General features: G+C 72.1%; 840 protein-coding genes and 13 pseudogenes (2 of these 853 only partly in view). 471 read left to right on the plus strand and 382 right to left on the minus strand.

Features of this window, described 5'->3' with window-relative positions:
• On the plus strand, positions 1-12 hold the 3' end of the coding sequence (locus QRX60_RS33840) for a TIGR03619 family F420-dependent LLM class oxidoreductase (protein ID WP_285995496.1). It extends 861 nt beyond the left edge of the window; 12 of the gene's 873 nt are visible here — the last part of the coding sequence; its start codon lies off the left edge, out of view; its stop codon occupies positions 10-12.
• Positions 13-132: 120 nt separating this feature from the next.
• Positions 133-3,831, plus strand: a complete 3,699-nt coding sequence (locus QRX60_RS33845) for a CARDB domain-containing protein (protein WP_285995497.1) — start codon at positions 133-135, stop codon at positions 3,829-3,831.
• Between the two features lie 18 nt (positions 3,832-3,849).
• Here QRX60_RS33845 and QRX60_RS33850 read toward each other — a convergent pair whose 3' ends face one another.
• A complete protein-coding gene (locus QRX60_RS33850) occupies positions 3,850-4,089 on the minus strand; it encodes a hypothetical protein (protein WP_285995498.1) in 240 nt (79 codons plus the stop codon).
• A 221-nt stretch (positions 4,090-4,310) separates the two neighbouring features.
• Here QRX60_RS33850 and QRX60_RS33855 point away from each other — a divergent pair, with 221 nt between their 5' ends.
• Positions 4,311-4,691 carry an ATP-binding protein gene (locus QRX60_RS33855; RefSeq protein ID WP_285995499.1) on the plus strand — a complete coding sequence of 127 codons (381 nt, stop codon included), beginning with the start codon at positions 4,311-4,313 and terminating at the stop codon, positions 4,689-4,691.
• A 12-nt stretch (positions 4,692-4,703) separates the two neighbouring features.
• Here the strand turns inward: QRX60_RS33855 and QRX60_RS33860 are convergent, their stop codons facing one another.
• From QRX60_RS33860 to QRX60_RS33875, 4 genes are all read right to left on the minus strand, one after another.
• Positions 4,704-5,888 (minus strand): PP2C family protein-serine/threonine phosphatase, encoded by a 1,185-nt coding sequence (locus QRX60_RS33860; RefSeq protein ID WP_285995500.1) that lies wholly within the window; start codon positions 5,886-5,888, stop codon positions 4,704-4,706.
• Positions 5,888-6,055, minus strand: coding sequence for a hypothetical protein (locus QRX60_RS33865; RefSeq protein ID WP_285995501.1), 168 nt, complete (start codon positions 6,053-6,055; stop codon positions 5,888-5,890). The genes QRX60_RS33860 and QRX60_RS33865 overlap by 1 nt, the downstream gene beginning before the upstream one ends.
• On the minus strand, positions 6,052-6,477 hold the full coding sequence (locus QRX60_RS33870) for an ATP-binding protein (RefSeq protein ID WP_285995502.1): 426 nt from the start codon (positions 6,475-6,477) through the stop codon (positions 6,052-6,054). The genes QRX60_RS33865 and QRX60_RS33870 overlap by 4 nt, the downstream gene beginning before the upstream one ends.
• 191 nt (positions 6,478-6,668) lie before the next feature.
• Positions 6,669-7,091 carry a MarR family transcriptional regulator gene (locus QRX60_RS33875; protein WP_286003755.1) on the minus strand — a complete coding sequence of 141 codons (423 nt, stop codon included), beginning with the start codon at positions 7,089-7,091 and terminating at the stop codon, positions 6,669-6,671.
• A gap of 189 nt (positions 7,092-7,280) precedes the next feature.
• On the opposite strand from QRX60_RS33875, the gene QRX60_RS33880 reads away from it, so the two are divergent.
• Complete coding sequence (locus QRX60_RS33880) at positions 7,281-8,489, plus strand: PP2C family protein-serine/threonine phosphatase (protein ID WP_285995503.1); 1,209 nt, start codon at positions 7,281-7,283, stop codon at positions 8,487-8,489.
• A 5-nt stretch (positions 8,490-8,494) separates the two neighbouring features.
• Here QRX60_RS33880 and QRX60_RS33885 read toward each other — a convergent pair whose 3' ends face one another.
• Positions 8,495-9,373 carry a S1 family peptidase gene (locus QRX60_RS33885; protein WP_285995504.1) on the minus strand — a complete coding sequence of 293 codons (879 nt, stop codon included), beginning with the start codon at positions 9,371-9,373 and terminating at the stop codon, positions 8,495-8,497.
• Positions 9,374-9,415: 42 nt separating this feature from the next.
• Positions 9,416-10,054, minus strand: coding sequence for a TetR/AcrR family transcriptional regulator (locus QRX60_RS33890; protein WP_285995505.1), 639 nt, complete (start codon positions 10,052-10,054; stop codon positions 9,416-9,418).
• A gap of 107 nt (positions 10,055-10,161) precedes the next feature.
• On the opposite strand from QRX60_RS33890, the gene QRX60_RS33895 reads away from it, so the two are divergent.
• Positions 10,162-10,671 carry a DUF4863 family protein gene (locus tag QRX60_RS33895; RefSeq protein ID WP_285995506.1) on the plus strand — a complete coding sequence of 170 codons (510 nt, stop codon included), beginning with the start codon at positions 10,162-10,164 and terminating at the stop codon, positions 10,669-10,671.
• Entirely contained in the window at positions 10,668-11,363 is a 696-nt protein-coding gene (locus QRX60_RS33900; protein ID WP_285995507.1) for a nitroreductase, read from the plus strand. The genes QRX60_RS33895 and QRX60_RS33900 overlap by 4 nt, the downstream gene beginning before the upstream one ends.
• 1 nt (position 11,364) lies before the next feature.
• Here the strand turns inward: QRX60_RS33900 and QRX60_RS33905 are convergent, their stop codons facing one another.
• Positions 11,365-12,240, minus strand: a complete 876-nt coding sequence (locus QRX60_RS33905) for a CU044_5270 family protein (RefSeq protein WP_285995508.1) — start codon at positions 12,238-12,240, stop codon at positions 11,365-11,367.
• Complete coding sequence (locus QRX60_RS33910; protein ID WP_285995509.1) at positions 12,233-12,823, minus strand: RNA polymerase sigma factor; 591 nt, start codon at positions 12,821-12,823, stop codon at positions 12,233-12,235. Before QRX60_RS33910 ends, QRX60_RS33905 begins: the two co-directional genes overlap by 8 nt.
• Before the next feature lie 118 nt (positions 12,824-12,941).
• Here QRX60_RS33910 and QRX60_RS33915 point away from each other — a divergent pair, with 118 nt between their 5' ends.
• From QRX60_RS33915 to QRX60_RS33925, 3 genes are all read left to right on the plus strand, one after another.
• Positions 12,942-13,955 (plus strand): amidohydrolase family protein, encoded by a 1,014-nt coding sequence (locus QRX60_RS33915; RefSeq protein ID WP_285995510.1) that lies wholly within the window; start codon positions 12,942-12,944, stop codon positions 13,953-13,955.
• Positions 13,956-14,205: 250 nt separating this feature from the next.
• Positions 14,206-15,495, plus strand: coding sequence for an NtaA/DmoA family FMN-dependent monooxygenase (locus QRX60_RS33920; protein ID WP_285995511.1), 1,290 nt, complete (start codon positions 14,206-14,208; stop codon positions 15,493-15,495).
• Positions 15,496-15,571: 76 nt separating this feature from the next.
• Positions 15,572-16,489: an ABC transporter substrate-binding protein gene (locus QRX60_RS33925; protein ID WP_285995512.1), complete on the plus strand. Its 918-nt coding sequence runs from the start codon at positions 15,572-15,574 to the stop codon at positions 16,487-16,489.
• A gap of 11 nt (positions 16,490-16,500) precedes the next feature.
• Here the strand turns inward: QRX60_RS33925 and QRX60_RS33930 are convergent, their stop codons facing one another.
• The gene (locus QRX60_RS33930) at positions 16,501-17,313 is read right to left on the minus strand and encodes an SDR family NAD(P)-dependent oxidoreductase (protein WP_285995513.1); all 813 of its coding nucleotides are present in this window, start codon (positions 17,311-17,313) and stop codon (positions 16,501-16,503) included.
• Between the two features lie 120 nt (positions 17,314-17,433).
• On the opposite strand from QRX60_RS33930, the gene QRX60_RS33935 reads away from it, so the two are divergent.
• A complete protein-coding gene (locus tag QRX60_RS33935) occupies positions 17,434-18,030 on the plus strand; it encodes a TetR/AcrR family transcriptional regulator (RefSeq protein ID WP_285995514.1) in 597 nt (198 codons plus the stop codon).
• A gap of 127 nt (positions 18,031-18,157) precedes the next feature.
• Positions 18,158-18,556 (plus strand): hypothetical protein, encoded by a 399-nt coding sequence (locus QRX60_RS33940; RefSeq protein ID WP_285995515.1) that lies wholly within the window; start codon positions 18,158-18,160, stop codon positions 18,554-18,556.
• Here the strand turns inward: QRX60_RS33940 and QRX60_RS33945 are convergent.
• Positions 18,544-19,332, minus strand: coding sequence for an SDR family NAD(P)-dependent oxidoreductase (locus QRX60_RS33945; protein ID WP_285995516.1), 789 nt, complete (start codon positions 19,330-19,332; stop codon positions 18,544-18,546). The two genes, QRX60_RS33940 and QRX60_RS33945, sit on opposite strands and share 13 nt — an antisense overlap.
• Positions 19,329-20,195: a helix-turn-helix domain-containing protein gene (locus QRX60_RS33950; protein ID WP_285995517.1), complete on the minus strand. Its 867-nt coding sequence runs from the start codon at positions 20,193-20,195 to the stop codon at positions 19,329-19,331. Before QRX60_RS33950 ends, QRX60_RS33945 begins: the two co-directional genes overlap by 4 nt.
• Before the next feature lie 199 nt (positions 20,196-20,394).
• Between QRX60_RS33950 and QRX60_RS51640 the strand changes: the two genes are divergently transcribed.
• Both QRX60_RS51640 and QRX60_RS33960 read left to right on the plus strand, forming a co-directional pair.
• Complete coding sequence (locus QRX60_RS51640) at positions 20,395-21,168, plus strand: sugar phosphate isomerase/epimerase family protein (RefSeq protein WP_285995518.1); 774 nt, start codon at positions 20,395-20,397, stop codon at positions 21,166-21,168.
• 49 nt (positions 21,169-21,217) lie between these two features.
• The gene (locus tag QRX60_RS33960) at positions 21,218-22,447 is read left to right on the plus strand and encodes an HNH endonuclease signature motif containing protein (protein WP_286003756.1); all 1,230 of its coding nucleotides are present in this window, start codon (positions 21,218-21,220) and stop codon (positions 22,445-22,447) included.
• 136 nt (positions 22,448-22,583) lie between these two features.
• Here the strand turns inward: QRX60_RS33960 and QRX60_RS33965 are convergent, their stop codons facing one another.
• Together QRX60_RS33965 and QRX60_RS33970 are read right to left on the minus strand one after the other, a co-directional pair.
• Positions 22,584-22,790, minus strand: a complete 207-nt coding sequence (locus QRX60_RS33965) for a hypothetical protein (protein ID WP_285995519.1) — start codon at positions 22,788-22,790, stop codon at positions 22,584-22,586.
• Between the two features lie 390 nt (positions 22,791-23,180).
• A complete protein-coding gene (locus QRX60_RS33970) occupies positions 23,181-23,654 on the minus strand; it encodes a MarR family winged helix-turn-helix transcriptional regulator (protein ID WP_285995520.1) in 474 nt (157 codons plus the stop codon).
• 402 nt (positions 23,655-24,056) lie between these two features.
• Between QRX60_RS33970 and QRX60_RS33975 the strand changes: the two genes are divergently transcribed.
• The 3 genes from QRX60_RS33975 to QRX60_RS33985 are packed head-to-tail and all read left to right on the plus strand — an operon-like array spanning position 24,057 to position 25,443.
• The gene (locus QRX60_RS33975) at positions 24,057-24,632 is read left to right on the plus strand and encodes an FAD binding domain-containing protein (protein WP_285995521.1); all 576 of its coding nucleotides are present in this window, start codon (positions 24,057-24,059) and stop codon (positions 24,630-24,632) included.
• Positions 24,569-25,057, plus strand: a complete 489-nt coding sequence (locus tag QRX60_RS33980; RefSeq protein WP_286003757.1) for an FAD binding domain-containing protein — start codon at positions 24,569-24,571, stop codon at positions 25,055-25,057. The genes QRX60_RS33975 and QRX60_RS33980 overlap by 64 nt, the downstream gene beginning before the upstream one ends.
• Positions 25,054-25,443, plus strand: a complete 390-nt coding sequence (locus tag QRX60_RS33985) for a hypothetical protein (RefSeq protein WP_285995522.1) — start codon at positions 25,054-25,056, stop codon at positions 25,441-25,443. The genes QRX60_RS33980 and QRX60_RS33985 overlap by 4 nt, the downstream gene beginning before the upstream one ends.
• 95 nt (positions 25,444-25,538) lie before the next feature.
• Here the strand turns inward: QRX60_RS33985 and QRX60_RS33990 are convergent, their stop codons facing one another.
• Positions 25,539-25,856: a hypothetical protein gene (locus QRX60_RS33990; RefSeq protein ID WP_285995523.1), complete on the minus strand. Its 318-nt coding sequence runs from the start codon at positions 25,854-25,856 to the stop codon at positions 25,539-25,541.
• Positions 25,857-25,983: 127 nt separating this feature from the next.
• Between QRX60_RS33990 and QRX60_RS33995 the strand changes: the two genes are divergently transcribed.
• Positions 25,984-26,469: a pyridoxamine 5'-phosphate oxidase family protein gene (locus QRX60_RS33995; RefSeq protein ID WP_285995524.1), complete on the plus strand. Its 486-nt coding sequence runs from the start codon at positions 25,984-25,986 to the stop codon at positions 26,467-26,469.
• Here QRX60_RS33995 and QRX60_RS34000 read toward each other — a convergent pair.
• Both QRX60_RS34000 and QRX60_RS34005 read right to left on the minus strand, forming a co-directional pair.
• Complete coding sequence (locus QRX60_RS34000) at positions 26,460-29,603, minus strand: family 43 glycosylhydrolase (protein WP_285995525.1); 3,144 nt, start codon at positions 29,601-29,603, stop codon at positions 26,460-26,462. The genes QRX60_RS33995 and QRX60_RS34000 overlap by 10 nt on opposite strands.
• A 124-nt stretch (positions 29,604-29,727) precedes the next feature.
• Positions 29,728-30,606: a TIGR03620 family F420-dependent LLM class oxidoreductase gene (locus tag QRX60_RS34005; RefSeq protein ID WP_285995526.1), complete on the minus strand. Its 879-nt coding sequence runs from the start codon at positions 30,604-30,606 to the stop codon at positions 29,728-29,730.
• Positions 30,607-30,733: 127 nt separating this feature from the next.
• Here QRX60_RS34005 and QRX60_RS34010 point away from each other — a divergent pair, with 127 nt between their 5' ends.
• Positions 30,734-31,612 carry a LysR family transcriptional regulator gene (locus tag QRX60_RS34010; RefSeq protein ID WP_285995527.1) on the plus strand — a complete coding sequence of 293 codons (879 nt, stop codon included), beginning with the start codon at positions 30,734-30,736 and terminating at the stop codon, positions 31,610-31,612.
• A 415-nt stretch (positions 31,613-32,027) separates the two neighbouring features.
• Here the strand turns inward: QRX60_RS34010 and QRX60_RS34015 are convergent, their stop codons facing one another.
• Both QRX60_RS34015 and QRX60_RS34020 read right to left on the minus strand, forming a co-directional pair.
• Entirely contained in the window at positions 32,028-33,026 is a 999-nt protein-coding gene (locus QRX60_RS34015) for an IS481 family transposase (RefSeq protein WP_286003758.1), read from the minus strand.
• A 119-nt stretch (positions 33,027-33,145) separates the two neighbouring features.
• A complete protein-coding gene (locus QRX60_RS34020) occupies positions 33,146-33,718 on the minus strand; it encodes a TetR/AcrR family transcriptional regulator (RefSeq protein ID WP_285995528.1) in 573 nt (190 codons plus the stop codon).
• A 122-nt stretch (positions 33,719-33,840) separates the two neighbouring features.
• On the opposite strand from QRX60_RS34020, the gene QRX60_RS34025 reads away from it, so the two are divergent.
• On the plus strand, positions 33,841-34,203 hold the full coding sequence (locus QRX60_RS34025; RefSeq protein WP_286003759.1) for a lipase family protein: 363 nt from the start codon (positions 33,841-33,843) through the stop codon (positions 34,201-34,203).
• Here QRX60_RS34025 and QRX60_RS34030 read toward each other — a convergent pair.
• Both QRX60_RS34030 and QRX60_RS34035 read right to left on the minus strand, forming a co-directional pair.
• The gene (locus QRX60_RS34030; protein WP_285995529.1) at positions 34,155-35,141 is read right to left on the minus strand and encodes a hypothetical protein; all 987 of its coding nucleotides are present in this window, start codon (positions 35,139-35,141) and stop codon (positions 34,155-34,157) included. The genes QRX60_RS34025 and QRX60_RS34030 overlap by 49 nt on opposite strands.
• A gap of 13 nt (positions 35,142-35,154) precedes the next feature.
• A complete protein-coding gene (locus QRX60_RS34035; RefSeq protein WP_285995530.1) occupies positions 35,155-36,228 on the minus strand; it encodes a zinc-binding alcohol dehydrogenase family protein in 1,074 nt (357 codons plus the stop codon).
• Positions 36,229-36,309: 81 nt separating this feature from the next.
• On the opposite strand from QRX60_RS34035, the gene QRX60_RS34040 reads away from it, so the two are divergent.
• Complete coding sequence (locus QRX60_RS34040; protein WP_285995531.1) at positions 36,310-37,089, plus strand: helix-turn-helix transcriptional regulator; 780 nt, start codon at positions 36,310-36,312, stop codon at positions 37,087-37,089.
• On the opposite strand, the gene QRX60_RS34045 is transcribed toward QRX60_RS34040, so the two are convergent.
• On the minus strand, positions 37,065-37,643 hold the full coding sequence (locus QRX60_RS34045) for a TetR/AcrR family transcriptional regulator (RefSeq protein WP_285995532.1): 579 nt from the start codon (positions 37,641-37,643) through the stop codon (positions 37,065-37,067). The genes QRX60_RS34040 and QRX60_RS34045 overlap by 25 nt on opposite strands.
• A 61-nt stretch (positions 37,644-37,704) precedes the next feature.
• On the opposite strand from QRX60_RS34045, the gene QRX60_RS34050 reads away from it, so the two are divergent.
• On the plus strand, positions 37,705-38,700 hold the full coding sequence (locus QRX60_RS34050) for a hypothetical protein (RefSeq protein ID WP_285995533.1): 996 nt from the start codon (positions 37,705-37,707) through the stop codon (positions 38,698-38,700).
• Here QRX60_RS34050 and QRX60_RS34055 read toward each other — a convergent pair.
• Positions 38,691-38,990: an alpha/beta fold hydrolase gene (locus QRX60_RS34055; RefSeq protein WP_285995534.1), complete on the minus strand. Its 300-nt coding sequence runs from the start codon at positions 38,988-38,990 to the stop codon at positions 38,691-38,693. The genes QRX60_RS34050 and QRX60_RS34055 overlap by 10 nt on opposite strands.
• A gap of 15 nt (positions 38,991-39,005) precedes the next feature.
• On the opposite strand from QRX60_RS34055, the gene QRX60_RS34060 reads away from it, so the two are divergent.
• From QRX60_RS34060 to QRX60_RS34070, 3 genes are all read left to right on the plus strand, one after another.
• Complete coding sequence (locus tag QRX60_RS34060; protein WP_285995535.1) at positions 39,006-39,374, plus strand: hypothetical protein; 369 nt, start codon at positions 39,006-39,008, stop codon at positions 39,372-39,374.
• Between the two features lie 35 nt (positions 39,375-39,409).
• Positions 39,410-40,702, plus strand: a complete 1,293-nt coding sequence (locus tag QRX60_RS34065; protein WP_285995536.1) for an alpha/beta hydrolase — start codon at positions 39,410-39,412, stop codon at positions 40,700-40,702.
• An 82-nt stretch (positions 40,703-40,784) separates the two neighbouring features.
• Entirely contained in the window at positions 40,785-41,660 is an 876-nt protein-coding gene (locus QRX60_RS34070) for an LLM class F420-dependent oxidoreductase (protein WP_285995537.1), read from the plus strand.
• On the opposite strand, the gene QRX60_RS34075 is transcribed toward QRX60_RS34070, so the two are convergent.
• Both QRX60_RS34075 and QRX60_RS34080 read right to left on the minus strand, forming a co-directional pair.
• A complete protein-coding gene (locus QRX60_RS34075) occupies positions 41,657-41,806 on the minus strand; it encodes a hypothetical protein (RefSeq protein WP_285995538.1) in 150 nt (49 codons plus the stop codon). The two genes, QRX60_RS34070 and QRX60_RS34075, sit on opposite strands and share 4 nt — an antisense overlap.
• Complete coding sequence (locus tag QRX60_RS34080; protein ID WP_285995539.1) at positions 41,787-42,215, minus strand: alpha/beta fold hydrolase; 429 nt, start codon at positions 42,213-42,215, stop codon at positions 41,787-41,789. Before QRX60_RS34080 ends, QRX60_RS34075 begins: the two co-directional genes overlap by 20 nt.
• A gap of 353 nt (positions 42,216-42,568) precedes the next feature.
• Here QRX60_RS34080 and QRX60_RS51645 point away from each other — a divergent pair, with 353 nt between their 5' ends.
• The 3 genes from QRX60_RS51645 (at position 42,569) to QRX60_RS34095 (ending at position 45,481) form a co-directional block, all read left to right on the plus strand.
• Positions 42,569-43,810: a hypothetical protein gene (locus QRX60_RS51645; protein WP_285995540.1), complete on the plus strand. Its 1,242-nt coding sequence runs from the start codon at positions 42,569-42,571 to the stop codon at positions 43,808-43,810.
• Between the two features lie 65 nt (positions 43,811-43,875).
• Positions 43,876-44,742, plus strand: a complete 867-nt coding sequence (locus QRX60_RS34090) for an amidohydrolase family protein (RefSeq protein ID WP_285995541.1) — start codon at positions 43,876-43,878, stop codon at positions 44,740-44,742.
• 91 nt (positions 44,743-44,833) lie between these two features.
• On the plus strand, positions 44,834-45,481 hold the full coding sequence (locus QRX60_RS34095) for a GTP pyrophosphokinase (protein WP_285995542.1): 648 nt from the start codon (positions 44,834-44,836) through the stop codon (positions 45,479-45,481).
• Between the two features lies 1 nt (position 45,482).
• On the opposite strand, the gene QRX60_RS34100 is transcribed toward QRX60_RS34095, so the two are convergent.
• The gene (locus tag QRX60_RS34100; RefSeq protein ID WP_285995543.1) at positions 45,483-46,127 is read right to left on the minus strand and encodes a TetR/AcrR family transcriptional regulator C-terminal domain-containing protein; all 645 of its coding nucleotides are present in this window, start codon (positions 46,125-46,127) and stop codon (positions 45,483-45,485) included.
• Positions 46,124-47,443 (minus strand): cytochrome P450, encoded by a 1,320-nt coding sequence (locus tag QRX60_RS34105; protein ID WP_285995544.1) that lies wholly within the window; start codon positions 47,441-47,443, stop codon positions 46,124-46,126. The genes QRX60_RS34100 and QRX60_RS34105 overlap by 4 nt, the downstream gene beginning before the upstream one ends.
• A 60-nt stretch (positions 47,444-47,503) precedes the next feature.
• On the opposite strand from QRX60_RS34105, the gene QRX60_RS34110 reads away from it, so the two are divergent.
• Positions 47,504-48,067, plus strand: coding sequence for an ester cyclase (locus tag QRX60_RS34110; protein ID WP_285995545.1), 564 nt, complete (start codon positions 47,504-47,506; stop codon positions 48,065-48,067).
• A 93-nt stretch (positions 48,068-48,160) separates the two neighbouring features.
• On the opposite strand, the gene QRX60_RS34115 is transcribed toward QRX60_RS34110, so the two are convergent.
• Positions 48,161-48,811, minus strand: a complete 651-nt coding sequence (locus QRX60_RS34115) for a DUF998 domain-containing protein (RefSeq protein ID WP_285995546.1) — start codon at positions 48,809-48,811, stop codon at positions 48,161-48,163.
• Positions 48,812-49,023: 212 nt separating this feature from the next.
• On the opposite strand from QRX60_RS34115, the gene QRX60_RS34120 reads away from it, so the two are divergent.
• Positions 49,024-51,480, plus strand: coding sequence for a M14 family zinc carboxypeptidase (locus tag QRX60_RS34120; RefSeq protein WP_408630284.1), 2,457 nt, complete (start codon positions 49,024-49,026; stop codon positions 51,478-51,480).
• A gap of 44 nt (positions 51,481-51,524) precedes the next feature.
• Here the strand turns inward: QRX60_RS34120 and QRX60_RS34125 are convergent, their stop codons facing one another.
• From QRX60_RS34125 to QRX60_RS34150, 6 genes are all read right to left on the minus strand, one after another.
• Complete coding sequence (locus QRX60_RS34125) at positions 51,525-52,199, minus strand: LysE family translocator (RefSeq protein ID WP_285995548.1); 675 nt, start codon at positions 52,197-52,199, stop codon at positions 51,525-51,527.
• Positions 52,200-52,281: 82 nt separating this feature from the next.
• Positions 52,282-53,376: a J domain-containing protein gene (locus QRX60_RS34130; RefSeq protein WP_285995549.1), complete on the minus strand. Its 1,095-nt coding sequence runs from the start codon at positions 53,374-53,376 to the stop codon at positions 52,282-52,284.
• A 424-nt stretch (positions 53,377-53,800) separates the two neighbouring features.
• Positions 53,801-55,384: an AMP-binding protein gene (locus tag QRX60_RS34135; protein WP_285995550.1), complete on the minus strand. Its 1,584-nt coding sequence runs from the start codon at positions 55,382-55,384 to the stop codon at positions 53,801-53,803.
• Between the two features lie 210 nt (positions 55,385-55,594).
• Positions 55,595-56,308 carry a transporter substrate-binding domain-containing protein gene (locus tag QRX60_RS34140; RefSeq protein ID WP_285995551.1) on the minus strand — a complete coding sequence of 238 codons (714 nt, stop codon included), beginning with the start codon at positions 56,306-56,308 and terminating at the stop codon, positions 55,595-55,597.
• A gap of 49 nt (positions 56,309-56,357) precedes the next feature.
• A complete protein-coding gene (locus QRX60_RS34145; protein WP_285995552.1) occupies positions 56,358-57,392 on the minus strand; it encodes an aldose epimerase family protein in 1,035 nt (344 codons plus the stop codon).
• 73 nt (positions 57,393-57,465) lie between these two features.
• Positions 57,466-58,701 carry a helix-turn-helix domain-containing protein gene (locus QRX60_RS34150; protein WP_285995553.1) on the minus strand — a complete coding sequence of 412 codons (1,236 nt, stop codon included), beginning with the start codon at positions 58,699-58,701 and terminating at the stop codon, positions 57,466-57,468.
• A 234-nt stretch (positions 58,702-58,935) separates the two neighbouring features.
• Between QRX60_RS34150 and QRX60_RS34155 the strand changes: the two genes are divergently transcribed.
• From QRX60_RS34155 to QRX60_RS34185, 7 genes and pseudogenes are all read left to right on the plus strand, one after another.
• Positions 58,936-60,930 carry an MMPL family transporter gene (locus QRX60_RS34155; protein WP_285995554.1) on the plus strand — a complete coding sequence of 665 codons (1,995 nt, stop codon included), beginning with the start codon at positions 58,936-58,938 and terminating at the stop codon, positions 60,928-60,930.
• Complete coding sequence (locus tag QRX60_RS34160; protein ID WP_285995555.1) at positions 60,927-62,315, plus strand: MFS transporter; 1,389 nt, start codon at positions 60,927-60,929, stop codon at positions 62,313-62,315. The genes QRX60_RS34155 and QRX60_RS34160 overlap by 4 nt, the downstream gene beginning before the upstream one ends.
• Before the next feature lie 92 nt (positions 62,316-62,407).
• Positions 62,408-64,144: a fatty acyl-AMP ligase gene (locus QRX60_RS34165; protein ID WP_285995556.1), complete on the plus strand. Its 1,737-nt coding sequence runs from the start codon at positions 62,408-62,410 to the stop codon at positions 64,142-64,144.
• Entirely contained in the window at positions 64,141-70,437 is a 6,297-nt protein-coding gene (locus tag QRX60_RS34170; protein ID WP_285995557.1) for a type I polyketide synthase, read from the plus strand. The genes QRX60_RS34165 and QRX60_RS34170 overlap by 4 nt, the downstream gene beginning before the upstream one ends.
• Positions 70,437-72,013 (plus strand): annotated as a pseudogene (locus QRX60_RS34175) (acyl-CoA carboxylase subunit beta). Before QRX60_RS34170 ends, QRX60_RS34175 begins: the two are co-directional and overlap by 1 nt.
• An 11-nt stretch (positions 72,014-72,024) precedes the next feature.
• Complete coding sequence (locus QRX60_RS34180) at positions 72,025-72,993, plus strand: alpha/beta hydrolase (protein WP_285995558.1); 969 nt, start codon at positions 72,025-72,027, stop codon at positions 72,991-72,993.
• Between the two features lie 30 nt (positions 72,994-73,023).
• Positions 73,024-74,238, plus strand: a complete 1,215-nt coding sequence (locus QRX60_RS34185) for a lipase family protein (protein ID WP_285995559.1) — start codon at positions 73,024-73,026, stop codon at positions 74,236-74,238.
• Positions 74,239-74,300: 62 nt separating this feature from the next.
• Here QRX60_RS34185 and QRX60_RS34190 read toward each other — a convergent pair whose 3' ends face one another.
• On the minus strand, positions 74,301-74,960 hold the full coding sequence (locus tag QRX60_RS34190; protein WP_285995560.1) for a cutinase family protein: 660 nt from the start codon (positions 74,958-74,960) through the stop codon (positions 74,301-74,303).
• A 172-nt stretch (positions 74,961-75,132) separates the two neighbouring features.
• Positions 75,133-75,798, minus strand: a complete 666-nt coding sequence (locus QRX60_RS34195) for a TetR/AcrR family transcriptional regulator (protein ID WP_285995561.1) — start codon at positions 75,796-75,798, stop codon at positions 75,133-75,135.
• A gap of 103 nt (positions 75,799-75,901) precedes the next feature.
• On the opposite strand from QRX60_RS34195, the gene QRX60_RS34200 reads away from it, so the two are divergent.
• Positions 75,902-77,035, plus strand: coding sequence for a helix-turn-helix domain-containing protein (locus tag QRX60_RS34200; RefSeq protein WP_285995562.1), 1,134 nt, complete (start codon positions 75,902-75,904; stop codon positions 77,033-77,035).
• A gap of 61 nt (positions 77,036-77,096) precedes the next feature.
• Here the strand turns inward: QRX60_RS34200 and QRX60_RS34205 are convergent, their stop codons facing one another.
• Positions 77,097-77,951: an SDR family oxidoreductase gene (locus QRX60_RS34205; protein ID WP_285995563.1), complete on the minus strand. Its 855-nt coding sequence runs from the start codon at positions 77,949-77,951 to the stop codon at positions 77,097-77,099.
• A 118-nt stretch (positions 77,952-78,069) separates the two neighbouring features.
• Between QRX60_RS34205 and QRX60_RS34210 the strand changes: the two genes are divergently transcribed.
• The gene (locus QRX60_RS34210; protein ID WP_285995564.1) at positions 78,070-78,471 is read left to right on the plus strand and encodes a winged helix-turn-helix transcriptional regulator; all 402 of its coding nucleotides are present in this window, start codon (positions 78,070-78,072) and stop codon (positions 78,469-78,471) included.
• A 5-nt stretch (positions 78,472-78,476) separates the two neighbouring features.
• On the opposite strand, the gene QRX60_RS34215 is transcribed toward QRX60_RS34210, so the two are convergent.
• Entirely contained in the window at positions 78,477-78,764 is a 288-nt protein-coding gene (locus QRX60_RS34215) for a hypothetical protein (protein WP_285995565.1), read from the minus strand.
• A gap of 493 nt (positions 78,765-79,257) precedes the next feature.
• Here QRX60_RS34215 and QRX60_RS34220 point away from each other — a divergent pair, with 493 nt between their 5' ends.
• From QRX60_RS34220 to fgd, 7 genes are read left to right on the plus strand one after another with little or no spacing between them, the layout of a single operon-like run.
• A complete protein-coding gene (locus QRX60_RS34220; protein ID WP_285995566.1) occupies positions 79,258-80,025 on the plus strand; it encodes an SDR family oxidoreductase in 768 nt (255 codons plus the stop codon).
• On the plus strand, positions 80,022-80,900 hold the full coding sequence (locus QRX60_RS34225) for an SDR family oxidoreductase (RefSeq protein WP_285995567.1): 879 nt from the start codon (positions 80,022-80,024) through the stop codon (positions 80,898-80,900). Before QRX60_RS34220 ends, QRX60_RS34225 begins: the two co-directional genes overlap by 4 nt.
• Positions 80,900-81,640, plus strand: coding sequence for an enoyl-CoA hydratase family protein (locus QRX60_RS34230; RefSeq protein WP_285995568.1), 741 nt, complete (start codon positions 80,900-80,902; stop codon positions 81,638-81,640). The genes QRX60_RS34225 and QRX60_RS34230 overlap by 1 nt, the downstream gene beginning before the upstream one ends.
• On the plus strand, positions 81,630-82,493 hold the full coding sequence (locus QRX60_RS34235) for a CoA transferase subunit A (RefSeq protein WP_285995569.1): 864 nt from the start codon (positions 81,630-81,632) through the stop codon (positions 82,491-82,493). Before QRX60_RS34230 ends, QRX60_RS34235 begins: the two co-directional genes overlap by 11 nt.
• A complete protein-coding gene (locus tag QRX60_RS34240) occupies positions 82,490-83,221 on the plus strand; it encodes a CoA-transferase subunit beta (protein WP_285995570.1) in 732 nt (243 codons plus the stop codon). The genes QRX60_RS34235 and QRX60_RS34240 overlap by 4 nt, the downstream gene beginning before the upstream one ends.
• Positions 83,218-84,273: an NAD(P)H-dependent flavin oxidoreductase gene (locus QRX60_RS34245; protein WP_285995571.1), complete on the plus strand. Its 1,056-nt coding sequence runs from the start codon at positions 83,218-83,220 to the stop codon at positions 84,271-84,273. Before QRX60_RS34240 ends, QRX60_RS34245 begins: the two co-directional genes overlap by 4 nt.
• A 2-nt stretch (positions 84,274-84,275) precedes the next feature.
• Positions 84,276-85,280 carry a glucose-6-phosphate dehydrogenase (coenzyme-F420) gene (fgd, locus tag QRX60_RS34250; RefSeq protein WP_286003760.1) on the plus strand — a complete coding sequence of 335 codons (1,005 nt, stop codon included), beginning with the start codon at positions 84,276-84,278 and terminating at the stop codon, positions 85,278-85,280.
• A gap of 77 nt (positions 85,281-85,357) precedes the next feature.
• Here the strand turns inward: fgd and QRX60_RS34255 are convergent, their stop codons facing one another.
• The 3 genes from QRX60_RS34255 to QRX60_RS34265 are packed head-to-tail and all read right to left on the minus strand — an operon-like array spanning position 85,358 to position 88,445.
• Entirely contained in the window at positions 85,358-86,509 is a 1,152-nt protein-coding gene (locus QRX60_RS34255) for an acetyl-CoA C-acetyltransferase (protein ID WP_285995572.1), read from the minus strand.
• Between the two features lie 8 nt (positions 86,510-86,517).
• A complete protein-coding gene (locus tag QRX60_RS34260) occupies positions 86,518-87,282 on the minus strand; it encodes an SDR family oxidoreductase (RefSeq protein WP_408630155.1) in 765 nt (254 codons plus the stop codon).
• Between the two features lie 17 nt (positions 87,283-87,299).
• Complete coding sequence (locus QRX60_RS34265) at positions 87,300-88,445, minus strand: acyl-CoA dehydrogenase family protein (RefSeq protein WP_285995574.1); 1,146 nt, start codon at positions 88,443-88,445, stop codon at positions 87,300-87,302.
• 81 nt (positions 88,446-88,526) lie between these two features.
• On the opposite strand from QRX60_RS34265, the gene QRX60_RS34270 reads away from it, so the two are divergent.
• The 5 genes from QRX60_RS34270 to QRX60_RS34290 are packed head-to-tail and all read left to right on the plus strand — an operon-like array spanning position 88,527 to position 94,030.
• Positions 88,527-90,059, plus strand: a complete 1,533-nt coding sequence (locus tag QRX60_RS34270; RefSeq protein ID WP_285995575.1) for a FadD3 family acyl-CoA ligase — start codon at positions 88,527-88,529, stop codon at positions 90,057-90,059.
• A complete protein-coding gene (locus QRX60_RS34275) occupies positions 90,056-90,901 on the plus strand; it encodes an enoyl-CoA hydratase (protein ID WP_285995576.1) in 846 nt (281 codons plus the stop codon). Before QRX60_RS34270 ends, QRX60_RS34275 begins: the two co-directional genes overlap by 4 nt.
• Entirely contained in the window at positions 90,901-92,031 is a 1,131-nt protein-coding gene (locus QRX60_RS34280) for an acyl-CoA dehydrogenase family protein (RefSeq protein ID WP_285995577.1), read from the plus strand. The genes QRX60_RS34275 and QRX60_RS34280 overlap by 1 nt, the downstream gene beginning before the upstream one ends.
• The gene (locus QRX60_RS34285; protein WP_285995578.1) at positions 92,028-92,963 is read left to right on the plus strand and encodes an acyl-CoA dehydrogenase family protein; all 936 of its coding nucleotides are present in this window, start codon (positions 92,028-92,030) and stop codon (positions 92,961-92,963) included. Before QRX60_RS34280 ends, QRX60_RS34285 begins: the two co-directional genes overlap by 4 nt.
• Entirely contained in the window at positions 92,960-94,030 is a 1,071-nt protein-coding gene (locus QRX60_RS34290) for an acyl-CoA dehydrogenase family protein (RefSeq protein WP_285995579.1), read from the plus strand. Before QRX60_RS34285 ends, QRX60_RS34290 begins: the two co-directional genes overlap by 4 nt.
• Positions 94,031-94,064: 34 nt before the next feature.
• On the opposite strand, the gene QRX60_RS34295 is transcribed toward QRX60_RS34290, so the two are convergent.
• From QRX60_RS34295 to QRX60_RS34305, 3 genes are all read right to left on the minus strand, one after another.
• Entirely contained in the window at positions 94,065-95,879 is a 1,815-nt protein-coding gene (locus QRX60_RS34295; RefSeq protein WP_285995580.1) for a flavin-containing monooxygenase, read from the minus strand.
• A gap of 45 nt (positions 95,880-95,924) precedes the next feature.
• Positions 95,925-97,145 carry a GAF domain-containing protein gene (locus QRX60_RS34300; protein ID WP_285995581.1) on the minus strand — a complete coding sequence of 407 codons (1,221 nt, stop codon included), beginning with the start codon at positions 97,143-97,145 and terminating at the stop codon, positions 95,925-95,927.
• 142 nt (positions 97,146-97,287) lie between these two features.
• Entirely contained in the window at positions 97,288-98,031 is a 744-nt protein-coding gene (locus tag QRX60_RS34305) for a sigma-70 family RNA polymerase sigma factor (protein WP_285995582.1), read from the minus strand.
• Between the two features lie 83 nt (positions 98,032-98,114).
• Between QRX60_RS34305 and QRX60_RS34310 the strand changes: the two genes are divergently transcribed.
• Together QRX60_RS34310 and QRX60_RS34315 are read left to right on the plus strand one after the other, a co-directional pair.
• A complete protein-coding gene (locus QRX60_RS34310) occupies positions 98,115-98,795 on the plus strand; it encodes a TetR/AcrR family transcriptional regulator (RefSeq protein WP_285995583.1) in 681 nt (226 codons plus the stop codon).
• Positions 98,796-98,874: 79 nt separating this feature from the next.
• Positions 98,875-99,873, plus strand: coding sequence for a TerC/Alx family metal homeostasis membrane protein (locus QRX60_RS34315; RefSeq protein WP_285995584.1), 999 nt, complete (start codon positions 98,875-98,877; stop codon positions 99,871-99,873).
• Here QRX60_RS34315 and QRX60_RS34320 read toward each other — a convergent pair.
• Complete coding sequence (locus QRX60_RS34320) at positions 99,853-100,269, minus strand: VOC family protein (RefSeq protein ID WP_285995585.1); 417 nt, start codon at positions 100,267-100,269, stop codon at positions 99,853-99,855. The two genes, QRX60_RS34315 and QRX60_RS34320, sit on opposite strands and share 21 nt — an antisense overlap.
• A 22-nt stretch (positions 100,270-100,291) precedes the next feature.
• Between QRX60_RS34320 and QRX60_RS34325 the strand changes: the two genes are divergently transcribed.
• From QRX60_RS34325 to QRX60_RS34335, 3 genes are read left to right on the plus strand one after another with little or no spacing between them, the layout of a single operon-like run.
• Complete coding sequence (locus QRX60_RS34325) at positions 100,292-100,960, plus strand: GntR family transcriptional regulator (RefSeq protein ID WP_285995586.1); 669 nt, start codon at positions 100,292-100,294, stop codon at positions 100,958-100,960.
• Positions 100,957-101,271, plus strand: coding sequence for an aromatic-ring hydroxylase C-terminal domain-containing protein (locus QRX60_RS34330; protein ID WP_285995587.1), 315 nt, complete (start codon positions 100,957-100,959; stop codon positions 101,269-101,271). Before QRX60_RS34325 ends, QRX60_RS34330 begins: the two co-directional genes overlap by 4 nt.
• A gap of 32 nt (positions 101,272-101,303) precedes the next feature.
• Positions 101,304-102,122 carry a DUF427 domain-containing protein gene (locus QRX60_RS34335; RefSeq protein ID WP_285995588.1) on the plus strand — a complete coding sequence of 273 codons (819 nt, stop codon included), beginning with the start codon at positions 101,304-101,306 and terminating at the stop codon, positions 102,120-102,122.
• A 57-nt stretch (positions 102,123-102,179) separates the two neighbouring features.
• Here QRX60_RS34335 and QRX60_RS34340 read toward each other — a convergent pair whose 3' ends face one another.
• From QRX60_RS34340 to QRX60_RS34350, 3 genes are read right to left on the minus strand one after another with little or no spacing between them, the layout of a single operon-like run.
• Positions 102,180-102,944, minus strand: coding sequence for an NAD-dependent epimerase/dehydratase family protein (locus QRX60_RS34340; protein ID WP_285995589.1), 765 nt, complete (start codon positions 102,942-102,944; stop codon positions 102,180-102,182).
• A gap of 3 nt (positions 102,945-102,947) precedes the next feature.
• Positions 102,948-104,564, minus strand: coding sequence for a CocE/NonD family hydrolase (locus QRX60_RS34345; RefSeq protein WP_285995590.1), 1,617 nt, complete (start codon positions 104,562-104,564; stop codon positions 102,948-102,950).
• Positions 104,561-105,154 carry a TetR/AcrR family transcriptional regulator gene (locus QRX60_RS34350; RefSeq protein WP_285995591.1) on the minus strand — a complete coding sequence of 198 codons (594 nt, stop codon included), beginning with the start codon at positions 105,152-105,154 and terminating at the stop codon, positions 104,561-104,563. The genes QRX60_RS34345 and QRX60_RS34350 overlap by 4 nt, the downstream gene beginning before the upstream one ends.
• A gap of 92 nt (positions 105,155-105,246) precedes the next feature.
• Here QRX60_RS34350 and QRX60_RS34355 point away from each other — a divergent pair, with 92 nt between their 5' ends.
• Positions 105,247-106,251 carry a zinc-dependent alcohol dehydrogenase gene (locus QRX60_RS34355; protein ID WP_285995592.1) on the plus strand — a complete coding sequence of 335 codons (1,005 nt, stop codon included), beginning with the start codon at positions 105,247-105,249 and terminating at the stop codon, positions 106,249-106,251.
• Here the strand turns inward: QRX60_RS34355 and QRX60_RS34360 are convergent.
• Positions 106,248-107,795 carry an adenylate/guanylate cyclase domain-containing protein gene (locus QRX60_RS34360; RefSeq protein ID WP_285995593.1) on the minus strand — a complete coding sequence of 516 codons (1,548 nt, stop codon included), beginning with the start codon at positions 107,793-107,795 and terminating at the stop codon, positions 106,248-106,250. The two genes, QRX60_RS34355 and QRX60_RS34360, sit on opposite strands and share 4 nt — an antisense overlap.
• A 234-nt stretch (positions 107,796-108,029) precedes the next feature.
• On the opposite strand from QRX60_RS34360, the gene QRX60_RS34365 reads away from it, so the two are divergent.
• Both QRX60_RS34365 and QRX60_RS34370 read left to right on the plus strand, forming a co-directional pair.
• A complete protein-coding gene (locus QRX60_RS34365; RefSeq protein WP_285995594.1) occupies positions 108,030-108,935 on the plus strand; it encodes an AurF N-oxygenase family protein in 906 nt (301 codons plus the stop codon).
• 1 nt (position 108,936) lies between these two features.
• Positions 108,937-110,382, plus strand: coding sequence for an FAD-dependent oxidoreductase (locus QRX60_RS34370; protein WP_285995595.1), 1,446 nt, complete (start codon positions 108,937-108,939; stop codon positions 110,380-110,382).
• 2 nt (positions 110,383-110,384) lie between these two features.
• On the opposite strand, the gene QRX60_RS34375 is transcribed toward QRX60_RS34370, so the two are convergent.
• The 10 genes from QRX60_RS34375 to QRX60_RS34420 form a co-directional block, all read right to left on the minus strand.
• The gene (locus QRX60_RS34375) at positions 110,385-110,792 is read right to left on the minus strand and encodes a pyridoxamine 5'-phosphate oxidase family protein (protein ID WP_285995596.1); all 408 of its coding nucleotides are present in this window, start codon (positions 110,790-110,792) and stop codon (positions 110,385-110,387) included.
• Between the two features lie 2 nt (positions 110,793-110,794).
• A complete protein-coding gene (locus tag QRX60_RS34380) occupies positions 110,795-111,298 on the minus strand; it encodes a winged helix-turn-helix transcriptional regulator (protein ID WP_285995597.1) in 504 nt (167 codons plus the stop codon).
• A 74-nt stretch (positions 111,299-111,372) separates the two neighbouring features.
• Positions 111,373-112,512, minus strand: coding sequence for a M20 family metallopeptidase (locus QRX60_RS34385; RefSeq protein WP_285995598.1), 1,140 nt, complete (start codon positions 112,510-112,512; stop codon positions 111,373-111,375).
• Positions 112,509-113,495 carry a ketopantoate reductase family protein gene (locus QRX60_RS34390; protein ID WP_285995599.1) on the minus strand — a complete coding sequence of 329 codons (987 nt, stop codon included), beginning with the start codon at positions 113,493-113,495 and terminating at the stop codon, positions 112,509-112,511. The genes QRX60_RS34385 and QRX60_RS34390 overlap by 4 nt, the downstream gene beginning before the upstream one ends.
• On the minus strand, positions 113,488-114,267 hold the full coding sequence (locus QRX60_RS34395; RefSeq protein ID WP_285995600.1) for an SDR family NAD(P)-dependent oxidoreductase: 780 nt from the start codon (positions 114,265-114,267) through the stop codon (positions 113,488-113,490). The genes QRX60_RS34390 and QRX60_RS34395 overlap by 8 nt, the downstream gene beginning before the upstream one ends.
• On the minus strand, positions 114,267-115,553 hold the full coding sequence (locus QRX60_RS34400) for an MFS transporter (RefSeq protein WP_285995601.1): 1,287 nt from the start codon (positions 115,551-115,553) through the stop codon (positions 114,267-114,269). Before QRX60_RS34400 ends, QRX60_RS34395 begins: the two co-directional genes overlap by 1 nt.
• Positions 115,550-116,437, minus strand: a complete 888-nt coding sequence (locus QRX60_RS34405; protein ID WP_285995602.1) for a polysaccharide deacetylase family protein — start codon at positions 116,435-116,437, stop codon at positions 115,550-115,552. Before QRX60_RS34405 ends, QRX60_RS34400 begins: the two co-directional genes overlap by 4 nt.
• On the minus strand, positions 116,434-117,441 hold the full coding sequence (locus QRX60_RS34410; protein ID WP_285995603.1) for an Lrp/AsnC family transcriptional regulator: 1,008 nt from the start codon (positions 117,439-117,441) through the stop codon (positions 116,434-116,436). The genes QRX60_RS34405 and QRX60_RS34410 overlap by 4 nt, the downstream gene beginning before the upstream one ends.
• Positions 117,442-117,640: 199 nt before the next feature.
• Positions 117,641-118,582, minus strand: a complete 942-nt coding sequence (locus tag QRX60_RS34415; protein ID WP_285995604.1) for a carbohydrate kinase family protein — start codon at positions 118,580-118,582, stop codon at positions 117,641-117,643.
• Positions 118,579-119,250, minus strand: coding sequence for a class II aldolase/adducin family protein (locus tag QRX60_RS34420; RefSeq protein WP_285995605.1), 672 nt, complete (start codon positions 119,248-119,250; stop codon positions 118,579-118,581). Before QRX60_RS34420 ends, QRX60_RS34415 begins: the two co-directional genes overlap by 4 nt.
• 55 nt (positions 119,251-119,305) lie before the next feature.
• Between QRX60_RS34420 and QRX60_RS34425 the strand changes: the two genes are divergently transcribed.
• From QRX60_RS34425 to QRX60_RS34435, 3 genes are read left to right on the plus strand one after another with little or no spacing between them, the layout of a single operon-like run.
• Complete coding sequence (locus QRX60_RS34425) at positions 119,306-119,905, plus strand: TetR family transcriptional regulator (protein ID WP_285995606.1); 600 nt, start codon at positions 119,306-119,308, stop codon at positions 119,903-119,905.
• A gap of 10 nt (positions 119,906-119,915) precedes the next feature.
• Positions 119,916-120,713, plus strand: a complete 798-nt coding sequence (locus QRX60_RS34430; RefSeq protein WP_285995607.1) for a thymidylate synthase — start codon at positions 119,916-119,918, stop codon at positions 120,711-120,713.
• Entirely contained in the window at positions 120,710-121,168 is a 459-nt protein-coding gene (locus tag QRX60_RS34435; RefSeq protein WP_285995608.1) for a dihydrofolate reductase, read from the plus strand. Before QRX60_RS34430 ends, QRX60_RS34435 begins: the two co-directional genes overlap by 4 nt.
• A gap of 233 nt (positions 121,169-121,401) precedes the next feature.
• On the opposite strand, the gene QRX60_RS34440 is transcribed toward QRX60_RS34435, so the two are convergent.
• The 5 genes from QRX60_RS34440 to QRX60_RS34460 all read right to left on the minus strand — a co-directional run bounded on the left by QRX60_RS34440 (position 121,402) and on the right by QRX60_RS34460 (position 125,121).
• Positions 121,402-121,953 (minus strand): DUF3592 domain-containing protein, encoded by a 552-nt coding sequence (locus QRX60_RS34440; protein WP_285995609.1) that lies wholly within the window; start codon positions 121,951-121,953, stop codon positions 121,402-121,404.
• Between the two features lie 69 nt (positions 121,954-122,022).
• On the minus strand, positions 122,023-122,577 hold the full coding sequence (locus tag QRX60_RS34445; protein ID WP_285995610.1) for a snapalysin family zinc-dependent metalloprotease: 555 nt from the start codon (positions 122,575-122,577) through the stop codon (positions 122,023-122,025).
• A gap of 145 nt (positions 122,578-122,722) precedes the next feature.
• Positions 122,723-123,280: a TetR/AcrR family transcriptional regulator gene (locus QRX60_RS34450; protein ID WP_285995611.1), complete on the minus strand. Its 558-nt coding sequence runs from the start codon at positions 123,278-123,280 to the stop codon at positions 122,723-122,725.
• Between the two features lies 1 nt (position 123,281).
• Complete coding sequence (locus QRX60_RS34455) at positions 123,282-124,772, minus strand: MFS transporter (protein ID WP_285995612.1); 1,491 nt, start codon at positions 124,770-124,772, stop codon at positions 123,282-123,284.
• A gap of 70 nt (positions 124,773-124,842) precedes the next feature.
• Positions 124,843-125,121: a hypothetical protein gene (locus tag QRX60_RS34460; RefSeq protein ID WP_285995613.1), complete on the minus strand. Its 279-nt coding sequence runs from the start codon at positions 125,119-125,121 to the stop codon at positions 124,843-124,845.
• A 227-nt stretch (positions 125,122-125,348) separates the two neighbouring features.
• Here QRX60_RS34460 and QRX60_RS34465 point away from each other — a divergent pair.
• Positions 125,349-125,578, plus strand: a pseudogene (locus QRX60_RS34465) (hypothetical protein).
• Between the two features lie 162 nt (positions 125,579-125,740).
• Here QRX60_RS34465 and QRX60_RS34470 read toward each other — a convergent pair.
• Positions 125,741-126,913 carry an ROK family transcriptional regulator gene (locus tag QRX60_RS34470; protein WP_286003761.1) on the minus strand — a complete coding sequence of 391 codons (1,173 nt, stop codon included), beginning with the start codon at positions 126,911-126,913 and terminating at the stop codon, positions 125,741-125,743.
• A gap of 147 nt (positions 126,914-127,060) precedes the next feature.
• On the opposite strand from QRX60_RS34470, the gene QRX60_RS34475 reads away from it, so the two are divergent.
• Genes QRX60_RS34475 through QRX60_RS34485 form a run of 3 tightly spaced genes read left to right on the plus strand, consistent with a single transcriptional unit; the run spans position 127,061 to position 132,245 of the window.
• Entirely contained in the window at positions 127,061-128,491 is a 1,431-nt protein-coding gene (locus QRX60_RS34475) for an APC family permease (protein WP_285995614.1), read from the plus strand.
• Positions 128,488-131,358 (plus strand): glycosyl hydrolase 2 galactose-binding domain-containing protein, encoded by a 2,871-nt coding sequence (locus QRX60_RS34480; RefSeq protein WP_285995615.1) that lies wholly within the window; start codon positions 128,488-128,490, stop codon positions 131,356-131,358. Before QRX60_RS34475 ends, QRX60_RS34480 begins: the two co-directional genes overlap by 4 nt.
• Entirely contained in the window at positions 131,355-132,245 is an 891-nt protein-coding gene (locus tag QRX60_RS34485) for an ROK family protein (protein WP_285995616.1), read from the plus strand. Before QRX60_RS34480 ends, QRX60_RS34485 begins: the two co-directional genes overlap by 4 nt.
• Positions 132,246-132,293: 48 nt before the next feature.
• On the opposite strand, the gene QRX60_RS34490 is transcribed toward QRX60_RS34485, so the two are convergent.
• Positions 132,294-133,508, minus strand: coding sequence for an MFS transporter (locus QRX60_RS34490; RefSeq protein ID WP_285995617.1), 1,215 nt, complete (start codon positions 133,506-133,508; stop codon positions 132,294-132,296).
• Positions 133,509-133,596: 88 nt separating this feature from the next.
• Complete coding sequence (locus tag QRX60_RS34495; RefSeq protein WP_285995618.1) at positions 133,597-134,592, minus strand: LacI family DNA-binding transcriptional regulator; 996 nt, start codon at positions 134,590-134,592, stop codon at positions 133,597-133,599.
• A gap of 131 nt (positions 134,593-134,723) precedes the next feature.
• On the opposite strand from QRX60_RS34495, the gene QRX60_RS34500 reads away from it, so the two are divergent.
• Both QRX60_RS34500 and QRX60_RS34505 read left to right on the plus strand, forming a co-directional pair.
• A complete protein-coding gene (locus tag QRX60_RS34500; RefSeq protein ID WP_285995619.1) occupies positions 134,724-136,385 on the plus strand; it encodes a peptide-N4-asparagine amidase in 1,662 nt (553 codons plus the stop codon).
• Positions 136,386-136,438: 53 nt separating this feature from the next.
• Positions 136,439-137,716: a cytochrome P450 gene (locus tag QRX60_RS34505; RefSeq protein ID WP_285995620.1), complete on the plus strand. Its 1,278-nt coding sequence runs from the start codon at positions 136,439-136,441 to the stop codon at positions 137,714-137,716.
• A gap of 274 nt (positions 137,717-137,990) precedes the next feature.
• On the opposite strand, the gene QRX60_RS34510 is transcribed toward QRX60_RS34505, so the two are convergent.
• Both QRX60_RS34510 and QRX60_RS34515 read right to left on the minus strand, forming a co-directional pair.
• Positions 137,991-138,617, minus strand: a complete 627-nt coding sequence (locus tag QRX60_RS34510; protein WP_285995621.1) for an alpha-ketoglutarate-dependent dioxygenase AlkB — start codon at positions 138,615-138,617, stop codon at positions 137,991-137,993.
• A gap of 34 nt (positions 138,618-138,651) precedes the next feature.
• Positions 138,652-139,227, minus strand: coding sequence for a dihydrofolate reductase family protein (locus QRX60_RS34515; protein ID WP_285995622.1), 576 nt, complete (start codon positions 139,225-139,227; stop codon positions 138,652-138,654).
• A 239-nt stretch (positions 139,228-139,466) separates the two neighbouring features.
• Between QRX60_RS34515 and QRX60_RS34520 the strand changes: the two genes are divergently transcribed.
• A complete protein-coding gene (locus QRX60_RS34520) occupies positions 139,467-140,045 on the plus strand; it encodes a hypothetical protein (protein WP_286003762.1) in 579 nt (192 codons plus the stop codon).
• Positions 140,046-140,067: 22 nt separating this feature from the next.
• Here QRX60_RS34520 and QRX60_RS34525 read toward each other — a convergent pair whose 3' ends face one another.
• The gene (locus QRX60_RS34525; RefSeq protein WP_285995623.1) at positions 140,068-141,003 is read right to left on the minus strand and encodes an RluA family pseudouridine synthase; all 936 of its coding nucleotides are present in this window, start codon (positions 141,001-141,003) and stop codon (positions 140,068-140,070) included.
• A gap of 16 nt (positions 141,004-141,019) precedes the next feature.
• Positions 141,020-141,412, minus strand: coding sequence for a DUF5313 domain-containing protein (locus tag QRX60_RS34530; RefSeq protein ID WP_285995624.1), 393 nt, complete (start codon positions 141,410-141,412; stop codon positions 141,020-141,022).
• 64 nt (positions 141,413-141,476) lie between these two features.
• Here QRX60_RS34530 and QRX60_RS34535 point away from each other — a divergent pair, with 64 nt between their 5' ends.
• Entirely contained in the window at positions 141,477-141,914 is a 438-nt protein-coding gene (locus QRX60_RS34535) for a MarR family winged helix-turn-helix transcriptional regulator (RefSeq protein ID WP_285995625.1), read from the plus strand.
• A 59-nt stretch (positions 141,915-141,973) separates the two neighbouring features.
• A complete protein-coding gene (locus tag QRX60_RS34540) occupies positions 141,974-142,855 on the plus strand; it encodes a TIGR03854 family LLM class F420-dependent oxidoreductase (protein WP_285995626.1) in 882 nt (293 codons plus the stop codon).
• A gap of 4 nt (positions 142,856-142,859) precedes the next feature.
• Here QRX60_RS34540 and QRX60_RS34545 read toward each other — a convergent pair whose 3' ends face one another.
• A complete protein-coding gene (locus QRX60_RS34545) occupies positions 142,860-144,374 on the minus strand; it encodes an MDR family MFS transporter (RefSeq protein WP_285995627.1) in 1,515 nt (504 codons plus the stop codon).
• 125 nt (positions 144,375-144,499) lie between these two features.
• On the opposite strand from QRX60_RS34545, the gene QRX60_RS34550 reads away from it, so the two are divergent.
• Positions 144,500-145,660 (plus strand): DUF1015 family protein, encoded by a 1,161-nt coding sequence (locus QRX60_RS34550; protein ID WP_285995628.1) that lies wholly within the window; start codon positions 144,500-144,502, stop codon positions 145,658-145,660.
• Here the strand turns inward: QRX60_RS34550 and QRX60_RS34555 are convergent.
• Positions 145,657-146,580, minus strand: coding sequence for a squalene cyclase (locus QRX60_RS34555; RefSeq protein WP_285995629.1), 924 nt, complete (start codon positions 146,578-146,580; stop codon positions 145,657-145,659). The genes QRX60_RS34550 and QRX60_RS34555 overlap by 4 nt on opposite strands.
• Positions 146,580-147,086 carry a DinB family protein gene (locus QRX60_RS34560; RefSeq protein WP_285995630.1) on the minus strand — a complete coding sequence of 169 codons (507 nt, stop codon included), beginning with the start codon at positions 147,084-147,086 and terminating at the stop codon, positions 146,580-146,582. Before QRX60_RS34560 ends, QRX60_RS34555 begins: the two co-directional genes overlap by 1 nt.
• Before the next feature lie 72 nt (positions 147,087-147,158).
• On the opposite strand from QRX60_RS34560, the gene QRX60_RS34565 reads away from it, so the two are divergent.
• Genes QRX60_RS34565 through QRX60_RS34580 form a run of 4 tightly spaced genes read left to right on the plus strand, consistent with a single transcriptional unit; the run spans position 147,159 to position 149,686 of the window.
• Positions 147,159-148,238, plus strand: a complete 1,080-nt coding sequence (locus tag QRX60_RS34565) for an ATP-dependent DNA ligase (RefSeq protein WP_285995631.1) — start codon at positions 147,159-147,161, stop codon at positions 148,236-148,238.
• Positions 148,235-149,239, plus strand: a complete 1,005-nt coding sequence (gene ligD / locus QRX60_RS34570; protein WP_285995632.1) for a non-homologous end-joining DNA ligase — start codon at positions 148,235-148,237, stop codon at positions 149,237-149,239. Before QRX60_RS34565 ends, ligD (QRX60_RS34570) begins: the two co-directional genes overlap by 4 nt.
• A 1-nt stretch (position 149,240) precedes the next feature.
• The gene (locus QRX60_RS34575) at positions 149,241-149,453 is read left to right on the plus strand and encodes a hypothetical protein (RefSeq protein ID WP_285995633.1); all 213 of its coding nucleotides are present in this window, start codon (positions 149,241-149,243) and stop codon (positions 149,451-149,453) included.
• Positions 149,420-149,686 carry a GNAT family N-acetyltransferase gene (locus QRX60_RS34580; protein ID WP_285995634.1) on the plus strand — a complete coding sequence of 89 codons (267 nt, stop codon included), beginning with the start codon at positions 149,420-149,422 and terminating at the stop codon, positions 149,684-149,686. Before QRX60_RS34575 ends, QRX60_RS34580 begins: the two co-directional genes overlap by 34 nt.
• Before the next feature lie 43 nt (positions 149,687-149,729).
• Here the strand turns inward: QRX60_RS34580 and QRX60_RS34585 are convergent, their stop codons facing one another.
• Positions 149,730-150,881: a YbfB/YjiJ family MFS transporter gene (locus tag QRX60_RS34585; protein WP_285995635.1), complete on the minus strand. Its 1,152-nt coding sequence runs from the start codon at positions 150,879-150,881 to the stop codon at positions 149,730-149,732.
• A 92-nt stretch (positions 150,882-150,973) separates the two neighbouring features.
• Between QRX60_RS34585 and QRX60_RS34590 the strand changes: the two genes are divergently transcribed.
• On the plus strand, positions 150,974-151,534 hold the full coding sequence (locus tag QRX60_RS34590) for a TetR/AcrR family transcriptional regulator (protein WP_285995636.1): 561 nt from the start codon (positions 150,974-150,976) through the stop codon (positions 151,532-151,534).
• Here QRX60_RS34590 and QRX60_RS34595 read toward each other — a convergent pair.
• Both QRX60_RS34595 and QRX60_RS34600 read right to left on the minus strand, forming a co-directional pair.
• Positions 151,531-151,812 (minus strand): hypothetical protein, encoded by a 282-nt coding sequence (locus tag QRX60_RS34595; RefSeq protein ID WP_285995637.1) that lies wholly within the window; start codon positions 151,810-151,812, stop codon positions 151,531-151,533. The genes QRX60_RS34590 and QRX60_RS34595 overlap by 4 nt on opposite strands.
• Before the next feature lie 71 nt (positions 151,813-151,883).
• On the minus strand, positions 151,884-152,891 hold the full coding sequence (locus tag QRX60_RS34600) for a CobW family GTP-binding protein (protein WP_285995638.1): 1,008 nt from the start codon (positions 152,889-152,891) through the stop codon (positions 151,884-151,886).
• A 412-nt stretch (positions 152,892-153,303) separates the two neighbouring features.
• Here QRX60_RS34600 and QRX60_RS34605 point away from each other — a divergent pair, with 412 nt between their 5' ends.
• The 3 genes from QRX60_RS34605 (at position 153,304) to QRX60_RS34615 (ending at position 156,445) form a co-directional block, all read left to right on the plus strand.
• Positions 153,304-154,455 carry a nitric oxide synthase oxygenase gene (locus QRX60_RS34605; protein ID WP_285995639.1) on the plus strand — a complete coding sequence of 384 codons (1,152 nt, stop codon included), beginning with the start codon at positions 153,304-153,306 and terminating at the stop codon, positions 154,453-154,455.
• A gap of 110 nt (positions 154,456-154,565) precedes the next feature.
• Positions 154,566-155,072, plus strand: a complete 507-nt coding sequence (locus QRX60_RS34610; RefSeq protein ID WP_285995640.1) for a flavodoxin domain-containing protein — start codon at positions 154,566-154,568, stop codon at positions 155,070-155,072.
• Between the two features lie 77 nt (positions 155,073-155,149).
• The gene (locus tag QRX60_RS34615) at positions 155,150-156,445 is read left to right on the plus strand and encodes an MFS transporter (RefSeq protein WP_332845872.1); all 1,296 of its coding nucleotides are present in this window, start codon (positions 155,150-155,152) and stop codon (positions 156,443-156,445) included.
• A 1-nt stretch (position 156,446) separates the two neighbouring features.
• Here the strand turns inward: QRX60_RS34615 and cpt are convergent, their stop codons facing one another.
• Both cpt and QRX60_RS34625 read right to left on the minus strand, forming a co-directional pair.
• Positions 156,447-156,968, minus strand: coding sequence for a chloramphenicol phosphotransferase CPT (cpt, locus tag QRX60_RS34620; protein WP_285995642.1), 522 nt, complete (start codon positions 156,966-156,968; stop codon positions 156,447-156,449).
• 4 nt (positions 156,969-156,972) lie between these two features.
• Positions 156,973-157,488: an STAS domain-containing protein gene (locus tag QRX60_RS34625; RefSeq protein WP_285995643.1), complete on the minus strand. Its 516-nt coding sequence runs from the start codon at positions 157,486-157,488 to the stop codon at positions 156,973-156,975.
• 259 nt (positions 157,489-157,747) lie between these two features.
• Here QRX60_RS34625 and QRX60_RS34630 point away from each other — a divergent pair, with 259 nt between their 5' ends.
• From QRX60_RS34630 to QRX60_RS34730, 21 genes are all read left to right on the plus strand, one after another.
• Positions 157,748-158,512, plus strand: a complete 765-nt coding sequence (locus QRX60_RS34630) for an AfsR/SARP family transcriptional regulator (RefSeq protein WP_285995644.1) — start codon at positions 157,748-157,750, stop codon at positions 158,510-158,512.
• A gap of 67 nt (positions 158,513-158,579) precedes the next feature.
• Positions 158,580-158,783 (plus strand): hypothetical protein, encoded by a 204-nt coding sequence (locus QRX60_RS34635; RefSeq protein WP_285995645.1) that lies wholly within the window; start codon positions 158,580-158,582, stop codon positions 158,781-158,783.
• 183 nt (positions 158,784-158,966) lie between these two features.
• The gene (locus QRX60_RS34640) at positions 158,967-160,757 is read left to right on the plus strand and encodes a phage tail sheath C-terminal domain-containing protein (RefSeq protein ID WP_285995646.1); all 1,791 of its coding nucleotides are present in this window, start codon (positions 158,967-158,969) and stop codon (positions 160,755-160,757) included.
• 12 nt (positions 160,758-160,769) lie between these two features.
• Positions 160,770-161,282, plus strand: coding sequence for a phage tail protein (locus QRX60_RS34645; RefSeq protein ID WP_285995647.1), 513 nt, complete (start codon positions 160,770-160,772; stop codon positions 161,280-161,282).
• Between the two features lie 5 nt (positions 161,283-161,287).
• Positions 161,288-161,998 carry a T4 family baseplate hub assembly chaperone gene (locus QRX60_RS34650; RefSeq protein WP_286003763.1) on the plus strand — a complete coding sequence of 237 codons (711 nt, stop codon included), beginning with the start codon at positions 161,288-161,290 and terminating at the stop codon, positions 161,996-161,998.
• On the plus strand, positions 161,991-162,638 hold the full coding sequence (locus QRX60_RS34655) for a hypothetical protein (protein WP_285995648.1): 648 nt from the start codon (positions 161,991-161,993) through the stop codon (positions 162,636-162,638). Before QRX60_RS34650 ends, QRX60_RS34655 begins: the two co-directional genes overlap by 8 nt.
• The gene (locus tag QRX60_RS34660; protein ID WP_285995649.1) at positions 162,635-163,864 is read left to right on the plus strand and encodes a DUF4255 domain-containing protein; all 1,230 of its coding nucleotides are present in this window, start codon (positions 162,635-162,637) and stop codon (positions 163,862-163,864) included. The genes QRX60_RS34655 and QRX60_RS34660 overlap by 4 nt, the downstream gene beginning before the upstream one ends.
• A complete protein-coding gene (locus QRX60_RS34665) occupies positions 163,865-165,718 on the plus strand; it encodes an ATP-binding protein (RefSeq protein WP_285995650.1) in 1,854 nt (617 codons plus the stop codon).
• Positions 165,709-165,969, plus strand: coding sequence for a hypothetical protein (locus QRX60_RS34670; protein WP_285995651.1), 261 nt, complete (start codon positions 165,709-165,711; stop codon positions 165,967-165,969). The genes QRX60_RS34665 and QRX60_RS34670 overlap by 10 nt, the downstream gene beginning before the upstream one ends.
• Positions 165,970-165,989: 20 nt before the next feature.
• Positions 165,990-171,662 carry an eCIS core domain-containing protein gene (locus QRX60_RS34675; RefSeq protein WP_285995652.1) on the plus strand — a complete coding sequence of 1,891 codons (5,673 nt, stop codon included), beginning with the start codon at positions 165,990-165,992 and terminating at the stop codon, positions 171,660-171,662.
• A 13-nt stretch (positions 171,663-171,675) separates the two neighbouring features.
• Positions 171,676-172,140, plus strand: a complete 465-nt coding sequence (locus tag QRX60_RS34680) for a hypothetical protein (RefSeq protein WP_285995653.1) — start codon at positions 171,676-171,678, stop codon at positions 172,138-172,140.
• Positions 172,141-172,218: 78 nt separating this feature from the next.
• Entirely contained in the window at positions 172,219-172,809 is a 591-nt protein-coding gene (locus QRX60_RS34685) for a hypothetical protein (RefSeq protein ID WP_285995654.1), read from the plus strand.
• Between the two features lie 10 nt (positions 172,810-172,819).
• On the plus strand, positions 172,820-173,149 hold the full coding sequence (locus QRX60_RS34690; RefSeq protein ID WP_285995655.1) for a LysM domain-containing protein: 330 nt from the start codon (positions 172,820-172,822) through the stop codon (positions 173,147-173,149).
• Positions 173,149-174,279, plus strand: a complete 1,131-nt coding sequence (locus QRX60_RS34695) for a hypothetical protein (RefSeq protein ID WP_285995656.1) — start codon at positions 173,149-173,151, stop codon at positions 174,277-174,279. Before QRX60_RS34690 ends, QRX60_RS34695 begins: the two co-directional genes overlap by 1 nt.
• Positions 174,280-174,287: 8 nt before the next feature.
• Positions 174,288-174,800 carry a phage baseplate assembly protein V gene (locus tag QRX60_RS34700; RefSeq protein WP_285995657.1) on the plus strand — a complete coding sequence of 171 codons (513 nt, stop codon included), beginning with the start codon at positions 174,288-174,290 and terminating at the stop codon, positions 174,798-174,800.
• A 9-nt stretch (positions 174,801-174,809) separates the two neighbouring features.
• Positions 174,810-175,142, plus strand: coding sequence for a hypothetical protein (locus tag QRX60_RS34705; RefSeq protein ID WP_285995658.1), 333 nt, complete (start codon positions 174,810-174,812; stop codon positions 175,140-175,142).
• A complete protein-coding gene (locus QRX60_RS34710) occupies positions 175,139-175,564 on the plus strand; it encodes a GPW/gp25 family protein (RefSeq protein ID WP_285995659.1) in 426 nt (141 codons plus the stop codon). The genes QRX60_RS34705 and QRX60_RS34710 overlap by 4 nt, the downstream gene beginning before the upstream one ends.
• Positions 175,561-178,608, plus strand: coding sequence for a putative baseplate assembly protein (locus QRX60_RS34715; protein WP_285995660.1), 3,048 nt, complete (start codon positions 175,561-175,563; stop codon positions 178,606-178,608). Before QRX60_RS34710 ends, QRX60_RS34715 begins: the two co-directional genes overlap by 4 nt.
• Complete coding sequence (locus QRX60_RS34720) at positions 178,605-182,387, plus strand: putative baseplate assembly protein (protein ID WP_285995661.1); 3,783 nt, start codon at positions 178,605-178,607, stop codon at positions 182,385-182,387. Before QRX60_RS34715 ends, QRX60_RS34720 begins: the two co-directional genes overlap by 4 nt.
• Entirely contained in the window at positions 182,384-184,555 is a 2,172-nt protein-coding gene (locus tag QRX60_RS34725) for a hypothetical protein (RefSeq protein WP_285995662.1), read from the plus strand. Before QRX60_RS34720 ends, QRX60_RS34725 begins: the two co-directional genes overlap by 4 nt.
• Positions 184,556-184,564: 9 nt before the next feature.
• Positions 184,565-185,890, plus strand: a complete 1,326-nt coding sequence (locus QRX60_RS34730; RefSeq protein ID WP_285995663.1) for a DUF6519 domain-containing protein — start codon at positions 184,565-184,567, stop codon at positions 185,888-185,890.
• On the opposite strand, the gene QRX60_RS34735 is transcribed toward QRX60_RS34730, so the two are convergent.
• Together QRX60_RS34735 and QRX60_RS34740 are read right to left on the minus strand one after the other, a co-directional pair.
• Positions 185,847-186,635, minus strand: coding sequence for a nucleotidyltransferase domain-containing protein (locus QRX60_RS34735; RefSeq protein WP_285995664.1), 789 nt, complete (start codon positions 186,633-186,635; stop codon positions 185,847-185,849). The two genes, QRX60_RS34730 and QRX60_RS34735, sit on opposite strands and share 44 nt — an antisense overlap.
• 210 nt (positions 186,636-186,845) lie before the next feature.
• A complete protein-coding gene (locus QRX60_RS34740; RefSeq protein WP_285995665.1) occupies positions 186,846-187,010 on the minus strand; it encodes a hypothetical protein in 165 nt (54 codons plus the stop codon).
• Between QRX60_RS34740 and QRX60_RS34745 the strand changes: the two genes are divergently transcribed.
• From QRX60_RS34745 to QRX60_RS34755, 3 genes are read left to right on the plus strand one after another with little or no spacing between them, the layout of a single operon-like run.
• Positions 186,978-190,613: a LamG-like jellyroll fold domain-containing protein gene (locus tag QRX60_RS34745; RefSeq protein ID WP_285995666.1), complete on the plus strand. Its 3,636-nt coding sequence runs from the start codon at positions 186,978-186,980 to the stop codon at positions 190,611-190,613. The two genes, QRX60_RS34740 and QRX60_RS34745, sit on opposite strands and share 33 nt — an antisense overlap.
• Positions 190,552-194,004, plus strand: a complete 3,453-nt coding sequence (locus tag QRX60_RS34750) for an RHS repeat-associated core domain-containing protein (protein ID WP_285995667.1) — start codon at positions 190,552-190,554, stop codon at positions 194,002-194,004. The genes QRX60_RS34745 and QRX60_RS34750 overlap by 62 nt, the downstream gene beginning before the upstream one ends.
• Before the next feature lie 6 nt (positions 194,005-194,010).
• The gene (locus QRX60_RS34755) at positions 194,011-194,460 is read left to right on the plus strand and encodes a hypothetical protein (RefSeq protein WP_285995668.1); all 450 of its coding nucleotides are present in this window, start codon (positions 194,011-194,013) and stop codon (positions 194,458-194,460) included.
• A gap of 872 nt (positions 194,461-195,332) precedes the next feature.
• On the opposite strand, the gene QRX60_RS34760 is transcribed toward QRX60_RS34755, so the two are convergent.
• Positions 195,333-196,829 carry a sialidase family protein gene (locus QRX60_RS34760; protein WP_285995669.1) on the minus strand — a complete coding sequence of 499 codons (1,497 nt, stop codon included), beginning with the start codon at positions 196,827-196,829 and terminating at the stop codon, positions 195,333-195,335.
• A 120-nt stretch (positions 196,830-196,949) separates the two neighbouring features.
• Positions 196,950-197,924 (minus strand): YeiH family protein, encoded by a 975-nt coding sequence (locus tag QRX60_RS34765; protein WP_285995670.1) that lies wholly within the window; start codon positions 197,922-197,924, stop codon positions 196,950-196,952.
• Positions 197,925-197,994: 70 nt separating this feature from the next.
• On the opposite strand from QRX60_RS34765, the gene QRX60_RS34770 reads away from it, so the two are divergent.
• From QRX60_RS34770 to QRX60_RS34780, 3 genes are all read left to right on the plus strand, one after another.
• On the plus strand, positions 197,995-198,897 hold the full coding sequence (locus tag QRX60_RS34770) for a LysR family transcriptional regulator (protein ID WP_285995671.1): 903 nt from the start codon (positions 197,995-197,997) through the stop codon (positions 198,895-198,897).
• Positions 198,898-198,997: 100 nt separating this feature from the next.
• A complete protein-coding gene (locus tag QRX60_RS34775) occupies positions 198,998-200,167 on the plus strand; it encodes a PadR family transcriptional regulator (RefSeq protein WP_285995672.1) in 1,170 nt (389 codons plus the stop codon).
• Positions 200,168-200,284: 117 nt separating this feature from the next.
• Positions 200,285-201,316: a class I SAM-dependent methyltransferase gene (locus QRX60_RS34780; protein ID WP_285995673.1), complete on the plus strand. Its 1,032-nt coding sequence runs from the start codon at positions 200,285-200,287 to the stop codon at positions 201,314-201,316.
• Between the two features lies 1 nt (position 201,317).
• On the opposite strand, the gene QRX60_RS34785 is transcribed toward QRX60_RS34780, so the two are convergent.
• From QRX60_RS34785 to QRX60_RS34805, 5 genes are all read right to left on the minus strand, one after another.
• The gene (locus QRX60_RS34785) at positions 201,318-202,637 is read right to left on the minus strand and encodes a M14 family zinc carboxypeptidase (protein WP_285995674.1); all 1,320 of its coding nucleotides are present in this window, start codon (positions 202,635-202,637) and stop codon (positions 201,318-201,320) included.
• A gap of 177 nt (positions 202,638-202,814) precedes the next feature.
• Positions 202,815-208,286: an ATP-binding protein gene (locus QRX60_RS34790; protein ID WP_285995675.1), complete on the minus strand. Its 5,472-nt coding sequence runs from the start codon at positions 208,284-208,286 to the stop codon at positions 202,815-202,817.
• Between the two features lie 274 nt (positions 208,287-208,560).
• A complete protein-coding gene (locus tag QRX60_RS34795; protein WP_285995676.1) occupies positions 208,561-208,800 on the minus strand; it encodes a hypothetical protein in 240 nt (79 codons plus the stop codon).
• A 95-nt stretch (positions 208,801-208,895) separates the two neighbouring features.
• Complete coding sequence (locus tag QRX60_RS34800) at positions 208,896-210,965, minus strand: right-handed parallel beta-helix repeat-containing protein (RefSeq protein ID WP_285995677.1); 2,070 nt, start codon at positions 210,963-210,965, stop codon at positions 208,896-208,898.
• Positions 210,878-211,108: a hypothetical protein gene (locus QRX60_RS34805; protein ID WP_285995678.1), complete on the minus strand. Its 231-nt coding sequence runs from the start codon at positions 211,106-211,108 to the stop codon at positions 210,878-210,880. The genes QRX60_RS34800 and QRX60_RS34805 overlap by 88 nt, the downstream gene beginning before the upstream one ends.
• Before the next feature lie 177 nt (positions 211,109-211,285).
• Between QRX60_RS34805 and QRX60_RS34810 the strand changes: the two genes are divergently transcribed.
• The 3 genes from QRX60_RS34810 to QRX60_RS34820 all read left to right on the plus strand — a co-directional run bounded on the left by QRX60_RS34810 (position 211,286) and on the right by QRX60_RS34820 (position 214,111).
• On the plus strand, positions 211,286-211,612 hold the full coding sequence (locus tag QRX60_RS34810) for a spore germination protein GerW family protein (RefSeq protein WP_285995679.1): 327 nt from the start codon (positions 211,286-211,288) through the stop codon (positions 211,610-211,612).
• A 99-nt stretch (positions 211,613-211,711) separates the two neighbouring features.
• On the plus strand, positions 211,712-213,229 hold the full coding sequence (locus QRX60_RS34815; protein WP_285995680.1) for a CehA/McbA family metallohydrolase: 1,518 nt from the start codon (positions 211,712-211,714) through the stop codon (positions 213,227-213,229).
• 66 nt (positions 213,230-213,295) lie between these two features.
• Positions 213,296-214,111, plus strand: a complete 816-nt coding sequence (locus QRX60_RS34820) for a hypothetical protein (RefSeq protein WP_285995681.1) — start codon at positions 213,296-213,298, stop codon at positions 214,109-214,111.
• Positions 214,112-214,135: 24 nt separating this feature from the next.
• On the opposite strand, the gene QRX60_RS34825 is transcribed toward QRX60_RS34820, so the two are convergent.
• A complete protein-coding gene (locus QRX60_RS34825) occupies positions 214,136-215,383 on the minus strand; it encodes an MFS transporter (protein ID WP_285995682.1) in 1,248 nt (415 codons plus the stop codon).
• Positions 215,384-215,464: 81 nt separating this feature from the next.
• Between QRX60_RS34825 and pdxR the strand changes: the two genes are divergently transcribed.
• Positions 215,465-216,871 (plus strand): MocR-like pyridoxine biosynthesis transcription factor PdxR, encoded by a 1,407-nt coding sequence (gene pdxR, locus QRX60_RS34830; protein WP_285995683.1) that lies wholly within the window; start codon positions 215,465-215,467, stop codon positions 216,869-216,871.
• A gap of 258 nt (positions 216,872-217,129) precedes the next feature.
• On the opposite strand, the pseudogene QRX60_RS34835 reads toward pdxR, so the two are convergent.
• Both QRX60_RS34835 and QRX60_RS34840 read right to left on the minus strand, forming a co-directional pair.
• A pseudogene (locus tag QRX60_RS34835) lies at positions 217,130-218,296 on the minus strand (MFS transporter); the annotation flags it as partial.
• A gap of 113 nt (positions 218,297-218,409) precedes the next feature.
• Entirely contained in the window at positions 218,410-218,886 is a 477-nt protein-coding gene (locus QRX60_RS34840) for an SRPBCC family protein (RefSeq protein ID WP_285995684.1), read from the minus strand.
• Between the two features lie 159 nt (positions 218,887-219,045).
• On the opposite strand from QRX60_RS34840, the gene QRX60_RS34845 reads away from it, so the two are divergent.
• Positions 219,046-219,561 carry a bifunctional nuclease family protein gene (locus QRX60_RS34845; protein WP_285995685.1) on the plus strand — a complete coding sequence of 172 codons (516 nt, stop codon included), beginning with the start codon at positions 219,046-219,048 and terminating at the stop codon, positions 219,559-219,561.
• A 35-nt stretch (positions 219,562-219,596) separates the two neighbouring features.
• Positions 219,597-220,565: a sigma-70 family RNA polymerase sigma factor gene (locus QRX60_RS34850; RefSeq protein WP_285995686.1), complete on the plus strand. Its 969-nt coding sequence runs from the start codon at positions 219,597-219,599 to the stop codon at positions 220,563-220,565.
• Here the strand turns inward: QRX60_RS34850 and QRX60_RS34855 are convergent.
• Entirely contained in the window at positions 220,529-220,993 is a 465-nt protein-coding gene (locus QRX60_RS34855) for a DUF2087 domain-containing protein (RefSeq protein WP_285995687.1), read from the minus strand. The genes QRX60_RS34850 and QRX60_RS34855 overlap by 37 nt on opposite strands.
• 78 nt (positions 220,994-221,071) lie before the next feature.
• On the opposite strand from QRX60_RS34855, the gene QRX60_RS34860 reads away from it, so the two are divergent.
• From QRX60_RS34860 to QRX60_RS34895, 8 genes are read left to right on the plus strand one after another with little or no spacing between them, the layout of a single operon-like run.
• On the plus strand, positions 221,072-221,515 hold the full coding sequence (locus tag QRX60_RS34860; RefSeq protein ID WP_285995688.1) for a MarR family winged helix-turn-helix transcriptional regulator: 444 nt from the start codon (positions 221,072-221,074) through the stop codon (positions 221,513-221,515).
• Positions 221,512-222,903, plus strand: a complete 1,392-nt coding sequence (locus QRX60_RS34865; protein ID WP_285995689.1) for an MFS transporter — start codon at positions 221,512-221,514, stop codon at positions 222,901-222,903. Before QRX60_RS34860 ends, QRX60_RS34865 begins: the two co-directional genes overlap by 4 nt.
• The gene (locus tag QRX60_RS34870; protein WP_285995690.1) at positions 222,896-223,498 is read left to right on the plus strand and encodes a cysteine hydrolase; all 603 of its coding nucleotides are present in this window, start codon (positions 222,896-222,898) and stop codon (positions 223,496-223,498) included. Before QRX60_RS34865 ends, QRX60_RS34870 begins: the two co-directional genes overlap by 8 nt.
• Positions 223,499-223,507: 9 nt before the next feature.
• Positions 223,508-225,154 carry a fatty acyl-AMP ligase gene (locus QRX60_RS34875; RefSeq protein ID WP_285995691.1) on the plus strand — a complete coding sequence of 549 codons (1,647 nt, stop codon included), beginning with the start codon at positions 223,508-223,510 and terminating at the stop codon, positions 225,152-225,154.
• Positions 225,147-225,404: an acyl carrier protein gene (locus QRX60_RS34880; RefSeq protein WP_285995692.1), complete on the plus strand. Its 258-nt coding sequence runs from the start codon at positions 225,147-225,149 to the stop codon at positions 225,402-225,404. The genes QRX60_RS34875 and QRX60_RS34880 overlap by 8 nt, the downstream gene beginning before the upstream one ends.
• Before the next feature lies 1 nt (position 225,405).
• A complete protein-coding gene (locus QRX60_RS34885; RefSeq protein ID WP_285995693.1) occupies positions 225,406-225,723 on the plus strand; it encodes a hypothetical protein in 318 nt (105 codons plus the stop codon).
• Entirely contained in the window at positions 225,723-228,905 is a 3,183-nt protein-coding gene (locus QRX60_RS34890) for a WXG100 family type VII secretion target (RefSeq protein ID WP_285995694.1), read from the plus strand. Before QRX60_RS34885 ends, QRX60_RS34890 begins: the two co-directional genes overlap by 1 nt.
• A gap of 8 nt (positions 228,906-228,913) precedes the next feature.
• Positions 228,914-229,303 (plus strand): hypothetical protein, encoded by a 390-nt coding sequence (locus QRX60_RS34895; protein WP_285995695.1) that lies wholly within the window; start codon positions 228,914-228,916, stop codon positions 229,301-229,303.
• Between the two features lie 18 nt (positions 229,304-229,321).
• On the opposite strand, the gene QRX60_RS34900 is transcribed toward QRX60_RS34895, so the two are convergent.
• Positions 229,322-230,131, minus strand: coding sequence for a class I SAM-dependent methyltransferase (locus QRX60_RS34900; RefSeq protein ID WP_285995696.1), 810 nt, complete (start codon positions 230,129-230,131; stop codon positions 229,322-229,324).
• A gap of 26 nt (positions 230,132-230,157) precedes the next feature.
• On the opposite strand from QRX60_RS34900, the gene QRX60_RS34905 reads away from it, so the two are divergent.
• The 5 genes from QRX60_RS34905 (at position 230,158) to ligD (QRX60_RS34925) (ending at position 234,426) form a co-directional block, all read left to right on the plus strand.
• Positions 230,158-231,741, plus strand: coding sequence for a glycoside hydrolase family 13 protein (locus QRX60_RS34905; RefSeq protein WP_285995697.1), 1,584 nt, complete (start codon positions 230,158-230,160; stop codon positions 231,739-231,741).
• Between the two features lie 102 nt (positions 231,742-231,843).
• Positions 231,844-232,032, plus strand: a complete 189-nt coding sequence (locus QRX60_RS34910; RefSeq protein WP_285995698.1) for a hypothetical protein — start codon at positions 231,844-231,846, stop codon at positions 232,030-232,032.
• On the plus strand, positions 232,032-232,208 hold the full coding sequence (locus tag QRX60_RS34915; protein ID WP_285995699.1) for a hypothetical protein: 177 nt from the start codon (positions 232,032-232,034) through the stop codon (positions 232,206-232,208). Before QRX60_RS34910 ends, QRX60_RS34915 begins: the two co-directional genes overlap by 1 nt.
• A gap of 54 nt (positions 232,209-232,262) precedes the next feature.
• Complete coding sequence (locus tag QRX60_RS34920) at positions 232,263-232,817, plus strand: hemerythrin domain-containing protein (RefSeq protein ID WP_285995700.1); 555 nt, start codon at positions 232,263-232,265, stop codon at positions 232,815-232,817.
• Between the two features lie 31 nt (positions 232,818-232,848).
• Positions 232,849-234,426 (plus strand): non-homologous end-joining DNA ligase, encoded by a 1,578-nt coding sequence (ligD, locus tag QRX60_RS34925; RefSeq protein WP_285995701.1) that lies wholly within the window; start codon positions 232,849-232,851, stop codon positions 234,424-234,426.
• 115 nt (positions 234,427-234,541) lie between these two features.
• Here the strand turns inward: ligD (QRX60_RS34925) and QRX60_RS34930 are convergent, their stop codons facing one another.
• Positions 234,542-235,480: a PfkB family carbohydrate kinase gene (locus QRX60_RS34930; protein ID WP_285995702.1), complete on the minus strand. Its 939-nt coding sequence runs from the start codon at positions 235,478-235,480 to the stop codon at positions 234,542-234,544.
• Between the two features lie 215 nt (positions 235,481-235,695).
• Between QRX60_RS34930 and QRX60_RS34935 the strand changes: the two genes are divergently transcribed.
• Both QRX60_RS34935 and QRX60_RS34940 read left to right on the plus strand, forming a co-directional pair.
• Entirely contained in the window at positions 235,696-236,472 is a 777-nt protein-coding gene (locus QRX60_RS34935; RefSeq protein WP_285995703.1) for an ANTAR domain-containing protein, read from the plus strand.
• Positions 236,473-236,569: 97 nt separating this feature from the next.
• Positions 236,570-236,965 (plus strand): STAS domain-containing protein, encoded by a 396-nt coding sequence (locus tag QRX60_RS34940; protein WP_285995704.1) that lies wholly within the window; start codon positions 236,570-236,572, stop codon positions 236,963-236,965.
• 42 nt (positions 236,966-237,007) lie between these two features.
• Here QRX60_RS34940 and QRX60_RS34945 read toward each other — a convergent pair whose 3' ends face one another.
• Both QRX60_RS34945 and QRX60_RS34950 read right to left on the minus strand, forming a co-directional pair.
• Complete coding sequence (locus QRX60_RS34945) at positions 237,008-238,417, minus strand: PP2C family protein-serine/threonine phosphatase (RefSeq protein WP_285995705.1); 1,410 nt, start codon at positions 238,415-238,417, stop codon at positions 237,008-237,010.
• A gap of 7 nt (positions 238,418-238,424) precedes the next feature.
• The gene (locus QRX60_RS34950) at positions 238,425-239,156 is read right to left on the minus strand and encodes a GAF and ANTAR domain-containing protein (protein WP_285995706.1); all 732 of its coding nucleotides are present in this window, start codon (positions 239,154-239,156) and stop codon (positions 238,425-238,427) included.
• A 110-nt stretch (positions 239,157-239,266) separates the two neighbouring features.
• On the opposite strand from QRX60_RS34950, the gene QRX60_RS34955 reads away from it, so the two are divergent.
• The 4 genes from QRX60_RS34955 (at position 239,267) to QRX60_RS34970 (ending at position 244,782) form a co-directional block, all read left to right on the plus strand.
• On the plus strand, positions 239,267-240,007 hold the full coding sequence (locus QRX60_RS34955) for a GAF and ANTAR domain-containing protein (RefSeq protein WP_285995707.1): 741 nt from the start codon (positions 239,267-239,269) through the stop codon (positions 240,005-240,007).
• An 85-nt stretch (positions 240,008-240,092) separates the two neighbouring features.
• On the plus strand, positions 240,093-243,116 hold the full coding sequence (locus QRX60_RS34960; RefSeq protein WP_285995708.1) for a DEAD/DEAH box helicase: 3,024 nt from the start codon (positions 240,093-240,095) through the stop codon (positions 243,114-243,116).
• Positions 243,109-243,840 carry an SWIM zinc finger family protein gene (locus QRX60_RS34965; RefSeq protein ID WP_285995709.1) on the plus strand — a complete coding sequence of 244 codons (732 nt, stop codon included), beginning with the start codon at positions 243,109-243,111 and terminating at the stop codon, positions 243,838-243,840. The genes QRX60_RS34960 and QRX60_RS34965 overlap by 8 nt, the downstream gene beginning before the upstream one ends.
• 93 nt (positions 243,841-243,933) lie before the next feature.
• Positions 243,934-244,782: an SCO6745 family protein gene (locus QRX60_RS34970; protein WP_285995710.1), complete on the plus strand. Its 849-nt coding sequence runs from the start codon at positions 243,934-243,936 to the stop codon at positions 244,780-244,782.
• An 8-nt stretch (positions 244,783-244,790) separates the two neighbouring features.
• On the opposite strand, the gene QRX60_RS34975 is transcribed toward QRX60_RS34970, so the two are convergent.
• A complete protein-coding gene (locus tag QRX60_RS34975; RefSeq protein WP_408630156.1) occupies positions 244,791-245,453 on the minus strand; it encodes a TetR/AcrR family transcriptional regulator in 663 nt (220 codons plus the stop codon).
• A gap of 186 nt (positions 245,454-245,639) precedes the next feature.
• Here QRX60_RS34975 and QRX60_RS34980 point away from each other — a divergent pair, with 186 nt between their 5' ends.
• Entirely contained in the window at positions 245,640-247,475 is a 1,836-nt protein-coding gene (locus QRX60_RS34980; protein ID WP_285995711.1) for a bifunctional sugar phosphate isomerase/epimerase/4-hydroxyphenylpyruvate dioxygenase family protein, read from the plus strand.
• A gap of 13 nt (positions 247,476-247,488) precedes the next feature.
• Here QRX60_RS34980 and QRX60_RS34985 read toward each other — a convergent pair whose 3' ends face one another.
• Complete coding sequence (locus QRX60_RS34985; RefSeq protein ID WP_285995712.1) at positions 247,489-247,710, minus strand: hypothetical protein; 222 nt, start codon at positions 247,708-247,710, stop codon at positions 247,489-247,491.
• Positions 247,711-247,769: 59 nt separating this feature from the next.
• On the opposite strand from QRX60_RS34985, the gene ligD (QRX60_RS34990) reads away from it, so the two are divergent.
• The 7 genes from ligD (QRX60_RS34990) (at position 247,770) to QRX60_RS35020 (ending at position 251,750) form a co-directional block, all read left to right on the plus strand.
• Complete coding sequence (gene ligD / locus QRX60_RS34990) at positions 247,770-248,690, plus strand: non-homologous end-joining DNA ligase (protein WP_285995713.1); 921 nt, start codon at positions 247,770-247,772, stop codon at positions 248,688-248,690.
• Positions 248,665-248,907, plus strand: coding sequence for a hypothetical protein (locus QRX60_RS34995; protein WP_285995714.1), 243 nt, complete (start codon positions 248,665-248,667; stop codon positions 248,905-248,907). Before ligD (QRX60_RS34990) ends, QRX60_RS34995 begins: the two co-directional genes overlap by 26 nt.
• A 29-nt stretch (positions 248,908-248,936) precedes the next feature.
• A complete protein-coding gene (locus QRX60_RS35000) occupies positions 248,937-249,341 on the plus strand; it encodes an STAS domain-containing protein (RefSeq protein WP_285995715.1) in 405 nt (134 codons plus the stop codon).
• A gap of 56 nt (positions 249,342-249,397) precedes the next feature.
• Positions 249,398-249,817, plus strand: coding sequence for a DUF6292 family protein (locus tag QRX60_RS35005; protein ID WP_285995716.1), 420 nt, complete (start codon positions 249,398-249,400; stop codon positions 249,815-249,817).
• Between the two features lie 43 nt (positions 249,818-249,860).
• Positions 249,861-250,853, plus strand: coding sequence for a non-homologous end-joining DNA ligase (ligD, locus tag QRX60_RS35010; protein ID WP_285995717.1), 993 nt, complete (start codon positions 249,861-249,863; stop codon positions 250,851-250,853).
• Positions 250,850-251,314, plus strand: a complete 465-nt coding sequence (locus QRX60_RS35015) for a GNAT family N-acetyltransferase (protein WP_285995718.1) — start codon at positions 250,850-250,852, stop codon at positions 251,312-251,314. The genes ligD (QRX60_RS35010) and QRX60_RS35015 overlap by 4 nt, the downstream gene beginning before the upstream one ends.
• Before the next feature lie 94 nt (positions 251,315-251,408).
• On the plus strand, positions 251,409-251,750 hold the full coding sequence (locus QRX60_RS35020) for a DoxX family protein (RefSeq protein WP_285995719.1): 342 nt from the start codon (positions 251,409-251,411) through the stop codon (positions 251,748-251,750).
• On the opposite strand, the gene QRX60_RS35025 is transcribed toward QRX60_RS35020, so the two are convergent.
• Both QRX60_RS35025 and QRX60_RS35030 read right to left on the minus strand, forming a co-directional pair.
• Positions 251,708-252,562, minus strand: coding sequence for an alpha/beta fold hydrolase (locus QRX60_RS35025; RefSeq protein WP_285995720.1), 855 nt, complete (start codon positions 252,560-252,562; stop codon positions 251,708-251,710). The genes QRX60_RS35020 and QRX60_RS35025 overlap by 43 nt on opposite strands.
• A gap of 25 nt (positions 252,563-252,587) precedes the next feature.
• On the minus strand, positions 252,588-253,616 hold the full coding sequence (locus QRX60_RS35030) for an alpha/beta hydrolase (RefSeq protein ID WP_285995721.1): 1,029 nt from the start codon (positions 253,614-253,616) through the stop codon (positions 252,588-252,590).
• A gap of 133 nt (positions 253,617-253,749) precedes the next feature.
• Between QRX60_RS35030 and QRX60_RS35035 the strand changes: the two genes are divergently transcribed.
• From QRX60_RS35035 to QRX60_RS35055, 6 genes and pseudogenes are all read left to right on the plus strand, one after another.
• Positions 253,750-254,424 (plus strand): hypothetical protein, encoded by a 675-nt coding sequence (locus QRX60_RS35035; protein ID WP_285995722.1) that lies wholly within the window; start codon positions 253,750-253,752, stop codon positions 254,422-254,424.
• The gene (locus QRX60_RS35040) at positions 254,424-254,969 is read left to right on the plus strand and encodes a DUF6529 family protein (RefSeq protein ID WP_285995723.1); all 546 of its coding nucleotides are present in this window, start codon (positions 254,424-254,426) and stop codon (positions 254,967-254,969) included. Before QRX60_RS35035 ends, QRX60_RS35040 begins: the two co-directional genes overlap by 1 nt.
• Positions 254,970-254,979: 10 nt before the next feature.
• Positions 254,980-255,411 carry a Rieske (2Fe-2S) protein gene (locus QRX60_RS35045; protein WP_285995724.1) on the plus strand — a complete coding sequence of 144 codons (432 nt, stop codon included), beginning with the start codon at positions 254,980-254,982 and terminating at the stop codon, positions 255,409-255,411.
• A 101-nt stretch (positions 255,412-255,512) separates the two neighbouring features.
• A pseudogene (locus QRX60_RS51650) lies at positions 255,513-255,647 on the plus strand (DUF3291 domain-containing protein); the annotation flags it as partial.
• A 31-nt stretch (positions 255,648-255,678) separates the two neighbouring features.
• A pseudogene (locus tag QRX60_RS51655) lies at positions 255,679-255,777 on the plus strand (DUF3291 domain-containing protein); the annotation flags it as partial.
• A gap of 198 nt (positions 255,778-255,975) precedes the next feature.
• Positions 255,976-256,890, plus strand: a complete 915-nt coding sequence (locus QRX60_RS35055; RefSeq protein WP_285995726.1) for a DUF3800 domain-containing protein — start codon at positions 255,976-255,978, stop codon at positions 256,888-256,890.
• Here the strand turns inward: QRX60_RS35055 and QRX60_RS35060 are convergent.
• The gene (locus QRX60_RS35060; RefSeq protein WP_285995727.1) at positions 256,880-258,319 is read right to left on the minus strand and encodes a serine/threonine-protein kinase; all 1,440 of its coding nucleotides are present in this window, start codon (positions 258,317-258,319) and stop codon (positions 256,880-256,882) included. The genes QRX60_RS35055 and QRX60_RS35060 overlap by 11 nt on opposite strands.
• Positions 258,320-258,398: 79 nt before the next feature.
• Between QRX60_RS35060 and QRX60_RS35065 the strand changes: the two genes are divergently transcribed.
• Positions 258,399-259,322 (plus strand): bifunctional helix-turn-helix transcriptional regulator/GNAT family N-acetyltransferase, encoded by a 924-nt coding sequence (locus QRX60_RS35065; protein WP_285995728.1) that lies wholly within the window; start codon positions 258,399-258,401, stop codon positions 259,320-259,322.
• Positions 259,301-260,206, plus strand: coding sequence for an NAD-dependent protein deacetylase (locus QRX60_RS35070; RefSeq protein WP_285995729.1), 906 nt, complete (start codon positions 259,301-259,303; stop codon positions 260,204-260,206). The genes QRX60_RS35065 and QRX60_RS35070 overlap by 22 nt, the downstream gene beginning before the upstream one ends.
• Here QRX60_RS35070 and QRX60_RS35075 read toward each other — a convergent pair.
• From QRX60_RS35075 to QRX60_RS35085, 3 genes are all read right to left on the minus strand, one after another.
• A complete protein-coding gene (locus QRX60_RS35075; protein ID WP_285995730.1) occupies positions 260,178-260,744 on the minus strand; it encodes a TIGR03086 family metal-binding protein in 567 nt (188 codons plus the stop codon). The two genes, QRX60_RS35070 and QRX60_RS35075, sit on opposite strands and share 29 nt — an antisense overlap.
• Positions 260,745-260,902: 158 nt before the next feature.
• Entirely contained in the window at positions 260,903-261,358 is a 456-nt protein-coding gene (locus QRX60_RS35080; RefSeq protein ID WP_285995731.1) for a group II truncated hemoglobin, read from the minus strand.
• A 40-nt stretch (positions 261,359-261,398) separates the two neighbouring features.
• Positions 261,399-262,337, minus strand: coding sequence for an NAD(P)/FAD-dependent oxidoreductase (locus QRX60_RS35085; RefSeq protein ID WP_285995732.1), 939 nt, complete (start codon positions 262,335-262,337; stop codon positions 261,399-261,401).
• A 77-nt stretch (positions 262,338-262,414) separates the two neighbouring features.
• Between QRX60_RS35085 and QRX60_RS35090 the strand changes: the two genes are divergently transcribed.
• Positions 262,415-263,002: a helix-turn-helix domain-containing protein gene (locus QRX60_RS35090; protein WP_285995733.1), complete on the plus strand. Its 588-nt coding sequence runs from the start codon at positions 262,415-262,417 to the stop codon at positions 263,000-263,002.
• 3 nt (positions 263,003-263,005) lie between these two features.
• Here QRX60_RS35090 and QRX60_RS35095 read toward each other — a convergent pair whose 3' ends face one another.
• A complete protein-coding gene (locus QRX60_RS35095; protein ID WP_285995734.1) occupies positions 263,006-263,635 on the minus strand; it encodes an LUD domain-containing protein in 630 nt (209 codons plus the stop codon).
• Positions 263,636-263,755: 120 nt separating this feature from the next.
• Between QRX60_RS35095 and sigJ the strand changes: the two genes are divergently transcribed.
• Positions 263,756-264,616 carry an RNA polymerase sigma factor SigJ gene (gene sigJ / locus QRX60_RS35100; RefSeq protein WP_285995735.1) on the plus strand — a complete coding sequence of 287 codons (861 nt, stop codon included), beginning with the start codon at positions 263,756-263,758 and terminating at the stop codon, positions 264,614-264,616.
• Here the strand turns inward: sigJ and QRX60_RS35105 are convergent.
• Positions 264,613-265,602 (minus strand): sigma-70 family RNA polymerase sigma factor, encoded by a 990-nt coding sequence (locus QRX60_RS35105; protein WP_285995736.1) that lies wholly within the window; start codon positions 265,600-265,602, stop codon positions 264,613-264,615. The two genes, sigJ and QRX60_RS35105, sit on opposite strands and share 4 nt — an antisense overlap.
• A gap of 20 nt (positions 265,603-265,622) precedes the next feature.
• Complete coding sequence (locus QRX60_RS35110) at positions 265,623-266,117, minus strand: GNAT family N-acetyltransferase (protein ID WP_285995737.1); 495 nt, start codon at positions 266,115-266,117, stop codon at positions 265,623-265,625.
• Between the two features lie 18 nt (positions 266,118-266,135).
• On the opposite strand from QRX60_RS35110, the gene QRX60_RS35115 reads away from it, so the two are divergent.
• Positions 266,136-266,711, plus strand: a complete 576-nt coding sequence (locus QRX60_RS35115; RefSeq protein ID WP_285995738.1) for a helix-turn-helix domain-containing protein — start codon at positions 266,136-266,138, stop codon at positions 266,709-266,711.
• On the opposite strand, the gene QRX60_RS35120 is transcribed toward QRX60_RS35115, so the two are convergent.
• Positions 266,705-267,001, minus strand: coding sequence for a hypothetical protein (locus QRX60_RS35120; RefSeq protein WP_285995739.1), 297 nt, complete (start codon positions 266,999-267,001; stop codon positions 266,705-266,707). The genes QRX60_RS35115 and QRX60_RS35120 overlap by 7 nt on opposite strands.
• Before the next feature lie 324 nt (positions 267,002-267,325).
• Here QRX60_RS35120 and tuf point away from each other — a divergent pair, with 324 nt between their 5' ends.
• The 4 genes from tuf (at position 267,326) to QRX60_RS35140 (ending at position 271,055) form a co-directional block, all read left to right on the plus strand.
• A complete protein-coding gene (gene tuf / locus QRX60_RS35125; RefSeq protein WP_285995740.1) occupies positions 267,326-268,513 on the plus strand; it encodes an elongation factor Tu in 1,188 nt (395 codons plus the stop codon).
• Between the two features lie 199 nt (positions 268,514-268,712).
• A complete protein-coding gene (locus QRX60_RS35130) occupies positions 268,713-270,203 on the plus strand; it encodes a rhamnogalacturonidase (protein ID WP_408630285.1) in 1,491 nt (496 codons plus the stop codon).
• Positions 270,204-270,296: 93 nt separating this feature from the next.
• Positions 270,297-270,566 carry a hypothetical protein gene (locus QRX60_RS35135; RefSeq protein WP_285995742.1) on the plus strand — a complete coding sequence of 90 codons (270 nt, stop codon included), beginning with the start codon at positions 270,297-270,299 and terminating at the stop codon, positions 270,564-270,566.
• A 108-nt stretch (positions 270,567-270,674) separates the two neighbouring features.
• Complete coding sequence (locus QRX60_RS35140; protein WP_285995743.1) at positions 270,675-271,055, plus strand: hypothetical protein; 381 nt, start codon at positions 270,675-270,677, stop codon at positions 271,053-271,055.
• Between the two features lie 2 nt (positions 271,056-271,057).
• On the opposite strand, the gene QRX60_RS35145 is transcribed toward QRX60_RS35140, so the two are convergent.
• Positions 271,058-271,273, minus strand: a complete 216-nt coding sequence (locus QRX60_RS35145) for a hypothetical protein (protein WP_285995744.1) — start codon at positions 271,271-271,273, stop codon at positions 271,058-271,060.
• Between the two features lie 136 nt (positions 271,274-271,409).
• Here QRX60_RS35145 and QRX60_RS35150 point away from each other — a divergent pair, with 136 nt between their 5' ends.
• Positions 271,410-272,639 (plus strand): MFS transporter, encoded by a 1,230-nt coding sequence (locus QRX60_RS35150; RefSeq protein ID WP_285995745.1) that lies wholly within the window; start codon positions 271,410-271,412, stop codon positions 272,637-272,639.
• Here QRX60_RS35150 and QRX60_RS35155 read toward each other — a convergent pair.
• A pseudogene (locus tag QRX60_RS35155) lies at positions 272,588-272,896 on the minus strand (OsmC family protein); the annotation flags it as partial. The gene QRX60_RS35150 and the pseudogene QRX60_RS35155 overlap by 52 nt on opposite strands.
• A gap of 75 nt (positions 272,897-272,971) precedes the next feature.
• Between QRX60_RS35155 and QRX60_RS35160 the strand changes: the two are divergent.
• The gene (locus QRX60_RS35160) at positions 272,972-273,871 is read left to right on the plus strand and encodes an acetaldehyde dehydrogenase (acetylating) (RefSeq protein ID WP_285995746.1); all 900 of its coding nucleotides are present in this window, start codon (positions 272,972-272,974) and stop codon (positions 273,869-273,871) included.
• Positions 273,868-274,929, plus strand: a complete 1,062-nt coding sequence (dmpG, locus tag QRX60_RS35165) for a 4-hydroxy-2-oxovalerate aldolase (protein WP_285995747.1) — start codon at positions 273,868-273,870, stop codon at positions 274,927-274,929. Before QRX60_RS35160 ends, dmpG begins: the two co-directional genes overlap by 4 nt.
• Here the strand turns inward: dmpG and pip are convergent.
• Positions 274,926-275,852, minus strand: a complete 927-nt coding sequence (gene pip / locus QRX60_RS35170) for a prolyl aminopeptidase (RefSeq protein WP_285995748.1) — start codon at positions 275,850-275,852, stop codon at positions 274,926-274,928. The genes dmpG and pip overlap by 4 nt on opposite strands.
• Positions 275,853-275,960: 108 nt before the next feature.
• Here pip and QRX60_RS35175 point away from each other — a divergent pair, with 108 nt between their 5' ends.
• Positions 275,961-276,980, plus strand: coding sequence for a hypothetical protein (locus QRX60_RS35175; protein ID WP_285995749.1), 1,020 nt, complete (start codon positions 275,961-275,963; stop codon positions 276,978-276,980).
• Positions 276,981-277,020: 40 nt separating this feature from the next.
• Here QRX60_RS35175 and QRX60_RS35180 read toward each other — a convergent pair whose 3' ends face one another.
• Positions 277,021-278,544: an FAD-dependent monooxygenase gene (locus QRX60_RS35180; RefSeq protein WP_285995750.1), complete on the minus strand. Its 1,524-nt coding sequence runs from the start codon at positions 278,542-278,544 to the stop codon at positions 277,021-277,023.
• Positions 278,545-278,609: 65 nt separating this feature from the next.
• Here QRX60_RS35180 and QRX60_RS35185 point away from each other — a divergent pair, with 65 nt between their 5' ends.
• Positions 278,610-279,242, plus strand: coding sequence for a TetR/AcrR family transcriptional regulator (locus QRX60_RS35185; protein ID WP_285995751.1), 633 nt, complete (start codon positions 278,610-278,612; stop codon positions 279,240-279,242).
• 344 nt (positions 279,243-279,586) lie between these two features.
• Positions 279,587-280,081, plus strand: a complete 495-nt coding sequence (locus tag QRX60_RS35190) for a hypothetical protein (protein WP_285995752.1) — start codon at positions 279,587-279,589, stop codon at positions 280,079-280,081.
• Between the two features lie 323 nt (positions 280,082-280,404).
• Here the strand turns inward: QRX60_RS35190 and QRX60_RS35195 are convergent, their stop codons facing one another.
• On the minus strand, positions 280,405-281,283 hold the full coding sequence (locus QRX60_RS35195) for a LysR family transcriptional regulator ArgP (protein ID WP_456298898.1): 879 nt from the start codon (positions 281,281-281,283) through the stop codon (positions 280,405-280,407).
• A 69-nt stretch (positions 281,284-281,352) separates the two neighbouring features.
• Between QRX60_RS35195 and QRX60_RS35200 the strand changes: the two genes are divergently transcribed.
• Entirely contained in the window at positions 281,353-281,955 is a 603-nt protein-coding gene (locus QRX60_RS35200) for a LysE/ArgO family amino acid transporter (protein ID WP_285995754.1), read from the plus strand.
• A gap of 1 nt (position 281,956) precedes the next feature.
• Here the strand turns inward: QRX60_RS35200 and QRX60_RS35205 are convergent, their stop codons facing one another.
• From QRX60_RS35205 to QRX60_RS35240, 8 genes are all read right to left on the minus strand, one after another.
• Entirely contained in the window at positions 281,957-282,445 is a 489-nt protein-coding gene (locus QRX60_RS35205) for a methylated-DNA--[protein]-cysteine S-methyltransferase (protein ID WP_285995755.1), read from the minus strand.
• Entirely contained in the window at positions 282,445-282,822 is a 378-nt protein-coding gene (locus QRX60_RS35210) for a hypothetical protein (RefSeq protein ID WP_285995756.1), read from the minus strand. Before QRX60_RS35210 ends, QRX60_RS35205 begins: the two co-directional genes overlap by 1 nt.
• Positions 282,819-283,532: a 2OG-Fe(II) oxygenase gene (locus QRX60_RS35215; RefSeq protein ID WP_285995757.1), complete on the minus strand. Its 714-nt coding sequence runs from the start codon at positions 283,530-283,532 to the stop codon at positions 282,819-282,821. Before QRX60_RS35215 ends, QRX60_RS35210 begins: the two co-directional genes overlap by 4 nt.
• Positions 283,533-284,032: 500 nt before the next feature.
• On the minus strand, positions 284,033-284,626 hold the full coding sequence (locus QRX60_RS35220; RefSeq protein ID WP_285995758.1) for a methylated-DNA--[protein]-cysteine S-methyltransferase: 594 nt from the start codon (positions 284,624-284,626) through the stop codon (positions 284,033-284,035).
• Positions 284,623-285,099, minus strand: a complete 477-nt coding sequence (locus tag QRX60_RS35225) for an RNA polymerase sigma factor (protein ID WP_285995759.1) — start codon at positions 285,097-285,099, stop codon at positions 284,623-284,625. The genes QRX60_RS35220 and QRX60_RS35225 overlap by 4 nt, the downstream gene beginning before the upstream one ends.
• 44 nt (positions 285,100-285,143) lie before the next feature.
• Positions 285,144-286,448, minus strand: a complete 1,305-nt coding sequence (locus QRX60_RS35230; RefSeq protein WP_285995760.1) for a hypothetical protein — start codon at positions 286,446-286,448, stop codon at positions 285,144-285,146.
• A 123-nt stretch (positions 286,449-286,571) separates the two neighbouring features.
• Entirely contained in the window at positions 286,572-287,339 is a 768-nt protein-coding gene (locus QRX60_RS35235) for a putative protein N(5)-glutamine methyltransferase (protein WP_286003765.1), read from the minus strand.
• Between the two features lie 13 nt (positions 287,340-287,352).
• The gene (locus QRX60_RS35240; RefSeq protein ID WP_285995761.1) at positions 287,353-287,853 is read right to left on the minus strand and encodes a L,D-transpeptidase; all 501 of its coding nucleotides are present in this window, start codon (positions 287,851-287,853) and stop codon (positions 287,353-287,355) included.
• A 139-nt stretch (positions 287,854-287,992) separates the two neighbouring features.
• Here QRX60_RS35240 and QRX60_RS35245 point away from each other — a divergent pair, with 139 nt between their 5' ends.
• Genes QRX60_RS35245 through QRX60_RS35260 form a run of 4 tightly spaced genes read left to right on the plus strand, consistent with a single transcriptional unit; the run spans position 287,993 to position 290,409 of the window.
• A complete protein-coding gene (locus QRX60_RS35245) occupies positions 287,993-288,712 on the plus strand; it encodes a transglycosylase SLT domain-containing protein (RefSeq protein ID WP_285995762.1) in 720 nt (239 codons plus the stop codon).
• A 1-nt stretch (position 288,713) separates the two neighbouring features.
• Positions 288,714-289,730 (plus strand): CHAP domain-containing protein, encoded by a 1,017-nt coding sequence (locus QRX60_RS35250; protein ID WP_285995763.1) that lies wholly within the window; start codon positions 288,714-288,716, stop codon positions 289,728-289,730.
• Positions 289,727-289,990 (plus strand): YbaB/EbfC family DNA-binding protein, encoded by a 264-nt coding sequence (locus QRX60_RS35255; RefSeq protein ID WP_285995764.1) that lies wholly within the window; start codon positions 289,727-289,729, stop codon positions 289,988-289,990. The genes QRX60_RS35250 and QRX60_RS35255 overlap by 4 nt, the downstream gene beginning before the upstream one ends.
• Positions 289,987-290,409, plus strand: a complete 423-nt coding sequence (locus QRX60_RS35260; protein WP_285995765.1) for a hypothetical protein — start codon at positions 289,987-289,989, stop codon at positions 290,407-290,409. Before QRX60_RS35255 ends, QRX60_RS35260 begins: the two co-directional genes overlap by 4 nt.
• Before the next feature lie 72 nt (positions 290,410-290,481).
• Here the strand turns inward: QRX60_RS35260 and QRX60_RS35265 are convergent, their stop codons facing one another.
• Positions 290,482-291,255: an ESX secretion-associated protein EspG gene (locus QRX60_RS35265; RefSeq protein WP_285995766.1), complete on the minus strand. Its 774-nt coding sequence runs from the start codon at positions 291,253-291,255 to the stop codon at positions 290,482-290,484.
• Positions 291,256-291,303: 48 nt separating this feature from the next.
• On the opposite strand from QRX60_RS35265, the gene QRX60_RS35270 reads away from it, so the two are divergent.
• Complete coding sequence (locus QRX60_RS35270; RefSeq protein ID WP_285995767.1) at positions 291,304-292,089, plus strand: helix-turn-helix transcriptional regulator; 786 nt, start codon at positions 291,304-291,306, stop codon at positions 292,087-292,089.
• Here the strand turns inward: QRX60_RS35270 and QRX60_RS35275 are convergent.
• From QRX60_RS35275 to QRX60_RS35295, 5 genes are read right to left on the minus strand one after another with little or no spacing between them, the layout of a single operon-like run.
• Positions 292,001-292,597 carry a hypothetical protein gene (locus QRX60_RS35275; protein WP_285995768.1) on the minus strand — a complete coding sequence of 199 codons (597 nt, stop codon included), beginning with the start codon at positions 292,595-292,597 and terminating at the stop codon, positions 292,001-292,003. The two genes, QRX60_RS35270 and QRX60_RS35275, sit on opposite strands and share 89 nt — an antisense overlap.
• Complete coding sequence (locus QRX60_RS35280; protein WP_285995769.1) at positions 292,594-293,286, minus strand: hypothetical protein; 693 nt, start codon at positions 293,284-293,286, stop codon at positions 292,594-292,596. Before QRX60_RS35280 ends, QRX60_RS35275 begins: the two co-directional genes overlap by 4 nt.
• Before the next feature lie 41 nt (positions 293,287-293,327).
• Positions 293,328-293,621 (minus strand): hypothetical protein, encoded by a 294-nt coding sequence (locus QRX60_RS35285; RefSeq protein ID WP_285995770.1) that lies wholly within the window; start codon positions 293,619-293,621, stop codon positions 293,328-293,330.
• On the minus strand, positions 293,618-294,784 hold the full coding sequence (locus QRX60_RS35290; RefSeq protein WP_285995771.1) for a PPE domain-containing protein: 1,167 nt from the start codon (positions 294,782-294,784) through the stop codon (positions 293,618-293,620). The genes QRX60_RS35285 and QRX60_RS35290 overlap by 4 nt, the downstream gene beginning before the upstream one ends.
• The gene (locus QRX60_RS35295) at positions 294,777-295,253 is read right to left on the minus strand and encodes a hypothetical protein (RefSeq protein WP_285995772.1); all 477 of its coding nucleotides are present in this window, start codon (positions 295,251-295,253) and stop codon (positions 294,777-294,779) included. The genes QRX60_RS35290 and QRX60_RS35295 overlap by 8 nt, the downstream gene beginning before the upstream one ends.
• Before the next feature lie 125 nt (positions 295,254-295,378).
• Between QRX60_RS35295 and QRX60_RS35300 the strand changes: the two genes are divergently transcribed.
• The gene (locus tag QRX60_RS35300; RefSeq protein ID WP_285995773.1) at positions 295,379-295,591 is read left to right on the plus strand and encodes a hypothetical protein; all 213 of its coding nucleotides are present in this window, start codon (positions 295,379-295,381) and stop codon (positions 295,589-295,591) included.
• Position 295,592: 1 nt separating this feature from the next.
• Here the strand turns inward: QRX60_RS35300 and QRX60_RS35305 are convergent, their stop codons facing one another.
• Positions 295,593-296,966: an APC family permease gene (locus QRX60_RS35305; protein ID WP_285995774.1), complete on the minus strand. Its 1,374-nt coding sequence runs from the start codon at positions 296,964-296,966 to the stop codon at positions 295,593-295,595.
• Positions 296,967-297,137: 171 nt separating this feature from the next.
• Here QRX60_RS35305 and QRX60_RS35310 point away from each other — a divergent pair, with 171 nt between their 5' ends.
• The 5 genes from QRX60_RS35310 (at position 297,138) to QRX60_RS35330 (ending at position 301,641) form a co-directional block, all read left to right on the plus strand.
• Entirely contained in the window at positions 297,138-297,632 is a 495-nt protein-coding gene (locus QRX60_RS35310; protein ID WP_286003766.1) for an Lrp/AsnC family transcriptional regulator, read from the plus strand.
• A 117-nt stretch (positions 297,633-297,749) separates the two neighbouring features.
• Positions 297,750-299,141, plus strand: a complete 1,392-nt coding sequence (locus QRX60_RS35315) for an aspartate aminotransferase family protein (RefSeq protein ID WP_285995775.1) — start codon at positions 297,750-297,752, stop codon at positions 299,139-299,141.
• Between the two features lie 228 nt (positions 299,142-299,369).
• On the plus strand, positions 299,370-300,578 hold the full coding sequence (locus QRX60_RS35320) for a cytochrome P450 (RefSeq protein WP_285995776.1): 1,209 nt from the start codon (positions 299,370-299,372) through the stop codon (positions 300,576-300,578).
• 29 nt (positions 300,579-300,607) lie between these two features.
• A complete protein-coding gene (locus QRX60_RS35325) occupies positions 300,608-300,997 on the plus strand; it encodes a hypothetical protein (protein WP_285995777.1) in 390 nt (129 codons plus the stop codon).
• A gap of 2 nt (positions 300,998-300,999) precedes the next feature.
• A complete protein-coding gene (locus QRX60_RS35330; RefSeq protein ID WP_285995778.1) occupies positions 301,000-301,641 on the plus strand; it encodes a LuxR C-terminal-related transcriptional regulator in 642 nt (213 codons plus the stop codon).
• 281 nt (positions 301,642-301,922) lie between these two features.
• On the opposite strand, the gene QRX60_RS35335 is transcribed toward QRX60_RS35330, so the two are convergent.
• From QRX60_RS35335 to QRX60_RS35345, 3 genes are all read right to left on the minus strand, one after another.
• Positions 301,923-303,068 (minus strand): S53 family peptidase, encoded by a 1,146-nt coding sequence (locus tag QRX60_RS35335; RefSeq protein ID WP_285995779.1) that lies wholly within the window; start codon positions 303,066-303,068, stop codon positions 301,923-301,925.
• A gap of 14 nt (positions 303,069-303,082) precedes the next feature.
• The gene (locus tag QRX60_RS35340; RefSeq protein WP_285995780.1) at positions 303,083-305,212 is read right to left on the minus strand and encodes a hypothetical protein; all 2,130 of its coding nucleotides are present in this window, start codon (positions 305,210-305,212) and stop codon (positions 303,083-303,085) included.
• 112 nt (positions 305,213-305,324) lie between these two features.
• The gene (locus QRX60_RS35345) at positions 305,325-306,050 is read right to left on the minus strand and encodes a FadR/GntR family transcriptional regulator (protein ID WP_155543603.1); all 726 of its coding nucleotides are present in this window, start codon (positions 306,048-306,050) and stop codon (positions 305,325-305,327) included.
• Between the two features lie 142 nt (positions 306,051-306,192).
• Between QRX60_RS35345 and QRX60_RS35350 the strand changes: the two genes are divergently transcribed.
• Genes QRX60_RS35350 through QRX60_RS35380 form a run of 7 tightly spaced genes read left to right on the plus strand, consistent with a single transcriptional unit; the run spans position 306,193 to position 316,328 of the window.
• Positions 306,193-307,791 carry an ABC transporter substrate-binding protein gene (locus QRX60_RS35350; protein ID WP_285995781.1) on the plus strand — a complete coding sequence of 533 codons (1,599 nt, stop codon included), beginning with the start codon at positions 306,193-306,195 and terminating at the stop codon, positions 307,789-307,791.
• A 13-nt stretch (positions 307,792-307,804) separates the two neighbouring features.
• Entirely contained in the window at positions 307,805-308,764 is a 960-nt protein-coding gene (locus QRX60_RS35355) for an ABC transporter permease (protein ID WP_285995782.1), read from the plus strand.
• Positions 308,761-310,665: a dipeptide/oligopeptide/nickel ABC transporter permease/ATP-binding protein gene (locus QRX60_RS35360; protein WP_285995783.1), complete on the plus strand. Its 1,905-nt coding sequence runs from the start codon at positions 308,761-308,763 to the stop codon at positions 310,663-310,665. Before QRX60_RS35355 ends, QRX60_RS35360 begins: the two co-directional genes overlap by 4 nt.
• Positions 310,662-311,615, plus strand: coding sequence for an oligopeptide/dipeptide ABC transporter ATP-binding protein (locus QRX60_RS35365; RefSeq protein ID WP_285995784.1), 954 nt, complete (start codon positions 310,662-310,664; stop codon positions 311,613-311,615). The genes QRX60_RS35360 and QRX60_RS35365 overlap by 4 nt, the downstream gene beginning before the upstream one ends.
• Complete coding sequence (locus QRX60_RS35370) at positions 311,615-312,538, plus strand: dihydrodipicolinate synthase family protein (protein WP_285995785.1); 924 nt, start codon at positions 311,615-311,617, stop codon at positions 312,536-312,538. Before QRX60_RS35365 ends, QRX60_RS35370 begins: the two co-directional genes overlap by 1 nt.
• Entirely contained in the window at positions 312,538-314,499 is a 1,962-nt protein-coding gene (locus QRX60_RS35375; RefSeq protein ID WP_285995786.1) for a beta-galactosidase, read from the plus strand. Before QRX60_RS35370 ends, QRX60_RS35375 begins: the two co-directional genes overlap by 1 nt.
• Before the next feature lie 2 nt (positions 314,500-314,501).
• Entirely contained in the window at positions 314,502-316,328 is a 1,827-nt protein-coding gene (locus QRX60_RS35380) for a sialidase family protein (protein ID WP_285995787.1), read from the plus strand.
• Here QRX60_RS35380 and QRX60_RS35385 read toward each other — a convergent pair.
• Entirely contained in the window at positions 316,234-317,157 is a 924-nt protein-coding gene (locus tag QRX60_RS35385; RefSeq protein ID WP_285995788.1) for a DMT family transporter, read from the minus strand. The two genes, QRX60_RS35380 and QRX60_RS35385, sit on opposite strands and share 95 nt — an antisense overlap.
• Before the next feature lie 71 nt (positions 317,158-317,228).
• Between QRX60_RS35385 and QRX60_RS35390 the strand changes: the two genes are divergently transcribed.
• Positions 317,229-318,101: a LysR family transcriptional regulator gene (locus QRX60_RS35390; RefSeq protein ID WP_285995789.1), complete on the plus strand. Its 873-nt coding sequence runs from the start codon at positions 317,229-317,231 to the stop codon at positions 318,099-318,101.
• Here QRX60_RS35390 and QRX60_RS35395 read toward each other — a convergent pair.
• The 3 genes from QRX60_RS35395 to QRX60_RS35405 form a co-directional block, all read right to left on the minus strand.
• Positions 318,098-319,444, minus strand: a complete 1,347-nt coding sequence (locus tag QRX60_RS35395) for a protein kinase domain-containing protein (RefSeq protein WP_285995790.1) — start codon at positions 319,442-319,444, stop codon at positions 318,098-318,100. The genes QRX60_RS35390 and QRX60_RS35395 overlap by 4 nt on opposite strands.
• A 127-nt stretch (positions 319,445-319,571) precedes the next feature.
• On the minus strand, positions 319,572-320,033 hold the full coding sequence (locus tag QRX60_RS35400) for an HNH endonuclease (protein WP_285995791.1): 462 nt from the start codon (positions 320,031-320,033) through the stop codon (positions 319,572-319,574).
• 110 nt (positions 320,034-320,143) lie between these two features.
• Positions 320,144-321,082 (minus strand): alpha/beta hydrolase family esterase, encoded by a 939-nt coding sequence (locus QRX60_RS35405; RefSeq protein WP_285995792.1) that lies wholly within the window; start codon positions 321,080-321,082, stop codon positions 320,144-320,146.
• Between the two features lie 163 nt (positions 321,083-321,245).
• On the opposite strand from QRX60_RS35405, the gene htpG reads away from it, so the two are divergent.
• Positions 321,246-323,150 carry a molecular chaperone HtpG gene (gene htpG, locus QRX60_RS35410; protein WP_285995793.1) on the plus strand — a complete coding sequence of 635 codons (1,905 nt, stop codon included), beginning with the start codon at positions 321,246-321,248 and terminating at the stop codon, positions 323,148-323,150.
• 80 nt (positions 323,151-323,230) lie between these two features.
• Here htpG and QRX60_RS35415 read toward each other — a convergent pair whose 3' ends face one another.
• Positions 323,231-324,673, minus strand: coding sequence for a glycoside hydrolase family 76 protein (locus QRX60_RS35415; RefSeq protein WP_285995794.1), 1,443 nt, complete (start codon positions 324,671-324,673; stop codon positions 323,231-323,233).
• 160 nt (positions 324,674-324,833) lie between these two features.
• Between QRX60_RS35415 and QRX60_RS35420 the strand changes: the two genes are divergently transcribed.
• The 4 genes from QRX60_RS35420 to QRX60_RS35435 are packed head-to-tail and all read left to right on the plus strand — an operon-like array spanning position 324,834 to position 327,249.
• The gene (locus QRX60_RS35420; protein ID WP_285995795.1) at positions 324,834-325,172 is read left to right on the plus strand and encodes a hypothetical protein; all 339 of its coding nucleotides are present in this window, start codon (positions 324,834-324,836) and stop codon (positions 325,170-325,172) included.
• A 37-nt stretch (positions 325,173-325,209) separates the two neighbouring features.
• A complete protein-coding gene (locus tag QRX60_RS35425) occupies positions 325,210-326,505 on the plus strand; it encodes an erythromycin esterase family protein (protein ID WP_285995796.1) in 1,296 nt (431 codons plus the stop codon).
• Between the two features lie 16 nt (positions 326,506-326,521).
• Positions 326,522-326,755, plus strand: coding sequence for a hypothetical protein (locus tag QRX60_RS35430; RefSeq protein ID WP_408630157.1), 234 nt, complete (start codon positions 326,522-326,524; stop codon positions 326,753-326,755).
• A gap of 59 nt (positions 326,756-326,814) precedes the next feature.
• Positions 326,815-327,249, plus strand: a complete 435-nt coding sequence (locus tag QRX60_RS35435; RefSeq protein WP_285995797.1) for a DUF6292 family protein — start codon at positions 326,815-326,817, stop codon at positions 327,247-327,249.
• 1 nt (position 327,250) lies between these two features.
• On the opposite strand, the pseudogene QRX60_RS35440 reads toward QRX60_RS35435, so the two are convergent.
• A pseudogene (locus tag QRX60_RS35440) lies at positions 327,251-327,448 on the minus strand (VOC family protein); the annotation flags it as partial.
• A gap of 80 nt (positions 327,449-327,528) precedes the next feature.
• Between QRX60_RS35440 and QRX60_RS35445 the strand changes: the two are divergent.
• The 5 genes from QRX60_RS35445 to QRX60_RS35465 all read left to right on the plus strand — a co-directional run bounded on the left by QRX60_RS35445 (position 327,529) and on the right by QRX60_RS35465 (position 329,998).
• Positions 327,529-328,029 carry a DUF6907 domain-containing protein gene (locus tag QRX60_RS35445; RefSeq protein WP_408630158.1) on the plus strand — a complete coding sequence of 167 codons (501 nt, stop codon included), beginning with the start codon at positions 327,529-327,531 and terminating at the stop codon, positions 328,027-328,029.
• Positions 328,026-328,298 carry a hypothetical protein gene (locus QRX60_RS35450; RefSeq protein WP_285995799.1) on the plus strand — a complete coding sequence of 91 codons (273 nt, stop codon included), beginning with the start codon at positions 328,026-328,028 and terminating at the stop codon, positions 328,296-328,298. Before QRX60_RS35445 ends, QRX60_RS35450 begins: the two co-directional genes overlap by 4 nt.
• A gap of 83 nt (positions 328,299-328,381) precedes the next feature.
• Complete coding sequence (locus tag QRX60_RS35455) at positions 328,382-329,374, plus strand: helix-turn-helix transcriptional regulator (RefSeq protein WP_285995800.1); 993 nt, start codon at positions 328,382-328,384, stop codon at positions 329,372-329,374.
• 100 nt (positions 329,375-329,474) lie between these two features.
• Complete coding sequence (locus QRX60_RS35460; RefSeq protein WP_285995801.1) at positions 329,475-329,705, plus strand: hypothetical protein; 231 nt, start codon at positions 329,475-329,477, stop codon at positions 329,703-329,705.
• Positions 329,702-329,998 carry a hypothetical protein gene (locus QRX60_RS35465; protein ID WP_285995802.1) on the plus strand — a complete coding sequence of 99 codons (297 nt, stop codon included), beginning with the start codon at positions 329,702-329,704 and terminating at the stop codon, positions 329,996-329,998. Before QRX60_RS35460 ends, QRX60_RS35465 begins: the two co-directional genes overlap by 4 nt.
• Positions 329,999-330,241: 243 nt before the next feature.
• On the opposite strand, the gene QRX60_RS35470 is transcribed toward QRX60_RS35465, so the two are convergent.
• The 12 genes from QRX60_RS35470 to QRX60_RS35525 all read right to left on the minus strand — a co-directional run bounded on the left by QRX60_RS35470 (position 330,242) and on the right by QRX60_RS35525 (position 338,071).
• Positions 330,242-330,421: a hypothetical protein gene (locus tag QRX60_RS35470; RefSeq protein WP_285995803.1), complete on the minus strand. Its 180-nt coding sequence runs from the start codon at positions 330,419-330,421 to the stop codon at positions 330,242-330,244.
• A gap of 104 nt (positions 330,422-330,525) precedes the next feature.
• A complete protein-coding gene (locus QRX60_RS35475) occupies positions 330,526-333,039 on the minus strand; it encodes a hypothetical protein (protein ID WP_285995804.1) in 2,514 nt (837 codons plus the stop codon).
• 217 nt (positions 333,040-333,256) lie between these two features.
• A complete protein-coding gene (locus QRX60_RS35480; RefSeq protein ID WP_285995805.1) occupies positions 333,257-333,727 on the minus strand; it encodes a DUF7426 family protein in 471 nt (156 codons plus the stop codon).
• Between the two features lie 14 nt (positions 333,728-333,741).
• The gene (locus QRX60_RS35485) at positions 333,742-334,689 is read right to left on the minus strand and encodes a DNA repair protein RecN (RefSeq protein WP_285995806.1); all 948 of its coding nucleotides are present in this window, start codon (positions 334,687-334,689) and stop codon (positions 333,742-333,744) included.
• A complete protein-coding gene (locus QRX60_RS35490) occupies positions 334,686-335,123 on the minus strand; it encodes a hypothetical protein (protein WP_285995807.1) in 438 nt (145 codons plus the stop codon). Before QRX60_RS35490 ends, QRX60_RS35485 begins: the two co-directional genes overlap by 4 nt.
• Positions 335,120-335,254: a hypothetical protein gene (locus QRX60_RS35495; RefSeq protein WP_285995808.1), complete on the minus strand. Its 135-nt coding sequence runs from the start codon at positions 335,252-335,254 to the stop codon at positions 335,120-335,122. The genes QRX60_RS35490 and QRX60_RS35495 overlap by 4 nt, the downstream gene beginning before the upstream one ends.
• Positions 335,255-335,298: 44 nt before the next feature.
• Positions 335,299-335,631: a hypothetical protein gene (locus QRX60_RS35500; protein ID WP_285995809.1), complete on the minus strand. Its 333-nt coding sequence runs from the start codon at positions 335,629-335,631 to the stop codon at positions 335,299-335,301.
• 122 nt (positions 335,632-335,753) lie between these two features.
• Positions 335,754-336,191, minus strand: coding sequence for a helix-turn-helix domain-containing protein (locus QRX60_RS35505; RefSeq protein WP_285995810.1), 438 nt, complete (start codon positions 336,189-336,191; stop codon positions 335,754-335,756).
• On the minus strand, positions 336,188-336,550 hold the full coding sequence (locus QRX60_RS35510; protein WP_285995811.1) for a hypothetical protein: 363 nt from the start codon (positions 336,548-336,550) through the stop codon (positions 336,188-336,190). The genes QRX60_RS35505 and QRX60_RS35510 overlap by 4 nt, the downstream gene beginning before the upstream one ends.
• Positions 336,547-336,810: a hypothetical protein gene (locus QRX60_RS35515; protein ID WP_285995812.1), complete on the minus strand. Its 264-nt coding sequence runs from the start codon at positions 336,808-336,810 to the stop codon at positions 336,547-336,549. Before QRX60_RS35515 ends, QRX60_RS35510 begins: the two co-directional genes overlap by 4 nt.
• The gene (locus QRX60_RS35520) at positions 336,800-337,711 is read right to left on the minus strand and encodes a helix-turn-helix domain-containing protein (RefSeq protein WP_285995813.1); all 912 of its coding nucleotides are present in this window, start codon (positions 337,709-337,711) and stop codon (positions 336,800-336,802) included. The genes QRX60_RS35515 and QRX60_RS35520 overlap by 11 nt, the downstream gene beginning before the upstream one ends.
• Before the next feature lie 135 nt (positions 337,712-337,846).
• A complete protein-coding gene (locus QRX60_RS35525) occupies positions 337,847-338,071 on the minus strand; it encodes a helix-turn-helix domain-containing protein (protein WP_285995814.1) in 225 nt (74 codons plus the stop codon).
• A 163-nt stretch (positions 338,072-338,234) separates the two neighbouring features.
• Between QRX60_RS35525 and QRX60_RS35530 the strand changes: the two genes are divergently transcribed.
• The gene (locus tag QRX60_RS35530; protein ID WP_285995815.1) at positions 338,235-338,819 is read left to right on the plus strand and encodes a hypothetical protein; all 585 of its coding nucleotides are present in this window, start codon (positions 338,235-338,237) and stop codon (positions 338,817-338,819) included.
• A gap of 59 nt (positions 338,820-338,878) precedes the next feature.
• Here the strand turns inward: QRX60_RS35530 and QRX60_RS35535 are convergent, their stop codons facing one another.
• The 4 genes from QRX60_RS35535 to QRX60_RS35550 are packed head-to-tail and all read right to left on the minus strand — an operon-like array spanning position 338,879 to position 341,448.
• Positions 338,879-340,333, minus strand: a complete 1,455-nt coding sequence (locus QRX60_RS35535) for a recombinase family protein (protein WP_285995816.1) — start codon at positions 340,331-340,333, stop codon at positions 338,879-338,881.
• Between the two features lie 16 nt (positions 340,334-340,349).
• Positions 340,350-340,550, minus strand: a complete 201-nt coding sequence (locus tag QRX60_RS35540) for a VOC family protein (RefSeq protein ID WP_286003767.1) — start codon at positions 340,548-340,550, stop codon at positions 340,350-340,352.
• Positions 340,551-340,555: 5 nt separating this feature from the next.
• Positions 340,556-340,954, minus strand: coding sequence for a hypothetical protein (locus tag QRX60_RS35545; protein ID WP_285995817.1), 399 nt, complete (start codon positions 340,952-340,954; stop codon positions 340,556-340,558).
• A complete protein-coding gene (locus QRX60_RS35550) occupies positions 340,951-341,448 on the minus strand; it encodes a DUF4383 domain-containing protein (RefSeq protein ID WP_285995818.1) in 498 nt (165 codons plus the stop codon). The genes QRX60_RS35545 and QRX60_RS35550 overlap by 4 nt, the downstream gene beginning before the upstream one ends.
• Before the next feature lie 359 nt (positions 341,449-341,807).
• On the opposite strand from QRX60_RS35550, the gene QRX60_RS35555 reads away from it, so the two are divergent.
• Positions 341,808-343,052 (plus strand): FUSC family protein, encoded by a 1,245-nt coding sequence (locus QRX60_RS35555; protein ID WP_285995819.1) that lies wholly within the window; start codon positions 341,808-341,810, stop codon positions 343,050-343,052.
• Between the two features lie 51 nt (positions 343,053-343,103).
• On the opposite strand, the gene QRX60_RS35560 is transcribed toward QRX60_RS35555, so the two are convergent.
• From QRX60_RS35560 to QRX60_RS35570, 3 genes are all read right to left on the minus strand, one after another.
• Positions 343,104-343,289, minus strand: coding sequence for a hypothetical protein (locus QRX60_RS35560; RefSeq protein ID WP_285995820.1), 186 nt, complete (start codon positions 343,287-343,289; stop codon positions 343,104-343,106).
• A 90-nt stretch (positions 343,290-343,379) separates the two neighbouring features.
• A complete protein-coding gene (locus tag QRX60_RS35565) occupies positions 343,380-343,985 on the minus strand; it encodes a flavodoxin family protein (protein WP_285995821.1) in 606 nt (201 codons plus the stop codon).
• Positions 343,986-344,079: 94 nt separating this feature from the next.
• Positions 344,080-345,288: a glycosyltransferase gene (locus QRX60_RS35570; protein ID WP_285995822.1), complete on the minus strand. Its 1,209-nt coding sequence runs from the start codon at positions 345,286-345,288 to the stop codon at positions 344,080-344,082.
• 331 nt (positions 345,289-345,619) lie between these two features.
• On the opposite strand from QRX60_RS35570, the gene QRX60_RS35575 reads away from it, so the two are divergent.
• The 6 genes from QRX60_RS35575 to QRX60_RS35600 all read left to right on the plus strand — a co-directional run bounded on the left by QRX60_RS35575 (position 345,620) and on the right by QRX60_RS35600 (position 353,536).
• Positions 345,620-346,234, plus strand: coding sequence for a DUF47 domain-containing protein (locus tag QRX60_RS35575; protein ID WP_285995823.1), 615 nt, complete (start codon positions 345,620-345,622; stop codon positions 346,232-346,234).
• Positions 346,235-347,230 (plus strand): inorganic phosphate transporter, encoded by a 996-nt coding sequence (locus QRX60_RS35580; RefSeq protein WP_285995824.1) that lies wholly within the window; start codon positions 346,235-346,237, stop codon positions 347,228-347,230.
• Positions 347,231-347,582: 352 nt separating this feature from the next.
• A complete protein-coding gene (locus tag QRX60_RS35585) occupies positions 347,583-348,773 on the plus strand; it encodes a zinc-dependent alcohol dehydrogenase (protein ID WP_285995825.1) in 1,191 nt (396 codons plus the stop codon).
• A gap of 20 nt (positions 348,774-348,793) precedes the next feature.
• Entirely contained in the window at positions 348,794-350,818 is a 2,025-nt protein-coding gene (locus tag QRX60_RS35590; RefSeq protein ID WP_285995826.1) for a CocE/NonD family hydrolase, read from the plus strand.
• A 34-nt stretch (positions 350,819-350,852) separates the two neighbouring features.
• Positions 350,853-351,926 (plus strand): NAD-dependent epimerase/dehydratase family protein, encoded by a 1,074-nt coding sequence (locus tag QRX60_RS35595; RefSeq protein WP_285995827.1) that lies wholly within the window; start codon positions 350,853-350,855, stop codon positions 351,924-351,926.
• Positions 351,927-351,943: 17 nt separating this feature from the next.
• On the plus strand, positions 351,944-353,536 hold the full coding sequence (locus tag QRX60_RS35600; RefSeq protein WP_285995828.1) for a phytoene desaturase family protein: 1,593 nt from the start codon (positions 351,944-351,946) through the stop codon (positions 353,534-353,536).
• Positions 353,537-353,615: 79 nt separating this feature from the next.
• Here the strand turns inward: QRX60_RS35600 and QRX60_RS35605 are convergent, their stop codons facing one another.
• The gene (locus QRX60_RS35605) at positions 353,616-354,080 is read right to left on the minus strand and encodes an SRPBCC family protein (RefSeq protein ID WP_285995829.1); all 465 of its coding nucleotides are present in this window, start codon (positions 354,078-354,080) and stop codon (positions 353,616-353,618) included.
• 82 nt (positions 354,081-354,162) lie between these two features.
• Here QRX60_RS35605 and QRX60_RS35610 point away from each other — a divergent pair, with 82 nt between their 5' ends.
• Both QRX60_RS35610 and QRX60_RS35615 read left to right on the plus strand, forming a co-directional pair.
• Positions 354,163-355,149: a YihY/virulence factor BrkB family protein gene (locus tag QRX60_RS35610; protein WP_285995830.1), complete on the plus strand. Its 987-nt coding sequence runs from the start codon at positions 354,163-354,165 to the stop codon at positions 355,147-355,149.
• 4 nt (positions 355,150-355,153) lie between these two features.
• Positions 355,154-355,534, plus strand: coding sequence for a VOC family protein (locus QRX60_RS35615; protein ID WP_285995831.1), 381 nt, complete (start codon positions 355,154-355,156; stop codon positions 355,532-355,534).
• Positions 355,535-355,658: 124 nt separating this feature from the next.
• On the opposite strand, the gene QRX60_RS35620 is transcribed toward QRX60_RS35615, so the two are convergent.
• From QRX60_RS35620 to QRX60_RS35630, 3 genes are all read right to left on the minus strand, one after another.
• Positions 355,659-356,000 (minus strand): hypothetical protein, encoded by a 342-nt coding sequence (locus QRX60_RS35620; RefSeq protein WP_285995832.1) that lies wholly within the window; start codon positions 355,998-356,000, stop codon positions 355,659-355,661.
• Positions 356,001-356,133: 133 nt separating this feature from the next.
• A complete protein-coding gene (locus QRX60_RS35625) occupies positions 356,134-357,135 on the minus strand; it encodes a DNA topoisomerase IB (RefSeq protein WP_285995833.1) in 1,002 nt (333 codons plus the stop codon).
• Positions 357,136-357,227: 92 nt separating this feature from the next.
• Positions 357,228-358,730 carry an FAD-dependent oxidoreductase gene (locus tag QRX60_RS35630; RefSeq protein WP_285995834.1) on the minus strand — a complete coding sequence of 501 codons (1,503 nt, stop codon included), beginning with the start codon at positions 358,728-358,730 and terminating at the stop codon, positions 357,228-357,230.
• A gap of 84 nt (positions 358,731-358,814) precedes the next feature.
• Between QRX60_RS35630 and QRX60_RS35635 the strand changes: the two genes are divergently transcribed.
• From QRX60_RS35635 to QRX60_RS35645, 3 genes are read left to right on the plus strand one after another with little or no spacing between them, the layout of a single operon-like run.
• Entirely contained in the window at positions 358,815-360,089 is a 1,275-nt protein-coding gene (locus QRX60_RS35635; RefSeq protein ID WP_285995835.1) for an ATP-grasp domain-containing protein, read from the plus strand.
• 52 nt (positions 360,090-360,141) lie between these two features.
• Entirely contained in the window at positions 360,142-360,300 is a 159-nt protein-coding gene (locus tag QRX60_RS35640; protein ID WP_285995836.1) for a hypothetical protein, read from the plus strand.
• Positions 360,297-361,079 carry an ATP-binding protein gene (locus tag QRX60_RS35645; protein WP_285995837.1) on the plus strand — a complete coding sequence of 261 codons (783 nt, stop codon included), beginning with the start codon at positions 360,297-360,299 and terminating at the stop codon, positions 361,077-361,079. Before QRX60_RS35640 ends, QRX60_RS35645 begins: the two co-directional genes overlap by 4 nt.
• A 90-nt stretch (positions 361,080-361,169) precedes the next feature.
• Here QRX60_RS35645 and QRX60_RS35650 read toward each other — a convergent pair whose 3' ends face one another.
• Positions 361,170-361,325, minus strand: coding sequence for a hypothetical protein (locus QRX60_RS35650; RefSeq protein WP_285995838.1), 156 nt, complete (start codon positions 361,323-361,325; stop codon positions 361,170-361,172).
• 222 nt (positions 361,326-361,547) lie between these two features.
• Between QRX60_RS35650 and QRX60_RS35655 the strand changes: the two genes are divergently transcribed.
• A complete protein-coding gene (locus QRX60_RS35655) occupies positions 361,548-361,760 on the plus strand; it encodes a CDGSH iron-sulfur domain-containing protein (RefSeq protein ID WP_286003768.1) in 213 nt (70 codons plus the stop codon).
• On the opposite strand, the gene QRX60_RS35660 is transcribed toward QRX60_RS35655, so the two are convergent.
• Positions 361,742-362,743 (minus strand): iron-containing redox enzyme family protein, encoded by a 1,002-nt coding sequence (locus QRX60_RS35660; RefSeq protein WP_285995839.1) that lies wholly within the window; start codon positions 362,741-362,743, stop codon positions 361,742-361,744. The genes QRX60_RS35655 and QRX60_RS35660 overlap by 19 nt on opposite strands.
• Positions 362,744-362,873: 130 nt before the next feature.
• A complete protein-coding gene (locus QRX60_RS35665; protein WP_285995840.1) occupies positions 362,874-363,965 on the minus strand; it encodes a carboxylate-amine ligase in 1,092 nt (363 codons plus the stop codon).
• Between the two features lie 96 nt (positions 363,966-364,061).
• Here QRX60_RS35665 and QRX60_RS35670 point away from each other — a divergent pair, with 96 nt between their 5' ends.
• From QRX60_RS35670 to QRX60_RS35690, 5 genes are all read left to right on the plus strand, one after another.
• On the plus strand, positions 364,062-364,430 hold the full coding sequence (locus tag QRX60_RS35670; protein ID WP_285995841.1) for a hypothetical protein: 369 nt from the start codon (positions 364,062-364,064) through the stop codon (positions 364,428-364,430).
• Between the two features lie 8 nt (positions 364,431-364,438).
• Entirely contained in the window at positions 364,439-364,918 is a 480-nt protein-coding gene (locus QRX60_RS35675) for a hemerythrin domain-containing protein (RefSeq protein ID WP_285995842.1), read from the plus strand.
• Positions 364,919-364,995: 77 nt separating this feature from the next.
• Positions 364,996-366,183 carry an amidohydrolase gene (locus QRX60_RS35680; protein WP_285995843.1) on the plus strand — a complete coding sequence of 396 codons (1,188 nt, stop codon included), beginning with the start codon at positions 364,996-364,998 and terminating at the stop codon, positions 366,181-366,183.
• A 136-nt stretch (positions 366,184-366,319) separates the two neighbouring features.
• Positions 366,320-366,655 carry an ArsR/SmtB family transcription factor gene (locus tag QRX60_RS35685; RefSeq protein WP_285995844.1) on the plus strand — a complete coding sequence of 112 codons (336 nt, stop codon included), beginning with the start codon at positions 366,320-366,322 and terminating at the stop codon, positions 366,653-366,655.
• A 1-nt stretch (position 366,656) separates the two neighbouring features.
• The gene (locus tag QRX60_RS35690; protein ID WP_285995845.1) at positions 366,657-367,136 is read left to right on the plus strand and encodes an SRPBCC family protein; all 480 of its coding nucleotides are present in this window, start codon (positions 366,657-366,659) and stop codon (positions 367,134-367,136) included.
• On the opposite strand, the gene QRX60_RS35695 is transcribed toward QRX60_RS35690, so the two are convergent.
• A complete protein-coding gene (locus QRX60_RS35695; protein WP_285995846.1) occupies positions 367,105-368,073 on the minus strand; it encodes a helix-turn-helix transcriptional regulator in 969 nt (322 codons plus the stop codon). The genes QRX60_RS35690 and QRX60_RS35695 overlap by 32 nt on opposite strands.
• A gap of 53 nt (positions 368,074-368,126) precedes the next feature.
• On the opposite strand from QRX60_RS35695, the gene QRX60_RS35700 reads away from it, so the two are divergent.
• Together QRX60_RS35700 and QRX60_RS35705 are read left to right on the plus strand one after the other, a co-directional pair.
• Positions 368,127-369,257: an epoxide hydrolase family protein gene (locus QRX60_RS35700; RefSeq protein ID WP_286003769.1), complete on the plus strand. Its 1,131-nt coding sequence runs from the start codon at positions 368,127-368,129 to the stop codon at positions 369,255-369,257.
• Between the two features lie 198 nt (positions 369,258-369,455).
• On the plus strand, positions 369,456-369,635 hold the full coding sequence (locus tag QRX60_RS35705; RefSeq protein WP_285995847.1) for a hypervirulence associated TUDOR domain-containing protein: 180 nt from the start codon (positions 369,456-369,458) through the stop codon (positions 369,633-369,635).
• 87 nt (positions 369,636-369,722) lie between these two features.
• On the opposite strand, the gene QRX60_RS35710 is transcribed toward QRX60_RS35705, so the two are convergent.
• Positions 369,723-370,607, minus strand: coding sequence for an NmrA family NAD(P)-binding protein (locus QRX60_RS35710; protein WP_285995848.1), 885 nt, complete (start codon positions 370,605-370,607; stop codon positions 369,723-369,725).
• A 101-nt stretch (positions 370,608-370,708) separates the two neighbouring features.
• Here QRX60_RS35710 and QRX60_RS35715 point away from each other — a divergent pair, with 101 nt between their 5' ends.
• Positions 370,709-371,254 (plus strand): TetR/AcrR family transcriptional regulator, encoded by a 546-nt coding sequence (locus QRX60_RS35715; RefSeq protein WP_285995849.1) that lies wholly within the window; start codon positions 370,709-370,711, stop codon positions 371,252-371,254.
• A gap of 31 nt (positions 371,255-371,285) precedes the next feature.
• Here the strand turns inward: QRX60_RS35715 and QRX60_RS35720 are convergent, their stop codons facing one another.
• Positions 371,286-372,410 carry a PucR family transcriptional regulator gene (locus QRX60_RS35720; RefSeq protein ID WP_285995850.1) on the minus strand — a complete coding sequence of 375 codons (1,125 nt, stop codon included), beginning with the start codon at positions 372,408-372,410 and terminating at the stop codon, positions 371,286-371,288.
• A gap of 171 nt (positions 372,411-372,581) precedes the next feature.
• Between QRX60_RS35720 and QRX60_RS35725 the strand changes: the two genes are divergently transcribed.
• Positions 372,582-373,847 (plus strand): YncE family protein, encoded by a 1,266-nt coding sequence (locus QRX60_RS35725; RefSeq protein WP_285995851.1) that lies wholly within the window; start codon positions 372,582-372,584, stop codon positions 373,845-373,847.
• 6 nt (positions 373,848-373,853) lie between these two features.
• Here the strand turns inward: QRX60_RS35725 and QRX60_RS35730 are convergent, their stop codons facing one another.
• Both QRX60_RS35730 and QRX60_RS35735 read right to left on the minus strand, forming a co-directional pair.
• Positions 373,854-374,267, minus strand: a complete 414-nt coding sequence (locus QRX60_RS35730; RefSeq protein WP_285995852.1) for a DUF5655 domain-containing protein — start codon at positions 374,265-374,267, stop codon at positions 373,854-373,856.
• A 17-nt stretch (positions 374,268-374,284) separates the two neighbouring features.
• Positions 374,285-374,761 (minus strand): MarR family transcriptional regulator, encoded by a 477-nt coding sequence (locus tag QRX60_RS35735; protein ID WP_285995853.1) that lies wholly within the window; start codon positions 374,759-374,761, stop codon positions 374,285-374,287.
• Positions 374,762-374,987: 226 nt separating this feature from the next.
• Between QRX60_RS35735 and QRX60_RS35740 the strand changes: the two genes are divergently transcribed.
• Positions 374,988-375,698 (plus strand): DUF4142 domain-containing protein, encoded by a 711-nt coding sequence (locus QRX60_RS35740; RefSeq protein WP_285995854.1) that lies wholly within the window; start codon positions 374,988-374,990, stop codon positions 375,696-375,698.
• Between the two features lie 80 nt (positions 375,699-375,778).
• Here the strand turns inward: QRX60_RS35740 and QRX60_RS35745 are convergent, their stop codons facing one another.
• On the minus strand, positions 375,779-376,363 hold the full coding sequence (locus QRX60_RS35745; protein WP_285995855.1) for a TetR/AcrR family transcriptional regulator: 585 nt from the start codon (positions 376,361-376,363) through the stop codon (positions 375,779-375,781).
• Positions 376,364-376,456: 93 nt separating this feature from the next.
• On the opposite strand from QRX60_RS35745, the gene QRX60_RS35750 reads away from it, so the two are divergent.
• Positions 376,457-377,611: an FAD-dependent oxidoreductase gene (locus QRX60_RS35750; protein WP_285995856.1), complete on the plus strand. Its 1,155-nt coding sequence runs from the start codon at positions 376,457-376,459 to the stop codon at positions 377,609-377,611.
• A gap of 24 nt (positions 377,612-377,635) precedes the next feature.
• On the opposite strand, the gene QRX60_RS35755 is transcribed toward QRX60_RS35750, so the two are convergent.
• A complete protein-coding gene (locus tag QRX60_RS35755) occupies positions 377,636-379,471 on the minus strand; it encodes a sigma-54-dependent Fis family transcriptional regulator (RefSeq protein ID WP_285995857.1) in 1,836 nt (611 codons plus the stop codon).
• Positions 379,472-379,637: 166 nt separating this feature from the next.
• Here QRX60_RS35755 and QRX60_RS35760 point away from each other — a divergent pair, with 166 nt between their 5' ends.
• The 10 genes from QRX60_RS35760 (at position 379,638) to QRX60_RS35805 (ending at position 389,190) form a co-directional block, all read left to right on the plus strand.
• On the plus strand, positions 379,638-379,886 hold the full coding sequence (locus QRX60_RS35760) for a hypothetical protein (protein WP_285995858.1): 249 nt from the start codon (positions 379,638-379,640) through the stop codon (positions 379,884-379,886).
• Positions 379,887-380,030: 144 nt separating this feature from the next.
• On the plus strand, positions 380,031-381,683 hold the full coding sequence (locus QRX60_RS35765) for a ferritin family protein (protein ID WP_285995859.1): 1,653 nt from the start codon (positions 380,031-380,033) through the stop codon (positions 381,681-381,683).
• Positions 381,684-381,763: 80 nt separating this feature from the next.
• Entirely contained in the window at positions 381,764-382,807 is a 1,044-nt protein-coding gene (locus QRX60_RS35770; RefSeq protein ID WP_285995860.1) for an NADH:ubiquinone reductase (Na(+)-transporting) subunit F, read from the plus strand.
• A gap of 17 nt (positions 382,808-382,824) precedes the next feature.
• Positions 382,825-383,994 (plus strand): ferritin family protein, encoded by a 1,170-nt coding sequence (locus QRX60_RS35775; protein WP_285995861.1) that lies wholly within the window; start codon positions 382,825-382,827, stop codon positions 383,992-383,994.
• Positions 383,991-384,365, plus strand: a complete 375-nt coding sequence (mimD, locus tag QRX60_RS35780) for a propane 2-monooxygenase effector subunit MimD (protein ID WP_285995862.1) — start codon at positions 383,991-383,993, stop codon at positions 384,363-384,365. The genes QRX60_RS35775 and mimD overlap by 4 nt, the downstream gene beginning before the upstream one ends.
• Before the next feature lie 43 nt (positions 384,366-384,408).
• Positions 384,409-385,446 carry an amidohydrolase family protein gene (locus QRX60_RS35785; RefSeq protein ID WP_285995863.1) on the plus strand — a complete coding sequence of 346 codons (1,038 nt, stop codon included), beginning with the start codon at positions 384,409-384,411 and terminating at the stop codon, positions 385,444-385,446.
• Positions 385,443-386,159: an iron-sulfur cluster assembly protein gene (locus tag QRX60_RS35790; RefSeq protein WP_285995864.1), complete on the plus strand. Its 717-nt coding sequence runs from the start codon at positions 385,443-385,445 to the stop codon at positions 386,157-386,159. The genes QRX60_RS35785 and QRX60_RS35790 overlap by 4 nt, the downstream gene beginning before the upstream one ends.
• Positions 386,156-387,181 carry an NAD(P)-dependent alcohol dehydrogenase gene (locus QRX60_RS35795; protein ID WP_285995865.1) on the plus strand — a complete coding sequence of 342 codons (1,026 nt, stop codon included), beginning with the start codon at positions 386,156-386,158 and terminating at the stop codon, positions 387,179-387,181. Before QRX60_RS35790 ends, QRX60_RS35795 begins: the two co-directional genes overlap by 4 nt.
• A gap of 10 nt (positions 387,182-387,191) precedes the next feature.
• Entirely contained in the window at positions 387,192-388,883 is a 1,692-nt protein-coding gene (gene groL / locus QRX60_RS35800) for a chaperonin GroEL (protein WP_285995866.1), read from the plus strand.
• 76 nt (positions 388,884-388,959) lie between these two features.
• Complete coding sequence (locus QRX60_RS35805; protein ID WP_285995867.1) at positions 388,960-389,190, plus strand: hypothetical protein; 231 nt, start codon at positions 388,960-388,962, stop codon at positions 389,188-389,190.
• Positions 389,191-389,265: 75 nt separating this feature from the next.
• On the opposite strand, the gene QRX60_RS35810 is transcribed toward QRX60_RS35805, so the two are convergent.
• From QRX60_RS35810 to rox, 3 genes are all read right to left on the minus strand, one after another.
• The gene (locus tag QRX60_RS35810; protein ID WP_285995868.1) at positions 389,266-389,865 is read right to left on the minus strand and encodes a hypothetical protein; all 600 of its coding nucleotides are present in this window, start codon (positions 389,863-389,865) and stop codon (positions 389,266-389,268) included.
• A 71-nt stretch (positions 389,866-389,936) separates the two neighbouring features.
• Positions 389,937-392,111 (minus strand): RNA polymerase recycling motor ATPase HelR, encoded by a 2,175-nt coding sequence (gene helR / locus QRX60_RS35815; RefSeq protein ID WP_285995869.1) that lies wholly within the window; start codon positions 392,109-392,111, stop codon positions 389,937-389,939.
• 30 nt (positions 392,112-392,141) lie between these two features.
• Positions 392,142-393,569, minus strand: coding sequence for a rifampin monooxygenase (rox, locus tag QRX60_RS35820; RefSeq protein ID WP_285995870.1), 1,428 nt, complete (start codon positions 393,567-393,569; stop codon positions 392,142-392,144).
• 254 nt (positions 393,570-393,823) lie between these two features.
• On the opposite strand from rox, the gene QRX60_RS35825 reads away from it, so the two are divergent.
• Positions 393,824-394,477: a GNAT family N-acetyltransferase gene (locus tag QRX60_RS35825; RefSeq protein WP_285995871.1), complete on the plus strand. Its 654-nt coding sequence runs from the start codon at positions 393,824-393,826 to the stop codon at positions 394,475-394,477.
• On the plus strand, positions 394,410-394,919 hold the full coding sequence (locus QRX60_RS35830; RefSeq protein ID WP_456298872.1) for an LmrA/YxaF family transcription factor: 510 nt from the start codon (positions 394,410-394,412) through the stop codon (positions 394,917-394,919). The genes QRX60_RS35825 and QRX60_RS35830 overlap by 68 nt, the downstream gene beginning before the upstream one ends.
• A gap of 35 nt (positions 394,920-394,954) precedes the next feature.
• Here the strand turns inward: QRX60_RS35830 and QRX60_RS35835 are convergent, their stop codons facing one another.
• Both QRX60_RS35835 and QRX60_RS35840 read right to left on the minus strand, forming a co-directional pair.
• Complete coding sequence (locus QRX60_RS35835) at positions 394,955-396,115, minus strand: epoxide hydrolase family protein (RefSeq protein ID WP_285995872.1); 1,161 nt, start codon at positions 396,113-396,115, stop codon at positions 394,955-394,957.
• A 101-nt stretch (positions 396,116-396,216) separates the two neighbouring features.
• Positions 396,217-396,795: a hypothetical protein gene (locus QRX60_RS35840; protein ID WP_285995873.1), complete on the minus strand. Its 579-nt coding sequence runs from the start codon at positions 396,793-396,795 to the stop codon at positions 396,217-396,219.
• On the opposite strand from QRX60_RS35840, the gene QRX60_RS35845 reads away from it, so the two are divergent.
• Positions 396,743-398,161: a hypothetical protein gene (locus QRX60_RS35845; protein WP_285995874.1), complete on the plus strand. Its 1,419-nt coding sequence runs from the start codon at positions 396,743-396,745 to the stop codon at positions 398,159-398,161. The genes QRX60_RS35840 and QRX60_RS35845 overlap by 53 nt on opposite strands.
• A 51-nt stretch (positions 398,162-398,212) precedes the next feature.
• On the opposite strand, the gene QRX60_RS35850 is transcribed toward QRX60_RS35845, so the two are convergent.
• The 3 genes from QRX60_RS35850 to QRX60_RS35860 are packed head-to-tail and all read right to left on the minus strand — an operon-like array spanning position 398,213 to position 400,486.
• Complete coding sequence (locus QRX60_RS35850) at positions 398,213-398,995, minus strand: SDR family NAD(P)-dependent oxidoreductase (RefSeq protein WP_285995875.1); 783 nt, start codon at positions 398,993-398,995, stop codon at positions 398,213-398,215.
• A 22-nt stretch (positions 398,996-399,017) separates the two neighbouring features.
• Positions 399,018-400,001 (minus strand): glutathione S-transferase family protein, encoded by a 984-nt coding sequence (locus QRX60_RS35855; protein ID WP_285995876.1) that lies wholly within the window; start codon positions 399,999-400,001, stop codon positions 399,018-399,020.
• Positions 400,002-400,009: 8 nt separating this feature from the next.
• The gene (locus QRX60_RS35860) at positions 400,010-400,486 is read right to left on the minus strand and encodes a MarR family winged helix-turn-helix transcriptional regulator (RefSeq protein ID WP_285995877.1); all 477 of its coding nucleotides are present in this window, start codon (positions 400,484-400,486) and stop codon (positions 400,010-400,012) included.
• Between the two features lie 105 nt (positions 400,487-400,591).
• On the opposite strand from QRX60_RS35860, the gene QRX60_RS35865 reads away from it, so the two are divergent.
• Positions 400,592-401,149 carry a YceI family protein gene (locus tag QRX60_RS35865; protein WP_285995878.1) on the plus strand — a complete coding sequence of 186 codons (558 nt, stop codon included), beginning with the start codon at positions 400,592-400,594 and terminating at the stop codon, positions 401,147-401,149.
• Positions 401,150-401,170: 21 nt separating this feature from the next.
• Here the strand turns inward: QRX60_RS35865 and QRX60_RS35870 are convergent, their stop codons facing one another.
• The gene (locus tag QRX60_RS35870) at positions 401,171-401,776 is read right to left on the minus strand and encodes a TetR/AcrR family transcriptional regulator (RefSeq protein WP_285995879.1); all 606 of its coding nucleotides are present in this window, start codon (positions 401,774-401,776) and stop codon (positions 401,171-401,173) included.
• Positions 401,777-401,830: 54 nt separating this feature from the next.
• Between QRX60_RS35870 and QRX60_RS35875 the strand changes: the two genes are divergently transcribed.
• Entirely contained in the window at positions 401,831-402,781 is a 951-nt protein-coding gene (locus QRX60_RS35875; RefSeq protein WP_285995880.1) for a pentapeptide repeat-containing protein, read from the plus strand.
• A 43-nt stretch (positions 402,782-402,824) separates the two neighbouring features.
• Here QRX60_RS35875 and QRX60_RS35880 read toward each other — a convergent pair whose 3' ends face one another.
• Genes QRX60_RS35880 through QRX60_RS35900 form a run of 5 tightly spaced genes read right to left on the minus strand, consistent with a single transcriptional unit; the run spans position 402,825 to position 408,851 of the window.
• Positions 402,825-404,828, minus strand: coding sequence for a glycoside hydrolase family 31 protein (locus QRX60_RS35880; RefSeq protein WP_285995881.1), 2,004 nt, complete (start codon positions 404,826-404,828; stop codon positions 402,825-402,827).
• A gap of 9 nt (positions 404,829-404,837) precedes the next feature.
• On the minus strand, positions 404,838-405,647 hold the full coding sequence (locus tag QRX60_RS35885) for a carbohydrate ABC transporter permease (protein ID WP_285995882.1): 810 nt from the start codon (positions 405,645-405,647) through the stop codon (positions 404,838-404,840).
• Entirely contained in the window at positions 405,644-406,582 is a 939-nt protein-coding gene (locus QRX60_RS35890) for a carbohydrate ABC transporter permease (RefSeq protein ID WP_408630159.1), read from the minus strand. The genes QRX60_RS35885 and QRX60_RS35890 overlap by 4 nt, the downstream gene beginning before the upstream one ends.
• On the minus strand, positions 406,579-407,811 hold the full coding sequence (locus QRX60_RS35895; RefSeq protein WP_285995883.1) for a sugar ABC transporter substrate-binding protein: 1,233 nt from the start codon (positions 407,809-407,811) through the stop codon (positions 406,579-406,581). The genes QRX60_RS35890 and QRX60_RS35895 overlap by 4 nt, the downstream gene beginning before the upstream one ends.
• Before the next feature lie 32 nt (positions 407,812-407,843).
• Positions 407,844-408,851, minus strand: coding sequence for a LacI family DNA-binding transcriptional regulator (locus QRX60_RS35900; RefSeq protein WP_285995884.1), 1,008 nt, complete (start codon positions 408,849-408,851; stop codon positions 407,844-407,846).
• Between the two features lie 297 nt (positions 408,852-409,148).
• Between QRX60_RS35900 and QRX60_RS35905 the strand changes: the two genes are divergently transcribed.
• Positions 409,149-412,127, plus strand: coding sequence for a glycoside hydrolase family 3 protein (locus QRX60_RS35905; RefSeq protein ID WP_408630160.1), 2,979 nt, complete (start codon positions 409,149-409,151; stop codon positions 412,125-412,127).
• A 72-nt stretch (positions 412,128-412,199) separates the two neighbouring features.
• Here QRX60_RS35905 and QRX60_RS35910 read toward each other — a convergent pair whose 3' ends face one another.
• Positions 412,200-413,015, minus strand: a complete 816-nt coding sequence (locus tag QRX60_RS35910; protein WP_285995886.1) for an SAM-dependent methyltransferase — start codon at positions 413,013-413,015, stop codon at positions 412,200-412,202.
• A gap of 123 nt (positions 413,016-413,138) precedes the next feature.
• Between QRX60_RS35910 and QRX60_RS35915 the strand changes: the two genes are divergently transcribed.
• The 3 genes from QRX60_RS35915 to QRX60_RS35925 all read left to right on the plus strand — a co-directional run bounded on the left by QRX60_RS35915 (position 413,139) and on the right by QRX60_RS35925 (position 417,914).
• Positions 413,139-414,470 carry a cytochrome P450 gene (locus tag QRX60_RS35915; protein ID WP_285995887.1) on the plus strand — a complete coding sequence of 444 codons (1,332 nt, stop codon included), beginning with the start codon at positions 413,139-413,141 and terminating at the stop codon, positions 414,468-414,470.
• Positions 414,471-414,548: 78 nt separating this feature from the next.
• On the plus strand, positions 414,549-415,634 hold the full coding sequence (locus tag QRX60_RS35920; RefSeq protein ID WP_408630287.1) for an alpha/beta hydrolase: 1,086 nt from the start codon (positions 414,549-414,551) through the stop codon (positions 415,632-415,634).
• A gap of 177 nt (positions 415,635-415,811) precedes the next feature.
• The gene (locus QRX60_RS35925; protein WP_285995889.1) at positions 415,812-417,914 is read left to right on the plus strand and encodes a putative bifunctional diguanylate cyclase/phosphodiesterase; all 2,103 of its coding nucleotides are present in this window, start codon (positions 415,812-415,814) and stop codon (positions 417,912-417,914) included.
• Between the two features lie 4 nt (positions 417,915-417,918).
• Here the strand turns inward: QRX60_RS35925 and QRX60_RS35930 are convergent, their stop codons facing one another.
• Positions 417,919-418,581 carry a nitroreductase family protein gene (locus QRX60_RS35930; protein ID WP_285995890.1) on the minus strand — a complete coding sequence of 221 codons (663 nt, stop codon included), beginning with the start codon at positions 418,579-418,581 and terminating at the stop codon, positions 417,919-417,921.
• Positions 418,582-418,800: 219 nt separating this feature from the next.
• Between QRX60_RS35930 and QRX60_RS35935 the strand changes: the two genes are divergently transcribed.
• Positions 418,801-419,220, plus strand: a complete 420-nt coding sequence (locus QRX60_RS35935; protein WP_285995891.1) for a hypothetical protein — start codon at positions 418,801-418,803, stop codon at positions 419,218-419,220.
• Positions 419,221-419,251: 31 nt separating this feature from the next.
• Positions 419,252-421,351 carry a (Fe-S)-binding protein gene (locus tag QRX60_RS35940; protein WP_285995892.1) on the plus strand — a complete coding sequence of 700 codons (2,100 nt, stop codon included), beginning with the start codon at positions 419,252-419,254 and terminating at the stop codon, positions 421,349-421,351.
• 5 nt (positions 421,352-421,356) lie between these two features.
• On the opposite strand, the gene QRX60_RS35945 is transcribed toward QRX60_RS35940, so the two are convergent.
• Both QRX60_RS35945 and QRX60_RS35950 read right to left on the minus strand, forming a co-directional pair.
• A complete protein-coding gene (locus QRX60_RS35945; RefSeq protein WP_285995893.1) occupies positions 421,357-422,868 on the minus strand; it encodes a CBS domain-containing protein in 1,512 nt (503 codons plus the stop codon).
• A 390-nt stretch (positions 422,869-423,258) separates the two neighbouring features.
• Positions 423,259-424,578 carry an MFS transporter gene (locus QRX60_RS35950; protein WP_285995894.1) on the minus strand — a complete coding sequence of 440 codons (1,320 nt, stop codon included), beginning with the start codon at positions 424,576-424,578 and terminating at the stop codon, positions 423,259-423,261.
• Positions 424,579-424,868: 290 nt separating this feature from the next.
• Here QRX60_RS35950 and QRX60_RS35955 point away from each other — a divergent pair, with 290 nt between their 5' ends.
• From QRX60_RS35955 to QRX60_RS35980, 6 genes are all read left to right on the plus strand, one after another.
• Entirely contained in the window at positions 424,869-425,717 is an 849-nt protein-coding gene (locus QRX60_RS35955; protein ID WP_285995895.1) for a shikimate dehydrogenase, read from the plus strand.
• A 377-nt stretch (positions 425,718-426,094) separates the two neighbouring features.
• Positions 426,095-427,396, plus strand: coding sequence for a sugar ABC transporter substrate-binding protein (locus tag QRX60_RS35960; RefSeq protein ID WP_285995896.1), 1,302 nt, complete (start codon positions 426,095-426,097; stop codon positions 427,394-427,396).
• On the plus strand, positions 427,393-428,379 hold the full coding sequence (locus QRX60_RS35965) for a carbohydrate ABC transporter permease (protein ID WP_285995897.1): 987 nt from the start codon (positions 427,393-427,395) through the stop codon (positions 428,377-428,379). Before QRX60_RS35960 ends, QRX60_RS35965 begins: the two co-directional genes overlap by 4 nt.
• Positions 428,376-429,206, plus strand: a complete 831-nt coding sequence (locus QRX60_RS35970; RefSeq protein ID WP_285995898.1) for a carbohydrate ABC transporter permease — start codon at positions 428,376-428,378, stop codon at positions 429,204-429,206. Before QRX60_RS35965 ends, QRX60_RS35970 begins: the two co-directional genes overlap by 4 nt.
• A 3-nt stretch (positions 429,207-429,209) precedes the next feature.
• Positions 429,210-430,652, plus strand: coding sequence for a glycoside hydrolase family 3 protein (locus QRX60_RS35975; protein ID WP_285995899.1), 1,443 nt, complete (start codon positions 429,210-429,212; stop codon positions 430,650-430,652).
• Between the two features lie 145 nt (positions 430,653-430,797).
• Complete coding sequence (locus QRX60_RS35980; protein WP_285995900.1) at positions 430,798-431,556, plus strand: SH3 domain-containing protein; 759 nt, start codon at positions 430,798-430,800, stop codon at positions 431,554-431,556.
• A gap of 276 nt (positions 431,557-431,832) precedes the next feature.
• On the opposite strand, the gene QRX60_RS35985 is transcribed toward QRX60_RS35980, so the two are convergent.
• Positions 431,833-432,387 carry an ArsR/SmtB family transcription factor gene (locus QRX60_RS35985; RefSeq protein ID WP_285995901.1) on the minus strand — a complete coding sequence of 185 codons (555 nt, stop codon included), beginning with the start codon at positions 432,385-432,387 and terminating at the stop codon, positions 431,833-431,835.
• Between the two features lie 75 nt (positions 432,388-432,462).
• On the opposite strand from QRX60_RS35985, the gene QRX60_RS35990 reads away from it, so the two are divergent.
• Entirely contained in the window at positions 432,463-433,671 is a 1,209-nt protein-coding gene (locus tag QRX60_RS35990) for an MFS transporter (RefSeq protein WP_285995902.1), read from the plus strand.
• On the opposite strand, the gene QRX60_RS35995 is transcribed toward QRX60_RS35990, so the two are convergent.
• Complete coding sequence (locus tag QRX60_RS35995; protein ID WP_285995903.1) at positions 433,647-433,997, minus strand: MmcQ/YjbR family DNA-binding protein; 351 nt, start codon at positions 433,995-433,997, stop codon at positions 433,647-433,649. The two genes, QRX60_RS35990 and QRX60_RS35995, sit on opposite strands and share 25 nt — an antisense overlap.
• A 67-nt stretch (positions 433,998-434,064) precedes the next feature.
• Entirely contained in the window at positions 434,065-435,495 is a 1,431-nt protein-coding gene (locus tag QRX60_RS36000) for a DUF1996 domain-containing protein (RefSeq protein ID WP_285995904.1), read from the minus strand.
• Positions 435,496-436,067: 572 nt separating this feature from the next.
• On the opposite strand from QRX60_RS36000, the pseudogene QRX60_RS36005 reads away from it, so the two are divergent.
• Together QRX60_RS36005 and QRX60_RS36010 are read left to right on the plus strand one after the other, a co-directional pair.
• Positions 436,068-436,229 (plus strand): annotated as a pseudogene (locus tag QRX60_RS36005) (arginase family protein); the annotation flags it as partial.
• A 344-nt stretch (positions 436,230-436,573) separates the two neighbouring features.
• Positions 436,574-436,744, plus strand: a complete 171-nt coding sequence (locus QRX60_RS36010) for a hypothetical protein (RefSeq protein ID WP_285995905.1) — start codon at positions 436,574-436,576, stop codon at positions 436,742-436,744.
• Here QRX60_RS36010 and QRX60_RS36015 read toward each other — a convergent pair.
• Positions 436,713-437,228 carry an AAA family ATPase gene (locus QRX60_RS36015; RefSeq protein ID WP_285995906.1) on the minus strand — a complete coding sequence of 172 codons (516 nt, stop codon included), beginning with the start codon at positions 437,226-437,228 and terminating at the stop codon, positions 436,713-436,715. The genes QRX60_RS36010 and QRX60_RS36015 overlap by 32 nt on opposite strands.
• A gap of 86 nt (positions 437,229-437,314) precedes the next feature.
• Positions 437,315-437,932: a sigma-70 family RNA polymerase sigma factor gene (locus tag QRX60_RS36020; RefSeq protein ID WP_285995907.1), complete on the minus strand. Its 618-nt coding sequence runs from the start codon at positions 437,930-437,932 to the stop codon at positions 437,315-437,317.
• A 231-nt stretch (positions 437,933-438,163) separates the two neighbouring features.
• On the opposite strand from QRX60_RS36020, the gene QRX60_RS36025 reads away from it, so the two are divergent.
• From QRX60_RS36025 to QRX60_RS36040, 4 genes are all read left to right on the plus strand, one after another.
• Entirely contained in the window at positions 438,164-438,568 is a 405-nt protein-coding gene (locus QRX60_RS36025; RefSeq protein WP_285995908.1) for a pyridoxamine 5'-phosphate oxidase family protein, read from the plus strand.
• 146 nt (positions 438,569-438,714) lie between these two features.
• Entirely contained in the window at positions 438,715-440,220 is a 1,506-nt protein-coding gene (locus QRX60_RS36030; RefSeq protein WP_286003772.1) for a GAF domain-containing sensor histidine kinase, read from the plus strand.
• Positions 440,217-440,879: a response regulator gene (locus QRX60_RS36035; protein WP_285995909.1), complete on the plus strand. Its 663-nt coding sequence runs from the start codon at positions 440,217-440,219 to the stop codon at positions 440,877-440,879. The genes QRX60_RS36030 and QRX60_RS36035 overlap by 4 nt, the downstream gene beginning before the upstream one ends.
• A gap of 109 nt (positions 440,880-440,988) precedes the next feature.
• Positions 440,989-441,423 (plus strand): hypothetical protein, encoded by a 435-nt coding sequence (locus QRX60_RS36040; protein ID WP_285995910.1) that lies wholly within the window; start codon positions 440,989-440,991, stop codon positions 441,421-441,423.
• A 96-nt stretch (positions 441,424-441,519) separates the two neighbouring features.
• On the opposite strand, the gene QRX60_RS36045 is transcribed toward QRX60_RS36040, so the two are convergent.
• Both QRX60_RS36045 and folE read right to left on the minus strand, forming a co-directional pair.
• Positions 441,520-442,725: an NAD(P)/FAD-dependent oxidoreductase gene (locus tag QRX60_RS36045; RefSeq protein ID WP_285995911.1), complete on the minus strand. Its 1,206-nt coding sequence runs from the start codon at positions 442,723-442,725 to the stop codon at positions 441,520-441,522.
• A complete protein-coding gene (gene folE / locus QRX60_RS36050) occupies positions 442,725-443,345 on the minus strand; it encodes a GTP cyclohydrolase I FolE (protein WP_408630161.1) in 621 nt (206 codons plus the stop codon). The genes QRX60_RS36045 and folE overlap by 1 nt, the downstream gene beginning before the upstream one ends.
• 86 nt (positions 443,346-443,431) lie before the next feature.
• Here folE and QRX60_RS36055 point away from each other — a divergent pair, with 86 nt between their 5' ends.
• Positions 443,432-444,088, plus strand: coding sequence for a helix-turn-helix transcriptional regulator (locus tag QRX60_RS36055; protein WP_285995912.1), 657 nt, complete (start codon positions 443,432-443,434; stop codon positions 444,086-444,088).
• A 2-nt stretch (positions 444,089-444,090) separates the two neighbouring features.
• Here QRX60_RS36055 and QRX60_RS36060 read toward each other — a convergent pair whose 3' ends face one another.
• The 5 genes from QRX60_RS36060 to QRX60_RS36080 form a co-directional block, all read right to left on the minus strand.
• Entirely contained in the window at positions 444,091-445,101 is a 1,011-nt protein-coding gene (locus QRX60_RS36060) for a D-cysteine desulfhydrase family protein (RefSeq protein ID WP_285995913.1), read from the minus strand.
• Positions 445,102-445,113: 12 nt separating this feature from the next.
• On the minus strand, positions 445,114-445,842 hold the full coding sequence (locus QRX60_RS36065) for a sulfite exporter TauE/SafE family protein (protein WP_285995914.1): 729 nt from the start codon (positions 445,840-445,842) through the stop codon (positions 445,114-445,116).
• Complete coding sequence (locus QRX60_RS36070; protein WP_285995915.1) at positions 445,836-446,588, minus strand: FadR/GntR family transcriptional regulator; 753 nt, start codon at positions 446,586-446,588, stop codon at positions 445,836-445,838. The genes QRX60_RS36065 and QRX60_RS36070 overlap by 7 nt, the downstream gene beginning before the upstream one ends.
• 148 nt (positions 446,589-446,736) lie before the next feature.
• The gene (locus tag QRX60_RS36075; protein WP_285995916.1) at positions 446,737-447,858 is read right to left on the minus strand and encodes a CU044_5270 family protein; all 1,122 of its coding nucleotides are present in this window, start codon (positions 447,856-447,858) and stop codon (positions 446,737-446,739) included.
• On the minus strand, positions 447,851-448,423 hold the full coding sequence (locus QRX60_RS36080; RefSeq protein ID WP_285995917.1) for an RNA polymerase sigma factor: 573 nt from the start codon (positions 448,421-448,423) through the stop codon (positions 447,851-447,853). Before QRX60_RS36080 ends, QRX60_RS36075 begins: the two co-directional genes overlap by 8 nt.
• Positions 448,424-448,538: 115 nt before the next feature.
• On the opposite strand from QRX60_RS36080, the gene QRX60_RS36085 reads away from it, so the two are divergent.
• From QRX60_RS36085 to QRX60_RS36095, 3 genes are all read left to right on the plus strand, one after another.
• The gene (locus QRX60_RS36085; RefSeq protein WP_285995918.1) at positions 448,539-449,429 is read left to right on the plus strand and encodes a serine hydrolase; all 891 of its coding nucleotides are present in this window, start codon (positions 448,539-448,541) and stop codon (positions 449,427-449,429) included.
• Between the two features lie 83 nt (positions 449,430-449,512).
• Positions 449,513-450,556: a LacI family DNA-binding transcriptional regulator gene (locus QRX60_RS36090; protein WP_286003774.1), complete on the plus strand. Its 1,044-nt coding sequence runs from the start codon at positions 449,513-449,515 to the stop codon at positions 450,554-450,556.
• A 190-nt stretch (positions 450,557-450,746) separates the two neighbouring features.
• Positions 450,747-454,826: a beta-galactosidase gene (locus tag QRX60_RS36095; protein ID WP_285995919.1), complete on the plus strand. Its 4,080-nt coding sequence runs from the start codon at positions 450,747-450,749 to the stop codon at positions 454,824-454,826.
• On the opposite strand, the gene QRX60_RS36100 is transcribed toward QRX60_RS36095, so the two are convergent.
• Entirely contained in the window at positions 454,807-455,511 is a 705-nt protein-coding gene (locus tag QRX60_RS36100) for a DUF6008 family protein (RefSeq protein ID WP_285995920.1), read from the minus strand. The two genes, QRX60_RS36095 and QRX60_RS36100, sit on opposite strands and share 20 nt — an antisense overlap.
• A 111-nt stretch (positions 455,512-455,622) precedes the next feature.
• A complete protein-coding gene (locus tag QRX60_RS36105; RefSeq protein WP_285995921.1) occupies positions 455,623-456,240 on the minus strand; it encodes a LysE family transporter in 618 nt (205 codons plus the stop codon).
• A gap of 219 nt (positions 456,241-456,459) precedes the next feature.
• Here QRX60_RS36105 and QRX60_RS36110 point away from each other — a divergent pair, with 219 nt between their 5' ends.
• Together QRX60_RS36110 and QRX60_RS36115 are read left to right on the plus strand one after the other, a co-directional pair.
• On the plus strand, positions 456,460-457,254 hold the full coding sequence (locus tag QRX60_RS36110) for an SDR family NAD(P)-dependent oxidoreductase (RefSeq protein ID WP_285995922.1): 795 nt from the start codon (positions 456,460-456,462) through the stop codon (positions 457,252-457,254).
• Between the two features lie 295 nt (positions 457,255-457,549).
• Positions 457,550-457,687 carry a hypothetical protein gene (locus tag QRX60_RS36115; RefSeq protein WP_285995923.1) on the plus strand — a complete coding sequence of 46 codons (138 nt, stop codon included), beginning with the start codon at positions 457,550-457,552 and terminating at the stop codon, positions 457,685-457,687.
• A gap of 6 nt (positions 457,688-457,693) precedes the next feature.
• Here the strand turns inward: QRX60_RS36115 and QRX60_RS36120 are convergent, their stop codons facing one another.
• Together QRX60_RS36120 and QRX60_RS36125 are read right to left on the minus strand one after the other, a co-directional pair.
• Entirely contained in the window at positions 457,694-459,142 is a 1,449-nt protein-coding gene (locus QRX60_RS36120) for a cellulose binding domain-containing protein (RefSeq protein ID WP_285995924.1), read from the minus strand.
• Between the two features lie 120 nt (positions 459,143-459,262).
• Positions 459,263-461,302: a phosphocholine-specific phospholipase C gene (locus QRX60_RS36125; RefSeq protein ID WP_285995925.1), complete on the minus strand. Its 2,040-nt coding sequence runs from the start codon at positions 461,300-461,302 to the stop codon at positions 459,263-459,265.
• Positions 461,303-461,534: 232 nt separating this feature from the next.
• On the opposite strand from QRX60_RS36125, the gene QRX60_RS36130 reads away from it, so the two are divergent.
• From QRX60_RS36130 to QRX60_RS36210, 17 genes and pseudogenes are all read left to right on the plus strand, one after another.
• Positions 461,535-461,780: a hypothetical protein gene (locus QRX60_RS36130; RefSeq protein ID WP_285995926.1), complete on the plus strand. Its 246-nt coding sequence runs from the start codon at positions 461,535-461,537 to the stop codon at positions 461,778-461,780.
• Between the two features lie 175 nt (positions 461,781-461,955).
• A pseudogene (locus tag QRX60_RS36135) lies at positions 461,956-462,795 on the plus strand (glycoside hydrolase family 16 protein); the annotation flags it as partial.
• A 224-nt stretch (positions 462,796-463,019) separates the two neighbouring features.
• Positions 463,020-463,943, plus strand: a complete 924-nt coding sequence (locus tag QRX60_RS36140) for a D-alanyl-D-alanine carboxypeptidase family protein (protein ID WP_285995928.1) — start codon at positions 463,020-463,022, stop codon at positions 463,941-463,943.
• A 26-nt stretch (positions 463,944-463,969) separates the two neighbouring features.
• Positions 463,970-464,899 carry an endonuclease/exonuclease/phosphatase family protein gene (locus QRX60_RS36145; protein WP_408630288.1) on the plus strand — a complete coding sequence of 310 codons (930 nt, stop codon included), beginning with the start codon at positions 463,970-463,972 and terminating at the stop codon, positions 464,897-464,899.
• Positions 464,900-465,195: 296 nt separating this feature from the next.
• A complete protein-coding gene (locus tag QRX60_RS36150) occupies positions 465,196-466,239 on the plus strand; it encodes a LacI family DNA-binding transcriptional regulator (RefSeq protein WP_285995930.1) in 1,044 nt (347 codons plus the stop codon).
• A gap of 56 nt (positions 466,240-466,295) precedes the next feature.
• Positions 466,296-467,297, plus strand: a complete 1,002-nt coding sequence (locus QRX60_RS36155) for an ABC transporter substrate-binding protein (protein WP_408630162.1) — start codon at positions 466,296-466,298, stop codon at positions 467,295-467,297.
• 99 nt (positions 467,298-467,396) lie between these two features.
• On the plus strand, positions 467,397-468,899 hold the full coding sequence (locus tag QRX60_RS36160) for a sugar ABC transporter ATP-binding protein (RefSeq protein WP_286003776.1): 1,503 nt from the start codon (positions 467,397-467,399) through the stop codon (positions 468,897-468,899).
• Entirely contained in the window at positions 468,896-469,951 is a 1,056-nt protein-coding gene (locus QRX60_RS36165) for an ABC transporter permease (protein WP_285995931.1), read from the plus strand. Before QRX60_RS36160 ends, QRX60_RS36165 begins: the two co-directional genes overlap by 4 nt.
• Positions 469,948-470,931 carry a galactofuranose ABC transporter, permease protein YjfF gene (gene yjfF, locus QRX60_RS36170; protein ID WP_285995932.1) on the plus strand — a complete coding sequence of 328 codons (984 nt, stop codon included), beginning with the start codon at positions 469,948-469,950 and terminating at the stop codon, positions 470,929-470,931. Before QRX60_RS36165 ends, yjfF begins: the two co-directional genes overlap by 4 nt.
• Before the next feature lie 29 nt (positions 470,932-470,960).
• Positions 470,961-474,776, plus strand: a complete 3,816-nt coding sequence (locus tag QRX60_RS36175; protein WP_285995933.1) for a LamG-like jellyroll fold domain-containing protein — start codon at positions 470,961-470,963, stop codon at positions 474,774-474,776.
• Between the two features lie 72 nt (positions 474,777-474,848).
• A complete protein-coding gene (araB, locus tag QRX60_RS36180; protein WP_285995934.1) occupies positions 474,849-476,477 on the plus strand; it encodes a ribulokinase in 1,629 nt (542 codons plus the stop codon).
• Positions 476,477-477,154, plus strand: coding sequence for an L-ribulose-5-phosphate 4-epimerase (locus tag QRX60_RS36185; protein ID WP_285995935.1), 678 nt, complete (start codon positions 476,477-476,479; stop codon positions 477,152-477,154). The genes araB and QRX60_RS36185 overlap by 1 nt, the downstream gene beginning before the upstream one ends.
• A gap of 14 nt (positions 477,155-477,168) precedes the next feature.
• Positions 477,169-478,668, plus strand: a complete 1,500-nt coding sequence (gene araA / locus QRX60_RS36190; protein WP_285995936.1) for an L-arabinose isomerase — start codon at positions 477,169-477,171, stop codon at positions 478,666-478,668.
• A 30-nt stretch (positions 478,669-478,698) separates the two neighbouring features.
• A complete protein-coding gene (chvE, locus tag QRX60_RS36195; RefSeq protein WP_285995937.1) occupies positions 478,699-479,802 on the plus strand; it encodes a multiple monosaccharide ABC transporter substrate-binding protein in 1,104 nt (367 codons plus the stop codon).
• Positions 479,799-481,319, plus strand: a complete 1,521-nt coding sequence (gene mmsA, locus QRX60_RS36200; protein WP_285995938.1) for a multiple monosaccharide ABC transporter ATP-binding protein — start codon at positions 479,799-479,801, stop codon at positions 481,317-481,319. The genes chvE and mmsA overlap by 4 nt, the downstream gene beginning before the upstream one ends.
• Positions 481,316-482,536: a multiple monosaccharide ABC transporter permease gene (mmsB, locus tag QRX60_RS36205; protein WP_285995939.1), complete on the plus strand. Its 1,221-nt coding sequence runs from the start codon at positions 481,316-481,318 to the stop codon at positions 482,534-482,536. The genes mmsA and mmsB overlap by 4 nt, the downstream gene beginning before the upstream one ends.
• Before the next feature lie 133 nt (positions 482,537-482,669).
• Positions 482,670-483,362, plus strand: a complete 693-nt coding sequence (locus QRX60_RS36210; RefSeq protein WP_285995940.1) for a glycoside hydrolase family 12 protein — start codon at positions 482,670-482,672, stop codon at positions 483,360-483,362.
• 66 nt (positions 483,363-483,428) lie between these two features.
• Here QRX60_RS36210 and QRX60_RS36215 read toward each other — a convergent pair whose 3' ends face one another.
• On the minus strand, positions 483,429-484,667 hold the full coding sequence (locus tag QRX60_RS36215) for a DUF1996 domain-containing protein (RefSeq protein ID WP_285995941.1): 1,239 nt from the start codon (positions 484,665-484,667) through the stop codon (positions 483,429-483,431).
• A gap of 25 nt (positions 484,668-484,692) precedes the next feature.
• Here QRX60_RS36215 and QRX60_RS36220 point away from each other — a divergent pair, with 25 nt between their 5' ends.
• From QRX60_RS36220 to QRX60_RS36230, 3 genes are read left to right on the plus strand one after another with little or no spacing between them, the layout of a single operon-like run.
• Positions 484,693-485,106: a hypothetical protein gene (locus tag QRX60_RS36220; RefSeq protein ID WP_285995942.1), complete on the plus strand. Its 414-nt coding sequence runs from the start codon at positions 484,693-484,695 to the stop codon at positions 485,104-485,106.
• A 17-nt stretch (positions 485,107-485,123) separates the two neighbouring features.
• Positions 485,124-485,951, plus strand: a complete 828-nt coding sequence (locus QRX60_RS36225) for a substrate-binding domain-containing protein (protein ID WP_285995943.1) — start codon at positions 485,124-485,126, stop codon at positions 485,949-485,951.
• A 17-nt stretch (positions 485,952-485,968) separates the two neighbouring features.
• Positions 485,969-487,093: an acyl-CoA dehydrogenase family protein gene (locus tag QRX60_RS36230; protein WP_285995944.1), complete on the plus strand. Its 1,125-nt coding sequence runs from the start codon at positions 485,969-485,971 to the stop codon at positions 487,091-487,093.
• On the opposite strand, the gene glpK (QRX60_RS36235) is transcribed toward QRX60_RS36230, so the two are convergent.
• A complete protein-coding gene (glpK, locus tag QRX60_RS36235) occupies positions 487,090-489,039 on the minus strand; it encodes a glycerol kinase GlpK (RefSeq protein WP_285995945.1) in 1,950 nt (649 codons plus the stop codon). The two genes, QRX60_RS36230 and glpK (QRX60_RS36235), sit on opposite strands and share 4 nt — an antisense overlap.
• 10 nt (positions 489,040-489,049) lie before the next feature.
• Positions 489,050-489,817, minus strand: coding sequence for an IclR family transcriptional regulator (locus QRX60_RS36240; RefSeq protein WP_285995946.1), 768 nt, complete (start codon positions 489,815-489,817; stop codon positions 489,050-489,052).
• A 155-nt stretch (positions 489,818-489,972) separates the two neighbouring features.
• On the opposite strand from QRX60_RS36240, the gene QRX60_RS36245 reads away from it, so the two are divergent.
• Genes QRX60_RS36245 through glpD form a run of 3 tightly spaced genes read left to right on the plus strand, consistent with a single transcriptional unit; the run spans position 489,973 to position 494,052 of the window.
• Entirely contained in the window at positions 489,973-490,794 is an 822-nt protein-coding gene (locus tag QRX60_RS36245; protein WP_285995947.1) for an MIP/aquaporin family protein, read from the plus strand.
• Between the two features lie 27 nt (positions 490,795-490,821).
• Entirely contained in the window at positions 490,822-492,336 is a 1,515-nt protein-coding gene (gene glpK, locus QRX60_RS36250) for a glycerol kinase GlpK (protein ID WP_285995948.1), read from the plus strand.
• A gap of 9 nt (positions 492,337-492,345) precedes the next feature.
• Complete coding sequence (glpD, locus tag QRX60_RS36255; protein ID WP_285995949.1) at positions 492,346-494,052, plus strand: glycerol-3-phosphate dehydrogenase; 1,707 nt, start codon at positions 492,346-492,348, stop codon at positions 494,050-494,052.
• A gap of 53 nt (positions 494,053-494,105) precedes the next feature.
• Here glpD and QRX60_RS36260 read toward each other — a convergent pair whose 3' ends face one another.
• On the minus strand, positions 494,106-494,981 hold the full coding sequence (locus tag QRX60_RS36260) for an aminoglycoside phosphotransferase family protein (RefSeq protein ID WP_285995950.1): 876 nt from the start codon (positions 494,979-494,981) through the stop codon (positions 494,106-494,108).
• A 91-nt stretch (positions 494,982-495,072) separates the two neighbouring features.
• Here QRX60_RS36260 and argG point away from each other — a divergent pair, with 91 nt between their 5' ends.
• Positions 495,073-496,521, plus strand: coding sequence for an argininosuccinate synthase (argG, locus tag QRX60_RS36265; protein ID WP_285995951.1), 1,449 nt, complete (start codon positions 495,073-495,075; stop codon positions 496,519-496,521).
• A 47-nt stretch (positions 496,522-496,568) separates the two neighbouring features.
• On the opposite strand, the gene QRX60_RS36270 is transcribed toward argG, so the two are convergent.
• The 5 genes from QRX60_RS36270 to QRX60_RS36290 form a co-directional block, all read right to left on the minus strand.
• Positions 496,569-497,579, minus strand: coding sequence for a medium chain dehydrogenase/reductase family protein (locus QRX60_RS36270; RefSeq protein ID WP_285995952.1), 1,011 nt, complete (start codon positions 497,577-497,579; stop codon positions 496,569-496,571).
• 75 nt (positions 497,580-497,654) lie between these two features.
• Positions 497,655-498,224 carry a TetR/AcrR family transcriptional regulator gene (locus tag QRX60_RS36275; RefSeq protein WP_285995953.1) on the minus strand — a complete coding sequence of 190 codons (570 nt, stop codon included), beginning with the start codon at positions 498,222-498,224 and terminating at the stop codon, positions 497,655-497,657.
• A 105-nt stretch (positions 498,225-498,329) separates the two neighbouring features.
• Entirely contained in the window at positions 498,330-499,145 is an 816-nt protein-coding gene (locus QRX60_RS36280; RefSeq protein ID WP_285995954.1) for an SDR family oxidoreductase, read from the minus strand.
• A gap of 31 nt (positions 499,146-499,176) precedes the next feature.
• Positions 499,177-500,316 (minus strand): permease, encoded by a 1,140-nt coding sequence (locus QRX60_RS36285; protein WP_285995955.1) that lies wholly within the window; start codon positions 500,314-500,316, stop codon positions 499,177-499,179.
• Between the two features lie 103 nt (positions 500,317-500,419).
• Positions 500,420-501,121: a S1 family peptidase gene (locus tag QRX60_RS36290; protein WP_285995956.1), complete on the minus strand. Its 702-nt coding sequence runs from the start codon at positions 501,119-501,121 to the stop codon at positions 500,420-500,422.
• 274 nt (positions 501,122-501,395) lie between these two features.
• Between QRX60_RS36290 and QRX60_RS36295 the strand changes: the two genes are divergently transcribed.
• Positions 501,396-504,167 carry an AfsR/SARP family transcriptional regulator gene (locus tag QRX60_RS36295; protein ID WP_285995957.1) on the plus strand — a complete coding sequence of 924 codons (2,772 nt, stop codon included), beginning with the start codon at positions 501,396-501,398 and terminating at the stop codon, positions 504,165-504,167.
• Between the two features lie 69 nt (positions 504,168-504,236).
• Here QRX60_RS36295 and QRX60_RS36300 read toward each other — a convergent pair whose 3' ends face one another.
• Complete coding sequence (locus tag QRX60_RS36300; protein WP_285995958.1) at positions 504,237-504,743, minus strand: hypothetical protein; 507 nt, start codon at positions 504,741-504,743, stop codon at positions 504,237-504,239.
• A gap of 219 nt (positions 504,744-504,962) precedes the next feature.
• Here QRX60_RS36300 and QRX60_RS36305 point away from each other — a divergent pair, with 219 nt between their 5' ends.
• From QRX60_RS36305 to QRX60_RS36325, 5 genes are all read left to right on the plus strand, one after another.
• Positions 504,963-505,553: a DUF6801 domain-containing protein gene (locus tag QRX60_RS36305; protein ID WP_285995959.1), complete on the plus strand. Its 591-nt coding sequence runs from the start codon at positions 504,963-504,965 to the stop codon at positions 505,551-505,553.
• Positions 505,554-505,750: 197 nt separating this feature from the next.
• Positions 505,751-506,338, plus strand: coding sequence for a papain-like cysteine protease family protein (locus tag QRX60_RS36310; RefSeq protein WP_285995960.1), 588 nt, complete (start codon positions 505,751-505,753; stop codon positions 506,336-506,338).
• Complete coding sequence (locus QRX60_RS36315; protein WP_285995961.1) at positions 506,335-507,102, plus strand: hypothetical protein; 768 nt, start codon at positions 506,335-506,337, stop codon at positions 507,100-507,102. The genes QRX60_RS36310 and QRX60_RS36315 overlap by 4 nt, the downstream gene beginning before the upstream one ends.
• Positions 507,103-507,173: 71 nt before the next feature.
• Complete coding sequence (locus QRX60_RS36320) at positions 507,174-508,205, plus strand: Lrp/AsnC family transcriptional regulator (RefSeq protein ID WP_285995962.1); 1,032 nt, start codon at positions 507,174-507,176, stop codon at positions 508,203-508,205.
• 136 nt (positions 508,206-508,341) lie between these two features.
• Positions 508,342-509,577, plus strand: coding sequence for an FAD-binding protein (locus QRX60_RS36325; RefSeq protein ID WP_285995963.1), 1,236 nt, complete (start codon positions 508,342-508,344; stop codon positions 509,575-509,577).
• Between the two features lie 351 nt (positions 509,578-509,928).
• On the opposite strand, the gene QRX60_RS36330 is transcribed toward QRX60_RS36325, so the two are convergent.
• Complete coding sequence (locus QRX60_RS36330; RefSeq protein WP_285995964.1) at positions 509,929-510,906, minus strand: LacI family DNA-binding transcriptional regulator; 978 nt, start codon at positions 510,904-510,906, stop codon at positions 509,929-509,931.
• 230 nt (positions 510,907-511,136) lie between these two features.
• On the opposite strand from QRX60_RS36330, the gene QRX60_RS36335 reads away from it, so the two are divergent.
• The 14 genes from QRX60_RS36335 to QRX60_RS36400 all read left to right on the plus strand — a co-directional run bounded on the left by QRX60_RS36335 (position 511,137) and on the right by QRX60_RS36400 (position 528,023).
• On the plus strand, positions 511,137-512,114 hold the full coding sequence (locus QRX60_RS36335; protein ID WP_285995965.1) for a pectate lyase family protein: 978 nt from the start codon (positions 511,137-511,139) through the stop codon (positions 512,112-512,114).
• A 213-nt stretch (positions 512,115-512,327) separates the two neighbouring features.
• On the plus strand, positions 512,328-513,515 hold the full coding sequence (locus QRX60_RS36340; RefSeq protein ID WP_285995966.1) for a Gfo/Idh/MocA family protein: 1,188 nt from the start codon (positions 512,328-512,330) through the stop codon (positions 513,513-513,515).
• 208 nt (positions 513,516-513,723) lie between these two features.
• Complete coding sequence (locus QRX60_RS36345; RefSeq protein ID WP_285995967.1) at positions 513,724-515,001, plus strand: ABC transporter substrate-binding protein; 1,278 nt, start codon at positions 513,724-513,726, stop codon at positions 514,999-515,001.
• Positions 515,002-515,004: 3 nt separating this feature from the next.
• Positions 515,005-515,979 carry a carbohydrate ABC transporter permease gene (locus QRX60_RS36350; protein WP_285995968.1) on the plus strand — a complete coding sequence of 325 codons (975 nt, stop codon included), beginning with the start codon at positions 515,005-515,007 and terminating at the stop codon, positions 515,977-515,979.
• Positions 515,976-516,821: a carbohydrate ABC transporter permease gene (locus QRX60_RS36355; protein ID WP_285995969.1), complete on the plus strand. Its 846-nt coding sequence runs from the start codon at positions 515,976-515,978 to the stop codon at positions 516,819-516,821. Before QRX60_RS36350 ends, QRX60_RS36355 begins: the two co-directional genes overlap by 4 nt.
• A gap of 44 nt (positions 516,822-516,865) precedes the next feature.
• Positions 516,866-517,399: a DUF624 domain-containing protein gene (locus tag QRX60_RS36360; RefSeq protein WP_285995970.1), complete on the plus strand. Its 534-nt coding sequence runs from the start codon at positions 516,866-516,868 to the stop codon at positions 517,397-517,399.
• Complete coding sequence (locus QRX60_RS36365) at positions 517,396-518,505, plus strand: Gfo/Idh/MocA family protein (protein ID WP_285995971.1); 1,110 nt, start codon at positions 517,396-517,398, stop codon at positions 518,503-518,505. Before QRX60_RS36360 ends, QRX60_RS36365 begins: the two co-directional genes overlap by 4 nt.
• Positions 518,505-519,737: a Gfo/Idh/MocA family protein gene (locus tag QRX60_RS36370; RefSeq protein ID WP_285995972.1), complete on the plus strand. Its 1,233-nt coding sequence runs from the start codon at positions 518,505-518,507 to the stop codon at positions 519,735-519,737. Before QRX60_RS36365 ends, QRX60_RS36370 begins: the two co-directional genes overlap by 1 nt.
• Complete coding sequence (locus QRX60_RS36375; protein WP_285995973.1) at positions 519,734-520,660, plus strand: DUF6807 domain-containing protein; 927 nt, start codon at positions 519,734-519,736, stop codon at positions 520,658-520,660. The genes QRX60_RS36370 and QRX60_RS36375 overlap by 4 nt, the downstream gene beginning before the upstream one ends.
• Before the next feature lie 11 nt (positions 520,661-520,671).
• On the plus strand, positions 520,672-521,955 hold the full coding sequence (locus tag QRX60_RS36380) for a pectate lyase family protein (RefSeq protein WP_285995974.1): 1,284 nt from the start codon (positions 520,672-520,674) through the stop codon (positions 521,953-521,955).
• Between the two features lie 170 nt (positions 521,956-522,125).
• A complete protein-coding gene (locus QRX60_RS36385) occupies positions 522,126-522,896 on the plus strand; it encodes a pectate lyase (RefSeq protein ID WP_332845874.1) in 771 nt (256 codons plus the stop codon).
• 59 nt (positions 522,897-522,955) lie between these two features.
• On the plus strand, positions 522,956-523,960 hold the full coding sequence (locus QRX60_RS36390; protein WP_285995976.1) for a pectinesterase family protein: 1,005 nt from the start codon (positions 522,956-522,958) through the stop codon (positions 523,958-523,960).
• Between the two features lie 154 nt (positions 523,961-524,114).
• The gene (locus tag QRX60_RS36395) at positions 524,115-525,101 is read left to right on the plus strand and encodes an arabinan endo-1,5-alpha-L-arabinosidase (protein ID WP_285995977.1); all 987 of its coding nucleotides are present in this window, start codon (positions 524,115-524,117) and stop codon (positions 525,099-525,101) included.
• A 36-nt stretch (positions 525,102-525,137) separates the two neighbouring features.
• A complete protein-coding gene (locus tag QRX60_RS36400) occupies positions 525,138-528,023 on the plus strand; it encodes a beta-galactosidase (protein WP_285995978.1) in 2,886 nt (961 codons plus the stop codon).
• A 53-nt stretch (positions 528,024-528,076) separates the two neighbouring features.
• Here the strand turns inward: QRX60_RS36400 and QRX60_RS36405 are convergent, their stop codons facing one another.
• The 4 genes from QRX60_RS36405 to QRX60_RS36420 all read right to left on the minus strand — a co-directional run bounded on the left by QRX60_RS36405 (position 528,077) and on the right by QRX60_RS36420 (position 532,416).
• Complete coding sequence (locus tag QRX60_RS36405; RefSeq protein ID WP_285995979.1) at positions 528,077-528,577, minus strand: amidohydrolase family protein; 501 nt, start codon at positions 528,575-528,577, stop codon at positions 528,077-528,079.
• Between the two features lie 90 nt (positions 528,578-528,667).
• Complete coding sequence (locus tag QRX60_RS36410; RefSeq protein ID WP_285995980.1) at positions 528,668-529,534, minus strand: manganese catalase family protein; 867 nt, start codon at positions 529,532-529,534, stop codon at positions 528,668-528,670.
• A gap of 157 nt (positions 529,535-529,691) precedes the next feature.
• On the minus strand, positions 529,692-531,815 hold the full coding sequence (locus QRX60_RS36415; RefSeq protein WP_285995981.1) for an AfsR/SARP family transcriptional regulator: 2,124 nt from the start codon (positions 531,813-531,815) through the stop codon (positions 529,692-529,694).
• A 256-nt stretch (positions 531,816-532,071) separates the two neighbouring features.
• Positions 532,072-532,416, minus strand: coding sequence for a cupin domain-containing protein (locus QRX60_RS36420; RefSeq protein WP_285995982.1), 345 nt, complete (start codon positions 532,414-532,416; stop codon positions 532,072-532,074).
• A gap of 37 nt (positions 532,417-532,453) precedes the next feature.
• Here QRX60_RS36420 and QRX60_RS36425 point away from each other — a divergent pair, with 37 nt between their 5' ends.
• Complete coding sequence (locus tag QRX60_RS36425; protein WP_285995983.1) at positions 532,454-533,047, plus strand: TetR/AcrR family transcriptional regulator; 594 nt, start codon at positions 532,454-532,456, stop codon at positions 533,045-533,047.
• Positions 533,048-533,065: 18 nt separating this feature from the next.
• Here the strand turns inward: QRX60_RS36425 and QRX60_RS36430 are convergent, their stop codons facing one another.
• Genes QRX60_RS36430 through QRX60_RS36440 form a run of 3 tightly spaced genes read right to left on the minus strand, consistent with a single transcriptional unit; the run spans position 533,066 to position 535,592 of the window.
• The gene (locus QRX60_RS36430) at positions 533,066-533,473 is read right to left on the minus strand and encodes a hypothetical protein (protein WP_285995984.1); all 408 of its coding nucleotides are present in this window, start codon (positions 533,471-533,473) and stop codon (positions 533,066-533,068) included.
• Positions 533,474-533,531: 58 nt separating this feature from the next.
• The gene (locus QRX60_RS36435; protein ID WP_285995985.1) at positions 533,532-534,395 is read right to left on the minus strand and encodes a universal stress protein; all 864 of its coding nucleotides are present in this window, start codon (positions 534,393-534,395) and stop codon (positions 533,532-533,534) included.
• A gap of 9 nt (positions 534,396-534,404) precedes the next feature.
• The gene (locus tag QRX60_RS36440) at positions 534,405-535,592 is read right to left on the minus strand and encodes an MFS transporter (RefSeq protein ID WP_285995986.1); all 1,188 of its coding nucleotides are present in this window, start codon (positions 535,590-535,592) and stop codon (positions 534,405-534,407) included.
• A 106-nt stretch (positions 535,593-535,698) separates the two neighbouring features.
• On the opposite strand from QRX60_RS36440, the gene QRX60_RS36445 reads away from it, so the two are divergent.
• A complete protein-coding gene (locus QRX60_RS36445) occupies positions 535,699-536,586 on the plus strand; it encodes a LysR family transcriptional regulator (RefSeq protein WP_285995987.1) in 888 nt (295 codons plus the stop codon).
• 55 nt (positions 536,587-536,641) lie between these two features.
• Positions 536,642-537,601, plus strand: a complete 960-nt coding sequence (locus QRX60_RS36450) for a TIGR01777 family oxidoreductase (RefSeq protein WP_285995988.1) — start codon at positions 536,642-536,644, stop codon at positions 537,599-537,601.
• Between the two features lie 36 nt (positions 537,602-537,637).
• Here QRX60_RS36450 and QRX60_RS36455 read toward each other — a convergent pair whose 3' ends face one another.
• Complete coding sequence (locus tag QRX60_RS36455; RefSeq protein WP_285995989.1) at positions 537,638-538,660, minus strand: helix-turn-helix domain-containing protein; 1,023 nt, start codon at positions 538,658-538,660, stop codon at positions 537,638-537,640.
• A gap of 104 nt (positions 538,661-538,764) precedes the next feature.
• Here QRX60_RS36455 and QRX60_RS36460 point away from each other — a divergent pair, with 104 nt between their 5' ends.
• Positions 538,765-539,715 carry an alpha/beta hydrolase gene (locus QRX60_RS36460; RefSeq protein ID WP_285995990.1) on the plus strand — a complete coding sequence of 317 codons (951 nt, stop codon included), beginning with the start codon at positions 538,765-538,767 and terminating at the stop codon, positions 539,713-539,715.
• A gap of 1 nt (position 539,716) precedes the next feature.
• Here the strand turns inward: QRX60_RS36460 and QRX60_RS36465 are convergent, their stop codons facing one another.
• Both QRX60_RS36465 and QRX60_RS36470 read right to left on the minus strand, forming a co-directional pair.
• Positions 539,717-541,519 carry a serine/threonine-protein kinase gene (locus tag QRX60_RS36465; RefSeq protein ID WP_285995991.1) on the minus strand — a complete coding sequence of 601 codons (1,803 nt, stop codon included), beginning with the start codon at positions 541,517-541,519 and terminating at the stop codon, positions 539,717-539,719.
• Complete coding sequence (locus QRX60_RS36470) at positions 541,516-543,387, minus strand: serine/threonine-protein kinase (protein ID WP_285995992.1); 1,872 nt, start codon at positions 543,385-543,387, stop codon at positions 541,516-541,518. The genes QRX60_RS36465 and QRX60_RS36470 overlap by 4 nt, the downstream gene beginning before the upstream one ends.
• 343 nt (positions 543,388-543,730) lie before the next feature.
• Between QRX60_RS36470 and QRX60_RS36475 the strand changes: the two genes are divergently transcribed.
• Positions 543,731-544,561, plus strand: a complete 831-nt coding sequence (locus QRX60_RS36475) for an NAD(P)-dependent oxidoreductase (protein ID WP_285995993.1) — start codon at positions 543,731-543,733, stop codon at positions 544,559-544,561.
• Here the strand turns inward: QRX60_RS36475 and QRX60_RS36480 are convergent.
• Positions 544,545-545,582 carry an NADPH:quinone reductase gene (locus tag QRX60_RS36480; RefSeq protein WP_285995994.1) on the minus strand — a complete coding sequence of 346 codons (1,038 nt, stop codon included), beginning with the start codon at positions 545,580-545,582 and terminating at the stop codon, positions 544,545-544,547. The genes QRX60_RS36475 and QRX60_RS36480 overlap by 17 nt on opposite strands.
• Positions 545,583-545,763: 181 nt before the next feature.
• Here QRX60_RS36480 and QRX60_RS36485 point away from each other — a divergent pair, with 181 nt between their 5' ends.
• The 3 genes from QRX60_RS36485 (at position 545,764) to QRX60_RS36495 (ending at position 546,331) form a co-directional block, all read left to right on the plus strand.
• Positions 545,764-545,913, plus strand: coding sequence for a hypothetical protein (locus QRX60_RS36485; protein ID WP_285995995.1), 150 nt, complete (start codon positions 545,764-545,766; stop codon positions 545,911-545,913).
• Positions 545,914-545,946: 33 nt separating this feature from the next.
• Entirely contained in the window at positions 545,947-546,120 is a 174-nt protein-coding gene (locus QRX60_RS36490; RefSeq protein ID WP_285995996.1) for a hypothetical protein, read from the plus strand.
• A 79-nt stretch (positions 546,121-546,199) separates the two neighbouring features.
• Positions 546,200-546,331, plus strand: coding sequence for a hypothetical protein (locus tag QRX60_RS36495; protein WP_285995997.1), 132 nt, complete (start codon positions 546,200-546,202; stop codon positions 546,329-546,331).
• Positions 546,332-546,349: 18 nt separating this feature from the next.
• Here the strand turns inward: QRX60_RS36495 and glgC are convergent, their stop codons facing one another.
• The 6 genes from glgC to QRX60_RS36525 form a co-directional block, all read right to left on the minus strand.
• Positions 546,350-547,567: a glucose-1-phosphate adenylyltransferase gene (gene glgC, locus QRX60_RS36500; protein ID WP_285995998.1), complete on the minus strand. Its 1,218-nt coding sequence runs from the start codon at positions 547,565-547,567 to the stop codon at positions 546,350-546,352.
• Positions 547,564-548,718, minus strand: coding sequence for a glycogen synthase (glgA, locus tag QRX60_RS36505; RefSeq protein WP_285995999.1), 1,155 nt, complete (start codon positions 548,716-548,718; stop codon positions 547,564-547,566). The genes glgC and glgA overlap by 4 nt, the downstream gene beginning before the upstream one ends.
• A gap of 94 nt (positions 548,719-548,812) precedes the next feature.
• On the minus strand, positions 548,813-550,651 hold the full coding sequence (locus tag QRX60_RS36510) for a glycosyltransferase (RefSeq protein ID WP_285996000.1): 1,839 nt from the start codon (positions 550,649-550,651) through the stop codon (positions 548,813-548,815).
• 2 nt (positions 550,652-550,653) lie between these two features.
• Positions 550,654-552,162, minus strand: a complete 1,509-nt coding sequence (locus QRX60_RS36515) for a hypothetical protein (RefSeq protein WP_285996001.1) — start codon at positions 552,160-552,162, stop codon at positions 550,654-550,656.
• A complete protein-coding gene (locus QRX60_RS36520) occupies positions 552,159-553,652 on the minus strand; it encodes a glycosyltransferase family protein (protein ID WP_285996002.1) in 1,494 nt (497 codons plus the stop codon). Before QRX60_RS36520 ends, QRX60_RS36515 begins: the two co-directional genes overlap by 4 nt.
• A 229-nt stretch (positions 553,653-553,881) precedes the next feature.
• Positions 553,882-554,574, minus strand: a complete 693-nt coding sequence (locus QRX60_RS36525) for a choice-of-anchor A family protein (protein ID WP_285996003.1) — start codon at positions 554,572-554,574, stop codon at positions 553,882-553,884.
• Between the two features lie 93 nt (positions 554,575-554,667).
• Between QRX60_RS36525 and QRX60_RS36530 the strand changes: the two genes are divergently transcribed.
• From QRX60_RS36530 to QRX60_RS51510, 3 genes and pseudogenes are all read left to right on the plus strand, one after another.
• Entirely contained in the window at positions 554,668-555,834 is a 1,167-nt protein-coding gene (locus QRX60_RS36530; RefSeq protein WP_285996004.1) for a sensor histidine kinase, read from the plus strand.
• Positions 555,831-556,484 (plus strand): annotated as a pseudogene (locus QRX60_RS51505) (response regulator); the annotation flags it as partial. The gene QRX60_RS36530 and the pseudogene QRX60_RS51505, both read left to right, overlap by 4 nt.
• A gap of 147 nt (positions 556,485-556,631) precedes the next feature.
• Positions 556,632-557,318 (plus strand): annotated as a pseudogene (locus tag QRX60_RS51510) (AfsR/SARP family transcriptional regulator); the annotation flags it as partial.
• 3 nt (positions 557,319-557,321) lie between these two features.
• Here QRX60_RS51510 and QRX60_RS36540 read toward each other — a convergent pair.
• On the minus strand, positions 557,322-557,702 hold the full coding sequence (locus QRX60_RS36540; RefSeq protein WP_285996006.1) for an STAS domain-containing protein: 381 nt from the start codon (positions 557,700-557,702) through the stop codon (positions 557,322-557,324).
• A gap of 549 nt (positions 557,703-558,251) precedes the next feature.
• Between QRX60_RS36540 and QRX60_RS36545 the strand changes: the two genes are divergently transcribed.
• Entirely contained in the window at positions 558,252-559,121 is an 870-nt protein-coding gene (locus tag QRX60_RS36545) for a MerR family transcriptional regulator (RefSeq protein ID WP_285996007.1), read from the plus strand.
• A 212-nt stretch (positions 559,122-559,333) separates the two neighbouring features.
• Here QRX60_RS36545 and QRX60_RS36550 read toward each other — a convergent pair whose 3' ends face one another.
• Positions 559,334-559,768, minus strand: a complete 435-nt coding sequence (locus QRX60_RS36550; protein WP_285996008.1) for an SRPBCC family protein — start codon at positions 559,766-559,768, stop codon at positions 559,334-559,336.
• A gap of 232 nt (positions 559,769-560,000) precedes the next feature.
• Here QRX60_RS36550 and QRX60_RS36555 point away from each other — a divergent pair, with 232 nt between their 5' ends.
• From QRX60_RS36555 to fusA, 4 genes are all read left to right on the plus strand, one after another.
• Positions 560,001-563,606 (plus strand): discoidin domain-containing protein, encoded by a 3,606-nt coding sequence (locus tag QRX60_RS36555; RefSeq protein WP_285996009.1) that lies wholly within the window; start codon positions 560,001-560,003, stop codon positions 563,604-563,606.
• Between the two features lie 89 nt (positions 563,607-563,695).
• Entirely contained in the window at positions 563,696-565,336 is a 1,641-nt protein-coding gene (locus QRX60_RS36560; RefSeq protein WP_285996010.1) for a PucR family transcriptional regulator, read from the plus strand.
• A 268-nt stretch (positions 565,337-565,604) separates the two neighbouring features.
• Complete coding sequence (locus QRX60_RS36565; protein ID WP_285996011.1) at positions 565,605-567,044, plus strand: M4 family metallopeptidase; 1,440 nt, start codon at positions 565,605-565,607, stop codon at positions 567,042-567,044.
• Positions 567,045-567,338: 294 nt separating this feature from the next.
• Positions 567,339-569,276, plus strand: a complete 1,938-nt coding sequence (fusA, locus tag QRX60_RS36570; protein WP_285996012.1) for an elongation factor G — start codon at positions 567,339-567,341, stop codon at positions 569,274-569,276.
• 110 nt (positions 569,277-569,386) lie between these two features.
• Here the strand turns inward: fusA and QRX60_RS36575 are convergent, their stop codons facing one another.
• Together QRX60_RS36575 and QRX60_RS36580 are read right to left on the minus strand one after the other, a co-directional pair.
• The gene (locus QRX60_RS36575; RefSeq protein WP_285996013.1) at positions 569,387-570,586 is read right to left on the minus strand and encodes a cysteine desulfurase-like protein; all 1,200 of its coding nucleotides are present in this window, start codon (positions 570,584-570,586) and stop codon (positions 569,387-569,389) included.
• 20 nt (positions 570,587-570,606) lie between these two features.
• Positions 570,607-570,834 carry a hypothetical protein gene (locus tag QRX60_RS36580; protein WP_285996014.1) on the minus strand — a complete coding sequence of 76 codons (228 nt, stop codon included), beginning with the start codon at positions 570,832-570,834 and terminating at the stop codon, positions 570,607-570,609.
• Positions 570,835-570,930: 96 nt separating this feature from the next.
• Between QRX60_RS36580 and QRX60_RS36585 the strand changes: the two genes are divergently transcribed.
• Entirely contained in the window at positions 570,931-572,181 is a 1,251-nt protein-coding gene (locus tag QRX60_RS36585; protein WP_285996015.1) for a glycosyltransferase 87 family protein, read from the plus strand.
• On the opposite strand, the gene QRX60_RS36590 is transcribed toward QRX60_RS36585, so the two are convergent.
• The gene (locus tag QRX60_RS36590; protein ID WP_285996016.1) at positions 572,132-572,569 is read right to left on the minus strand and encodes a DUF4383 domain-containing protein; all 438 of its coding nucleotides are present in this window, start codon (positions 572,567-572,569) and stop codon (positions 572,132-572,134) included. The genes QRX60_RS36585 and QRX60_RS36590 overlap by 50 nt on opposite strands.
• 106 nt (positions 572,570-572,675) lie before the next feature.
• Here QRX60_RS36590 and QRX60_RS36595 point away from each other — a divergent pair, with 106 nt between their 5' ends.
• Both QRX60_RS36595 and QRX60_RS36600 read left to right on the plus strand, forming a co-directional pair.
• Positions 572,676-573,104: an SRPBCC family protein gene (locus tag QRX60_RS36595; protein WP_285996017.1), complete on the plus strand. Its 429-nt coding sequence runs from the start codon at positions 572,676-572,678 to the stop codon at positions 573,102-573,104.
• Positions 573,105-573,433: 329 nt separating this feature from the next.
• On the plus strand, positions 573,434-573,880 hold the full coding sequence (locus tag QRX60_RS36600; RefSeq protein WP_285996018.1) for a MarR family winged helix-turn-helix transcriptional regulator: 447 nt from the start codon (positions 573,434-573,436) through the stop codon (positions 573,878-573,880).
• Between the two features lie 4 nt (positions 573,881-573,884).
• On the opposite strand, the gene wzt is transcribed toward QRX60_RS36600, so the two are convergent.
• Positions 573,885-574,625 carry a galactan export ABC transporter ATP-binding subunit Wzt/RfbE gene (gene wzt / locus QRX60_RS36605; RefSeq protein ID WP_285996019.1) on the minus strand — a complete coding sequence of 247 codons (741 nt, stop codon included), beginning with the start codon at positions 574,623-574,625 and terminating at the stop codon, positions 573,885-573,887.
• 86 nt (positions 574,626-574,711) lie between these two features.
• Here wzt and QRX60_RS36610 point away from each other — a divergent pair, with 86 nt between their 5' ends.
• The 3 genes from QRX60_RS36610 to QRX60_RS36620 all read left to right on the plus strand — a co-directional run bounded on the left by QRX60_RS36610 (position 574,712) and on the right by QRX60_RS36620 (position 578,096).
• Positions 574,712-575,338, plus strand: a complete 627-nt coding sequence (locus QRX60_RS36610; protein WP_285996020.1) for a TetR/AcrR family transcriptional regulator — start codon at positions 574,712-574,714, stop codon at positions 575,336-575,338.
• Positions 575,339-575,376: 38 nt separating this feature from the next.
• Positions 575,377-576,873, plus strand: a complete 1,497-nt coding sequence (locus QRX60_RS36615) for a cryptochrome/photolyase family protein (protein ID WP_285996021.1) — start codon at positions 575,377-575,379, stop codon at positions 576,871-576,873.
• Positions 576,874-576,956: 83 nt separating this feature from the next.
• Entirely contained in the window at positions 576,957-578,096 is a 1,140-nt protein-coding gene (locus tag QRX60_RS36620) for a DICT sensory domain-containing protein (RefSeq protein ID WP_285996022.1), read from the plus strand.
• Positions 578,097-578,773: 677 nt separating this feature from the next.
• Here QRX60_RS36620 and QRX60_RS36625 read toward each other — a convergent pair.
• From QRX60_RS36625 to QRX60_RS36635, 3 genes are all read right to left on the minus strand, one after another.
• Complete coding sequence (locus tag QRX60_RS36625; RefSeq protein WP_285996023.1) at positions 578,774-579,766, minus strand: YdcF family protein; 993 nt, start codon at positions 579,764-579,766, stop codon at positions 578,774-578,776.
• Between the two features lie 87 nt (positions 579,767-579,853).
• On the minus strand, positions 579,854-581,365 hold the full coding sequence (locus QRX60_RS36630) for a catalase (RefSeq protein WP_285996024.1): 1,512 nt from the start codon (positions 581,363-581,365) through the stop codon (positions 579,854-579,856).
• A complete protein-coding gene (locus QRX60_RS36635; protein WP_285996025.1) occupies positions 581,362-581,799 on the minus strand; it encodes a Fur family transcriptional regulator in 438 nt (145 codons plus the stop codon). Before QRX60_RS36635 ends, QRX60_RS36630 begins: the two co-directional genes overlap by 4 nt.
• Positions 581,800-581,904: 105 nt before the next feature.
• Between QRX60_RS36635 and QRX60_RS36640 the strand changes: the two genes are divergently transcribed.
• Together QRX60_RS36640 and QRX60_RS36645 are read left to right on the plus strand one after the other, a co-directional pair.
• Positions 581,905-582,267, plus strand: coding sequence for a DNA polymerase ligase N-terminal domain-containing protein (locus QRX60_RS36640; protein WP_285996026.1), 363 nt, complete (start codon positions 581,905-581,907; stop codon positions 582,265-582,267).
• Positions 582,254-583,084 (plus strand): dihydrodipicolinate synthase family protein, encoded by an 831-nt coding sequence (locus tag QRX60_RS36645; RefSeq protein WP_285996027.1) that lies wholly within the window; start codon positions 582,254-582,256, stop codon positions 583,082-583,084. The genes QRX60_RS36640 and QRX60_RS36645 overlap by 14 nt, the downstream gene beginning before the upstream one ends.
• Positions 583,085-583,099: 15 nt before the next feature.
• On the opposite strand, the gene QRX60_RS36650 is transcribed toward QRX60_RS36645, so the two are convergent.
• The 6 genes from QRX60_RS36650 to QRX60_RS36675 all read right to left on the minus strand — a co-directional run bounded on the left by QRX60_RS36650 (position 583,100) and on the right by QRX60_RS36675 (position 589,384).
• Entirely contained in the window at positions 583,100-583,783 is a 684-nt protein-coding gene (locus QRX60_RS36650) for a DUF998 domain-containing protein (RefSeq protein ID WP_285996028.1), read from the minus strand.
• A gap of 118 nt (positions 583,784-583,901) precedes the next feature.
• Positions 583,902-584,768 (minus strand): NAD(+)/NADH kinase, encoded by an 867-nt coding sequence (locus tag QRX60_RS36655; protein ID WP_285996029.1) that lies wholly within the window; start codon positions 584,766-584,768, stop codon positions 583,902-583,904.
• A gap of 33 nt (positions 584,769-584,801) precedes the next feature.
• Positions 584,802-586,277, minus strand: a complete 1,476-nt coding sequence (locus QRX60_RS36660; RefSeq protein WP_285996030.1) for a flavin-containing monooxygenase — start codon at positions 586,275-586,277, stop codon at positions 584,802-584,804.
• Entirely contained in the window at positions 586,274-587,137 is an 864-nt protein-coding gene (locus QRX60_RS36665) for an SDR family NAD(P)-dependent oxidoreductase (protein ID WP_285996031.1), read from the minus strand. The genes QRX60_RS36660 and QRX60_RS36665 overlap by 4 nt, the downstream gene beginning before the upstream one ends.
• A gap of 67 nt (positions 587,138-587,204) precedes the next feature.
• The gene (locus tag QRX60_RS36670) at positions 587,205-588,095 is read right to left on the minus strand and encodes an alpha/beta fold hydrolase (RefSeq protein WP_285996032.1); all 891 of its coding nucleotides are present in this window, start codon (positions 588,093-588,095) and stop codon (positions 587,205-587,207) included.
• Positions 588,092-589,384 carry a cytochrome P450 gene (locus QRX60_RS36675; protein WP_285996033.1) on the minus strand — a complete coding sequence of 431 codons (1,293 nt, stop codon included), beginning with the start codon at positions 589,382-589,384 and terminating at the stop codon, positions 588,092-588,094. Before QRX60_RS36675 ends, QRX60_RS36670 begins: the two co-directional genes overlap by 4 nt.
• 93 nt (positions 589,385-589,477) lie before the next feature.
• Here QRX60_RS36675 and QRX60_RS36680 point away from each other — a divergent pair, with 93 nt between their 5' ends.
• Positions 589,478-590,065 carry a TetR/AcrR family transcriptional regulator gene (locus tag QRX60_RS36680; protein WP_285996034.1) on the plus strand — a complete coding sequence of 196 codons (588 nt, stop codon included), beginning with the start codon at positions 589,478-589,480 and terminating at the stop codon, positions 590,063-590,065.
• A 250-nt stretch (positions 590,066-590,315) separates the two neighbouring features.
• On the opposite strand, the gene QRX60_RS36685 is transcribed toward QRX60_RS36680, so the two are convergent.
• Genes QRX60_RS36685 through QRX60_RS36705 form a run of 5 tightly spaced genes read right to left on the minus strand, consistent with a single transcriptional unit; the run spans position 590,316 to position 594,211 of the window.
• Positions 590,316-590,594 carry an HPr family phosphocarrier protein gene (locus tag QRX60_RS36685; RefSeq protein ID WP_285996035.1) on the minus strand — a complete coding sequence of 93 codons (279 nt, stop codon included), beginning with the start codon at positions 590,592-590,594 and terminating at the stop codon, positions 590,316-590,318.
• A gap of 11 nt (positions 590,595-590,605) precedes the next feature.
• On the minus strand, positions 590,606-592,057 hold the full coding sequence (locus tag QRX60_RS36690) for a PTS fructose transporter subunit IIC (protein WP_285996036.1): 1,452 nt from the start codon (positions 592,055-592,057) through the stop codon (positions 590,606-590,608).
• A 2-nt stretch (positions 592,058-592,059) separates the two neighbouring features.
• Positions 592,060-592,512 carry a PTS sugar transporter subunit IIA gene (locus tag QRX60_RS36695; protein ID WP_285996037.1) on the minus strand — a complete coding sequence of 151 codons (453 nt, stop codon included), beginning with the start codon at positions 592,510-592,512 and terminating at the stop codon, positions 592,060-592,062.
• The gene (gene pfkB / locus QRX60_RS36700; protein WP_285996038.1) at positions 592,509-593,453 is read right to left on the minus strand and encodes a 1-phosphofructokinase; all 945 of its coding nucleotides are present in this window, start codon (positions 593,451-593,453) and stop codon (positions 592,509-592,511) included. The genes QRX60_RS36695 and pfkB overlap by 4 nt, the downstream gene beginning before the upstream one ends.
• The gene (locus tag QRX60_RS36705; protein WP_285996039.1) at positions 593,450-594,211 is read right to left on the minus strand and encodes a DeoR/GlpR family DNA-binding transcription regulator; all 762 of its coding nucleotides are present in this window, start codon (positions 594,209-594,211) and stop codon (positions 593,450-593,452) included. Before QRX60_RS36705 ends, pfkB begins: the two co-directional genes overlap by 4 nt.
• Positions 594,212-594,314: 103 nt before the next feature.
• Between QRX60_RS36705 and QRX60_RS36710 the strand changes: the two genes are divergently transcribed.
• Together QRX60_RS36710 and QRX60_RS36715 are read left to right on the plus strand one after the other, a co-directional pair.
• The gene (locus tag QRX60_RS36710; RefSeq protein WP_285996040.1) at positions 594,315-595,877 is read left to right on the plus strand and encodes a phosphoenolpyruvate--protein phosphotransferase; all 1,563 of its coding nucleotides are present in this window, start codon (positions 594,315-594,317) and stop codon (positions 595,875-595,877) included.
• 5 nt (positions 595,878-595,882) lie between these two features.
• Entirely contained in the window at positions 595,883-596,293 is a 411-nt protein-coding gene (locus tag QRX60_RS36715; protein ID WP_285996041.1) for a cupin domain-containing protein, read from the plus strand.
• 3 nt (positions 596,294-596,296) lie between these two features.
• Here QRX60_RS36715 and QRX60_RS36720 read toward each other — a convergent pair whose 3' ends face one another.
• Complete coding sequence (locus QRX60_RS36720) at positions 596,297-597,259, minus strand: SEFIR domain-containing protein (RefSeq protein ID WP_285996042.1); 963 nt, start codon at positions 597,257-597,259, stop codon at positions 596,297-596,299.
• A gap of 259 nt (positions 597,260-597,518) precedes the next feature.
• Between QRX60_RS36720 and QRX60_RS36725 the strand changes: the two genes are divergently transcribed.
• From QRX60_RS36725 to QRX60_RS36740, 4 genes are read left to right on the plus strand one after another with little or no spacing between them, the layout of a single operon-like run.
• Complete coding sequence (locus QRX60_RS36725; protein ID WP_285996043.1) at positions 597,519-598,100, plus strand: toll/interleukin-1 receptor domain-containing protein; 582 nt, start codon at positions 597,519-597,521, stop codon at positions 598,098-598,100.
• Between the two features lie 3 nt (positions 598,101-598,103).
• Positions 598,104-599,741, plus strand: a complete 1,638-nt coding sequence (locus QRX60_RS36730) for a CATRA system-associated protein (protein WP_285996044.1) — start codon at positions 598,104-598,106, stop codon at positions 599,739-599,741.
• Positions 599,738-600,367, plus strand: a complete 630-nt coding sequence (locus QRX60_RS36735) for a hypothetical protein (RefSeq protein ID WP_285996045.1) — start codon at positions 599,738-599,740, stop codon at positions 600,365-600,367. The genes QRX60_RS36730 and QRX60_RS36735 overlap by 4 nt, the downstream gene beginning before the upstream one ends.
• Entirely contained in the window at positions 600,367-603,444 is a 3,078-nt protein-coding gene (locus tag QRX60_RS36740) for a helicase HerA domain-containing protein (protein WP_286003777.1), read from the plus strand. The genes QRX60_RS36735 and QRX60_RS36740 overlap by 1 nt, the downstream gene beginning before the upstream one ends.
• A gap of 104 nt (positions 603,445-603,548) precedes the next feature.
• Here the strand turns inward: QRX60_RS36740 and QRX60_RS36745 are convergent, their stop codons facing one another.
• The 5 genes from QRX60_RS36745 to QRX60_RS36765 are packed head-to-tail and all read right to left on the minus strand — an operon-like array spanning position 603,549 to position 609,221.
• Entirely contained in the window at positions 603,549-603,914 is a 366-nt protein-coding gene (locus QRX60_RS36745; RefSeq protein WP_285996046.1) for a hypothetical protein, read from the minus strand.
• Complete coding sequence (locus QRX60_RS36750; protein ID WP_285996047.1) at positions 603,914-604,981, minus strand: hypothetical protein; 1,068 nt, start codon at positions 604,979-604,981, stop codon at positions 603,914-603,916. The genes QRX60_RS36745 and QRX60_RS36750 overlap by 1 nt, the downstream gene beginning before the upstream one ends.
• Entirely contained in the window at positions 604,978-607,254 is a 2,277-nt protein-coding gene (locus QRX60_RS36755; RefSeq protein WP_285996048.1) for a hypothetical protein, read from the minus strand. Before QRX60_RS36755 ends, QRX60_RS36750 begins: the two co-directional genes overlap by 4 nt.
• Positions 607,251-608,483, minus strand: coding sequence for a hypothetical protein (locus QRX60_RS36760; RefSeq protein WP_285996049.1), 1,233 nt, complete (start codon positions 608,481-608,483; stop codon positions 607,251-607,253). The genes QRX60_RS36755 and QRX60_RS36760 overlap by 4 nt, the downstream gene beginning before the upstream one ends.
• Before the next feature lie 45 nt (positions 608,484-608,528).
• The gene (locus QRX60_RS36765) at positions 608,529-609,221 is read right to left on the minus strand and encodes a Crp/Fnr family transcriptional regulator (protein WP_285996050.1); all 693 of its coding nucleotides are present in this window, start codon (positions 609,219-609,221) and stop codon (positions 608,529-608,531) included.
• Positions 609,222-609,437: 216 nt separating this feature from the next.
• Here QRX60_RS36765 and QRX60_RS36770 point away from each other — a divergent pair, with 216 nt between their 5' ends.
• Positions 609,438-609,977 carry a hypothetical protein gene (locus QRX60_RS36770; protein ID WP_285996051.1) on the plus strand — a complete coding sequence of 180 codons (540 nt, stop codon included), beginning with the start codon at positions 609,438-609,440 and terminating at the stop codon, positions 609,975-609,977.
• Between the two features lie 8 nt (positions 609,978-609,985).
• Here the strand turns inward: QRX60_RS36770 and QRX60_RS36775 are convergent, their stop codons facing one another.
• The 4 genes from QRX60_RS36775 to QRX60_RS36790 form a co-directional block, all read right to left on the minus strand.
• Positions 609,986-610,672: a Crp/Fnr family transcriptional regulator gene (locus QRX60_RS36775; RefSeq protein ID WP_285996052.1), complete on the minus strand. Its 687-nt coding sequence runs from the start codon at positions 610,670-610,672 to the stop codon at positions 609,986-609,988.
• A gap of 28 nt (positions 610,673-610,700) precedes the next feature.
• Positions 610,701-611,852 carry a 3-oxoacyl-ACP synthase III family protein gene (locus QRX60_RS36780; RefSeq protein ID WP_285996053.1) on the minus strand — a complete coding sequence of 384 codons (1,152 nt, stop codon included), beginning with the start codon at positions 611,850-611,852 and terminating at the stop codon, positions 610,701-610,703.
• A complete protein-coding gene (locus QRX60_RS36785; RefSeq protein WP_285996054.1) occupies positions 611,849-612,709 on the minus strand; it encodes a ThiF family adenylyltransferase in 861 nt (286 codons plus the stop codon). The genes QRX60_RS36780 and QRX60_RS36785 overlap by 4 nt, the downstream gene beginning before the upstream one ends.
• A 72-nt stretch (positions 612,710-612,781) precedes the next feature.
• On the minus strand, positions 612,782-613,660 hold the full coding sequence (locus QRX60_RS36790) for a hypothetical protein (RefSeq protein WP_285996055.1): 879 nt from the start codon (positions 613,658-613,660) through the stop codon (positions 612,782-612,784).
• Positions 613,661-614,034: 374 nt separating this feature from the next.
• Here QRX60_RS36790 and QRX60_RS36795 point away from each other — a divergent pair, with 374 nt between their 5' ends.
• Entirely contained in the window at positions 614,035-614,598 is a 564-nt protein-coding gene (locus QRX60_RS36795; RefSeq protein WP_285996056.1) for a dihydrofolate reductase family protein, read from the plus strand.
• Positions 614,599-614,645: 47 nt separating this feature from the next.
• On the opposite strand, the gene QRX60_RS36800 is transcribed toward QRX60_RS36795, so the two are convergent.
• From QRX60_RS36800 to QRX60_RS36815, 4 genes are all read right to left on the minus strand, one after another.
• Entirely contained in the window at positions 614,646-615,353 is a 708-nt protein-coding gene (locus QRX60_RS36800) for an Asp23/Gls24 family envelope stress response protein (RefSeq protein ID WP_285996057.1), read from the minus strand.
• Positions 615,354-615,614: 261 nt separating this feature from the next.
• Complete coding sequence (locus QRX60_RS36805) at positions 615,615-616,817, minus strand: SGNH/GDSL hydrolase family protein (RefSeq protein ID WP_456298899.1); 1,203 nt, start codon at positions 616,815-616,817, stop codon at positions 615,615-615,617.
• A gap of 11 nt (positions 616,818-616,828) precedes the next feature.
• A complete protein-coding gene (locus QRX60_RS36810; protein ID WP_285996059.1) occupies positions 616,829-619,126 on the minus strand; it encodes a beta-xylosidase/alpha-l-arabinosidase in 2,298 nt (765 codons plus the stop codon).
• A 71-nt stretch (positions 619,127-619,197) separates the two neighbouring features.
• A complete protein-coding gene (locus QRX60_RS36815) occupies positions 619,198-620,208 on the minus strand; it encodes a LacI family DNA-binding transcriptional regulator (RefSeq protein WP_285996060.1) in 1,011 nt (336 codons plus the stop codon).
• A 133-nt stretch (positions 620,209-620,341) separates the two neighbouring features.
• Here QRX60_RS36815 and QRX60_RS36820 point away from each other — a divergent pair, with 133 nt between their 5' ends.
• From QRX60_RS36820 to QRX60_RS36835, 4 genes are read left to right on the plus strand one after another with little or no spacing between them, the layout of a single operon-like run.
• Positions 620,342-621,634 (plus strand): ABC transporter substrate-binding protein, encoded by a 1,293-nt coding sequence (locus QRX60_RS36820; RefSeq protein WP_285996061.1) that lies wholly within the window; start codon positions 620,342-620,344, stop codon positions 621,632-621,634.
• Positions 621,631-622,602 carry a carbohydrate ABC transporter permease gene (locus QRX60_RS36825; RefSeq protein ID WP_285996062.1) on the plus strand — a complete coding sequence of 324 codons (972 nt, stop codon included), beginning with the start codon at positions 621,631-621,633 and terminating at the stop codon, positions 622,600-622,602. The genes QRX60_RS36820 and QRX60_RS36825 overlap by 4 nt, the downstream gene beginning before the upstream one ends.
• On the plus strand, positions 622,602-623,426 hold the full coding sequence (locus tag QRX60_RS36830; protein WP_285996063.1) for a carbohydrate ABC transporter permease: 825 nt from the start codon (positions 622,602-622,604) through the stop codon (positions 623,424-623,426). The genes QRX60_RS36825 and QRX60_RS36830 overlap by 1 nt, the downstream gene beginning before the upstream one ends.
• Positions 623,427-623,441: 15 nt before the next feature.
• Positions 623,442-626,471 (plus strand): glycosyl hydrolase 115 family protein, encoded by a 3,030-nt coding sequence (locus QRX60_RS36835; protein ID WP_285996064.1) that lies wholly within the window; start codon positions 623,442-623,444, stop codon positions 626,469-626,471.
• Between the two features lie 44 nt (positions 626,472-626,515).
• On the opposite strand, the gene QRX60_RS36840 is transcribed toward QRX60_RS36835, so the two are convergent.
• Positions 626,516-627,577, minus strand: a complete 1,062-nt coding sequence (locus tag QRX60_RS36840; protein ID WP_285996065.1) for a LacI family DNA-binding transcriptional regulator — start codon at positions 627,575-627,577, stop codon at positions 626,516-626,518.
• A gap of 102 nt (positions 627,578-627,679) precedes the next feature.
• Between QRX60_RS36840 and QRX60_RS36845 the strand changes: the two genes are divergently transcribed.
• The gene (locus tag QRX60_RS36845; RefSeq protein WP_285996066.1) at positions 627,680-628,666 is read left to right on the plus strand and encodes an endo-1,4-beta-xylanase; all 987 of its coding nucleotides are present in this window, start codon (positions 627,680-627,682) and stop codon (positions 628,664-628,666) included.
• Here QRX60_RS36845 and QRX60_RS36850 read toward each other — a convergent pair.
• The 5 genes from QRX60_RS36850 to QRX60_RS36870 form a co-directional block, all read right to left on the minus strand.
• Positions 628,653-629,195 carry a polysaccharide deacetylase family protein gene (locus QRX60_RS36850; RefSeq protein ID WP_285996067.1) on the minus strand — a complete coding sequence of 181 codons (543 nt, stop codon included), beginning with the start codon at positions 629,193-629,195 and terminating at the stop codon, positions 628,653-628,655. The genes QRX60_RS36845 and QRX60_RS36850 overlap by 14 nt on opposite strands.
• A 56-nt stretch (positions 629,196-629,251) precedes the next feature.
• Positions 629,252-630,184, minus strand: a complete 933-nt coding sequence (locus QRX60_RS36855; protein WP_285996068.1) for an acyl-CoA desaturase — start codon at positions 630,182-630,184, stop codon at positions 629,252-629,254.
• A gap of 286 nt (positions 630,185-630,470) precedes the next feature.
• Positions 630,471-630,674, minus strand: coding sequence for a cold-shock protein (locus QRX60_RS36860; RefSeq protein WP_004558414.1), 204 nt, complete (start codon positions 630,672-630,674; stop codon positions 630,471-630,473).
• 101 nt (positions 630,675-630,775) lie between these two features.
• Entirely contained in the window at positions 630,776-632,071 is a 1,296-nt protein-coding gene (locus tag QRX60_RS36865) for a class I SAM-dependent methyltransferase (protein ID WP_408630163.1), read from the minus strand.
• The gene (locus tag QRX60_RS36870) at positions 632,053-633,444 is read right to left on the minus strand and encodes an FAD-binding oxidoreductase (protein WP_285996070.1); all 1,392 of its coding nucleotides are present in this window, start codon (positions 633,442-633,444) and stop codon (positions 632,053-632,055) included. The genes QRX60_RS36865 and QRX60_RS36870 overlap by 19 nt, the downstream gene beginning before the upstream one ends.
• Positions 633,445-633,589: 145 nt before the next feature.
• Between QRX60_RS36870 and QRX60_RS36875 the strand changes: the two genes are divergently transcribed.
• Both QRX60_RS36875 and QRX60_RS36880 read left to right on the plus strand, forming a co-directional pair.
• Positions 633,590-634,003 carry a DUF6292 family protein gene (locus tag QRX60_RS36875; RefSeq protein ID WP_285996071.1) on the plus strand — a complete coding sequence of 138 codons (414 nt, stop codon included), beginning with the start codon at positions 633,590-633,592 and terminating at the stop codon, positions 634,001-634,003.
• 22 nt (positions 634,004-634,025) lie between these two features.
• The gene (locus tag QRX60_RS36880) at positions 634,026-635,852 is read left to right on the plus strand and encodes a S9 family peptidase (RefSeq protein WP_285996072.1); all 1,827 of its coding nucleotides are present in this window, start codon (positions 634,026-634,028) and stop codon (positions 635,850-635,852) included.
• Here QRX60_RS36880 and QRX60_RS36885 read toward each other — a convergent pair.
• Positions 635,835-636,383, minus strand: coding sequence for a VOC family protein (locus tag QRX60_RS36885; RefSeq protein WP_456298873.1), 549 nt, complete (start codon positions 636,381-636,383; stop codon positions 635,835-635,837). The two genes, QRX60_RS36880 and QRX60_RS36885, sit on opposite strands and share 18 nt — an antisense overlap.
• A 347-nt stretch (positions 636,384-636,730) precedes the next feature.
• Between QRX60_RS36885 and QRX60_RS36890 the strand changes: the two genes are divergently transcribed.
• Positions 636,731-638,944 carry a helix-turn-helix domain-containing protein gene (locus QRX60_RS36890; RefSeq protein ID WP_285996073.1) on the plus strand — a complete coding sequence of 738 codons (2,214 nt, stop codon included), beginning with the start codon at positions 636,731-636,733 and terminating at the stop codon, positions 638,942-638,944.
• 421 nt (positions 638,945-639,365) lie between these two features.
• Here QRX60_RS36890 and QRX60_RS36895 read toward each other — a convergent pair whose 3' ends face one another.
• The 3 genes from QRX60_RS36895 to QRX60_RS36905 are packed head-to-tail and all read right to left on the minus strand — an operon-like array spanning position 639,366 to position 642,279.
• Positions 639,366-640,085, minus strand: coding sequence for a glycosyltransferase (locus QRX60_RS36895; RefSeq protein ID WP_285996074.1), 720 nt, complete (start codon positions 640,083-640,085; stop codon positions 639,366-639,368).
• On the minus strand, positions 640,082-641,335 hold the full coding sequence (locus QRX60_RS36900) for a bifunctional PIG-L family deacetylase/class I SAM-dependent methyltransferase (protein ID WP_285996075.1): 1,254 nt from the start codon (positions 641,333-641,335) through the stop codon (positions 640,082-640,084). Before QRX60_RS36900 ends, QRX60_RS36895 begins: the two co-directional genes overlap by 4 nt.
• Entirely contained in the window at positions 641,332-642,279 is a 948-nt protein-coding gene (locus QRX60_RS36905) for an acyl-CoA dehydrogenase family protein (RefSeq protein WP_285996076.1), read from the minus strand. Before QRX60_RS36905 ends, QRX60_RS36900 begins: the two co-directional genes overlap by 4 nt.
• Positions 642,280-642,353: 74 nt before the next feature.
• On the opposite strand from QRX60_RS36905, the gene QRX60_RS36910 reads away from it, so the two are divergent.
• Positions 642,354-643,325: a magnesium transporter CorA family protein gene (locus QRX60_RS36910; protein ID WP_285996077.1), complete on the plus strand. Its 972-nt coding sequence runs from the start codon at positions 642,354-642,356 to the stop codon at positions 643,323-643,325.
• On the opposite strand, the gene QRX60_RS36915 is transcribed toward QRX60_RS36910, so the two are convergent.
• Positions 643,320-644,474, minus strand: a complete 1,155-nt coding sequence (locus QRX60_RS36915; protein ID WP_285996078.1) for an NAD(P)/FAD-dependent oxidoreductase — start codon at positions 644,472-644,474, stop codon at positions 643,320-643,322. The genes QRX60_RS36910 and QRX60_RS36915 overlap by 6 nt on opposite strands.
• A 348-nt stretch (positions 644,475-644,822) precedes the next feature.
• Between QRX60_RS36915 and QRX60_RS36920 the strand changes: the two genes are divergently transcribed.
• On the plus strand, positions 644,823-649,373 hold the full coding sequence (locus QRX60_RS36920) for a HAMP domain-containing protein (RefSeq protein WP_285996079.1): 4,551 nt from the start codon (positions 644,823-644,825) through the stop codon (positions 649,371-649,373).
• On the plus strand, positions 649,370-651,754 hold the full coding sequence (locus QRX60_RS36925) for a SpoIIE family protein phosphatase (protein ID WP_285996080.1): 2,385 nt from the start codon (positions 649,370-649,372) through the stop codon (positions 651,752-651,754). The genes QRX60_RS36920 and QRX60_RS36925 overlap by 4 nt, the downstream gene beginning before the upstream one ends.
• A 412-nt stretch (positions 651,755-652,166) precedes the next feature.
• Here QRX60_RS36925 and QRX60_RS36930 read toward each other — a convergent pair whose 3' ends face one another.
• Both QRX60_RS36930 and QRX60_RS36935 read right to left on the minus strand, forming a co-directional pair.
• Positions 652,167-653,264, minus strand: coding sequence for a calcium:proton antiporter (locus QRX60_RS36930; protein ID WP_285996081.1), 1,098 nt, complete (start codon positions 653,262-653,264; stop codon positions 652,167-652,169).
• Between the two features lie 51 nt (positions 653,265-653,315).
• Entirely contained in the window at positions 653,316-654,221 is a 906-nt protein-coding gene (locus QRX60_RS36935; protein WP_285996082.1) for a LysR family transcriptional regulator, read from the minus strand.
• 70 nt (positions 654,222-654,291) lie between these two features.
• On the opposite strand from QRX60_RS36935, the gene QRX60_RS36940 reads away from it, so the two are divergent.
• Positions 654,292-656,025 carry a pyruvate dehydrogenase gene (locus QRX60_RS36940; RefSeq protein ID WP_285996083.1) on the plus strand — a complete coding sequence of 578 codons (1,734 nt, stop codon included), beginning with the start codon at positions 654,292-654,294 and terminating at the stop codon, positions 656,023-656,025.
• Here the strand turns inward: QRX60_RS36940 and mftB are convergent.
• From mftB to QRX60_RS36960, 4 genes are all read right to left on the minus strand, one after another.
• Positions 656,022-656,285: a mycofactocin biosynthesis chaperone MftB gene (mftB, locus tag QRX60_RS36945; protein WP_285996084.1), complete on the minus strand. Its 264-nt coding sequence runs from the start codon at positions 656,283-656,285 to the stop codon at positions 656,022-656,024. The genes QRX60_RS36940 and mftB overlap by 4 nt on opposite strands.
• A gap of 20 nt (positions 656,286-656,305) precedes the next feature.
• The gene (locus QRX60_RS36950; protein WP_285996085.1) at positions 656,306-657,418 is read right to left on the minus strand and encodes an NDMA-dependent alcohol dehydrogenase; all 1,113 of its coding nucleotides are present in this window, start codon (positions 657,416-657,418) and stop codon (positions 656,306-656,308) included.
• A gap of 164 nt (positions 657,419-657,582) precedes the next feature.
• The gene (locus QRX60_RS36955; RefSeq protein WP_285996086.1) at positions 657,583-659,196 is read right to left on the minus strand and encodes a sigma-54-dependent Fis family transcriptional regulator; all 1,614 of its coding nucleotides are present in this window, start codon (positions 659,194-659,196) and stop codon (positions 657,583-657,585) included.
• 101 nt (positions 659,197-659,297) lie between these two features.
• Complete coding sequence (locus QRX60_RS36960; protein ID WP_285996087.1) at positions 659,298-660,128, minus strand: urea carboxylase-associated family protein; 831 nt, start codon at positions 660,126-660,128, stop codon at positions 659,298-659,300.
• A gap of 143 nt (positions 660,129-660,271) precedes the next feature.
• Between QRX60_RS36960 and QRX60_RS36965 the strand changes: the two genes are divergently transcribed.
• Positions 660,272-661,387 (plus strand): hypothetical protein, encoded by a 1,116-nt coding sequence (locus tag QRX60_RS36965; RefSeq protein ID WP_285996088.1) that lies wholly within the window; start codon positions 660,272-660,274, stop codon positions 661,385-661,387.
• Positions 661,388-661,480: 93 nt separating this feature from the next.
• Positions 661,481-662,137, plus strand: coding sequence for an HNH endonuclease family protein (locus QRX60_RS36970; RefSeq protein ID WP_285996089.1), 657 nt, complete (start codon positions 661,481-661,483; stop codon positions 662,135-662,137).
• A gap of 37 nt (positions 662,138-662,174) precedes the next feature.
• Here QRX60_RS36970 and QRX60_RS36975 read toward each other — a convergent pair whose 3' ends face one another.
• On the minus strand, positions 662,175-663,002 hold the full coding sequence (locus QRX60_RS36975; protein ID WP_285996090.1) for a fructosamine kinase family protein: 828 nt from the start codon (positions 663,000-663,002) through the stop codon (positions 662,175-662,177).
• 55 nt (positions 663,003-663,057) lie between these two features.
• Here QRX60_RS36975 and QRX60_RS36980 point away from each other — a divergent pair, with 55 nt between their 5' ends.
• Positions 663,058-663,414, plus strand: coding sequence for an MmcQ/YjbR family DNA-binding protein (locus tag QRX60_RS36980; protein WP_285996091.1), 357 nt, complete (start codon positions 663,058-663,060; stop codon positions 663,412-663,414).
• Here QRX60_RS36980 and QRX60_RS36985 read toward each other — a convergent pair.
• The 5 genes from QRX60_RS36985 to QRX60_RS37005 all read right to left on the minus strand — a co-directional run bounded on the left by QRX60_RS36985 (position 663,339) and on the right by QRX60_RS37005 (position 669,128).
• Positions 663,339-664,196 (minus strand): GNAT family N-acetyltransferase, encoded by an 858-nt coding sequence (locus tag QRX60_RS36985; RefSeq protein ID WP_285996092.1) that lies wholly within the window; start codon positions 664,194-664,196, stop codon positions 663,339-663,341. The genes QRX60_RS36980 and QRX60_RS36985 overlap by 76 nt on opposite strands.
• A gap of 44 nt (positions 664,197-664,240) precedes the next feature.
• Positions 664,241-666,313, minus strand: coding sequence for a putative Ig domain-containing protein (locus tag QRX60_RS36990; RefSeq protein ID WP_286003778.1), 2,073 nt, complete (start codon positions 666,311-666,313; stop codon positions 664,241-664,243).
• 107 nt (positions 666,314-666,420) lie between these two features.
• Positions 666,421-666,642 (minus strand): hypothetical protein, encoded by a 222-nt coding sequence (locus QRX60_RS36995; protein ID WP_285996093.1) that lies wholly within the window; start codon positions 666,640-666,642, stop codon positions 666,421-666,423.
• A 201-nt stretch (positions 666,643-666,843) separates the two neighbouring features.
• Complete coding sequence (locus tag QRX60_RS37000; protein WP_285996094.1) at positions 666,844-668,415, minus strand: acyl-CoA synthetase; 1,572 nt, start codon at positions 668,413-668,415, stop codon at positions 666,844-666,846.
• A gap of 122 nt (positions 668,416-668,537) precedes the next feature.
• Positions 668,538-669,128, minus strand: a complete 591-nt coding sequence (locus QRX60_RS37005; protein ID WP_285996095.1) for a hypothetical protein — start codon at positions 669,126-669,128, stop codon at positions 668,538-668,540.
• A 56-nt stretch (positions 669,129-669,184) separates the two neighbouring features.
• Here QRX60_RS37005 and QRX60_RS37010 point away from each other — a divergent pair, with 56 nt between their 5' ends.
• Complete coding sequence (locus QRX60_RS37010; protein WP_285996096.1) at positions 669,185-669,550, plus strand: DUF488 domain-containing protein; 366 nt, start codon at positions 669,185-669,187, stop codon at positions 669,548-669,550.
• A 125-nt stretch (positions 669,551-669,675) separates the two neighbouring features.
• Here QRX60_RS37010 and QRX60_RS37015 read toward each other — a convergent pair whose 3' ends face one another.
• Positions 669,676-672,069 carry a glycoside hydrolase family 2 protein gene (locus tag QRX60_RS37015; RefSeq protein ID WP_285996097.1) on the minus strand — a complete coding sequence of 798 codons (2,394 nt, stop codon included), beginning with the start codon at positions 672,067-672,069 and terminating at the stop codon, positions 669,676-669,678.
• 80 nt (positions 672,070-672,149) lie between these two features.
• Positions 672,150-673,193, minus strand: coding sequence for a LacI family DNA-binding transcriptional regulator (locus QRX60_RS37020; protein ID WP_285996098.1), 1,044 nt, complete (start codon positions 673,191-673,193; stop codon positions 672,150-672,152).
• A 151-nt stretch (positions 673,194-673,344) separates the two neighbouring features.
• On the opposite strand from QRX60_RS37020, the gene QRX60_RS37025 reads away from it, so the two are divergent.
• From QRX60_RS37025 to QRX60_RS37070, 10 genes are all read left to right on the plus strand, one after another.
• Positions 673,345-674,862 carry a sugar ABC transporter ATP-binding protein gene (locus QRX60_RS37025; protein ID WP_285996099.1) on the plus strand — a complete coding sequence of 506 codons (1,518 nt, stop codon included), beginning with the start codon at positions 673,345-673,347 and terminating at the stop codon, positions 674,860-674,862.
• Complete coding sequence (locus tag QRX60_RS37030) at positions 674,859-675,899, plus strand: ABC transporter permease (RefSeq protein ID WP_285996100.1); 1,041 nt, start codon at positions 674,859-674,861, stop codon at positions 675,897-675,899. The genes QRX60_RS37025 and QRX60_RS37030 overlap by 4 nt, the downstream gene beginning before the upstream one ends.
• A complete protein-coding gene (locus QRX60_RS37035; protein WP_285996101.1) occupies positions 675,892-676,905 on the plus strand; it encodes an ABC transporter permease in 1,014 nt (337 codons plus the stop codon). Before QRX60_RS37030 ends, QRX60_RS37035 begins: the two co-directional genes overlap by 8 nt.
• Positions 676,906-676,910: 5 nt before the next feature.
• Entirely contained in the window at positions 676,911-677,972 is a 1,062-nt protein-coding gene (gene rhaS, locus QRX60_RS37040) for a rhamnose ABC transporter substrate-binding protein (protein ID WP_285996102.1), read from the plus strand.
• A 64-nt stretch (positions 677,973-678,036) separates the two neighbouring features.
• Entirely contained in the window at positions 678,037-678,381 is a 345-nt protein-coding gene (locus QRX60_RS37045; RefSeq protein WP_285996103.1) for an L-rhamnose mutarotase, read from the plus strand.
• Positions 678,378-679,553 (plus strand): L-rhamnose isomerase, encoded by a 1,176-nt coding sequence (rhaI, locus tag QRX60_RS37050; RefSeq protein WP_285996104.1) that lies wholly within the window; start codon positions 678,378-678,380, stop codon positions 679,551-679,553. Before QRX60_RS37045 ends, rhaI begins: the two co-directional genes overlap by 4 nt.
• 2 nt (positions 679,554-679,555) lie before the next feature.
• Positions 679,556-681,586 carry a bifunctional aldolase/short-chain dehydrogenase gene (locus QRX60_RS37055; RefSeq protein ID WP_285996105.1) on the plus strand — a complete coding sequence of 677 codons (2,031 nt, stop codon included), beginning with the start codon at positions 679,556-679,558 and terminating at the stop codon, positions 681,584-681,586.
• A gap of 10 nt (positions 681,587-681,596) precedes the next feature.
• A complete protein-coding gene (locus tag QRX60_RS37060) occupies positions 681,597-683,018 on the plus strand; it encodes an L-fucose/L-arabinose isomerase family protein (protein ID WP_285996106.1) in 1,422 nt (473 codons plus the stop codon).
• A 5-nt stretch (positions 683,019-683,023) separates the two neighbouring features.
• A complete protein-coding gene (locus tag QRX60_RS37065) occupies positions 683,024-684,421 on the plus strand; it encodes a rhamnulokinase (protein WP_286003779.1) in 1,398 nt (465 codons plus the stop codon).
• A gap of 298 nt (positions 684,422-684,719) precedes the next feature.
• A complete protein-coding gene (locus tag QRX60_RS37070) occupies positions 684,720-685,481 on the plus strand; it encodes an NPP1 family protein (RefSeq protein ID WP_285996107.1) in 762 nt (253 codons plus the stop codon).
• Here QRX60_RS37070 and QRX60_RS37075 read toward each other — a convergent pair.
• The 4 genes from QRX60_RS37075 to QRX60_RS37090 form a co-directional block, all read right to left on the minus strand.
• Positions 685,478-686,074: a mycothiol-dependent nitroreductase Rv2466c family protein gene (locus QRX60_RS37075; protein WP_285996108.1), complete on the minus strand. Its 597-nt coding sequence runs from the start codon at positions 686,072-686,074 to the stop codon at positions 685,478-685,480. The genes QRX60_RS37070 and QRX60_RS37075 overlap by 4 nt on opposite strands.
• A 67-nt stretch (positions 686,075-686,141) precedes the next feature.
• Positions 686,142-686,750, minus strand: coding sequence for a response regulator transcription factor (locus QRX60_RS37080; protein WP_285996109.1), 609 nt, complete (start codon positions 686,748-686,750; stop codon positions 686,142-686,144).
• Positions 686,747-687,823 carry a sensor histidine kinase gene (locus tag QRX60_RS37085; protein ID WP_285996110.1) on the minus strand — a complete coding sequence of 359 codons (1,077 nt, stop codon included), beginning with the start codon at positions 687,821-687,823 and terminating at the stop codon, positions 686,747-686,749. Before QRX60_RS37085 ends, QRX60_RS37080 begins: the two co-directional genes overlap by 4 nt.
• A 10-nt stretch (positions 687,824-687,833) precedes the next feature.
• Entirely contained in the window at positions 687,834-688,226 is a 393-nt protein-coding gene (locus QRX60_RS37090; RefSeq protein WP_285996111.1) for a hypothetical protein, read from the minus strand.
• Between the two features lie 131 nt (positions 688,227-688,357).
• Here QRX60_RS37090 and QRX60_RS37095 point away from each other — a divergent pair, with 131 nt between their 5' ends.
• Both QRX60_RS37095 and QRX60_RS37100 read left to right on the plus strand, forming a co-directional pair.
• Complete coding sequence (locus tag QRX60_RS37095) at positions 688,358-689,401, plus strand: LacI family DNA-binding transcriptional regulator (RefSeq protein WP_285996112.1); 1,044 nt, start codon at positions 688,358-688,360, stop codon at positions 689,399-689,401.
• 174 nt (positions 689,402-689,575) lie between these two features.
• Positions 689,576-692,788, plus strand: a complete 3,213-nt coding sequence (locus QRX60_RS37100) for a TIM-barrel domain-containing protein (protein WP_285996113.1) — start codon at positions 689,576-689,578, stop codon at positions 692,786-692,788.
• Between the two features lie 285 nt (positions 692,789-693,073).
• Here the strand turns inward: QRX60_RS37100 and QRX60_RS37105 are convergent, their stop codons facing one another.
• Both QRX60_RS37105 and QRX60_RS37110 read right to left on the minus strand, forming a co-directional pair.
• The gene (locus QRX60_RS37105) at positions 693,074-693,610 is read right to left on the minus strand and encodes a DUF305 domain-containing protein (protein WP_285996114.1); all 537 of its coding nucleotides are present in this window, start codon (positions 693,608-693,610) and stop codon (positions 693,074-693,076) included.
• The gene (locus QRX60_RS37110; RefSeq protein ID WP_285996115.1) at positions 693,607-694,539 is read right to left on the minus strand and encodes a DUF1996 domain-containing protein; all 933 of its coding nucleotides are present in this window, start codon (positions 694,537-694,539) and stop codon (positions 693,607-693,609) included. Before QRX60_RS37110 ends, QRX60_RS37105 begins: the two co-directional genes overlap by 4 nt.
• A gap of 214 nt (positions 694,540-694,753) precedes the next feature.
• On the opposite strand from QRX60_RS37110, the gene QRX60_RS37115 reads away from it, so the two are divergent.
• A complete protein-coding gene (locus QRX60_RS37115) occupies positions 694,754-696,886 on the plus strand; it encodes a discoidin domain-containing protein (protein WP_285996116.1) in 2,133 nt (710 codons plus the stop codon).
• A gap of 1 nt (position 696,887) precedes the next feature.
• Here the strand turns inward: QRX60_RS37115 and QRX60_RS37120 are convergent, their stop codons facing one another.
• Complete coding sequence (locus QRX60_RS37120) at positions 696,888-697,235, minus strand: VOC family protein (RefSeq protein ID WP_285996117.1); 348 nt, start codon at positions 697,233-697,235, stop codon at positions 696,888-696,890.
• A gap of 103 nt (positions 697,236-697,338) precedes the next feature.
• Here QRX60_RS37120 and QRX60_RS37125 point away from each other — a divergent pair, with 103 nt between their 5' ends.
• From QRX60_RS37125 to QRX60_RS37140, 4 genes are all read left to right on the plus strand, one after another.
• Entirely contained in the window at positions 697,339-698,160 is an 822-nt protein-coding gene (locus tag QRX60_RS37125; RefSeq protein WP_285996118.1) for a helix-turn-helix transcriptional regulator, read from the plus strand.
• Between the two features lie 311 nt (positions 698,161-698,471).
• Complete coding sequence (locus QRX60_RS37130) at positions 698,472-698,906, plus strand: XRE family transcriptional regulator (protein ID WP_284749814.1); 435 nt, start codon at positions 698,472-698,474, stop codon at positions 698,904-698,906.
• A 19-nt stretch (positions 698,907-698,925) separates the two neighbouring features.
• A complete protein-coding gene (locus QRX60_RS37135; protein ID WP_285996119.1) occupies positions 698,926-699,516 on the plus strand; it encodes a hypothetical protein in 591 nt (196 codons plus the stop codon).
• 9 nt (positions 699,517-699,525) lie between these two features.
• On the plus strand, positions 699,526-700,614 hold the full coding sequence (locus QRX60_RS37140) for a hypothetical protein (RefSeq protein WP_285996120.1): 1,089 nt from the start codon (positions 699,526-699,528) through the stop codon (positions 700,612-700,614).
• Positions 700,615-700,843: 229 nt separating this feature from the next.
• Here the strand turns inward: QRX60_RS37140 and QRX60_RS37145 are convergent, their stop codons facing one another.
• The gene (locus tag QRX60_RS37145; protein ID WP_285996121.1) at positions 700,844-701,356 is read right to left on the minus strand and encodes a 2'-5' RNA ligase family protein; all 513 of its coding nucleotides are present in this window, start codon (positions 701,354-701,356) and stop codon (positions 700,844-700,846) included.
• A 16-nt stretch (positions 701,357-701,372) separates the two neighbouring features.
• Positions 701,373-701,792 (minus strand): hypothetical protein, encoded by a 420-nt coding sequence (locus tag QRX60_RS37150; RefSeq protein ID WP_285996122.1) that lies wholly within the window; start codon positions 701,790-701,792, stop codon positions 701,373-701,375.
• Positions 701,793-701,947: 155 nt separating this feature from the next.
• Here QRX60_RS37150 and dinB point away from each other — a divergent pair, with 155 nt between their 5' ends.
• Positions 701,948-703,138: a DNA polymerase IV gene (dinB, locus tag QRX60_RS37155; protein WP_285996123.1), complete on the plus strand. Its 1,191-nt coding sequence runs from the start codon at positions 701,948-701,950 to the stop codon at positions 703,136-703,138.
• Between the two features lie 13 nt (positions 703,139-703,151).
• Here the strand turns inward: dinB and QRX60_RS37160 are convergent, their stop codons facing one another.
• Positions 703,152-704,051, minus strand: coding sequence for a class I SAM-dependent methyltransferase (locus QRX60_RS37160; RefSeq protein WP_285996124.1), 900 nt, complete (start codon positions 704,049-704,051; stop codon positions 703,152-703,154).
• 218 nt (positions 704,052-704,269) lie between these two features.
• Between QRX60_RS37160 and QRX60_RS37165 the strand changes: the two genes are divergently transcribed.
• From QRX60_RS37165 to fdhD, 3 genes are all read left to right on the plus strand, one after another.
• Positions 704,270-704,680: a histone-like nucleoid-structuring protein Lsr2 gene (locus QRX60_RS37165; RefSeq protein ID WP_285996125.1), complete on the plus strand. Its 411-nt coding sequence runs from the start codon at positions 704,270-704,272 to the stop codon at positions 704,678-704,680.
• A gap of 779 nt (positions 704,681-705,459) precedes the next feature.
• Positions 705,460-706,770, plus strand: coding sequence for an OFA family MFS transporter (locus QRX60_RS37170; protein ID WP_285996126.1), 1,311 nt, complete (start codon positions 705,460-705,462; stop codon positions 706,768-706,770).
• Position 706,771: 1 nt separating this feature from the next.
• The gene (fdhD, locus tag QRX60_RS37175) at positions 706,772-707,605 is read left to right on the plus strand and encodes a formate dehydrogenase accessory sulfurtransferase FdhD (protein ID WP_285996127.1); all 834 of its coding nucleotides are present in this window, start codon (positions 706,772-706,774) and stop codon (positions 707,603-707,605) included.
• Here fdhD and QRX60_RS37180 read toward each other — a convergent pair.
• From QRX60_RS37180 to sucC, 4 genes are read right to left on the minus strand one after another with little or no spacing between them, the layout of a single operon-like run.
• Positions 707,593-708,429 (minus strand): LysR family transcriptional regulator, encoded by an 837-nt coding sequence (locus QRX60_RS37180; RefSeq protein ID WP_285996128.1) that lies wholly within the window; start codon positions 708,427-708,429, stop codon positions 707,593-707,595. The genes fdhD and QRX60_RS37180 overlap by 13 nt on opposite strands.
• Entirely contained in the window at positions 708,429-708,767 is a 339-nt protein-coding gene (locus tag QRX60_RS37185; RefSeq protein ID WP_285996129.1) for a beta-class carbonic anhydrase, read from the minus strand. Before QRX60_RS37185 ends, QRX60_RS37180 begins: the two co-directional genes overlap by 1 nt.
• Positions 708,767-709,648 (minus strand): succinate--CoA ligase subunit alpha, encoded by an 882-nt coding sequence (gene sucD, locus QRX60_RS37190; RefSeq protein ID WP_285996130.1) that lies wholly within the window; start codon positions 709,646-709,648, stop codon positions 708,767-708,769. The genes QRX60_RS37185 and sucD overlap by 1 nt, the downstream gene beginning before the upstream one ends.
• A 1-nt stretch (position 709,649) precedes the next feature.
• Positions 709,650-710,828, minus strand: coding sequence for an ADP-forming succinate--CoA ligase subunit beta (sucC, locus tag QRX60_RS37195; protein WP_285996131.1), 1,179 nt, complete (start codon positions 710,826-710,828; stop codon positions 709,650-709,652).
• A gap of 250 nt (positions 710,829-711,078) precedes the next feature.
• On the opposite strand from sucC, the gene QRX60_RS37200 reads away from it, so the two are divergent.
• The 4 genes from QRX60_RS37200 (at position 711,079) to QRX60_RS37215 (ending at position 717,665) form a co-directional block, all read left to right on the plus strand.
• Entirely contained in the window at positions 711,079-712,815 is a 1,737-nt protein-coding gene (locus QRX60_RS37200; protein ID WP_285996132.1) for a thiamine pyrophosphate-binding protein, read from the plus strand.
• Between the two features lie 14 nt (positions 712,816-712,829).
• Positions 712,830-714,059, plus strand: a complete 1,230-nt coding sequence (gene frc / locus QRX60_RS37205; RefSeq protein ID WP_285996133.1) for a formyl-CoA transferase — start codon at positions 712,830-712,832, stop codon at positions 714,057-714,059.
• Entirely contained in the window at positions 714,060-716,186 is a 2,127-nt protein-coding gene (locus QRX60_RS37210; protein WP_285996134.1) for an acetate--CoA ligase family protein, read from the plus strand.
• 102 nt (positions 716,187-716,288) lie between these two features.
• Entirely contained in the window at positions 716,289-717,665 is a 1,377-nt protein-coding gene (locus QRX60_RS37215; RefSeq protein ID WP_332845792.1) for an OFA family MFS transporter, read from the plus strand.
• A gap of 51 nt (positions 717,666-717,716) precedes the next feature.
• Here QRX60_RS37215 and QRX60_RS37220 read toward each other — a convergent pair whose 3' ends face one another.
• Positions 717,717-718,454 (minus strand): GntR family transcriptional regulator, encoded by a 738-nt coding sequence (locus QRX60_RS37220; protein ID WP_285996136.1) that lies wholly within the window; start codon positions 718,452-718,454, stop codon positions 717,717-717,719.
• A gap of 270 nt (positions 718,455-718,724) precedes the next feature.
• On the opposite strand from QRX60_RS37220, the gene QRX60_RS37225 reads away from it, so the two are divergent.
• The 4 genes from QRX60_RS37225 to QRX60_RS37240 are packed head-to-tail and all read left to right on the plus strand — an operon-like array spanning position 718,725 to position 724,258.
• Positions 718,725-719,720 (plus strand): 2-dehydropantoate 2-reductase, encoded by a 996-nt coding sequence (locus QRX60_RS37225; RefSeq protein ID WP_285996137.1) that lies wholly within the window; start codon positions 718,725-718,727, stop codon positions 719,718-719,720.
• Positions 719,721-719,733: 13 nt separating this feature from the next.
• The gene (locus QRX60_RS37230) at positions 719,734-721,653 is read left to right on the plus strand and encodes a molybdopterin oxidoreductase family protein (protein ID WP_285996138.1); all 1,920 of its coding nucleotides are present in this window, start codon (positions 719,734-719,736) and stop codon (positions 721,651-721,653) included.
• A gap of 2 nt (positions 721,654-721,655) precedes the next feature.
• A complete protein-coding gene (locus QRX60_RS37235) occupies positions 721,656-723,401 on the plus strand; it encodes an NAD(P)H-dependent oxidoreductase subunit E (RefSeq protein ID WP_285996139.1) in 1,746 nt (581 codons plus the stop codon).
• Positions 723,398-724,258, plus strand: coding sequence for a 2Fe-2S iron-sulfur cluster-binding protein (locus QRX60_RS37240; RefSeq protein ID WP_285996140.1), 861 nt, complete (start codon positions 723,398-723,400; stop codon positions 724,256-724,258). Before QRX60_RS37235 ends, QRX60_RS37240 begins: the two co-directional genes overlap by 4 nt.
• 174 nt (positions 724,259-724,432) lie before the next feature.
• Here the strand turns inward: QRX60_RS37240 and QRX60_RS37245 are convergent, their stop codons facing one another.
• The 4 genes from QRX60_RS37245 to QRX60_RS37260 are packed head-to-tail and all read right to left on the minus strand — an operon-like array spanning position 724,433 to position 728,044.
• Positions 724,433-725,101, minus strand: coding sequence for a response regulator (locus QRX60_RS37245; protein WP_285996141.1), 669 nt, complete (start codon positions 725,099-725,101; stop codon positions 724,433-724,435).
• Positions 725,098-726,291: a sensor histidine kinase gene (locus QRX60_RS37250; protein ID WP_285996142.1), complete on the minus strand. Its 1,194-nt coding sequence runs from the start codon at positions 726,289-726,291 to the stop codon at positions 725,098-725,100. The genes QRX60_RS37245 and QRX60_RS37250 overlap by 4 nt, the downstream gene beginning before the upstream one ends.
• Positions 726,292-726,332: 41 nt before the next feature.
• Positions 726,333-727,124, minus strand: a complete 792-nt coding sequence (locus QRX60_RS37255; RefSeq protein ID WP_285996143.1) for an ABC transporter permease subunit — start codon at positions 727,122-727,124, stop codon at positions 726,333-726,335.
• A complete protein-coding gene (locus tag QRX60_RS37260) occupies positions 727,121-728,044 on the minus strand; it encodes an ABC transporter ATP-binding protein (RefSeq protein ID WP_285996144.1) in 924 nt (307 codons plus the stop codon). Before QRX60_RS37260 ends, QRX60_RS37255 begins: the two co-directional genes overlap by 4 nt.
• 231 nt (positions 728,045-728,275) lie before the next feature.
• On the opposite strand from QRX60_RS37260, the gene QRX60_RS37265 reads away from it, so the two are divergent.
• The 10 genes from QRX60_RS37265 (at position 728,276) to QRX60_RS37310 (ending at position 739,053) form a co-directional block, all read left to right on the plus strand.
• A complete protein-coding gene (locus QRX60_RS37265) occupies positions 728,276-729,088 on the plus strand; it encodes a hydroxypyruvate isomerase family protein (protein ID WP_285996145.1) in 813 nt (270 codons plus the stop codon).
• Positions 729,085-729,972: a 2-hydroxy-3-oxopropionate reductase gene (locus tag QRX60_RS37270; protein ID WP_285996146.1), complete on the plus strand. Its 888-nt coding sequence runs from the start codon at positions 729,085-729,087 to the stop codon at positions 729,970-729,972. Before QRX60_RS37265 ends, QRX60_RS37270 begins: the two co-directional genes overlap by 4 nt.
• A 1-nt stretch (position 729,973) precedes the next feature.
• A complete protein-coding gene (gene gcl, locus QRX60_RS37275) occupies positions 729,974-731,662 on the plus strand; it encodes a glyoxylate carboligase (RefSeq protein ID WP_285996147.1) in 1,689 nt (562 codons plus the stop codon).
• A gap of 241 nt (positions 731,663-731,903) precedes the next feature.
• Positions 731,904-732,782: an FAD binding domain-containing protein gene (locus QRX60_RS37280; protein ID WP_285996148.1), complete on the plus strand. Its 879-nt coding sequence runs from the start codon at positions 731,904-731,906 to the stop codon at positions 732,780-732,782.
• Positions 732,773-733,243, plus strand: a complete 471-nt coding sequence (locus QRX60_RS37285; protein ID WP_285996149.1) for a (2Fe-2S)-binding protein — start codon at positions 732,773-732,775, stop codon at positions 733,241-733,243. Before QRX60_RS37280 ends, QRX60_RS37285 begins: the two co-directional genes overlap by 10 nt.
• On the plus strand, positions 733,240-735,531 hold the full coding sequence (pucD, locus tag QRX60_RS37290) for a xanthine dehydrogenase subunit D (protein WP_285996150.1): 2,292 nt from the start codon (positions 733,240-733,242) through the stop codon (positions 735,529-735,531). Before QRX60_RS37285 ends, pucD begins: the two co-directional genes overlap by 4 nt.
• Position 735,532: 1 nt before the next feature.
• On the plus strand, positions 735,533-736,015 hold the full coding sequence (locus QRX60_RS37295) for a nucleoside deaminase (RefSeq protein ID WP_285996151.1): 483 nt from the start codon (positions 735,533-735,535) through the stop codon (positions 736,013-736,015).
• 109 nt (positions 736,016-736,124) lie between these two features.
• Entirely contained in the window at positions 736,125-737,576 is a 1,452-nt protein-coding gene (locus QRX60_RS37300; RefSeq protein WP_285996152.1) for an NCS2 family permease, read from the plus strand.
• Positions 737,577-737,584: 8 nt separating this feature from the next.
• Positions 737,585-737,962, plus strand: coding sequence for an allophanate hydrolase-related protein (locus QRX60_RS37305; RefSeq protein ID WP_285996153.1), 378 nt, complete (start codon positions 737,585-737,587; stop codon positions 737,960-737,962).
• Complete coding sequence (locus QRX60_RS37310) at positions 737,959-739,053, plus strand: glycerate kinase (RefSeq protein WP_285996154.1); 1,095 nt, start codon at positions 737,959-737,961, stop codon at positions 739,051-739,053. Before QRX60_RS37305 ends, QRX60_RS37310 begins: the two co-directional genes overlap by 4 nt.
• A 39-nt stretch (positions 739,054-739,092) precedes the next feature.
• On the opposite strand, the gene QRX60_RS37315 is transcribed toward QRX60_RS37310, so the two are convergent.
• Positions 739,093-739,236, minus strand: coding sequence for a hypothetical protein (locus tag QRX60_RS37315; protein ID WP_332845793.1), 144 nt, complete (start codon positions 739,234-739,236; stop codon positions 739,093-739,095).
• Positions 739,237-739,322: 86 nt separating this feature from the next.
• On the opposite strand from QRX60_RS37315, the gene QRX60_RS37320 reads away from it, so the two are divergent.
• A complete protein-coding gene (locus QRX60_RS37320; RefSeq protein ID WP_285996155.1) occupies positions 739,323-740,018 on the plus strand; it encodes a TetR/AcrR family transcriptional regulator in 696 nt (231 codons plus the stop codon).
• Positions 740,019-740,260: 242 nt separating this feature from the next.
• A complete protein-coding gene (locus QRX60_RS37325) occupies positions 740,261-742,483 on the plus strand; it encodes a glycoside hydrolase family 15 protein (RefSeq protein WP_285996156.1) in 2,223 nt (740 codons plus the stop codon).
• Here QRX60_RS37325 and QRX60_RS37330 read toward each other — a convergent pair.
• From QRX60_RS37330 to QRX60_RS37350, 5 genes are all read right to left on the minus strand, one after another.
• Positions 742,471-743,340, minus strand: a complete 870-nt coding sequence (locus QRX60_RS37330; protein ID WP_285996157.1) for a hypothetical protein — start codon at positions 743,338-743,340, stop codon at positions 742,471-742,473. The genes QRX60_RS37325 and QRX60_RS37330 overlap by 13 nt on opposite strands.
• Positions 743,337-744,662 (minus strand): hypothetical protein, encoded by a 1,326-nt coding sequence (locus QRX60_RS37335; RefSeq protein ID WP_285996158.1) that lies wholly within the window; start codon positions 744,660-744,662, stop codon positions 743,337-743,339. Before QRX60_RS37335 ends, QRX60_RS37330 begins: the two co-directional genes overlap by 4 nt.
• Positions 744,655-744,960 (minus strand): DUF6403 family protein, encoded by a 306-nt coding sequence (locus QRX60_RS37340; RefSeq protein WP_285996159.1) that lies wholly within the window; start codon positions 744,958-744,960, stop codon positions 744,655-744,657. Before QRX60_RS37340 ends, QRX60_RS37335 begins: the two co-directional genes overlap by 8 nt.
• A gap of 89 nt (positions 744,961-745,049) precedes the next feature.
• The gene (locus QRX60_RS37345; RefSeq protein ID WP_285996160.1) at positions 745,050-745,919 is read right to left on the minus strand and encodes an NAD(+)/NADH kinase; all 870 of its coding nucleotides are present in this window, start codon (positions 745,917-745,919) and stop codon (positions 745,050-745,052) included.
• A complete protein-coding gene (locus QRX60_RS37350; protein WP_285996161.1) occupies positions 745,916-746,917 on the minus strand; it encodes an SPFH domain-containing protein in 1,002 nt (333 codons plus the stop codon). Before QRX60_RS37350 ends, QRX60_RS37345 begins: the two co-directional genes overlap by 4 nt.
• Positions 746,918-747,000: 83 nt before the next feature.
• Here QRX60_RS37350 and QRX60_RS37355 point away from each other — a divergent pair, with 83 nt between their 5' ends.
• Positions 747,001-747,678 (plus strand): NUDIX hydrolase, encoded by a 678-nt coding sequence (locus QRX60_RS37355; protein ID WP_285996162.1) that lies wholly within the window; start codon positions 747,001-747,003, stop codon positions 747,676-747,678.
• Positions 747,679-747,681: 3 nt separating this feature from the next.
• On the opposite strand, the gene QRX60_RS37360 is transcribed toward QRX60_RS37355, so the two are convergent.
• From QRX60_RS37360 to QRX60_RS37375, 4 genes are read right to left on the minus strand one after another with little or no spacing between them, the layout of a single operon-like run.
• Positions 747,682-749,457 carry an FtsX-like permease family protein gene (locus QRX60_RS37360; protein ID WP_285996163.1) on the minus strand — a complete coding sequence of 592 codons (1,776 nt, stop codon included), beginning with the start codon at positions 749,455-749,457 and terminating at the stop codon, positions 747,682-747,684.
• Between the two features lie 3 nt (positions 749,458-749,460).
• Positions 749,461-750,240 carry an ABC transporter ATP-binding protein gene (locus QRX60_RS37365; protein ID WP_285996164.1) on the minus strand — a complete coding sequence of 260 codons (780 nt, stop codon included), beginning with the start codon at positions 750,238-750,240 and terminating at the stop codon, positions 749,461-749,463.
• The gene (locus QRX60_RS37370; protein ID WP_285996165.1) at positions 750,237-750,770 is read right to left on the minus strand and encodes a PadR family transcriptional regulator; all 534 of its coding nucleotides are present in this window, start codon (positions 750,768-750,770) and stop codon (positions 750,237-750,239) included. The genes QRX60_RS37365 and QRX60_RS37370 overlap by 4 nt, the downstream gene beginning before the upstream one ends.
• A 52-nt stretch (positions 750,771-750,822) precedes the next feature.
• Positions 750,823-751,959: an FAD-dependent monooxygenase gene (locus QRX60_RS37375; protein WP_285996166.1), complete on the minus strand. Its 1,137-nt coding sequence runs from the start codon at positions 751,957-751,959 to the stop codon at positions 750,823-750,825.
• An 88-nt stretch (positions 751,960-752,047) separates the two neighbouring features.
• Between QRX60_RS37375 and QRX60_RS37380 the strand changes: the two genes are divergently transcribed.
• On the plus strand, positions 752,048-752,743 hold the full coding sequence (locus tag QRX60_RS37380; RefSeq protein WP_285996167.1) for a TetR family transcriptional regulator: 696 nt from the start codon (positions 752,048-752,050) through the stop codon (positions 752,741-752,743).
• A gap of 19 nt (positions 752,744-752,762) precedes the next feature.
• Here the strand turns inward: QRX60_RS37380 and QRX60_RS37385 are convergent, their stop codons facing one another.
• The 4 genes and pseudogenes from QRX60_RS37385 to QRX60_RS37405 all read right to left on the minus strand — a co-directional run bounded on the left by QRX60_RS37385 (position 752,763) and on the right by QRX60_RS37405 (position 758,480).
• On the minus strand, positions 752,763-753,356 hold the full coding sequence (locus tag QRX60_RS37385; RefSeq protein ID WP_285996168.1) for a hypothetical protein: 594 nt from the start codon (positions 753,354-753,356) through the stop codon (positions 752,763-752,765).
• Between the two features lie 63 nt (positions 753,357-753,419).
• Positions 753,420-756,256, minus strand: a pseudogene (locus QRX60_RS37395) (glycoside hydrolase family 2 TIM barrel-domain containing protein).
• 112 nt (positions 756,257-756,368) lie between these two features.
• The gene (locus tag QRX60_RS37400; protein ID WP_285996170.1) at positions 756,369-757,373 is read right to left on the minus strand and encodes a LacI family DNA-binding transcriptional regulator; all 1,005 of its coding nucleotides are present in this window, start codon (positions 757,371-757,373) and stop codon (positions 756,369-756,371) included.
• A 201-nt stretch (positions 757,374-757,574) separates the two neighbouring features.
• Complete coding sequence (locus QRX60_RS37405; RefSeq protein ID WP_285996171.1) at positions 757,575-758,480, minus strand: glutaminase; 906 nt, start codon at positions 758,478-758,480, stop codon at positions 757,575-757,577.
• Positions 758,481-758,639: 159 nt separating this feature from the next.
• On the opposite strand from QRX60_RS37405, the gene QRX60_RS37410 reads away from it, so the two are divergent.
• Positions 758,640-760,031: an amino acid permease gene (locus tag QRX60_RS37410; RefSeq protein WP_285996172.1), complete on the plus strand. Its 1,392-nt coding sequence runs from the start codon at positions 758,640-758,642 to the stop codon at positions 760,029-760,031.
• A gap of 64 nt (positions 760,032-760,095) precedes the next feature.
• Here QRX60_RS37410 and QRX60_RS37415 read toward each other — a convergent pair whose 3' ends face one another.
• Positions 760,096-760,713, minus strand: coding sequence for a helix-turn-helix transcriptional regulator (locus QRX60_RS37415; RefSeq protein ID WP_285996173.1), 618 nt, complete (start codon positions 760,711-760,713; stop codon positions 760,096-760,098).
• Positions 760,710-761,831, minus strand: coding sequence for a threonine synthase (locus QRX60_RS37420; protein WP_285996174.1), 1,122 nt, complete (start codon positions 761,829-761,831; stop codon positions 760,710-760,712). Before QRX60_RS37420 ends, QRX60_RS37415 begins: the two co-directional genes overlap by 4 nt.
• A 792-nt stretch (positions 761,832-762,623) precedes the next feature.
• On the opposite strand from QRX60_RS37420, the gene QRX60_RS37425 reads away from it, so the two are divergent.
• From QRX60_RS37425 to QRX60_RS37460, 8 genes are all read left to right on the plus strand, one after another.
• Positions 762,624-769,439: a type I polyketide synthase gene (locus tag QRX60_RS37425; RefSeq protein WP_285996175.1), complete on the plus strand. Its 6,816-nt coding sequence runs from the start codon at positions 762,624-762,626 to the stop codon at positions 769,437-769,439.
• Positions 769,440-769,444: 5 nt separating this feature from the next.
• Positions 769,445-773,743, plus strand: a complete 4,299-nt coding sequence (locus tag QRX60_RS37430) for a beta-ketoacyl synthase N-terminal-like domain-containing protein (RefSeq protein WP_285996176.1) — start codon at positions 769,445-769,447, stop codon at positions 773,741-773,743.
• Complete coding sequence (locus tag QRX60_RS37435) at positions 773,740-774,045, plus strand: acyl carrier protein (RefSeq protein ID WP_285996177.1); 306 nt, start codon at positions 773,740-773,742, stop codon at positions 774,043-774,045. The genes QRX60_RS37430 and QRX60_RS37435 overlap by 4 nt, the downstream gene beginning before the upstream one ends.
• The gene (locus QRX60_RS37440) at positions 774,042-774,848 is read left to right on the plus strand and encodes an alpha/beta fold hydrolase (RefSeq protein ID WP_285996178.1); all 807 of its coding nucleotides are present in this window, start codon (positions 774,042-774,044) and stop codon (positions 774,846-774,848) included. The genes QRX60_RS37435 and QRX60_RS37440 overlap by 4 nt, the downstream gene beginning before the upstream one ends.
• Positions 774,848-776,017, plus strand: a complete 1,170-nt coding sequence (locus QRX60_RS37445) for a glycosyltransferase (RefSeq protein ID WP_285996179.1) — start codon at positions 774,848-774,850, stop codon at positions 776,015-776,017. Before QRX60_RS37440 ends, QRX60_RS37445 begins: the two co-directional genes overlap by 1 nt.
• Before the next feature lie 44 nt (positions 776,018-776,061).
• A complete protein-coding gene (locus QRX60_RS37450; protein ID WP_285996180.1) occupies positions 776,062-776,526 on the plus strand; it encodes a GNAT family N-acetyltransferase in 465 nt (154 codons plus the stop codon).
• Positions 776,527-776,566: 40 nt separating this feature from the next.
• Positions 776,567-777,403 (plus strand): SDR family NAD(P)-dependent oxidoreductase, encoded by an 837-nt coding sequence (locus QRX60_RS37455; RefSeq protein ID WP_285996181.1) that lies wholly within the window; start codon positions 776,567-776,569, stop codon positions 777,401-777,403.
• Positions 777,404-777,484: 81 nt separating this feature from the next.
• Positions 777,485-779,524 (plus strand): MDR family MFS transporter, encoded by a 2,040-nt coding sequence (locus tag QRX60_RS37460; RefSeq protein WP_285996182.1) that lies wholly within the window; start codon positions 777,485-777,487, stop codon positions 779,522-779,524.
• A 78-nt stretch (positions 779,525-779,602) separates the two neighbouring features.
• Here the strand turns inward: QRX60_RS37460 and QRX60_RS37465 are convergent, their stop codons facing one another.
• A complete protein-coding gene (locus tag QRX60_RS37465; protein WP_285996183.1) occupies positions 779,603-780,439 on the minus strand; it encodes a PHP domain-containing protein in 837 nt (278 codons plus the stop codon).
• A gap of 39 nt (positions 780,440-780,478) precedes the next feature.
• On the opposite strand from QRX60_RS37465, the gene ligD (QRX60_RS37470) reads away from it, so the two are divergent.
• Positions 780,479-781,429 carry a non-homologous end-joining DNA ligase gene (gene ligD, locus QRX60_RS37470; RefSeq protein ID WP_285996184.1) on the plus strand — a complete coding sequence of 317 codons (951 nt, stop codon included), beginning with the start codon at positions 780,479-780,481 and terminating at the stop codon, positions 781,427-781,429.
• 104 nt (positions 781,430-781,533) lie between these two features.
• Here the strand turns inward: ligD (QRX60_RS37470) and QRX60_RS37475 are convergent, their stop codons facing one another.
• On the minus strand, positions 781,534-782,730 hold the full coding sequence (locus tag QRX60_RS37475) for a thiolase family protein (protein ID WP_285996185.1): 1,197 nt from the start codon (positions 782,728-782,730) through the stop codon (positions 781,534-781,536).
• A gap of 131 nt (positions 782,731-782,861) precedes the next feature.
• On the opposite strand from QRX60_RS37475, the pseudogene QRX60_RS37480 reads away from it, so the two are divergent.
• The 3 genes and pseudogenes from QRX60_RS37480 (at position 782,862) to QRX60_RS37490 (ending at position 788,077) form a co-directional block, all read left to right on the plus strand.
• Positions 782,862-783,301, plus strand: a pseudogene (locus QRX60_RS37480) (winged helix-turn-helix transcriptional regulator).
• 325 nt (positions 783,302-783,626) lie between these two features.
• Positions 783,627-787,211 carry a discoidin domain-containing protein gene (locus QRX60_RS37485; protein WP_285996186.1) on the plus strand — a complete coding sequence of 1,195 codons (3,585 nt, stop codon included), beginning with the start codon at positions 783,627-783,629 and terminating at the stop codon, positions 787,209-787,211.
• 86 nt (positions 787,212-787,297) lie between these two features.
• Complete coding sequence (locus QRX60_RS37490; RefSeq protein WP_285996187.1) at positions 787,298-788,077, plus strand: SDR family oxidoreductase; 780 nt, start codon at positions 787,298-787,300, stop codon at positions 788,075-788,077.
• On the opposite strand, the gene QRX60_RS37495 is transcribed toward QRX60_RS37490, so the two are convergent.
• The 3 genes from QRX60_RS37495 to QRX60_RS37505 all read right to left on the minus strand — a co-directional run bounded on the left by QRX60_RS37495 (position 788,059) and on the right by QRX60_RS37505 (position 789,457).
• Positions 788,059-788,523, minus strand: coding sequence for a hypothetical protein (locus QRX60_RS37495; protein ID WP_285996188.1), 465 nt, complete (start codon positions 788,521-788,523; stop codon positions 788,059-788,061). The two genes, QRX60_RS37490 and QRX60_RS37495, sit on opposite strands and share 19 nt — an antisense overlap.
• 13 nt (positions 788,524-788,536) lie before the next feature.
• Entirely contained in the window at positions 788,537-789,139 is a 603-nt protein-coding gene (locus tag QRX60_RS37500) for a TetR/AcrR family transcriptional regulator (RefSeq protein WP_285996189.1), read from the minus strand.
• Between the two features lie 156 nt (positions 789,140-789,295).
• Positions 789,296-789,457, minus strand: a complete 162-nt coding sequence (locus QRX60_RS37505; RefSeq protein ID WP_285996190.1) for a hypothetical protein — start codon at positions 789,455-789,457, stop codon at positions 789,296-789,298.
• A 152-nt stretch (positions 789,458-789,609) separates the two neighbouring features.
• Between QRX60_RS37505 and QRX60_RS37510 the strand changes: the two genes are divergently transcribed.
• The 5 genes from QRX60_RS37510 to QRX60_RS37530 are packed head-to-tail and all read left to right on the plus strand — an operon-like array spanning position 789,610 to position 794,450.
• On the plus strand, positions 789,610-791,919 hold the full coding sequence (locus tag QRX60_RS37510; RefSeq protein ID WP_285996191.1) for a glycosyl hydrolase family 95 catalytic domain-containing protein: 2,310 nt from the start codon (positions 789,610-789,612) through the stop codon (positions 791,917-791,919).
• Positions 791,920-791,978: 59 nt separating this feature from the next.
• Positions 791,979-792,347, plus strand: a complete 369-nt coding sequence (locus QRX60_RS37515; protein WP_285996192.1) for a DoxX family protein — start codon at positions 791,979-791,981, stop codon at positions 792,345-792,347.
• A 20-nt stretch (positions 792,348-792,367) separates the two neighbouring features.
• Positions 792,368-793,135 carry an alpha/beta fold hydrolase gene (locus QRX60_RS37520; protein WP_285996193.1) on the plus strand — a complete coding sequence of 256 codons (768 nt, stop codon included), beginning with the start codon at positions 792,368-792,370 and terminating at the stop codon, positions 793,133-793,135.
• Between the two features lie 20 nt (positions 793,136-793,155).
• On the plus strand, positions 793,156-793,818 hold the full coding sequence (locus tag QRX60_RS37525; RefSeq protein ID WP_285996194.1) for an HAD family hydrolase: 663 nt from the start codon (positions 793,156-793,158) through the stop codon (positions 793,816-793,818).
• Positions 793,818-794,450, plus strand: a complete 633-nt coding sequence (locus tag QRX60_RS37530; protein ID WP_285996195.1) for a GntR family transcriptional regulator — start codon at positions 793,818-793,820, stop codon at positions 794,448-794,450. Before QRX60_RS37525 ends, QRX60_RS37530 begins: the two co-directional genes overlap by 1 nt.
• A gap of 43 nt (positions 794,451-794,493) precedes the next feature.
• Here the strand turns inward: QRX60_RS37530 and QRX60_RS37535 are convergent, their stop codons facing one another.
• Positions 794,494-794,679 carry a hypothetical protein gene (locus QRX60_RS37535; RefSeq protein WP_285996196.1) on the minus strand — a complete coding sequence of 62 codons (186 nt, stop codon included), beginning with the start codon at positions 794,677-794,679 and terminating at the stop codon, positions 794,494-794,496.
• A gap of 122 nt (positions 794,680-794,801) precedes the next feature.
• On the opposite strand from QRX60_RS37535, the gene QRX60_RS37540 reads away from it, so the two are divergent.
• Together QRX60_RS37540 and QRX60_RS37545 are read left to right on the plus strand one after the other, a co-directional pair.
• Entirely contained in the window at positions 794,802-795,557 is a 756-nt protein-coding gene (locus tag QRX60_RS37540; protein ID WP_285996197.1) for an HpcH/HpaI aldolase/citrate lyase family protein, read from the plus strand.
• 4 nt (positions 795,558-795,561) lie between these two features.
• Positions 795,562-796,020, plus strand: a complete 459-nt coding sequence (locus tag QRX60_RS37545; RefSeq protein WP_285996198.1) for a GNAT family N-acetyltransferase — start codon at positions 795,562-795,564, stop codon at positions 796,018-796,020.
• On the opposite strand, the gene QRX60_RS37550 is transcribed toward QRX60_RS37545, so the two are convergent.
• Together QRX60_RS37550 and QRX60_RS37555 are read right to left on the minus strand one after the other, a co-directional pair.
• A complete protein-coding gene (locus tag QRX60_RS37550; RefSeq protein ID WP_285996199.1) occupies positions 796,005-797,183 on the minus strand; it encodes a CaiB/BaiF CoA transferase family protein in 1,179 nt (392 codons plus the stop codon). The two genes, QRX60_RS37545 and QRX60_RS37550, sit on opposite strands and share 16 nt — an antisense overlap.
• A gap of 22 nt (positions 797,184-797,205) precedes the next feature.
• A complete protein-coding gene (locus tag QRX60_RS37555; RefSeq protein ID WP_285996200.1) occupies positions 797,206-798,186 on the minus strand; it encodes a glycoside hydrolase family protein in 981 nt (326 codons plus the stop codon).
• Between the two features lie 180 nt (positions 798,187-798,366).
• Here QRX60_RS37555 and QRX60_RS37560 point away from each other — a divergent pair, with 180 nt between their 5' ends.
• Positions 798,367-799,377: a LacI family DNA-binding transcriptional regulator gene (locus QRX60_RS37560; protein ID WP_285996201.1), complete on the plus strand. Its 1,011-nt coding sequence runs from the start codon at positions 798,367-798,369 to the stop codon at positions 799,375-799,377.
• 105 nt (positions 799,378-799,482) lie between these two features.
• On the opposite strand, the gene QRX60_RS37565 is transcribed toward QRX60_RS37560, so the two are convergent.
• The 13 genes from QRX60_RS37565 to QRX60_RS37625 form a co-directional block, all read right to left on the minus strand.
• A complete protein-coding gene (locus tag QRX60_RS37565) occupies positions 799,483-800,517 on the minus strand; it encodes a serine hydrolase domain-containing protein (RefSeq protein ID WP_285996202.1) in 1,035 nt (344 codons plus the stop codon).
• A gap of 8 nt (positions 800,518-800,525) precedes the next feature.
• Positions 800,526-802,085 (minus strand): ATP-binding cassette domain-containing protein, encoded by a 1,560-nt coding sequence (locus QRX60_RS37570; RefSeq protein ID WP_285996203.1) that lies wholly within the window; start codon positions 802,083-802,085, stop codon positions 800,526-800,528.
• Positions 802,082-802,975 (minus strand): ABC transporter permease, encoded by an 894-nt coding sequence (locus tag QRX60_RS37575; RefSeq protein ID WP_285996204.1) that lies wholly within the window; start codon positions 802,973-802,975, stop codon positions 802,082-802,084. The genes QRX60_RS37570 and QRX60_RS37575 overlap by 4 nt, the downstream gene beginning before the upstream one ends.
• Positions 802,972-803,928, minus strand: coding sequence for an ABC transporter permease (locus QRX60_RS37580; protein WP_285996205.1), 957 nt, complete (start codon positions 803,926-803,928; stop codon positions 802,972-802,974). Before QRX60_RS37580 ends, QRX60_RS37575 begins: the two co-directional genes overlap by 4 nt.
• 1 nt (position 803,929) lies before the next feature.
• On the minus strand, positions 803,930-805,489 hold the full coding sequence (locus QRX60_RS37585) for an ABC transporter substrate-binding protein (RefSeq protein WP_285996206.1): 1,560 nt from the start codon (positions 805,487-805,489) through the stop codon (positions 803,930-803,932).
• Between the two features lie 33 nt (positions 805,490-805,522).
• Positions 805,523-805,951, minus strand: coding sequence for a thioesterase family protein (locus QRX60_RS37590; protein WP_285996207.1), 429 nt, complete (start codon positions 805,949-805,951; stop codon positions 805,523-805,525).
• Positions 805,944-806,873, minus strand: a complete 930-nt coding sequence (locus tag QRX60_RS37595) for a 3-hydroxyacyl-CoA dehydrogenase NAD-binding domain-containing protein (RefSeq protein ID WP_285996208.1) — start codon at positions 806,871-806,873, stop codon at positions 805,944-805,946. The genes QRX60_RS37590 and QRX60_RS37595 overlap by 8 nt, the downstream gene beginning before the upstream one ends.
• Entirely contained in the window at positions 806,866-807,759 is an 894-nt protein-coding gene (locus QRX60_RS37600) for a BKACE family enzyme (protein WP_285996209.1), read from the minus strand. Before QRX60_RS37600 ends, QRX60_RS37595 begins: the two co-directional genes overlap by 8 nt.
• Positions 807,760-807,767: 8 nt before the next feature.
• Positions 807,768-808,631, minus strand: coding sequence for a TetR/AcrR family transcriptional regulator (locus tag QRX60_RS37605; RefSeq protein WP_285996210.1), 864 nt, complete (start codon positions 808,629-808,631; stop codon positions 807,768-807,770).
• A gap of 103 nt (positions 808,632-808,734) precedes the next feature.
• Positions 808,735-809,529, minus strand: coding sequence for a carbon-nitrogen hydrolase family protein (locus QRX60_RS37610; RefSeq protein ID WP_285996211.1), 795 nt, complete (start codon positions 809,527-809,529; stop codon positions 808,735-808,737).
• On the minus strand, positions 809,526-810,212 hold the full coding sequence (locus tag QRX60_RS37615; protein WP_286003780.1) for an MFS transporter: 687 nt from the start codon (positions 810,210-810,212) through the stop codon (positions 809,526-809,528). The genes QRX60_RS37610 and QRX60_RS37615 overlap by 4 nt, the downstream gene beginning before the upstream one ends.
• Positions 810,161-810,847, minus strand: coding sequence for an MFS transporter (locus QRX60_RS37620; RefSeq protein ID WP_285996212.1), 687 nt, complete (start codon positions 810,845-810,847; stop codon positions 810,161-810,163). The genes QRX60_RS37615 and QRX60_RS37620 overlap by 52 nt, the downstream gene beginning before the upstream one ends.
• Positions 810,844-811,599, minus strand: a complete 756-nt coding sequence (locus QRX60_RS37625) for an HpcH/HpaI aldolase family protein (protein ID WP_285996213.1) — start codon at positions 811,597-811,599, stop codon at positions 810,844-810,846. The genes QRX60_RS37620 and QRX60_RS37625 overlap by 4 nt, the downstream gene beginning before the upstream one ends.
• 118 nt (positions 811,600-811,717) lie before the next feature.
• Here QRX60_RS37625 and QRX60_RS37630 point away from each other — a divergent pair, with 118 nt between their 5' ends.
• Together QRX60_RS37630 and QRX60_RS37635 are read left to right on the plus strand one after the other, a co-directional pair.
• Positions 811,718-812,371 (plus strand): GntR family transcriptional regulator, encoded by a 654-nt coding sequence (locus QRX60_RS37630; protein ID WP_285996214.1) that lies wholly within the window; start codon positions 811,718-811,720, stop codon positions 812,369-812,371.
• Between the two features lie 55 nt (positions 812,372-812,426).
• Positions 812,427-812,732: a hypothetical protein gene (locus tag QRX60_RS37635; RefSeq protein ID WP_285996215.1), complete on the plus strand. Its 306-nt coding sequence runs from the start codon at positions 812,427-812,429 to the stop codon at positions 812,730-812,732.
• Positions 812,733-812,892: 160 nt separating this feature from the next.
• Here QRX60_RS37635 and QRX60_RS37640 read toward each other — a convergent pair whose 3' ends face one another.
• Genes QRX60_RS37640 through QRX60_RS37655 form a run of 4 tightly spaced genes read right to left on the minus strand, consistent with a single transcriptional unit; the run spans position 812,893 to position 815,497 of the window.
• Positions 812,893-813,309, minus strand: a complete 417-nt coding sequence (locus QRX60_RS37640; protein ID WP_285996216.1) for a hypothetical protein — start codon at positions 813,307-813,309, stop codon at positions 812,893-812,895.
• 3 nt (positions 813,310-813,312) lie between these two features.
• Positions 813,313-814,530 carry a WXG100 family type VII secretion target gene (locus tag QRX60_RS37645; RefSeq protein WP_285996217.1) on the minus strand — a complete coding sequence of 406 codons (1,218 nt, stop codon included), beginning with the start codon at positions 814,528-814,530 and terminating at the stop codon, positions 813,313-813,315.
• Positions 814,530-814,853, minus strand: coding sequence for a hypothetical protein (locus tag QRX60_RS37650; RefSeq protein ID WP_285996218.1), 324 nt, complete (start codon positions 814,851-814,853; stop codon positions 814,530-814,532). The genes QRX60_RS37645 and QRX60_RS37650 overlap by 1 nt, the downstream gene beginning before the upstream one ends.
• Positions 814,850-815,497, minus strand: coding sequence for a hypothetical protein (locus QRX60_RS37655; protein ID WP_285996219.1), 648 nt, complete (start codon positions 815,495-815,497; stop codon positions 814,850-814,852). The genes QRX60_RS37650 and QRX60_RS37655 overlap by 4 nt, the downstream gene beginning before the upstream one ends.
• A gap of 921 nt (positions 815,498-816,418) precedes the next feature.
• On the opposite strand from QRX60_RS37655, the gene QRX60_RS37660 reads away from it, so the two are divergent.
• Genes QRX60_RS37660 through QRX60_RS37680 form a run of 5 tightly spaced genes read left to right on the plus strand, consistent with a single transcriptional unit; the run spans position 816,419 to position 820,530 of the window.
• Entirely contained in the window at positions 816,419-817,741 is a 1,323-nt protein-coding gene (locus QRX60_RS37660; RefSeq protein ID WP_285996220.1) for a M20/M25/M40 family metallo-hydrolase, read from the plus strand.
• Positions 817,741-818,634 carry an alpha/beta fold hydrolase gene (locus QRX60_RS37665; RefSeq protein ID WP_285996221.1) on the plus strand — a complete coding sequence of 298 codons (894 nt, stop codon included), beginning with the start codon at positions 817,741-817,743 and terminating at the stop codon, positions 818,632-818,634. Before QRX60_RS37660 ends, QRX60_RS37665 begins: the two co-directional genes overlap by 1 nt.
• Before the next feature lie 31 nt (positions 818,635-818,665).
• Entirely contained in the window at positions 818,666-819,253 is a 588-nt protein-coding gene (locus QRX60_RS37670; protein ID WP_285996222.1) for an ArsR/SmtB family transcription factor, read from the plus strand.
• A 1-nt stretch (position 819,254) separates the two neighbouring features.
• A complete protein-coding gene (locus QRX60_RS37675; protein WP_285996223.1) occupies positions 819,255-820,001 on the plus strand; it encodes an SRPBCC family protein in 747 nt (248 codons plus the stop codon).
• A gap of 31 nt (positions 820,002-820,032) precedes the next feature.
• A complete protein-coding gene (locus QRX60_RS37680) occupies positions 820,033-820,530 on the plus strand; it encodes a DUF2975 domain-containing protein (protein WP_285996224.1) in 498 nt (165 codons plus the stop codon).
• Between the two features lie 242 nt (positions 820,531-820,772).
• Here the strand turns inward: QRX60_RS37680 and QRX60_RS37685 are convergent, their stop codons facing one another.
• From QRX60_RS37685 to QRX60_RS37695, 3 genes are all read right to left on the minus strand, one after another.
• Complete coding sequence (locus tag QRX60_RS37685; RefSeq protein ID WP_285996225.1) at positions 820,773-820,997, minus strand: DUF5703 family protein; 225 nt, start codon at positions 820,995-820,997, stop codon at positions 820,773-820,775.
• The gene (locus tag QRX60_RS37690; protein WP_285996226.1) at positions 820,994-822,001 is read right to left on the minus strand and encodes a YncE family protein; all 1,008 of its coding nucleotides are present in this window, start codon (positions 821,999-822,001) and stop codon (positions 820,994-820,996) included. Before QRX60_RS37690 ends, QRX60_RS37685 begins: the two co-directional genes overlap by 4 nt.
• A 91-nt stretch (positions 822,002-822,092) precedes the next feature.
• Positions 822,093-823,061 carry an aldo/keto reductase gene (locus tag QRX60_RS37695; RefSeq protein WP_285996227.1) on the minus strand — a complete coding sequence of 323 codons (969 nt, stop codon included), beginning with the start codon at positions 823,059-823,061 and terminating at the stop codon, positions 822,093-822,095.
• Positions 823,062-823,148: 87 nt separating this feature from the next.
• Here QRX60_RS37695 and QRX60_RS37700 point away from each other — a divergent pair, with 87 nt between their 5' ends.
• From QRX60_RS37700 to QRX60_RS37715, 4 genes are all read left to right on the plus strand, one after another.
• Complete coding sequence (locus QRX60_RS37700; RefSeq protein ID WP_285996228.1) at positions 823,149-824,186, plus strand: LLM class F420-dependent oxidoreductase; 1,038 nt, start codon at positions 823,149-823,151, stop codon at positions 824,184-824,186.
• 1 nt (position 824,187) lies between these two features.
• On the plus strand, positions 824,188-825,030 hold the full coding sequence (locus QRX60_RS37705) for an undecaprenyl-diphosphate phosphatase (protein ID WP_285996229.1): 843 nt from the start codon (positions 824,188-824,190) through the stop codon (positions 825,028-825,030).
• A gap of 49 nt (positions 825,031-825,079) precedes the next feature.
• Positions 825,080-825,787, plus strand: a complete 708-nt coding sequence (locus tag QRX60_RS37710) for a histidine phosphatase family protein (RefSeq protein WP_285996230.1) — start codon at positions 825,080-825,082, stop codon at positions 825,785-825,787.
• A gap of 94 nt (positions 825,788-825,881) precedes the next feature.
• Positions 825,882-827,936: a M3 family metallopeptidase gene (locus QRX60_RS37715; protein WP_285996231.1), complete on the plus strand. Its 2,055-nt coding sequence runs from the start codon at positions 825,882-825,884 to the stop codon at positions 827,934-827,936.
• Between the two features lie 109 nt (positions 827,937-828,045).
• On the opposite strand, the gene QRX60_RS37720 is transcribed toward QRX60_RS37715, so the two are convergent.
• A complete protein-coding gene (locus QRX60_RS37720) occupies positions 828,046-828,642 on the minus strand; it encodes a ClpP family protease (protein WP_285996232.1) in 597 nt (198 codons plus the stop codon).
• Between the two features lie 126 nt (positions 828,643-828,768).
• Between QRX60_RS37720 and QRX60_RS37725 the strand changes: the two genes are divergently transcribed.
• Genes QRX60_RS37725 through QRX60_RS37735 form a run of 3 tightly spaced genes read left to right on the plus strand, consistent with a single transcriptional unit; the run spans position 828,769 to position 830,161 of the window.
• Positions 828,769-829,110, plus strand: coding sequence for an ArsR/SmtB family transcription factor (locus QRX60_RS37725; RefSeq protein WP_285996233.1), 342 nt, complete (start codon positions 828,769-828,771; stop codon positions 829,108-829,110).
• Positions 829,111-829,112: 2 nt separating this feature from the next.
• On the plus strand, positions 829,113-829,583 hold the full coding sequence (locus QRX60_RS37730) for an SRPBCC family protein (protein ID WP_285996234.1): 471 nt from the start codon (positions 829,113-829,115) through the stop codon (positions 829,581-829,583).
• Positions 829,580-830,161, plus strand: coding sequence for a dihydrofolate reductase family protein (locus tag QRX60_RS37735; protein WP_285996235.1), 582 nt, complete (start codon positions 829,580-829,582; stop codon positions 830,159-830,161). Before QRX60_RS37730 ends, QRX60_RS37735 begins: the two co-directional genes overlap by 4 nt.
• Positions 830,162-830,218: 57 nt before the next feature.
• Here the strand turns inward: QRX60_RS37735 and QRX60_RS37740 are convergent, their stop codons facing one another.
• Positions 830,219-831,199, minus strand: a complete 981-nt coding sequence (locus QRX60_RS37740) for a malate dehydrogenase (RefSeq protein ID WP_285996236.1) — start codon at positions 831,197-831,199, stop codon at positions 830,219-830,221.
• A 98-nt stretch (positions 831,200-831,297) separates the two neighbouring features.
• Positions 831,298-831,729 (minus strand): MarR family winged helix-turn-helix transcriptional regulator, encoded by a 432-nt coding sequence (locus QRX60_RS37745; RefSeq protein ID WP_285996237.1) that lies wholly within the window; start codon positions 831,727-831,729, stop codon positions 831,298-831,300.
• Between the two features lie 97 nt (positions 831,730-831,826).
• Here QRX60_RS37745 and QRX60_RS37750 point away from each other — a divergent pair, with 97 nt between their 5' ends.
• From QRX60_RS37750 to QRX60_RS37765, 4 genes are all read left to right on the plus strand, one after another.
• A complete protein-coding gene (locus tag QRX60_RS37750; RefSeq protein ID WP_285996238.1) occupies positions 831,827-832,231 on the plus strand; it encodes a nuclear transport factor 2 family protein in 405 nt (134 codons plus the stop codon).
• Positions 832,228-832,593, plus strand: a complete 366-nt coding sequence (locus tag QRX60_RS37755) for a VOC family protein (RefSeq protein WP_285996239.1) — start codon at positions 832,228-832,230, stop codon at positions 832,591-832,593. Before QRX60_RS37750 ends, QRX60_RS37755 begins: the two co-directional genes overlap by 4 nt.
• Before the next feature lie 2 nt (positions 832,594-832,595).
• The gene (locus QRX60_RS37760) at positions 832,596-833,450 is read left to right on the plus strand and encodes a TIGR03560 family F420-dependent LLM class oxidoreductase (protein ID WP_285996240.1); all 855 of its coding nucleotides are present in this window, start codon (positions 832,596-832,598) and stop codon (positions 833,448-833,450) included.
• A gap of 242 nt (positions 833,451-833,692) precedes the next feature.
• On the plus strand, positions 833,693-834,322 hold the full coding sequence (locus QRX60_RS37765) for a DUF4360 domain-containing protein (protein WP_285996241.1): 630 nt from the start codon (positions 833,693-833,695) through the stop codon (positions 834,320-834,322).
• A 53-nt stretch (positions 834,323-834,375) separates the two neighbouring features.
• Here QRX60_RS37765 and QRX60_RS37770 read toward each other — a convergent pair whose 3' ends face one another.
• Together QRX60_RS37770 and QRX60_RS37775 are read right to left on the minus strand one after the other, a co-directional pair.
• Complete coding sequence (locus QRX60_RS37770; protein WP_286003781.1) at positions 834,376-836,466, minus strand: FUSC family protein; 2,091 nt, start codon at positions 836,464-836,466, stop codon at positions 834,376-834,378.
• Positions 836,463-839,588, minus strand: a complete 3,126-nt coding sequence (locus tag QRX60_RS37775) for a GH92 family glycosyl hydrolase (protein ID WP_285996242.1) — start codon at positions 839,586-839,588, stop codon at positions 836,463-836,465. Before QRX60_RS37775 ends, QRX60_RS37770 begins: the two co-directional genes overlap by 4 nt.
• Positions 839,589-839,645: 57 nt before the next feature.
• Here QRX60_RS37775 and QRX60_RS37780 point away from each other — a divergent pair, with 57 nt between their 5' ends.
• A complete protein-coding gene (locus QRX60_RS37780; RefSeq protein WP_285996243.1) occupies positions 839,646-840,401 on the plus strand; it encodes an alpha/beta fold hydrolase in 756 nt (251 codons plus the stop codon).
• A 52-nt stretch (positions 840,402-840,453) separates the two neighbouring features.
• On the opposite strand, the gene QRX60_RS37785 is transcribed toward QRX60_RS37780, so the two are convergent.
• Positions 840,454-840,990, minus strand: a complete 537-nt coding sequence (locus tag QRX60_RS37785) for a YciI family protein (RefSeq protein WP_285996244.1) — start codon at positions 840,988-840,990, stop codon at positions 840,454-840,456.
• An 82-nt stretch (positions 840,991-841,072) separates the two neighbouring features.
• Positions 841,073-845,383 (minus strand): GH92 family glycosyl hydrolase, encoded by a 4,311-nt coding sequence (locus QRX60_RS37790; protein ID WP_286003782.1) that lies wholly within the window; start codon positions 845,381-845,383, stop codon positions 841,073-841,075.
• A 150-nt stretch (positions 845,384-845,533) separates the two neighbouring features.
• On the opposite strand from QRX60_RS37790, the gene QRX60_RS37795 reads away from it, so the two are divergent.
• The 3 genes from QRX60_RS37795 to QRX60_RS37805 are packed head-to-tail and all read left to right on the plus strand — an operon-like array spanning position 845,534 to position 848,146.
• On the plus strand, positions 845,534-847,162 hold the full coding sequence (locus QRX60_RS37795; protein ID WP_285996245.1) for a tannase/feruloyl esterase family alpha/beta hydrolase: 1,629 nt from the start codon (positions 845,534-845,536) through the stop codon (positions 847,160-847,162).
• Positions 847,163-847,203: 41 nt separating this feature from the next.
• Positions 847,204-847,842 (plus strand): class I SAM-dependent methyltransferase, encoded by a 639-nt coding sequence (locus QRX60_RS37800; RefSeq protein ID WP_285996246.1) that lies wholly within the window; start codon positions 847,204-847,206, stop codon positions 847,840-847,842.
• A gap of 31 nt (positions 847,843-847,873) precedes the next feature.
• A complete protein-coding gene (locus QRX60_RS37805) occupies positions 847,874-848,146 on the plus strand; it encodes a hypothetical protein (RefSeq protein ID WP_285996247.1) in 273 nt (90 codons plus the stop codon).
• Here QRX60_RS37805 and QRX60_RS37810 read toward each other — a convergent pair.
• Positions 848,143-849,441, minus strand: a complete 1,299-nt coding sequence (locus QRX60_RS37810; protein ID WP_285996248.1) for a M20/M25/M40 family metallo-hydrolase — start codon at positions 849,439-849,441, stop codon at positions 848,143-848,145. The genes QRX60_RS37805 and QRX60_RS37810 overlap by 4 nt on opposite strands.
• Positions 849,434-850,261 (minus strand): M55 family metallopeptidase, encoded by an 828-nt coding sequence (locus QRX60_RS37815; protein ID WP_285996249.1) that lies wholly within the window; start codon positions 850,259-850,261, stop codon positions 849,434-849,436. The genes QRX60_RS37810 and QRX60_RS37815 overlap by 8 nt, the downstream gene beginning before the upstream one ends.
• 169 nt (positions 850,262-850,430) lie before the next feature.
• On the opposite strand from QRX60_RS37815, the gene QRX60_RS37820 reads away from it, so the two are divergent.
• The 5 genes from QRX60_RS37820 to mptB all read left to right on the plus strand — a co-directional run bounded on the left by QRX60_RS37820 (position 850,431) and on the right by mptB (position 857,445).
• A complete protein-coding gene (locus QRX60_RS37820) occupies positions 850,431-852,263 on the plus strand; it encodes an ABC transporter substrate-binding protein (protein ID WP_285996250.1) in 1,833 nt (610 codons plus the stop codon).
• A 6-nt stretch (positions 852,264-852,269) separates the two neighbouring features.
• The gene (locus QRX60_RS37825; RefSeq protein WP_285996251.1) at positions 852,270-853,295 is read left to right on the plus strand and encodes an ABC transporter permease; all 1,026 of its coding nucleotides are present in this window, start codon (positions 852,270-852,272) and stop codon (positions 853,293-853,295) included.
• Positions 853,292-854,188, plus strand: a complete 897-nt coding sequence (locus QRX60_RS37830; protein WP_285996252.1) for an ABC transporter permease — start codon at positions 853,292-853,294, stop codon at positions 854,186-854,188. The genes QRX60_RS37825 and QRX60_RS37830 overlap by 4 nt, the downstream gene beginning before the upstream one ends.
• The gene (nikE, locus tag QRX60_RS37835) at positions 854,185-855,837 is read left to right on the plus strand and encodes a nickel ABC transporter ATP-binding protein NikE (RefSeq protein ID WP_285996253.1); all 1,653 of its coding nucleotides are present in this window, start codon (positions 854,185-854,187) and stop codon (positions 855,835-855,837) included. Before QRX60_RS37830 ends, nikE begins: the two co-directional genes overlap by 4 nt.
• A gap of 72 nt (positions 855,838-855,909) precedes the next feature.
• Positions 855,910-857,445: a polyprenol phosphomannose-dependent alpha 1,6 mannosyltransferase MptB gene (gene mptB / locus QRX60_RS37840; protein ID WP_285996254.1), complete on the plus strand. Its 1,536-nt coding sequence runs from the start codon at positions 855,910-855,912 to the stop codon at positions 857,443-857,445.
• Between the two features lie 69 nt (positions 857,446-857,514).
• On the opposite strand, the gene QRX60_RS37845 is transcribed toward mptB, so the two are convergent.
• From QRX60_RS37845 to QRX60_RS37855, 3 genes are read right to left on the minus strand one after another with little or no spacing between them, the layout of a single operon-like run.
• Entirely contained in the window at positions 857,515-857,925 is a 411-nt protein-coding gene (locus QRX60_RS37845; RefSeq protein ID WP_285996255.1) for a TIGR03668 family PPOX class F420-dependent oxidoreductase, read from the minus strand.
• Positions 857,922-858,821, minus strand: coding sequence for a S66 peptidase family protein (locus tag QRX60_RS37850; RefSeq protein ID WP_285996256.1), 900 nt, complete (start codon positions 858,819-858,821; stop codon positions 857,922-857,924). The genes QRX60_RS37845 and QRX60_RS37850 overlap by 4 nt, the downstream gene beginning before the upstream one ends.
• Complete coding sequence (locus QRX60_RS37855; RefSeq protein WP_285996257.1) at positions 858,818-860,737, minus strand: prolyl oligopeptidase family serine peptidase; 1,920 nt, start codon at positions 860,735-860,737, stop codon at positions 858,818-858,820. The genes QRX60_RS37850 and QRX60_RS37855 overlap by 4 nt, the downstream gene beginning before the upstream one ends.
• Positions 860,738-860,813: 76 nt before the next feature.
• Here QRX60_RS37855 and QRX60_RS37860 point away from each other — a divergent pair, with 76 nt between their 5' ends.
• From QRX60_RS37860 to QRX60_RS37890, 7 genes are all read left to right on the plus strand, one after another.
• Complete coding sequence (locus QRX60_RS37860; protein ID WP_285996258.1) at positions 860,814-861,389, plus strand: DUF3090 family protein; 576 nt, start codon at positions 860,814-860,816, stop codon at positions 861,387-861,389.
• A 2-nt stretch (positions 861,390-861,391) separates the two neighbouring features.
• Positions 861,392-862,207 (plus strand): SCO1664 family protein, encoded by an 816-nt coding sequence (locus QRX60_RS37865; protein WP_285996259.1) that lies wholly within the window; start codon positions 861,392-861,394, stop codon positions 862,205-862,207.
• The gene (locus QRX60_RS37870; protein WP_285996260.1) at positions 862,192-863,079 is read left to right on the plus strand and encodes an aminoglycoside phosphotransferase family protein; all 888 of its coding nucleotides are present in this window, start codon (positions 862,192-862,194) and stop codon (positions 863,077-863,079) included. The genes QRX60_RS37865 and QRX60_RS37870 overlap by 16 nt, the downstream gene beginning before the upstream one ends.
• 51 nt (positions 863,080-863,130) lie before the next feature.
• Positions 863,131-863,943: a DUF3097 domain-containing protein gene (locus tag QRX60_RS37875; protein WP_285996261.1), complete on the plus strand. Its 813-nt coding sequence runs from the start codon at positions 863,131-863,133 to the stop codon at positions 863,941-863,943.
• An 84-nt stretch (positions 863,944-864,027) separates the two neighbouring features.
• A complete protein-coding gene (locus tag QRX60_RS37880; protein ID WP_285996262.1) occupies positions 864,028-864,462 on the plus strand; it encodes an NfeD family protein in 435 nt (144 codons plus the stop codon).
• The gene (locus tag QRX60_RS37885; RefSeq protein ID WP_285996263.1) at positions 864,459-864,947 is read left to right on the plus strand and encodes an SPFH domain-containing protein; all 489 of its coding nucleotides are present in this window, start codon (positions 864,459-864,461) and stop codon (positions 864,945-864,947) included. Before QRX60_RS37880 ends, QRX60_RS37885 begins: the two co-directional genes overlap by 4 nt.
• Positions 864,948-865,038: 91 nt before the next feature.
• The gene (locus QRX60_RS37890; RefSeq protein WP_286003783.1) at positions 865,039-866,391 is read left to right on the plus strand and encodes an SPFH domain-containing protein; all 1,353 of its coding nucleotides are present in this window, start codon (positions 865,039-865,041) and stop codon (positions 866,389-866,391) included.
• Between the two features lie 79 nt (positions 866,392-866,470).
• Here the strand turns inward: QRX60_RS37890 and QRX60_RS37895 are convergent, their stop codons facing one another.
• Entirely contained in the window at positions 866,471-867,817 is a 1,347-nt protein-coding gene (locus QRX60_RS37895) for an MFS transporter (protein WP_285996264.1), read from the minus strand.
• Between the two features lie 152 nt (positions 867,818-867,969).
• On the opposite strand from QRX60_RS37895, the gene QRX60_RS37900 reads away from it, so the two are divergent.
• The 6 genes from QRX60_RS37900 to QRX60_RS37925 all read left to right on the plus strand — a co-directional run bounded on the left by QRX60_RS37900 (position 867,970) and on the right by QRX60_RS37925 (position 871,972).
• Positions 867,970-868,587 (plus strand): acyl-CoA-like ligand-binding transcription factor, encoded by a 618-nt coding sequence (locus QRX60_RS37900; RefSeq protein WP_285996265.1) that lies wholly within the window; start codon positions 867,970-867,972, stop codon positions 868,585-868,587.
• A gap of 81 nt (positions 868,588-868,668) precedes the next feature.
• A complete protein-coding gene (locus QRX60_RS37905) occupies positions 868,669-870,192 on the plus strand; it encodes an FAD-dependent monooxygenase (RefSeq protein ID WP_285996266.1) in 1,524 nt (507 codons plus the stop codon).
• A gap of 26 nt (positions 870,193-870,218) precedes the next feature.
• Positions 870,219-870,605 carry a VOC family protein gene (locus tag QRX60_RS37910; protein ID WP_285996267.1) on the plus strand — a complete coding sequence of 129 codons (387 nt, stop codon included), beginning with the start codon at positions 870,219-870,221 and terminating at the stop codon, positions 870,603-870,605.
• Positions 870,605-870,925: a metalloregulator ArsR/SmtB family transcription factor gene (locus tag QRX60_RS37915; RefSeq protein WP_285996268.1), complete on the plus strand. Its 321-nt coding sequence runs from the start codon at positions 870,605-870,607 to the stop codon at positions 870,923-870,925. Before QRX60_RS37910 ends, QRX60_RS37915 begins: the two co-directional genes overlap by 1 nt.
• Entirely contained in the window at positions 870,922-871,377 is a 456-nt protein-coding gene (locus QRX60_RS37920) for an SRPBCC family protein (RefSeq protein WP_285996269.1), read from the plus strand. The genes QRX60_RS37915 and QRX60_RS37920 overlap by 4 nt, the downstream gene beginning before the upstream one ends.
• 1 nt (position 871,378) lies before the next feature.
• Positions 871,379-871,972, plus strand: a complete 594-nt coding sequence (locus QRX60_RS37925; RefSeq protein WP_285996270.1) for a TetR/AcrR family transcriptional regulator — start codon at positions 871,379-871,381, stop codon at positions 871,970-871,972.
• Here QRX60_RS37925 and QRX60_RS37930 read toward each other — a convergent pair.
• Positions 871,952-872,728 (minus strand): SGNH/GDSL hydrolase family protein, encoded by a 777-nt coding sequence (locus QRX60_RS37930; RefSeq protein WP_285996271.1) that lies wholly within the window; start codon positions 872,726-872,728, stop codon positions 871,952-871,954. The genes QRX60_RS37925 and QRX60_RS37930 overlap by 21 nt on opposite strands.
• 117 nt (positions 872,729-872,845) lie before the next feature.
• Between QRX60_RS37930 and QRX60_RS37935 the strand changes: the two genes are divergently transcribed.
• On the plus strand, positions 872,846-873,550 hold the full coding sequence (locus tag QRX60_RS37935) for an SRPBCC family protein (RefSeq protein ID WP_285996272.1): 705 nt from the start codon (positions 872,846-872,848) through the stop codon (positions 873,548-873,550).
• Here the strand turns inward: QRX60_RS37935 and QRX60_RS37940 are convergent.
• Positions 873,547-874,056: a CGNR zinc finger domain-containing protein gene (locus QRX60_RS37940; protein ID WP_285996273.1), complete on the minus strand. Its 510-nt coding sequence runs from the start codon at positions 874,054-874,056 to the stop codon at positions 873,547-873,549. The two genes, QRX60_RS37935 and QRX60_RS37940, sit on opposite strands and share 4 nt — an antisense overlap.
• Positions 874,057-874,082: 26 nt before the next feature.
• Between QRX60_RS37940 and QRX60_RS37945 the strand changes: the two genes are divergently transcribed.
• On the plus strand, positions 874,083-874,244 hold the full coding sequence (locus QRX60_RS37945; RefSeq protein WP_285996274.1) for a hypothetical protein: 162 nt from the start codon (positions 874,083-874,085) through the stop codon (positions 874,242-874,244).
• A gap of 1 nt (position 874,245) precedes the next feature.
• On the opposite strand, the gene QRX60_RS37950 is transcribed toward QRX60_RS37945, so the two are convergent.
• On the minus strand, positions 874,246-875,289 hold the full coding sequence (locus QRX60_RS37950) for a site-specific integrase (RefSeq protein WP_285996275.1): 1,044 nt from the start codon (positions 875,287-875,289) through the stop codon (positions 874,246-874,248).
• Between the two features lie 190 nt (positions 875,290-875,479).
• Here QRX60_RS37950 and QRX60_RS37955 point away from each other — a divergent pair, with 190 nt between their 5' ends.
• From QRX60_RS37955 to QRX60_RS37980, 6 genes are all read left to right on the plus strand, one after another.
• Positions 875,480-875,824 (plus strand): YciI family protein, encoded by a 345-nt coding sequence (locus QRX60_RS37955; RefSeq protein ID WP_285996276.1) that lies wholly within the window; start codon positions 875,480-875,482, stop codon positions 875,822-875,824.
• Positions 875,821-877,017, plus strand: a complete 1,197-nt coding sequence (locus QRX60_RS37960; RefSeq protein WP_285996277.1) for an RNA polymerase sigma factor — start codon at positions 875,821-875,823, stop codon at positions 877,015-877,017. Before QRX60_RS37955 ends, QRX60_RS37960 begins: the two co-directional genes overlap by 4 nt.
• Positions 877,018-877,196: 179 nt before the next feature.
• Positions 877,197-878,285 (plus strand): coiled-coil domain-containing protein, encoded by a 1,089-nt coding sequence (locus QRX60_RS37965; protein WP_285996278.1) that lies wholly within the window; start codon positions 877,197-877,199, stop codon positions 878,283-878,285.
• Between the two features lie 39 nt (positions 878,286-878,324).
• Positions 878,325-878,669, plus strand: a complete 345-nt coding sequence (locus QRX60_RS37970; RefSeq protein WP_285996279.1) for an ArsR/SmtB family transcription factor — start codon at positions 878,325-878,327, stop codon at positions 878,667-878,669.
• On the plus strand, positions 878,666-879,097 hold the full coding sequence (locus QRX60_RS37975; RefSeq protein WP_285996280.1) for an SRPBCC domain-containing protein: 432 nt from the start codon (positions 878,666-878,668) through the stop codon (positions 879,095-879,097). The genes QRX60_RS37970 and QRX60_RS37975 overlap by 4 nt, the downstream gene beginning before the upstream one ends.
• Positions 879,094-879,498 (plus strand): YybH family protein, encoded by a 405-nt coding sequence (locus tag QRX60_RS37980; RefSeq protein WP_285996281.1) that lies wholly within the window; start codon positions 879,094-879,096, stop codon positions 879,496-879,498. The genes QRX60_RS37975 and QRX60_RS37980 overlap by 4 nt, the downstream gene beginning before the upstream one ends.
• Here QRX60_RS37980 and QRX60_RS37985 read toward each other — a convergent pair.
• Positions 879,470-880,396 carry an AraC family transcriptional regulator gene (locus QRX60_RS37985; RefSeq protein WP_285996282.1) on the minus strand — a complete coding sequence of 309 codons (927 nt, stop codon included), beginning with the start codon at positions 880,394-880,396 and terminating at the stop codon, positions 879,470-879,472. The two genes, QRX60_RS37980 and QRX60_RS37985, sit on opposite strands and share 29 nt — an antisense overlap.
• Before the next feature lie 81 nt (positions 880,397-880,477).
• Here QRX60_RS37985 and QRX60_RS37990 point away from each other — a divergent pair, with 81 nt between their 5' ends.
• Complete coding sequence (locus QRX60_RS37990) at positions 880,478-881,299, plus strand: Rossmann-fold NAD(P)-binding domain-containing protein (protein ID WP_285996283.1); 822 nt, start codon at positions 880,478-880,480, stop codon at positions 881,297-881,299.
• 17 nt (positions 881,300-881,316) lie between these two features.
• Positions 881,317-881,769 (plus strand): anthrone oxygenase family protein, encoded by a 453-nt coding sequence (locus QRX60_RS37995; RefSeq protein WP_285996284.1) that lies wholly within the window; start codon positions 881,317-881,319, stop codon positions 881,767-881,769.
• 74 nt (positions 881,770-881,843) lie between these two features.
• Here the strand turns inward: QRX60_RS37995 and QRX60_RS38000 are convergent, their stop codons facing one another.
• Genes QRX60_RS38000 through QRX60_RS38020 form a run of 5 tightly spaced genes read right to left on the minus strand, consistent with a single transcriptional unit; the run spans position 881,844 to position 885,797 of the window.
• Positions 881,844-882,326: a GyrI-like domain-containing protein gene (locus tag QRX60_RS38000; RefSeq protein ID WP_285996285.1), complete on the minus strand. Its 483-nt coding sequence runs from the start codon at positions 882,324-882,326 to the stop codon at positions 881,844-881,846.
• A complete protein-coding gene (locus QRX60_RS38005) occupies positions 882,326-882,658 on the minus strand; it encodes a YciI family protein (protein ID WP_285996286.1) in 333 nt (110 codons plus the stop codon). The genes QRX60_RS38000 and QRX60_RS38005 overlap by 1 nt, the downstream gene beginning before the upstream one ends.
• Position 882,659: 1 nt before the next feature.
• Complete coding sequence (locus QRX60_RS38010) at positions 882,660-883,424, minus strand: alpha/beta fold hydrolase (protein WP_285996287.1); 765 nt, start codon at positions 883,422-883,424, stop codon at positions 882,660-882,662.
• Positions 883,421-884,701 carry an RNA polymerase sigma factor gene (locus tag QRX60_RS38015; RefSeq protein ID WP_285996288.1) on the minus strand — a complete coding sequence of 427 codons (1,281 nt, stop codon included), beginning with the start codon at positions 884,699-884,701 and terminating at the stop codon, positions 883,421-883,423. The genes QRX60_RS38010 and QRX60_RS38015 overlap by 4 nt, the downstream gene beginning before the upstream one ends.
• A gap of 25 nt (positions 884,702-884,726) precedes the next feature.
• The gene (locus tag QRX60_RS38020) at positions 884,727-885,797 is read right to left on the minus strand and encodes a TetR/AcrR family transcriptional regulator (protein WP_285996289.1); all 1,071 of its coding nucleotides are present in this window, start codon (positions 885,795-885,797) and stop codon (positions 884,727-884,729) included.
• A gap of 86 nt (positions 885,798-885,883) precedes the next feature.
• Here QRX60_RS38020 and QRX60_RS38025 point away from each other — a divergent pair, with 86 nt between their 5' ends.
• On the plus strand, positions 885,884-887,056 hold the full coding sequence (locus QRX60_RS38025; RefSeq protein ID WP_285996290.1) for a cytochrome P450 family protein: 1,173 nt from the start codon (positions 885,884-885,886) through the stop codon (positions 887,054-887,056).
• On the opposite strand, the gene QRX60_RS38030 is transcribed toward QRX60_RS38025, so the two are convergent.
• Positions 887,039-887,815 carry a TetR/AcrR family transcriptional regulator gene (locus QRX60_RS38030; protein ID WP_286003784.1) on the minus strand — a complete coding sequence of 259 codons (777 nt, stop codon included), beginning with the start codon at positions 887,813-887,815 and terminating at the stop codon, positions 887,039-887,041. The genes QRX60_RS38025 and QRX60_RS38030 overlap by 18 nt on opposite strands.
• 79 nt (positions 887,816-887,894) lie before the next feature.
• Here QRX60_RS38030 and QRX60_RS38035 point away from each other — a divergent pair, with 79 nt between their 5' ends.
• The 5 genes from QRX60_RS38035 to QRX60_RS38055 all read left to right on the plus strand — a co-directional run bounded on the left by QRX60_RS38035 (position 887,895) and on the right by QRX60_RS38055 (position 894,070).
• A complete protein-coding gene (locus QRX60_RS38035) occupies positions 887,895-888,836 on the plus strand; it encodes an ATP-binding cassette domain-containing protein (protein ID WP_285996291.1) in 942 nt (313 codons plus the stop codon).
• Positions 888,833-889,615: an ABC transporter permease gene (locus tag QRX60_RS38040; RefSeq protein WP_285996292.1), complete on the plus strand. Its 783-nt coding sequence runs from the start codon at positions 888,833-888,835 to the stop codon at positions 889,613-889,615. Before QRX60_RS38035 ends, QRX60_RS38040 begins: the two co-directional genes overlap by 4 nt.
• A 44-nt stretch (positions 889,616-889,659) precedes the next feature.
• Positions 889,660-892,185: a DEAD/DEAH box helicase gene (locus QRX60_RS38045; protein ID WP_285996293.1), complete on the plus strand. Its 2,526-nt coding sequence runs from the start codon at positions 889,660-889,662 to the stop codon at positions 892,183-892,185.
• The gene (locus tag QRX60_RS38050) at positions 892,182-893,288 is read left to right on the plus strand and encodes an SWIM zinc finger family protein (protein ID WP_285996294.1); all 1,107 of its coding nucleotides are present in this window, start codon (positions 892,182-892,184) and stop codon (positions 893,286-893,288) included. Before QRX60_RS38045 ends, QRX60_RS38050 begins: the two co-directional genes overlap by 4 nt.
• A 206-nt stretch (positions 893,289-893,494) precedes the next feature.
• Complete coding sequence (locus QRX60_RS38055) at positions 893,495-894,070, plus strand: DinB family protein (RefSeq protein WP_285996295.1); 576 nt, start codon at positions 893,495-893,497, stop codon at positions 894,068-894,070.
• Here the strand turns inward: QRX60_RS38055 and QRX60_RS38060 are convergent.
• On the minus strand, positions 894,067-895,074 hold the full coding sequence (locus QRX60_RS38060; protein ID WP_285996296.1) for an aldo/keto reductase: 1,008 nt from the start codon (positions 895,072-895,074) through the stop codon (positions 894,067-894,069). The genes QRX60_RS38055 and QRX60_RS38060 overlap by 4 nt on opposite strands.
• Positions 895,075-895,165: 91 nt before the next feature.
• On the opposite strand from QRX60_RS38060, the gene QRX60_RS38065 reads away from it, so the two are divergent.
• Positions 895,166-895,732: a TetR/AcrR family transcriptional regulator gene (locus QRX60_RS38065; RefSeq protein WP_285996297.1), complete on the plus strand. Its 567-nt coding sequence runs from the start codon at positions 895,166-895,168 to the stop codon at positions 895,730-895,732.
• Here QRX60_RS38065 and QRX60_RS38070 read toward each other — a convergent pair.
• Positions 895,716-896,930, minus strand: coding sequence for an FAD-dependent monooxygenase (locus QRX60_RS38070; RefSeq protein WP_285996298.1), 1,215 nt, complete (start codon positions 896,928-896,930; stop codon positions 895,716-895,718). The two genes, QRX60_RS38065 and QRX60_RS38070, sit on opposite strands and share 17 nt — an antisense overlap.
• Positions 896,931-897,007: 77 nt before the next feature.
• On the opposite strand from QRX60_RS38070, the gene QRX60_RS38075 reads away from it, so the two are divergent.
• Positions 897,008-897,541: a TetR/AcrR family transcriptional regulator gene (locus tag QRX60_RS38075; RefSeq protein WP_285996299.1), complete on the plus strand. Its 534-nt coding sequence runs from the start codon at positions 897,008-897,010 to the stop codon at positions 897,539-897,541.
• Here QRX60_RS38075 and QRX60_RS38080 read toward each other — a convergent pair.
• The 3 genes from QRX60_RS38080 to QRX60_RS38090 are packed head-to-tail and all read right to left on the minus strand — an operon-like array spanning position 897,538 to position 900,223.
• Entirely contained in the window at positions 897,538-899,160 is a 1,623-nt protein-coding gene (locus tag QRX60_RS38080; protein WP_285996300.1) for an acyl-CoA dehydrogenase family protein, read from the minus strand. The genes QRX60_RS38075 and QRX60_RS38080 overlap by 4 nt on opposite strands.
• Complete coding sequence (locus QRX60_RS38085) at positions 899,144-899,749, minus strand: TetR/AcrR family transcriptional regulator (RefSeq protein ID WP_285996301.1); 606 nt, start codon at positions 899,747-899,749, stop codon at positions 899,144-899,146. Before QRX60_RS38085 ends, QRX60_RS38080 begins: the two co-directional genes overlap by 17 nt.
• 33 nt (positions 899,750-899,782) lie before the next feature.
• On the minus strand, positions 899,783-900,223 hold the full coding sequence (locus QRX60_RS38090) for an SRPBCC family protein (RefSeq protein WP_285996302.1): 441 nt from the start codon (positions 900,221-900,223) through the stop codon (positions 899,783-899,785).
• 38 nt (positions 900,224-900,261) lie between these two features.
• On the opposite strand from QRX60_RS38090, the gene QRX60_RS38095 reads away from it, so the two are divergent.
• On the plus strand, positions 900,262-900,759 hold the 5' portion of the coding sequence (locus QRX60_RS38095) for a TetR/AcrR family transcriptional regulator (RefSeq protein ID WP_285996303.1). The gene runs 114 nt beyond the window's last position; only the first 498 of its 612 coding nucleotides appear in the window; the start codon lies at positions 900,262-900,264; its stop codon lies beyond the right edge, outside the window.

Raw genomic sequence — 900,759 nt, forward strand, 5'->3', positions numbered from 1 at the left:
CCAGTCGGGTGACGGCGAAAGAGTCGTAATTTTTCTGGTCGATGTCAAGTTCTTGCGTGACGGCGCTCACTTGTTGCATGCTCGGGTGGCTCTGGCTCCCCGTCCCCGCCGTCTCGAAGAAGAGAAGACGCCATGACTCGTACGCGCCTGTCCCGGCTCGCGGCCGGTTTCCTCGCCGTGGGGCTGTCCGTCGCCGGGCTCTCCCTCGCCTCCGCGGCGAGCGGCCCACCCGGGCCCGCGGCGGCGGCCGGCCCGCAGCCGGCCGCGGCCCTGGCGGACGTGCCCCTGACCCGGACGGTGTCGGCGAGCAGCGCGCTGTCCGGCTATCCCGTCGCCAACGCCGTCGACGGGAACCAGGCCACCTACTGGGAGTCCGCGAACAACGCCTTCCCGCAGTGGATCCAGGCCGACCTCGGCTCCGCGAAGTCCCTCTCGCGGATCGTGCTGAAGCTGCCCACCGGCTGGGAGGCCCGCACCCAGACCCTCGCCGTGCGCGGCAGCACCGACGGCACGACGTTCACCGACCTCGCCGCGGCGAGCGGGTACGCCTTCGCGCCGAGCACCAACACCGTCACCATCCCGGTGACGGCCTCGACCCGGTACGTCCGGCTGGACATCACCGCCAACACCCAGTGGCCGGCCGCGCAGCTCTCGGAGTTCGAGCTCTACGGACCCGACACCGGGGACACGCAGGCGCCGACCGCACCGGCGAACCTCACGCTGACCGAGCCCGCCTCCGGCCAGATCCGGCTGACGTGGTCGGCCTCGACCGACGACGTCGGCGTCACCGGTTACACCGTCTACCGCGACGGCACGCCCGTCACCACGGTCACCGGCACGACGTTCACCGAGACCCGGCCCGCCGGCACCCGGGTCGAGTACTTCGTGCGGGCCACGGACGCCGCCGGGCACGAGTCCGCCGACAGCAACCACGTCGTGCGCCAAGGCACCCAGGCCGGCCGGAACCTCGCCGCGGGCAAGCCGATCGAGGCGTCCTCGAGTGTCTTCTCCTTCGTCGCCGCCAACGCGAACGACAACAACACCGGCACCTACTGGGAAGCTTCGGGCCAGTCGAGCACGCTGACCGTCAAGCTCGGCGCGAACGCCGACCTCGACCAGGTCGTCGTCAAGCTCAACCCCGACGCGGTGTGGGGCGCGCGGACGCAGAACTTCGAGGTCCTCGGCCGCGACCAGGGCGCCACCGCGTTCACCTCCTTCAAGGCCGCCGCCGACTACCGCTTCGACCCGGCCGCGAACCAGAACACCGTGACCGTCCCGATCAGCGGCCGCGCCGCGGACGTCCGGCTGCGGTTCTCCGCCAACTCCGGCGCGCCCGGCGCGCAGGTCGCGGAGTTCCAGGTGCTCGGCACCCCGGCGCCGAACCCGGACCTCGTCGTCACCGGTACGACGTGGACCCCGGCCGACCCGACGGAAACCAGCCAGCTCACGGTTTCGGCGACCGTGCGCAACGCGGGGACCGCGGCCTCGGCCGCCACCACCGTCACCGTGAGCCTGGGCGGCACCGTCGTCGGCACCGCGGCCGTCGGAGCCCTCGCCGCGGGTGCGTCCACGACGGTGTCGGTGAACGCGGGCACGCGGCCCCCAGGCACCTACAGCGTGTCGGCCACGGCCGACCCGGCGAACACGGTCGTCGAGCAGGACGACACCAACAACACGTTCACCTCGCCGGCCCCGCTCGTGATCGCGCAGGCGCCGGGCCCGGACCTCGAGGTCACCGGCATCACCTCGAACCCGCCGAACCCGGCGGCCGGCGCGGCGGTGTCGTTCACCGTCGCGGTGCACAACCGCGGCACGAGCAGCGCGGGCACCTCGGTGACCCGGCTGACCGCCGGCGCCACCACGCTGACCGGGGCCACGGGCGCGATCGCCGCCGGTGCCACGGCGAACGTCGCGATCTCCGGCACGTGGACCGCCACCACCGGCGGCGCGACCCTCACCGCTACGGCCGACTCGACGAATACGGTCGCCGAGACCAACGAGTCCAACAACGACCTCTCGCGGGCGATCGTGGTCGGCCGCGGCGCCGCCGTGCCGTACACCGAGTACGAAGCGGAGTCCGCGCAGTACCAGGGACAGCTGCTGCAGGCCGACCCGCTGCGCACGTTCGGCCACACGAACTTCGCGACCGAGTCCTCGGGCCGCCAGTCCGTCCGGCTGGCGAACCAGGGCCAGTACGTGGAGTTCACGTCGACGAACCAGTCGAACTCGATCGTGGTGCGCAACTCCGTTCCCGACGCCGCGGGCGGCGGCGGGCAGGACTACACGCTCAGCCTGTACGTCAACGGGACCTTCGCGCAGAAGCTGACGCTGTCGTCGAAGCACAGCTGGCTCTACGGCAGCACCGACGACCCCGAAGGCCTGACGAACACGCCGCAGGGCGACGCGCGGCGGCTGTTCGACGAGTCGCACGCGCTGCTGGCGCAGTCCTACCCGCCGGGCACGAAGTTCAAGCTGCAGCGGGACAACGGCGACACCGCGGCGTACTACGTCATCGACCTGGTCGACTTGGAGCAGGTGGCGCCCGCGCTGCCGAAGCCGCCCGAGTGCACGTCGATCACCCAGTACGGCGCGGTGCCGGACGACGGCGTCGACGACGCGCCGGCGATCCAGCGCGCGGTCACCGACGACCAGAACGGCGTCATCGCCTGCGTCTGGATCCCGGAAGGACAGTGGCGGCAGGAAGCGAAGATCCTCACCGACGACCCGACCGTGCCCAACGGCGGCGGCCAGTACAACCAGGTCGGCATCTCCAACGTGACGATCCGCGGGGCCGGCATGTGGCGTTCGCAGCTGTACTCGCTGATCCAGCCGCAGGACGCGGGCACCATCAACCACCCGCACGAAGGCAACTTCGGCTTCGACATCGACAAGAACGTCCAGCTCTCGGACCTCGCGATCTTCGGCTCCGGCCGGATCCGCGGCGGTGACGGGAACGCCGAGGGCGGCGTCGGGCTCAACGGCCGGTTCGGCACCGGCACCAAGATCACAGGAGTCTGGATCGAGCACGCCAACGTCGGCGTGTGGGTCGGCCGCGACTACAGCAACAAGCCCGAGCTGTGGGGCCCGGGCGACGGCCTGGAGTTCAGCGGGATGCGGATCCGCGACACCTACGCCGACGGCATCAACTTCACCAACGGCACGCGCAACTCGCGGGTCTTCAACTCGTCCTTCCGCACCACCGGGGACGACTCGCTCGCGGTGTGGGCCAGCCAGTACGTGAAGGACCCGTCCGCCGACATCGGTCACGACAACGTGTTCACCAACAACACGATCCAGCTTCCCTGGCGCGCCAACGGGATCGCGGTCTACGGCGGCTACGGGAACCGGATCGAGAACAACCTCGTCTCCGACACGATGAACTACCCGGGCATCATGCTGGCGACCGACCACGACCCGCTGCCCTTCTCCGGGCAGACGACGATCGCGAACAACGCCCTCTACCGCTGCGGCGGCGTGTTCTGGGGCGAGCAGCAGAAGTTCGGCGCGATCACGTTCTTCGCGCAGGGCAAGGACATCCCGGGGGTGACGCTGCGGGACACCGAGATCCACGACTCGACCTACGACGGCATCCAGTTCAAGACCGGGGGAGGGGTGGTGACCGCGGCGATCACGAACGTCAAGATCGACCGGTCGGACAACGGCGCGGGCGTCCTCGCGATGAGCGGCGCCCGCGGCCGCGCGACGCTCACGAACGTGGCGATCTCCGGCTCGGCGAAGGGAGACGTCGTCATCGAACCCGGGTCGCAGTTCGTGATCGACGGCGCCCCGATCCCGGCGGTGGCCGCGCCGGGACGGCGTGGCGGGAGGTAGCGAAGGGAGCGGTCCGGGTCACGCGCCGGTGGGGGACCGGGTCCACTGCAGGGCCGCGTGCCAGGCGGCGATCAGCGCCTCGTCGTCGGCGTAGCTCGGGCAGGTCCCCACCGGGATCCACGCGTGCTCGACGGGGTGGCCGTCCTCGATGCGCAGGACGGTCACCCCGGCGTATTCCACCACCTCGCGGCCGTGCCCGGCGGGGACCGAGACCGCGCGGGTGCCCAGCCGCAGCCGCACCTGCCGTTCGCCCGTCATCGACCCGTGCTCCCCCCCGTCAGACTCGACGGTGGTGTCGCGCACCGGCCGAGATCTGTAACAGCCCGGCGCCCCCGTCTGCGGCGAACGGCAGGAATCGCCCGGTCAATGGCAGCAGGCCGACGAGCGAGTGCGTCCGTTCGTGCTAGTCGACGTGTGAGAACACCTCGGCCCGGTCATCCCGTACGCGGGGGAACCGTTCTGGGGGAGGTACCGAAGGCATGACCGGGGATAGCTTCGAGTTCGAGGCGGAGCCGGCGCAGATCAGGCTGGTGCGGTCGTGGGCGCGGGCGCGGCTGAGTGCCGGAGACGTCCCGGACGAGGTGGCCGAGGACGTCGTGCTGATCACGGGGGAACTCGCGACCAACGCCGTCCGGCACGCCGCCGGCCCCCTGCGCGCCGTGCTGATCTGCGGCGATGCCGCGGTGTGGGTCGGGGTGGAGGACGCCGGCGGGTCCGCGTGGTTCGACCCGGTCGTGCCCGAGGCCGCTCCGGCCGGGACGGGGCTCACCCTGGTCGCCGCCTGTTCCGACCGGCGCGGGCACTTCCACCGCGGCGACGGCGGCAAGACCGTGTGGGCCGAGATCCCGCTCGTGTCCTGAGCCCGTCGCCGGTCAGGTCCGGCGGACGACGATGACGACCGTGTCGTCGGCGTAGGTGACGACGTCGTGCATCCGGGTCACCAGTTCGCGGGGCAGCACCGCGGCCGGCCGGGCGCGGTGCTCGCCGGCCAGCGCCAGCAGCCGGGCCTGACCTTCGTCGACGTCCTTGCGGCTCTCGACGAGACCGTCGGTGTACAGCAGCAGGGTGTCGCCCGGCGCCAGGTCCAGTTCGACGAGCCGGGGGCTGCCGGGTGCGGGGAAGCCTATCCCGCGGCCGACGACGGCGGCGGGCAGCAGCCGCGCACCGCCCTCGGCGGTGACCAGCACGGGTTCGGGGTGGCTTCCGTTCGCGAGCCGCGTGCGGCCGGTCGCCGGGTCGACGCGGGCGAGCAGCACCGTGGCCATCAGCCCGGCCTCGATCGTGGCGAGGGCGCGGGCGGCGCGGGCGATCAGGTCCGGGAACGGGTGCCCCTCCAGGGCGAGGGTCCGGATCGCGTGGGTGACGGTGAGGGCGTCCCGGGTCGAGGTGACGCCGTGGCCGACCGCGTCGACGAGCGTCACGTGGAGCTCGCCGCCGGGCAGGACGAACCAGTCGTAGAGGTCGCCGCCGGTCGGGGAGTCCTGGTCGGTCGGGGAGTAGTGGACGGCCAGCTCCAGGCCCGGCACGACCGGCGCGGGCGGCCGGAGGGCGTCCTCCAGCTCGCGGAAGATGGCCGCGTGGGCGTGGCGGAGCCGCTCGTCGCGCTGTTCGAGGCCGACGTACATCGCGAGCACGCCCCTGTTGGTCTCCGCGAGCTCGTGCTTGAGCTCCCGCTGCTCGTGGGCGAGGGTGTCGGCACGGGCGATCAGCGCGAGCATCTCCTGCCGCGTGGCCCTTTCGTCGTCGGGATCGGCGGGGCCGGCCGGGGCCCGGCCGCCGGTGAGGTGCCAGGTGAGCACACCGTCGTCGCCCGCTTCCGGCAGCAGCGGCAGCGCGTTCCGCCGGGATTGGGCCACGGCCCGGGCGAACCGGACGGTGACGGTGAGGCGGTGGTCGGCGGCCGTCGTGGTCACGTCGACGGCTTCCCCCGCGGCGAGGGCGGGTTCGGCGAGCAGCGTCACGGCGAGCACCAGCCGCGCGCGGTCGTCGGCAGGCACGCCGGCTTCGCCGCAGGCGGCGCGCAGCCGCCGCCGGATCCGGGTCAGGTACGGGTGCATCAGCCGGGGCGGCCCGGGTGGAGGGCGAGCAGGGCCGCGTCGTCGCGCGGGTTCCGGTGCCGGTGGGTGACCTCCGCGGCGAACAGCACCTCGATCCCGCGTGCGGTGAGGGAGCGCTGGACGAGCAGCGAGCCGCCGCGGGTCGGCGCGGCGACGGTCGCGGTCACGGTTTCCAGCGCACGACGGTCACCGTGGTGCCGTGGCCGGGCGCGGTGTCGAGGTGGAAGTCGTCGACCAGGCGGCGGGTGCCGCCGAGGCCGTGGCCGAGCCCGGCCCCGGTGCTGAACCCGTCGGCCAGCGCCTGCTCGGCGTCGGTGATGCCGGGGCCTTCGTCGCGCACCCGGAGCTGCAGCCCGACGCGGCCGGTGGCGTCGTGCACCAGGCCGACGGTCATCGTGCCGCCGCCCCCGTGGATGTAGGCGTTGCGGACGAGCTCGCTGGCCGCGGTGACGATCTTCGTCTGGTCGATGATCGAGAAGCCCGCGGCGACCGCGCCGGCCCGCACGGCGTGGCGGGCGGCCAGCAGGTCCTCCTCCACCCGCACCGGGTGGACGTCGTGGGCTTCGCCGGTTCGCTCGTCAGGGCGCATGGGGCGCCTCTTCGGCGGGCGGGGACCCGCCCCTCCGCGCGCCGGGCAGGACGTCGCCGAGCCGGCGGATCGGCGTCCCGTCGTCCGTGCCCAGCACCGACTCCACCTCCGGTGTTCGGGGCGCGCGCTGCAGTACGCCGAGTTATTGTTGTCATATAACAACAGTTCGGTGCACTATACAAGCCGGTGGTTCACCGGAGCCCGGTGGCGTCGCCGTCCGCGTCGGCGAGCGCCCGGTACTCCTGCAGCCCGGCGGTCAGCGCGGCCCGGCCGGCCGGGCTCATCTTCCCCAGCAGCGCCTGGATGCTCTCCCGGCGCCGCGCGCGCAGGTCGCGCAGGTAGGCGCGGCCGCGGTCGGACAGCCGCAGCGTCAGCTCCCGCCGGCTGCGCGCGCTGGGCAGCCGTTCGAGGAACCCCACCGCCTCCAGCCGGTCGCAGAGCCGGCTCACCAGCGGCGGCGTCGAGTCCAGCCGTTCGGCCAGCTCCCGCAGGTTGACCCCGTCGTGGCGGTCCAGCGCGACCACCGCGCGCAGCTGCGACACCGACAGCGGCTGCGGCGAGACGTCCCGGACGCGTTCGAGCACCGCCTCGAAGAGGTCGGCGAGGCCCGACACGGCGGCCGACCCGTCCGGGGCGGCCTGCTCGCGGGATGGTTCCACGGCCCCCACTGTGGCATCCCTATGCTGAAGCGGCAGCACGGCTCACGCGATTCGCCGTGGACCGGGCCGCCGGGACGGCGCAGACTTCCGTCTGGCCGGCCGGCGCCGGCGTGCGCACGGTCATCGGTGAGCAGGAGGCGGGCGTTGGACAGATCACTGGCGGTGGAGCGGCTTCTGCGTGACGTCCCACCCCACGAGCTGCCGGCTGCGCTGCGCTCGGCGCTGGGCGAGCACTTCGGCGCCCTGGCGGTCGAACTGCTGCTGGCCGACTACGCCCTGACGGAGCTGTGCCAGGTCGGCCGGGAGCCCTACACCACCGAGCCGATCCCGGTGGAGGGCACGACGCCGGGCGAGGCCTTCCTCAGCCAGGCGGCCGCGTTCTCCCACGACGGCGAGCGCGTCACCGGATATCTGCCGATCAGCGTCCGCGGCGACCGGCTCGGCGTCCTCGCCGTCACCCTGCCGCGCGAGCCCGAGCCGCCGGTCTGGGCCGAGCTCGAGCGGTTCGCCGAGGCGGTGGCGCACGAGCTGTTCGTCGCCGACCGCGACACCGACCTCTATATCCAGGCCCGCCGGTCGTCCCGGCTGACGCTGGCCGCCGAAATGCAGTGGCAGCTGCTGCCGGGCCGCGCGTGCACCCGCGCCGAATTCGCCCTGGGTGGCCAGCTCGAACCCGCGTACGCCATCTACGGCGACTGCTTCGACTGGTCGGCGTCCGCGCGGAAGCTCGCGGTCACGCTGATCAACGGCATGGGGGAGGGCAGCGAAGCCGCGCTGCTGACCAACCTCGCGGTCAACGCCCTGCGCAACGCCCGCCGCGCCGGGATCGCGCTGGACGCGCAGGCCGAGCTCGCCGACCAGGCGGTGTACGCGCACTACCGCGGCGCCGAGCACGTGGCCGCGCTGCTGCTGGAGTTCGACCTGGCGACCGGCGCGGTGTCGGTCGTCGACGCCGGCTCACCACGGCTGTGGCGGCAGCGGGACGCGAAGGTGGAGCGGGTCTTCTTCGACGAGCAGCTCCCGCTGGGCACGTTCGACGGCACGGTCTACGAGTCCGAAGGCTTCCAGGCGATCGAAGGCGACCGCTACGTCTTCGTCAGCGACGGCGTGTACAACGCCCTCGGCCCGCACGGCGAGCACTACGGCGACCGCGAGCTGGCCGAAGCGGTCGCGGCGACGGCCGACCTCCCGGCGGCGCACGTCCCGGGCGCGGTGCTGCGGGAGCTGACGAGGCGCCGGCGCGGCGGCCAGGCCGAGGACGACGCGATGGTCGTGTGCCTCGACTGGTTCGGGCCGACGCCCCAGGCCGGCCCGGACGCGCCTCCGTCGGTGACGGTGCGCCGGGCGGACTGACCCGGTCAGCCCGTCTGCTCGCGGATCCAGTCCGCCACCACGTCGACCCTCGCGATCGTCTCCGCGCCCGGCTGAGGGCACGGCGGCCCGGTGTTCACGATGGCGATCAGGCGCGCGGTGCGGTCGTTGTCGTCCGAGACGAAGAACGGACCGCCCGAGTCCTCCGGGCAGGGGCCGTTGTCCACCGTGCGCGTGCCGATCGGCAGGGCTTCCAAGGTCGACTGGGCGATGCCCGAAACCCGGAACCGCCCGCGTTTGAGGTGGTCGGACGGGCCGAGCACGGTCGCCGAGTGCGAGCCCCAGCCCGCGAACTGCAGCTCCTCGCCGACCGCCGGGCGCGTCGAGGCCAGTTCCACCGGCGTGATGCCGTCTACCGGCGTGCTGAGCTTCGCGACCGCGAGGTCGTTGACCGGCGACTGCCGGACGTCGACGACCACCGCCGTGTGCCCGCCGGGGTCGCTGTCCTTGAGCCGCCCGACCGTCACGGTCATCGTGTACGGCGGCCGGCCGCCGATCCGGGCGTCCTTGATGTCGTGGAAGCAGTGCCCGGCCGTGACGACCCACTGCGGCGCCACCAGCGAGCCGCTGCACGCACCGTCGCGCACGCCGCCGCCCTGGACCGGGATGTCGTCCGACGTCAGTTTCGCGTTGAACGGCAGGATCGGGCTCGGCGCAGGCTTCGTCGAATCCGGCGGTGCGGGCGCCGGGTCGCGGCCCAGCGCTGTGGTGTCGGGCAGGCTGTGCCCGCCGAGCGCCGCGGCCAGCGCGGGCCCGGCCGGTGCGCCGATGGCGGCGTTGGCGAACGCGATACCGGCCCCCACCAGCACCGCGACGGCCACGGCCCGCGCGCGGAAGCGGCGCCGTCGATCCGAAGTCGTCCTCACACTCTTAATGCACGGATGAGAGCCCGGTTTGGTTGTGCGTGATCATCGACTCGGACGGCGTTCGCGAGGCGCCTTGGCCGTCGCGATCGCCGGCCACAGCACCGAAACGACCGCTTCGGGGATTTCGTCCCGGCTTTCGCCCCGGTAGAAGGCGGCGAAGTAGCTGCCGAAGCACATCGTCGCGATGGTGTGCCGGTCGATGCCGTCCCGCACCGCACCGCTTTCCTGCAGCCGGGCCAGCACGTTCTCGACCAGCGTGACCCGCGGTTCGACGGCGTGCTCGCGCAGGATCCCGAGCAGCTCCGGCGTGCGGATAGCCTCGCCGGCGAAGTTGCCCATGAGGACCATGGCGTCCGGGTTGAAGTAGGCGGGGTCCAGCCGGCGGACGGCTTCGACGAGCGCCTCCCTCGGCGCCATGCTGCTCAGGTCGACGGCGTAGCTGTCCCGCTGTTTGCGGAAGCCGTAGTCCAGCGCGTCGACGACCAGCTCGAACTTCGTGCTCCACCGCCGGTAGAGCGTCGGGCGGCTGACCTTCGCGTCGGAGGCGATGTCGCCGATGGTCATGAGCGAGTAGCCGTCGCGGACGAGGCGGTCCCGGGTGGCCAGGATGATCGCCTCGTCGAGCGCGGCGTCGCGGGGACGGCCGCCGGGACGCGGCCCGGGCTCCTCGGGCGTGGGCATGGGACGAGCCTAGCGGATACGTTACGGCCAATCGCTGTTAAGTTACAATACTTGACTGTAACGAAACATCGGCCTACCTTCGGACCACCGACCGGAAGGAGCCCACGATGACCACCGCCCAGCAGCTGATCGACCGGAGCATCCCGTTCCTCGACGCCGTCAAGAACCGGACCGCGGGCGGGGAGCTGGAGTCCTGGCTCAACGAGCACCACGGCCCCGGCAGCCCGCTCTACGACGACCTCGCGCGCATGATCACCGACGGCGTCCGCGCCGGCTGGGCGGCGAACATCGAGGTGGACGGCCCGAAGTACCGGCGCAGCCGGATCGCCGACCCCCGGGACGTCCTGAACTACTTCAGCGTCACCGCCGTCTACATGGACAGCGTCGAGCCCTACCGCGGCCAGTACCACCAGCACCCGTACGGCGAGCTCAACCTCGTGGTGCCGCTCGACCCGGACGCGAAGCTGAGGGGCCCGAACGGCTGGAGCGGCCCGGGCTGGACCGCGCCGGGCCCGGGCAGCCACCACTACCCGGAGGTCAAGGGCGGCGCGCTGATCGCCCTGTTCTACCTGCCGGCGGGCCGGATCTCCTACGACATCACCCCACCGGCCGAGTGAGCGCCACCGTCGAGGACGCGCTGCTCACCCGCCGCAGCTGCCGCGCGTTCCGGCCGGACCCCGTGCCCCGCGCGGAGCTCGAGCGGCTGCTGGACCTGGCGTCCCGCGCGGCCAGCAACTCCAACTGCCAGCCGTGGCGGGTGCACGTGCTGACCGGCGCGGCCAAGCGGGCACTGAGCGCGGACTTGCTGCGCGCGCACGACGAAGGCCGCCGGGCCGCGAGCGAGTTCGGCTACCAGCCCGCCGCCGACGAGTGGCCCGAGCCGTTCCGCTCCCGCCGTCGCCGCTTCGGCGAAGGGCTCTACCGGGACGCGCTCGGCATCGAGCCCGGCGACACCGCCGGCCGCCTCGCCCACCACCGGCGCAACTACGACTTCTTCGGCGCGCCGGTCGGCATGGTCCTCACCGTCAGCAGGCTGCCCCTGCGGGGCGCGCTCGTCGACGCCGGCCTGTTCCTGCAGGGGCTCATGCTCGCCGCGCGCGGAGCCGGGCTGCACACGTGCGCGCAGGCATCGCTGATCGACTACCACCCGGTCCTGCGCCGGCACCTGGGCGTGCCGGCCGACCACGTGGTCGTCTGCGGGATCGCGCTCGGGTACGCCGACGAAAGTCACCCGCTCGCCGGTCACCGCACGACCCGCGAGCCGGTCCCGGCGTTCGCGACCTTCCACGACCGCCGGGACCCGGGCTGAGTCAGGGGCGTTGCCCCGCCTCGTCGACGAAGGTCTTCACGGTCACGGCGGTGTCCTCGGTACCGAGGAACTGGTGGGTCTCGGCATCGAAGACCATGACGACCCCCCGGAATTCGGGCGGGTCGGCGGGGTTCCTCCACGTGATGCCGACCCCCGGGCGGCCCGCGGCGTCGGTGACGTGGTCCAGTGCCCTCAGCCCGGGCGCCTTCGCCGCCGCCTGGTAGAGAGCGGCGTAGGAGGCGGGGGTGAGAGCCCGCTCGTCGGCGAGGGTCAGCACGTTCTTGCCCATCGAGTTGATGCTCTCCTTGCCGCCGGGGAGGGTGCGCAGGTAGGCCAGCATCGCGTCGGCGGTCGTCGGCAGGTCCGCGCGGTAGGCGGGGGTGGGCCGGCAGTCCTCCAGGGTGCCCTTCTTCTTCCGGTCGTACGGGCCGGAATACGGGGCCTTGCCGTCGTGGCAGGCGGGCAGCTTGGTGTCCTTGCCCAGGAGGCCGTCGCGGGTGCCGTCGACCGACAGCCAGATCTCGCGGGTGGAGTGGTCGACGTGCTCCGTCTTCACGTAGAGGAACTGGTCCGGGCGCGGCGGCGTGGCCGGTTCCCGCAGCGCCGCGCTCGCCGCCTCGGTCAGCACCTTGACCGGGTCGGCGTGCGCGACGCCGGCGCCGATGCCCACCCGGTCGGCCGGGGCGAGTGCGACGACCGCGGTGATCGCCGCGGCCAGGCCGACCGTGACGCCGGCGGCCCAGAACCAGCGGCGGGACCGGTGCGGTCGTTCGCCGCGGGCCGCGGCCAGCAGCCGCTCCCGCGCGGGGGTGAGCTGCTCCGCCGGCGCGAAGCCGACAGCCTGCGCGCGCTCGCGGATCAGGTCGAGGTCATCCATGGCTGGCGGTCTCCTTCACGAGGTCGAGGGCGCCGAGTTCGGCGCGGACGCGGCCGCGGGCCCGGTTGAGCCGCGACTTGACGGTGCCGACGGGGATGGCGAGGGCTTCGGCCACCTCCTGGTAGCCGAGCCCTTCCGCGGCGACGAGCAGCAGGACGTCCCGCTCCCGCGGGCGCAGCTTGGCCAGCGCCCGGTCGAGGTCGGCGCCGAGGGCCTGGGCGGTGACCTGCTCGGCGACGCGGTCGGCGTGCCCGTCGTCGACCGCGGGCGGCCCAACCGCTTGGCGGAGCTTCAGTTCGCGCGCCTCGGCCCGCCACTGCCGCGAGACGAGGTTCGTGGCGATGCCGTAGAGCCACGGCCGCGCGTCCGGCCGGGCGAGGTCGAACTTCGCCCGCTTGCTGAAGGCGATGAGGAACGTGTCCGCGAGGACGTCGTCCGCCGCGGTCGGGCCGAGCCGCCGGACGAGGTAGCGGTGGATGTGCCGGGAGTGGCGGTCGAAGATGACCGCGAACAGGCTCGGTTCCGCCCGCGAGCGCCCGATCACGCTCGCGTCGTCGTCGGCTTCGGTGTCTTCCGGGGTCATCGCCCGCCTTTCGCTCCGCGCAGTGTCATCCGCTCTTCTCGCGAGGCGGCGGGCAGGTTCCCGGATCACGCGGGTGAAGTGACGCAGGTCACCTTCGAGCGGCGGTACGGTGGTGATCATGCTGCCGAAGATCGCGCTGGAAGAGGCCTACGAGCACCCCGAGCGCGTCGCCCGGCTGCTGGCCGACGAGGAAGCGCTCGCCGACGCGTCCGACCGCGGCGGGGTCACGCCGGAGTTCTACCGGCCGGTGATGGAGAAGCTGCGGGAGTTCGACGACGTCCGGCTCGGCAGCATGGACCGCGCGGGGATCGCGCACACGATCCTGTCGCTCACCGCGCCCGGCATCCAGAGCATCGTCGACCCGGCGGCGGCGACCGCGGAAGCGCGCCGGCAGAACGACTTCCTCGCCGAGCAGGTCGCCCGGCACCCGGACCGGTACTCCGGCTTCGCCGCGGTGGCGTTGCAGGAGCCCGAGAACGCGGCGGCCGAACTGCGCCGCGCGGTCACCGAACTCGGCTTCAAGGGCGTGCTCGTCAACGGCTACACGAACGTCGGCGACCCCGAGCACGGCAGCTACCTCGACGAGCCGCGCTACCGCGGGTTCTGGGAGACGCTCGCCGAGCTGGACGTGCCGCTGTACCTGCACCCGCGGCCGTCGCTGCCGGGCGGGCAGGCCCTCTACGCCGGGCACCCGGAGATGAAGGGCGCGACCTGGGGCTTCGGTACCGAAACGGCGTCGCACGCCGTGCGGCTGCTGCTGAGCGGGCACTTCGACCGGTTCCCGACGGCGAAGCTGATCCTCGGGCACCTGGGGGAGGCGCTGCCCGCGCTGCTGTGGCGCACGCAGAACATGTTCCAGGCCAACCCGTTCGACCAGCGGCCGCGCCGGACGCTGCCCGAGTACGTCGCGGACAACATCTGGATCACCACCAGCGGCACCTTCTCCGACCACGCGCTGATCAACGCCGTGCTGAGCGTCGGCGCCGACCACATCATGTTCTCCGTGGACTACCCGTACTCCGAGAACGCCGGGGCCGCCGAGTGGATCGAGCGCGCGCCGATCAGCGAACTGGACCGCCGCAAGATCGCGCACGGCAACGCCGCCGCGCTGTTCGGGATCGAGCTCGGCTGACCCGGCCACCGCCGCACCGGAAGACGTGCAACTGCGCTCACCGTGTGGAACGCGGGCGCGCCCGGGAATAGCTTCGCGAAGATCCGGTTGACCACAGACGGACGAGCGCGAGCCCGGACAGCACGGAGCCACCCATGAGATCCCAGATTCCGGACATCCTGTGGACCGACCAGGACCCGGACGGCGGCCGCCCCGCCGGGCACGGGCGCACCGCCGCCGACGCGGCGGGCATCATCGAAGGAGCCGCGCTGTGACCGCAGATTCCCTGCACTTCAACGCCTTCATCTGGCCGAACGGCTACCACGAGTCCGCGTGGCGGGTCGTCGACGACGACGTCCGCGGGGTGCTCGGGCTGCCGTACTACGCCGGCATCGCGCGGACCGCCGAGCGCGGCCTGATGGACTCGATCTTCCTCGCCGACAACATCGCCATCGCCGAGTACCGGGTCACCCACCTGCCGCAGACCCAGTTCGACCCGATCTCGGTGCTGTCGGCCCTGGCCGCGGTCACCGAGAAGATCGGCCTGATCGGCACGGGCTCGACGACCTACAACAAGCCGTGGGAGCTGGCCCGCCGGTTCGCCACGCTGGACCACCTCAGCGGCGGCCGGGCCGGCTGGAACATCGTCACCACCATCACCCCGCTGGCCGCGGCGAACTTCGGCGAGAAGGCCCACCCGGACCACGCCGACCGGTACGAGCGCGCGCACGAGTTCGTCGACGTCGTCACCCGGGCGTGGGACAGCTGGGACGACGACGCGATCGTCGGCGACCGCGAGAACGGCGTCTGGGCCGACCGCGCCAAGCTGCACGCCCCGCGCTTCCACGGCCGGTTCTACGACGTCGAAGGTGTGCTGCCGTTCCCGCGGTCGCCGCAGGGGCGCCCGGTGCTCGTCCAGGCGGGACAGTCGGCCGCCGGGATCGGGCTCGCCGCCCGGTACGCGGAGCTGGTGTTCTCCGGCCCGCCGTCGCTGGCAGCCGCGGTGAAGTTCCGCGCCGAGCTGGACGCCCAAGTGGTCGCGGCGGGGCGGGACCCGAAGGGCGTGCGCGTGCTGCCCGCGCTGATGGTGACCCTCGGCGGTACCGAGGCCGAGGCGAAGGCCCGGGCGGAGCGGCTGGAAGAGCTGGCCAGCCCGGAGTTCCGCTGGCAGAACGCGTTGTACACCGCCGGCCTCGACCCGGACGCGTTCGACCCGGACGCCCCGCTGCCCGCCGAGCTGCGGGCGGAGGGCGGATCGAGCCGTCTTCAGCAGCTGGCCGCGGCGGCGCGGGAGCGTCCCGAGGCCCCGCTGCGCGAGATCGCAGCGGCGATCACCGGGGGAGCGGGGCAGGTCCACTTCGTCGGCACGCCGGAGCAGTTCGCCGACCACGTGCTCACCTGGCAGGACGCCGGCGCCGTCGACGGGTTCACCATCATGGGCTCGACGCTGCCCTACGAGCTGGCCGCGTTCGTCGACCACGTCGTGCCGATCCTGCAGCGCAAGGGCCGGTACCGGACCGAGTACACCGGCTCGACGCTGCGTGAACACCTCGCCCCGTGAGTCCCAGTATGTGGTTTCTGTCGGTGGGGCTGGTTAGGGTCCTGCTCGTCCGATCTTGACGACAGGAGTGTGGGACGTGGGCTGGACCCGGAACATCCGAGTGGCCGCGCTGGTGGCGGTGGCCGCTCTGGGCCTGACAGCGTGCGGCGGCGGGGACGACAAGCCCGCCGCGGCGGGCAAGGGCGGGGCGCCGATCGTCGTCGCGTCCTTCAACTTCACCGACAGCCAGATCCTCGCCGAGATCTACGCGCAGGCGCTGGAAGCCAAGGGCTACCCGGTGACGCGGAAGCTGAACCTGGGCTCGCGGGAGCTGATCTACCCGTCGCTGAAGTCCGGTGAGCTGCAGTTCATCCCGGAGTACCAGGGCTCGGCGATCGCCGCCGGGTTCGGCGCGGACCCGGTGAAGGACGCCAAGGGCGAACACGAGCAGCTGGCCAAGCTGCTCGAGCCCAGCGGCGTCTCGCTGCTGGACTACGCGGCGGCGGAAGACAAGAACACCTACATCGTGAAGGCCGACCTGGCGAAGTCGAAGGGCCTCGCGACCATCGGCGACCTGAAGAAGCTCGACAAGGTCGTCCTGGCCGGTGGCCCGGAGTGCGAGAAGCGGCTGACCTGCTTCAAGGGCTTCACGGACGTCTACAAGCTGACGAACGCGACGTTCCAGACCGTCCAGGAGCTCGGCCCGCGGGTGCAGCAGCTCGACTCCGGGGCCGTCACGGTGATCCCGGTCGACTCGGTGAGCCCGCTGGCCGGCGACTCGAAGTACGTCGCACTGAAGGACGACCTGGCCATGGTGCCGACCGAGAACGTGGTCCCGGCGGTGACCAAGAAGGTCCTCGACGAGCGCGGAGCGGACTTCGCGGCCGCGGTCAACGCGGTGAGCGCGAAGCTCACCACGGAGGGGATGCGCGACCTGAACAAGCGCGTCGACTCCGACGGCGAGAAGGCCGCGGACGTGGCGAAGGACTGGCTGTCGCAGCAGGGCCTCGGCTGAGCCGGGCGGCCTCAGCCGGGTGCCTGACGGCTGAGGTCTTCCCATCGCGCGTACTGCTCGGCGCGCGTCCGCGCGAGCTCCTGAACGATGTCGGAGGACGCGCTGCCGACGACGAGCCGCCGCGGCGGCTCGTCCAGGGCGGCGACCCGCAGCACGACCGGTGCCGCCGTCTCGGGGGCGGGACCGGCGTCGTCACCCCACATCTCCGCCAGCTCCTCGCGCAGCTCGCGGTAGGCGGGGTCGGGAGCGGTCGCCGTCGTGCCGCTGGTGAAGAGGCCGGTGGCGTAGCCGCCCATCTGCAGGTTCGTCACGTGCACGCCGAAGCGCTCCACCTCCATCGCCAGTGCGTCGCTCACCGCGTCGAGCGCCGCCTTGCCGGCGCCGTAGAACCCGACCGACGCCATCCCGCCGCCGCTGCCCATCGACGTCACCTGCAGCAGCCGGCCGCCGCCCTTCAGGTGCGGCAGCACGGCTTGGGCGACCCAGAGCGCGCCGAAGAAGTTGACGTCGAAGTGCGCGCGGACCTGCTCTTCGGTGGCCTCTTCGACCATTCCGTAGAGCATCACCCCGGCGTTGTTGACGACGACGTCCAGGCCGCCGAAGACGGCGGCCGCGCGCTTCACCGTCTCGACCACGGCGCTCCGGTCGGTCACGTCCAGCGGGAGGCGGACGAGCTGCCCGGAGTAGGCGCCGGCGAGGGTGCCTTCGGTGCGGGACGCGGCGACCACGCGGTGCCCGGCCTTCAGCGCGGCTTCGGTGATGGCCCGGCCCAGGCCGCGTGAAGCCCCGGTGACGAACCAGACCTGACCATCGGTAGCCGTCATGGCCCAACCTCCTTGAAGTCCACGAGACGACTCGTCTCGTCTCGCCGCGACGAGTCTGCTTGCCGAGTGGCCGCGTGTCAAGACGGAACGGTTCGTCTCGCCGCGCGCTAGGCTGTCGCCATGGTCACCAAGAAGCCCGACGCCACCCGGCGCAGCGAACGGTCCCGCCGGGCGATCCTCGCGGCGACCCGCGAGCTGATCGTGGAGCTGGGCTACGCCAAGGTGTCGATCGACGCCATCGCCGCCCGCGCCGGCGTCGGCAAGCAGACGATCTACCGGTGGTGGCCGGCCAAGGGCGCGGTCGTGTTCGACTCGGTCCTCGAGCTGAGCGCCGACCCCTCGGGGGCGGTCGCCGCGCTGCCCGACACCGGCGACCTGGAAGCCGACCTGCGCCAGGTGCTGCGCGCGACGGTCGCCGAGTTCGCCGACCCGGCGTTCGAGGCCCCGATCCGCGCGCTCAACACGGAGATCGCGAACGACCCGGACCTGGCCGCGCTCTACCGCGAACGGCTGGCCGCCCCCGTGGACGAAGCGAAGAAGGACCGGTTGCGCAGCGCCCAGCGGGCCGGTCAGCTCGATCCCGGCGCCGACCTGGATCTGCTGCTGGAAGTGCTCTACGCGCCGCTGTACCAGCGGTGGCTGCTGCGCACCGGCCCGCTGACCGAAAGCTACGCGGACGCGCTGGTCGCGACGGTGCTGAAAGCGTTCGGCCCCTAGCCGAAGCCCGGCCGACGGCGGGCGGGCCTTCCGGTCCACTGTGGAAAGATCCCGTACCGGAGTCCCCGGTGGAGAAAGAACCGTTCGAGTGACAGGGAAAAGCGGGTTCCGGCGCTAGCCTCGAACGATGAAACGATCTTGGGGAGTTCTGGTCGTCGCCCTGCTCGCGCTGATGTCGCTGTCGGTCCCGGCCGCCGCGTCCACCCGCTCGGACGTCTTCTGCCGCGGCAACGCGGCCGGCTTCCCCGGCAAGTGGGGAGCCGTGTCCAAGTCGTGCAGCTTCACCAGCCCGCCGCAGTGGCGCGGGTACCTCGAGGTCACCTGGTTCGTGGAGGCGGGCACGCAGCAGCGCGGCTGCGTGGAGGGCCGGATGGCCAGCGTGCGCGAGCAACGTCCGTGGCAGTCCCTGGGCTGCGGCAAGGGCGGCTTGGGGCGCGTGGACTGGCCCGCGAACACGTTGTCACTCCTGGAGATCCGGGTCAAGAGCTACAACGTCGGGCTCGCGCTGGTCACCTACGAGATCTGACCGTCCCGGTAGCGGCCGGCGAGTTCCGTGCCCTGGCCCCCGAAGGCGGCCAGCTCGGCCCGGAAGACCGCGTCGAGGAGGCTCGTGTCCTCGACACCGGGGGCGCAGACGACTTCGCCGAGCTCCAGGCCGCGCAGCGAGGCGGACACGACGTCGGCGGCGCTCATCCGGGGGATCGCGCTCAGGTCCATGCCCTGGCGTTCGTGGAACTCCGTCGCGACCACGCCGGGGCACACCACCTGGACCCGGACGCCGGTGCCTTCGAGCTCGGCGCTCAGGGTCTGGGACAGCGTGACCAGGTGGGCGAGGGTGCCGGCGTAGACCGCGCGCCGGGGCATCTGCGAGTGGGGCGCCGGTCCGCTGAACGCGATCATGCCCGCCACGTTGACGATGGCGCCGCGGCCGCGTTCCTGCATGCCCGCGACGGCCGCGCGGGCGAGCATCGTCGGGGCGAGGACCTTGACCTTGACCAGTTCGCGGGCCTGGGCGGCGGGCAGGTCGGCCAGGGGCATGTAGTGCGCGACGCCCGCGTTGTTCACCAGCAGGTCGAGGGGTTCGGTGGCGGCGATCTCCGCGACGGTGTCGATGCCTTGGTCGCCGGAGAGGTCGGCCGCCACGGCACGGACCTTGACGTCGGTGTGGGCGGCGGCGAACTCGTCCAGCCGGTCCTGCCGCCGGCCGACGATCACCAGGTCGTGGCCGTCGGCGGCGAGGCGTTCGGCGAACGCCCTCCCGATCCCGGACGTGGCGCCGGTGACGAGTGCGAGCTTGCTCATGCGTGGTTGTCCTGTTCGGTGGAGGTCGTGTTCCGGGTGGTGGCCGGGGCCAGGGCGGCGGAGGCCAGGAGGGCCAGCTTGTCCGCGGCGTCCGTGCCGGGGTCGGGGTGGTAGACGGCGAGCACGAGCCCCGGGGCCTCGCTGAGGAGCAGCTTTTCCCGGTTCAGCACCAGTTCGCCGACCAGCGGGTGGTCGAACCGCACGGTCGCGCCCCGCCGGTTCGCGACGTCGTGGCGTGCCCACAGCTCCCGGAACCGGGGGCTGGCCAGGGAAAGCTCGCCGACGAGCTCGATGAACCGGGGATCGGCGATCTCGGTGCCGACGGACTGGCGGAAGCCCGCGACCAGTCCTCGCGTGGCGAGCTCCCAGTCCGGGAAGAGCGCCTGCTCGGCCGGGTCGAGGAAGACGTCCCGCAGCCGGTTGGCGCCCGCGACGAGGCGGGGCGAGATCGCCGCGGCGAGCGGGTTGGCCGCCAGCACGTCGAGGTAGCGGCCCTCGACGAACGCGGGCAGCGGTAGCGCCGCCAGGAACTTGACCATGCTCGGCGGGACGGTCTCCTTGCGGCGCCGCCGCGGCCGGCGGGGCTTCGGATCGGCGAGGCCGATCAGGTAGGCCGTGGTGTCCTCGTCGAGCTGCAGCACGCGGGCCAGCGACTCGAGGACCGATCTCGACGGGTTGCGGTCGCGGCCCTGTTCCAGGCGCAGGTAGTAGTCGGCGCTGATGCCGGCCAGCATCGCGACCTCTTCCCGGCGCAGGCCCGGGACCCGCCGCACACCGGTGACCGGGAGGCCCGCCTGCGCGGGGGTGAGCAGCTCACGCCGGGCGCGCAGGTGGTCGCCCAGGAGGTTCGGCTCGTCGGTCATGCCTCGACTGTAGGTCGGCCCGCGCGGCCGTGCCTGGTCCTGTCACTCCCAGGAGCGCGAGGGCGGCCGTACCCTCGCGACCTGAGCACTGCCCCCCGTGATTGCCGTGCTCGTGGCGGGATCGGCGGTCTCGCCACCGTCGCCTTCCTGCGGCGGGCCGGGCTGCGGTCTCGCTGTCCAGCGTGCTGCCGCAGTACAAGTGGTCCACCCCGACGAGGCGGAGCGTTCCGCGGCGGTGCGGTACTGGAAGCGGATGATCGAGGTCACGGCGGAGCTGGGCTGCTCGCTGATGAACTCGGAGTTCAACGGCAGTCCCGCGACCGCATCCGCGAGCGAAGCCGCGTTTTGGTGCTCGCTGGAGGAACTGCTGCCGGTCTTCGAGCGCGAGGGCATAGCGTTGAACCTCGAAGCCCATCCCGACGACTTCTGCGAGGTCAACGATCCCGCCGTCGGTCTGGTCGGGGCTGTCAACCTTCCGTGGGTGAACTACTTGTACTGCGCGCTGCGCACCTTCCACCTCTCAGGCAACGATCCGGGTGCCGACGTCGGCAAGATGCTGCGGTACGCCGGTTCGACGCTGGCGCATCTGCACATCGCGGATTCCTACAGCCACGAGGGGTCCTCGGGGTTGCGGTGCATCATGAACCCGCCCGGCACGCCCGCTCGGATCCATCAGAGCACCTGGACATCGGGCAGGGTGAGGTCGATTGGGGTGCGTTCTTTTCCACTCTGCGCGAGCTTCGGTTCGATGGGGTCGCTACGGTTTGTGTTTTTGCTTGGGAGGAACGGGCTGTCGAGTCTTCGAAGTTCATGCTTGAGCGGGTTCCAAGGAGCTCGTCTTCTAGGGATGCGGCTTCGCCGGGGCGTGGGAAATCGGCGCTTCCTGTTCTTGCTTCCCGCTCGGTGCGGGAGCGCCGATTCCCCACGCAACGGTGTCCCTGCCGGGCTTCGTCGTGATCATCCTTTCGTGTGATGAACATGCGTGCGACTGCCGGTAATCTTGGTGCGTGGACAGCGAAACGATGTGGAAAGCAGACGCGGTGGCCCTGGCCGACCGTATCTCCGCGCTGCTCACCGTCGTGCGGTCTGCCGAGGCTGAGATCGGTGCCCTGCTGATGGAAATCGAGTCGCGCGGGGTCATGGAACTGTTCGGCTACCGGTCTGTCGGCCGGTTGTTCGAGCATCTCGCTGATGTTCCCAAGGCTGCCGCCGAGAACGTCGTCAAACGAGCCCGAGCCCTCACCTCTAGTCGCAATCTCGACGGCACACCCATTCCCGCTGTCGCTCCCACCACCGGCGCCGCCGCGTTGGACGGCCGGTTGAGCACTCCGATGATCGACACCATCGTCGGTGTCATGACGCAAGTTCCGCCCGAGCACCGCGATAACGCCGAACGAGACTTGCTGTCCTTCGCCGAAGAAGCCGGACACAAGCAGGTCGCCGCACTGGGCGCCCGCATCCTCGCCCACCTCGACCCCGACGGCACCGAACCCGACACCACCGAACCCGACACCACCGAACCGGCCACCCCCAGCCGCGAACTCTCCTTGCGCCGCAAAAGATCCGGGGTCTGGGAACTTCAGGGCCGGTTCGATGACGAGACCGGCGCCCGCGCCAGCGCCCTGCTGGACTCTCTGGCCGAACGCCGCAGGGCCGACGATGGTCCCGACTTCCGTTCCCCGCAGGAACGTTACGGCGATGCCTTCTCCGACGCGATCGACTTGGCCCTGAATTCCCCGGACCTGCCGATGCAGGCGGGTGAACGAGCGCACGTGATGGTCGCGGTCTCGTTGGAAGACTTGAAGTCCGGTGTCGGCCAGGCAACCTTAGGCGATACCGGCCGCATATCCGCAGCCGAAGCCCGGATCCACGCCTGCGACTGCCAGATCATCCCGGCGGTGCTGGGTGGCAAGGGTGAACCCCTCGATCTCGGCCGTCTCCGGCGGTTGGTCTCACCCGGACTTCGCCGGGCGTTGTACTTGCGCGACCGTGGGTGTGCTTTCCCCGGTTGTCATCGGCCGCCTCGGCATTGTCAGGGGCACCATATCCGGCACTGGGCTGATGGCGGGCCGACCGAGCTGGGCAACCTGGTCCTGATGTGCGGCCACCACCATCGGTTGCTGCACCGTTCCGGTTGGCAGGTCCGCATAGCTGCCGATGGACTACCCGAGTTCTTTCCGCCGGTGTTCTTGGACAGGCGCCGAAAACCCAGGCGCAACAACCTTCATGAGCCTTTACCGTTCGCCGCCTGATCAACCGAAGAGGGGAAAGGCCCGCAGCCACCGGCTCCGGGCCTACACCCACGTCCGGAACATCACGAGGTTGGCATCCGGACGGACAGCAGCCAGGCGCGGGCAAGGGCGGCCACCCGCTTACGACCGGCAGCAATTAGCCAAGCAAAACAACGCTCGACAGTGGCAGACTCACGGCGACCGCGACCGCGACCGCGACCGCGACCGCGACCGCGACCGCGACCGCGACCGCGACCGCGACCGCGACCGCGACCGCGACCGCGACCGCGACCGCGACCGCGACCGACGGGACCGGACCCGCGACGATCACGGACTTCGGCATCTCGCGCGCGGCCGGCGACATGACGCTGACGATCACCGGCCTGATCGGCGGCACCCCTGCCGCGACCGGCGCAGAGGGAAGCGCAGCAACCGGCGTCGGGTCCCGATGCGCGCGAAGCTGATGCCGGCATCCTGACCGAGCTACCGCGGCCCCCAACTTCGAAGCCATCTAATCGCCTGCGCCCGGTACCAACCAGCGACGCGAGCCCCGCAGTTCGCGGCGCAGGCCGATGCCCACCGTCGCGGCGTCCCGAGGGCCCGCGCTGACAGAGGCACCGCAGCCCAACCAACTTCGAAGGGGACGTCCACCCGGCATCGACCGGCCGAGCGACACCACCCACCCCCCGGCCGGCAACCACTCCGCCAAAACCACGGCAGCCATCCACCCCAGGCCAGCAGACAGTCCCCGGAACTAACCGCCGCAGTCTTCCGAAGCCTGCATGCGGCGGTTCGCCTCGCCGAGCCCATCAGCCAGTGCTCGCAGCTGCTCCGGAGTCAGGACATCCACCAGCAGCTCCCGCACCAACGCGACATGCCCCGGCGCCGCGCGTGACAGGCGGGCCGCCCCAGCCTCGGTGAGGACCGCGTAAACCGCCCGGACATCGCTCTCGCACGTTCGGCGGCTCACCAATCCCGCCTGCTCCAGCTGCCCGATCTGGTAGGTCAGCCCGCTCTTGGAGTTGGCTACCGCGCACGCCAGCTCGGCCATCCGCAGCTCCCGCTCGGGAGCCGCCGCCAGGCGGGACAGGATCTCGTACTGCAGGTGGGACAAGCCCGCGTCGCGCTTGAGCTGCTGGTCCATGCGGTGGTGCAGCAGGGCGTACGTCGTGCGCAGCGCTGTCCACGCATGCTTCTCCTCGGCGCTCAGCCACCGCGTGCGACCCATGCCGTCCAGACTACTGGCCGTTCAAATTCGAACCGCCCGATCAACGGCTGTTTGTGCCGGTACGTCGGTATCCGGCCGGAAGCCAGTCGTGGAGTCGCGTGTCCGAGGCGGTGACGTTCGATCCGGGGGCCGCTGGGCGGGTGCGGCTGTGCAGCCGCCGCGACAACAGCTGGTCCGGGGTGCTCGTGCGGCTGCTGGACAACGCCGAAGAAGCCGAACTCGACCTGCCGCCCCTCGGCGACCAGACGATCGTGCTGATGAGCCAGGGGACCACGACGATCGAATCGTTGCACAGCGCTCGCCGGCGGCGCGCGGACTACCGGCCCGGCTCGCTCGGCATGATCGCGCCCGGGCAGCCGACGCGGATCCGCTGGCGCGGAACGGATCGCACTCAGACGACGCATGTGCACCTCCCCGGTGCGCTCGTCGATCGCACCGCCCTCGACCTGTGGGGCCGGGACGCCGCCCGGCTCGGCCGGCACGAAGGTGCTCGCCGGCGGCACGACGCTCTACGACCTCATGAAGCTCGGCATCGAGACCCCGCCCGCCGTCGTCGACGTGCACCGGCTGCCCGAGCTGAACACCGTCGAGACCCGCGAACACGAGCTGGTCTTCGGCGCCGGGGCCCGGATGGCCGACGTCGCCGACCACCCGGTCGTCCGCGACGAGTACCCCGCCTTGTCCGAGTCGCTCTGGCGGGCCGCGTCCCAGCAGCTGCGGAACATGGCGAGCGTCGGCGGGAACCTGTTGCAGCGCACCCGCTGCAGCTACTTCCGCGGCGGCCCGGAGTTCCCCGGCAACAAGCGTGAGCCCGGCTCCGGCTGTGCGGCGCGAGGAGCCACGACCGCACCCACGCGCTGCTGGGCGCCAGTGACGCGTGCATCGCGACCTACCCCGGTGACTGGGCCATCGCGCTGCCGGCCTTCGACGCGGTCGTCGACGTCGTCGGCCCCCGCGGCGAGCGCACGCTTCCCCTGAAGGACCTGCACGTCGAACCGGGCGACGACCCGGCGCGCGAGCACACCCTGAACCCCGGCGAGCTGCTCCTGCGGATCCGTGTCCCCGCGACGCCCGCGGGCCGCGGCTCCACCTACCTGAAGATCCGTGACCGCGAGTCCTGCGCCTTCGCGCTCGCCTCCGCCGCGGTCGCCCTGACCGTCGAGGACGGCGTGGTCCGCGACTGCCGGATCGCCCTCGGCGGCGTCGCCACCCGGCCCTGGCGGGCCGAAGACGCCGAACGCACGCTGCGGGGAGCGCCGCTGACGGCCGAGGCCGCCCGGCAGGCCGGGGAAATCGCGTTCGCCGGCGCGCGTCCCGGCACCTCCAACGGATTCCGAGTCGAACCGGGCATCCGCACCGTCGCCGATGAGGTGCGCATCGCCGCGGAGAGGGCTGCCCGATGACCGACGTACGCCGTGTGGACGCCTATGAGAAGGTCACCGGCAAGGCCGCGTACGGGACTGACCGAGTGCCCGAAGGTGTCGCCTACGCGATGCTCACGCCGGCTTGGATCGGCCGCGGCCGGGTGTCCCGTGTGGACACTGCCGCGGCGGCAGCCGTGCCGGGCGTCCTGCCCGTCGTCACCCGCTTCGACGGCCTGGTGCTGGTGCTGGTGGCCCTGCTGACCGTGGCGCTCTCGGCAGGTATGCCGCAGGTCGCGCGCGGGGCCGGGGTGCCGGAGCGGCTGATCGCCACCTGGGCGGCGCACACGACGTTGAACGCGCTCAGCCTGGCGGTGATCCTCCACGTCGCGGTCTGGCGCCGCTGTCCCGGTGGCTCAGCGGCGTGAGGCCGCGGTCGCCAGCTCCTCGGTGATCTGCTGGAGCAGCTCGGAGGCCGCGTCGCCGAGCGCTTCGAGGTCGGCCAGGGTCGTCTCTTGGGTCTTCACAGTTCGTCCTCGAAGGCTTCGTGGTGGGCGATGACAGCGTCGGCGAAGGCGGTGTGCACCCGCAGGTACTCGTCGAGGCTCACCGCGGTCTCGGCCCACGCGTGCCACCGGACGTGCGCCTCGGCGACGTCGACCTTCGCGGCGGCGGCCACCGTCGCCGGGCTGGTGCCGGCGAGGATCGCGTGGTGCATGAGCGAGGGCGCCGAACTCCGGGCGAACTCCGCCAGCGCGGCGAGGCGAGCGAGTTCGGCGAGCGCGTCGGGACGGCGGCGCGGAACCGGGACGGCGCGGGCGTTCTCGAGAACGCTGGTCATCAAACGACTCCTGGGCGGAAGAAGCTGAGGAACCTGAACTGCCTGCGTTTACCCCGCGCCGAACCGGATAAACCCGGCCGCTCGTGATCTCCGTCTCACCGGTTCGGGTGGCAGAATCGGGGCCCTGATGCAGAACGACGACCTGGCGGCGCACGCCCGCGACCTGATTTCGGCGAACACGTACCTCACCCTGGGCACGACCGACGACGACGGCGGACCCTGGACGTGCCCGGTCTACTTCGCCCCGGCCGGCGACCACACGTTCGTGTGGGTCTCGGAGACCGGCGCCCGCCACTCGCGCAACCTCGCCGCGCGCCCGCGGGTCAGCCTGGTCGTTTTCGACTCGACGGTTGCGCCGTACCACGGCCGGGCCGTGTACGCGGTGGGAGAGGCGCGGGAGCTGTCGGGCGAGGCGCTCGACCGAGCCTTGGCGAGCTATCCCCGAGGTGACGGCGACGGCGCGACGGCGGTGACGCTCGAAGACGTGTCCGGCGCGTCGCCCTACCGGATGTACTCGGCGATCGCGGCGGAGATGTGGGTCCTGTGCCCGCGGGATCCCGGGCAGCCGTGCCCGTTGCACGGCGTTGCCCGGGACCACCGGGTTCAGCTGTAGCGGACCTTCCCCCGGCACTGTGGGACCCGCTCGGGCCGCACGCTCTCCAGCGTCGGCGTCACCGGGACGATCGTCCCGTCGCGGCGGAAGGTCAGCTTGTCGATCGTCGTCTCGCGGTGGGTGCCGTCGCCGCCCGGGATGCCGAAGCGGTGGTAGGCCAGGTACCAGTCGTCCGTCCCCGGGACCTGCAGCATCGAGCTGTGCCCGGTGCCGAGGACGCCCAGGTGGGCGTCCTTGCTCAGGATCAGCCCGTGGTTCGTGAACGGGCCCGTCGGGGACGGCGCCGTCGCGTAGCCGACGCGGTAGTCCTCGCTGCGGGTGTCGTCGATCGACCAGCTCAGGTAGTACGTTCCCTTCCGTTCCGCCATGAACAGGCCCTCGCGGAAGCCGTCCAGCCCGGTCAGGCGGGTGATCTTCGCCGGGTCGAACGAGACCATGTCGTCGTTCAGCGGCACCACGTAGGCGTTGCCGTTGCCCCAGTACAGGTACGGCTGCCCGGTGCCGTCGACGAACACCGCCGGGTCGATCGCCTGGCCGCCGTCCGGGTTCGTCGCGATCAGCGGCTTGCCCGAGTCCACGAACGGGCCGGTCGGCGAGTCGCTCACCGCCACGCCGATCTTGGCCTCCGCGCAGAAGTAGAAGTAGTACTTCCCGTTCCGCTGCGCGATCGTCGGCGCCCAGGCGTTCTTGTCCGCCCAGCTCACGTCCGGTCCGAGGTCGAGGATGACGCCCTCGTCCGTCCAGTCCACGAGGTTCTTCGACGACCACGCCGAGAACTTCGTGCCGCTCCAGCCGTCGAAGCCGTCCGTCGTCGGGTACAGGTAGTACGTGCCGCCGAACGCGACGATGTTCGGGTCGGCGTGATAGCCGGGCAGCACCGGGCTGCGCGTCTCGTGCGCCTCGACCGTCCACACGCGACGGTCGCCGCCGGCGCCGGTCACCGTGAACCGCCGGGGCCGGCTCAGGTCCACCGTCCGGGCGTCCGGCTCGATCGTGGCCCCCGGCGCCAGCCCGAACTTCGGCGACAGCCGGCGCAGGTCGGTCCCGGGCCGGACCGGCAGCACCACCGTCGAAGCCCCGGAGTCGATGACGGCCGGCGTCTTGAGCGAGGCCAGCTCCACCGACCGGATCGTCGTGCTGTTCGACGGCAGCGTGGCCACCTGAAGCCCGGAAAGAGCCCGGTCGTAGAGCCGCACGTCCTTCATCCTGCCGCGGAAGTACTTGTCGCTCGCGTACAGCGACCGGCCGAGGTAGTTCGCCGCGGTGACGCCGCCACCGAGGTCCGACGGCTTGATCGTGGCGTTCGCGTTGCGGCCCACCTCGACGCCGTCGAGGTACAGCACCGCCACCCCGTCGCCGACGGTCAGCGTCAGGTTCTTCCAGACCCCGCGCGGCAGGCCGCCGCTCGAGGCCACCTGCTGCTCGGTCGTCCAGTTCCCCGTCGCGATCGCGCCGCGCAGGCCGCCGCTCGCGGTGCCGCCGGTGGTGAACAGGTAGCCGTCGCCGGCCCCGGAGGGCGCCGTGTTGCCGAAGCCCCACAGGAAGTACGGCGTCTGCTGGGCCGGGTCGACCAGGACGTCGGCGGACACCGTCGCCGCGCCGGCGCCGGTCAGCAGGTTGTTCGGCAGCTGGACGTGCCCGTTCGTGCCGCCGAAGGCCAGCGAGCCGTCGGCCCAGGACACGTCGCCGGCGAGGGCGCCGTCGTAGCCGTGGCCGGTGGTGTCGGTCGCGACCCGACCGGACTTCGCGTCCAGCGGCCAGTGCGCGACCAGCCCGTCCGCATCTGCTCGCACCGGCGCCGGGGGCGCGCTCAGCCGGGCCATTTCCGCGTGCGTGACCGGCAGGACGGTGCCGTGCCGCGGGGAGGCGGGCAGGTGCGCGCCCGCCGACATCGTCCACTTGCCCGAGGCGAGGTCGGTGGACTCGAACGGGACGTAGCCCCGGCCGCCGAACTCGTCGATGAACAGGTACCACTTGTCTTCGGTGTTGGACTTGAACCCGGTGGGCCCTTCGCCGGCGGACAGGCCCGGGCTGGTCGCCGTCGCCTTGCCGATGCAGTCGGCGACGAAGCCGTAGTGCGGGTCGAGCAGGTCGGTGGACTTCTCCTCGGTGATGAACTTGCTGCACGGCGTCGAGGAGGTGTTGTTGCGTTCGTCCTTGGTGAAGCGGTAGTAGGTGTCCTGGTCCTTGATGATCGTCGAGTCGATCACCGAGTAGCCCGGGTCGTTCCACACCTGCGGCGCGCTGAAGGTGACGAAGTCGCGGGTGGTCGCGTACATCATCCGGTTGTAGCTGTCTCCGGTGTGGCCCGGGTCGTTTTCGGCGTACAGCTTCGAGGCCCAGTACACGACGTACGTACCGCGCTTGGCGTCCCACGAAGCTTCGGGCGCCCACGTGTTGCCCGCGGTCGGCGGGGACACCTGGACGCTGCGCTGGCGCGACCAGTGCGCCAGGTCGGTGGACTCCCAGACCATGATCGACCGGCTGCCGCTGCGCTGGGCGGCGTCCCAGCCGCGCCCGGCGTAGATCCGCAGGTCGGTGGCGAGCAGGTAGAACTTGTCGCCGTCGGGCGAGCGCAGGATGAACGGGTCGCGCACGCCCAGCTCGCCGAGGCTCGACTTGAGCACCGGACGCCCGTGGTTCAGCTCGGTCCAGTTCAGCGGGTCGTTGCCGGTGCTGAGCGCCGAGTAGATCTGCTCGCCGTCGGAGGTGCCTTCGCCGGTGAAGTAGAAGAAGCTGTAGCCCGCCAAGGGTTCCTGGGCCGGCTTCGGGACGACGGTGGCGGTGAACCGCCGCGTGGTGCTCTCGCGGCCGAGGCTGACCTTCGCGGTCAGGACGACCTTCGCGGGCTCGGCGCCGGTCGGCGGCCGGGTGACCTCGCCGGTGGGGGTGATGACGGCGGGAGCGGACGACGTCCAGGCGACGCTCGTGCCGTCCGCGCCGGCGGTCGGCAGCGTGAGGTTGCCACGGACGTCGTCGATGCCCGGGACGGACAGCGTGCTCGCGGCGGCGCGGACGGGGGAGGCTGTGCTTTCGGACGGCAGCGTGGCGCCGGCACCGGCGCTGCCCAGGGGGACGAGTGCGGCCACGACGGCCAGCACGACGCCGAAACGGCGCGGGGAGAACAACTTCATCGTTGTCGGTTCCTTCGGGGCGCGTCGGGACCTGGTGATGTTAGCGTTAACATTGAGTGGGGCACGCTGACCATAGGGTCCGGCGTGTCCGCTGGTCAAGAGGCCGACCGGGGGCCGGTGCCGGTCAGCCGAGGCCGCCGAACGCCGGCGCGAGCCGTTCCAGCACCTCGACGTCGGCGCGGAAGTCGTCCGTCGTCGGGGGCATGAGCAGGACGTGGTCCGCGCCCGCGGCGAGGTGTTCGCGCACCTTGGCCGCGATGGCGTCCGGACCGCCGTGGGCGACGATCGCGTCGGCGATCCCGGCCACGTCGTCCAGGTCGAAACCCAAGCGGCGCAGGGCATTCGAGAACGTCGGCAGGTTCAGCGTCGCCGACACCCGCTCGACCGCCGCCGCCTTCGCCCGGTCGGCGTCGGGGTCGGGGGCCACGGCCAGGCCGACGACCAGCAGCTTGCCCGGGCCGAGCACCGACCGGGCCTCGGCGGTGAAGGACGGCGGCAGGTTGGCCGGGTACGCGCCGTCCGCGATCTCCCCCGCCAGGGCGAGCATCCTCGGCCCGTTCGCGCCGAGGATCCGGGGGTAGTCCGCCTCCGGAGCCGGTGGCCAGGTCTCCGCGTCCATCCGCCCGACGTAGTCGCGCATCGTGGCCAGCGGGCTGCCGAAGTCCCGGCCGGTCGCTTCGGCCTGCTGCGGGTAGCCGACGCCCACGCCGAGCACCAGCCGGCCCGGGTACGCCTCGGCCAGGAAAGCCGCCCCGGCGTGCAGGGTCTGCGGTTCGCGGGCCCAGACGTTCGCGATGCCGGTGCCGAACGTCAGCCGCTCCGTCGCGGCCAGCAGCACGGCCAGCTGGACGAGGGCGTCCTTGCCACCGACGACCTCGTTCGTCCAGACGGTCCGGTACCCGGCGCGCTCGAGTCGCCGCACGGCCTCGCGCTGGCTCTCGGCGGGGGGTGTGCGGGTGAACGAAATCGGCAGGTGGACGCCGACGGGCCCCAAGGTCGCCATGGAACTCCCTCTCCGGTGGTGTGGTCCTTCCACCGTGGCGGCACCGGGAGCGCCGGGTCCAATGAACGTTTCGCGAGACGTGACGCGGTTCGTGCATCACCGCAGTTCAGCTGGCTAAGCTGGCGGCATGTCGGACCTCGATCTCCGTCTGGTGCGTGGCTTCGCCGTCGTCGCCGGACACCGGCACTTCGGCCGCGCCGCCGCCGAGCTGCACCTCACGCAGTCGTCGCTGAGCCGGCAGATCGTGCGGCTGGAGCAGCAGGTGGGCGCCCGCCTGCTGGACCGCACCCCGCAGGGCACGCGGCTCACCGAGGCCGGCGAGGCGTTCCTCCCGCTCGCCGCGGACCTGCTGCGGGCCGCGGCGCACGCGGCGGCCCACGCGCGGGCGGTCGCGCGGCCCAGCCGGATCACCGTCGGCTACACGGGGAACCTGATCATCACGCCGGCGGTGCGCGAGCTGCGCCGCCGTCACCCCGACGCCGACGTGCGCACCCAGCACCTCGCGTGGGACGACGCCCGCGCGGCGCTGCTGGAGCACCGCGTCGACGTGGCGGTCGTCCGGCTGCCGCTGCGGGCGGCGCGGCTGCACGTGACGGTGCTCTACGACGAGCCCCGCGTCCTCCTGCTGCCGAGTGACCATCGCTTGGCGGGCAAGGAATCCGCGACGCTCGACGACATCGCCGGCGAACCGCTGCCGCGCGCCCTCGACCCGGAGTGGGACGCGTTCTGGCGCGTCGACCCGCGTCCGGACGGCCGCCCGGCGCCCGGCGGCCCGGTCATCGACGCGATCGAGGACAAGATCGAGCTCGTGGCGAGCGGGCAGGCGGTGGCGATCGTCCCGGCGGCGCCGGGCACCGTCACCGGCCTTCGGGCGGACCTGACGACCGTGCCGCTGACCGACGTCGAGCCGAGCCAGGTGGCGGTGGCCACGCGGGCGGGCGAGCGCAACCGGCTCGTGGCGGCGTTCCGCAAGTGCGCGGAGGCGCTCCTGTTCCCGCCGGAGTAGGGACCAAACTGCCGCGGCACCCCGGCCGGGGCGCCGCGGCAGTCCGTTGTGGACGGTCGGGTCAGCGGGGCGCCGCCGATGTGCCGACCGGGGTTCGCGAGGCTTGTTCCGCCCGCTTCCGCTGGATCGCTTCCTGTTCGCGCTGCAGTTTGGCGTGCCATGCTCCTGAGTCGTTGGTCATGGTGCTCTCCGGTGGACGAAAAATGTGCGTGACGGTGCCGTGCCGCGGGCGGACCCGGTCACGGGCGGAGGGTGCGGCCCGGTGCGGGGAGGACCTGGGATCCGGGCTCCGGTGCCGTGATCCGGAAGTACCCAGGCGTTCCGCCGTCCAACCACTTTTCTGTGGTCCGACCTGCGGATTTCCCGCTCCGGTAAGTGCGTTCACGCGTTCGGAGCAAGCGCTGCTCCGCCCGGGCTAGCTGTATTGCCCTGCGAGGTTGGGGACGCGGCTGGCGGGTGGTTGGCCGGCGAGTGCGGTATGGCCGCGATGGTGATTGTAAGTGTGCAACCAGCCCGGTAACGCATCGCGGCGCTGGGTCTCGGTGCGGTAAGGCCGGGCGTAGGCCCATTCGTCGAGCAGGGTGCGGTTGAACCGCTCCACTTTGCCGTTGGTTTGTGGCCGGTAAGGCCGGGTGCGTTTGTGGGCGACGCCCGCGTCGCGCAGCGTGTCGCGCCAGAGCCGAGAGCGGTAGCAGGAGCCGTTGTCGGTCAGCACCCGTGCAACGGTGATCCCGGCATCGGCGAAGAACGCCTGCGCGCGGGTCCAGAACGCGGCCGCGGTCTCCTTCGTCTCATCCGGGAGGATTTCGGTGTAGGCCAGGCGAGAGTGATCGTCCACGGCGTTGTGCAGGTAGCTGTAGCCCAGGTTCGCGCGGCCGCCGACCTTGCGCGGTCGGGCGGGGTCACGGTGGGCGGCGCTGTTGCGGCCACCGGCGGCACGTCCGTGAACGCGGTGGCCGCCGCCGTCGGGGATGTTGCCCAGCTTCTTGATGTCCACGTGCACCAGATCACCGGGTGCCGGGTGTTCGTAGCGGCGGACCACCCGGCCGGTGGCCCGATCCAGATGCCGCAGCCGGGCCAGCCGGTAGCGGGACAGGACCCGATGCACCGTGGAAGGGTTCAACCTGAGCAGGTAGGCGATGCGGGCCGGTCCCCACCGGCGCAGGACGCGGACCTTGATGATCCGTCGTTCGGTCCGGGTGGGAGTCCGGTTCGGGCTGGTGGCAGGCCGTGACGGACGGTCGGTCATGCCTGCTTCGCCGTGGTCGCGGTAGCGGCCGGCCCATCGGACGGCGGTCGTGACCGAGACCTGGAACCGGTCCGCGGCTCGTCGCAGAGGCCAGCCCTCGTCCACGACGCAGCGGGCCAGGCGCAGCCTGCCGGTGGGGGTCAGGGGTGCGTTAGCGTGGGTCACGAGGGCCTCCAGGTAGCCGGTGCAGATGTCGCAATCCACACCGAACCCGGAGGCCCTCCCTCACACCAAGATCATCCGATCACGTGTCGCCCCGTCCCCAACCTCCGTGGTCAATACAGCTAGCCGGGTTGGTCCCGCCCGCCGGCGAGGCCGTCGAGGAACACCCGCACCAGGCGCTCCGCGGGTTCCGCGGGCTTGCGCGGGGCCAGGCCCGACACCAGTGCCGCCTCGTGCATCTCGAACAGCAGCGCCAGGTCCGCGGGTTCCAGGTCCGCGCGCACGCTGCCCTCGCGCTGCGCCTCCTCGAAAGCCGGGCGCAGCAACGAAACCAGGGCGTGGGTGTACTGGCGCTGGCTGCGCTCGGGCAGTTCGCGGAACAGCCGGACGAGCGGGCGCCGCCGGGCCTGCATCGCCAGCACCGTCCGCAGCAGCTCGCGGAAGGACTCCTGGCCCCGCACCCGGATCTTGAACGCCGCCAGGTGGTGCGCCGCGACGGCGAGGGCCAGCGCCGTGCGGTCGGGGAAGTGCCGGTAGACCGTGGCCCGGCCGAGACCGGCGCGGCGGGCCACCTCGTCCAGTGCGACGTCGGCGTCTTCGCTGAAGGCTTCGTCGGCCGCGCGCAGGATCGCCTCGCGGTTGCGGCGGGCGTCGACGCGCCGGGGCACGGCCGCGGACGGTCGCACAGCGCGCATGACCGGGAATACTACTCGCGAGTAGTGAGACCGGCAATCCGTTCCATCTCTCGGCGCTGGGCCTGGACGCCGCGTACTCGGAGCTGGACCTGCCCGCCTACCTCAACGAGCGCGGCCGCACGCTGTGCGCGACGCAGCAGGACGCGTGCGTCGACGCCGTGTTCGGCTACGCCTTCGGGCACATCGCCGACTACACGACGGCGAACCCGCTGACGACCCCGCGGTGGCAGGCCCGGCCGGCGGAGAACGAACTGGGCGCCCGCCCGCCGAAGGCGCCGGTCTTCCCGTTCCACGGCAGCCTCGACGAGATCATCCCGCTCTCGCAGGCGCAGACACTGCGGCGCGAGTACTGCGCGGCCGGGGTGGACGTCACGTGGGGCACCTACGTCGGCGAGCACGTCGCGACGCCGGCGTTCTCCGCCGGTGACATCGTGAACTACCTGGGCGACCGGTTCGCGGGCAAGCCGGCGCGCTCCAGCTGCTGAGCGATTTCTTCGCGGGGATACGGTGTCCTGCGGCTTTCGGCGTGCAGCGCGAAGTAGAAGTCGTTGACGACCGTGGCCAGCGGGGCGTAGCGCTGCAGGAGCGGGCTCGTGCCCGGCACCGTCCCCGCGGCGCACGCGCGGACGAAGTCGTTGCGGGCGCGGGGATCCGGCCACTCGCCGAGACCCCGGACGACCCGGTTGACCAGCTGGGTCAGGACATAGGCCCGGTCGTGGTCGGCGTGCTCGGCGAGGAACGCGGCCTCGGCGTCCGAAAGCTCGAACCGCGGGGACACCGTGAGGCCGAAGTCCGTGAGGTAGAGCCGTTCGCCGTCGGTGACGATGTTGGCGAAGTGGGCGTCGAAGTGCTGGACGCCCTGACCGGCCAGGAAGTCGGTGATGTGCCGCAGGTCCTCTTCGAGCGGCAGGTCGTCGTCCGGCCACCGGGCGAGGCTGTGCGGCAGGTACTCGAGGAACAGCACGAGGTCGGTGGTGGACCCGGCGAGGGCCTCGAGGCGTCGCCGGACGCCCGGGTCGCCGTGCCAGAACGCGACGTCCCGCTCCACGTCGGCGCGGGGCCGCGGCAGGCCGGGCAGGACGCGCCAGTGGTGCAGGAGCGGGAAGTTCCCGCACTCTCCGCCGCGGACCCACGCACTGGCCATGAGGTGCGCTTCCAGCTCGCGCCACGCTCCGCCGCCCGCGGAGCCGACCCCGTAGTGCGACCACGTCGGCAGCCCGTAGAGGTCCGCTGTCGAACGGGGGTTGGCCAGCTCGACGGCGGTGAGGGCGACCCTTTTCACGAAGACGGGCTCGCCCGCCACGCTCAGCAGCCAGGTCGACCCGCCGATCCCGGTGCCGAGCGGGCGCGCGGAGTCCAGGAGGTCGTCGGGTGCGTCTTGGAGGGCCTGGGCGATCTTGTCGTGGCGGGCGAGTCGGGTCACGCTTCGACAGTACTTACGGGCGGACCACCGTGAGGGCGAAGCGCGCCCGGCCGCCGGCCGCGTGGTCGAGCGCGCCGCCGATGTCGTCGAGACCGAACTCCGTGACGGCGAACTGGCCGAGGTCCAGCAGGCCGGCGCGGGCCAGGGCGATCAGGCTCGCGTTCGCCGTCCGGGGGTGCAGCCACTGGCCGCGCACCGTGACGCTGTTGCGCATGAGCCACGGGTAGGGCAGGGCGAGGTCGTCGCCGCCGAGCATGCCGACGCCGCCCATCAGCACGACCCGGCCGTGTTCGCGGACCGCCATCGCCGCCGCTCGCACGGGCGCGGTGCTCGCCGACGGCGGCAGCAGGTCGAGGACGACGTCGATCGGGCCGGGGGCCGCCCGGCGGAGGCGGTCCGTGTCGCCGTCGCCGGTGAGCCGCACCGTCCGGACGCGGGTGCCGAACCGGCGTTCGAGGTCCGCCAGAACGGCGTCGTTCCGGCCCGGCGCCACCACGCACGCCGCGCCCATGGCGAGCGCGACCGCGACGGCCGCGCTCCCGAAGTTCCCGGTGGCGCCGCTGACCAGCACGGTTTCGCCGGGCTGCAGCCCGGCCGCGAGCAGGCCGCCGTACGGCACCAGGCACAGGGCCAGCGCGGTCCAGCGGCCGGCGTCGGCGGGATCGAGCGGCCCGAGCGGGATGGCGTTCTCGGTCGGGACGAGCACCTGCTCGGCATACGCGCCGTGGCCGAAGTACCGCTGGAGGAACAGGCCGCCTTCGCCGCGTGCGCTCAGGCCCTGGAGGGTGATGTCCGGGGTGAGCGCGTCGTCGCGGGAGCGGATCACCGGGTCGCACAGCACCCAGTCGCCGGGTGCCAGGCGGGTCGCGTCCGGGCCGGTCGCGCGCACGCGGCCGATCGCCCCGGCGCCGGGGACGACCGGCAGCGTCAGCTGGTAGTTCCGCTCGCCGCGGAACACCTCGGCCGCGTAGGGCAGTACGCCCGCCGCTACGACGTCGACCAGCACTTCGCCGGTCCCGAGCACCGGCGCGGGTACTTCGCGCACCGACAGGGGTTTGCCGAATTCTTCGAGTATCGCGGCTCTCATGTCCCGATCGTCGAAGATCCGGGGGCGCACATCCAGGCCTGGTATCATCCTGGGACTGTCGAGTGCCAGGGGGAAGTCGTCATGTCCGAGGTGGCCCGGGCCGGGCTGGGGGAGTTCCTGCGGTCGCGGCGCGAGCGGCTGAGCCCGGCGGCGCTCGGGCTGCCGGATCGCCGCCGGCGCCGGACGCCCGGGCTGCGTCGCGAAGAGGTCGCCGAACTGGCCGGCATCGGCGTCGACTGGTACATCCGGCTCGAGCAGGGCCGGACGGTCAGCCCGTCGTCCGCGACGGTCGAGGCGCTCGCGGGTGCCTTGCGGCTGGACGACGCCGAGCGCGCCCACCTGCGGGCCCTGGCCCGGAACCCGGCCCGGACCCCGTTCGCCCGCGAGCAGGTCCCCGAAGCCACCCGACGGCTCGTCGAGGGCCTGAGCGAGCCCGCGTACGTGACGGGCCGCCGCTGGGACGTGCTGGCCTGGAACCGCGCGGCCACCGAGGTGTTCGTCGACTTCGGTGCCGTGCCGGAGGCGGACCGGAACGTCCTGGTCTTCCTCCTGCTCGGCGAGCGCGGACGGCGGCTGTTCGGCGCCGGCTGGGCCGCGCAGGCCGAGCACGCGGTGGCGCAGTTCCGCGCCGCGCACGACCTGTGGGCCGGCGACCCGGCGTTCACCGGGCTGGCGGCGCGGCTGCGGTCGGGCTGCCCGGAGTTCGCGACGTGGTGGGACCGCCACGACGTCGGCCGGAACGGACCCGGCCGGAAGACGCTGTTCCTCCCGGAGAAGCGGGAGTTCGACTACGCGACCTTCCAGGCCGTCGAGGACCCGGGACTGCGCCTGACGATCTACGCGCCCACCAGTGGCAGGTAGACCTCGTCGACGATCTCGACGAGCACCTCGTCGTCCACTGTGGTCAGTCCGCGGGTGAGCAGTTCGTTGCGCAGCAGCACGAGTGCCACGGTGGCGACGCGCGGATGTCGGGCGCCGGGGCGTGCTTCGCCGCGCGCGACGGCCCTGTCGACGATCGCGAGCCAGGGTTTCGCGCCGCCCTCGGCGGCCTGCTCGTGCAGCTGTTCCCTCAGCTCCGGCTCGTCGCCGACGCCGGTCAGGAGGCTGCGCAGGATCCGGGCGGCCGGGGAGGACTGACCGCAGTTGATCGCGCGCAGCAGGGTCAGGGCGTCTTCGCGGAGGCTGCCGGTGTCGGGTGGCTTGAGGGTGTCCTCGGCCAGGTGGCGGTAGGCGGCGACGCCGAGCGCGGCGCGGTTCGGCCAGCGCCGGTAGATCGTGTTCTTGTTGGTGCCGGCCCGCTGCGCGACCCGTTCCATGGTCAGGGCGGGGTAGCCGGTTTCGGCGAGCTCGTCCGCGGCGGCGCGCAGGATCGCCTCTTCCAGCTCGGCGCCGCGGCGGCGGATCTTCTCGGCCATGGGCCACACTGTACCGCTTTAGGGTACGGTACGGACCGTACCCTAAAGTTCTGGAGGAGATGTGCGAGCCAAGGGCATCGGCTACGACACCGGCTTGGAGCGCGACGGGCGGTTCAACCGCCCGTTCGACCCGGACCTGGTCCGCCGCGAGCTGACGATCATCCGCGACGACCTGCACTGCACGGCGGTGCGCCTGATCGGCACCGACCTGGACCGGATCGAGCACGCCGCCCGCGAAGCGGCCGCGCTGGGGCTGGAGGTGTGGTTCTCGCCGTTCCCCTGGGACCGCACCCAGGAGGAGATCCTCGAGCTGCTGGCCGACGGGGCTTCGCGGGCGGAACGTCTCCGTTCGACGGGCGCCGAGGTCGTGTTCGTGACCGGCGCCGAGCTGAGCCTGTTCAACCACGGCTTCCTGCCCGGCGCCGGCATCGAAGAACGCCTGGCCGGGCTCCTGGCGTCGCGGGATCGCATCGCGGGGCTTCCCGCGCGGGTCAACGCTTTCCTGGCCCGCGCGCTCGAGGCGGTCCGCGCGCGGTTCGGGGGCCGCGTGACGTACGCGGCGGTGCCGCTGGAAGGCGTCGACTGGGCGCCGTTCGACATCGTGTCGGTGGACGCGCACCGCTCGAAGGAGGTCGCGCACCTGTACCGCGAGGGCGTCCGCACGCTGGTGGCGGCGGGCAAGCCGGTGGCGATCACGGAGTTCGGCGTGACCCCCTACCGCGGTGCGGCCGACCTCGGGGCCCGCTGCGGTGAAATCGTGGAGTACGAGGGCGAGGTTCCGGTGCGGCTGAAGGGCGAGTACGTCCGCGACGAGGAGGAGCAGGCCCGGTACTTCCGGGAGTTGCTCGAGATCTTCACGGAGGAGGGGGTCGACGCGGCGTTCGCGTGCACGTTCGTGTGTTACGGGCTGGTGCACCGGGCCGATCCGCGGGAGGACCTGGACATGGCGAGCTGGGGCGTGGTGAAGGTGCTGGAGGAAGGGACGGGGGAGCGGTACCCGGGAGTCCCGTGGGAGCCGAAGGCGGCTTTCGGTGCCCTGGCCGACTGCTACGCCTGAGCCAGGAACGCCACCATCGCCGCGGTCAGCTCCGGGCTCGTCATCGCCGTGAAGTGGGTGCCCGGGACCCGCTCGAACCGGCCGTTCGGCAAAGCGGCGGCCAGTGCGTCCGCCGTCGCGTGGCTGTCGTCCTCCGTGCCGATCAGGACCAGCGTCGGCGTCGGGATCCGGTCCAGGCCGGCCGTCGGCACGTGCGTGCCGAGCACGTGCCGCAGCGCGACGGGGTCGCCGCCGGCCTGCCGGATCCAGTACGCCGGTGACCCGGGCTCGACGGGCTCGTCGTCGATCAAGGTGGTCAGCGCGCGGTGGTGGACGCCCGTCCGGGACGTCGCGCGCTGCACGGCGTCGAGGCCCTGGCCCGCGACGATCGCGCGGCCCGGGCGGGCGCCGCGGGCCAGGAGGCCACCGACCTCGCGCCCCTGCGGAACAAGTGGATCACCATCGAATGGACGTTCACGCCGGGCTCGAAGGGCAAGGCGTCGTGCGTCATCCGCACCGGCACCGGATCCGGCGCGCCGGTCGCCGCGCAGGGCAGCATGAGCGGAGTCGACCTTCCCGACCAGGGTGACTACGTCCGCCCGAAGTGGGGGATCTACCGCTCGGTCGAAAGCGCTTCGTCCGACATCCTGGACACCTACCTGCTGTTCCGGAACTACACGGCTTCGCGCAAGTAGGTGCGCTCGCCGGCGACCAGGGTGACACTGGCGCCATGAAGGTCGTCGACGGGTACTCCGGCACGCGCCGCCCGTCGACGACCGCGCGCTACGCCACGCCACCGCCGCTGCGCCGCGGTCCGGTGCTGGTCACGGCCGCTTTCGCCGCCCTCGGCGGCGCCCTGATCCCGGCCGCCTCGCTCGCCGCGCTCTGGCGGGTCTGGCAGTTCTACGCGATGTTGTTCGGCCTGTTCGCCGCCGTCGAGTTCGTCGCCTTCGTCGCGGTGCTCGGGTGGCCGACCCGCAAGACCGCCCGGGCCGGCGCGCTCGTCGCGGCCGCCGGTCTCGCGCTGTGGGTGGCGAGCCGGCCGCTCGGGCTGCTGACCCGGTTCGACCCCTGGCAGCCCGCGGACACCGTCGTCGGCTTCACCGACTACGCCGCGGCCGCGCTGCAGGTCGTCGCCGTCTTCGGCTTCCTGGTCGTGGCACGGCGGCGGGCCCACCCGCGGCCGTCGGCGCCGCGACGCGTGTCGGCGTGGATCGTGCTGTTCCCCGTGCTGCTGCTGGTGCTCGCGACCGGCACGGCGGGGACGGTCGCGGCCGGCGACAACATCACCGGCTCGACGGCCACGGCACTGCTCGACGGCAGCACCGTCGAATACTGCCGCCCGGACGGGATCCCCCTGGTCATGGACCTCGCCCGCCCGCGCCCGGACGCCCGGGCCGCCCCGGTGGCGCTCTTCCTGCACGGGGGTGGGCTCGTCGTCGGCAACCGCAAGCCGGCCGGCCCGGGCGCGCTGCTCGCCGGATCGCGGCTCGTCCCGCTGCGCGACGCGCTGACGGCGCGGGGGTTCGCGGTCGCCGCGATCGACTACCGCCTCGCGCCCGCGGCGCGCTGGCCGGCGCCGCTGACGGACGCGAGGTGCGCGGTCCGGTTCCTCGAGGCCAACGCGGCGGCGCTGAACCTCGACCCGGCGCGGATCACGGCCGTGGGCACGGGAACGGGCGGCACGCTGGCGTCGCTGCTCGGCGTGGCCAGGGAGCCGGAGAGCCCGGTCCGCGCGGTGGCGGCACTGGACGCTCCGGCCGATTTCGACTTCGCCGGCCAGGACCCGCTCACCCGGGCGGCGATCCTCCTGGCGCTGGGCCGCTCCCCGGCGACGCTGCGCGAGGCGAGCCCGCTGACGTACCCGGCCGCGGGCGCACCACCGTTCCTGATCGAGGGCGGCCGCAAGTCGGCGGAGTTCGCGGTCCACCTGCGCGAGGCGGGCGTCCCGGTGACGACCGGCGCCGGTGATCCGGCGGCGGTGGCGGGCTTCCTGGCTGCCGCCACCGGCGCGCCGGGCTGACGCGCGGCGTGCGGCTTGCCCTGGAGCGCGCTCCAGGTCCTAACGTGAGGGGCACGCCGACCGCACGTCAGGAGAACGTTTCATGGAGCTCGGTTTTCACCTCCCCATCTTCGACATCGACGGCGGGACCACCGCCATCGCCGGCGAGCTCGCCCGGGTGGGCGAAGCGGCGGAGGAGGCCGGGGCGACCTGGCTGTCCTTCATGGACCACTACTTCCAGATCGAGCCGACCGGCCGGCCCGCCGAGTCGAACATGCTGGAGGGCTACACCACGCTCGGCTTCCTCGCCGCGCACACGTCCCGGATCGACCTCGGCCTGCTGGTCACCGGTGTGACCTACCGACACCCCGGCCTGCTCGCGAAGATCGTCACCACCCTCGACGTCCTCTCGGGCGGCCGGGCCGTGCTGGGTGTCGGCGCCGCCTGGTTCGAGCGCGAGCACCGGGGGATGGGCGTGCCGTTCCCGCCGATCGCCGAGCGGTTCGAACGGCTGGAGGAGACGCTGCGCATCTGCGGGCAGATGTGGGACCCGGAGAACAACGGCCCGTTCGAGGGCAAGCACTACCAGCTCGCCGAGACGCTCTGCTCGCCCCAGCCGATCAACCGGCCGAGGGTGCTCATCGGCGGCGGCGGGGAGCGCAAGACGCTGCGGCTCGTCGCGCAGTACGGCGACGCGTGCAACCTCTTCGCCTCCTCGCCGGAGGACGTCGCGCACAAGCTGGACGTGCTGCGCCGCCACTGCGACGACGCCGGCCGCGACTACGACGAGATCCGCAAGACGGTCCTGGCCAACAACCCGCGCCCGGCACCGGAGACCCGCGACGAGTTCGTCCGCGCCATGGCGGACTACGCGAAGCTCGGTGTGCACACGGCGATCATCACGCCGACCACCGGCTCGCCGGCCGCGTGGATCGAGGGCATGGCCCCGGCCGTGCCGCAGCTGGCCGACCTCGGCTAACCCGCGGCGGCGGTCAGGATCCGCGCGGTGACCAGCTCCGGGCGCTGCAGCGGCAGGGCGTGGGTCGTGCGGGGCACGACCTCGACGTCGAACAGCGGGTTGAGCGCCTTCACGCGCTGTTCGACGTCACGCGCGGGGTGGATCACGCTGTGCTCGGCGAGCAGCAGCCGGACCGGGACACCCACCGCGCGCAGTTCGCTTGAGCGCGCCGAACAGCAGCGGACGGAGGGTGCGCCGCACCGCCGCGCCCGGGCGGGGATCGAACCAGCGCACGATTTCGCGCAGGCTCCACCAGAGGAAGGCGGAGCCGATCACCGCGAACCCGGACGGCTCGATCGCGACCACCGCGGCCACCCGGGACGGCGCTCGCGTCGCGAGGGCGAGCGCGTGCCGTCCGCCGGTGGAGACGCCGGCCAGCTCGGCGACGTGCGGGTACCACGACAACGACGTGCCCACGCCGCCCGGCAGCAGCACGACCGGCGGCCCCGCTTCGCCGCTGGCGCGCACGCGTGTCGGCCCGTAGCGCGTCTCGACGTCCAGCTCCCGGGCCGGCACCCGTGGTGGCTCGCAGCCGGACCAGGAAGCGCTGCTGCCGCACCTGGTCCGCGGGCCGGCCGGGCAGTTCCGCTCGGCGCAGAAGGGCAACCGGGTCGGCCCGGACCTGGACGCTGACCTGGAGGCCGACGCCCTCGCGACGATGGCCGCCGGTCTCGTCACCGGGATCCTCGTCGGAGCGTACACGGCCGAGCAGGCTTCCGCACTCGTCGAATACCGGCTCGGCCAGCTGTTCAGCGCCTGACTCTCTGTCCACAGTAGACACTCTGGTGAATCCTTTCCGGTGACCGGTGAACCGTTTGCGGCGGCGCGCCGTGTGCCGTGGTGAGGTGGCGACCAGAGAGGAGGGGCTGATGCCCCACGGACGCAGTACCGGACGACACCGCAAACAGGCCACGATCGGGCTGGCGGCGCTGCTGGGAGTCGCGGGGGCGACGGCGACGGCGATCGCTCTCAGCAGCCCGGCGAGCAACGCGGCGACGGAGAGCTGCGGCGGCCTGGACACGGCGCTGCAGAACAACCTCACCTTCATCGCGGGTCAGCAGGCGGCGCCGGACGCCCAGTCGGCGGCCCGGATAGCCAACCGCCAGGCGGTGGTCGACCAGATCCAGCAGCGCCGCGCGGCGGCCGGCTGCGGGGGAGAGGTGGCGGCGAACGCGGTCGCGACCCAGTGCGCGGCGATCGCCGACGCGGCCCAGCAGAACGCGGCCGCCGAGGACAACGCCCAGGCCGGCGGGAACGGCATGGCCAAGGGCCACGGTATGGCCAAGGGCAACGGCAAGGCCAAGAACGGCAAAGCCGCCCAGCAGGGCGCGGCTGACGAGAACGGCATGGCCGCCGAGAACGGCATGGCCAACGGCAAGGCCAAGCAGAAGGGCATGGCCGCCGAGAACGGCGCGGCCGACGAAAACGCCATGGCCGGCCAGCAGGACGCGGCCGCCGCCCAGGACGCCGCGGCCGCGCAGGCCTGCGGCGTGGTCGAGAAGTGCGTAGCCGAGGCCGCCGGAGCCGCCGACGCCAACGGTATGGCCAACCAGAACGGCATGGCCAACGAGAACGGTATGGCGCAGCAGAACGGCATGGCCAACGAGAAGGGCATGGCCAACCAGAACGGCATGGCCAACCAGAACGGCATGGCCGACCAGAACGGTATGGCGCAGCAGAACGGCATGGCCGACCAGAACGGTATGGCGCAGCAGAACGGCATGGCCGACCAGAACGGCATGGCGGCTCAGAACGACGCCGCCGTCAACCCGGACTGCACCGCCATCCTGGACTGCGTTTCCCAAGCCACCGCCGAGTCCGGCGCGGCCGCGGACCAGCAGGGCATGGCCACCGCCGAGTCCGGCGCGGCCGCCGACCAGCAGGGCATGGCCACCGCCCAGAACGGCAACGGCCAGCAGAAAGCCAAGGACAAGAACAAGGACAAGAACAAGGCGGCCGGCGACGCGGCGGAGCAGGCGGCTGCGGCCGCGGTGGCCGAGAAGTGCGTAGCCGACCCGGCCGCGGGTGCCACCGCAACCGGGACCGCCACCGCAACCGACACCACCAGCGCCACCGAAACCGGCACCGAAACCGCAAAAGCGGGCAACTGAGACCAGGAGGGTGTGCACCGGCGGCGGGCCGGTGCACACCCTCCGTCAGCTGCCACACTGACCCGGTGGAGTTCGCCCCCGAGCGGAAGTTCGCCGTCTGCCCCGGCCCGGATCCGCGGCCCCGCGCCCCGGTCCGGGTCGACGTGCCGCCCGGGGCCGTCGACACCCACGCCCACGTGGTCGGCGACCGCGGCTTCGTCGAAAGCCGCAGCTTCACCCCGCCGCCCGCCACCGCCGCCGACTACGCAGCCATGCTCGACGCCACGAACATGACCTACGGCGTCCTCGTGCAGGTCAGCGTGCACGGCACCGACAACACCCTGCTCCTCGACACCCTCCGCGCCCACCCCGGCAGGCTCAAGGGCGTCGCCGTCGTGGATCCGCACATCGGCGACCGCGAACTCGCCGAACTCCACGACGCCGGTGTCACCGGGCTGCGGATCAACACCCTGACCGGCGGCGGCGTCGGGTTCGCCGCCCTCGCCCGCCTGGAAGCGATCTGCGCGGAACACGGCTGGCACCTGCAGCTGTTCACCGACGCGGCCACGCTGACGCCGGCGAGGCTGGCCAAGCTCCGCGTGCCGTACGTGCTCGACCACCTGGGCGTCCCCGACGTCGCGGGCGGCACGAGGAGGTGGCCGGTGCGCGACCTCGTCGCCGACGGCGCCTGGGTCAAGCTGTCGGGCGCCAACCGGCTCGCCGAACCGCCGTACACCGAGACCGTGCCGTTCGCCCGGGAGCTCGTCGCGGCGGCGCCGGACCGGTGCGTCTACGGCTCCGACTGGCCGCACGTCGGCTGCTGGGGCCCGATGCCGAACGACGGCGACCTCGTCGACCTGCTCGCCGACTGGGTCCCCGACCCGGCCACCCGCGCGGCGGTCCTCGGCGCCAACGCGCGCCGGCTCTACGGCTTCCCCGACCCGATCCGGTGACCGGCGGGAACTCGCACCCGCCGGTGCTCGTTGACCCAGTAGCGCACAGTAACCTGGGGTGACCACCCGACCGACGACACACGAGGCTTCAGTGACCACCGATCCGGCGGCCGAGGACCTGCGGGAGGCGGCCGACGCGCTCGCGGTCGCCGGGCAGCTCCCGCGGTTCCTGCTGATGTACAAGTTCGCCATCGAAGAGCTGATGACGAAACTGCGGATCCTCAGCGAGGAGTTCGACTTCGTCCACAGCCACGACCCGATCGAGCACATCACGAGCCGGGTGAAGCGGCCGGAGGCGATCAAGGAAAAGGTCCGCCGCCGGGGCCTCGGCGACGACTGGATCGCCGCCGCGCACGTCCTCGACGACATCGCCGGCATCCGCGTCGTCTGCCCGTTCGTGTCCGACGTCCACGAGGTCGCCCGGATGCTCACCGCGCAGGACGACGTCGAACTGTTGCGCACCAAGGACTACATCGCGCGCCCGAAGGCGAACGGCTACCGCAGCCTGCACCTGATCGTCCGGATCCCGGTGTTCCTGTCCGACCGGGTCGAGAAGGTCAAAGTGGAACTGCAGCTGCGCACCATCGCGATGGACTTCTGGGCCGCCGTCGAACACAAGCTGTCCTACAAGTACGCCGACCGCGTCCCGGACGACTTCGCGGGCGAGCTCGCGGCCGCGGCCCGGACGGCGGCCGACCTCGACGCCCGCATGGCGGCGCTGCACGAACGCATCCGCTGAGTCACGGTGCCAGCGCGTCGAGCAGGATGCCCAGCCCGAACTCGAACTCCGCTTCGTGGTCGCACACCGCGAGGTGGGGCGCCGCTTCGGCGACGGCCGGCAGCCCGGACGCCGAGAGGTCCGCGAGCCGGCCCAGGTCGCCGGTACTGCTGAACGTCGGCGCCGCGTCGACCTCCCGCATCAAGGTGCCGATCAGGAACGCCAGCACCGCGCGCAGCCCGTGCACCGCGCGGTCCGGCGGGTAGCCCGCCGCGAGCAGCGGGCCGAGCACGGCCTCCACCGGCGCGAGCGCGGTCATCGACGCGAGCTGGCGGGTGAGCACGAGCGGCGCCGCGCGCGGGTGGCCGAGCATCGCGGCCCGGAACCCGCGCGCCAGCGCGGACATCGTCTCCCGCAGGCCCGTTCCCGGTGCCGGTGCGGGGATCGCCGCCAGCAGGACCTCGGCGATCCCGTCCAGCAGGGCGTCCTTGCCGTCGACGTGGTTGTACAGGCTCATCGGGTCGACGCCGAGCCGGCGCGCGAGCTTGCGCATGCTGACGGCGGCCAGGCCCTCTTCGTCGACGAGAGCGAGGGCTTCCTTCAGGATCCGCTCCCTCGACAGCCCGCTGTCGGCGCTCTTGGGCGGACGGCCGCGCCGGCCCGTCACGCGGCGAGCACCGCCGGCAGGCTTTCGTAGCCGCGCAGGATCCGCGTTCCCCGGCGACGGCCTCCCGGCAGCACACGCAGGTCCGGGAACCGGTCGAAGATCGTGCGCAACCCGATCTCGCCCTCCATGCGCGCCAGCGAAGCGCCCAGGCAGTGGTGGCGCCCGGCGCCGAACGACACGTGGTCACGCGCGCCGGTCCGGGTGACGTCGAAGACGGCCGGGTCGGCGAAGACCTCCGGGTCGCGGTTCGCGCCGGCCAGCACGGTGGTCACCAGCGCCCCGCGCGGCAGGGGCATCCCGGCGACCTCGGTGGCGCGGGTCGCCAGCCGGCCGGTCAGCAGGACCGGCGGGTCGTACCGCAGGACCTCCTCGACGGCGTTGCCCCACAGCTCCGGCCGCTCGCGCAGCACGGCGAGCTGCCCGGGATCGTTCGCGAGCAGGGCGATCCCGCTGCCCAGGAGGTTGACAGTCGTTTCGAAGCCGGCCGCCAGCACCAGGCCCGCCGTGGACTTCAGCTCCGTCTCGGTGAGGCCGACGCCGCCGTCGCGGGCCGCGACGAGCTTGCTGAACAGGTCCTTGCCGGGGTGCCGGCGCAGGTGGTCGAGGTGCTCGCCGAGCCAGGTGTCGAACTCGCCCAGCGCGGTCTCGACGTCGCGGAACGTGCGCCAGCCCAGGCCGAGGTCGAGGCTGGGCGCCGCGGCCGCGCCCAGCGACAGCACCTTGCCGAGGTCTGACGGTGGCACCCCGAGGATCTCGCTGATGACCGTCACCGGGAGCAGGCCGCAGTAGGACTCGACGAGGTCGAGCGGGCGGCTCGGGTCGAGCGCGTCGAGCAGGCCGTCGGCGATCTCCTGGACCCGGCCGCGCAGCTGCTCGACCGCGCGCACGGTGAACACGCCGGTGACCAGCTTGCGGTAGCGGGTGTGCTCCGGCGGGTTGACGGCGAGCAGCGACGGCGGCCGCACCGGGTGCAGGTGCTCGCCGGCCGACCACTCGACCAGGCGGCCGAGCGCCGAGCCGTCGGAGCCGATGACACCGACGCGGAAGTCTTCGCTGGACAGCACTTCCCGGACCGCGGCGTGGGTGGTGGTCATCCAGCCGAAGCGGGTGCGGGCGAGCGGGCCGGCGGCGCGGATCTCCTCGAACAGCCCGGTCAGGTCGCGCCCGTCGGCCGCGGCGACGACCATCCGGCCCTGGAGGTCCCCGCGCCGGGCTTCGCGGCGCAGCACGGTCCGGGGGAGCGCGTGGCCCAGGCCCCACCTGATCACCGGCTTCGCGCGGGCGAGGGTTCCTTCGAGCACAACGTCCCCTTCCATCAGCGTGCCTACAGTGTAGGTTATCGTCGGTTACCTACACCGTAGATTTAAGGAGCGCCGATGACCGAGTTCGACATCCCCGCACCCGAAGTCCTCGCGGCCCGCCAGAAGCTGGTGCTCGACCACTTCCGCGACGAGGTCGCCCAGGACTGGGACGCCACGCTCTCGACGTTCCCGCACCCGCACTACGAGGTCGTCGCAACGATGACGGTCCACGACGGCGACGGCGCCGTCCGCGGCTACTACCACGACACGCGCACCGCCTTCCCCGACCAGCACCACGAGCTGATCGCGCTGCGGCACAGCGCCGACGCGGTCGTCGTCGAGTTCTGGCTGCTGGGCACGCACCTCGGCCCGCTCGGCGCGATCCCGGCGACCGGGTCCCGCTTCCGCGTCCGCATGACGGCCTACTTCGTGTTCGACGCCGAGGAGCGCCTGGTGTGCGAGCGCATCTACTTCGACACGCTCTCGATGCTCAAGCAGCTGATCGGCGGGGTGGACAAGAAGAACCCGAAGAACTGGCCGCTGCTGCTCCGGGTGGCCCGGGGCTTCCTGGCGATGGCGGGGGAGCAGCCGGACCCGAGGCTGACCGAGACGACGGAGCCGGACCTGCGGCCGGTCTGACGACCGCGGCGACGTTGACCGCGACGATCACCGCGATCGCCGCCCACGACAGCGCCCGGCGACGCACCTGGCCGCCGCCCTGCTGACGGAGCTCTACCGCTCCTGAGGCCTGGCCGGTGCGAGCAGGACGCCCAGTGCGATCAGTTCCGTCAGCGCCATCCCGCGTTCGACGAGGCCGAGCGGGATGAGCGTCCACCAGCGGCCGCCCTCCACCGCGGCCACCACGACGGCCCCGAGGATCACCGCGAACCAGCCCAGCGAAGCGATCGCCAGCACCCGGGCCAGCCACCGGCGGCCGGGAGTGCCCGGGAACGCCGCGCGGGCCGCGACCAGCACCGCGAGCGGGAGTGCGACGAACGCCACCACGCTCGCGATCCGGTGCAGCGTGCCGCCGAAGTCCGAGCGGGAAACCGTGGCCCAGTCCGGCTTCGGGAAAGCCACGATGACCAGCAGTCCGACCGTCCACAATGTACCGAGGAGGGCCGCGGGGACGGGCAGCCGCCGCTGGCTGTGCAGGACGGCGAGCCCGGCCGCCGAGCCCAGCGCCACCAGGATCACGGCGAGGTCGAACACCCACTTGTGGTCGGAGAGCCCGTATTCGCTGATCGTGCGGCGGGTCGCGCTGATCTCGTCGGTCGGCGGGATGACCTGGAGCAGCAGCACCAGCGCGGCACCGATCGCGAGGGCGGCGATGCCGCTCAGCGAGATCGCGAGCGACGTCCGTCGCGCAGGGACCGTGACCATGAACCGACAGTAGCCGACCAGCGGTTGAACTCCCGGTGAAATGCCCTATCGGGCGGCCGGACGTGTGAAGGCCGGGTGAAGGCTGTACGACTTACGGCGGTTACCGTAGCCGGTTTTCGTCCATTACGGTCACTCGCTACCGGTACGTCCGTGCTGTGCCGGCCTCGTCAAGGAGGTCTTTGCCTGTGGGGAATTCACCAAGAAGAGCGGTGCTGGCGGTTTCGGTCGTGGCGCTGGCGGCGGCGTTCGTCACACTGCCGGCCGGTACCGCCGGCGCCGCCCAGAACATCCTGCGTGCCGACAAGTCGGTACCGCGCTCGTGCTTCGCGAAAGTGCTGCCCAAGGGCACCGCGGGCACCGATCGCCGGGAGCTTACGTCCACTGTGGACGGGTTGGTCCAGGCGCGGCTCAAGCCGGTCCCGGGCACCGAAGGCGACTGGGACGTCGCCGTGTTCGACAAGGCGACGGGCGCGGTGGTCGCCGCCTCCACGGCGTTGCGCACCCACGAACTCGCCGAAAGCTTCGTGAAGAAGGGCCAGGAGCTCGTCGTCCAGGGCTGCCGCTACGGCGGTCCGGCCGGCCAGGCCCAGCTCGGCGTCGACTTCCTCGCGCTGACCCCGCAGGGCACGCCGACGACGGCGTCGAAGGCGCAGCTGGTCCGGGTCGAGACGCCGACGCGCGCCGACAAGAACAAGCTGACCGCCCTCGGCCTCGACGTCACGGAGAAGGGCGACGCGACCGGCGTCGAGGTCGTCCTCGCCGACGACGCCGACCGCCAGGTGCTCAAGAACAGCGGCTTCAAGTCCCAGGTGATCGAGGCCGACCTCTCGGCCAAGTCGGTCCAGGACGCGAAGACCGACCGCCAGTACGCCGCGAAGACCGCCGCGTCGGCGCTGCCGTCCGGGCGCACGAGCTACCGGCACCTCTACGACTACAACTACGAGATGAAGGAGCTGGCCCGCAAGAACCCCGGCCTCGTCTCGGCGTTCACCATGCCGGAGTCGACCTGGGAAGGCCGGGACGTCGTCGGCGTCGAAATCGCCACCGACGTCAAGAACGTCACCGACGGCAAGCCGGTGAACTTCACCATGGGCGTGCACCACGCCCGGGAGTGGCCGGCCGGCGAGCACGTCATGGAGTGGGCGTACGAGCTGATCAACGGCTACTCCCACGACGCGGCGATCCGCAGCCTCGTCGGCAAGACCCGCAACATCGTCGTGCCGATCATCAACCCGGACGGCTTCGAGATCTCCCGCGAAGCCGAGCCCAAGGGTGACTTCACCCGGTTCGACTATGAAATGAAGCGGAAGAACTGCAACGTCGACGACTCGCCGGCGCAGTACTCCACCGGCGTGTGCAAGGCGAACCCGGCCGGCCGCCTCCGCGGCACCGACCCGAACCGCAACTACGGCGGGTTCTGGGGCGGCAACGGCGCCGAGATCGCCTGGAGCGGCGACACCTTCCGCGGGTCCGCGCCGTTCAGCGAGCCCGAAGTGCGCAACGTCCGGTCGATCGTGTCCTCGCGCCAGGTGACCAACCTGATGACGATGCACACCGTCGCGGCGCTGGTGCTGCGCCCGCCGGGCGTGGCGGACGTCCGGCCGCCGCTGGAGGAGCCCGCCTACAAGGCCCTCGGCGACAAGCTGGCCTCGCGCAACGGCTACACCAGCGAGCCGAGCTGGGCGCTGTATGACACCACGGGCACTACAGAGGACTGGTCGTACTGGGCCACCGGCGGCTGGGGCTTCACCATCGAGGTCGGCGGCAACGGCTTCCACGGCCCGTTCGCCGACAGCGTCGTGGCCGAGTACGAGGGCCTGGCCCCCGCGGCCGGGGCGGGCAAGGGCGGCAACCGCCAGGCGTTCCTGGACATGCTGGGCAACGCGGCCGACCCGCAGCAGCACTCGACGCTGATCGGCTCGGCGCCCAAGGGCTACCAGCTCAAGCTGCACAAGACGTTCCAGACGCCGACGTCGCCGGTGATCCAGCCCGACGGCTCCACCAAGCCGCCGATCTACATCACCGACGACCTGAACTCGAAGTTCACCACCACCGGCGGGCGGTTCGCCTGGTCGGTCAACCCGTCGACCCGGCCGTACGTGGCCGGCCGCTACGGGCGTGACCCCCAGGGCCCGGCGCAGCAGGGCTTCGCGGTCGCCAACCCGGCCGGTGTGCCGCCGATCAACCAGAACTACCCGGCGGACGCGACGGCGGAGAGCTTCACCTTCCACGTCGACGGCCTGCCGAAGGTGGACAACGGGAAGTTCAGCGTCAACATCAACTGGGCCAACACCGCGACCGACTGGGACCTGTTCGTCTACGACGCGGCGGGCAACCTGGTCAGCTCGTCGGCCAACGGCGGCACGACGTCCGAGCACGCCGTGCTGTTCGACCCGCCGGCCGGCGACTACAAGGCCGTGGTGGTCAACTACGACCAGGCCGACCCGAACGCCGTCGACGACTGGACCGGGGACGTGTCGTTCGCGTCGCCGATCCCGCCGACGTACGGGACGAAGGAGGCCTACCAGCTGACCTGCTCGACGCCGAACGGCAAGCTCGTCGGGGTCGCGGACGTCTACGCCGACCGCGGCCAGACGGTCGACGTCGGCGAGGTCTGCACCCGCTCCGCGCACGCGCAGAAGCAGCGTGCTTCGGGTGGGGTCCGGTAATTTTCCCTGATCGTGAAGGCCTCCTCGCTCGCGCGGGGAGGCCTTCACGGCGTTACGGCGAGGGTGACGCCGAGGACGACGAGAACCGTGCCCACGACGCGGTTGAGGGCCGGTTTCGCGTGCGCGTACCAGCGCTGGGTGGCGGGTGCGGAGAACAGCAGGGCGACGGACAGGTGCCAGGCGGTCGAGGTCACGAGGATCAGCGCGACCGCGGCGGCTTTGACCGCCGTGGGTTCGGTGGGCGGCAGGGCCGCGGTGAGCACGCTGCCGAAGAAGGCCGCGGCTTTCGGGTTGGTCAGGTTGCTGACCACGCCTTGGCGGAAGTGGTTCGGATTGGCAGCGTCCGGTGCCCGCTTGCGCGGTGGTGCGGCCACCTCATCGCGGTTCGCGGTCTCTTCCGGTGCATCGGGCATTTCCCCTGCGTCCGGCGTGCGGGCTCGCAGCCACAGCCGCACCCCGAGCCAGGCGAGATAGCCGCCGCAGACCACGCGCAGGCCGGCGGCCAGCCACGGCGCGCGGGCGAGCACGCTGCCCAGCCCGAAGACGGCGACGGCCGCCAGCACCCCGCCCGCGGCGACGACGCCGAGCGCGACCGCCACCGCGGCCCGCCGGGTGCCGGCCGCGGCGGTGTGCGCGATGAGCACGAAGTTCGGACCGGGGGAGACCGCCGCCGGGAGGTAGGCCAGCAGCACGGTGCCCAGCGTGGCGGCGGGGTTCACGCCGTCCAGCCTGGCACGGCGGTCGGGCCATGGGCTGGTGGCATCGTGGCCGGCAGTGCCACGCCTGGCGAGGCGCCGGAGCTCACGCCGCCCGGCCGCCCCCGCCGACCACCTGGTCGCGCATGGTCCGCAGCGTCTGGTGGTCCACTGTGGACGGATCGGCGGCGAGCCATTCGCCGATCTCGTGCAGGAACTCCTCGGGCGTCATCGGCGCGGCGGGCAGGTCACCCGGGTCGGCCGTGGTCAGGTCGCCGCTGCGGCTCGGGTACACGATCATCGCGCCGCGCAGTGCCACGCCGGGCAGCAGGTCGCGGTAGGCGGCGAGGCTCTCGGCGAGCCGGCTGCCGCCGCCGCGGAACGGGCGGCCGTTGCGCAGCAGCCTGCCGTCCTCGGCCGTCTCGTAGTGCCCCGGCAGCCACAGCTTCGACTCGATGAGCACCAGGCGCTTCCCGCACAGCACCGCGTGGTCGACGTCGGCGAACACCGAGCCGGGCCACGCGAGCCCGTGGAAGATCCGCGCGCCGGGCAGCCGGGTCAGGTAGCCCTCGAGCAGGTCGGCGGTGAGCCGCTCGGCCAGCTCGTCGCGCTCGGTGCCGGGGGCGCCGAACACGGTACGGCCGCCGAACTCCTCGGCGTACGCCTCGCGGGCCTGGTGCGCCCGCAGGTAGCCGCGGGCCAGGCGCTGGACGAGCAGCGCGGTGCCGGCGGTGAGCAGCAGCCAGACGATGAGCACCGGCGTGCTGAACCCCACCCCGGTGACCAGCGGCAGCAGCACCAGCACCATCCCGCCCACCGCGGCGACCACCGGCGTGTGCCCGGGCCCGCGGCGGCGGCCGTGGCGCATCCGGGTGTCCTGCCCGGCGAAGTGCCACCAGCTGAGGTCCTCGGCGTCCAGTTCCGGCAGGTCGGGGACGAACCCGGGCTCGTCCCCGAAGCGCCGCCGGGGCCGCGGCCGGACCGGGACGGGCACCACGGTCGCGCCGCCGGAGTCGTACCGCGCGCGGGCGACGGGATCGCCGAGGACGTCGTAGGCCTCGCGGAGCAGGCGGAACGTGCCGACCGTCCCGCCGCCGTCCGGGTGCATGGTCTTCGCCAGCCGGCGGTAGGCCGTCTTGACGTCGGCCGCCGTGGCGTCCCGGCGGACGCCGAGCACCTCGTAGTAGTCGACGTCGGGCACGCGGGCGTTCACCTCCGGTTGGCTGCGCGAAGACTTTATGGGACCCGGTTTCCGGTCCGGTCACCGCCTCGGCGGCGCGTCGGGGTGATGGTCCTCCGGCGCAGGTCAGTGCGGTGTCAGGAGTTCTACCGCGGACGGCGGGCGGCCCGGCGGCACGGGGTGGGGCCGCGTGACGGCGTCCCGGACGGGGTGCCCGGCGCGTTTGCCGTGGTCCGTGAGTGTCCATTGAGGACCGCGTATCACTCGGAAGTGTTGTCGCGGCGCGAATCGTCGCGACGGCGGTGACGGTTCGTAGCCGTAATTCACCCGAAGGGACGGGAACAGGTGTTCGAATCCGTGGCTAGGATGGAGGCATGTCCCCGGCACTCCCCAGACGTGACGGGCCCACCGCCACCCCACCTCGGCAGCGGGCCCGTCACCCCCGTCACCGCTCGCGCAGCAGGAAGCGCTGCAGCTTCCCGCTCGCGTTGCGCGGCAGCGCGTCGATGAACCGCACCCGGCGCGGGTACTTGTACGGCGCCGCAACGGCTTTGGCGTGCTCCTGCAGGGCGAGCACGACGTCCGGGCCCGGGGCGACGCCGGGCCGCAGCACGACGAAGGCGGTCACGACCGCGCCGCGGTCCGGGTCGGGCGTGCCGACGACCGCGCACTCCTCGACGTCCGGGTGGCGCAGCAGCACCTCTTCGACCTCGGGAGCGGCGATGTTGTAACCGGAGGAGACGATCATGTCGTCGCTGCGCGCCACGAACCGGAAATAGCCGTCGGGTTCGCGGACGTAGGTGTCGCCGGTGATGTTCCAGCCGTCGCGGACGTAGTCGGCCTGCCGCGGGTCCTCGAGGTAGCGGCAGCCGGTGGGACCCTGCACCGCGAGCAGCCCGGGCGTGCCGTCGGGCACGGGTGTGCCGTCGAGGTCCAGGACGGCGGCGCGGAACCCGGGCACGACGGTGCCGGTCATGCCGGGACGTGCGGCTTCGTCGGCCGCGGAGATGAAGACGTGCAGCATCTCCGTGCTGCCGATGCCGTCGATGAGCGGGCGGCCGACGAGGTCGCGGTACTGCTCGGCCACGGCGGCGGGCAGGGTTTCGCCGGCGGAGACGGCGCGGCGCACCCCCTTGAGAAGCGGGCCGTCGCCGGAGCCGAGGATCGCGCGGTACGCGGTCGGCGCCGTGAACAGCACGGTCACCGACCGCTCGGCGACGACCGAGGCCAGCTCCTTGGGGGTGGCGCGTTCCAGGAGGAGCACGGACGCGCCGGCGTGCAGCGGGAAGACGAGGAGGCCGCCGAGGCCGAAGGTGAACGCCAGGGGAGGGGTGCCGCAGAAGAGGTCGTCCGCGGTGGGCCGCACGACGTGCCGGGAGAACGTGTCGGCGATGGCGAGCAGGTCGCGGTGGAAGTGCATCGTCGCCTTGGGAGTCCCGGTGGTGCCGGAGGTGAAGGCGAGCAAGGCGACGTCGTCGGCGGCGGTCGGCACGTCGGCGAAGGTTGCCGGGTACCGCGCGCAGCGGGTGGCGAGCTCGGTGCCGTAGGAGACGACGGGCAGCCCGGGCGGCAGCTCGTCGAGCAGGCGCTCGTCGCACAGGGCGACGGCCGGCCGCGCCCGGTCGACGATCTTGTCGAGCTCGTGGCGGCGCAGCATGGGCATCGTGGAGACGGCGACGGCGCCGGCCTTGAGCACGCCCAGCCAGCAGGCCGCGAGCCACGGCGTGTTCGTGCCGCGCAGCAGCACGCGGTTCCCGGGGACGACCCCGAGCTCGGCGGTGAGGACGTGCGCGATCCGGTTGGCGCGCGCGAGGACCTCGCCGTAGGTCCACGTCTCCTCGAGGGAGCGCAGGCAGGGCCGGTCGGCGCCGAGGCGCTCGACGGCGCCGTCGAGCAGGGCGGTGGCGGCGTTGAGCCGGTCGGGGTAGTCCAGCTCGGGCAGGTCGAAGACGAGCCGCGGCCACTGCTCCCCGGGCGGCAGCCGGTCACGGCAGAACGAGTCGGTGTGAGCGCTGGGAGTAAGCCTCATCGCAGCTCCTCGGATCGACCTGGCCTGCCCGAAACGTAGCACTCGTTGCGACCGTCGAGAAGACGCAATGTCGCACCGATGACGGCGGCGACGAGGAAGCGATATCACTCCGTGGACCGGGAACCGCGCAGAGTGACGGCCGGGCGCGCGGGGACGCCGCGGAGCGCTGCCTGTCACCGGCTCCGTCGGACCGTCCTCAAAGGATGGACGTCACTCCGCGGGAGGCGCGACCGCGGCGTCCGGCTGGTTCGCACGGCGCAGGGAATCGGCCACGAACCCGTTGGCCTTCAGCTCTTCGACCAGATCGCACAGGAACGCGACCGTCGCCGGGTGGCGATCGGGTGTGGTCCCGACAGCCTGCTGGATCTGCATGAACCGCTCCGGAATCACCCGCGTCCCCGGGTGCGAAGAGACGTACGCGGTCATCGGCTGCCGGATCCCGGCCGCCACCTCGAGACTCTGCTCCTCGAACGCCGCGACGCCGTCCGCGCCTCGCACGACCGTCGCATGCGCAAGGGTCCGGGTCAGGAACAGGTCGTAGGCCGACCCCTGCTTCACGCCGATCCGGACGCCCGGCCGGTCGACGTCCGCGGGCGAGCCGAACGGCGAATCCTCCGGCACCACGAACGCGCCCTCGATGACGACGTACGGCGCGGTGAAGGCCACCGAGGCCGCGCGCGCCGGCTCGATCGCCAGGAAGCACAGGTCCGCCGCGCCCGAGGTCAGCGCCTCGAACGACTTCCGGGCCGCGTCGAAGCACACGAACTCCACCGGCACCTCGAGCCGCGCCGCCACCTCGCGCGCGAGGTCGACCGTGACGCCCCCGGGCGCGTCCGGCGTCCCGTGGGCGAGCACCGGGTTCCCGAGGTTGACCGCGGCGCGCAGCACGCCGGTGGGGGCGAGGTCGGCGGAAAGATCTCCCATGACCGGCGAGGGTAACGGCGGGAACGGCCGTGAGCGGGGCGAATGTTGTTCACGCCACGGGCGGCCGGTCCGGCGCCGTCAGCTCGAAGACCGTCTCCTGGTGGTAGACCTCGCCCGGCCGGAGCACCGTGCTCGGGAAGTCCGGCCGGTTCGGCGAGTCCGGGAAGTGCTGGGCCTCCAGCGCGAACCCCGCGCCGGGGCTGCCGAGGTGGTTGCCCGAATAGAACTGCAGGCCCGGCTCGGTCGTCCACATCGTGAGCAGCCGGCCGGACGTCGGCTCCCAGGCCCGGGCGGCGAACGGCGCGCCGTCGTCGAGGACCCAGTTGTGGTCGTAGCCGTGGCCGATCGCCAGCTGGGGGTCGGGGGCGCCGAGGCGGGCGCCGATCGTCGTCGCGCGGCGGAAGTCGAACGGGGTGCCGTCGACCGGGGCCGGGGCGCCCACCGGGATCAGGTTCTCGTCGGTGGGGCAGTACCGGCTCGCGGCGATCGACAGCGAGTGGTCGTGCACCGAACCGGCGCCGGCCAGGTTCCAGTAGGTGTGGTTGGTCAGGTTGACGACCGTCGGGGCGTCCGTGGTCGCGCGGTAGGTGATCCGGAGCCGTGAGCCGAGGCGGTACGTCACCTCCGTGGTGAGCCGGCCGGGGTAGCCCTGGTCGCCGTCCGGGCTGACCAGCGTGAGCCGCACGCCGCCGGGAACCGGGGCCGCCGACCACACCCGCGTGTCGAACCCGGCCGGGCCGCCGTGCAGGCTGTTCTTCCCGTCGTTCACCGGTACCCGGTGCAGGACGCCGTCGAGGGTGAACGCGCCGCCGGCGATCCGGTTGGCGAACCGGCCGATCAGCGCGCCCAGGAAGACCCGCGGGGCGCCCGGCCGGTTGTTCGCGACGTAGCCGTCGAGGTCGGGGTAGCCCAGGACGACGTCGGCCGGCCGCCCGTGCCGGTCCGGCGCTTGCACGGACTGGATGACGCCGCCGTAGTCGAGCACGCGGACGGTGAGCCCGCCGGGCCGGGAGAGGGTGTACCGGTGGACGTCGGTGTCGCCGACGCGCCCGAAGAACTCCCGGGTGAGTTCGGAAAGGGTCATCGGCCGGTCCTCCCCACAGCATTCTGTTAGCGCTAACAGCATGGTGGGGAGGACGCCGTCCGGTCAAGGCCCGTCAGTGCTCACCCGGCGGCTGCGTGCCCAGCAGCTGGTGCGCCCGCAGGGCTATCTGGATCTCCAGCCGGTGCGCCGGATCCGCCAGCCGGTCGCCGAAGAGGTCGCTCAGCTGGCTCACGCGGTAGCGCACGGTCTGCGGGTGGACGCCCAGTGCCTGCGCGATGTCCGGGGTGTTCCCGTTGTGTTCGAGCCAGCTCAGCAACGTTTCGGCGAGGCGGACCTGCTGCTTCACCGTCAGGCCCGCGAACGGGGCCAGGGTCTTCGCCGACAGCGCGTCGAGCAGGAACCGGTCCAGCAGCAGCCAGTGCGTCGCCAGGTGGTCGGCCGTGTGCGTCACCACGTGGTCGCCGACCAGGCCGCGGCGGACCAGGTCGAGCGTGCGGCGGGCCCACAGCGACGACGTCGCCGCGTCGGCCGGCCGGACCCGGGGGCCGACGGCGGCGCGCCAGCCCGGCAGCCGGCCCTCCAGCCCCCGCAGGTCGCGGTCCGGGTTCGGGGTCAGCAGGCAGGGCTCGGTGCCTTCGAGGTCGAGCAGGACGTCGTCGGCGACCTGCGGAGCCGGTGTCAGGTGCTGCTCGCTGCGCGGTTCGAGCGCGACGACCGTCACCCACTCCGGCATGGTCCACTTCGCGGCCTTCGCCATCGTCGCGATCGTCGCCGGGGACGACGGCGGACTGGCCAGGAGGAGTTCGAGCAGCCGGCGGCGACGGCGTTCGAGCGTCCCGGTCGCCATCGCCTGCGCCAGCGTGTACCCCTCGACCGAGTACGCCGAAATCTCTTCCACGTAGGCGAAGATCGCCTCCGCGCCGACGCACAGCACGGCCGCGGGGAAGCGGTGGGCCTGGCCCAGCTCCGCCACGTACCGCCACGCGGCGCGCCCGCCCGCGCGGTAGGCGGCCTGCAGCGAGTTCAGGCTGCCGCCGTCGTGGTGAACGCGCTTTCCGACCTCCCGGAACAACTTCGGCCAGTTGTCCTCTGTGGACGCCACGTCGTCGATGCTGTCGATGCAGCTGACCACGGCCCGCTCGATCGCCAGCACGATCATCTTCCCGAACTCGCCTTCGAGGGGCTTGGCGTACTCGGGCACGGCCCGCTGGATCTCTTCGAGGATCCGCCGGGCCAGGGGGTCGGCGTGCGGCCGGAACCGCCGCGCGAGCTCGGCCGGCAGTGAGCACCACAGCTGCTGTGCCCGGCCGGTGCCGCGGGGGTGCGGGACGGTGATCGTCCGGGTCATGGCCACCCCTTTTCCGCGTCGTCGCGAAGGTCATGTACGCACACGGAAACGAGATTGGCAACTGCCGGATCTACGCCCGGACCGGGTTCTGTCATGCGGGGACCAACGACCGCGCGCGGTTTTGTCACCCGTCCGACAAACGGCGGAACACTCACGGCCGCAAGGGTTTCCGGAATGCGATTTGTGAGCCCGGCCCGTATCTTCGCGGGCCTTTCCGTAGTTAGCGTGATCACCATGACGGCCGTCGTTTCGTGGTGCTTCCGCCACTCCGGTGTGGTGGTCGCGTGGTGGCTGACGGCGCTGGCGGGGCTCGTCGCCGCCGTGCTGCACACCGGCGCGGACTTCCGCGACACGGTCGACCTGCCCACCGCGGACAGCACCGCCGCGGCCCGTTTGCTGCGCGGCACCGGCACCGAAGAACGCGTCGTCGTCCGCGCGCCGGACGGCCCGATCGACTCGGGCACCGGCCGCGCCCGGCTCGACGCCTTCGCCGCGCGGCTGGCGGCGCTCCCGCACGTCGTGGCCGTCGGGCCGCCGCCCGGCGAGGTGTCGGCCGACCACCGGACCGCGGTGCTGCCCGTCCGGTTCGACGCGCCGGCCGCGGACCTCGGCCAAGGCACGGCGGACGCCTTCGCGGACATCGTGCGGGACCCGGGCGGCCTGACCGCCGGAGCGTCGGGGGAGCTCTCGGCGATGACGGCGGCCGCGCCGGACCTGGGCAACGCCGGGATCGGCCTGCTCGCCGCGGCCCTCGTGCTGCTGGTCACGTTCCGCTCGGCGGCGTGCGTCCTGCTCCCGGTCCTCACCGCGTCGGTGTCGGTCGGCTGTGCTCTCGCCGTCGTCACGCTGGTGTCGCACGTCATGACCGTCCCGAAGATCAGCACCGAGATCGCCGCATTGCTGGGCCTCGGGGTCGGCGTCGACTACGCGTTGTTCGTGCTCACCCGCTTCCGGCAGGGACGCCGGGAAGGTGCGGACCCCGCGGCGGCGCTGGCCGTCGCGGCGGCGACGTCGGGCCGCAGCGTGGTCTTCGCCGGGATCACCGTGTGCGTCTCGCTGGCGGGCATGCTGACCGTCGGCCTGCCGTTCCTCGACGGGATCGCCGTCGCGGCCGCGGTTTCCGTGCTGCTCACCGCGGCCGCCGCGCTGACCCTGCTGCCCGCGTTGCTGCGGCCGGTGGCCGCGCGGATGCGGATCCCGGCGGAGGGGAGCGGCCGCCGGTGGGCCCGCCTGGCGCGTGCGGTGACCGGGCGGCCGGGCCCGTGCACGCTGGCCGCGTTGCTGGTCGTGGCCGTGCTCGCGCTGCCGATGACCGGGCTGCGGCTCGGGGTGCCGGACGCCGCCCTGGACCCGCCCGGCAGTGTCACGCGGACGGCCGCCGAACTGCTGCGCGACGCGTTCGGCCCGGGCGCCGGCGCGCCGCTACTGGTGACCGGCACAGGCGACCCGTCGCTGGGCACGCTCCGCGAGGCGCTGCTCGCCCGCGCCGATGTCGGGCCCCCGGCGACTCTGCCGGACGGCGGCTGGCTGCTCACGGTCACCCCGCGCACCGCACCCGACGACCCGGCCACCGGCGAGCTGCTGACCTGGACGCGGGCGATGGCCACGACCGTCGGCGGTCCGGACACCCACGTCGGCGGGCTCGTCGCGGCCCGGGCGGACTTCTCCGCGGCCATCACCGCGCGGCTGCCGCTGTTCCTCTTCAGCGTCGTCGGCATCTCGGTGCTGCTGCTCGCCTGGGTGTTCCGCAGCGTGCTGATCCCGCTGACGGCCGCGGTGATGAACCTGCTGACCGCGGCCGCGACGACGGGCGCGGTCGTGTTCGCCTTCGGCGGCCCGATCGAGCCCTACCTGCCGGTGTTCCTGTTCGCCGGGCTGTTCGGCCTGTCGATGGACTACGAGGTCTTCCTCATCGCGCGCATCCAGGAGGCGTGGCGCCGCCGCGGCGACACCCGGGCCGCGGTCGTCGACGGCGTCGCGGCGACCGGCCGGACCATCACCGCGGCCGCGCTGATCATGGCGCTGGTGTTCGTGGCGTTCGCCTTCGTGGACGCCCGCGTCGTGCGGGAGGCCGGGGTGGGGCTGACCGTCGCGGTGCTCCTCGACGCGGTCGTCGTGCGGTGCGTGCTGGTCCCGGCGGTGATGGCGTGGTTCGGCGAAGCCAACTGGTGGTTCCCGCGGCCCTCTCGCGCCCGGATCACCCGCGAGCCGGTGGGAAGTGCGCGATGACCCGGCGGACCCTGGTGCTGATCGCGCTCGGCGCGTTCGTCACGACCCTGGACAACACCATCGTCGCGGCCGGTGCACCCTCGATCGCCCGCGACCTCGGGCTGGACCTCGGGACGCTGCAGTGGGTCGCCCTCGGCTACATGCTCCCCTTCGCCGGGCTGCTCCTGGTGGCGGGCACCCTGATCGACCGCTGGGGCCGGCGCCCGGCACTGCTGGCCGGGCTGCTCGCGTTCGGGGTCGGCGCGGCCGCCGGCGGGCTGGCCGGTTCGGCGGGCCTGCTCGTCGCCGCCCGGGTGCTGCAGGGTGCGGCGGCGGCGTTCCTGGTGCCCGGCCTGCTGAGCCTGCTGCGGTCGAACCTCGACGCGCGGGGCCGGACGCTCGGTGCCGCCGTGTGGACGGCGTGCCTGGCCGCCGCGCTGGCGCTGGGCCCGGCGCTCGGCGGGCTGCTGAGCGAATACCTCGGCTGGGCCTGGATCTTCTTCGTCAACCTCCCGTTCGTGGCGGCGATGCTCGTCCTGCTGCCGGGGACGGTGCCACCCGGGCGCGACCCGTCGGCGCCGCGCCCGGCCGCCGGGGCGATGGCCGTCGTGACGGCGAGCCTGGTCCTGCTCACCGCGGCGCTCGTCGAACTGGGCGAGGCTCCCCGGACCGGGGTCGTCCTGCTGGCGGCGGGCGCCGCGCTCGGCGTGGGGTTCGTGCTGCGGGAGCGCCGGACGCGGGAGCGGCTGGTGCCGGCCGACCTGACCGGCAACCGGGTGTTCGCGGGCTCGCTCGCCGTGCAGGTGCTGTGGGGGCTCGGGATCTCGGGCATCGTCTTCTTCACACCTCTGCTGCACCAGGAGTTCCTCGGTCTCGACCCGGTGCGGGCCGGGTTGCCGCTGGCGCTCGTCGCGGTCGCGGTGGTGGCCGCGACGCCGCTGGTCCCGGGGGCGGTGGCCCGGTTCGGTCCGCCTCGGACGGTCGCCGCCGGGCTCGCCGTGGTCGCCTGCGGCCTGCTCGTCCTCGCCGTCGTGAACCACCTCCCGGCGGTTCCCCCGCGGGTGCCGGGACTGGTGCTGATCGGGGCCGGCTCGGCGTTCACGACGCCGTTGACGTCGCACGCGCTGGACGTCGTGGCCGCACGGCGGTCCGGGACGGCGTCCGGGCTGCTCACGGCGTCCCGCGAGCTGTCGAGTGCGCTGGGCGTCGCGCTGATCGGCGCCGTCCTGACGGCGGTCCGGGGGGTGCGGCTCGGTGCGGGCGCGCCGCCGGGAGGGGCGCTGGCCGCGGGCTACACCGCCGGCCTCCTCGCGGCGGCCGGGCTGACGTTCGCCGGCGCGCTGCTGGCCGTGCGCGTGGTGCGGAGCCCGACCTCGTCGCCGCGTGACAAACGCGCGGTGCCGTAATCCGTGTGCCGGTGAGCATCGGAATTCGCTTGATTGACAACCGCCGGGAAGCAGCTATTCACTGCGCCGGCAAACGCTATCTGCGAGGAGCCATGGAAACCATTTCCCAGCCGGTTCCCGTCACCGGGGAAACCACCGCCGACCCTGCGTCGCTGGCGACTCTGCTCGGCCGGTGGGCGCGCGTCCTCGGCGACGAGGTCGCCTTGACCTGTCTGGACCACCGCGACAGCGCGGACGGCCGGGCGGTGACGCTCACCTGGCGCGAGCTCGACGAGCGGGTCGGCACGGTCGCCGCGCGGTTGAGCGGGATCGCGCTCCCGGGGGAGCGGGCGGCGGTGCTCGCCGGGCAGTCCGCGGACTACGTCGTCGCGTTCCTCGGCGCGATCCGGGCGGGCCTGGTCGCCGTGCCGCTGTTCGCGCCCGGCCTGCCCGGGCACGCGGCCCGGCTGGCCGCGGCGCTCGCCGACTGCGCCCCACGGGCCGTGCTCACCACGACCGGCGACATCGACGCGGTGCACGCCTTCCTCGCCGATTCGGCGGCGCGGCCGGCCGTGGTCGCCGTCGACGCTCTCGCGCCGGCCGGACCGCGGGAATGGCCGCCACCGGATCCCGATGCCACGGCGTACCTGCAGTACACCTCCGGCTCCACCCGCTCGCCCGCCGGCGTCGTGCTGACCCACCGCAATGTCCTGGCCAACGCCCGCCAGGCGTGCACCGCCTACGGCGCCGAAAGCCGCACCACCTCGACCGTCAGCTGGCTCCCGCTGTTCCACGACATGGGCCTGATCCTCGGCGTCGGTGCGCCGATGGTCGGCGGCATGGCGTCGGTGCTGATGGACCCGCTGGCGTTCCTGGAACGGCCGTCGCGATGGCTGCGCGCGCTGTCGGCCAGCCCCGGCGCGATCAGTGCCGCGCCCAACTTCGCCTACGCCTACTGCGCTTCCCGCGTGTCCGAGGCCGAGAAGAGCTACCTGGAGCTGAGCCGGGTGGTCTCGCTGATCAACGGCAGCGAACCGGTGCTGCCGGCCACGATCGCGAAGTTCCAGGACGCCTTCGCCGAGTGCGGGCTGCGGCCGGAGGTCCACCGGTCGTCCTACGGGCTGGCCGAGGCCACCGTGTTCGTCTCCGTGTCGGACGCCGGGAAACCGCCCCGGCAGGTCACGTTCGACCGCGACCGGCTCGCCGCCGGGTCCGCGGTGCCGGCCGGCTCCGGTTCGACCCTCGTTTCGTGCGGTCGCCCGGCCGGGCAGCGGGTGCGGATCGCCGATCCCGTCACCGGCGAACCCCTCGCGCCCGGTGCGGTCGGCGAGATCCGGGTCAGCGGCCCGAACGTCGGCCGCGGTTACTGGGGGCGGCCCGAGGCGTCGTCGGCCACGTTCGGCCTGCCGCCGCTCGACCCGGGCACCGGCGAGGGCTGGCTGGCGACCGGGGACCTCGGCGTGGTCTTCGACGGCGAACTGTTCGTCACCGGCCGGCTGAAGGACCTGGTCGTCGTCGACGGCCGCAACCACTACCCGCAGGACGTCGAGCAGACGGTGGAGGAGCACGCGGGCGTCCGGCCGCACTCGGCCGCGGTCTTCGCCATCGGCACCGACGACGGGGAAGCCGCGGTCGTCGCGCTGGAACGCGCCAAGAACTCCGCCGCGGACGTCGCCGAAGTGACCGCCGCGCTGCGGGCGGCGGTGTCGGCCGGGCACGGCCTGCGCCTGCACGACGTCGTGGTCCTGGCGCCCGGGGAGGTGCCGCGGACGTCCAGCGGCAAGATCAGCCGGGCCCGCTGCCGGGAGTCCTATTCGGACGGCTCGCTGGCCGGGCGGCGGCTCGGATGACCACGACCGACGCGGTCCGCGCGTGGCTGCTCGCTCGGCTCGGTCCGGTGGACCCCGACCGGCCGCTGCAGGAGACCGGACTGTCCTCACGGGACGCGACGGCCCTCGCGGCCGACCTCGGGCAGTTCGTCGGCCGTCCCCTGGACGTGACCCTCGTCTGGCGGTACCCGACGATCACCGCCTTGGCCGAACACCTGTCCACCGGGCAGTCCCGGGCGGTTCCGCTGCCGGAGCGCCCGGCCGGGGAGCCGATTGCGGTCGTCGGCCTGGGCTGCCGGCTGCCCGGCGGGATCGACTCCCCGGAGGCGTTCTGGCGCTTCCTCGACTCCGGGGGCGACGGTATCGGCGACGTCCCCGAAGGGCGCTGGGAGACGTTCGCGCCGGCGTCGGACCTCGCCGGTTTGCCTTCGCGGGGCGGGTTCCTCGACGACGTCGCCGGGTTCGACGCGGAGTTCTTCGGCATCACTCCCCGCGAGGCCGAAGCGATGGACCCGCAGCAGCGGATCCTCCTGGAGGTCGCCTGGGCGGCGCTGGAGCACGCCGGCATCCCGCTGTCCGGCCTGCGCGGCAGCCGGACCGGCGTGTTCGTCGGGCTGTCGGCCACCGAATACGGCTCCTTGACGATGACCGACGTCGCGGGCGTCGACGTCTGGTCGGGCACGGGTGCCGCGGCGAGCATCGCCGCCAACCGGCTGTCGTACCTGCTCGACCTGCGCGGGCCGAGCCTGACGCTCGACACGGCGTGTTCGTCGTCGCTGGTCGCGGTGCACCAGGCGATGCAGAGCCTGCGCCGCGGGGAGAGCGAGATCGCGCTGGCCGCCGGGGTGAACGTGCTGTTGTCCCCCGGCATCACCGCGGGCTTCCACCGCGCCGGGGTACTGGCCGCGGACGGGCACTGCAAGCCGTTCGACGCGGGCGCCGACGGCATCGCGCGCGGCGAGGGCTGCGGGGTCGTCGTGCTGAAGCCGTTGCGGGCGGCCCGCCGGGCGGGGGACCGGGTGCTGGCGGTGCTGCGCGGCAGCGCGGTGAACTCCGACGGCCGGTCCAACGGCATGACGGCGCCCAACCCTTCGGCGCAGGCGGACCTGCTGCGTGAGGCTTGTGCGGAAGCCGGGATCGATCCGTCCTCAGTGGACTACGTCGAAGCGCACGGGACCGGTACCCCGCTCGGAGACCCGCTGGAGGCCGGTGCGCTGCGGACGGTGCTCGGACGCGAGGCCGAGCGTCCGCTGCTGCTGGGATCGGTGAAGAGCAACCTGGGCCACCTCGAAGGGGCGGCCGGCATCGCGGGGCTGCTGAAGGTCGTGCTGGCGATGACGCACCGCCGCGTGCCGCCGAGCCTGCACTTCCGGGAGCCGAACCCGCACATCGACTTCACCGGGCTGCGGGTGGTGACGGAAAGCACGGACTGGCCGCGCTATTCGGGCACGGCGCGGGCCGGGGTGTCGGCGTTCGGCTTCGGCGGGACGAACGCGCACGTGGTGGTCGAGGAGTGGCCGGCGGCGACGTTCCCGGTGCGGGTGACCGAGGCTCCAGGGCCGGAGGTGTTCGCGCTTTCGGCCCGGTCGGCGGAGGTGCTGCGGGCGCGGGCGGGCGGGCTGGCGGACTGGGTCGAGCGGTCGGACGTGCTGCTGGGGGCGGTGGCGTCGACGCTGGCTCACGGGCGCGAGCACCTGCCGGTCCGCGGCGCGATCGTGGGGGAGAGCCGCGACGAAGTGGTGGCGGGGCTGCGGGCGCTGGCCGCGGGAAGTGCCGTGGCCGGCGCGGAGGCCGGGAGCAGGTCCCCCGGCCTGCCGCAGCTTGTCGTGAGTGAGAAACAGTGTTCTGACCCGGTTTCTCACTCACGACCGTCCGCGGCGCCCCCGGGCGTGGTCTTCGTCTTCTCCGGCTACGGTTCCCAGTGGGCCGGTATGGGCCGCCGGTTCCTGCGCTCCGAACCCGCCTTCTGTGCCGAGGTCGAAGCGCTCGATCGCGCCTTCCTCGCCGAAGCCGGCTGCTCGCTCCGGGACCTGCTCGAGCGCGAACCCGACGACCTCGCCACCACCCAGCTCGCCCTCTTCGGCATGCAGCTCGCCCTGGCCGGGCTCTGGCGCGCCCACGGCGTCACCCCCGCGGCCGTCCTGGGGCATTCCATGGGCGAGGTCGCCGCGGCCGTCGTCGCCGGGGCGCTCGAGGTCGCCGACGGCCTGCGCGTCATGACCACCCGGGCCCGGCTGCTCGCCGAACTCGACCGGAGCGGGGACGGCGCCATGGCCGTCGTCGAACTCTCACCCGCCGAACTGGCGAAGTTCCCCGAGGTCACCGTCGCCGTCTACGCCTCGCCCACCCAGTGCACGGTCAGCGGCGCCGCGGACCAGGTCGACGCCCTCGTCGAGCACGCCGAAAGCCTGGGCAGGCTCGCCCGGCGGCTCCCGGTCGGCGGGGCCGGGCACTCAGCCGCCGTCGACGCCGTGCTCGACCGGTTCCGCCGCGAGATCGGCCCGATTCGGCCCAGGAAGCCGGAAATCCCCTGCTACACCACCGTTCTCGACGATCCTGAAGAGACACCCGCCTTCGACGTCGAGTACTGGGCGGCGAACCTGCGCCGTCCGGTGCGGTTCAGCCAAGCCCTCGCCGCCGCCGCGAAAGACGGGCCCACCGCGTTCGTCGAAGTGTCCCCGCACCCGGTGGCCCTCGCCGCCATCGAACAGACCACCGGCGAACAGGGCCTGCCGTCGGCGAGCCGGTGGAGCGACGAACGGACGGCCTTCCTCACCAGCCTCGCCCGGCTGCACGTCGGCGGCCGTCCCGGCACACTGGCCGCCCGTCCCCGGACGGCGCTGGTCGACCTGCCGGGCCCCGTCTGGCGGCACGAACGGTTCTGGCCGAAGCGGCGCACCCAGGCCCATGGGCTCCACCCGCTGCTGGGCGTCCACATCGAGCACCCGGACGGCCACCTGTGGCGGGCCGGCGTCGGCGTGGCGGCCCTGCCGTGGCTGTCCGACCACACCGTGCAGGGGACGCCGGTGTTCCCCGCCACCGGCTTCCTCGAACTGGCGCTCGCCGCCGGGCGCACCGGGCGGATCCGCGACCTCGAGCTGCGGGAAGTCCTCCCGCTCGACGAGCACACCGAGGTCACGACCAGTCTTGCCGGCACCGAGTTCGGCGTCCACGCGAAGTCCGCACAGGGCGAATGGGTCCGCCACGCCACGGCCCGGATCGAGACCGGCGGCGCGCCGTCGGCACCGTTCGGCGAGGTCACCGGCGAGCCCCTCGATCTGTACCGCGTCCTGTCCGAGCTGGGCCAGGACTACGGCCCGGCCTTCCGGGGCCTGCGGCGGGTGGTCGCCACCGAGGGCCGTGCCTCGGCGTCGATCGCGCTGCCCGCCGCCGATCACCCCGCCTACCTGCTGCACCCCGCCCTCGCCGACGCCTGCCTGCACGCGCTCGCCGCGGCCGTCGGGGACGCGGACGCCCTCTACTTGCCGCTCACGATCGGCGAGGTGGTGCTCGCCGGCGAACCGCGGCACGGCGTACGCGTGGACGCCGTCCTCACCTCGAAAGACCCCTCCGGCGACGGCCTGCTCGGCAGTGTCCAGCTCGTCGGCGCCGACGACGTCGTCCTGGTCGAGTTCCGCGACGTCTACTGCCGCCGCTTCCGCGACGCGGCCCTGGACCGGCTGCTGTTCGAGGCGGCCTGGCAGCCCGCCGATCTGCCCGCCGGGCCGGAGCGGACCGGCGACTGGATCGTACTGTCCGAAGTGGACGACGACCTCGTCACCGCCCGCCTCGGCGACCGTGCCGCACTGGCGAACCAGCTGCGCGACAGCGCCGCGACCGCCGTCGTGGTCCTGCTCGGCGGGGAAGCCACGCCGGACCCCGCGCGGGCCGCGCGGCTGACCGGGACCCTGTCCGCCGTCGTCGCCGAGCTGGCCGAACTGGCGACGCCGCCGAGGGTGTGGCTGGTCACGGCCGGGGCGCAGAGCGTCGAACCCGGCGAGCGCGGTGACCCCGATCTGGCCGCGCTGCGCGGGCTCGTCCGCGTGCTCGCCTTCGAACACCCCGAGCTCCGGGTGAGCGCGGTCGACTTCGACGCCGGCCCGGACCCGGCGCGGCTGTGGGCCGGCCAGCTACGCGACGAGGTCCGCGCGGACGGCCCGGACGACGAGGTCGCCTGGCGCGAGGGCGTCCGGCACGTGCGACGGCTGGTCCGCCCCGAGCCGGCCGACGCGGTGCGCGAGCCGGTCCGCGACGGCGCCTACGTCGTCACCGGCGGGCTCGGCGGCCTCGGCCTGGTCGCGGCGAAGTGGCTGGCCGATCGCGGCGCGACACGGGTGGTGCTGAACGGCCGGCGCGCGGCCCCCGCCCCGGGCCTGGGGATCGACGTCCGGGTGGTGGCCGGCGACATCGCCGCGCCCGGCACGGCGGAAGCGCTGGTCGCGGCCGCCGTCGACGACGGCGTGCCGCTGCGCGGGGTGCTGCACGCCGCCGGGGTGCTGGCCGACGGCGCCGCGATCAGCCTGGACACGGACGCGCTCGACGCCGTCTGGCGACCGAAGGCGCTGGGTGCCTGGCGGCTGCACGAGGCGACTGCCGGGCACGAACTCGACTGGTGGCTCGTCTATTCCTCGGCGGCCGCGCTGTTCGGCTCGCCCGGCCAGGCCGCGTACGCCACGGCGAACGCGTGGGCCGACGCCCTGGTCGCGTGGCGCCGGGCCCAGGGCCTCCCGGCGGCGACGATCGGGTGGGGCGCCTGGGGCGAGGTCGGCGCCGCGGCCGGGTCGCGCAACCCGGTGCTCGAACCGCTCGGCACCGGGGAAGCGCTGTCGGCGCTGGACACCGTCCTCGCGCGCGACCGCGCGGCGACCGGCGTGGCCCGCGTCAACGCCGCGACGGTGCTGGAGCTGTTCCCGCGGCTGGCCGACCGGCCGTTCTTCGGGTTGTTCGCGCCGCGCACCGGACCGTCTACTTGGGACGGACTGGACGCCCTGCGGACCGGCCCGCCGGAAGCCGCGCGCGCAGCGATCGCCGACCACCTCGCCGGGCTCGTCGCGGGCTTGCTGGGTTACACCGACGTCGAACGGGACGTGCCGCTCACCCGGCTCGGCCTCGACTCGCTGTCGGCGATGCGCGCGCGGGGCGCGGTGGAACGCGACTTCGGGCTGCCGCTGCCGATCCCGCTGCTCCTGCGCGGTGCCAGCCTGGCGGAGCTCGCCGGCCACCTCGCCGAGCAGGCCGGCTTCGGACCGGCGAAGGCCGAGCCGGTCACCGCCGGGCCGCGCGACCCCGCCGAGCGGTGGGTCGCCCGCCACTGGCGGGCCGAGCTGGGCGGCCCGGAACCCGGTGTGCACGACGACTTCTTCGCCGTGGGCGGCGATCCCGAGCGCGCGCGGCGGCTGCGGGCGGTGTTCGCGGAGCAGCTGGGCGCCGTGCCCGCCGTGGAGCGGCTGTTCGCCACGCCGACGGTCGCGGCGATGGCGGACCTGCTGCGCGCGGAGCTCGAAGGCCACGGCGGCGGCCCGGTGCGGTTGTTGCGCGACGGCGTCGGTGAGCCGGTGTTCCTGTTCCACCCGGCCGGCGGCCCGACGAGCGTGTACCGCGAGCTCGCCCGGCTGCTCCCGGAGGGGAACCCGGTGTACGGGTTCGAGCGGATCGACGACGAAGACACGGTCGAGGCCAAGGCCGCGTGCTACGTCGAGCTGATCCGGGAGATCCAGCCGCAGGGCCCGTACCGGCTGGGCGGCTGGTCGTTCGGCGGCTGCCTGGCGTACGAGACGGCGCGGCGGCTGGACGGGCCGGTCGAGCTCGTGTTCCTGATCGACACGATCCTGCCGCTGCCCGCGCCCGGGAAGCCGGCCGACCTGGTGCTGGACCGCTTCGAACGGTTCGCCGAGCACGTCTCGCGGACCTACGGCGTGCCGTTCGAGGTCCCGCGCGAGGCCCTGGCCGAGCTCGACGAGGACGCCCAGATCCGCTGGGTCCTGGACCGGCTGACCGAGCAGGTCCCCGACCTGGGTGCGGGCGTCCTGCGCCACCAGTACGAGTCCTATGTGGACGCCCGGGTGGCCGAGCGGTACGCGCCGGAGCGGTACGGCGGGCGGGTGCTGCTGCTGCGGGCGCAGGACCCGCACCCGCTGACGACGGCGCTCGACCCGCGCTACCTGCGCACGGACGACAGCTTGGGCTGGGACGAGTACTGCTCCGACCTCGAAGTGGCCCGCGTCCCGGGTGACCACGTGTCGATGATCGACCCGCCGCACGTGGCCGTGCTGGCGGCGGAACTGGCGGCGCGGCTCGGAGTGGGGGTGCGGTGATGGACGAGCTCACGCCGACGACGGCGTTCCGGATCGCCGACCTCGCGGCCAGACAGGACGAAGCCGTCCGGATCGCCGAGAAGCGGGCCGTCGACCGGCAGCATGCCAAAGGCAAGCTCACTGCGCGGGAACGGATCGGGCTGCTGCTCGACCCCGGTTCCTTCGTCGAGCTCGACCAGTTCGCGCGGCACCGGTGCGGCGAGTTCGGGATGGACGCCAACCGGCCCTACGGGGACGGCGTCGTCACCGGGCACGGAACCGTCGACGGTCGGCAGGTCTGCGTCTTCTCCCAGGACTTCACCGTCTTCGGCGGCAGCATGGGCGAGGTCTCCGGCGAGAAGGTCCTCAAGGTGATGGACCTGGCGCTGTCGCTGGGCTGCCCGGTCGTCGGGATCAACGACTCCGGCGGCGCGCGCATCCAGGAAGGCGTCGTCTCGCTGGCCTACTACGCCGAACTCGGCCGGCGCAACGCCCACGCGTCCGGGGTCGTCCCGCAGATCTCGATGATCATGGGCCCGTGCGCCGGCGGCGCCGTCTACGCGCCGGCCATCACCGACTTCACCGTGATGGTCGACGAGACCTCGCACATGTTCGTCACCGGACCGGACGTCGTGCACGCCGTCACCGGTGAGCGGGTCACGGCGCAGGAACTGGGCGGCGCGGCCGTGCAGAGCGAGGTCGCCGGCAACGCCCACCACCGGGCCGCCGACGAGCAGGACGCCATCGAGTGGGTGCAGACGCTGCTGGCCTACCTCCCCGCCAACAACCTCGACCCCGCCCCGGAGTACGCCGACGACACCAGCCCCGTCGTCACTCCCGCCGACCTGGAGCTCGACCGGCTGGTGCCCGACTCGCCGAACCAGACCTACGACATGGCCGAGCTGATCGTCCGGGTGGTGGACGACGGCGAGTACACCCAGGTGCACAGCGCCTTCGCGGCCAACATGATCTGCGCGTTCGGCCGGGTCCAGGGCCGCACGGTCGGCATCGTGGCGAACCAGCCGCGGCACCAGGCCGGCGTCCTCGACATCGACGCGTCGGAGAAGGCCGCGCGGTTCGTGCGCTTCTGCGACGCCTTCTCGATCCCGCTGCTCACCCTCGCCGACGTCCCCGGCTACCTGCCGGGCAGCGACCAGGAACGCGGCGGCATCATCCGCCGCGGCGCCAAGCTGATCTACGCCTACTCCGAAGCCACCGTGCCGAAGGTGACCGTGGTGGTCCGCAAGGCCTACGGCGGCGGCTACGCGGTGATGGGCTCCAAGCACCTCGGCGCCGACGTGTCCCTGGCCTGGCCCACCGCGGAGATCGCCGTGATGGGCGCGGAAGGGGCGGTGCAGGTGCTCTACCGGCGTGAGCTGGCCGAGCTTCCCCGGAGCGGCGGGCCGCGGCGCGAAGACGGCTCACCGAGGAGTACCGCAAGCGCCACACCGGGCCGTACCTGGCCGCCGAGCGCGGCTACGTCGACCAGGTCATCACGCCTTCGCAGACCCGGCTGCAGGTCGCGCGCGCCCTGCGGACCCTGCGCACCAAACGCCAGACCCTGCCGGCCAAGAAGCACGGAAACATCCCCCTGTGAAGGAGACTTCGATGAGAGCCACCCTGCTGCTGCTGGCCGTCGTCGTCCTCGTCGCCAGCGGCGTCACGGCCGCCCAGGCGAGCCCGGCCGTGGCCGACGACGGCGCGAAGGTCGTCGAGGAGACCTGGCTCGACGCCCGGACCGTCGACCTGAAGATCAGCTCGCCCGCCCTCGGCACCACCGGGATGGTCCGGCTGATCGTGCCGTCCGGGTGGGCCGCGCAGCCCACCCGCACGTGGCCGGTGCTGTTCCTGCTGCACGGCTGCTGCGAGCCCGTCGACTACAAGTCGTGGGACCAGTTCACCGACGTGAAGGCGTTCACTGCCACCAAGGACGCGCTCGTCGTGATGCCGACGGACGGTCCGGCCGGGATGTACACGAAGTGGTGGAACTTCGGCCTGTCGAGCACCCCGGACTGGGACACGTTCCACACGGCCGAAGTGCGCCAGATCGTCGAACGCGGGTACCGCGGCGGCACGCGCCGGGCGGTCGCCGGGCTGTCGATCGGCGGGTACGGCGCGCTCGCGTACGCCTTCCAGCACAAGGGGATGTTCGCCGCGGCGGCGTCCTACAGCGGGGTGCCGAACACGCTCTACCCGGGCATCCCGGTGTGGATCATCGGCATCCTGGCCCGCGCCGGGATCTTCAACTACCTGAACCTCTGGGGCGACTCCTTCGGGATGCAGCCGATCTGGTCCGCGCACAACCCCTACGACCACGTCCAGGACCTGCGCGGCACGGCGCTCTACATCTCCTGCGGCAACGGGCAGACCGGGCCGCTCGACCCGCCGGGGCAGAGCGACGTGCTGGAACCGTCGGCGCTGCTGTCGTCGCAGAGCTTCACCGACAAGCTGCGGCAGGCGGGCATCCCGGCGACCGTCGACTACTACGGGCCGGGCACGCACAGCTGGCCGTACTGGCAGCGGGCCCTGCACAACTCGTGGCCGGTCCTGGCCGGCGCGCTCGGCCTCCCCGCCTGAGCGTTTCCCCTTTCCCCGATGGAGGTTGTGGTGAAGTCTGTCCCTTTGCGACGCGTGCTGTCCGCGCTCCTGGGCGTTTCCCTGGCGGCGCTCGGAGTCGTGGCCGCGAGCCCACCCGCCGGCGCGGTGGCGGCGCCGGTCCTGCCCGGCCCGTTCGACGACTCGTTCTACACCCCGCCGTCGCCGCTGCCGGCCGGGAAGCCCGGTGACGTCCTGCGCTGGCGCCCGTCGGTGCCGCTGCTGAACGTCGCCAACGCCGACGCCTGGCAGGTCATGTACCTCTCGACCAACGCCCAGGGCCGGCCGGACGCGGTCACCGGGACCGTCCTGGTGCCGAAGGGCACGGACCCGGCGCAGGCGCCGATCGTCGGCTACGCCGTCGGCACGCAGGGGCCGGCGTTCAAGTGCACGGCGTCCAAGGCGATGGAGCGGGGCACGCTCTACGACCAGCCCGCCATCAACGACTCGCTCTCCAGCGGGTACGCCGTCGCCGTGACCGACTACGAGGGCTACTCGCCGACGACCGTGCCGACCTACATCACCGGGCAGTCCATGGGCCCCGCCGTGATCGACTCGGTGCGGGCGGCGCAGAACCTGCCGGCCGCGCGGCTGGCCAAGTCGGCGAAAGTGATCTTCCAGGGGTACTCGCAGGGCGGCGGCGGATCGATGTGGGCGGGGGAGAAGCAGCCTGCTTATGCGCCGGAACTCGACGTGGTGGGCGTCGTCGCGGGCGGCGTGCCGGCCGATCTGGCCGAGGTCGCCAAGGGACTCGACGGGTACATCGGGTTCGGGTTCCTCGCGTTCGCCGCCGTCGGGCTCGATGCCGCGTACCCGGACCTGAAGCTCGATTCGTTCCTCAACGACACCGGCCGTCAGCAATTGGGCGATGCCAAGAAGAACGCTTGTGTCGCGGAACTGCTGCTGAACTACTCGTTCAAGAAGATCAGCGACTACACGACGACCAACCCGCTGAACACGCCGCAGTGGCAGGCCCGGCTGGCGCAGAACAAGCTGGGCGCGAACCCGCCGCGGGTGCCGGTGTTCCAGTACCACGCGAGCACCGACGAGATCGTCAACACGCCGCAGGCCGAGACCTTGCACCGGGCCTACTGCGCGGCCGGGGTGCGGGAGCAGTGGCAGACCTACGTTTCCGACCACGCAACGGGGATTCTGGCCGGGAATGCCGACGCCCACCAGTGGATCGTGAAACGGTTCAGCGGGGCGCAGGCACCGTCGAACTGCTGAGGAAATGTAGTGAATGACTCATTCCTGTCGCCACACGACAGGAATGAGTCATTCACGTCGGGTCAGACCTTGCTCGCGGCGAAGGCTGCGGCGTCGGTGGCGTTTCCGCCGTAGCTCAGGTGGGCCAGGACGTTCGCGCCACCCGCCTGGCAGATCGGGTCGCCGTCGGCGCAGTAGTCCTTGGTGCGGCTCTGGTACGGGCCGGTCACCTGCCGGCCGACCGCCCGGATCGGGTTGCCGAACAGCAGCACCGCCGCGATCCGCGGGGCCAGCTCCGCCGGGATGGTCGCCACGATCGGGCCGCCGACGACCGCGCCGTCGCTGCTGACACCGAGCGAGTTGTCGACGACGTTGGCGCCCTGGGAGTAGCCGACCAGGACGAACCGCTGCTGCGGGCAGGCCGCGGCCTGGGCCTTGACGTGGTTCACCAGGTCGGTGTTGCCCTTCTGCACCGACGCCGGCTCGCCGAGGTCGGCCGGGTAGTTCACGGGGTAGCTGCTCAGCGAGCGGGGCCGCAGGGAGTTCTGCACGGCCTGGTAGACGGGATCGCCGACGATGAGGCCCAGCGTGCCGGGCTCGAACGTGCCGCGGGCGACCGGCACGTCGATGTCGGTGCAGGGCGCGGCCGACGCCGCCGGTGCGGTGGCGACGGCGAGCCCGGCCGCGGCGAGGCCGACCGTGACGGCGGCGGAAAGCAGACGGGACCTGGAAACGCGAGTCATGGATGATCACACCTCTGATGGCGAGAAACCGGAATGCCCGCAAGCGCTTTCCCGGAATGCGATTCCGGACGGGTCACGGCAGCGTCGCAGCGACCATCCGCCAGAGGCAAGAGCGGTTTTCGGCTAGTGCCGAGAATTGTTCAGCCGGTGACAAGCAGTCCGATGTGGACGCTCAGGTGGTGCACTGTCCGGCGTCGACGTGGTCCAGCAGGGCGGGGTCGAGGCCGCGCAGGGCGGCCATGACGAACCCGGTGGCCAGCTCGCCGGCCGCGATCGGGTCGACGCCGGGGGAGTGGGAGACGTGCATCGCGGCGCGGCCGACCAGGCCGACCATCATCGCGGCGAGCAGGTCCGCGCCCGGGCCCGGGGTGCGGCCGTGGGTGAGCAGGTGCTCGCGGACCCGGTCGACGACGTGCGTGGTGACGGTGTCGGCCAGGGCGCGGCGTTCGTTCGACATCTCGTCGACGGCGGAGTCGAACAGCATCCGGAAGCTCTCCGGATGCGCGCTCGCGTAGCTGAACATGGCCATCACGGCGAGCCGGACGCGTTCTTCGAGAGGGCTCGTGCTCGCCGTTTCGTAGGCGGTGAGCACCCAGTGCCGCACCGCGGCGACCTCCCGCCGCACGGTGGCGCGGAACAGGGCCGCTTTGTCGCCGAAATGCGCGTAGAGGGTCGGTTTGGTGGAGTCGGCGCGCTCGGCGATCAGCCCCATGGTGGCCTGGGCGTACCCGCGTTCGGCGAACACCGCGCGGGCGGCGTCGAGCAGCTCGTCGTCGGTGGGCCGGGCGGCCGGGCTCCGGCGGGTGCTGGATCGATCAGGGGAACGCGGCCGGCTCATGGAGGTGTACTGTACGGTCCCCGCTGCTTTACTGTCCGGTAAAGCACGCCGCCCTCGGGGAGGGAACCTGGTGTCCGGCGACGGTGCTCGGCAGCAAGTCCCGGTGACGGGAGAGGTGTTCGGGCGCGCGGAGCTGGCCGCGCTCATGCGGCCGGCGGTGCCGGCGCTGGTGGACTGGATCGTCCGGGAGGTGTGGCGCGAGGTCCCGGTGTACGCCCGGCACGGCAGCGTGACCCGCCACGGCGTCGAGTGCGCGGTGGTGCTCTTCGTCGATCTGGTCGAGGACCCGCTCGCCCCCCGCGATCGGCTGTACGAGACGTGCCGCCGTCTCGGCGCGGGCGAGGCGTACGAGGGCCGGACGCTCGACGACCTCCAGGTGGCGTACCGGGTCGGCTCGCGCGCGGGCTGGCGCTGGATCATGCGCCTGGGTCGGCGGCACCGGCTGTCGTCGGCGGTGATGGCGCGCCTGGCGGAGATGCTGTTCGGCTACGCGGACGAGCTGGCCCGGATGTCGATCCGCGGGCACCGCGAAGCGCAAGCGGAGCTGGACGGCACGCGGGCGGGCCTGCGCCGCCGCCTGCTGCGGCTGGTGACCGGGCCGGTGGCGGTGACGGACGCGGTCCTCGCCGAGCTCGCGGTGGCGGCCGGCTGGCCGGTGCCGGGCGAGGTGGCGGCGGTGGCCGTCGAGTCGCCGGTGAATCCGTCGTGGGGTCCCGAGGTGCTCGCCGACCTCGAGCCGCCCCAGCCGTACCTGCTGGTGCCGGCCCCGGTGGACGGACGGTTCGTCGCTTCTCTCGGCGTCCGGGCCGCGGTGGGCCCGCCGGTCTCCCCGACGGCCGCAGCACATTCCCTGCGGTGGGCCCGGACGACGTTGCGGCTGGTGGGCGACGGCGCGCTGCCCGACGCCCCGGTGACGTGGTGCGCCGAGCACCTGACGACGCTGTGGCTGCTCTGCGACTCGCCGCTGGCGGACCAGGTGGCCCGCCAGGAGCTGGCCCCGCTGACCCGGTTCCCGGACCGCACGCGGCGGCGGCTCGGCGAGACTTTGCTGTCGTGGCTGGAAAACGGCGGCAACTCGGAGAAGATCGCGGTCGACCTGTCCGTGCATCCGCAGACGGTGCGCTACCGCGTGCGTCAGCTCAAACAGGCCTTCGGGGACCGGCTGGACGATCCGGAGGCGCGGTTCGCGATGCAGGCGGCCCTGCGAGCCTCGGCGCTGCGATCCCGCGGCGCGTGAAAGTCCGTGAATGGCACATCGAGGGACTTCAAGTCCCTCGATGTGCCATTCACGGCTTCGGTCAGTGCTTGATGAGGGCGGTGACGGCTTCGGCCAAGGGGGTCGTGGGGCGGCCGATGAGGCGGCTCAGGTCGCCGGACGTCGAGGCCAGCTCGCCGTCGGCGATGCCGCGGTCCGCGTCGGCCAGCATGGCCGCCACCGGCTCGGGCAGGCCCGCGCCGACCAGGACCTTGCGGTACTGCTCGACCGGCAGGTCCTGGTAGGTGACCTGCGTGCCGGACGCGGCCGTCACCGCGGCGGCCAGGTCGGGGTAGCTGAACGGCTCGTCGCCGGCCAGCTCGTACACCTGGCCTTCGTGGCCTTCGCCGGTCAGGACCTCGACAGCCGCCGCCGCGAAGTCGATCCGCGGGACGGCGCCCAGCTTGCCCTCGCCGGCCGCGCCCGCGAACGACCCGACCGCGAGCGCCTGGGCGATCGTCTGCGCGTAGTTCTCGGTGTACCAGCCGTTGCGCAGGAACGTGAACGGCAGGCCCGACGCGCGGATGACCTCCTCGGTGGCCTTGTGGTCCGGCGCGACGAACAGCTTCGTCGTGTCGGCGGACAGGACGCTCGTGTAGGCGAGGTGGCCGACACCGGCTTCGCGAGCGGCCGTGACGACGGCTTCGTGCTGGGCCAGCCGCTGCCCGGGCGTGCTGCTGGAGATCAGCAGCACCTTGTCCGCGCCGGCGAACGCCGCGGCGAGGCTCGCCGGGTCGTCGTAGTCGGCGCGCCGCACCTGCACGCCGCGCGCGGCGAACTCGGCGGCCTTCTCCGGATCGCGCACGGCCGCGACGACCTTCGCGGCCGGGACCTTCTTCAGCAGGCCTTCCACGACCAGGCGGCCGAGCTGGCCGGTGGCACCGGTGACCACGATCATCTGCTTCTCCTCGCTGCTGGGCTGCTTACCAACAGAGTGTACTAACTTTGAGAAAGTGCAAACTCTTGGTGAGCATCCTCACCTGGGCTTCGGCGGCCGGCGAGGTACCGTTGACGTCATGAGCGAGGCGCCGGAGTGGCTGGACGAGCACGGGCAGGTGGTGTTCGACGTGTTCGCGCAGGCGTGCACGTCCCGGGCGACGCTCGAGCACATCACCGGCCGGTGGGGGATCCTCGCGATGGCCGCGCTCCACGACGGCACGCTCCGGTTCAACGCCCTGCGCCGGCGCGTGTCCGGCGTGAGCGAGAAGATGCTCGCCCAGACGCTGCAGGCCCTCGAGCGTGACGGCTTCGTGCACCGCGAAGCGCAGCCGACCATCCCGCCGAAGGTCGAGTACAGCCTCACCCCGCGCGGCCGCCGGACCGCGGCGCTGCTGCTGGCGCTCATCCAGGACGTCGAGGGGCAGATGCCCGAGGTCATGGAGGCCAACGCGAAGTACGACGCCGCGAAGCGCGACTGACGTCCTCAGACGGCCCAGGGCAGCCGCAGTCCTTCGATTTCGTCGTCGTTCAGCAGTGCCTCGATCAGCGCCGGAGAGCCGGTGACCTGGGTGCCCCGCAGGTCGTAGTCGGTGTGGTGGAGCCCGAGCGTCGCCGGGCTGTAGTAGGCCAGGCAGGGGGTCGCGGGGCCGGCGTGACTGTGGTCGGTCAGGACGCCGATCAGCCGCGTCCACGTTTCCCGGTCGAGGCTTCCCTCGGTGGGCGGGATGATGCCGAGCGGCCGGCTGCCGGCTCTCTTGGCCGAGGGAAACACCGGTGGCAGGGCAGGAGCCCTTCGGGGACGACGGGGTCGCCGGTGCGCTCCGCGAGTTCCGTCCAGCGCAGCCGACGCCACCTGGGACCCGGGTGCTCGGCGCGGCCCAGCCCGCCGCCGGTGGTCATGCTCGTCGCTTCGAGGCCGAGGTACGCGGCGATCGGCTGGATGCTGCCCACGGCCAGGCGTGCCTGGCGGTACTCGTGGTAGGTCGTGTCCGCCGGCCCTCGCTCGTGCTCGTACATCGCGTTGATGACCCAAGCCGCGTCCGGCATCGCCGGTGACATGAAGCCGGTCAGGCCGTCGCCGCAGAGCTTCGGCAACCAGTTCGCGGAATCCGGCGGTGCGAGCGGCCACCGCCCGGACCGCGGGTTCGAATGCCCGGGTACGCGCCCATGATCCCATAATGAGTTCTAGTTCGAACTCACGTCGCCGTCCCTCGCGCACCTCGGCCGACCTTGCCCAAAGTTGGAACGTGTTCTAGTTTTGTGATGTGAAGACCGATCTGGGCCTGGCCGGTGCCGTCGTGCTCGTCACCGGCGGCGTCCGCGGCGTGGGCCGGGGCATCAGCGACGTGTTCCTCGCCCACGGCGCCCACGTCGTCACCTGCGCCCGGCGCGAGACCGCCACGAAGGCCGAGTTCGTCCAGTGCGATGTCCGTGACGAAGCCCAGGTCGCGGCCCTGATCGACGGAATCGTCGCGAAGCACGGCCGCTTGGACGTCGTCGTGAACAACGCCGGCGGCGCCCCCTACTCGCCCGCGGCGGACGCGTCGCCGCGGCTGCACGACAAGATCGTCCAGTTGAACCTGCTGGCCCCGCTGCTGGTCTCCCAGCGGGCCAACGCCGTCATGCAGCGCCAGGACAGCGGGGGCTCCATCGTGATGATCTCCAGCGTCAGCGGCACTCGCGCGTCCCCGGGAACCGCGGCTTACGGCGCCGCGAAGGCCGGGCTCGACAACCTCACCGCCAGCCTCGCCGTCGAGTGGGCGCCCAAGGTGCGGGTCAACGCGCTCGACGTCGGCATGGTCCGCACCGAGCAGTCCCACCTGCACTACGGCAGCGAGGCCGCGATCGAAGCGGTCGGCAAGACCGTGCCGCTGGGCCGGCTCGCCGAGCCCGAGGAGGTGGGCGCGTGCGCCGCGTTCCTCGCCTCCGGCCTGGCTGCCTACGTCTCCGGCGCGACCCTGCGCGTCCACGGCGGGGGTGAGGTCCCGGCGTTCCTCGCCGCGGCCGACGTCAACCAACGGGAGGATTCGTGAGCAGGTTGTGCCAGGACCGCGTGGTCGTGGTGACCGGCGCCGGTCGCGGCATCGGGCGGGCCCACGCGCTCGCCTTCGCCGCCGAGGGCGCGCCGGTGGTGGTGAACGACGTGGACGGGGACGCGACCGCCGGAGTCGTCGCCGAGATCGAGGCGCTGGGCGGAAAGGCGGTGGCGAACACCTCCGATGTCGCCGACTGGGCCGGGGCGAGGGACTTGATCGGGACGGCGCTGGCGAACTTCGGCCGCCTGGACGTGCTGGTCAACAACGCGGGGTTCGTCCGGGACCGGATGCTGGTCAACCTCGACGAGGACGAGTGGGACGCGGTGGTCCGCGTGCACCTGAAGGGACATTTCGCGCCGTTGCGGCACGCCGCCGAGCATTGGCGCGCCGAAGCCAAAGCCGGGCGGACGCCGAGCGCGCGCGTCATCAACACCAGTTCGGGCGCCGGGCTGCTGGGGAGCGTCGGCCAGGGCAACTACTCCGCGGCGAAGGCGGGTATCGCCGGCCTGACCGTCGTCGCGGCCGCCGAACTCGCCCGCTACGGCATCACCGTCAACGCGATCGCGCCGGCCGCGCGGACCCGGATGACCGAGGCGGTGTTCGCGTCGATGGCGCGTCCCGACGAGGGGTTCGACGCGATGGCCCCGGAAAACGTCTCGCCACTGGTCGTCTGGCTCGGCAGCGAAGAGTCCGCGCACGTCACCGGCCGCGTCTTCGAGGTCGAGGGCGGAAAGGTGTCGCTCGCGCAGTCGTGGCGGCACGGCCCGGCCGTGGACAAGGGTGACCGGTGGGACCCGGCCGAGCTCGGCCCGGTGGTGAAGGATCTGCTCGAGCGCGCGCCCGAGCCCGAACCTGTCTACGGAGCGAGCTGATGGGCATCCTCACCAAGCGCGACGGCCACGTCGAGGTCGTCACGGTCGACTTCCCGCCGGTGAACGCGCTGCCCGTGCAGGGCTGGTTCGACCTGGCCGACGCGCTGAAGAAGGCCGGTGAAGACCAGGACGTCCACGTCGTCGTGCTCCGCGCGGAAGGGCGGGGCTTCAACGCCGGCGTCGACATCAAGGAGATCCAGCGCAGCGCGGGGTACGACGCGCTGGTCGGTGCGAACCGGGGCTGCCACGCGGCTTTCGGCGCGGTCTACGACTGCGCGGTGCCGGTCGTCGCCGCGGTGCACGGCTTCTGCCTCGGCGGCGGCATCGGCCTGGTCGGCAACGCCGACGTCGTGATCGCCTCCGACGACGCCACCTTCGGCGTCCCCGAGGTCGAACGGGGCGCGCTCGGCGCCGCGACCCACCTGGCCCGGCTCGTCCCGCAGCACCTGATGCGCACCCTCTACTTCACCGCCCGCACCATCACCGCCGCCGAGCTGCACACGCACGGCTCGGTCTACGAGGTCGTGCCCCGCGCCGAGCTGGACGACGCCGCGCTCGCCGTCGCCCGCGACATCGCGAAGAAGGACCCGCGGGTCATCCGGGCGGCGAAAGAGGCCCTGAACGGCATCGACACCCAGCAGGTGCACCGCAGCTACCGGTTCGAGCAGGGCTTCACCTTCGAGCTCAACCTGCTCGGCGCCTCCGACGAAGCCCGCGAGGAGTTCTTGAATGGCCGATAAGCGCACGACCGCCGACGCCGTCGCGGCGGAGCTCCGCGACGGGATGACGATCGGCATCGGCGGCTGGGGCTCCCGGCGCAAGCCGATGGCGCTGGTCCGCGCGATCCTCCGCACCCCGGTCAAGGACCTCACCGTCGTTTCCTACGGCGGCCCCGACGTCGGCCTGCTCTGCGCGGCCGGCAAGGTGAAACGCGTGGTGTTCGGGTTCGTCACGCTCGACTCGATCCCGTTCGACCCGTGGTTCGGCCGTGCCCGCGAAACCGGCGCGATCGCCGTCACCGAGTACGACGAGGGCATGTTCGGCGCGGCGCTTTCCGCGGCGGCGCAACGGCTCCCGTTCCTCCCGATGCGCGCCGGGCTCGGCTCGGAGGTGATGCGGGCGAACCCGGACCTGCGGACCGTGCGGTCGCCGTACGCCGACGGCGAGGAGCTCGTCGCGGTCCCGGCGCAGCACCTCGACGTCGCGCTCGTGCACCTCAACCGCGCCGACGCCCGCGGCAACGCCCAGTACCTCGGCCCGGACCCGTACTTCGACGACCTGTTCTGCCTAGCCGCTTCGAAGAGGTTCGTATCGGTCGAAAAAGTCGTCGAGACACCGGACTTGCTGGCGGGCGGGCCGGTGCAGTCGCTGCTGCTCAACCGCGGCGCGGTCGACGGCGTCGTCGAGGCGCCGCGCGGCGCGCACTTCACCACGGCCGTGCCGGACTACGGCCGCGACGAACGGTTCCAGCGCCACTACGCCGCCTGCGCCAAGGATCCCGACGCGTGGCCGGGGTTCGCGGACCGGTTCCTCTCCGGCGACGAGCGCAGCTATCTGTCCGAAGTGGACAAGTTCGAGGCGGAGGCGGCATGAGTGCGACCCGGGCCGAGATCGCCGTCGTGGCGGTGGCCGAGCTGTTCCGCGGCGACGGCGAGATCGTCGTCAGCCCGATGGGCCTGGTCCCGCAGCTCGGGGCGAAGCTCGCGCGGCTGACGTTCGAGCCGGACCTGCTGATGTCGGACGGCGAGGCGTACCTGGTCACCACCGACGGTGTCGTCGAGGGCTGGCAGCCGTTCCGGAAGATGCTCGACACGATCGTCCCGCACGGGCGGCGGCACGTCGTCATGGGCGCCAACCAGATCGACCGGTACGGCAACCAGAACATCTCCGCCATCGGCGACCACGCCCGGCCGAAGAAGCAGCTGCTGGGCGTGCGGGGCGCGCCGGGCAACACCGTCAACCACCGCACCAGCTACTGGGTGCCGCGGCATTCCTCGAGGGTCTTCGTGGACACCGTGGACGTCGTTTCCGGCGTGGGCTACGACAACGCGGCGAAGGCGGGCCCGTCGGCCGAGAAGTTCCACGACGTCCACCGGGTCGTCACGAACCTCGGCGTCTTCGACTTCGCCACGCCCGACCACTCGATGCGGGCGGTGTCGCTGCACCCCGGCGTCACGCGCGACGAGGTCGCGGCGGCGACCACGTTCGAGATCGACTTCGGCAGCGTGGTGACCAGCCGCGAGCCGGCGGACGAAGAGCTGCGGCTCATCCGCGAGGTCGTGGACCCGAAGAGCCTGCGCGACAAGGAAGTCCCGGCGTGAAGACGGCTCTGACGGAGCTCGTCGGCGTCGAGCACCCGGTCGTGCAGACCGGGATGGGCTGGGTCGCCGGGCCGCGGCTCGTCTCGGCGACGGCCGAAGCGGGCGCGCTCGGCATCCTGGCGTCGGCCACCATGACCTACCTCGAACTGGAAGCCGCGATCGAGGAGGTCAAGAAGCGCACGGAGAAACCGTTCGGCGTGAACCTGCGCGCCGATGCGGCCGACGCCGGCGACCGCGTCGACCTGCTGATCCGCGAGGGCGTCAAGGTGGCGTCGTTCGCGCTCGCGCCGCGCAAGGAGATGATCGCCAAGCTGCGTGACCACGGGATCGTCGTGATCCCGTCGATCGGCGCCGCGCGCCACGCCGAGAAAGTCGCCGCGTGGGGCGCCGACGCCGTCATCGTCCAGGGCGGCGAAGGCGGCGGGCACACCGGGGGAGTGGCGACCACCCTGCTGCTGCCGTCGGTGCTGGACGCCGTCGACATCCCGGTCGTCGCCGCCGGCGGCTTCTTCGACGGACGCGGGCTCGCCGCGGCCCTCGCGTACGGCGCGGCGGGCGTGGCGATGGGCACCCGGTTCCTGCTGAGCAAGGAGAGCACGGTCCCCGACGACGTCAAGCGCGTCTACCTCGAGCAGGGTCTCACCGGGACGGTCGTCACCCGGCGGGTCGACGGCCTGCCGCATCGCGTGCTGCGCACCGACCTCGTCGAGAAGCTCGAGCGCACCGGCCGGCTGCGCGGCCTGGCGCAGGCCGCGAGGAACGCTCTCCGCTTCCGGAATATCACCGGACTGTCCCCGGTTGCGATGGTCAAAGAAGGCCTTGCGATGAAGCACGGCAACGATCTGACCTGGAGTCAGCTGGTCATGGCGGCCAACACCCCGATGCTGTTGCGGGCGGGGCTGGTCGAGGGCCGGACGGACGCGGGAGTGCTAGCGTCGGGACAGGTGGTGGGCATGATCCACGACCTGCCCACGGTGGCCGGGATCGTCGAGGGCACAGTGGCCGAGGCAGGTGAGATCCTGCGGCGACTCGGCCGGGAAACGGGAGGATGAGCGTGGCGCTCAAGGTCGGATACAAGGCGTCGGCGGAGCAGTTCGGACCGCGGGACCTGGTCGAGTACGCGGTGCGTGCCGAAGAGGTCGGCCTCGACTCGGTCTGGGTGTCGGATCACTTCCTGCCGTGGCGGCACGAGGGCGGGCACGCGCCGTGGGCGCTGGCGTGGATGCCGGCGGTGGCCGAGCGCACGAAGCGGGTGCAGATCGGCACGAGCGTGCTGACCCCGACGTTCCGGTACAACCCGGCGGTGATCGCCCAGGCGTTCGCGACGATGTCGCTGCTGTCGAACGGTCGCGTGATCCTCGGCGTGGGGTCCGGCGAGGCGCTGAACGAGATCGCCGTGTCGGGGCGTGAGTGGCCGGAGTTCAAGGAGCGCTTCGCCCGGCTGCGGGAGTCGGTCAAGCTGATCCGCGAGCTGTGGACCAGCGACAACGTGAACTTCGACGGCGAGTACTACAAGCTGGTCGACGCCCGCATCTACGACCGGCCGGAGCAGCCGGTGCCGGTGTACATCGCCGCGGGCGGCCCGGTGGTGGCCAAGTACGCCGGCCGGTCCGGTGACGGCTTCATCTGCACCTCGGGCAAGGGCATGGACCTCTACACCGAGAAGCTGATGCCCGCGGTCAAGGAAGGTGCCGAGGCGGCCGGGAAGACCGTCGACGACGTCGACCGGACCATCGAGATCAAGATGTCCTACGACCGCGACCACGAGAAGGCGCTGGAGAACACCCGGTTCTGGGCGCCGCTGTCGCTGTCGGCGGAGCAGAAGCACAGCGTCACGTCGGCCGACGAGATGGAGCGGCTGGCCGACGAGCTGCCGATCGAGCAGGTCGCCAAGCGCTGGATCGTGGCGTCCGACCCGGACGAGGCCGTGGCGCAGATCAAGCCGTACCTGGACGCGGGGCTCAACCACCTCGTCTTCCACGGCCCGGGCCACGGCCAGGAGCGGTTCTTGAGCCAGTTCTCCGAGGACGTCCTGCCGAAGCTGCGCGCCCTGGGCTGAGTCTCGGTGCAAGTTGTCGTGAGTGAGAAACAGGGTTCTAACCTGTTTCTCACTCACGACAAGCCGCGGCAGACCACTTACAGGCGTTCGATGATGGTGACGTTGGCGGTGCCGCCGCCTTCGCACATCGTCTGCAGGCCGTAGCGGCCGCCGCGGCGCTCCAGCTCGTGCAGGAGCGTCGCGAGCAGCTTCGTCCCGGTCGCCCCGATGGGGTGGCCGAGGGCGATGCCGCCGCCGTTGACGTTCACCCGCTCGGGGTCCGCGCCCGTTTCGTCCAGCCACGCGAGCACCACGCTCGCGAACGCCTCGTTGACCTCGAACAGGTCGATGTCGTCGATCGCGAGCCCGGTCTTGCGGAGCGCGTGCGACGTCGCCGGGATCGGGCCGGTCAGCATCCACACCGGGTCGGCCGCGCGGACCGACAGGTGGTGGATGCGGGCCCGGGGCGTCAGGCCGTGCTCCTTCACGAACGCCTCCGACGCGACGAGGGCCGCGCTCGCGCCGTCGGAGATCTGGCTGGCCACCGCCGCCGTGAGGCGTGATTCCGGAGACAGCGGCTTCAGGCCGCGCATCCGCTCCAGCGACGTGTCCCGGCGCGGGCCTTCGTCCTGCCGGAAGCCGTCGACCGGCGCGATCTCGGCGTCGAAGCGTCCTTCGTCGATGGCCGCGAGCGCCCGCTGATGGCTGCGCAGCGCGTATTCCTCCATCGCGGAGCGGCTGATGTCCCAGTGCTCGGCGATCATGTCGGCGCTGCGGAACTGCGACACCTCGACACTGCCGTAGCGCTCCTGCCAGCCCTTCGAGCCGGAGAACGGGTCGTCGAAGCCGTATTCGCGCCCGGCCAGCATCGCCGCGCTGATCGGGATGCGGCTCATGTTCTGCACGCCGCCGGCCAGCACCAGGTCCTGCGTCCCCGATAGCACGGCCTGCGCGGCGAAGTGCACGGCCTGCTGGCTCGACCCGCACTGCCGGTCGATGGTCACGCCGGGCACGTGGTCCGGGAAGCCTGCCGCTAGCCACGCCGTGCGCGCGATGTTGCCCGACTGCGGGCCCAGGGTGTCCGTGCAGCCCAGGATGACGTCGTCGACGAGGTCCGGGTCGACGCCCGCGCGCTCGACGACCGCCCGGATGACGTGCGCCCCGAGGTCGGCGGAGTGCCACCCGGACAGCGCGCCGCCGCGCCGGCCGACCGGGGTGCGGACCGCGTCGAGGAGGAAGGCTTCGGGCACGGGAGCTCCTAGGGGTGCTGGCTGCTGACGGAGACGACTTCGCCGGTGAGGTAGCTCGCGTAGTCGCTGGCGAGGAAGACCATGACGTTGGCGACCTCCCACGGTTCGGCGGCGCGGCCGAACGCCTCCCGCTTCGTGAGGTCTTCGAGGAGTTCGTCGCTGGTCACCTTGGCGAGGAAGGGATGCATGGCCAGGCTCGGCGCGACGGCGTTGATCCGGACGCCGTGCTCGGCGGCGTCGAGGGCCGAACACCGCGTCAGCGCCATCACCCCGGCTTTCGCGGCGGCGTAGTGCGCCTGCCCGGCTTGGGCGCGCCAGCCGATCACCGACGCGTTGTTGACGATCGCCCCGCCGCCGCCCTGGGCGACGAACTGCCGCAACGCCGCGCGCGTGCACCGGAACGTCCCGGTGAGCGTGATGTCGAGAACGCGGGACCACTCGTCGTCGGCCATGTCCAGCACGGACTTCGTGCCGCCCAGCCCGGCGTTGTTCACCATGACGTCGATCTGTCCGAAGTGGTCCACCGCGCCATCGATCAGTGCCTGGACCTGGTCCTCGGCCGTGACGTCGCAGGGAATCGCGTGCACCTTGCCGAGCGAAGCCAGCTCGGCCGCCTTTTCGCCGAGCCGCCGTTCGTGCCAGTCGGAGATGACGACGCTGGCGCCCTCTTCCAGGCACCGGCGGGCCACGGCCGAGCCGATGCCGGTGCCGGCCGCGGCGGTGACCACGACGACCTTGCCGGCCAGCAGCTCGTGGCCGGGTACGTTTTTCAAAGACACTGTCTGCGGGATCACGGGCGTGCCTCCCTCGGCAGGCCGAGCACGCGCTCGGCGATGATGTTCCGCTCGATCTCGTCCGAACCGCCGTAGATCGTGTCCGCGCGGGTGAACAGGTAGAGCCGCTGGGCATCGTCCAGCTCGGCACCGGCGGCGACCAGCGAACGCGCCCCGCGGGCCCGCATCGCCAGCTCACCGAGCCCGCGGTGCCACTGCGCCCACAGCAGCTTCCCGACGGCGACCTCCGGCCCGGCCGGGCGTCCGAGGGTCCGCAACGCGTGCGCGCGCAGGACCCGCAGGCCGATCCGGGCGCGCGCGAGGTCCGTGCGCAGCAGCGGGTCGTCGTAGGTGCCGGTCCGCTTCGCGTCGGCGACGATGTCGTCGAGCTCGCGGCGGAAGCCGATCTGCTGGCCGAGCGTGGAGACGCCGCGTTCGAAGCCGAGGGTGGCCATGGCGATCTTCCAGCCGTCGCCGGGTTCGCCGACGACCATCCCGGCGGACGTGCGGGCGTCGTCGAAGAAGACTTCGTTGAACTCGGACGTGCCGGTCAGCTGCTGGATCGGCCGCACGGTGACGCCCTCCTGGCGCAGCGGCACCAGCAGGTAGGACAGGCCGTGGTGGCGTTGCGACCCCGGTTCGGTGCGGGCCACGACGAAGCACCAGTCGGCCACGTGCGCCAGCGACGTCCAGATCTTCTGGCCGTTGACCACCCAGTCGCCGTCGCGCCGGACGGCCGACGTCGAGACGGCAGCCAGGTCGGACCCGGCACCGGGCTCGGAGTAGCCCTGGCACCACAGCTCTTCGACGGCGACGATCTTCGGCAGGAACCGCTTCCGCTGCTCGGGCGTGCCGAACGCGATGAGCGTCGGGCCGAGCAGCTGCTCGCCGATGTGGTTGACGCGCGCGGGCGCCCCCGAAGCCGCGTACTCCTCGTGGAAGGCGACCTGCTCGTCGAGGGACAGGCCGCGGCCGCCGTGCTCGACCGGCCAGCCGACGCAGGTCCAGCCCGCCGCGGCGAGGTGGCGCTCCCAGGCCAGCCGCAGGTCGAACGCCTCGTGCTCGCGTCCCGGGCCACCGAGGCCCCGCAGCTCGGCGAACTCGCCGGTCAGGTTGTCCGCGAGCCAGCCCGCGACCTCGCGGCGGAATCGCGTCGGTTCCACGCTCGCCTCCTTGCTGCCGGGCCGGTCCGGACCTAGGGTAATGAGAACACGTTCTAGTTTGTCGGTCCAGAGGAGGGTGTGGTGGGACAGACCACGATCCCGGCCGTCGTCCGCGATGCCGCCGCGAAGTTCGGTTCGGCGGAGGCACTGGTCGACGGCGCGCTCCGGCTCGGTTTCGACGATCTTCTGGAACGTGTTCAGTCGGTCGCGCGGGCGTTCGCCGCGAGCGGTGTCCAGCCCGGCGACCGGGTCGCCATCACCCTCCCGAACACCCACCACTGGGTGCTCACGGCGCTGGGCGCGCTCTACGCGGGCGCGACCCTGGTGCCGGTCAACACCCGGTTCACCGCCGCCGAGACCGTCGACCTGCTGGTCCGCAGCCGGGCGAAGGCCCTGGTCGTGGCGGCGGACTTCCTCGGCACCGACCGGCACGCCGCGATCGTCGCGACCGGCGCGGACCTGCCCGACCTCGGCACGGTCGTCCGGGTCGCCCTGGAGCAACCGCCCCGGCCGGTCGGGGACGCGCTCGGCTGGGACGAGTTCCTCGCGCTGGCGGACGGCGTGCCGGTGGCCGACGTCGAGGCGCGCGCGGACGCGGTCCGGCCGGACGACGTGAGCGACATCCTCTTCACCTCGGGCACGACCGGCCGCTCGAAGGGCGTGCTGTCGGCGCACCGCCAGGTCGTCGGTGTCGCCGCCGCCTGGGCGGACTGCGGCCGGGTCACCGCCGACGACCGGTACCTGGTGATCAACCCGTTCTTCCACAGCTTCGGCTACAAGGCCGGGATCGTCGTGGGCCTGCTGACCGGCGCGACGATCGTCCCGCAGGCCGTGTTCGACGTGCGCGCCGCGCTCGACCTGATCGACCGGGAGCGGATCTCGGTGCTGCCGGGCGCGCCCACGATCTTCCAGTCCCTGCTGCACGAGCCCGAACGCGGCGACCTGTCCTCGCTGCGGCTCGCGGTCACCGGCGCCGCCGACGTCCCGGCGTCGCTCGTCCGGCGAATGCGGTCCGAGCTGGGCTTCGACATCGTCCTGACGGCGTACGGCCTCACCGAGGCCGTCGTGGTGACCATGTGCCGCCCGGGTGACGACGCGGAGCTCGTCGCGAAGACGTCCGGCCGCGCGACCGCCGGGTTCGAGGTCGCGATCCAGGGCTCGCCCGGCGAGGTGGTGGTCCGCGGGCCGAACGTGATGCTCGGCTACCTCGACGACCCCGAGGCCACCGCGAAGGCCGTCGACGAGCAGGGCTGGCTGCACACCGGCGACGTCGGCGAGCTCGACGAGGAAGGCAACCTCACGCTCACCGGCCGGCTCAAGGACATGTACATCTGCGGCGGCTTCAACGTCTACCCGGCCGAGGTCGAGCACGCCCTGACCGAGCTGGCCGGCGTCCGCGACGCCGCCGTGATCGGCGTGCCGGACGAGCGGCTCGGCGAGGTCGGCAAGGCCTTCGTCGTCGGCGCCGGCCTGACCGAAGACGCCGTGCTCGCGTTCTGCCGCGAGCGCCTCGCCAACTACAAGACCCCGCGGTCGGTCGCGTTCCTGGACGCGCTGCCCCGCAACGCTTCCGGCAAGGTGCTGAAGCGGCTGCTCAGTGAGGAAACGCAATGAGTGAAGACGTCGTCCGCTACGAGCGCCGCGGGCCGGTCGCCGTGGTCACCATGAACCGGCCCGACTACCGCAACGCCCAGAACTCGGCGATGACCTACGCCCTCGACGACGCCTTCGCCCGCGCGGTGAACGACGCCGAGGTCAAGGTGATCGTGCTGGCGGGGGAGGGCAAGCACTTCTCCGCCGGGCACGACATCGGCACCCCGGGCCGGGACGTGGACCAGTCGTTCGACCGCCGCGCGGTGCTGTGGTGGGACCACACCGACCGCGCCGGCGGCGACCAGCGCTTCGCCCGCGAGTCCGAGGTCTACCTGGGCATGTGCCGGCGCTGGCGGGAGATCCCGAAGCCGATGATCGCGAGCGTGCAGGGCGCCTGCATCGCGGGCGGGCTGATGCTGGCCTGGGTGTGCGACCTGATCGTGGCGGCCGACGACGCGTTCTTCGCCGACCCGGTGGTGCGCATGGGCATCCCGGGCGTCGAGTACTTCGCGCACCCGTGGGTGCTGGGCCCGCGAGCCGCGAAGGAGGTCCTGTTCACCGGCGAGCGCTTCACCGTCCAGCAGGCCAAGGAATGGGGGATGATCACCCGGATCGTCCCCCGCGCGGAGCTGGAACAGCGCACGCTGGAGCTGGCGGAGAAGATCGGTGCGATGCCGCAGTTCGGCCTCGCGCTGGCGAAGAAGGCCGTCAACCAGGCCGAAGACCTGATGGGCCTGCGGTCCGGGATGGACTCCGTGTTCGGGCTGCATCATCTCGCGCACGCCCACAACGCAGAGACGTCGGAAGACTCGCTCGGCGGGCAGTCCGCGCGGTCCATGCGCGACGCGAACAAGGGGGCTTGATGGACCTCGACATCGACGAGGCGTCCGCGGCCTTCCGCGACGAAGCGCGCGCGTGGCTGCGTGAGCACGTCCGGGCGTTGCCGTCGATGGACACGGCCGAAGGCTTCGCGGCGCACCGCGAGTGGGAAGCCGAACTCGCCGAAGCGCGGTGGTCAGTCGTGTCGTGGCCGCGCGAGTACCACGGCCGGGACGCGTCGATGCTGCAGTGGCTGCTGTTCGAGGAGGAGTACTACGCGTCCGGCGCGCCGGGCCGGGTGGGCCAGAACGGGATCTTCATGCTGGGCCCGACACTGTTCGCGCACGGCACGCCGGAGCAGCGGGACCGGATCCTGCCCGCGATGGCCCGCGGCGACGAAGTGTGGGCGCAGGCGTGGTCGGAACCCGAAGCGGGCAGCGACATCGCGGCGTTGCGCAGCACGGCCGTGCGCACCGACGGCGGCTGGCTGCTTTCGGGGCAGAAGACGTGGAGTTCGCGAGCGGCCTTCGCGGATCGCGCGTTCGGGCTGTTCCGCACCGACCCCTCGGCACAGCGCCATCACGGGCTGACGTACTTCATGGCCGACCTGCGCGCCGACGGCGTGACGGTCCGGCCGATCCCGCAGCTGGACGGCGAGCCCGGGTTCGCGGAGATCTTCTTCGACGCCGTGTTCGTGCCCGACGAGGACGTGATCGGGGAGGTGGGGCAGGGCTGGCGGGTCGCGATGACGACCGCCAACAACGAACGCGGCCTGTCCCTGCGCAGCCCGGGCCGGTTCCTCGCCGCGGCCGACCGGCTCGTCGACCTCTGGCGCTCGCAGGACTCGCCACCATCCACACAGGACCGGGTCGCCGACGCCTGGATCGGCGCCCGCGCCTACCAGCTCTACACGTTCGGCACGGTGAGCCGGCTCGCCGACGGTGGCGAGCTGGGCCCGGAGTCCAGCGTGAACAAGCTGTTCTGGTCGCACCTGGACGTCGAGCTGCACGAGACGGCCCTGGACGTGCTCGGCCCGGCCGCGGAGACCGCCCGGGACTGGGTGGACGGCTACTTGTTCTCCCTCGCCGGACCCATCTACGGCGGCACCGACCAGATCCAGCGCAACACGATCGCGGAACGGCTGCTGAAACTGCCGCGGGAGGCGCGCCGATGAAGTTCCAGCTGTCGCCGGAGCAGCGCCAGTTCTCCGCGTCGCTGCACGACCTGCTGGGCGGCGCGGACACCGCCGCCGTCGCGCGGGCCTGGGCCGCGGGTTCGCCCGAGCGCGGCCTGAAACTGCTGCGCGCCCTCGCCGACCTCGGCGTCCCCGCGTTGCTCGTCGACGAGGACCACGGCGGGCTCGGCGGTTCCCCGGTCGACCTCGTCGTCGCCTTCGAAGCCCTCGGGTACCACGCCGTGCCCGGCCCTTTGGTCGAAACGGCCGCCGCGGCCCCCGCGGTGCTGACCGGCGACCAGCTCGCCGCGCTGGCCGGAGGCGAACTCCTCGCCACGGTCGTCGCGCCGCCGGAAGTGCCGCTCGCCCTGGACGCCGACGTCGCCGGAGTGCTCCTCGACCTCAACGAGGGCGAAGTCACCGACGTCGGGATCGACCTCGTCCCGTCGATCGATCCGGCCCGGCGGCTGTTCCGGATCACCGGGACCACACGCCCGACCGCCGCCGATCCGATCGCGTTCGACCGGGGCGTCCTGGCCGTGTCCGCGCAGCTGCTCGGCGCGGGCCAGTGGCTTCTCGACGCTTCGGTCGCCTACGCCAAGCAGCGCAGCCAGTACGGCCGGGCGATCGGCGAGTACCAAGCGGTCAAGCACCTGCTGGCCGACGTCGTGACGCAGCTCGAACTCGCCCGGCCGCTCCTGTACGGCGCGGCCGTCGCCGGGGACACCTTCGCCCGCGACGTCTCCGCGGCGAAGGTGATGGCGGGCGATGCCGCCTACCTCGCCGCACGCACGGCCCTCCAGGTGCACGGCGCCATCGGCTACACCGCCGAACACGACCTCGGCCTGCGGCTGACGAAGGTGCGCGCCCTGGCCGGAGCCTGGGGAACCGGGTCGTTCCACCGCGCGCGCGTCCTGGCGGCGCTGCGATGACCGATCCCCTGGACACCGAGGAAGCCCAGGCCCTGCGGGACGCGGTGCGATCGCTGCTGACCCGCCGGTCGGGACCGGAGGCGGTCCGGGCGGCGATGGAGTCACCGCTCGGGTACGACGACAAGCTCTGGTCGACGCTGTGCGAGCAGATCGGCGTCGCCGCCCTCGCGATCCCCGAGCACTACGGCGGGGCGGGCGCCGGCCTGGCCGAGGTCTGCGTGGTCTTGGAGGAACTGGGCCGCAGGCTCACCCCGGCCCCGATGCTCGGCTCCGCCGTTCTGTGCGGCGAAGCGTTGCTGCGCACCGGGAACGACGAAGCGTGCGAACGGCTGCTGCCGGGCATCGCCGCGGGCACCACCCTGGCCGCGCTGGCCTGGTCCGACGAAGACTGGTCGCCGGGCTTGACCGCGTCCGGCACCGGGCTCGACGGCCGCGCCCACTACGTCCTCGACGGCGACCTCGCGGACGTCCTGCTCGCCGTGGCCCGCACGGCCGACGGCGTCGGCCTGTTCGAGGTGCCGCTCGACGGCGTCCACCGGGAGCGCGTCACCACCCTCGACCCGACCCGGCGGTTGGCGGTCGTGGAGTTCGCGTCGACTCCGGCGCGACGCTTGGACGCCGACGGGTTCGAGCAGCACCTGCCGAAGCTGCAGAACACGGCGGTGGTCGCCGTCGCCGCCGAACAGGTCGGCGCGGCGGCCCGTGCGCTGGAACTGACGGTGGAGTACACGAAACAACGCCGTCAGTTCGGCCGGGCGATCGGGTCGTTCCAGGCGCTGAAGCATCGGATGGCCGACGTGCACGTCCACGTCGAAGCGGCTCGCTCGGCGCTCTACGCGGCGCTGGTGGACGGTGACGCCGAAGCCGTGACGACCGCGAAAGTCGTGTGCAGCGAGGCGTTTTCCCACGCGGCGGCGGAGATGATCCAGCTGCACGGCGGCATCGCGATCACCTGGGAACACGACGCGCACCTGTACTTCAAGCGCGCCCACGGGACCGCCCTGCTCTTCGGCGACCCGGCAGGCTGGCTCGGCCCAGGCGGTCGTGAGTGGGAAACAGTGTTCTAACCCTGTTTCCCACTCACGACCCCCGGGCCGGGCGTCAGGCGAGGTGGTGCCGTTCCTGCAGCCCGTAGACCGGCGTCGGGATGCCCTCCGCGCGGGCCTTCAGCTGCAGAGCCAGGTAGAGCGAGTAGTGCCGGGACTGGTGCAGGTTCCCGCCGTGGAACCAGAGCCCTTCCTGCTGGGTGGGCTTCCACATGTTCCGCTGCTCGCCCTCCCACGGGCCCGGGTCCTTCGTCGTGTCGGACCCGAGGCCCCACACCTTGCCGACCTTGTCCGCGACCTCCTGGCTGATCAGGTCCGCCGCCCAGCCGTTCATCGAGCCGTAGCCCGTCGCGTAGACGACGAGGTCCGCCTCCAGCTCGGTGCCGTCTTCGAGCTTCACGGAGTTCTCCGTCAGCTCGACGACCTGGCCGTGCGCGAGCTTGACGTCGCCGTTGGCCACCAGGTCCGCCGCGCCGACGTCGATGTAGTAGCCCGAGCCGCGCCGCAGGTACTTCATGAACAGGCCGGAGTCGTCGTCGCCCCAGTCGTGCCGGAAGCCCGCGGCTTCGAGGCGGTCGTAGAACTCCTGGTCGCGCTCCTTGATCGCCGCGTAGACCGGCTGCTGGAAGGTGTGCATGATCCGGTAGGGGAGCGAGGCGAAGGTCAGGTCCGCCTTCTGCGTCGTCATCCCGGCGGCCAGCGCGCGTTCCGAGTAGAGGTCGCCCAGGCCGAGGTCCATCAGCGAGTCCGACTTCACGATGTGCGTCGAGCTGCGCTGGATCATCGTCACGTCGGCGCCGGCTTCCCACAGCGCGCCGCAGATGTCGAACGCGGAGTTGTTGGACCCGACGATCACGGCTTTCTTGCCGCGGTAGGCGTCCGGCCCGGGGTGCTGGGAGCTGTGGTGCTGCTCGCCGCGGAAGCGATCTTGCCCGGGCAGGACGGGAACGTTCGGCTTGCCCGACATGCCGGTCGCGAGCACCAGTTGCTTCGGCTTGAGGAGGACTTCTTCGCCGTCGCGGTCGAGGACGACCGTCCACTCCTTCGCTTCTTCGTCGTAGGAGGCGCTCTTGCAGGTCGTCGACGACCAGTAGTTCACCTCCATGACCTTCGTGTACATCTCGAGCCAGTCGGCGATTTTGTCCTTCGGCGCGAAGACGGGCCAGGTGCGCGGGAAGTCGAGGTAGGGCAGGTGGTCGTACCAGACGGGGTCGTGCAGGCAGAGCGACTTGTACCGGCTGCGCCACTGGTCACCCGGCCGCGCGTAGCGGTCGACGACGACGTGGTCCACGCCGAGCTGGCGCAGCCGGGCACCCAGCGCGATGCCGCCCTGCCCGCCGCCGATGACGACGACGTACGGCTGCCGCGTCGTGCCCAGTTCGTCGGCCTCCGCCTGCCGCGCTTCGGACCAGGTGACGCGGTCGCGGTTGACGCCGTGCTCGGCCCCCTTCGGCCGGGTGGCGCCGAGCGGCTCTTCGTGGCCCTTCAGCTCGTGCAACGTCGTGAGGAAGGTGAACGCGCCTTCGTCGGTGAGCCGCAGGTGCCCGCGGCCGCGTCCGGCGGCGGTCTCGAAGCCGATCCACGCCTCGACGACGCCGTCGGCCTCGGTCGGCTCTTCGGTGGTGTGGAAGCCACTCGCGTCGGCGGTGTCCATGGTCGCGAGCAGCAGGTCCTTGACGCCGTCGCGGTTTTCGACCGTCTTGAGGTTCCAGGTGAACGCGATCAGGTCGCGCCAGAACGACGTCGTGGCGAAGAGGGCGGCGGCCCGGTCGGCGTCCCGGGCCGCGAGCGCGGCCTCGAAGTCGGCGAGCCAGCCTTCGACGCGCTGCCGGGCATCGACGGCCGCGGCCGGTTCGAGGGTCTGGGTCATGAGCGGACCTCCCCGTCTCGGGCACCGTCGTCGTCGGCGGCGCGTTCAGGGAAGCCAACCCCGGCGGACCGGGTCCGCGTAAGGGTTGCCCTGAGGTTGCATCAGTACGACCTCGACGCCAGGGGCGATCCGGTACGGGCGCGCGAGCAGCAGGCCGCCGATCAGCTTGCGCAGCCGGGACAGCTCGGCGCGGACGGTCACCACGTGCGTGCGGTCGCCGTAGAGCGTCTCCGACAGCTGCGCGGCGGACACCCCGGCCGGGCCCGCGGTCGCGATCAGCCGCAGCAGGTCCGTCTGCCGCCGGCCGAGCGGGTGCGTCCACCGCGCCGAGCCTTCGACGATCGCGCGCGGCGGGTCGAGTTCGAGGGTGAGCCGCAAGGTTTCGCGGCGGCTCGGCCGCAGCAGCCACCCGCCGGGCACCGGCTCCGGCTCGCACGCCCCGATGCCGCGGACCGCCACCGGAACGCCGTGGCGGGGCGCGGCGACGCGGTCGATCCCGAAGACCCCGCTCTGCGCGGCGACCCAGCCGTGGTCGTCGACGACGAGCCCGGGCCCGCCTCCGAGGACGTGCCCGGACAGCTGCCGGAGACCTTCGAGCCGGGCCTCGTGCCGGTGGCGCAGGACTGCCTCGGCCAGCCGCACCGACGTCCCGACCAGGGCAACGGTCATCGGGTGGACCGTCTCGGCCGGGCCGCTGACGTCGACGATGCCGAGCAGCTCGCCGGTCCGCGGGTCGTGCACGGGGTAGGCGGTGCAGGCCCACGAGTGGTGGGAGCGCACGAAGTGCTCGGCGGCGAACATCTGCACCGGCGCGGCCTCGGCCAGCGCCGTCCCGATCGCGTTGCTGCCGATCGCGGGTTCGGACCAGGTGGCGCCTTCGGTGAAGCCGAGCGAGTCGGCGCGGTGCCGGACGCCGCGGGCACCCTCGCGCCAGAGGACGACGCCGTCGGCGTCGGCGACGACCATCAGGTGGTGCGCGTCTTCGGCGACCGACGTCAGCGCGCCGCGGAGTTCGGGGAGGACTTCGCCGAGCCGGCAGCCGGTCCGCCGCCGTTCGACCTCGGCGGCCCCGACGGGATCGGGCGCGGGCGGCCGGTCGGGGTCGACGCCCTGCGCGGCGACCCGCCGCCACGAGCGTTCGACCAGCCGGCGCGGCGCGGTCCGGGGCGCCCGCCCGGCCAGCACGGCGTCGTGGATGCCCGCGAGCAGCCGGGCGTGCCCGGCGACGTCGGTGCCGGGCCGGACCGCGCAGACTTCGTCGTCCACCGCCACCTCCTGGGCCGGGCTTCACGGTAACCCGGGGGAGCGGGGTCGGGCCAACCTTCGCGCAACCCCGACCCGGATGACGTGAATGACTCATTCCTGTCACCAGGTGACAGGAATGAGTCATTCACTACGCTCGGCGGGGTCAGCCGGTGAGGCGGGCGGCCGAACCCGGCAGTTCGCGGTTCGCCTCGTCCAGGCCCGACGCCACCGTCCGGCACGAGCCGCAGCCCGCGACGTGGTCGGCGACCGCGCTCGCCCGGCGCGGGGACAGTGCGCCCCGGACCCACGCGCCCATGCGCCGGCGCGGTTCGCGGCAGACCGGCTCCTCGGCGTCGGGGACCTGGACCTGCAGGTACGCCTGGCGCAGCCCCTCCCGCGCCCGCATCGCCAGCGCCGACACGCTGTTCGGCGTCAGGCCCAGCAGCGGGGCCGCTTCCGTCGGCGTGTCGCCTTCGGCCTCGGTCCGCCAGAGCACCGTCCGCCACCGGCCGGGCAGCGTGCAGTACGCCGACCACACGAGCTTCTCGTTCGACCGGTGCAGGGCCAGCTCGTCGGCGCCGCTCGAGGGCGTCTCGGGAACCGTTTCGCACAGCTCGACCCGGCTGCGCTGCCGGCTCCACCGCGACACCAGGTTCCGCAGCGTCACGACGAGGTACGGCCGCAGGTCGTCGACCGGGCCGCCACCCGCGTACACGACCGCGAGCACGCGCGCGAACGTTTCGGCCACCAGGTCGTCGCGCTCCGCGGGCTGCTTCGCCCACGCGGCCGCGGTCCGGCGCAGCGGCTCGGCGTGCCGGCGGAACAGGGCGCCGCCGGCGTCGAGGTCGCCGGCCCGGAGGGCGGCGAGCAGCACGGCGTCCGGCGGCTCCTCGTCGGCGTTCCTCATCGACACTCTCCGTGACACGCTGGCACCCAAAGTAAGAGGTACGGCATCGTACGCCATAGCGGCCCGCCGGTACACTCCGGGCGATGACATCGACGGACACGCCGCGCCCGCTCGACGGCCGGGCCGCGCGGTGGGCCGGCCAGCGCGAGCGGCGTCGCCGCGAGTTCGTCGAGGCGGGCCTGCGCGCGATCACGCGGTACGGGCCCGAGGTGTCCACCGAGCAGATCGCCGACGAAGCCGGCGTCGCCCGCACGCGCCTCTACCGGCACTTCGACGGCGCGGCCGACCTGCAGCACGCGATCGCCGGCCGGATCGCGGAGCTGATCACCGCGGAGTTCGCGCCGCTGTGGAACCCCGGCGGCACACCGATGGAGCTGATCCGCTCGGCGATCGGCGCGCACACCCGCTGGCTGGCCGAGCACGGCTCGCTCTACCGCTACCTGACCCGGCACGCGATGGACGGCGCCTCGGACGTCTTCGCCGACGGCAAGTCCGCGATCGCGCGGCAGCTGACCGTGGTGTTCGAGCACTACCTCGGACTGTTCGGAGTGGACACCCGCGTCTGCGAAGCGGTCGCCTTCGGGCTGGTCGGCCTGGTGGAGTCGAGCACCTCGCGCTGGCTGGAGAACCCGCGTGGCGTCGACCGCGCCGAGCTCGCCGCGCTGCTGGCGCGCTGGGTCTGGCGGATCGTCGACGACACCCTGCGCGCCGGCGGCCTCGAGCTCGACCCGCACACCGAACTGGCGGCGGCGAACCTCAACTGAGGCGTCCACTGTGGACTCCGGATGCGCGATCGCGGGACGGCCCTTACGCTCGCGGCAACCACGGGAGCGGGGGGAGCGGATGGGCGTCGGCACCTGGCTGGTCACCGTCGGCGTCGTGCTGGCGCTGCTCGCGGTCGACCTCGTGCTCGCCGCGCTCCGGCCGCACCGGGTCGGGTTCGGCGAAGCCGTCGCGTGGTCGGCGGGCTACATCCTCGTCGCGGTGGCGTTCGGCGGCTGGCTGGTGCTGGCCCACGGCGGTGAGCTCGGCACCGAGTACTTCGCCGGCTACATCGTCGAGAAGAGCCTCTCGGTCGACAACCTCTTCGTGTTCGTGATCATCATGACCACGTTCGCCGTCCCGGAAGAGCACCAGCACAAGGTGCTCACGTTCGGGATCATCATCGCGCTCGTGATGCGGGCGATCTTCATCGTCCTCGGCGCGACGCTCCTCGCGCTGTTCTCGTTCATGTTCCTGCTCTTCGGGCTGCTGCTGATCTACACCGGCGTCCAGCTGTTCCGGCACCGCGACGCCGACCCCGACATCGAGCACAACGTGGTGGTCCGGGTGGCCCGGCGGGTGCTGCCGGTCTCCGACGCCTACGACGGCGGCCGGCTCTTCACCCGCGCCGGCGGGCGCAGGATGGTGACGCCGCTGGTGGTCGTCCTGGTCGCGATCGGCGGCGTCGACCTCCTGTTCGCCCTCGACTCGATCCCGGCGGTCTTCGGCGTCACCGAAGAGCCGTACGTCGTGTTCGCCGCGAACGCGTTCGCGCTGCTCGGCCTGCGCGCGCTGTACTTCCTGGTGAAGGGCCTGCTCGACCGGCTCGTGTACCTCTCGGCCGGGCTCGCGGTGATCCTCGCGTTCATCGGGGTGAAGCTGATCCTGCACTGGGCGCACGTCGACATCGACACCCGCGTCCCGGAGATCGCCACGCCGGTGAGCCTCGCGGTGATCATCGGCGTCCTGGTCGTCGTGACGGTTGCCAGCCTGGTCAAGACCCGGCGCGACCCGGCCGCGAAAGCGCACCCGGGATCGCTGCGGGGTTCGTCGGAGGCATCAGACCGCGAAGACCTGTGAGTCGTCGGCGAAGGCCTTGAACTCCAGCGCGTTCCCGGCGGGGTCGAGCAGGAACATCGTCCACTGCTCGCCGGCCTGGCTTTCGAAGCGGACGTAGGGCTCGATCACGAACTGCGTCCCGGCCACCCGCAGCCGCTCGGCGAGCGCCTTGAACTGCTCGACCTCGAGGATCAGGCCGAAGTGCGGCACCGGCACGTCGTGCCCGTCGACGGGGTTGTGGACGCGCTGTGGCCGCTCCGGCGCCAGGTGCGTCACGAACTGGTGGCCGTGCAGGTTCCAGTCGACCCACGTGTCGGCGCTGCGGCCCTGGGCGAGGCCGAGGACCTCGCCGTAGAAGCGGCGGGCGGCGGCCAGGTCGTCGACCGGCATGGCGAGGTGGAAGCGGGGGATCGTCATGGCCGAATGTTAACATTGCGACATGAGTGCTCAAGTGGCTCCCGCCCGCCGGCGCGGGCTCGCCGACGAGGTCGCCGACCGCATCCGGGACGCGATCTTCGACGGGGTCTACGCGCCGGGAAGCCCGCTGCGCGAGGTCGAGCTGGCGGAGGCGCTGGGCGTCAGCCGCGGGCCGGTGCGGGAGGCGCTGCTCAAACTGGACCGCGAAGGGCTCGTGCGCAGCGAGTGGCACCGGGGCACCACGGTGACCTCACTGTCCGAAGTGGACGTCGCCGAGCTGGACAGCCTGCGGGCCGCGCTGGAGCAGCTCGCCGTCGGGCTGGTGGTCGACCGCGCACCCGGCCTGGAGGAGGTCGACGCCGCCGTGACGCGCATGGAGCGGGCGGCCGACGAGCACGAGATGGTCCGCTGCGACCTCGAATTCCACGACGCGATCTACCGCGCCGCCGGGCACCGGCGCCTGGGCGAGGCCTGGCAGGCGATCCGGTCGCAGGTCCACCTGTTCCTGCTGACCCGCATCGGCGTCGAGACCGACGGCTACCTGGCGGGCATCCCCGCCGAGCACCGGCAGCTCGCCGACGCGCTGCGGGCCCGCGACCGGGAAGCGGCGCTGGAGCTGTTCGCCACGCACCGCAAACACGCGTTCGACATCCTCGCCGGGCGGCCCGCGCCGGGACTCTCGGGCGGGTGAGGCCGGGACGGCACGACCGTCCGGGCGGCCACCCGCTGATCGGCCACCGGGCGCCGGACGTGGCCCTGGACGACGTTGGCGACCCGCTTCCGCGACGGCGGCGCGGTGCTTTGGCCACGGAGGCGGTCCCGGCGGCGGAGTGGGGGAGCAGGGTCCGGGTGGTGACGGCGCGGCCGCCGGCGTTCCCGGACCAGCGGCTGGTGGGGCTGGTGCGCCCGGACGGCTACCTGGCGTGGGCATCCGTCGGCGACCCGGACGAGCGGGGCCTGCGCGAAGCCATGACGACCTGGCTCGGCCCGCCCGGGTGGTGACGGCGGCCCGCGCCGGCGCGGATCGTGGCCCCATGGCGACACGCATGGGAGCGCGGTTCACCGGGAACCTGGCCGAACTGCGGTACGAACCGGTGGCCAAGCGGGTCCGGGCGGTCGCGAGTGGACGGACCTTCGCCGACTCGCGGCGGGCGGTGCTGGTCTGGGAGCCGAAGCGCGTGGTGCCGTCGTACGCCTTCCCCGTTGCCGGCCTGCGCGCGACCCTCAGGCCCGCGGACGACGCTCCGGCGTCCGAACACGCGGTCCGGCTGGCCGAGGGCGGCCCGCCCGTGCTCGACCCGCGGACCGCGTTCGCCGTGCACACCTGCCCGGGCGAGCCGCTGACCCTGGCCGGGGACGGCGTGACCCTGCCGGGAGCCGGCTTCCGGCCCGCCGACCCCGACTTGGCCGAGCACCTCGTCCTCGACTTCGCCGCCTTCGACGAGTGGCTCGAGGAGGCCGAACCGATCGTCGGCCACCCGCGGGACCCGTTCTCGCGCATCGACGTCCGGCGCAGCGACAGCCGGGTGCGGATCGAGGTGGACGGGGTCGTCGTGGCCGACTCGGCCGCGCCCCGACTGCTGTTCGAAACCGGCATCACCACCCGCTACTACCTGCCGCGCGAAGACGTCCGGATGGACCTGCTCACGCCGTCGGACACGCGCACCACCTGCGCCTACAAAGGACACGCGACCTACTGGTCGGTGGGCGCGCACCGCGATCTCGCCTGGACCTACGACGAGCCGCTGTCCGACGCGCGGGACGTCGCCGGGTACATCGCCTTCCTGACCGAACGCGCCGACGTCGTCCTGGACGGCGAGCGGCTGCCCCGGCCGGTCACCCCCTGGTCATAGCACCAGGTCCGTCGTCACGTCCACGATGCCTCCCGGCGGCCGGGAACATCGCGCCGGTCAGAGCGGTCGGCCGAGTTCCGCGGTGGTGAACAGGGTCCCGCCCAGGTGGGCCGAAACCGAGCTGTCGGGCGGCAAAGTGGCCGCGAACCGCTCGGAGTCGTCGACCGGGTGGTATCCCAGCTCTTCCCCCTCCGCAAGCGAACACCGGCCCCGGGTGTTGGCCGACACGCCCCAGATGATCCGGAATCCGGGCGCCACGGCGGTCAGGCACGCCTCGAACAGCCGGCCGGCGTCGCCGGGGGACAGCCACAACCCCAGCGCGTGCCGGTCGACCGGACGGGCGAAGCACGACCCGATCCGCACGCAGATCACGTCCAGCCCGAACCGCGAGTGGTGGAGACTGCCCAGGGCTTCGACGACCGCTTTGCTCATCCCGTAGAAGGTGTCCGGACACGGCGGGCAGTCCGCGGGTACCGGGTGCCCGGCCGGCCGGTACCCGACGGCGTGCACGCTCGACGCCAGGACCACCCGGGACACCCCGGCGACGAGAGCCGCGTCCAGCACCGTGCGCGTCCCGCCGACGTTGACGTCCATGAGCCGGTCCCAGGTGTCCTCGCCCGCGATCCCGGCGAGGTGGATCACCGCGTCCACCCCGGCACACGCCTCGGCCATCGTGGCCGCGTCGGTCACCGAGCCGGTGACCCATTCGCCCGGGAGCTCTTCGGTGGGTGCCAGGTCCAGCAGCCGCAACTCCCGGCGCAGGCCGGGGACCACGATGCGGCCCACCCGGCCCGCCGCGCCCGTCACCAGCACCCGCCCCACGGTTCAGGAGCGTACCGGGAGCACGACCGCCGACGCGTGGGCCGGATCGTGGTGGACTTCCTGGTCCGCGGCACGCAGGGTGACCGCGGTGGCGTGGGGCTCGCCGGTGCCGGGATTGCGGGCGTAGCGCGGGAACGCGCCGCTGGACACCTGGACCCGGATGCGGTGCCCGCGCCGGAACCGGTGCGCCGTCGGCCACATCCGCACCGTGACCGCGGCCGGCTCGTCGGCACCGGTGAGGCTGGTGAGACCGTCGCAGACGTTGACCGAACGGCCGCCGGGATCGACGTCGCAGAGCCGGACGAAGACGTCGGCGAAGGGCAGGCTGCTGCGGAACCAGATCTCCGCGCGCACGTCGCCGATCACCTCGACGTCCTCATCGAGCACGGCCGTGGTGTAGGTGAGGACGTCGGCGCGGGCTTCCAGGGCCGCGTTGTCGACCCGCCCGGCGTCCGGAGCCATGCGCACCCCGCCGGCCGCGGGCGTCGGGTCGGCCGGGTCGTAGCGGTAGGTGTCCGGCTCCGATCCGCCGGGCGCGCCCACCTCCAGCCCGCCGCCGGGCTGGAGGTGGAACCGTTGTGGCGCATAGCCTCCCGGTGGCCAGGAGCCGAAGTCGCGCCAGGCTTCCTCGCCCATGACGAACAACCGGACGGGCGCGCGCTCCGGCGGCTCCTCGCCGCGGGCGTGCGCGAGCCCGAACTCGAGGGCTTCCCGGAGCGTGAGGCCCGCGCCGGCGAGCAGATCGGGCCGGCCGGCGTGCGTCCACGGCCCGACCGTCAGCCGCGGATGCCGTCCCGCGTCCTGCAGCGTCCGGAAGTCGCGCAGCTGGCCGGGCAGGAAGATGTCGTACCAGCCGCCGATCGAGCTCACCGGCACGGTGACGTCCGCGACGCGCGACCGGTGGTCGGCGGCCGCCCACCGCGGGTCGTTTTCGGGGTGCGCCAGGATGTCCTGGATGTAGTCCGAGCGGTGGCCGATGGCGGCGACGTCGGCCCGGGCGAGCGGAAGCGTGGTCAGCGCCCGGGCCAGCTTCTTCGCCTGGCCGCGTTGCCGGAGCAGGGCGAAGCGGCGCTCCTGGACGGCGACCTGGACGCCCCAGCCGAACGGCGTCTCGAGGGAGAAGCCGTCCTCCCGCAGGAATTCCAGCGTCAGGCCGGACTCGGTGACGTGCGGGATCATCGCCTTGACCTGGGGTGGCAGGCGATCGGCGACCGCCCACTGGACGTAGCCGAGGTAGCTGGCGCCCACGAGCACCATCGCGTCGCCGAACCAGGGCTGCCGCACGACCCAGTCGAGCGTCGCGAGGCCGTCTTCGCGCTCCTGGCACAGCGGGTCGAAGACACCGCCGGAGCCGAAGCCGCCGCGGGTGCTCTGGATCAGCACCTGGTAGCCGCGTTCCGCCAGCGGCCGGGCGAAGAGCGCGCCGAAGGCACCCTTCCGGCCGTAGGGACTGCGCACCAGCGCGGTGGGCAGGCCGCCCCCGCCCGCGCGCGGCGCCCACCGGTCGGCGAGCAACTCGGCGCCGTCGGGCATCGGGACGCGCAGGTCGCGCTGGACGACCAGCTTCCGCGTCGCCGGGGCGGGCAGCTCCAGGAGGCGTTCGAAGAGACGGCTGATCACCGGCCGGCCTCCTTCGTGACCATCGAGGTGACGACCGAGCGGATCCGCATCAGCCGGTCGGTGAACTCGCCCGCGTCGAGGGGCTCCGGTCCGTCGACGACCCAGGCGTTGACGACCGCCCCGGCCCCGCCGGTCAGGAACGTGGCCAGGTCTTCGATTCCCCGCGGGTCGAGGACGTCGCCGAACGCGCGGCCCAGGTGCCGCCGGTTGAGCGGGAGGAACAAGCCGGTCAGCGCCTCGGTGAACGCGTACGCGGACGCCCCGGTCAGCAGGGCGCGGTAGAAGCGCCGGTACTCGGCGAAGTGCCGGGCCAGCGCCAGGAGCGAGGCTCGGTCGTCGCCGGGGGGCTCGGTGAGCAGTTCGCGCCGGACCAGATCCTGCGCCGCCTCGAGCAGGAGTGCATCGCGGTCACCGAACTGCTGGTAGAGCACCTGGCGGCTGACGTCCGCCGCCTCGGCGATCTCGGAAACCGCGACAGCGGTGGAGTCCCGTTCGGAGACGAGCTCGACGGCGGCCCGCATCAGCGCGGCGCGCGACCGGCGCACCCGCCGGTCCTTGACGGGGGCTTCGGTCGTCCAGTCGGCCCGCATCCCGTCGATGATGGACAGGTGTCAATAAAATGGCAAGTGTTCGGTAACGGCTCGCCGAGTGCCCGGACCACCGGGGATGCGAGCATGCAGCCATGTCTTCGACCATGCGGGCGTTCGTGCTCACCGGGCCGCGCCAAGGGGCCGTCCACGAGGTGCCGGTCCCGGTCGCGGTCCCCGGCGAAGTCGTCGTCGACGTCGAGCGGGCCGGGGTCTGCGGCACCGACGTCGAGTTCTTCACCGGCGGGATGGCCTACCTGCACCAGGGGCACTCCGCCTACCCGATGCGGCTCGGACACGAGTGGGCGGGCACGGTTTCCGCGGTGGGGGAGGGCGTCGACCCCGGCTGGCTCGGACGGCGGGTCATGGGCGACACCATGCTGGGCGACCGGACCTGCCGCCGGTGCCGGCGGGGCCACCAGCACACCTGCGAAAACCGGCAGGAGGTCGGGATCCGCGGCGGCCGCCACGGCGCGCTGGCCGAACGGCTCGCCGTCCCGGCGTGGTCGCTGCACGCGCTGCCCGGCGAGGTCGACGCCGTGCTCGGCGCGCTCGTCGAACCGGGCGGCAACGCCTTGCGCGCGGCGCGTGCCGCCGGGGCCGGGCCGGGCGACCGGGCCCTCGTGCTCGGCCCGGGCACGATCGGGCTGCTGACGGCGATGTTCCTGCGGGCCGCGGGCGCCGAGGTGCACCTCATGGGCGTGGACGACGGTGCCTTCGCGCGCGGCCTCGGCTTCGAGCACGTCTGGACCCGCGCCACGCTCCCGGACCTGCCCTTCGACGCGGTCGTGGACGCCACCGGCGCCGCGGACCTGCCCGCGCTGGCCGTCGACCTCGTCGAACCGGCCGGCCGGGTCGTCTACATCGGACTGTCCGGCCACCCCAGCGCGCTCGACACCCGCGCGCTGGTGCTGAAGGACGTCACGGCCGTCGGCGTCCTCTCCGCGTCACCGGGGCTGGTCGACACGATCGCGGCCTACGCGGGCGGAGACGTCGACCCGCGGCCGCTCGTCGGCGCGACCGTCGGGCTCGCCGAGGCCGGTGCCGTGCTCGCGGGGGAGTACCCGGGCCCGAAGGTCCACATCGACCCGCGGCGCTAGCGGGGTGCCGCCAGGGTCGTCGGGCGGCTGCGGCCGCGCAGGGTGACGTCCTCGGTCGCCCGCCAGCGCGCCGCTTCCTCCGCCGCGGCCGCCTCGACCGCCGTCCACGACGCCAGCAGGCGGTCGGGTGCGTTCTTCGCCAGCTCGGTCAGCCGGGCGGCCTCGTTGACCGGGTCGCCGATCACCGTGTACTCGAACCGGCGCGGGTCGCCGACGTTGCCCGCGACCGCGTCGCCGGTCGCCACGCCGATGCCGGCGGGCCCGTCCGGGACCTCGAGGGCCAGGCGGCGGGCGATCGCGCGGCCGGCGGCCAGCGCGGACGTCGCGTGGTCGCCGAGCGCCGCCGGTGCCCCGAAGACCGCCAGCGCGGCGTCGCCGACGAACTTGTTGACCAGCCCGTGGTGGCGGTCGACCTCGTCGACCACCACCGCGAAGAACCGGTTGAGCAGGCCGACGACCTCCTCGGGCGGGCGGCTGGCGGCCAGTGCCGTCGACCCGACCAGGTCGACGAACAGCACCGACACCGTGCGGACCGTGCCGCCGAGCTCCGCGGTCGTGCGCATGGCCTCGACGGCGACCTCGTGGCCGACGTGCCTGCCGAACAGGTCGCGCATCCGCTCCCGTTCGGCCAGCCCGGCCGCCATGTCGTTGAACCCCGCCTGCAGCAGGCCCAGCTCGGTGCCGTCGTAGACCGGGATCTCGACGGCGAAGTCGCCGGCCCGCACCCGGCCCAGCGCGTCCCGCACCGAGGAGATCGGGTTCACCACCGCGCGGGCGGTGAACACCGTGACCAGCAGGCCGAAGCAGAGCACGACCAGCCCGAGCGCGATCACCGACACGGCGAGCTTCGTCGTCGAGACGTCGCCGCGCACCCAGGCCAGCACCGCCGTGACGACGAGCCCGGCCACCGGCACCCCGGTGCCCAGGCACCAGAACAGCAGCATCCGCAGGTTGACGCCGCCGCTGAGCGGCCGCGGCGGCGCGGTGCCGTCGAGGGCCCGCGCCGCGTACGGCCTCAGCGCGAACTCGCCGAAGAGGTAGGCGATCGCGCACACCACGACGCTCGCGAACGCGACGACGAGGAACACCGTCAGCGCGACGGCGGGTTGCTCCAGCACGGCCAGTGCGGCGAACACCACCGTCGCCACGCCCCACAGGACGGCCTGCATGAGGGTGAGGCGCAAGGGGACACGCAGGCTGGCGACGCGCTCGGCGTCGGTCGGACGGCGGCCTTCGGCGGCCCAGCGCAGGGTCCGCAGCGCCCCGCGGGTGCCCCAGAGCGTGCCGACGACGACCGCCGCCACGACGTAGACCGGCACGGCGACCGCGGTGACCCGCACGAGGTCGCCGGACATGCCCGGGGCCGGCATGAGCAGGGCCGCGAGCCCGACGACCACCAGCGCGCCGATCACGTTCGTGGCGATCAGGGTGGCGGTCAGCAGGCGCTGGACGCGCCGGCGCAATACGGTGACGTCCTGGTCGAGGGGCCCGAGCAGCCCGGAGCCGAACGGCCCGGTCCGGGGGGAGTCGCTTCGTGGGTGCACCGGTTCCTGCCGTTCGACGCGATCGAGTGAACGAATGTACACCGAAGTGTCGGAACCCGGCGAGCCGGTTCACACCGACGAGTGGTGCACGCCATCACGACGATGTTCCAGTGCCTGCCCGGCGTCCCGCCCAGCGAGTTCCGCGGCCGCTGAGCCGACGGGTGTGCACTCGACGGAGTATGTGTTACGGTTGGTAACAGTGAACTCGGGTAACACCTGACGAGGAGGTCGGCGATGACCAGCACCAGCGAACGCGAAGTGGCGACGGACCGCGAGACGACCGCGCGCCGGCTGCTGGACTCGTCGGAGCAGCTGTCCTACGACCCCGTCAAGGAGGTCGACTGGGAGACGCCGCTGGACACGGACTACCACGGCGCGAGTCCCGAGTGGAGCACGCTCTACGGCACGTCCTACTGGGCGGACATGACACCGGAGCAGCAGCGCGAGCTGACCCGCCAGGAGGCGGCGTCGGTGGCCAGCACCGGCATCTGGTTCGAGATGATCCTGCAGCAGATGATCCTGCGGGACTTCTACGCGAAGGACCCGACCGACCCGGCGTTCCAGTGGGCGCTGACCGAGATCGCCGACGAGTGCCGGCACTCGATCATGTTCGCCCGCGGTGCGGCGAAGCTGCGCGCCCCCGCGTACCGGCCGCGCCGGTTCGTCGTCGAGGCCGGGCGGATCTTCAAGGCGACCGCGACCGGCGAAGCGGCCTACGCGGCGATCCTCGTGGCCGAAGAGGTCCTCGACGTGATGCAGCGCGACTGGATGCGCGACGAGCGCGTGGTCCCGTTCGTGCGCACCATCAACAACATCCACGTCGTCGAAGAGTCGCGCCACATGAAGTTCGCGCGCGAGGAGACCCGCCAGCGGCTCGAAGGCGCCGGTTGGGTGCGGCGGCAGGTCAACGCGCTGGTCGTCGCGATCGCGTCCTACGTCATCGTCGGCAGCATGTGGAACGCCAAGGTCTACGAGAACGCCGGGCTCGACGGCAAGCGCGCGCGGCGCGAGGCGAAGGCCAACGAGCACCACAAGTCGATGCTGCGGTCGAGCTGCTCCGGCCTGATGGAGTTCCTGCACTCCGCCGGTTTGCTCACCAAGCCGTCGCTGTGGTTCTACAAGCGGGCGAACCTGATCTGACATGGCGTTCGCGATCACCCAGACCTGCTGCGCCGACGCGTCCTGCGTGTCGGTCTGCCCGGTCAACTGCATCCACCCGACGCCGGACGAGCCGGACTTCGGGCACACCGACATGCTCTACGTCGATCCGGCCACCTGCATCGACTGCGGCGCCTGCGCCGACGCCTGCCCGGTCGACGCGATCTTCCCGGCCGGTGACCTGAGCGGGCCGCTGAAGGTCTACGAGGAGATCAACGCGGAGTACTACGCGGGCCGCGACGTCCTCGCCGAAGCCACCGCCGCCCCGAACTTCCACCGCTGGTCGCCGCCGGAGTTCGGCCGCGTCCTGCCGAGCGACTTCGCGCCGCTGGACGTCGCGGTCGTCGGCACCGGCCCGGCGGGCATGTACGCCGTCGAAGACCTGTTGCTGCACACCGGTTCCCGGGTCACCCTGATCGACCGGCTGGCGACGGCCGGCGGCCTGATCCGCTACGGCGTCGCGCCCGACCACCCGGCGACGAAGAAGATCGGCGAGACGTTCGCGCGCTTCCACGACCACCCCCGCCTGCGGCTGCGGCTCGGTGTCGAGGCCGGACCCGAGCTGGCCGAACGGCACGATGCGGTGATCTACGCGGTCGGCGCCACCGAGGCGCGCCGGCTCGGCGTCCCGGGCGAGGACCTGCCGGGCAGCCTGCCCGCGGCCACGGTGGTGAACTGGTACAACGGCCACCCCGGCGTCCGGCCGGACGCCGTCGACCTCTCGGCCGAGCGGGTGGTCGTCGTGGGCACCGGCAACGTCGCCCTCGACATCGCGCGCATCCTGACCGCGTCGCCGGAATCGCTGGCCGGTACGAGCATCGCGCCGGCCGCGCTCGCCCGGCTGCGGTCGAGCAAGGTCCGCGAGGTCGTGCTGCTGGCCCGGCGCGGCCCGGCCGACGCCGCGTACACGCGCCCGGAGTTGCTCGCCCTGGCCGCCCGCGGCGGCCTCGTCGTGGACGCGCACGATCCGCGCATCGCGGCGGAGATCGACGCCGGCGAAGGCAAGGCGGCGATGCTGCGGGGGATTCCGAGCGAGGAGGTGGACTGGTCGTCGCCGCCCCCGGACGGCGCACGCCGGGTCGTCCTGCGCTTCCACTCTTCGCCGCTGGAGTTCACCGGGGACACCGAGGTTCGCGGCGTTCGCGTGACCGGCGACGTCGAGATCACCGCCGGGCGGGTCGTGCGGGCGGCCGGGTTCCGGGGCCTTCCGGTGCCGGGCCTGCCGTTCGACGAGGTCACCGGGACGATCCCGAACACGGCCGGCCGCGTCGAGCCGGGCACTTACGTGGCGGGGTGGATCAAGCGCGGCCCGTCGGGGGGCATCGGCGCGAACAAGGCGTGCGCCCGCGAGACGGTGGGAGCGCTGCTGGAAGACGCGGTGGCCGGCCGGCTGCGCACCCGCCGGCGCGGGCTGCTCCGCCGCGCCTGAGCTCAAGGCCGGTGGCTGGTGTGCGTGAACTCCACTGTGGACAGCATCGAGGTGTCCGTGGGACTCGTCCGCTTGCGGCCGAAGGCGAGCACCTTCGCCGGCTCGACCGCGAACACCACCGCGTCGTGCCCGCCCTGCCGGAACCCGTCATCGGTCGCCTCGTAAACCCAGCTGCCGTCCCACTTGGCCAGCCATGCCTCGGCGAGCCGCTCCAGCTTGGCCCGGTCGGTGACGCGGCGCGCGACGCCTTCGACCACCACGTCCAGGGCGTCGTCCCACGCGTCGCGTCCCGTGGCCCGCACTGTCGTGAGCCAGCTGATCTGCGCCGCTTCCAGTGCTTTCACGGTGTCGGCCCAGCCGGCGGCTTCGGTACCGGGGTCGCTGAACCGTTCGTCGAGCCGGGTTTCCATCGTCACTCCGTTCGTCGGTCGCGGACGGACGCCGCACAAGCGGCCTCGAGGCGCTCGGCGACGGTCGGGCCGTCCGGCGCCTCCCCGCGATGGGTTCCGAGGTGGGTTTCGCGCAGTTCGTCCATGAAGGCCTCCCACAGCGGGGGACCGCCGGCGGTGAGCACCTCGGCCCGTGCCGCGTACTCGTCGGCCACGGGCAGGTGCCGGACACCCCACGCGCTGAGCTGCACGAGCACCGGCACCAGGTCGATCGCCCGCTCGGTCAGGCTGTAGGTGACCTTCTGCTTGTGCGACGGATCGTCGGCCCGGGTCAGCAGCCCGTGCTCGACGAGCACGGCCAGCCGGTCGGCCAGCACGTTCGACGAAATCCGCTCTTCGCCGCCGAGCAGCTCCCGGAAGTGCCGGGCCCCGCCGAAGACGACGTCACGCAGGACGAGCAGCGTCCACCGGTCGCCGAAGATCTCTAGCGACAGGTTGATCGGACACCTCGACCGCGTCTCCCGCACTGCTCCCACCTCACAACCGGTTGCGTTACGAGAGCAGTAGTACCCCGGAACGACCGGTGGTAAGCCGAGAGCGGTTATCCGGCGAGCCGGTGCAGGACGGCGGCGGCCAGCGCCGTCCGTTCGAGCATCCCCTCGACACTGATGTGCTCGTGCCGGGCGTGCGCGCCGTCGCCGACCGCGCCGAAGCCGTCCAGGACCGGGTGGCCCAGTGCCGCCACGAAGTTCCCGTCGCTGGCGCCGCCCACCGAGCATTCCCGCAGCGTGACGCCCAGTTCCGCCGCCTCCTCGCGGGCCAGCTCGTACAACCGTGCGATGGCTTCCGAGCGTTCCATCACCGGCCGGTTCCATCCGCCGGTCACCTCGATAGTCGCGCGGGCGTCGTGCGCCTTCAGAGCTGCCAAGCCCGCGTCGATGCGGGCCGCCTCGGCTGCGCTGGACACGCGGACGTCGATCTCGCCGGACGCCGCGCCCGCGATCACGTTCTGCCGGGTGCCGCCGGTGATCACGCCGACGTTCACCGTGGTGCCGGCGTCCGGATCGGACAGTCCGTGCAGGGCGAGGATCGCCCGCGCCAGCTCGTCGACCGCGCTCGCGCCCTTGGCCGGGTCGAGCCCGGCGTGCGCCTCGACGCCGGTCGTGTGCACCTGGAACAGGCCGACGCCCTTGCGCGCGGTCTTCACCGCGCCGTCGGCGCTCGCCTCGAACACCAGCGTCGCGCGCGTGCCCGCGGCGGCTTCTTCGATCACCGGGCGGGACGCCGGGCTGCCGATCTCCTCGTCGCCGTTGAGCACGAGCCGCACCGCCGGGCGCGCCAGCCCGGCGGCGTCGAGCGCGCGCAGCGCCCACACGGCGTGCACCAGGCCGGACTTCATGTCGAAGATCCCGGGGCCGGTCGCCCGGTCACCGTTCACGGTGAACGGCCAGTCCGCGAGCGTCCCGAGCGGCCACACCGTGTCGTAGTGGCACACCAGGAGCACCGGCTCGCCGGTGCCGGGGAAGTCGTAGACCCTGATGTCGCCGTACTGCCCGCCGTCGACGTCCCGGACGTTCTCCGGTGAGCCCAGCCGCTCGCGCAGCCAGCCGTCCACCCAGGACAGTCCGCGGTCCAAAGCGGACTTGTCGTCGCTGGGTGTCTCGATGCCGACGTAGGTCGCTACGTCGGCCAGGAGCTCGTCGCGGTGCGTGCGCACCCACTCGTGCAGTTCGCGGATCACAGCACTCGCTCCAGGTCGGTCAGGTGGTCTTCGGACATCGCGGCGGCGCCGGTCTCGACCTCGCGCAACCGGGTCAGCATCGCGCGCAGCAGGGGCACGTCCGCGGCCGCGAGCACCGGCGCGTAGTGGTGGTGCACCTCGACCGGGCGGTGCCGGACGGCGATGTCGCGCCAGATACCGCTGCGGTCCTTGGGCTGGGTCCGCAGCCACGCGACCAGCCGGTCGGTCGCCTCTTCGCGGCCGGACGCGCCCGGCAGGTAAGCGGCCGGGTCGAACTGGTCGAACGCCTCCAGCCTGCGGTCGCCGGCTGCGGCGAAGACCTCGGCCGTGAGTGCGTGCATCAGCGGGCGGTGGCGGTCGATCAGGTCGGCCATCGGCGCGTCGGCCAGGGCGGTCGTCGTCAGCATCGCGCCGAAGCCGAGTTTCGCCCACAGGTAGCCTTCGACGTTGGCGGTCGCCTTCGCCGGGCCCCACGCCTGCAGGTCCGCGACGACCTCCTCGACGCGGTCGGTGATCCGGCCGTCGGGCTCGCCGACGACCAGCGCGCCGAGGCCGCCGTCCCGCACGAGGCCGGGCTCGACGACGTCGGCGAAGAGGTTCACGAACGCCCCGACCGTCCGTTCCGGGCCGACGTGCGACGCGATCAGTGCTTCGTTGAGCCCGTTCTGGAGTGAGACGACGAAGCCGTCGGGCGCGAGCCGCGGGGTCAGCCACGGCAGCACGGCTTCGGTGGCCTGGGCCTTGACGGCCAGCAGCACCCGGCCGAGCACCGGCGGGGCGTCGCCGGGGAGGAAGGCGGGCAGCTCCACGGTCTCGTCGCCGTCGGGGCGGCGCAGGGTGAGACCGCGGCCGGCGATCGCGGCCACGTGGGCGGCGTCGGTGTCCACGATGGACACCGGGTGCCCGGCCCGCGCGAGGTGGAACGCGAGCGTCCCGCCGATCGCGCCGCCGCCGACCACCGTGTACGAGCGCCGGTCAGACATGCGCTTCCTTTCCTTGCTGTACGGCCGTTTCCCCGGCCCAGTGCAGCGGCAGCCCGGCCGCGCCCGCGGTCGAACCGCCGTCGACGCGCAGGACGGCGCCGGTGATCCAGCCGGCCTCGGGGCCGGCGAGCCAGAACACCGCGTCGGCGATTTCGCGTGGTTCGCCGCGCCGGCCGAGCGGGTTCACCGACACCGCCGCCGCGTATGCCTCGGTGACGGGGTTCGCGTCGCTGTCCACGGTCACGAAACCCGGGCTCACGGCGTTCACGCGGATGCCGTGCGGGCCCAGCTCGACCGCGCAGGCCTTGGTGACCATCTCCAGCGCGGCCTTCGACGTCGCGTAGTGCGCGGCGCCGGGACGCGCCCGGGTGGCCGCGCCGGAGGAGATGTTGACGACGCTGCCGGAGGTCCCGGCGGCGGCGTGCGACTTTCCGAACGCGACGGTCGTCAGCAGCGCGGCGCGGACGTTGACGTCTTGCACGCGGTCCCAGATCGCCGCGGTCATCTCCAGCAGGGGAGTGGCGGGGTAGATCCCGGCGGCGTTGACGAGGACGTCGACCGGCCCGGCCCGCTCGACGAGCCCTTCGGCGTAGTCCGCGTCGGCGAGGTCGCCGGGCAGCTCGACGACCTCCGCGGGCAGCCGGGCGGCCACGGCGGACAGTTCGGCCGGCCGGACGTCGGACAGGACGAGGCGGTCGCCCGCGGCGGCGAACCGGGCCGCGATGGCGGCGCCGATGCCGCCGCCGGCCCCGGTGACGAGCACGGTCCGCACTACAGCTCCTTCCCCTTCGTCTCGGGCATGGTGAGGTAGACCGCGACGCCGACGAGCGCGGCGGCCGCGACGTAGATCCACACCAGGTGGCCGAGGTGGTTCGCGTTCAGCCAGGTCGTGACGTACGGCGCGGTCCCGCCGAAGAGCGCCACGGCGAGCGCGTACGGCAGGCCGATGCCGGTGGTGCGGACCTCCGGCGGGAACTGCTCGGCCATGATCACCGCGCAGTTCGCCGAGTAGCCGACGATCAGGACGAGCCCGATCAGCTCGATGACGAACACGCTCCAGAAGCTGTTGCCCAGGAAGTGGAACGCGGGCCAGGCGAACACCACGAACCCGGCGGCGAACGCCGTCATCGTCGCCTTGCGCCCGAGCCGGTCGGACAGCAGGCCACCGAAGGGCAGCAGCGCGATGAACACGACCATGGCGAGGGTGTTGGCCAGCAGCGCCGTCTTGAGCGGGATGCCGGTGGCCAGGTGGGCGTAAGCCGGCATGTAGGTGACCCACACGTAGTAGATCAGCGTCCCGGCGATGGTCACGCCGGCCACGCGCAGCGCGGCTTTCGGGTGGTCGCGCAGCATCGCGACCACCGGGTTGCGCCGCGGCTTCGCGGCGATCTTGGTGAACGCCTCGGTTTCGTGCACCGAGACCCGCAGCCACAGCCCGACCAGGCCGAGCAGCCCGGCGAGGCCGAACGCGAGCCGCCAGCCCCAGCCGTGCAGGTCGGCGTCCGACAGCGTCGAGTTGAGGATCGTGCCCATCAGCGCGGCCAGCAGCGAGCCGAGGCCGACCGAGACCTGCTGCCACGACCCGGCGAACGCCCGGCGCCCGGGTGCGGCCGACTCGATGAGGAACGCCGACGACGAGCCGAACTCGCCGCCCGCGGAGAAGCCCTGCACGAGCCGGGCCAGCAGCAGCACGATCGGGGCCAGCACGCCGATGCTCGAGTACGTCGGGCACAGCGCGATGACGATCGACGCCCCGGCCATCAGCGAGATGGTGAGCGTGAGACCTTTCTTGCGGCCCTTCCGGTCGGCGTACGCGCCGAGCACGGCCCCGCCGATCGGCCGCATGACGAACCCGACGGCGAACACGGCCAACGTGGACAGCAGGGCCGTGGTTTCGTTGCCGCCGGCGAAGAACTGGCCGGCGAAGACCGGGGCGAACGTCGCGTAGACGGCCCAGTCGACCCATTCGACGGTGTTGCCGACGGCGCCGGCGGCGATCGCCTTGCGCTGCTGGGCCGTCAGCCGGTGCGAGACGGCGGTGGTGTCCACAGTGGTCATGACTGCTCCCGGAGGACGTGGTCCACGATCTGCGCGTGCGTGGCGAACCAGACGCCGTCGTGGCCGGAAATGTGGTCGAGGAGCTCGGCCAGGATCGCGATCCGCGAGCGGTGGCCGATGATGTGCGGGTGCATGGTGAGCTGGAAGATCCCACCGTCGGCGTAGGCGGCGTCGAACTCGTCGCGCCAGATCGACAGCACGCCGCGCGGCGGGGTGTAGGGCCGCAGCGAGGCGAACCGGTCCATCATGAAGTACGGCGCGTCGTCGCGGATCCACTCGACCGGCAGCTCGACGACGCCGGTGGGTTCGCCGTTCTCGACGAGCTCGTAGCAGTCGTCGTCGGCCATCAGGGACGAGTCGTACTTCAGGCCCAGCTCGCGCGTGATGGCGAGCGTGTGTGCGGAGAAGTCCCAGGACGGTGTCCGGATGCCGACCGGCCGGGTGCCGGCGAGCCGTTCGAGGACGTCGGCGGCGCGGAGGGCGAGGTCGCGCTCCTCGGTCTCGGTGAGCGCGGTGTTGCGTTCGTGGATCCAGCCGTGCAGCGCCACTTCGTGCCCGTCGTCCACATAGGACTTGACCTCGCCGTCGTGCAGCAGTGCCGACACGGCGGGCATGAAGAACGACGCCGGCGCGTTGTGCTGCCGCAGGAGTTTCAGGATGCGCGGCACGCCTACGCGGGCGCCGTACTCGCCCTGCGCCATCTTGCCGGGCAGGACGTCGCCGTCGCGCAGGGCCGGCGTCTCGTGGTCGGAGTCGAAGGACAGCGCCACGGCGACCTTCGCGCCGCCGGGCCACGACGCCGGGCGCAGCGGGCGCCCCGCGCGGACGTGCTCGACGTGCCCGCGCCACGTCTTCTCGTCCCACTGCCACGGTTGGTCGGTCATGCGTCCTCCAAGCTGGCGGCGGGGGTCGGGGCCCACGCGCGCTTGAGCGTCGAAACCTGCAGGGTCACGTCGGCCTCCCGGAGCCCGGGCAGCGCGCCGACGACGTCGGTGGTGTGGCGGTAGAGCTCCCCGTAGTGGCGCAGCACGATCTGGCCGACGAGGTTGAAGCGGCCGGTGGTGGCGCTCAGGTACTTGGTGCCGGGGTGGGCGGCGAGCTGCTGTCCCGCGCGGTCGAGCTCGCCGGGGACGACCGAGAGCCAGAGCATGAACTCCAGCGCGTAGCCGAACATGGCGGGCTCGGCGAGCGTCCGGAACCGCAGGCAACCCCGGCGGACCAGGGAGTCGACGCGGCGGGCCACGGTGGACTCACTGGTGGCTACCTGCCGGGAGACCTCCTTGAACGGCAGCCGCCCGTCTTCGCCGAGGGCGGCGCAGATGGCGAGGTCGAGCTCGTCGAGCTGCTCGGGCGGGCGCTCCCAGTGCTGCTCTTCGAACGGCCGCACGTCGCCGCCGCGCAGCTCTTTCGCCGCCTCGGGGCTCAGCTCGCCGGAGTCCCAATCGTGGTTGGAGGTGAAGGTGCGCATGACGGCGAAGGTCTCGGCGTCCCGGATCGCCTCGGCGGCGGGGAAGCCGTTTTCCTGCAGGCTCGCGATGTCGGCGTAGGAAGGCAGGACGAACTCGGCGGAGCAGTCGGCGCTGCCGGCGAGCACGGTCGCGTACCGCACGTCGGGCCGCGCGGAGAGGGCTTCGGCGACGGTGGCGGCGGTCCCCGGGCGGCACTTCAGCCGGGTGAGGACCGGGACGCCGAGGCCGCACCGGAGCACGTCGACGACGCCGATGACCCGGAGGCGGCCGCTCTCGGTGAGCTTCTCGGCCCGCCGGAGGACGGTGGATTCGCTCGCGCCGACGTGGCGGGCGACGGCTCCCCAGGACGCCCGTCCGTTGAGCTGGAGGGCTGCGACGATGCGGCGGTCCAGCTCGGTGACTTTGCCTTCGTTCTGCACAAGAGGCATCCTGAATGCAGGAAAACGTCAAGTCAAGGGGTTAGGGTGCGGGAAATCCGCAACACGACCTGAACCTGTGAGGTGGCGCGGGGAGAGCGCCCCAATGTGGCGTTGGGTGCGTGGGACGCACCGAACGCCACATTGGGTGCGTTGAACGCACCGAACGCCACATTGGGGCGCTGTGGCCGTAGCGGGGTGGTTACTTCGTCGGGAGTGTCGGAGTGGCCGCCGCGAAGGCGTCGGCCGCCGCCAGGTCGAACTCGCCGTGGTCGCTGCCCAGCCCCTGGGCCACCAGCCCCGCGGCCGCGCATCCGAGCACCGCCGCCTCGCGCAGCGAGCGACCCAGGCCCACGCCCCGCAGGAACCCCGCCGAGAACGCGTCACCACAGCCCGTCGTGTCGACCACCGGTACCGCGAACGCCGGTACCGCGATCGTCTCCGAGGCCGTCACCACCAGCGCCCCGCCCGCACCGCGCGTGACCGCGACGCACCCGACCCCGCGCTCCAGCAGCGCCCGGGCGCCGTCCTCCAGTGCCACCGCGCCGGTCAACCCCAGCACCTGCTCCCCGTTCGGCAGCAGGTAGTCCAAAGAGGACAGAGCCGGGGCGATCCACGCCAGCACCCCGGGATCGCCCGGCGCCAGCAGGTCGGCCGACGTCACCACACCGGCAGCGCGCGCCGGCTCCAGAATCGAAGCGGCCGCGGTGCCGCCCATCAGCTCCGGCCCGCCCAGGTGCAGGTGGGTCGCGCGGGCGATCTGGGCAACGGGTGCCTCCGACGGCTCGTACCCCAGGTTCGCGCCCGGCACGTGGAACGCCGGCCGGCTGCCGTCGGGGCGGATCGGGAGCACCGACGCCGACGTCTGCACGCCCGGACTTCGCAGCACCAGGGACGTGTCGACGCCGTGGCGTGCGAGCATCGTCAGCAGCAGGTCGCCGATGGGGTCGTCGCCTACCGCGCCCGCCGAACGGACCCGGGCGCCGAGCTTCGCCAGCGTCACCGCCGTGCCCGCGGCCGTTCCCGCCGGGCCGAACCGGATCTGCTCCACCAGCGCCGCGCCCTGGCCCTCCGGGATCGCTTCGACCGGCCGGACCTGCACGTCGAACACGTGCGCTCCCAGCGTCACGACCGTCTGCGTCACCGGTCCTCGATCCGCCGGGGCCGGCCGTACCCGCGCTGCGCCGCAGCGGTCATGACGGCTTCCTGCTGCACGTCGTCCAGCACGCGCGGCGCGCCGAACGCCGCCGCGCGGACGTACAGGCCGCACGCCCACTCCAGCAGCAGCGCGTTGTCCATCGCCGCCTCCAGCGTCGGGCCGTGGGCGATCGCGCCGTGGTTGGCCAGCAACGCCGCCGTCTTGCCCTCGAGCGCCGCGAGGGTGCCCGCGGCCAGCTCCGCGGACCCGAACACGGCGAACGGCGCGACCCGGACCGAGCCGCCCAGCGCGAGCTGCTGGTAGTGCACGCAGGGGAGCTCGTCGAGCACCAGCGACACCGCGGTGGCCTGCGGCGAGTGCGTGTGCACCACCGCGCCCGCGTCGTAGCGCCGGTAGATCCCCAGGTGCAGCTCCAGCTCCGACGTCGGTGCCAGCTCCCCGGCGACGACCGTGCCGTCGAGGTCGACGACGGTCACGTCCGCCGGCGTGGCCGTGCCCAGCACGACTCCCGTCGCGGTCACCGCCACGTGCTCGCCGGCCCGGACGCTCACGTTGCCGGCCGTGCCGATCAGCAGGCCCTCGCCGGCGAGGCCGTTGCCGGCGCGGGCCACCGCCCGCCGCGCGTCGTCGAGTGCGGAACTTCCCACTGCCATGGACCGAGGCTAGGATAAATGCGAAACAAAGTCACGTTCAGGTTTGGAGTGGTCGATGCTGCGGCGGGTACCGCGTCAGGCCCGGGCCCGGGAGAAGCTGGCCCGGGTGCTCGAAGCCGCCGACCGGCTGCTCGCCGAGGAAGGTGTCGAGGCCCTGACGACGACCCGGGTCGCCGCCGCGGCCGGGGTCTCGGTCGGGGCGCTGTACCAGTACCTGCCGGACCGCGACGCCATCACCGAGGCCCTGGCCGAGGGCTACCTCACACGGCTCGAAGACCTGATGACCTCCTTCGCCGAGCAAGCGGCGAAGGAGACCTGGGACGACCCCGTCGGCCTGCTCGTCGACGCGTTCGCCGCGCTCTACCGCGCCGAACCGGGGTTCCGCGCCCTGTGGCTGGGCCGCGGGCTCACCGAGGCGGCGCGGGAAGCCGACGTCGCCCACAAGCGCGTGATGGCCGCCGGCGTGCACCGCGTGCTCGTCGCGCAGGGCCTGCTCCGCAACGACGACGAGGCCGCGACGGCGTGCCGCACCGCGTTCCTCGCCGCCGACGCCGTGATCCAGGAGGCGTTCCGCGCTGAGCCCGGCGGTGCCGCCGCGCTGCTCGACCAGCTGAAGGCGATGCTCCGGGCCTACCTGGAGCGACTCGTCGTCTAGGCTCCCGGGCATGCCCGACACGCAGTACGAAGACCTCCTCCGCCACGTCCTCGACACGGGAGCCTGCAAGGCCGACCGCACCGGCACGGGCACGCGGTCGATCTTCGGGCACCAGCTGCGCTACCGCCTGGCCGACGGCTTCCCGCTGATCACGACCAAGAAGGTCCACTTCCGCTCGGTCGCGTACGAACTGCTGTGGTTCCTGCGCGGCGACGGGAACGTCGGGTGGCTCCAGGAGAACGGCGTCACGATCTGGGACGAGTGGGCCGCGCCGGACGGCGACCTCGGCCCGGTCTACGGCGTCCAGTGGCGGTCGTGGCCCACCCCGGACGGCGGCCACGTCGACCAGATCACCGAGGTGCTGCGCACGCTGCGCGAGAACCCGGACTCGCGGCGGATCATCGTCTCGGCGTGGAACGTCGCCGACATCCCGCGGATGGCGCTGCCGCCGTGCCACGCGTTCTTCCAGTTCTACGTCGCCGACGGTGAGCTGTCGTGCCAGCTGTACCAGCGCAGCGCGGACCTGTTCCTCGGCGTGCCGTTCAACATCGCGAGCTACGCGCTGCTGACGCACATGATCGCCGAGCAGGTGGGCCTGCGCCCCGGCGACTTCGTGTGGACCGGCGGCGACTGCCACATCTACGACAACCACGAGGAGCAGGTCCGCAAGCAGCTCGCCCGCGACGCGCGGCCGTTCCCGACGCTGAGCTTGAAGGACGCGGGCAGTCTCTTCGACTACACCTACGACGACATCGTGCTCGACGGCTACGACCCGCACCCCGGCATCAAAGCTCCGGTGGCGGTGTGATCGGGCTGGTCTGGGCCCAGTCGTCGAACGGCGTCATCGGCCGCGACGGCACCCTGCCGTGGCACCTGCCGGAGGACCTGAAGCACTTCCGCACCCTGACCGCGGGCGCGACCGTCCTCATGGGACGCCGTACGTGGGAGTCGCTGCCGCCGCGCTTCCGGCCGCTGCCGGGCCGGCGCAACCTCGTGCTGTCGCGCACCTCGCAGGAGGGCGTGGAGACGTTCCCGGACCTGCCGGCCGCGCTCGCCACTGTGTCCGGCGACGGGTGGGTGATCGGCGGCGCGGCGGTGTACCGGGCGGCGCTGCCGTTCGCGGACCGGATCGTCGTCACGGAGATCCGGGAGACCTTCGAGGGCGACACGCGGGCACCGGAGGTGGGCCGTGCGCCGGATGACGTCGGGGTGTGGCAGGAGTCGTCGACCGGGCTGCACTACCGCTTCCTGACCTGGAGCTAGGCGACTTTGCGCAGCGGCTGGCGGGCAGCAGCGCGTCGACGGTGAGCTACCCGCCGGCTGGGGGCGGCTCGGCTCGACCGTCTCGACGACGGTTGGCCTGCACGCAGGCTACAACGTGATCCGGCTGGCCAAGGGCGCGCCGTTCTTCGCGGGCGGCACCGGTTACGCGGAACTCGACTACCTGCGGCTCACCTGAGCCAGCGCGCGGTGGGCAGTGGCCACCCGGCGGGGTACTACGGCGTGGTGCTGCGCCGCCGGGGCGGGTGGCGCTCGGCCGAGCCGGCCGACGCGGTAGAGGAGCGCCGGGTGAAGTAGCGGAAGACGAACGACGCGACGGCCAGCACGGTGGCCAAGGAAGCCATGAAGATCGTGGCACCGGTGAAGGACGGCGGATCGCGGACGTCCCACAGGGTGACGTCCGGACGATCGGGGTCGTAGCGGATCGTGAGCCGGTCGCCGATCTCCACCGGCGGCTCACGCGGGAAGTCGTAGAGCGTCGTGACGATCTCCCGGCCGTCCTTGGTGGTGAAGGTGACGGAGACGTTGTAGCTGAGCTTGACCCGGTCGTGGCCGGTGACTTCGGCGAGCGTCTCCGTGCCCGACCCGCGCAGGTGGGCTTCGTACCTCTGCACGGCGAAGGCCCCGAGCGCGGCGGCCAGCGCCGGCACGAGTCCGGCCACGGTGATCCACGCGCCGGCCCGCCCACGCAATCCTCGCGGTCGCGGCCGGGGACGACGCCGGGGCCGGCGCGGCCGGACCCAGGCGACCGGCACGGGTTCGGTCATGCGTCCAGTATGGGCGACGCGAGGCGGGCCCCGGGGAAGATCGTCCCCGGGGCCCGCCTCGGTTCCGGGTCAGAAACCGTAGATCCGCTGGTCGCCGCGGTTCGCCGTGGCGAAGCCGTTGGCCCACAGGGAGTTCACGCGGCTGCGCTCGGCCGAGTTCGGCACCGCGTTGGTGCAGGACGGGCCGGGGCCGCCGCCGGACATCAGCTCCGAGCACGGGCCCGAGTAGTGGTCGGGCAGCCCGAGGGCGTGCCCGGTCTCGTGGGCCGCGATCCGGGTCGGGTTGTACTGGCGGGCCTGGGTGTAGTCGATGAAGATGGTGCCGCTGCCGTGCCCGTTGGTCTGGGCGTAGGAGCCGCGGGGGTCGTTGCCCTCGGTGTAACGCAGGCTCGCCCCGGAGTTGCGCTCGACCAGCCTGACGTTGGTCACGCTGTTGTTCCAGTTGGCGGCGCCGGCGTTGATCACCGAGCGGAACGACGGTGCGCTGGCCGTGCTGTAGTAGACCGTGGTGACGGCGGCTTCCTGCTGGGTGCCGGCCGGAGCGGCGGACGCGGTGCCCGCGGCGATCGGCGTCACGGCCAGAGCCAGCGCGACAGCGCCGGCCAGGGCGAACTTCCTCGACATCGGAAGACTCCTCGTGGGGGACGGGGATTTGCCGGATTTGCGCGCGCTGTCGAAAATTTACCGGTTGGTCCCCATCATGGGAGCCGACTTCCGTAGGGCGGTGCGAGTGGTGATTTCCCAATACCGACTGCGGGTTGACAAACGGTCAGGCCGTCCGCGTCAGCTCGATGAGCTGCTGTTCCAGCTTCCGGGCAGCCGTCACCTCGAGGCCGACCCCCCACAGCGGCGCGGTGCTGGCCCCGTCGGCCGCCGCGACGACCAGGGTGACCACGTGGTCGGGGAGGCCGTCGGCGCGCAGCTCCTCGTTCCACCGCTCGGCGTCCGCGCGGGCGAGCTCCGCGATCTCGGGGATCGAGATCAGCTGGGCGACCAGGGCGATGTTCTCGCGGATCGCGATCTCGTCGTAGGACGTGTCCAGCGACGCGCGCACGTACGCGCGGGTCAGCCGCCCCGGCGCCCTGTCTTCGGGGTCGAGCGCCGCCTGCACCTCGGCGCGGTAGGTGTCCAGGATGTCCTGCGCGAGAGCGCGCACCAGGGCGTCCTTCGCCGGGAAGTGGTACAGCAGCCCGCCCTTCGACACCCCGGCCGCCTTGGCGATGTCGTCGAGGGACGCCGAGATCCCCCGGGTGCGGATGACCGACCCGGCCGCGTCGAGCAGCGCCCGGCGCGTTTCCTCCGGGCCCCGCCCGGCTTTGCGAGGCATGTCAGTCCTTTCCGGACGGAATGGTGCGCCAGGCGATGACGGCCGCGATCGCGGTGACGACGGCGGCCGCGACGGACGTTACCTGCATGGCACCGGTGAACGCCTCGCGGGCGGCCCGCGCCGGCTCGGATGCCGGATCGAGCACGGACACCGCCCCGGCGAGCGAGTCCTGCACCGCCGCGGGGACGTCCGCGGGCAGGAACGCGCGGTAGACAACGGTGACCAGCGAGCCGAGGAGCGCGATGCCCAGTGCCGCACCGAGTTCGTAGGCGGTCTCGGAGATCGCCGACGCCGAGCCGGCCTTGTCCCGCGGGACGGCGGACAGCACGGAGTCGACGGTGAGCGTCAGCGCGAGCCCGACGCCGAGCCCGACCGGCACCAGGCTCAGGCCCAGCCACCAGTACTGCGGCGCTCGTTCGGCCACCGCGACCAGCGCGAGCCCCAGCGCGGCGACGGCGAGCGCCGCAGCGACGGCCCGCCCCCGGCCGAGCCGGCCGACGACCACCCCGACCGCGGCCACGACGACGATCGAGGCCAGCGTCGCCGGCATCTCCGCGAACCCGGCCCGCAGCGGCGAGAAGCCGCGGACGAGCTGCAGGTACTGGGAGAAGAAGAACAGCAGGCCCATCAACGCGAACACCGCGACGAAGCTGGCGAGGACGGCACCGCTGAACGCCCCGTTGCGGAACAGCGAGACGTCGATCAGCGGGTTCTCCGCCCGTCGCTGACGGCGCACGAACGCGACGCCGGACACGACCCCGGCCGCGGCGGCGACGGCCACCTGCGCGTCGATCCCCGAGCTGACGGCGTGCTTGACCGCGTAGACCAGCGGGACGATCGCGGCCATCGACAGGCCGGCCGAGAGCAGGTCGAAGCGACCCGGGTGCGGGTCGCGCGACTCCGGCAGCAGGACCGCGCCCGCGACCAGGAAGACGACGACGATCGGCACGTTGATCAGGAACACCGAGCCCCACCAGTAGTGCTCCAGCAGCGCCCCGCCGACGAGCGGGCCGAGCGCGATGCCGCCGCCGGACCCGGCCGACCAGATCGCGATGGCGCGGGTGCGCTCACGCGGGTCGGCGAACAGGGTGCGGATGATCGAGAGCGTCGACGGCATGATCGTCGCGCCCGCGACCCCGAGCAGCAGGCGGGCCACGACGAGCACGCCCGCGGTGGGGGAGAAGGCGGCCAGGGCGGACGCCAGCCCGAACGCGGCCGTCCCGACGAGCAGCACCTTCTTGCGGCCGAAGCGGTCGGCGAGGTTCCCGGCGGTGACCAGCAGACCGGCCAGGGCAAGGGAGTAGACGTCGCCGATCCAGAGGATCTCGGTCGCGGTCGGCGCGAGTTCGCGGGTCAGTGACGGCACGGCGAGGTAGAGCACCGTGCCGTCGACGGCGAGCAGCAGCACGGCGCCCACCAGTACGCCCAGCGCGGCCCAGCGGCGCCGGTGGCTCACCGGGGCGGGTCCTTGAGTCGGCAAGAGGGTGGTCATGAGCCTTACTGTACCGTCTGGACGGTACAGTAAGCCACGTGGACCGGGTCACAACGCTGCGCGGAGCGGGTCAGTCGTCGAAGCGGGCGGCGGTCCTGTCCGCGCCGGCCAGCTCTTCCGCGAGGATCAGGTTGACGTGCACCGAAGCGTGCCCCAGCACCCGCCGCGCGGCGGCGAGCGCGGTGAGGGCCACGAGGACGCTCGTCCCGACGAGCAGGCCCCCGACGGTGTCCCCGGGGATCACCGCGGCGACCGTGGCGGCCACGAGAACGGGCGGCCACCAGCGGGCGGGGAGGGCGTGCCGCGGGCGCCGGATCCCGGCTCGCGTGCGCTGCCGATGCAGGGTCATGTCGCCTCCGATCCGCCGCCGGGTGGGCTCAACATCATGACTGACCGGCTCGTCCGGGTTACCGGGTATTCGCGGTCAGTACACGATCGCCCGAAATCTCCGTCGAACGGCCCAATCGTGGCTGCTGTGGGTGTCCGGTTTGGGCGTGGGCGTCACCACATCGGGGCTCGAAGTCTGTTCGACCGAGTGTTAGTCGGCGGCGCCTAGGATGAAGGCAGGAGGTGGACATGACGGCGGAGGAGCTGATGGTCGAGTTCGCCTTGACGCGCCTGGATCACCCGGACCTCGACCTGGAGGAACTGGCGGCGCTGGTGGTCCGGCGGGGCGGGCCGGAGCGGGTGCTGGAGTTCGCGTCGGAGAACCTGGCGGAGCGGGGGAGCTGCGGGGAGCCCCGTTCCCGACGGCGGTCGAGCACGTGTTGCGGGTGGTGCTGACGTTGCGCGGTCCTTCGGACTAGGTCTCGTCGGCTGCTCGGCGCGAGCGTCGTCGGTTGGGCATGTGTTGCGGGTGGTGCCGACGTTGCGCGGTCCTTCGGACTAGGTTTCGTCGGCTGCGCGACGCAATCCCCGCCGGTGGAGCGTGTGCTGCGGGTGGTGCTGACGTTGCGCGGTCCTTCGGACTAAGCCTCGCCGGCCGCGCGACGCAGCCCCCGCCGGTCGAACACCAGCTCCCGGGCCGTCCCCAGGGCCGTCGCGATCGCCCCTGCCAGCACGGCGTCCTCACCCAGCTGCCCCGCCACGATCTCCGGCACCACCGGCACCGTCGCGGCCAGCGCCTTCCGCATCGGCGAAGCCAGCAGGTCGGCGTTCCCGCCGATCCCGCCGCCCAGCACGATCAGCCGCGGATCGAGCACCGCCGTCACCGCCGCGACCACGTACGCCAGCTTCTCCGCTTCGTCCGCGACCACCTGCAGCGCCCGCGCATCCCCGGCCCGCGCCAGCCGGAACACGTCCTTGGCCGAGCGCGCCTTCGTCAGCCCCCGCGAGCGGGCCGCCTCGACCACTGCCTGGCCCGCCGCCGCCGTCTCCATCGGGCCCGGGCGCCGCGCCCCCGTCGCCGCCGGGAGGGGGCCGAACGGGAGGTCCGCGATCTCGCCCGCCGCTCCGTGGGCGCCGCGGAACAGCTTGCCCTCCACCAGCAGGCCCATGCCGATCCCCGTGCCGACCGTCAGGCACACCAGGACGTCGACACCCAGCGCCGCCCCGAGCGCGTGCTCGCCCACCGCGCACAGGTTCGCGTCGTTCTCGACGACCACGTCCGAGCCCGCCTCGGCCAGCGCCGCGACGAGCTCGTGCAGCAGCCCGCGCCGCTCCCAGCCCGGCAGGTTCGGCGCGCGGTGGACCGTCCCGGTCGCCGGGTCGGGGACGCCCGGGGTGCCGACCACCGTCGCGACGACGTCGTGCGGGGCCAGCCCGGCCGAAGCCACCGCCCGTTCGACGGATTCGCTCACGGTGCGCACCAAAGCGCTCGCGGAGCGGCACCGGTTGGGCTCGTCGAGCCGCGCGACGATGCTGCCTTCCAGGTCGGCCACGGCGATCCGGATCGCCCGCCGTCCGATGTCCACGCCGACGACGTGCCCCGCGTCCGGTGCCGCCTGGTAGACGACCGCCGCGCGCCCCGGGCCGGCCAGGCTGCGCCCGGTGGTCCGGACCAGTCCGTGCTGCTCGAGATCGAGAAGTGCCTGTCCCACCGTGGGTTTCGACAGCCCCGTCTCGGCCGCGATCTGCGGTCGCGTCGCTTCGCCCTGCCCGCGCAGCCGCTCCAGCACCAGGCGCTGGTTCAGCGCCCGCATGCTCGCCGGGGTTCCCACCTGCGGCCCGATTCGCCCCACGACGTCCCCATCTCCGATCTGCGTTGCCGCAAGTTTATCCACGGAACTCTTTCGACCTTGTCCGTTATATGTTAAGAAACTTTACTAACTACTGGACGGAGGCACGTCGTGAGTTCACCCACTCGTTCAGGGGAGCCGCAACCCGCCCTTGAGCGCAAGATCGGCCCGGTGCAGGCCACCGCGATCAACATGACCCAGATGTGCGGTATCGGCCCGTTCGTCACGATCCCGGCCATGGTCGCCACCATGGGCGGCCCGCAGGCGATGTTCGGCTGGATCATCGGGGCGATCGTCGCCCTCGCCGACGGGCTCATCTGGGCCGAGCTCGGTGCCGCGATGCCGGGCGCCGGCGGCACTTACCTATACCTGCGCGAAGCGTTCCAGTACCGCACCGGCCGGCTGATGCCGTTCCTGTTCGTCTGGAGCGCGGTGCTGTTCATCCCGCTGATCATGTCGACCGGCATCATCGGCCTGGTCCAGTACCTCGGCTACCTGGTCCCCGGCGTCACCGACGACAACGGCACCACCCCGCTGGGCAAGATCATCGGCGTCGGCATCACGCTCGTCATCGTGGCCGCGCTGTTCCGCAAGATCGGCCAGATCGGCAAGCTCACGACGGTGCTGTTCGTGGTCATGCTGGTCGCGGTGCTCACCACGATCGTCGCGGCGTTCTCGCACTTCAGCGGAGCGCAGGCGTTCGCCTTCACCCCGGGCGCGTTCACCTCGGCCGGCGAGGGCACGTTCTGGGGCGGCCTCGGCGCCGGCCTGATCATCGCGATCTACGACTACCTGGGCTACAACACGACGGCCTACCTCGGCGGCGAGGTCCGCGAGCCCGGCCGGACGCTCCCGCGGTCGATCCTCTTCTCGATCGTCGGCATCATGAGCCTCTACTTCCTGCTGCAGGTCGGCGTGCTCGGCTCGGTCCCGCTGGAGGAGCTGAAGAACGCCACCTCGGTCGCCTCGACCGTGCTCGAGCAGGCGTGGGGCACCGTCACGGCGAAGGTCGTCACCGTCCTCATCGTCGTCGCGGCCATCGGCTCGGTGTTCGCCGGCCTGCTCGGCGGCTCGCGCGTGCCGTTCGAAGCCGCGCGGGACAAGGTGTTCCTGCCGATGTTCGGCAAGCTCCACCCGAAGCTGCACCTGCCGACCGCCGGCGTGCTCACCATGGGCGCGATCACCGTCATCGGCTCGCTGTTCACCCTGACCGACGTCATCAACGCGGCCGTCTCGACCCTGGTCATCATCCAGTCGCTGGCCCAGGTGGCGGCCATCTGGACCTTGCGGCGCCGCCAGCCGAACCTGAAGCGGCCCTACCGGCAGTGGCTGTACCCGGTGCCGACGCTGCTCGCGCTCGTCGGCTGGGTCTACATCTACGTCTCCGCGACCTGGCTCTCGATCGGGCTGTCGCTGGGCTGGATCGCCGTCGGCGCGCTCGCGTACCTGGTCTACGCCAAGGCCGAGCGCACGTGGCCGTTCGGGCCCAAGGAGATCAAGGAGGCCTTCGCCTCCACCGAGACCGAAGGGGCGCAGGCATGACGAAGAAGCTCGCGGCGATCGCCGCGCTGATCCTGGTGCCCGGGGTGCTGAGCGTGGCCGCGCCGGCCTCGGCGCAGGAGCCCGCGCAGCAGGAGATCGCGAAGCCGCACGGCCTGAGCACCATCGGCGCGCAGGGCTGGCAGGTCCTCACCACGGCGAGCGTCAAGGACGGCGGCGACAAGGTCTCGACACCCGGCTACGCCACCCGCGGCTGGCTGCCGGTCGAGCCGGACGACGCCGGCGCGCCGGGCACCGAGATCAACGCCCTGGTCCAGAACGGCAAGTGCCCGGACGTCTTCTACTCCGACAACCTGCGCAAGTGCTTCGGGTACGTCGACAAGCTCGGCCCGGTCGTCACGAAGCCGTTCTCCGACCCGTGGTGGTACCGCGCCGACTTCACCCCGGACATCCGCCCCGGCCAGCACGCCAAGCTGACCATCCCGGGCATCGTCGGCGAGGGCGACGTCTGGGTCAACGGCAAGCTCGTCGCCACCAAGGACGTCGTCAGCGGCGCGTTCGCCGGGCACACGTTCGACGTCTCGAAGCTGGTCAAGCCGGGCAAGAACACCCTGGCGATCAAGGTCTACCCCAACGACCCGCTCAAGATGTACACGCTCGACCAGGTCGACTGGAGCCAGATCCCGCCGGACAACAACACCGGCATCCAGTTCCCGCCGACCCTGCAGGTGTCCGACGCGCTCACCGGCGACAACGCGCACGTCGTGCAGGACAACGCCGCCGACCTGTCCAGCTCCTCGCTGACGGTGAAGGTGGACGTCACGAACAACGCGCCGGACACGCAGACCGGTGACGTCGCCGCGACGATCACCCCGCCTTCGGGCGCGCCGATCGTCGTCAAGCAGCGCGTGACGATCCCCGCGAACACCAAGCGGACCGTGGTGTTCGCCCCGGTGAAGATCAGCAAGCCGCGCGTGTGGTGGCCGTACTCGATGGGCGACCAGCCGCTGTACACGCTGACCACCGCGGTCTCGCAGGACGGCCGGCTGTCGACGTCGTCGAAGAGCACCTTCGGCATCCGCACGGTGACCTCGCGTCTGGTCGGGAAGTCCGCGCCGCTGCCGGAGGGCGCGCGGCAGTTCACGATCAACGGCAAGGACTTCGTGTTCCGCGGCGGCGGCTTCGCGCCGGACCTGTTCCTGCGCTACGACTCCGCCGACACCGCGCACCAGATCGCGCTGATCAAGAACATGGGCCTGTCCGGCGTCCGGCTCGAGGGCCACGACATGCCGCAGGACTTCTACGACCAGGCCGATCGCGCCGGGCTGCTCGTGATCGGCGGGTTCATCTGCTGCGACGCCTGGCAGCCGGAGGACGCCTCGACGCTGACCGAGCGCGACTACCGGATCATGCACGACTCGGCGTACACCATCGCGCAGATGGAGCGGAACCACCCCAGCGTCTTCAACTACGGCTGGAGCGACAACGAGCCGGTGCCGCGCCAGGAGTCCGAGACGCTGAAGGCGTTCGAGGAAGCCGACTTCCAGGTACCGGTGATCGCCTCGGCGGAGTACAAGAGCACGCCGACGCTCGGGCAGTCGGGGGAGAAGGAAGGCCCGTACGACTGGGTGCCGCCGTCCTACTGGTACGACACCTCGCACTTCGACCCGGACGACTCCTCGCGCACCAACGCGGGCGGCTCGTGGGGCTTCGCGAGCGAGCAGAGCGCCGGGCACACCGTGCCGACGCTCGACTCGATCAAGCGGTTCCTCTCGCCCGCCGAGCAGGCGAAGCTGTGGCAGGACCCGGAGTACAACCAGTACCACGCCAACTTCGAGCCGGGCCACGGCGGCTACAAGTTCGGCACGCTGTACACGCTGGACCAGTCGATCACCCAGCGGTACGGGAAGTGGAACTCCCTGAAGTCCTATGTGGACCTCGCGAACATCGCGAACTACGAGAACACGCGCTCGCAGTTCGAGGCGTTCCTGCACCACTCGACGGACAAGGCGAACCCGTCGACGGGCGTCGTCTACTGGCAGCTGAACAAGGGGTGGCCGACGCTGCTGTGGTCGCTCTACAACGACGACGGCGACCAGGCGGGCGCGTTCTTCGGCGCCAAGAAGGCGAACAAGCCGCTGCACGCGATCTACGGCTACGACAACGGTTCCGTGACCCTGGACAACCTCGGCGCGGGCACGCAGTCCGGGCTATCGGTGCAAGCCCGCGTGCTCGACACCGCCGGCAAGGTCCTCGACGACCAGACGGCGTCCGGCCTCTCGCTGGGTTCGCAGGCCGTGCGCATCGGCGTCCTGAAGCCGAAGGTGCCGGCCGAGACGAAGGCGCCGGCGCCCGCGCAGGTCTACTTCGTCGAGCTGCAGGTGAAGCAGGGAGGGAAGGTCGTCGACCGCAACGTCTACTGGCTCTCCACGCAGAAGGACGTCGTCGACTGGGGCAAGACGCTGGGCAACCCGCAGGCGACGCTGTCGCAGTACAGCAACCTGCAGGCCCTGCAGAACCTGCCGAAGTCGCAGGTCGGCGCGGTGGCGTCGACCCGCGCGAACGGCGGTGACCTCGTCACCACGGTGACCGTGACCAACACGGCGAAGACGCCGGGGGCGGCGTTCTTCCTGCGGGCCGACGTCCGCCGCGGCACGCCGGACGGGCACGAAGGGCCGGGTGACAACCAGCTCGCGAACGCGACCTGGGACGACAACGACATCACGCTGTGGCCGGGCCAGTCGCAGACGCTGACCGTCACCTACAAGGCGTCCGACCTGCGGGGCGCGGTGCCGGTGGTCAGCGTCGACGGCTTCAACACCGGCCGGATCGTGGTGCGGGCGGCCGGCGGGTACGGCCACCACGGGGACGCGGCGGTGGCGCCGCAGATCGAGGGGTTCAGGGAGTGACAGGGGAACGGATTCTCGGGATCGACTTCGGCGGCACGAAGGTGGCGCTGGGGCTCGCCGACCACGACGGGAACCTGCTGGCCACCCGCCGGCTGGACACCGACGCGCAGGCGGGGGCCGAGCAGGTGGTGGTGCGGGCGCTCGCCGGGGCCAAGGCGCTCCTGGCCGAGGCGGGCACGGCGCCGGCCGCGATCGGTGTCGTGAGCCCGGGGATCGTGCTGCCGGAGGAGATCCTGCTCGCGCCGAACGTCCCGGGCTGGGAGCAGCTGCACCTGGCCGAGCTGGTGGCGGCCGAGTTCCCGGCCGTGCCGATCTCGGTGGGGACGGACGCGAAGGCGGCGGCACTGGCGGAATGGCGGTGGGGCGCGCTGGCCGGGGCCGACCCGGCGGTGTTCCTGTCCCTGGGCACCGGCATCGCGGCGGCGGTGCTGGTCGGTGGCCGGTTGCTGACCGGCGCCAACGGAGCTGCGGGCGAGATCGGGTACAACCTGCTCTCGCCGCAGGACACCGAAGGCTTCGCAAGCGGAGCGGCGCCGCTCGAGGAAGCCGTCGGTGGGCGTGGGCTGGGCGGCCGGGCGAGTGAACTGCTCGGCCGCCCGGTCACCGCGGGCGAGCTGTTCGCCCTGGCCAAGGAGAACGTCGAGGCCAAGGAACTGGTGACGGCGGCGCTCGACGAGCTGTCGATGCACGTGGCGAACCTGGCGATCGCGCTGGACCCGCAGCGCATCGCGGTCGGCGGCGGGCTGGTGCGTTCGGCGGACGTGCTGCTGCCGGCGCTGGCGGACCGGCTGGCGCACGCGGTGCCGTTCCCGCCGGAGCTGGTGTCGGCCCGCTTCGACCAGGACGCGGCGCTGCTGGGCGCGGTGGCGCTGGCGCTGGGCGGGTAGGCCTCCGGGTGGCGCGCCGGTGCCCCGACCCGGCGCGCCACCCGGGCTTCAAGCCTGAGCGGCCTCGGCCGTCGCGAGTTCGGTGCGGCGGAAGGCCTCCGGGGAGAGCTGGAACCACACCAGCACCGCGCTGAAGGCCTGGATGGCCGCGACCACCAGCCAGACGCCCCGCAGGCTCCAATGTGCCGCGACCAGGCCGCCGGTCAGCGCGCCGAGCGGGGTCAGGCCCCAGGCCAGCGCCCGGTGACTGGTCAGCACCCGGCCGAGCAGCGGCGCCGGGGTGAAGCGCTGGCGGCTGGACTGCGAGCAGACGTTCCAGACCAGCACCGTCGAGGTCAGGAAGACCAGCACCACGCCGATGAGCGGCGGCCACGGCGGCAGCACGGCCAGCAGCAGCGGCGCCACCGCGCCGAGGCCCTGCGCCCACCGCATCGACCACGAGTACCCGAGCCGGTCGACGATCTTCTGCACCACGAACGACGACGCCACCCACCCGACCGCGAGGCAGGCGAGCAGCAGGCCGTAGCCGACCGAGCCCACGTGCAGGATCTGCGTCGCGTACAACACGAACATCGAGTTGCCGGCACTGGCGGCGAACGAGCCGAGCGCGACGTTGATCGTGATCGACCGCAGCAGCGGCGTCCGGACCAGGTGCGTGAGCCCGGCCGACAGGTCCCGCAGCGGATGGGTGCGCGCGGCCACCACCGACGCCGACGGGATGCGCCGCGTCAGGAGCAGGGCGAGCAACGCACAGGCGGCGGCCAGCCACGCGGGGGCCCCGGCGCTGACGGCGACGAGGAAGCCGGTCAGCGGCGGCACGACGAACTGCACGACACCCCGGTCGATCACGGTGAGGCGCGCATTGGCGTGGGCGAGCCGGTCCGGCTCGACGAGCTCGGGCACGAGCGCCCCGCTGGCACCGTCCCCGAGCACCTGAGCGGAGGTGACGACGAAGGCGACGACGAGCAGCACGGGCAGGCTGAGCAGGCCGGCGGAGGCAACGGCGGCGAGCACGAGCGCAGCCCCGACCTGCACGGCGTAAGCCCAAGCGAGCATGGCGGTCCGCCGCACGCGATCGATGAGCACCCCGGCGAAGAGCGAGAGCAACAGCCACGGCGCCTGCCCGGCGATGTTGACGAGCGAGATCTCCCGCGGGTCGGTGGTGATGGACACGGCGAGCAGCGGAAGCGCGGCGAGCATCAACCCTTCGGCGGAGGAACCGGACACCGCGACGGCCTGCAGCCGTACCCACCTGTTCGTCACGCGCGAAGCCCCATGATCGGCATCATGCCAAGGCTGTTCGTGGGCACCAAACGATTTACGGGGACAGTGCGGGGATCCGTGACGACGGTCAGCGGCGCACGCGGGTCGACTCGCGGACGACCAGCTCCGGGGTGAACACCACCGCCTGGTGCTCCACCGCCGTGTCGGCCGTCTCCGCCAGCAGCAGCTCCGCCGCCGTGCGGCCGAGGCGCTGGGCCGGCTGGCGGACGGAGGTCAGCGGGACCGCCGCCGCGCCCGCGAACTCGATGTCGTCGTAGCCCACGATCGCCATCTCCTCCGGGATGCGCACGCCCGCGCCGACCATCGCCTGGAGCACTCCCAGGGCCAGCAGGTCGTTCGCGCAGAACACCGCCGTCGGGCGGGGGCTCGTGCCCAGCAAGCGGGCACCCGCGTCGCGGCCCGAGGAGACGTCGAGGCCGATCGCCTCCAGGACCGTCAGCTCGGCACCCGATCCCTCCAGCGCCGTGCGGACGCCCTGCTCGCGGTCGCGGCACTGGGCGAGGATCGCCGGGCCGTTGACGAACGCGATGCGCTGGTGGCCGGTCTCCAGGAGGTGCCGGGCCGCGAGGGCGCCGCCCGCGATGTCGTCCACCGCGACCGAGCTCGCCTCCGACGTCGGCGCCTTGCGGTCGACGAACACGTACGGCGTGCCGCTGCGGCGGAACGCGCGCAGGGCTTCGCCGGACGTCGCGACCGGGCTCAGCAGCACGCCGCGGACCCGCTGCTCGGCGAACATCGCCAGGTAGGACGCTTCGAGGTCGGACCGCTGGCCGCTGTTGCAGGTGATGATGTTGAGGCCCTCGGCGTGCGCGGCCTGCTCGGCGCCGCGGGCGACGTCGACGAAGAACGGGTTGCCGAGGTCGAGCACGAGCAGCCCCATGATCCGGCTGCTGCCGGCGCGCAGCTGGCGCGCCGACTCGTCGCGGACGTAGCCGAGCTCTTCGATCACCGAGAGCACCCGGTTCCGGGTGGCCACCGCGACCACGTGCGGCCGGTTGACCACATTGGACACCGTGCCGATCGAGACGCCCGCCCGCTTGGCGACGTCCTTGATGCCGACCACCGCACCCCCTCGCTGAGAAGGGCGTGAGCCTATCACGATCTGAAACGTTTCATGTGCTGATTCCCGCCGTTCGTCGGATGATCGCGGCACTAGGCTTCGCGGCGGTGAGCCTGCCACTGGGAGGAGTCCGGGTGCGGATCTTCACGATCGTCCTGTCGCTGGTGCTGACGTGGGTGCTCTCCGGGGCTGTCGCCTCGGCCGATCCCGTCCTGGAACACGACACCGACGACCCGGTGCTCGCCGCGCCCGCGGTCACCCGGCCGGACACGCCGCACTGCAGCGTCACGCTGGCCGACGCCTTCCGCTCCAACGCCGCCGACGGCACGCCGCAGTTCTACGAGGGCACGCTCGCCCCGCCGAAGGCCTGCCCTGGCCCGTGGGCGAAGGTCGTCATGGACCAGACCGTCACGGTCGGCGGCCGGCAGTACGACCGGATCGGCGACCTGCGGATCGGCGGCACCGAGGTCTGGTGGGGGACCACCGAAGAACCCAGCGGCGAGGGCAACCGCCCGATCACCTACCACTTCGACAAGGACCTCACGCCCTACAGCGCGCTGCTGCGCACGTCGCAGCCGTTCCACGGCGGGATCGAGAACTACAACTCGCCGGTCTACACCGGCGTGTACGCCCAGACCGTGACGCTCACCTACTACCAGGCCGACCGGCGGCACCCCGCGCCCGAGACCCCCGACCACGTCGCCGGCTTCGGGCACGTCGACGCGACGCCCGCGACGCCCACCGTGCACTTCAGCGCGAAGGACCTGCCGCGCAACATCACCCGCGCCTACCTCGAGGTCACCCTCGAAGGCCACGCGTGTGACGAGCAGTGGTTCGACGACGTCCCGGACGCCGTGTCGGCGAAGTACCCGGCGGCCGGGCTCTGCGGCAAGGGCCCGTACCGCGAAGCGAACTTCGCGCTCGACGGGACGCCCGCCGGCAGCGCGTTCACCTTCCCGCACATCTACTCCGGCGGGATCGTGCCGCAGCTGTGGCGGCCGATCGTCGCGATCGACACCTTCAGCCTGCACGCCGAAACGTACGACATCACGCCGTTCGCGGGCCGGCTCGTGGACGGCGGCACCCACGACATCTCCTTCTCCTTCCCGGACATCGGCGGCGAATTCACCGTCGTGCCGACGCTACTGCTCTACACCGACAAAAAAGCCGCACAGACGTCCGGCGCCCTGACCCAGGACGACGTCGCGGCCGCGCCGGCCCGGCAGACGGCGGTGAAGGACATCCAGGACGGCGTGAACGTGACGGTGACGGCCAAGCGCCACGACGTCACCGCGGGCTACGTCGACACCTCCGCGGGGCGCGTGTACACCCGCGTCGAGCGCACCCGCGACTACCGCAACAGCGACGACGTCACCGGCGGCGGCTTCACCCAGCACGTCGTGCAGGGCGACTCGGGACAGCAGACGTCGACGTCCACTGTGGACGGCCGGGTGCGCTCGGCCGCCCGGCACACCTGGTCCTACCCGCTGACCACCGACGCGACCGCGAACATCACCGACGACCAGAACCTGCGCATCTCCGGCTCGGCCGAGATGACGCAGACCCTCGGCGACCTCGCCGGCGACGGCCGGGGCTGGCGGCCGGTCCGCGCGTCGACCGAGTGGCTGAGCTCATCCGGCGTGCTGGCCCGGACGAACGGGGTCAACACCGAGGCCGACGGCCGCTCACGCGCCTCGTTCGCCGGGTCCGACGACCTCGGCCGGCCGTACTTCCACTACGTCGCGAGCGAGCACGGGCGGATCACCGAGAACCGGGAGCTGTCGCCTCGGAGGTGAAACAGCTCTCGCCGCACCTCACCCGATCGGGCTAGTGCGGTACTGTCGGGTTCATGGGGAGTCTCCGCTCACGGATCCTGGGCTGGGTCGGCCGCCGGTACCTCGCGCGCCAGTCGAAAAAGGGCTTCGACCTCGAGAAGATGTCGACCTTCCTGCCCGACTCGGCGCTGCTGCCGCTGAAGCGGGACGGGCTCGACCCGGTCGCCGAGATCGGCGCGATCCGGGCCGAGGCGCCGATCAGCAAGCTCGACCTGCCGTTCGGGATGAACGCCTGGCTGGTCACGGGGTACGACGAGGCCAAGGCGGTGCTCGGCAAGGCGACCGGGTTCTCGAGCGACTTCGGCAACCTCGTCGGCAACGCCGGCGTGACCGCGGACCAGAACCCGGGCGGCCTCGGCTTCGCGGACCCGCCGGTGCACACGCGGCTGCGGAAGCTGCTCACGCCGGAGTTCACCATGCGGCGGCTCAGCCGGCTGACCCCGCGCATCGACCAGATCGTCGCCGAGCAACTCGACGCGATGGCCAAGACCGACGGCCCGGTCGACCTGTGGCAGGCGTTCGCGCTGCCGATCCCGTCGCTGACCATCTGCGAGCTGCTCGGCGTGTCCTATGAGGACCGCGAAGACTTCCAGCGGCTGAGCACCGCCCGGTTCGACCTCTTCGGCGGCGCGGGTGCGTCGCTGGGCGCGATGTCGGAGTCGCTGACGTACCTGCTCGAGATCGTCAAGAAGCAGCGCGCGGAGCCCGGCGACGGCCTGCTCGGCATGCTGATCAAGGAACACGGCGACGAGATCGAAGACCGCGAGCTGGCCGGCCTCGCCGACGGCGTGCTCACCGGCGGCCTGGAGACCACGGCCAGCATGCTCGCGCTCGGCGCGCTGGTGCTGCTGCGCGACGAGAAGGCGTTCGAAGCGGTCCGCGGCGACGAGCAGTCCGTGCACCGGTTCGTCGAGGAGCTGCTGCGCTACCTGACGGTGGTGCAGATGGCGTTCCCGCGGTTCGCCAAGGAGGACATGGAGATCGGCGGCGTGCGGATCGCCGAGGGCGACATCGTGCTGGTGTCGCTGTCGGCCGCGGACCGCGACGCGACGCTGGGCCCGGACATGGAGAAGTTCGACGCCGCCCGCGAGCCGACGTCGCACCTGGCGTTCAGCTACGGCATCCACCGTTGCATCGGCGCGGAGCTGGCCCGGATGGAGCTGCGCACGGCGTACCCGGCGCTGGTCCGCCGGTTCCCGAACCTGAGGCTCGCGGTGCCGGCGGAGGAGCTTTCGTTCCGCAAGGTGTCCATTGTGTACGGTCTGGACGAGCTGCCGGTGCTGGTGGACTGAGCTTCAGCGCGAGACCCGGATCCTTTGTGGATCGGACGAGCCGGGAACTGAAGCCGGATCTCACGTGATCGAGGCCGGATCTCACGTGATTGGAGCCGGGAGTGGCGTGATTGAAGCCGGAACTCACCGACTCGGTGAGTTCCGCCTCCGTTCACGCGAGTTCCGCTCTCGATCACACGAGTTCCGGCTCTGATCACGCCGGATCCGGCTCCGATCACGTCGGTTCGCGAGGTTTGGCCCCGCTGCGGTGGACTCTGCTGTAAACGTGGTCGGGTCAGTTCACTCCGCGGGGCCGGAACTGGATGCTGATCCGCGGCCCGACCGGCTTGGCCGTCTTCGGGATCGAGTGCTCCCACGTGCGCTGGCAGCTCCCGCCCATCACCAGCAAGTCCCCGTGCCCCAGCGGGCGCGCCAGTGTCTTGCCTCCGCCGCCGCGGGGGCGCAGCGCCAGGTTGCGAGCCGCGCCGACCGAGAGGATCGCGATCATCGTGTCCTCGCGGGCTCCTCGCCCGATCCGGTCGCCGTGCCAGGCCACGCTGTCGCGGCCGTCGCGGTAGTAGCACAGGCCCGCCGTGCGGAACGGCTCGCGCAGCTCCCGGAGGTAGTGCTTGCTCAGCGCGTCCCGCGCCGCGGTCAGCGCGGCGTGGGGGAGTGGCACGTTCTCGCGGTAGTAGCTCAGCAGTCGGGGCACGGCGACGACGCGGTCGTACATCTTCCGCTTCTCCGCCTGCCACGGCACGCCCTCGACCAGCGCCGCGAACAGCTCGTCGGCGCCCTCGAGCCAGCCGGGCTGGATGTCCACCCACGCGCCCGAGCCGAGGTCGGTCCGCTCGGGCGCGAGCGGGCGCAGCGAAATGGAGCCCTGGGTGGCGAACAGCGAAGACTGGAGACCCGGGTTCATGGTCCCCAGCCTACACCAAGATCGAACACCTGTTCTAGTGAATGACGTCGTAGACCAGCTTCTGGACGCCGTTGCCGTACGACTCGCTCTCGACCAGCTTCAGCGCCTGCTTGTCCTTGTCGGTCTCGCTGAACAGCCGCTTGCCCGCGCCGAGCAGGACCGGGAACACCAGCAGGTGGTACCGGTCGACGAGGCCGGCGTCGGCCAGCGCGCGGTTCAGTGTGGCACTGCCGTTGACGATGATCGGCCCGCCCTCGGTCTCCTTGAGCGCGGCGACGTCGTCCAGGGACCGGAGGATGGTCGTCTCGCCCCAGTTCGTCACCAGGTCGGACTCCTGGAGGGTGGTCGACACGACGTACTTCGGCATCGCGTTGTAGCCGGCGAACTCGGCCGTCATGCCGGGCCACACCGGCGCGAACGCCTGGTAGCTGACCCGGCCCAGCAGCAGCGCGGTGGCTTCTTCCTGCTCGGAACCCTTGATGGCGTAGGCGGCGGGGTCGAACTCGATGTCCTTGAAGGTCCAGCCGGAGTTGCGGTAGCCGGGCTCTCCGCCGGGCCCTTCGACGACGCCGTCGAGCGAGACGAACGAGGTGGAGATCAGGGTGCGCATGGTTTCTCCCGGGTCGATCTTGGGTGCGTTCACCAGTGTGTCGAACGGCGGCCGCCGGATTCGACAGCGCCGTGCGGAAAACTTCCGACGCACTCACCGGCACCGGAGTGGGTCTTGTCCGCAGTCGTCCGGGCTCGTACAGTCACTCCCACGCCGGACAAAGGTCTGAACCTGTGTCCGGGCACCGCCGCCTCGAGTGACACAGGAGGTTGACGGTGCGCAGACTTCGCGGCGCGGGCGTGCTCGCGGCGGTCGTGACGGGGCTCGCGGTCCTGGTCCCGAACGCGGACGCCCAGGTCGGCGGCGGGTCCTGGATTGCGGATTCCCCGAGCTTCACCACCCAGGAGAAGGGGTGCGGCGACGTTTCCGGCCTCACCTTCAAGCTCACCTGCTCGACCGCGAGCGGTGAACAGCGGGCGGAACGCCGGTACGCCACCTACACCGGCGGCACCCACCAGTTCGAGGGTTCCTTCAAGATCACCAGCATGACCGGCTCCCGGATCAGTCTCAAGCAGACGTTCCGGGACGGCTCCAGCGCCGGCCCGTACTTCCTGCTGGCTGTCGAAAAGGGCGGCCGGATGTACGCCGTCGAAGGCGGGGCGACGCTGGGCAGCGGCGCGACCGTCGGCACGTCGGTGCGGGTCAACACGATCAACCAGGTCGGCAGCTCGCACAAGGTCTACCTCAACGGCTCGCTGAAGCAGACGATCTCGAGCCCGGGCGGCAGCTACTACGACAAGTTCGGCAGCTACCGCACCTCCAGCGGTGCGGGACCGATCACGGTGACCTGGAGCGGGATCAAGTTCTGGCACCAGTGACACCGACGCGGCGTCCCCGGTGTCACGCCGGGGGCGCCGCCCACGCGTCGAGGCCGTCGCGCGCGGCCAGGCGCAGCCCGCTGGTGAACCGGCGGTGCGTCCCGGTGACCGGGTCGTCGAAGGCGAGGACCCTGGCCAGCAGCTGCAGGGGTTTCGTGAAGTCGCCGAGGGGCTTCTCCCGCAGCTCGGGGTAGAAGTCGTCGCCGAGGATCGGGATGCCGAGGCCGCTCAGGTGCACGCGCAGCTGGTGCGTCCGCCCGGTCGAGGGCACCAGCCGGTACCGGCCCAGGCCGTCGCGGTGCCCGGCCAGCTCGACGTACGTCTCGGCGTTCGGCTCGCCCGGCACCTCCTGCGCGGCCAGCACACCGCGTTCCTTGACGATCCGGCTGCGGACGGTCCGCGGCAGCGCCAGCGCCGGGTCGTGCGGCGCGATCGCCTCGTACTCCTTGTGGACCTTCCGGTCGCGGAAGAGCGTCTGGTACTTCCCGCGCAGCTCCGGCGTGATCACGAACATCACCAGCCCCGCGGTGACCCGGTCGAGCCGGTGCGCGGGGGAGAGGTGCGGGAGGTCGAACTCCCGGCGCAGCCGCACGAGCGCCGTCTCGAGAATGTGCTGCCCGCGCGGGATGGTCGCCAGGAAGTGCGGCTTGTCGACGACCAGCAGGTGCTCGTCGCGGTGCACGACGCGGATTTCGAACGGCACCGGCACCTCGTCCGGCAGGTCGCGGTGGAACCAGATGAACGAGCCCGGCGCGTACGGCTCGTCGACGCCGAGCGGGCCGTCGGTGCCGTGGATGCGCTCCTCGCGCAGCATCTGCTCGATCCGGTCCGGCGTCACGCGCGGCAGCCGGTCGACGAGGTGCGCCAGCAGGGTCGGCCACTCGCCGTCGGGCAGTTTCAGCCGGGCGGGCTCGAGCCCGTGGCGGGGCGGGATCGGCGGCCGGAGCTTGCGTCTCATCGTCCCCCGACTGTAGCTAACCCTCCGACGGCGTCCGGTAGCGCGCGATGTAGCGGGCGGTCGCCTCGGCGTTCTTCGCCTCGGCCGCCGCGGTGCGGATGCTGCGTCCGGTGTTGTGCGGGAAGCCCTGCCTGCCGAGCCGGTGCTCGACGCTCTCCTCCATGTACGCGCAGGAGTAGAAGTACGCGACGAGCGCCGCCATCAGGACCAGGGAGAGGCGCAGCCAGATCGAACCGGGCAGCAGCAGCCAGACCGCGCAGAGCGGGACGATGCCGACCGACCGCTGGAGCACGTACCGGGCGCGCCAGTGCTTGGACGTCGCGTCGTGCAGGGCCCAGTCCGAGTAGCGGTCCGGCAGTCGCACGCCGATCGAGTAGCCGAACCAGCGGAGTACACCAGGTCGTTCCATACGTTCGAGAGTACACTAATAGTTAGTGCACTAATTGTCTCGTGGGCCACGTTAGGATCGCGCCATGATCGACCTGGGTGAAGACCCGCTGAAGCTGGACCGGCAGGTGTGTTTCGCGTTGTCGGTGGCTTCGCGCAGCGTGATCGCGATCTACCGGCCGCTGCTGGAGCCGTACGGCCTGACCCATCCGCAGTACCTGGTGATGCTGGCGCTGTGGGAGCGGTCGCCGCGGTCGGTGAAGGACATCGGGACGTCGTTGCGGCACGAACCGGCGACGCTGTCCCCGCTGCTCAAGCGGCTGGAGGCGCTCGGCTACGTCACGCGCAGCCGGAGCCGGTCCGACGAGCGCCAGCTGATCGTCGAGCTGACGGAGTCCGGGCGCGCGCTGCGGGCCGAGGCCGAGAAGATCCCGTACAAGGTGGTCGAGACGCTCGGGATGGAGGTCTCCGAACTGGAGGCACTCCACGGCGTGCTGTCCAGGGTCATCGCCGCGACCGCCTGAGGAATGTTCCTTTGCCCGGCGCGTTGTCGTCTTCGGGGGCCGATCCGCGAGGGGGCAGGGTGCTGAAGATCAGGCTGGGTGTCGCGCCGGCGGCGGGGACCGGGCCGGCGGAGTTCGCCGGGCTGGCGCAGCGGCTGGAGGAGGCCGGCGTCGACTCGCTGTGGCTGTCGGAGCTGGTCTATTCGCCCGAGGTCGACCCGATGATCGGGATGGCGCACGCGCTGGCGACGACGTCGAAGCTCAAGGTCGGCACCGGTGTCGCGATCCTGCCGGGCCGCCATCCGGTGCTGGTCGCCAAGCAGCTGCTGACCCTGGCCGGCCTGGCGCCGAAGCGGGTGTTGCCGGTGTTCGGGCTGCGCCCGGCCCGCGCGGCGGAGCACGACCTGTTCCCGGTGCCGCCGGGCCGCCGCGCCGCGGTGTTCGACGAGTCGCTGACCCTGGTGCGACGGCTGCTGGAGGAGGACTCGGTGACGTTCTCCGGTGAGTTCTTCCAGGTCGACGGCGTTTCGCTGGGGCCGCGCCCGGCGAAGCGCCTCGACGTCTGGCTGGGCGGCTCGGCTCCGGCGGCCCTGCGCCGCACGGGCCGGCTGGCGGACGGGTGGCTGGGGAGTTTCCACACGCCGGCCGAAGCGCGCGCCGCCCGCATCGCGATCCAGGAGGCCGCGGCCGAGGCGGGGCGGGAGATCGAAGAGGACCACTTCGGGTTGAGCCTGGCCGTGGCGGACCAGGGGATTCCGGATGAGCTGGCGGCGGTGGCGGCCCGGCGGCGTCCCGGGGTACGGGTCGAGGACCTGGTGGCGACGAGCTGGGCCGAGGCCCGGCGGCTGGTGGAGCAGCACATCGAGGCAGGGCTGTCGAAGTTCGTGATCCGGCCCGGGCACGGGGACTTCGACGCGTTCCTGGAGAAGTTCCAGGCCGAGCTGGTGCCCCTGCAGAACTAGCCGCTCAGAACTCCAGCTGCTCGGCCTTCCGCGGCATGAGCAGCAAAGCCACCACTGAAACCGACGCCACCACCAACAATCCGACGAACACGTAGTGCGTCGCCTCCGCCAGCGCCCCTCGGACGAACTTCGCCACCGGGGAGTCCGAATGCCCGCCCAGCACCAACGAAGTCGCGTCCACCGAAGGCGGCAGCTTGCCCGCCACCTCCGCCGGCGGCGAAGCGAACCGCGAGGCCAGCGTCGCGTTGGCGATCGCGCCGAAGACCGCCGCGCCGACCGCGCTGCCCAGGGACCTGCTGAACAGGTTCGTCGCCGTCACCACGCCGCGGCGGTCCCAGCCGACCACCGACTGGACCGCCACCAGCGTCGGGCTCGACGTCAGGCCGAGGCCCAGGCCCAGGACGAACGCCGCCAGCGCCGCCGACCAGATCGACGACGACGCGTCGAGCAGGGCCACCAGGATTCCGCCGCCGACCACGAACACCGTGCCGATCAGGGCCGTGTCGCGGAAGCCGATGCGCAGGTAGATCTTGCCCGCCAGGGACGCCGAGATCGGCCAGCCGACCGTCAGCGCGGCCACCGCGAACCCGGCGACCAGCGCGCCCGCGCCGAGCACGCCCTGGGCGTAGGTCGGCAGGTACGACGTCAGACCCATCAGCACCGCGCCGACCACGACGGCCAGCAGGTTGCCGCCCACCAGGATCCGGCGGGTGAACACCCACAGCGGCAGCACCGGCTCGGCGGCGCGCTTCTCCACCAGCACGAACGCGACGAGCAGCGCCGCGCCCGCGACGAAGATCGCCACGCTCGGCACTGAGCCCCACGCCCACGCGACGCCGCCTTCGAGCAGGCCCAGGATCACCAGCGAGCAGCCGACCGTGAGCAGCGCCGCGCCCGTGTAGTCGACCTTGTGGCGCTTGCGCTCCACCCGCTCGGCGAAATTCCGGAACAGCATCAGCGCGGCGATCGCGCCCAGCGGCAGGTTGACGAAGAAGATCCACCGCCAGTCGAGGTACTCCGCGAACACGCCGCCGAGCGTCGGGCCGACCACCGACGCGATGCCCCAGACGCTCGCGACGTAGCCCTGCACCCGGGCGCGTTCCTCCACCGTGTAGAGGTCGCCGATGATCGTCATCGACATCGGCTGGATCGCGCCGGCGCCGATGCCCTGCACCGCGCGCGCCGCGATCAGCACCGGCATGCTCCACGCGGCGCCGCACAGCACCGAGCCGACGAGGAACGCCGCGATCCCGAAGAACATCACCGGCCGGCGGCCGAGCACGTCGGCGAACTTGCCGTAGAGGGGGACGGTGACCGCCTGGGTGAGCAGGTAGACCGAGAACAGCCACGGGAACTGCGAAAACCCGCCGAGGTCGCGCACCACCGACGGGACGGCGGTCGCGATGATCGTGCTGTCCAGGGCGACCAGGGCGGTGCTCAGCATGACCGCGATCAGCACCGGGCCGCGGTCCGACCGGAAACCGACCCCTTTCGCGCTGGTGGCGGGGGTGGTCGTCATCGGCGGGCTGCTCCTCGGGGCGGTCATGACCGGAGTCAACTACTTTGCAATCCTAAGCATTCCATCCGGGGGCGCCGCACCCCAGTGAATTTCCGTCACAGCGCTCTTCGCGGAAGATGGGTCGGATGAGCGACTGGATCCGGCCGATCGGGCAGGGGTGGGTGGTCCGCGACGCGGTGCCCGGCCCCGACGTCGACGAGTTCGCCGAACCCGACCGCGTCGTCGCGGCGCTGGCCGCGCCCGGGGCCGCGGACAGCCTGCTGGCCGTGCAGCACCCGGCCCGCACGCCCGCGGCGCTCGCCCGCGGGCTCGACCTGGCCGCCGCGGTCCCGGTCGCGCGGGCGGTGCTCGAACGGCTCCGCAAGCGGTTCTACCGGCCGGTGCGGGAGATCGTCGCGCCCTACCGCATCGAAGGGCCGGACGGGGTGGCGCTCGGCCTGCTGTGCCTGGTCGACCCGGCCGCGGTGACCGACGACGGCGCCGCGCGCGTCCGGCACACCGAGGACGTCTACGCCGACGTCGTGGCCGAGCGCGCGACGGTGCTGGCCGGGCTGGGCTGCGCGACCAGTGCGGCGATGCTCGTCCCGGCCTCCGGCGGCGACCTGCTGACCGAGCAGGTCGAACGGGCCTGCGCCGGTCTCGGCCTGCCCGATCTGTCCACTTCGGACGCGGGCGGGCGGCGCCACGAGCTGTGGGTGGTGCCGGCCGGCCCGCTGCAGAACCGGCTGCTGGCCGCGGTCGCCGCCGCCGAGCTGCTGGTCGCCGACGGCAACCACCGGGTGGCCGCGGCCTCGGCGGCCGGGCACGGTGCCCTGCTGGCCCTGGTCACGGCCGGCCCGCAGCTGCGGATCGGCGCGATCAACCGGGTGCTGACGGGCACCGGGCTCGGCCCGGAGGACCTGGTGTCGCGCTGGTGCGCGGCCGGCCTGGACGTCCGGTACGACGAGCACGCGGTGCCGGTCACCGGGGAAGCGGTGGTGCGCGCGGGCTCGGCGGTGCTGCGGATCCCGCTCCCGGAGCTGCCGGGGCCGGGCCCGGTGATCGACCACGAGATCGTCGAGCGGGTCCTGTTCGCCGAGGCGCTCGGCGTGGATCCGGACGGGCCGTGCGTGCTGCCGTTGCCCGCCGGCCGCCCGGTACCGGCCGACGCGGACGCGGTGGTGCTGCTCGCGCCGGTGCGGTACACGGACGTGCTCGCGGTGCACGCGGCCGGTCGCCGGATGCCGCGCAAGGCGACCTACTTCACGCCGAAGCCGCGCAGCGGGCTGGTGCTGGCGGAGCTTTAGCGAGCGTCCCACCAGTTCACGACCTGGGTCGCGAAGAACGTCAGCCACTTCGACGGTTCGCCGGGCGGGGCGTCGACCTCGAACCAGACCCGGCCGGTGTGCCGCTCGGTCTGCAGCCACGTGCCGTCCGGCTGCCGCGCCGAGCGGATCAGCTCGATCGCCTCCGCCAGGCGCGGGTCGGGGCGGTCCGCGTCGCGGAAGTACGAAGCCGCGTTGAGCACGTCGTAGTGCCAGCGGATCGGGTACGAGAACTCGCCGACCCACGGGGCGATCGGCTCGCCCGTCGAAAGCCGCCGGAACAGCCTGCGTTCCAGCAGGTACTCCTCGCCGGCGAGGCGAGCCGCCCGGGAAGCCGGGGTGCCGCCCGTCGCGGTCTCGAACGCGAGCAGGCCCTTCAGCGCGTTGAGTGTCGAGTGGACGGACGAGCGCGCCGCCCCCTCGACCCAATCGCAGTTCCAGCCGCCGTCCGGCAGCCGGTGCGTCACGAACCAGTCGGCGATCCCCGCGACGTCCGCGCCGAGCCAGAGCCCGTTCATCAGGGTCCACGCGTTGATGCAGCAGTCGACCTCGCCGCCCCAGTACGGGAGGTCGTCGTACTCCCAGCGGCTGTTCTCGGCCAGCAACGCGGCGGTATCCCGCAGCGCCGAAGCGGGCAGGCCCCACTCGCGCAACGAGTTCAACGTCCACGTCGTTGCGGTCCAGGGCTGGGCCTCGCCGCCCTGGAAGCCCTCCGGGAAGAACGCGCCGCCCGCCCACTGGCCGTCGGGATCCTGCCGGGCGAGCAGCCGCGCGCCGAACCCTTCGGTGGCGACCCGCGCCCGCGTCGCCTCCCAGACCCCGGGCGGCTCGCCCGCCAGGTCGCGCTCCACCTGCCAGCGCAGCGCCGGGTCGGAGTCGCGCAGCCAGGCGAGCACGTCCATCAGGCCCCCGTGACGCCGTCGATGGCCTCGCGCAGGAAGTCCGCGTGGCCGTTGTGACGTGCGTACTCGTGGATCATGTGCAGCATCACCAGCCGCAGCGAGACGTCCTCGCCCCAGCGCGCCTGGTGGCCGGTGACGTCCAGGGACTCGGCCGCCTCTTCGATCTTGCGCGAGTGCTCCACCTCGGTCTGCCACGCCTCGAACGCTTCCGCGCGGGTCGACGAGCTCGCGTCGTACGCGGCCTGGAAGTCGCCTTCGGGCGACCACCGCAGCGGGATGTCCTCGGCGTTGATCACCCGCCGGAACCACGTGCGCTCCACCTCGGCCATGTGCCGGACGAGGCCGAGCAGCGACAGCGTCGACGGCGGGCTCGACGCCCGGCGCAGGTCCTCGTCGGACAGTCCGTCGCACTTCATGGCGAGGGTGGCGCGGTGGAAGTCGAGGAACGTGCGCAGCATTTCGCGCTCGCCCCCGACCAGCGGCGGTTCGGGGCGTTCGGTGGTCACGAGACAGTGTGTATCACGCCCGACTCCGTCTTTCGCCAAGGAAGTGTCGTACCGGTGTTTTAAGCTCGCGCGGTGGACTTGCCCGTGATGCCGCCCGTGCGGCCGATGCTCGCGAAAGCCGTGCACGAGGTGCCCCGTGGCCCGGGGCTCCTTTACGAGCCCAAGTGGGACGGCTTCCGCTGCATCGTGTTCCGCGACGGCGACGAGATCGAGCTCGGCTCCCGCAACGACCGCCCGCTGACCCGCTACTTCCCGGAGCTGGTGGAGCTGCTGGCCGCCGCGCTGCCGCCCCGCTGCGTCGTGGACGGCGAGATCGTGCTGGTCACGCCCCAGGGGCTCGACTTCGAGGTGCTGCAGCTGCGGCTGCACCCGGCGGCCTCGCGCGTGCGCAAGCTCGCCGAGGAGACGCCGGCCAGCTACATCGCCTTCGACCTGCTCGCCCTCGGCGACACCGACCTCACCGAAGAGCCGTTCCGCGAGCGGCGCAGGCAGCTCGAAAGCGTTCTCACCACCGAAGCCGAAGGCCTGCAGCGCGTCCACCTGACCCCGCTGAGCGAGGACCCCGACCAGGCCGAAGACTGGTTCACCCGGTTCGAGGGCGCGGGTTTCGACGGCGTCATGGCCAAGCCCGCCGACCTGCCGTACGAGCAGGACAAGCGCGTCATGCTGAAGGTCAAGCACGAGCGCACGGCCGACTGCGTCGTCACCGGGTTCCGCTGGCACAAGGACGGCGTGGGCGTCGGCTCGCTGCTGCTCGGACTGTTCGACGACGAAGGCGTGCTGCACCACGTCGGCGTCGCCAGCAGCTTCACCAAGGCACGGCGGGCCGAGCTGGTCGAGGAGCTGGCGCCGCTGCGCGAGAACGCGCTCGAGAACCACCCGTGGCGGTCCTGGGCCGAGTACGAGCCGGAGCCGGGCCGCCGGCCGGGCGCGAACAGCCGGTGGGCGCCGCAGAAGGAGCTGACCTGGGAGCCCGTGCGGCCCGAGTGGGTGGCGGAGGTCCGCTACGAGCACCTGCAGGGCGGCCGGTTCCGCCACGGCGGGCGGCTGGTCCGCTTCCGGCCGGACCGCACACCGCAGTCGTGCACGTACGCCCAGCTCGACGAGGCGCCGCCGGCCGAGCTCGCGAAGCTGTTCGGGGAGGCGAGATGAGCGAGGCGATGCTGCTCGACGTCGACGGCGTCGAGGTCAAGATCAGCAGCCCGGGCAAGGTGTACTTCCCCGAGCACGGCGAGACGAAGCTCGACCTCGTCGAGTACTACCGGGCGATCTCCGGGCCGCTGCTGGCCCGGCTCGGCGGGCGCCCGCTGCTGCTGGAGCGCTACCCGGACGGCGCCGGCGGCAAGAACTGGTTCCAGAAGCGCGTGCCGAAGGGCGCGCCCCCGTGGCTGAGCACCACGGTCGTCTCGACGCCGAACGGCACGACGAGCGACGCGCTGGTCGCGAAGGACCTGGCCCACATCCTGTGGGCGGTCAACCTGGGCTGCCTCGGCTTCCACGTCTGGCCGTACCTGGCCGACACGCCGGAGGTGACCGACGAGCTGCGCGTCGACCTCGACCCCTCGCCGGGGATCGGGTTCGACGAGCTGCGCGAGGCCGCGCTGCTGACCAGGGAGTTCCTGGCCGAGCACGGCATCGAGGGCCACCTGAAGACGTCCGGTTCGCGAGGGCTGCACCTGTACGTGATGCTCGAGCCGCGCTGGGACGGCTTCCAGGTGCGGGCCGCGGCGGTCGCGCTGGCGCGGGCCCTGGAGCGGCGGCACCCGGAGAAGATCACCGCGCAGTGGTGGAAGGAAGAACGCGGTTCGCGCGTGTTCGTCGACTTCAACCAGAACGCGCCGCACAAGACCGTGTTCGGCACGTGGTGCGTGCGGCCGCGGGTGGGCGGGCAGGTCTCCACACCGATCGGGTGGGACGAGCTGGACGGCGTCGAGCCTGACGCGTTCACGCTGAGCACGGTGCCGGCCCGGGTCGCCGAGCGCGGTGATCCGTGGGCCGGGGCGGGAGAGCGGCCGCAGTCGATCGAGCCGCTGCTGGAGATGTCGGAGGCGGATATGGCGAACGGGCTGATGGACGCGCCGTGGCCGCCGGTGTACCCGAAGATGCCGAACGAGCCGCCCCGGGTCGCGCCGAGCCGGGCGAAGAAGGCGTGAGGTGGCGACGGTCGCCGAATGCGCGGCGGACGACGGGTTCCTGCTGGCGCTGATGACGGCGATGACGGCCGAGCTGGTCGTGGTCTACGACCTGCCCCCGGACGCGCGCCCGCGGCCGCTGGACCCGGCGAGCCGGTACCTGCTGGCTCGCGACGGCCCCGGGCGATCGGCTGCTGCGCGGTGGAGCCGGTCGGGCCGGGCCTGTACGAGCTGAAGCGGATGTTCGTGGCCCCGGACGCGCGCGGCACGGGGGTGTCGACCGCGCTGGTGGCGGAGTCCGAGCGGCTGGCGCGCAGCGGGGGAGGGGTGCGCCTCAGGCTGGAGACCGGCGTGCGCCAGCCGGCGGCGATGCGGCTGTACGAGCGGGCGGGGTACCGGCGGGTGCCGAACTTCCCGCCGTACGAGGCCGACCCGGAATCGGTGTGCTACGAGAAGGAGCTCGGTTAGGCCGGGGATCGGCGGCCAGGCACGGAAAAGAAGAGAACCGGAGCTAGCTTCGCGCTGCCGGTGGCGCGAGCCTGGGGGCGAGCTGGCTCCAGGCGGCGAGGGCGACCAGCCCGGTCAGCCCGAACACGGCAGCCGAGCCGAGGCCGGCCGCCGCCGCACCGGCCAGGGGTGCCGCCGCGGTCTGCCCGGCGCCGAGGCCGGCGAACGACCACGTGACCCCGTGGGCCGGCCGCGAGGGGAACAGCCGTGCGGCCCAGAGGATGCACAGCCCGGTCAGCGCCATGTAGGTGAGGCCGAACAGCGCGCTGGAGACCAGGGCGCCGGGCAACCCCGGACGAGGCAGGGCGAGCAGGGCGAGGCCGGCCGCCGCCAGCGTCCACGCCGTGAGGTTGGCAGTGCGCAGGCTCGTGCGCTCGGCCAGCCGTCCGGCCGCCCCGCCGAGCAGGCCCGCGACACCGATCGTGAACCAGCACGCCGTGACTGCCGGCGGGCTCAGGCCCGCTTCGGCGAGCCGCGAGCTGGAAAACGTCCAGTACGGCGCGCTCGTCACTCCGATGAGGACGGAGTTGACCACGAGCGGGACCGTCCCGCAGGCCGGGCCGGCGTCCGCCGGGTCCGACGCCGGTGCCCGGGGCAACGTCCGCCAGGCGATCAGGGTCACCGCCACGCCGAGGGCCGCGAACGCCCACCAGATCGTGGGCCAGCCGAACGCCAGCAGGGGGGTGAACGCCGAGGCCGCCAGTCCGAGCCCGGTTCCGGTGTTGGCCCAGGTCTGCGCCCGGTCCCGGACGCGCGGGGCGGCTGTCCGGCCGATCAGCTGGGCGACTCCCGGCGAGACGAGACCCGCGCCGGTGCCCGCGAGGACGATCCCGGCCCCGAACGGCACGACGCCCGGTGCCGCCGCCATGAGCGCCAGACCCAGCGTGGCCGACGCGCCGGCCAGGACGACGGTGCCGTGCGCGGACCGGCGGGACGTCCTCGGGGACACTAGCAGCCCGAGGCCGTACCCGGCGGTGGACAGGCCGCCGAGGACGCCGGCGCCGACCGTCGTGAGCCCGAACGTTTCGGTGAACCGGGGCACGAACAAGCCGTACGCATAGCGCGCGAAGCCGTAGCAGAGGGCGATCACGCTCGCCCCGGCCGCGGCCGTCGTCCACCACGCGGTCGTGGGCTTCCGTTCCGTTCCGAGTGCCATACGCTCCACCGAACAGACAGGTCTGTCTGTTGTCAAGCGATGGTAAGGTCTCCGCAGGAGAGAAGCCATACCGATAGGTCCGGAGGAACATCGTGGGCCGTACTCGCCCCGGTGACGCGCGAGCCAAGGTGCTCAAAGCCGCGTCGACGCTCTTCTACCGCGACGGCATCCACGCCGTGGGCGTCGACACGGTGGTGGCCGAGGCGGGCGTGACGAAAGCCGCCCTCTACGGCAACTTCGGGTCCAAGACCCGGCTCGTCGTCGCGTACCTGCGGGAGCGCGACCGGCTGTGGCAGGAGGAGATCGACCGGATCACGGCCGGGCACGCCGACCCGCGGGAACGGGTGCTGGCGGTGTTCGACGCCTACGAAGCCTGGCTGGCCCGCGACGACTACCGCGGCTGCGCCTTCCTCAACGCGGCCTCGGAGTTCCCCGACGCCGACGGCCCGGTTCGCGAGGTCGTCCGCCACCACAAGACCGCACTGCACAGTTACCTGCGGGCCCAGTTCGAACGCGGCGGACGTGACCACGCGGAGACCCTCGCGGACGAAGTGATGCTGCTGCTCGAGGGCGCCGCGGTCACGGCGGTGGTCGCCCGGAACGGGCGGTCGTTCCGCACGGCGAAGCGGCTCGCGGAGAGCTTGACCGCCTAGAGTCCCAGGTCCAGCGAGAGCTGGCCGAGATCGTCGCCGGCCGGCGTCATCCTGACTCCCGCCGGGGGCGCGGGCAGCGTCGCCACGCACGCCGGGCAGGGCGCCACCTCCGACGTCGTCAGGTCCACCGGCTTCCAGCTGCGGGACTCGCGCTCGCCGCAGGCCGAACGGCGGTAGCGGAGGTCGCCGGAGCGGGTCATCAGATGCGCCGACGGCGTTTCTTCGGGCAGCACGCCGACCAGGTACCAGCGTGGTGCGCTCACCGCGGTGGTCGTCATGGCCGCCAGTCTCCGTCGCGGCCGGCGGAACCCGGGCGCATTTGCCGGTCTTCGGCGTGGCGGGCCGGCGGTCAGGCCTCGCCCGGCAGGTAGCGGAGGATGTGCAGCAGCCCGCGCTCGTCGACCGCCGACGGGTCCGGGGCGACGCACCGGTGCAGGTCGGCGAGGACCGCGCCGGTGTCGAGGCCCGCGCCGATCAGCACCAGCTCCGTGCGCCGCGGTGCGCCGGACGGCCAGGCCGACCGCTCCAGCTGGACGAACCCGCCGACGGTGTGCAGGTGGAAGCGCGCGTCGGCGGCGAAGTCCGCCTGGCCCTTCATCCGGTAGAGCCCGGCCGGCCGCCGCTCGAGGAACTCGACGAACGCCCGGGGGGCCAGCGGCGTCCCGGCCGTGAACGTCACCGTCTCGTACCGCGCGTGCAGGTGCCGCGAGTGGTCGTCCTCGCGCAGGTCGTCGAAGGACAGCTGGCCGACCCGCTCGCCGCGGGGTTCGGGGTCGAAGAACAGCCTCGGGTCGACGCGCCCGTGCGAGGTGACCAGCAGCGGGCGGCCCGGCGCGAGTTCCTCGACCGTCGCGGTGACCTTGGCCAGTGCCTCGGCGGGCACCCGGTCGGCCTTGTTCAGCACCACCAGGTCCGCCAGCCGCAGGTGGTCGGCCAGTTCGGGGTGGCGCTCGCGGGCGGCCTCGAACTCGGCGGCGTCGACCACCTCCGCGAGCCCGCCGTAGCGGATGTCCGGGTTCTCGCTGGCGATCATCAGCCGGATCAGGTCACGCGGTTCGGCGATGCCGCTGGCCTCGACGACGATGACGTCGATCCCCGCCTCGGCCGAGGAAAGCCGGCCCAGCATCGCGTCCAGCCCGCCGGCGTCGACCGCGCAGCACAGGCAGCCGTTCCCGAGCGAGACCATGGTGTCGACCTGCCCGGCGACGGCCAGCGCGTCGACGTTCACGCTGCCGAAGTCGTTGACCACGACGCCGACCCGGGCGCCCTCGCGGTTGGCGAGCAGGTGGTTGAGCAGCGTCGTCTTGCCCGCGCCGAGGAACCCGGCGACGAGGACCACGGGGATCTTGCGCACCAACCGACTCTAACGCCGCTCGCGGTGCCGCTCATACACGGGTGACCACCGCCGGAGAAGGCCGTTCGACGAATACCCTCGAAAAGACGCAGGCGTTCCGACGGGAAAGGATCACAAAGTTCACCGTCCAAAGTGATCGATTGACGGAAAATGCGTTGTGACATGTCCGGATAACGCTTGGTAGCAGCTATTTTTCCGGTGTTTTCCCTGGCGGAGGCAGAATTGCCGGACGGACCGGGGCGTCGTTCACGTCCGGTGGATTGCGTCCGCGAGAACGTGGGGTACTCTCCCCGGCCTGGCCGGAGGTGCTGCTGCCACAGCAACTTCCGGCCGCCCCGTTGTCGGCGACCATCGGAGGAACGGTGAACTTTTCTGTCGGGATGCAGATCGCGATTTCGGAGAGTGGGGTAACGTCATGACGGTTACACCCGAGCGGGTGAATTCCTCGCTGCCGATCTACCAGCGCGTCTCGGAGGAGCAGGGTGCCAATTCCGCGGAAGCGGAGGAGTTCCTGGACCGGATGTTCGCCGAAGGTGCCGCCGAAGAAGGCGACCGGTTCGAGACCCGGCTGGCGGAGGTGCGCGCGGAAATCAGCGAAACGGGCACCTACCGGCACACCGCGGCCGAGCTGGCCTACGGTGCGCGCGCGGCGTGGCGCAACTCCGCCCGCTGCATCGGCCGGTTGTACTGGAACAGTCTCCGGATCCGCGACCGGCGCCGGGTCACCGACCCCGCCGCGATCGCCGGCGAGTGCGTCGCCCACCTCCGCCAGACGACCCGCGGCGGCCGGATCCGGCCCACGATCACGGTGTTCGCCCCGGACTCGCCCGCCGGGCCCGGTCCGCGCATCCACAACGAACAGCTGATCCGGTACGCCGGGTACCGCCTCGACGACGGTTCGGTCCTCGGCGACCCGCGCTACGCGGAGTTCACCCAGCAGGTGCGCGAACTCGGGTGGCGGCCACCGGAGCGCAGAGGCTCGTTCGACGTCCTCCCGCTGCTGATCGAGGCGGAACCCGGCGATCAACGGCTGTTCACGCTGCCCGCGGACGCCGTCCTGGAGGTCCCGCTGACCCATCCCGACCACCGGTGGTTCGCCGGGCTCGGGCTGCGCTGGCACGCCGTGCCGGCGATCAGCAACATGCCTCTGGAGATCGGGGGCATCACCTACCCGGCCGCGCCGTTCAACGGCTGGTACCTCGGCTCCGAGATCGGCGCGCGGAACCTGGCCGACGAGCAGCGTTACGACCTGCTGCCGGTCATCGCCGAGCTGATGGGCCTGGACACCACGTCCGAACGCACGCTGTGGCGCGACCGGGCGCTGGTCGAGCTGACGCTCGCCGTGCAGCACTCGTTCGACGCGGCCGGCGTGACGATGGCCGACCACCACACCGAGTCACGGCGGTTCCTGACCCACCTCGACCGCGAGGAGCGGTCCGGCCGCCGGTGCCCGGCCGACTGGAGCTGGATCGTCCCGCCGCTGTCCGGCGGCCAGACCCCGGTCTTCCACCGCTACTACGACCCGCCCGACCCCGAGCAGCGACCGGCGTTCCTCTCACCGGACTGAGTCATGCGGGGAGGGCCGGGAGCCACGGAGAGCAACGTCGGAGCGCCCGTATGGCGGATCGTGACCGGCCCACGGCGCAGTACCGCCCGGCAAGGCCGACAATGGGACGCATGACCGCAGTCCTCGTCGCCTACGCCGGGCGCCACGGTGGAACCCGGGAGATCGCCGAGGTCATCGCCGCCGAGCTCGGCGAAGCCGGCCTGAGCGTGGACGTGCGCGACGCCGCCGACGTCGCGACGGTGGGTCACTACGCCGCGGTCGTCGTCGGCAGTGCCCTGTACTACCACCGGTGGCGGCCCGAAGCCGTCCGGCTGCTGGAGCGCAACGCCCGGGCGCTGGCCGAGCGTCCGGTGTGGCTGTTCCACAGCGGACCGTGCGGCCCGGGCGCGGCCACCCACCAGGTCAGCCTGCCGGCGAACGTGGCGCTGCTCGCCGCGCGCATCGACGCGGAGCGCACCGCCACCTTCGGCGGCCGGCTGGACCCGGCGACCGTGCGCGGCCTGATCCCGCGGCTGATGGCGTCGGGGCAGCGCGCGGGCGACTTCCGCGACTGGGACCGGATCAAGGCGTGGGCCCGCGACGTCGGCCGCCGGGTCCGCACGCGCGTGGCGCTCTGACCCTTGCCCGCGCCTGGTGGTGGATGCTAGACCAGCCCTGAGCTCTTCCGGTGAAGAACCGACGGGACGGGGCAAACGTGACGGATCGGCAGGCAGCACCGGCTCCAGGGAAGAAAGCGCTTACATCCGATCAGCGCAACGCGTTCCTCGCGGCGCTGCTCGGCTGGAGCATGGACTCGTTCGACTACTTCCTCGTCGTCTTCGTCCTGGCGGACATCGCCAAGGACAAGTCGTTCGGGGCGACGGCGACGCAGCTGGCGTTCATCACCACGGCGACCCTGGTGATGCGCCCGGTCGGCGCCCTGGTGTTCGGCCTCTGGGCCGACCGGGCCGGCCGGCGGATCCCGCTGATCGCCGACGTCCTGCTGTACTCGGTGGCCGGCCTGCTGTGCGCGTTCGCCCCGAACTTCACCGTGCTGCTCGTCCTGCGCTTCGTCTACGGCGTTGGCATGGGCGGTGAGTGGGGCCTCGGCGCCGCGCTGGCGATGGAGAAGATCCCGGTCGCGCGCCGGGGGTTCTTCTCCGGCCTGCTGCAGGTCGGCTATTCGATCGGGTACCTGCTCGCGGCGCTCGCGTACCTGCTGTTCCACTCGGCCCTCGGCCTCGAGTGGCGGTGGATCTTCGTGCTGAGCATCTTCCCGGCGCTGATCACCCTGCTGATCCGCGCGCGCGTGCGCGAGTCGGAGGTCTGGGAGGCCGCGCAGGAGAAGCTGCGCGTGACGCGGACGTCGGTCAAGGACATCCTGCTGAACCCGAAGGTGATCCGCCGGTTCTTCTACCTGATCCTGCTGATGACGGCGTTCAACTGGATGAGCCACGGCACTCAGGACGTCTACCCGAGCTTCCTCAAGGCCCACAGCGACGGCGGTGCCGGCCTCAGCGCGACGACGAGCACCTGGATCGCGGTGCTCTACAACGTCGGCGCGATCATCGGCGGCCTGACGTTCGGCACGCTGTCGGAACGCCTGGGCCGCCGCCGGACCATCGTGGCGGCCGCGGTGCTCGGCCTGCCGGTGATCCCGATCTTCGCGTTCGACCACGGCGCCGGGATGCTGGCGCTGGGCTCGTTCCTGATGCAGATCATGGTGCAGGGCGCGTGGGGTGTGATCCCCGCGCACCTCACGGAGATGTCGCCGGACGCGATCCGCGGCTTCTACCCGGGTGTGACCTACCAGCTGGGCAACCTGCTGGCGGCGCTGAACCTCCCGATCCAGCAGGCGATCGCGGAGTCCCACGGGTACTCGTCGGCTCTCTTGTGGACGGTGGTGCCCGGCCTGATCGCGGTGGCCGTCCTGACGGCGATCGGCAAGGAGGCCAAGGGGATCCGGTTCGGCGAGTCGGCGGTGGCGACGGCACCGGCCGCCTCCCGGTAGGTCATCGGACCCGGGCGGCGACGACCTTCGCGCACGTCATCGGCTCGGCGTGCGTCGTGTCGACTTCGAGGTCGTACCGCACGCCCCGGTGCACGAGGTCCGCCTGGTGCGCGGCCATCCCGATGATCCGGTCGCCGCGCGCCAGCTCCCGTGCCACGGCCACGGTGGTTGCGCACCGGACCCCGACCCAGAGCACGTCGAGGCCGTCGAACGCGGTGAGCCACCGCCGCTGGGACGCGGCGCCGCCGAGGAAGACCTCGTCCACGATGATCCGGGCGCCCGCGCGGACCATCGCGGCGATCCCCGTGATCCACGTGGCCTCCAGCGCGCGGAAGGCGTCGCCGACGGTGACGTCGCCGTCGGCGGCGATGTCGATGCCCGCGCCGGACCCGGGCATCGCCGCGAGCAGGGTGTCGACGCCGAAGGTGAGCCACGGATCGGGCAGGGTCGCCTGCAGGGCGCGGGCGAGCGTGGTCTTCCCGCAGCTGGAGGCGCCGTTGAGGACGATCGCCCGGGTCGGCACCGAATCAGCGTACTGTCTTCAACCGCTCCAGGAGTTCCAGCCACTCGACGGCCTCGGCCGTCGTGGCGTGGAGCGGCAGCACGTCGGCCAGCGCCAGCGCGTCGATCGCCCGGCGCACCACCGGGGCGCAGCCGGCGATCGCGAACGGAACGCCGGCCGTGCGCGCGTCCCCGGTCGCTTCGAGGAGCACGGCGATGCCCCGGGCGGAGCAGTGGGCGGCGCCGGTCAGGTCCAGGACCAGGACGCGGGGCGCCAGGCCGATCTCCTCGGTGAGCCGGGACTTCAGCCGCAGGCTGCCGGGCAGGTCGAGCTCGCCCCGCACGGCCAGGACGCTGACCTCGGCGGTCGCGGTCACCACCAGCGTCGTCACCGGGTCTTCGCCCAGGCTCGCGTAGTGGCGGGCCATCAGCGCCTCGATGTCCAGCCCGGCGGGGTAGGGCACCGAGTCGATCTCCCGCGCCCAGGCACGCAGCGCCGCCGCCACCTCACGGTGGCGGGCGTCGTCCTCGGGCCAGGTCATACCGGGTACATCGCTCCCGGGGACCCGGGTGCAACAACGACCTCGCCGGCCAGGCCCGAACCGCGTCCCGAAACGGGGAAGAAATGATCGGCGCGCAATTCCCCTCGCGGCGATCGAGACCAATCCGGTCATCGCCGTTTTTGCTTTTCGCCCGGTTGCCGTGGTGGTAACGTGCAGGGGTGCCACGTCTCGGGGAAGGCGTGGCTCGTTCGCGCACGTGAATCCGTCAGGAGGGGGCGGGAACACGATGATCGCGGGAGTGTCGCCAGGGCTGGCGATCTGCCTCCTCGGCACGTTCCGGGTGCTGAAGGCGGGGGCTCCGGTCGCGGTGCGCCCGGGCGGGAAGACGGAGGCCCTGCTGCGCGAACTGGCGCTCCAGGAACACTATCGCGCGTCCCGCGAGCGGCTGCTGGAAACGATGTGGCCGGAGTCCGACACCTCACACGCCGTCCAGGCGCTCAACAGCCTCGTGCACGCCACGCGCAAGCAGTTCGGCGACGTGCTCGACGGCGCGGCGCCGGTCGTCTACGCCGACGGCGGCTACCGGCTCAACACCGACGCCGGGGTTTCGGTGGACATCGGGCAGTTCGACGCGCTCTCCGACCGCGCCGAGCGCGGATTCCACAGCGGTGACACCGCTTCGGCGCTGGAACACGCACTCGGCGCGATCACGGTGTACCAGGGTGACCTGTGCGAGGCCGACGGCGTGCACGCGCTGGTCGAGCGCGAGCGGCTGCGCGCGCTGTACCTGTCGCTGCTGGGCCAGGTGGCCGACCAGTACTTCACCGCGGCCGACTACCCGGCGGCGCTGCGGTACGCGCTTCGCCTGCTGCGCCACGATCCCTGCCGGGAGGACGCGCACCGCCTCGTCATGCGCTGCCACGTCCGGTCGGGCCGGCGCGCGCAGGCGTTCCGCCAGTACCGGACCTGCGAGCAGATGCTGCAGGCCGAGTTCGGCGTCCGGCCGGAGCTGCTGACCGTCGCGCTGTTCGACCAGGTCCGCACCTCGCCCGGGTCGGTCTGAGCGGAACCTCAGCGAAACCTCAGTGCGTTCTGGGTGTCACGTGAGCCGGGCCCGGTAGGACTCGGTGGTGGCGACCGCGGAAGACGGTGACAGCTTGGCGCGGCGGCACCACACGGTGGTGGTCCTGCGCTTGGTGCTGGACGGGGACGGCGCGCTGTCCCACGGCGAGGTGGTCGACGCGAGCGGGCGGGCACGTGGCCGGTTCGGCGACTGGGCGGCCCTGGTCACGCTTCTGCGGAGCTGGCTCGAGGGCGAGGCGGAAAAGGGGTGAACTTTCGGGCAGACTTTCCGGTCGGAAATCTGCCGAACAATACGGGGAGTCCGGTTGTTGCTCATTTCCGGATGAGCGTTCTGCGGCGTGCGCGAAAACAGTTTATCAACCCAGTGTGCACGTTGTTGACAATTCTCGGCGCGGCTGCCGAAACTGGGAAAAGCTCGAGGCAACGGAGGTGCCATGCCCGTCACGCCCACCTATCCGGGTGTCTACATCGAGGAGCTGACCAGCTCGGTGCGCACCATCACGGGGGTTTCGACCTCGGTGACCGCTTTTGTCGGCTACACGCAGCACGGGCCGGTGAACACCCCGGTCACGTTGACCAGCTTCGCGGACTTCGAACGGCGGTTCGGCGGGCTGTCGCAGGCCAGCCCGCTCAGCTACAGCGTCCAGCAGTTCTTCCTCAACGGCGGCTCGATCGCCGTCGTCGTCCGGCTCGCGCCCGGTGCCGGCGGCGCGACCGCGGACTTCGGGGACTCGTTCACCGTCACCGCGACCGAGCCCGGCACGGCCGGTGACTCCCTGCGCGTGGCGGTCGACCCCGCGGTCGCCGAAGGCACGTTCGACCTGCGGGTGTTCGACACCGGCGGGCGGATCCGCGAGACCTACCGCGGGGTCACCCTCGACACGATCGAGCAGGCGGTGAACGCGACGTCGGCCGTGGTCCGCGTGCAGGTCGCCGCCGAACCCGCGGAGCCGGACCCGTCCGGCACGGTGTCCGGCGCGATCACCGGGGAACCGCCGGACGTGACGGGCAAGGACTTCGAGGCCACCGTGACCGCGACCGGGGGCGGCGAAAACAAGAAGACGATCAGGCTGTACGACGACGCGGCTCAGAAGCCGAAGAGCCTGGCCGAGCTGGCCGTGCTGCTGGAGCGCAAGCTCCGCACCGCCGACCCGGGCGACCCGGGTTTCGCCGCCGCGCGGGTCACCGTGGTCGGCGACCGGCTGCACATCCTGCCCGGCTCCCCGGACTCGGAGATCACCCTGATCGGTCCCGCCGCCAGCACGCTGAAGCTGCAGGACCACTCGGCACCCGCGTCGACGCCGCTGAGCGGCGGCGCGGACGGCACCCCGCCGCAGGAAGGCGACTTCGTCGGCAGCGCGGCCGACAAGAGCGGACTGTACGCGCTGGCCGACGTCCCGGACCTCAACCTGCTGGTGATCCCGGAGCTGGCGACGCTCGGCGACCCGGTGACGGTGATGGCCCAGGCGAACCGTCTGTGCGAGGACCGCCGGGCGTTCTTCATCGCCGACACGCCCGCTTCCTGGACCAGCCTGGACGCCGCACGCGCCGGGCTCGGCGCGTTCGACTCGGTGCGCAACGACCACGCGGCCCTGTACTTCCCGCACATCCGGCAGACCGACCCGCTGACCGGGCAGCTGCGGGAGTTCCCGCCGTCGGGAGCCATCGCCGGGATCTACGCGGCCACCGACACCGCGCGCGGTGTCTGGAAGGCGCCGGCGGGGACCGAGGCCGGGCTGACCGGGGTCCGGGCGCTCACCGTGCCGCTGACCGATCCCGAGAACGGCCTGATCAACCCGCTGGGCCTGAACGCGCTGCGCAGCTTCCCGGTGATCGGGCCGGTGGTGTGGGGCGCCCGCACCCTCGCCGGCGCCGACGCGACGCCGTCGCAGTGGAAGTACGTGCCGGTCCGGCGGCTGGCGCTGTTCCTGGAGGAGAGCCTCTACCGCGGCACGAAGTGGGTCGTGTTCGAACCCAACGACGAGCCGCTGTGGGGCCAGATCCGGCTCAACGTCGGCGCGTTCCTGCACACGCTGTTCCTGCAGGGCGCCTTCCAGGGCACCTCCGCGCGCGCGGCGTACTTCGTCAAGTGCGACAAGACGACCACCACCCAGGACGACGTCAACCGGGGCGTGGTCAACATCGTCGTCGGGTTCGCGCCGCTCAAGCCGGCGGAGTTCGTCGTCATCCAGATCGAGCAGATCACCGGCCAGATCGACGTCTAGGGGATTTCCGCGATGGCGCAGTTCTCCGTGAACGCACAGCGTTTCGACCCGTACAAGAACTTCAAGTTCCTCGTGCTGTGGGACGGCAAGGTGGTCGCCGGGGTGAGCAAGATCAGCCCGATGAAGCGGACCACCGAGGTCGTCAAGCACCGCAGCGGCGGCGACTCGAGCTCGGTGCGCAAGTCCGCCGGGCGCACCGAGTTCGACGCGATCACCCTCGAGCGCGGTGTCACCCACGACCCGGAGTTCGACCGGTGGGCCAACAAGGTGTTCCTGGTCAACGGCGGCAAGGGCGCGGAGTCGTCCCTGCGCGACTTTCGCAAGGACATCGTCATCCAGCTGCTCAACGAGGCCGGGCAGGTGGCCAAGGCGTACAAGGTCTACCGGGCCTGGCCGAGCGAGTACCAGATCGTCGGCGAGCTGGACGCCAACGCCAACGCGGTGGCGATCCAGAGTCTCAAGCTGGAGAGCGAGGGCTGGGAGGTCGACGCCGACACGCCCGAGCCGGAAGAGCCGAGCTTTTGACGGCCGTGCCCGGCGCCGCCGCGCTGCTCGCGGTGTGGGAGTCGGGGCTGGCGGCCGGCCCGGTGCGCCGCGCGGTGCTCCTGCACGCGGCCGCGCGGCCGGGCCTGGCGGCCGACGCCCTGCTCGCCACCGCCGTCGGGGAGCGGGACGCGGCCCTGTTCGGGCTGCGGGCCGCGCTCTTCGGCGCGGCGATGCCGGTCCGCCTGGCCTGTCCGGGCTGCGGGGCGGAGCTGGAGTTCGCGTTCGACGCCACGGCGGTGGCCGCGCTCGCGCGGCCGCCCGGGGAGCCGGTGGCGGTGACCGAAGGGGAGTGGACGGTGGTGCTGCGGCTGCCGACGACCGGCGACCTGCTCGACGCCGGGACCACCGCGCGCGGGCTGCTGGCGCGGTGCGTCGTCGAGGCCGGCCGGGCCGGCGAACCGGCCGCGGTGGACGAGCTGCCCGACGCCGTCGTGGCACGGGCGGGCGAGGCGGTGGCCGAAGCGGACCCGCGCGCCGACGTCCGGTTCGACGTCGGCTGCCCGGATTGCGGCGCCGCCACCGGCGCCGAGCTGGACATCGCGAGCTTCCTGTGGGCGGAGCTGGACGCGTGGGCGCACGCCACGCTGCTGGAGGTCCACCTGCTGGCCACGAGCTACGGCTGGCGCGAGCCCGACGTGCTGGCGCTGAGCCCGGCCCGCCGGCGCCGGTACCTGGAGTTGTGCGGCCATGGCTGACTTCTTCGCGCGGCTGGTGGCGCGCTCGGCCGGGCGGCCCGGGCCGCTGCCGCGGGTCCAGCCCCGGCTGCCGCACCCGTACGAGCGGCCGGTGGCGCCCGAGCCGGAGCCGGCCGACGCCGTGCCATCGGTGCCGGCCGCACCTCGGGTGGCGCCGGACCGGCCGCCGGAGCCGCCGGAGATCCAGCGGCACCACAGCGAAACCGTGCGCCTGGACCACGAGGTGCGCCACACCACGACCGTCGAGCGCTCACTGACCACAGTGGACTCTTCGGTGCGGGAGGTGCTGGAGCGGATCGAGGCCGCTCCGGCGCCGTCGCTGGTCCCGGCCGTCCCGTCCGGACCGCCGGGGGACCCGGGTCCGCCGGGCGCCGACGGGACACCCGGCACACCGGGCACGCCCGGAGCGGTCGCGCGGATGGCCGAGGCGGTCGCCGTCGTCGCCCAGCCCGAGCGGCTCCCGGCGGCGCCGCGGCGTTCCCGGCGCGAACCGGACCGCGTGGTGCACGTCAGCATCGGCCGCCTGGAGGTCAAGGCGGCCGGGGCCGCGCCGTCGCCCGCCGCGGCGCGCCGCCCGGCCGGGCGGCGGGCCGCTCCCGCCGTCCCCCTCGCGGACTACCTGGCCAGGGAGGGCTCGTGAGCAACTACCTCGCCGTCGCCCAGGCGACCGAGGCCCTGCGGCTGTTCCTGGCCCGCCGGGTCCAGGCCGACGTGCCGTTCGCGGTGCAGGTGCTGGCGCAGAAGCCGTTCACCGAGCCGCCCGCGGAACCCACGATCACCGTGTTCCTCTACGAGGTCGTGCCGAACGCGTCCGCGCGCAACCTCGACGCCCCGACGCGCAGCGCCGACGGCACGCTGCTCACCCGGCCCCAGGCGGCGATCGACCTGCACTACCTGATCAGCTTCTACGGCCACGACACCGAGCTGCAGCCGCAGAAGCTGCTCGGCTCGGTGGTGCGCCACCTGCACACCGACGCGGCACTGCTCACCGAGGACCTCGAAGCGGCGGCCGCGTCACCGGCGTTGCTCGGCGGCGACCTCGCGGCGTCCCCGCAGCGGGTCCGGCTCACGCCGACCAAGCTCGACGTCGACGACCTCTACAAGCTCTGGACCATGCTGATCCAGGTCCCGTACGCGCTTTCCGTGCTGTATGCCGGAACGCTCGTGCTCCTGGACGGCGACGGCGTCCCGGCCGCCGGGAAACCGGTGTTGCGGCGCAACGTCCGGGCCGTCGCCGGCGGCCGGCCGGTGCTCGACCGGGTGCTGTCGCGCCCGGGCGGGAGCACCACACCGCCTCAGGAAGGGCCGGTCCCGCGCGGCTTCGACGTCGTGCTCAAGGGCGACCAGCTCGGCGGCGACGGCGTGACCGTCGAACTCGGCGATCTGCTGGTGACCCCCTCGGAGGTGCGCGAAGACACCGTCGTGTTCCGGTTCCCCGAGGACCCGCCGGACCGCGAGCTGCCGCCGGGCATCCACCCCGTCGCGGTCGTGCAGGACGTGACCTTCCCGGACGGGAGCACCCGCCGCGCGTTCGAGTCCAACACCGTCCCGGTGCTCCGCCAGCCCTCCGTGCTCGACGTCGCGGTGGCCGACGGCGTGGTCACGGCCGGGCTCGACCTGCCGGTGCGCGACGACCAGCGGGTCGTGCTGCTGCTGGACGAGCTCGACCCGCCGGCGGACCGGAAAGCCGCCAGCTACCGGTTCCCGGCGCCGGTGCCGCTCGGCCCGCGCCCGGACGAGCGGCAGGTCGTCGTCGCGACCACCGGCGTGCTCCCCGCGGACTACCTGGTGCGGGTCCAGGTCGACGGCGTGCGCAGCCGCACCGCCGACGACCTGCGGACCCCGTCGGCGCACGTGGGGGCCTGAGTGAACACTTCGGACACCTGCGCGCTGGGCCCGGCCGTGGCCGAGGTGCTCGCCCGGCTCGACGCGCACGCCGCCGGCCGCGCCCCGGCGGACCTCGACGACACTGCCGACCGCGGCACCGCGCTCGAGACCGTGCGGGCCTGCTTCGCGCTGACGCGGTTCGAGCGGGACGTCCTCGTGCTCACCGCCGCCATGGAGCTCGACCCGGGCACGCCCGCCCGGTGCGCGGCGGCGAGCGGCCGGCCGTTCCCGACGTTCTCGCTGGCCCTGGCGGCGTTGCGCGATCCGCACTGGAGCGCGCTGACCCCGGACGGCCCGCTGCGGCGCTGGCGGCTGGTCGACGTCGAGAACGACGGCTCGCTGACGTCCGCCCGGCTGCGGATCGACGAGCGGATCCTGCACTTCCTGGCCGGGGCGCCCGGGCTGGACCACCGGCTGCGTGGGCTCGCGCGGCGGGTGCCGAGCCCGGCCGGCCTGCCCGCGTCCCAGACCGCCGTCGCCGACCGGCTGGCGGCGCGGTGGCGCGAGCACGCCGTCGACCTGGCCGGTGGCGACCGGCCGACGCGGTGGGAGACCGCCGCCGTCGCCGCGGACGGGGCCGGTCTCGCGCTGTACGCGATGGACAGCGCGGACATCCCGGCCGAACCGGCCGAGCGGGACGCGCTGGGCCGGCTCTGGGAGCGGGAGGCCGTCCTGCTGCCCGCGGCGCTCGTGGTCGAGGTGTCCGGCGACCACCGCGTCGAGTCCTTTGTGGACGCACTGGCCGTGCCGGTGGCGGTCAGCGCCGACGAGCCGCCGCCGAGCGGCCGGCCGCGGCTGACCGTGACTACGCCGACCCGGGGCGAGCAGCGCGAGCTGTGGTCGAGCGCGCTCAACGGCGTCGCGACGCTGGCCGACGGCAGGCTCAAGGACCTCGTGGCGCAGTTCTCGTTGCCCGCGCACGTCATCCGGCAGGCGGGGGAGACGGTCCGGCGCGGCACGGCCGAGGGCGCGGACCCGGCCGAGCTGGCCTGGCACGCCGGCCGCTCGGCGGCGCGGACGGCCTTGGAGGAGCTCGGGCAGCGCATCGAACCGCGGGCCACGCCGGACGACCTCGTCCTGCCCGCGCGGCAGCAGGCGATCCTCGGCGAGATCGTCGCGCACGTCCGGCGACGCGGGACCGTGTACCAGGACTGGGGGTTCGAGTCGGTGCTGCGGCGCGGCCTCGGCGTCACGGCCCTGTTCGCCGGGGGCAGCGGCACCGGCAAGACCCTCGCCGCCGAGGTCGTCGCCGGGCGGCTCGGGCTGGACCTGTTCGTCATCGACCTGTCCCAGGTGGTCAGCAAGTACATCGGCGAGACCGAGAAGAACCTCCGGCGGGTGTTCGACGCGGCCGAGCGCGGCGGCTCGGTGCTGCTGTTCGACGAGGCCGACGCGCTGTTCGGCAAGCGCAGCGAGGTCCGCGACAGCCACGACCGGTACGCCAACCTCGAGGTCAGCTACCTGCTGATGCGGATGGAGGCCTACCGCGGGCTCGCCGTGCTCACCACCAACATGAAGAAGGCCATCGACACCGCCTTCCTGCGCCGGATCCGGTTCGTCGTCGACTTCCCGTTCCCGGCCGCGGCCGAACGGGCCCGGATCTGGCGGCGGGTGATCCCGGCCGCGACGCCGGTGGACGCGCTCGACGTCGACCGGCTCGCGCAGCTGACCGTCGCCGGCGGCAGCATCCGCAATATCGCCCTCTCGGCCGCGTTCCTCGCCGCCGACGAAGGGACATCGCTGGGCATGAGCCACCTGCTCGCGGCGTCCCGCACGGAGTACCTGAAGCTGGAGCGCTCCCTGACCGCCGGGGAGGTGGCCGGGTGGGTGTGAGCGAGCCGCGCCGGATCGTCGTCGAGATCGGCGACCTGGTGCTCGACGGCTTCCCGCCGGAGATCCGCCGTGACGTCGTCGCGGCGGCGTTCCGGCGTGAGCTGACGCGGCTGCTCACCGGTCCGGTCGGCTTCGCGGCGTCCCGGTCCCTCGACTCCGCGGTGGCTTCCGTCGCGGCGCCACCCTCTTCGCGCCGGCTGGGTGAGGAACTCGCCCGGACCGTGTACGCGACCTTGGACGGTGCCCGGTGAAGGCACCACTCCCGGCTTCGGTGAAGAAGCCCGTCAAGCGGCCGCCGGCGCGCAAGCGGCCCGAGCTGAAGGACATCGTGTCCGGGGCCGGGCAGCCGCTGGACGTCGGCCTGCGCCGGGACCTGGAAGCCCGGCTGGGGCACGACTTCAGCCGCGTCCGCATCCACGCCGACCGGGACGCGGCCGCGCTGGCCGAGCTCATCGGCGCGGACGCCGTCACCGTCGGCCAGGAGGTGTTCTTCGCCGAGGGCGCGTTCCACCCCGAGACCGCGCAGGGCCGGCTGCTGCTGGCCCACGAGCTCCTGCACACCGTGCAGGTGCCGACCGCGCCCGGGCCGCTGCGACTGGGCCGGACCGAGGGCGTGCTCAGCCAACCCGGTGAGCCGGTCGAGGTCGAGGCCGAGGAGACGGCCCGGGGTTGGCGGGACGGCGTCGTCGAGCGGCGGGAGCAGCAACGGGCGTCCCTGCTCCGGTACACGCGGGTCAGCGCCGACCAGCAGCGGTCCGAACGGCTCGACCCGGCCGCCATCGTGGACCGGGTCGTCGCCGGAGTGCTGCGCAGCCTGCGCGGCGACCCCGCCGACACCTCCGGGCGGGTGCGCCTGCAACTGGGCCGGCTCATGCCCGAACTCCAGGAAACCGTGCTGGAGACCTTGAAGGTGCGGCTGCCCTCGGCCGAGTACCAGCAGCTGGTCGACCTGATCGGCACGGACGAGAACTCCGACGTCGCGCCCGAGGTCGCCCCGGCCGACCAGCCCGCCTCCGTCGCCGACCCGCAGCCGGTGACCGATCCCGGCCGGCAGTACGACGAGCAGACGGCGAAGGACGCGAAGCAGCCCGAGGAGAAAGTCGACCAGGACAAGCAGAACGCCGACCAGGCGGACGAGCGCCGGTCCGAGGACGAGCGCAAGGCCCAGCAGGACAAGTACAGCCAGGAAAAGCACAAGCAGGACACCGACGCCTCGGCCGACAAGGACGCGAAGAAGAAGGACGAGGACCAGAAGGCCAAGGACGCCAAGGACGGCGACGAGAAGAAGGACAAGGACCGGCAGCGGGACAAGGACGACAAGGACAAGGGCGAGCAGGACAAGCAGAAGCAGGACGCGGAGAAGAAGGGCGAGGCCGCCAAGCAGGGCGAGCAGCAGGCGCTCCAGGCCGGGCAGGGACAGGCCGTGCCGGCGCCACCGGCCGGCGGCGCCGGTGCTGCGGCCTCCGGGCCGGGCGGTGCGGGTGCGGCTGCCGGCGCGGCGCCGACGATGGGGGACGACAGCGCCGTCGACAAGGCCGTGCAAGGGCCCGAAAGTCCGCTGGTGAAGCACGGCGTCCTGGAACGCCCCGGGCAGAAGCCGAAGGACGAGCCCGAGCCGGGCGAGGAACCGATCGGGCTGGACGCCGCCCCCACCGCCGAGGTCGCCGAGGAGCCGGAGGTGCCGGAGGAGCGGCAACCGGCGGCGCAGGAGGCACAGCCCGACGACGGCCTGCCGAAGGCGGACCTGGACGTCGGGAACGTGCCGACCGCGGACAAGCTCACGCTGCCTGCCGACGGTTCGCCGCCGCCCCCGCCGGCACCCCCGTCGTTCCCGACCCCGCCCGAGCCGGAGCAGAAGCCCGCCGAGGAGGCTAAGGCCCGCACCCAGGAGTACCGGGCCGAGCAGGAGCAGGAACACCGGGAGCCGGCCGAGATCCAGCCCGCCGCCGGCCAGGTCGACGAGAACGCCGTCGACCGTGAGCCCGTCGAGCCGACCCCGGCGGCTGCGGCCCGGATCCCGGCCCAGCGGATGGCGCCGGCGGAGGAGCAGGAGCCGGTCGGCGAGGAACCGGCTGAGGTCACCACGGTCGACACGCCCGGCCCGGGTGCCCCCGGCCCTGGCCTCGCGGGAGCCAGTGCGACCACGCCGGGTGCTGAGCCGGCCGGCACCGAAACGCCGGGCCAGGAGGCCCCGGGCACGGCCCCGCAGGACCAGCTGGCCGGGGCGCCGGGCCAGGACGGTTCCCTGGAGGCCGGTGGCGGTGGCTGCGCCGGAGCGCCCGAGCCGGCGCCCGCGCCCGAACAGGGCGGCGCCTGTGGCGGCGGCGGTGGCGGCGGGGCAGCGGGACCCGGTGCCGAGGAGCCCCCGCAACCGGCCGCGCCCGACGTGTCCGCGCAGGAGCCGCAGGCGGCGCTCGCCTCGGTCAGCACCCGGCAGCCGGCCGACATGGTCGACTCGCTCGGCCAGGTCGACTCGTCGGTCACCACGTCGGTCGGCAAGGACCGCACCGAGCTCCAGGCCGCGCCGCCCACCGCGGACCGGCCGTCCGGCGCGCCGCGGACGATGAGCGGGCCGCCGCCCGAGGCGGCGCCGGTGGCCGCCGAGATCCCCCGGGTCGAGGAGGCCAAGCCGGACGAGAAGGGCAAGCAGCAGCGGCCCGAGGACAAGAACGTCAACGGCGCGCCGCCGGCGACCGCCAACGCCGCCGCGCCGACCGTCGCGGGCGACGCGCAGGGCAAGCTCAGCCCCGAGGAGAGCGCCAACCTCGAACGGGCCGTCGACGACATCCGGACCACCGACCCGGCGCTGGACAAGGCCACTGTCGGCAGCGCCCCGACGTTCGAGCTCAAGGGCGAGACCGACCCGGCCCTGGCCGACCAGCAGGCCAAGAACCTCAGCGACACCACCGGGAAGGTGGCCGACGTCGGCCGCCGGGACGCCGCGCAGCCGCTCGGCGAGGACCACGTCTACCCGAACGTGCCGCCGGAGACGTTGCGGGGCAAGGTGCCGGCCGGCGGTGGCGGCGCACCGGCCGCCGGCCCGCAGCCCGCGGCCCAGGCCGGCGCCGCCGGGCCCGCGGCCGGCGGCGTGGACAAGGTCGCGGTCTCGGCCGTCGCGCAGCAGGAACGCGGTCCGCAGATCCAGGCCGCGTTCGGCCAGGGCGCCGGCCAGCTGACCACCGAGCGGAAGTCCCATGACGACCAGGCCGTCCAGGAGCACCAGCAGAACCAGACCCGGATCGACGACGCCATCAAGGAGAGCAGTCAGCAGCAGTCCGCGCAGCGCCAGGACGCGTCCGCGCAGGCCAAGGCCCAGCGCGCGGAATGGCGCGACGCCCAGGACAAGGCCGTCACCGACTCGAACACGCAGGCGGCCGACCAGCACGGCGACACCGGCAAGCAGATCGACGTCCAGCACACCGACACCAACAAGGACATCCAGGGGCGCAAGGAAACCGACGACAAGGACATCGACGACAAGCGGGCCAAGGCCGAGGCGGACGCGCGCAAGAAGAAGGACGAGAAGAAGAACGACGACGGCGGCTTCTTCAGCTGGGTCGCCTCGAAGATCAAGCAGGCCTTCGACGCCATCGTCTCGGCCATCACCGATATCTTCAACGCCGCCCGCAAGGCCATCCAGAACGTCATCGACGGCTTCAAGAAGTTCGTCAACGACGCCATCGACTTCGCCCGCAAGGCCGTCGTCGGCCTGATCGCCAAGCTGGCCACCGCGCTGATCGCACTCGGCGACACGCTGCTGGCGGCGTTTCCCGGGCTGCGGGACAAGTTCCGCAAGGCCATCGAGAACCTGCGCGACGCCGCCATCGCCAAGGTCAACCAGTTCGCCGACGGCCTGAAGAAGGCCGTCAACAAGTTCCTCGACCTCCTCGGCGCGGCGCTGTCCAAGCTGCTCGACGTCCTTCAGAAGGGCCTGCTGGCCGCCGTGAAGTTCGTCCGCGACGCCGTCAACGGGGCCATCGCGTTCGTGCAGCAGGCGATCGCGGTGCTCGGCGAGCTCGCGGGCATCATCAAGGACATCGCGCGGAACCCGGGCGGCTGGCTGCGCAACCTGGGCACGGCGATCCGCGACGGCGTCGGCAAATTGCCCGACGTCATGGTCGCGGCGATCAAGAAGTGGTTCAACGACAAGGTCGAGCAGATCGTCGGCCTCGGCAAGATCATCTTCAACGTGCTGGTCAAGGGCTGCTTGAAGATGGGCCAGATCGTGTCGATGGTCTGGCAGGCCGTGATCAAGGCCCTGCCCATGATGATCATCCAGCTGGTGCTGGAGAAGGTCGTCGCCGCCCTGATCCCCGGCGCGGGCGCGATCCTCGCGATGATCCAGACGATCATGGCCGCCTGGGGCTCCATCAGCAAGATCCTCGGCGCCCTCAGCAAGCTGCTCTCCTTCCTCAAGGCGATCAAGACCGGCGGCGTCACCGCCGCCTGCCTGTTCGCCGAGACCGTCGCCGCCGGCGCCGTCGCCCTGCTCGACTTCATCACGAACTTCCTGATCAGCAAGCTCGCCTCCGCCGCCAAGGGCGTGGCCGGCAAGCTCAAGGGCATCGCCGACAAGATCATGAAGGGCCTGGCCCGCGGCGCGCGCAAGGTCCGCCAGTTCGCCGGCAAGGCCTTCAACGGCGCAAAGAAGGCCGGCAAGGCCGGTCTCGCCTTCCTCAAGAAGGGGGCGTCCAAGGCCGGCGGCCTGGTCCGCCGCGGCGTCGGCAAGGTCCTCGGTGGTGTCAAGAAGGGCTGGAACAAGGTCAAGGGCGGCTTGAAGGCGCTGGGCGGCAAGCTGGCCAGGACCAAGCTCGGCAAGGCGCTGATCAATGTCGGCAACAAGATCAAGAAGGGGTACCAGAAGCTCAAGCAGAAGGTCTCCGACTGGCGCAACAAGAAGCGCCCCCCGGAGAAGCCGCCCACCGCCGAGGAACGGTTGGCCAAGGCCGTCGTGCGGATCAAGCCAAAAGTCGACCTCCTGCTGCGGAAGGGGATCTGGGCGAGTGTCTTCCGGGCCGTGCTCAGGGGACTTCGCGGTTGGTACCGACTCACGGCGATCGACCTGGTGGGAAGTTTGAGGTTCAAGGTTGTCGCCAGACTGAATCCGGACGAGAACGTCACCGACGGTGTCAAGGACGCCTCGTCCGGCCAGGAGATCGATCGCGACAAGTTGCCTGTCACGCCACGGCCGCCGAGTGCGAGTCCTGAGCAATCCGGCGAAGGAGAGGTTCGGCCTCGTTCCACTGAGAAGAAGCAAGCGGAGGGTGAGCCGACTTCGAAAGGCAAGCGGAAGGCTCCGACCGAGTCCGAGCCCGAGAAGAAAACGCCGGCGCGAGCCGATGAGAAAGATGAGGACACCGGAGACGAGAAAGGGAAAATTCCGCGGCTGTCGACGAGGCCTGGTGAGCCGGAGCAAAAGCCTTCGGCCGGCAGTGGCTGGCCGCCGGTGGGGCCCGTGGGTAAGAAGCCGAAGCTCGGCGAGCCTGGCGGCGACACTTGGCGATACGAGCGGTATCGGCAGGCGCGGTACAAGCAGGGACGTAAGGAGGAAGAGGTTCTTCCGTTCGAAGAATGGAAGTCCACGCACTACGACGTCGCGGCGAAGGGCGGCAGGCCTGGTCGTCGCGGTGGTGCGGAGCAAGCTGCGATGAAGGACCGTCTCACCAAGGAAGAGGGTGTCAGGGAAGTAGAGAACGTCAATCTCGGAGGCCATTTCCCGGATGGGATCCGACCCAAGCCGGAGGGAGGAAACGATTACTTCGAAGTCGGGAAGATGCTTAACAAAGGAATTCCCGAAGCGCGGGAACGTGGGAAGCTGCAAAAGGAGATCGATGCTCTTGGGCATGGCGAGACGATAACTTTTGTCGACAAGACGGACGGGGTGCGGCGTATCACCTACAGGAAAGGTGATAAAGTTGACCTCAAGAAGTTCAAGGGCTCATGAGGCGGAGAATTCGATGTCGCAGTTTGTGAATATTTTTTGCCGTAAGGTGGCCGGCTTGTCGCAAGAGGAATTTGTCAACCAAGTTTCGGAGTTTTGGTACGGGGATGAAGAGTTGGCGTTTTCGTTCAGCGACGACGGGGATGTTGATCCCTCTGTTCGTTGGAGTGCTGTTGTGATCACGATTCCCGAGATTGGTCGACCTGTTACTGTCAAATGGGATGTTGACCGGGATGCTGTCTCGACATTGGTGGATGAAACTCTCGAAGAGCTGGGAGACGATGCTCCGACCGGAGTCGGTAAACACCTTCAGGCTGTGCGCAGCGTATTCGGTATAGAAATCTTCCCGGAAACGTTCGAAGATGACACTTGGGAATTTCTTGACCTGATGGAGGCTTTTCTTGCGCGGCACCTGGACGGGATTGTCGTCACTGACGACGGTGTATACGACCAGAACCTCAAACCTCTCGTCGAGCGATGACCCGAGTCAGTGAGGTAGTGGACTGTGACTATTGGTTTCACCGACATTCCCAAGCCCATCCGATCAGGTCTGGTGATCGTGGACCCGGTGCGGGGCACGCCGCAGCGGGTGATCGTGATGCAGTTCAACCCGGACACGCTGCAGCGCAGCCTGGCACCCAAAGCAGCGGGGGACGAGCAGCAGGGGGACCGGACCGAGGCGCTGCGGCTGACCGGGCCGGCGGTGGAGACCATCAAGTTCGAGGCCGACATCGACGCCACGGACCAGTTCGAAGTGTCGGCCCCGAACGGGATTCACCCGCAGTTGGCAGCGTTGGAGTCGCTGATCAACCCGCCGGCCGCGCGGATCCGGGGCAACCAGCAGCTGGCCGCCCTCGGCACCTTGGAGATCTCGCCGGTGGAGGCGCCGCTGACGCTGTTCGTCTGGGGCAGCAAGCGGGTGCTGCCGGTGCGGCTGACGGAGCTTTCGATCACCGAAACGGGCTTCGACGTGGCGCTGAACCCGATCATGGCGACGGTCAGCGTGGGCCTGCGGGTGCTGTCGTCCAGCGACCTGCCGACCGGTCACCGGGGCGCGGACCTGTACCTGGCCCACCTGGCGCAGAAGGAGCAGCTCGCCGGCGGGGCGGCGGCGGGCCGGATCCAGGCGCTCGGCATCGCGGGAATCTAGGGGAGGAAAGATGACCAGTCCGCTGGACGCCATCCCGGCGCCGTCGAAGTACCCGAGGACGAGCCGGTACTTCGCGTCGGATCAGCTGGAGCACAACGGAATCCCCCATCTGCGGCCGAGGCTGCTGCCGTCGCCGGACAGCTTCGTGACGATCGCGGTGTACGAGGTCCGGGCCGGGGACCGGGCGGACGTGCTGGCGTTCCGGCAGTTCGGGGACGCCGAGCAGTGGTGGCGGATCGCCGACGCCAACCCGGTGCTGGACCCCCGCGAGCTGACCGACACCCCCGGCCGGACGCTGCGGATCACGTTGCCGGAAGGCGTGCCGGGAACGGCCGGCTGATGGCGGACATCGGACCGATCCACCTGACGCTGCTGATGGGCAGGCAGATCGTCGCGCCCACCCCGCAGCCGGTGACGGACGCCCTGCTGTCGGCCCAGGTGACGGTGACGGCCGGCCAGCGCAGCGGGTTCCAGCTGGCGTTCGACCTGACCAAGAACGGGATCATCCAGCAGGCGCTGCTGCCGGCCGGCGCGTTCGACCCGCAGGTGCGGGTGGTGCTGATGGCGACGGTGGCGGGCACGCCGCACGTGCTGATGGACGGGGTGATCACCCGCCAGGAGGTCGGCATCTCCGGCGCGCCGGGGCAGTCCACGCTCACGGTCACCGGCGAGGACCTGACGGTGCTGATGGACCTGGTGGAGAACACCGGCGTGCCGTTTCCGGCGATGGGCCCGGCGGCCCGGTGCGCGGCGATCATCGCCAAGTACGCCCAGTACGGCATCGTGCCGTTGGTCATCCCGGAACTGATCCCGCAGACGCCGATGCCGACCGAGCGCATCGACTTCCAGAAGGGCACCGATCTGGCCTACCTGAACGCGCTGGCCAAGGCCAACGGCTACACCTTCTACCTGGACCCGGGCCCGGCGCCGGGCGTCAGCAAGGCGTACTGGGGCCCGGAGGTCCGGCTGGGCGTGCCGCAGCCGGCGATCAACGTCAACATGGACCACCTGTCCACGGTGGACCAGATGACGTTCGGCTTCGACGGCTCGGCCCGGGAACAGCCGAGCGTGCGCATCCAGATCCCGGTCACCAAGACCGACGTGCTGCTGCCGGTGCCCGAGGTGAGCGTGCTGCGCCCGCCGCTGGCGCTGCGGCCGGCCCCGGCGCTGAAGAAGACCGTCATCGACGACACGGCCAAGAAGGACGCGCCGACGGCGCTGGCCGAGAGCATCGCCAAGGCGGTCGAGACCTCGGACGCGGTCAGCGGCTCCGGCCAGCTCGACGTCGTCCGCCACGGCCACGTGCTGCGGCCGCGGGAACTGGTCGGCGTGCGCGGCGCGGGCATCACCTACGACGGCCTGTACTTCGTCAAGAGCGTCACCCACAACCTCAAGCCAGGTTCGTACACGCAGAACTTCACGCTGGCCCGCGAGGGCCTGATCTCCCTGCTGCCGAACGTGATCCCGTAGGAGGACGGATGCCGGAGGCCGGCCACTACCTCGGCAAGTACCGGGGGACCGTGGTGACCAACGTGGACCCGATGCGCCAGGGGCGCATCCAGGTCCGGGTCCCGGACGTGCTGGGCGAGACGCCGTCGAGCTGGGCCATGCCCTGCTTCCCGGTGGCCGGCCCGCAGATGGGCGCCTACGTGATCCCGCCGGTCGGCGCGGGCGTGTGGGTGGAGTTCGAACAGGGCGACCTCAGCTACCCGATCTGGGTCGGCTGCTGGTACGGCTCGCAGGCTGAGCTGCCGTCGGACGCGCTGCTGGGGAACCCGGCCCAGCCCAGCATCGTGGTGCAGACCCCGGGCGGTCACACCCTCGTGATGTCCGACCTGCCCGGCGGCCCCGGGATCACGCTGAAGACCATGACCGGCGCGTCCATCGTGATCAGCGACCTGGGCATCACCATCGACAACGGCAAGGGCGCGTCCATCGAGCTGTCCGGTCCGACCGTGTCGATCAACAAACAAGCCCTCGCGGTGACCTGAAGGAGCGCCATGCCGGGAAACCTCATGCATCTCAGCGCGACCGTGACCTGCCCGCACGGCGGCCAGGTCACGTTCCTGCCCAGCCAGACCCGCGGCGTCGTCACCGGCCAGGCCATCTGGACCGTCGCCGATCAATCCACGATCACCGGGTGCCCCTTCACCGTCGGGAACAAGCCGCAGCCCTGCGTCACCGTGCAGTGGGTGACGCCGAGCGCGCGTGTCCAGGTCACCGGGTCGCAGGTGATCACCCAGGGCTCGACCGGCCTGTGCCTGAGCGCGGAGCGGATCCCGCAGGGCTCGCCCGTGGTGTCGGTGATCCAGCAGCGGGCGGTGGGCCAGTGAGGGCACAGCGCACCGACCGGCTCGTGGTCCTGGCGGCGCAGCCGAGCCTGCCGCCGCGCAACGACATCACCTTTCCGTTCCAGGTGGACAGTCATGGCAGGACGGCGAGCGCCGGCTACGACGAGCACGTGCGGCAGATGATCGAGCAGCTGCTGTTCACCAGCCCGGGGGAGCGGGTGATGCTGCCGGACTTCGGCTGCGGCCTGCTGGGTCTGGTTTTCGAGCCGAACAGCCCGGAGCTCGCCTCGACGTTGCAGCTGTCCGTGCAGGCCGCGCTGCAGCGCTGGCTCGGGGACGTGATCACGGTGCAGAGCCTCGACGTGGTCAGCCAGGACAGCCGGCTCAGCGTCCACCTGTCCTACGTGGTGCTGCCCACCGGCAGCCAGCGGACGGATGTGTTCGTGCAAGGGGGAACACCGTGACAGTGAAGTGTGACACCGACGCGCGCCGATCCTTGGTGCGCGCGGCGCGGCTCAACGGTATCGACGAGGTGGAGGTGGACGACAGCGGCACGCTGCTCACCGTCACTTTTCTCGGACGCGCGCCGGAACACCTGAAGCCGCACCACATCCGGATCGACGGCGGCCGGCGGATCACCGGCCTGGTCGCCACCGAAGTCGAGGTGGAGGCGGCCGAGGACCCGGACCTGGACGACCGGGTGCACGTCACCGTGAACGGGCCGGGGGACAGCTCCGTCTACACGCTGAACATCGTCGAGCCGGACGCCTTCGGCCGGCCCGGGACCCGGCCGTACCACGGCTTCGACGCGCGCTACACCAGCGCCACGTTCTCGTTCCGGCTCGCCTGCCCGACCGATTTCGACTGCGCGGCCGGGGAACCGGCGGCCCGGCCGGCGCACCCGGCGCCGCCGATCGACTACCTGGCCCGGGACTACGGCACGCTGCGCCGGCTGCTGCTGGACCGCGCGACGCTGACCGTTCCCCAGTGGATCGAGCGCCACGAGCCCGATCTGGCGTTGGCCGTGCTGGAGCTGTTCGCCTACCTGGGGGACCAGTTCAGCTACCAGCAGGACGCCGTGGCCACCGAGGCGTATCTGGGCACCGCCCGGCGCCGGCAATCGGTGCGCCGGCACGTCCGGCTGATCGACTACGCGATGCACGACGGCTGCAACGCCCGGGCCTGGGTCGTGCTGTCCACCGACCGGGAGGTCGAGCTCGCCGCCGGTGACTTCCGGTTCGCCGCGATCGACCTGAGCCGGCTGGACCCGGCGCAACGCCCGGCCATCCCGACCGTGCTCGACGACGAGGAGCTGGAGAACCTGTCGCCCGCGGCCGGTATCCAGGTGTTCGAGCCGTTGCCGGCCCGGCCGCTGCGGCTGTGGCCGCAGCACACCTCGATCAGCTTCTGGACCTGGGGCGAGCAGGAGTGCTTCCTGCCCAAGGGCACGACGACGGCGACGCTGCGGGACGACCACGACGCGCCGCTGCAGCTGTGCCCCGGTGACGTCCTGGTGATCGAAGAGGTGCTCGGCCCGAAGACCGGCTCCGCCGCCGACGCCGATCCCGCGCATCGCCAGGCGGTCCGCGTCACCGCCGTGAAGGCCGCTGTGGACAAGCTGTTCGACCAGCCACTCGTCGACGTGACCTGGGCTGACGAGGACGCGTTGACGTTCCCGGTCTGCCTGTCCAGCCGCGGTGGCCCGGAATGCCGGCTGCTGACCGACGTCAGCGTGGCCCGCGGCAACGTGGTGCTGACCGACCACGGCCGGGACATCACCCACTGCGGCGGCGCGCCCGAGGTGATCCTGGTGCCGCCGGCCCCGGTCGCGCCGCCGAACTGCGCGCCGCCTGCGCTCGGCTGCCCCGACCGGCCCGGCAACGACCCGGCCGTCGTCCTCATCCACGGCCTGATCACGCGCACCCAGGGCGGGACTCCGCTCGACGACGAGGAAATCACCCTGCTGGTGCCGCTGCTGGGCCAGGCCGCCGTGGACCGGGCCAAGCTCACCGCGGACCTGACCGCCGCCGAGCAGGCGGCCGCACTTGAGGCGCTGCTGGCCCAGGTGACGTATCCGCAGCTGCGCCGGCGGTTCCGGCCGCGTCCCCGCTACGCGCCGATCACGCAGCGCGCGCCGTTCCCCACCCCGGCGTGGATCTCGCTGGGCCAGTCCAGGCTGCTCGCCACCCTGCCCGGCCGGGTCCGGGGCCGGCTCGACCACATGCGGCGCGCGGTCGCCGACGGCCGGCAGCTGTCGGCGGCCGAGATCGAGGAGCTGACCAGGTGGTTCGGCACGGCCACCCTGGCCAGGTACGACATCAGGCGGCACCCGGCGGCGGCCCTGCACCACCTCATCGCCCGGTTCGACGAGTTCCTGGCGGCCGAGCTGGCCCGCCTGGCCACGCTGGTGGGCCGCGCCGGCGCCGGCGAGGTGCTCGGCGACGACGTCGGCTGGGAGATCGGCCAGGCCTGGGGCCCGGACTTCGGCGAGGAGCTGGCGGCCGACTCCCCGCGGCTGGCCGGCCCGGCCGGCGTCGCCCTGCACCAGGATCCGCGGGATGCCCGGCCGGCGCTGGAGATCCGGGACGAGGACGACCGGAGCTGGGGCCCGAAGCGCGACCTGCTGGCCAGCGGCCCCACCGACCGCGACTTCGTCGGCGAGCTGACCGACGACGGCTCGCTGGAGATCCGGTTCGGCGACGGCCAGCACGGCCGGCAGCCGACCCCCGGCACCGAGATCACCCTGCACTACCGAGTCGGCGACGGCCTGGCCGGCAACGTCGGCGCGGAGGCGATCAGCCACATCGTGCTGTGCTGCGGGGCGGGGGACGGCTCGGGCATCACCGTCGTGCGCAACCCGTTGCCGGCCACCGGCGGCGTCGACCCGGAGCCGCTGGACCAGGTCCGCCAGCTCGCCCCGCTGGCCCTGCACCGGACCCGGCTGCGCGCGGTGACCGCGACCGACTACGCCGACCTCGCCGGCCAGGTCCCGGGCGTGCAGCGCGCCGCCGCCGAGATCCGCTGGACCGGCACCGGCCAGGAGGTCCACGTCGCCATCGACGCTCTCGGCACCGAGAGCGTGAGCCCGGCGCTGCTGGACACCGTCGCCGCACGGCTGGCGGCGTACCGGCGGATCGGGCTCGGACTTGTCGTCCTGCCTGCGGTTCTGGTGCCGCTGGACGTCGAGGTGACGCTGTGCGTCGCCACCGGCTACCAGCGAGCCCACGTCTCACAGGCGGTGCGGCTGGTGCTGCGCCGGATGTTCGCGCCGGACGAGCTGACCTTCGGCGATCCGGCGCGGGTCAGCCGGATCGTCACCGCGGCCGGTGCGGTGCCCGGCGTGCAGAGCGTGCAGGTGACCCGGCTGAAGCGGCTGTTCCGGCCGGCCGCCGGCGAGCTCGACGCCGGCGTGTTGGTGATCGGGCCGCTGGAGATCGCACAACTGGACGACGACCGCGACCGGCCGGAAAACGGCCGGCTGGCGATCGTGGCGGGAGGTGGCCGATGACCACGACCGACTGCGGCTGCGGGTGCGGCGGCGCCTGCCAGGGCGTGCAGGTCGAGACCCCGGTGACGATCGACAACCCGCCCGGGCTGGCCGAGCTGGCGGTCCGCAGCGGCACGCACGGCGAGTTCCTGGAGTCGATGCTGGCGCGGCTGTCCAGCCCCGGCTACCCGGCGCTGGCCGGCCTGACCGTGCGCACGACCGACGACGCGGCGATCGCGCTGCTGGACGGCTGGGCGACGGTCGCCGACCTGCTCACCTTCTACACCGAGCGGATCGCCAACGAGGGCTACCTGCGCACCGCCACCCGGCAGGAATCCCTGCGGCTGCTGGGAAACCTCGTCGGGCACCGACCGCGCCCCGGCGTGTCCGCCGGCACCTTCCTGGCGTACACGGTGGACAAGGACCCGTCGTCGGGTCCGGACACCGCGGTGGTCATCCCGAAGGGCACCCGCGCGCAGAGCATCCCGGCGCAGGGCGAGCAGGCCCAGTCGTTCGAGATCGGCGAGGACCTGCCGGCCCGCTGGTCCTGGAACGATCTCCAGGTCCGGCTGCGCCGGCCGTACCAGGTGGACTTCGACAACCTGGGCAACGGCGGGCGGATCCACGTCGCCGGCACGGCCAACGACATCAAGCTCGGCAACCGGCTGCTGTTCGTGTTCGGCACGGAGGCCGGCCGGCAGGTCACGCAGACCGTGCCGAGCGTGGAGATCGACCAGGCCACCGGCGTCACGGTCGTCGGCCTGCGCGGCCCGGCCCAGCCGAAGTTCAAGGAGCTGGTCGCCGACTTCCGGGCCCTGGTCTCGGACGCGCACGGCGAGATGTACAACCGGAGCCGGATCGTTCGGCGCTACGTCGACGAGGTGCTGACGCCGCTGGCCGACGCCCTCCCGAAGGACCCACCGGCAACGCCGCCGCCGACCGTCACCACGCCGACGGAGTTCCGCCGGCGGCTGGCCGAGGCGGTCGAGCGGCTGCACGAGACCGAGGTCTTGGCCGAGCAGTACCACAACGTGCACGAGTACCTGGTGGGCACGCTCGAACCGGCGCTGCTGGACATCGTGGCCGCGGTGGTCAAGCTGGAACCTCCACAGCAGCAGGACAACCAGCCGTCGTCCCTGTTCGCCGAGCTGCCCGCGGACACCTCGGCCGCGGTCGGGCTGGGCGCCCTGCTCGGCGCCTTGCGGACCCCGCCCGCGCAGTTGCCGGCGACGCCGCGTGACCTCGGCCGGGACCCGCGACAGGTGTTCGCGTCCGGCTCGGACGCCGCCGTCCAGCTGTTGTCCGCTTTGGACAGTCGCCTGCGTGACTCACTCTATCCGGCCTGGCGCAACGTCGACCTGGCCGCGCCCCTGGAGCTCCAGGAGCTCCAGGTGATGCGGACGGTGGCGACCCCGTTCGGCGCGACCGCCCCGCTCAAGCCGCTGTTCGACGCCCAGGGCCGCCCGGCCGGCTCCGAGGACTGGCCGCTGCGGGGCACGCAGACGCTGGACATCCAGGTCACCTACAACAGCAACGGGCAGCCGATCGGCACCGTCTTCACCTGGACCGAGACCGGGGAGAACCTGGTCATCCCGCTGGAACCGTTCGCCGAGGTCGAGGACTTCGTCATCGGGCCGGGCAAGGTCACCGTGACGTTCCAGCACCCGCCGCCGCCACCCCCGGACGACGGCGGTGACGGTGGCGACGGGGGTGACGGCGAGGGCGACCTGGCCGACGCGCCGGACCCGAACTCGATCACCAGCGTGACCTTCGACTTCGACCAGCGGCTGTTCAAGCGGACCGTCGTGGTCACGAGCGCGAAGACGAACGAGATGACCGCCGTCACGGTGCGCCACGGCGACGCTCCGAACCCGCCGGTCTTCGGCCTGTGGGTCGGCTCCGTGGTGCCGGGCGGCCAGGAGGAGTTGCTGCTCCTGGCCAGCCGCAGCCCCAAGGACGGCGGGTCGGTCGTCGAGCTGAACCTGCGGTCCGCGCTGCCCGCGGTGTCGCTCAACGTGCTCGCGCTGGACGCCGTGTACGACGGGATCGGGCCGGGCAGCTGGGTGGTGATCGAGCGGTCGAAGACGGGCGACATCACCCGGGTGATCACCCGCGTGCAGGACAGCCGGGTGGTTTCCCGTTCCGACTACGGCATCACCGGCAAGGTCACGGTGCTGAGCCTGGAGGACGACTGGCTGGACGCGACCGACACCACGCTGACCGACATCCGGGACACCACGGTGTACACCCGGGGCCTGCCGCTGGCGCTGGCCACCGAGCCGGTACTGGACGAGGTCGCCGGCAAGCAGATCGAGCTGGCCCAGCTGTACCAGGGACTCACCGCCGGCCGCCGCCTGGTCGTCACCGGCGAGCGCACCGACATCCCCGGCACGCCGGGCGTCCCGGGCACCGAGCTGACCATGATCTCGGCGGTCGAGCAGTTCGTGGACAGGACCCGGCCGGGCGACACCGTGCACACCCGGATCACGCTGGCCGCCGACCTCGCGTACCGCTACCGGCGCGACACCGTGCACCTGTTCGCGAACGTCGGCGCCGCGACGAACGGCGCGTCCCGTGACGAGCCGATCGGCAGCGGCGACGCCAGCAAGCGCAACCAGACCTTCACGTTGTTCCAGAGCCCGGTGACCTGGCTGGCCGCGGACACCCCGCTCGGCGCGGCCAGCACGCTGGAGGTCCGGGTCGACGGCGTGCTCTGGTCCGAAGTGGACAGTCTGGCCGGCCACGGCCCGGCCGAACGGGTCTACACCACGGCGGTGGACGCCGCCGGCGCGGTCGCGGTGACCTTCGGCGACGGCGTCAACGGGGCCAGGCTGACCACCGGCACGCAGAACGTGCGCGCCGCTTACCGGGTCGGCGTCGGCAAGGCGGCCAACGTCAGCGCCGGCAAGATCAGCCAGCTGATCACCCGGCCGCTGGGGGTCTCCGGGGTGAACAACCCCCTGCCGGCCACCGGGGGCGCCGACGCGGACGGCCCGGAGCAGGCTCGGCGGACCATCCCGTTGTCCGTGACCGCGCTGGACCGGCTGGTGTCGGTGCCGGACTACGAGGACTTCGCCCGCGCCCGGGCCGGCATCGGGCGGGCCAGCGCGCGCCGGCTGACCGACGGGACGCGGCAGGTCGTGCACGTGACCGTGGCCGGGGTGGACGACATCCCGCTGACCGACACGTCCGGCATCGTGACCACCCTTCGGTCCGCCCTGGCCGGCTTCGGCGATCCGCAGCTGCCGGTGCGGGTCGCGGTCCGCGAACTGGTGCTGCTCGTGCTGGCGGCCAACATCAGGGTGTCGACCGCGTACAGCTGGGCGCTCGTGGAGCCGGCGGTGCGGGCGGCGCTGCTGGACCGGCTGGGCTTCGACCGGCGGGAACTCGGCCGGCCCGCGTTCCTCTCCGAGGCGATCGCGGCGGCGCAGTCGGTGCCCGGCGTGGAATACGTCGACATCGACGTGTTCGCCGGTGTCGAGGGCAGCCTGACACCGGCGGGCCTGGACGCGTTGGGCAGCACACTGACCACCCCGAAGCCGACGGTCCCGGCGAGGCTCGCCAAGTTCGACGTCACCCGGTACACCGTCCAGGACACGACCGAGACGCTCACCAGCATCGCGGCCGTGAACGGCATCCCGGTGTCCGAGCTGTTCCGGCTCAACCCCGACCTGACCAGCGCCGATCCCCTCCCGAAGGGGCGAAAAGTCGTGGTGTTCCGCGGCATCCGGCCGGCGCAGCTGGCGCTGCTGTCGCCGGACCTGCCGGACACGCTGATCCTCAAGGAGGTCCGGCCGTGACGGAGCGGCTCTACGAACTGCTGCCCTCGTTCGTCCGCGCCCGGGACTTCGCCGTCGGCGAGCCGCTGCGGGCGCTGCTCGCGGTGATCACCGAGCAGGTCGACCTGGTGCAGGACGACATCCGGCAGCTGTACGACAACTGGTTCATCGAGACCTGCCAGGACTGGGCCGTGCCCTACCTCGGCGACCTCGTCGGCTACCGGCTGCTCGGCGGCTACCAGGAGGCGCTCGGCGCGCGCGGCACCGCGACGGCCGAGGCGGTCGCCCGGCTCGCCGCCCGGCTGGCGCCGCGGCGGGACGTCGCCGACACCGTGGCCAACCGCCGTCGCAAGGGCACCCTGCCGCTGCTCGAAGAGGCCGCCGCCTCGGTCGCCGAATGGCCCGCGCGGGCGGTCGAGTTCCTGCCGCTTTCGGCGGCCACGCAACCGGTCCGGCTGTTCGCCGGGGGAGCGGACGCGGTGACCCGCCGCGGGCTGACGGCCGGCGGGCGGCTGCTCGACCTGCGCCGGGGCGACCTGCTCGACCTGGCCGGCTCCGCCTTCGACCCGCTGGCCCACGGCGTGGCGGCGCCGGGCATCGACTCCCGGCGGCGACCGGGCCGGTACGCCCCGCAGAACGTCGGCCTGTTCGTCTGGCGGCTGCGGCCCTACCCGGTCACGCACGCGCCCGCCTACTGCATCGACCGCGCCCGCAACCAGTACACGTTCTCCATCCTCGGCAACGACGTCAACCTCGTGCACCGGCCGTTGCCCGCGCCGGCGCGCGGCCGTCCGGCGACCGAGGAGAACCTGCCGCTGTTCCTGCGGCGCCGTGCCGTGCGCGACCGCCTCGCCGACTTCTACGGGCCGGGCAAGAGCTTCACTATCTGGCGCGGCCCCGGCGTGGACCCGGTGCCGCTGTCGGACATCGTCGTCGCCGACCTGACGCACTGGGCCTACCGCCCGCGGCGGCACCAGGTCGTCGTGGACCCGGTGCTCGGGCGGATGGTGTTCGGGTCCCGGCGGGTGCCCCGCCGCGGCGTCTGGGTGACCTACCACTACGCGTTCTCCGACGATCTGGGCGGCGGCGAGTACCCGCGCACGCTCGAGCCGGCGCCGGTGACCTACCGGGTCGGGCCCGGGCAGGACTTCGAGCGCATCACCAGCGCGTACGAACAGTGGAAGCGCGACAACGCCGACGGCAGCACCCCCGAAGCGGCCATCGAGATCACGCACAGCGGCGCCTACCAGGAACAGCTCGAGTTCGTGCTCGAGCCGGGCGACCGCCTCCAGGTCCGCGCCGCCGACGGCACGCGGCCGGTGCTGCGGCTGCTCGACTGGTACAGCAACCGGCCGGACTCACTGCAGATCAGGGCGAACGAGTGCGAAGAGGGCGACGACCGGCCGCCGCCGCGGATCGTGCTGGACGGCCTGCTCGTCGCCGGGCGCGGGGTGAGCGTCACCGGGCCGGTCGGTGCGGTCGTGGTCCGGCACTGCACGCTCGTCCCCGGCTGGTCGCTCGAACCGCACTGCGGACCGAGCCACCCCGAAGAACCGAGCCTGGTGCTGGAGAACACGACGGCGTGCGTCCAGGTGGAGAGCAGCGTCCTCGGCACGATCCTGGTGCTCGCCGACGAGGTGCACGCCGACCCGCTGCCGATCCACCTCGCCGACAGCGTCCTCGACGCCACCGCGCCGCACCGGGAGGCCCTGTCGGCGCCGGACTGCCGGCACGCCCACGCGGTCCTGCACGTCCACCGCTCCACCGTGATCGGCGAGGTGGTCACGCACGCGGTCGCGCTGGCGGAGAACACGATCTTCCACGGCCGGCTGCGGGTCGCCCGGCGCGGCGCCGGCTGCGTCCGGTTCTGTTATGTGCCCAGGGGTTCGCGGACCCCGCGCCGGTACCACTGCGAGCCGGACACCGCGGTCGCGGCGGTGCCGCCGGACGAGCGCGCCCTCGTCTTCGCGCGGGTGCGGCCGTCGTTCACCAGCACCCGGTACGGCACCCCGGGCTACGCGCAGCTTTCGGCGCACTGCCCCCCGGAGCTCGCCCGCGGCGCCGAGGACGGGTCCGAGCTCGGCGCGTTCCACGACCTGTTCCAGCCGCAGCGCTTGGACAACCTGCGGGCCCGGCTGGCCGAGTTCGTCCCGGCCGGCTCCGCGGCCGCCGTCATCACCGTCTCCTAGGAGTGCACCATGAAGGCAGACTTCTCCCGTTCGACGTTCCGCCCCGGCCGCGGCTACTCCGCGGTGCTGGCCCAGCAGGGGCGGGTCCAGCTCGACGCCGACGTCAACGAGCAGGCCGCGATCCAGCTGCACCTGGCCCGCACGATCGCGGCCGACGTGATCGGCCCGCACGGCGGGCCCGGCGACGGGTTCACCGTGGCCTACGTGCCCAGCCCGGACGGGAAGAAGCCCGCCGACCTGGCGATCACCCCCGGCCGGTACTACGTCGACGGCGTCCTGGCCGACTCGGCGCCGCCGCCGGTGTACCAGGCGGTCGGAGGGTCCACCGAGGACACTCAGGACACCGAGGACACTGCGGGGCTGGGTTACTGGAACCAGCCGTTCGCGTTCCGTGACCCGGAAAACGGAGCAGACCTGCTCCCGACGCCGCCGTTCCTGGTCTACCTTCGGCTCGACGAACGGCTCGTCACGGCCGTGCAGGACCCGGCGATCCGGGAGTCCGCACTGGGCGCGGCCCTGCCGGACACCGGGGCGCGCACGCAGGTCACCTGGCAGGTGCTGGCGGCGGCGAGCCTCAAGCCCGAGGCGTTCGACGAGTGGGTCACCCAGCGGACGGCGGAGTCCGCGTTCCTGGCCGCCCGGGTGCAGAAGCCGGACGGGACGGACGACGACCCGTGCGTGCTCGCGCCGGACGCGGCCTACCGCGGCCCCGAGAACCAGCTCTACCGCGTCGAAGTCCACCAGGGAGGGTCCGCGGAGTCGGCGACGTTCAAGTGGTCGCGCGACAACGGGTCGATCGTCTTCCCGCTCACCGGCGTCGACGGCCAGTGGGTCACCCTGGAGACACTGGGCCGCGACGACAAGCTGGCCGTCGAGGTCGGCGACTGGGTGGAGGCGGCCGACGACACCACGGCCGCGCGCGACGAGGTGACGCCGTTGCTGCGGGTCGAAGAGCTGGATCCGGCCGGCCGCCGGGTGCGGCTGTCGGCGCCGCCGGAGGTCGGCTCGCGGCACCCGCTGCTGCGTCGCTGGGACCAGCAGCCGCCCCGGCTGCGCGACGGCGCGGTCCGGATCACCGAGGGCGACTGGCTCGACCTGGAGGACGGCGTCCAGGTGTGGTTCGCCGCCGAGGGCACCTACCGCACGGGTGACCACTGGCTGATCCCGGCCCGGACTCTGACCGCGGACGTGGAGTGGCCGGTCGACACCGCCGGCCGGCCGCTGCTGCTGCCGCCGGCGGGGGAGCCCGCGCACTACGCCCCGCTGGCGTGGGTGGGCGACTCGGGGCAGGTCACCCCGCTGCGCCGGACCTTCCAGCACCTCCCGCCTCTCTGAGCCGGGCGAGCCAGGGATGCCGCCGGGAGTAGGTCGCACCGATCGCCCGGGCCAGCCAGCTCCGCTGGGCCGGGCCCAGGCTCCCGGCGACCTCCCGGAAGTCCTCTTCGTCCTTCTCCCGGGGTGACCCGGCTTTCCAGAACAGCTGGATTTCGGGGCGCAGGCAAGGAATTCCGCCGACGGTGACGCCCAGCCCGGCGACCGGCCGCCGGACCGCGGGACTGCGCCGCGAGACCCACTCGTCCCCGTCGGTCTCGTCGAGCATCACCTGCACCCGCCAAGGGGAGCTGCCCGAGGGCCGGCACCGGACGTCGTGCACCGCCGGGCCCAGGATCTCCCCGGCGGCCCACGGTCGCAGTGTCCCCGGCGGGTCGGCGGCCCACCATTCCCGGCCCGCCAAGGCTTCCTGGACCACGAGCTGGTCCCGCCGGAGCACGAGCACGTCGAGGTCGCCGTGCGTCCGCCAGGACCGCCCGGCAACCAGCTCGAGCGCGAACCCGCCCGCGATCCACCACGGCGTCCCCGCCGGCTCGAACCACGAGCGGGCCTCCGCGGGTGCCGCCGGGTCCCACGCACCGAAAACCGCCTCGCCCGGCACCGCGACGTTCTTCAACGGCCAGATCGCCGACGTCGGCATCTGGGACCGGTCCGTGCCGGGTGTCCAGGAGATGCCGCTGTACCAGGCGGGCAAGCAGCAGGCGAGCCTGCTCACCTCGGTCACCCGCCCGTCCGGGGCGGTGCACACGACCGTGTCCTACGACCCGGTTTCCCAGGCGGTCACGCAGATCGGCGACGAGAACGGCGGCACGTGGAAGTACGCGCCGCTGACGGCCACCGGGTCGAGCCAGGTCTACCGCGGTGCCGTGCTCGGTTCGCAACCCGAGCTCTACCAGCGGTTCGCCGACGCGCCCGGCACCGCCTCGCCCGCGGGCGAGGTCAACTACCGGCCGTCGGCCTACACGAACGCGACGCTCGGCGTGGGCGGCCCGTTCACCGACTCGACCGCGGCGCGCTTCCCCGGCACCGTCGCCGGGGTCACGCTGCCCGACCACCTGGTGAGCGCGTCGACCACGGCTTCGGTGGAGCTGTGGTTCTCGACGACGTCGACCGCGGCGGGCACGCTGTTCTCGACCGGGAACTCGGCCTCGGCGCTGCGAACCCGTCGGGCGGTGCGATGCCGGTGCTCTACGTCGGCACGGACGGCAAGCTGCACGGTCACTTCTGGGACACCACCGTGGCCGGCATGGCCTCGGCGGGCAAGGTCAACGACGGCAAGTGGCACCACGTCGTGCTCAGCGGCGCGAACACCAGCCAGGTGCTCTACCTGGACGGCCTGCAGATCGGTACGCTCTCCGGCCAGATCGGCAACTACGACCCGCTGGACTTCGTCGGCGCCGGTGTCTTCAACAGCAACGGCTGGCCGGCCGCGCCGTCCGGGAACACCTGGAACTACTTCACCGGGTCCATCGGCGAAGTCGCCTACTACCGGTCGGCGCTGACCGCCGCCCAGGTCACGCAGCACTTCCTCGCCGCGGGCAACTCGCAGGGCCTGGCGCCGCTCACCACGTCCACCATCACCGACCCGGCGGGCAAGACTTCGGTGCAGCAGTACGAACCGGGCGCGGGCAACCACAAGGTGTCCGAAACGGACACGAACGGGAAACGGACCACCTACGGCTACGACACCTCGGGCTTCCTGCACACCACCACCGACCCGAACGGCAACGTGGTCACCGTCGGCCACGACGTCCGCGGCAACGTCGTCTCGCAGACCGCGTGCCAGAACCAGGCCGCCGAGAAGTGCTCGACCTCGTACTCGACGTACTTCCCGGATGACACCACCGCGCAGCTGACCACGGCCGACGCGCGCAACGACCTGATGCTGACCTCGCGGGACCCGCGGTCGTCGAGCGCGACCGACGCGGCCTACCTGACGACCTTCGGCTACGACGCCGCCGGCAACCGGACCACGGTCACGACACCGCCGGTTCCCGGGTTCCCGAACGGGCGCACCACGACGATCACCTACAGCGACGGCACGGCGGCGTTCCCCGCGGCGGACTCGGGGAACGTGCCCGCCGGGCTGCCGGTGAAGACGACCTCGCCCGGCGGCGCGGTCAACCAGGTGGCGTACCTGCACAACGGTGACGTCGCGAGCACGACCAACGCCGACGGCCTGGTCACTCGGTTCACCTACGACGCGCTCGGCCGCGTGCTGACCAAGACGGCGGTCTCCGACAGCTTCCCGGCGGGGCTGGTCACCTCCTACGCCTATGACAGCACCGACCAGGTCGTCTCGCAGACCGACCCGGCGGTGACCGACCGGGTGACCGGCGCGATCCACACCGCCGTCACCGCCAGCGTGTACAACGCGGACGGCAGCATCACTTCCCAGACCGTGTCGGACAGCACCGGCGGCGACGCCGCCCGGGCCTCCAGCTCGACCTACAACGACAAGGACCAGGTGGCGTCCACGACGGACGCGGACGGCAACGTCACCACCTACACCTACGACGTCTACGGCAACAAGAAGAGCGAGACCGACGCCAACGGCACCGAAACCGACTTCACCTACGACGGCGAAGGCCGGCTGCTCACCCAGGGCGTCTGGTACACCGGCAATCCCGCCGACCCGCAGCCCGCGACGTTCCTGACCCAGAAGTCCAACGCCTACGACCCGGCCGGGCGCCTGGCGTCCGAAACGGACTCGATGGGCAACGTCACCGCCTACACCTACACGGACAACGGCCTGACCGCGACGGTCACCCGCAAGGACCCCACCGGCCAGCTGTCCTTCGTCACCGAGTCCAACACCTACGACGCGGCCGGCAACCTCGTCGGCAAGGTCACCGGAAACGGCGCGAACACCTCGTCGTCCACTGTGGACGCCGCGGGCCGAGTGTCCCAGGCCGTCGACGACCCCGGTGGCGCGGCGCGCACGACGTCGGTGTCCTACACCCCGGACGACAAGGTCGCGACGAGCACGCAGACCGACCCGTCGGGCCGCAGCCGCACGGTCAGCACGTCCTACGACCCGATGGGCGTGCTCACCTCCCGGTCGGTGGCCGCGGACGGCACCGGGCACCCGGTCGGCTGGTGGAAGCTGAACCAGACCTCCGGCAGCACGGTGCCGGACTCGTCCGGGACCGGGAACACCGCCGCGGCGTCGGCGGTGACGTGGTCGGGTGGTGCCGCGACCCTCGACGGCACCAGTTCGCAGATCGCGACCAACGGCCCGGTGCTCAACACCGCGGCTGCCTACACGGTGTCGGCCTGGGTCAAGCCCGCCACGTTCGGCTCGGCCACCCAGACGTACGTGGTCCAGAAGGGCGCCGTGATGAGCGGCCTCTACCTCGAGTACGACGGGGGCACGCACAAGTGGTCGTTCGCCCGCTTCGGCACCGACGCGGCCAACGCCACCGCCTACCGCGCGGAATCCTCGGCCGACGCGCAGGCCGGGGTGTGGACGCATCTGGCGGGGGTGTACGACTCGGGCACCGGCGCCATGACGCTGTACGTCAACGGCGCGGCGGCCGGGAGCACGACCGACCCGTCGCCGATGGCGAGCAGCGGCCCGCTGGCGATCGGCCACGGCTGGTACCTCGGCGCCAACGGCAACTACGCCACCGGTCAGGTCGACAGCGTCCAGGCCTACTCGCGCGCGCTGTCCGCGGCCGAAGTCTCGACTGTCTACAACGGCGGCCGCAACGGCGGCACCGTCGCCTCGTCGACGGCGGAAACGACGACCTGGACCGTCGACCAGCGCGGGCTGCCGACGTCGATGACCGACGCCAACGGCAACACCACGTCCTGTGCCTACGACGAGGCCGGCAAGCCCGCCGTGACCACCGCGCCGACGGTGAACGCCGAGACGAACGGAGGCCCGGCCACCGCGGTGCACCCCGTCACCACCACCGGGTACAACACGTTCGGCGAGCCGGTCGAGGCCGTCGACCCGGACGGCAACCAGGTCACGACGGTCTACGACGCGGCGGGGCAGGCCGTTTCGGTGACCAATCCGAACTACACCCCACCGGGCGGCGGCACCCCGATCTCGGCGACGACCGTGCGCACCTACGACAAGATCGGGCAAGTCGTCTCCGAGAAGGACCCGCTCGGCCACGTCACCGGCATCGCCTACGACCAGCTGGGTGACGTCGCCCAGGTCACCAAGCCGTCCGGGGCGAAGACGGTGTCGACCTACGACACGAACGGCGACCGGCTCTCGGTCGTCGACGCGAACGGCGCCCGGACGGAGGCGACCTACGACTACCTGTCGCGGCAGCTGACCTCGACCGTCTTCGAACGCTATCCCTCCACGCTGACCGCGACCACGACGAACTCCTACGCCGCGTCGGCCACCAACCCCGGCGGGGCGAACCTCGCGTCGACCACGACCCCGAACGGCGCGGTCACCTCCTACGGCTACAACGCGCTCGGCGAAACCACGTCGGTCACCGACGCCGCCGGGAACACGACCCGGTACGGTTACAGCTACCTCGGCGAGAAGGCGTCGGTCACCGCCGCCGACAACACCTCGACGGTGACGGCCTACGACCAGTCGAGCCGGCCGGTGCAGGTCACCCGCAAGGACGCGACCGGTGCGGTGCTCCAGCAGACGTCGGCGGCCTACGACGCCGGGCGGCCGCCTGACGTCCAGTGTGGACGGACGCGGTACCGCGCGGACGTTCACCTACGACGGCGCGAACCGGCTTTCGAGTGAGATCCAGCCGGTGTCGGCGACGGCGTCGATCACCACGTCGTTCGGGTACGACGCGGCGGGCAACCGGACCCGGTTCACCGACGGCCGCGGCAACCCGACGATCACCCGCTACAACTCCTGGAACCTGCCCGAGGCGCTGGTCGAGCCGGCGACGGCCGCCTACACCGCCGACGCCGACCGGACGTTCACGTCGGTCTACGACGCGGCGGGGCGCCCGGTCACGCAGACCCAGCCGGGCGGGGTGACCGTGTCGGCGGGCTACGACGACGACGGGAACCTGGTCAGCCAGTCCGGCAGCGGCGCCGACGCGGCGACCGCGACCCGGACGTTCGGCTACGACCCAGGCGGGCGGATGACCTCGGCCGCCACGGCGGAGGCGGGCGTCACCGGCCATTCGGACCACCAGGCGGCGTCGAACGAGACGTTCACCTACAACGACCGCGGCGGGCTGCTGACGGCGAGCGGTTCGGCGGGATCGTCGTCGTTCGCCTACAACACCGACGGCCTGATGACCTCGCGCACCGACGCGGCGGGCACCACGTCGTACGGCTACGACAGCGCCGACCGGCTCTCGACCATCACCGACGCGGCCACCGGCGGCACGCAGACCCTGAGCTACAACACGCTCAACCAGGTCAGCGGGGTGAAGTACGGCACGGGCAACGCGCGGACGTTCTCCTACGACGGCCTGCACCGCCTGACCGGCGACGCGCTGAAGACGGCCGGGGGAGCGGCGATCGCGTCGGTGACCTACGGCTACGACGCGAACAGCAACCTGACGTCGAAGACGACGGCCGGCTTCGCGGGTTCGGCGGCGAACACCTACACCTACGACCTGGCCGACCGGCTGGCGTCGTGGAACAACGGCGTGAGCTCGGTGGCCTACGGCTACGACGCTTCGGGCAACCGGACCCAGGTGGGCTCGTCGACGTACATCTACGACGAGCGCAACGAACTGACGTCGGACGGCTCGAACACCTACAGCTACAGCGCGCGCGGAACGCTGCGGCAGCGCGCGTCGTCGACCGGCACGCTGGTGTCCGCTTCGGACGCGTTCGGCCAGATGATCGTCCAGGGCACGCAGAGCTTCGCGTACGACGCGCTGCAGCGGAACCTGACCGACACGACGATCGCGACGGGGACGGCGACGACGTTCTCCTTCTCGGGTATGGGCAACGCGATCGCCTCGGACGGCACGTCGACCTACAGCCGGGATCCGGGTGGCGGGCTGGTCGGCATCGCCACCGGCGGTGCCGGGGCGTTCGCGTTCGTCGACCAGCACACCGACGTCGTCGGGACGTTCACCGCCTCGGGGTCCGCTTTGGACGGTTCGACGGCCTACGACCCGTTCGGGAACGTGCTGGCTTCGGCAACCCCGAAGGGACAGCTGGGGTACCAGTCGGGCTGGACCGACCGGTCGACGGGGAACGTGAACATGGCGGCCCGCTGGTACAACCCGGCGGTCGGGCAGTTCATGAACCGGGACACGGTGTCGAACAGCCCGGTGCCGAACCCGATGGAGGCGAACAAGTTCGCCTACGTCGACGGCAACCCGATGACGGGGACGGACCCGTCCGGGCACGGCTGGTGGGGCGACGCGTGGTCGGCCTTCACCGACCACGTGCTGGCCCCGGCGGCGTCGTTCGTCTACCACCAGGTGATCCAGCCGGCGGCGCACGTGGTCAACACGTACGTGGTGCAGCCGCTGGTGCACGCGGCGGTGGCGACGTACCACGTGGTCCGGGACGGCTACCACGCGGCGGTGCGGCTGGTGAAGAACACCTATCACCGCGCGGTGCGGTTCGTGAAGCACGTGTACCACGCGGCGGTCCACGCGGTGAAGACGGCGTACCACTACGTGGCGAAGGTGGTGGCGCACGCGGCGGTGTCGGCGGCGAAGACGGTCGGGCACGCGGTGGCGACGGCGGCGGTGGCGGTCGGTCACGCGGCGGCCTCGGCGGCGTCGCACGTGGCGACGTTCGCGAAGGAGCACGCGTCGACGATCGCGGGCATCGCGGCGGGTGTGGTGGTCGGGCTCGCGTGCACGGCGGCCACCGGGGGAACCGCTGTGGTCGGCTGTGCGGCCCTGGGTGGCGCGGTCGGCAGCGCGGTGTCGTACGGGATGGACTGTCACAAGCAGGGCACCTGTTCGGTCGGTGGCGCGGTCGAGGCGGTCGGGCTGGGCGCGTTGGGCGGTGCTCTGGGTGGTGCGTTGGCGGGTCCGCTGGGTGGCAAGCTGGTGTCGGACGCGTTGAGCGGTGTGTTGCCGGAGGTGGCGACTCAGGGCCTGGTCGGTGCTGGTTCGGGGGCGATCAGCGGTGGCGTGACAGCGATGGCCGGCTACGGGATGAACTGCGGCCGGAGTTGCTCGGTGAGTGGTGCGTTGTCGGCGGCTGGGTCGGGTGCGGTGGCCGGTGGTGTCGGTGGGGCGGCGTTCGGGGCGCTGGGTGGTTTGCGGGCTCGGGGTCGTAGTTCGGCGGAGGAGCCGTCGGCCTGCCCGGTCCACAGCTTCCTCGCGTCCACGAAGGTCCTGCTGGCTGATGGCTCTTCCAAGCCGATTTCCTCGCTGAAGGTGGGCGATCGGATCGCGAACTCGCAGCCGGGGAAGCCGGGGCTGGAGGCGCACCCGGTGGACCGGGTGATCGTGACGGAGACGGACCACGACTTCGTCGATCTGAAGGTCAAGCCGAGCCGGGTCCGTCGCGCGGTCGGCCGTGCGGTGGCGGGTCTGGCTGTGGCCGCGGCCGTGGTCACGGGTGGCGCGGCCACGGCGTCGGCAGCTCCGGCGACCGTGACGACGACGTATCACCACCCGTTCTACGACGTCACGCGTGGCGAGTTCGTCGAAGCGGTCGACTTGCAGGTGGGTGACCGTCTGCAGACCGCGGACGGCGGCGAGGCGACGGTCGAGGAGGTGACGCCGTACCACTCGACGGAGGTCACCTACGACCTGACCATCGACGAGCTGCACACGTACTATGTGTATGCCGGTGACACTCCGGTCCTCATCCACAACTGCAATGAGACGTTCCAAACTCGGAGCGAAGCTAAAGGTGCTGCATATGATAGAGCGGGTGTGCCGAGGGATGCTGAGCCGGATGCAACATGGACTGTCGGTAGTGACGTGACACAGCGAGGCATGCCTGGTTATCGTTTCGATCCGAATCCTGGTGCGCACGGGAATTGCGAGCAGTTCGAGACCGAGAATGGTTCGCGTGTCATCGCTGAGCATGTCAATGACCCGAATGCGCCGTATCCGCACTTTCATGCTGGTCAGCCAAAACAAGCGCCCACTCGTGACGGAGTGAATTTCGGCTGGGACACGACGTCTGACTTCGAACGGTATTCGCCGGTTGGCGGCAGTCATCACTTGTATTATGAAGGCGAGTAGTGTTAAGTGGGTTTCAATATTCGCAATCAAATGCTCGAAGCTGCGCAGATTGAAGTGATCGACGAGGTTTGGACGGGTCAAGTTGCCGGCCCGAGCGACGCATGGAGACTCATCGTCGGCGGTAACGTCGTTCCTTCGGCAACGGTCAGTCGCCGTGTCGACGGCGAGTATCTTGATGAGGTAGATGCCTCGTGGGGAAGGCTCGGACGTGAAGGGGGAATGTTCGGCCCAAATGGCGAGTTTCTCGTTAGTGTGGGCGGCGCAGGTTTGGGCGACCTCCCGTGGGCGCGAGTAAGGTGCGAGCCTGCGTCGGTTATGGTGCATCATCTCGCAGCGATCACGGGAGAGCCGGAGTTTGTGGCGATGTCCGTCGATGGTACTGTTGTCTGTGGTGTAACAACCGAAGAATATGACGTTTGGATCATCTTGAAGCATTTTAGGAATGACGCTGTGTAGGCGTCGTCAGCGACGAGACGGGAAGAAGGGCTGGCCGCGCTGGGTGGCGCCTTGGCGGGTCTTCTCGGTGGCAAGCTGGTGCCGGACGCGTCGTGTGGGGTGCTGCCGTAGGTGGCGACACGGGCCTGGTGGGCGCGGGTTCGGGAGCGATCACTGGTGGTGTGTCGGCGGGGGCGGCTTGGGTCTCTGGGCGGGCTTTGGGATCGAGGGGCGGATCGAGGCGGAGGTCGGCCGTGGCGAGTGAAGAACTTCTTGCGCAGGTGGTTCCGCCACCGCGGCGGGACCAAGTGGAGGCGCCAGACTGGTCGGCGGTGCATGAACGGATGGGAGTGACCCTCCCGAGTGGCTACAGGTGGCTGGTCGAGCGGTACGGGGCGGGAGTGTTCGACGAGTTCCTTCACGTTTCCAGCCTTGGGCGTCGGCCGACGCGATCCGCTTGGAACATCAGGTTGAGCGGGCTGCTTGGGCTCTGAACTACTTGCGTGAGCGCGGCGAGAACATTCCCTATGCCGAATCCGAAATTCTTCCGGTGACGAGGGATGACAATGGTGATACTTGCTACAGTACCGCTGAGCTGTTCGGCGACTTCTGCGCTGTTCTCGATGTGCCTGCCGGGGACCTGGCCGTGGTGACCAGCGTCCCGATGCCGGACGCGCCCCCGACGAGGCCGACCGTTGCCGGCGTGGCTGAGCTCATCTGGGAGGTGCGGCGCCTCAGCTGCAGTCAGCTCCAGCAGACCAGGGATCTCGCGGAAGCCTTGCGGCGGTAGCTGCCGATCCCGACGACGCAGCCGCCGACCAGGTCGGGGTCGAGAGCCACTCAACCGCCGAGGGATGCCGGGCCGAAGATCCGGCCCGGCCGCCCCGACACTGTCAGCCGCAGTGTTCGAATGCGCTCGTGTACGTCTGGCCGCCCGCGGTGCCGCCCCACTGGACGCACTTGTCCGCCGCCGCTGCCTCGACCGGGCCCGCGAAGTACGAGAACGACCCCGAGTCGGTGATCCGCGAGGATCCCTTGACCTCCAGGAAGGCCGACGTCGCCGTGGCCGTCCCGGCCGCGTCGTTCTTCATCGTGCTGACGCAGTTCTGGCCGTTCGAAGCGTTGTACGACAGGTAGACCGTGCCCGCCGTGCCGAGCGATGCCTGGTCGATCACGCCGTACCCGCCGCCGCAGGCCGGAGCGCCGAGCGCGGTGTCGGTGACCGTGGCGTAGCGGATCGTGTCGTTGGCGTGGTACTCCGGCCCCGCTTCGAACAGCACGCCGACCGACGACTGCGACAGCTGCACCATGTCCGAGTAGGCCGCGTCCTGGCCCCACACGAGCAGGCTGTCCGCGGTGCCCGTCCAGTTGGCGCCTTCGTCGAAGGACGAGTGGATCCGCAGCTCCTTGCGACGGTCGCAAGTGGACGGTGCGGCGAACACGATCCGGTTGTACTTGCCCCCGGTGTCGGTGGCGCTCATCCGCGCCGTCGAGCCTTCGACGGTCGGCGTGACGAGGTCGGTGGCGAAGGCGAACTTCGAGCTGAAGGTCGCACCGCCGTCGGAGCTGATCGCGAAGGCGCGGTTGTGCGTGCCGTCCGAAACGCACTTGTTGTCGCTGTTCGCGTCGTTGCGCGCCGCGGCGTAGATCCGACCGTCCTTCAGCTCGGTGACGCTGATCTCCTGCGGGTTCATCAGGTCCGACGTGGACGTGTCGGTCGCCCCGCGGTGCCAAGTCGCGCCCTGGTCGTCGCTGTAGACCAGGGAACCGGTGTTCTTGCCGCTGATCGTGTAGCTCATCCCCGCGACGATTCGCCCGGCATGCGCGCCGCGCGTCAGCACGATCCCGTGCGACGGCCCGGTGGCCAGCCAGCCGGGCGCGCTTGCGAACCCGAGTTCGGTCGTCAGCACCCGCGGCGCACCCCACGTCTTGCCGTTGTCCTCGCTGATGGACACGCGCGGGATGCGGCCGCAGGACGGGTTGGTGTAGCACTGCATCGTCGACAGCAGCACGATCCGGTTGCTGCCCGGGATGACGATCGGCGCCGGGTTGCCCTTCGTGTCGCCGTTCGCCTTGATGACGGTGGCCAGCGCGCTCCACGTCTTGCCGCCGTCGGTCGAGCGCTTCATCACGAGATCGATCTCGCCGAGGTCGGCGCACGTGCTGGCGCCGCCGTTGCGGCCCTCGGCGAAGGCCAGCAGGTCGCCGTTGTTCGCCTTGACGATGGTGGGGATGCGGTAACAGTCGTGTCCCTCGGTGTTTTTGTTGAACACCAGCGTGCTGGCCACGTCGGCCGACGCCACGGAGGCGCCGACGGCCGCCGGGACGGCGACGGCGGCGCACCCCAGCAGCCCGGCCAGCAGGCCCTGGGCGAGTCGGGTGATCTTCACGGTGAAAGCTCCCTACGGATTCGTTCTACGTCCTACGTCTCGGCGGTAGCGTCGACGCGGCCCGTACAAGACCCGTACAACCCGGCGTATAACGACCTATACCTTGCCGGAAGGGAAATTTCAGGTGAACGCAGCCAGGGTGCCGAAGCCGGTCGCCAGCACCAGAAGCGTGGACAGGAAACCCAGGAGCAGCGCCCGGCCGCCGCCGCGCAGCAGCGGGCCGAGCCGGACGCCGCAGCCGAGCCCGAACAGCGCGCCGGCGAGCAGGAGCGTCGACGCGGTCTTCGCGACGTCGAGCGCGAACGCCGGGACGAGCCCCGTGGTGCGAACCGCGACCATGGCCAGGAACCCGAGGACGAACAGCGGGACGAGGGGCGCGTGCCCGCCGCGGCGGGTGCGTTCGGCGGCGCCGACGAGCGCGACCACCGGCGCGAGCAGGACGACGCGGCTCAGCTTCACCGTGATCGCGACCGCGACCGCGGCGGCGCCCGCGGGTCCGGCGGCCGCAACGACCTGCGCGACCTCGTGCACCGAGATCCCGGCCCAGGTGCCGGTCCTGGTCGCGTCCAGCCCGAGCGCGTGGGCGAGCAGGGGGAGCGCGCCGAGGGCGAGGCTGCCGTAGCAGGTGACGAGGGCGACGGCCGTCGCGACGTCTTCGTCTTCGCGGTCGACCACGCCTTCCATCGCCGCGATCGCCGAGGCTCCGCAGATCGAAAACCCGGTGGCGACCAGCAGGGCGAGGCTGCGCGGCACGCGGACCAGCCGGCCGAGGCCGAGCGTGCCGAGGAAGGTGACCGCGACCGTCAGCACCACGGCGGCGAGCGTGCCGGGGCCGAGCGCGAGCACCGTGGGAAGCGCGAGCTGCAGGCCGAGCAGGACGACGCCCGCGCGCAGCAGGCGTTTCGTGATCCGGGCGATGGCCGTCCGGTGCTCGTCGGTGAGCGCCGGCGTGCTCCCGACGACGATGCCGAGCACCACGGCGACGGTCAGGGCGCCCGCGACCGGCCAAACCGAACTGAGCGCGTACGCCGCGGCGACGCCGGCCGCGGTGATCGCGAGGCCGGGGAGGAGCGGTTTCGCCGACGTGAGTGCCATGCCTCCAGCGTCGCCGGGTCCGTGTGTCCGCGGTAGCCGCCGGTCCGCTGGGAGGTCATAGACTGAGGCTATGAGTGGACCTGATCTCGACTCGCTGCGCCTGCTGGTGCTCGTCGACGACCTCGGCAGCATCGGCCAGGCGGCCGGGGCGCTCGGCATCGCCCAGCCATCGGCGAGCAAACGGCTGTCCACTTTGGAGCGACAGCTGGGACTTTCCCTGGTGGACCGGACCCGCCGCGGCTCGGCGCTGACCCCGGACGGCCGGGTGATCGCCGGCTGGGCGCACCGCGTGCTGGCCGAAGTGGACGGACTGCGCACGGGCGCGGAGGCGCTGCGGACCCAGCGCGGCGCGAAGCTGCGGGTCGCGGCGAGCATGACGCTGGCCGAGCACTTCGTGCCCGCGTGGATCGGCGAGGTGAAGCGGACCGGGCCGGACACCTACGTCGGGCTCGAGGTGGTGAACTCCGGGCACGTCGCCGACCTGGTCACGGGCGGCCGGGTGGACCTCGGCTTCGTCGAGTCGCCGGGGCCGTGGCCGGGCCTGTCCACGCGGCGGGTCGCGTCGGACCGGCTCGTCGTGGTGGTCCCGGCCGGGCACCCGTGGGCGCGCCGGCGGCGTCCGCTCACGGCTGCCGAGCTGGCGGCGACGCCGCTGGTGGTGCGGGAGCCGGGCTCGGGGACGCGCGAAACGGTCGAGGCGGCGTTGCGCCGGGCCGGGGTGGGGGCGGTGACGCCGTTGCTGGAGCTGGGATCGGCGTCCGCGGTGCGGAACGCGGTGATCGCCGGCGCCGGGCCGGCGGTGATCAGCGAGCTGGACGTGGTGCGCGAGGTCGCGGGCCGGCGGCTGGTCCCGGTCGCGGTGGCCGGGGTCGAGCTCGGCCGGGTGCTGCGGGCGGTGTGGCCGGCGGGCCGTCGCTTGACGGGCCCGGCGGCGGAGCTGCTGACGCTGGCGGTCAAGTCCGGGGCGGCTTGAGGGCCGGTCCGGCTTGGGGCGGGTCTCCTGCGGGTTGCCGTCGATCCAACGGCGATATATCGTCGTAGTGTCGGCGATACGGCGAGTGGAGGAGACAGTCATGGAGATGAGCGCGGGAGCAGGACGCATGTTCGGCGGCTTCGGGGGCGGCTTCGGTGGCCACGGGCCCGGGGTGGCCGGTCACCACGTCCACGGCGGTTTCGGGCACCCGGGGCCGGCCCGGCCGGACCACGCGGAAGGGCCGGGTGGCCGCGGCCATCCGGCGCACGGGCACGGCCGTCCCGGCCCCGGGGAAGAGCCGGGCGGCCACGGCGTCGCGGACCACGGGGAGGAGCCCGGCGGCCCGGGGCACCCGGATCTCGGCCACGGCCACCCTGGTCCCGGCGAGGACCATCCGGCGCACCCGGGCCACGGCCACTTCGGTCACGGTCCCGGCGGCCTCGGCCACCCGGACCTGGGTCACGGTCTGCCGGGTCACTTCGGACCGCTGGACCACGGCGGCTTCGGGCACCCGGATCCGGGTCACGGCCTGCCGGGTCACTCCGGGCCCCCGGACCACGGCGGCTTCGGCCACCCCGAGCACGGCCACGGCATCCCCGGTCACGAGGACTGGGACGCCGGCCCCGAGCTGGCGCGCGGCGGGTTCCCGCCCCACCCGCCGCACCCACCCCAACCGCCGGGAGCGCCGGGTGGGCCCGGGTTTCCCGGCTTCCCCGGTGGCCCCGGTTCCTTCGGCGGTCACGGTGGCTGGTTCGGCGGCGCCGGGCCGTTCCAGCGGGTGCGGGAGTTCCGGGGCGGCGGGCGCGCGCCGGCCCGGCCGGTGCGGCCGGCCGTGCTGGCGCTGCTCGCCGAGCAGCCGATGCACGGCTACCAGCTGATGCAGGAGATCCGGCGCCGCACGAACGACCGATGGCGGCCGAGCCCCGGCTCCGTCTACCCGATCCTGCAGCAGCTGGAGGACGAGGGCCTGGTCCACACGGCCGAGACCGGTGGCCGCCGCGTCGCCGAGCTCACCGACGCCGGCCGCGAGCACGTCGCCGGGCGGGAGGCGGAGTTCGCCGCCCTGTGGGCCGAGCCCGAGGAAGAGCCCGGCGCCGACCGCTTCGCCGAGCTGTGGCACGCGCTGGGGGAGCTGTCCGGCGCGGCCGCCCAGGTCGGCTACAGCGGAACGGAAGCCCAGGTGGCCGAGGTGAAGAAGATCCTCGCCGACGCCCGCCGCCGCGTCTACGCGGTGCTGGCCGACGCCGGCCTGGAGGACGAGGACGCCTGACGCTCCACACGGCCGTGAAAGCCGTGAAGGCCTCCTTCCCGGCCATAAGAGCCGGGAAGGAGGCCTTCACGGCAAACGGCGGTTCGGGCGACGAGGGGCCGGGTAGGGTCGGATTGCATGGAGGAAAAGGACTTCGCGGCGCACCTCACCGCGACGATGACCGGCAGCGCGCTCACCATGCTGATCGGCGTCGGTCATCGCACCGGGCTCTTCGAGGCGGCGGCGCGCGGGCCGGCCACCAGCGGCGAACTCGCCGGACGCGCGGGGCTTCAGGAGCGGTACGTCCGCGAATGGCTCGGGGCGATGGTCACCGGTGGCATCTTCACCCTCGAAGCAGGGCAGTACGCCTTCCCACCCGAGCACGCGAAGTTCCTGCTCGGCGAGACGGCGTCGAACCTCATGCCGTCCTTGCTGACGCTGTCCGCGTTCACCGGCATCCTCCCCGACCTGGAACGCGCGTTCGCCGAAGGCGGCGGCGTCCCGAGGTCGGCGTACGGGCCCCACCTCGAAACTCTCGGCGCGAAGACCGGCGACAGCTGGAAGCACGTCTACCGCGAACACCTCGTGGACGGCTTCTTCGGCGCGGTCCCCGGCCTGAAGGAGCGGCTGACAGCCGGGGCGCGCGTGCTCGACCTCGGCTGCGGCACCGGGAACGCCATCGCCGTCGCCGCCCGCGCGTTCCCCGCGTCGCGGTTCACCGGCCTCGACATCAACCCCGGCGTCGTCGAGCAGGCAAAGGAGATCGGGCTGCCGAACGCCGAATTCGTCGTCGGGGACGCCGCCGAGCTGACCGCCGACCCGCCCTACGACGTGATCACGGCGTTCGACGCGATCCACGACCAGGACCGCCCGGACGTCGTGCTGCGCCGGATCCGCGAAGCGCTGCACGAAGACAGCCTGTTCTTCATGGTGGACACCAACTTCTCCAGCCACGTGGCGAAGAACGTCGGCAACCCGCTGGCGGCGCTCTGCTACTCGATCAGCCTGATGTACTGCACGACGACGTCGCTGGCCGAGGGCGGCGCCGCGCTCGGCGCCATGTGGGGCACCGAAACGGCACGGGAAATGCTCGCGGACGCGGGGTTCGGGCACGTCGACGTGCTCGGGTCCCCGCGTCCGCAGAACTGCATCTACGCCTGCCGGCCGTGAGTCACTGCTGGTACGGCGCCGCCGCGGCCTTCGCCGCCGTGATGAACGCGCCCTTGTTCTTCGGCCAGAACGTGCTGTCGACGCAGGTGTAGCGGGGCAGGAAGCCGCCGCAGGTGCCGCTCGAGCCGCCGACTTCGAACGTCACGCTGGCGACGCCCAGTTCGCCGTAGGTGAAGTCGTCGGTGGTGCCGCTCGTGTCGTAGCCGACGGTCTCCTCGTTGGTGCCGACCAGGTAGCCGTTGGACGCCGCGTACTTCGCGCCGAGCTTGCGGTACTGCGCGTCGTTCGGGGAGGTGGCCTGCGTGAAGCCCCAGGGGATGATGATGTCGTTGCCGTAGCTGTGCAGCGTGATCATCGTGCCCTTGGCGGTCGACGGCGCCGGGTCGTTGTTCCCGGTGCCGCGCTGGTCCGGGAAGATCGCGCGGGCCAGCTTCTCCAGCGCCTGCGTCTCGGGTTCGGAGCCGGCGCTCGCGCCCTGGTAGGTCTCGGCGCAGGGGGAGTTGGAGTCACCGCCCCACTTGAACGTCGAGTTGCGGTTGAGGTCGATGCCGATGTTCGTGCCGGTGCAGCCGCCGCGGGTGTTGTCGGCGTTCTTGCGCTGCAGCTTCGGCGAGTTGCCGCCCGAGGCGACGATGTCGACGCCGTCCGGGTTGGCGATCGGCACCACCCACACCTCGGTGGTGTCCAAAATGGACTTCGCGGTGGCGTCGGTGGCGTAGCCGTCGGCGAGGTAGTCGATCCAGCGCCAGGCGAGCTCCCCGGTCGACAGCTCGCGCGCGTGGATCTGGGCCATCAGGAAGAGCTTCGGCTTCGGCGACGCCGTCGAGAGCGTGCAGTCGCCGGCCTGCTTCTTGGTGAGGCAGATGGCCTGGACGTCGTGACCGCCCTGGCCCTGGGTCTTCTTCCACGACTGGCCGATCGTGTACTTCGTGGCCAGGTCGGGGTGCGCGGCGGCGACGGCGGTGAGGTGGTTCTCGTGCGCCGTGACGGTGCGGTACCCGCCGTAGAAGGTGTCGGCCGCCAGGGAGTTCGCCTGCGCGGGGAGTTCCTTGTAGACGGTGTCGAAGAACGAGGGGCGGTAGCCCAGGGCAAGCAGCCGGTTCGCGACGGCCTGGCCGCCGACGACGTAGGCGGCGCCGGCGTCCCCTTCCTCGACGTCGAACCCGGCCGCGGCCAGGGCCTGTGCCTGGGCGGCGGTGGCCGGGACACGCCAGAACACGGGAGTGTCGGCGGGCTGTGCGGCCGCGGTGCCGCCGAGCAGCGCGGACAGCACGACACCGGTCGCCGCCAGTGCGAGCCGGGACAGGGACCTTGACGCCATCGGGTGAGCTCCTCACGGCCGCGTGGATGGGGGTTCCGGCCCGGGCTCTCGGTCACCGGACCGGCACGCACAGTGTGTCGGTCCGGGACAAACCCGCCATACCCCCGAAAGTCGCGAACCCGTCCAACGGCAAGGGCGGCACCTTCCTGGGAAAGTGCCGCCCTCCGCCGATCGCCGCTAGCGCTTCAGGCCGTGCTCGATGGCCTCGATGATGCGCGGCCGCAGCTCGGCCGCGCTGATGATCGCGTCCACCGAGCCGACCTCCACCGCGCGCTGGATGCTGTGCACCCGGTCGAACTCCGCCGCCACCTCGCTGACCTTCTCCGCGCGCACCGACGACTGGAGCTCCGCCAGCTGGGCGTTGAGCGTGGCGCGGGCCGCGCCGCTCGCCGCCGCGACCCGGGCCTGCAGCTCGGTCACCCGCGGGTCGTTCGCCGTGCGGTTGTTCACATCGCCGGCGAACACGACCGCCGCCGCCGGGGCGCCGCCCAGCACCGAGGCGAACGAACCCTCCAGGGCCAGCACCGTCATGTTCGGGTTGAGGGCCTTGGAGAACACCACGAACGCGCCGCCGTGGTAGCGCGAAATCACGCAGAACACGATCGGGCCCTCGAAGTTGACGATCGCCCGGCCGATCTCCGCGCCGTACTCCAGCTGCAGCTTCCGCAGCGACTCCGGCGAGCCGTCGAACCCGGAGAGGTTCGCCAGCACGACCAGCGGCCGGTTGCCCGACGCCGCGTTGATCGCCCGTGCCGTCTTCTTCGACGACCGCGGGAACAGCGTCCCCGCCGTGTAGGTGTCCGGCCCGTCGGTGGGCGGGAAGCCGCGGCGCGGCACCGAACGCGACTCGATGCCGACCAGGCAGACCGGGCGGCCGCCGATGTGCACGTCCTGCACCGCGGACGTCTCGGCGTCGGCCATGCCCGCCCAGCGCTCCAGCACCGGGTGGTCCTGGTCCGACAGCGCGCGCATCACCGTGCGGATGTCGAACGGCTTCTTGCGGTCCGGGTTGTGCTCGGCCGAGAAGATCTGTCCGACTGTCGTGAAGTCGCTGCCGACGATCGCGTGCGGGAACGCCGAGACGTCGCGGTCGACCGGGTCGTTCGTGCCCACCTTCCGCGGCCCGGCCTCGCCCGGGACGACGTAGGTGTGGTCGTAGTGCGACATCAGCACTTCGCGGGCGGCGGGCAGGTTCGGCGCCCAGTACTGTGCCTGGCCGTTCGGGCCCATGACGCGGTCGTAGCCGCCGATGCCGAAGTTGTCCTCGGCCGACACGCCACCGGAGAAGTCGAGCGCCTGCTTGCCGGTGAGCACCATCGCCGAGTCCGGCGTCATCACGAGAACGCCCTTGGTGTGCATGAGCATCGTGGCTTCGGCGTTCCAGTACGGCTGGGCGCCGACGTTGATGCCGTTGACGACGATGTTGATCTCGCCGCCGTCCTGGGTGAACGTGACGATCCGCTTGAGCGCCGCGGCGACCCAGTCCATGTTCTCGGTGCCCGAGGACATCGAGATCCGCGCGCCCGACGACAGCGCGAACCACTCGAGCGGCACCTGCATCCGCTCGGCCAGGTCGAGCGCCGCGATGACGCGGGAGCACTCCGGCTCCGACAACGCCCCGAGGGACTTGGTCGGGTCGCCGAGCAGCACGACGCGGGTGACGCCCTCGGGGTGCCGCTCGGTCGGGGTCGTCACGACGCCCGCGACGATCGCCGCGGTGTTCTTGCCCTTCGGCCGGTCGACCGGTACCAGCGCGCCGGCCTCGTCCAGGTCGTGCTCGGCGAACGTGCCTGCCGGCCCGGCGAGCAGGCCGGTGAGCTCGTACGGGTAGATGTTGCCGCGCCGCGCCGCGCGCAGCACCTTCAGCCGGTAGTCGTCGAGCGGCTTGACGGGTTCGGTCGAGGCCGGCCCGACGTGCAGCCGCGCGCCGTGGCCCGGGTCGAACGTGATCCGGACGGCCAGCTCGGCCAGCTTGCCCGCGTCGGTGCGCCGGCGGGCCAGGAACTGGACCTCCTCCAGCCCGGCGCCCACCGACGTCGGCAGGATGCGCTGGACGAGCGTGTTCAGCTCGTCGGTGGTCAGCTCCGTCTGCGGCCAGACGTACATCATGATCCGGTTGGTGTCGAACCGCTTGTTCTGCGGCCGCTGCGCCTGGATGTTGCGGATCGCGTCGAGGCAGGCGGTGACCGCGTCCTCGAGCGCGGGCAGGGCGACCAGCCGGCCGTCGGCTTCGCGCAGCGGGGTCAGGTCGCGGACCTGGCCCATCGCGATCAGCCGCTCGTCGGCCGGGTTGCTCTTCGCGACGGCCTTGAAGAGGTAGATCTCCTCGTCCGCCGACGGCAGCCGGGTGAGGTCGAACTCGTGCAGCCGCTGCAGCTGCAGCCGCTGCGCGATCTGCGGGTGCAGGCCGCGGATCAGCCGGTCCTCGGTGAAGCCCGCGCCGTCGCGCCGGAAGGTGAAGTGGTGGTGCATCACCGCGCCGCCGGTGCCGGCCACGGTCAGCACGACGTGCTGCACGCTCGCCGGCAGCGGGTGCTCGGCCAGCAGCGCGCCGAGCCGTTCGGCGGTCGCGTCGACGTCCGGCTGGTCCTCCCAGCGCAGGTAGACGTCGGCGACGACGCCTTCGGTGGCCACCTCGCCGATCGCGCGGACGGCGTCCGGCAGTGCGGCGATGTCGACGGCGGTGGTGACCAGCGGCAGCACGCCGTCCGGGGTGTCCAGCTCGGCGGTCAGCAGCCGGCAGCCGGCGACGTCGCGCACGGCGACGCCCGCCAGCCTGCGGTTGCCGTAGTAGCGGCGGGTCAGCACTTCCAGCAGCGGCGCGTGGTCGCGGCCGGGCCGGCCGATCCGCTGCCCGATCAGCCGGACGAGCGGCTGCGAGCCGGTGATCATGGCCTGGATCCGCTCGGCGCGGTCGGCCGCGTCCGGGTGCTGGTCGAGGTACCGCAGCTCGGTGCGGACGGCGGCGTACACCTCGGCGCGGTTGCGGCGCAGCAGCGGCTGGGCGAACCAGCGGAACACCACGCCGCGGGCGAGGTCGGACACCGCGGGGAAGCGCACCTGCGTGGCTTCGACCAGGTGCTCCAGGGTCAGCCCGGCGCGGTCGCTCAGCGACTCCGCCGGCGGCGCCCCGGCCAGCCACTGTCGCAGCAGCTCCGAGACGACGGCGACGTCGGCCGAAGTCCGCTGCTGCGCCAGGAAGATCCGGAAGACCGCGGACTCCAGCTCCGGGGTGCGCTCCAGGTCGGCGACGCCGTAGTGGCCGAGCACCTTGGTCAGCTTGGCCTGGAAGCCTTCGGTGACGCCGGCGCGCTCGACGTCGAGGCTCTGCAGGTAGCTGTGGAAGAACTCGCGCGGGCTGTGCACCGCGCCGTTCGGCTCGGCGTCGAGCTCGCCGCCCGGGGTGTTGCGGCTCAGCTCGGACAGGTCGGCGAAGACGGTGAGCAGCTCCAGCTCGCCTTCGACCGGCCGGCCGCCCAGCTCGGCCCGCGCGGCGACGTAGGCCGAGAGGACGCGCTTGCGCTCCGACGGGTCGACGTCGAAGCCGAGCAGCAGGCTGCGCAGGTCCTGGAGACCCCGCTCGACGCGGTCGGCCGCGGACACGCCGTCCGGCACCGGCGGCAGCTCGATCTCGACGGTCTCGGTCTCTTCGGCCGCCTCGGCCTCGGCGCCGTCGGACAGGGGCTCCAGGCGCATCAGCGGCGCGCCGGTCTCGACCTGGCTGCCGACCGACACCGGGCACTCGCGGACGCGGGCGCGGAACGGCGCGCGCAGCACCGTCTCCATCTTCATGCTCTCCAGCACGAGGATCGGCGCGTTCGCCTCGACCTCGTCGCCGACCGACAGCGGTGTCGCGACCACCAGCGCGGGCGCGGGGGAGCGGACGACGCCGCCTTCGTCGCGGCTGACGCGGTGGGTGACGCCGTCGACCTCGACGAGGTGGATCGGGCCGTGCGTGGCCGCCACCAGGCGGAACCGCTGCCCGTTGATCCGGATCTGGCCGCTGTGGGCGTCGAAGCGGTCGATCTCGACGTCGGCGTGGTGCACGTCCGACGTCCCGGCCGAGATCCCGATGCGGAAGCGCTGCCGCCCGACGCGGGCCACGCTGACGCGGTAGCCGACGCCGCGGAGCTTGAGGTCGAGCGGGCGCCCGCTCTCGTGCTGGACCTGCGGGCGGCCGCCGTGCGCGGTGGACAGCAGCCGCTGGACGGAGACCTCTTCCTCGTCCTGGTAGGCCTCGATGGCGGCCGCGGCGAGCGCGACCGCGGAGTGCCGGTGGGTGACCAGGCGGCCTTCGGCGCGGACGCGGTCGATCCAGCCGGTGTCGGCGCTCGCGTCGATCACCTCGGGCTGGTCGAGCAGCTCGAGCACGAAGCTCTTGTTGGTCGCGCCGCCCTCGATGATGACGGTGGTCTCGGCCATCGCGCGGCGCAGGCGGCCGAGCGCCTCGTCGCGGTCGCGGCCGTAGGCGATGATCTTGGCGATCATCGAGTCGAAGTCGGCGGGGATGGTGTCGCCTTCGCTGACGCCGGTGTCGACGCGGATGCCGGGCCCGGCGGGCAGCGCCAGCCGCGCGATGCGGCCGGGGGAGGGGGCGAAGTCGCGGTCGGGGTCCTCGGCGTTGAGCCGGGCTTCGACGGCGTGGCCGAGCTCGGCGGGCTGGTCGCCTTCGAGCTTGCCGCCGCCCGCGACGTGCAGCTGCAGCTTGACCAGGTCGGTGCCGGTGGTGATTTCGGTGATCGGGTGCTCGACCTGCAGGCGGGTGTTGACCTCGAGGAAGGCGAACAGCTTCTCACCGGGGTGGTACAGGAACTCGACGGTGCACGCGCCGCGGTAGCCGACGGCGACCGCGAGCCGCTCGGCCGACGTCTTCAGCTCGGCGGTCTGCTCCGGGGCGAGGACGGAGGAGGCCGACTCCTCGATGATCTTCTGGTTGCGCCGCTGCACCGAGCAGTCGCGGACGCCGAGCGCCCACGCCGTCGCGCCGTCGGAGATCACCTGGACCTCGACGTGGCGGGCGCCGGTGACCAGGCGCTCGAGGAACACGACGCCGGAGCCGAACGCGCGCAGGGCTTCCTGGCTGGTGCGCTCGTAGGCGTCGGCGAGGTCTTCGCCGGAGGCGACCATGCGGATGCCGCGCCCGCCGCCGCCCGCGGTGGCCTTGAGCATCAGCGGGTAGCCGATCCGGTCGCCGGCCTTCAGCGCGTCTTCGAGGGTCGCGACCTCGCCGCGGCTCCACGGCGCGACCGGGACGCCGACCTCTTCGGCGATCAGCTTCGCGCCGATCTTGTCACCGAGCTTGCGCATCGCGTCGGCGCTCGGCCCGACGAAGGTGACGCCGACCTTCTCGCACAGCTCGGCGAAGGCCGGGTCCTCGGCGACGAAGCCCCAGCCGACCCACGCTGCGTCGGCCTTCGTCTCGACGAGGGCCTGCTCGAGCTTGGCCAGGTCGAGGTACGGGCGGGCCGAGGCCGGGCCGAGGTCGTAGGCCAGGTCGGCCTCACGGACGAAGGTGGCGGTGCGATCCGCGTCGGTGTAGAGGGCGACCGTCTCGATCTTCGTGCCGGTTTCCGCCGACAGATCCCGGACGGCGTGGATGAGCCGCATCGCGGCCTCTCCGCGGTTGACGATGGCGACACGATTGAACACCGGCTGAGCCTCCCAAGTACCCACGCACAGAAGGCGACGCACCTGTCCTGGGGCGTCGCCTGCACCTGTCTACACCCTGCTGGATTACCGCCGGGTAGACCAATGTCCGCCATGGCGCGTGCCGAGGCGGCTGCTTTGTGGGAACCCCACAAAAAGCGACCCGCGCCACACCGCGGGGGCCGGATTTCTCGCGAGGACTGCCACAAAGCACGGTGCGCAGCTTACGGCGGGAACGGATAGGGAAACATCCGGTGACGCGGAGATAAGGGGTCGGTCAGGAGGCCAGGAGGACGTCCGACTCCAGCACCTGGCCCAGCTCCCGGCGTTCGGCTTCCGACAGCGGCACGGCGGCGACGTCGCACCGGCCGTCCGGGCCCGGGGCCGTCGTGATCGCCAGTACCGGCCGTCCGTCGATCTCGCGCAGGGTCACCCGGCCGCCGCAGGAGAGGTCCAGCGTGATCCCGGGGCGGTCGCGGTGCCTGCCCAGCCAACGGCTGACGAAGTCGAAGGTCATCGCGGTCTCCCTTGCTGCGGCACTCCCCGGTGAACACAGGTGTCGCCAGTTGATGCCCCGGATACCCCGGGTTCACACCCGATCGGGCCGAAAAGTCAGCGGGGACCGGCCGCGTGCATCACGGATTCGGCCGCATCCGGCCAGTTTCCGCCGGTCACGACGGTCGTGTCGCTGATGACGACGTTCGTGCCGAGGTTCTTCACCACCGTGTTGTCGGTGAAGTTGCCGTGGATCCGGATGTCGTGGATGGTCGGCGTCCACATGCCGGTCCAGCGGCCGGTCCGGTTGCTCACCACGTTGCCGTAGGTGTTCCAGTACGAGCTTCCTTCGTCGTGGTAGAGCATGTTGTTGTTGTGCGGGGCGTCGTGCACCCAGTTGCCCGCGGTGACCGATTCGACGGTGCTGTCCTGCCCGCCGAGGGTGTAGACGGGGCCGCCGTCGAGCAGGGTGCGCATCACGTCGTGGATGTCGTTGCCCAGGATGCGGTTGCCGCCGGAGTAGATCGTGCCGCGGCGGCAGACGGTCAACCCCTGCTCGGCCTGCAGCTCGCACGGGGACGCCCAGCCCCAGCCCCACCCGAGCGAGATGCCCGAATACGGCGCGTCGGCGATCTCGTTGTGCTCGATCGTGGTCGCGCGGCCGTGCCCGGCCCAGATCCCGACGGCGTCGTGGTAGTCCTGGCCCGGCGTCGTGATCGTGTTGTCGGCGATCGTCGTGCCGAGGGTCATCCGCGCCGGATCGCTGAGGTAGTAGTCGTCGACCTCGCCGGACGCGATCGCGCCCGCGCTGGTGTCGGCGAAGCGGTTGCGGGTGACGCGGGCGTCCTGGGTGCCGTCGGCGAGCGCGAGCCCGGCTCCGCCCAGCCCGCGAAAAGTGTTGCCGCTGACGGAGATCCCGCGGCCGCGGTGGATCTCCAGTGCGGCGGGCGGGCGGATCGGCGCGTGCGGCGCGGCGGCCGCCCACTGGACGCCGGCCTGGTTGTCGACGTAGCCGTCGCGGGACGGCAGCGTCCACGTCGTGCCGGTGAACGTGAGGCCGCTGAAGCTCAGGTCCCGGACCGGCGCCACCACGTCCGGCGTGACGACGAAGGCGTCGACGAGGAAAGGCCGGTCGCTCGCGCTGGTCAGCGTCACGGTGTGCCGGCCCTTCGGCAGGTCCTTGAGCGAGTGGACGACCTGTTGCGCCAGCCGGACGTCGCCCGCTTCGGTGTGCGGCCGGGGATCGGGGCGTCCGTCGACGGTCGCGGTGAACGCGCCCAGGCCGGTGCCCGTCTCGGCCAGCACGTCCAGCCCGGTGCCGGTGAAGGCGTAGCTCACCGAGGCGCCCGGGGTGCTCGTGGCGTGCACACCGTCCTGGTAGTCGCCGACCTGGCGGTTCGCGGACGTCGTCCAGGCGCCGCGGTACGCCGCGGTGTCGTCGTCGGCCGGGGCGAGGTGGCCGGGGGTGCCCGAAGCTTTCACGAGGGTCTCGAGCAGCGGCACCTCGACGTCGGCCTTCGTCATGTCCTGGCCCGGCAACGGGAGGTAGGACAGGCGCCCGGCCGCCTGGTCGAGGTACCACTGGCCCGGCTTGGTCAGCAGTTCGTAGGCGTTCTCGACCCAGCTGACGCCGTCGAGCTTGGGCAGTCCGTTGCCGTTGAAGGGGAACTGCCGGTTGACGACGGCGGTGTTGTTGTTCCGCCAGCACTCCGGCTGCACGGTGAGCGCGGATCCGGTGCCGTCACGGCTGATCGAGGCCAGCGGGCAGCGCAGGTGCTTCCACTTGTTCTCCTGGACGACCTCGACGCCCGTCTGGTTCGTCAGCGCGGCGAACGACGGGTCCGGCGTGCTGAACCCGGTCGCGGTGACGGTGAACGTCGCGGGGTCGAGCGCGGTGCGGGCGCGTTCGGCGCGGACGCCGTCGACGAACAGCTGCCGGGTGCCGGTGCCCGCGGGGACGCGTGCCGTGTAGATGCCACGCGCCGCGTCGGTCTTCGTGAACCCGGTGACGCGGCGGGCACCGGTCAGTACCGGGGTCTCACCGGGAGCGGCGCGGAACGCGACCCTCGCGGCGGTCGGCGGCAGGTCGAGGGTCCTGGTCAGGCGGTAGGTGCCGCCGCGCAGGAGGACGGTGACGCGTAGCCGTGTTCGCGCGCCAGCAGCCGGGAAGCGCTTTCCAGGGTGCACGGCCGGTGCTGCGCGCAGGCCGTGCCGTGCCCGTCCGGGGCCACGACCAGGGTCCGGCCGGGAGCCGCGTCCGCCGGCGCGGTGAGCGCGACGCCCGCCAGGAGTGCCACGCCCAGGGCCGCGCCGAGCCGTCCGATGTGCATGACTTTGACGCTGGCAGCTCATACATCAGATGTCAACGGCGTCGAATAGAGAGAAAGGCGGTCTACGTGGGTGAATTGGCCGTAGCCATCGGATGAATGTGTCGGTGAGTGGTACGGCGACCGAGGTGCGCTCCGCACGAGGCGTGCGGCGCGCCGGGCCGCCGTCATGATGGCCGGATGAAACTCGGGCAGCTGGCGTCGACCGCGCGGGACCTCTTCACCGCGAAGCTGGTCTACGGCGATCCGGTCGAGCGCGACGGGACCGTCGTGATCCCGGCCGCGACCGTCTTCGGTGGTGGGGGTGGCGGCGCGGGTGACGCGGACGCGCTGCCGGTGCGGGAGGGTGCCGGGTTCGGGGTGTTCGCCCGGCCGGCCGGCGCGTTCGTCGTCCGGAGTGACGCCGTGACCTGGGTGCCCGCGGTCGACGTGACCCGGCTGGGGCTGGCCGCCGCCGTCACCGTCGTCGCCCTCGCCAGGATCCTCACCCGCGGCGCCAGGTCCTGACCGGACACCGCGGCCGGGTGCCGAATGTTCACCGCCGGTTCTTGTCGGCGTTCGCGTTCCTCCCCTAGCGTCGGGACGTCTTTCGATGCGGAGGTACGCATGAGTTCTGGGGACTTCAGCCGGCGCGCGCTGCTGCGCGCGAGCGGCGTGGCGGCGGCCGGGGCGGCGATGGGGATGCTGCCCGGCGTCGCGTTCGCCGACCAGCCGGGCGGCACCGGCAGCCAGACCCGGACCGTCACCGGCACCCTGAAGCCGGACGTCCCGGACTGGTACTACCTGCCGGTCGACGTCCCGCGCGGGGTGCGGCAGATCGACGTCGTCTACTCCTACGACAAGCCGCAGGTGCCCGCCGGCACCCGCGGGAACGCCTGCGACATCGGCATGTTCGGCCCGGAAGGGCACGAACTGGGCAACGCCCGCGGCTTCCGCGGCTGGTCCGGCGGCTTCCGCGACCGGTTCTCGATCAGCGCGTCCGAGGCGACGCCCGGCTACCTCGCCGGGCCGATCCGGCCCGGGCGGTGGCACGTCATCCTCGGGCCGTACACCGTCGCCCCGCAGGGCCTGAACTACCGGGTGGACATCACGCTCACCTTCGGGCCGGACGGCGCGCCGTTCACCCCGGACCCCGCGCCGGAGAGCGCGCCCGCCCGGGACAAGGGCCGCGCCTGGTACCGCGGCGACGGCCACCTGCACACCGTCCACTCCGACGGCCGTCGCACCCCGGAGCAGCTGGTCGCCGACGCCCGCGCCGCCGGCCTGGACTTCATCGTCTCCACCGACCACAACACGTCCAGCTCGCAGCTCGTCTGGGGCCGGTACGCCACCGACGACCTGCTGATCCTCAACGGCGAAGAGGTGACGACGCGGTCCGGGCACTGGCCCGCGATCGGCCTGCCCGCCGGCACGTGGATCGACTGGCGCTACCGCGCGGCCGATCCGCAGGACTTCCGCCGGTTCACCGACCAGGTGCACCGCGCGGGCGGTCTGGTCACCGCGGCGCACCCGTTCGCCAACTGCTTCGGCTGCACCTACGAGTTCGCGTACGAGATCGCCGACCTCGTCGAGGTCTGGAACGGCCCGTGGACCCAGGACGACGAGGCGAGCGTCATCCACTGGGACGGCCTGCTGCGCGGCGGCCGGTTCATCCCCGCGATCGGCGACTCCGACGCGCACAACCCGGACCAGCGCGTCGCGCTGCCGCACACCGTCGTCCTCGCCGACCGGCTGCGCCGCAAGGAACTGCTGGAAGGGCTGAAAGCGGGGCGGTCGTGGCTGGCCGAGTCCTCGGCGGTCCAGCTGGACTTCACGGCCTCCGGAGGCGGTCGTGCGGCGGGGATCGGCGAGCGCCTGCCCGCGGGCACCGGGACGCCGGTGACGGTCAGGGCGGTCGTCGGCGGCGTGCCGGGGACCACGGTGACGTTCCTCGACCAGCTGGGGCCGGAGCACACCGAGACCATCGGCGACTCGGGGGCGGCCACGGTGACGTGGACGACGTATCCGCGGTACTCGCGGTGGGTGCGCGTCGAGGTCCGTCGCCCGTCCGGGGGCCCGAACACGACCCAGCCGAACGCCATGGTGGCGATGTCGAACCCGATCTTCCTCGGCACCGGCCACTGAACCTCCGCCCGGTGCGCCGCGTCCTGCCTTTGGCAGACTGGGGCGAACGGGTGAAGGCGAGGCAGCGTGCGCGGGTGTGGCCTGAAGGCGGCCGTCTTCCTGGGGGCGGTCGTCGTGCTGACCGCGGGGATCATCGTGGTGGTGGTGCTCACGCGCAGCCCGGTCCGGACGCCGGGCTGCACGGTGGCGCAGCCGGGGCAGGACGCGACCGCGTACACGTTCACCCCGGAGCAGATGAACAACGCCGCGACGATCTCGGCGGTCGGGACCAAGCTGGGCCTGCCCCCGCACGCCGCGACGATCGCGCTGGCCACGGCGTTGCAGGAGTCGAAGCTGCAGAACCTCGAGGGCGGTGACCGCGACTCGGTCGGGCTGTTCCAGCAGCGGCCCAGCCAGGGCTGGGGCACGGTGGCCCAGCTGCGCGACCCGGTCTACGCGGCGACGGCGTTCTACGAGAAGCTCGAGAAGCTGCCGGACTGGGAGACGATGCCGATCACCGAGGCGGCCCAGTCGATCCAGCGCTCGGGAGTCCCGGACGCGTACGCGCAGTGGGAGCCGCAGTCCCGCACGATGGCGGCGGCGTTCACCGGCCAGTTCCCGGCCGCGCTGACCTGCCGGAACCTGACCCTGGCGGCACCGGGTGACCTGGCGACGGCGGCTACCGGCGAACTGGGCACGGCTCGGCTGAGCGGAGCCCACCCGGCGGCGCAGGGGTGGACGTACGCGAGCTGGCTGGTGGGCCGCGCGGAGGCGCTCGGGGTGGACAAGGTGAGTTTCGCCGGCCGGACGTGGACGGCGGAGGCCGGGGCCTGGGCCGAGGACTCCGCCGCGGGTCCGGACCTGTCCCTGCACCAGGCCCCGGCGGCCCAGAAGAGCCAGTAGCGCCCCAAGGTGGCCTTGGGTGCGTCAGACGCACCCAAGGCCACCTTGGGGCGCTGGGCGCGCGCCGGCCGTGGCCCGGGCCCAGCGGACCGCCGGGCCCATCGCCCAGCCCGCCCCCAGGAAGACCGCGCCCAGGAGCAGCCAGCCCGGCAGGCCCCAGCCGATCACCACCGTGCTCAGCAGCACCGGACCGGCCGCGCGGGCCACCGACACCCCGGTGCCGAAGAACCCCTGGTACTGCCCCTGCCGGTCGGCCGGTGCCAGCGCGAAGCCGATCTCCCACGTGCCCGCCGACTGCAGCATCTCCCCGAACACCTGCACCACCGCGCCCACGACCAGCGCCGCGAACGCGATCCACGGCGAAGTCCCGAACGCCGACAGCGCGAAAGCCGCACAGGACGCGAAGAGCAGCACCCCGGACCGGCGCACCATCCGCGCCGCCGCGCCGATGTTCGCCAGCCGTCCGGCCACGCGCACCTGGAGCAGCACCACCATGACCGTGTTGAGCACGAACAGCGCGGACACCGTCCAGCCCGGCGCGGCGGTCCGCTCGACGATCCACAGCGGGATCGCGACGCTCAGCAGCGGCATGCGCAGCAACAGGACCGCGTTGAGCAGCGTGACCAGCGCGTACGGCCGGTCGCGCAGCACGGCCAGCTTCGGCTCGCCGGCGCGCGGGGACGACGTCCGCGCGACGGCGGGGAGCCGGTGCAGCAGCACCGCCGTCACGACGAAGCCGGCCGCGTCGAGCGCGAAAACCGTCAGGTACGCCGGCGCCGTGTCGGCCGAGAGTGCGAGGCCGCCCAGCCCGGCGCCGACGGCGAGCCCCGCGTTGCCCGCCGACTGCAGGTGCGCCCGGACGCGCGTTCGCCGTTCCGGGTCGGCCAGTGCGGCCAGCAGCGCCTGGCGGACGGCGGCCAGGCCGGTCTGGCAACTGCCGTAGAGGCACGCGGCCAGGACGAACAGCAGCGGCGTGCGGACCAGCGGGAACGTCAGGATCGACGCGCTCGTCGCCAGTGCCAGCAGCACCGCGGAGCCGCGCGCGCCGTGGCGGTCGGCGAGGTGGCCGAGCGGCACGCCCGCGACCGAGCCCACCGCCCAGCCGAGCGTGAGGCCCAGCCCGACCTGCGCCGGGGACAGCCCGACGATCCGCGTGAAGAACAGCACCGAGCAGGTCAGGAACGCGCCGTCGCCGAGGGAACCGGTCAGCTGGGCGGCGGCCAGCAGCCGGCCGGAGCGGACGGGTGCGGGGCGGTCCAGGGTCAGCGTCATGCCGGTAACGCTAGATCGGCACTTGGCCCGATCCCAGATCCAATTCCCATGAATCGGATTGGGCCAATGTAGGCTCGCCGGATGGACTTCCACGTCAGCCTGGCCGGGCGCGGTGACCTGTCCGTCCGGATCTACCGCCAGCTGCGCGACGCCGTGCTGGACGGCAGGCTGCGGGCGGGGGAGCGGCTGCCGCCGACCCGGGAGCTGGCGCGGCGCCTGGCCGTCTCGCGCAACACCGTCGCGGTCGCCTACGACCGGCTGACCGCCGACGGGTTCCTCACCGGCCGCGTCGGCGCCGGGACGTACGTCAGCGGTTCGCTGCCCGCGACGAAGCCGCGCAAGGCTCCCGCGGCGCGGGGCCCGCGGCCCAAGGCGATCTGGCGGTCGCTGGCCTCACCGGTCGCCGCGGTGGCGGAGGTGCCGGAGTACGACTTCCGCGTCGGCATTCCCGACGCCGCGCTGTTCCCGTTCGAAACCTGGCGACGGCTGCTCGCGCGGGAGCTGCGGGCCGCGGCGGCGTTCGTGCACTACGTCGACCCTGGCGGGCACCCGGGCCTGCGCGCGGCGATCGCCCGGCACGTCGGCGTGTCGCGCTCGGTGCGGGCCGACGCGGACGACGTGCTCGTCACCCAGGGCGCGCAGCAGGCCCTCGACCTGCTGTGCCGGGTGCTGCTCTCCCCGGGTGACCGCGTGGCCGTCGAAGAACCGGGCTACCGGCAGGCGAAGCTGCTGTTCGCCTCCCACGGCGCCGAAGTCGTGGGCGTGCCCGTGGACGGCGAAGGTCTCGACGTCGCGGCGCTGCCGTCGCGGACGAAGCTGGTGTATGTCACGCCGTCGCACCAGTTCCCGCTCGGCACGCCGATGTCCCTGGCCCGCCGCACGGCGCTGCTGGCGTGGGCCGAGCGCGCGGACGCGGTCGTCGTCGAGGACGACTACGACAGCGAGTTCCGGTTCTCCGACCGCCCCCTGGAGCCGTTGCAGAGCCTGGACCGCGGCGGGCGCGTCGCGTACGTCGGATCGTTCTCGAAGACGCTGCTTCCCATGCTGCGCCTGGGTTTCCTGATCGCGCCGCCGTCGCTGCAGGACGCGCTGCGGCACGCCCGCCAGCTGTCGGACTGGCACGGCGACGTGCCCGCCCAGGCGGCGCTGGCCCGGTTCGTCGACGAAGGCCTGTTCGCCCGCCACATCCGCCGCGCGACGAAGGTGTACGCGGAGCGGCACGAGCGGATCACGTCCACTGTGGACCGCGTGTTCGCCGGCCGGCTCCGGGTGGTCCCTTCGGCGGCCGGGCTGCACTTGTGCGCTCTGGGCGAGGAGGACCTGGAGCCGATCGCCGCCCGGGCCGCGGCGGCAGGGGTGGCGGTGCAGACGCTGTCCGATCTGTGCTGCGGGTTCCCGGCGCCGGGCCTGGTGCTGGGCTACGGCTCGATCCCGGTGGAGCGGATCGACGACGGGCTCGCGGCGCTGGACCGGGCCTGGCGGTCGTGAGCGGGAAACAGGGTTCTGACCCTGCTTCCCGCTCACGACCGCTGCGGCCGGGGGCTCGACGTGGTGATCGGTGCGGCGGCGCGCGGCGATCAGGAGGCCGCCCGCTGACGTCGCGGCCGCAGTACCCAGGACCAGCAGCCAGCCGTGCCGGAAGTCCGTCAGGTCCGGGGTTCCCGCGAAGACCGCTACCAGCACCGCCGTCCCGAGGACCGTCCCGACCTGGCGAGTCGTGTTGACCATCGACGAGCCCGCGCCCCACCGCGCCGGCGGCAGGACCGTGCCCACCACGCCCGACAGGCTCGGCAGGATCAGCCCGACGCCGATGCCCGTCAGCAGCTGGCCGGGCAGCATCGACCCCGCGTAGTCGGGCACCGAACCCATGCGCAGCACCCAGATCAACGCGCCCGCCCCGAACGAGACGCCGCCGAGGGCGACCACCGGGCCGGGGCCGAAGCGGTGCACGAACCGGCCGCCGAGGATCGACACCGGCACCACCATCAGCGGGCCCGGGGCCAGGGACAGCCCGGCCACCAGGATCGAGTCGTGCCAGACCGACGTCAGGAACAGCACGTTGCCGAACAGCATCGCGGCGAACCCGGCCGCGAACACGCCGGTCGTGACGCACGCCAGCCACAGCGTCGGGACCCGCAGCGCCGGCAGGTCCAGCACCGGCACGGCGTGGCGCGCCGAGCGCAGCGGCACCCACGCGAGCGCGACGGCGGCCACCCCGAACGCCGACAGCACCGGCCCCGCCGTCCAGCCGTGGTCCGGCGCTTCGACCAGCGCGTAGGCGAGCGCCCCCACCCCGGCGAGCAGGCCCGCCGCGCCGAGCAGATCCGGGACGCCGGTGCCGGTGTCCCGGGATTCGCGCAGCACCCGCGGCCCGGCCAGCAGCGTCAGCGCGCAGATCGGCAGGTTCACCAGGAACACCCAGCGCCACGACGCCTCGACGAGCAGGCCGCCGACGGGTGGCCCGAGCGCGGCGGCCGCGGCGCCCACGGAAGCCCAGACGCCGACCGCCATCGGCCGCCGGTGCGCCGGGAACGCCGTCAGGAGCAGGGCCAGCGACGTCGGCATGACGAGCGCCGCGCCGATCGCCTGCACCGCGCGGAAGGCGATGAGGACCGGGATGGACGGCGCGGCGGCACAGGCGGCCGACGCGAGGGTGAACACCGCGACGCCGAAGAGGAACAGGCGCTTGCGGCCGTACCGGTCGGCCAGCCGCCCGGCCGGGGCGAGGCAGGCGGCGAACAGCACGGTGTAGCCGTTGAGCACCCACGACAGCGTGGCGAGGTCGTCACCGGGGAAGGCGGCCCGGATGCCGGGGAACGCGATCGTGACGATGAAGGTGTCGAGGCTGGCGAGGAACGCCGCGGTCGAGACGACCAGCAGCACGAGGCCGGGCTTCGGCGCGGTGTCGGTCATGGCCCTCCTAGGTTTGAAAAAGCAACCTAGTCCGAAGAGGTGGGTCTCAACAAGAGACTGACCAGTTCGGCGCGACCGATGTCACGTGGCGTGCGGGCAGCGGGGCGGGGTGCTCAGGCGGCTGCGGCCCGCTCCTCCGCCCGGGCCTTCAGCGCCGCGAGAGTGTGCTCGATCGACCCCACGTTGTACCCGGGCCGATCGGCGCGGCCGGTCACCCGCGGCCCCATGAACCTGCGCACCACCCAGCTGCCGCTGCGGTACCAGTTCTCGGTGACCCGGCAGCCCACCGGACTCGGCGCCAGCACGTACTCCCACCGCGACACCCGCGAACCGAGCGGCGTCCGCACGTCGAACGCGAACCGGCGCCCCTCGTCGAACCGCACCACCCGGACGCGCGTCCACCACCGCAGCTCGCCGTTCACGTTGCGGCCGCGGAAACGCGCTCCCAGCGCCGGGCCCGTGCCGTCCAGCCAGCGGCCGCCGATGTTCTCGGGGCTCAGCTCGCCCATCCGGGGCAGGTCGGTGACCCACGACCACACCGTGCCCGGGTCGGCCGGGACGTCGATGCTGCGCGAAATCGTCGGTTCCACACCCCGACGGTGACAGTGCCGCGGCGCCCTCGGCAAGGGCTCGCGGCGTTGTCCGCAGCCGAGAAGAGCCGGCCTGAAAAACTCGCCCGCGGAACCCGGGTTGCCGACCGGGTGTTCTGGGTACCTCGCGCGCGGAGAAGTACCTACACGGAGGGTGCGGTGGTCAGCGTGATCCCGATCGAGGTCGTGGGGATGGCCGTTCCGGTGCCCGGCGAGGCGCCCCTGATGCTGCTCCGGGAACCGGACGGCGCCCGCCGCTGGCTGGCGATCATGATCGGATACGGCGAAGCCGAGGCCCTCGTGCGCGCGCGCGAGCAGATCGCGCAGCCGCGGCCGGGCACGATCGAGCTGCTGGGCGACGTGCTCGCGGCGTTCGGCCAGGGCGTCGCCGCGGTCGAGCTGACCGAGGTGCGGGACGGCATCTTCTACGCCGACCTCGTGCTCGTCTCCGGCACCCGCGTGTCGGCCCGCCCCAGCGATGCCGTCGCGCTCGGCCTGCGCCAGGGTGCGCCGATCCGGGTCGCCGAAGAGGTGCTCGACGTCGCTTCGGTGCAGCTGGAGCTGGAGCAGGACGCCGAGGGCCCCGCCGCCGACGTGCTCGACACCGAGGCCGAGATCGCCCGCTTCCGCGCCGAGCTCGACGGCCTGCAGCCCGAGGACTTCGACGACCTGTAGAGCATCATCTCCCGTACCGGACCGACGGGAGAACGATGGCGGACTTCGCGACGAGCACCGAGCCGCACCGGCGTGAGCTCCTGGTGCACTGCTACCGCATGCTCGGCTCGGTGCACGAGGCCGAGGACCTGGTGCAGGAGACGCTGGTGCGCGCCTGGAAGGCGTGGGACGGCTACGACCCGGCCCGCGCGTCGGTGCGCACCTGGCTCCACCGGATCGCGACCAACGCCTGCCTCACGGCGCTGGAGAGCCGGGCCCGGCGGCCGCTGCCCTCGGGCCTCGGCCGCCCGAGCGAGGACCCGGGCGCGCCGCTGACGCCGTCGTTCGAAATCCCCTGGCTGCAGCCGTTCCCGGACGCGCGCCTGGACGACCCCGGCCTGCGCCTGGCCCGTCGCGGCACGCTGCGGCTGGCGCTGCTCGCGGCGATGCAGACGTTGCCGCCCAAGCAGCGCGCGGTGCTGATCCTGCGCGACGTCCTGGAGTTCAGCGCGGCGGAGGTGGCAGGCTTCCTGGAGACGACGCCCGCGGCGGTCAACAGCGCCCTGCAGCGCGCCCGCGCGGGCCTCGGCGACCTGTCGGCCGACGAGGTCCCCGAGCCGGACGACGCGGCCGTGGAGGCGATCCTAGACCGCTACGTCCGGGCGTTCGAATCGGCCGACGTCGCGGGCCTGGTCGAGCTGCTGGCCGACGACGTCGTGCTGGAGATGCCGCCGGTGCCGCTGTGGTACCTCGGCCGCGACGGTTACGGCCGGTTCCTCGAACGGCTGTTCGCGATGCGCGGCCCGGACTGGCGGATGACGCGCACGGCCGCCAACGGCCAGCCCGCCCTGGCCGCCTACTGCCGCGACGACACCGGGGTGTACCGGCTGCACACCCTGCAGGTCTTCACGGTGTCCGGCGCCCGCGTGGCGCACAACGTGGTGTTCGCCGATCCCGCCGTGCTGGCGTTGTTCGACCTGCCGGCGACTCAGCCGGCGGCGCGGGCCTCCGACGGACGGCCGTAGGCGCCGCCGTCGTTGCTGCGCTGCAGCAGGCCTTCGTCGACGAGGTAGCGGCGCAGCGTCGCGTGGTCGTCGTGGACCATCGCGAGCTTCTCGCGGACGTCCTGCTCGGTGTAGAGCCGGCCCGGCTCGAACCGCTCGGCGAGGTGGGCGAGCAGCAGCTGCCGTCGCCGGCCCGAATGCGGGATGGTGACGAGCCTGCCGTGGCGGAACAGCCCGTCGAGCGGGTCGGCCGGGGCCTTGGCGAGCGCCTCGCGGAACACCTCGGGCACGGGCCGGTAGGCGTCCCCGTCCACGGTGACGAGCCCGGCATCGACCAGCCGCTTCGCGAGTTTCGCGTTGTCGGCCGGGAGCCCGGCGCAGATCCGGGCGAACAGCTGCAGACGGGCGGGATCCGCGAGGGCGGAGACCAGCGCTTCCGGTGAGGCCATGGCCGCAAAGCGTACTCGAACTCCTCGCGCCCGTCCGGAAAACTCGACAGTCTCAACTGATAAGTCTAGGCTGTCGATATGGGCTCGAAGACGGTTCCCGCTCCGGCGGTCGCGGCCGCGCAGACGCTGCGCGTGCTCGTCGGCCGGCTGCGGCGGCAGATGATGGACGCGACGGCGGTCGGCGACCTGACCTCCGCGCAGGCCTCGGCGCTGGCCCGGCTCGCGAAGAACGAGCCGTCGACGGCGAGCGAGCTGGCCGGCGCGGAGCGGGTGCGCCCGCAGTCGATGGCGGTGACGGTGGCCGCGCTGGAACAGCTCGGCCTGGTCCGCCGGGAGGACGATCCGGCGGACGGCCGCCGTCAGCTGATCTTCTTCACGCCCGAGGGGCGCGCCTACGGCCACGGTGCTCGCGCCTCGCGGCACGAGTGGCTGGCCCGGACCCTCGCACAGCGGCTCACCGAGGACGAGCTGGCCGTGGTCAACGAGGCGCTGGCGCTGCTCGGCCGCGTCGTCGAGCCATGACGACGCGGGAACGGGTGCGCGACGGGTTCGACCGGAAGCTGCTCGCCCCGCTGATCTCGGGCGCGGTGCTCAACCCGGTCAACTCGACGATCATCGCGGTCGCGCTGGTGCCCATCGGCGTCGCGTTCGGGCAGCCGGCGTCGGCGACCGCGTGGCTGATCTCCGCGCTGTACCTGGCCACCGCGGTCGGGCAGCCGGTGGCCGGGCGGCTGATCGACCGGTACGGCCCCCGGCGCGTGTTCCTCCCGGCGACGGCCCTGGTCGGGCTGGCGGGGGTGCTCGGCACCCTCGCGCCGGACCTGGCGTGGCTGATCGTCGCGCGGGTGGTCCTCGGCTTCGGCACGTGCGCCGGCTATCCGGCGGCGATGCGGCTCATCCGCGACGAGAGCGACCGGACCGGCCGCGACAGCCCCGCGTCCGTGCTCACCGTGCTGGCGATCTCGACCCAGACGATCTCCGTGGTCGGCCCGGCGCTGGGCGGCCTGCTCATCGGTGTCGGCGGCTGGCGCGCGACCTTCGCCCTCAACATCCCCATCGCGCTGGCCGCCTTCGTCCTCGGCGCCCGCCGGTTCCCGAAGACGGCGAAGCCCGCGTCGAAGGGCTCGTTCGACCTCGACTTCTCCGGCATGGCGCTGTTCGCCGGCATGCTCGTCTCGCTGCTGCTGTTCCTGATGCACCCGGGCGCGGGGGACTGGTACCTGCTCGCCATCGCCGTGGCGGGGGCCGCGGGCTTCGCCGTGCGCGAGCTGACCCACGCCCACCCGTTCATCGACCTGCGGCTGCTCGGCCGCAACGGCCCGCTGCTGCGCACCTACGGCCGCGCCCTGCTGGCCTACGTCGTGGCGTACAGCTTCCTCTACGGCTACACGCAGTGGCTCGAGCACGGCCGCGGCCTCTCGGCGAGCGAAGCCGGCCTGGCCACCCTGCCGCTGTTCGCGACCGGGATCCTCGTGTCGCTGCTCACCGGGCGTCGCGAAGCCGTCCGCGGCAAGCTGGCCGTCGCCGCGCTCGGGCAGCTCGCCGGGTGCGCGTTGCTGCTGACCCTGGACTCCTCGGCCGCCGTGTGGCTGCTCGTCGTGGTCGCGCTCGTGGCCGGGGTGCCGCAGGGGCTGAACAGCCTCGCGCTGCAGAACTCCGTGTACCGCCAGGCGAACCCCGACGACATCGCCGCGTCGGCCGGCCTGCTGCGCACCTTCGGCTACCTCGGCGCGATCGTCTCCTCCGCGCTCCAAGGCGCCCTGTACGGATCCGCCGCCGACACCGGCGGCCTGCACGACCTCGCGCTGCTGCTCCTCGGCATCGGCGCGGTCTTCTTGGCCATCACCGTGTTCGACCGTTCCCTGTCCCGAAGCACCACCCGACCCGAGAAAGACGGAACCGATGCCTGACCAGACCACCACCCTCGACCCGACCCGCACGGCGCTGCTCGTGATGGACTACCAGGAGGGGATCGTCGGCCAGCTGCCCGACACCGGCCCGCTGCTCGACCGCGTCGCCGGCGCGATCGACGACGTCCGCGGCCACGGCGGCCACGTCGGCTGGGTGCGCGTCGCGTTCGAAGACGCCGAGTTCGCCGCGGTCCCCGAGACGAGCATGTTCGCCGCGTTCGCGGCCTCCGACCAGCTCCGGGCGGCGATGCGCGCCGACGCCCCGGGAACGCAGATCCACGCCCGGCTCGCGCCGCGGGCCGACGACATCCTGGTCCGCAAGATCCGCGTCGGCGCGTTCTCCACCACGGACCTCGAGCAGCAGCTGGAGAAGCGCGGGATCACGACGCTCGTCCTCGCCGGGATCAGCACCAGCGGCGTCGTGCTGAGCACCGTCCGCGAGGCGATGGACCGCGACTACCGGATCGTCGTCCTGCGCGACGCCTGCGCCGACCGCGAGCAGGAGACGCACGACTTCCTGACCGGCACGCTGTTCCCGCGCACCGCCACCGTCGTGGACGTGGCCGGGCTGGGTGGCCTCTGGGCCGTCCAGTAGGTTCGCTGCGTGCCTCGTCCGCCCGCGACCGTGCCCGGCGAGGTGCTGCGCGCCTCGATCGTGGACCGGCTGTTCGCCCGCGCGGACGACGCCCGCCCGCTGTTCACCCACCAGGACCACACGCACGCCGTCGAGCACACGCTGACGTGGGCGGAGTTCGCCGCCCGCGTCAGCGTGGTCGCGGGTGAACTGCGCCGGGTCGCGGAGCCGGGAGAGCGGGTCGCCGTCCTCGCCGGGCAGGAGCTCGCCTACCCGCTGGCGTTCTTCGGCGTGCTGGCGGCCGGCATGATCGCCGTCCCGCTGATGCCGCCGGGCAACCGCGGGCAGGCCGACCGCCTCGGCGGGGTCCTGGCCGACTCCGGCGCGCGGGTGTGGCTGACGTCGTCGGCCGCGGTGGACCGGGTCCGCGAGTTCGGTGCCCCCGGCGAGCTGCTGGTGGCCGACGAGCTGACCGGGCCGGGCGCCGATCCGGTGCCGGTCGCGCCGGAGAGCCCCGCGTACCTGCAGTACACGTCGGGGTCGACGCGGGAGCCGGCCGGCGCGGTGATCCCGCACCGGGCGATCGTCGCGGCGTGCTGGCAGGGCAGCCGGGCCTACGCCGTCGACGAAGGCACGACCTGCGCGGGCTGGATCCCGTTCTTCCACGACATGGGCCTGATCCAGCTGCTGTGCCTGCCGGTCTTCTCCGGCGGCCGGTCGGTGTTCATGGCCCCGGCCGAGTTCGTGCACCGGCCGCGGCGCTGGCTGCGGCAGCTGGCGGACTACCCCGCGGTCTTCACCGCGGCCCCGAACTTCGCCTACGACCTCGCGGCCGACGCCGGTCCCGGGGACGACGACCTCGACCTCTCGGACGTGCGGGTCGCGCTCAACGGCGCCGAACCCGTCCGCCCGCGCACGGTCGAACGGTTCCTCGAGGTCTTCGGGCCGCACGGGTTCCGGCGCGAGGCGTACCGGCCGTCGTACGGGCTCGCCGAAGCCACGGTGTACGTCGCGAGCGCGGGGCCGGAAGGGCCGCGCGGCGCGAAGTTCGACCGCGAGGCGCTCGCGCAGGGCCGGGCCGTCGAAACCGTCGACGGCCCGGAGCTCGTGTCCGTGGGCCGGCCGGTCGGGCAGCTCGTCCGGATCGTCCACGAGGGACACGAGCAGCCCGAGGGCGCGGTCGGCGAGATCTGGATCCACGGCCCGAACGTCGCGACCGGCTACTGGGGCCGGGGCGACGCGGCCGCGTTCGATGCCACGCTGGACGGGCTCGGCGGCTGGCTGCGCACCGGCGACCTCGGCGTGGTGCACCGCGGCGACCTGTACGTCACCGGGCGGCTCAAGGACCTCATCGTCATCGACGGCCGGAACTTCCACCCGCAGGACATCGAGGCGGCGGCCGGGGAGGCCCACCCGGCGGTCCGCCGCGACCGCGTCGCCGCGTTCGGCGTCGCCGACGAGGACGGCGAGGGCGCGATGGTGGTGGCGGAGTGGGCGCGCGACGCTGACGCGGATCTCAAAGAGGTGACCCGGGCGGTGCTGCGCGCGGTCTCGCGGGAGCACGATCTCACCCTCCGTGCGGTACGTCTGGTCCCTTCCGGCGGACTTCCGCGCACATCGAGTGGCAAGGTCGCCCGGTCGGCGGCCAAGGCACGTTATGGTGGCGGCCGTGGGTGATCACCGCGCCGAGGTCACGAAGGTCGTCAGCGACACCTTCCGGCTGGACCCGGACCTCGTCGAGCCCGACGCTCCCCTGGAGGAGCTGGGCATCGATTCGAAGGGCCGGATCAAGCTCCTGGCGGCGCTGGAGGTCTATTACGGGGTGACGATCGACCTGGACCAGCTCGACCGGTTCACCGACGTGGGATCCGTGGCGGACGTGCTCGCGGAAGCACTGGGAACTGAAGGATCTGAGGAGAGGCGCTGAAATGAGCGGCGGGGGGTACACCGCGACGACCGAGGCGTTGTCGACGGCGTCCAAGACCATCGGGGACCTGGCGGAGCACCTGCTGGACGACAACCCGGACCTGCAGAGCCCGCAGGTGACCGCGGAGGGTTTCGGCCGGGCGCACAACGCCCACGCGGCGAAGTACACCGCCGGCGCGCAGGCACTCTGGGCCGCCGTCTCCGGCTACAGCACCACGCTGGGCTCGTTCGGCACCAACCTCGGCACCGCCGGGTCGAGCTACGGCGCCAACGAGGACAACCAGGCCGGCGCGATCACGAACGCCGGAGGCTCGCTCTGATGGCCGAAAAGAAGAAGTGGTCCGACGTCAAGGCGCTCCTGGACGACCCGAGCGTCCCCGCCGCGCAGAAGAGTGTGCTGATCAGCAGCTGGCTGCGGGAGAACCCGCCCCCGCCGCCGTTCCTGGCCGACCAGGAACCGGACGAGATCAAGCAGAAGCGGCAGGAAGCCGAGAAGTACGCCGGCGCCTACAACGCCAACCCGCTGTTCGCCGGGCAGTCGGTCGACGAGGCCTACGACAAGGCCAAGTCGAGCGGCGACCAGAACTCCTACAACGAAGACCAGGAGAAGAAGGCCGTCGACGACGGCAAGGCGAAGCTGAACGACACGAAGCCGCCCGCGGCCGGCGAGAACGGCGGTGACGCCACCGGCACGAAGACGTCCGACGAGATCTTCGACGCCGCCGCGCCCGCGCTGAAGCTGTTCGAGACCTTCGGGTCGCTGCTGGCGAAGATCCCGGACGACTGCCGCGGCAACACCCGCGCGCTCGACCTCGACAAGGACATCCGCACGCCCTTCGACGAGCAGCGCGGGATCAGCTTCGCGAACTTCGTCCAGGACGCCGCGCACTTCAAGACCGGCTCCGAGACGGTGGACCGCACGCTGGAGGACACCGGTTCCCAGCTCGGCAGCCTGTACAAGACGTGGAGCGGCGCCGGCGCGGACGCGGCGTCCGACACCTACAACGACAAGATCCAGCCGAAAGCGGCGAAGCTGTCCCAGACGCTCGGCACCGTGAGCGAAGCGACGCTGACCACCGCGACCACGGTGTTCCAGCTCTGCAAGGGCAAGGCCGACGCGGTCATCGGCATGTACACCGACCTGGTCGGCAAGGCCGACTACACGATGGCGCAGAAGGTCATCGCGGTCGCGAGCGGCGAGCACGGCAACGAGCAGGACCTCGCCCAGATCGCGGGCTGGATGGACCTCAACTTCGGCACGAACCTGGTCAAGACCCTCAACGACCAGGGGTGCTGCGACGGCGACGAAATCAAGAAGCACGGCCAGGACCTGGCCAAGCAGTGGATCCAGAACCAGTTCAACCCCGACATGTGGGACCGGCTGTACCAGGGCTTCGTGAAGACCTGCAAGGACACGAAGGACCTGGTCGACCAGGCTTACGACGCGCTCGACAAGGTCATGGGCGCGGTGAAGAACGAGTTCGAGGGCGTGACGATGCCGGGCGGCTCGGGCTCGGGCGGCGCCGGCGGTCCGGGTACCGGTGGTGCGGGTACCGGTGGTGCGGGTGCGGGCGGCGCCGGGGGCGGTGCGCCGGGTGGCGGCGGTTCCGGGGCCGGGAGCGGTGCGGGGTCCGGTGTTCCCGGCGGTGGTTCCGGAACCGGGGGTTCGGGCATTCCGGGCGGTGGCTCGGGTTCCGGTGGTTCCGGTAGCGGGATTCCCGGTGGTGGCTCGGGTTCGGGCGGTTCCGGTAGCGGGATTCCGGGCGGTGGCTCCGGTTCCGGTTCCGGTGCGTCCGGCTCCGGTGGCTCGGGTTCCGGGGGTGGCGGCTCGGTGCCGCCGATCCCGGACGTGGACACGCCCTCCGGTGCCGGTTCGTCCGGCGGCGGCTCCGGCTCGGGCTCCTCGGGAGGTGGCCAAGAGGCCGCCGCCGCGGCTGCCGAGGCGGCCAAGAAGCAGGCCTCGGAGGCGCTGGGCGCGTTCGACGGCGGCGGGAGCGGGGGGTCCGGCCTCGGCTCGGGCGGTGGCTCCGGTGCCGGTTCCGGCATTGGTTCCGATGACACGTCGCCGTCTTCGGTGCCGTCGCCGTCGTCCAGCGGCCAGGACGCGGCGGCCGCGGCCGCCGAGGCGGCCAAGAAGAAGGCCGCGGACGCGCTCAGCCAGTTCAGCGGCCCGGGGATCCAGACCGAGTCCGGCGACCAGGCCGGTTCGGGACTCGGCGGCAGCGGCCTCGGCGGCGGGGAAGGTCTCGGCGGCGGTTCCGGCTCGGGCGGCGGCTCCGGTTCCGGTTCCGGCTCGGGCAGCCCGGGGTCCGGCGACGAGGGCAAGGCCGCGGCCGAGCAGGCCGCGGAGGACGCGAAGAACAAGGCGGCCGACGCGCTGAAGGAGTTCAGCGGCGAAGGGATCAAGACGGACTCCGGCGACGGCGCGGGTCTCGGCGACACCGGCTCCGGCGACGAGCCCGGCGCCGACAAGGACGGCGACGGCAAGCCGGACAACCCGCTGGGTCAGGACAAGGACGGCGACGGCAAGCCGGACAGCCTGCTCGGTGAGGACAAGGACGGCGACGGCAAGCCCGACAGCCTGCTCGGCGACGACAAGGACGGCGACGGGAAGCCCGACGACAAGGGCGACGACACCCCCGACACCCTCAAGGTCAAGCAGGGCGACAAGACCTTCGAGATGACCGAACCCGACCACGACGGCAAGATGGACATCAAGGTCGGCGACGGATCCGACGCCGCCAAGGACTTCAAGCTCGACTGGTCCAAGGACGCCGACGGTCCACAAGGGACGGACGACGGCACGTACTGCCCCGGCCCGGACGGCAAGATCCACATCGAGGACGGCGACCTCAAGATCACCGCCGAGCGGCCCGACGGCCCGGACGGCCCGACCGTCGTCACCGTCGACGACGGCAGCGGCACCCCGACGAGCTACACCCTCGGCGAGGACGACAAGGCTTCGGACGCCCTCGGCGACACTCCCCAGAAGAAGCTCGACGACGACCTGCCGACCCACCGCGGCACCCTCGAAGACCTGGCGTCGCACGACGGCGGCAGTGGTGGCGGCAGTGGTGGCGGTGACGGCCACGGTGGCGGCGGCCACGGCGGTGGTTCGGGGGCCGGCATCGGCGGCGGAGCGCACGGCGGATCCGGCCTCGCGGCGGCCGGCATCGACCCGGGTGGCGCGGGGAACGGGCTCGGCGAGACGCCGATGTCCGGTGGCGTACACAGCGGCGTCGGCGCCACCCAGGCGCAGCCCGCGGCCGCGTTCGCCCCGGCCGGCGCGACGGCCGGCGCCAGTGGCCAGCCGATGTCCGGGATGCCCGGCATGGGCGCCATGGGCGGTGCCCACGGCGGCGGCGGGGGAGGCGACACCGAACGCCGGTCGCCCGCTTACCGGATCGAAGGCGCCGTCTTCGACAACCTCGGTGAGCCCGGCCGCCGGATCATCGGCTCCCTCAACGACGACGAAGACCCGCCGTCCGCCCGGACCTGGTAGGAGGACGCATGAGCGACATCGACGCGATGAAGGCCGAGCTGGACGGTCTCGTCCGCGAGCAGTCCGAGCGGCGTGCCCTGCGCGAGCAGCGGGGCGAGGAGATCAAGGCCCGGTCGCAGGAGTACATGACCAAACAGGTCCAGGCCGCCGAGCGGTACGTGCAGCACGTGCGCGAGATGGCTCAGCGCAAGACGAAGTCCGGCTGGAGCACGGATCGGGGCACGGAACCGCCCTCGGCCTTCGACGCGAACGCCTTCGGCGATGAGCCCGGGGCGGCGTCGCCGTTCGCGCCGGCGTCGGAGCCGCGGCACGCCGCCCGGGACGAAGTCCCTCGCCGCGCCCGCCGGGCGCGCGCGGCGGAGGCCGACGACGACGGCTACGACAACAACCCCTGGTAGGTCCGTCCACAGTGGACGTCAGGGTAGCCAGAGGTCGACGGCGATCTCGCGCAGCCGCTCGGTGAACGTGCCGCCCGGGCTCGCCCGGTGCAGCAGCGCGCGGAGTTCGGCCTCGAACTCCGCGCGGCGGTCGCCGAACAGGTGCGGCGCCGCGCTGGACAGGGAGAAGACGCCGGCGACGACGTCGTCGGCGGTGCGGGTGACGTCGCGGCCCGGGACCTCGAACCGCCGCGGCCCGCGGAACCCGGCGGCGCGGTAGATCTCCGATTCGCCGGCGGCCGTGCCCTCCGGCAGGGTTCCCTGCCCGGCACGCCGGACCGACCCGAGGTACGACCGCACCAGCTCGGCGATCTCCGCGCGCGGCACCGATCCCTCGACGCCTTCGTGCGTCGTCGCGTGCACGTGGGCGCAGGCGCCGCCCGGCTCCAGCATGCCGCGCACCGCGGCGGCGACCCGCGCCCGGTCGAACCAGTGGAACGACTGGGCGAAGGTGACCAGCCGGAACCGGCCGAGCCCGGCGGGCAGCTCTTCCGCGCGCCGCCGCACCCAGCGGCAGTTCCGGATCCCCGCCTCGGCGGCCAGCCGGGTCGCTTCGCCGAGCATGTCCGCGTCGGCGTCCAGCCCGACCGCCTCCTCGAACGAGCCGGCCAGGCGCAGGGTCAGCGACCCCGGCCCGCAGCCCACGTCGAGCAGGCGGCCCGACCCGTCCAGCCCCAGCTCGGCGGCGAACGCCGCGGCGAGCTCCGGGGGATAGCCGGCGCGGCCCCGCGCGTAGTACTCCGCACTGCCCGAATAGAGGGACGGATCCCACTCCCATGCGTCGCTCACGGCTCCAGCGTAGATACTCGGGTGTCATGGACTCCGCGAACTGGTGGCGCGACGCCGTGGTCTACGAGGTCTACGTACGCAGCTTCGCCGACGCGGACGGGGACGGCACCGGGGATCTCGCGGGCCTGCGCTCGCGCCTGGGCCACCTGGCCGACCTCGGCGTGGACGCCGTGTGGACCACGCCGTGGTACCGCTCGCCGATGGTCGACGGCGGTTACGACGTCGAGGACCACCGGACCCCCGATTCGCTGTTCGGCACGGACGCCGACGTGCTCGACCTGATCGCCGAAGCGCACCGGGCCGGGCTCCGGCTGCTGATCGACGTCGTGCCGAACCACACCTCCGACCGCCACCCGTGGTTCCGCGCCGCGCTGGCCGCGGGCCCCGGCGCGCCCGAACGCACGCGGTACCACTTCCGGCCGGGCCGCGGCGCGGACGGCGAGCTGCCGCCGACCGACTGGCGCAGCGTCTTCGGCGGGCCGGCGTGGACGCGGGCCGCCGACGGCGAGTGGTACCTGCACCTGTTCGCCCCGGAACAGCCCGACCTGAACTGGGACGACGCCGGGGTCCGGGCCGAGTTCGAGGACCTGCTGCGGTTCTGGTTCGCCCGCGGGGTGGACGGGGTGCGCATCGACGTCGCCCACGGCCTGCTCAAGGACCCGGCCTTCCCCGACCTCGGTGCCGACGACGAAGAGATCGCGAAGCCGCCGGACCGCAGCGCGCACCCGCACTGGGACCTCGACGGGGTGCACGAGATCTACCGCTCGTGGCGCAAGATCGCCGGCGAGTTCGGCCCGGACCGGGTGTTCGTGGCGGAGGCGTGGGTCGACCGGCCGGACCGCCTCGCGCGGTACGTGCGCCCGGACGAGTTGCACACGGCGTTCAACTTCGACTTCCTGCGGTGCGACTGGGACGCGGCCGCGCTGCGCGAGGTGATCGACCGGACGCTCGAAGCGCTGCAAGTGGTCGGCGCGCCCGCGACGTGGGTGCTGTCCAACCACGACGTCGTCCGGCACGTGACGCGGTTCGCGCCCGCCGGTGAGCTCGCGCTGGGCCGGCGGCGGGCCCGGGCGGCGCTGCTGCTGATGCTCGCCCTGCCCGGCGGCGCGTACCTGTACCAGGGCGAGGAGCTGGGACTGGCGGAGGTCGAAGACCTGCCCGAGGCGGTGCTCGCCGACCCGACGTGGGAACGCTCCGGCCACACCCGCCGCGGCCGCGACGGCTGCCGGGTGCCGCTGCCGTGGTCGGGGACCGAGCCGCCGTTCGGCTTCGCGCCCGGCGGGGTGCGGACGTGGCTGCCCCAGCCGCCCCACTGGCGCACGGCGACGGCCGAGGCCCAGGCGGCCGACCCGGGCTCGATGCTGCGGCTCTACCGGGCGGCCCTCGCCGCCCGCCGGGCGCACCCGGCGCTGGGCGACGGGACGTTGACGTGGCTGCCCGCGTTTCCCGGCGTGCTGTCCTTCGCGCGGGAGCCGGGGTTCGGGTGCGTGGTGAACCTGTCGGACCGGCCGTGCGAGCTGCCGGCGGATCGCGAGGTGCTGGTCTCGAGCGGGCCGCTGGAGGGCGGCAAGCTACCGCCGGATGCCGCGGTGTGGCTCGTCAGGAGGTGACCCGACGTCACCCGGCCGGGTTGACTGAACCGGTGTGAAACCGGGAGCGGCGGGGTACCCGGTCGCGTTGGTTGCCGCTCTGCCCGAGCCGGAGGTCGTCCGATGCCCGTCCGCACGCCGCGTCCGCCCGCCACCGATGTCGTGGCCATGGCGTTGAAAGTCCTGGTGGCCCAAGGCATGTCGGGCGCGGCCGCGCAGGCGGCCCTGATCTCGATGGCGCAGGAGCGGGGCCTGGCGGTGCGCAACTGCGCCGCGCTGGTCGTGGCCACCGTCGACGGGAGGATGGGCTGATGGCCGTGGCCGGCGGGTTTTCGCGGTCCGGGAACGCCGACACCGGCGGGGGCGTGCTGCTCGCCGTCGGGCTGGTCGTCGCCTTCTTCACGTGGTGGTCGTGGTGGACCGTCGCGGGGATCGCGCTGACCGCGGCCGGCGTGCTGTGGCTCACGATGGCGAACCGGCAGGAGTAACCGGTCCGGGACGGGAAAGCCTCCCTCCGACCACCCGACGAGGAGAGGCTTTCCGTGCCTGACAAAGAAGAAGACGTCATCGACCTGCTCCGGCGGCAGCACCGGGAGATCCGCGCGATGTTCGCCGAGCTGGAGACCGCGAAGGGCGACCGGCGGCCGGAGCTGTTCCACGACCTCGTGCGGCTGCTGGCGGTGCACGAGACGGCGGAGGAGCTGGTCGTGCACCCGGAGATCCGGCACCTCGAGCCCGCGGCCGGGGCCGTCGTCGACGCGCGGCTGGGCGAGGAGCACCGGGCCAAGGAGCTCCTGACGACCCTGCAGAAGATGGGTCCCGGGGCCGAAGGGTTCGACACTCTGCTCCTCCAGCTGCGCGACGACGTCCTCGCGCACGCCGAGCACGAAGAGCGGGAGGAGTTCCCCCTGCTGCGCGCCCACCGGCCGCCGGAGCGCCTGCGGGCGATGGCGGCGACGGTCAAGGTGGCCGAAGCGGTGGGGCCGACCCGGCCGCACCCCGGCGTCGAGAGCGCGAAGGCGAACCTGGTGCTGGGGCCGCCGGCGGCGATCATGGACCGGGCGCGCGACCTCATCCGCGCCGCGCTCGGGGGTTGAGCGAGCCCGGCTGAGTGGGTACCCCGTCGGCATGGCAGACGTCCCGGCCCGCAAACTGCGCCGTTACCAGGAGATGCGCGACTTCGGCCGGACCGTCGAGCCGGCCGGCGGGGACCCGGGCGGGCCGGCCGGGCACCGGTTCGTGGTGCAGCGGCACCGCGCCCGGCGGCTGCACTACGACTTCCGGCTGGAGCTCGACGGCGTCCTGGTCAGCTGGGCGGTGCCGAAGGGGCCGACGCTCGACCCGAAGGCCCGCCGCCTGGCCGTGCACGTCGAAGACCACCCGATCGAGTACGCCGGCTTCGAAGGCGTGATCCCGCGCGGCGAGTACGGCGGCGGGGACGTCATCGTCTGGGACCGCGGGGTGTGGCGGCCGGTCGACGCCGACCCGGCCCGCGCGCTCGAGGACGGCACGCTGCACTTCGACCTCGACGGCGAGAAGCTGGCCGGCCGGTTCGTCCTCGTCCGCACCGACCGCGGGGAGAAGGACCAGTGGTTCCTCCTGCACAAGGAGGACGACCACGCCGAGGCCGGCTGGGACGCCGAGGACCACCCGCGCTCGGTGAAGAGCGGCCGCACGAACGACGAGGTGGCCGCCGCGCCCGACGCGCTGTGGCACGGTGACCGGCCGGCCGCGCAGGCCGAGGAGGCCGTGGGGCTCGCCGCCGCGACCGGCGACGAGCTGGCGGCCCTGGACGCCCTCGGCGGCCGGGGCAAGTGGTCGGTCGCGGGGCGGGAGCTGTCCCTGACCAACCTCGACAAGGTCCTCTTCCCGGCGGCCGGCACCGGCGAGCCGGTGACCAAGCGCGACCTGATCCGGTACTACGTCACCGTCGGGCCGGTCATGCTGCCGTACCTGGCGGGCCGGCCCCTCAACACGAACCGCTTCCCGCAGGGCGTCACCGAACCGGGGTTCTGGCAGAAGGAAGTCCCGAAGCACGCACCCGGCTGGCTGACGACGTGGCGCAACGAGCGCGCCGAGGCGGGGGAGAGCCAGCGGTACGTCGTGGCGGACAGCGTCGCGACACTGGCGTGGCTGGCGAACTACGGCGCGCTCGAACTGCACGCCTGGACCTCGCGTGCCGCCGACGTCGACCATCCGACGTGGGTGCTGTTCGACATCGACCCGGGCCCGGAGACGTCGTTCGCGGAGGTCCTGGAGCTGGCGCGGCTGCACCGCACGGCGCTCGAGCACCTCGGCCTGACCGGGCGGCCGAAGGTGACCGGGCAGCGCGGGATCCAGGTGTGGGTGCCGATCGCGCCGCACTGCACCTTCGAGCAGACCCGGGCGTGGGCGGAGACGGTGTCGAAGACGATCGGGCGGGTCCTGCCGGACCTGGTCAGCTGGGCTTGGGCGAAAGACAAGCGCCGGGGCCGGGCCCGGCTCGACTACACGCAGAACGTGCTCAACAAGACGCTGGTCGCGCCGTACAGCGTGCGGCCGCGGCCCGGGGCGCCGGCGTCGGTGCCACTGGAGTGGGACGAGCTCGACGACGACGAGCTCGCGCCGGACCGGTGGACGATCCGGGACGTCCCGGCCCGGCTGGCCGAGCGCGGTGACCCGTTCGCGAAGCTGCTCGGGATCGAGCAGAAGCTCCCGGGCCTCTAGCGTCGCGCGTGGCTAGCCGTTTGACGCTCGGGGTGGTTCTCGCGGGTCTGCCGCGGCTCGTCGTGAGTGAGAAACAGGGTTGGAACACCGTTTCTCACTCACGACCTGGCGGCCGTCAGGCGTGGACGGTTTCGAGCCGCCGGGGCCGCAGCCGGTCGAGGTCGGGGCGGGACAGGCGCGGCCGTCCGCCCGCGTGCTCGGTCGTGGCCGCGGCCGCCGCGACCGCCAGGCACGCCGCCGTCTCCAGCGGACGGCGGCGGGTCAGCCCCGCCGTCAGGGCCGCGACCAGCGCGTCCCCGGCCCCGGTCGGGTCGACCACCTCGGTCTCGACGTGCGGCACGAACCACGCCTCGCCCGGCCCGGCGAACAGGTTTCCCTGCCCCGCCACCTCGAGGACCACCAGCGACGGCCCGCGCCGCCGGAGCTCCGCCGCGGCGCGGGCCGCGCCGGCGACGTCGGCCACCGGCTGCCCGGTGAGCAGCTCGGCTTCGCGGCCGTCGGCGCGGACGACGTCGGCGAGGGCGAGCAGGTCGCTCGCGAAAGCGCCGTCCTCGGGTGCGCCGTCCAGGACGACCCGGGTGCCCGCGGTGTGCGCGAGCCGGGCCGCCGGCAACGCCGCCCGGGCGGGCTGCTGCAGCTGGACGATGAGGGACCCGGCGGCCGAGATCGGGCCGGCCGCGGCGGCCACGTCGGTCTCGGTCACCAGCGTCGCGTCCGGGACGTGCTCGAGGTAGCGGCGGCGCCCCTGGTCGTCGACCACGTCGACGACCAGCGCCGTCTCGGTGTCCGGCCGGCGGACCACGTGCGTGGTGCCGATCCGGTCGGCCCGCGCGCGGGCGAGCAGTGCGTCGCCGACGGCGTCCTGCCCGACGACGCCGACCAGCGACACCGTCACCCCGAGCTGGCTCAGCGCCACGGCCTGGTTGGCGCCCTTCCCGCCGAGCAGCACCTGCCGCTGCTTCACCGGCCCCGACGCGTCCGCCGGCGGGGCGTCCGGGACCTCGACCACCAGGTCGCGGGCGATCTGCCCGACCACCACGACTTCGCTGAACATCACCGGTACCGCCGGTCCATGGCGCCTCCTCGGTTGGCGAAGATCGGCTACCCCGGCGCGGGCGGGGGACAAACCGCTCGTTCGGGTCGTCCGGCCGTAACCGGGTGAACCACCGTTGCGCCGGACGGCGGTACCGGTTCGGCCGGAGCCCGGATGTGGATCACCGCGGGATCGGGTAAATCAGTAGGACGAGACCCGGTGGAAGCGAGGTTCGGGTGACCGAGACACTGATGAACGCGGCGGACCGGTGGAGACCGCTGACCGAGTTGCTGCAGGCGCTGCTCGAGCGGATCACCGGCGAGCTGCCGGGGTGCCTCGGCGCGGGCCTCACCGTCGGCCACGCCGGCCGGCCGCCGCGAATGCTGGCCGCCGCGGGCGTCGCCGGTGAACTGGTGCCCGCCCAGCTGGCGCACGGCGGCCCGGTCGCCGTCGCGGTCGTGACCGGCGAGCCGGTGACGACCGACGACCTCTTCGCCGACGAACGCTGGCCCGGGCTCACCCGCGACGCCGTGCTCGCGGGCCGCCCGGAGCTCGCCGAGGTCCGCGGCGCGGCCGCCCTGCCCGGCATCTGGGACGACAGCAGCGCGTTCGTGCTGTCCGCGACGTTCGACCGGCCGCCCGGCGCCGAGATCCTGGCGGTCCTGCGACGCTACGAAAAACTCACCGAGATGACCCTGGTCGTCGCGGAGACCGCCACCACGGGCGACCCGGACCAGACGCTGGACCTGCTGGCTTCCCGCGCGGCCATCGAGCAGGCGAAAGGCGCCGTCATGGCCGTCCGGCGGTGTGCCCCGGACGAGGCCTGGCAGACGCTGCGCCGCACCAGCCAGGAGTTCAACGTGAAGGTCCGCGAGCTGGCCGTCGCCCTGGTCGAGCACCTCGGGGGCCGGATCTCCGGCACGCCCCCGTCCGGCGGGGTGCCGGAGATCCGGCCCGGCGCCCCGGCCCGGCACGCGGCCGAGCGGCTCTGGTCGGCGTTCACCGCGGAATAGGGCGTTTCCGTTCCGGCGGTTTGGGTATCAAGACCCCGACCTTGATCACCCCGCTGCGACGCCGGCCCCGCGCCGGCGCGGAAGGCCTGCCGAACCCGTGTCCCCCACCCTCCCGGTTCCCACCCGGTCCGCGCCGCTCACGGCGCGCCGGACGGAGTACCGCCCCGGTCTGCTGGTGCTGACCTTCGCCGGCGAGATCGACGCCCTGACCCTGCCGATCCTGGAGCGCGAGCTGGCGGCGTCCCCACCGGGAACGACCGTGGTGGACCTGTCCCAGGTGGCGTTCCTCGGGCTGGCCGGCGCCCGCGCCCTGGCGGCGGCCGCGGAGCTCGCGGGACGGGAGGGCGGGCGGTTCGGGGTGGTGGCGAACAGCCGGACCCTGGCCCGGCTGTTCCGGATCACCGGGCTGGCCGCGGTGGTCCCGATGTTCGCTTCGCTCTCGGACGCGCTGCGGGAGCTGTTGGCGGCGGAGGTGCAGAACGCCGCCTGCTGAGCGCGGTTCCGGCGAGCGACCTCCTCGGACGCGGCGCCCAGCTCAGCGCGGCGCCCACCGGGCGACCAGCACTCCGGCGTCCGACCGCAGATCGCCCGCGCTGTGCTCGACGACGGCACGGGTCAGCAGCCGCGCGGTCTCCGGCGGCAGCGTCGCGTCCGCGAGGTATCCGGCCACGCGCTCGCGCCCGAACGGCGTCCCGGCCGGGCCGGTCGCCTCGGCCAGCCCGTGCGAGTACAGCGCGAGGACGTCGCCGGGCCGCAGCAGCACCTCCGTGACCTGCGGCACTCGCTCGTCCGCGAAGAACCGGGCCGCGCCGGCACCGGTGTCCGGCAGGGCCCGGCCGTCGCGGACGATCAGGGGTGCCGGGTGCCCGGCGTCCAGCCAGCGCAGCACGCCGGTCCGCAGGTCCAGCTCCGCGAGCACGCCGGTGACGACCGTCGCCGAGCCCGCCGGCTCGCGGCCGACGGCGGCGTACTGCTCGCCGAGCGAAGCCCCGTCGCGCCGGGCGGCGCGGTAGGCCGCGAGGGCGTTGACCACCGCGTAGCTCGCCCCGGCCGTGCGCGGACCCGCGTCGAACATCGCCAGCCGCGCCCGTCGTTCCGAGAGCGCGTAGTCGAACACCACCCCGCACAGGTCGTACGCCGGCTGGACGCTCGCGCCGACGACCACGCTGTCGGTCGCGCCGGTCAGCGGCGGCAGGCTCTGCCACAGCAGCTCGGCGGGGGACGCGCGGTGGTGCCGCCGGCGTCGCACGTCGAGCCCGTCGCCGTACTGGGTCGTGACCGTCACCAGGTGGCCGAGCAGGGTCGCCAGCCAGTGGCACTGCTCCCGCAGCACCGGGTCGTCCGGGTCGGCGCCGTCGGTGGGCACGATCTCCAGCACACCGAGCCGCTCGACGCCGTCGAGCAGCACCGTCCACAGGGTGGGGTCGGGCCCGTCCCGCGTCACGGCGGTCCCCGCGCGGCGGAAGACGTCCCCGGCGACGGTCGTCTCGATGTCCAGCTCCGCGGCGGGCTCGGCGCGCAGCGGCACGAGTGTCCGCTGGTCGTAGTCGGCGAGGTAGATGCCGATCCGCAGGTCGAGCGCGCGGCCGGCTTCGGCGACGACCGCGGGCAGCCGCTCGGGCGGCGCGCGGTGGGCGCCCTCGAGCAGGTCGACGAGGGCCCTCAGCGGGCCGTGCAACGGCTTGCCGTCGCGCGCCGGCTGGCTGTAGGGAGCGCGGGGCGGGCCGGCCAGCTCGTCGAGGCGTTCGTTGACGGCGTGGGCCATCATGTCGCGGTCGACCCGGGGCAGCGTGGTCAGCCCGTTGAGGTAGGCGTCCAGCTCCAGCAGGCTCTGGCTGCCGCCCAGCGCGAAGTAGCGCATCCACAGCTGTTCCGGCGTCAGCCGGCTCCGCGCGAAGCAGACGGCGAGCTGCCGCTGCTGCTCCTCCTCGGGCAGGAAGCGCATCGGCGGCTCACTCTCCCCGGCGTGCGGGCGCGAGCAGGTCCGCGGCGGCCTCGGCCGGGCTGCGGGCGCCGGCGCGGGCCAGTGCCAGCAGGCGGTCGAAGGCGGTGTCCTCGTCGACGCCGTCGCGGCCCATCAGGAACCCCTTCGCCATGGTGACCGCGTCTCGGTCGCGGAGGGTGTCCTTGAACCGCTCGCTGAAGCGGCTCGCCCGCTCGTACGCCCGGGCGTTGGCGACGAGGACCGCGGCGCGGCCGGCGAACGTCGCGAGCGTCTCCTCGTCGGAGCGGCCGAACGCGCCGGGCACCGTCGCGTAGATCTTGATGGCACCCAGGCAGCCGTCTTCGGTGGCGAGCGGCGTGGTCAGCACCGACCGCAGTCCCGCGTCGCCGGCGGCCGCGCACCACCGCGGCCAGCGCCGCTCGGTGGCGACGTCGTCGATCCGCACCGGCGCGCACTCCGCGAGCGCGGTCATGCAGGGGCCTTCGCCGAGCCGGTACTGCAGGGCGTCGGCGTCGCGCACCAGCGGGCCGGACGCGCTCGTGGTGGCGGGGCGGCCCTCGTCGTCGACGAGCGTCACCCCGGCGCCCGCCGCGGTGGTGATCGTCGCCCCCGCGAGCGAGACGATCAGCTCGAGCACCGAGTCGACGGTCTCCCGCGAGAGAAGCAGTCCTGACATCCGCGCCGCGACCCCCGCCAGCTCGCCGTCCAGCGGCAGCTCGACCGCCTTCTCCGTCGCCATGGGCGCTGGTTACCAAGCGGGGGCCGCCGTCAAACCTGCCCTGACCCGGGACATGGGCCGGCGCGAAGTGGGTACCCCAGCCACTCGGCGTCCCATCGGGAGGAGCGGACATGGAACTGCCGGAGTCCCCGGCGACGGTTTCGCCGTTGCTCGACGACGTGACGGGAGCTCTCGAAGCCCTGACCGCCGTCCTGCGGCAGGAGGACGACTTCCGGATCCTGCTGCGGCACGTGTGCCTGCAGGTGCGCCAAGCCGTCCCCGGCGTGGACGAAGCGTCGATCACGCTGGTGCACGGCGACAAGCCGCACACGGCGTCCGCGACCGCCGCCGTCGTGGGCGAGCTGGACGGCGATCAGTACCGGCTCGGCGACGGCCCGTGCCTGGAGTCGGTCCGCAGCGGCAAGATCGTCCGCACGTCGGTGACCGACGCGATCGAGCGCTGGCCGTCGTTCGCGAGCGGGGCCCGGGAGGCGGGGTTCGGGAGCTTCCTGGCCGCGCCGCTGGTGGCCGACGACGAGTACTCCGGCGCGGTGAACTGCTACGGCCACCAGGACGACGGCTTCGCGGAGATCGACGCGCAGCTGCTCGAGCTCTACACGGCCGCGGTGGAGGCGGTGTTCCGCATGTACCACCGCTATCTGCGGGCCCGCGAGACGGCCGAGCACCTGCGGACGGCACTGACGTCGCGCGCGGTCATCGACCAGGCCAAGGGCATGCTGATGGCGATCCGCCAGGTCGACGCCGACGACGCGTTCGCGCTCCTCGTCGAGCAGTCGCAGCGGGAGAACGTGAAGCTGCACGACGTCGCCGAGCGATTCGTCGCGCGGGTGATTTCCAGCGGCGCGGTGTGAATTCGCCCGGTCTCGGGCGTCGGCCTCGGCGTGTGCCGTGCGACGATCTGCGGGGAACCCGGACCGGACGAAGGAGCCCCAGACCTTGCCCTTGGTGCACGCCCTGTGGTCTCCGGGCCGGGGTCTGCTTCTCTGGGCGGAGCACGACCGGGGCCCGGCCGGGACGTCGAGTCGTTCGGCGCAGATCGCGCTTCCGCACCCGTTCGCGGTCTCCAGCGCGCAGCTGACCGCTCTGCATCCCGGCAAGCCCACGTCGGCGACCTTGCTGCTGCCGTCGCGGGCGAACCGGCCGCTCGCCTCGTCCGAGCCGGCGGCGGGCGGCAAGCGGCGTGGCCCGGCGCCGTCGTTGCGGCCGTGGTCGGTGCCGGCGTTGATCGTGGACGCCACCGAGCTGGACGACCTCGACGACTCGGCCTCGTACGGCGCTTCGGTGACCTACCTGCGGGCGGTGGCCCGCCTGGCCGCGGACCTGGTGCGGCGCGGACGGGTGCTGCCGACGCTGGTCCGCCAGGGCGACGCGGCGGAGGCCCGGTGGCGCCCGGTGCTCCAAGGCGTGGACTTCGTCGCGGTCGACGCCCTGGTCGCGGCCATGCCGCCGGTCGGGCGGGCCGAGCAGGTCGCGCCGCTCACCGGGGCCTCGCCGCGCGCGCTCGTCAGCGATGCCCTCCACACCCTGGTCGACACGGCGGTCCGGGACCGGCTGGCGCGGGCGGATCCGCCGGTGGACCTGCGCGGGGCCGGGGGCGCGGCCGGGGTGTGGCTGGCCGCTCTGCAGGGCGGCGACCCCCGCGTCGAGCTGCCGCTGGACGAGCTCGGCGTCGTGGCCGACGCCGTCGAGAAGTGGGACGAGGTCGCCGATACCGACGTCGTCGACGGCCGCGCGTGTTTCCGGCTGGCCGAGGTCGGCACCCTGCGTCAGCCGGACGCGGACGATCCCGACGACCAGACCGGCGACGGCACCAAGTGGCAGCTGCAGTTCCTCCTGCGGGCGACGGCCGATCCGAGCTTGCTGCTGTCGGCGGGACAGATCTGGTCGGGCGAGGCGAACGGGCTGGTCAGGGATCCGAAGGGGCTGTTCGTCGCCGAACTGGGCCGGGCCGCGCTGGTGGAACCGATGCTGGCGCCGGCGTTGCGCAGGACCCGGCCGTCCGAGTACGACCTGACCGTCGAGGAAGCCGAACAGTTCTTGACCTCGGGCGCGACCCGGCTGATCGAGGCCGGGTTCGAAGTGCAGCTTCCGGCCACCTGGGACGGCCGGCGCCGGCTCGGGCTCCGGCTGTCGGTCCGCAGCACGCCGTCGGAGCAGGTCGTCACCCGCAGCCGGGTGGGCCGTGACGAGCTGGCCGGGTTCCGCTGGTCGATCGCGGTGGGCGACGCCGAAATCGGCGAGGACGAGCTGGCGAAGCTGGTCGCGGCGAAGACTCCGCTGGTGCGGCTGCGGGGCCGGTGGATCAGCGTCGACGCCGACCGCCTCCGCGCCGGTCTCGAGTTCCTGCGCCGCGACCCGCGCCGGCACACCCAGGGCCCCACTGCGGGCGAGCTGCTGGAGCTCGTGCACCTCGGGCAGGAGGCGCCGCTCCCGGTCACCGACGTCAGCGCCGACGGCTGGGTCGGGGACGTCCTGGCCGGGCGGGTCCACCGGACGCTGCAGCCGGTCGAGCTGCCGGCCTCGTTCCGCGCCACCCTGCGCCCCTACCAGCAGCGGGGTGTCGCCTGGCTGGCTTTCATGTCGGCGCTGGGGCTCGGTGCGTGCCTGGCCGACGACATGGGCCTCGGCAAGACCGTCCAGACGCTGGCGCTCGAGGCGTTCGAACGGGCGGACCAGGATCGCCGGCCGACGTTGGTGCTGTGCCCGATGTCGCTGGTCGGCATGTGGCAGCGGGAGGCGGCGAACTTCGCCCCGGGCCTGCGAGTCCTCGCCCACCACGGCAGCGCCCGCGCGCACGGGGACGAGCTCGCCGAGCAGGTCGCCGCGGCCGACCTCGTCGTCACGACCTACGCCACCGCCGCCCGTGACGCCGGCGAACTCGAGGCGTTCGCCTGGCGACGCCTGGTGCTCGACGAAGCGCACGCCATCAAGAACGCCGACACCGCGACGGCCAAGGCGGTGCGGCGGTTCCCGGCCGGGCACCGGCTCGCGCTGACCGGCACCCCGGTGGAAAACCGGCTGGCGGACCTGTGGTCGGTGCTGGACCTGCTCAACCCCGGGCTGCTCGGCAGCAGGTTCGAGTTCCGGCAGCGGTTCGCGGTCCCGATCGAGCGCCGGGGCGACACCGCCACGGCCGCCGCTCTGCGCCGGCTCACGCAGCCGTACCTGCTGCGCCGGGTGAAGACGGACCCCGCGATCGTCCCGGAACTCCCGGAAAAGCTCGAAATCCGGCAGGAATACCGGCTCACCCGCGAACAGGGCACGCTGTACCGCGCGATCGTCGACGAGATGATGAAGAAGATCGAGAACAGCCAGGGCATCAAGCGCCGGGGCAACATCCTCGCCGCGATCACCAAACTCAAGCAGGTCTGCAACCACCCCGCGCACCTGCTGCACGACGGTTCCCCGATCGGGCGCCGCTCCGGCAAGGTCGTCCGCCTCGAAGAGATCCTGGCGGAAATCCTGGCGTCGGGCGATCGGGTGCTGTGCTTCACGCAGTACACCGAATTCGGCCATCTGCTCGTGCCCCATCTTTCGGCACACCTCGGCGCCGAAGTCGCGTTTTTGCACGGCAGCCTGGCCAAAGGGGCGCGAGACGCGATCGTGGAACGCTTCCAGGCCGGCGACGGGCCGCGGATCCTGCTGCTCTCGCTCAAAGCAGGCGGTTCCGGGCTCACGCTGACCGCCGCCAGCCAGGTCCTGCACCTGGACCGCTGGTGGAACCCGGCCGTGGAGAACCAGGCCACCGACCGGGCGTTCCGGATCGGGCAGGGACGCACCGTCCAGGTCCGGAAGTTCGTCTGCCCGGGCACCATCGAGGACCGCATCGACACCCTGATCACCCGGAAACGCGCGCTCGCGGGCATGGTCGTCGGCGAGGGCGAAAGCTGGCTCACCGAGCTGTCCACCGACGCGCTGCGCGAGACGCTCACCCTGGGGGAGGACGCGATCGATGACTGATCCACTCCCGTGGTGGCCGACCCGGTTCGTCCGGGCGTTGACGGCGATCGGCGTCTCCCTGCCCGCGAAGGGCCAGGGGCGCGTCGTGTCCTTGGCGGTCGGCGCCGGGCGCGTCGACGCCGAAGTGCAGGACGAGCGCTCGTACCAGGCGCGAATCGGGCTGACGGCGTTCGGGAAAGCGGACTGGGCGGCGATCACCCACGCCCTCGCCGCGAAGGCGTCGGCCACGGTCCTGCTGCTCCGCGGCGAGCTGCCCCGTGACGTCGAGCAGATCTTCAAGGCGGTCCGGCTGCCTCTGTTCCCGTCGTCGGCGCGGGAGGTGTCCTTGGACTGCACCTGCCCGGCCGTCGAGGTGCCGTGCGGGCACCTGAACGCCGTGTTCTCCGCGCTCGTGGCGCGGGTCGGCGACGATCCGTTCACCATCCTCGCCCTGCGCGGCCGGAACCGCGAAACGCTGCTCGAGGAGCTGAAGAACCGGCTCATCTCCGCCGAGCCGCTCGATCCCGACGACCGGTCCCCGGCCCTGACCGAAGTCATGGACACCTTCTTCGAGGCCGGTCAGGCCCCGGGCCTGGCCGGCGCGGCGCCGTTGCACGGGCCTCGAACGTCGGACGACGCGCTCATGGACCAGGTTCCGCCGTTCGCGATCACGGCGGGCGGCGAAGACGTCGCCGAGCTGCTCCGGCCGGTGTACCGGGCACTCGCCGGAGAGCACGGCGCTTAGCCGGCCGCGCACGACATCGGGTGGTGGGCTGGCCGGATGTTGCCCTGCGTCACGAAGATCCCGTCCGTACCGACCGGATGGTATGTTGCCCGCGTGATCGAAGCGGCGCGCCAGACCTGGCGGTTCCTCGAGCCCTACCACGGAATGATCTACTTCGCCCCGGAAGCGGCTGCCGCGTACGAGGCACTCGGTCTCACCGGCCGCGCCGGGTACTTCGCGTCGAGGTCGGCGGCGCTCGGCGCAGTCCCTGCCCCGGTCGTGGTCGCCACCTTCTACAACTTCAACCCGGGCCTCGTGCGGACGTCGATCGCCACCGCCTGGTCCGCCACCGACCCGGCCGCCGTCCTCGCCGCCCGCTACGCAGCGGCTGACGAGGCTTTGCGCGGCATCCTGGGCGAGGCGATCGCCTCACCCGAGATGCGCCGGGCCGCCACTCTCCTCCGCGCGGCCGCCGAGACGGTCGCCGAGGATGTCGTCGGCCGCCCCCTGTTCGCTGCCCACGCGGCCCTGCCGTGGCCCGATGAACCCCATCTGGTCCTGTGGCACGCGCAGACCCTGCTCCGGGAGTACCGCGGCGACGCGCACGTGGCCGCCCTGCTGACGGCCGGCCTGAGCGGCATCGAAGCTCTCGTCTCCCACGCCGCCTCCGGTGCCGTGCCCGCCGAGACCCTGCGCACTTCCCGGGCGTGGTCCGAGGCCGAGTGGACCGCGGCCATCGCCGGCCTCCGCGAGCGGGACTGGCTCACCGACGACGCCGACCTGTCGTTCACGCCCACGGGAGCGGCCCGCCGAGCGGAAATCGAGCGGGCGACCGACGAGAACAGCGTGACTCCCTACGCTCACATCGGCGAGTCCGCCTGCGCCGAACTGCAGGCACTCGTGCGTCCGTTCAGCCGGGCGCTCGCCGAGGAACTCATGCCCTGGGCGCTCGCGAGGTACTAGCTGCGCTGTCAGCGTGACGTCAGGTAGCTGACGAGCATGTCGGCGACCATGCGCCGGTGGTGGTCGCGGTGGGCGGGGTCGAGCATGTCGCGGTCGAAGATGGCGTTGAACGTGTAGCGGTTGGCGGTGCGGAACACGCAGAACGCGCTGATGGCCATGTGCACGTCGAGGGCGTCGACGTCGTCGCGGAACTGCCCGGTTTCGCGGCCGCGGGCGAGGATGCGGGTGAGCACGTCGAGTGCCGGGTTGGCCAGGTTGGACAGGGCGTTCGAGCGGGCGATGTGCTCGGCGCGGTGGATGTTCTCGATGCTGACCAGCCGCACGAAGTCGGGGTGGGATTCGTGGTGGTCGAAGGTGAGCCCGGCGAGCCGGCGGATCGCTTCGGCGGGGTCGAGGTGGTCGACGTCGAGGTTCTGCTCGAGGGAGCGGATGACGGTGTAGGCGCGTTCGAGCACTTCGACGAACAGCTGGTCCTTGTTGGTGAAGTAGTAGTAGATCATCCGCTTGGTGGTGCGGGTCTTCGCGGCGATCTCGTCCACCCGGGCGCCGTCGAAGCCTTTTTCGGCGAATTCGCGGGCGGCCATGTCGAGGATGTCGGCGCGGGTCCGGTCGGCGTCGCGGATGCGTTCGGGTCCGCCTTTCGCCATCTCGTCCGACGTTGGTGCTGCCACGGACTTCCTTCCTCGCTCCGGCTGGTGTGCCCACTCTAGGACGTCGGAGCTCTTCACGGCGGCGATGTCATCAGGTACAAATAACGTACTGGTTCGTACATTAGAAGGGTACCCGTGTCGTCGTCTTCAGCGGTCGACGCGATCCCGTGCTCACCGGAACGCCTCCCCGGGAAAGGCAGCCCGCCGATGTCCTCGTCTGAGCCCCGCCGTTCGATCGCCACGGTCTGCCTCTCGGGGACCCTCGAAGACAAGCTGACCGCGGCCGCCCGTGCCGGGTTCGACGGGGTGGAGATCTTCGAGAACGACCTCATCGCCTCGTCCTGGTCGGCGAAGGAGATCGGCGAACACTGCGCCGAACTGGGCCTGTCGATCGACCTGTACCAGCCGTTCCGGGACTTCGAGGCGGTGCCGCCGGACGTGCTCGCCCGGAACCTGCGGCGCGCGGAACTGAAGTTCGACGTCATGGAGCAGCTCGGTGCCGACACGATGCTGGTGTGCTCGTCGGTGTCGCCGGACGCGGTCGACGACGACGATCTCGCCGCGGAGCAACTGCACCTGCTCGCCGAGCGCGCCGCCGCGCGCGGACTGCGGATCGCCTACGAAGCGCTGGCGTGGGGCCGGTTCGTCAACACTTACGAGCATTCGTGGCGCATCGTGCGCCGGGCCGCCCACCCCGCGCTGGGGCTGTGCCTGGACAGCTTCCACATCCTGTCGCGGGGCAGCGACCCGGCCGCGATCCGCACGATCCCCGGCGAGAAGCTGTTCTTCCTGCAGCTGGCCGACGCGCCGCGGCTCCAGATGGACGTGCTGCAGTGGAGCCGCCACCACCGGCTCTTCCCCGGCCAGGGCGCGTTCGACCTGACCGCGTTCACCGGGCACGTGCTCGCGGCCGGCTACCGCGGGCCGTTGTCGCTCGAGGTGTTCAACGACGTCTTCCGCCAGGCGGACCCGGCGCCGGCCGCTGTCGACGCGATGCGGTCGCTGCTCGCCCTGCAGGAAACGCTCGGCGTCACGGACCTGCCGCCCGCGCCGGCACTGTCCGGGCACGCGTTCGTCGAGCTGTCGGTGGCCGGCGAAGCGGAACGTCCGGTGGCGGATGCCTTGCGTGGGCTCGGGTTCACCGAAACGGGTCACCACCGGTCCAAGCCGGTCCGGTTGTGGCAACAGGGGGACGCGCGGATCCTGCTGAACAGCTCCGGATCTTCGGCGGGGGCGTCGGTCGGCGCGGTCGCGGTGGAGAGCGCCGACCCGGTCGTCTCGGCCCGGCGTGCCCAGCGGCTGCTGGCGCCGATCCTGCCGCGCACCCACCGCGCGGGCGAAGCGGATCTGTCGGCGATCGCGGCGCCGGACGGGACGTCGGTGTTCTTCTGCCGCACCGGCGCGGAAACCGGGGACAGCTGGCTCGGCGACTTCGCGGTGACCGGGGCGCCCGGCGGGGGTGCGGGGGTGACCGGGATCGACCACCTGGCCCTCACTCAGCCGTTCGACCACTTCGACGAGGCGGCGTTGTTCTACCGCGCGGTGCTCGGCTTGGAGCCGGAGCCGATGACGGAGTTCGCGGCGCCGTTCGGCCTGGTGCGCAGCCGCACGGTGGCGGACCCGTCCGGCCGGGTCCGCATCGCCCTCGAATCGGCCCTGCTCCGGCGCGGAGACTGGGCGCCGGGCGTACGCGAGCCCCAACGCGTCGCGCTGGCGACCGACGACGCCCTGGCGAGCGCGCGCCGGATGCGTGAGCTGGGAGCGCCGCTGCTCGACATCCCCGGGAACTACTACGACGACCTCGACGCCCGTCTGGCCCCGGATCCCGAGCTGCTCACCGCCCTGCGGCAGGAGTCGGTGCTCTACGACCGCGACGAGCACGGCGAGCTGCTGCACTTCTTCACGGTGGTGCTCGGTGGCCGCGTCTTCTTCGAGGTCGTGCAGCGGATCGGCGGCTACGCCGGCGACGGTGCCGCGAACTCCCCGATCCGGATGGCCGCGCACCGGAGGCAGCGCGAAGCGAATCGCCCGACCTCCGCGTAGCCCGCGCCCGCGGCTACTTCCGGCGTCCGAGGGCCTTGGCGCGGTCGTGAGCCCAGCCGGCGAGCACGACGCCGAGCGCCGTGGCCACCAGGTAGCCGGCCAAGGTCCCGGTGAACCCCGCGCCGAGCCACCCCAGCAGCCCGGTGTTCGCGTGGTCGACCAGCAGGCGGATCGCGCCCTGGGCGCCCACCACCGTCAGGGCAGCCCCCAGGATCTGCAGCACGTCGAACTTCACGGTTCCCCCTCACGTTGCTGATACGAACGTATCATAACCATGGGTGATACCGTGGCGCCGTGGCGGGGAGCCGGATCACGGTGCGGGTGGGCGAGCGGCAGCTGACGCTTTCGAACCTCGAAAAGGTGCTCTACCCGCGGCACGGCTTCACCAAGGGCGAGGTGCTCGACTACTACACGCGCATCGCGCCGCTGCTGCTGCCGCACATCCGCGACCGCGCGATGACGTTCGTGCGGTTCCCCGACGGCGTCGCCGGCGGCTCGTTCTTCGAGAAGGACGTCTCCCGGCACGCGCCGGACTGGGTGCGCACCGCCCGCCTCACCGTCGGCGGCCGCGGCAAGGAGCCCGAGATCATCGCCTACCCGCTGATCAACGACCTGCCGGAGCTCGTCTGGGCGGCCAACCTCGCCGCGCTGGAGCTGCACGTCCACCAGTGGACCGTCGAAGACGGCGACGAGCGGAGCACGCCGGACCGGCTCGTGTTCGACCTCGACCCCGGCCCCGGCGCGACGGTCGTCGACTGCTGCCGCGTTGCCGAGCGCCTGTACGACGTGCTCGCCGCCGACGGGCTGACCCCGGTGGCTAAGACCAGCGGCTCCAAGGGCATGCAGCTCTACGCGGGCGTCGTGACGACGGACGGCGGCGAGACGTCGCAGTACGCGAAGGCACTCGCCGAGCGGCTCGCCGCCGAGACGCCGGACCTCGTCGTCGCGCGGATGACGAAGACGCTGCGGCCGGGCAAGGTCTTCATCGACTGGAGCCAGAACAACCCGTTCAAGACGACGGTGGCGCCCTACTCGCTGCGCGGGCGCGACGAGCCGACAGTGTCCACTCCGGTCACGTGGGACGAGGTGCGCGCGTGCCGGCACGTCTCGCACCTGCGGTTCACCGCCGACGAGGTCCTCGGGCGCGTCGACGACCTCGGTGACCTCTTCGCCGAACTGGACCGGACGCGTGTCCCGATTCCTGCGTTCGGCTGAATTTCGGAATTCGCAATTCCGCGGGGAAACCGCGGCGGTTCCGGAGGTGTCGGCCGCCGCGGCGGACGAAATTGCGGAAATCGGGCCCGACCAGGCGATTTCGATCGTCCTCTGTGGACTGCTGCACGTGCAGACGGCCGTGTCGGTGCACGACCCGCCGGGCGGGCGGATTCCGTTGTGCACCAAGCTGGACGAACTGGGTACGGTCTACGCGTAAACCACCATCTTGAGCCGTCGGAGCCGGTCATGAAGATCCAGAAACCGCCGCGGCTTTCGCGAGCCTTCGGCCGTTCTTCGCCGGGATCGTTGTGCGAGCCGTTCTCGGTCACGACGACGTTCCCCAGCGATCGGTGCACTCTCGTCGCGGTGGTGGGCGACATTGATCTGGCGACCGTTGCCATTCTTGTCGAATGTGCGGAAACGGCGTTGAGGCGCGGCGGTGTGCTCGTCGTCGACCTCGGCCGGGTCACGTTCTGCTCCGGCGCCGGCCTCCGGGCGCTGCGGCGGGTGCAGCGGCGCGCGGACGAGCTGATCGTCCCGACGGCGTGGGTGGTGCGCACGCCGGCGATGTGGCGGCTGCTGCGGGGGACCGGCGTCGCCGGGTTCTCCTGCTACCGGGATCGGGCCGACGCGCTGGTGGCGCTCGGCTGATCCGCTTCGACCGGCCGGGCAGGGTGCGCGGCCGGGTCCGGGAAGAAGGGAAACGGGTGTCCGGCCTGATCGACACCGATCTCGAGTTCTGGTTCCAGCGCGGCCTGCGCGCGTACCTCGGCGAGGTGGCCGGGGCGCTCGGCTTCGGCCTCGAGTCCTGCACCGTGGACGTGGACGTCCCGGTGTCGGCCTACGTCGCGGTCGACTGGCGGCTGCGCCGGTTCCCCGACCGCGACGTGGCGCTGCTGTGGGACGAGGTGCACGGCTGGGCTGCCGCGGTCGAGGCGGCGTGCGGGGAGGAGATGATCGTGCTGGCCTACCTCGGCGGGGCCGACATCCTGCCGCCGTCGCCGGTGATCGTGCGGTTCCTGGCCGCGCTGCGGGCCGGGGACCTGGAGCCGGACGGGCCGGGTTCGCCCGTGCTGCGCCGCGCCGGGAGCCACCAGGAGCTCCTGCCGTTGCTGCCGGCGGGGTGACGCGCCCCCGGTCGATCCTCCACACTGGCCGGGGGAGGTGGCGATGGGGACGGTGCCGGACGCGGTGGCGCCGATGCTGGCCGTCGACGGGTCCCTCCCGGACGACGACCACCACGGCTACGAGTGGAAGTGGGACGGCTTCCGGGGTTGCGCCCGGGTCGCCGGCTCCGGCGAGGCCCGGATCACCAGCCGCAGCGGCAGCGACCACACCCACCGCTACCCCGAGCTGCAGGAGATCTTCGCGCCCGCGCTCGGCGGTCACGCGGCGGTGCTCGACGGCGAGGTCGTCGCGCTGAACGCGGCCGGCCGCCCGGAGTTCGAGCTGATGCAGCGCCGCGCCATGCACGAGCCGACGGCGAAGCTGCGCGCCGAGGTCCCGGTCGTGTACTTCGCCTTCGACCTGCTGCGGATCGGGACGGAGTCGCTGCTGGACCGGCCGTACCAGCAGCGTCGCGAGCTGCTGGCCGAACTGGTCCGGCCGGCGGACGGCCGGTTCGTCGTGCCGCCCTGGTACACCCGCGCCGACATCGCGCCGGACCAGCTGCTGGCGACGGCGGCCCAGCACGGCATCGAGGGCGTCGTCGCGAAACGGCTGGACGCGCCGTACCTGCCCGGTGCCCGTTCGCCGTGGTGGACGAAGCGTGCCCTGACGCAGACGCGCGAAGTGGTCGTCGGCGGCTGGCGGGCCGGCGCCGGCCGCCGCGCGGGCACGTTCGGCGCGCTGCTGCTCGGCGGGTACGACGACGACGGCGCGCTGGTGTACATCGGCGACGTCGGCACCGGGTTCACCGACGACGCGCTCGACCACCTCCGCGAGGTCCTCACGCCGCTGGCGCGCGCGGAGTCCCCGTTCGCCACCGAAGTGCCGCGCGACCGCGCCCGCGGCGCGCACTGGGTCGAGCCGGACCTGGTCGGCGAGGTCGTCCACCGCCGCGTCACGCCGGATCTGCGGCTGCGCCACACGTCGTGGCGCGGCCTGCGCCCGGACCGGACGCCCGGCGAGGTACGAGCGCCGAAACCGATGGGGGAGTCGTGACCACACCGGTGCGCCTGGTCGAGATCACCGACGAGAACCGCGAAGCGGTGTGCGCTCTGCGCGTGCGGCCGGGTCAGGAGCGGTTCGTCGCGTCGGTGGCGAAGTCGCTGGAAGACGCCGCGACGACGCCCGAGGGCGAGCCCTGGTACCGGGCCGTCTACGCGGGTGACGAGCCGGTGGGCTTCGTGATGCTCAGCTGGGACGTCCCGCCCGGCCGCCCCGGCGTCCTCGGTCCGTACTTCCTGTGGCGGCTGCTGGTCGACGCGCGGCACCAGGGCCGCGGGATCGGCCGGGCGGTGCTGGCGGAGGTCGTCTCGCTGGTGCGGGCCGACGGCGGGACCGAGCTGCTCACGAGCCACCAGCCGGGCGACGACGGCCCGGGCGCCTTCTACCGCAAGGTCGGGTTCTCCCCGACCGGGGAGATCGACCACGGCGAGATCGTGGTGCGACTCGGACTGTGATCGCGCTCACGGCCGGTCACATCGGTCCGGTGGGCGGAGTCGTGGGGGTGACGGACCCGGAACCCCGGGGCCCGCGATCCCCGGAGGAGTCCCGATGTCCACCGCGTACGTGATCGTCACCCTGTTCGCCGCCGCCTTCGTCGGTTTCTCGGCCGTCTCGGTCTTCGCCCGGGCGAAGTGGGTCGTCGAGCCGATCACCTCCTACGGCGTGCCGGAGGCGTGGTGGCCGTGGCTGGGCACGGCGAAGGCCGCCGGAGCGGCCGGCCTGGTCGCCGGGTTGTTCGTGCCGCCGATCGGCATCGCCGCGGCGATCGGGCTGGTGCTGTACTTCCTCGGCGCGGTCGTCACCGTGGCCCGCGCCCGGTCGTACGGGCACCTGGCGTTCCCGCTGCTCTACCTGGCGCCCGTGGTCGCTTCGCTGGCGCTGCTGTCCTGACCGGCGAGCCAGGTGAAGGCGTCGGCCGCGTGGTCCAGCACGGAGATGTGGCCGTCGCCGGGAGTGAGCCGGAGCTCGGCGCCGGGGACCCGCGAGGCGAGCCACTCGCTGTGCGTGGCGGGGATCATCCGGTCGTCCGCGCCGTGCACCAGCAGCGTCGGCGCGGCGACGGCGGCGGGGTCGCAGCCCCACGGCGTGACGTAGGCGAGGTCGTCGTCGACCAGCCCGGCGGCGCCGAGGGCCGGCCGGACGACGTCGTCGAGCCACGACCACGATCCCTTGAGGGCGGCGAAGTCGGCCGTGGTGAAGACGTCCGGATCGAACTCTGCGGCGGCTTCGTACTTTTCCTTGGCGGCCCGGCCTTCGGCGGCGGCGCGCAGGGAAGCGGCACTGGCGGCGGCCATCCCGTCGAACCAGCCCTCGGCCCCGAAAGGCGCGACGGCGGCAAGACTCGCGACGGCTGTGACGCGGTCCGGCAGCAGGGCCGCGGTGGCGAGGGCGTGGGAGCTGCCGCCGGAGTGACCCATGACGGCGAAGCGCTCGATCCCGAGCGCGTCGGCGACGGCGGCCGCGCACTCGGCGGCGTTCCCGACGGTCCGGTCCGGCAGGTGCGTGGAAGTGCCGTAGCCGGGCCGGTCGTAGGAAACCCAGCGGACACCCAGGCTTTCGGCGAGCGGCAGCAGCGGCCCGGGCGGCGCGCCGAGGTTGGGCGTGCCGTGGTGCCAGAAGACCGTGCGCCGCGCGGGACCGCCGGTGTCGTAGAGGTGCAGGGTGCGCCCGTCCGGCAGGGCGAGGTCGGTCTCGATCACCATGCGCCGAGCCTAGCGAGGCTTCCGCTCACGACTGGCGGGCCAGCCGTTCCGCGAGCCAGGCCAGCGACAACGGGTACCGGTAGTCGATCGCGGCGTGACCCGCGTCGAACAGCTCGAAGTGGATCCGCTCCTCCGGCAGCCCCGCCTTGAGCACCTCCGCCCGGAACGCCTCCGCGCCGACGTCGAGGAAGTACTCGTCGCTCGTGCCCGCGTCGATCCACACCGCTCGCCACGAACTCACCGCCGAGGCGTGCGAAGGGACCATCCGGACCGGGTCCCTGTCCAGCCAGCGCTGCCACACCTCCGGCCGCACCACGCCCGTCGCCGGGTCGAACGGCAGCTCCGGGGTCCCGTCCGGGCGAGCCGAGAAGCACGCCGAAACCCCGAGCAGCTGCAGCAACGTTGTGTCCTCCGGCCGGGTGAACGCCGGCCGCGCGCGGAAGTCCGCCCACCACGCCTGGATGTCCTGGCCGTACCCGCGCAGGGCGCGGACCGCCTTGCCGAAGTCCGGGACGTAGCACAGCTCGTACAGCGAGTCGCCCGCGTGCGTGGCCAGTGCGCCGAACAGGTCGGGGCGCAGCATCGGCGTGATCATCGCGCCGAACCCGCCGGACGACTTGCCCGCGATCGCGCGGGACTCGCGGTCCGGGATCGTCCGGTAGTGCGCGTCCACCCACGGCACGATCTCGTCGCACAGGTACGAGTGGTAGCGGCCCGTCCCCGGCGAGTCGACGAACTGCGAGCCGCCGTACGCGGTCCACGCGTCGACGTACACCACGACGCAGCCCGGCGCGCCGCCGGCGAACACCGCGTCCGCCGTCTCCACGAACGGCCGGCGGAACGGTGTCCGGTTCGCCCACATCGAGAGGTGCCCCGTGTAGCCCTGGATCACGTACACCACCGGATAGCGCTCGTCGCCGTCGTCGTAGCCCGGGGGGACGTACACCCACAACGGCCGCTCGTGCGGGTCGCCGAGCGGGTTGTCCCGCAGCAGCGCGGATTCCACGGTGTGCCGGTCGAGCCGGCCGGCGAGGTCGCCGTCCCAGGGCAGCATGCCGCCAGTCAACCACGATCCACCCAGTTGCAAGGGCTAAGCGATACCTCTTTTCCGCGCGTAGCGTTGAGCCGTTTCGCCCCGACCTCCGTGTCAGGGGTAGGTGGTGGGTTAGGGGAATGCGGGGAAGACCATGAAACATCCGGGGCCGTTGTTCACATTGCTCGCCGGCGTCGTGCTCGCCGGCGGGATCGGGATCGTCACCGCGGTGACCGGGACCGGCGTCGCACCGGTCGCCGGGACCGCCGGCGCGGCGAGCGTCACGAGCACCACGGCGGCGCCGCCTCCCCAGGCGACGACTTCCGAAGCACCGAAGGCGGACGCGCCCGCGCGGGCGGACTACGCGGGACGGGTCACCGGCGGCGGTGCGTCCGTCGCGGTGTCGGTGCGCGACGGCCACGCGATCGCGTACCTCTGCGACGGCAAGAAGGTCGAAGCGTGGCTGCAGGGCGTGACGGTCGGCGGGAAGCTGGACCTCAAGGGGGCCAAGAACGCCAGCCTCGCGGGCACCTTCGACGCCACGTCGGTCACCGGGACGGTGACGGCGGCCGGCAAGACCTGGCAGTTCACCGCACCCACGGCGAAGAAGCCCGCGGGGCTCTACCGCGCGACGCCGAAGGTGAAGGGCAAGACGGCCAAAGTCGGCTGGATCGTGCAGCCCGACGGCAGCCAGGTCGGCATCCTGACGACGGACGAGGACCCGACGTCGGCTCCCGCACTCGACCCGGCGGCGAGCACCGCGACCGTCGACGGCGCGTCCGTGACCGCCGAGGCGGTCAGCGGCCTGGCCGGGAACGGTGACTTCTGATGACCACGGCGGGCAACCGCGCCGCGGCCGCGCTCCTCGTGCCGCTCGCCGTCGGCGCCGTCGTCTCGGTGGTGCTCGGCGTCTACGGCAGCCTGCACACGCCGACCGGCGTCGCGGTGAACGTCGCGGGCTTCTCCAGCCCGCAGTCGGTGAAGGCGTGGCTCGCGACGGTCGTCGTCGTGCTGGCCGTCGTCCAGCTGCTCTCGGCGCTGGCGATGTACGGCAAGCTCGGCCGGACCGCACCGGCGTGGGTTTCGCCGGTACACCGCTGGTCGGGGCGGCTGGCGTTCCTCGTGTCGATCCCGGTGGCGCTGCACTGCCTCTACGCGCTGGGGTTCCAGTCGTTCGACACGCGGGTGCTCCTGCACTCGCTGCTGGGCTGCTTCTTCTACGGCGCGTTCGTCGCGAAGATGCTGCTGCTGCGCAAGGAAGGTGCGCCCGGCTGGTCGCTCCCGGTCCTCGGTGGTCTCGTGTTCACCGGGCTCGTCGGGCTCTGGCTGAGCGCGTCGCTGTGGTTCTTCACCCAATCGGGCTTGACCTTCTAGGGGGACGATCATGCGCAACGACGACACGGATCCGGTGGTCGCCCGCCGGACGGCGCTCGCGGCGGTCGGCGCCGGGCTGGTGGCGGGCTGCAGCACCTACGGCGGTAGTTCCGGCTCGTCTTCCGCCGCGCCGCAGCAGCCCGCGGCGCCCGGCGGGACCGAGCTGGGCGCGACCGGCGACGTCCCGGTCGGCGGCGGCAAGGTGTTCGCGGACAAGCAGGTGGTGGTGACCCAGCCGGCGGCGGGGACGTTCGCGGCCTTCTCGGCGATCTGCACCCACCAGGGCTGCACGGTCGACGCCGTCGCGGACGGCACCATCAACTGCCCGTGCCACGGCAGCAAGTTCAAGATCGCCGACGGCTCGGTCGCGCACGGCCCGGCGTCGCGGGCGCTGGAGAAGAAGAACGTCACCGTCGCGAACGGCAAGATCACGCTGGCCTAGGAGCAGAGCGGTCGCGATGGTCCTCGACCGTCCACAGAGGACTTGGTGGTCCCGCCGGGCTGCACCGGGCCTACGCCGACCCGGTGGCCGAGCTGGCGCAGGTGAACGTCGCGGTCCCGCGCGCGCCGCTCGACGACCCGGCGAGGACCGGGTTCGCGAACGCGTTCGACGCCGTCGCGCGGCTCGCCGAAGCCGCGCCCGGCTTCGTCCGGCGGCTGGGTGCGGGCTCGGGGCACGCGGTCCTCGCCACCTCCGCCGGGGACCGAGGTGGTCGTCAACGTCTCCGGGTGGCGGGACTGCCGCAGCCTCCACGAGTTCGTCTACCGCAGCGCCCACGGGCGGTTCCTGCTGCGCCGCCGCGACTGGTTCGCGCCGACGCCGCAGCCGTCCACCGCTCCGCGGTGGGTGGCCCCGGCGTCGGGCCGGCCCTGGCGCGGTTGCAGTACCTCCGGGACCACGGGCCGTCACCCCAGGCGTTCTCGCTGCTCCGCCGGTTCACCGTGGACGGACGCCGCATCCGGTAATCGGTCGCCGCCGAGCGGCCCGTCTGGCACCATCGGACCGGTGAGCCCGGTCGAGATCGCCTGCGACGAGTCGGGTTCGGAGGGCGAAAACCTCGTCGGCGGCGAGACGGACGTCTTCGCCCACGCCGGGGTCCGGCTGACACCCGAGGCCGCACGAGCCTGCGTGAGCGAGATCCGCGCCCGCATCGGCTCGCCCGCCGAGGAGTACAAGGCCAACCACCTGCTGCGCGGCAAGCACCGCCCGGTGCTCGAGTGGCTGCTCGACCCCGCCGGCCCCCTCGCCGGCCACGGGCACGTCCACCTGACCGACAAGACGTTCTTCGCCGTGCGGGCCGCGGTCACGCTGCTGGCCGAGCACGGCACCGACGCCATGGCGCGCACCCTCCACCGCGCCGGCCCCACCGCCTTCGGCCCCGACCGCTGGGCGTCCTTCCTCGCCGCGTTCACCAGCGTGCTGCGCCTCAGGCAGCGACGCGGCGTGACGACGTCGCCGGAGGAGTTCTTCGCCCTCGTGAGTGAGCTCGCCGGCCCGGGCGAAGCCGGCGAAATCATGGCCCTGCTGAGCCAGGGCGCCGACCGCGTGGCCGCCTACCGCGCCCGCCTGGCGACCGATCCCGGCCTGGTCCCGGTGCTGGATCCGCTGGTGCCCGCGGTGATCCACACCGTCCGGCACTTCAGCGCGGACGGCACCCCGGTCGCCCTGGTCCACGACGAACAGCTCGCCCTGACCGGTGAACGCGTGCTCCAGCTGAAGGTCACGCTCGGGCACCGGCTGGCCGGCGTCCGGTTCGTGGACTCGCGGTCCGACGCCCGCGTGCAGGTCGCCGACTTCCTCGCCGGCGTCGCCCGCCGGATCGCCTCCGACGCGCTGAACGGGCGCGGCGACCCCCGGCTGACCGCCCTGCTGCAGTCCTTTGTGGACGCCGACTCCGTCTGGAACGCGCTCAGCAGCTGACGACCTGCGACGGCGACGTCGTGTTGTCGAGCCGCTTGACGTACGCGCTCCCGCTGCGCCGCGCGCACGCGGACTCCCGGGAGGCGAACGGCCCGTCGAAGACGGCGTACACGTCGGCGCCGTTCACCTGCTGCCGCAGCGAGCCGCAGCCGGTGGTCGGCGTGTGCAGGTACTTCGCGCCCGGGTGCGCGTCGAGGAACCGCTGGACGTCGGCGCGGTAGCGGGCCGGGGTGATCGCGGAGCCGAGCACGACGACGAACGAGCCGTCGCACGCCGGTGTGCTCATCGCGATCGCCAGGCCGAGGTCGGCGCCGCTCGCGACGCTGGTGGCGACGGAGGTCCGGACGCTGACCTCCGTGGTCGTGACCGGCGGTGCGGTCACGGGCGGCGCGGCGGGGGCGGAGGACGACGTCCCCGTGGCGGGGCCGGGTACCGGCTGGGCCCGCGACGAGGGTTCGAGGACCGTGAACCACCCGATGACGGCCACGAGCGCGAGCAGCGCCACGCCGGCGACCAGCCAGGGCGCCTTCGAAGCCCGCTGCCGCACCTGCGTCGCGGCCGGAGCCGGCCGGGTGGCCTGCCGGGTCGGGGGAGCGGCGGCGTGGACCGGGCTCGTGCCGCCGAGCGCGGCCCGGGCGGCGTCCGCCAGCTCGGTGACGCTGCCGAAGCGCTCCGCGGGGTTCTTGGCCATGCCCCGCGCGATCACGGCGTCGAACGCCGCGGGCAGCCCGGGCCGCAGCGTGCTCGGGCGCGGGGGCGGCTGGTACAGGTGCGCGCCGATCAGCGACGCGGCCGTCGTCGCCGCGAACGGCTTGCTGCCGGTCAGGCACTGGTGCAGCACGCAGGCGAGCGAATAGACGTCGACGCGGTGGTCGGCCGGCGCGTCCGCGAAGCGCTCGGGCGCCATGTAGTCGAGCGTCCCGACAGCGCCGCCGGTGGCGGTCAGCTCGGTGCCGGGCCCGGCCGCGCGGGCGATGCCGAAGTCCACGAGGTAGGCGAACCCGGTCGCGCCGACCAGCACGTTCGACGGCTTGACGTCCCGGTGCACCAGGCCTTCGGCGTGCGCGGCCGCCAGTGCCTGGGCGACCTGCCCGACGATGCCGACCGCCTCGGCCGGGGCCGGCGCCCCGCCCGCGGCCAGCCGGGTGCCGAGGTCGTCGCCGTCGACCAGGCGCATGTAGAGGTAGAGGCGCCCGTCGATCTCGCCGTAGGCGTGGATCGGGATCACGTGCGGCTCGCGCAGGCGCGCCACCGCGTGGGCCTCCCGCCGGAACCGCTCCTGGAACTCGTGGTCGGCCGCGAAGTCCGGCGCGAGCAGCTTCAGCGCCACGACGCGGTCGTGGCGCGTGTCGTAGGCGCGGTGGACTTCGCCCATGCCACCCCGGGCGATGAGCGACTCGACACGGTACGGCCCGAACTGGCGGCTCACGCGTTTCCCTCTGCAGACACCGGGAAGTCTGCCCCGGATGGCAGCGCGTTACAGCGGTTTCGCTGACTATAGTCAGGTAATGGACCCCGACCTGGTCGACGGCGTCCGGCGGTTCAACCGGACGGTCACCCAGCGGATCGGCGCGCTCGACGACGCCTTCCTCGCCCGGGCCCGCCCACTGGGCGAGGCGCGGGTGCTGTGGGAGATCGGGGCCACCGGGCGCGACGTCCGCGAGCTGCGGGAGCGGCTCGACCTCGACTCCGGCTACCTGAGCCGGCTGCTGCGCGGGCTGGAACGGGACGGCCTCGTGCGCGTCGAGCCGAGCGCCGCGGACGGCCGCGTCCGGACCGCCCGGCTGACGGCGGCCGGGCAGGCCGAACGCGCCGCGCTCGACCGGCTCTCCGACGACGCGGCCGCCGCGCTCCTCGCCCCGCTGTCCGGCGGGCAGCGCACCCGGCTCGTCACCGCGATGGCCGAGGTCGAGCGGCTCCTCACGGCCTCGGCCGTGGACGTCGCGCCGTGCCCGCCCGGGCACGCGAAGGCCCGGTTCTGCCTGCGCGCCTACTTCGCCGAACTGGCCCGGCGCTTCGACGGCGGGTTCGACCCCGGGCTCAGCATCTCCGCGGCGGACGAGGAGATGACCCCGCCGGCCGGGGTCCTGCTGGTGGCCACGCTGCACGGCGAGCCGGTCGGCTGCGGCGCGCTGAAGCTCCACGGCGACGCGCCGGCCGAGGTCAAGCGGATGTGGGTGACGCCGTCAGCGCGCGGTCTCGGGCTGGGCCGCCGGCTGCTGGCCGAGCTGGAGGCGCACGCGGCCGGCCTGGGCGTCCGCGCGCTGCGGCTGGAGACGAACCGCGCGCTCGGCGAAGCGATCGGCCTGTACCGCGCGGCGGGGTACCGCGAGGTCGCGCCGTTCAACGACGAGCACTACGCCGATCACTGGTTCGAGAAGCAGCTGCCCGGCCCACGTACCCTGGACGGGTGCGGACCCGCCCCACCCTGACCTGGACGTCCCCGGACGCGCCGCTGCCGCGGACCTCGAGTCTCGACGAGCTGGCCGGCGTCGTCGCGCGCGGCCGGGTCGCCGTGCTCAGCGGGGCCGGGCTGTCCACCGAATCCGGGATCCCCGACTACCGCGGCGAGACCGGCAGCCTGCGCCGGCACACGCCGATGACCTACGACGAGTTCGTCACCAGCGCCGACGGCCGGCAGCGCTACTGGGCGCGCAGCCACCTCGGCTGGCGCACCATCGCCCGCGCCGACCCCAACGACGGCCACCGCGCGGTCGCCGCCCTGTGCGACGGCGGGTACTTCGGCGGCGTCATCACGCAGAACGTCGACGGCCTGCACCAGGCGGCCGGCACCGCGGACGCCGTCGAACTGCACGGCAGCCTGGACCGCGTGATCTGCCTGGACTGCCGGAGCACGAGCCCGCGCGCCGAGCTGGACCGGCGGCTGCGGGTGGCGAACCCGGACTTCGAGGGCGCGGCCACCCGGATCAACCCGGACGGCGACGTCGAGCTGCCCGAGGACGTCGTGCGCCGGTTCACCCCGGTGCCGTGCGCGGAGTGCGCCGGCGTGCTCAAGCCGGACGTGGTGTTCTTCGGCGAGAACGTGCCGCGGCCCCGCGTCGAGCAGTGCTACCGCCTGGTCGACGAGGCCGCCGCGCTGCTCGTGCTGGGGTCCTCCCTGACAGTGATGTCCGGGCTCCGCTTCGTCCGCCACGCGGCGGCCGCGGGCAAGCCGGTGGTGATCGTCAACCACGGGGAGACCCGCGGCGACCGCTACGCCTCGGTGCGGGTCGACCTCCCGCTGGGGCGGGCGCTGGCCGAGCTGGCCGGGCGGCTGGGCTGCGGGCTCAGCGAGGGTCGCGGCCGAACCGCGTGAGCATCCGGTCCTGCCGGGACGCGCCGGGCGCACCGGGCGGTGGCTCGGCGAAGACCTGGGGGCTCAGGGCCAGCCCCGCGAAGATGTCGTCGTGGCTTTCGTCGATCCACGCGACGAGACCGGGGTCGAGGGTGTCGTCGGCACCGAGAGCGCGGGCCAGGTCCCAGGTGTGCACCGTGCTGTCCGTCGTGCGCACGGCCAGGGCCCGTCGTCCGGTGAGCCGGCCCAGCGGGTAGTCGACGACCCGGTCCAGCGCGCCTTCCTCGGCGAAGGCCGCCGCGCAGGCCCGGACCGATGCGGTGAACGCCGTGACCGGGTCGTCCCCGAGCGCGTCGGCGTCGCGGGCGGCCAGGAACTCCTCGCGTGTGCCCCCGCGCAGGAGCCCGATGTAGTTGAGGTTTCCCCGGGTCATGTGGTTCGCCAGCGCCCGCACGTCCCAGTCGGTGCACGGGGTCGGCGCGGCCCAGCCGTCGGGCGCCACCGCGCGGAGGTGGTGCTCGAAGCCCTTGCTCGCGAGCAGGAAACGGGGGATGAGCATGGCGTCCACTCTGGCCCGCCCGCGGGTGCGGTGCAGGCGGGTTTCGGACGCCGTGGGCGAGCCGGCCCGGGCAGGTGGGGGAAACGCGCCCGGACCGGCTCTGCGACGGACCTCCACAGCCGGTCGTTGCCCACAAGACGCGGCGGGCGCCCCGGGCGTTACACCGGCTGCAACCCGTTCCAGGACCAGTGCGGCATCGCGAGCCCGGCGGGGACGTCGTCGGCCGGTCCCGGGTAGGTGAGGACCTCGGCGACCGCCCACTCCATGTAGGACCGCAGCGCGCCGCGGAACTCCGGATCGGCGGGCAGGCCGGCGTCGTCCGCGGCCCGCACGAAGCACTCGACGAACCGGCGGCCGAGGTCGCTCATGTCGCCGTTGCCGGCGTGCAGCCGCAGCATCGCCGAGTGGTCGCTGCACTCCGTGGAGAACCGCGGCGGGCCGCCCATGACCTCGGCCCAGTACCGGGCCAGCCGGTCGACGTGCTGCGGGTGCTGCCCCGGGTGCGAGAACGGGTGGTTCAGCTCGGGGTCGGCCAGGCAGCGCTCGTGGTGGGCGGCGGCCAGCGCGCGGAACGCGGGGTCGCCGCCGGCGAATTCGTACAGCGTCGGGCGCATCCGCCGAGCCTGGCACGGCCGCTCGCCGAACGCCAGGACGTCAGCGCGCCGCCGCGGCCGCGCGTTCGGCCGCCGGGGTGAAGCCGCCGAACGCGTCGACCGCCCGCCGGACGTCCTCGGTCACGAGGTCGTGGTTCAGCGCGCCGGCGGCGGCCGCGCCCTGGGCGGCGGCGATGATCACGGTCGCCCGCGCGTCGACGACGTTCCCGGCCGCCCACACGCCCGGCACGTTCGTCTTGCCCATCGGGTCGGTGGCGCCTTCTTCGTAGCCGAGTCCGCGCAGCAGTTCGTCGTGCGGGACGGTCGAGGTGCGAAGGAACAGCGCCGCCCGGGGCACGAACCGCGCGCCGAGTTCGACCCCGGTGAGGCGGCCGTCTTCCCGCCGCAGGGCGGTGACGGTCCCGTCGACGATCTCGATGCCCCGCGCGTCGAGCCGCTCACGGTCCTCTTCGGACGGTGGTGCGGTGTGCGCGAAGTACACGACGTCCGGTGACCACTGGCGCACCAGCAGCGCGTGCTCGACGCTCGCGGGTTCGGTGCCGAGCACGCCGAGCGGCTGGTCCCGGACCTCGTAGCCGTGGCAGTACGGGCAGGTCACCACGTCGGTGCCCCAGCTTTCGCGCAGGCCCGGGATGGCCGGCAGGTCGTCGTGGACGCCGGTCGCGACCAGGACGCGCCGGGCGGTCAGCTCCCGGCCGCTCGCGAGCCGGGCGGTGAAACCGGGTTCGAGCCCGCTCACCCGGTCTTCGAGGATCTCGACCCCGTAGCCGGCGAGCTCTTCGCGGCCGATCTTGAGCAGTTCGGCCGGCGGCAGGCCGTCGCGGGAGAGGAAGCCGTGCATGTGCTCGGCGGGGGCGTTGCGGGGCGAACCGCCGTCGACGACCACGACGCGCCGCCGCGCGCGGCCGAGCATCAGGGCGGCGTTCAGGCCCGCGGCACCGCCACCCACCACCAGGACGTCATAGCTGTTTTCGGTCATGCCGCCACCTTGAACCCGGCATCGCGATTCCGACAACAAATGTTGCCGTTTCCGGGACAAGGGCGTTTGCTGGGGGCATGACGGACGCCATCACCCAGGCCCTGGCCGAGGTCGGCCCCCGGCTCAAGCGGGTCCGCACGCAGCGGCGGGTCACGCTGGCCGACCTCTCGGCGGCGACGGGCATCTCGAAGAGCACGCTGTCGCGGCTGGAGTCCGGCCAGCGCAAGCCGAGCCTCGAGCTGCTGCTGCCGATCGCGCAGGCCCACCAGGTACCCCTCGACGAACTGGTGGGCGCGCCGGAGGTCGGCGACCCCCGCGTCCGGCTCACGGCGCGCCGCATCCCGCGCCACAACGGCGCCACGATGACGGTCCTGCCGCTGACCCGCCAGCCCGGCGCGCCCCAGGCGTTCAAGATGGTCCTGGAACCGGAGACGGGCGAGCCCGACCCCCAGGTCCACGAGGGCTACGAGTGGCTGTACGTCCTGTCGGGCCGGCTGAGGCTGGTCCTGGCCGACCGCGACATGACCCTGGGCCCGGGCGAGGCGGCGGAGTTCGACACGAGGCTGCCGCACTGGTTCGGCGCGGTCGGCGGTCGGCCGGCGGAGATCCTCAGCCTGTTCGGGAAGCAGGGGGAGCGGCTCCACCTGCGGGCGAAGTCGCGCTGACGTTCAGAACCCGATGGCTTCGCGCAGCAGCAGCACCGTCGCCCGCCCCGGCCGGGGTTCCGCGGTGAGCACGAGGACCCGGTTGACCGCGCTGGGCCACCCGTGGACCTCCTGCGTGCGGGCGCTTTCCCGGGGCAGGCAGTGCTCGTCGACGCGGCGCAGCGCAGTCTCCAGGTCGGGCACCACTTTCTGCGCCCCGACCACCCAGATCGCCCGGCCGGCGCCGCCCGCATAGGCGGGCAGCTGGCTCCCGCTGCCCGAAGCGGCCACGAGGGAGCCGGTTTCGGTGACCGCCGCGACGCTGCCCACCACGACGTCGGGGCTCGCGAGCAGCCGCCGGATCTCGTCGGCGCCCGTCGCGCGGTCGATCGCCAGGACGAGTGGTTTCACCGCCCGGTACCGCTCGCCGTCGTTGATGTCCGCGTCGATGCCCGACAGGCGCAGGGTCTCGCTGGCCCCGGTGAACACGCCGGCCCCGGCCGGGATCAGCTCGCGGACGCGGGCCCGCGCGGCCGCGGCGTCGTCGAGGATCTCCACGGCGAACCCGTGGGCGGTCAGCGCCGCGGCCGCCCGCTCCAGGCGCTGGGCGGGCACGGGGTCGGCGAACGAGGTGATCGGCAACGGGGTGGTCATGGCGGCTCCTGGCGTGGTCGGATCGGTTTCCCCGGGTACGACAACGCAGCCACCCGGAATGTGAGGCCTCACATCCGGGGCCGCTGTCTTGTCGTACGGGGTGACGACGAAGGGAGCACGATGGACGCGCTCATGGGCGAGCGGCGCCGGTTGATCAACCTCGCCTACCGGCTCCTGGGCTCCCTGGCCGAGGCCGAGGACGCCGTGCAGGAGGCCTATGCCCGGTGGTTCGCGCTGTCCCGGCCGCAGCGGGACGCCATCGAGTCCCCGGGGGCCTGGCTGACGACGGTCACCGGCCGCATCTGCCTCAACCTGCTCGGCTCGGCGCGCGCACGCCGCGAGACCTACGTGGGCGAATGGATCCCCGAGCCGGTGCCCGAGAGCCCGGCCGGCGATCCGGCCGACCGGGTCACGCTGGACGAGTCGGTGAGCATGGCGTTCCTGGTCGTGCTCGAGTCGATGACGCCGGCCGAGCGCGTCGCGTTCATCCTGCACGACGTCTTCTGCCACTCCTTCGCCGAAGTCGCCGAGATCGTCGGGCGGACGCAGGCGGCGTGCCGCCAGCTGGCCTCTTCGGCCCGCCGCCGCGTTCGCGCGTCGCAGGGTCTGCCGACTCCGGCGGCCCGGCAGGCGGGGATCGTCCGGGAGTTCAAGCGGGCGTGGGAGGCGAAGGACATCGACGCCCTGATCGGCCTCCTCGATCCGGGCGCCACGGCGACCGCCGACGGCGGCGGCCTCGCCGCCACCTTCCTGCACCCCATCGAAGGCGGCGAGCGGGTCGCGCGCGCCTGGATCGAGCTCGCCGGCCGCAGGCCCGGCACCATGACGTTCCTGGAGCGCACGGTCAACGGCCGGCCCGGTCTGGTCGCCCGGCAGGACGGCGTCGTCGTGACGGTGTTCGCGTTCGAGGTCGCGGGTGACCGGATCCGGCACATCTGGGTCGTCCGCAACCCCGAGAAACTGCGGCGCTGGACGAACTAGGGGAGTTCGGCCGGCAGCGCGAAGCCCGCGTACATCGCGGGGTCGAGGAAGCCGGTGATCTCGGCGATCCGGTCGTCGCGCAGCGTCAGCACGTTCACGCAGCCGATGCGGAAGACGCCGTCCGGGTGGCGCTGGTAGCACGCGAACGCGAGCTGGCCGCTGGCCCGGACCGGCACGAGCCGCCACGGCGTGGCGAACACGCTGCCGGACAGGAAGCGGGCGACGTCGTCGCGGCCGTCGAACCAGGCGGGCAGCGGCGGCATCGTGAAGCGGGCGTCCTCGGCGAGCAGGTCGAGCAGCGCCGGGACGTCCGCGCGCTCCCACGCCGCGACGAAAGCCGCCACCAGCGCGCGTTCCGCGTCGTCGCCGAGACTGCGCAGCGTCGCCTGCTGGCTTCGCGACGGCGTTCGCTGGTCGAGGGTCTTGCGGGCCCGCTGCAGCGCGCTGTTCACCGAAGCGACCGACGTGTCGAGCACCTCGGCGACCTCCGCGGCGGAGAACGCGAGCACCTCGCGCAGGATCAGCACTGCCCGCTGGGTGCCGGGGAGGTGCTGCAGTGCGGCGACGAACGCCAGCTCGACGCTTTCGCGGAGCTCGAAGCGGCGCTGCGGGTCCCAGTCGTCCCCGGGGTAGGGCTCGACGAACGCCTCGCCGTCGACCGGGCCGGCGAGCGCGTCACCGGGCTTCGCCGCCGGGTGGTGGTCGCGCGGCAGCAGGCGTTGCGGCCGCTGCTTGATCATCCGCAGGCAGGCGTTCGTGGCGATCCGGTAGAGCCACGCGCGCACCGAGCTGCGCCCCTCGAACCCGGCCAGCCCGCGCCAGGCACCGAGCAGCGCCTCCTGCAGCGCGTCTTCGGCGTCGTGCAGGGCGCCGAGCAGCCGGTAGCAGTGGGCGCGCAGCTCGCTCCGGTAGGGCCGCACGAGCCGGTCGAACGCGCCGCGGTCCTCGCGCCGGGCCGCTTCGAGCAGGTCGGCTTCGGTGTCCATGCGCGCATCCTGCCCGACGGTCAGCCGAGCTCGCGCTGCATCAGGAGGGTGTCGAGCCACCGGCCGTGTTTGAACCCGACGCGCCGCAGCACGCCCGCGTCGGTGAACCCGGCCGCGCGGTGCAGGTTCCGCGACGCCGGGCTGCCGGAGTCGACGACCACGGCGATCGCCTGCTGGGCGCCCGCCTTGGCGCACCGCTCGAGCAGCTCGTCCAGCAGGCGCCGGCCGTGGCCGCGGCCGGTGGCTTCGGGCGCGAGGTAGATGGTCGTCTCGACGGTGTGCCGGTAGGCGGGTTTCGGCCGCCAGGGCGCGGCGAGTGCGTAGCCGTCGATGCCCGCCCCGGCCAGGACGAGGAACGGCAGGTCGCCCTCGCGGATCTTCGCGCGCCACTGGTCCGGGGTCGGTGGGGTGGTCTCGAAGGTGACGACCGAGTCGGTGACGTACGGCGCGAAGACGGCCGCGATGCCTTCGGCGTCCGCCTCGGTCGCCGGCCGCATTTCCGCTATAGTGGACATGGCTGCTATTATAGAGGAATGATCGATCCGGTGAGCCTGGGCCGCCGCCTGCACGCCTTGCGGACCGGCCGCGGCCTGGCGTTGAGCGCGCTGGCCCGGGAAGCCGGGGTGAGCGTCAGCATGCTGTCGGCCATCGAGCGCGGCGAGAAGACCCCGACGGTGGTCGTGCTGTCCCGGATCGCCGACGGCCTGGGGTGGTCGTCGTCGCGCCTGCTGGCCGACCTGGAGACGGACCGGGTGATCGTCCGCCGCGCGGCCGAGCAGGACCACGTCGCCGAGCCGGGTGGCTGGCACCGCACGGTGCTGACGCCGGTCGTGCCGGGGGTCAACTTCGAGTGGATCCGCACGACGTTGCCCGCCGGGTGTGACGCGGGCGAGTTTCCCGCGTACGCGCCGGGTTCCCACGAATTCGTCGCGGTGGAGTCGGGCACGCTGTGGCTGGGCGTCGATTCGGCCGAGCACGTCCTGGCGGCGGGGGATTCGGTCTACTTCCCGGCCGACGTGACGCATTCCTACGCGAACCGCGGCGACGAGCCGTGCGAGTACCACGTGGCGGCGCTCGTGATGCGCCCGCGAACCGGCCGGGTTCAGTAGGCGACGTCGCTGCGGCCGAGTGCTTCGCCGAGCGCCGGCCCGGCGCTCCCGTCCTCGTCGAGCGCCCGCCGCAGCAGCGCCGCCGCGTGGGTGCGGACACCGCAGCTCGCCGGATTCCGCCGCAGGTCCTCGAGAACGGGCGAGCCGACGCCGCACACCGACCTGACCACCGAGACGATCTCGGCCACGGTTCGCGACGCCGCCTCCGAAACCCGGACTCCCGAGCGGACGGCACCGAAGTGGTCGGCGATGGCGCGGACGGCCGCGTCCGCGAGGTTCCGGTGGTCCATGGGCGTCCCCCCTCCAGGCCAGGCCGATGATCCCGTCCAGAGGTCGCCGGTGACGGCGGCGTTGTTACGGCAACCCGCGAAAACCGGGTGACACCACCGTCTTTTCCGTGGCACCCTGCGGATCATGTTTCCCGTGACCGATAGCGCGACGCTCGCAGGCGTGTCCCTGCCGAGCGCCCTTTCGGCACGGCTGTCTTCGATCCTGCACAGCGGCGCTCGAAGCTGACCCTTCCCCGATTCCCTGTCGTGAGCGCGGAACCGCCGGGGAAGGGTCGACGCGTTCGCCCGGTTTCGCGCGCTTTCGCTCTCAGTACAGGAAATCCCATGACCAAGCAGCAGTACGTGCGCACCAAGCCGCACCTCAACATCGGCACGATGGGTCACGTCGACCACGGCAAGACCACCCTCACCGCGGCCATCACGAAAGTGCTGGCCGAGCGCGGCGGCGCCAACCGCTACGTCGCCTTCGACCGCATCGACCGCGCGCCGGAGGAGATCGAGCGCGGCATCACGATCAACATCGCGCACGTCGAGTACGAGACGCCGACCCGGCACTACGCGCACGTCGACATGCCGGGCCACGCCGACTACGTCAAGAACATGATCACCGGCGCGGCCCAGCTCGACGGCGCCGTCCTGGTCGTCTCGGCGCAGGACGGCGCGATGCCGCAGACGCGCGAGCACGTCGTGCTGGCGCGCCGGATCGGCGTCGAGCACCTCGTGGTCGCGCTCAACAAGGCCGACCTCGCCGACGACGAGGACCTGCTCGACCTGGTCGAGCTCGAGGTCCGCGAGCTGCTGACCCGCTACGGGTTCGACGGCGAGGCCGTGCCGGTCGTCCGCGTGTCCGGGCTGCGCGCGCTCGACGGCGACCCGTTGTGGACGCAGCGGATCCTCGACCTGCTCGAGGCCGTCGACGAGCACGTGCCGATCCCGCCCCGGCGGCTCGACCTGCCGTTCCTCATGCCGATCGAGAACGTCCTGACCATCACCGGCCGCGGCACCGTCGTGACCGGCGCGGTGGAGCAGGGCACCCTCGCGGTCGGCGACGCGGTCGAGGTGATCGGGCTCGGCCCGGCCGTCACGAGCGTGGCCACCGGGCTCGAGACCTTCGGCAAGCCGATGGAGCGCGCCGAGGCGGGGGACAACGCCGCGGTGCTGCTGCGCGGGGTCAAGCGCGGCGAGGTCCGGCGCGGGCAGGTCGTCTGCCTGCCGGGCAGCGTCCGGCCGCACACGCGGTTCCGCGCGGACGTCCACGTGCTGTCGGCCGCCGAGGGTGGCCGGCGGACGCCGTTCGCGGCGAACTACCGGCCGCAGTTCCACTTCCGCACGAGCGACGTCGTCGGGGTGGTCGCCCTCGCCGAGGGCGTGCCGGTGGTCCGGCCGGGTGAGGCGGCTTCGCTGACGGTGGAGCTCGGCCAGCCGGTCGCGATGAGCCCGGGGCTCGGGTTCGCCATGCGCGAAGGCCGGCTCACCGTGGCCGCCGGCACCGTTCGCGAGGTGCTGGACTGAAGAGCGAGCTCGCCCCCGCCCCGGCGGGGGCGAGCTTGACTCATCCGATCATTTGCTCCTAGCCTGGTGACGCGCATTCCCGATCCGCCGTCGGAAACACCGCGCAGTGTTTCCGCCGTAGCGAGAAAAGGGAGCTTTCGTGGGCGAAGCGTTCAGCCGCCGTCGTGCGGTCACCTGGGGAGCTGCGGCGGGCGCCGCGCTGCCATTCATCGGATCTCCGGCGATCGCGGCGGAAGACGGCGCGCCGGGCCGGTTCTTCGACGTCACGAAGTTCGGTGCGAAGGGCGACGGGCGCACCATCGACACCGCCGCGATCAACCGCGCGATCGACGCGGCCGCGACCCGCGGCGGCACCGTGTACTTCCCGGCCGGGAAGTACGCGAGCTATTCGATCCACCTCAAGAGCACCGTGGCGCTGTACCTGGCGGCGAACGCGACGATCCTCGCGGCCACCCCGGCCGGCGGCAAGGGCTACGACCCGGCCGAGCCGGGCGCGGGCAACCCGTACCAGGACTTCGGGCACAGCCACTGGCACAACAGCCTGATCTGGGGCGAGAACCTGGAGAACGTCACCATCGAGGGGCCGGGCAAGATCGACGGCAAGGGCCTCGTCGCCGGCGGCAGCGCGGAGTCGGCGCCGCTCAACGGCAACAAGGCGATCGCGCTCAAGCTGTGCCGCAACGTCGCGATCCGCGACATCACGATCGTCAACGGCGGCCACTTCGGCATCCTGCCGACCGGCGTCGACAACTTCCGCATCGACGGCCTGGTGATCGACACCAACCGCGACGGCATCAACATCGACTGCTGCAAGAACGTCCGGATCGCCAACACGACGGTGAACTCGCCGAACGACGACGCGATCGTGCTGAAGAGCTCGTACGCGCTGAACCGGGTGCGCGACACGGAAAACGTGACCATCACCAACTGTTTCGTCAGCGGCTACGACCTCGGCACGCTGGTCGACGGCACGTATCGGACGTCGTCGTACGGGCGCACCGGCCGCGTCAAGTTCGGCACGGAGGCCAACGGCGGGTTCCGCAACATCGCGATCTCCAACGTGGTCTTCGAGTACTGCCGGGGCCTGGCGCTGGAGACGGTCGACGGCGGGTGGCTGGAGGACGTGACGATCAGCAACCTGACGATGCGCAAGGTCCAGATGCCGCTGTTCCTTCGTCTGGGTGCCCGCATGCGCGGCCCGGCGGGTATCCCGGTCGGGTTCCTGCGCCGGGTGAGCATCAGCGACGTGACGACGTTCGACGCGGACCCGCGGTATCCGTCGTGCTTCGCGGGGATCCCCGGCCACCCGATCGAGGACTTGAAGCTGAGCACCATCCGCCACCACCTGGCGGGCGGCCTCACCCCGGGCGACGCGGTCCAGAACCCACCGGGGCTGGAAACCGCCTACCCGGAGCCGTCGATGTTCGGCACGCTCCCGGCGTACGGGTTCTTCATCCGCCACGCGCGCGGGATCAGCCTGGACAATGTGGACGTCCGCTTCGGAGCCCGGGACACGCGCCCGGCGTTCGTCGTGCGTGACGCCGCGGATGTGGACGTGCACCACTGCCGCGCGGACCAGGTGGCGGGAACCCCGACGTTCGTGCTGGACGGCGTGGACGACTTCCGGGTGAGCGATGGGCGCCCGGTGGGGGAGGCCCGGGTGGAGCACGCGGACCACCAGGAGCTGTAGGACCGGCCGGCGGGACCCCGGCGCCGCCGCGGGACCCGGCCGGTTTCCGCGTTTCGCCGGTTTCGCGCGGGGTGCGCTGTTAGGGTCCGGGCGGTGCGAGCGTGGTGGTGCGGCCTGGTCCTGAGCACGGTCGTGCTGCTCGGCGCGTGCGCGGGCGGCGGATCGGGGAGCGGGCAGGTGATCCCGCCGTCCACGACCGACGTCCCGTCCACAACGGACTCACCGCCGACGGCCGAATCTCCGGCGGCCACCGAGACCCCGGTGGCGACCACGACCACGCCGACGCGGGCGCACCCGCCGACGACGACGGCGAAGAAGCCCACGACCCTGCGCCGCACCACGACCCGGCGCCGCCCACGCTGAGCACGGGCGCACATCGCGATCCGGCGACAATGCCCCGGCCGCGGTAACCATCACCGCGTCCTCCCGACGGAACCACGGTACGGCCCTGAAGTCGTCGAAGGTGTGCTGATGAAGTCGTGGTTGTGGGGAATGCTGCTCGTCACAGGCGTGGCGACGGCGGCGTGTGGCGCCTCACCGTCGCCCGCACGTGCCCCGGCCCCGTCCAGCACCACCGAAACCGTGGTCACCATCGAGCCGACGCCTGTCGTGACCGTCACCGTGCCCCCGACCTCGAGTGTGACGGCTCCCGCCGCCACCAAGACGTCGGTCCGCAAGACACCGACCCGGCAGCCTCCACGGTTCGGCTACCAGTGCCGGGACGGTGACGAACGGAAATACGACGTCTGCGCGGGCCACCGGGCCTGGGTCGACGGACAGCGCGAGTTCACCGGCTGCCTGGACAGCGGCGGAAACTGGGACATCGAGAACCAGCGCTGCGAACGCCCCTGAGCTCAGCGGCCGCGGAGACCCGGCCGCGCCAAGCCGACCGTCGCGAGGACGATCAGCGCCACCGCCGCCACTCCCGCGATCACCGACAGCACCGGGGCCGGCGAATCCGTCCGCACCAAGGTGAGAATGCTCGACAGCAGCAGTACCCCTCCCACCCCCAGGTTCAGCCAGCACAGCGGAGCCGTGCTCGGGATGAAATGCCAACGCCGCTCGGCCATCGGACCTCCTCCGTCGGGAACTCTCCCCGGATCTGCCCCGAAGGCGAGTGGATCAAACCGGCGGGAATCCGACGTGACCCCGAGCTGTCGCAAACCTGCCAGCCACCGCGCTCCGCCGACGGTCTACTGGGGCGTCATGAGCACACCCCCGCCCAGCCGATGGGCCGCCGTCGCGGCCGTGACCGTCGGGATCTTCGCCATCGTCACCACCGAAATCCTGCCGATCGGCCTGCTGACGCCGATCGCGGACGGCTTCGGCGTCTCGGCCGGCACCGCCGGCTGGACCATGACCGTCCCGGGCATCGTCGCCGCCGTCGCCGCGCCGGTCGTCACCGTCGCCACCGGGCGGTTCGACCGGCGGGCCATGCTCGTCGTCCTCATGCTGCTGCTCGCGGCCGCCGGCCTGCTCGCCGCCGCCGCGCCCACCTTCGGCATCCTGCTCGCCGCCCGGTTCCTCGTCGGGCTCGTCATCGGCGGCTTCTGGTCGATCGGCTCGGGCCTGGCGCCGCGGCTCGCCGGGACGGCCGCCGCCGGCCGGGCGACCGCCGTGATCTTCTCCGCCGTTCCGCTGGGTTCGGTCCTGGGCGTGCCGCTCGCCACCCTCGCCGGGCAGCTCGCCGGCTGGCGGACGGCCTTCCTCCTGCTCGGCCTGCTGAGTCTCGCCACCGCCGTCGCCCTCCGGATCGCCACCCCGTCTTTGCCCGCAACGGAAGTCACGCGCCCGGCCGTCCTGAAGGGACTGCTGACCAGGAGTGGTGTCCGAAGTGGACTCGCGGTGACGTTCCTGGTCGTGCTCGCCCACTTCGGCACCTACACCTACCTCACCCCGCTGCTGCGGGACGTGGTCCGCCCGGGCGTGCTCAGCGGCTATCTCCTGGCCTACGGCGCCGCCGGGATCGCGGGCACCTTCCTGGCCGGGGCGCGCCGGCTGACCTTCGCCCCCGCGGCGCTCCTGATCGCGGCCGCCACCATCCTCCTGCCCCACGCCGGCCCGCTCGGCGCGCTCGCCCTGCTGATCGTGTGGGGCGTCGCCTACGGCGCGGTCCCGGTCTGCTCCCAGACCTGGTTCGCCCGCGAGGCGCCGGACGCCCCCGAAGCGGCCACCGTCCTGTTCACCGCGTCCTTCCAGGCGACGATCTCCGTCGGTGCGCTGGCCGGCGGTTTCGTGGTGGACGCCGTCTCCGTGCCGGCCGTCATGACCGGTGGGGGAGTCGTCGCACTGGCCGCGGCGGCGGTGGTTCAGGGGGCGCGGCGCACCGGAACCCCGGCCCGGAGCGCACGCGGGATCTCGGCGACCGCGTCGACGACCTCGAGCAGCCGCGAAAGCTCGTCGGGCGGAGCCGGCGAGTCGAGCTCGACGGAGTAGGCGATGCCGGTGGAGGTCCACGTCGTCGTGTCGAACCCGCCGGAGGCCGTCACCCGGGCCCCGGCGAGCTCGATGCCGAGCTGCTCCGCTTCGCGGTACAGGTCGTTGAGGACGCACCCCGCCGCGGCGAGGTTCAGCAGGTGGCCGCCGGTGAACTCGGTGTCCACGCCGACGCCGCCGGAAGTCCAGCGGTGGGGGAACCGCACGCCCGTCTCGCTTTGCAGGGAACCGGCGCCTGCCACGACTTCGAATGCCATGGCCCCAGTGTCGATGTTCCACTGGCCGGAACGCAAGACTGTCCTGCCCACCGACGCGGTGCAACGGTCGGGGACATGGCTCCCGTGATGGCGGCGATCGTCGGCCCCGGCAACATCGGCACCGATTTGCTGGCGAAGCTGCGACGCAGTGAAGTTCTCGAAGTCGGTTACGTGGTCGGCGTGGTCGAGTCCGACGGGCTCGAGCGCGCCCGCGCGCAAGGGATCTCGGCGTCCGCCGAGGGCGTCGACTGGCTGCTGCGGCAGGACCCCCTGCCGGAGCTCGTGTTCGAGGCGACGTCGGCCAAGGCACACGCGGCCAACGCCCCGCGGTACGAGGAAGCCGGCATCCAGGCGATCGACCTGACCCCGGCGCACCTCGGCCCGATGGTGTGCCCGCCGGTGAACCTGGGCGCGCACCTCGACGCGCCGAACGTCTCGATGATCACCTGCGGCGGCCAGGCCACGATCCCCATGGTCCACGCGGTTTCCCGCGTGACGCCGGTGCCGTACGCGGAGATCGTCGCGTCGGTGGCCTCGCGCGGCGCGGGCCCGGGGACCCGGGCCAACATCGACGAGTTCACGCGCACGACGTCGCAGGCGGTCGCCGAGATCGGCGGCGCCGGGCGCGGCAAGGCGATCATCATCCTCAACCCGGTCGAGCCGCCGATGATCATGCGGGACACCGTGTTCTGCGCGATCGGGCTCGACGCCGACCGCGACGCGATCACCGAGTCGATCCACGAAATGGTCGACGAGGTCGGCAAGTACGTGCCCGGTTACACGCTGCGCGCGGACCCGCAGTTCGACGACGCGCGCGAAGACTGGGGCGGCAACGCGCGGGTCGGGATCTTCCTCGAGGTCCGCGGCAACGGCGACTACCTGCCGGAGTACGCCGGGAACCTCGACATCATGACCGCCGCGGCCGCCCGCGTCGGCGAGCTGATGGCCCGCGCGAAGCAGGAGGTGCCGGCATGAGTGAGCTTGCGAACGAATCAATGGACACTGGGCGCCCGCAATTGAACCACGACGTCCGGATCGTCGACACGACGCTGCGCGACGGCAGCCACGCGATGGCCCACCGCTTCACCGAGCAGCAGGTGCGCGACACCGTGCGCGCGCTCGACCGCGCCGGCGTCGAGGTGATCGAGGTGACCCACGGCGACGGCCTCGGCGGCTCGTCGTTCACCTACGGCTTCTCCGCGGTCGACGAGCTGAAGCTGATCGCCGCGGCCCGTGAAGAGGCGAAGCAGGCGAAGATCGCCGTGCTGCTCGTGCCGGGCATCGGCACGGCCGAGGACCTCCAGCGCGCCTTCGACGCCGGTGCGGAAATGGTCCGGGTGGCGACGCACTGCACCGAGGCCGACGTCTCGCCGCAGCACTTCGGCTTGGCGCGCGAACTGGGCATGGAGACCGCCGGGTTCCTGATGATGGCGCACCGGACGCCGCCGGAGGACCTCGCGAAGCAGGCGCGGATCATGGTCGACGCGGGCTGCCAGGCGGCGTACGTGACGGACTCGGCCGGCGCGCTGCTGATGCACGAAGCCCGTGAACGGTTCGATGCACTGGTGGCCGAAGTCGGCGACACGGCGTGGGTCGGCTACCACGGCCACCAGAACCTCTCGCTCGGCGTCGCGAACTCCGTTTTGGCGTACGAAGCCGGGGTCCGCTACATCGACGGGTCGCTCTGCGCGCTCGGCGCGGGCGCCGGCAACTCGCCGACGGAGGTCCTCGCGGCGGTGTTCGACCGCCTGGGCATCGACACCGGACTCGACGTCGGCGCCCTGCTCGACGGGGCCGAGGAGATCGTCCGCCCGTACCTGAACCGGTGGCCGAAGATGGACCGCAACGCGATCGTGCAGGGCTGGGCCGGGGTGTACTCGAGCTTCCTGCTGCACGCGGAGCGCGCGGCGGAGCGGTACGGCGTCCCGGCGCAGGCGATCCTGCGCCGCTGCGGCGAACTCGCGCTGGTGGGCGGCCAGGAGGACATGATCATCGACGTCGCGGTGACGCTGGCCGCGGAGCAGAAGGGCTAGCGCGCGAAGCGGTCCAGTGCCGCGAGCTTCCAGCCCCGCTTGACGTCACTGGCCCGGTGCCCGGAGTGGTCGTCGACCAGCAGCTCCGCACCGGGCCAGGCTTCGGCCAGTTCCCACGCGGTCGTCACCGGGCAGCTGAGGTCGAGCCGCCCGTGGATCAGCACGCCGGGGATGCCGGCGAGGCGCCCCGCGTCGCGGATCACGGCGCCTTCCTCCAGCCAGCCGGCGTGCGCGTAGTAGTGCGTCGTGAGCCGGACGAACGCGAGCGTGGCGTCGTCCACCGGTTCGTCCTGGACCGGGGGAGCGCCCGGTTCGAGGGACAGCACGACGTCCTCCCACCGGCGCCACGCGGCCGCCGCGCGGTCCCGGACCGCCGGATCCGAGGAGGACATCAGCTCGGCGTAAGCCGCGACGTCGTCGTCGGCGCCCAGCGTGAACCGCGCCCATTCCTCGGGGAAGAACCGGCGCACGCCGCGGTAGAGCCAGTCGATCTCCGACCGGCGCGTGGTGCTGATCGCGCTGACCACGATCTCCGAGACCCGCTCGGGGAAGCGCTCGGCGTACACCAGGGCCAGGGTCGTGCCCCACGAGCCGCCGGTCACCAGCCAGCGCTCGATGCCGAGGTGCTCGCGCAGCCGTTCGAGGTCGGCGACGAGGTGCTCGGTCGTGTTGTCGCGCACCGACGTCGTCGCGTGCGGCACGCTCCGGCCGCAGCCGCGCTGGTCGAGGAGCACGACCCGGTAGCGGGCGGGGTCGAACATCCGCCGCATGCCCGGCGCGCTGCCCTGACCGGGTCCGCCGTGCAGCACGACCGCGGGCTTGCCCTCGGGGTTGCCGGAGGTCTCCCAATGGATCCGGTGCCCGTCGCCGACGTCGAGGAGCCCCTGGTCGTACGGCTCGATCGGCGGGAACAGCTCGGCCATGGCGGGTGTCCTCTTTCGGTCAACGTCCGGTCTTGACCGGTCCGCGCCGCGCCTCCGGCCGACAGAATCGGTCCCGTTGATCATTCCACTTCAGCTGAGGGGACTTCGATGAAACGCAGGATCTTCGCCGCGGCCGTGGCCTGCGCGGCCACGTTCGCCGGGCTGCTCGGCGCCGCTCCGGCGGCCAATGCGGCGACGGCGGTGACCTTCACCCCGCGCACGGTGACCTCGCCGCACGAGACCCAGTACGTCGGCGCGCTCGGCTCGGTGCAGCTGCCGATGACGGCCAACCAGACCGCGTACGTCTACTCGACACTGCGCGCGAACAACGCGTCGAACACGACGCTGATCGACAACGAGGTCCGCTGTTCGAGCACGAGCGGCTGGACGAAGAACGAGGTGCTCGGGCAGAACGTCCTGATCGCGAGCGCCACCAGCGCCCCCGCATCGCTGCGGGACATCAGCGTGACGACGCGGTTCCTGGTCCACCCGGGCGCGGCGGGCACCGTCACGTGCACGACGTACCTGCGGAGCGCGAACCTCGGGCTGGGCAACTCGACCGTGAGCCTGGTCAGCGGCGAGCTGAAGTTCGCGGACACCAGCGTCGCGAACACGACCGCCGGCACGCCGCCGCAGGCCGACGACGGCGACACGCCTCCCGGCCGCGTCATCGGCCTCAGTTCGGCAGCCTCGACGGTCCGCGAGCCGGCCTCGAACGTCTTCGAGATGGCGCCGGTGACCGGGCTCAGCGTGTTCGGCGACATGGAGCTGATGGCGTGCTACCCCGAGCCGAAGGACGGCTGCCCGGTGAACAGCATGACCGCCCGGGTGACACTGTTCGTCAACCAGTGGAAGGCCGACGGCACGCTGTGCAAGTCGGACGCCTCGTCGAGCGTGACGGCGCTGGTCCGCCGCGACGTCCACCACTACGTGGTCCCGCTGAACACCCGCTTCGCGGCGGCGACGGGCAACGGCTGCGTGCCGAAGTTCAATTTCTACGTCAAGACCGACTGGGTGAGCGGCTCGACGGGCGCTGTTCAGATGGCGTCGGGCGCTCTGCCCGACGCGACCGGTTCGACGGTGAAGCACTATGACGCGATGAGCCACGCCTTCGCCGTCGCTTACTGAGGTCGAGGGGGCGCGCCGGCTTCCCGGCGCGCCCCCGGCGTCAGGCGGGTTTGCCGAACCAGCGGCGCAGCGAAGCGTCGAGCCCGGTCGTGGCGCCGCCCTCGCTGGCCCAGGCGATGTGCCCGTCCGGCCGGATCAGCACACCGGTGAGCGACGGCTCGCTGACGCACTTCGCCGTCAGCGTGGTCACGCGGCCGGCCCAGCCACTCCCGGTTTCGCGCAGCTCGGCGTTCTCGGCCAGGTCGAGCAGCAGCGCCCGGCCGTCCTGGAGGTGCTCGCCGAGCCGGGTGCCGTCGGCGAACGCGAAGTCGGGCGCACCGCGGCCGGTGAGGTCGTGCTCGCCCTCGATCGGGTACCGGTGCAGGACGCCGGAGAGCTTCTTGGCCAGGTACGTCGCACCGTCGTCGGTGAGCAGCAGGTCGGTGACGACCTGGCGCAGCGCCTTGGTCCGGACGTCGCTGCGCATCAGCGCGACCTGCGCCCGCGTCCACTCGAGAACCCACTCGCCGATCGGGTGCCGTTCGGTCGTGTAGGTGTCGAGCAGGCCGTCGGGCGCCCAGCCGTGGATGGTCGCGGCGAGCTTCCAGCCGAGGTTGACGGCGTCGCCGATGCCGAGGTTGAGCCCCTGCCCGCCGAAGGGGGAGTGGACGTGCGCGGCGTCGCCCGCGAGGAGCACGCGGCCCTTGCGGTAGGTGGTCGCCTGCCGCGCGTTGTCGGTGAAGCGCGTCGCGCTGTGCACCTTGGTCACCCGGACGTCCGCGCCGGAGACCCGCCGGAAGCTGTCTTCGAGCTCCTGCGCGGTGACCGGGGCGTCGCGGTCCGCGGGCGGCCCGTCGAACTCGACGGTGAGCATCCGGCCGGGCATCGGCCCGTGGACGTAGAGGCCGCCGTTGCCGTGCTGCCAGCCGCCGGGCAGGGCATCGGTGCCGGTGAGCTCGGCGAGCGCCTGCCGGCCGGTGACGGCGGGATCGGTCCCGGGGAACTCGAACCCGGCGTGTTTGCGGACGAAGCTGCGGCCCCCGTCGGCCCCGACGAGCCAGCCGGCGTGTTCTTCGCTCCCGTCGCCGAACCGCACGGTCACGCCATCGTCGTCGGCATCGAACCCGGTCACCTCGACGCCCCGCCGGATCTCGACGCCCAGCTCGGCGGCGCGTTCGGCGAGGACGGCCTCGACGGCCTGCTGCTGGATCACGACGACGTTCGCCGCGGGCCCGACGTCGCGGAAGGCGGGATCGTCGAAGTGGACGCCGCTCGAGGCGACCATGATCCCGGCGAAGTGCCCGACGGGGATCGCGGGCTTCGGCCCGCCCCCGCCCGCGCCTCGCGATTTCAGGAACTCCTGGATCTTGTCGAAGTTCTGCTGCACCACGGCATCCACCGCGGGCAGCAGGCCACGGCGGTAGAAGGCCTCGGCGGTCGTCAGGTTGACCGACCCGGCCTTGATCGTCAGGTCCGGCTCGGCGAGCCGTTCGACGACGAGCACGTTCACGTCCTTGAGCCGGAGTTCGCAGGCCAGCATCAGCCCGACCGGTCCGCCCCCGGAGATCACCACATCCCAGTTCATGGCTCCGATGATGCCGCGAAACTTTTACCGAGTCAAACTTTGGGCTCGGTCTATACTCTCGGCTCATGGCGGATCACGGACTGCGCGAGCGGAAGAAGCGGGCCACGCGCCAGCTGATTTCGAACGTGGCCTCGGGCCTGTTCATCGAGCGAGGCTTCGAGGAGGTGACGGTGGCGGAGATAGCCGAAGCGGCGGGCGTGTCGAAGATGACGGTGTTCAACTACTTCCCGCGCAAGGAGGATCTCTTCCTGGACCGCCACGCGGACCGGCTGGCGGAGCTGACCGAGGTGGTCCGATCCCGGCCGGCGGGGGTATCGGCTTGCGCTGCTCTGCGCGCGCACCAGCACGCGCTCTTGGCTTCCGGCCATCCGCTGTCCGGGGCCATCGCGGGCGGGCCGGGGTTCTGGTGGGTGCTGACGTCGAGTCCCGCGCTGATGGCCCGGTGGTACGAGCAGGAGCGGGAGATCGCGGACGCGTTCGCCGAGGTGTTCGTCGCGGAGACGGGGGACGCGTTCCGGTCCCGGATGGTGGCGGGACTGTTGACCACGGCGATCACGACGGTCTTCGCACACGCCATGGGGCGGATTGTGGCCGGCAATGATGCCGAGGTGGTTCGGCGGGAGCAGGTCGAGGTGATCGATCAGGCTTTCGATCTGGTGGAGCGTGGAGTGGGAGAGTTCCCGGCCAAGCCGCGTTGAATCGACCTGACTTCGGACTAGCCCTTGTCTACCAGGTGCCTCTATCAACGCCGACTCGCCATCGTCGACAACTGAAGACCATTGACGATCATTGTTTCTGCAACGGGCCGACCGTTGCCAACGTCTTTCTCGGGTCCGTGTGACCTAATTGGCGTCATGCTTCAGCAAGGACTTCCGAGGCTCGATCACATGATCTCGAGCCGCTAGCCCGATCGGCGCAGCCGGCAACGGGTCAGCGTTCGTCCGTTCAAGTGAAAGCTTGGAATACATGTGCGTCCTTGGTGCCGACTGGCGACCTCTGGTCTGAGCCTCACGCAATCCTCCAAGCGGCATCGTAGGTGGGCATGAAGAAGCAAGGTACTTGGTCGCGCACTGACAAGATCGCGCGGTGGAGTCTCGTGGTCTCTGTCGCAGCGCTGCTTCTCGCTGCCACTCCACTGATCGGGGACTGGATCGCATGGCTACGGGAGCCGGCGGCCTCGATTTCGAGCCTTGATCAGAACGCAACACTGATTGGCGAGAATCAGAAAATATCTGGACGCGCAGATCATTTGCCAAAAGACGGCGACCTCTGGCTCATCGTCCGCACGGCCGATCCGGGCGACTGGTATCCTCAGCAGAAGCTCGAAGTTTCGTCGGATGGAATATGGAACGGCGAATTCGACTTAGGTACTCCGGGTCGTTTTCAGCTATCCATTTACTTGGCTGACCGCGAGTCGTCAGGTGTTCTTGCAAACAGTGTTGAAACGTTAGAGAAGAACGGATTCACAAAGGGTGTAGTCAGTCTCCCGACCCAGCTTGTCCTGATGGATTCCAGGGCCGTAATTCGGGCCGCCTGATGCTCATGAAATCAATTGAATTACAATTGGCAAAACTGTCGGACCGTCAGATCGGATGATGGTGGCGTCACTGGAATCCGATCTCTGCCCAAGTAAGCTCTGACCGTCGCCGCCATTCATGGCCTGGATACCCTTCAACAGCACACCCGACCACTAGGATCGGAGACTTGTTGGGCCAGTTGCGTTCTAGACGCCGCGGCAGTCACCCTCGGGCCCTGGCAAGCTAGACGGCCCTGGGGGGACTTGAATCCTCATGCCCGTTGAGAGTGCTGATTGGGCCGCTCGCACTGCAGCATTTGGTCGTTTTGAGGGGTCTCGCTGGCTTAGCGGAGTGCGGTCTTCGCGCCCTCGGCCACTGCTGTTGCGACCGCCGCGAGGGCGGGGGAGTCCAGCTTCCACTGCTGCCAGTGCAGCGGTACGTCGAGCGGGCGGTCTGGGGCCAGGTCCACCAGGGCGTCGCCGCGGGGGGCCGCTTGGATCTCGGGGACCATGCCCCAGCCCATTCCTGCTGCCACCGCGTCCACGAATGACTCTGATGCCGGGATGTGGTGGCGGACCAGGGTGAAGTTTCGGCGGCGTGTCAGGCTGCGCAGGAAGCGATCCTGCAGGTCGTCCTTGCGGTCGAACATGATCACTGGTGCTGCCGGCAGGGAGGTTGGCAAGGGTGAGGTCAGCCAGCGGGCGATGAACGCGGGGGACGCCATCGCCCGGTAGCGCATGCGGCCCAAGCGGACCGATGTGCAGCCCTGGACTGGTTGGGGTGAAGCCGTTACCGCCGCCATCACCAGGCCCTCTCGCAGGAGCGCGGCCGTGTGGTCCTGGTCCTCGCGTTGGAGGTCGAAGCAGATTCCGAGGGATTCCGGGAGGCGGGCCAAGCTGGGGAGGAACCACGTGGCGAGGGAGTCGGCGTTAACCGCGATCGACAGGGTCCGGGTCGCGGAGCGGAGGCCCAATTCGGCCAGCGCGTCGTATTCCAGCTGTGCCAGTGAGCGCGCGAAGCGGATCAATACCTGGCCGGACTCGGTGAGCGTGACCGGCTTCGTGCGGAGCAGGAGCACGCGGCCCGTGCGCTGCTCCAGAGCCTTCACCCGCTGGCTGACCGCGGACGGCGTCACGTGCAGCACCGCCGCCGCTGCGTCGAAGCTTTGCTCGTCCACTACGGCCAGGAGGGTTCTGACCTGGTCGAGCGGGAGATCTGACATCACGGACGCTAATGTTACGTAAGAATCTTTAGCTGGAGTAATCCAGCAAGACGGTCATACCGTGGCGGGGTGCTGCCACTGCTCCTCGCCGGGTTCGGGACCGGCCTGTCCCTCATCGTCGCCATCGGCTCGCAGAACGCCTTCCTCCTGCAGCAAGGACTGCGGGGCGGCGCCGTGACCCCGCTGGTCGTCATCTGCGCTGGGTCGGACCTCGTGCTGATCGGGCTGGGGGTCACCGGGATCGGGGCCGTCATCCGGCAGTGGCCGACGGCGATCGGGGTGATCGCCGTCGGGGGTGGGATTTTTCTGCTCGGCTATGGGGTGCTTGCCGCGCGGCGGGCGTTTCGGCCCTCCGTCATGACCGTCGGTGCCGAACAGACGCCGCTGCGGAAGGCCGTGCTGGCCTGCGTTGCCTTCACCTGGCTCAACCCGCACGTCTATCTCGACACCGTCCTGCTGCTCGGTTCGGTCGCCGTCGCCCATGGCGATGGACGGTGGCTTTTCGGGCTCGGCGCATGCGTCGCCAGTGCCGTGTGGTTCAGCGCGCTCGGCTTCGGTGCGAAGAAGCTGGCAGGTGTGTTTGCGCGACCCGTGGCGTGGCGCGTTCTGGATGTCGTCATCGCCGTGACGATGACGGGCCTAGGTGTCACGATGCTCTTCAGCCGCGTGTGACTCACCAGAGTTGTCCGCGCTCCGATGCCGGCGGGCGCTCCAGCTCCAGCAGGAACTGCTTGCGCTTCAACCCGCCCGCGTAGCCCGTCAGCTTCCCGTTCTTGCCGACCACGCGGTGGCACGCCACCAGGATGCTCAACGGGTTCCGCCCGACCGCTGCCCCGACTTCGTGTGGCAGTCCGCCGACCGCATTCGCGAGGTCGCCGTAGGTCGCGGTCGAGCCGTACGGGATCGTCGCCAGCTCTGTCCACACCGCACGGTCGAAGGAAGAGCCTTCGGCGCGCATCGGCACGGCGAACTCCGTGCGCTGCCCGGCGAAGTACTCCTTCAGCTGGCGGACAGTGTCGGGGAACGCGTCGTCGTCGCGCGGGCCGAACGTCGTCCGGTCCGGCCGGGTCCAGTGGTGCGGGAAATACAGGCCGGTCACGACGTCGCCGTCGCCGACCAGGGTGAGCTCGCCGATCGGGGAATCCACCAGAGTGTGCTTCATCAGTCCTCCCAAGTTGTGCCGTCCGCCCAGGCGCCGCGTACGCCGGGTAGCCGGAAGTTCGCCAGGGCCGCCGTGACGACCGTCCTGCCGGGACTCCACGACGTCGACATCCGCAGCCGCCGTGTCATGCCGGCCCAGCCGGCCGGGGTGGCGCTGACCATCCAGATGTCCGGCTCCGGCGCCGCGAACCGCCGGGCTTGGCGCAGCCACGACGCCGCTGACTCCGGCCACGTCACCGTCGCCAGCACCAGGCCGCCCCACGCTGCGGCGATCCGCTCGCCGTCGGCTCGCGAGACCGGGTCGGCCGCGGTGCCGATCACGACGTGCCGGGCCTGGCCGATCAACCCCACGAGCGCCTCGAGTTCCGCGTCGGTCATGCCGCGTCGTGGAATACCAGGCCCAGGGTGTGCCGCCGGCCTGAACGGACCGCCGAAACGCCGTGGCGCACCGGTGACGCCGACCAGCCGCGGGCCGAGCGGACCGGGCGGTCGCGGGTGGTGAACACCAGGCCGTGGCCCTGCGGGATGAGTGTCGCGGTGCCGCGCGACTGCGCTCGGGGGCGCTGCTCGACCAGCAGGAACTCGCCGCCGGTGTGGTCGGTGCCCGGGTCGTTGAGGTTGATCACGACCTGCAGGGGGAACACCTTGTCGCCGTAGAGGTCGCGGTGCAGCGCGTTCCAGCCGCCTGTCTCGTAGCGCAACAGGATCGGGGTCGGCCGCCGCTGGCCGGCGTCGTGGCAGACCGCCAGCCACTCGTCCAAAGTGGACGGCCATTCCGGCTCGCGGCCGAGCCGGGTGTACCAGTCCTGCGCGATCGGAAGCAGCCGTGGGTAGAGCGCTTGCCGCAGTCGCTGCACGGGCTCCGGGAACGGTTCGGCGAAGTAGTGGTAGTCGCCGTTGTCGCCGAAGCGGTGGCGGCGCAGGTTGACCGTCGCGCGGAAGTGCTCCGGCTGGTCCCACAGCGCGACGAGCTTCGCGCACTCGGCCGGGGTGAGCAGCGGGGGAAGGAGCGCGCAGCCGTAGTCATCGACCTCGGCGGCCACCGCGCCCCAATCGGCCGCGGCGACGCGGTTCTCGTAAGTGCTCATACCGGGTAGACGCCCTGGAGGGGCGAAACGTGAGATGGGGTGGGGAGATTTCCTGGGCCGACGCTGCCGCTACCGGTACTCCGGACGCCGGGTCGGGGGTGTGCCTCGGCGCGGACATCGGGCCGAATCGGCCATGTACCGGACGCAGGTGGAGGTGCGGTGTGGTTGCGGTAGATGCTGGGGGCGGGGGCGATGCGGCTTGGTAGGCGGCGACAGGTACTGGCGTGCCGGGTGCGGGTAGGGCGGCTGCTGTGCTGGTGATGTGGTGGCCGCCGGCAGCCGGAGGGTGAACAGCTCGGCCGGCGTGGCTGCGGCGCGCACCGGCCTTCGGTGGTCGGCTTCGCGGGGCCGAGGCGAGCAGGGCGTGGCCGCCCTGCTCGCGGTGCTCCGCCGGCCGGGGAAAGCTCGCTGGATCGGAGCGTGCGGGTCGGGCTCAAAGGCGTGGGTCGTCGCGCTCCTCGGCACGGCTACAAGCCGCCGGCCGACGGCCAGGAGGTAGCTCAGGCCGCTTCCATCGTCAGCAGGGTGCGCTTGGCTTCCTCGCCTCCCGCGTACTGGCCGTACGAGCCGTCGGAACGGACTACCCGGTGGCAGGGGACCACCACCGGCAGCGGGTTGAGCGCGCACGCCGTGCCGACCGCTCGGACCGCCTTCGGGCTTCCCGCCGCCGTTGCCACCTGGGCGTAGCTCTCCGTGTGGCCGTACGCGATCTCCGGCAGGTGCTCCAGCACCGACAGGCGGAACCCGCGCGCCAAGCGGAAGTCCAGCGGGACGTCGAATGCTCGGCGGCCGCCGGTGAAGTACTCGTCCAGCTGGCGGACCACCAGGTCGAGGCGGGCCGGTGCCCGGAGGATCCGGGGGCTGATCGCCGACGCGAGGTCGGCCAGTACCGCTTCGTGGTCCTGGCGGTCGAAGGCCACCTTGACCAGACCTTGGGGGGTCGCCGCCAGCAGCAGGGAACCGACCGGGGTGTCGAGCGTGCGGTAGGCGACGTCCAGCAGGCCCTCGCGCTCCGCGGCGGTGGTCAGCCGTTCGTGCAGGCGGTCCGGCAGGACTTCGTAGGCCACCGGAAGCGACGGGATGATGTCGATCATGAGTGCGCTCCTTCCAAGGGGTAGGTGGCCCGCAGGGTCTTGACGCCGTCGGCGGCCGCCCGGCGGGCGGCGTCCGTGCTGCCCCCGGTGATCTCCGCGATTTCGCGGTAGGGCAGCCCGGCCAGGTAGTGGTAGGCGACGGCGGTGCGCTGCTTGTCCGGCAGCTTCGCGAGCGCGTCCCACAGGTCGCTGTCCGGCACGCCGGTGCCGCCGGGCCGGTCCGGGATCTCGCCCACCGGCAGCGGGTGGCGCGCCTGCGCGCGGGTGACGTCGATGGCCTTGCGGTGCGCGATCGTGACGAGCCATGCCTGGACGTTCGCCTCGGCGGGCAGATCGGGGTACGCCTTGAGGGCGGCCAGGAAGGTCTCCGACCAGGCGTCTTCGGCGTCGGCGGGGCCGAGCACGGCCCGGCAGACCCGGAGGACCATCGGCCCGTGCTCGGCCACGACTTGCTCGAACGGTTTCACGATCACACCTTGTAGACGTCCGGGAACGCCGCAACGTGAGATCGAGTTTGTCACGCGTACGGGTAAACCCAGTACCCGTCCCCGTCGAGGATGTGGTTGTTCACCACGAACTGCCCGATGCTCGCCAGAAGTGCCTGGTAGTCGCTGTCGAGCACCGGCTGGACGGCGTACGACGGACCCCGGTCGACGCCGGGAGCGGGCAGCGTCGCGCCGTCGTAGGTGGTGTCGAACGGGTAGACCGCGCAGGCGTTGACCTGCCCGTCCGGCCGCGTCGCGTACCCCGGGCCCCAGTGCTGCGTGCAGGCCAGCTCCGCGGTCGCGCGGTGGGTCGCCTGCGCCGCCGTGTCGTAGAACAGCCGGGTGATCGGGTACGACCGGCCCGCGCTCCCGCCCTGGTAGCCGGGGTTGCCCGGCGCCAGGTGGCCCTGGGACGTGCCGGGGTACGTGCTCGGGAAGTTCACCAGCGCGGCCCGGACGAGTGCCGCCGACGCCGGGAAGCCGGACGTCGCCGAGTTGTCGAGGATGTACAGCGGCTGGAACCCGAACGTGCAGTCGCTGCCCGCCGCGTACGCCGGGTTCAGCAGCCGCGCGACGTCGCAGCGCAGGGAGGCGCTGTGGGCGCCGGTCACCAGCGTCGTCCGGTCGCCGGTGTCCTCGGCGACCAGGTGCCGCTCACCGACGTACCAGGTGCGCTGCTCGGCCTGCACCGCCGGCGAGTCGGTCGCCACCGGCACGTCGGTGCCTTCCATGGTGAACACGTGCGTCTCGTCGGACTGCGCCCGCCAGTCGGCGATGCTCTTGACGACCTGCGCGGACGGCGTGTCGCAGTGCGCGCTGCCGGTGGTGTAGCGCGGACTGCAGCTCATCGAGATGCCGAACTGCATCGCGTCGGTGACCACGCCGGACAGCGACCAGCCGACCATCCGCGTGGCGACTTCGAGCTTCCGCTGCGCCGGCAGCAGGTTGCTGGTCGAGATGACCCGCGCCCACACCGTGCCGGTGACCGCGCAGCCCGCTTCGGGACACGCGTAGCGCTGGTAAGCCATGTCGGTGATGGTGCAGCCGGCGAACCGGTTCTTCGTCCAGTACCCGGCGCGGATGTCCTTGTGGCACTCGTCGAACGTCACCGGCGTCGGGACGTTCTGGTCGAGCCCGGACACCAGAGCCCGCTGCGCCTGGGGCATTGCCGCGGGCAGCTTCCGCAGGTCGAGGGACTTCGAGAGCGGGACGCCCGCCGGGACCTCGCGGAAGACGCCGACCGAGCGGTCCGGCGCGGCGTGCGCGGTGGCCGGGACGGCGGTGAACACCGTGACGAGGGTGACGAGGGCGCAGGCGACCCGTCTTCGATTCGGCATCGCTCCCCATTCCGGCCGGTCCGGAAATCGATTCACGGACAAGGGCTGCCACGCTAGCGCAGCCCGATCCGGGTGGTCACTCCGACGAAGGAGTGAACGGAAGTCGTTGCCCCATCGGGCAAATCACGACGCCGGGGCGATCCCGGTGACGACCGTGGCGCCCAGCTCTTCGGACTCGTGGACGCGCGGCGTCAGCCCGGCCGCGGCGAATATCCCGCCCAATACCGGAGCCTGCCGTTCACTCGATTCGGTGAGCAGGATCCCGCCGGGCGCGAGCCACTGCAACGCGCCCGCGGCGACGCGGCGGGCGAGGTCGAGGCCGTCCGTGCCACCGTCGAGCGCGACGCGGGGTTCGTGCAGCCGGGCTTCCGGCGGCATGGTCGCGACGGCGTCCGAAGGCACGTACGGGACGTTCGCCATGAGGACGTCGACCCGGCCGCGAAGCGACGACGGCAGCGCGTCGTAGAGGTCACCCTCGTGGACCTGCGCGCCGGGGAGGTTCACCCGGGCACAGGCGACGGCCGCGGGCTCGACGTCGGCCGCGTGCAGCTCACGCGGGCGCAGCGCGGCGGCGAACGCGGCGGCCAGCGCACCCGAGCCGCAGCACAGGTCGAGCACCACCGGATCGGGCGGCGCGAGCGAGACGGCGACGTCGACCAGGAACTCGGTGCGGTGGCGTGGCACGAACACCCCGGGCCGCACGGTGATCCGCAGGCCGTGGAACTCCGCCCAGCCGAGCAGGTGCTCCAACGGCAGCCCGGCGACGCGGCGTTCCACCAGCGAGCCGAGCTCCGCCGGCGTCGTGGCGGCGGCGATCAGCAGGTCCGCCTCGTCCTCGGCGAACACGCAACCCGCGGCGCGCAGCCGCGAGACGACAGTCGAAGTGTCCAGCAAGGAACCGAGGCTACCGGACCTCCACCGCGTCCCCGACGCTCAGGCCGTCGAAGAACGCCGCCGAATCGGCGTCGGTGAGGTGGACGCAGCCGTGCGACGGCGCGTCGAGCGGTCCCGCGTGGAAGGCGATCCCGCCGGCGGCGAAGAACACCGAGTTGGGCATGTCGGTGCCGTACACGCTGCTGCGGTGCTCGCGGTCCTTCCACACGACGTGGAACGACCCGGCCGGCGTCGCCTGTTCGGGCGGTCCGAAGCCGGCCGGGACCGGGCCGCGCACGACCTTGCCCTCCCGCAGCAGCCAGGCCAGCCGCTGCGCCAGGCTCACGCACGCCCCGGTCGTCACGGCACACGGCGGGGCGGGCGGCGGCGTGGTCGTCGTGGGGGTGGGTGTGGCCGTCCGGGTCAGCGGCAGCGGCTCGGCGATCGGGCTCGGCGTCGTCGTGCGCGGTGCCGCGCACGAAACCGTGACCAGCATCAACCCCAGCAGGGGCACCACCCTGGTTCCGCGCATCCGTCTTCCCCTCGCCGAAGGTCCTCCCGGTGTGCAGTACGGGTGAAGGGCCCCGAAGGTTGAGCCGGGCGTGCACCCGGGTTGTCCCTGCGTGCACCGCGGCTACCGCGGCGGGTACCCGGGCGGTCAAGGTCGAACCATGACGAAGCTGAGCGCCGAGCAGATCGCCCGGCACGCCTACCAGGCCGGGTTCCGCGGCCAGGGCCTGACCACCGCGGTCGCGGTCGCGCTGGCCGAGTCCGGCGGCCGGACGACCGCGCACAACGCGACCCCGCCGGACGACTCGTACGGCCTCTGGCAGATCAACATGCTGGGCGCGCTCGGTCCCGAGCGGCGTCACCAGTACCACCTGAAGTCGAACGACCAGCTGTTCGACCCGGACACCAACGCCCGCGTCGCGAACAGCATCTCCGGGGACGGCCACGACTTCACGCCCTGGTCGACGTACACGAACGGCGCCTACAAGCACCACCTCACGGCCGCTCGCAGGGCCGCCCAAGACGTGGCGAAGCACCACGGCAAGCCCTCCCACACCGGTGGCGCGAGCGGCGGCCCGCTCCGGGTGGACGACGCGGTGCTGCACTCCTACGTGGGCCGGACCCGGCACGTCGCCGACGCGCTGGGCTCCGCGACCGGGCACCTGCGCGACGTCCGGGAGATCGGCCACGAGAGCTTCGGCAAGATCGGCCGGGAGTCGGGCTTCGCCGACGCGCTCGCCGGCTTCGTGCTGGCGCTGCAGCGTCAGGTCAAGGGCGTCGGCGCGCACGCCGACGGGCTGGCCGGCGCCGCGCAGAAGGCCGCCAAGACCTACCGCGACCACGAGACGGCCACCGCTGCCGCGGTGAACGGAATGGACTGACATGGACACCGCCGCGCTCGCGCACTCCTTCGCGAAGGACCTCCTCGCGCACCGCACCAAGCTCGCCGGGAAGGCCGAGGACGCCGTCCGCGCCGAGTACGCCCTGCACCAGGTGGCCGGCACGCTGGACGCGCAGCACGACGCCTACCACAAGGAAAGCGCCACCGTCCTCGAACACTGGCACGGCCACGGCGCCGACGGCTTCCGCCACACGAGCGCGAAGCTGACGAAGGAGCTTCGGATCACCGGCGCGGCCGGGGCGGCGGCGGAGAAGGTCGTCGCGCACGTGGCGTCCACAGTGGACTCCGGGCACACGGCCGTGCAGCGGCTGGTCGACGAGTACACCGCGCAGGCGAAGCAGGTTCTCGACGCGGGTGTCGCGGCCGGGACGCAGGCCGCGCTGATGCGCGCGGTGGGGCACGCCGCCGACCTGGCGCCGCAGTACACGCGGCAGTCGGCCTCGACGCTGCGGCACGTCGACGCGGAACTCAAGGCGGCGGCGAAGAAACTGCACGAGCTGCGGAAGGACCTGACCCACGACGGCGTCCTGGACAAGCCCGTGCACCCGGCGAAGGCGACGCATCCGAGCAAGGCTTCGGGACGGGGCAAGGACGTCGTCCACGCGGCGCGCACGCAGCTGGGCGTCCGGGAGAACCCGCCGGGCAGCAACCGGAACCCGTACGGGCCGACCGCGGCGTGGTGCTCGTCGTTCGCGACGGCGATGTGGCGCAAGGCCGGCGTGCAGATCCCGGTGCTGCCCTTCAGCGGCGACGTCTTCCACTGGGGAGAGCGCAACGGCCACGCCTACGGCAAGCACGCACTGCACGAGGCGCGGCCGGGCGACGTGCTGATCTTCGGCACCGGCCCGCAGAACACGTCGACGAGCACGCACATCGGCATCGTCGAGAAGGTCGAAGGGAACCAGGTAACGATGATCGAGGGCAACTCCGGCGACGCCGTCCGCCGGAACACGCACACGCTCTCGGCGTCCACGTTCTACGGAGGGGTCCACCCGTGATCACCGGAAAAGCCGCGGACCGCACGGTCGCCGTGGAAGTCGCGCCCGGCGGGGCGTTGCAGGAGCTGACGCTGGAGGCCTCGGCGCTGAGGCTGGAGCCGGACGAGCTGGCGCGCCGGATCCTGGTGCTGGCCGCGGCCGCCTCCGCACGGGCCACCGCTTCGCTGTGGCACACCCGGGACGGGGTGGCCGCGCTCGGCCTGCCCGAGCCGGGCGAAGCCGCGGAAGAGACCACACCGGACAGCTGGCGGGCACAGTGAACCCCGAAAAGACGGCGCTCGAGCTGGCCGACGACGCTTTCGCGGCCCCGGATCCGGGGTACGGCGCGCGGCTGGCGGCGATCCGCGCCCCCGCGGCGGCCGACGGGGTGGCGGTGCTGGTCGATCTCCACGGAGCGCTCGTGGACCTGCGGTTCGACCGGTGGGCGCTGAACCGGTCACCGGGGGAGCTGGCGGCGACGATCCGGCGGCTGGCTTCGGAGGCCGGCGCGGACGCCCTGCGGCAGGGACGCGAGCTGCTGGGGGACCTGCTGCCGGGGGAAGCCGGGGGCGGCTCGGAAGGCCCGCGGATCGGGGTGCGGCCCGCGAGCGAGCCGCACGGCGTGGCGGGCGGACCGGAGATCCGGCCGCGGCGGGACCCCGACCCCGACGATTTCCTGCCGGTGACCTGGGCGACCTGACCGCGGGGTCGTGAGTGGGAAACAGGGTTAGAACACTGTTTCCCACTCACGACCGGCCGCGGCAGACGCGGGTCAGCGGGCGTCGTCGACCATCCGCGCCACGCGGTCGGCCAGCCAGGCACCGTCGGCGGGCGTGACCATCACCCACGGCTCACCGGCCACGTCCTCCGGCGTCACCGCGTACCTCCCGGCCGCCGTGTCGAACCAGGCCAGGACCGGGGTGCGGCCCGCCGGGCCGGTCGCGGCCAGCTGGCCCGCCGCGTACCGCTCCGCCGTGACCAGCGTCGCCAGCGGCCGCACCGCGCGGCCGGTGATCCCGGCCGCGCCCAAGGCCCGCTCGAACGCGTCGTACCCGCCGCGCGCGTAGGCGTCCATCGCCGCCGAGTACGCCGCGCGGGGGAGGCGGAGCTGGTCGCCCGGGCCCGCCCCGAGGTCGCCCAGCATCCGGGCCACCGCGGGGACCAGATCGGCCGGGCGCAACGGTTCCAGCACCAGGTCACGCTCGTCCAGCACGGCGAGCACCCCGGCCGCGTCCCGCACCGCCGCGAGCAACCGCCACGGCGCTTCGCCCAGCACCAGCGCGTCGACGCTCAGCGACGGCGCACCCAGCAGTACGAACAGGTCCGCCAGCTCCGGGTCGACGTCGTCGCCGTCCGTGAGGCCCACCTCGGTGAGGCCGGCGAAGACGCGCACGCCCAGGTCGTCGCGCTCGGCGTGGGTGGCGCCGTGCGCCGGCACGTCGAACGGGTACGGCGGTGGCCCGCCCGGCCCCAGGTCCTCCCAGAGGAGATCGAACTCCAGATGCGACAGGATCACTCCGGCCGCCGTCGCGGTGCGCCGCGCCATGGTCCCCCTTCCCGTGGTGAGCGACGGCCGTCGGGCACGATGGTGCCGATGGCCGAGCCGCAGTCGATGGACGTCCCCGCGAGCGGGTACCTCGTCGTCCGCGCTTCCGGCGCGGCGGCCGCGCGTGCGGCGATCCTCGGTGGCAGCGGCGACCCCGAAGGCATCCAGCTGCTGCTGCGCTGCCCCGTCCCGCGGGCGGTCGCCGAGTCCGGCGCGAAGCTGACGTACGCCGACGCGACGCTGCACCTCCAGCCGTCCGGCGTCGTGCTGCTGACCGTCGCGGCGGCAAAGCTGACCCTCTCGTTCGCGGAGCTGCGGCCGCTGATGTTCCGGCCGGTCGAGGTCGACGCGCCGTTGCGCGCGTTGTTCGCCGGAGCGGTGGCGCACGTCCTGGCGGCCGGCCCGCGGCTCGACCCGCACGGGCTCGCCCACCACCTGCTGGGCCTGGCCGAGCTCGTGCTGCGCAGCGCGCTGCGCGTCGAACTCGACCGCGTCGACGCTTTGGCGGCGCGAAGGCGCGAAGCGCTCGAGTACATGCGCGCGCACCTCGGCGAGCAGTCGCTCAGCGCGGACAAGATCGCCGAAGCGCTGTACATCTCGCGCCGGCGGCTGTACCAGCTCTTCGACGACGGCCAGGGCGTGTCGGAACGGCTGAAGGGCCTGCGGGTCGAGCGGGCGAAGGCGTTGCTGGCGGACCCGGCGAAGGCGGCGCGGGGGATCGCGGAGATCGCGCGCGACTGCGGGTTCACCAGCGCCCCGCACTTCTCGCGGACGTTCCGCCGCGCGACGGGCCGGACCCCGCGCGAGTTCCGCGAGCAGGCTCTGCGGGGGTGAGGTCGACGCCGGCGACGAGCGTCCCGGCCAGGCCGGCGACCTCCAGCCAGCCGCGGCCGCCGGGGGAGTGGAGCGTGAACACGGCCGCGCGCGGCCGGTCCGGATCGAGGACGACGGCCTGCAGCTGCGCGCCGGACAGGCCGATCCGCTCGACGATCACCACCGGGTAGCCGCGGCCGGTCCGCGCGTGGCTGACCTCGCGGATGCCCGGGGTCGTGTCGGCGACGAAGTGACCGAGGTCCGCGGCGTCGTCGACGGTGGCGTCCACCGCGACGACTCCGGCGATGAGCAGCGCGGGGTCGGCATCGCGGTGCTCGACCAGGGCCAGCAGCCCGGCCCGCTGCTCGTGGGCGATCTCCGCGCACTGGACGGCGGCCGCCTCCAGGCCGAGGTCCCGGGCTGCGTCGGGGCCGCGCAGGCGGGCCATCAGCGCGTGCAGCTCGGCGGTGGTGCGCGCGACCGAGTCCAGGCTCACCGGGGTGATCCCCGGAACGGCGGGCAGTTTCACCGGCCACCCAGTGCCGCGGTGAACGCGCCGACCGCACCCGCCGGCGGGGCCACCGGCACGACGGGGGTCTTCGCGACGGTGACGCCGAGCTCTCGTCCGAGAGCCGAGAACGTCTCCAGATGCGTTGTCACGCCACGGAAGTCGGGTGCGCTCGGCAGGGGGGCACCGTCGCCGAGGGCCCGCAGCCGGTCGGCGACGCGGGCCGCTTCGGCTGTGTGGCCGCGTTCCAGCTCGCGGGCTTCGGCGAGGACGCGGTCGAGGTCGTCCTGCCGGGCCGCGAGCCGGGTGCGGGCCGCGGTGAGGTCCGGGTGCCTGGCGGGGGAGAACTGCGCCTCGGTTTCGGCCTGCTCGACGTCGTCCCGGGCGCCGGTCACGGCCTGGCGTGCGGCGGTGGCCCGGTGGTCGAGTTCTTCGGCCCGGCGGTGGTGGGCGAGGAGGGTGCCGGCCCAGTCGTCGAGGATCGCGGCGGCCGCGCGCAGGGCTTGGGGGACGGCGGCGAGGCCGGCCGTGGCTCGTCCGGCGCGGTCGGCGAGCGCTCGCGCGGATCGCCCGGCCCACTCGGGGATTTCGCCGGGGGCGGGGATTTCACCGAGCCGCGTCGCGGCGGCGGCGTAGCGGCGGGCGGCTTCGGAGACGGCGTCGGGACGGCCGGGCACCGGGTCGAAGCCGAGACCGCGGAACTCAGCCATCGGCCCGGCCGGATGCGGGTGCGGGGGTGGCCGTGACGGGGTCAGCCATCGGCACGGCCCAGTTCGCCGGCCGCGGCGGCGTCCGTTGTCCGGTACGCCTGCGCTGCCGTCCGGACGTCGGCGGCCGCCGCGGCGAAGTCCGTTTCCACGGCCCGTATCCTGCCCGACCACTCGCCGGCCAGCACGGCGAGCGCGCCCGACACCACCGCCGGGCCGAGGTCGCCGGAAGCCGCGGTCTCGACCTGGGCCGCCGCCGCGGCGTGGTCCTCCGCCGTGTCTTCGAGCCGGAGCGCCAGCGCGTCGAGAGCCGCCGGATCCGCGTGGAAGCCGGTCATTCGCCGAACACCGGTGGGTACGCCGGGGGCAGGTCGTCGAGCAGGTCGTAGCCGTCGGCGTACTTGTCGCGGTGCTCGGTGTCCTCCTCGCGGCGCGTGCCCTGGCCGGGCGGGTACATGCCGTACCCGGTGCCCGCGCCCCGGCCGCTCGCCGAGCCGGGGCCGAAACCCGACGCCGCGGCTCCGAAGCGCCCCGCACCGGCCCGCCCGCCTTCGCCGAGCGCTCCCGGACCCGCGATACCCGCACCGGCTGCACCCGAGCCGACGAAGCCGGCGAAGCCGGGCCCCGGCGCAGTCCCCGGCGACCCGGGCCCCGCCGCGCCGATCACCCCGTCGACGCCGCCGGGCACGCCGGCTCCGGTGAACGCGGGCGGCAGGGCGGACGCGGTCGACGTCGCGTCGTCCGGCACCCGCTCCGGCCCCCGGTCCGGTTCTCGGTCCGGCGGCGGAGCCTGGACGACAGGCGCGTGGGGCACGCGCGGAACCACCGGGTCCGGACCTGCCGCACTCACCTGCGGCGCCGTGTCGAACGCCGGAGGCAGGCGGTGGCGGACGTCGTGGCTCGCGCTCTCGTACTGCTCCATCACGCGGACCGCTTCGGCCTTGGCGTCGTCCGCCTGCTTCTTCGTCGGCAGCTTGTCGTCGAGCAGTTCGTCCAGCATGTACGCGCCTTGGGGCCCGTCGAGCCGTTTGACCGCGTAACCCTCCTTGAACCACCGCTCGGCCCAGTAGTGCACCGGTTCCGGCATCTTCCGCCGGGCTTCGCCGATCGCCGAGGTGTAGGTGTCGAGGCCGTCGCCGATGTGCCGGGCGTTCTCACCCGCCGTGCTCGCCCAGCCGGTCAGGCGCTGCACCGAGTCCGCCGCCTGCGCCGCCGACGGCCCGCGCCACGACAGCAGCAGCTTCTGCACCAGCGTGTGGACGTCACCGGTGGCGGTGTCGACGCCCCGCGCGAGCTCGGCCCACCGGTGCGCCTGCTCGCCGAGCCGCGGCGGGTCGGCCGACTGCACCATGTCCCACAGCTCGCGGTGGTCGTAGCTGTCCCAGTTGATCCTGCCGAACGAGTCTTCGCGGTTGTTCACGGCTTTCTCGCGCCGCACCCGCCGCGCCTTGGCCTTTTCGCGCGCGGTCGGCTCGTGGTGCGTGGAGTGGAACTCAGGCATCGCGCTCACCTGTCCGCAGCGAAGCCGCGGCCTCCTCGTCGTTGCTCCGGTGCGCCGTCGCGACGGTCTCGAGCGCCTGCCGCAGCGAAGCGAGCTCGCCGAGGTAGGACTCCAGCGCGGCCTGCACGCCCCCGGCCTCGGCGCCGCCGCGCAGCCCGAACGAGCGGCGCATCCAGTGGGAGACCGGCCCCTTGCCGTCGGCCAGCGGAGTGCCCAGGTCGCGGGCGCCGGCGAGGTAACCGGACAGCTCCTGGTGACGCGCGTCGAGGGCGTTCTTGGCGGCGTCGATCTCGGCGTAGTCCAGCTCGAGGACGTCGGTACCGTCGGCGACCAGCGCGGCCGCGCCGGTGCCCTGCGGCATCGCGACGGCCGAGGCGTTCTCCCTCGGTTCGTCCCGCTCGTTCTTCTCGCGCTGGTGCTCCGCGCGCAGCTGCCGCCGCGCGTCGGCCTCGTCGCGCACAGTCGCCATGGAGGTCCTTCCCTTGCCACCCAGGCGTCCATCCTGGCCAATGCGCGCCGCGATGAGAAGGGACGCCCACCCGGGTGCACGGACGGACACGAACACTGCACAGGCGGATAGGGCAGGATGTCCGGATGATGACGCGTCGTGCGTTCGGAGCCGTCCTCGTCGCCCTCACCGGGCTCGTCGTGCTCGCCGGGCCGGCCCAGGCCCAAGCGCCCTCCGCGCCGACCGCGGTGGACACCAGCGGCATCCCCGGCTGGATCTGGATCGTGGTGGCGGTCGTCGGCCTGCTCGCGGTGATCGTCGTCGGCCTGCGCCAGCTGAAGGGGCGCGGGAAGGACTGAGCTACTCCCGCGGAACCGTCACGACCCACCGCCCGGGCCGCCGGCGCAGGTAGCCCCACCAGTACAGCGCCGACACCACCAGCACCCCGGCGGTGATGCCGAGGTCGAGCGCGCTCTGCTCGACCAGGACGTAGGCCAGCGCCGCGACGGCGAGCACCGGCACCACCGGCCAAGCCGGCATGCGCCACACGTGCGGTTTGCGGTGCGCCGCCCGGCGGGCGCGAAGCGCGGCGGCCGCGACGCTCAGGTAGAGCGCGACGACGGCGACCCCGGTGACGCCGCTGAGCGTGTCCACCGGCACGAAACAGAGGACGGCCTCGGACAGCCCGACCACGAGGGTCGCGACCCATGGCGCGCCGAACCGCTCGCTCACCACGCTCATCGCGCGGTTCACCGGCGCCGGCCACGCCTGATCCCGCGCGGACGCGTAGAGCACGCGCGAGTTCTGGATGACCATGACGATCACCGCGTTCACGATTGCCGCCGCGATGCAGAGACTGATCGCGGCGCCGACGGCGGAGGTGCTCCAGCCGGTGACGAGCGCGGTGAGGTCGACGCCGGCGAGCGCGGCCGCGTCCGGCACCGCGAGGGTGACCGCGACGACCGGCACCAGGATGACGAGGGCGCTGATCCCGAGCGTCCAGAAGACGGTCCGAGCGACGGTCCTGCGCGGCTCGCGCATCTCCTCGGCGAGGTAGACGGCGGTGCTGAAGCCCTGCACGACGAACAGTGCGACGGCGAGCCCGGCGACGACGCCGATCAGGCCGATCCCGCCCGTGCCGAGGCTCGGCTCGACCAGCACGGCCGGGCTCTGCGTGGTGTGGGTGAACCCGAGCAGCGACACGACGAAGATCGCGACGATCTCGATGACCAGGAAGATCCCGGTGATCCAGGCGTTGGAGCGCAGGTTCAGCAGGCCCATCACGGTGGACGCGAGCATCACGAGCGCTCCGGCGATCGACGGGTCGATGTCCGCGACGGCGGCGACGTAGCCGGCGACGCCGATCGCGATGATCGGCGGCACGACGAGGATGACGACGAACGACAGCACGAACGTCAGCCAGCCGGCGAACCGGTTCGCCACCGTCGTGACCATCGCGTATTCGCCGCCGGCGCTCGGCACCAGCGTGCCGAGCTCGCAGTAGCAGAAGGCGATCCCCACGCAGAGCAGCACCGCGAGCGCGATGGCGAGCGCGGTGCCGGTGCCGAGGTCGGCGAACAGCGGGGGCACGAGGACGAACAGCGACGACGCCGGCGTCACGCAGCTGAGCGTCAGCAGCGTGCCGCCGCCGACGCCGATGGACCGGGTCAGCGTGCGAGGTCCGGCCGGCGCGGGGGCGGTGCCGGCTTCGGGCGGGGCGGGAGTGCGGGGCATCGGCGTTCCCTCCGGCCGGGGGCAAGGTGCGACGGATGGAACAGCACCGATTCGGTGTTGTCAACGCGCCGAAGACGACTGAATTCGTTGTCCGTCCCGGTGTTAGCCTTCGGATCTAGTCACTCATGGTGACCAGAGCTTCGGGTTTGCCCTGTGTCGCCCGCGTCGGGGATGATCCGGGGCGTGAGCAGCCAGGACACCCCGAGCCGGCCCGCGCCGCCGGTGCTCGACGACATCTCGCGGCAGATCATCGCGCAGCTCCAGGAAGACGGCCGGCGTGCGTACGCGACGATCGGCAAGGCGGTCGGCCTGTCGGAGGCGGCCGTGCGGCAGCGGGTGCAGCGGCTGTCCGACTCCGGCGTCATCCAGATCGTCGCGGTCTCGGATCCCTTGCAGGTGGGGCTGTTCCGGCAGGCGATGATCGCGATCACCGTCGAGGGACCCCTCGAGCCGGTCGGCGACGCACTGGCCGAAATGGACGAAATCGCGTACGTGATCCTCTGCGCCGGGCGCTACGACCTGCTCTGCGAGGCCGTCTGCGCCGACGACGAGGCGTTGCTCCAGCTGATCTCGACGCGGATTCGCGCCCTGCCGGGCGTCCGGCACGCGGAGGCGATGGTCTACCTCAAGCTGCGGAAACAGACCTACCAGTGGGGCTCTCGCTGAGGGTGACGACTAAATCCGAAGGTTCGCCTCGGAAAATGACCATGAATTAGTCGACGCGATTCGTATGGACGACTGAATCGCTTGCTTCGACGGGTGAGTGCGTGCGATAACCGAGGCATGACCACTACCGCCGAACCCGCCCCGGTCGACGCCGCAGGCCTCGCCCGGACGGCCCGCAGCAACCTCTGGATGCACTTCACCCGCCACTCCGCCTACGACGAGACCGACGTCCCGGTGATCGTGCGCGGCGAAGGTCCCTACATCTGGGACGCCCGCGGGAAGCGCTATCTGGACGGGCTCGCCGGCCTGTTCGCGGTCCAGGTCGGCCACGGCCGCGAGGAACTCGCCGAGGCCGCCGCGCGGCAGACCAGGCAGCTCGCGTACTTCCCGCTGTGGGGTCACGCGCACCCGACGGCGATCGAGCTGGCCGAGCGGCTGGCCGCCGCGTCGCCCGGCGACCTGAACCGGGTGTTCTTCACGGTCAGCGGCGGCGAGTCGGTCGAGACGGCGTGGAAGCTCGCCAAGCAGTACTTCAAGCTCGTCGGCAAGCCCGCCAAGCACAAGGTGATCAGCCGCGCGCTGGCCTACCACGGGACGTCGCAGGGCGCGCTGTCGATCACCGGCATCCCCGGCGCGAAGGCCGATTTCGAGCCGCTCGTGCCGAGCACCCTGCGCGTGCCGAACACGAACTTCTACCGCGCGCCCGAGCACGCCGACGACTACGAGGCCTACGGGCGCTGGGCCGCCGACCGGATCGAGCAGGCCATCGAGTTCGAGGGCGCCGACACCGTCGCGGCGGTGTTCCTCGAACCCGTGCAGAACACCGGTGGCTGCTTCGTTCCGCCGCCGGGCTACTTCGCGCGGGTGCGGGAGATCTGCGACAAGCACGACGTCCTGCTCGTGTCCGACGAGGTGATCTGCGCGTTCGGCCGCGTCGGGTACGACTTCGCCGCCAAGCGCTACGGCTACCAGCCGGACATCATCACGACGGCGAAGGGCCTGACGTCCGGGTATGCGCCGCTGGGCGCGGTGCTGGCGAGCGAGCGCCTGATGGAGCCGTTCACCCGCGGCGCGACGACGTTCATGCACGGCTCGACCTACGGCGGGCACCCGGTGTCGTGCGCGGTCGCGCTGGCCAACCTCGACCTGATTTCCGCCGAGGGGCTGTACGACCACGTACTGGGCAGCGAGGCGGCGTTCCGGTCCACTTTGGACAAGCTGACCGATCTGCCGATCGTCGGGGACGTGCGGGGTGCCGGGTTCTTCTACGGCATCGAGCTGGTGAAGGACAAGGCGACCAAGGAGACGTTCAGCGCGGACGAGTCCGAGCGCGTGCTGCGCGGATTCCTGTCCGACGCGTTGTTCGAGGCCGGGCTGTACTGCCGGGCCGACGACCGGGCCGAGCCCGTCGTGCAGCTGTCGCCGCCGCTGATCTGTGGCCAGGCGCAGTTCGACGAGATGGAGCAGATCCTGCGCGACACGCTCACGCAGGCTTGGAAACTGCTGTAGGGCGGGCCTCCGGCCCCCGGTGTCCACGGTAACGGAGGGGACCGACAGTTTCGGGCGACCAGGCCGGTCGGCCGGCCGCGGCGTTGGCCCGAAAGGGCGGGGAATCGCGCGTTCCCCGCCGCGGAGCGGGTTTCTGGGTACCGTGGAGCGCGGGGGGACCGGGGGAGCGGCCGGTGACCGGGCCGCCCGCGTCCGCGCCGACCGGCCGCGCACCGGGAGGAGAACCCGATGACCGCGCCCACGGACACCCCGCGCCTGCCCTTCGAGCGGCCGAGCGTCCTGGAGATCGCCCCGCTCTTCGAGGTGCTGCGCCGGCAGGGCCCGGTCGTCGAGGTGACCACCCCGGCCGGCGACCCGGCCTGGCTGGTCACCGGGTTCGAGGAGGTCCGCGCGGTGTTCACCGACCCGCGCTTCGGCCGTTCGCACCCGGCGCCCGAAGAGGCGTCGGCCCTGTCGGACGCGGCGATCCTCAGCCGGCCGCAGGGCGACCACGAAACCGAGCACGCGGAGCACGCGCGGATGCGGAAGATGCTCGTGCCCGCGTTCTCCGCCAACCGGATCCGGCGGCTCGCCGGCCACGTCCAGGAGCTGGCCGACGGCTGCTTCGCCGCGATGGAGCGCGCCCGGAGCGGGGACGAGCCGGTCGACCTGCACGAGCACCTGTCGTTCCCGTTGCCGGTGCTGGTGATCTGCGAGCTGCTCGGCGTCCCGTACGAAGACCGCGACACGTTCCGGGTGCTGTCCGAGCGGATGGGCCGGATGGACATCGGTTCCGGCGCCGACGCGGCGCTCGACGAGTTCGCGGCGTACATGGGCCGGCTGGCGGCGGCCAAGCGGCGTGATCCCGGTCAGGACGTCGTCTCGGACATGGTCCGCGCGCAGGCCGAGGCCCCGGCGTTCACCGACGACGACCTCGCGCGGCTGGCCGCCGGCCTGCTGTTCGCCGGCCACGAGACGACGTCCAACCGGATCGACCTCGGCGTCCTGTACCTGCTCACCGACCTCACGCGGCGTGACGCGCTGGCCGCCGACCCCGAAGAGCGGACGCACGGCGTCGTCGAGGAGATCCTGCGGCTGTCTGCGCCGGGCGGGCTCGGCGTCCTGCGGTACGCGCACGACGACGTCGATCTCGGCGGGGTGAAGGTCGCCCGGGGCGACGCGGTCGTCCTGGCGCTGGCGGCGGCGAACCGGGACGCGTCGGTGTTCCCGGCCGCCGGCGAGTTCGACCCCGAGCGCAAGCCGAACTCGCACGTGTCGTTTGCTTACGGCGGCTGGTTCTGCATCGGCGCGAGTCTCGCCCGCACGGAGCTGCGCGTCGTGTTCGGCTCGCTGTTCCGGCGGTTCCCGGGGCTGCGGCTGGCGGTGCCGGTCGAGGAGCTGACGGTCCGGACGAACCGGGTCACCGGGGGAGTGGACCGCGTGCCGGTCCTCTGGTAGACCTGCGGCGGCCACGACAGGAGGAAAACGTGACCCTGTGGGACAAACTCGGGATGGACGACAAGCTCGTCAAGGTGCTGCGGGAGATCCCGCCGGGACCGGACGCGTCGGAGTTCGGCCCGGCCTACGTCACGCTCCACCAGCTGGCCGTTGAGCTGGACCAGCGGTTCCCCGAGGTGCGCAGGCAGCTGGACGTGCCCCTGGGCGGCGGCTCGTCCCGGCACGCGGGCCTGGTGGAACTGCTGGGCAAGGAACTGGTCGACAAGATCAAGCGCTACGGCGACGTGTACCCGATCGAAGCGGCGCAGCTGTCTTCGGTGCGGTTCCGCGAGCTGCGGCTGCGCGGCCCGGGCGGGCGTGACCTGGTGGGTGCGTCGCGGACCGACCTGCCGCTGATCCGCCTGCGGCCCAAGGACTGACGGTGCTGCCCCCTCCGCCGGTCCGGGTCCTGGTGGCCGAACGCGACCCGGCGGTGCGGGCCCGCCTGGGCTCCCTGCTGGCCGAGACCGACGGCATCGAGGTGATCGGCTCGGCGTCCGACGCGGCGGCGGCCCGGGCGACCCTCCGGAGCCGGCTGCCGGACGTGGTGCTGCTGGATCTGCGGCTGGCGCCACTGGGACCGGTGTTCCGCCGCCCGGCGGTGGTGGCGCTGGTCACGTTCGACTCCGACGCGGGGATCCTGCGGGCGTTGCGGGACGGGGCTTCGGGGTACCTGCTGCGGTCGGCGCGGCGCAACGAGCTGATCAAGGTGGTCCGGCTGGCGGCGGACGGGCACGTGGTGCTTTCGCCGGACGCTTCCCGCCGCCTGGTCTCGGCGGCGACGCGGCTGTCGGGCCCGCGGGACGAGCGGCTGGCCGGGGTGGATCGGTTGTCCCTGCGGGAGCGGGAGGTCCTGGTCGGCATCGGCTCCGCGCTGACGAACGCCGAGATCGCGACACGGCTCGGGGTGGCGGAGCCGGTGGTGCGGAGCCTGGTGACCCAGGTGGTGCGGAAGCTGGGGTGTGCGCACCGGACCGAGGCGGGATTGCTGGCTTACGAGCGGGGGCTGTGCCGGCCAGGGTGAGAGACGGGCGGCCGACGTGGCGAGGCGATGGTGCCCGACGGTGTGTGTGCAGGTCGGCTGCCGGGGTGTGGTCGGCGGTGTGGCGTGGTGAGCTGATGTGGCCCGGTGGGGGCGAGCAGATCGGGTGCCGGGGTGCGGCCGGAGTCGGAGTGCCCGGCAGCCGTGGCCGCATGCGGGCCCTCGCGGCCGGACCCGCAGCCTCCCGGGGGATACCGCTCCGCCGGTGTGACCCAGCGGAGCGGCCGGGAGCCGTCACCCCAGTGGTGCGAGCCGGCTACTCGTCAGAAGCCGGTCAGGCCGCTGGGAACTCCCACGCCCGTCGGGGCGTCGTAGCCCGGCCCTGCAACGCACAAGTAGTCGTTACCGCACTTCTTGCCGCCGCCCGTCGGGTCGTTGGTGCCCGCCGTGATGTCCGTGAACGAGCTCGCCTTCGCGTAAAGGGACGAGGGCTGGGTCGCTCCCGCGTGTCCGGACCGGGCGATCAAGCCCGCGACGTACGGCGCCGAAGCGCTGGTGCCGTTCGCCGGGAGCCAGCCGCCCGCGTCCGTGTAGTGGATCGCGATGTCTTCCGCCGCCGAGGCGATGTCCGCGACCGTTCGCTTGCCGCAGTGCGTGTCCTTCTGCCACGACGGCTTCGCGATGTACGCCGAGCAGCCGCTGCCGCCGTACTGCCACGCCGACTCCGCCCAGCCGCGGGCCGAGGACGGGTCGCGGGCCAGCGTGGTCCCGCCGACCGCCACCGTCGTCGGCAGGACCGCCGGGTAGCTCGCCGCCGTGAAGCCCGCGTCGCCTGAGGAGGCCACCACCGTCACACCCGGGTGCTGGTAGTGGCTCGCGAACGCCAGCGGTGCGCCGCTCTCCCGGGCGCCGTAGCTGTTCGAGACCACCGAAGCGCCCAACCGGACCGCGGTGTCCTCTGTCTCCGCCAGGTCGGCGAATTCGGGGGTGTTGCCCTCGACCACCAGGATCCGGCACGACGGGCACGCCGCCGACACCATCGAGACGTCCAAAGTGGACTCCATGGCCCAGCCGAAGCTCGCGGCCGGCAACGGCGCCGGAGCACCCTGCTGGTTCACCTTGCGGAAGCAGCCGTTCGCTGTCGTGCACGGCGGCAGGCCGTACTGCGCCCGGTAGGCCGCGAGGTCGGCCTCCAGGTTCGGTGCGTCGTAGGCGATCGAGATGCCGACGAGCGTGTCGGGCCCCGCGTCGGAAGGCAGCCCGTAGGCCGCCGCCAGGTCGTCGGCGCCCCAGCCGGCCGGGCCATCGGCCAAAGCGCGTAGCGAGGTGTAGGTGGTCAGGCAGCGCAGCAGGCCCGGACCCGGGTCCGGACACGCCGCCCGCGGTGCCGGTGCGGCGGACGCGGCCGGGACGAAGGCCCCGAGAGCGACCACCGCGGCGCTCAGCACGCCGATGAGTCTTCTGTGCACAGTGGACCTTCCCCTCAGGACGCGTAGACGTGGTAGGCGGCGGTGATCGATTCGGCCACGGTCGCCCCGGCCGCGTCGGACGCCGTGACACGCAGGGAGACGTCGGTGCCGCGGAACGCGTCCGTGGTCGCGGTGAAGTCCGCGTGGAACACGCCGTTGCCGCGCGGGGTGACCGTCGCGTCCTGCCAGGTCGTGCCGTCGGTCGAGTACTGCACCGTCGCGGCCGCCACCGGGGCGCCCGCACTCTGCTGCAAGTGCCCCACCGCGAGGTCCAAGCCCTGCGGACCCGACGGCGTCGAGCCGTCCGGCCGCAGCCCGCCGACCGCGTACCCCAGCGTCAGCATCGGTTCGACCGCGCACGCCCGATCCGGCCCGTCCGCGCCCCGCGCGCAGTACAGGGCCGGCGGGAGCATGCCGTCGGTGTGCTGGGACTTCCACGTCCACTCGGTGTGGGTCGCCGTGCTCTGGTGGTACATCGGGCCGGTGCGGCCCGCGTCGATCGTGAGCCCCAGCGTCGACGGCCCGGCCGCGACCTCCTGCTCCAGCGCCAGTTCGGTCGATCCCACCGGGTTGCCCTCGGCGATCGTCGCGCCGTCCTGGGTCAGCGTGTAGTGCCCCGTCATCGTGTCCGTCCGCTCGCCGTAGAAGCCGAACCCGGTGTGCCCGGGCTGGTTGTCGCTGAACGGCGTGATCGACAGGCGCAGCAGGTCCCCTGCCCGCGTCGCGGCCGGGAGCTCCGGCGCGCTGCCGTCGGACAGCGGCAGCAGCGCCACCCCGCCCGCCGGGTGCAGCGGGAACTTGTTCCAGTCCTCGGTCACCGAAGAACCGCCCTGGTAGGCGTGGAACGGCTCGTACTGGCCGCCGGCCCAGGCCGGGAACGGCCCGGGCGGGACGTACTTCGAGAACCCGCCGAACCAGCGCAGGTCCGGCGCCGCCGAGACGTACTCGGTCTGCTTCCGGGGCGTTTCGATCAGGTGGGACACCCGGCCGCTGACGTCCTCGAAGGAGAACATCCCGCTGCGCTGCCGCCGGCCGAGCGTGGCGTACTCGCTGAAGTAGGTCGCGTCCACCGCGGCGACGTCCTTCGCCGTGATCACGTACCGCTGCTGCGGAATCGTGCCGATGCTCGCCTTCTGCAGCACGTATTCGTAGGGCGTGCCCGGGCCCGGCGGCGAAATCAGCCTGCTGTACGGGTACGTCTGCAGGGCCCCGGTCCGGACCGGGACCGCGGTCGGCGACACCGAGATCGGCACGCCGGGCCCGGCGTCGAAGTCGACGAGCAGCGCCGGCCCGGTCTTCGCCGCCCGGCGGAAGAAGAACCCGGTGTCGTCGAGCAGCGCCGCCCGCGGCGTCACCCAGGTCACCTTGCTGGAGGCGCGCGAAGCGTCCACGCGGACCGTCTTGTCGGCCTTCACGGCGAACTCGGGCTGCGCGCTGAACCGTACCTCGGTCGGGTTGCCGTCGGCGTCGGCCGTCCAGAACAGGCCGAGCGCGCTGTAGTTCCCGTCCGGCGCGCTGAACTTCGCCGTGCCGCTCGAGAAGTAGTTGAGGTTTTCGTTCGGGTCGAGCAGGTTCCCGTCATCGGTGTTGTACAGGAACGCGACGCCGGTGTCGGCCGGCTTCCCCGCGATGTCGTCGGCGTCGACCGACACCGTGCGCATCACCGAACGGGGCTGGACAGCCCGCCGAGCCGGTGCCCCCGAGAGCGCGAAAGTCTTTCCCCCGGCGAAGAGCCCCTGACCCCCGAAGTGGCCCCTCGCGTTGTCTTCCTTGAACTGCTTGGCCAAAGCGGCACCGAACGCCGCCGGGTCGACCGGGGCCGAAGCACCGGTCAGGAGTGCTTGGACGTCGAACAGGCCCAGATCCAGCCCGCGCCCCAGGTAGGGGAGCGCGGTGCCGGGCAGCTCGTAGTCGCGCTCACCCAGCCGCAGGTGCACCAGCGTCCGCGCCATGCCCTTCTGCGCGGCCGGCTGGACGTCATAGGAGGAACGGCCGTCCGCGGTGGTCCGGACGGTGACCCGCTCACCCGTGGGCAGGGTGGCGGTCGCCGCTGTCGTGGCGGCCACCGCCGGCGGCGGGGCGAGCCCGGCCAGCCCCGCCGAACCGGCGAGCAGGACCGCGAACACCGAAAGTCTTCTTCGCACTGGCACCTCCGTGTGGTGGTTGATCACCACTACCGACGAGCCAGACGCCCGGGCCGTTGAGCCCGGTTCTCGATCTTCCGGAAGTTACCCCGAACGGGTCAGCGACCGAGAGTCAGGAATGGGCCGCGGGCACCGGCCGCGCGACGCCGAAACCCCCGTACGGACCGGCTTTCGCGCGCTTGCGGACCTCGTCGAAGTGCCGGTGCACGGCTTCGGCGGCGGCGTCGGCGTCGCGCAGCAGGAGCGCGTCGACGATGGCCTGGTGCCGTTTCGCGGTGGCTGTCGGCGACGACGCCGGCCCGCCCAGCTCGCTTTCCGCGATCCGGTAGACGTCCCAGAACAACCCGGTGAGCTCGCGGGCGAGGTCGAACCCGGCCTCGGCGCAGATGAGGTCGTGGAACTCGCGGTCGGCCTCCGCGGCGTCCGGGCCCTTGCGCTTCATCCGCGCGACGCAGGCCTGCAGCTCCTCGACCAGGCCGGGCCGGTGGTCGGTGGCGACGCGGCGGGTCAGCTCGGTCTCGAGCATCTCCCGCACCTCCAGCAGGTCGCGCAGCCGGCCGACGTCGGTGGCGCCGCGCGCGCGGGTGCGGAACAGCAGCCAGGTCTGCAGCGACTCCGACCCGGCGGAGCCGACGAACGTGCCGTAGCCGTGGCGGATCTCGACGATGCCGAGGGCCTGCAGGGCCTTGATCGCTTCGCGGATCGAGTTGCGGCTGACGCCGATGTCCTCCATCAGGCTCAGCTCGGTGGGCATGGGTGCGCCCGGCGGGAGCTCCCGCTCGACGATCAGGTCGATGATGCGCTTGGTGATCTCTTCGCTGCGCTGCGGACGGGCCACTGCTGTCCTCCCCGGATGCGTCGTGAGAGGACATCCTACGTCATACGTCCAGAAGGGTTGACCAGCACGCGAACCCATCCTAGGCTCACGCCGGTCATAGGACGTCCCATGTCCTACCGTTCGAGGCCCGCAGGAGACAGCGATGTCCCAGAGCCCGTCGCTCAGCCGCCGCCAGTTGCTGCGCTACACCACCTTCGCCGGTGCGGCCATGGCGTTCCCGACCGTGCTCGCCGCGTGCGGCGGGCCGGCGTCCACCAACAAGACCGGCAGCTCGGCGGGCTCGCTGACCGCCGTCATCGGCTACGGCAACAACCAGACGTGGGACCCGCTGCAGACCGCGTCCGCGTTCTCGATGGCCGCGATCCTGCACTGCTACGAGTCCCTCGTGGAGGGTGACCCGATCACCCGTGCGCCGTTCCCCGGCCTGGCGAAGGCGCTGCCCGCCGACGTCAGCGGCACCAGCCTGAAGTTCGAGCTGCGCGACGGCGCGAAGTGGCACGACGGTCAGCCCGTGACGGCCGACGACGTCGTCTTCACCTACGCCCGCGCGCTCGACGAGAAGGAGAACGTGCTGATCCACAGCTTCTTCTCGCACTGGCTGCAGGAAGTCCGCAAGACCGGCGACCGCTCGGTCGAGTTCGTCCTCAAGTTCCCCTTCCCGTACGCGCTGCAGCGGATCCAGTGCTGCAAGATCGTGCCGAAGCACGTCTACGACGGCAAGTGGGACGACGCGAAGGGCGGCAAGGTCGTCGGCTCCGGCCCGTACAAGGTCGTCGAGCAGGCACCGCTGTCCCACACCAGCTTCGAGAAGTTCGCCGACTACAACGGCCCGCGCCCGGCGGCCTACGACAAGATGCTCTGGAAGTCCATCGTGGACTCCGCCCCGCGCGTCGCCGCGATCTCCGGCGCCAAGCCGGACGCGCAGATCGCCGAGAACATCCCGGCCGCCAACGCCGACCAGCTGCGCAAGGCCGGCCGCACGGTCGAGTTCGCCGACGGCGGCAACAACCTCTTCCTGCTCTTCAACACCGCGCACGCGCCGTTCGACAAGAACCTGGTGCGGCAGGCGCTGCACTACGCCATCGACAAGCAGAAGATGATCGACATCGGGCTGAAGGGCGCCGGCTCGCCCGGCACGTCGTTCATCAACCCGAAGCTGCCGTCTTCGCAACCCGCGTCGCAGGACTTCGCCTACAACCCCGACAAGGCGAAGCAACTGCTGCAGCAGGCCGGGGTGAGCGGCCTCAAGGTGACGCTTTCCACGACGAACACCTCACTGGTCGCCGACTGCGTCAAGGTGATCAAGGAGGGCTGGGACGCGATCGGCGTCCAGACCACTTTGGACTCCCAGGACACCAAGGCGCTGTTCTCCAAGCTGGACGCCGGTGCCGACTTCCAGGTCGTCGCCACGACCAACAACCCGCTGCAGTTCGGCAACGACCCCGACCTGATGATCCGCTACTACTACGACGCCAAGTCCATCCTGACGAGCAAGTACGCCCGCTTCACCGGTCCCGACGCCCAGTCCCTGCTCGCCCTGCAGGACCGGGCCGCGGCCGAGACCGACGAGGCGAAGCGGGCCACGCTGAACAAGCAGCTGCTCGACCAAATCTCCGAGCAGGCGGTCATCTACCCGGTCGTGTTCACCCAGCTCGGCACGGCGTGGGACCCGAAGGCGATCACCGGCGTGCGCGCCCAGGGCTACCCGGGCATCTACCTGAACCAGGCGAAGCCGGTCTAAGAGGAGATCACCCGTGGCCGTCGTCGTGCGGATGCTGCTCAGCCGCATCCTCGCCCTGATCCCGCTGCTGCTCGGCGTGATCCTGTTCGTGTTCATCGTGATGCGGTTCGCGCCGGTCGACCCGGCGCTGGCCGCGTTCGACGGCGCGAACGCCACCGCCGAGCAGCTGCAGCAGTTCCGGCTCGAGAACGGGCTGCTGGACCCGCTGCCGCTGCAGTACGTCCACTTCGTCTGGCACCTGGTCCAGGGTGACTTCGGCACGAGCGTGATCACCAAGCAGCCGGTCGGCGAGACCATCGCGACCGCGCTGCCGCTGACCGTCCAGCTGACCCTGCTGGGCCTGGTCATCGCGCTGGTGAGCTCGCTGGTGCTGGGCGTGACCTCGGCGCTGTTCCGCGACCGCTGGCCGGACAAGGTGATCCGGGTGGTCACCCTGGCCGGGGTCGCCGCGCCGGCGTTCTGGGTGGCGCTGCTGCTGGTCCAGTGGCTGGCCGTCGGCCAGGGCCTGTTCCCGACCAGCGGCTACGTCAGCCCGGCCGACTCCTTCGGTGGCTGGCTGAACTCGCTGACGCTGCCCGCGGTCTCCCTGGCGCTGCCGGTGGCCGCGCAGCTGACCCGGGTGATCCGGACGTCGATGGTCGAGGAGCTGGACAAGGACTACGTCCGCACCGCGCGCGGCGGCGGCCTGCCGCCGGTGGTCGTGGTCGGGCGCAACGTGCTGCGCAACGCGCTGGTCACGCCGCTGACCGTGCTCGGCCTGCGGGTCGGCTACCTGCTGGGCGGCGCCGTCGTCATCGAGACGATGTTCGCGCTGCCGGGGATGGGGCAGAACATGATCCAGGCCGTCACCGACGGCGACACCGCCAAGGTCCAGGGCTTCGTCATCACGATCGCGATCGGGTTCGTGCTGGTCAACCTGATCGTCGACGTCCTGTACCTGATCGCCAACCCGCGCCTGCGGAGCCGCGCGTGAAGCGCCTGCGCGCGGCCTGGCCCGCGCTCGCGATCCTCGGCGTTCTGCTGCTGGTCGCCGTGCTCGGCACGCTCGTCGCGACGCACAACCCGGACGCGCTCAGCACCGACACCGGAGGGCCCAGCGGGTCGCACTGGTTCGGCACGGACACGTCGGGCCGGGACATCTTCTCCCGGCTCGTCGCCGGCACGCGCTGGTCGCTCGCCATCGGCCTGGGGGCGGTGGCGCTCGCGCTCGTGTCGGGGGCGGTGATCGGGGCGTTCGCCGCGACCTCGCACCGCCGGGTGGACGCCGTGGTCATGCGCGTGCTGGACGTCATCATGGCGTTCCCGGGCATCGCGCTGGCCGCGGTGCTCGTCGCCGTGTTCGGCCACGGCATCCTCGTCTTGATCCTGGCCATCGGGTTCCTCAACATGCCTCCGGTGGCCCGGGTGATCCGGGCGAACGTGCTGGCCCAGTACGGCGAGGACTACGTCGCGGCCGAACGCGTCATCGGGGCCCGCCGGTTCTTCGTGCTGACCCGGCACGTCGCGATCAACTGCGCCGCCCCGGTGCTCGTGTACTGCACGGTCACGGTGGCCGACGCGATCGTGTTCGAGGCTTCGCTGTCGTTCATCGGCGCCGGCATCCAGCCACCCGACCCGTCGTGGGGCTCGGTGCTCGCCGACGGCAAGGACCTGGTGCTGACCGGCGGCTGGTGGGCGACGCTGTTCCCCGGCCTGCTGATCCTGGTCACGGTCCTCGCGCTGAACATCCTGTCCGAGCGGATCTCGGACGCCTGGGCCGCGCCGTCGGCCCGGGCCGTCAAGGCGGCCGAAGTCGCGAAGGCGGTCGCGAAGCGGGAAGACGCCGACACCGCGCCCGTCCTGCCGATCGCCGGCCTGCGGGAAGCGGGGGAGCGGCTGGCCCGCACCGCCCGGTCCCTCGACCACCGCGAGACGGTCCTCGAGGTCGACCGGCTCAGGATCGCCTTCCCCGGCCGCCACGAAGGCGTCGACGTCGTCGACGGCGTGTCCTTCAGCGTCCGCGCGGGGGAAGTGCTCGGCCTGATCGGCGAGTCCGGCTGCGGCAAGACGCTCACCGCGTTGTCGATCCTCGGCCTGCAGCCCGCGGCCGCCCGGGTGTCCGGGCAGATCCGGTTCGCCCAGCGCGACCTCCTCGCGCTGCGCCCCGGCGACCGCCGCCGCCACCTCGGCCACGACATCGCGATGATCTACCAGGACGCGCTGAGCTCGCTCAACCCGGCGATGACCATCCGCGCCCAGCTCAAGCAGTTCACCCGCCGCGGCGGCACGCGCACCCCGGCCGAGCTGCTGGAACTGGTCAACCTCGACCCGGACCGGACGCTGCGCGCCTACCCGCACGAGCTGTCCGGCGGCCAGCGCCAGCGCGTGCTGATCGCGATGGCGCTCTCGCGGGATCCGAAGCTGATCGTGGCCGACGAGCCCACGACGGCGCTGGACGTCACGGTCCAGGCCCAGATCATGGCGCTGTTGCTGCGGCTGCAAGAAGAACTCGGGTTCGCGCTCATCCTCGTCTCGCACGACCTCGCGCTGGTGTCCGAGATCGCCGACCGCGTCGTCGTCATGTACGGCGGGCAGGTCGCCGAGCTGGGCAGCACCGCCGAGGTCGTCGGCTCGCCCCGGCACCACTACACGCGCGGGCTCCTCAGCGCCGTGCTGTCGCTGGAGGAGAACGAGGCCCGGCTCACCCAGATCAAGGGCGTCGTGCCGGCCCCGGCCGAGTTCCCGGTGGGCTGCCGCTTCGCCGACCGTTGCCCGGCGGCCCGCGCCAAGTGCCACGAGGAAACCCCGGTCCGCTTCGGCGAACCCGTCGACCACCTCGTCGCCTGCCACTTCCCGGCGGTCGACATCGCCCGTGAGAAGGAGGCGACGGCGTGAACCTCCTGGAGCTCGACGGCGTCCACGTCGTGCACAAGATCCGCGGCCGCGGCCTGTTCGGCCACGACAGCGTCCACGCCCTCACCGACGCCCACCTCGTCGTGAACCCCGGCGAGACGATCGGGGTCGTCGGGGAGTCCGGCTGCGGCAAGTCGACGCTGGCCAAGGTGATCGTCGGCCTGCAGCGCCCGACCGCGGGCACGGTCCGGTTCCGCGGGAAGCCCCTCGACGACGGGTCCGGGCGGGAGGTCGGCATGGTCTTCCAGGACCCGTCGACCGCGCTCAACCGCCGGCTCGCCGTCGCCAAGATCATCCGCGACCCGCTCGACGTGCACCGCGCCGGCACGCCGGCCGAGCGCGACGAGCGCGTCCGCGAGCTCATGTCCCTGGTCGGCCTGCCCACCAGCGCCGCCGACGCGGTGCCGGGCCAGCTCTCCGGCGGCCAGCGCCAGCGCGTCGCCATCGCGCGGGCCCTGGCCCTGCGGCCCGCCCTGCTGGTCGCCGACGAGCCGACGTCCGCTCTCGACGTCTCGGTCCGCGCCCAGATCCTCAACCTGCTGCTCGACCTGCGCGAACAGCTGGACCTGGCGATGGTCTTCGTCTCCCACGACATCCAGACCGTCAAGAAGATGAGCGACCGCATCGTCACGATGTACCTCGGCCGGATCGTCGAAGAAGCCCCGGCTCCCGAACTCCCGGAAGCCGCCCGGCACCCGTACACCCGGGCCCTCTTCTCGGCGACGCCCAGCCTGCTCCACCCGGTCGAGCCGATCGTCCTCACCGGCCCGGTGCCCTCGGCGACGAACCCGCCGAGCGGCTGCCCGTTCCGCACCCGCTGCCCGAAAGCGACCGGCGAATGCGCGGCCGAGCTGCCGCCGCCGGTGGCGGCCGCCGGGGGCCACACCTACCGCTGCATCCATCCCGAGATCCCTACCGGAGTGAGCGCCTGATGCCGAAGTTCGCCGGAATCGTCCCGCCGCTGTGCACGCCGTTCAACGACGACTTCAGCGTGGACACCGACTCGCTGCGGCGCCACGTCGAGGTCCAGCTCGACGCCGGTGTCCACGGCGTGTTCGTCCTCGGCTCCTCCAGCGAGGTCGCCTTCCTGCCCGACGCCCAGCGCCGGGTCGTCGTCGAGACGACGGTCGACCAGGTCGCCGGCCGCGTCCCGGTGCTCGCCGGCTGTATCGACATGACGACCCTGCGGGTGGCCGAGCACATCCGGACCGCCGAAGCCGCCGGGGCCGACGCCGTCGTCGTCACCGCGCCGTACTACACGCGGACCCACGTAGCCGAGGTCGACCGGCACTTCCGCCTGCTGCACGAGCGCACGGCGCTGCCGATCGTCGCCTACGACATCCCGGTCGCGGTGCACACGAAGCTCGACGGCGGGATGGTTCTCGATCTCGCCGCCGACGGTGTCCTCGCCGGGCTCAAGGACTCCAGCGGCGACGAAGCCGCGTTCCGGGCCGTGCTGCTGGGCAAGCGCGACCGCGGCCTCGACTCCTTCGCCGTGTTCACCGGGTCCGAGCTGGTCGTGGACGCGGCACTGGCGATGGGCGCGGACGGTGCCGTACCGGGCCTGGGCAACGTCGACCCGGTCGGGTACGTGCTCATCCACGACCACTTCAAGTCCGGCAACCTGGCCGCGGCCCGCCGGGAGCAGGAACGGCTGCTGAAGCTGTTCTCGATCACGTCGGTGGCGCCGCCGAGCCGGATGGGCCGCGGTTCGGCCGGGCTCGGCGCCTTCAAGGCCGCGATGAAGATGCGCGGGTTCATCGACAACGCTGTCATGGCCCCGCCCCAGCTGCCGCTGGACGACGAGGAACTGCTGCGGATCAAGGAGAAGCTCGCCGAAGCCGGTCTGCTCTGATGCTCCACTACGGCGCCGACTACAACCCGGAGCACTGGCCCGACGAGGTCCGCCGGGAAGACCTGAAGCTGATGGCCGAAGCGGGCGTCACGATGGTGACCGCGGGGATCTACTCGTGGGCCGGGGTCGAACCGCGGCCGGGGGAGTACGAGTTCGGCTGGTTCGACGACGTCATGGCCGGCCTGGCCGGCGCCGGGGTGAAGGTGTGCCTGGCGACGATGACCGCGTCCCCGCCGCCGTGGCTGTCCCACGCGCACCCGGAGATCCTCCCGGTGCGCGCCGACGGCGTGCGGCTTTCCCCGGGCGCGCGGCAGCAGTTCTGCCCGTCGAGCCCGGTCTACCGCGCGCACGCCGCCCGGCTGGTCGAGCAGCTGGCGACGCGGTACGCGGGGCACCCCGCGCTCGCCGTGTGGCACGTCGGCAACGAGTTCGGCTGCCACGTCCGCGCCTGCTACTGCGACGTCTCCGCGGCGGACTTCCGCGGCTGGCTGCGGGAGCGCTACGGGACGATCGAGGCGCTCAACACGGCCTGGACGACCACCTTCTGGGCGCAGCGCTACGACGACTGGGCCGAGATCCTGCCGCCGCGCGTCGCGCCGACCTTCCCCAACCCCGCCCAGCAGCTGGACTTCCACCGGTTCTCCTCCGACGCCGCGCTCGGCTGCTTCCTGACCGAACAGGCGGTGCTGCGGCGGATCACCCCGGACACGCCGATCACGACCAACTTCGTCGGCCTGGTGCAGAAGGCCCTCGACTGGCACACGTGGACACCGCACGAGGACGTCGTCAGCCTCGACTCGTACCCGGATCCCTGCGACCCGCGCGCCCATGTCGAAGCGGCGTTCGCCTACGACCTGGTCAGGTCCGCGAAGGACCGGCCGTGGATGCTGCTCGAACAGGCGCCGAGCGCGGTGAACTGGCGGCCCCGCAACAGTCCCAAGCCACCGGGGGCGCTGCGGCTCGGCAGCTGGCAGGCCGTCGCCCAGGGGGCCGACGCCGTGCTGTTCTTCCAGTGGCGCCAGACGAGCGGTGGCGCCGAGAAGTTCCACTCCGCGATGGTCCCGCACGGCGGCCGCGACACCCGGACGTTCCGCGAAACGGCCGCGCTCGGGCGGGAACTGGCCCGCGTCCCGGAACTGGCCGGGACGCGCGTGCGGGCCGACGTCGCCCTGCTGCACGACTGGCCGAGCTGGTGGGGTCTGGAGCTGGACTCGCACCCGGCGGCACTGGAGCAGCTCGAGACGCACCTCGCGCACTACGCGCCGTTGTTCGACGCGAACATCACCTGCGACGTCGTGCACCCTTCGCGGGATCTCACGCGCTACAAGCTCGTCGTCGTCCCGAACCTGTACTTGCTGGAACCGGCTTCCGCGGACAACCTGCGCGTGTACGTCGCCAGCGGTGGGCACCTCGTGGTGTCGTACTTCAGCGGCATCGTCGACGGCTGCGACCGCGCTCACCTCGGTGGGCACCCCGCGCCCCTGCGGGACATCCTCGGCCTGCGGGTCGACGAGTTCTGGCCCCTGGACGGGCCGATCCCGCTCGAGTTCGCCGACGGCACCACGGATTCCGGGGCGATCTGGTCCGAGTGGATCGAACTCGAAGGTGCCGAAGCCGTCGCGTCGTTCGCGGGTGGTGACCTGGCCGGGCGGCCCGCGATCACGCGGCACGCGTTCGGCGACGGCGTCGCCTGGTACGTGGGAACCCGGCCCGGCTTGGCCCCGCTGCTGGGCCGCATCACCGCGGAAGCCGGGGTGACGCCGGTGCTCGCCGCCCCGCCCGGTGTCCAGGCCGTCGTCCGGCACGGCGAGGAAAGCGCTTACCTGTTCCTGCTCAACCACGGCACCGAGCCGGTCACCGTCGACCTGCCGCAGCCCGCGCCGGATCTGCTGGGCGACCCGTCGCGGCCGCTGCGCGAGGTCCGGCTCGCCCCGCGAGGTGTCGCCGTCCTGAAGGGATGAGAATGAGAACACTGGGGAGATGGGCCGCGGTGGCGGCCCTGGTGGCGAGTTCACTGCTCGCCGTGAGCCCGGCGCAGGCCGCGCCGCAGTTCGACCAGCAGGTCCTGTTCAAAGCCTCGCAGGATCCCGGGTACAGCTGCTTCCGCATCCCGGCGATCGTCGAGTCCACTCACGGCACCCTCCTGGCGTTCGCCGAGGGCCGCATCGACAACTGCGGCGACACCGGCGACATCGACCTCGTGCTCAAGCGCTCCACCGACGGCGGGAAGACGTGGTCGCCGCTGCAGGTGGTCAACCGCGGCGGCGGGGACACGCACGGCAACCCGGTGCCCATAGTGGACCGCCGCACCGGCCGGATCGTGCTGATCACGACGTACAACAAGGGCCGTGACGACGACAAGGCGTGCGACGTCCCGTGCCCGCGCACCCCGCACTCGCAGTACAGCGACGACGACGGCCTCACCTGGTCCACACCGGTCGACATCAGCGCGCAGGCGAAACGGCCGGACTGGGACTCGTGGTACGCGTCCGGCCCGGTGCACGGGATCCAGCTGACGAAGGGACGCCACGCCGGGCGGCTCGTGTTCGGCGTCAACGCGGAAACCAGCGACGGCACGAACTCCATCGAGAACCACGCCGGGCTCGTCTACAGCGACGACGGCGGGCGCAGCTGGCACGTCGGTGCGGTGAGCTCCTACCCGCACCCGGTAGGCGGGACATACACGCAGAAGCCGTCCGAGGTGACCGTCGTCGAACTGGCCGACGGGTCGATCTACGCCGGCGGCCGCGAGCAGGGCGGCACCGACATCGGCAACCGCGACTACGCCGTCAGCCGTGACGGCGGAGAGACGTTCTCCAAGCCCTTCACCACCATCCCCGACCTGGTGACGCCGATGGTGCAAGGAGCGATCGTGCGCGTCGGGAAGCGTCTCCTGTTCTCCTCGCCGTCGGACACCGACCGGCGCCGCTGGATGATGATCCGGTCGTCGTACGACGGCGGCCGGACGTGGGAGAACGCCGAGCAGGGAACGCGGATCACCGCCGACTGGTCCGGGTACTCGGACCTGGTGCAGATCAGCGGCTCGGAGATCGGGCTCATGTACGAAGGGGGTGCGGTCGACGCGCGCGACGAGATCCGCTTCGCGCGCTTCACCGAGGAATACCTGGGCTGGAAGAACTCGGCCGGACCGTCCACTCCGGACGTTTCCGGGCACGCGGACGCGCGGGTGCTCGGCGGTGCTTCGGTGGCGACCGGGCGTTTCGGCGGCGCGGTGACCCTGGACGGCGTCGACGACTACGTCCGCGTGCCGTACGACCCGGCGCAGCCGCCGGGCGACGGCGACCTCACGTGGACGGGCTGGTTCCGCTATGGCGCCACGAAGGGCAACCAGGTGCTGTTCTGGCTGGGCGGCATGGGCACGACGGCCCCGCAGCTGTGGCTGCGCGGCGAACCCGCGAACCACCGGCTGATCGCGACGATGACCACGGCGGCCGGGACGGCGTCGATCACGACGGCGCAGGCCTACGACGACCAGGCCTGGCACCACGTCGCGCTCGAACGCACCGGTGGGCAGCTGCTGCTGTGGGTGGACGGCGTCCAGGTCGCGTCCGGCGCCGCGGCGGCGGGTTCGGTGAGCCGGACGGTGTCGTTCCAGCTGCAGCTGGGACAGCGGCTGGACAACCAGTTCCGCTGGAACGGCAGCTTCGACGAGGTCCGCTTCTACCGCCGGGCGCTCACGGCGCCGGAGCTCGACGCGATCCGCCTGCGGAACGCGCCGGTCCCGGCCGGGCAGGTGCTGCGGCTGCCGTTCGACCGGATCCACGGCTGAGGGAGAGGAGGACGACGCCGGCGATGCCGAGCGCACCGCCGGCGGCGTCCGCCCAGGTCGGCACCTCGCCGAGCCAGCCGAACGCGACGGCGAGGGCGACGCCCGGGACGAGGTAGAGGGCGCCGGTCGCGACGGCGATCGAGTGCCGGGCGACCGCGTACCCCCAGGCGACGAACCCGGCGGCCGAGGGGAGCACGCCGAGGAAGACGACCGCCAGGGTCGCGTTCGGCGGGGCGGTCGCGAGCGCGTGCAGGGCCTGAGGGGCGAGCGGGGCCAGGAACAGCGTCCCGGCCCACATCGCGTAGCAGGCGACCTCGAGTCCGGTGTACCGCCGGAGCAGCGGCTTGCTGCAGAAGTGGTAGATCCCTTGGACGGCCGCGGCGGCCAGGACGACCCAGGCGGCCTGCGAGTACGCCAGGCCGCTGCCGGAGGCGATGAGGGCGCTGCCGCCGAGGGCGACCGCGCTGCCGAGCACCTTCACGGCGGTGAGCCGTTCGCCGAGGAACGCCGCGGCGAGCAGGACGCTGAACACCGGAGCCACCGAGACGAGCAGGCTCGCCGTCCCGGCCGGGACGTGGACCTCGCCCCAGTTGAGCAGCAGCTGGTACGCGCTCATCCCGGCGAGCCCGCAGACCGCGATCAGGGGCAGGTCCGGTGCGCGGGGCAGGCGCACCTTGAGGATCGGCGCGGCCGGCAGCAGGACCGCCGACGCGACCGCGAGCCGCGCGAAGGACAGCCCGGCGACGCCGTAGCCGTCCAGGCCGACCTTGATGGCGGGGAACGCCGACGCCCAGAGCACGACGGTGAGGGCCGGCGCCAGGAGTTTCACCACTCCATCGTCGGCGGTACGCTGCTTAAGTACCAGTTACGGTTTCTTCTGGAATCAGGAAGTCTGGCTTCATGTTGGAGCTCCGCCGGCTACGCGTCCTGCACGCCCTCGCCCAGCACCGGACGGTGGCCGCCACGGCCGTGGCGCTGCACCTGACCGGGCCGGCCGTCTCGCAGCACCTGGCGGCCCTCGAACGCGAGGCCGGCGTACCCCTGCTGGAGAAGCAGGGCCGGGTCCTCGCCTTCACCCCGGCCGGGCGGCTGCTGGTCTCCCACGCCGAGGTCATCCTCGACGACCTGGCCGCCGCCGAGTCCGCGCTGGCCGCGGTCGCCGGGAACGGCTCAGGGACGGTGCGGGTGGCCGCCTTCGCCTCCGCGGCGCGCCGGTTGCTGCCGCGTGCGTGGGCCGGACCGGTTTCGCTGCGGCTGGTCGAGCAGGAACCGGACGCGGCCCTGGCGTCGCTGCGCCGCCAGGACGTCGACATCGCGGTGGTGCACAGCTATTCGCTGGTGCCGCGGGACATCCCGCCGCGGTGCGAGGAGCGGGTGCTGCTGGAGGAACCGGTCCTGCTGGCGTCGGCCCGGCAGGAGCCCACGCCGGTTCGCTTGGCGGACTTCGCGGACCGTCCGTGGCTGGTGCCGACGTCGGACCTCTCGTGCTACGAAATGATCCGGCGCGCCTGTGGTGCGGCGGGGTTCGTGCCGTCGGTGGTGGCGGAATCCGCGGATTTCGCGGTGCTGGTCGCGCTGGCCGCCGCCGGCGCCGGGGTGGCGCTGGTGCCGGAGATGGCGCTGCCGGACGGTCCGCCGGGCGTGCACCTGTACCCGCTCGAAGAACCGTTGACGCGCAAGGTGTTCGCACTGACCCGCTCGGGACTCGCGCGGCGGCCGGACGTCCGGACGGTGCTGGACGGCCTGGAACGAGCAGCCCGGGAGAGCGGTTAGACCGTCCGGCAGGTGAGCTCCGGCCGGGCGGCGGCGTTGCCGTTGCCGGTGACCGCGTTGAAGCCGAACGTCGTCGAGCCGCCCGCGTCCAGCTTCGCGTTCCAGTCCGCGTTGTCGACCGTCACCGTCTTGCCGTCGACCGTGAACGTGCCGTTCCACAGGCCCGTGATGTGGTGCCCGTCGGGGAGGGACCAGCGGACTTTCCAGCCGCGCAGGCCGGTGCCGTGGTCGTTGCGGACCGTCACCTGGACCTGGTAGCCGCCCGGCCAGGAGGTCGTCACCGCGTAGCTGGCCGAGCAGCCCAGGTCGGCGGCGGAGGTGGTGGTCGCCGGGGGCGCAGTGGCCGGGGGCGTGGACGACGTCGGCGCCGCGATCGGCGTGGTGGCGTCCGGTACGAGCGCCGTCCCGATCACCACGCCCAGGGCCAGCAGCACGGCTCCGCCCGCGGACGCCAGCACCGCCCGGCGGCGCGGGCGGGGGAGGCGCAGCATGCGGGTTCCGGTGCGGGGCCGGGGACGCGGCGGGGGCAGCGGACGGCCGCCGGTGACCGCCTCGAACAGCTCCTGGACCTCCGCCATCGCCGGGCGCTGGGCCGGGTCGCGCTGCAGCAGCCGGCCGAGCACCTCGGCCAGCGGGCCCGTGTGCTTCGGCGGGGTGACCTCGTCGCGGGCGATCCGCTTCAGCAGGACGATCGTGTTGTCGTCGGTGCCGAACGGCGGGGTGCCCTCCAGCGCGCGGTAGAGCGTCGCGCCGAGGGAGAAGACGTCCGCGGGGAACCCGGCTTCGGCGCCCCCGGCGACTTCGGGCGCCAGGTAGGCGGGTGTGCCGGCGATGAACCCGCCGCCCGTCACGGTTCCTTCGCCGGCGGCGCGGGAGATGCCGAAGTCGGCGATCTTCGTGACGCCTTCCGGCGTGATGAGGACGTTGCCGGGCGTGACGTCGCGGTGGACGATGCCTTCGGCGTGCGCGGCGGCGAGCGCCGAAGCGACCTGTTCGCCGATGCGGGCGACCTGATCGGCAGGCAGGCTTTCCCGCTCCAGCAGGACGTCGGCCAGGCTCTGCGACGGCAGGTACTCCATGACCAGGTACGGAGCGCCGTCGTGCTCGACGACGTCGTGCACGGTGATGGCGTGCGGGTGCCGCAGCCGCGCGGTGAGCCGCGCCTCCCGCAGCGCCCGCGGTCCGCCCTGGCCGCCGCCGGAGGGGTCGTAGCCCAGTTGCTTCACCGCGACGACACGGTCGAGCCGTTCGTCGCGGGCACGCCAGACGACGCCCATGGCGCCCTGGCCGATCCGGTCGACCAGCCGGTAGCGCCCGGCGATCAGCTGTCCTGCGTCGGTCACGACGACCTCCCGGCCTTCCCCGGAACACACGGATGCGGGGGACGATCGGTTCGAGCTTAACTACCTGCCCGCCGGGCCGCCGACGAGTGCCGCGGCGGGTCGCGAACCGGCGCGACCCGCCGCGGCCTCACGCGGCGAGCGCGTGCAGCTGGTCCCACGTCGGGACGTACGGGGTGAACCGCAGCGTCATCCCCGCCTCGGCCGGCAGCTTGTCCGCCTTCCGCGCGTTGCAGCTGCGGGACGCGCCCCCGCAGGCGGCGACCGTGTTGAGCCAGGACGTCCGCTCACCCCCGCGGCTGAGCGGCGTCACGTGGTCGATCGTCGTGGCGCGGCGGCCGCAGTACGCGCAGCGGTGGCCGTCGCGGGTCAGCACCCCGCGGCGGGACCAGCGGGGCGGCTGCGTATATCGCCACTTCATGACGACGTATCTCAGCAACCGCACGATCTTCGGGCGCGGGAACAGCCCGTAGGCGAGGCCGTCCTCGGCTTCGTGGATCTCGGCGACGTGCCGGACCAGCATGCGGATCGCGTGCGGGACGGACACGGTCTGCAGCGGCTCGTAACCGGCGTTGAGCACCAGTACGCGCATGGCGAACCCCTTTCGATGACGCAAAAGCCGCCCGTCGGCTGGTCCGGCGGGCGGCTTCTGCCTGGTGCGATTCATCGTCGCCGAGGGGCGCGACGTGCGTCAATCGTGTTTCACCGCAGGGGATGCGTGCGGAAGAACCGCCAGATGACCGGCGTCGCGTCGATCACCGTCGGCGTGGCCGAGTCGTTGTTCGGCTTCGTGCTGGGCCAGACGTGCCCGGCACCTTCGACGCGGTAGTGCTCGAGCGTGCTCCACCGGTCGCAGACGAGCCACTTCTGCGCGACGACTCCGCGCACCGGCGTCCACGAAACGGGCTTCGGGAAGCAACCGTCCCTTGTGGACCAGGCCGCCAGCCAGTCGGGGATCGCCGGCAGGCCCTTCGCCGGGTTGCCGGTGTAGGGGATGGTCGTGTCGGCGGTGCCGTGGAAGTCGAGGACCGGCACCGGGCGGCTCGGCCGGCAGTCGCCGCCCTGCGGGTAGAACGCGCCCGACACCGGGGCGAACGCCGCGATCCGGCCGGCCAGGCGGCACGCCAGCACGCCGACGAACCCGCCGCCGTTGGACTTCCCGGCCGCGAAGATCCGGTCGGCGTCGACGCACAGGTCGCGCTGCAGCGAGGTCAGCAGGTCGCTGGTGAACAGGACGTCGTCGGCGGCGGCCGAGTACGGCGCGCCGGTCCACGCCGTCTCGCCGTCGGTGCCGACCAGGCCCTGCGGGTAGACCGAGATCGCGTCGAGCGCCGAGAAGCCGGACAGCTCCTCCTGGTACTGCGACGTGCGCTTGTGGCCGTGGAACGACAGGACCAGCGGGTACGCCCGCCGCGGGTCGTAGCGCGCCGGCAGGTGGACGGTGTACTCGCGGTCGAGCCCGCCGGAGACGACGTGCCGGGTGGTCGTCACCCCGGACGGCACCGGGGCGGCGCGGCCGCAGCCGGTGGTGCGGACGGGGTGGTCGACCACGCCCGCCGCGGCGGCGGGAGCGGCGAAAGCGGTGGTCAGGGCGCAGGCCGCGGCGAACGCGGCCGCCCACCGGGGCAGGGGTCCGGGCACTCGATCCTCCTTGATCGGCAGCGGGGCGTGGCCAGCATCACCCCGGGCGGCGCGGCCCACCTACATTGCGTTCATAAAGTGCGCGACCGGGTGAGCACCGGGAACGCCGGACCGCCTCGGTAGGATCGGCCCACCTCGGCCGACGCACCCGGAAGGACCGGAAGTGACCACCCCGATCGAAACGCTGGAGTTCCAGTCGGAAGCCCGTCAGCTGCTCCAGCTGATGATCCATTCGATCTATTCGAACAAGGACACGTTCCTGCGGGAGCTCGTGTCCAACGCCTCGGACGCCCTCGACAAGCTGCGGCTGGAGTCGTACCGCGACAAGGACCTCGACGCGGACACGAGCGATCTGCACATCGCGCTCGAAACGGACGCGGCCGAGCGGACCCTGACGGTGCGGGACAACGGCATCGGCATGACGCGCGACGAGGTGGTCGCGCTCATCGGCACCATCGCCAAGTCCGGCACCGCCGACTTCCTGAACAAGCTGAAGGAGGCCAAGGACGCGGCGGCGTCGCAGGACCTCATCGGCCAGTTCGGCGTCGGGTTCTACGCGAGCTTCATGGTCGCGGACAAGGTCACCCTCGTGACGCGCAAGGCGGGCACCACCGCGGGCGTCCGCTGGGAGTCGAGCGGCGAAGGCACGTACACGCTCGAGCCGGTCGAGGACGCGCCCCAGGGCACCGCGGTCACCCTGCACCTCAAGCCCGAGGACGCCGAGGACCACCTCTACGACTACACGTCCCCGGCGAAGGTCCGGGAGATCGTGAAGAAGTACTCCGACTTCATCACCTGGCCGATCCGGATGGCCGGCGAGGCCACCGAGGGCGAGGAGCCGAAGGTCGAGACCGTCAACTCGATGAAGGCGCTGTGGGCGCGCTCGTCGAGCGAGGTCACCGAGGACGAGTACCACGAGTTCTACAAGCACGTCAGCCACGACTGGCAGGACCCCCTGGAGACGATCCGGCTGCAGGCCGAGGGGACGTTCGAATACCAGGCGCTGCTGTTCCTGCCGTCGCACGCGCCGATGGACCTGTTCCTGCGGGAGCGCAAGCGCGGCGTCCAGCTGTACGTCAAGCGCGTCTTCATCATGGACGACTGCGAGTCGCTCGTCCCCGAGTACCTGCGGTTCGTCAAGGGCGTCGTCGACGCGCAGGACCTCTCGCTGAACGTCTCGCGGGAGATCCTGCAGCAGGACCGGCAGATCCAGCTGATCCGCCGTCGCCTGGTCAAGAAGGTCCTCTCGACGGTCAAGACGATGATGACCGCCGACGCCGAGAAGTACGCGACGTTCTGGCGGGAGTTCGGCCGCGCGGTCAAGGAGGGCCTGCTCGACGATTTCGAGAACCGCGAGGCCATCCTCGAGATCTCGTCGTTCGCGTCGACGCACGACGCGGAGAAGCCGACCTCGCTGCGCGAGTACGTCGAGCGGATGAAGAACGGCCAAGAACACATCTACTTCATGACCGGCGAGTCGCGGTCCGCGATCGAGAACTCGCCGCACATGGAGGCGTTCCGGGCCAAGGGCTTCGAGGTGCTGGTGCTGACCGACCCGATCGACGAGATGTGGGTCGACGCGGTGCCGGGCTTCGACGGCAAGCAGTTCCAGTCGATCGCCAAGGGCCAGGTCGACCTGGAGTCGGACGAGGACAAGAAGGCCACCGAGGTCGCGCGCGAGCAGCAGAACAAGGACTTCGAAGGCCTGCTGTCGTGGATGGGCACGGCGCTGGGCGAGGACGTCAAGGAGGTCCGCCTCTCGTCGCGGCTGACGACGTCGCCGGCGTGCATCGTCGGGGACACGCACGACCTGTCGCCGACGCTGGAGAAGATGTACCGCGCGATGGGGCAGGAGCTGCCGCCGATCAAGCGGATCCTGGAGCTGAACCCGGAGCACGCGCTGGTGACGGGCCTGCGCGAGGCACACGCGTCCCGCCCGGAGGACGAGGGCTTGGCGGAGACGGCGGAGCTGCTGTACGGGATGGCGCTGCTGGCCGAGGGCGGCGAGCTGGGCGACCCGGCCCGGTTCATCAAGCTCCTGGCGGGCCGCCTGGAGAAGACCCTCTGATACTCGCGCGGGCTCGTGAGTGGGAAACAGTGTTCTAAGCCTGTTTCCCACTCACGACCCTTTGCGGCAGAGCGGCTCGGTCAGGGGGCCGCGTTCATCAGGTCCAGTGCGCTCTGCTGGCGGGCCGCGTCGGCTTGGTCGAACGGGCCGGCCCACAGCAGTCCGTACGCCTCGGCGCCGTTCCGGTCGTTCGCGTACGCCGAGTTCGCCTGGCGCTGCAGGTATCCCGTGTACGGGTGGTCCGGCAGCGCCGCGTTCAACGCCGCCAGGTCCCGGGCGTAGACGCCCTTGAACGTCGGGCCGTCCGCGCCGCCGCCTCCGGCTGTCTCGCCCGGGTCGCGGAGGATGCCGCCGGGGTTCAGCGACGCGTTCGTCGTCGACGCGTTCGCCATCGCGCGGGCCTTCGTCAGCAGGCTCGCGTCACCCGTCGCGCGGTTCAGCTCGGTCAGCGCCGCCAGCGGCACGCCCTGGTTGTACGTCCAGGTCGGCTGGCCGTTGTTCGCGCACGTCGACGTGGTCAGGCCGTCGTTGACCAGGTTCGAGCCGTTGATCATGCCGCTGCCCGAGAACCACGTCCAGCCCGCGCGGGCGCGCGCCAGGTACGTCGTGTCGCCCGCGATCCGGTTGTGCAGGGCCGCGTTCAGCTGGATGTACAACGAGTTCGGGATGGCGTTCTTGTAGGTGCGGCTCGTGCTCCACCAGACCCCGCCGCCGCAGACGCCGTCCCAGTAGGCGTACATGTGGTCGGCGTCGGCGCGGGCCGTGTTCAGATAACGGCTGTCGCCCGTGAGGTCGTACGCGTCCACCCAGGCGAGGCCCCACCACCCGGTGTCGTCCAGGTAGTCGTTCCGGAACTGGCCGCCCTGGGCCGCGAGGTTCTTCGTGTACGTCGTGTCGATCGCGTACCGGTAGCTGCCCATGCCGCTGACGCGGGCGTTGTCGATGATCGCGGTCAGCGCGTTGGCCGAGTTCCACCAGCCGGTCGTGTCGAAGAGGCCGGTGCTCTGGTTGTAGCGCTCCATCAACGCCGTCGCGGCGGCGGTGCGCCGGTCCCAGGCGTTCCACGTCGGGCGCGCCCAGCCGGTGCAGGCGATGCTCCCCGAACCCGCGGGCTGCCCGCAGGCCCGCAGCAGCCCGACACCGCGGTTGTTCCAGTCGTCGGCGTTGTACATCAGGGTCCGCCAGCCGGTCGACCCGGACGGCGTCGCGGTGTCGCCCAGCTTGCTTCCCGACGCCCACGTGCGCCCGGCGTCGAACGAGCGGTCCAGCCAGACGTGGTCGCCGGCCGCACCGCCGGTGATCGCCGCCCAGCCCATGTCGTCGCCGTCGTCGAGGTGCAGGGAGAGCCGGCGTCCGCTGATGGACGCCGAAGCGCCTTCACGGTCGCCGGGTGAGAGTGCGGGATCCCTGGCGTCGCAGTACTTGTCGCAGATCGCCGCGAGCGGGGCGGCCGGAGCCGGGCTCGGGGCCGGTGTCGGAGTGGCGGCCAGGACCAGGGCCAGCAGGGGAGTGAGGAGATGCATCGGCTACCTTCCGCGCTGAAGGGCGATGTCTCCATTCTCGGGAGCTAATAATATTGGTCCAGTCCTTACCGAGACAGGTTTCGGACAGGAATTCACGGGCGGCAACACGAACATCGAGCGGCGGTGTGTGCGCCCGCGGGGGCGCGGGTAACCCCCGGCCATGACGAACCTCGACGACACCCCGGCCGTGAAGCTGGACGAGTTCGTGCTCGCCCGGCTCGCGGAGGACGAAGAGCGGGTCCGCGCCGGTGAGCTGCCCCTGCTCGACGAGGCCGAACGACGGGGCAGGCTGCGGATCATGTACGCCGACGACGGCGTCGGCCTCCTGCTCGCCGGCGGGCCGGTCGAAGCGATGGAGGACCGGCATCCGGTGCCGTTCGCCGAAAAGGCCGAGTTCCTGCGCCGCGAAATCCGGGACGTCCACGACGACGCGTCCGTGAAACTCGTCGCCTCGGTGTACGAAGCCCACCCGGACTGGCAGGACGGCTGGCGTCCCTGAGGGTTTCGCCCCTCGCCGGAACGGGAAGGTGCGAAGCATGTCCGGAACCCTGCTCGACGACGTGACGGCGATCCGCGAAGCAGCCACGACGCTGCGAAGCCCGCAGGATCTCGACCCGCTCGTCCGGCGGATCGGGCGTGCCCGGATCGTGCTGCTCGGCGAGGCGACCCACGGCACCGCGGAGTTCTACCGCTGGCGGGCCGCGCTGACCCAGCGGCTGCTCGCCGAACGGGACTTCTCGTTCGTCGCCGTCGAAGGGGACTGGCCGGAGTGCCACCGGGTGCACTCGTGCGTCGCCGGGGCGCCCGGCGCGCCGAACGACCCCGGCCAGGCGCTGTGGGGGTGCCGCAGGTGGCCCACCTGGCTGTGGGCCAACGAAGAGGTCGCCGAGTTCGCCGCGTGGCTGCGCTCGTTCAACGCCACCGGCACGGGGATCCCGTGCGGCTTCCACGGTCTCGACGTCTACGGCCTCCAGGAGTCCTTGCGCGGCATCGTCGGCTACCTCCGCGAGCACGCGCCCGATCGGGTCGACGCGGCGCTGCGGGCGTTCCGGTGCTTCGAGCCGTACGGCGAAGATCCGCGCGACGGTTCCGCCGGGCTGGTCCCGGAGGACTGCCGCGAAGAAGTCGTGCGCTTGCTGACCACCCTGCGGTCGGCGGCGCGCATCGACAGCGTGCCGGGCCTCCCTCCGGCGTTCGCCGCCGAGCAGAACGCCCAGGTCGCTGCCGGCGCCGAGCGCTACTACCGCGAGCTGCTGCGCGGCGGGGTACGCGCCTGGAACGTCCGCGACGCGCACCTGAGCGACACCCTCGACCGGCTGCTGCGTGCGTACGGCCCGCACGCCAAAGCCGTGGTGTGGGCGCACAACGCGCACGTCGGCGACGCCCGTGCGACCGCCATGGCCACGGCGGGCATGGTCAACCTCGGGCAGCTGGTGCGGGAACGGCACGCCGCCGACGGAGTCGTGGCCGTCGGGTTCGGCACGCACCGCGGGTCGGTGGTCGCCGCCGACCACTGGGGCGGATCGGTGCGCCGGACGACCGTGGCACAGGCGCGCCCGGACAGCCTCGAAGGCGTGCTGCACGACGCCGCACCGGGGGAGGACAGCCTGTACGTCTTCGACGACGACGCCGGCTGGGCGCACGAATTGCGCGGGCACCGCGCGATCGGGGTGGTCCACGACAGGGGCGGGTACGTCCCGACCGTCCCGGCGGCCCGCTACGACGCGTTCGTGCACTGCGACGAGACCACCGCGATCACCCCGCTGCACCGCTGGGAACCGGAGGCGGACACGCCGGTCGTCCCGGCGCGGACCGACCCGGGCGGGGAGTGACGCGGAGGGAGCGGACATGGCCGGTCAGCGGGTCTTCGCCGACCGCGAGGACGGCGGCAGGCGGCTCGCCGCGGCGCCGGTCGGCGCCCCCGAGGCGGCGGCGGGATTGCTGCACGAAGCCGACGACGTCGTCTGCGTCACCGAACCGCCGGACTTTCGCGCGGTCGGTCAGTGGTACGCCGATTTCCGCCAGACGAGCGACGAGGATGTCCTCGACACGCTGCTCCACCTGGGCGAACGCCGGGATTGACCGGGTGGGCGGCGGGGTACCACCCGGCGGGGGTCCCCGACCGGATGGGCAGGCGCGTGATGATCGAACGGGACGGGCTCGGCGCGGCGGCGCGCGGGCTGAGACAGTACCTCCTGGCCGTCGCGGCCGAGCTGGACGCGCCCGCCTGGTTCTGCGAGGTCGACGCGCCGGCCACGGCGTACCTGGCGCTGGAGCAGCGGCTCGCGCGGTTCCCGGACCACGAAACGGCGCTGCTGTGGGACGAGCGGGACGGCTGGGCCGCGGCGGTGGAGTCGGCGACCGGCGAGGACGTGGTCGTGCTCGCCTACCTCGGCGAAGACGTGTTGCCGGCCCCGAAGACCGTGGTGGCGTTCGTACGCGGTCTCTACGGCGACAGCTATCCCGGGCAGCCGGAGCCCCCGGACTTCCGCAGACCCGGGGCCCCGGACGGCTTCGACGACCGCCTCGCCGCCTACGCGCGCGACACCGTCTGCCTCCCCGAGGGCCAGGCCTGAGTCAGCGCGGCGGGAGGACGCAGAACTCGTTGCCCTCCGGGTCCGCGAGCACGATCCACGGGTCGTCCGGCGGGTCTTCGAGGACCTTCGCACCCAGCATCACCAGCCGCTCGACCTCCGCGCGCTGGTCACCGGCCGCCGGGGTGATATCGAGGTGCAGCCGGTTCTTGACCGCCTTCTCCTCCGATAGAGGCTGCCAACAAGTAATCAAAGGCAGTCGGCCCCCGGCGGTGCTGCGAACACCAGCCGAGGGCCTTGATCGGAACTGAGGTCCGACCCGTGAAGAAGACTACTGAGACCCGCTCGTGGTTGCGTGCTGCAGACGTGATTCCCTGCCCGACCTGGTGTGACGGGGTGCACTCGCCCGACGCGACGCCGGAGGACCGGAAGCACTTTTCGAGGTCGCTCGACTTCGAACCCCTCCTGGAAGAGTCGACCTTCCAGGAGCTCTCGACCGGCAAAGAGCTGGTGCCGGTTCACCTGCACGTCGGCATGGAGCAGGGCTTCCGCGAGGTTGGCCCACGGATCTCGATCTGGTCGGACTTCACGAGCCACAACATCGATCTGGACCTCACGGTGACCGAGGCCGAGCAGGTCGGCCGAATGCTGCTCAAGCTGGCGAGGCAGGCCCGGGGCGTCCGGTACCCGCGGCCCAGGTGGCAGCAGCGAGTGCTTCGGATCGTCAGCCCGCAGTGGCGGGCGAAGGCGCGCCGGGTCGCCGAACTCGGCCGGCTGGTCGACTTGGCCAAGCAGGCCGATCCCGTGGAAGACGGCCAGTGACCACCGGAATCGTGCTCGTAACGCGGCCGGTGATCGACGCGACTCATGTGGGCATGAGGACCCGTCGACTCGTGTGGATCACCGGCATCGCGTTCATCCTGCTGGCCGGCGTCACCGTGCTCAGCGCCGTCGGTGCGCTCGTGCCGGACATCCTCGGCGACCCGGCTGAGCGTGCCGCGTTCGGCATCGTCGCGCTCTTCGGCCTCGCTGGCGTCGTCGGCACGCTCGTCGAGATCGTCCGCCTGCGTGAGGCCGCCGAGGACCGGTAGCCTGGTCACACCTCTTCGCGGAGGGAGCGCCCCCGGACTGATCCCCGGGGGCCACGCGAAGAGCCTCCGCGAATGAGGGTCCGATGGCTGAGTCCTTCGGCGACGCCTTGCTGCGCCTGCGCAAGGCGGCCGGTCTGTCCCAACGCGCGCTTGCGCCGCGCGTGCCCGTCGCCCAGTCCGCGTTGTCCCGCTACGAGGCTGGCCTGCAGCGCCCCGACGAGAGCATCGCCGCCCGGCTCGACGAACTGCTCGGCGGCGGAGGGCTCTTGCTCGAACTCCGGCCGAGGCTCGACGTTGGCCCGATCACCGCCGACGACCGCGACCGCATCGCCTACAGCGTGCGGTTCCCCGGCCGGATCGACGAGGCCGCGATCGGCGCCCTGGCCGACAGCCTCGCAGCACAGCGACGGCTCGACGACGTCCTCGGCCCCGACCCCCTGATTCCTGCGTCCCTCGCGCAGACGGAGATGGTGACTGGCCTCCTGAAGGAGGTGAACGGGCCGCTTCGGCAGCAGCTGGCGTCCGTCGCCAGCGAGCACGTCCAGTTCGCCGGCTGGCTGCACGCCGAGGCCCGCCATGACGCCCCAGCCGTCCGGCTGCTCGAGCAAGCTGAGGAGCTGGCCGACGAGGCGGAAGACGGCACGCTCGCCGCGCAGGCCCTGAACTTCCGTGGCTACCTCGCCCGACAGCAAGGCCGGCCGCGCGCGATGATCCGTGGGTTCCTCACCGCGTACAACACGCCCGGCGCGCACATCGCCCAGCGAATCGGCGACGCGATCCAGGCTGCGCAGGGTTACGCGAAGATCGACGAGCGGGACGCGGCGCTGCGGCTGCTCGACACCGCCGACGGCATGATCGACGAGTCCAGCCGCGAGGAGCCGCCGCCGACGGCGTACTGGCTCACGCCGACCTTTCAGCGGCTGAACAGCGGCCTCGCACACCTGGCGCTGGGCGATAACGACGTCGCCGTCGACCACCTGCGCACCGGGCTCGACAACCTGCCGGACGACCAGCAGGGGGCGGAGTGGACGAACGAGTACCGCGACGGCCTGGAGCAGGCCAGGGCCGCGAGCTGATTCAGGGGTGATGCGCATACCGATTCAGGGGTGATGCGCATACCGATGCGCATCACGCATCCCCTTCACCAGCGGTAATCGCCGGTCGATGCTCGGCTTCATGGACGATCTACGGAACGTGTGGGCCATCCCCACCGTGGACAGCACCGGGAAGCCGGTGAAGCTGTTCGTCGGGGAGATCGAGCACCAAGGCCGGCTGGAGACCGGGGTCCGCATCGACGGCGGCCCCATCGTCATCGTCCCGCTCCCGGAGGTCGTCTCCCGCGTCCTCGCCGCGCTCCGCCAGACCGCTGAGGCGACGTGGCGGAAGAACCTCGAGGAAGACCGGTGAACGCGCACGCTCCCCAGCTGCAGCGGGTTCCCGACTTCGACGACGTCGCGGGCAAGCTCGCCGCCGGCAAGTGGATGGCCTACCCCTACGAGACGTACGGCCAGCTGGACCGCGACGAGTGGAACGACCAGCTCGTGAAGCACCTCGAGCAGCGCGGAGTCCAGGCCGAAGTGATCGACGTCCGGAAGAAGAGCGTCGTGATCGTCGTCAACGCGGCCGCCCTGCCGACGCTGGACCAGGTGAAGGGGACCGTCGCCGCGATCGAGCACGTGCGCTCGCTCGGACGGCTCTGATGGCCATCACCGGGAAGGGCGCCGAGGGCATCGACCTGGCTGCGCGGGCGATGGCCTGGGCGTATGCAGTCGACCGCCGACGAGCCGAGGCCGGGAGCCAGGATGCGGACGCCCCGGGCGACGCTGACGAGTTGGTGCCGGAACCCCGGGACTCCTGATCAGCCCGGCCGCCGCGCTTTCCCCCGACGAGTGCGGCGGCTGGGTGTCCACTCCGCCCCGTCGCACGCGTCTCCTTCCGGCAACTCAGCAGGGACTGCCCAGCGCGGCGGCCGGACCACCACCCCGGTCGGTCTGGGGCTCGCGCATCGACGCCAGCACCGGCCTCAGCCTGGCTCGCTGCTGCTCGGTGAGCGGCGGCGCCGCGGCGACCAGGCGCTGGATGAACTGGGCCCGAGACTCCCCGGGCTGACGCTTGATCGACATCCGCCGACCCTAGAGATCTTGGCCTGTGAGCAGCCTGAGTTCCCGGCCGATGCGTCTGCCCTCCTTCCCCTCGGGGCGGGCGCGCCGGCCGGGTTCCAAGCCCATCAGCCCCCAGCCCGGGCCATCCAGTCCAGCTCGTACGCGATGTCCGCGGGGGACGCGTTGGCCGGCGGGTTGAACGTCCCGATGTTGACCACCGCCCGGCCTCCGCCGGAGACCGCGACGCCGTCGCCGCGGCCCATCGCGGCGTTCGCCTGGTCGAGGATTGCCTGCGAGCGGCTTGAGCCGCGGTCGAGCGGGATGAACGCCTCGGGCACGCGCATGTTGTCGCCGATCACGCGCCACGTATTCGGCGGCACGACGGTCGCCAGCGCGCCGGACATCGGCGACAGGCGACGGATACCGCCCAGCGCGTTGCCGAGGACTCCGCCAGCTGCCATCGGCTTGACCACGCCACCTTCCGCCCGTGCGATGGCAGGCCCGGTGAGGCTGGAGCCGCGGCCGGACGTGCCGTAGAAGGTGTTCACGGCGATGGTGATCTCGCGGTTCCGCAGCTCGTTGATCCGGTCCCGCAGAGCCGCAACCTTCGCCTCCTCGGCCGCGGCGTTCGAGGTGAGGACGATGTCCTTCCCGTTCGGGAGGTGGACGACGGCCTGGCCGAGGTTGTTGACGTTGACCTTGAGCCCGGACGCGGTGAGGTCCGCGACGGACATCTTGGCGATGCTCTGCTGCAGGCTGGCCGGCAGCGGCCCGGACCACGAGTTCGCGAGGTTGATCGTCTCGCGGTTCTGGGCCTTGAGGGCGTCGGACACCTTGCCCGACTCGTCGCGGGCCTGCGAGTTCGCGTACGCAGCCTGGTACGCGGCTTGCTCCTGCGCGGCGAATGCCTGCTCCACGCCGAGCAGCGACCGGGCCTTGTCGTCCTCGGTGGCCTTGCCGTCCTTGGACACCTTGGCGTAGTCGGCCAGGGCCTGCTTAGAGTTGAGCACCGCGCCGCGGTAGCCAAGCTGGGCGTTCTGCTGCGAGTAGATCGCCTGCGTCAGCGCGTTGACGGCCTCGCGGGACTTGTTCTGCGCCTCCGTCGACTGGTTCGTCGCCGACGCCTCGGCCGCGGTCGCGTCGGTGCTCTCGCGGAATGCGACGCCCTTCGCGGCGATCGCGGCCTTGAGCGCGCCGACGGTGGTCGCCGCGTCGGGGTTCGCCTTGGCGTAGGCGTCGAGCTGCCGGTTGACGGCGTCGAGGGCGTCCTGCTCGCCCATGACGGCGGAGGTGACCTGAGGGAGCGCGACGCCGTACTGCTTCGCGAAGTCCAAAAGGGACTTGCTGTTGCCGTTGATGTTCTTCTGAGCCAAGTCCTGCGCGACGGATGCGCGGACGCTGTCGTCGATTGCGCCCTTGGACGCGCGTAGGGCCTCGGTGTAGCTCCGCTGGGAGGCGTCAAGGGTGGCCGCTGCCTTCGCGGCACGCTCGGCGTCCTGGCCCATGAGCAGCAGGGCCACGCCGAGCCCGGCCGTAGCGAGCGTGGCCGGACTCAAGGCACCGGACGCGAGGCCGGACATGGTCGTTTTGAACTTGCCGCCGACGCCGTCGGCCGCCTTGATCTTGTCGCCGAGCCCCTTGAAGCTGGCGCCGGCGTCCACGCCGAACCTGCTCAGGATCATCCCGGCAGCGCCGATCCCGCCGACGAACTGCGTCACCTGGGGCGGGAGCGCTGACACCGCGGTGAGCACGCCGTGCAGCACGGTCGCCAGGCCAGAGCCGGCCGACGAGAAGCCTTGCAGCACGCCGAGTGCGCCGGAGCCCTGCGAGGTGAGGTCGACGAGGCCGCCGGTGACCTCGTCGACGATCACGGACAACGACCGGAGGGGGCCGGCCGAGCCGCTGGCCAGGTTGGCGAAGAGCGACCCGAGTCGGGCTTCGACGGTGCGGACGATGCCGCCGAGGATGTTGAGCCCGTCGCCCGCGCCTTGAGCGCCCCGTGAGGCGTTCGAGGAGAACTCGCTGATGCCCTGCCCTGCTTGGGCGGCGAACGACCGTAGGCCCTGAAACACCGGGCCAGCGGCGCGTACGGCGGTGAGAACGCCCGGCATGGCGTTCTCACCGAGGTCGGTCGCCGCGCCCGTCAGCTGCCGGATCTGGGGCGCGGAGGCCTGGACGGCGGCCGTGACCATCGGGCGGAGCCGCACCCACGCGGCGCCCACGTCATCGATGGCGCCTACGACGTCGTCCTGCAGCGGCTCGGACATCGTCGCGGCGTCGCTCTTGAACTGCGACGAGAGCACGCTCATCCGGGCCTGTACAGCGTCCGACTTCGCGACGGTGGCGACGCCGAACGCGACGAACCCGGCCGTCATCAGAGCGACGCTCCCGGCGACCGCGGCCGCCCCAACGGCAGCAGCGGCAGGGAGCCCCGCGGTGAGGCCGGCGAACTTCATCCCGTTGAAGTTCTTCTCGGCCTTGCCCGCAGCGTCCTTTGTGGACCGGTCAACCTTTTGCCCGGACTTCTCGGCCTCCTTGCCGATGTCTTCGAGGTCCTGCTTTGCGGCGACCTTGGTGCGATCCCAGTCGCGCTTCTCCATCTTGAGGTAGGCGACGAGTTCGCCGATGTTCAAGGCCAACGGAGCTACCTCCTCGGTGGGTCAGGCGGTGGGGGTGGCGGGAAGAAGTGGCGCCGCACGCGGGTATCAGCGCCGAACAGGCCGGATATTCGTGTGCTGAGCCAGTGCCAGGACCGCGCGTGCATCAGGGCGCGGTCGCCGACGTCGATACCGAACGTCTCGTGCAGGTCGCACTCGACGAAGAGCCACTGGTCGAGCAGCTCCGGCCAGGTGGGGCCTACCGAGCCGGTCCGGGCTTCTTCCGGGACGTCGTACCAGCGGTGGAGCCCCGACGCTGGGTCGTAGTCGCCCCGGCCCGTGATGCGCCCGTGGCGCGTCGCTTCGGGCTCGGGGCCGGGGCTTCCCCCGACAGGCTCCCGGCCGTCATCGCGTGGTCGGCGACCTCTTCGCCGAGGGTGAAGAACAGCAGCGCGTACCGCGTGATCCGCTGGATCTTGACCCAGGACACGCCACCGGCCACGAGTTCGTCGAGGCCGTCGCCGAGCACGAGCTGGGGGAGATCACGGCTCTCGCTGGCGAGGGCTTTCGCTGCCTCCTCGGTGATCTCGACGTTCTCGCTGAGCTGGTAGATGCTCATCAGCTTGAGGCCGGTGAGGGCGTCGGGCGAGGGGATCCGGTAGGTCGTGCCGTCGACGGGGACGTACAGCGCGTCGTCGGCGAGGTAGGCCGACAGGTCTTTGACCGTCACGTGCAGAACTCCTTTCAGTACTGGGGGTTTCGGCCACCGGCGTCGCCGTTGGCCTGGTCGGTGGGTGCCTGCGGGCGCTGGGCGGCGCGGAGCATCTGGTCGTTGATCGCGCGGCGCAGGATGGTCGGCCGGGAAGCGGCGGCAGTGACGGCCGCATTGAGGCCGCGACCGAAGCTCGCGTTCGGTCGCTCGTCGTCTTCCAGCGACACGCCCGCGGCGATCCGGGATCGAGCCTGCTGTGCCGCGACCGCGGCCGCCAGCGCACCGCCGCGGTGACCCTGACCGGACGCCTCAGCGCGGGCGTGCGACAACAGGGGCTCCAGGCCGGCCTGGTGGACATCCGCTTCGCGGGCGGCGAGCCGCGCGTTGGCCGCGTCCTCGCCGGTGACCTCCGCGAGTCGGTCGTCCACGGTGTCGAGGACCGCGCGCGCGTCGTCCGGGTGCAGCCCCTGCGCACGGAGGACTGTCGGCAGCTCTTCGGCGAGGGCGTGCAGCGTCTCGGGATCGTCGGCCTCGTCGATCACCTGCTGCTGCGGCATGCCGGCGTTGAGCAGCGTCTGCACGCGCGACCACGCGGCCTGACGAGCGAGCATGCCCTGAACGCCGGGCGTGGGTTCGGGGAGGGCGTTGGCGGATCGCTGCTGCAGTGCGCCGTACGCCGAGCCGGTCTCGTCGTCGAGCGCGGCCACGGCCTGACTGCTGCGCCTCTGGATCTGCTCGACCTGCGCGGATTTGCGGGCCGCCTTGCCCTCGTCGGTGAGGTGCGTATCGGCGTTGGTGGCGTTGTGGATGTCCGCGAGCGCCTGTCGGTGCTCGGTGAGGATGTCCTGCAGGCGGGCCGGTGCCTGGCGCAGGGTTTCGAGGTGCTGGTCGGTCGGGGCGGACTGGACCGGCGTGTACGGCTGGATCGCCGAGAGCCGGCGACCCCACGAGCGGCCCCACGGGCCGCGGGGACTGGTCATGCTGATGCCTCCTGGGTGAGCGCCGCGATGGCCTCGGCGAGGTGCCGGGCGCACGCGCGGTAGACGGGCTGGGTAACCGGGATGCCGGACTGCAGCGGGAACGTGGCGACCGGCCCGAAGTAGCCGGGATCGTCGAACCCGCAGGCGATGCACCGCGGGCAGTTCCCCGTGGGGGTCGGCGTGCCGACGCTGCGCATGGCGGCCGCGTAGTGGGTGAGGCAGAGGACGGGCGGCTCGCTGGCCGGGAGGCTGGCGGCGGCCATGTCGGGCGGGGTGAGGCTGACCCGGTGGAGCACGCGACGGTCCGTGCGCCCGCACACCAGGCACGCGGCCGCCGGGACGTTGTGCGTCGGGTCGGCCGCGTCCAGGGCCCGGCCGCCGACGATCTCGTGCGATCTGGCGTGCGGGTCGGCCGAGGCGAGCGAGCCGGTCATCCGCCCGCCAGGTTGGCCGTGAGGCGGTCGAGGTGGTGGCTGTTCTGGTCGAGGACGGGCGGGTCGAACGGGTCGAGCTCGTGGCGGTTCTCGGGCGTTCGCGCGTGGAACGTGCGGAATATGGCGGTCACCTGGGCGAGGGGGCTGGTCAAGGGGACCGGGGCCGCGGGCGTCGTCACGCGGACGCCAGGATGCCGGATGCGACCAGGTAGGCCGCGGGCACGTGGTCGACGGGCTCGACCACGTAGTGCTGGTCGTCCTGCAGCCTGGGGAGGTCCGGGTCTCCCGCGGGCACGTAGGCCACGAGGTCGATCTGGTGCCCGTCACCGGCGGGAAGGTCGGGGCAGGTGACCTTGAACATGATCGGTTCGGTGGTCGTGCACGCCGCCTCGTCGATGTAGACCGGTTCTGTGCGCTGTGCGAAGGACACGGTGGTGCCGCCGCCGGAGCCGGTGGGCGTGTACCTGCGGAGGGTGCTGGAGGTGGGGGCGGTGGTGGTCGTCGTCATGACGCTCCTTTCGGGACGGTCAGTGCTGGTTTGGGGTGTCTCGCGTGGCCTGCACGCGATCCCCGCTCGCGCCTGGCGGGCGGTGGTGGTGCTGACGTCCGGCGCCTGGCCGGGACGGTGCATCAGCCGGCCTCGCGCGCCTGGCGCTCGGTGGCCGTGAGCAGCTTGGCGGAATCCCGTTGCGGTGGTTGCGGATCCGAAACCAGAAGTCCCGTGTAGACGATCCACCCGCCGCGGGTGCGACGTCCGGGAAGGCGTCCAGCGGCGAGCAGCCGTCGGACGTACTGCCGGGAACACCCCATCTCCTCGGCGACCTCGCTCACGGACCTACCGGGCGCGGCCGGCGGCTCGTCCGGCGGCGCACCACCGGCGTCGTGGCGCTGCCTGCCGACGTTCAGGGCGTCGAGCAGCCGAAGGGCCCGGGAGGTGGGCGTGGCTCCGCTCGTGCGGCTGCGCTCGTGCACAGCGAACACCAGCAGCTTCAGGACCTCGCCCGCGACGTCGGCCGGCACGGTGACGCTCCCGTCTGGACCGACCAGCACCTCGGCGAGCTCGGTCACGCGGGGCCGCCACGGCGACGAGCGAGCTGGGCGTCGAGCTTCGCGATGCCGGCCTCCGCGCGCCTGTTCGCACTTGTAGCCCGCTCGGCCCGCCGGGTGAGCGCGAGGATGATCTCCGTGGCTTCGACGGCGATCTGGGCGCCTTCGCGGCGCGCGTCGTCGTCCGGGTCGCGGGCGAGCCTGGCGAGCACGGCTCGGAACCGGAAGTCCGCGTTGTTCAGCTCGGTCTTGCCGGTGTAGCCCTGGCCGGCCTTCGTGCGGCGCTCCGGGGTCTCGCCCGCGTATGCATGCGCATCGTTGCGCGAGCCGTGGTCGCGACCGGTCGCGGCGGTGGTCGCCGGGTCGGGAGTGTTGATCATCGGTGGTGGCCTTTCGCAGCAGCGAGGGCGGCGCGGACGGCTCGCATACCGGCGCGGGCGACCTCGGGATCGGGCATGGGCTTGCGGGGCTCTGGGGCGAGCTGGTCAGGTGCGAGGTACGGGCGGCAGACGAGGCAGGGGACCGGGTGGTCTGCGTCCCGGTCGACGAAGCCGCGGTCGCACCGGTGCGGGGCGTCGTCGCGCTCGTCGTCGTGCTCGACGCGCTCGCCGGACCGGTCGTAGTGGTAGTCATGCCGCATCGGGACTCACCTCCTGGCGTGCGGGGTGGCAGCGGGGACACAGGCGGGACCGAGAGCGGTCGTCGTCGAGCCACTCGATTCGGGCCGTTGGCGGATCGCCGGGCCGCGCGTCGCACTGCCCGCACGGAGGCGGTAGCCGTCCTGCGGTCGGCGTGCTGGCGACCCGTGGCGCCCTGGACGGTGCGAGGAACGCGCGCAGATCGGCGTCCGACAAGGCCCGGAGGTAGCCGCCGAGGTTGCCCGGGGAGCGCCTGCGCTCGACCTCGGCGACGATCCGGGCAGCGGTGGGGTAGTCGACGTCCAGGCGCGCAGCGAGTGCGGCCGTCGTGGCGTCCTGCTCTTCCGTGACGGGGTCCGGCGCAGCAGCTGCTTGTTCTGGCTTCTTCAAGGCTTCTTCGGAGGACGCCGGTGTCCGGTCGTCCTGCCCCTGGTGTCCGGTCGTCTGGTCATCGGCGTCCGGTCGTGGGTGTCCGGTCGGACGTTGACGACCGGTCGTGGGTGTCCGGTCGTCGGCACGGTCGGGGGCGCACGCGAGGTCGTACACGGTCGGCCTGCGGTCGCCACGGATCCCCGACGCCGCGCTCTGGTCCTCCGGCCGACGAATCAAGCCGCGGCTCAGTAGCTCCGCGAGGTCGCGCCGGACCTGGCGGACCGTCTTCCGGGTGTACCGCGCGAGTGCCGCTTCGCTCGGGAAGGTGTTCCGGCCGCTCTCGTCGGCATGACGCGCGAGGCCGACGAGTGTCGCGACGAGTGATGCCGGGACGTCCGGCGCCTCGTCGAGAACCCAGGCAACGGCGGGCACGCACACCCAGGCGTTACGCTCGCTGCTGTTATCCCGGTTGACGGTCGGGTGTGCGGGCAGGGCCTTACTGGGGTCCTGCCCGCTCTCATGCGACGGCACGACCACCTGCCTCGGTGGTCGCGGGCGAGGCCCGACGTCGCGCCAGTGCGGCGCGCACGATGCGGGCAGCCCGCGCGAGCGCGACGGGGTCGTCGAGCGCGCGGGTGGGTTCGCGGGACTGCCGCGTTGGCTGGGTCACGCCGCGGCCTTGCGCAGCTGGTCGAGCAGGCTGGCGTAGCGCAGCAGCAGCTGACCGCGGGGCTTGCGGCTTCCGGCCTCCCAGCGCGCCACGCTCACGCGGTGCACGTCGAGTTCGCGTGCGAGCCGGGTGATCGGCACGCCGGCCTGCAGCCGGATGGCGCGCGCCTCGGCGGGCTTGGGCAGCCGCTTGGCGAGTTCGATCTCTTCGATCAGGTCCATGGTGATACACCTCCGCGCGACCGTCTCATGGTCGTCTGCGGGAGATGCAACCAGCGGCGAACCGAAGGTGAAACCACCTGGCTGTGTCGTGTCGGCGCGGGCACGTGAGACACCGGCGCGCTGGTGTGACACAGGTGGCTACTAACCGGCTACAGTCCTGGCTATGCCGTCACCGCGCGACCGGTTCGAGATCTACCCGGACCGACAACCGAGTTCGCGTGCGCTGGACGGCGACGACTGGATCGAGGCGCGCGCCGGCGGCCTGGAAGCCCCGATCCTGGCTCGCGTCGGGAGGAGCCGCGACGGGCGCCCGGTCATCACCGGCCTGATGATTGGCGAGTTCGACGATGGCGAGATCACCGCCGACACGCTGCGCGCCATCCGCCCGCGTGCGCTGCTCGCGCAGCTCTTCGAGGACTTCGACCCTGGAGAGCCCCCGTCGCCTGCGACGGCCGCTGAGGGAGAGCTGCCCGACCTGCTCGACGACGACCTGATGACGTGGGGCCTGATGCAAGAGCACGTGTCGTCGCCCGCTCGCGAGCAGGCCCCAGACCAGATGGCGGTGACCCCGCCGCGTGGACCGTCGCTCGACCAGCTGCGCCGGTTCGCGGAGGTCTACCAGCGCGAGTGGGAACGGTTCCCGCACCGCGCAATGACGGCGACGGCCGAGGCGATGACGATCAGCCGTCCGACGGCGAATCGGTGGGCCAAGCAGTGCCGAGAGCGCGGGTTGCTCCCGCCGAAGTAGGCTCGTCCGGACCTGCGGCGCAAGGGGTTCTGCACGACTCTGAGTCCAATTTGGATGCCCTAGCGCTTGCGCCAATCGATCACTGCCCGCTCGCCGTCGAACGCTTTCAGCCCTGGCCGAGCGCGCTTGATCGTGACCATCTCGACGAACAGGCGCACGAACTCGCGCTGTTCGTCGAGCAGCATGTCCGGCCACGCCTCGCGGACGGCCGCGATGTCCACGTTCACCACGGGTGGCGGCATATCGGCCAGCTCGCGGCGAAGCTTCTGCTCCTGCTCGGCGAGGCCCCGGCGGGCGGTCTGCCACTCGGACATCGTCAGCGCGCCCGGGATGGCCCATTCCGCGGCCAACTCGTTCCGCTGGCGCTCGACGTCCTTCAGTGCGGACGTGATCTCGTCGCGGCGCGTGCCCTGCTCGTCAGTCGCGATCGCCTCGAGGAACGCCGGCTTGTCGAGTTCCTCGAACAGCCGGTCTCGAACGTGTGCTTCGAGCTCAGCGCCCAGGATGCCCACGCACGACTTCCCGCCGTACTTCGGGTGGCAGAGGTAGTACGGCTTCGGCTCGCGGTTCCGCAGCTGCTTGAGCGAGGCGATCATCCTCGCGCCGCACACGCCGCAGATGGTGAGTCCGCCGGTGAGGAGGTACCGCCGGCCAGCTCGTGAGCCGATGTGGCGGCCGGTGGCGATGGGGTACTCCCGCCCGTCGCTGGTGGTGACATTGCGGTTTTCGGTGAGCCGGAGCTGGCATTCCCGCCATGTGTCCTCGTCGAGGATTGGCGGCCAGTTGCCCTTGCCCACGATGCGGCCGCGATAGACCCGGAAGCCCGCGCTGGTGGGGCTCATGATCACGCGGCGGACGCCCTTGCCTGTCAGCGTGCCGCCATGCGTACCGGTGATCCCGCGCTCCCGCAGAGCAGCGGCGATGTTCTCCAGCGCCCAGCCGCTCAGCAGGCGGTCGGCGGCCCAGCGCAGTGCCTCCGCCCTCGCTGCGTCGAGCTCGTAGGTCTTCTCGCCATCGGCCGTCTTCGCAGCGACGTAGCCGAATCGACGGCCGCCGCCCGGTAGGCCGAGCGCGGCCTTCTCGGCGAGCGTGTCGTTCACGCGCTTCTTGATCTTCCGGACCTCGTCAGCGTTCAAGATCGCCTTTATGCCGGCCGTCGCCTCGCGTACGCGCACGATCCCGTCGCGGTTGGTGTCGAGCTCGTCGATGCCCGCCAATTCCATCGCCGCGGCCAGGACGAACCACTCGACTTCGCGACGTTCGAGGCGGGATTGCTCGACGGCCCAGACGTGAGCGATCTTTCCCTCGTCGAGCCACTGCCGGAATCGCTCGAACCCTGGGCGGTGGTCGTCGGTCGCGGCGGAGATGCCCTTGTCGGCGAACACCTCGATTGGCGCGCCTGGCCACTTCTTGCCGGCGTACTCGCGACCCCACCGTTCCTGTGCCTCGACGCCCTCGTAGGACCCGTCTGGGCGAGGGGAGAGGCGGCAGTAGAGCGCAACGTATCTGGTCACGATCAAGCATCGTGCCCTAGGTTACGTCTTGACGGCAACTCTCCTCGGGTACCGGCTGGAACAGCAACGCCGGCCCGTCGTCGAGGTCCAGCTGGTGGTAGGTCAGGCCGTGGGAGTCGGTCCAGGTTCGCGTTTTCCCTTGCCCCAGCGCCTTTTCCCAGAACCCGGCCAGCAGGTCCGGTTGCCGGCAGTCGACCGCGACGGCCAGGATCCGCATGGTCGTCACGCCCGCGTCACCACCCGGTTGATCGCCTCGGCGACCAGGTCCGGTTCGGCGACCGTGACCGTCAGGCCCGGGTGGCGGACCAGGCCCCACGGGTCGATGCCGGGCACCGGCTCGTGGAACCGCAGGCACACGCCGCCTTCGGTCGTCGTCCCGAAGGTCAGCCCGCGGTCGGCGAGCGACAGCCTGATGCCCAGACCGCGAAGTGCGCTGTAGGGGCCGCCGGACTCGGCACCGGCGATGTTGCTCAGCGGTGTCGTGACGAGCCACGGCCCGAGCCGGACGCGCAGGCCGGCGGCGTCGAGTTCGAGCCCGCTGCGCGGACCCAGGGCGCGGCGCAGCCAGGGGAACCGGACGGCGAAGTCCGCGTGCAGCCGGTGGTGCACGACGACCGTCATGCGCCGGCCCTCCTCGGCGGGGTTTCTCGTTCGCGGTGCATCGGAACCTCCTTGACTCGGTGTTCTGCCCGGCGCGCGGCGGCGCGGGCGCCGAAGATCCCCAGCACGAGCCCGGCGACCGCGGTGAGCCCGTGCAGTGCGTTGTCCGCCCAGTTGACGTTGATCGGGTCTTCGGGATTGGTGAACGCCGTCGAGAGGACGCCGTACGCGGTCATCCCGGCGAAACCCGCGAAGAGGACCCAGCAGTAGATGATCGAGCGGGTGCGCCGCGTCGCGGCGAGCAGCCCGAGCACGCCGACCGCGGTGTGGACGAGGTCGAGCAGCGGGGTAGCGCCGAAGATCCACACCGTCCGGCCGGTCCCGTGGCCGATCGCCGCCGTTCCCGGTGTCACGAATCCGGCGACGCCGAGCGCGAGGTACAGCAGCCCCAGCACGGCCACGGCCGGGCGGAGCCAGGCCGGTCCGCTCCGGGAGCGGGTCTCGGCGGACGTCATGGGAGCCTCCTTCGCGGCGGATACCCGTTGTGCCCACGGGGAAACGGGCAAGTGGAAGGAGCCGGACGGCGGGCTGGGGGCCGCCGTCCGGCCCGCGGCCGGGACCCGCGCCGGTCCCTGCAACCAGGACGCGGGCCCCTGGTCTCAGGGGGAACGCCGGTCGTGCCGGTGGCCCGTGCTGGTCACGACTGCGCGCCGCGGCGAAGCGGCTTCGGCGGGCAATGGCGCCGGAAGGACCACGGGCCTCTCCTCTCGTTCCCGGTCGGCTACCACGCCCACCGGGAACCAAACCCGCGGCCGGGACGCGGTTCGCTCGCCGGCCCGCCGGGTAAACCGGCGTGGCGAGGACGAGGAGGACGATGGCCGACCACGAGGGGCGGGCGCACCGCGGCCACGCCGGAGCGAGGACGACCGAGCGGCACCACGGCAAGCGCCGAGCCTTCGGGGTGCGGGTGGGCGACGACGTCAAGCGCGGCCTCGCCGCGGCGTTCGGTCCGGCGGACACCGAACGGCACGACCGGTCCCCGGTGGGCTGGCTCGCCCGCGCGGTGCGGGTGCCGGGCCGCGAACGCCGGATCCTCGTCCAGACGGCCAAGGCCACGCTGGCGGCGACCGCGGCGTGGCTGCTGGCGACGCTGGTGCTGAAGCTGCCGCAGCCGTTCCTGGCCCCGTACGCGGCCATCTTCCTGGTGGAAGCGACCGTGTACCGGTCGCTGCGCGGGTGGATCCAGCAGGTCGGCTCGGTGGCCACCGGCGTGCTCCTCGCGGCCGTCGCCGGCCAGCTGATCCCGTCGCAGGCGGTCGCGCTGGCCGTGGTCGTCTTCGTGGGCCTGCTGGCCGGGAACTGGCGGCGCTTCGGGGACTCCGGGGTCTGGGTCGGCGTCACCGGCATGCTGCTGATCTCCTACGGCACGGCCCGGGACCCGGTGCTGATGGGCGACCGGCTCCTGGAGACGGCGCTGGGCGCGGCGATCGGCGTCGCGGTGAACACGCTGATCTTCCCGCCGCTCTACGGCGAACGCCTGGCCACGGCGACCGACCGGCTCGCGACCGCGCTGGCGGACCTCCTGGAATCGGTGTCCGACCTGGTCCGCCGCGACGACCCGGGGGACCTCGGTGACCTGCTGACGCAGGCCCGGGACACGCGAAGCCAGGTGGTGGCCGCCGAAGAAGCGGCCGGCCTGACGCGGGAAGGGCGGGTGCTGAACCTGCGCCGCGGCCGCCCGAAGTCCGGGGCGCACCACGAGCGTCCACTTCGGATCCTGATCGCGTTGTGGCCCGCGGTGGCGCAGCTGGTCTCCGCGGTGCGCACCACGGCGGCCCGGCGGGACCAGCACCCCTTCGAGTACCCCTGGCCGGACGCGCGGGACTCGCTGGCGGACCTGGTGCACCTGCTGGCGGGTGCCGTCCAGGCGGTGGCGGTGGCGGGTGAGCCGGTCGACCTGGAGGAGTGCCGCGCGCTGCTGGAGAAGCTGGAGGAGCGGCTGGTGACGGCCGAGGGGGACGGGGTGCCGGCCCGGCTGGGCCTCGGCACGATGACGCTCCCGGCGCGGCTGCTGGTGGAGAAGCTGGAGACCCGCGGAACCCGGCCGGAAGGTCCGTGAACAGGCCTGTTCACGGACCTTCCGGCCGGCCGCGGTGCTGGAGTGCCCGGCTTACGGGACCGCGACCGCCTCGGCCGCGGCCTCCGAACGGTGGCGGCGGCAGGCCGTGCACACCATCGTCTGGCCCAGCAAGGTGCCGTCGCCGGCGACCAGCCGGGCGACGTGCAGCGCGGGCAGCCCGCACTCCTCGCACGAGATGGGCTTGCTGTCGCGGCTGATCAGCACTCGGTTCGGCATGGTGCCCCCTGACTGTGGTCGGTCCCGACCGCTTACCCCGTGGCCCGCGCCACACTCGTCCGGAGCAATCGCATCACTCGAAAGGAGTAGTCAGGACGCCGGGTACGGCTTCGCTCCGAGCAGGTTCGCCAGGTGGACGGCGTTGCGGACCAGCGTCGCGTTCGCCGAGGCCACGGCCTTCGGCGTCTCGGCGAGGTCCTGGTAGTCGCCGCCTTGCATGGCTTCGCCGTTCCAGTACGTGCCGCCCTGCGCGGGCACCGTGAAGCCGATGTCGTCCAGCGCCTGGAACAGGTCCGCGATGATCTTGTGGGCGCCGTCCTCGTTGCCCACCACCGCCGCGACCGCGACCTTGCCGACCATCGCCGGCCGGCCCTCTTCGTCCGTTTCGGACAGTTCCGCGTCCAGCCGTTCCAGGACGCGCTGGGCGACACTCGACATGTGGCCGACCCACGTCGGGGTGGCGACCAGCAGGATGTCCGCGGCGACGAGCTTGCGGCGGATCTCCGGCCATGCGTCGCCCGCCCCCATGTCGGTTTCGACGCCCGGGTGGACGTCGTGGTCGACGACGCGGACCACCTCGCCCGTGACACCCTGCTCGGCGAAGAGGTCGAGCAGCTGGCGTGCGATGAGGTCGCTGCTCGACTTCGCGGGCGACGGCTTGAGCGTGCAGGTCAGTGCGAGGACGCGCAGGGTCATGACTGCCTCCGTGGGTGCGGGTCGGCGCCGGTGCGGGGCGTCCGCGGATCCGCCGTGCCGGTCGGCTACCCGGCCCCGGTGGGCGCAAACCGGGTCAGCGGGCCTCCGCCGTCACCGCGGTTTCCGGCACCAGCTTGTGGTAGGCGCGCAGCGTGTCGGCGGCGACGCGGTCCCACGAGTAGCGGACCTCCGCCCGGTCGTGGCCCGCGGAGCCGTACGCCTGGCAGAGCGCGGGGTCGTCGAGCAGCCGCCGGACCCGCGAGACGAGTTCCTTCGGCTGCCGCGGCCGGACCAGCAGCCCGGTGACCCCGTCGACGACGGTGTCGGTCAGCCCGCCCACCGCCGTCGCGACCACCGGGACACCGCAGGCCATCGCCTCCAGGGGCACGATCCCGAACGGCTCGTACCACGGCGTGCACACGACGACGTCGGCCGAGCGCAGCAGGGCGGGCAGGTCCTCGCGGGACACCCGGCCGGGCCACCGGACGCGGTCGCCGACGCCCAGCCGGCCGGCCAGCTCCCGCAGCCGCCTCGCCTCGGGGTCCTGCGGCAGGCGGTCGCGCCCGGGACCGCCCGCGATCACCAGCTCGGTGTCCGGCAGCTGGGTGAGCGCGGTGATCGCGACGTCGAACCCCTTGCGCGGCACCAGCCGGCCCACGGTCACCAGCCGGTGGCGTTCGCGGCGGCGGGCCGCCGGCCCGTCCGTGGTGAACCGCCCGAGGTCGACGCCGCACGGCACGATCGAGATCCGCGACCGCGGCACGCCGAGGCGCGCCAGCTCGAACACCTCGTCGGAGCTGGTGGCGATCACGCGCCCGGCCTGCCGCGCGATGATCCGCTCCAGCCGGATCCGGTCGGCCGGGCTGGTGTCCCGCTCGCCCTGGTGGCGCTTCTCGACCACGCCGAGGGTGTGGAAGGTCTGCGCGACCGGCGTCCCGGTCGCGCTCGCGGCGAGGACGGTCGCGAGACCGGACATCCAGGAGTGCGCGTGCGCGACGTCCGGCCGGTCGCCGGCCCAGCGGTCCCGCAGGAAGCTGCCGAACTCGCCCATGTGGGGCAGGAGGTGGTCCTTCGGCTCCTTGCGCGGCGGCCCGGCGGGCACGGACACGACCCGGTACCCCTGCGGAGCCCGGACTTCGGGCGGCTCGTCACGGCTCTCGCGGCGCGTGTGGACGGTGACGTCGTGGCCGGCGCGCGTGAGCGCCGCCGACAGCTCGGCGACGTGCACGTTCTGTCCGCCGGCGTCGGTTCCGCCCGGTGCCGCCAAGGGGTTGGCGTGCTCGGACACCATCGCGATCTTCATCGGTGGGGCGTTCCCTTCGGGTTCAGCGGACCGTCGCGGCGAGGAGGGGGCCGCGAGGGGTGGGGAAGGCGCCCGGCCTGGGGTTCGAGGCGGTGCGACGCCTCCAAAAGGGACGGTGCGAGCCGGTCCGGCCGGCGATGCGCAGGTGGCGGTGGACGTCGCCGGCGCACCGCGTGCCCCCGGCGCCGTGCGCGCGCCAGCGCAGTAGTCTCGGGCGCCGGGCACCGGGATCGGTCATGACCTCCTGGTTTCCCGGACAACGCCCGTTAAACGTGCCCCGGTGCGGGGTACCCGGCTCACGGCGCTCGCGTCGACGAAGGGACGGCCTTCCATGCGGTTCACCCCACGGGGTACCCGGTTCTTCGACCTGCTCACGGACGCGGCGAGAAACCTGGTGACCGCCACCGCGGTGCTGCGCGACCTCATCGCCGCGGAGCCCGGGGAGAGGGAGCCGCTCGCGAAGCGCCTGCACGAGGTCGAGCACCACGGCGACGAGCTGATGCACACGATCATGGTGGAGCTGAACAGCTCGTTCGTGACGCCGTTCGACCGTGAGGACATCCAGGCGCTGGCCGGCAAGATCGACGACGTGCTCGACTTCATGGACACCGCGGCGGACCTGGCCGTGCTGTACCGCATCGAAGCGTTCCCGCCCGGGACCGACGTGCTGGTCCGGGTGCTTTCGCGGGCCGCGGAGCTGACCGCGGAGTCGATGCCGGGGCTGGCGAAGGTGGGGGAGCTCGAGCCGTACTGGATCGAGATCAACGAGCTGGAGAACGAAGCCGACCGGATCTACCGGCGGATGCTGGCCCACCTGTTCGAGCCCGGCGGGGACGCCCTGGAAGTGCTGAAGACCAAGGAGGTCGTCGAGCAGTTCGAGCTGGCGGCCGACGCGTTCGAGCACGTCGCCGACGTGGTACAGACCATCGCCGTCAAGGAGTCCTGAGTGACGGGCACGGCCGCCCTGGTCGTCGTGATCGTCCTGACGCTCTTCTTCGACTACACCAACGGGTTCCACGACGCGGCCAACGCGATCGCGAGCGCGGTCTCGACGCGGGCGCTGACCCTGCGCGCGGCGCTGCTGCTGGCGGCGGTGATGAACCTGGCGGGCGCGCTGCTGTCCACCGGCATCGCCGCGACGGTGGCCAAGGGCATCATCGACGTCCCGGCCGGCCCGGACGCGCTCACCGTCGTGTTCGCCGCGCTCGCCGGGGCGATCACCTGGAACCTGACCACCTGGTACTTCGGGCTGCCCTCGTCGTCCTCGCACTCGCTGATCGGCGGGATGGTCGGCGCGGCGCTGGCCGCCGCGAGCACCGTGCACTGGGCCGGGATCGGCGAGAAGGTGCTGATCCCGATGGTCGCGTCCCCGCTGCTCGGGCTGGGCCTGGGCTACTTCGCGATGGTCGCGGCGCTGTGGCTGCTGCGCCGCGCCAACCCGCACCGCAGCGGCCGGGTGTTCCGCCGGTTCCAGATCCTCTCGGCCTCGGCGCTCGCCCTCGGCCACGGTCTCCAGGACGCGCAGAAGGGCATGGGCGTGATCGTCCTGGCGCTGGTGGCGGCGGGGGAGCAGACGACGTTCGCGGTGCCGTTGTGGGTGACGCTGCTGTGCGCGGCGGCCTTGTCGCTGGGCACGTATTCGGGCGGCCTCCGGATCATGCGGACCCTGGGGCGGCGGGTGTTCCCGCTGGACCCGCCGCACGGCTTCGTCGCGGAGTCGGTGGCCTCGTCGGTGCTGTACGTGACGGCGTTCGCGGTGAAGGCCCCGATCTCGACGACCCACGTGATCACGGCGGCGATCATGGGCGTGGGCGCGACCCGGCGGCTGTCGGCGGTGCGGTGGGGGATCGCGCGCGACATCGTGCTGGGCTGGGTCCTGACCTTCCCGGCCGCGGCGGCGGTGGCGGCCGCGGTGTACCTGGTGGCCGACGCGCTCACCTGAGCCGGTTCGGCGCTGTCTTGAATGACTCATTCAAGACGTCTGGTGACTTGAATGAGTCATTCAGGGCGTCCGGCTGCCGGACGTGCGGACCTGAGTCGCGCTGGCCGCGGTGGTGAGCGACTCTCTCGTGCCGTTGCGTTGCTCTGGTGAGGTCGGCCGTCTCGCGGGCTGGTGCGGGGGTGCGGTAGATGATCGGGTTGCGGCGATGTCTTGAATGACTCATTCACGTCCTCTGGCGACTTGAATGACTCATTCAGGTCACCGGCCGCCGGACACGCTGACCTCAGCCGCGTTTGCCACCTCCTCCTGCGGGAAACCGGGCCCCGATACCCGTACGCGGAAAAGGAGAGCCATGAAGGCAGTCACCTGGCACGGCAAGCGCGACGTCCGCGTAGAGGAGGTACCGGACCCCAAGATCGAGGAGTCCACCGACGCCGTCATCCGCGTCACCTCGACCGGGATCTGCGGCTCCGACCTGCACCTGTACGAGGTGCTGGGGGCGTTCATGACCGAGGGGGACATCCTCGGCCACGAGCCGATGGGGATCGTCGAGGAGGTCGGGGACGCCGTCACCGGCATCAAGCCCGGCGACCGCGTCGTGATCCCGTTCAACATCTCCTGCGGCCACTGCTGGATGTGCGAACGCGGCCTCCAGTCGCAGTGCGAGACCACCCAGGTCAAGGAGCAGGGCAAGGGCGCCGCGCTGCTCGGCTACACCAAGCTCTACGGCCAGGTCCCCGGCGGCCAGGCCGAGTACCTGCGCGTCCCGCAGGCGCAGTACGGCCCGATCAAGGTGCCGGACGGCCCGCCGGACGAGCGGTTCGTCTACCTCTCCGACGTGGTGCCCACCGCGTGGCAGGCCGTCGAGTACGCGAACGTCCCCCGCGACGGCACGGTCGTCGTGTTCGGGCTCGGGCCGATCGGGCAGATGAGCTGCCGCGTCGCGCGGCACCGCGGCGCCGGCCAGGTGATCGGCGTCGACCTCGTGCCCGAGCGGCTCGCCCGGGCCCGCGAGCACGGCGCCACCGCCCTCGACACCCGCGACCACAAGGACATCGGCGACGCCATCCGCCAGCTCACGAACGGCCGCGGCGCGGATTCGGTCATCGACGCCGTCGGCATGGAGGCCCACGGCGCCCCGGTCGGCAAGCTCGCGCAGAACCTGGTCAACCTGCTGCCGCAGGCCATCGGCGCCAAGGTCACCGAGAAGGCCGGCATCGACCGGCTGAGCGTGCTGTACGCGGCCATCGACAGCGTCCGCCGCGGCGGCACGATCTCGCTGTCCGGCGTCTACGGCGGCATGGTCGACCCGATGCCGATGATGGAGCTGTTCGACAAGCAGATCCAGCTGCGGATGGGCCAGGCGAACGTCCGGCACTGGCTCGACGACATCATGCCGGTGCTCACCGCCGACGGCGACCCGCTCGGCGTCGAGGGCTTCGCCACGCACAAGCTGCCGCTGGCCGAGGCACCCCGGGCCTACGAGATCTTCCAGAAGAAGCTCGACGGCGCCCAGAAGATCCTGCTGCAGCCCGCCAAGTAACCCCCGGGAGGAACCTGCCGTTGCGAGCCGTCACCTCGCTGCCGTACGAAATCACCGAGACCGACCACGTCCGGATCCCGGTGTCCGACGGAACCGTCCTCTCCGCCCGCATCTGGCGGCCGGTCGCGTCGGACACCGAGCCGGTACCGGCGATCCTCGAATACATCCCCTACCGCAAGCGGGACCTCGCCGCGCCGCGCGACTCGATCCACCACCCCTACCTCGCCGGGCACGGGTACGCCTGCGTGCGCGTGGACATCCGCGGCACCGGCGAGTCCGAGGGGGTCCTGGCCGACGAGTACCTCGAACGCGAGCAGCTCGACGCCGAGGACGTCCTGGAGTGGATCGCCGCGCGGCCGTGGTGCACCGGCGACACCGGGATGATGGGGATCTCGTGGGGCGCGTTCGCCGCCCTGCAGGTGGCGGCGCGGAAACCGCCGAGCCTGCGGGCGATCGTGATCTCGTCGTTCACCGACGACCGGTTCGCCGACGACATGCACTACATGGGCGGCTGCCTGCTCTCGGACAACGTCGCCGAGTCCGGGACCATGTTCGCCTACGCCACGCTGCCGCCGGACCCGGCCGTCGCCGGCGAGCGGTGGCGCGGGATGTGGCGGGAGCGGCTGGAGAACTGCAGCCTGTGGATCGGGAACTGGCTCGCCCACCAGCGCCGTGACGACTACTGGCGGCACGCCTCGGTCTGCGGGAACTACAGCGACGTCCAGGTCCCGGTGCTCGCCTCGAGCGGCTGGGCCGACGGCTACTCCAACGCCGTCATCCGGCTGCTCGCCCACCTCGACGTCCCGCGGCGCGGCCTGATCGGGCCCTGGTCGCACAAGTACCCGCACCTCGGCGAGCCGGGGCCGGCCATCGGCTACCTCCAGGAAGTCGTGACGTGGTGGGACCACTGGCTCCGCGGCGAGGAGAACCAGGCCATGGACGGCCCGATGCTGCGGACGTGGATGCAGGAGAGCGTCCCGCCCTCCACGTCCTACGAGGACCGGCCCGGCCGCTGGGTCGGGGAATCCACCTGGCCCTCGCCGCACGTGCGGCCCACCGAGCTGCCCCTGGCACCCCATCGCCTGGCTCGCCCCGGCGAGACCGTCGAAGACGAGGCGCTGACGGTGTCTTCCCCGCTTTCGGTCGGGCAGTTCAGCGGCAAGTGGGCGTCCTACAGCGCCCCGCCGGACCTGCCCTACGACCAGCGCGAAGAAGACGGCGGGTCGCTGGTCTTCGACACCGACGTGCTCACCGAGCGCTGCGAGATCCTCGGCTCGCCGAAGGTGCGGCTGGAGGTCGCGGCCGACCAGCCGGTCGCGATGGTCGCGGCCCGCCTGTCCGACGTCGCGCCGGACGGGCGCGCCACGCGCGTCACCTACGGCCTGCTCAACCTGACCCACCGCGACGGGCACGACGAGCCGGCGCCGATGGAACCCGGCGAGCGCTGCGCGGTCGAGATCGAGCTGAACGCCGTCGCGCAGGCTTTCCCGGCGGGCCACCGGATCCGGCTCTCGCTGTCCACTTCGTACTGGCCGCTGGCCTGGCCGCCGCCGAAGCCCGTGCAGCTGTCCGTCCACACCGGACAAAGCGCGCTGGAGCTGCCGGTGCGCCCGGTCGCCGAACCGGACGAGCTGCCGGCCCGGCCGTTCGGCGAACCCGAAGGCACGCCGCCGATCCCGGTGACCGCGCTGACGCCGGGGGAGCAGCGCTGGACCGTCTCGCGGGACCTCGTCGACTACCACTCCGCGCTGGACATCGTGAAGAACGCGGGCACCGTGCGCTTCGACGACCTCGACCTGGAGGTCACCCGCGACGTCCGGGAGCGCTACAGCTGGGAAGCCGACGACTTCTGCTCGCCGGTCGCGGAGACCGAGTGGGTCGTGACGTTCGCCCGCGGGGAGTGGCAGGCGCGCAGCGAGACCCGCACCCGCGTGTCGTGCACCGAGACGGAGTTCGTCATCGACGCCCGGCTCGACGGCTACGACGGCGCCCGCCGGATCGTCTCCCGCAACTGGCACCGGCGGATCCCGCGCGACCTGGTCTGAGTTTCACCGGCGCGTGACGGGGTACGCACCCGGGGTGCGCATCGTGATCACCGGGGCCACCGGCAACGTCGGGACAGCACTGCTGGACGCCCTCGAACCCGGCGACGACCTCGTCGGCTTGGCCCGCCGGCTGCCCGACACGACGGCCGAGCCGTACCGCCGGGCGGGCTGGCGCGCCGTCGACGTCGGGGTGCCCGGCGCCGACCGGGAGCTGACCGACCTGTTCGAGAGCGCCGACGCCGTCGTCCACCTCGCCTGGGCCATCTCGCCGGTGCGCGGCGACCCGCCGATGTGGCGCACCAACGACCACGGCACCCGTCATGTCCTGTCCGCGGCCGCGGCGGCCCGGGTGCCGCACCTGGTCGTCGCGTCTTCGGTGGCCGCCTACGGGCCCGCGCCGCGCTGGGAGAAGGTCCCCGAAGCGCATCCGTGCACCGGGATCGCGCACAGCGCCTACAGCCGGGGCAAGGCCGCGCTGGAGACCCTGCTCGACCGGTTCGAGGAGCGCCACCCGGAGGTCGGGGTCGCCCGGCTGCGGCCGTGCGCGATCCTGCACCGGCGCGCGGCCGGGGAGTTCGCGCGCTGGCTGCTCGACCCGGTGGTGCCCGCCCGGCTCGTCGGCGGCCGCGGGCTGCCGGTTCCGCTGTGGACGGACCTGCGCGCGCAGATCGTGCACACCTCCGACGTCGCCGAGGCGATCCGGCTGATCCTCGACGCCCGCTTCACCGGCCCGGTCAACCTCGCCGCGCCCGAGGTGCTGGACGCCGACGCGCTGGCCGCGGTCCTCGGCGGGGCCCGCCTCCCGGTTCCGAAGCCGTTGGTGCAGGTCGCGGCCCGGGCCGCGTGGTGGACCGGGGCGCTGCCGCTGCACCCGGGCTGGCTCGAGCTCGCCGACCGGGCGGCGCTCGCCGACACGACGCTGGCGGAGACGGCGCTGGGCTGGCAACCTCGGTACGACGCCGCGTCCGCGCTCGCCGAGCTGGTCGCCGGGCTCCGGTCGGGCGCGGGGGCGGCGAGTGCGCCCCTGGCTCCGCCGCGCCGCGACGGGGCCCTGGCCCGGCTCCGCTCCCTCACCCGGATCGGGCCGAGCCACCAGTCGCAGTCCTGATCGCCGGGAGGCCGCCAGTGAGTACCGAAGCCGCCGACGCCGTCGTGATCGGCGCCGGGCACAACGGCCTGGTGGCGGCGAACATCCTGGCGGACGCGGGCTGGTCGGTGCTCGTGCTGGAGGCGACCGGGCACCCCGGCGGTGCGGTCCGGACCGCCGAGGTCACCGAGCCCGGCTTCCGCAACGACCTGTTCAGCGCCTTCTACCCGCTCACGGCGGTGTCACCGGCGATCAAGAGCCTGCGGCTGCAGGACCACGGCCTGCGCTGGCGGCACGCGCCCGACGTGCTGGCCCACGTCCTGCCCGACGACCGGAGCGTGGTGCTCTCGCGCGACGTCGACCGCACGGCGGCGTCGGTCGACGAGTTCGCGCCCGGCGACGGCGACGCGTGGCGGCGCCTGTTCGAGCAGTGGCGGGAGATCCGCGAGCCCTTGCTGAACGCGTTGTTCACGCCGTTCCCACCGGTCCGCCCGGCGCTGAAGCTGCTGCGCCACACCGGTACCGCCGACGCGCTGCGCCTCGCGCGCATGCTGACCCTGCCGGCCCGCCGGTTCGGCGACGAGCTGTTCGCCGGGGAGGGCGCCCGGCTGCTGGTGGCGGGGAACTCCGCGCACAGCGACCTGTCCGTGGACAACGCGGGCAGCGCGGTCTTCGGCTGGCTGCTCGCGATGATCGGGCAGGACGAAGGGTTCCCGGTTCCCGAAGGCGGTGCGGGCGAGCTGATCTCGGCCCTGGTGCGCCGGCTGGAGTCCCGGGGCGGACAGGTCCACTGTGGACGTCCGGTGCGGGAGGTCCTCGTCGGCGGCGGCCGCGCGCTGGGCGTGCGTGACGCCGACGGCAACCCGGTCCGGGCGCGCAAGGCCGTGCTCGCCGACGTCCCCGCGCCGCTGCTGTACCGCGAGCTGGTGGGGGAGGAGTGCCTGCCCGCGCGGCTGGTCGAGGACCTCGGCAAGTTCGAATGGGACAGTGCGACGGTGAAGGTGGACTGGGCGCTGTCCAGCCCGATCCCGTGGACGGCCGGAGCCGCCCGCGGCGCCGGTACGGTCCACCTCGGGGCGGACCTGGACGGGCTGTCGGCGTTCGGTGGTGAGCTCGCGCGCGGCAGGACCCCGCGCCGGCCGTTCCTGCTGCTCGGCCAGATGACCACGACCGACCCGACGCGGTCGCCCGCGGGCACGGAGGCGGCGTGGGCGTACACGCACGTGCCGCGCGGCACGATGGAGAACCGCGCGGCCCTGGAGCGGCGGGCCAAGCGCATCGAGGAGACCGTCGAGGCGAACGCGCCCGGGTTCACCGGCCTGATCAAGGCCCGGTACCTGCAGGGGCCGGCCGAGCTGGCGGACCACAACCCGGGGCTGGTGGGTGGCGCGATCAACGCGGGGACGACGGCGATCCACCAGCAGCTGTTCTTCCGCCCGGTCCCGGGGACGGGACGCGCGGACACGCCGGTGGACCGGCTGTTCCTGGCGGGGGCGTCCGCGCATCCCGGCGGCGCGGTGCACGGCGGCCCGGGCGCGAACGCGGCGCGGGCCGCGCTGGCCCGCGCCGGCCACCTCGGGGGCGGCTACGCGGCGGTGATCCGCGCGGCCCACCGCGCGATCTACGGCTGACCCCGGCGGTCCGGCAAGTCCGTGAATGGCACATTCACGGACTCTGAGTCCCTCGATGTGCCATTCACGGCTTCGGGCGTCACGGGCGCGGGTGGCCGCTCTTCGCCCGGGCGTACTTGCCGACCGCCAGGTCGGCCAGCCGGGCCAGCGACTCCGTGTTCCGCGGCTTCACCAGCAGCGACTGCAGTGCGGCCGGCAGCACCTTCCCGGGCCCGCGGACGATGTGCTCGGTCATCCGGACGAGCGTCCCCGCGCCGTGCGGCACGAGCGTGAGCCCGACCGCCGCCGCGCCGAGGGGCCAGCCGCGGGCTTCCAGGGACAGCGACTGTCCCGGTTCGACCGCCGTCACGACGGTTTCGTCCTGGATGTGCACCGGCCACGGGCCGACGCTGTGGTGGATCTTCGAGCCCACCGACGGCCACTCCGGCTCGACGTCACGGATGTGCGAGCTCCCGACCACCCAGCCGGCGTAGAGCCAGCCGTCGGCGAGAACCTCGAACACGGCCTCGGGGGGCACGTCGATCACGCGGCTGACCTCGGTCACGGCTTCCTCCTGCTCATCGGGACAGACCAGGAGTACCCCGTCGCGGACGGGGTATGCCCGCTGCGGGAAAGCGGAGGTGGCGATGGTGGCCGGACGAAGGAAAACGCCCGAAGGACCGGGCGAACTGTCCAAAGGGACGTGGGGCGGGGTGCTCAAGCACACCTTCAAGCAGTTCAACCGGGACAACCTGACCGACTGGGCGGCCGCGCTGACCTACTACGCGGTGCTGTCGCTGTTCCCGGGCATCATCGTGCTCACGGCGATCCTCGGCCTGCTGGGCCCGACCGCGATCCAGACCGTGATCGACACCGTCAACCAGGTCGTTCCGGGGCAGGGCAAGGACATTCTCGTCGGCGCGATCAAGGAGCTGGCCGGCTCGCGCACCCTGGCCGGGCCGCTGGCGATCCTCGGCCTGCTCGGCGCGCTGTGGTCGGCGTCCGGCTACGTCGGCGCGTTCATGCGCGCATCGAACTCGATCTACGGCATGCCCGAAGGACGCCCGATCTGGAAGACGATCCCGCTGCGGATCGCGCTGACGATCGGCATCGTCGTGCTGCTGGCGGCGTGCGCGCTGGGCGTGGTCGCGACCGGCTCGGTCGCCCGCCGGATCGGCGACCTGATCGGCCTCGGGCCGACCGGGATCCTGGTGTGGGAGATCGCGAAGTGGCCGGTGATCGCGCTGCTCGTCAGCCTGGCGTTCGCGCTGCTGTACTGGGTCGGGCCGAACGTGCGGCAGCCGGGGTTCAAGTGGCTGACGCCGGGCGGGCTGGTGGCCGTGCTGCTGTGGGTGCTGGCGTCAGCGGGATTCGCGCTGTACGTCGCGAACTTCGGCTCCTACAACAAGACCTACGGTTCGCTGGCCGGGGTGATCGTGTTCCTTGTATGGTTGTGGATCTCGAACCTCGCGGTCGTGCTGGGGGCGGAGCTGGACGCCGAGCTGGCCCGCGGGCGCACGATCGAGGAGGGGCACGCGGAGGACCAGGAGGAGCCCTTCCTGCCGCCGCGCGACACGAAGGCGATGGACGACGACGAAGCCGCGAGCGTGGCGAAGGAAACCGAACGGAGCTGAGCGGATGGCCTGCCGGATCACCGAGCTCGTGCTGGACTGCCGGGACCCCGACCGGCTCGCCGAGTTCTGGTGCGCGGTGCTCGGCTACGAGGTGATCGGCCACGAACCCGACGGCCTCGAGCTGGGCCCGCCCGGCGGCCGGTTCGGCGAGGGACCGCCGACGCTGGTGCTGGCCCGGACGGAGCACCCCCGCCGCGGGAAGCTGCCGCTGCACCTGGACGTGAGCCCGGCGGGCTGCGACCAGGAGACGGAGCTGGCCCGGTTGCTGGCACTGGGCGCGCGCCCGGCGGACGTGGGTCAGGACGGCAGTGAGTCCTGGGAGGTGCTGCAGGACCCGGAGGGCAACGAGTTCTGCCTGCTGCGCAAGGACGTCGGGGCGGCCTGACACGAGGTCCGGGCATCCGGTGCGGTGAACGGGACGACCTGCGGTGCCCCCGGCCCGCGCGTCCTGCTCCGGACCGTGCGGGGCGGCGTGGGGAAAGTTCCGTTCCCGGCAGGCCCGGGGGACCTCAGCGCTCGTCGCCTTCGGCCGCACAGCGGCGCCACTGGACCTGGTCGCCGGCCCGGTCCGCGTGCCACACGGGCGTCCCCTCGGACTCCCAGGTCGGCAGGAGCCGCCCGGTCACCACGCGCCCGCGGGCGACCCGGCCGAACAGCTCGACCCCGTCGGCCCGGCGGGCCGCCGGGATCCACGCGGGAAACCTCGTCCGCGGCAGCTTCCGCTCGATCCACTCCCGGGCCGAGCCCTCGCTCCCGTGGTCGGATTCGACGATGCTCGACACCGGGCCGTCGCCGCCGACCGCGAGGCCGATCGACGCGCGCCAGCGCACGGGGGAAGCATCGGGGTTCACCGGTCCCAGGTTCCCGGACGAGCGGGTCCGCGGGCCAGTACACGTACGGGTGGATCCACGCTCACTCACTGTGCCCCCTGCCGCTCGCCGCTGACCGAACACGGGCTGGTTTCCCCGCCCGGGTGACGGTTAATCACGCGCGGCTGAGCAGACGCGCGCACGCCTTCTCCAGCACCGCCCGCGCGTCGTCACCGTCGACGCGTCCCGCCCGCTTCACCGCCGCCGCGATCGTGCGCTCGGCCCGGTAGGCCTCCACCAGCCGGGGGTCCACATAGGACGACCGGCACACCGCCGGGGTGTTGCCGAGCGCCCGGGAAACCTCCTTCATCACGCCGGCCTCCGCACGCTTGCGGGCCGCCTCCGACGACGGCAGGTCCGCCGCGGCGAACGCGGCCGCCGCCAGCACCGTCGCGGTCCACGTGCGCAGGTCCTTCGCGGTGCAGTCGTCGCCGGCCAGCTCCTTGAACCGCTCGTTGACGTCGGCCGCGTGCACCTCTTGCCAGGTCCGGCCCTCGCGGTGGACGAGCAGCCGGTCACTGTCGGCCCGGCTGCGCAGCAGCGACTTCACCACCGACGCCAGCGCGGCGTCCCGGATCACCACTTCGCGGTCGAGACCGCCCTTGGCGACGTAGCAGAACCGGCACTCGTCCCCGCGGACCGCCGCGTGCGAACGCAGCAGCGTCGCGACGCCGTGGGTGCCGTTCTCCTCCGCGTACTCCTCGCCGCCGGTGCGGAAGATCCCCCGGTCGAGCATCCGCAGCGCCGCCGCGAGGACCCGTTTCCGGGTGAGGCCGGATCCGGTGAGGTCGGCCTCGACCGAGGCCCGCCACGCCGGGAGCCGCCGGGCCATCGCCAGCACGCGGTCGTGCTTCTCCTCGTCGCGGTCCCGGCGCCACTGCTCGTGGTAGAGGTACTGGCGCCGCCCCGCGTCGTCGGTCCCGACGGCCTGGACGTGCCCGTTCGGGTACGGGCAGATCCACACGTCCCGCCAGGCCGGCGGGATGACCAGGCCCTTGATCCGGTCGAGCAGCTCCGGCTCGCCGCCGGACGTGGCGTAGGAGAACCCGCGGCCGCGACGGATCCGCCGGATGCCGGGTCCGCGCACGTCACTGCGGCGGAGTCTGGTGCGTCCCATCGCCGCGAAATACCCGCCCCGCCCGCGCGGAAACCATGATTGCCGGACGCCGGCCGCGCACGCCGGGGAAAGTCACCCGGAAGGGAGTGGCCTCAGGCGGGCCCGCGGCGCAGTGGGCGGACCGCCGGGCCTTGCACGACCTCGCCGTCGACGCCGAACCGGGAGTCGTGACAGGGACAGTCCCAGGTCTTTTCCGCGTCGTTGAACGAGACCAGGCAGCCGAGGTGCGTGCAGTGCGCGCCGACGGTGTGCAGCTGCCCGGCCTCGTCGCGGTGCGCGGCGACCAGCTCGCCGCCGACGCGGACGACCTCCGCGTCACCGGGGCGGAGGTCGTCGAGCTTGTCCGACCGCCCCAGCGCGGCGACGTGGTCGCCGATCAGGTACCGCGCGACCGTCAGGTTGTCCTCGGCCACGCCGAGCACCGAACGGGCGTCGAACCGGTTGGGGTCGACCAGGTCCGCGGCCGGGTGCGGCTCGCCGAGGATCCGCGCCGCGAGGACGTGACCGGCCGAGGTGCCGCCGGTCATGCCCCACTGGCCGAACCCGGTCGCCACCCAGAGGTGCTTCGTCCCCGGCAGGTACCGGCCGACGTAGGGCAGTTTGTCCACTGTGGACAGGTCGTGGGCGGACCAGCGGTGGGTCACGCGGTGCAGGCCCGCGTGCGCGTCCGCCCAGCCGGCGAGCCGCCGGTACCGGCGCTCGACGTTCACGTGCGCCCCGACGCGGTAGTGCTCGCCGCCGGCGATCACCAGCGGCGTGCCCGCCTCGGTGTACCCGCGCACGGAATGGTGCGTGTCGGCGTCGAGGAACATGCCCTCCGGCGGGGTGTTCCCGGCCGCCGGGCCCGCGACGACGAGGTCGCGGACCGGCTCGAGGCGGGCGAAGTACAGGCCGCGGTCGAGCACGGGGTAGTGGGTCGCGACGACGACCTCGGCCGCCGCGACGTCGCCGCGTGACGTGCGGACGGTGTGGCCGTTCAGCGCGGTCGCGCGGGCGTTCTCGACGACCGTGCCGCCCGCGCGTTCGATCTCGTCGGCCAGGCCGAGCAGCCACCGGCGCGGGTGGAAGTGCGCCTGCCCGGTGGTCCGGACGGCGCCGAGCGCGGGGACGTCGAGCGCGACCTCGTCGACGAACGAGGCGGCCAGGCCCGCCGCGGCCGCGGCGTCCGCCTCCCGCTTCAGCGCGTCGACCGTGTTCTCCCGCGTCGTGTAGACGTAGCTGTCGGCGCGGGTGAAGCCGCAGTCGATCCCGCACTCGGCCGCCGTGGCGGCGACCCACTCGAGCGCGGCGGTCTGCGACTCGGCGTACGTCTTGGCCGCTTCCGCGCCGTGCCGGGACGTCAGCTCCGCGTACTTCACGCCGTGCTGGGCGCTGACCTTCGCCGTCGTGTGGCCGGACACCCCGGCGGCGACCCGCTCGGCCTCCAGCACGACGACCGAGCGGCCGCGGCGGGCGAGCAGCAGCGCCGTGGTGAGCCCGGCGATGCCCGCGCCGAGCACCGCGACGTCGGCCTCCGCGGGCACCGGCACCCCGGTGCGGTCCGGCGCGGGCGCGGTTTCGACCCAGAGGGAAAGCGGTTCGGGCAGAGCGGTCATGCGCGCGGGGTGCCCGCTGAGGGGGCGGCGAAACTCGGCCGTCCGGACCGTTTCGGGCGGCAGGGCCCGGGTAGGCCTCCCGGCATGAGTACCACCATCTTCGTGATCGGCCTGGACGAGGAGAACCACCGTGTGCTGGACCGCCTGCCCTGGGCCGGGACCTACCGGTTCCACGGCCTGCTGAGCCCGGAAGAACTGCAGCACGGCGAAATCGACTTCGAGGCGCTGCTGAAGACCGCGCAGCACCAGCTCGACGCGTTCGACGGCGACATCGCCGCGATCGTCACCTACTGGGACTTCCCGGCGGCGACCCTCGTCCCGATCCTGTGCGCCCGGTACGGCCTCCCGAGCCTGTCGCTGGAGGCCGTGCTGAAGTGCGAGCACAAGTACTGGAGCCGGCTCGAACAGCGCGAGGTGATCGACGAGCTGCCGAACTTCGGCATCGTCGACCTCGACGACGAGCGTCCGGTGCCCCCCGAGGGCGTCCGCTTCCCGATGTGGCTCAAGCCGGTGAAGTCGTTCTCCTCCGAACTCGCGTTCAAGGCGGCGAACGAGGGCGAGTTCGCCGACGCGGTCGCCGAGATCCGCGCCGGCGTCGGCAGAGTGGGGGAGCCGTTCGGCGCCGTGCTCGACCAGGTGCGGCTGCCGCCGGAGATCGCCCGGGTCGGCGGGGCGGCCTGCCTGGCCGAAGAGGCCCTGCACGGTGTCCAGGCGGCGGTGGAGGGATACGTCTACCACGGTGAAGTCGTCGTCTACGGCGCCCTCGACTCGATCGACTACCCGGAGAGTTCGTCGTTCCTGCGCCACCAGTACCCGTCGCAGCTGGGCGAGGAGCCCGTCCGGCGCATGCGTGAGGTGGCCGAGCGCGTGATGAAGCGGATCGGCTACGACAACGGCACGTTCAGCATCGAGTTCTTCTGCGACCCCGAGTCGGGCCAGGTCGCCCTGCTGGAGATCAACCCGCGGCACTCGCAGTCGCACGCCGAGCTGTTCGAGTTCGTCGACGGGGTCGCCAACCACGAGATCATGGTGCGCCTCGGCCTGGGCCAGGACCCCGGGCGCCGGCCGCGGAAGGGCCAGTACCAGATCGCCGGGAAGTGGTACCTGCGCCGCTTCGAAGACGGCGTGGTGACGCGCGTGCCGACCCGGGAGGAGATCGCGGCGATCCGGGAACGGATCGACGGCACCCGGATCGAGGTCGTGCCCGAGGTGGGGCAGCGGTTGTCCGAGTTGCCGGAGCAGGACAGCTACAGCTTCGAGCTGGCCCAGCTGTTCGTGGCGGCGCACACCGAGCACGAGATGGTCCAGAAGTACCAGGCGTGCGTCGACGCACTGCCGTTCGAGTTCGACAAGGTGTGACGGGTGTCCGTGCGTGCCCGGGGAGGCCGGGCTACGGTGGCAGGGTGAGGAGGTGGTCCCCGTCGCCATCCACCGCGACGTGGAGGTGCTCCGCCCCCTCGTCCGGGTAGTACCCGCGGACCTTCCCGCGGCGAGCGTGCTCCCCGCGGTCTCGCCCGAACGTCTCTCTCTGCTCAGCGACTACGGCGTCACCCACGCGGGCGCGCCATGACCGGCCCCGCGGCGTCCGTGCACCTGGTCCCGGAGATCCGTGACCGGGCGACGGTGGTGACCGTGACCGGGACGCTCGGCTCGGAAACCTACCCCGACCTGCGGAACGGCCTGCTCAAGATCGTCACGGACGCTCCCGACGGCGTGATCGCCGACATCGGCGGGCTCACCATCGAGGAAGATCGGCTGGCCAGCCTGTTCGCGACGATCGCGCTGCGGATCCGCGACTGGCCCGGCGTCCCGTTCGCGCTGGTCACTCCCCGGCCGGAGCACTTCGTGCTGCTGGCGAGGCAGGCGGTCGGCCGGTTCGTGACGGTGCACCCCGACGTCGGCACGGCCGAACGGGAGCTGGACCACCCGCCGCGGCGCCGGGCGGTGCAGCTGCTGGCCGCGAGGGTCGGCGCGTCGGCGCTGGCGCGGCAGTTCATCGCCCGCGTCTGCGCGGAGTGGCAGGTGCCGGAGCACACCGAGGACGCGCTCGTCATCGCGACGGAGCTGGTCGAGAACACGATCCGGCACACGGACTCCGCCCCCCGGCTGCGGCTGGAGCTGCGGCGTGGCGTTTTCACGGTCGCCGTCGCGGACGACGATCCGCGCCCGGCGGTGCTGCACGAACGGGTCGACAGCACCGATCCGGGCCTCGGACTGCAGATGGTCGCGCAGATCGCGCGCGTCTGGGGGTGCAGCGGGTCCTGGGCGGGCGGCAAGGTCGTCTGGGCGGTGCTGGCCCGGGCGGGTGGACGCGCGGGCGACCCCGGGCGGGTGCGGCGGGCTCCCTGAACCCGTTGCCGGGCAAGGAGAAGAACGTGCCGGTGCGGCTCACCGAGGGCCCGGCGTCACCCGTGCGACCGGATGCGCCCCCGGGATCGGTCAGCCCGACTGCGGGTCGCTGTCGTCGTGCTGGTCGCCGCTCGACGTGCCCTGTTCGCCGCGGAGCGTCTCGCGCTGCGCTTCCGGGGTGTCGCCGTGCGGGTCGTCGCCGCTGGTGGCTTCGGTCGGGTGCTGGGTGCGGTCCTGGGACGTCATGGCCGTGCCTTTCTCCGGGGTCCGTTCCGGGCCCGGATACCCCGCCGCAGCCCGTTCAACCGGTGGCGTTTGCGCTGGTCTTGGCCGGGTAGCCCGAAGCGACGCGGTTGTCCGCCGGCGAGTGCGCCGGGCCGCGGCCAGGTGAAGGAGACCGAAATGACCACGTCGGCGGAACCCGCCCGCCCCCGGGAGGGCACCGCACTGTCCGATGTGGAGCGGGGGGTGCCGCACGCCGAGCGCCCCCGCCGCGTCACCGTCGTCCCGGGCGGGCCGGTCCTCGTCGAGGGGCCGGTCGAGCTGGGCACGCCCGAGGGTGAGGTCGTGCGGTCCGACCGGTTCGTGGTCGCGGTGTGCGCGTGCCGCCGGAGCAAGCGGTTCCCCTTCTGCGACACGAGCCACCGCAAGCGGGCGCGGACTCAGTCCGGCAGCGACTGACGCAGCGAAGACCGCCCGGTGTGCCAGCTGTCCAGCAGCCGCGCGCCGAAGCGGCCCTCCAGGAACTCCGTCGCCTGGATCCCGAACACGACGTCGGCGGCCAGCTCGGGCTCCTGCTCGAGCAGGTCGCCGAGCACGTCGTGGCGCATCACCTGTTCGTGGACCGCGTCCGCCTCGATGTGCTCGGTGAAGAAGAACCGGCACGCCTCGGGCGCCTCCAGCCGCAGCAGCGCCTGGTCGATCCGCGTCGCGGACGGCGCGGTCGTGATCTCCGCCGCCGCGAAGTGGCCGCACAGCGCGCCCCGCAGCGACCGGTGCAGCCCGAACATCGACATCATGTTGACCACGGCGAACATCGGGCCCGGCACGTGGTCGGCCAGCTCGAGGTAGCCGTCCGGCAGCCCTGCGGCGCGCAGCAGGTCGGTGAACAGGCGCGCGTGGGCGAGCTCCGCGCGGCCCCGGCCGAACTCGTCGAACTCGACCGCCACCAGCGCCGCCTTGGCCCGCCCGCGCAGCCGCGGGATCACCCACGCGTGCGGGTCGGCCTCCTTGTGGTGGTAGACCGAGCGGTGCGTGAAGTACTCCCGCAGGTGGTTCCAGGTCCCGTGGTCGCGCAGGAAGTGCGAGACGCTTTCGACGTCGAGCGGTTCGACGAGCAGTGTGTCGAGCGCGGCCGGGACGTCGTCGCCGCCCGGGACGTTTTCGCGCAGCGCGGCCAGGAAGCGCGCCTCCAGCGCGCCGCGCAGGCGCAACAGCTCCGGATCCCACTCCCAGTCGGCCGACACACCGGGCAGGCCCTGGTAGTGCAGTTCGTAGCACAGGTGCAGGGCGAGCTGGAGGTCGTCGCCGAGCGGGTCGGAGTCGGCCAGCCCGTCGAAGCGGAGGTCGGCTCGCGGCTGTTCACGCAGCAGCGTCTGCAGCACGGACGCCGAAAGCGGGCCACGCGAGGCCGGCAGCGTCGCGGCGGCGGTGAAGGTCGTCATGCCCCGGGCTACCCGGTGAGCCGCGTTCCATGCCGGGCCGGCCCGGTTCGTGCCGTGAGCCGGCGCACCGCGCGAGCTCCTTCCGCGGGGGCTCGCCGCCGGTTGCCCGTCCCGGAAACGCGCTCCGGCCTCAGCTGTCACCGGCCACCAGGTCGACGACGTCTTCGCCGCGCCGGCGTTCCGCGAACGCGCGCCGTTGCCGGTCGGCGCCCCCGCCCTCGGCGGTCAGCCGCGCCGTTCCTTCCCGCGCGAAGTCCAGGTCTCCCGCCGCTTCCAGCGCGGGTGCGGTCAGCGCGATCAGGTCGTCGAGCACCACCTTCACCGGTTCCAGGTCCCCGCTCCGCGGGTGCGGGCAGCAGCCGGTCACCCCTTCCCGCGACGCCCGCCAGAGCCGGCCGCGCAGCACCTCGTTCGACAGCTTCGGCGGCGGCGCGTCGTCGGCCAGCGCGGTGGCGACGAGAGCGCGCGCCAGCACGGCCAGCAGCACCGCCTCGGCCGGTGTCGCGGCGACGTCGGAGATGCGGAACTCGAGCGTCGGCTGCTTCTCCGACAACCGGACGTCCCAGTAGATCATCCCGCGGTCGAGGATCGCCCCCGAGCGCAGCCAGCCGTCGACGATGCTCTCGTACTCGTCGAGCGAAGCGAACTGCGGCGGCGGGCCGGCCGAGGGCCACCGGCTCCACTGGTGGTAGCGCCAGCTGGCGTAGCCGGTGTCGTAGCCGTCGGCGATGGCCGAGTTCGCGGTGATCGTGAGCAGCGCGGGCAGCCACGGCCGGACGCGCCCGAGGACCCGGATCCCGCTCTCCTTGTCGGGGATCGCGACGTGCACGTGGCAGCCGCACGTGAGCGAAGTCCACGCGGTGGCGCCGAAGTGCTCGGCCATCCGCTGGTAGCGCGGGTTCGGCGTGATGCGCGGCGGGTCCACTTGGGACAGCGGCGGTGCGCCGGCGGCCAGCAGCCGGTAGCCGCGGGTGCGGGCGGCCCGGGCCAGTCCTTCGCGCAGCCCGCCCAGCTGGCGCAGCGCCTCGGCGTGCGTGCGGCAGACGTCGGTGGCGGTCTCGGCCTGCGACCGGTTCAGCTCGTGTTGCAGCTCGCCTTCGGCGTCGTCGGCCGCCGCCTCCGCGGCATCGACGACGTCGTCACCGGCCTGCGAGAGGTGACCACGCCGGTCGACGACGAAGAACTCCTCCTCGATGCCGAACGTCAGCACGTCTGGGTTCACCGGTGCTCCTGGGGGTTGGGGGAGCCGGTCGGGTACCCGGACGGGCTGTGGCGCAAACGGCGTTTTCCCCGGCGGCGAGCGGGTAAACGGCCGGTCATGAACCCGAGCACCGCGTCTTCGCCGTCGCTGCTGGCCGCCGACGCCGGCGCGGCCGTGCGCCGGTTGTCCCGCTGCGTGGGCGAGGGCGAACTCGACTCGCCGGCCGAGATGTACCGCGTGCTCGGCGCCCTCCGGCTGCTGGCGGACGACCTGACGCACCTGCTGCCCGCCCTGCAGGGCCGGCTGGAGGAGGGCGTGCTGTCCGGCCGGGTGACCGGCCACGGCGCCGGGGACGCCGTCGAGGCGACCTGGGACTCGGTGGGGGACGTCGGCCGGGCGCTGACCCACGCCGGCACCGTCGCCCTCCTGATGACGAAGGAACTGGAATACTCCCAGGCCGCCCTGCGCGACCTGGCCACACCGTGAGGAAACCGATGTCGACCGACGCGATCGTGCTGCTCAAGAACGACCACAAGACCGTGGAACGGCTGTTCAAGGAGTTCGAGAAGGCGGAGGAGAAGGCGTACCGCGAGAAGCGCCGGATCGCCGACGCGATCATCGAAGAGCTGACCGTCCACGCGTACATCGAAGAGGAGATCTTCTACCCGGCCGCGCGCGAAGCCGTGCCGGAGACGAAGGACCACGTCCTGGAGAGCGTGGAAGAGCACCACGTCGTGGTGTGGATGCTCTCGGAGCTGCTCGGCCTCGACCCGGAGGACGAAAGGTTCGACGCGAAGATGACGGTGCTGACGGAGAACGTCCGCCACCACGTCGAGGAGGAAGAGGACGAGTGGTTCCCCGAGGTCCGCTCGGCGATGGGCCGCAAGCGGCTGCAGGAGCTGGGGCAGCGGATGATCGACGCCCGGCCGGACGCGCCGAAGAACCCGCTGGAGCTGAAGAGCGCGAAGGCGTGAGGTTTCGGCGCCCCCGGCGGACCCTGTGAAACACTGCCGGTGGCGTGACCGTGCGTGGTGGGGGTATTCCGGTGGGCATGGAATGGCACGAAGAGCTGCACGAGCGGGTCGACGAGCGGATCGAGCAGCTGGACGAACGGCTGTGGGCGGTCGCCACCGCGCTGCACGAGCGGCCGGAACTGTCCTATGAGGAGCACGCGGCCGCCGAGCGGCTGACCGGGGAGCTGGCCGCGGACGGCTTCGCGGTGGACACCGGCGTCGCCGGGCTGCCCACGGCGTTCCTCGCGCGGGCCGGGAGCGGACGGCCGTGCGTCGCGCTGCTGCTGGAGTACGACGCGCTGCCCGGGCTGGGACACGCGTGCGGGCACAACCTGATCGCCGCGGCCGGCCTCGGTGCCGCCCTGTCGGCGCGGGACGTGCTGGCGGACAGCCCGGGATCGCTGCTGGTCGTGGGGTGTCCCGCCGAAGAGCGCGGCGGGGGCAAGGTGGCACTGGCCGAGGCGGGCGTCTTCGACGACGTCGACGCGGCGCTCACGTTCCACCCCGGCGTCCACTCGTGGTCGTCGGCCCCGCTGACCGCGCAGGTGGAGCTGAAGGTGACCTTCCACGGCCGCGCCGCCCACCCGACCGGCAACCCGGAGGCCGGCGTCGACGCGCTGGCCGCGCTGATCCAGGCGTTCGGCGCGGTCTCGGCGCTGCGCCAGCGGCTGCCCGCCGGCTCCCACGTCCAGGGGATCATCACCCACGGTGGCGAGGCGACGAACATCGTCCCGGACCACGCGGAGGGCCGCTTCGGACTCCGCGCGCTGACGACCACGGCCCTGGACCGCCTGGCCGAGGACGTCGGCACGTGTGCGCAGGGAGCGGCGCTCGCGACCGGTGCGAAGGTCGACGTCGAACGCCTCGGGCGCGGGTTCGCGCACTTCCGGGACAACGCGGTGCTCTCCGAGCGGTTCACCGAACACCTGGCCGCGTGCGGCATCCACGCGACCCCGCCGGTGCCGGGGGTCTTCCCGGGTTCGTCGGACATCGGCGACGTGAGCGCCCGGGTCCCGGCGATCCACCCGTTCGTGGCGATCACGGCGGAGGAGTACGCGGTGCACACGGAGGAGTTCGCGGCCGCGTCGGCGAGCCCGCGCGGGCGGTCGGTGATGCTGGCCTCGGCGGCGGCGCTGGCCCGCACGGCGATCGACCTGCGGACGCACCACGCGCTGGTCAGCCGGGCCTGGGACCACTTCCGCTCGCTGGAGCGCAACGGGCACTGAGCGCGCGCCCGTCCCGCTTCCCGCTCAGGCCACCGACGAACAGGCCGTGCGCGCGTCCGTCCACTGTGGACCGTCGATCCTTCGAACGCCCGAGCGTGGGCCTTGACGCATACCCATATGGGCATATGATGGCTGCGTGGCACGAGCAGCGACAACGGCCGACACCTTCAACGCCGTCGCCGAACCCCGGCGGCGGCAGATCCTCGACGTCCTGATGAGCGGGGAGCGGTCCGTCGGCGACCTCGTCGACGCGCTCGGCCTCGCCCAGCCGCAGGTGTCGAAGCACCTGCGCGTCCTACGGGAGGTGGGCGCGGTGGACGTGCGCGGCGACGGCCGCCAGCGGCTCTACCGGCTCAACGGCCCCGCGCTCAAGCCCATCCACGACTGGGTCAAGCGCTACGAACGGACGTGGTCGGCACGCTTCGAGCTGCTGGACGGCGTCCTCGAAGAACTCAAGGAACAGGAGCAGTGACGTGGAGATCACCCTTCCCACCGACGAGCAGATCCTCATCACGCGCGAATTCGCCGCACCGAAGCACCTGGTCTACCGAGCGTGGACCACGCCGGAACTGGTCAGACGCTGGTGGGCCGGGCACCGGGGCACGACCACCGACGTCGAAATGGACCTGCGTCCCGGCGGCCGCTGGCGGTACGTGCTGAAGACGAACGACGGCGCCGAGGTCGGGTTCCACGGTGAGTACCGCGAAGTCGTGCCGGAGGAGAAGATCGTCTACACCGAGGTGTTCGAGATGCCGGGTGTCGACCCCGACTCAGTCGACGGGCCGCTCAACACCGCCACCTTCACCGCACTCGGTGCCGATCGCAGCGTCCTGCGGCTGCTGACCGAGACGGGCAGCAAGGAACTGCGCGACATGATCCTCGAGTCCGGCATGGAAGGGGGCGTGCGGGAGCAGATGGTCCTCATCGAGGAGCTCGCGAACTCCCTGCGCTAGCCGCCCGCAGGAACCGCTCGCCCGTCTTGGCCAGTTCGGCGGCCAGCTCCGGAGCTTCGAGCACTTCGAAGTCCACCTCCAGGAGCCCGAGGTACAGCGACAGCATGGCCGCGCTGTCCGAGCCGACCTCGGCGACGCAGCGGTCCGGTCCCTCGGGCGTCACCTCGACCGCGAGCGGCAGCCGGGCCCGCACGTACGCGGCCGACGTGTGGAGCCGCACTTTCGCGTGGTAGCGCCAGGTCGCCGCGCCGACGCTGCGCTGGACGAACTGCGTGACATCGCCCTCCGGCGGCTCGCGCGGGGCGAAGCGCGGCCCGTTCGGCACCTTCGGCGTCATCCGGTCGACGCGGAAGGTGCGCCAGTCGTCCCGCCCGGTGTCCCACGCGACGAGGTACCAGCGCCGGTGCAAGCCGACCAGCCGGTGCGGCTCGACGTCGCGGCGGCTCGCCGTGCGGTCGTGGCTGCGGTAGTCGAACCGCAGCCGCTCGCCGGCCCGGATCGCCGACGCGATCGCCGTCAGCACGTCGGCGTCCACGACGGGACCGGTGCCCGGCACCGAGACCGTCGCGGCCTGCAGCGCCTGCACCCGGTGCCGCAGCCGCGACGGCAGCACCTGCTCCAGCTTCGCGAGCGCGCGCACCGACGTCTCGCCGATGCCGGCGACGCCGGTGGCGGTCCGCAGCCCGACCGCGACGGCCACCGCTTCGTCGTCATCGAGCAGCAGCGGCGGCAGCTGCGCGCCCGCGCCGAGCCGGTAGCCGCCCTGGACACCGGGGGAGGCCTCGACCGGATAGCCGAGCTCGCGCAGCTTCCCGACGTCGCTGCGGACCGTGCGCGTGGTGACGTTCAGCCGCTCGGCCAGGTCGGCGCCCGTCCAGTCGCGCCGCGTCTCGAGCAGCGACAGCAGCCGCAGGAGGCGGGCGGAGGTCGGCAACATTTTCCGAGGATCGCACGAATCGCGGAAGGAAGTCTTCCGCAATGGTTCCTAGCGTGCTGCTCATGACGAACTCCTTCCGGATCGCAATCCCGCAGGCCGACCTCGACGACCTGCACCGCCGCCTCACCGAAGCCCGGTTCGCCGACCCCGTGCCCGGCGACGAGCCGGACTGGTCCCGCGGCATCCCCACCGCCGTCGTGCGCGAGCTGGCGGAGTACTGGCGCGACGGCTTCGACTGGCGCGCCCAGGAGGCAGCGCTCAACGCGTTCCCGCAGTTCACGACCGAGATCGACGGCCAGCCGGTGCACTACCTGCACGTCCGGTCGGCCGACCCGGACGCGGTCCCGCTGCTGCTCACGCACGGCTATCCCAGCACCTTCGCCGAGTTCCTCGACGTCCTCGGACCGCTGACCGAGCCGGGCCCGGACGCGTTCCACGTCGTCGTCCCGTCGCTGCCCGGCTTCGGCTTCTCGACGCCGCTGAGCGGGCCGGGCTGGGAGCTCGCCCGGACGACCGACGCGTTCGCCGAGCTGATGACGCGGCTCGGCTACGACCGCTTCGCCGCGCAGGGCGGCGACATCGGCGCGGGCGTCACCGGACGCCTCGCGGCGCTGTACCCGGACCGGGTGATCGGCACGCACGTGAACAGCGACCGCGGCACGATCGCGCTGGCCGGCGAGCAGCTTCCCTTGCCGGACAACCTGTCCGAGGCCGAACAGGCCGAACTGGACGCGGCCCGCGAGGCTTGGCAGGCCGGGCGCGGCTACCTCGACCTGCAGTCGCACAAGCCGGAGACGATCGCGGCCGCGCTCACCGACTCGCCGGTCGGGCAGCTGGCCTGGATCGCCGAGAAGGTCCAGGCCTGGACCTTCTCGGGCGGCGGCATCGACCGCGACCGGCTCCTGACGACCGTCAGCCTGTACTGGTTCACGCGCAGCGGCGCGACGGCGGCCCGGTTCCTCTACGAGGCCGCGCACTCGGGCCACGGCTGGCTCGCGCCGTCCGCGGTGCCCGCGGGCTGGGCGGTGTTCAACTCGTCGCCGGTGGTGCGGCGGATCATGGACCCGGAGGAGAAGATCGAGCACTGGTCGGAGTTCGCCGAGGGCGGCCACTTCGCGGCGGTGGAGGAGCCGGAGCTGCTCGTGGCCGACATCCGCGCGTTCTTCCGGAAGCTGCGGCCGTGACCGGGGGCGGTGGTCCAGAATCGGCGGCGTGCAGTTCGCGATCCTCGGGCCGGTCGAAGCCCGCCGTCCCGACTGGACCGCCGTTCCCCTCGGCGGTCCCCAGCTTCGAGGGCTGCTCGCCCTCGACGCCGGGCGCGTGGTGGGCGCGGAACGGCTGATCGACGGCCTGCAAGCAAGGAATTCGAGAAGGGCGACCGCGTGCGGTGGGACGCCGGCAACAAGAGTTCGGTCGGGACGGTCGAACAGAAGATCACCGAGGACACCCACGCGGGCAAGCGGGACGTGAAGGCTTCGCCGGAGGAGCCGCAGTACCTGGTCCGGAGCGAGAAGTCCGGGAAGACCGCCGTGCACCACCCGGACAAGCTGCACCAGACCTAGCGCGCCGCGCAGAAGACGCACACGCCCTCGGCGGTGGCCGCGGGGAGGCTGGGCGGCGTCGCCACAGCGCCGACCGTAGCGGGAAGGTCACGCCGGTGTCAGGTGCGTTTCCGTCCACTCCGCGAACGACGTCAGCGCGATGCCGAGCGCCCGGGCGAACTCGGGACGTGCGGGGTGGCCGACCTCGTTCTGCCACTCGTGCCGGACGGCGAAGGCGGGCGCTCCGGCGGCGACCGCTTCCTCGACGGTCATGTCCGGCGCGGTCAGCTCGACGCCGAGCGCGCGCGAAAGGATCTCGGCGACGCGGGTCATCGGCATCCGCTCGCTCGCCAGTTCCAGTTCGACGCCGTGGAAGCGCGCCGGATCCGCGAACGCCGCCGCGGCCGCGGCCCCGATGTCGTCCACCGCCACCAGGGCCAGTTCGGTCCCGGGCTTGATGGTCGTGACCAGCCGGCCGTGCGGGAGCAGGAACGACGGCGGCAGGAAGTTCTCCATGAAGAAGCCCGGTTTGAGCAACGTCCAGTGCGCGAACCCGGCGTCGCGGACGCGGTCCTGGATCGCCGTCTTGGTCTCCAGGTAGTGCTCCATCGACGCCCAGCGGCCCTCCGCCCAACCGGGCACGGACCGGTGCTGCCCGGCGCCGGAGACCGAGGTGTGCACGAACTGCGGTACGCCGGCCTCCGCCGCCGCGTCGACGAGGTTGCGGCCCTGGACCCACTCGGAGTCACCCTCCAGGTTCGCCATGTCGGGCATCTGGACGGAGAACACGCCACGCACGCCTTTCACGGCGGGGGCGAGTGAGCCGGGGTCGTAGAGGTCGCCGACGACGACCTCGGCGCCGAGGTCGCGCAGCGCTTGCGCCCGCCCCGGGTTCCGGACCAGCGCGCGGACGGGAACGCCGGCCTTCAGGAGGGTACGGGCGGTGGCGCCGCCTTGCTTGCCGGTGGCGCCGGTGACCAGGACGGGGGACATGGGAGCTCCTCGGGAGATAAGTGGCGGGGCCCGCCACTTCGTGCCCGCTACACTAGCGAATAAGTGGCGGACCCCGCCACTTCCCGTTCCGGAGGTGGTCCGTGCCGCGGTCCGACGCCCGCCGCAACTACGCGCGCATCCTCGCCGTCGCCGAGGAGGAGGTCGCCGCGCACGGCGCCGAGGCGTCCCTGGAACAGATCGCCCGGACCGCGGGCGTCGGCTCGGCGACGGTGCGCCGCCACTTCCCGAGCCGGCAGGCGTTGCTGGAAGCGGTGTTCCGGCAGCAGGTCGACGCGCTCGCGGGGCGGGCCCGCGACCTGGCGGAAGCCCCGGACCCCCGTGCGGCGCTGCTCGAGTGGCTGAGCGCCCTGACGACCTACGCGGCGACGGCCCGCGGCCTGGCGACGGCGCTGGTCCGCGACGAAGGGTCGTCGGCCCACGCGTGCTCGGCGACGATGACCGAAGCGGGCGTGCCGCTGGTGCGGCGGGCGGCGGAGGCGGGTGCGGTCGGCCCGGAGGTCACGGCCGAGGACCTGATCGCGGTGGTGACGGGGATCGTGCTGGCGACCGAGCACCATCGTGATCCGGCGGGGGAGGCGCAGCGGCTGCTTGCCTTGGCGGTGCGGGGAATCAGCCCTGCAGGATGACCCCGGGATGCGGGTGCGGACCGGGCCGGGATCAGCTCTGCGTGCCGAGCCAGCGGTGCAGCGCCCACCACGACCGCACGGCGTCGAGGACGCGGCCGCCGCTGTTCTCCGCCAGGGCCAGCGGGGTCAGCTCGGCCAGCCGGTCGAGGCGGTAGCGGACCGTGTTGGGGTGCAGGTGCAGTGCTTCGGCCGTGGAGCGCAGGCGCTGGCCGTGGTCGAGGTAGGCCAGGGCCGTCCCCACCAGCTCGCGGTGGAACGGGTTCGCCGGGTCGAGCGAGCCGAGCAGGGCCGTGGTGAGCAGGCCGCCGAGCACCGGCTGCGCCGTCAGGGCGATCTCGCCCGCCAGCGCCGTCAGGTCGTGGTACCCGCTCCCGGCGAGGCGCGCCGCCGCCGTGCAGAGGCGGTGCACCTCCCGCAGCGCGGGCAAAGCGGCCGCGGGCGCGACGACCAGCAGGACGTCCCCGGCCAGCGCGACGCCCGCGGGTGACCGCGCCGCCAGGCCGGTGAGCCTGCCCTCGACCAGGCCGTAGACCCCGCCGTACTCGAGCAGCGCCTGCTCCAGCGTGCGTGCCCGCGCCGGGTCGCTGACGTCGGACACCACGCAGAAGTACCGGACGTCGGGATGCAGCCCCGCCCGCCGGAGCTCTTCGGGCGCGGGCGGGTGCCCGGCGAGCAGCAGGGTCCGCAGCAGCTGGGTCCGCGCGTCGCGCACCGTGCGGGAGAGCTGGAGCTCGGCCGCGTGGTAGCCCTTGACGATGTGGTGCTCCAGCGCGCCGGTGTAGCGGTCGGCGTCGAGGACCGTCTCGAGGATGACGTCGTCCGGCACGCCCGCGGCCCGGGCGCGTTCGACGGCGACGCGCGCGGCGTGCGTGCGGCCCGCCTGGACTCCGCGCAGGAGTTCGGTGAGCGGGACACCCTGCGCGGCGCGGTCGGCTCCCAGCGCCTCCGCGGTGGTGTAGTCCTCCCGGGCGGGGCCGTCGGGGCTCGCCGTCGCCCGCAGCGCGGCCGAGAGCAGGACCTGGATGTGCCGCCGGTTCTCGGCTTCCGGGAGCCGCGCGACCTCGGGCGACTCACTGCGCGCGACCTTCACCAGCTCGTCCAGGACGGCCTCGTCCGCGGCCAGGTCGTCGAGGATCCGCCGGAGCAGCGACGTCACCGGCACCTCCCGGACCCGTTGTGGCACGGCCACAACCGGCCGCCCCCGACGTTGGGCGATCGGCCCTACCGGAGGAGCTCCCGGGGCCGGTTATCGTGGCATACCGGACAGTAACCCCTGTCCCGTGCAAAAACCACCGCCGCACCTCTTCAGCGTCGAAAGGTGTCTTCCGTGCGCACTTCCCCGAGCACCCGCCGACGGCGGTCGTACCTCTCGCGCCTGGCGTACCTGGCTTCCGGCGTCGCCCTGCTGACGACCGGCGCGGCGGTGCCGGCGACCGGCGCGCCCGCGGCCCTGCGGGAGGTGATGTTCGTCGGCAACAACTGGGAGGGGACGGCGGACGTCATCGAGTCCCGTGGGTCGTTCGCGAAGATCGGGCGCGTGAACATCATCCCGGACAAGGACGATCGGCTCCGGGAGATCTACCTGAACCCGGTCAAGCTGGCGTTCTTCCTCGGCATCCGCAACGGGCCCGGCGAAGGGCACGACCAGTTCGTCGACGACATGTACACCACGCCCGACGGAGCGTCGGTGGTGGCGTCGCGGCCGAGCTTCGCGGACGTCGTCTCGATCAGCCTCGCCACCGGCCGGATCAACTGGCGCTTCCCGGTTTCGGGGTTCCGCGCCGACCACATGGCGGTCTCGCCGGACGGCCGCCGCGTCGCCGTGTCCGCCTCGACGTCGAACACCGTGCACGTGCTGGACATCGTCACCGGGCAGCAGGCCGGCTCGTTCGCCGCGGGGGACAAGCCGCACGAGAACGTGTTCACCGACGGTGGCCGGTACCTGTGGAACATGGCGATCGGCGAGGTCAACACCGACCTCGACGACCCCGGGTGGGACTTCACCAAGGGGGACCGGCACATCACGGTCGTCGACGCGTCGACCTTCCGCCAGGTCAAGGTGATCGACATGCGTGACCGGCTCGACGCCTTCGGGCGCCGGGACCTCTCGGACGCGGTGCGGCCGGTCGCGTTCACCCCGGACGAGTCGAAGCTGTACTTCCAGGTGTCGTTCTTCAACGGCTTCCTGGAGTACGACGTCGCGAGCGACCGGATCACGCGGGTCAAGGAGCTGCCGAAGAACCCGGCCACGAGCGACGACCGCACCACGTTCGTCAACGACTCCCGCCACCACGGCATGTCGATGAACCCGGCGGGGACCAAGCTCTGCATCGCCGGCACGATGGACGACTACGCCACGGTCGTCGACCGCGCGACCCTGCAGCAGGGCACGCTGGTGCCCGCGGTGAAGCCGTACTGGGCGACGGTGAGCGGCGACGGCAGCGCGTGCGTGATCTCCGAGGCCGGCGCGGACCAGGTCACGGCGATCGACTTCGCGACCGGGCGGAAGCTCCTCTCGGTACCGGTCGGCGACCACCCGCAGCGGGTGCGGATCGGCCACGTGCCCGAAGGCTGGACCGGCCCCGCGAACTGACCCGGGTCAGGACGTTTCGAAGGCGATCGTCAGCCACCCGCGGACCTCGTCGTCCACATCGGACACTTCGCGCAGCTTCAGCTGGTGTCCGACGCGGGGTCCGCTCGCCCACCGCGCCGGGGCGATCCGGGCTGTTTCGATCGGGCGCGGCAGGAACAGGTACACGAGGACGTCCCTCGAACGCGGCCGCAGCTCGGCGAGCTTCCGGTCCCGCTTGAGGAACACCCCGACCTTGACGGCGTCCTCGTGGACGTCGCCGAGGGTCCGCAGGTGCCCGAGGACGGCGTCGTAGATCGCGCGGAACCGCGGGTCGCGGCCGGCGAACGTCTCGTCGACCGTGCAGCCGGGGACGCACGTGTGGCCCTGGCCGGTGCGCGCGAACTCGCGGTCGCAGCGCGGGCACGTCCAGCGGGTCGGCATGCCGTCCAGCATGGCACTCACAGCGGGGCCGGGCCGAGCGCCGGGATGGTGGCGGCCGCGTTCACCAGCCGCCGTGCGGCCGCGGCCGTGGCCTTGCGCTGGGCGGGCGGCAGCCGGTCCAGCAGCGCGCCCAGCGCCGCGTGCCGCCGGTCGAGGATCCGCGCCACCAGGTCGTGGCCGGCCGCGGTGACCTCCAGGGTCACCACGCTCCGGTTGCGCGGGTCGCGGCCGCGGGCCACGTAGCCGAGTGCCTCCAGCCGGTCGGCCAGCCGCGTCACCGACGAGGCGTTGACGTCCATCGCGGCCGCCAGGCGCGAGCTCGGCACCCGGCCGAGGCGGTCGAGGATGAGCAGCAGGCGAGTCTGCGGGAAGGTCACCTCGGGCGGCGCCGCGTGCGCGCACTCCCACGCGATCCCGACCAGGACCAGGGTGAGGCCGTCCAGGGCCACCACGTCCGGGTCGGCGCCCGGGGCCGCGTCTTCAAGGGTTTGCATGAAGCAATACTTGCCAACGGCAAGAGCATCGGTCAAGATGGGTGACCCCGGCACTCGCCCGGGACGTCCGGCCGGGTTCGGCCGACCCTTCTGGTGTGTCCACAAGGGACTTTTCTGTGCCCGAAAACTGTTGGCTCACAAGAGAAATAATCCCAATCTGCTTGAACCCCTTCGCGACGGCGGCCGTAGTACCCCGTGCAGGCACTTGTCGCCAGAAGGAGGAACGATGCCGGATCACCGTGGCATGACGGCCAAGGCCAAGGTTCGGACCGTGCTGGTCGTCGTGGCCACTCTCGCCGTGGTCGCCGTGGGCTCGGTCATGGTGCTGAAACCCGGCGCCCAGGCCGCACCCGGGTCGACGCAGGCGCAGGTCCCGGCGTACGGGCACGACATGGCGGGCATGCAGATGGGCTCCGTGGCGGCCGCCGCGGCCGGGGCCGGCGTGGCGGCCGCCGGGCCGGTCACCGAGCTCGACAAGACGTTCCTGGTCAAGGTGCGCCAGGCCGGGCTGTGGGAGATGCCCGCGGGCACCCTCGCGCAGACGCACGCCACCAGCGACGCCGTGAGGCGCGCCGGGCTGCACCTGCTGGACGGGCACTCGCACCTCGACCAGCTCGTCCGCGAGGACGCGAAGATGCTCGGCGTGCCGCTGCCCGACCAGGCCAGCGCCGAACAGCAGGGCTGGGTCCGCCAGCTCACCGCCGCACAGGGGCTCGCGTTCGACAAGCTGTTCGTGAACCTGCTCCGCGCGTCGCACGGCAAGATCTTCGCGACCATCGCCGAGGTCCGCGCCGGCACCCAGAACGACGTCATCCGGCGCCACGCGACGCAGGCGAACCAGACGGTCCTCGACCACATGAACGTCCTGGAGGACACCGGCCTGGTCGACCCGCAGACCATCGCCGACGTCGCCGCGGCCGTCAACCCGCCGAAGTGACCCCCGCCGGGGAGTGCCGGCGGCTGGTTCGGGTGCAGTGAATGACTCATTCCTGGCGCCGGACGACAGGAATGAGTCATTCACTGCACCGGAGGTGAGCTTGAGCCTCCCGAAAGGTAGCGCTGCACCGTCGGGCCGACCTCGGCGACGACCTCCGCCGGGGTCAGCGCGACCACCGGTGGCAGGCGCAGGACGTACCGCGTCAGCGCCAGGCCGAGCAGCTGGCTCACCACCAGCCCCGCGCGGCGCGGGGCGTCGGCCGGGTCGCCGAACCGCAGGACCGCGGGGGTGACCTGGCGGGCGAACACCTGCCGCATCTTCTCGACCACGGCGTCGTCGGCGACCGCCGACCGCAGCAGCGTAAGCAGGATCTCGTCGGTCGGCGGCCGCTCCCACAGCACCAGGAACTGCCGGGTCAGCAGCTCGCCGACGGTGCCGGGGTCGGCCGCGGCCAGGTCCGGCAGGTCCAGCTCGACGTCCACGGCCGCCGCGAACAGGCCGTCCTTGCTGCCGTAGTAGCGCATCACCATCGACGGGTCGATGTCCGCGTCGGCGGCGATCGAGCGGATCGTCGCGCGGCGGAAGCCGTCGGCGGCGAACCGGCGGCGCGCGGCTTCCAGGATGGTCGCCCGGGTGGCGTCGGATCGGCGCGGTGCCTCAGTCATGTCAACAAGTGTAGGCCAACACTTGTTGACAAGCCAGTCTCGGCGTGCCTACCGTGGATGCCAACAGTTGTTGGCAAACTCGGAGGTGCCGTCATGTCCCTGCCCACCCGTACCGACGTGCTGATCGTCGGAGCCGGCCCCGCGGGCTTGGCCACCGCGATCGTGCTGGCCGAGGCCGGCGTCGACTTCGTGCTGCTCGACCGCCAGGCCGAGGGCGCGAACACGTCCCGGGCCTGCGTGGTGCACGCCCGGACCCTGGAGGTGCTGGCCGAGCTCGGCGTCACCGGGCGGCTGACGGAGCTGGGCGTCGTCGTCCCGACGTTCACCGTCCGCGACGGCGCCACGGTGCTCGCGCACGTGCCCTTCGGCGGGCTGCCCACCGCCTACCCGTACACGCTCATGGTGCCCCAGGACCGGACCGAAGCCGTGCTGCTGGCGCGCCTGCGCGAGGCGGGCGGCGACGTGCACCGCCCGTACGAGGTCACCACCGTCGCCGGCGACGACACCGGGGTCACGGTCACGACGACCGGCGGCACCGTGCGCGCGAAGTACGTGATCGGCGCCGACGGCATGCACAGCGTCGTGCGCGAACAGGCCGGCATCGGGTTCACCGGCGCGACCTACGCCGAGTCGTTCGTGCTGGCCGACGTCCGGATGAGCTGGCCGCTGGACCGCGAAGAGGTCAGCCTGCACCTGTCGCCGGAGGGCGTGACGGTGGTGGCGCCGCTGCCCGGCGGCGACGACCACTACCGCCTGGTCGCGACGGTCGCCGAGGCCCCCGAGCACCCCGGCATCGCCGACATCCAGTCCATCGTGGACGCGCGGGGTCCGGAGGGGGCGCGGTCGCGGGTGACCGAGGTCGTGTGGAGCTCGCGGTTCCGGGTGCACCACCGGGTGGCCGACCACTACCGCGCGGGCCGGATCCTCCTGGCCGGCGACGCCGCCCACGTGCACAGCCCGGCCGGCGGCCAGGGCATGAACACCGGCATCCAGGACGCGGTCGCGCTCGGCCGCCTGCTGGCCCGGGTGGCCGCCGGCGAGCCGGACGCGCTGCTGGACACCTACGAGACGACCCGCCGCCCGGTGGCGACCGCCGTGGTGGCCTTCACCGACCGGATGACGCGGATGGCGACGCTGCGGCCCCGCCCGGCGCGGCTGCTGCGGAACACGGTGCTGAAGACCGTGTTCTCGCTGCCGCAGGCACGCGAGAAGCTGGCCTACCAGCTGGCCGAACTCGCCGCCCGCTGACGAGGTCGTGAGTGGGAAACAGGGTTAGAACACTGTTTCCCACTCACGACGGGGTGAGCGGGTGGGCGGCACGATGCCGTACTCGTGGATCTTGCGGTAGATCGTCGCCCGGGAGATGCCCAGCAGCTTCGCCGCCCGGACCTTGTTGCCGTCGGCGTCCTCCAGGCACCGCACGATGGCGTCCCGCTCGATCGACTCGAACCGGTTCAGCGGCCGCCGCGCGACGGTGTGGAACTCGGCCGGGAGGTCGCCCGGGCGGATGGTCCCCGCCCGGCGGCGCTGGGCCACCTGCCGCAGCACCCGGTAGAGCTGGCCGGTGTTGCCCGGCCACTCGGCCCGCATCAGCAGGTGCAGCGCCGCCGCGGAACAGGTGAGCCTGCCGCCGTAGCCGAGCTTGCTCAGCACCAGCGGGACCAGCTCCGCCAGGTCCTCGACGTGGTGGCGCAGCGGCGGCACCCGGACCGTCCGCGGGAACGACTTCAGCAGCTCGGCCAGCGCCGGGTTCGTCTCGGCCTCCGGCGCCAGCGTGACCACGACCCACGGCGCGTCGGCCCGCTCGCGCAGCTCCCGCAACGTCGCCGCCAGCGCGTTCGCCGCCGGCGCAGTCAGCCGGTCGGCGTGGCGGATCACCAGCGTGCGGATCGGGGCGTCGGCGTGCTCGCGCAGCAGTTCGGCCACCCAGTCCGTGCCGGTCGTCGCGGCCGCGTCGACGGTCAGCAGCCGGGCGGCCGGGTGGTGCCGCTGGTGCAGGCCCTTCGCCAGAGTCACCTTGCCGGTCCCCGCCTCGCCCTCCAGCGCGACCCACTCGCCGTGCTGGTGGCCGGTGTCGAGCTCGTGCCCGCAGCGCAGCCAAAGCGGGGCCGAGCCGACCACGCCCGGCAGGTACATCGGCAGCATCGGCGTCGACGGTACCGCCAGGGTTTCGTCCGCCTCGATCAGCTTCACCGACAGCACGCCACCCGCCGTGTCGGTCGCGCGCTGACCCGGGACGCGACGGCAGAACACGCGCACGCGCAGGCCGCTGGACAGCGCGAGCGTCGCCGACGTCCGCCGCCCGTCGGCCAGCGCTTCGGTGGCGTGGCTCAGCAGCACCGACTGGTCGGCCGGGTCGAGCAGCTGCCGCGCCCGGTCGTTCATCATCACGATGTCGTCGTTGAACGCCAGCACGATGCCGGTCCACCGGCGGCAGGTCTGCAGGTACGCCTGGAAGAGGATCATCTCCCGCAGGTCGCTGTGGCGCAGCAGTGCCTGCCGGATCTGCTCGGCCGTCGAGCGGGCCAATGCGATGAGCAGCCCGCCGGCGTCCTTGTACCAGCAGGTGAGGTCGACGGCGCCGATCTTCTTGCCGGAGATCGGGTGGTGGATCGGCACGCCCGCGCAGGCCAGGTTCTCCAGGTGCTCGGCGTAGTGCTCGTGGCCGAACACGGTGGTCGCGCGGCCGTCCTCGAGCGCGGTGCCGATGCCGTTGGTCCCGACGGACTGCTCGCCGTAGCTGAAGCCGGGGACGAGCTCGACGCGTTCGAGGTGCCGCTTCAGGTCCGCGTCGCCGGTCCGCTGGGTGAGCACGACGCCGTTCGGGTCGGTGAGGATGAGGCTGATCGGCTGGCCGTCGAACTGCTCGCCCAGCTTGTCGAGCACCGGTTCGGCGCCGCGCATCAGCGGGATGTCGAGGTTCTGGTCGCCGAGGAAGAGCGGGTCGATCCGGTCGGCCTGGACCTGGAACTCCCGGGATCGCCGCCACGACGCGAGGATGGTCTGCCGGACGATCCCGGGCGGGACCGGTTCGGCGGTCAGGAAGCGCACCCGGGTCCGGGCGAGCTCGTCGTCCGCGAGCAGGGTTCCGGGCGCCATCTCGTCCACGTGACCTCCAGCTTCCCGCGGCCCACGTGGGTGCGGGCACACCCGTTGTGCCGCCCGCCCAGCCTAGATCCGGCGCGCGCCGCGCGGTGTCTCAAATTGAGACGCCCGGGCCGCGCGGGCGACGGTCGGATGGCAGGGAAGAGACCGCTGACCAGGAGGAGAACCCATGGCTGCCGAGGGTGCGGAGACGTACAACCCGTGGACGATCGTCAATCTGGTTTTCACGCATCTGGCCGAACAGGGGTTGCACCCGGTGTTCGGCGGGGAGGGCCACCCCGGCGATCCCGCCGCCGCGCTGCTGCGCGCGCTCGGCATCGTGCCGACGGTCGAGGGGGACGCGCGCGTGCGGACGAGCGTCCACAGCGAGCTCGCCGAACTGCGGGCGCGGGTGCTCGGCGCGGACGAAACGTCCTGAGCAGCGGTTCTGTCTCAGATTGAGACCCGCGTCACTCGCGGGCGCCCCTTGAATGGTCACCGCAGGACGTGCGCCCCGAATCCCCCGGCCGGGAGGGGAGCCGCTCGGCCGCCGTAGGCAGGAGCCACGGATAAGGAGTGATCCATGAGTCGCCAGAGTGTGGCGAAAGCCCACCAGAAGATCCAGGAACTGTCGTGGGAGCCGGCGTACCACACCCCGGTTTCGCACTACGGGACCGACTACACCTTCAAGAAGGCCAAGAAGAAGGACCCGTTGAAGCAGGTCCTCCGCTCGTACTTCCCGATGCAGGAGGAGAAGGACCACCGGGTCTACGGCGCCGAGGACGGCGCGATCCGCGGCAACATGTTCCGCCAGGTGCAGGAGCGCTGGCTGGAATGGCAGAAGCTGTTCCTGTCGATCATCCCGCTGCCGGAGATCTCCGCCGCGCGGGCGATGCCGCTGCTGTTCCGGACGGTCCCGAACCCGGAGCTGCACAATGGCCAGGCGATCCAGATGATCGACGAGGTCCGGCACTCGACGATCCAGCAGAACCTCAAGCGCCTGTACATGCAGAACTACATCGACCCGGCGGGGTTCAACTCGAGCCTGCGCAACTTCCAGAACGACTACTGCGGCACCATCGGCCGCCAGTTCGCCGAAGGCTTCATCACCGGTGACGCGATCACCGCGGCGAGCATCTACCTCACGATCGTGGCGGAGACGGCGTTCACGAACACCCTCTTCGTCGCCATGCCCGCGGAAGCCGCCGCCAACGGCGACTACCTGCTGCCGACGGTGTTCCACTCGGTGCAGTCCGACGAGTCCCGCCACATCAGCAACGGCTACGCCACCCTGCTGATGGCGTTGTCGGACGAGAGCAACCACCAGCTGCTCGAACGCGACCTGCGGTACGCGTGGTGGAACAACCACTGCGTGGTCGACGCGGCCATCGGCACCTTCATCGAATACGGCACCAAGGACCGCCGCAAGGACCGCGAGAGCTACGCGGAGATGTGGCGCCGCTGGATCTACGACGACTACTACCGCAGCTACCTCGTCCCGCTCGAGAAGTACGGGCTCGTCATCCCGCACGACCTCATCGAGGAGGCGTGGAACCGGATCTGGAACAAGGGCTACGTGCACGAGGTCGCGCAGTTCTTCGCCACCGGGTGGCTCGCCAACTACTGGCGCATCGACCCGATGACGGACGAGGACTTCGAGTGGTTCGAGTACAAGTACCCCGGCTGGTACGACAAGTACGGCAAGTGGTGGGAGAACTACGCCCGCCTCGCGACGCCGAACGGGCACCACCCGATCGTCGCCGAGGACGTCGACTACGTGTACCCGCACCGCTGCTGGACCTGCATGGTGCCGTGCCTCATCCGCGAGGACATGGTCACCGACCAGGTCGACGGCCAGTGGCGCACGTACTGCTCGGAGACCTGCCGCTGGACCGACGCCGAGGCGTTCCGGCCGACCTACCAGGGCCGCAACACCCCGAACATGGGCCAGCTGGTCGGCGCCCGTGAGTGGGAGACGCTCTACCACGGCTGGAACTGGGCCGACGTCGTCTCCGACATGGGTTTCGTGCGCGACGACGGGAAGACGATGGTCGCGCAGCCGCACCTCAACCTCGACCCCAAGAAGATGTGGACGCTCGACCACCTGCGCCGGATGCCCGAGGTGCAGTCGCCGAACGTGCTGCTGAACCAGATGTCCGACGCCGAACGGGCCGCCTTCCAGGCCGACTACAACCGCCAGGGCCCGGCCGGCCGGCCGGCGCCGCAGCAGGCCTGACGCGACCACCGGTCGTGAGTGGTCAGGGCGGTTAGAACCGCCCTGACCACTCACGACCCCGCACCGAGACCGGGGTAGGCATGTCCGAGAAACACCGCGTCCGGTTCGAGCCGGTCGGGATCGAGATCGACGTCGCCGAGGAGCAGACGATCCTGCGCGCCGCCGCCGAGCAGGGCGTCATGCTCATGCACGGCTGCAAGGAAGGGCAGTGCGCGGCCTGCAAGTCGTTCATCCTCGACGGCGACGACGTCGAACACGACAAGTACTCGACCTTCGCGCTTCCCGACTACGAAAAGGAGGAGGGTTTCACCCTGCTGTGCCGGGCCCACGCCTACGAGGACCTCACGATCGAGCTGCTCAACTACGACGAGGAGATGATCCACTCCGGGCTCCCGATCCAGGAGGCCACGGTCGAGGTCGTGTCGAACGACCACGTCACCCACGACCTGCGCCACCTCGTCGTCAAGCTGACGGACCCGGAGCAGTCGCTGAAGTTCTTCCCGGGCCAGTACATGGACTTCGCGATCCCGGGCACCGAGGAGTCCCGGTCGTTCTCGATGGCCAACACCTCGGCGCGCGACGGGCTGCTCGAGTTCGTCATCAAGATCTACTCGGACGGGCTGTTCTCCACGTTCCTGGACACCCGGGTCGCGGTCGGGGACCAGCTGCGGATCACCGGCCCGTTCGGGGTGTTCACCCTGCGGGACAACCCGAGTGCGGACCTGGTCTTCGTCGGCGGCGGGGCCGGGATGGCGCCCATCCTCTCGCTGCTGCGGACCATGGCGGAGCGCGGCATCGAGCGGAAGGCGACCTACTACTACGGTGCCCGCCGCCGCCGCGACCTCTGCTTCGACGCCGAACTGCGGGAGCTTCAGGAGAAGCTGCCGGACTTCCGTTACGTACCAGCGCTTTCCGAGCCGGGTGACGACGACTGGGATGGCGAGACCGGCCTGATCACCGACGTCCTGCGCCGGGCCGGCCTCGACCTGAAAGGTGCCGACGCCTACGTCTGCGGGCCCCCGCCGATGGTCGAGGCCGCGCTGGAACTGCTGCCCGCGCTCGGCGTCGCCGACAAGCGCGTCTTCTACGACAAGTTCACCACCACGGGCGAATCCGACGCCTGAGACAGAGGACGGATCCCATGACAGCCACTTCCGAACGCAGCGTGCCGAAGCCGACGTTCACCGACGCCGAGGCGGGCGCCAAGGTCTTCCCGGACTCGAGTGCGCGGCACTTCAACTACTTCACCGCCGCCAAGCGCAAGCAGAGCCACTACGAAGACGTCACCGTCGAGGTCCAGCCCGACCCGCGCCACTACCTGGCGCAGGGCTGGCTCTACGCCTTCGCCGACGGCAAGGGCGGCTACCCGCTCGAGTGGACCGCGATGAAGGCCTGGGGCTCCGACCGGCCGCTGCCCGAGCGCGGCCCGGGGTCCGGGGGCAAGGGCTACGACTGGCCGGCGCTCGGCTGGCACGAGTTCCGCGACCCCAACGAGGAGTGGGAGCTCACCCTCTACCGCTACAACGCGAACGTCATCCGCCAGCTCAACCAGAACATCGACGCCGCGCGCCAGGCCAAGGCGTTCGAGCAGTGGAACCGCAACTGGGTCGAGTTCGTCGCCAAGCACGTCGGCGCCTGGATGCACGTCGACCACGGCCTCGGCCTCTACCTGTACGCCAACGCCAACCGCCGCGCGCCGACGAACATGCACAACAACGCGATCTCGGTGAACAGCATGCACCGGATCCGCGCGGCGCAGGACCTGGCGCTGTACAACCTGACGCTCACCGAAGAGATCGACGGCTTCGACGGCGCCGCCCACCTGACGACCTGGGCCGAGGACCCGGCCTGGCAAGGCGTGCGGGAGACCGCCGAGCAGCTGACCGGGATCTGGGACTGGTGCGAGGCGATCTTCGCCGCGAACATCGTGTTCGAGCCCCTCGTCGGCGAACTGTTCCGCAGCAACCTCGTGCAGCAGGCCGCGCCGGCCAACGGCGACTTCGTCACCCCGACGCTGATCGGCGCCGAGGAGTTCGACTTCTCCGAACGCGACCTCCGCTACACGAAGGCGATGTTCCACCTGCTGATCAACGACAAGGAGTTCGCCGGGCACAACCAGGCCCTGCTGCAGAAGTGGCTCGAGGACTGGGTGCCGAAGTGCATCGCCGCCGCCCGCGCCCTTCAGCCGCTGTGGTCGCAGCCCGACGCGAAGCCGATCCGGTTCGAGGACGGTCTCGACCGGGCGAAGAGCCGGTTCGCCGGAATCCTGTCCGAATTGGGTCTCAAAGCACCGGAGGAGCTGGGCCAGTGACCGTCTTCAAGACCTCGGAAAGCCCGTACAAGGTCAACAACACGGCATCGAACATGTGCGGCTTCACCCTGATGAACAACCAGGTCGGCGCGATCATCGCGGAAGTCATGGCCACCAAGGACAACGTGACCGTGACCCCGCTGCCGTCGATGATCCGCGTCGACGCGAAGGGCCGGACGGACCTGGTCTACGCCGAGGTCGACGAGGCCGCCGGCGAAGAAGAAGGCTGGTTCAACGCCGCGGAGTTCGAGGAGAGCATGTCCACCCACTACGGGCGGATGATCCACGAAGACGACCGCACGATCATGTTCGCCAACCCCGAGGACGCGGCCGAGTACCTCGACTTCGACCTCAAGGTCATCACCAAGTAGCTCCAGTCAGGGAAGCACTCGATCCGCTCAGGAAGGATCACCGATGTACGAAAAAGACGGCGAAAAGTATTTCGTGGTGGACGCCCACACCCACTTCTGGGACGCGAGCCCCGACAACTGGGTGAAGGGGCAGGAGGAATACGCCAAGGGCTGGATCGAGTGCTTCCACGCCTACCAGGGCCTCGGCCCGAAGGAGACGCACTGGCCGATCGACCGGTTCCAGAAGTACTCCGAGGAACTGATGATGCACGACCTGTTCGAGGTCGGGCACGTCGACACGGCCATCTTCCAGCCGACCAACCTGCGGCAGTGGTACAAGAACGGGTTCAACACGACCGAGGCCGACGGTGCGCTGGCCGAGAAGCACCCTGGCAAGTTCCTCGTGAACACCACGTTCGACCCGCGTGAAGGCGACGCGGGGATGAGGGCGTTCGAAGAGCGGGTCAAGCGCTACGGCTGCAAGGGCGTCAAGCTCTACACCGCGGAGTGGTACGGCGACTCCCGCGGCTGGAGCCTCAAGGACCCGGAAGCGGCCCGCTATCTCGAGAAGTGCGAGGAACTGGGCGTCAAGAACGTCCACGTCCACAAAGGCCCGACGATCTGGCCGCTGGACAAGGACGCCTTCGACGTGTCCGACGTGGACTACGTCGCGACCAACTTCCAGGGTCTCAACTTCATCGTCGAGCACGTCGGCCTGCCGCGCATCGAGGACTTCTGCTTCATGGCCACCCAGGAGCGGAACGTCTACGCGGGGCTCGCCGTGGTCGTCGGCGGGCTGATGCACGCCCGGCCCAAGTTCTTCGCGAAGGTCATGGGCGAGCTGATGTTCTGGCTCGGCGAGGACAAGCTGATCTTCGGCGCGGACTACGCGATCTGGGAACCGAAGTGGCAGGTCGAGGGCTTCGTCGACTGGAACATGCCGGGCGACGAGGAGCTGTCGGACTTCCCGCCGCTGACCGTCGACCAGAAGAAGAAGATCCTCGGGCTGAACGCCGCGCGGCTCTACGACATCGACGTGCCGAAGGAGCTGCAGCTCGCGGCACCGGAGTCGGTCGAGCCCGTCGGCGTGCCGAACTCATGACCGCACTTCAGGACACGGGCGTCCACGCCGGCCGCGCCGCGGTGTGGTCGGCGCTGGGCACCGTCCGGGATCCCGAACTGGACGAACCGCTCACCGAACTCGGTTTCGTGGCCCGCTGCGAGGTGAGCGAGGCGGGCCACGCCGTCATCCGGCTGCGGCTGCCGACGTACTTCTGCGCGCCCAACTTCGCGTTCCTGATGGTCGCGGACGCCTACGACGCCGTCGCCGGGGTGCCGGGCCTGACCGGGCTCGACATCCGGCTCGACGACCACTTCGCCTCCGACGTCATCAACCGCGGGGTGGCGGCGCGGCAGGGGTTCGTCGCGTCGTTCGAGGGCGAGGCCGTCGACGAGCTCGACACGCTCCGCGGTGATTTCGTCCGCAAGGCGGTGCTGGCCGGCACCGACCGCGTCTGCCGGACCCTGGCCGGCACCGGGCTCGACCCGGCGTCACTGACGCTCGGGCAGGTCCCGCCCGGGCCGGACCTCGAGCGGCTGCGGGCCCGCCGCCGCGAGCTCGGCCTGCCCGCCGAGGACGGCGACCCGCTGCTGCTCGACCCGGCGACGGGGGCGGCGGTGGCCCCGGCCGACGCGAAGCGGCACCTGGCGTTCGCGCGGCTCACGCGCACCAGCATGGAGGCCAACTCGGGCGTGTGCCGCGGCATGCTGCGCGCGCGGTACTCGCTGACTTCGGATGAGGAGGGCACGGGATGAAGGCCGTGCGGCTGCAGAAGTACCACCAGCACCCGGTGATCGAAGAGGTACCGGAGCCGCGCGCGACCGGGCCCTTCGACGTCGTGGTCAAGATCGGCGGCGCCGGCGTGTGCCGCACCGACCTGCACATCATCGAAGAGCAGTGGGCCGAGAAGTCCGGTGTCGCGCTGCCGTACACGATCGGCCACGAGAACGCCGGCTGGGTGCACGAGGTCGGCCCGGCGGTCACCAACGTGGCGGTCGGCGACACGGTCATCCTGCACCCGACGCCGACGTGCGGGCTCTGCCACGCCTGCCGCGCGGGCGACGACATGCACTGCCCGAACGGGAGCTTCCCGGGCATCGATTCCGACGGCGGGATGGCCGAGTACCTGCTGACGTCGGCGCGGGCGTGCATCAAGCTCGACCCGTCGACCCAGCCGTCCGACGTCGCCGCGCTGGCGGACGCGGGCATCACCGCCTACCACGCGGTGCGCAAGGCCGTCCCGCTGCTGTACCCGGGCACCACCTGCGTCGTCAACGGGGCCGGCGGGCTCGGGCACATCGGCATCCAGTCGCTCAAGGCGCTCACCGCGACCCGCGTGATCGTGGTGGACCGCAACGCCGACGCGCTGGAGCTGGCGGCCACCCTCGGCGCCGACGAGACGGTGCTGGGCGACGGCAAGCAGGTCGACGCCGTGCTCGACCTGACCGGCGGCAACGGCGCCGAGGTCGTGCTCGACTTCGTCGCCGAGCAGGGTGCCCAGCAGGACGCGTTCGCGATGACCCGGCGGGCCGGTTCGCACTTCGTCATCGGCTACGGCAGCAACATCGACATCCCGACGATCGACATCATCTCGACCGAGCGCAACGTCATCGGCAACCTCGTGGGCACCTACAACGACCTGGTGGAGCTGATGGTGCTCGCCCAGGCCGGGAAGGTCACCCTGCACACGAAGAAGTACCCGCTGGACGCCGCGCTCGACGCGCTGGCCGACCTCGACGCCGGGCGCGTGCGCGGCCGGGCGATCCTCACCCCCTAGGAGCAGTCACATGGCGAAGGAACTGCGGTTCGGCTCGGACGCCCGCGACCTGCTGCTGGCGGGCGTCGACAAGCTGGCCGAAGCGGTCAAGTCCACGCTGGGCCCCAAGGGCCGCAACGTGATCATCGAGAAGATCACCGGTTCGCCGGTGGTCACCAACGACGGCGTCACCATCGCCCGCGAGATCCACCTGAAGAACCAGTTCGAGAACATGGGCGCGCAGCTGGTCAAGGAAGCGGCGATCAAGACCAACGACGTCGTCGGCGACGGCACCACCACGGCCACCGTGCTCGCCCAGGCGATCGTCCACGAAGGCATGCGGGCGATCTCCGGCGGTGGCAACCCGGTGCTCGTCAAGCGCGGCATCGACCACGCCGTCGGGCTCCTGGTGGCGCACCTGGAGAAGCAGGCGCACCCGGTGGTGTCCGAACAGGACTACGCGCGGGTCGCGGCGATCTCCGCCAACGACGACGACACGGTCGGCGCGGTCATCGCGAAGGCCCTGCACACCGTCGGCGACGGCGGCGTCGTGACGGTCGAGGAGTCGCCGGCGATCGGGATGAGCGTCGACTTCGTCGAAGGCTTCGAGTTCGACAACGGCTACCTCTCGCCCTACCTGGTCACCGACCCGGGCCGGCTGGAGGCGGTCCTCGACGACCCGTACATCCTGATGTCCGCGGAGAAGATCACCAAGGTGCAGCAGCTGATGCCGTTGCTGGACAAGGTGATGCGGGCCCCGCGGCCGCTCGTGGTGATCGCGGAGTCGATCGAGGGCACGGCGCTGTCCATGCTGGTGCACAACCACGTCAACGGCACGTTCCAGTCGGTGGCCGTCCGCGCGCCCGGCTTCGGCGACCGTCGGCTGCACAAGCTGGAGGACCTCGCCGCGGTCGTCGGCGGCGCGGTGCTGTCGAAGACGTCCGGGTTCAGCATGGAGACGATGACGCTGGAGCACCTCGGCCGGGCCAAGCAGGTCCGGGTCACCGAGAACAACACCACGATCGTCGGCGGCGCCGGCACGTCCGACGCCGTCGAGTTCCGGGTCGGGCAGCTGCGGGCGGAGCTGGAACGCGCGCAGTTCGGCGTCGACGAGGACGTGCTGACCGAGCGGATCGGTGCCCTGACCGGCAAGGTCGCGGTCGTGCGCGTCGGCGCGGCCACACCGGCCGAGCTCAAGGAACTGCAGCACCGCGTCGAGGACGCGTTGTCGGCGACCCGGGCGGCGATGGCCGAAGGCATCGTGGCCGGCGGGGGAGCGGCACTCCTGCACGCCGAGAAGGCGCTCGAAGGCCTGGGACTGGAAGGCGACCAGGCGATCGGCGTCGAGATCGTGCGGCGCGCGCTGGCGGAACCGGCGTTCCTCATCGCGCACAACGCGGGCCACCCGGCGCACGAGATCGTCGCGCGCACCCGGGAACTCGGCGACGACGAGGGCTTCGACGCGCTGCACGACCGCTACGGCGACATGGTGGCGATGGGCGTCGTCGACCCGCTGCGGGTGTGCCGTTCGGCGGTGCAGAACGGGGCGTCGGTGGCGGGGCTGCTGCTGACGACGAACTCGCTGATCGCCGAGGAGCAGACCCCGTGGGGCGGCAGCGCGGCCCTGATGACCGAGTTCGGCCCCCTGGACGAGGGGTTGCACCAGCCCTCGCCCGACGCGAGCACGCCGCAGTCCCTCGGGATGGGCCCCTCCGTCGGCTGAGCCAACGTCTGCTCGAGCCCACGGAGTACGGAGGTCCCCTCACCGGCGTCCTGAGCGTCGGTGAGGGGACCTTCCCATGCTGCGCCCGCCCGCCGCCGGTGCCACCCTGGTGATCATGACGCACTACGCGATGGTCCAGACGCTGGCGACGGTGAGCGAGTTCGAGGCGAAGGGATTCCTGGGCACGGTCGGCAAGATCGCCGCGGCGACGGTGATCTTCTTCATCGCGATCGGTTTGGTCGTGGGCTTGCTGCTGGGGTTCTTCATCGGCCGCTCGGTGGGGCGGCGCCAGGCCCCGCGCGCTTGAGGACGCAGGTCTGCCGCGGCCCGTCGTGAGTGGTTAGGGCGGTTAGAACCGCCCTAACCACTCACGACGGGCCGGTCAGGTCACCAGGCCGTGGCTCGCCAGTTCGCGGCCGGCCAGTTTTTCGATGATGGCGCGGTCGCGCTCCCGCCACCCGGTCGCGACCTCGCCGTCGGAAGCCAGCCGGCGCAGCGGCTGGGTCACCAGCGCCCGCAACGCCAGCAGGTCGAGGCCCTCGTCTCCGAGCGCCCGCAGCCGCGCCGCGGCCGTCGCGCGGCGGGTGTAGTGCCACCGCATCGGGAGCCAGGTCGCGACCAGCGTCAGCACCGGCAGCGCGATGACGATCGCCGCCATCCACCACGCGAGGTTCGCCACCGCCTCGATCTGCCACCGGCCGGAGTCGACGAGCTTGGTGCCGACGTCCGACCCGCCGTGCAGCGCCTTCGCCAGCGCGTCGCCGATCAGCGGGAGCCCGCCGGCCGAGTCCGCCGCCGAGTCGAACGTCCCGCGCAGCCCCGTCCCGGCGTCGACGAGCCCGTCGCCGGGGGCACGCAGCTTCATCACCTCGTCGTACACCGACGTCCCCAGCCACACCGCGAAGATCACGAGCAGCAGGGCGAGCAGGTCGCTGACGAGCTGGGCGGTGCGGCGGATCGGCCGTTCGGCGTAGAACTGCATCGGGACGCCTTTCGCGGTGGGGGAGCGCGGGCGACGGCAATTTACCCGCGCTCCCCACCGGCGAACCGCGGCTAGGTCCGGACGACCTCCGCGAGCCCGGTCAGCTCGGCCGGCAACGGGCCCTCGTGCAGGACGCCGAGCCGCTGCGTCGCCCGGGTGAGCGCGACGTAGAGGTCGGCGGCGCTGTCGGCGAGGATCGCCGCCGGCTCCACCACCAGGACCGCGTCGAACTCCAGGCCCTTCGTCTCCGACGCCGGCACCGCGCCCGGCACGCCCGGCGGCCCGATCACCACGCTGGTGCCTTCCCGCCCGGCTTCGTCCCGGACGAACTCCTCGATCGCCGTCGTCCGGTCGTCCCCGGTGACCTGCCGGGACCACGGCGGGATGCCGCACGCGCGCACCGACTCGGGCGGCTTGACGTCCGGCGCGAACCCGGCCAGGACCGCGGCCGCGACGGCCATGATCTCCGCCGGGGTGCGGTAGTTGACCGTCAGCGACCGGTAGACCCAGCGGTCGGCGACGTAGGGCGCGAGCATCGCGTCCCACGCCCGCGCGCCGGCCGCCGACCGGCGCTGGGCAAGGTCGCCCACCACTGTGAACGACCGGCCCGGGCACCGCCGCATCAGCACCCGCCAGTCCATTTCGGACAGTTCCTGGGCCTCGTCGACGACGACGTGCCGGTAGGTCCAGTCCCGGTCCGCCGACGCGCGTTCGACGAGGGTGCGCGTGTCGGCCTCGACGAAGCGGTCGGCCAGGTCCTCGGCGTAGAGGAGGTTCTCGGCCGACAGCATGACGTCCTCGTCCATCTCCTCCCGGTCCAGCTTCATCGCCTGGAAGACGCCTTCGGCGTAGTCGGCCTCGGCCTTCCGCGCCCGCGCGGCTGCCGCCTCGGCCGCCTTCTCGGCCGTCTTGTCCCGGCCCAGCAGGTCGACCAGCTCGTCGAGCAGCGGCACGTCCGACACCGTCCACGCTTCGCCGTCGGCGCGCAGCAGGGACGGATCCGCGCCGGCCGCCCGCAGCCGATCGGGAGACGTGTACAGCGACGCCAGCAGGGCTTGCGGCGTCAGGATCGGCCAGAGCTCGTCGAGCGCGGCGGTGAACTTCTCGTCGCCGGCGAGGTCCTCGAGCAGGCCCTTCCGCATGCTCTCCCACTCGTCGCGGTCGTCCCGGCTCAGCCAGCCCTTGCCGATCCGGCCGATCGCCCGTTCGGTGAGCACGTACGTGACGATGTCGGTGAACACGGCGCGGGCTTCGTTGTGCGGCAGCCCGCTGTCGCGCGCCTCCTGCCGGGCCCACTCCGCGGTCTCGGCGTCGATCCGCACCGTGACGTCCTTCAGCGCGATCGGCACCGGCTCGGCCGGCAGCCGCTGCCGGTCGGCGACCGCCGCCTTGAGCACGTCGAGGATCTTCAGCGACCCCTTGAGCCGCGCGGCTTCCGGGGTGTCCTCGGCGGTGACGTGCAGGCCGGGCACGAGGTCGCCGGTGGTCGTGAACACGACGTCGGTCTCGCCCAGCGAGGGCAGGACGCGGCCGATGTGGTTCAGGAACGCCGGGTTCGGCCCGACCACCAGCGCGCCGTGGCGTTCCATCCGCTCCCGCTGCGTGTAGAGCAGGTAGGCGACGCGGTGCAGCGCCACGACCGTCTTCCCGGTGCCCGGGCCACCCTCGATCACCAGCATGCCCGGGTGGTCGAGCCGGATGATCTCGTCCTGCTCGGCCTGGATCGTCGCGACGATGTCGCGCATCTCCTCGCCGCGCGGTGCGTTGACGGCGGCGAGCAGCGCCGCGTCCCCCTGCGCGTCCCCGCCCGGGCGACCCAGGTCCTCGTCGGTGAACCCGAGCACCCGCCGCCCGCGCGTGTGGAACTGGCGGCGCCGGCGCATGTCCTCCGGGTTCGCGCCGGTGGCCGTGTAGAACGGGCGGGCGGCCGGCGCGCGCCAGTCGAGCAGCACCGGCCGGTAGTCGTCGTCCTCCTCGAACAGCCCGATGCGCCCGATGTAGGACTGCTCGCCCGAGACGGCGTCCAGCCGGCCGAAGCACAGCCCGTTGTCGACGACGTCGAGCCGCTTCACCTGCCGGCCGAGCGAGCGCACGCCGACGTCCCGTTCCATGGCGCCGATGCCCTTGCCGCCGAGCGCCGCCTCGTACTCGCCCTTCACCCGCGCGCGCTCGGCGTCGAGTCGGGCGTACAGCCCGGCGACGTGGTCGCGTTCGGACCGCAGTTCTTCTTCGTACCCCTGAGACAAATTTCCCTCTTCGTTCTCGGATGACCGTGTTCAGGCGTTGGGTGCGCCGAACCACTTCCGCAGCACGCCGGGCAGGTCCGCGCCGTCTGCCCCGGCCCAGACGACGTGCCCGTCCGGGCGCAGCAGCACCGCGGGCACGTCCAGCTCCTCGCTGACGTCGACGACGTGGTCGACCCGGTCCTCCCAGCCCGCCGCCGAAAGCGAGCCGGTCTGATCGAGCAGCAGCCCGCGGCCCGCGTGCAGCAGCCCGTAGAGGTGCCCCTGCTTGAGCCCGACGTCCCGCAGGCGCCGGCCCAGCAGGGGGTGGCCCTCGCCGAAGTCGTAGCGGATCCCGATCGCGATGATCTTCTCGGTGAGGTACCGGTTGACCTCGTCGAAGTCCATCAGCTCCGCGAGCAGCCGGCGTGCCGCCTGCGGGCCCGGCTCGAGCTGCATCAGCTCCATCTGCGCACGGGTGTTGTTCAGCACGTCCTCGGCCACCGGGTGCCGTTCGGCCTCGTAGCTGTCCAGCAGCCCCTCCGGAGCCCAGCCGTTGACCTCGGCCGCGAGCTTCCAGCCCAGGTTGAACGCGTCCTGGACGCCGAGGTTGAGCCCCTGCCCGCCGGTCGGGGGGTGGACGTGCGCCGCGTCGCCGGCCAGCAGCACGCGGCCGACCCGGTAGCGCTCGGCCTGCCGGGTGGCGTCCCCGAACCGGGAGAGCCAGCGCGGCGAATGCACGCCGAAGTCGGTCCCGGCGGTCTTCCGCAGCTGCTCCTTGAGCTCGTCCAGGGTCGGCGCGGTCCGGCGGTCTTCGGCGACCCCTTCGGCGGGGACGCCGACGCGGTAGGTCCCGCCTTCCACGGGCATGAACCCGAACCGCTTCTGGGTCTTGCGGACCTCGATGTTCGCGGTGTCGATCTCCTCCCGTGAGACGCCCACCTCGACTTCGGCCAGCAGCGTCTCGATCCGGCTGGGCTCGCCGGGGAACCCGACGCCGAGCAGCTTGCGCACGGTGCTGCGGCCGCCGTCGCAACCGACGAGGAAGCGCGCCCGCAGCCGTTCGCCGCCGGCCAGCTCGACCGTCACGCCTTCGTCGTCCTGCTCGAGCCCGGTGACCTCGCAGCCGCGCCGGATTTCGGCGCCGGCTTCGAGCGCGTGCTCGGTCAGGAGCCGGTCGATGACGGGCTGGTGGATGCCGAGCGTGTAGCCGTGCGCGGTGTCCAGCCGGTCCGGCGACGGCTTCGGAATCCCGGCGAAGAAACCCCCGACCGGGTATTTCGTGCCCAGTTCCAGGAACCGCTCCAGCAGCCCCCGCTGGTCCATCACTTCGATGCTGCGCGCGTGCAGGCCGAGCGAGCGGACGACCTTCGTCGGCTCCGCGTCCCGTTCCAGCACGAGCACGTCGACGCCGTGCAGCCGGAGTTCGGCGGCCAGCATCACGCCGGTCGGCCCACCGCCGGCGATGATCACGTCAGTCAAAAAGACCCCCTTGAATCCCCGCGTTTGCGCAGGTTGTGGCTTCGGTCGAGAATTGTGCGGCACGACGGGGGTCTTGCCGCAAGCCCAGGGGTGCGCTATACGTTAAACATGGAGGGGAGTGGTTTTTCTCCCTCCGGTCTCCGGGACGTCTTCCCAGATCCAGCCCTTCGTACCAGGTTTCGGCTCGATCCGCGCCGGCGATCTATGACAGGCGTCATAGTGTGGTTCGCGTCGCCTTGTGCTCTCATGAGGTTATGACAGGCGTCATAGAGATCCGGGAGCTGGGCGACCGCCGGGCGGACCGGGAGTGCGTGGCTGCGCTGGTCGCTGCCTGCTCGCCGGAGAGCCTCCGGCGGCGCTTCATGATGGGCGGCCCGGCCGAGCCGGGCGAGGTCTTCCGGCGCTACGGCCGGTTCCTGCTCGCCGGGGCGCTCGCGCTGCTGGCCACCCGCGGCGGGGTTCCGGTGGGGCTGCTCAACTTCGTCGCGGTGACCGCGGGCGAAGCCGAGATCGGGATCCTCGTCGCCGATCCCTGGCAGCGGCAGGGGATCGGGAGCGCACTCGCCCGGTGGCTCTGGGCTTCGGGGAGGTTCCCGGGCTGGACGGTGCGCGGCACCGTGCGGGCGGGCAACAAAGGGGCCGAAGCGCTGGTGCTGCGCCAGGGTTTCCGGCCGGTGCCCGGCTACGAACGCGGCGAACGGGATTTCGTCCTGGTCGTGCCGGACTGGGCTACCATGACGGACGTCATGAAGGAGGCGGCCGATGACCAGGACACCGCGCGAGCGGATGGTGCTCAGCGCCGCGCAGCTGGTGCGGATCCACGGTGTCGGGGCGACCGGCATGCGGGACGTGGTCGCGCACGCCGAAGCCCCGCGCGGATCCCTGCAGCACTACTTCCCCGGCGGTAAGGACCAGCTGATCGCCGAAGCCGTCGCGTGGGCGGGGGACTACGCCGCCCGGCGCGTGGCGCGGGTCGCGGCCAAGATCGAGGACCCGACCCCCGGCAAGCTCTTCGAGGCCATGGCCGCGCAGTGGCGCAACGAGTTCACGGCGCAGGGTTTCGACGGCGGCTGCCCGCTGGTTGCGACGGTCGCCGACACCGCGGCGACCAGCGACGACCTGCGGGAAGCGGTCGGCAAGGCGTTCGACGGCTGGCAGCGCCCGGTCGCGGCGACGCTGGCGGAGCTGGGCGTTTCCGAAGCCCGTAGCGCGTCCTTGGCGGTGCTGATGCTCAGCGCGCTGGAGGGCGCGATCGTCCTGGCGCGGGCACACCGGGACGTCGCGCCGTTGGACACGGTGGTCGCGGAACTGCGGCCGTTGCTCGACGGTGCCGTGAAACGACGTGAATGACTCATTCCTGTCGTCCGACGACAGGAATGAGTCATTCACGTCATGTTCGTGGTGACCACTGTGGACTGGAGGCCGCGGAAGAACTCCCGGATGTCCCGCACCAGCACGTCCGGCGCCTGCAGCGACGCGAAGTGCCCGCCGGTGTCGTACTCCGTCCAGCGCGTGATCGTGTTGGACAGCGCGGCCAGGCCGCGGATCGCGTGGTCGCCGTGGAAGTTCGCCACCGCCGTCGGCACGCCGGAGGGCGCCGGGCGCTCGCCCCAGCCGTCCTGGGCCGCCTCCCGGTAGAGGCGCGCGGCCGAGCCCGCGGTGCCGGTGAGCCAGAAGATCGTCACGTTCGTCAGGATCGCGTCGCGGTCCACCGGTGTCTGGTCCGTCGCGGTCGGGTCCCAGTCCACGAACCACTCCAGATTCCACGCGAGCTGTCCGGCGGGGGAGTCGTTGAGCGCGTAGGCGAGGGTCTGCGGCCGCGTCGCCATCTGCGTGGCGTAGCTGGAATGGCCGTACCACCACGCTTCGTTCTCCTTCGCCCGCTCTCGGTCCTCTTCGGACAGTCGCTCGAGGTCGCCGGGCGCGGTCGGGACCCCGGCGTTGGCGACGGCGTTGACGTGCACCCCGAGCACCGCCTCCGGCGCGGTCCGGCCCAGTTCGGGCGAGACGATGCTGCCGAAGTCGCCGCCCTGGGCGCCGTAGCGCTCGTAGCCGAGCCGCCGCATCAGCTCGGCCCACGCCCGGGCCGTCCGGCGCGTGGTCCAGCCGCGTTCGCGCGTCGGCCCGGAGAAGGCGAAGCCGGGCACCGACGGCGCGACGACGTGGAACGCGTCCGCCGGGTCGCCGCCGTGGGCGCGCGGGTCGGTGAGCGGCCCGAGGACCTCGAGGAAGTCGGCGACCGTGCTCGGCCAGCCGTGGGTCAGGATCAGCGGCGTCGCGTCCGGCTCGGGGGAGCGGACGTGCAGGAAGTGCACGAGCTGGCCGTCGATCGTGGTCGTGAACTGCGGGAACGCGTTGAGCCGGGCCTCCTGGGCGCGCCAGTCGTAGCCCGTCTGCCAGTACTCCACGAGCTCGGCCAGGTAGGGCTCGCTGACGCCGTAGTCCCAGCCGGCGCCGGGCAGTTCGCCCGGCCAGCGGGTGCGGGCGAGCCGGTGGTGCAGCTCGTCGAGGCCGGCCTGCGGGATGTCGATGCGGAAGGGATCCATGCCGTCGACCGTCTCGCGGGTGGAGGACGGTTCCGGTCCTGAATTCCCGCCACATCCGGGCGGCCGCGGGCGAATGGCCGTTGGTCCCCGCCACCGGTGACTTACTCCTGCTTCGGCGAACCGCGGCCGGAGGGTTGGCTGGCGGGACAGGCTCCCGCCACGGACGGGACCGGAGGGGGACCGCTTCCGGTACGCAGCCACGGTTCACGTTGCCGGGCCCGCCGTGCGCCGAGCACGAACCCAGGCGAATCGAGGCGTCGCGTGATGTCACGATCATCCAGATCCGCCGCAGCGGTGTTGTCGGCGATAGCGTTCTGTCTCGCCGCTTCGGCGGGCCCCGCGTTCGCGGACGACACACCGCCCGCGGCTTCCGAAACCACCGAAACCACCGCCGAGCCGGCGCCGGTCACCCCGACGGCCGCGCCACCGTCGTCCGAGCCCACGACGGTGTCCCGGCCATCGGCGAGCGAACCGGAAACCACCGCACCGCCCGGCTCCGGGACCGCACCGACCACACCGCCGACGGCGGCTCCGCAGCCCGCCGCGCCCGATCTGCCGGACCTGCGGCTGTCGGTGTGGTTCGACCAGTCGTCGTACTTCGCCACCGAGCAGATCACGGCGCACGCCATGATCACCAACGCGGGGAACACGACCGCGAACCAGGCCAGCCTGATCTCCACCGGGAACTTCTCGACCGACTGGTGGACACCGGCTTTCTCCCTCGGTGTGCCGGTCGAGCCGGGACAGACCGTGGAAGGCACCGCCACCGGGTACGTCACCACCACGTCCGGCCCCCTGACCATCACCGTCACCGCCGTCCTGCTCGATGCCCAGCAGGATGCCGAGCCGGCCGACAACACGGTCACCGTTTCCGTCCCGGTCACGCACGTCACCGGGAGCTATCGGGGAACCGTCTACGGCGACCGCAACGGGAACGGTGCGATGGATCCCGGGGAGGCGCTGGCCGGAATGCCGCTGTACGCCACGGGCGGGATCCCGGACGTCACCTTCATCACCACCACCGATGCCGGGGGACACTTCGTCTTCGCGGACCTGCCTGCCGGCAGCTACTCCACCATCTTCGGCGTCAACACCGACTGGTACCTGGTCGGACCGAGTGTCGAAGTGGACGGTGTCCACGACCCCGACGAGCTGATCCGCGGCACTCCTCTGGTCGACACGTGGCTGTCCACCACCTTGGCGTTCACCCAGCAGTCGTACCGGAAGGGCGACGTCGCGCACCTGAGCGTGACCATGACGAACAACGGCACGGCGGTGCTCACCGGCCTGACCGCGGAGTGCTACGCCACCGCTTCGGGCCAGGTCGCCACCGGCGAGCTGGCCGAAGGCGGCCCGGGTGTGACTTTGCCCGCCGGGACGACCCGCGTCGTGGACATGACGGTCCGGATCACGGACGAGGCGGCCGTCGACGGCTACCTCCGCGTCCACTGCGCCGTCGGTTCGCCGCCCTACCTCAACGGGGGGACGCCCGTCACCGCGACGGCGAGGGTCCCCGGTGGGGTCGCGCCGCGGGCCGTGGGCTACCTGGGGCTCTTCAAGGGCAAGGAGGTACTGGGCCCGCCCAGGAGCGACCCGTTGCCCGGTGTGAAGGTCTACCTGCGCAACCAGGTCACCGGAGCGGTCGTCGCCCGCGCGGTGACGGGCACCGACGGCCGGTTCACCTTCTTCGACCTGCCGGCCGACCTCTACGACCTCGGGATCGTGGGACCGTGGCAGCTGACCTACTCCGAACCCGAGTTCGGGGCGCGTGACGGGGAGAACGGGTTCGACACCCAGGACCCCTTCCGCCACCGCTACTACGTCATTCCCGGTCCGGACCAGCCCGATCCGGACGCCACGACGCCACCCGGCGAGCAGCCCGCACCCGGCGCGTCGCCGGCGGGGGCCGAACCGGGGACCACGTCCTCGTCCGGCCTGGCCTCGACGGGCACCGAGATCACGTGGCTCGCCTTGGGCGCCTTCGTCACGACGACCGCCGGCGCGGCGCTCGTGCTCGGCGCGTACCGGCGGCGATGGCGGCAGTGACACCGGGTCCACCCGGCGGCGTGCCGAAAGAGGCGCGCCGCCGGCGGACCGCTAGGTGTGGGTGCCGCCGTCGATGCGGATTTCCGTGCCCGTGATGAACTTGCCGTCGTCCGAGGCCAGCATCGCCACCACGCCCGCCACCGTCTCCGGGCCCGCCACCGGGTTGCCGACCTCTGTCGTGTGGTCCGTCGGGAGGATCGGCAGCAGGCGGCCGAACAGGGTGAAGTCGATGTCCTGGGGCAGCCAGCTCGCCGCCGAGTCCGTGATGCCGCTCTTCACGCTGCCCGGCGCGATGCTCACCGCGCGCAGGCCCTGCTTGCTGTACTCCAGGGCCAGCGAGTGCGTGAACGCCTGGATGCCGCCCTTGCTCGCGCAGTACGCCGCCATGTACGGGTGGGCGAACGAAGCCGACGTCGAGCTGAAGTTCACCACCACGCCGTGCTCGGACTCGAGCAGCGCCGGCAGGGCCGCCCGCGTCACCAGGAACGTGCCGGTCAGGTTCACCGCCAGCACCCGGTTCCACAGCTCCAGTGGCGTCTCGTGCGTGTGCGACGCCAGCAGGATCCCCGCCGCGTTGACCACCACGTCGAGTCCGCCGAGCGCGTTGACCGCCGACCTCACCCCGAAGGCCACCGACTCTTCGTCGGCGACGTCCATGACGTAGGTCGTCAGGCCGCCGAGGCTCGTGGCCTTCTGAGTCTCGATCAAGCCCTCTTCGGCGACGTCGGTGCCGATGACCTGCGCCCCCTCCTCCATCAGGCGGAGCGTGGTGGCCCGGCCGATGCCGGAGCCGGCACCGGTGACCAGGATGCGGCGATCGCGCAGGCGTTCCATGGCGATCACCGTAGCCAAGAACTCAGAGCGCGGGCACCCTCTCGGACTCCGGCGGCGGGCCCGGCGGGGTGCCGTCGCCGAACGGGCGCCCGCCCAGCTCCTCGCGGTGGTGCGGCGTCGGCCAGCCCGACAGGTCCGGTCCGAGCGGCACGATCCCGGTCGGGTTCACGTTCTTGTGCACCACGTAGTAGTGCTCCTTGATCTGCGGGAAGTCGATCGTGTCGCCGAACCCGGGCGTCTGGAACAGGTCGCGCGTGTAGGCCCACAGCACCGGCAGCTCGGTGAGCTTCTGCCGGTTGCACTTGAAGTGGCCGTGGTAGACCGCGTCGAACCGGACGAGCGTGGTGAACAACCGGACGTCGGCTTCGGTGATCGTGTCGCCGACCAGGTAGCGCTGCCCCGCGAGCCGCTCCGAAAGCCAGTCCAGCCGCGAGAACAGCTTGGTGTAGGAGTGCTCGTACGCCTCCTGGGAACGGGCGAAGCCGCACTGGTAGACCGCGTTGTTGACGTCGGTGAACACCTTCTGCGCGACGTCGTCGATCTCGTCGCGCAGCTTCTCCGGGTACAGCTCCGGCGCGCCCTCGCGGTGGTACGCGGTCCACTCGGTGGACATGTCGAGCGTCATCTGCGCGAAGTCGTTCGTGACGACCTGGCCGCTCGGGACGTCGACGAACGCCGGCACGGTGATGCCGCGGGGGTACTCCGGGTCGCGCTTGAAGAACGCCTCCTGCAGCCGCTCGATGCCGAGCACCGGGTCCCGGCCGTCCGGGTCGAGGTCGAAGCTCCAGCTCCGCTCGTCGTGCACCGGCCCGGCGATGCCCATGGACAGCACCGGCTCGAGGCCCAGCAGGCGCCGCACGATCACCGCGCGGTTGGCCCACGGGCAGGCGCGGGCGACGATCAGCCGGTAGCGCCCGGGTTCGACCGGCCAGCCGTCGCGGCCGTCGGCGGTGATGCGGTCCGGGATGTAGTTCAGGTCCCGCTGGTACTCGCCCTTGTCGCTCATCGGCGTCCTCAGCAGTCGTCGGTCGGGGGAGTGGCGTCGAGCGCCGCGGCCAGCCGGGCCAGCACCGGTCCGGCCGTGCGGACGTCGTCGGTGCTCAGGTGGTCGAACACCGACGCCCGCACGCGGGCGAGGTGGCTCGGGTAGGCCGCCTCCAGTCTGGTCAGTCCCGCGTCGGTCAGCACGGCGTTGGACGCGCGGCCGTCTTCGGCGCACTTGCGCTTCTCGACCAGGCCGCGGCGGGTGAGGTCGTTGACGACCCGGCTGATCCGGCTCAGCGAAAGGCCGGTGGTCGCGGCCAGTGCCGAGATGCGGAGCACCTGGTCGGGCGCTTCGGACAGGGCGACCAGCACGCCGTAGTCGGTGATCGCGAGGCCGGTTTCGGGCAGGAACTGGTCTTCGAGCGCCCGCGGCAGCGCGGTCGTGATGCGCATCAGCGACCGCCAGAACGGAGCCTCGTCGAGGTCGAGCGCGTACGGTTCACCCATACCGGCGAGTCTAGCGAAAGCTTGCTTGCGCAACCAGCCAAAATGAGTACAGTGTTGTTGAGCCCTCAATCACTGGGGGGCGCCACCACGAGGAGAGAAGAAAAGATGACCAGCGCGACCACCTACCCCCAGCTGACCGGCGAGTACACCCTGGACGCCGCCCACTCGCGGATCGGGTTCGTCGCCCGGCACGCGATGGTGACCAAGGTGCGCGGCAGCTTCAACGACTTCACCGGCACCGCGACGATCGACGGCGACGCGCCGGAGAAGTCGTCCGCCCAGGTGACCATCCAGGCGCACAGCATCGACACCCGCAACGCGGACCGCGACGGGCACCTGAAGAGCAACGACTTCCTGTCGATGGACGAATACCCCACGATCACCTTCACCACCACCGAGATCAAGCAGGTCGGCGACACCAGCTTCGAGGTGACCGGTGACCTGACGATCAAGGACGTCACCCGCTCGGTGACCATCCCGTTCGAGTTCGAGGGCTCCGCCAAGGACCCGTTCGGCAACGACCGGATCGGCTTCGAGGGCTCCACGACGATCAGCCGCAAGGACTACGGCATCACCTGGAACGCGGCGCTGGAGACCGGCGGCGTGCTGGTGAGCGACAAGGTCACCCTCGAGTTCGAGATCTCCGCGATCAAGAACGCCTGACTTCGGGAGCGGGAGCCGGTCTCAGTGCCGGTTCCCGCTCGCCCGCAGGTTCGCGATCCCGACGTCGAGCGCCGCTTCGAGGTGGTCGATGCGGCCGGTCGACAGCATCACCACCACGCCGCCCTGGATGCCCGCCAGCAGGGCGGCGCTCGTGCGTTCCGCGTCCAGGTCGGCGCTCACCTCACCGGCCTCCTGCAGGTGGCGGATGCCCGCCTCGATCTCGTCCTGCCAGCGCCGCAGCAGCTCGCTCACGACGGCCTGCGCCCCCGGCGTCGCGCGGCCCAGCTGGGAGATCAGCACGTTGAGCGGGCAGTGCTGCCCCCGGCTGTCGTAGTGCGAGACGACCGTGTCGCGCCACCGCTGCCACGCCGCCCACGACGTCAGCCGGCCCAGCTGCGGCTGCTGGACTTCCAGGACCTGGTCCGCTTCGAAGCGCGCGACCGCCAGCAGGAGCTCTTCCTTGCCGTCCGGGAAGTAGTGGAAGAGCTGGCTCTTGCTGGTGCGGGTCCGCGCCCGGACATCGTCGAGCGTCGTGACGGCGACTCCGCGCGCACGGATCTCCGCCGCGGCGCCTTCGATGATCCGCTGTCGCGTCGCGGCGCCCTTGGCGGTCAGCTTTGGACTCACAGGTCCACTTTAAACCAGTGTCGCCGAACCGGGGCGGGACGGGACAATCCCGGCATGTCCACGCTCACACCCGTGCCGGTCCTGGCGTTGATCGGCGCCGTGTCCGGTGCGGTCACGGCGTGGCTGATCCTGCGCCGGGACCGGCCCGTGCAGGTGCTCACCCCCTCGGCACCGCCGGAACCGATGGCCCCCGACGTCACCGCGCGGCTGCTGGCCGACGAGCGCACCGCCCGGCTGGCCGCGCTGGCCCACCTCGCCGAGCTGGCCGGCAGTGACCCCGCCCGGCGCCAGGCCTGCGTCGACGAGATCGTCGCCCAGCTCCGCTGCCGGTGGCCCGACCGGCGGGCCTGGCAGGCGGACCTCTGGAGGCTCCTGCTCCCGCACCTGCGGCGGACCTCGCCGCGCTTCTGGCCCGGAATGGCCCTGTGCCTGGAGTCGCTCGCGCTCCACGACGTGGACCTGCGGGGATGTGAGGTGCGCGACCTCGTGTTCCGTGGCGTGCGCTTCCTCGGCGACGCCCGCTTCGAAGGTGTGGTGGTCACCGGCCTGGCCTGCTTCGAGGAGGCGTGGTTCGCGCGGCACGCCCGGTTCGGGGGAGCGCGGTTCGGGACGGGCGCGGACTTCGAGCACGTGACCTTCACCGGGAACGCGGCGTTCGCGGAGGTGGACGCGCGCGACACGATGTGGTTCGACGAGGCCCGGTTCTCGGCTCTCGCGGACTTCACGGCCGCGGGGTTCACGGCCGTCTCGTTCGCGGGCGTGGGCTTCGCCGGCCGGACGACGTTTCGCGACGCTCGCTTCGCCGACGCGTTCTTCGAGGGAGCCCGGTTCAGCGGGCCCGCCGACTTCGCCGGGACCTCGGCCGAGCGGTTCCGCTTCCCCCGGGCGCGCGCCCGCACGGACGCCCACGTGGTCCGGACCTGGCCATCAGGCTGGGGCCTGGGGCCGCCGCGGCCGCTCAAGCCGGGTGTCTGGGCGGAGCTTCGGGAGTCCCGGACGCGGTGAATGAATGACTCATTCCTGGCATCGGACGCCAGGAACGAGTCATTCACTGCGTCGACCGGATCGGGACCTCGGCGTCGTCGCGCAGGAAGACCGGGATCCGCTCGGCCGGGGCCGCCGCCTCGACCGTGATCCCGCCCTCGTGGCGCGCGCCGGTGACCGCGTCCGTCCACGCCGCACCCGCGGGCAGGTACACCCGCCGGGACGTGGCTCCCGGCTCGAGCACCGGCGCGACCAGCACGTCCGGCCCCAGCAGGAACTCGTCGTCGACCTCCCACGAAGCGGCGTCCCCGGGGAAGTCGACGAACAGCGGCCGCATCGGGGGGATGCCCTGCTCGTGCGCCACCCGCATCTGGGCCGTCAAGTACGGCCGCAGCCGCTCGCGCAGCCGCAGGGACTCCGAAATCGCTTCGTACGCCGGAGCGCCGTAGGACCAGGCTTCGTTGGGCCCGCCGGTCATCTCCGGACCGAACGGCGGCCGCGGGTCGCGGAAGCCGTGCAGGCGGAACAGCGGGCAGAACACCCCGTACTGGAACCACCGCACCATCAGCTCGCGGTACTCCGGCGAGTCCGGGTCACCACCGTGGAAGCCGCCGATGTCCGTGGTCCACCAGGGGATCCCGGCCAGCGCCACGTTCAGCCCCGCCCTGACCTGCACCCGCAGCGACGCCCACGTCGCCGGGACGTCGCCCGACCAGAGCGCGGCGCCGAACCGCTGGCTGCCCGCCCACGCCGAGCGGCTGAGCAGCACGACCTCGTCGTCGCCTTCGCCGCGGATGCCGTCGTGGAACGTCTGCGCGTTCGCCTGCGGGTAGAGGTTGAACACCTCCGAGCCCGGGCCGGCGTGGAAGCCGAGGTTGTGCGGGTGGCCGGGCTGGATCTCCGGCTCGTCGCCGTCCAGCCACCACGCGCGCACACCGAGGTCGTAGTAGTTCTCCTTGACCTTGCTCCAGACGAACCGCCGCGCCGCCGGGTTCGTCGCGTCGTAGAACGCCACCGGCATCTCGGTGCCGAACCCCTTGTCCTTCCACGGCGCGTGTGCCGGGACGCCGTTCTCGGCCGCGACCAGGAGCCCCTTCTCGTGCAGTTCCCGGTAGTTCGAGGACAACGGGCTCACCGACGGCCACACCGAGACCATCAGCTTGACGCCCAGCTCGTCGAGCTCCCGCACCAGCCCGGCCGGGTCCGGCCACTCGGCGGGGTCGAACTTCCAGTCGCCGAGGTGGGTCCAGTGGAAGAAGTCCGCCACGATCACCGACAGCGGCAGCCCGCGCGAGTGGTACTCGCGAGCCACGGAGAGAAGCTCCTCTTGGGTGCGGTAGCGCAGTTTCGACTGCCAGAACCCGGCCGCCCACTCCGGCAGCATCGGTGCGTAGCCGGTCGCGTCGGCGTAGTGGCCGAGGATCTCCCGCGGGCCGTCGCCGGTGGTGATCCAGTAGTCGAGCTGGCGGGCGTCGTCGGCGACCCAGCGGGTGCCGTTGGCGGCCAGCTCCACCCGCCCGACCGCGGGGTTGTTCCAGAGGAACCCGTAACCGCGGCTGGACAGCAGGAACGGCACCGACACCTCGGCGTTGCGCTGCACCAGGTCCAGCACGAGGCCCTTCTGGTCGAGCCGCCCGTGCGTGTGCTGGCCGAGACCGTAGATCCGCTCGCCCTCGTAGGCGGTGAACCGCTGCTCGAGGCGGCCGTACCCGTTGCGCGACGGCATGAACAGCCGTGCTCCGGGCCACCAGAAGTGCGCGCGCTGCTCGGAAAGCAGCTCTTCGCCGGTGCCGGTCCGGACGAACCGCAGCTGCGCGTCGATCCCGGTGTCGGTGTCGGCGATCTCGACGATCGCGGTGAGCGCGCCGTTGACGAGCTTGCCGCACCGCCCGTCCGTCTCCGCGGTGGCGGACGACGGCTTCGCGGGCAGCAGCGCCCCGGGCACGTCGTCGAGGATGCGGTGCCGGCCGGCGCGCACGCGCAGGCTGCCGTCGCCCCACGGCTCGACGCGCAGGACCTCGTGCCGCACGGTGACTTCGAGCGAGCGGCCGTCTTCGGACGTGATCACGCGGTCTCCTTAGTCTTTGACGGCGCCGCTGGTCAGCCCGGCGACGACGTACCGCTGGGCGACGACGAGCAGGACGGCCGCGGGGACCGCGGCGAGGACGGCGGTGGCCATGATCCCGTTCCAGTCGGCGGACTGGTTGCCGACGAACCGGTAGATGCCCACCGTGATGGGCTCGAACGTCTGGCCGGTGGTGAGGGTGACGGCGAACAGGAAGTCCGCCCAGGCGAACAGGAACGAGAACAGCCCGGCGGTGACCAGGGCGTTGCGGCTGACCGGCAGGATGATCGAGAAGAACGTCCGCCAGTACCCGGCACCGTCCACCCGGGACGCTTCGGTGAGCTCCTTCGGCACGGAGACCATGAACGCCCGCAGCAGGAGCACGGCGAACGGGATGGTCGCGGTCGAGTCCGCGAGCACCAGGCCGAGGTAGTTGTCGATCAGGCCGAGGTTGCTGAACACCGTGTAGAGCGCGTTCGCCATCACGATGCCGGGGATCATCTGCACGATGAGCAGCACGAACACCAGTGCCGGCCCGCCGCGGACCTTCAGCTGGGCCAGCGCGTACGACGCGGGTGCGGCGATCGCCAGCGACACGAGCACGGTGCCGAGCGCGACGACGACGCTGGAAAGCAGGTGCGGCCCTTGGGAGGACAGCGCCTTGCGATACCCGTCCAGGGTGCCGTCCACGGGGAAGAACGCCGGGTCCGGGCGCAGCAGCGCGCCGCTGGGCTGCAGGGAGGCGTTGACCATCCAGTACAGCGGGAACAGCAGCACCGCGACGGTCAGGACGCCGGCGACCGTGCGGGTCCCGGCCTTCACGCCGCCGCCTCGGCCAGGGTCGCCTTCGCCGAACGCAGGTACAGCAGGCCGAACACCGTCGCCACCAGGATGAGGACGTTGCCGACCGCGGCGCCCTGCCCGAACGCGAAGTCCTGGAAGGACAGCCGGTAGGACCACGTGGTGAGCGTCTGCGTCGCGTTGGCCGGGCCGCCGCCGGTGACGACCATGATCACGTCGAACACCTTGATCGTGTAGACCAGCCCGAGCATGAGCACGATCCCGGTGACCGGCCGCAGCAGCGGCCACGTGATGTGCCGGAACCGCTGCCACGCGCCGGCTCCGTCCAGCGACGCGGCCTCGTACAGCGACGCCGGGATCGCGCGCAGCCCGCCGTGCAGGATCACCAGGTTGAACGGGATGCCGATCCAGATGTTCGTGAGGATCACCGCGGGCAGTGCCCAGTTCGTGCTGCTGAGCCACGGGACCGCGTCGAGGCCCACGAAGCGGAGAGCCGCGTTGAGCACGCCGTGGTCCTGGTCGAACATCCACCGCCAGACCGCCCCGCTCACCACCAGCGGCAGCAGCCACGGCAGCAGGAGCAGTGAGCGCAGCACCGAGCTGCCGAAGAAGCGGCCGGTGAAGAACACCGCGAGCGCCAGGCCGAGGCCGAACTGGAAGACGAGCGACCCGGCGGTGAACAGAGCGGTGTCGAGCGCCGCCGTGCCGAACAGCGGGTTGTCGAACACGGCGGCATAGTTGGCGAAGCCGACGAAGGGCGCTTCGCCGGTGTAGAACGACTTCACCGTGTAGTTCTGCGTGCTCATCACGAGGTTCGCGGCGAGCGGGTAGCCGAAGAACACCCCGATGTAGGCGAGGGCCGGCAGCAGGAACAGCCAGGCGGCGAACCGGTTGTCCCGCCGCGGTTTCCGGCCGGCGCGGCGGGGTGCCGAGACGGCCGGGACGACCAGCGTCACGACCCGCTCGCCTGTTGTGCCGCCTTCAACGCCTGGTCGGCCGGCTGCTTCCCGGTCAACGCCGCCTGCAGCGCGTCGGCCAGGGCCTGCGAGACCTTCGGGTACTTCTCGCCGAGCTCGGCGGTGCGGGAGCGGGCGGAGCCGACCTCGTCGACGAACGCCTGCATCGCCGGCTGCTCGGTGCCGAACTTGGCCGCGGTGGCCGTCTTCGACGGGATGTAGGCGTGCGCCTTGCTCCACTCGAGCATGGTGGGCTCGGAGAGGATGCAGGAGAGCACCTTGCCGGCGGCCTGCTGGGTGGGGCCGCTGGTGACGGGCACGGTGCCGACCTCGCCGCCGAGCGCGACCACGGGCTTCGCGCCCGTCTGCGGCACCGGGATCGGGACGACGCCGTAGTGCAGGGACTTCTGCTCGTCGAGCCGGGCCAGGTTCCACGACCCGTTGACCATCATCGCCGCGTTGCCGCCCACGAACTGGTCGGCGACGTCGTTCTGGTTCCACGTCACCACGGACTTCGACGCCGAGCCGGAGTTCACCAGGTCGGTGACGAATTGAAGCGCTTTCACGGACTGCGCGGAGTCCAATTGCGACAGCTCCGCGCCGTTGCTCCAGAAGAACGGGAGGAACTGCCAGGTGCCCTCCTCGGACGGGATCGCGGAGAAGGCGAGGCCGTACTTGCCGTCCTTGGTGAGCTTCGCCGCGGCCGCCTTGAGCTCGTCCCAGGTCTTCGGCGGTTCGACCCCGGCCGCGGTGAGGAGGTCCTTGTTGTAGATCAGCGCGAGGCCGTTGACGCCGGGGGCGACGCCGTACACCTTGCCCTGGTAGGTCCCGGCCTTGACGATGCTCGGGTAGTAGCCGTCGGTGGTGATGCCGTAGCCGTCCAGCGGGGTCAGCGCGCCGGTCGCGGCGACCTGCTGCAGTGTCGGGTTGTCGGTGAAGAGCAGGTCCGGCAGCGTCTTCGAGCTCGCGCCCTGCAGGACCTTCGGCAGCATCTGGGCGGTCGGCACGGTCTGGCGCTGGATCTTGATCCCGGTCTGCGTGGCGCAGGTGTCGAGGATCTTCTGCCACGCCGCGGAACCCTGCTCGTCGGCGTAGTAGTCGAGCTCGGTGATCGACGTGGCGGCCGGGGCGCCGGCGCCGTTCGAGGCCGGCGGCGCGGGGCTGGGGCTGCACGCGGCCAGCAGCGCGGCGCTCGCGGCCAGGACGAGGGCACGACGGGCTACGGACATGTGACTCTCCTTCGACGGCGGAGCAGAACCGGTCAGGCGCGCGGCGCGGCGGTGCTGTCGCGCCGGGTCAGGCGAGGTCCGAGCAGCCGGACCTCCGGAGTGGTGTGGCCGGCGAGCCGGCGCATGGTCATCTCGACGGCCTGGGCCCCGACCTCCTCGGCCGGGATGGCGACCGTGGTCAGCGCGACCGGGTGGTGTTCGGCCATGCTGTCCGGGCAGACCGCGACGACGGAGATGTCCTCGGGCACCCGCAAGCCGCGGTGGCGCAGGTCGGAGAGCAGCCCGGGCAGCACGGCCTCGTTGTGCACGACCAGGCCGGTCAGGTCCGGGTCGGCGGTGAGCAGGTCGTCCAGGCAGGCGCTCACCGCTTCGTAGGAGTGGGCGCACGCCCGGGAGGACGCGCGCACGTCGCGGCTCTTCGCGGCGTCGTCGAACCCGCGCAGGAACCGCGTCGCGTAGCTCGTGCCGCGCCGGTAGACGGCGGGGGAGGGCCCGATCAGCGCGATCGAGCGGTGACCGAGGTCGGCCAGGTGCGCGACGCACGCCGAGCCGGCCGCGGTGAAGTCCAGGTCGACGCAGCTCAGCCCGGCCGGGTGGTCGGGCACGCCGATGAGCACCACCGGCAGGTCGAGCGCGATGAGCATCGGCACCCGCGGGTCGGCGGCTTCGACGTCCATCACCATCAGCGCGTCGGCGATCGCCGACGACGCCACCCGCTGCAGCGCGGCGGGGCCTTCGTCCTTGGTGAGCAGGAGCAGGTCGTGGTCGTGCGCGCGGGCCGCGGTGACCGCCGAGGCGACGAACTCCATCACCACGGCGACGTTGAGGTCCGTGCGCAGCGGCACGACCAGGGCCAGCACGTTGGTCTTGCTGCTGGCCAGCGCCCGGGCCCCGGCGTGCGGGTGGTAGCCGAGTTTGCGGATACTCTCCTCGACCAGCCGCCGGGTCTTCGGCGAGATCGAGCGCTTGCCGCTGATCACGTACGACACCGTGCTGGGTGCCACGCCCGCCGCCGTAGCGACGTCGTTGATCGTGACCACGGGCGGCCTCCTGGGGACGGGGTGGGGCGGAAGGCTGTCGAAGCGCATCGACGATGGCACGAAGGTAAGTGACACCCGCCCGAAACACAAGCAGGATTTGCCGCCGGCGCATATTCGATTCGCATTCGACGATCGCCGCTCGCGTCGAAACCGTCGAACGCACCTGATAGGAGATCTTCCCGCAGCTCAGGACGCAGTTTCCGGAGTCGGCCGGACTTCCTGGGTGCGCTCCCAGGAAGTCTTGACCTCGTGCTCACGCGACTGTAATAGTCGTCACCATCCTCACCTTCGACGCGAATGTTCCGCGCCGCACTGTCGAAACGTTTCGACGATTCCGGGAGGCCGTCCGTGCGCCAGTTCCCGCTCCGCCGTGCTCTCGTCCCGGTCGTGGCCGCCACCCTGCTGCTGGCGCCGGCGCCGGCGCTCGCGGCGCCCCCGATGCCGTTCCGCGACCCGGCGCTGCCGCTCGCGACGCGGATCGACGACCTGCTCTCCCGGCTGACGGCCGACGAGAAGATCTCGCTGCTGCACCAGTACGAGCCGGCCATCCCGCGCCTGGGCATCGGCGTGTTCAAGACCGGCACCGAAGCACTGCACGGCGTCGCGTGGTCGACCGACTACGACCACAACGGTGCCGTGGTGAAGGCCGACGGCACCGTGTTCCCGCAGGCCATCGGTCTGGCGAGCACCTGGGACCCGGCGCTGGTCCGGCAGGTCGGCACGGCCGTCGGGCAGGAGGCGCGCGGCTTCAACGTCCGCAACCCGACGCTGTGGGGCCTCAACCTGTGGGCGCCGGTGGTCAACCTGCTGCGCGATCCGCGGTGGGGCCGCAACGAGGAGGGCTATTCCGAAGACCCGTACCTCACCGGGCAGCTCGCGACGGCGTACGGCCGCGGCATCCAGGGTGACGACCCGCGCTACCTGCAGGCCGCCCCGACGTTGAAGCACTACCTCGCCTACAACAACGAGGTCAGCCGCGACACCAGCAACTCCTCGGTGCCGCCGAAGATCCTGCACGACTACGACGAGCAGGCGTTCAAGATCCCGCTGCAGGCGGGCGCAGCCAACGGCGTCATGCCGTCGTACAACCTGGTCAACGGGCGGCCGAACACCGTGAGCCCCGACCTCGGCGGCCTGCTGCGGCGGTGGGCGCCCCAGGACATCGCCGTCGTCAGCGACGCCGGCGCCCCGTCCAACCTCGTCAACTCGGAGAAGTACTACGCCACCAAGGCGGAAGCGGACGCGGCGGCGATCAAGGCCGGGCTCGACAGCTTCACCGACAACGACACGAACGGCTCGATCACCGTCGAGGCCGTCAAGGAAGCGCTGACGCGCGGATTGCTGACGATGGCCGACGTCGAGAAGGCCGACCGGCACCTGCTGTCGCTGCGCTTCCGGTTCGGCGAGTTCGACCCGCCGGGCCGCAACCCGTACGCGAAGATCACCCCGGCCGTGATCGATTCGCCCGAGCACCGCGCCCTCGCGCGCAAGGTCGCCGACGAGCAGGCCGTCCTGCTGCGCAACGACGGCAACGCCCTGCCGCTGGACGCGGCGAAGAACAAGAAGGTGGCCGTCGTCGGCCCGCTGTCGGACACCCTCTACGAAGACTGGTACAGCGGCTCGATGCCGTACCGCGTCACGCCGGTGCAGGGCATCACGGAACGCTTGGGCACCTCGGGCACGGTCGCTTCGTCCGAGGGCGTCGACCGGATCGCGCTGAAGGACCTCGCCACCGGCCGGTACCTGACGGCGCCCGCCACCCCCGGCAAGGTGACCGCGGGCGGGACGGTCGCGGGCGCCGCGGAGTCCTTCGACGTCTTCGACTGGGGCGCGGGCAAGAACACCCTGCGCGCGGCGGCGAACGGCAAGTACCTCGGCTACTCCGGCGGCGCGCTCGTGAACGACGCCGACCAGCCGTCCGGGTGGTTCGTGCAGCAGCAGCTCAAGCTCGACCCGCAGCCCGACGGCAGCTACGTGCTCGAGTACGCGGGCAACGAGGTCACCGAGCCGTGGTTCGGCCCGAACCGCTTCGCCGTCGTCGGCGCCGACGGGGTCCTCACGATCTCCGCGCCCGACGCCGCGCACGCGACCAAGTTCGGCCGCGAGGTCGTCACGAGCGGGGTCTCCTCGGCGGTCGCCGCGGCGCGGGGCGCGGACACGGCGGTGGTCGTGGTCGGCAGCATGCCGTTCATCAACGGCCGTGAGGCGAACGACCGGACGAGCACGGAACTGGCGCCGGCGCAGCGGGCGTTGATCGAAGCCGTGCGGAAGGCGAACCCGCACACCGTGGTCGTGGTGGAGAACAGCTACCCGACGACCGGCTGGGACACGCTGTCCGTGCCGGGGATCGTGTGGACGAGCCACGCGGGGCAGGAGACCGGGCACGCGGTCGCCGACGTCCTCTTCGGCGACCACGACCCGAGCGGGCGGCTCACGCAGACCTGGTACGCCTCCGACGCGGGACTGCCGAGCATCCTGGACTACGACATCGCGAAGACCGGGATGACGTACCAGTACTACCGCGGGAAGCCGTTGTACCCCTTCGGATACGGGCTCAGCTACACGAGCTTCCGGTACGGGGCCGTGCGGGCTTCCCTCTCCGGCTCGGCGGTGCAGGTGAGCGTCGACGTGACGAACACCGGGGACCGGTCCGGGACCGACGTCGTCCAGCTCTATTCGAAGGAGTCCGGCGTGCAGCGGCTGCGTGATTTCTCCCGCGTGACGCTGGCACCGCACCAGACGCGCGCGGTGCGGTTCTCGGTGCCGGTCGCGGACCTGGCGTCCTGGAACGCTTCGCTGGGACGGTCCGTGGTGGAGCAGGGGGTTCACGACTTCTCGGTGGGCCGCAACGCCGCCGACCTCTCCGCGGCGCGGCCGGTGTTCGTGCCGGGGGAGCGGATCCCGCCCCGCGACCTCAGCCGACCCACGCCGGCGCAGAACTTCGACGACTACTCCGGGACGACGCTGACGGACACGTCGAAGACGTCGGGGACCTCGGTCGCGGCTTCCTCCGGGAACTGGCTGGCCTACCGCGACGCCGCGCTGAGCGGCCCGGCACTGTTCACCGCTTCGGTGTCCGCGGCGGGGCCGGCGCACGTCACGGTCCACCTGGACTCGCCGACCGGCCGGATCCTGGGCACGGCCTCGGTGCCGGCCACGGGGGACCGGTACGCGTACACGACGGTGACGGCGGCACTGGCGAAGGCGACCGGCCGCCACGACGTCTACCTGACGTTCGACGGGCCGGTGAACCTGGCGACGTTCTCCCTGCGGTGAGCGGTCTGCCGCGGCTTGTCGTGAGTGAGAAACAGGGTTAGAACACTGTTTCTCACTCACGACCCGGCGGGCTCAGGGCTTCCGGCCGACCCCGGCGTACGGCAGCGCGTTGATCGACGGGTCGTCGGACATGTCGCCGGCACCCTCGGGCTTCCACATCGCGCAGCCGACCACGCCGGGCTCGACCATCTCGAAGCCGTCGAAGAAGGCGAGCACCTGGTCGTGCGTGCGAGGGACGGGCTGGTTCTGCTGGTCCTGGTTGCTCTTGTACACCTCGACCGCCTCGTCGAGGCGCTCCGACTCGGAGTCGGCGGCGACGTGCGTGGCGGCCAGGAAGCTGCCCGGGGCCAGCCGGTCGCGGTAGCGGGCCAGGACACCCGCCGGGTCCCACGAGTCGGGCACGAAGTGCAGCAGCAGCAGCATGAACACGCCGATCGGCTCGTCGAGGTCCAGCAGCTTGCCGGCACCGTCGAAGATGTCGTTGACGTCACGCAGGTCGGCCTGCAGCACCAGGCAGTTCTCGTTGTCCTGCAAGAGCAGTTCGCTGTGGGCCACGGCCACCGGTTCGCGGTCGACGTACACCACGCGGCACGACGGGTCGGCCTGCTGGACGATCTCGTGCAGGTTCCCCACGGTCGGGATGCCGGAGCCGATGTCCAGGAACTGCCGGACGCCGGAGTCGACCATGAACCTGGCCGCCCGGCGCAGGAACGCGCGGTTGAGGCGGGCCGCGTCGCGGACGCCCGGCATGATCTTGAGGATCTGCTCCCCGAGCGCGCGGTCGGCGGCGAAGTTGTGGTCGCCGTCGAGCCAGAAGTCGTACACCCGCGCCGGGTTCGGCACCGTGGTGTCGATCTCCGGCGGTACCCAGCTCAGTTCCCCGGTCACGGGACCTCCCACCCTCGCGCACCTCTGAAAGGCGGGAGTCTAGCGCCCTCCTCCGTTCGTGTGGACCCGGACTCGGCCCGGCCGCCGCCCCGCTAGGGTGGCCCGGTCGCGAGGAGACGAGACATGACCGACGTGCGTCCCGTTCCCGGCCGGTGGCCCGTGCTCGGGCACACGGTGCCGCTGCTGCGCGACCCGCTGAAGCTCTTCACTTCCCTGCCGTCGCACGGAGATGTCGTCGAACTCCGCCTCGGGCCGCTACCGGTGCACGTGGTCACGACCCCGGAACTGTCCTGGCAGGTGCTGGCCACCGACGCCGACAAGTTCGACAAGGGCCTGGTCTTCGACAAGATGCGCCCGCTCTTCGGCGACGGCCTGGCCACCTCGAACGGCGAGCTCAACCGCCGCCAGCGCCGCCTGGTGATGCCCGCCTTCGGCCGCACCCGGATCGCGGGCTACGCGGAGACCACCATGACGAAGCTGGCCGGCGAGCTGGCGAGCTCCTGGCAGCCGGGCGAAATCGTCCAGCTCGACCGGCGGATGCAGGATCTCGTGCTGACCATCGCGGGGCAGACGCTCTTCTCCACCGCGCTCGGTGACGAGGCGCTGGCGGAAATCCAGCGCTCGATCCCGATCATGCTGAAATACGTGCTGATCCGGGCGTTCTCTCCGAAATTCGTGGAGAAGCTGCCGATTCCGCCGAACCGGAAGTTCGACGCCGCGGCCGCGCGCCTGCGCGACGTCATCGGCGAGACCGTCGTCGCCGCCCGGGAGCAGGGCGCCGACCACGGCGACCTGCTGTCGATGCTGCTCATGGCCCGCGACGAGGACACCGGCGAGGGCATGACCGACCGGCAGGTGCACGACGAGGTCATCACGATCCTCACCACCGGCGCCGAGACCACCGCCGTCGCGCTGGCCTGGTTCTTCCACGAGCTCGGGCAGCACCCGGAGGTCGAGCGGCGGTTCCACGCGGAGGTCGACGAGGTCCTCGGCGGGCGGCCCGCGCGGTTCGAGGACCTGCCGGACCTGGTGTACACGCACCAGATCGTCAACGAGATCGTCCGCCGCACCCCGCCGCTGATCCTCATGCGCCGCGCCCGCGAGGACGTCGAACTCGGCGGCGTCACCATCCGGGCGGGCAGCGAGGTCGCGGTCAGCCAGCACACCCTGCACCGGGATCCGCGCTGGTTCCCCGACCCGGAGCGCTTCGACCCGGACCGCTGGACGCCCGGGCACACCGCGGAACTGCCGAAGGGCGCGTACATCCCGTTCGGCGCCGGCGCGCGGCTGTGCCCGGGACACGTGTTCGCGCCGACGGAGATCGGCATCGTCGCCGCCACGATCGGGGCGCGGTGGCGACTGGTTCCGGTGCCGGGCAAGAAGGTCCACGCGCAGCTCAAGGCCACCATGCAGCCGAACCGGCTGCCGATGACCGTGGTGCCGCGCGGGACCTGACGGTACCCGTTCGGCTACCGGGTGTAGTGTTCCGGAGTTCCTTCACCTGTCCGAGTCCAGAGGGAGTGCGGCGTGAAGCTGCCCGTCAAGGTGACGTCGGCCCTGTTCGCCTGCGGTGTCCTGCTCGCTTCGACGACCGCCGCGATGCCCGCCGAGGCCGCCGCGATCTCCTGCACCGACACGGATCTGCCGGTCAGCGGCCCGGGCCTGCCCCCGCTGGTCCCGGGCGCGCCCGCCACGATGCACGGCCGGCTGTGCCTGCCGGCCGGCGACGCCCCGGACACCGTCCAGCTGCTCGTGCACGGCGGCACGTACAACAGCGCGTACTGGGACCTGCCGTACCAGCCCGAGCGCTACTCCTACCAGCGCGACATGGCCGCGCACGGCTACGCGACCTTCGCCGCCGACCAGCTCGGCGCCGGGCGCAGCAGCCGCCCGTTGAGCCTGCCGCTGTCGGTCTGGGCGGCCGCCGAATCGACGCACGAGGTGGTCGGCCACCTGCGTGCCGGGCACGTCGGCGGCGTGCGGTTCGCGAAGGTGGTCATCGTCGGGCACTCGGTCGGGTCCGGGGTCGTGGCCGTGGAGGCGTCGACCTACCACGACGTCGACGGCGTCGTCCTCACCGGCATCACCCACCTGCCCGCGCTGCCGGTGCTGGCGCTCGGCGCGGCGCTCGGCCTGCAGCCCGCGCTGCTCGACGGCCAGCTCGGCAGCCTGGGCAGCGACCCGTTGTACTTCACGACGAAACCGGGCGCGCGCGCCGGGTTGTTCTACGCCGCGGGCGATTCCGACGCGGGCGTGATCGCCGCCGACGAAGCGACCAAGGACCAGGTTTCGGTGCCCGGGATGGGCACGGTCGCGCTGTTCGGGATCGTGTTGCCGGCGACGAAGGGAATTACCGTACCGGTTTTCCAGGTGGTGGGGGAAAAGGACGTACTTTTCTGCGGCCTGCTCGCGCTGCGTGACTGTTCGGACGCCGGCGTGCTGCGCGCGCAGGAGGCGCCGTATTACGCCGACCCGTCGAACCTGTCGATGTACGTCCTGCCGGGTGCCGGTCATTCCGTTGCGTTGCACGAAAACGCGGCGGACTACCGCGACGCGACCCGGTCGTGGCTGCGGGATCGCCTGGCGGTCGCTCCGCAGGGTTATCACTCGATTGGATGAATGCTGTTTCGTGCACCGGACGCAATTTCGCGCCAAGATATGTCGGCTACCCGAACCGGTGTGTGACCGAAGCTCGTTCTGATCAGCCGGCGCGACGGAGCTGCAGGCGGCCTGCCGGCAGTTACCTTGCGCCGGGCGGCCGCCGAGCGAGCTTCACTGGACCCAGGACAGGCTGAGGTGACTGCTCCCCATCCCCGCGGTGACGTCCCGCGGAAGAAGCCGTCCGCCGAACGCGCGGCGAGACGGCTCGGCACGCTCGCGCGCAAGTGGGGCTACCTGATCAGCACCACCGCGTACCTGCCGCACACCCCCGAGGAGGTCGAGCGCGAGCTGGCGGTGCTCGTCGGGCGGCTGTTCGAAGCGGTCGCGAGCGACCCGCCGGAGCTGGAGGAAGCCGCGGCCGCGGGTGCGCGGCTCGTCGAGCTGCGCTGCGTCGGCGCGGACAGCCTGCGCCGCAGCCTGGAGGTGCTCGGCAAGGCCCTGCTGCGCGAGCCGGAGCTGCGCCGGGTCGACGGGTTGGCCGAACGGGTCGTGCTGGTGCTCGGCGCGCTCAGCGCGGGCTACGGCGAGACGTTGCGCGAAGACATCCAGAAGCGCCAGGAAGGCCTGAGCCGGGCCCTGCTGAAGGTCGAACAGGAGACCCGCCAGAAGCAGATCATCACGCGCGCGCAGTTCGAGGAGGTGTTCGCCGGCTCGGCCAGCGGCGTCGCGCTCACCGAGCTGGACGGCCGGGTGCTGCGCGCCAACGCCGCGCTCGCCAAGACGCTCAACCGCACGCCGGCCGAGATCGCCGCGATGACCCTCTTCGACCTGGTTCACCCGGACGAGGTCGAGCAGCTGCGCGAGGCCTACGGGGAGCTGGTGGCCGGACGGCTGCACCGGCTGCGCGTCGGACGCCGGCTGATCGGCAAGGACGGCGAGCCGATGTGGGCCACCTTCGCCGCGTCGGTGATCCGCGACGCGGTCGGCACGCCCCGGCAGCTGATCACGATCATCGACGACGACACCGAGGTGTCGCTCCTGCAGCGGCGCCTGTCCCACCAGGCCCTGCACGACGTGCTCACCGCGCTGCCGAACCGGCAGTTCTTCAGCACCCGCCTGGAGAACCTGCTGCGCGACGCCGACGCGGCACGCGGGGTCACGCTCTTCCACCTCGACCTCGACGGCTTCTCGCAGATCACCGGCGGGCTCGGCCAGAACCTCGGCGACCGCGTGCTGCGCGGGGTCGCCGCGAAGCTGAAGACGGTGTTCGAGGGGGAGAAGGCGCTCATCGCGCGCCTCGGCGGCGACGAGTTCGGCGTGCTGGTGCAGAACACCGCGGACACGCCGGGCGTCGTGGCGCTCGTCCGCCGGATCACCCACGAGCTGGCGGAGCCGGACTACGTGGACGGGAACCGCGGCGTCGCGGTGTCGGCCAGCATCGGCGTCGTCCACCGCCCGCCACGCGACATCACGCCGGCCGAGCTGCTGCGCGCGTCGGACCTGACGCTGCGCCGCGTCCAGCGGGCCGGGAACCAGTGGGGCCTGTTCGACCGCGAGCTGGACCGCCGCGACCGCCACGACTTCGGTCTCGCCGCGGCGATGGCGGGCGCCTGGGAGAACGGCGAGATCGAGGTCCGCTTCCGGCCGCTGGTGGCCGCGGCGGATGGCTCGGTCCAGGGCGTCGAGGCGAGGCTGCGCTGGAACCACCCGGCCGAAGGCGTGCTGGCGCACGAGACGTGCGTGCGGCTGGCGGGGGAGACGGGGCTGGCGCTGCCGCTGGGCACGTGGCTGCTGCGCACGGCGGTCGAGCGGGTCGCGGCGGCCGGCGTCGACCTGCCGCTGACCGTCGAGCTGACCGCGCACCAGGCCGCCGACCCGGAGCTGGTCGGGGAGATCCGCGGCGTGCTGGAGTCCACCGGCCTGGCGCCGGAGCGCGTGCGGCCGGGCTTCCCGTCGGCGACCCTGCTCGCGGACTCCGGCGACGCGGCCGACAACCTGAAGGTGCTCGCGGAAATCGGCGTGGGCGCGGAGATCCACGACTTCGGCGACGTCACCTGCCTCACGGAGTACCCGGTGCGCGCGGTCCGCCTGGCGCCCGGCCTCGCGGCGCGTCGTGACCACCCGCTGGTGGACCGCTCGCTGACGGCGCTGGTCGAAGCGGCCCACCTGGCCGGCGCGGAGGTCGGCGTGGCCGGGATCGAGCGCGTCGAGCAGAGTGAGTGGTGGCGCGAGCGGGGCGTGGACCGGCTGTCGGGGCCGCTGTTCGCCGAGGTGCCGGGCGGCCTGCCCGCCTGCTGAGCCGTCAGATCCGCACCAGCACCTCGTCGAGGGACTTGCGCCGCAGGTCCGGCACCACGCAGTCGTCGGCCGGGTAGCCGACCGGGATCACCGCGAACGCCCGTTCGTTGCGCGGCCGGCCGAGCAGCTCGCCCAGGAACCGCATCGGCGACGGCGTGTGCGTCAACGCCGCCAATCCGGCCACCTGCAAGGTCGTCAGCAGCATGCCGACCGCGATGCCCACCGACTCGTCGACGTAGTAGTGCTTGCGGACGCCGCCGTCGTCGTCGAGCGCGAACCGTTGCTGGAAGACGACGATCAGGTACGGCGCGTCGGTCAGGTGCGGCTTCACCGCGTCCGTGCCCAAGGGGCGCAACGCATCGAGCCACTCGGCACCGAGCCGGCCGTCGTAGGAGACCCGCTCCTCCGCCTCGGCGGCCGCACGGATCCTCCGGCGCACGGCGGGATCGGTGACGAGGACGAACGTCCACGGCTGCTGGTGCGCGCCGCTGGGGGCCGTCGACGCCACCGCGATCGCGTCGAGCACCGCGCGTTCGGGAACCGGGTCGGGGGAGAACATCCGGACCGAGCGCCGCGCTTCCATCCGGTGCCGCAGGGCGGCGGCCTCGGCGACGGCTTCGGTGGCGGGCAGACGGGCCGGCCGGTACGGGACGGGGCGATACGTCATGACCGGATTGTGGCGGGGGACACCACAACGCCAGCAGGGCCGAACGTACGATTTTCGACACCGAGACGTCCGGCATACGGACAGTAAGGTGATCCTTGCTTGGTTTTTTACGCTGAACGGCGCAAAGCAACTAGGCCGTTCGGTCCTGTCGCACGAAGTGACCTCCTCATTACCCTCCAGTAGTCAGTGGTGCCGATCACAGTCGCCGGAGGAGGCCCCATGGCGTCGCGCGTCCGAGGACCCGGCTCCGAAGACCGGCGCGAACTGCGGCTCAGGCACATCGCCGGCTGCCTCTCCTGCACCCTCAAGTGCGGGTACTGCGGCCTGCCGGTCCGGCTCACCGGGCCGGGCGACCACCCCGGCCACGGCGTGGTCGAAGAAGTCACCGGGGAACTGGTGCTGCTGCACCGGTTCTGCCGCGGCGCGCTCGGCCGCTGCCGGACGCGGGGGTGCGTGCTGCGGCGCGCCCACCTCGGCCGCGCGACCGAGCAGTACGAAACCGGCCGCCGCCGTCCGGGGCGCTACCAGCGCCTCGGCGTCCGCCGGTCGCCCGACCTCGATCTGTACCGGAAACACTGGCGGGTCGCGAAGATGCGGTACGCGTGCAAGGCATGCCGCTACTACACCGGCTCGCACTGAGCCGTTCCTTCCAGCACGTCACGGAGGACTCGTGCTCGTTCGTCTCATCCTCGGCCTGCTCATGACCGTCGTCGGCCTCGCCGTCGCCGGGAAGCGGGTGGCGTTCCTGTACCGGCTGATCAAGGCCGGCCAGCCCGACACCAAGCGGTCGGACGACCTGGGCGCCCGCGTGTTCGCGCAGGTGCGGGAGGTGTTCGGCCAGCGCAAGCTCCTGAAGTGGTCGGTGCCCGGCCTGGCGCACTTCTTCACGTTCTGGGGCTTCGTGATCCTCGCTTCGGTGTACCTCGAGGCGTACGGCGCGCTCTTCGACGAGCGGTTCGCGATCCCGTGGATCGGCCACTGGGCGGTGCTCGGCTTCCTGCAGGACTTCATCGCCGTCATGGTGGCCGTCTCGCTGGGCGTGTTCACGGTGATCCGGATCCGGCAGGCGCCCGCGCGCAAGGACCGCGCGTCGCGCTTCTTCGGCTCGCACACCGGCGGCGCGTGGCTGATCCTCGCCATGATCTTCAACGTCGTCTGGACGATGTTCCTGTACCGGGGCGCGTCTTCGGCGTCCGGCAACTTCCCGTACGACTCGGGCGCGTACGTCTCGCTCGGCGTCGGCAACCTCCTGGAGCCGCTCGGGCACTCGGCGACGGAGGTGCTCGAGACGGTCGGCCTGCTGCTGCACATCGGCGTCATGCTGGTGTTCCTGTCGATCGTGCTCTACTCCAAGCACCTGCACATCTTCGTGGCGCCGATCAACGTCTCGGCGAAGCGGCTGCCGGACGCGCTCGGCCCGCTGCTGCCGATGGAGTCCGCCGGCAAGCCCATCGACTTCGAAGACCCGGGCGAGGACGACACGTTCGGCCGCGGCAAGATCGGCGACTTCACGTGGAAGGGCATGCTGGACTTCTCCACGTGCACCGAGTGCGGCCGCTGCCAGTCGCAGTGCCCGGCGTGGAACACCGGGAAGCCGTTGTCGCCCAAGCTGCTCATCATGAGCCTGCGCGACAACATGTTCGAAGAGGCGCCCTACATCCTCAGCGGCAAGGAGCACGAGGACGCACGTCCGCTGGTGGGGACGGAAGCCGACAACGGCGTCATCGACCCGGACGTCCTCTGGTCGTGCACCACCTGCGGGGCGTGCGTCGAGCAGTGCCCGGTGGACATCGAGCACGTCGACCACATCGTCGACATGCGCCGCTACCAGGTGATGATCGAATCGGCGTTCCCGACCGAGCTGGGCGGGCTGTTCAAGAACCTGGAGACCAAGGGCAACCCCTGGGGCCAGAACAACTCCGAGCGCCTGGCCTGGACGAAGGACCTCGGCTTCGACGTCCCGGTGTTCGACGGCGAGCTCGCGGAAGACGTCGAATACGTCTACTGGGTCGGCTGCGCGGGCGCGTTCGACGACCAGGCGCGCAAGACGGTCCGCGCCACGGCCGAGCTGCTGCACATCGCCGGCGTGAAGTACGTCGTGCTCGGCAAGGAGGAGTCGTGCACCGGCGACCCGGCGCGGCGCGCGGGCAACGAGTTCCTGTTCCAGATGATGGCGCAGCAGACGGCGGAGACGCTCAACGCCGTGTTCGAGGGCCGCGAGCCGCGGCTGCGCAAGATCGTCACGACGTGCCCGCACTGCCTCAACACGCTGGGCCGCGAGTACCCGGACCTGGACGGGCACTACGAGGTCGTGCACCACACGCAGCTGCTCAACCGCTTGGTGCGTGGTGGCCGGCTGACGCCGGTGAAGACGGTCGAGGACGGCCCGAAGGTGACCTACCACGACCCGTGCTACCTCGGGCGCCACAACAAGGTCTACACGCCGCCTCGCGAGCTGGTCGGCGCGACGGGAGCAACTCTCGAGGAGATGCCCCGCCACGCGGACCGGGCCCTGTGCTGCGGCGCTGGTGGCGCGCGGATGTGGATGGAAGAGCAGATCGGCAAGCGCATCAACCTGGAGCGCGTGGACGAAGCGATCGCGACCGACGCGGAGACGATCGTGACGGGCTGCCCGTTCTGCCGGGTGATGCTGACGGACGGCCTGGTCCAGCGCCAGAGTGAGCAGAAGGCGGAGAACGTCGACGTCCGTGACGTGGCTCAGCTGCTGCTGGAACGGGTGAAGGCGCCGGAGGCGGCACCCAAGCCCTGACCGGTTCAGCGCGAGGACTGATCGACGGCCTTGATGGTCGCGCAGAACCCTTCGATGGCGGCGAGGTCCTGCTTCGGGACCTCGTCGCCGGAGAAGTGCATGAGGTCGTTCCTGATCCGGCGCGCCTCTTTGAGCAGGTCGAGGAACGCCCCGTGGTCGAGCGGCCACTTCAGCATGTCGAAGTGGTGCAGATCCTCGAAGAGGCGCACGTAGCCGCCGAACGTCGGATTCCCGTTCGCCCACTGGGGCGCGACCTTGTCGAGCAGGTCCTCGGGTACGCAGCGCTTGGTTTGGCGGCGAAGCCGCAGCTCCGCCTCCTCCAGCAGGGAGAACGGCCGGGCGAGCATGCCGAACTGGCGGGCGAGGTCGTTGGCGGTCACGATGCCGACGAGCGTCCGGCGGTCCCCTCCCCGGACGAACACGTAACCCCGGCTGCAGATCTCGTCGATCTGCCCGAACAGCTCGTCGTCGAAGTCGATGACGCGGACCTGGGTGGTGGCGTCCCGCAACGTCGGCTCGGGCTTCGCCAGGCGGGCCCGGCCGATGGATTCCCAGCTGACGGCGCCGGCGTAGAATCCGTCGTCATCGGTCACGGCCAGCTGCGAGTAGTCCTTGGCCAGCATCAGGGTCACCGCGGCGGCGAGCGGCTCGCCGGCGGTGATGGTCTCGATGGCCGGTTTCTCCGGCAGGATCGCGCGCACCATCCACTTGGCGGGCAGGTCGTCCCCAGGCTCGGCCTCGGGTGAGTCGGGCTCCGAGTCGGTCGCGCCCGGCTCGACGGCGATCGGGACCAGCTCGACGGCCGTGTCCATCCGGACCGTGGTGAACGGTGGCCTGGTCGTGACCCCGTGCTCGGCCAGCTCGGAGTGCACGGTCACCTGGGAGGTCGCGGTGCGCCGCCGGTAACCCCACAGGGACAGCAGGTTCCGGACGGTCAGCTGGACGGGCACCGCACCGCTCTCGACGGCTTCCCACAGGTCGGCCCGGGTCGCGTCGGGGTCGAGGTTCGCCGAGGCGTGCCGCCAGCCCGGGTCCGGCCGTCCGGCCGCGACTTCTCCGATCCGCCGGGCGGCTTCGTGCCGGCTCAGCCGGCAGACGGTGAGCAGCGAACCGAGACTGCCGCGCAGGTCGGCGCCGAACTCACCGGGGTCGATGTCCCGCCGAAGCCACCGGACCGGCCGGGCGTGCCGGCAGTCCGGGCTCGCGCCGGGACGGTAGTGGTACGCCCCGGTGACCTCCCCGATGGCGAACTGCCGCACGTTCTTGAGCGGCATGACGACGAGGTCGCCTTCGTTCATCTCCCGGTAGAAACGCCACAGCTGCCCCGCCCAGTTCCCGATCACGTAGGTGGACCGTTGCGGGTAGCACTCCCGCAGCCCCGCCTTCAGCGCTTCCCGGGTGTCGAACCGGCCGAGCGCGGGAACGCCGCCCCAGCCGGCGATCGCGAGACCTTCGGCGAGGGACTCCTGGTCGCGCTCGCCGTGTCTTCCCGCGCGGACCTGCCATGCAGACTTCATCGTTCTCCCGGTGCCCTGGAGCCGAACTGGCTTACGCACCCAGTCGGTCCAGGGGCGATGATCGTCGCCCGAAAGCGGACTGGTTCACCCGTTCGTGGCATGTCTTCCGGTGGGAGGGCGATGGGGCAGCGGGGAACAGCGACGCTCGAAGGTGCCGGCACGCGTGGCTCCGGCGCGAGGCGCGCGGGACCTGGTGTCCGGCGCCGGCTCGCGCGCCGGCACGTTCGTCGACAGCGAGACCCTGGCGAGCGGGGGTGCGGTGGCTGGTCCGACGACATGAATGAGTCATTCATGTCGTCGGATGAAGTGAATGGGTCATTCACTTCATCGCGGTAGGACCGCGCGGACTCTGCCGGCGCGCGCCGGAAACGGGCGCGCCCGCGCCGGCCGTCAGCTGTCCACAGTGGAAGCGACCACAGTGGACGGTGACGACATCGCCGGCTTCTTGCGGCCCAGCTCCGCGGTCGGGACGCGGTGGGTCTCCCGCGCCGTCGCCGCGGCGGCCGCCGTCACCACGCACACCGCCGCGGTGAAGATCGCGACGCCCAGCCAGTCCTCCTTGGCCGAGCCGATCGCCGCCACCACGCTCGGCGCGAACCCCGCCACCGCGAAGCCGATCTGGGTGCCGATCGCCATGCCCGAGAGCCGCACCCGGGCGGTGAACATCTCGCCGTACAGCGACGGCCAGACCCCGTTCACCCCGGAGTACGCCACCCCGAACAGCACGATGCCGAGCACGAACAGCAGGGCGTACGAGCCGATCGAAATCGACCACAGGTAGGGGAAGATCAGGACGCCGCAGAGCAGGCACCCGGTGATGAACACCGGCTTGCGCCCGACCCGGTCGGCGAGCCCGGCGAGCAGCGGGATCGCCGCCAGCGCCACGACGTTGGCCAGCACCCCGACCCAGAGCATCGGCGTGCGGGCCAGGCCGATCGTGTTGACCGCGTAGCTGAGCGCGTACACCGTGAAGATCGTGCTCACCGACGCGATCGTCGCCGCGACGACCACGCGCAGCACGTCCGCCCAGTGGTCCCGGAAGAGGACGGCGACCGGCAGCTTCGCGACCTCGGTGCGTTCGAACACCGGTGTCTCGTCGAGCTTGCGGCGGATGACGAACCCGACGACCACGACCGCCGCGCTGCACCAGAACGGCACCCGCCAGCCCCACGTCAGCAGCTGGTCCTGGGGGAGCGCCGCGACCGGGAGGAAGATCGCGGTGGCCAGGATCTGGCCGGCCTGGGTGCCGCTGAGGGTGAAGCTGGTGAAGTACGCGCGCCGCCGTTCCGGGGCGTGTTCGAGCGACATCGAGTTCGCGCCCGCCTGCTCACCGGACGCGGAAAGTCCCTGCAGCAGCCGCAAGAGGACCAGCAGGATCGGCGCGAGCACGCCCACGGTCCCGTACGTCGGCAGGCAGCCGACGGCGAACGTCGCGACGCCCATCAGCAGCAGCGTGAAGACGAGGACGCGCTTGCGGCCGAAGCGGTCGCCGACGTGGCCGAGGACGAACGCCCCGACCGGCCGGGCGAGGTAGCCGACCCCGAAGGTGGCCAGGGCCAGCAGGGTGCCGGTCGCGGGGGAGGAGGCGGGGAAGAAGACCTTGTTGAACACCAGCGCGGCGGCGGTGCCGTAGATGAAGAAGTCGTAGTACTCGAGCGCGCTGCCGATCCAGGCGGCCAGCGCCGCCTTGCGGGGCATCGATCCGGTCACGGGATGAGCTCCTGACGTCCGTGCTTCGTTGCTCAGAGTCGGCGGAAGCAATGTACGGGCTAGTTAGTTAACAAAGAGTGCGAGACGGGACCCGAGGTGTCAAGGGGGGACGGGAAGTCGATCACCGGCGGGCTCCGCGCTCGTGAAAGCCGTGAAGGACTCCTTCCCGGCCATAAGAGCCGGTAAGGAGTCCTTCACGGCAAACGGCGGTTCGTCCAGCCCTTCCGCCGGGGGCGAGCACCGGGCTAAAGTGAACGTACTAGTTCGTACATAAATCGGGAGGACGTGGCGTGACCAGCTACCTGATCGGACTCGTCGGCTCGGGCATCGGGCCGTCCGCCAGCCCGGCGCTGCACGAGCGGGAGGCCGACGAGCTCGGCCTCCGCTACGTCTATCGCCTGCTGGACCTCGACGTGCTGCGCCGCCCGGTCGCCGACGTCGTCGCCGCGGCCCGGGCGACCGGCTTCGACGGCCTCAACGTCACTCATCCGGCCAAGCAGGCCGTGCTCCCGCACCTCGACGAGCTCTCGCCGGAGGCCGCCGCGCTCGGCGCGGTCAACACCGTGGTCTTCGACGGCGGCCGCGCGATCGGGCACAACACCGACGCGACCGGCTTCGCGTGCAGCCTCACGCGCGGCCTGCCGGACGTCCGGATGGACGACGTCGTCCTGCTCGGCGCCGGCGGGGCGGGCGCGGCCGTCGCGCACGCGCTCCTGTCGCTGGGCACCGGACGGCTCACCATCCACGACGTCGACGGGGAGCGGAGCGCGAAGCTGGTGGACGCCCTGCGCCGTCGCTTCGGCGCGGGCCGCGCGCAGACCGGAGACCTCGAGGCCGTCCAGCGCGCCGACGGCCTGGTGCACGCCACGCCGACCGGGATGGCCGCCCATCCCGGCTCGCCGGTGCCGATGGAGCTGCTGCGGCCGGAGCTGTGGGTCGCCGACATCGTCTACCGGCCGCTGGAGACCGCGCTGCTGGCCGGCGCCCGGGCCCGCGGCTGCCGCGTGCTGCACGGCGGCGGCATGGTCGTGCTGCAGGCCGCCGAGTCGTTCCGGCTGTTCACCGGCGTCGAGCCGGACCCGGCGCGGATGCTGCGTCACTTCGACACCCTCGAAGGGAAGGCCGCCCGCGCCGCGTGAACCCCGCACGGCGCGCGACGCGCCGTGCCACCAGCGAAAACCTCCGCCCGAGTGATCCGCTCGCCGGCCGCCGTCCCGGGAAGTCTTTTCCCGGGACGGTTTTCGTTGCGCCGTCCGGGTGGTCGCGCGCAGGATTCCGCGCGCCCACCGGTGAAAAACGTTCCGGACACCCTCCTATTCGGACGACTTCCACCGCAGGTCGGGCCGGTGCCGGTGACCGGGCGACTACACCGCGTCAGACTCCCCGGTGCGTTTACAACGTTCCGGCAACCGCCTTGACAGCGCCTGTGGTACGTACCACTCTAACCCCAACATTGGTCTACACCATTTGGGGAGTCCGGCCGCGGTCCGGCCGGGCATCGAAAGGACGGCATCGAGTGAAACGCTGGCTCAAGCTGGCGGCGGGCGCCGCCGCACTGACCCTCGCGACCGCCGGCTGCGCGGGTTCCAGCGGCTCGGACACCGCGGCCTCGTCGAGCGGGAACGCGCCGCTCAGCGGCACCGTCACGGTCTGGCTGATGACCGGGTCCGCGCCGACCACCCTGACCGACGCGCTCAACAAGGAGTTCGAGACCGCGCACCCCGGGGTCAAGGTCAAGTACGAAATCCAGCAGTGGGACGGCATCCAGCAGAAGCTGACCACCGCGCTGGCCGGCGGTACCCCGCCCGACGTGATCGAGATCGGCAACACCCAGACGGCGGCGTTCGCCGCGCAGGAGGGCGTGCTGACCGACCTGACCGGCGACAAGGACAGCTTCAACGGCGCGCAGTGGCTGAAGGGCCTCGCCGACTCGGGTACCTACGACGGCAAGGTCTACGGCGTGCCGTTCTACGCGGCCAACCGCGAGGTCATCTACCGCAAGGACATGTTCGAGCAGGCCGGCATCACCAAGACGCCGACGTCGAACGACGAGTGGATCGACGCGATCGGCAAGCTGAAGACGAAGTTCGGCTCCGACCCCGACTTCCAGGCGCTCTACATGCCGGGCCAGAACTGGTACGCGCTGCTGTCGTTCATCTGGGACAACGGCGGTGACATCGCCCAGGCCGACGGCAAGAACTACAAGGCGACGCTGGACAGCGCCGGCGCGAAGGCCGGCCTCGACTTCTACAAGAAGCTCGTCGACACCTCCGGCACCAAGGCGCCGAAGGACGCGGACGAGGCCAAGCCGCAGCAGGCGACCGTGTACGGCGCCGGCAAGGTGGCCATGATGATCGGCCTCCCGTGGGAGGTCGCGACCGCGGCGAAGACGGACCCGAGCCTGACCGCCAAGACCGGCGCGTTCGCGATCCCGAGCAAGACCGCCGGCCAGAGCGCCCCGGTCTTCCTGGGCGGCTCCAACCTGGCCATCCCGGCCAACAGCAAGAACGTGGCCGCGGCCAAGGAGTACATCAAGCTGCTCTCCAGCGCGAAGTACCAGGGCCAGCTCGCCGCCGCCGGCGTCGTGCCCGGCACGTGGACCGACCTCACCGGCCTGGACAAGGACCCGATGGGCAGCGTGATGGCGAAGGCCTCCGCCAACGGCAAGGCCGTGCCGGCCAGCCCGAAGTGGGGTGACGTGGAGTCCGGCCAGAACCCGGTCAAGGACATGCTGACCGCGTACCTGACCGGCAAGAAGACGCTCGACCAGGCGACCGCCGACGCCAACGCAGCGCTGAACAAGCTCATCGGCGGATGACAGCGACCGCGAATGTGACGATGCCGGCGGGGGCGACCCCGCCGGCATCGCCGCGCGACGCGGGGGTCAAGAGGCGCAGGCGGGGCCGGTTCGGCGACCGGGTGCTCCCGTACCTGCTCCTCCTCCCCGCCCTCGCCGCGATCCTCGTCCTGCTCGCCTGGCCGCTGGTCCAGGTGCTCGCGATCAGCTTCCGCAAGCTCGACATCGGCCAGCTCGTCTCCGGCAAGACCATCTGGATCGGGTTCGACAACTACACGAACACGCTCTCGGACCCGGAGTTCTGGACGATCACCTTCCGGACCCTGGTCTTCACCGCCGCCATCGTGGCCGCCACCATCCTCGGCGGCCTGCTGCTGGCGGTGCTCATGCGCCACCTCGGCCCGGTCGTGCGGATCATCGTGCAGGTGACGCTGGTGCTGGCCTGGGCGACGCCGGTGATCGCCACGACCACGGTGTTCCAGTGGATCTTCGACGAGCAGTACGGGATCCTCAACAAGACCCTCGACCGGCTCGGGTTCCACGGCTTCATCGGCTTCTCGTGGTTCTCCAGCGGCGCCAGCACGCTGTCGGTGATCGGGCTGCTCATCGTGTGGCAGGCCGTGCCGTTCGTGACGTTCTCGCTGTACGCGGGCATCATCGGCGTCTCGCGCGAGCAGTACGAGGCCGCAGGCATCGACGGCGCCAGCGCGTGGCAGACGTTCCGCGCGGTCACCTGGCCCGCCATCCGGCCGATCACCACGATGGTGACGTTCCTGTCGGTGCTGTGGGACTTCAACGCGTTCGCCCAGATCTGGGCGATCCGCGAGGGCGGTCCCGACGGCGAGAGCACCACGCTGGCCGTGGTCCTGTACCTCAAGGGCATCGCGGGCAACCACTTCGGCGCGGCGGGCGCGATCGCGACCCTGATGCTGATCGTGCTCGCGCTCATCACGGGCCGGTACATCCAGCTGCTCACCCGGACCCGGGAAGGTGATCTGTCGTGAGGAAATCGCTGCCACAGCGGATCGTGCTCTCGGTGGTCGGCGTGCTCGTCGCGCTGGCGATCGTCTTCCCGACGTACTGGATGTTCGTCACGTCGCTGCGCACGCCCGGCGAGATCCTCTCGCCGAAGTACGACCTGATCCCGACGTCGATCTCGTTCGGCAACTTCGCCACGGCGCTGGGCAAGGACAACTTCCCGGTCTACCTGATGAACAGCCTGATCGTCACGGTCGGCTCGGTGCTGTGCGCGCTGGTCGCCGGAACCCTGGCGGCGATCCCGCTGTCGCGGCTGCGCTTCACCGGCCGCAAGGGCTTCCTGGTGCTGGTCATGGTGGCGCAGCTGGCCCCGGTGTCGGCGCTGTTCATCCCGCTGTTCCTGCTGATGCGGGACGCCGGGCTGCTGAACACGCTGCCGTCGCTGCTGCTGATCTACTTCGCGACCACGCTGCCGTTCACGGTCTGGATGCTCTACGGCTTCGTCAACGGGATCCCGTACGAGCTGGAAGAGGCCGCGATGATCGACGGCTGCAGCCAGACCGGCGCGTTCCGCCGGGTGACGCTGCCGCTGCTCGGGCCCGGGCTGGTCACGACGTCGGTGTTCAGCTTCATCACGGCGTGGAACGAGTACCTGTTCGCGCTGGTGTTCATCCAGGACAAGCCGAAGGAGACGCTGCCGGTGTGGCTGGCGTCCTTCCGCACGGCGTTCGCCACCGACTGGGGCGGCGTCATGGCCGCGTCGGTCATCTACGCGATCCCGGCGCTGGTGTTCTTCCTGCTCGTGCAACGCAAGCTCGTGTCCGGCGCGACCGCCGGCGCCGTGAAGGGGTAGCCGTTGTCTTCGGATGCAGCACAGCTCGCCGAGGCCGTTCTCCTGCCCGGGTTCGCCGGGACCACCGCACCGGACTGGCTGCGCCGGCGCGTGGCCGGCGGGCTGGGCGGGGTGGTGCTCTTCGGACGCAACGTCGTCGACGACGAGCAGGTCGCCGCGCTCACCGCGCAGCTGCGGGGCGAGCGGGACGGCGTCGTGGTCGGGATCGACGAGGAGGGCGGCGACGTCACCCGCCTCGACGTCAACACCGGGTCGTTCGTGCCCGGCCCGCTGGCCCTCGGCGCGGCCGACGACCCGGAGCTGACCACGGCGGTCGCCGCCGCGCTCGGCGAACGGCTGGCGGCCTGCGGCGTCACGCTGAACCTGGCGCCGTGTGCGGACCTGACCCTGGCGGCCGAGGACCCGATCATCGGCGTCCGGGCGTTCGGGTCCGACCCGGCGAAGGCGTCACCGCACGTCGCGGCCTACGTGACCGGCCTCCAGAAGTACGGCGTCGCGGCGTGCGCGAAGCACTTCCCGGGCCACGGCGCGGCCACCGAGGACTCCCACGTGGCGCTGCCGGTGCTGCCGCGCACGCCAGAAACACTGCGCGCTATCGAGCTGGTCCCGTTCGCCGCGGCGATCCGGGCCGGGGTGCGTTCGGTGATGTCGGGCCACCTGGTCGTGCGGGCCTGGGGCGACGAGCCGGCGACGCTCAACCGGACGGCGCTCACCGACGTCCTGCGCGGCGAGCTCGGCTTCACCGGCGCGGTGATCACCGACGCCCTGGAGATGGGTGCGGTTTCGGGCGCGTACGGCAAGCACGACGGCCTCGGCCGCTCGGCCGTGCGGGCCCTGGCCGCGGGCGCGGACGCGCTCTGCCTCGGCGGCGCGGCGTTCGAGGCCGAGCACCTGGACGCGTGCGTCGAGGCGGTCGTGGCCGCGGTCGCGGCGGGGGAGCTGCCCCGGGAACGGCTCGCCGAGGCGGCCGCGCGGACGGCGGCGCTGGGTACCGACCCGGCTCCGGCGAAGGTCGGCCCGGTCGACCGGCGGCTCGGCCTCGAGGCGGCTCGCAAGGCACTGCGCGTCCGGGGTGACGTGCGGCTGGACGGGCCGCCGCTGGTGGTGGACGTGCAGACCGAGCCGACCATCGCGGCCGGCCCGATGCCGTGGGGCCTCGGTGCCCACCTGGCCGAGCTGGTGCCGGGCACGCGGACGCTCACCGCGACCCCCGACGACGCGGACGTGGTGCTCGAAGCGGCCCGGGACTTCCGCAGCGTCGTCGTGGTGACCCGGGAGGCGCACCGGCACCCGCGCGTGCGCGCGCTGCTGGCCGCGTTGTCCACTGTGGACTATATCCGGGTGGAGACCGGCGTGCCGGGACCCGCGGACGGTGACGGCCCGCGGATCGACACGTTCAGCGGCTCCTATGTCAGCCTTCGCGCGGCGGCGGAGTACCTGGCCTGAGCCGGTTTCGCCGAAGCCCCGCCGGGAGTTCCGGCGGGGCTTCGTCCTTTTTGCCGCATCTTCAGGAGGCGTTCGCGGTTTTGTACGGGCCTTGTACCGGCGGTCGCCATGCTGTCCCCACCACGAATCCTGGAGGGACGGACAAATGAGAATTCGGATCGGGAAGCGGGTGGCCGGCGTGGCCGGCATCGCCGCGGCGATCGTGCTCGCCGGCGCCACCCCGGCCCTGGCGGCCACGGGCACGGTGCACACCGACTCGGGCATCGCGCTGACCGTGCGGGCCACGCCGAGCACCAGCGGGAGCCCGGTCGGCACCATCGCCGACGGTACCGCGGTCACCATCTCCTGCCAGACCAACGGATCGACCGTCGACGGCAAGTACGGCACGTCGGACATCTGGGACAAGGTGGGCGACGGCTACGTCAGCGACGCGTACGTCTACACCGGCTCGGACGGCCGGGTCGCCCCGGACTGCGCGGGCTCGACCCTGACGTGCACCACCGCGGGCACCGGCAACCCGAAGACCTGCGCGCAGGCGGTCGCCTACGCCAAGACCCGGGTCCACACCAACGACCTCGACTCCTACGAGGGCTGGTGCGACCGGATCAACGCGCAGAACTACGGCTGGACCGCCTCGGGCTCGGAGACGGCCTACATCCACTGGACCCAGATCCCGGCCTCGTTCAAGCACCCCGGCGACTACCAGGTCCCGGCCGGCGGGCTCGCCTTCTTCAAGAGCAGCGGCGCCGGGCACACGATGATCTCGATCGGCGACGGCAAGTTCCTGTCGAACGACATCAACGGCTACGGCAGCTACACCGAGACGACGATCGCGCAGATCAAGAGCAAGTGGGGCCAGACCTACCTCGGCTGGTCGCAGCCGTGGTTCAAGGTGAACCACTGACGCGCTGAGCGGGCGCGGGTCCCGCCGCCCTGGGGGTGGGCGGGAACCGCGTCGGACAGCGAACCGGAGACCGCTTCGCCGCGTGGGTGAAGCGGTATTCCGCTCGACGAGCCGATGGTGAGGTCCACCTTCGGCCGCGTGAACCCCGGCCACCATCCCCGGCCGGGCGAGCGTGACGCGGCCCCTGCCCACCTCCCCCGGGCAGGGGCCGCGCGGCGTGCCGGGCCCGGGAACGACGTGAATGACTCATTCCTCTCGTCCGACGACAGGAATGAGTCATTCACGTCGTTCGTCCGGGCCCGGGGCCTCGCGCTTGACGTGGTGCAGCACGAAGATCCCGCCCAGAGCCGGGCGGTCGAGGCGTTCGTGGTCGGTGGCCACGTACTCGTCCAGCACCGCCAGGATCCGCCGGTCCAGCTCCTCGACCTCGTCGGGGGACAGGTGCAGCAGGAACTTCTCGTGCACCGCCACCGACTCCGGCCCCGCCGCCCGGATCTCCTCCTGGAAGATCTCGATCGGCGCGAACCGCGTCTCGGCGTCGGCGTCGGCCAGCGGGCCGTCCAGCCACCACGTCTCGTTGTCGGCCTTGTACGGCTTCTCCAGCGCCCCGCTCGCGCCCGTGCGGACCGGGGCCGGTGCCAGCAGACCCGCCGACACCAGCTGGCGCACGTGGTGCAGGACCGTCCCGGGGTCGCGGTCGAGACGATCGGCCAGCTGCTTGTTCGTCAGCTCCTCGACCAGGCACATCCGCATGATGCGCAGCCGCAGCGGGTGGCCGAGGGCCTTGGCCTCCTCCGGCGTCGCCGGACGTCGGCGGCGGGGTTCCGTCATGAGCGGAGCGTAGTCCATCGATGGAATCGAGTCACATCGATGGAGAAAACCCCATCGATGTGAAATCCTCCATCCATGAACCCCACGTTCTGGCGGCTGTGGTCCGCCGCCGGCCTGTCCAGCCTCGCCGACGGCGTCCTCAAGGTCGCCCTGCCCCTGATCGCGGTCGGCTACACCCGCGAGCCGGCGCTCATCGCGGGGCTCGCCTTCGCCTTCAGCCTGCCGTGGCTGGTGCTCGCGCTGCCCGCCGGCGCGCTGGTCGACCGGCTCGACCGCCGTCGCGCGATGCTCGCCGCCAACCTCGTGCGCGGCGGGCTCCTCGCCGCCGTCACGCTGCTGACCGTCTCCGGCGGGGGATCGATCTGGGCGCTGTACGTCGCGGCCGTGGGTGTCGGGTGCGCCGAGACGATCTACGACACCGCCGCGCAGTCGATCGTCCCGCAGGTCGTCGGGCGGGACTTGCTGGCCCGCGCCAACGGCCGGATGTTCGCCGCCGAGCAGACGGCCAACGAGTTCGCCGGTCCGCCGCTCGCCGGAGTGCTGGCCGCGGCCGGTGTCGTCGCCGCGCTCGTCACGCCGGTGGCGCTGTGGGCGGTGGCCGTCGCGGCACTGCTGCTCGTGCGCGGTGAGTACCGGATCCCGCGGGAGAAGCCGACCAAGCTGCGCACGGACATCGCCGAGGGTCTGCGCTTCCTGGTGCACCACAAGGTGTTGCGGACGTTCTCGGTGATGGTCGGCACGTTCAACTTCGCCACCGGCGCGACCTTCGCCGTCCTCGTGCTCTACGCGGTGGGTCCCGGATCGGCGATGGGCCTGTCCGCGCCGGCGTTCGGGCTGCTGATGGCCACGAGCGCGGCGGGCGGGCTGACCGGGTCGCTGGTCGCCGAAGTGGTGGAACGCCGGTGCGGCCGCGTCCGCGCGCTCTGGATCTCCTGGCTGACCGGCGGTCTCTCGGTCGGCGTGCTCGCGGTGACCGCGAACCCGTACGCCGCCGGCGCGGGGTTCTTCGTCGGCGGGGCGGGCGTCCTGGTGTCGAACGTCGTGATGGTGTCCCTGCGCCAGCGGCTCACCCCGGATCGGCTCCTGGGCCGGCTGAACAGCAGCTACCGGCTCGTCGCGTGGGGCACCAAGTCGCTCGGCGCCCTGGCCGGCGGGGCGATCGCCCAGGCGTTCGGGCTGCGCTTGGTCTTCGTGGTGATGGCCGTGCTGGCGTTCGGCGTCGTGGCCGGGCTTCGCGGGCTGACCGAGGACACCCTCGCTCAGAGCGAGTGCGCCTCCGCGTAGGCGGCCCAGACCTTCTTCGGCACGCACATCCGCCACGCGTCCAGGACGAGCTCACGCATCTCGTCCGCGTCGATCGTCGCGAGCCGGCAGCGGACCCACTGGTAGCGCAGGTCGGACGGCTCCGGCATCAGGAACTTCTCCGGCTCGCCCGCGACCAGCGCTTCCCGCTGGTCGCGGGGGTAACCGAACCCCATCACGGTCTCGTCCCGCGACAGCGCGACGAACACGATCTGCCCGACGCGGAACTTGGCCCGGTCACGCACGAACGCCTCGTACGCGCGGGGGAGCGTCAGGGCGAACGCGCGGACCTCGTCACCGGTGACCATGGCGGCCATCCTGCCGCAAAAGCCGGCGGCGCAGTGCACACTGCGCCGCCGGCTTTCGGCGGGGGAGTCAGGCCCGGCAGGTCTTGCCGCGGTTCACGCAGTTGACCAGCCCGTTCATGATCCGCTGCGACATCACGTTGGCGAAGTCGTCGTGGTCGGAGAACGGGTTGTGCTTCTCCTGCGGGAAAGCGTCCACTTTGTACTGCTTCTTGACCTGGATGTCGTGCGGGATGTCGTAGGTCAGCGAGATCTGCAGCTGCGGAACGGCCTTGAACCCCTTGGCGCACTGGCCGGACCGGTCCGGGAACACGATGTGCGTGCGGTGGTTGGCGCTGTCGGTGTTCTTCCCGTCCCAGCAGCTCGGGAACGTGTGGATCCGCTTGACCTTGCTGTTCTGCGGGCAGATCGGGTACTTGTCCGTGACGCGGTTCTCGAATCCGGTGCACGTCCAGCTCGCGCGGGCGTTGGCCGGCCCGTTGGTCGAGACCTTCGCGTCGCCGTAGAGCACCCGCAGGAACTTCGGCATCGCCACGACCTTGCCGACCGGGCTGCCGCGGAAGGTGATCTGCACCTTCTGCGGGCGCAGGATCTTGCCGTCGTTGCCCGGAAGCTCGTTGTTCTCGTCCTGCCCGGGCAACGCGCCACCCGCGGTGCTGCTCGGCGGCGGGGTGGGCGTCCCGGTGTCCTTGCCCGGCTTCGGCGCGCACGGCGCGAGGCCACCGAGGTCCTTCGGCTTCGGCGCGAACCGGGCGATGATGGTGGCGATCCGGTCGAGGATCGCGGCCCGCCGGTCCTTCAGCGGGTTCAGGATGGCGTTCTGCACGAAGTTCGCGCCGCCTTGGCCCTGCGTCTGCGCGATGCGCTGGTTGGCCTCGTCGGTCTGCGTGTCGAGCTGGTCGAGGTTGTCGCCGACCTCGGCCATGGCCTGGTCGGGGACGTCGGTGAGCTTGCTGGCGACGTCGGGGCACGCGACCTGGACGGTCTTGGCCTCCTGGTCGGCCTGCGCGCGGTCGCCGTCCGGCGCCTTGGCGGGCTCGTTCTTCTCTTCTTCGCCGGTGTCGATGCGCACGACGGGCCAGAAGTAGGCGGACTTGTCGCCGTTGCGGCAGGTGGTGCCGGCCTTGACGAGGCTCTTGTTGTTGGAGTCGGCGTTCGTCGAGAGGTTGCCGACGTAGTCGTGCAGGTGCTGGGCGCCGTTGCGGACGCCGGGCTGGGCGATGAAGTTGTCGGGGTTGAAGTGCTGGTTTTCGTTGCGGCCGCAGTCGACGGTGAAGGTGCCGGTCGACGCGCCGTAGACCGGGCGCGGGTCGAACTGGTTCGGCTGCACCTTGAGGATGTCGACGAAGAAGGCGGGGTTCGCCTCGTCGGCGCTCGCTTCACCGGTGTTGCCGGTGGTCGTCGCGACGACGATGCCGCCGACCGCGAGCGCGAGGGCGATGCCGCCGGTCGCGATCTTCGTTCTGCGGGAAATGCGATGGCGCCCTTGGGTGCGGGACATGGATGGATCCTCCGGGGGTGTCGGGCTGGCGGGAATGCGCGACACTGGCGGGCCGAGCCCAGGCTCGTGCCCACCAGACTGAGACATTCAGAAGCAGCGTCGGCGGGACGAAACGATTCCCGGCCGGTCCACCGACCCGACATCGATGAGGGCGCCGCCACCTGCCCGTGGCCGCGCCGTCAACCGGCTGGTTATCGTTCCGTGATGGAAGCTACACCGGGGTTTGACACCGGGCAAGAAGGTATTTTCGGCAATTACGAACCGTCAGGCCGGGGTTCCGTTTGCGTAGTCGTGCGTGGTCGCGAAAAGGCGGCGGGAATTGACCAAGAATGGCGGACGCGAAAAACGCGGGCGCGTCGGCCCGCAGCTGGATCACGCTGGATCGCCGCGCGTGTCCCTCTCCGGCGTACTCGGGGGTGGGCTCATCCTGGGCCGCTGACCGGGGCGTTGTCCAGCTCCGGAGGATGTGGCGAAAAACTTTGAACCGATCCGAACCCGCATCCGTATCCCTGGGTGAGGCCTGCCGAATGCCCACTGGTCGAATGTTGCGCGACGCGGCACAATCCGTGCCCATGGCACGGTACGGAACCCAGTTCGGCCCGGACATCACATTCCTGGGCGTGCAGCGGTGCGATTGGGCGGACGCCGCCACTTATCGCGGCGCCGACGTCGTCATTCTCGGCGCGCCGTTCGACGGCGGGACCTCGCACCGCCCGGGGACCCGGTTCGGCCCGCAGTACATCCGCCAGAGCCGTACGACCAGGCGGAGATCACGTCGTTCCTGGCGAACCGGGTGGTCCTGGAGGCACTGTCGGGCATCGCGCGCCGCCGCCGCGACGCCGCCGACGGCACCACCTGGGACCCGAAGCTCCCGCTGCTGGCCGACCGCCCGGACCGACGTGAATGACTCATTCCTGTCGCCGGACGACAGGAATGAGTCATTCACGTCAGCGCAGCGAGACCGGGACCGCGCCCTCTCGCAGTCGCTGCTGTTCGCCGGTCGGCTCGGCGCTGTCGCTGCCGCTCGTGGAACGCGTCGAGCGGCACCTACTCGCTCTCGCGGCCGGCGAGCGGTGCGATGCCGTTCGTGCTGGTGCCGCTGCTGAACTCGCACGGCCCGCCGACGCTGTACCTGGTCGTGGCCGGTGCGCTGGTGGTGGTCGCGGTGGACGTCGCGGTGCTCGGTCCGCGCACGACCGGCCGGCGGCTGGAGAGCGTCAACGACGAGGTCGCGCCGCCGCTTCGATGACCGCGACCGCCTCGCCGACCGGCAGCCGGGCGGTGTCGACGACGAGGCGGTCGCGGGTCCACGGCTCGTACTCGCGGTCCACGATCTGCTGCCAGGCCGGGGCGACGAGGTCCGGGATGCCGGTGTCGCGGGCTTCCGCGCGGCGCCGGTGTTCGGCGGGGTCGGAGCAGATGATCTCGGTTTCGAGCACCCGCGCGCCGTGGCCGAGCCCGGTGGCCCGCCAGGCGTCGCGGGTGACGGCCAGGGGGTTGACGCACTCGGCGATCACGCTGACGCCGGTGCGGAGCAGGTCGGCGGCGACCTCCCGGGCGACGACGTACCCGACCGGCCCGAGCGGCTGCGTGAGGGACGTCGTGCGGATGATGGCCTGTTCGATGGTGTCGACCCGCAGGAAGGAGAAACCGGTGCGGCGGGCCAGTTCCGCGGCGACGGTGGTCTTCCCGGTGGCGGGCAGCCCGCCGACGACGATCAGCAGCGGAGGCACCGGGTCATGATCGCACGGCGCGGGCCGGGAACACCGCATCGGAGGAGGCCAAGTCCCTCGATGCGGCTGCTCCGGGCCGCGGGTCCTCAGGAGGCTTCGCGCTTCTGCGCCAGCAACCCGCGCCGCAACGTCGTCAGCGCCCGGTGCTGGGCCACCCGGACCGCGCCGGCGCTGCCGAGGCCGACCGCCGCCGCCGTCTCCTCGGCCGAGAGACCCAGGATGATGCGCAGCACCAGGATTTCCCGCTGCCGCGCCGGAAGCGTGTCGAGCAGCCCCGCCGACCAGTCCAGGCCCGCGGCGCGCTCGACCTCTTCCCCCGTCGGGTCCGGGCCCGTGCCGCGGTCGGCCGGGGGCTCGGCCACCGGGCTGGTGCGGTCGCGCGCCCGGCGGCGGTGGAAGTCGGACACCTTGTGCGCCGCGATGCCGAACACGAACGCCAGGAAGCTGTCGGCCTCGTAGCGGTAGCCCGGCAGCGCGCCGACGACCGCCAGGAGGACGTCCTGCGCGCAGTCCTCGGCGTCCGACGACCCGTCCTGCCACGTGCCGAGCCGGCCGAGGCAGTAGCGGAACACCGTGGGCCGCAGCGCGCGCAGCACGTTCGCGATCGCGGCGCGGTTGCCGGTCATCGCGGACCGGACCAGCTCCGGATCGAGGGTGAACGTCGCCGTGGGTGCGGGTTCGCCCGCGGCGGACTGCGGCGGCATCGGGTTCACCTCTCTTCGGCGACGGACGGTCACGACGCTAGGTCACGCCGCGTGGCCGCCGCACCGGCCGGGCGGCCGCCGCGGCCCGGGTCTTCCGGCCCTGGCGCGGGAGCGGCCGGTGTGCCCGGCGGGCCGCCGCGGCGGGGCCGGGCCGAACGGCCCTACCGGTTGCCCCGGCCCAGCGATCACGCTGGTCATCGGGGGATTTCACAGGAGAAACACAGGGACGTGATGGTGGACGACGTGGGCTTCGGGCTGCTGCTCGATCGGCAGCAGTGCCTCGCCCTGCTCGGGACGGCGAGCCTGGGCCGGGTGATCTTCACCCACCGGGCCATGCCGGCCGTCCAGCCGGTGCGCTTCACCGTCGTCGACGAAGCCGTCGTGTTCGCCGTCCCCACGAGCAGTCTTCTCTACGCGGGCGCGCGCGACGCCGTGGTGGCGTTCGAAGCCGACGACTTCGCCGCCGACCTCGGCGCCGGCTGGTACGTGAGCCTGCTGGGGCGCGCCACCGAGTCGCCGGTCGACGGCGCCGACATCGCCTGCCTGTGCCCGTGCCCGGCGCTGGCCGGCCGCCGGTTCCTGCGGATCCCGGTCGAGGCCATCACCGGTCACCGCATCGCCTGCCACACCGAGTAACAAAGGCGTCCCACCGATCGACCCACCGGATGGACGAACCGGATTGGGCCGACACGGGCAGTCGCCTGTGGGACCCTTGACGGCCCGGGGACACCCCCGGGATCGGGCTCATGTGGGGTCGGCGGGAAGTGGCGGACGAAATCGGCATGCCGGCGATCCTGGCCGCGGTGGCCGGGATCGCGCGGGAGCTGGAGGTTCCGGCGGTGCTGCGCACCGCGGTGGCGACGGTGCGCGACCTGGTCGGCGCCCGGTACGGCCGGGTCGAGGTGACGGGCCCCGAAGAGGCCGTCGCCGAGTTCGGCAGGCCCGGGGGCAACGGACTGGTCGAGCTGCCCGTGCGGGCCGGCCCGAAGACGTTCGGCCGCTTCGAGATCGAACCCGCCGCCGGCCGCGAGTTCGGGCGCCGCGAGCGGGAGGTGCTGGGCGCGCTCGTCGCGGCGACCGCGATGGCCGTCGACAAGGCCCTGCTCGTCGACCAGATGCGCCGCCGCGAACGCTGGCTCGAAGCCTCCTACGACGTCACCCGCGCGCTGCTCGCCGCGCAGGACCTGCGGGCCACGCTCCGGCTCATCGCCGAACGCGCGCGGGTGGTCGCCGGCGGCACCGCCGGCGCGATCGCGCGCCCGGACGGGCCGGGGCGGCTCGTGTTCGACGTCGTCGAACCGCCGGGGGAGGACGCCGACCGGCTCACCGGGCTGACCGTGCCGACCGAAGGGACGGCGACCGGGGTCGCGTTCACCACCCGCCGCCCGGTCGTCGTGCGCGACTACGGCGACCGCGTGCAGGAGCAGCAGCGCGACGTCGCCGGGCCGATGCCGGCGATGATCAAGGACCTCGACTCGGCGATCTCGGTGCCGCTGCTGGTCGGCGAGGAGACGCTGGGCGTGCTCGTCGTCGCGAAGTTCCGGGACAAGAGCCCGTTCACCGAGGCCGAGGTCCAGCTCGCCGAGACCTTCGCCGGGCACGCCGCGCTCGCCGTCGAGTTCTCCCGGGCGCAGGAGGTGCGCCAGCAGCTGGCGGTGTTCGAGGACCGCGACCGGATCGCCCGCGACCTGCACGACCTGGTCATCCAGCGGCTGTTCGCGACCGGGCTCGGGCTCGAAGGCGTCAGCCGGCTGATCGCCGACTCGGCCGTCGCGGGGCGCGTCGCCGGGTTCGCCCAGGACCTGGACGGCACGATCCGCGAGATCCGCAACAGCATCTTCTCGCTGCAGGCGCCCGCGCAGGCGCAGGGCAGCCTGCGCGCCGAGCTGCTGCGGGTGGCCGTCGACGCGCGGGACACGCTGGGCTTCGAGCCGCGCGTCGGCTTCGACGGGCCGCTCGACGCGGCGGTGCCCGACGCCGTCCGGTCCGACCTGATCGCGTCGCTGCGCGAGGCGCTGACGAACGTGGCGCGCCACGCCGGGGCGACGTCGTGTTCGGTCGAGGTCACCGTGGACGGAGCCGGCCGGCGGCTGAGCCTGGTGGTGCGCGACGACGGAACCGGCCCACCCCCGGGTCCGGGCCGGGTGAGCGGGCTCGCCAACCTGGCCGCCCGTGCGGCACGGTGGGGCGGGGACTGCGAGCTGGCGGCCGCCGAAGACGGCGGTTCCCGGCTGGAATGGACCGCGGAGCTGCCGGCGCGGACCGGCGAGCAGGGGAGTGGGCGATGACGATCTCGGTGTTCCTGGTGGACGACCACGAGCTGGTCCGCACCGGCCTGAAGACCGTCTTCGAATCCGAAGTGGACATCGAGGTGGTCGGCGAGGCGGCGACCGCGGCCGAGGCGCTGGTCCGGATCCCGCAGGTCCGCCCGGACGTGGCGATCCTCGACGTCCGGCTGCCCGACGGCCAGGGCGTGGAGGTGTGCCGCGAGATCCGCTCGACGGTCGAGCCGGCGCCGGCCTGCCTGATGCTGACGTCCTATTCGGACGACGACGCGCTCTTCGGCGCGATCATGGCGGGTGCGGCCGGGTACATGCTCAAGCAGGTCTCGGGCCGGTCGCTGGTGGACGCCGTCCGCACGGTGGCCGTCGGCGGCTCGCTGCTGGACGCCACGCTGACCGCGTCGGTGATGAACAAGCTGCGCGGCGAGACCACGTCCTCGACCCCGGACCCGCGGTACGAGCAGCTCAGCCCGCAGGAGCGGCGGGTGCTGGACCTGGTCGCCGAGGGCCTGACCAACCGGCAGATCGCGGAGCGGCTGTTCCTGGCGGAGAAGACGGTGAAGAACTACGTGTCGTCGGTGCTGCACAAGCTCGGGGTCGAGCGGCGCACCTCGGCGGCGGTGTACGTGTCGCAGCGACGCGCCGACGGCGGCCGTTCGACCTGATCACGCGCCCACTCGGCGGAAACCCGTGGGGCATCCGACGTATCTGGCCCCCGATGCGATACACCTGTCGGGTGACGCACGAGTTGTCGTGCGCGGCAGAGGGGACAGCATGTCGGGGTTGTCGAGCGGGGACTACGTCACGCAGCAGATCAAGGCGCTGGCACGAGCCGTGCGCCGGGAAGGCGCCGGCGGCGTCGGCACGCGCAGCTTCCAGCTGGCGGAGCACTTGGCGGCCGAGGGAGGCATCCACCGCGGCGACATCCTGACCGCGACGGCGACGCTGCTGGCGATGACGGCGTGGTGCGACGGCGAGGCCGACGCGGCCTGCCGGTTCGCGCAGCTGGCCGGGGAGCACGACGAGGATTCGCGTGAGCTGGTGACGCACCTGCTGCGGCTGGAGGCCGGAGCCGACCAGGGGTGGCTGCCGCAGGAACAGGTGGAGGCACTGCTGGAGTACGCGCGCCGGGCCCGCCGGAGCGACCTGGCGCTGCGGGTGCGCGCGATCGCCGGCTCGCGCGGCGGCCGGCACCGGCGCGACAACTAGCAGCGCGGCCGGTCGTGAGTGGGAAACAGGGTTAGAACACTGTTTCCCGCTCACGACGAGCCGCGGCAGGAGGGCTTTGGGGAGCGGCCGGCGCGGCTAGCTCGTGAGGGGGCGGGCCGGATCCGCCAGCGCCTCGGGGTCGACCGTCCGTCCACTGCGGATCAGTTCGCGGACCGCGTCGAGGCCTTCGTCCCACTGGTTGACGTGCAGCCCGGCGACCACCCGGCCGCCCGCCAGCCAGAACGCGTGGAACGCCTCGTCGCTGCCGCGTTTCACCACGCGGTCGTACCCGCCCGGCGGGAACCAGCCCGTGAACTCCATGCCGGCGTCGTACTGGTCGGAGAAGAAGTACGGCAGGTCGTCGTGGACCACCTCGCGGCCGAGCATCGACAACGCCGCCGCCGGGCCGCCGTTCGCCGCCGCCGCCCAGTGCTCGACGCGGAGGCGGCGGTCGTAGCGCGGGTGCCACGCGCTCGCGACGTCGCCCGCCGCGAACACGTCCGGGTCCTCCGTGCGCAGGGAGGCGTCCACGCAGACGCCGTCGTCGACCGCCAGGTCCGCGTCGGCGGCCAGCTGCGTCTCCGGCCGGGCGCCGATCCCGACGACGACCACGTCGGCCGGGATGTCGCCCGCGTCCGTCCAGACCGTCGTGACCGCGGTGTCGCCGGCGAAGCCCGTCACGCCGGTGCCGAGCCGCAGGTCCACGCCGTGCCGGCGGTGCAGGTCCGCGAAGTACTCGCCCAGTTCGGGCCCGAGCGTCGCGTGCAGCGGTGACGGGCCGGGCTCGACGATCGTCACCTCGCAGCCGTAGGTCCGTGCCGCCGCCGCGGTCTCCAGGCCGATCCAGCCCGCGCCGGCCACCACGACCCGCCCGCCCGCGGCCAGCGCGTCGCGCAGCCGGTCCGCGTGCGCGAGCCGGCGCAGGTAGTGGACGCCCTTCAGGTCGTTGCCGGGCACCCGCAGCCGCCGTGGCGAAGCCCCGGTCGCCAGCAGCAGCTTCGTGTAGCCGAGGCGTTCGCCGCCCGCCAGCTCGATCTCGTGGGCCGCGCGGTGCAGCGCCGTGACGCGCCGGCCGGTCAGCACCTCGATCTTCTGGTCGGCGTACCACTTCTCGTCGTGGACGAAGACCGACGCGCGGTCGTCCTGGCCGAGCAGGTAGCCCTTCGACAGCGGCGGCCGCTCGTACGGCAGGTCCGGCTCCGCGCCGACGAGGACGACGCGCCCGGAGAACCCCTCCGCGCGCAGCGTTTCCGCGGCCTTCGCCCCGGCCAGCCCGCCGCCGACGATGACGTGGGTGTCCATCAGGCGCTCACGCCGGTCAAGGCGAAGAATTCCTGCCGCGTCTTGGGTTCCTCGCGCAGCAGGCCGTGCAGGGACGACGTCACGGTCAGCGCGCCGGTCGCGCGCACCCCGCGCAGGGACATGCACAGGTGCTCGGCTTCGATCACGACGCCGACGCCCTTCGGTGCCAGGTGCTCCTGCAGCCAGTCCGCGACCTGCTTGGTCAGCCGTTCCTGCACCTGCAGGTCGCGCGCGAACATCTCGACGACGCGGGCGAGTTTCGACAGGCCGAGGATCCGCTCGCCGGGCAGGTAGCCCACGTGCGCGACCCCGCGGAAGGGCAGCAGGTGGTGCTCGCAGAGCGACTGCACCGGGATGCTCTTCGCCAGCACGAGCTCGTCGTAACCCTCGTCGTTGGGGAACGTCGTCAGCTGGAAGTCCCGCGGCCGCAGCATCTCCGCGTAGGCCTTCGCCACCCGCCGCGGGGTGTCGCCCAGGTGCTCCGACGACGGGTCCTTCCCGAGCGCGCGCAGCAGGGCGGCGACCGCGCGTTCCGCCGCGCGCAGGTCCACGGCGTCGCGGTCGTGGACGACACCGAGGTGCCGCAGCGGCACGGGGTCACTGACGGGATCGACGGTCACGGAAGCCTCCTTCTAAAACCAAGTTGAGTCGACGTTAGAAGCCCGCCTGGGTTTTCGTCAACGATTATTTGTTTTAGAGTGCGGAGATGCACGAGTCCCAGGCCGGTGCGCTGGCCGCGGTCGCGGCGCTCGACGAGCCGACGCGCCGGCGGCTGTACGAGTACGTCGTCCGGCGCCCGGATCCGGTGAGCCGCGACGACGTGGCCTCGGCCCTCGGCGTGCCCCGGGCGACGGTCGCCTTCCACCTCGACCGCCTGGTGGAGGAGGGGCTCCTGGTGGTCGAGTACGAGCGCCGCAGTGGCCGCACCGGGCCGGGCGCGGGCCGCCCGGCCAAGCTCTACCGCCGGTCGGACCGGCAGGTCAGCGTCTCGGTGCCCGAGCGGCACTACGAGCTGGCCGGCGAGCTCCTCGCGTCCGCGATCGAGGAGGCCGACGAGAGCGGCGGCTCGGCGCGGGAGATCCTGGGGCGGCGGGCCCGCGACCACGGTGCGGAGCTGGCCGCCGGCGGTTCGGACGTCGTCGGCACGCTCGAGGAGCACGGGTTCGAGCCGCGCGTCGAGGGCGACGGCGTGCTGCTCGGCAACTGCCCGTTCCAGCGGCTGGCCCGGACGCACCCGCGGCTGGTGTGCGAGATGAACCTCGGGCTGGTCGAAGGCATGCTCGACGGCGCGGGCGCGCGCCGCCTGCGCGCCCGGCTGGACCCGCAGCCCGGCTTCTGCTGCGTGCGCCTCGCGCCCGCCTGAGGTCAGCCGCGCCGGGCCAGGTGCCCGGCGAGCGCGTCGTGGTAGGCGAACAATGCCGGGACGCCGCCGCTGTGCAGCACCACGACCCGGTGCCCGGCGCTCCAGCGCCCGGCCGCGTGGTGGGCGAGGAACCCGGCGAAGGTCTTCCCGCTGTAGACGGGGTCGAGCAGGACGGCCTCGGTCCGGGCCAGCAGCAGGATCGCGTCGAGGCACTCCTCGGTCGGGTCGCCGTACTCGCGCCCGACGAACTCGTCGTGGAGCTCGACCTCCGGCGGCTCGCCGCCGAGCCCGAGCAGCGTGGTCAGTTCCGCCCACCAGTGGTGGTATCCGGCGCTGCAGCCGGCGCTGTCCTGGTTGACGCTGATGCCGACGATCGGGCAGCCGAAACCTTGGTCCCGCAAGGCGAGCGTCAGTGCGGTGAAGATCCCGCCGGTGCCGAACGGCAGGTAGACGGCGTCCGGCCGCTCGCCGGTCTCCCGCAGCTGCGCGGCGAGCTCCAGCCCGGCCCGCACGTAGCCGAGGCAGCCGTGCGGCGTGGTGCCGCTGATGGGCACGGCGTGCGGCCGGCGCCCCGCCGCGCGCAGCTCGTCGCACACCGCGCGGACGTGGTCGTCGAGGGCCCAGTGGTCCTCGACGTCGACCACCCGGACGTCGGCGCCGAGCAGCCGCACGGTGAGCAGGTTGCCCTGGAACTCGTCGTAGGCGTCCCGGCTGAGCACGACCGTGCAGTCCATCCCGAGCCGGCGCGCGGCCGCGGTGGTCAGGCGGGCGTGGTTGCTCTGCATCGACCCGCAGGTGACGACGACGTCCGCCTCGGCGGCGCGGGCCCGCGCCAGTTCGTACTCGAGCTTGCGGGGCTTGTCGCCGCCGAGCGCAAGGCCGGTCAGGTCGTCGCGTTTGAGCAGGACGCGGGGGCCGAGCCGCTCGCCGAGGCGGGTCAGGACGTCGAGCGGGGTGGGGGTGCGGGCGAGGTGTTCGCGCGGGAAGCGATCGAGCCGGGTCGCGAGGTCCACGGGCTTTCCTTTCTAGCGCGGGAGGAACGGGAGGACGAAGAGGAAGGCGCCGAAGGCGACGAGTGCCGCGGAGGCGACGCGGTGGAGGTGGCGTCCGCGCAGCCGCCGGGCCAGCCGCGTGCCGAGCAGGGTGCCGGCGCCGGCCAGCACGCCCAGGACGCTGCCGAGTCCGAAGTGGACGGAGCCCTGCGCCGCGTAGCCGAGCGTCGCGAACCCCACCAGCGGGAGCTGGATCAGCTGCCCGGCCGCGATCGTCGTCAACGCCGGCACGCCGAGCGCCAGCAGCACCGGGACGAGCAGCACCGGCCCGCCCGTGCCGGTCAGTGCCGAACCGAACCCGACGGCCGCGCCGACCGCGACGGCGGCGGGCGCGGGCAGTTCGCGCGCTTCGCGGGGCCGCGCCCAGAGGTTGAAGGCACCGGAGCCGGCGGTCACCACGGCCAGGAACAGCCAGAGCACGGTGGCCGGGACGACGCCGTTAACCAGGGCGCCGGCCGCCGCGGCCGGTGCCGCGCCGAGGGTGAGCAGGCCGCCGAAGCGCCACGGCATGGCCTGGTGGCGCGCGTAGGCGGTGGTGCCGACGATCCCGGTGAACAGGAAGCACCAGCTGCTGGTGCCCGCCGCCGCGTGGATGTCGAGCCCGGCGAGCCAGGTGAGCGCGGGCGGCAGGAGGACGCCGCCGATGCCGATCGCCCCGATGAAGACGCCGACCGGCACCGCCAGCAGCAGGACGGCTAACACGGCCCGAAATGCTCGCGAAGCCGGTGCAGCCGGCGAAGCTGCGACGGGGGGAGGGCCGCGCAGCCGGCGGCGTTGTCCACAGCGGACAGCAGGTGCCGCCGGGAGGCGGCGGCCGCGGCCGGGCCGTCACCGCGGGCCAGCGCGGCGACGATCTCGCGGTGGTCGTCGGTCCACGCGCGCGGTGTGCCGGTGGCCCACGCCGTCGCCTGCGTCTCCCGCCAGACCGGCCCGGACGCCCGGGCGAGCAGCGTGGCGACCTGCTCGCGCAGGTCCGGGTTCCGGCAGACGCCGGCGATCGCGGCGTGCAGCCGGTGGTCGGTGTCGGCCGGGATCGTGTCGCCACCGGTGACCAGGGCCATTCCCGCGACGGCCTCGTGCGCCTGGTCCAGTGCCGCCGGGTCCGGGTCGGCGGCGGCGAGGGCCAGCACGGCCGGTTCGAGGACCAGCCGGGCTTCGAGCAGGTCCACGACCTCTTCGAAGGTCCGCGCGGCGCGCACGTGCCGGGCCGCGCCGGGCACCGGCGAGCCGCCGAGCACGACCGTGCCGCGCCGGCGCCGCGGCTCGACGTACCCGGCGAACTGCAGCGCGCTCAGTGCCTCGCGCACCGAAGGCCGGCTGACGTCGAACTCCCGGGCCAGCTCCAGCTCGGTGGGCAGGATGGTGCCGGCGGGCCAGCGGCCGTCGTCGACGCGGGACCGCATTTCGGCGGCGATCCGCAGCCCGGCGGTGGTGCAGCTGCTCTCCACGCGTCGGACGGTAGCACGATATGTAAGACATAACAGCGCCGAATGTCGGACCATTGGCCCGCCCTAAGGTGGCCTTGGGTGCGTCCACCGCACCGAAGGCGGCCTTGGGTGCGGTGAACGCACCGAAGGCCGCCTTGGGGCGCTAGCGCTACTTCGCGGGGACCTCGCCGAGGCGGCCGGCGACCGCGGTGGTGATCGCGCTCGCGCCGATCTCCGTGCCCGGCTTGATCCACGGCTCGTCCGGCTCCGCGCCCGCGACCTCGCGCTCGCCGATGAACTGGCCCGTCACCGGGTCGATGATCAGCTGCCGGATCTCGTGCCGGTCGTCGAGGCCGAGCGCGACGCCGGTGCGGCCGTCGAGGTTCGTCTCCGCGGCCAGCACCGTCATGCCCGGGATCTTCGCCAGCGCCCGGTACCACTGCGCCCGCAGCCCGGCCGGCATCTGCCCGGCCCGCAGGATCTCGATGCCGAAGTGGAACATCGCGGTGGGCGTCGAGCCGCGGCCCTTCGTCAGCGCCTGCAGCTTCGCGTAGAGCGCGGCCGGGTCGTGCGGCAGCGTCGCGTAGAACGCGGGACTGTCCCAGTCCGCCGGGTCGTCGCACTTCTTGGCGGGCTTGGACTTCGGGAAGAAGTCGCCGCAGCGGCCCTGCCACTGGCCCTGGTCGGTCTTGGTGATGTCCGGCTCGGGCGCCTGGGACTGCGGCACCGAGCCGCCCAGGAACTTCCCGGTGTTCAGGATCTTCCGGTTCTCCTGCCAGACGTCGTGCGCGTCGGCCGGGATCCAGCGGTCGACCTGCTGCTCCCAGAGGTACGTGTAGCCGGTCGCGTCGCCGGTCTGGACACCGCGCCCGACCCACGTGTGCTCGCCGACGTACCGGAACTGCCCGGGGCCGACGGGCTGGTCGACCGCGCCGACGCTGAGGTCGGCCGCCCGGTTCAGCACCTGGACCGCCGACATCAGCTGGATGTCGGGCCAGTTCGCGGTCGGGTTCGCGGACGGGTTCGCGCTCGGCGCCGGCGCGGCGGCCGTCGGGCCGGCGGTGGGCCCGGACGAGCCCGTCTGGACCACGACGACCGTCACCGCGACCACCCCGGCCACGGCGGCGGCGACCGGCAGGGCGAACCGGCGGGCTCGCCTCGGCCGCAGCGGGACGACCGTCGAGCCGGCGTCCAGCTCGGCCATCAGCCTCGCGCGGGCCGCGGACAGGTCGGCGGGCGCCGTGCGAGCGTCGCGGTGGAGCAGCTCGAGGGTTTCGTCGAGCTCATGCATGGGGGTTCTCCTCGGTGGGGACGAGCAGGGCCTGGAGGCGGTGGCGGACGCGGTGCAGGCGGGAGCGCACCGTGCTGGCGGGCACGCCGAGCGCCGCGGCGACTTCGGCCGGTTCGAGCCCGGCCCAGGACGTGAGCAGCAGGACGTCGCGGTCCTGTTCGGACAGCCCGGCGAGCTCGCCGGCGAGGACGCGCAGGCGCGCGGCCGCATCGACCCGGCCGGCCACCGCGGTGTCGTGGCTTTCGGCCGGGCGGTCTTCGGTGCCGGCCTTCGCGCTCAGCTGGAACCCGCGGACCTCCTGGCGCACGTGGTTGCGCAGCAGGTTGGTCGCGATCCCGTAGAGCCAGCCGCGGATCGGGGCCTTCTCCGGGTCGTAGCTGGCGCGTCTTCGCAGCGCGACGACGAACGTCTCCGCCACGAGGTCGTCGGCGGCGTGCACGCCCACCCGGCCCGCGAGGTAACCGCGCAGGGGATGGGCGTACTCGTCGAAAAGCCGCGAGAAGACCTCTTTCGGATCTCGCGCGGCGAGGTCGGGCCGGTCGAGCCGCTCCACGATTCTGGTCACGCTACTGGTTGTCGCGATCCGCCGCCCGCGTCCCCGGCGGCCCGGCCGGGTGAGACGCAGGCCACATCCGGGCCCGTTCGCCGAACAGCGCCGGGGCGTGCGGACAAGAACCGGTATGCACAGGGGAGGCGCGATGCTGCTGGCCGGGACGTGCGCCGGCGCGGTGGTGGCGATGCTCGTCGCGGCCGCCGCGGTCCGGCCGCCGGGACCCGCCGAAGCGGCCGGTCCGTCGCACCCGGCCGCGCCGTCGCTCACGACGAGCGTGGCCACGACGGCGACGTCGGCACCGCCGGAGACCGCGGCGAGGCAGCCGGGGAAGCCGGGGCCGGACGGCGCTTCGCTGGCGGCGCTGGTGCCCGGCGAGCTGAGCGTGCTCGTGCACGACCGCAAGACCGGCCGCGACGTCGTTTCCCACCGGCCGGACGCGACCTACCCCGCCGCGTCGCTGGTCGAGGTGTTCATCGCCCTGGAGGCCCTCCGGCGGGGCGAGCCCGCCGGCGAAGTCGCCGAGATGCTCTCGCGCAGCGACGGCGACATCGCCGGCCGGCTCTGGACGAAGCTGGGCGGGCCCGCGATCGTCACGTCGTGGGCGGCGCGGATCGGCCTGAAGTCGACCCGCCCGCCCGCCGAGGGCAGCCACTGGGGCAGCACCCTCGTCACCGCCGCCGACCTCGTCCGCTCCTACCGGTACCTGATGGACGAGGTCCCCGACGGCACCCGCCGGGTCGTCCTGCGTGCCCTCGACGGCGCCACCGAACACGGCGCGGACGGCTTCGACCAGTTCTTCGGCATCCCGGGAGCGGTCACCGCCACCGACTGGGCGGTGAAGCAGGGCTGGTCCTGCTGCGACCGGGGCCGCACCCTGCACACCAGCGGGCTCGTCGGCGGGCGCCGCTACATCGTCGTCGTCCTCACCGCCCAGCCCGCCGGCACCTCCTGGGCGACGGCCGCCCAGCGTGTCACGGCGGTGGTGAAAGCGCTCTCCGGTCCGCTCGGCCGGGCCTGACGCGCCCGGCGTCCACCGACGACGGACCGTTCGGCGGTACGGTTTCGTGGGTGGTGGCCGAGCACGACGTGGAGGGAGCCAGGGTGGTGGACCGGGCGAAGCCGGGGGAGCAGGTCAGGACGTCGTCCCCGGGGTCGCGGCAGCCCAGCCTGGCCGACGTCGCCGGCATGGCCGGGGTGTCGCACATGACCGTCTCGCGCGTGGTCAACGAGAGCGGGCCGGTGCGCCCGGAAACCCGCGAACGGGTCCTCGCCGCGGTGCACAAGCTCGGGTACCGGCCCAACACCGCCGCGCGGACGCTGGTCACCGGCCGGTCGGGCACCCTCGGCGTGGTCGCGCTGGAGTCGAACCTCTACGGGCCGGCGAGCACCCTGTACGGCATCGAGAACGCGGCGCGCGAGGCCGGGTACGGCGTCGCGATCTGCAGCGTCACCCGCCCGGGCCGGACGTCCATCGGCGACGCGGTGGAGAGCCTGCGCCGCCAGGCGGTGGAAGGGATCGTCGTCATCGCCCCGCACGTCACGGCCGGCCGGGCCCTGGCGGCGGTGCCCGCCGACATCCCCGTGGTGGCCGTCGGCGGCGGGGAGTCGGCACCGGTGCCGGTGATCTCGGTCGACCAGTACGACGGCGCGCGCCGCGCCACCGAGCACCTCCTGGCCCTCGGCCACCGCACGGTCTGGCACGTCGCCGGGCCGGAGGACTGGCTGGAGGCCCGCGACCGCGAACGCGGCTGGCGCGAGACCCTGGAACGACGCGGCCTGCGCGTACCGGCGGTCGTGCGCGGCGACTGGAGCCCGCGGTCGGGCTACGAGGCGGGCCGGGCGCTCGTCGGCAAGCGCGGACTGAAGGCGGTGTTCTCGGCCAACGACCAGATGGCGCTGGGCCTGCTGCGCGCGTTCACCGAGGCGGGGATCCGGGTGCCGGAGGACGTCCACGTCGCCGGCTTCGACGACGTCCCCGAGGCGGCGTACTTCAACCCCCCGCTGACGACGGTCCGCCAGGACTTCATCGAGGTCGGCCGCCGGACGTTCGGGCTCCTGGAAGACCGGATGGCGGGCGGGGACGTCCGTGCCCGGCACCTGGTGCCGGCCGAGCTGATCGTCCGCGAAAGCACCGGCCCCCGCTGACCCCTCGTGAGTGGTTAGGGCGGTTCTAACCGCCCTAACCACTCACGACAAGCCGCGGCAGGCTCGAGACTGTTAGGGCTAACACTACCTCGGCACTGATCCAACCCGGTGTTGTATCTTGACTGCTTCTGTGGAGTTGGCAAAGGATCGTGTGCGTTTCTGGTTCAGTGCCGCTCCAGGAGGTCCCCGCATGCGTGCTTCGTTCCGGGCCCTGCTCGTCGCCCTGCTCGCGCTGGTCGGCGTGCTCGTTCCGCAGGCCGCCGCGGCGCCCCCGAAAGCGGCCCACACCGTCACCTACGACGGCTACTCCTTCCTGGTCGACGGGAACCGCACCTACCTGTGGTCGGGGGAGTTCCACTCCTACCGCCTCCCGAGCCCCGACCTCTGGCTCGACATCTTCCAGAAGATGAAGGCCGCCGGCTTCAACGCGACGTCGTTGTACTTCGACTGGGGCTACCACTCGCCGCGCCAGGGCGTCTACGACTTCACCGGCGTCCGCGACCTCGACAAGCTCCTCGACATGGCCCAGCAGGCCGGGCTCTACGTCATCGCGCGGCCCGGGCCCTACATCAACGCCGAGGTCGACGGCGGCGGCTTCCCGACCTGGCTGTCCACCACCCCCGGCCACACGCGCAGCGCCGACTCCGTCTACCTGAAGTACTCCGACGAGTGGCAGACGCAGATCGACCGGATCATCGCACGGCACCAGCTGACCGACGGCACCGGCAGCGTGCTCGCCTACCAGGTCGAGAACGAGTACTACAACGGCAACGCCGACGGCCGCGCCTACATGCAGCACCTCGAGGACAAAGCCCGCGCCGACGGCATCACGGTTCCCCTGGTGGGCAACAACAACGGCACCTTCAACGCCGGCACCGCCGCGCTCGACGTCGACGCCGCCGACTCCTACCCGCAGGGCTTCGACTGCTCCAACCCGACGCGCTGGAACGGCGTCCCGGACATCAGCTACGACCACGTCCCCGGCAAGCCGCTGATCACCGCCGAGTTCCAGGGCGGCGCTTTCGACCCGTGGGGCGGCCCGGGCTACGAGAAGTGCGCACAGCTGATCAACGACCAGTTCGCGAACGTCTTCTACAAGCAGAACATCGCGGTCGGCGCCACCGGGCAGAGCTTCTACATGCTGCACGGCGGCACGTCCTGGGGCTGGAGCGCGATCCCGCAGAACTACACCTCCTACGACTACGGCGCGGCGATCACCGAAGGACGCCAGTTCGACCCGAAGTACAACGAAGACAAGCTGATCGGCTACTTCACGCAGTCCGTCGCGCCGCTGACCAAGACCGACGGCCTGGCGAGCGCACCGCTCAGCGACGCGGCCCTCACCGACACCGCCCGGATCAACCCGGACACCCGCACGCAGTTCCACACCCTGCGGCACACCGATTCGACGTCCACGGCCACGAACACCACGAGCCTCGCGCTCGACCTGGCCGCGCACGCCGGTTACACCTACGACGACCGCGCGGCGGAGATCGGCTACACCGGCACCTGGAGCCACGTCGGGCCGGAGGTGAACTACACCGGCGGCGACTACCAGCACACCGAGTCGTTCTCGGAGGTCACCGGCGACAGCGTCAGCATTCCGTTCACCGGCACCGGGATCCGCTGGGTGACCTCGAAGGACCCGAGCCACGGCGTCGCCGACGTCTACCTCGACGACGCGAAGGTCAGCACCGTCGATCTCTACGCGGCGAGCAAGCAGAACCAGGTCACCGGCTACGAGGTGCGCGGCCTGCCCGCCGGGGCGCACACGCTCAAGGTCGTCGTCACCGGGCAGAAGAACGCCAAGGCGACCGGGCCGTTCGTCGTGGTGGACGCCGTCGACCTGCTGTCGGGCAGCGCCGACTACTACCCGGTCGTCCCGCAGCAGCCAGGCACCGGCCTCACCCTGAACGGCCGCCAGTCGAAGATCGTCGTCGCCGGGTACGACCTCGGGCGGACGCGGATGCAGTACTCGACGTCGGAGATCATGACGAGCGCGGCGATCGGGAGCCGTGACGTCGCGGTGCTGTACGGCGACCAAGGCGGCCCCGGCGAGACCGTCCTGCGGCTCGCACAACAGCCGTCCGTGCAGGTCCTCAGCGGCAGCGCTACGTCCACTTGGGACGCCGCCCGCGGCGACCTGCGGCTGAACTACACCCACGACGGCCTGACGCGCGTGCTCGTCACCACACCCGGGCGGCGCCCGTTGCTCCTGCTGCTCGCCGACAAGGCGACGGCGGCGACGTTCTGGCGCCAGGACACCGCGGCGGGCCCGGTGCTGGTCCGCGGCACGCACCTGGTGCGGACCGCGGCCGACGACCACGGCACCCTGAACCTGACCGGCGACACCGGCACCGACGGCGCCTTCGAGGTCTTCGCCACCGAGAAGTCCGTGTCGTGGAACGGATCCCGGGTCGCGACCCAGCCGACGTCGAGCGGCAGCCTCACCGCCGCCGCGCCGACCGCGAAGGCCGTGACGCTCCCCGCCTTGAGCGGCTGGAAGCACCAGCAGGAGTCGCCGGAAAGCCAGCCCGGCTTCGACGACTCGGCCTGGCCGGTGGCCGACAAGGACACGTCCAACAGCTCGACCGCGGTCGGCACGAAACCGGTCCTCTTCGCCGACGATTACGGCTTCCACGCCGGCAACACCTGGTACCGCGGCCGGTTCACCGCCGACGGCAAGCAGACCGGGATCACGCTGTCGAGCCAGAGCGGCGGGCCGGCGGGCGCTTTTTCGGCGTGGCTCAACGGCGTCTTCCTCGGCAGCTCGAAGGACCCGCAGCACACGTTCCCCTTCCCGGCGGGCACGCTGCGCGCGGGGGAGAACGAGATCTCCGTGCTGACCGTGAACATGGGCCACGAGGAGGACTACGGGGCGAACAACGGCAACAAGGCCGCGCGCGGGCTCACCTCCGCGCGGCTGACCGGCTCGCCGCTGACGTCGGTGACCTGGCGGCTGCAGGGCGTCCGCGGCGGCGAGACCGGGCTCGATCCGGTGCGCGGCCCGCTCAACACCGGTGGCCTGTACGGCGAGCGCGCGGGCTGGTCGCTGCCCGGCTTCCCCGACGCTCGCTGGGCGTCGACCTCCCTGCCGGCCAAGGACACCACCCCGGGCGTGTCCTGGTACCGGACGACGGCGGATCTGGATTTGCCGCGCGGCCAGGACACCTCGCTCGGCCTGACGATCACCGACGACCCCGCGCGGCAGTACCGGGCGCTGCTCTTCGTCAACGGCTGGCAGCTCGGCCAGTACGTCAACTACCTCGGACCGCAGCACAGCTTCCCGATCCCGACCGGCGTCCTGAACCCGAACGGCCACAACACGATCGCCGTCGCGGTGTGGAACCTCGACGGCAGCACGGGCGGCCTGGGCACCATCGCGTGGACGAACTACGGCAGCTACCGCTCGCCACTGACCGTCCGGCAGAACGCCTCGCCCGGCTTCGACCCCGGGCGGTACGCGATGCCGGCGGCGCCGACGGCGGCGGTCTCGCTGACCGCGCCGGACACCGCGTCGGGCGGTCAGCGGTTCACCGCCACGGCGACGGTCCGGGTGCCCGCGGGCGCGCCGCCGGCGTTCGACGTGAAGCCGGTGCTGACGGCCCCGGCCGGGTGGACGGTCGGGCCCGTGTCCCCGCCTTCGGTGGCGCGGATCGACGGCGGCCGGTCGGCGACCTTCAGCTGGCCCGTCACCGCTCCCTCCACAGTGGACACCGCGGCCCTGAAGGTGGCGGTGGCGTACCGGCAGGCCGGGCGGCCGGGGTCGGTGTCCGGCGAGCGGATCGTCGGTGCCGTGCCGCCGGCGCCCCCCGCGGGCGAGGTGGCGGTGAGCTCGCTGCCGTTCCTGACGGCGACGAACGGCTGGGGCCCGGTCGAGCGCGACACGAGCAACGGCGAAGCGAACGCGGGCGACGGCAAGCCGATGACCATCGGCGGGGTGGCGTACGCGAAGGGGCTGGGCGTGCACGCGGCCAGCGACGTCCAGCTCTACCTGGCCGGCGCCTGCACCCGGTTGACGGCTTCGGCCGGCGTCGACGGCGAGACCGGAAACGGCGGAAGCGTGAGCTTCAGCGTCTCGGTGGACGGCACGACCCGGGTGACGACGCCGGTGGTCCGCGGCGGCCAGGCCGCCGTCCCGATCGACGTCGACGTCACCGGCGCCCAGGTCCTGGACCTGCTGGTGGGCGACGGCGGCGACGGCAACGGCAACGACCACGCGGACTGGGCGCTGCCGACGCTGACCTGCGTCACGCCGCCTGCCGGGTGAACTCCGGGAGGGGCCGGACGAAGAACGTCGCCCGGACCTCCCGGCGTTCGCACCACAGGTGGTACAGCGCCAGGCCGAAGATGATCGAGCCCAGCACGTTGGCGACGAAGTGCCACCAGACGCGATAGGTCGTCAGCCCCGGGCCCGGGGCGATCAGGCCGAAGAACGTCGAGAGGCCGACGGCGCGCGAGCCGGACGCCACCGACAGCGTCAGGACCAGGTGTTCCAGCCCGTGCAGGCCCTGCATCCAGACGCCCATCTTCGCCCAGCGGCGGGCGCGGGTGCCCAGCGCCCGCCGCGTGATGACCACGACGCCGGCGATCCCGGCGAGGAAGAGGAAGTTGCCGGTGAGGTGCAGCAGCTCCATCCCGAACGTCGGCCGGTCCGGCAGGAGCGTCTGCAGGCCGTTCGCGAGCCCGGTGCCCCACGGCGTCATCCACGCCGGGGAGTTCGGGTGCCCGAGCCAGTAACCGACCTGCGCGATGTGCTCCTGGACGTGCCCGAGCTGGCCGAGCACGCCGAGGCCGATCACCACGGCCGAGCCGCGGTACACCCACGGCCGCACCGGCCCGCGGTTCGCGTACGCCAGCACCCCGACCGCCGCCCCCATCGCCAGCGCCCAGAGCACCAGCAGCGTCGCTCCCGCGATGTCCCACCCGGACATCGTCTCCACCGGCATGGTCATGGCCGCCTCCCGTCCGCGTCTCGCCCAGGCTAGCCGCGGAACCGGCAGCCGAACGTCTTCGGCCGTGCGGCCGGGAATCGGGCAAACCGTTACACCACAACGCGTTCCGGCTCAACCGAGGACAAGCCGGACGGCCAGGGCGGTGATCACCGCGCTCGACGCGAGCGCCGTCACCAACCGGCCCCGCGGCCCGGTGAGAACGCGCCCGAGCAGGGCCCCGCCGCCGGCCAGGAGCGCTTGCCAGCTCGCCGAGGCGGCGAACGCGGCGAGCACGAACACGACCTGTGCGGCCGCCGAGACCGCGGTCCCGGCCCGGTCGCCGACGACCAGGGCGGTGAAGTAGACGACCGTGGTCGGGTTCACCAGCGTGATGCCGAGCAGGCTGACGTAGGCGCGACCGGGGGCGAGCGGGGTCACCGGCCGGGCGGTGGCGGCACGGTGGGAGCGCAGGGCCAGGGCGGCGCCGCGGACGGCCAGCACGACGAGGATCCCGGCCGACGCCAGCCGCAACGGCCCGGCGACCGGCGTGACGACGCCGGCGATCGCGGCGCCCCCGAGCACCGCCACCAGCGCGTACACGCCGTCAGCGGTGGCGACGCCCAGAGCCGCGGCCAGGCCGGTCCGCAGGGACGTGCGGGCGGTGAGCGCGACGAGGTAGGTCGCGACGGCGCCGACGGGGATCGCGATGCCGTAGCCGGCGAGCAGGCCGGCGAGGAGCGCGCCCGTCACGGCGCTGAGGTGATCGACCCCCGCGGACGGCACGGCTGCTGCTGGACCGGCGCGGTGGTCGCGGCGTCGGTCGGCAGGAGCGGGGTGCGGTAGGAGGTCATGCGCAGATGGTGGCGTCGTCGGGACCGGTCCGGCAACCGGATTTTCCACCCGGTGGGCGCGGGGCAGCTGTGCTTGAATCGGCCGCAGGAGCGGCCGACGCGAGAAAGGGTTTTCACGATGCGGGTCGACCTGAGCGGGAAGACGGCCCTGGTCACCGGGTCCACCCAGGGCATCGGCTCGGCGATCGCGGCGGGGCTCGCGGCCGCGGGCGCGCGGGTCGCGATCAACGGCCGGAGCGAAACCGGCGTCGCGAAGGCCATCGCGCGCCTGAAGGAGGAGTTGCCGGACGCCGACCTGGTGCCGGCCCCGGGCGACGTCTCGGACGAGGCCGGCGCGGCGCAGGTCGTCGAGGAAGTGCCGGACGCGGACATCCTGGTCAACAACCTCGGCATCTTCGGTGCCCAGGAGCCCCTCGACATCACCGACGACGACTGGCGGCGCTACTTCGAGGTCAACGTCCTGGCGGCAGTGCGGCTCACCCGCGCGTACCTGCCCGGGATGACCGGGCGCGGCTGGGGCCGGATCCAGTACATCGCCAGCGATTCGGCGATCGTGATCCCGGCCGAGATGATCCACTACGGAGTGTCGAAGACGGCGCTGCTCGGGGTTTCCCGCGGCTTCGCCAAGCACGCGGCGGGGACGGGCGTCACAGTCAACGCCGTGATCGCGGGCCCGACGCACACCGGCGGGGTCGAGGACTTCGTCTACGAGCTGGTGGACAAGGACCTGCCGTGGGACGAGGCCCAGCGCGAGTTCATGAAGAAGCACCGGCCGCAGTCGCTGCTGCAGCGCCTGATCGAGCCCGAGGAGATCGCGAACCTGGTGGTGTACCTGAGTTCCCCGTTCGCCTCGGCGACGACGGGCGCGGCCGTGCGCGTCGACGGCGGGTACGTCGACTCGATCGTGCCCTAGCCGGGTCCCGCTCCCGCCCGGAAGCACGGGGGAACCTCTGGCGGGAACGGGAGTTTTGGTGCCGGTACGGGGGCCGCCTCGCGGCGGAAGGCACGACACGGCTCCTGCGTTACCGGTATTCCGTGAAGGCAAGGGGTGAGGCCCGGGGGCACCGCCGTACCGACAGTGGGTACAACGCTTCGGCCGGGCCGGTGTTCCGCGGCCGGGCGTGACGTGCGTCGCCACCGTTCGGGGTACCCCGCGCAGGGGTCGCCCGGACGAGCGCGCGGACTGTCCCGATCGGCCGGGGTGGTTCATGATCGACTTCATGGACCACATCGAGACACCGGCGAAACCCGCCCCGGCCCTGCGCCGGGTACTCCTCGCCGCGGCGGCGGGCGCAGTGCTCGCCGCCGCGGCGTGGGTGGCACTCTGGCTGGCCATGCACCTGTGACGGTGGCTACGGCGTGACCGGGATGTTCGTCAGTCCCGACGTCGCGTTCGTGACCGTGTTGGACGCGTACACTACGTTCGGGTTCGCCGCGCACTTCGACACCGAGCTGATCTTGATCGCGTAGGCGCCGACGCCGCCCAGGTCGGACTTGTTGCCGCGCCACACGTTGCCGCAGCCGTTGTCGAAGGCGGGGGACGTGCCCGTGTTGTGGTTCTCGTAGCCGTTGGCGAACGTGCCCGGTGCGGAGAACGTGCCGGTGTTGTTCTCGATCGTGTAGCCGATGCCCTTGACGTCGATCCAGGAGTCCGCGGAGTTCTCGCCGGAGATGCCGCGGCCGTCGAAGGTGTTGCCGCGGATCAGGCCGTCGAAGGTGCCTTCCTTGACGTCGATCGGCTCGGCCGCGATGAACGGGCCGATGTGGTTGTCCAGCACCTGGATCCGGTCGCCGCGGTCGACGCCGCCGGAGTTGCCGTGGCAGGCCCAGTTCGAGTTGGCCGAGCCGAGGTAGACGCCTTCGCCGTAGCCGGGCTGCACCAGCCCGGTGTAGGTGATCGTCGAGTTCTTGAGCACGCTGTCGGCCGACGAGCGGCGGAAGTGGACCGCCTCCTCGTCGATGTGGTTGACGTTCACGCCGTCGATCGTCGTGTGCGGGGAGTTGTCGACGACGATGCCCTTCTTGGACTCCTGCACGGTGAAGCCGACGAGGTTCCAGTACGGCGCGCCGGAGAGCCACAGGCCGTAGCCCGAGTCCCAGCCCGCGGTCGGCACCGGGCAGTCCGGCGCGGCACCCGACGGGCCGTCGTTGACCAGGACCGCGTTCGCCGGGCCCGACAGCGTGATGGGCTTCGCCGCGGCGCCGGCCTTCGTCGTGAGGAACGAGCCGCGGTAGGTGCCGGCCGCGAGCTTGATCGCCTGGCCCGGTGCCGCGTTCGCCAGGGCCACCTGCAGCTGGGCGGCGGTCGAGACGGTCACGGTGTCCCCGGCGGGCGGGGGAGTCGTGGTGGTCGTCGGCGGTGTCGTGGTGATGGGCGGTGTCGTCGTGACCGGGCCGCCGCCCACGCACGGGAGCCCGTTCACCGTGCAGCCCGAGGGCAGTCCGGAGCCTGCGACGGTGAAGCCGAAGCTCACCGTGGCACCCGGCTTGACCGTGCCGTTGAAGCCGGCGTTGACGAACTTGTAGTGCTGCCCGGTCTGCGTCTTCACCGAGCTCCACGAGCTGCTCACCGACGTGCCGGCGGGCAGGTCGAACTCGACGGTCCAGCCGGTGGCGGGCGCGTCGCCGCGGTTGGCGATCGTGTACCCGGCGCCGTAGCCCCCGGTCCAGACCGAGGTCTGCGCGAAGGTGGCGGACAGGTTCGCCGCCGCGGCCTGCGCGGAGACCGCGCCGGTCAGCGCGAGCGCGGCCGAGATCGCGGCGGCGCCGAGCAGAACGGCACGACGATTTCGTGGGGACACCAAGAGCCTCCGGAGAAGGGGACAGCGGAGGTGTTGCGGCGTACACCCGGACTTTCCCTTTATAGGTCACGGATGTGACGTGCGTCAATGAGCTGAACGATCGTCACGGATGTGAACGAATCAGCCGGTGACGCTCGGCGTGCCCGTTTCGACGTGCCCGCTGAACCGCCGGAGGAACTTCGGGTCGGCGTCGAGCGTGGCGGACAGGTCGTACCAGCCGGACCCGTAGGCGACGGGGTTCCAGTCGTCGGTCACGGTCTGGCCCGCGGCCAGCGAGTACGTCCACGGGCCGTCGGTGCGGTAGTGGTTCGCGGTCACCGTGATCCTGGCGGCCGTCGTGCCGCTGTTGCGCATAGTCAGGCGCAGCTTGTTCTCGCTCGTGTAGCCGGCAGTGACGTCGACGCCCGCGCCCGCGCTGTTCGCGTCCCCGGCGAAGACCCAGCGGAACCGGTTGGGCCCGTGCACCGCGACGCCGTACTTGCCGCCGCCGTAGAGCTGGATCCGCCACGTATCGCTCACCTGCGCACCGGGCGCGACGTCGTAGGGCCACGGCCCGTCGGCCTGGCCGTCGTTGCGGTAGGCCATCAGCTGCACGGCCGCGGTGCCCGGGTTGGCGAACGTCGTGGTGAGGAGCCGGCGGTCCGCGCTCAGCGACGTCGTCACCAGCGGCCGGTACGGGAGCGCGCGGGCCGGGCGGGTGCCGGCTTCCTGCACCGGGACCTGCTGCTTGCCGGTCGCGGGCGGCGTGGGTTTCGGCAGCTTCTTCTGGGTGTCGTCGGCCTGCTTGCGCAGCGCGGCGGTGTCGGGCAGCAACGGGATCTGCACGTTCGGGGTGCCGAAGTCGAAACACGTCATCAGGTCGCCGCAGAGCGCGCGGCGCCACGCGCTGATGTTCGGCTCGGCCACGCCGGTCCAGCGCTCGAGGAACCGGATGACCGACGTGTGGTCGGTGACCTCGGAGCTGATCCAGCCACCGCGGCTCCACGGCGAGATCACCGTCATCGGCACGCGTGCGCCGAGCCCGACCGGCTTGCCGCCGATGTATTCGCCGGCCGTTCCCGGCGGTGCGATCGGGGGCGCGACGTGGTCGAAGAAGCCGTCGTTCTCGTCGTAGTCGATCAGGACCACAGTGGACTCCCACAGCTTCGGGTCGGCCCACAGGGCGTTCAGCACGGTCTGGGTGTACGCGGCGCCGTCGACCGGGCGGGCTTCGGGGTGTTCGCAGTAGCCGTAGGGTGCGACGATCCACGAGACGCGGGGGAGTGAACCGCTCGCGCAGTCGGCGGTGAACTCGGCGAGGACATGGTCGACGTCCTTGCCCTTCCCCGAATCCGGGCCCCAGGTCTTGAAGACGCTGGCGCGCCGCGAAAGGTCGCTGGAGTAGTCCTGGTGGTAGGCGTGGAAGAGCCACAGCGGGTTGTCGCCGTAGTCGCCGACGAAGGAGCCGCTCGCGTCACCGACTTCCTTGCTGGCATAGACCTTCCACGAAACGCCGTGCTGCTGAAGGCGTTCCGGATAGGTCGTCCAGCTGAAGACCGGCTGGTAGTCGGCCGGGTTGTAGTTCGCCGGGCCACCCGCCTTGCCGTCGGGGTCGACGGTGCCGGTGAACAGGTAGAGCCGGTTGGGGGTGGTCGGGCCCTGCACCGAGCAGAAGTAGTGGTCGCACAAGGTGAAGGCGTCCGCCAGTGCGCGGTGGAACGGGATGTCGCCCTGGTCGAAGTAGCCCATGGTCAGCTCGCCCTTGGCGGCCACCCACGCGTTGTTCGCGCCGCCGGCGATCGCCTGGTGCTGGTCGGCCCAGCCGTGGCCGAGGTCGCCGAGGTCCTGACCGTCCACTTTGGTGGTGTCCACGCGGAACGGCAGCAGGTACTTGCCGTCGCTGCGGCCGGGATCGGGCTGGTGGAAGACGTCCTGGCCGTTCGGCTGCACGATCGCCGAGCGGTCGCCGTAGCCGCGGACGCCCTTCATCGTGCCGTAGTAGTGGTCGAACGAGCGGTTCTCCTGCATGAGGATCACGACGTGCTCGACATCGGACAGGCTGCCGGAGACGCGGGGTTCGGCGAGGGCTTCGGCCATGCCGGGCGCCAGTGCACCGAGGGCCCCGGCGGCGGCGACCCCGCCGAGGAAGCTGCGTCGGGTGAGCTCGTGCGGGTCGGCCATCACGGGAGCCTCCAGGGGGACCTCGGCAGGGCAGCGTCAGCGTAGATGATCGAAGCTGTGCGTAAACACCGACTTTCGGGCGTAATCGCGCACTGGATGTTCATGCGCTGTTCGGTTCGCGGTCCGGCTGCGTGACACTTTCCGGTGACCCGGAGGTGAACCCGGGCCGGACGGGGAATCTCCTCCAGCACAAACCCCTGGCGCACAGGGGAGACGGCGGAAGGAGAGCACGATGAAGACCCGAATCGCCTCCTGGGTGGCGGCTGCTGCGCTCACGGTTTCCGCGGTGGTCGCCGCGGCGGCTCCGGCGTCGGCCGACCCGGTCCCGGGCAACCCGAACCAGTTCTACGCCTACTGCTCGGTCGACCTCCTCGGGGTGCCGCTGGCGTGCACCGAGACCGACGCCGCGCATTCTTCGCACATCTGCCAGTACGTCGTCACCGGCGTGGGGCTCGGCCTCGACTGCATCCTGCGCTGACCCCGCGGATTGCCCGAAAGTACCCGGTGGTCCGGACCATCGGGTACTCGTCGGAAAGAATCCGACCGGATAGCCTTGTTTTCCGGCAGGCCCGGCCTACTTTGTTGCCATCCACAACAAATAGGGTGCCGGTGAGCCGCCAGCCGTCGCCCGCGGAACGGAAGGGGCGACGACGATGTCGACCAGGAACTCCGCCCGATGGCAGCGGACCGCCCGCCTGCTGGTGGCGCCCGCGGCTCTGCTCGTGGCCGGGGCCGTGGTGGCCGCACCGCAGGTCCAGGCCGCACCCGCGGCACCGCTCGCGAGCTTCAGCGACGACTTCGACGGCCCGGCGGGCAGCGGTGTCGACGGCTCGAAGTGGGTCCACGAGACCGGCGACAACGTGAACAACCACGAGCGGCAGTGGTACACCGACGGCACCGCCAACGCGGCACTCGACGGCCAGGGCCACCTCGTGATCACCGCGAAGAAGGAAAACAGCGGGAACAACTGCTGGTACGGCGCCTGCGAGTACACCTCCGCGCGGCTCAACACCTCCGGCAAGTTCACCGCGTCGTCCGGGCACATCGAAGCCCGGATGAAGCTGCCGCGCGGGCAGGGCATGTGGCCCGCGTTCTGGATGCTGGGCTCCGACATCGGCAACGTCGGCTGGCCGCAGTGCGGCGAGATCGACATCATGGAGAACGTCGGGTTCGAGCCGAACACCGTGCACGGCACCATCCACGGCCCTGGCTACTCCGGCTCCGGCGGCATCGGCGCGGCCTACAACGGGCCGAACTTCTCCGACGACTTCCACACCTACGCGATCGACTGGTCGCAGGACAAGATCGTGTGGTCGGTCGACGGCAACGCCTACCAGACCCGCACGCCCGCCGACGTCGGCGGCAACCAGTGGGTGTTCAACCACGACTTCTTCGTGATCCTCAACCTCGCGGTCGGCGGCTACTGGCCCGGCGACCCCGACGGCAGCACCCAGTTCCCGCAGCAGCTCGTGGTCGACTACGTCCACGTGAGCTGAGCGGACCGACCAGCGGGACCGGCCTCTCCCCGTGCGCGGCGGAGGGGGGCCGGTCCCGCGCCATTTCCCGGGCGTCGGCAGCCCCGCCGCACGCTTCTGGTACAGAATCGGGACATTTCTGGTTCAGACCTGTCGAACAACCCCGACGGGCCGGCGATCTTCCCCGGACAAAGTGACCGTTGTGCGCTCACCCGGCGCACCCCGGCACCCGGAGGAAACCCATGGCCCGTACCCGCATCCCACCCGTCGCCGGCGGGCTCGCCGCCGCCGTGGCGGTGGCTCTCGCCGCGGCTTGCTGGGTCCTCTTCCCGCCCACGGTCGACGGCCGCGCGAGCGCCGCGCGGCCCGCGGTCGACCTGCCGCTGCCGTGGCCGGCCGAAGGGCAGGCGAGCGCCGAGGTCCAGGGCCTGGGCTCGCTCGGCAGCCGCGGGGAGCAGCGGCCGGTGCCGATCGCGAGCGTCACCAAGGTGATGACCGCCTACGTGGTGCTGAAGGACCACCCGCTCGCCGCGGGCGAGGCGGGCCCGCGGATCACCGTCGACGAACAGGCCGAGGCCGAGTCGACGTCGTCGGAGGAGTCGACCGCCCCGGTGCGGGCCGGCCGCGAGATCGGCGAACGGGACCTGCTGGCCCTCATGCTCGTCCCGTCCGGCAACAACGTCGCCCGGCTGCTCGCCCGCTGGGACGCGGGCAGCCAGGACGCGTTCGTCGCGAAGATGAACCGCGAGGCCGCGGCGCTCGGCATGACCAGCACCACCTACACCGGGGCCAGCGGCGTCGAGGACTCGACGACGAGCACCGCCACCGACCAGCTGCGGCTGGCGCGCGAAGCGATGAAGAACGACGTGATCCGCGCGATCGTCGCGACCGCGAGCCTGCGCGTCGACGGCGTGCCCGGCGACGTCGTCAACACCAACACCCTCCTCGGCCGCCACGGCGTGATCGGGCTGAAGACCGGCTCGTCGACCGCGGCCGGCGGTGCCCTGATGTGGGCGGCGCGGGCCCCCGGCGGGGCGCTGATCCTCGGGGTCGTCCTGCACCAGAACCCGGGTGGCAGCCCGGCGGCCGGCCTGCGGGCCGCGCTGGACACGAGCGAAGCGCTCATTTCGGCGATCCAGCGGGAACTGCCGGCGGCGACCCGGTGATCGCGACCCTCGAACCGGAGACGGCCGTGCCGGACCGCGGCACCTGGCGCCGCGGCCGGGTCATCGCGGTGTTTTCCGCGCTGACCGCGCTCCTGCTGCTCGCGCACTCGCTGGTGCCCAACTGGGTGGGCAACGCCGGCAGCCTGCTGGAGACGTTCCTGCCGTGGACCGGCCTGCTCGTGCTGCCGCTGCTCGTGGCGGCACTGGTCCGGCGGTCGGCGCTCGCGCTCGTTTCGCTGCTGCTGCCGGCGCTGGTCTGGGGCGGGTTCTTCGGCGGCAAGCTGGTCGACCGGACGGAAGCCGGGGGCGACCTGAGGATCGTGTCGCACAACGTCAACGACGAGAACCCGGACCCGGCCGGCACCGCACGCGCGCTCGCTGCCTCCGGTGCGCAGGTGATCGCCTTGGAGGAGCTGAAGAAGTCCGAGGTCCCGAAGTACGAGGACGCGCTCGCCGCCGGCTATCCGCACCATTCGGTGCAGGGGACGGTCGGGGTCTGGAGCACGTTCCCGTTGCGCGACACCCGCCCGGTGGCGATCATGCCGTGGACCCGCGCCCTGCGGACCACAGTGGACACTCCGAAGGGCCCGGTGGCGGTCTTCGTGGCCCACCTGCCGTCGGTGCGGGTCCGGCTCGACTCGGGCTTCACGGCGAACGGCCGCGACGAAGCGATCGGCCTGCTGGCCGACGCGCTGGCGGGGGAACCGTCGGCGCGCACGGTCCTGGTCGGCGACTTCAACGGCACGGCCGACGACCGGGCTCTGGCGCCCATCGCCGCGCGGATGCGCTCGGCGCAGGACGAGGCGGGGGACGGGTTCGGGTTCAGCTGGCCGGCCGGGCTGCCGATGGCCCGGATCGACCAGGTCTTCGTGGCGGGGGTGCGGCCGGTGGCGTCGTGGACGTTGCCCGCGACGGGCAGCGACCACCTCCCGGTGGCGGCTTCGCTCGCGCTCTGACGCCCGGCTGGGTGTAGTGAATGACTCATTCCTGTCGTCAGGCGACAGGAATGAGTCATTCACTACGGCACCGAACATGCCCCTTGAACACCATGGTGCCGGCATCCGGTGAACAACCAACAACCTTTGCCGCAGGTCGGGCCACGAAGCCACGCGCCCCGGGCCCGCCGGCGCACGTGACGAGACCGTTACGCACCCCGGTCTTGACCCCATCGGTGTTATCGCTAACACTGACTCCTCGCCGTCACCGGAATGGGTGACGGGGACCACGTCGAAGCGGACGAAAGGGGACGCCGGTGGCCGAACGACCTCGCTCCGGCGGCCCCGCCAGGGTGACCGCCGCCGGCACGCGGCAGCCCAGCCTGACCGACGTCGCCGGCGTGGCGGGCGTGTCGCACATGACCGTCTCTCGGGTCATCAACGGGACCGGTCCGGTGCGCCCCGAAACCCGCGCCCGGGTGCTCGCCGCCATCGAAGAGCTGGGCTACCGCCCGAACTCCGCGGCCCGCGCGCTCGTCACCGGACGCACCGGCACGCTCGGTGTCGTCGCGCTCGAGTCCAACCTCTACGGCCCGGCCAGCACGCTCTACGGGATCGAGAACGCCGCCCGCGAAGCCGGGTACGCGATCACGATCTCCAGCGTCAGCCGTCCGGGCCGGTCGTCGATCGCCGACGCGGTGGAGAACCTCCGCCGCCAGGCCGTCGAGGGCATCATCGTCATCGCCCCGCACGTCACCGCGGGCCGCGCCCTGGAAGCCGCGCCGGCGGACTTCCCGGTCGTGGCCGTCGGGGGCGGCGAGGCCGCGCCGGTCCCGGTGATCTCCGTCGACCAGCGCGACGGCGCGCGCCGCGCCACCGAGCACCTCCTGGCCCTGGGACACCGCACGGTCTGGCACGTCGCCGGGCCGGAGGACTGGCTGGAGGCCCGCGACCGCGAGCTCGGCTGGCGGGAGACCCTGGAACGGCACGGCGTGACCGTGCCGCGGGTGATCCGCGGCGACTGGAGCTCGCGCTCCGGCTACGAGGCGGGGCGATCCCTCGCCCGGGAACGCGACCTCGACGCCGTCTTCGCCGGCAACGACCAGATGGCGCTCGGCCTGCTCCGCGCGTTCGCCGAGGCCGGCGTCTCGGTGCCGCGGGACGTGCGCGTCGCGGGCTTCGACGACGTACCCGAGGCGGCGTACTTCACGCCGCCGCTGACCACGGTGCGCCAGGACTTCATCGAAGTCGGCCGGCGCACGTTCGGCCTGCTCACCCAGCGGATGGACGGGGGCGACCGGCACGCTCGCGCCCTGGTCGTGCCCGAACTGATCGTGCGCGAGAGCACCGGGCCGCGTTAGCGCCCCACGCGCGCCAGGCCCGGGAAGACCAGCTCCGAATGTTAACGCTAACAACAATGATCACCGTCGATCGAGGAGTGAACGTGCTGAAGAAGCGATGGGCCGCCGCGGCGGCCGCGGCGGCCGGACTCGTGCTGCTCACCGCCTGCGGGAGTGGTGGTTCCTCCGGCGGCTCCGGCGGGGCGATCACGCTCGGGTTCGCCCAGGTGGGCGCCGAGAGCGGGTGGCGGACGGCCAACACCAAGTCGATCCAGGACTCGGCGAAGACCGCCGGGATCGAGCTCAAGTTCTCCGACGCGCAGCAGAAGCAGGAGAACCAGATCTCCGCGATCCGCTCCTACATCCAGCAGAAGGTCAAGGTCATCGCCTTCTCGCCGGTGGTGGAGTCCGGCTGGGACACCGTGCTCAAGGAGGCCAAGACGGCCAACATCCCGGTGATCCTCACCGACCGCGCGATCGACTCGCCGGACAAGTCGCTCTACAAGACCTTCCTCGGCTCGGACTTCATCGCCGAGGGCAAGAAGGCGGGGGAGTGGCTGACCAAGGAGTTCGGCAGCGCCACCGGCCAGGTCAACATCGTCGAACTGCAGGGCACCACCGGTTCGGCGCCGGCGAACGACCGCAAGAAGGGCTTCGCGGACGTCATCGCGGCGGACCCGAAGTACAAGATCGTCGCCTCGCAGACCGGTGAGTTCACCCGCGCCAAGGGCAAGGAGGTCATGGAGGCCTTCCTCAAGTCCCAGCCCAAGATCGACGTCCTCTACGCGCACAACGACGACATGGCGCTCGGCGCCATCGAGGCGATCGAAGCCGCGGGCAAGGTCCCGGGCAAGGACATCAAGATCGTCTCGGTCGACGGCGTGAAGGACGCGCTGCAGGCACTGGCCGACGGCAAGATCAACCACGTCGTCGAGTGCAACCCGCTGCTCGGCCCGCAGCTGATGGACCTGGTGAAGAAGGTCGCCGCCGGTGAGCAGGTGCCGGCGCGCATCGAAACCCAGGAGACCGAGTTCGACCAGGCGTCGGCGAAGGCCGCTTTGCCGCAGCGCCAGTACTGACCGTCCCGCCGGTCGTGAGTGTTCAGGGCGGTTAGAACCGCCCTGAACACTCACGACCCCACCGCCACCCCGGAGCACGCAATGCCTGAACCGCAGCCCATGGTGCGGATGAGCGGTATCCGCAAGGAGTTTCCCGGCGTCCTCGCACTGGACGACGTCGCCTTCCGGATGTACCCCGGCGAAGTCCACGCCCTGATGGGCGAGAACGGCGCCGGGAAGTCCACCCTCATCAAGGTGCTGACCGGTGTGTACGGGGTGGACGCGGGCACGATCGAGCTGAACGGCGAGCCGGTCGCCTTCAGCGGCCCCGGCTCGGCCCAGCAGGCCGGTATCAGCACGGTCTACCAGGAGGTCAACCTCTGCCCGAACCTGTCGGTGGCGGAGAACGTCTGCCTCGGCCGGGAACCCCGCCGCTTCGGCCGCATCCAGTGGGGCCCGATGCGGCGGCGGGCCGAGGAGCTGCTGGCGCGGCTGGACGTCCACGTGGACGTCTCGGCCGAGCTGAGCACCTGCTCGATCGCCGTCCAGCAGCTCGTCGCGATCGCCCGCGCCCTCGACGTCGACGCGCGGGTCCTGGTGCTCGACGAGCCGACGTCCAGCCTGGACGCCGGCGAGGTCGAGCAGCTGATGAAGGTCGTGCGGTCGCTGCGGGAGCAGGGGCTGGCGATCCTGTTCGTCTCCCACTTCATCGACCAGGTCTTCGCCGTCGCCGACCGGATGACCGTGCTGCGCAACGGAAAGCTGATCGGCGAGTACCGCACGGCCGACATCACGCCGGTCGAGCTGGTCACGAAGATGATCGGCAAGGAGCTCCAGGTCCTCGAGGACCTGGGGGACTCCGGGCCGACCCGGGCCGAGGTCGCCGGCGCGCCGGTGCTGCTGGCCGCCGAAGACCTCGGCCGCAAGGGCGGCGTCGAGCCGTTCAGCCTCGACATCCACGCCGGCGAGGTCGTCGGGCTGGCCGGCCTGCTCGGCTCCGGGCGCACCGAGCTCGCCCGGCTGCTCTTCGGCGCCGACCACGCCGACAGCGGGTCCGTGAGCGTCGACGGCGAGGTCACCGCCCTGCGCACCCCGCGGGCCGGGCTCGACCACCGGATCGCGTTCTGCTCGGAGAACCGCAAGACCGAAGGCCTGGTGGAGGACCTGACCGTCCGGGAGAACATCGTGCTCGCACTCCAGGCCTCCCGGGGCTGGACGCGGCCGCTGTCCCGCCGCCGCCAGGACGAAATCGCCGAGAAGTACATCAAGGCCCTCGACATCCGGCCCACCGACCCCGAGGCGCTGGTCGGTCACCTCTCCGGCGGCAACCAGCAGAAGGTGCTGCTGGCCCGCTGGCTCATCACCGAGCCGCGGCTGCTCATCCTCGACGAGCCGACCCGCGGCATCGACATCGGCGCCAAGACCGAGATCCAGCGGCTGGTCACCCAGCTCTCGGCCGACGGGATGGCCGTCGTGTACATCTCCGCCGAGCTGGAGGAAGTGCTCCGGCTGAGCCACCGCGTCGTGGTGCTGCGCGACCGGAAAGTGGTGGCGAAGCGCGAAAACCAGGGACTCACCGCGGACGACGTCATGGCCACGATGGCCGAGGGGGTGCAGGCATGACACGCCTGGCGAGCTTGACCAGGAACCGGCTCTTCTGGCCCGTGGTGGCGTTGCTGGCGCTGTTGCTGGGCGACCTCGTCGCGAGCCCTTCGTTCTTCTCGATCGAGCTGCGGGACGGGCACCTCTACGGCAACCTCGTCGACATCCTGAAGAACGGCGCCCCGCTGATCCTCATCGCGATCGGCATGACGCTCGTCATCGCCACCCGCGGCATCGACCTCTCGGTGGGCGCGGTCGTCGCGATCAGCGGCTCGCTCGCCTGCCTGTGGATCGCCGACCACCCCGACGGCGTGGGCGCCACGCTCGTCGCGGTCGGGCTGGCGCTGGGGCTGTCCCTGGTGCTCGGGGTGTGGAACGGCTGGCTCGTCGCCGCGCTGGGCATCCAGCCGATCATCGCCACGCTCATCCTCATGGTCGCCGGCCGCGGGATCGCGCAGCTGATCAGCGGCGGGCAGATCATCACCATCAACTCCGCGCCGTACGAGTGGATCGGCAGCGGGTTCGTGCTGACCCTGCCGAGCGCGATCCTCATCGCGCTGGCGGTGTTCGTGCTCGCTTCGCTGCTGGTCCGCCGCTCCGCCCTCGGCATGCTCGTGGAGGCCGTCGGCGGCAACCCCGAGGCCAGCAGGCTGGCCGGGCTCCGCTCGGCGCGGCTGACCTGGCTCGTCTACGTCTTCTGCGGGCTGTGCGCGGGCATCGCCGGGCTGATGATCAGCGCGAACGTGCACAGCGCCGACGCCAACCACGCCGGGCTGTTCATCGAACTGGACGCGATCCTCGCCGTCGTCGTCGGCGGCACCCAGCTGACCGGCGGCCGGTTCTCCCTCGGCGGCTCGGTGATCGGCGCGCTGCTCATCCAGACGCTGACCACCACCGTCTACGCCCTCGGCATCCCGCCCGAGGCGATCATGCTGTTCAAGGCCGTGGTCGTGCTGGCGGTGTGCCTGCTGCAGTCGCCCGCGTTCCGCCGCAAGCTCCGGCGGCGCCACCGGGCCCGTCCGGTTCCCCCGGCGACGGCGCCGGCTCCCGAAAAGGTGGAGGTCGGGGCATGACCACGCTCACCCGCATCAAGGGCTACCGGCCGCAGCAGCGGCACCTCCCGATCCTCGCCACGATGGCGCTGCTCGTCGGGGCGTACATCTTCGGCGCGTCCAGCTACGAGGCGTTCGGGTCGGGGCAGGTCGTGCTCGACCTGTTCATCAACAACGCCTTCCTGCTCGTGGTCGCGGTCGGAATGACGTTCGTGATCCTCACCGGCGGCATCGACCTGTCCGTCGGCTCGGTGGTCGCGCTGTCCACAGTGGTCTCGGGCGACCTGCTGCAGAAGCACGGCTGGCCCGCGTACGCGGCGATCGCGGTGGTGCTGGTGATCGGGGCGCTGCTCGGCGCCGGGATGGGCGCGCTCATCCACTTCTTCGAGATCCAGCCGTTCATCGCGACGCTGATCGGGATGTTCTTCGCCCGCGGGCTCTGCTACACGATCAGCACGGAGGCGTACTCGATCGACAACCCGACGATCGCGACGCTCGCCCAGACGCAGATCCCGCTCGGTGGCGAGCTGCACATCTCGATCAGCGTGGTCGCCGCCCTGGTCGTCGTCGCCGTCGCGGCCTACGTGCTCGCCTTCACGCGGTTCGGGCGCACGGTCTACTCGATCGGCGGCAACGCGCAGTCCGCGATGCTGATGGGCCTCAAGACCGGCCGCACGAAGATCGCGGTGTACACGATCAGCGGCTTCTGCTCGGCCCTCGGCGGGCTGCTGCTGGTGCTGTACAAGTCTTCCGGCGACCCGCTCAACGGGGTGGGCCTGGAGCTGACCGCGATCGCCGCGGTGGTCATCGGCGGCACCATCCTCACCGGCGGCTCCGGCTACGTGCTGGGCACCGTGCTCGGGATCATGGTGCTGGGCATCATCCAGACGCTGATCACCTTCGACGGCACCCTCAACTCCTGGTGGACCTCGATCATCACCGGCGCCCTCCTGTTCGTCTTCATCGTCCTGCAACGCCTCGTGACCCGACGGACCCGCTGACTGTGAGCGTTCACACTCGAAGGAGAGTCATGCTCCGCAGAATCCGGCGCCCCCTGGCCGTGCTCGCGGCTCTGACCCTGTTCTCCGCCCTGCCCGTCACGGCCGCGGTGGCCGACCCCGACCCGGCGCCGGCCGGACACTGGACGTTCGACGACGGCAGCGGCACGACGGCCGCCGACAGCGCGGGCGAGCACCCCGCCACCCTGAACTCCGGCGCGGGCTGGGGCCCCGGCATCCGCGGCGGCGCCCTGACCACCGACGGCACGAGCGGCTTCGCCGACGCCGGCGCGCCCGTGCTCGACACCACCAAGAGCTTCTCCGTCAGCAGCTGGGTCAAGCTCGGCAAGACGGCCGGCTACCAGACGTTCGTGAGCGTCGACGGGAACCAGGTCAGCAACTTCTTCCTGCAGTTCCGCGACGACTCGCGCCGGTTCGCCTTCACCCGCCTCGCCGGGGACGCGCCCGCCGACGGCGTCGTCGCCTCGGCGGACTTCGATCCCGTCGTGAACCAGTGGTACCAGCTGACCGGCGTGTTCGACTCCGCCGCGGCCACGCTGACCCTCTACGTCGACGGCACCCGCCAGGCGACCGTCGCCGCGCCCGCCGGCTGGGCCGGGACCGGCCACCTGGTGATCGGCCGCGGCAAGTACGGCGGCAACCCGGTGGACTACGTCGACGGCTCGATCGACGACGTCCGCGCCTACAGCGGCGCGCTGACCGCCGCCGACGCCGCCCGCCTCGCCATCGCCGGGCACTGGACCCTCGACGAAGGCACCGGCACGACCGCGGCCGACGACTCCCTCGACGCGCGCACCGCGACCCTCACCGGCGGCGCCACCTGGGGCGACGGCGTCGTCGGCCCGAACGGGGTCGCGCTCGACGGCACCGACGCGGCAGTCGAGGCCTCGGCACCGGTCGTCGACACCGCCCAGAGCTTCTCGGTGTCCGCGTGGGTCAAGCCGACCGCGGCCACCGGCTTCCGGACGGCCGTCAGCGTCGACGGGGCCGCGATCAGCGGCTTCTACCTCCAGCGCGGCGCCGACGGCCGGTTCGCCTTCACCCGCCGCGCTTCCGACGGCGACTCGGCGTCGTCGGCCGCCGTCTCGACGCTGCCCGCGCAGGCCGACCAGTGGCAGCACCTCGTCGGCGTCTACAACCGCGCGGCCGGCACGCTTTCGCTGTACGTCAACGGAACCCTGCAGCAGAGCGTCCCGTTCACCACGCCGTGGACCGCGGGCGGGCACCTGGTCATCGGGCGCGGCAAGTGGGCGGGCAGCCCGGCCGACTGGTTCGCCGGGGGCATCGACGACGTCCGCGCGTACCCGACGCCCTTGACCGCGTCCGCGGCCGCCGCACTGGCCGCGAGCGGGTCGTGGCACTTCGACGAGGGCACCGGCACCGTCGCGCACGACGCCTCGGCGAACGCCGCCGACGGCACGCTGAAGGGCGCGACCTGGACCGCCGGCGCGGCGGGCAAGGCCGTCCAGCTCGACGGCAAGTCCACCGTGGACATGGGCGCCTCGCCCGCGTTCGACACCGGCACCGGCTCGCTGTCCCTGGCCGCCTGGTTCCGCACGAGCGCGGACGGCACGCTCGTGGACCACGGTGCCGGTTACGCGCTCGGCGTCGCCGGCGGCAAGCTCTCCGCCCGCGTCGGCACGATCCAGGTCACCACCACCGGGGGCGGGCTCGCCGACGGCGCCTGGCACCACGCCGCCGTCGTCCTCGACCGCGCTTCGCAGCGGCTCACCGTCTACGCCGACGGCGACGCGGCCGCGGTCACCAGCACCTGCGGCACCCCCACGGGCACCACCCTGGACGTGTCCGCCTGCCCGGCCTCCGGCACCGCCGCGGCGCCGTTCACCGTGGGATCCGGGTTCACCGGCGCGGTCGACGAGGTCGAGCTGCGCCGCTTCCCGCTCACCGCGGACCGGATCGGCACCCTCGCCGGGGCGAACCAGCTCGCGGTCGACGCGAACGTCGTGCGCGCCAACACCCGGCCGACGACGTACGGCTCGATCCTCGAGGACATCAGTCACTCCGTCGAAGGCGGGCTGTACGCCGAGCTCGTCCGCAACCGCACCTTCAAGGAGGCCTACCAGCGCGGCAGCGGCGCGGGCGACACCCCGGTCCCGTACTGGTCGCTGCTCACCTCGCCGGGCGCGACGGGCACGTACGCGATCGACACCACGACCCCGCTCAACACCGCGCTCGACCGTTCGCTGAAGCTGCACGCCGACACGGTCCCGGCCGGCGGCCGGCTCGCGGCCGCGAACGTCGGCTTCTACGGCGTCGCCGCGAAGCCGTCGACCAAGTACACCGGCAGCTTCTTCGCCCGCGGCACGTGGACCGGCGCGGTCCGGGTCAGCCTGGAGAAGCCGGACGGCACCGTGCTGGCGAGCAAGGACGTCCAGCCCGTCGGCGCGAGCTGGGCGCAGCAGACGTTCAGCTTCACCACGCCGTCGACGATCGCCGCGTCCACCGACAACCGGATCGTCGTGTCGCTGGTGAACAAGGGGAAGAAGGCGCTCGCCGGGGACGCCTGGTTCCAGCAGGTCTCCCTGTTCCCGCCGACGTTCAAGAACCGTGCCAACGGCGTCCGCGCCGATCTCGGGCAGAAGCTCGCGGCGATGAAGCTCGGGCTGTTCCGCGTCCCCGGCGGCAACTACCTCGAGGGCAACACCCTCGACACGCGGTTCGCCTGGAAGAACACCGTCGGCCCGCTCGACCAGCGGCCGGGCCACCAGAACACCGCGTGGGGCTACTGGTCCACCGACGGCTTCGGCATCCTCGACTACCTGAAGCTCGCCGAGGACATCGGCGCCCAGCCGCTGCTCGCGCTGTTCGCCGGCTACACCCTCAACGGCCAGCACGTCAGCCAGGCCGACTACCCGCAGTACGTCCAGGAAGCCCTCGACGAGATCGAGTACGCCATCGGCGACGCCTCGACGACGTGGGGCGCGAAGCGGATCGCCGACGGGCACCCCGCACCGTTCGACCTGCACTACGTCGAGGTCGGCAACGAGGACTGGTTCGACGGCTCCGGCTCGTACGCCTGGCGCTTCACCGACATGTCCAACGCCGTCAAGGCGAAGTACCCGCAGCTGACGGTCATCGCGACGACCGGCGGCCTGCAGGGCGGAGCCGCGTCGAGCACACCGACCGGGGTGCGCCCGGACGCCGCGGACGACCACTACTACCAGTCGCCGCAGTGGTTCACCGACAACTCGACGCGGTACGACACCGCGGACCGGTCCGGCCCGGACATCCTGGTCGGCGAGTACGGCGCCCAGGACGGCCGGCCCACCGGCACCCTGGCCGCCGCCATCGGCGAGGCCGCGTTCCTCACCGGGCTGGAACGCAACAGCGACATCGTGATCGGCTCGATGTACGCGCCGGTGCTGGTGCACGAGGGCCAGCCCAACTGGCCGGTCAACCTGATCGGCCTGGACGCCGGGAGCAGCTACGGCTCGCCGTCGTACTGGGTGCAGCAGATGTTCTCCAGCACGCTCGGCAAGCAGATCGTGAGCAGCCGCCTCAACCAGGGCAGCCCGCTGCGGCAGGTGGTCAACGTGACCACCAAGGCGGGGAAGAAGACGTTCACGGTCAAGCTCGTCAACCCGACCGGGCAGGTGCAGACCGCGCGCCTGGCGCTCACCGGCGTCACCGCGGTCGACGGCACCGGGACGCTCACCACGCTCACCGGCGACCCGGCGGGGCGCAACAGCCTCGCCGCGCCGACCGCGATCGTGCCGCAGACCAGGGAGATCACCGGGCTGGCGGCGACGTCGAAGCTGACGCTGCCCGCCGGCTCCGTGACGACGCTCGTCATCACCGGCCGCTAGAACCCCGGGGCGCGGCGCGTCCACCGCCGCCCGCGCCGCGCCCCGGTCACCACACAGGAGGGAGAGGACACCGTGGCAGAACCACTCACCGTCGGCGTCGACTTCGGCACGCTGTCGGGCCGCGCGGTGGTCGTGCGGGTCCGCGATGGCGCGGAACTCGGCAGCGCCGTGTTCGAGTACCCGCACGGCGTGCTCGACGAGACGCTGCCCGCCACCGGCCGCGCGCTGCCGCCGGACTGGGCGCTGCAGGTGCCCGCGGACTACGTCGGGGTGCTGCGCAACGCCGTACCGGCGGCGCTGCGGGACGCGGGCGCCGACCCGCGCGACGTCGTCGGCATCGCGACCGACTTCACCGCGTGCACGATGGTCCCGGTCACCGCCGACGGGACGCCGCTGTGCGAGCTGCCGGAGTTCGAAGGCACCCCGCACGCGTACGTGAAGCTGTGGAAGCACCACTCGGCCCAGCCGCAAGCCGACCGCATCAACGAGCTGGCCCGCACCCGCGGCGAGAAGTGGCTGCCGCGTTACGGCGGGCTGATCTCGTCGGAGTGGGAGTTCGCCAAGGGACTCGAAGTCTTCGAGGAGGCCCCGGACGTCTACGCGGCGATGCGGCACTGGGTCGAGGCGGCCGACTGGATCGTCTGGCAGCTGGCCGGGGTGTACGTCCGCAACGCGTGCACGGCCGGGTACAAGGGCATCCTGCAGGACGGCCAGTACCCGAGCCGCGACTTCCTCCGCGAGCTGGCGCCGGGCTTCGAGTCCTTCGTCGCCGACAAGCTCGAACACCCCCTGGGCGAACTGGGTTCCCGCGCCGGGGGTCTCACCGCCGAGGCCTCCGCCTGGACCGGGCTGCCCGAGGGCATCGCGGTCGCCGTCGGCAACGTCGACGCGCACGTCACCGCGCCCGCCGCGAACGCCGTCGAGCCCGGTCAGATGGTCGCGATCATGGGCACCTCGACGTGCCACGTGATGAACGGCGCCGAGTTGCACGAGGTCCCCGGCATGTGCGGGGTCGTCGACGGCGGGATCGTGCCCGGGCTCTGGGGGTACGAGGCCGGGCAGAGCGGCGTGGGCGACATCTTCGGCTGGTTCGTCGAGCACTTCGCGCACGACGGCCACGAGCAGCTCACCCGGCTCGCCGCGCAGCAGGAGATCGGCGAGCACGGCCTGGTCGCCCTGGACTGGCACAGCGGCAACCGCTCGGTGCTGGTCGACCACGAGCTGTCCGGCGTGATCGTCGGGCAGACCCTGGCCACCCGCGCCGAGGACGTCTACCGCGCGCTGCTGGAGGCCACGGCGTTCGGCACCCGGAAGATCGTCGAGACCTTCGGCGAGGCCGGCGTCCCGGTCACCGAGTTGATCATCGCGGGCGGGCTGGTGAAGAACGCCCTGCTGATGCAGATCTACGCCGACGTCACCAACCTCCCGCTGTCGGTGATCGGGTCCGGGCAGGGGCCCGCGCTCGGGTCGGCCATCCACGCGGCCGTCGCCGCCGGGGCGTACCCGGACGTCCGCACGGCCGCCGCGGCCATGGGCTCGGTCGAACGAGCGGTCTACCGGCCGGTGCCCGCGCACGTCGCCGCCTACGACGAGCTGTATGCGGAGTACACGACGCTGCACGACTACTTCGGCCGTGGCGCCAACGATGTCATGCACCGCCTCGCGGCCCGTCGCCGTGCGGTCGCGAAAGGACGGTCCTGATGTCCCTGACCGGCGAAGTCCTCGACACCGTCGCCGAACTGCGGGAGACCGTGGCGAACCTGCACGGCGAGCTGACCCGCAACGCGCTGGTCATCTGGACCGCGGGCAACGTCTCGGCCCGGGTACCCGGGCGCGAGCTGATGGTCATCAAGCCGTCGGGCGTGTCCTACGACGACCTGTCCGCCGACACGATGGTCGTCACCGACCTGCACGGTGAGCTGGTCGAAGGCGAGCTCGCGCCGTCGTCCGACACCGCCGCGCACGCCTACGTCTACCGGCACATGCCCGAGATCGGCGGCGTCGTCCACACGCACTCGACGTACGCCACGGCGTGGGCCGCGCGCGGTGAGCCGATCCCGTGCGTGCTCACGATGATCGCCGACGAGTTCGGCGGCGAGGTCCCGGTCGGGCCGTTCGCCCTGATCGGCGACGACTCCATCGGCCGGGGCATCGTCGAGACGCTGCGCGCGAGCCGGTCGCCGGCCGTGCTGATGCGCAACCACGGCCCGTTCACCGTCGGCCGCACCGCGCGCGACGCCGTCAAGGCCGCGGTGATGGTCGAGGACGTGGCCCGCACCGTGCACAAGGCCTTCGAGCTGGGCACGCCCGAACCCCTGCCGCCCGAGGACGTCGACCGGCTCTACGCCCGGTACCAGAACGTCTACGGCCAGCACTGATACCGAGGAGAACGATGACCCGCGCGTCGAAACCCCAGCTCTGGTTCCTCACCGGGAGCCAGGCCCTCTACGGCGAGGAGACCCTCGAGCAGGTCGCCGGCCAGTCCCTGCGCATCCAGCAGCTCCTGGCCGCCTCCGGCGGGCTCCCGGCCGAAATCGTCGGCAAACCGGTGCTGACCGAAGCTTCGTCCATCCGGCGAGTCCTGCAGGAGGCCAACGCCGACGCCGCCTGCGTCGGCGTCATCGCGTGGATGCACACCTTCTCGCCCGCGAAGATGTGGATCACCGGCCTGGACGCGCTGCGCAAGCCGCTGCTGCACCTGCACACCCAGCTCAACGAAGCACTGCCGTGGTCCACCATCGACATGGACTTCATGAACCTCAACCAGGCCGCGCACGGCGACCGCGAGTTCGGGTTCGTCCAGACCCGCCTCGGCGTCCCGCGCAAGACCGTCGCCGGGCACGTGTCCGACCCGGTCGTCGTCGCGCGGATCGACGCGTGGGCGCGCGCGGCGATCGGCGCCGACCACCTGCGCAATCTCCGGCTGGCCCGGTTCGGCGACAACATGCGCGACGTCGCGGTCACCGAGGGGGACAAGGTCGAGGCCGAGCTGCGGTTCGGCGTCTCGGTGAACACCTACGGCGTCAACGACCTGGTCGAGCTCGTGGACCAGGTGTCCGATGTGGATTCCTTGGTGGCTCGGTACGCCGAGGACTACGACGTCGTCCCGGAGCTGGCCGCCGGGGGAGCGCGGCACGAGTCACTCCAGTACGCGGCGAAGATCGAAGCCGGGCTGCGGAAGTTCCTCACCGACGGCGGGTTCGGCGCCTTCACCACGAACTTCGAGGACCTCGGCGGCCTGCGGCAGCTGCCCGGCCTCGCCGTGCAGCGGCTGATGGCCGACGGCTACGGCTTCGGCGGCGAGGGCGATTGGAAGACGTCGGCGCTGCTCGCCGCGGTCAAGGCGATGGGCGTCGGCCAGGACCGCGGCACGTCGTTCATGGAGGACTACACCTACCACTTCGGGCCGGGCACGCCGAAGATCCTCGGCGCGCACATGCTGGAGGTCTGCCCCAGCATCGCCGCGGCGAAGCCGTCGTGCGAGATCCACCCGCTCGGCATCGGCGGCCGCGAGGACCCGGTCCGGCTCGTGTTCGACGCCAAGCCCGGCCCCGGCGTCACCCTCGGCCTGGTCGACCTCGGCGACCGGTTCCGGCTGGTGGCCAACGAGATCGAGGTCGTCGAGCCGGACGAGCCGCTGCCGAACCTGCCGGTGGCGCGGGCGGTGTGGGAGCCGTCGCCGTCGCTGGCGACGTCCGCGGAGTCGTGGATCACCGCGGGCGGCCCGCACCACACCGTGCTCACCCAGGCCGTGGGCACCGAAACCCTTCGCGACTTCGCGCACCTCCTCGGCGTCGAGCTGCTGGTGATCGACCGGGACACCACGCCGCACGACTTCGCCGACCGCATCCGCTGGAACCAGGCGTATCACCGCCTGGCCGTCGGTTTCTGACACAGGCTTCTGAGAAAGGAAGAAGGAACAATGAAGTTCACCAGAACACTCGCGGGGGTCGCCGCCTCGGCACTTGTACTCACGCTCTCGGCGTGCGGCTCGAGCCAGAAGACCGCGGACCAGGCGGCCCCGTCCGGCGCGAGCGCCGCAGGGGGCCTGGTCGGCGTCACCATGCCGACGAAGTCGTCGGAACGGTGGATCCACGACGGCGACAACATCAAGTCGGCGCTGGAGAAGCTCGGGTACAAGGTCGACCTGCAGTACGCCGAGAACGACATCCCCACCCAGGTGAACCAGATCGAGAACCAGATCACCAAGGGCGCCAAGCTCCTGGTCATCGCCTCGATCGACGGCACCGCCATCACCACCCAGCTGCAGGAGGCGGCCGACCGCAAGATCCCGGTCATCGCCTACGACCGGCTGATCCGCAACTCGCCCAACGTCGACTACTACGCGACCTTCGACAACTTCAAGGTCGGCGTCGAGCAGGCCAACTCCCTGGTCAAGGGCCTGGGCGACGGGCCGGGGCCGTTCAACGTCGAGCTGTTCGCCGGTTCGCCGGACGACAACAACGCGACCTTCTTCTTCAACGGCGCGATGTCCGTGCTGAAGCCGCTGATGGACAGCGGCAAACTGGTGGTCAAGAGCGGGCAGACCGACTTCGCCCGCGCGGCCATCCTGCGCTGGGACCCGGCCACCGCGCAGCGGCGCATGGAGGACCTGCTCACCAAGACCTACACCGGTGGTGCGAAGGTCGCGGGCGTGCTTTCGCCCTACGACGGCCTGTCGATCGGCATCCTCTCGGCGCTGAAGAGCAACGGCTACGGCACCGCCGGCCAGCCGTACCCGATCGTCACCGGGCAGGACGCCGAGGTCGCCTCGGTCAAGTCCATCATCGCCGGTGAGCAGTACTCGACGGTCTTCAAGGACACCCGCATCCTCGCCGACACCACGGTGAAGATGGCCGACGCGGTGCTCAAGGGCGGCAAGCCCGAGGTCAACAACACGAAGGACTACGACAACGGCAAGAAGGTCGTCCCGTCGTACCTGCTGCAGCCGGTCACCGTGGACAAGGCCAACTACCAGAAGGAGCTCGTCGACTCCGGCTACTACACGGCAGGTCAGCTGAAATGACCGAACTGCTCGGCATGCGCGGGATCACCAAGACCTTCCCCGGGGTCAAGGCGCTGTCGGACGTCACGCTTTCCGTGCGCCGCGGGGAGATCCACGCGATCTGCGGGGAAAACGGCGCCGGGAAGTCCACCCTGATGAAGGTGCTCTCGGGCGTCTACCCCCACGGGACCTACGACGGCGAGATCCACTTCGACGGGCAGCGGTGCGAGTTCGGGTCGGTGCGCGACAGCGAACGGCGCGGGATCGTGATCATCCACCAGGAGCTCGCGCTGTGCGGCCAGCTGTCGATCGCGGAGAACATCTTCCTCGGCAACGAACGCGGCAAGCGGGGCTGGATCGACTGGAACCGCACCAACCACGAGGCCGGCGCGCTGCTCGAGCGCGTCGGCCTCGCCGAAAACCCGGTGACGCCGGTGCACGAGCTCGGCGTCGGCAAGCAGCAGCTGGTCGAGATCGCCAAGGCACTGTCCAAGGAGGTCCGGCTGCTGATCCTCGACGAGCCCACCGCGGCGCTCAACGACGAGGACTCGGCCCACCTGCTGGAGCTGCTGCGCGGGCTGCGCGAGGACGGCGTGACGTGCGTGATCATCTCGCACAAGCTCGGCGAGGTGACGGCGATCGCCGACACCGTCACGATCCTGCGGGACGGCAAGACCATCGAGACGCTCGACGCGGCCGGGCTGACCGAGGAGCGGATCATCACCGGCATGGTCGGCCGCGACCTCGAGCACCGGTTCCCGCCCCGGGACCCGGACATCGGCGAAGAGGTGCTGCGGATCGAGGACTGGACCGTGCACAGCCCCACCCAGGCCGGCCGGGTCGTCGTCGACCACGCGTCGCTTTCGCTGCGGCGCGGGGAGATCGTCGGGCTCGCCGGCCTGATGGGCGCGGGCCGGACCGAGCTCGCGATGAGCGTGTTCGGCCGGTCCTACGGCAAGGACATCTCCGGGCGGATCCTCAAGCACGGGAAGGAGATCGACGTCCGGTCGGTGCGCGACGCCGTCCGTCACGGCATCGCCTACGCCACCGAGGACCGGAAGCGCTACGGGCTCAACCTGATCGAGGACATCCAGCGCAACGTGTCCGCGGCCGGGCTGGGCAAGCTGGCCAAGCACGGCTGGGTGGACGAGAACGCCGAGCACGACACGGCCGCCCGGTTCCGCCGCGACCTCTCGATCAAGGCGCCGACCGTGCGCAGCGTGACCGGGAAGCTCTCCGGCGGCAACCAGCAGAAGGTCGTGCTGGCGAAGTGGATCTTCACCGATCCGGACGTGCTGATCCTCGACGAGCCGACCCGCGGCATCGACGTCGGCGCGAAGTTCGAGATCTACACGATCATCAACTCCCTCGCCGCGCAGGGGAAGGCCGTGCTGGTCATCTCCTCCGAACTGCCGGAGCTGCTCGGGCTCTGCGACCGGATCTACGCGCTGTCGGCGGGACGGATCACCGGCGAAGCGACCCGCGAACAAGCCACCCAGGAACTGCTCATGCAGTACATGACCAAGGAACGGGAATGACCACGACCGAAGCGCGGCCCGCCGCGCCCCCGGCCGAGCGCTCCGCCCGGCGGATCTCGATCAACCCGCGCCAGAGCGGCATCTACGTGGCGTTCGCGCTGATCGTGGTGCTGTTCGAGGTGCTCACCGGCGGCGCGCTGCTGGAACCGCAGAACATCTCCAACATCATCGTGCAGAACAGCTACGTGCTGATCCTGGCGATCGGGATGATCCTGGTGATCATCTCCGGCCACATCGACCTGTCCGCCGGGTCGGTCGTGGCGATGACCGGCGCGGTGTCGGCGGTGCTGATGGTGAACTGGCAGCTGCCGTGGTTCTGGGCGGTGCTGATCACCCTCGTCGTCGGCGCGGTGATCGGCGCGTGGCAGGGCTACTGGGTCGCCTACTTCGGGATCCCGGCGTTCATCGTGACGCTGGCCGGCATGCTGGCGTTCCGGGCCCTGACCCTGACCGTGCTGGGCAACCAGGGCATCGGCCCGTTCCCGGACGCGATCCGCACGCTGTCCAACGGCTTCACCGACGGCTACCTGGGCAACATCGGCCTCGGCCCGCTCGGCGGCGCCGACCTGGTGTCGCTGCTCGCCGGCGTCGCCGCGGTGGCCGGGATCGCGCTCACCCAGTGGCGCAAGCGCTCGGCGCGCCTGGGCTACGGCCAGGACGTCGACCCGTTCCCGGTGTTCGTGCTGAAGATCGCCGGGATCGCGGTGCTCGTGCTCGCCCTGGTGGTGCAGCTGGCGCGGTTCAAGAACCTGCCGTGGGTGCTGATCCTGCTGACCGTGCTGGTGCTCGGCTATTCGCTGGTGGCCGGGAAGTCGGTGTTCGGCCGGCACATCTACGCCGTGGGCGGCAACCTGCAGGCCGCGACCCTGTCCGGGGTCAAGGTCAAGTCGGTGACGTTCTGGATCTTCGTCAACATGGGCGTGCTGGCGGCCCTCGCCGGGATCATCTTCGCGGGGCGGCTCAACCAGGCCGGTCCGACGGCCGGCGTGAACTTCGAGCTGGACGCGATCGCGGCGGCGTTCATCGGCGGCGCGGCGGTCCAGGGCGGCGTGGGCAAGGTGGTCGGCGCGATCACCGGTGGCCTGATCATGGCGGTGATCAACAACGGGATGTCGCTGATCGGCGCACCGAGTGAGCGGGTGATGCTGGTGAAGGGCGTCGTGCTGCTGGCGGCCGTGGCGTACGACATCTGGACGAAACGCCGCGCGGCTTCCTGAGTCCCGCGTCGAAAGGGGCTTTCCCGTTCGACGGGAAAGCCCCTTTCTTTTTCGAAGTTCTCGAAGTGCTTGACCAGGTGGTAACAGGACGTACATAGTGCTGGTGAATCCCTCACCCGTGGAGGACGTCCCCATGCACAAAGTCGTGCGTTCCCTTGTGGTTTCCTTGACCGTGGCCGCTTCCGTGGCCACTTCGGCAGGCGTGGCAACGGCCGCGACCTGGTCGTCTTCGGACAAATGGGCGACCTGGTCCAACGGCGGTTACACCGTCCGCAACGACGTCTGGGGCAGTGGTGCCGGCCCGCAGACCATCTGGGCGAATTCGTATTCCAACTGGGGTGTCTGGTCGGATCAGCCGAACACGGGCGGCGTGAAGTCGTACCCGCATTCGGCGAAGAACGTCGGCAAGAAGCTCAGCGCGCTGGGAAAGGTGTCGAGCAGCTTCTCGGTCAACCGCCCGGGCAGTGGCGCGTACGAGACCGCGTACGACATCTGGGCGGACAACAACGCCTACGAAACCATGCTGTGGATGAACAAGCAGGGCGCGGTCGGCCCCCTCGGCAGCAAGCAGACGACCGCGACGGTCGGCGGCCACACGTGGGACGTCTACAAGGGATCGAACGGCTCGAACGCGGTGTTCTCGTTCGTCCGGACGTCGAACACCAACGCGGGCACGGTCGACGTGCTGGCGGTGCTGAACTGGATCCGCGCCCGCGGCTGGTTCGGTGATGTGACGCTCGGCGAAGTCCAGTTCGGCTTCGAGATCACCTCGTCCGCCGGTGGACTGGACTTCACCGCGAACAGCTACTCCGTCACCACGTCCTGACCCGGAAGGCCGTGAATGTCACATTGAGGGACGCCAAGTCCCTCAATGTGACATTCACGGCCTTTGCTACTGGTTGCAGCGCTTGCCGGTGTTGATGCAGTTGACCACCTGGTTCATCAGCCGCTGGCCCATGACGTTGGCGAAGTCGTCGTGGTCCGAGCGCGGGTTGTGGTTCTCCTGCGGGAAGGCGTCCACTTTGTACTGTCCCTTGACCTGGATGTCGTGCGGGATGTCGTAGACCAGCTTGATCACCAGCTGCGGCACGTTCTTGAAGCCCTGCGGGCACTTGCCCTGCCGGTCGGCGAACACGATGTGCGTGCGGTGGTTCGCGCTGTCGATGTTCTTGCCGTCCCAGCAGTTCGGGAACGCGTGGATCCGCTCGACCCGGCTGCCCTGCGGGCAGATCGGGTAGTGGTCGGTCAGCCGGTCCTCGAAGCCGGTGCACGTCCAGCTCGGCCGGGCGTTGGCCGGGCCGTTGGTGCTCTGCTTGGCGTCGCCGTAGAGGATGCGGAGGAACTGCGGCATCGCGACGACCTTGCTCGCGCCGCCGCTGGTGAACGTGATCGTCGCGGACCGGACCCGCTGGATCTCGCCGTCGTTGCCGGCCAGCTCGTTCTTGTCGTTGACGCCGGGCAGTTCCGCGGGCTGGCCGGTGCTGTTCTGGCCGCCGTTGTCGAGCCCGCCCTGGCCGCCCTGCTTGAGCACGCAGGCCGCGAGCCCGCCCAGGTTCGTCGGCTTCGCCGCCCGGCGGCCGATGGCGATGGCGATCCGGTCGATCGTCGCGGCGCGCTTGTCCTTCAGCGGGCCCACGACGGCGTTCTGGATGTCCTGCGGGGTCTTCAGGTCGCCGTTCGCGATCCGCTGGTTGGCCTCGTCGATCTGCTTGTCGAGCAGGTCGAGGTTGCGGTTCACCTCGTCCATGGCCTGGTCGGGGACGTCGGGGAGCTTGCTCGCGACGTCCGGGCAGTCGACCTGGGCGCTCGCCTTGTCCTTCGCGCTGCCGGCGCGGTCGGGCTGCGTGGCGGGCGGGTTCTTCTCCTCGTCGCCGGTGTCGATCCGGACGACGGGCCAGAAGTAGGCGGACTTGTCGCCGTTGCGGCAGGTGGTGCCGGCTTTGGCGAGGCTCTTGTTGTTGGAGTCGGCGTTGGTGGAGAGGTTGCCGACGTAGTCGTGCAGGTGCTGGGCGCCGTTGCGGATGCCGGGTTGGGCGATGAAGTTGTCGGGGTTGAAGTGCTGGTTTTCGTTGCGCCCGCAGTCCACGGTGAACGTGCCGCGCGCGCCCTTCTGCTGCAACGCTTTGTTCACGTTAACACCGCTGGGGACCTTCGCGATGTCGATGAAGAACGACGGGTCGGCGGGGTCGGCGCTGGCCTCGCCGGTGCGTCCGGCCGTGGTCGCGACGACGATGCCGCCGACGGCGAGCGCGAGGGCGATGCCGCCGGTCGCGATCTTCGTGCGGCGGGTGATGCGATGTCTGCCCGTGGCGGGGGATCGGGATGGTTTCCGGGCCATGTTCACCTCGTTCGGTTTTCCGGGCACGCCGAAGACAGCTGCGTGCCCGGGGGAGACGCGCGGAACCCGGGGGAGTGCCACCGCGGCCGCGGAGGTCGGGGACCGCGGGCGGTTTCACTGGTTCCGGCACTGGCTGAAACGGCCGGGGGAAGAGGCCGGTTCACCGCTTCGAGCCCGCGTTATCGTTTCGTTATTTATGGAAAGTGAAGGAAGTTCACGTCCGTCGGTGTGATCGTTAACATCTCGGTCATGGCGGTGGACGACGCAGGTCCCGAAGGTCCCGTCCGCGCGCGGATCGACCAGCGCCGCGGGACGCTCGGCGTGATCGTGACGGGAACCGCGTCGGGGCCGGTGCTGAACGGCCTGCGCGCGGCCGCGCGCGAACACGGGTACGTCCTCGTCGTCTTCAGCGCGCCGGGGCACGGCCGGTCCGCGGTGCCGGCCGCGGTGGCCGGCCTGCGGCTGCAGGGCGTGGCGGGGATCGTCCTGCTCGACCCGCACCTCGCCGCCGATCTGCCGCCGGTCACCGGGGTCCCGCTCGTCCCGGCCGCCTCCGCCGACCAGTACGAAGGCGCGCGAAGGGCCACCGAGCACCTCCTCGAGCTCGGTCACCCGACGGTCTGGCACGTCGGCGGCCCCGAGGAGGGGGCGATCGCCCGCGCCCGCGAACGCGGCTGGCGCGAAACCCTCGAGCGGCACGGCGCCGAGGTGCCGCCGGTGGTCCGCGGCGACTGGTCGGCCCGCTCCGGCTACCGGGCCGGGCAGTCCCTCGCCGTCGAGGCGGGGGTGTGCGCGGTGTTCACCGCCAACGACCACATGGCGCTGGGGCTCTTGGCGGCGTTCACCGAAGCGGGGATGCGGGTCCCGCGCGACGCCCACGTCGTCGGCTTCGACGACGTCCCCGAGGCGGCCTACTACGCGCCCCCGCTGACGACGGTCCGGCAGGACTTCGTCGCCGCGGGCCGCCGGACGCTGGCGGTGCTCGTCGCCCGGATCGACGGCCTCACGGCGCCGGGGGACGGGGCGGTCCAGGCCGAGCTGGTGGTGCGGGAAAGCAGCCGTCCGACCCGGTCGTGACCCGCTACCCTGGGCGGATGGCGCGCACCTGGGGGACTTCGCCGGCCTTCGACGCGGCGCTGGCGGAGGTGGCGCGCCGGGCCGGGGAGTTCACCCGGCGGCGGCACGTGCCGCGCGACGCCATCGACAAGTTCCGCCTCGCCGGCTTCTACCGCGCGACCACGCCGAAGTGCTTCGGCGGCGACGCGCGGCCGCCCGCGGAGTTCCTCCGGATGGTCGAGCGGATGTCCGAAGTGGACGGATCGGCCGGCTGGGTCGCGAGCTTCGGCTCGTCGGGCGTCTACCTCGCGGCGCTGCCGCCCGAGACGCAGGAGCTGCTCTACGCCGACGGCCCGGACCTCGTCTTCGCCGGCGCGCTCTTCCCCGTGCAGCCGGCCGAGGAGGTGCCGGGCGGGTTCCGCGTCCGCGGGCAGTGGCGCCTGGCCAGCGGCTGCCTCGCCGCCGACTACCTCGGCGTCGGGATCGGCACGGGCGGCACGGGCCGGCCGCGCACCGCCGTCCTGCCGGCGGCGCGCGCCGAGGTCGTCGAGACCTGGGACGCGGTCGGGATGCGCGGCACCGGCAGCCACGACCTGCGGGTGGACGACGTCGTCGTGCCGGCGGAGTGGACGTTCGTCCGCGGCGGCGGCGCGACGATCGACGAGCCGCTCTACCGCTACCCGGCGCTCGCCTACGCCTCCCAGGTGCTCGCGGTGGTCAACCTCGGCATCGCGCGCGCCGCGCTGAACCACGTGACCGGGTTCGGCGCGGGCCGCGCCGGGCTCACCGGCGGCCCCGTGCTCGCCGATCGCGCGTACGCCAGGATCGCCCTCGCGAAGGCCGAGGCGGACCTCCGTTCGGTGCGCGCGTTCTTCTACGAGGTCACCGAAGAAGCCTGGCAGATGGCCGTGACGGGCACGCCGGGACCGGAGCAGGTGAGCCTGCTCCGGCTGGCGGCGGCGCACGCGGCCCGCGTGGGCTTCGACGTGGTGCGGGCGGCCTACACGCTGGGCGGCTCGGCGGCGATCGAGGCGGACCACCCGCTGCAACGGCACCTGCGCGACGCGGCGGTGGTGCCGCAGCACGCCTTCCTGACCGAGGCGATGTACGACGCGGCGGGCGCGGTTTTCCTGGGGGCGCAGCCCTTTCCGGGGTACCTCTAGAGCGTCAGGCGGTCGCCGAGCTCGCGGACGTGGCCGGCGTCGCCGCAGCCGAGGTCCAGCTGGCGCCGGCGCTCCGCCACGAACGCCCGGCCCAGTCCCGTGCGGTCCGATGTGGACATCGTGCGGCGCAGGTCGTTCAGCAGCCCGCGTTCCTCGCCGCGGACGTGCGCGTCCACGACGTTCTCCAAGCGCAGCAACGCCTTTTCGAAATCCTCGGCTTCGAGGACGGCCAGCAGGTCGTCGGCGAACGGGTCTCCGGGGGAGTCCGGGCGGACGATCCGCTCGGTCGCCGTCGCGTGGGCGACCAGGAGGGCCGCCAGCTCCGCGACCAGGGCCGGGCGGTCGGCCTCGGCGTTGCGCAGGTCGCGCAACAGCTGCTCGAACCGGCGGTGGTCGGCCAGCAGCACCTCGACCAGGTCGGACCCGGGCGCGGCCGCAGCCGCGCCCGGGCGCATCCAGCCGAACGTCAGCTCCACCGCCTGGCGCCAGTGCGCGTACTCGGAGTCGCGGCGGGCCGGGTCCATCGCCGGCAGCCACTGCCCGGCCCGGTGCCAGTTGCGCCGCAGTCCTTCCAGGTCCGGCCAGTAGCCGACGGACAGTCCCGCCGCGTACGCCGCGCCGAGTGACACCGTCTCGGCGACCATCGGGCGGACCACCGGCACGTCGAGGACGTCGGCGACGAACTGCATCAGCAGGTTGTCGGCGGTCATCCCGCCGTCCACCTTCAGCGTCTTCAGGGCGAGGCCCGAGTCGGCGTTCATCGCGTCGACGACCTCGCGGGTCTGCCAGCCGCTCGCCTCCAGCACCGCCCGCGCCAGGTGGCCCTTGGTGATGTACGACGTCAGCCCGGCGATCACCCCGCGGGCCTCGCTGTGCCAGTGCGGCGCGAACAGCCCGGAGAACGCCGGCACGATGTAGCAGCCGCCGTTGTCCTCGACCGTCCGGGCGAGCGTCTCGATCTCGGGCGCGCTGCCGATGAGTTCGAGGCCGTCGCGGAACCACTGCACCAGCGACCCGGTGACGGCGATGGACCCTTCGAGGGCGTACACCGCCGGCTCGTCGCCGATCTTGAAGCCGACCGTGGTGAGCATGCCGTGGGTGGAGAGCACCGGCGTCGAGCCGGTGTTGAGCAGCAGGAAGCTGCCGGTGCCGTACGTGCACTTCGCCTCGCCGGGGGCGAAGCAGGTCTGGCCGAACAGCGCCGCCTGCTGGTCGCCGAGCGCCGCCGCGATCCGGATCCCGGGCACGACGCGGCTGGTGGTGCCGTAGACCTCGGTCGAGGACCGGATCTCCGGCAGCATCGCGCGCGGGACGTCGAAGAAGTCGAGGAGCTCGTCGTCCCAGCTGAGGGTGCGCAGGTTCATCAGCATGGTGCGCGAGGCGTTGGTGACGTCGGTGATGTGCACACCGCCCTCGGCGCCGCCGGTGAGGTTCCAGATCAGCCAGCTCTCGATGGTGCCGAAGAGGACGTCGCCGCGTTCGGCGCGGTCACGCAGGCCGGGCGTGCGTTCGAGCAGCCAGCGGACGCGCGGCGCGGAGAAGTACGTCGCCAGCGGGAGCCCGCACAGCTGCCGGACGCGGTCGGCGCCCGGCTCGCGGGCCAGCTGTTCGAGCATGGCGTCGGTGCGGGTGTCCTGCCAGACGATCGCCCGCCCGATCGGGTTGCCGGTGTGCCGGTCCCACAGGACGGTGGTCTCGCGCTGGTTGGCGATCCCGAGGCCGACGACCTGCTCCGCGGTGGCGCCGGCGTCGGCCAGGGCCTGGGGCACGATCCGCGAGAGGTTCCGCCAGATCTCGACGGCGTCGTGCTCGACCCAGCCGGGCCGCGGGAAGTGCTGCTGGTGTTCGCGCTGCACGACCGAGACGAGCCGGCCGCGCGCGTCGAACAGGATGCACCGGGTGGAGGTGGTGCCCTGGTCGATGGACATCACGTAGCGCTGGACCACGGTCCTCCCTTCACCATCGGGACGCACCCAGGTCACGCGAAACCGCGCGGGCCGCGTCGCGGACGTGACCCAGCAGGCGGGCGTTCGGGCTGCCGTCCGGTTCGCACACCCGGTCGGCGGGGCCCGACACGCCGATCGCGCCCACCACGATGCCGCCGTGGCCGCGGATCGGGGCCGCGATCCCCGCCTCGCCGGAGATCATCTCGCCGTTGTCCACCGCCCAGCCCGCTTCGCGCACCTTCCCGCAGGCGCGCTTGATCGCGGTCTGGGTGACCAGGGTCCGGCGGGTGTAGGCCTCGGGCTCGCCGGTGCGCAACGATGCCACGAGAGTCGTGTCGTAGGCCAGCAGGACTTTCCCCAAGGCGGTCGCGTGCAGCGGCAGCAGGGTGCCGACGTCCAGGGTCTGCAGGCTGTCGTCCGGCCGGAACACGTGGTGCACGACCAGCACGCGGCCCTCCAGCGGCGCGCCGATCCGGACGGCCTCGCCGCTGCGTGCGGCCAGCGCGTCCGCCCAGTTGATCGCGCGGGACCGCAGCTCGTTGACGTCGAGGTAGCTCGTGCCCAGGTGCAACAGCGCCGCTCCGAGCTGGTACTTGCCCGAATCGCGGTCCTGCTCGACGAACCCGACGCCCTGCAGCGTGCGCAGGATCCCGTGCGCGGTGCCCTTGGCCAGCTCGAGCGACTCGGCGATCTCGCCGACGCCCAGCCGGCCCGAGCCGCGCGCCAGCAAGCGCAGGATCGCGGCGGCGCGTTCGATGGACTGGATCGGACCGGGCACGGCGCGACCCTAACCCGACCGGCCCTGATTCGACAATGTCGAACATCCACTCCGGTCGTTCGACAATGCCGACCGGCGTCCGTTGACCCCCTCGCAACCCCGAACTTAGCTTTCATCCACCAGGGGGAATGAACGGTCCTTTGTGGAGGAAAGCAATGGTGCGAAACCTCAAGGCCCACGGCCTCGCCGGCGAGATGGCCGCCGAGTTCGTGGGGACGATGATCCTCATCCTGTTCGGGTGCGGGGTGGTGGCGCAGGTCGTCGCCGCGGGCATCGGGGACCACGACAGCATCGCCTGGGCCTGGGGCCTCGGCGTCACACTCGGTGTCTACGTCGCTTCGCGGATCAGCGGCGCGCACCTCAACCCGGCCGTGACCGTCGCCCTCGCCGTCTTCAAGGGCTTCGAATGGCGCAAGGTCGCCCCCTACGCCCTGGCCCAGACCGCCGGCGCGTTCCTCGCCGCCCTGCTCGTGCGCTGGAACTACACCGAGGTGCTCAACGCCAAGGACCCCGGCCTCACGATCAAGACCCAGGGCGTGTTCTCCACCCTTCCGGGTAACGGCACGCTCCCGGTGGGTGACTGGGGCGCCTTCCGCGACCAGATCATCGGCACCGCGATCCTCGTCCTGGTGATCTTCGCCATCACCGACCTCCGCAACACCTCGCCGGGCGCGAACCTCGCCCCGGTCGTCGTCGGCTTCCTGGTCGTCGCGATCGGCATGGCCTGGGGCACGAACGCCGGCTACGCGATCAACCCGGCCCGCGACTTCGGCCCGCGCCTGGCCTCCTGGCTGACCGGCTACGACACGGCGTGGTCCGACCAGTACGGCTTCCCCTACTGGTGGATCCCGATCGTGGCACCCGTCCTCGGCGCGGTGATCGGCGGCGCGATCTACAAGTTCTTCATCGAGCGGTACCTGCCCGCCGGGGAACCGCTGGACGCCATGCCCGCCAAGGACTTCGAGCCCGCCAACTGACCCGCCGTTCGGAAGAGGAGCACCCCCATGCCTGACTACGTCGGCGCCGTTGACCAGGGCACCACGAGCACCCGCTTCATGATCTTCGACCACGGCGGCAACGAGATCGCCCGCCACCAGCTCGAGCACGAGCAGATCCTGCCCAAGCCGGGCTGGGTCGAACACGACGCCACCGAGATCTGGGAACGCACCCGCTCGGTCATCGCGACCGCGCTCAACAAGGCGAACCTGACCGCCTGTGACCTCGCCGCGCTCGGCATCACGAACCAGCGCGAGACCACCGTCGTGTGGAACCGCCGCACCGGCCGCCCTTACCACAACGCGATCGTCTGGCAGGACACCCGCACCGACCGGATCGCCTCCGCGCTGGAGCGCGAGGGCAAGGGCGACGTCATCCGCCGCAAGGCCGGCCTCCCGCCCGCGACGTACTTCTCCGGCGGCAAGCTGCAGTGGATCCTCGAGAACGTCGAGGGCGTGCGCGAGGACGCCGAGAAGGGCGACGCCCTCTTCGGCACCACCGACTCGTGGCTCATCTGGAACCTCACCGGCGGCCCGGACGGCGGCGTGCACGTCACCGACCCGACCAACGCCTCCCGCACCATGCTGATGGACCTCGAAACCCTCGACTGGGACGACGAGCTGCTGTCGTTCTTCGGGGTTCCGCGGCAGATGCTGCCGGCGATCAAGCCGTCGTCGAACCCCGGCTTCGGCACCACCCGCGCCGACGGCCCGCTCGGCGCCGAGGTCGTGATCACCGGCGTCCTCGGCGACCAGCAGGCGGCGACCGTCGGGCAGGTCTGCTTCCGGCCCGGCGAGGCCAAGAACACCTACGGCACCGGCAACTTCCTGCTGCTCAACACCGGGCACGAGCTGGTCCGCTCGAAGCACGGCCTGCTGACGACGCTGTGCTACCAGTTCGGCGACGACAAGCCCGTCTACGCGCTCGAAGGCTCGATCGCCGTCACCGGATCGGCCGTGCAGTGGCTGCGCGACCAGCTGGGCATCATCAGCGGCGCGTCGCAGAGCGAAAGCCTGGCCCGCCAGGTCGAGGACAACGGCGGCATCTACTTCGTCCCGGCGTTCTCCGGCCTGTTCGCGCCGTACTGGCGCTCGGACGCCCGCGGCGCGATCGTCGGGCTCACCCGGGCCACGACCAACGCTCACCTCGCCCGGGCGACCCTGGAGGCGATCTGCTACCAGACCCGCGACGTCGTCGAGGCGATGCAGAACGACTCGGGCGTCACGCTCGACGTGTTGCGAGTGGACGGTGGGGTCACCGCCAACGAGCTGTGCATGCAGCTGCAGGCGGACATCCTCGGCGTCCCGGTGTCGAAGCCGGTCGTCGCCGAGACCACCGCGCTCGGCGCCGCCTACGCGGCCGGGCTGGCCGTCGGCTTCTGGTCCTCGACCGACGAGCTCGAACAGAACTGGAACGAGGACAAGCGCTGGGAGCCGTCCTGGACGGCGGACCAGCGCGCCGAGGGCTACGCCGGCTGGCAGAAGGCCGTCGGCCGCACTCTCGACTGGGTCGACGTGCAGTGAGGCCCTGAGATGACGAGGAGGAACACCGTGACAGCACTTTCCCCGCAGTACCGTGCGGAGGCACTGCGGAAGCTGGTCCGCGAAGAGGTCGACGTGCTGGTCGTCGGCGGGGGAGTGACCGGCGCCGGCGTCGCGCTCGACGCGGCGTCGCGCGGGTTGTCCGTCGCGCTGGTCGAGGCCCGCGACTTCGCCGCCGGCACGTCCAGCCGGTCGTCCAAGCTGATCCACGGCGGCCTGCGCTACCTGGAGCAGCTGGACTTCAAGCTGGTGCGCGAAGCGCTCAAGGAACGCGGGCTGCTGCTGCAGAAGCTGGCCCCGCACCTGGTGCGGCCGGTCAAGTTCCTGGTGCCGCTGAAGCACCGGGTGTGGGAGCGCGGCTACATCGGCGCCGGGGTCACGCTGTACGACACGCTCGGCGGCGCCCGCGCGCTGCCGCGGCACCGGCACCTGTCCAAGCGCGGGGCCGCCAAGGTGGCGCCCGGCCTGGCCGACGACGCGCTGATCGGCGCGATCCAGTACTACGACGCCCAGGTCGACGACGCCCGTCACACGATGACGATCGCGCGGACGGCCGCCGAACAGGGCGCTTCGGTACTGACGCGGGCTCGCGTGACGTCGTTGCTTCGCGACGGCGAGCGGGTGGTCGGCGCGAAGGTCGTCGACCGCGAGAGCGGGGCCGAGATCGAGGTGCGGGCGCGCACCGTGGTCGCGGCGACGGGCGTGTGGAGCGACGACATGGCGGAGGCGGCCGGCATTCCCGCGCCGTTCACCGTGCGGGCGTCGAAGGGCGTCCACCTCGTGGTGCCGCGGGAGAAGATCGACCTCGACACCGGGCTGATCCTGCGCACCGAGAAGAGCGTGCTGTTCGTGATCCCGTGGGGCCGGCACTGGATCGTCGGCACCACCGACACCGAATGGGACCTCGACCGCGAGCACCCGGCGGCGAGCCGCGCGGACGTCGACTACGTGCTGGAGCACCTCAACGCCGTGCTCCGGACGCCGGTGACGCACGACGACATCGAGGGCGTCTACGCGGGTCTGCGTCCACTGCTGGCGGCGAAGGCGGCCGCGACGACGAAGCTGTCGCGGGAGCACGCGGTGGCGCACCCGGTGCCGGGGCTGGTGATCGTGGCCGGCGGCAAGTACACGACGTACCGGGTGATGGCCGCGGACGCGGTCGACGTCGTGGTCGAGGAGCTCGGCCGCCCGGCCCCGCCGTCGTGGACCGACCGGCTGCCGATCGCCGGGGCCGAGGGGTACCACGAGCTGTGGGCGGACCGCGTTTCGGTCGCTTCGAAGACGGGGCTGCCCCTGACGCGCGTCGAGCACTTGCTGCAGCGATACGGGACGCGGATCTGGAACCTCGTCGAGCTGATCAAGGAGCAGCCCTCGCTCGGGGAACCGATCACGGATACGTCGGAATACCTGCGTGTCGAAGCGGTGTACGCGGTTTCGCACGAGGGCGCGTTGCACCTCGAGGACGTCCTGACCCGGCGGACGCGGATCTCGATCGAGGAACGCGACCGCGGTGTGACGGCGGCCCCGGTGGTGGCCGGGCTGATCGCCCCGCTGCTGGGCTGGGACTCGCACCGCACCGACCGGGAGGTGGCGAACTACCTCGCGCGGGTCGAGGCGGAGCGCTCGGCGCAGGAAGCACCGGACGACGCGGCGGCGAACGCCACCCGCCTCGCGGCCCCGGCCCTCCTGCCCAGCTGACTCAAGGGCCGTGAATGGCACATTGAGGGACTTCAAGTCCCTCAATGTGCCATTCACGGCTTTCGGCAACCGAGCTCCGTGAGCACGTGGCGGGCGTTGGCCGAGATGACCGCGTTGGTGTGGCGGTAGTACGGCAGCTGGATCACGGACATCGCCAGCGCCCAGCCGCGGCCGCGGGCCCAGGTCGCGTCGTCGGCGCCGACGGCGTCGCGGAAGACCGGGCGAGTGGCCGCGGTGAAGAGGTTCCACGCCGGGATCAGGTCGCACGCCGGGTCGCCGAGGCCCGCCGTCGCCCAGTCGAGGACGCCGGTCAGGCGGCCGTTGCGAAGCAGCAGGTTGCTGGGCATGAGGTCCGAATGCAGCCAGCACGGCGGACCGGTCCACTGTGGAGCGGCCAGCGCCGAGGTCCACCGGGCCAGGGCGGCTGACGCGTCGAACGGTTCGCCGGTCCGCTCCAGCTCGGAGATCGCGCGGCGCACGCCCGCGTCCACCGAGGACAGCGGCTTCCCGCGGTAGGCCGGGGGACCGTCCGCCGTGCTCGCCCGCAGCGCGACGACGAACTCCGCCAGGTCGCGGACCGATGCGGCCCGGCCTTCGAGGGCCGGTTCGCCGTCGAGCCAGCGGTGCACCGCCCACGGCCACGGGTAGCCCTCGGCCGGTTCACCGACCGCGGCGACGGCCGGGACCGCCACCGGCAGGCTGCCGAGCGTCGCGAGGACCCGGCGTTCCTTCGCGATATCGGCGGCGCCGCCGGCGGTGAGCGGGAGCCGGACGGTCAGGTCGGCACCCAGGCGGTACACGGCGTTGACCGTGCCGCCGGAGGCCAGGGGAGTGACCGGCAGGTACCCCCAGCAGGGGAACTGCCCGCGCACCAGCCGCCGGACCAGCGCGGTGTCGATGGCGTGTTCGTCGGCGTGCATCCGGCCCATGTGATCACCGAATCACCCGCGTCAACGCCTTTACCGTGAGCCAGGGCACCCCGGATTGCACGACGATGCATGGGCGTGCATAATCATTCGCATGTCCAAGGTGCTCACTTCCCTGCCCGTCGGCGAGCGTGTCGGCATCGCCTTCTCCGGTGGCCTCGACACTTCCGTAGCGGTCGCGTGGATGCGCGACAAAGGCGCGGTCCCCTGCACCTACACCGCCGACATCGGCCAGTACGACGAGCCCGACATCGGGTCGGTGCCCGGCCGCGCGAAGCAATACGGCGCCGAGATCGCCCGGCTGGTCGACTGCCGGGAAGCCCTCGTGGAGGAGGGGCTCGCGGCGCTGACGTGCGGGGCGTTCCACATCCGCTCCGGCGGCCGCGGCTACTTCAACACGACCCCGCTCGGCCGCGCGGTCACCGGCACCCTGCTGGTGCGCGCCATGCTCGAGGACGACGTCCAGCTCTGGGGCGACGGCTCCACCTTCAAGGGCAACGACATCGAGCGGTTCTACCGCTACGGCCTGCTCGCCAACCCCTCCCTGCGGATCTACAAGCCGTGGCTCGACGCCGACTTCGTCACCGAGCTCGGCGGCCGCAAGGAGATGTCGGAGTGGCTGCTGGCCCACGACCTGCCCTACCGCGACAGCACCGAGAAGGCCTACTCCACCGACGCCAACATCTGGGGTGCCACCCACGAGGCGAAGTCGCTGGAGCACCTCGACACCGGGATCGAGATCGTCCAGCCCATCATGGGCGTGAAGTTCTGGGACCCCGAGGTGGAGATCGCCGCCGAGGACGTCACGATCGGCTTCGAGCAGGGCCGGCCGGTGACGCTGAACGGCAAGGAGTTCGCCACCGCCGTCGACCTGGTGCTGGAGGCCAACGCCATCGGCGGCCGGCACGGCCTGGGCATGTCCGACCAGATCGAGAACCGGATCATCGAGGCCAAGAGCCGCGGGATCTACGAGGCGCCGGGCATGGCGCTGCTGCACGCGGCCTACGAGCGGCTCGTCAACGCGATCCACAACGAGGACACCCTCGCCAGCTACCACAACGAGGGCCGCCGGCTCGGCCGCCTGATGTACGAAGGCCGCTGGCTGGACCCGCAGGCCATGATGCTGCGCGAGTCGCTGCAGCGCTGGGTCGGCACCGCGATCACCGGCGAGGTCACCCTGCGGCTGCGCCGCGGCGAGGACTACTCGATCCTGGACACGACCGGCCCGGCGTTCAGCTACCACCCGGACAAGCTGTCGATGGAGCGGACCGAGGACTCGGCGTTCGGCCCGGTCGACCGGATCGGCCAGCTGACCATGCGCAACCTCGACATCGCGGACTCGCGGGCGAAGCTCGAGCAGTACGCGAGCCTCGGCATGGTCGGCGGGAACTCGCACCCGAAGCTGATCGGCGCGGCCCAGGCGGCGTCGACCGGCCTGATCGGCGCGATGCCCGAGGGCGGCGCCGAGGTCATCGCCTCGCGGGGCAAGGCGGGCAACGACGAGCTGCTCGACAGCGCCGCGATGGAGTTCGGCACGGACTGAGCGTTTCCCGGAGGCCGCCACGCTCGTCGTGGTGGCCTCCGGCGCGTTCAGGGGACGAGCACGACCTTGCCGGTGACGGTGCCGGATTCGGCCAGTGTCAGCGCCTTCGCGGCCTCCGCGAGCGGGATCCGGGCGGCCACCTGGGCCTTCAGGGCGCCGGTGGCGGCCAGGTCGAAGACGGCCGTCAGGTCCTCGGCGAGACGCGCGCGGAACCGGGTGAGGTTCCGCTTGCCGCCCCACACGTTGTAGAAGTGCGTCCGGCGCCGGTTCGGCAGCGCGTTCCACCACAGCAGCCGGGCGAACAGCTTCAACACCGGCAGCCGCGGGCTGCCGCCGGTGTCCCTGGTCGACGCGCTGCCGTAGGCGACCAGCGTGCCGCCGGGGGCGAGCAGCCGGAACGAGTCGACGATGCCGGGCCCGCCGACGTGGTCGAACACGGCGTCGACCCCGTCCGGTGCCAGCGCGCGGACCCGGGCCGGCACGTCGCCGCGGTAGTCGAGCGCGGTCGCGCCGAGCGCGGTCACGACGTCCAGGTTGCGCGCCGACGCGGTACCGATCACCCGGATCCCGGCCGTCCGGGCGAGCTGCACGAGCGTCGTGCCGACGCCGCCGCTCGCGCCGTGGACCAGGATCGTGCCGCCCTCGCGCACCTTCGCGATGCGGTGCAGCATCTGGTACGCCGTGATGCCGTTGACGACGAACGTCTCGGCCTCGGCGGCGTCCAGCCCGGCCGGCACCGGGACCAGGTCCGCGGCCGGGACGACGAGGTGGCTGCTCCAGCCGCCGATCTTGGTCAGCGCGGCCACGCGGCGCCCGACCAGCGCCGGGTCGGCGGCTTCGAGGACCGTGCCGACGACGTCGTACCCGGGCACGAACGGGAACGGCGGCTGGTCGTAGTACTTCCCGCGGCGCATCTGCTGCTCGGCGAAGGAGATCCCGCTCGCTTCGACGCGGACGAGGGCTTCGCCGGCGCCGGGCCGCGGCAGCTCGCGGTGCTCGACGCGCAGGCCGGCCGGCTCGACGAGGCCGGGGAGGACGATGGCGGTGGTGGTGGTCATGGTGACTTCCTTCCAGAGTGTGAGTGACTGGTCAATCACTCGACGGGCGTGCGAAAGCCCCGAAGCGGGGCGGGTTCAGTTCTTGCCGGGGTGGCGGATGCCGGCGGCGAGCACGGCGGCCCAGTCGCCGGTGTGGTCGTCGAGGTCGAGGGTGGCGATGAGGTGGCAGAGCTGGCCGTAGGCGATGAAGCGCTGGACCTGCTCGCCGCCGGCGCCGGAGCGCTCGAGGGCGAGTTCGGTGACTTTCGCCAGGCCGCGCCGGAGGGCGTCGGCGATCTCCGGCGTGTCGGCGGCCGACTGGGCGTGCACCTGCAGCATCAGCAGGTTCCGGTCGGCGATGAGCTCGGCGTAGGCGCCGCCCATCGCGTGGAGGATCTTGTCGGGGTCTTCGCCGTCGGCGCGGGCGGCCCCGTTCGACAACGCGTGCGCGACGAGCTCGTAGCACCGGTCGAGCGCGGCGACGAAGAGGGAAACCTTGCCGGGGAACAACTTGAAGACGTAGGCGGGGGAGATGTCGGCCCGCGCGGCCACGGCGCTGATCGGCGTGCTGTGGTACCCGCCCCGGGCGAACTCGGCGATGGCGGCGTCCACGACGACGTCGCGCCGGGCGTCGGAGGTGGAGAGCGTGGCACCGCGTTTCGTCATGTGAGTGACTGTACACTCACTCTGGTCGGCGAAGCAAGCCCGCCGATCCGCACGCTGCCGTCATCCCACTCTGGACCCGCCGTGCTCGTGAATCAGCGAGTCCGGTCACATGGCCCAGCGGCGGAAGCCGCCCTCGGCGTTGATGACCTGACCGGTGATCCACTGGCTGTCCTCGGACGCCAGCCACCGGACGAGCCGGGCGACTTCGGCAGGGCTGCCCCACCGGCCCGCGGGCAGGGCGCGCCCGACGCGTTCGGTGAGGTCCGGGTCCGCCCATCCGGTGTCGACCGGCCCGGGGTTGAGCGTGTTGACCGTGATCCCCCGATCGGCCAGCGCGTCGGACAGGCTGAGCGTCATCTGGTGGATCGCGCCCTTGCTGATCGCGTACGGCAGCTCCTGGCTCATCGGCGCCAGGTGCTGACCGGAGGTGAACAGGATGATTCGCCCGCCGGGGCGCTCGTCGTCGTGAGCGGCGGCGAACGCCTGCGTCAGCAGCACGCTCGCGCGGGCGTTCACCGCCCAGGTCAGATCCAGCTCGGCGGCGGTGACTTCGGTGAGGCTCTGGTTCGAGCTCCGAGCGTGGTTGGCGACCACCACGTCGACCGCGCCGAACGCCTCGACCGCGGCGCCCACCACCAGCCCGGGTGCCTGCGGGTCGGCGAAGTCGGCCGCGACGTGCCGCAGCCGGTGACCCTCACCGCCGAGCAGTTCCACAATCCCGGCATCGCCGACCGGATCGGTGCCCCAGGGTTGTTCCGCGTCGTGCGGGGACCACGAGTGCACGAGCACCGAGGCGCCCGCCGCCAGCATTTCCCGGGCCACCGCGAAACCGATCCCCGCTCGCCGGCTGACCCCGGTCACCACCGCGACCCGGCCCTCCAACGACGAACCGGATCCGACGCTGCTCCCACCACTCGTCACACCGTGGACCTTAGCCACCGGCGTCGCCCGGTCAGCCGTGCTCGGGGGAGCCGCCCATCATCCGCAGCATCCCGGCGCCGCCCGTCCGGAGGAAGCGGGTCACCAACGCCGCCGCGAGCAGCAGGAAGACGAGGTTCAGCCACGTCGTGTAGTTCCACGACACGCCTTCCCGCATCACGGTCGCCGAGCGCTCGGCCGGGATCAGGCCCGCGACGCCGAAGAGCAGTTCGACGACGTACCCGGCGCCGGCCATCGCGGCGTAGAACGTGCCGAGCAGCACCAGCGTCATCCGCGCGCCGTAGTACTTCCGGTAGATGTTGAGGATCGGCAGGATCAGCAGGTCGGCGAAGAGGAACGCGACGACGCCGCCGAAGCTGATGCCGCCGTTCCACAGCACCGCGGCCAGTGGCACGTTGCCGATCGAGCAGACGAACGCGAGGATCGCGACGACCGGCCCGATGATCGGCCCCCACACCGCCGACGCGACCGGGTGGTCGGTGAAGAACAAGGCGCGCCACCACGACTCGGGGACCCACGCGCCGACCGCGCCGGCGATCAGCAGCCCGATCACCAGGTCGCGCAGGATCGCCGCCCACTCCATGACGAACACGTGCGCCACCGCGGTGAAGCCGTCCGCCGAGAACAGCCGCTGCCGGAACGTTCCCGGGCCCGGGACGGACATGTCCATCGCCGCGTGGCCCTCCATCGACCCGGCGATGCCCTTCTCGGCCTGTTCGCGGGCCTCCTCCAGCAGCCGGCGGCGGACGAAGATGCGGAACAGCACCGCCAGCAGCACGATCATGATCGGCCCGCCGGCGAACTCGGCCGCGGTGAACTGCCAGCCCATCAGCAGGGCCAGGATGATCCCCAGCTCGACGACCAGGTTGGTCGAACCGATCTCGAAGGCCATGGCGGCCGTGAAGTGCGCGCCCCGGCGGAACAGCGACCGCGCCAGCGCGACCGCGGCGTACGAGCAGGACGACGACGCCGCGCCCAGTACCGAAGCGAGGGCGAGGGTGCGCGGGCGGTCGTCGCCCATCAGCCGCACGATCGTCGACTTCCGGACGACGGCCTGCACGACGGCGCTCAGGAAGAACCCGAGGATCAGCGCCCAGAGGATCTCCCAGGTCATCGACCCGGCCAGGGCCAGCGCTTCCCCGATCGCGGCCACCGCCGTCACCTCCGCCGCGGAGGCTACTCCCGCCGCGCGTGCCGTGCCACGCGACCGCGCCCGTCGCGTCCACAGTGGACGCGACGGGCGCGGACAACGAGGCTCAGACGCCGGCGGTGGCGGAGATCCAGTCGCGGTACTTCGTGATGTTGATGTACGCCGTGTAGGACTGGCGGTCGCTCGTGGAGGCGACGCCGACCTGCTTGCCGTTCGCGTACATCGGGCCGCCGGAGTCGCCGCCCGCGGTGATGCCGTCGCCGCGGTTCGCGCACACCGAAACACCCGCCGCGCCGTCCGGGCAGTCGACCGAGGTGACGCTGACCTTCGCGACCTTCAGCAGCTGCGACTGGCACTCGATCTCGGGCTTGTCGGTGCAGGTCGCGCCCCAGCCGTAGACCTCGGCCTGGTCGCCCACCTTGACGTCGCCCTCGCTGCCCAGCGGCGCGTACTCGGTCTGCACCTGCTGGTCGATCTGCACCAGCGCGATGTCCGAGTCCGGCGCCTCGTGCACGGAGGTGGCGTTGACCGTGGTGCCCTTGGTCTGGTCCAGGTCGCCGACGTGGAAGCTGATCTGCCGGCCGTTCGCGCCCTGCGTGCAGTGGCGGGCGGTGAGGATCCAGTCCGGCGCGATGATCGTCGCCGAGCAGATCTCCTGGCCGCCGGCGAACATCCGGGCCGCCGAGTGGAGCGAGTCGGCATTGCTGCCGTCGATGATGGCCGGCTGGGCGGCCAGGGACGGCGCCGCGGCCGCGAGTGCCGAGAGCAAAACACCGGAGACGACTACGCCGGTTCGCGCGATACGCACTTTACGATCAACCTCCCGCCGCGGACCGAGGTCTCACGGTGACGTGTGGTGAAGGACGCACCTACCGTCACTGTTGTGGGTGAATCTCCGGAACCCGCCGATAGTCGGTTGATCCAAAACGCGACTTTCGTCGTGCGCCGACCGGCGCAGTGGGTGACATGTTCTGGCGCCCTGTCTCGAATGTGCGCGAATCCCGCACGGGCCGCGACGTCGTCCCGCTACAGTCCGGCCTGCTTGGTTCCGCCTGGGGGCGGCCGCGGGAACGGGGTGCTCGATGGGTCCTGAAGTGCGGTTTCACCTGCTCGGACCGCTGGTCGTGACGGTCGACGGCCGGCCGGTGCCGCTCGGCGGGGCGAAACAGCGGGTCCTGCTGGCCCACCTGCTGCTCAACGCGAACCGGACGGTCCCGCCCGGGCAGCTGGTCGACACGATCTGGCCGGGTGACCCGCCGACGTCCGCCACCGCCAACCTGCAGACCTACGTGTGGCGCCTGCGCCGGCTGCTGCCGGCGGGACCCGTCCTGCGCACCCACGGCCCGGGCTACTCGCTCGCCGTCGACCCCGGCGACGTCGACGCGCACCGGTTCACCCGGCTCGTCGCCGACGCCGCGCGGACGGCCACGCCCGAAGCGGCGCTGAAGCTGCTCGCCGAGGCGGAGTCGCTGTGGCGCGGCGATCCCCTGGAGGACCTGCCGACCGCGCCGGCGTGGGACGCCGAGCTCGGGCGGCTCGTCGAGAACCGGCTGGCCGCCGTCGAAGAGCGGCTTTCGCTGCAGGTGCAGCTGGGGCGGCACGACCCGGCGATCGCCGAGCTCACCGTGCTGCTGGCCGAACACCCGTACCGGGAACGGCTTTGGCAGCAGTACCTGCTCGCGCTCACCGGCGCGGGCCGGCGGGCGGAGGCGCTCCAGGCGTACACGACGGCGCGGGAGCGCCTGGTCACCGAGCTGGGCGTCGAACCGGGGCCGGAGCTGCGGGCGGTGCAGGCCGCGATCCTCGCGGGCGAGCCGGTCGCGGTGCCGCCGGTGGTTCCCCCGCCGCTGCGCCAGCTTCCCGCGGACCTGCCCGACTTCACCGGCCGCGAGGACTACGTCCGGGAGCTGGAAACGGCGCTGGGCCCGGCGCCGGTCGTCCTGACCGGCGCGCCGGGGACCGGCAAGACGGCGCTGGCCATGCACGTCGCCCACCGCCTCGCGGACCGGTTCCCCGACGGGCAGCTGTACGTCGACCTCGCCGGCACCGGCGCCCCGCGCGACCCGGCCGAGGTGCTCGCCGACTTCCTGCACGCGCTGGGGGTCACCGGGAACACCGTCCCCGCCGGGCCCGGCCAGCGGGCCGCGCTGTTCCGCTCCCGGCTGGCCGGGCGGCGGGTGCTGCTGGTGCTCGACGACGCCGCGACCGCCGCGCAGGTCCGCCCGCTGCTGCCGGGGGACGCCGGGTGCGCGGTGCTCGTGACGACCCGCGGGCGGATGCCGGAGCTGGCGGGCGCGAAGCACGTCGAACTGACGGTGTTCGGCGAGCACGAGGCCGCGCGGCTGCTGGCCGGGATCGCGGGCGTCGACCGGGTCGTCGGCGAGCCGGCCGAGGCGGCGGCGATCGTCCGCTGCTGCGGCTACCTGCCGCTGGCGATCAGGATCGCCGGCGCGCGGCTGGCCGGGCGGCAGGCGTGGAGCCTGCGCACGCTGCACGACCGGCTGGCCGACGAGTCGAGCCGGCTGAGCGAGCTGCGCGTCGGCGACCTCGGCGTGCGGCCGAGCTTCGAGCTGAGCCTGCGGCAGCTGCCGGCGGACGCGCGGACGGCGTTCTGCCGCTCGGCGGTGCTGGGCGCGCAGGACTTCCCGAGCTGGGTGGTCGACGCGCTGCTGGACCGCGACGGCGCGCACGAGGTGCTCGACGTGCTCGTCGACGCCAACCTCGTTTCGCCGGCGGGGCGGGACGCCGGCGGGAACCCCCGGTACCGGCTGCACGACCTGCTGCGGTGCTACGCGGCGGAACTCCTGGCGGCGGAGCCGTCTTCGTCGCGGCGCGCGACCCTCGCCCGGGTGCTGACGGTGTTGCTGGCGCTGGCGAAGACGGCCGCGGCGGGGCTGCCCCCGGCGTTCGGCGCGATGACCGGGCCCGCGGTCGGGGCGCCGGTGGCCACGGCCGGGCTGGTGGCCGACCCGCTGGGCTGGTTCACCGCCGAACGCAAGCTGCTGGCGGCCGCGGTCCAGCTGGCCGCGGACGCGGGCTTGGACGAACTGGCCTGGCAGCTGACGGCGACGGCGGTCCCGTTCTACGACCTGCGTGGCGCGTACGACGACTGGCGCCGCAGCCACCTGACGGCGCTGGCCGCGGTCGAAGCGGAAGGAAACGTCGCGGGGGCGGCCGTCCTGTACCGCGGCCTCGGCCAGATCCGGCTGTACCACGACGAATACGCGGCGGCGGTGGGGGACATGGAGCGGTCGGCTTCGCTGTTCGCCTCGCTCGGGGACGTCCGCGGGGAGGCGCTCGCGGTGGCGGGGCTCGGGACGGTGGCGCGGATCCGCGACCGGCCACGGGAAGCGCTCGGCTTCTACCGCCGGGCCCTGGCGGGACTGGAGCGGGCCGGCGATCGCCGGGGTGTCGCGCAGGTGCGCAATTCCCTGGGGACGACGTACGCGTCGCTGGGTTCCTTCGCGGAGGCGGAATCCTGGCTGCGCCAGGCTCGTGAACTGGCGCGGGAGATCGACGACCCGCACCGCGAGGCGAAGGTCCTCACCGAGCTGGGCACCCTCCACCGGGAGCTGGGGGCGCTGCCGGAGTCGTTGACGTGCCTGCGGTTGGCGTTGAGCATCCTCGAGGAGCTGGCCGACGAGCGGTGCAGCGCCTACGCGTTGCTGGGCATCGGGCAGACGCTGCTGGCGGCGGGCGAGCCCGTCCAGGCGCGCGGGGTGTGCGATCGCGCGTTGCGGGTGTTCCGCGAGACCGGGAACCGGCAGGGGGAGATGACGGGGCTGGAGCTGCTGGAGCGGGTGCAGCGGAGACGGACCCCGGCGGCGACCGGCGGCGCGGCCCGTCGTGAGTGAGAAACAGGGTTAGAACACTGTTTCCCACTCACGACCGGTGGCGGCGGAGCACGGACCGCCGCGCCGCGCTCAGTTGCTGTTGCCGGGCTTCCAGCCCAGGTAGTTGCTGAAGTAGCCCTGCCGCGCGTGGCCGATCGCGCCGTTGACGCTCGTCGCCCACACGCCGCCGCTGCCGTCCGCGATGCCCACGTGGCCGTACGCCGAGATGTTCCAGAACACGAACGCGCCCTTCGGCGGGGTGCCCGTCGTGTGGCGGGCGCCGTCGGAGGACTGCCAGTGCTCGATCGCGCTCGGGTGGTGCGTCACGCGGTCCCACGACAGGCGGGCCGCCTTCTCGCAGTAGCCCTGGTACGCCGTGCTGCCGGTGCGGCTCGAGTACCACGCGATCGCCTGCGCCGCGGTCCGGGCGGCGGCCAGTTCGGCGGGCGAGTCGACGATCACCGCGCCCGGGTCGGCGACGTCGGCGGCGGTCACCTCCGCGTAGACGTCGGCCGGTGCGGGGGCGGCCGTGGCGACGGTCGCGCCGCCGAAGAGCAGGGCGGCCGAGAGCGCCGCCGCCGGGTAGATGCTGCGCATGGGTGGTGTCTCCCTCGGTGGACAGGTTTCCGACCGGGACGACCCTGCGCGCGGCCCCTACACCGCCACTACACCCGCACTCTCACGCACCTCACAAAAGACAATGTCCACGACACAAATCGGCGTGACAAATTTCCGGGCAACGGAAAAGCGCATTGGCCGGTTGGGAAGTTTCCGCCTAGCATCCGGTTCGCCGTTCAATGACGAAAGGACCCAGAGATGACGGAAACCCTCGTGCGGAAAAAGCGTTTTCCGGGAATCGCGCTGGCCGCGCTGCTCGCCGGTGCGGTGGCCGTGCTTTCCGCGGGACCGGCCGCGGCGGCCGAGAAATCGCTCACCTACAAGGGCGGCTTTCCCCTGATCGGCGACCAGCAGGTCACCGTGGTGGTCAAGGCGGACATCCCCGCGACCGCCACGGCCGGCACCCCGGTTTCGGTGCCGTTCAGCCTCGACGTCGACGCCGGCCAGGCCGCCGGTGACGGCCTGCGGCTCGTCGGTGCCACCCGGGTTTCCGGCACGATCGCGTCGAAGGTGAACGTCGCGGTCGGCGGTCAGTCGGTGGCGATCCCGATCGAGCTGCCGATCCCGGAGACGCCCGTCCCGGCCGAAGGCAGCCTGAAGTTCACCGCGCAGGGCCAGGTCGACTTCACCATTCCCGCGGGCACCCCGCCGGGGGAGGCGACCAGCAGCGTCGACTCCGCGGCGACCACCCACGTCGTCACCGACAGCAGCCTCGGCGAGTTCGACGTCGCCCTGACGCTCGACCCGCCGGACCAGGACGCCACCCTCGGCACGACGACCGTCGGCTGACCCCCGCGCTCCGGCCCGCCGGAATCCGCCCGGCGGGCCGGAGCCGATGCCGGAATCCGGCACCCGGGAACTGCCGGGATCCGCCGGAAACCGTTCCCTCCCAACGTGATCCTCCCTTAGTAGGTACCGAGTCGCCGATCGTGCGCGGAGTATTCCGTGCCACCACGTCGAATCGTCACCGGCTGGAGGACCACTTCGTGAAAATCACTTCAGGAGTCCTACGTGGACTCGCGGCGGTTTCGGCCGCCGCGGCCGCCGTCGTCGCGCTGCAGGCACCCGCCGCCGCGGCCGCCGCGCGGACCGACCTCGGCATCAGCATGCAGGCCCAGCAGAAGGACCAGTGGTGCTGGGACGCCAGCGGCAACACGATCGCCGACTACTGGGGATATTCGCTTTCCCAGACCCGGTTCTGCCAGATCGCGCACAACGAGTCCGGCAGCGACTGCGCCAACAACCAGGGGTACCTGTCCGACCAGCAGCGGGTGTTCCGCTCACTGGGATTCACGAATGTCGGGTCCTACGACTCGAACGGGCAGGTCCTTTCCTTCGCGACCATCAAGAACCAGATCGACGCGGGACAGCCGATCGGCACCCGGATCGGCTGGCGGTCCGGCGGCGGCCACATGCACGTCCTCTACGGGTACGACGATTCGAGCGGCGCGACGCGGGTGGAATACGGCGACCCGTGGCCGGACAACAGCCGCTACAACTCGATGAACTACGACACCTACCGCTCGAACACCCAGTTCCAGTGGACGCACACGCTGTACGGGATCGAGGGATGAGCGTGCTGAAGAAAGCGCTGGGCGCGGCCGTGCTGGCCGGCGCCGCGATGCTCGCCACCGCCGGCGCCGCGAGCGCGGCCGCCGGACCGGCCGGCACCCCGACCGCGGCCGACACCGCCGCCATCGGCCAGGTCACCGGCGGCCCGGCCACCCTCGACCGGCTCGCGACGACGAAGTTCCCCGGCGCCCACGCGGCGGCCGCGGCTTCGCGGGCCGGTGCGGACGCCGGCACCCAGGTCGCCGTCTACGAGCCGACGGCGGCCTTCGTCGCCGGGACGTCGGACGTCCCCGCCGCGCTGGCCTACGTCGCGGTGCCGGCGCGGACCGGCGATGGCACCACGGCGACGGTCTGGGCCGAGCGGCAGGGCGCGGCCTGGACCGTCGTCAACGTCGCGTCGGGTGATTACGAGAAGAAGTACGCCGAGGCCGCGGCCGGCGGCTACCTCCTGCACGAACCGCAGGTCAACGCCTGGTACGCGGTGCACGGCGAGTCCGTGACGGTGCTCGACGGCTCGGTCACCGGCCTGGCCGCGGGCACGAAGCTCAGCTTGCGCGACTACCGCGCGGCGCTGCACCAGCGGTACGCGGACAAGCTGCCGGGTTCGGCTTACGACCGCGACGGCGCGGGCGGTGGCTACGGCGGCCGTGAGCGTGCGGTGCCCGCCGCGGACCCCGCGGACGTGCCGGTGCTGCCGTTCGTGCTCGGCGGTGCCCTCGTGCTGGCGGCGGGCGCGATCGTGGCGCCGCGGCTGCGGCGGCGGTAGGTCGGCGGGCGGGGGCCGCCGGCGCGCCGGCGGCCCCTTGGCAGGTGATCATGATCAGGTCAGAATGCGCCATGCCCGTTTCCCCGGCCGCCCAGCCGGAACCGGCGCGCCCGAGCGGCCCGGACCTCGCGCTGGTCGAGGCACTGCAGCGCGACCCGCGGGCGCCGTGGACGCGGATCGCCGCCGCCGTCGGCACCGACGCGACGACGGCCGCCCGCCGCTGGGACCGGCTGCAGGCGGCCGGACTGGCCTGGCTGACCGCGTACGTCACGGCCCCGACCACGACCGTCGGGTACGTCGACCTGGCCTGCCGCCCGGACGCGCTGGCCGGGCTGACGCAGGAGCTGTGCGGCTGGCCGTCGGTGTTCAGCGTCGAGCGCACGACCAGCCGGTTTTCGCTGTTCCTGTCTCTGGCCGCCCGCGACCTCGACGCGCTGGACGGACTGGTCACCGGCCGCCTCGGCGCCCTGCCCGGGGTGCGCGAGGTCCGGTTCGCCGTCGCCACGCGCGTCTACCGCGAAGGCAGCGGCTGGCTGGTGAACGCACTGGCCCCGGAACAGCGCGCGGTGCTCGACGAGACGGCGGTGCAGGCCCGCCTGGTCGTGCCGCAGCAGTGGAACGACCGGGACCTGCGCGCGCTGGTCGAGTCCCTCGGCGAGGACGGCCGGCGCAGCTACGCCGAGCTGGCCCGGGACTGCCGGATGAGCGAGTCGGTGGTGCGCCGCACGCTCGCGCGGATGCTCCGCAACCACGAACTCGACTTCCGCTGCGACCTCGCGCACGTCCCGGCGGGCTGGCCGGTGATCGCGGGCTACCGCCTCGACATCGCCGCGGACGACCTCGACCGCGCGGGCACGGCGATCGCGCAACTGCCCGAGACCCGGCTCTCGGCCGCGGTGGTCGGGGAGGGCAACCTGGTGGTGTCGGCGTGGCTGCGGGAGCCGGCCGGCTGCACGTGCTACGAGACGCGGCTGGCGGCCGCGGCCCCGGGCGCCCGCGTCCTCGACCGCGCGATCACGCTGCGGATGCCCAAGCGGATGGGCCGGCTGCTCAGCCCGCGCGGCCTCGGCGGCGCCCACCAGGCGATCATCCCGGCCCGCTGACTGTCGTGCGGTCGCGATCGTGGATCGGTCGGCGCCGCGACGACGACCCGGTGCCGCGGTGGATGCGCGGATTCTGGCGGGACGCGGCCGCGTAGGGTCGGAGGCGGGGATCCGGCACGGCGGAAGGACAATACGAGTGGGCGAGTCGAACTGGGCCGGGAACCACACCTACACCGCGGACTCGGTGCGGACCCCGCGTACGGTCGGCGAAGTGCGGGAAGCCGTCGCGGCCGCTTCGCACGTCAAAGCCCTGGGCAGCCGCCACTGCTTCAACGACATCGCGGACTCGCCCGGCGGTGTCCTGCTCGACCTGCGGGAGCTCGACGTCCCGGTGGAAATCCACGACGGGAGCGTCACCGTCGGCGGGTCGGCGCGCTACGGCGACTTCGCCGAGCAACTGCACAGCGCGGGGTTCGCGCTGCCGAACCTCGCGTCGCTCCCGCACATCACGGTCGCCGGCAGCGTCGCGACCGGAACCCACGGCTCCGGCCGGCGGCAGCCGGGGCTCGCCTCGGCCGTCTCGGCGGTGGAGCTGGTCACCGCCGACGGTGAGCTGCGGACCTTCACCCGCTCGAACCCGGAGTTCCCCGGGGTGGTCGTCGGCCTCGGCGCGCTCGGCGTCGTCACCCGGCTCACCCTCGACGTGGTGCCCGCGTTCGACGTCCGCCAGGACGTCTTCGACGGCCTGCCCTGGGAGGCCGCGTATCGGCACTTCGACGAGATCGAGGACGCCGGATACAGCGTCAGCATGTTCACGAACTGGGCGAACGACACCATCGATCAGGTCTGGGTCAAGAGCCGCGTGGACGCGTTCACCGAGCGGACCGGCCTGCTGGGCGCCGTCCCCGCCGACGGGCCGCGCCACCCGGCGCACGCGGCCGGGATCTCCGCCGAGAACGGCACGCCGCAGCTAGGGGTGCCGGGCCCGTGGCACGAGCGGCTGCCGCACTTCGCGCTCGCCTTCACCCCGAGCGTCGGCGACGAGCTGCAGTCGGAGTACTTCGTGCCGTACGAGGACGCGGTCGCCGCGGTGCGGGCGGTCCGCGGGATCGGCGACCTCCTGGCTCCTCTGCTGCTGGTGTCGGAGATCCGCGCGATCGCGGGCGACGACCTGTGGCTGAGCCCGTGCCACGGGGGCGACCGGGTCGCCCTCCACTTCACCTGGCAGCCGCGGCAGCCCGAGGTCGAGGCGGTGCTCCCGGCGCTGGAGGAACGCCTGGCCCCGTTCGGCGCCCGGGCCCACTGGGGCAAGCTCTTCCGCTCTTCGGCGCCGTATCCGCGGATGGCCGATTTCCGCACGCTGGCCACCGGACTGGACCCGAGTGGCAAGTTCCGGAACCCGTTCCTGGAGCGGCACGTCTTCGGCGGCTAGTGTCGCGCGGTGCAAGGTGTTCGACGTTCGGTGCGGCGGGAACCTGCGCCATGAGACTCCGGCCCGTGCAATCCCGGCCGCGATGTAGTGAATGAGTCATTCACCTCGTCCGGCGACATGAATGAGTCATTCATGTCGCCGGACCTGCCACCGCGACCCTCGGCAGATCCAGGTCCGATGCCCCCACGCCCCTTTTGGCGCGCAGGGCCGCTGTCAACGAACCTCGGACGCGCGACACCAGTCCGCCGGCGGGGCGCGGTCTCAGCGGAGCCCGAGGCGGCTGGTCCGGCGCGAGTGACAGCGAGATTCCGCTGATGGAGCCCGAGGCTGGGGAACGGCTCGCACCGCGCCTCAGCCCGCCGGCGGGGCCGTCGTCGCGCGGACGATCAGGTAGGTGTCGAGGACCTGCGTCGTGTGCTCGTCCGCGTCGCCGTCGAGCAGGTCCAGCAGGATGGTGACCGCCGCGCGGCCCGCTGCCTCCGTCGGCATCGCGATCGTCGTCAGCGGCGGCGCCGAGATCGCCGCGAAGACCAGGTCGTCGAAGCCGACCAGGCTGATCTCGTCCGGTACCGGCACACCACGGGCGTTGAGCCGGGCCAGCGCGCCGAACGCCACGAGGTCGTTGTAGGCGACGATCGCCGTCACGTCCGCGGCCAGCGCCAGGTCCGCGCCCTGCAGCCCGCCCTCGAACACCGGCGGGAACGGGCCGAACTCGACGACCTCCGTGCCGTGGCGCTCGGCGGCCTCGGCCAGGCCTTGCCGGCGGGCGCGGTCCGCCCACGACATCCGCGGCCCGCCGAGGTAGGCGCAGCGGCGGTGGCCGAGCGCGGCCAGGTGCTCGATGGCCTGCCGCATCCCGTCGGCGGCGTCCATCACGATCGACGGGATCCCCGGCACCTCGCGGTTGAGCAGCACCAGCGTCGTCTGCCCGGCGAGCGCGCGCAGCTGGTCGTCGGTCATGCTCGGGCTGCCCAGGACGACGCCGTCGACCTGCCGGGCCATCCGGCGCACGAGGTTCTGCTCCGTCGCCGGGTCCCGGTCGCTGCTCGCGAACAACACGGCGACGTCGTCCTGCCGGGCGCGGGCCTGGACGCCGTCGAGCACGCCGGTGAAGAACGGGTTGCCGAGGTCCGAGACCACGATGCCGATGTGCCCGGTGCGGGCGACGGGGTGCGGGGCACCGGCGGCGTGGTAGCCGAGTTCGCTCGCCGCGGCCAGCACCCGGCTGCGGGTCTGGTGCCGGACCAGGTCCGGGGACGTGAACGCGCGCGACACGGTCGAGATCGACACGTTGGCCCGGCGGGCGACGTCGTGAATGGTCACGCTCACGGCTACTCCTCGGCAGGCTCTGCGCAACATCATGGAAACGCCCGGCAGTGTTGTCAACAACGGACTGCCTTGCGGCAGCGGGGATCCGGCCGCCGCAGGGCCATTCGGCTGGGCTTGGCGTGAAAACCCTGCAAATCATTGACCGGGTTCTGCGGCAAATCGTAGAACGGAGTCTCCGCAGTGGTCCCCGTTCGCCGGGGCGCGGGTCCCCACCCCCTCAGAGGTGCCTGATGACCAGGAAAACCGAGTTCTGCCTGCGTGTTTTCGGAACCGCCGCGCTCGCCGCGGCGATGGCCGTCGCCGTTCCCGCCGGGGTCGCGCACGCGGCCTTCGAGAGTTCCCCCGCCGGCTTCGGCGCCGGCACGACCGGCGGCGCGGGCGGCGAGACCGTCACCGTGACGACGGCTTCGGCGTTCACCAGCGCGGTGGCGGACGCGGTCGCCCGCACGGTCCGGGTGAGCGGGAAGATCACCCTGGCGAACAAGACGCTGGTGAAGATCGGGTCGAACAAGACGATCCTCGGCGTCGGATCGGGCTCCGGCTTCACCGGCGGCGGGCTCGCCGTGGACAAGTCGTCGAACGTGATCATCCGCAACCTGGCCATCTCGAAGGCGGTCGGCACCGACGCGATCCAGATCCAGCGCGGCGCCACCCGGGTGTGGGTCGACCACAACGACCTGTCCTCCGACCTCGACCACGGCAAGGACTACTACGACGGCCTGCTCGACATCAGCCACGCCGCCGACGGGATCACGGTGTCCTGGAACAAGTTCCACGACCACTACAAGGTCTCCCTCGTCGGGCACAGCGACAGCAACGCCGCCGAGGACACCGGCAAGCTGCACGTCACCTACAGCCACAACTGGTTCGAGAACGTGAACTCGCGGCTGCCGAGCCTGCGGTTCGGCACCGGCCACGCCTACGACAACTATTTCCACGCGGTCACCGATTCCGCCGTGCATTCGCGGATGAACGCGCAGTTCCTCGCCCAGAACAATGTCTTCGAATCCACGAAGGTGTGCCTCGAAACCACCGGTGACAGCGACGTCGACGGCTACCTCAACGAATCGGGCAACTCCTTCGGCGGCTGCACGAACGAGATCACCCGCACCGGGAGCATGACGAATGCACCGTATTCCTTCACGCTGGAGCCGACTTCCACGGTCAAGGCCACCGTGACGGCGGGCGCGGGTGTCGGCCGGATCTGACCGGCGGCGAGCGTGCGGCCGGTTCGGGTAAGCGCTATCTCGAACCGGCCACCGCCGTTCGGAGTACCCGGTTTTCGACGAATTCGAAAGGGTGTCCCGCATATTGACACACTTGTCGCGAACGCCCTACCGTGACCAACGGAAGTTTCTCCCGAACTGCCCATTCGTCAGTTCCCGCGCGACCGGAGACCCGGCCGCGCCGATCGGAGACCCATGTCGGGGAGCAGGCGCCGCACCGTCGCGGACCCGCCGAGGCTGGCCGTGGTCGGCACGTCCGGCTACGCGTTCAGCTACCTGCACCGCGCCCGCATCCTGCACGACGAGGGCCTGGTGCGGTTCGCCGGCATGGCCGACGTCCGGGTGCCCTCGGCCGCCGCGATCGCGCTGCTGCCCGAGGGCGGCACCGCCCACGTCGGGGTCGACGACCTGCTCCGCCGCTGCCGCCCCGACATCACCGTGGTCGCGACCCCGCCGCACGCGCACGTCCGCGTCGGCGGCGCGGTGCTGCGGGCGGGTGGCGACCTGCTGCTGGAAACCCCGCCGGTCCTCGATCTCGCCGGGTTCCGGACGCTGTCCCGGCTGGCGGCGGAAAACGGCTCGGCGTGCCAGACCGGCTTCCAGAGCTTCGGCTCCCCGGCGCTGCCGGTGCTGCGGACGGCGATCGCGGCCGGGAAGCTCGGCGAGGTGGTGGGCGTCGGCGCGGCCGGGGCGTGGATCCGCACCGACGCCTACTACCGCCGCAACCCCTGGGCGGGCCGCCGGTGGCTGGACGGCGAACCCGTGGTGGACGGCGCCCTGACCAACCCGTTCTCCCACGCGGTGGCCACGGCGCTGCTCGTGGGCGGGGTCGGCGGGCGCGATCCGGCGGAGATCGCCCTGGAGCTGTACGGCACGCGCGACATCGAAGCCGACGACACGGCGTGCCTGCGCATCCGCTTCGACCGCGGACCCGAGATCGTCGTCGCCGCGTCGTTGTGCGCCGAGCAGGACCACGAGCCGTACGTGGTGGTGCACGGCTCGAAAGGACGCGCGAAGTTCTGGTACAAGAGCCACCGGCTGGAGCTCGACGACGAACGCGTCCACCTCGGCGAACCGGTGGACCTGCTGCGGAACCTGGTCGCCCACCACCTCGACCCGGCGGGGGTGCCGCTGCTCGCGCCGCTGCCGGCCACCCGCGCGTTCGCGTCGGTGGTCGAGGCGGTGCGGGACGCGCCGTCACCGGCCCGGATCCCGGCGGGCTGGATCCGCACGGCCGGCGAAGGGGCGAGCCGGCACCCCGTGGTCCGGGGGATCGGCGAGGAGGTCGCCGTCGCCGCGGACCGGCTGGCGCTGTTCTCCGAGATCGGCGTCCCGTGGGCGAGCGCCGGGCGCGGCGGCTCGGCCGCGGACCGCACCGGGTGACGCCTCCACCCGGTGCCCTCGCGCTGACAGCCCGCCTCGACCCGGTTGCTGTAAGCGCTTTCTCAAGCTGCCCATTTTCCGTCGGAGTCGTTGCTGCACAAGGGGTATTGCGCCGTTCCGCCCGTTGACACGAGTCGGCGCACTGCCTACCGTGAGCGCGCTGACGGCGTTTTCAGAAAGTGCTGACCGGCTGAGAACGGAGAGCTCGATGCGTCGGACAAGAGAGCGACGGACGCTCGTCGCGCTGGCCGCGGTGGTCCCGCTGCTGCTGACCGGGGTCGCCGCGTGCGGCTCGGACTCCGGCGGCGGGGACGTGACCATCACGTTCGTCTGGTGGGGCAGCGACGGCCGGGCGACCCTGACGAAGAAGGCCGTCGAGCTGTTCCAGCAGAAGAACCCGAAGATCAAGGTGCAGACGTCGTTCTCGGCGTACGCGGCCTACTGGGAGAAGCTGGCGACGCAGACGGCGGGGGGCAGGCCGCCGGACGTGCTCAACGTCGACACGCGCTACCTGGCCGAGTACGGCGGCCGGGGCGTCCTGGCCGACCTGAACGAGGGCGCGGGGAAGTCGATCTCGCTGGCCGACGTCAACCCCGAACTGGCGGCCACCGGCGTGTACCAGGGCAAGCGGTACGCCGTGCCGTGGGCCCAGAACACGCCCGCGATGCTCTACGACCCGGCGGCGTTCACCGCGGCGGGCGCGGACCCGGCCAAGGGCCTGACCTGGGACCAGTACGCCGAGGCCACGCAGAAGGTCAGCGCCGCCGGAGGGGCTCGCGGCACGACCGACTTCGGCATCCTCGACACGACCCTGGAGATCTGGCTGCGCCAGCAGGACAAGCAGTTCTACACCCCGGAGGGCAAGCTCGGGTTCACCGCCGACGACCTGCGCCGGTACTGGCAGCTGGCGGGCCGGTTCCGGGAGAGCAAGGGCGCGTCCGCGGCCGACGTCACGGCGTCCTACAACACCTCGCCCGAGCAGTCCCCGCTCGGCAAGAAGCTGACGAGCTCCGAGTTCGCCTACGACAACCTCCTGCCCGCGTACCAGAAGGCGAACGGCAAGCCGCTGAACGTGGCGCCGTACCCGACGGGCGGAGGTGGCAGCACCGGGCAGTACCGGCGGCCGTCGATGTTCCTGTCGGTCTCCGCGCGCAGCCGGCAGCAGGAGGCGGCGGCGAAGCTCGTCGACTTCCTGGTCAACGACCCCGAGGTGGGCAAGATCGTCGGCACCGACCGCGGGCTCGCCCCGAACCTCAAGGTCCGCGCCCAGCTCGCGTCGTCGGCGAAGGGGGCCGACAAGACGCTCTACGACTACGAAGCCGCCCTCGAACCGAAGCTCGGCGCCGCGCCGCCGGTGCCGCCCAAGGGCGCCGGCGCGATCCAGAAGCTCCTCCAGCGCACCTACGAGGAGGTCGCGTTCGGGCGGATGAGCGTCGACGACGCCGTCAACCGGTTCATGTCCGAAGCCGAGAAGGGACTCCAGTAGCCGATGACGACCGTGCGCACCCCGGACCCGCCGGTCGCCTGGGACACTCCCGTGCGGGCCCGGCGGCGGGACCGGCCGCCCGGGCGCCGCCGCAAGAGCCGGCCGGAGGCCTTCGCGTTCCTGACGCCCTGGCTGCTCGGCGCGGTGGCGCTGACCGTCGGCCCGATGGTCGTCTCGCTCTACCTGTCCTTCACCGACTACGACCTGTTCACCTCGCCGAAGTGGGTCGGCTTCGGCAACTTCGCGCACATGGTCACCGACGACGACCGCTACCTGCAGTCGGTGAAGGTGACCCTGATCTACGTCCTGGTCTCGGTGCCGCTGAAGCTCACGGTGTCGCTGCTGGTGGCCATGCTGCTCAACACCCGCCGCGGCGGAGGCGGCTTCTACCGGGCCGCGTTCTACGCGCCGTCGCTGCTCGGCGCGAGCGTCGCGGCGGCGCTGGTGTGGCGGGCGCTGTTCATGGGCGGCGGCCCGGTCAACGAGGTCCTCGCCTCGGTCGGCTGGCACACGCCGAGCTGGGTCGACGACCCGCGGTTCAGCCTCGCCTCGATCGTGCTGCTCGGGGTCTGGCAGTTCGGCGCGCCGATGGTGATCTTCCTGGCCGGGCTCAAGCAGATCCCGGCGGAGCTGCACGAGGCGGCCGCGATCGACGGCGCCGGCGCGGTCCGCCGGTTCCGGCACATCACGCTGCCCATGCTCTCACCGGTGATCTTCTTCAACCTGGTGATGGAGGCGATCCACGCGTTCCAGGCCTTCACCCCGGCGTTCGTCATCGGCGGCGGCCGCGGCGGCCCGGCCGACGCGGACCTGTTCTACACGCTCTACCTGTTCGAGGTCGGCTTCCAGGACTTCCGGATGGGCTACGCGTCGGCGATGGCGTGGGTGCTGCTGGCGGTGATCGCGATCGTCACCGCGATCGTGTTCAAGACGGCGAAGCTGTGGGTGTTCTACGACGATGCGGGAGAGCGCCGATGACCGTGCTCCCGCGCTCCGCGCGTTCGGCGGCCTGGCACGTGCTGTGCCTCGTGATCGTCGCCGTGGTCCTGTACCCGCTGGTGTGGCTGGCGTTCGCGTCGGTCAAGCCGCCGGACGAGATCCTTTCGCGCCTGTCGCTGCTGCCCACCCGGTTCGTCTTCGACGGCTACACGAAGGGCTGGGAAGGCGCGGCGGACGTCGGGTTCGGCTGCTTCTTCCTCAACTCGTTCCTCGTCGCCGGACTGTCGGTGGCGGCCAACGTCTTCTCGTGCTCGCTGGCCGCGTTCGCGTTCGCCCGGTTGAACTTCCGGTTCCGCGGCGCGCTGTTCGCGTTCATGATCACGACGCTGATGCTGCCCTACCACGTCACGCTGATCCCGCAGTACGTGATCTTCCAGCAGGCCGGGCTGGTCAACACGTTCGTCCCGCTGATCCTGCCGAAACTGCTGGCCACCGAAGCGTTCTTCGTGTTCCTGATCGTCCAGTTCATGCGCGGGATCCCGCGCGAGCTCGACGAGGCCGCGATCATCGACGGCTGCTCGGTCTACCGGACGTTCTGGCACGTCGTGCTGCCGCTGTCGAAGCCGGCGCTCGTCACGACGTCGATCTTCACGTTCATCTGGACGTGGAACGACTTCTTCACGCAGATGGTGTACCTGAACGACACGGAGAAGTTCACCGTGCCGCTCGGCCTGCGGCTGTTCGTCGACACCAGCAGCGAGTCGAACTTCGGCGCGATGTTCGCCATGTCGGCGCTCGCGCTCGTCCCGATCGTGCTCTTCTTCCTCGCCTTCCAGCGCCTGCTCGTCGAAGGCGTCAGCACCAGCGGCCTGAAGGGGTGACGGCGATGCGGACCCAGAGACGATCAGCAGAGTGGCGAACCGAGTTGGAAGGCTTCTCGGACTGCCTGCTGACGGGCCTGCTCGTCGCACTCGCGTCGGTGCCGGTGGTGACCGCGGCCCCGGCGTTCGCGGCGGGCTGCCGGGCCCTCGACCGGGCGCGCCACGGCATCGGTCGTCCATTGTGGACGACGTTCTGGGCCGACTTCCGGCAGGCCGTCCGCGGTGGGGCGGCGTTCGGCCTGCTGGGCCTCTTCGCGGCCGTGCTGTTCGCGGTGGACCTCGCCGTCGTGGGCGCCATGCCGGGTGCGGGCGTGCTCCGCCCGGCGCTGTGGGTGCTGGCCGCCGCGGTCGCCGTCGTCGCCGTGCGGACGTGCGAGGTGGTCGCGACCGGCGAGCCGGCCTGGCGCCGCGCGGTCGTGACCGCCGTGCGGGAGACCGCGGCGGCGCCCGGGAGCGCCGTGCTCCTGGCCGGGGCGGCCGGTCTCGCGGTGGTGCTCGTGTGGATGCTGCCGATCCTGGCCCTGCTGGTGGCCGGGCCGCTGGCGCTGGCGGCCGTGGCGACCGGCGGGCAGCGGTGACTCCTGCGGTGGTCGTGTTCGGCACGGCCGGCTACGCGCGCACGCACCTGCGCCGGGCCCGGGCCCTGCACGACCGGGGCGAGATCGTCCTGGCCGGCGCGTGCGACATCCGCGAGCCGCCGGAGGAGGCCGGCGAGCTGGTGCCGGTGGTCACCCGCGACCCGGCCGAGCTGCTGGCTCGCGTGCCGGCGGACATCGCCGTCGTGGCCACCCCGCCGCACACGCACCTGCCCCTGGCCCGTCTCGCGCTCGCCGCGGGCTGCCACGTGCTCGTGGAGAAGCCGCCGGTGCTCGACCTGACGGCGTTCGACGAGCTGACGGAGCGGGCCCGGGGCCGGGCCTGCCAGATCGGGTTCCAGAGTTTCGGCTCGCCCGCGGTCCCGGTGATCCGGGCCGCGCTGGCCCGGGGGGCGATCGGGACGGTCACCGGGATCGCCGCCGCGGGCGCGTGGATCCGGCGTGATCGCTACTTCGCGCGGGCCGCCTGGGCGGGCCGTCGCCGGCTCGACGGCCGAGCGGTCGTGGACGGCGCCCTGACGAACCCGTTCGCCCACGCCGTCGCGACCGCCTTGCTGCTCAACGGCACGGCCGGGGCGCTGCCCGAGCGCACCACCGTCGAGCTGTACCGCGCCCGCGACATCGAGTCGGACGACACGGCGTGCGCCCGGCTGTGCTTCGCCGGTGCGCCGGACGTCGTCGCCGCCGCGACGCTCGCCGCCGAAGCGGACCACGAGCCCTACGTACTGATCCACGGCACCGAGGGCCGGATCCGGTGGCACTACAAGACCGACCTCGTCCTCGTCGGTGACGAGCCGGTCCCGGTCGGCCCGCCGGAAGACCTGCTGGCGAACCTCGTCGGCCATCTCCGCGACGGTGTGCCGCTGCTCGCTCCGCTGGCCGCCACCCGCGCGTTCACCGCCCTGGTCGAGGCGGTCCGCGACGCGCCCGAGCCGAGGCGGCTGCCCCAGGCCCGCGCCGTCGGCACCGGGCCCGAGCGCCGGTTCGTCGTGCCGGGCGTCGACCGGGCCGTCGATGCCGCGGCCGAGCGGCTCGCGCTCTTCTCCGAACTCGCCCTGCCCTGGACCCCCGCCCGAGAGGAGACGTGATGGTGGTGCGCCGGTACGCGATCGTCGGCCTGGGCTCCCGGGCCCAGCTGTTCGCCCGTGCCCTGGCCGGCTCGCCGCGGGCGGAGCTCGCGGCCTTCTGCGACCGCAGCGAAACCCGCATGCGCGTGCACAACGGCTGGCTCGGGGCCTCGGTGCCGGGCTACCGGCCGGCGGACTTCCCCGCGATGCTGGCCAAGGAGCGCGTCGACGTCGTCGTCGTGTGCACGCCGGACCACACGCACGCGGACTACGTCGTCGCCGCGCTGCACGCCGGCTGCGACGTCGTCACCGAGAAGCCCATGACGACCGGCGTCGACGGCGCGCGGCGCATCCTCGCGGCCCGCCGCGAGACGGGGCACTCGGTGCGGGTCGCCTTCAACTACCGGTACAACCCGGTGCACCGGCGGGTGCGCGAGCTGCTGGCCGCGGGCGCGATCGGGGAGATCGGCTCGGTCGAGTTCAGCTGGCTGCTCGACACCGCGCACGGCGCCGACTACTTCCGGCGCTGGCACCGCGAGAAGGCGAACTCCGGCGGGTTGCTCGTGCACAAGTCGGGCCACCACTTCGACCTGGTCAACTGGTGGCTCGGCCGCGGCCCGGAGACGGTGTTCGCCTTCGGACGCTTGTTCTTCTACGGCGACGGGAACGGCCACCGGCGCACCGCCGCCGACGACCGGTTCGCCCTGGACCTCGAGGCCTCACCCAAGCTGCGCGCGCTCTACCGCGACGCGGAGCGCGAAGACGGCTACGTCCGGAACCAGGACGTGTTCGCACCCGGCGTCACCATCGAGGACGACCTGTCGGTGCTCGTCCGCCACCGCGGCGGAGTGGTGCTGAACTACCACCTGCACGCCTACTCGCCGCGCGAGGGCTACCGCGTCGCGTTCGCCGGCAGCGAGGGACGGCTCGAGCTGGACGTCCGCGAGAACGAGTTCCCGGCCGGCGCGGTGCCGGCCCCCGAGCCGGGACGCGCCCGGCTGACCGTGCAGCGGCACTGGGCGCCGTCCGAAGTCGTGCTGGACGAGGTCCTCGGCGAAGGCCACGGCGGCGGGGACGAGCGGATGCTCGCCGAGTTGCTCGGCGACGCCGAGCCGGACGAGCTCGGCTGCGCGGCGGACCACGACTCCGGTCTGCAGGCGCTGCTCACCGGGCTGGCCGCCGACCGGTCGCTGGCCACCGGTGCGCCGGTGCCGGTCGACGAGCTGCTCGCCGAGATCGGGGAACCGGCGTGAGCCGGGCGGCGGTGGGGGATGGGACGGTGGAGCTGGCCGAGGACGACGACGGCCGCGTGCGCGTGCACGTCGGCGACCTCGTGCTGGCGGAGTACGTCGTGGCGCCGCCGACGCCGGCCGTGGACTCGCCGAAGCCGTACTTGCACCCGCTGCGCACCACCGCGGGCGAGACCGTGACCGCCGTCCGGCCGCACGACCACCCCTGGCACAACGGCCTGCAGTTCACCATGGCCCACCTCTCGGGGGAGAACTTCTGGGGCGGGCGGACCTACGTGCGCGGCCGGGGGTACACGCCGCTGGGCAACAACGGCAGCGTCGGCCACGTCCGCTGGGAGAGCATCGTTTCCGCGGCCGGGCACTGCGAACTGCGGCACGAGCTGGCCTGGCGCACCGCGGCGGGCCGCCGGTGGCTGACCGAGCACCGCACGCTGCGCTTCGGCGACGTCTCGGTCGCCGGCGGGCACTGGACGCTCACCTGGACGAGCCGGCTGCGCAACACCAGCGGCCGTCAGCTGCGCTGGGGGAGCCCGGTGACCGAAGGCCGCGACACCGCCGGGTACGGCGGGCTGTTCTGGCGCGGCCCCCGCTCGTTCGTCGGCGGCGTGGTCCGGACGTCCGACGGCCGGGCGGCGAACGAGGCGATGGGGCACCGCGCGCCGTGGCTCGCGTTCACCGGCCGCCACGACGAGAGCCTGCGGACCTCGACGCTGCTGTTCGCCGACAGCCCGGCCAACCCCGGTTTCCCCACGGCCTGGTACGTGCGCGCCGAGCCGTTCCCGGTGGTCAGCTTCGCCGCGACCTACCACCGGCCGTGGGTGGTCGAACCGGGGGAGGAGCTGACGCTGACCCACCACGTCGTCGTCCTCGACGGCGATCCGGACCCCGCCCGGCTGGCCGAGCTCGCGGCCCGGGCGGCCGAGTAGAAGGAGCCGACATGCGCTGGAAGGCCTTCGCGGGGTGCTGCGCCCTGCTCGGACTCACCCTCACCGCCGCGCCGGCGGAAGCCGACGGCCACGAGCCGGGCCGCGTCGTGCTCGGCGCGCACGACGGCTGGGGCGCGGCGACCACCGGGACGACCGGGGGAGCGGCCGCCGCACCCGGCGACGTCCACACGGTGACCCGGCGCTCGGAGCTGGCCGCCGCGCTGGCGGCGCACCCGGGCGCGCCGAAGATCGTCTACGTCCGCGGCACGATCGAGGGCGATGTGGACGCCCGCGACCGGCCTCGGACCTGTGCCGACTTCGCCGATCCCGCCTACAGCCTGCCCGCGTACCTGGCGGCCTACGACCCGGCGACGTGGGGCAAGGTCGAGCCGTCGGGACCGCTGGAGGAGGCGCGGGCCCGGTCACAGGCCAACCAGGCGGCGCAGGTTGTGCTCGACGTCGGCCCGAACACGACGGTCTACGGCCTCGGCGGCGCCACCCTGCACGGCCTGACCCTGCGCGTCACGGGCGACAACGTGATCCTGCGGAACCTGCGGTTTTCCGACGCGCACGACTGCTTTCCTGAGTGGGACCCCCTCGACGGCGCGGACGGGAACTGGAACTCCGAGTACGACAACGTCGACCTCGTCGGGGCGACGCACGTGTGGGTCAGTCACAACGAGTTCAGCGACGGCGGGAACACCGCGCAGCCCACGTACTTCGGGCGCAAGTACGAAGTCCACGACGGACTGCTGGACATCGTCAACGGCTCGGACTACGTGACGGTGTCGGACAACCGCCTGCACGACCACGACAAGACGATGCTGATCGGCAACACCGACAAGCCGGCCTACGACGTGGGCAAGCTGCGCGTCACCGTGCACCACAACGTCTTTTCCGAGATCGGGCAGCGCGCGCCGCGGGTGCGGTACGGGCAGGTGCACGTGTACGACAACCTGTACGTCGTGCGGGACGCGGCTGCGTACACGTATTCGCTGGGCGTCGGGGTCGAATCGCGGATCCACGCGGAGAACAACTTCTTCCGGATCCCGGCGTCGGTGCCGCTGGGCGCGCTGGTCCACTATTGGAAGGGAACGGTGTTCCACGCGACCGGAACGCTGGTTTCGGTGGGTTCGGCGCGCCCGCGTCCGGTGGACCTGCTGGCGGAGTACAACGCGGCGAACGACCCCGACCTGGGGCCGGACGTGGGCTGGACACCGGCGCTGGTGGACCGGCTCGACCCGGCGTGGGCCGTGCCGACGCGCGTACTGGCCGGCGCCGGTCCCGTTTTCTGAAAATCGACGGCTTCGGCGACCGTCCGGGGGACCGGAGACCCCGTGCGGCGGGCGGCATTGACACGGGGAAGCGCCGAACCCGAAACTGAGAAAGCGCTTTCAGCACTCATGAGGACCCGTTCCCGAACGGGAAGAACCAAGGAGTGATGAGCATGTCCCCGATATCCCGGGTGCTCCGGGTGCTCCGGGTCGCGGCCGTCGCCGCCCTCGCGGTCTCGGCGGTGGCCGGTGCCGGCGCGACCGCGTCCGCCGCGTCCTGGCCGAACCCGAGCACGAGCGTGCCCATCGGCGCGACCATCAAGGTCACCAGCGGTACCTACGACGGCGGTCTCAAGCGGTTCTACGGCACCGGCGACCTCGGTACCAGCGGCCAGGACGAGGACCAGGGCCCGCTCTTCGAGCTCGCCGACGGCACCACCCTGAAGAACGTCGTCCTCGGCAACCCGGCCGCCGACGGCGTGCACTGCCTCGGCACGTGCACACTGCTCAACGTCTGGTGGGAGGACGTCGGCGAGGACGCGGCGACCTTCAAGGGCACCTCGGCCTCGCAGACCATGACCATCGACGGCGGCGGTGCGCGCAAGGCGTCGGACAAGGTCTTCCAGCACAACGGGCCCGGCACCATGTACATCCGCAACTTCCAGGTCAACGACTTCGGCAAGCTGTACCGCTCCTGCGGCAACTGCAAGACGCAGTACAAGCGCACCGTGGTCGTCGACAACGTCACCGCGACCGTGCCCGGCAAGGCGCTCGTGGGCATCAACACCAACTACGGCGACACCGCGAAGCTGACCCGGATCACCATCGTCGGCGACTCGAGCCGCAAGATCGAACCCTGCCAGAAGTACCAGGGCGTCACCAGCGGCGAGCCGACGAAGATCGGCAGCGGGCCCGACTCGACGAACTGCCTCTACACCAGCGCCACCATCACTTACCAGTAAACCGTCCGGGGGGTGCCGTCCGCCGTCCGGTGCCCCCGGACTCCCCGGTGGAGGTACCCGTGTTCACCCTGCTCATCGCCTCGGCTCTCGCGGGCGCGTCGCTCACGATGCCCGCCTGCGCGCACCTCGTGGTGGCCGCGGACGGCTCGGGGAGCTTCGCGACCGTTCAAGCGGCGATCGACGCCGTTCCCGCCGGGGGCACGGTTTCGCTGAAGCCCGGCACCTACCACGAAGTGATCACCGTGCCCGCGGGCAAGACCGGGATCACCTTGCGCGGCACCACCGGCAAGGCGTCGGATGTCGTCATCGACTACGACAACGCCGGCGGAACGAAGAAACCGGACGGCTCGACGTACGGGACCACGGGCAGCGCGACCGCGACGATCGCCGCGAACGGCTTCACCGCGAGCGCGCTGACCTTCCGCAACTCCTTCGACCGCCGGGCCCACCCGGAGATCACCGCCACCCAGGCGGTCGCGGTGAAGACCACCGGCGACCGGATGGTCTTCGACAACGTCACTTTCCTCGGCCGCCAGGACACGCTCTACGCCGACACGGCGGCGGCAGGCACGACCGGCCGTCAGTACTACCGCAATTGCGCGATCAGCGGTGACGTCGACTTCCTCTTCGGGCGCGCGACCGCCGTGTTCGACCGGGCGACGATCACCGCGCTCGACCGCGGCTCGAACCCCAACGGCTACCTGACCGCGGCGAGCACCCGTCGGGCGAACGCGTACGGCTTCCTGATCGTCGACAGCAAGGTGGTCAGCGCGGCGGCGGACGCGAGCTTCCACCTGGGCCGGCCGTGGCACCCCGGCGGGGACGTCGACGCCATCGCGCAGGTCGTCGTCCGCGAGACCGTCCTCCCGGCGGCGATCAAGCCGGCGCCCTGGACGGACATGTCCGGCTTCTCGTGGAAGGACGCCCGGTTCTTCGAGTACCACAACACCGGGCCGGGTGCGGGCACCGGCGCCGACCGGCCGCAGCTGAGCACCGCCCAGGCCGCGACGTTCACCGCGCAGCGGTACCTCGCGGGCGGCGACGGGTGGAACCCGGTGCACTGATGCCGCCGGTGGGAAAACCTCCCGGCGGCTCTTGACGGAATCCGGGTGAGCGTCAACCATTCCACCGTCACCTCACCCGGATTCCACCGAAGTGGCGGCCGCTCCGTATGTTAACGCTAACAGTCCAGGATCAGCGCCGAACCGAGGACAGACCATGAGACCGCGCCCCCTCCCGGCCGTCATCGCCGTGGCCGCCGCCTTGGTGAGCGCGCCGGCCGCCCAGGCCGCGACCTACCCGGACCCGGGGTACGTGACCGGCGACATCACGGCGGTCCACGACCTGTCGATGATCCGGGCGGCCGACGGCAGCTACCTGCTGTACTCCACCGACCAGTACCTGCAGATCCGGCGCTCGACCGACCGGATCCACTTCACGAAGATCGGGTCGGTCTGGCCGGACGGCGCGCCGTGGACCGCGCCGTTCACCGATCCGGCCGACCCGGGATACCCGTGGGCGCCGGACATCTCGTTCCACAGCGGCAGGTACTACCTGTACTACGCCGCATCGACGCTCGGTTCGCGCACCTCGGCGATCTTCCTGGCCACCAGCGCGACCGGTCTGCCGGGCAGCTGGACGAACCAGGGGCTGGTGGTGCGGACGAGCAACTCCGATGACCACAACGCGATCGACCCGAACCTGTTCGTCGACTCCGCCGGCCGGTGGTGGCTGAGCTTCGGCTCGTGGTGGACCGGCATAAAGATGTACCGGCTCGACCCGGCGACCGGCGAGCGCAGCACCACCGACACCGCCCTGCGCGCCATCGCCCAGCGCACCGGGAGCACGACGGCCGAGGAAGCGCCCTACATCGTCCAGCACGGCAGCTACTACTACCTGTTCGTTTCGTGGGACCTGTGCTGCCAGGGGACGAAGAGCACCTACCGGGTGATGGCCGGGCGGTCGACGTCGATCACCGGGCCGTACACCGACCGCAACGGTGTCCGGATGACCGCGGGCGGCGGCACGGAGATCCTCGCGAGCCACGGCGACGTCCACGGCCCCGGCCACGTGGCGGTCCTGCACGACTCGGACGCCGACGTGCTGATCTACCACTACTACTACTCCGACGCGACGCCGCTGACGGGCAAGCTCGGCATCAACCTCATCGGCTACGACAGCGCCGGCTGGCCCTACGTCCACTGATCGGAGGGCACCGTGCCGCACCCGAGGAGGAGTTTCATGCGCCGCTTGACGGTTTTCGCGCTCGCGCTGCTCGTCACGGCCGGCCTGTGCGCCGCACCCGCGTCCGCGGTGTCACCGGTGCGGCACCAGGTCACCTTCGACAAGTACTCGCTGATGCTGGACGGCCGCCGCCAGGTCGTCTGGTCCGGCGAGTTCCACCCGTTCCGGTTGCCCAGCCCGGACCTGTGGCGCGACGTGCTGCAGAAGATGAAGGCCACCGGCTACACGGCGGTGTCGATCTACTTCGACTGGAACTACCACTCGCCGGCGCCCGGGGTGTACGACTTCACCGGCGTCCGCGACATGGACCGCGTGCTCGACCTGGCGGCCGAGGCCGGCTTGTACGTCATCGCCCGGCCCGGTCCCTACATCAACGCCGAGGTCACCGGCGGCGGCTTCCCGGCGTGGCTGAGCACGCAGGCCGGGCGGGCCCGCGGCGACGCGCCGGACTACCTCGCCGCGGCCGACGACTGGCTTTCGCGGATCGACCGGATCATCGCGCGCCACCAGTACACCGACGGCCGCGGCTCGGTGATCCTCTACCAGATCGAGAACGAGCTCGCGGCCACCGGGACCGCGCAGCGGAACTACGTGGCGCACCTGTACGACAAGGTCCGGTCCGACGGTATCGCCGTCCCGGTCTTCCACAACGACAAGGGCCGCAACGGGATCTGGGTGCCGGCGGACTCCGGGGTGCCCGGCACTGTGCCGGGCAAAGTCGACCTCTACGCCTTCGACGGCTACCCGGGCGGCACCTGCCGGGCCGACGCGACGCCCGGCAGCCCGAGCGTCGCGCCGGACTGGGGGACCTACGGCCCGGGCGGGGCGAAGGGCGGCGCGAGCGCCTCGCCGAACACGCCCGGCTTCGCCGCGGAGTTCGGCGGCGGCTGGTTCGACTACTGGGGCAGCAACGGCACGTACCCGTGCACCGCCGTCCGGCAGGGGCCGGGCTACGAGCGCGTGTTCTACGGCACCAACCTGGCGAACGGCCTGACGCTCCAGAACTTCTACATGACCTTCGGCGGCACGTCGTGGGGGTGGCTGCCCGCCCCGGTCGTCTACTCGTCGTACGACTACGGCGCGGCGATCGACGAAGGGCGTCAGCTGCGGCCGAAGGCGCTGACGATGAAGGAGCTGGGCTACTTCCTCGCCACGGTGCCCGACGTCGCCAAGCTGGACCGCGGCGACCCGGTGACGTCGTCCTCGGCCGCGGTGAAGGTCTACCACAACGTCAACCCGGACACCGGCGTCCAGCTGTACGTGCCGATGCACTCGCCGTCCAACGCGACCACGGACGACAGCTTCACCTTCCCGCTGTCCACACCGGACGGTTCCTACACCGTTCCGGTGCGGCTCGACGGCCAGGACGCCAAGCTGCTGGTGGCGAACTTCGACATCGCGGGCCAGCACCTCGTGTACTCGACGTCGGAGCTGATGGCCGAGGCCGCCGGGACGGTGCTGCTGCACGGCCGGCCGGGCGAGGACGGGGAAACGGTGCTGCGGTACGCGTCCCGGCCGCGGGTGGACGTCCTCGCCGGCGCGGTGACGACGACCTGGACCGGGCACGACCTGCGGCTGGCCTACCGGCACGACGGCCTCGCCCGGGTCCGGATCAGCGGCGGCGGCCGCCCGGCCGTCACGCTGCTGCTCGCCGACGACGCCACGGCCGGCACGTTCTGGCGTCCCGCACCGGGGCTGCTCGTGCGCGGGCCGGATCTGGTGCGGACCGCGCAGGGCGGCCTCTCGCTGACCGGTGACACGAAGGGCACGCGGGACCTCGAGGTCTGGGGCGCCCGCGGCCCGGTGGTGCGGTGGAACGGCGCGGTGGTGCCGATGCGGCCGACGGCGTCCGGCAGCCTGGCCGCGGTCCGGCCGCTGCCGGGGCCCGCCGACCCGCGGCTGCCGGAGCTGACCGGCTGGCGGTCCGCGCCCGGCTCCCCGGAGTCGGTGCCCGGGTACGACGACTCGGCGTGGACCGCCGCGGACCAGACCTCCACCAGCAGCACCACTCCGCCGCCGGCGGGTCAGCCGGTGCTGACCGCGGACGACTACGGCTTCGGCGTCGGCGACGTCTGGTACCGCGGGAGGTTCACGGGTTCGCCGGGGGAGCAGGTCAGCCTGCGCTACGGCGGGGGCGGGGCCGGGATGCTGCAGGCGTGGCTGGACGGGCAGTACCTCGGCCAGGACGTCCTGCCGTCCGCGCTGGCTTCACCGCCGACGACCGGCACCGCGACGTTCGCCGTGCCGGAGGGCCTACGCGGCGCCGGCTCGCACGTGCTGTCGGTGATGGTGCGGAACAACGGCCACAACGAGGACGGCGGCGTCAACGACGCGCACAAGGAGGGACGCGGGCTGATCTCGGTGTCACCGGCCGGGGTGGCGTGGAAGATCCGGGGCGGTACGGCGGACCCGGTGCGCGGCCCGCTGAACAACGGTGGTCTCGCGGGCGAGCGCGCGGGCTGGTCCCTGCCGGGCTTCCCGGACCGGAGCTGGACGCGGGCGACCGTCCCGGCGGCGACCGCCGAGCCGGGGACGACGTGGTACCGCACGACGTTCTCGCTGAAGGTGCCGGCCGGGCAGGACACGTCGGTGGGCCTGACGCTCGGCGACCCGGCCCGGCCCCGCTCCGGCGGCCACTACCGGGTGCTGATCTTCCTCAACGGCTGGAACGTCGGCCAGTACGTCGCCGACGTGGGGCCGCAGCACACGTTCGCGCTGCCGACCGGGATCCTCGACCCGCACGGCCGCAACACCCTGGCCTTGGCGGTGACCAGCGACGGCGGGGACGGCAACGGCCTGGAGCGCGTGGTGCTGACCGACCTGGGCTCGGCCCGCGGGGGAGTCCCGGTCCGGCCGGTGTTTTCGCCGGGGTGGCGGCCGTAGCGACGACGTGACTGACTCATTCCTGTCGCCGGGCGACAGGAATGAGTCACTCACTACATTCGGCGGGCGACGATGTGGCCCGCCTTGAGGACCAGCTCGCGCGGCGACCGCGTCACCACCGCGTGGGCCGGGGTCTCGGCGTCGACCACGACGAGGTCCGCGGGCGCGCCTTCGGTGAGCCCGTAGCTGTCGAGACCCAGGGCGCGGGCCCCGCCGTAGGTGACCGCTTCGAGGGCCAGCTCGATGTCCTCGTCGCGGCGGAACGTGCTGCGGTAGGCCAGGTGCATCGCCCGCTCGAGGAGGTCGCCGCTGCCGAACGGGCTCCACAGGTCGCGGATGTCGTCGTGCCCGCACGCCGCGTTCACCCCGGCTTCGCGCAGCCGCTTCAGCGGCGGGACCGGGAAGTCGAAGATCGCCGCCGTGGTGGTCGTGATGCCCGCTTCCGCGAGCGCGGCCGCCAGGCGGTCCTGCGTCGCCGCGCCGCCTGGGCGAGCGCGTACGCGTGGCTGACCGTCACCCGCCCGGCGGCCGTCGCGAAGCAGAAGTCCGGGCATCGTCGCTCCTTCTCGTCGACGCCGAGCCTGGCAGCCGGGCACGGGAGAAGGGGAGGGCCCGGTGCGTCCGGCGACGCACCGGGCGCCGGGTCACTTCAGCTTGTTCTTGACCGCCTTGGCCTTGCCCTTCGCGGTGCCCTTGGCGTCCTGCAGCGGGGCGTAGGTGCCGTAGAGCGCCGGGTCGGGTTTCGGGGCGGTGCCCGGGCCGCCGAGCGGTTCCGGGTCCATCAGGTACTCGATGCCGGCGTCGGTGGTCCAGCTGCCGCCCTTGGCGCCGTCCGGGCCGTCGGAGAGGTGCCAGATGGTCTTGTTGTGGGTCTGGTCCTCTTCGTCGAGCAGCGCGTTGGGGACGATTTCGTCCTCGAGCCCGTCCGCCTTCAGCTCCTCGATGGCGGCGAGCCACTGCTTCTGGTGGACGGTGTCGCGGGCGAGGTTGAACCGCAGCATCGCCTTGACGCCCGGGTCGTCGGTCATGTTGTAGAGCCGGGCGGTCTGCAGCCGGCCCTGCGCTTCGGCCGCGACGTTGGCACGGAAGTCGGCGAGCAGGTTGCCGGAGGCGACGATGTACCGGCCGTTCCAGGGGTAGCCGTTGCTGTCGGCGGGCAGGGCGCCGCCCCCGGCGACGATGGCTTGCTGGACGTCCATGCCGCCGATCATCGCGGCCATGACGGGGTCCTGGACGGATTCGGCGGTGGCGGTGGCGGGCGCGCCTTCCAGGAGGCGGGCGACCATGGTGGCGAGCATTTCGACGTGCCCGATCTCTTCGGTCGCGGTGTCCATGAGCAGGTCCTTGTACTTGCCTTCGATGCGGCAGTTCCAGCCCTGGAACAGGTACTGCATCGTCACGCTCATCTCGCCGAAAGCGCCCCCGATCAGCTCCTGGAGCTTGCGGGCGTAGACGGGGTCGGGCTTTTCGGGCTTGGCTTCGAACTGCAGCAGCTTGGTGTGACGGAACACGCGAGAGTCCCTTTCGTCGGCGCCGGTGGTTCCCGGGGTGGAACCGGTGGCCGGAAGCCGGGGCATTCCCGGGCGCCGCGCCGATAACCCCGAAAACCGCGATTTCCGCGTGGGATCGGTGGTGCGGGAATCGGGTGGGAATCGCCGTCCCGTGTCCTCACCGGGCCGATTCGCCGAACGTCCGGGCCTCCTCGACGGCCGCGGCCAGCTCACCCTCGGCGGTCGCCGCGTCCCCGGACGCACCGCGGCGGACCAGTGCTTCGGCGTGGCGGCGCCGGGAGAACACCACGGCCGGCCAGTGGGCCAGCGCCAGGTTGTGCCGGACCGCTGCCCGCAGGTGCGCCACCGCCCGGTCGAGGTCGCCGGTCGTCAGGGCGGCTGTGCCCAGCGGGTAGTGGACCGAGCCGAAGCACGCGATGGCGAGGCTCGCCATCGCCGGCAGGTGGCCGAACGGGCGGAGCAGCCCGGAAACCCGCGCCGCCGTTTCCGTGTCGTCCAGCAGGTAAGCGGTTTCGGTCGCGCCGCACAGCGAAATCAGCCACGTGCTCGACCGCGGCAGCGCGCCCAGGTCGTCGCCGCACAGGCGCGCCAGGGCGCCCGCGGCGGTCCGGCGGTCACCGGCCGCGGCGGCCGCCACCGCCAGCGCCGCGTAGTAGGAGTTGTCGATCGGGCTGAGGGTGGGGGAGTGCATCAGCCCGTCCAGCACCGGCACCAGTTCGCCGAGCCGGCCCTGGAACCACCGGATCGCCACCAGCTGCGCGCCGTACCAGCCGAGCGCGTCCAGGTCGCCGGCCGCCTGGCCGAGCTCCGCGCAGGCCTGGGCGCCCTGCTCGGCTTCGCGGAAGCGGCCCGCGCGGATGGCCAGCATGACCCGCACCGCGTCGGCGACGAACCCCGCGGCCAGGTGCTTGCGCGCCGCCAGGAGGTCTTCGAGCTCGCCGAGCCGCCGCTGGGCGTGCGGGTCGCCGGCGAGGAACAGGTCGACGGTCTCCCACAGCACGCCCATCACGAGGTCGGTGCGCCGCCCGGACCGGCCGCTCACCCCGACCAGCTCGGTGGCCAGCTCGTGCCGCCGGGCCGGGTGGTCCGGGCCGAGCAGGCAGTGGTGGGCCAGGCTCAGCGCTTCGGCGTGCGCGACCGGGTCGCCGGCGTCCCGCGTCTCCTCGACCGCGGCCAGGATCCGGTCGTGCGTGACGGCTCGGTAGTCCTCCTCGCCCGCGAGCCGCGTCCGCAGCCGGCGGGCGAGCGTCGAGGCCGGGTCCACCTCCGCCAGCGCGTGCCGCAGGCGGGTCAGCAGCAGTTCCGACGCGGCGGCCGTCCGGTGTTCGTGCACCCACACCCCGCCCAGGCCGAGCGCCGCGCGGGCGAGCGCGTCGGCGTCCCCGGCCCGCTCGGCGCGGCGGTAGGCGGTCTCGAAGTGCTCGCGGCCGGTTCGCAGGTCGCCGTCCTCCAGCAGGGCGTGCTCGCCGGCGGCCAGTGCGTCGTCCGGGGCGGTCACCACGGTCGCGGGCCGGGCCGGGAGCAGCCCCGGGTCGTGGGCGAGCACCTGCCGGTGCACCTGGGCCAGCACCGGCGACGGCTCCACGCCGGACGCGGTGATCAGGCCGTGCCGGGCCCGGCGGAACGCCTCCAGCGCGTCCCCCTGGCGTCCGGCGCGGTAGAGCGCGGTCATCAGCTGCGCCCACAGCCGTTCGTGGCCGGGGAAGGCGGCGGTCAGCGCCTCGAGTTCCGCGATCAGGCCGGTGTCCTCGCCGGTGGCCAGGTCGGCGTCGATCCGGTCCTGGACGGCGTTGTGGCGCAACCGTTCCAGCCGCATCCCTTCGGCCTTCAGGGTTTCCACGCCGTCGAACTCTTCGTACGCGTTTCCGCGCCACAGCGCCAACGCGGCGCCCAGGTGTTCGCGCGCGACACCGGGCTCGCCGGCCGCGAGCGCGCGCCGTCCCTCCCCGGCGAGCTGCTCGAACCGCGCCGCGTCCAGGGCCTCCGGTGCCAGGCGCAGGACGTACCCCGGCGAGCGGGTCAGGATCAGGCCGGGATCCACCGAGCCGCGCAGCCGCGAAAGGTACGTGCGCACGGTCCGGTCGGCGTGGTCGGGCAGCCGCTCACCCCACAGCGCGCGGCCGAGCGCGGTGACGCTGACGACGCGGCCCGCTTCCGCCGCGAGCACGGCGAGGAGGGTCCGCAGGCGCGGCCCGCCGACGTCCTGTGGTGCTCCGCCGATCCGGACCTCGAACGGACCCAGCACTCCGAGGTCCACCCCGCCGGTGGTGTTCCCGACCATCCCCGCCCCTCCGCCGCGGGCGCCTCCGCGCTCAGGCCTACAGGAGCGCGGTGGGCCGCCCGAGATACGTCGACAGGAAGGAAAGCCGCGTCGGCTCGGTGTCGACGGCCCGCCGGCGGGCGCTGCCGGATGCCGCGTCGCGCACGGGGGCCCGCGGTTGTCCGGGAGGACGCCCGCGAGACGCAAGATTCGGGCCCGGGCAAGGGTTTTCGCCGCCGCCGCGGCGGACGGCACGGCCGGGGCGCCCTTCCCGCGGCTATGCCGGGAGGCCGGGGCCCAGGGCGGTTCCGGGCGGTTCGCCACCGGGCTCCTTGAGCTCGATGAAGAAGGCGTGCGTGGGCGTGGCACCGACGTTCTCGCCGGAGTGTTCCTGCGCCGCCACCCAGCGCGCCTCGCCGGCGGTCAGGTCGACACGCACCTCGCGGCCCCCGGCGGAGATGCGTCGGCTGAACGCGGTGAGCGTGACCATGACGGTGTCGGGGTGCCGGTGCGGCGCCGTCCGGTCGCCGGGCCGGTCGCGGTATTCGAGGATCCGCACCCGCTCGTTTTCGAGGACCACCCGGTACAGCTCGGGGTTCGTTTCGGCCGGATCACCGGTCATGGCCGCCTCCTTCGTGGGACCTGAGTACCATGATGGCATGGAAGTGCCATATGAGTCCACGGGTCGCCGGCGGCAGAAGGGGCGGACGCGGGCGGCGCTGGTCGAGGCGGCCCACGAACTGCTGGCCCGCGGAGGGGCGCCGACGGTGGAGGAAGCCGCCTCGGCGGCCGGGATCTCCCGCACCACGGCGTACCGGTACTTCCCCAACCAGCGCGCGTTGCTGCTGGCGGCGTACCCCGAGATCGAGGACGGCGCGGGCCTGCTCCCCGCCGACGCGCCCGCCGACCCCGCCGCGCGCCTGGAGCTGGTGATGCGGGAGTTCCTCCGGTTCACCGTGCGCTGGGAGCCGCAGTTGCGGGCCCAGCTGCGGCTTTCGCTGGAGCCGGGCGCGGAGCAGCCGGCGTTGCGGGGCGGCCGGGCGATCCGCTGGATCGAGGAGGCGCTGGCCCCGCTCGCCGAGACGCATCCGCGGGTCGACGTGCACGGTCTCGCGGTCGCGATCCGCTCGGCGACGGGGATCGAGTCGCTGGTGTGGCTGACCGACATCGGCGGGCTGGACCGCGACCGGGCGACGGAGGTCCTGGCGGCCTCGGCCCGGGCGATCCTGCGAGCGGCGCTCGACCCGCGATGAATCCCCCAGGGTGAAGGGCTACGTGATCGGCACCGTGGCGACGCAGGAAGTCGTGCCGTTGTCGAACGTCGTGGACGCCGTGCCCCGCGCGGTGGCCGGGATCGCGAGCCCGGCCGGCAGCGTCTCGGTGTGCGTGCCGTTCGTGGCCGGGCTGACGCGCGAGTAGACCGCGTGCGTGCCCAGCCCGTCGCGGTAGGAGATCCTCAGCGACTCGGTGCCCACGTCGCCGATGTAGGGCCCTGCCGTGGTGATCGCGCCGAGCGGGTGGTGGTAGCCGCCGGAGGTGTCGTACCGCAGGGTGAACGTCCCGCCGAACTCCCCGGCGTGGCAGGTGCTCGTGACCTGCTTGACGGTCGCCGCCTGGGCCGGCGCCGCCAGTGCCGTGGCCAGCATCGCGACCAGTCCGGCTCGCACCACTGTCTTCATCTGATCCTCGCTCTCGGTCCGTGCCATCCTGCCGGATCCCGCTTCCGTCCCGCTTCCCTCAAGGGGTGGTGCGGACGAGCAGGACCGGGCACGCCGCGTGGTGCAGCAGCGCCTGGCCGGTGGAGCCGAGCAGCAGCCCGGGGAAGCCACCGCGGCCGCGGTCGCCGAGGACGACCAGCTGGGCGGCCTCGCTGCGGTCGATCAGCTCGCGCCGCGGGTGGGCGCGGACGACGACCTGCTCGACCGCGACGTCGCCGAGGTCGTGGTCGTGGAGCCGTTCGCCGAGCAGCCGCCGACCGGCCTCGGTGACGCACCGCGGGTCCGGCCGCGGCGGCGGGGCGTCCGTCCAGGCGTGCAGCACGACGAGGGGAGCGTTGCGGGCGCGGGCTTCGGCGAGCGCCGCCGCCAGCACGCGGGTTCCGGCTTCGCTGCCGTCGATGCCGGTGACGACCGGGAGCTCGCCCGCGCCGGGCTCGTCCCAGCTGTCCCCGCGGACGACGACGGTGTCGCAGTGCGCGTGCGTCCCGACCGCCGCGGCGACCGAGCCCGCGAGGAGGCTGGTGAGCCTGCCGTGCCCGGCGGAGCCGACGACGAGCAGGGCGGCCGCGCGCGACGCCCCGATCAGCGCCTGGGCCGCACGGTCCGGGTCGAGCCGGGTCGCCGCGGCCGGAACCCCTTGCGCGGCGGCCAGTTCCCGCGCGGTCCGCAGGGCCCGCCGCCCGCGGGCGCGCAGCGCGTCGACCATCTCCTCGGGTGGCGGCACGACCCCGCCCGCGAGCAGGGCCGGGACGTCGAGGGCGTGCACGATCTCCAGGGGCGCGTCCCGCAGGCAGGCGGTCCGCGCGGCCCAGCGGACGGCGTCCAGGGACTCGGCCGACCCGTCCACCCCGGTGACGATCGGCGGCGTGGCTGCAGCGGTCATCCGCCGACTCTATGCCCGCCCGAGGGTCCGGCGGGCCGACCAAGTGAGCAGGACCAGTTCCAGCGCGGCGAACCCGGCCAGCACCACGGCCCCGGACGCCACCAGCATCGCCAGCCCGATGAGCAGCACCGGCAGCACCAACCCCGCGTAGGCGGCGAGGAACAGCGCGGCCAGGACTTCGCCGCGCGTCAGGTCGTCCGCGAGTGCGGCGACGGCGGCGACCGACGCGCGGAAGCCCAGCCCGAACCCGGCTCCGGCGAGGGCACTCGCCCCGAAGAACAGCGGGAGCGACCCGGCGAACGCCGACGTCGCCAGCAGCACCAGGCCGGTGCCCATCAGCGCGTACCCCGCCCGCAGCTGCGGGCGCGTACCGAGCCGGGCCAGCCCGATCTGCGCGAGCGCGGCGCTGCCGAGCATCGTGAAGGGCGCCAGCCCGGCGAGCAGCGGGGACGGCTCGTGCAGCTCGTGCGCCAGCAGCGCCGGGGCGAGCGCCATGAACAGCCCGCTGAGGGCGAACGCGGCGAACACGCCGATCGCGGCGCCGGCGAACTCGGACCGGGCGGTCCTCGGCAGGGACAGGCGTTGGGGCCGGTACGCCGGGCGCTCCTCCCGGCGTTCGACGGTCTCCGGCACGAGGCTCACGGCGATGGCTGCCAGCAGCAGCACGACCAGGAACACCGCGAACGGCGTGTGGAGCGGCCGGCCGGCGAACCGCGCGAACAGCCCGCCCGCCAACGGTCCCAGCGCCAGGCCGCCCGCGTTGACCACGGTGGCGGCGAGGCCGGGACGCGCCCGCGGGCGCAGCTCGGACAGGTGCGCGGTGGCGGTCGCGGTGATCGCGCCGATGCCGGCGCCGCTGACCAGCCGCGCGACGATCAGGCCGGGCACCTCCGGCCAGAGCAGGAACAGCGCCGCGGAGAGCGCCTCGGCCAGCAGTCCCGCGACGAGCACGCGGCGGCGGCCCAGCCAGTCGCTGACGTGCCCGGCCAGGTACAGGCTCAGCATCACCCCGACCGCGTAGGCGGCGAACACGACCGTGACGAGGAACGCCGGGAACCCCTCCCGCTGCTGGTAAAGCGCGTACAGCGGGGTCGGGACGGTGGAGAACGCGAGTGCCGTCGCGAACGCGACCGCGACGACGCGGAAGCCCAGGCCGTGGCTCATGCGGAGCCGGGCCGGGGCGAGGGTGACGGACATCAGGACCTTCCGGTACGCCGAGGGATCTTCCGTCCTCCACGATGTCCCCGTGGACTCAGCAAGTCCAACGAAAAGTCCTGGTCCGAGTTATCGCTACCATCGATGAATGGAGACGCGTCAGCTCGAGTACTTCGTCGCCGTGGCGGAGGAACTGAGCTTCACCCGGGCCGCCCAGCGGATGTTCGCGGTCCAGTCCACCGTGTCCGCGGCCGTCCGTGCCCTGGAGACCGAACTCGGCACCCGGCTGTTCGACCGGTCCACGCGCCGGGTCGCGCTGTCGGCGGCCGGCGCGGCGTTCCTGCCCGAGGCCAAGAGCGCGATCGAGGCTCTGGAGCGCGCCCGCGCGACCGTCCAGGAGGCGTCGGAGGGCCTGCGCGGCAGCCTGCGGATCGGCACGCTGACCTCGGTCGGCGGCGTGAACCTGCCGGAGTTGCTCGGGGCGTTCCACCGGCGGTACCCCCGCGTGGACATCCACGTGACGGTGTCGCTCACCGGGTCGACCGGGCTCGCCGAAGAGGTGCGCCAGGGGCGGCTCGACGTCGCCGTGGTGGGCCTGCCCGAGTCGGACCTCGGCGGCCTGGACGTCCTGCGCGTCGACACCCGGCCGTTCGTCGTGCTGCTGCCGGGCGCCCACCCGCTGGCGGGACGCCGGTCCGTGCGGCTCGCGGACCTCGCCGGCGAGTCCTTCATCGACACGCCGCGGGGGTTCGGCAACCGCGTCGCCATGGACCGCGCCTTCGACGCGCTCGGGTCGCCGCGGCGGGTCACCGTCGAGGTCGCCGACCTGCGCACGGTGCCCGGCTACGTCGCGGCCGGGCTGGGCGTTGCGGTCGTCCCGGACACGCCCGCGCCCGCCGGGTCGGACATCGCCGTGCGGCCCCTCTCCGGTGCCGGGCTGGACTGGCCGCTCAACGTGGTCACCTCGGGCGCGAAGCCGCCGAGCCGCGCACTGCGGACGCTGCTCGACCTCATGGCCGGTGCCGCCGATATTTGAACACGTTCAAAATCTCCGGTACGGTGGCCCGGGGCGGACCGTGAAGGGGGATTCCATGAAGGTCGTGATACCCGGTGGCACCGGGCACCTGGGCCGGGTGCTGAGCCGCAGGCTGGGCGAACGCGGGGACGAGGTCGTCGTGCTCACCCGGCGCGAGACCACGCCGGAACCGGGGGTGCGCCACGTCCGCTGGGACGGGCGCTCCGCGGGGCCGTGGACGGCGGAGATCGACGGCAGCGACGTCGTGCTCAACCTGGCCGGCCGGTCGGTGAACTGCCGCTACACCCCGGCCAACCTCCGCGAGATGTGGAACTCGCGCGTCGATTCGGCGCGGGTGGTCGGGGGCGCGATCGAGCGCGCCACCCGGCCGCCGCGGGTCTGGCTGCAGATGAGCACGGCGACGATCTACGCGCACCGGTTCGACGCCCCGAACGACGAAGCCACCGGCGTGCTCGGCGGGGACGAGCCCGGCGTGCCCGGCTACTGGGCCTACAGCGTCGACCTCGCCCGGGCGTGGGAGCGCGAGCAGGAAGTCGCGACCACCCCGCGCACCCGCAAGGTGGCCCTGCGGACGGCGATGGTGATGAGCCCGGAGCCCGGCGGCGCGTTCGCGATGCTGCTGCGGCTCACCCGGCTGGGCCTGGGCGGCCCGGTCGCGGGCGGCGCGCAGTACCTGTCGTGGATCCACGAGGACGACCTGGTCCGGGCGATCGACTTCCTCGTCGCGCGGGACGACCTGAGCGGGCCGGTGAACCTGGCGGCTCCGGAACCGTTGCCGTACCGGGACTTCCTGCGGTCACTGCGCGCGGCGGCGGGTGTTCCCCTCGGCCTGCCGGCCACGCGGTGGATGGCGGAGATCGGGGCGTTCGTGCTGCGCTCGGACACCGAGCTGCTGCTGAAGAGCCGCCGGGTGGTGCCGGGCCGGATGCTGGACGCGGGGTTCGCCTTCGAGCATCCCGAGTGGCCAGCCGCGGCGGCGGACCTGCTCCGGCGTCCGGTGCGGGCGGCCGGCTGAGGTTGCGGTCGCGCCGCGACCGTCCACTGCGGACGGTCAGCTGAGCTCGTTGTTGTCCCGCAGCCTTCTCAGCATGAGGGCGAGGTGCAGCCGGAACCGGCCCGCGGGGGAGTCGACCTCGAAGCCGAGGACGGCTTCGGCACGGGCCAGCCGGGCCGGCATGGTGCTGTGGTGGCGGTGCAGCACCACCGCGGCCTTGCGGGCCGAGCCGGTCGCGCACAACGCGTCGAGCGCCGCCAGGGTGTCCTCGCCGTGGGGTTCGGCGGCGAGCCGGTCGAGCGCGCGGACGTCCGGCAGCTCGGCGACCTCCGGTCCGTCGAACTTGCCGGCCAGCGCGGCCAGGCTGCCGAGCCGTTCCCACCACACCACCGGCTCGATGGCCGAGGTGAACCGCAGTGCCGTCCGGGCGGCGGCCCAGGAGCGGGCCGCGTCGATGGCCGGCAGCTCCGGGCCGACGCCCGCCCGGCCGCCGCCGGGCAGCGGGCCGGGCGCCGCGTCGGCCAGGACGGCACGCACTCCGCCCAGCTGGGCCGAACGCCCGGCGAGCCCGTCGGCGCCGGTGGCGGCCAGCACGCGCAGCCGGGCCGCCGGGGCGATCCCCAGCAGGTGCAGGGCCCGCGAGCGTTCGGCCGTGCCGGCGTCCCCGGACAGCGCCAGCTCGACCAGCGCGGGGTCGCCGAGCTCGGGCCGGGGCACGCCGCCCTGCTCCAGCAGGATCGCGGTGGCGATGGCGAACCGTTCCAGCAGCATGTCGTCGAGCGGGATCGGCGCGCCGCCGCGCGCCACCCACACCTCGATGCCGCCCTCGAGCCGGCGGACGGCGGCTCCCGCGGGCGCCGTCCCGGGCGTGGTGACGTCCTCGCCCGGTTCCGCGCGCAGCGACATCCCCTGGCCGGGCGCGTGCACGCCGACCCGGCAGCCGGCGAGCTCGGCCGTGCTGCGCACCAGCGCGTCCAGGCCGGCGCGCCCGGTGATCAGGCGGTCGAAGAACCCGATCACCCGCACGGCGTTCTCGGCGTCGGCGTCGAGCCCGGACAGCCGCAGCAGCAGCCCCTTCATGCCGCCACGATAGGCGCGCCCGCCGCCGGATGGCGACCTCCGGCGTGGCAACGCCCGCCGCGTGGCGGTGGCCTGGGCGCCGTCCGGCGGCCGAAGATCGGGTCATGACCTACGCGATCGATCCCGAGCTGCTGCCCTGGCTGGACATGCTCCCGGCCGTGACCCTGTCCGACTACGACTCCCTGGTCGCCGCGCGCTCCGCGATGGGGCAGCTGGGAGAGGTCCTGCCGGCCTACGAGCCGGCGAGCCCGGTCGACGTCCGTGACACGACGGTGCCGGGGCCGTCGGACGCGCCGGACGTCCCGGTGCGCGTCTACGCCCCGGCGAACCGCACCGGCGCGGTGCCCGGCCTGCTCTACATCCACGGCGGCGGGTTCGTCCTCGGCGACCTGGACATGTTCCACGCGTCCCTGCTCCGGCTGGTCGACGAGCTGGGCATCGTGATCGTGTCGGTCGACTACCGGCTGGCGCCCGAGCACCCGTTCCCGGCTCCGGTCGAGGACTGCTACGCGGCTTTGCAGTGGGTCGAGGCGAAGGCGGCGGAGCTGGGCATCGACCCGGCCCGGCTCGGCGTGGGCGGCGAAAGCGCGGGTGGTGGCCTCTCGGCGGCGGTGGCGCTGCTGGCCCGCGACCGCGGCGGACCGGCGTTGTGCTTCCAGTACCTCGGGATCCCGGAGCTGGACGACCGCCTGGACACGTCGTCGATGCGCGCCTACACCGACACCCCGCTGTGGAACCAGCCGAACGCGGTGTTCAGCTGGACCAGCTACCTCGGGACCGAACCCGGCGGCGGCGACGTCTCGCCCTACGCCGCACCGGCCCGGGCGGCGGACCTGGCCGGGTTGCCGCCCACCTTCGTCACGACCTGCCAGTTCGACCCGTTGCGGGACGAGGGAATCCAGTACGCGCAACGCCTCGCGCACGCGGGCGTGGCGACCGAGCTGCGGCACTACCCGGGCACGTTCCACGGGTCGGGGATGGTGGCGACGGCGGAGATCTCCCGCCGGATGTTCGCCGAGGAGGTCGAAGCGCTGCGCCGCGGGCTGCGCGTCTGAGCTAGCCGCGGGGAAGCCCGCTCGCCAGGGCTTTCCCGAACGCGACAGCCGTGTCGCAGGCCCCACCGCCCGTCTTCGACGCGAAGATCCGGACGTGCTCGGACTCCTGCGCGTCGAGCGGGCGGTGGTTCCACGTCAGCGCGCAGCTCTCGCCGGTTTGGTGGCGGGTGCCGGTCACCCCGCCGAGGTCGACCGGGGTGCCGGTGTCCGGCACCGAGGTCGGCGTCTTCTCGAAGGTCAGCTGCAGGGACGTCGTCGCGGTCCACTCGCACTCGCGCAGGCGGTTCAGCTTGGTCTCGCGGACCGGCCCGAGCGCCTGCGCGACCGCGGCCCGGTCGAGCACGGCGCACGGGTCCAGCGCGAGCAGCGTCCCGGGCGCCAGGGCGTAGCCGTTGCCGCCGCCGTGGAGCCGCTCCAGGACCTTGCCCAGCGTGGCCTTCGCCAGGGCGCACGTGTCGGCGAGCGCGGTCACGCCGAGCTCCGGCTGCGCAGGCACCTGGACGCTCGCGTCGCAGGTGCTGCCGCCGATCTCGGTGAAGAGCACCTGCCTGCCGTCGAGGTCTTCGGTGGGGCGGCCGCCTTCGACGTAGATCTGGTCGCCGAGCTTGACCGTGATCTTCCCGCCCGAACGGGACTCGTAGGTGCAGCGATCGAGGTGACCGGTGTCCGGGTCGGCCCGGAGCTTGCCCGCGTCCGGGACGGTGACGTCGTCGAGCACCCGGCACGGATCGGCGCGGCGCAGGGTGTCCAGGCTCGTCGGGTCGAGGTTCGCGCCGGCCGTCGGCGGGTCCGCGTCCGCCTTGGCCACCGCCAGGGCGATCAGGCTGCCCGCGGCGAGTGCGCACACGGCGGCCAGTGCGGTGACGACCGGCAGCCGGCGACGGCGTTTCGGCGGCGCGGAGGGCGGGGGAGGGGCCGGCCAGGACAGCGCGGTGCGAACCGCCGCGTCCTGGGTCGCGATCAGGTCGTGCACCGCCGGCGGCCACGGGCGGGTGCCGGGCGGGACCGGGCCGAGGAAGTCGAGGATCCGCTGCGGCGTCGGCCGCCGCGCCGGGTCCTTCGCCAGGCACGGCTCGACGAGCGCGCGGATCTCGGGTGGCACGGCGGCCAGGTCGGGGACGGCGTGGACGACGTTGTAGAGCATCTGCGCCGTCGTCGAGCCGGCGAACGGACCGCGTCCGGTCGCCGCCATCACCAGCAGGCCGCCGAGGGAGAAGACGTCGCTCGCCGGGGTCAGCGGACGGCTTTCGGCCTGTTCGGGCGACATGAACGCGGGGGAGCCGACGATGCCGCCGGTGCCGGTGAGGTCCGAGCCGCCCTCGGCGGCGCGGGCGATGCCGAAGTCGATCACGCGCGGGCCGTCGCCGGTCAGCAGGACGTTGCCGGGCTTGAGATCCCGGTGGATCAGGCCGACGCGGTGGATCTCGATCAGCGCGGTCGCGAGGCCGACCGCGAGCCGGCGCACCGCGTCGACCGGCAGTGGCCCGGTGGCTTCGACGGCCTCCTTCAACGACGGCCCGGTGACGAACACCGAAGCCAGCCAAGGGGTTTCGGCGTCCGGGTCGGCGTCCATGACCGCGGCGGTGAAGGCGCCGGAAACCCGTTGCGACGCCTGGACTTCCTGCCGGAACCGGGTGCGGAAGCGGGCGTTGTGCGCGAACTCCGGGTGGACCTGCTTGAGCGCGACGAGCCGGCCGTCGGGTGCCACGCCGAGCAGGACGCGGCCCATGCCGCCCTCGCCGAGCGCGGCGACCAGGCGGTACTTCCCGGCGTGCCGGGCGTCGCCGGCTTCGAGTGGCTTCACGGTTTCGGCAATCCGGGCCGGAGCGCCTGGGCGAAGTCCTGCGCCTGGCGGCAGATCTCGGCGTCGGGGAGCGTGCTGGCGGAAGTGCGGTAGCTGACGACGACGTTCTCCGAGGAGTCTTCTTCGAGCGGACGGTGCTGCCAGGTCAGGCTGCAGAACCCGGTCGCGGGGTTGGACCGTTTGGTGGCGAGGTACGCGGTGACGCCGCCGAGGTCGACGGTCCCGGTCGAGTCGTAGTAGGAGTCCTTCGACTGCACGGGCCGGGTGCCGCGTTCGAGCGACACGGCGACCTCGCCGCCGACCTGCCAGTGGCATTCGTGCAGCCCGGTGGGTGCGACCTTGGTGACCGGGCCGACGATCCGTTGCGCGGTGGCGGTGTCGACCAGGCCGCACGGGTCGACCGGCGCGAGTCCTCCCGGCGCGGCGGGCGAACCGGCGCGCCCGGCGCGGAGGCGTTTCACGGCTTCGGTGAGCGCGGCCTTCGCCGCGTCGCAGGGCTTGGCGAACGGCTTGGCCGCTTGACTGGCTTCGACGCCGATCGTCGCGTCCGGCCGGTCGACGACCGGCACGGACGCGGTGCAGCCGCCCGCCGTGTCGTCGACGCTCAGCGGGAGGCCGTCGAGCTCGCCGGCGGCCGTGCCCTTGGCGGTCACCGGGCCGCCGACGGTCAGCTCCAGCCACTGGCCCTGCGGGGTGTCGTAGACGCACTCGAAGAAGTGCACGTCGATCTCGGGGGTGAGCTTTCCGGTCCCGGGTACCGACGGCAGCACCTGGCACAGGTCGGCGCCGCGCAGCCTGTCGGGGCCCAGCGGGTCCGGGTTCGGCGCGGGCTTCGTCGTGACCGGCGCGGGGGTGCTCGCCGGGGCGGCGGTCGCGGCGCCGTCGTCGCCGCTGGTCAGGGTGACCGCGGTGATCGCGCCGGCCACGACGACCACGGCTGCGGCGGCGGCGAGCGCGATCCGGCGACCCCGGCGCCCGGGCTTCTTCGTCAGCACGGCAGCCACCTCGGCCTGGCGGCGCGCGATGAGCGCGTGCACGGCCGGCGGCCAGGGACGCTGGACCGGCGGCAGGGGGCCGAGGAGCTCCAGGACCTGAGCGGGCGTCGGCCGGCGGGCGGGGTCCTTGGCGAGGCAGGGCTCGGCGACGGCACGGACCTCGGGCGGCAGGAAGCGCAGGTCCGGGTGCGTGTGGACGACGTTGTAGAGCGACTGCGGGCCCGACGCCCCGGCGAAGGGGCTGTGCCCGGTGGCGGCGAGCACCAGCAGGGCGCCGAGGGAGAAGACGTCGCTCGCCGGGGTCAGCGGCCGCCCGTCGGCCTGCTCCGGCGACATGAACGCCGGCGAGCCGAGGATGACGCCGGTGTGGGTCAGGTCGGTGCCGCCCTCGGCGGCGCGGGCGATGCCGAAGTCGATGACGCGCGGGCCGTCGTCGGCGAGCAGGACGTTGGCGGGCTTGAGATCCCGGTGCACGAGCCCGGCCCGGTGGATGCCGGCGAGCGCCGACGCCAGCCCGGCGGCGAGGTGCCGCACGGCGGCCGCCGGCAGCGGCCCGGTCGCGTCGACGGCCTCCTGCAGCGAGGGCCCGGCGACGAAGACCGACGCGAGCCACGGAGTCGGCGCGTGCGGGTCGGCGTCCATCACGGCGGCGGTGTAGGCGCCGGAGACGAGCCGCGAGACCTCGACCTCGCGCCGGAACCGTTCGCGGAAACCGGGATCGTGGGCGAACCCGCGGTGCACCTGCTTGACGGCGGCCAGCCGCCCGTCGGGGGCGACCCCGAGCAGGACGCGGCCCATCCCGCCCTCGCCGACCGCGGCGAGCAGCCGGTACCGCCCGGCCTGCGCCGGCTCACCCCGCCCCAACGGCTCCACGCCCCACCTCCGCGGGCGATCGTAGAACGTGCCACCCGGCCGGCGGCGGGGAATGGCCTGATCCGGCCCGGTCCGGTGATCTGCTACCGACGGCCGGCTCCGGCTCGGCCCGGCGGGCTGTGGTGGTGGTCGGTGCTCGGGCGGCAGGGGTGGTCGGTGCCCGGGCAGCAGGCTGGCGGGGCGGGCCCGGCCCGGCGGTCCGCGGTGGAGGTCGGGTGCCCGGGCGGCAGTTCCGCGCAGCGGGACCTCGACAGGCTGCACCCACCCCGCGGGGCCACCGCCAGTCGCGCGCCACTTCGCCGCTCCTGCGCGATCATGGCAGTCTCCCGCGAAAGGAACCACCGTGACCACGACCGTCGGTCTCCTGCACCCCGGCGCGATGGGCGCCGCCGTCGGGGCGGTGCTCACCGCCCGTGGTGTGCCGGTCTTCTGGCTGCCCGCCGGGCGCGGGCCCGCGTCGCGACGGCGTGCCGAGGACGCCCGGCTCACCGAGACCCGGGACATCGCCGGCTGCGACGTCGTCCTCGGCATCTGCCCGCCCGCCGCCGCGCTCGACGTCGCCCGGGCGGTCGCCGCCACCGGGTTCGGCGGCGTCTACCTGGACGCGAACGCCATCTCTCCCCGGCACGCCGGGGAGATCGAGGGGATCCTGGGCAAGGCGACCGTCGTCGACGGCGGGATCGTCGGTCCGCCACCGCGGTCGGCCGGGACCACCCGCCTCTACCTCTCCGGGCCCGCGACCGCCGTCGCCCGGCTGGAGAGCCTGTTCGCCGGCACGCACCTGCGCCCCGTCGCGCTGGACGGTCCCGTGGGCCGAGCGTCGGCCCTCAAGCTCGCCTTCGCCGCCTACAACAAGCTCACCTTCGCGCTCGCCGCGCAGTCCCACGCGCTGGCGGAGCGCCACGGCGTCGGCGGCGAACTGCGGGAGCTCGCCGCCGACGTGCTGCCCGGGACACCGCTGGGCGCGCCCGAAGGGATCGCCTCCGCCGGGCGGCGGGCCTGGCGCTGGGAAGGCGAAATGGCCGAAATCGCGGAAACCTGCGCCGCCGCCGGGCTGTCTCCGGCGCTCGTGACGGCCGCCGGAGAGCTGTTCGGACGCTGGCGCGAGCACCGCGACGACGACGGCGTCACCCTCGCAACGCTCCTTCAGGCGCTGGTCACTCCGCCGGAGTGACGTCGATCAGCACCTTCCCGGTCGCGCCCTTCTCGGACGCGATGTGGGCCTCCGCGGTGTCTTCGAGGGGGAAGCGGTGGACCGGCACGCCGTGGTCCTCGCCGAGCCGCAGCGCGCCGTCGGCCAGTGCCGCCGTGACGTCTTCGGCGCCGGCGCGGAGTTTGTCCGCCCCCACCGTGTAGAGCACGATGAACTGGTACCGCGCGTTCAGCCACAGGTTGGCCCCGAAGTCGAGGCTGACGGTCCCGGTGCCGCGGTCGTCGCCGTAGATCGCGACCGTGCCGCGCGGGCGCAGGACCTCGGTGTGCAGGCCGGCGTTGACCCCGGCCGCGACCTCGACGACCAGGTCGACGCCGTCCGGGGCGACCTCGCGGATCCGGGCGCCGAGTTCCGGGTCGGGGTAGCGCAGCACGTGCTGGGCGCCGGCGGCCCGGGCGAGCGCGGCCTTCTCCTCGCTGCTGACCGTCGCGATCACCGTCGCCCCGGCCCAGCGGCCGAGCTGGATCGTGGCGTTGCCGACCGCGCCGGCGCCGCCGCTGACCAGCACCGTCCGGCCGGCGAGGCCGCCGGGGGCGAGCCGCGTGGGCCCGTCTTCGGCGACGGTCAGCGCCCGGTGCGCGGTCAGGGCCGGGACGCCGAACCCGGCGCCTTCGTCGAACCCGGCGGCGTCGGGCAGCCCGACCAGCTGCGCGGCCGGGAGCACGGTGTACTCCTGCGCGGTGCCGGCTGCCGGGCCGTAGGTGCCCGAGAGGATCAGCCACACGCGGTCGCCGGGGGCGAAGCCGGTGACGTCCGGGCCCACCGCGTCGACGACACCCGCGCCGTCCTGGTTCGGCACCGTTTCCGGTACCTCGGTCCCGGCCTCGGCGCCGCGGCCGAGCCGCTGCTTCCAGTCGGTCGGGTTGACCGCGGACACGACGATCCTTACGCGGACCTCACCGGGCCCGGGGTCCGCGACGGCCCGCTCGGACAGCGACAGCACCTCGGGTCCGCCGTGGCGGCGGTAGACGACTGCTTTCATGCCGGGTGCAATCCCGCGGCACCGCGGGTTATTCCCGGCGCCCGGAAATGCGGTGACGGTGAATCCGCGGCGGGTGCCGGCCAAAAAACGGCGGAAATCGATGCCGTGCGGGTGATCCCCCGGCCGGGCGATTTTCCGTGCTGCCCGAGCGAAAACGGCCGCCGTCGCAGAAACTGGGCGCGTGGGAGAGGAAAAGCGCGGCCCGGGGGACGAGCGGCCGAAGCGCGACGACGGGGAACCGACGCCGATCTTCGACGCGGTGTTCAGCGCCACGCGCGCGCGGGCGACTACGAAGAATCCGCCGGGTGAGCCGGAGAAAACGGGACGCTGAATCGCTTTCGGCGGCGTGGGGAGGGGAACCGGGGTGCGCGAGGGGTGGGCGTGGCGCGCCCTGGCCGTGACGTTCGCGGTGGTCTCGGCGGCCCAGGCCTACCTCGCGGCGGAGATGGGCGTGGCGTGGGCAGCGGCCCTGGCGGCGGTGTTCCTCGCGACGGCGATCGCGTGCGGGTTCGCGGCCCGGGACTGGCGTCCCCGTTGACCTGTGGCACTTTGTTCGACATCCGCAGCGATCATGTAGCATTTCGCGCGCATGTGGACCTGCGGCCGAGGAGTGGAACGTGGCAGGCGTGGTGAACAGCATGATCGCCGCCGAGCACGCGGCGGGCGCCACGATCTCGGAACTGGCCGAGCGCTGGGGCATCGACCCGCGCCAGGTGGTCGAGCGCCTCTCGGCGGCCGCCGGTTCCTGACGGCCGCCGCGGCCGCCCTCAGATCGCGCGTTCCCCCTTGCCGAGCACCACGATCCCGCCTTCGCTCACGTGGTAGTGCCCCCGGTCCCGGGCCAGGTCGACGCCGATGTGCGCCCCCGGCGGCACGACGACGTTCTTGTCGAGGATCGCCCGCCGCACCACCGCACCGCGGCCCACGCGGGCCCCGTCCAGCAGCACCGACCCCTGGACCACGGCGCCCTGCTCCACGAGCACGTCGGGCGAGAGCACCGAGTCGACCACCTGCGCGCCCGAGATGATGCAGCCGTTGCTGACGATCGACTGGTTCGCCGTGCCGCCTTCGACGAACTTCGCCGCCGCCCGCTGCCCCGGGTGGGCGAGGATCGGCCACTTCCGGTTGTAGAGGTTGAAGATCGGGTGCGTCGAGATCAGGTCGGTGTGCGCCTCGTAGTAGCTGTCGATGGTCCCGACGTCGCGCCAGTAGCCGTGGTCGCGTTCGGTCTCGCCGGGCACGACGTTGCCGCTGAAGTCGTAGACCGCCGCTTCGCCCGACTTGACCAGCGCCGGGATGATGTCGCGGCCCATGTCGTGGTGCGACGCGGCGTTCTCGGCGTCGGCGTGCAGCGCTTCCAGCATCACCTTGGTGGTGAAGATGTAGTTGCCCATCGACACGTACGACTCCTCGGGGGAGTCCGGCAGGCCCGGCGGGTCGTCGGGCTTCTCCATGAACGCGTCGATCATCAGGCCGTCGGTGGTCCGGATGACGCCGAACGAGCTCGCCTCCGCCCGCGGGACGCGGATCCCGGCGACGGTGACCCCGGCACCCGAGGAAATGTGGGCCTCCAGCATCTGCCGGGGGTCCATCCGGTAGATGTTGTCCGCGCCGAACACCGCGATGTACTCGGGGTCCTCGTCGTAGACCAGGTTGAGGCTCTGGTGGATGGCGTCGGCGCTGCCCTGGTACCAGCGCGGGCCCAGCCGCTGCTGCGCCGGCACCGGCGTGACGTACTCGCCGGTCAGCGCCGAGAGGCGCCACGTCGTCGAGATGTGCCGGTCGAGCGAGTGCGACTTGTACTGCGTCAGCACGCACAGCCGCCGGAACCCGCCGTGCACCAGGTTCGACAGCACGAAGTCGACCAGCCGGTGCACACCCCCGAAGGGCACGGCGGGTTTCGCGCGGTCGGCGGTGAGCGGCATCAGCCGTTTGCCCTCGCCGCCCGCGAGCACGATGCCCAGCACGTCGGCTCCAGTGTTCACGACGACCTCCCGCACGCTTCGTAGAGGGCGACCGTCTGCTCGGCGATCGCCTTCCAACCGAACTCGCCGACCGCGCGCTCGCGGCCGGCGGTACCCATCGCGGCGGCCCGGTCCGGCGAGCCCACCAGCTCGTTGAGCGCCGCGCCCAGCCGCGCCTCGTACCCGGCGGCGTCCGCCTCGTCGTAGTGCACCAGCAGGCCGGTCCGGCCGTCGTCGACGACCTCGGGGATCCCTCCGACGTCGCTGGCGACCACGGCCGTGCCGCACGCCGCGGCCTCGAGGTTCACGATGCCGAGCGGCTCGTAGACCGACGGGCAGGCGAACACCGCGGCGTGGGTGAGCAGCTGGACGACTTCGGGCCGGGGCAGCATCTCGGGGATCCAGCGGACGCCGGTGCGGGTCTTCTCCAGGTCGGCCACCAGGCCGCGGAACTCGGCGTCCAGTTCGGGCGTGTCCGCGCCGCCCGCGCACAGCACCAGCTGCGTGCCGGGGTCGAGCGCGGCGCCCGCGCGGACCAGGTGCGGGACGCCCTTCTGCCGGGTGATCCGGCCGACGAACAGCACGTACGGCCGGTCCGGGTCGATGCCGTGCTTCTCGAGGACGTCGGTGCCGGGGTCGGGCCGGTAGAGCGCGGTGTCGATGCCGTTGTGGATCACGTGGACGCGCTCGGGCGGCACGGCCGGGTACGCCGTGAGCACGTCTTGGCGCATGCCGCCGCTGACGGCGACGATCGCGTCCGCCGCTTCGTAGGCTTCGCGCTCGATCCACGACGAGACGCGATAGCCGCCCCCGAGCTGTTCGGCCTTCCACGGCCGCAGCGGCTCCAGCGAGTGCGCGGTGACGACGTGCGGGATGCCGTGCGTCAGCTTCGCGAGGTGCCCGGCCAGGTTCGCGTACCAGGTGTGGCTGTGCGCGAGGTCGTGGCCGTCGAGGGCGTTCGCCATCGACACGGCGATGTCCATGGTCGTGAACGCCGGCTGGCGGTAGCCGTGCGGATCGGTGTGCCCGGTGGCGTCGGGGCGGTCCGCGCCCCAGCAGTGCACGTCGAGATCGACCAGCGACCGCAACTCCCGGGCGAGGAACTCCACGTGAACTCCGGCGCCGCCGTAGACCTCCGGCGGGTATTCCCGGGTGAGCAGGCCGACCTTCATGACCGAAACCCTATGGCCTCCCGGGCCTGTGGCGCAGTCTGGCGTCCAGGGGAATCTCCGGAGTTTTCGGTCACTGCTCAGATGAGCGGCAAGATCAGAGTCCGTAGAGGCGTTTCCAGTTGTCCCGCGAGGTCAGCTCCGGCATGGCGCGCTGGTACCGCTCCTGCGCCGCCGAGCCCTCCGCGCGCAGCCGGCGGATCACCCGGATGCCGCGTTTGGCCAGTTCCAGGGCCTTCGCGCGGTCGTAGGACCGGACGCGGACGCCTTCCTGGTTCGCGTCCGTCACGAGCACCGTCGAGAACAGCGACGTGTGCCACCAGTGGGCCTCGTCGGAGGGCACCGCGCCCAGACCGAACCGGTGGCGCCCGGTGGTCTGGTGGAGCAGCCGCTTGAGGAGGACGACGAGCGTCCGGCTCGGCGGCGGCGCGCTGTTGATGATGCCGATGTCGTTGGAGGCGATGCCCGGGACGTCGGTGGCCTTGTGCCGCTTGGTCTCCGGGTACTGGTCGCGGATCCGGCGGATCTCCTGCATCGCCTCGACCCCGCCGTCCCGCAGGACCTGCGGGCCCTCCAGGAAGTCCTCCACCGTCTTGATCAGCGTCGCCGACAGCCCGTACTGCATCCCCAGCAGATACCGCACCAGCTGCGCCAGCAGCACCCGGGAGAGCAGGTTGAGGTTGAACGGCGAGTGCAACGCCGCGGTGATGATCGAGTTGCGCAGGTTGAAGTACCGGTGCCACTCGTCCCAGTCCTTCATGTGGAAGTCCGCGTGCCACACCCCCGCCCCCGGCAACGTCACCGTCGGGAAGCCGTGCGCGCGGGCCCGGTAGGAGTACTCCGCGTCGTCCCACTGGAAGAAGAACGGCAACGGATACCCGGTCGCCTGCACCACCTCGTACGGGATCAGGCACGACCACCAGCCGTTGTACCCGGCGTCCAGGCGCCGCTCCTGCCGGTTCGGCTTCAACGTCTCCTCATCCACCCCCAGCAGGTCCGCCGTCGACAGGGAGTGCTCGACCGGCTGGCCGGGCTCGAGGGTGTTCAGCCGGGCGTATTCGGCGCCGACGTGCAGCTGGTTGGGGTGGAACAGGTTGAGCATCTGGCCGCCGACGATGATCGGGTTGGCGGCGCGGTTGGAGAACGCCGTCATCCGGATCACCAGGTCCGGCTCCAGCAGCACGTCGTCGTCCATGAACAGCACGTTCGCGTGCTCGGTCGCGGTGTGCCCGGCCACCTCGAACAGGCCCCGGGTGAACCCGCCGGCCCCGCCGAGGTTCGGCTGCTTGATGTAGTGCAGCTTGTCCGCCAGGTCCTTGGCGACCTGCTCGAACCCGTCCCGGGACTCGACCAGGTCGCTGCCCTGGTCGGCGACGTAGATGGCGTCCAGGGTCTCCAGCGAGGAGACGTCCGCGGCCAGGGCCTGGAGGTTCTTCAGGCAGTCGTCGGCGCGGTTCATCGTGCAGATCGTCACCGCGGTCGGGCGGATCTTCTGCGGGGCCTCGACCGTCCAGCGGACCTGCTCCACCCGCAGCGTCTGCCCGCCCTCGGTTTCCAGGTCGAGCCAGAGCGCGCCGCCGTCGTAGAACTTGTCCAGCTTCGAGGTCAGCGTGATCTTGTGCTGCTTGACGTCGGCGACCTGCTCGGCGGCCACCACACGCGGCTCGCCCTCGACGTCGGAGGCACCCATCGACAGCAGCCCGGTCCCGGTGACCACGGCCTCGACCGACACCTCGGTCACCGTGGTCCACCGCTGCCAGTAGGAGGCCGGGAACCGGCCGAAGTACGTGTTACCCGACACCTTCGTGCCGGGCTCCAGCCGGAGCGAGCCCCGGTCGCGCACGGCCGAGCCGCGGTGGACTTCGGCGTAGAGGTCTTTGCTGACGATCGGCGCGGGGCCCGCGTAGAGGCCGCGCTGCGCGGTCAGGTCGGTCATGGTCAAGCTCCGCTTCCGTTGCCCCGGACGAGATACAGCTGCTGGGTGCCGGCCCACGGCGACGTCAGGGTCCAGTGGGCGAGCGCGCCGGGCGGCGGGTCGCCGCGCACCAGGGCGTAGTCGGTGACGATCGGCCGGTCGCCGAAGTCGAAGTACCTGAAGTTCACGTCGACCAGGGCCCGGCCGAGCGCGCCGAGGTGGGCCTTCCGCTCGGTGATGGCCGGCCCGACCGCGCCGCGGTCGTCGAAGAGGTCGACGATCGCACAGCCGCAGCTGTAGGCGAGCACGCCGATCTCGCCGCCGCTGCGCACGGTGCCGTCGCCGACCAGCCGGCCCAGCTCCGGGCCGATCCGCTCGTAGTCCGCGGTGGCGTCGTGGTTGGACATCAGCGGTGCGAACCGGCGCGGCAGGCCGTCCGAGACGTAGAACCCGGTGCTCACGACCAGCACGCCGGTCACCGCGACCGCGGCCGCCACCCGGGCGGGCGGGCGGACGGCGGCCGCCGCGGCGGCCGCCAGGAACAGCGTCGCCGTCACCAGGCTCGGCCCGTAGTACCAGTGGTAGGGCGGCACGTGCAGCCGGGTGTAGGCGAGGTAGTGCGCGAGGCCGGCGGGGACCAGGGGCGCGAACGGCAGCACCTTCGTCCACAGTGCACCGCGGTGACCCGAACCCGCGAGCCAGACCAGGAACGCCACCACGGCCAGGGCGGCCGGCAGGAACGACAGCCCCGTCGCCCAGGGGAAGGTCTGGGCGTAGAGGCCGGGGCCGTTGCCGAAGTCCCACTGCCCCCAGGACCTCTGCAGCGTCTTGATGATCACCGTGTCCGGTACCGCCGACCCGAGCACCACCCAGCTGAAGGCGAACCAGGGGAGCGCGACCGCCGCCGCGGCGAGCACCGACTGCCACGCCTTCTCCCAGAACCGGCGCCGCGCCGCGAACAGCACCACCGCGACCACCACCAGGTCCAGGCGGACGAGCGCGAGCAGCCCGGTCAGGACGCCGAGGGCGACCGGCCGCCGCTCCCCGGCACACACCAGCAGCCAGGCGATGCCGGCCGCGCCGAGCTCGACCTCCAACCCGATCGACGACAGCAGCAGCGGGTTCACCGTGAGCAGGGCGACCGCGGCCGGCGCGAACCAGGACGGCAGCCCCGCCCGGTCGCCGGCCCGGCGCAGGGCGAGCACCAGCGCGACCTGGCAGAGGACGAACAGCGCCCCGGCGGCGAGCACGGCGTCGCGCAGGACCAGGGTCAGGCCCGCGAGGAGCAGCACGTTCAACGGGGACGTCGCCGTGTTCGACGTCTCGGCCGGGATCAGCCCCCAGTGCCCGTGGAAGGCGAGGTTGCGCGCGTAGGAGAGCGTGATGAACGTGTCGTCCACGAGGTGCGGGCGCACCACGGCGAAGACGAGCACGGACAGCACGGCGGTGACACCGGGCAGCACCCAGCGCCGCGACCGGGACACCGGGGCCGCGATCCCGGCGGCGGGCTCCCGCCGTTGCGCCAGGGTCACGGTTCGCGGACGAGGGTGAAGTGGCCGACGCCCTTCGCCGCGGACTGCACCTGCCAGCTGTCCGGCCCGGTCGCCGGCCCCGAGGCGTACTGCAGCCGGTAGTCCGGCTTGCGCGGGGTGATCGAGCGGTCGAGCCAGTGGTAGTTGATCCGCAGCGCGAGGCTCATCAGCGGGTTCGCCTTCGCGATCCGCTGCTCGACCAGCTCCTTCGCGTGGCCGCGGTCGGAGAACTCGTCGATGATGGCGCACTCGCAGTAGTACGCGAGGGTGCCGATCTCCCCGGGGCTGGCCACGCTCGCGCCGTCGAGGCGCTTGCCCAGTGCCGCGCCGACCCGCGCGTAGTCCTGCGCGCTGGCCCAGTTCCCGAAGATGACCGGCGACTTCCACGGCAGGCCCTGCGCCACGTCGACGGCGGCCGCGCTCAGCACCAGCACCCCGGTCACCCCGAGGGCCAGCAGCGGGGGACCGGTGCGCAGCACCGTCCGCTCGCGCGCCTGGCCGAACCAGGCACCGAAGGCCGCGACGGCGAACGAGCCCACCGTGGTCGTCGGGGCCACGTAGTACCAGTGGAACGGCCCGACGCCGATGAACGAGTAGGCGACGAAGTACAGGATCCCGCCGCCGCCCAGCGCCGCGACCGGGCCGAGGGCGGGGAACTCCGGCCACCGGACGGAGAACCGCGCGGCGGCCCACGCGGCGAGCGCGACCACGCCGAGCAGCGCCGGGACGAACGCCACCAGCACGGTGACCGGGTAGCCGAGGTAGTACATGACCGGCCCGGTGGTGTAGGTCCACGGCGCGAACAGCCCCACCTGCGTCTGCTTGATCGCCAGCGTGTCGGGCACGAACGAGCCGAAGGCGACCCAGCTCACGACGAACCACGGCGCGGCGGTCAGCACCGCGACGCCGGCGGCGGGCAGCAGGCGCCGCCGGATCGCCGGCGCGCTGAGCGCGATCACCACCACGAACACGACGAGGTCGAGCCGGGTGAGGACGGTGAGGCCGGCGGTCACGCCGAACCGGATCGGCCGCCCTTCGAGCGCGAAGACCGTGAGCACCAGCAGGACAGCGGGAATCAAGAGGACTTCGAGGCCGATCGCGGACAGCACGAACGGGTTGAGCAGCACCAGCGCGACACCCAGCACCCCGGCCGCGGGGGGCAGCGCCAGCGTCCGCCCGATGCGCTGCCACGCCCAGCCGAGCGCGCCGCCACACAGGACGGTCAGGATCCCGAGCGCGACGACCGGATGCGGGTCGCCCGCCACCCGCGTCACCACGGTCAGCGCGGCGAGGAGCAGGACGTTCAGCGGTGAGGTCGCGGAGTTCGCGGGTGACCCGGGGATGATGCCCCATTCACCGTGCACGGCGAGGTTCTTCGCGTAGGCGAGGGTGATGTAGCCGTCGTCGGTGAGGCTGCCGCGCACCACCAGGAAAGCGGCGGCGGCCAGCAGCGCCCCGAAGACGGGCAGTACCCAGCCCCGTGCGTTCACCCGTTCCGCGTTCGTATCCGGAAACACTTGCCCACTCTGTGAAAGCGCCGTCGGCGCCGGATCCGTCATCTGCCCGATCGACATAGCCCGGGGACCGTAGTGACGGTTCATTACCGCAGTGCTACGGCACGGTTAGGTCCACCGGCCCGGTTCGACATCACCCGATCGTGACATGGCCGCGGTGGGCCCGCAGTGTGACCGGGCTCCACTGTGGACGACCTGCCGGCGGTCAGGCCCGGCGCCGCCGGGTGACCAGCACCAGCGCGGTGCCGCCGGTGAGCAGGAGCACACCGAGGCCGAGGGCCGGGCCGACGTCGGTGCCGGTGTCCGGGAGGGTGCCCGTGCCGCCGGGGGTGGTCGGCGCGGGCCCGGGGACCGGCGAGGTCGTCGAGGTCGTCGAGGGGGGCGTGGCCGGGGTCGTGCTCACCGGCGTCGTCGTGGTCGGTTCGGGCGTTCCGCCGCACGAAGGCAGGTCGCCGAGGAACGGGTACGCGTGGAACTCCTGGCCGCTGCCCCGGCCGCCGTTCGTGCCGTGGACGAGGTTCCCGGCCGTGAAGAAGCGGCTGTTGGTGCCGGGCAGCGTCACGGTCGTCGTCCCCGCCGGGTTGCCCGCGAGCACGCTGCCCTGGAACATGCCGCTGCCGGTGAGGCCGATCGTCGCCGCCGCCGGGAAGTTCCACAGCAGGCGCGGGCGCAGCTTGTTCAGCGGGTCGGTGTCGTCGAGGGTGCCGGCGAACGCGATGCCCTGCGTGCTCCCGCCCGGCCCGGCGATGTCCTGGGTGACGGTGAAGACCTGCAGCGCCGACTTCCCGTCGCCGGTGAACAGCGTCTGGTGGTGCTGGTTCTGCACGGTCCCGGTGGCGACCGGCCGGACGCCGACCGTTGCCGAGCTCGCGGGGGCACGGCCGCCCTGCCCGGCCACAGTGGACGGACCTGCGCCGATGAAATCCGGATGACCACGACTTCCTCCCGGGGCGGGATGCGCCGGCCCGGCCCGCTTCCTAGGCTGGACGTCGTGGGGGCGAGGGTGGTGAGCGGGGTCCGGGCCCGCCTGGAGACGAGTCTCGGCCGCGCCGGGATCGCGCTGCCGTGGTGGGTTCCGGTCGCCGTGACCGCCTTCGGGGTGGTGCTGGTGGTGGCGGCGGTGGCGCAACGAGGGGCGCCGGCACCGCCGGCACCGATCGTCCTCGCCGGGCTGCTGGCCGTCGCGACCGCGCTCGGCTGGACCGTCACCGGCGTGCTCGCGCCCCCGTGGCTCAAGGCGCTCACCGTGCTCGCGGCCGTGGCGATCCTGCTGGCGCGGCCGGTCGTGCCCGATTTCGCCCCGGTCGTGCTGGTCGTGCTGGCCGCCGAGACGGCGGCGGTGGCGCGGCCGGCGATCGCGTTCGCCGTCGCCGCTACGAGCGTCGCGACGCTGAGCGTGGCCGCGGCCCGGGTCGGGCTGGTCGGGTTCCCGGTCTACGTCGCGGCCGTGCTGCTGGGCCTGGCCGCCGGCTTCATGCTCCGCTGGTACGTGCGGGCCCTGGACGCCGAGCGCGCCGCCCGGGACGCCGCCCGCGACCAGGCCGTCCTCGCCGAACGGCAGCGGATCGCCCGCGAGGTGCACGACGTCGTCGCCCACTCGCTGAGCATCACGTTGCTGCACCTGACCGGCACCCGGCACGCCCTGCAGCAGGATCGTGACGTCGAAGAGGCCCTCGAAGGGCTCGCCGAGGCCGAGCGCGTCGGGCGGACGGCGATGGCCGACATCCGCCGGACCGTCGGGCTGCTCGCCGAGGCGCCCGCCGGGACCCGTCCGCTGCCCGGCGCCCGCGACATCCCCGCCCTGGTCGAGCGCACCCGCGCGGCCGGGCTGGCGGTGCACTACGAGCAGGAGGGCGACCTGGCCGCCGTGCCGGACCTGGCCGGGCTCGGGCTCTACCGCATCGCGCAGGAGTCGCTGGCCAACATCGCCAAGCACGGCGGCGGCGCGCCGGCGCGGCTGCGCCTCGACGTCGGCCCGGCCGAGGCCCGGCTGGTGGTCCGCAACCGGCTGCCCGCCGGCGGCCCGCCCGGCACCGGCGGATCGGGCCTCAAGGGCATGTCCGCGCGGGCCGGCCAGCTGGGTGCCGAGCTGACCGCGGGACCGGACGGGGCGGACTGGGTGGTCGCGGTCGGCGTGCCCGCGGGCGGCCCGGCGTGACGGCGGGCGAAGTCCGGGTCCTGCTGGTCGACGACCAGGAGCTCGTGCGCTCCGGCCTGCGGCGGATCCTGCGCCGCCGCGACGGGTTCGTCATCGCGGGGGAGTGCGGTGACGGCGCGGAGGTGCCCGCGGCGCTGGCCGCCGCCGACGTCGACGTCGACGTCGTCGTGATGGACCTGCGGATGAAGCACGTCGACGGGATCGAGGCGACGCGGCGGATCGGCGGCCGGCCGCCCGTGCTGGCCCTGACCACGTTCGACGACGACGAGCTGCTGGCGGGCGCGCTGCGCGCGGGCGCGGTCGGCTACATCCTCAAGGACTCGCCCGCCGAGGACCTCATCCGCGCCGTCCGGGCGGTCGCCGCGGGCGACGCCTGGCTCGACGCGGCGGTGACCGCCCGCGTCCTCACGACCTACCGGCGCGCGCCCGCCGACGAACCCGCGGGCCCGCCGCCGGGACTGCTGACGCCACGCGAGCTGGACGTGCTGCGAGCGGCCGGGCGCGGGCTGAGCAACGCCGAGATCGCCGGTGCGCTGGTCGTCTCGGAGCTGACGGTGAAGAGCCACCTGGGCCGGATCTTCACCAAGCTGGGGCTGCGCGACCGCGCCGCCGCGGTCGTCTACGCGTTCGACCACGGCATCGTCAGCCCGCGAGTGTCCAATGTGGAGGATGCGCCGGTGCGGACGGTCGTCTCCGAGCCGGATCCGGTGCCGGGGTTGCGGTTCTCGGTGCTGGGACCGCTGCGCGCGTGGCGCGGCGGCAGCCCGCTGGATCTCGGGCCGGTGCGCCAGCAGGCCCTGCTGGCGGCGCTGGTGCTGCGCCCCGGCGTCACGGTCGGCCCGGCCGAACTGCTCGACGGGGTCTGGGGCCTGGACCCGCCGGGCACCGGGGGCCGCGTGCTGCCGGTGTACGTGCACCGCCTGCGCAAGTGCCTGCGCGGGCCCGGCGAGCGGACCCCGGACTCGGTGATCGGCCGTACCCGCGGCGGCTACCGGTTCGCCGGCGACGGCGTCCGCATCGACACGGCCAGGCTGGCGGAGCTGGCCGCGGACGCCGTCGCCGCCGAGGAGGCGGGTGACCTGGCCGCGGCCGCGTCGTCCTGTGCCGCGGCGCTCGGACTGTTCCACGGCGAGCCGCTGGCCGGGCTGCCGGGGCCGTTCGCGGACGGCCAGCGGCTGCGGCTGATCGAGCACCGGAGCACGCTGTGGGCGCGCAAGGCGCGGCTGCAGCTGCGGCTGGGCCGGTACGCCGAGACGGCCGACGAGCTGTCGGCCGTGTTGGCCCTGGAGCCGTTGCGCGAGCCACTGGCGGCGCTGCTGATGCGCGCGCTGCAGGCCACCGGCCGCCGCGCCGAAGCGATCGCGGCGTACGGCCGGATCCGTGACCGGCTGGCCGCCGACCTGGGCGTCGAACCGGGGGAGGAGCTGCGGCGCACCCACCGGGCGGTGCTCGACGACGTGCTCCACCCGGACTTCCCGGACTAGCGGTCAGGAGACCTGGCCGGCGCCCATCCCGGCGACGGCGGCGCGGGCCTCGGCGATCCCGGTGTGCAGCGGGAGCACGCGGTCCAGGCCGAGGATGGCCAGCGGCCGGGCGACCGCGGTCTTCGCCGCCGCGATGGCGTAGGGGATGCCGCGCGCGAGGGCTTCGCGGTAGGACTCGACCAGGACGCTGAAGACCGTCGAGTCGCAGAAGGTCGTCTCGGTGAGGTCCGCGACGACCGCGCTCGCGCTGCCGTGGAACGGGCTCAGCAGGACGTCCCGGAGCCGGGGCGTGGTGGCCAGGTCGAGGTCGCCGGCGCAGTGGACGGTCACGACCCCGGCCTCGGTCGTCGTCGCGAAGCGGGGCTGGACGCGGTTTTCGGTCATCGGACTCCCTCCTGCCCGCCCAGGTACCCAGCGCGAGCCGAAACCACTCGCCCGGGTGGGGCGGATCGCTGCGGCATCCGGGGGACAGCGATGCACAAGCGTTGCGCGCAGGTATAGCTTGGCGTGGCAGCACCCTTCCGCTCCGCGGCTGGACGAGCCGTGGCGGTTGCCACGCCCCGCGGCCGTCCGGATCCGGCTGACGCGGGCCGGATCCCCGGCGCCGGGCGGCGCCGAGGGGGACGCGGCAGGCCGACGCCCCGCCGCCGCGTCCCCTGTGGGGGTGCCGTTCGCGCGATGGGCGTGCTTCGGCCCGGCGGGCGGGGATTCCGGTTGCGCCGCACCGGAGTCGCCGCTCCGGCCCGCCCGGGTGACGGCGGCGTTTTGCCGCGTTCCGCCGGTTTGTCGCCCCGCCAACAGGGTTCGCCGATCTTCGCCGGGTGTTTCCGGGCACCGGCCGGTGATCGCCGCGCCGGGGTGCGGTCACCGAGTCCCCGCCGGTCAGGTGGCCTGGCCGTCGCTAAGCTGCGGCGAGCGAGGCGAAGGGGAACGGTGGAACCGAAGAACGTCGAGACGGGTGCTTGGGCGCCGGGCAAGGTCGCCGAGCTGCTCGGCGTCTCGCCGGTGACCCTGCGGAGCTGGAGCGCGCGGTACGGGATCGGCCCGTCGGCGGCGGCCACCGGACGGCACCGCCGCTACTCCGACGCCGACGTCCGGCGGCTGCAGCACATGCAGCGGCTCGTCGCGCGGGGGATGCCGGTGCGGGAAGCCGCCGCGGCGGCCTTCGGCGGCTCGCCCGCCGACCCGCCCGAAGTGCCTGCCGCCCGCCTGGTGCGCGAACTCGAGGAAGCCGCCGAGGAGCTGCGGTCGGCGTCGGTCTCCGGGCTGCTCGACGAAACCCTCGGCACGCTCGGCCCGGCCGCCGCCTGGACGGATGTCCTGGCCCCGGTCCTGCGCAGCCTGGGCGACCGCTGGCAGCGCGGCGATCTCTGCTTCGCGTCGGAATGGGCCCTGACGACGGAGATCTCACTGGCGTTCGAGCGGTTCAGCCGCCGCTTCCCGGCGGCCGTCCCCGGCCGCCCGGTCCTGCTGGCCTGCTGCCCCGCCGAACGGCACTCCTTGCCGATGGAGGCCCTGCGCGCGACCTTGGCCGAGGCCGGGGTCCCGGTCGCCTACCTCGGCCAGCTGGTGCCGGCCGAGACGGTCGCCGACCTGGCGGCGCGCCTGGACCCGGTGCTGGTGCTGCTGTGGTCCCTGGCGGCCCCGACGGCCGACGACCTCCTGGCGACCCGCGTACGCGACCTGGGCCGCGTCGTCGGTACCGCCGGCCCGGGCTGGCAGCACCTCGGCGACCGCGGCTTCGCCCGGGTGAACGACCTGGCGTCGGCAATGGAGCTGGCGGTCGGGCACACCGAGGCATAGCAGCGGCGAGGGGCTCAGGTCACGACCTCGGCGGACCTGGCCACGGGCCGCCGACCGTCGCGCGAGCTCAGTCGCTGCACCGGCCGAGTTCGGGCCCGCGTGCGAGGAATCGGCCTTCGGCAAAAGCAGGCTCGTGCGCGCCAAGGCTCAGCGTGCTGGCCAAGCCGACCCCGCGCGCCATCGGCCGCCGCGCAGCCCGGCCCCGCGCCCGCTCAGCCCAACGCTTCGAGCACCCGGGTCAGCTCCGGCACCACCGCGTCCCCGAGCCGTTCGAACTCGCGCTTCAACAGCGGGCTCGCCAGCTTCGCCCACCCGTGGAACACGATCGTCGCGCGGTACCGGACCGTCGTCCCGTCCGGGCCCGCCGACAGGCCGAAGTCGTCCGTCGAGGTCGCGGTCTTGTTCTCGCCCACGAACGTCACCCGGCCCGCGTCGCGGCGGGTCAGGTGGTAGTCCAGCTCGGTCCGGCGGCCGCGGAACTCCGACACGTTGTGCCACTCGGCGCCCACCGTGATCGGACCCTCGTCCGTGCGGGTGCACGACACCGTGCCCGGGTCCCAGTCCTCGGTGTGCGCGAAGTCGGCGAGGTACTCCGCGACGCGTTCGATCGGCGTGCGCACGGTGACGGTGCGTTCGACCTGGACCATCGGACCTCCCGGAGCAGTTCGCTGCATAGCCGATGCAACCGTAGCGGGCACCGCTCAGCGAGGCACGGCGAGCCGCGCGCAGACATCGATGTCAACAATGCGGATTTTCTTGTCCTCCTTGTCTTCTTGACGCTCCCTGCGCGTACGGCGGAAGCTTCCTGGCAACGTTGTCACCCCCTCTCGACGGCGCCACCCCGTCAGGTCCGGCTGCCGCTTTCGGAACGGAGTTCGCATGGCGGAGGAGTACGGCATCACCGCGGATGCCGAGCCGGCGGAGGTGGCCGCCGTTTCGCGGCGGCACGTCCTGACCGCCGGGACCGGCCTGCTCGCCGGGTTCGGCCTCGCGGCCGTCCTGCCCGGGGTCGCCTCCGCGGCGCCCGCCGAGGCCGAGGCGCAGAAGACCGACCTGGCCCTGTTCCGGCCGGTGCAGGTGTCCTCGACCGCCTACGCCGCCACCCCGGCCGAGTTCGCCGTCGACGGCCTCGCCCGGGTCGGCGTGCAGGGCTCCGGCTGGCGCGCCACGCCGGGCGACGGCCAGTGGATCGTCGTCGACCTGCAGGGGCAGTGCCGGATCGACTCGGTCGTGCTGACCTTCGAGGCGCGGCCCGGGGACCCGGCCTTCGACGCCGCCGCGTCGCGCTCCCACACCAGCGGCTTCGAGATCCAGTCCAGCTACGCGACGGCGTTCGACCTCGACGTCTCGGGCGACGGCAAGGCCTGGCGGACCGTCCACCACACCGACACCGGCACCGGCGGCGTCGTGACGATCCCGCTGCCGGCCGTCACCGCCCGCTGGGTCCGCTTCTCCGCGTCGAGCCGCTCGACGACCAACCCCCTGGGGCTCAACGGTTTCCAGGTGTTCGGCACCGGCCCGCGCAACCGCCCGGCGGTGCACGGCTGGACCAGCTTCCCGGTCCGCCCGCACGACGACCCGCCCGCGCTCGCCGTCGCGGCCGACGGCACGGTGCCGCTCGAGTCCGGCTGGGTCCTCACGATGGACGACTGGGCGCCGGCCGGCGACGGCAAGGCGCTCTCCGGCGACACCGTCGACACCCGCGGCTGGCTCCCGGCGACCGTCCCCGGCACGGTCCTCGCGTCGCTGGTCGAGCAGGGACAGCTGCCCGACCCGGTGTCCGGGATGAACCAGCTCCACGTCCCGGAGGCGCTGTCCCGCCACGCCTGGTGGTACCGGCGACGCTTCGCCCTCCCGCGCGGCCTCGACACCTCGGCGGGCCGGCACGTCTGGCTCGAGTTCGACGGCGTCAACCACGAGGCGCAGATCTGGCTCAACGGCGCCGAAATCGGTACCCAGAGCCACCCCTTCGGCCGCGGCGCGTTCGACGTCACCGCGGCGCTGCGCCGCACCGGCGACCAGGCCCTCGCGGTGAAGATCTCGCCGATGCCACGGCCGGGCAGCCCGGGGGACAAGGGCGCCGACGGCAGCTCCTGGGTCGACGCGGGCAGCACCATGTTCGACAACTCGCCGACCTACCTCGCGGTGTCCGGCTGGGACTGGATGCCCGCGGTGCGCGACCGCGCCTCCGGCATCTGGGACCACGTCCGCCTGCGCTCCACCGGCGCGGCGGTCCTCGGTGACGTCCGCGTCGACACGAAGGTGCCCGACGCGGCCACGGCCGAGGTGACGCTCACCGTGCCGGTCCGCAACGCCGCCGCGACGGCTCAGCGCGTCAAGGTCACCGCCGCCTTCGGCCCGGTGAGCGTGTCGGCCACGGTCACCGTCCCGGCCGGGCAGACCACCGACGTCGCGTTCCCGGCCCAGCAGGTGAAGAACCCGAAGCTGTGGTGGCCCAACGGCTACGGCGACCCGAACCTGTACGACCTGACGCTGACCGCCGCGATCGGGGCGTCGACCAGCGACCGGCGGACGGCGAAGATCGGCGTGCGCGAGATCGGCTACCGGTACGACCAGCCGATCGTCATCGCCGACGGCCGGGCCACCCAGACCGTCGACCTCGCCCCGCAGAACGCCCGGTACGTCCGGATGCAGGGCCTGAAGCGCGCGACCGGCTGGGGTTTCTCGCTCTGGACGATGTCCGTCGTCGAGAGCTCGGCGCCGGGCACGGACCTGGCGCAGGGCAAGACCGCGACGTCGTCGTCGGTGGCCGACGGCAACCCGCCCGAGCGGGCTTTCGACGGTGACCCGAACACCCGGTGGACGTCGGCCTACGACGACAACCAGTGGCTCCAGGTCGACCTCGGCGCCGCGACCGCGTTCGACCGGGTCGTCCTGACCTGGGAGACCGCCTACGCGGCGACGTTCAAGATCCAGGTGTCGGCCGACGGCGGCACCTGGACCGACGCCGCGTCGGTGGACAACAGCCCGAAGCCGCTGACGTTCCTCGTCAACGGCGTCAAGGTGTTCGCCCGCGGTGGCAGCTGGGGCTGGGACGAGCTGCTGCGCCGGATGCCGGCCGAGCGGACCGACGCCGTCGTCGCGATGCACCGCGACATGAACTTCACGCTGCTCCGCAACTGGGTCGGCTCGTCCTACCGCCAGGAGCTGTTCGACGCCTGCGACAAGTACGGCATCCTGCTGTGGAACGAGTTCTGGGACGGCTGGTCGACCGACCCGGCCAACCACGACATCTTCCTCGCGCAGGCGAAGGACACCGTGCTGCGCTACCGCCACCACGCGTGCGCGACGGTCTGGTTCGGCTGCAACGAAGGCACACCGCCGGCGGTGATCGACAACGCGTTGCGCGAGATCGTCCACTCGAACACCGACCTGCTCTACCAGGGCAATTCGGCGGGCGGCGTGATCACCGGCGACGGCCCCTACTTCTGGCAGGACCCGAAGCGGTACTTCACGGGTGAGGCGACCGGCGGCAAGTACGGGTTCTGGAGCGAGATCGGGCTGCCGACCGTGTCGGTCGTCGAGAGCATGCGCAACTTGGTGGGCAAGGACGACCCGGGGTGGCCGATCGGCGCGCCCTGGTTCCTGCACGACTGGTCGACGGGCGGCAACCAGGCGCCGCAGAGCTACCTCGCGGCGATCGACGCGCGGCTGGCGCCGTCGACGAGCCTGGCGGAGTTCTGCCGCAAGGCGCAGTTCGTCAACTACGAGAGCATGCGCGCGATCTTCGAGGCCTGGAACACGAAGCTGTGGGCCGACGCCACCGGCGTGCTGCTGTGGATGTCGCACCCCGCGTGGCACAGCACGGTCTGGCAGACCTACGACTACGACCTCGACGTCAACGGCAGCTACTACGGCGCGCGCAAGGGCTGCGAGGCCCGGCACGTCCAGGCCGACCTGACGACGTGGCAGGTCCGGGTCGTCAACCACACGCCGGCCGCGTTGAGCGGGGTGACCGTCACCGCGCGGCTGTACGGTCTCGACGGCGCGAGCCTCGCTCCGGCGCGGCAGCAGAAGCTCGACGTCGCCGCGAACGTCGGTGCGGCGGTGTTCGCCGTGCCGTTCGACGCCGCGCACCCCGACCTGCACCTGCTGCGGCTGACCCTGACCGACGACGGCGGCGCGGTGCTGTCGGAGAACACCTACTGGCGCTACCGCGGCGACACGGCCATGCGCGCGCTCAACCAGCTCCCGGGCGCGCGGCTCACCACGTCGTCGAAGGCCGAGGGCGACGCGTACACGGCGACGATCCGCAACGACGGCAAGACGGTCGCGGCGATGATCCGGCTCTCGCTGCGGGAACGCAACGGCACGGATCGCGTCCTGCCGACCCGCTACGGCGACAACTACTTCTGGCTGCTGCCGGGGGAGAGCCGGACGGTCCGCGTCGAGCCGCGGCGGCGGGTGCCGGGCGCCCGGCTGCTGGTGGAGGCGTACAACGTGGCGGCGAAGCTGACGACGTAGGTCGCGGTTGGTGCGTGCGGACGAATCCGGGGGCTGATTTCGTACCCTCCGACGAACTAGGCTGACCGTTTCGTGCCTAGTTTCGGGAGGTGCTCGTTTCGGTGAACCTGCGCCCGCACGCCAGCCTCGGCCGCGTCCTCGACGACCTGGGCGGCACCCTCCTGGACCTCGTGCTCGGGGACTTCGACCGGCCCGGCGGCATCGGCGGCGTCGCCATCCACGACCCCCTCGAAGAGCCGGCGCTCCCGCAGCACGCGCTCGTGCTGGGCGTCGGCCTCGCCGAGCCGGACGAGGTGGTGCGCCAGCTGCGCACCCTGGCCCGTCACGACGCGGCCGGGCTCGTGCTGCGCGCGCCGGTCACGGTGACCGAGGCGATCACCGCCGCCGTGGAAGAGACGGGCGTCGCCCTGCTGAGCCTGGCCCGCGGCGCGTCCTGGGCCCAGCTCGCCGCGATGCTGCGGTCGCTGCTCGCCGAGGGCGACGTCGGCGACGCCGAGCCCGAGACGCTCGCCGGCCTGCCCTCGGGCGACCTGTTCGCCGTCGCGAACGCCATCGGCGCGCTGATCGACGCGCCGGTGACCATCGAGGACCGGCGGTCGCGCGTGCTCGCGTTCTCGGGACGGCAGGACGAAGCCGACCCGTCGCGCGTCGAAACCATCCTCGGGCGGCAGGTCCCCGAGCGGTTCGCCCGGATGCTGGCCGACCGCGGGGTGTTCCGCGAGCTCTACCGCACCGACCAGCCGGTGTACGTCAACCAGCCGGAGGAAAGCCTCGACGGGTTCACGATTCCCCGCGTCGCCGTCGCGGTCCGGGCGGGCGACGAGGTCCTCGGCTCGATCTGGGCCGCGGTGCGCGAGCCGCTGACGCCCGACCGGACGCGGGCGCTGCGCGACGCGGCCCGCCTGGTGGCGCTGCACATGCTGCGCGTCCGGGCGGGCGCCGACGTCGAACGCCGGCTGCGCGCGGACCTGCTGAGCACGGCACTCGAAGGCGGGGCCGCCGCGCGGGAGGCGCTGAGCCGGCTGGGGCTGGCCGACCAGCCGGTCGTCGTGGTGGCGCTGGCGGTTCTCGAGCAGGGCGCCGAGGACGCCGAGATCGCGACCGAGCGGCAGCGTCTCGCCGACGGCCTGGCGATGCACCTCAGTGCGGTGCACCCGCGCTGCGCGGCGGCACTCGTCGGCGACACCGCGTACGGGCTGGTGCCGGTGACCCGCGACGCCGACGGTGAACGGCGTGCGCTGCGGATCGCGAAGGACTTCCTGGACCGGGTGGGCGACCGCGTCCGGGCGGTGATCGGGATCGGGCCGGTGGCGCGCAGCGCGGCCGACCTGCCGGAGGCGCGCGACAGCGCGGACCGGGCGTTGCGGGTGCTGCGGTCGGGGAGCGGCGCGGGCCGCCGGGTGGCGTTGCTGGCCGACGTGCACGTCGAGGCGCTGCTGCTGGAGCTGCAGGACCTGGTCGCCGCCCGCGGCGATCGCCCGACCGGTCCGGTCGCGCGCCTGCTGGACTACGACGAGCAGCACCACGCCCACCTGGTCGAGACGTTGCGAGCCTGGCTGGACGCCTTCGGCGACGTCATCGCCGCGTCGGCGGCGGTCCACGTGCACCCCAACACGTTCCGGTACCGCCTGCGCCGGCTCGCGGAGGTCGGCGGCTTCGACATGACCGACCCGGAAGCGCGCTTCGCGGCCATGCTCCAGCTCCGCGTGGTGGCCCCACCCGCTCCCTGACCGTGCGCCAAAAGGGGTCACGCGTGTCTGGAGGGGCATCACCGCGATGCCCGCTCAATCACACGTGATGCCCCTCCGGACACGCGTGATGCCTCTCGGATCACGCGCATCGACCGGCGTGGTTGTCCGAAATGTCGGTGATTAACTGGCGGTTGAGCATTGATACTTGGTGAGTTACCTACTTTCGACCGGTGTGCGACACCTTCGGGGCATGTGAACCTGCACGGACTTCACGTCAGGTGATCAAGCTTCCACGGAGGTGTACCGGGTGTCACGCAAACGGGTCATCGCAGGGACGGCGGCGGTGAGCGCGGCCGTCGTCGCGGTGTCGCTGGCCACGACCGGCTCGCCGGCCGACGCGACCATCGCGCAGCCGTCGATGCGCGCGCTGAACTCCCTCGCGATGCCGTTCGGCAGCGTCGTGCGGTCGCAGCAGGAGATCGGCGGCGTGCCCGTGTTCGGCGGCCAGCTGATCCAGCTCCGCGACAAGGCCGGCGCGGTCCTCGCGACCCACGGCCGCACCACGAAGAAGACGTCGGGCGCGTTCCCGGCGAGTGCGACGGGCGCCGCGGACGCCGCCATTGCGGACGTCGCGAAGCGCACCGGCCTGCCTGCGGCACAGCTCAAGGCCGACGCGCCGCGCGCGTACTGGTACGACGCCACGCTCGGCGGTGCGAAGGGCGACGGCGTCGCCGTGCCGACCTACCAGGTCACCGTGCACGGCAAGAAGCTCGACGACAAGTGGACCGAGGTCGTCAAGGCCGGCACCACCGACGTCCTGACATCGTGGTCCGAGGTCCGCGAGGCCAACCGCGACGTCTGCGACGCGAACCACAAGGTGGTCAGCGGCAGCACCGCGTCGGTCCGCTGCGGCACCGCCTTCGACGTCACCCGCAAGGAAGGCGGCGCCGAGTCGAGCGTCGCCGACGTCAACAACGTCTACACGTTCTTCGGCCAGGCATCGGACTTCTACCAGAAGTACGTCAGCGTCGACCTGACGAACCTGATCGGCGCGGACTACTCCGACGGCACCGGCAAGGCGCTGCGCGGCACCGTCCGGATCTGCGTCGACGGCGAGTGCCCGTTCGCGAACGCCTTCTGGGACGGCGAGCAGATGGCCTTCGGCGAGGGTGTCACCACCGACGACATCACCGGCCACGAGCTGACGCACGGTGTCACGCAGCACACGTCCGGGCTGAGCGGCGGCCAGGCCGACTCGATCAACGAAGGCCTGTCGGACGTCTTCGGCAAGTTCATCGGCATCACCTCGAACGACCCCAACGACACCGGCGACAACCGCTGGCTGCTCGGCGCGGGCTCGTCGCTGGGCGCGATCCGGAACATGAAGGACCCGCGCTCGTCGCTCTCCCCGCAGCCGGACATGGTCAACGGCCCGGGCTGGGACACGAACAACCCGGACGAGCACATCAACGACGGCGTCATCAACAAGGCCGACTACCTGATCACCGACGGCGACACCTTCAACAACCAGACCGTGCGCGGCCTCGGCCTCGACAAGGCGGTCCAGGTGTGGTGGGGCGTCGAGAACACGCTCACCCAGAGCGCGACGTTCAAGGATGTCGGCGAGGCCCTCAACTCCTCCTGCGCGGCGCTCGCCAAGGCGGGGACCGCGGGCATCACCACCGACGACTGCACCCAGGTCGGCAACGCGGTGAAGGCCACGCAGCTGGACCAGGACCCCAGCTGACCCCTGCTCGAAACCGAAGGCCACCCCGGGCGACCGGGGTGGCCTTCGGCGTCGTCCGGACGGAAAACCGGTTGGCGGCCGGGAATCCTGCCGCCTACGCTCCCGGAGTCCGAGATCGCGATGAACGAAGGGAGCCGGCCGTGCAGGTTGCCGTCGTCTCCCGTCCGCGGTCCGAGGTGATCCTCGTGTCTTCGCGCTTCCGGTGTCCGCCGCGCGGCTGACACCGCATCCGTGACGCGTTCCGTCGCGGCGAATCGCGCTGCCCTGACCGGATCGTCCACAAAGGACTGCGCCATGCGCACGCACGACCTGACCACCGTCCGCAACCTGGGCATCCTCGCCCACGTCGACGCGGGCAAGACCACCGTCACCGAACGGATCCTCCACCGCACCGGAGCCACCCACCGGACGGGCGAGGTCCACGACGGCACCACCGTCACCGACTTCGACCCGCAGGAACGCGACCGCGGCATCACCATCTTCTCCGCGGCCGTCAGCTGTACGTGGCAAGGCCACCGGCTCACCCTCATCGACACACCCGGCCACGTCGACTTCACCGCCGAGGTCGAGCGGGCACTGCGGGTCCTGGACGGCGCGATCGCCGTGTTCGACGCCGTCGCGGGTGTCGAGCCGCAGAGCGAAACCGTCTGGCGCCAAGCCGATCGCCACGGCGTGCCGCGCATCGCCTTCGTCAACAAGCTCGACCGCGCGGGCGCCGACCTCGACGCCGCGGTGGCGTCGATCCGGGCGCGGCTGCACCCGGCCCCGCTGGTCGTGCAGCTGCCGATCGGCCGCGAGGACGGCTTCACCGGCGTCGTCGATCTCGTGCGCCTGCCGGAGGGCGCCTCGGCTGAGGCGCGACGGCGGCGCCGGGCACTGGAGGAAGCCGTCGCCGAGCTGCATCCCCTGGCGCTGGAGGAGTTCTGCGCCACGGGGACCGTCTCGGCGGACACGCTCGAGAAGGCCCTGCGGGAGCTGACCCTCAGCGGTGACGGGCTCGTCGTGCTGTGCGGCGCGGCCTACCGCGACCGCGGGATCGAGCCGCTGCTCGACGCCGTCGTGGCCTACCTGCCGTCGCCGGCGGACGTCCCGCCGGTGCGTGCCGACCGGCCCGCCGACCCGGCGGCGCCCGTGGCCGCGCTGGTGTTCAAGGTCGTCGCGACGGCGACGGGACGGCTGACCTACCTGCGGGTGTACTCGGGAACGCTGCGGAAGGGGGACCAGGTGCGGGACGCGGGCCGCACCGAGCGGATCGCGCGGGTGCTGCGCGTGCAGGCCGACCGGCAGGCGCAAGTGGACAGTGCGGTGGCCGGTGACATCGTGGCGGTGGCCGGGCCGAAGGCGGCGCGCGTCGGCGCCACGCTGTGCGCGCCGGACGCCCCGGTGCTGCTGGAGCCGCCGCCGACGGCGGACCCGGTGGTCTCGGTGGCCGTCGAGGCCCGCCGGGCGGGCGACGGCGAACGGCTGACGTCGGCGTTGGCGCGGCTGGCGGAGGAGGACCCGTCGCTGGTCGTGCGGACCGACCCGGAGACCGGGCAGACGGTGCTGTCCGGCCTCGGCGAGCTGCACCTGGAGGTCGCGGTGGAGAAGCTGCGGCGCGACCGCGGACTGGACGTCGCGGTCGGCCGGCCGTCGGTCGCCCACCGCGAGACCGTGGTCCGCGGGGTCTCCGGGCTGCTGTACCGGCACGTCAAGCAGGACGGCGGGGCGGGCCAGTTCGCCCACGTGGTCCTGGACGTCGGACCGGGGGACGGCTTCGAGTTCGCCTCGGCGGTCGTCGGCGGCCGGGTACCGCGCGAGTACGTCCGCGCGGTCGAGGCCGGCTGCCGGGACGCCCTGGCCGAGGGACCGCTGGGCGGGCACCCGGTGACGGGCCTGCGGGTGGTGCTGACCGACGGGGCGACGCACCCGAAGGACTCGTCGGAGCCGGCGTTCCGGACGGCGGGACGGCTCGGCCTGCGGGAAGCGTTGCGCGCGTCGGTCCTGTGCCTGCTCGAGCCGGTGGCCGAGGTGGCGGTGACGGTGCCGGCCGACGCGGTCGGCGGCGTGCTCGGTGACCTGGCCGCCTGCCGCGGCCGGGTGGCCGGCTCGGCGGTCCGCGGCGGCACGGCGGTCGTGACGGCGACGGTCCCGGTGGCGGAGCTGTTCGGCTACGCGAACCGCCTGCGCAGCCGCACCCAGGGCCGGGGCACGTTCACGGCCCGCCCGTCCGGCTACGCGCCGGTCCCGTAGCCAGCGGCCCAGCCCAAGCGCCCCAATGTGGCGTTCGGTGCGTCCCACGCACCGAACGCCACATTGGGTGCGTCAGACGCACCCAACGCCACATTGGGGCGCTTGGTCACTCAGCCGCGGGGGACCGACTCGACTCCGGCGAGCAGGGCGTCCACGTCGGCCTCCGTCGTGTACGGCGCGATCCCCGCCCGCACCGCACCCGTGTCGCCGAGGCCCAGGTGTCGCGAGCACTCGATCGCGTAGAAGCTCCCCGCCGGAGCGTTGACCCCCTGCGCCCCCAGGTGCTCGTACACCGCCTGCGACGCGACGCCGCCGACCGAGAACAGCACCGTCGGCGTCCGGTGCCGGTCCGGCGCGCCGTACCGCGTCACTCCCGGGATCCCCGCCAAACCGGCGTCGAGGCGCGCGAGCAGCGCGTTTTCGTGGTCCTCCAAAGCGGACAAGGACTCGACCAACCGCGCCCGACGCGACCCCGCGCCGGGCACGAGACCGGCGAGGAAGTCGATCGCCGCCGTCGTGCCGGCCAGGAGTTCGTACGGGAGCGTCCCCAGCTCGAACCGCTCCGGGACGGCGTCGGTCGACGGCAGCAGCTTGTCCGGGTGCAGCGTCTCCAGCAACGACGGCGCCGCCACGACGAGGCCCAGGTGCGGGCCGAGGAACTTGTACGGCGAGCAGGCGTAGAAGTCGGCCCCCAGCGCCGTGACCTCGACCGGCGCGTGCGGGGTGAGGTGGACGCCGTCGGCGTACAGCAGCGCGCCCGCGTCGTGCACCGCGGCCGCGATCGCCGGGATGTCCGGCCGGGTGCCGAGCAGGTTCGACGCCGCCGTCACCGCCACCAGCCGCGTCCGGGCGGTCAGCAGCCCGGTGACGGCCTCCGGGGGAAGCACCCCGGTCTCCGGGTCGAACGACGCCCAGCGCACCGTCGCCCCGGCGGCCTCCGCGGCCTGGACCCACGGCCGGATGTTCGCGTCGTGGTCGAGCCGGGTGACGACGACCTCGTCGCCCGGCCCCCAGGTCTTCGCGAGCGTGCGGGAGAAGTCGTAGGTCAGCTGCGTCATGCTGCGCCCGAACACGACCCCGGCCGGGTCGGCGGCGAGCAGGTCGGCGACGGCTCGGCGCGCTTCGGTGACCACCGCGCTCGCCCGGCGTTCGGCGGCCGTGACGACGCCGCGGTTGGCGATCCCGGAGCACAGCGTGCCGGCCACCGCCTCCCCGACGACATCGGGAACCTGCGAGCCGCCCGGTCCGTCGAAGTGCGCGGCGGCCAGGGCGGGGAAGTGCTTGCGGATGGTCCGGACGTCGTAGCTCATGGCGTCAGCGTGCCAGGAACTCACCGGCCGCGGTTGCGGGCGTGGTCACGGGCCCGGCGCTCGTTGCCGTGCTTGTAGTTGCCGGTCGCGCGGGCCATCAGCAGCTGCTGGTCGTCACCGCGGTCCGCCGCGGCCAGGAAGCGCGCGGCGGCGGATCCGCGCAGCGTCCCGGCCGGGCGGCCGTGGTGGGTGATCGTCACGGTGCCGTGTTCGTCGATGCGGTAGGTGAAGCCGGTCGGTGTCCCCATCGGCCCAGGCTGGCACGGCGGGCAACCGGTTTTCCCGGGGGCGGTCCGGGGGTTTCCCGGATGGCGCCCGGGCCGCGACCCGACAGAATGCGAGAGATGATCAGAGGGGGACGAGGGGTGCGGGCCAGGCTGGGGAACGCGTACGTGCTGCTGGGCGCCCAGGCGCTGGTGCTGGTGGCGCTGCTCGTGTCGTACAACGACGGCCGGTGGCGGTTCCCCGCGTACCGCGTCGACCTGGACGTCTACCGGCTCGGGTCGGCGGCGCTGCTGCACGGCGAAGCGCTGTACGGCACGCTGCCGCCCACCGGCGACGGCCAGCTCCTGCTGTTCACCTACCCGCCGTTCGCGGCAATCGTGCTCGCCCCGCTGGCCGTGCTGCCCTACTGGGCCGCCTGTCTCGTGGTCACCGTCGGCACGCTCGGCCTGCTCGCAGGGGTGCTGGTGACGGTCCTCCGCGCGCTGGGCGCGCGCTGCGACTGGCGCCGGGTCGGGGTGCTGCTGCTGGCCGCCGAAGTGCTCGAGCCGGTCCTGCGCACGGTGTACGCGGGCCAGCTCGACCTGCTGCTGCTCGCGCTCGTCGTCCTGGACGTGCTGGTGGACACCCCGCGGTGGCCGCGTGGCCTGCTGATCGGTCTCGCCGCCGCGATCAAGCTGACCCCGGCGATCTTCCTGCTGTACTTCCTGCTCCGCCGCGACACCCGCGCGGCCGTGACCGCCGTCGTCACCTTCCTGGGCGCGACGGCGCTGGGCTTCCTGCTCGCCGGTGCGGATTCGCTGCGGTACTGGACCAGTGCGCTCTGGGACACCGGGCGCGTCGGTGAGCCGACCTACGCCGGTGACCAATCCCTGCTGGGGCTGCTCGCCAGGGCGGGGGTGCCGGCGGGCGCGCGGACCGCGTGGTGGCTGCCGCTGGTCGCGGTCGTGCTCGTGCTCACCGCGCTGGGCGTGCGGCGCGCGCTGGCCGCGGGGGAGAAGACCGTCGCGCTCGGCGTGAACGCCGTCGGCGGGCTGCTCGTCTCCCCGATCTCGTGGACGCACCACTGGGTCTGGGCCGTGGTCGTGCTGCTCGGCTGGGCGGAGCTGGCTCGCCGCGCCCGCCGGCGTGGGTTCGCCGCCGTGGCCGGGGTGGGCGCCGCGCTGTTCGTCGCCGGCCCGCAGTGGTGGTGGCCGCGCGGCGGCGAGGTCGAGCGGGACTGGAGTTTCCTCCAGCAGCTGACCGGCAACGGCTACGTCCTTTTCGGACTCGCGGTGCTGGTCACGGCGGTGCTCGTGCGGTTCCCGCGGCCGGCCGGCGACCTCAGCGGCGCCGTTCCGGCCGGCGCCACAGCCAGCCCGCTCCGAGGATGAGCATCCCCGTGCCGAACGCCAGCGCGAGGCAGATCCCCGCGGTGTTCAGCGGCAGCGCGTCGGTGACCGCCCGCGGCAGCGGCAGCAGCCCGGCGAGGCCGACCACGGCGTAGCAGGCCCCGGCGACGACCAGGAACCGGGCGGCCGCGCGCGGGGAGCGGGTGCAGAACACCGCGGCGGCGCCGGTCAGCAGGTGCACCAGCGTCCACGCTCCCGACACCGCGAAGACCCCGAACAGCGCCCGCGCGGACCCTTCGCCGACCGTGACCCCCGGCATCAGCTCGAACGCGCCCAGCATCAGGAACAGCAGGCCGATCAGCATGCCCATGCCCTGCACGGGGGCGGGCCCCCGCTTGGGCATCCGGGTCTCGGGTTCGGTGGCCGTCATGCTTTCCGGATTCCCCGTGCGGCCCCGTTTAATGCATCCGTGCGGGGTTGTTCCCGGGCCGGCGGGGTAACCGGGGCGCGATCCGACCGCCGACGAGGAGCTGACGATGACCGAGTACCGCCACACCGCGACCGCCGACGTCCCGGCCGACGAGCTGTTCGCCTTCCTGAGCCACCCCGAGAACCTGCCGCGGTACTTCCCGGACATGAAGGTCGCCGAGCCGAAGGGCGGCGACAGCGTGCACGTCGAGGCCGAAGTCCACGGCAAGCGGGTCGCGAGCGAGGCGTGGCTGCACACCGACACCGCGAACCGCTCGCTGTCCTGGGGCGCGGAAGGTCCCGACGACTACCACGGCGAGCTGCGGATCGCCGAGAACGGCCCGGCGTCGTCGGAGATCACCGTGACGCTGCACAGCGTCCGCGAGGCCGGCGGCGGCGAAGTCCAGCAGGGCCTCGAGCGCACGGTGGCCGCGATGACCCACGCGGCAAGCGCCGACGTCGAAGCGGCCGAGACTCAGGGCGGCTGGTCCTCCTAGTGTCGCGCGTTGCAGGTTGTTTGCCGTTCGAGGTGTCGGGAGCCTGCGCCACGAGACCCCGGCCCGTGCAGCCCCTCCCGCGACGACATGAATGAGTCATTCACCTCGTCCGGCGACATGAATGACTCATTCATGTCGTCGGACCAGCCGCCGCGACCCTCGGCAGATCCAGGTCCGCTGCACCCGATGCCACCTTGGCGCGCAGGGCCCGGGCCGCTGTCGACGAACCTCAGACGCGCGACACTAGGTGGTGTCCGGGGACCTCGCCCGGTCCACCCCACCCGACGTGGCAATCTCGATAGATCGTCTAGCGACCGTAGAATGACCGGGTGGAAGACAGCGTCGCGTTCCGGGTGAACCTCGCCCTGCGGGAGCTGCTGGCGCTCGCCCATGACGTCCAGCTGGCGCTGGCCCGGCGCCTGGACCTCGGCGCGACCGACGTGCAGGCCCTGCAGCACCTGGCGTCGGGTACGCCGATGGGCACCGTCGACCTGGCGCACGCGCTCAAGATCCGCTCCGCGTCGGCGACGGTCCTGGTCGACCGCCTCGAGGCCGCCGGTCACGTCCGCCGCGACCGTCACCCCAGCGACGGGCGGCGGATCACGCTGGTCATCGCCGATGCGGCCCGCGCCGAGGTCCGCGCGGCGCTGGCGCCGCTGATCGACGCGGTGACCCGGCTGACGGAGGAGCTGGAGCCCGGGCAGGCCGAAGTCGTGGCGAAGTTCCTCGGCGACACGACGCACGTGCTGCGCACGTACGCGGCCGAGCCGCGCTAGGTCGTCATGGCCTCGCGTGGTAGGCCGCGAGGACGTCGTCGAGTGGGCCGTGCTCGCGGATCCGGCCCCCGTCCATCCAGAGCGCGGTGGTGCACAGTGCCCGCAGCAGTTCGTCGGCGTGTGAAGCGAACACCAGCGCTCCGGCGCGGCGGGCGAGGTCCACGAGCCGCCCGCGGGCCTTGGCGAGGAACGCCGCGTCGACCGCCCCGAGCCCCTCGTCGAGGATGAGGATTTCGGGGTCGATGGTGGTGACGACGCCGAGGGCGAGCCGGACCCGCATGCCGGCGGAGTAGGTGCGCAGGGGCAGGCGCAGGTAGTCGCCGAGCTCGGTGAACTCCGCGATGTCGTCGACGCGCTTCTCCATCTGCCTGCGGGTCATGCCGAGGAACAGGCCCCGGATCATGATGTTCTCGAGGCCCGAGACCTCGGGGTCCAACCCCACGCCGAGGTCGAACACCGGCGCGATCCGGCCGACGACCCGGGCACTGCCCCGGGTCGGCTCGTAGATGCCGGACAGCAGCCGCAGCAGCGTCGACTTGCCGGCGCCGTTGTGCCCGACCAGGCCGACCCGATCGCCGTCGCCCATCGAGAGCGTGATGTCCTGCAGCGCCTCGATGACCGGGACCTTCGCTTCGGTGCCGATCCGGCCGCCGGCCTTGCCGAGCACCTGTTTCTTGAGTGACCGGGTCTTGGCGTCGAAGATCGGGAAGTCGACGTACGCGCCCTGGACTTCGATGCTCACCATGCTCGCCCCTCTCGGCGCCAATATGCGAATGCAAGTTATCATTCGCATCTGGAGGGGGTCCGGGGATGGGAGGTAACGTGCGGCCGGTGAGTCACACCGTCGAGCCCGGTTTCCGTCCACCCCAGCAGGCTCGCAGCCGGGAGTCGCTGCAGAAGGTGCTGGCCGCCGCCGAGCACGTGCTGGCCGCAGGCGGCCTCGAAGAATTCACCGTCGGGGCGGTCGCCGAGCGGGCGGGGATGTCGGTCGGGGCGATCTACAGCCGGTTCTCGGGCAAGGACCAGCTCCTTTACGCCGTGAAGGACCAGCTGCTCGGACGCCTCGAGACCGGCGTCGGCGAAGCACTCCGCTCGTCAGCGCCCGGGCTGCGCGAGCTCGTCGGCGCGTTCACCCGTGCGCTGGCGAACACATTCTCGGGTCACGACCGGATCTTCCCGGAGCTGCTCGACGGTCAGCGGGCCGACGGGCGCGATCGCGGCCTTCAGGCATTGGCCGCGGTGCAGCAGGCGCTCGTCGAAGCCGTGCACCCGTTCCTCGAGCAGGTGCACCGGCCCGACCCCGCGCTCGCGGTCCGGACGACCGCGCGGACCATCATCGGCTCCTGCGTGCACCGCGCCGCCACCTGCCGGTTCTGGCCCGACGAGCTGACCTGGAGCACGTGGGCCACCGAGACGACCGAGATGGCGCTCGCCTACCTGACCCCGCGCGACGGCTGAGCGAGCGGAGCCGCCCGAAGCGGGTTAGCGTTCCGGCCATGCGAGACGAGCCCGCGCTCTGGCTGTTCGCCGACCAGCTCGGGCCCCACTTCCACAGCACCTCCGGGCACCGCGACCGCGACGTGCTGCTCATCCGTTCGGCCGCCGCCTTCGCCGCGAAACCGTTCCACCGGCAGAAACTGCACCTCGTCCAGGCCGCGCTGTACCGGCTCGCGGCCGACCTCGGCGACCGCGTCACCCTCGTCGACGCTCCCGACTACCGCACCGGCCTGCGGCGGTTCGGGCGGCCGGTCGTCGTGCACGAACCAGCGCCGCACGCGGCCGATGCCTTCGTCCGGCGGCTGCGCGACGAAGGCCTCGTCACGGAAATCCTGCCGACGCCCGGGTTCTTGCTGTCCAAAGAGGACTTCGCCGCCTGGGCCGACGGCCGCACGCGGTTCGTCATGGAGGACTTCTACCGTGACCAGCGCCGGAAGTTCGGTGTGCTGCTGGAGCCGGACGGCGAACCGGCCGGCGGGCGGTGGAACCTCGACGAGGAGAACCGGCAGCCGCCGCCGAAGACCACCCGGCTCGACGTGCCCGCGCCCTGGCACCCGCGGGAGAACGAGATCGACGACCGCGTCCGCGCGGAACTCGACGAAGCCGAGCGCGCGGGGAAGATCCACCCCGTCGGCGTCGACGGCCCGCGGCGGTTCGCCGTCGGGCACGACGAAGCGAGCCGTGCCCTGCGCCGGTTCCTGGACCACCGGCTGCCTGCTTTCGGGCCCCACCAGGACGCGATGCTCACCCACGACTGGGCGATGGCGCACGCGCTGCTTTCGGTGCCGCTCAACCTCGGTCTGCTCGACCCCCGCGACGTCGTGCGGCGGGCCGAAGAGCGGTACCGGGCCGGCGCCGCGCCGCTGAGCAGCGTCGAAGGGTTCGTCCGGCAGGTGCTCGGCTGGCGCGAGTGGGTGTGGCACCTGTACTGGCACCAAGGGCCGGAGTACCTGCGGCGCAACGCGTTGCAGGCGCGCCGGAAGCTGCCGGACTGGTGGCGCTCGCTGGACGCGGACGCCGTCGAAGCCGCCTGCCTGCGGACGGCGCTCGCCGGAGTGCGCGACCGCGGCTACGCCCACCACATCGAGCGCCTGATGGTGCTCGGCAACCACGCGCTGCAGCGCGGCTACGACCCGGCCGAGCTGACCCGCTGGTTCGCCACCGCCTTCGTCGACGGGTTCCCGTGGGTGATGCCGGCGAACGTGATCGGCATGAGCCAGTACGCCGACGGCGGGCTCGTCGGGACGAAGCCGTACGCCTCCGGTGGCGCCTACATCAACCGGATGAGTGACCATTGCCCCGGTTGCGTCTTCGACCCGAAGAAGCGGACGGGGCCGGACGCGTGCCCGTTCACCGCCGGGTACTGGGCGTTCCTCGACCGCAACGCCGGCCGGTTCCGGGACAACCCCCGGATGCGGCAACCGTTGCGGGGCCTGGAAAGGCTTGCGGACCGTGACGAAGTCGTCGCCCGGGAGGCCGACCGCCGCCACTTCTGATTTCACTCCATTGTGTGGCTAGCCGGGCGGCCAATGCTCTTTTACGGTGATGCCCTCCCTTTCCCCGGCGAAGGCGATCCTCCGTGCCCGACGCAGACCAGCGCGCTGGCGTGCTGTCCAAGCGCGCTCTCGTGACCGCGTCCCACGCCGTCGAGCGCGCGGCGCTCGCCGACGGGACGGGCGCCGACACCGTGGTGTTCGCACTCTTCCAGCGGTTGCCGTACTTCGAACGGGAACGCGAGATGTACGCGCGGATCGCGCGGAAGGCGGCCGTCACGGTCGTCGGCATGGTCGACTCGGGCCGGCCCGACCTCCCGCACGGCGTCACCCCGGTGCTGCTGCGCCCCGACGAGCCGATGGCGCGGGAGTGGTCGGTCGCCGTGCTGTCGCCGACGTTCGGAGCTTCCGTCGTCGCGCAGGACCTGGACGAGATCGACCCGCGGGCGTCGTCGGTCGAGCGGGCGCGGCTGTTCCGCGGCCGCTGGGGGCTGCGCCGCGACGAGGCCTACGCGGAGGTCGTCCGGCTCCGCGACGCCATGGGCGACCGGCTGCCCCCGGCGGTGCGGCGGAAGGTCGGCGAGGTCCTCGCGTCGGTGGAGGCTCCGGCGGCGGTCGACGTCGAGAGCCGGGCCGAAGCGGCCCTGCGGCACGTGGCGGCCCGGCTGGACGAGGCACGGGCCTCGGCGCCGGTCGTCCCCGGCCCGGCCGTCGACCCGGACACCGGTCTCGACACCCTCGCGGGCATCACGCGGTGGCTGGGCGACGCGACCGACACGGTGCCGCTCGGGCTGGTGCTGGTCGCGGTCGACGACCTCGCCGCGGTCGAGCGGCGGCACGGCACCCGCGTCCGGATGCACACGGAGCAGAACATCGCCGACCTGCTCCGCGGGGGACTGCGCCCGCTCGATCGCGCCGTCCGGCTCGGGCCGGGGGAGTTCCTGGTGATCCAGCCGTCGGTGCCGGCGGCGAAGCTGACGTCCCGCAGCCACCACCTGGAGCGGCGGCTGGCGGCGCTGCACGCGACGTACCCGTTCGTGGACCTGCACCCCCGCACGACGACACTGCTGACCCGCCGGCGCCCGCTGCCGCTGCAGAAACTCCGAGCCCAGCTGCGTGAGGTCCCGGCGGTGATGCTGTGGCCGCCGAGCCAGGGGTCGCTGCCGATCCCGCCGGAGCCGCAGGGGCTGGTGCTGCGCTCGGGGGCGGGCGCCTGGTTCCGCTGACGGCGGCTCCCCAGGTTCGGGTGCCGCCCGTGGGCGAAGAGTCCACAAGCGACGCCACGCCGATGGCAGCCCGTCCTGGCGACTGTATAACGATCTATACGTCCGGCCATTGTTCCGTGGTCCTGACGCGGCGCAGCACCGAACCCACGGCAACGACCGCGAAGAGGCCGACAGCGACACCCGCCGACACCTGCACTCCCGCGGTACATGCCGTCCGCGCGGCCGCGAGAAGGGAGTCGGCCGCCGGCAGTCCTCGCGCCGCCGCTTCCGCCTGGGCGGGCCCGGCCCGTGCAGCCCCCGGCCGCGATGCAGTGAATGACTCATTCACCTCGTCCGACGACATGAATGAGTCATTCATGTCGCCGGACCAGCCGCTGCGAGCCTCGGCAGATCCGGGTCCGCTGCACCCGGCGCCACGGTGGCGAGCAGGGCCGGGCCGCTGTCGACGAACCTCGGACGCGCGACACTCGCCGCCGTGCCCGGCTAGTGTCGCGCGTCTGTTGTTCGTCGACGGGCGGTGTCGTGAGTGAGAAACTGTGTTCTAACCCTGTTTCGCACTCACGACCAGCCGCGGCAGACCCGCGTACCGGCGCGCTCCCCGGCCAGGTCTGCGCGGGCCCGGTCCCTCCTGACGGTGGCAGCCGCCTCAAGCGTCAAACAACCTGCAACGCGCGACGCTAGGCGAAGATCGCCAGTGCCAGTCCGCCGCCGACGATCAGCGCGCACGCCGCGATCGTCGTGCGGCGGTAGTGGAGGATCAGCGCCGCGAACTCGCGCAGCAGCGCGCTCGGCAGGAAGTACCGGGCGGTCGGCGCGCCCGCCGCGTCGAACGGCAGGCCCAGCCGGCGGCACTCCACCGCCGTCCGGAAGACGTGGTAGTTGCTGGTCACCGTCAGCACCCGGTGTGGCCGCACGTCGCCGAGCAGCTCCGCGGAGTACGCGAGGTTCTCCCCGGTCGTCGTCGCGCGGTCCTCGCGGCGGATCCGGTCGGCCGGGATTCCCCGCGAGCGCAGGTACTCGTCCATCGCTTCGGCTTCGGACATCGTCTCGCCGGGCCCCCGCCCGCCCGACACCACCAGCAGCGGGGGAGTCGCTTCGCGGTCGTACAGCCGGATCGCGCGGTCGAGCCGGGCGGCCAGCAGCGGTGTCACGCGGTCGCCGGCGAGGCCGCAGCCGAGGACGATGATCGCGTCGAAGCCGGTGCGCCGCCGCAGCCTGCCGTACAGGATCGAATACCCGAGCAGGGACGCGAACAGGAAGCCGAAGTAGCAGCCGAGCACCGCCGCCGTGGCCACCAGGGCCGAGCCCCACCGGCCGAGCGGCACGAAGAACAGCCCTTCGAGCACCAGGATGCCGACCCCGAGCAGGAACGACAGCAGGTTCGCGATACTCCGGCCCTCGCGCCGCACCATCCGGACGCCGTTGACGATCAGCGCGCCCGGCAGCACGACCGCGACGACCAGCCCGACGACCGCCACCACCGCGACCAGGACCGGCGTGAGCCACTCCAGGTGCAGGGCCGTGCGCAGCAGCCACAACCCGGTCAGCAGCAACGCCACCCCGAGCCAGACGGCGTTGCCGAGCCGGCGCGGTTCGCGGGCCAGGCGGATCGCGAACACCAGCAGGGCCGCCGCGGCGCAGGCGGGCAGCACGACGTCGGTGACGGTCACCCGGCCTCCCCACCTCCAGTGAAGAAGCCAACGTAGAGCACGCGGACCCGGTGCGCGTGCACCGGGTCCGCGTCCACTGTGGAGTCGTCAGGCCTTGCGCTGCATGCTCGAGCGCGCCGGGTTGCCCTGGTCGGCGGCCTTCGGGTCCTTCTCCTCCTGCTTGCCGCGCACGCCCGACTCGATCCGGTCGCCGAGGTCCTTGTCGACGTTGCGCCAGTAGTCGAACGCCCGCAGCAGCACCGGTTCGGAGACGCCGTTGAGCAGGTGCCCGACGACGTTGTCGACCAGCCGGCCGCGCTGCGCGTCGTCCAGCACCTCGCGGACCATCGTCCCGGCCTGGCCCCAGTCGTCGTCCTCCTCGCGCAGCGTGTACGCCGTGCGGACCATGTCGCCGTCGGTGTGCCAGCCCGAAGGCTGCCCGTACTTCGCGACGTCGGCCTGCGGGCCGCCCTTCGAGTTCGGCGCGTACACCGGGTCCGACACCTTCGTGTACCGCATCGCGCCGTCCTTGCTGTAGCTGTGCACAGGGGCGACGGGGGCGTTGACCGGCAGCTGCTTGTAGTTCGCGCCGATCCGGTAGCGATGCGCGTCCGGGTAGGAGAACAGGCGGCCGAGCAGCATCTTGTCCGGGCTCGCGGCGATCCCCGGCACCAGGTTGCTCGGCTCGAACGCCGCCTGCTCGATCTCGGTGTGGTGGTCGGTCGGGTTGCGGTCGAGCGTCATCCGCCCGACGTCGATCAGCGGGTAGTCGCCGTGCGGCCACACCTTCGTGAGGTCGAAGGGATTGAACCGGTACGTCTTGGCGTCCTCGAAGGGCATGACCTGCACCTTCAGCGTCCAGCTCGGGTGGTCGCCGCGCTCGATCGCCTCGTACAGGTCGCGCGTGTGGTAGTCGGTGTCGGCCGACGCCATCTGGTCGGCCTCGTCCTGGGTGAAGGTCTCGACACCCTGGTCGGTCTTGAAGTGGTACTTCACCCAGAAGCGTTCACCACCGGCGTTGACCCACATGTAGGTGTGCGAGCTGTAGCCGTTCATGTGGCGCCAGGTCCGCGGGATCCCGCGGTCGCCCATCAGCCAGGTGACCTGGTGCGCCGACTCCGGCGACAGCGTCCAGAAGTCCCACTGCATGTCGTGGTCGCGCAGGTTGTTGTCGGCGCGGCGCTTCTGCGAACGGATGAAGTGCTGGAACTTCAGCGGGTCGCGGATGAAGAACACCGGGGTGTTGTTCCCGACCATGTCGTAGTTGCCTTCGCTGGTGTAGAACTTCACCGCGAAGCCGCGCGGGTCGCGCCAGGTGTCGGGGCTGCCCCGCTCGCCGGCGACGGTGGAGAACCGGATCAGCAGGTCGGTCTTCGTCCCCGGTTGGAACACGGCGGCTTTGGTGTACGCGCTGACGTCGCCGGTCACCTCGAACCGGCCGAACGCGCCGCTGCCCTTGGCGTGCGGCTGCCGCTCGGGGACGCGCTCGCGGTTGAACTGCGCCATCTGCTCGATGAGGTAGTTGTCGTGCAGGAGGATCGGGCCGTCGGGCCCGACGGTGAGCGAGTGTTCGTCGCTCTCGACCGGGATGCCGGCGTCGGTGGTGGTCGGTTCGGTCACGGTGATGCCTCTTTCCTGGAAGGGGTGCGGCGGCAGCCGGGGCAGAGGCCCCAGAACACCACTTCCGCTTCGTCGATCAGGAAGCCGTGTGCGTCGCCCGGGGTCAGGCACGGGGCCGCGCCGACCACGCAGTCGACGTCCTCCGTCCGCCCGCAGCGGCGGCACACGACGTGGTGGTGGTTGTCCCCGGCCCGCCGTTCGAACCGGGCCGGGTGTCCCGGCAGCTCGATCCGCCGGATCAGGTCGGCCTCCGCGCACGCGCCCAGGACGTCGTAGACCGCCTGGGTGGACACGGATCCCAGCACCGAGCGGACCCCGGTGCCGATTTCGTCCACTGTGGAATGAGGATGCGCGGCCAGCCACGTGAGCACCGCCCGCCGGGGCGCGGTGACGCGCAGGCCGGCGGCCCGCAGCGTGGTGGTCACATCGCTCATGGCCACCCACCGTCCCCGCTTTTCTGGATCGGGTCAAGTCCTCGGATGGACGGTTTGGGAAGCCGCAAAACGGGTAGCGGCCGGGAAATCTGGCAAGGTGGAGGGGTGAGACCGGCTTTCGTGCTGCACGAACACTGGCGCCCGCGGCACCACTTCGACCTCCGGCTGGAGGAGGACGGCGTGCTGCGGTCGTGGGCGGTGCCGCGCGGCCTCCCACCGGATGCGAGCGGCAACCGGCTCGCGGTCGCCGTGCCGGATCACGCGCTGGACCACCTCGCCTACGAGGACGAGACGAAGAAGGTCGCCGACACGGGCTGGTGGGAGGAGCACGACCGGACGGAGAAGCGGATCCTGTTCACCCTCCACGGCCGCACGGAGTCGGTCCGGTACGCGCTGATCCGGACCGACCGGGACTGGCTCCTGCACCGCACCCGAGACCAGCCGGGGGACGCCGATGCCGCGCGCTGAGGTCCTGTCCGCCACGCCCACCTTGTTCCGCGACGACGGCGCGCTCGACGAAGCCGCCAACACCGCGTTGCTGACCTGGCTGCACGGCCGCGTCGACGGCGTCTTCGTCGCCGGGACGACCGGCGAGTTCCCGGCGCTCGACCGCGCCGAGCGCCGGACGCTCGCCGCGCTCGCGCTCGCGGTGTTCGGCCCGGACCGCACGATCGTGCACGTCGGCGCGGCGAGCACCCGCGAAGCGATCGCCCTGACCGCGGACGCCCTCGCCGCGGGGGCCACGCGCCTGGCCGTGATCACGCCGTACTACCTGCCCGCCGACGCCGAGGCCGTCCGGCGGCACTTCGCGGCCGTAGGCGAGGCCGCCGGGGACGCCGACCTTTACGGCTACCTCTTCCCGGACCGCACGGGCGTCACGCTCTCCCCGGAGCAGTTCGCGGCGACGGGCCTGCGCGGCGGCAAGCTGTCCGGCGCCGCGGCGGCCCGGCTCGCCGACTTCCGGGCGGCCCTGCCGGACGCGCGGTTCTGGTCGGGCGCCGACACCGAGGTGGCCGCGGTCGCCCGGGCCGGCGGGGCGGGCGTCGTGTCCGGCCTGTCGTCGGCGTTCCCGGAACCCTTCACCGACCTGGCGGCCGCGGTCGAGGCGGGGGACACCGCGGCCGAGCGGGCGGCCCAGGCCCGGGCCGACGAGGTCCTCGCCGCACTGGGCGGCACCGTCGAAGGGATCAAGGAGGCGCTGCGGCAGCGGGGCATCGGCAACGGCCGGCTGCGGATGCCGGCGCCCGCGCCGCACGTCGAGCGGATCGCGACGGTGACCGGCTGAGCCGGGTGCGCGGGGTCAGGCCGCCCGGAAGGGAACTCCCGCGCGCATCGCCCGGTGGGCCCACTGGCCGAGCACCGCGAGCAGCGCGATCTCCAGGACCATCATCAAGCGCTCCACCAGGCCGGTCGCGACCGTCGGCAGGTGGCCGCCGAGGACGACGTTCACCGCGAACGGCACGATGAACGGCAGGTAGAACGGGATCGCGGCGAGCGCCAGCCGCCGCGACCAGGTGGCGAAGCGGCGCCAGCGCGGGTCGTCGCGGTGCCGGCGGCCCAGCGCCCAGCCGACGACCGGCAGGCTGAGGCACGTCACGGCCGAGGCGTACAGGTGGATCTTGCCGGTGGCGGTGATGGCGCCACCCTGCGGATCCTTCGCGAAGACGGCGACCGCGAGCAGGCTGACGCACCACAACGCCTTCGCCGCCACCAGCGCCGGGTTGGCCAGCAGGCCGCGGCGGTAGAGCGCGACCAGCAGCAGCGCCGAGCCGGTGCTGGTGAGCAGCAACGCGCCGTCCCACATCCAGCGGCCCGGGCTCAGCGCGTAGTCGCTGAGCATCGAGCTGACCGGGTCGAGCGGTGCGAGCCGCCGGTCGAGGTGCAGCACGGCCAGCAGGACGACGGCGCCGGCGAAGGCGGTCAGCGCCCCCGGCACGAGCAGGCGGGCACGGAGCGAGGGACGGACGGGCGAAGGGGACAGCATGCGTTTAGACACTCCGCGGCGGCTCGGCTGGTTCAGGCGCAAGCCGGGGACGCTACCTGTGACCTTTCCGTGACCAGCGCGGGACACGCCCGAGATGTGACGTGCGCCACCACCAGGGTCAGTGCTCGCCGTCCTGCGGGATCTCCGCCGAGTCCGTGAGCCGGAGCTTGCGCCGCGCCCGCTGGTAGAACGTCGTCATCCCGAGCCGGACCACCCGCGCCGCGCTCGGGCGGCCCCGCAGGTCGAGGCGGTCGCCGGGGGAGACGTAGCCCGCCACCTGGCCGTCGACCTCCACCGCGAGCCTGCCGCTGGTCGGCAGCAGCTCCAGCGTCACCTCGTCGTGCACCGACAGCACCACGCCCCGGCTGTACGCCGAGTGCGGCGCCGCGGGCGTGACCAGCAGCGCCTCCACCGCCGGGCTGGTGATCGGGCCGCCGGCGGAGAAGCTGTACGCCGTCGAGCCGGTCGGGGTGGCCACGACCACCGCGTCCGCCGAGTAGCTCACGAACGGCTGCCCGCCGACGCGGACCGCGACCACCGCGCTGCCTTCGCCCGGCACGCGCACCACCGCGATGTCGTTGAACGCCGTGATCCGGCGCCCCTCCAGGACGGCGTCCACGGCCAGCCGCGGCTCGACCGTGAACTGGTGGTCGTCGATCGCCGAGAGCGCGCCGGGCAGGTCGGGGACGTCGACCTCGGCGAGGAAGCCCAGCTTGCCGAGGTTCACCCCGAGCACCGGCGCGCGCTGCCCGTCGGCCAGCCGCATGGCCCGCAGCATCGTGCCGTCCCCGCCCAGGCTGACCACCAGGTCGGACCGCCGGCCGAGCTCCTCGGGCGTCACCCCGATCGCCGCGCAGTTCAGGCGGACGATCTCGTCGGCGATGCCGAGGATCTCGATGTTCCGGTTGCCCGCCCAGCCGAGCACGGCTTCGACGGCGGCCGCCGAGTCGCGGCGGGGGTGCAGCACGAGTCCCGCGGAGTGCATGTCAGCGGCTCCGGACGGGCAGATTGCCGAGCGTCATGCGCTCAGTCTGCCCGCTCCCGTCTTCCGCCGCGAGAAGCGGAGCGCGCCGTCGTCGATCTTGCCGTGCCGGAGCTTGACGACGTCGTGCGCGTAGCTCATGCCGAGCGTCCACGGCGCCCGTGAGCCGGCCTTCGGGAACTCGTCGATCGACCGCAGCACGTACCCCGCGTCGAAGTCGAGCAGCGGGCGTTCGGTGACCGCCGGGTCGTCGTTGACCGGCACGCACTGGTCGTAGCCGTGCCGGTCGAGGTGGCGCAACAGACGGACGACGTACTCGCCGACGAGGTCGGCCTTGAGCGTCCAGGACGCGTTGGTGTAGCCGATCGTGAACGCGAAGTTCGGCACGCCGCTGAGCATCATCCCCTTGTACGCCATGGTTTCCGGCAGCTTGACGGGGTCGCCGTCGACGACCAGGTCGATGCCGCCGAAGGCCAGCAGCCGCAGCCCGGTCGCGGTGACGACGACGTCCGCCGCCAGCTCGTCCCCGGACTCCAGCCGGATCCCGTCCTTCGTGAACGACGCGATCCGGTCGGTGACGATGGAGGCGTCCCCGCGCTTGATCGAGCGGAACAGGTCGCCGTCCGGCACCAGGCACAGCCGCTGGTCCCACGGCTGGTAGCGCGGCTTGAAGTGGGTGTCGACGGCGTAACCCGGGGGCAGCTGCTTCATCGCGGCCTTGCGGATCAGCGCCTTGACGAAGCCCGGACGGCGGCGGCTGAGCTGGTAGATCAGCGTGCTCACGGCGACGTTCTTCCAGCGCGCGATCGGGTACGCGAGCTTCGGGCCGAGCAGGCTCCGCAGCCGGTTGGCCAGGGCGTCCTCCGACGGCAGCGAAAGGATGTAGGTGGGGGAGCGCTGCAGCATCGTCACGTGCCCGGCGCGGTCGGTCATCGCCGGCACCAGCGTCACGGCCGTCGCGCCGCTGCCGATCACGACGACCTTCTTGCCGGTGTAGTCGAGGTCTTCGGGCCAGTGCTGCGGGTGCACGACCGTGCCGCCGAAGTTCTCGATGCCGGGGAACTCCGGTGTGTGGCCGCCCGCGTAGTCGTAGTAGCCGCTGCACAGGTAGAGGAACTTCGCGGTGAACCGGACGGGCTCGCCGTCGTGGGTCGCCTCGACCGTCCACTGCGCGTCCTCTGTGGACCACTCGGCGCGGATCACCTTGTGCCCGAACCGGATGTGCCGGTCGATCCCGGCTTCGGCCGCGGTGTCGCGGACGTACTTCAGGATCGACGGGCCGTCGGCGATGGCCTTCTCGCTGGTCCACGGCCGGAACCGGTAGCCGAGGGTCTGCATGTCCGAATCGGACCGCACACCCGGGTAGCGGAACAGGTCCCACGTGCCGCCGATGGCGTCGCGGGCTTCGAGGATCGCGTACGTCTTGCGCGGGAACGCCGTCCGCAGGTGGTGGGCCGCGCCGACGCCGGACAGCCCGGCGCCGACGATCAGGACCTCGACGTGCTCGGTCATCGCGCGGCCTCCGTCCGCCGCGGGCGCCTCATCAGGCGCGTGAGCACGGCGTTGTAGTGGGTGGGGGTGACGCGGGCGAGCGCGTCGAACAGGTAGGCGTCCGGGCCGACGAGGATCCGCGCCTTGCCGCGGTCGACACCGGCGTGGATGATCGCCGCCGCCTTGTCCGGCGACGTCATCGTCATGGCCTCGAACTGCGCGGCCATCTCCTCGCGGCTGCGGCCCAGGCCGGTGGGGTCGCGGCGCACCCGGGCGTTGCGCGCGATGTTCGTGGTGATGCCGCCCGGGTGCACGGTGATCGCGCGGACCGCGCTGCCGGCCAGCTCCTGCCGCAGCGACTCGGTGAAGCCGCGGACGGCGAACTTCGCCGCGCAGTAGGCGCTCTGGTACGGCATCCCGAGCAGGCCGAACACGCTGGAGGTGTTGACGATCGCGCCCTCACCCTGCTCGGCGAGGATCGGCAGGAACGCCCGCGTCCCGTGCACCACCCCGCGGAAGTTGATGTCGTGCAGCCAGTCGTCGTCCTCGGGCACCGCGTCGAGCGCGCTCGAGGTGACCGCGACACCGGCGTTGTTGAAGACCGCGGCCAGCGGCGCCGGGAGCCACTCCCGCACCTCGCCGGCGAACCGGAGCTGGTCGGCGGCGTCGCGGACGTCGAGCACCCGCGTGAGCACGCGGCCGTGCAGCGCCGACGCGGTGGCCTTCAGCCCGTCTTCGTCGACGTCGGCGAGGGCCACCGGCGCGCCGAGCCGGGACAGCCGGGTGGCCAGCGCCCGGCCGATGCCGGACGCGGCGCCGGTGATCACCACCGGGCGGCCGGTGATGCTGTGCCGTTTGGGTACCGATCCGACGGCAGCCACGGCGGAAACCGCCGCCCCGTGCGGATCGGCTGCGGATCGTCTCCGCCTGCTTTCCGTCGGATTGGTACTACGGCGCCGTGACATCGCTGCTCCTCGCGTGCTCGCCGATCAGGTCCAGGAGCACGGGCCACGCGCCTTCGGGCAGGTCGTGGCCCATGCCGGGGATGGTTTCGAGCCGGGCGCCGGGGATCGCACGGGCGGTGGCGCCGCCGCCGGTGGGGTGGACCATCCGGTCGCGGTCGCCGTGGATCACCAGCGTGGGAGCGGTGATCGACCGCAGCAGGGCGGTCCGGTTGCCGGAGCGGAGGATCGCGGCGAGCTGGCGGCCCACGCCGCCGGTCGAGGGATCACGGTCCCAGGCCGTCCCGGCCGCTTCGCGCACCCAGGCGTCGTCGAACGGGAAGCCGTGCGAACCGATGTGGCGGAACATCAGGGCCGCGCGCTCGACGGCCTCCTCGCGGGACTTCGGCGGCTTCGCCGCCATCAGCCGCCAGGTCGAGAGCGCCGGACGGCCGACCCGACGTGCCCCGGTCGTCGACATGATCGACGTCAACGTCCGCACGCGGGCCGGGCTCAGCGCCGCCACGGTCTGCGCGATCATGCCGCCCATCGACACCCCGGCGACGTGGGCGGTCTCCAGGCCCAGCGTGTCGAGCAGGCCGACGGTGTCGGCGGCCATGTCCTTCAGGCCGTACTGCTGCGCGGGGAACCGGCCGGCGAGCATCGCGGCGAAGCTCGGCGGCCGGAAGCGGGGGTGCGTCGAGCGCCCGGCGTCGCGGTTGTCGAACCGGACGACCTCGAACCCGCGCTCGGCAAGCTGCGCGCAGAAGGCGTCCGGCCAGCTGTGCAGCTGCTGGCCCAGCCCGGCGACGAGGAGCAACGGCTCGGCGCCGCGGTCCCCGATCCGTTCGTACGCCAGGGAAATGCCCCGGCCGGCGTCGGCGATCTCTTCGGTCACGAATCTCCTCCGGTGCTCCGGCGGCGCACGACCGCGCGCCCGCCCTTGGCGGGGGCGTAGGCCACGCCCCGCGAGTGCCAGCGTTCGCCGCGGTCGGCCGTCGGCACGAGGTCGAAGTCCCGCAGCAGGGTCCGCAGCACCACGGTCATCTCCATGGTCGCGAACGCGGCGCCGAGGCAGCGCCGGGTGCCGCCGCCGAACGGGATCCACTGGTAGAGGTCGGGGCGCGCGCCTTCGAAGCGGTGCGGGTCGAAGGTGGCCGCGTGCGGGAACACCGCGTCGTCGTCGTGGATCAGGGCGATGCTGACGAGCACCGCGTACCCCTTCGGCAAGGTCCAGCGGCCGAGCTGGTAGCCGTCCTGCTTGACCTGGCGCGCGGTCAGGTCGATGACCGGGCGGGTGCGCTGGACCTCGAGGATCGTGGCGTCGAGGAGCTTCCCGTCGTCTTCGTTCAGCTCTTCCAGCAGCGTGGGGTGCCGGCGGAGGCGTTCGACGGCCCAGGCCAGCGTCGTCGCCGTGGTTTCGTGCCCCGCCGTGAGGAGGGTGAGGAGCTGGTCGGCGATCTCGTCGCGGCTGAGCCCGGATCCGTCGTCGTAGCGGGTCTGCAGCATCATCGAGAGGACGTCGTCGCCGTCCGGGCGGGCCTTCGCGATCAGCCGGTCGACGATCGCGTCGTATTCGCGGCGCATCCGTTCGAAGCGGCGCCAGGGGTTGAAGCGGCCCTTCTTCGGGATGGGCGCGACGGCCAGCCGGGAGCCGAGGGTGACGAACGGCGGGAGCAGCTCGCGCAGCTCGGCGAACTCGGCCCCTTCGGCGCCGAACACGGCGCGGAGGATGGCGTTGAGCGTGATCCGCATCATCGACGGCAGGGTGGCGAACGCTTTTCCGTCCGGCCAGCTCTCCAGCTCACGCAGGGTTTCTTCTTCGACGATCTTCTCGTACGCGGCGAGCCGGCGGCCGTGGAAGGGCGGCACGAGGAGCTTGCGCTGCTTTTTGTGCTCGTCGCCCGACAGCGCGAACATCGAGTGCGGGCCGAGCACCCGGCCGAGGTTGACCTCGAGGTTGTCGACGAGGTCGGACCCGGAGGTGAAGAGCTGCTTGATCTCGGCCGGGTCGCTGATCACGACGGCGTGGCCGAAGATCGGCACGTTCACCGTGAAGGCGTCGCCGTACCGCTCCCGCAGGCGGCGCATTCCGCGGAGCGGGAACGTCAGGGCGTAGGCGCCCTGGACGGCGCGCGGTGCCGTCGGCCCCGGCGGCAGCGTCACCGCGGTTGTCATGGTCGTCATCGACCCTCCCGAGAAGTGGTACGCGAGCGTACCGTCGGTACGGTACGCCGGTGTACCATCCGGTTTCAAGAGGAGGGGTATACCGTGACGGCAATGTCTTCCGTGGACGTCGACACGCGCCGGTTCCGGCAGCGGCTGCTCGACGGGCTCGCGGCATCGATCACCGAGGACGGGTTCCGCGACACGACGGTCGCCGACGTCGTCCGCCGCGCCCGCACCTCCCGCCGGACGTTCTACGAACACTTCTCCAGCAAGGAAGAGTGCTTCATCGCGCTGCTGGCGGACGCGAACCGCTCGATGATCCAGCAGATCTCCGACGCCGTCGACCCGCGCGCGCCGTGGGCCCTTCAGGTGCGCCAGGCGATCGAGGCGTGGATCGCCTGCGCGGAGTCGGAGCCGGCGATCACGCTGAGCTGGATCCGCGACGTCCCGGCGCTGGGAGCCCAGGCCCGCGACCTCCAGCGCGACGCGATGGAGGGGTTCATCGCGATGACGCAGAGGTTGACGGACACGCCCGAGCTGCGGGCGGCGGGGATCAGCCCGCCGTCCCGTCAGCTGGCGATCATGCTCCTGGGCGGGTTGCGGGAGCTGATCGCGACGACAGTGGAGGACGGCGGCCGGGCCGGCGACGTCACCGAGGTCGCTGTGCGCGCCTCGATCGCGTTGCTCGGCCCGGCCTAGTGTCGCGCGTCCGAGGTTCGTTGACAGCGGCCCGGCCCTGCGCGTCAAGGTGGCGTCGGGCGCATCGGACCGGGATCTGCCGAGGGTCGCGGCGGCTGGTCCGGCGACATGAATGAGTCATTCATGTCGCCGGACGAGGTGAATGAGTCATTCACTGCATCGCGGCCGGGGCCTGCACGGGCCGGGCTCTCATGACGCAGGTTCCAGCCGTACCGAACGTCAAACACCTGCCACGCGCGACACTAGTTCCTCACGCGTCCAGGTCCCGCGCGATCAGTTCGGCCAGCGCGTCGACCGAGGTCCGGGCGTGGTCACCGTCGGCGGTGAGCTCGACCTCGTCGCCGAAAGCGGCACCCAGGGTCATCAGTCCCAGGACACTCGCGGCGTCGACCGGATCCCCGGCCACCCCGCCGGTGATCTTGGCGATCTTCACCTTGGCCGGCTGACCGGCGGCCGTTTTCGCGACCAGGCCCGCCGGGCGGGCATGGAGCCCGACGCTGCTGGCGACGAGCGTGCGGCGTTGGTACACAGTGGACTCCTTCAGGCGTTGACGGTGTGGGCGGACACGGCGGCGGAACGTTCGGTCGCCCGGAAGCGCACCTGCTTGAGCAGGATCACCGAACCGGCGGCGACCGAGGTGCCCGCGACCAGTGCCACCAGGAACAGCAGCGGGCTGCCGATCAGCGGGAGCACGAAGATCCCGCCGTGCGGGGCGCGCAGGGTCGCGCCGAACGCCATCGACAGCGAGCCGGTCACCGCCGAGCCCAGCATGATCGACGGGATCACCCGGAACGGGTCCGCCGCGGCGAACGGGATCGCGCCCTCGGTGATGAACGACGCTCCCAGCAGCCACGCCGCGCGCCCGTTCTCGCGTTCGGCCTCCGTGAACAGCTTCTTCCGCACGGTGGACGCCAAAGCCAGCGCCAGCGGCGGCACCATGCCCGCCGCCATCACCGCGGCCATGATCTGCAGCGACGCCGTCGCGCCGGTGGTCAGGCCGCCGACCGCGAACGCGTACGCCGCCTTGTTGACCGGGCCGCCCATGTCGAACGCCATCATCAGGCCGAGCAGCGCGCCCAGCAGCAGCGCGCTGACGCCGCTGAGGCTGTTGAGCCAGTTCGTGAGGCCCGACGTCGCCGCGGCGATCGGCTTCCCGACCACGACGTACATCAGTACCCCGACCACAATGGACCCGAGCAGCGGGTAGACGACCACCGGCATGATGCCGCGCATCGCCTTCGGTACCTGGATCCGCTTCAGCGCCAGCACGACGCCACCGGCCAGGAGACCCGCGACGAGGCCGCCGAGGAACCCGGCGCCGACGGTGACGGCGATCGCGCCGCCCACGAAACCGGGGGCGATCGCCGGGCGGTCGGCCATCGCGAAGGCGATGAACCCGGCCAGCACCGGCACGAGGAAGTCGAAGGCGGCGCTGCCGATCTGGAACATCAGCGCGGCCCAGCCGGCCACCGAACCCGCGTCGAAGTGCTCGGTGACCTTCGGTGCGTCGACGATCTTGTAGCCGCCCAGGGCGAAGCTCAGGGCGATCAGCAGCCCGCCCGCGGCGACGAACGGGATCAGGTAGCTGACGCCGGTCATCAGCCACTGGCGGATCCGCGTGCCGGCCTTGTCGTTCGAGCCGACCTTCGAGGTGAGTTCGGGAGTGGCGGGTGCCGCCGCGACGGGCTCGCGGGCCGCGGCCTTCGCGCGTTCGAACAGTCCCGCGGCGTCGTTGATCGCGGCCTTGACCGGCGCTTCGACGATCGGCTTGCCGGCGAAGCGTTCCCGGCCCCGCACGGCGAGGTCCGCGGCGAAGATGACGGCGTCCGCGCTCGCGATGTCCTCGGCGGACAGCGGCTCGGAGCCGGCCGAGCCCTGGGTCTCGACGACGATCGTGTCGCCGTTGGCCTTCGCGGTCTGCTCGAGCGACTCGGCGGCCATGTAGGTGTGCGCGATCCCGGTGGGACAGGCGGTGATGGCGACGAACTTCATGGTCAGGCCACCTCCTGGCGGATGTACTCGGCGACGGCCGCCGCGTCGGTGGCGTCGAGGAGGTGCTGCTTGAACTCCACCCGGACGAGCCGGCGGGCGAGGGCGGCCAACACCTGGAGGTGGTCGCTGCCGCCGCCTTCGGGCGCGGCGATGAGGAAGATCAGCGTCGCCGGGCCGTCCGGGGCGCCGAAGTCGACGCCCGCGGCGCTGCGGCCGAACGCCAGCGTCGGCGCGGTCACCGCGGCCGAGCGGCAGTGCGGGATGCCGATGCCGCCTTCGAGCCCGGTGGCCATCTGCTCCTCGCGGGCGGCGACGTCCTTGAGGAACAGGTCGAGGTCGGTCACCCGCCCCGCGGAGACGAGCCGCTGCGCGAGCCCGCGAACGGTGGCGTTCTTGTCCGTGGCGTCGAGGGCGAGGTCGACCAGGTCGGCGGTGATCAGGTCTGCGGTGGTCATGCGGCGGCTCCGCTGAGGGTGAGGGTGGGGTCGGCGTCGAGCACGCGCACCTGGTCGGGGTGCACGTCGTGCGGGGTGGGCATGCGGCTGCCCTCCTGCGTGACCGCGGCGGTGCCGTAGGCGACCGCGGTCCGCAGGGCTCGGGGGCCGGTTCCTCCCGCGTGGAGGAACCCGGCGAGTGCGGCGTCTCCGGCGCCGACGGTGCTGCGCACGGCGACCAGCGGGCCGAGCGCGTGGCAGGTTTCCGCGCCCTCGACGAGCACGGCGCCGCGTGCGCCGAGGCTGACCAGCACGCGGCCGACGCCGGCGGAGATCAGCTCGCGGCAGAAGGCGACGACGTCGCCGAGCAGCGGCAGCGGGCGGCCGGCGAGCTCGGTCAGCTCGTCGAGGTTCGGCTTGAGCAGGTCCGGCCCGCCCGCGCAGGCGGCGGCGAGCGGCGCGCCGGAGGAGTCGACGGCGACCTTGGCCCCGGCGTCGTGGGCCAGTTTCGTCAGCCGCGCGTAGAAGTCGTCGGGCACGCCGGCGGGCAGGCTTCCGCAGCACACCAGCCATTCCGCACGCGCGGCCAGCTCGACGGCGCGGCGTTCGAGGGTGGCGAGCTCGGCGGGGGAGATCTCCGGGCCCGGCTCGTTGATCTTCGTCGTGGTCCCGTCGGCTTCGACGAGCGTGATGTTGCTGCGGGTCGTCCCGGCGATCGGCACGGCGACGACCGGGACGCCTTCGGGGGCGAGCAGGTCGGCCAGCCGTTCGCCGACCAGGCCGCCCGCGGGCAGCAGCGCGACGGTCGGCGTCCCGGCGGCGGCCAGGGCGCGGGCGACGTTGACGCCCTTGCCGCCGGGGTCGAGCCGCACGGCCTCCGCGCGGAGGACCTCGCCGCGGCGCAGCTCGCCCAGTCGCGCGGTCCGGTCGAGGCTCGGGTTCGGGGTCACGGTGACGATCACGCCAGCACCACCTCCGGGCCCGCCTCTTCGAGCTCGGCCACTGCGCCAGCGTCGAGGCCGCTGTCGGTGACCAGGACGTCGATCTCGGTCAGCCGCGCGAACCGGCTGAGCTGGTCGGTGCCGTACTTGCTGTGGTCGGCCAGCAGCACCCGCTTGCGGGCGGCGGCGACCACGGCGGCCTTCACCGCGGACTCGGCCATGTCCGGCGTCGTGCAGCCGTGCTCGGCGGAAAAGCCGTTGGCGCCGAGGAAGGCGACGTCCACGAGCAAGCCGTCGAGCGCGCGCAGCGTCCACGCTTCGACGGCGGCGAGCGTCGTCCCGCGCACGCGGCCGCCGAGGATGTGCAGCGTGATGCCCGGGCGAGTGGCGAGGATCGACGCGACCGGGATCGAGTTGGTGATCACCGTCAGCTCGCGGCCGGCGGGCAGGAGCGTCGCGAGCCTGCTGGTGGTCGTGCCCGCGTCGAGCAGGACCGAGCCGCGCTCGGGCACCAGGTCGAGGGCGGCCCGGGCGATCGCGTCCTTCTCGGCGGCGTTGGTCTGGTCCCGCTGCGCGACCTCGGGTTCGAAGTCGAGCCGCTCGACCGCGACGGCGCCGCCGTAGACGCGGCGGACGACGCCCTGGCGTTCGAGGACGCCGAGGTCGCGGCGGATGGTCTCGGGGGCGACACCGAGTTCGGTCGCGACGTCGTTGACGTCGACCCGGCCGTCGCGACGTGCGCGTTGTGCCAGGAGCTGATGCCGTTCGGCGGCGTACATGCCCGTTCCTCTCCGATGTTTGCCCGTTGTAGTTTGATTGTGCCCGTTGTTACCGTACTGTCAATCCCCAGTTACGAGATCCTTTGCTCCCGGAGGTCCCGCCATGCAGTTGTCCGGAGTCGGAGTCAGCCCCGGCCGGGTCGCCGGTCCACGCGTCGTCGTGGCCGCTGACCTGCGGGAACCCGCTTCTTCCCCAGCTCCGGACGATCTGCTCGCGGAAGCGGGCAAGATCGGGCCGGCGACGGAAGCAGTCGCCTCGTCGCTGTCCGATCGTGCCCGTTCCGTGTCCAGTGATGCCCGATCGGTCCTGGAGACGACGGCGGCGATGGCCGCGGACCCGGCGCTGGCCGCCTCCGCGGAACGGCTCGTGCGGGAGCGCTCGCTGCCTGCGCCGCGCGCGGTGTGGGAGGCGGCGGGCGAGTTCATGACGGCGTTGCGGGCCGCCGGCGGTTACCTGGCCGAACGCGCCGCGGACGTCGCCGACGTCCGCGACCGGATCGTCGCCGTCCTGTCGGGGCAGGCCCCGCCCGGCCTCCCGGAGCTGACGTCGCCGAGCGTGTTGGTGGCTCGCGACCTCGCCCCGGCCGACACCGCCGGGCTCGACCCGGACCTCGTCCTCGCGCTGGTGACGGAAGAGGGCGGACCGACGAGCCACACCGCGATCCTGGCCCGGGCGCTGGGGATTCCCGCCGTCGTCGCGTGCGCCGGCGTCCTGGAGCTTTCCGGTCCGGGCCTCGCGGTCGACGGTGCCGCGGGCACGGTCTCATCGTCCGACGGCCGCGTGCTGGCCCCGCCGCGGACGCCTCGCCCGGCGTGGGACGGCGTAGGCCGGCTCGCCGACGGGCACCGCGTGAAGCTGCTCGCCAACGTCGGTTCGTCTGCCGACGCCCGCGCTGCCGCCGCGGCCGGCGCGGAAGGGATCGGACTGTTCCGCACGGAGTTCTGTTACCTGTCGGCGGCTTCCGAGCCGGCGGAGGCGGAGCAGAGGGCCGCGTACGCCGCGGTGCTGGAGCCGTTCGCCGGGAAGCCGGTCGTCGTCCGGACGTTGGACGCCGGTTCGGACAAGCCGCTCGCGTTCCTGCCGATGGGGGAGGAACCGAACCCCGCGCTCGGCGTCCGCGGCCTGCGGGTCGCGTTCGACCGGCCGGACCTGCTGGACCGCCAGCTGAGCGCGATCGCCGCGGCGGCGGCCGACACGGGCGCCGAGCTGTCGGTGATGGCCCCGATGGTCGCGACGGCGGCGGAGGCGGCCTGGTTCGCTTCGCGTGCGCGCGCGGCGGGAATCGCCCGGGTGGGCGTGATGATCGAGATCCCGGCGGCGGCTCTGTGCGCCGCGGAGATCCTCGCCGAGGTCGACTTCGTCTCCCTGGGCACGAACGACCTGGCCCAGTACGTCTTCGCGGCGGACCGCCAGCTCGGCGCGGTGGCCTCGTTGAACGACCCGCACCAGCCGGCGTTGCTGAAACTGGTGGGCCTGGTCGCGGAAGCCGGCGCGGCGACGGGAAAGCCGGTCGGGGTGTGCGGGGAGGCGGCGGCGGATCCCTCGCTGGCGCCGGTGCTGACCGGCCTGGGAGTGACGTCGTTGTCGATGAACGCGGTGGCGTTGGCGGGCGTGGGCACGGCCCTGCGCGCGGTCGACCTCGCGACGTGCCGGGCGCTAGCTTGACGGGCATGGAGAGCGACAACAGCCGGAGTGTCTTCGACGTCCACGCGGAAGCGGCGGCGCTGCCCGCGACCGCCACGACGATGCTGGTGGACAAGTACTTCGTCGACAAGCCGTCGGCCAGCGCCCGGATCTTCCGGATCTACCGCGAGGTTCCGTTGCACTACCACGAGGAGTGCGACGAGCACCTCTACGTGCTCAGCGGCGGCGGCACGTTCCACCTGGACGGCGAGCAGTTCGAGGCGCGGCCGGGGATGTTCCTCTGCTTCGAGCGGCGGAAGGTCCACGGCTTCCCCCGGATCACGGAGGAACCCCTGGTGGTGCTGGCCATCGACGTCCCGCGGCGGCGCCCGGACGACATCGTGTTCGTCGATCCTTCCGAAGGGGACGCCCGGACGTTCATGGCCCGCAACGCCTGAACATCAGGTGACGGTCGGATCCCCGAGGGCGAGCTCCGGCGGCCGTCCCCGCCGCCGGGTGATGACGACGGCCGCGGAGCCGAACGGAGACGCCGCGACGCCCGGACGCGACATCTCGAGCCGCAGTTTCAGCGCACCGGTGACGTCGAGGTCGATCGCGGCCGGCTTCCCGAACGCCACTTCGTGCTCGGACCGGGGCCTGCCGTCGAGGAGCACGCGGAACCGGCCGACCTGGAAGGGATCGGCAGCGTCGTCGAGCACCCCGGCGACGGTCGAGAACCGCTGGTAGCGGCCGCCGAGGTCGACCTCGACGTACCCCGGCGCGGCGCTCGAACGCAGCACGATGCTGTCCTCGTACCGCACGCCGTCGATCCAGGCCGCCGTTCGCTGCACCCCGGAGCTGCTGCCGGTCCACCGCAGCTCGTTCGCGAGGACCGGCTGCGGCTCCTGGGACCCGCCGAGCCACCGGCCGCGTGGCGGCATGGGGTGCTTCCCCCGCCCGGTCATCGCGGCGAGCAGGTCGGCGACGCCGTCGTCGGTGAACTCCGTGATCTCGTACCGCGTCATCGAGTAGGGGTTGAGGAACTCGGGAATGTCGTCGATCGACCCGCCGGGCAGGACGACCGGCAGGACCCGCCGGGTGCCGTCCTGGAGGTCCTTGGTCAGCTTGTTGCGGATGATGGCGGTCTCGAACTGGGCACCGCGTCCTTCGTCCGGTGGTGCGTCGCCGTCGGCTCGAGCCCGGTACAGGGGAGAGGCCACGACGAGGATGAAGTCGGCCGCCTTGAGGTGCCGGGTGGCCCACAGTGACCAGTCGATGCGGTGGTTGTCGTGCCACTGGTCGAGCACGACTTCGAGGCCGATCCGGCTGTGCAGGAAGGTTGCGAACTTCCGGACGTGGTCCTTGTGCTCCTGGGTGTCGTGCGAATAGCTGACGAACACCCACGGTGCCTCGTGCTCGGGCATCGGCTTCCCCTCGGGATCGGTCGGTGATTCACCGATCCGGGAGATCGGTACTCCGGAAACACTTCGCGGCTTCGCTCTCGGCTTCCGACTGTCATGTATCGGCGTTAGGGAAATTTGTCAAGATGCGTTTTCCGGCGGCAGGTCGGACGTGGCCAGTTATTGTCCTGGATCTGTCAGGTTTGCCGCCTTCTTCGCCGGTGGCAAGCGGATCTAGTATGACATCCGCCTGGTGGGGAGCGATGAAGGAGCGTCAGCACGCGTGTACCAGTACGACGTCTTCATCAGCTACCAACGTTCGGGCAAGGATGTCCCTTCGTGGGTGCGAAATCATTTTCACCCGCGGTTGACCGAGGTGCTCGACAACAACTTCTACCGAGACGTCCGGGTTTTCTATGACGACCGGATCCCGACGGGTGCGAACTGGCCCGAGCAGCTGCGGTCGGCGCTTCAGCGCAGTCGCGTGCTGGTGCCGGTGTGCTCTCCGAAGTACTTCAAGGACGAGTGGTGCTTGGCCGAGTGGCACTCGATGGCGGAGCGGGAAGTGCTCGGCCAAGACTCGCAGGAGAGCCCGCCGCAGCTCATCTACCCGGTGATCTTCTGCGATTCGTGGAACTTCCCCGACTACGCCAACGCGCGGCGGATGCGTGACCTCCACAAGTGGAACCAGCCCTTCGAACACTTCCAGACCGCACCGGCGTACCTCGACTTCAACGAACAGATCGGGCAGATCGCCAAGGAGCTGGAGGAGCTCATCGAACGGGCGCCGGACTGGCGTGACGACTGGCCGGTGCTCACCCCGGCCCCGGAACCGCCGAAGCGGGCACGGATGCCGAGGTTTTGATCCATGCCGGGATCGGTCTTCACGTTCTACTCCTACAAAGGCGGGGTCGGCCGGAGCTTCACCCTGGCCAACATCGCCGTACTGCTTGCGCGCTGGGGCCACCGGGTGCTCTGCCTGGACTGGGACCTCGAAGCGCCCGGCCTCGGCGACTACTTCCGGGAACAGCTACCCCGCGCGCCGCGCGGAGGTGTGGTCGACCTCGTCGACGACTTCCGCGCCGGCCGTTTCGAGCCGAAGAAGTACATCCTTCCGCTGAAGAACGTGGACGTGCTGGACTTCATCGCTGCGGGCCGTGAGGACCGCGGGTACATCGGCCAGGTGCAGGGAATCGACTGGGACGGTCTCTACGACGAGGGCTTCGGCGAGTACCTCGAAAAGTGCCGCGACCAGTGGACCGCCGAATACGACTTCGTCTTCATCGACAGCCGGACCGGGATCTCCGACATCGGGGGCATCTGCACGGCGCACCTGCCGGACCACCTCGTCATGCTGTTCACGGCGAACAGGCAGAGCATCGGCGGCGCGATGGACGTCGCCCGGCGGGCGGACGCGGCCAGGAATCTGCTGCCGTTCGACCGCTCGCGGCTGACCGTCCTGCCAGTGCTGTCGCGGTTCGACAGCCGGGAGGAGTACGGCCGGTCGGAGGAGTGGCGGAAGATCGTCGTCGGCGAGACGTCCGAGTTGTACCGGACGTGGCTCGACCAGTCCGTCGCGCCCGCGACGATGTCCCGCCACCTCACACTGCCGTACGTGTCCTACTGGAGTTTCGGCGAGCAGTTGCCGGTGCTGTCGGAGAAGACGCCGAGTGCGGACCAGATCGGGTTCGCGCTGGAGACGGTGGCAGCGGTGATCGCGTGCCGGCTCGACCGCACCGACCTGCTGGCCGAGAACCGAGACGCCTACGTGTCCGCAGTGCGGGCGAGCCGGCAGGAGTTCAAGCACGACCTGCGGGTCAGCATCCCACGTTCGTCGGTCGGCATGGCGAACGAGCTGGTCGCCGAGCTGGAGAAGCTCGAAGTCCGCGTGGGGAAGTCGCTGTCGGGTGATCGTTCACTGCTTGCGCGGGCCGAGGACGACGCGCGGCACCTGTGCCTGCTCGTCGACGGCAAGGTGAGCCGCTGGCAGGCGGCCGAGGTCGAGCTGTTCCTGCACCGCACCCTCGGCCAGGACCGCCGGGTGATCCCGATCTTGACGGCGGGTACCGAGGCGGGGATGCTGCCGGGCTACGTCGGCAACCTCAGGTATCTGCGCTTGGGCGCTTCCCGCGGCTCGGCCGAGGTGGCCCGCGACCTGGTTGGCCAGCTGAAGGGCTTCACCCCGCTCGTCGAGACGGACGACGACCTCGACCTCGCCACAGTGCTCGGCCAGGCGCGCGGATCTCGGCTGCGCCCGTCCCGTTGGGACCTGGTGGACGAGCTGGTCACCGCCCTGCAGTCGGCAGTCGGGGCCGGTGACGGCGGGCGGACGAAGGAGCTCGCGGCGGACCTCGCAGTGGCAACCAAGCCCCGGCCCCCGAACGGCGACGACCAGCACGCGGCACCGCCGAGGGTCCGCCAGTCGATCGACTGGCTCCTGCGGACCCTCGAGGCCCGCGCAAAGACCACGACGCAGCACCCGAACCACCGGAAGGATCTCGGATGACCGACCGCTTGGGACATCACCAGACTGCGGCGATGTTGACGCTGATGGCGCTGGGCCGCCAGGTACTCAATCCGGAACTGAAGGAGCTGGTGGGCTTCACGCTCACGGGTAAGGATCGCACGCAGCTGCAGGACGGCGGGTACATCACGAGTGTGCAGGTCAGTAAGCCCGGCCGCCCCTACGCCCACGAGCTCACCGAAGACGGATGGGCCTGGTGCCTGGAGGAGCTCGCAGTCGGTAGCCCGCCGGAGACGCGCGCGCAGAGTCACCTGTGTTCCGCGCTCTACGTGTTCGCCAGCCGACTCGGCGAGCACCTCGGGCGCCGGAACCTGCAATGGGCCGACATCATCCCGGGCCCGGCCAAATCACTCGAGAACCGCATCCGGACCGCCTACCTCGAGCTTGTCAGTGAACCGCGCGGCTGGGTCGCTCTGGTGGACCTCCGGCCGAAGCTCGGCGGGGCACCCGCGGAGGAGGTCGACGTCGTACTCAAAGAGCTGAGTCGCACAGGCAAGGCGCACCTCGTGCCGGAGGAGAATCGCAAGGCCCTCACCACCGCCGATCACCAAGCGGCGATCCGCATCGGCGGTGAGGACAACCACCTCATCTCGATCGAGGCATCGTGATGGACGAGCTGACGGCGCTGGCAACACTGCGGTTCGACTGGGCGGACACACCCGACCATGTCTGGCGGGATTCGCCCTACCACGTTGACGGGCTGCACGCCGATGCACTCGACGCACTCGACACCGGCATTCGCGACGCCATCGCCAGCGACGGACCCAGCCCCATCGGACTCGTTCTGCGTGGGCTGAAAGGCGTCGGCAAGACCCACCTCCTGGGCCTCGTCCGCAGGCACGTGCACCGCGCGCGGGGATACTTCTTCCTCGATGACGTGACCGCCGCCGAAGCGTTCTGGGACAACACGGCCGAGGCACTGCGTCGTGGCCTGTCCCGGCTGGACGAATCGGGCGAGTCGCAGCTGAAGAGCTTTCTTCTACGAGTGTGCTTGCGAGCTCAAGTCGGCGCCGATGTCACGACGACCATCCGGCGTGGGCGCGGGCTGAAGGTGGACGACCTCGAAGCCTTCGTCGACGGAGTACGTCGCCTGGACGAGATGGTTGCCGATCGGTGTGAGGACACCGCGCGAGCGCTTGTGCTCATCGCCAGCCGGGACCGCGGTTCAAAATACATCGGTGAGGATTACCTGGACGGAAACGACGAGCTCACCGCCGAAGCTCGGGAGTGGAATATCTATTCACGGCCCAAACCCTCGCGTGTGCTCGTCGAGGAGATCACTCAGCTCCTCTCCCTCACCGGTCCGGTCGTGATTGCCGTGGATCAGCTCGACACGCTGGTCGCGCGATCGATGAGGCGCACTCAGGAGATCGGCGACAGCGTCGAGGAGGACCTGCTCGTGGCGCAGATCGCCGACGGGCTCATGGGGCTGCGGGAGGTCACCCACAAGACCCTGACCGTCTTGGCATGTCTGCCCAGTACTTGGGAACAGATCAAGACGAAGGCGGCGGGCACCGTTCCTGACCGGTTCCGGGAGTCGGTGACGCTCGGCCGGATCACCGACGCCGGCGTCGGTCGGGCCTTGGTGGAGAAACGGCTCGGGGTGGCCTACCAGGCCATGGACTTCATGCCACCCCATCCGACCTGGCCCGTCGCTCCGTCGGCGTTCGAAGGAACGTGGGAACAGTGGACCCCGCGGGAACTTCTGAAGCGCATCGGCGCCCACATCGACGTGTGTCTGCGCAGCAAGCAGATCCGGGAACTCAGCTCTTTCGACGAGCGGGTCCCGGTGGCAGTGGCCCCGGTGCGGACGGCCCTGGAGAACGACCGCTTCGGCGAGCTCGACACCGAATTCGAGAGGGTGAAGGCGGAAGTCGATCCGGGAAAGCTGCTCACCGAAAAGACCGAGGACAAGGTGATGCCAGGTCTTCTGTCGGCCGCGCTGCGTTGCTGGATCGCCGAAGTCGGCGACGACGACCTGGAATGGTCGTGCGAACACCAGAACGGGCGCAGCGAGGTGCACGCCTGGCTCACCCGGACAATCGACGAGACGGCCGACCTCCAAGAGCACTGGGCGTTCCGGGCGATAGCCGCTCGGCAACCCCTCGCCGCGCTGAGCCGGTTCCGGAAAGCTCGGTCCGCCGCGGGACAGCGGCTGGGGGTGGACAACCGCCATCTCGTGATCATCCGCGAACCGAAGTGGTCGCGGGGCGAAAAGACCCAGCTGGAACTCGACGAGTTCCGGAAGGCGGGCGGCCGGAGCATGCCGCTCTCCGACAAGGACGTGCGCACCTTCTGGGCCCTCGATCGAATGCTCGGCAACGGTGGCCGTGAGCTGCACGAGTGGCTGATCGACCGCCGTCCCGCGAGCCGGTCGGATCTGTTGTCCGCCGTTCTTCCGGAGAAGCCGTCGGGGCAGCCCACCGAAGGGACGCATCCGCCGCCGGTGGACGGGGAGATCACGCTCGGCACCGTCGTCGGCTCGGGGGAGCCGGTGCGGGTCGAACTCTCCGCCCTCCGCAAACACGCCGCCGTGTTCGCCGGTTCCGGTTCGGGGAAGACCGTGCTGCTCAGGCGGATCGTGGAGGAGTGCGCTCTCCTGGGGGTCTCCGCGATCGTCCTGGACCCGAACAACGACCTCGCCCGGCTCGGTGACGCCTGGCCCACGCCGCCCGACGGCTGGGGGCCTGACGACGCCCAGCTGGCGAAACGGTACCTGGCCGAAACCGACGTCGTCGTCTGGACACCGGGCCGGGCGACCGGGCGGCCGCTCGCGTTCCAGCCGCTGCCGGACTTCGCCGGCGTCCTCGACGACTCCGACGAGTTCGCGGCGGCGGTCGAGGTGGCGGTGGCGACACTGGCGCCCCAGGCTCGGCTGACCGGGAGCACCGCGAAGACGAACATCGGGCTCGCCGTGCTGCGGCAGGCCGTAGTGCGGCACGCGCGGACCGGGTCGCGCAGCCTGCCCGAGCTGATCGAGCTGCTGACCGAGCTGCCCGAGGACGTCAGCAACCTCAACGACGCCCCGCGCATCGCGGCCGGCTTGGCCGAGGTGCTGAAGGCGGCGATGGTCAACGACCCGCTGTTCGCGGGCGGCGGCGAGCCGGTGGACCCGGGCGCGCTGCTCACCCCGGCTCCCGGCAAGCGGGCCCGGGTGTCGGTGATCAGCTTCGTCGGCCTGCAGGCCGACGAGCAGCGGCAGAACTTCGTGAACCAGCTGCAGATGGAGCTGTTCGCGTGGATCAAGCGCAACCCGGCGGGCGACCGGCCGCTGGGCGCGTTGTTCGTGATGGACGAAGCCCAGACGATGGCGGCGTCGGGCACCCTTACGGCGAGCACGCGCAGCACGATCGTCCTCGCCTCGCAGGCGCGCAAGTACGGCTTGGGCCTGCTGTTCGCGACCCAGGCGCCCAAGGGGCTGCACAACCAGGTGGTCGGCAACGCGATGACGCAGTTCTTCGGCCGCCTGAACAGCCCGGCCCAGATCGCGGCGGCCAACGACCTGGCCCGGGCCAAGGGAAGCCCCGTCGCGGACATCTCACGCCTGGAGCGCGCCCAGTTCTACGTGGCGGGGGAGGCGTTCGGGTTCCGCCAGGTGGCGACGCCGCTGTGCCTGTCCTACCACCCGGCCAGCCCCCTTCGCCTGGAGGAGGTGATCGCCCGGGCGCGCGATGAGCAGGAGTGACCCGGCTCGGTCTCGGGTCCGGTCGCACCCGGGACCGAGCGATGGGTCTGCTTGGGCGGCTTCCACCGGCGCTCCACCGGCATAGCCTTCCTTGGCGATTCCGGTCACACCGCTGTGACGACTTGCCACACGATCGCCAGCAACCCGACGACGATCGGGTGCACCGCGACCGCGGCGCGGGCTAGCGAGCGCAGCACCAGGACGACGCTGCGATCGCCCACGCAGGCCAGGCGGGCGATCCCGTCGCCGTAGGCGTACGCGAACGGGGACGGGGTCCCGCCGTCCCGGCGACGCGTGCGGCTGATCCAGAACTCCGGGAGCACCAGCACCGCCGCCACCAGGGAAATCGTCTCACGGACGGGCTCGACGAGCGTCCGGAGAACCACGGGGAGGGCGAACCGGACGGCGAGGCAGGCCACCACGACGACGAATGCCGACGTCGCCAGCGCGTGCGGGAAAGCCGGCCACATCAGGCACCGCCGGCGACGTCTTCGGCGATGTGCGGGCCCTCCTGGGCCGGCCGCGCGGTGTCACCGTTGCGGCCCGGTTCGAACGGCAGTCGGCGCGCCGCGTCGGTGCCGGTCAGCACGCGGCGGATGGACGTCTGCATCCACTGCATCATGACCCGGACCTCGTCGTCGATCTGCCAGCGGTCCAGCGCGTCGGAGCCGATCAGCTCGGTGACGAAGTTCAGGACGTCCTTGCGGTGCGTGTCCCGCTCGGCCACCAAGGCTTCGACGACCGCTTGGACGTTCCGCGGGTTCTGCGCCAGCTGCAACGCGAACTGGTCGAGGTCGCCCTGCTCGATCAGTTTCTTGAACGCCCGGACCTCGGCGTCGAGCCGGAGGGCGCGCTCGGTCTGGGCGTCCATCCTCAGGCGCACCAGGACGTTCGTCGAGAGCCCGTACTCCGCCCGGAGCCAGCGCGAGTCGAACTGGGCGGCGTTTGCCGCCTTCTCGGCGGTTTCGACGTCGGAGGTCTCGAGGGTCCGGCTCGCCTGCCGGAGCCCGGCCAGCAATTGAGGGACGACGAGCGGGCGGATGTCCCGGAGTCCCTTGGTCACGACGGTTTCCGGGTCTTCGACCCGCCACTGGACGTCCACCTCGGTGCGGAAGACGAACGCGTCGCCGGCACTCGGCAGCGTGACTTCCAGGCTGAGGTTGCGCAGCGAGAGGTCGACGTCGTACACCGACCGGTAGCCGCCCCAGAGCAGTTCCCCGGTGGTCGGCTGTTTCGTCCAGGAGAAGACGTCGAGCCGGCCGTCTCGTCCGACGAACACGCGGGCGACCCAGGGCCGCTGGGCCTTGTGCCTCCGGAGCAGGCTCAACCGGCTGACCCGTTCGGCACCGACGATCGGCGCGTAGGCGGACGCGGCAAGCGTCCGCACGGTCGACTCGTAGTTCCGCTCTGCTGCCTTCTGCCAGCCACCGTCGGCCGGCGCCTCCGCGGGGGCGCCGGCCGGCGCGCTGGGTGGCGGAGTCGCGGTCCGCTCGCGTTCTTTCCCCCCGGCCTCGGGACTGATCGTCTTTTCGGTCATACCGCCACCCTCGTTCCTTCACCGTTCCGCAGCGCCGTGCTCAGCCGAGCCGCGACTTCAGGCCGCAGCGGGTCCGCCCAGTCCTCGGTCAGCCGGCCGAGCAGGTACTGCAACCGTTGTGCGTCGCCGTCGTGGACCACGAGCCCGGCCATGAACCTGGCCAGCACGTCGAGCAGGGCCGGGTCCCGCTGGCTCGAGCGGACCCAACGGGCCAGCAGGAACCGGGCCAGGTCGTCGCCGTCCCGGGACCGCAGGGCCTTGGCCAGCAGCTCGGTGATCCGCCGGGCGGTGTCGTCGTCCTGCGCGCACAGCGCCAGCAGCAACGGCCAGCGCTGCGCGCCGTGGGGCAGGACCGGCCGGTCGTTCTCCATCGACACCGACAGGTAGTCGAGTTCGAAGCCGTAGAAGCTCGCCAGGTGCCGGAGACTGGTCAACGCGAGCCTGCGCAGGCTGCTCCGCTTGCTCGCCAGCCACCGGCGCAGATGATCGAGCACCTCGGGCACCTTGCCGAAGGCCAGCAGCTTGGCCACGCTGAAGCCGGCGATCCAGACGACCTCGTCGTCGCCTCCGCGAGCGAGCGGATGGGCGCGCTCCGACGGTGTGCCCAGCACCCGCAGCTCCTCGAGTGCTTCGAGCACGCGACGGCGCCCGAGAGCGAAACCGTAGGTCGCCGCCGCTGTCCAGCGCTCCTCCGCTGTCCCGAACCGGCGCCACCAGCGGAGTCGCTCGATGATCGCAGGCCGGACACCGTCGTCCTGAGCCGCCTGGTCGAGGGCGATCGCGGCGGACCGCCGCCGGAGGGACTGGAAGTCGTCCCAGTTGTCGGAGCAGGCGTTCGGTTCGATCATCTTGGTGAACACGGTGACGAAGTCCAGCCGGCCCAGGTATCCGATCGCCTGGGCGGCCCGAACCCACATCATCGGCCTGCTGTCCTTGCCGACTTCGGCGAACCACGGCTCGAGCGCGGTCCGCAGCCGGTGGTGGTGGCGCCAGACGTGGTCCAGCACCGCGGTGGGGTACCGCGGGTCGTGGAATTCGAGGAACTCCATCGGGATGAGCTCACGGCCGAAAGTCGCGTGCCCGCCGACGATCTTCGCGCGCAGCGCGGGCAACCGGTTGCTCCGGTCGTCCGCGAACAGCGACATCTCACGTTTGTCCTTGTCGGTCCCCTTACCGGTGAACTTGCGGCCCAGCGCCTCTGCGGCTTCGGCAACCAGCGTGTAAGGCGACCGGTTGAACACCGCCAGCGCGATCCGGAACGCGGCCAGCCGCAACGCCTCGTTGAGCTCGGGGCCGGGGGACAGGCCGAGCAACTCGCCGAACCACTCGGTCACCTGCTGGCCGACGGCCTGCTTGGCGTCCTGTTCGACTTCCTCCCGGGTGCTTTCGCCGCGCGCGTGCTTGGCGAGCAGCGTGGCCATCCAGGCCGATTCGGACGGGCGGGGGCACGGCCCCAGGGCCTCCGCGGTCCAGGCGGCTTCGCTCAGCCGGCGCAGGTTCCGTGCGAAATCCGGGGGATCGGCAGGCCGGATCTCATGCTCGAGGTGCTTTCGGAGCAGGTCCTTCGGGTCCGGCGCCCGGTAGTCGAAGGCGTACCGGCCGAAGGCGCTGACGTGCCGCGGGTCGACGGCGGCGACCAGGACGCCGTAGCAGCGGGCTTCCTCCAGTTTGCCCCTGAACTCGTCGAGGATGGCTTCGGTGAGGCCGCCGCTGACCCGGCTCGGCAGCTCCACCACGTAGCCGGCGTCTTCTTCCCGGAGCTTCCCGGAGGCGAGCGACTTCGCGGTCTTGCCGCACCCGAGCCGGAAGACCCGGTTCGGCGCGAGCCGGTCGAGCAGGTGCATGGCCGTGGTGGTGCGTCCCGTTCCCGGCTGACCCCGCAGCAGGATGACGCGCCGTTTCTCCAATGCGTCGTACATCTCCGGGTACCGGTCGACCGCGAAGTACCGTTCCCTCGTCCAGCGGAGGACATCGCCGGGCACGGGGCCGGCCGCGGGCGCCGCCTTCTCGCCGAGGAACAGCTCGTAGTTGTCCCCGACGTGCAGGTCGCGGAGGTTGGCCGTGCCGATCGAGACCCGCGCCTTCGGGGCGAGATCGGGCGAGTAGAACTGCTCGCCGACGGACATGGCGTCGTTCACTTCCCGCCCGTTGTCGGACGAGAGCCGCTTGTCGCTGTCGCGGCCGCCGTCGACGGGTTCCTTGCCCGGCTGCAGGCCCGCTCCGCCGGTACCCGGCTCTTGAGTGGCCGGTCCCTCGTTCTCGGCGGCGCTCATCCGAACAACCCGTTGCCGTGGTACACCGGGCCATTGACGTACGACCCGTGGATGACGGCGCTGCCGATGTTCGAGACCGGCCCGTTGACCACCCCGGCGGTGTGGGCGGGCGGCGCCGTGGCCTTCGTCTGCCGGGCGCTGCTCGCGTGCGGAGCCATCGCGTACCCGGGCACGCGCAACCAGGATTCCGGCTCGGTGCCGGTGCGGCGGTAGCTGTCGGGATGAACCATGCCGGCGCCTGAACCGGCCACGAACCGCCGGTGCACGGCCTCGGACACGACGACGACCACCGGCGCGTCGGCCACTCCGGCGAGCACGGCCGAAGCCGGTTCGCCCGTGGCGAGCCTGCGCGCCGCGTCGAGGTCGCGGCCGGCGGCGATGCCGACGGACACCGTGACGCGCCCGGACGTCCCGACCGCCTCGTGCAGGTGGTGCACCCACACCCCTAGCACGAAATCGCCGGAGACGGCGGAAGAGAGCGGAACGACGAACGCGTCGCCGGTGCCGGGAACGTGGTCCGGACGGGGGATTCCCGCCGCGTCGAACGACGCGAGCGCCGCCGCGCGAGCGCCTTCCGAGCCCGCGGCCGGGGCCACCCAGATCGTCAGGTCTTCCGGTTCGATCAGCCTCGACAGCCGTTCGGCGGAGACGCCGGGTACCCGGATCCAGGCTTTCTCCCGGAATTCCTTCTCCGGCTCGTCCACCAGGACCGGGGTGAAGTCCGCGGCGGACAGAGTGGTGAGCCGCTGCCGGACGGAACCGAAGATCGGTTCGGAAAGGACCTGGACTAGGTTTGCTTCGGGAACCAGCGCCAGCGCGGCGCGGGACGGCTTGGCGTCGCGCAGCCGGCAGACGTGCACCGGGCCGTCCGCGGCGTAGCCGCAGGCCGCCGGGACCGCGCCGCCGTGGTGGATCGCCAAGCGCAGCCGCAGCCGCGCGTTCGGCAGCCGGTCGTGGTTGAACCGCCCGAGCCACGCGTCGAGTTCGCGCACGAACGGATCGACCAGCGCGAGCTCGGCTCCGCTGTCGGCGATGAAGTCCAGGAACCCGTCACCGGCCGGCTGCCGGTGCCACGCCGCGGGATCCAGGCCCGCGGCCGCCCCCGCCGCGTCCACTGCGGTGGTGAGCGCCTGCTGGAGATCGAACTGCTGCTGCCCGTCGCGGCTGCCGTACCGCCAAGCGTCGACGGCGAGCAACAGCATCCTGGTGAAGTCGATGTGGTCCGGCAACCCGTCCTCCTCCGAAGATCGGTGACCCTCCGGTGGTCCCGAGCCCTAACTCTGAGCCACGTCTTCGTCCCTGATCCCGTATTGATACGGGTTCGCCCGGTCGGCTACGCCGAACCGGGACAGCCCCGCGAGGTCGTCGACTACGATCCGTCGGGATTTCCGGTGCACCAGACCGGATCGGTGCAACCGGTGCAGAGCTTTCTCGAACGTCGCCAGCGCGACCCCGGCCAGCGAAGCGATCTCGGTCTGCGTCAGCCCGACGTCGAGATCCCAGCCGTCCGGTGTCCGGACTCCGTAGGCGCGCGCGATTTCGGCGAGGACCCGGCCGACCCGCACCGGCGCAGGGCACGCGACGAACTCCGCCCGGCGGACGTTCGCTCCGGACAGCCGCTGGCTGAGCGAGCCGGCCATCGCGGCCCACGCGTCGGGCCTGCGGTCGAAGAACGTCGTCAGCTGCGCGTTCCCGATCAGTTTGACGCGGGCAGGCGTGCAGGTCACCACGTCCGCGGAGCGTCGGCGGTGCTCCAGCATCGCCATTTCGCCCAGCAAGTCACCGCGGCCGCGCAGGCCGAGGAGGACCGGCCGGCCGAACTCGGTGTCCACGAACACTTTCACCAGCCCGTCGAGCACGACCAGTACGTGGTGGCTTTCCTCCCCCTGCCGGAAGACGTGCTGGCGCGCGCCGTAGGTGACCGTGGTGCCGAGTTCGAGGAACCGTTGCCGGGTGCGGGCGGACATGCGGCCGAGGAGGCTGCCGTCGGGCCAAGGCTGCTGGTTCAGCTCCGCTCCCTCCCTGGAGTGCCGCGGACGTCCATTGCGCCCCGCTCACGACGGTGACCACCACCTCAGAGGACGGGATCGCGCGGGAAAAGTCACCAGCGGAGAACCCATCGGAGGACGGCGTGACCGCCTGGCGGGAGCGGGAAGCTGGGCGGGAACGAGGGGAGCAGCGCGATGCGCAACGGCAGCACCAAGGCGCCGGCCGGGCTGAAGGGCGGGGTGGGCCGCTGGGAAGCGGAGCTCGGCACGGCCTTGACGACGGTTTCGTTCTTCCAGGGCGCGGTCCAGCACGCCGACGACAAGGTGCGGACCGTCGTCGCCGTGCAGACGATGATCACCGCGATGGTGACCGCTCAGGCCGGGCTGCTCGGCGCACCGCGTCCGGCGTCCGTGCCGCGGCTCGCGGTGTTCGCAGTCCTGCTCTGTTTCGCGATTGCGTATGCCTACTCGTCGTTCCACCTCGTGCAGGCCTTCCGGCCGCGGACGCGCGCGCCGTCGGCGCGGAATCGGTTCGCCTTCCCCAGCGTCGCGGCCGGCACCGCCGATCCGGTTCTCCGGACCCTGCGCGACCAGTGCGCCCAGGCCCACGAGCTGGCCGGGCTGCTGGCGGCTCTGGCGCTGCGCAAGCACCGTCACCTGCGGTCCGCGCTGGCCGGAACCTACGTCCTGTTCGCCGGGGGACTGGGAATGCTGGTCCTGACGGCGGTGTCCTGACGTGGCGGTCAACCGCCCGCCACGGCGGCGAGCCGCGCCTGGTCGCGGACGCACAGCCGGCGGTACCCGGTCTCGACGATGTTCTCGCGGCGCAGAAGCGCGAGGGCGCGGTGCACGGTCGGCTCCGCCGCGCCCACCAGGGCGGCGAGTTCGGGCTGGGTCAGCGAGACGCCGAGTTCGACGGTCGAGCCGGCCGGGACCCCGTAGGACGCGGCGAGCTCGACCAGCACCCGGGCGAGCCGGATCTTGACCTCCCGGCTGCCGAAGTCGATCCGGCGGCGGGTCGCCCAGCGCAGCTTGGCCCCCACGCTGCCGGACACCGCCAGCGCCAAGGCCGGCGTCTCCGCCAGGCACCGCCGGAACTCGGCCTGCCCGGCGGACCGCGCGCGCACCCGGCCGGCGGTGGTCACCGTGGCGATCCGGGGCTGGCCGTCGAGCGCCGCCAGTTCGCCCACCAGGTCCCCGCCGACCCGGATGGCCAGCAGCGCCAGCCGGCCTTCCGGCGTCGTCCCGGTGACCTTCACACAGCCTTCGACCAGCAGCAGCACGTGAGTGCTCGGCTCCCCTTCGCGGAGCAGTACGGTCTCGGGGCCGAATTCGCGTGCGGTGCCGAGAGTCAGCAACGCCGAGGCGGCTTTCGGTGGCAGACCCGCCAAGAGGCTTCCCGGCGGGAACCGCGTGAGGTGATCACTCAACGTCACACTCCCCTCACCCAAGCGCATACTATGGTGTGAGAGGCCGTCGGCAAAGGCCCAGAGGTGAGATCGCGGCGATCCTGCGCGTCCAATCCGGCGAGCAGTTTTGACCCGCCCAGCGGCTGACGAGCCGACCGGCGCCGCGGAAGCCGGGCCGGGCTGCGTCAGCCGGTTCCGGGCACGAAGTCCGGCGCGTGGCCCCGGCCAAGCCGGGGCCACGAGTCACGTCACACGTGGCGGAAACACAAGGTGCCCCACTGGAAACCGGCGCTGATCGACGACACCACGTACGTGTCTCCGGGGGCGACCGCCCCGCGCCGAAGCGCTCGTGCAATGCCGTGAACACGCCCGCCGATCCCGTGTTGCCCAGGCTCTGCACCGTGATCGGTGCCCTCGCCAACGGAACCCCGAGCTTGTCCAGGGCCGCCTGGATGATGTTCAGGTTCGCCTGGTGCAGGAAGAAGTGCGTGACCTCCTCCACCGGTACCGCCGCGTTGTCCGTCGCCCGGAGGATGCTGTCCGGCAGGCAGCGGGTCGCCGTGTTCCAGACCGCTCTGCCGTTCATCTTCGGGTATTCGCCGGCCGCCGGGATCTCGACGTCGTAGGACAGCTCCGAGCCGAAGTCCCAGCCCAGCAGGCCGCCCTGTGGCGCCGATGCGCGCGTCAGGATCGCCGCCCCCGCCGCGTCGCCGAAGAACACCCTCGTCGTGCGGTCCGCCGAGTTCGTCACCCGGGCCGCGCAGTCGGCCGCCAGCACCAGGACCGTCCGGGCCGCCGACGTCTGCGGCAGGTGCGCCGCCAGGAACAGTGCCTGGACCCCGTTCGCGCACGCCGTCTGCGTGACGTCCAGTGTGAGCGCGCGGTCCGCGCCCAGCGCCTCCTTGACGATCAGGGCCGTCGACGGCAGCGGCTGGTCGGAGGTGTAGGGCCCGACGATGATCGCGTCGACGTCGCGGGCGGTGACGCCGGCCGCGGCCAGTGCCGGGCGGGCCGCCGCCACGCACATGTCCGACGTCGCCCGGTCCGGCGCCAGCCGGCGGCGGGCGCGGATGCCGGTGCGGCTGACGATCCACTCGTCCGAAGTGTCCAGCGTCGCCGCGAGTTCGGCGTTGGTGACGACCTCCGGCGGCAGGTGGACTCCGGTACCCGTGATCGCGACGGGAACGGGCAGGCCGGTCACCGGGCCCCTCCGGCGTAGACGTTCCGGGACGGGTGCAGCTGCCGGTCGAGGTCGGTGTAGAACCGGCCGGACCCGCAGGGCTGGCCGAGCAGGATGCGCCGGGCCGCCTCACCGCACAGCGCCCCGCCGAGCGCGACGCCGGACGCCAGCTGCGGCCAGCTGCTCAAAGTACGGCCCAGCTCGCCGAACGACGCCGCCAGCTCCAGGTTGATCCGCTCCGCGTCGACCATCGCGAGGATCAGCTCGACCTTCTCCCGGCGGCCGAGCTCGAGCAGGTCGACGGACTTCACGTCGCCGAGCAGCCCGTGCAGCAGCGGCCGGTCGGGCTCTTCGTCGAACCGCTCGACGTCGAGCATGCCGCGGTCGTTGCAGTCCATCACGATCAGGATGCCGAGGTCGCCCGCGTACTCGCGGGCCGCGATCTTCACCCACGGTGTGTCGCACTCCTCGACGAGGAGGTCGATCCCGCCGCGGAAGAACTCCTCGATGGTGTCCGGGTTCAGGCCGTCGCGCTGGATCTCGATGTCGAGGTACGGGTCGATCTCGACCATCTGGCGCGCCGACAGCACCGCTTTGTTGACGCCGAGGTCGTGCACCCCGCCGCGCAGCCGGTTCAGGCTCGACAGGCCGAAGTCGTCGAAGTCGGCCAGCCGGTACGCACCGCCGATGCCTTCCAGCGCGAACGTCAGCGCCGCGCTGTTGCCCACCGACGGCCCGATGATCCCGATCCGCTTGCCGAACAGGCTGCGCTGCTCGGGCCGCTCGATCCGGCCCCGGTTACGGTCGGTGCGCACCAGCCGGAACTCCTCCCGGGGCAGCACGTGCACGAGCCGCCCGGACCACGGGTACCAGGCCAAGGTTCCGTACGCCCACCGCGGAACCCCGGCCAGCTGGTCGTCCTTGAGCCGCTCGATCTCGGCGGCGTCGCGTCACGCCGGTTCGCGGTTGCGGACGAGTTCGGTCAGCTGGTCGTCGATCGTGTCGTGGACTTCGCGGACGTCGCCGGAGGCCAGCAACGCGTCCAGCGCGCCGCCGGCGGTGTGCAGCACCGGACGCCACCCGTCGCGGTCCGGCGCGGGCGCGCCGGCCAGGGTGACCGGCGCGGGGGCGTGAGCCTTCGGCGCGGCGACGGCGGGCGCCGGGCGGCCGACGATGACCGGGAACTCGTCCCGCAGCCGCGTGACGAGCTCGTGGTGCCGCCCGGCCCCGTCGGCGACGCGGTGCAGCATGATCACGACGTCTTCGGTGTACTGCGGGACGTACCGGCGGGTGCCGCGCACGGGCCGGAAGCCGAACCGTTCGTGGAACCGGTCCTGGACGTCCTTCGTGCCGGACGTGCCGATCATCGCCCGCGCGCCGAGGTGGTGGGTCGCGCCGATCGCCAGCGCGTTGAGGTACTGCCCCAGTCCCAGCTTCCGGGCGCGGTGCTCGACCACGAGCCGGCTGTGCTCGAACACGCCGGCCTCCGGGAAGCCCTCGGCGGCCAGCAGTTCCTCGTAGCGCTCGCTCCCGAGGAACTCGCGCGACTGGTACGGCACGCCGGCGTCCGGTGTGGACAGCCGGATGTACCCGAGCGGCAGGCCGGCCGGGCTCTGCCGGTCGATGAAGTGCCTCGCGCCGAAGTCGAGGGCCTGGTCGTCGGCGTGGGTGCCGTCGGCGCGGCGGAAGTCCGGGCGGCGGCCGTGGTCGAACAGGATCCGCGCGCGGAGTTCGCGGACGGCCCCGAGCATCGACCGGTCGCCGCGGAACGCCGTGACGTGCCAGTCCGGCGTGGCCGTGCCCGGACCGGAGTGGTTCAGGTGGGTCAAGTCGAGCCTTTTCTCCAGGAGGTGCGGGCGGAGGTCGCCCGGAAGAGGCCGGTCCGGACGGCGTGGTCCGGACCAGGGCGGGCGAACAGTAGCAGCGGCCGACCGCCCAGGCGTGAGGGTGTGAAATCGACTGCGTGCGGCCGAGAAATCCGTTATCCGCAGGGAAATCGACGCCCGGTGATCTCCGTGTCCGCTAATGATGAAGATCGACGACGGTCTTCCACCCGAAGGGGCGGCGGGCCGTTCCGGACGGGTGCCGGGGCGGTTCACGGTGCGGCTTCACCCCCGCGGGGGAGAGATCATCTTGCCGACGTCGATTCGGGCACCTCCTGTTCGACGTGAAGGTGACGACGACGCGAAGGAGGCGGTCAGCGATGACCGGACCGATCAGGCTCTACATGACGATGTCGCTCGACGGCTTCGTGGCGGGGCCGGACGACCGCGCGGGACAGGAAATGGGACGCGGTGGCTTCCGCTTGTTCGACTGGCTGGACGACCGCCACGGCGACGGGCCGAGCAGGCAGGTGTTCGCCGAGGCGATGGCGACGGGCGCGCTGATCTCCGGCCGGCGGACGTTCGAGCTGGCCGGCCGCTGGGGCGGCGACCACCACGACGGCGTCCCGATCCACGTGCTGACCCACCACGTCGACCCGGGCGACACCCCGCCCGGGAGCGCGCGGTTCTTCACGGACGTGGTCGCGTGCGCGGAAGAGGCGCGCGCCGCGGCGGGCGAGCGCGCGGTCATGGTCCACGGCGCGGGTGCGGCGCAGGCGCTGCTGGAAGCGGGGCTGCTGGACGAACTGGAACTGCACGTCGTGCCGGTGCTGCTCGGCGCCGGCCGCCGGTTGTTCGGGGACGGGGACCTGATCGAGCTGGACCTGGTGCGGCAACTGGCGGATCGCGGCGTACTCCACTTGCGGTACGTCGTGCGCCGGTGACGGGCGCTCGGTCCCGGGGCGCGGCACGCCCGGGACCGAGCGGCGGATCAGTCGGCGTCCGGGAAGTGGATGTCGGCGACGTGGACGTCCACGGACGCGACCTCGAGACCCAGGTACTGCTCGACCGCTTCGACCACCTGGATGCGGATCTGCTCGGCCAGCGTCTTCACGGCGCGCCCGAACTCGACCACCAGGGTGACGGCGATCGTGGCGACCTCGCCCTCGACCTCGACGGAGGTGCCCGCCTCGTCGAGTTCGTACACGCCTTCGGCCTTGCGGGCGACGCGGATGACGATCTTGGAGACCACGCCGTCGGCCACCGTGGTGCTGCCGCGGGTGCCGGCGGCGGGCCGGGATGCGGTTTCCTCGGCGGCTTCGGTCTCGGCAGCGACCGCCTCCGGGACCTCCTCGGCGGCTTCGATCTCTTCCGCGACGGCCTCGTCGGCGGTGTCGGTGTCCTCGTCGGACTCGGACTCGGCCTCGTCGGACTCCGACTCGACGGCCTCGTCCGCAACCGCGTCGCCGGACGCCTCGTCGGTGTCGTCCTCTTCGGTCTCGGCGGTGTCGTCGGCTTCGGAAACGTCAGCGGTCTCGTCGACGGCGTCCTCGGTCTCCGTGGCGTCCTCGGCCGGCTCGACCGTCTCGGTCTCGGTCGTGTCGACGGTTTCGGTGGCGGCGCTGCCGTAGCCGTAACCTTCTGAACTGGGCGTTTCGTTCTGGGCGCGACCGAAGATGCTGTTGATGACGTCGGACATGTTTTCCCCTTTTCGGGAGCGACGACTACGGATGGGGACGAGCTGAGACGGCGACACTATAGGGGTATCGCCGGTGACCTTCGCCACAGACCCCCAGGTTCGAGACTCGCTTGTGTCCCAACAGATATCCGGCGCGAGACAACGCTCTCCAGGTTGACTGGACCTGTGATCACGGTCCGTCAGGCGGGGGTGAGCGATCAGTGATGTCGACCGGGAAATGGCGTCCGGGAATTGTCCACTTTTTGACCCCTCGGCATTCCGTCAGCCATTCCGGAATAGCCCGGCGGGAACGCTCGTGCCCACCGCGCGATACCCCGCGGGATTGAGGTGCAGGTGGTCGCCGACGTCGTAGGCGGGCAGCAGGCGGGTCGGCGCCGCCGGGTCCCGGACCACGCGATCGAAGTCCAGTACCGCGTCGAAGTGGCCTCGGATCCACGTGTTCACCGAAGCCCGCGCCGCCTCGCGCAGCGGGTCGTCGTAACCCTCGTTGCCGCCGAACGGGGTCAACGTCGCGCCGTACACCAGGATGCCGGCCGCGTGGGCGCGGGTCAGGATCTGGTCGTACGCGTCGATGAGGTCGGACGCCGTCCCGGCGGCGGAAGCGGGGGCGGCGGTGCCGAGGTCGTTGATCCCCTCGAAGACGATCGCCCGGGTGACCCCGCTCTGCGCCAGCAGGTCGCGGTCCAGGCGGGCCAGGACGTTCGGGCCCAGGCCGTCCTGCAGCACCCGGTTGCCGCCCGCGGCCTGGTTGACGACCGCCCACGAAAGCCGTGACGCCAGCACGTCCGGCCAGCGGTCGTTGCCGTTGGTCGTCGAGCCGCGCCCGTCGGACAGCGAATCGCCGATCACCGCGACCGCCGACGCCGGCGAAAGCACCTCGACGCCGCTCAGGAAGTACCAGTGGTCCACCGGCGTGGCGCCCGGCAGGTCCGAAGCGGACACCTGGTCGCCCGGCACCAGGTACGACGTCGTGCGCGAGCCGGGGTGGGACGTGATCGACAGCGAACTCTGGCCGTGCGCCAGGTAGGTCGTCACCGTGACGTTCTCGAAGGGGCGCACCGGGAACGGCAGCGGATCCGACACCACCTGCGCGCCCACCGGGATCGTCGTCGAGGCCTTTCCGTGGAACGTCACCGGCATGACACTGCCCGGCACGACCGCCGGGACGCCCGCGCGCCCGTCGAGAGGACGTGCCACCGAGACGGCCGAAAGAGGCAGCGGCGCCCCGCCGAAGGCGTTCGAGAACCGCAGGCGGAGGCGAGGCCCGCCGACGGACACGTGCGCCGTCTGGCGCACGGAAGCGTTGTCCAGCACCCGGTCGGTCCCCGTGTACGGCGCCGGCGGCAGGTTCGACGGCTCGGTCAGCTGCGGCATCGACGTCCAGGTCGCCACCCACTGCGACGCGGGCGGACGCCCGGACGCGCCGACGAACAACGCGGTCAGGACGGCCAGGACGACGATCACCGAAGTTCGTCTCATGATCCGAACTCCGGCGTCAGGACGCGGTCGAAGCCGACCTCACGGCGCGGCCCGGTCAGCGTGCAGTGCAGGGTCGCCGCGAACTGTTCGCTGGACGTCCCGACCCGCAGCTCGACGTCGCCGGGTTCGACCAGGCGCCGGCCCGACCGGCCCGTGTACGACGTCAGGTCCGCGTGCAGGCCGATGTCCACGACGGTGGTCGTCCCCGGCTCCAGCGAAACCCGGCGGGCCGCGATCAGCTGGCGCTCGGGACGCACGACCTCCGCCACCGGGTCGTGCAGGTACACCTGGACCACTTCCGTCGCGGTCCGGGCGTGGTCGTTCCGCAGCGTCACCCGGACCCGGCACACGCCGTCCGTCGGCCACAGCGAACCCGTCGCGCTCACGTCGACCCAGGTCGCGGGCGCGTAGGACAACCCGTGCCCGAACGGGAACAACGCCGACGGGTCGACCGTGCTCACCTCGCTGCGGCGGCCGAGCGGCGCCGCGAGGTAGGTCGAGGGCTGGCTCGCCCCGGCCGCCGGGAAGCTCACCGGCAGCCGGCCGGACGGATCGATCCGTCCACTCAGGACACCTGCCAGCGCCGGAGCGCCCTCTTCGCCGGGGTAGAACCCGGAGACCACCGCGGCGAGCCGGGAGATCTGCCGGGAGAGCTCGTAGGGGCGTCCGGAGAGCAGGACCAGCACGACCGGCTTCCCCGTGGCGAGAAGCGCTTCCAGGAGTTCCTCCTGGCGGCCCGGCAGCCGCAGGTCCGGCGCGTCACAGCCTTCACCGGACGTCCCGCCGCCGAACAGCCCGGCCTGGTCGCCCAGGACGGCCACGCACACCGACGCGTCCGCGCACGCCGCCACCGCCTCCTCGATCCCGGCGTCGTCGCCTCCGACGACCGGGCAGCCCAGCGCGTACGTGACGTCGAAGGACGACCGCAGCGCCTCCACCACCGTGGGCACCGAGACGCCGAACGGGACGTCCGGGTGGTGCACGCCGACGTGCAGCGGGAACGAGTAGCAGCCGAGCATCGCGCCGGGTGCGTCCGCGCGCGGCCCGACCACGGCGACCCGGGTGCCCGGCGCCACCGGCAGTGTCCCGTCGTTGTGCAGCAGCACGATCGACTTCTCGGCCACCTCGCGCGCCAGGGCACGGGAGCCGGGGTCGTCGAGGTCGATCTCCTCGGGAACCTCGGGCGCCCAGTCCGCGTCGAGCAGCCCCAGCTCGCACTTCTGCCGCAGCACCCGTTCGAGGGCGCGGTCGACGGCGGCGGCGTCGACCGCGCCCCCTTCCACCGCGGCGAGCAGCGGCTCGCCGTAGCAGTCCATGGTGGGCAGCTCCACGTCGATGCCCGCGGTCAGCGCCTGCGCGGCGGCGTCGGCGCGGTCGGCCGCGACGCCGTGCAGCCGGTGCAGGAACGCGACGGAGAAGTAGTCGGAGACGACCGTGCCGGTGAAACCGTAGGTCTCCCGCAGCAACTCGGTCAGCAAGGCCGGGTCGGCGGCACCGGGGACGCCGTCGATGTCGGTGTAGGTGTTCATCACCGACCGGGCGCCCGCGCGCAGCGCCAGCTCGAACGGCGGGAGCAGGACGTCCGCGATCTCCCGCGGCCCGGCCGAAACCGGCGCGAGGTTGCGCCCGGCGCGGGAAGCGGAGTAGCCGACGAAGTGCTTCAAGGTCGCGATCACGCCGGCGGACTCGAGCCCGGCGACGTACGCGCTGCCGATCGCGCCGACCAGGTACGGATCTTCGCCGATGGTCTCCTCGACGCGGCCCCAGCGCAGGTCGCGGGCGACGTCGAGGACCGGTGCGAGCCCCTGGTGCACGCCCAGCTCCCGCATGGTCTGCCCGATGCGCGAAGCCATCCGCCGCACCAGGTCCGGGTCGAACGTCGCGCCCCACGACAGCGGCGCCGGGTAGATCGTCGCCTGCCACGCCGCGAGCCCGGTCAGGCATTCCTCGTGCACGACGGCGGGGATGCCGAACCGGTTGCTGGAGACGATCTGGCGCTGCGTGCGGGCGAGGCTGTGCGCCCCGATCAGCGGGTCGACCGGCCGGGTGCCGAAGACGCGGGTCAGCTGCCCGATGCCGTGGCGGACCAGGTCGTCGAGGTCGACCGCGGCGTCGACGAAGTCGTGCTGGTGCGGGGCCATCTCCCCGCCGGAGTCGATGCCGACCCAGACGCCGTAGAGCTGGGCGAGCTTCTCGCGGAGGGTCATCCGCGCCATCAGGGCGCGGACGCGCTCGCCCGGGTCGGCCGCGGTGTCTCGCCACGGCTCGGGGGCCGCGGCAGGCTGCGTGGTCAAGGCTTTCCGCCCTTCGTCAGGAGGGAGCTTTCGGGGGTTCCGAGTGGCGAAGCCCCGGATGGCACAGGAGATCAGAGGAGGGCCCGGGTCGAGCTCCGCACCACCAGGCCGGTGTCGAGGGTGACGTGGGTGCGCTCGACCTCGTCGCCGTTGATCAGCGCGATGAGCATGCTGATCGCCCGGTGCCCCATCTCCCGGATCGGCTGGTCCACTGTGGTCAGTGGCGGGCTGCAGAGCGCGGATTCGGGGACGTTGTCGAAGCCGACCACCGAAAGGTCGTCCGGCACGGAAAGACCGAGCTCGCGGGCCGCGCCGACGGTCGCGATGGCCGAGATGTCGTTCGCGGCGAACACCGCGGTGGGGCGGTCCGGGCCGGTCAGCAGGTCGTGCGCCGAGGCCGCGGAGACTTCCGGGTCGTAGGCGCCGATCCGGATGAGGTTCTCGTCTGCCGTTACGCCCGCCGCCTCGAGAGCGCGCAGGTAGCCCGCTTTCCGCAGTGACGCCGACTCGAGGTCGGGGCGGCCGGAGAGGAACGCGATCCGCCGGTGCCCCAGGTCGAGCAGGTGCTCGGTGGCCAGCTGCGCGCCCCGCAGGTTGTCGGAGTCGATGGTGGGCAGGTGCGACGGCCCGGTGTGCGGGTCGACCGCGACGACCGGCGTGCCGGGCACCGCCTCGAGCGAGACGGCGGGCGTGACGAGCACGGCGCCGTCGACGAGGGTGCCGGAAAGGCGTGACAGGTAGCGCTTTTCCCAGCCCGCCGGGTCGCCGGTGCGGCCGCCGGCGGAGTAGACGACGAGCTCGAACCCGCTGCCGCGGATGGCGTCCGCGGCGCCCTTGAGCAGCTCCGTCGAGAACGGTTCGAGGTCGGCGACCAGGATCCCGATCACGTTGGTCCGGTGGTTGCGCAGGCTCTGGGCCACGAGACTGGCTTCGTAGCCGAGCTCGTCGATCACCGCGCGGACCTTCGCGAGCGTCGCGGCGGAGACGCCGTAGCGCTCGTTGATCACTTTGGACACCGTGGCCACCGAGACGCCGGCACGGGCCGCGACGTCACGGATGGTCACCCTGGAACTGGGCTGCATCGGCTCAGACTAGCGATGTAAAACGTTATCGACAACGATTGACATCCGATTTGCCCGGGAGCAAACTCTTCGCCAACCCGGGTGCAGTCGCGCCCCGTCCAACTCGGCCGAAGTCGTCAGGAGTGGACCCACGATGTTTGTGAAACGCAGAATTCCCGTTCTCGCCGCACTGGTGGCGATCGTGCCGCTCGCGCTCTCGGCGTGCAGCGGGGGGAGCGACACACCCGCGCAGCCGAGCGGGCCGGTCACCCTCACCTGGTGGCACAACGGCACCACCGACCCGATCAAGTCGATCTGGGAGAAGGTCGTCGCCGACTACCACCAGGCGCACCCCGACGTCACGCTCAAGGCCCAGCCGCTGCAGAACGAGGACTTCCCCACCAAGGTCCCGCTCGCGCTGCAGGGCGCCCAGCCGCCGGACGTCTACCAGTCCTGGGGTGCCGGCGAGCTCGCCTCGCAGGTCACTTCGGGCAAGCTCGCCGACATCACCGACGCGACCAAGCCGTGGATCTCCGGGACGGGCAAGTTCGCCGAAAGCTGGCAGGTCGACGGCAAGCAGTACGGCGTGCCGTTCGAGCAGCACTTCGTCGGCTTCTGGTACCGCAAGGACCTCTTCCAGCAGGCCGGGATCACCACCCCGCCGAAGACGATGGACGAGCTCAACGCCGCCGTCACGCAGCTCAAGGCCAAGAACATCGCGCCGATCTCCGTCGGTGGCAAGGACCGCTGGCCGGACGCCTTCTACTTCAACTACTTCGCCGTGCGCGAGTGCTCCGCCGACGTGCTCAAGCAGTCGGTGAAGGCGGTCAAGCTGGAAGACCCGTGCTGGACGAAGGCCGGGCAGGACCTCAAGAGTTTCCTGGCCACGCAGCCGTTCCAGACCGGGTTCGCCGGCACCCCGGCCCAGCAGGGCGCGGGCAGCTCCGCCGGCCTGGTCGCCAACGGCAAGGCCGCGATGGAGCTGCAGGGCGACTGGGAACCCGGCACGATGTCGGCGCTGACCGACGACAAGCAGCTGGACTCCAAGATCGGCTGGTTCCCGTTCCCGTCGGTGGCGGGCGGGCGGGGCGACCCGGCGGCCGTGCTCGGCGGCGGTGACGGCTTCGCCTGCACCTCCCGCGCGTCGAAGGCGTGCGCGGACTTCCTGCAGTACCTGAACACCGAGCCGGTGCAGACGCAGCTCGCGGCGAAGGGGGCCGGCCTGCCGGTCAACAGCGCGGCCGCCAAGTCGCTGAAGACCGACACGCTGAAGCAGGTTTACGACTACGGCGTGAAGGCGCCCTACCTGCAGATGTACTTCGACAAGGCGTTCCCGACCGCGGTCGGCGCGGCGCTGAACGACGCGGTGGCCAACATGTTCGCCGGCCAGGGCACCCCCGAAGGCATCGTGGCCGCCGTCAACCAGGCCGCGGCGGGCAACAAGTGACCACGGCGGCGACGCCGGTGCGGAAGGCGACGCCGCCTTCCGCACCGGCGGCGGGCGCCCGGGTGAAGCGTCCCGGCCTGGGCAAACGGCTCGAGCTGGCGCTCCTGCTCGGGCCGGCCCTGCTGGTGTTCGTCGGCTTCGTGCTGGTACCGATCGGGATCGCCGGGTTCTACAGCCTGTTCAAGTGGAACGGCTTCGGCCCGCTCGACGACTTCATCGGTTTCGACAACTACGTCGACGCGTTCAGCGGCACGGTGTTCCAGGGCGCGATCGTGCACAACCTGATCATCGCCGGGCTGTCGATCGTGGTGCAGCTGCCGCTGTCGATCGGGCTGGCGATGCTGCTCAACCGCAAGCTGCGGGGACGCGCGGTGCTGCGCGCCCTGGTGTTCGCGCCGTACGTGCTCTCCGAGGCGATCACCGCGGTGATCTGGGTGCTCATGCTGCAGCCGGGGGGCTTCGCCGACCAGGTGCTGAAGGGCGCCGGGCTCGGCGGCCTGGTCCACCAGTGGCTGGCCGACCCGGGCATCGTGCTCTACACGCTGTTCGCGGTGATCACCTGGAAGTACGTCGGCTTCGGCATCATCCTGCTGCTCGCCGGTCTCCAGGGCGTGCCCGCCGAGCTGCGCGAAGCCGCCGCGCTCGACGGCGCGTCGGCGTGGCAGACCACCCGGCACGTCGTGCTGCCGCTGCTCGGGCCGACCATCCGGATCTGGATCTTCCTGTCGGTGATCGGCTCCCTGCAGCTGTTCGACGTGGTCTGGATCATGACGCTGGGCGGGCCGGCGAATGCGTCGACGACGATGGCGACCTACCTGGTCGACCACGGCTTCAAGCGCTACGAGTTCGGGTTCGGCTCCGCGGTGGCGGTCATCCTCTTCGTCATCTGCTTCGTGTTCGCCCTGCTGTACCAGCGGTTCGCGCTCCGCCGTGACACCGAGGGCGCCTTGACGAGGATGGTGGGCTGATGCGCTCCCGCAGGTTCGGCCTGTCGATGGGGTACCTCGCGGCGATCGTCGTGCTCGGCGTGACGGTCGTGCCGCTGCTGTTCGTCGTGCTCGGCGGGTTCCGCACCAACGCGCAGATCAACTCCGCCCCGGCCGGCCTGCCCGGTCCGTGGGTGACGGACAACTACGCCTCGGTCCTCGGTTCGGGCGCGTTCTGGACGTTCCTCGGCAACAGCGCGCTGGTCGCGGTGATCGCGACCGCGGTCGCCGTCGGCCTGGGGTCGATGGCCGGGTACGCGCTTTCGCGCTATCACTTCAAGGGCCGGGAGGCGTTGTACACGCTGTTCACGCTCGGCCTGCTGTTCCCGCTGACCGTGGCGACGCTGCCGCTGTACCTGTGGCTGCGCCAGCTGGGCATGCTCGAGACCTTCTGGGGCGTGGCCATCCCCGAGGCGGCGTTTTCGCTGCCGGTGACGATCGTGATCCTGCGCCCGTTCATGCACGCCATCCCGGGCGAGCTCGAGGACGCCGCCGTCCTCGACGGCGCGACCCGGCTCGGGTTCTTCTGGCGCATCCTGCTGCCCCTGTCGGCGCCCGCGCTGACCACGGTCGGCGTGCTCGCCTTCGTCACCAGCTGGAACGCCTACCTGCTGCCCCTGCTGGTGTTCAACGACTCCGCGCACTTCACGCTCCCGCTCGGCGTCGCCACCTTCCAGTCCCAGTACTCGCAGGACACCGCCCGGGTGCTCGCGTTCACCGCGTTGTCGATGATCCCGGCACTCGCGTTCTTCGTGCTCGCCGAACGGCGCATCGTCGGCGGGCTGACCGGATCCGTGAAGGGCTGACTCAGGAGGTCTGCCGTGCCGTCCGAGGTCCACCGTCGTGCCTTCCTGCAGGTGCTCGCCCTGGCCGGGGCGGGATCCGCGGCCCTGCCGGGCCTCGCCGAAGCCGGGACGGGGTTCCCGTTGGTGTCGCGGGGAAAGGCCGCGACGATCGTGGTGAGCTCCGGCGACCTGCCGGGGGTCCGGCGGGTCGCCGGAGACCTGGCTGACGACGTCGAGCGCGTCACGGGTGTCCGCCCGGCCGTGTCCGACGTGGTCCCCGCCGAGGGACCGGTGGTGCTGGTCGGCACGCTGGGCCACAGTCCACTGGTCGACTACCTGGTGCGGGCCGGCCGGCTCGACGTCTCCGGCATCGCCGGGAAGTGGGAGACGTCGCTGAGCCAGGTCGTCGGCGGGAAGCTCGTGCTCACCGGCAGCGACCAGCGCGGCGTGATCTACGGCGTCTACGAGATCTCGCGGCGCATCGGCGTCTCGCCGTGGTACTGGTGGGCCGACGTCCCGCCGCGGCGCAGCACCGAGCTGTACCTGCCGGGGGAGCGGTTCAGCCTCGGCACGCCGCACGTGAAGTACCGCGGGTTCTTCATCAACGACGAGAACCCGGCGCTCGGCACCTGGGCACCGGCCTACTTCGGGCCGGGCAAGGCGCCCGGTTTCCCCAACGGCTTCAACCACCTCTTCTTCGCCAAGGTCTTCGAGACGATGCTGCGGCTGCGGGCCAACTACCTGTGGCCGGCGGTGTGGGGCCGCGCCTTCGCCGAGGACGACCCGCTCAACCACGCCACGGCGAAGGAGTACGGCGTCGTGATGGGCACCTCGCACGAGGCGCCGATGATGCGCGGGATCGAGGAGTGGAACCGGCACGCGGTGCCGGCGGTCCGCGACTCCGCCGGGACCATCACGACGCCGGGCCACGACCCGTACGGCGGCACGGGGGAGTGGAGCTTCCGCCGCAACGGCGAGGCGATCAAGGCCTACTGGACCGACGGGATCCGCCGAATGGCCCGTGAAGGCTTCGAGGGCGTCGTCACGCTCGGCATGCGCGGCAACGGCGACGTCAGCCTGCCCGACGGCGACGGCATCGAGCTGATGCGGGAGATCATCGCGGCCGAACGCGACATCCTCGCCCGCGAGCTGAGCACGGACGTCCCGCAGGTGTGGACGCTGTACAAGGAGGTCCTGCGCTACTGGGCGCAGGGCCTGCGCCCACCCGACGACGTCATCGTGGTGTTCACCGACGACAACTGGGGCAACATCCGCAAGCACCCGGACCTGTCCCTGCCGCCGCACCCCGGCGGGTACGGGCTGTACTACCACTTCGACTACGTCGGCGGCGGCCGCAACTACAAGTGGGTCGACACGGCGCTGATCGCGAACACCTGGGAGCAGCTGCACCAGGCGAGCGCCTACGGCAACGACCGGCTGTGGGTGGCCAACGTCGGCGACATGAAGGGCAACGAGCTGCCGCTGCAGTTCTTCCTCGACTACGCCTGGAACCCTTCGGCGCTCCCGGCCGAGCGACTGTCCACTTGGGAGCGTGAGTTCGCCGCGGAAAACTTCGGTGCGGCTCCGGCGTCGGACATCGCGTCGGTCCTGCACGACTACGGGCGGCTGCAGTCGCGGCGGAAGCCGGAGCTGCTGAACCGGCGGATCACGCTCCACCCGGACGGCACCATCGGCTACGACGACCAGGCGACGCCGTTCAGCCTGGTCGGCTACCGCGAGCTGGACCGGGTCACCACCGAGTGGCAGGACCTCGCGGCGCGGGCGGCGAAGATCGCCGCACGGCTGCCTTCAGCCTACCGCGACGCGTTCTACGAACTGGTTTCGTACGAGGTCACGGCGTCGGCGAACCTCTACGCGCTGCGGCGGGCCGAGTTCACGAACCTGCTGTACGCGGCCCAGGGCCGGGCCTCGGCGAACGGGCTCGCGGCCGTCACGGAGGCCCGCTTCGCCGACGACCTCGCCCTGGCGGCGAAGTACAACACCGGCATCGCGGGCGGCAAGTGGCAGGGGTTCCAGACCCAGCCGCACATCGACTACGGCGACATCGCCCGCTACGGGCCGAACGCGCCCTGGCAGCAGCCTGAGCTGGACAACGTCGCGCTGCCGGACGTCATCTTCCCCGCGGTCCGGCGGCTCGACCTGCCCACCGCCGCCGAACTGGGGGTCGCCGTCGACGGTTCGGAGCAGTGGTGGCCCTCGGCGCCGGGACGTCCCGTGCTGCCGGAGTTCAGTCCGTACCAGAGTGCGCCCGCCCAGTACATCGACGTGTTCAACCGCGGCCGGACGCCTTTCCGGTGCACGGTTTCCGCCGGTGCGCCGTGGGTGGTGGTCGAGCCGCGCGGCGGCCGGGTGGAGGAGGAGCTGCGGATGACCGTGCGGATCGACTGGGCCCGGGCGCCGAAGGGCACGTCGACGGTGCCGGTCACGGTGTCGGGCGCGGGGCGTTCGGTGGCCGTGGACGCGGTCGTGCGGAACCCGGTGGTGCCGGCCTCGTGGCGGCGTGGGTTCGTCGAAGCCGGCGGGTACGTGTCGATGGAGGCGGAGCACTGCAGCGCGAACGTCGGCGCCGGGCCGGTTTCGTGGCGCCGGATCCCCGACCTGGGCCGGACCGGCGCGGGGATGACGCCGTTCCCGGTCACCGCGGCGAGCCGCGCGTCGGGTGCCGGGCCGCGGCTGGAGTACCGGATGACGCTGTTCACGGCGGGGCCGGTGACGGTGTGGGCGTACCTCTCGCCCCGCAGCAACGTGCTGCAGGGGGACGGGCTGCGGTACGCGGTGTCGTTCGACGACGCGGCGCCGCAGGTCGTGAACATCACGAAGGCCACGGGCGCCGACGACATGACGATGAACCGGCAGTGGGAGCGGACCACGTCGGACAACGTGAACCTGACTTCGACGCGGCACGAGGTCGCGGCGCCGGGTCCGCACGTGCTGAAGGCGTGGATGGTCGACCCGGCGGTGGTGCTCCAGAAGCTGGTGGTCGACACGGGTGGGCTGCGGCCGAGCTACCTGGGGCCGCCGGAGAGCATGCGGTGGCCCTCGTGAGCCGGCGGCCGGCCCGCGCCGGCGGGACGGGCGAGGCGAGCCGGTTACCCGGCCAGCGCCCCGTGCCCGTGGTGAGCCGGGGCCGCCGTGCTCTGGCGGACCACCAGGCTGGTCGCCAGCTCCAGCCGGTGGCTCGCCGGGTGCGACCCCCGGGCCAGCGAGATCGCCAGCCGCGCGCCCGCGGCCGCCATCTCCTGCAGGGGCTGGCGGATCGTCGTCAGCTCCGGGGTCAGCCAGCGCGCCACCGGCAGGTCGTCGAACCCGATCACGCTCAGGTCGTCCGGGATCCGCAGCCCCGCGTCGCGCGCGGCCTCGTACACCCCGAGGGCCTGCAGATCGCTGCCGGCGAACACCGCCGTGGGGCGGTCGGGGAGGGTCAGCAATGACGCCAGCTCCCGGTAGCCCGCCCGGACGTGGAAGTCGCCGCGACGCACCAGCGCCGGGTCGAACGCCAGCCCGGCCGTCTCCAGCGCCGTGCGGTAGCCGTCGATCCGGGCCCGGCTGCACAGCACCCCGTCCGGCCCGCCGATCATCGCGATCCGGCGGTGGCCCAGCTCCACCAGGTGCCGGGTGGCGGTCAGCCCGCCCTGCCAGTTCGTGGCCCCGATCGAGGGCGTCTCCGGCCCCGGCGCGCCGGCCGGGTCGACCACGACGAGCGGGATGTCGCGGGCCCGCAGCTTCGCCAGCTGCCCGCCGGTGAAGTCGGAGCACACCGAGACGATGCCGACCGGCCGCCGCGCCAGCACGCTTTCCAGCCAGCTCTGCCCGGGCGTGTGCCGGCCCGACGATTCCGCGAGCACGACCGCCATTCCGTTTTCGCGGGCGACGCACTCCACCCCGCGGATGATTTCCAGCGCCCACGTGCTTTCGAGTTCGTGGAACATCAGTTCCAGGAGCCGGGAACGGCGGGACCGTTCGTCGGCGCGCCGGCGGTAACCGTATTTCCCGATGACCGCTTCCACGCGGGCGCGGGTGCTTTCGGCGACGTCGGGACGGCCGTTGAGCACTTTCGAAACAGTCGGTACGGAAACCCCCGTCTCGGCGGCTATCCGGGCGATGGTGACCCGGGAGGTGACCGGCTCGGGATCCTCGGACGTCGTTGTCATGAAGGGGATTCTAGGTCATCGAAACCCGGTTGGACACACTTCGAAACTTTCGGAAAATGGAGGAGTGAGATGGTGGGAAGAATTCCTATTAAACGCGCACTGGTGACGGTCGCGGTCGTCGCGGGTATTGCCGTGTGGCAGGCGCCGGCGGCATCGGCGTCCGTTCCGCTGAAAGACATCACGCACCGCTACGTCGGCAGTGCGGTGGCGGCGGCGTACCTGGCGGACGAAGCGGATTACCGGGCCGTGCTCACCCGCGAATTCGACAACGTGACGCCCGAGAACGAGATGAAATGGGGGACGGTCGAAGCCGTTCGCGGCCAGTACGACTGGTCGGGCGCCGACGCGATCGTCCGGTACGCGCAAGCGCACCACATGACCGTGCGCGGCCACACGCTGGTCTGGCACTCCCAGCTGCCGGACTGGGTGGCCGCACTGCCCGCCGACGAGCTGCGCCGCGTGCTGCGCGACCACATCACGACGGAGGTCAAGCGGTACAAGGGAAAGGTCCGTGCCTGGGACGTCGTCAACGAACTGTTCAACGAGGACGGTACCCGTCGCGACACCGTGTTCCGGCAGAAGCTCGGCGACGGCTTCGTCGCGGACGTGTTCCGCTGGGCGCACGCGGCCGACCCGGCGGCGACGCTCTACATCAACGACTACAACATCGAAGGCCGCAACCCGAAGAGCGACGCGGTGTACGACCTGGTGAAGACGCTCCGGCGGCAGGGCGTCCCGATCGGCGGCGTCGGGGTCCAGGCGCACCTGTCGATCCAGTACGGCTTCCCGGCGGAGTACCGCGAGAACCTGGCCCGCCTGACGAAGCTGGGCGTGGACGTCGCGATCACCGAGGCCGACGTCCGGATCCCGACCCCGCCCGACGCGGCGAAGCTCGACACCCAGGCGAGCTACTTCGACCGGTTGTGGGACGGCTGCCAGGCGGTCCGGCGGTGCGTGGAGTTCACGACGTGGGGCTTCACGGACCGGCATTCGTGGGTCCCGGGCGTCTTCCCCGGCGAGGGTGCGGCCTGCCTGTTCGACGAGAACCTGCAGCCGAAACCGGCCTACCTGCGGATCAACCCCTGGTGAGTCCCGGCCGGAGACCGCGGGCGGCGAGCGCCGAGAGGATCCTCGGCACCGCCGCCACGGTCTCCGGCCGGCCTTCGTGCATCAGCACGACCCCGCCCGGCTCCACGCGGTCCGCCGCGGCGACGATCTCGTCCGTGGCGGCACCCGCCCAGTCGCGGGTGTCGACGGTCCACAGGACCTCGGTCAGCCCGTGCCCGGCGGCGGTCGCCCGGACGGCGTCGTCCGTGTCGCCGTAGGGCGGCCGGAACAGCACGGGGCGAGCACCGGTCAGCGAAACCAGGAGGTCCTGCGTCCGCCGGACCTCCTGGTCGCGGTTCTCGGCGGACAGGCCGGTGAGGTGCGGGTGCGTCCACGTGTGGTTGCCGATCACGTGGCCGGCGGCCGCGATCGCCCGGACCAGCGCCGGGTGCTCGGCGGCGTGCTCGCCCCACAGGAAGAACGTCGCCCGCACCCCGTCGAGCGCCGCCAGCAGCGCCGGCGTGGTCGAAGGGTACGGGCCGTCGTCGAAGGTCAGCGCCACCGCGTCCACCCCGTCAAGGTCACCCGGGGACACCCCGCGAAGCAAGGACTTTCGGCGGGCTTTCGTCAGCGGGCCAGGGCGGCCAGCCGCTTGGCGGTCGGCCACCGGACGTTCCACGCCCAGCCGAGCTTCTCGAACGCCCAGATCACCCGGGCGGAGATGTCGATCTGCCCGCGCTGCGCGCCGTGGCGGGCCGACGTCGGGTCCTCGTGGTGGGTGTTGTGCCAGGACTCGCCCATCGACAGGATCGCCAGCGGCCAGAAGTTCGCCGACCGGTCGCGGCTGGCGAACGGGCGCTCGCCGATCATGTGGCAGATCGAGTTCACCGACCACGTCACGTGGTGCTGGAACGAGATCCGCGCCAGGCCCGCCCAGAGGAACGCGGTGAGCGCGCCCCACCACGAGAGCGTGATCAGGCCGCCGAGCAGCGGCGGGAGCAGCAGGCTGACGACGACCCACAGCGGGAAGAGCCGGTCGACGACGCGCATGTCGCGGTCGGCCTCGAGGTCGGGGGCGAAGCGGTCGACGTTGGTCTTGTCGCGCCCGAAGAGCCAGCCCATGTGGGCGTGCCAGAAGCCGCGGGCCAGCGCCAGCGGGGACGTGCCGAACAGCCACGGGGAGTGCGGGTCGCCCTCGCGGTCGGAGAACGCGTGGTGGCGGCGGTGGTCGGCGACCCAGCCGATCACCGGGCCCTGCGCCGCGAGGCCGCCGGCGACGGCCAGCGCGATCCGCAGCGCCCGCTTCGCGCGGAACGCGCCGTGGGTGAAGTAGCGGTGGTAGCCGACGGTGATGCCGAGCGTCGACACGACGAAGAACGCGCCGCCGATCGTGAGGTCGAGCCAGCTGACGCCCCAGCCCCAGAACACCGGCACGGCCGCGGCGAGCGCGAGGAACGGGACCAGCAGGAACGTGCGGATGGTGATCAGCTCGGCCACGGACTGGCGGCCGGAGAGCACGGGTTTGGCGACGGGACGGGGAGCCTTCACGGAGGCTGTCATGCACTACTCGTTTCGAAGTCATCGCGCGCGGAGCGGGGCTCACGCGCGGGGGCCGGGGAGCGGGTACACCCGGCGGTCAGCGGTCTGCGGTGGCCCGGGCGTGTCGCCGCTCCTGCCGGCGATCGGCCCCGACGGCCACGAGCCGAGATCGAGACCGGCGGGACGCTGGCATCCGAGGGGCTCTCGACCCCCGCCACGTTACCGGACCGTTGTGAACCCGCGGTGTGGCCGCGAACGAGAAAGGCCCCCGCCCCGGTGGGGGCGAGGGCCTTCGGTGCCTCGTGGCTCAGATGACGCTCACGCGCTGGGCCTGGGGGCCCTTCTGACCCTGGCCGATCTCGAACTCCACGCGCTGACCCTCGTCGAGCGACTTGAAGCCGCTGCCCTGGATCTCGGAGTAGTGGACGAACACGTCCGGACCCCCGCCGTCCTGCGCGATGAAGCCGAAGCCCTTTTCACCGTTGAACCACTTGACACTGCCCTGAGCCATACCCATACCTACTCTTTTTTGGTGAGCCTGGGCGTCCCGTTCGGACGCCCGGTCTCGGGACCATCCTCGCATCACCGGTCCGGACTGGCCAGCCCCGGTGGTCAAACTCCCCAATCGGGGCGCAGCGGCATGCCCATCCCGCCCTCGCGGTCGGTCCGCACCCCGAGGATCTGGTGCAGTTCGATCTCCCGGCGCTCGAAGGCCAGCCGGCAGGCGGCCAGGTAGAGGGCCCACACCCGGCTGCGGCCGGTGCCCGCTTCGGCGACCGCCTCGTCCCAGTGCTCGTCGAGGTTCGCGCACCACCCGGCCAGCGTCAGCGCGTAGTGCTCGCGGAGGTTCTCCGAGTGCCGGACCTCCAGGCCGGCGTCGTGCATGGCCGTGACGAGCTCGCCGGGAGCCTCGAGCTCGCCGTCCGGGAAGACGTAGCGGTCGATGAACCCGCGCGAGCGGTGCGCGACGCTGGTGTCCGGGTTGGTGATGCAGTGGTTGAGCAGGCGCCCGTGCGGCTTGAGCTTGGCCGCGAGGAACCGGAAGTAGCCGGGCACGTTGCGGGCGCCGATGTGCTCGGTCAGGCCGATCGACGAGATCGCGTCGAACCCGGTTTCGGTGACGTCCCGGTAGTCGAGGTGGCGGATCTCGGCGCGGTCGGCCAGGCCGAGGGAGACGATGTTCTTCTGCGCCCACTGGGCCTGCTCGCGCGAGAGCGTGACGCCGAGCGCCTCGACGCCGTAGTGGCGGACGGCGTGCGCCACCATCCCGCCCCAGCCGCAGCCGACGTCGAGCAGCCGCATCCCGGGCTGGAGGCCGAGCTTGCGGCAGACCAGGTCGAACTTGTGCTCCTGCGCGTCCTCCAGCGAGGCGCCGGCCTCCGGGAACACCGCGCACGTGTAGGCCATCGACGGGCCGAGGACCAGCTCGTAGAACCGGTTGGACACGTCGTAGTGGCTGGCGATGGCCGCGCTGTCGCGGCTCTTCGAGTGCCGCAGCGCGGTCATCCCGCGCCGCAGCCGGCTCGGGTGCTCCTCGGCGGGCGGCTTGACGACGCGCAGGTGGCGGGCGCCGAGCTTGCGCAGCAGCCACAGCCGGTCGGCCGGGGTGAGCTGGTCGACCTGGGCCGCCAGCGCGTGCAGCGCGGTGTAGAGGTCGCCGGACACGTCGAGCGCGCCCGCGACGTACGCGCGGGCGAGGCCGAGGTCGCCGGGGGAGGACATCAGGTAGTCCAGGGCCAGCGGTGAGCGCACCTGGATCGCGACCGGCGCGTCGGCCGGACCGCTGCTGCTGCCGTCGTAAGCGGTGATCGACACGGTCGCGCGGGGGCCGAGCAGGCGCTCGAAGACCTCGCCGACCGGGGTGCTTTCCTGGGTCACGTTCGTTCCTTTCACCGGCGGCGGACACATTTCTCGTAGAGGCCGAGCAGCCGCTCGTCCGGGTCGTAGGTCCGCTTGAGCTCACGGTAGGTTTCCCCGTTGTAAAGCCGCCAGAACTCGTCTTCGGCGTAGAAGCTGTCCGAATAGAGCGACTTGTGCCCGCCCAGCCGGGTGACCTCGGCTTCGATCATCCGGTTGTGCACGCCGTCGCGCTCACCGGGGTCCAGCGGCACGGCCGACCAGAACCCGAAGTTGACGTAGAGCGCGTCGGGGTCCAGCTCGTAGAGCGGCCAGCGCACGCCGCCGGGGCGCTGCCGGAGCGGGCAGACCCACACCGGGCTGATCGGGATCTCCCGCTCGAAGAACTCGAGGAACTCCGCGGCGCGCCCGACCGGCACCTCGATGTCCTGCACGATCGTCTCCTCCGGCGGCAGGCGACGGAGCTTGAGCAGCCGCTGGGCGATCTTGAACCGGCGGTCGAGCGCCACGGCCTTCCAGTAGACGGAGGACCGCAGGAACCGGCGGCCGAGCAGCAGCCGCGGCAGCCGGTGCTGGACGCCGAACGCGCGCGAGCACCAGAACCAGTCGGTGTCCCAGCGCCAGAGGTAGTCGCGGACGGTGAGGTGGTCGGTCCGGCGGGTCCGGATCGAGCGGTAGTAGATGTCGAGCCAGGTGTAGTCGCTGGTCGCGGGCGCCGTGTCGGTGAACGAGGCCAGGGTGAGGTACAGCTCGTCCGGGCCGAACACCGTGCCGTCGACGAAGTCGTGCTCGCCGCTGTCGCAGGCTTCGGCGAGGGCGCGGAAGTAGCTGTCGCGGTCGTGATAGCGGACGTGCCGGAGCTCGACGAACGGCTTCACCGGCTCGAGGACGATCTTCAGGCGCAGCGCGTAGCCGAGGGTGCCGTAGGAGTTGGGGAAGCCGCGGAAGAGGGCGGCGTGCTCGTTGTCCGGGGTGGCGACGACGATCCGGCCGTCCCCGGTGAGGATCTCCAGCTCGAGCACGGACTCGTGCGGCATGCCGTTGCGGAAGGACGAGGACTCGATGCCGAGCCCGGTGACCGCGCCGCCGAGGGTGATGGTCTTGAGCTGCGGGACGACCAGGGGCATCAGGCCGTGCGGCAGCGTGGCGTCGACCAGCTGCTCGTAGGTGACCATCCCTTCGACGTCGGCGGTGCGGGTTTCGGGGTCGACGCGCAGTACGTGCGTGAAGCCGGAAACGTCCAGTCCGGGGTGTTTCGCGGCGGCCCGGGAGCGGAAGAGGTTGGACGTCCGCTTCGCCAGCCGGACGGTGGCTTCGCCGCTGATCGCGGTGAGCTGCCGGCGCAGGTCGTCGACGCGGGCTTCGTGCTCGGGGAACGCCGGGCCCGGACGGGCTTCGGGGACCCCGGCCTGATCGATGGTCACCACCCGATCCTGCCTCACGGCGAGCACGGGCGCACTGTGCTGCCGGGCCTGGACATCGGATCTTCGCGATTGATCACGGCGAAGGCGGGTATTCAGGTCGCGGACCGCGGGGATCCCGCGGCGACCTGGGGAAAGCGAGGCGGCGTTGAGCATTCTGATCGATTTCGGGCGCGACACGGAGTTCTCGTTCGAGCGGGGGCTGCGCGGGTACGTCGCCGCGGTGGCCCGCGCAGTGGGGGTCGGGCTGGAATCCTGCACGCTGGACGCGGGAACGCCCGCGGCCGCGTACATCGCGCTCGACTGGCGCTTGACGCGCTTCCCCGGCCACGACTTGGCGCTGGTCTGGGACGAGACCCACGGCTGGGCGGCGGCGATCGAGGACGCGGACGGAGCGACCGTCCTGACGTATCTCGGCGGCTCCGTGCTGCCCGAGCCGCGCGCGGTGGTCCGGTTCCTGGCGGCGGTCCGCGCGGGCGACCCGGACGCCGGAACACTCGCGGCGCCGGCGCTGCGAGAGCCCGGTGACCACGAGGAACTGCTGGCGACGCTCGTCCACTAGCTGCTTCGGGCAGACTGGCCCGATGGACGTGGGGGAACTGACGGCGGAGGACGTGGTCGACCGGGTGGTGCCGCGCGACCCGCGGATCTCCCCGGACGGCCGATGGGTCGTGTACGTGACGGCGCCGGTGGGCCGAGCGGGGGAGTACCCGGTCAGCGGTCTGTGGCTTGTTCCGGTGGACGGGAGCAGGCCCGCACGGGAACTGATCGGCGGTGCGGCCGAGAACCGGTCACCGCGCTGGGCCGCGGACTCCGGTTCCGTCTTCTTCCTTTCGGATCGCGACGAGCGCGGAACGGCGCAGCTGTACCGGATCAGGGTGGACGGCGGCGGCCTCGAGCGGCTGACGGAGTGGGTCGCGGGGGTCAGCGATCATGTGCCGCTGGCGGACTCGGTCGTGGTGATCGCCCCGGACGCGGCCGACCAGGCGAGCGACCCGCAGGTCCGGACCGTCCTGCCGGATGCGGTACGCCGCTGGGACACCCGAGCGCGCCCCGACCGGCTCTGGCTGCTCGACCTCTCCACCGCCACCCTCCGGCCGCTCGGCGACCTCGGCGACCGGCACGTCCGCGAAGTGGCCGCCCGCCCGGACGGGACAGCGCTCGCCGTCTTCACCTGGTCGTGCGCCGATCGCGAGCCCGGCGTCTTCGAACCCGGCCTCCACCTCGTCGACCCCGTCACCGGCGAGACCCACGACCTCGGCACCCCGGTCCTGGAAGCAGCCGACCCGGCCTGGTGGCACGACGGCACCGACTGGCACCTCGCCTACCTCGGCCTGACCCCGCCCGGCCTGATCGGCGGCACCGCGATCTTCGACGGCGACGAGAACCTCACCGAAGGCCTCGAGATCTGCCCCACCGAACTCGTCCAGGTCGACGACGGCCCGCCCCTCGCGCTGTTCGCCGAAGGCCTGGACACGACCGTCCGCCGCCTCGACGCCACCTTCACCGAGATCGCCCGGGTCCGCGGCAGCTGCCTGACCGCGAGCCGCGACGGCGGGGTGATCGCCGTGGTCGCGAGCACCGGCACCGAACCCGACGAGATCCACGCCGGCCCGCCGCACGACCTCACCCGGCGCAGCAGGACCGTCCCGGACCGGACCTGGGGCACCCAGCACCGGCTGGACTACCGGACCCCGGACGGCCTGACCCTCGACGGGCTGCTGATCCTGCCGCCGGGAAAGACGAAGGCCGACGGCCCCTTCCCGCTGGTCACCCTGGTCCACGGCGGCCCCCACGACCGGTACGCCGACCGCTTCCACCTCGGCTGGTACCCCTCGGGCCAATGGCTCGCCGCCGCCGGCTTCGCGGTCTTCCTCCCGAACGCCCGCGGCGGACTCGGCCACGGCCACGCCTTCGCGGCGAGCGTCGCCGGGGACGTCGGCGGTGCGGAGTTCACCGACGTCCTCTCCGGCATCGACCTCCTCGTGGAAGACGGCGTCGCCGACGACACCCGGCTCGGCATCGGCGGCTGGAGCCACGGCGGGTTCTTCGCCGCCTGGGCCGTGACGCAGACCGACCGCTTCGCCGCGGCCGTCGTGGGCGCGGGGGTCATCGACTGGCCGCTGCTGGCCGCCACCGGCGAGCACAGCCGGTTCGAAGCAGCGCTCGGCGGTGCGGAAAACAGCCCCATCACCCACGCCGCGAAGATCCGCACGCCGGTCCTGATCCTGCACGGCGAGGACGACACGAACGTCCCGCTCTCGCAAGCGGAACTCCTGCACCGCGCCCTCGGGGACAAACCCCACCAGTTCGTCGTCTACCCGCGCGAGGGCCACTCGATCCGCGAACGCGACCACCAGATCGACGTCCTGAACCGTTCCCGCGCCTGGTTCTCACACCTGCTCGCCTGATTTGAACTCCGCCTCCCCGCGGCTGAACGAGAACCCGTCCGCGCCGACGGTGACGTCGGCTTCGCGCGGCTCGGTCCGCTCGAGCACCGGCCGGACCTCGCCGTCGAGATCGAGCACCACCGACGGGTCGGTGTACCAGCTCGGCACCACCGGGTTGCCCCACCAGTCGCGGCGCTGGTCGTCGTGCACGTCCCAGGTGATCACCGGGTTGTCCGGGTCGCCGGTGTGGTAGTCATGCGTGTAGATCTCGATGCGGTGCCCGTCGGAATCCCGGACGTACAGGTGGAACGCGTTCGACACCCCGTGCCGGCCCGGCCCGCGCTCGATCGCGCCCGGCATCCGCAGCGCGCCGAGGTGGTCGCAGATGTGCAGGATCTGGTGCCGTTCGTGCGACGCGAACGCGATGTGGTGCAGCCGCGGGCCGTCGCCGCCGGTCAGGGCGACGTCGTGCACCGTCGGCTTGCGGAACATCCACGCCGCGTACACCGTGCCCTCGTCGTCCTGGATGTCTTCGGAAACGCGGAAGCCCAAGCCCTCGTAGTACTTCCGGGCCGCAGGGACGTCCGGGGTGTCCAGGGTGAAGTGGTCCGGCCGCGACGGGGCCCCGTCGCCGTGGAGGAACTCCTCGGGAACCCGAGCGGGTCGAGCACGCGCACCGCCTCGCCGATCCCGCGCGTCGCGCCCGCCGGACGGCGCGCGACGCGCACCCCGAGCGCGCGGTGGTACGCCTCGGCCAGGTCGAGGTCCGCGGCGCTCCGGACGCGGTTCGCCGCGAGTCGGTGCCGGCGCATCCCGCGCCCGAGCACTCCGCCCGGCCCGGCTGCTGGCGCCCGTCCGCTCCGCCGTGTGATCCTCCTCCCGGGAGGAGGGGCTCACGCATGGATTCGTTCGGTACTCGGCTGCGCCGCCTGCGGCGCGCCGCGGAGCTGACCCAGGAGGCACTGGCCGAGAAGTCCGGGCTCAGCGGCCAGGCCATCGGCGCACTCGAACGGGGCGACCGCCGCTACCCGCACCGCGAAACCCTCGACCGGCTCGCCGACGCCCTCGGCCTCGCCGGGGACGAACGCGTGGACTTCGCCGCCGCGGCCGCGCGGCCCGGCAGCCCGGCGCGCACGGACGTCGTCCCGCGGGAGCTGCCCGGCGGGATCGCCGCGTTCACCGGCCGGGAAGCCGAGCTGGACCGCATCCTGGGGCTGTTCGGCGAACCCCGGCAGGGCGTCGTGGTGGCGATCGCCGGGATGGCGGGCGTCGGCAAGACCGCGCTCGCCCTCGAAGCCGGGCACCGGCTCGCGCGGCGCTTCCCCGGTGGCTCGCTGCACCTGGACCTGCGCGGGCACGCCGCCGACCCGCCGGATCCCCTGGACCTGCTCGACCGGCTCGTCCGCGAACTCGGGGGCGAGCCGCCGAAGCCGTTGTCGCTCGACGCCGCATCGGCGCGCTTCCGGACGCTGCTCGCTTCGAAGCGGGTGCTGCTCCTGCTCGACAACGCCCGCGACGCCGCGCACGTCGCGCCGCTGCTGCCCGGCGCCGGTGGTTCGGCGGCGATCGTCACCAGCCGCGCCGCACTGACGGACCTGCCGCAGGCGCACCAGGTGCTGCTCGACGTCCTGCTCGAGGCGGATGCGCTGCGCCTGCTCGCGGCCGAAATCGGGGCCGAGCGCGTCGCGGCCGAGCCCGCCGCCGCCCGGACGGTGGCGCGCCTGTGCGGGTACCTGCCGCTGGCGCTGCACCTGGTCGGCGCGCGGCTGGCGACCCGGCCGCGCTGGCCCGTCGCCCACCTCGCGCACCGGCTCGACGACGAGCGCCGCCGTCTCGACGAGACGGGCGTCCGGACCAGCTTCGCGCTCGCCGTCGGAGCGCTGGACGACACCGCCGCCCGCGCGTACCCGCTCCTGTCGCTGCTCGACGTCCCGGAGCTGTCGGTGCCCGTCGCGAGCCGGTTGCTCGACGCGCCGGAGCGGGCGACGGAGGCCCTGCTGGAACGGCTCACCGACGAGCACCTCCTGAGCACGCCGGCCCCCGGGTGGTACCGGCTGCACGACCTGCTCCGGCTCTATGCGCGGGAGCACGCGTCGCGGCTGCCGGCGGGCGAGCGGGCGGCGGCGATCACCCGCGTCGTCGAGCTCTGCGCGGCGATGGCCTGGCAGAGCATGGCGCTCGTCTCGGCGGCTTCGCACCGCCACGACTGGGCGGCCGGGCGGTGGGCGGCCGCCGGACCGGCGTCCACGGAGGAGGTGTTCGCCTGGCTCGACCGGCACCAGGCGCACCTCGTCACGGTCGTGCGGCAGGCCGCCGCCACGCCCGGGGTGCCGCCCGAGGCGATCGCCGCCGTCGGGCTCGGCCTGTACGAGTACCACCGCGCGCGGGCCCGCTGGCGGGACGCCATCCAGGTCGACGAGGTGGCCCTGGAGCTGGTCGACGGCGTCGACCCGGTCGCGGCCGCGACGCTGCGCAACGACCTCGGGGTCGCCGAAGCGGAGCTGGCGAACGGCGGCGAAGCGGCCGGCTTCCGGCGGTCGCACGCCTTCCTTCGGCGGAGCCTCGCGGACTGGGAGGCGATCGGCGACGAGCGTCAGCTGGCGGGCATCCTCAACAACCTCTGCTTCGTGTACGGCCTCGGCGACGACGTCCACGCGGCCATCGGCTTCGGCGAGCGAAGCCTGGCGCTCAACCGGTCACTCGGGCTGCGGTACGTCGAGACGCTCAACCTGGTCAACCTGGCGGTGTTGTACGGACGCCAGGGCGACCGCGAGCGCGAACTGGCGTACGCGACCGAAGCGGTGGCCGTCGGCGAGGAAACCGGCGATGTGCGGGGCATGGCGTACGGCCGGATGCGGATCGGGATCGTGCACCGCGAACTGGGCCGGCACGACACCGCGGTCGCGGAGCTGAGCCGGAGCGCGGACCTCTGGCGCGCGGCCGGCGTCCGGCTGTACGAGGCGATGACGCTGGCCGAGCTGGGCCGCGCACACGTAGGACTCGGGGAGCGGGACCGGGCCCGAAAGGTGCTCACGGACGCGCTGGAGCTGCTGCGGGAGTACGGCGGTGAGGAGCGCGCGGCCGCGGTGCGAGCGGAGCTGGACCGGTTGTGACGACGGCCGTCAGGTAGGGCCGGGCCCGGTGCGCGGGGGCGCAGGCGATCTTGCCGTCGTGTCTCGCGCAGACGAGGGTGACGGTGTCGCGGAGCCGCTCCACGAGAACGACGTGCGTCGGCGCTTCCTCGGCGGTGGCGGGCACGCCGGTGAGCAGGGACGCCGCGACGAGTGCGGCGAGCAGGATCCTCCGGGCGGCTCTCACCGGTGCCTTTCTCATCGGGAGCGGCGGCACGAGTGATCTTCGCGGCGAGCGGCCGGGTGCGACAGCGACAACCTCTACGAAGGACCTCTACAAAGGCGAAGTGGAGGTGAGCCGGGCCGGTGCCGGTAGCCGAGACTCACGTGGTCGAGGACGTGACTCGCGTGTCTGGAGCCGGAACTCGCGTGATTGAAGCCGGAACTCGCATGATGCGGCGGGCTAGGCGACGGTGTCCGTTGCCAGGCTGCGGAGCAGGGCCGCGAGGCCGTCCGGTGCCCGGCCGTGCAGCCGTGCGCTCGTCACCACCGGCGCCCCCGACTCGTAGCACCGGCGGAAGCCCTCCTGCCCGAGCCGCCGCCACAGGTCGTGGTCCTCGCCGGTCGCGCGGGGACCGAAGCCGCCGACCACCTCGAACGCGTCCGCTCGCACGCCCAGGTTCGCGCCGTACACCGACCCGTGGCCCTCCGCCGTGCGCGCGCGGTCGAGGACGTGGTCGTACCGGGAAAGCGCCCGGGCCGACGTGCTGAACGGCGCCGAAAGCTCCGCCGTCCCCGCGATCGCGTGATACCCCTGGCGGGCGCGGGCCAGGTGCGCCCGCGCCCAGCCCGGCGTCACGCGCGTGTCGGCGTCCGTGCTCAGGAGCAGCGTCCGCGCCGGCGCGGGGGAGCCGAGGGCCGCGCGGACCCGCGCCACGCCCAGGTCGCGGACCTCGCCGACCGTCCGGGCCGACTCGGTCGCCAGGACCACGCCCGGCACCTCACCGAACGCCGCACGGGCCACCTCCGCCGTCGCGTCCCCGCACCGGTCCGCGACGACGCAGACCGCGCGGGCGATCCCGGCCGGCAGCCGCCGCAACGCCGCGTCCAACGCGCTCACGCACGCCCCCACGAGCTCGGCTTCGTCCCGCGCGGGCACGACGACGCCCACCGCCGTGATCACCGGCGCCTCAGCACGTGCAACAGGAACTGCTCGTCGGTGTGCTCCACCAAGGGCTCGAACGCCGGGTGCGCGAGCAGCCGCACGTGAGCGTCCCGGCCGTCGCGCGGTGCCTCGGGCGCCCACGGGAGCCAGTGCACGGCCAGCAGGTGCCCGCCGGGCCGCAGGGCCGCCGCCGACGCCTCGATCGTGGCGTCGAGCGCGTGATCGTCCAGGTAGTACAGGAGTTCGCTGTACACCAGCAAGTCCACTGGCCCGGCCGGCACCGCGTCCGGCACCGCTCCGATGTGGACGTCCACATGGGACAGACCGGCGACGGCCGCGCGCGTGCGCTCCACCGCCGCGGGCACCGGGTCGGACGCGAGTACCCGGTCGGCGCGCGCGGCGAGGTCGCGGGTCAGCACGCCCACGCCGCAGGCGGGCTCGACGACTGTGCCGTAGTGCTCGTCGGGCAGGCACGCCAGCACCATCGCGCGCTTCCGCCGCTCGTACCACTTCGACCCCACCGACCACGGGTCTTCCGCGTCGGCGTACAGCGAAGCGAACCGGCTCACCGGCGCCGACGTCCGCGGCGGTTCCCGGAAGAACACCTCGGTGCCGTGGGTGAAGTGGGCCAGTACGTCCTCCGGCAGGATCGGGTCCTCGCCCCGCGGGCCCGGCTCGAGCTGCGAGGTGAACGTGGCGATCGCGGCGGCCTTGGCGTCCCGTTCCGCTCCGGTGAGCCGCAGCGACCGCGCCCGGGGCCACGGGATGGCCGGGTCGCCGGGACGCAGCCGGTGCCAGAGCCAGATCGGGTACGACCAGCACTGCGCGGGCACCGGCGCCGCGGCGAGCGTGGCCCGCGCGGCCGCCTGGTGGTCGGGGTGCGGGTCGTCCGGCCACGGCAACAGGCACAGGTCGTGCCCGGCGGCGCGCTCGCGCAGGACGCCGGTCAGCTCGTCCTCGTGCGCGGCCAGCCCGGAGTCCGGCAGCCCGGCCCACGCAGGCTCGACGCCGGAAAGGCCCTGCGCCCGCAGGGAATCCGTCAGTTCGCGCCGGCGCGTGCGGGCCAGCTCGCGACGTTCCGCGGCACCCGCGGCGGGAAAAGCGGCTTCGCCGTCGGTCGCGACGACGAGCGTCACCGCGGTGCCTGCGGCGTGCAGGCGCTGCAGGAGGCCGCTCGCGCCGAGCGTCTCGTCGTCCGGGTGCGCGGCGACGACGAGGGCGCGTTCGAACGGCTGTTCCGGCCAGGCGGGCAGCTCGTCCGCGGTCATGCCGGCCCCAGGACGGTGCGGCCGAGCGCGGCGAGATCGCGTTCCGCGTGGTGCTGCCGGACGTACACCGGCAGGTCGGCGACCCGCTGGGCGAAGCGCCGGTCCCGGCACGCCGGCGTCGGCCCGGTCACCTTGAGCGCCCGTTCGAGGACCTCGACGGCGCTGCGTTCCGCCGCGGCCCGGCAGGTGCCCGCGACCAGCGCGTCCACGTCTCCGGCGGCCGCTTGCGCGAGGACGGCGTCCGCGCAGCTCAGCGCGGTGTGCATCGCGCCGACGTGGGCCAGCTGGTGCTCGTCCGCGCCGCCGCGCTCGCGCAGGTAGGCGAGGACGTCGTCGAGGAGTCCCGCGGCGCCGCCGAGCCACACGGCCGCGACGCCGGCCCCGCCGAGCGCGAACCCGGGCCGGTGCACGTACCAGCCCGGCGGCCCGACGAGCGTGCCGGGCACGCCGTCGAACACGACGTCACCGCTGTCGGAGGCGTCCATCCCGACGGCCTGCCACGTGTCCGGGTGCCGCCGGACACCGGGATCGGCGAGGTCCACCTCGACCAGCCGGTCACCCGCGGCGACCAGCGCGCGGTCCAGCAGGGACAGCCCGGAGCAGAACCGGACCGTCCCGGTGAGCGCCCCGCCGTCCCACGCCGCGCCGGTCCCGCCGGACTTCGCCGCCCACACGCCGTAGAGCGCGCCCGTGGCGGGGGAGCGGCCCGCCTCGGCGAGGATCGCGACGGCGTCGGCATGGCCCTCGGCGAGCCGGGCCAGGGTCAGGTCGCGGCGGCCGAACGCGGCCAGTGCCACCCAGCGGGCCGCGGTCCGCCCGTCGCCGGGCAGCGGCAGGTCGAGCTCGCCCGCCGTGTGCAGCGAGCGCAGCTCGGCGCCGACCGAGGTGGCGGTGCGTGGCGACGGCAGGGGTTTCGGCGGGGTCTTCGCCAGCAGGGTGTTCACAAGATCGACGGTTACCCCGATTCCGCGGAGTTACGCGGGGTGTGAGGGTGATCCCGGCCGGGCACCCCCGGAGCATGACGAGAACCCGCGCCTACCACGACGGCGTGCTGCACAAGGAAGACTTCCCCGTCGCGGAGGTTTCCGACTTCCTGGCCGAACCGGACACCGCCGTGTGGGTCGACCTCTGTGCACCGTCCGAAGCGGACCTGACCGAGCTCGCCGGGGAGCTGGGCCTGCACCGGCTCGCCGTGGAGGACGCCGGCCAGGAGCGGCAGCGGCCCAAGCTCGACCGCTACCACGGGCACGCCTTCCTGACCGCCTACGCCGTGCGGTTCGACGCGGAAACCGGGGATGTCGCCACTTTCGAGCTGGCGGCCTTCCTCACGCGGCGGGCGCTGGTCACGGTGCGCAAGAACGACGGCTTCGACATCGAGGCGGTCGTGCGGCGGTGGGACGAGAACCCCGAACTGGCGAAGTCCGGCGTCCCGTTCCTGGCGCACGGCCTGCTCGACTTCGTCGTCGACGGCCACTACGACGCCGTGCAGTCGCTCGACGAGCAGGTCGAAGCCCTCGAGGACCTCGTGTTCGACGACCGCCCGGACCAGTCGCACCTGCAGCGGCGCTCGTTCCGGCTGCGCAAGAGCCTGACCGCGCTGCGCAAGGTGGTGCTGCCGATGCGCGAGGTGGTCAGCTCGCTGATGCGCCCGGACCTGCGGCTGGCCGACGAGCTGACCCGCCCGTACTTCGAGGACGTCCACGACCACGCCCGGCAGGCCGCGGAGCAGACCGAGGCGCTGCGGGAGCTGGTGACCACGATCCGGGAGACGCAGCTGAACCTGCAGGGCAACCGGCTGAACCTGATCATGAAGAAGGTCACCGGGTGGGCCGCGGTGATCGCGGTGCCCACCGCGGTGACCGGGTTCTACGGCCAGAACGTCCCGTATCCGGGCAACGGCGAGACGAGCGGGTTCTGGGCCTCGACGGTCGCCGTGCTCGTGCTTTCGGTGGGGCTGTACGCGCTCTTCAAGAAGAAGGACTGGCTATGACGCGGGTACCGGTTCGCCGCGCCGGATGAGCTCCTGACCTCGCTCGTAGTCTTCGTCGGCTTCGTGGGTGAGCACACCGACCGCCTTGCCGTCGCGTTCGTACCAGACCGTGAAGCCGCCGTCGTCGCGCGGCAGCGGGCGGGCGCGGTCGAAGCCGTCGCCCCACGCGGCGTACTTCAGCACGCGGTCGCCGACCACCGACCAGAACCCGGGGACCGTGTCCCACGCGGCGTCTTCGCCGGCCGCGGTCCGCCCGGCCACCTCGCCCATCGCCAGGCCTTCGCCCCAGTGCTCGACGGCCAGCGCGCGCCCGGCCGCCGGGTTGTGGGCGAGCGCGACGTCGCCCGCCGCGAGGACGCCGGGCGCGCTCGTGCGCAGGTGCTCGTCGGTGCGGATGCGGCCCTGCTCGACGGTGAGCCCGGCCGCTTCGGCCAGCTCGATCCGGGGCCGGACGCCGGTCGCGAGCACGACGACACCGGCGTCGAGGATCGGCACCAGATCGGTGCGGACCCGGTAGCCGCCCTCGATCGATTTCAGCTTCGTGCCGCGCAGCACGCTCACACCCTCGGATTTGAGCCAGCGCAAGAGGAATTCGCCCGCTTCGCGGCCGAGCCGCTTCTCCTGCGGGACGTCGTCGGGGCAGACGACGGTGACCTGGAGCCCGAGGCGGGAGAGGGAGACCGCCGCCTCGCAGCCGATGAACCCGGCGCCGACGACGATCGCGCTGCGCACCCCGGACGCGGCCGCGCGCAGCTCGCGGGAGTCGGCGGCCGACCGCAGCGTCCGGACGTCCGGGTGGTCGGCGCCGGGGATCCCCGGCCGGGCGGGCTCCGAGCCCGTGGCGAGCACGCACGTGGTGAACCGGTGGACCGCGCCGGAGGCGGTGCGGACCCGGCCGTCGCCCAGCTCGGTGACCGGGTCGCCCAGCGTGACGGTGATGTCGTGTTTCGCCAGGGAGTCCTCGTCCAGCAAGGGGAGCTCGGACTCGCCGCGGAGGAACTCCTTCGACAGCGGTGGGCGTTCGTAAGGCGGGTCGGCGTCGGCGGTGAGCAGGTCGACGGGACCCGTTCCGCCCGCTTCCCGGTAGGCGCGAGCCGCCGACACGCCGGCCGGCCCGCTGCCGATGACGACGAGGTTCTGGGCATTCATGCCGGAGGAGTACCCGCTCGGTGCGCGGCGCACACTTCACTCCACAGTGGAGTGTCCACTGTGGACAACGAGGGTGCGACGACGGCCGGTGCCGCCGTCGAGCACGCGGCACCGGTCCCCGGGACGGCGTTCAGCCGAACGGGTCAATGCGACCGGGATGGCCTGGCGGGGAAGGAAAGGCTGGGGAGCACCACCTGGAGAGCGCGCACGGGCACGGGCGCGGCTGGTTGCTCAACCGTTGCGCCTCAGCATAGTGCAGCTGCACTATGCTGAGCCATTCCGGTGGGCACACCGGGACGGCGCCGGGGTGCCGACAAGCGAAGAAACGGGTGGCGGATGGGTGGGGCAATGGTCGAGGGGACGCGCCCGGGTTCGGGGGCCGACGCTTCGGGCGTGGGCGAGGCGGGGGAGCAGGAGCTGCGACGGCTGCTGGCGGGCCTGACCGCCGTCCGCGACGGTGACTTCGGCATCCGGCTGCCCGGCGGGGCCGACGGCCTGCTCGGCGAGATCGCCACCGTGTTCAACGGCATGGCCGACCAGCTCTCCCTGTTCACCTCCGAGGTCACTCGCGTCGCGCGCGAGGTCGGCAGCGAGGGGCAGCTCGGCGGGCAGGCGAAGGTCCCCGGCGTCTCCGGCACGTGGAAAGACCTCACCGACTCGGTGAACGCCATGGCGGGAAATCTCACCACCCAGGTGCGTGACATCGCGCAAGTCGCCACCGCGGTCGCGAAGGGCGACTTGTCGCAGAAGATCGACGTCGACGCCCGGGGCGAGATCCTGGAGCTGAAGGACACCGTCAACACGATGGTGGACCAGCTGTCGTCGTTCGCGGACGAGGTCACCCGGGTGGCGCGCGAGGTGGGCAGCGAAGGCCGGCTCGGCGGCCAGGCCCAGGTGCCCGGCGTCGGCGGCGTGTGGCGCGACCTCACCGACTCGGTGAACTTCATGGCCGGGAACCTGACCGACCAGGTCCGCAACGTCGCGCAGGTGACCACGGCGGTCGCGAAGGGCGACCTTTCGCAGAAGATCACGGTCGACGCCCGGGGCGAGATCCTCGAGCTCAAGAGCACGATCAACACGATGGTGGACCAGCTGTCGTCGTTCGCCGACGAGGTCACGAGAGTGGCCCGCGAGGTGGGCACCGAAGGCCGGCTGGGCGGCCAGGCCGACGTCAAGGGCGTCTCCGGCACCTGGCGCGACCTCACCGACTCGGTGAACTTCATGGCGGGCAACCTGACCGACCAGGTCCGCAACATCGCCCAGGTCGCCACCGCGGTCGCGAAGGGCGACCTGTCGCAGAAGATCAACGTGACCGCCCGCGGCGAGGTCCTGGAGCTCAAGGACACGCTGAACACGATGGTGGACCAGCTGTCCGCGTTCGCGGATGAGGTCACCCGGGTGGCGCGTGAGGTGGGCACCGAGGGCCGGCTGGGCGGTCAGGCCGACGTCAAGGGCGTGTCCGGCACCTGGAAGGACCTCACCGAGTCGGTCAACGTCATGGCCGACAACCTCACCGCGCAGGTCCGCTCGATCGCCCAGGTCACGACGGCCGTCGCGCGCGGTGACCTGTCGCAGAAGATCCGCGTCGACGCCCGCGGCGAGATCCTCGAGCTGAAGGACACCATCAACACGATGGTGGACCAGCTGTCCGCGTTCGCGGACGAGGTCACCCGCGTGGCGCGCGAGGTCGGCACCGAGGGCAACCTGGGCGGCCAGGCGACCGTCCGCGGCGTGTCCGGGACCTGGAAGAACCTCACCGACAACGTCAACGTGATGGCGTCCAACCTGACCGGCCAGGTCCGCTCGATCGCCCAGGTCGCCACCGCCGTCGCGCGCGGCGACCTGTCCGGCAAGATCACCGTCGAGGCCAAGGGCGAGGTCGCGGCGCTGGCCGACGTCATCAACACGATGGTCGACACGCTGTCCGCGTTCGCGGACGAGGTCACCCGCGTGGCGCGCGAGGTCGGCACCGAGGGCATGCTCGGCGGCCAGGCCCGCGTGCCGAACGTCGCCGGCACCTGGAAGGACCTCACCGACAACGTCAACTCGATGGCGAACAACCTCACCGGGCAGGTCCGCAACATCGCCCAGGTGACCACCGCCGTCGCGCAGGGCGACCTGACCCGCAAGATCGACGTCGACGCCCGCGGCGAGATCCTCGAGCTCAAGACCACGATCAACACGATGGTCGACCAGCTCTCGGCGTTCGCCGCGGAGGTCACGCGCGTGGCGCGCGAGGTCGGCAGCGAGGGCAGGCTCGGCGGCCAGGCCGAGGTCGAAGGCGTTTCCGGCACCTGGAAGCGGCTCACCGAGAACGTCAACGAGCTGGCCGGGAACCTCACCCGGCAGGTGCGCGCGATCGCCGAGGTCACCAGTGCGGTCGCCGAGGGCGACCTGACCCGCTCGATCACCGTCGACGCCTCCGGCGAGGTCGCCGAGCTGAAGGACAACATCAACTCGATGGTGGAGTCCCTGCGCGAAACCACGCGGGCGAACCAGGAGCAGGACTGGCTCAAGTCGAACCTGGCCACGATCACCGGGCTGATGCAGGGCCGGCGCGACCTCGCCGTCGTCGCGGCCGCGGTGATGGACGAGCTGGTCCCGCTGGTCAACGCCCAGTACGGCGCGTTCTACTTGGCCGACGACACCGCCGAAGTCCCCGAGTTGCGGCTGGTCGGTGCGTACGGCCACCCGGACGACGGTGACGGCCCTGCCGTGCGGTTCCGGATCGGCCAGTCGCTGGTCGGGCAGGCCGCGCGCAGCCGCCGCCCGATCGCGGTCGACGAAGTGCCGCCCGGCTACGCGACGATCTCCTCCGGGCTCGGCAGCACCGTGCCGGCCAGCCTGATCGTGCTGCCGATCGTCGTCGAGGACCAGGTTCTCGGCGTGCTCGAACTGGCGTCGGTGCACGGCTTCACCGCGGTGCACCGGGCCTTCCTCGAGCTGCTGATGGAGCAGATCGGCGTCAACGTCAACAGCATCGTCGCCAACGCCCGCACCGACGAGCTGCTCGGCGAGTCGCAGCGGCTGACCGCCGAGCTGCAGACGCGGTCCGAGGAACTGCAGGCGCGCCAGGAAGAGCTCCAGTCGTCCAACGCCGAGCTGGAGGAGAAGGCGGCACTGCTCGTCACGCAGAACCGCGACATCGAGACGAAGAACCTCGAGATCGAGCAGGCGCGCCAGGAGCTGGAGGCGCGCGCCCAGCAGCTGACGATCGCGTCGAAGTACAAGTCGGAGTTCCTGGCCAACATGAGCCACGAGCTGCGCACCCCGCTCAACAGCCTGCTGATCCTCGCCCAGCTGCTCGCGCAGAACCCGACCCGCAACCTCACCGCGAAGCAGGTCGAGTACGCGGGCATCATCCACTCCGCGGGCTCGGACCTGCTGCAGCTGATCAACGACATCCTCGACCTGTCGAAGGTCGAGGCCGGGAAGATGGACGTCACGCCGGAGCAGGTGTCGCTGCGCGGCCTGCTGGACTACGTCGAGGCGACGTTCCGGCCGATGACGTCGCAGCGCACCCTCGACTTCCGGATCACCGTGGCGCCCGGTTCGCCCGCCGAGCTGCTCACCGACGACTCCCGGCTGCGGCAGGTGCTGCGCAACCTGCTGTCCAACGCGGTCAAGTTCACCGAGGTCGGCGGGATCGAGCTGCACATCGCGCCCGTCGACCCGGAGAACCTGCCCCGGCCGCTGCGCGCGCACGGGCCCGCGGTCGCGTTCCGGGTGACCGACACCGGCATCGGCATCGCCGAGCACCAGCTGGAGTCGATCTTCGGCGCGTTCCAGCAGGCCGACGGCACCACCAGCCGCAAGTACGGCGGCACCGGGCTCGGCCTGTCGATCAGCCGCGAGATCGCCCAGCTGCTCGGCGGGTTCATCACCGCCGAGAGCACGCCCGGTGAAGGCAGTTCGTTCACGTTCTCCCTGCCGGTCGCGCGGCCGGACTTCGCGACGCTGCCGGCGGGCGAGCACCCCGGCACGGCCGTCGCGGCCGGCGACGCCGGGACCGCCGTCACGGCGTCGGTGCCGCGTACCCACCGGCGGCTGCTGGTCGTGGAAGAGCGCCAGCACGGGCTGCTGACGCTCGTCGCCGAGAGCGCCGCCGCGGACCTGGCCGAGGGCCGGGACATGGGGATTTCGCCGGCCGAGGTCGAAGTCGTGACGGCGGTCGGCACGCAGGAGGCCGCGGCCGCGCTCGCCACCGACGCGTACCACTGCGTGGTGCTGGACCTGGACCTGCCGGACCGCACGGCGTTCGGCTTCCTCGACGCGATGCAGGGCGACAGCGCGCTGCGGATGGTGCCGGTGCTCGCGCACAACAGCCGCCGGCTCGACAGCGAGCTGGAACAGCTGGTGCAGTCCCGCGCGGACGTGCAGTCGCTGGAGGTGCTGTCCGGTCTCGACGAGCTGCGCGAACGGATCGCGCTGCACCTGTCGGCCGAGGAGCCCGGGGCGGTGCTGCCGCTGGTCCGCCCGGACGAGCCGGCCGCGCCGGTGCGGGCGGCCGACGTCGACACGACCCTGGCCGGGCGCACGGTGCTGATCGTCGACGACGACCCGCGCAACGTCTTCGCGCTGACCGGGATCCTGGAGCTGCACGGGATGCAGGTGCTGCACGCCGAGGACGGCCGCAAGGGCGTCGAGACCGTCGCCGCGCACCCCGGCATCGACCTGATCCTGATGGACGTGATGATGCCGGAGATGGACGGGTACACCGCGACGGCGAAGATCCGCGCGATGCCCGAGCACGCCGGCATCCCGATCGTCGCGGTCACGGCGAAGGCGATGCCGGGCGACCGGGAGAAGAGCCTCGCGTCGGGGGCCACCGACTACGTGACCAAGCCGGTGGACGCGGACGATCTCATCGCCCGCATCAAGCGGCACGTGACGGCGTGACCGGCGACGAGAGCTTGACCACCGAAGAGCCGGTCGTCCCGCTGCCGGCGGCGCAGGTGTCCGCCAACCTGGCCCGGCTCGCCGACACCGTCGCCCGCCTGCGCGGCGAGGTCGACCACGCCCACGCCGTCGCCGACGGCCGCGCGCTGATCGAGCTCGCCAAGGGCGTCCTGATGGAACGGCTGCACTGCACGCCGGCCGACGCCGCCCGGCAGCTGGAAACGCTGGCGCAGCGCGCGGGGCTGACGCCGCTGGAGTTCGCCGCGGACGTCGTCGGCGAAGCCGCCGAGGACCGGATCACCGAGGTGACGCAGGAGTTCCTGGCCCGCGCCGAGGGCGAGGATTCCGTCGCGGTGCGGCTGCGCACCGCCGAAAGCGGCGTGCTCGCGGCCGGGGACACCCAGCGCGTCGCGGAGTCCATTTTGGAGCATGCACTGCGGCCGCTCGGCGCGACCGCGGTCGCCGTGTGGCTCGCCGGGCCCGACGGGTCGCTGACGCTCGCCGGTTCGGCCGGGTTCTCGGCCGAGGAGGCGGCGCGCTGGCGCTACGTCCCACCCGGCGTCGCGACTCCGGCCCGCAGCGCGCTGCTCGAACGCGACATGGTCTGGCACCCGACGCTGTCCGGCGCCGGGCTGCCGTCGATCGGGCAGCACACCCTCGCCGAGGGTGGCCGCGTCGCCGTGCCCACCGGCACCGGCGGCCGGATCATCGGCGTCGTCGAGATGTGCTGGCCGGACGCGCTGCCCGCCGAGCCCGGGCGTCTGCGCCGGCAGCTCGAGGCCCTGGCCGAGCTTTGTGCGCACACGCTCGACACCTGGGACGGCGTGATCGCCCCGGTGGCCGCGGGCGGTTCGGGGGACTTCCTCGGCGAGCTGGTGGACTTTGTCGACGGGCTGCACGACCCGGCGTTGCTGCTGTCGCCGTGCCTCGACGGCGGCCGGCTGACCGACTTCCGCATCCACCACGCCAACGTCCGGTTCGCCGACCCCGGCGGGCGCCCGCGCAGCCGGATCATCGGCACGCGGCTGCTGGAGACCTACCCGCTCGCGGCCGAGGAGAGCGGCCTGCTGGACATGATCCAGCGGGTCTACGCCACCGGCGAGCCGTTCCGCGCCGACAGCATGACCGTCACCACCCTCGTCGACAAGGTGCCGCTGACCGTCCTCACCGACATCAGCGTGACGCGGTTCGCCGGCAACGTGCTGCTGATCCTGCGCATCCAGGACGACGCGGCCAAGCTCGCCGTGCTGCTGCAGCACGCCCAGCGGCTCGGTCGCATCGGCGGCTTCGAAGAGAACGTCGTGACCGGGGCGATCACCTGGAACACCGAGCTGTTCGCGTTGTACGGCCTGCCGCCGACCGCGACGCCGCTGTCGCTGAACGAGCTGGCCGCGCACGCGCACCCGGACGACGCGCAGACGATCGGCCGGTTCCTGCGCGCGGTGCTGCACCACCGGCGCCCGTCGTCGACGGCGTTCCGGCTGCAGCGTTCCGACGGCGTCGCCCGGCACATCCGGGTCGTCGCCGAGCCGGTCGTGGACGGCCGCGGCGAGCTCGTCGCGGTCCGCGGGGCCTACCAGGACGTCTCGGCGCAGCACTGGACCGAGGTGGCGCTGGCCGCGACGCGCGACAGGCTGGCGGAAACCGAGCAGGAGGCGATCGAGCGCAACCGGCTCGCGCTGCAGCTGCAGCACGCGATCATGCCGCCGGCCAAGGGGCCGATCGACATGCCGGGCCTGCGCGCCGCGGTCCGCTACCGGCCCGCGGAGAAGGAGCACCTGGTCGGCGGCGACTGGTACGACGCGGTCGCGCTGCCGACCGGCGAGGTGCTGCTGTGCGTCGGCGACGTCGCCGGGCACGGCATCGACGCGGCCACCGGGATGGTGAGCCTGCGCAACGCCCTGCGCGGCCTGGCGGCGACCGGCGCCGGGCCGGCGCAGCTGCTCACGTGGCTGAACCTGGTGGCCTACCACCTGACCGACCACGTGACGGCGACCGCGGTGGCGGCGGTGTACGACCCGGCGACCCGCAAGCTCCGCTGGGCGCGCGCCGGGCACCTGCCCCCGATCGTCCGCCACCGCGATGGCGGCGCGACGACGCTGCCGCTGCTGCGCGGTTCGCTGCTGGGCGCGGTCCGGGACGTGGCGTACCAGGAGGAGGAGATCCAGCTCGACGAGGGCGACATCCTGCTGATCTACACCGACGGCCTGATCGAACGCCGCGACCGCCCGGTGCAGGAGACGGTGTCCCGCCTGGTGAGCCTGGTGAAGGGTCACGACGGCGGGCTGGAGAACCAGCTGGACACCCTGTTGACCTACAGCACGGCGGACACCGACGACGACACGTGCGTGGTGGGCATCGAGGTCACGGGCGGAAGATGAGCCGCCGCTTTCGCGGGAAAGCGAGGCTTCCGCCATCGTGTCGACCCGCCAGTCACGCGTGATGCCCCGTGAGTCACGCGCTGCAAGGTGTTTGCCGTTCGGGGCGGCTGGAACCTGCGTCATGAGAGCCCGGCCCGGGCAGTCCCGGCCGCGATGTAGTGAATGACTCATTCACCTCGTCCGACGACATGAATGACTCATTCCTGTCGTCGGTCTAGCCACCGCGACCCTCGGCAGATCCAGGTCCGCTGCACCCGACGCCACCTTGGCGATGCTTCTCCGCCCCGGCGCGATGCAGCACCCACTAAGCCGGACCGGGCTCCGGCCGTGTCCGGAGAGGCATCACCTGGGATGGGCGGGGCAGCACGGGTGATCAGAGGGGCATCATGCGTGATTGGAGGGGCGACACGGCTCAGGGGTTGACGGCCAGCACCAGGAACCCGGCCAGCAGCACCAGGTGCACGCCGCCCTGCAGGCGGGTCGCGCGGCCGGGGACGACCGTCAGGACGCTCACCACGACCGTCAGCGCCAGCAGCACGATCTGCGTCGAGCCGAGGCCGAGCAGCAGCTCGCTCGGCAGCCACACCGACGCCAGCGCGATCGCCGGGATGGTCAGGCCGATGCTCGCGATCGCCGAGCCGTAGGCGAGGTTGAGGCTGATCTGCATCCGGTCGCGCTGGGCCGCGCGCGTGGCCGCCAGCGTCTCGGGCAGCAGCACCAGCAACGCGATCACGACACCCACGAACGACTGCGGGAACCCGGCGGCGCGCACGCCCGCCTCGATCGCCGGCGATTCGACCTTCGCCAGCCCGACCACCGCGACCAGTGCCACCAGCAGCAGCGCGAGGCTGCCCAGCGCGGCCCGGTTCGTCGGCGGGTCGGCGTGGTCGTCCTCCTTGACCTCGCCGTCGGCGGCCACCGGGAGGAAGAAGTCGCGGTGGCGGACGGTCTGCGTCAGCACGAACGTCCCGTACAGCACCAGGGACGCGAGCGCGGCGAAGGTCAGCTGCGCCGGGGAGAACGCCGGACCGGGGGTGCTCGAGGTGAACGTCGGCAGCACGAGGCTCAACGCGGCCAGGGTCGCGACCGTGGCCAGCGCGGCGCCGCTGCCTTCGGGGTTGAACAGCGTCGATCCGTAGCGGCGCGCACCGACGAGCAGTGAGATGCCGACGATGCCGTTGGTCGTGATCATCACCGCGGCGAACACGGTGTCCCGGGCGAGCGAACCGGCCTCCGGCCCGCCGGAGACCATCATGGTGACGATCAGCGCGACCTCGATGACGGTGACCGCGACCGCGAGCACGAGCGACCCGAACGGCTCGCCGACGCGGTGCGCGACGACCTCCGCGTGGTGCACCGCGGCGAGCACCGTCGCGCCGAGCGCGATCGCGACGAGGGCCACGAAGACCGGGCCGAGGTCACGGCCCCAGGCCAGCGCCAGCACGACCACGGCGAGCACCGGGGTGACGGAGGTCCAGGACGTCAGGAAGGATCTCAGCGCGGCGACCATGCTTCCACCCTCGCACATCGGCGGTCACGATGCGTGGTCGTAAGGCCATTCTCACGATTCCGGCACAGTCCCTTGTGGACGGTCGAAGTCGGCGGTGGCGAGGACGTGCCGCCGGAAGGTTTCGCTCAGCGGCGGGAGGGGCCGCCCGGCCGCCCACGCCAGCCCGATGTCGCGGGCAGCGTCCACATCGGTCAGTTCGAGGTGCGGTGCCGGGAAGGCGGCCGTGTGCGGCAGTGGCAGCACGGACACGCCGAGCCCGGCGGTGACGAGGCCGCGCAGCGTCTCGACCTCGTCGCCCTCGAACCCGATGCGCGGCGCGAACCCGGCTTCGGCGCACAGGCGCTCGGTCGTTTCGCGCAGCGCGTACCCCGGGCGCAGCAGGATGAACGTCTCGTCCGCGAGGTCGGCGAGCCGGACCCGCCGGCGCCCGGAGAGCCGGTGGTGCGGTGGGACGGCGAGCCGCAGCGGCTCGACGAGCAGGCGTTCCCAGTGCAGTTGCGGGTGTCCCGGGTCGCCACTGGTGATGACGAGGTCGGCGGTGCCGTCGAGCAGTTCCGCCTCGAGCCCGGCTTCGCCGTGCTGCCGCAGCTCGAACCGGGCACCGGGGTGCTCGCGCAGGAATCCGCGCAGCACCGACGGCACCAGCCACGTGCCGAACGTGTGCAGGAAGGCCAGCGGGACGACCCCGGTGCCCGGCGCGACGATCTCGCCGACCTCGCGCAGGCCCTGGTCGAGCTGGTCGAGCACGACGTCGACGTGCCGCTTGAACGCGTGCCCGGCGGGGGTCAGCCGCAGCATGCGCCCGGACCGGCGGAACAGTTCGGCACCCGCCTCGTGCTCCAGCCGTCGCAGGGCGCGGGAGAGGGCCGGCTGGGTCAGGTGCGCGCCGGCCGCGGTCTCCGTGACGGTCGCGCCGCCGGCGACCGCGCGGAAGAGCCGCAGCGTCTGGACGTCCATGCGTCCAGTGTATGGATTTTCATCCAATCAGGCATTGGACGCATCGGTCGGCACGGGCCACGCTGGAGGTATGGCAACCGTGGCGGAACAGCTGGTCAGGACCCTGCGTGACGCGGGGGTCGAACGCATCTACGGCATCGTCGGCGACAGCCTCAACCCGATCGTCGACGCGGTCCGCCGCACCGACGGCATCGAGTGGGTGCACGTCCGCCACGAGGAGACGGCCGCCTTCGCCGCGGCGGCCGAAGCGCAGGTCACCGGCAAGCTCGCGGTGTGCGCGGGCAGCTGCGGGCCGGGCAACCTGCACCTGATCAACGGCCTCTTCGACGCCCATCGCTCGGGCGCACCGGTGCTCGCGATCGCGTCGCACATCCCGTCGAACCAGATCGGCACCGGCTTCTTCCAGGAGACGCACCCGGACCGGCTCTTCGCCGAGTGCAGTTACTTCAGCGAGGTCGTGGCGGACCCCGCGCAGCTGCCGCGGCTCCTGCGGATCGCGACCCAGGCCGCCGTCGGCAAGGGCGGCGTCGCGGTGCTGACCATCCCCGGCGACCTCGCCGACCGCAAGGCCACCGGTCCGCTGACCGAGCGCCTCCCGCTGGTGACGCCGTCGCCCGCGGTGCCCTCTCCGGAGACCGTCCAAGAGCTCGCGGACCTGCTGAACTCGGGCGAAAAGGTGATGCTCTTCGCCGGCGCGGGCGTCCGCGGCGCACACGAGGAGGTCATGGCGCTGGCGGGCAAGCTCGCCGCGCCGGTCGGGCACTCGCTCGGCGGCAAGGAGTGGATCCAGTACGACAACCCGTTCGACGTCGGCATGAGCGGCCTGCTCGGCTACGGCGCCTGCTACGACGCGATGCACGAGGCCGACCGGATCCTGTTGCTGGGCACGGACTTCCCGTACGACAAGTTCCTCCCGCAGGCCCGCACGATCCAGATCGACCACGACGCTTCGCGCCTCGGCCGGCGGACACCGCTGGAGCTGGCCGTGCACGGCGACGTCAAGGAGACGCTGCGGGCCCTTCTCCCGCTGCTGCGTCCTCGCACCGACCGGGCGTTCCTCGACCGGATGCTGCGTGAGCACGTGCGGAAGCTGGAGAAGGTGGTCGGCGCGTACACGACGAAGATCGAGCACCGGCGGCCGATCCACCCCGAGTACGTCGCCTCGGTGCTCGACGAGGTCGCCGCGGACGACGCCGTGTTCACCGTCGACACCGGCATGGGCAACGTCTGGGCCGCGCGTTACCTGACGCCGAACGGCCGCCGCCGCGTGCTCGGCTCGTTCCGGCACGGCAGCATGGCGAACGCCCTGCCGCACGCGATCGGCGCGCAGCTCGCGCAGCCGGGCCGCCAGGTCGTGTCGCTCTCGGGCGACGGCGGGCTCGCGATGCTGATGGGCGACCTGCTGACGCTGCCCGCCTACGACGTCCCGGTGAAGGTCGTGGTGTTCAACAACGCCACGCTCGGCATGGTGAAGCTGGAGATGCTCGTCGACGGGCTCCCGGACTTCGGCACCGACCACCCGCCGGTCGACTTCGCGGCGATCGCCGCCGCGTGCGGGATCCACTCGGCCCGCGTCGAGGATCCGGCCGACGTCCGCGGCGCGCTGGAGAAGGCGTTCGCCCACCCCGGCCCGGCGGTGGTCGAGGTGGTGACCGACCCGAACGCGCTGTCGATCCCGCCGCGGATCACCGGCGAGATGGTGCGCGGGTTCGCCCTCGGCGCGACGAAGACGGTGCTCAACGGCGGCGTCGGCAAGATGGTCGACCTGGCGCGCACCAACCTGCGCAACGCGCCGCGGCCCTAGGGGTCGGCGACGATGACACCGGTGTCGGCCAGGGCTTCCAGGGCCGCGAGGATCCGCGCCCGGCGGGTGCCGCCCAGCTCCGCGGCGTCGAGCGCGTCGCGGAGGGAGCCGTGCATCGCCAGTGCGCGGACGAACCGCACCAGCTCCGGGCAGGTCAGGTAGGACAGCTCCCGGTTACCCGCGTGGTAGGCGAGCGCCCCGAACGACTCGGGGCGCAACGCCACCAGCGGGTTCAGCCGGTACGCGATGTCGAGGTCCATTGTGGACTTCGGAGCACCGGCTATGCGGAGTGGACGATGACGCCGCGGATGTTCTTGCCGTCGCGCAGGTCCTGGTAGCCCTCGTTGACCTGATCGAGGGTGTACTTGCGGGTCACCAGCTCGTCGAGCTTGAGCTTGCCGGCGTCGTAGAGCCGCAGCAGGCGGACGATGTCGTACTGCGGGTTCGCCGAGCCGAAGAGCGTGCCCTTGATCGTCTTCTCGAACAGTGTCATGACCCCACCGGAGACGTGCACGGTGAGCTTCTCGGGGTTGGCGAGGCCGGTGATGACGACCGTGCCGCCCTTGCCGACGACGTTGAACGCCTCGCTGACGATGTCTTCCTCGACCGTGCCGACGGTGATGAGCGCCTGGTCGGCCAGTTGGCCCCAGGTCAGTTCGTTGACCTTCTCCGCGGCCTCGGCCGCGGTGGCGAACGCGTGCGTGGCGCCGAACTTGAGCGCCGCCTCCCGCTTGAACTCGACGGGGTCGACCGCGACGACGTACTTCGCGCCGGCGTGCGCCGCGCCCTGCACGGCGTTGATGCCGATGCCGCCGATGCCGTAGACGACGGTGGTGTCGCCGGCCCGGACCCCGCCCGCGTAGTTGGCGGTGGCCCAGCCGGTCGGGACGCCGCAGCCGACCAGCACGGCGGTCTCCAGCGGCAGCCAGTCGTCGACCTTGACGACCGAGTGCTGCGAGATGGTGGCCCGTTCGGAGAACGTGCCGAGCATGCACATCGCGCCGAAGTCCTGCCCGCCGCCGTGGAACCGGAAGGTCCCGTCCGGCATGTGGCCGTCGAGGATGGTGGCGCCCATGTCGCACAGGTTCTGGCGGCCGGTGGAGCAGTAGCGGCAGGTGCCGCAGTTCGGGATGAAGCTGCAGACGACGTGGTCACCGGGCTGCACCTTGGTCACGCCCGGGCCGACGTCCTCGATGATCCCGGCGCCCTCGTGGCCGCCGATGATCGGGAAGCGCGGCACGAGGTCGTTGTCGATCAGGTGCAGGTCCGAGTGGCACAGCCCGGCGGCGGTGTACTTGATGAGCACCTCGCCGGGACCCGGGCCGTCGAGGTCCAGCTCCATGATCTCGAACGGCTTCCCGGCATCGAACAGTACGGCTGCCTTGGTCTTCACGGCGTTCTCCTCCACGTGCGGCGGTGCACCTTCCGTGCCTCGATTGTGTGGAGCGGGGGAGAGGGCGGAGTGTCCAAATCCCGGACACCGGAGGCCCGCGGGTCGTGAGTGGTAATTCGGGTTCTAACCCGAATTACCACTCACGACCGCGTTCCCGGCGGGTGTCAGCGGACCCGGAGGGCGCGCATCCGGTTGTAGAGCGTCGAGCGGCTGATGCCGAGCTGCTTGGCCGCCCGCACCTTGTTGCCGTCGCACGCGCGCAGCGTCCGGACGATCACGTCGTATTCGGCCTGTTCCCAGCCGCTGAGCGCCGCGCCCGGGGCCGTCTCCGTACAGCCCGGCGCCACGTCCTCGGCCGTGAGGTCGCCGGCCGAGCGGCGGTCGGCCGCGCCGGCCAGGACTCCCGCGAGTTCGCGCAGGTTGCCCGGCCACTGCTGGGACCCCAGCAGCTCCAGCGCCCCCGGGGTCAGCCGGAGCGAGTCGCTGAAGCCGCGCAACAGGGTCCGGGCGATCGCCGGGATCTCGTCGCGGCGCTCGCGCAACGGCGGCAGCTCGATCCGCCGGTGCATGCGCGCCGCCAGCGTCGCCTGCTCGCCGTGCAGTTCCGACGGCGGGCCGCTGAGCAGCGCGAACCACGCCGTCGTCGTGTCCAGCAGCCGGGCCAGGCGGACCGCCGCCAGTGGCGGCAGCAGCTGGATGCCGTCGATCACCAGCAGGCCGCGCGCCGAAGCCGCCGCTTCCACCCGCGCGCACCACTCGGCCTCGCCGGCGACGACGTCGGAAACGTCGAACTCGTGCAGGGGCTCGTCCCCGGCCACGACGCGGGCCGCCGTGCTGCGGCCGGCCCCCGGCTCGCCGGAGACCAGCACGCGCCGCCGGGCGCGCCCCGCACTCCGGAGCCGCTCGTCGACCGGCGCGGGGAAGAGACCACGCGAGCTTCGCGGCCGCGACACGACCGGGCTCGACGTCCGCACCGGCGCCAGCTCGAACAGCAGCCCGGCGCTTGCCGACACCGCTTCGACGCGCACCTCGACCGGCGTGCCCGACGTCAGCCGGAGCCGGCCGAGGCCGCGCTGCGTGCGGCCCAGCTCGCGCAGCAGCCGGTGGTCGGCGGTGTCGACCAGCTCGGTCGCCGCGGTGTTCGCGAGCACGACGTCCTGGCCGAGCGCGAGCACCGCGCACGCCCGGTGCTGCACGGACTGGAACGCGGCCAGCAGCTGCTGCTCGGCGAGCTTCGCGCCGTCGAGCAGCCGCCGTTCGATGTCGGCGACCGCGCGCCGCAGGAACGGCCCGAGCAGCGGGTTCGCGTCGCCCGCGGGGCCGGTGATGTCGAGGACGCCGGCCAGCCGCCGCGTCGTCGGGTGCACCACCGGGTGGCCGTAGCAGGTGAACTGCTTCATCGCTTCGAGGAAGTGCTCGTCGCCGTCGACGGAGACGCCGCGGCGGGTCTCGAACGGCGTCGCGAGGGAGTTCGTCCCGGTGCGCTCTTCCAGGAACTGGCAGCCGGGCACCGCGCTGATGTTCTCCAGCGCGAGCTCGACCGACCGCTCGGAGAACCGCCGGGCCACGATCCGGCACTCGTCGTCGGCGAGCACGACGCAGAACCGCGTGCCGGCCAGCTGCCGGGCGAGCTCGTCCAGCACCGGCGAGGCGGCCCGCAGCAGCCGGCTCCGGCGGTCGACGTCGGCGACGTCCAGCCGCTCGACGGACGAGGCCGGCGAGAGCCCGGAAAGCTCCGCCCGCCGCCACGACTGCGCGATCTCGGTCCGCAGGTCCACTCGCACTCCTCGTCGAGCCGATCGGTGTCCCCGGGCCTCCATCATCACACGGACCCGGCGCGGGGAGAACCTCTTCCTCGCTTTCCGTTGCGGGACAAGGGTCAGAGCGGAGCGCCCCACTCCGGTAGCCGGACCCCGTGCAGGCCCCGGTAGGCCGCGCGCTCCGGCGGGCGCCACCCGTCGAGCAGGCCTGCCCGGGGTTCGAAGACCTCGACGCCGATCGGGTGGCAGACGTCGATCGGGTCGCGGGCGCCGGGCCCCCACAGGGGGATCGAGAGGTCGCCGCCCGGGCAGGTGGACAGCGCGCACAGCAGGTCGAGCTCGGCGAAGAACTCGAAGTGGTCGCCCGGGCGCGCGGGGCAGGCCTGCATGAAGTACCGGTCCTCGTCGTCGAGGCCGGTGCACTGGAAGACGTTCAGGACGTCGTGGACGTCGAACTCGGTCAGCCCGAACGGCGCGACCGCGCGCACGAGGTTCGAGTGGCAGTGGAAGTCGAAGTCCTCGCCGGTGAGCATCCGGTTGACGTACGGGTCGCAGCGGGTGCCGAGCAGGTCGTGCACGCGGCCGCCGTCCTCGTCCACGCCGTGGTCCTCGAGGGTGTCCGCGGTGATCGTCGCGAGCGGGCGGAGGAAGGGGAGGGTGGACCAGAGCCGGTCGAAGGTGCTGACGTGGGCGCGCTGGAGCTGGCGGGTGCGCGCGGCCCAGAAGCGTTCGCGGGGGTCGTCGGCGTTCCACAGGTTGAGATCGCCGACCTGCGGGCCCTCGACGGTCCGCAGGCGGCAGAGGTGGCCGCGCGGGACCCGCCAGGCGCGGCCCGAGCGGATCGGGATCTCGAACGCGTCGACGAGTTCCCGGCCGGGCTCCTCGGCGAGCCGCCGGTAGAACGGCCGGTCGACGTCGAGTGCGCGGCCCTGGTAGGCGGGTCGGGGCATCGGTGCTCCCTCGTGGTGTGGATGGCGCTCCAGCATGCCCCGGCTACGCACGGTGGCATTCGACCACTCGTTCGGCTGCTGGGGCGGCGGCGGGTCTGGCTCCTACCGTCGAGGGAGCTGTCTCGTGGGAGGAGTGACCGGCGGTGCTCGTGGCCTTCCAGCGCACCGGTGACGCGGCGCGCCTGCCCGCCGCGGCGGAGCACCTCGTGGGCCTGCTGTCTTCCTGGGGCCCGGGACCGGATCACCTGACGGGGCTGGCGCTGACCGGGATCACGCTGCCGAGCCGGCTCGGGCCCAGGTCCGTCGACGCGCTGGTGTTCACCCGGTCGGGGGTGGTGGTGATCGCGGCGCATTCGCCGGGGGCGGGGGTATCGCCCGGCCCGGGGGAGCGAGCCGGGGCGGGGGTGGCGGCGGCGAAGGGGGCGCTGGCCGCCCATGACGGCGGGCAGTACGTGACCGGGCTGGTCGCGGTCGTCCCGCCGGTCCCCGCGAGTGAGCAGTGGGCGGACCGGCCCGAGCCGGCGATGGTGCCGCAGCCGCGCGATCCGCTGGCGGAGTCCCGTCCGCGCGGGGGAGCGGCGGAGACCGGAGGCCGTGCGCCGGAACCGGCGGACCCGGTCCGGAGTGAGCAAGTCCCGGCCGAGCCGGGCCGGGCTTGGCGTGAGCCCGGCCCGGGCGAGCCGGATTCTGCCTGGCGTGAGCCCTTCCTGGGCGAGTCGAAGCCGGACCGGGCTTGGCACGAGCCGGACTGGGACGGGGACCGGCCGGACTCGGTCTGGCGCGAGCCGGACCCGGGCGAACGCGAGCCGGCCCCGCCCTGGCACGAAGCCGATTCCTTCCCCGGTGTGGCCGTCGTGCTCGCCGACCCCCGTGGGCTCCGGCGGATCATCGGGCAGCACAACCGGTGGCGGACCGTCTGGTCGGCGGACGACGTCCTCGACGCCTGCTACGCCCTCTCCCTCGCCCACCTCGCCCCGCCCCGCGCGGCGCTGCTCGCCGACGGCTTCCCGGCCCGCCTCCCGACGCTCTCGCGGCTGCCCGAACTGCCCGCCGTCGTGCCCGTGCCGCCCGATCCGCCGATCCCCGCGCCCGACGACGATCCCGGCCCGCCGATCCCCGTTTCGCGAGGCCGGGCCGTCTTTCCCCGGCCGCGGCCGATCCGGCAGGTGCCGTGGGGCCTGGTCTTCGTGCTGACCGTGCTCGTCACCCTGGGCGTGCTCGCCGCCGTGTTCGTCGCGCAGGTCTTCCACGGTTCCTAGCTGCCACGATCATTTCGCGCCAACTACGCCAACTGCACCGTTTCCCCGGCACGCCGTCTGGGCACCTCCCGGTAGACGTGAAAGGGGTTCACGATGCCGCGCACCCGAGCGCTCGTCCTGCTGGCCGTCCTCACGGGCGCGTCCCTCACCGGCTGCAAGGTGCCCGACGGGCTGGCGTCCGGTTCGCCGGCCACCGGGACCGCCGCCGCGCCGCCGGTCGCGCCCACCGAGGCGCGGGCCGAGCTGGCGAAACTGCAGGTCGCCGTGCGCGGCACCATGGACGGCTACAGCCGCGAGAAGTTCCCGCACTGGGACAAGGTCGACGGCGCCTGCGACACCCGCGAGCAGGTCCTCAAGCGCGACGGCAAGGACGTCACCACGAACGCCGACTGCGCCCCGAAGTCCGGCACCTGGGTCAGCCCGTACGACGGCGAGACCTGGCGGAAAGCGTCCGACGTGGACATCGACCACATGGTGCCGCTCGGCCAGGCCTGGGTGAGCGGCGCGAAGTCGTGGACCCAGGAACGCCGCGAGCAGTTCGCGAACGACCTGGTCCGCCCGCAGCTGCACGCGGTCACCGACAACCTCAACGAGCAGAAGAGCGACAAGGCGCCGGACCAGTGGAAACCGCCGCTGGTCTCCTACTGGTGCACCTACGCCACCGACTGGATCGTGGTCAAGAGCAGCTACGGCCTCACCATCACCGTCCCCGAAAAGACGGCGCTGACCGGCATGCTCGATCACTGCTGACCTCGTCCGCGGCCGGTCAGCGCGGCGACCGGCCGCGTCAGCCGAGCGTTTTGGCCGCGGCCACCGCCTGCCCGGCGTACGACCGTCCGAACAGGACGGTGTGCACGAGCAGCGGGAACAGCTGGTGCAGCCCGATCCGCCCGGCCCAGCCCTCGGCCAGGGGCGCGATCTCCTCGTACGCGCCCAGGACGCGGTCGAGGTGCGGGCAGCCGAACAGGTGCAGCATCGCCAGGTCCGTCTCGCGGTGCCCGCCGTGGGCGGCCGGGTCGATCAGCCACGCTTCGCGGCCGTCCCACAGGACGTTGCCGGTCCAGAGGTCGCCGTGCAGCCGCGCCGGCGGTTCGGCCGACGCCGGGATCCGGCCGCAGGCGCGCTCGAACAGGGTCGCCTCCGCCGCGTCGAACGTCCCGGCGTCGACCGCCCGCCGGACGTAGGGCAGCACGCGATCCGACGCGTACCAGGAAGCCCAGTCCTCCCCGGGAACGCAGCGCATCGGCGCCAGGCCGATCCACGCGTCGGCGAGCCCGCCCGGGGGAGGCGCGCCGAACGCCGGCGCCCCCGCCGCGTGCAGGCGCGCCAGCCCGCGCCCGAGCCGTTCGGCCGCCGCCGCCGAAGAGCGCCCCGTGAGGACGCGGTCGACCACCAGCCACTTCTCGTCGTGGCCGGCCACCGACGGCACCGCGACGGCGTCCGCGGCGGCCAGCCAGCGCAGGCCCGCCGCCTCGGCCGTGGTCGCGCCCGGCGCGTGCCCGCGCTTGACCACGACCACACGGCCGTCGTCGAGGACGGCTTCGCGAAGATCCCCGGACATCGGGCGCCACTCGGTGACGGCGTGCCCGGTCAACCGGGCGACGGGATCGGTCATGTCCCGCACGGTACCGGCGCGCTACGGTGGCTGTCGCAGACACAGGGGAGCGGCGGTGACGGTGCGGGTCGAGGAATTCGAGCGGGTGCTGGGCGAACTGGTGGAGGTCCAGCGGTCCGAAGCGCGCGACTACTCGTCGTTCGGCGTCCGGGGCAAGCGGTTCGGCTACTTCTGGCCGCGGACGCGGACCGTCGGGCTGAAGCAGACGATCTCCGAACAGCTCGCGCTGGTGGCCGAGCGGCCGGACGTCTTCGAGGTCCAGTTCACCGCGGGCGGCTTCGGCTGGGTCGTGGTGTACCTCGACGGCATCGACGCCGACGAGCTGGCCGAGCTCCTCTACGAGGCCTGGCGGCTGTCGGCGCCGGAGGAGCTCGTCGCCGAGGTCCCCTTCACCAGGATCGCCCGGGCGTAGAGCAGGTCGAAGCCCTGCCGTTGCACGTTCTCCTGCGACTTCGACCCCGGCTGCGTGGTGACGACGGCGATGTCGCACCCGGCCGCGGCGGCCGCCGCCAAGCGCGTCCGCAGCAACGCTGTCTGCACCCCGCGACGGCGGTGCGCCGGCACCGTCGCCGCGCCGGTGAACTGCGCGATCCCGTCGGTGACGCGGAAACTCGCGCCGCCCGCGAACTCGCCGTCCCGCCACGCGGCGTACCGCGCCACCCCGGCCATGTCCCGCATCGCGTCGATGACGGTCTGCCGGGGGAAGTCTTCGTGGGACGGCAGGCCCTCGGTGTCGGCGACCGCGAACGCGTCGGCGACCTCGGCCAGCCACCGCTCCAGTTCGTCGTCGCGGACGAGCCGGACATCCGCGGCGGGGTCGGTGTCGGTGACCCGGCGGCCGAGCACGTTCTCGAACGACTCCAGGCGGTACCCGCGCCCGGTGAAGAACCCGCCCAGCGCGGGGTCGGCGAGCTGGCACAGCTCGACCTGCACCGGCGCGCCCAGCTGGGCGAACGCGGCTTCGACCTCGTCGAGCGCGTCCGGCAGGCCGGCGAAGCCCAGCCCGGCGATCTTGGTGAACGGCGAGTCCGCTTCGGCGAAGCTCGCGACACCGCCGGCGAGCGGCCGCGCGAACCCGACGGTGTCGCCGCGCCGCACCCGGGCGGCGTCGCTGCTCTCGGCGATCAGCCGCGCTTCGGCGCGTTCGATCCGCGCGGCCAGCGCGGTGTCGCAGAAGAGCCGTTCCCCGTCCATGCCCTCACGGTGCCGGACACGGACGGGGAACGGCCACTCGATTTTCAGCCCTCCACGCGGTGCGACGCCCAGAACGACGTCAGGTCGGTCGATCCGGCCGCCGCCTGCGCCGCGGCCTTGAACTCGGCCGTGGTGGACACGCCGTACCAGTGCGACTGGGCGTACGACTTCAGCAGGTTCGCCATCGCCGTGTCGCCGATCAGCCGCCGCAGGTCGTGCAGCGTGCACTTGCCGTAGTTGTAGACCACGGTCGAGTACCGGGACGAATGCGCGTCCCAGTAGGCCATCGAGTTGGTCAGCTTCTCCGCGCTCGACTGCCACGTGATGCCGCAGCCGCTGCCGGTGACCCCGCGGTAGAGGTCGGTGGCGTAGTCGGTGAAGCTCTCGTCGAGCCACGGGGAGTTGTACTCGTCGTCGCCGACGATCCCGTAGAACCACTGGTGCGCCAGCTCGTGCGGGAGCGCCGTGGTCGAGACGAGGTCCATCACGAAGCCCGGGTACTCCATGCCGCCGAACCAGAAGTTGTTGTCCAGCACCACGTCCACCTCGCCGTACGGGTAGTCGCCGAAGCGGCCCGAGTGGACGTCGATGGAGTCGGCGGCCAGGCTCAGCATCTGGTTCGCGCTGCTCGTGGAGATCCCGCTGACCGAGTAGACGTTGACCCGCACGCCCTTGCCGGACGTCGTGGTGATCTTCGCGAACGGCCCGGCGGCCCACGCGAAGTCACGGACCTTCGCCGCGGTCGCGTGGGTGGTCGTCGTGCTGCCGCTGGTCGTCTCGGTCGACGTGCCGGTGGCCGGGGTCAGCAGCGACGTCGGGTGCACCAGGGTGACGTCGAAGTCGCTGATCACGGTGTAGAACGACTCGCCGTTGTTGGTGTACGGGTCGAGGTGCCAGCCCGCGCCGTCGCGGACCGCGAGCACCGGCAGCGCGTTGCCGATCATGCTGTACGCGCCGTCGTGGCCGAACCGGTCGGCGCCGCTGGGCACGACGATGCTCAGGTCGAACCCGATGGTCGCCGACTGGCCCTGGGCCAGCGGGCTCGGGAGGGTGATCTTCATGGCGGTGCAGTTGACGCTGAGCGCGGACGCGGTGCCGCCGGTGACGTTCGTGACCGTGATCGGCGTCGTCGGGCAGCTGCCGTGGTAGTTGTCCCAAAGCCGCAGGTAGACCTCGGGCAGCGCGGTCGCCGAGCCGTTGGTGAAGCTCACGCTCTGGTGCCCGGTCCAGGTGGTGCCGGCGGTGTCCGAGGTGAGGTTCACCGTGTACGCCGGGTTGATCGGCGTGCGCGTGGAGTCCGCGGGCGCGGCCGTGACCGTCCACGCGAAGGTGGCGCTGCCGCTGTTGCCGGCCGGGTCCTTCGCCGTGACGGTCACCGAGGACGTCCCGGCGGTGGTCGGCGTGCCGGTGATCTTGCCGGTGCTCGCGCCGATCGCCAGCCCGGCGGGCAGGCCGGTCGCGGTCCAGGTCAGCGCGTCGTTCTGCGGGTCGGTGGCCTGGACCTGCAGCGACACGGCCTGGCCGACGGCGCTCGACTGGGCGCCCGGCGAGGTCACGACCGGCGACTGCGGGTTGCTCGTCCCGGTCGTGGTCAGCGAGAAGTCGTCGAGGAGGAAGTCGGTCGCGAGGCTCGAGTCCTCGGTACCGGTGATCTTGAGCGTCACGGTCTGGCCCAGGTACCGCGACACGTCGACGGTGCGCTGGACGTACCCGGTGTTCTGGTCGAGGTTCGAGTAGCTCGCGAGGGTGTCGGAGCCCGCCTGCACCACCAGCTTGTCGTAGGCGGTGCCGGTCGTCGTCTCCTTGGTGTCGACGTGCGCCCACCACGACAGCGTCGCCGAAGCGCAGCCTGCGGGGAGCGTCAGCGCCTGGGACAGGGTGTCGGTGTGCGTGCTGCCGTAGCCGTCCAGCCAGGCGTCCATCGTCCCGCCGTGCGCGGGTTCCGCGGCGGTGGCGGCGGAGATCACGCCACTGCTCTGGGTCCACGGGGCGGTGCCGCTCTCGAACCCGCCGTTGCCGACGACCTGGTCGCCGCAGGCCGCGGCGGCTTGGGCCGGCGCGGCGACGGCGACTGTGCCCAGCAGGCCCACGGCGGCGCTGAGCGCAGCAGAAAGCACCCTCGATCTCATGGGGGGAGTCCTTTCCCGGCCCCGCCCGTCGGGGCCAGGAGAAAGCGTGCGCTGCCGCCGGGGCGGCAACAACCCGCCATGAGTCGGGTTCCGCGTCAGGCCTGCTGAAGCACGTTCAGCAGGATGAAGAGCAGAACGAGGGCGCCGACCACCGCCACCGCGGCCGACACGGTGGACCGGACCATCTCGCCGAAGCCCTTCGCGGTGCGGGCCCGGTAGGCGGAGTAGTTGGAGCGCGCCTCCCGCGCGTTGTGGACGCGGCTGCCGACGAGCAGCCCGGCGGCCAGTGCGAGCAGGACGGCGAGGAAAACGGACACGAGAGCATCCTTCCGGGGTTCGGGAACGAGGAACGGCCTCATTACTAGACCCGACGGACGTCGCGCGCCATGGCTTTCGGGTATCTCGTTTCCGGGCCGGTCGGCCCTGGTGGGACGCACGTCCCGCGTTCCTCGGAAAGCGGTGGTGGGACGTCGACGGTATCCGCGGTCTTCCGTGCCACGCAAGGAGTTTTCGGTGGCTCAGCTCTCGGTCGCGAGTCCTTTGTGTCGCTCCCGCAATTCGCGCTTGACGATCTTTCCGCTGGGATTCTTGGGAAGGCGGTCCGCGAACACGACGTACTTGGGACATTTGTAACCGGCGAGATGTGCCTTTGCGTGGTCGATCACTCGCGCAGCGTCGAGGGTCACGCCGTCGCGCGGCACGACGACCGCCGTCACCGCTTCGATCCAGTGTGGATGGCCGATCCCGAAGACGGCGACCTCGGCAACGCCGTCGAGCAGGTACAGCGCCTCTTCGACTTCGCGGCTCGCCACGTTTTCGCCGCCGGTCTTGATCATGTCCTTCTTGCGGTCCACGACGGACAGGTAGCCGTCTTCGTCGACGACGCCGAGGTCGCCGGAGTGGAACCAGCCGGCCCGGAACGCTTCGGCGGTCTTGGCCTCGTCGCGGTAGTAGCCGAGGGTGGCGTGCGGGCTGCGGTGCACGATCTCGCCGACCTCTCCCGGGGCCACCGGGTTGTCCTGGTCGTCGACGATGCGCGTCTCGACGTTGAGCGAGGGCCGTCCGGCCGAGCCGGCGCGGTCGAGCTGTTCGTGGGGACGCAGGATCGTCGCCAGCGGTGCCATCTCCGTCTGGCCGTAGAAGTTCCACAGCGCGACGTCGGGCAGGCGGCGGCGCAGCTCACGCAGCACCTCGACCGGCATCGCCGAAGCGCCGTAGTAACCCTTTCGCAAGCTGGACAGGTCGGTCCGGTCGAAGTTTTCGTGGCGCAGCAAGGAGATCCACACCGTCGGCGGCGCGAACAGCTTCGTCGCGCGCTCCCGTTCGACGGCGGCGAGCAGCGCGGCGGGGTCCGGGCCGGGCAGGATCACGCTGGTCGCGCCGAGGTAGACGTCGACGGAGAAGAAGCAGTCCAGCTGGGCGCAGTGGTACAGCGGCAGCGAGTGCACCTCGACGTCGTCGGCGCTCATGCCGCCGTCGATGACGCACGAGACGTACTGCGCGACGAGCGACCGGCTCGACAGCAGCACGCCCTTGGGGCGTGACTCGGTGCCGGAGGTGTACATGATCCGCAGCGGGTCGTCGTCGGCGACGAGGACGTCCGGGGCTTCGGCGTCCCCTTCGGACAGCCAGGTGCCGATGTCCTCCCATTCGCCGCCCGCGCCCATCGCGATCCGGCCGCGGACGACGTCGCTTCGCCCGGCCAGTTCGAGGGCCTTGGCGGCGGTCGGCTCCAGGGCGTCCTCGGCGACGAACGCCTTGACCTCGGCGTGGCGGAGGATGTAGGCGATCTCTTCGGCACCGAGCATGAAGTTGACCGGCACGAGCAGGACGCCGAGCTTGGCGGTGGCGAAGGCGAGGACGCCGTACTGCCACGAGTTGTGGCTGAGCAGCGCGAGCCGGTCGCCCTTGCGCAGGCCCCGGGCGGCGAGGGCGTGGGCGCACCGGTTGGCGGCGGCCTCGAACCCGGCGAAGGTGAGCCTTTCGTCGCCGTCGACGACGGCGAGCTTGCCCGGCAGCCGCAAAGCGGTACGGCGAAGCAGATCGCCGAGGGAGTGCTGCCGGGCGCGGTCGACGAGGTGCTGGTCCATCCCGGCAGTCTCGGCCGGGGCGGGGAAACTCGCAAGCCTGCGGAAGAGCACTCAGGCGGGCAGTTTCCCGGGGACGCGCGCCGCTCGTGTCTCGAGTGGCCGGTAGCCGGCCGCGGGTGCGTTCAGCGCGCGCTGTCGTCGATCTGCACGGGGTAGCCGGTGCGCAGGACGGCGATCGTGGCCGGTGGGGTCAGCACCCGGACGGTCCCTGCCGTGGGCAGCCGCTGCTTCCGGCCGTAGCCCGCCGTCGTCCACGCGGTGAGGTGCCCGTCGACGACGACTTCCGGGTGGTCGTCGCGGAGCACGAAGACGCCGTCCGGGAGGCCGGCCCAGCTCACTTCGTGCAGCCGTCGCGTGTGGGTGCCGCGGGCCAGGCGTTCGGAGTGCAGGCGCCGGTTCATCGCGGTCGCCGAGGGAGCGCCGGGCCAGGCGTCGCGGTAGGCGGCGTAGGCGGGCCGGCGGCATTCGCCGCAGGGCCGGTGCCCGGCGGCGAACGAGACGGCTTCGTCGTGGAAGTACAGGTGGGTGTAGCGGTTCGGCAGCCACTGCTCGCGCCACCGGCCCCGGAACGCGAGCGCGCAGGTGATCCACAGGTCGCCGCCGTGGAAGCGGACGATCTCGTGGCCCCGGTGCAGGACGCCCCGGTTGCCGGTCCAGGCGCCGCGCAGGGCGATGTCGACGATGTCCCCGGCCGGGGTCACGCGGTTGCGCACCGGCGCCCTCGCCTTCCGGAGTGGCGGCGCGCGCGGGCGCACCGCAGAATGCGCGCATGCAGCCGACGGTCGTCCGGGTGGCGCGCCTGGCCGACCCGGCCGGGCCCGCCGACGGCGTCCGCGTGCTGGTGGAGCGGCGCTGGCCGCGCGGCACCGTCCGCACGGCGGTGGTCCTGGACGGCTGGTACCGCGGACTGGCCCCCTCCGACGAGCTGCGCACCTGGTACGGCCACGATCCCGGGCGGTTCGCGGAGTTCGCCGAGCGCTACCGCGCGGAGCTGCGGGAGCCGGACCGGGTGGCGGCGCTGGAGCGGCTGCGGGAGCTGGCGGCGGGTGGGCCGGTGACGTTGCTGACGGCGAGCGGGTCGCCGCCGATCAGCCAGGCGGCGGTGCTGGCCGAGGTGCTCACCGGCGAAGGGTGACGACGCCGGACGCGGATCGTCGTGCCCGGAGAGGACCGCCGCACTCCTCCGGCGGACAGCGGCCGGCCGGTGGCCGCGGCCGCCCGCCGGGACCACGGCGATCGTCCGGCAGTATTTCTTCCCGGTCACGACCGCGACCCGCCTTCCGAGCCGCTCGCGGTCGTGTTCACCGTCGCGGTGGCCGTGCCGAGGGTGTCGTGCCGGGCGGTCAGCGTCAGCGTCCCCGGCGGCCCCGCGAACGGCCGCAGCCACACCGCCGCCGCGCCGCCCGTCGCGCCCAGGTCCACCGTTCGGTCGCCGACCAGCTCGCCCGGGCCGGTCAGGGTCAGCGTCACCTTCCCGGTCGCGCCCGCGCGCACCGTCCCGAAGCGGTCCGATGCCGACACCACCACCCGGGTCGCGTCGCCGCCGTCGGCGCGCAGCTGCGTGTCGTCCGGGACGCAGCCCAGCACGTCCCGGCTCCGGTCGCCGCTGAACCGCCGGGAGACCACCAGCCGGTCACCCAGGTAGCCGTCGATGCGCAGCTGGGGACGCTGCCCGCGGGGCACCGTCAGGTCGGCCGCGAACGGCGGGTACCGCAGGTGCGGGAAGTCCGCGCGGCGGCTGCGGGCCTCGCCCGCGGGCCGGTCGTCGAGGAACAGCAGGAGCCGGTCGCAGTTCGACCAGATCGTCGCGCCCCGGCCCGGCCCGCCCGGCTGGGCGGTGAAGTCCCAGGCGAAGCCCGGCTCGACGACCGCCCGGACCCGCGGGTCGCCCTGCGAGGCGTAGAACGCCGCCGCGGGCTTGGGGATCCGGAAGAAGTCCGAGACGCCGGCGAACTTCGACCCGCCCATCGAGCGCTGCCAGCCCGACGGGTAGTCGAACGCGCACCACGCGAGCAGCCCGCAGTAGCGGTCGTCGGCGGCGGCCAGATCGTGGGCCTTCGCGTGCAGCTCGGCCTGCAGCTGCTGGGTGGCGGCCGGGTCCGTGCGGCGGTAGGTGCGGGCGCCGGCCAGCGTGCCGATGGTCTCGGTGACCAGGTACGGGACTCCCGCGCGCGGCGGGCGCAGCTGGAAGGGCGCGCCGCGGCGCGCGGTGTAGTCGTTGTAGGCCAGCACCTCGACGTCGCTGCCGGCGAACCGCGCGCCCGTGGTGCTGGCCAGGGCACCGCTCGTCGGCCGGGACGGGTCGAGCTGCCGTGCGAGCCGCCCGGTCCGGCCGTACATCGCCGTCGTGCCGTTGGCCTCGTTCACGCGGGTGCCCCACACGACGATGCTCGGGTGGTTGCGGTCCCGGGTGATCATCCCCGAGACGTCCCGGAAGTTCTGCTGCTGCCAGGCGGCGTCCCCGATCCGGCCCCAGCCGGGGATCTCCTCCCACACCAGCAGGCCCAGCTCGTCACACGCGTCGAGGAACGCGCTCGACTGCGGGTAGTGCGAGCAGCGGACCATGGTGCAGTTCAGCTCACGCCGCAGGATCTCGGCGTCGCGCCGCTGGACGCGGTCGGGCAGCGCACCACCGGCGAACGGGTACCACTGGTGCCGGTTGAGGCCGAACAGCTTGAGCCGGCGCCCGTTGAGGAAGAAGCCGTCCGGGGTGAACTTCGCCTCGCGGAACCCGATCCGCACGACCTGCTGGTCGAGTGCCCGCGGCCCGGACTGGACGCTCACCACGACGTCGCAGAGCGCCGGGTCCTCGACGTCCCACAGCCGGACCGCGCCCAGTCCGCCCACGTCGAACTCGACGGTCCGGGTGCCGACCGGCATCGGCGGGACGACGGTGGCGCCGCGGGCCAGCTCCCGGCCGGCCTGCCGCACCGACGCGGTCACCTGCAGGGGCTGTCCGATCGCGACCGTCGTGTCCAGTTCGCACGTCAGGTGCAGCGACCGGGCGGGATCCAGGACGTCGACCGGGCGGGCGAAGACGTCGGCCAGCCGGGTCCGCGGCACGGCGGCGATCGCGGCCTGCCGGTAGATCCCGGCCGGCTGGTAGAAGTCGATCGCCGCCGGCCCCGCGGCAGCGGGCAGGTTGGGCGGGACGTCGAGCTGCCAGCGGCCGTCGACGACCACGGCGAGGACGTTGTCGCCCACGGTCACCTGCGGCAGCTCCACCTCGAAGGGCAGGTAGCCGCCTTCGTGGGTGGCGACGAGCCCGCCGTTGAGGTAGACCGCCGCGTTCGTCATGACGCCCTCGAAGCGGGCGCGGACGCGCTCGGCCGTCATCGCGGCCGTCACGGTGAAGTGCTTGCGGTAGATCCACCGGTCCTGCCAGGACGACGGCTGCCAGCCGGTCCACGAAAGCGGCGTCACGCAGTGGGGGAGCTGCACCGGCGCAAGGTCGGTCTCGTCGAAGCCGAGGTCGGCGCACCCGTCTTCATAGCGCCCGAACAGCCAGAAATCGCCCAGACGCACGGCATCCGGGTCGGGCTCGCCGAGCCCGGCCGACCCGGCGACGGTGCCGACGGCCGCCACCCCGAGCAGCGCGGCCCCGCTCGCGGCGAGGAACCCGCGCCGCGACACCCGCGGCTTCTCCTCGGCCATCGACGACCTCCGTGCTCGGCACCCCACCCGGGAATCGCTCCTGACGGGGAAGACGTCACACGCGATCGAACGGTTGGCTCTCAGCGCAGAGTAGAGGCCCGGACCACCAGTTCGGGGGTGAAGACGACCTGCCGGTGCTCGTGGCCCGGTTCGGACTCCGCCAGCAGCAGCTCGGCCGCCGTGCGGCCCAGGCGGCGCCGGGGCTGGCGGACCGACGTCAGCGGGACCGCGGCCGCCGCCGCGAACTCGATGTCGTCGTAGCCGACGATCGCCAGGTCGTCCGGGACGTTCATGCGCAGGTTCGCGCACGTCTGCAGGAGGCCGAGGGCGACCAGGTCGTTGGCGCAGAACGCCGCGGTCGGGCGGATCGACGCCGGCAGCCCCGCCAGCCGCTCGCCCGCGCCGCGGCCGTCGGCCACGGTCAGGGCCGTCGTGGTGAGATCGACCAGGTGGTCCGGACCGAGTCCGGCCGCGCGCAGGGCCCGCAACGCGCCCAGCCGCCGGTCGCGGACCTGCCCGACCGTCGTGTGGTTGCCGATGAACGCGATGCGGTCGTGGCCCTGCTCGACCAGGTGCCGGACGGCGATCTCGCCGCCGTAGACGTCGTCGACCGCGACCGAGCAGTGCGTGGTGCCGCCGGGCGTGCGGTCGACGACCACCACCGGCGTGCCGCGGTGCGCGATCTCGTGCAGCAGCGGGGCGTCCGGGTCGACCGGCGTGATGAGGATGCCCTGCACCCGCTGCTGTTCGAGGCGCCCGAGGTAGGCCGCCTCCCGCGACGGCTGGTGGGCACTGTTGCAGAGGAACAGCGAGAGGCCGCCGTCGTCGGCGGCGTCCGCGGCGTCTTCCATGCCGGCCGCGACGTCGGTGAAGAAGGGGTTGCTGCCGTCGAGCATGACGTACGCCAGCACGCGGCTGCGCCCGGCTCGCAGCTGCCGCGCGGATTCGTTGCGCACGAACCGGAGGTCGGCCATCGCGGCCTCGACCTTCGCGCGCGTGGCGGGGCTGACGCGGTCGGGCCGGTTGAGCACGTTGGACACCGTGCCGAGGGAGACACCGGCAGCCGCGGCGACGTCCTTCATGCCTGCCGCCTTCGGCTCGGCGCCGGACTCCTGGACCGTCATGGAAACCCCCTCATTGAAACGTAACATCACCACGAACAGTCCGGCCGTGAAGACGTTCGGCCACGGTTCGGTGGATTCATTGACTTGTTCTCCAACCGCATAGTAGCGTCACCGCGCCAGGTTTGTGAAACCTTTCAATCCGGAGGTCGCGATGACGCGGCAGGACCCGGGCCGAGCCCCTCTGCTGGAGGTGCGCGGCGTGACCAAGTCGTTCGGCGCCGTCGCGGCGGTCGCCGGGGTGAGCTTCGGCCTGTACCCCGGCGAGGCCCACGCGCTGGTCGGCGAGAACGGTGCCGGCAAGTCCACGATCGTGAAGATGCTCGCCGGGGTGCACAAGCCCGACGACGGCACGCTGCTGCTGGACGGGCAGCCGGTGGAGTTCGGCTCGCCGGCCGACGCGAAGGCCGCCGGCATCGCGGTGATCTACCAGGAACCGACGCTGTTCCCCGACCTGTCGGTCGCGGAGAACATCGTGATGGGCCGCCACCCGCGCAAAGGTCTCGGCCGCATCGACCGGGCCGCCATCCGCGCCGAGGCCGAACGGCTCTTCACCCGCCTCGGCGTCCGGATCGACCCGGCCCGCCCGGCACGCGGGCTGTCGATCGCCGACCAGCAGATCGTGGAGATCGCCAAGGCGCTCAGCGCCGACGCCCGCGTGCTCGTGATGGACGAACCGACCGCCGCGCTGAGCCGCGTCGAGGTCGAGCGGCTCTTCACCGTCGCGCGGACGCTGCGCCAGGAAGGTGCGGCGATCATGTTCATCTCGCACCGGTTCGAGGAGATCACCGAGCTGTGCCAGCGCGTGACGATCATGCGCGACGGCAAGCACGTCTCCACCGACCTGGTCGCCGACGTCACGGTCGAGGACATGGTGAAGCGCATGGTCGGCCGCGACCTGGAGGCGCTGTTCCCCAAGCAGGACGTCGAACCCGGCGCGGTGGTCCTGGAGGTCGAAGGCCTGGCCAGGGAAGGCGTCTTCCGCGACATCTCCTTCTCGGTGCGCGCGGGGGAGATCGTCGCGTTCGCCGGGCTCGTCGGGTCCGGGCGCTCGGAAGTCGTCCAGGCCGTCTTCGGCGTCGACGAGCGCGACGCCGGTGTCGTCAAGATCGGCGGCAAGAAGCTCAAGGCGCACTCGTCGCGGGCCGCGATGGCCGCCGGGATGGCGCTGGTCCCCGAAGACCGGCGCCAGCAGGGCCTGATCATGGACCTCTCCATCGAGCGGAACGTGACGCTGCCGCGGTCCCGCGCGCTCTCGAAGCTCGGTTTCCTGACCGGCGCGAGCGAGCGGCAGGAGGCCCGGCGCTGGACCGAGCGCCTGCGCACCAAGTACCGCCGCCTCGGCGACCCGGTCGGCACGCTCTCGGGCGGCAACCAGCAGAAGGTCGTGCTGGCCAAGTGGCTCGCGATGGCACCGAAGGTGCTGATCGTGGACGAGCCGACCCGCGGCATCGACGTCGGCACGAAGGCCGAGGTGCACCGGCTGATGTCGGCGCTCGCGGCCGAAGGCGTCGCGATCGTCATGGTGTCCTCGGAGCTGCCGGAGGTGCTCGGCATGGCCGACCGCGTGCTCGTGATGCGGGAGGGCAGGCTCGTCGCCGAGCTCCCGCGCGCGGACGCGACCGAAGACGCCGTCATGTTCGCCGCGATGGGCCAGGGAGCCGCCGCATGACCGTCACCAAGGAGGCACCCGTGGCCGGGGAGCCGACCGTCCACCCGCGACGGTCGTGGACCGCGAACGTGTTCAAGGCCCGCGAATCCGGCATCGTCCTCGCGCTGATCGTGCTGGTCGCGTTCACCGCGACGCAGAACTCCCGGTTCCTGTCCGGGCAGAGCATCCGCGACATCCTGCTGGGCACGGCCATCCTCGCGGTGCTCGCCGTCGGGCAGGCGATCGTGATGATCACCCGCAACATCGACCTGTCGGTCGGCTCGGTGCTCGGCCTCGCCGCCTTCGCCGTCGGCTCGCTGATGCGCGACAACCCCGGCCTGCCGGTGATCGTCGCGCTGCTGGCCGGTCTCGGCGTCGGCGCGGTCTGCGGGCTGGTGAACGGCGCGCTGGTCCGGTTCGGCCAGGTGCCCGCGCTGGTCGTCACGCTCGGCACGCTCTACGCCTACCGCGGCGTCAGCTACTTCTGGGCCGGCGGCCAGCAGATCAACGCCGACAAGCTGCCCGCGTCCTTCCTCGACTTCGGCACCGCGTCGGTGCTCGGCGTGCCGTGGCTGGTGCTGATCGCCCTGCTGGTCCTGGTCGCCGCCGGGATCGTGCTCCGCAGCTACCCGGCCGGGCGCGAGCTGTACGCGATGGGGTCGAGCCCGCAGGCCGCGCAGCTGGCCGGCATCCGGGTCGGCCGCAACACCACCGCGGCGTTCCTGGTCAGCGGCGCGCTCGCCGGACTCGCCGGGGTGCTGTTCGCCGCCCGGTTCGGCACCGTGGACGCGGCCGCCGGCACCGGCTACGAGCTGAACGTCGTCGCCGCGGCCGTGGTCGGCGGGGTCGCGGTGTTCGGCGGCAGCGGCTCGGCCTGGGGCGCGGGCCTCGGCGCGCTGCTGCTGACGGTCATCGGCAGCGCCCTGGCCGTGCTCGACATCAACCAGTTCTGGCAGCAGGCGATCGTCGGCGCGCTGATCCTGCTGGCCATCGGCGCCGACCGGCTCGTCGCGGTCCGGGTCGCTAAGGCACTGAAGAAGAGGGACTCCCATGTCTGACCAAGGGAACCGGCTCGGCCGGCTGCTCAGCTGGGACGCCGCCGTCGTCCTGGTGACGGTCACCGTCCTGATCGTCGCCTCCGGCGCCGTCGAGAACTTCGGCACCAGCCGCAACTTCACCTTCCTGCTGCTCGACCTGCTGCCGATCGCGCTGGTCGCGCTGCCGATGACGTTCATCATCGTGACCGGCGAGATCGACCTGTCGGTGGCGAGCACGCTCGGGCTGACGTCCGCGGTGATGGGGTCGCTGTGGGACGCGGGCCTGTCGATCGAGACGATCATCCCGCTCTGCATCGTCCTCGGCGCGGTCCTCGGCGCGCTGAACGGCTTCTTCGTCACCGTGCTGAAGCTGCCTTCGCTCGCCGTCACGATCGGCACGCTCGCGCTCTACCGCGGGCTCGCGTTCGTCGTGCTCGGCGACGGCGCGGTGGCCGACTTCCCGCGGGCCTACACCAGCTGGGTCACCGGGACCCTCGGCGACGGCCCGATCCCGAACGTGCTGGTCCCGCTGGCCGTGGTGGCCCTGGTCTTCGGCGTCGTGCTGCACGCGACGCCGATCGGCCGCGGCGTCTTCGCGGCCGGCGCGGGCGAGCAGGCGGCCCGGTTCGCCGGGATCCGCACCGGGCGGCTCAAGTTCTGGCTGTACGTCGTGAGCGGCGCGGTCGCCGGGGTCGCCGGGGTCCTGTGGACCCTGCGCTACTCCAGTGCCCGCGCCGACAACGGCTACGGCCTCGAACTGGCCGTCGTGGCCGCCGTGCTGCTCGGTGGCGTGTCCATCTTCGGCGGCAAGGGCACGCTGCCCGGCGTGCTCGCCGGGGTGGTCCTGCTGGCGTCCCTGCAGAACGCGCTGCGCCTGCAGGACGTCTCGAACGAGGCGCTCAACATCGTGACCGGCGTGCTGCTCATCGTGTCGGTCCTGCTGCCCAACATCGTGTCCTCGGCCCGTACGGCGCTCCGGCGCCGGCACCGAGCGACAGCTCCCAGCGCGGTATCCCCAGAAAGGTGACGAAGATGTCCCGACGGTTCCTCACCGGCGCAGTGTCGGCCGGGCTGGTGCTCGTGCTGGCCGCCTGCGGCGGCACCACCAAGGACGACAGCAGCGGCTCCGGCGCGCAGCAGTCGACCGCCACGGCGAACCCCAACGCCGCGGCCAAGGAAGGCGTCAAGATGGCCTTCCTGCCCAAGCAGCTCAACAACCCCTACAGCGACATCGAGGTCAGCGGCGGCAAGGCGGCGCTGGGCGAGCTGAAGGGCGAGTACAAGCTGGTCGGGCCGAACGACGCCAGCGCGTCGTCGCAGGTCAGCTACATCAACACGCTGATCCAGCAGCAGCAGGACGTCATCGGCATCGCCGCGAACGACCCGAACGCCGTGTGCCCGTCGCTCAACCAGGCCCGCAGCGCCGGCATCAAGGTCGTGGCGTTCGACTCCGACGCCGCCAAGGACTGCCGCGACGTCTTCATCAACCAGGCCACCACCCAGGGCATCGGCGAGGCGCTGGCCAAGCAGGCCAAGGACCTCTCGGGTGGGTCCGGTGAGATCGCGGTCCTGTCCGCGACGCCGAACGCCACCAACCAGAACGCCTGGATCGAGGTCCTCAAGAAGGAGCTGGCCAAGCCGGAGTACGCGAGCCTGAAGCTGGACAAGGTCGCCTACGGCAACGACGACGACCAGAAGTCGTTCCAGGAGGCGCAGGGCCTGCTGCAGTCGTTCCCGAACCTCAAGGTGATCGTCGCGCCGACCACGGTCGGCATCGCGGCCGCCGCGCGGTACGTCAGCTCGTCGAGCTACAAGGGCAAGGTCGCGGTGACCGGCCTCGGCACGCCGAACCAGATGCGTGCCTTCGTCAAGGACGGCACGGTCAAGCAGTTCGCGCTGTGGAACCCGGCCGACATCGGCTACCTCGCCGCCTACGCGGGCGTCGCGCTCAAGTCCGGCCAGATCAGCGGCAAGGATGGCGAGAAGTTCAAGGCGGGCAAGCTCGGCGACTACACGATCGGCGCGAACGGCGAGATCGTCCTCGGCCCGCCGACGACGTTCGACGCGAACAACATCGACAAGTTCAACTTCTGACGGCCTCCGCGGCCGGACCGGATCGCCGCCCCGGTCCGGCCGCGGGTTCCACAAAGGACGGACAGTGCCCCGTTACTGCTTTTGCCTGCAGGTGAGGCCGGACCGGAAGACCGAGTACGCGCAGCGCCACCGCGCGGTGTGGCCCGGGATGCGGCAGGCCCTGCACGACACCGGCTGGCGCAACTATTCGCTGTTCCTGCGCGACGACGGCCTCCTGATCGGCTACGTCGAAGCCGACGACCTCGAAGCCGCGCAGGCGGCGATGGCGAAGACCGAGGTCAACGCCCGCTGGCAGGCGGAGATGGCGGAGTTCTTCACCGGCCTCGACGGCGGTCCGCCGGACGAAGGCTTTCAGCTTCTGGAAGAGGTCTTCCACCTCGAACCCCCCACCGTCGCGGAAGGACAGTGATCGCCGTGGGCGACTTGACGGCCGTGAAACAGGCCCTGCGGGCCCAGCGCATCGAGACGCCGTCGTGGGCGTATGCGAACTCGGGCACCCGGTTCAAGGTGTTCCCGCAACCCGGCGTCCCGCGGACGCCCGAAGAGAAGATCGCCGACGCCGCGACCGTGCACCGGTTCACCGGGGTCGCCCCGAGCGTCGCGCTGCACATCCCGTGGGACAAGGTCGACGACTACGGCGCGCTGACGGCGTTCGCCCGTGACCTCGGCATCGAGATCGGCGCGATCAACACCAACGTGTTCCAGGACGAGGACTACAAGCTCGGCTCGGTCACCAACCCCGACGCCGGCATCCGCCGGAAGGCCACCGACCACCTGCTCGAGGCCATCTCCATCATGGACGCGACGGGCTCGCGCGACCTCAAGCTGTGGTTCTCCGACGGCATCAACTACCCGGGCCAGGACGACATCCGCGACCGCCAGGACCGGCTGGCCGTGGCGTTGAAGGAGACCTACGACCGGCTCGGCGACCACCAGCGGATGCTGCTGGAGTACAAGCTCTTCGAGCCGGCGTTCTACGCCACCGACGTCCCGGACTGGGGCACGTCCTACGCGCACTGCATCGAGCTGGGGGAGAAGGCGACGGTGTGCATCGACACCGGCCACCACGCCCCCGGCACGAACATCGAGTTCATCGTCGCGTTCCTGCTGCGGGCCGGCAAGCTCGGCGCGTTCGACTTCAACTCGCGCTTCTACGCCGACGACGACCTCATGGTCGGGGCGGCGGACCCGTTCCAGCTGTTCCGGATCATGTACGAGATCGTCCGCGGCGACGCGCTCGACCCGGCGTACGGGATCGCGTTCATGCTCGACCAGTGCCACAACATCGAGGCCAAGATCCCGGCGATCATCCGGTCGGTGATGAACGTCCAGGAGGCCACGGCCAAGGCGCTGCTCGTCGACCGGGACGCGCTGCGCACCGCCCAGCAGGCGGGGGACGTGCTCGCCGCGAACGCCGTGCTGATGGACGCCTACAACACCGACGTCCGGCCGCTGCTGGCCGAGCTGCGCGAGGACTCCGGGCTCGACCCGGACCCCGTCGCGGCCTACCACCGCAGCGGGTACCAGGAGAAGATCGTGGCCGAGCGCGCCGGCGGCACGCAGGCCGGATGGGGAGCATGAGCATGACCGTGCCGGAGCAGCTCATCGCGCGCAGCAACGCGCTCGGGGCCGACCCGCGCAACACCAACTACGCCGGCGGCAACACCTCCGCCAAGGGCGCAGTCACCGACCCGGTGACCGGCGCGCCGACGGAGGTGCTGTGGGTCAAGGGATCCGGCGGCGACCTCGGGACCCTCAAGGAGTCCGGGCTCGCGGTGCTGCGGCTGGACCGGCTGCGGTCGCTGGTGGACGTCTACCCGGGCGTCGAGCGCGAGGACGAGATGGTCGCCGCGTTCGACTACTGCCTGCACGGCCGGGGCGGGGCGGCGCCGTCGATCGACACCGCGATGCATGGCCTCGTCGAGGCGCCGCACGTCGACCACCTGCACCCGGACTCCGGCATCGCGCTGGCCACCGCGGCCGACGGCGCCGCGCTGACGAAGGAGTGCTTCGGCGACCGCGTCGCGTGGGTGGACTGGCGGCGGCCCGGGTTCCAGCTGGGTCTGGACATCGCGGCGGTCAAGGCGGCCAACCCGCAGGCCATCGGCGTCATCCTGGGCGGGCACGGCATCACGGCGTGGGGCGCGACTTCGGAAGAGTGCGAGCGGAACTCCCTCGCGATCATCCGGACGGCCGAGGAGTTCCTTGCTTCACGGGGTGCCGCGGAGCCGTTCGGGCCGGTCGTCCCGGGCTTCGAAGCGCTGCCGGAAGCCGAGCGGCACGCGCGCGCCGCGGCACTGGCGCCGGTGGTCCGCGGGCTGGCCTCGACCGACCAGCGGCAGGTCGGGCACTACACCGACGGCGACGTCGTGCTGGAGTTCCTGGCCCGCGAGAAGCTCGCGCCGCTCGCCGCGCTGGGCACGTCCTGCCCGGACCACTTCCTCCGCACCAAGGTCCGGCCCCTGGTGGTGGACCTCCCGGCGACCGCACCGCTGGAGGACGTCGTCGCGCGGCTGAAGGAGCTGCACGGCGAGTACCGCGACGAATACCGCGCCTACTACGAGCGGCACGCGACGCCGGACTCGCCCGCCATGCGCGGCGCCGACCCGGCGATCGTGCTGGTGCCGGGGGTCGGGATGTTCTCCTTCGGCAAGGACAAGCAGACCGCGCGGGTGGCGGGCGAGTTCTACGTCAACGCGATCAACGTCATGCGCGGGGCCGAAGCCGTGTCCACGTACGCGCCGATCCCCGAGAGCGAGAAGTTCCGGATCGAGTACTGGGCGCTCGAAGAGGCGAAGCTGCAGCGGATGCCGAAGCCCAAGCCCCTCGCCGGGCGGATCGCCCTGGTGACCGGGGCGGCGTCGGGCATCGGCAAGGCGATCGCCCGGCGGCTCGCCGCCGAGGGGGCCTGCGTCGCCATCGCCGACCTGAACGCCTCGGCCGCGGCGGAGACGGCGGCGGAGATCGGGAACGCGGACAAGGCCGTCGCGGTCACCGCGGACGTCACCGACGCGGCCGCAGTCCAGGCCGCGATCGACGCGACCGTGCTCGCCTTCGGCGGGATCGACCTGGTCGTCAACAACGCCGGGCTGTCCATCTCGAAGCCGCTGCTGGAGACCACCGAACGCGACTGGGACCTCCAGCACGACGTGATGGCCAAGGGCTCGTTCCTGGTCGCGCGGGCGGCCGCGAAGGCCATGATCGACCAGGGCATCGGCGGCGACGTCGTGTACATCTCGTCGAAGAACTCGGTGTTCGCCGGCCCGAACAACGTCGCGTACGGCGCGGCGAAGGCCGACCAGGCGCACCAGGTCCGGCTGCTGGCCGCCGAGCTCGGCGGGCACGGCATCCGCGTCAACGGCGTCAACCCGGACGGTGTCGTCCAGGGCTCCGGCATCTTCGCCGGCGGCTGGGGTGCCCAGCGCGCCGCGGTGTACGGAGTCGAGGAGTCGAAGCTCGGCGAGTTCTACGCCCAGCGGACCATCCTCAAGCGCGAGGTGCTGCCCGAGCACGTCGCGGCCGCGGTGTTCGCCCTCACCGGCGGCGACCTCACCCACACCACCGGCCTGCACGTGCCGGTGGACGCCGGGGTGGCCGCCGCGTTCCTGCGCTGAAGGAGTTCCGATGACCTTGGACCGGATCACCCCGCGCCGCACCCGCGTCGGGCTCGTCGCGGGCGGGCTCGGCGCGTACTGGCCGCAGTTCCCGGCCCTGCTGCCCCAACTGGAGGCCTCCGCGCGGCGGGTCGCCGAACGACTGTCCGGGATGGACTGCGAGGTCGTCGACGCCGGGTTCGTCTCCGACGCACAGGAGGGCGCCGCCGCGGCGGAGAAGCTCCGGGTGGCGGGGTGCGACCTGATCGTCGGGTTCCTCACGACGTACCTGACCTCCAGCATGCTGGCGCCGGTCGCGCAGCGCTCGGGCGCGCCGGTGCTGCTGCTGAACCTGCAGCCGACCGAGGCGATGGACCACGAGTCCTTCGACACCGGCGCGTGGCTGGCCTACTGCGGCGCCTGCCCGCTGCCGGAGATGGCCAACGCGTTCCGCCGCGTGGGCGTCGAGTTCCGCTCGGTGTCCGGCTACCTCGAGGACGAGCGCGCCTGGACGCGCATCGAGCGCTGGATCAAGGCGGCCGGCGTGCGGGCCGCGCTGCGGCACGGGCGGCACGGCCTGCTCGGGCACCTCTACCCGGGCATGATGGACGTCTCCACCGACCCGACCCTGGTGTCCGGGCAGCTCGGTGGGCACGTCGAAATCCTGGAGATCGACGACCTGCGGGTGCGCGTGGAGAAGGTCACCGACGACGAGACCGCCGCGCGCGTGGCGCTGGCTCGTGAAGTGTTCACTGTGGACGAATCCGTAGTGGACGAAGACTTCGCCTGGGGTGCGCGGGTTTCGGTGGCGCTCGACCGGCTCGTCGAGGACTTCTCGCTCGACTCCCTGGCCTACTACCACCGCGGCCTGGACGGCGAGACGCACGAACGCGTCGGCGCCGGGTTCATCCTCGGCGCGTCCCTGCTCACCGCGCGCGGCATCCCGGCCGTCGGCGAGTACGAGCTGCGGACGTCCCTGGCCATGCTGGTCATGGACCGCCTCGGCGCGGGTGGCTCGTTCACCGAGCTGCAGGCGCTGAACTTCCGCGACGACGTCGTCGAGATGGGCCACGACGGCCCGGCGCACCTCGGCATCAGCGCCCGCAAGCCGCTGCTGCGCGGGCTCGGCGTCTACCACGGGAAGCGCGGCTGGGGCGTATCGGTGGAGTTCGACGTCAAGCACGGGCCGGTGACGCTGTGCGGGCTCGGGCAGCGGCGGGACGGGACCTTCTCGCTCATCGCGTCCGAAGGCACGGTCGTGCCCGGGCCGCTGCTGCGGATCGGCAACACGACCTCCCGCGTCGACTTCGGGTGCGACCCGGGGGAGTGGACCGATGCGTGGTCGGCCAGCGGCATCGCGCACCACTGGGCGCTCGGCACCGGCCACCGGGTCGCCGAGCTGAGCGCCGTCGCGGACCTGCTCGGGCTGGAGCTGACCGTGGTGAACCCGTGAAGCGGGTGGCGGCCGTCGACCTCGGCGCGTCCAGCGGGCGGGTGATGGCCGGGAGCGTCGGGGCGTCGCTGCTGAGCGTCGAGGAGGTGCGGCGCTTCCCGAACGGCGGGGTCCGCGCGGGGCCGGTGCTGTACTGGGACGTCCTGGGCCTCTACCGCGAAGCCCTCGCCGGGATCCGGGAAGCGGGTGCGGTGTCCGGGGTCGGGATCGACTCCTGGGCCGTCGACTACGGGCTCCTGGACGAGCGGGGAGCGCTGCTCGGCAACCCCGTCCACTACCGCGACCCGCGCACGGACGGCGTACCGGCCCAGGTCGCGGCCAAGGTCTCGGACCGGGAGCTCTACGACGTCACCGGGTTGCAGCAGCTGCCGTTCAACACGCTGTACCAGCTGGTCTCCGAAGGCGACCGGCTCGACGCGGCCCGGACGATGCTGCTCATCCCGGACCTGCTGAACTACTGGCTCACGGGCTCGATCGGGGCCGAGCGGACGAACGCGTCGACCACGCAGCTCTACGACGTCCGGGCACGGACGTGGGCTTCTTCGCTGGCGGCCCAGGTCGGGATCCCGCCGCGGCTGCTGCCGCCGTTGCGCGACGCCGGGACGGTGGTGGGCACGGCTTCCGAGCTGTCCGGGGTGCCGGTGGTGGCGGTCGGTTCGCACGACACGGCATCGGCGGTGGTCGCGGTGCCGGCCGAGCCGGGGACGAACTTCGCGTACATCTCGTCGGGCACGTGGTCGCTGGCCGGGCTGGAGCTTCCCGAACCCGAACTCGGCGACGCGGCCCTGGCGGCGAACTTCACCAACGAAGGCGGCGTCGACGGCACGATCCGGTTCCTGCGCAACGTGATGGGCCTGTGGGTGCTGTCGGAGACGCTGCGGACGTGGTCCACTTCGGACCTTCCCGGCCTGCTCCGCGCGGCGGCGGCGTCGCCCGGGCTGGCGGCGGTCGTGGACATCGACGCACCCGAGTTCCTGCCGCCGGGGGACATGCCGGCCCGGCTTGCGGCCGCCTGCACGGCGACCGGCCAGCGGCTGCCGTCGGAGCGGGGCGCGGTGGTCCGGTGCATCCTGGACAGCCTGGCGCTGGCCTACCGACGCACGCTGCGATCGGCGGCTTCGATCACGGGCCGCACGATCGACGTGGTCCACATCGTCGGCGGCGGGGCGCGGAACGAGCTGCTGTGCCGGCTGACGGCGGACGCTTGTGGCGTGCCGGTGCTGGCGGGCCCGGTCGAGGCAGCGGCGCTGGGGAACGTGCTGGTCCAGGCCCGGGCGCTGGGGGAGGACCTCCCGGATCTGGCGGCGATGCGGGCGCTGGTGCGGGAGACGCAGGAGGTCCGCCGCTACGAGCCCTCGGGCCACGGCGACTGGGCGGCGGCCGAGGCGCGGCTGGCCCACTGAGCCGGCTCACCCAGCCGACTCGCGACCTTCCGCGGCGACCTGCCCACCTGCCCACCTGCCCGAACGCAGTGAATGACTCATTCACGTCGTCAGACGACATGAATGAGTCATTCACGTCGTCGCAACCCCGGGGATTCGCGCCCGTTCCGGCCGGGGTGCCGGTCACCGGACAGGACTGCGCGATCTTCCCCCTCCGCCTGCCCCACCCGGGCACACTCCCCGAAGCACGGTTGCGGGCCCGGGCGGCTCGCGGCGAGCCTGGGTACGGATCCCGGCCCAGACCCGAGGGAGTACCGCGATGGCGCACCGAACCCGCACCCTGACCGCGGCGGCCGTCGTCGCCTTGGGCCTGTCCCTGATCGCACCCGGGATCGCCGCCGCCGACCCGCCGAGCGCCCTGCCCGGCAACGCCTCCGACTTCGAGAAGACCTTCCAGCCCGCCTTCGACTACGACAAGGACGGCTGCTACCCGACCCCGGCCATCGGCCCGGACGGCACCATCGCCCCCGGCCTCTCCCTCGGCGGCGACACCAACGGCCACTGCCGGGACTCCTGGGACCTCGACAACACCAACTCCTACTCGCGCCAGAAGTGCAACAACGGCTGGTGCGCCGTGATGTTCACCCTCTACTTCGAGAAGGACCAGGCCTCCCTCGGCCCCGGCAGCGCCGGGCACCGCCACGATTGGGAGCACGTCGTCGTGTGGGTCAAGGACAACCAGGTCGAGTACGTCGCGACGTCGCAGCACGGCGGCTTCGCGATCCACGACCGCGCGAGCATGCGCTTCGAGGGCACGCACGCGAAGGTCGTCTACCACAAGGACGGCGGCTCGACCCACTGCTTCCGCGCCGCCAACGGCAACGACGACCCGCCGGAGAACCACAAGGGCACCTGGCAGTACCCGACGCTCGTCGGCTGGGACGGCTACCCGGCCGGGATCCGCGACAAGCTCGTGGCCGCGAACTTCGGCAGCGCCACCTTCGGCATCAAGGACGACCAGTTCGCCGGCAACCTCGGCAAGGCGAAGCCGGCCGGGATCCCGTTCGACCAGAACGCCTAGCTCGTCACCGGCGCGCTGCGGCCGCGCTTCAGCTCGAAGAACCCCGGCGTGCCGGTCACCAGCAGCACGCCGTCCCACAACCGCCCGGCCTCCTCGCCGCGCGGGACCGGGCTGACCACCGGGCCGAAGAAGGCATGGCCGTCGACGTGGATCGCCGGGACGCCGAGGTCCTCGCCGATCGGGTCGAGCGCCGCGCGGTTCCCGGCGCGCAGGTCCGCGTCGAGCTCCGATGACCCGGCGGCGTCCGCGAGTGAGGCGGGCAGGTCCACCGAAGCCAGTGCGGCGAGGATCGTTTCGCGCGAGACCGGCGCCTTGTCGCGGTGGAAGCGCGTGCCGAGCGCGGTGTAGAGGTCACGCTGCACCTCGTCGCCGTGCGCCCGCGAAGCGGCCAGCGCGACGCGCGCGGGACCCCAGCGTTCGTCGAGCCATTTCCGGTACCAGCCGTCCACCGGACGGCCTTCGTTGTGCAGAGCCAAGCTGAACACGTGGAAGCGCGTCCGGACGTCGCGGACGGCCTCCACCTCGAGGAGCCAGCGCGAGGCGATCCACGCCCACGGGCACACCGGGTCGAACCACAGGTCAACGGTTTTCACCCGGCCCACGCTAGGGCGGCGACCGGACCGGCAGAAGATCCAATTCCGGCGGGCCGGACCGGGCCAATCAGAGCCAGCCGCGCTCGTCCGCGATCCGCACCGCCTCGACGCGGTTGCGCGCCCCGGTCTTGGTGATCGCCGCCGAGACGTAGTTCCGGACCGTGCCTTCGGACAGGTAGAGCCGGGCCGCGATCTCGGCGACGGTGGCACCGGTCCGGGCAGTGATGAGCACGTCCCGTTCGCGCGCGGTGAGCGGCGACTCGCCCGCGGCCAGCGTGGCCACGGCCAGCGCCGGATCTACCACCCGCTCACCTTTCCGAACCCGGCGGATCGCGTCGGCGAGGACGTCGGCCGGGGCGTCCTTCACGACGAACCCGGCCGCGCCCGCGTCCATCGCGCGGCGCAGGTAGCCCGCGCGCCCGAACGTCGTGAGCATGACGACGCGGCAGTCCGGCACCTGCGCGGCGAGCACGGCCGCGGCCGCGAGCCCGTCGAGCCCGGGCATCTCGATGTCCAGCAGCGCGACGTCCGGACGGTGTTCCCGCGCCGCCGCGACGACCTCGTCACCGCGGCCCACGGAGGCGACGACCTCGAAGTCGTCTTCCAGCGCGAGCAGCGCGCACAGCGCCTGGCGGACCAGTTCCTGGTCGTCGGCGAGCAGCAGGCGGATGGTCACAGCGTCACCCGCAGCCGCCAGCCGCGCGGCCGCACCGGCCCGGCGCGGAACTGCCCACCGGCGGCCTTGACGCGTTCGCGGAGCCCGGCCAGCCCGGAGCCCTCCTCGGGAGAACCGCCCACGCCGTCATCGACCACCTCCACAGTGGACTCGGTCACCGTGACCGCGCACCGCGTCGCGCGCGCGTGCCGGGCCACGTTGGTGAGGCCTTCGCGCACCACCCACCCGAACAGTTCCTGCCGGGCCCGGTCCACGACGTCGGTCGCGGTCGGCAGGTCGGCGGTGACGCCGCACGCGCGCAGCAGCTCGCGGCCGCGGGCGAGCTCGCCGGCGAGCGTGACCTCCCGGTAGCCCGACACGGCCGCGCGCACGTCGGTCAGCGCTTGGCGGGCGAGTGTCTCGACCTCGGTCATCTCCTCGCCCGCGCGGGCTTTGTCGGCGTCCAGGAGCCGCCGGGCCAGAGTGCTCTTGACCGTGATCGCGGTCAGCGAGTGGCCGAGCAGGTCGTGCAGGTCGCGGGCGATCCGGGTCCGTTCGGCCTCGGACGCGAGCCGCGCGACCTCGGCCCGGGCTTCGACGAGCGCGGCGTTGGCCCGGATCGCCTCGGCGAAGGCGTGGACGACCAGCACGGTGAACACGAGCGCGACTGCCTGCGTCCAGCCCGCGGTGTCCCACGCCACCCACGGGACCACGAGCGCCGCGAGCGCGGCGACGGCCACCAGCGCCCCGGAGTACCGCGGGAGCCGCGGCACGGCGAGGGACACGACGACCGTGGCGAGGAAGAACGCCTCGGCGTGGGCGAAGGGGAGCGCGGCGGCGAAGAGGACGGCCAGCACCCCCAGGAGCGGCCAGAACCGCCGCGGCGCTCGCTGCGCCGCAGCACGCGCCGCGAGGACGTAACAGCCGACGAAGACGGCGACGATCGCGCACCCCGCGACCGCGGCGTGACCGGCCGAGTGCTGCAGCACGCCGGGCACGGTCACCGCCGGGTAGACGAGCATGCCCGCGTCGAGCACCATCACCCGCCAGCCGCGCACCCAGCGCTGCACGTCGGCCGGCTCCGTCCTGTCCATCACCGGCACGCTACCGGGCCCGCGCCCGCCGGCCGTTGACGAGCACCGTGACACCGAGCAGGAGCAGCCCGCAGACGGCCTGTTCGATCCGCAGCCACAGCGGGAACAACCCGGGCAGGGCGACGATGACGACGATCGCCACGAGCATCACGGCGGCGACGATCCGCAGTCTCAGCAGGCCTTTCTTCGACCCGCGGGCCGCGCTGCGGGCGAAGGCGAACGTCAGCAGCGAGCTGGCGACGACGAGGGTGGCGCGCACCCAGACCGCGTCGGTCACCATCGTGTGGTCGTTGTGGAAGAGCACGATCGTGATGAGGGTGAGTACGGAAAGCGCGGCGTAGCCGCCGGTGAGCAGCAGCACGGGCCGGAAGCCGGTGGTTTCGGTTCGAGTCGTGGTGGTCATGCCGGAATGGTCGTCGCGCGGGGTGTCTTGGCGGCAGTGCCGTCCCTCAGGAGCCGCTCATGACATTTGTCATCGGCATGTCCTGGGCAAAGAGGTGGGAGAGCGCTCTCACAGCGTGCTACAAAGGGGAGGTGACGACGCACCCGCCCTCGGCGCCGCCGACCCTGGAGGACGTCGCGCGGGTCGCCGGCGTCTCGCGGGCCACGGTGTCCCGCGTGGTCAACAGCGTGCGCAACGTCGATCCGAAGCTGCGGGAGACCGTCGAACGCGCCATCGCCGCCACCGGCTACGTGCCGAACCGCGCGGCCCGGTCGCTGGTCACGCGCCGCACCGGCGGCGTGGCGCTGGTGGTGTCCGAGCCGGAACGGCACGTCGAAGCTTTCACCGGCGGCGTGTTCGGCGACCCGTTCTTCGGCCGGGTGGTCGAGGGCGTGGTCGCGCACCTGCGGCCCCAGGGGCTGCACCCGCTGCTGATGCTCGTCGACAGCGACGAAGAGCGGGAGAAGCTCGTGCCGAAGCTGCGGCAGGAGCAGGTGAGCGGAGTGCTGCTGATCTCGCTGCACCCGGCCGAGGACCCGCTGCCGCGCATGCTGACCGACGCGGGCGTCCCGACGGCGCTGTTCGCGCGGCCCGGCCGCCCGGCGCCGGTGAGCTACGTCGACGTCGCCCACCAGGACGGTGCCCGGCTCGCGGCCGACCGGCTCGTTTCCCGCGGCTGCCACCGGGTCGCGACGATCGCGGGCCCGGCGGGAACCCCGGCGGGTCAGGACCGGCTGGCCGGGTTCCGCGACGCGATGGCCCGCCACGGCCACGCGTACGTGGCGGTCGCCGAAGGCGACTTCACCGAGCACGGCGGCGAACGGGCGATGGAGCGGCTCCTGGCCGAGGAACCCGCGCTGGACGGGCTGTTCGTGGCCAACGACCTGATGGCGTACGGCGCTCTGACGGTGCTGCGCGAGGCGGGCCGCCGGGTTCCCGACGACGTCGCGGTGATCGGCTTCGACGACAGCCGGGTGGCGCTGAGCTGCCGTCCCCGGCTCACGACGGTCCGCCAGCCGGTGGAGGAGATGGGCGCGGCGATGGCCCGGATGGTCCTCGACCGCATGGCCGACCCGGCGCGGCGCGCGGAGTCGGTGATCTTCGATCCCGAACTGGTCGTCCGCGACTCCGCCTGAGCGGCCGGGCGCCGATACTCCGTGCGCGTGGCCTGCCGGGCAGAGAGCCCGGCCTGTCCGGACAGTTCCGCCCGGTGGTCTGGACATCGGCCCGACGGCTGTGCTCAGATCTGTTCGGCCTTTTCCAACGTTGTAAAACCGGCTGGGTCCCTCTGACCGGAACGGAGTTCCGCCGTGCGGACGAGAGCACCGAAAACCCTCCCTCTGACGTGCGCGCTGGCAGTCGCCGCGGCCGTCTTGACCGTCGCGGCCCCGGCCGACGCCGGGCCGGCGGCCCGCCAGACCGTCACCGCCGGAAACGCGCGTTTCCAAGTCCTGTCCCCGACACTGATCCGCACGGAGTACGCGGGTGACGGCCGCTTCACCGACGCCGCCACCTTCAACGCCGTCGGCCGCGGGTCCTTCACACCCCCGCCGTTCACGTCCAGCACGTCCAACGGGGTGCTGACGATCCGCACGAGCGCGACGACCTTGACCTACAAGCTGGACTCCGGGCCGTTCGACTCCGGCAACCTCCAGATCCGCACGAACGCCGGGACCACGCCGGTGACCGCGGCGCCGTGGCGCCACCTGACCTGCGCGACCGGCGCGCTGTGCGAGGCCGAGGACCTGACCGCCGACGGGCTGGGCGTCGCGACCGACCACACCGGCTACACCGGCGAGGGCTTCCTCGCCGGGTTCGAAAGCACCGGCAACTCGGCCACGGCCGACGTCGCCGTCGCCACGGCCGGGACGTACAACGTCACGGCCCGGTTCGCCAACGGCCAGGGCGGAGACGGCCAGCACGTCACGCGCACCCTCAGCGTGTCCGTCGACGGCGGCGCGGCGCAGAAGCTCACCCTGCCCACGACGGCCGACTGGAACAGCTGGGCCACCGCGTCGGTGCCGGTCACCCTCGGCGCCGGCCGGCACAACCTCCGCCTCGAACGGACCGCGACGGACTCCGGCAACGTCAACGTCGACGCCGTCGCGGTGCTGACCCCCGGCGCGGCCTTCCCGCCCGCGTCGGCCCGCGCGTTCACCGGGTGCGCCCTCGAGGTCAGCTGTGAAGCCGAATCCGGCCTGCGCACGGGCTCGGCCGTGGTCGCGACCGACCACACCGGGTACGCCGGCCGCGGGTTCGTCGCCGAGCTCAACCGCGGCTCGTCGCTGACCCACCGCGTCGTGGCCGTCCCGGCCGCCGGCACGTACCAGCTGTCCGTCCGCTACGCCAACGGCACCGGCGGTGACGGCCGGCACGAGACCCGCACGGCGACGGTCGCCGCGTCCGGCGTGACCCGCACGCTGTCGCTGCCCATCACGGCGAACTGGGACAGCTGGGGGACCGCGTCGGTCCCGGTCGACCTCAAGGCCGGGACGAACGACGTCGTCCTCGGCTGCCCGGACGACACGAGCTGCCACGTCAACCTCGACACCGTCGCGGTCACCGGCACCGGTGCCGCCGCCCCGGCGCCGCACCTCACGCTCGGCGGCTACCGGCGCGGCCTCGACGGCGTCAACGGCGACAACGGCACGCCGTCGCTCACCGAAGGGCTGTTGCACCAGGACGGCTGGTACCTGCTCGACGACAGCCCTTCGGCGCTGTACGACACCGCCACCGAGAAGGTGACCCAGCGGCCGTCGCACGGCGGGAACCCCTACCAGGACGGCTACGTCTTCTCCTTCGGCCACGACTACAAGGCGGGCCTGCGGGACCTGGCGACCCTGACCGGACCGTCGGAGCTGCTGCCGCGCTGGGCCTACGGCGTCTGGTACTCGGAGTACATCGACCGCACCGCGGCCGACTACCGCGACAAGATCCTGCCGAAGTTCCGCAGCGAGGGCGTGCCGCTGGACGTCCTCGTGACCGACACCGACTTCAAGGCGCCGGACACGTGGAACGGCTGGCAGTTCGACAAGAACAAGTTCCCCGACCCGGCCGGGTTCTTCGCCTGGTCGCAGTCGCAGGGCCTGCACAACACGCTGAACATCCACCCGAGCATCATGGGTTCGGACCCGCAGTTCGCCCGCGCGCAGGCGACGGCGAAGGGCAAGCTGGCGAAGTCCGGCTGCGGGACCGACTGCTACGTCTTCGACTGGGGTGACCCCGACCAGCTCAAGGCGTACCTCGACCTGCACGGCGAAATGATGAGCCAGGGCAACGACTTCTGGTGGCTCGACTGGTGCTGCGACTCGTCGAAGTCGAGCCTGCCGGGCGTGACGCCGGACTCCTGGATCAACCAGAAGTACGCCGACCTGGCCGCACCGGCGGTCGAGCGGGGCTTCGTGACGTCGCGGGCGTACGGCTCGCTGCAGGCCGGCGGGTACGGCGGCCCGGTCGGGCTGCCGACGGGACCGTGGGCCGACAAGCGCAGCACCGTCCACTTCACCGGTGACACGTCGTCGACGTGGGGCACGCTGCGGATGGAGGTCGGGATCACGCCGGCGGAGTCGGCCGCGACCGGCCTGTCGCCGATCAGCCACGACATCGGCGGCCACAACGACACGACCGGCCTGCGCGGCAGCGAGACCTACACCTCGGGCGGGCAGCAGCACCAGACGTTCAAGCTGCCCGACGACCTGTATGCGCGGTGGGTCCAGCTCGGCGCGTTCCAGCCGATCGACCGGCTGCACAGCAACCACAGCGACCGGCTGCCGTGGCAGTACGGCGACGCGGCGAAGGCGTCGGCGACGAAGTTCCTCAACCTGCGCGAGAACCTGGTGCCCTACACCTACACGCTGGCCCAGCAGGCGGCGACGACGGGCGTGCCGGTGGTGCGGCCGACGTACGTGGAGTACCCGGACGAGCCGGCCGCGTACGCCGCGGCGCAGAGCGAATACTTCTACGGGCCGGACATGCTGGTGGCGCCGGTGACGTCGCCGGGGACCTCGGCGACGACGTCGGTCTGGTTCCCGCCGGGGCAGTGGACCGACTACTTCACGGGCAAGTCGTACGCCGGCGGCACGACGCAGCAGGTGACGTCGGACCTCGGGACGATGCCGGTGTTCCTGCGCGCCGGCGGCGTCGCGGTGACCCGGACGGCGGACGTCCCCAACGACGTCCAGAGCCCGCTGGACAGGGCGACGGTCACGGTGGCACCGGGCGCGTCGGGGTCGTTCTCGCTGTACGAGGACGACGGCACCTCGGCCAAGCACAGCTCGACGACCCGGATCACCTACACCGAGCGGCGCGGCGCGCACACGGTGACGGTCGAACCGGCCCGGGGCCGGTCCCAGGTCGCTTCGAGGGAGTGGACCGTCAAGTTCCTCGGCGTGACCTCGGCACCCGCCCGGGTGCGGGTCGGCGAGGGCTGGGCGCCGTCGTCCGCTTGGAAGTGGGACGCGGCGGCGCAGACGCTGACGGTGACGGCCCACGGCGGGCGTGGGCCGGTGACGGTGACGTACTGAGACTGCCGGCGGGCGGAGCCGGTATGGCCGTCGAGGCCACCACGTGGGGTGGTGGCCTCGACGGCGCCCGGCTCGGCCACCGTGTGGGTCGGTGGCCTCCACGGCCCGGTCCGTGGTCACGTCGACCTCGGTCCGGGCCGTTGCTCCATCGCGAACGGCTTCCGGGTGGTGCGGCGCCTGGCTGACCACCGCCCGCAGTGGCGCAAAGCCGTGAATGGCACATCGAGGGACTTGACGTCCCTCGATGTGCCATTCACGGACCTCGCCGGTGTGCCGTCGATCGGATCAGGCCGTGTTCGCCAGCACCTGCTCCTGCCGTGAGCCGTCGGCGCCGACCTCGCCGGCCAGCCGCTGGGTCTCCGCGTCCGCGCCCGAGGTCTGCTCACCCTTCGCCAGCACGACCAGCTGCGCCGCGTGGGCCCGGAGCAGCGCGACCAGCCGCCGGTCGAACTCCGCGCCACTGCCGGTCCGCAACGCCACCAGGTCCGCCGCGGTGATCATCCCCGGCATCCGGTGTCCACTGTGGACGTCGGCGGCGGGCAGCCCCGCCCGGTCGCGGGCGGCTTTCAGGCGCACCAGCAGTTTCTCCGCCGGTGCCGCGACCGAGCTCGCGGCGGCCCGGACCGCCGGGCTCGCCGCGTGGTCCGGCGCCAGCCGGGCGGCTGACAGCGCGTTCTCCGTCATCGGCACCACCAGCTGCAGCCACGCCACGTCCGTCGGGTTGAACGGCGAAGCGGGGCCGGCGGCGGGGGCGGGGCCGGTGGTGGCGCACCCGCCCATGGTCGCCACCACCGCCGCCCCCACCAGGACCAGCCGTCTCACGGACGGCCGGGCAGCCGGTAGTTCTGCCCGAGCACGGTGCCCCGGTCCGGTTTGTACAGGTCGAACCCGCGCGGGTCGCACTGCAGGCCGCCGTTGATGCAGTGCGTCACCAGCGCCGCCAGCGTCTCGGGGTCCCACGCGTTGAAGAAGTCGTAGTGCCACGAGTACCCGCGTCCGCTGGCCAGGTGCACGCCGGACATGTCGCCGCTCACCGGGAACGCCATCTTGAACTCGAGCATCGGCACCGCCACCGGGTGGTCGGCCGGGCACGTCAGGCTCGTCCGGTCCGGGTACGCCAGGTGGCTCTTGTGGTCGGCCGAGTCGAGGTGGACGCCGTCCCAGCAGCTCGGGGCCTGGTAACGGATGTTGAGCTGGCTGCCCTCGACGCAGTGCACCGGGACGTCCCAGTTGTGGAAGCTGTCCCCGCACTCCCAGCCCTCGATCGCGCCGGGGGCGTGCTGGAACTCGTCCTGCGTCGCCGTGACGCTCCCGGCGACGTAGCGCAGGCCGGGTGGGAACGGCACGACCTTCGTGTAGTCCAGGATGCCGGACTTGTAGTAGACGACCTGCGCGAAGTTCGGCAGCACCACCTGGCTCCCGTTGTAGACCGTCGGGAACCAGTACGCGGACAGGTCGTCCGGCGCGAGGCACGTGGTGTTTCCGACGCCCGCGTTCTGCAGCGACTGCAGCGTCGTGGCCGCGTTGGTGGTCTTGTTTCCGAGGAACGTGTGGTCGTGCGACGCGCCGGGCAGCCCGGGGAAGACGATCGGGTCGTCCGGCTGGTGGTGGCTGGGGGAGCAGTTGACCTGGAACTCGTGGTGGGTCACCAGGTCGTCGGCCCCGGCGGGCGACCAGGTGGCCGCGGTCAGTAAGGCGCCTGCCAGCACGGTGGCGGCGGTGCAGGCGAGGAGCGCGGCTTTCGTTGCCAAGGGTCCTCCACGGTGAGGTGCCAAGGATGGGAGAGCGCTCTCCCACAGCATGCGCACCGAGCCGCTGCCGTGTCAAGGAGCACCCGGATCCGCCGCAAGACAGGCATTGTCCGATTACCGACGGGAATCTTGACAACGGGAGGCGCGGTGCCGAACCATCGGACGCACTGGAGAGCGCTCTCCAATCTCCGTCCCCTGTCGTACGGGAGTCATCGTGGACCGACCGTCGCTCCTCCGTGCCGTCCCGGCGCTGGTGGCCCTGCTGGTGCTGGGGCTGCTCGCCGGCCCGTCCCCGGCGCACGCCGCCACGCTGCTTTCCCAAGGCAGACCCGCGACGGCGTCGAGCAGTGAAGGCGCGGGTACTCCGGCCTCGGCAGCCGTCGACGGTGACGCCGGCACCCGCTGGGCGAGCGCCTGGAGCGACCCGCAGTGGCTGCAGGTCGACCTCGGCGCACCCGCGGACGTCAGCCAGGTCACCCTGAACTGGGAAGCCGCCTACGCGACTGCATACGAAATCCAAGTTTCCGACGACGCCGGTACTTGGCGGACTGTATACAGTACGACCACCGCGGCCGGCGGTATACAAAATCTCGCGGTCAGCGGCCACGGCCGTTACGTGCGCTTCTTCGGCACCCACCGCGTCGGCGGCTACGGCTACTCGCTCTGGGAGTTCCAGGTCAGCGGTACCCCGGGGACGCCGACGCAGGACGGCCCCGGCGTCACGCGAGTGACCGGCTCGCCGGGGAACTGGCAGCTGACGGTCGACGGGACACCGTGGACGGTCAAGGGGCTGACCTGGGGACCGCCGGTCGGCGAAGCGGCCACGCGGATGCCCGAGCTACACGCGATCGGCGTCAACACCGTCCGCACCTGGGGCACCGACGGCACGACCCAGCCCCTGCTGGACGCCGCCGCGGCCAACGGGATCAAGGTCGTCAGCGGCTTCTGGCTGCAACCCGGCGGCGGCCCCGGCAGCGGCGGCTGCGTCGACTACACGACCGACACGAACTACAAGAACACGATGCTCGCCGAGATCGAGAAATGGGTCACCGCCTACAAGGCGAACCCCGGCGTGCTGATGTGGAACGTCGGCAACGAGTCGATCCTCGGCATGCAGAACTGCTATTCCGGCACGCAGCTGGAGCAGAACCGGATCGCGTACACGCGCTTCGTCGACCAGGCCGCGCAGGCGATCCACGCCATCGACGCCAACCACCCGGTCACCTCGACCGACGCCTGGACCGGTGCGTGGCCGTACTACAAGGCGTACGCGCCGAACCTCGACCTCTACTCCGTCAACTCCTACGCCCAGGTCTGCCAGGTGAAGCAGGACTGGCTCGCGGGCGGCTACCCGAAGCCGTACATCATCACCGAGACCGGCCCGGCCGGTGAGTGGGAAGTGCCGAACGACGCGAACGGCGTCCCCACCGAGCCGACCGACCAGCAGAAGCGCGACGGCTATGTGAACGCCTGGAACTGCGTCCTGGCCCACCCGGGCGTGGCACTCGGCGCGACGCTCTTCCACTACGGCACCGAGGGCGACTTCGGCGGCGTCTGGTTCAACATCACCACCGGCAACGAAAAGCGGCTCTCGTGGTACGCCGTCCGCAGGCTCTACAGTGGACAGACGAACGGGAACACACCGCCGGTGATCTCGTCGATGACCCTCAGCCGCAGCACGGACGTCCCGGCCGGCGGCACGTTCACCCTGACCGCCGGGGTGTCCGATCCGGACGGTGACCCGATCACCTACACCATGGGCTACAACAGCAAGTACATCAACAACGCGGCCGGGCTGATCCCGGCGCAGTTCACCGGGACCGGGCCGTTCACCGTCACCGCGCCGCAGCAGCTGGGCGTCTGGAAGATCTACCTCTACGCCCGGGACGGCCACGGCAACGTCGGCATCGAGACGCGGTCGCTGCGCGTGGTCGCCCCGCCGGTGCCGGGCACGAACCTGGCCCGCGGCGCGGCGACCACGGCGTCCACCTACCAGGCCGACGGCCCCGGCGCGCCCTACCCGCCGCAGGCCGCGACGGACGGGAACACCGCCACGCGCTGGGCGAGCGCGTGGGCCGACCCGCAGTGGCTGCAGGTGGACCTGGGCAGCCGGCAGGCGTTCGACCACGTCCAGCTGATCTGGGAGGCCGCCTTCGGGAAGGCCTACGAGATCCAGGTCAGCGACGACGCGGCGAACTGGCGGACGGTGTACGCGACGACGTCGGGCGACGGCGGCGCCGACGACCTCGCGATCTCGGCGACCGCCCGGTACGTGCGGATGTCCGCGACCCAGCGCGGCACCGCGTACGGCTACTCGCTGTACGAGTTCGGCGTCTACCGCAGCTGACTCAGCCCGGGATCAGGCAGAAGAGGTGACCTTCGGGGTCGGCGAGTACGACCCAGTCGGCGCCACCGGGCTGGAAGTCCGGCTTGGTGGCGCCGAGCGCCTCGAACTCCGTGACAGCGCTTTCGAGGTCGCCGACGCGGAGGTCGAGGTGGGCGTGCTTGGCGTCGTCCGGCCAGCCCGGGCCCCGGTAACCGGCGACGCGCTGGAAGCCGAGTGCGACCGGGCCGCCGAGCTGCACGGTGTCGTCGTCCTGATAGGTCACCTCCAGCCCGAGTGCCTTGGCGTAGAAGGCGGCGAGCGCGGCCGGGTCGGCGCAGTCGAGGACGATCGTGGTGAGTTCCGCGGGCATTTCCCGACTCCTTTCGTTCTGCCGGCAGCCTGCCCGCGGTGCCGGGGCGCGGTCTTGAAGATCCTTGCGGAAACTGTCGGACCCCCGGCGTAGCGTCCGGCTCGTGCTGGAAGCAGTCGAAGTCGCGGCCCGCCCCGGGTACGCGGTCAACGTGGTCCGGTGCGCGGACGTCCACCGCGGCTGGTCGCCACCCGAGGTGGCGGCCGGCCACCGGATGGTGCTCGTCCGCCGCGGCCGGTTCCGCCGTCGCGCCCGCGGGACGGTCGCGGACGTCGACCCGGTGCTGGCCTACCTCGCCGAACCGGGGGACGAGGAGAGCTTCGCGCACCCGGCAGGCGGCGACGTGTGCACGTCGGTGACCTTCAGCGCGCAGCGGTGGCGTCAGCTCGCGGGTTTTTCCCTGGCACGCACGACGGTGTACGTCGACGGACGGCTCGACCTCGCCCACCGCCGTGCGGTCGCTTCGGTCGCCGACCCGGACTACGCGCTGGCGGAAGAGCTGCTGGCGCTGGTGGGCCACGCGATCACCCAGGCGACGGTCGCTCGGACACCGGCGTCCGGCGGCCGGGCCGACGACCGGGCGTTGGTGTCCCGCGGCCGCGAGGCGATCGCCGCGGACGACCCGGGCGCCGCCGGGCTCTTTCCGCTGGCGGATCTGCTGGGGGTTTCGCCGTACCGGCTGAGCCGGGCTTTTCCGCGCGAGCTGGGGGTTTCGCTGACGCAGTACCGCAACCGGGTCCGGGTGGGCCGGGCCCTGGACCGCCTGGAAGCGGGAGAGCGCGAGCTGGCGACGCTCGCGGCGGACCTGGGTTTCGCCGACCAGGCGCACCTGACCCGCACGGTCCGCGACCACGCGGGAATGACCCCGGCGGTCCTGCGCGGGGTGCTGGCAGGGGAGGGGAGGGAGAGCTCTGGGCGAGCGTGAGGCCCCGCCGAGTTGTGCGGGTGGCGGCCCGAGCGCGCGATGCCCACCCAATCCCGCCGATCACGCGAGATCGGCCCTGACAAGGGAGCGCGCTGAGGTGGGGTGGCGCGACGGGAACGCGGGCTGGGCGCGTGGCCACCCCCAGCGGCCACGTGACTTCGCCCCGCGGCCGTTGCGCCACCCCGGGATCCGGTGTCCAGTTTTCGAAACACCGAACGGGAGTATCGTAGTCTTTCCGGGACAGGCTGTGTCAAGTTTTCGGAACAGCTACGCTGCCGGTTGTCACGTTTCCTGGCTGAGGGTGGTGTGTGGTGAGCGATGAGCGCAGTTTCGCCGAACGACTGGCGCACTTGATCGCGACCGTGCACCCGCCGGACCGCAAGCCGTACTCCTACCGGGAGATCGCGCACGGCGTCGCCGAGCAGACCGGCGTGACGATGTCGGCGACCCACGTCCAGCAGCTCGCCGTCGGCGCGCGCAAGGACCCCAAGCGCTCGCACATCCAGGCCCTCGCCCAGTTCTTCGGCGTCCCGGTGACGTACTTCTTCGACGACGAGGTCGCCGGGCAGGTCGACCGCCAGGTCGAGGACGTCGTCGCGTGGCGCGACACCGAGGCGCGGAACCTGGCGCAGCGGGCCATGCAGCTCTCCCCGCGCGACCGCGAAACCGTGACGGCGCTGCTCGACCAGCTGGCCGGCTACGACGAAACCCGGCGCCGCGACGGCCGGCGCAGGAAGCCGGAGTGACCTCGCGCGGTCGGCTAGGATGACCTCGTCCGTGATCGCGCCCCGGTGCACCCGGCTGGCGCCCGGTGAGCGGGGAGGACCCATCGACGAGCGCGGCCTGACGGAGCTCCGAGCCGGCGCCCGCGAGCGGGTGCGGACCGTGCTCGGCGCCGTCCCGATGCCCCGGCCGTGGTCGATGAACGTCTGGGTCGACCGCCTCGAAGCCTGGCGCGGGCGCGAGATCGACCTCGTGCCGGTCGAGTACCGGCCCGGCCGGCCGTCCGGGGCCTGGCAGCCTCGCCCCGACTACGACCTGATCGCCTACGTCGAGCACACGTCGGCGCTGCACCAGGACCACATCATCGCCCACGAGCTCGCCCACATGCTGTGCGCGCACACCGGGACCTGCCAGATGTCGGAGTCCGAAGCCGCCCGGTTGGCCCCGGACCTGGCGCCGCAGGCGCTGTCGCACCTGCTCACCCGCGTGACGACCGGCACCGACGAGTACGAGGCCGAGCTGATCGCCGTGCTGCTGCTGAGCGCGGCGACGAGTGAACCGCCCGCCGTTCAGCCGGATGCGTCCGGCCGGGCGGCGGAGCAGGCTAGGCGGCTGGCGGCTCTCCTGGGATAGTCGCGTCTCGTGATCGACATTCTGTTCGTCGGGGTCGGGCTCTTCGCGTTGGCGGTCGGGGTCTGGCGGGCGGTCCGCGCCCGGCGCACGGGCGCGGGTGCCGGGCTGGCCGTCTCGCTCGTCGCGCTCGGGGCGGCGTTCTGCTTCCTCTCCAACCGTGCGCAGCTTTTCGAGAGCGAGATCTATCCGAGCCTCGGACGGCTGCTGTCGAACCTCGCGACGATGGTCGCGGCCTACGGGATCGGGCTGACGGTCGCGGAGATCAGCGGCACCCGCGACCGCGGCCGGCGCACCCGGCTCGGCGCGCTGGGCGTGGCGCTGATCCTGCTGACGGTCATGTTCTTCAGCACGCCGGGGCTGCCGCGTGGCGTCGGGGTGTTCGACGAGCTGTACCGCACGCACCCGACGCTGGTCGTCTACGTCTTCGTCTACACGGTCTACCTCGGGTTCGCGGTGCTCGACATCGGCGTGGTGGCGGCGGTGACGGTCCGGGCGAGCGGTGGTGCGCTGCGGGCCGGGCTCGCGCTGTTGCTGCTGGCGTCGGCGTTCGCGGTCGCCTACCTCGCGGGAAAGATCGTCGCGACGATCCGGGCGCTGCAGGACGACCACCCGGCGAAGGCGTTGTGCCGCGGACCGTTTTCGACGCTGCCGTGCACGCTCGACGTCGGTTTCCCGGCGATCTCGGTCCTGCTGATCGTGGTGGGGCTGACGATCCCGTCGGTCCCGGGCCTGGTGGCCGGGCGCCGCGACGCGAAGACGCTCCGCCTGCTGCGACCCCTGCGCACGCACCTGACGCGGCGCTTCCCGGAGATCATCCGCATCGACCCGGGCGGCCCGTCCCGCCGCGAGCGGCTGCTGACGGCGATGAGCGAGACGAACGACGGCCTGATCCTGGCGGGGGTGACACCGGAGCTGGCGCCCCCGGCTGCGGCGAGGCTGGTGCGCGACCTCCCGGACGAGCCGGGGGAGGAGGAACCACCGCCGGTCGCACAGGCGGAGCCGTTCGCCGCGGACGTGGCGCGGCTGCGGGCGATCGCGCGTGCGTACCGGAAGGTGGGTGGCGAGACGGTGGGCGAGGTCGCCAGCCCGGTGCGGTGACTTCGGGGCGCTTTTGTCGTGGCCCTTTGCCTGCCGCTGTAACCCAGGCTGGTGCACTGGCTTCGAAGTTGTATTGAGTGCAAAGGTGTACTGACTATGGCAATGCACTCACTTCGCCACCGTGATGATGGCGAATGCGCACCCATGCCGGAGATGCACTCACGTCAAAGATGTAGTCACTTCAGATGCACACTGACTACGCAACGACAGCCACTGCGCGCACGACGATTCACCCGGCGAAAGGCGCTTCCAACCGCAGCTCCCAACCCCGTTCGGTGAGCGCCACCAACTGCAGCCCCCTCGCGTGATCGGTCAGCGGCAGAAGCGGCCGCACCTCATCGGCCACCCGCGAAAGGGTCTCCTCGTCGCCGCCCATCGCGACGGTCACGTGCGCCGGCGGACGAGGTCCGAACCGTCCGCCGTAAGGCAGCACCTCCGGCCAGCGAGCGCACACCGCATCGGTGACCGGCTGCAGCGACGGAGCCGGCAGCGCCGCGAAACCCGGCGCGGTCAAGAACTCGGCGAGCCGCACCTCGGTCGGTGAAACAGCCGAAGCGAGCGACCGGACCGCGGCCAGCACCGAGGGTGTCAGCGCCGCGTCCGGCAGGAAGGGGTACAACGCGGTCACGTGCGCGGCCAAGCCGGGGCGGACCAGTGCGGGGTCCACTCGCCGGGCCGCGGCCAGCACGGGTTCGGCGGCGGGCAGCAGGATCACCAGCGCGGTGGTTCCGGGTTCGGGCACCCCCGCATCATGGCAGTCAGGCGACCGCGCTCTCCGGGAACCGTCCCTCGCGGGCCAGGGCGAGGCTGCGCCGGCACAGCTCCACCAGCTCGAGGTTGGCGCGGCTGTGCGGGCTGCGGCCGCAGAGTCCGCAGTGGATCGCCACCTCGCCGGTCAGCTCGTCGACCGCGACCAGCGCCTGGTGGTCGCAGCGGCGGCACCAGCGGTAGCCGATCGCCGGGTTCGTGTGCACCGGGGACGAGACGCAGTCGTGCAGCCAGCGGCGGTGCGTGCGGCAGGTGACGCGGTCGGTCGGGTCGATCCGGCCGGCGTCCTCGGCGTGGTCTTCGCCGGTCAGTGTCGAAGCCAGCAGGGGCTGCCGCGCCGCGGCGGGCTGGTCCTGCGGGTTCGGACTGGCCCACGCGTGGTGGTCGCCGCATCGGCACTTCTCGGACATGTCGCCCCCAGTAGTCGGGTCTATCGATGCGTCGAGTGTGACCGTGGCAACAGAGGGTGGACAACCGGGAAAACGCTCAGTTTCGGCCAGCGGCAGGGGTGCCGCGGCGGGCGGATCGGCGGACTTCGGCACCCGGGTATGCGAACATATGTTCTATGACCGACGAGGGGCCCATCCTGCACGCCGACCTCGATTCCTTCTACGCGTCGGTGGAACAGCGCGACGATCCGGCGCTCAAAGGACGCCCCGTGATCGTCGGCGGCGGGGTGGTCCTGGCCGCGAGTTACGAGGCCAAGGCCTGTGGCGTGCGCACGGCGATGGGGGGCGCGCAGGCCCGGCGGCTGTGCCCGCAGGCGGTCGTCGTGCCGCCGCGGATGTCGGCGTATTCGGCCGCGAGCAAGGTCGTCTTCGAGGTCTTCCACGACACCACACCGTGGGTGGAAGGCCTCTCGATCGACGAAGCGTTCCTTGACGTCGGGGGGTTGACCAGGATCGGCGGACGGCCCAGCCGCATCGCCGAACGGCTGCGCGCCACCGTTGCCGAGCGCGCCGGGCTCCCCATCACGGTAGGGGTGGCGCGGACGAAGTTCCTGGCCAAGGTCGCCAGCCGGGTGGCCAAGCCGGACGGCCTGCTGGTCGTCCCGCACGACGCGGAGCTGGAGTTCCTGCACCCGCTGCCGGTCGGCGCGCTCTGGGGCGTCGGCAAGGTCACCGCCGAGAAGCTGCGCGCGCGGGGGATCACGACGGTGGGCCAGCTGGCCGCGTCCGAGCCGGTGGACCTGGTGAGCATGCTCGGCCGGGCGGCCGGCGGGCACCTGCACGCCCTGGCGCACAACCGGGACCCGCGCCGCGTCGAGGTCGGCCGGCGGCGCGGGTCGATCGGCGCCCAGCGGGCCCTCGGGCGCGGCAGGCGGACCCCGGCCGAGCTCGACGTGGTGCTGGTGGCGCTGATCGACCGGATCGCCCGCCGGCTGCGCGCCGCCCGCCGCGTGTGCCGGACGGTGACGATCCGCCTGCGCTTCGCCGACTTCACCCGCGTCACGCGCTCGCACACGCTGAACGAGCCGACCGCGGGCACCGGCGTCTTGCTCGCCGCGGCGCGGGAGCTGCTCGTCGCCGCGCTGCCGATGATCGCCGACCGGGGCATCACGTTGCTGGGCGCGGCGCTGTCGAACCTGGCCGACGAGGACCCGTTCCAGCTCGCTCTGCCGTTCGAGCGGCAGCGGGCGACCCAGCTCGACACGGCGCTGGACGCGGTGCGGGACCGGTTCGGCAAGGCGGCGGTCACCCGGGCGGTCCTGCTGGGCCGCCCGGACGACCTCGAAGTGCCCCTGCTGCCGGATTGACGCCGGAAACGCTTCAAGTTCCGCTGCCGGCCATTCCGGGCCGATCGGGAATGCGGGCGTGGACCAGCGCGGAAAGCGCGGCGGGCCGCAGCGCATCGGTGCGGTTCCACAGCCGCGCGTCGACGCTCTCGCGCTGCCCCGCCTGTTCGACGACTTCGAAGCCGGCTTCGCGCAGGAGGCCGGCCACCTCGGCGGGGGAGAGGAAGGTGCGCCACGGCTCACCCTGTTCCGCCGCGACCGGCGCGACGGCTTCGGCGTAGCCGTTTCCGGCCTCGTCCCGCAGTTCCGCGGGAAGCAGGTGATCGGTCACGATTTGCGATCCGGGGGCGAAACCGCCGAGATCCGTCAATGTGGCGAGAATCGCCTTCCGCGTCAGGTACATGGTGACACCGAGCCAGCTGACGAACACGGGGCGAAACGGGTCGAGTCCACTCTGGACGAGCCGTTCCCGGAGCGGATCGGCTTCGAAGTCGACCGGGACGAAGGTGACCGAAGCGGGTACGGCGACGCCGGCGCCTTCGAGCAGTTCTCGTTTGGCCGCCTGGGTCGCCGACCGGTCGACCTCGAACACCCGGAATCGCGCGGACACCTCCCGATACGCGAACGAATCGAGCCCGGCGCCCAGAATCACATACTGGTCTATACCGGAATTGGCGCGGAGGAGGCGGTCTTCGGTGAACCGGCTGCGGCACACCGCTTGGGCGCGGGCGCCGGCCAGGACCGGATGGGTACCGTGGAGGTGGTGATAGGCCAGGAGTTCCTCGGCGCGCTCGCCGAGGAGAGCCGCGGCGAGGGTGTCGGAGAAGACGATCGGCCCGGCGTCGACGAGCAAATGTGCCGCCCGTGCGGCGGCCGCGGTGAACGCCGTGCGGCTGACGCGGGGAGCAATACCGGGAAAGTCGGCGGTGGTCATGCCGGACACGGTACCGATTCGATTTCGAATATATCACAAATACAAATTTTTGACAAGACGCCGCGCATTCCAGCTCGGTTGCGGTCACTCTGGACGAGGGCGATGCGCCGCCCGGGCGGCCATTGTGGACGCTTCACGGGTGTCGCGCGTGCCGGACGGGATTCGACAGGTTAGGGTCTGTCCGACCGTGTTCTGGAGAAGATGAGGAACGACGAACCATGGCGCAACGGGTGCACGTCGAGATGGTGGACGACCTCGACGGGAGCGAGGCTTCGCAGACCGTCCCCTTCAGCCTGGACGGGGTGACGTACGAGATCGACCTGTCCGAGGACAACGCGTCCGCGCTCCGGGACGAGCTCGCCCGCTACGTCGCCGTCGCGCGGCGGACCGGGGGCCGCAAGGTGCGCCTCGCGACCGGCCAGTCGCTGTCGGGCTCGTCGAGCTCGAGCACCGACCGCGAGCGCAATCGCCAGATCCGCGAATGGGCACAGGCCAACGGCTACGAGGTTGCGGAGCGAGGTCGCCTGTCGAGCGAGATCATCGCGGGCTTCGAGGCCGACCAGGCCGCGGCCGCCGAGCCGGCCGAGGCCAAGCCGGTGCGTAAGCGGGCTTCGCGCAAGAAGGCCTGACGCCGGAACCGCTTGCCGGGCAAGAAACCCCGCGGCCGTGCTGGGTTGTGCACGACGGTGGTGGTGTTCGACGGTGGTGTTTCGCGCGCCTGGGGTCGGGGAGATCCCGGCGCGCGAAAGGCGCGACGGTGGCGTGGCCGGACTTTCGGCTCGCCCCGGCGCGGCACGCAGCCGCCATGACGGTGGCCCGCTCGTGGGCCGCGTTTGTTTGTTTCCCACCGCGTTGTCCACGCCAGGTGGGTTCGTCCCTCGGTTGACTGCGGGTGTGAATGCCCGCGCCCGGCGGGACATGGAACAGCTGAAGGCCGCCCGCGACCGTTCGCGGGGGACTGTCCTGATCGGCTTGCGGTGAGCCGTTCCCACTCTGTCGTGTGTGGATCTTCGGCGGTACACGCAGGTTCGCGCACCATTGCGCAGTGTCGACGCGAAAAAGCCGCGGCGCCCGGACATTTCCCGGCCGGTAAAGCTTGTCGGAGGGTGGCTCCGATCGCCAGACTGTCAGGGCTCCACGCGGCCGGTACCGCGCCGGAGCACGGCCCGGTGGCCGCCTCCTCCCTCGATGGCCACCGGGCCGCCTTCGCTTCCTTCCCCGGGTGCCGTAGTGCGGCGCTGCCGGGGACAACTCTCAGCTGCTGGAGCAACTCGCTCCGCGAACCCCTTCCCGCTTCACGTGCGGCCGATCGGGCTTCTCTGTAGACAATCGACCGCGACAAGCGCACACTCAGACTACTCCATACTGCATACAATCTTCAGTCGAGGATTCTGAGGAGGCGGTCACGATGACCGAAGTCCGCGAGCTGCGCGACGTCTACGGACGGCGGTACCGCGTCGGGGAGTCCGACCGGGAGCTGCTCGGCCGGCCGCGGACGTGGATCACCTGGCTGGCCGCGGCGGCGATGCTGGCCGCCGGGGTGCAGCAGTACGGCTTCGGCGCGATCGTTCCCGCGCTGAGCCGGGCGCACGGCTGGACCTTCGGCGGGATCGTCCTCTCCCTCGCCGCCTGGGCGATCTGCCAAGCCGGCACGGCGTTCCCGGCGGCGTGGCTGCGCGAACGCGGCGTGCTCCCGGCACCCGTCGCGATGGCCGTCGGCGCGGTGCTGTGCGCCGCCGGGCTGGCGACGCTCGGCCACGCGACCAGCCTGCTCACCGTCTTCCTCGGCTACTCCGTGCTGGGTGGGCTCGGCACCGGACTCGTCTACGCCACCTGCGTCGGCGCGGTGCTGGCGTGGTTCCCGGACCGGACCGCGCCGAGCGCGGGCATCGTCAGCGGCGCGTTCGCCTACGGCAGTGTGCCCTTCGTCGTGCTCGCCGCCGCGCTGCCGGCCGCACGGCCGGTCCTCCTGGACGTCACCGCGGCCGTCGTGCTCGCCGTGATCGCCGGGTGCAGCGCGCTGCTGCGGTACCCGCCGCGGAACTGGTGGCCCGCGACGCCCGAGCCGCGCGCCTGGGCCCTCGACCCTGCGCACAACCGGCGCCCGGCCGTCCGCCACTACCGGCCGGCCGAGCTGTTCCGGTGCGGGACGACCCTCGCGCTGTACCTCGTCGTCGTGCTGGCGGCCGCCGTGCTGCTGTTCGACCTCGCCTACCTGGCGACGTTCGTCGCCGAGCGCAGCGGTCCCGGGCTCGCCGCGGCCGCGCTGGCGCTGCTCGCCGCGGCGACCGGCAGCGGCCGGGTGCTCATCGGCCGGCTCGCCGACCGGCTCGGCCGGCACCGGATCCTGCGGTTCGCGCTGCTCGCGGGCGGTGTCGCCCAGTTCGTCCTCTTCTACTCGGGCGAGCACCGGCACGCCGTCGGCCTGCTGCTGGGCGTCGCGCTGGCCGGCCTCGGGAACGGCTGCTGCTACACGCTGCTGGTCGGTCTCGTGCGCGAGTACTTCGGCGAGGAGTCGGCGGCGCAGAACTTCGGCATACTGTATTCCGCCAAGGCGGTCGGCGCGGTGGTCGGGATCGGGCTCGCCGCGCTCGTCGTGACCTCGCACGGGTTCGTCGGCGCGTTCGCCGCGGCCGGGGTGCTGAGCCTGGCCGGTGCGGTGCTGTCCGGGCGGCTGACCCAGCCGGGCCGGCCCAAGTCGCTGCTGCCGGCGGCCTGACGTGGGGCGGATGACCAGCCGGCGCCGGGTGCTGCGCGTCCGCGACGGCGTGCCTGCCGCGCGCCCGGACACGTTGACCGTCGAGGAACCCCTCGAGATCCGGGTGGCCGGGAAGGCGCTGTCGATCACGATGCGGACCCCGGGCGACGACTTCGACCTCGCCGCCGGATTCCTGGTCGGCGAAGGCGTGGTGCGGGCAGCCTCGGACGTCCACTCGATCCGCTACTGCGCCGGGGCCACGGCCGACGGCGGCAATACCTACAACGTGCTCGACGTCGTGCTCGCCCCGGGGGTCGCACCGCCGGACGCGTCGGTGGAGCGGAACTTCTACACGACGTCCTCGTGCGGGCTGTGCGGCAAGGCGAGCCTGGACGCCGTCCGGACGACGGTGACGTGGCCGATCGACGACGACCCGTTCGGCATGGACCCGGCGACGCTCTCCGGGCTGCCCGGCGAACTCCGCGCGGCGCAACGGGTTTTCGACCGCACGGGTGGGTTGCACGCGGCAGGGCTCTTCGACGCCGACGGGAAGCTGCTGTGCCTGCGCGAGGACGTCGGCCGGCACAACGCCGTGGACAAGGTGGTCGGCTGGGCGACCCGGGACGGCAGGCTCCCGCTGTCCGGAACGGCGCTGATGGTGAGCGGGCGGGCCTCGTTCGAGCTGGTGCAGAAGGCGGCGATGGCCGGGATACCGGTGCTGGCGGCGGTTTCCGCGCCGTCGTCGCTGGCGGTGGACCTGGCCGCCGAACTCGGGCTGACGCTGGTCGGTTTCCTGCGCGGGACGTCGATGAACGTCTACACGCGACCCGACCGGCTGGGGCTTCAGCCGAGCTGAGCGAGCAGGGCGCCGACGGCGGGGGACGGATCGCCCCGGTGCACGGCGGCGAGCTGCCACGGCGGCGGCCGGTCGAACCGCCGGACGGTGAGATCGGGAAACCGCGAAGCCGCCGCCGCGGGCAGGACGCAGGCGGCCAGCCCGGCCCGCACGAGCCCGGCGGCGACGGCGAGATCGTCGACCTCGAGCGAAAGCCGCCGGCAGGGGAACGCCCGGTCGACGGCTTCGCGGATCGCCCAGCCGGGCGGGAAGTCCACGAGGGACAGTTCGGCGAGATCGGCGGGCGCGGAACGCGAGCCGCCGGGTGCGGTGACGAGGACGAGCTCGTCTCCGGGCAACAGGGTGGTGAGCAGTTCGGGCGCGAGATCATCCGAGGCTGCAGCGCCGCAGCCCGCGACCACCGCCAGCACCACGTCTACCGTGGACTCAGCCAGAACCGGCCCCACCGCGTCGGGCCGGATCTGCCGCACCTCCACCGCCAACCCCGGGTGCACGTGCCGCAGCGCGGCCAGCACCCGGTGCCAGTCCGCCAGCAACCCCGGGCACACCCCGAGCCGGACCCGGCCGCCCACCGGGGAGACGGCCGCGCGGGCCCGGGCGGCCGCCTCCAGGGCCGCCCGCGCGGCGGGCATGAACGCCTCGCCGGCGGGCGTCAGGGCCACCCGGTGCGTCGTGCGGTGGAACAACGGCGTCCCCAGGTCCCGCTCCAGCGCCCGGACCACCGTGGACACGGTGGACTGGACCGTCCGGAGCCGGTGCGCGGCCGCCGTGAAGCCGCCCTCCTCCGCGACCGCCACCACCACCGCCAGCTGGCGCAGCTCCATCACGGCACCTCGTCGAGTGTGCCGGTGCGCTCGTCCAGGACGTAGCCGCGGACGACGTCGGTGTGGGGCAGGAACGGCGACGCCCGCAACCGGCCGATGCACTGGCGGACGTCCTGCGCCGGGTCGGTGAACGTGCGCATCCCGCAGTCCCGGTGGTGGACCAGCACGATCTCGCGCGTGCCCAGCAGGTGCCGGCTCACCGTCAGCGAGCGGATCGCGTCTTCGGTGACGGCGCTGCCGGCGTTGCGGACGTGCGCGTCGCCTTCGCCGAGCCCGAGCAGCCGGTGGACGCTGAACCGCGCGTCCCCGCACGCGAGCACCGCCGGCTTCGCGGTCATCAGGTCAGCACTTCCCGGACCAGCGCCGCCGTCTCGCTCGGTGTCCGCCCGACCCGGATTCCCGCCGCCTCCAAGGCTTCCTTCTTCGCCGACGCGGTCCCGGCCGAGCCGGAGACGATCGCGCCCGCGTGGCCCATCGTCCTGCCCTCCGGGGCGGTGAACCCGGCGACGTACCCGACGACCGGCTTCGAAACATGAGTCCGGACGAACTCCGCCGCTCGCTCCTCGGCGTCGCCGCCGATTTCGCCGATCAGCACGATCAGGTCGGTATCCGGGTCCTTTTCGAACGCTTCGACGGCGTCGATGTGCGTGGTCCCGATGATCGGGTCGCCGCCGATCCCGACGCACGTGGAGAACCCGATGTCGCGCAGCTCGTGCATGAGCTGGTAGGTGAGCGTGCCGGACTTCGACACCAGGCCGATGCGTCCCGGGCCGGTGATGTCGGCCGGGATGATCCCCGCGTTCGACTTGCCGGGGGAGATGATGCCCGGGCAGTTCGGCCCGATGATCCGGGTCCGCCCGCCCGCCGCGACGGCGTGCGCCCACAGCCGGGCGGTGTCGTGCACCGGGACGCCTTCGGTGATCACCACCGCGAGGCCGATGCCCGCGTCCACCGCCTCGACGACGGCGTCCTCGACGAACGGCGGCGGCACGAACAGCACGCAGACGTCGGCGCCGGTCGACGCGATCGACTCCGCGACGCTGCTGAACACGGGCAGCGAACGACCGGAGATCTCCACGTGCTGCCCGGCCTTGCGCGGGTTCACCCCGCCGACGACGTTCGTGCCGGCGGCCAGCATCCGCCGGGTGTGCTTGGTGCCTTCGGAGCCGGTGATACCGGAGACGACGATCCGGCTGGTCTCGTCCAGGAAGATGGCCACGTCAGACCTCCGCGATCGCGAGCTTCGCCGCCTCGCGGGCGGCGTCGTCCATGGTGGCCACCACGGTGACCAGGGGGTGGGCGGCTTCGGCGAGGATCCGCCTGCCTTCGGCGACGTTGTTCCCGTCGAGCCGCACGACCAGGGGCTTGGTGGCGCGGGAGCCCAGGATCTCCAGCGACCGCACGATCCCGGTCGCGACGGCGTCGCACGCGGTGATGCCGCCGAAGACGTTGACGAACACGCAGCGCACCTGCGGATCGCCCAGGATCACGGTCAGCCCGTTCACCATCACCTCGGCCGACGCGCCGCCGCCGATGTCGAGGAAGTTCGCCGGCCCGCGCGCGCCGGCCTCGGCCGCGGCGGCCGCTACGACGTCCAAAGTGGACATCACGAGGCCGGCGCCGTTGCCGATCACGCCGATGTCGCCGTCGAGCTTGACGTAGTTGAGGCCGTTCGCACGCGCCTCGCGTTCGAGCGGGTCGCCGTCGAGCGGATCGTCGAACGCCGCGGACCGCCGGAAAGACGCGTTGTCGTCGAGGGTGATCTTGCCGTCGAGCGCGACGATCCCGGTCGACGTTCCGGCCAGCGGGTTCACTTCGACGAGGGTGCAGTCCTCGGCGACGAACACGTCCCACAGCTTTTCGACGACGCCGGCGACCTCGGCGCGGACGCCGGCGGGGAACGCGGCGGCCACTGCGGCCGAGTCGACGCCGGCGAGCGGGTCGACCGGAACGCGCACCAGGGCATCCGGCCGGGAGGCCGCGACCTCCTCGATCTCCATCCCGCCTTCGGTCGACGCCATGGCGAGGAAGGTCCGCGCGGCGCGGTCGAGCAGGAAGGAGAGGTAGTACTCCTCGGCGATCTCACTGGCTTCGGTCACCAGGACGCGGTGCACGGTGTGGCCCTTGATGTCCATGCCGAGGATGTCGTCGGCGGCCTGCTCGGCGTCGTCGGCTGTGTGCACCACGCGGACGCCGCCCGCCTTCCCGCGCCCGCCGGTCTTCACCTGGGCCTTCACCGCCACCGGGCCGCCCAGGGAAGCGGCCGCGTCGCGGGCCGCGGCGGGATCGGCGGCGACCCGGCCGCGGGGGACGGGTACGCCGTGCTTCTCGAAGAGATCTCGGGCTTCGTGTTCGAAGAGGTCCATGCGGGGCGTCCTTTCCGCGGCGGTGCAGGGCAAGGAGGTCCGCCGTGTCCGGGCGTGCGGTGACGGTCCGCGGGGGCGGGATCGAGGCCCGGGAAAAACCCTGCGGATGGCCCTGGACACGGGCTGCTTGAAGAGTGACTATATGCCTACCCCATACGGTATGCAATCTACAGTCTGCCGCGAAGAGGCCGCTGACCTCGGCGGACAGGGGGCGGCGACGAGCGGACCGGAGTACGGAGCGCCGGACAAGAGAGTTCCGGCGGCGGACCAGAGGAGTTGAGCAATGGCGCTGACAACGACCGGCACGACCGCGGGGGAGAGTGCCCGAGCGACGAACGGCGCCGAGCCCGCGCCCGCCGAAATCTCGGGTGGCCACCTCGTGGCGAAGGCGCTGAAGGCCGAAGGGGTCGACACGATCTTCACCCTCTGCGGCGGCCACATCATCGACATCTACGACGGCTGCGTCGACGAAGGCATCCAGGTCATCGACGTCCGGCACGAGCAGGTCGCGGCGCACGCGGCCGACGGCTACGCGCGGATCACCGGCAAGCCCGGCTGCGCGGTCGTCACCGCCGGCCCCGGCACGACCGACGCCGTCACCGGCGTCGCGAACGCCCTGCGCGCGGAGAGCCCGATGCTGCTCATCGGCGGCCAGGGCGCGCTCACCCAGCACAAGATGGGGTCCCTGCAGGACCTCCCGCACGTGGACATGATGGCGCCGATCACCAAGTTCGCCGCCACCGTGCCGCACACCGCGCGCGTGGCCGACCTCGTCTCGATGGCGTTCCGCGAGGCCTACGCCGGCGCGCCCGGCCCGTCGTTCCTGGAGATCCCGCGCGACGTCCTCGACGCGCGCGTGCCGCTGGAGAACGCGAGGATCCCCGAGGCCGGGCGCTACCGCGCGTCGACGAAGAACGGGGGCGACCCCGCCGACATCGAGAAGCTCGCCGACCTGCTGGTGCACGCGAAGAAACCGGCCATCCTGCTCGGCAGCCAGGTCTGGACGACCCGCGCCACCGAACCCGCCGTCGACCTGGTGCGCACGCTGAACATCCCGGCGTACATGAACGGCGCCGGCCGCGGCACGCTGCCGCCGGGCGACCCGCACCACTTCCAGCTCTCGCGCCGGTACGCCTTCGACAACGCCGACGTCATCGTCATCGTCGGCACCCCGTTCGACTTCCGGATGGGCTACGGCAAGCGGCTGTCGAAGGACGCCACCGTCGTGCAGATCGACCTCGACTACCGCACGGTCGGCAAGAACCGCGACGTCGACCTCGGCATCGTCGGCGACGCCGGGCAGGTCCTGGCCGCGGTCGCGCAGGCTGCCTCGGGCCGCGGCGACAACGGCGCCGTCGCCCGCAAGGTCTGGCTGGAAGAGCTCCACGCCGTGGAGGAGAAGGCGAAGCAGAAGCGGCTGCCGCTGCAGCACTCCGACGCGAGCCCGATCCACCCGTACCGGCTGGTCCACGAGATCAACGAGTTCCTCACCGAGGACTCGATCTACATCGGCGACGGCGGCGACATCGTCACCTTCTCCGGCCAGGTGGTGCAGCCCAAGTCGCCCGGCCACTGGATGGACCCGGGTCCACTCGGGACACTCGGGGTCGGCATCCCGTTCGTCATGGCCGCCAAGCACGCCCGCCCGGACAAGGAAGTCGTCGCGCTCTTCGGCGACGGCGCCTTCAGCCTCACCGGCTGGGACTTCGAGACGCTGGTGCGCTTCGACCTCCCGTTCGTCGGCATCGTCGGCAACAACTCGTCGATGAACCAGATCCGCTACGGCCAGGCCGCGAAGTACGGCCTGCCGCGCGAGCGCGTCGGCAACACCCTCGGCGACGTCCGCTACGACGAGTTCGCGCGGATGCTCGGCGGCTACGGCGAGGAGGTCCGCGACCCGGCCGACATCGGGCCGGCGCTGCTGCGGGCCCGGGAGTCCGGCAAGCCGTCGCTGATCAACGTCTGGGTCGATCCCGACGTGTACGCCCCCGGAACCATGAACCAGACCATGTACAAGTGAGCGGAGGCCAAGGCATGGGTAAGGCACTGGAGGGCGTCCGCGTCCTCGACATGACGCACGTGCAGTCCGGACCGTCCTCGACGCAGCTGCTCGCCTGGCTCGGCGCGGACGTGATCAAGCTCGAGACGCCCGGCCGGGGCGACATCACGCGCGGCCAGCTGCGCGACCTGCCCGGCGTCGACAGCCTCTACTTCACGATGCTGAACTCCAACAAGCGCAGCATCACGCTCAACATGAAAAGCGACGAGGGCAAGGAAATCTTCGAGAAGCTCGTGTCCGGTGTGGACATCCTGGTCGAGAACTTCGGCCCGGGCGTCGTCGATCGGTTCGGCTACCCGTGGGACAAGCTCTCGGCGCTCAACCCCCGGCTGATCTACGCCTCCATCAAGGGCTTCGGCCCGGGCCGCTACGCCGACTTCAAGGCCTACGAAGTGGTCGCGCAGGCCATGGGCGGCGCGATGAGCACCACCGGCTTCGAGGACGGGCCGCCGACCGCGACCGGCGCGCAGATCGGCGACTCCGGCACCGGCATCCACCTGGTGGCCGCCATCCTCGCCGCGCTGTACCAGCGGACCTCCACCGGCCGCGGCCAGCGCGTCCAGGTCGCCATGCAGGACGCCGTGCTCAACCTGTGCCGCGTGAAGCTGCGCGACCAGCAGCGGCTCACGCACGGTCCGCTCGGCGAGTACCCGAACGACCACTTCGGCGACGAGGTGCCGCGGTCGGGCAACGCCTCCGGCGGCGGGCAGCCCGGCTGGGCGGTGAAGTGCGCGCCCGGCGGCCCGAACGACTACATCTACGTGATCGTCCAGCCGCCCGGCTGGGCACCGCTCGCCCGGCTGATCGGCAAGGCGGAGCTGGCCGACGACCCGGCGTGGGCCACCCCCGAGGTGCGACTGTCCAAACTGGACAAGATGTTCGCGCTGGTGGAGGAGTGGACCGAGAAGCACACCAAGTGGGAGGTGATGGAGAAGCTCAACGCTCACAACATCCCCTGCGGCCCGATCCTGTCCACGAAGGAACTGATCGAGGACGAAACGCTGGCCGAGCTCGGCTCGGTCGTCGAGGTGCCGCACCCGGAACGCGGCAGCTTCAAGACCGTCGGCTGCCCGCTCAAGCTGTCGGACTCGCCGGTCGAGATCGAGCGGTCGCCGCTGCTCGGCGAGCACAACGACGAGGTGCTGGCCGAACTCGGCTACGGCGAGGCGGAGCTCGAGAAGTTCCGCGCGGCGGGGGTGATCTGAGTGGCGGATCGCGCGGCGGTGGAGAAGATCCTCGACCAGGCGGCCGCCGAAGGGCGGTCTTCGCTGACCGCGCCCGAGGGGCGTGCGGTCTGCGAGGCCTACGGCATCCCGACCCCGGCCGAGCGGCTGGCCGCCACGGCGGACGAAGCCGTGGCCCACGCCCGGGACATCGGGCTGCCGGTGGTGCTCAAGATCGTCTCGCCGGACATCCTGCACAAGACCGAAGCCGGCGGTGTGCTCGTCGGCTTGAAGGACACCGATGCAGTGAAGGCGGGCTTCGAGACGATCGTCGAGAACGCGAAGGCGTACAACGCCGACGCGCGGATCCTCGGCGTCCAGGTGCAGCAGATGCTCACCGAAGGACAGGAGGTGATCATCGGCTCGGTCACCGACCCGACGTTCGGCAAGATCGTCGCGTTCGGCCTGGGCGGCGTCCTGGTGGAGGTGCTCAAGGACGTCACCTTCCGGCTCGCGCCGACGACCACCGAGGAAGCGCTGTCGATGATCGACGGTATCCAGGCGGCGGAAATCCTGCGGGGGGTGCGTGGCTCGGATCCTGTCGACCGCGCCGCCCTGGCCGCCGTGATCACCGGCCTCGGGCAGCTGGTCGCCGACTTCCCGCAGCTGTCCGAAGTGGACCTCAACCCGGTGCTCGCGACGCCGTCCGGAGCCACCGCGGTCGACGTGCGGATCCTGGTCGACGCGGACGCGGCGAACGAACCCTTCCGGTTCACCCAGGAGGAGATCCTCGCCTCGATGAACCGGATCATGAAGCCGGCGTCCGTCGCGGTCATCGGCGCGTCGGCCGAAGCCGGCAAGATCGGCAACTCGGTGATGAAGAACCTGGTCAACGGCGGCTACGCGGGGGAGATCCACCCGATCAACCCGAAGGCCGCCGAGATCCTCGACCGCAAGGCGTACGCCAGCATCACCGACGTACCCGGTGACGTCGACGTCGCGGTCTTCGCCATCCCGGCGAAGTTCGTCCCCGCGGCGCTGGAGGAAGTCGGCAGGAAGGGTGTCGCCGGCGCGATCCTCATCCCGTCCGGCTTCGGCGAGACCGGCAACATCGAGCTGCAGGACGAGGTCGTCGCGATCGCGCGCAAGCACGGCGTGCGCATCCTCGGGCCCAATATCTACGGCTACTACTACACGCCGGAAAGCCTGTCGGCGACGTTTTGCACACCGTATGACGTCAAGGGCGGCGTCGCCCTTTCCTCGCAGAGCGGCGGGATCGGGATGGCGATCCTCGGGTTCAGCCGCTCGGCGAAGATGGGCGTGTCTTCGATCGTCGGCGTGGGGAACAAGGCCGACATCGACGAGGACGACCTGCTCACCTTCTTCGAGCAGGACGACAACACCCAGCTCGTCGCGATGCACCTCGAGGACCTCAAGGACGGGCGGTCGTTCGCGGAGACGGCCAAGCGGGTCTCGAAACGCAAGCCGGTCGTGGTGCTCAAGGCCGGGCGGACGTCGCAGGGAGCGAAAGCGGCCAGCTCGCACACCGGCGCGCTGGCCGGCGACGACAAGGTCTACGACGACATCCTCCGCCAGAGCGGCGTGATCCGGGCGCCCGGGCTCAACGACATGCTCGAGTACGCCCGCGGCATCCCGCTGCTGCCCACGCCGAAGGGCGAGAACGTCGTCATCATCACCGGCGCCGGCGGGTCGGGCGTGCTGCTCTCGGACGCCTGCGTCGACAACGGGCTCGACCTGATGGAGATCCCGCCGGACCTCGACACCGCGTTCCGGAAGTTCATCCCGCCCTTCGGCGCGGCCGGCAACCCGGTGGACATCACCGGCGGCGAGCCGCCCTCGACCTACCGCAACACCATCGCGCTGGGCCTCGAGGACGACCGCATCCACGCCCTGATCCTGGGCTACTGGCACACCATCGTCACCCCGCCGATGGTGTTCGCGGAGCTCGTCTCCGAAGTGGTCGGGGAGTACCGCGCGAAGGGGATCCACAAGCCCGTCGTCGCCTCGCTGTCGGGCGACGTCGAAGTCGAGGAGGCGAGCGACTACCTCTACGACCACGGCGTCGTCGCATATCCGTACACGACCGAGAAGCCCGTCGCGGTGCTCGGCGCGAAGTACCGCTGGGCGCGGGCGGCGGGCCTGCTCTGAGCGTCCTCCACGGGGGCTGGCCGATCGAGAGAGAAAGGACGAAGATCCACCGCACGTCGGAAACAGAGGGACATGAGTCAACGGTGACGAAAGAGAACTCTTATGACCGCAGCGACCTATCAGGAGATCGTTGACGAGAACGGACGGGTTTACCGGGTAGGCGAGTCCCCGCACGACATCATGGGACGCTCCCGGAGCTTCATGGTCTGGCTGCCCTGGATCGCCATGATGGCGGTCAGCGTGTTCGAATACGGCTGGGGCGCCGTCGAAGGAACCCTGGAAGAGAAGTACGGCTGGACGCTGTCGGACGCGTTCTGGCTGGCGAGCATCTGGGCGGTGTTCCAGGCCGGGGTGGCGTTCCCGGCCGGCCGGCTCAGGGAACGCAACGTCGTCTCGGCCAAGACGGCGATGCTGGCCGGCGCCGTGTGCAGCGGCATCGGCTACTTCACCATCGCGCACAGCGGCAACCTGGCGCTGGCGTTCGTCGGGTACTCGGTCCTGGGCGGCACCGGCGCCGGGCTCGTGTACGCGACCTGCATCAACATGGTCGGCAAGTGGTACCCGGAGAAGCGCGGCGCGCGGACCGGGTTCGTGAACGGCGGCTTCGCCTACGGGTCGGTGCCGTTCATCTACCTGTTCAGCGCGTTTCTCGGGCACGAGAACGTCACCGGGGTGCTGGACGGGATCGGCCTCTACATGCTGATCGTCGTGGGCGTGTGCGGGTTCCTGTTCAAGGACCCGCCGAAGAGCTGGTGGCCGAAGGAGATCGACCCGCTCACTTGGGCCAAGAACAGGTCCGGGGTCAAGAGCCTGGCCAAGAACCCGCCCGCGGTCCGGCAGTTCACGCCCATGGAGGCGATCCGGACCGGCATGCTCCCGCTGATGTGGGTGTGCCTGGTGATCATCGGCGGCGTCTCGTTGTTCGGCATCAACTTCCAGGTGCCGTTCGCCAAGGAGAGCCACTTCGGCGCGTTCGTCGCGGCTTCCTCGGCCGGCGTGCTGGCCGTCGTGAACGGCACCGGCCGCGCGGTCGTCGGCTGGGCGTCGGACAAGATCGGGCGTCGGCAGACGCTCACGCTGGTGCTGGTGATCGCGGCGCTGGCCCAGTTCGGTGTGCTGTACGCCGGGAACACGCACAACCTGGTGCTGTTCATGGTGTTCGCGTTCCTGACCGGGTTCGGCGGCGGCGCGTTCTACCCGCTGTTCGCCGCGCTGGTGCCGGACTACTTCGGCGAGAACAACAACGCGTCGAACTACGGCCTGGTCTACAGCGCGAAACTGGTCGGTGGCGTCGGCGGCGGCGGGCTCGCCGCGGGGGTCATCAGCGCGTGGGGCTACACCGGTGCGTACGTGCTCGCCGGGTGCATCGCGCTCCTGTCCGCGGTGCTGACGCTGTTCCTGCGCCAGCCCGGCCGGACACGCCACCAGCTCGCCGATACCGAGCTGGTGGCGCGGCCGTCGGCGGCGGCCGGCGGGTAGGCCGGCCGTCCGCCGGCTGGTCCGGTTTCCCGCGCCCCGGTCCTGCCGAAATCAGGATCGGGGCGCTTCCGGACGTTCGTGGTAGGCCTGGCGGGTCCGTTCGGTGTGCTTGGCCATGATCTGTTCCGCGGAGCCGGTGTCCCCGTCGGAGATCGCGTGGATCAGCTCGTCGTGCTCGTTCCACGCGTCCCGTCCGCGGGGCCGGGCGATCGGCGTGTAGTACCAGCGGACCCGGCGGTCGACCAGGCCGATCAGCTCCGCCAGCACGGCGTTCCCCGAGAGCTGCGTGATGAACGCGTGGAGGGCGGCGTTGGCGGCGACGAGACCTTCGGTGTCGTCCGCGTGCAGCGCGTCGACGCCGACCTGCTGCAGCTCCCACAGGCGCCGGACGTCCTCCGGGGTCGCGTTGGCGGCGGCGAGCTTCGCGGAGTGCGTCTCCAGCACGCCGCGGACGCTCAGCAGCTGGTCGGCCTCCTCGTCGGTCGGCAGGTGCACGAACGCGCCCTGCGCGGGACGGAGGTCGACCCACCCTTCGCTCTGCAGCCGCTGCAGGGCTTCGCGGACGGGCTGCCGGCTGACGCCGAGGTACTCGGCCAGGTCGGCCTCGACCAGGTGCTGCCCGGGTTCGAGCGTGCGGTTGATGATCAGCTCGGCGAGGGCCTCGTAGACGACCTGGCGCAGCGGCGCCGGCCGTTCGACGCGCTTGGCGGCGGTCGAGCTGAGCGAGCCCTTGGCCGTGCGGCGGCCGCTCGGGCCGCGGTCTTGGAGCGGGGAAGCGGGCTGGCTCACGGGACACCTCGAGAGGGAGACGAACGCGATGATCTGCGATCAGGATACAGGTTTTGGTATGCAAAATCCCAGAATCTCACCCCGGCGTGGCGGTTTGTCCCGATGTGGATCAACCGTGACCTGGGCAGGTGACCCGGAGTGTCGGATTTGTCGCACTGGGCTGCGCTGCCGGGGTGGCGTGCCGACTTCGAGGCGGGAGACCTCTGGTCTCGCCGACGGATCCAGGATACTGTATGCAATCACGTGCTGGACCGAAGTGGGAGGCACATCATGAAGGTGGCTGTTCTCGGGGCCGGGGCGATCGGCGCCTACGTCGGGGCCGCGCTGCACCGCGGCGGGACCGAGGTGCACCTGATCGCCCGGCGGGCCCACCTCGCGGCGATGCGCGAGCACGGCGTCCGCGTGCTCAGCCCGCGCGGCGACTTCACCGCGCACCCGCACGTCACGGACGACCCGGCCGAAGTCGGCGAGGTCGACTTCGTGTTCCTCGGCCTCAAGGCCAACTCCTACGCTTCGTGCGGACCGCTCCTCGCGCCGCTGCTCGGCCCGGACACCGCGGTCGTGGCCGCGCAGAACGGGATCCCGTGGTGGTACTTCCACGGGCTCGAAGGACATCCGCTCGAAGGACAGCGCGTCGAGACGGTCGACCCGGGCGGCTCGGTCACCGCCGTGCTCGAACTGCGGCGCGCGATCGGCTGCGTCGTCTACTGCTCCACGGTCGTCGAGGAACCGGGCGTGATCCGGCACCTCGAGGGCACCCGGTTCTCCCTCGGCGAGCCGGACGGCGAGATCTCCGCGCGGTGCAAGGTGCTCAGCGCGGCGATGATCGCCGGCGGCCTCAAGGCGCCGGTCGAACCCCGCCTGCGCGACGACATCTGGATCAAGCTGATGGGCAACGTCGCCTTCAACCCGCTCTCGGCGCTGACCAGGGCGACCATGGCGCAGATGTGCGAGCACGACGACACGCGCGCGCTCGTCGCCACGATGATGACCGAAACCCTCGAAATCGCCCGGGCGGCGGGCAGCGAGCCGGGCGTCTCGGTCGAGAAGCGCATCGACGGCGCCTGGCGCGTCGGCCACCACAAGACCTCGATGCTGCAGGACCTCGAAGCGGGCAAGCCCCTCGAAATCGACGCGATCATCGGCGCGGTCGTCGAGCTGGCCGGCCTCACCGGCGTGCCCGCGCCGGCCCTGCGGCACGTCCACGCCGCCATCTCGCTGCTCGACCACACCAGCAACCCGCCCGTCCCCGTCGGGGCGCGCTGAACCGGAGGTGCCCGTGAAGCGCAGGAAGACCGAGCCGTACGTCCGGCTCACCCAGCCGCTGGTGCGCGACTCCGGCGTGCTGCGGCCGGCGACCTGGGAGGAGGCCCTCGACCGGGCCGCGGCCGGGATCCGCCGCACCCTCGAGAGCAAGGGCCCCGAGGCGTTCGGGATGTTCTCGTGCGCCCGCGCGACCAACGAGATGAACTTCGTCGCGCAGAAGTTCACCCGCGCGGTGATCGGCACGAACAACGTCGACTCGTGCAACCGCACCTGTCACGCGCCGAGCGTCGCCGGGCTGGCCCGGGTGTTCGACAGCGGCGGCGGGACGTCGTCCTACCAGGAGATCGAGGACGCCGACGTCATCGTCGTCTGGGGCGGCAACCCGCGCGAGGCGCACCCGATCTTCTTCCAGCACGTGCTCAAGGCGGTCCACAAGGGAGCGAAGCTCTTCGTGGTCGACCCGCGGCAGACCAGCACCGCGCGCTGGGCGCACCGGCAGCTGCAGCTGGACGTCGGCACCGACATCCCGCTGGCCCACGCGATCGCGCGCGAGATCATCCACTCCGGACTGGCGAACACGACGTTCGTCGAGCGCGCCACCGAGGGCTACGCCGAGTTCGCGGCGTCGGTCGAGCCGTGGACGCTGGAGGTCGCCGAGAAGACCACCGGTGTCCCGGCCGAGCTGATCAAGGAGCTCGCCCACACCTACGCCCGGGCCGACCGCGCGCAGCTGTCGTGGACCCTCGGCATCACCGAGCACCACAACGGCACCGACAACGTGCTTTCGCTGATCAACCTCGCGCTGCTGGCCGGGCAGGTCGGCCGCTACGGCGCCGGGCTGAACCCGCTGCGCGGGCAGAACAACGTCCAGGGCGGCGGCGACATGGGTGCCATCCCGGACCGCATGCCGGGCTTCCAGGACATCCTCGACGCGGGCGTCCGCGCGAAGTTCGACGCCGCGTGGGGCTCGTCGATCCCGCCGCACAAGGGCCTCAACCTCACGCAGATGCTCGACGCGATGGCACGCGGCGACCTGACCTGCGTGTACATCATCGGGGAGAACCCGGTCCAGTCCGAAGCGGACTGCGAGCACACGATCAAGCGGCTGTCCACCGTGGACCATCTCATCGTCCAGGACATCTTCCTCACCAAGACCGCGCAGCTGGCCGACGTCGTGCTGCCGGCCTCGGCGGCCTGGTGCGAGAGCGACGGCACGTTCACCAACTCCGAACGCCGCGTCCAGCGGGTCCGCAAGGCCCTCGAACCGCCGGAAGGGGCGCGCGACGACATCGAGCTGCTCTCGGAACTGGCCCGCCGGCTCGGTCACGACTGGCACTACACCGGCGGTGAGGAGGTCTGGGACGAGCTGCGCGCGCTGTCCCCGATGCACGCGGGGATGTCCTACGCACGCTTGGAAGAGCTGGGCGGCATCCAGTGGCCGTGCTACTCCGAGGACACTCTTGAACCGACGTTCCTGCACGGCAGGCTGTGGGCCGAAAACCCGGCCGAGCGCGGCCGCCGGGCGCCGTTCACCGTGATCGAGCACAGCCCGCCGGTCGACCTGCTCACCGAGGAGTTCCCGATCCGGCTGACCACCGGGCGACGGCTCGACTCGTACAACACCGGCGTCCAGTCCGGCGGGTTCCCGTCGCCGCTGCGCCAGGGCGAAACCCTCGACCTCTGCCCGGAAGACGCCCGCTCGCTCGGCGTCGAACCCGACGACCTCGTTCGCATCACGTCCAGGCGGGGCGAAATCGTGGCGCCGGTCCGGCTCGACACCGGTCTCAAACCAGGGCTGGCCTTCATGACGTTCCACTTCCCGGACGAGGTCGACGTCAACGTCATCACGATCGAGGCGACCTGCCCGATCGCCGGGACCGCCGAGTACAAGGCCGCGGCGATCCGCGTCGAGAAGCTGACCGCGGGAGTCTGACGATGGACCTCAAGCTCCTCGACGCCGTCGCCACCCGCGAGGAACGCGCCGCCGTCGCCGGGTTCGCCGGGGGCGGGCGCGACCAGCTGCTGCCCGCCCTGCACGCGGTCAACGACCGGGTCGGCTGGATCAGCCAGGGCGCGCTCAACCTCATCTGCGAGACGCTGCACGTGCCGCCCGCCGATGCCTACGGCGTGGCGAGCTTCTATTCGCTGTTCGCGCTGGAGGAGCGGCCGGAGCGGGTGGTGCACGTGTGCACCGACCTGGCCTGCCGGGTCAACGGCGCGGACACGGTGTGCGACGTCCTCACCGAGCACGTCGGCGCCGCGGGGAAGGCGCGGGGCGGGGTCACGTGGCAGCGCAGCCCGTGCCTCGGCGTCTGCGAACGAGCCCCCGCGGCGCTGACCTTCCAGGCGGGTGACCCGGCGGCCACCGAGCTGCTCGCCCCGGCGACCGGTGCGTCGGCCGTGCTCGCCACCCGGCGGGAACCGTCCGCTTCGGACGGCCTCGCGCCGGTGATCCACCAGCGGGACGGCCTGCGGCTCCTGCGCCGGGTGGGCGTCGTCGATCCGTCCAGTTTGGACGACTACCGCGCGGCCGGCGGGTACGCGGCGCTGCGCAACGCCCTGCGCATGGGCGAGGCCGCGGTGATCCGCGAGGTCACCGACGCCGGCCTCCTCGGGCGCGGGGGCGCCGCGTTCCCGACCGGGCGCAAGTGGGCGGCCACGGCCGCCCAGCCCGCCGGCCCGCACTACCTGGTGTGCAACGCCGACGAGAGCGAGCCGGGCACGTTCAAGGACCGGGTGCTGCTCGAAGGCGACCCGTTCGCGCTGGTCGAGTCGATGACGATCGCCGCGTTCGCGATCGGCGCCCGGCACGGCTACGTCTACCTGCGCGGTGAGTACCCGCGCGCGCTGAGGCTGCTGCGCAATGCGATCGACGTCGCGCGCGAACGCGGGTTCCTCGGTGCGGACGTCATGGGCCACGAGGGGTTCTCGTTCGACATCGAGATCCGGCGCGGCGCGGGTGCGTACATCTGCGGCGAAGAGACTGCGATCTTCAACTCGATCGAAGGCTTCCGCGGCGAACCCCGCACGAAGCCGCCGTTCCCGGTCGAGCAGGGGCTGTTCGGCAAGCCGACCGTCGTCAACAACGTCGAGACGCTGGTGAACGTCCCGCTGATCCTCACCGAGGGCGCGGCCGCGTACCGGGCGATCGGCACCGAGGCCTCGGCGGGGCCCAAGCTGTTCTGCCTGTCCGGGAACGTCGAACGGCCCGGCGTCTACGAGGTGCCCTTCGGCACGACGCTGCGGGAGCTCCTCTCCTTGGCCGGGGGAGTGCCCGAGGGGCGGGAGATGCGGGCGATCCTGCTCGGCGGCGCGGCCGGCGGGTTCGTCCGGCCCGACGAGCTCGACCTGCCGCTGACCCTGGAGGACGCGCGGGCGGCGAAGACGACGCTGGGGTCCGGGGTCGTGCTGGTGCTCGACGACCTGGCCGACCTCGGCGGGTTCCTGCTGCGGATCGCGTCGTTCTTCCGCGACGAGTCGTGCGGGCAGTGCGTCCCGTGCCGGATCGGGACCGTGCGGCAGGAGGAGGCGATCCGCCGGGTCCTGTCGGCCGGTTCGGACGAGCGGCCGCTGCTGCGGGAGGTCGGGCAGGTGATGCGGGACTCGTCGATCTGCGGTCTCGGCCAGACCGCGTGGAACGCCATCGAATCCGCCATCGACCGGCTGGGGGCACTGCAATGACCATTGTGGACATCGGGATTCCGCGACGGCTCGTGGAGTTCACCGTGGACGGCTCGACGGTCCGCGTACCCGAAGGCTCGACGATCCTCGACGCGTGCACGGCGGCGGGCAAGGAGATCCCGACGCTGTGCTACGGCGACACCCTGGAACCGGCGAACGCCTGCCGGGTCTGCATGGTGGAGGTCGAGGGCTCTCGGACGCTGGTGCCGTCGTGCTCGCGCAAGGCCGAGCCGGGCATGGTGGTGCACACGGACTCCCCGCGGACGCGGACCAGCCGCAAGGTGGTCCTGGAGCTGCTGGCATCGGCGACGGACCTGTCGACCACGCCGGGTGTCGCGGAGTGGATGGCGGAGGCGGGGGCCGATCCGGACCGCTTCGGCCCGGACGCCGCGACCGTCGCGCAACCGGCCCTGGTGGACAACGAGCTGTACGTCCGGGACTACGAGAAGTGCATCCTCTGCTACAAGTGCGTCGACGCGTGCGGCGACCAGTGGCAGAACTCGTTCGCCATCAGCGTGGCCGGCCGCGGCTTCGACGCGCGGATCTCGACGGAGTTCTCGAACCCGTTGCCGGACAGCGCCTGCGTGTACTGCGGCAACTGCGTCGAGGTCTGCCCGACCGGGGCGTTGAGCTTCAAGCGTGAGTATGACAAGCGCGCGGACGGCACCTGGGACGATTCGCGTCAGACGGCGACGACGACGGTGTGCACGTTCTGCGGGGTCGGCTGCAACCTGACGCTGCACGTCCAGGACAACGAGATCGTGAAGGTCACCTCGCCGCACGAAAGTTCGGTGACGCATGGGAACCTCTGCATCAAGGGCCGCTTCGGCTGGCAGCACGTCGAGAAGAAGGCCTAGTGTCGCGCGTTGCCAGGTGTTGCCGTTCGGTGCGGCGGGAACCTGCGCCAGGAGAGCCCGGCCTGGGCAGCCCCGGCCGCGATGTAGTGAATGAGTCATTCACCTCGTCCGGCGACATGAATGACTCATTCATGTCGCCGGACCAGCGACGAACCTCAGTTGCGCGACACCAGCTCAGCGCGGCCGGACCAAGCCGGTTTCGTAGGCGAGGACCACGGCTTGGACCCGGTCGCGCAGCTCCAGCTTGCCGAGGATGCGCCCCACGTGCGTCTTCACCGTGGCTTCCGAAAGCGCCAGCTCGCCCGCGATCTCCGCGTTGGACAGCCCGGCGGCCACCTTCTCGAGCACCTCGAGCTCGCGTTCGGTGAGCCGGTGCAGGCCGCGGGCGGTCGGCGGCCCGCCGTCCGGGGCGGGATCGGGCAGCCGGTCGGCGACCGTGTCCAGCAGGCGGCGGGTGACGGTGGGAGCCACCACGGCGTCGCCGCGCGCGACCGCGCGGATCGCGGTGAGCAGGTCGTCGGGCGGCACGTTCTTCAGCAGGAACCCGCTCGCCCCGGCCTTCAGCCCGGGAAAGGCGTACTCGTCGACGTCGAACGTGGTCAGGATGAGCACCCGCGAGCGGGGCGAGCCGCGCACGATCTCGCGGGTCGCGGTGATCCCGTCCACACCGGGCATCCGGACGTCCATCAGCACGACGTCGGGGTCGAGCTCGGCCGTGCGGGCCACGGCCGCGCCGCCGTCGGCGGCCTCGCCGACCACCGTCAGGTCCGGCTGGGACTCCAGGACGAGCCGGAACCCCAGGCGCAGCAACGGTTCGTCGTCGACGAGCAGGATGGTGATCACGCGCCGCTCCCGAACTTCCCCAGCACCCGCCAGCCGCCACCGGGCCGTGGCCCGGCTTCGACGTCGCCGCCGGTGACGCTCGCGCGTTCGCGCATCCCGCTGAGCCCGTGCCCGGCGCCGGTGACCGCGGCCGGCGCCGGGCGCCCGTCGTCGAGCACCTCGAGAGTCACGGCCGGCTCGTCGTAGGTGAGGTGGATCTTCGCCGACGTCGGGGCCACGGCGTGCTTGAGCACGTTGGTGAGCGCCTCCTGGGCGACCCGGTAGACCGCCAGCTCGACGGTCGGCGGCAGCGGGAACCGGCGGCCGGTCACCGTCCACGTCGCGGGCAGCCCGGTCGCCCGCACGTGGTTGACCAGCTCGTCGAGGGCGGCGATCCCGGGCTGTGGTGCCCGCGGGCTGTCGTCGCCGTTGCTCCGCAGCACGGTGAGCAGGCGGTGCATTTCGTCCAGCGCCTGCCTTCCCGTCGCCGAGACGTGCTTCGCGGCCGCCTCCGCCTGGGCACCGTTGGTGCGGGCGGCGAACGCGGCGCCGTCGGCGAGCGCGATCATCACCGAGAGGTTGTGCGCGATGATGTCGTGCATCTCGCGGGCGATGCGGGCGCGCTCCCGCGCAGCCGCGATCTGGCTCTCCTGGTCGCGTTCCCGCTCGGCCCGCACCGCCCGGTCGTGCAACGACGCCAGGTACACCCGGCGGGTCCGCACGTTCACCCCGAGCGCGAACGCCGCGGTGACGATCGCGGTCCCGAACACCAGGCGCGCCAAGAACGTCCCGAACCCGGTGTCCTCGCCGATCCCCGCCGCGGTGAGCGCGGCGACCGCCGACACCGCCGCCGCGACGCGGTACCGGTCGCGGTAGGCGGCGACGGTGTAGACGGCGATCAGCACGGCGACGGTCGTCGGCGGGAACTGCGGTCCGAGCAGGTCCTGGACCACGCCGAGCGCGGCCGTGACCACGAGCACGGTCAGCGGGAACCGCCGCCGGAACCCCAGCACCGCGACCAGCACGAGCAGGACCACGACCAGCTGGGGCCCGCTGCCCGAGCCCTGCGCGCCGACGACGAGCGCCAGGCCGAGGAGGCCGCACGCCAGCAGCAGGTCGGCGGGCACCGGGTGCCGCCGCGCCCACGCGCGCAGCGGCTCGATGCCCGGCCACGCGGAGCGGAACCCGGGGTCGATCGGTACGTCGGTCACCCGGCCATCATCTCCTCCCGGCCGCCGCGGGGGCACCGGTTTCAGGCATCCCGCCGCTTCAGCACGACGGCGGCCGCGGCGAGCGCGAGGACGACGTAACCGCAGAACCACGCGAAACCGGTCCACGGCGCGAGGCTGAGCGCCGAGGGCCGCACCGTGATCAGCGCCTGCCCGGCGTTGCTGGGCAGGTACGGCACGACGTGCGGGATCCAGCTCTCCGGGAGCGCGCCGGCCAGGCTCGGCACGATCACGACCAGGGCGACCAGTGCCGCGATCGCGCCGGCGGTGTGGCGCACGAGCCAGCCGAGCGCGACCCCGAGCAGCCCGACGCCGGTGAGGTAGAGCCCGACGCCGGCCACGGCGCGGAAGACGCCGGGCACGGCCAGGTTCGTCTCGATGTCCTGCGAGGACAGGAAAGCCTGGCCGCCGAGGAAGGCCGCGAAGGCGGCGACCTCGCCGACCACGAAGGTGACCGCCGCGAACACGGCCGCCTTCGCGCCCAGCACCGGCGTGCGGGTGGGGACCGCGGAGAACGTGGAGCGGATCTGCCCGGTGGTGTACTCCCCGGAGACCACGAGCACCCCCAGCACCCCGAACGCGAGCTGGACCAGGACGTAGCCCTGGATGCTCAGTGCGGTCGGTTCCAGGCGCGCCCGGCTCTGCTCGGTGAGCTGCGGCCAGCGGTCGGCGTTGAGCGCGCAGGTGAGCCAGCCGAGACCGATCATGCCGACGAGGGCCGCGGTGATCGTGATCGGCGTGGACTGCAGCGAGCGGAACTTCACCCACTCCGAGCCCATGACGCGCGGGAAGGTCACGCCGGTCGTGGTCGTCATGCGGGGTGTCCTCCGGTTTCGTGGACGCGGTACTCCAGCGCGTCGTCGGTGAGCTCCATGAACGCCTCTTCGAGCGACGCCTCGACCGGCGCGAGCTCTTCGAGCGGGATGGCGTGGCGGCAGGCGAGCAGGCCGACCTCGGCGCTGCCGACGCCGTGCACCTCGAGCAGCCCGGGTGCGGTGCTGGTGACGTCGATCCCGGGCCCGGTCAGCAGTTCACGCAGTTCGGCGGCCCGCGGAGTGCGGACCCGGACGACGTCGGCCGAGGCGCGGCTGATGAAGTCGCGCACCGACGTCTCGGCGATGACCCGGCCCCGCCCGATCACCACGAGGTGGTCGGCCGTCAGCGCCATCTCGCTCATCAGGTGCGAGGAGACGAACACCGTGCGGCCTTCGGCGGCGAGCCGGCGCAGCAGCGTGCGGATCCACCGGATGCCTTGCGGGTCGAGGCCGTTGACGGGTTCGTCGAGGATCAGCGTCGCCGGATCGCCGAGCAGGGCCGCGGCCATGCCGAGCCGTTGTCCCATGCCGAGGGAGAACCCGCCGGCCCGCTGGTGCGCGACGCCGGTCAGGCCGACCAGGTCGAGCACCTCCTCGACGCGCCGTCGCGGAATCCCGGTGGTGAGCGCCAGTGCCAGCAGGTGGTGGTAGGCCGACCGGCCCGGGTGGACGGCCTTGGCTTCGAGCAGCGCGCCGACCTCCCGCAGTGGCGCCGCATGACCGGCGTAGGCCTTGCCGTTGACCGTCACCGAGCCCGACGTGGGCGCGTCCAGGCCCATGATCATCCGGATCGTGGTGGACTTCCCGGCCCCGTTCGGGCCGAGGAACCCGGTCACCGCACCGGGAACGACGGTGAACGTCGCCCCGTCCACCGCGGTCCGGCCGCCGTACCGCTTGGACACCGCACGTGCCTCGATCATCTGTCTCCCTTCGTCGCGGCCGAAGGTAGGCCCGCGCGACGGCCGGATCGACCGGCTGGAGGGCGATCCCGACGCGGGGAGGGTGCGACTCGCGGCGTAGGCGCTACGCCGGAGGTCGCACGCGGGAAGCCGCAGAGGTGTCCCGGCAGCGAGCCGTTGACTGCCCCGCCGCCGAACAGCTATTCTCGATATGCGAAAGAAAGATTCCAGATAGCGAAATTTGAGGTCGCGATGCCAGAAGAGGGGCACTCCCTGCCGTACGTCGTCAACCTGTCGATCCTGTTCAAGGAGGTACCGCTGCCCGAGCGCGCGGCCGCCGCGCGGGAGGCCGGGTTCACCGACGTCGAGTACTGGTGGCCGTTCGACACCGCGGTCCCCGCGCGCGACGAGGTGGACGCCTTCGTGAAGAGCCTGGACGGCGTCCGGCTGCGCGGGCTGAACTTCTTCGCCGGTGACATGGCGGCGGGGGAGCGGGGCCTGGTGTCGTGGATCGGCCGCGAGGCCGAGTTCGCCGACAGCCTCGTCGTCGCCCTCGGCATCGCCGAACGCACCGGCTGCCGCAGCTTCAACGCGCTCTACGGCAACCGGCTCGACGGCGAAGACCCCGCCAAGCAGGACGCTCTGGCGCTGGTCCACCTCGCGACGGCCGCGGAGGCCGCCGCGAAGATCGGCGCGCAGCTGGTCCTCGAACCGCTCTCCGGCGCGGACCGCTACCCGCTCAAGACCGCCGCGGACGCCGTGGCCGTGCTCGACGACCTCGGGCGCGACAACGTGCGGCTGCTGGCCGACCTGTACCACCTGGCAGTCAACGGCGACGACCTGGACGCACTGGCGACGACGTACCTCTCCCGGATCGGGCACGTGCAGATCGCCGACGCACCCGGGCGCCACCAGCCCGGCACCGGCTCGCTGGACATCGAGGGGCACCTCGCGAAGCTGCAGAAAGCCGGTTACGACGGCTTCGTCGGGATCGAGTACGTCCCGGAGCCCGACACCGTCACGTCGCTGGACTGGCTGCCGATCACCCGAAGGGGACGAGCATGAAACTGGGATTCATCGGACTGGGCGTGATGGGCGCCCCGATGGCCGCGCACCTGGTCGCGGCCGGGCACGACGTCAGCGGCTACGACGTGCACACCGCGGCCGGCGAGAAGCTGGCGGCCGCCGGCGGCCGGGCCGCGACGAGCGTCGCCGACGCGGTGGCCGGGGCGGCCGTCGTGATCACGATGCTGCCGAACCACCCGCAGGTCGAGGAGGTCGTGCTGGCCGCGGGCGGGGTCCTCGACACCGCCGAGCCGGGCACGCTCCTGATCGACATGAGCACCATCCGGCCCGAGACGTCGATCGAGGTGGCGAACACCGCGCGGGACAAGAAGATCCGCGTCCTCGACGCGCCCGTCTCGGGCGGGCAGGCCGGCGCCGAGCAGGCATCGCTGTCCATCATGGTCGGTGGGGAAGCGGCCGACTTCGAGGCCGCGAAGCCGGTGTTCGACGCCGTCGGCAAGACCATCGTGCACGTCGGCCCGCACGGCGCCGGACAGGTCGTGAAGGCCGCGAACCAGCTCGTCGTGGGCGGGATCTACGGCCTGGTCGCCGAGGCGATCGTGCTGCTCGAAGCGTCCGGTGTGGACGCCGCGGTCGGGCTCGACGTGCTCGCCGGGGGACTGGCCGGCAGCCGGATCCTCGAGCTCAAGCGCAAGTCCATGGTGGAGCGCCAGTTCGCCCCCGGGTTCCGGATCGACCTGCACCACAAGGACATGGGGATCGCGCTGGCCGCCGCCCGGCAGGCCGACGTCGCGCTCCCGCTCACCGGACTGGTCGCCCAGCTCGTCGCCGCCGGCCGCGCCATGGGGTACGGCTCCCTGGACCACTCGGCCTTGCTGAAGGTCGTCGAACAGTTGTCGGGCCGCGTCCCGGCGGAGGTGTGACATGCCCAGAATCCCCGCCATGCAAGCGGTCGTCGACGTCCTGGAAAGCGAAGGCGTCGACACCGTCTTCGGCTGCCCGGGCGCCGCGATCCTCCCGCTGTATAACGCCCTACAAGGCCGCGCGATCGAGCACCTGATCGTCCGCCACGAAGAGGGCGCGACGCACATGGCCGACGGCTGGGCCCGGACGAACGGCAACGTCGGCGTCGCGATCGGCACGTCCGGCCCGGCCGGGACGAACATGATCACCGGGCTCTACACCGCGCACGCGGACTCGATCCCGATGATCTGCATCACCGGCCAGGCGGCGACGACCAAGCTGCACCAGGAAGCCTTCCAGGCCGTCGACATCGTCGAGATCGCCAAGCCGGTGACGAAGTGGGCGGTGCAGGTCAAGGAGGCCGCGCAGCTGCCCTGGATCTTCCGCGAAGCCTTCCGGATCGCCCGGTCCGGCCGCCCGGGCCCGGTGCTCATCGACCTGCCCATCGACGTCCAGAAGCAGGACATCGAGTGGGACTCCTCGATCGACTCGCCGCTGCCGGTGACGGCGGTGAAGCCCGCGTCCGCGCGGGTCGAGCGGGCCCTCGAGATGCTCCTGGCCGCTGAGCGACCGCTGATCCTGGCCGGCGGTGGAGTCGTCCTCGGCGAGGCCAGTCAGCAGCTGCGGGCCGCGGCGGAGCGCTTGGACGTCCCGGTCCAGGTGACGCTGATGGGCAAGGGCAGCTTCCCCGAGGACCACGAGCTGTTCGCCGGGATGGCCGGCATCCAGACGTCCCAGCGGTGGGCCAACGCGGCCTTCCTGGAGTCCGACCTGGTGCTGGCGCTGGGTGCGCGCTTCGGCGACCGGCACACCGGCGAGCTGTCGGTGTACCGGGGTGACCGGAAGTTCATCCACGTCGACATCGAGCCCACCCAGCTGGGCAAGGTGTTCGGGCCGGACCTCGGGATCGTCTCGGACACGCGCGAGTTCCTCGACGCGCTGCTGGCGGCGCTGGAGAAGCGCTCGCCGGAGCCGCGCCGCGACTGGGTCGGCCGGATCGCGGAGCTGAAGGAAGCGCTTCCCCGCCGCGACGACTTCGACACCTTCCCGATCAAGGCGCCGCGGGTCTTCAAGGAGATCAACGAAACCTTCGGCGAAGACACCTACTTCGTCACCGCGATCGGGCTCTACCAGATCTGGTCGGGCCAGTTCCAGAAGGCGCACAAGCCGCGCCACTACCAGGTCTGCGGCCAGGCGGGTCCGCTCGGCTGGGAGATCCCGGCCGCGATCGGCGTCAAGAAGGCGCGCCCGGAAGCCGAAGTCGTCGGTGTGGTCGGCGACTACTCGTTCCAGTTCCTCGTCGAGGAGCTGGCGGTGGCCGCCCAGTACGACGTCGGGTTCGTGCTGATCATGCTCAACAACGAGTACCTCGGGCTGATCCGCCAGGCCGAGACCGGCTACGACATGAACTTCGAGGTCGACATCCACTACGACTCGAACGGCACGGACAACGTGAAGATCATGGAGGCCTACGGCTGCTCGGGCACTCGCGTGCACGAGCCCGGCGAGATCCGGACGTCCCTCGAATGGGCCCGCAAGGAGGCCGAGCGGACCAGCCGCCCGGTCCTGGTGGAGATCATGATCGAGCGCGAGGGCAACGCCGCCATGGGCGCCGCCCTCGACGCCGTGAAGGAGTTCGAGCCCGCCTAGCGTCGTGAGTGGTCAGGGCGGTTAGAACCGCCCTGACCACTCACGACCGGGCTGCGTGACCACGGCCGCCGTACGAGACCCTGACCTCGTGCGGCGGCCTTTCCGCGTCCTGGGTCAGGCGGTTGTCGGAAAGTACAAACCGGGGCCGGAAATTCACCCGTCTTTCAGGGGTTTTGCCGTGGTCGCGGCCACACCCCAGCGTGTGTACTTCTTCACGAAGCAGCCCGAAAGGACGTCCACAGTGGAATTCCTCCGACCCGCCACGCTGGCCGACGCGCTCGCCGCGAAGGCCGCGAGCCCCGGTGCGGTCCCCCTCGCCGGCGGCACGGACGTGATGGTCGAGCTCAACTTCGACCACCGCCGTCCGGAGGCCCTGCTCGACCTCGGCCGCGTCGCCGAGCTGCACGAGCACGGCACCGACGGCGGCCGGATCCGGCTCGGCGCGGCCGTGCCCTACACCCGGATCATCGCCGAACTGGGCACCGAGCTGCCCGGCCTGGCGATGGCCGCGCGGACCGTCGGGTCCCCGCAGATCCGCAACCGCGGCTCGGTGGGCGGCAACCTGGGCGCGGCTTCACCCGCGGGCGACTCCCACCCGGCGCTGCTGGCCGCCGACGCCGAGGTCGAGATCGCCTCGGTCCGCGGCACCCGGATCGTCGCCGCGAAGGACTTCTACACCGGGGTCAAGCGCAACGTCCTGGAGCCGGACGAGCTGATCACGTCCGTCCTGCTGGCCCCGGCCACCGGGCCGCAGCAGTTCAGCAAGATCGGCACCCGCAACGCGATGGTCATCGCCGTCGCCGCCTTCGGGCTGGCGCTGCACCCGTCGGAAAAGCGCGTCGGCACCGGCGTCGGCTCGGCCGCGCCCACACCTCGGCGGGCTCTCGAAGCCGAGGAGTTCCTGGCCGGCGAGCTGGACTGGGACGCCCCGAAGGCGCTGAACGACTCGGTCAAGCGCCGCTTCGGCGACCTGGTCGCGGCGGCGGCCGCGCCGATCGACGACGTCCGGGGGAGCGCCGCCTACCGCCGCCACGCGCTGTCGGTCATGGCGCGAAGGACGTTGACCTGGGCCTGGACCGAATACTGTGCCCAACTCGGAGGGAGCGCGAAGTGCGCGTGAACGTCACCGTCAACGGCGAGTCCCGCCGGGCGGACAACGTCTGGGAAGGCGAAAGCCTGCTCTACGTGCTGCGCGAGCGGCTCGGCCTGCCGGGCTCGAAGAACGCCTGCGAGCAGGGCGAATGCGGCTCCTGCACGGTCTACCTCGACGGCGTCCCGGCGTGCGCGTGCCTGGTCGCGGCCGGGCAGGCCGAAGGCCGCGAGGTCGTCACGGTCGAAGGGCTCGCTTCCGGCGACGATCTCGATCCGGTGCAGGAGTCGTTCGTCGAGCAGGGCGCCGTCCAGTGCGGCTTCTGCACGCCCGGCCTGCTGGTTGCGGCCCACGACCTGATCGAGCGCGTCCCGGACCCCAGCGACGTCGAGATCCGCGAAGCCCTCGCCGGCAACCTCTGCCGCTGCACCGGCTACGAGAAGATCCTCGACGCCGTCCGCGACGCCGCCGCGAAGAAGGCCGTCCGATGAGCGCCCCGGCCCGCTCGCCGCAGGAGCTGCACGACACGATCGCCGGCGGCATCGGCGAAAGCCCGCTGCGCCCGGACGGCACGCTCAAGGTCCGCGGCGAGTTCGCTTACTCCTCCGACCTGTGGCACGAGGACATGCTGTGGGGCGCCACGCTGCGCAGCCCGCACCCGCACGCCCGGATCGTCCGCCTCGACGTCTCCCGCGCGCTCGCCCAGCCGGGCGTGCACGCGGTGCTCACCCACGAGGACGTCCCCGGCGAAAACGTCTACGGCCTCAAGTACCAGGACACCCCGGCGCTGGCCGCCGACCTGGTCCGCTACCAGGGCGAACCGATCGCCATCCTGGCCGCCGACCACCCGGAGATCGCGCGGCAGGCGCTCAAGGAGATCGTCGTCGAGTACGACGTCCTCGAGCCGATCACCGACCCCGAGCGCGCCGCGCACGACGCCACCCTGCCGAAGCTGCACCCGGGCGGGAACCTGGTCCGCCACCAGCGGATCGTCAAGGGCGACCCGGCCGCGACCGCGGACGTCGTCGTGTCCGGCGTCTACGAGATCGGCATGCAGGACCAGGCGTTCCTCGGGCCGGAGTCCGGCCTCGCGGTCCCGGCCGAGGACGGCGGCGTCGACCTCTACCTGGCCACCCAGTGGCTGCACGTCGACCAGCGCCAGACGGCGAAGGCCCTCGGCCTGCCCGTCGACAAGGTGCGGCTGACGCTGTCCGGCGTCGGCGGCGCGTTCGGCGGCCGCGAAGACCTGTCCATGCAGATCCACTCGTGCATGCTCGCGCTGCGCACCGGCCGGCCGGTGAAGATGAGCTACAACCGCCTCGAGTCGTTCTTCGGGCACGTCCACCGCCACCCGGCCAAGATGTACTACGAGCACGGCGCGACGAAGGACGGCAAGCTCGTTTACGTCCGGGCGAAGATGTACTTCGACGGCGGCGCCTACGCCTCGAAGACCCCGGTGGTGGTCGGCAACGGCACCACACTCAGCGTCGGCCCCTACGACGTGCCGAACGCGCACATCGAGGGCTGGGGCGTCTACACGAACAACCCGACCTGCGGCGCGATGCGCGGTCTCGGCGCGGTCCAGCCGACCTACGCCTACGAGTCCCAGATGGACAAGCTCGCCGCCGCGCTCGACATGGATCCCGCCGAGCTGCGGATCCGCAACGCGCTGAGCGAAGGGTCCACTGTGGTCACCGGCCAGGTGGTGGACTTCCCCGCGCCGGTCGCGGAGCTGGTGCAGCGGGTCCGCGACCTCCCGCTGCCGCCCGAGCCCGCCGGCGAACGCGACATCCGCGAGCTGCCCGGCGGCGCGTCCAACACCACCCACGGCGAAGGCGTCGTGCGTGGTGTCGGCTACGGCGTCACGATCAAGAACATCTCCTACGCCGAGGGCCTCGACGACTATTCGACCGCCCGCGTGCGCCTGGAGGTGCTCGGCGGCGAGGCGGTGGCGATGGTGCACACCGCGGCGGCCGAGGTCGGCCAAGGGCTGGTGACGTTGCAGCAGCAGATCGCCCGCACCGAGCTGGGCCTGACGCGGGTGAGCGTGCACCCGGCCGACACGAGCGTCGGCGACGCCGGCTCCAGCTCGGCGTCACGCCAGACCTACGTCACCGGCGGCGCGGTCCGCAACGCCTGCCGCGCGGTCGCCGAGGCGGTCTACGCGCGGCTCGGGGTGTCCGCCGAGGGCATGTCCCTGACCGGCGGGAAGGTCGTCGCGGCCGACGGCGAAGTCGTCGCGGACCTGGCCGAGCTGCTCGGCGACGCCGCGATCGAGGAGACCCGCGAGTTCCACCACCGCCCGACCTACCCACTGGACCCGGAGACCGGCCAGGGCGACGCCCACGTCCAGTACGGCTTCTCGGCCCACCGCGCGGTCGTCGACGTCGACCTCGATCTCGGCCTGGTCAAGGTCGTGCAGCTGGACTGCGCCCAGGACGTCGGCAAGGCGATGAACCCCGACGCCGTCGTCGCCCAGATCCAGGGCGGCTCGGCCCAGGGCCTCGGCCTCGCCGTGATGGAGGAGATCCTGGTGAAAGACGGCAAAGTGCGGAACCCGTCGTTCACCGACTACCTCATCCCGACCATCCTCGACATGCCGCCGATGCGTGTCGACGTCCTCGAGCGGCCCGACCCGCACGCGCCCTACGGCGTGCGCGGCGTCGGCGAACCGCCCACGATCTCCGCGACCCCGGCGATCGCCAACGCCATCCGCGCGGCCACCGGTCTCGAGCTGCCGCGCGTCCCGATCCGTCCCGAGCACATCACAGGAGTTTGAGATGACCACGTCGATTTCCGCCGAGCGGGAATGGCTCGACGAAGCCGTCCGGATCGCGGAGACGAACGTCGCGAACGGCGGCGGCCCCTTCGGCGCGCTGATCGTGCGGGACGGCGGGATCGTCTCGACCGGCGTCAACCGCGTCACCGCCAACCTCGACCCGACCGCGCACGCCGAGGTCGTCGCGATCCGGGCGGCGTGCCAGACGCTCGGCACGTTCAAGCTGGACGGCTGCGTACTCGTTTCCAGTTGCGAGCCGTGCCCGATGTGCCTGTCCTCGGCGCTGTGGGCGCGCGTCGACAAGGTCCTCTTCGCCGCCGACCGCGACGACGCGGCCAAGGCCGGCTTCGACGACCGTGCCTTCTACGAACTCTTCGACCGCCCGCGCGACACCTGGACGGTCCCCGTCACGCGACTGTCCGCAAAGGACGGTTTCGCCCCCTTCGCGGCTTGGCTCGACAAGGCCGACCGCACCGACTACTGACCCACAAGGCCAGCTGACCGGAGCACAACCGAATCGAACGTCCCGCTCGCCCAGGCACGGCGCTGTGCCTTGGCCTGGCCGAGCACACCCACCGGCAAGGGCAGGACGCATGACCCAGACCGAAATCACCGCACCGGTAGTCGACGAAGTACCCGGACCACCGCACCGCCGATCCCTGCTCGAGAAGCTGTTCGAGCTGCGCGCCCGGCAGAGCACCATCGGCCGCGAAGTCCGCGGCGGCGTCACGACGTTCGTCGCGATGGCCTACATCGTGCTGCTCAACCCGCTCATCCTCGGCGCCTCCGCCGACATCACCGGCGCCCGGCTCTCCGCCGCCCAGGTGACCACGGCGACCGCGCTGGCCGCGGCCGTGATGACCGTCCTCATGGGACTCGTCGGCAACGCGCCCCTCGCGCTGGCCGCCGGGCTCGGCATCAACGGCATCGTCGCCTTCCAGATGGCCCCGTCGATGACCTGGGCGCAAGCGTTCGGCCTGGTCGTCCTCGAAGGCGTGTGCATCGTGCTGATGGCCGTCAGCGGCGTCCGCGAGCGGATAATGAACGCCATCCCGCGGCCGCTCAAGACCGCGATCACCGTCGGGATCGGGCTCTACATCGCCCTGGTCGGGCTGGTCAGCGCCGGCTTCGTGACCCGGATGCCGGACTCGGCGCAGACCACGGTCCCGGTGCGCCTCGGGGCGAACGGGCACCTGCACGGCTGGCCGATCGTCGTCTTCTGCTTCGGTCTGCTGCTGATGATCGTGCTGATGGCCCGCAAGGTCCCGGGCGCGGTGCTGATCAGCATCGGGGTGGCCACCGTGCTCGCGGTCGTGCTGCACGAGGGGTTCGGCGTCGGCGGCTGGGGCCTCACCACCCCGGCCCTGCCCGACCACGTCGTCGCGGCACCCGACTTCGGGCTCTTCGGCCACATCGACCTCTTCGGCGGCTTCGCCTCGGCGGGTGCGCTCGCGGCCACGGTCTTCCTGTTCACGCTGGTGCTGTCCGGGTTCTTCGACGCGATGGGCACGATCACCAGCGTCTCCGACGAAGCCGGGCTGTCGAAGAACGGCAAGGTGCCGCGGATGGGCCGGATCCTGCTGGTCGACGGCGCGGGCGCGATCGCGGGCGGGGTCACCGGCTCGTCGCCGAACACGGTGTTCCTGGAGTCCGCGGCCGGCGTCGGCGAAGGCGCCCGGACGGGTCTCGCGAGCGTGGTCACCGGGCTGCTGTTCGCCGGGACGCTGCTGTTCACGCCCCTCGCCGGCGTCGTCCCCGCCCAGGCGGCGGCACCCGCGCTGGTGGTCATCGGCGGCATGATGGTCGCGCAGTGCCGGAACATCCCGTGGCACGACCCGGACTACACCATCCCGGTGTTCCTGACCGCCGCGTTGATCCCGTTCACCTACTCGATCACCAACGGCGTCGGCGCCGGCCTGATCGCCTTCGTGCTGATCAAGATCGGCCGCGGCAAGTGGCGCGAGGCCGGCTGGCTGCTTTCCCTGCTGGCGCTGGTGTTCGCGGTGTACTTCGCCGTCGACGGCGTCGAAGCCCTCTTCCGTTAGGAGTTACCGTGGCCTTGATGTTCTTCAACGGCGGCGCCATGCGCGGCGAACCGCTGCACCACCTGCTCGACGGGTCGCCGTTCGTCGCGACGGCGGAGACCGCGCCGAAGTACCGGTTCTACGCCGTCGGCGAGCAGTGCCCGGCGCTCTACCCGGTGTCGCACGGCGGCGCGGCGGTCACCGGCGAGGTCTACGACGTCTCGCTGGACGACCTGCGGGACAGGGTGCTGCCGGCCGAACCGCACGAGCTGGAGCTCGGCGTCGTGGAGCTGGCCGACGGCAGCTCGGCGTTCGCCATGCTGCTGCGGCGGCCCTACACCTCGCACGTCGCCCTGCGGGACATAACGGAGGTCGGCGACTGGCGGGCGTTCAAGGCGAGCGCGTGAGGGTCCTCGTCGCGCCGGACAAGTTCAAGGGGTCGCTGACCGCGGCCGAGGTGGCGTCGGCGGTGGCCACCGGCCTCGCCGACGTCCACCCGGGTGTCGTGGCGCAGGCCCTCCCGGTGGCCGACGGCGGCGACGGCACGGTCGACGCCGCCGTCGCCGCGGGGTACCGGCGCGTGCGGGTCCCGGCGCGCGGGCCGACCGGCGTGCCGGTGACGGCGTGCTACGCGGTCCGCGGGGACACCGCCGTCGTCGAGCTGGCGGAGGCGTCCGGGCTGCACCGGCTGCCCGGGGCACCGGCGCCGCTCACCGCGACCAGCGCCGGCACCGGCGACGTCATCGCCGCGGCCGTCCGGGCGGGGTGCCGCCGGATCGTGCTCGGGGTCGGCGGCAGCGCCTGCACCGACGGCGGCGCGGGCATGCTGGCCGCGCTGGGCGCCCGACTCCTCGACCGTGCGGGGCGTGAGCTTCCCCCGGGTGGTGCGGCTCTTTCCCGGCTCGCGTCGCTGGACCTCTCTGGACTGTCTAAAGTGGACATCGAGCTGGCGAGCGATGTGGACAATCCGCTCTGCGGTCCGCGCGGGGCCGCTGCTGTCTACGGTCCGCAGAAAGGAGCGTCCCCTGACGACGTGGAGACGCTGGACGCGGCGTTGCGGCACTGGGCGTCGGTCGCCGGGCCGGAGTTCTCCGAGTGGCCGGGGGCCGGCGCCGCCGGGGGAGTGGGCTTCGCCGCGATGGCCGTGCTCGGTGCCCGGACGCGCCCCGGCATCGAGCTGCTGCTCGACCTGCTCGGCTTCGACGCGGCCCTGGCCGGAGCTTCGCTGGTCGTGACCGGCGAGGGCTCCCTGGACCGGCAGACGTTGTCCGGCAAGGCCCCGGCCGGGGTGGCCCGGGCCGCGGCGGCGAAAGGCATCCCGTGCGTCGCGGTGTCGGGGCGTTGTCGGCTGTCGTCTTCGGAACTGGCCGAGGCAGGCATCTCGGCCGCGTATGCCTTGACGGACCTGGAACCGGACCCGGCCCGCTGCATGGCGGAGGCGGCGCCGCTGCTGCGCCGCCTCGCCCACCGCATCGCGGTCGACCACCTCAAGCCGTGAATGGCACATCGAGGGACTTCAAGTCTCTCGATGTGCCATTCACGGACTTACTTCTCGCTGTCCAGGTGGTCCAGCTGCCGACTCGGTCTCGTCGGCCGGGCCGTACAGGTCGGACATGCCCATCAGGCCGAGGCCGAGGGCGCTGACGGCCGGACCGGTCCGGCCGAGGGTGCGGGTGCGCATGGAGGTCTTCTGTTTCCGTTGATACCAGACACAACGTATCATCGATACCGAACGGGTGCTACTGAGGATTTGTTATCATTGGAACCATGGTGACGAAGACGGCGGTGGACACCCGCGAGCGGATCCTCGAGGCGGCAGCCGCGCTGCTGGTTGCGGAGGGGCGCGACGGCCTCTCGACCCGCGCGGTGAGCGCCGCGGCGGGCGTTCAGCCGCCCGCGCTGTACCGGCTCTTCGGCGACAAGGACGGCCTGCTCGACGCGGTCGCCGCGTACGGGTTCGACGAGTACCTGGCGAGCAAACGCGCCCTGGGCTCGACGGGGGACGCGGTCGAGGACCTCCGCCGGGGCTGGGATCTGCACGTCGAGTTCGGGCTGGCGCGCCCGGAGTTCTACGTGCTCATGTACGGCGACGCGCGGCCGGGCCGCACCTCGCCGGCCGCCCGCGAGGCGGAGACGATGCTGCGGAGCATCGTCGAAGGTGTCGCGGCGGCGGGCCGTCTCCGCGTGAGCGTCGAACGCGCGGCGCGGCTGGTGCACGCGACGGGCATGGGTGTGGTGCTGACGCTGATCGCGACGCCGGAGGAGGAGCGCGACCCGGAACTGTCGGCGACGGCTCGGGAGACGGTGCTGAGCCGGATCCTCACCGGCACCGAGGAGCCGGCCGGGTCCGGCCTGCCGGAGCACGCGATCGCGCTGCGGGCGGGTCTCGACGGTGCGGCGGTGCTGACCGAGGCCGAGCGCGTGCTGCTCGCGGAGTGGCTGGACCGCATCGCCGACGCCTGATCCGGTCGGCCCCCCGCTTTGCCGTGGGAGGGCGTGGCCGGGAGGACGTGAATGCCCCATTCACGTCCTCCGACGCCATGAATGAGTCATTCACGGCATGCGGGCCCGCGCTGAGACCCGGCTCGGCCGTCCGGCGGAGGGCTGGATCGGTTCAGATCGATCGGACATTGCTTGTCATCGTCCTGAGGCTCAATATGTTGCCGCTCACAACATATTGACGACAACGCCGTCGGAGGGTCTCGATGATCAGGTGGAAAGCGGTCCTGGCCTGCGCAGGAGCGATAGTTCTGCTGGCCGGTGCGCTGCCCGGCACGGCACTGGCGAGCGGCACCGCGACCGACTGCTGCGGCGGTGGCGCCTCCTGGGCCACCGGCAACAAGTCCGCTCTCGGGACCTCGACGACCACGAGCAGCCCGGTGTGGTTCACCGTCGCCGACGGCGTCACCTCGGAGGTCTTCTACCCCCGGGCCGACGTCGCGAACATGCAGGACATGCAGTTCGTCGTCACCGACGGCAGCAGTTTCGTGGACCTGGAACGGGACGCCACGAACCACGTCGTCACCATGCCCGACGAGAAGGCCCTGCAGTACACCGTCACCAACACCGCCAAGAGCGGGAAGTACCGGATCACCACCGACTACGTCACCGACCCGGCCCGCTCGACGCTCGTGCGGAACACGCGGTTCCAGTCCCTCGACGGCGGCAGCTACCGGCTCTACCTCCTGGCCAACCCGTCCATGGCCGGCGGCGGCGCCAACGACAACGCGTGGTGGGACGGCAGCGGCCTGCTGGCCAGCGGCACCGAGACGCTGTTCGGCGGCGCGGCCACCACGGTCGTCTCCGCGCTGCGCGTCTCGACCGGCTTCACCGCGCACGACAACGGCTACAGCGGCGCGGCCAGCGACTGCCTGGTGGACCTGCGCGCCGACAAGACCCTGAACAACCAGTTCGACACCATCTCCGGCACCGGCAACGTCGTCCAGTGTGGACAGATCCCGGTCGGCACCGACACGACCTTCACCGTCGCACTCGGCTACGGCGGCACGGCGGCCGCCGCCACGTCCGCCGCGAGCGGATCGCTGAGCAGCGGGTTCTCCGCGGTCGCGACGTCCTACCGGTCCGGCTGGAACTCCTATGTGGGCAGCCTGAAACCCGCTCCGGCCAGCGTCTCCGGGGACACGCAACGACGTCGCGCCTACTACGTCGCCGCGATGGCGCTCAAGACCGCCGAGGACAAGCAGCACCCGGGCGCGAGCGTCGCGGGCCTGGCGACACCGTGGGGCAACTTCACCAACGGCGACCAGCTCAACGACGGCTACCACCGCGTCTGGGGCCGTGACCTCTACCAGCAGGCGACCGGCCTGCTCGCCGCCGGCGATACCGCGCAGGCCAAGCGGATGGCGCAGTTCCTCTGGAACTCCCAGTGGATCGGCAGCCCGACCGCGGGCGACGGCACGACGTACCCGGCGGGCTCGTTCCCGCGCTACAGCCCGGTTTCCGGCGTCTCCGGGGCAAGTGCTCAGCAGCTCGGCTGCTGCGAACAGCTCGACCAGGACGCCGACGCGATCCTGCTGGCCTGGCTGACCGGCCTCACCGACGCCTCGACCTACGCCAAGGTCAAGACGACGGCGAACCACATCGTCGCGACCGGCCCGGACACCACCGAGCGGTGGGAGGAGCAGTACGGGAAGTCGCCGTCGTCGGTGGCCGCCGAGATCGCCGGCCTCATCGCGGCGGGCGCGATCGCGCGGGCCAACGGCGACACCGCGAGCGCGACCTCGTGGGAGTCCACCGCGGACTCGTGGCGCAACTCCCTGGCCGGCTGGACCGTGACCACGTCCGGCTACTGGGGCGGGCACACCTACTACGAACGGCTCGACCGCGCCGGGAACCCCAACGACGGTGCGACGATCTGTTTCGACGAAGGCTGCTTCTACGAACACGACGTCACCGACTTCGGCTTCCTCGACCTGGTGCGGCTCGGCATCCGCCCGGCCGGCGACACGACGATCGCGAGCTCGGTCGCGCCGACCGCGGCGGCGTCCGACGGCAACTCGGCGATGCAGGTGACGCTGCCCAACGGCGACGTCTACTTCCACCGCTACCCGCACGACAACTACGGCGAGAGCACCTCGACCTGCAACGGCTGGCCCGCGGGCGGCACCCAGCGGTTCGGGCGGCTGTGGCCGGTGCTGTCGGGGGAGCGCGGCCAGTACGAGCTGGCCAACGGCCGGTCGGCGGCGGTCTACCTGAAGTCCATGGCGGACTCGGCCAACGACGGGTACTTCGTGCCCGAACAGGTCTGGGACCGCGCCGACGTCGGGTGCTTCGGCCTGGGCCGCCCGACGGGCAGCGCGGGGCCGCTGATGTGGGCCGAGGGCCAGTACCTGCGGCTCGCGCAGAGCATGGACGCGGGCCACAACCTCGACACGCCGTCGATCGTGAAGTCCCGCTACGGCACCTGAGCACCCAGCTTCCGGGCCCGGGTCAGCAGCTCCTCGACCCGGGCCCGGAGCTTCGGGGTCTCCCGGTCGAGGTCCGGCAGCAGGGTCGCGTAGTCCGACACCAGCCGCCGGTAGCCGCGCGCGAACTTGCTCTTGCCCTTGTCACGCGCGTAGCGCCGGTCCAGGTCGATGATCTCCTGGGCCAGCACGGCGGCGGCCGCGGCCAGCTCGGTCCGCGCGTCCGCCGCGGCGTCACGACGTTCGCGACGGTCCAGGGCCGACCGGGCGGCCCGGCGCGAAGCCAGGTACAGCGCGGCGGCGCCGAGGACGACCGCGCCGGCCGCGGCCGCCGCGACGAGGTACCGCGGCAGCGACGGGCTGACCGTGCGGCCGCCGTCGGGGATCGCCCCGGACCGCACCAGCAGGTCGTAGTTGACGACCGCGACCTTCAGCGCCTCCACCGGGCGGTCGGTGAAGGCGTCGATGCCGTTGCCGATCATCGACTCCGCGACGAACGCCTTGCCGAAGTTCTCGTCGTCCTTGCCGGGCAGCTGGGAACAGCCGTACTTCTCGAAGTCGTCGCCGTCACGGCTCAGCATCAGCGCCAGGGTGCCGTCGGCCGCGCCGGACACGCTGTCGCACGCGTCGCTCAGGTCGGCGCCCGGTGCCAGGAACGCGACGACGAGACGCCGGTTGCCGATCACGCGTTCCGCGGCGGCCTGGTCGATCGTGACCCCGGGCGCGGCGTACACCGACGCCGTCCGCAGCTGCCGGGCGACCGGGCCGTCGAACACCCCGGCCGACCACACCGCCCAGGCAGCCAGTACCAGGCAGCCGAGCACCGCGACGCCGAACGCGCTGCCGAAGAAGCGTTTCACGCGAGCCTCCCGCGCAGGAACTCCGCCGGCCGGTAGTCGGCGCGGCCCAGCAGCTCGGCCGTGGTGTCCAAATCGGACTGTGCCGCGTCGAGCAGGCCGTGCACGTGCTTGTCCGGCAGGTTCTCGTCGAACGCTTCCCGGGCCGCCGTCAGCTGCGTGATCCCGCGCGCGAGCGCCGCGGCGGACGCGCCGTCGGTCAGGCCGGAGATCTCGACGGCGAGCGCGGTCAGGACGGCCAGCCGTGCCGGCACGCCGATCCCGGCCGGCCGGTCCGGTCGTACCACCCGGCGGCCCGAGAGGACGAGGAACCCGACCGCGCAGGCGGCGAACAGCCACGGCAGCGCGGGCAGCGCGACCCGGAGCGGGTCGAACGGGGTGTAGGGGAGCGGGCGGTCGAACAGCCCGGCGTAGCGGATGGCCGTGACGCGGTCGAGCCAGGCGCCCAGGACCTTGCGCTGCGGATAGGCGTACGTGCTGAGCCGGTCCGCGAACTGGCCGTAGAAGCTCGCCGTCACGACGTCGGAGAAGGCGGCGGCCGACGGGCCGTCGTATTCGACCCACTGGCCGTACATCGCCACGATCGGCCGGCCGGGGAACTCCTTCGCCAGTGCCGGTCCGAAGCGGACGAGCGGCCGGTCGGCCGGTTGCTGCGGCAGCGCGACGTACAACGGCCGGGCGCCGGGGAACGCGGCCGTCGTCGCGGGCGCGTCCGGCAGCGTCGCTCCCGGCGCGATGAACCGCCCGGTGCCGCGAAGCGCCGTGGTGGCGGCGGCCAGCTCCGCCGCAGTCGGGTCGCGCCGGGCGATCGCGGCCTGGTCCGGCGGTTCGGGCCGGTGGTTCAGGTGGGCGATCAGGGTGGTCAGCGACTCGGTGACGTCGCCGGTGGCGAACTGGTGGATCCACTCGCTCGCGCGGTCGGCCGAGGCCTGCAGGATCCCGCCGCTGACCTCGGTACCGACCACGCGGACGGTCGCGGCGTCGACGTCGTGCACCCGGTCGCCGTCCGCCTTCTTCAGCCCGGGCGGCGCGACGAGGATCCGGTAGCCGGTGCCGCCGGCCGCGGCTTTCACGGCCTGGTCGTCCCAGGTCGCGATCGAGCCCGGCAGCCGTACGACGGGCGTGGCCTCGACCAGCGCCGTCAGCTGCTCGGCCGATGGCACGGTCGCGCCGCTCAGCTCGCCGGCCGACCCTTCGGGGATCGGGTCCTTCGCGGCCGGCGCCTGGCCGTAGCTGACGTCGATGCTCTGCTTCTGCACGAGGAGGAACGTCACCAGCACGGCGACGGCCGCGGCGAGCAGGACCCAGCGAATCCGGTCAGCCACGGGCGGCCGCCCGCCAGATCGCGTCGGCGCGGCGCGCGTGCTCCTCGGCCGCCTGGGCCGCCCGCGCACCTCCGTGCGCTGCCGCGATGGTCTCTGCCCGGGTCAGCAACTGCTCGGCTTCCGGCTGGGGAGCGGCCGCGGCGTCGCGGCTCACGGCGGCGTTCTCGATCGCCGCCCGCGCGGCCGACCAGGCGGTCCGCCGGCGCAGTTCGCGGCCCCGCCACCAGGGCACGGCGACAACCCCGAACCCGCCGACGGCGATCACCACCGCGGCGATCACCCAGACCACCCATGTCATCCCGGCCACCTTCGATCTTCGGCGAGAAGGTCATTCTCGCGATCGAGATCCGCGAGTGTGACAACGTTGCCGCATCGTGTCCCAGCCGCTCACCGGACCAGGTGGACAGTCTTCGCGGCGGGGACGAACGTCGCCGTCTGGCCGCGGGTGAGGGCGACCTTGTCGGCCTCGAGGCCGTCGCCGAACGCGACCAGGCGGTCGGACTCGACTTCGACCGTGAGCGGCGCCGACGTCAGTTCCCCTTCGGTGCACGTGGTCCCGGTCGTCGGCGACGGCCACGCCTCGCGCACGAACCAGACCAGCCGGGTCTCGCCGGGGGCGGGCAGCCGGAGCCCGCTCCCGCGCTCCCGCCACACCGACCCGCACCAGCCGGTGGCTCCGGTGCCCGTCCCGACGAGGATGCCCGACGACGCCTGCCGTTCCGCCGGCCCGCCACCGACCCCCAGCCGGTAGCGGGCCGTCTGGTGCCCGGCGTGCCCCAGGTAGATCTCGTTGAGCGCCAGCAGCCGCTGGCCGTCGTCCGCGGTGAGCTCGGCCATCGTCCGGTGCTCGACGTCGCCGGTGGAGCGCACCAGGTCCGCGACGGCGGCGGGTGGGTGCCTGACGAGCACCCCGGGCGCGCCGGGCGTCACGCCGATCACCGGCTGGCCGTCGAGGTACTTGGCGACGTTGGCGATCAGCCCGTCCTGGCCGACCACCACGACGACGTCCTCCGGGGTGAACAGGAACCGGTCGAGGTCCGCCCGTTCGACCTCGCCGCGACGCCAGTCGAGCGGGATCGCCGCCGATGTCGCGGCGAGCGCCGCGCGCACGGCGGTGTCGGCCTCGGTCACCTCGGCCAGGTCACGGCCGCGCGTGCGCAGGAAGAACTCCGCCTGGCCGCGCGTGCCGTGCCGGGCGAGCAGTTCGGCCAGCTCGGTGCGCCGGTGCACCAGCACGACGCGCGGGGCGAGGCTCACGACCGCCCGCCCAGCTTCGTCAGCAACGGCGTGAGCAGGTCGGGCGTCAGGACCAGGCTGTCGATCTGCGGCAGGTTGCCGGCCAGCTCCTTCAGCGCCAGCCCGGTGAGCACGCCCTCGGGCAGGTCGCGGTACGCCGCCAGCCGGGCCGCCTCACCCGCGGCCTCCGCCTCGCCGAGCGCTCGCTTGCCTTCGGCTTCCACGAGCGTCAGGCGTTCCTTGCGCGATGCCTGCGCCTCGGTCTCGATCCGGTTCGCCGCGGCGGCTTCTTCGGCCTGGCGCCGCGCGTTCGCCCCGCGCTGGGCGACCAGCTGCTCTTCGCGGCGGGCCAGCTCGATCTGGCTCTGCAGCTCGTTCTCGCCGATCGCCCGTTCGCGTTCGACGGCCAGCGCGCGCCGCTCGAAGGTCGCCCGGTCGGCCTCCTGCTGCACCTTCTCCCGCGCGGTCGTCTGCAACGCCTTCTCGACCTCCGGCTCGGCCCGGATGGCCACGACGCGGACGTCGACGACGGCCGAGCCGGTCTGCGCGAGCCGGGTGTCCTCCTCGGCCAGGCCGGCGCGGATCCGGTCGCGGACCGCGCGCACGCCGTCGACCAGCGCGGTCTCCAGGGGAGTGCGGGTCAGCACCTCGACGGCGTACTGCTGGACGTTCTCGGTGAGCAGCCCGCTGATCTGGGCGAGGGGATCGCTTCTCCAGCGCCCGGTGTCGGGGTCGATGGAGAAGTCGATCCGCTGCGCGGCCAGCGCCGGGTCCTCGATCCTGAACGTCAGCGCGAGCTGCACGGTGACGTCCTGGAAGTCGGCCGTGCGGGCGTGGAACAGCAGCGGCAGCTCGCGGTCGTCGACCGGGACCTCGGAGACGACCGCGGTCAGCGGCCGGTACCAGAACGACAGCCCGACGCCGTCGTGCGCGAGCTTGCCGCGGCGGTAGTGGCGGATGTGCACGGTGGGTGCGCCGCGCAGGTGCCGGAACCCGAACCGGCGGTCGATGTCAGCCATGATCTCTCCTCTTATCGTCGGGGTGACGATATGCGGAGCCCGCCCTAATCGTCAAGCTGACGATTAGCAGGTAGGGTGGTGGCATGGGTCACCCGCCGTTCGCCGTCACCGTCGACCTCGTCGTGCTCACCCTGACCGGGGACGAGCTGTGCGCACTGGTCGTGCGCCGCGGGGTCGAGCCGTACCGGGGGGAGTGGGCGCTGCCCGGCGGGTTCGTCCGGGCGGACGAAGACCTCTCGGACGCGGCGCGGCGGGAACTGGCGGAGGAGACCGGACTGGCGCCGGGGACCGTCCACATCGAACAGCTCGCCGGCTACGGCGCCCCGGACCGGGACCCGCGGATGCGGGTGGTGACGGTCGCCTACCTGGCGCTGGCCCCGGACCTGCCGGTGCCGCGCGCGGGCACGGACGCGGCGGAGGCCCGCTGGGCCCCGGTGGGGTCGCTGTCCCGCGAGCACCTGGCCTTCGACCACGACCGGATCCTGGCGGACGGGGTGGAGCGGGCCCGGGCGAAGCTGGAGTACTCGCCGCTGGCGACGGCGTTCTGCGCGCCGGAGTTCACGGTCGCGGAGCTGCGGCGGGTGTACGAGCTGGTCTGGGACACGCGGCTCGACCCGCGCAACTTCCACCGCAAGGTGACCGGCGCCGAGGGACTGCTGGAGCCGACCGGCGGGACGACCACCCGCGACGGTGGGCGCCCGGCCCGGCTGTACCGGCGCGGGAAGGCCGAACTGCTGTACCCGCCGATGTTGCGAGCCTGACGCTCAGGCGGCGCCGAGCACGCGTCCGGCGGGACGGCGCGTGCAGGCCCACGCGGGCAACGCGGTCAGCACGCCGACCGCCAGCAGCACGCCGAGTGCGGCCACGAGCTGCCACGACGCCGGGGGAGTGGCGAACTTGGGGTTGAAGAACGCGTACAGGCCGATCCCGCCCGGGATCCCGGCCAGCACCGCGGGCACGGCGGCCAGGAGCTGAGCGGTGCACAGCGCCGTGACGACCTGGCCGGGAGTGGCGCCGAGGGTGCGGGTGACGGCCAGGGCGCGGCGCCCCTGGACCGCGGTGCTCCAGCTGACGAACACCGTGTTGAGCGCGGAAAGTGCCGCCAGCGCGACGGTGACGCCGAGCGCCACCTGGCCGATCCGGCTGTTCACCGCCGCCATGGCGGGATCGGTCAGCCCGGTTCCGGTGTCGTGGGCGACGGAGGTGCGGAACGCGAGCATCGCGGACACGGTGACGCTGATGGCGGCGGTGCCGATCGCCGTCAGCGCGGCGCGGCCGGGCCGGCGGGCGAGCAGCCGGACGCCGACCAGGAGCGAGGTGGGCAGGTACGCCGTCATCGCGGTCAGCCGCGGGCGGCGCGTGACCGGGTGGACCGGCTCGGCCAAGGCGTGGACGGTGCTCGTGCGGGTGGCCCGCAGCACGGGCCCGAGCGTCGCGGCCAGGACCACCAGCGCGGCGAGGAGGACCACGGCGACGACGGTGCCGGTGGTCGGCGGGCCGGTGGTGACGAGCAGGCCGGCGCTGGGGTTGGCCAGCCCGGGTGCGGCCAGCGTCCCGGCGGTCAGGCCGAGCGCGGTGGCCACGGCGGTCGGCAGCAGGTACTGCGCCAGCAGGACCGCGGCGACGGTCCGGGGCCCGGCCCCGACGGCCTTGAGCAGCCCGGCACGCCGGTTGTCGCGGCTCGCGCGGACGGCGGCGAGCGCGGCGAGGGTGACGATCGCGGCCGCGGCGAGCAGCCAGCCGCCGACGACCAGGGTGGGCTGGGTGTCCTTGATCATGTTCCGGTCCGTCTCGAGGACGGTCTGCCAGGTGTGGGTGTTGACCCAGTCGCCACCCCGGTTGTCCTTGGCGAACACCGTGTCGCGCCAGTGGGCCGGCGCGTCGGGATCGGACAGCTTCAGGTGGATCAGGTGGACGGGGGTGGCGTCTCCGACCGCCGCCCGGGCGTCGGCGGTGGTGAGCCAGATCCGGCCGCCGCGGTCCGACGGCCCGGGCCCCTGAGCCCAGTCGCTCCACGGGTACACCGGGGTGGCGGCGCTGATCGCGATCCCGGCAACGGGGTAGTCGCGCTTCCCGATGGTGACGCTGTCACCCACGTGCACGCCGAAGACCTCCGCGAAGCCGCGCTCGACCACGGCGCCGCCGGGACGCACCCAGGAGCCGTCGGTGACCAGCGGCCTGTCCACAGTGGACGCCGTGGTTTCCCGGCCCTCGACCGAAGCGTGCGCGTCGCGGCCGTGCAGCCCGACGGTGGCGTCGAAGGCGAAGACCGGGTCGGACTGCCCGGCCACCCCGGGCGCGGTCGCGAGGCGGTGCGCCAGGTCGGCCGGGTCCGCGGCCGTCGTGATGGCGGTGATGTCGGGGCCGGCGGTGGCCTCGCGGGTCTGCTCGAACCCGGTGGTCACGGCGTTGCCGACCGCCAGGCCCAGGGTCAGGGCCGCGGTGGCGGCCGTGACGGCGACGAGGAACAGCGCGGCCTCGCCGGGGCGGCGCCGCAGGTCGCGCGCGGCCAGGCGCCACAGCAGCAGCAGACGTCCCACGGCTCAGCCTTCCCAGCTCAGCAGCGCGCCGAGCGGGGTGGTGTCCCCGAAGCCGGTGCCGAGGCGGGTGTCGTCCACGAGCGCGCCGTCGCGCAGCGAGACGACGCGGTCGGCCGTCGCGGCGACGCGCTCGTCGTGGGTGACCACGACCAGTGTCTGGCCGGCGGCGCGCAGCTCGTCGAAGAGCCGGAGGATGTCGTGGGTCGCGGCGCTGTCGAGGTTTCCGGTGGGCTCGTCGGCGAGGACCACCAGCGGCTCGTTGACCAGCGCCCGGGCGATCGCGACCCGCTGCCGCTGCCCGCCGGACAGTTCCGAGGGCAGGTGCCGCGCCCGGCCGGCGAGCCCCACGCGGTCGAGGATGCCGGCGGCCCGGGTGCGCGCGGTCCGCGGCGAGGCACCGGCGAGCAGCGCGGGCAGCTCGACGTTCTCGGCCGCGGACAGCTCGTCCATCAGGTGGAAGTCCTGGAAGACGAAGCCGATGGCGCGCCGCCGCAGCCCGGCCAGGGCCCGCTCGCCGAGGTGGTCGATGCGCCGCCCGCCGAGCCACACCTGGCCGCCGGTGGGCCGGTCGAGACCGCCGAGCAGCTGCAGCAGCGTCGACTTGCCACAGCCGCTCGGACCGGTCACGGCGAGCGTCTGCCCGGCGGGAACGTCGAGGTCGACCCCGTCGACGGCCCGCACCAGGCTCTCGCCCCGCCCGTACACCCGCGACAGGCCGGCCGCCCGCAGCACCGGCCCGCCGTCCGTGGCCCTCCGCTGCGAGCGGCCCCTGACCAGCGTCATGCGTTTCCTCCGTCGTTCTCGCGGGCGGACCAGGTCCGCTCGCACGCCTCCAGCCAGCGCAGTTCGGCCTGCCAGCGCAGGGCGATGCCCTCCAGCAGCAGCCCGGGCTCCGAGTTCGTGTCGTGGGCGAGGACGGCGTGCTGGACCTCGGCGAGGCTGCGGAGCAGTTCCCGCCGCCGCGCGTCCACGAGCGCCAGCGGATCGGCCAGCCCCGACTCGGCCGCGGCCACCAGCTTCAGGTGGAACTCCGTGACGTCGGCCTTGGGGCCGGTGCCCTCGGTCATCCACGTGACCACCCGCTCCTGCCCGGCCGCGGTCAGCGCGTACACCTTGCGCCGCGGGCCGCGCACCGGCGCGTCTTCCCGTTCCTGGACGACCAGGCCCGCCTTCTCGAGCCGGGTGAGCGTCACGTAGATCTGCCCCACGTTCAGCGCTTCCCCCAACGGGCCGAGCGCCGCGACCAGCCGCCGTCGCAGGTCGTAGCCGTGCGACGGTTCCTTGGCCAGCAGTGCCAGCACGACGTCCTGCACGGATCCGCCTCCCTTGGACCCGTCAATAGATAGCGGTTAGCCAAAGGGAGTGTCAAGCGGCTCGTGCGGGCACCAGCCGCCGTGCGGCGGTGACCAGGGGCAGCAACCGCGTGCCGAAGTTGCGGGCCGCCAGGCCTCCGCGCGTGGCCGGGATCAGCAAGGCCGCGGCCGTGGAAACGCTGCGCTGCTTGGGTTCCACCAGCTTCCGGTGCGCGCTTTCGTACCGCCGGAACGCCGACGCCGCGTCACCCGGTGTCCGGCCCAGCTCCTGCGCGAGCGTGTACGCGCCCGCCATCGCCAGCGTCGAGCCGTCGCCGAACAGGGACACGCACGACGCCGCGTCCCCGGCCAGCGCGATCCGGCCGGACGCCCAGCCGGTCATCCGCACCCGGCTCACCGAGTCCAGGTACAGGTCGTCCGCCTCGCGCACGCGCTCCAGCAGCTCCGGCACGCGCCAGCCCGCGCCGTCGTACGACTCGGCGAGCATGCGCTTGTGCAGCGCCGAATCCCGGTGGTCGAACCCCGGCACGGCGTCGCCGCGGAACATGAACGCCGCGATCCCGGTGCCGCGCGCCGGGTGCACCGCGACCGCCCGGCCGGGCGAGTTGTACATCACCAGCTCCGTGCGGTCGGCCGGCGGTTCGGCCAGCGGCAGCGTCGCGATGTAGACCCCCATGTGCTCGACGAACGCGTGCTCCGGCCCGAACGCCAGCCGCCGCACGGCGGAATGCAGGCCGTCGGCGCCGATCACCAGGTCGAAGCGCCGCGGGGTGCCCCGCTCGAACGTGACGTCGACCCCGCCGCCGTCCTGGTGGAGCTCGGTGACCGAGTCGTGGAAGACGAACTCGGTGTCCGGCCGCGCGGCTTCGTGCAGGATCGCCGCGAGGTCGGTGCGGGGCAGCTCGATGCCGCCGTCGCCGCCCACCGTGACGCGGCCGGTCCGCCGCCCCGCGTCGTCGACGAACTTCAGCGACGTCACGGCGGTGCCCGCTTCGCGCAGCTTCGCGGTGATGCCCATCCGGTCGGCGACGGGCGCGGCCGGCCCGCGGACGTCCACGGGGCTGCCGCTCGAGCGCAGCCCGGCGGCGCGCTCGACCACGGTCGGCCGGAAGCCCGCGCGGGCCAGCCAGTACGCCAGCGTCGGCCCGGCGACGCCCGCGCCGGAGATCAGTACGGTCTGCTCGGTCATGGTGGTACCCCCATCAAGGTCCTGACCATCGGTCAGTCCCGACCGTACGCTCCTGTCCAACGGTCAGGCAAGCGGTTAGGCTCGGGCGATGACCGACGACACCCGGGCCCGGATCCTGCGCGCCGCGCTCGAGGAGTTCTCCGAGCGCGGCTTCCACGCGACGTCGGTCCGGGAGCTGGCCGAACGCGTCGGCGTCACCAAGACCGCGGTGCTGTACCACTTCCCGGGCAAGGCGGACATCGTGACGGCGCTGGCCGAACCGCTCCTGGCCGACCTCGAAGCGACCATGACGAAGGCCGCGGACGCCGCCGACCCGCGTACGGCGGCGATCGAAGGCCTCCTCGACGTGTGGCTCGGCCACCGCTACCTGCTCCGGATGAACCTGCGGGACCTCGGGCTGACCGCGTCGAAGGCGGTGTTCGAGCGCTTCCGCGCCGGCATGCTCAAGGCGAACCAGCTGGTGGCGGGCCCGGACGCGGACCTGGCCCGCCAGGTCCGGGCGGCGCAGGCGATCGCGATGCTCAGCGACCCGGTGGTGCTGTTCGCCGACGCCCCGGTGGACGAGCTCCGCGCCGCGGTCCTCGACGGCGTCGACCGGCTGTACGCCGAACCGGAACCCGGGAGCCGGCCGCGTGGCCGCCGCGGCCGCCCGACGGTGATGAGCCCGGAGACGATCGAGGCGGCACGGCGCCTCTACGACGCGGGCCGCGCCCCGGCCGACATCGCGATGGCGCTAGGCGTCTCCCGCGCCACGATCTACCGGCACCTCCCCGGCGCCGAATAATGAGACGCATTAATGAGACTTACTGAGACGTGACCTCGATGGCCGGCAACGCCGCGAGCTGACCGGAGGTGAGCTTCGAAGCCGCTTCGAAGACCTTCGCCTGGTGCTCCTTGATGCGCTCGTCCACCAGCCGGCTCAGCTCGAAGGCCAGCCGCCCGGTCTGCCGGACCGTGACGTCGTCGACCAGGGGCCGCACGGCCGAGGTGATGACGATGCCCTCGGCCGCTCCGGACCCGGACTGGGAGACACCCACCGCGTAGGTCTCGCGCGGGTTGACCGGCCCGTCGATCGAGAAGTCCCGGATCCGGCCGAGCAGCGCGTGCCACTCGGCGACCTCACCAGGGACTTCGGTGGCCTTGACATCGGCGACGGTCAACCCCATGCCGCGGTCGCCGGTGCGGAAACAGCGGGCGTACGAGTTGAGCGCCGACACCCAGAGCGCCTCGACGAGCACGGCGTCCACCCGCGGCTGAGCCAGCTCCGCCACCAGCCGTTCGCAGCACTTGAGCGTGAACTGGAGGTCATCGAAGATCGCGACGAGGTCGGCCAGGCCCAGCGCACCGGGCGTCGCCAGCTGCCGGGCGCTCGAAGGGGTCGTCGTGGAGGGGGTCATCCGGGGACGCTCCTGTCCTGGCGTGGACCTCCACGACACCGCATCCGGGGCGTCCCGCCGGTCTCAATTTGCGACACCACCCGCCACGGGCCGGAAAGACAGGGTGAACGACGTCTTCTGCGGCACCAGCCGGTACCGCGGCAGCACCCCGGGCCCGCAGGCCGCCGTCCCCAGTCCGTGGTGGGCCACGTCCAGCGTCAGGTGCACCAGCGAACCGGACTCCAGCTCGTCCGTGTGCCGGGCCGCCTCCAGCGCCGCGGCCGTCCAGCGGCGGGCGGTGAAGTCGAACGTCGGATCGCCGTCGATGCGCAGGCCCGCGCCCGACGGCGTGGTGAACCGTGCCCAGCGCACGGCCGTGCGGTTCCCGTTCTCCTGGGGAACACGTACGGCGTCTGCAGGCCGTCGACGCTGCTCGAGAACCGCCCGATCCGCACCGCCTGGCGGCTGTCCGGGTACGCCTCGCCCGGGCCGCCGCCGAACCACTCGGCCGAGCCGAACGTGCCCGGGACCGCCATCGCCAGGCCGAGCCGGGGGAGCGTGCCGGGGAACTCGCCGTCGGGGGTCACGTCCACGCGCAGCCGCAGGGCGCCGTCGAAGGCCGTCCACGTGTAGTCCGCGAACAGGCCGAACGGCTGCGCCGGCGGGGCGACGCGGGTGTGCACCACCAGTTCGTCCCCGTCGGCGTCGACGGCGAGCACGCGGTGCTGCATCCGGTGCAGTCCCGCGGCGAGCCACTGCGAAGCCTCGGACGGGCCGGGCGACGATCCGCGGTCGTTGTCGGTGGTCGCGCGCCAGACGTCGAGCCGCGGCCCGCGGACCGGGTGCCCGCCGAGCGACGTCAGCGCGCCGGACGCCGCGTCGAACTCGCCGGCACCGAGGATCAGCTGCCCGGACGTGCGGAACACCGGCCCGCGCGCCGGCGGGGATGGCCGCGCGGGCGCCGGTGACACCGGCAGCTGTCCCCAGCCGACGACGTGCCCCGCGGGCGCCCACGCCGTCGCGGAGGCCAGCGACGCCGAGACGGTCAGCCAGGACTCACCGCCGGTGACCGGCAACGACGGCAGCGGGAGGGAAACACTCTGTCCGGAGTGGACGACCGGCACGTCGAGAACACCCTGCGCGACGGCGGTTCCCTCGTCCTCGAGCACCCAGGTGAACCGCAGGTGCCCGGTGTCCGCGAAGTCGTAGTGGTTCGAGACCCGCAGGCCGTCGGGGTCGGCGTCGATCCGGACCGGCTCGATGATCTTCGCGAACTCCGTCAGCCCGGGCGACGGCGTCCGGTCCGGGAAGAGCAGCCCGTCGATGACGAAGTTGCCGTCGTGGATGGTTTCGCCGAAGTCCCCGCCGTAGGCGAAGTGGCCCGGAACGGCCAGGCCGTGGTCGATCCACTCCCAGACGAACCCGCCCTGGCAGTTCGGGTACCGCTCGAACAGCTCGCGGTACTCCAGCAGCCCGCCCGGCCCGTTGCCCATCGCGTGCGCGTACTCGCAGAGCACGAACGGGAGGTCCCGGCGCCGCGCATTGTCGTCCTCGCGGCGCCCGATCCGGTCCACCTCGTCGGGGGAGGCGTACATGCGACTGTGGACGTCCACATAGGAACAGTCGTGGTCGCCCTCGTAGTGCACCGGCCGGGTCGGATCGCGGTGCCGCACCCACTCCGCCATCCGCGCCAGGTTGTCGCCGGTGTGGCTTTCGTTGCCCAGCGACCAGAGGATCACGCTGGGCCGGTTCTTGTCCCGCTCGACCGTGCGCCGCATCCGGTCCAGGCAGGCGTCCGTCCACATCGGCTCGGAGCTCGGGTTGCGGTCCCAGCCGAGCGGGCCGAAGCCGTGGGTCTCCAGGTCGCACTCGTCGACCACCCACAGGCCGTACTCGTCGCACAGCTCGAGGAACGCCGGGTCCGGCGGGTAGTGGCTGGTCCGGACGGCGTTGACGTTGTGCCGCTTCATCAGCAGGACGTCGGCCAGCGCGGTCTCGCGCGAGACGACGCGGCCGGTGCGCGGGTCGTGCTCGTGGCGGTTGACCCCGCGCAGCAGCAGGCGCCGCCCGTTGACCTTGAGCCGGCCGTCCTCGATCGTCACCGTCCGGAAGCCGATCCGCACCGGCACCCGTTCGGCCACGGTGGACAGGGTCCCGTCGTACAGCCGGGGCGTTTCGGCGCTCCACGGTTCGACGGGCAGTTCCAGCGGCTCACCGGCCGGATGGCCCGCGACGCCCAGCGCCGGGATGTCCAGCACGACGTCCGCGGCGGTCTCGACGCGGACCGTGCCGAGCCCGGTCGTGTGGTCGTAGTCCGCGCGGAGCCAGTAGTCGCCGATGCCGCCGGAGGGCCGGGCGAGCAGCGTGACGGCCCGGAAGATCCCCGACAGCCACCACATGTCCTGGTCTTCGAGGTAGCTGCCCGCCGACCACTGGTGCACGCGGACCACGAGGACGTTGTCCCGCGGCTTCAGCAGCGGCCCGACCTCGAACTCCGACGGCAGCCGGCTGCCCTTCGTGACGCCGAGCTCGGTGCCGTTGAGCCAGATCCGGCCGCACGAGTCGATCCCGTCGAAGCGCAGCACCGCCGGCCCGGCCGGCCAGCCGGCGGGCAGGTCGAACCGCAGCCGGTGGTCGCCGGTCGGGTTCTCCGACGGCACGTGCGGCGGGTCGACCGGGAACGGGTAGTGCACGTTCGTGTAGGCGGGCTCGCCGTGGCCGTGCAGCTGCCACAGCGACGGCACCGGCAGCTCGTCCCAGGTGGCGTCGTCGGCTTCGATCGGGTCAGGGGCGGCGGCGAGGCTCGGCGAGAGCCGGAAGCGCCACGTGCCGTTCAGCGACAGCGACGGAGCGTCGGACGTGAAGGCCGCGCGCGGGGGTACCGAACCGTGACCGGGGCCGAGGTCTTCGACGTACGACATGGAGTCCTCTCCGCCCTCGAAGGCACTGCGCGCGACCGCTTCGTGAACGCTCCCGTGAACGTTCACGGACTGCTCGGGAGTGTGCTCGGCGGCGGGACCGGGTGTCAAGGGATCAGGCGGATTCGCGCAGGTGGAGCGCCGCGCGGACGATCAGCTCGGCCGGTTCGAGGGGGACGGCACCGGTCACGAGCCGGGCCGCCTGGTCGACGGCCAGCGTGCCGAGTGCGCGGGTGTCGAGGGCGACGCTGGAGAGCTCCGGTTCGACCAGGGTGCCGAGGGCCAGCCCGTCGAAGCCGATCACGGCGAGGTCGCCGGGCACGCGCAGGCCGAACCGGCGGGCCTCGCGCAGGGCGCCGATCGCGATGACGTCGTTGAAGGCGAACACGGCGGTGACGCCGGGGTGGGCGGCGAGCAGGGCGGCCAGCGCCGCCCCACCGCCGTCGACGGTCTGGGCGGCGCGCGCGATCCACCCGGGCGCGACGGCGATGCCGTGTTCGGCGGCGGCCCGGAGGAACCAGGTCTGCCGGATGCTGGGCTCGGGCCGGCGGTCGTGGTCGAGCATCCCGATCCGCCGGTGGCCGCGGGCGACGAGGTGGGCGACGGCCTCGCGGACGCCGTCCTCGCCGTCGATCGAGATGCCGCTGAACCGCGGGGTGCGCGGTTCGCGGCCGATCAGGACCACCGGGATGCCGGCGGTGAAGCGGTCGAGGTCCTCCTCGGACCGGCTGAAGTAGCCGACCACGGCGTCGACCTGGGTACCGATGACGCGGAGCGTGGCGAGCTCCTGCTCGGCGTCACCGGCGGTGTCGTAGACGACGACGTGCCAGCCGCGGGCGCGGGCCGCCTGCAGCGCGCCGGAGGCGACCTCGGTGAAGAAGGGGTTGAGCAGGTCCGGCACGACGAGCCCGATGGTGGTGGTGTCCTGCCGGACGAGACCGCGGGCGAACCGGCTCGGCCGGTACCCGAGCTCCCGGGCGGCGTCGAGGACGCGCTGCTTGGTCGAGCCGTCGATCTCGGCCTTGTCGTTCAGCGCGCGCGACACGGTCTGCCGCGAGACCCCGGCCGAGCGGGCGACGTCGTGGATCGTCACGCGCCGGGGTTCCGTGCTCGAGGACACCACCCACCTCCTGGAGGACGAGTATGCCCGTCCCCGCCCGCGCCGCTACCCGGGCGGCCGTGCTCGGAACGCCGACTCGCGTGATTGAACGGCCGACACCCGTGATCGGAGGGTCGACACGGGCTCGCCCGCCGTGTCGACCCCGCAATCACGCGTGTCGACCCGCTGATCACGCGTGTCGACCGTGCCGGCACGCGTTCCTCAGAAGATGGACCAGCCGGTCAACGTCGTGAAGCGGTCCAGCGCCGACACGCCCGCGACCGAGTTGCCGCGCGCGTCCAGGCCCGGGCTCCACACGCACACCGCGCACCGGCCCGGGACCACCGCGAGGATCCCGCCGCCCACGCCGCTCTTGCCCGGCAGCCCGACCCGGTAGGCGAACTCGCCCGCCGCGTCGTACGTGCCGCACGTCAGCATCACCGCGTTGATCCGCTTCGCCGCGCTCAGCTCCAGCAGGCGGGTGCCGTCGTTGCGGACGCCGTGGCGGGCCAGGAACAACGCCGAACGCGCGACGTCCGCGCAGCTCATCGCGATCGAGCACTGGCGGACGTACTGGTCGAGCACCGACGGCACCGGGTGGCGCATGTTGCCGTAGGACGCCATGAAGTACGCGAGGGCTCGGTTGCGGTCGGCGTGGCCCGCCTCCGACTCGGCCACTTCCGGGTCGACGTCGATGTCCGGCCGGCCGCTCTCCTCGCGCAGGAACGCCAGCAGCGCGTCGACCGCGTCGCCGCGGCGGGCGAGCTCGTCGGTTACCACCAGCGCGCCCGCGTTGATGAACGGGTTGCGCGGGATGCCGTCCTCGTGTTCCAGCTGCACCAGCGAGTTGAACGGGTCGCCGGACGGTTCGCGTCCGACGCGCGCCCACACGCCGTCGCCACGGGACAGCACCAGGGCCAGCGTGAACACCTTGGACATGCTCTGCACCGAGAACGGCCGCTCCCAGTCGCCGACGCCGTGCAGTCCACCGTCCACTTCGGCCACCGCCATGCCGAACCGGTGCGGCTCGATCCGGGCCAGGGCGGGGATGTAGTCCGCGACGGCGCCGCGGCCGACCTCGGGCGCGACGTCGACGGCGATCCGGTCCAGCAGCGCCGCGAGGTTCACGGCCGTAGCGTAGAAGCCGCGTCCGCCCGGGCGCACGGCGGCCCTGTCAAATCGAAACCGGGTGATACCAGCGAAATACCCCTGGTGATCTCCGGCACATGTTAAGTCTTCCTTAGCCTGCTTGGTGACTTGCCGCACAACGTTTAGCGTCTGGCAACCATGGATTCCTCGCTGCTCACCGAAAAAGGTGAAAGCTACTCAAAAGCACTGGGCAACCGCCAGGTGCAGATGATCGCCATCGGCGGCGCGATCGGCGTCGGGCTCTTCCTCGGCGCCGGCGGCAAGCTCCACCAGGTCGGCCCGTCGCTGGTGCTCTCCTACGCGATCTGCGGGGTGGCCGCCTACTTCGTGATGCGCGCGCTCGGCGAGCTCGTCCTGCACGAGCCGAGCTCCGGCAGCTTCGTCACCTACGCGCGGAAGTTCATCGGCCCGTGGGCCGGCTTCGCCTCCGGCTGGATGTACTGGGTGAACTGGGCGATGACCGGGATCGCGGAGATCACCGCGGTCGCGATCTACGTGCACAAGTGGCTGCCGGACGTGCCGCAGTGGATCACCGCGCTGGTCGCCCTCGGCGTGCTGCTCGCGGTTAACCTGCTGAGCGTCAAGCTGTTCGGTGAGCTGGAGTTCTGGTTCTCGGTGGTCAAGGTGCTGGCCATCGTCGTCTTCCTGGTCACCGCCCTCGGCCTGGTCTTCACCAGCGCCGACATCGGCGGCACGCCCGCCGGCGTGCACAACCTGACCGACCACAGTGGATTCTTCCCGGCGGGCATCGGCATCGCGCTGATGACGCTGCAGGCGGTCATCTTCGCCTACTCGGCCATCGAGGTCGTCGGCATCGCGGCCGGCGAGACCAAGGACGCCCGCAAGGTGCTGCCGAAGGCGATCAACGGCGTGGTGTGGCGGATCGGCGTGTTCTACGTCGGCTCGGTGCTGATGCTGGCGATGCTGCTGCCCTGGCCGTTCTACAACGGTGACGAGAGCCCGTTCGTCACGGTGTTCAGCCGGCTCGGCATCCCGGGCATCGGCGACGTGATGAACGCGGTCGTGCTGACCGCGGCGCTGTCCAGCGTCAACTCCGGCCTCTACTCCACGGGCCGGATCCTGCGCTCGCTGGCCGAAAAGGGCGAAGCGCCGTCGTTCGTCAGCCGGATGAGCAGCCGGCACGTGCCGTACGGCGGCATCCTGTTCACCTCGATCGCCTACCTGCTCGGCGTGGTGCTGAACTACCTGGTGCCCAAAGACGCGTTCGACATCGCCATCGCGATCGCCTCGCTCGGCGTGATCACCACCTGGGCGACGCTCGTCTTCTGCCAGCTGCGGCTGCGCCAGGCCGCGCTGCGCGGCGAGGTCGAGCGGCCGTCGTACCGGATGCCGTGGGCGCCGTACTCGGGCTGGGCGACGCTGGCGTTCCTCGCGCTGGTGGTCGTGCTGATGGGCTTCTCGGACGGCGCCGAGAAGATCGCGTTCTACTCGATCCCGGTGCTGGCCGTGGTGCTGGCGGTGGGGTGGCGGGTGATCTCGAAGCGGCGGGAAAGCGTCCCGGCCGAGTAGTGCCGGGCACCGAAGGCCTCCTCGGGAGCAACCCCGAACTCCCGAGGGGGTCTTCACCTTCGGCTCAGCGCAGGTAGTTGTAGACGCTCGCCCGGGAGATCCCGAGCAGGTCGGTCAGCGTCGGCACCGCGTTCTTCAGCTCGAGGAACCCGCGCTCCTTCAGCGTCCGCACCAGGTCCTTCTTCCCGGCCGCCGGCAGGCTGCGCGGGGTGTGGCCGCGCTCGGTCGCGTAGTCCTCGACCAGCGCGCGCAGCTCGTCGGCCGTGCGGGCGCGCAGTGACTCGCTCAGCGGGGCCGGTTCGTCGGCGCGGGCGAGCCGGGTCAGGGCCCGGGCGGCGGAGCCGAGCAGGGAGACGTCGAGGTTGAGGCACAGCGCCGCGACGTACTCGCCGCCCGAGTTGCGGAGGCCGATCGACGTGCTCTTCGCCGGCCGGCCGTCGGGGAAGCGGTTCGGGTAGTTCTGCAGCACGTCCGGGAAGCCCGGGTCGGCGATCCGGGCCAGGCCCAGCTCGGTCGCGGGGTCGCCGACGGCGCGCCCGGGCAGCCCGCCTTCGATCGCGCGCACGGCGTGGGCCGGGTCGCGCAGGTCGTGCAGCACGACCTCGCACAGCCCGGGGAACATCCGGGCGACGGCCTGCGCGATCTTCTCGGCCTCGCGCAGCAGCAGCTCGTCCTCGGTCATCCGATCAGCTCCCGCAGCTTGTCGGGTGCCTTCAGCCCGGAGCCGGTGAGGACGACGACGGTGGTCTCGCCCGGCCGGATCGCGCCGCGCTCCCGGAAGACGTCGATCGCCGCGGCGGCGGTCGCGCTGGTCGGCTCCGCGTAGAGGCCCAGCGAGGCCAGCCGGCGGGCGGCCGCGGCGATGGCGTCCTCGGGGATCGCGGCGGTGTCGCCGCCCGACCGGCGGATCGCCGCGACGACCTCCGGGAGCCGGACCGGCTGCCGGATGGCGGTCCCCTCGGCGACGGTCGGCGCGAACTCCGGTGGCCGCCGGTCGTGGACGGCCGCGTCGATGGGGGAGCAATTGCGCGGCTGGGCGACCAGCAGGCGCGGCCGCCGGGTGATCGACCCGGCCGCCAGGAGCTCGCCGAAGCCGAGGTCGCAGCCGAGCACGATGCTGCCGGCACCGGCCACCGTGACGACCGCGTCCGGCGCGCGGAAGCCCAGGTCCTCCCACAGCTCGTAGGCCAGCGTCTTGGTGCCCTGCAGGAAGAAGGGGTGCCAGTTGTGGCTGGCGTAGGACGTGCGCGACGAGCGGCGGACAGCCTCGGCGGCCGTGTCGTCGCGCGTGCCGGGCACGAGTACGACGTCCGCACCGTACGCGCGGGCCTGCAGGACCTTCGCCGGTGACGTCCCTTCGGGGGCCAGCACGGTCGCCGCGATCCCGGCGGCGGCGCTGTAGGCCGCGACCGACGAGCCGCCGTTGCCGGAGCTGTCCTCCAGCAGCTCCTTCACCCCGGCGTCGGCCACTGCGGAGATCATCACGCTGGACCCGCGGTCCTTGAAGCTGCCGGTCGGGCTGAACCACTCGAGCTTGAACCGCACGTCACCCTCGCCCCACGGCCGGGGGACCAGCGGCGTGCAGCCTTCCCCGAGCGAGACCGGGCGCAGGTCGCCGGGCAGGGCGGCCCGGTACCGCCAGAGCGACCGGATCCCGGTGTCGACGTCGCCGGGAGCGAGCCCGGCCAGGGGGGCGACGGTCAGGGGTGTGCCGTCGTCGCCGCGCCACCGCAGCGGGTCACCGGCGTAGCGCGTCCCCGCTCGCTCGTCGACGTACCAGTACTCCACGGCCACCTCCACGTCTGGACAGATAGTCGAAGTCTAGACGATGTGTCTACGGTTACCGACTAGTACGCGAAACGCTTTCAGCTTCTTCTAAGGAAAATCTGTCACCGGAGAGTGGAAAATTCCTGTCGACGTGCGGTGGAGCGCAAGAGCGGAGGTACCGATGGTGTCCGGCCGAATACCCGCAGTCGTCCTCGGCGCGGGCGGCGCCGCCGCGGGCGAGGCGTCCGGGCCCGGCTCGTCCCGGGGTGGTGTGAGCACGGGGAACCCGGGACAGTCGGGAATCCACAGTGGACTCGGCGGTTCTGGCGACACGAATCGGACGGGGTGCCGGCACTACTTTCGGCTGTGGGTAAAAGTGCCGGGAGAATAGTCGCGACGCAATCCGGAATTCCGCGGGGTTTCGTGTTGTGGGCCGGTCCGGAAGTCGTGGTCGGTTTTACCGCCACGACACTTTGCGGTGCGCCCGTGGAAACGGCAGGACCGCCGAACGGCGTGGTCCGGTGTGGTCAGTCACACTGCGTCCGCCGGGTGAGAAGGCTTGCCCCATCTGGTGGTGTGTGCCAGGCGGACCGCAGGTCCGGGCCGGTGTGGCCGGCAGTGGTGGCCTTGCGCGGGCTATCCGGTACGTCTTCCCGGCGGGCGGAACGTGACGGCGACGTTAAATTCTTGCGTCTCCGGGCTGGTCCGTCCCGAATTTTCTGAACCAGCACGACGAAATCGTGGTGGGTTGTTGACGTCGGCGGTGCGAACCCGCTTAAGTACTCCCCGTTGTCCATCACCCTTTCGTGCGTCGCGGGAGTACCCATGCGTGTCTCGAAAGCCGACCGCGGATCGGCTGACCTGATCGTCGCCGTGTCCCCCGTGCGGTGGCCGTCGGCGCGCGGGGTCGCCGCCGCCGCGCGCGGCGGCGGGCTCGGCGTGCTCGACCTGACCGGCGGGACCGCCGCGGACGAGCTCGCGCTGCTGCGCGAATGGGGCGTCCCGGCCTTCGGTGTCCGGCTGACCGGCGCCGTCGCCGACCTGCCCGAAGCCGCGACCACCGTCCTGCTGACCGAGGACTCCCCGTGCACCGCGGGAGACTTCCCGGGCCGCCGGGTGCTGGCGGAGGTCACCAGCCGGGCGTCGGCCGCGCGGGCTGTCGCCGCCGGTGCCCACGGCCTGCTCGCCCGCGGGCACGAATGCGGCGGCCGGACCGGGGAGCTGAGCACGTTCGTGCTGCTCCAGGCCCTGCTCGCCGACGAAGCCCTCGATGTCCCGGTGTGGGCCGCGGGCGGCATCGGCCCGCACACCGCGGCCGCCGCGGTCGCGGGCGGCGCGGCCGGCGTCGTCATCGACACCCAGCTCGCCCTGCTGCCGGAAGCCGAACTCCCGTCGGCGCTCACCCGCGCGCTCACCGGGCTGGACGGCTCCGAGACGACGGTCGTCGACGGGGTCCGCCGCCTCGCCCGGCACGGCTCCGAGCCGGTCGAAGCCGGCCAGGACGTCTTCCTCGCCACCCGCTTCCGCGACCGGTGGGGCACCGTGACCGCCGCCGCTCGCGGCTTGGCCGACGCGATCGGCGAAGCCCTGCGGGCCGAGACCCCGGTGCTCGGGCCCGGCAGCGCGGGCAGCCGCGCGCTCGGCACGGCCCTGCCGATCGCGCAGGGACCGATGACCCGGGTCAGCGACCAGCCCGCGTTCGCCGCCGAGGTCGCCGCGGGCGGGGCACTGCCGTTCATCGCGCTGGCCCTGTCCGGCCCCGAGCAGACCCGCGACGTCCTGGAACGGACCCGCGCATCCGTCGGCGGTGCGCCGTGGGGCGTCGGTGTCCTCGGGTTCGCCGCCGAAGACGTCAAGGCCGCGCAGCTCGAGGTGATCCGCGAGCTGCGGCCGACCCACGCGATCATCGCGGGCGGCCGGCCCGCGCAGGCCGCGGCGCTCGAGGACGCCGGCATCGCCACCTTCCTCCACGTGCCGTCGCCGGGACTGCTGAAGCAGTTCCTCGAGGCCGGCGCGCGCAAGTTCGTCTTCGAAGGCTCGGAATGCGGCGGCCACGTCGGGCCGCGCACCAGTTTCCCGTTGTGGGAAGCGCAGCTCGGCGTCCTCGCCGACTTCCTCGCGGCCACGCCGGACGCGGCGCCCGACCTGCAGCTGCTGTTCGCGGGCGGGATCCACGACAAACGGTCGGCGGCGATGGTGGCCGCGCTCGCCGCGCCGGTGGCCGCGCGCGGCGCCGCGATCGGGGTGCTCATGGGCACCGCCTACCTCTTCACGCGCGAGGCCGTCGACGCCGGCGCCGTGCTGCCGCTGTTCCAGCGCAGCCTGCTCGGCGCCGAGCACACCGACCTCCTGGAGACGGCGCCCGGACACGCGACGCGCTGCGTCCGCAGCCCGTTCACCGAGGAGTACGCGGCGATCAAGGCCGATCTCGCCGCGCAAGGCGTGCCGAGCCGCGACGCCTGGGAGAAGCTGGAACAACTGAACGTCGGACGGCTTCGGCTGGCCAGCAAGGGCATCGAGCGCGTCGGCGCCGAGCTGCGCGACGTCGGCGAGGACCGGCAGCTCGCCGAAGGCATGTTCATGGCGGGCGAGGTCGCCGTGCTGCGCTCGGCCGTCACCACGGTCGCCGACCTGCACACCGCGGTCGGCGAAGGCGCCAACGCGTTCCTGCGCGAGCGGGCCGCCGCCTTCGGCATCACCACGCCGGAACCGCCGGCACCCGCGCCGCTGGACATCGCGATCGTCGGCATGGCCTGCATGTTCCCGCAGGCGCCCGACCTGGCCACGTTCTGGGCGAACGTCCTGGCCGGCGCCGACGCGGTCACCGAAGTGCCGCCGCAGCGCTGGGACACCTCGCTCTACTACGACCCGGACGGCCAGGGCGAGCGGACACCGTCGCGCTGGGGCGGGTTCCTGCCCGAAATCGGCTTCGACCCGCTGCAGTACGGCATCCCGCCGTCTTCGCTGGCCAGTATCGAGCCGGTGCAGCTGCTGGCGCTGGAGGCCGCGCACCGCGCGCTGGCCGACGCGGGCTACGCCGACCGCGCGTTCGATCGCGCGCGGACGTCGGTCGTGTTCGGCGCCGAGGCGGGCAGCGACCTGTCGAACGCGATGACGCTGCGCTCGGTCCTGCCGTCCTATGTGGGCGAACTACCGTCCGAACTGGACGAACGGCTGCCGCGGATCACCGAGGACTCCTTCCCGGGCGTGCTCGCGAACGTCATCGCCGGGCGGATCGCCAACCGGCTCGATCTCGGCGGGGCGAACTACACGGTCGACGCCGCGTGCGCGTCGTCGCTGACCGCCGTCGACGTCGCCTGCAAGGAGCTGACCGCCGGGACCAGCGACCTGGTCCTCTGCGGTGGCGCGGACCTGCACAACGGCATCAACGACTACCTCCTGTTCGCCTCGGCGCACGCCCTCTCGCCGACCGGCCGCTCGGCGACGTTCGACAGCGCGGCCGACGGCATCGCGCTCGGCGAGGGCGTCGCCTGCGTCGCGCTGAAACGGCTCGCCGACGCCGAACGCGACGGCGACCGCGTCTACGCCGTGATCAAGGGCGTCGGGGCGGCTTCCGACGGCCGGGCACTGGGGTTGACCGCGCCGCGGCCGGAAGGCCAGCACACCGCGCTGACCCGCGCGTACCGCAACGCCGGCGTCTCGCCCGCGAGCGTCGGGCTGGTCGAGGCCCACGGCACCGGGACCGTCGTCGGCGACCGGACCGAGCTGGGCACGCTGACGAAGGTGTTCACCGAGGCCGGTGCCGCGCCGGGCAGCTGCACGATCGGTTCGGTGAAGTCCCAGATCGGGCACACGAAGTGCGCCGCGGGGCTGGCCGGGCTGATCAAGACCGCGTTGGCGCTGCACACCGGCGTCAAACCGCCGACGTTGCACCTCTCGTCGCCGAACGCCGCCTGGGACGCTGCGACCAGTCCGTTCGTGTTCCAGACGGCGGCGCAGCCGTGGGCCGCGCCGGCCGCCGAGCGGATCGCCGGGGTCAGCGCGTTCGGCTTCGGCGGCACGAACTTCCACGTCGTGCTCGGTGCCCACGACAGCGTCCCGCCCGCGCAGACGGCGCAGGAGTGGCCGGCCGAGCTGTTCCTCTTCACCACGGACGCGGCAGTTCGCGACCTGCTCGCGCTGGCCTCGGACGTCCCGGCCGGCCGGCAGCCGTGGCGGCTGCGGGACCTCGCGCTGAGCGCGTCCCGGCGGGCCGAAGCGGCCGGCGGCCGGGTCCGGCTCGCGATCGTGGCGTCCACTGTGGACGAGCTGACCGGGGTGCTGCGGCAGGCCCTCTCGGGGCAGGACGCCCCCGGCCTGTACCGCGCCGGGGACGAGGAGCCCGGCGACGTCGCGGTGCTGTTCCCCGGCCAGGGCAGCCAGCGGCCGGGCATGTTCGCCGAGCTGTTCGTCGCCTTCCCCGAGCTGCAGCGGTACCTGCGCCTGGACCCGCCGACGGCCGACGTCGTGTTCGGCCCGGCGGTGTTCGGCGAGCCGGCGCGGCAGGCGCTGGCCGAGCGCGTCACCGACACCCGCGTCGCCCAGCCCGCGCTCGGCCTCGCCGGGCTGGCCGCGTTCCGGCTGCTGACCCGCGCCGGCGTGCGGCCGGCGATGCTCGGCGGGCACAGCTACGGCGAGCTGACGGCACTGGCCGCGTCGGGCACGTTCACGCCCGAAGCGCTCCTGCACGCCAGCCACGCCCGGGCGGCGGCGATCCTCGGCGCCATCCCGGACGGGGACCCGGGCGCGATGGCCGCGGTCGCGGCGTCGGCGGCCGTGGTGGATTCGGTGCTGGGTGCGTCCGACGTGGTCCTGGCCAACCACAACTCGCCCGAGCAGACGGTGATCTCGGGCCCGACCGCCGACGTCGAGGCCGCGGTCTCGCAGCTGCGAGCGGCGGGACTCGGCGCGAAACGGATTCCGGTCGCGTGCGCGTTCCACAGCCCCCTGGTCGCCGCGGCGGGGGAGACGTTCGGGCGTGCCCTCGACGCGATCGGCGTCGTGCGGCCCGCCGTCCCGGTCTACGGGAACCGGACCGCGGGGCCGTACCCGGCGGACCCGGACGAGATCCGCGGCGAGCTGGCCGCGCAGGTCGGCTCGCCGGTCCGGTTCGTCGAGCAGGTCGAGGCGATGTACGCAGCCGGGGCGCGGGTGTTCGTCGAGGCCGGGCCGGGTGCGGTGCTGACCAGGCAGGTCGGCGCGATCCTCGGGGACCGTCCGCACCGGACGGTCGGGTTCGAGCAGCCGGGCCGCCGCGGCCTGCCGGGCTTCCTCGGCGCGCTCGCGCAGCTGGCGGTGGCCGGGGTCCCGGTCGAGACCGGCTGGCTGTTCCGCGGCCGCGACGCGGTCGACGCGGCGACGGCCCCGCGGCCGAAGCGTCCCGGGTGGACGGTCGACGGCCACCTGCTCCGCACCGCGGACGGCACGATCCCGGCCGGTGCCCTCCGCCCGGCGTCACGCGTTTCGCTCAGTGTCGCTTCGGCGCCTGAGACCGCGACGTCGGAGGCGATGGTCGCCGACTTCCTGCGGACCAGCCGCGAGATGATCGCCGCCCAGCGTGACGTGCTGCTGGGCTTCCTCGGCAGCGAGGCCCCGCCGGCTTTGGCAGTCCCGGAGCGCCCCAATGTGGCGTTGGTTGCGTCTGACGCACCGAACGCCACATTGGGTGCGTCTGACGCACCGAACGCCACATTGGGGCGCTCGGTGCTGGAGACGATCGTCGAGGTGATCGGGGAGCGGACCGGGTATCCGGTGGAGATGATCGAGCCGGACCTCGATCTCGAGGCCGACCTGAGCATCGACTCGATCAAGCGGGCGGAGATCGCGGGCGAGCTGGCCACCCGGCTCGGCCTGGCCGGTGGCGACGTGGAGGAGTTCGCGAAGGCCCGGACAGCGGCGGCGATCGCGGAGCTGATCGGCGAGCAGCGCCCCAATGTGGCGTTGGTTGCGTCTGACGCACCGAACGCCACATTGGGGCGCTCGGTGCTGGAGACGATCGTCGAGGTGATCGGGGAGCGGACCGGGTATCCGGTGGAGATGATCGAGCCGGACCTCGATCTGGAAGCCGACCTGAGCATCGACTCGATCAAGCGCGCCGAGATCGCGGGCGAGCTGACGGTTCGCCTGGGCACCGGCGAAGTCGAAGAACTCGCCAAGGCCCGCACCGCGGCGGGGATCGCCGAGCTGCTGGGCACCGGAGGCACCGAACCTGCCACCGACGAGCCGCCGACCGTCGAACCCTCGGTGGATCACCCGGAACCGCAGCCGGTGATCGTCGCGCCGAAGCGGTACCTCATGACCGAGGCCGACCTCGCCCCCGCGACCGCACCCGACATCGCCGGCCGCCGGTTCCTCATCCTCGGCACCGGCCCGCGGGCCGAGGCTCTCCGCGCCGAACTGACCGCGCACGGCGCCGAAGCCGCCATCGGCGACGACGTCCGGCCCGGCTTCGACGGCTACCTCCACCTCCCGGAAGGCGACTCCGTCCTCCCCGCCGCCTTCCCCCAGTACCGAGCCGCCCTCGCGGAACACCCCCGGTGGCTGCTCACCGCCGGACCCGCCGAAGGTCTCCGTGGCTTCTACCGCAGCGTCTCCCGCGAATACCCGGACACCCTCGCGCGGGTCGTCGAAGGCGCGGAAGCCGCCGAGCTCGTCGCCGAACTGTCCACAGTGGACCGCGAACCCGTCGTGATCCGGAACGGCCACGCAAGGCGCGGACTCCGCCCCGAAGCGCACGACCTCGGGCTCCTCGGCAGCAGCGGCGCGGGCCCGGCCGGCGACGGTGCCGCCGAAGCGGCCGCCATCGGACTGGACCGCCACTCCGTCGTCCTCCTGGTCGGCGGCGCCAAGGGCATCACGGCCCGGTTCGCCACCACCCTGGCCGGGGCGACCCGCTGCCGTGTGGAACTCCTCGGCCGGACGCCCGCCCCCGCCACCGAGGACGAGTATCCGCAGGCGAAAGACGCCAAGGAACTGCGCGGTGCCCTCATCGAGGCCGGGCTGAAGAGCCCCGCGGAGATCGAGAAGACCGTCCGGCGCCTCGAGAGCGAACGCGAAGTCCGGAAGACCCTCCGGCAGCTCGAAGCCCTCGGCAGCCCGGTGCGCTACCAGTCCGTCGACATGCTCGACGCCGAAGCCGTGCACCGCGCGGTCAAGGAGATCCACGCCGAGTACGGCCGCCTCGACGGCATCGTCTACGCGGCCGGCGTGATCGAGGACAAGCTCGTCGCCGACAAGACGCCGGAGTCGTTCGCCCGCGTCTACACCACCAAGGTGGACGGCGCGCGCACGCTCCTGGAAGCGACCGCCGACCTGCCCGACGAGCCGAAGTTCGTGGTGCTGTTCGGCAGCATCGCCGCCACCCTCGGCAACCGCGGCCAGTCGGACTACGCCGCCGCCAACGACGCCCTCGAAGCCCTCGGCCGGCGATGGCCCGCCGGGCGCGCGGTGACCGTCCACTGGGGACCGTGGGCGCCGACCGGCGACCACGACGGCATGGTGACGCCCGCGCTGATGCGCGACTACGCCCGCCGCGGCATCGAGCTGATCGACCCGGAGGAGGGCACCCTCGGCCTGCTGCGCGAGCTGGCCTGGGGCCGCCCGGACGTCTCCGCCGTCGTCCACACCGCCTCGGGCTGGTGACGCCGATGCCGGACCCCGTGGCCATCGTCGGGATGTCGGTGCTGCTGCCCGGCGCCCCGGACCTCGCGGCGTACTGGCGCAACGTCGCCGGCGGCGTCGACGCGATCACCGAGGTGCCGCCGGAGAAGTGGGACAGCCTCCACTACGCGCCGGACGAGCGGCGCGCCGACCGCGTCTACTGCCGGCGCGGCGGGTTCGTCGACGAACTGGCCGAAGTGGACGTCACCGGGTTCGGGATCATGCCGAACTCCGTGCCGGCCACTGAACCCGACCAGCTGATCGCGCTGCGGGTCGCGGCGCAGGCCGTCGCGGACGCGGGCGGCCCGGACCGGCTCCCGGCGGACCGCGCGAAGGTCGGCGTCGTGCTCGGCCGCGGCGGCTACCTGACACCCGGGCTGGTCCGGCTCGACCAGCGCGTCCGGACCGCGAGCCAGCTCGTCCGCACCCTCGGCGAGCTGCTGCCCGACCTCGACCAGTCCCGGCTCGACGCCGTCCGGCAGGCCTTCACCGACCAGCTCGGCCCGGAGGCACCCGAGTCCGCGATCGGGCTCGTGCCGAACCTGGCCGCGTCGCGGCTGGCCAACCGCCTCGACCTGCGCGGACCGGCGTACACGGTGGATGCCGCGTGCGCGTCCTCGCTGATCGCCGTCGACCACGCCGTGCGGGAACTGGCCACCGGCCGCTGTGACGTCGTGCTCGCCGGCGGCGTCCACCACTGCCACGACATCACGTTCTGGAGCGTGTTCACCCAGCTCGGCGCGCTGTCGCCGAGCGAGCGCATCCGGCCGTTCCACCGCGACGCCGACGGCGTGCTGATCGGCGAGGGCACCGGGATCGTGGTGCTCAAGCGCCTGGCCGACGCCGAGCGGGACGGTGACCGCGTCTACGCCGTGATCACCGGCACCGGCGTCGCCTCCGACGGGCGCACCGCGAGCCTGGCCAACCCGGACTCCGGCGGTCAGGTCCGCGCGGTGCGCCAGGCGTGGGCGGCCGCGGGCCTGGACCCGGCCGCCCCGGACTCGATCGGGCTCCTCGAAGCGCACGGCACCGCGACCCCGGCCGGCGACGCGGCCGAACTCGCGACCCTGGAAGAGGTCTTCGGCAGTGCGGGAGCCGCGGTACTCGGGTCGGTCAAGTCGATGATCGGGCACACGATGCCCGCCGCCGGGATCGCCGGCCTGGTCAAGGCCGCCCTGGCCGTGCACCACGGCGTCCTGCTGCCCACCCTGCACTGCGACGACCCGCACCCGATGCTCGCCAAGACCCGCTTCTCCACTTTGGACACGGCGCGGCCGTGGGACGCGGCGGTGCGCCGGGCCGGGGTCAACGCGTTCGGGTTCGGCGGGATCAACGCCCACGTCGTGCTCGAACAGGCCCCTGGCCGCCGGGTGTCCGCAGCCGTCGTCCGGGAGCCGGAGCGGGTGCTGCGGCTCGCCGCGCGATCGGTCGGCGAGCTGCGCGACCTGCTCGACCGGCCCGGGGCGCGGGGGACCGGCGACGGTCCCGTCCGGCTCGGCATCGTCGACCCGACGGAGAAGCGGCTGGCCCTGGCCCGCAAGGCGGTGGCCCGCGGGCGGTCCTGGCGCGGCCGCAACGACGTCTGGTTCGCCGACCGCCCGCTGCTCGGGCCGGGTGGCGGGAAGCTGGCCTTCGTCTTCCCCGGCCTGGAGTCGGAACTGGCGCTCAACTGCGGCGACGTGGCCCGCCACTTCGGGCTGCCCTGGGACCACGACGACGTCGAGGTCGGTGACGTCGGCCGCCAGGGCACCGCCGTGTTCGAACTGGGCCGGCTGCTGAACTCCGCACTCGGCCGGATGGGCGTCACCCCGGACGCCGTGGCCGGGCACAGCCTGGGGGAGTGGACGGCGATGGCCGTCGCCGGCGTGCACGCCGAAGCCGAGGTCGACGCGTTCCTCGCCGGGTTCGACCCGGACGCGCTGGTCGTCCCCGGCCTCGCCTTCGCCGCGATCGGCGCACCTGCGCCCCGGGTGCTCGAAGAACTGGCCGGCCGCGACGACGTCGTGCTTTCCCACGACAACTCGCCGAACCAGGCCATGGTCTGCGGCCCGGCGGCCGAGGTCGGCGAGCTCGTGACGCGCTTCCGCGACGCCGGGATCGTCGCGCAGGTGCTGCCGTTCAAGTCCGGGTTCCACACGCCGATGCTGCGGCCCTACCTCGACCCGATCCGCGACGCGGCCGCCCGGTTCACCCTGCACCCGCCGACGCGGCCGATCTGGTCGGCGACGACGGTGTCGGAGTACCCCGCCGCCGAGGCGGACGTGCGCGAGCTGTTCGTGCGGCACCTGCTGGAACCGGTCCGGTTCCGGCCGCTCGTGCGCGCGATGCACGCGGCCGGGTTCCGGGCGTTCGTGCAGGTCGGCGCGGGCCAGCTCGGCTCGCTGGTCGGCGACACCCTGCACGGCGAGGACCACCTGGTCGTCGCGGCGCACTCCGCGCACCGGCCCGGCCTCGCCCAGCTGCGCCGGGTCGCGACCGCACTGTGGGCCGACGGGGCCGACATCGACTTCACGCGGCTGCCCGGCGACCGCCCGGCCCCGCACCGCGCCGTCAAGCTCGATCTCGGCGGCCACCTGATCTCCCTGGACGACGAGGTCCGCGCGCGCATCGCGCTGCCGGCCGGCCGGAAGTCCACTGTGGACGACCTGGCCGGGAAGGGACCGCTGGCGGCGGAGTTCGCCGCCCTGCTGGCCGACACCGCCGAGCTGGCGTCCACTGTGCTCTCGAGCCCGGCGCGGCGCCCGGCGCCGAAGCAGCTTCCGGCGCCGAAGGAGCTGGACACGACGCTGACGGTGTCCGTCGAGGCCATGCCGTACCTGCTCGACCACTGCTTCTTCAAGCAGCCGCCGCAGGCCGACCCGGGTGACCGCTGGCCGGTGGTGCCGGCCACCACGGTGATCGACCACCTGATGGGCTTCGCCGAGCAGGCCGCGCCCGGCCGCCGGGCCGTCGCGGTGCACGACGTCCGGCTGACCCAGTGGATCACGGCGGTGCCGGCGGTCACCGTCGGCGTGCGCGTCCGGCCGCTGGGGCCCTCCCGCGTGCTCGCGGCCCTCGACGGCTACTCGCAGGCCACCGTCGAACTCGCCCCGGCGTATCCGGCGGACGCACCCGCGCCGTGGCGGTTCCCCGCGTCGGCGGAGCAGGTGCCCGAGACCACGGCGGCCCAGCTCTACGACGAACGCTGGATGTTCCACGGCCCGCTCTTCCAGGGCGTCACCGAGCTGACCGCGGTCGGCGAGCGGCACGTCCGGTCCGTGCTCACGACGCCCGCCGCGCCCGGCGCGCTGCTCGACAACGTCGGCCAGGTGCTCGGCTACTGGATCATGTCCCGGTTGACCGAGCGCACCACCGTCTTCCCGGTCGGCATGCGCGAGATCCGGTTCCACGGCCCGCACCCGGCACCGGGGGAGCGCCTGGAGTGCCTCGTCAAGATCACGGCCCTGACCGACGAGTTCCTCGACGCCGACATGCAGCTCGTCCACGACGGACAGGTCTGGGCCGAGTTCACCGGCTGGCGCGACCGCCGCTTCGACAGCACCCCGCACATCCGCCAGGCCGACCGCACGCCGGAACGCTCGACGCTTTCGTACGAGCAGCCGGGCGGCTGGGCACTGGTCCACGAGCAGTGGCCGGACCTCGCCACCCGCGAGCTGATCATGCGCAACTACCTCGCGGGTGCCGAACGCGACGCCTACGACCACCGTCCGCCGCGGGGCCGGCGCCAGTGGCTGCTGGGCCGGATCGCGGCGAAGGACGCCGTCCGCCACCTGCTGTGGGCCGGCGGCGAATCCGAGATGTTCCCGGCCGAGCTGCGGATCGGCAACGACGACGTGGGCCGTCCGCACGCGACCGGGGCGTACGGCCGCGAGCTGCCGTCGCTGACGGTTTCGCTGGCCCACCGCGGCGAAGTCGGGGTGGCGATCGCCCGGCACGGGCGCTGCGGCATCGACGTCGAAGAGGTCGGCCCGCGCGCGGGGTCCACTGTGGACGCCGCACTGGGTGCCGGTGAACAGGCCCTGTTCGCCGGCCTGACCGGCGACCCGGAGCGCTGGTTCGCCCGCTTCTGGACCGCCAAGGAAGCCGTGGCGAAGCTGCTCGGCACCGGCCTGCGCGGTGAGCCCCGGGACTTCGAGGTCATCGCCGCGGCGCCGGACGCGCTCACCGTCCGCGCGGCCGGAGCCGACCACGCCGTGCACTGCGCCGACGTCGACAGCCTTCCCGGCGCGCCGCCGCGCCGCTACGTCGTCGCCTGGACCGAAGAGACGAAGGAGACCGCCGAATGAGCATCGAGACCACGGCCACGGACGAGGCGACCGTCCTCGCGCAGCTCAGCGGCATGCTGCAGGAGCTGCTCGAGGAATACGGCCTCGACGACGCCGAGATCACCATGGAGACGACCTTCCACGACGACCTCGAGCTGGAGAGCGTCGACCTGGTGGCCCTGTCCGGGCAGCTGCGCGAGCACTACGGCGAGCGCGTCAACTTCGCGACGTTCATCGCCGAGCGCGACCTCGAGGAGATCATCGCGCTGACGGTCGGCGAGCTCGTCCGCCACATCGTCGCCTCGCTGCGGGCGACGGCGTGAGCCGGATCCGCGCGGGCGAGCTGGACGTGCACGTCCAGCGCCTGACCCCGGAGGTGCCGCTCGACGGGGACGCGCCGATCGTCGTGTGCGTGCACGGGCTGCTCACCGACAGCCTCGCCAGCTACTACTTCACGCTCGGCCCGGCGTTCGCCGAGCGCGGGCTCGACGTGCTGATGTACGACCTGCGCGGGCACGGCCGCACGACCCGCCCGGAGTCCGGCTACCACCTGGAGGAGTTCGTCGGCGACCTCGTCGCGGTCCTCGACGCGACGGGCGTCACGCGGCCGGTGCACGTCGTCGGCAACTCGTTCGGCGCGTCGGTGGCGTTCGGGCTGGCCGCGGCCCGGCCGGACCGGGTCGCCAGCGTCATCGTGATCGAAGGCGAACCGCCGACGCAGGAGTGGACGCGGCACATGGCCGACGGGCTCGCCGACGCGAAGACCCGGCTGGCGATCGACGAGGTGATCGGCTGGATCGCCGACAACCACGGCGCGCACACCGCGCGGCTGTCGAAGGCGGCGAACAAGATCCTCCAGACCACCACGATCGCCGAGGACATCCCGCGCAGCGCGACGATCGCCGCCGACCTCTCGGCCGTGCGCTGCCCGGTGTTCGCGATCTTCGGCGGCGATTCGGGACTCTCCGCGCAGGTGCCGCACTTCGAGTCGCACCTGGACCCCTGCCGCTGTGTCGTGCTGCCCGACCAGGGTCACTCGGTACTGGTCGAGCGGACCGCCGAGACGATCGACCTGATCTTCGACTGGGTCCGCGACACCTCGCGCGTCCCGGCCCGGGTGCGGTAGTGGCCCGGTTCCTGTTCGTCGTCCCGCCGCTGGTCGGGCACGTCAACCCGGCCGCCGGCGTCGCGGCCGAGCTCGCCGCGCGCGGGCACGAGGTCGCCTGGGCCGGCCACGAGGAGCTGCTGTGGCAGCTGGCCGGCCCGGCCGCGCTCGTCTTCTCCTGCGGCGTGCCGGCCGGCGCCCCGGAGCGCCCGGCCGGGCTCAAGGGACCGGCCGCGCTGCGGTTCCTCTGGGAGGACTTCCTCGTCCCGCTGGCCGACGCGATGGCCCCCGGCGTGGACGCCGCGATCGACGCGTTCGCGCCGCACGTCGTGGTCGCCGACCAGCAGGCGCTGGCCGGCGGGCTGCTGGCCGAGGCCCGTGGCCTGCCGTGGGTGACCTCGGCGACGACGTCGGCCGAGCTGATCGACCCCCTTTCGGGCATGCCGAAGGTCGCGGAGTGGGTCGATGCGCTGGTCGATGATCTGCGCGCGCGGATCGCCGATGGCCGTGGCTCGGCGGACCCCCGGTTCTCGCCGCACGGCGTCCTGGCGTTCACCACCCGCGAGCTGCTGGGTGCGGCGCCGCTCCCGCCGCGGGTGCGGCTCGTCGGGCCGGCGCTGGGTTCCCGTCCGTCCACATCGGACTTCCCATGGGAGTGGCTCGACCCCTCTCGGCCGACGGTGCTGGTCTCCCTGGGCACGGCCAACACCGATGCGGGCGCGAGCTTCCTCGCGACCGCGGCGGAGGCGTTCGCCGGGATGGACGCGCGGGCCGTCGTCGTCGACCCCGGCGAGGTGCTTGGCGCGGTGCCGCCGAACGTCCTGGTGCGCCCGCGGGTCCCGCAGCTGCCGCTGCTGCCGCGGGTGGACGCCGTGCTGTGCCACGCGGGCCACAACACGGTGTGCGAAGCGCTGTGGCACGGCCTGCCGCTGGTGGTGGCCCCGATCCGCGACGACCAGCCGATCGTGGCGGCCCAGGTGGTGGCCGCGGGCGCGGGCATCCGGCTGCGCTTCGTCCGCGCCGGCGCGGACCGCATCGCGGCGGCGGTCGAGGAGGTGCTCACCGAGCCGTCGTACCGGCGGGCGGCCGAGACCGTGGCGACGTCGTTCCACGCGGCGGGCGGAAGTGCCGCGGCGGCCGGGCATCTGGAACAGCTCGCGCTCGAAAGCCTCGCCCGTCTGAAGCCGTGAAAGCGGCATTTACTTCGAAAAAACACGCGGTTACGGTGCTGGGTATGACTGTTTCCGTCGATGTCACCGAAGAAGTCCCGGAACTCGTCAAGTCCGCCGAAGCGTTGTTCGCCGAGGACGCGGGGAGCCACGACCCGCGCATGGACCTCGGCTGGCCGGCCCGTGAGGGCGCGGCCTACTACCAGGACCTCGTCGAGGACGAGAACGCCCTCTGCCTGCTGGCCCGCTCGGACGGCGCGGTGGCGGGCCACCTGATCGGCCGCTTGCTGCCGGTCAGCTCCCTGCGTCCCGGCGCGGTGCGGGCGGTGCTGGAAAGCATGCGGGTCGCGGCGGAGCGCCGTCGCGAAGGCGTCGGGGAGGCGCTCGTGGCCGCGTTCGTGGCGTGGGCCAAGGAACGGGGGGCGAACGAGCTGGCCGTGCAGGCGTACGCGAACAACGAGGGCGCGCTGGCGTTCTACCGCGCGCAGGGGTTCGAGCCGTTCGAGGTCAGGCTGGGCCGGGCGGTGTGAGTGGTGCGGTCCGGACCATTCGGGGGTCACACTGGGGTGCATGGGACTCCTGGACGGCCGGGCCGTCGTGATCACGGGCGCTGGACGCGGACTGGGCCGGGCCTTCGCGCGGCACGCCGCCGGCGCCGGCGCCGCGGTCGTCGTCAACGACATCGACGCGGACCCGGCGCACGAGACCGTCGCCGCGATCGGGGCGGACGGCGGCACGGCCGTCGCGAGCGTCGGCTCGGTGGCCGACGCCGGTTACGCCCGGGAGCTGATCACGCTGTGCCGCAACCGGTTCGGCACGCTCGACGGCCTCGTGAACAACGCCGCGATCGGGTACCACGCGCTTCCGTGGGAGGACGACGACGCCGAGCGCACCCGGGCCCTGATCGAGACCAACGTCCTTGGCCCGTTCCACTGCGGCACAGCGGCCGCGAAGGTGATGGTTGCCCAGGGCAACGGTGTCCTCGTCAACGTGACCTCCGGCTCCATGATCGGGCAGCGCGGGGCCGCCGCCTACTCGGCGTCGAAGGGCGCGGTGGCGTCGATGACGTACTCGTGGGCGGCCGACCTCGCCGAGCACGGGGTGCGCGTCAACGCCGTCAGCCCGATCGCCTGGACCCGGCTGATGGCCGCCGATCCGCGCGGGAACCCGGACGCGCAGCCGCCGGAGCGAGTCGCGCCGCTGGTCACCTACCTCCTCAGCGACCTCTCGGCCGGCGTCACCGGGCAGGTGCTGCGGCTGGCGGACGGGCACCTGCACGCCGTCCGCCAGCCCGCGATCATCCGGCCGGTCCGGCACCAGGACGTCTGGACGCCCGAGGAGATCGCCGCGGCGGTCGACGGCGGGCTCGTCCTCGAGTCGCCGCCGCGCGACCGCTGGACCCTTTGACCGGCGCGGACCACCGGAACGGGTGGCTATCCACAGTGGACGGCTCGCACTAGCCTCGGAGGCCGAGCGAGGAGGGTGCGGATGACGGCCACCGCGGAGGTCGCCCACGAACCGGCGCCCGCACAGCTGAGCAAGGGGCGGGTCAACGCCGTGTTCGGCGCCGTGCTGCTCGGGATGCTGCTCGCCGCGCTCGACCAGACCATCGTCGGCACCGCGCTGCCCACCATCGTCGGCGACCTCGGCGGCGCCGGGCACCTGTCCTGGGTGGTCACGTCCTACCTGCTGGCCGAGACGATCACGACCGTCGTCGTCGGCAAGCTCGGCGACCTGTTCGGCCGCAAGCTGATGTTCCAGCTGTCGGTGATCGTGTTCGGCATCGGCTCGTTCTGCGCGGGCTTCGCCGACAGCATGGTGTGGCTGATCGTCTGGCGCGCGGTGCAGGGCCTGGGTGGCGGCGGGCTGATGGTCACCTCGACCGCGCTGATCGCCGACGTCGTCCCGCTGCGCGAGCGCGGCAAGTACCAGGGTGTGCTCGGTTCGGTGTTCGGCGTGGTGACCGTGGCCGGCCCGATGCTCGGCGGGTTCTTCGTCGACCACCTCTCGTGGCGCTGGGCGTTCTACGTGAACATCCCGCTGGTCGTCGTCGTGCTGGTCGTCGCGTCCTCGGCGATGCCGAACGCCCGCGCGGCGATCAAGCCGGTCATCGACTACGCCGGGATCCTGCTCATCGGGCTCGCCGCGACCGGCCTGACGCTCGTGACGAGCTGGGGCGGCACGCAGTACGCGTGGGGCTCGCCGACGATCGTCGGGATGGCGATCGGGTCGGTGGTGCTGCTGGCCGCGTTCGTCTTCGTCGAGTTGCGGGCGAAGGAACCGATGCTGCCGATGCGGCTGTTCCGCAACCCGGTGTTCACCGTCGGCGGGATCATGAGCTTCGTCGTCGGCTTCGCGATGCTCGGCGCGCTGTCCTACCTGCCGACGTACATGCAGTACGTGCAGGGCACCTCGGCGACGTCCTCCGGGGTGCGGCTGCTGCCGATGGTGCTGGCGCTGCTCGTCGCGTCGATCGCCGCGGGCAACGCGGTGAGCCGTACCGGGCGCTACAAGATCTTCCCGCTGGTCGGTGCCGCGGGCATGACCATCGGTCTCTACCTGCTGTCGCGGCTCGACACCGACACCGGGTTCTGGGAGGCGTCGGCGTACATGGCCGTGCTCGGTCTCGGGATCGGGCTCGGCATGCAGGTGCTGACCATCGCCGTGCAGAACACCGTCGACTACGCCGATCTCGGTGTCGCCACTTCGGGCGTGACGTTCCTGCGGTCGATCGGCAGCTCGTTCGGCGCGGCGATCTTCGGCACGGTGTACGCCAACCAGCTGGCCCCGAACCTGGCGGCCGCGGTGGCCGCGCACCCGGTGCCGCCGGGCGTCGACCCGCGTGCCCTGCAGGTGCCCACCGCCTTGCACGCGCTGCCGGACGCGGTGGCCGCGCCGGTGATCCAGGCGTACAGCGACTCCCTGCACGTCGTGTTCCTCGCCGCGGCGCCGGTCGGGCTGGTCGCGTTCGCCTTGGCGTTCTTCCTGAAGGAGGTCCCGCTGCGCGACACGGCGCGGGCGGCGGCGCCGGACCTCGGCGACGGCTTCGCGATGCCGGAAGCCCGCACGGACGACCGCGAGCTCGAACGCGCCGTCGCGACGCTGTTCTTCCGCGAGCGCCGCCAGGTGGCCCCGGCGATCGTTTCGCGAGCCGGGTCGGATCTCGACGAGGGCGCGATCTGGTGCCTGCTGCAGGTCCACCTGCGTCGGCGCCGCGGCGAGCCGGCGACGCTCAAGGCGATCGGGGAGTACTTCGGCGTTCCCGCGTCGGTGCTGGAACCGGCGTTCATGCGGCTGGAGCTGACCGGCCACCTGCGCTACAGCGGCGGCGGCTGGGAACTGACCGCGCCGGGCCGCGACGAGTTCGACAAGGTGGTCCGGGCGTGGCACGACTGGCTGGCCGACCGGCTCGGCGACTGGGGGACCGGCAACCGGGCCGAGCTGGACGCGGCGATCGGCCGGGTGGCCGCGAGGTTGCTGGACCAGAGCGCGGAGGTCCGGACCTACGGCAGGCATGCCCTGGTCTGACACCGCAGCGCGCTCTCCCGTGAAGCGGCGCCGGGCGCTGGCCTGTCGCATTCTCTTCCGCGGGGCCGGCGCCGGGGGTCAGCGGCGCCAGAAGTCGTGCGGTGTCCGGCCCGGCCGGAACCCGCAGCCCTCGACCACGGCCGCCGCCTCCGCGAACCCGTGGCCGACCAGTCCCGGTTCGTGGGCGTCGCTGCCGAACGCCACCGCCTCGCCGCCCACCTCGAACCACCAGCGCACCACCTCGCCCGGGAGCGGCACCTTCGTGTTGACCTCCAGTGCGCGGCCGCTCGACGCCAAGGCGCGCAGCACTGTCCGGAACTCCTCCTCGAAGTCCGCCGCCACGAACGGCGGTCCCTCGCCCGGCCATGAGCGCAGCGCGTAGTCGATGTGCGCCAGCACGGCGAAGCCGGCCGTCGACTCGACCAGCCCGAGCACCTCGGCCAGGTACGCCCGCAAGACGTCGCCCGGCGGCCGTCCCGTGATCACGGTGACCTCGTGGTGGTGCCCGTCGCCGGGCAGGGAGTGCACCGAGCCGAGCACCCGGTCGAAGTCGTGGGCGGCGAGCAGTGCGTCGGCGCGGGGGCGGTGCCAGTGCGGTTCGCTCAGCTCGACGCCCGAAAGGATCCGCAGGGACGGAAAGCGTGCGCGGCACTCTTCGACGCACGCCAGGTACCCCGCGACGTCCAGGTCCGGCGGCTCGAGGACGCCGTCGGCGCGCAGCCGCACCCGGAAGTGGTCCGGCAGCAGCGGCCGGACCGGCTCCGGGACCAGCCACGGCGTCAGGTCCGCGTGCTCGGTGAACGCGACCGACGGCAGCCCCAGCTCCAGCGCGCGTGCGCACGACCCGATCATCGACCCGGTGACCGTGTCCCACGACCATTCGGTGTGGACGTGACCGTCCGGCGGCAAGCTCACCAGGCCACCGTAGCGCCGGTTTCGGGCTACTGTCGGTCCATGGCGCAGAAGTCGGCGGCGGTGGAACTGGAGGTCGGCCCGCACACGGTGCGGATCTCGAACCCGGACCGGGTGTACTTCCCGGCCCGCGGCGAGACGAAGCTCGACCTGGTCAACTACTACCTCTCTGTGGGCGACGGCATCGTCAACGCGCTGCGCGAGCGGCCGTGCATGCTGCACCGCTTCCCGTCCGGGGTGGCCGGGGAGAAGGTCCACCAGAAACGCGTCCCGAACGGCGCGCCGCCGTGGCTGGAGACCGTCCGCGTGACCTTCCCGCGCTACCACCGGCACGCCGACGAGCTGTGCGTCACCGAACTGGCCCACGTCATCTGGGCGGTCCAGATGTCCACAGTGGAGTTCCACCCGTGGAACTCGCGCCGCGGCGACACCGAGAAGCCGGACGAGTGGCGGATCGACCTCGACCCGATGCCCGACTGCGGCTTCGACCGCGTCCGCCGCGTCGCCCATGTCGCGCACGAGATCCTCGACGAGCTGGGCGCGGTCGGCTGGCCCAAGACCTCCGGCGGCCGCGGCCTGCACATCTACGTCAGGATCGAGCCCCGCTGGGGCTTCAAGGAGGTCCGGCGCGCCGCCCTGGCCTTCGCGCACGAAGTCGAACGCCGTGCCCCGGACGACGTCACCACGACCTGGTGGCGCAAGGACCGCGATCCGCGGCTGCTCTTCGTCGACTACAACCAGAACGCGCGCGACCACACGATCGCGAGCGCCTACTCGGTCCGCGGCAACCCGGAAGGCACGGTCTCGACGCCGATCCAGTGGGAGGAGATCGACGACGTCGAGCCCGGTGACTTCACCATCGCCACCGTCCCGGCCCGCTTCGCCGAACTGGGCGACCTCCACGCGGGCATCGACAAGGCCGTGTTCTCCCTGGACCCGCTGCTGGAGTGGGCCGACCGCGACGGCGTCGAAGAACCACCCGAACCCGACTGACGTGTCGGGTTGCAACGCCGGCTGAAGAACACCCGCGACGGAGGACCCGGCCGGTCGTGAGTGTTTAGGAGGGTTAGAACCCTCCTAAACACTCACGACGGGGGTCAGTCCAGGCGCTCGACGATCGTCGCGTTGGCGAGGCCGCCCGCCTCGCACATCGTCTGCAGGCCGTAGCGGCCGCCGGTCTGCTCCAGCACCGACAGCAGCGTGGTCGCCAGCCGCGCCCCGCTGCCGCCGAGCGGGTGCCCGAGCGCGATCGCGCCGCCGTTCACGTTGACCTTCGCCAGGTCGGCGCCGATCTCGGCCTGCCAGGCGAGCACGACGCTCGCGAACGCCTCGTTGACCTCGAAGGCGTCGATGTCTCCCACCGAAAGCCCGGCCCGGGCCAGGACCTTGCGGGTCGCCGGGATGACGCCGGTCAGCATGTACAGCGGGTCGTCGCCGGCGACGGCGAAGCTGTGGATCCGGGCGCGCGGGCGCAGTCCGAGCGCCTTCGCCGTCTCGGAGCTGGTGATCATCAGCGCGGCGGCCCCATCGTTGATCGGCGAGGAGTTGCCCGCCGTGACGTGCCAGCCGAGATCCGGGAACCGCTGCTCCCAGACGTCGGCCCGGAACGCGGGCTTCAGCCCGGCGAGGATCTCCGGCGTGGTGCCCGGCCGGACCGTCTCGTCGGTCGTGACGTCGACGAGCACGCCGTCGGGACCGGGCGCCTTGAGCGGCACGACCTCGCCGGCGAACTTCCCGTCGGCCCACGCCTTCGCGGCCCGCTGGTGGCTCTCGGCGGAGAACTCGTCCAGCTGCGCCCGGCTGAAGCCCCACTTCGCGGCGATCAGCTCCGCGCTGATGCCCTGCGGGACGAGACCGTCCGGGTAGCGCGCCGCGACCTGCGTCCCGAACGGGTCGCGCCCGGCCACCTGGCTGCCCATCGGCACCCGGCTCATCGACTCCACCCCGGAGGCGATCACGACGTCGTACGCGCCGGCGATCACGCCCTGTGCGGCGAAGTGGACGGCCTGCTGGCTGCTGCCGCACTGCCGGTCCACGGTCACCGCGGGCACCGACTCCGGCAGGCCCGCGGCCAGCGCGGCCCAGCGGGCGGTGTTCATGCTCTGCTCGCCGATCTGGCCGACCGCGCCGCTGATCACGTCGTCGACCCGGGCCGGGTCGACGCCGGTGCGCTCGACGAGCGAGCGGAGCGCGTGGGCGTGCAGGTCGACCGGGTGCACCCCGGCCAGTGTGCCGTTCGGCTTGCCCTTGCCGATCGGGGTCCGTACCGCGTCGACGATCACCGCGTCCGTCATGGCGTCTGCCTCCTCGCAGATCGGGGTCCCTTCGGTATACGCCGGGTAAGTTGGATTCCACAACTCGCCTGTTCGCCAGGTTACACGGTCCCGAAGTGCTAGGTTGGATTTTCAACCCCATGGGAGGTGGCATGGTCCGGCGTGGTCGGGAATGTTCGGTCGCCGACGCCCTGGAAGTCGTCGGCGAACGCTGGAGCCTGCTCGCGCTGCGCGAGATCATGCTGGGGAGCGGCGCTTCAACCAGATCGCCGAGAACACCGGCGCCAGCCGCGACATCCTGGCCGCGCGGCTGCGCAAGCTCGTCGACGCGGGCGTGCTCGAGAAGGTCCAGTACGAGGCCCACCCGCCGCGCCACGAGTACCACCCGACCGAAGCCGGCCGCGCGCTGCAGCCGATCCTGCTCGGCCTGATGGCCTGGGGTGACCGGTACGTCCACCAGGGCGAACCGCCCACGCTGTGGCGCCACGCCTGCGGTGAAGTGCTGGAACCGGCCACGGTCTGCGCCCACTGCGGCGAGCCGGTCGACGCCCCGGGCACCCGCGCGATCCGGCTGGGTGCCGTCCACTCCTGACCCGATTTCCGGAAAGGCCTCCTCGCATCCCCCGCGAGGAGGCCTTTTCGGTGGTTGGACGTTGACTTGAGACCCCCGTCACTGTAACTCTTGAACGAATCAGTGCAAGAACCTGACAACAGCACGAGAAATCGCAGCAGGCGTCAGGAAGATCCCGCCCAGCCCCTCGACGAAGAGGTGCCCATGACGGCTGTCCCGTGCTGCCCGCGTGCGCCCCCGGACCGGGTCCGCACGCGTCCCCCATACCCCGGTTTCCGCCGCCCCGCCGCCCACGGGACGTGCCAGCTCGAGTCGTCTCCCCTCCTCCCCGGATCAGAGGAAACCCATGAGAACGAAGCGACTTCTGTCGCGCGCGGCGACCTACGCCGCCCTGTCCCTCCTCCTCGCCGCACCCGCCGTGGCCGCGAGCGGCGCCCCGGCCGCCGCGCCCGCCGTCCAGGCCGCCGCCCAAGCCGCGGCTGCGACCTACACCGCGAGCAGCCAGCTCGCCGGCTATCCCGTGTCGAACGTCGGCGACGGGAACCAGGCCTCCTACTGGGAGAGCACCAACAACCAGTTCCCGCAGTGGGTCCAGGCCGACCTCGGCGCGACCACGAACGTCGCCCAGCTCGTGCTCAAGCTGCCGTCGAACTGGGAAGCCCGCACCGAGACCTTCAGCGTGCAGGGCAGCACCGACGGAACCGGCTTCAGTGACCTCAAGGCCTCGGCCGGCTACCGGTTCGACCCCGCCACCGGCAACACCGTGACCGTGGACGTCACCGGGAACACCCGTTACGTCCGGCTGAACGTCACGGCCAACACCGGCTGGCCCGCCGCGCAGCTGTCGGAGTTCGAGGTGCACGGCCCGGCCGGCGGGGACACCCAGCCGCCGTCCGCGCCCGGCAACCTCGCCTACACCCAGCCGGCGAGCGGCCAGATCCGGCTCACCTGGTCGGCCTCGACCGACAACACCGGGGTCGCGGGCTACGACGTCTACGCCAACGGCCAGCTCCGCGGCAGCGTCGCCGGGACCGTCCTGACCTACACCGACAACCAGCCGGACGGCACGACGGTCGCCTACTTCGTCCGCGCTCGCGACGCGGCGGGCAACCAGTCGGGCGACAGCAACACTGTGACCCGCACCGGCACGCAGGCCGGCACGAACCTGGCGCTGGGCAAGCCGATCACGGCGTCCTCGACGGAGTTCACCTTCGTCGCGGCCAACGCCAACGACGACTCCGTGACGACGTACTGGGAGGGCGGCGGCGGGACGTACCCGAACCTGCTGACCGTCGCGCTCGGCTCGAACGCCGACCTGAACCAGGTCGTGGTCAAGCTCAACCCCGACCCGGCGTGGGGCCCGCGGACCCAGACGATCGCGGTCGAAGGCCGTGACCAGGCTTCGAGCGCGTTCACCACGCTGTCCGCGGCGCAGACCTACAGCTTCAGCCCCTCGACCGGCAACACCGTGACGATCCCGCTGAGCGGCCGGGCCGCCGACGTCCGCCTGCGCGTCACCGCCAACTCCGGCGCCGGCGGCGGGCAGGCCGCGGAGTTCCAGGTCTTCGGCGTGCCCGCGCCGAACCCCGACCTGACGGTCTCGGGCGTGTCCTGGTCGCCGCAGAACCCCGTCGAAACCGACGCGATCACCGCGTCGGCGACCGTCCGCAACGCCGGGACGGCGGCCTCGGGCGCGACGAACGTGAACCTCTACCTGGGGACGACGAAGGTCGGCACTGCGAACGTCGGCGCGCTCGCGGCCGGCGCTTCGACGACGGTGTCGGCGAACATCGGCACCCGGGACGCGGGCAGCTACCAGCTGACCGCGAAGGTCGACGAGGCCAACGCCGTCATCGAGCAGAACGAGGCCAACAACTCCTACACCGCGTCGACGGCACTGGTCGTCAGCCCGGTGCAGAGCTCCGACCTCGTCGCGGCCACCGCGTGGTCGCCGAACAACCCCTCCGCGGGCAACACCGTCACGTTCAGCACGACCCTGCGCAACCAGGGCACCGTGGCGAGTGCGAGCGGCGCCCACGGCGTCACGGTGACGATCACCGACCAGAACGGCACCGTCGTGAAGACGCTGACCGGGACGTACCCGGGCGCCATCGCCGCCGGGGCCACCGCGGCGCCGGTGACCGTCGGCACCTGGACCGCGGCCAACGGCCGGTACACGGTCAAGACGGTCGTCGCGAACGACGCCAACGAGCTGCCGGTCAAGCAGGCCAACAACACGAGCACGCAGGCGCTGTTCGTCGGCCGGGGCGCGAACATGCCCTACGACATGTACGAGGCCGAGGACGGCGTCGTCGCGGGCGGCGCGTCGGTGGTCGGCCCGAACCGCACGATCGGCGACCTCGCGGGCGAGGCGTCGGGCCGCAAGGCCGTGACGCTGAACTCGACCGGCTCGTCGGTGGAGTTCACCACCCGCGCGTCGACCAACACCCTGGTCACGCGGTTCTCCATCCCGGACTCCGCGGGTGGCGGTGGGCAGAACTCGACGCTGAACGTGTACGTCGACGGCACGTTCCTCAAGGCCATCGACCTGACCTCGCACTACGCGTGGCTCTACGGCGCCGAAACCGGCCCGGGCAACTCGCCGGGCGCCGGGCCGCGCCACATCTACGACGAGGCCTCCGCGATGCTCGGCACGACCGTGCCCGCCGGGCACAAGATCAAGCTGCAGAAGGACGCGGCCAACAGCACGAACTACGCGATCGACTTCGTGAACTTCGAGCAGGCCACCGCGACCGCCAACCCGGACCCGGCGCACTTCGCGGTGCCCACCGGGTTCACGCAGCAGGACGTGCAGACCGCGCTCGACAAGGTCCGGCAGGACACGACGCTCACCGGCGTCTACCTGCCGGCCGGGACCTACTCGCTGTCGAGCAAGCTGAACGTCTACGGCAAGGCCGTGACGGTCACCGGCGCCGGGCCGTGGTTCACGAAGTTCTCCGCGCCGTCGGGCCAGGAGAACACCGACATCGGCATCGACGTGCAGTCGAGCGCGAACGGGTCGACGTTCAGCGGGTTCGCGGTGTTCGGGAACTACACCTCCCGCATCGACGGCCCCGGCAAGGTGTTCAACCTGACGAACGTCGCCAACCTGACGATCGACAACATCTGGGTGGAGCACCAGGTGGTCATGGTCTGGGGCACGAACGTGGACAACACCACGATCAAGAACTCCCGGATCCGCGACACCTTCGCCGACGGCGTCAACCTCACGAACGGGAGCACCGGCAACCACGTCACCAACAACGAGGCCCGGTCCACCGGGGACGACAGCTTCGCGCTGTTCGCCGCCACGGACATCAACCAGGGCAACCAGTACGACAACGTGTTCGAGAACCTGACCTCGCTCACCCCGTGGCGCGCGGCCGGGCTGGCGGTGTACGGGGGGTACAACAACACCTTCCGGAACCTCTACATCGCGGACACGCTGACGTACTCGGCGATCACGATCAGCTCGCTCGACTTCGGCTACCCCTTCCTCGGGTTCGGGCCGCAGCCGACGACGGTCCAGAACGCCTCGCTCGTGCGGGACGGTGGCCACTTCTGGGGCCAGCAGACCTTCCCGGCGATCTGGCTGTTCTCCGCGTCCAAGGAGTTCCGCGGCATCCGGGTGTCCGACGTGGACATCCAGAGCCCGACCTACAGCGGCATCATGTTCCAGACCAAGTACGACGGCACCACGCCGGAGCACCCGGTCGAGGACACCGTGCTGACGAACGTGTCGATCACCGGCGCGCACCGCAGCGGGGACGCCTTCGACGCCAAGTCCGGGATCGGGATCTGGGCCAACGAGCTGCCGGAACCGGGTCAGGGCCCGGCCGTCGGCTCGGCGACCTTCACCGGGCTGACGCTGAGCGACAACGACCAGGACATCCGCAACACGACGTCCACCTTCACCATCATCCGCAACTGAGAAAGCGCGCAGGTGCCCGCCGGGAACCGTTTCCCGGCGGGCACCGCCGTGCCAGGATGGCGGTGATCGCGGACGGAGGTGGGCTCGTGCGGATCCTGGTCACCGGCGGGACCGGCCAGCTCGGCAGGCCGGTCGTGGAACGCCTGCGCGCGGCGGGGGAGGAGGTCCGCGTGCTCAGCCGCCAGGCGGGTCCGGACGTCGTCCCCGGCGATCTGCGGACCGGGCGCGGCATCGACAGCGCGGTGGCCGGGGTGGACGTCGTCGTCCACTGCGCCACCGACTTCTTCGGCCGGGAGACCGACTTCGCGCGCACGCTCGTCGAGGCGGCCCGCTGGGCCGGTGGCCCGCACCTGGTCTACGTCTCGATCGTCGGCGTCGACCGCGTCCCGCTCGGCTACTACCGGGCGAAGCTCGAGACCGAGGAGTTCCTCGCCGCGTCCGGGCTGCCGTACACGATCCAGCGGGCGACGCAGTTCCACGCCCTGGTCCGGACGCTGTTCGCCGGCGCGGCGCGGCTGCCGGTGGTGCCGGTGCCGCGGGTCTCGTTCCAGCCGGTCGACGTCCGCGACGTCGCCGGGCGGCTGGTGGACCTCGCGCTGGGCGACCCGGCCGGGCGGGTGCCCGACTTCGGCGGTCCCGAGATCCTCGCCGCGGCCGAGCTGGCGCAGGCCGTCGTGGAGGCGAGCGGCCGGCGCCGGCGGATCGTGCCGGTGAGCGTGCCGGGGGAGGCGTTCCGGGCCTACACCGGCGGCGGTCACCTGGCCCCGGACCACCTCGACGGCAAGATCACCTTCGCCCAGTACCTGGCCGAACAGCCGGACGCGGGCGTGCTGCGCTGCCGGAAGCGTCATTCCGCCGGGACGTAGTCACCGCCGGTGAGACTGTCGTGCGTGGACGCGTGGGTCATGAAGCGACCCTGGACGACGCGGACGTAGGAACCGTCCAGGGGGAAGACGAGCACGAACTTCGCCCCGTCGTTCCCGCGCAGGAGGGCGCGCTGCCGCAGGTTGCCGAGGAACTCGATGATGTCGCGTTCGATCTCGTCCGCGAACTCGCGCTGTCCGTCCTGCGAGATGTCGTACAGGTCGGTGTCGATGTCGTAGGTGGCGCGCCTGCCGGACACCGGGTCCCGCGCTTCGAACTCCAGCCCGAGCCAGCGCCGCGGCTCGACGATCACGGTGGCCTGCCAAGTCGATCCCCCGAGGTCCCACTTCGACCCGGTGCCGGTCTCGGTGACCACCACCGTCCACGTCGTGGTCGCTCGAAGCTCGCGGAGGAAATCGAGGAGCCGGCGGCCCACTCCGGAAGTCACGGATCCACCACCACTAGGCACGAGGCGTCACGAGGAGCTTGAGCACGTCGCCGAAGAGCGTCGGCGGGACGGCCGACGGATCGACGCCGCGTTCCACGGCGAGGCCGTTGGACAGCGCCAGCACGACCACCGCGAGGTGCTCCGGTGCCAGGGGGAGGTCGACGCCGTGCAGGGCGGCGGCCTTGCTGATCGCCGCGGTGACGGCGTCGCGCAGGCGGGCGCGGCGCTCGGCGAGTCCGCTGTGGACGGTGGGGTTCCGCATCGCCAGGCCCCAGTACTCGAGCAGCAGCCGGTGCCACGTGGCGTCGGAGTCGATCCCCGCCAGGAGCCGCGCGCCGGCCTCGGTGGTGGCCTCGTCGAGGTCGGCCAGCTCGGCGAACACCGTCGTGGCGCGGTCCATCCGCTCGACCATGTGCTCTTCCATGATCGTCAGCACGAGGTCGTCGCGGCCGGTGAAGTTCGAGTAGACGGCGCCCTTGGTCAGCCCGGCCTCCGCGGCGATGTCGTTCAGCGACGTCGCGGCGATGCCCTGGCGGGCGAACACCGCGGTGGCGGCGTCGATGATCCGCCGCCGGGTCTCGGCGCGGCTCGGGCGGCGGCGCTGGGGGCCGGTCATGGGGCGCAACGGTACAACCTCGCCCGCGCGGAGCCGATTCGTTGACCATGATCGATGTCACCTGGTAACCCCTTCGCTCGATACCGGTCGGTATCGAAACCGGGAGGTCTCGTGCTCACTGTCAACGCCGACACCCGCCGCACCCTCGCCGACCTACTACCAGGGCGTCTTCGACGAGCTGACGCTCACGCCACCGGTGGACGCGCTGGTGCGGAAGTACTGCGCGGAGGGCGTGACCATGCAGTACGACCGGATCCCGGTCGGCGACCACGTGACGGTCGCGGTCCGGGGCGCGCCGGGTGCGCTGGCCACGTCCATGACCGGCTGGCCGGGAAGCCCGTGCCGCACCACTGCCGACCGCTCGGATGTATTCGGATTAATTACGAAGAATCTTGACCTCAGATCCGGATAGGTCATATGTTTGGCGGGCTGCACGCCGGTCCCCGCCTTCAACGCCGAACGGATCCGACATGTCGAACCCTTCCCTTCCGCCCTCGCGCCGCACCTTCCTCAAACTCGGCGGCGCGGTCGGCGCCGGGATCGCCCTCAGCGGCGTTCGTCCTTTCACGGCAAGCGCAGACGTCGTCCGCCCGGCCGGTGCGGAGCTCGTTCCCGACAGCCGGGCGACGACGCTGTGGTACCCGGCGCCCGCCGTCGAGGACAAGATCATCGAGCAGGGCCTGCCGATCGGCAATGGTCGGATCGGTGCCCTCGTCGGCGGGGACCCGGCCGCCGACTTCCTCTACCTGGCCGACGCGTCACTGTGGACCGGCGGCGCCAACGACGTCCTCGAGGACGACGGCCAGTTCCCTTACGAGCGCGAGAAGTTCGGCACCCTCGGCCTGCTGGCGAAGGCGCGGATCTCCGTGCCCGCGCACACCGGCGTGACGGACTACCGCCGCACGCTCGACCTGAGCAACGGCGTCGTCGTGATCACCTACCGGCACCAGGGCGTCCGGTACCGCCGTGAGTACTACGCGAGCCACCCCGACGACGTCGTGGTCGTCCGGCTCAGCGGTGGTCCGATGACCGGGTCGGTCTCGCTGGAACCCACCCGGGGCGAGACGATGGCCGGCCCGGCGGCGTTCACCGGCACCTTCGGCAACGGCCTGAAGTACGCGTGCGCCGTGGCCGGTGGCGTGACGTTCAGCGGGAGCCGCGAGGTCGTCATCGTGCTCAGCGGCGGCACCAACTACGTGCCCGACGCGGCACGGAAGTTCCTCGACACGTCGCTCGATCCGCTGGCGCTGGCGAAGCAGAAGGCGTCGCAGGCGTTGCGTGCCGGGGGAGGCGCGCTGCTGGCCACGCACGTCGCCGACTACCGGCGGCTCTACGACCGGATGAGCGTCGACCTGGGACAGTCGCCGCCGGCGAAGCGCGCGCTGGACACGTGGTCGCGCCTGCTGGCCCGGCACGCCGACCCGGCGACACCCGACCCCGAGCTGGAGGCGAGCTACCTGCAGTTCGGGCGGTACCTGACGATCACCGGCTCGCGCGACGGGCTGCCGATGGGCCTGCAGGGGCTGTGGCAGAACACCAACACGCCCGACTGGATGAGCGACTACCACACCGACATCAACCTCCAGATGAACTACTGGCTGGCCGACCGCGCGGCACTGCCCGGGAGCTTCACTGCCCTGGCCGACTACTGCCTCGCGCAGCTTCCCGTGTGGACGGACAGCACGAAACGGCTGTTCGACGACCCGCGCAACAGGTTCCGGAACACCAGCGGCAAGGTCGCCGGCTGGGCGGTCGCGTTCTCGACCAACGTCTACGGGGGTTCCGGCTGGTGGTGGCACCCCGCCGGCAACGCGTGGCTGTGCAACTCGCTGTGGGACCACTACGCGTTCACCCAGGACAAGGCGTACCTCGCACGGATCTACCCGCTGCTCAAAGGCGCGGCCGAGTTCTGGGAGGCGCGGCTGGTCCCGATGACGGTCGACGGCCGCGAGGTGCTCGTCGACGACCACGACTGGTCACCCGAGCACGGCCCGCAGGACACGCGCGGGAACACCTACTCGCAGGAGATCGTCTGGGACCTGTTCGAGCACTACCGCGAAACCGTCGCCGCCCTCGGCCGGGACCGCGCGTACGGCGACCGGATCGCCGGGCTGCAGAAGAAGCTGTACCTGCCGAAGGTGAGCCCGGCGACCGGCTGGCTCGAAGAATGGATGTCCCCGGACAACCTCGGCGAGACGACGCACCGGCACCTGTCCCCGCTGATCGGCTTCTTCCCGGGCGACCGGATCGCCGCCGACACCGCACCCCCGGAGTTGCTCGCCGGTGTGCGCGCGCTGCTGGTCGCGCGCGGGATGGACAGCTACGGCTGGGCGTGCGCGTGGCGGTCGGCGTGCTGGGCGCGGCTCAAGGACGCCGACAAGGCGTACCAGCTGCTGCTCACGGTGCTGCGGCCGTCGGTGGCGAACGGCAACGGGACGGCGCCGAACTTCTTCGACATGTACAGCCAGGGCAGCTACACGATCTTCCAGATCGACGCCAACCTCGGCGCCCCGACGGCGATGGCGGAGATGCTCGTGTACTCGCGGCCGGGAGTGCTGGAACTGCTGCCGGCGCTGCCTTCGGCGTGGGCCCGGTCGGGCCGGGTGACCGGGATCGGCGCGCGCGGCGGCTTCGAGGTCGACCTGGCGTGGCGCGACGGGAAGGTGACGCGGGCGGTGGTCCGGAGCGTCGGCGGGACCCGCACGGAGGTGCGCGCGGGCGGCTGGCGTCGCGCGATCACCCTGCGGCCGGGGCAGTCGGTCACGGTCCAGCCAAGTTGAGGAGTAATCTCCGGAAACTGATGTAGTGTTCAATCACTTTCTTCGGACCGGAGGTCATCGTGAACGTCGTCCTGTGGATCGTGGCGGGTGTGCTCGCCGCGCTGTACCTCGCTGCCGGCGGCATGAAGCTGGCGACGCCGCGGGAGAAGCTGCTGGAAAACCCGAACATGGGCTGGACGGCGGACTTCTCCGGCGCGGCGGTGAAGGGGATCGGCGCGGTCGAGATCCTCGGCGCGATCGGACTGGTCCTGCCGCAGGCCCTGGACATCGCGCCGGTGCTCACGCCGCTGGCCGCCGCCGGGCTGGCGGTGATCCAGATCGGTGCGATCATCGTGCACGCACGGCGCAAGGAGACCAAGGCGCTGCCGATGAACGTCGTGCTGCTGGTGCTGGCGGCGTTCGTGGCGGTGGGCCGGTTCGCCGGCTGAGACTCTTGCGGAGGTTCCCCTTGCTCGTTCCCGGTGGCCGGGAAGTGGCGTACACCGACCACGGCGGGTCCGGCCCGGTGGTCGTGCTGCTGCACAGCTTCCTGATGGACGGCCGCATGTTCGCCCCGCAGCTCGCGGCGTTCGAGGGCTTCCGGTGCATCACGGTGGACGAACGCGGCCACGGCGGCACACCCGCGACCGGGCCCTTCGACTACTGGGACGTCGCCCGGGACGTCCTGGCCGTCCTGGACGCGCTCGGCGTTCCGCGCGCGGCGGTCGTGGGGACCAGTCAGGGCGGGTTCGTCGCGCTGCGGATGGCGCTGCTGGCGCCTTCGCGGGTCACGGCGCTCGCGGTGCTCGGCACGTCGGCGGCCGCCGAGGACCCCGCGGTGGCCGCCGGGTACCGGGCGGTGCTGGACGCGTGGGTGAGCGGCGGTGCACCACCCGAAGTGCTCGACGGCGTCGCGCGGATCTGCTTCGGCGGCTTTCCCGTGGACGAGTGGAAGGAACGGTGGGCCTCGGTGTCGCCGTCACAGCTGACGCCGGCGATGAACGCGCTCGTCGACCGCGACGAGGTCCTCTCGCGGGCGGGCGAGATCGCGTGCCCTGCCCTGGTGCTGCACGGCTCGGCGGATCTCGCCTACCCGGTCGAGCGGGCCGCCGAGCTGGTGGAGGCGCTGCCCGCGGCCGAGCCGCTGGTCGTCGTCGACGGCGGCGCCCACTTCCTCAGCTACACCCACCCGGACGAGGTGAACCCGGCGCTGACGGAGTTCTTGCGTTCGGTATAACCGTATATCAGACTGACGGTATGACTCGTTGGGCGACATTCGACTGCTTCGGCACGCTGGTGGACTGGCGCCACGGCATCGCGACCGGGATCGAGCTGCTGTTCCCCGGCCGGGGCGCGGAGCTGCTGGAGGTCTACAACCGGATCGAACCGCAGGTGCAGGCCGAACAGCCGGTCCGGCGGTACCGGGAGGTGCTCGCCGAGTCGCTGCGGCGGACCGCGGCCGAAGCGGGTGTCGAACTGGTGCCCGACGACGCGTCCGTGCTCGGGACCGGGCTGCCGTACTGGCCGGTGTTCCCCGACGTCCGGCCGGCGCTCACGGCGTTGCGCGAAGCCGGCTGGCGGCTCGCGCTGCTGACCAACTGCGACCGCGACCTCATCGGCGAGACCCAGCGGCGGCTCGCCGTGCCGATCGATGTGACCGTGACCGCCGAAGACGTCGGGTCGTACAAGCCCGGGCATGCGCACTTCACGCGCTTCGCGTCGTCCTTCGATGCCACGCGCGAGAACTGGGTCCACATCGCGCAGAGCCACCTCCACGACATGGTGCCGGCACAGGCGCTCGACATCCGCCGGGTCTGGATCAACCGGCACGCCGAAGACCACGACCCGTCGATCGCCGACGCCGTGCTGCCCGGTCTCGGCGACCTGGTCGCGACGGTGGAGCGGGTGCACGCGTCCTGATGGTGCTGCAGACGACGAACACCCGCGACGCGCTGGTCGCCGAGGTGCGCCGCCGGATCCTCAGCGGCGAGCTGGCACCGGGGACGCCGCTGACCGAGCAGGGCCTGGCGACGACGTTCGGCGTGGCGCGCCCGACGGTGCGGTCGGCGTTGCAGGAGCTGGTCGCCCGGCACCTGGTGGAACGGTCCGACAGCCGGTCCCTGCGGGTACCGGTCCTGACCGGCGACGACGTCCGGGACCTGTTCACCGTCCGGCTTCCCCTGGAGCTGACGGCGGCGCGGCTGATCGTCGGGCAGCGGCGGTCGCTGGACGGGGTGTCGGCGGCCCTGGCGGTGCTGGAGGCCCTGCCGGCGACGGCGGGCTGGAGCGAGCGGGTGGAGGCGCACACGGCGTTCCACCTGGCCCTCGTCGACGCGGCGGGGAGTGTCCGGCTGAGCCGGATCTACCCGCCGCTGCAGGAGGAGATGCAGCTCTGCCTGGCCCGGTTGCGGGGGTCGTACCCGGATCCGGGCGAGCTGGCGGTGGAGCACCGGCGGCTGCTGGAGGCGATCGCTTCGGGGAACCCGGCGAGCGCGGAGGCGGAGATGCGCGACCATCTCGAGCGGGCCCGGAGCGGGCTGCTCGACCTCTGAGTCCTCCTGAGTAGCGCACGCCGGCGCGATCCGGTCCTCGCCGTCAGCAGCCTGCCGCGGGACTGCCGTGCTGCACCTCGGCCCGGCCGCCCGGGAACAACCCGGCCCGCAAGGCCGCCCAATGCCGCGGCGCCGGGCGCGGCTCCCGCGGCCGGCGCACCGCCGGGGGCGGCCCCGCCCGGTACTCCATCTCCACGCGCACCCAGTCGTAGATCCAGTCGCCTCGCATGGTCGTTCCTCACCTAGGTTCTGCCGAGGAACCCCACGTTCGTCCTGAGGGGACCGCCGCCGCATCGGGTGAACGCGCACTCCGCGCCCCACCGGCCCCTTACCCGCCCTTAGGCTGGGTCCGTGCCCGCGACCACGTTCCTGTTCGTGCCCGGCGACCGGCCCGACCGCTTCGGCAAGGCCGTGGGCAGCGGCGCCGACGTCGTGATCCTGGACCTGGAAGACGCCGTCGCCCCGGCGGACAAGGACACCGCTCGCGGCCACGTCGAGGCCTGGCTCGAGACCAGCCAGGCCTTGGTCCGGATCAACGCCCCGGGCACGCCCTGGTTCGACGCCGACGCCGCCTTGGTCACCGCCCGCGGAGTCCCGGTGGTCGTGCCGAAGGCCGAGACGCCCGGGGTACTTGCCGCCTTCCGCGAGGTCGTGGCCCTCGTCGAGACCGCGCGAGGCGTCGAACGCGCGGGTGAGCTGGCCGCCGTCCCGTCGGTGACGCGCCTGGCGTTCGGCAGCGTCGACCTGGCCGCGGAGCTCGGCGTCGCGCCCGAAGACCCGGAGCCGTTCGCCTACGCGCGCTCGCGGCTGGTGATCGCGTCGGCGGCGGCCGGGCTGGCACCGCCGGTGGACGGCGTCACGACGGACCTGCGCGACGACGAACGGCTCGAGGCCGACGTCCGCTGCGCGCGCCGCATGGGCTTCGGCGGCAAGCTGTGCATCCACCCGCGCCAGGTGGAGCCGGTCCGTGCGGGCTTCGCGCCGACTGAGGCCGAGCGCGAGTGGGCCCGCAGCGTCCTCACGGCGGGCGCGTCGGCGTCCACTGTGGACGGCCGGATGGTCGACAGGCCGGTGCTCGTCCGGGCCCGGCGGATCCTGGGGGAGTGAGCGCATGGCCCGCAAATCGCACAAGGTCGCGTTGCGCCGGCTCAGGTCCGGCGACGACGAGTTCTGCTTCCAGCTGCACCGCAGCGCGCTCGGCGAGTACGTCGAGGCGATCTGGGGCTGGGACGAGCCGGCGCAACGTGCGCACCACGAGAAGAACTTCGACGTGGAGCACACGCAGATCATCACCGTCGACGGCCACGACGCCGGCGCGCTGACCGTCGAAGACACCGGGACCGACGTCGTCCTCGGCCGGATCGAGCTCGACCCGGTGTACCAGGGCCGCGGTTTCGGCGGGCACATCGTCCTGAGCCTGGTCACCGAAGCGGCGTCGCGCGGACAGGCCGTCGTGCTCGAAGTCCTCGACGTCAACAAGCGCGCGAAGATCTTCTACGAGCGGATCGGCTTCGTCGAGACCGGCCGCCCGCGGGTGCACAAGATCGCCATGCGCTACCCGCCGCCCTGACCTCGCCGCAGTGCTTCCGCGTCGAAGCCGAACTCCGCCAGCACCGCGTCGGTGTGCTCGCCCAGCGCCGGCACCGGGTCCATCCGCGGCGCGCGGCCGGGCACCGTGATCGGCGGCAGCGTGGCCCGGATCGGCCCGCCCGGCGTCGAAACCTCCGCGAAGCGGTCGCGTGCGGTGAGCTGCGGGTGCGCCAGGACGTCGGGGAGCTCGCGGCGGCGAGCGTGCGCGATCCGGCCCGCGCTCAGCCGTGCCTCCAGCTCGGCGCCGGTCAGGCGGGCGAAGACCGCGTCGATCTCGCGTTCCAGCACCGGCCGGTTCGCGACGCGGGCGCTGCCGGTGGCGAACCGCTCGTCGGTGACCCAGTCCGGCCGGTCGACCGCGTGCTCGCAGAACGCCGCCCACTCGCGCTCGTTCTGCACCGCCAGCACCAGCTCGGTCCCGTCGCCCGCGGCGAAGGTGCCGTAGGGCGCGATCGCCGGGTGGCTGGTGCCGGTGCGCGGCGGGGGCGTGCCGCCGTAGCCGGCGTAGTAGAGCGGGAACCCCATCCACTCGACCAGTGAGTCGAACAGGCTGACTTCCAGCTCGGTGCCCTGCCCGGTGCGCTCGCGGTCGTAGAGCGCGGAGAGGATGCCGGAGAACGCGTACATCCCGGCGCCGATGTCCGCCGCCGGGATGCCGCTCTTGGCCGGCTCGGATGCGGACCCCGTCACCGAGACCAGTCCGGCCTCGGACTGGATGAGCAGGTCGTACGCCTTCGCGTCGCGGTACGGGCCGCTCGAGCCGTAGCCCGACACCGAGCACGTGATGAGCCGGGGCCGCGTGGCGCGCAGGGCCGCGGCTCCGAGGCCGAGCCGCTCGGCGACGCCGGGTGCGAAGTTCTGCACGAACACGTCGGCCCGGTCCAGCAAGGCCGCCATGACCGGCGCCGCCGCCTCGCTCTTGAGGTCGAGCGTGACGCTCTCCTTGGACCGGTTCAGCCAGACGAAGTGGCTGGACTGGCCGTGCACGGTTTCGTCGTACGCGCGGGCGAAGTCGCCGCTGCCCGGCCGCTCGATCTTGAGCACCCGGGCGCCGAGGTCGGCCAGGTGCCGGGTGGCCAGCGGCGCGGCGACCGCCTGTTCGCAGGACACGACCGTGACGCCGGCGAGGGGCAGGGAACGCATGGCCGCATCCTGCCACCCGGGGTCAGACCGCGCGGGCGATGGCGATGTTCCCGGCGAGCCGCTCGCCGGCTTCGTAGATCATGTACTCGCGGCCCTGGTAGGTGCCGAAGCTGGGGGCCGCCGACCGGCCGTGGTCCGGCGCGCCGGCGAGCGGGGTGTGGAACGTCCCGAGGTGGACGCGCTTCGAGAAGTCGTTGCCGACCTCGGTGATCATCAGCTTCCCGCCGTGCGCGATGTCGGTGTTGTAGACGACGTACGTGCTGTTGTTGCGGTACAGCAGGTGCGGGCCGCCGATGTCGGACGCGCCGACGTCGGTGTGGCGCACGAGCGGGGTCGGGGAGAACGTCCAGTTCAGCGCGTCGGGCGACCAGCCCCAGCCGATGTCGCGGTGGTTCGTGGTGTTGTTGAGCATGAAGACCATGACGTAGCGGGCGTTCTTCGCGGGCAGGTCCTGGCGGAACACCCGCGCGTACGACGTTTCGGTGGTGCCCGCGGGCTGCAGCCGGGTCGACAGCACTTCCTTTTCGTAGGTGAAGTGGATGCCGTCGGCGGAGCTGGCGAGGCGCGTGACGGTGTTCTCGCCGTGGAAGTACAGGTAGATCCGGTCGACGTCGTCGTTCCACAGCGCGTGCGGGGAAGAGACGTGGCTGACCGAGTACTCGCCGGGCCAGGAGTTCCCGATGATCGGGTTGCCCGCGTACTCGGTGAACTCCTCGTCGAGGGAGTTCGCGTAGGCCAGGCAGATCCCGCCCGGGGCGTCGTGCGGCGCGTAGTAGAGGTAGTAGGCGCCGAGGGCGCCGGGGATGCGGTCCTTGGTGCCGCGCACACAGGGGAAGATCAGTTCGCCGGTCGGGTTGTAGCGCAGCTTGCTCTTGACGAGGGCGAGCCGCTGGTAGCGGTAGTCGGGGAAGCCGGCGGGCGCGGCGGTGGCGGCGGACGGGAGCATCGCGCCGGCGCCGAGCGCGGCCGCGCCGGCCAGCAGGCCGCGTCGGGTGAGGGTCATGACCGCTCCTTCGAGGTCTCGGATGCGGCGACGGTGGCACGCGTCAGGCGACGTGGTCAATGAAGTAATACGTATTAGTACGGTCGGGACAGGTTTGCTGGAGTTTCGGGCAAAACGGTTGACGAGCCCCGGGGAGGCCCGCACTCTGAATCGGATCAGCTGACTCCGGGCGAGGTGGCGATGGGCAAGGTGCGGCAGGCCGACATCGCCCGCGTGGCCGGGGTTTCGCAGGCGACGGTGTCGGTGGTGCTGGGCGGCAACCGCACCGGGGTCCGGCTGTCGGAACGGACGCGGCTGCGGGTGCTGGAGGCGGCCGAGCAGCTGGGGTACGTGCCCGACCCGGTGTCCTCGCGGCTGGCGGCCACGCGCAACAACCTCCTGGGCGTCTACACGTTCACGCCGGCGTTCCCCGTCGACGTCGCCGATGCGTACTACCCGATCTTGGCCGGTGTCGAGGCGGAGGCGGCGGCGCTCGGCAAGGACCTGATCATGTTCACCGCGTCCAGCGCGGCACCGGACCGGATCCGCCGGACCCGGCTGGCCGACGGCTGCCTGTTCCTGGGCCGGCACGTGCCGGTGGACGGGATCGCCGACCTGCTGGCCGCCGGCTTCCCGATCGTCTACATCGGACGCCGCACCGAGCTGGGCGGCCGCATCCCGCACGTGGGCGCGGACTACGTGTCCGCCTCGGCCGAGGTGATCACGCGGCTGGCGCGGGCGGGCCACACGCGCGTGCGGTACCTGCGCGAGCCGGACGACGCGCCTTCCTCGGGTGACCGCGAACGCGGAGTGCGCGCGGCGGCGGCCGCCGCGGGGCTGTCTCTCGTGGTGGTCCGCACCGACGGTGCGGACCTCGACGGGCCTTCGGTCCGTTGCTGGCTCGACGACGGCGTGACGGCGCTGGTGGTCGAGGAGACCGACACGGGCGCGGTGTTCCACGCGACCTGGCGGGCCCTGGGCGAGGCCGGCGTCTCGGTACCGGGCGACGTTTCGCTGGCCGTTCTGGGCCGGCCCCCGGCCGGGACGGCGGGGCCGGTGATCAGCGGGTTCGAGGTCCCGCGCCGGGCGCTCGGCCGGGCGGCGGTGCGGCTGCTGGCGTCGCTGGTCGAGCCGGGCTCGGGCGAGCCGTCCCTGCACCGGCTGCTGACGTGCCCCCCGGTGGCGGGGGAGACGATCGCGACGCTCGCCTGAGCGCCGGTGCCGGTTCGCGAGCGCCCCAATGTGGCCTTCGGTGCGTTCGACGCACCCAAGGCGGCCTTCGGTGCGTTGAGCGCAACCAAGGCCGCCTTGGGGCGCTCAGAGGCACCCGGCCAAGGCCTCCAGCAGCAGCGAACCCCGCCGGTCGGTGTCCTCGGGTTGCAGCTCGCTCGTCGTGAACGAAAACCCCAGTTCCGCCTCCGGCCACGCGCCGTGCCGCCCGCCGCCCGCGCCGGAGTGGCCGAACGCCGCTCGCGCCGGCCCGTACGTTCCCAGCGAGTCGGGCAGCTCGTACCCCAGGCCGAAATGGACCGGGCGGTCGTTGATCGCGTCGATGCCCGACGACCACGTCGACGTCGCCGCCGACAGCACCGGACGCGGGAGCAGGCCCGCGCAGATCCGGTCGTACAGCCGGGCCATCGCCGCCGCCGTGCCCGTCGCGCCGCCCGCGGCCAGCTCCGCCCGGCGGTACGCGGCCGAGTTGATCGTGTCCGGCTCCAGCAGCCCGCGATACATCTTCTCCACGACGCGACGCCGGCCGGGATCGCGCAGGAACGTGCTGATCCGGTAGTCCGGCGACCGCGTCAGCCGCGCGACGCGGTGGTCCTCCGACGCCGGTGTGCCGAGGTGGATGTCGGCGTCGCCCAGCAGCGAGCGCACCACCGCGCCCGCGGACCGGCCCGTCACCCGCCGGATCAGCTCCGTGCACAGGTACCCGTAGGTCGCCGCGTGGTAGGCGACCCGGGAACCGGGTGTCCACAAGGGACGTTGCGCCGCGAGGGCGCGGGCGTTCGCCCGGTTGTCGAGGAAGGACACGTCCGCCTCGACGTACGGCAGGCCCACCGTGTGGGACAGCACGTGCGACACGTCCCCCGAGGGGAACTCCGGCCAATACCGCGAGACCGGCGAGGCGGGGTCGATCAGCCCACGGGCGTGGAGCAACGCCATCACCGTGGCCACGACCCCCTTGGTCCCGGAGAACAGCACGACGAGAGTGTCCCGCGCCCAGCCCGGCCCGCCCCACAGCTCGACGAGCACCTCGCCCCGCCGCACGACGCTGAACGCCGCCCCGCCGGCGGTCCGCTCCAGCACGGTGGCGAACGCGTCCCGCACCGGCTCGAACCCCGGCGCCACCGAACCCTTCACAAGCGCGGCGTCGCGGCCAGCAGCTCCCGCGTGTAGGCGTGCGACGGCGCGCTCAGCACCGTCCGGACCGGGCCCTCCTCGACGATCGCCCCACCCTGCAGCACGGCGATCCGGTCCGCGACCTCGCCGGCCAGCGCGATGTTGTGCGTCACGAACAGCATCGCCATCCCCAGCTCCCGGCGCAGCTCGCCGAGCAGTTCGACGATCGTCGCCTGCACCGAGACGTCCAGGGCGGACGTCACCTCGTCGCACACCAGCACGTCCGGCGTGGTGACCAGGGCCCGCGCGATCGCGGCGCGCTGGCGTTCGCCGCCGCTGAGCTGGTCCGGCAGCCGGTCGGCCAGCGCCCGGCCCAGCCGGACCCGGTCGAGCATTTCGCCGACCCGCGCACGACGTTCCGCGCGCGACATCGACGTCAGCCGCTTGAGCGGCACCTCGATCGACTGCGCCACCGTCTTGCGCGGGTTGAGCGAGGAGAACGGGCTCTGGAACACGTACTGGATCCGGCGCCGCTGTTCGTCCGATCGCTGCCGGGTGGACACCGCCAACCCGGTACCGGCCAGCGAGACCGTCCCGGTGTAGGACCGCGTGAGCCCGGCGATGCACTGCGACAGCGTCGTCTTCCCGGAGCCCGACTCGCCGAGCAGCATCAGGCACTCCCCGCGGGCGACCGAGACGTCGACCCCGCGCAGCACGACCTGCCGGCCGTAGGAGACGGCCACGCCCTTCGTGGTGAGCAGCGGGTCTTCCGGAGGCGGTGGCACGGACGTGGCGTCCGGATCCGGCACCGCGTCCAGCAACCGCCGCGTGTAGGCGTGCGACGGCGTCCGCAGCACGGACGACGCGGGCCCGCACTCGACGATCGCGCCCCGGTACATCACGGCGACCCGGTCGGCGATCTCGGCGACCACTGCGAGGTCGTGGGTGATGTACAGGGCCGCGACGCCGTGCTCGGCGGTCAGCGACCGGACCGTCTTCAGGACCAGGGACTGCGTGACCACGTCCAGCCCGGTCGTCGGCTCGTCCAGCACCACGACGGCCGGGCGGCACGCGAACGCCATCGCGATGCCGACGCGCTGCTGCTGCCCGCCCGAGAGCTGGTGCGGGTAGCGGCGCCGGTACGCCGGGTCGGCCGGCAGCCCGACCTCCTCCAGGACCTCGCCGACGCGCCCGCCGACCGGGCCGGGGTAGCCGTGGGTCTCGAGCACCTCGGCGATCTGCAGCCCGATCCGCAGCGCCGGGTTCAGCGACAGCGCCGGGTCCTGGGGGATGTAGGCGACCGTGCTCCCGCGCAGTCGCCGGCGCGCCGCGACATCCGCCGAAAGGACGTCCACCGGGTCCGCGTCCCGCGGGCACACGGTGATCCGCCCGCCGGACAGCGCGAGACCGCGCCGGAAGTGGCCGAGCGCGGCGAGCCCGGCGGTGGTCTTGCCCGACCCGGACTCGCCGACCAGCGCGAGGACCTCACCGGGCGCGACGGCGTAGGACACATCGGACAGGACCGCGGTGCCGGCGGTGGTCGACACCGCGAGCCCGGTGACTTCGAGGGCGTTCATGCGCGGGCCTCCCGCTTCCGGCCGGCGGCGGCCGAGGCCAGTGCGTCGGCCACCAGGTTGGTTCCCACGGCCAGCGCGGCGATCGCCAGCACCGGCAGCAGCACGCCCCAGGGCTGGACGACCAGCGCGATCCGGTTCTCGTTGATCATCAGGCCCCAGTCGGCCGACGGCGGCTGGATGCCGAGACCGAGGAACGAGAGCGACGCGACGTACCCGATCGAGTAGGTCAGCCGCAGCCCGATCTCGACCATGAGCGGGCCGGTGATGTTCGGCAGGATCTCGCGCAGCAGGATCCGCGACCGCGGCACGGCGTACATCTCGGCCGCCCGGACGTAGTCCTGGCCGGCCACCGCGACCGTGGCCTGGCGCGCGACGCGGGCGGTCCGCGGCGCGTGCGTCAGGCCGATGACCAGCACCAGCAGCCAGCCTTCCGGTCCGATCACCGCGATCGCCAGCAGCGCGATCACCAGCTGCGGGAAGGACAGCAGGACGTCGTTGCCGCGCATGAGCAGGCTGTCGAGCCGGCCGCCGCCGTACCCGGTGACCATGCCGAGCAGCGCACCCAGCACGATCCCGAGCGCGGTGGCGAGCACCGCGTAGAGCAGCAGCGTCGTGCCGCCGGCGAGGAACCGGGTCAGCACGTCGCGGCCGAGGCCGTCGGTGCCGAAGACGCCGTCGTGCTTGAACGGCTTCCCGGCGAAGTCGGTCGTGGTGTGCCCGGTCAGCACCGGCCCGAGCCAGGGGCCGAGCAGCGCGATGAGCACCACGACGAGGGTGAGCGCCGTGCCGATCTTGGCCTGCGGGAACGTCCACGCGGTGCGGAACAACCCGCCGGAGCGCGCGGGCGGCGCGGCCTCGGTGACGCTCCCGGGGAGTTCGACGGCGGTCATCGGCCCGCCTCCGTCCTGAGTTTCGGGTTGGCGAGGATGCCGACGACGTCGGCGAGGAGGTTCACCACGATGTACACCGCGGCGATGAGCAGCGTGATCGCCTGGACGACTTCGACGTCGCGCTTGGCCACCGCGTCGATGAGCGCCTGGCCGATCCCGGGGTAGCGGAACAGGAACTCGACGACCACGACACCGCCCGCGAGCCACGCCAGCTGCAGCGCGACCACCTGCGCGACCGGGCCGATCGCGTGCGGCAGTGCGTGCCGGACCAGCACCGTCCGCTCGCGCACGCCCTTGAGCCGCGCCATCTCGACGTACCCGCTTTCGAGGACCTCGTTCATGGTCGCCCGCATCATCCGGGTGATGTAGGGCGTCACGACCAGCACGAGCGTCAGCACCGGCAGCACGAGCTGGGCCGGCTGGCGCCACACCGCCTCGCCCGGCGGGGTGATCGTCACCGACGGGAAGATCTTGACCACCGTCGTCGACAGCAGCACGACCAGCGCGACGCCGATGACGAACTCCGGCAGGGCGGCGATCACCAGGCTGACGCCGGAGATCACCTGGTCGGTGGCGCGGTCGCGGCGGATCGCGCTCCACGTGCCGAGCCCCAGCCCGAGCGGCGTGGCCAGCACCGCGGCGACGACCAGCAGCACGAGCGAGGCCGAGATCCGGTCGCCGATCAGCGCCGTCACCGGTCCCTGGGTGGACGTCGACGTGCCGAGGTCACCGGTGACCAGCCCGCCGAGCCAGTCGAGGTAGCGCTGCCACACGGGGAGGTCGAGGTGCAGCTGGTGCTGCAGCGCGGCGACCCGCTCGGGCGTGGCCTGCTGGCCGAGGATGGCTCGCGCGGGGTCGCCGGGCAGCAGCAGCGTCGCGACGAACACCAGCAGGGACACCACCCACAGCACGAGGACGCTGACGAGCAGCCGCCGCAGGATCAGCCGGGTCATCTCACACCTCCCCGCTCGTGCCGAGCCACGCGTTCCGGAACTGGTAGCCGCTCAGCGAGATCCCGGTGCGGTCCGGGACGAGCCCGGCGACGTACCTCTGGTGGGCGTCGACCTGGTTGACGAAGCCCCACACGATCAGGCCGCCACGCTCGTACTCGATCTTCTGCGCCTGTTCCAGCAGGCCCGCGCGCGCGACGGGGTCCACGGTGGCCCCCGCGCGGGTGACCAGGTCGACGAACTCCGGGTCCTGCCAATGGGTCTCGTTGTACGGCGACTTCGGCAGCGAGCCCGCGGCGACCTGGGGGAGGTAGTTGCGCGTATACCAGAAGTCCTGCGCGAAGTCCCAGGACAGGTAGTTCTCGCCGTAGAACGTCGTGGTGTCGAGCTTGCGGATGCGGACGGTGATGCCCGCCGCCTTGGCCTGCTGCTGGAACACCTGGGCCGCCTCCACCGCACCCGCCTGGATCGGCGCGGTGACCAGCTCGACGTCCAAAGTGGAGTGACCGGCCTCGGCCAGCAGCCGCTTCGCCGCGTCGAGGTCCTGCCTGCGCTGGGGGAGGTCCTTCGCGTACGCGGGGTCGAACGGCGCGTAGAGGTCGTTGCCGAGGCGGCCCTGTCCGCTGAGGACCTGGTTGATCATCTGCTCCCGGTCGACGACCAGCCGCATCGCCTGGCGCACGCGGACGTCGTCGAACGGCGGCCGGTCGACGCGCATGGTGAACGGCAGCCACGTGCCCGTCTCGGCCGCGAGGACCTCGATGCGCGGGTCGCTGCGCAGGACGTCGACCAGGGCCACCGGCACCTGGTCGATCGCGTCGACCTGGGCGGAGAGCAGCGCGTTGATGCGGGCGTCGTCGTCGGCGAAGTTGATCAGCACCAGCTCGTCGAGGTAGGGCTGCCCCGGTCGCCAGTAGTGTTCGTTGCGGCCGAACGTGCTCTGCCGCCCGGCGGTGAACGAGCCGGCCTTGAACGGGCCGGTCCCGATCGGGCGCTTCAGGTCGAAGTCCGCCGGGACGATGCCGAGGGAGTACTGGCCGAGCAGGTCGTCGAAGCCCGCGTTCGGCGTGTTCAGCCGGAACTCGACGGCCCGGTCGCCGCTCGGCACCACCTCGGCCAGCATGGTCAGCCCGGCCGCGCCGCTCTTGGGGTCCTTCGGGTCCATGATCCGCTTGAACGTGGCGACGACGTCGGCCGGTGTCACCGGGCGGCCGTCGTGGAACTTGACCCCGTCGCGCAGGACGGCGGTCCACGTCCGGGCGTCCGGCGACGCCGTCAGCGACCGCGCGACCAGGAACTCCGGCCGGTAGTCGTGGTCGCGGTTCAGCAGGGGCTCGTAGAGGTTGATCACCCGCGCGATGTCCGGGTTGGTCGCGGGAGTGTGCGGGTCGAGGGTGTCGGACGCGCCACCGCCGGTGACGCCGACGCGCAGCCGGCCGCCTGAGCGGGGTGGCCCGGTCGGCACCGGCGCGGCGTACGTCGTGCCGCACCCGGCGGCCAGCAGCGTGACCCCGGTGGCGGCGAGAAACCTGCGGCGGGTGAAGGGACTGCATCGCTCTTCCATGGCGGGGACTTCCGGTGGGAGCGGGCGTTCGGGTCAGGCGATGGCGCGTCCCGCGTAGTCCGGGACCGGGGTGAGGTATCCGCGCAGCCGCTCGGCGACATCGGCCGGGAGCGGCGAGGCTCTGCTCCCGGTGACGTGGACGGCCAGGATCTCCTCGGTGGCGGCGAGGGCCCCGGCGACGCGCAGTTCGTGGCAGAGGCGGACCTTCTTCCCGCCGACGTCGAGCACCCTGGTCGTGACGTCCAGCTCGGCGTCCGGACCGACCTCCCGCAGGTACCGGATGTGGGCTTCGACCGTGTAGAGCGACGATCCCGTTTCGCGGTATTCCGGGCCCAGCCCGACGGTGTCCATCAGGAACGTCGTCGCGTCGCCGAAGACCAGGACGTAGTAGGGCTCGGAAAGGTGGCCGTTGTAGTCGATCCACTCCGGGCGGACGCGGTCGCGGTAGGACAGTTCAGCCATCGCGGGCCTCCCCGACCGCGCGCTGGACGGCGATGATCGCCCGGTCGCGCTCGGCGATGAGGTCGGCGATCGTGCGGTCCCCGGCCTCGTCGTCGCAGCCCGCGACGACGGCGTCGCGCAGCCCGGGGGTGAGCTCGGGTGCTTCGAGCCGCGTCCACGGTGCTTTGAGCGACGGCCCGAAGTGGTCGAGCATGTGGGCCATGCCGCCCTCCCCGCCGGCGAGGTGGAAGGTGAGCATGGGGCCCTGGACCGGCCAGCGCAGCCCGGGCCCGGCGGTGATGGCGGTGTCGATCTGCTCGACGGTGGCCTCGCCGTTCGCGACCATGTGCAGGGCCTCGCGCCAGAGCGCCTCCTGCAGGCGGTTGGCGATGAAGCCGGGGACCTCGCGGTCCATGGTGATCACGGTCTTGCCGACGCGCCGGTAGAAGTCCGCGGCCCGCTCGGCGGCCCACGCGCCGGTGCGTTCGCCGCCGACGACCTCGACCAGGGGGATCAGGTAGGGCGGGTTGAACGGGTGCCCGACGACCAGGCGCTCCGGTGTCGCCGCGTCGGCCTGCATCTCGGTCATGCCGTAGCCGGACGTGGAGGACGCGATGACGATCCCGGGCGGGGTGGCGGCGTCGATCTCGGCGAGCAGCTTCTGCTTGAGGGGGAGGTCCTCGGGGGCGCTTTCCTGGACGAACACCGCGTCCGCGACCGCTTCGGCGAGCGTGGCGGTGACGACGAGGTTGTCGCGGCTCGCGCCGTCGGCCAGGCCGAGGGAGGTGAGGGCGGGCCAGGCGGCGTCGACGAGCCGGCGGAGCTTCGCCTCGGCGTCCGGTGCCGGGTCCCAGGCCCGGACGTGGAAGCCGCGGGCGAGGAAGTGCGCGACCCAGCCGCCGCCGATCACGCCGGCGCCGACGCACGCGACCGTCTCAGGCATGGACACGCTCCTTCAGGCCGAGGATCTCGCGGGCCCGGGAAGCGCTTACCACCGTGGCGCCGAGATCCTGGACGATGCCGACGGCGCGTTCGACGAGCTGGCCGTTGGTGGCTTTGACGCCCTTCGCCAGGTAGAGGTTGTCCTCCAGGCCGACCCGGACGTGCCCGCCGAGGAGCACCGACTGCGCCACCCACGGCATCTGGTCCCGCCCGATCGCGAACGACGCCCACTGCGCGCCGCCGGGCAGCAACCGCACCATCGCCTGCAACAGCCCGGGGTCGGCGGGTGCGCCGTAGGGGATGCCCATGCAGAGCTGGAACAGCGGGGGAGCGTCGATCAGGCCCTCTTCGACCATTTTGGACGCGAACCAGAGGTGCCCGGTGTCGAAGATCTCCAGCTCGGGTTTGACGCCCAGCTCCTGGATCCGCTTGGCGCCGGTGCGCAGCATGTCCGGAGTGGACACGTACAGCTGGCTGCCCTCGCCGAAGTTGAGGGAGCCGCAGTCGAGGGTGCAGATGTCCGGCAGCAGCTCTTCTACGTGCGGCAGGCGATCCATCGCGTTGACGAGGTCGGTGCCGTCGACCGGCTTGAGCGGGTCTTCCTGGTCGATCACCAGGTCACCGCCCATGCCCGCGGTCAGGTTGACGACGACGTCCACATCGGACTCCTTGACCAGCCGCACGACCTCGCGGTAGAGCGCGACGTCCCGCGAGGGTCCGCCGGTTTCCGGGTCGCGGACGTGGATGTGCACGACGGCGGCACCGGCGTTCGCGGCCTCGACGGCGCTCGCGGCGATCTGCGCTGGCGTGACGGGGACGTGCGGGCTCCGGCCGACGGTGTCCCCGGCCCCGGTGAGGGCACAGGTGACGATGACCTCGTGGTTCATCAGGCTCCCTAGGCTCCCTTGACGATCGAGCTTTCGATGAAGTCGTGCAGGTGTTCTCGCATGCTTTCGACCGAGCTGCCGGGGCGTCCGGTCATCACCTGGATGCCGAGACCGTCGATCAACGCCGTGAGCAGCGTGGTCGCCGCGTCCGCGTCGGTCACGGCGAACACGCCCTGCTCGCGGCCGGTGCGGATGGTCATCGCGATCGTGCGGTACCAGCGGTCGATGGAATCGGTGTAGAGCGCGCGGAACCCCGGGTCGAGCGCGACCTCGTTCCACACCTGCAGCCACACCGACCATTCGGCGCGCAGGACGCCTTCGGTCGGCAGTTGCAGCTCGACCAGGCGGTGCAGCCGCTCCTGCGCGTCCTCGATGGAGTGCAGCTCGGCGACCTGGCGGTCGAACGCCAGCTTCACGTTGCGCCGCAACGCTTCGTTGAGGACTTCGGTCTTGCTGGGGAAGTGGTAGTGGATGGTGGCGGTGCTGGTGCCGCACGCTTCGGCGATGTCGGCGATGCGCACCTTGTGGTAGCCGCGTTCGGCGATCAGCGCCCAGGCCGTCTCCAGGATGCGGCGGCGCGGCTCGGACTGGGCGAGGTGGTCGGGATCGTCGCTCGCCGGGCGCGCGGCCGGCGCGGGCACCGCGGTGACGGTGATCGCGTCGTCGCTGCCGTTGAGCAGCCAGTTGACCGTGACGCCGCAGTACTCGGCGACACGGACCAGTTCGTGCGGCGAGAACCGGCGGGTGCCGTTCAGCGCCTTGGACAGCTTCGTCTCGTCGAGCCCGATCGCGGCGGCGAACTCCCGCTGGGCTCCCGGCATGGCCTTGACCAGACCGCGGACCCGGTCCCGCAGCTCGGCGGTTTCGTCCATGCCAGGAGACGGTAACCCGACGTTGCGATAATCGCAATATCCAAGAGGAAAACGTTGTGGTTGAGCGGAGTTGCGACGGGGACTTGACTGATGGGTCAGTCGGTCAGCGGGGCACCACCGTGAACCGCCGCAGCTCGAGGGCCGGGTTCTTCGCCCGCACCTCGCTGATCCGCTCCGCAGACACTTCGCCCACGGCCACCCCGGTCTGCTCCCCGAGCGACGTCACCACCACGCCCATCGGGTCGACGAGCATGCTGGTGCCCGACCCGGTCGGCGCGGCCTGGCCCGCCGCCGCGACGTACACCGTGTTCTCGATCGCGCGGGCCCGCACCAGCGTGCTCCAGTGGTACTCCTTCAGCGGACCGGGCACCCATTCCGCGGGCAGCAGCACGACCTGCGCACCCGCGTCGGCCAGCCGGCGGGTGACCTCGGGGAAGCGGAGGTCGTAGCAGGTCTGGAGGCCGAAGCGGACGCCGTCGACCTCGAACGTCTCCGGTTCGGTGATCTCGCCGGCGCGCACGACGGCGGACTCGCGGAAGCCGAAGGCGTCGTACAGGTGGATCTTGCGGTAGAGCGCGGCCACCGCGCCGTCCGGTCCGGCCGCGACGAGCGTGTTGGAGATCCGCGAGCCGTCCAGGCGCTCGTTCATCCCGCCCACGACCGTGACGCCCCGGTTCGCGGCGAGCGCGAGCAGCCCCGTGACGAACTCGCCGTCGAGGTCCTCGGCGGAGTCGACGAACCGCCGGTCCATCGCCGGGACCGTGAACATCGCGTACTCGGGCAGCACCACCACCCGCGCGCCGCGGTCGGCCGCGTCGCCGGCCAGCCTCGTGATCAGCGCGAGGTTGGCGGCCTTGTCGTCTCCGGGCGCGAACTGCGCCAGTGCCACGTGCGTCATGCAGTTTCCTTCCGGGGAGCGGCGGGCATGCGGTCGAGCTTGCCGAGCACGACCGTGTAGCAGAAGATCCCGGCGAGCAGCACCACGCCGGTGACGAGGAACGCCCCGGCGAACGAGCCCGTCACGTCCACGACGGCACCGGTGACGATCGGCGCGGCGATGCCGATCATGTTGGCCACGAAGTTGACCAGGCCGCCGAGGGTGCCGGAGCAGCCTTCGGGGGCGATGACCGCGACGATGCTCGATCCGGCCGGCACCGACACGGCGAGCCCGGCGGCGCCGACCGACAAGAACACCAGCGCCACCGCGACCGACCCGGCGTAGGCGGCGCCGGCGACGGAAAGCGAAACCAGCATGCTCACCACGAGCACGATCCGCCGTGCCTTCGTCTCGTCGCCGGTGCGGGCGATCAGCCGGTCCAGCACGACCCCGCCGACGAGGAACTGCGCGAGCACCGCGACCAGCCACGGGATCATCGTGTAGAAGCCACCGGCGAGGAGCTTCACGCCGAACTGCTTTTCCAGGTAGCCGGGCAGCCAGGTCAGCAGGACGTAGTACGCGTAGGTGTAGGACGCGTACCCGAGTGCGAGGCCCCAGGTCTTGCGCCGGCGCAGCAGGTGGCCCAGGCCGGTCAGCGAACTCGGGGTGGGCGCGTCTTCGTCGTCCGCGCCGCCGTCGCGCAGGTACGCGAACTCCTCGGGGACAGCCGCCCGCGGGCCAGGGCCTGCTTCGGCGTCAGGTACAGCAGCCACCACACCAGCAGGTAGCCGACGCTGAGGACGCCGGTGAAGACGAACGCCGCGTGCCAGCTGAACGCGGTCACGAGGAACGCCATCACCGGGATGCCGAGGACGTTGGAGATCTTGGCGCAGCCGTCGAAGACCGCGGTGGCGCGGCCGCGTTCGGACCGCGGGAACCACTGCCCGATCGCCTTCCACCCGGCCGGGATGGTGGGCGCCTCGCCGAATCCGAGGACCAGCCGGGAGAACAGGAGCAGGCCGAGTCCGCCCGCCGACGCCGTCAGGAACGACGCGATCGCCCACAGCAGGGCGGCCGTGCGGTTGACCCAGCGGACGCCGATCCGGTCGATGATCGCGCCGATCGGCAGCTGCAGCACCGCGTAGGTCCAGAGGAACGCCGAGGCGACGACGCCGAGCTGGGCCGCGCTGAGGTGGAACTCGCGCATCATCTCGGGGCCGGCGATGGAGAGGTTGACGCGGTCGACGTAGTTGACGAAGGAGCCGACGCCGAGCACGCCGGCGATCGCCCAGCGGGTGCGGCCCGCGGTGCGGGTCCTGGTTCGTGCCGTGGTCGTCATCGCGCCTGCTTCGCGAGCGACGTGGTCTCCTCGAAAGCCGCCGTGAGGCCGGCGGCGAGTGCGCCGTGCTGCATGGTCAGGGCGAGCTGCCCGGCGCCGTGGGCGAGGGCGAACTCCTTCTCCTCGCGGCTCCACGCGGGCAGGATCCACGGCTTCCCGGCCATGCGGGCGGCTTCGGCGACGCGCCGCAGGTCGGCGAAGTCGCCTTCCTGCCGCGTGTAGGCGCCCCGGTCGCGGCGCAGGGACAGGTCGGACGGGCCGACGAACACGCCGTCCACGGTGTCCAGCGCCAGGATCTCGCCGATGTCCTCGAGCGCACCCGCGTCCTCGATCATCGGCAGGCAGCGGGTGCCGCGGTCCTGCTCGGCGACCCATGCGTCGGTGAACCCGCGGTAGCCGGTGGTGCGCCCGCCCGCGAAGCTGCGGTCGCCCAGCGGCGGGAACTTCGCGAACGCCGTGACGGCCTTGGCGTGCGCCGCGTTCTCGACGTGCGGGATGACGACCGCGTCGGCGCCGAAGTCGAGGGCCTGCTGGATCGGGCCGCGCTCGGGCCCGAGGACCTTGGCGAGCACCTCCAGGCCGAGCGCCCGCAGGAAGGGGACGAACCGCTCGATGTCGGCCAGGTCGAACGCGCCGTGCTCGATGTCGAGGACGGCGGCGCCGTAGCCGATCCCGCGGGCGATCTCGGCCGCCGCGAACGAGGGATCGGAAAGCCAGACGGCGTAGCGCCGGTCGGCGGGGACTGGGGACATCGGGAACCTCCTGCGCGCTCACGACGGTAGCTCCGGTCGTTGTGTGCACCGTGTATACACGATGGATATCCATGGGTCCAGACGCTAAGCTGGCCGCTGGGACGACGAGGGGAGAGGCATGACGACCAGCGCACCGGCCGGGCCGGCGCGGGACCGCGTGTACGCCTGGCTGCGCGACGGGATCATCGCGGGCGAGCTCGAAGGCGGCCGGTTCCTGGACGAGCAGTGGGTCTCGGGCGAAACCGGGGTGTCCCGGACGCCGGTGCGCGAGGCGTTCCACCGCCTGGAGGCCGAGCGCTTCATCAGCCTCCTGCCGCGCAAGGGTGCGCAGGTCCGCACGGTCACCGCGCGCGAGCTGGAGGAGGTCTACCAGAGCCGCCGGCTGATCGAGGGCCACGCGATCGCGGAAGTGTGCGCGGTCCGGGCGGGAGCGCCCGCGGAGATGGCCGGCCTGATCGAGGAGATGGACCGCGCCGGGAAGGCCCGCGACTGGTTCGCGGTCTCGGGCCTGGACCGCTCCTTCCACCGCGCGATCGTGAACGCGGCGGGCAACAGCGTGCTGACGGAGTTGTACGACACGCTGCGGTCGCGCCAGCAGCGGGTCGCCGTGCGCGCACTGGAGGCCCGGCCGGAACGGCTGCCGGTGATCGACGCCGAGCACCGTGCCCTGGTGGCCGCGTTGGACGCCCACGACGCCGAGGAGGCGCTGAGGATCCTCAACCAGCACCTGCGCCCGGTGTCCGAAGTGGTCTCGGCGCTGGATCACGGCTGACCGCACGCGCGGACGCGGAAACCGCGGCGGCCGGACCGGCCGGGACTGGTCCGAGGTGCGCTGCGAGATCGCCAGCGAACTGGGGGAGATCTTCTACTACCTCGGATTCCCGGGCGCCGGCGGCGCGCGCGGCTGGCGGCGTCTGCCGCAGCCGCTGCTGACCTACCGGCGGGTGCTCGCCAAGCTGGACGTGCTCACCGGCCGATGGCGCTACATTCCGCGGCTGTCCGCGGACGCCGACCACGTGGCGCTGCGCGACTGCGTGGCCTGCGGGGGTTCCGGGCTGGTGCGGACATCTCCAGCGCGGGTGTGCGTCTGCGTCCGCCCGTTCGACGCCGCGACGGGTGGAATAGGGCTGTGAACAGGGTGAACACCGACTCCGGCGTCGGGAGCCACACGGAGGAGGCTGCCTGGACCGGCGATGCCAGCAAACCCAGCCGGGCCGGCCCAGGCCGCGCCGCGGCCGGTGAGGCCGTCTCGATGAGTTGTGGTCGGTACGCGGCGGACGGCCGGTGGCTCGATCAAGTGGTTGTGGGGCCCTGCGGCTTCGCCGGGTTCGTGGCCTCCGGGATGAAAGTCAGCCGTGGTGCCGCCCTCGAGAAGATCCGGACGTGGCCCCAGTCTCCGAAGATCTCGTAGTGATCGGCGTGACGCTGGAGGCTGTCGATGTTGCCGAGGTCTTCTTCGCCGGTGGCGTCGCGGTAGGTCTGGGACGACCGCGTGATCCATTCGATCTTCGTGGCGTCGGCGATGGTCAGCACGGCGTCCGCATAGCAGTGCGCTTCACCCGGTCGCGGCTGGTGATAGCGCGGGTGTGCCTGGGTCAGCACGGCTTCCAGCCGGAAGGACAGCGAGGTGGGTGTCTCGTCGATGCCGAGGACGAAGCTGTCTTCGAGGTAGACGTTGGCGAGGTCGGGGAAGTCGGTGTAGTTCGTCATGTGCTAGTGGTCCCAGGTGATCGGTGTGTGGTTTCCCAGGCTCTTCCTGGTGACCGGGTTGCCTTGCGGGTCGATGCGGACCCCGTCCTCGTTGCGCAGTTCGACGTGGGGGTTCTCGCTCCCCGGGGCGCGGCCGCTGCCTTCCTTGAGGGTCATCCGTACGATGCCGTTCTCGTCGACGTATTTCGGCGGGCCGTTCGGGGTCTGCTGTTTCGTCCAGCCCTTGGACTCGGCGTAACGCGCCAGATCGGAGGCCTTCGGCGGTGCACCCTGGTCGAAGTACTCGTTCAGGGCAGCCTTCACCGGCGGTAGTTTCGGCGCGGCCGGGTCGGCTCTTTCTCCTGCTCGGGTGCCTTTGAGCAGCTTGCCTGCCGCGCCGCCGATGAGCAGGCCGCCGAGGATCTGGCCGGTGGCCCGGCCGGGGTGGTCGGCCCAGTCGTCCCAGGCGATGAGGTTCTTGCCGAAGTCCACGGGGTGGGTGACTTTGTGCCATGCCGCCGAGGCGATGTCGGTCAAGCCGTCGTGGTCGGGGTTGCCGGGGTCGCCGATGGCGTAGACGAGGTTCCACACGCCTTCGCCGAACCCCTTGAACGCGTTCCAGGCGCCTTCGCCGAAGTCGGCGAAGAAGCCGCCGACGTCGTCGAGCCAATCCGAAGCCGTGGGTGCGCCGCCGGCCTCGTCGGAAATGGTCTCTGTGGTCCGGTCCCCGGCTTCGGTGAGCTGCTGGCGGGCGCGGTTGAGCGTGTCCCGCGCCGCCAGCCGGTCGGCCTCGCCGGGATCGGAGAACGGCGCGACCGTCACCCGCGTGGGGTCACCGTTGGCTGCGTGCTGCCGATTCTGGGTGTCGGCGTTGGTGACGTCGCGGTCATAGCGGGCCTTCGCGTCCGCCGTTGCGGCCTGCCCCTGATTCCACAGCCGAATGGCGTCGCTCGCCTGCCCCTGCGCCCAGCGGAGCGTCTGCGCATATCCGTCGAGCGCTTCGGCGACCGCGTCGAACGAGTCGGAGGCGGCCAGCCACTTGGCCGGTTCGTAGCTGAACTTGTCGTGGAACTTGGCTGCGGCCGGACCGGCCCACGAGCCGGTGTCGATCCGGCGGAGGCTGTCCCCGGCCTGTCCGGTTCCCCGGGCCCGGCCGTGCAGGACCCGGGCGTTCTCCTCGATCGCGGCCGGGTCGCCGGGGACCAGGGCGCGCGGATCTGCGGTCTCGCCGAGTTCGGCCATCAGTCACCGATCGCGGCGGTGCCGGGATCCGCAGGAAGTTGCCGCGCAGCCGCCTCGTCGATTCCCCGATAGGCGTCAGCGGCGTGCGTGAGGCAATCGCCGATCACGCCGGCGTCCTGGGTCAGCGTGTCCAGGCCGGCGCTCCACCGCGCGCAGTAGTCCGCCAGCGCGTTGTGCACGCCGGCATGACCGTAGAGTTCGGCATCGCCGCACAGGCCGCGCAACGCGAACGTCTCCTGGTCATGGACACTCTGGGTGATTCCCTTGCCCGCGTTGTCCAGTACGTCGACGTCGACATGGAACCCGGGCCCGTCCACACTCACTCGGCGCCCTCCTCGCGCTTGCCCCTGACCTCGTCGCTGGGCATGCCATGCCCGGTTCGTTTCTGCTCGGCTCGGCGGCGTATCGCCGCGAGAGCCTGCGGCGGCACCATCCGATTCAGAATCGGGAGCCGGTGCTCGTCATCTGGATCGAGCATCACGCCGAGACCGATCGGCAGCTGTTCGAGAAGATCGCCCCCGGTGGTCGCATAGAAGGCGCAATCTCCGAAGTGCGCGGCGAGCCGCTGCGGCGTGGAGAACACGAACGTCCATCGACCACGGCCGGCAACGTCGACCGTCTCGACACCGGGGCGAGCAGGTCGTCGCCCGTAGACCGTCGCCCGGGCGAACACCGCATCGAACTCGTGTAGACCCCGCCGACCAGACACCACATCCTGTGCGCACACGGCCACAAAAGGGTCACCTTGTGCTTCCGCGCCTCCCCCTTGCATGGCTATGAGTGTACTAACCGCTGCAAACAGTGACAGCCTGGCGGCGGTCAGCGGGGCGCCGCCGTGGCAGCGATCTGCACTGGTCGTGATCGCGTCCGCACCGGACTGGTAGCCGCGAGTACGGCACCAGCGCTGGTAGTGCACTAGCCGGTGGCGGTAGCACGCGAGCGTCTTGCTCGAGTACTCCCGCACCATCGACGGGCGCAGGTCACTATCGGAGCTCAAGAGACGCCTGCCGGATGACGGAGTTCGCGGGCCTAAACACGGATCTGGGGTGCCATCAACAGCGCGTGAAATCGACCGCCAGGTTCAACGAGGCACGTTCATCACGGGTGGCACGGAGGACAGGCATTCCCAATGTCGACTGGATATGGCTGACACCCACCAGTATCACGCCCTTCTTCTATCAAAATACCTGACATTGAGGACTTGCCCCCAGGTGTCCACTGCTGCCCGTGGGTCCTGTGCGGCAGATCGCAGCGTGGACCCCCTGCGTGGTGGGCGGGTCAACTTTGTCGAGTCGAAGCCATGGTCTGTGACGAAACTGGAAAAGCTCGTTCTTGTTCGATGTTATCTCGCCGAGATGAATAAGCTCCGGATAGCCCTCCTATCAGCGGCTCGCTGGATCACTCCATCGACGTTACCTGCATTTCGATGGCGCCGGCGTCCTGTGCCTAGAAATTGACAAGAAAGGCATCGTGTAGCACTCGGTTGACGGCGGACGGCTCACCGGTGGCAGTTGGCTGGCCGCTGGCGTGGCATCCCGTCCACAGTGGATCGGCCGGGCCGAGTCTGGGCCATTTCGCGATCGGTTGCAACCGGCATTCATCGGTCCTGACCAGCCAAAACGTCCCGTCGTGGGGGCCGTGGGTGTCCGCAGTGTGGATGCCGGGCCGCGACGCACCTCGGGAGCTTGTCTACCGGGTCGCCGGACCGGTCAGTTCACCGGCGCAGGCATACCTGGCCGGCCCGGCTGATCCACCCTGGTTTGCCACGGAGGGGAGCGTGGTGCGGTCGATGCGTGCCGTCATGGGGTGGCGTCTCCACCGGGGCCTGCGACCGTCCCGGCAGGCGCGCAGCCAGCGCACCGGGCCGGGCGAGTGATAGGAATGGCCGGTGACCGAACCGAACCTGATCGAAGCCGCCGCGGCCGAGGCCGTCACGCTGACCAGCGAGCTCATCCGCATCGACACGACCAACACCGGCGACCCCGACACCCTGGTCGGCGAGCGGGCGGCGGCCGAGTACGTCGCGGAGAAGCTGACCGACGCCGGCTACGAGATCACCTACGTCGAGTCGGGCGGGAAGAACCGGCACAACGTGATCGTGCGGCTGGAAGGCGCCGACCGGTCCCGGGGCGGCCTGCTGATCCACGGTCACCTCGACGCCGTGCCCGCCGACCCCTCGGAGTGGTCGGTCCACCCGTTCTCCGGGGCGATCCAGGACGACTACGTCTGGGGGCGCGGTGCGGTCGACATGAAGGACATGTGCGGGATGGCGCTCGCGCTGGCCCGCCACTACAAGATGAACAACGTCGTGCCCCCGCGCGACCTCGTCTTCGCCTTCCTCGCCGACGAAGAAGCAGGCGGCAAGTACGGCGCCCAGTGGCTCGTCGAGAACCGCCCCGACCTGTTCGAGGGCGTCACCGAGGCGATCAGCGAGGTCGGCGGCTTCTCGATCACGCTCAAGGACGACGTCCGCGCCTACCTGATCGAGACGGCCGAGAAGGGCATCCGCTGGATGAAGCTGCGCGTGCGCGGCACCGCCGGGCACGGCTCGATGATCCACCGCGACAACGCCGTGACGAAGCTCGCCGAGGCCGTCGCGAAGCTCGGCAACCACCGCTTCCCGCTGGTGCTCACGGACTCGGTCAAGGAGTTCCTCGCCGGCGTCACCGAGATCACCGGCTGGGACTTCCCCGAGGACGACCTCGAGGGCTCGGTCGCCAAGCTGGGCAACATCTCCCGGATGATCGGCGCGACCCTGCGCGACACCGCCAACCCGACCATGCTCACCGCCGGCTACAAGTCGAACGTCATCCCGTCGGTCGCCGAGGCCGCGGTGGACTGCCGGATCCTGCCCGGCCGGCTGGAGGCGTTCGACCGCGAGCTCGACGAGCTGCTCGGGCCGGACATCGAGAAGGAGTGGATGGAGCTCCCGCCGGTCGAGACGACCTTCGACGGCGCTCTCGTCGACGCCATGACCGCGGCGGTGCTGGCCGAGGACCCGGGCGCGAAGACGTTGCCGTACATGCTGTCCGGCGGCACCGACGCGAAGTCCTTCCAGGACCTCGGGATCCGCAACTTCGGGTTCGCGCCGCTCAAGTTGCCGGCCGACCTCGACTTCTCGGCGCTGTTCCACGGTGTCGACGAGCGCGTCCCGGTCGAAGCGCTGAAGTTCGGCACCCGCGTGCTGGACCGGTTCCTGCGCACGTCCTGATGACCGCGTTCGCGCTCGCCGACGGCACGTCCCTGCAGGTGGTCCGCAGGGGCGACCCGGCCGCGCCGGTGACCGTGGTCTTCGTCCACGGCTACGCGCTCGACCAGCGCAGCTGGGGCCGGATCGCGCCGTTGGTGCCGGACGCGGCCGACGGGCCGGTGGCCGTGCTGACCTACGACCAGCGCGGCCACGGCGGGTCCGGGCGGGCGCGGCGCGGAACCGCGACGATGACGCAGCTCGGCGACGACCTCGCGGAGCTGCTCGAGCGCGAGGTCCCGGAGGGCCGGGTTGTGCTCGTCGGGCACGACATGGGTGGCTTGGCCATCATGTCGCTGTCCCAGCGGCACCCGGAACTGTTCGCCGCGCGGGTGTCGGGGCTGGTACTGCTCGCGACGTCGTCCGGAACGCTGGCCACCGAGGTGTCGGCGACCTGGCCCAACGCGCTGGGGAAGCTGGCCCGCGACCTCGAAGCGGTGCTCGGCTCGAAGCTCTTCGGCGTGGTCCGGGAGCACACGAGCCGGGCGGTGAGCGCGGGCCTGCGGTGGTGGCTGTTCGGGGACGACCCGGACCCGGAACTGGTCGAGCTGACCGTGAAGATGATCCGCGGCAACTGGCCGCACACGGTCTCGCTGTTCCGCCCCGCGCTGGACGCCTACGCGCGTGACTCGGCCTTGACGCAGGTCAGCGGCCTGCCGGTGACGGCGATCGTGGGGGAGCGGGACCGGATCGTGCGCGCGTCCGACGTCGAGCAGTGGGCCGCCGGCCTCGGCAACGGGACGGCGGTGGTGCTGCCCGGCGTCGGGCACGTCGTGCCGCTGGAAGCCGCCGCACAGGTGCTGCCGCGGGTCGTCGCCCTGGTGAACGGCAGTTCCCGACAAGAAGAGAGTTCTTGACAACTTCTCTGTTCGGAACGAAGCTGGCCTCATGTTCTCCGTGGCGGTGATCGAAGACGCGTCGGCGGCCGAGGTGTCGCTGGACCCCATCCGCGCCCGGCTGCTGGCCGAGCTGGCGGAGCCCGCGTCCGCGACGATGCTGGCCGGGCGGGTCGACCTGCCGCGCCAGAAGGTCAACTACCACCTGCGGGCGCTGGAGGCGCACGGTCTGGTGGAGCTGGTCGAGGAGCGCCGGAAGGGCAACGTCACCGAGCGGATGATGCAGGCGACGGCGGCGTCGTACGTCATTTCGCCGGCCGCGCTGGCGGCGGTGCAGCCGGACCCGGCCCGGTCACCGGACCGGCTCTCGGCGCGTTGGCTGCTCGCGGTCGCCGGACGCCTGGTGCGCGACGTCGGCCTGCTCATCACCGGTGCGGCCCAGGCGAAGCAGCGGGTCGCGACCTTCGCCCTCGACGGCGAGGTGCGGTTCGCCTCGGCGGCCGACCGGGCCGCGTTCGCCGAGGAGCTGGCGACGGCGGTCACCACGCTGGTGGGGAAGTACCACGACGAGACGGCCGAAAAGGGCCGCAGGCACCGGGTGGTGGTCGCCGTCCACCCGAGCGTCCCGGCGGGATCCTGAGATGGGCCGCGAATTCGAGCAGTCCGAAGTCGCCGAAGTCGGCGCGACGCCGGAACAGCTGTGGGAAGCCATCGCGACCGGACCCGGCATCGACTCGTGGTTCATGGGCCGCACCGAGGTCGAGGGCGGCACCGGCGGTGTCGTCCGCGGCGCGTTCGGCGGCTACCGGCCCGAGTACCGGATCCGGGAGTGGGACCCGCTGGAGAAGTTCGTCTACGGCAGCGACCCCGCGCCGGACGGGCGCAAGATCGCCTACGAGTTCCTCATCGAGGGACGCGACGGCGGGAGCTCGGTGATCCGCTGCGTCACCAGCGGTTTCCTGCCCGGCGACGACTGGGAGGACGAGTTCGAGGCGATGACCGGCGGCAACGCGATGTTCTTCCGCACCCTGGTCGAATACGTCACGCACTTCGCCGGACGCACGGCGGTGCCGGTCACCGCGTTCGGCCCGCCGGTGGGGGACTGGCCCGCCGCGTGGGCGCGGCTCGGCACCGCGCTCGGGCTGCCCGCACGGCCCGCCGAGGGCGACCGGGTGCGGATCTCGCTCGACGGCCGGGCACCACAGGAAGGCGTCGTCTACACCGTGAACGACCAGAACGCCGGAGTGCGGACCGCCGACGCGATGATCAGGTTCCTGCGCGGCTTCCGCGGCCCGATGATCGCCGCCCACCACGTCTTCACCCCCGGCGCTGACGCCGAGGAAGAGGAGAAGGCCTGGAGCGACTGGCTCGGCCACGTGTTCGGTTGACAGTCGAGCGAAACACATTGACTATCGATATATGCCTCGCTTCCTCGTCGGTGTCCTCCAGGCGCTCGTCGCCGCCGCGTTCCTCATCGGGCTGTACGCGCAGTTCGTCGTGATCCCGATGACCGCCGCCGACCAGGTCGAGCTGTTCCCGCCGTACGCGCCGATCCGGGTCCCGCTGGTGACCGCCGCGATCGCGTTCGTCGCGTGCGGGCAGGCCGCCCTGGTCGGGCTGAGCATGCTGCTGCGCCGGGCGGGCCGCGGCACGGTCTTCAAGCCGTCCACGCTGACCTGGGCGAACGTCGTCGTGGGCGCCACGGCGGCGGCGACCGTCGTCACCGCCGCCGTGTTCGGGTACGTGACCCTCGCCGACATCCCGTCCCCGGTGGACGGGATGGACGTGCTCGGCCTGTGGCTGGGGACGGCCGCGGCCGTGGTCGCGGGTACGGCGGCGGTGTTGCTGCTGGTCGCGGGGCGGCACCTGCCGGCGAAGGCGATCGGGCTGCGCACCGAGCTGGACGGCGTGGTCTGAAACGAATTGCGCGTTGCGGCTCCGCCCCGAGGTGATGCGGTACCTCGCCGGCCGGGCCATGACGCGCGCGGAAATCCAAGCCACGCATCGGCGGCGGCTGGCCGCGGCGCGCGACGGGTTCGGGTTTCTGGGCCGGCCGGGCTGTAGTTCGCCCGTGTGTTCGCCTCCGCGGGGACCTACGACGACCCGATCCCGGGCACCGAGCAGGCGAGGTCGAGGACTACCTCACCCGGGCGGCGTGGCTAGGTCGGCAGCGTGCCGGGAAGGCTCTCCGCCGTCTTCTTGCGGCGCAGCCAGACCCGGCGCGTGCCGTCGGCGTAGAGCCGCACGGTGCGCAGTTCCCAGCCCGCGAACTCCGCGTGGATGGAGAGCTGGATCGCCGCCGCACGCCGGGACACGCCCGGGGGGAGGTGCAGACGGCGATACTCCCAATCCCCTTCGACCACCGCCTCGCTGACCGTCGTCATGGCTGGATCACCTGGGTCCCTTCTCCGGTGGCCGAGCCCACGATCACCCGGCCACTGGTCTCGTCCACCCCGACCGAGTCCGGCTGGCGCACGGTGGGGAACCGGTACTTCTCGACGGGCTCGCCGCCGCGGACGTCGAATCCGACCACCTCGTTGCGCTCGGTCAGCGTCACCCACGCCAAGCTCCGCCGAGCGTCGTACGCGATCCCGTACGCACCACCGGGCACCGGGTACCGCTGCCGCATGATCAGCGGCGAAGCCGAGAACGCGATCAGCGCACCCGCCCGCGCGTCCGTCACCAGCACCCGCCCGTAGGAATCCGCCACGGCGTTGGCGGCACCGTCACCCGCACGCAGGCCTTCGTTGACCTTCCCGGCGGCGACGTCGACCGAGAACACCGCCGTGCGCAGCCGGTCCAGCACCACGACACCCCTCCCGGTGTCGACGACGTCGTCGGCGCTGTAGAGCTGCCCGCCGATCGTCCGCGCCGGACCACTCGCCGGCAGCAGCTGAATGTCCTTCGCGGCCCCCATCGCCACCAGCCGATCGGCGCCGTAGGCGATGCTCGACGCCGGCTGCCCGCCCGTCTTCGTCTCCGTGAGCTTCCGGTCCGGCAGCGTCAGCTGCTGCACCACACCCCGATCCGGCTCCGCGATCTCGACCCGCCCGGGCGCCACGGTCAGCTTCTCGGCCTTGCTGTATAACGGCATATTCACCGGGGGTGACGCGAGCGCGTTCAGGTCGTAAAGCTGCAAAGACGGCGGTTGAGCGAGAGCGACGACCAGGGTTCCCTGGGCGACGGCGAGCGCGGAGACGGCTCCGGTGGTGAGCACCTGACCGGCGGGCCGCACGGTCACCGCGGGGGAGACCGCCGGCTTCGCTGCCACGGGGTTCGCGACGATCTGCAGGTCGTCGCCGTCGGACTTGGCCGAGGAGCAGCCCGAAAGCGCCAGGACACCGGCGAGCGGGATCGCGATCCACGACACGGCGGCGAACCGACGCACGTTGCTGCCTCCAGGTGTCCCTCGGCGGGCGGTCTTCACCAGCATCCTCCACGATCGTCTTGCCGTCACGTGCATGTCACCCAACAGACACCTAGCGCGGCCAGCGCTCCGGATAACCGACCTCGATCGCGCTGACGTCGTCGAGCGCCGAGCGGATGGCCGGCGGCAGGGTGATCTCCTCCGCCGTCAGCGATCCGGTGAGCTGGCCGGTGTCCCGCGCCCCGACGACCGGGGCCACGACCCCGGGCCGGTCGCGGACCCAGGCCAGGGCGACGGCCAGCGGCGACGTGCCCAGCCCGTCCGCCGCGGTGGCCACCGCCTGCACGATCCGGGCGGCCCGGTCGGTGCGGTGGTGCTCGACGTAGCCGGCGTACGCGCTGTTCGCGCCGCGCGAGTCGGCGGGCGTGCCGGTGCGGTACTTGCCCGTCAGCACGCCGCGACCCAGCGGCGCCCAGGGCAGCAGCCCGATGCCGTGGTGCTCGGCGGCCGGGACGACCTCGCGGTCCACCCCGCGTTCCAGCAGCGAGTACTCGACCTGGGTGGAGACGATCGGCGCGACCGCCGCGGCGCCCGCGGCGGCCGTCGCCAGCTGCCAGCCCGCGTAGTTCGAGACGCCGACGTACCGGGCCTTCCCGCTGGTCACGGCGTACTCGAGGGCGGCGAGGGTCTCCGCGATCGGCACGCAGGAATCCCAGGCGTGCAGCTGCCACAGGTCGACGTGGTCGGTACCGAGCCGCTTGAGCGAGCCGTCGAGCGCGGTGAGCAGGGCACCGCGCGAGGCGCCGCCGCCGAACGGGCCGTCGGTGCGCCGGGCGACCGCCTTCGTCGCGAGCACGACGTCGTCGCGGGGCACGAGGTCGCCGAGCAGGGAGCCGAGCACCCGCTCGCTCTCGCCCTCGCCGTAGATGTCGGCCGTGTCCACCAGGGTGCCGCCGGCGTCCACGAAGGCGACCAGCTGGCTGGCCGCCTCCTCCGCGTCGGTGTCGCCACCCCAGGTCATGGTGCCGAGCGCCATCCGCGAGACGCGCAGTCCCGAGCGGCCGAGCAGTCGCTTTTCCACGACCGCCGAGCCTAGTGGGCTCCCCCGTCCGGACCTGACCAAGGTGAGTCGTGTCGCCCCCAAGGGCCCCCGTTAGGGTCTGGCCCCGTGCGACTCGGACTGAATCTCGGCTACTGGGGATCGGGGAACGACCCCGCCAGCCTGGCCCTGGCGAAACAAGCGGACGAACGGGGCTACGCCGTCGTGTGGGCGGCGGAGGCGTACGGCTCGGACGCCGTGACCGTGCTGACCTGGATCGCGGCGCAGACGTCGCGGATCGACGTCGGCGCCGCCGTGCTGCAGATCCCGGCCCGGACACCGGCGATGACCGCGATGACCGCCGCGACCCTCGACACGCTCTCGGGCGGCCGCTTCCGGCTCGGGCTCGGCGTGTCCGGCCCGCAGGTGTCCGAAGGCTGGCACGGCGTGCGGTTCGCTTCCCCGCTGGAGCGCACCCGCGAGTACGCCGAGATCGTGCGGAAGGCGCTGCGGCGCGAACGGCTGGCCCACGAGGGCGAGCACTTCACGCTGCCGCTGCCGGACGGGCCCGGCAAGGCGCTGCGGCTGACCGTCCGGCCCGCCCGCAAGCACATCCCGCTCTACCTGGCCGCGATCGGCCCGAAGAACCTGGAGCTGACCGGCGAGATCGCCGACGGCTGGCTGCCGGTGTTCTTCTCGCCGGCGCACGCGGGGGAGCAGCTGGCGCGGCTGCGGGCCGGTGCCGAACGGGCCGGCCGCACCCTGGAGGACTTCGACGTCGTGCCGACCGTGCCGCTCGTGCCGGGCGACGACTGGAAGACGTGCGCGGACGCCGTCCGCGGGTACGCGGCGCTCTACCTCGGCGGGATGGGCAGCAAGGAGAAGAACTTCTACAACCGGCTGGCGTGCCGGATGGGCTTCGAAGCCGAAGCCGCCGCAGTGCAGGAGAAGTACCTGGCCGGCGACCGGGCGGGGGCGATGGCGGCGGTGCCGCTGGAGTTCCTCGACGCGACGTCGCTGCTGGGCCCGAAGGAACGGATCGCGGAGAAGATGACCGAATACGCCGAGGCCGGCGTGACGACCCTGTCGGTGGCGCCGTACACCCCGGACCCGTCGGCCGCGCTGACCACCGCCGTCGAAGCGCTCGAGAAGGCGGGGGTGGCCTGACGTGGGCTGGTTCGAAGCACTCGTCCTGGGCCTGGTCCAGGGCCTGACGGAGTTCCTCCCGATCTCCTCCAGCGCGCACCTGCGGATCGTCGCGGCGCTCGTCGGCTGGGACGACCCGGGCGCGGCGTTCACCGCCGTCACCCAGATCGGCACCGAGCTCGCGGTGATCATCTACTTCGGCAAGAAGATCGGCCGGATCCTGCAGGCCTGGTTCTTCTCGCTGTACAAGCCGGACTGGCGCCGTGACCCGGATGCCCGCCTGGGCTGGCTGATCATCGTCGGCTCGCTGCCGATCGTGGTGCTCGGGCTGCTGCTGCAGGATCAGATCGACAGCGCGTTCCGCGACCTGCGGATCACCGCCACCGTGCTCATCGTGTTCGGCCTGATCCTGCTGGTCGCCGACCGGATCGGGAAGCAGGAGCGGACGCTGGACCACCTGACCGTGCCGCACGGCCTCGGGTTCGGCTTCGCCCAGGCGCTGGCGCTGATCCCGGGCGTCTCGCGCTCGGGTGGCACGACCAGCGCGGGCCTGCTGCTGGGCTACACCCGCGCCGAGGCGGCGGAGTACTCGTTCCTGCTGGCGCTGCCCGCGGTGTTCGGCTCGGGTGTGTACAAGCTCAAGGACATCGGGTCGGGCGGCGTGCCGGCCCAGTGGGGCCCGACGATCCTGGCCACGCTCGTCGCCTTCGGCGTCGGCTACGCGGTGATCGCCTGGCTGATGGCCTACATCAAGAAGCGCAGCTTCGTGCCGTTCGTGATCTACCGGCTGGTCCTCGGTGTGCTGCTGTTCGTGCTGATCCTCACCGGCGCGCTGGACCCGAACGCCGGTCCGGTCAGCCACTGATCCGCCCGCGTGGGGACCGCTTGATCGGTCCCCACGTAGGGTGGGCCCCGTGAGTACGGTCATTCTGCTCAGGCACGGCAAGTCGACGGCCAACGGCTCCGGCGTCCTGGCCGGGCGTTCCCCGAAGGTCAACCTCGACGACACCGGCCGCGCCCAGGCGGAGAAGCTGGTGGAACGCCTCGACGGCGTCCCGCTGGCGGAGCTGGTCGTGTCGCCCATGCTGCGGTGCAAGCAGACGGTCGGCCCGCTGGCCGCCGCACGCGGGCTCCGGAAGGTCGTCGAACCCGGGCTGTCCGAAGTGGACTACGGGGACTGGACCGGCAAGGAGCTCAAGCACCTGGCGAAGGAGCCGCTCTGGCAGGTCGTGCAGGCGCACGCCTCGGCCGCGGTGTTCCCCGGCGGCGAAGGGCTCGCGGCGATGCAGGCCCGGTCGGTGGCCGCCGTCCGCGCGCACGATCGGCGGATCACCGCCGAACACGGCGACCACGCCGTCTGGCTGCTGTGCAGCCACGGCGACGTGATCAAGTCCATCCTCGCCGACGCGCTCGGCCAGCACCTCGACGCGTTCCAGCGGATCGTCGTCGACCCCGCGTCGATCTCGGTCGTGCGCTACACCGAGACACGGCCGTTCGTGATGCGCGTCAACGACCACAGCAGCGACCTGCGCGGCATCGTGCCGCCGGAACCCAAGCCGAAGCGGGGCAAGAAGGCCGCCGGGACCAGCGACGCCGTCGTGGGCGGTACCACCGGCCGGTGAGCTCGGCCACCTCCGGAAAGCGCTGACGTCCGCACAGGTGGACCACGTAGGGTGGCGGGACCGAGTGTTGGACCCCGACCAGGAGCCTGCCCCGATGATTTCGCCGGACAACCCGTTCGCCGCACCCAGCGAACTGCCCTACGCCCTGCCGCCCTTCGACCGGATCGGCGACGAGCACTACCGGCCCGCGTTCGAGGCGGGCCTGGCCGAACACTCGGCGGAGATCGAGCAGATCGCGGCGCAGGACGCCGAGCCGACGTTCGAGAACACCATCGTCGCCCTCGAGCGCGCCGGCGAACTGCTGGGCCGCGTGGCGAGCGTGTTCTACAACCTGTCCGGCTCCAGCAGCACCGACGAGATCCAGGCCATCCAGGCGGAGTTCGCGCCGAAGCTGGCCGCCCACCACGACGCCATCCACCTGAACCCGAAGCTGTTCGCCCGGATCGACGCCCTCCACGCGCGGCGCGACGAGCTCGGCCTGGACGAGGAGTCCCGGCGGCTGCTGGAACGGCGCCACCTCGACTTCAGCCGCGCGGGCGCCGGGCTCGGCGAGGCGGAGCAGGCCCGCCTGCGTGAGCTGAACGGGCAGCTGTCCACCCTGCAGACGAAGTTCCAGCAGAACCTGCTCAAGGACACCAACGACCTCGCCGTCGTCATCGAGGACCGCGCCGAGCTGGCCGGCTTCGGCGACGGCGCGATCGCCACCGCCGCCGAAGCGGCGGCCGCCCGCGACGAGGACGGCAAGTACGTCCTCACCCTGACCCTGCCGACGAGTCAGGCGTCGCCGCTGGAGACGCTGCGCGACCGCGACGTCCGGGCGCGGATCCACACCGCGTCGATGGCGCGGGGCAACCGCGGCAACGAGTTCGACAACAACGCCCTCGTCGCCGAGATCACCCGCCTGCGGGCCGAACGGGCCGTCCTGCTCGGCTACCCGAACCACGCGGCGTACGTCATCGCCGACGAGACGGCCAAGACCGCCGAAGCCGCCGCCGGGCTGCTCGAGCGCCTGGCACCCGCCGCCGTCGCGAACGCCCGCACGGAAGCCGCGGAACTGCAGCAGCTGCTCGAAGCGGACGTTCCCGGCGCGACACTGCGCCCGTCGGACTGGCCCTACTACGCCGCCCAGGTCCGCCGCGAACGCTTCGAGGTCGACACCGAAGCCCTGCGCCCGTACTTCGAAGCCGACCGCGTGTACCTCGACGGCGTCTTCTTCGCCGCCACCAAGCTCTACGGCCTCACCTTCACCGAGCGGACCGACCTCCCGAAGTACCACCCGGAGGTCCGGACCTTCGAGGTCTTCGACACCGACGGCACCCCGCTCGGGCTGTTCCTGCTCGACCTGTACACCCGCGACGCCAAGCGCGGTGGCGCGTGGATGAACACCTTCGTCGACCAGTCGGAGCTGCTGGACCGCAAAACGGTCGTCGTCAACGTGCTCAACGTCAGCCGCCCGCCGGCGGGGGAGCCGACGCTGCTCACCTTCGACGAGGTCGTCACCGCGTTCCACGAGTTCGGCCACGCGCTGCACGCCCTCCTCTCGTCGGTCCGCTACCCGACGTTCTCCGGCACCAACGTTCCCCGCGACTTCGTCGAGTACCCCTCCCAGGTCAACGAGATGTGGATGCTGTGGCCGGAGGTCCTGGCCAACTACGCCAAGCACCACGAGACAGGGGAGGCCCTGCCGCAGGAGCAGGTCGACAAGCTCCTCGCCGCCCAGCAGTACGGCGAAGGCTTCTCCACCACCGAATACCTCGCCGCGTCCCTGCTCGACCAGGCCTGGCACCGCCTCGGCGTCGACGACAGCGTGGAGGAGGTGCAGCGGTTCGAGACCGACGCGCTCGTCAAGGCGGGCGTGGCCCTCGAAGCGATCCCACCGCGCTACCGCACGACATACTTCGCGCACATCTTCAGCGGCGGCTACAGCGCGGGGTACTACTCCTACATCTGGAGCGAAGTCCTCGACGCCGACACCGTCCAGTGGTTCCGCGAGAGCGGGGGACTGACCCGCGACAACGGCGACCACTTCCGCCGCACCCTCCTGGGCAGGGGAGGGAGCATCGACCCGATGGACGCCTTCCGCGCCTTCCGCGGCCGCGACCCCGAGATCGAACCACTCCTGGCACGCCGCGGCCTCACCGGAGTCTGACCAGACTCCGGTACTAAGTGTATAACGACCTATACCGCGGGGCAGTTCTGCAGAAAACTGCCCCGCGGAGTCGTCTCTGCACCTCGAACAACCGCAAAGACGGAGGGAGTCAGGCCGACGCGGTCTGCTCGCCCGCGACGATGTGGTCGACGAATCCGTAGGCGAGGGCTTCGTCCGCGTCGAACCAGCGGTCGCGGTCGGCGTCGGCGGTGATCCGCTCGACACTCTGGCCCGTCTGGCGCGCGGTGATCTCCGCGATCCGGCGCTTCATCTTGCCGAACACCTCGGCCTGGATGGCGATGTCGGTCGCGGCGCCGCTGATCCCGGCCGACGGCTGGTGCATGACGATCCGCGTGTTCGGCAGCAGGTAGCGCTTTCCGGGCGTGCCGGAGGAAAGCAGGAACTGGCCCATGGAGGCGACGAAGCCGAGGCCGTAGGTGGAGACGTCGGGTTTGACGAGCTGCATCGTGTCGTAGATGGCCATGCCGGCGGTCACCGAGCCGCCGGGTGAGTTGATGTAGAAGGTGATGTCCTTCGCCGGGTCGTCGGCGGCCAGCAGGAGGAGCTGGGCGATGATCCGGTTGGCGACTTCGTCGTTGACCTCGGAGCCGAGGAAGACGATGCGGTCGCGCAGGAGCTGTTGGTAGACCGAGTCTTCGGGTGCGGTGCTCGGTGCCTGCATGTCGGGTACGGCGAGAAGGGTCATGGCCCGACGGTAGGGCGGGCGATGGCCGCGCTTGGGGCGATTTCGCTGTGAGCGTGCGGCGTTCGCTGGGAGCGGAGCGAACTCGGGTCTTGCCGAGGTGATCGGCGATCGTTAATGTACAACCACATGGTTGTACATCGGGAAGAGAGTGAGGAGTCGCTCAACCAGCTCTTCCGCGCCTTGGCCGACGGGACACGCCGCGACATCCTGGCGCGGTCGATCACCGAGACGCCGTCGGTGTCCGAGCTCGCCGCGCACTACGAGATGAGCTTCGCGGCCGTGCAGAAGCACGTCGCCGTGCTCGAGCGGGCGGGTCTCGTCCGGAAGCGTGCCAAGGGCCGCGAGCAGCTGGTCTCGGCCGACCGCGTGCGGCTCCGGCGGGCGAGTGCGCTCCTCGATTTCTACGAGTCCGTTTGGCGCCGGCGCGTGGCGCAGCTCGATGATGTCCTGCTACCGAAAGAAGACTGACGATGCCCGTCACTTCGGTGACCAAAGATCCGGAAGCGCTGACCCTGACGCTGGTGGCCGACTTCCCGGTTCCGCAACGACGGCTGTGGGAGGCCTGGGCTGATCCGCGGCAGCTGGAGCGCTTCTGGGGGCCGCCGTCCGCACCCGCGACGTTCACGCACCACGACTTCCGGGTCGGCGGCCGCGCGGAGTACTTCCTGACCCTGCCGGGCGGGGAGAAGTGGAGCGGGGCCTGGAAGTTCACGGCGGTGAGCCCGATCGACTCGTTCGCGGCGGACGACGGTGAGGCCAACGCCGAGGACGGGGACATGCCGATGTCGATGAGCTTCGCCTTCGAGGCGACACCGACGGGGTCGCGCATGGTCAGCGTCACCCGGTTTTCGAGTGTTGAAGCCATGGAAGAGACAACGCCGGGCATGGAAGCGGGTCTTCGTGCCGCGATGCCCCAACTGGACGAGGTGCTGGCCGGATGAGAACTCTCAAGATCATCGAGCACGTGTCGCTCGACGGCGTGATCCAGAACTCCGCCGACGGGGACGGTTTCCCGTACAGCGACTGGACGGGGGCGTACCGGACTCCGGCCGGCGCGGAGATGATGCTGTCCGCGCACGGTGACCGGTTCGATCTGCTGCTCGGTCGGCGCACCTATGACATCTTCGCGGGGTTCTGGCCGACGGTGTCCGGTATCCCGATGGCGGATCGCCTCAACGCGGCGAAGAAGTACGTCGTGACCCATCGTCCGGACGATCTCGGCTGGGGCCCGGCCGAAGGTGTCGGCCCGGACCTCGTCGAGGGTGTCCGGCGCATCAAGGCGGAGGACGGTCCGGGGCTGGTCGTGACGGGCAGCTCGACGCTGACGTCGGTGCTGCTGGAACACGGGCTCGCGGACGAGGTCGTGCTGGTCGTCTATCCGGTGCTGGTGGGGACGGGCAAGCGGCTCTTCGCGGAGGGGACTCCGGGGCAGGCGTTCGAGTTCGCCGGGACGACGCCGACCCCGACCGGTGTCCTGCTCAGCACCTACAAGGTCGCCGGGCCGCTGAAGACCGATTGACGCGATCGGGGCCGCCGTCCACCCGGGACGGCGGCCCCGATCGCGTTCGTGCCGGGCTCAGATGAGGCCGAGCTTCTGCACGGTGTCGCGCTCCTCGACGAGCTCGGCGACGGAGGCGTCGATGCGGGCGCGGGAGAAGTCGTCGATCTCGAGGCCCTGGACGATCTCGTACTTGCCGTTCTTGGCGGTGACCGGGAAGGACGAGATGAGGCCTTCGGCGACGCCGTAGGAGCCGTCGGAGACGACGCCGGCGGAGGTCCAGTCACCTTCGGCGGTGCCGTTGACCCAGGTGTAGACGTGGTCGATGGCGGCGGACGCCGCGGAGGCGGCGGAGGAGAGGCCGCGGGCCTCGATGATGGCGGCGCCGCGCTTGGCGACGGTCGGGATGAAGTCGTTCTCGAGCCAGGCCTGGTCGACCTCGACGCCCTTGCCGGCGACCTCGGCGTGCTGGACCGAGGGGTACTGGGTGGCGGAGTGGTTGCCCCAGATGGCGAGCTTCTTGATCTCGGTGACGGGTACGCCGAGCTTCTTGGAGAGCTGGGCGAGGGCGCGGTTGTGGTCGAGGCGGGTCATCGCGGTGAAGCGGTCGGCGGGCACGTCGGGGGCGTGCGAGCGGGCGATGAGGGCGTTGGTGTTGGCGGGGTTGCCGACGACGAGGACCTTGATGTCGTCGGCGGCGCCGGCGTTGATGGCTTCGCCCTGGGGCTTGAAGATGCCGCCGTTGGCCTCGAGGAGGTCGCCGCGCTCCATGCCCTTGCTGCGGGGGCGGGCGCCGACGAGGAGGGCGATGTTGGTGCCTTCGAAGGCCTGCTTGGGGTCGTCGAAGATGTCGATGCCGGCCAGGAGGGGGAACGCGCCGTCGTCGAGCTCCATGGCGGTGCCCTCGGCCGCCTTGACCGCCTGCGGGATCTCGAGGAGCCGCAGCTTCACCGGGACGTCCTGGCCGAGGAGCTGACCGGACGCGATGCGGAAGAGCAGCGCGTAGCCGATCTGGCCGGCGGCGCCGGTGACGGTCACGTTGACAGGGGCTTGGGTCATTGCGGTTCTCCAGCTTGAGACGACTTTGGCTAGTGCATGGAGCCTATCTCTCCTCGTGGTCGCCGGTCGGGTGCGTCCAGTCACTCTCGCTGGATCGATCAGGTATCGGTGACGTTGCCGGCGAGGCGGTGGAGGAGGTCGGCGAGCTGGGCGATTTCGGCGTCGGACAGGCCTTTTCGCATGCGTTCGTCGTGGGCGATGGCGGCGGAGGCGAGGCGCAGGAAGAGCTGTTCGCCTTCGGGGGTGAGGGTGACGAGGTGGACGCGGCGGTTGTCGGGGTCGCGGCGGCGGGTGACGAGGCCGGCGGCTTCCATGCCGTTGAGGTGGTGGGTGAGGGTGGCGCCCTGGATGCCGACGGCGTCGGCGAGTTCGCGTTGGTTGGCGACGGGCCGGGTCTTGAGGGAGATGAGGATCTGCCAGACGGGCTGGGAGCCGCCGGCGGCGGCGAGCGCCTGGTCGAAGGCGCGGCCGGCGGTCTTGGCGGTGCGGGCGAGGACGACCCCGATGGGGGTGGTGACGGGTGCTGGCACGGGTCGGACTCTACCGCAGAAGCTGAGGGACCTAAGCGTTTGACATCTAATGGTTAGACATCTAACGTTGTGCTCGTCGAACCGGAAGGGGAACGCGATGAGCACCGAAGAGCAGGTCCGCGAGTTCGGCCGGGTCTGGGCCGCCGCGGAGGAACGTGGGGACACCGAAGTCCTGGCCGGCCTGGCCGCCGACGGCTTCCGTCTGGTCGGCCCGCTCGGCTTCGTACTGGACCGCGACCAGTGGCTGGCGCGCTACGGCGCCGGTGGGCTGGTGACCGAAAAGCTGGACTGGGACGACGTCGAGGTCCGCGACTTCGGCACGACCGCCATCGCGATCGGCGTGCACGCCCAGGTCGCCGAGCACCAGGGCAACCCGGTGAACGGCCGGTTCCGCGCCACGCACGTGCTGGTCCGCACCGAGGACCGCTGGTGCCTGGCCGGCATCCACCTGAGCCCGATCGGCGGCCCGCCGCCGTTCGCGTCCGGCGGGGCCGCGCGATGAGCATCGAGCTGGACCACACGATCGTGTGCGTGACCGACCGCGAGAAGTCGGCGCAGTTCCTCGCCGGGATCCTCGGCCTGCGGACCGAGCCGGTCGCCGGCCCGTTCGTGCCGATCCGGCTGGCGAACGGGGTGACGCTCGACTACCTGCGGGTGGACCGCGTGACGAGCCAGCACTACGCGTTCCTCGTCGGCGAAGACGACTTCGACGCCGCGATGGCGCGGATCGAGCGGGCCGGCATCACCTACTGGGCCGACCCGTTCCACGAGCGGACGGGCGAGGTCAACGACCTGAACGGCGGCCGCGGGGTCTACTTCGAGGACCCCGACGGCCACAACATGGAACTGCTCACGAGGGGGTAGTCATGCGGTTGAGCATCGGGGTCACGGACTTCTCGTGGCCGGACAAGGCGACCGAAGAGCTGACGGCCGTCGCGGTGGCGGCCGACGACGCCGGGCTGGACACGCTGTGGGTGGCCGACCACCTGCTGCAGGCCGACCCGCACAGCACGCCGGATTCGGCGATGCTCGAGGCGTACACGACGCTGGGGTTCCTGGCCGCGCGGACCAGCCGGATCGGGCTGGGCACGATGGTTTCGGCGGTGACGTTCCGGCCGCCCGCGCTGCTGATCAAGGCGGTCACGACGCTCGACGTCCTCTCCGGTGGGCGGGCACGGTTCGGGATCGGCACCGGGCACCACGACGGCGAGGCGCGGGCGATGGGCCTGCCGTTCCCGCCGGTGGGCGAGCGTTTCGAGCGGATGGAGGAGACCATCCGGCTGGCGCTGCGGATGTGGGCCGGGGACGACTCGGCGTTCGAGGGTGCGCACTACCACCTGGACCGTCCGATCGGGATTCCGCTGCCGGTGCGCCGGCCGCGGGTGCTGATCGGCGGGGCGGGTGAGCGCAAGACGCTGCGCCTGGTCGCGCGGTACGCGGACGCGTGCAACGTGTTCGACGTCCCGGACGGGGGGAAGACGGTGCGCCACAAGCTGTCGGTGCTCGCGCGTCACTGCGAGGACGCCGGACGGCCGTACGGGGAGATCGAGAAGACGATCAGCGCGCGGCTGGAGCCCGGTGAGTCCGCGGAGTCGTTCGCGCGGCGGTGCACGGGGTTCGCGGAGTGGGGGATCGACCACGCGGTGGTGCTCACGGCCGGGCCGTGGTCGGCGGCCGGGGTGGCGACGCTGGGGCGGGTCGCGGGCCTGCTGGCGGAGTGAAACGATCAAGCCCGGACGTCGCGGGGTGATCGCGGACGGCGGGCGGCGGTCCGGCGGCGCGAAATCGTTTTCCGGTCGAATTTCTCCGTGGTCACCGGAATGGCGGCTCGAAATTATCGGTATACCGCGTGGTGGGACGGCTACTGCGCGTTGCTCCGTTCAGCGGGGTTTCGGACCATGATCCTTTCGCTACCATGGTCGGCGCCCCCGTACCCAATTCGAATGTATTGGGAAGGATTCCGATGCTTTCTGCGGTCGTTGCTGCCGTGATGGCGCTGTCCTCTGTGGTCACCCCGCATTCATGGAACACTCCTCCGCCGCCCGACAGAATCGTCATCGACGTCGTGAACGCCAATGGCACGGGCTGCCCGGCCGGCACGTCCGCGGTGGCGGTGTCGCAGGACAACACGGCGTTCACCGTGACCTACAGCGCCTACACGGCGTTGGTCGGGGTCGGCGCGGGCCCGCTGGACGCCCGGAAGAACTGCCAGATCGGCCTGCGGGTGCACGTGCCGCAGGGGTTCACCTACGGAATCGCGCAGGCGGACTATCGCGGGTTCGCCCATCTGGAGCGGGGCGCGACCGGCCTGGAAAGAGCGAACTACTATTTCCAGGGTAATTCTCCGACGGCGTACGTCCAGCATCCGCTGACCGGTGCTTTCGAGGACGACTGGCATTTCACCGATTCCACGGAGGTCGGTGCGATCGTGTTCAAGCCGTGCGGCGAGGAACGCAATCTGAACATCAACACGGAATTGCGGGCCGCGGCCGGGACGTCGGATCCGAAGAAGACGACGAGCTACGTCACGATGGACTCGACCGACGGCAGCATCACGACCACGTACCACTTCGCGTGGTTGACCTGTCCCTGATCGGAGCGGCGTGGACCGGGGCGGCGCGGCTTGGCACCGCGCCGCCCCGGCGGTCACTTCTTCGCGGGGGCGCGGGGATCGGTGGCCTGGAGGCCGAAGACGCGGGCGAGGGAGACGAGGGCTTCGTCGAGGTGGCTGAGGCTGGAGAGGACGGCCCGGGTTTCGGCCTGCTCGACGCGGTCGCTCACCGGGGTGCCGTCGTCGCGCACGAGCGTGCCGGGTGGGGGGCCACCCGGCGCGTCGAGGGCTTTGCGGAGGACGTCGATGTTGGCCAGCAGCCGTCCGGTGAACTGGCGCAGGCGGTCGGCGGTCGGGCCGGCGAGCTGCCCGGGCTGGGCGCGGGCGGCGACGTGGCGGGCGCGGAAGGCGATGGTCTCCAGTGTGGTGAGCACGTGCCAGCCGTAGTCGCGGCGGGCGCTGCGCAGGTTGACCGGGTGGGTCAGCGGCTCGATGGTGGTCCGGACCTGTTCGACGGCGCGGTCGAGGTCGCGGGAGAGCTCGATGATGTTGACGTTCTGCTCGCCGGCGAGCAGGTCGCGGGCGTGCTCGAGGAACTCCGCCAGCTCGTCGAGCACGGCGGAGATGTCGTCGAGCATGACCGAGCGGGTGCGGACGGGGACGATGACGACGGCGGCGAGGATGCCGGCGGCGGCGCCGACCGCGGTTTCGGCGACGCGGATCCAGAGCACTTCGAGGCTGAACGTGCCGAGCAGGCTGTAGAGCAGGCCGAGCATGCTGGTGATGAAGAAGGCCATCACCACCTGGGAGACGCGGGCGGAGTAGACCATCCCGAAGACGCACACCAGGATCAGCGCGAGCGTGGCGGGGGTGCTGCCGCCGACCAGGAGGGCGAGCAGGACACCGCCGACGATGCCGATGAGGGTGCCGCCGAGGCGGCGGACGCCCTTGACGAAGGTGGCGCCGGCGCTGGAGGCGCCGATGAACACGACGAAGACGGTGAGGACGGCCCAGTACCAGCGCTGGTGGGAGACGAGTTCGCCGCCGAGCACGGCCAGGCCGCCGCCGACGACGGCCTGGATGGCGCTGCGGGTGCGGTTGTCGTAGGCGAACGCGGGGGTCGGCTCGTCGTCGTCGTCGCCGGAGTCGAGGGGGCCGGGGGCCGACTCGGGTGCGGCGGCGCGCTGGGCGCGGTCGTCGGCCAGGGCCAGCTCGGCGAGGGCCTTCCGGACGCCGTCGCCGGGGGCGGCGTGTTCGTCGATGCGGCTGCCTTCGACGAGCATGCGGCTGTACTCGCCGGTCTGGCTGATCAGCGGGAGCTCGCGCGGGTCGCGTTCCATGAGGGCGCGGAAGCGGGCGAGCCGGGCGATGAGGTCGTCGCGGACGTCGGTGGTGAGCTCGTCGGAGCAGGTGCGCTGGACGGTGATGGCCAGCCATTGGACGGCGAGCTCGACTTCGATGGCGCGGCGGCGGAGGCGGTCGGCGGCGCGGGCGTCGACGACGTCGGGGGCGGCGTCCTCGATGAGCAGGACGCATTCGTGGAGGCGGCTGATCGCGCTGCGCAGCTGCTTGCGGGTGCGTTCGCTGCCGTTGACGGCGAGGTGGGCCTCGGTGGCGCGGACGACCGCGGCGAGGCGGGCGCGGAAGGCGCGGCGGACCCGGAGGAACTCGGCCTCGGCGTTGTGGCGCAGCAGGACGAACCGGACGACGGCGTTGGCGAGGACGCCGACGCCGAGTGCCATCAGCAGCTGCGGGACCTGGGCGAGGTGGGCCTGCAGGAACATCGGGAAGAAGAACAGGAAGAAGCCGATCGAGCCGAGGGCGGTGCCGCGGGCGCCGAAGCGCTGGGCGTAGACCGCGACGAAGATCAGCAGGACGAACACGACGCTGTCCAGCGGCGGCATCGCCGAGCCGAGGCTGGCGACGGTGATCGACGCGGCTCCGGTGAGGAAGGCGAGCACGAGCGTGACGGCTTGGGCTCCGGGCGTCGGGTCGTTGACGGTGAACGCCGTCATCATCGCGGCGATGGCGCCGACCAGCATGACGGTGAGCGGGACGTGGGTGGGCAGCAGCGCGGCCACGGCGAGGACGATGCCGAGGACCGCGGACCCGGCCAGCCGCAGCCGGACGAGGCCGGGGTCGGCCGCCGCCAGCCGGTCGAGCGCGGCGGTGCGGTAGTGGTTCATCGGGCGAGCAGCTCCCACTGGGCGAGGGTGGCGCGGCGGCCGCGGGTGGCGGTGATCCGCAGCCGGTAGTGCGGGTGTGCGGCCGGGGTGGCGAGCACGAACGGGCGGGTCTGGCGGCGCCAGCGGAACAGCTCGTCGGTGCGTTCGTCCAGGGTGGTCCAGTCCTCGCCGTCGTCGGAGCCTTCGAGGACCCACGCACCGGGGTCGCCGCCGCGGGTGCCGGAGGTGAGCGTGTACATCGTGACTTCGCGGGGTTCTCCGGTGACGGTGAACTCGATCGCCGGGGTGGCGCCGCGGAAGGTGACCTGGGTGCGGGTGGTGTCGTCGAAGAGCGCGTCGACGCCGGTGCCGTCGGAGGCGGTCGCGGTGCCGGTGAGGTCGGTGGCCGGGTCCGGGTGCTCGGCGGGTGGCGGTGGCGTGCCCCATGCGGTCGGTTCGGCGGCCATGGCGAAGACCAGCTCGGCGCCGCCGGCGAGGGTGGCGTGGGCGATGGTCGTCTTGTCGTGGGGTTCGCCGTCGACGGTGAGTCCGCGGACGTAGACGGTCTCGTCGGTGTTGCCGGGGGCGCGGACGACGAGCTTCTTGCCCTCGCCCAGGTGGACGGTCGCCTTCTCGAACAGCGGCGAGCCGATCGCGTAGCGCGGGCTGCCGACGGCCAGGGGGTAGAAGCCGAGGGCGCTGAACACCCACCACGCGGACATTTCGCCGTTGTCCTCGTCGCCGGGGTAGCCCTGGCCGAGTTCGCTGCCGAGGTAGAGCCGCCGCAGCACTTCACGCACGACGCGCTGGGCCTTCGCGGGTGCGCCGGCGAGGTCGTAGATGTACGGGATGTGGTGCGAGGGCTGGTTGGAGTGACCGTACTGGCCCATGCGGACGTCGCGGGCCTCGGTCATCTCGTGGATGAGGCCGCCGTACGCGCCGGGGCGGCGGCCGGTCTCCGGGGTGGCGAAGAAGGTGTCGAGCTTGGCTTCGAGGCCGGCGTTGCCGCCGTGCAGTGCCGCGAGGCCGGGTCCGTCGTGGGGCGCGGTGAAGGCGGTGTTCCACGCGTTGGTCTCGACGAAGTCCCCGCCCCACGCGGCCGGGTCGTAGCCCTCGGGGGCGAACTTGCGGCGGCCGTCGCGGTGGCGGCCCTGGAAGAAGCCGATCTCCGGGTCGAAGTGGTGGACGTAGTGCTTCGCGCGGTCACGGAAGTAGGCGGCGTAGTCCGCGTACATCCGGGCCCGCGGCCCCTCGCTCTCGCGGGCGAGAGCGTCGGAGAGGTTGGCGAGGCCGAAGTCGTTGATGCACCCTTCGAGCGCCCAGGACAGTCCTTCGTGGACCGACGCCGGGGTGTAGCCGAGGAAGATCGACCGGTCCAGGCCCTTGCGGCCGACCGAGCGGTGCGGCGGGGTGACGGTGGCGTTCTTGAGGGCGGCGTCGTAGGCGGCCTCGACGTCGAAGTTGCGGACGCCCTTGAGGTAGACGTCGGCGAAGGCGACGTCGGAGCTGGTGCCGGTCATCAGGTCGGCGTAGCCGGGTGAGGACCAGCGGGAGATCCAGCCGCCTTCGCGGTACTGCTGGACGAACCCGTCGACCATCCGGCCGCACTGCACCGGGGTGAGCAGCGCGTAGGCGGGCCAGGTGGTGCGGTAGGTGTCCCAGAAGCCGTTGTTGACGTACATTTCGCCGTCCACGACCTTCGCGCCGGTGCGCCGGCGGGTGCTCGGCCACCTCCGGCGCACCACCGGGCTGGCGTGCCGGACGCCCTTCGGGGTGTTCTCGTGCGCGACGTTCGGGTAGAGGAACAGCCGGTACAGGTTGGAGTAGAGCGTGGTCCGCTGGTCCTCGGTGGCGCCTTCGACCTCGACGCGGCCGAGCTGCTCCTGCCAGAGCTCCCGTGCCTGGTCGCGCACCTGCTCGAACGTCGTCCCGGCGGGGATCTCCAGCTCGAGGTTGCGCTTGGCCTGCGCGAGGCTGATCAGCGACGTCGCGATCCGCAGCGTCGCGTCGGGGCTGTCGAACTCGAAGTAGCCCGAGACGCGCCGCCACGGCGGACGGCGGACCTTGGCGCCGCGGGTGGCCGGGGCGTCGGTGATGCCGTAGACGAACATGCGGCGCGCGCCGGCGGACAGGCGGCTGCGGACTGTCGTGTACCCGCTGATCTCGCCGGTGTCGGCGTTCAGGCGGAGGCCGCCGCGGTTGGCGGCGTTGTCGAAGAGCAGCCAGCCGTGCTTCTCGGGGAAGGTGAACCGCAGGATCGCGGCGTGGGACGTCGGTGCGAGGTCGACGGTCATGCCGTTGGCGAAGCGGACGCCGTAGTGGTGCGGCGAGTCGGTCTCGTCGTCGTGGGAGAAGGCCAGGGCGCGCTTGCGGCGGTCGCGCTGGACCGGGCCGGTGCCGGGCATGACGTGGAAGGTGTGCCGGTCGCCCATCCACGGGCTCGGCTGGTGGCTCAGGGCGATGGCCTGCAGCGCCGGGCGGTTCTGGTCGTCGTTGTGGCGGTGGTAGGAGTAGATCCAGTTGGTGACGCCGGCGTCGGTGACCGGGGTCCAGAAGTTGAACCCGTGCGGCACCGCGGTCGCCGGGAAGTTGTTGCCGCGGGAGTAGTCGCTGCTGGAGTGCGAGCCGCGGGTCGTGCGGACGTAGTCGACCGGGTCCCGGGGCCGCTCGGGGCGTTCGGCGACGCGGACGTCGTCGAGCCACCCGGTGATCTCGCCTTCCGGGGACGCGGTGCGCAGCACGATCCGGCTGATCCGGCGGCCGGCGAACGCCCCGAGCGGGCGGCGCACGAGGTTCCACTGGTCCACCCAGAGCGTCTTGTCGTCGACCGGGTCGAACCCGGCCGAGGTGCCGTCGGCGAACTCGACGTCGAGGCTGACCCGGGTGGCGTGGTAGGCGGGGATGTCTCCGTCGGACTGCGGGAAGACCACATAGGACAGCTCGGTGTCCCCGGTGACCGGCGCGTCCAGTTCGAACAGGACGCTGCGCGGGCGGGCCGAGTAGCGCAGGGCCTTGGCCCCGGTGAAGCCGACGCCGGTCTTGGCCGTGGGGGAGCGGTCCGGGCCGCTGTCGACCGTCAGGGCGGGGTCCGCGGGCTGCGGGTCACCGGATTCGAAGGAAGAGGAGAACACGGCGTCGGGCATGCGCCCACCGTATCGGCCGAACGGCGTAGCGTGTGCTCGACGCGGGGGAGGTCTCCGGTGAGCACGCACATCGTCCGGCACGAGGGTGCCGAGCTGCGCTACGAACTGCGGGGCGACGGCCCGCTCCTGCTGCTGATCGCCGGCCGCGGCGGCTACCGGGCCCGGTACGCCGGGCTCGCGCAGCGGCTGGCCGGCACCTACGCGGTGCTCACCTACGACCGGCGCGACCCGCGCACCGACTTCGACATCGGCCAGCAGGCCCGGGACGCGGCCGCCGTCATCCGTGCGGCCCGCCCGGCGCGCCCGCGGGCGGCGGTGTTCGGCCAGTGCGCGGGCGGCTCGGTCGCGTTCGAGCTCGCCGCGCAGGTGCCCGACGCGGTGACCGAGCTGGTGGTCCACGAAGCCCCGGCGATCCCCCTCCTGCCGGACGCGCCGAAGTGGCTGGCGCTGGTCCGTCAGGTCCGGGCGACCCACGAGCGCCAGGGTGTCGACGCGGCGCTGGCCCTGGCCGGCCTCACCACGGCCGACTTCCCCGATCCGGCGGCCGCGGCGCTGTTCCTGGCCCGCGAGTTCCCGGCGGTGGTGCTGCACACCCCGGACCTCGACGCGGTCCGCCGCACGGGCATCCCGGTGGTCACGGCGGCGGGGGAGGCCAGCCGCGACACGTGCCTGGAGCAGTCGGCCCGGATCCAGGCCGAGCACCTGGCGTGCCGCTACGCCCGCTTCCCGGGCGGCCACCACGGCTTCGAGTCCGACGTGGACGCCTTCGCCCCGGCGCTGTGCGCGACGCTGGCGAGACTGCGCCGCCTCTGAGCGGACCGGGCTCGGGCCGGTGACGCGCGGCGTTCGCAGTCCCCGCGCCGGCTCAGGCCTGGCGGCCGCCGAACCGCCAGCGGTGGACCTCGATCGCGTCGTACCGCTCCGCCGTCAGCACCGCCCGCGCTGCCTCCGCGTCCGGGGCTCGCAGCAGCACCGCTGTGCCCAGCCACGCCACACCGTTGTCCGAGAGCAGCGGGCCGCACGCGATCAGCTCCTCTCGCGGACCCGCCACCTCGGCCGGCTCTCCCGAACCGAACCCGAGGACCAGGTACCGGTTCCCGCCGGTCCGGCCGCCCGGGAAGTCCCCCATCGTGCGTCCGAGGTCGTTGCGCCAGCGGCGCAGCAGCACATCCCGGTACGCGCCCGCCTGGTAACCCGGCTCGTCGAACGCGAAAGCCCGCGCCGCCGCCGGGTCCGGCAGGTCGAGCACGTGCACACTGCCTGTCGGAGTGTCGCCGTCGAACGTCGGGCCGCGCGCGATCATGCCCGGGAACCGGTCCATGTAGGACCAGTGCTCCTCCAGCAACTCGGAGCGCAGCGACGCCGAGCCCGGCCGGTCCCGGTGGTAGCAGAAGAACTCCATAGTGCTCTCCTCGAAACGCCGTGAAGGCCTCCTTACCGGCCATAAGAGCCGGTAAGGAGGCCTTCACGGACCTGACGGTGGACTAGATCTTCACGCACTGTCCGGCGGCCGGGCCGCGGACGGTGTTCGGGAGGTCGTGGTCCGTCGGTGCCGGCGAGTTGGCCGCGCAGGCCAGCGGGCCGCCGACCGTGCTCGAGGTGAGCACCGGCCCGTGGTTGCCGGTCAGCGCGACCGGCCCGCCGACGGTCGTCAGCTCGATCGACACCTGCCCGGTCGCCCCGGTGATCGCCACCGGGCCGTCCACCTTCGTGCGGTTGAGCACCACCTGGCCGGCACCCGTCGCCGCCAGCGGGCCCTTGATCTCGCCGCCGCGGACGATCAGCGAGGCGCCACCGCCCACGGTGACCGGACCCGACACCGTCGCGTCCTGCAGGCACACCGTGCCGCTCGAAACCGTGAGCGGCCCGGACGACGCGCCGGTGATCGTGCGGGTGCAGGAGGCGTCCGGCTTGCCCAGCAGCTCGAACTCGGCCAGCTGCGCCGGGGCGCCGGTGCTGGTCGCGGTGACCTCGAGCTTGTAGTAGGCGTAGTGCGCCGGGTTGGCCACCTTGAACGCGCGGGTCTGCTGCCGCCAGCTGAACGCCTGGTTCGTCTGCTGGTCGGCCACCGCCCAGGTCTTGCCGTCGTAGGAGCCCTTCAGCGTCCAGCTCTTCGGGTCGCCCGCACCGGTCTGGGACGTCAGCGTGTAGTGCGTGACGGCCTCGTCGGTGTTGTTCAGCTGGTACTGCAGGGCGCCGGTGACGGCGGCCTGGGTGCGCGAGGTGTTGTCGATCAGCGCCGCGGCGTCGGAACCATCCGAAGTGGACAGCGTGCCCTTGCCCGCGCCGGTCTCGTCGTGCAGCGGCGTCGGGACGGCGTCACCCGTGGTGATCGACTTCGGCGCGTCGTTCGGGCCGGTACCCCAGGTGGAGGGGTTCGGGCCCATGTCGAAGTCGATGACCCCACCGCGCGCGATGACGTCCTGCGGCAGCGACGTCGAGGAGTACGCCTTGCCGTTGACCTTCACGCCCTGGACGTAGACGTTCTTCGCGCTGTTCTTCGGCGCGTTGATCACCAGGTTCTTGCCGCCGGCCAGGTGGATCGTGGCCTTCTTGAACAGCGGCGACCCGATCGCGTAGTTCGGGCTGCCCATCTGCAGCGGGTAGAAGCCCAGCGCGCTGAAGATGTACCACGCGGACATCTCGCCGTTGTCCTCGTCGCCGGCGTAGCCCTGGCCGATCTCGGCGCCGTTGTAGAGCCGCGACAGCGCCTCACGGACCTTCGCCTGCGTCTTCGACGGCTGACCCGCGTAGTCGTACATGTAGAGCAGGTGGTGCGAGGGCTGGTTGGAGTGGCCGTACTGGCCCATCCGCACGTCCCGCGCCTCCCGCATCTCGTGGATCACGCCCCCGTAGGAACCCGGGAAGGTGGCGGTCTCCTGGTCGGCGAAGAACTGGTCCAGCTTGTTCGCCAGGCCCGCCTGACCGCCGTAGAGGTTCGCGAGGCCCTTGCCGTCCTGCGGCACGGTGAACGCCATGCCCCAGCCGTCGGTCTCGGTGTAGTCCCCGCCCCACGAGCGCGGGTCGTACTGGTCCTTCGTCTTGGTGAACTTCCCGGTGGCGTCCTTGCCCTGGAAGAACCCGACGCTCGGGTCGAACAGGTTCACGTACTGCTGGGCGCGGCTGGTGAAGTACTCGTAGTTCTCCTGGTACTCCGCCTTGCGCGGGTCGTTCGGCGCCGCCTCGTCCGCCAGCTTCTTCGACAGGTTGGCGATGCCGAAGTCGTTGACGTAGCCCTCGATCGCCCACGAGAAGCCCTCGCTGGCGGTGTTGGGCGTGTAGCCGAGGAAGATGCCCTGGTCCAGGCCCTTGCGCCCGACCGCCGAGTTCGGCGGGGTGACCGTGGCGTTCTTGATCGCCGCGTCGTAGGCCGACTTGACGTCGAAGTTCTTGACGCCCTTGAGGTAGGCATCGGCGAACGCGACGTCCGAGCTGGTGCCGGTCATCAGGTCCGCGTAACCGGGGGAGGACCAGCGCGCGATCCAGCCGCCGTCGCGGTACTGCTGCACGAACCCGTCGACCATCTTCCCGGCCATGTCCGGCGTGAGCAGCGAGTACGCCGGCCACGTCGTGCGGTAGGTGTCCCAGAACCCGTTGTTGACGTACATCTGGCCGTCGACCACCTTCGACCCGGTCTGGGTCGCGGTGTCCGCACCGGTCTTCGGCGACACCGGGCTCGCGTACTTGTACGCGGGCGTGCCGGCGGTGCCGGTGTTCTCGAACTGGGAGTTCGGGTACAGGAAGAGCCGGTACAGGTTCGAGTAGAGCGTCGTGAGCTGGTCCTTCGACGCGCCCTCGACCTCGATCACCTTCAGCTGGTCGTCCCAGGCCCGCTGCGCGGCGTCGCGCACCGAGTCGAAGGTCGCGGCCGGGGCGATCTCCTGGGCGAGGTTCTTCTTCGCCTGGTCGACGCTGATCAGCGACGTCGCGATCCGCATCTTCACGGTCTTGTCGGCGCCGGCGTCGAACCGCAGGTAACCGGTGACGTTGTCGCGGCCCTGCCCGGTGAGCTTGCCGCCCGCGGTGACCGGCTTGTCGAACGTCGCATACACGAACATCCGGCCCGCGCCGGCGTACACGTTGGTCTCGGTGTAGCCCGAGAGCGTGCCGGTCGCGGTGTCGAGCGTGAGCCCGGCCGAGTTGTTGACGCTGTCGAAGATCAGGCTCGAGTCCGCGCCCGGGAAGGAGAACTTCATCATCGCCGCGTGGTCGGTCGGCGCGATCTCGGTCTTGATCCCGTTCTGGAACTGGACGCCGTAGTAGTGCGCCCGCGCGACCTCGTCGCTGTGCTTGAACGCCAGCGCCCGCTTGTCGCGGTTGGCGTCGGGCACCCCGGCGGCCGCGGACGGCATCACCTGGAAGGCCTCCCGGTCACCCATCCACGGGCTCGGCTCGTGGCTCACGCTGAACGCCTGCAGCTGCGGGAGGTTCTGCGCGTTGTTCTGGGTGCTGTAGTTGTAGAGCCAGCTGCTCGACCCGGCGTCGGTGACCGGCGTCCAGAAGTTGAACCCGTGCGGCACCGCCGTGGCCGGGAAGTTGTTGCCCCGCGAGAACGTCCCGTTGGCCATCGTGCCGCGGGTGGTCACGACGTTGTCGCTCGGGCGGGTGCTCGACGGCGGGGTCGGGGTCGCCGAGACCTTCACGTCGTCCAGCCAGCCCTGCAGCGAACCCGGGCCGTTGGGGTTGTCGTAGCCGACCAGGATCCGGTCGATCGTCTTGCCCTTGGCGACCTGGCCGATCGCCGAGCGCACCAGGTTCCACTGGTTGGCGTAGAGCACCTTCGAGGCGCCCTGGCCCTCCGGGGTCAGCGGGAAGCCGTACTGGTCGGTGGCGCCCAGGTTGCGCAGGTAGGTGCCGTCGGTGAAGGCCAGGTCGATCGCGACGTTGGTGCTGGGGTACTTCAGGTCGCCGGTGATGAACTGCGGCTGCACCTTGTACGACAGCTCGGTCGAAGCGACGACCGGCACGTTCACGTCGAAGATCTTGTTGTACGACCAGCCGTGGCCGGTCGCGGTCTGGCTGCCGGAGTAGCGGAACGCCTTCATGCCGGTGAAGCCGACGCGGTTCTTGTTGGTGTAGCCGCTGGTCGGGCCGGAGTCGGTGAAGCTGCGCATGTTCGGCAGCGGCGGCGGCGCCGGGTCGTCGTTGGCCAGCAGCAGCTCCGACAGCTGCAGGATCGGCCCGCCGTTGTTGGCCGTGATGTTCAGCCGGAAGTACTTGTACGCCGCGGTCGGCGCGGCCAGCTTGTAGTCCTTCTGCTGGAACCGCGCGGTGAACGCCTGACCCGCCTGCTTGTCCAGGTCGGTCCAGGTGCTCGCGTCGTTCGAGCCCTGCAGCGTCCAGTCCTTGGGGTCGCGGTTGTCGAAGTCGTTGGCCGAGGAGAGCGCGTAGTGCGTGATCGAGGTGGGTTCCGACAGCGTGATCTGCGCCCACGCGGTCGGGTCCCAGGACAGCCACTTGGTGTCGGTGGTGCCGTCGACGAGGTTCGACACCACTTCGCCGCCGTCGGTGTTCTCGCTGCTCGCACTGGTCTCGGTGACCTTGCCGCGGATGTCGCCGGGGATCGCGGTGCCGTTCGCGCCGTTGACGCCGAACGCGCGCGGCTTGCCGGCCGCGTCGGTGTCCACGGTGTCGGTCCACGTCGGCTGGGGATCACCCGGTTCGAACGAGGAGGAGAAGTCGGCGGGGAGGGCGTCCTCGGCGGCGGAGGCGGCCGCGGGGAGGGCGACCAGGCCGGCGGCGACCACGGTGGCGGCCAGCATCATGGCGACCGGTGGTCTGGCGCTTCGGGGCATCATTGCTCCAAGCTCTGGAGGGATGAACTCGAGGCACCGCGCGGGCGGGGACCCGGCGGCGCCCAGGAAGACAAACGCGCGGGTGACATCGATGTCAAGACCGGTCGGCAAACCTGACCAGAACTGGACAACCGAGGGAACGGGGACCAGATGAAACGCGCTCGGATCATCACCGCCACAGCAGCACTCGCCCTGGCCACCACCGGATTCGCGCCGGCGGCCGCCACCGCCGCCCCGGACTCCGTCGTCCGGCCGATCACCGCCTGCGGCGACCTGGTCCGCGGGTTCGCCCTTCCGGGCGCCGCCACGCACGTCACCTCGGCGGCCGTCGTCGCCGCGACCGGCACCGACCCCGAGTACTGCGGTGTGCAGGGCTACGTCGAGCCCGCCGTGCGCTTCGAGCTGCGGCTGCCCACCAAGACCTACGCCGGCCGCTACCTGCAGTACGGCTGCGGTGGTTTCTGCGGCCTGATCAACCCGCCCGCCTTCGCCGACTGCGACCTGCCGCACGGTGGCGACGTCGCGGTCGCCGCCACCGACGACGGGCACGTCGGCAAGACCCCCGCCGTCGTCGACGACGGCAGCTGGGGCGCGCACGACCAGGCCGCCCGCGACGACTTCGAGTTCCGCGCACCCCACGTCGTCGCCCGCGCGTCGAAGGCGATCATCCAGGCCTTCTACGGCGCCCTGCCGAAGAAGGCCTACTTCACCGGCTGCTCCGACGGCGGCCGCGAAGGCCTCCAGCTGGCCCAGCGCTACCCGGCCGACTTCGACGGCATCGTCGCCGGCGCCCCCGCCGGCTACTGGAGCCCGCTGCTGGAGTTCCAGGCCTGGCTCGCCCGGGCGAACACCGCCGCCGACGGCAGCCCGATCCTCACCGCCGCGAAGCTGCCCGCCCTCCACAACGCCGTCCTCGCGGCCTGCGACCGCCTCGACGGGCTCGGCGACGGCCAGCTCGACGACCCGCGTGCGTGCCGCTTCGACCCGGCGACCCTGACCTGCACCGGCCCGGACACCCCCTCGTGCCTCACCCCGGCCCAGGTCGCCGCGACCCGCCGGCTCTACTCGCCGCCCACCGACGCCCACGGCACGCTGCTCTACCCCGGCGGCGAGCTCCGGGGCTCCGAGCTGTCCTGGGCCGGGTGGATCATCGGCGTCCCCGAGACCGGGGGCCTCTCCTTCGCCCGCAGCCTCGCCGACAACTACCTGCGCTACCTCGGCTACCCGATCGGCACGCCGGCCTCGACCGTCGACACCTTCGCCTTCACCAAGCGCGAGTTCGACCGGCTCACCCCGGAGGGCGTCCGGTACAACGCGATGAGCCTCGACCTGTCGGCGTTCCAGCGCCGCGGCGGCAAGCTCGTGCTGTGGCACGGCTGGGCCGACCAAGCCATCCCGCCGGCCGGCACCCTCGACTACTACCAGCGGCTCACCCACGGCCGTACCCAGAACTTCGTCCGGCTGTTCATGGTCCCCTCGCTCTACCACTGCGGCGGCGGCACCACGCTCACCGAGTTCGACCCGCTGCGCGAGCTGGTCGCCTGGGTCGAACGCGGCACCGCGCCCACGGTGGTGACGGCGACCGGCCGCGACGCCGCCGGCACGGTCACCCGGACGCGGCCGGTGTTCCCCTACCCGCAGCGCGCGGTCTACGACGGCAGCGGCAGCGTCGACGACGCGGCCAACTTCCGCCCGGCGCCACCGGCCGCCCCGGTCCGCGACGTCGTCGACTGGGCAGGCAACGGGCTGTACGCCATCCCGGGCCCGGTCGCCCGGTAAACCGGTCACGCGGCTCCGGCGTCGTCGCTAAAGTCCTGATCATGACGACACCGGAGCCCGCCGACCGCGTCCTGTCCCGCGCCTCCCTCGCCGAGGGCGACCCCACCCGGTGGTTCGACCAGCTCTACACGGCCGCCGCCCGCGGCGAGGCCGAAGTGCCGTGGACCCGCGGCGCGCCGAACGCGGACCTCGCCGCCTGGGTGCCTCCCGGTGCCGGCCGGCGGGCGCTGGTGGTGGGCAGCGCTTTGGGCGACGACTCGGAACTGCTGGCGTCGGCGGGCTGGACGGTGACGGGGTTCGACGTCGCCCCGACAGCGGTCGAGGCGGCCCGCGCCCGGTTCCCGAAGTCCACAGTGGACTACGTGGTGGCGGACCTGCTGAAGCCGCCGGGGGAGTGGCACCAGGCGTTCGACCTGGTCGTGGAGATCATGAACATCCAGGCGATGCCCCGCGAATTCCGCCCGGCGGCGCTGACGTCACTGGCCGGCTTCCTCGCCCCCGGCGGCACGCTGGTCGTGTCGGAGGTCGCGGAGGAGAACTTCGACATGGCGACCTGGCAGAGCCCGCCGTGGCCGTTCAGCCGCGAGGAGGTCGAGTCGGTGGCCCAGGACGGCGTCACGCTGGTGACCCTCGACCGCATCCGCGACGGCGCGCGCCACTGGGCCACCTTCACCCGGTAACGGCGGCCGCCGCGCCCCCGACTCAGGGAGCATGTGGGCCGTCATCGGAGTCTGGGACATCGCGCCGGAAAAGCTCGGCGAGCTGCGCGCCCAGGTACCGCTCATGGCCTCGAGCAAGGTCGGCACGCCGGGCTTCGTGCACGGCACCTGGACCCTCGACGGCCACATGATCCAGGTCTACGCCGACGAAGCCAGCGCCCGCCGCTACCACGACGACATGCTCGCCAAGGGGTTCACCGAACAGCCCGGGGTGCGGTGCGTCGTCTGGGCCGTCGCCGAGGTCGGCGCCGAGTCGCAGGTCTAGCAGTCCGCCAGGAACCGGGACAGCACCCGCGTCCCGAAGTGCAGGCCCTCCACCGGCACCCGCTCGTCCACCCCGTGCGCCATCGCGCGGTACGGGAAGCCCTTCGGCAGCCACAGCGGCGCGAACCCGTAGTTGGCGATCCCCAGCTGGGCGAACGCCTTCGCGTCCGTGCCGCCACCCAGGCAGTACGGCACCACCACGGCCTCCGGGTCCTCGGCCCGCAACGCGGCGGCCATCGCCGAGAACCACGGCGAGTCGACCGGGGCCTGCACCGGCGGCTGGTGCGCCACGAACTCCCGCGTCACGCCCTCGCCGAGCAGCTCGTCCAGCGCGGCGAACAGGTCGCCCTCGGTGCCCGGCAGCACCCGCACGTCCACCTGCGCGGTGGCCGTCGACGGGATCACGTTCACCTTGTACCCGGCGTCCAGCATCGTCGGGGTCGTGCTGTTGCGGACCGTCGGCACCACCAGCCCGCCCGCCGGGCCCAGCGCCGCCACCGCCGCGTCCACCCCGTCCGAAGAGGACAGATCGACCGGCACCCCGAGCGCGTCCCCCGTCCGCTCCAGGAACGCCCGCACCGCCGGGGTCAGCGTCACCGGCCAGCGGTGCGCGGCGACCCGGTTCAGCGCGCCCACCAACCGGGTGACGGCGTTCTCGTCGTTGGGCCGCGACCCGTGCCCGGCCCGGCCCCGGGCCGTCAGGCGGAGGTGCGCCGTCCCGCGCTCGGCCGTCCCGACCGGGTAGAGGTGCACGTCGCGGCCGTCGGCCGCCGGCACGTGGTAGGTGTAGCCGCCCGACTCGCTGATGGCGGCCTCGCAGCCTTCGAACAGCTCCGGATGCGACGCGACGAGCCAGTGCGCGCCCCAGTCGCCGCGGTCCTCCTCGTCGGCGACGAACGCCAGCACCAGCTCACGCCGGGGCCGCACCCCGCCGGCCAGCGCGGCGAGCACCATCGCCACGAAGTCCTTCATGTCGGTCGCGCCGCGGCCCCACAGGTACCCGTCGCGGACCTCGCCGGAGAACGGCGGCACCGACCAGTCCGCGGCGTCGGCCGGCACGACGTCGAGGTGCCCCTGCACCAGCAGCGCGGGCAGCGACGGATCGGTGCCGGGGACGCGGGCGACGACACTCGCCCGGCCGGGCGCGGCTTCCAGGATCCGCGCCGGGATGCCCAGGCCGTCCAGGAACGCGGCCACGTACTCCGCGGCCGGGCGTTCGGGCTCGGCGTCGTTCCCGCCGCGGTTGGTCGTGTCGAACCGGATCAGGTCCGCGCACAGCTCGACGACGTCAGCCATAGATGCCCTGCACCGCCCCCGCCGCGATCGCCGTGACGACCTTGAACGCCTTCATCGCCTCGGTCATGTTCACCGCGTCGAAGCCGACCCGCCGGGTGCCGATCTGCTCCACCGTCGGGATCACCGCCGTCGCCTGCGCCAGGTGGCTCGCGTCGAACTCCACCTCGATCCGGTGCGACCCCACCTGCCGCTCCTCCCGGCCGGCCCGCGCCATCGCGTCGGCCGCCGCGCCGGTCAGCAGGTCCGCGGTGCGCGCCGGCGGCAGGCAGATCGCCGCGTACCGGCTCACGCACTCCTTCACCTGGACCAGCTCCGCCTCCGGAGCGTAATCGCGGGCGTCGTCACACGTTTTGTCGTCACCCGAAACGAGCAGGACAGGGACGCCGTACTCCGCGGCCATCGCCGCGTTCAGCCGGCCCTCGCTCGCCGGGACGTCGTCCAGCCACACCCCGGTGATCTGGTTCTCCAGGTAGGTGTGGGACAGCACCCCGTCGAACCCGGCGCCGGCGTGGTAACCCAGGAACACCACACCGTCCACACCGGAATCGACGCCCTGCATCATCGACAGCGGCTTGTGCCGCCCGGTGAGCATCCGCGCCCGCGGGTCGAGGTCCTCCAGCAGCAGGTTCCGCTGCGACGAATGCGCCTCGTTGACCAGCACGTCACTGGCCCCGGCCTCGTACAGCCCGGCCAGCACGGCGTTGACGTCGCCGGTGAACAGCCGCCGGAAGCGGTCCCACTGCGGCGATCCGGGCACGACGTCGTCGGTCCAGGTGACGCCGGTGGCGCCTTCCATGTCCGCCGAGATCATGATGCGCATGCCCGGCACTCTAACCAGGCCGCCCGGGCTCCGGGCACGGATCCCCGATCACGGTGCGTCACCGAAGCCGATCGATAACGATCGGACACCTGCCGAGGCGGCAACATATTGCGCGGTTGTCCGGGTATGTGGTTACTTCTCGTCCTTGGGGAGGCTCACAGCGAGAACGATGGGGTGGTTTTTGGTGCATTTCCAACGCAGAATCGGGCGGTTCGGCCGCGTGGGCGCGGTCGTCGCGGCCGCGACGCTGGCGGCGATCCCGCTCGCCGTGCCCGCCCAGGCCCAGCAGGGCAAGGTGCTGCGGGTCGCGCTGACCACCGGCATCGACCACCTGAACCCGTTCACCGCCGTGCTCGCCGCCTCCACGCAGGTCGGCCGCTTCGCCTACGAGTTCCTGACCGTGCCGGACGCGGCGAAGGCCGAGGCCTCGCCCGCCCTCGCCGAGTCCTGGACCCCGTCACCCGACAAGCTGACGTGGACGTTCAAGATCCGCAGCGGCGTCAAGTGGAGCGACGGGCAGCCGGTGACCGCCAAGGACGCGGCGTTCACCTTCAACCGCATGCTCACCGACGAGAACGCCCGCACCGCCAACGGCAACTACGTGGCCAACTTCGAGACGGTCACCGCGCCGGACGACACCACCCTCGTCATCAAGACCAAGGCCGTGCAGGTCAACATGAACCTGCTCGACGTCCCGATCGTGCCGCAGCACATCTGGGAGGGGATCAAGGACCTCAAGGACGCCAAGACCGACGACCTGTCCGTCGTCGGGGTCTCCGACGGCCCGTACAAGATCACCGAGTACAAGCAGAACGAGTACGTCAAGCTCGCGGCCAACAAGGACTACTGGCGCGGCGCCCCGAAGGTCGACGAACTGCAGCTGCTGCAGTTCAAGGACACCGAGGCCGCGGTCAACGCGCTCAAGCAGGGCGAAGTCGACGTCATCAACCGGCTCAACCCCAACCAGTTCGCCGCGCTGCAGGGCCAGCAGGGGATCACCACCAACGCCGCGCCCGGCCGCCGCTACGACGAGCTCTCGATCAACTTCGGCGTCACCGACAACGCCAACAACCCCATCGGTGACGGCAACCCGGTCCTCAAGGACATCAACGTCCGCAAGGCCATCACGCAGGCCGTCGACACCCAGGCGCTGGTGGACAAGGTGCTCAAGGGCCTCGGCCAGGTCGGCGGCGGGGTCGTGCCCCCGGTCTACGCCGAGTACCACTGGGACCCGAGCGACACCGAGAAGGTCAAGTTCGACCTCGCCGCCGCCAACGCCACGCTCGACCAGGCCGGCTACAAAAAGGGCCCGGACGGCGTCCGCACCGCCCCCGGTGGCGCGAAGCTCGAGCTGCGCCTGACCGGCCACGCCAACCGCAGCTACGACCAGGGCGTCGCCCAGTACGTCTCCGGCTGGCTCAAGGACATCGGCATCACCGTCAAGCAGGACCTGGTCTCCGACGACGAGCTGTCCGACCGCACCGCCGTCGGCAAGTACGACCTCGCCATCGGCGGCTACGGCACCAACCCCGACCCGGACTACGCGCTGTCGCTGCACACCTGCGCCGCGCGGCCCAGCCCGGACGGCAAGGGCGGCAGCACCGACACGTTCTTCTGCGACCCCCAGTACGACGACCTCTACAAGAAGCAGCTGACCGAGACCGACGACGCGAAGCGCGCCGGCTACGTCAAGCAGGCCCAGGCCCGGCTCTACAGCCAGTTCCCGACGATCGTGCTCGACTACCAGAACGCGCTCGAGGCCTACCGCTCCGACAAGTTCTCCGGCTTCACCACCCAGCCGCAGCCCAAGGGCGCGATCCTCGAGCAGACCGGCTACTGGGGCGTCTACGGCGCCACCCCGGCCGGCACCGAGGCCGCGGCGGACTCCGGCTCGGGCAACACCGTGCTCTGGATCGTCATCGGCGCGGTCGTCGTGGTGGTCCTCGTCGGCGGCGGGATCGCGTTCAGCCGCCGCGGCAAGTCGGCGGAAGATCGCGAGTAGCAGCAGATGACCATGCCCGACCAGGCTGCGGTGCTCATCGACCCCGATGAGCACCGCAGCGGGACCGGCACCGCCCGGTTCGTGCTCCAGAAGGTCCTCGAAGCGATCATCAGCGTCGTGCTGGTGGTCGTGCTGTTCTTCTTCCTGTTCCGCATGCTGCCGGGCGACCCGGTCGCGGCGATGACCCGCGACCGCGTCACCAGCCCCCAGCAGATCGCCGAGCTGCGCGAGAAGATGGGTGTCGACAAGCCCGTCTTCGTCCAGTTCGGCCAGTACTTCTGGAACCTGCTGCACGGCGACCTCGGCGAGTCCCGGCTGCTCAACAACGGCCGCCCGGTCGCCGACATGATCGGCGAGCGGCTCTGGCCGACCATCCTGCTCGTCGGCAGCGCCACCGTCCTGGCCGTGATCATCGGCCTGTGGCTGGGCATCCGCGCCGCCTGGCGCCGCGACAGCTTCTTCGACCGCGCCCAGACCGGGATCGCGCTGACCCTCTGGTCGGTCCCGCAGTTCTGGCTCGGCCTGATGCTGCTCGTGGTCACCGACGGCCTGTTCCCCAGCCGCGGCATGCACTCCCCGGACGCCGCGCCCGACGTCCTCTCCCAGACGATCGACGTCCTGCACCACCTGGTGCTGCCGTGCGTGACGCTGCTGGCGGTGTTCTACGCCCAGTACATGCTGATCATGCGGTCGTCGCTGCTGGGGGAGATGAACGCCGACTACCTCACCACCGCCCGCGCCAAGGGCCTGCGCGACGACCTCGTGCGCCGCCGCCACGCCGTCCCCAACGCCCTGCTGCCGACCACCACCCTGGTGTTCATGCAGTTCGGCGCGGTCGTCGCCGGCGCCGTCACCGTCGAAGCCGTGTTCAGCTGGCCCGGACTCGGCCAGCTGACCTACGACGCGCTGCACGGCCCCGACCTGCCGGTGCTGCAGGGCGTGTTCACCGTGCTGGCGAGCGCCGTGGTGCTGATGAACCTGCTCGCGGAGCTGCTCTACCGCGTGCTCGACCCGAGGGTGCGTACGTCATGACCACCGCCGAAACGCCGCGGCAGATCGCGTGGAGCCGGCGGCGGGCCTCGATCGCCCGGACCTGGCACGAGTTCGCCGCGCAACGCGCCGCGCTCGTCGGGCTGGTCCTGCTCGGCGCCACCGTCGTCGTCGCGCTGCTGCTGCCCCTGATCAGCGACCAGAGCGGCCTCGACGTCACCAAGGCCACCGGCGAGCCGCTCAGCCCGCCCACCGGCGAGTTCTGGCTCGGCACCGACAACTTCGGCCGCTCGGTGCTGCTCATGACGGTCTGGGGCAGCCGGATCTCCCTGCTCGTCGGTTTCTCCGCGGCGCTGCTGTCGGTCATCATCGGCACGCTCATCGGCATCACCGCCGCGCACTTCGGCGGCTGGGTGTCGGCGACGCTGCTGCGGTTCACCGACTTCTTCCTGGTCCTGCCGTCGCTGATCCTCGCGATCGCGCTCTCGGCGGTGCTGCCCAAGGGTGTCGGCACGATCATCATCGCGATCGGCCTCACCGCCTGGCCCAGCACCGCCCGGCTCGTCCGGGCGCAGACGCTCACCATCGAGAGCCGTCCCTACATCGAGCGGTCCCGTGCCCTCGGCGGCGGCCACCTGCACGTCATCGGCCGGCACGTCCTGCCCGGCGTCATGCCGCTCGTGCTCGCCAACACCACGCTGGTGGTCGGCAACGCCGTCATCGCCGACGCGACGCTGTCGTTCCTCGGTGTCGGCGACCCGAACTCCGTCACCTGGGGCCTGGTGCTGGAGAGCGCGCTCAACAACGGCGCCATCAGCCGCGGCGCGTGGTGGAACGTGCTCCCGCCGGGCATCGCGATCGTCCTCGTCGTCCTCTTCTTCACCCTGGTCGGCCGGGGACTGGAGACCGTGCTCAACCCGAGGTTGAAGAAGTGACCCCGCCGCTGCTGCAGCTCAAGGACCTCGCCGTCACCTACCGGGTGGGCGAGCAGGACATCCCCGCCGTCCGCGGGGTCGACCTCACCCTCGACCCCGGCGGCACCCTCGGCATCGCCGGCGAGTCCGGGTCGGGCAAGTCCACGGTCGCGATGAGCGTCCTGCGCCTGCTGCCGCGCACGGCGGAGATCACCGGCGAGATCCTCCTCGACGGCGAGGACGTCACGGCCATGAAGTGGGGCCGCCTGCGCGCGGTCCGCTGGGCCGAGGCGTCCGTGGTGTTCCAGGGTGCGATGCACGCCCTCAACCCGGTCCGCAAGATCGGCGACCAGATCGCCGAGCCGCTGCGGCTGCACCCGGCCGGCGGCAAGGCACCCTCCGACGCCGAGGTCGACGCCCGCGTCGCCGAGCTGCTCACCCAGGTCGACCTGCCCCCGAGCCGGGCCGGTGCCTACCCGCACGAGCTCTCGGGCGGGCAGAAGCAGCGCGTCATGATCGCCATGGCGCTGGCCTGCTCGCCCCGGCTGATCATCGCCGACGAGCCCACCACCGCCCTCGACGTCATCGTCCAGGCTCAGGTGCTCGACCTGCTCTCGCGGCTGGTCGCCGAGCAGAACATCGGCCTGGTCATGATCAGCCACGACCTGTCCGTGCTCGCCGCGACCTGCCGGCGGATCGCCGTGATGTACGACGGGCGGATCGTCGAAGAGGGCCCCAGCGCCGAGGTGATGGGCGCGCCGAAGCACGAGCACACCCGGGCGCTCGCGGCCGCGTTCCCGACCGTCGGCGACCCGGTGTCGCGCTTCGCCCCGGCCACCACCACCCCGCTGCCGCCCGAGCCCGAGGACCGCGTCCCGGGCGGCGAGCCCCTGCTGGCCGCGGAGAACCTGCGCGTGTCGTTCCGCGACCGCACCGGCAAGCGCATCAACGCCGTCGCCGGCGTCGACCTCGCCATCGCCCGCGACGAGATCGTCGCCCTGGTCGGCCAGTCCGGCTCCGGCAAGACGACCCTCGCCCGCACCCTGCTGGGCCTGCAGAAACCCGACTCCGGCGTGGTCCGCTACGCCGGGAAACCGGTCCCGTCCGGCGGTGCCGGCCTCAAGGCCTACCGCCGGCAGGTCCAGCTGGTCCTGCAGGATCCCACCAGCGCGCTGAACCCGGCCCACACGGTCTACGAGGCCGTCGCCGAAGGTCCCCGGATCCACAAGCTGGCCGACGAGCGCGCGGTCGTGCACCGGGCCCTGGAGGCCGCGGAGCTGCGGCCGGCGGAGAAGTACGCCGACCGGCTCCCGCACCAGCTCTCCGGAGGCCAGCGCCAGCGCGTCGTCATCGCCGGCGCGCTCGCGCTCGAACCGTCGGTGGTCGTGGCCGACGAGCCGGTCGCGTCGCTCGACGCGTCCGTCCGCGGCGAGATCCTCGCGCTGCTGCTGCGGCTGCGCCGCGAGCTCGGCCTCGCCGCTCTGGTGATCACCCACGACCTGGGCCTGGCCTGGAACATCGCCGACCGCGTCGCGGTGATGTACCGCGGCGAGCTCGTCGAAACCGGGACGGTGGAACAGGTCCTGCTCGACCCGCAGCACGAGTACACGAAGTCCCTGCTGGCCGCCCTGCCCGGCGGCACCGCCCAGCGCCGCACCGTCGGGACCTGACCCGGGCCGTGCGCCGAAAACCCGACACTGCGGGAAAGCCGCTCGAGCGCAGTGTGTAACCTCCGAACGGAAATGGCGACCACCACCGACCCCGCACAGACGCCCTCGGCCACGCTGGCCGAGCGTCTCCTCACGCCCTCGCGGTTCCCGTACCGCACGATCGCGATGGGCACGGTCGGCAGCACGCTGCTCATGCTCGCCGCCTTCGGCGCCGGCGGCATCCTGATCAAGGACCCCGTGCTGGGGCACGGCCCGCTCTCGTGGATCCGCTACGGCCACGGGCGCATGCTCGCCAACGCCGTCCTCTACACCGGTTTCGGCCTCGTGGTGTGGGCGTGGGTCCGGCTCGGCCGCTACGTGCTGCTCGGCCGGGTCGGCAGCCGCCCGATCCTGGTCGCCGCCGGCTGCTGGATGGCGCCGCTGCTCATCTCGCCGCCGCTGTTCACCCGCGACGTCTTCTCCTACCTCGGCCAGGGCGCCCAGCTGCTCTACGGCCTCGACCCGTACGCCAACGGGCCCGCCGAGCTGGACGTGCTGCCGAACGTGGTGCAGAACGTCCACCCGCTCTGGCAGACCACGCCCGCCCCGTACGGGCCGCTGTTCCTGCTGATCTCGAAGGGCGTCGTCGCCACCACCGGCGACAACATGATCCTCGGCGTCATCCTGATGCGCGTCGTGCTGCTCGCCGGCCTGGCCGGGACGCTGTGGGCGCTGCCGCGGCTGGTCAAGCACCTCGGGGGCAAGCTCCCGGTCGCGCTGTGGCTCGCGGTGGCCAGCCCGATGATGGTGATCCACCTCTTCGGCGGCCCGCACAACGACCTGATGATGCTCGCGTTCCTCACCATCGGCGTCCTCGCCGCCCTGGAGCGCAAGCACGTCGTCGCGGTCGTGCTGGTCACGATCGGCATGCTGATCAAGCCCACCGCGGCGATCGCGCTGCCGTTCCTGGTGTGGATCTGGGCCAACCACATGACCGGCGAGTCGAAGGTCCGCAACTTCCTGCGCGCCGGCGCCGCGTCGGTCGGGCTGTTCCTCCCGGTGTTCGTCGCCGGCACGTGGATCTCGCTTGGCTCGCTCAACCTCGGCTGGTGGTCCGGGCTCAAGGCCCCGCAGCTCATCGCGAACTGGCTGAACATCCCCACCGGCATCGGCGAGGTGTTCTACAACCTGGTCCACCTGATCGTGGACGTCCAGGTCTCGCCGTTCGTGACGGTCGCCCGCGCGGCGGGCATGCTCCTGCTGATCGGCTTCGGCATCCGCCAGTGGTGGCTCGGCCGCGGCGGCGGCACGGAGGCGGTCTACCGGGCGGGCATCTCGCTGCTCGCGGTGGCGATCCTCATGCCGCCGACCCTCCCGTGGTACCTGACCTGGGGTTTCGTGCTCCTGTCGGCGTTCAAGTGGCAGCCGCGGCACCTGGCGCTGGTGGTGGCGGTGTCGGTGTTCGTGACGCTGGTCTACTACCCGACGGGCGAGCAGGCCCTCTACGACTGGTGGTTCATCGCGCTGGTGGTGGTCGCGAGCCTGTACTCGGCGGCTTCGCTGCTGCGCCCGGACCCGCTGGGCCTGATCGACGCCTGGCGCCGCCCGGAGAAGTTCCTCCGCGACTAGCGCATTTACCCCAAGTCCGTGAATGGCACATTGAGGGACTCTAAGTCCCTCAATGTGCCATTCACGGCTTCAGGCTGAGCCGGCCCAGCCGCTCCAGGTGCGGACTTCCGTCACCACCACCGCGTGCTCCGGTGGGCGCAGCGCGTACTGCTCGTACTTCGCCACCAGCCACGACACCGGCTCGGCACCCGGCGGCAGCACCCGCGCGGAACCGTCCGCGCGGGCCCACCACAGCCGTGTCCAGTCCTCGGAGTACCCGTCCGCCAGGAAGCACACCGCCGGGTTCGACTCGATGTTCGCCAGCCGCCGCAACGCTGTCGACGACTTCGGCTTGTGGTCCACCGCGAACACCACCTCGTCACCGCTCACCGCGAACGTCACCGGGACCAGGTGCGGCACCCCGGAAGCCGACGCCGTCGCCAACCGGGCCACCCGCGCCGCAGCGAACCGGGCGCGGGCTTCCGAGGCCGAGAGCTTCACGTCAGCGCGGGGGAGTCGAACGTCAACGTCCCCAGGTCCGCGTCCAAGGTCACCGGCACGCCCAGCGGCAACGTCGGCGACGACGCCACGTGCCCGAACCCGAACTCCGTCACCATCGGCACGCCCAGCGGACCCAGCCGCTCCAGCACCAGCGCGCGCACCTGCGCCGGGTCGCCGCACGCTGCCCACGAACCCAGGACGATCCCGCGCACCCCGTCGAACCAGCCGCTGCGCAGCAGCTGCGTCAGCATCCGGTCCAGCCGGTACACGCTCTCCGTGACGTCCTCCAGCAGCACCACCGCGTCCCGCGCCGAACCCTGCTCCGGCGTCCCGAGCCCCGCCGCCAGCAGCGACAGGTTCCCGCCGGTCAACGTCCCCGAAGCCCGGCCCGGCACCAGCGCCGAACCGCCGCGCACCACCAGGTTCCGCTCGGGGTCGAACAGCGAACGCCGCAGGTGCTCCACCGCGAAGTCGTCGAACAGCACGCTCGCCGGCATCGGGGAGAACAAACTGGACAGTCCCAAGTGGACGTTCACCGCGCGGTGCAACGCCGTGATGTCCGAAGAGCCGGCCAGGACCTTCGGCCCCGCCTCCCGCAACGCGGCCCAGTCCACCAGGTCCAGCATCCGCTGCACCCCGTAGCCGCCCCGCGCCGCCAGCACGCACCGCACGCCCGGATCGAGCCAGGCTTCCGTGAACTCCGCCGCCCGCGCGGCGTCCGAACCGGACAGGTACGGCGGCGACCCCGGCTCGGCACGCACACACTGGCCGATCCGCAGCTCGACACCCCAGCCGCGCAGCACCGGCACCGCCTTCTCCAGCAGGTCCGCCGGCACCGGCCCGGCCGGTGCCACCAGCGCGACCGTGTCACCCGCCCGCAGGCGCGGCGGCCTCACCGCGACAGCTCCAGCCGCGCCACGCCCGGCGTCTCGAACCCGAGCACCTGGCCGTAGAACGACAGCTCCGCCTCCAGCGCCGCCACGATCGTCGCGGCCTGCCGGAACCCGTGCTGCTCCCCGGGGAACCGCTGGTACGCGTAAGGGATCCCGCGCCCGGCGAGCCCCGCCACGAACCGGTCGGCCTGCTCCGGCGGGCAGATCCGGTCCTCCAGTCCCTGCTGGAACAGCACCGGCCCGGCCAGCGTCGCGGCGTTGGCCAGCGGCGAACGTTCGACGTAGCGCTGCCGCGTCTCCGGCAGCGGGCCGACCAGCCCGTCCAGGTACCGCGACTCGAAGTCGTGCGTGTCGCCTTCGGAGCCGGTCCACCCGGCCAGGTCGAGCACCGGGTACATCACCGTGCCCGCCCGGTAGGTCTTCGTGGTGGTCAGCGACGCCGCCGCGGTGAACCCGCCCGCGCTGCCGCCGCGGATCGCCAGCCGCTCGCCGTCGGCCAGCCCGGCCGCCACCAGCGCCTCGGCCACCGCGACGCAGTCCGCGACGTCCACCACGCCCCACTGCTCGCGCAGCCGCTCCCGATAGGCCCGCCCGAAGCCGGTCGACCCGCCGTAGTTCACCGCCGCCACCGCGATGCCCCGGCTGCTGAAGTACGCCAGCTCCAGATCGAGCATCGGCAGGTACTGCCCGGTCGGCCCGCCGTGGACGTGCACCACCAGCGGCGGCAGCTCACCCTCAGGGGCCTCGAAGTCCGGGTTCGCCGGCCGGTACAGCACCACCGGCACCGTTTCGCCCGCCGCCGTCGTGAACACCCGCTCCTCCGGCACCGGCAGGAACGCCGACGGCAAATCCGGCTGGGGCGTCAGGTCAATCACCCCGCCCTCGAGGGAGACGTGCACGACCGCGGCTTCGCGGACCGGGCCGCCCGCGACCCCGGCGACCCCGCCACGGAAGGCCGCGAGCCCCGTCGAAGACCACGCCGTCAGCTCCCCGGCCACCGGCGTCACCGAGCCGTCCGCCTCGTCGAGCACGGCCAGCCGGCCCGACACCAGCACCGCGTGCCGCCCGCCGCCGAGCGGGACGAACCACCGCGAACCCGCTTTCCACAGCGGCCCGCCCAGCTCCCGCTCGACCGGCGCGAGGTTCGTCAGCGACCCGTCGAGCCCGGCCCGGTGCAGGTTCCACCAGCCGTCCGGGTCGAGCAGCGCCAGCAGCGTCTCCGGCGTCTCCCACTCGACCTGGCACACCGAGACGCCGGTACCGCCGGCCAGCACCCGGTGCGGCCCGAACGACCCGTCGCCGGCCACCTCGGCCACGCACAGCTCGGTCCCGTCCCACGGCATCGCCGGGTGGTCCCAGCCGAACCACGCCGCGTGCCGCCCGTCCGGCGACAGCTTCGGCACGGTCAGGAAGTGGTGGCTCGCGGCCAGCACCCGCTCCGAGCCGTCGCCGAGAGCGATCGCCACCAGCTCGCGCTCGACGTCGGTGGGGCGCGGGCCGACACTGCGTTCGCGCACCACGAACACCTCGCCGGGCGGCCCGGCCCGCAGGTCGCCGTACCGGACGCTCTGGGGCTCCGCGGGCGCCGGTGTGAGCGGCACGACTCCGGTTTCGCTCACCGCGTAAACGCGCTGATCGGCCCAGTGCGTGAACACGACCACACCGTCGGCGACGGCCCACGGCCGCCCGCCGTACTCGTGCAGCCGGTTGCGGACGTTCCACGGCGCCGGCAGCACGTCCTCCGTGCCGCCCGGCACCGCCCGCACCAGGGCGACCCGTCCCTGCTCACCGGGCCGCGCCTCGGCCCACCACACCTCGTCCCCGACGACGTCGAGCCACTGCGGGCCGCCACCGGCGGCGGCCACCTCGGCGGCGGTGATGGGCGAGGACCAGGTTCCGTACGGGGAGATCCGAGACACCCCCAGAGGCTAGCGGCCCGCGAAGGTGGGGCGGCGGATGCCGATCATGCGCCCGTGGCCTAGGGTCGTCAGTGCTATGTCTCGCGTAATCCACGTCTTCCGCCAGCCGGATCGGTTCGTCGCCGGCACCGTCGGCGAGCCCGGCGACCGCACGTTCTACCTCCAGGCGTCCGAGGACGTGCGCACCATCAGCGTCACCATCGAAAAACAGCAGGTCGTCGTCCTCGCGGAGCGCCTCAGCTCCCTGCTCGAGGAAGTCGCCAGCCGCTTCGGTGCCGACGTGCCCGACGACGTCCCCGACGACCTCCTCGACGTCGACCCCCTCACCGTGCCGGTCGAGGAGGAGTTCCGCGTCGGCACCATGGGCCTCGGCTGGGACGCCGACAGCAGCGCCGTCGTCATCGAGCTGCTCGCCATCACCGAGGGCGAAGTCGACGAGACGGTCGTGCTCGACGACACCGAGGAGGGCCCGGACGCCGTCCGCGTGTTCCTCACCCCGGCCGCCGCCCGCGCCTTCGCCGAGCGGGCCGACCGCGTCGTCAACGCCGGGCGCAAGCCGTGCCCGCTGTGCGGGGAGCCGCTCGACCCGACCGGGCACATCTGCCCCCGGCAGAACGGCTACCGGCGCGAAACCGACGCGGACGAAGACTGACCATGGCCGACACGCCGGCGGAACAGCCGGATCCGGCCGACCCGGCGTCCCGGGAGCTCGTCACGCACGGCCGCATCGACGTCGAGGGACGGCTCGTCGACGCCTCCAACGTCACGCTCTTCTGCGCCATCGAGCTCGACGGCGTCACCGGCCGCGTCGTGTACAAGCCGGTGTCGGGGGAGCGGCCGCTGTGGGACTTCCCCGACGGCACCCTCGCCGGGCGCGAAGTCGCGACCGCCATCATCAGCGAGGCGGCCGGCATCGGCGCGATCCCGCCGACCGTGCTGCGCGACGGGCCGTTCGGCCCCGGTATGGTCCAGCTGTGGATCGAGACGACCGAGGACGACCTCGTCGAAGTCCGCGCCCCCGAAGACCTCCCTGAAGACTGGCGCGTCGTGCTGCACGCCCACGACCGGCTCGGCGAACCCGCGGTGCTGGCCCACGCCGACCACCCCGGGCTGCGTGACCTCGCGGTGCTCGACATCGTCGTCAACAACACCGACCGCAAGGGCGGGCACCTGCTGCCCGGCCTCGACGGCCGCGTCTACGGCGTCGACCACGGCATCTGCCTGCACACCGACCCGAAGCTGCGGACCGTCCTGTGGGGCTGGATCGGCGAGCCGGTGCCGCCGGACACCGTCGAGAAGCTGCGCAAGCTGCGTTCGGAGATCGACGGCGGCCTCGGCAAGACCCTCGCCGAGCACATCACCAGGTTCGAGATCCGGGCTCTCGCCGAACGCACCGACCTGCTGCTGACCGAAGGCATCTTCCCGGAACCCGGCGACGACTGGCGTGCCATCCCGTGGCCCCTGTTCTGATCGACCCCGCCGCCCGCGCGCGGCTGATCGACCGCTTCGGCGCGGAACTGGCCGAACCCTGGTGTGACGCCCTCCCGGAGCTGGTCGCCCGCCTGACGGCCAAGTGGGATCTCGAGGTCCGCGAGGCCCGGCCCGGCAACACCGGCCGCACGCTGCTGTGCGCCGGTCCCGGCGGTGAGCCGCGGGTCCTCAAGCTCACCCCCGACGCCACCGTCGCGCGGTCCGAAGCGGCCGCGCTCGAAGCCTGGGCCGGCTGCTCCCGCGTGGTCGACGTCCTCGACACCGACCTCGACGCGAACGCGATCCTGCTCGAAGGCCTGGTCCCGGGCACACAGCTCACCGACCGCGAAGTCCCGTGGGCCGAGGTCGGCGACCTGCTCGACCAGCTGCACTCCGTCGAGCCCACCGGTCCCTTCGGTCAGCTGGCGACGGGCATCGACTTCATCTTCACCCTCTCCGAACGCCGCCGCCGCGAGTCCCGGGCCGCCGCGCACCTGAGCGCCGAGGTCCTGGCGAAGGGCCGCGAACGGGCCATGGCGCTCGCCACCAGCGGACCGACCGCGCTCCTGCACGGCGACCTGCACCCGGCCAACGTCCTCGACGCCGGACCGGGCCGCGGCATCGTGGCCATCGACCCGCGCGCCGGCTTCGGCGACCCGGCACTCGACGCCGTCGACTGGATGTTCGTCCCCGTCGCCGAGGGCGGCACCATCGACGACGGGCTCGAGGCTCTCGGCCCGCACGTGGCGGACTTCGACGCCGAGCGCGTCCGCGCCTGGTGCGTCGCGATGGCCCCGCTGGTCGCGCTGTCGCCGCTGCGCCGCGGTGAACCGACGCCGTTCACCGACGCCGTCCTGGAGTTGGCGCGCTGACCGGCGTGGCGTCACCCACCCGGGTCGCCGCGCCCACTACCTTCGCTGGTCGTGCGCTCCCATTCCTATGACGACGTGCTCGCCGGCCCGCGCCGCAAGAAGGTGCCGGAGGTCCCCGCCGAGCCCGGTCTCGTGGTCGAAGACCCGGCCAGCGGCTACTGCGGTGCGGTGGTGAAGATCGAGTACGGGAACGTCGTGCTCGAGGACGCCAAGGGCCGCCACCGCGTGTTCCCGCTCGCCCCCGCCGGCTTCCTGCTCGAAGGCAAACCGGTCACGCTGGTGCCGGTCAAGGCGGTGAAGGCGCCGGTCAAGCAGGTCTCCGCGTCCGGCTCGGTGAAGGTGCAGGGCCTGCAGGCCCGCGTCGCCCGCGACTCGCGCATCTGGGTCGAGGGCAAGCACGACGCCGAGCTGGTCGAACGCGTCTGGGGTCACGACCTGCGCGTCGAAGGCGTCGTCGTGGAGCCGCTGGACGGCGTCGACGTGCTGGCCGACCGGATCGCCGAGTTCGGCACCGGACCCGGCCGCCGCCTCGGCGTGCTCGTCGACCACCTCGTGCCCGGCAGCAAGGAGTCCCGGCTCGTCGAGGGCGTCCGCGACGAGAACGTGCTGGTCACCGGGCACCCGTACATCGACGTCTGGGAGGCCGTGCGGCCCGGGGCGGTCGGGATCGAGGCGTGGCCGAAGATCCCGCGCGGCACCGAGTGGAAGCAGGGGATCTGCGACGCGCTGGGCTGGGGGCAACCTTTCGAAGGCTGGCAACGTGTCCTGAGCGGGGTGAGCAGTTTCCGCGACCTCGAGACCCCGCTCATCGGGGCCGTGGAACGGCTCATCGACTTCGTCACCGAACCGACGGAAGAGGGCTGAATGTCCGATTTGCCCAAGGTTACGCGTAGGTCACGTCGAGTCACTGCACCGGTGCGAACCGGCGCGATCTGAGAGCATTGAGCCATGGCATGGGCAGTGGTCTGGTTGATCGTCGGCATCGCCCTGATGATCGCGGAAGTCGTCTCCGGCGACTTCGTGCTGATCATGCTGGGCGTCGGCGCGCTGTTCGGCGCCGGAGCCGACGTGCTCACCGGGAACCTCTTCATCGACGTCGCCGTGTTCGCCGTCGCCTCGGTCGGGATGCTCGTGCTGGTCCGGCCCGCGCTGAAGCGGCGCTTCCTCGCCGGCACCGGCCACCGCACCGGCACCGAGGCCCTCATCGGCGCCCGCGCCGTTGTCTTGTCCACAGTGGACTTCGAGTCCGGGCAGGTGAAGCTGGCCGGCGACGTCTGGTCCGCGCGCAGCCTCTCGGAGCACCACGAGCCGATCAAGCCCGGCACGTCCGTCACGGTCGTCGAGATCTCGGGTGCCACCGCCGTCGTGTCGGCCGAGCCGTGAGCCTGGGGCTCGTCGTCGTCCCCGAAGGCCGGGCCGCGGTGATCGAACGCGGCGGGCGGTTCCGAGCCGTGCTCGGCCCCGGCCGGCACTTCGTGATGCCGTTCGCCGACACCGTCCGGGCGCGCGTCGACCTCGGCGACCAGATCCTGTCCGCACCACCCCGGGTCATCGAGGCCGGCGACGGACGGGAAGTCCACATCGGATTCGAAGTCGTCTTCGCCGTCACCGACCCGAAGCTGGCGACCTACGAAATCGCCAACCCGGCGATCGCGATCGAACAGCTGACCACCACGGCGCTGCGGCAGGAAGCGAGCCTGACCACGGCCGAGCGCGCCGTCACCGCACCGGGGGACCTGCACCGTACAGTGTGGACGGTCCTGCACGACACCACCGGCCGCTGGGGCGTCGCCGCGAAGGAGCTGAAGCTCGCGGTGAGCCCGCCCGAGGCGCCCGGAACACCGTCAACCGCGCAAGAATGGTACTAGGTAAGGGGAAGATCTCTTGACCACCACAGTAGCGATCGTCGTGGTCGTCTTACTGGCTCTCTTCGTGATCATCACGGTAGCCAAGGCGATCATGGTCGTGCCGCAGGCGCAGTCGGCGGTGATCGAGCGGCTGGGCCGGTTCCGCACGGTGGCGTCGCCGGGCCTGACCTTCCTGGTGCCGTTCCTGGACAAGGTGCGTGCCCGGATCGACCTGCGCGAGCAGGTCGTCTCGTTCCCGCCGCAGCCGGTCATCACCGAGGACAACCTGACGGTGTCGATCGACACCGTCGTGTACTTCCAGGTCACCGACTCCCGCGCCGCGGTCTACGAGATCTCGAACTACATCGTCGGTGTCGAGCAGCTGACCACCACCACCCTGCGCAACGTGGTCGGTGGCATGAGCCTCGAGCAGACACTGACCTCGCGCGACTCGATCAACACGCAGCTGCGCGGCGTGCTCGACGAGGCGACCGGCCGCTGGGGCATCCGCGTCGGCCGCGTCGAGCTCAAGGCGATCGACCCGCCGCCCTCCATCCAGGACTCGATGGAGAAGCAGATGCGCGCCGACCGTGAGAAGCGCGCCATGATCCTGACCGCCGAGGGTCAGCGGGAGTCCGCGATCAAGACCGCGGAAGGCCAGAAGCAGAGCCAGATCCTCTCCGCCGAAGGTGCCCGCCAGGCCACCATCCTCGCCGCCGAGGCGGAGCGGCAGTCCCGCATCCTGCGGGCGCAGGGTGAGCGCGCCGCGCGGTACCTGCAGGCGCAGGGCCAGGCGAAGGCGATCGAGAAGGTGTTCGCCGCGATCAAGGCCGGCCGCCCGACGCCGGAGGTGCTGGCCTACCAGTACCTGCAGACGCTGCCGCAGATGGCGCAGGGCGACGCGAACAAGGTCTGGATGATCCCGAGCGACTACGGCAAGGCCCTCGAAGGCTTCGCCCGCGCGCTCGGCGCCCCTGGCGACGACGGCGTCTTCCGCTACGAGCCGCCGAAGGACGACGACGTCCCGGACAAGCCCGAGCTCGAGGACGAAGAGGTCGCCAGCTGGTTCGAGACGAAGAGCGACCCGAAGGTCGCCGAGGCCGTCGCGGCCGCGGAAGCCGTGGCACGCCAGGAGGTCCCGGCCCTCGGCACCCCCTCGGCGCCGCCCGCGCGACCGGCGATCCCGCGTCCGGTCCAGCAGCAGGTGCAGCTGCCCGAGGTGGAGCCGGCGGACGAGGAGCGGGGCACCGAGGTCACGCCGGCGCCGCAGCAGCCGCCGACGCCGCAGAGCGGCCAGCCGCTGCCGCAGCCGCAGTCCCCGGCCGGGCCGCCCCCGGGCGGCCAGTACCAGGGCCAGCCGCCGCAGTCCCCGCCGCCGGGTCAGTTCGGCGGACCGCAGAACCCGGGCAGCGGGCCGTTCCCGCAGCAGCCCCCGTTCGGCGGCCCCCAGGGCCCGCGCCGCTGACCCTGCTTTCCGCGTTGGTCCGTGAAGGCCTCCTTACCGGCTCTTATGGCCGGTAAGGAGGCCTTCACGGCGTTTCGCCTCAGGTGCGCTGGTACACGGTGACGTCGTCGATGTCGGCCTTCGAGCGGTCCTTCAGCAAGGTCACGCACACGACGGTGACCACCGCCGACAGGATGATGTAGCCCGAAATCGAGTACGGCGTCCCGGTCGCGTGCAGCAGCCACGTCGCCAGCAGCGGCGCCGGCCCGCCCGCGAACACCGAGGCCAGCTGGTAGCCCAGCCCCGCTCCGCCGTATCGCAGGTGCGTCGGGAAGCTCTCGCCGATCAACGCCGCCTGCGGGCCGTACTGCAGCGCGTGCGGGATGAACGACACGACGACCGCGACGAACACCAGCGCGTGGTTGCCGTGCGCCAGGATCGTGAAGTACGGGAAGGCGATCACGCCGGTGAACACCGCCCCGGCGAGGTACACCCGTTTGCGGCCGATCCGGTCGGACAGCGTGGAGAAGAACGGGATCAACGCCAGCTCGCACGCGGCGCCGACGAGGACCGCGTTGAGCACGAACGTCTTGCTGAACTCGTGCCGCGACACGACGTAGATCAGCACGTAGCTGGTGAACAGGTAGAACGGCATCTGCTCGCTGAAGCGCACCCCGGACGAGAGCAGGATCTCGCGCCAGTGGTGGCGGATCGCGTCGAGCACCGGCGTCCGCGCGGTCTGCCGGCTCTCGATCAGCTTCGCGAACATCGGCGTCTCGAGGATCTTCAGCCGGATCACCAGGCCGACCGCGACCAGGATCAGGCTGGCCAGGAACGGCAGCCGCCAGCCCCAGGAGTCGAACGCGGCGGGGGACAGGATCGCCGACAGCAGCGTCATGCCGCCCGTGCCCAGCACCAGCCCGACCGGGACGCCGATCTGCGCGAAACTGCCCAGCAGCCCGCGTTTGCGCTGGTCGCCCCACTCCATCGCGAGCAGGACCGAGCCGCTCCACTCACCGCCGATGGCGATGCCCTGGACCAGCCGCAGCAGCACCAGGATCAGCGGCGCGGCGAACCCGATCGCCGCCGTCCCGGGCAGCATCCCGACGACGCCGGAGGAGATGCCCATCAGCAGCAGCGTGACGATCAACGTGGCCTTGCGGCCGATCCGGTCGCCCCAGTGCCCGAAGATCGCGGCGCCGACCGGGCGGGCGGCGAAGCCCACCGCGTAGGTCGCGAAGGACTGCATCGCCCCCGCGTAGGCGCTCGACGCGGGGAAGAACAGGTGCGGGAAGACCAGCGCCGCCGCGGTGTTGTAGAGGAAGAAGTCGTACCACTCGATGGTCGTGCCGATCGCGCTCGCCAGCGCCGCACGCCGTACTTGCACCTTCCCGGACTTGCTGTCCGGTTCCGCCTTGTGAGTGACGCTGTTGTCGCCCAACACCATCTCGCAACACCTCCGGTGACCGATGTCACACAACAGTGTGACGCCCGTCGACGGTTTCGGCGATCGATGGCCGGCATCTCGTCCGGTCGGTGATGAACAAAGTGCCGAATCTGCAACTTTGCAGATTCGGCAAGTTCCGCTACGGTGGTCTCATGGACGCCAAAGGACTGCGTGAGCGCAAGAAGCACGAGACGCGCATCGCGCTGAGCTGGGCGGCTATCCGGCTCACGGTGGAACGCGGCTACGACAACGTCCGGGTCGAAGACATCGCCGCCGAAGCCGGGGTCTCCACCCGGACGTTCAGCAACTACTTCGGCAGCAAGGGCGAAGCCATCGTCGCCCGTCACCACGACCGGGCCCGCGCGATCGCCGAGGCGCTGCGGCAGCGCCCGGCGGGCGAGCCGATCTGGACGGCCATCGCCGAGGCCGCGCTGGCCGGGTTCGCCCTCGGCGAGCCGGTGACCGAAGGGCGGCCGCCGGAGCCGTCGTGGGTCGAAGGCCTGCGGCTGATGGTCGCGGAACCCGCTCTGCAGGGCGAGTCCCAGAAGGCGGGCGCGGCGGCCGAAACCGAGATCGCGCTCGTCGTCGCCGAACGCACCGGCACCGACGCGGCCACGGACGTCTACCCGCGGCTCGTCGCGGGCGTCGTCGGTGCCGCGCTCAACACCGTCATGCGGCAGTGGCTCCTGGCCGACCGTCCGCAGTCGATGGAAGACCTGCTGCGGGACGTCTTCGGCCGGCTCGCCGCCGGTCTGCCCGAACCGCGCTGACCCCGCTCCACCCATGCCCGGCCGGGGGCGCCGGGCTGGTTCGTCATGCCCTTTTCCCTTTCACGCCAAGGAGTTCCTGCCATGGAAGACGTCGTCATCGCGGGCGCCGGGCCCAACGGCCTGATGCTCGCCTGCGAACTCGCCCTCGCCGGCATCCGCCCGCTGGTGCTGGAGCGGCTGCCCGAGCCGACCGAGGAGAACCGCGCGAACGGCCTGGTCGGGCAAGTCGTCCGGCTCCTCGACCGCCGCGGGCTGCACGACCGCCTGGCCGGCCCGATCGGCCCGCCGGCCCCCGCGTTCGTCTTCGGGGGGATGCGCCTCGACCTGACCCTTCCCGGCCACAACACGCTGAACATCCTCGGCGTGCCGCAGCGGCGCGTCGCGGCGATGCTCGCCGACCGCGCGGCGGAACTCGGTGTCGAGATCCGCCGCGGCCACGAGCTCACCGGCCTGACCCAGGACGCCGACGCCGTCACCATCGACTTCACCGGCCCGGCCGGACCGGGCCGGCTCACCACCCGGTACCTCGTCGGCGCCGACGGCGGCCGCAGCATCACGCGCAAGCTGACCGGCATCGGCTTCCCCGGCGTCACCGAGGACCGCACCCTTTCCCTCACCGCGAACGCCACCGTCCCCGCGGAGTTCGTGGACGCCGAGTCCGGTGGGCTGAGCGTGCCCGGGCACGGCGTGATCCCGCCGTTCTTCCACTACCGCACCGAAACCGGGCTCTTCGTCTACGCGCCGTTCCCCGCCGGCCCCCTCGTCACCACGATGGAATGGACGGACGGCGAGGAAGGCAGCGACGAGCCCCCGATGACCCTCGACGACCAGCGCGCGAGCATCACGCGAGTGCTCGGCTTCGCCCTGCCGATCGGGCCGCCCGAGGGCGAGGGACCGCACCTGCTGCGGCGGCTGCGCGGCCGCAACACCCGGCTGGCCGACCGGTTCCGCGACGGCCGGGTGCTGCTGGTCGGCGACGCGGCGCACGTCCACTCCGCGATCGGCGGGCCCGGCTTGAACCTCGGCCTGCAGGATGCGGTCGCCCTCGGCTGGAAGCTCGCCGCCGAGCTGCACGGCTGGGCGCCGGCCGGCCTGCTCGACACCTACGAGAGCGAACGCCGCCCGGTCGCCGAGCGCGTCGTCATGCACACCCAGGCCCAGTCCGCGCTGATCTCGCCGGGCGCCGATGTCACGGCGCTGCGAAAGCTGTTCGGCGAACTGCTGCGGCTGCCGGACGCCGTCGCCCACATCGCCGATCTGATGTCCGGCGCGGACGTCCGGTACGAGCCGGGCACCGACCACCCTCTCGACGGCCGGTGGGCCCCGGACCTGGTGCTGGACGACGGAACGCGGCTCGCCGAGCTCACCCGGACCGGCCGGCCGCTGCTGCTGGACTTCACCGGCTCGCTGCACGACGAGCTGCACGGCTGGACCGACCGCGTCGACCTCGTCACGGGCCGGGCGGAGGGGGACGCGACCGCGTTGCTCGTCCGCCCCGACGGCTACGTCGCCTGGGCGACCAGCGCCGCCGAGCCCGACGACACCGACCGGAAGGCGCTGCGGTCGGCGCTCGAACGGTGGTTCGGCAGCCCCGTTGACATGTAGGATATCTCCTACGTATTGTTGCAGGCATGACGATCACCCACGTGCAGTTCCTGACCCTGCCCGTCGCCGACCACGCCCGCGCGCGGGACTTCTACGTCGGCAAGCTCGGCTTCGAAGCGCTCGTCGACCGCCGCACGCCCGAAGGTGGCCGGTTCGTGATGGTCGCTCCGAAGGGCGCGAAGACGGGCGTGGTGCTGACCGACCAGCAGGTCGCCGGGATCGAGCCGGGTCCGCGGCACTTCCAGCTGCAGACCACCGACCTCGACGCCGACGTCGCCGCGCTGCGGGCCGCCGGCGTCGAGGTGGCCGAGCCGGAGGAACGGCCGTGGGGGCGTGCGACGTCCTTCAAGGACCTCGACGGCCACACGCTCGGCCTGTTGCAGCCGTCGGACTTCGGCAACGTCCCGAACTGATGCCGGTCAACGACGACGTCTTCGCCGCGCTGGCCAGCCCGGCGCGGCGGGAGGTCCTGCGGCTGCTGCTGGACGGCCCGATGGCCGCGGGGTCGATCGCCGAACGGTTCGAGATGGCCCGACCCAGCCTGTCGGAACACCTTCGGGTGCTTCGGGAGGCGGGCCTGGTCACCGAGCAGCGGCAGGGCCGCAACCGCGTCTACCGTCTCGACGCGGCCCCGCTCGAAGAGGTCGCCGACTGGCTCACGCCCTACGAGCGGTTCTGGCGCACCAAGCTCGCCAACCTGCGTGACCTGCTCGACGAGGAGGAGGACCTGTGACCGGCGACGACCCGACCGCGATCCACGTCGACCAGTTCCTCGCCCACCCGGGCCGCAAGGTCTGGCGCGCGCTGACCGAGCCGGACCTCCTGGAACGCTGGATCGGCATGCCCAACGACATCAAACCCGTGGTGGGACACCGGTTCCGGCTGCTGGCCGAGCCGGTGCCCGCGGCCGGGTTCGCCGGCGGGCCGGTGGCGTGTGAGGTCCTGGAGGTCGAGCCCGAACGCAGGCTCAGCATCCGCTGGGGTCCGCGGTGGACGGTCACCTGGCGGCTGGAACCGGAGGGCACCGGCACCCGGCTCTTCCTCAGCCACACCGGCTTCGACCCGGACGACGAGTTCGAGCGCGTCTCCCGGCGGATCATGGGCGGCGGTTGGCGCTCCCACGTACCGCGCGCACTGGCCCGGTTGCTGGACGCACTGCCGGACACCGCCCCGTTACGATCGTGAGGTGACCCCCGCCGAGACGAAACCCCTGCGCGCCGACGCCCGGCGCAACCGGGCGCGCGTGCTGGAAGCGGCCGAGAGCGTGTTCGCCGCCAAGGGCACCGGGGCGCCCACCGAAGAGGTCGCCCGCGCGGCCGGGGTCGGCATCGGCACCGTGTTCCGGCACTTCCCGACGAAGGAAGCCCTCCTCGAGGCCGTGCTGGTCGCCCGCCTGCACCGGTTCGCCGACGAGGCCGAAGCCGTCGTGGCGGCCGACTCCGCGGACCCGGGCGCCGCGTTCTTCACCTTCCTCGCCGGCTGGATCGAGATGTCCAGCGCGAAGAACGCCTACTTCGAGGCGCTCACCGCCGCCGGGGTGAGCGTGCCGAAGGCGAAGTCCGAGATCGGCGCCCGGCTGCTCGACGCGCTCGGGGTGCTCCTGTCCCGGGCCCAGGCCGCGGGCGCGGTCCGCGAGGACCTCGTCCCGGGTGAGCTGATCACGATCATCATCGGCGTGGCGAAGGCCGCCGAGTACGCCGGCCCGGACACGCGGCTGCGCGAGCGGGCCGTGACGATCCTCTTCGACGGCCTCCGGCCGTCAGCGGGGGAGCGACGCTGAGCCGAACGGCTCCAGCGTCGGCCGCTTCGGGGCCATGGCGTCCCCGGACGACTCGCCCTTCACCCGGCGCCGCACCCACGGCAGCGCGTGTTCCCGAGCCCACTGCAGGTTCTGGCTGCGGCGCGCGGCGGGGCTCAGCACTTCGCGCGGCGCCGGTTCCGGGCTCGTCAGCGGGTGTTCGACACCGAGGACCCGCAGGACCTCGATGGCGACCTCGGTGTGCCCGAGCGCGTTGAGGTGCAGCCGGTCCGGCGCCCAGAACCGGCGGTCGCACAGCTGCCGCATCGACCAGAGATCCACCAGCAGCGCGTCGTGGCGGGCCGCGATGCCGCGCACGAGCTCGTTGTAGATCGCCACCCGGCCCCGGATGGTGCGGAACAGCGGGTCCTCGACGCCGTCGACCCCGGTGAACAGGATCAGCCGGGCGCCGGTCGCCCGGATCCGCGCGACCGCGGTCTCGTAGGCCACCAGCAGCGCGTCGATGTCGACCTTGGGCCGCATGAGGTCGTTGCCGCCGGCGTAGAGGGAGACGAGATCGGGGTCCAGGGCGAGCCCCGGCTCGAGCTGTTCGCCCAGCACCTGCGGCAGCAGCTTGCCGCGGATGGCGAGGTTGGCGTAGCGGAAGTCCGGCTCGCGCGCGGCGAGCTGCTCGGCGACGCGGTCGGCCCACCCACGCACGCCGTTCGGGGCGGCCGGATCGTCGTCCCCGACGCCTTCGGTGAACGAGTCCCCCATGGCCACTAAGCGCTTGCTCATGTCTGCAGTCTAAGCAAGCGCCACCCGGAAGGATCATCGCCCATGGGCTTCGCGGCACCGGTCGAATCCGGCCGTCCCCGGATGACGTCATGGCAAGAGGCCGCCAAGGAGGCAGACATGACGAAAGAGTTCGAGGTGGGGTTCGAGGGCACCCTGGCCGGGACGCCGGAAGAGTGCTGGCGCGCCGTCACCGTCGAGGCCGGGAGCTGGTCGTGGCCCATCTCCTACGAGCCGTGGGTCGGCGGCCGCGAAACCGGGCTGACCTTCTACGGCGGGGAGGTCACCGTCTGGCAGCCCGGAGAACACTTCGCGACCCGGTGCGAGAAGGACGGCTGGTTCAACCAGCTCGACTACGCCTTCGAACCCCGCGGCGACGCCACGCACTTGAAGTTCGTGCACCGCGGCGTCTTCCTCGATGACTGGGACACCAACTACGACGCCTGCCGCAAGCACACCGCGTTCTACTACCACTCGCTCGGGGAGTACCTCGCGCACTTCCCCGGCCGCAGCGCCACCTACGCGATGACCGAAGCGCCCGAGTCGTCCGCCGAGCCCGACGGCTTCGCCAAGCTCGAGAAGGCGCTCGGCGTCCCGGATGACGTCCGGGTCGGGGACCGGCTGGCGGTCCGGGGCGAAGAGAGCGTCGTGGACTACGCGACGCCGGAGTTCCTCGGCGTCCGGACCACGGACGCGCTCTACCGCTTCTACGGCCGCAACGCTTTCGGCTGGCGGATCGGCGTCGGCCGGCACCACTTCGCCGCCGTCGACGCGCAAACCGAGGAACGCGCCTGGCAGACGTGGCTCGCCGAGGTCTTCGCTTAGGCCGTCAGCTGCCGGGCCCGGTGGTCGGCGACGTGGACGCGGGTCGCGCAGCGCGTCGAGCAGAACCGGCGGCGGCCGTTGCGCGAGGTGTCGACGTACGCCGTTTCGCAGCCGTCGCGGCCGCAGATGCCGAGGCGGTCCGGGGCCTCGCACACGAGGTGGGCGAGCCCGCCCGCGGTGTAGGCGCGGACGCGGCCGACCGGGCCGGCGTCTTCGGCCGAGTAGTGCAGGTGGGGCGGTTTGCCGTCGTGGGTGGTGATGTACGGCCGGCACGCCGCCCGGGCCAGCAGGTCGTTGACCAGGTCCGGGCGTGCCTCGGGGCCGGCGGCGAACACCGGCCGCAGCCGGTGCGCCCACGCGCCGATCCGCGTGGCTTCGTCGCCGGTCAGCGCCGCGATGGACATGCCGTTGCGGACCATCCCGTCCAGCAGTTCGCTCGCCGACCCGGCGTTCACCAGGTCGGCGGCCACGAGCGCGGCCGGACCGCCGTAAGGGTTGAAGTGCACAAAGCCATTACACCACGATCGGGGGCATGGACGGAAACCGTTGCCCCCGCTGCGGCTGGCCGCTCGCCGAACTGCCGGCGACCGCGGCCCGGCCCGCCACCCCTCGGCTCGACTACGTGCGCTGCGTCTGCGGCAGCTGGCTCGCCCGCCTCGACGGCGAGGTCGTCGGCGCCACGCGGACGCCGTGACTCAGAGGTCGAGCACGCCCGCCGCGTTGTCGTTCCACTGGTCGACCCGGCGGATGTACTCGTACAGCGCGCGGCTGCCGCGCACCCAGCGCCCCTGGTCGGCGATCGCGAGGTCGTCGGCCCCGGCGCGGCGGGCCTCGGTGGCGAACCCGGACCGCAGGGAGTGCCCGGTCACCGGGTACGGCAGGCCCGCGCGGACGCCGGCCCGGGTGAGGATCTGGTTGACGCCCGTCGTGCTCAGCGCGGGCTCGCCGACGTTGCCGTGCCGGTCGACCCGCCGGAACGCGGGGCCTTCGGTGATCCCGGCGCCCGCTCGCCACGCGTGCCACGCCCGCACCGGGTCGGTGTCGGGGTTCTCGCGCCGCGGGACGACCATGTCGCCGGTGCTCTTGCCGTGCCGCACGGTCACCGCCAGGCCCCGGTCGTCGACCGGCTCGACGTCGGTGACCAGCAGGTTAGCCAGGTCGGAACACCGTGCGGCGATGGGAAAGCCGATCAGCAGCATCGCGCGGTCACGGGCACCGGACAGGGTGTCCGGGCAGGCTCGTGACATCGCCCGCAGGTCGGTGAGGGTGACCATGGTGGCCTTGCCGCGGCCGCGCTGGATCCCCTCGCGGGCCAGCCGCTGCCGGTACCCCTTCAACGCCCGCCACGCGGCGCGGCTCGCTTCGGGATCGACGACGACCTTGTGGTGCCGCAGCCCGGCGAGCGCGCCGGTGAGCCGCCGCTCGATCGTCGACGGCGCCGCCGGGGCGGCCCGTTCCGGCACCTCCGGTACGACGCGTTCGTCCGGGCGCAGGGTGCGGCCGCGTTCGAGCCAGACGACGAACCCGGTCAGGGCGCCGATGGACGCCGACAGCGGCGGGATCCCGGCTTCGGCGGTGTAGTCCTGCCACACCTGCCAGTCCTGCGCGTAGGCCTTGAGCGTGTTCGGCGGCCGCTGCTCGTCGACGTGCCGGGCGGCGGCCTCGTCGAGCAGCGCGAGCCGGTCCTGCGGGCTCGCGGCGGTGAGGGCGGCGTCGGTCACCGGTTCGAGCTCGGGCACGCGCCGAGGTTACGGGATGTCGATCTCCGCGGGCGGGAACCGGGCGTCGGTCACCGCTTCGGGTCGTTGACGAGTCTGATCCTCATGGCTTGATCCTTTCGGCGGTGTCCACGCAGAATCGGTCCCCGGACCGCTGTCGATCCGGCCGTGCGCCGTTCGTATGAGGGGCGGGACAGCGAAAGGAGCCGACGTGAAGCAGTACCTGCTCAGCATCTACCAGCCCGACGGGCCGACCCCGCCGCCGGAGGTGCTCGACGGCGTGATGAAGAAGCTCGACGCCCTCAACGCCGACCTCAAGGCGGCCGGGGCCTGGGTGTTCGCCGGCGGGCTGCACCCGCCGTCCAGCGCCACCGTGCTGCGGGCCGGCGACGGCGACACGCTCGTCACCGACGGTCCCTTCGCCGAAGGCAAGGAACACCTCGGCGGGTTCACGATCATCACCGCGCCCGACCTCGACGCGGCGCTCGCCTGGGGCAGCCGGCTCGCCGACGCCGTCGCGCCGCTGCCGGTCGAGGTGCGGCCCTTCGCCGGATGAACGTCGAGGACGTCTTCGCCGCGGAGTACGGCCGCGCGGTGTCGGTGCTCGTGCAGGTCTTCGGGAGTATCGACGTCGCCGAGGAAGCCGTGCAGGACGCGTTCGCCGAGGCGGTCCGGCGGTGGCCGGACGCCGGAGTGCCGCCGAGCCCGGCGGGCTGGATCATCACCACCGCCCGCAACCGCGCCATCGACCGCCTGCGCCGCGAAGCCGCCCGGGAGGACAAGCACGCCCAGGCCGCGCTGCTGCACGCCGAAGCCGAACCCGTGGAGGAGGGCGCCGTGCCCGACGAACGGCTCCGGCTGATCTTCACCTGCTGCCACCCCGCGCTGGCCCGCCCCACCCAGGTCGCGCTGACCCTGCGCCTGCTCGGCGGCCTGACCACCGCGGAGATCGCCGGCGCGTTCCTGGTGGCCGAGCCCACGATGGCCCAGCGGATCGTCCGGGCGAAGAACAAGATCCGGGACGCGGGCATCCCGTACCGCGTCCCGCAGGACGCCGACCTGCCGTCGCGGCTGTCCGCGGTGCTCGGCGTGCTGTACCTGATCTTCAACGAGGGCTACACGGCGAGCGCGGGGGAGGACCTGGTCCGCGACGACCTGTGCCACGAGGCGATCCGGCTCGCCCGCGTCCTCGCCGGGCTGATGCCCGACGAACCTGAGGTCTGGGGCCTGCTGGCGCTGGTGCTGCTGATCGACGCGCGCCGCGCGACCCGCACGAGCGCTTCCGGTGACCTCGTCCTGCTGGCCGACCAGGACCCCGCCCGGTGGGACGCGGAGCTGATCGCCGAGGGCCAGGAGATCGTCCGCAGGTGCCTGCGCCGCAACCAGCCGGGCCCGTACCAGATCCAGGCGGCGATCCAGGCCGTCCACAGCGACGCACCCACGGACTGGTCCCAGGTCAAGGCCCTCTACGACCAGCTGCTGGCCGTGACGCCGACGCCGGTGGTGGCGCTGAACCGGGCGGTGGCGGTCGCCGAGGTCGACGGTCCCGGCGCCGCGTTGGCCCTGGTCGAGGCCCTGGATCTCCCACGGTTCCCGCTGTACCACGCGATCCGCGCGGACCTGCTGGACCGGCTCGGCCGGGCCGGGGAAGCGGTGGCGGCGTACACGAGGGCGATCGAGCTGACGCGCAACTCGGCCGAGAGGGCCTTGCTGGAACGGAAGCGCGCCTCAGCGTCAACTCTCGGTTGACATCAAGGGGGTCCTAGTTTTTCGAGGCCCCAATCTGCCTCCCGAAGCCCCTTCGGTCTTCTGCCGTGTTCTGGGTTGGGATATGTGACCTTATCCGAACCCAGAGTCTCCTCTGACTTTCTTCTGATTTTGAACAGCTGCTTTTAGTTCTGATTAGAAGCTTTGATAGACTCTCGATCATGACGGAAGATGCTGGTCAGCCGCGGATTTGCGAGTACCGGCGCTGCGGGGCGCCGCTGCCACCGGCGGTGGGGCGAGGGAGCCGGGCCCGGTTCTGCCAGGACGGGAAAACCTGGGGGCGGCGGAACCTGTCGTGCCGCGACGCCGAGGCTGTCCTGTCGGACGCCGAGTCGCTGCGGGAGAGCGACACCGAGCTGGACGACACCGCCGTCACCGCGCTCGCCGGACAGGTCGACCGGGTGCTCGAGCCCGCGCGAGGGCTCGTCGAGACGCTGACGACCCTGCGGCACCAGCTGGAAGCCACCACCGCCGCCGCACTCGCCGAACGGGACGCGGCCTTGGCCGAGGCCGACGACGACCGCCGCCGGCGCGGGCTCGCCGAAGCCGAAGCCGCCCAAGCGCGAGACGTTGCCGATGAGGCCACGCGGACCGCGGCCGACGCCGAGAAAGAGAAGGCTGCGGCCCTGCGGGAACGGGACGACGACCGCGCCGCCCGGCGGGCCGCGATGCAGGAGCAACAGCGCGCCGAAGGGCAGCTGGCCGCGGTGCGGGACGAACTCGGACGGGTCGCCGAGCGGGCCGATGCCACCGCCGCGCTGGCCGGTGAGCGCGCCGCGGTGATCGCCACGCTGACCGCCGAACTCGCGGCCGCGCGCGGGGCCCTCGACGACGAACGCGAACGTGGTCAAGCCGCCGCGGCCCGCGCGGACTCGGCTGAAGCCCGTGCGGAAACCACAACAGCGCGCCTCGACGCGGCCGAGACGCGCGCGGAGGCCGCCGAGGCTCGTGCCGAAGCGGCGGCCGGACGGCTCGATGCCGCCCGTGAAGAGCTGTCCCGGGCAGCAACTGCCCATCAGGCGGCCCTCGAACAGGCCCGGGCAGCCGGCGACCGGCGGCTGGCGGAGGTGCAGGCCGCGCACGAGCAGACCGTCCGGTCCATGCACGAGACCACCACGAACCTCGGCGCCGAGCTCCGCGCCTGCGCAGGTCGCGCCGACAACGCCGAGCGCGCGCTGGCCAGGACGCTCGCCGTCCTGCGGGAGGCCGACGTGAGCGTGCCTGAGGACGTCGCGGCAATGCTTAAGTAGTTACTTGACTATTAACGGGCGCAGGCATAACTTAAGTACATGCTTGACCATGAGCTGGACCTGGTGTTCCGCGCCCTGGGCGACCGGACGCGGCGGGCACTGGTGGAGCGGCTGGTGCGCGGGCCGGCGTCGGTCAGCGAGCTCGCCGAGCCGCTGACCATGTCGCTCGCCGCCGTGGTGCAGCACCTGCAGGTGCTCGAATCCGCCGGGATCGTCCGGTCGGAGAAGGTCGGCCGCGTCCGCACCTGCCGGATCGAACCGGAGATGCTGCGCGCCGGCGAGCACTGGCTGGGCCGGCAGCGCACCACGTGGGAAAGCAGGCTCGACCGGCTCGGCGACTTCCTGGCCGAGCCGCCCGGAACGTCGGAAGGGGCCACCTCATGACCGTCATCCACAGCACGTTCACGCTGGAACGCACTTACCCCGTCCCGCCGGCCCGGGTGTTCGCCGCGTGGGCGGACCCGGCCGCCAAGGCGCGCTGGTTCGTCCCCGACGGGACGCACGAGCTGGACTTCCGCGTCGGCGGCGGGGAAACCGTCGGCGCCACGAGCCCGGACGGCACGCCGGTGGCCGTCGCCTCGACCTACCACGACATCGTGCCGGAGCAGCGGATCGTCTACTCCACGACCCTGACCGGTGGCAAGACGCTCGCCACGGTCTCGATCACGACGGTCGAACTGGTCGGTGAAGGCGACGGCACCCGCCTGGTCCTGACCGAGCAGGACACCTTCCTCGACGGCGCCGAAGAACCGGCGTGGCGCGAGCAAGGCACGGGCGACTGGCTCGACCGGCTGGGCGAGGCACTCCGATGACCGCCGCACTCGCCGCGCTCGTCGAATCCCGGGTCGGCGCCGTGGCGGCGAAGGACATCGAGACGCTGGTGGCCCAGTACGCCGAGGACGTCACGCTGTTCGACGCGCTCGGCCCGTTGCGCGACACCGGCCAGGACGTCGAGCGGAACCGGCTGCGGGAGTGGTTCGGGGCCTACCGCTCCACGATCGACCTGCGGATCAAGGATCTCGAGGTGGTCGCCGACGGCGACGCCGGGTTCGCGCACTACCTGTTCCAGGTCCGCGGCACCATGACCGACGGCACCGAGGTGGACATGTGGGTGCGCTCCACCGTCGGTTTCCGCCGCGGCGACGACGGCTGGAAGATCGTCCACGAGCACAGTTCGGTGCCGTTCACGCCGTCCGGTACCGCTGGGGGCTGACGCCGAACTCGCGCTTGAAGGCCGCGCTGAGGGCGAACGCGCTGCCGTAGCCGACCTGGTGGGCGACCGAGCCGATCGTGGCGTCCGGCTGCTGGCGCAGCAGGTCCGCGGCGAGCGCGAGCCGCCAGCCGGCGAGGTAGGCCATCGGCGTCTCCCCGACCGTCGCGGCGAAGCGCCGGGCCAGCGCGGCTCGGGAGACACCGGTGTCGGCGGCGAGCTTCGCGACCGTCCACGGCTCGGCGGGCTGGTGCTGCAGCAGCCGCAGCGCCTGCCCGACGACCGGGTCGTCGTGGGCGCGGTACCAGGCCGGCGCGCTGGTGTCGGGCCGGTCGAACCACGTGCGCAGCGCGGCGATCAGCAGCAGGTCGAGCAGCCGGTCGAGGACGGCTTCCTGCCCGGGCACGTCCCGGCCGATCTCCCCGGCGAGCAGCCCGACCAGCGGCGTCGGCCAGTCGGCCGCCCGCAGGACGATCAGCGTGGGCAGCGCAGCCAGGAGCTTCTTGCTGATCTCGCCTTCCATGCCGTAGGTGCCGGTGAGCAGCACGACCGGGCCGCCGGTGCCCCACGTGCGGACGCCGAGGTCGGCGTACTCGGTGAGGTGACCGCCGTCGGGGGTGCGGCACTCCTGGCCCGGCAGGATCAGTGCCTGCGGCGGCGTCGACGGGTGGTCGGCGACCAGGTACGGGTCGGGGCCGCGGGCGATCGCGACGTCGCCTTCGCCCAGCAGGACGCTCTCGCCGGCATCGGGGACGATCCACGCTTCGCCGCGCACGACCGAAACGACGGTCAGCGGCGCCTGGTCCTCGATGCGCAGGGACCACGGCGGGGTGAGCACCGAACGCAGCAGGAACGCACCGTGGGCGCGGGGGCCGTCGAGGAGCGCGGCGAGCGGATCCATGGCATCAATGTAGACGATGGAACATGCAATCGAGGCTTTGAACTATGGAGAGTCTCACCGGAGGCCGGTTGACTCACTGCCATGACAACGACCTTCCTGGTGGTGGGCGGCACCGGCAAGACCGGGCGCCGCGTGGCGGATCGGCTGCGGGAGCGCGGCCTGCCGGTGCGGATCACGTCGCGGCGCGGGGCGCCGCCGTTCGACTGGCGTGACCGGGAGACCTGGGCGCCGGTGCTCGACGACGTCGGCTCGGTCTACCTGACGTACTACCCCGATCTGGTGGTGCCCGAGGCGGCCGCCGACATCCGCGCGTTCGCCGAACTGGCTGTGACACAAGGGGTTCGGCACCTGGTGCTGCTGTCCGGGCGCGGCGAGGAGGAAGCCGAGACCTGCGAACGGATCGTGCAGGCGGCCGGTACCGGCTGGACGGTCCTGCGCTGCAGCTGGTTCGCGCAGAACTTCAGCGAGCACTTCCTGCACGACGCCGTGCGCGGCGGGGAGATCGCGCTGCCGGCGGGCACGGTCACCGAGCCGTTCGTCGACGTCCGCGACATCGCCGACGTCGCGGTGAAGGTGCTGACCGAGCCGGGCCACACGGGACGGTTGTACGAGCTGACCGGGCCGCGGCTGCTGAGTTTCGCCGACGCCGCCGCGGAAATCTCGGCCGCGTCGAGGCGGGATGTCCGCTATGTTCCGGTTTCCGCGGAGGAGTACGCGGCCGCGGCGGTCGGGTTCGGCGTGCCGGAGGAAGAGGCCGGGGCGCTGACCGAGCTGTTCGCGCGGGTGCTCGACGGCCGCAACGAGTCGGTGACCCACGACGTCGAGCGGGTGCTGGGGCGCCCGGCGACGGACTTCGCCGGCTTCGCGCGGGACGCGGCGGCGGCCGGGGTCTGGGCGCGGTGAAGGGGAAGGGGAGACCGATGCCGACTGTGGTGCTGGTGGCCGCGCTGGTCGCGGCCGGCCTGATCGCCGGGTTGTTCTACGCCTACGCGTGCTCGGTGATGCCGGGGATCGGGCGCGGCGACGACAAGACGTTCGTGGAGGCGATGCGCGGGATCAACATCGCGATCGTCAACCCGGTCTTCATGCTGACGTTCCTGGGCGCGCCGCTGCTGGCGGGCGTGGCGATGTTCCTCGACCCCGGTCCGCGGCCGTGGGTGATCGCGGGGTTCGTGTTCCTGCTGGCGATGATCGTGATCACCGCAGTGGTGAACATCCCGCTCAACAACGCGCTGGAGAGCGGCGGTGAGGATTACGCCGCGGTGCGGGCGGCTTTCGAGACGGTCTGGGTGCGCTGGAACATCCTGCGCGCCGTGGTGAGCACGGCCGGGTTCGGCTGCTTGGTGGCGGCTGTGCTCTCCGAGCGCGGCTGAGCAGCAAGGTCCGTGAATGGCACATTGAGGGACTTAGAGTCCCTCAATGTGCCATTCACGGACTTTGGGCGGGGTCAGGCGAGGCGGAAGAGCAGGTCGGTGACCCACTCGCTCGGGTCGGGGACTTCGCGGGGGTTGGTGCGCAGGACTTCCAGGCGGCCACCCCACTCTTCGCCGTCGGGGCCATCGGTGACGTCCCACGTGACGCCCTCGTCGGCGCCCCAGGCCAGGACCTCCGCGGTGGCGGCGGCCAGGCCGTCGGGGGCGCCGACGTAGGTCTCGAGGACGTACTTCCCGGCCGGCAGCTCCCCGATGAAGGCGGGTTCCTCCGGTGTGAAGTCGCCTTCGATCGGGACGCCGGCCTCGACGGTGAACCGCATCCCGGGGTGCAGCACGCGGTAGCGGAAGAACGGCGCCCCGGCCGGGACGAGCCCGTGGCCGGCGAGGGTGCCGATGAGCGGCGGCAGCCGGTCGGCGATGCGCGGGAACTCCTCGATCCCGAGGGTGGCGCGCTCGGCGACGTACCGCTGGGCCGGTCGGTCCACGATGGACGGCATCAGGGCTCCTCCGGGACGAAGATCGGGCGGACCTCGATACTGCCGTACGTCGCGGCGGGGTGCTTGGCCGCGATTTCGACGGCTTCGTCGAGGTCGTCGCACTCGAGGACGACGTAGCCGCCGATCTGTTCCTTGGCCTCGGTGAACGGCCCGTCGGTGAGCAGCACCTCGCCGTCGCGGACGCGGATCGTGGTGGCTTCCGACGGCGGGCGCAGACCACTCCCGCCGTGGATCTTGCCGCGGCGGGCCAGGTCTTCGCCCCAGCCGTCGCACCCGTCGTACTGGTGGTCCTCGGCGGTCTCGTCGCCGGCGATCATCAGCAGGTACCGCATGTCAGCGTCCTTCCAGTACTTCGCGCAGGCGTGCGGCGAAGGCTGCCGGTTCGGTGGCGAACCCGCCGTGGTCGCCCGGGAATTCCGTGGCGGTCAGGCCGAGGCCGGTGGCGAGCCCGAGGCCGGTTTCGTGGGCCGTCGACCCGGCGGACTTCTCGCCGACGGCGACGACCAGCCGCGCGGACGTCGCCCGGAGTGCGTCGAGATCGGGGTCGTAGGCGCCGGTGGCGGCCATCAGGTGGCCGAAGAAGTAGGTGAAGTTGCCTTCGCCGCGCGGGTCGAGCGGTGGCGCGGGGTCGACCCCCACGAGCGCCATGAACGCGGGGAAAGCCGCGCCGAGGCCTTGGTCGCGAAACAGCGCGGGGATGTCGGGGCCGTCGAGTGCTTCCCGGGGCAGGTAGCGGGTGACCGGTGGTTCGTGCAGCACGACCGTGCGGACATCGCCGGGGTGGCGCCGGACGTGCTCGAGCATCGTGATGGCGCCGCCACTGCTGGCGAACACGTCCGCGGGGCCGACTTCGGCGAGCAGGCGGTGCACGTCGTCGGCGTGCTCGCGGATGATGTCGTCCCCCGGCTCGCCGTCGAGGGGGCTGCGCCCGAGGCCGCGCGGGTCGTAGGTGACGACGGTGTGGTCTTCGGCCAGCAGCGGCCGGATGTGGGTGAACACGGCGGCGTCGGCGGGGCCGCCGGGGACCAGCAGCAGGACGGGACCGGTGCCGGCGACGTCGTAGGTGATCGTGGCGCCGGGGACGGCGAGGGTGGTCATGGGCTCTCCTCCGAAGATCGGGGTTCACCCGACCGACGAACGGGGCCGCCCGGGACAGACTCCACTTCGGAGATCCTTCGCTTGAGGTAGGCGCGCTCGGCGTCGGTGGGCGCGAGGTCGCGGGCCTTGGCGTACCAGTCGGCGGCTTCGGCGTGCCGCCCGAGACGGCGGAGGAAGTCGGCGCGGGTGGCGGGCAGCAGGTGGTAGCCCTCCAGGGGCAGTTCGTCGAGCAGCGCGAGCCCGGCGAGCGGGCCGTCGGCCATCCCGATCGCGACGGCCCGGTTGAGTTCGACGACGGCGCTGGGGACGTACTTGCGCAGCTCGCCGTAGAGGCCGGCGATCTGCGCCCAGTCGGTGTCGCCGGGCGTCTCGGCGGTGGCGTGGCAGGCGGCGATGGCGGCCTGGATCTGGTACGGCCCGGGGTGCCGCCGGCGCAGCGCGGTCTCCAGAACCTGGGTGCCTTCGGCGATTTCGCCGGCGTCCCACCGGGTGCGGTCCTGCTCTTCGAGTGGAACGAGCTCGCCGTGGGTGCCGGCCCGGGTGGCGCGGCGGGCGTGCTGCAGCAGCATCAGCGCGAGCAGGCCGAGGACCTCGGGTTCGTCCGGCATCAGGTGGGCGAGGACGCGGGCGAGGCGGATCGCTTCGGCGGCGAGGTCGGGGCGCAGCAGGTCGGGTCCGGCGCTGGCGGAGTAGCCCTCGTTGAACGTCAGGTACAGCACCCCGAGGACGGCGGCGGTGCGTTCGGGCAGCAGGTGCGCGGGCGGGACGCGGTACGGGATGCCGGCGTTGCGGATCTTGCGTTTGACCCGCACCAGCCGCTGGGACATGGTCGCTTCCGGCACGAGGAAGGCGCGGGCGATCTCGGCGGTGGACAGCCCGGCCAGTGTGCGCAGCGCGAGCGCGACCTGGGCTTCGGTGGCCAGCGCGGGGTGGCAGCAGGTGAAGATGAGCCGCAGCCGGTCGTCGGTGACTCCGCTGTCGTCGTCGGGTGCCGGGGAGTCTTCGGGGACGTGCATCAGGGCGGCCTCCCGGAGCTTGGCGGCGCCGGCGGTCTCGCGGCGGAGCCGGTCGGTGGCGCGGTTGCGGGCGGCGGTGGTCAGCCAGGCGCCGGGCCGGTTCGGGACGCCGTCGCGGGGCCAGGTGCGCAGGGCGAGGGCGAACGCCTCCTGGGCGCACTCCTCGGCGAGGTCCCAGTCGCCGGTGATCCGGATGAGCGTGGCCACGACCTGGCCCCACTCTTCGCGGAACGCCTCCGCGACCGCGGTCTCGACGTCCACCGCCGCTCCTTCCGTCGGTGCCGGTTCACCCACCCGACGAACGGCCGGGGCCGGGATCGACAGCCGCGGCGTGGCAGGCGCCGTACCCCTCGGCGCGCACGACGATCCGGCCGGCTTCGACCCGGACGGCGGTCTCGGTGGCGTCGCTGACCGCGGTGACCCCGGCGGCCGCGGCGAGTTCGCCGGTCGTGTCGCAGACGAGCCGCAGCCGGGGCCGGGCCGGGGGCGCGATCGCCTGGTCGAGGCATCCGCGCAGGTCGGCGAGGGTGAGCCGGGCCAAGGGGGCGAGTTCGCCGGGGTCGCTGGTGACGAGCACGGCGGTGACGTCGGCACCGGCGCGCACGGCCTCTTCGAAGGCGGCGGCGCGGTGCAGGCCGAGGATCGTGACGACGCCGTCGCCGGGCCGGAACGGCCGGCCGGTGAGCAGGTCGGTCGTCGGCGGCGGGGTCCACGGCTGGTCGGCGGGCCGGGCCTGGCTCGTGATCGGCGGGGTCGCGGGCCAGTCGTCACTGAGGTCCAGGTCGAGCAGTGCGGTGCAGGCGGTGACGATGTGGAACGGCTCGCCGAAGCCGGGCGCGGCGGCGGCGAGCTGGCTCGCGCCGTGCAGCGTGGTGAGGGCGGCTTCGGCGACGCGGACCAGGCGCCGTCCTGGGCGCAGTCGTTCCAGGGCGAGTCCGAGCAGGATGGCGTCGACGCGCATGAGCTGCGCGAACGGCAGCCGGGTGTGTTCGTCGGCGAGGATTTCGGGCAGCAGGTCGCGGGCGAGGCGGGCGTCGCCGCTGTCGCTGTCGGTGGCCAGGGGGAGCCGGGCGACCCAGGCGCGGGCGAACGCGGCCAGGACGTCGGCCGCGCTCGGGTCCGGCGGCGGGGTGGCGGGCCGGGGCGCGCGTTCGGCCAGGTCGGCCAGGACGGCGAAGTACAGGGCCCGTTTGCCGGGGAAGTTGGAGTAGACCGCGCCGCGGGTGAGCTCGGCGCGTTCGGCGATGACGTCGATCTTCGCCTCGCGGAAGCCGCGTCCGGCGAACTCGTCGCGGGCGGCGGCGAGGACCTTCGCGCGGTTGCGTTCCTGGGTCTCGGTCCTGCTGAGCCTGGCCATCGTCCTCCTTGCCGCCACGTCGCGGATCAAGATACCGTGACCACTGAGATGATAAGAACATCTGATATCAACATCTGGAGTGGCCGATGACCCCCGAGATCGACCTGACCGACCTGAAGGTCCTGACCGACCCGTTCACCGCGTACGACCAGGCACGGGAGGCCGGTGCGCTGGCCAAGCTCGTCGTCCCCGGCTTCGGCCCGTTCTGGGCGCTGACCCGCTACACCGAGGCCCGGGCGATGCTGGCCGACCCGCGGTTCGAGGTCCGGGCGGAGAGCTTCATGAGGCCGCCTGGCATCCCGGAGCACTGCCTGGCATACATGCGGACGATGGCCGAGCAGGACGGGCCCGAGCACCTGCGGCTGCGCCGGCTGGTGGCACCGGCGTTCACCCCCAAGCGCGCCGCGCAGCTGCGGCCGCGGCTGACGGCCCTCACCGAACGGCTGCTCGACGAGCTGCCGAGCCACGTCGAAGACGGCGTCGTCGACCTGGTGCCGCACTTCGCGCGGCCGCTGCCGATGGACGTCATCTGCGAAATGGCCGGCATCCCCGGCGCCGACCGGCCGCGCTGGCGGGAGTACGGCGCCGCGATCGCCGGCGGCATGGGCCCGGACTTCGCGGCCGCCATCCCGGCGATCATCGAGGGTGCCCAGGACGCGGTGGCGCGCAGCCGGGCCGAACCGGGTGACGACCTCATCGGCGACCTCGTGCGTGCCGAGGACGAGGACCGGCTGACCGACACGGAGCTGGTCACCCTGGTCTGGCACCTCGTGCTGGCCGGTCAGACGCCGGTGAACCTGATCGCGAACGCCGTGGAGGCCCTGCTGCGGCACCCGGACCAGCTCGCGGCCCTGCGCGCGGATCCGGGCCTGTGGCCGGGTGCGGTCGAGGAGCTGATGCGCTTCTGCAGCCCGCAGCTGCTGACCACGCCACGGTTCGCGCGCGAGGACGTCGAAATCGACGGGCAGGTCATCCACGCGGGCGAGCGGGTGACGGCCGCGATGGTGGCCGCCGACCGCGACCCGCGCGTGTTCCCCGACGCGGACCGGCTCGACGTCACGCGCTCGGGGGCGCCGCAGCTGGGGTTCTCGCACGGCCCGCACTTCTGCCTGGGAGCGTCGATCGCGCGGGTGGAGACGGAGGTGGCGCTCTCGGCGCTGTTCGCCCGCTTCCCGGATCTCGCGCTGGCCATCGACGACGTGCCGCGCGCGCCCGACGGTGGCACCTGGCGCCCGGCGTCGCTACCGCTGACGCTCTGACACCAGGGTTTCGATGCCGTCGAGGACCCGGGCGAGGCCGAAGCGGAAGGTGTAGGCCGGGTCTTCCGCGGCGTTGTGGGCCTCGCCCGCGGCCTGGCCCACCCGTGAGGCCAGGGGGTAGTGGGACGCGTCGGCGGCCGGGATGCCGGCCAGCACCGGCGCGGCGCGCTCCCACCACTGGGCGTCGGTCAGGCCGCTGGTGCGCACCAGGCGGGCGGCGTCGAGCGAGCTGCGCGCGGTGGTCCGGACCAGGCCGGTGACGAGCGCGACGGCGGCGTCCATCTCGACGTCGTCGAGCCCGATGCCCTCGACCGCGCGCAGCTCGTGCTCGTACTTGGCGAAGCTGTGCGGGCCCAGGGCCGAGCGGCTGGTGGTGACCTGCAGCAGCCAGGGGTGCCGGTGGAACAGCGCCCACTGGGCGTCGGCGATCGCCGTCAACGCGGCGCGCCAGCCGAGACCCGGATCGGGAGCGGGCAGCTCGCCGTGGGCGTGGTCGATCATCAGGTCCAGCAGCTCGGCCCGGCCCGGCACGTAGGTGTAGAGCGACATGGGGGAGACACCGAGCTGCTCGGCGACGCGCCGGATGGTGACGGCGTCGATCGTGTCGGCGTCGGCCAGCGCGATGGCCGTGCGCACGACGTCGGCCGTGGTCAGCTTGGGTTTCGGACCGCGCCGCGGGGGCGCCGAGACGCCCCAGAGCAGCTCGATCGCCCGTCGCGGGTCGCCGCTGTCGTTCTCCTCCGTGCTCACGCCGCTCATTCTGCCCATCGCATTTTCGTACACTGTACAGAGTTGTGTTACGCTCTACTTCGTACACAGTACAGAGTTAAGGGGCAGGATGACTCCGCAGATCCACGCCGAGGGCCTTCGCAAGCGCTACGGCGACGCGTACGCCCTCGATGGGTTCGATCTTTCGGTTCCGGCCGGCACGCTGCACGGCCTGCTGGGACCCAACGGCGCGGGCAAGACGACGGCGGTCCGCGTGCTGGCCACGTTGCTGCGCCACGACAGCGGTACGGCGCGGGTGGCCGGGTTCGACGTCGCCGCCGAACCGGCGAAAGTCCGCTCGGCGATCGGGCTGGTCGGCCAGCAGGCCGCGGTCGACGAACTGCTGTCCGGCCGGCAGAACCTTGTGCTGTTCGGCCGCCTGCACCACCTCGGCCGGCGCGAGGCCGCCCGGCGCGCCGACGACCTCCTCGAGCGGTTCGGCCTCGCCGGCACCGGCACCAAGCCGGTCTCGGCGTACTCCGGCGGGATGCGGCGGCGGCTGGACCTGGCCGCGTCGTTGCTGGCCACGCCCCGGGTGCTGTTCCTCGACGAGCCGACGACCGGGCTGGACCCGCGCAGCCGCACCGAGGTCTGGCGGGCGGTGCGGTCCCTGGTCGCCGACGGGACGACCGTGCTGCTCACCACGCAGTACCTGGAGGAGGCCGACCGGCTGGCCGACCGCATCTCGCTGGTGGAACACGGCCGCGTGATCGCCGAAGGCAGCCCGGCCGAGCTGAAGGGCTCGCTCGGGGCGACCCGGATCGAGCTGGTGCTGACCGACCCGGACGTCGTCGGCGCGGCGACGGCGTTGCTCGCCCGGGTCACCGGGGCCGAGCCGGTCACCGAAGAGCTGCGGGTGAGCGCGCCCGCGCCGGACGAGGCGTCGGTGCTCACCGACGTCGTGCGCGAGCTGGCCGCGGCCGAGCTCGCGGTCGCCGACGTCGCCCTGCGGCGGCCGACGCTGGACGAAGTGTTCCTCGAGCTGACCGGCAAGGCGGAGGTGGCGCGATGAGGTGGGCGCTGGAAGACGGCTGGACGCTCACGCAGCGGTACCTCGCCCAGCTGGCGCGGCGGCCGGCCCGGCTGGCCACGGTGGTGGCGTTCCCGATCCTGATGGTGCTGATCTTCGCCTACCTGCTCGGTGGCGGGATGACCGTGCCCGGCGGCGGGTCCTACCGCGAGTTCCTGATGCCGGGGATGTTCGCGATGACGATGGCGTTCGGCCTGTCGGGCACGATGATCGCGGTGCTGGACGACGCCGCCAAGGGCGTCACCGACCGGTTCCGGTCGCTGCCGATGGCGCCGTCGGCGGTGCTCACCGGCCGGGTGGCGGCGGACCTGGTGAACGCGGTCCTCGCCCTCGCGGTGCTGCTCGGCTGCGGGTTCGCCGTCGGCTGGCAGCCGCACGGCAGCCTGGCCGAGACCGTCGCCGCGTTCGGGCTGCTGCTCCTGCTGCGGACGGCACTGGTGTGGGCCGGGATCTACCTGGGGCTGCTGACCGCCGACCCGTCGATGGTGACGCTGGCGCAGACGCTGGAGTTCCCGTTCGGGTTCCTCTCCAGCGCGTTCGTGGCGACCGCGACGATGCCGGCGTGGCTGGGAACCGTGGCGGAGTGGAACCCGTTGTCCTCCACGGTGACGGCGGCGCGGGTGCTGTTCGGCAACCCGGGCGCGGCCGGGACGTCCTGGGTGAGCGCGCACCCGGTGCTCATGGCGGTGGTGTGGCCGCTGGTGCTGCTCGCGGTGTTCGTGCCGTTGTCCGTGCACCGATACGGAAGGCTGGGGAACTGAACACCGACTTCGAACCGGGCGAGCCACCACGGGCGGGACGGCTGGTGCTCGGCGGGCGCCGGCTGTCCCTGGTGGACGGCTTGCCCGAGCTGCTCGCCGGGACCGATCCCGATCCGTCCCGGGTGTTCTGGGCGACCGCGGCGACGGCCGCGCTGCGCCTGGTCGCGGCGGGCCGGCTGCTGCCGGGCGTCACCGAGGCCGGTCACGACGCCTGGCGCGTCGGACCCCTGGAACCGGCGGAAGCGGCGTGGCTGCGGGACCTGGCGGCCGCGATGCCGGTGGACGAGCGGGCGCCGGGGCCGCTGCTGCGGGCGTTCCTCGACGCCGTCGCCGACACCCTGCCCCGAACACCCGCGGCGGCGAAGGCGGCCGGGACGCGGTTGTTCGCCGCGGTCGCCCCGCAGCGGGCGGAGTCCGTGCGGGACTGGGCCGGCGAACTGGCCGCCGGGCTCGACTCGGGCATCCGGGTGTCGCTGCGCGTGGAAGCGCCCGAGGGATTCGACGCCGGCCGCTTCCACGCCGTCGTCCAGGTGCACAGCCTCGCCGAGCCGGGCCAGGTCGCCGACGCGGCGCAGCTGTGGGAGACAGGGCGGTTCGGGCCGCGGGCGCGCATCGACGTCGTGCTGGCGCTGCGGCGGGGCGCGCAGGTGTGGCCGGCGCTGAGCCCGCTGCTCACCTCGGCGGTGCCGGACGAGCTGGCCTTGGGCGAGGACGACGTGACCGAGCTGGTCGCGGCCGCGGCCCCGCGGCTGGCGGCGGTGGGCATCGACGTGCACTGGCCGGCCGAGCTCGCGGGTTCGCTGACCGCGCGGGCCGTGGTGAACGCCGGGGACGCGCCGGGTGATCTGCCGTCGTTCTTCGGTGGTGGCCGGGCGCTGGCGTTCGACTGGCAGCTCGCCCTGGGTGGCGAGGTGCTGACCGCGGCGGAGCTGGACGCGCTCGCCGAGGCCCGGCGTCCGGTGGTGCGGCTGCGCGACCGCTGGGTGCTGGTCGACCCGGCGCTGGCGGCGAAGGCACGCGAGCGGACGCTGAAGCCGCTCACGCCGGTCGACGCGCTGGGCGCGGCGTTGACCGGGACCACCGAGGTCGACGGCGAGCCGGTCGAAGTCGTCACCGAAGGCTGGCTCGCGCGGCTGCGGGAACGGCTGTCCGCGCCGCCGGAACCCCAGGCGCCGCCGGCCGGGCTGGCCGCGACGCTGCGGGACTACCAGCTGCGCGGGGTGCAGTGGCTGGCCACGGTGACCGGGCTGGGTCTCGGGGGCTGTCTCGCCGACGACATGGGCCTGGGCAAGACGGTCACGCTGATCGCGCTGCACCTGCACCGCGCGTCCGGGCCGACCTTGGTGGTGTGCCCGGCTTCGCTGCTGGGCAACTGGGAGCGGGAGATCCGCCGGTTCGCCCCGGGCGTGCCGGTGCGGCGCTTCCACGGGAGCGCGCGCTCCCTCGATGACGTCGACGACGCCGCGGGGTTCGTGCTCACCACCTACGGCACGCTGCGCACCGATCCCGCGCCCCTGGCCGGGGTGCGGTGGGGACTGCTGGTCGCCGACGAGGCCCAGCACGTCAAGAACCACCGGTCGGGCACGGCGAAGGCGCTGCGGCTGGTGCCCGCGGCGGCGCGGGTGGCGCTGACCGGCACCCCGGTGGAGAACACGCTCTCGGAGCTGTGGGCGATCCTCGACTGGTCGGCGCCGGGCCTGCTGGGTTCGCTGAGCGAGTTCCGGACGCGGTGGGCGAAACCGATCGAGGCCGGGGATCCCGCCGCAGCCGAGCGGCTTTCGCGGTTGCTGCGGCCGTTCCTGTTGCGGCGCCGCAAGTCCGACCCAGGGATCGCGCCGGAGCTGCCGGCGAAGACCGAGACGGACCGGCCGGTGGCGCTGAGCCCGGAGCAGGCGGCCCTGTACGAGGCGGTCGTGCGGGAGATGATGGCCGGCATCGCCGCGAGCGACGGGATCACCCGCCGCGGCCGGATCGTCAAGCTGCTGACCGCGCTCAAGCAGATCTGCAACCACCCGGCGCAGTACCTGAAGGAGCCCGGCGGCCGGTCGGGGAAGCTGGAGCTGCTCGACGAGCTGCTGGACACGATCCTCGCCGAGGGCGGCGCGGTGCTGGTGTTCACCCAGTACGTCGCCATGGCCCGGCTGCTGGAACAGCACCTGGCCGCCCGCGGGATCGGCACGCAGCTGCTGCACGGCGGCACGCCGGTCGCGCGTCGCGAAGAACTGGTCGAGCGGTTCCAGGCCGGCGAGGTGCCGGTGTTCCTGTTGTCGCTCAAGGCGGCCGGCACCGGGCTGAACCTGACGCGGGCCGACCACGTCGTGCACTTCGACCGGTGGTGGAACCCGGCGGTGGAGGACCAGGCGACCGACCGGGCGTACCGGATCGGGCAGACCCGGCCGGTGCAGGTGCACCGGCTCGTCGCCGAGGGCACGGTCGAGGACCGGATCGCGGCGATGCTGCGGGAGAAACGGGCGCTGGCCGACGCCGTGCTGGCCGGAGGTGAGGCGGCGTTGACGGAACTGTCGGACACCGAGCTCGCGGAGCTCGTCGAGCTGAGGAGCCGCGGATGAGCGACGAGGCGGTGCGCGGGTTCCCCGCGTTCGGCGCCACCGGGGCGCGGGGACGCTTCGCGAAGTCGTGGTGGGGCCGGGCGTGGCTGAGCGCGATGGAGGACACCGCGCTGGACCTGCGGCAGCTCAAGGCCGGCCGCCGGTACGCCGCGGCGGGGCTGGTCGGGCCGATCACGGTGAGCCCGGGCCGGATCGCGGCGGTGGTCGACGACGTCGACGGCGGCCCGTACCGGACCGAACTGCGGCTGGCCGAGCTGTCCGAACCGGACTGGACGCGGCTCTTCGACCGGATCGCGTCGCGGGCCGGGCACCTGGCGGCGCTGCTGGACCGGGACATGCCGCACGACCTGGTGGCGGCGGCCGGCGACGCCGGCGTCCACCTGCTGCCGGGGATCGGCGACCTCGACCCGGAGTGCGACTGCCCGGGCTGGGAGCTGCCGTGCCGGCACGCGGCGGCGTTGTCGTTCCAGGCGTCGTGGCTGCTGGACGCGGACCCGCTCGTGCTGTTGCTGATGCGCGGCAAGGGTGAGCGTGAGATCCGCGAGGAGCTGGAGCGCCGCACGGCGCCGGGCGCGGACCTGGCCGTCGAGGACCGGACGCCGGGAGAACTGCCGGATCTCGCGGGGTTCCGCCCTTCGGGGGCGCCGTCGATCCCGGCCGCGCCCGGGGTGCCCGCGGAGGCCTTCGCCCTGCTCGCCGCGCACGCCGCGGCTCAGGCGCGGGCGATGCTGGCGGGCGAGCCGTGGCCGGGACGGCGGCACGACACGCTCGGCCTGGCCGCGGAATTCCCCGCCGTGGCTTCGCGGCTGGGTGAGGGGGCCGGGTTCGAGCGGGCGGTGGCGGCGTGGACGCACGGCGGGCGCGCGGGCCTCGAGGTGCTGGACTCGCCGTGGACCCCGCCGAAGGCGGCGCTGGCGGCCGCGCGGGCCGCGCTCGCCGACGTCACCGACGACGAGCCGGTGTTCGACCGCAACCGGTGCACGGCCGGGGAGGTGCAGGTGCGGCTGGATCGCCGGGGCCGGTGGCACCCGTACCGGCTGGAGGGCGGTGAGTGGTGGCCCGCGGGCCCGCCGGAGTCCGATCCGGGCCTGCTGCTCGGCTGAACCGTGGAACCGGGGTTTCTTCACGGGGTGAACCCGCGTCCGGCCAGGGATTTTCGTGCGGGTTCCCGGTATCCAGCCTGATTCCCGTTGTCTCCTGTCCCGCAACGGCGGAGTTCCGCCGGGCCCACTGGGGGTGCGGGCGCGCGGGTGCTGCCTCCTCGCGCGCCCGCCCGGTTTCTGTCGGTGCCCGCCGCTAGCGTGCGGCCATGGACGCCATTGCCGCCGATCTGCACCGGTATCTCCAGGAGAAGCGCGAGAGCGTGCTCGCGTCGTTGTCCGGGTTGAGCGAATACGACATCCGCCGCCCCATGACACCGACGGCCACGAACCTGCTCGGCCTGGTCAAACACCTTTCCGGTGGGGAGCTCGGCTACCTGGGCGACTGTGTCGGCCGCCCGGCCCCGGTCAAGCTGCCGTGGGTCGAGGACGGGTCGATCTGGGACGGCGCGGACATGTGGGCCACCGCGGAGGAGTCCCGCGACGAGCTGGTCGAGCTGTACCGGACGGCGTGGCGGCACACGGACGAGTCGATCGAGCTGCTGCCGCTGGACGCGCCGGCGTCGGTGCCGTGGTGGCCGGAGGAACGGCGGAAGGCGACGTTCGGCTCGCTGCTGGTGCGGGTCACCGCCGAAACCGCGCACCACGCCGGCCACGCGGACATCGTCCGCGAGCTGATCGACGGCCGCGGCGGCGCCGACCACGAGGACATCGGCGACACCGCCTGGTGGGACACGTACGTGGCGCGGGTCCGGGACGCGGCGGAGCGGTTCCGCCCGGCTTAGGCCGCGGAGCGTTCGGCGAACGGCCGGCGCCGCAACCCCGGCTGCTTCAGTGCCGGGGGCAGGTAGGCCTGGTCGAGGGTGCCGACGTCGGTACCGGGCGGGACGACCTCGTCGATGCGGTCGAGGAGGTCGTCGGAGAGGGTGACGTCCAGGCCGGCCAGCAGGTCGTCGAGGTGGGCCATCGTGCGCGCGCCCAGCAGGGCGCTGGTCACGCCGGGGTGGGCGATCGTGAACGCCATCGCGAGGTGGGTCATGGGCAGCCCGGCCTCCCCGGCCAGCGCGGCGAGCTTCCCGACGACGTCGAGGCGGCTTTCGTCGTTGAGGTGGCGGACCAGGCCGGCGCGGCGCAGCTCGTCGTGCGGGCGGCCGGTGAGCAGGCCTTGGCCGAGCGGTCCCCAGACGAGGGTGCCCATGCCGAAGCGCTGGGTGACGGGCAGGATTTCGCGTTCGATGCCGCGGTTGAGCAGGGAGTACACCGGCTGCTCGGTGTGGAACCCGGTGAGCCCGCGCCGGGACGCGACCCACTGGCCCTCGACGATGTCGGCCACCGGCGTTCCGGACGCGCCGATCGCGCGGACCTTGCCGCTGCGCAGGAGGTCGGTGAGCGCGGAGAGGGTCTCCTCGATGTCGGTGCCGGGATCGGGACGGTGCAGCTGGTAGAGGTCGATGTGGTCGGTCCGCAGGCGGCGCAGCGAGTTCTCGACGGCGGTGACGATCCAGCGGCGCGAGGCGCCCTGGTGGTTGGGATCCTCGCCGGTCGGCCGGCCGAACTTGGTGGCGAGCACGACGTCGTCGCGGCGGCCTTCCAGGGCTTTGCCCACGACGTCCTCGGAGTCGCCGTAGGCGTCGGCGGTGTCGAGGAAGTTGATGCCGGCGTCGAGGGCCTTGTGGAGGACGCGGGCCGAGTCCTCGGGGGCGTTGCCCATGGAGGTGGCGAACATCAGCGTGCCCAGTGCGTAGGGGCTGACCTTGATGCCGGTCCGGCCCAGGGTGCGGTACTGCATGGGGACTCCTCGGGTACGCTCGAACATAAGCGGAAAGACTTTCCACTAACTATACGGAAAGCCTTTCCGCTTAGCTACCCGGAGGAGCAACGTGACCGAAGAGCCGCGACGTCGGCGCGCCGACGCGCAACGCAACATCGACGCCCTGCTGGAGGCGGCCAAGAGCGTCTTCGCCACCTCGGGGGTGGATGCGCCGGCGAAGGAGATCACCGTCCTGGCCGGGGTGGGCGTCGGCACGCTCTACCGGCACTTCCCGCAGCGCGCGGACCTCGTCGCGGCGGTGCTCCAGCGCGAAATCGACGTCGTGGCGCAGGCGGGACCGGCGCTGAGTGCCGGCCACGAGCCGGGCGAAGCGCTGCGAAGGTGGCTGCGCCGCTACACCGAGTTCGTCGGCACGAAGCGGGGGTTCGCCGCGGCCCTGCATTCGGGCGACCCGGCGTTCGACGCCTTGCCCGGCTACTTCATGGAGCGGATGGAACCGGTGCTGGCAGCCCTGCTCGACACGGCGGCCGCGGCGGGGGAGGTCCGCACGGACGTCAGCGCGAAGGACCTCCTGCACGCCGTGGCCCTGCTCTGCCGGCCCGTGCGGGGCGAGGACCTCGAGTACAACCAGCGGATGGTCGCGCTCCTCACCGACGGGCTCAGCCCACGGGCGTGACCGCGTAGTCCTTGACCCGCATCGAGTCGTGCATCCGCACGCCGCCGGTGTTGAGCTTCGCCAGCGCCGTCGTGACCCGGGCGGGCAGCGCCGAGACCAGCTGGCCACCGCGCGCCAGCGCCCACACCCCCGCGCGCGAACCGGGGATCAGGCTCCGGGCGGCGCCGACGGCGAACGCGCGGCTCTTGCGCACCAGCTCGCCCATTTCCCGTTCGTAGGCGGCGAACGCGCGCTCGTGGTCGCCGCCCGCCGCGGCCAGTTCGCCGGCCAGGACGTACGCGCCGAGCACCGCGAGGCTGGTGCTGCCGCCGACGGCCGGGCCGGGGCAGTAGCCGGCGTCGCCGACGAGCGTCACGCGCCCGCGTGACCACGTGTCGAGCCCGAGCTGGGTGATCGAGTCGAAGTAGAACGGTCCCGGCCCGTCCAGTTCGGCCAGCCAGCCGTCGACCTGCGGGTGCATCCCGGTGTAGGCCTCGCGCAGCAGTTCCCGCTGCCGCGGGACGTCGCGGTGGTGGTAGTCGAGCTGCTCGTCGCGGCGGAACAGGAACACCGCGCGGGCTTCGTCGAGGTGCCGGGCGCTGTAGATGCCCGCGGTGCGGCCGGGGCCGAGGTGCAGGACGGTCTCGCCGTCGCCGAGGCCGAAGGTGCCCGGCATGGAGAGTACGGCCAGGTAGGCGCCGATGAACTGGGTCAGGCCTGCCTCTTCGCCGAAGACCAGGCGCCGGACGTTCGAGTGCAGCCCGTCGGCGCCGACGACGAGGTCGAACTTGCGCGGTGCGGCGTGCTCGAAGGTGACGTCGCCGTCGGGGGAGATGGCCGTGATCGAGTCGCCGAAGAGGTACTCGGCGTCGTCGCGGCCGGCGTCGTAGTAGATCTCGCTGAGGTCGTCGCGCATGATCTCGACGTGTCGGTCGGAGGTTGCGCGGTAGATCTTCGCCAGGTCCACCCGCACCGGCCGCCGCGCGCCTTCCCGGTGCAGCGTCATCCGGGTGGTGCCGGTGGCGTGCGCTTCCACGCGTGGCAGCACGCCCATCCGCTCGGTGATGTCCATGGCGGGCCGGAACAGGTCGACGGCGTGGCCGCCGGTCTTGCGCAGCGCCGGGGCTCGCTCGACGACCGTGACGTCGAAGCCGTAACTGGTGAGCCAATAGGCGAGCACCGGACCCGCGATGCTGGCGCCCGAGACGAGAATCCGCATGAGTACCTCCCTGACTTAACGGTAGGTAAGTTGTACCACACCTCCTTACCTATCGTTAAGTCAGTTAAGCTGGTGCAGTGCCGAAACCCTCCGACACCAAGCAGCGCATCCTCGACGTCGCGCGCGACCTCTTCACCACCCAAGGGGTGCAGCGCACCAGCCTGCAGGACATCGCCGACCGGCTGGGCATCACCAAGCCCGCGCTCTACTACCACTTCCCGTCCCGCGACGAGCTGGTGCGCAGCATCGTCCAGCCCATGCTCGACGACGGCGAGAACTTCCTCCTCGCCCAGGAGGCCCGCGGCGACGCGCCGGTGCGCGAGCTGATCGAAGGGTTCTTCGACTTCAACTACCGCCACCGCGCGGACGTGATCATGCTGCTGGCCGAGATGCCGACGCTGGCCGACCTCGGGCTCATCGACCGGGTGCTCGGCTGGCGAACCCGGCTCACCGAGCTGATCTGCGGCCCTTCGCCGGCCCTCGAGCAGCAGGCGCGCGCGATCCTGGCACTGGGCGGCCTGCAGGACGTCTGCATGCAGTTCCCCGACACCCCGGTCGACGAGCTCAAGGCCGCGGCGGTCGCCGGAGCCCTCGACGCACTCGGCCGCTAACGCACCGCGGCGCGCTCGATGATCGCGCCCGTGTCCACGCCGGCCGGCAGCGTGCCGAACGCGATGCCCCAGTCGCCGCCGAAGCGGGACGCGCAGAACGCGTCCGCGACCGCCGGGTGGCCGTGGCGCACCAGCAGCGATCCCTGCAGCACCAGCGCCATCGCCTCGACCACCCGCCGCGCCCGGTACTCGATCGCGCCGAGGTCGGTCAGCTCCTTGCGGACGCGGTCCACGGCGTCGTCCAGCCGCGCGTCGCCACCGGCCGCCTGCTCGACCTCGGCGAAGAACGCCGCGACCGACTCCGGCTGCTTCCCCATGGCGCGCAACGCGTCCAGCGCGGCGACGTTGCCCGAACCCTCCCAGATCGACGACAGCGGTGCCTCGCGGTAGAGCCGCGGCATGCCCGACTCCTCGACGTACCCGTTGCCGCCGAAGCATTCGAGCGCCTCGGCCGCGTGCATCGGGGCCCGCTTGCACACCCAGTACTTCGACACCGCCAGCCCGAGCCGCCGGAACGCCTGCTCCTGCGCGTCGTCGCGCCGGTCGCCCGCCGCGGCCAGCCGCATCGCCACCGTCGTGGCCGCCTCGGACTCGAGCACGAGATCCGCGAGCACGTTCGCCATCAGCGGCTGATCGACCAGCGCCTTGCCGAACGCGTGCCGGTGGGTCGCGTGGTGGACCGCGCGCACCGCGCCCAGCCGCATGCCGGACGCGCTGCCCAGCGTGCAGTCCAGGCGGGTGTTGTTGACCATCTCGATGATCGTGCGGACCCCGCGGCCCTCCTCGCCGACGAGCCAGCCCACGGCGTTGTCGTACTCGACCTCCGACGACGCGTTCGACCGGTTGCCCAGCTTGTCCTTCAGCCGCTGCAACCGGATCGGGTTGCGCGAGCCGTCCGGCAGGACGCGGGGGAGCAGGAAGCACGACAGCCCGCCGGGAGCCTGGGCCAGGGTCAGGAACATGTCCGACATCGGCGCCGAGGTGAACCACTTGTGCCCGACGAGGGTGTAGCTGCCCTCGGCACTCGGGGTGGCCGTGGTCGTGTTGGCGCGGACGTCGGAGCCGCCCTGCTTCTCCGTCATCGACATGCCCGCGATCAGGCCGCGCTTGGTGCTCGGCTCGCGCAGCCCGAAGTCGTACCCGGTCGCCGCCAGCAGCGGCTCGTACCGCGCGGCCAGCTCCGGGTTGGCCCGCAACGCCGGGATCGCCGCGTAGGTCATCGAGATCGGGCAGCTGTGGCCGGCTTCGACCTGGCCCCAGACGTAGAACTTCGCCGCCCGGGCCGCGTGCACGCCCTCACGCGGGTCCTGCCACGGCGTGCCGTGCAGCCCGTGGGACACCGCGACGGTCATCAGGTCGTGCCAGTACGGGTGGAACTCGACCTCGTCGACCCGGTGCCCGTACCGGTCGTGGGTGCGCAGCACCGGCTCGTTCTCGTTGACCACGCGGCCCCACTCCTGGGCCTGCTCGCTCCCGGCCAGCCGGCCCAGCTCGTGCAGCTCGTCCGATGCCCAGCCCGCACCGGCGCGCTCGAGCCCGGCCAGCAGCGCGGGGTCGTCGGCGACGTCGTGGCCGGCCAGCGGCGGGACCTGGTTGGTGACCTCATGCGTGGCGGGCATCGGAACCTCCTAGAGCGCGGACGACGAACGTGCGGAGCTCGGCGACGTCACCGGCGTTGCCGCTGGTCAACGGCCCGATCAGGACTTCGGCGGCGGCACCCACCAGGGCGGCGGCGGTCAGCCGGCCGTCCTGCGGCGGCAACGCGCCTTCACGCACCCCGGCCGCGACGTGCTCGGCGACGACCTCGGTGAACGCCCGCCGGAACTCGAGCCGTTCGGCGTCGATCCGCGCGTCGACCGGCTCGGCCAGCAGGGCGTAGGCCTGGCGGGGCGCCTTGAGTGCGCGCTGGGCGAACGTCTCGAACACCGCCAGCACCCGCTCGGCGGGTTCACCGGGCTGCGCGGACGCGGCCCGGACCGCCTCGACCTCCCGCGTCACGACCTGCCGGAACACGTGCACGACCAGGTCGGCCTTGGTGGGGAAGTGCCGGTAGACGCTCCCGACGGCCACTCCCGCGCGCTCCGCGACCGCCGCGACCGAGCAGCCGCCGTAGCCGTGTTCGGCCAGCTGGCGCGTCGCCGCGGCGACGATCGTCTCGCGCTGGGCGTCGAGACGTTCCTGGACCTTCGGGGTGCGGCGGTAGGGCACGCCAAGAAGTGAAGCACCGATTCATTACTTCAGTCAACGCTCCAGCAGCCGCTTCGCGCCCCGGATCTCGGCCTCGACGTCAGCCGGCAGCTTCCGCCGCAGGATCGGCTCCGCCAGCCAGCGCAGGGGAGCGGGGAACCCGAACGCGATCCGCCGTGTCACCCGGACCCCGCCAGACACCGGCACGCACGCGAAGGAAGCTTCGAACGTCGAGAACCGCCGGACCAGCCGGTTCTCCGGCCGGTCGGGGAGGCGGACGTCCACGCGCTCACCCGGCGTCAGCGTCATCCGCGACACGATCTTCGGGCCCGGCCCCAGCCCGGGCAGCACCGAGCGGAACCGGAACTCGGCGACCTCCCCGTCCCGGTGCACCCAGTCGACGCGTCCCAGCTTGCGGTCGACCTCCGCGTACCGCCGCGGGTCCATGACCAGCGCGAGGAAGGCCTCCGGCGGGCACGACACGGTCTCTTCCACGGTCACTTCCACCAAAGAAAGAGAGTAGTCTCTCACTTATGGCGCGAACAACCCCCGGCGTCACCCGCCGCCGCATCCTCGACGAGGCCGTCCACCTCTTCGCCACCCGTGGCTACGACACGACCTCCGTCGCCGACATCCAGACCGCGTGCGGCCTCAACCCCGGCTCCGGCGCGCTCTACAAGCACTTCCCCTCGAAGGCCGCACTCCTGGAAGCGGCCGTGCACGACAACCTCGACCGGCTCGCCGCCCGCGCCGCCGAAACCGCCGACGCCCGGCTGCCCGACGACCCCCGCGAGGCACTGCGCGTGCTCGCCGACGTCGTCTGGGCCTTCCTGGCCGCCGACCGCGACCTCGTCCGCCTGATGATCCGCGAGTTCACCGGCTTCCCGGACCTGTTCGAGCGCATGTGGCAGGGCGTCGTCGCGTCGGTCTACCGCCGCGGCACCGAATGGATCACCACCCTGCGAGACCAGGGGAGAGCCCGCGTCAGCGACCCGGAGGCGACCGCGGCCGTGCTCGTCGCCGCCCTGACG

Source organism: Amycolatopsis mongoliensis (assembly GCF_030285665.1).
GTDB lineage: Bacteria > Actinomycetota > Actinomycetes > Mycobacteriales > Pseudonocardiaceae > Amycolatopsis > Amycolatopsis mongoliensis.

Bases quoted from the DNA above. Each gene is read 5' to 3' on its own strand.
- QRX60_RS33845 (WP_285995497.1), top strand. From the start codon at position 133: ATGACTCGTACGCGCCTGTCCCGGCTCGCGGCCGGTTTCCTCGCCGTG.
- QRX60_RS33850 (WP_285995498.1), bottom strand. From the start codon at position 4,089: ATGACGGGCGAACGGCAGGTGCGGCTGCGGCTGGGCACCCGCGCGGTC.
- QRX60_RS33855 (WP_285995499.1), top strand. From the start codon at position 4,311: ATGACCGGGGATAGCTTCGAGTTCGAGGCGGAGCCGGCGCAGATCAGG.
- QRX60_RS33860 (WP_285995500.1), bottom strand. From the start codon at position 5,888: ATGCACCCGTACCTGACCCGGATCCGGCGGCGGCTGCGCGCCGCCTGC.
- QRX60_RS33870 (WP_285995502.1), bottom strand. From the start codon at position 6,477: ATGCGCCCTGACGAGCGAACCGGCGAAGCCCACGACGTCCACCCGGTG.
- QRX60_RS33890 (WP_285995505.1), bottom strand. From the start codon at position 10,054: ATGCCCACGCCCGAGGAGCCCGGGCCGCGTCCCGGCGGCCGTCCCCGC.
- QRX60_RS33895 (WP_285995506.1), top strand. From the start codon at position 10,162: ATGACCACCGCCCAGCAGCTGATCGACCGGAGCATCCCGTTCCTCGAC.
- QRX60_RS33905 (WP_285995508.1), bottom strand. From the start codon at position 12,240: ATGGATGACCTCGACCTGATCCGCGAGCGCGCGCAGGCTGTCGGCTTC.
- QRX60_RS33910 (WP_285995509.1), bottom strand. From the start codon at position 12,823: ATGACCCCGGAAGACACCGAAGCCGACGACGACGCGAGCGTGATCGGG.
- QRX60_RS33915 (WP_285995510.1), top strand. From the start codon at position 12,942: ATGCTGCCGAAGATCGCGCTGGAAGAGGCCTACGAGCACCCCGAGCGC.
- QRX60_RS33930 (WP_285995513.1), bottom strand. From the start codon at position 17,313: ATGACGGCTACCGATGGTCAGGTCTGGTTCGTCACCGGGGCTTCACGC.
- QRX60_RS33935 (WP_285995514.1), top strand. From the start codon at position 17,434: ATGGTCACCAAGAAGCCCGACGCCACCCGGCGCAGCGAACGGTCCCGC.
- QRX60_RS33940 (WP_285995515.1), top strand. From the start codon at position 18,158: ATGAAACGATCTTGGGGAGTTCTGGTCGTCGCCCTGCTCGCGCTGATG.
- QRX60_RS33945 (WP_285995516.1), bottom strand. From the start codon at position 19,332: ATGAGCAAGCTCGCACTCGTCACCGGCGCCACGTCCGGGATCGGGAGG.
- QRX60_RS33950 (WP_285995517.1), bottom strand. From the start codon at position 20,195: ATGACCGACGAGCCGAACCTCCTGGGCGACCACCTGCGCGCCCGGCGT.
- QRX60_RS33960 (WP_286003756.1), top strand. From the start codon at position 21,218: ATGTGGAAAGCAGACGCGGTGGCCCTGGCCGACCGTATCTCCGCGCTG.
- QRX60_RS33965 (WP_285995519.1), bottom strand. From the start codon at position 22,790: ATGTCGCCGGCCGCGCGCGAGATGCCGAAGTCCGTGATCGTCGCGGGT.
- QRX60_RS33970 (WP_285995520.1), bottom strand. From the start codon at position 23,654: ATGGGTCGCACGCGGTGGCTGAGCGCCGAGGAGAAGCATGCGTGGACA.
- QRX60_RS33975 (WP_285995521.1), top strand. From the start codon at position 24,057: ATGTGCACCTCCCCGGTGCGCTCGTCGATCGCACCGCCCTCGACCTGT.
- QRX60_RS33985 (WP_285995522.1), top strand. From the start codon at position 25,054: ATGACCGACGTACGCCGTGTGGACGCCTATGAGAAGGTCACCGGCAAG.
- QRX60_RS33990 (WP_285995523.1), bottom strand. From the start codon at position 25,856: ATGACCAGCGTTCTCGAGAACGCCCGCGCCGTCCCGGTTCCGCGCCGC.
- QRX60_RS33995 (WP_285995524.1), top strand. From the start codon at position 25,984: ATGCAGAACGACGACCTGGCGGCGCACGCCCGCGACCTGATTTCGGCG.
- QRX60_RS34000 (WP_285995525.1), bottom strand. From the start codon at position 29,603: ATGAAGTTGTTCTCCCCGCGCCGTTTCGGCGTCGTGCTGGCCGTCGTG.
- QRX60_RS34005 (WP_285995526.1), bottom strand. From the start codon at position 30,606: ATGGCGACCTTGGGGCCCGTCGGCGTCCACCTGCCGATTTCGTTCACC.
- QRX60_RS34010 (WP_285995527.1), top strand. From the start codon at position 30,734: ATGTCGGACCTCGATCTCCGTCTGGTGCGTGGCTTCGCCGTCGTCGCC.
- QRX60_RS34020 (WP_285995528.1), bottom strand. From the start codon at position 33,718: ATGCGCGCTGTGCGACCGTCCGCGGCCGTGCCCCGGCGCGTCGACGCC.
- QRX60_RS34035 (WP_285995530.1), bottom strand. From the start codon at position 36,228: ATGAGAGCCGCGATACTCGAAGAATTCGGCAAACCCCTGTCGGTGCGC.
- QRX60_RS34040 (WP_285995531.1), top strand. From the start codon at position 36,310: ATGTCCGAGGTGGCCCGGGCCGGGCTGGGGGAGTTCCTGCGGTCGCGG.
- QRX60_RS34045 (WP_285995532.1), bottom strand. From the start codon at position 37,643: ATGGCCGAGAAGATCCGCCGCCGCGGCGCCGAGCTGGAAGAGGCGATC.
- QRX60_RS34065 (WP_285995536.1), top strand. From the start codon at position 39,410: ATGAAGGTCGTCGACGGGTACTCCGGCACGCGCCGCCCGTCGACGACC.
- QRX60_RS34070 (WP_285995537.1), top strand. From the start codon at position 40,785: ATGGAGCTCGGTTTTCACCTCCCCATCTTCGACATCGACGGCGGGACC.
- QRX60_RS51645 (WP_285995540.1), top strand. From the start codon at position 42,569: ATGCCCCACGGACGCAGTACCGGACGACACCGCAAACAGGCCACGATC.
- QRX60_RS34105 (WP_285995544.1), bottom strand. From the start codon at position 47,443: ATGGAAGGGGACGTTGTGCTCGAAGGAACCCTCGCCCGCGCGAAGCCG.
- QRX60_RS34110 (WP_285995545.1), top strand. From the start codon at position 47,504: ATGACCGAGTTCGACATCCCCGCACCCGAAGTCCTCGCGGCCCGCCAG.
- QRX60_RS34115 (WP_285995546.1), bottom strand. From the start codon at position 48,811: ATGGTCACGGTCCCTGCGCGACGGACGTCGCTCGCGATCTCGCTGAGC.
- QRX60_RS34135 (WP_285995550.1), bottom strand. From the start codon at position 55,384: ATGAGGCTTACTCCCAGCGCTCACACCGACTCGTTCTGCCGTGACCGG.
- QRX60_RS34140 (WP_285995551.1), bottom strand. From the start codon at position 56,308: ATGGGAGATCTTTCCGCCGACCTCGCCCCCACCGGCGTGCTGCGCGCC.
- QRX60_RS34145 (WP_285995552.1), bottom strand. From the start codon at position 57,392: ATGACCCTTTCCGAACTCACCCGGGAGTTCTTCGGGCGCGTCGGCGAC.
- QRX60_RS34150 (WP_285995553.1), bottom strand. From the start codon at position 58,701: ATGACCCGGACGATCACCGTCCCGCACCCCCGCGGCACCGGCCGGGCA.
- QRX60_RS34155 (WP_285995554.1), top strand. From the start codon at position 58,936: ATGACGGCCGTCGTTTCGTGGTGCTTCCGCCACTCCGGTGTGGTGGTC.
- QRX60_RS34160 (WP_285995555.1), top strand. From the start codon at position 60,927: ATGACCCGGCGGACCCTGGTGCTGATCGCGCTCGGCGCGTTCGTCACG.
- QRX60_RS34165 (WP_285995556.1), top strand. From the start codon at position 62,408: ATGGAAACCATTTCCCAGCCGGTTCCCGTCACCGGGGAAACCACCGCC.
- QRX60_RS34170 (WP_285995557.1), top strand. From the start codon at position 64,141: ATGACCACGACCGACGCGGTCCGCGCGTGGCTGCTCGCTCGGCTCGGT.
- QRX60_RS34180 (WP_285995558.1), top strand. From the start codon at position 72,025: ATGAGAGCCACCCTGCTGCTGCTGGCCGTCGTCGTCCTCGTCGCCAGC.
- QRX60_RS34190 (WP_285995560.1), bottom strand. From the start codon at position 74,960: ATGACTCGCGTTTCCAGGTCCCGTCTGCTTTCCGCCGCCGTCACGGTC.
- QRX60_RS34195 (WP_285995561.1), bottom strand. From the start codon at position 75,798: ATGAGCCGGCCGCGTTCCCCTGATCGATCCAGCACCCGCCGGAGCCCG.
- QRX60_RS34205 (WP_285995563.1), bottom strand. From the start codon at position 77,951: ATGATCGTGGTCACCGGTGCCACCGGCCAGCTCGGCCGCCTGGTCGTG.
- QRX60_RS34210 (WP_285995564.1), top strand. From the start codon at position 78,070: ATGAGCGAGGCGCCGGAGTGGCTGGACGAGCACGGGCAGGTGGTGTTC.
- QRX60_RS34230 (WP_285995568.1), top strand. From the start codon at position 80,900: ATGGGCATCCTCACCAAGCGCGACGGCCACGTCGAGGTCGTCACGGTC.
- QRX60_RS34235 (WP_285995569.1), top strand. From the start codon at position 81,630: ATGGCCGATAAGCGCACGACCGCCGACGCCGTCGCGGCGGAGCTCCGC.
- QRX60_RS34240 (WP_285995570.1), top strand. From the start codon at position 82,490: ATGAGTGCGACCCGGGCCGAGATCGCCGTCGTGGCGGTGGCCGAGCTG.
- QRX60_RS34275 (WP_285995576.1), top strand. From the start codon at position 90,056: ATGAGTGAAGACGTCGTCCGCTACGAGCGCCGCGGGCCGGTCGCCGTG.
- QRX60_RS34280 (WP_285995577.1), top strand. From the start codon at position 90,901: ATGGACCTCGACATCGACGAGGCGTCCGCGGCCTTCCGCGACGAAGCG.
- QRX60_RS34285 (WP_285995578.1), top strand. From the start codon at position 92,028: ATGAAGTTCCAGCTGTCGCCGGAGCAGCGCCAGTTCTCCGCGTCGCTG.
- QRX60_RS34290 (WP_285995579.1), top strand. From the start codon at position 92,960: ATGACCGATCCCCTGGACACCGAGGAAGCCCAGGCCCTGCGGGACGCG.
- QRX60_RS34295 (WP_285995580.1), bottom strand. From the start codon at position 95,879: ATGACCCAGACCCTCGAACCGGCCGCGGCCGTCGATGCCCGGCAGCGC.
- QRX60_RS34305 (WP_285995582.1), bottom strand. From the start codon at position 98,031: ATGAGGAACGCCGACGAGGAGCCGCCGGACGCCGTGCTGCTCGCCGCC.
- QRX60_RS34310 (WP_285995583.1), top strand. From the start codon at position 98,115: ATGACATCGACGGACACGCCGCGCCCGCTCGACGGCCGGGCCGCGCGG.
- QRX60_RS34315 (WP_285995584.1), top strand. From the start codon at position 98,875: ATGGGCGTCGGCACCTGGCTGGTCACCGTCGGCGTCGTGCTGGCGCTG.
- QRX60_RS34320 (WP_285995585.1), bottom strand. From the start codon at position 100,269: ATGACGATCCCCCGCTTCCACCTCGCCATGCCGGTCGACGACCTGGCC.
- QRX60_RS34325 (WP_285995586.1), top strand. From the start codon at position 100,292: ATGAGTGCTCAAGTGGCTCCCGCCCGCCGGCGCGGGCTCGCCGACGAG.
- QRX60_RS34335 (WP_285995588.1), top strand. From the start codon at position 101,304: ATGGCGACACGCATGGGAGCGCGGTTCACCGGGAACCTGGCCGAACTG.
- QRX60_RS34350 (WP_285995591.1), bottom strand. From the start codon at position 105,154: ATGCGGGCCGACTGGACGACCGAAGCCCCCGTCAAGGACCGGCGGGTG.
- QRX60_RS34355 (WP_285995592.1), top strand. From the start codon at position 105,247: ATGTCTTCGACCATGCGGGCGTTCGTGCTCACCGGGCCGCGCCAAGGG.
- QRX60_RS34365 (WP_285995594.1), top strand. From the start codon at position 108,030: ATGACCAGCACCAGCGAACGCGAAGTGGCGACGGACCGCGAGACGACC.
- QRX60_RS34370 (WP_285995595.1), top strand. From the start codon at position 108,937: ATGGCGTTCGCGATCACCCAGACCTGCTGCGCCGACGCGTCCTGCGTG.
- QRX60_RS34375 (WP_285995596.1), bottom strand. From the start codon at position 110,792: ATGGAAACCCGGCTCGACGAACGGTTCAGCGACCCCGGTACCGAAGCC.
- QRX60_RS34390 (WP_285995599.1), bottom strand. From the start codon at position 113,495: ATGTCTGACCGGCGCTCGTACACGGTGGTCGGCGGCGGCGCGATCGGC.
- QRX60_RS34400 (WP_285995601.1), bottom strand. From the start codon at position 115,553: ATGACCACTGTGGACACCACCGCCGTCTCGCACCGGCTGACGGCCCAG.
- QRX60_RS34405 (WP_285995602.1), bottom strand. From the start codon at position 116,437: ATGACCGACCAACCGTGGCAGTGGGACGAGAAGACGTGGCGCGGGCAC.
- QRX60_RS34420 (WP_285995605.1), bottom strand. From the start codon at position 119,250: ATGGCAGTGGGAAGTTCCGCACTCGACGACGCGCGGCGGGCGGTGGCC.
- QRX60_RS34425 (WP_285995606.1), top strand. From the start codon at position 119,306: ATGCTGCGGCGGGTACCGCGTCAGGCCCGGGCCCGGGAGAAGCTGGCC.
- QRX60_RS34430 (WP_285995607.1), top strand. From the start codon at position 119,916: ATGCCCGACACGCAGTACGAAGACCTCCTCCGCCACGTCCTCGACACG.
- QRX60_RS34440 (WP_285995609.1), bottom strand. From the start codon at position 121,953: ATGACCGAACCCGTGCCGGTCGCCTGGGTCCGGCCGCGCCGGCCCCGG.
- QRX60_RS34445 (WP_285995610.1), bottom strand. From the start codon at position 122,577: ATGTCGAGGAAGTTCGCCCTGGCCGGCGCTGTCGCGCTGGCTCTGGCC.
- QRX60_RS34450 (WP_285995611.1), bottom strand. From the start codon at position 123,280: ATGCCTCGCAAAGCCGGGCGGGGCCCGGAGGAAACGCGCCGGGCGCTG.
- QRX60_RS34455 (WP_285995612.1), bottom strand. From the start codon at position 124,772: ATGACCACCCTCTTGCCGACTCAAGGACCCGCCCCGGTGAGCCACCGG.
- QRX60_RS34460 (WP_285995613.1), bottom strand. From the start codon at position 125,121: ATGACCCTGCATCGGCAGCGCACGCGAGCCGGGATCCGGCGCCCGCGG.
- QRX60_RS34470 (WP_286003761.1), bottom strand. From the start codon at position 126,913: ATGCGGGCGCTGAACCAGCGCCTGGTGCTGGAGCGGCTGCGCGGGCAG.
- QRX60_RS34480 (WP_285995615.1), top strand. From the start codon at position 128,488: ATGACGAAGAAGCTCGCGGCGATCGCCGCGCTGATCCTGGTGCCCGGG.
- QRX60_RS34505 (WP_285995620.1), top strand. From the start codon at position 136,439: ATGGGGAGTCTCCGCTCACGGATCCTGGGCTGGGTCGGCCGCCGGTAC.
- QRX60_RS34510 (WP_285995621.1), bottom strand. From the start codon at position 138,617: ATGAACCCGGGTCTCCAGTCTTCGCTGTTCGCCACCCAGGGCTCCATT.
- QRX60_RS34515 (WP_285995622.1), bottom strand. From the start codon at position 139,227: ATGCGCACCCTGATCTCCACCTCGTTCGTCTCGCTCGACGGCGTCGTC.
- QRX60_RS34525 (WP_285995623.1), bottom strand. From the start codon at position 141,003: ATGAGACGCAAGCTCCGGCCGCCGATCCCGCCCCGCCACGGGCTCGAG.
- QRX60_RS34530 (WP_285995624.1), bottom strand. From the start codon at position 141,412: ATGGAACGACCTGGTGTACTCCGCTGGTTCGGCTACTCGATCGGCGTG.
- QRX60_RS34535 (WP_285995625.1), top strand. From the start codon at position 141,477: ATGATCGACCTGGGTGAAGACCCGCTGAAGCTGGACCGGCAGGTGTGT.
- QRX60_RS34545 (WP_285995627.1), bottom strand. From the start codon at position 144,374: ATGACGACCACCCCCGCCACCAGCGCGAAAGGGGTCGGTTTCCGGTCG.
- QRX60_RS34550 (WP_285995628.1), top strand. From the start codon at position 144,500: ATGAGCGACTGGATCCGGCCGATCGGGCAGGGGTGGGTGGTCCGCGAC.
- QRX60_RS34555 (WP_285995629.1), bottom strand. From the start codon at position 146,580: ATGGACGTGCTCGCCTGGCTGCGCGACTCCGACCCGGCGCTGCGCTGG.
- ligD (WP_285995632.1), top strand. From the start codon at position 148,235: ATGAGCGAGGCGATGCTGCTCGACGTCGACGGCGTCGAGGTCAAGATC.
- QRX60_RS34585 (WP_285995635.1), bottom strand. From the start codon at position 150,881: ATGGCACTCGGAACGGAACGGAAGCCCACGACCGCGTGGTGGACGACG.
- QRX60_RS34595 (WP_285995637.1), bottom strand. From the start codon at position 151,812: ATGACGACCACCGCGGTGAGCGCACCACGCTGGTACCTGGTCGGCGTG.
- QRX60_RS34605 (WP_285995639.1), top strand. From the start codon at position 153,304: ATGACGGTTACACCCGAGCGGGTGAATTCCTCGCTGCCGATCTACCAG.
- QRX60_RS34610 (WP_285995640.1), top strand. From the start codon at position 154,566: ATGACCGCAGTCCTCGTCGCCTACGCCGGGCGCCACGGTGGAACCCGG.
- QRX60_RS34625 (WP_285995643.1), bottom strand. From the start codon at position 157,488: ATGACCTGGCCCGAGGACGACGCCCGCCACCGTGAGGTGGCGGCGGCG.
- QRX60_RS34640 (WP_285995646.1), top strand. From the start codon at position 158,967: ATGCCCGTCACGCCCACCTATCCGGGTGTCTACATCGAGGAGCTGACC.
- QRX60_RS34645 (WP_285995647.1), top strand. From the start codon at position 160,770: ATGGCGCAGTTCTCCGTGAACGCACAGCGTTTCGACCCGTACAAGAAC.
- QRX60_RS34655 (WP_285995648.1), top strand. From the start codon at position 161,991: ATGGCTGACTTCTTCGCGCGGCTGGTGGCGCGCTCGGCCGGGCGGCCC.
- QRX60_RS34680 (WP_285995653.1), top strand. From the start codon at position 171,676: ATGTCGCAGTTTGTGAATATTTTTTGCCGTAAGGTGGCCGGCTTGTCG.
- QRX60_RS34690 (WP_285995655.1), top strand. From the start codon at position 172,820: ATGACCAGTCCGCTGGACGCCATCCCGGCGCCGTCGAAGTACCCGAGG.
- QRX60_RS34695 (WP_285995656.1), top strand. From the start codon at position 173,149: ATGGCGGACATCGGACCGATCCACCTGACGCTGCTGATGGGCAGGCAG.
- QRX60_RS34700 (WP_285995657.1), top strand. From the start codon at position 174,288: ATGCCGGAGGCCGGCCACTACCTCGGCAAGTACCGGGGGACCGTGGTG.
- QRX60_RS34705 (WP_285995658.1), top strand. From the start codon at position 174,810: ATGCCGGGAAACCTCATGCATCTCAGCGCGACCGTGACCTGCCCGCAC.
- QRX60_RS34720 (WP_285995661.1), top strand. From the start codon at position 178,605: ATGACCACGACCGACTGCGGCTGCGGGTGCGGCGGCGCCTGCCAGGGC.
- QRX60_RS34730 (WP_285995663.1), top strand. From the start codon at position 184,565: ATGAAGGCAGACTTCTCCCGTTCGACGTTCCGCCCCGGCCGCGGCTAC.
- QRX60_RS34765 (WP_285995670.1), bottom strand. From the start codon at position 197,924: ATGGCACTCACGTCGGCGAAACCGCTCCTCCCCGGCCTCGCGATCACC.
- QRX60_RS34770 (WP_285995671.1), top strand. From the start codon at position 197,995: ATGAGTGGACCTGATCTCGACTCGCTGCGCCTGCTGGTGCTCGTCGAC.
- QRX60_RS34775 (WP_285995672.1), top strand. From the start codon at position 198,998: ATGGAGATGAGCGCGGGAGCAGGACGCATGTTCGGCGGCTTCGGGGGC.
- QRX60_RS34780 (WP_285995673.1), top strand. From the start codon at position 200,285: ATGGAGGAAAAGGACTTCGCGGCGCACCTCACCGCGACGATGACCGGC.
- QRX60_RS34785 (WP_285995674.1), bottom strand. From the start codon at position 202,637: ATGGCGTCAAGGTCCCTGTCCCGGCTCGCACTGGCGGCGACCGGTGTC.
- QRX60_RS34795 (WP_285995676.1), bottom strand. From the start codon at position 208,800: ATGACCTTCGACTTCGTCAGCCGTTGGCTGGGCAGGCACCGCGACCGC.
- QRX60_RS34805 (WP_285995678.1), bottom strand. From the start codon at position 211,108: ATGCACATCGGACGGCTCGGCGCGGCCCTGGGCGTGGCACTCCTGGCG.
- QRX60_RS34810 (WP_285995679.1), top strand. From the start codon at position 211,286: ATGAAACTCGGGCAGCTGGCGTCGACCGCGCGGGACCTCTTCACCGCG.
- QRX60_RS34815 (WP_285995680.1), top strand. From the start codon at position 211,712: ATGAGTTCTGGGGACTTCAGCCGGCGCGCGCTGCTGCGCGCGAGCGGC.
- QRX60_RS34825 (WP_285995682.1), bottom strand. From the start codon at position 215,383: ATGACGCTGACCCTGGACCGCCCCGCACCCGTCCGCTCCGGCCGGCTG.
- pdxR (WP_285995683.1), top strand. From the start codon at position 215,465: ATGGACTTCCACGTCAGCCTGGCCGGGCGCGGTGACCTGTCCGTCCGG.
- QRX60_RS34850 (WP_285995686.1), top strand. From the start codon at position 219,597: ATGGCGGACTTCGCGACGAGCACCGAGCCGCACCGGCGTGAGCTCCTG.
- QRX60_RS34855 (WP_285995687.1), bottom strand. From the start codon at position 220,993: ATGGCCTCACCGGAAGCGCTGGTCTCCGCCCTCGCGGATCCCGCCCGT.
- QRX60_RS34860 (WP_285995688.1), top strand. From the start codon at position 221,072: ATGGGCTCGAAGACGGTTCCCGCTCCGGCGGTCGCGGCCGCGCAGACG.
- QRX60_RS34865 (WP_285995689.1), top strand. From the start codon at position 221,512: ATGACGACGCGGGAACGGGTGCGCGACGGGTTCGACCGGAAGCTGCTC.
- QRX60_RS34870 (WP_285995690.1), top strand. From the start codon at position 222,896: ATGCCTGACCAGACCACCACCCTCGACCCGACCCGCACGGCGCTGCTC.
- QRX60_RS34885 (WP_285995693.1), top strand. From the start codon at position 225,406: ATGAGCGGCGGGGGGTACACCGCGACGACCGAGGCGTTGTCGACGGCG.
- QRX60_RS34890 (WP_285995694.1), top strand. From the start codon at position 225,723: ATGGCCGAAAAGAAGAAGTGGTCCGACGTCAAGGCGCTCCTGGACGAC.
- QRX60_RS34895 (WP_285995695.1), top strand. From the start codon at position 228,914: ATGAGCGACATCGACGCGATGAAGGCCGAGCTGGACGGTCTCGTCCGC.
- QRX60_RS34905 (WP_285995697.1), top strand. From the start codon at position 230,158: ATGGACTCCGCGAACTGGTGGCGCGACGCCGTGGTCTACGAGGTCTAC.
- QRX60_RS34910 (WP_285995698.1), top strand. From the start codon at position 231,844: ATGCCCGTCCGCACGCCGCGTCCGCCCGCCACCGATGTCGTGGCCATG.
- QRX60_RS34915 (WP_285995699.1), top strand. From the start codon at position 232,032: ATGGCCGTGGCCGGCGGGTTTTCGCGGTCCGGGAACGCCGACACCGGC.
- ligD (WP_285995701.1), top strand. From the start codon at position 232,849: ATGGCAGACGTCCCGGCCCGCAAACTGCGCCGTTACCAGGAGATGCGC.
- QRX60_RS34930 (WP_285995702.1), bottom strand. From the start codon at position 235,480: ATGTTCAGCGAAGTCGTGGTGGTCGGGCAGATCGCCCGCGACCTGGTG.
- QRX60_RS34945 (WP_285995705.1), bottom strand. From the start codon at position 238,417: ATGCGCTTCCTGCCCGAGGAGGAGCAGCAGCGGCAGCTCGCCGTCTGC.
- QRX60_RS34950 (WP_285995706.1), bottom strand. From the start codon at position 239,156: ATGGCGACGGAGAAGGCGGTCGAGCTGCCGCTGGACGGCGAGCTGGCG.
- QRX60_RS34955 (WP_285995707.1), top strand. From the start codon at position 239,267: ATGGAACTGCCGGAGTCCCCGGCGACGGTTTCGCCGTTGCTCGACGAC.
- QRX60_RS34965 (WP_285995709.1), top strand. From the start codon at position 243,109: ATGACTGATCCACTCCCGTGGTGGCCGACCCGGTTCGTCCGGGCGTTG.
- QRX60_RS34980 (WP_285995711.1), top strand. From the start codon at position 245,640: ATGTCCTCGTCTGAGCCCCGCCGTTCGATCGCCACGGTCTGCCTCTCG.
- QRX60_RS35000 (WP_285995715.1), top strand. From the start codon at position 248,937: ATGAAGATCCAGAAACCGCCGCGGCTTTCGCGAGCCTTCGGCCGTTCT.
- ligD (WP_285995717.1), top strand. From the start codon at position 249,861: ATGGGGACGGTGCCGGACGCGGTGGCGCCGATGCTGGCCGTCGACGGG.
- QRX60_RS35020 (WP_285995719.1), top strand. From the start codon at position 251,409: ATGTCCACCGCGTACGTGATCGTCACCCTGTTCGCCGCCGCCTTCGTC.
- QRX60_RS35025 (WP_285995720.1), bottom strand. From the start codon at position 252,562: ATGGTGATCGAGACCGACCTCGCCCTGCCGGACGGGCGCACCCTGCAC.
- QRX60_RS35030 (WP_285995721.1), bottom strand. From the start codon at position 253,616: ATGCTGCCCTGGGACGGCGACCTCGCCGGCCGGCTCGACCGGCACACC.
- QRX60_RS35035 (WP_285995722.1), top strand. From the start codon at position 253,750: ATGAAACATCCGGGGCCGTTGTTCACATTGCTCGCCGGCGTCGTGCTC.
- QRX60_RS35040 (WP_285995723.1), top strand. From the start codon at position 254,424: ATGACCACGGCGGGCAACCGCGCCGCGGCCGCGCTCCTCGTGCCGCTC.
- QRX60_RS35045 (WP_285995724.1), top strand. From the start codon at position 254,980: ATGCGCAACGACGACACGGATCCGGTGGTCGCCCGCCGGACGGCGCTC.
- QRX60_RS35065 (WP_285995728.1), top strand. From the start codon at position 258,399: ATGGACCCCGACCTGGTCGACGGCGTCCGGCGGTTCAACCGGACGGTC.
- QRX60_RS35075 (WP_285995730.1), bottom strand. From the start codon at position 260,744: ATGCTCATCCCCCGTTTCCTGCTCGCGAGCAAGGGCTTCGAGCACCAC.
- QRX60_RS35080 (WP_285995731.1), bottom strand. From the start codon at position 261,358: ATGCGCCCGACGCTGTACGAATTCGCCGGCGGCGACCCCGCGTTCCGC.
- QRX60_RS35085 (WP_285995732.1), bottom strand. From the start codon at position 262,337: ATGACCGAAAACAGCTATGACGTCCTGGTGGTGGGTGGCGGTGCCGCG.
- QRX60_RS35090 (WP_285995733.1), top strand. From the start codon at position 262,415: ATGACGGACGCCATCACCCAGGCCCTGGCCGAGGTCGGCCCCCGGCTC.
- QRX60_RS35095 (WP_285995734.1), bottom strand. From the start codon at position 263,635: ATGACCACCCCGTTGCCGATCACCTCGTTCGCCGACCCCGTGCCCGCC.
- sigJ (WP_285995735.1), top strand. From the start codon at position 263,756: ATGGACGCGCTCATGGGCGAGCGGCGCCGGTTGATCAACCTCGCCTAC.
- QRX60_RS35105 (WP_285995736.1), bottom strand. From the start codon at position 265,602: ATGGACACCGAAGCCGACCTGCTCGAAGCGGCCCGGCGCGAGGACCGC.
- QRX60_RS35110 (WP_285995737.1), bottom strand. From the start codon at position 266,117: ATGTCCACTATAGCGGAAATGCGGCCGGCGACCGAGGCGGACGCCGAA.
- QRX60_RS35115 (WP_285995738.1), top strand. From the start codon at position 266,136: ATGATCGATCCGGTGAGCCTGGGCCGCCGCCTGCACGCCTTGCGGACC.
- QRX60_RS35120 (WP_285995739.1), bottom strand. From the start codon at position 267,001: ATGGACCACCGGAACCTCGCGGACGCGGCCGTCCGCGCCATCGCCGAC.
- tuf (WP_285995740.1), top strand. From the start codon at position 267,326: ATGACCAAGCAGCAGTACGTGCGCACCAAGCCGCACCTCAACATCGGC.
- QRX60_RS35140 (WP_285995743.1), top strand. From the start codon at position 270,675: ATGAAGTCGTGGTTGTGGGGAATGCTGCTCGTCACAGGCGTGGCGACG.
- QRX60_RS35145 (WP_285995744.1), bottom strand. From the start codon at position 271,273: ATGGCCGAGCGGCGTTGGCATTTCATCCCGAGCACGGCTCCGCTGTGC.
- QRX60_RS35150 (WP_285995745.1), top strand. From the start codon at position 271,410: ATGAGCACACCCCCGCCCAGCCGATGGGCCGCCGTCGCGGCCGTGACC.
- QRX60_RS35160 (WP_285995746.1), top strand. From the start codon at position 272,972: ATGGCTCCCGTGATGGCGGCGATCGTCGGCCCCGGCAACATCGGCACC.
- dmpG (WP_285995747.1), top strand. From the start codon at position 273,868: ATGAGTGAGCTTGCGAACGAATCAATGGACACTGGGCGCCCGCAATTG.
- pip (WP_285995748.1), bottom strand. From the start codon at position 275,852: ATGGCCGAGCTGTTCCCGCCGATCGAGCCGTACGACCAGGGGCTCCTC.
- QRX60_RS35175 (WP_285995749.1), top strand. From the start codon at position 275,961: ATGAAACGCAGGATCTTCGCCGCGGCCGTGGCCTGCGCGGCCACGTTC.
- QRX60_RS35180 (WP_285995750.1), bottom strand. From the start codon at position 278,544: ATGAACTGGGATGTGGTGATCTCCGGGGGCGGACCGGTCGGGCTGATG.
- QRX60_RS35185 (WP_285995751.1), top strand. From the start codon at position 278,610: ATGGCGGATCACGGACTGCGCGAGCGGAAGAAGCGGGCCACGCGCCAG.
- QRX60_RS35190 (WP_285995752.1), top strand. From the start codon at position 279,587: ATGAAGAAGCAAGGTACTTGGTCGCGCACTGACAAGATCGCGCGGTGG.
- QRX60_RS35195 (WP_456298898.1), bottom strand. From the start codon at position 281,283: ATGTCAGATCTCCCGCTCGACCAGGTCAGAACCCTCCTGGCCGTAGTG.
- QRX60_RS35205 (WP_285995755.1), bottom strand. From the start codon at position 282,445: ATGAAGCACACTCTGGTGGATTCCCCGATCGGCGAGCTCACCCTGGTC.
- QRX60_RS35210 (WP_285995756.1), bottom strand. From the start codon at position 282,822: ATGACCGACGCGGAACTCGAGGCGCTCGTGGGGTTGATCGGCCAGGCC.
- QRX60_RS35215 (WP_285995757.1), bottom strand. From the start codon at position 283,532: ATGAGCACTTACGAGAACCGCGTCGCCGCGGCCGATTGGGGCGCGGTG.
- QRX60_RS35220 (WP_285995758.1), bottom strand. From the start codon at position 284,626: ATGATCGACATCATCCCGTCGCTTCCGGTGGCCTACGAAGTCCTGCCG.
- QRX60_RS35230 (WP_285995760.1), bottom strand. From the start codon at position 286,448: ATGCCGAATCGAAGACGGGTCGCCTGCGCCCTCGTCACCCTCGTCACG.
- QRX60_RS35240 (WP_285995761.1), bottom strand. From the start codon at position 287,853: ATGCGCGGAACCAGGGTGGTGCCCCTGCTGGGGTTGATGCTGGTCACG.
- QRX60_RS35245 (WP_285995762.1), top strand. From the start codon at position 287,993: ATGACGAAGCTGAGCGCCGAGCAGATCGCCCGGCACGCCTACCAGGCC.
- QRX60_RS35250 (WP_285995763.1), top strand. From the start codon at position 288,714: ATGGACACCGCCGCGCTCGCGCACTCCTTCGCGAAGGACCTCCTCGCG.
- QRX60_RS35265 (WP_285995766.1), bottom strand. From the start codon at position 291,255: ATGGCGCGGCGCACCGCGACGGCGGCCGGAGTGATCCTGTCGCATCTG.
- QRX60_RS35270 (WP_285995767.1), top strand. From the start codon at position 291,304: ATGGCCGAGCCGCAGTCGATGGACGTCCCCGCGAGCGGGTACCTCGTC.
- QRX60_RS35280 (WP_285995769.1), bottom strand. From the start codon at position 293,286: ATGGCTGAGTTCCGCGGTCTCGGCTTCGACCCGGTGCCCGGCCGTCCC.
- QRX60_RS35285 (WP_285995770.1), bottom strand. From the start codon at position 293,621: ATGACCGGCTTCCACGCGGATCCGGCGGCTCTCGACGCGCTGGCGCTC.
- QRX60_RS35290 (WP_285995771.1), bottom strand. From the start codon at position 294,784: ATGCCTGAGTTCCACTCCACGCACCACGAGCCGACCGCGCGCGAAAAG.
- QRX60_RS35295 (WP_285995772.1), bottom strand. From the start codon at position 295,253: ATGGCGACTGTGCGCGACGAGGCCGACGCGCGGCGGCAGCTGCGCGCG.
- QRX60_RS35300 (WP_285995773.1), top strand. From the start codon at position 295,379: ATGATGACGCGTCGTGCGTTCGGAGCCGTCCTCGTCGCCCTCACCGGG.
- QRX60_RS35305 (WP_285995774.1), bottom strand. From the start codon at position 296,966: ATGCCCCGCACTCCCGCCCCGCCCGAAGCCGGCACCGCCCCCGCGCCG.
- QRX60_RS35310 (WP_286003766.1), top strand. From the start codon at position 297,138: ATGATCCGGGGCGTGAGCAGCCAGGACACCCCGAGCCGGCCCGCGCCG.
- QRX60_RS35315 (WP_285995775.1), top strand. From the start codon at position 297,750: ATGACCACTACCGCCGAACCCGCCCCGGTCGACGCCGCAGGCCTCGCC.
- QRX60_RS35320 (WP_285995776.1), top strand. From the start codon at position 299,370: ATGACCGCGCCCACGGACACCCCGCGCCTGCCCTTCGAGCGGCCGAGC.
- QRX60_RS35350 (WP_285995781.1), top strand. From the start codon at position 306,193: ATGTCCCAGAGCCCGTCGCTCAGCCGCCGCCAGTTGCTGCGCTACACC.
- QRX60_RS35370 (WP_285995785.1), top strand. From the start codon at position 311,615: ATGCCGAAGTTCGCCGGAATCGTCCCGCCGCTGTGCACGCCGTTCAAC.
- QRX60_RS35375 (WP_285995786.1), top strand. From the start codon at position 312,538: ATGCTCCACTACGGCGCCGACTACAACCCGGAGCACTGGCCCGACGAG.
- QRX60_RS35380 (WP_285995787.1), top strand. From the start codon at position 314,502: ATGAGAACACTGGGGAGATGGGCCGCGGTGGCGGCCCTGGTGGCGAGT.
- QRX60_RS35390 (WP_285995789.1), top strand. From the start codon at position 317,229: ATGTTGGAGCTCCGCCGGCTACGCGTCCTGCACGCCCTCGCCCAGCAC.
- QRX60_RS35400 (WP_285995791.1), bottom strand. From the start codon at position 320,033: ATGCGCGTACTGGTGCTCAACGCCGGTTACGAGCCGCTGCAGACCGTG.
- QRX60_RS35415 (WP_285995794.1), bottom strand. From the start codon at position 324,673: ATGCATCTCCTCACTCCCCTGCTGGCCCTGGTCCTGGCCGCCACTCCG.
- QRX60_RS35420 (WP_285995795.1), top strand. From the start codon at position 324,834: ATGACGAACCTCGACGACACCCCGGCCGTGAAGCTGGACGAGTTCGTG.
- QRX60_RS35425 (WP_285995796.1), top strand. From the start codon at position 325,210: ATGTCCGGAACCCTGCTCGACGACGTGACGGCGATCCGCGAAGCAGCC.
- QRX60_RS35430 (WP_408630157.1), top strand. From the start codon at position 326,522: ATGGCCGGTCAGCGGGTCTTCGCCGACCGCGAGGACGGCGGCAGGCGG.
- QRX60_RS35435 (WP_285995797.1), top strand. From the start codon at position 326,815: ATGATCGAACGGGACGGGCTCGGCGCGGCGGCGCGCGGGCTGAGACAG.
- QRX60_RS35455 (WP_285995800.1), top strand. From the start codon at position 328,382: ATGGCTGAGTCCTTCGGCGACGCCTTGCTGCGCCTGCGCAAGGCGGCC.
- QRX60_RS35460 (WP_285995801.1), top strand. From the start codon at position 329,475: ATGGACGATCTACGGAACGTGTGGGCCATCCCCACCGTGGACAGCACC.
- QRX60_RS35470 (WP_285995803.1), bottom strand. From the start codon at position 330,421: ATGTCGATCAAGCGTCAGCCCGGGGAGTCTCGGGCCCAGTTCATCCAG.
- QRX60_RS35485 (WP_285995806.1), bottom strand. From the start codon at position 334,689: ATGACCAGTCCCCGCGGCCCGTGGGGCCGCTCGTGGGGTCGCCGGCTC.
- QRX60_RS35490 (WP_285995807.1), bottom strand. From the start codon at position 335,123: ATGACCGGCTCGCTCGCCTCGGCCGACCCGCACGCCAGATCGCACGAG.
- QRX60_RS35500 (WP_285995809.1), bottom strand. From the start codon at position 335,631: ATGACGACGACCACCACCGCCCCCACCTCCAGCACCCTCCGCAGGTAC.
- QRX60_RS35510 (WP_285995811.1), bottom strand. From the start codon at position 336,550: ATGATCAACACTCCCGACCCGGCGACCACCGCCGCGACCGGTCGCGAC.
- QRX60_RS35515 (WP_285995812.1), bottom strand. From the start codon at position 336,810: ATGCGGCATGACTACCACTACGACCGGTCCGGCGAGCGCGTCGAGCAC.
- QRX60_RS35525 (WP_285995814.1), bottom strand. From the start codon at position 338,071: ATGGACCTGATCGAAGAGATCGAACTCGCCAAGCGGCTGCCCAAGCCC.
- QRX60_RS35530 (WP_285995815.1), top strand. From the start codon at position 338,235: ATGCCGTCACCGCGCGACCGGTTCGAGATCTACCCGGACCGACAACCG.
- QRX60_RS35540 (WP_286003767.1), bottom strand. From the start codon at position 340,550: ATGCGGATCCTGGCCGTCGCGGTCGACTGCCGGCAACCGGACCTGCTG.
- QRX60_RS35545 (WP_285995817.1), bottom strand. From the start codon at position 340,954: ATGACGGTCGTCGTGCACCACCGGCTGCACGCGGACTTCGCCGTCCGG.
- QRX60_RS35550 (WP_285995818.1), bottom strand. From the start codon at position 341,448: ATGACGTCCGCCGAGACCCGCTCCCGGAGCGGACCGGCCTGGCTCCGC.
- QRX60_RS35555 (WP_285995819.1), top strand. From the start codon at position 341,808: ATGGCCGACCACGAGGGGCGGGCGCACCGCGGCCACGCCGGAGCGAGG.
- QRX60_RS35560 (WP_285995820.1), bottom strand. From the start codon at position 343,289: ATGCCGAACCGAGTGCTGATCAGCCGCGACAGCAAGCCCATCTCGTGC.
- QRX60_RS35565 (WP_285995821.1), bottom strand. From the start codon at position 343,985: ATGACCCTGCGCGTCCTCGCACTGACCTGCACGCTCAAGCCGTCGCCC.
- QRX60_RS35570 (WP_285995822.1), bottom strand. From the start codon at position 345,288: ATGAAGATCGCGATGGTGTCCGAGCACGCCAACCCCTTGGCGGCACCG.
- QRX60_RS35575 (WP_285995823.1), top strand. From the start codon at position 345,620: ATGCGGTTCACCCCACGGGGTACCCGGTTCTTCGACCTGCTCACGGAC.
- QRX60_RS35585 (WP_285995825.1), top strand. From the start codon at position 347,583: ATGAAGGCAGTCACCTGGCACGGCAAGCGCGACGTCCGCGTAGAGGAG.
- QRX60_RS35610 (WP_285995830.1), top strand. From the start codon at position 354,163: ATGGTGGCCGGACGAAGGAAAACGCCCGAAGGACCGGGCGAACTGTCC.
- QRX60_RS35615 (WP_285995831.1), top strand. From the start codon at position 355,154: ATGGCCTGCCGGATCACCGAGCTCGTGCTGGACTGCCGGGACCCCGAC.
- QRX60_RS35625 (WP_285995833.1), bottom strand. From the start codon at position 357,135: ATGGGACGCACCAGACTCCGCCGCAGTGACGTGCGCGGACCCGGCATC.
- QRX60_RS35630 (WP_285995834.1), bottom strand. From the start codon at position 358,730: ATGACCGCTCTGCCCGAACCGCTTTCCCTCTGGGTCGAAACCGCGCCC.
- QRX60_RS35635 (WP_285995835.1), top strand. From the start codon at position 358,815: ATGAGTACCACCATCTTCGTGATCGGCCTGGACGAGGAGAACCACCGT.
- QRX60_RS35645 (WP_285995837.1), top strand. From the start codon at position 360,297: ATGACCGGCCCCGCGGCGTCCGTGCACCTGGTCCCGGAGATCCGTGAC.
- QRX60_RS35650 (WP_285995838.1), bottom strand. From the start codon at position 361,325: ATGACGTCCCAGGACCGCACCCAGCACCCGACCGAAGCCACCAGCGGC.
- QRX60_RS35660 (WP_285995839.1), bottom strand. From the start codon at position 362,743: ATGACGACCTTCACCGCCGCCGCGACGCTGCCGGCCTCGCGTGGCCCG.
- QRX60_RS35670 (WP_285995841.1), top strand. From the start codon at position 364,062: ATGAACCCGAGCACCGCGTCTTCGCCGTCGCTGCTGGCCGCCGACGCC.
- QRX60_RS35675 (WP_285995842.1), top strand. From the start codon at position 364,439: ATGTCGACCGACGCGATCGTGCTGCTCAAGAACGACCACAAGACCGTG.
- QRX60_RS35680 (WP_285995843.1), top strand. From the start codon at position 364,996: ATGGAATGGCACGAAGAGCTGCACGAGCGGGTCGACGAGCGGATCGAG.
- QRX60_RS35695 (WP_285995846.1), bottom strand. From the start codon at position 368,073: ATGTTGCCGACCTCCGCCCGCCTCCTGCGGCTGCTGTCGCTGCTCGAG.
- QRX60_RS35710 (WP_285995848.1), bottom strand. From the start codon at position 370,607: ATGTCCCCCGTCCTGGTCACCGGCGCCACCGGCAAGCAAGGCGGCGCC.
- QRX60_RS35730 (WP_285995852.1), bottom strand. From the start codon at position 374,267: ATGCCGACCCGCTGGACGTGCCCGCGCTGCGACCGCGAGTTCGCGCGC.
- QRX60_RS35735 (WP_285995853.1), bottom strand. From the start codon at position 374,761: ATGCAAACCCTTGAAGACGCGGCCCCGGGCGCCGACCCGGACGTGGTG.
- QRX60_RS35740 (WP_285995854.1), top strand. From the start codon at position 374,988: ATGCCGGATCACCGTGGCATGACGGCCAAGGCCAAGGTTCGGACCGTG.
- QRX60_RS35745 (WP_285995855.1), bottom strand. From the start codon at position 376,363: ATGACTGAGGCACCGCGCCGATCCGACGCCACCCGGGCGACCATCCTG.
- QRX60_RS35750 (WP_285995856.1), top strand. From the start codon at position 376,457: ATGTCCCTGCCCACCCGTACCGACGTGCTGATCGTCGGAGCCGGCCCC.
- QRX60_RS35760 (WP_285995858.1), top strand. From the start codon at position 379,638: ATGGCTGCCGAGGGTGCGGAGACGTACAACCCGTGGACGATCGTCAAT.
- QRX60_RS35765 (WP_285995859.1), top strand. From the start codon at position 380,031: ATGAGTCGCCAGAGTGTGGCGAAAGCCCACCAGAAGATCCAGGAACTG.
- QRX60_RS35770 (WP_285995860.1), top strand. From the start codon at position 381,764: ATGTCCGAGAAACACCGCGTCCGGTTCGAGCCGGTCGGGATCGAGATC.
- QRX60_RS35775 (WP_285995861.1), top strand. From the start codon at position 382,825: ATGACAGCCACTTCCGAACGCAGCGTGCCGAAGCCGACGTTCACCGAC.
- QRX60_RS35785 (WP_285995863.1), top strand. From the start codon at position 384,409: ATGTACGAAAAAGACGGCGAAAAGTATTTCGTGGTGGACGCCCACACC.
- QRX60_RS35790 (WP_285995864.1), top strand. From the start codon at position 385,443: ATGACCGCACTTCAGGACACGGGCGTCCACGCCGGCCGCGCCGCGGTG.
- QRX60_RS35795 (WP_285995865.1), top strand. From the start codon at position 386,156: ATGAAGGCCGTGCGGCTGCAGAAGTACCACCAGCACCCGGTGATCGAA.
- groL (WP_285995866.1), top strand. From the start codon at position 387,192: ATGGCGAAGGAACTGCGGTTCGGCTCGGACGCCCGCGACCTGCTGCTG.
- QRX60_RS35805 (WP_285995867.1), top strand. From the start codon at position 388,960: ATGCTGCGCCCGCCCGCCGCCGGTGCCACCCTGGTGATCATGACGCAC.
- QRX60_RS35810 (WP_285995868.1), bottom strand. From the start codon at position 389,865: ATGCAGTTCTACGCCGAACGGCCGATCCGCCGCACCGCCCAGCTCGTC.
- QRX60_RS35825 (WP_285995871.1), top strand. From the start codon at position 393,824: ATGACAGGCGTCATAGAGATCCGGGAGCTGGGCGACCGCCGGGCGGAC.
- QRX60_RS35830 (WP_456298872.1), top strand. From the start codon at position 394,410: ATGCGGGACGTGGTCGCGCACGCCGAAGCCCCGCGCGGATCCCTGCAG.
- QRX60_RS35835 (WP_285995872.1), bottom strand. From the start codon at position 396,115: ATGGATCCCTTCCGCATCGACATCCCGCAGGCCGGCCTCGACGAGCTG.
- QRX60_RS35845 (WP_285995874.1), top strand. From the start codon at position 396,743: ATGATCACCAACGCGGGGAACACGACCGCGAACCAGGCCAGCCTGATC.
- QRX60_RS35850 (WP_285995875.1), bottom strand. From the start codon at position 398,995: ATGGAACGCCTGCGCGATCGCCGCATCCTGGTCACCGGTGCCGGCTCC.
- QRX60_RS35855 (WP_285995876.1), bottom strand. From the start codon at position 400,001: ATGAGCGACAAGGGCGAGTACCAGCGGGACCTGAACTACATCCCGGAC.
- QRX60_RS35860 (WP_285995877.1), bottom strand. From the start codon at position 400,486: ATGGGTGAACCGTACGCGCTCGACCTCGACGAGGCTCCGTTCTGGCGG.
- QRX60_RS35865 (WP_285995878.1), top strand. From the start codon at position 400,592: ATGACCAGCGCGACCACCTACCCCCAGCTGACCGGCGAGTACACCCTG.
- QRX60_RS35875 (WP_285995880.1), top strand. From the start codon at position 401,831: ATGTCCACGCTCACACCCGTGCCGGTCCTGGCGTTGATCGGCGCCGTG.
- QRX60_RS35895 (WP_285995883.1), bottom strand. From the start codon at position 407,811: ATGTCCGTAGCCCGTCGTGCCCTCGTCCTGGCCGCGAGCGCCGCGCTG.
- QRX60_RS35905 (WP_408630160.1), top strand. From the start codon at position 409,149: ATGTTCCGCGCCGCACTGTCGAAACGTTTCGACGATTCCGGGAGGCCG.
- QRX60_RS35915 (WP_285995887.1), top strand. From the start codon at position 413,139: ATGACCGACGTGCGTCCCGTTCCCGGCCGGTGGCCCGTGCTCGGGCAC.
- QRX60_RS35930 (WP_285995890.1), bottom strand. From the start codon at position 418,581: ATGACGTATCGCCCCGTCCCGTACCGGCCGGCCCGTCTGCCCGCCACC.
- QRX60_RS35935 (WP_285995891.1), top strand. From the start codon at position 418,801: ATGGCGTCGCGCGTCCGAGGACCCGGCTCCGAAGACCGGCGCGAACTG.
- QRX60_RS35945 (WP_285995893.1), bottom strand. From the start codon at position 422,868: ATGAAGTCTGCATGGCAGGTCCGCGCGGGAAGACACGGCGAGCGCGAC.
- QRX60_RS35965 (WP_285995897.1), top strand. From the start codon at position 427,393: ATGACAGCGACCGCGAATGTGACGATGCCGGCGGGGGCGACCCCGCCG.
- QRX60_RS35980 (WP_285995900.1), top strand. From the start codon at position 430,798: ATGAGAATTCGGATCGGGAAGCGGGTGGCCGGCGTGGCCGGCATCGCC.
- QRX60_RS35985 (WP_285995901.1), bottom strand. From the start codon at position 432,387: ATGACGGAACCCCGCCGCCGACGTCCGGCGACGCCGGAGGAGGCCAAG.
- QRX60_RS35990 (WP_285995902.1), top strand. From the start codon at position 432,463: ATGAACCCCACGTTCTGGCGGCTGTGGTCCGCCGCCGGCCTGTCCAGC.
- QRX60_RS35995 (WP_285995903.1), bottom strand. From the start codon at position 433,997: ATGGTCACCGGTGACGAGGTCCGCGCGTTCGCCCTGACGCTCCCCCGC.
- QRX60_RS36000 (WP_285995904.1), bottom strand. From the start codon at position 435,495: ATGTCCCGCACCCAAGGGCGCCATCGCATTTCCCGCAGAACGAAGATC.
- QRX60_RS36010 (WP_285995905.1), top strand. From the start codon at position 436,574: ATGCCGTTCGTGCTGGTGCCGCTGCTGAACTCGCACGGCCCGCCGACG.
- QRX60_RS36020 (WP_285995907.1), bottom strand. From the start codon at position 437,932: ATGCCGCCGCAGTCCGCCGCGGGCGAACCCGCACCCACGGCGACGTTC.
- QRX60_RS36025 (WP_285995908.1), top strand. From the start codon at position 438,164: ATGGTGGACGACGTGGGCTTCGGGCTGCTGCTCGATCGGCAGCAGTGC.
- QRX60_RS36030 (WP_286003772.1), top strand. From the start codon at position 438,715: ATGCCGGCGATCCTGGCCGCGGTGGCCGGGATCGCGCGGGAGCTGGAG.
- QRX60_RS36035 (WP_285995909.1), top strand. From the start codon at position 440,217: ATGACGATCTCGGTGTTCCTGGTGGACGACCACGAGCTGGTCCGCACC.
- QRX60_RS36040 (WP_285995910.1), top strand. From the start codon at position 440,989: ATGTCGGGGTTGTCGAGCGGGGACTACGTCACGCAGCAGATCAAGGCG.
- QRX60_RS36045 (WP_285995911.1), bottom strand. From the start codon at position 442,725: ATGGACACCCACGTCATCGTCGGCGGCGGGCTGGCCGGGGCGAAGGCC.
- QRX60_RS36055 (WP_285995912.1), top strand. From the start codon at position 443,432: ATGCACGAGTCCCAGGCCGGTGCGCTGGCCGCGGTCGCGGCGCTCGAC.
- QRX60_RS36075 (WP_285995916.1), bottom strand. From the start codon at position 447,858: ATGCATGAGCTCGACGAAACCCTCGAGCTGCTCCACCGCGACGCTCGC.
- QRX60_RS36085 (WP_285995918.1), top strand. From the start codon at position 448,539: ATGCACAGGGGAGGCGCGATGCTGCTGGCCGGGACGTGCGCCGGCGCG.
- QRX60_RS36095 (WP_285995919.1), top strand. From the start codon at position 450,747: ATGCGTGCTTCGTTCCGGGCCCTGCTCGTCGCCCTGCTCGCGCTGGTC.
- QRX60_RS36100 (WP_285995920.1), bottom strand. From the start codon at position 455,511: ATGACCATGCCGGTGGAGACGATGTCCGGGTGGGACATCGCGGGAGCG.
- QRX60_RS36110 (WP_285995922.1), top strand. From the start codon at position 456,460: ATGCGGGTCGACCTGAGCGGGAAGACGGCCCTGGTCACCGGGTCCACC.
- QRX60_RS36115 (WP_285995923.1), top strand. From the start codon at position 457,550: ATGATCGACTTCATGGACCACATCGAGACACCGGCGAAACCCGCCCCG.
- QRX60_RS36125 (WP_285995925.1), bottom strand. From the start codon at position 461,302: ATGGCCGACCCGCACGAGCTCACCCGACGCAGCTTCCTCGGCGGGGTC.
- QRX60_RS36130 (WP_285995926.1), top strand. From the start codon at position 461,535: ATGAAGACCCGAATCGCCTCCTGGGTGGCGGCTGCTGCGCTCACGGTT.
- QRX60_RS36140 (WP_285995928.1), top strand. From the start codon at position 463,020: ATGGCCCGTACCCGCATCCCACCCGTCGCCGGCGGGCTCGCCGCCGCC.
- QRX60_RS36155 (WP_408630162.1), top strand. From the start codon at position 466,296: ATGATCACCGTCGATCGAGGAGTGAACGTGCTGAAGAAGCGATGGGCC.
- QRX60_RS36160 (WP_286003776.1), top strand. From the start codon at position 467,397: ATGGTGCGGATGAGCGGTATCCGCAAGGAGTTTCCCGGCGTCCTCGCA.
- QRX60_RS36165 (WP_285995931.1), top strand. From the start codon at position 468,896: ATGACACGCCTGGCGAGCTTGACCAGGAACCGGCTCTTCTGGCCCGTG.
- yjfF (WP_285995932.1), top strand. From the start codon at position 469,948: ATGACCACGCTCACCCGCATCAAGGGCTACCGGCCGCAGCAGCGGCAC.
- QRX60_RS36175 (WP_285995933.1), top strand. From the start codon at position 470,961: ATGCTCCGCAGAATCCGGCGCCCCCTGGCCGTGCTCGCGGCTCTGACC.
- QRX60_RS36185 (WP_285995935.1), top strand. From the start codon at position 476,477: ATGTCCCTGACCGGCGAAGTCCTCGACACCGTCGCCGAACTGCGGGAG.
- araA (WP_285995936.1), top strand. From the start codon at position 477,169: ATGACCCGCGCGTCGAAACCCCAGCTCTGGTTCCTCACCGGGAGCCAG.
- chvE (WP_285995937.1), top strand. From the start codon at position 478,699: ATGAAGTTCACCAGAACACTCGCGGGGGTCGCCGCCTCGGCACTTGTA.
- mmsA (WP_285995938.1), top strand. From the start codon at position 479,799: ATGACCGAACTGCTCGGCATGCGCGGGATCACCAAGACCTTCCCCGGG.
- mmsB (WP_285995939.1), top strand. From the start codon at position 481,316: ATGACCACGACCGAAGCGCGGCCCGCCGCGCCCCCGGCCGAGCGCTCC.
- QRX60_RS36210 (WP_285995940.1), top strand. From the start codon at position 482,670: ATGCACAAAGTCGTGCGTTCCCTTGTGGTTTCCTTGACCGTGGCCGCT.
- QRX60_RS36220 (WP_285995942.1), top strand. From the start codon at position 484,693: ATGTCGATGAAGAACGACGGGTCGGCGGGGTCGGCGCTGGCCTCGCCG.
- QRX60_RS36225 (WP_285995943.1), top strand. From the start codon at position 485,124: ATGGCGGTGGACGACGCAGGTCCCGAAGGTCCCGTCCGCGCGCGGATC.
- QRX60_RS36230 (WP_285995944.1), top strand. From the start codon at position 485,969: ATGGCGCGCACCTGGGGGACTTCGCCGGCCTTCGACGCGGCGCTGGCG.
- QRX60_RS36245 (WP_285995947.1), top strand. From the start codon at position 489,973: ATGGTGCGAAACCTCAAGGCCCACGGCCTCGCCGGCGAGATGGCCGCC.
- glpK (WP_285995948.1), top strand. From the start codon at position 490,822: ATGCCTGACTACGTCGGCGCCGTTGACCAGGGCACCACGAGCACCCGC.
- glpD (WP_285995949.1), top strand. From the start codon at position 492,346: ATGACGAGGAGGAACACCGTGACAGCACTTTCCCCGCAGTACCGTGCG.
- QRX60_RS36260 (WP_285995950.1), bottom strand. From the start codon at position 494,981: ATGGGCCGGATGCACGCCGACGAACACGCCATCGACACCGCGCTGGTC.
- argG (WP_285995951.1), top strand. From the start codon at position 495,073: ATGTCCAAGGTGCTCACTTCCCTGCCCGTCGGCGAGCGTGTCGGCATC.
- QRX60_RS36270 (WP_285995952.1), bottom strand. From the start codon at position 497,579: ATGACCACCACCACCGCCATCGTCCTCCCCGGCCTCGTCGAGCCGGCC.
- QRX60_RS36275 (WP_285995953.1), bottom strand. From the start codon at position 498,224: ATGACGAAACGCGGTGCCACGCTCTCCACCTCCGACGCCCGGCGCGAC.
- QRX60_RS36295 (WP_285995957.1), top strand. From the start codon at position 501,396: ATGGGTCCTGAAGTGCGGTTTCACCTGCTCGGACCGCTGGTCGTGACG.
- QRX60_RS36300 (WP_285995958.1), bottom strand. From the start codon at position 504,743: ATGCGCAGCATCTACCCGGCGGCGGCGCTCTCGGCCGCCCTGCTCTTC.
- QRX60_RS36305 (WP_285995959.1), top strand. From the start codon at position 504,963: ATGACGGAAACCCTCGTGCGGAAAAAGCGTTTTCCGGGAATCGCGCTG.
- QRX60_RS36315 (WP_285995961.1), top strand. From the start codon at position 506,335: ATGAGCGTGCTGAAGAAAGCGCTGGGCGCGGCCGTGCTGGCCGGCGCC.
- QRX60_RS36320 (WP_285995962.1), top strand. From the start codon at position 507,174: ATGCCCGTTTCCCCGGCCGCCCAGCCGGAACCGGCGCGCCCGAGCGGC.
- QRX60_RS36335 (WP_285995965.1), top strand. From the start codon at position 511,137: ATGACCAGGAAAACCGAGTTCTGCCTGCGTGTTTTCGGAACCGCCGCG.
- QRX60_RS36340 (WP_285995966.1), top strand. From the start codon at position 512,328: ATGTCGGGGAGCAGGCGCCGCACCGTCGCGGACCCGCCGAGGCTGGCC.
- QRX60_RS36345 (WP_285995967.1), top strand. From the start codon at position 513,724: ATGCGTCGGACAAGAGAGCGACGGACGCTCGTCGCGCTGGCCGCGGTG.
- QRX60_RS36350 (WP_285995968.1), top strand. From the start codon at position 515,005: ATGACGACCGTGCGCACCCCGGACCCGCCGGTCGCCTGGGACACTCCC.
- QRX60_RS36355 (WP_285995969.1), top strand. From the start codon at position 515,976: ATGACCGTGCTCCCGCGCTCCGCGCGTTCGGCGGCCTGGCACGTGCTG.
- QRX60_RS36370 (WP_285995972.1), top strand. From the start codon at position 518,505: ATGGTGGTGCGCCGGTACGCGATCGTCGGCCTGGGCTCCCGGGCCCAG.
- QRX60_RS36380 (WP_285995974.1), top strand. From the start codon at position 520,672: ATGCGCTGGAAGGCCTTCGCGGGGTGCTGCGCCCTGCTCGGACTCACC.
- QRX60_RS36395 (WP_285995977.1), top strand. From the start codon at position 524,115: ATGAGACCGCGCCCCCTCCCGGCCGTCATCGCCGTGGCCGCCGCCTTG.
- QRX60_RS36400 (WP_285995978.1), top strand. From the start codon at position 525,138: ATGCGCCGCTTGACGGTTTTCGCGCTCGCGCTGCTCGTCACGGCCGGC.
- QRX60_RS36405 (WP_285995979.1), bottom strand. From the start codon at position 528,577: ATGCCCGGACTTCTGCTTCGCGACGGCCGCCGGGCGGGTGACGGTCAG.
- QRX60_RS36415 (WP_285995981.1), bottom strand. From the start codon at position 531,815: ATGGTCGGGAACACCACCGGCGGGGTGGACCTCGGAGTGCTGGGTCCG.
- QRX60_RS36420 (WP_285995982.1), bottom strand. From the start codon at position 532,416: ATGACCGGTGATCCGGCCGAAACGAACCCCGAGCTGTACCGGGTGGTC.
- QRX60_RS36425 (WP_285995983.1), top strand. From the start codon at position 532,454: ATGGAAGTGCCATATGAGTCCACGGGTCGCCGGCGGCAGAAGGGGCGG.
- QRX60_RS36430 (WP_285995984.1), bottom strand. From the start codon at position 533,473: ATGAAGACAGTGGTGCGAGCCGGACTGGTCGCGATGCTGGCCACGGCA.
- QRX60_RS36435 (WP_285995985.1), bottom strand. From the start codon at position 534,395: ATGACCGCTGCAGCCACGCCGCCGATCGTCACCGGGGTGGACGGGTCG.
- QRX60_RS36440 (WP_285995986.1), bottom strand. From the start codon at position 535,592: ATGTCCGTCACCCTCGCCCCGGCCCGGCTCCGCATGAGCCACGGCCTG.
- QRX60_RS36445 (WP_285995987.1), top strand. From the start codon at position 535,699: ATGGAGACGCGTCAGCTCGAGTACTTCGTCGCCGTGGCGGAGGAACTG.
- QRX60_RS36450 (WP_285995988.1), top strand. From the start codon at position 536,642: ATGAAGGTCGTGATACCCGGTGGCACCGGGCACCTGGGCCGGGTGCTG.
- QRX60_RS36455 (WP_285995989.1), bottom strand. From the start codon at position 538,660: ATGAAGGGGCTGCTGCTGCGGCTGTCCGGGCTCGACGCCGACGCCGAG.
- QRX60_RS36460 (WP_285995990.1), top strand. From the start codon at position 538,765: ATGACCTACGCGATCGATCCCGAGCTGCTGCCCTGGCTGGACATGCTC.
- QRX60_RS36480 (WP_285995994.1), bottom strand. From the start codon at position 545,582: ATGAAAGCAGTCGTCTACCGCCGCCACGGCGGACCCGAGGTGCTGTCG.
- glgA (WP_285995999.1), bottom strand. From the start codon at position 548,718: ATGAAGGTCGGCCTGCTCACCCGGGAATACCCGCCGGAGGTCTACGGC.
- QRX60_RS36510 (WP_285996000.1), bottom strand. From the start codon at position 550,651: ATGACCGACCTGACCGCGCAGCGCGGCCTCTACGCGGGCCCCGCGCCG.
- QRX60_RS36540 (WP_285996006.1), bottom strand. From the start codon at position 557,702: ATGACCGAAAACCGCGTCCAGCCCCGCTTCGCGACGACGACCGAGGCC.
- QRX60_RS36550 (WP_285996008.1), bottom strand. From the start codon at position 559,768: ATGGTCCAGGTCGAACGCACCGTCACCGTGCGCACGCCGATCGAACGC.
- QRX60_RS36555 (WP_285996009.1), top strand. From the start codon at position 560,001: ATGGCGGAGGAGTACGGCATCACCGCGGATGCCGAGCCGGCGGAGGTG.
- fusA (WP_285996012.1), top strand. From the start codon at position 567,339: ATGCGCACGCACGACCTGACCACCGTCCGCAACCTGGGCATCCTCGCC.
- QRX60_RS36575 (WP_285996013.1), bottom strand. From the start codon at position 570,586: ATGAGCTACGACGTCCGGACCATCCGCAAGCACTTCCCCGCCCTGGCC.
- QRX60_RS36580 (WP_285996014.1), bottom strand. From the start codon at position 570,834: ATGGGGACACCGACCGGCTTCACCTACCGCATCGACGAACACGGCACC.
- QRX60_RS36585 (WP_285996015.1), top strand. From the start codon at position 570,931: ATGATCAGAGGGGGACGAGGGGTGCGGGCCAGGCTGGGGAACGCGTAC.
- QRX60_RS36590 (WP_285996016.1), bottom strand. From the start codon at position 572,569: ATGACGGCCACCGAACCCGAGACCCGGATGCCCAAGCGGGGGCCCGCC.
- QRX60_RS36595 (WP_285996017.1), top strand. From the start codon at position 572,676: ATGACCGAGTACCGCCACACCGCGACCGCCGACGTCCCGGCCGACGAG.
- wzt (WP_285996019.1), bottom strand. From the start codon at position 574,625: ATGGTGAGCATCGAAGTCCAGGGCGCGTACGTCGACTTCCCGATCTTC.
- QRX60_RS36615 (WP_285996021.1), top strand. From the start codon at position 575,377: ATGCGAGACGAGCCCGCGCTCTGGCTGTTCGCCGACCAGCTCGGGCCC.
- QRX60_RS36635 (WP_285996025.1), bottom strand. From the start codon at position 581,799: ATGAGCGATGTGACCACCACGCTGCGGGCCGCCGGCCTGCGCGTCACC.
- QRX60_RS36645 (WP_285996027.1), top strand. From the start codon at position 582,254: ATGCCGCGCGCTGAGGTCCTGTCCGCCACGCCCACCTTGTTCCGCGAC.
- QRX60_RS36650 (WP_285996028.1), bottom strand. From the start codon at position 583,783: ATGCTGTCCCCTTCGCCCGTCCGTCCCTCGCTCCGTGCCCGCCTGCTC.
- QRX60_RS36655 (WP_285996029.1), bottom strand. From the start codon at position 584,768: ATGCACTCCGCGGGACTCGTGCTGCACCCCCGCCGCGACTCGGCGGCC.
- QRX60_RS36660 (WP_285996030.1), bottom strand. From the start codon at position 586,277: ATGACCGAGCACGTCGAGGTCCTGATCGTCGGCGCCGGGCTGTCCGGC.
- QRX60_RS36675 (WP_285996033.1), bottom strand. From the start codon at position 589,384: ATGACGACCATGACAACCGCGGTGACGCTGCCGCCGGGGCCGACGGCA.
- QRX60_RS36680 (WP_285996034.1), top strand. From the start codon at position 589,478: ATGTCTTCCGTGGACGTCGACACGCGCCGGTTCCGGCAGCGGCTGCTC.
- QRX60_RS36690 (WP_285996036.1), bottom strand. From the start codon at position 592,057: ATGAAGTTCGTCGCCATCACCGCCTGTCCCACCGGGATCGCGCACACC.
- QRX60_RS36695 (WP_285996037.1), bottom strand. From the start codon at position 592,512: ATGACCACCGCAGACCTGATCACCGCCGACCTGGTCGACCTCGCCCTC.
- QRX60_RS36705 (WP_285996039.1), bottom strand. From the start codon at position 594,211: ATGTACGCCGCCGAACGGCATCAGCTCCTGGCACAACGCGCACGTCGC.
- QRX60_RS36710 (WP_285996040.1), top strand. From the start codon at position 594,315: ATGCAGTTGTCCGGAGTCGGAGTCAGCCCCGGCCGGGTCGCCGGTCCA.
- QRX60_RS36715 (WP_285996041.1), top strand. From the start codon at position 595,883: ATGGAGAGCGACAACAGCCGGAGTGTCTTCGACGTCCACGCGGAAGCG.
- QRX60_RS36720 (WP_285996042.1), bottom strand. From the start codon at position 597,259: ATGCCCGAGCACGAGGCACCGTGGGTGTTCGTCAGCTATTCGCACGAC.
- QRX60_RS36730 (WP_285996044.1), top strand. From the start codon at position 598,104: ATGCCGGGATCGGTCTTCACGTTCTACTCCTACAAAGGCGGGGTCGGC.
- QRX60_RS36735 (WP_285996045.1), top strand. From the start codon at position 599,738: ATGACCGACCGCTTGGGACATCACCAGACTGCGGCGATGTTGACGCTG.
- QRX60_RS36740 (WP_286003777.1), top strand. From the start codon at position 600,367: ATGGACGAGCTGACGGCGCTGGCAACACTGCGGTTCGACTGGGCGGAC.
- QRX60_RS36745 (WP_285996046.1), bottom strand. From the start codon at position 603,914: ATGTGGCCGGCTTTCCCGCACGCGCTGGCGACGTCGGCATTCGTCGTC.
- QRX60_RS36750 (WP_285996047.1), bottom strand. From the start codon at position 604,981: ATGACCGAAAAGACGATCAGTCCCGAGGCCGGGGGGAAAGAACGCGAG.
- QRX60_RS36755 (WP_285996048.1), bottom strand. From the start codon at position 607,254: ATGAGCGCCGCCGAGAACGAGGGACCGGCCACTCAAGAGCCGGGTACC.
- QRX60_RS36765 (WP_285996050.1), bottom strand. From the start codon at position 609,221: ATGTCCGCCCGCACCCGGCAACGGTTCCTCGAACTCGGCACCACGGTC.
- QRX60_RS36770 (WP_285996051.1), top strand. From the start codon at position 609,438: ATGCGCAACGGCAGCACCAAGGCGCCGGCCGGGCTGAAGGGCGGGGTG.
- QRX60_RS36795 (WP_285996056.1), top strand. From the start codon at position 614,035: ATGACCGGACCGATCAGGCTCTACATGACGATGTCGCTCGACGGCTTC.
- QRX60_RS36800 (WP_285996057.1), bottom strand. From the start codon at position 615,353: ATGTCCGACGTCATCAACAGCATCTTCGGTCGCGCCCAGAACGAAACG.
- QRX60_RS36815 (WP_285996060.1), bottom strand. From the start codon at position 620,208: ATGCAGCCCAGTTCCAGGGTGACCATCCGTGACGTCGCGGCCCGTGCC.
- QRX60_RS36820 (WP_285996061.1), top strand. From the start codon at position 620,342: ATGTTTGTGAAACGCAGAATTCCCGTTCTCGCCGCACTGGTGGCGATC.
- QRX60_RS36830 (WP_285996063.1), top strand. From the start codon at position 622,602: ATGCGCTCCCGCAGGTTCGGCCTGTCGATGGGGTACCTCGCGGCGATC.
- QRX60_RS36840 (WP_285996065.1), bottom strand. From the start codon at position 627,577: ATGACAACGACGTCCGAGGATCCCGAGCCGGTCACCTCCCGGGTCACC.
- QRX60_RS36855 (WP_285996068.1), bottom strand. From the start codon at position 630,184: ATGACAGCCTCCGTGAAGGCTCCCCGTCCCGTCGCCAAACCCGTGCTC.
- QRX60_RS36860 (WP_004558414.1), bottom strand. From the start codon at position 630,674: ATGGCTCAGGGCAGTGTCAAGTGGTTCAACGGTGAAAAGGGCTTCGGC.
- QRX60_RS36865 (WP_408630163.1), bottom strand. From the start codon at position 632,071: ATGTGTCCGCCGCCGGTGAAAGGAACGAACGTGACCCAGGAAAGCACC.
- QRX60_RS36880 (WP_285996072.1), top strand. From the start codon at position 634,026: ATGGACGTGGGGGAACTGACGGCGGAGGACGTGGTCGACCGGGTGGTG.
- QRX60_RS36890 (WP_285996073.1), top strand. From the start codon at position 636,731: ATGGATTCGTTCGGTACTCGGCTGCGCCGCCTGCGGCGCGCCGCGGAG.
- QRX60_RS36900 (WP_285996075.1), bottom strand. From the start codon at position 641,335: ATGACCGCGGACGAGCTGCCCGCCTGGCCGGAACAGCCGTTCGAACGC.
- QRX60_RS36910 (WP_285996077.1), top strand. From the start codon at position 642,354: ATGACGAGAACCCGCGCCTACCACGACGGCGTGCTGCACAAGGAAGAC.
- QRX60_RS36915 (WP_285996078.1), bottom strand. From the start codon at position 644,474: ATGAATGCCCAGAACCTCGTCGTCATCGGCAGCGGGCCGGCCGGCGTG.
- QRX60_RS36920 (WP_285996079.1), top strand. From the start codon at position 644,823: ATGGTCGAGGGGACGCGCCCGGGTTCGGGGGCCGACGCTTCGGGCGTG.
- QRX60_RS36930 (WP_285996081.1), bottom strand. From the start codon at position 653,264: ATGGTCGCCGCGCTGAGATCCTTCCTGACGTCCTGGACCTCCGTCACC.
- QRX60_RS36935 (WP_285996082.1), bottom strand. From the start codon at position 654,221: ATGGACGTCCAGACGCTGCGGCTCTTCCGCGCGGTCGCCGGCGGCGCG.
- QRX60_RS36940 (WP_285996083.1), top strand. From the start codon at position 654,292: ATGGCAACCGTGGCGGAACAGCTGGTCAGGACCCTGCGTGACGCGGGG.
- mftB (WP_285996084.1), bottom strand. From the start codon at position 656,285: ATGGACCTCGACATCGCGTACCGGCTGAACCCGCTGGTGGCGTTGCGC.
- QRX60_RS36960 (WP_285996087.1), bottom strand. From the start codon at position 660,128: ATGCCCCGACCCGCCTACCAGGGCCGCGCACTCGACGTCGACCGGCCG.
- QRX60_RS36970 (WP_285996089.1), top strand. From the start codon at position 661,481: ATGCCGCGCACCCGAGCGCTCGTCCTGCTGGCCGTCCTCACGGGCGCG.
- QRX60_RS36975 (WP_285996090.1), bottom strand. From the start codon at position 663,002: ATGACCGATCCCGTCGCCCGGTTGACCGGGCACGCCGTCACCGAGTGG.
- QRX60_RS36985 (WP_285996092.1), bottom strand. From the start codon at position 664,196: ATGGACGGGGAACGGCTCTTCTGCGACACCGCGCTGGCCGCGCGGATC.
- QRX60_RS37000 (WP_285996094.1), bottom strand. From the start codon at position 668,415: ATGGACCAGCACCTCGTCGACCGCGCCCGGCAGCACTCCCTCGGCGAT.
- QRX60_RS37010 (WP_285996096.1), top strand. From the start codon at position 669,185: ATGCAGCCGACGGTCGTCCGGGTGGCGCGCCTGGCCGACCCGGCCGGG.
- QRX60_RS37015 (WP_285996097.1), bottom strand. From the start codon at position 672,069: ATGGCCGAGGAGAAGCCGCGGGTGTCGCGGCGCGGGTTCCTCGCCGCG.
- QRX60_RS37020 (WP_285996098.1), bottom strand. From the start codon at position 673,193: ATGACGGTCCAGGAGTCCGGCGCCGAGCCGAAGGCGGCAGGCATGAAG.
- QRX60_RS37025 (WP_285996099.1), top strand. From the start codon at position 673,345: ATGACGCGGCAGGACCCGGGCCGAGCCCCTCTGCTGGAGGTGCGCGGC.
- QRX60_RS37030 (WP_285996100.1), top strand. From the start codon at position 674,859: ATGACCGTCACCAAGGAGGCACCCGTGGCCGGGGAGCCGACCGTCCAC.
- QRX60_RS37035 (WP_285996101.1), top strand. From the start codon at position 675,892: ATGTCTGACCAAGGGAACCGGCTCGGCCGGCTGCTCAGCTGGGACGCC.
- rhaS (WP_285996102.1), top strand. From the start codon at position 676,911: ATGTCCCGACGGTTCCTCACCGGCGCAGTGTCGGCCGGGCTGGTGCTC.
- QRX60_RS37055 (WP_285996105.1), top strand. From the start codon at position 679,556: ATGACCGTGCCGGAGCAGCTCATCGCGCGCAGCAACGCGCTCGGGGCC.
- QRX60_RS37060 (WP_285996106.1), top strand. From the start codon at position 681,597: ATGACCTTGGACCGGATCACCCCGCGCCGCACCCGCGTCGGGCTCGTC.
- QRX60_RS37070 (WP_285996107.1), top strand. From the start codon at position 684,720: ATGGCGCACCGAACCCGCACCCTGACCGCGGCGGCCGTCGTCGCCTTG.
- QRX60_RS37085 (WP_285996110.1), bottom strand. From the start codon at position 687,823: ATGGACAGGACGGAGCCGGCCGACGTGCAGCGCTGGGTGCGCGGCTGG.
- QRX60_RS37090 (WP_285996111.1), bottom strand. From the start codon at position 688,226: ATGACCACCACGACTCGAACCGAAACCACCGGCTTCCGGCCCGTGCTG.
- QRX60_RS37120 (WP_285996117.1), bottom strand. From the start codon at position 697,235: ATGCCCGCGGAACTCACCACGATCGTCCTCGACTGCGCCGACCCGGCC.
- QRX60_RS37135 (WP_285996119.1), top strand. From the start codon at position 698,926: ATGACCTCGTCCGTGATCGCGCCCCGGTGCACCCGGCTGGCGCCCGGT.
- QRX60_RS37150 (WP_285996122.1), bottom strand. From the start codon at position 701,792: ATGTCCGAGAAGTGCCGATGCGGCGACCACCACGCGTGGGCCAGTCCG.
- dinB (WP_285996123.1), top strand. From the start codon at position 701,948: ATGACCGACGAGGGGCCCATCCTGCACGCCGACCTCGATTCCTTCTAC.
- QRX60_RS37160 (WP_285996124.1), bottom strand. From the start codon at position 704,051: ATGACCACCGCCGACTTTCCCGGTATTGCTCCCCGCGTCAGCCGCACG.
- QRX60_RS37165 (WP_285996125.1), top strand. From the start codon at position 704,270: ATGGCGCAACGGGTGCACGTCGAGATGGTGGACGACCTCGACGGGAGC.
- QRX60_RS37170 (WP_285996126.1), top strand. From the start codon at position 705,460: ATGACCGAAGTCCGCGAGCTGCGCGACGTCTACGGACGGCGGTACCGC.
- QRX60_RS37180 (WP_285996128.1), bottom strand. From the start codon at position 708,429: ATGGAGCTGCGCCAGCTGGCGGTGGTGGTGGCGGTCGCGGAGGAGGGC.
- QRX60_RS37185 (WP_285996129.1), bottom strand. From the start codon at position 708,767: ATGACCGCGAAGCCGGCGGTGCTCGCGTGCGGGGACGCGCGGTTCAGC.
- QRX60_RS37200 (WP_285996132.1), top strand. From the start codon at position 711,079: ATGGCGCTGACAACGACCGGCACGACCGCGGGGGAGAGTGCCCGAGCG.
- frc (WP_285996133.1), top strand. From the start codon at position 712,830: ATGGGTAAGGCACTGGAGGGCGTCCGCGTCCTCGACATGACGCACGTG.
- QRX60_RS37215 (WP_332845792.1), top strand. From the start codon at position 716,289: ATGACCGCAGCGACCTATCAGGAGATCGTTGACGAGAACGGACGGGTT.
- QRX60_RS37225 (WP_285996137.1), top strand. From the start codon at position 718,725: ATGAAGGTGGCTGTTCTCGGGGCCGGGGCGATCGGCGCCTACGTCGGG.
- QRX60_RS37235 (WP_285996139.1), top strand. From the start codon at position 721,656: ATGGACCTCAAGCTCCTCGACGCCGTCGCCACCCGCGAGGAACGCGCC.
- QRX60_RS37240 (WP_285996140.1), top strand. From the start codon at position 723,398: ATGACCATTGTGGACATCGGGATTCCGCGACGGCTCGTGGAGTTCACC.
- QRX60_RS37255 (WP_285996143.1), bottom strand. From the start codon at position 727,124: ATGACGACCACGACCGGCGTGACCTTCCCGCGCGTCATGGGCTCGGAG.
- QRX60_RS37260 (WP_285996144.1), bottom strand. From the start codon at position 728,044: ATGATCGAGGCACGTGCGGTGTCCAAGCGGTACGGCGGCCGGACCGCG.
- QRX60_RS37265 (WP_285996145.1), top strand. From the start codon at position 728,276: ATGCCAGAAGAGGGGCACTCCCTGCCGTACGTCGTCAACCTGTCGATC.
- QRX60_RS37270 (WP_285996146.1), top strand. From the start codon at position 729,085: ATGAAACTGGGATTCATCGGACTGGGCGTGATGGGCGCCCCGATGGCC.
- gcl (WP_285996147.1), top strand. From the start codon at position 729,974: ATGCCCAGAATCCCCGCCATGCAAGCGGTCGTCGACGTCCTGGAAAGC.
- pucD (WP_285996150.1), top strand. From the start codon at position 733,240: ATGAGCGCCCCGGCCCGCTCGCCGCAGGAGCTGCACGACACGATCGCC.
- QRX60_RS37295 (WP_285996151.1), top strand. From the start codon at position 735,533: ATGACCACGTCGATTTCCGCCGAGCGGGAATGGCTCGACGAAGCCGTC.
- QRX60_RS37300 (WP_285996152.1), top strand. From the start codon at position 736,125: ATGACCCAGACCGAAATCACCGCACCGGTAGTCGACGAAGTACCCGGA.
- QRX60_RS37315 (WP_332845793.1), bottom strand. From the start codon at position 739,236: ATGCGCACCCGCACCCTCGGCCGGACCGGTCCGGCCGTCAGCGCCCTC.
- QRX60_RS37320 (WP_285996155.1), top strand. From the start codon at position 739,323: ATGGTGACGAAGACGGCGGTGGACACCCGCGAGCGGATCCTCGAGGCG.
- QRX60_RS37325 (WP_285996156.1), top strand. From the start codon at position 740,261: ATGATCAGGTGGAAAGCGGTCCTGGCCTGCGCAGGAGCGATAGTTCTG.
- QRX60_RS37340 (WP_285996159.1), bottom strand. From the start codon at position 744,960: ATGACATGGGTGGTCTGGGTGATCGCCGCGGTGGTGATCGCCGTCGGC.
- QRX60_RS37350 (WP_285996161.1), bottom strand. From the start codon at position 746,917: ATGGCTGACATCGACCGCCGGTTCGGGTTCCGGCACCTGCGCGGCGCA.
- QRX60_RS37355 (WP_285996162.1), top strand. From the start codon at position 747,001: ATGGGTCACCCGCCGTTCGCCGTCACCGTCGACCTCGTCGTGCTCACC.
- QRX60_RS37365 (WP_285996164.1), bottom strand. From the start codon at position 750,240: ATGACGCTGGTCAGGGGCCGCTCGCAGCGGAGGGCCACGGACGGCGGG.
- QRX60_RS37375 (WP_285996166.1), bottom strand. From the start codon at position 751,959: ATGACCGAGCAGACCGTACTGATCTCCGGCGCGGGCGTCGCCGGGCCG.
- QRX60_RS37380 (WP_285996167.1), top strand. From the start codon at position 752,048: ATGACCGACGACACCCGGGCCCGGATCCTGCGCGCCGCGCTCGAGGAG.
- QRX60_RS37385 (WP_285996168.1), bottom strand. From the start codon at position 753,356: ATGACCCCCTCCACGACGACCCCTTCGAGCGCCCGGCAGCTGGCGACG.
- QRX60_RS37410 (WP_285996172.1), top strand. From the start codon at position 758,640: ATGGATTCCTCGCTGCTCACCGAAAAAGGTGAAAGCTACTCAAAAGCA.
- QRX60_RS37415 (WP_285996173.1), bottom strand. From the start codon at position 760,713: ATGACCGAGGACGAGCTGCTGCTGCGCGAGGCCGAGAAGATCGCGCAG.
- QRX60_RS37425 (WP_285996175.1), top strand. From the start codon at position 762,624: ATGCGTGTCTCGAAAGCCGACCGCGGATCGGCTGACCTGATCGTCGCC.
- QRX60_RS37430 (WP_285996176.1), top strand. From the start codon at position 769,445: ATGCCGGACCCCGTGGCCATCGTCGGGATGTCGGTGCTGCTGCCCGGC.
- QRX60_RS37435 (WP_285996177.1), top strand. From the start codon at position 773,740: ATGAGCATCGAGACCACGGCCACGGACGAGGCGACCGTCCTCGCGCAG.
- QRX60_RS37450 (WP_285996180.1), top strand. From the start codon at position 776,062: ATGACTGTTTCCGTCGATGTCACCGAAGAAGTCCCGGAACTCGTCAAG.
- QRX60_RS37455 (WP_285996181.1), top strand. From the start codon at position 776,567: ATGGGACTCCTGGACGGCCGGGCCGTCGTGATCACGGGCGCTGGACGC.
- QRX60_RS37460 (WP_285996182.1), top strand. From the start codon at position 777,485: ATGACGGCCACCGCGGAGGTCGCCCACGAACCGGCGCCCGCACAGCTG.
- ligD (WP_285996184.1), top strand. From the start codon at position 780,479: ATGGCGCAGAAGTCGGCGGCGGTGGAACTGGAGGTCGGCCCGCACACG.
- QRX60_RS37475 (WP_285996185.1), bottom strand. From the start codon at position 782,730: ATGACGGACGCGGTGATCGTCGACGCGGTACGGACCCCGATCGGCAAG.
- QRX60_RS37485 (WP_285996186.1), top strand. From the start codon at position 783,627: ATGAGAACGAAGCGACTTCTGTCGCGCGCGGCGACCTACGCCGCCCTG.
- QRX60_RS37500 (WP_285996189.1), bottom strand. From the start codon at position 789,139: ATGACCGGCCCCCAGCGCCGCCGCCCGAGCCGCGCCGAGACCCGGCGG.
- QRX60_RS37505 (WP_285996190.1), bottom strand. From the start codon at position 789,457: ATGGACGTGGCCAGCGCACCCGGCGCGCCCCGGACCGCGACCGTCACG.
- QRX60_RS37510 (WP_285996191.1), top strand. From the start codon at position 789,610: ATGTCGAACCCTTCCCTTCCGCCCTCGCGCCGCACCTTCCTCAAACTC.
- QRX60_RS37525 (WP_285996194.1), top strand. From the start codon at position 793,156: ATGACTCGTTGGGCGACATTCGACTGCTTCGGCACGCTGGTGGACTGG.
- QRX60_RS37530 (WP_285996195.1), top strand. From the start codon at position 793,818: ATGGTGCTGCAGACGACGAACACCCGCGACGCGCTGGTCGCCGAGGTG.
- QRX60_RS37535 (WP_285996196.1), bottom strand. From the start codon at position 794,679: ATGCGAGGCGACTGGATCTACGACTGGGTGCGCGTGGAGATGGAGTAC.
- QRX60_RS37545 (WP_285996198.1), top strand. From the start codon at position 795,562: ATGGCCCGCAAATCGCACAAGGTCGCGTTGCGCCGGCTCAGGTCCGGC.
- QRX60_RS37550 (WP_285996199.1), bottom strand. From the start codon at position 797,183: ATGCGTTCCCTGCCCCTCGCCGGCGTCACGGTCGTGTCCTGCGAACAG.
- QRX60_RS37555 (WP_285996200.1), bottom strand. From the start codon at position 798,186: ATGACCCTCACCCGACGCGGCCTGCTGGCCGGCGCGGCCGCGCTCGGC.
- QRX60_RS37560 (WP_285996201.1), top strand. From the start codon at position 798,367: ATGGGCAAGGTGCGGCAGGCCGACATCGCCCGCGTGGCCGGGGTTTCG.
- QRX60_RS37570 (WP_285996203.1), bottom strand. From the start codon at position 802,085: ATGAACGCCCTCGAAGTCACCGGGCTCGCGGTGTCGACCACCGCCGGC.
- QRX60_RS37575 (WP_285996204.1), bottom strand. From the start codon at position 802,975: ATGACCGCCGTCGAACTCCCCGGGAGCGTCACCGAGGCCGCGCCGCCC.
- QRX60_RS37580 (WP_285996205.1), bottom strand. From the start codon at position 803,928: ATGACCCGGCTGATCCTGCGGCGGCTGCTCGTCAGCGTCCTCGTGCTG.
- QRX60_RS37585 (WP_285996206.1), bottom strand. From the start codon at position 805,489: ATGGAAGAGCGATGCAGTCCCTTCACCCGCCGCAGGTTTCTCGCCGCC.
- QRX60_RS37590 (WP_285996207.1), bottom strand. From the start codon at position 805,951: ATGGCTGAACTGTCCTACCGCGACCGCGTCCGCCCGGAGTGGATCGAC.
- QRX60_RS37595 (WP_285996208.1), bottom strand. From the start codon at position 806,873: ATGCCTGAGACGGTCGCGTGCGTCGGCGCCGGCGTGATCGGCGGCGGC.
- QRX60_RS37600 (WP_285996209.1), bottom strand. From the start codon at position 807,759: ATGAACCACGAGGTCATCGTCACCTGTGCCCTCACCGGGGCCGGGGAC.
- QRX60_RS37605 (WP_285996210.1), bottom strand. From the start codon at position 808,631: ATGGACGAAACCGCCGAGCTGCGGGACCGGGTCCGCGGTCTGGTCAAG.
- QRX60_RS37610 (WP_285996211.1), bottom strand. From the start codon at position 809,529: ATGACGCACGTGGCACTGGCGCAGTTCGCGCCCGGAGACGACAAGGCC.
- QRX60_RS37620 (WP_285996212.1), bottom strand. From the start codon at position 810,847: ATGACGACCACGGCACGAACCAGGACCCGCACCGCGGGCCGCACCCGC.
- QRX60_RS37625 (WP_285996213.1), bottom strand. From the start codon at position 811,599: ATGTCCCCAGTCCCCGCCGACCGGCGCTACGCCGTCTGGCTTTCCGAT.
- QRX60_RS37630 (WP_285996214.1), top strand. From the start codon at position 811,718: ATGACGACCAGCGCACCGGCCGGGCCGGCGCGGGACCGCGTGTACGCC.
- QRX60_RS37640 (WP_285996216.1), bottom strand. From the start codon at position 813,309: ATGACGAACTACACCGACTTCCCCGACCTCGCCAACGTCTACCTCGAA.
- QRX60_RS37645 (WP_285996217.1), bottom strand. From the start codon at position 814,530: ATGGCCGAACTCGGCGAGACCGCAGATCCGCGCGCCCTGGTCCCCGGC.
- QRX60_RS37655 (WP_285996219.1), bottom strand. From the start codon at position 815,497: ATGGTGCGGGAGTACTCGAGCAAGACGCTCGCGTGCTACCGCCACCGG.
- QRX60_RS37665 (WP_285996221.1), top strand. From the start codon at position 817,741: ATGACCGCGTTCGCGCTCGCCGACGGCACGTCCCTGCAGGTGGTCCGC.
- QRX60_RS37670 (WP_285996222.1), top strand. From the start codon at position 818,666: ATGTTCTCCGTGGCGGTGATCGAAGACGCGTCGGCGGCCGAGGTGTCG.
- QRX60_RS37675 (WP_285996223.1), top strand. From the start codon at position 819,255: ATGGGCCGCGAATTCGAGCAGTCCGAAGTCGCCGAAGTCGGCGCGACG.
- QRX60_RS37680 (WP_285996224.1), top strand. From the start codon at position 820,033: ATGCCTCGCTTCCTCGTCGGTGTCCTCCAGGCGCTCGTCGCCGCCGCG.
- QRX60_RS37685 (WP_285996225.1), bottom strand. From the start codon at position 820,997: ATGACGACGGTCAGCGAGGCGGTGGTCGAAGGGGATTGGGAGTATCGC.
- QRX60_RS37715 (WP_285996231.1), top strand. From the start codon at position 825,882: ATGATTTCGCCGGACAACCCGTTCGCCGCACCCAGCGAACTGCCCTAC.
- QRX60_RS37720 (WP_285996232.1), bottom strand. From the start codon at position 828,642: ATGACCCTTCTCGCCGTACCCGACATGCAGGCACCGAGCACCGCACCC.
- QRX60_RS37725 (WP_285996233.1), top strand. From the start codon at position 828,769: ATGGTTGTACATCGGGAAGAGAGTGAGGAGTCGCTCAACCAGCTCTTC.
- QRX60_RS37730 (WP_285996234.1), top strand. From the start codon at position 829,113: ATGCCCGTCACTTCGGTGACCAAAGATCCGGAAGCGCTGACCCTGACG.
- QRX60_RS37735 (WP_285996235.1), top strand. From the start codon at position 829,580: ATGAGAACTCTCAAGATCATCGAGCACGTGTCGCTCGACGGCGTGATC.
- QRX60_RS37740 (WP_285996236.1), bottom strand. From the start codon at position 831,199: ATGACCCAAGCCCCTGTCAACGTGACCGTCACCGGCGCCGCCGGCCAG.
- QRX60_RS37750 (WP_285996238.1), top strand. From the start codon at position 831,827: ATGAGCACCGAAGAGCAGGTCCGCGAGTTCGGCCGGGTCTGGGCCGCC.
- QRX60_RS37755 (WP_285996239.1), top strand. From the start codon at position 832,228: ATGAGCATCGAGCTGGACCACACGATCGTGTGCGTGACCGACCGCGAG.
- QRX60_RS37760 (WP_285996240.1), top strand. From the start codon at position 832,596: ATGCGGTTGAGCATCGGGGTCACGGACTTCTCGTGGCCGGACAAGGCG.
- QRX60_RS37765 (WP_285996241.1), top strand. From the start codon at position 833,693: ATGCTTTCTGCGGTCGTTGCTGCCGTGATGGCGCTGTCCTCTGTGGTC.
- QRX60_RS37770 (WP_286003781.1), bottom strand. From the start codon at position 836,466: ATGAACCACTACCGCACCGCCGCGCTCGACCGGCTGGCGGCGGCCGAC.
- QRX60_RS37775 (WP_285996242.1), bottom strand. From the start codon at position 839,588: ATGCCCGACGCCGTGTTCTCCTCTTCCTTCGAATCCGGTGACCCGCAG.
- QRX60_RS37785 (WP_285996244.1), bottom strand. From the start codon at position 840,990: ATGGAGTTCTTCTGCTACCACCGGGACCGGCCGGGCTCGGCGTCGCTG.
- QRX60_RS37790 (WP_286003782.1), bottom strand. From the start codon at position 845,383: ATGCCCCGAAGCGCCAGACCACCGGTCGCCATGATGCTGGCCGCCACC.
- QRX60_RS37795 (WP_285996245.1), top strand. From the start codon at position 845,534: ATGAAACGCGCTCGGATCATCACCGCCACAGCAGCACTCGCCCTGGCC.
- QRX60_RS37800 (WP_285996246.1), top strand. From the start codon at position 847,204: ATGACGACACCGGAGCCCGCCGACCGCGTCCTGTCCCGCGCCTCCCTC.
- QRX60_RS37805 (WP_285996247.1), top strand. From the start codon at position 847,874: ATGTGGGCCGTCATCGGAGTCTGGGACATCGCGCCGGAAAAGCTCGGC.
- QRX60_RS37810 (WP_285996248.1), bottom strand. From the start codon at position 849,441: ATGGCTGACGTCGTCGAGCTGTGCGCGGACCTGATCCGGTTCGACACG.
- QRX60_RS37815 (WP_285996249.1), bottom strand. From the start codon at position 850,261: ATGCGCATCATGATCTCGGCGGACATGGAAGGCGCCACCGGCGTCACC.
- QRX60_RS37820 (WP_285996250.1), top strand. From the start codon at position 850,431: ATGGGGTGGTTTTTGGTGCATTTCCAACGCAGAATCGGGCGGTTCGGC.
- QRX60_RS37825 (WP_285996251.1), top strand. From the start codon at position 852,270: ATGACCATGCCCGACCAGGCTGCGGTGCTCATCGACCCCGATGAGCAC.
- QRX60_RS37830 (WP_285996252.1), top strand. From the start codon at position 853,292: ATGACCACCGCCGAAACGCCGCGGCAGATCGCGTGGAGCCGGCGGCGG.
- mptB (WP_285996254.1), top strand. From the start codon at position 855,910: ATGGCGACCACCACCGACCCCGCACAGACGCCCTCGGCCACGCTGGCC.
- QRX60_RS37860 (WP_285996258.1), top strand. From the start codon at position 860,814: ATGTCTCGCGTAATCCACGTCTTCCGCCAGCCGGATCGGTTCGTCGCC.
- QRX60_RS37865 (WP_285996259.1), top strand. From the start codon at position 861,392: ATGGCCGACACGCCGGCGGAACAGCCGGATCCGGCCGACCCGGCGTCC.
- QRX60_RS37880 (WP_285996262.1), top strand. From the start codon at position 864,028: ATGGCATGGGCAGTGGTCTGGTTGATCGTCGGCATCGCCCTGATGATC.
- QRX60_RS37890 (WP_286003783.1), top strand. From the start codon at position 865,039: ATGGTCGTGCCGCAGGCGCAGTCGGCGGTGATCGAGCGGCTGGGCCGG.
- QRX60_RS37895 (WP_285996264.1), bottom strand. From the start codon at position 867,817: ATGGTGTTGGGCGACAACAGCGTCACTCACAAGGCGGAACCGGACAGC.
- QRX60_RS37900 (WP_285996265.1), top strand. From the start codon at position 867,970: ATGGACGCCAAAGGACTGCGTGAGCGCAAGAAGCACGAGACGCGCATC.
- QRX60_RS37905 (WP_285996266.1), top strand. From the start codon at position 868,669: ATGGAAGACGTCGTCATCGCGGGCGCCGGGCCCAACGGCCTGATGCTC.
- QRX60_RS37910 (WP_285996267.1), top strand. From the start codon at position 870,219: ATGACGATCACCCACGTGCAGTTCCTGACCCTGCCCGTCGCCGACCAC.
- QRX60_RS37915 (WP_285996268.1), top strand. From the start codon at position 870,605: ATGCCGGTCAACGACGACGTCTTCGCCGCGCTGGCCAGCCCGGCGCGG.
- QRX60_RS37930 (WP_285996271.1), bottom strand. From the start codon at position 872,728: ATGAGCAAGCGCTTAGTGGCCATGGGGGACTCGTTCACCGAAGGCGTC.
- QRX60_RS37935 (WP_285996272.1), top strand. From the start codon at position 872,846: ATGACGAAAGAGTTCGAGGTGGGGTTCGAGGGCACCCTGGCCGGGACG.
- QRX60_RS37945 (WP_285996274.1), top strand. From the start codon at position 874,083: ATGGACGGAAACCGTTGCCCCCGCTGCGGCTGGCCGCTCGCCGAACTG.
- QRX60_RS37960 (WP_285996277.1), top strand. From the start codon at position 875,821: ATGAACGTCGAGGACGTCTTCGCCGCGGAGTACGGCCGCGCGGTGTCG.
- QRX60_RS37965 (WP_285996278.1), top strand. From the start codon at position 877,197: ATGACGGAAGATGCTGGTCAGCCGCGGATTTGCGAGTACCGGCGCTGC.
- QRX60_RS37970 (WP_285996279.1), top strand. From the start codon at position 878,325: ATGCTTGACCATGAGCTGGACCTGGTGTTCCGCGCCCTGGGCGACCGG.
- QRX60_RS37975 (WP_285996280.1), top strand. From the start codon at position 878,666: ATGACCGTCATCCACAGCACGTTCACGCTGGAACGCACTTACCCCGTC.
- QRX60_RS37980 (WP_285996281.1), top strand. From the start codon at position 879,094: ATGACCGCCGCACTCGCCGCGCTCGTCGAATCCCGGGTCGGCGCCGTG.
- QRX60_RS37985 (WP_285996282.1), bottom strand. From the start codon at position 880,396: ATGGATCCGCTCGCCGCGCTCCTCGACGGCCCCCGCGCCCACGGTGCG.
- QRX60_RS37990 (WP_285996283.1), top strand. From the start codon at position 880,478: ATGACAACGACCTTCCTGGTGGTGGGCGGCACCGGCAAGACCGGGCGC.
- QRX60_RS37995 (WP_285996284.1), top strand. From the start codon at position 881,317: ATGCCGACTGTGGTGCTGGTGGCCGCGCTGGTCGCGGCCGGCCTGATC.
- QRX60_RS38000 (WP_285996285.1), bottom strand. From the start codon at position 882,326: ATGCCGTCCATCGTGGACCGACCGGCCCAGCGGTACGTCGCCGAGCGC.
- QRX60_RS38005 (WP_285996286.1), bottom strand. From the start codon at position 882,658: ATGCGGTACCTGCTGATGATCGCCGGCGACGAGACCGCCGAGGACCAC.
- QRX60_RS38010 (WP_285996287.1), bottom strand. From the start codon at position 883,424: ATGACCACCCTCGCCGTCCCCGGCGCCACGATCACCTACGACGTCGCC.
- QRX60_RS38020 (WP_285996289.1), bottom strand. From the start codon at position 885,797: ATGGCCAGGCTCAGCAGGACCGAGACCCAGGAACGCAACCGCGCGAAG.
- QRX60_RS38025 (WP_285996290.1), top strand. From the start codon at position 885,884: ATGACCCCCGAGATCGACCTGACCGACCTGAAGGTCCTGACCGACCCG.
- QRX60_RS38030 (WP_286003784.1), bottom strand. From the start codon at position 887,815: ATGAGCGGCGTGAGCACGGAGGAGAACGACAGCGGCGACCCGCGACGG.
- QRX60_RS38035 (WP_285996291.1), top strand. From the start codon at position 887,895: ATGACTCCGCAGATCCACGCCGAGGGCCTTCGCAAGCGCTACGGCGAC.
- QRX60_RS38040 (WP_285996292.1), top strand. From the start codon at position 888,833: ATGAGGTGGGCGCTGGAAGACGGCTGGACGCTCACGCAGCGGTACCTC.
- QRX60_RS38050 (WP_285996294.1), top strand. From the start codon at position 892,182: ATGAGCGACGAGGCGGTGCGCGGGTTCCCCGCGTTCGGCGCCACCGGG.
- QRX60_RS38055 (WP_285996295.1), top strand. From the start codon at position 893,495: ATGGACGCCATTGCCGCCGATCTGCACCGGTATCTCCAGGAGAAGCGC.
- QRX60_RS38060 (WP_285996296.1), bottom strand. From the start codon at position 895,074: ATGCAGTACCGCACCCTGGGCCGGACCGGCATCAAGGTCAGCCCCTAC.
- QRX60_RS38070 (WP_285996298.1), bottom strand. From the start codon at position 896,930: ATGCGGATTCTCGTCTCGGGCGCCAGCATCGCGGGTCCGGTGCTCGCC.
- QRX60_RS38080 (WP_285996300.1), bottom strand. From the start codon at position 899,160: ATGCCCGCCACGCATGAGGTCACCAACCAGGTCCCGCCGCTGGCCGGC.